The sequence below is a fragment of the Dryocola baronae genome, from assembly GCF_051297175.1.
Taxonomy (GTDB): domain Bacteria; phylum Pseudomonadota; class Gammaproteobacteria; order Enterobacterales; family Enterobacteriaceae; genus Dryocola.
On sequence record NZ_JBINNY010000001.1, the window covers coordinates 684,937 to 1,607,682 of the forward strand.

A 922,746-nucleotide genomic window follows, 5' to 3' on the forward strand; every position below is an offset into this window, starting at 1 on the left:
CGCTGTCCTGCGGGTCGAAGCTGAAAATAACGTCAAATATCGGTTTGACGGTGGCAATATAATCCTCGTTTTGGCCGAGATGGCCTAATTTTCTACGTTTAAACGTCAGGGCCGCAACGGAGTCACGCAGAATAAGTATCTTCTTGCAGGGCATCTCGCGCACCGCATCCAGGAAAGGAAATACGCTGTAGCCATTACAGATAACCACATCGTCTTTTTTAATCGCCGAGAATCGAATTGCGCAGTGCAGTTTTTTATGCAGCTTTTTTAATCGTTCGCCGGGCAGTAAATTATTGATGGACTTGAAGCGGCGCATGACGCGATTAATTTGGTAAACGGGATTTTCTTTTGCCAGTGAATCCAGCATCATTTTTTCAAAATCATTAACCCATTCCAGAAAGAAGAATCGCATAGACATCCGTGCCGTTAAGGTGAAATTTGGCTGTATTCTACAGAAGTACGCTGAAAATTAAAGCAGGGGCATAAACATCTTATTTATGCCCCTCTGTTTAAAGTCACGCTCATTCCTGTTCGGCTTCCAGTATTTCGCGCTGCGACGTATGCAGCCCCTGCAACGCCCTCCGCGCGCACCCCAGCACGTGCTCGCACTGCTCGATGGTGATGGTCAGCGGCGGCTCAACGCGGATGGTTTTCGAGTTATTGAGCGTCCCGGCGACCAAAACCTGCTGGCGGAACATCTCGCTGGCAAAGCTATAGCCGGTTTCGTTGTCGGTAAACTCAATGGCAATCAGCAGCCCCTGGCCTCGGGCTTCGACCACCAGCTCCGGGAACTCGCGGGCGAGCGCCTGGAAGCCATCCACCAAAAGCTGGCCTTTTTGCGCCGCCTGCGCGGGAAGGTTTTGCTCAAGCAGGACGTGGATGGTGGCGAGCGCCGCGGCGCAGGCCAGCGGGTTGCCGCCAAACGTGGTGGTGTGCAGGAAAGGATTATCAAACAGCACGGAGAACACTTCTTCCGTCGCAACCGTCGCGCCAATCGGCATCACGCCGCCGCCGAGCGCCTTGGCGAGGCACAGAATATCCGGCTGCACGTTTTCATGCTCGCAGGCGAACATTTTACCGGTGCGGCCCATGCCGGTTTGCACCTCGTCGAAGATCAGCAGCACGCCAAACTCGTCGCACAGCTTACGCACCAACGGCAGATAGCCCGCCGGAGGCAGGATCACGCCGCCTTCACCCTGGATAGGTTCCAGAATCAGGGCCGCCACATCGTCGCCGGTTTTGCGGCATTCGCTGAACATGGAGCGCAACGCGTCGATATTGCCGAACGGCACGTGGCGGAAGCCCGGCAGCAGCGGCATAAACGGCTTGCGAAATGCTGATTTTGCGGTGGCCGACAGCGCCCCGAGGGATTTACCGTGAAACGCGCCGCTGGCGGCGATAAAGGTAAATTTCCCGCGCGGTGACTGGTACGCCTTCGCGAGCTTAATCGCCGCTTCGACGGATTCCGTGCCGCTGTTGCTAAAGAAGCTGTATTTCAGTTTACCGGGAGTGAGGGTAGCAAGCGTTTTGGCAAGCATCGCCCGAAGCGGGTCGAGCAGTTCCTGACTGTGCAGGGGTTGTTTTTCTAACTGATGCTGTACGGCGGAAACCACTGTTGGATTACGGTGCCCCACGTTAAAAATGCCGAATCCGCCCAGGCAATCGAGGTACTCCTTACCCTGGGTGTCGACAAGCGTATTTAAACTGTTCGCTTGCCACTCTACGGCTCCGTAATCCCCGCCGGCGGTAACAGACTTGCGATACTCAAGAAAACCCGGATTGACATGCTGTTGGAAACTTTCGATAACCTCTCGGTTTAGTGCCTTCATCTCCTCGTGACTAAGGGACTTCTTTTCGATGATGTTCAGTGCATGCGCCGTGCAGGCAAGAGCCGAGGCGCTGGAAGGTAACCTGTTCAAAATATGCTCCTGGGAGTGGCGTATCACGCGATACACAAAATAAGTATTGCAGGGAACACGCCACTTCGCCGTCCATAAGCGAAATCAGGATAAACGCCAGGCGAAACGAGGAGTGCGCAATAAATAATCACATTGGATTACATTTTGCGCGGTTTAATGCTGGGGAAAAGGGGCACCGTTGCGGCATTCTGCGGATAGCTGCACCGCCGGGGTGCAGCCCGCACTTTTAGCGTGCGATATCCATTCTGTGCAGGCCGCGCACCAGGTCGGCACGGCGGTATTCCTGCTGAATAGCACCCTGCGACATAAACGCCGCGCGGTCAGACATATGGGCAATCACGTCGGCGTCGTGGCTGACCAGCAGGTAGGTCATGCCGAACTGCTGCTTCAGCCGGTTGAGCAGGTTGAGGATTTCCGCCTGCACCGACATATCCAGCGCGGAGGTTGGCTCGTCCAGCAGCAGAATCTTCGGGCGCAGCAGCAGCGCACGGGCGATGGCCACGCGCTGCCGCTGCCCGCCGGAAAGCTGGTGCGGATAGCGTTTCGCGGCGTCTGCCGCCAGGCCAACCTGCAATAACGCCTCTTCGACGCGGCCCGGAACAGCCCGCTTATCCTCGCCGTGAATCGCCAGCGGCTCGGCCAGCGTGCGGTACAGCGTGTGGTTAGGATGCAGCGACGCGTACGGGTCCTGAAACACCATCTGCACGTTGCGCCTGAGCGCGCCCTGAAAACGGCTGCCGGGCCTAACCGCACCGCCGAGCAGGTTAACCTCGCCCTGCCACTCCCGCTGAAGTCCGGCCAGCACCCGCAGGATGGTCGATTTCCCGCAGCCCGATGCGCCGATAAGGCTAAAGGTTTCGCCTTCGTTAATGTCGAAGCTCGCGCCGCTGACGGCGATTTTCGTCTGGCCTTTGGCGGAAAACTGCACGCCCAGGTTTTTTACTTCAACGATCGCCATGGGCCTCTCCCTGAAGGTTTTGAGTGCGGTCAAGCGTGGGCAGCATCATGCCGTAGGTCGCGGCGTTCGGACGGCAGGTCCACAGCGTGCGGGTGTAAGGATGCGTTGCGCTGGATAACGCGCTGGCGGCCATTTCGTCCACCTTCTGCCCCTGATACATCACCAGCACGCGGTGGCAGTGTTCCGCCACCAGCGGCAGGTCGTGGCTAATCAGCAGCATCGCCATCTGCCGCCGTTCGCACTGTTCAACCAGCAGTTCGAGGATCTGATTGCGCAGGCGAGCGTCGAGCGCGGAGGTCGGCTCGTCGGCGATCAGCACTTTGGGATTGTTGACCAGCGCGATGGCGATCATCACGCGCTGGCCCATGCCGCCGGAAAGTTCCGCCGGATAACGGCCCAGCACGCTGTCCTGTAGCCCCACCGAGTTAATCACTTCACGGACCCGCTCCCGACGTTGGCTGGTGGAAAGGTTCTGATGCAGGCGCAGCGCTTCGTCTATCTGCTGCGCCACGTTTTTCACCGGGTTCAGCGCGTAGCGCGGGTCCTGTAAAACCATCGCAATATCGTTCCCGCGCAGGCGCTGCCAGCCGCTGTTTTTCATGTGCAGCAGATCGTTGCCGAGCACGTTAAGCCGTCCGGCGCTCACTTTGCCCGGCCTGCGCACCAGCCCCATCAGCGCGCGGGCGGTCATCGACTTGCCGGACCCGGACTCGCCGACCAGCGCCAGGCGTTCGTTACCCAGCGTAAACGAGAGGTTGTCCACCACGCGCGCGCCGGGATAGTCGATGTTCAGCCCGGCAACTTCAATACGATTTTCAGTCATGTTCGTGCTCCAGCACGTCGCGTAATCCGTCGCCCAGCAGGTTAAACGCCAGGCTTGCGATGAGAATGGCTGTGCCGGGAACGGCGGCTATCCACCACTGGTCGAAAATGACCTGCATTCCATCGGCGATCATCGCCCCCCATTCCGCCATCGGCGGCCTTGCGCCGAGGCCCAGGAAACCAAGCCCGGCGGCGGCCAGAATAATGCCCGCCAGATCCAGCGCCAGGCGCACAATCGCCGACGGCAGGCACAGCGGCAGGATGTGCCCCGCCAGCAGGCGCAGGCCGCGAATGCCCATCATCTCGGCGGCGGCAAGATAGTCGCTGTGGCGCAGACGCTGGATTTCGCTGCGCGCCTGCCGCGCGTAGGCAGGCCAGGTTGTCAGCGCCAGCGCCAGCGCGCCGTTGACGAGGCCCGGGCCGAGCATCGCCACAAAGGCGAAGGCCAGAATCAGGCGCGGCATCGACATCACCACGTCGGTAAAGCGCATCAGCACGCGCTCCAGCCAGCCGCCGTAGTAGCCGGACAGAATGCCAATCAGCAGCCCAACCGGCAGGGTGATCGCCGTCACCAGCAGCACGAGGCCAAGGGCCGGGCGCGTGCCGTACAGCAGGCGCGACAGCAAATCGCGGCCGTAGCTGTCGGTGCCCAGCCAGTGCTGCGCGTTAGGGGCCTGCAGGCGCGCGGCGGCGTCCTGCCAGTTCGGATCGAACGGCGCGAGCAGCGGGGCGAAGAGGGCGATAAGCACCAGCAGCGCGATAATCGTCAGCCCGCAGACCGCCGCCGGAGAGCGCATCATGCGCCGCAAAAACACATAGGACGGCATCAGCGCACCCTCGGGTCGGTGACACGCACGAGCACGTCGGTCAGGTTATTGATAATCACGAACGACACGCCGATGAGCAGCGTGCCGCCCATAATCGCGGTGGTGTCCCCGGCGAACAGCGCGGTGGTCAGGTAGCGGCCAATGCCCGGCCAGGAGAAAACCGTTTCGGTCAGCACCGCGCCTTCCAGCATCGAGGTATAAGCAAGCGCGATAACCGTGAACAGCGTGCCGCGAATGTTTGGCAGCACGTGGCGCACCAGAATCGTCATTTCCCCGGCGCCTTTGGCGCGCGCGAGGGTGATGTACTCTTTGTTCATTTCGCTCAGGCAGGCGGTACGCGTGAGGCGCGTGATGCTGGCGAGCGAATAGTAGGCGAGCAGCAGCACCGGCAGGGCAAGATGGTTGATGGCGTTCAGGAAGGCGTCCCGGTCGCCCGAAAGCCAGGTGTCGATGAGCACGAACCCGGTTTTCGCCTCCACGCTGTACTGGTAGATATCGTCCAGCCGCCCCGGCCCCGCGCTCCACTGCAGGCGCGCGTAAAACAGCGCCAGCATCAGCAGGCCGAGCCAGAAAATCGGCACGGAGTTGCCGAGCAGCGTAAAGGTGCGCACGGCTAAATCCCACGGCGAACCCGCGAAGCGTGCACAAAGCACGCCGAAAATTATGCCCAGCACGCTGCCGATAATCAGCGCCAGGGTGGCAAGCTCAAGGGTCGCGGGGAAGGCTGAAAGCAAATCCCGCAGCACGGGCTGGCCGGTGGCGCTGGCGGTGCCTAAATCACCGTGGGCAAGCTGGGTAAGGTAATGCCAGAACTGCACGGGCAGCGGCCTGTCCAGCCCGAGCTGGTGGCGCACCTGGTCGTAGGTCGCCTGGCTTGCGTGGTCACCGACGATTTGCAGCACGCGGTCTACGGGGGAAAGTGCCGACAGCGCAAAGGTAATCAGCAGCAGGCCGACGAGCGTGAGCGCCAGGGTAAACAGGCCCTGGAAAAGGGTCAGCAGCGTGCGGCGTAAATGTGGCGAGGCGAGGGTCATTTTAACTCTTGGCATGAAAAAGTAGGGTGGATAAGCGTCAGCGCCATCCACCACAATATTATCGGCGGATGGCGCATTTGCTCACCCGCCCTACGCTATACGTGTGGGATTACTTACTCACTTTATCGTAATAAACCATGTCCGCATTCAGCCCCTGCTGGTAGCCCTTCACGTTGTCGCGCACCACGATTTGCGTTTTGCCCTGGTCGACAAACACGTACGGCGAGCTGCGCTGTAGCTCCTCCTGAATTATCTTGTACAGCTCGAGGCGTTTAGCCGGATCGGCTTCGGCTACGGCGGCCAGCGTCTGCTTGTTCAGCTCCGGGATCTGCCAGCCGTTGAGTCCCGCCACGGTGCTCGCCTTGCCGTCGTTAAACGCGAACGCGCTGGCGTTGGAGTGGGCGTCGAAATAGTCCGGGATCCACAGACGGATGGCGGCCTGATGCTGTTTGGCGCGCACGCGGGCGTAAACCTGGCTACCCGCCGCCGGCAGCAGGTCGATCTTCACGCCGCCCTGGGCGAAGCTCGCCTGCATGGACTGCGCGAGGGTGATAAACGGCGGCTTGTTTTCCACGTCCAGCGTGAAGTGCGCGTCTTTGATGCCCGCCCTGGCGAGGATCTCTTTCGCCTTCGCCGGGTCAAACTTGAACGGGTTGTTATCCAGCGCCCCGGCAAAGCCGACCGGCAGGAAGCTCTGGTGCACGAAATACTGGCCTTTCAGCAGGTCTTTGGTAATGCCTTCATAGTCGACCAGGTAGCGCGCCGCTTCCCACAGGGCCGGGTTTTTCAGCAGCGGGTTAGCGCCGTTGCCAACGTTGAACACCATATAGTTCTGCTCGGTGGACGGGATGCTCAGCACTTTTACGCCCGGTTTGCCTTCCAGCGCGCTGGTCTGATCCGCGCCCAGGTCGCGGGCGATGTCCGCGTCACCCTGCTGAATCAGCAGACGGCGGGCGGCCGGGTCGGGCACGTTTTTAATGATGATGTTTTTAACTTTAGGCGCGTCGCCCGGTGACGTTGGGTTGGCGTCTAAAACGATGGCCTGGTGCGGCTGGTAGACGCGCATTTTGAACGGGCCGCTGCCCGCCGAGTGCATTTTCAGCCACGCGTTGCCGAAGTCGCCCGCCTTCACGTTTGGCGTGACGGCCTTTTCATCGACGATAGAGGCAATCGGCGTGGAGAGAATATTCAGCGCTACCGCCGGGCTGACGTCCGCCGTCCAGTGCAGCTCAAGCGTGTGGTCATCCACCTTTTTAAGCTGGGACGCGATGTTGTCCGGCTGCCAGCCGAGGACGTTCAGGATAAACGCCGGGGACTTGTTGAGCGTGACCGCGCGGGTGTAGGAGAAAATCACGTCTTCCGGGCGCAGCGGGTTGCCGGAGGCAAATTTGGCGTCGGGGCGCAGCTTAATGGTCAGCTTTTTATTTGCCGCATCGCCCTGCCAGCTTTCGGCAAGCACGGGGATAACCTTCGCCGGGTCTTCTCGGTCGGCCTGCACCAGGCGCTGGTAGAGGCTTGGCACGGTCTGGATGCTGGAAAGCTCGTTCGCTTCCGCCGGGTCGAGGCTGACGATATCGTCCAGCCCCTGGGCTACGACTAACGTGTTGGGCGGAGTAGCCGCGGACGCGCCGGCCGATAACGCCGCCAGCAGCAGTAAAGGCAGTACTTTTCTTTGCATGAGTGCACCCTGCGTAAAAAGGAAGGTTAGTTTTTGGTTGTTATTTTGTGACCTGATTACGTTAGGTGAGATACGGCGTTTCGCAAAGTCCAAAACAGACTTTGCTTATAAATATAGGATATATCGAATGTCTTTATGGAATGAAAAAAGCCGGGCAGTTGCCCGGCTTGTTTGCAGCGATTAACCGTTACTCGTTGATGCGAGGGTGCTGATCCACCAGGTTAGAACGTTTGGCCTGCAGCGCTTCGATTTCACGATCGATATCTTCGATTTTCTGCTCGATATTATCGTGATGCTCCTGCACGATTTCGCGCGCTTCGGCAATATCGGACGCGGCAGGGGTTGCCCCTTTCAGCGGCTTGTTGGCGGTTTCTTTCATCGTCAGGCCGGTAATCAGGCCCAGCGCGGCGAACACCATCAGATAATACGCGGGCATCATCAGGTTTTCGGTGGACTCAACCAGCCAGGCGGCGATGGTTGGCGTCAGGCCAGCAACCAGTACCGAGATGTTAAAGGCACTCGCCAGCGCGCTGTAGCGGATGTGCGTTGGGAACATCGCCGGAAGCGTTGATGCCATTACGCCGATAAAGCAGTTGAGTATCACCGCCAGCAGCAGCAGACCGGCAAAAATCAGCCCCAGCACGTTGCTGTTAATCAGGACAAACGCCGGAATGGCGAAGATGATTAACCCAAGGCTACCGATGACGATAAACGGACGGCGGCCGAAGCGGTCGCTCAGCAGGCCGATAATCGGCTGCACGAACAGCATCCCGACCATGATAGCGATGATGATCAGCACTCCATGGCTTTCGGAATAGTGCAGGTTGTGCGACAAATAGCTCGGCATGTAGGTGAGCAGCATGTAGTAGGTCACGTTGGTCGAAACCACGATGCCGATACAGGTCAGCAGGCTGCGCCAGTGCTTGGTGGCAATCTCTTTAAAGGAGACTTTCGGGCCGTCGCTCAGGCCTTCTTTATCGCCCTGTTCCAGCTTCTCAACGTGCTGCTGGAAGGCAGGAGTTTCTTCCAGAGCATGACGCAGGTACAGGCCGATAATCCCTAACGGCAGCGCCAGGAAGAACGGCAGACGCCAGCCCCACTCAAGGAAGTTATCATCGCCGACGATGGCGGTGATCAGCACGACCACGCCCGCGCCGCAGACGAAGCCCGCAATGGAGCCGAAGTCGAGCCAGCTGCCCATAAAGCCGCGTTTACGGTCCGGGGAGTATTCCGCCACGAAGATGGATGCCCCGGTGTATTCGCCGCCGACCGAGAAGCCCTGCGCCATTTTGGCCAGTAACAGCAGGATTGGCGCCCAGATGCCGATCGTCTCGTAAGACGGGATCAGGCCAATACAGAAGGTACTGAGCGACATGATGATGATGGTCATCGACAGGATTTTCTGACGACCGTACTTATCGCCGAGCATGCCGAAGAACAGGCCACCAAGGGGACGAATCAGGAAGGGAACGGAGAAGGTACCGAGCGCGGCAATCATCTGTACGCTTGGGCTGGCATCCGGGAAGAAGACCTTACCGAGAGCAAAGGCGACGAAGCCGTAAACACCAAAGTCAAACCACTCCATTGCGTTCCCGAGTGAAGCTGCGGTAATCGCTTTTTTCAGGCGCGAATCGTCAATGATAGTGACATCACTGACCTTGATAGGCCTGACTTTCTTTTTCCTTTTTAACATTCTTATCCTCTTTATTTTCCTTGCGGGAGCAAAGCTGTCTCCCTTACCAAGTGTAGTGAGCCGATAAAGATTTGATGGCTAAAACTGCAGCACTTAGTCGTACTACGAAATCGCTATTAGTAACTACATGAAATTATTAGGGAATGTAGTCGAGCGAGGAAGCCATTATAAATGCTGTGGCTTATTTTAAAAGTGTGATCGTCGTCAAGTTTAACCGCTAAAGTAAATTTTTGCAGCGCCGAAATAACATTAAGAGAGAAAAATTAACAACTGGAACATCTGCACAACGGAGTTGCTATGTCTGCGCGCGCCCCTGTTACACAGCACGAATTTTTGCTGGATGACGACACTACCCTCATGTCCACCACCGATCTGCAAAGCTACATGACCCACGCCAACGATACCTTCGTCCACGTCAGCGGCTATCGGCTTGACGAGCTTATCGGCGTCCCGCACAACCTCGTGCGCCATCCGGATATGCCGAAGGCGGCCTTTGCCGACATGTGGTTTACCCTCCAGCAGGGCGAGCCGTGGACCGGCATCGTTAAAAACCGTCGCAAAAATGGCGACCATTACTGGGTGCGCGCCAACGCGGTGCCGGTGGTGCGGCACGGCAAAACCACCGGCTATATGTCGATTCGCACAAAAGCGACGCCGGAAGAGGTGGCAGCCGTGGAGCCGCTGTATAAAGCGCTGAACGAGGGGCGAGCAAACCGGCGCCTGTTCAAGGGGCTGGCGCTGCGCAAAGGCTGGCTGGGCAGGCTGCCGACGGTTTCCCTGCGCGGGCGCATCCGCATGATGATGCTGACGCTGTTTGCCGTGCTGGTGGCGACGGCGCTGGCGACGGGGCAGAGCGCGGTTATGCTGGCGGTGGCGACGCTTGCGAGCGCCATCACCTGCGGCCTGCTGGAATGGCAGATCGCGCGTCCGATGGAGAACGTTGCGCGCCAGGCGCTTGAGGTCGCGACGGGGAATCGTCAGAAGATAGATCACATGGCCCGCACCGACGAGGTCGGCATGACGCTGCGCGCCATCGGACAGCTGGGGCTGATGTGCCGCTGGCTGATTAACGACGTCAGCCACCAGATCGAAAGCGTGCGCAGCGGCAGCGAAACCCTGGCGAAGGGCAACGACGAGCTGAACGAACGCACCCGCCAGTCGGTGGCAAACGTGCAGCAGACGGTCACCACCATGAACCAGATGGCCGCCTCGGTGCAGAACAACTCGGAAACCGCGGCGGCGGCGGATAAGCTTTCCAGCTCGGCAAGCGACGCGGCGGCGCACGGCGGGCGGGCGATGGAAACGGTCGTCACCACCATGGACGATATCGCCGACAGCACCCAGCGCATCGGCTCTATCACCAGCCTGATTAATGACATTGCCTTCCAGACCAATATCCTGGCGCTTAACGCGGCGGTAGAGGCGGCGCGCGCGGGCGAGCAGGGCAAAGGCTTCGCGGTGGTTGCCGGGGAAGTGCGCAGCCTGGCGAGCCGCAGTGCCGCTGCGGCAAACGACATCCGTAAGCTGATTGACGCCAGCGCCAGCAAGGTGCAGTCCGGCACCGTGCAGGTTCACGAGGCGGGGCGCACCATGCAGGATATTGTGAGCCAGGTGCAAAACGTGACGCAGCTGCTCGGGCAAATCAGCCACGCCACCCTCGAGCAGGCGGAAGGGCTGGCCGACCTGACCCGCGCCGTTGCCGAGCTGGATACCATCACCCAGAAAAATGCCGCGCTGGTGGAAGAAGGGGCGAACGTCTCCGCGATGGTCAAACACCGGGCGACGCGGCTTGAGGACGCGGTGACGGTGCTGCATTAACTCTGGGGCATCAATGGTGAATGGCGCTTGCGGCTTTCCGCCCTACACTCTCTGTAACAACGTTTGTCGGGTTTACCCGACGTTTCCCTTTCCGCACGTTATGGAGATCGTTATGACGCAGTCGTCCCACGTTAACCGCCGCTTTGTGCTGGCGAAGCGCCCGCAGGGCATGCCGACCACCGAAGATATCCGTCTTGAAGAAGCGAACGTTCCGCAGCCTGCCAAGGGCGAGCTGCTGCTGCGCACGCTCTATCTTTCCCTCGACCCGTATATGCGCGGCCGCATGGACGATAGCGAATCCTACTCCGCGCCGCTGGCGATTGGCGATGTGATATGCGGCGGCACCGTGTGCCGGGTGGAACAGTCCGAGCATCCTGATTACCGGCAGGGCGATCTGGTGCTGGCCTACACCGGCTGGCAGGATTACGCGCTGTCTAACGGCGACGGTCTGCAAAAGCTGGATGCCGACATGAGCCACCCGTCTTACGCGCTTGGGCTGCTGGGCATGCCCGGCTTCACCGGCTACATGGGTCTGACGGACATCGGCAATCCGCAGAAAGGCGAAACCGTGGTGGTTGCAGCGGCGAGCGGGGCGGTCGGCTCCGTGGTAGGCCAGGTGGCAAGGCTGCGCGGTGCGCGCGTTGTCGGCATCGCGGGCGGCGCGGAGAAATGCCGTTACGTGACCGAAACCCTGAAGTTCGACGCCTGTATCGACCATAAGGCCGCGGACTTTGCCGAACAGCTCAAGCAGGCCTGCCCGCAGGGCATCGACGTCTATTTTGAAAACGTCGGCGGCGCGGTGTTCGACGCGGTGTTCCCGCTGTTAAACACCAAAGCGCGTATTCCCGTCTGCGGCGTGATAAGCCAGTACAACGGGCCGACCGGCGGCGTGAGCCACGACCGCCTGCCGCTGCTGATGGGCACCATTCTCAAAAAACGCATGCGCGTGCAGGGCTTTATCATTTCTCAGGACTACGGCGACCGCTATCCCGAGTTCTTCGCCCAGATGAGCCTGTGGCTTAGCGAAGGCAAGATCCAGTTCCGCGAAGATATTGTCGACGGCCTGGAAAAAGCCGTTGAGGCTTTCCAGGGGCTGCTGGTCGGCAAGAATTTCGGAAAGCTTATCGTTAAAGTAGGTGAGTAAGTGACAAAGCGTTACCAGTAGTTTGAAAAAAACCTGTGATCGGCCATGCAAACCCGTTTTGCATGGCTTTTGCCTAAGCAATTAATGCTACTTTTTTTCTAAACATAATTAAGGAATAGATACATCCCCCGCATAAATGATTTCCATCTGTATATTCCTGCTGGTTATTTTGAGCGTAATTATCAAGCATAAATAGGGTGGAAAAATACCAATGCACGGAATTAATACCGTAATTGTGCATTAATGCCGAATTGTAAAGTATCGTAATCGTACATGATTTTAACTTTACATATTTCATATTTAAATGACTAAAAGCCTTAAATATATTTTAAGTGGATAATTCCAGTTATCTCCAATAAATATAAGCACATTTTATTTTCGGAAACGGATAACATACACGCGAATATTTTAGCAGCAAATTTTTGCTGCTTTGTGAAATGAATTTACATAAGGATTGTGTGTAATGAATAAAAAAACGTTGGTTTCGCTGATCGCCTTTGCGCTTTCTGCGGGAAGTTTTACCGCCCATGCTGCCTCTACCTTAGTTGCCAATGATGACCAGAACACCCTTCAGGGTCTGGACACCTCCATGGAGTATAAATTGTCCACTGACCAGGTGTGGAAACGATTTGTCTCCTATGATGATTTACCGGCGTTAGCCGGTAATGTCGTCGTTACCGTGCGCCAGGCAACCACCGACACGCCTCCGGACGATATGGCGCAATATCCGGCATTTAACGGCACGGCAATTCTTTATGAAGAAGGCCGCAGCTATTCCACCGGCATGTACGTCGACTACCGCAATAGCATTTATTTAGTTTTAGCCCCGACCTCAAGTATTCCTGGCTCTGATTCCACCTGGTATAAATATACCGGCCAGGGCATGACGCCTGTTGTGGATGTGGATACGCCTGATGAAGAGGGAACCTATACCCGCTTCTATCCATTCTCTAATTCCTGGATTGTCTATGAACCAGGAATGAAAGCGTCTCCGGGTAACTGGGTGGAATACAATGGTCATTATTATATGGCGATTGAATCCACTACCTCTATTCCAGGTTCCGACGCTAGCTGGAGAACGCAGGAAGAAACCGAGGCCGCACACGGCCTGGATATTCCGGGCGCCGCCCAGCCAGATGAAACCGAATTAAAAGAAGGTGAGCTGGGCCGCTTTGTCTTTACGCCGTGGGCCGCAGAAAAAGCCGCTGCCTATCAAAACGAGCAAAAAGCTGCCGTTGCCGCACAGCGTAAGCTTATCGGCACCTTCTCCGAACGTGGCGTTGATGAAGCTATCCGTGAAGGTAAACCTTACCTGACGCCGGAAGCCGTGATCTCTGGCTGGGGCGACAAGCTGACCCACCTGAACTACGAAGACGCCATTATCAATAATCACAAAATTATTGGTGATGATTTTGCCAACGGCCCAGACCTGATGCGCCGTCTGCATGCGACCAGCGTGATGAAAAACATCAAGCAGCTGATCACCATCAACGGCAACGGCGAACAGCTGTTCTACGAAGTCAATCCACGCCATAACGCCGAAACCTTTGAGAATGCGTTGACCACCCCTGAAAGCGTTGATGCGCTGGCGGACAGCATGGTTGCCTACATGTTGAAGCACAGCTTCGACGGCATCAACATCAAGTGGACGCAGACCGATACCGAAACCGATCGCCTGAACTTCACCCGTTTAATCCAGGATCTGCGCACCAAGCTGGATGCGGAAGGCAAGCAGCAGGATAAGTATTTCCAGCTGACGGCAACGGTCACCGGTGACTATCGCAACATCCAATATGTTAACTCTACGGAAACCGCACCGCTGCTGGATGCGATCACCGTCGCGGCTTATGACATGCATAAGCCATCTCAGGATAACGTTACCGGCCACCGTGCGGGCCTGTTCGCCAGCTCTCAGGATAGCGACAAAAATCTGAACGTTGACGCGGTCATGAAGGCGTATCAGAACACCTATCACGTGCCGAAAAACAAGCTGGTGATGGGCGTTGATTTCTCAGGCTACGGCTGGAGTTCCGTTGAGCCGACCGAAGTGGTTAAAGGCCTGCCAGGCCTGCTGACCAGCGGTTCCGCAACCCTGACCGGCCCGTGGGACGATACCTACATGGGCACGAAAAACGGCTATACCTCCTATGCAGACGTGGTTAGCCTGCTGAACGGCGGTAAATACAACCGTTATTATGACCGTGAAGCGCGCGTGCCTTACGTGTATAGCGCATCGACTAAAAACTTCTATACCTACGAAGACGACCAGTCCCTGCGTGCGAAGATTAACTACATTCAGTCTGAAGGCCTGGCCGGTATCAGCGTGGCTAACCTGAGCGGCGATACCTACGAGAAAGCGCTGGCAACCGTGGTTAAATCCGTACGTTACCTGCCTGCGCCGTCCGTCAATGTTGACGAGTTGAAAGGTCTGTACGTGACCAATTTCGATAACGAAAAACGAATCACGCTTAACCTTGACCCTTCGGCGCTGACACATGGCCATGCCTATCGCGTAGAAGTTGACGGTAAATACGTCTTCTCCACCGAAGGGACAACCAACTATTACAGCTACCGCTATAACTACGGCAACGAAGTATCGCTGCGCACGGGTCAGCTGAGCAGCCTGCTCAAGCCGGGCGCGACGGTTACCGTTACACGCACCACGCCTAACAAAGCCGTTATCGGTAAAGTTGTCGTAACTCAGGAAATGGTTAACGGAAATAACCCGGTTCTGAACGACGGCAGCGTTAAATCCCTGACGGTCTTTAAAAAGGGCAACGTGCCTTATATCGGCGTTGATTTTGATAAAGAGAAGCTGAACAGCGCGGAAGGCTCTTCATGGGTGGCAAAAGTCATCAATGACGACAAGAAAAAGGGTAATTACATTTTCAACTGCGATAACGGAAAATGTTTCTACAGCACCGTAGCCAATAAAGAAAACAACGTTACACGCGTTGAATCTGACGAGCGCGATATCTCCGTCGGTGAAACAATCGTCGTTGAGCGCGTTTCTCCAAACCCAGCGACGGTTGCAAAAATTGTCGTTACCGCAGATATGCTGAAATAAAGTCATCTGCTTATTAATGGGGCCCTTTTAAAGGGCCCTTTTTTTTAACTTTTATAATATGGCCCGCTGCTAACCGAATCCCGCAGCATAATTTCCGAGGTGAAAACATTATCTTTCGGTATATATCCGCCGTCGAGCATGGAAATTAAGCGGTTAATCACTTCACCCATCATGTCGCTAACCGGGTCTTTGACGCTGGAAAGCGAAGGGCTTAAGAAAGGCGCGGTGGGGATATTATCGAAGCCGATAACCGAAACCTCTTCAGGTACCTTCACACCCGCTTCGTTTAGCTTTTTGATAGCGCCAATCGCCATCTCGTCGTTGCTGGCCAACACGGCGCTGAACGTCACTCCCTTATTTAACAACGCTTCTATGCCGCCAAAGCCGCTGGCGGGCGTCCATTTTCCCTGCACGATCAGGTCGTCACGTAGCGCAATATCAAAGGCGCTAAGCGCTTCTTTGTAGCCGGACAGGCGCTCGAGCGCCGTCGGGGAGTCCATCGAACCGGTGAGGAACGCGATGTCGCGGTGGCCGCGCTCCACCAGACGTTTCGTGGCATTGTAGCTGGCACCTTTGTGGTCGCAGCAGATGCAGTGGCTGTGGTGCTTTCTGAGCTTTCTGTTCACCACCATGATCGGCTGCCGGTGCTGTTCGATGATCTCGTCCATCTCGTCGACGGTTAAAAAACGCGGATAGATGATTATCGCGTCGCACTGCAGGTCGAGCAGAAACTGGATGGCCTCGCGCTCTTCCCGCGCGCTGTGCTTGCCGTCCATCAGAATCAGCTGGCGGCCGTTATCCTCGAGCTTTTTCGCCGCCTGGGTGAGGATCTCGCTGAAGTAGTTGCCGTTGTACAGCGTGTTGGTCACCACCAGGCCAATGCACTGGGAGCTGCTGCTCGCCAGGTTTCTCGCCAGCAGGTTTGGGCGGTAGCCGGTTTGCTCAATGGCTTGATAAACCTGTTCTTTTGTCGCCTCGCTAACGTATCCCTTACCGGAAAGTACGCGCGAAACGGTAGCCTTTGACACGCCTGCTTTCTTTGCCACTTCCAGCATGGTCGACATCGGGGAATCCTCGATCCTTAAAGTTGCGCCTATTCTACACGGCGGGCCAAACGCGACAAAATCGCCCTAAAACCGCCGCTTAGGGCGATCTTCTTCACAATTTATAAACAATAAAAATTTTTAAGTTGATCTAATAATTCAATATTAACACTCTTGTGTGGAACCGGTTACCTACCCCTGAGAACTGTTAATTATGGCTAAAAATTATACGGCAGTATCAAAATCGATCGTCGACGCGCTCGGCGGAGCCAGCAACATCGCTGCCGTCACCCACTGCATGACGCGCCTGCGCTTCGTGCTCAACGACGATTCGGCGGTAGATGCAGGGCGGCTGAAGGCCATCAGCGGCGTGCTGGGAGTGGTCAGGAACGAAAATCAGTGTCAGGTGATTATCGGTAACACGGTTTCGCAGGCCTATGCCGAAGTGCTGAAGCTGCTGCCGGAAGGCGCGGTCGCCGAACGCCCGCAGCCGGAAAAGGGCAGGCTCAGCCTTAAGCGCATCGGCGCGGGTATTCTGGACGCGCTGATCGGCACCATGTCGCCGCTGATCCCGGCGATCATCGGCGGTTCAATGGTCAAGCTGCTGGCGATGATCCTCGAGATGACCGGCGTCGTTGAGAAAGGATCGTCGACGCTGATTATCCTCACCGTCATCGGCGACGGCGCGTTCTTCTTCCTGCCGGTGATGGTGGCGGCAAGCGCGGCGGTGAAGTTCAAAACCAACATGTCGCTGGCGATCGCCATCGCCGGGGTGCTGGTTCACCCAAGCTTTATCGACCTGATGGCGAAAGCGGCGCAGGGCCAGCACGTTGAATTTATGGGGCTTTCCGTCACGGCGGTGAAGTACACCTATACGGTTATCCCGGCGCTGGTGATGACCTGGCTGCTGTCATACATCGAACGCTGGGTGGATAAAATCACCCCGGCGGTCACCAAAAACTTCCTCAAGCCGATGCTGATCGTACTGATCGCCGCACCTATCGCCATCCTGCTGATTGGCCCGCTGGGCATCTGGATCGGCAGCGGTATTTCGGCGCTGGTTTATACCGTTCACAGCTATTTGGGCTGGCTGTCGGTGGCGATCATGGGCGGGCTGTGGCCGCTGCTGGTCATGACCGGCATGCACCGCGTATTTACCCCAACTATCATTCAGACCATCGCGGAAACCGGCAAAGAGGGCATGGTGATGCCGTCGGAAATCGGCGCTAACCTGTCGCTTGGCGGCTCGTCGCTGGCCGTGGCGTGGAAAACGAAAAACCCGGAACTGCGCCAGACGGCGTTGGCCGCGGCGGCTTCCGCTATCGTTGCGGGCATTTCAGAACCTGCACTTTACGGCGTGGCGGTGCGGCTCAAGCGCCCATTAATTGCCGCGCTTATCAGCGGCTTCGTCTGCGGCGGCGTGGCGGGCGTAGCGGGGCTTGCCAGCCATTCCATGGCCTCGCCGGGCCTGTTTACCAGCGTGCAGTTCTTCGACCCGTCTAACCCGATGACCATCGTCTGGGTGTTCGGCGTGATGGCGCTCGCCGTCGTACTCTCCTTCATCCTCACGCTGGTGCTCGGCTTTGAGGATATTCCGGTCGAAGAACCGGCAAATGAACAACCGCCTGTTGCCGTCGCGCGCCAGGCAGTGAAAGTTAACTAGTTAAGAACAAGAGGTATTTCATGGCCGAATCCATTTTCCCCGCAGGCTTTTTATGGGGCGGGGCGCTCGCGGCAAACCAGGCCGAGGGCGCTTATCTTGAGGGCGGAAAAGGCCTGACCACCGTCGATACGATTCCGCACGGCAAGAACCGCATGGCGGTCAAGCTGGGGCAGGAAAAGCGCTTCACGCTGCGCGACGACGAGTTCTACCCGAGCCATCAGGCCATCGACTTTTATCATCGCTACAAGGAGGATATCGCATTGATGGCGGAAATGGGTTTCACCGTTTTCCGCACCTCCATCGCGTGGAGCCGTATTTTCCCCAACGGCGACGAGCAGGTGCCGAACGCGGAAGGCATCGCGTTCTATCGCGACGTGTTCAACGAGTGCAAAAAGCACGGCATCGAGCCGCTGGTCACGCTGTGCCATTTTGACGTGCCGATGCATCTGGTGCGTGAATACGGCTCGTGGCGCAGCCGCAAAATGGTGGAATTTTTCACCCACTACGCGCGCACCTGCTTTGAGGCCTTCGACGGGCTGGTGAAGTACTGGCTGACGTTCAATGAAATCAACATTCTGCTGCACAGCCCGTTCTCCGGCGCGGGCCTGGCGTTTGAGAAAGACGATAACCAGGAGCAGATCAAATATCAGGCCGTCCACCACGAGCTGATTGCCAGCGCGATGGCGACCAAAATCGCCCACGAGGTAAACCCGGCGAACCAGGTCGGCTGCATGCTGGCCGGCGGCAACTTCTATCCGTGGTCGTGCAGGCCGGAAGACGTGTGGGCGGCGCTGGAAAAAGACCGCGAGAACCTGTTCTTTATCGACGTGCAGGCGCGCGGCGCGTATCCGGCCTATACGAAGCGCGTTTTTAAAGAAAAGGGCATTACGGTTGAGATGGCGCCGGGCGACGCGGAGATCCTGAAAAACACCGTCGATTTTGTCTCCTTCAGCTATTACGCCTCCCGCTGCGCCTCGGCGGACATGAACGAGCAAAACACGAACGCGGCGAACATCGTTAAATCGCTCAAGAACCCGCACATCCAGGCGAGCGAATGGGGCTGGGGCATCGACCCGCTGGGCCTGCGCATCACCATGAACATGATGTACGACCGCTACCAGAAGCCGCTCTTCCTGGTGGAAAACGGCCTCGGCGCGAAGGACGAAATTAACGAGCAGGGCGAAATCAACGACGACTACCGCATCAGCTACCTGCGCAGCCACATCAAGGCGATGGGCGAAGCCATCGAAGACGGCATTCCGGTGATCGGCTACACCTCATGGGGCTGCATCGACCTGGTTTCCGCCTCCACCGGCGAGATGAGCAAGCGCTACGGCTTTGTCTACGTTGACCGCGACGATCGGGGCAACGGCACGCTTGCCCGCACCCGCAAGAAATCGTTCTGGTGGTACAAGAAGGTGATCGCCAGCAACGGGGCGGATTTGGAGTAATACGCCCTAAGCGGCTTTTTAATTTGTAGGGCGTTATAAGCGCAGCGCCACCCGCCGCGAACGAGGGGTGGCGCTGGAGCTATTACTTAGGCAAGTGCGAAGAACGCGCTTTAGGGTGAATGAAAAAATGGCCCGCCGGTGCGTTATCGACGTTTACGGGTTCGATAGCCGGCGCCTGCCTGCCGTAGCTGCCGTCGCGGAACAGATAAACGATAAACGGCAGAACGAAGACCAGCACGAAGCAGACAACCAGCAGATCGGCGTAGAGATCCTGCGCGTGCGCGCCGGGTAAAGACGACGGTGGAATAAACGACACCACGAACGCCAGCACCGAAATAACCAGCCCCGAGCAGGCGACCAGCAGTTTGACTTTTTTGCCGCCCGGCACCTGGAAGGCGCGTTTTTTATTCTGCTGTTTGCGAACCAGCTGAATGTAGCCCAGGAACAGCATCAGATAGCTGCACAGGTAAATCACCACGGTCAGCGACAGGGCAATCAGGAAGGACATATTGTTGCCGCCGCCGGTATTGGTGAGGACGATCAGCGCAATCGACGTGATGAGCAGCTGGGAAATCACTAGTGCTACGGGCACGCCGTTTTTATTCACTTTGGCAAAGCGCGCGGGCAACAGGCCTTTCTGAGCGGTGACCAGCATGCCGCGCGAAGGGCCAACGATCCACGACGCGATTTCCGCCAGCACGCCAAGCATCAGCAGCGCGGCAATCACCCTGATCGCCCATTCAAACTGCGGCCCGTAATAGCCAATCAGCGTGCTAAACGCCTGCATCACGCCAGCGGAAAGGTTGATTTCGTCATGCGGGATCACCGCCGCAACCGACAGCCCGCCGATGGAGCTGAGCACGATGGCGGCAATCACCAGCAGGATCATCGCCAAAGGATAATCGCGCGCCGGGTTGTTCATCTCATTGACGTGGGTAGCTGAGGCTTCCACGCCCATATAGCTGAGCACAAACGCCACAAACACCACCAAAGTGCCGACCTGCGAGAAGTCCGGGAAGAAGGTTTTCGCCGACATTTCAATCGCCAGAGGCTGGCCGTGGCACAGCCACGCAACGGCGAGCGCAACCAGCACAATGGCCGGGAACAGGATGCCCAGGAAGAAGCCGATTTTGGCGATGCTCGCGGTATAGCGGGTGCCTTTGAACTGGGTTAGCGCAAGCCCCCAGAGGATCACCAGCGCGGCCACGGTTTTCACCAGCGGGTCGGTATTCAGCTCGGGCCATTTCAGAATGTAGGACAGCGCGCCGAGCACAAAATAGAGCATCGGAATAAAGCCGATGGCGATTTGCAGATAGCTAAAGGATATCGCCGCAAACCCCCAGCGCTGGCCGAGCGTGTTGGAAACCCAGGCAAAAAGCCCGCCCTCCTGCCAGCCTTCGACGGTCGCCATTTCGGCGGCGCACAGGCCGACGGGAATAAACCAGAAGATGCCGCCCATCAGCAGGAAGAAGATCAGGCTGAAGCCCGAGGTGGCAAAAGTCGGGTATTCATAAACGGCCATCACCATTGAGGCGGTGATGGCGAAAAAGCCGAGCAGGGTGAGCGACCTTGCGGGCGTACGAGTTGTTACGGTGGACATAATCCTCTCCGCATCCGCAGGCGGGAAGCGTGCGGATGTTCAAGCGTATTCATGGCGAGAGCCCTGTTGCCAGGGCTCCCGGTTAAGGTGTTTTAGGGGGATTAGGCGTGGTTAAAGCCGCCGGCTTCCGCTGCGGTCAGCGGCTGGGTGACGGGATTCTTCTCAAGCGCCTCGAGCGTGCGTTTCAGGTCGGCAATAAGCAGCTCGGCCAGATCGTTGCTCATGCCGTGGCGCACCAGAATGCGCTGCACCACCAGATCTTCGCGATGGGTCGGCATGGAATAGGCGGGCACCTGCCAGCCGCGGCTGCGCAGCCGGTCGGCCAGGTCGTACAGGGTGTAGCCGTCGTGCTGGCGGTCGGCCTTTAATGTCCAGGTTAGCGCCGGGATGCCGTTGTGGCTGTTGCCGTCGAAGATGATGTCAAACGGACCGATCGCCGCAATCTCTTTTGCCAGATACTGTGCGGTGGCGTAGCAGGCGTCGTGGATCTTGCGGTAGCCTTCATGGCCGAGGCGCAGGAAGTTGTAATACTGGGCAACGATTTGCCCGCCGGGGCGCGAGAAGTTCAGCGCAAAGGTCGGCATATTCCCGCCGAGATAATTAACGTTGAAGATAAGATCTTCCGGCAGATCCTCTTTCTCACGCCATACCACCCAGCCCGCGCCCAGCGGCGCAAGCCCGAACTTATGGCCGGAGGCATTGATCGATTTCACGCGCGGCAGGCGAAAATCCCACATCAGATCCGGCGCGCAGAACGGCGCGAGGAAGCCGCCGCTGGCGCCGTCGACGTGCATGGGAACGTCGAGGCCGGTGCGCTGGCACAAATCGTCAAGCGCGTCGTGGATGGCGGCGACCGGCTCGTACAGGCAGGTGAAGGTGATGCCGAGCGTAGGCACCACGCCGATGGTGTTCTCATCAACGTACTTGAGCACTTCTTCCGGGGTCATCATCAGGCGGTCGCCTTCGAGGGGGATTTCGCGCAGCTCGACGTCAAAATAGCGGGCGAATTTGTGCCAGCAAATCTGCACCGGGCCGCAGACCAAGTTAGGCTTATCGGTAGACAGGCCCGCCTGCTCGCGGCGTTTGCGCCAGCGCCATTTCAGCGCCAGGCCGCCCAGCATCGCGGCCTCGGATGAGCCGATGGTAGAGCAGCCCAGCGTTTCGGTCGGGGTCGGGGAATGCCACAGGTCGGCGAGCATGGTCACGCAGCGCTGTTCTATTTCGGCTGTTTGCGGGTATTCATCCTTATCAATCATGTTCTTATCGATGGACAGATCCATCAGCTGGCGGATCTCGTCGTCCACCCAGGTCTGGCAGAAGGTCGCCATATTCTGACGGGAGTTGCCGTCCAGCATCAGCTCGTCGTGGATGGCGTGAAATACGTTGCGCGGGTTGCTTTCCCGCTGCGGGAATTTTGTTTTTGGCAGCGATTTGGATAATTCAACGGATGCGTATACATCGTCGTTTTCATTTTCAGCGGGCTGAATGAGCATAGTCATAGTTAATCCTTGATTATTTATAAATTGATAACGCTAAGGGGCCGTGTGGTTTAGCTTTTATTATTTGCTTAACGCCAGTTCGCCCAGTTTCGCTTTTGGATTCTGGTGGCACTCTTTAACCATTTGCGGGACGGACACGGTTTCAACCTCATGCCAGTCAACGTAGTCGCCGCCTTTAAAATCGGTGTTTTTATTCACCACCCAAAAGGCAATCGGCGTCATGGTTCTCGGGTTCATATCGATAAACTCCTGACAGGTCATATTTTGCGGCGTAGTTTCCTGTAAGGCGAAAGCGGTATTAATTGATGCGCCAACTGCAACGCTTGCGATAATCAGCGCGACGGCTTTTTTAATGTTCATAATATTCTCCAGTTGTTTAGATTGCCTGTTTAAGAGGCCGGGAAGGCTTCAGGACTTTACGTAAAGAGAGGAAGCTCATGGCGCTGAAGATCATCTCCACGCCGATAAATGCGGTAGTGAATAAATACGACTGTTCGGGGTTCATGCCGATCCACAGCCCGGCAATCAGCAGGTCGAGAATGCCGATGAAAATGTTCCAGCCGTAGCCCGGCATGCCGATGGTGCTAAAGCCGCTGAGGATGCGCGACACCCCGCCGACGATAAACAAGCAGCAAAAAAGAATCGCCAGCGAATTCATCCCGGCGATGGGGTTAACGATAAACAGCAAGCCCAGCAACAACCACGCCACGGCGAACAGCACGGCGGCAAAAATGGATTTCCAGTTTTGTTTGCGAAATACCAGCAGGCTATACAAGGTATAAAAACCGCACATCATAAACAGCATGCCGGTGAGATAGCTGAGGTACATTGCCGCAAAGAAAGGATAAATAAGACAGCAGACGCCGCAAATAAACAGCAGAATCGCCATGACCAAGGCATGCTTTCTATAATGCAGCAATGCGCTTTCATTTAATGCCCGAAGGCCGTATTGATTAAATATAAACATAAAATCCCCGCTCATCGCGAATCTATTATTGATGAAGAGTTAACGAGTGAGATGGTAGAGCCGCTTGGCTATTTGGGTAAATAAGAGTGGCTGCCCGCTTTTATCATCCGCGTCCTACGCGTGTCAGCTGGCCGACAGATGTAGGACTGCGCTTTCAATATTGATTCAGCGCTCTGATTCTTTTTGCCTGCTTTATTTTTTATGCTGGCGGCGTTTGGTGATGTTTACCCATTTTATGAAGGAGAAAATAATGAAAAAGATTATTCTGGCGAGTTTAGTGGCAACCATGATGGCGGCGACACCGGTAATGGCAGCGCAGGCTTCTGCCCCGGCTGCGGCGACAACGGCGCAAATCCAGAAAGAAGCTGCTGACGTGATGCAGGTGGCGGTGCAGGGTGCGAACGCGATGCGCGATATTCAGTTTGCCCGGCTGGCGCTGTTCCACGGCCAGCCGGAAAGCGCTAAAAAATTAACCGACGATGCGGCAAGCCTGCTGGCAGATGACAGCGCCGACTGGGCGAAGTTTGTGAAAACCGACGCCAAAGCGAAGATGATTGACGATAAGTACGTGATTATTAACGCGACGGTTGCGCTGTCCGAGGACTATGTTGCCACCCCCGCTAAAGAGAGTGCCATTAAATCGGCTAATGAGAAACTGGCTAAGGGCGATCAAAAGGGCGCGGTCGATACGCTTCGCCTCGCTGGCATCGGCGTCATTGAAAATCAGTATCTTATGCCGCTCAACCAGACCCGCAAGGCCGTGGCTCAGGCACAGAAAATGCTGGATTCCGGCAAATACTATGAGGCTAACCTGGTGCTGAAAGGTGCCGAAGACGGCATCGTGCTGGACAGCGAAATGCTGGTCGCGGGTAACTAAGCACCTTCATAGTCAGTGTTTCAGGCAGTCGCACAGGGACGTGCTCTGGCTGGCCGGGCGCTATAGCCCGGCCAGACGGATCAATGGCTGATAAGGCCGTCGATCTCGACTTCGATTTCCCGCATCACTGCGGTAATTTTCTCCAGCGCCTCGTGGCGTATCTCCAGCGGTAAATCATCGTGCCGCCGCGATTCAAAGGGCAGGCACAGCGCCTGTAGCGCGGAGATTTCCAGAATTTGTGCCGAGCCGTGCAGACGATGCAGGGCGCGCAGAAATGCCTGCGGTTCATCCTGCTCGATAGCGCATTTGGCGGCCTGTAAATCACAGGCGGAAGCCTCGCGGAAGGTTTGGAGGATCTCGTTTATCAGCGCCCGATCCCCCCCGGTGTTTTCAGTCAGCATGCTCAGCTTTAAATGATGGGTTGGGCAGGGCGACGTGCGGTCGCCGTCCAGCTTGCTCAGCTCGTGGCTCAGCGTCTGGATCGATACCGGCTTAAACAGGCACAGGTTCATGCCGCTTCGCAGGCACTGGGCGCGGGATTCAGCGAGCGCGCTGGCGGTCAGCCCCCAGATTTGCAGCTGCGGATAGCGGCCGCGCAGCGAGGCGGCCAGCGCCAGGCCATCTTTTTTGGGCATGTTGAGATCGGTGATCAGCAGATCGTAATGCCTGGAGGCGATTTTGGCCTCCGCCTCTTCGCCGTCGCACGCCTCGTCCACGCTGTAGCCGATGGTGCTCAGCTGGCGTTTAAGCAGCAGGCGGTTGGTCGGGTGGTCGTCGGCAATCAAAATCGACAGGCGCGGCAGCGACGACGGGGCGTTCGGCGCGTTGCGCGCCGTTGTCAGGGTTTGCCGCGCGGTTTCAACCGACAGGGTGAGCGTGAACGTGGTGCCCAGCCCCTGGCGGCTGTTCATCACCAGCGTGCCGCCCATCAGCGTCACCAGCTCTTTACAGATAACCAGCCCCAGGCCGGAGCCCATTTTATTACGCCCCTGCCGCGCCTGGGCGTAGCGGTGGAACAGGATGGCCTGCTCTTCTTCGCTAATGCCGCAGCCGGTATCGCTGACCGCCACGACAAGCGTGCCGTGCTTGTCGCCGTCCGGGGTGAGCTGGGCCGAAACCTGAATGTGCCCCTGCTCGGTGAACTTCAGCGCGTTGCCGACCAGGTTGGTGAGGATCTGCCGCATGGCCTGCGGGTCGACCATCACCCGGTCGGTGGCCGCAAGGTTGCTGATGCAGCGCAGCTCGATGCCCTTTTGCCGCGCCAGCGCGTCGAACGAGTGGCATTGGATATTTATCAGCTGGGCTACGTCGGTCCACTGGCGGGTAATTTGATATTTTCCCGACTCAATTTTATCGACGTCGAGGATTTTACCGATAAGGCCAAGGAGGGACTGCGCCGTGCAGCCCGCGTGGGCAATCGCCTCGTTGCGCTGGGCCGGGCTGAGATCGGGATTCGACAGCAGCTCTAAAAAGCCCACGATGGAGCTGACCGGAGTGCGCAGCTCGTGGCTCATGCTGGCAAGGAAGCGGCTTTTGGCCTTCGTCGCCTGAATCGCCTTGTCTTTTTCGGCCTCCAGCTCGCGGGACAGCGACTCCTTAAGCTGCAGCTGCTCTTCAAGCTCGCGCTGCGACTGCTTTCTTTTACGCACCTCGCGCGACAGCGAAAGCCCCCAGCCCAGGCTGATGACGATAAGCACCAGCGCGAAGATCACCAGCTGGTAGAACTGCTTGCTGTAGAGATTCCAGGTATCGATCTGCACGTTGGAAATCTTCGACCACCGCTCCGTCATTTGCAGCACCTCGCGCGGCGGAATGGCCCGCAGCGCCTTGTTGAGGATGGACTGAAATTCGGGTTCGTTGCGCGACATCGCAAAGCTAATCGAGGCGACGGGCATATCCGGCAGCCGCGAGAAATACATATTTTGCGGGTAGTAATGGTCAATCATGTATCTGGCCGACAGCTCGGTGGTGATCGCCGCGTCCACCTTGCCGTCTTTGACCATGTTCATCGCCACGCTGGCGTTATCCGCCTCAACCCAGGTGGCCTGCGGGTAGCGGAGTTTCAGGTCGTGCATCAGGGTATGCCGCGCGGGCAGGGCGATGCGCAAGGGCTTCGCCAGCAGGGCGGCGGCGGGCTCCCTGTAGGCGCTGACAATCACGAACGAGACGTTCATCACCGGGTCGCTGAACGATATCAGCGCCTGCCGCTCGGGGCTGATTGTCGCGGCGGGGATCATGTCCCATTCGCCGCGCGTCATTTTGCCTATCATCTCCCGGTTGGAGTTGACCAGCACCGGCTCGAACTCGAGGCCCGTTTGCAGCGCGATGATGTTGAGCAGGTCGCCCATGATGCCGCGCAGCTCGCCGTCATGGTCGGCAAGCGTAAAGGGCGGATAGTACGGATTGAACAGCACCCGAATTTTACGGTGCCTCTTCAGCCACTGTTTCTCCGCGCTGCTAAACGCCAGCGGCGTGTTCAGGTAGGAAAGATTCCCGCGATTGAGCCAGTGCTGCATGATTTGCATATGCAGCTCGTCGCCTATCGAGGTGATAAAGCGGTCGAGAATATTGCGCAGCAGCGGCTTGTCCCGGCTGGTGACGAAGTAGTTGTACTGTTCCTGCTTGTCAAAATAGTGCGTGATGACCAGCGACTGGGAAAAGTACTTTGAGATGCAGTGGCTGGTGGTGATGTTATTGCCGATGAAGTACTGATTGTCGCCGGACATGACGGACGACATCGCCTGGTATTCGTTTTCGAAGAGGCTGATTTTCGCGTTCGGAAAAGCGCCGTGGATCACGTCCAGGAAGGCGCAGTCGCGCACGCAGGCGAAGGTGACGACCTTGTTGCTTTTCAACGGCAGCATGGTGTTTTTCAGCGTGGTGACAAGCGTGGGCCAGGTTTTTATCAGCGCGGAGGTTTGCAGCTGGTGTTCGCCGGTCTTCTGCTCGTGGGATAGCTGGGTGAGCAGCGTGTCGACGTCGTTATTCGCCAGCGCGGTCAGCGCTTCCTGTTCGCTAGCGTACTGTTTGATAACGATCTTAATATTGAGGCTGCGCTGCATGAGCGCCAAATAGTCGGCGTTGACCCCCTGATAATCCTCCCCGCTGCTTTCATAAACGATGGGGGAAATTTCCGGCAGCCAGGTGCCGACGACGAGGCTATTTTTATTGACCAGCCAGCGCATCTCTTCGTTGTTCAGGCGAATATCCTGCACCGCCGAATGATTATTGCTTTTAAGATCGATTTGCCGCGCTGGGCTGGCGGCCGCAAAAAAGCTTAAGCTAAACAGAATAATAACCGAGAGTAATAATCGAACTCGCATTGCCTTATCCTATTTTGTTTCTTTGCGCGTAGTCATAAAGTTCCATTAATGATGAGCAGTCGAGTTTTTCCATCAGGCGACTTTTATAGGTGCTGACGGTTTTATTACTGATATTCATTTTGCTGGCGATGGTGGTGTAATCGATGCCGCTAAGAATATAGCGTAATACTTTCATTTCCTGGCTGGAGAGGCTATCGAGCTTATCCTGTTCGGTGAGCACCGCGCCGCTATAACGTTCGAGAGAGAACGGGAAATAGCTGTAGCCATTTTTGGCCGCTTCAATGGCGGCAAGAATATTGTTCATCCCTTCTTTTTTGCTGACGAATCCATGAGCGCCGCTTTCCGCGCTGCGCTTGCCGTAGAACAGTTCATTTTTGGCTGAAATGATAATGATGATGCCCGCGAAATGCCGCTTGCGCAGCTGTTCCAGCACTTCGATACCGCTGATGCCGGGGATATCCACATCGATAATCAGCAGGTCTGGCTTGTGTGTTTCAACGGTCTGTACGGCGCGCTCTCCGCTGTCGAGTTCGCTGATGACGGTAATGCCGTTTGTATCAAGCAGGTTACGAATGGCGATGCGCGCCAGGGGGTGATCGTCAACGATTATCGCGTTCATTGCGTAAAAGATCCCAATGTAAAAAGAAATAGCGATGCCAGCGCAGGGTGGCTGCAAGATTATGGTTATTAAAGGACGAGCCAGAGGACATTAAAATATTAGCATAAGCCTCTCGGTAATTTCTTAAATATTTACTAAATGGATAAATGTGCCGCAGTCGAGTGTTAGCGATATGTTTATTAATTTAGGCGCTCTCTTTATTTTGTCGCAATTTTTTAACATGACGTCATTTTTAATGGATGACACGCGTAGGAATCTTCATTCGAATATCTCAGCGGAGTCTTCTGTTAAAAACTGAATAACTATTTATTCTTTCGCCCATAAATATGGCATTGCCATTTCCCCCGGCAAGCTGGTTAAAACCAGAGAGAAAACAGTGGAAGATTTACGCGTACAACCTCATCAGAACAATCGTAGATGGATATGGGCCGCGGTGGCAGCGGCAATATTTATCCTCATCCTCGGCGTGGCCGCCTGGTGGTATTACGAGCTGCACGACCGGCAAAGCACCGACGACGCCTACGTTGCCGGGAACGTAAACCCCGTTACGTCGCAAATCAGCGGCAGCGTGGTGACCATCAACCATACCGATACCGAACGCGTCAGGCAGGGCGACGTGCTGGTGGTGCTGGATAAAACCGATGCGCGGCAGGCGTTGGAAAAGGCGCAGAGCAACCTCGCCTATACCGTCCGCCAGCTGCGCCAGCTTGCGCTACAGAACGCCCAGAATGAGGCCAACGTCCGCCAGAGCAGCATTAAGTATCGCCAGGCCAGCGACGACTTTCACCGCCAGAACCAGCTTGCCCGCCAGGGCCTGGTGGCAAAAGAGGCGCTGGAGCATGCCCGCGATACCATGAACGGCAGCGAAGCGGCGCTGGACGCGGCGACCCAGCAGTATAAGGCCACCCAGGCGCTGCTGCTGGATACCCCGCTCGCCGAGCAGCCGCAGGTGCGTCAGGCCGCCGAAGCGCTGCGTGAAGCCTGGCTGACCCTACAGCGTACGGACATTCGCAGCCCGGTTTCAGGCTATATCGCGCAGCGCGGTGTTCAGGTCGGGCAGACGATATCCCCCGGGCAAATGCTGATGTCGGTGGTGCCCGAAAACCAGATGTGGATAAACGCCAACTTTAAAGAAACCCAGCTCGACGCGGTGCGCATCGGCCAGCCGGTTAGCGTGGTGAGCGACCTGTACGGCAGCGATGTGGTTTATCGCGGCAAGGTGCTGGGCGTGAATATGGGAACGGGCGGGGCGTTTTCTTTGCTCCCCGCGCAAAACGCGTCGGGGAACTGGATCAAAGTCATCCAGCGCGTGCCGGTGCGTATCAGCCTCGATCCCGAAACGGTGCGGCAACATCCGCTGCGGATCGGGCTGTCGGTCACGGCGACGGTCATGCTGGATAACAATCCGCAGCAGCCCGCGGGCGCGCTGCCGACAACGGTCGTGCAGAAACCGGCTCTGCAAAGCGACGCGCTGGTGATTGATACTCAGCCAGCTGACGATCTGATAGCCGAAATCATCGCCCGCAACGGGCCGCAGCCATGAGCACCCGTGCGCAAAATCTTCCGCCCCTGAAGGGCGGGATGCTGATTTTCGTTACCCTGGCGCTGGCAATGGCGACGTTTATGCAGATGCTGGACTCGACCATTTCAAACGTTGCGATCCCCACGATCTCCGGCTATCTGGGGGCCTCAACGGATGAGGGCACGTGGGTCATTACGTCCTTCGGCGTCGCCAACGCCATCGCCATTCCGATTACCGGCAGGCTGGCGCTGCGGATGGGCGAGCTGCGGCTTTTTCTGCTGTCGGTGCTGCTGTTTTTTATCGCCTCCCTGTGCTGCGGGCTTTCGACCAGCCTGCCGATGCTTATCGCCTTTCGCGTGATGCAGGGGCTGGTGGCGGGACCGCTGATCCCGCTTTCGCAGAGCCTGCTGCTGCGCAACTACCCGCCGGAAAAGCGCACCTTCGCGCTGGCGATCTGGTCGATGACCGTTATCGTCGCGCCCATTTTTGGCCCGATTCTGGGCGGCTATATCTGCGACAACTATCACTGGGGCTGGATCTTCTTTATCAACGTGCCGATGGGCATATTGGTTATCGCGCTGTGCGGAAGTTTGCTCAAGGGAAGGGAAACGCCGACGCAGCGCGTAACGCTTAATCCGCTGGGCCTGAGCCTGCTGGTGCTGGGCGTGGGATCGCTGCAAATCATGCTCGATAAGGGCAAAGATCTCGACTGGTTCAATTCCACGACCATTATTGTGCTGGCGGTAATCGCGGCGGTCGCGCTGGTGGTGCTGGTGATCCACGAGTGCACGAACGACAACCCTATCATCGATTTCAGCCTGTTCAGATCGCGCAACTTTAGCATCGGCATTCTGTGCATCGTTTCCGCCTATCTGATCTATTCCGGGGCGATCGTGCTGATGCCGCAGCTGCTGCAGGAGGTGTTGGGCTATAACTCGATTTGGGCGGGGATTGCCTATGCGCCGATTGGCCTGATGCCGTTAATTATTGCGCCGCTTATCGGCCGCTACGGCAATAAGCTGGATATGCGGATGCTGGTGACCTTTAGCTTTATGGTCTATTTCCTTTGCTACTACTGGCGCTCGGTGACCTTCACGGTGAGCATGGACTTTAGCGACGTCGTTCTCCCTCAGCTGATACAGGGATTTGCGGTGGCGTGCTTCTTCCTGCCTCTCACCACGATTTCGCTCGCCGGGCTTTCCGCCGACAGGTTCGCCAGCGCGACCAGCCTGAGCAATTTCTTCCGCACGCTGTCTGGCTCGATTGGCACCTCGCTGACCATGACGCTGTGGAGCCGCCGCGCCTCGCTGCACCACAGCCAGCTTGCCGAGCAGATTAACAATGCGAATCCGAATTACGACCGCTATCTGACCGGCTTTAGCGAGCACGGCTTTAGCCTGTCGCAGACGCTGGATTACATAAACCAGCAGATCACCCAGCAGGCTCTGCTGATTTCGGCCAACGAAATCTTCTCGCTTTCGGCATTTGTGTTTCTCTTTTTAACCGCGCTGGTGTGGTTTGCAAAACCGCCGTTCAATACCGTTCAGGCAGCGGGGTAAGCCGATTTTTGCCCATAAAAAAGCCACTTCCGTGAAGTGGCTTTGTCGATGATATCAAGCTTATTTACAGCGCCTGTTCCCAGACGGATTTTGGCAGCAGGTAGACCGCTTTTTCGGCATTCTGACCTTCAGTGACGATGTGTTTTATCCCGCTTGCCATTACCGCAAGCGTCACGTCAAAGGCGTTCAGGCTGTCGCCGAAGCCTGCGGTCAGGTTCAGCATTGAGCCGTTGGCCATCAGGTAGAGCGTTTTGCCGTTGAGCCGATAGGCGTTGATAAAGGGCATCACCTCTTCCGTCGGGAACTGCTGGAGGTAGCCGCAGTCGATCTCTTCCGCCACGTGGCCGACGTTCAGCACGAAAACGCCGTCTTTTGCTTTATCCAGCACGGCGGCGCTGACGACCTTCTTCGCGCCGGTAGCGGTGGCGACAACGTCTGCGCTGGCAATCGCCTCGTGAATATCAACCACGTGCCAGCCGTCGTACGCGGCCTGCAGGCGACGCGCCGGGTCCAGCTCCGCAACCATCACCTGCCCGCCGTAGGCTTTTGCCGCGGCGGCAACGCCCTGGCCTACAAGGCCGTAGCCAATCACCAGCACTTTCTTTTCGTGCAGCGTCAGGTGTGTGGTCTGGAAGAAGGTTTGCCAGGCGGTCAGCCCGACCATATGACGGTTGTGCAGACCTTCTTTTACCGGCAGATCGTCCCAGTTGAAAATAGGGTAGCCGGGACGCAGATCCGCAAGGCGATTAACGCCGGAACCCGTTGCCTCAAGGCAGGCCACAACGTCGCCAAACTCGCCGCGCTGGTGCAGTAGGGTGGTGATGTCCGCGCCCATTTCGCAAAGGTGCGTCGGGCGCCAGGCGATGGCTTTTTCCCATGAGTTGCGCCAGTCCGCGTCGCTCATATTACGCCACGCGCAGGCTTCGGCTCCCGCCGCGACCAGGTACGCCACGACGTCGTCCTGCACGGTTGTCGGGTTGCAGGTGGTCAAAAAGATGCTGGCGTTCTTTTTCAGCAGGCCTTCCACCAGCGGAATCATTTTGAGATCGAGATGCATGTTGCAGGCCAGACGCACGTGGCTTAAATCTGGAAGCGCCTGAACCTGCTTAAGCGTGCGAACCATATGGCGGCAGGACCAGGCAATCTCTTTGTTAAACATCTCGTTATCGGCGTTCACAGGCTTTCCTTATTGATTGTTTTTTATGGTTTTTAAGCGCAAGGGCAACATTTTTTCGTGTTCGAGGATAACAAAATGGGCGGGGGTTGTTAACTCGCGATGGCGGCGGCGTTTATTGTGAATGTCGATCACACTTTCCGAAAAAATTTGCGTCAAAAAACCAAATCAGGGCGTATCCCGGCATGATGAATCTAATTTCAATCAGCAATATCGGCCGCAGACCGGCGGCCTCTCATTGAGGGAAAGAGATATGTCCGGATTTAAAGAAGGATTTCTGTGGGGCGGCGCGGTGGCGGCGCATCAGCTGGAAGGCGGCTGGAAAGAGGGCGGCAAGGGGATAAGCGTTGCTGACGTGATGACCGCCGGGGCGCACGGCGTGCCGCGTGAGATTACCGACGGCGTACTGCCGGGAAAAAACTACCCCAACCATGAGGCTATCGACTTTTATCACCGCTATAAAGAAGACATCGCGCTGTTCGCCGAGATGGGCTTCAAATGCTTCCGCACTTCCATAGCCTGGACACGTATCTTCCCGCTGGGCGACGAGCAGGAGCCGAACGAGGCGGGCCTGCGGTTCTATGACGACCTGTTTGACGAGTGCCGGAAGCACGGCATTGAGCCGGTCATCACCCTGTCGCACTTTGAGATGCCTTATCACCTGGTGACCGAGTACGGCGGCTGGCGTAACCGCAGGCTTATCGACTTCTTCGTGCGCTTTGCCAAAGTGGTGTTTACCCGCTATCAGCACAAGGTGAAGTACTGGATGACCTTTAACGAGATCAATAACCAGGCTAACTTCCACGAGGATTTCGCGCCGTTTACCAACTCCGGGCTGAAGTATGAGCCGGGCGAAGACCGCGAGCCGGTGATGTTCCAGGCCTCGCACTACGAGCTGGTGGCAAGCGCCCTGGCGGTACGTGCGGCGCGCGAGATCAACCCCGATCTGCAAATTGGCTGCATGATCGCCATGTGCCCGATCTACCCGCTGACCTGTGCGCCAAACGATATGATGATGGCGATGAACGCCATGCACCGCCGCTACTGGTTCACCGACGTGCACGTGCGCGGTAGGTATCCGCAGCATCTGCTGAACTACTTCAAACGCCGTGGCTTTGAGCTGGATATCACCGATGCGGACCTGGCCGCGCTCGAGCAGGGCCGCGTGGACTACATCGGCTTTAGCTACTACATGTCGTTCGCAACCAAAGCGACGGACGATAACCCGCAGCTCGACTACGATGAATCCACGAGCCTTGTCTCTAACCCGTATGTGCAGAAGTCTGACTGGGGCTGGCAGATTGACCCGGTCGGCCTGCGCTATTCGCTGAACTGGTTCTGGGACCACTATCAGCTGCCGCTGTTTATCGTCGAAAATGGCTTCGGCGCAATCGACGTGGCGCAGGCGGACGGCTCGGTGGACGACCAGTACCGCATCGACTATATGGCCAACCACATCGCCGAGATGAAAAAAGCGGTGGTCGAGGACGGCGTGGACCTGATGGGCTATACGCCGTGGGGATGCATCGACCTGGTTTCCGCAGGAACCGGCGAAATGAAAAAGCGCTACGGCCTGATTTACGTCGATAAAGACAACGAAGGGAACGGAACCCTGAAGCGCAGCCGCAAAAAATCCTTCGGCTGGTATAAAAAAGTGATTGCCAGCAACGGGGAAGATTTAGGTTAAGTTGAATTTGATGAGCCACTTGTCGATGAGTGGCTCATTATTACCGTGCAGGTTTATAGCGCAGCTAATCCGCGAGCGATATTGATTTTATTAAAGTCGAATTTCTCAATTTCGTTATTCGCTATTTTGGCTTTCATTGTAGTAATGAACTGCTCGATGTCAGTCGCCGTACTAAAGGGCGGCAGATCGACGAAGTTATAATCCCACCACTTGATGGCTAAAAGCGCGTTAATTTGTTCTTCGCTAAAGCGATACTTTATTATCCTGGCGGGTACGCCGCCTACAATGGCATAGGGAGGTACATGGTTAGTCACCACCGAATTGGCGGCAATAATGGCTCCGTCGCCAATCATAATCCCACCTTTGATTACCGCATTGCCACCAATCCACACGTCGTTGCCGATTGTCGGCGGGGGCAGGGTATTGTCGTACTCCAGCAGGCCCAGCTCGCGGCCAAACTCGGCTCTGGCTATTTCCTGGAACGCTTTGTTATAGGTTACGGGGCTGGTGGTGAAACGGGTAACCGGGTGCTGCGAACCCATCAAGGTTACGCCCGCCGCGATGCTACAGTAGCGACCGATTCTGACATTATTGGCAAGCCTGCTACAGGAATAAGAGAACGCGCCAGAAGTACAAAAGCTTGCGTGCGGCATACAGGAATAAAGTTCGGCAAATACATCGCTTTTAAAAGTGATTTTAGTGCCTTTTTTTAACAGCAATAAATTCCGCTTTTTATAAACGGCTTTCTTTCTACCCGGAAACTCCAGGTAAACTTTGTTATCCCTTAAATATTCTTCATGTGCTCTCTTCCATCTGAAGCTTACTGGATAATCCATTAATATTTACCTGCTGCTGAAATGAGTCGATGGTGCCGAAATTTGCGCGTAAGTATAGCGTAAGAAATCACAATTCCGAATATCGATCGGCCGCCGCTGCCTGCTCGCTTGCATAAACTTTCCTGACTTAAGCGATACAGGCCACAGAACGTGGCTCTTCCCGCTGCTCGCCCCTGATCCGGTTCATACTTATCGTTGGCAAAACACATCGGGCGCAATGCCCGGCAATCATGACAACAGGCAGGCTAAGCTATGGCTAAAAACACTATCTGTATTTGGTACGATCGCGATGCGGAAGAGGCCGCTCGTTTCTACGCCGCGACCTTTCCGGACAGCAGCGTGGGGGCCGTTATTCCTGCGCCCGGCGATTATCCGGACGGCAAGGCTGGCGACACTATCGTTGTTGAATTTACCGTCGTGGGCGTAGCCTGTATCGGCCTCAACGGCGGGCCGCATTTCAAACACAGCGAAGCCTTTTCGTTTCAGATAGCCACCGACGACCAGCAGGAAACGGACCGCTACTGGAACGCCATCGTCGACAACGGCGGCCAGGAAAGCGAATGCGGCTGGTGCAAAGATAAATGGGGCGTCAGCTGGCAAATTACCCCGCGCGTGCTGACCGACGCCCTCGCCACGGGCGGCGATACCGCCACGCGCGCGTTCGGTGCGATGATGTCGATGAAGAAAATTGACGTTGCCGCTATCGAAGCGGCGATACGGGGTTGATTGGGGAGGGCCAAGTGGTGGATGGCGCTTATCCACCCTACGAGGTTGTAGCCAATTGTTCGCCACTCAAAAATGACGCAATAAAAAAGCCACTTCGTTAGAAGTGGCTTAATCATATGATTTTAAAGCTAAAATTTGGTGGCCCCTGCTGGACTTGAACCAGCGACCAAGCGATTATGAGTCGCCTGCTCTAACCACTGAGCTAAGGGGCCGTGGCGCAGGATTATAATGGAACTTCGGGCTGCAATCCAGCATATACGTTATATGTGCTGGTTTTATAAACAACGCCTAATCAATCTCTTATACTTACTTTAAGATTTATAACGACGGGAAATGTCATGATTAGCGATATCCTTCAACCTGGGCTGCGCGTGGTGTTTTGCGGCATCAATCCCGGCAAGTCTTCGGCGCATACCGGCTTCCATTTTGCGCATCCCGGCAATCGATTCTGGAAGACGATTCATCTTGCCGGTTTTACCGAACGCCTGCTTAAGCCGGAAGAAGAGCGACATCTGCTTGATACTCGCTGTGGGATCACCATGCTTGTTGAGCGCCCTACGGTTCAGGCCAGCGAGGTGGGACTGCACGAGCTGCGTGCCGGCGGGCGCGAGCTGGTGACGAAGATGCAGGACTATCAGCCGATGACGCTTGCCGTGCTGGGCAAGCAGGCTTTTGAGCAGGCGTTTAGCCAGCGCGGTGCGAAGTGGGGGAGGCAGAACATCACCATTGGCGATACCGAGGTGTGGATTTTACCGAACCCTAGCGGGTTGAATCGTGCGACGCTGGATAAGCTTGTCGAGTCTTATCGGGAGCTTGAGGAGTCTTTAACGGCGCGGGGGCGGTAGTAGCGAGATAAACGGGTGAAATTCCCTCACCCCGGCCCTCTCCCCAGGAAAGGGAGAAAGACGGGATGAGGGGAGTGGACGAATTAATCGTCCAGGAAGCTACGCAGCACTTCAGAGCGGCTTGGGTGGCGCAGTTTGCGCAGAGCCTTCGCTTCGATCTGACGGATACGTTCGCGGGTAACGTCGAACTGTTTACCCACTTCTTCCAGCGTGTGGTCGGTATTCATATCGATACCGAAACGCATACGCAGGACTTTCGCTTCACGAGCGGTCAGGCCTGCCAGCACGTCGTGCGTGGCAGAGCGCAGGCTTTCAGAAGTTGCAGAATCCAGCGGCAGCTCGAGGGTGGTATCCTCGATGAAATCACCCAGATGCGAATCTTCATCGTCGCCGATTGGCGTTTCCATGGAGATTGGCTCTTTTGCTATTTTCAGCACTTTACGGATTTTGTCTTCCGGCATCAGCATGCGTTCAGCCAGCTCTTCCGGCGTAGGTTCGCGGCCCATCTCTTGCAGCATCTGGCGCGAAATACGGTTGAGCTTGTTGATTGTCTCAATCATATGCACCGGAATACGGATGGTACGCGCCTGGTCGGCGATGGAGCGGGTGATAGCCTGACGGATCCACCAGGTCGCATAAGTTGAGAACTTATAACCACGGCGATATTCAAACTTATCAACGGCTTTCATCAGGCCGATGTTACCTTCCTGAATCAGGTCGAGGAACTGCAGACCACGGTTGGTGTATTTCTTGGCGATAGAAATAACCAGACGTAAGTTCGCTTCCACCATCTCTTTCTTCGCACGGCGGGCTTTCGCTTCACCGATAGACATGCGACGGTTGATGTCCTTAACCTGCTCGATGGTCAGGCCGGTTTCTTCTTCAATCTGCTGCAGTTTTTGCAGGCTGCGGTGCACGTCGTCAGACACGTCACGCAGTTTTTCAGACCACGGCTTGTTCATGGCGATGGCAGCGTTGAACCAGGTTTCGCTGGTTTCGTTGCCGGTGAACAGCGTGATGAAGTTTTTCTTCGGCATTTTGCACTGTTCAACACACAGCTTCATGATGATACGTTCTTGCGTACGAACGCGGTCCATCATGACGCGCATGCTGTTTACCAGGTAGTCGAACTGCTTCGGCACCAGGCGGAACTGTTTGAAGACTTCGGACAGCTGAAGGATCTCGGCGGCGGCGTCTGCATGAGCGCGGCCCTTCGCTTTGATGGTGTCGCGCGTTCTTTCGTACTGGGTACGCAGTTCGCTGAATTTCTCGCGCGCTAACTCCGGATCGATGCTGTTGTCATCTTCGGCGTCGTCGTCGTCATCGTCCTCTTCGTCATCATCACTGTTTTCTTCGCTGGTAAGCTCAGAACCAATGTGTGTGGCGGTCGGGGCCAAATCTTCTTCTGCATTAGGATCAACGAAACCGGTGATCAGATCGGTCAGGCGAACTTCTTCGGCTTCGACGCGATCGTACTGTTCCAGCAGATAAGTGATCGCTTCCGGATATTCGGCAACGGAGCACTGAACCTGGTTGATACCGTCTTCGATACGCTTCGCAATATCGATTTCACCCTCACGGGTTAACAGCTCAACGGTACCCATTTCACGCATGTACATGCGAACCGGGTCGGTGGTGCGCCCGATTTCGGATTCTACGCTGGACAGCACCTGTGCGGCTGCTTCTTCCGCATCTTCATCGGTGTTGTTTGAGTTTTCAGCAAGCAACAGGTCATCGGCGTCAGGTGCTTCTTCCATCACCTGAATGCCCATGTCATTGATCATTTGGATGATGTCTTCGATCTGATCGGAGTCGACGATATCTTCCGGCAGATGGTCATTGACCTCAGCATAGGTCAGATAGCCTTGCTCCTTACCACGTTGGACAAGAAGTTTCAGCTGTGACTGCGGGTTTTGCTCCATAAGACGGTATCCACACTTCAGTATTAGGGTTGTGTCGGTAGGCGTTGCCGCCAACAATAACGTAACGAGGGCTGTTTATTTTTATGCCGCAGCCCGTCCGTGCGGCGTTCGGGTTTGACCCGATCAATGTTCGGCAGTTAAGCCGCGAGTATTTACTTTTTCGCGCGTGATTCTGTTATCACGCGGACTTCCTCACGCTCCGCAGGCGTTAAGCCCGTCGTTCTGGAGCGTGCCATTAATTCTTCAAACCTCAGCTCGAGCACGGAGTCAAACATATGCTCCAGCGCGTCGGTGAACGTTTTTTCCGCAATGTCCTTATCTGCTATATCGTCCCAGGCCGACAGTTTTTCAAGGGTAGCGGCTTCATTTGTGCCGCGATAGTGCTCTAAAAGCTGTCCTGTGCTCAGGCCTGGCTGGGCCAGACAGGTATTTACCAAATCGATAAATAGCTTCAGCCCCGGCAGCTTCGCCTCTTCCAAACCGTTTAACGGTGGAACAGAGGGAGCCAGCTCTGGATTTTGTACCAGCAGTCCTATCAGTATACGCATGGTTGTGCGTTTTAGCTGTGGAGCCGGGCGCGGCGTACCGCTTTCCGCGAGCTTTGGCATCAGCTTTTCAAGCTGGCTGTCGTCCAGAATGCCGAGTTTGTTGCCCAGCTCCTGACGCAGATAAATGCGCAAAGTTTCACCAGGTACCTGACTAATCAGGGGTAATGCCAGCGTGCTAAGGCGCGCGCGACCATCCGGTGAACTCAAATCGACCTGTGGCATCAGGCTATTAAAAAGAAACGTCGAAAGCGGTTGAGCATGTTCCATTCGCGCTTCAAAGGCTTCTTTTCCTTCTTTACGTACCAGCGTGTCCGGGTCTTCACCGTCCGGCAGGAACATAAAGCGTAGCTGACGGCCGTCCGTCATATACGGTAGTGCCGTTTCCAGCGCTCGCCATGCGGCGTCGCGTCCGGCGCGATCCCCGTCATAACAACACACGACGTTATCGGTTACCCGGAACAGCAGCTGGATATGGTCGGCGGTGGTTGAGGTGCCCAGTGACGCAACGGCGTAAGAAATGCCATATTGCGCGAGGGCCACCACGTCCATATAACCTTCGACCACCAACAGGCGCGCCGGTTCCGGCTGGCTCTGCTGGGCTTCATACAGGCCGTAAAGCTGGCGGCCTTTATGGAAAATATCGGTTTCCGGGGAGTTCAGGTACTTCGGCAGGGCATCGCCCAGCACGCGGCCACCAAAACCAATTACCCGGCCTCGCTTATCGCGGATGGGGAACATCACCCTTTCGCGGAAGCGATCGTAACTGCGACCCTGATCGTTGGTCACCAGCATGCCTGCATCCGTCAGTGCCTGACGATTCTCGGCATTACCGCCAAAACGCTTTAACGCGTTATCCCAGCCGGGAGGGGCAAAACCGATAGCAAAATGCTTGATGACTTCTGCGCTTAACCCACGCTGTGCCAGATACTGGCGGGCAGGTTCCGCATTGTGTTGCGCCAGGGATTGCTGATAAAAGGCGTTAAGGCCGTCCATCAACTGATAAAGACTCTGCCGCTGATGGCGCTCGATCTGGCTTGGCCCGTTACCCGCTTCGTACGGCACTTCAAGGTTGTGCATGGCCGCCAGTTCTTCAACGCTTTCGACAAACTCAAGCTTGTCGTAGTTCATTAAAAAATCCAGCGCGTTGCCGTGCGCTCCGCATCCGAAGCAGTGGTAAAACTGTTTATCACCGTTTACGGTGAAAGAAGGGGTTTTTTCGTTATGGAACGGACAGCACGCATGGTAGTTCTTGCCTTGCTTCTTGAGCTTCACCCGGGCATCGATCAGATCGATGATGTCGGTGCGTGCCAGCAAGTCATTGATGAAAACACGTGGGATTCGTCCAGCCATAGGCCCCGTTTGACCCCGTAAGTTGGTCTGCCGTTGACTTTGTAAGCTCACGCCAGAAACCTGAAGGGCAGGTCAGTTCATAAACGAAAATAAGCCGCGCATTCCTTTCGGAAGCACGGCCTTTACAACTACAACTTGTCTGTTCCGAAGGGATGACCCTTCAGGGAATTAGTACAGACGAGTGCGGCGTGCGTTTTCGCGAGCCAGTTTCTTCGCGTGACGTTTCACAGCAGAAGCTTTAGCGCGTTTACGTTCGGTAGTCGGTTTTTCATAGAACTCACGACGACGAACTTCCGCCAGAACACCTGCTTTTTCACAAGAACGCTTGAAGCGACGCAGTGCTACGTCGAATGGCTCGTTTTCACGTACTTTAATTACCGGCATTAACTCTCACCTTTGATAAATTCGGTTTGCCGCTGACTGATGCGCCAGCTATTTCAAAATGGTGCGGAATTTTACTGCAACTGCTGCTGCTTTGTAAAGCACCGGACAACCAGAAACCTGGCTTTTAAGGCCGGAATCTTCCAGGGGTGCGGATTATACACCACTCGAGGTTAAGATGTGAGCAAAGTTTTACAGCCGTATCCTTCGAGCTATAGCTGCGTTGGCTACACTCCCTCACCCCAGTCACTTACTGTAGTAAGCTCCTGGGGATTCACTCCCTTGCCGCGTTGCTCTGTCTCGAATGCTCCAGGCTATACAAGTGATGCCGGGGAGCATAAACTTCGCCGCAAGACTGTGAGGTAGAGAAAGCCATGCGCGTATTGGGTATAGAGACATCCTGTGATGAAACCGGCATCGCCATTTATGACGATGAAAAGGGGCTATTAGCCAACCAACTGTATAGTCAGGTGAAATTACACGCTGACTACGGCGGCGTCGTGCCGGAGCTGGCCTCCCGCGACCACGTTCGTAAAACCGTGCCGTTGATTCAGGCTGCGCTCAAAGAGGCGGGATTGACCGCTGACGACATCGACGGTGTGGCCTATACCGCAGGCCCAGGCCTGGTCGGCGCGCTGTTGGTTGGTGCGACGGTTGGCCGCGCGCTGGCGTTTGCCTGGGATGTTCCTGCCGTACCCGTCCACCATATGGAAGGCCATTTATTAGCGCCGATGCTGGAAGATAACCCTCCAGAATTTCCGTTCGTTGCGCTGCTGGTTTCCGGCGGGCATACGCAGCTGATAAGCGTCACCGGCATCGGTCAGTATGAGCTGCTTGGCGAGTCGATTGATGACGCAGCGGGCGAAGCCTTTGATAAAACGGCCAAGCTGCTTGGCCTGGACTATCCCGGCGGGCCGATGCTGTCGAAAATGGCGGCACAGGGTACCGAAGGGCGCTTTGTCTTCCCACGCCCGATGACCGATCGTCCCGGTCTGGATTTCAGTTTCTCCGGTCTTAAAACCTTTGCCGCCAACACCATTCGCGGCAACGAAGCGGACGACCAGACCCGCGCCGATATCGCCCGCGCCTTCGAAGATGCGGTTGTCGATACGCTGGCAATTAAGTGCAAACGCGCGCTGGATCAGACAGGTTTCAAACGCCTGGTGATGGCCGGTGGCGTCAGCGCTAACCGCACGCTGCGGGCACGTATGGAAGAGCTGATGGCCAAACGTCGCGGCGAAGTGTTCTACGCTCGCCCGGAATTTTGCACCGACAACGGCGCGATGATTGCCTACGCGGGTATGATTCGCCTCAAGGCCGGAACGGCGGGTGAGTTGAGCGTAACGGTTCGGCCACGCTGGCCGCTTGCGGAGCTGCCTGCGGCATAAATTTTCAACATGCGTGCCAACAAGCTTCCCGGCACGCATAATTTCCCTTCCTCCCTCTCCAGAATATATTTTTAACATTTCATTTATCTTCTTCTTATAATCATTAACATCGACACGCTCGCGCGCATTGTCTGCCCGTGAGAATTTTATGGATTCGATGTTAAACGGCCCCGGCTGACGATCCGCTCCTGACACGAAATGTGTGGCTTTATAAAGGTGAGCCCATTGGGTAGACATCTCGCGACATCCCCGAGAAAACTGATTGCCTGCTTGCTTCCTTCTTTGTTAATGATGGGGATAGCGCCGCCTGCTTTTGCAGCAATAGTCCTTCCTTCTTCTACGCAAACGGTCTCACTGCAGTCGCTGTCCTCTAACGAAACCTCTTTTATATTGCCGGGGTCTTCGCTCATCACCACCGCTCAGGGCGACGGTTTGGTTGGCGATGGCGCGTCCCGCTGGCAGCTGCTGCTGCAAGGGGTTGTTAATGCCGCGGGCGATGGCATCAGCTTCACGTCGTCTGGAACGCAGATCGCCACCCGGGCCGGCTCGTCGGTGACGGGGCTGGTCGGTATTAACCTCGCGTCAAATAACAATACGCTGCTTAACAACGGGACGATCGTCGGAACGGGCGGCACCGCTATCTCACTTAACGGTGCCGATAACACGCTGCGGCTTGGTTCAGGCTCGGTCATTAAAGGCGATATTCTGAGCGCCGGAAGCGGCAATATTTTGCTGCTGTCGGGCGTGGGCGAAGCCAATGCCAATATCGGCGGTGCCACAGGGTTTGATGCCATCGACGTTGGCGGACGCTGGGTTCTGGGCGGCGATGTATTACTCAGCTCGGTTTCGGGGTCTGCCTTAACCGTTGAAAAGGGCGGAATACTGATACTGCCAGGCTCCCTCTACAGCTATAACAATCACACCTCCGGCGTGAATATTGAGCCGGGCGGGTCGCTTCAGGTGGGGGCGGGTGGAACGACGGGCGACGTAAAAATACCCGTGTTGAATAACGGCGTTCTGGTGTTCTATCGCTCCGATACAAAATTTAATCTGAATACGGCGGTATCTGGTGACGGCGTGTTGATATTCAGAGGCACGGGCGTTAGCGGCGAGTCCTCCTATATCCTCAGCTCTAACAGCAATTCGTTTACCGGCAGCGTGGTTATTGAAAACGGCGCGCGCCTGCAGGTTAAAAGCTCAGACCCGGCGCCCAGAGCGAAAATTGTTGTCCAGAACGGCGGCACGCTGTGGCTGGGCAGTTCGGCTAACTTCACCACGCCTTTACTGCTTGAAGGGGACGGATGGCCGGAGGGCGGCGGGCCGTATGGTGCCCTGCGGTTGGATAGCGACGCTATTCAAGCCGGAGCCATTACGCTCACGGGCAATGCGCGCATCGGTGCGGTCTATTCTGACTATATCGGCACGATTAGCGGCGCAATCGGCGACGATGGCAACGGTTATCAGCTTGTAAAAACCGGCGGCGGCCTGATCATTCTTTCCGGGGACAACACCTGGACCGGCGGCATGCTGCTCAACGAAGGGCGGGTATCGGTATCCGCAGACGATAATCTTGGGGCACAAAGCGGCGTATTGACGTTTAACGGCGGCACCCTTGAAATGACGCAAGACTTCCTCAGCAGGCGGGCGATCGTCGTGGATGCAGGCGGGGGCGCAACAAGCTCAACCGGAACGAACACGTTTGCCGGGGGAACCAGCGGCAGCGGCAGCCTGACGCTGAACGCCGGGAAGCTGGTACTTGCGGGTAACGATACGCGCACGGGCAGCACCACAATAAACGGCGGAGCCACATTACAAATCGGGTCTGACGCGGTAAACGGGGCGAATCAGGGAACGTTAAGCGGCAATGTTAACAACGCCGGATCGCTGATTTTTAACCGAAGCGGCAGCTCGACCTACGCCGGAGTGCTGAGCGGCCGCGGCTCGTTAAGCAAACAAAACGACGGCGTCGTGACGTTAAGCGGCGCGGGTTCTTCCCAGGGCAACGTTTCGGTGAACGGCGGCACGCTGGCGTTTTCTCCCGCCGGTGCCTTCAATTCTACCGGCAATTTCACCACCGCCAGCGGCGCTAAAACGTCCGTGGCGGCGGGTTCAACCTTAAATATCACGGGCCAGCTGTTGCAGCAGGGGGCCGCGATATTTGAATCCTCCCTGAACGCGGCCCAACCTGCCGCAACGGCGACAACTATCGGGCTTAGCGGCGCGCTGGCGTTAACGGGCGCGCCGGGTTCAGCCAGCAGCATAATCGGTAAAACGCTCAACGTCCTGCACAGCACCACTTCTTCCGGAATCACCGGGGATTTCACCTCGATAGGCTTCAGCAACCCGGCTGATTACCTTGTTATTACGGGCGGCAAGGCCAACAACAATCAGGATTACAACCTTGATTTTGGCCTGCGCTGGCTCGCCGGTCCGGCCGAGGGCAACGGTACCTTTACCCTGATTAACCCCGCAGATACCTTCGATGTGGACGTGGCGCTGGCAAACCAGTCCGGCCCGTTCGCCAGCGGCTGGGACGGGCAGAGCCTGACTAAAGGCGGCAGCGGGACGTTGCTTCTTTCCGCAAAGAATACCTACACCGGTAGGACGCTGGTGAACGGCGGCACCCTGCAAACCAACACCGCAGATGCCCTTGCCGATTCGTCCAGCGTGACCGTCGCGAGTGGAGCCACGCTTGCGCTGAATAATTTCGATCAGCGTCTGAATAATCTCTCCGGTGCGGGAACCCTCGCCCTCGGCAGCGCCACGCTTACGGCAAACGGCCAGGCGGATACGAACTTTTCCGGTTCGATAACCGGCAGCGGCAAGCTGGTGAAAGAGGGGGCCGCGGCTTTGACCCTTTCCGGGAACAGCAGCTTTAGCGGCGGCATCAGCATCAATGCGGGCACGCTTGTTGCCACAGCCGGCGCGGCGCTTGGCGTTGGGGATATCTTCAACGGCGCGATCCTGACGCTGGATTTCGCTACCGTCAGCCGGGTGCAGAACCTGATTTCCGGCAGCGGCGTACTAAATAAAGCGGGCGCGGGCATCGCCACGCTGCAAAAAAATGGATCTTCGGCCGGAGAGGTAAACGTAAATCAGGGCGCGCTAAACCTTGCGCACAACGTTTCATTTACCAGTTCGGGCGACGTGAATACCGCCGCCGGGGCATTTATCGGCGTGGGCGACAGCGGCGCGCTAAACGTCGCTAACCGCTTCGATTTGCAGGGCGGGCTTGCGGTGGTGCCGGGGCAGACGCAGCCGATCGTCACGGCAGATAATGCTCTGCTCGGCGCGGGTTCCTCGCTGAATATCGCCGGGATCAATTTTCGCCAGCAGGGCACGGCGCAGCAGTTTGCCGGGCAGACTTTCCTGGTGATGAGCACCGCCGCGCCGGGAGGCATCGACGGGGATTTCTCGGCGCTGCGCATCGGCGGTGCGACTTCCCCGGTGGATTATGCAGAAGTAGAAGGATTTAAAGACGCGTTAAGCCAAAACTACAGCGCGGCGGTTCGTTTGACCTGGTATGCGGCGCACTCCAGCACGCCGGAAAAGGCCAACGGCGTGTTCACGCTGGCGACGCCGCAGGAAAGCTTCTACCTGAGCGCACCTCTGCTCGACCAGGCCGCTAATCCGGCCACCGGCTGGGATGGCAAAACCCTTACCAAAGCCGGGGAAGGCACGCTGACCCTCGCGAAGCACAACCTGTTCACCGGCCCGACGCTGATTAACGGCGGGACGCTACAAGCCGGAATTGACAACGCGCTGACGCAAAGCAGCGAGGTGCGTATCGCTTCAGGGGCAACGCTTGCGCTGGACGGTTTCGATCAGGCAATCAACAACCTTTCCGGGGGCGGCAACGTCGAGCTTGGCAGCGCCACGCTCAGGGTGAATAACGATCGGGATACCGCGCTTTCGGGCGCTGTTTCCGGCTCCGGGGATGTCATTAAGGTGGGGCCGGGCACGCTGCAGCTTCTAGCCGATCAGTCATACACCGGCACCACCACCCTCAGCGGCGGTACGCTAGCGATAGGTAGCCAGACGGCGGCCGCAACGCTTGCAAGCTCGCAGGTCAACATCGCCAGCGGGACGGTATTCGGCGGCTACGGCGGCGTTGCGGGAAACGTTGATAACCAGGGGACGCTCGCCGTTGCCGACGCCCTTCCTCCATTTGCGTCGGGCCCGGCGGGTAACTTCACCGTTGGCGGGAATCTGACCAACGCCGGAAATATCGTCATGGCAAGCCCGGCGCCCGCAAGCGTGCTGACGGTCAACGGCAACTACATCGGCAACAACGGGCTATTAACCCTGAGCACCGTTTTAGGCGGCGACGGCTCGGCGACGGACAGGCTGGTGATTCTGGGCGACAGCAGCGGCAGCACACGGGTGAAAATCAATAATGCCGGGGGCAGCGGCGCGCTCACAAACCGGGGGATCGAGATCATCAGCGTAGCCGGGCAGTCCAGCGGCCGGTTTACCCTGGACGGACGCGTGGTGGCCGGAGCTTACGATTACTTCCTCCAGCAGGGGATGCCGGGCGACGCTAACGGCAACTGGTATCTGCGCAGCCAGCAGCCCGCCCCGCCGACGCCTGAACCAACGCCTGCGCCGCAGGTTGTGCGGCCCGAAGCGGGCAGCTATCTGGCGAACCTCGCGGCGGCTAACACGCTTTTCACCCAAAGCCTTTCCGATCGCGCTGGCAGAGCGGAAGATTCCACGCTTTGGCTCAGGCAGTTCGGCTCCCGCACGGGCTTTTATGACGGCAGCGGGCAGCTTAAAACCCGCGTCAACAGCTATATGGTGCAGGGCGGCGGCGAGCTTGCGCAGGGGCAGTTTGCCGATGACGATCGCCTCGGCGTTGGCGTAATGTTTGGCTATGCCAACGCGCAAAGCCACACGGACGCCAACCGCAGCGGCTACAGCTCAAAAGGGAAGCTGGACGGCTACAGCGCCGGGCTGTACGGCACCTGGTATCAGGACGGGAAAAATCAGCAGGGGGCGTATGTCGACACCTGGCTGCAGTACAGCTGGTTCAAGGCGCAGGTGAACGGCGAGCAAATCGCTCAGCAGAATTATGACATCAACGGCTTTAGCGGCTCGGTTGAAAGCGGCTATCGCATGGGGCTGTCCCAAAGTGAGAGCGGCGGCGTTTATCTGACGCCCCAGGCGCAGCTTATCTGGCAGGGCGCGCAGGCTGACGATGTGCGGGAACAAAACGGAACGGAGGTGAGCGCCGACGGCAGGAACAATCTGCAAAGCAGGCTCGGCGTGAAGCTCTCAAGGGACGGCGTTTCGTCCAGGGATAAAACCAGCGGCAGACTGTTTACCACCTACGTTGAGACAAACTGGCTGCACAACACCCGTCCGGTGGGGATTTCGCTGGATGATGAAAGCGTGGGCGTGGCGGGGACGCGCAACGCGGGGGAAATCAAACTGGGTATCGAAGGTAGGCTGAGCGACAGATTAAACCTGTGGGGCAACGTGTCCACCCAGATGGGCGGCAGCGGCTACAGCGCGGTAGCGGGCGTGGTTGGCGGAAGCTATCGCTTCTGAGCCCTGTAGCCGGGGGTTATTTTTTGTCCTGGTCTTTTGACTTTTTGCGCAGTTTCTTCCAGATCTTGGTTTCCTGGCCGCGCCACAAGCGCTGAATATTATCGTGATGGCGCATGAGAATAAGGCAGGAGAGCATGGCGACCGGGAAGGTAAACTGCGGCTTGAACCACCAAACGTAAAACGGCGCTATCAGCGCGCTGATTATCGCCCCTAAGGACGAATAGCCGCTGAGCAATACGCTAAGCAGCCAGGTTCCCGCCATCACGCCGGTTAAATCGAAGCCAATGGGCGCAATGGCACCGAACGCCGTCGCCACGCCTTTACCACCGCGGAATTTAAAGAAGACCGGCCAGATATGCCCCAGACAGGCGGCGATGGCGATAAGCCCGAGCCAGAAAGGGGTTACGCCGAGTGCATACGCCGCCCAGACCGGCAGCATACCTTTTAAAACATCAAAAATGAGTACCGCTACGGCTGCGCCTTTGCCGCCAATACGTAAGACGTTGGTCGCTCCTGGATTGCCGGAACCGTGCTCTCGTGGATCGGGAAGACCCGCGAGTCGGCAGACCAGAATGGCGCTAGAAATCGAGCCGCAAAGATACGCAAGGAGAATCATGCCAGGCGCGATTGCACTCATAACGCTGTTCCATTTTGAAAGTGTCGTTGTATTCTTCGCATCTGTGGATAATACGCATATTTCGCCGGAAGTGGTATCTGGCGTCACCAAAAACCAGGCAGGGCGTGATGGACATTGTATTTATAGAACAACTTACCGTAATCACCACTATCGGTGTTTACGACTGGGAGCAGACCATCGATCAGAAGCTGATCTTCGATATCGAAATGGCGTGGGACAACCGCCCGGCGGGGGCAAGCGACGACGTGAAGGATTGTCTGAGCTACGCGGACGTCAGCGAAGCGGTTATCAGCCACGTTTCCGGCGGGCGCTTTGCGCTAGTCGAACGCGTGGCGGAGGAAGTGGCCCAGCTGCTGCTATCCCGCTTTAACTCACCGTGGGTTCGCCTTAAGGTGAGCAAGCCTGGTGCGGTTGCTCAGGCGGCTAACGTTGGCGTGGTTATTGAACGTGGCAGTAATCTGAATTCAAAGAAATAAGTTCATAATTGCTAAACCAAACGAGTCTACTCTGGTCATAGCCAGTAACCTTTTGCGGCAGTCGCATCGTGCGCGCCGCTTTTTTGTGTCTTTTTTAGGGGTATGAGGGTTTATTAATGAGCGATTTTCACTCGCTGGCGATAGCCGCGATTCTCGGGGTTGTTGAGGGGCTGACGGAGTTTTTACCTGTCTCATCCACCGGTCATATGATCATTGTCGGTCACCTGCTGGGATTTGAAGGCGACACCGCCAAGACGTTTGAAGTGGTGATCCAACTGGGTTCGATCCTTGCTGTTGTCGTGATGTTCTGGCGCCGTCTATTTGGCCTGATTGGCATTCACTTTGGCCGCACGCCTCACGAAGGCACCGGCAAAGGCCGCCTGTCGCTGATCCATATTCTTCTGGGCATGGTGCCTGCCGTGGTGCTGGGCCTGATCTTCCACGACGCCATCAAGTCGCTGTTCAATCCGATAAACGTCATGTACGCGCTGGTGGTCGGCGGCGTGCTGCTGATTGCCGCCGAGCTGCTGAAGCCGAAAGAGCCGCGCGCCGTTGGGGTGGACGATATGACCTATCGCCAGGCGTTTATCATCGGCTGCTTCCAGTGCCTGGCGCTGTGGCCGGGCTTCTCCCGCTCCGGTGCGACCATTTCCGGCGGCATGCTGATGGGCGTAAGCCGCTATGCCGCGTCCGAATTCTCGTTTCTGCTGGCGGTGCCGATGATGATGGGCGCAACGGTGCTGGACGTCTATAAAAGCATCGGCTTCCTGACCATGGCAGACGCGCCGATGTTTGCCGTGGGCTTCCTCACCGCGTTTGTGGTCGCGCTGATTGCCATCAAAACCTTCCTGCAAATCATCAAACGTATGTCGTTCATTCCGTTTGCTATCTACCGCTTCTTTGTGGCCGCAGCGGTTTATTTCGTCTTTATGTAAGCTCTCCGCCCTCAGCCTTGCGGCTGGGGGCTCACCCCCGTCTGCGTCATCTACAATATCGATTATCCATCTTTACGCGAGTAAATAACTATATTCACCACGAATGATTCCTGAATAAATTAATATTTAATTTATAGGTCACTGGGGGTAAATAATTTAAATATTCAATTAATATATTTAACTTAATTAATTTTAACGTGAGTGATATAAGTCCTCAGCCGATCGCTGAATCAATAAGCGTTACGGGAAATATTATGGATGATATTGGAGGTTTTATGCGTATAAATAATTTAAGCGTGGCAATTCTATTGTCAATCGCCGGCTCGCCTTTAGCTGCGTGTGCCGCATCAGTCACAGCAAACGATCAAACTAACAGCTTCTCCGGCCTTGATAGCTCGATGATGATTTCTAAAGATGGCGGCCATAGCTGGGTTGCCTATGCCAACACTACACAGAACAATTTCCCCGGTAGCGTATTGGCCATGGTGGCCCAAAAACAAGAGCTGGCAATTATTTCTGCTGATTATGATCCAAATAGAACATATCGAGGCGGTGAAACAGTCCGCTTCCTGGGATATTATTGGACGGCGCAATGGTGGGTCGATCAGGGGATAAGTCCTTCTACCGATCCGGTGTGGAAAAAAGGCGATAAAATTGATTATCAAACCTATGCCACTTTCCAGTTCACGCCTTTTACGGGTAAAGACGCCACGGATTTACAACAGAAAGAAAAAGCTAAGGTTGCGGCACAGCGTAAAGTGATCGGCTATTTCCCTGAATGGGGTGTTTATGAAGCCCATAATTATTTCACCCCTGATAAGGTGGACTATTCCGGCTTAACTCATCTCAACTATGGCTTCGCGGTAGTGAAAGATGGCGTTGTCGTCATGCATGACAGCGAAAAAGCGCCAGGCCTGATGCGCGATCTTGATAGCCGCACGGAAGCTGCAAACGTTGCGCATATGGTTTCTATCGGCGGGTGGACGAATTCCGAGGAAGGCGTTTTTGAAGCCGCAACGGCTACGGATGCGGGTATAGTAAAACTGGCTAACAGCATGGTCTCCTATATGCGCCAGTGGAATTTTGATGGCGTTGATGTTGACTGGGAATATCCGGACAGCACAGCCGAGAAAGCTCAGTTTACTAAACTGATTCAGTCACTACGCAGCAAGCTAGACGCTCAGGGTTTGAAGGATGATAAGTATTATCAGCTTTCCGCCGCAGTAACGACCAATCACAAAAACATCCAATATATCAATCCACAGGTAACGGCTTCTTTACTGGATAGCGTCAACGTGATGGCCTACGACATTCACGGCGCATTCGATCCGTTAACCGGGCACAACGCACCGCTTTTCGCGAATACCAAAGACGAAGATCCGAAGTTCAACGTTTCGGCGGCCATGAACGAATACGTTAATACCTGGAAAGTACCGAAAGCGAAACTCATGATGGGTATTCCCTACTATGGTCGCGGCTGGGGGCATGTTCCGGGAACACAAATTATTGCAGGCTTGCCGGGATTATTCGCAACCGGTGCCGCAACGGTTAAAGGTGCCTGGGATGACGTGGGCCAGTTTACCGGTACGAACCCGTGGTACGTATTGAAGCAGAAGCTGGCTAGCGGTGAGTATGTTCGCTACTGGGACTCTGAGTCTCGCGTTCCCTATTTGTATAGCGCAAGCAAGCAAGAGTTCCTGACTTATGATGACCCGCAGTCAATTAAAGAGAAAGTTGACTACATCAACCAGCAGGGCTTCGGTGGCACGATTATCTGGGATCTAAGCGGGGACACGCCGGATCATGAATTAGGCAATATTGTTAAGTCAGTGAAAAGCACGCCGCTTCCAGATCCGGACGTAAAAAGTGAAGAACTGAAAGGGCTAACGGTAAGCCTTTACGATAACCAAACCCGTATTACGGTAAACCTGGATGCGGCGAAACTTAGCGCTGGCAATAATTATCGGGTTGAGATTGACGGTAAATATGTCTTCTCTACCGAAGGCAGCAAACACTACTACAGCTATCGCGAAAACTACGGTAAAGAGGTGTCACTGCGAACAGGCGATGTAAGATATTTACTGACTCCGGGGTCGGTGATTACGGTAAAACGCACGGCACCAGGCTCGGCTATTCTCGCCCAGCTTACCGTAACCCAGGACATGCTTAACGGTAATAATCCCGTTATCAATGATGGCAGCGTGAAATCACTTAAGGTAGCTAAAACCAACAATGTTCCAACCGTTACCGTCACGTTTGACAAGACGATGCTTAAAAGCGCGGATGGTTCTTCTTGGGTTGCCAAAGTCATTGATGATAATAAGAAAAAAGGGAATTATATTTTTAACTGCGACAACGGTAAATGCTATTACTCCACCATGACGGACAAGGGTAGCGTTATCGAAGTCACTTCCGGGGAAGGCGACATCTCCGTGGGTGAAACTGTGGTGGTTGAACGTGTTTCCCCTAACCCAGCCACCGTAGCTAAAATCTTGGTCATGGCAGATATGCTTAAGTAATTCCGTCAAAATAAAATAGCCCTCATTTGAGGGCTATTCTTTTATCAGTAATATCAGAAAAGACACTATTCCGAAGGCGTTGTCAGGCCCTGTGACTTTTTCCATGAATCTACCGCCGCAATACGGCGCTTGGTCAGCTCTTCACGAATTGCCGGGCCGCTAAAACCTGCCTCAATCACCTCTTTATTCGTCACCCGCTGGGCGGCGACCCAGGCATCGCGCAGCATTCTGCCCTGCGGATAGTCGCTGCCTTCAAAGCCCGTGCGCCCGCGCGCGTCTGCCTCGCTGGTAAGCGCGATTTGCTCAACGCGATGCGGCTTGCGCCAGGCGTCGATAGCATCAAAAAGCTTCACCACGGTTTTCGGCTGCAAAATCGGGAAGGTGTGAATGAGATCGTGATACTCCGCCACCAGCTTGGCCAGATCGCGGATCTCGTTTGGCACGCGCATTCTCTGGCAGATATTTTCCACCAGTTTAACGCCCGCCGGGCCGTGCCCGTGATGGCGAGGCCAGAACTCTTTCGGCGTCAGCCCCTTGCCGAGATCGTGGCAAAGCGTGGCAAATCTTACGTCCACTTCCGGGCTGAGCTGGGCGGCGATGGCGAGCGTCATCAGCACGTGAAGGCCGGTGTCGATTTCAGGGTGCCATTTGGCGGGCGCGGGGACGCCGAACAGGGCGTCTATTTCCGGGAACAGCACGGCGAGCGCGCCGCATCTGCGCAGCACGTCGAAATAAACCTGCGGGTTACGGCTGGTTAACGCGTTTTCCGTTTCTTTCCAGACGCGCTCGGGCGTCAGGTGCGCAAGCTCGCCGCCTTCGGCCATGCTTTGCATGAGCGCCAGGGTTTCTGGGGCAATCTGGAAGTTCAGATGGGCGTAGCGTGCGGCAAATCGCGCCACGCGCAGGACGCGCAGCGGGTCTTCATTGAAGGCCGGTGAAACGTGTCGCAGCAATCGCTTTTCGATATCGGCACGCCCGTTGTACGGGTCAATAAACTCGCCGTGTTCGTCCTGGGCAATCGCGTTGATCGTGAGATCGCGGCGCAGCAAATCCTGTTCGAGCGTAACGTCCGGCGCGGCATAACAGGTGAACCCCGTATAACCCTGGCCAGATTTACGCTCGGTGCGTGCCAGCGCGTACTCTTCGCGGGATTTTGGATGCAGGAAAACCGGGAAGTCCTTCCCAACCTGTTGATAGCCCGCGTCCAGCATTTCCTGCGGGGTTGCGCCAACCACGACCCAATCTTTATCTTTGACCGGTAGTTTTAACAACCCATCACGAACTGCGCCACCGACCAGATAAATCTTCACTCCATACACCCCGCATCTGTTAACTCACGCTAATACATAAGTGTAGGATACAGGGTTGAAGATCAATTCATCCAGCGGTCTTTCTTCTTGCGGCTTGGGATCATGTGCGGCAGCAGCAGGCCAAACAGCAGGCCGACGCCCAGCACGCCGCCGCCATACATAAACCATTGCATGATGATGGCGCGCTGCTTGTCATCAAGCTGCACGTTGGCGGCGTTCACCTTTTTCTGTGCGACGATCAGCTGGTTTTTCAACTGCTGATTTTCATCTTTCAGGCCGTTTATCACGCTGTCGCTCTGCGCGACTTTTTGCTGCATTTCTGCCGTGCGCTGATTCCAGGTGGTGTCGATATTGGTGAGCTTGTCCGTCAGGTCTTTAACCTGTTGTTCCAGAACCGGGACGCGGGTGCGCAGGCTTGGATTGGTGCTCAGCTGCGCAAGAGGAATCCAGGAAGTGCGGCCGTTGCTGTCGCGCACCTGTCCATATTTGGTTTCTTCGTTGCTTTGCAGGAGGGTAACTTCTTCGCCAGCGTTAACTGTACCCAGCAGGCGGTAGTTATCACCCGGGCCACTACGAACCCAGGTATTTAATTCGTCGGAAACATAGCGTTTTTCGTCGGCATGAGCCGCAATGGGGGTAATGCTAAGAGAAAGCAAAGTAAGGCAAATTAAGCGTAATTTCTGCATGAGTTCATCATTATTGTCATAAAGTGTGGAACGATAGTAGTGGCATCAGTCTGACGGTGCAATCCGTAAACCTGAATGAGAATCATCCTGGTGTCTATTTAGCCACTTGTTCAGTGTGTTATCGCCATAATGTCCGGTTTGTTGCCTGCCAAATTGCGCGCTGGGCGTGGTAATCTGTGGCAAATTATTATCTACTGACCAGCAACTCGCTATTAAGTTCGCCGGGATATCATCCCGTGTGACACAACCAAAAGTAAAAAGACGATGCCACAAGAAATCGAACTCAAATTTATCGTTAATCCAACCGCGTTGGATGCGCTGCGTAACACCTTAAATTCCCTTGAAAGCGAACATTCAGATCCGCGCCAGCTGCATAATATCTATTACGAAACGGCGGACAATACGCTGCGTAGCCATGATATGGGCCTGCGTATTCGCGGGGTAGATGGCCGCTATGAAATGACGATGAAAATCGCAGGCCGTGCGGTCGGCGGGCTTCACCAGCGCCCCGAGTACAACGTCGAGCTGAGCAAGCCGGAACTGGATCTTGCGCTGCTGCCCGCTGAAATCTGGCCGGAAGGCGTGGACGTTACCGCTTTGCAGGACGCATTAAAGCCGCTGTTCAGCACGGACTTTGCGCGTGAAAAGTGGGTGGTTACTCACCGTGGAAGCAAGGTCGAAATTGCCCTGGATCTCGGCGAAGTAAAGGCCGGGGAATTGAGCGAACCGCTGTGCGAGCTGGAGCTTGAGCTGCTGGAAGGTGAAACCTCTGCGGTTCTGGAGCTAGCCCAGCAGCTGGTCGCCCAACCTGGCCTGCGTCAGGGAAGCCTGAGCAAAGCCGCGCGCGGCTACCATCTGGCGGCGGGCGATGCGCCACGCGAAATCAAACCGCTGACCGTGCTGCGCGTTGCGCCAAAAGCAACGGTCGAGCAGGGCCTGGAAGGCTCGCTGGAAATGGCGCTTGAACACTGGCTTTATCACGAAGAGCTGTGGGTACGCGGCAGCAAACAGGCGAAAAGCGCGGTGGTGAATGCGGTTGGCCTGGTTCGCCACGCTTTAGCGCTGTTTGGCGGAATCGTGCCCCGCAAAGCGAGCGCTCACTTACGTGAACTGCTGATGAGCTACGAAGCGCTGCTGGCGCAAAACTTAAAAGCGGAAGAGCTGGTCTTCAGCCCGGAAAGCAGCCAGGCGAAGCTTGCGCTGACCGAATGGCTGGTGGGCCGCCAGTGGCAGCCGTTTATCGATGAAAAAGGCAGCACCAAGCTCGCCGGTTCCTTTAAGCGCTTTGCGGACACGCATCTTTCGCGCCACGCGGCGGAGCTGCGCAACACCTTCCAGCGCCCGCTGGGCGATACCTATGGCGACCAGCTGCCGCGCCTGGCGCGCGAAACGGACTCCATGCGCCTGTTAGCGGGCGTTTATGACGACGCGGTAACGCTGCCGTGGCTCGACAACTGGCAGGGCCTGCGCCACGCCATTACCACGCGCCAGCAGGTTGAAATCGAACACTATCGTAATGAAGCCATCTCGCAGGCGCCGTTCTGGCTGCACAGCGGGAAATAATCACTTGCCGGGATAACCCTATGCCGCACTCGCTCCTTTTACAGCAGCACCTGCAGGCGGTATTGCCGCGTCTGCCACAAGAGATTGAAAGTCAAAGCCTAAGCGCCCAGGCGCTGGCGGTGCTGGCCTTCAGTGATTTTGTTTGCGACAGCCTCGTGGCGTATCCCGCCTGGCTGCTGGAACTGGAGCAAAGCCCCCCGCAGGCCGACGAGTGGCAGCATTACGCCGCCTGGCTGCAAGGTGAATTGCAGGACGTGCATGACGAAACGGCGTTGATGAAGGCGCTGCGCCTGTTTCGTCGCCGAATAATGGTGCGCATCGCCTGGTCACAAACTTTGCAGCAGGTGCCGACGGAAAGCTCGCTACAGCAGCTTTCCGTACTAGCGGAAACCCTGATTATTTGCGCGCGAGACTGGCTTTACGCCGCCTGCTGCCGCGAATGGGGCACGCCCTGCAATCAGGCTGGCGTCCCGCAGCCGCTGATGATCCTCGGCATGGGGAAACTGGGCGGCTGCGAGCTGAACTTTTCCTCGGATATCGATCTGATCTTTGCCTGGCCGGAAAACGGCTCAACCCAGGGCGGGCGGCGCGAGCTGGATAACGCGCAGTTCTTCACGCGCCTCGGCCAGAAGCTCATCAAGGTTCTCGACCAGCCCACGCAGGACGGCTTCGTCTACCGCGTGGACATGCGCCTTCGCCCGTTTGGCGACAGCGGCCCGCTGGTGCTGAGCTTTGCCGCGCTGGAAGATTACTACCAGGAACAGGGGCGCGACTGGGAACGGTATGCGATGGTCAAGGCGCGCATCATGGGCGACAACGACGACGCGTGGAGCCAGGAGCTGCGCAATATGCTGCGTCCGTTCGTCTTCCGCCGCTACATCGACTTCAGCGTCATTCAGTCGCTGCGCAACATGAAGGGGATGATTGCCCGCGAGGTGCGCCGTCGTGGCCTGACGGACAATATCAAACTCGGCGCGGGCGGCATTCGCGAAACCGAATTTATCGTTCAGGTGTTCCAGCTTATTCGCGGCGGGCGCGAGCCTTCGCTCCAGTCCCGCTCGCTGCTCCCCACGCTCGAAGCCATCCAGCAGCTGCATCTTCTGCCTGAAAACGACGCCCGGCGGCTGCGCGCGGCCTATCTTTACCTGCGCCGTCTGGAAAATCTGCTGCAAAGCATCAATGACGAACAGACCCAGACGCTGCCGGGCGACGAGCTTAACCGCGCGCGCCTCGCATGGGGTATGGACGAAGAAAGCTGGGATGCGCTGCAGCAGACTTTGCAGGCGCACATGCAGGCCGTGCGGCAGGTGTTTAACGAGCTGATTGGCGACGACGAGCCGGAAGCGGGCGAGGACAAAATCGCCGAGGCGTGGCGCGAGCTGTGGCAGGACGCGCTCGACGCGGACGACACTTCAGCCGTGCTCGCGCATTTAACGCCGCAAGCGCGCGGCGAAGTGCTGCGGCTGGTCAGGGAATTTCGTCAGGATACCGACAAGCGCACCATCGGCCCACGCGGCCGCCAGGTGCTGGACCAGCTGATGCCGCGCCTGCTGTGCGAAGCATGTTCACGAAGCGATGCGCCGCTGCCGCTGTCCCGCCTGACGCCTCTGCTGCTGGGCATCGTCACCCGCACCACCTACCTCGAACTGCTGACGGAGTATCAGGGCGCACTCAAACACCTCATTACGCTATGCGCCGCGTCGCCAATGATTGCGGGCCAGCTCGCGCGCTACCCGCTGCTGCTGGACGAACTGCTCGACCCGAATACGCTCTACCAGCCAACCGCAACGGACGCCTACAAAGACGAACTGCGTCAGTATCTGCTGCGCGTGCCTGACGACGACGAAGAGCAGCAGCTTGAGGCGCTGCGCCAGTTTAAGCAGGCTCAGCTACTGCGCGTTGCCGCCGCGGATATTACCGGCACGCTGCCGGTCATGAAGGTGAGTGACCATCTTACCTGGCTTGCGGAGGCGATCATCGACGCCGTTGTGCAGCAGGCCTGGACGCAAATGGTGGCGCGCTTCGGCCAGCCTAAACATCTGCGCGAGCGCGAAGGGCGCGGCTTTGCGGTTGTCGGCTACGGTAAGCTAGGCGGCTGGGAGCTGGGCTACAGTTCGGATCTTGATTTAGTCTTCCTGCACGACTGCCCGGCGGATGTGATGACCGACGGCGAGCGTGAAATCGACGGACGTCAGTTCTATCTGCGTCTTGCCCAGCGCGTTATTCACCTGTTTAGCACCCGTACTTCATCCGGCATTTTGTATGAGGTAGACGCTCGTCTGCGCCCGTCTGGCGCGGCGGGAATGTTGGTCACCACGGCAGAAGCTTTCGCTGATTACCAGCAAAACGAAGCCTGGACGTGGGAACATCAGGCGCTGGTTCGCGCGCGCATCGTCTACGGCGATCCGCTGCTGAACCGCGAATTTGACGCCATTCGCCGTGAAATTCTTACCCGCCCGCGCGAGGGCGACAGGCTGCAAACGGAAGTGCGCGAAATGCGCGAAAAAATGCGCGCTCATCTGGGCGGCAAGCATCGCGATCGTTTTGATATCAAAGCCGATCAGGGGGGGATTACGGATATTGAATTCATCACCCAATACCTGGTTTTACGCTATGCGGCGCAGGCCCCAAAATTAACGCGCTGGTCCGATAATGTGCGCATTCTGGAATTAATGGCGCAAAACGACATCATGAGTGATGACGAAGCGAAGGCGCTGACGCATGCTTACGTCACGCTGCGCGATGAGCTGCACCATCTCGCCCTGCAGGAACTGCCGGGTAACGTGGCGCTGGATGCCTTTGCCGCCGAGCGCGAGCAGGTTGAACGCAGCTGGAAAACGTGGCTGGGCGAGGCGTAAACGCGCGCTCAGGTCTAATTGTGATATTATCTCGCGCAAAATTTTTTCCCTCTCTGGAGAGTCAGGAATGAAAGTAACGCTGCCCGAATACAGCCGTGCAGGCGTCATGGTGGTTGGTGATGTGATGCTGGATCGCTACTGGTATGGCCCAACCAGCCGTATCTCCCCGGAAGCCCCGGTGCCGGTGGTGAAAGTGGATACCATTGAAGAACGCCCTGGCGGTGCTGCGAACGTGGCGATGAACATCGCTTCACTCGGCGCTAATTCACGCCTGGTTGGCCTGACGGGGATTGATGATGCCGCGCGCGCGCTCAGCCAGACGCTGGCGGGCGTTAACGTTAAATGCGATTTCGTTTCCGTTCCTACTCATCCTACGATCACTAAGCTGCGCGTGCTTTCCCGTAACCAGCAGCTGATTCGCCTGGACTTCGAAGAAGGCTTTGAAGGCGTCGATCCTGAACCTTTGCATGAGCGTATTAGCCAGGCGCTGCCGCACATCGGCGCGCTGGTGCTTTCGGATTACGCCAAGGGCGCGCTGGCAAGCGTACGCCAGATGATTAGCCTCGCTCGCGCCGCCAACGTGCCGGTGCTTATCGATCCAAAAGGCACTGATTTTGAACGCTACCGCGGCGCGACCCTACTGACGCCAAACCTCTCCGAGTTTGAAGCGGTGGTCGGCAAGTGTAAAAACGAAGCCGAGCTGGTGGAACGCGGCATGCAGCTGATTGCAGATTACGATCTCTCCGCTCTGCTGGTCACCCGTTCAGAACAGGGCATGACGCTGCTGCAGCCAGGGCTGGAGCCTGTTCATCTGCCGACTCAGGCACAGGAAGTTTACGATGTGACCGGTGCGGGCGATACGGTGATTGGCGTTCTGGCCGCCACGCTTGCCGCAGGAAATTCTCTGGAAGAAGCCTGCTACTTTGCCAACGCTGCCGCAGGCGTGGTGGTGGGTAAACTGGGGACTTCAACCGTTTCCCCAATCGAGCTGGAAAACGCGGTGCGGGGCCGTGCCGATACCGGCTTTGGCGTGATGACCGAAGCTGAGCTGAAGGTTGCCGTTGACAGCGCCCGTAAACGCGGCGAGAAGGTCGTGATGACCAACGGCGTGTTCGACATTCTGCACGCGGGCCACGTTTCCTACCTGGCGAACGCGCGCAAGCTGGGCGATCGCCTGATTGTCGCGGTGAACAGCGATGCCTCTACCAAACGTCTGAAGGGGGAAACCCGTCCGGTGAATCCGCAGGATCAGCGCATGATCGTGCTGTCCGCGCTGGAAGCGGTGGATTGGGTGGTGCTGTTTGAAGAAGACACTCCGCAGCGCCTGATAGGCGAGATCCTGCCGGATTTGCTGGTTAAAGGCGGTGACTACAAGCCGGATGACATCGCTGGCAGTAAAGAGGTGTGGGCGAACGGCGGTGAAGTGATGGTGCTGAACTTTGAAGATGGTTGTTCAACCACCAACATCATCAAGCGCATCCAGAATAACGAAGCCTGATAGCAACTTACTCCCCCGGCAAGCGGGGGAGTAAAAGATTACATTTGCGGGTCAGTTGGCGGGATAACCGCAGGCGCTGGAGTATGAGCTTCGCGGCTTTCCAGCTCGCTTAAACGCTGCTCCAGCAGGGCCAACTTTTCGCGGGTGCGCAGCAGCACCTGAGTCTGCACGTCAAACTCTTCGCGGCTCACCAGATCAAGACGAGTAAGCTGCGACTGCAGCACCTGGCGGATCTTCTTCTCGACATCATCCCCGAACTCACGAATCCCTTTCGGCATTGACTCATGAACCTGGCGGGCGATTTGCTCAATTTTTTTCGGGTCAATCATAGTGGCTTCCATTTAACCGGCGTGTTTAACCTAATTGTAATGCCTGATGGGCAGGTGATAAACCTGAAATGCCGTTGCCAGAGAAAATCATCGGCGTTATAGTAAGCCTGCTTATTCTCAGGGCGGGGCGAAACTCCCCACCGGCGGTAAATCAGCTTACGCTGAAAGCCCGCGAGCGCTCCGGTTCACGCCGGAGGTCAGCAGATCCGGTGTAATTCCGGGGCCGACGGTTAAAGTCCGGATGGGAGAGAGTAACGATCAAGACAGGCCCCGGCCTGCCCACGTTATTTTTTATAGCTCCTAAGACTGCCCTGATTCTGGTAACCATAATTTTAATGAGGTTTTTTTACCATGAATCAGACGCTACTTTCTGCATTTGGCACCCCGACTCAGCGCGTTGAACATGCGCTTAACGCACTGCGCGAAGGCCGCGGCGTGATGGTTCTTGACGATGAAGATCGCGAGAACGAAGGCGACATGATATTCCCTGCTGAAACCATGACCGTTGAGCAAATGGCGCTGACCATTCGCCACGGCAGCGGCATTGTCTGCCTGTGCCTGACCGACGAACGTCGCAAACAGCTCGAACTGCCGATGATGGTTGATAACAACACCAGTGCTTTCGGCACCGGTTTTACCGTGACCATTGAAGCCGCCCACGGCGTGACCACCGGCGTTTCTGCCGCAGACCGTATCACCACCGTTCGTGCGGCGATTGCCGATAACGCTAAGCCAAGTGACCTGAACCGCCCGGGGCACGTGTTCCCGCTGCGGGCTCAGCCTGGCGGCGTGTTAACTCGCGGCGGCCACACTGAAGCCACCGTTGACCTGGTGACGCTGGCCGGTTTCAAACCTGCTGGCGTGCTGTGCGAGCTGACCAACGACGACGGCACCATGGCGCGTGCGCCAGAGTGCATCACCTTTGCCCGCCAGCATAATATGGCGGTGGTGACCATCGCCGACCTGGTTGAATACCGCCAGACGCACGAGCGCAAAGCTAGCTAAGAGCATTAAAAAACCCGGTTTAATACCGGGTTTTTTGTAGGTGAATTATTGTTTGTCGGATGGCGCTGCGCTTATTCGACCTACGCCACTACTCTTGGTTTTTGTAGGGTGGATAAGCGATCGCGCCATCCACCAGTTATGCCAGGAGCCTATTAGCCAATCCCGCTACTCTGCAGCAAAGTCAAACTCAACCCCATCACCGCCATGCCACAAAGCACGCCGTAGCTCGGATTGTTATGCGGGTCAATCTCTTTGGCCAGCGGCATCAGTTCATCCACCGAAAGCGCCACCATAATTCCCGCCACTGCCGCCATGATTGACGCCATGAGCACCGGGGAGATCATCGTGCCAAGAATCAGCCACGCCAGCACGCCGCCGAGGATTTCTGCAAGCCCGGAAATCCCCGCCCAAAGTATAGCCTTGCGCTTCGAGCCCGTTGCCGCATAAACCGGGCCAGCGACCGCTAAACCTTCAGGGATATTGTGTAAAGCGACGGCGAGCGCAATGCCCAGCCCAAGCTCGAGATTAGCGCTGGCGGTAACGAAGGTGGCAATCCCTTCCGGGAAGTTGTGCAGGCTGATACCGAGCGTGAGGAGCAGCGCGGTGCGGCGCAAATTGGGCGCTTTTAAAGAGCCGTCCATCAGGTCCTGCGGATGCGCGTGAGGGAGGCTTCGGTCGAGCGCAAAGTAGCCCATCAGCCCGAGCACAAACATGCCGTAGCCCAGCACGGGCGACATTCCCTCGGTATGCAGCGCCGCAGGCAGCATTTCCATCAGCGAGATGAGCAGCATAATTCCTGCGGCAAAGCCAAGCGAAAACGCCAACACGCGGTTCGACGGCTTCTGGCCGATCACCCCCAAAATCGCCCCGATAAACGTGGCCCCCCCGGCAAGCAGGGTCAGGATCAACGGTACTGACATCCACAGCTCCTTATCCGACATTCAAATTTCCTGATGATCTTCATCATGCTTATCTGAGTTCATCCAGCCTCGAATGGGCGTAATGTTGTGTCATTCGAACTTATCCGCTTAAGGAAACTCCTATGACAACCCAACGTATGCCCGCGTTATTCCTTGGCCACGGCAGCCCGATGAACGTGCTGGAAGATAACCACTATACCCAGGCCTGGCGTCATTTGGGAGAAACTCTGCCGCGCCCGAAAGCGATCGTGGTGGTGTCCGCGCACTGGTTCACGCGGGGCACTGGCGTGACGGCGATGGAAACGCCAAAAACCATTCATGATTTTGGTGGATTCCCGCAGGCGCTGTACGACACGCATTACCCGGCGCCCGGTTCTCCGGAACTGGCGCAACAGCTTGTTGACCTGCTGGCTCCTGAACACGTCACGCTTGATAAAGAAGCCTGGGGTTTCGACCACGGCTCGTGGGGCGTGTTGATCAAGATGTATCCGAATGCGGATATTCCGATGGTGCAGCTCAGCGTCGATAGCACCAAGCCGAACGCGTGGCACTTTGAGTTGGGCCGTAAGCTTGCGAGCCTGCGTGACCAGGGCATCATGCTGATTGCCAGCGGTAACGTCGTGCATAACCTGCGTACCGCGCGCTGGCATGGGGAGAATACGCCTTATCCATGGGCTGAGTCTTTTAACCAGTATGTGAAAGACAACCTGACGTGGCAGGGGCCAACCGAGGAACACCCGCTGGTGAACTATCTGAATCACGAAGGTGGGGCGCTGTCGAACCCGACGCCGGACCACTATCTGCCGCTGCTGTACGTTCTGGGCGCGTGGGACGGGAAGGAGCCGATTACGCTGCCGGTGGACGGCATCGAGATGGGATCGTTGAGTATGCTGTCGGTCCAGATTGGGTGATAAAAAAGGCGCGATAATCGCGCCTTTAACTTTTCATGACTTCTTACTCGACAAAAACGTGCGGGTAAAAACGCGAAAGATCCTGCGTGATTAGCGCGTGGTCCTCACGAATACCGATCCCCGCCGGCTGGTCGTCTATCAGCCAGCTGCCAATCAGCGTGTAGCTATCGCCATATTTCGGAAGCTGATAGAACTCCTGCACTATCATACCTTCTTCGCCGTAAGGGCCATCGACGCGGGCAACTTCCTGGCCGTTTTCGATGATCTTCACGTTTGCGCCTTCGCGAGAGAAGATTGGCTTCACAACGTATTTATCCATTGCCGGATGGTCGTCTTCCGCGAAGTACGCTGGCAGCAGGTTAGGATGATTGGGGAACATTTCCCACAGCATCGGCAGCAGCGCTTTGTTGGAAATAATGCTTTTCCAGGCCGGCTCAAGCCAGCGTACGCCTGCGTCTTCAAGCTTGGTGGAGAACACCTCGCGCAGCATGTATTCCCACGGATAGAGTTTGAACAGGTTACTGATAACCTGATCCTGCAGATCGGTAAACTGGCCTTTTTCGCCAAGGCCGATCTCTTCCATGTACACGAACTCGCTTGCGACTTCGGCTTCTGCTGCACAATCCTGCAGATATTGCACGGTGCCGCGATCTTCTACGGTGTCCTGGCAGCAGGCGAAATGCACAAGGTTAAAGCCGTGCTGCTGTTTTAGTTCGGCAAACCGCTCGATGAGCTTTTCCTGCAGGCTGTTGAACTGATCGCTTCCGGCGGGCAGATTTCCGGCCTGAATCTGATCTTCCAACCAGATCCACTGGAAGAACGCCGCTTCGTATAAGGAAGTGGGCGTATCCGCGTTGTTTTCCAGCAGCTTTGGTTCGCCTACGCCATCCCACGCCAGATCGAGGCGGGAATAAAGCGAAGGCTGCTGCGTGCGCCAGGACTGGCGCACAAATTCCCAGGTGTGCTTCGGAATGCGGAATTTAGCTAGCAGCTCATCGCTGCTGACGACTTTTTCAACCACCTTCAGGCACATTTGGTGCAGTTCGGCGGTGACCTCTTCCAGTCGTTCGACCTGCGGGAGCGTCAGTTTGTAGTAGGCATCTTCACACCAGTAGGGTTCGCCGTACATGGTGTGGAAGTTGAAGCCGTATTCGGCGGCCTTTTCGCGCCAGTCCGGACGCTCGGTTATCGCAACTCTTTCCATTATGCTTAGCCGCCCATCGAACGGGAAGAACCGGTCGCGCTGCTACGCTGCATGGTTGATTGCTTGGCAACGGAATCACCAAAGCCGCCGCGAGTAACGGTGCTGGTGGTGGCCGGTTTCGGTGCCATGGCTGTTTTCGGAACGGTAGTCGTGCGGCCCGGGGTTGCTGCGCCGTAGCTCTTACCGCTGGCATCAGCGTATTTTCCGTAGGCCGGGCTTGCCGGGTTTTTGGATGAGAACAGCGGCTGCTGGGCAAAGCCCGCACCGCCGCCCATCAGGCGACCCATCATGTAGCCTGCCATCAGCGGCATCCAGAAGCTGCCGCTCTGCTGGGTCTGCGCCTGGTTTTCACCCGCCATGCTTGCCTGGGCCGGAGCCTGCTGGCACTGGCCTTCGCCAAATTCAGCAATACACTCTTCGCGAGAAGCGTATTTAGGCGCGGTGCGCTCCGCTTCTTTTAGCGCGTTGTTATAGGAGGTGGTGCATTCCGCACTTTTGCCCGGGTTAGCCTGGGCGCAGTCGTCTGCGTTTTGATACATGGAGACGGTTTCGTCGTTTTGTTCACAGCCCGCGAGCATAAACACGGCGGTGACCGCCAGCGCAACCGGCGTTAAATGCCTGGCGTTCCAGCTTTTGCGGAACGACGCGTGGTTTATCGTTTTTGTCCGTTTCATTTATCTATCCTGAGCCCAAAGGAATGAAGCCTGTAAATCCGTCATACTTCAAGTAGTGGGGGTGTTGGCTGCATCCGCGCGCCACAGTCACATAGTTAGCTATGCTCCTGGGGACTTACGGCTGGCCGGCTACCCACAACTTGAATTATTTTGGATGTAGTTGCCCTTAGGATAGGGGATGAATGGTCGAAATTAAAGCGGTGACGTAGGTATGCCGGGGGATCTTTACGTTGCCTTACGTTAAAGGGCGCAAGTTGTGACAGGGGTAGGGCTTAATAAACAATAAAGCCCCGAAAACAGCGTTTTCAGGGCTTTGGATTAAGCGAAGCTATCGCTTAAGCAATCAGTTGCCGAATGGGTTACGGGCGCCGTTGCTGGTCGCTTTTGCCGGCTGTGCGACTGGAGCCGCCTGAGCCGAAGCGTTGGTCGTGGTATCAGCGGTATCCGCCGTGTAGCCATCCGCACGTGCGTTCTGATCTGGCGTTTCTGGCGCTACGCTGTCCGCGGTAGTCGGAACCGGCTTACCAAGCGTTGCGTTAAGGGAAACCAGATCCTGTTCGTTAAGCGTACCCAGGGCCTGCTTGATATTCAGCTGGTTGATCAGGTAGTTATAACGAGCGCTGGAGAGCTGCTGCTTCGCGTTATACAGCGTAGTGGTCGCATCCAACACGTCAACGATGGTACGCGTACCCACGGAATAACCGGCTTCCATCGCATCTAACGAGCTTTGTGCAGACACAACGGCCTGTTTGTAAGCGTTGATGGTACTGATGGAGGCGTTCACGTTATTGAAGGAAGAACGCACGTTCTGCACGACGCTGCGGTGCGCGCTTTCGAGCTGTTCGCTGGCACCCACAAAGCTGTACTGCGCCTGCTTGACCTGGGAATTAACCTGGCCACCCTGGTAGAGCGGCAGCGAGAAATTCAGGCCGATTTTGTTCTGACCCGTATTGCTGTCGTCATACTGCGCGCTGTTAGTTTTCGAGCCGCTGTAGGTGGTATCGGAAATACCTGTAGAAGCGGTTAAGCCAACGGTTGGCATATGGCCTGTCTCTGCGTAACGAATTTGTTCGCGAGCCAGATCCTGAGACAGACGAGCCTGTAACAGCGCAAGGTTACGTTTTTCAGCTTCCTGCAGCAGGCTGTTCACCGCCTCTGGCTTATTGGTTTTGAAGCCATCAACGTTCAGGGAAGCCAGAGAAGGATAGTAGTTACCGGTTACCTGACGCAGAGATTCCACCGCGTTATCGAGGTTGTTACGGGCGGTTACTTCGTTTGCCAGCACGTTGTCGTACTGCGAACGGGCGTTCTGCACGTCGGTAATGGCTACAAGGCCTACGTTAAAGCGCTGGGTCGTCTGGTCTAACTGACGGTAAATCGCCTGTTTCTGCGCTTCAGTGTAGGAGAGTGCATCAATGGCGCTCAGCACGTTAAAATAGGCCGTCGCGGTGTTCAGGATCAGCGTTTGCTGGTCAGTCTGGTAGGTCACGTCCTGGATACCAGCCGATTTTTCCTGCAGGGTCAGCGCACGCCATCTCGACATATCAAAAATGGTCTGCGTTAACGACAAAGAGGCACCGGTACTATTGGAGTTAACGCCATTTACATCGCGGTAACCGTTGCTGTAGGTGTAATCTGCACCAAGGCCGAGCTGTGGTAATAACGGGCTGCGTGCTTCGTTAATTTTCTCGAATGCGGCGTCACGGTCTGCAGCGGATTTACGTAAATCCGGGTTGCTAAGACGCGCCTGCTGATAAACCTGCATCAGGTTTTCTGCCTGGCTCATGGCGCTGAAACCCGTTAGGCTCAGACCGATAAGGATTGGGAGCAGTTTCTTCATTTGCATTCCTTGTTGTGAAGCAAAATTGTTTTTTGTTTGTGCTAATTGAGTCGAAATATTTGCCGATTCTAGCAGAGTCCGCCAACGGGGCGGGTTGGCGTAATGTGCCATCCACCCTGAATTTGTATCAATCTATCACATAGCTTGTGAAACGGCAGTCAAACAGGCTTGAAAACGCTCAATTCATTACCATAAGACTTCAGGACATCATCATGAGTAAGCCAAAGAATACGCTTGTCACATTAGCCAAAAACGATGTTGAAATTATTGCACGGGAAACGCTTTACCGCGGTTTTTTTTCACTCGATCTTTATCGTTTTCGCCATCGCCTGTTTAACGGTGAGATGAGCGGTGAAGTTCGCCGCGAAATTTTTGAACGCGGGCACGCTGCGGTGCTGCTACCCTATGACCCTGTGCGTGATGAAGTCGTGCTGATTGAACAGATCCGCATCGCGGCTTACGACACAAGCGACACGCCATGGCTGCTCGAATTGATTGCCGGAATGATTGAAGAAGGCGAAAGCGTTGAGGACGTGGCGCGTCGCGAAGCAGTGGAAGAGGCCGGATTAGTGGTTGGGCGCACCAAACCCGTACTCAGCTACCTGGCAAGCCCAGGAGGAACCAGCGAACGTTTGTCGATACTGGTGGGCGAAGTGGATGCCACCGCCGCTGAAGGAATTCACGGCCTGGTGGATGAAAACGAAGATATTCGTGTTCATGTGGTGAGCCGGGAAAAAGCTTATCAGCTAGTAGAAGAGGGGTCCATCGACAACGCTGCCTCAGTCATCGCTTTGCAATGGCTGCAGCTGCATTATGAAAAACTGCGAATAGAGTGGAACGACTAAATATGAAGCGCTACACACCTGACTTCCCTGAAATGATGCGTCTGTGCGAAACCAACTTCGCCCAGCTGCGCCGCCTGCTGCCGCGCAACGACGCGCCAGGTGAAACCGTTACCTATCAGGTTAATAGCGCCCGATATCGGCTGACCGTGCTTGAATCGACTCGTTACACTACGCTTGTTGAAATTAAACAGACCGCGCCTAGCGTCAGCTACTGGAGCCTGCCGTCAATGTCCGTCAGGCTTTACCACGACGCGATGGTGGCGGAAGTGTGTTCAAGCCAGCAGATCTTCCGTTTTAAAGCACGTTATGATTATCCTAATAAAAAGTTGCATCAACGCGACGAAAAGCATCAAATTAACCAGTTTCTTGCTGATTGGTTGCGCTACTGTTTAGCGCATGGAGCGATGGCGGTTCCGGTTTATTAGAGAGAGTGAAACCTAAGGACACCATTTGGAAAGCCTGTTAAATCTTCCTGTGGCCGGTGGGGGCCGTATCAGGATTCTGCAAATTACCGATACCCACCTTTTCTCTGGGAAGAATGAAACGCTGCTTGGCATCAACACCTGGGAGAGCTACCAGGCGGTGCTTGCTGCCATTCTTGACGAGCAGCGTCACTGCGACCTAATTGTCGCGACCGGGGATTTGGCCCAGGATCATAGCGAGCAAGCCTACCAGCACTTTGCTGAGGGTATCGCGAGAATCGCTGCGCCCTGCGTCTGGCTGCCGGGCAATCATGACTTCCAGCCAGCCATGTACGGTGCCCTGCAGGAAGCAGGCATTTCTCCTTCGAAACTTGTCTATATCGGCGATAGCTGGCAAATCGTCCTGCTGGATAGCCAGGTCTTTGGCGTGCCGCACGGTGAACTGAGCGATTACCAGCTCGAATGGCTTGAGCACAAGCTTGCCGCCGCGCCTGAACGCCACACTCTCCTTATGCTCCACCATCATCCGTTGCCCGCTGGCTGCAGCTGGCTCGATCAGCACAGCCTGCGAAACGCGCAAGAGCTTGATAACGTGCTGGTCAACTATCCCCAGGTGAAAACGCTGCTGTGCGGGCACATTCATCAGGAGCTGGATCTGGACTGGAACGGTCGCCGCATGCTGGCAACGCCTTCCACCTGCGTGCAGTTTAAGCCCCACTGTGCCAATTTTACTCTGGATACCATCGAGCCGGGCTGGCGCTGGCTGGAACTTCATCCGGACGGGCTGGTCACTACCGAAGTGTGCCGCCTCAAGGGCGCGGTTTTCAACCCTGATACCGCCTCAGAAGGCTACTGATGTCCACGTTACTCTACCTGCACGGCTTCAACAGCTCGCCTCGCTCGGCGAAGGCGACCAGCATGCAGTCGTGGCTTGCGGAACGCTATCCGCATATCAACATGGTGATACCTCAGCTGCCGCCATATCCTGCGGAAGCCGCAGAGCTGCTTGAGTCGCTGGTGCTTGAACACGGCGGCGAGCCGTTGGGCGTTGTGGGCTCATCCTTGGGCGGCTATTACGCCACCTGGCTGTCGCAATGTTTCATGCTGCCCGCCGTGGTGGTCAACCCGGCGACACGCCCGTTTGAATTGCTGGCAGATTATCTCGGCGCCAACGAGAACCCCTACACCGGCCAGCAATATGTGCTAGAGTCACGCCATATTTACGATCTTAAAGTCATGCAGGTTGACCCGCTTGAAGCGCCGGATCTCATCTGGCTGCTGCAACAAACGGGTGACGAAGTGCTTGATTATCGCCAGGCGGTGGCTTACTACACCTCCTGTCGCCAGACGGTCGAATCCGGTGGCAATCACGCCTTTGTGGGCTTCGAAGATTATTTCACACAGATTGTCGACTTCCTCGGTCTACATTGAGGCCGGGTCGGCCGATTCCCTGTTTCGCTATCTGAACGAATAAACCATGACGCAATCCAGTTATAACGCCGATGCCATTGAGGTACTCACCGGGCTTGAGCCGGTTCGCCGCCGTCCGGGAATGTACACCGACACTACCCGCCCAAACCATTTGGGCCAGGAAGTCATTGATAACAGCGTGGACGAAGCGCTGGCAGGTCATGCTAAGCGAGTTGATGTCATTCTTCATGCCGACCAGTCATTAGAAGTCATCGATGACGGACGCGGCATGCCGGTGGATATCCACCCCGAAGAAGGCGTTCCTGCGGTCGAGCTCATTCTCTGCCGTCTGCACGCGGGCGGTAAATTCTCCAATAAAAACTACCAGTTCTCGGGCGGCCTGCACGGGGTAGGGATTTCCGTTGTCAACGCCCTGTCTAAACGTGTGGAAGTCACCGTTCGCCGCGACGCGCAGGTCTACAGCATCGCATTTGAAAACGGCGATAAGGTTCAGGAGCTGCAAGTTGTCGGCACCTGCGGCAAGCGCAATACCGGCACCAGCGTTCACTTCTGGCCGGACGAAAAGTTCTTCGACAGCCCGCGTTTTTCAGTATCGCGCCTGAGCCATCTGCTGAAAGCGAAAGCGGTACTTTGTCCGGGCGTTGAAATCACCTTTACCGATAAAGTTAACAATACCGAGCAGCGCTGGTGCTACCAGGACGGTCTGAAAGACTACCTGAGCGAAGCCGTGAACGGCCTGATCACGCTGCCGGAAGCGCCGTTTATCGGCAACTTCGCGGGCGACACCGAACAGGTTGACTGGGCGCTGCTGTGGCTGCCGGAAGGCGGCGAGCTGCTGACCGAAAGCTACGTCAACCTCATCCCAACGATGCAGGGCGGCACCCACGTCAATGGCCTGCGCCAGGGGTTGCTCGACGCCATGCGCGAGTTTTGCGAATACCGCAACATTCTGCCGCGCGGGGTGAAACTCTCGGCGGATGATATCTGGGAACGCTGCGCCTACGTGCTGTCGGTGAAAATGCAGGATCCGCAGTTTGCGGGCCAGACTAAAGAACGTCTTTCATCCCGCCAGTGCGCCGCCTTTGTTTCGGGCGTGGTAAAAGATGCCTTTAGCCTGTGGCTGAACCAGAACGTTCAGGCAGCGGAACAGCTGGCCGAGCTGGCGATTTCCAGCGCCCAGCGTCGCATGCGGGCGGCCAAAAAAGTCGTGCGTAAAAAGCTGACCAGCGGCCCTGCGCTGCCTGGCAAGCTGGCGGACTGTACCGCGCAGGATCTCAGCCGTACCGAACTCTTCCTCGTAGAAGGGGATTCCGCAGGCGGTTCAGCCAAGCAGGCGCGCGATCGTGAATATCAGGCGATCATGCCGCTCAAAGGCAAGATCCTGAACACCTGGGAAGTCTCCTCGGATGAGGTGCTCGCTTCACAGGAAGTGCACGACATCTCCGTGGCGATCGGCATCGATCCCGACAGCGAAGATCTCAGCCAGCTGCGCTACGGTAAAATCTGTATCCTTGCGGATGCGGACTCCGATGGCCTGCATATCGCCACGCTGCTGTGCGCGCTGTTCGTGCGCCATTTCCGCTCGCTTGTGAAAGGCGGGCACGTGTATGTCGCCATGCCGCCGCTCTACCGCATCGACCTCGGCAAAGAAGTGTATTACGCGCTGGACGAAGAAGAGAAAGCGGGCGTGCTTGAACAGCTCAAGCGCAAGAAAGGCAAGCCGAACGTGCAGCGCTTTAAAGGTCTGGGCGAAATGAACCCGCTTCAGCTGCGCGAAACCACGCTCGATCCCAACACGCGCCGCCTGGTGCAGCTGACCATCAGCGACGAAGACAGCGATAAAACCTTAGCAATGATGGACATGCTGCTCGCCAAAAAACGTTCCGAAGACCGCCGTAACTGGCTGCAGGAAAAGGGCGACATGGCTGACCTCGACGTCTAGATCCGCTGAACATCGGCCGCTTTTATGCAGCAGTGCTAAAAGCGGCCAACTCCTCCGCAAGACTCCGCTATTCACAAACCGTCGCGAAACCATGGATTAACGAGTTAAAACGTCGTTTCGAACTGGCCCGCCCCCGCAGAATGATAAATAATGATCGCATTCTTCTGTTGAAGTGGTTGGTCGTGTGAAAAAAACGATTTTCTCGTTAGCGCTTGGTACGTTCGGCTTGGGGATGGCCGAGTTTGGCATTATGGGCGTTCTCCCTGAGCTTGCCCGCGACACGGGGATCACCATTCCCTCCGCTGGCAATATGATCTCGTTTTACGCCTTTGGCGTGGTCATCGGCGCGCCGCTTATTGCTCTGTTCTCCCATAAATTCTCGCTAAAAAACATTCTGTTATTTCTGGCTGCACTCTGCGTGGTCGGTAACGTTATTTTTACCTTTTCAACGTCTTACACCATGCTGGCGATAGGGCGGCTGGTTTCAGGCTTTCCCCACGGGGCGTTTTTTGGCGTTGGCACCATCATCCTCTCTAAACTAGCGCCGCCCGGAAAAGTCACGCTGGCGGTGGCGGGCATGGTCGCCGGCATGACGGTCGCCAATCTCGCAGGCGTTCCGCTCGGCACCTGGCTCGGCCATACGTTTAGCTGGCGCTACACCTTTATGATGATTGCCGCGTTTGACGTGCTGGTGATCCTGTCGATATTTTTCTGGGTGCCTGGCCTGTTTGATAAATCAGAAATCCGCTTTACGGAACAGTTCCGCTTCCTCAAAAAGCCGGAGCCGTGGCTGATTTTCTCAGCCACAATGTTCGGCAACGCCGGTGTCTTTGCCTGGTTCAGCTTTGTTAAGCCTTTCATGGTTAACGTATCCGGCTTTTCCGAGGTGGCGATGACGGTCATCATGGTGCTGATGGGGCTGGGTATGGTGCTGGGCAATATGCTCAGCGGCAGGCTGTCAGGGCGTTTTAGCCCGCTTCGCATTGCGGCAACCACCGATCTGGTTATCGTTCTCTCCCTGGTACTACTTTTTGCCTTCGGGGAAAACAAAACGGCATCGCTGATGATGGGGTTTGTGTGCTGCGCCGGGCTGTTCGCGCTTTCGGCTCCGCTACAGATTTTACTGTTGCAGAATGCTAAAGGTGGCGAGCTGTTGGGTGCCGCTGGGGGGCAGGTGGCGTTTAATCTCGGCAGCGCCATCGGCGCATATTTGGGAGGGACGATGATTACGCTTGGCTTTAGCTGGAGCTACGTGACCCTGCCCGCCGCGCTGCTTTCTTTCTCGGCGATGTCTTCGCTGCTGATGTATGGCTACCTGAAGGCAAAACGACCGCAGATTAACGTTCAGGCCGATGCCAAAAGTTAAGCGGGGCAAGTGTAGGGTGGATACGCCAGAGCGCCATCCACCGCTACATACAAGCTTTACTTAATGCCGTCTTCCAGAATGTGGATATGAATATCCAGCACGTCATCTTTCACCGCGGCGCTGTGGTTCTTCATGTGCGGGGTAGCCAGATGGGCTTCCAGGTGAGCAACGGTTTCCCACTTCTCAACCATAAAGATGGAGTCCGGAGCGGTAGTCTGGAAAGCGACCTGTGCATTGTGATCGACTAACGGCGCGTAGCCGAAGCAGCCTTCTTCTTCGAGCACGGTCGGGATAATTTTTGCAAAGGCATCCAAAACGGCCTGGCGATGATGAACGCCGGGACGGGTACGAATTTCAGCTATCACTGTCAGCATGGCTAACTCCTTTTTTTAAGCAGACCAACAGTTAAGCAAAAATCTCGCCGAGATGCTTGCGATATTCTGCTACAAAGCGTGGCACGTCAGGCACCTTCATCACGTCGTTAGCGATAAAGGTTGGCAAAGCTTCCATCCCCAGGAACTCATTGGCCTTATGGAACGGCAGGTAAACGCCGTCAACGCCCACGCCGTGGAAGAACTGCTCTTTGTCTTCAAAGGCCTGCAGCGGCGCGTTCCAGGTCAGGGACAGCATATAGGTTTTACCCTGAATCAGGCCGCCGGAGCCGTATTTCTTCTCGGCGTCGGAGCGCGTGCGGCCATCGCTGGCATACAGTGAGCCGTGGCCTTCGGTGAACACGTCATCGATGTATTTTTTCATGGTCCACGGCGCGCCCATCCACCAGCCCGGCATCTGATAAATTACCGTGTCAGCCCACAGGTATTTCTGCACTTCTTCTTTTGCGTCGTACTCGCTGTCGGTGCGGGTAACCTGAACATCATGTCCGAGGTCGCGCAGGAAACTTTCCGCGACTTCGGTCAGGGTGTCGTTAAGCTGGCCGTTTGAGTGGGCGAATTTTTTCGCCCCGTTGATAATCAGAATGTTGCTCATCGTTAGTCCTCGAATCATTGCGTTTGGCACGAATTTTAACGTGATGCTGGTCACAGAAAAATAGCCAAAATGTGCAAAGACTTTTGCCAGATAAGCAATAATCCGTGCTCTACCAGGTCAACCGCACCTGAAATCCACCCGCTATAACATTCGAAAAATGCGCGTGCATTCCGTGCAAAGCCGCTATCCGCTGAACGATGGATAAACCCAGCCCGCTGCCGGTTTTCTCCTGTCCCGGCGGGCGGAAGAAGCGTTCGCCAAGGTTCGGTAGGAATTCCGCGCTTATTCCAGGGCCGTTGTCGGTAATGCAGATTTCCCGTTTGTGCAGCACCACTTCCACTACGCTACCGCGTGGGCTGTAGCGCACCGCGTTGTCCAGTACGTTACGGATCATCAGGCTTAATAACAAAGCCTGACCGCGCAGCGAAACCTGTTCATCGTGCAGCTCAAGGCGAATGTCGACGCCTTCTCGCTGCGCCTGATGGTAGGCGTCCATCACGGCGCTTTGTAGCAGAGCGGGAAGTGAAACGTCTTCTAGATCATCCAGCCCGGCGAGTGAGTCCAGGCGCGATAGCGTAAGCAGTTGATCCACCAGGCGCGTTGCACGGTCAATACCCGTCGTCAGGTTATTCAGGGCGTGGCCGCGCATCGGGGCATCGTCCCCCGCCAGCTGTGCCACTTCGGCCTGCACTTTCAATGCGGCAAGCGGGCTGCGCAGCTCGTGGGCTGCATCGGAAGTGAAGCGGCGTTCGCGCAGCATAAACTCACCGGTACGGGTAAACAGAAGATTGAGCGCGTCGACCAGCGGCGTGACTTCCGAAGGTAGCGGTTTTGTCTCAAGCCCGGTGTCGTCATCCGGTGAACGATGGCGCAGTTCCATCGCCAGTTTGTGCAGCGGAGAAAGCGCACGGCTCACCAGCCACACCAGCAGCAGGAGCATCAGGGGAAGGGCGACAAGCCACGGAGCGAGCTGAGAGGCAACGATGCTGAGCGCCATGTCCTCACGATACTCTCTCTCCTGGCCGACGACGATGCGGTAGCGTCCGTCCGGCGTGGTGAGCCAGACCAGCCGCCAGGGGTCGTCATCGCCGTTCAGATAGCCGTCGGTGAAGCCGTCGCGGCGATAGTTAAACCGCAGATCTTTGCCGTTATCGCCATCGTTAAGCTGCATGATCCCGTCGGCGGAGAAAATGGCGAAGGCGAGGGTATCGTCATCCTGCTTGCCACGATGATGCGGCATCATTTTCTTGGTGCGCGGCAGCTGAGGGTCTGCGCGCAGCTCTCTTAAATCAAAGGCGCTCAGGCGCTTGGCGAACAGCATCTGCTGCGTGTCGAAAAGCTTATCGAGGGTTTTTGAGGTCTGATACCAGGCGGCGATGCTCGCGCCAAGCCAGGCAATTACCGTCAGCAGGATAAAGCCGGCGATCAGCCGTGCCCGCAGGCTTTGCGTCAGCGTTTTAATCATTCTTCACCCAGCGTGTAACCAATCCCATGCACGGTGCGGATGAAGCCGCTGCCGAGCTTGCGGCGCAGATGGTGGATATGCACCTCCAGCGCGTTGCGGGAAACCTCATCGTCCCAGCTGTAGATCTTCTCTTCGATAAGCGAACGCGGCAGAACACGCCCGGCATTGCGCATTAACAGTTCGAGCAGCGCAAACTCCTTTGGCTTTAGCTGCAACGGCTCGCCGTTTTGCGTAACGGTTAATTTAAGCGGATCGAGTTCAACCCCGGCATGATTAAGTGCTGGCTGTGATTGCCCATGCGTGCGGCGAACTAAAACCTGCAGGCGAGCGGCCACTTCAATGAGCGCAAAAGGTTTGCAGAGATAATCATCGGCCCCTAGCTGCAGCCCCTCCACCCGCTGTTCTAAGGCATCCCGCGCGGTGAGAATTAATACCGGTTCATTTTGACCGTTACGTCGCCAGCTTTTTAAAATCTCCAGGCCATCAATACCCGGCAGGCTAAGGTCGAGGATGACGGCATCGTAAGGGGCCTGGCCCAGGGCCGCCTGGCCGAGCTTGCCTTCGGTAAACCAGTCGAGCGTAAATCCCATTTTCGTCAGGCCAGCCTTCAGGCCGTCGCCAATCAGTTTGTCATCTTCAATCAATAATACGCGCATGACGTTTTCCCTTGAGGCTCATTGCCGTGAAGTTAATAACGTTTGATTAAGCGTGTACAGGGGAAAAATGCGTTGCTTCGGCGTTTGCCGCAATTCATTAAAAAAAGTCGTTTTGCTATGCGAAATTAAGATCTCGTTAAGATCTCTGGGTTTTAATAAGCCTAAGAAACGACATTCATAGAAGGAAAATAAACAATGAAAAAAGTAGCCGCTATTCTTACTGTCCTCGCGATCACCGCCGCTCCAGCATTTGCCGCAAACCAGGGGGGCTTTGTCGACCCGAACGCACCAACCACTACCCAGCAGGCTCCGGCAACGGGCGGCTTCGTCGGCCCAACCGGCACTGTCACCACGGTAGAAAAGGCCAAAACCTTCTCTGACGATACCTGGGTTACCCTGCGGGGCAAGGTTGAACAGCGTATCGGCGGCGACCACTACGTCTTCCGCGATGCCTCCGGCACGGTCAACGTAGACATCGACCATAAGCGCTGGAACGGGCAAACCGTTACCCCGAAAGACACCGTTGAAATTCAGGGTGAAGTCGATAAAGACTGGAATTCCGTCGAAATCGACGTGAAGCAAATCAACATCGTGAAGTAACACTGAGATGGGCCGCCAACCGCGGCCCGTTTTCATCCATTCATCCGCGTTATTCCTCGGAGCAAAGCTATTCCTCCCTGTGACTCAGCAAGCCAGATAAGGTACTATCGGCGGCAATTACGCCGTTTGTGGCCACACTCGGCTCGTCAGTTTGAGGATGAATGATTAATGAGTGATCTAACTCATGATGGTGCAGAACGCTTAGCGCTGCACGAATTCACGGAAAATGCCTATCTCAACTATTCCATGTACGTCATCATGGACCGTGCGCTGCCGTTTATCGGCGACGGGCTTAAGCCTGTTCAGCGCCGTATCGTCTATGCCATGTCGGAGTTGGGACTCAGCGCCAGCGCTAAATTCAAAAAATCCGCGCGTACCGTAGGTGACGTGCTGGGTAAGTACCATCCGCACGGCGACAGCGCCTGTTATGAAGCGATGGTGCTCATGGCGCAGCCGTTCTCTTACCGCTACCCGCTGGTAGACGGACAGGGGAACTGGGGCGCGCCGGACGATCCGAAATCCTTTGCGGCGATGCGTTATACCGAATCCCGCCTGTCCAAATATGCAGAAGTGCTGCTGGGCGAGCTGGGCCAGGGCACCGTTGATTACACCCCGAACTTTGACGGCACGCTGCAAGAGCCAAAAACGCTGCCTGCGCGTCTGCCGAATATTTTGCTCAACGGCACCACCGGCATTGCGGTAGGCATGGCGACGGATATTCCGCCGCATAACCTGCGCGAAGTCGCGAAGGCCGCCATCACGCTTATCGACCAGCCGAAAACCTCGCTTGATGAACTGCTGGATATCGTCCACGGTCCGGATTACCCGACCGAGGCTGAAATCATCACTCCGCGTGATGAGATCCGCAAAATTTATCAGAATGGCCGCGGCTCCGTGCGCATGCGCGCCGTCTGGAAGAAAGAAGAGGGCGACGTGGTGATCACCGCGCTGCCGCATCAGGTTTCCGGCGCTCGCGTGCTGGAACAAATCGCCAACCAGATGCGCGCCAAAAAGCTGCCGATGGTTGAAGATCTGCGCGACGAATCCGATCACGAAAACCCGACCCGCCTGGTGATTGTGCCTCGTTCCAACCGCGTGGACATGGAACAGGTGATGAACCACCTGTTTGCCACCACCGATCTTGAGAAAAGCTATCGCGTAAACCTCAATATGATCGGCCTGGACAACCGTCCGTCGGTGAAAAACCTGCTCGAAATCCTGACCGAATGGTTGGTCTATCGTCGTGATACCGTGCGTCGCCGCCTGTCCTATCGCCTCGAGAAAGTCCTTAAGCGCCTGCATATCCTTGAAGGCCTGCTGGTGGCGTTCCTCAACATTGATGAAGTGATTCACATTATCCGCAGCGAGGACGAGCCGAAGCCGGTGCTGATGGAGCGTTTTGCCCTCAGCGAAACCCAGGCTGAATCCATCCTCGAGCTGAAATTACGCCACCTCGCCAAACTCGAAGAGATGAAAATCCGCGGCGAGCAAAGCGATCTGGAAAAAGAGCGTGACCAGCTGCAGGGCATTCTGGCTTCCGAACGCAAGATGAACACGCTGCTCAAAAAAGAGCTGCAGGCCGATTCCGACGCCTACGGCGACGACCGTCGTTCCCCGCTGCGCGAGCGTGGCGAAGCCAAAGCGATGAGCGAACACGACATGACCCCTTCCGAGCCGGTCACCATCGTGCTGTCGCAAATGGGCTGGGTGCGCAGCGCCAAAGGCCACGACATCGACGCTCAGGGGCTAAACTACAAAGCGGGCGACAGCTATCTGGCCTCCGCGAAGGGCAAAAGCAACCAGCCGGTTGCCTTTATCGACTCTACGGGGCGCAGCTACGCGCTGGACCCAATTACGCTGCCGTCTGCACGAGGCCAGGGCGAGCCGCTGACCGGCAAGCTCACGCCGCCGCCGGGCGCAACCGTCGAACACGTCCTGATGGCCCCGGACGATCAGAAGCTGCTGATGGCGTCCGATGCGGGCTACGGCTTCGTCTGTACCTTTAACGACCTGGTGGCACGTAACCGCGCGGGCAAGGCTTTGATCTCTCTGCCGGAGAACGCCCGCGTGCTGCCGCCAATGGAAATTACAGGCGAAGACGATATGCTGATGGCGATCACCGCAGCCGGGCGTATGCTGATGTTCCCGGTGAGCGATTTGCCGCAGCTGTCGAAAGGTAAAGGCAATAAAATTATCTCTATCCCGTCCGCTGAAGCCGCGAAAGGGGAAGATAAGCTGGCGCATCTCTTTATTCTGCCGCCGCAAAGCACCGTTACTCTGCACGTCGGCAAGCGTAAGATTAAGCTGCGCCCGGAAGAGCTACAGAAAATTACCGGCGAGCGTGGTCGTCGCGGTACGCTGATGCGTGGCCTGCAACGTATTGACCGGGTGGAAGTGGATTCCCCGGCACGGGCAGGCTCTGGCGACAGCGAAGAGTAATCCGCTACCGGGCGGCAATTCTGTCGCCCGAAAAGCAGGTTTTACGCGATAGCCGCTCTGGTTTGCCCCAAACGCCCGAAAAACGTTTTTGGTGTTTGTGATTAATCTGGTCATACTTGTAAGCGGTTCAGGCTTTAGAGGTTGTTATGCTATCCATTGTTCGTTTTATTATTGTTGTAATTTATTGCCTTTTGGTCTGTATTTTAGGCAGCATTTACTGCTTATTTAGTCCACGTAATCCACGCCACGTGGCGACGTTTGGTCATCTTTTTGGCCGTCTTGCGCCGGTATTTGGGCTGAAAGTGGAAACCCGTTTACCTAAAGGCGTTGAAAACCACCCGACGGCTATTTATATCGGTAACCATCAGAACAACTATGACATGGTCACCGCGTCGAATATCGTTCAGCCGCCGACCGTCACCGTCGGTAAAAAAAGCCTGCTGTGGATCCCGTTCTTCGGGCAGCTGTACTGGCTGGCAGGTAACCTGCTGATCGACCGTGATAATCGCGCTAAAGCGCACACCACCATCTCGCAGGTTGTTTCGCAAATGCAGAAGCGTAACGTGTCCGTGTGGATGTTCCCGGAAGGGACTCGTAGCCGCGGTCGCGGGCTGCTGCCGTTTAAAACCGGCGCGTTTCATGCCGCAATTGCTGCGGGCGTCCCAATTATTCCCGTGTGCGTTTCGAATACCAGTAATAAAATTAAGCTAAACCGTTGGAATAACGGTCTGGTGATCGTCGAAATGCTGGATCCCATTGATACCAGCGTTTATGGCAAAGACCAGGTGCGCAAGCTCGCCACCCACTGCCGCGAAATCATGATGGCAAAAATTGACGAGTTAAATAAAGAAGTGGCGGAGCGCGAAGCGTCCGGCACGGTTGAGAAAAAACAGGCGAGCTGATCGCCTCATTCCGGGGTTAGCCCCTCTGGCGGTACGGCTTGTACCGCCCCACGTTTTCAGTTTTACATGGAGCAATTATGTCACTCAGTCGGCGTCAGTTTATTCAGGCATCGGGAATTGCACTTTGTGCGGGTGCGGTGCCACTGAGGGCAAATGCGGCAGGGCAGCAGTTACCTTTACCCGTTCCCCCTTTGCTGGAATCCCGTCGCGGCCAGCCGCTTTTCCTGACTTTACAGCGCGCCCACTGGTCATTCACCGGCGGTACAAAAGCGCAGGTGTGGGGGCTGAACGGGCGCTATCTTGGCCCGACGATCCGCGTCTGGAACGGCGACGACGTCAAAATGATTTACAGCAACCGCCTGCAGGAAAACATCGGCATGACCATCGCCGGGCTTCAGGTTCCCGGCCCCCTGATGGGCGGTGCGCCGCGCATGATGTCGCCGAACGTTGACTGGGCGCCGGTGCTGCCGATTCGCCAGCAGGCCGCAACGCTTTGGTACCGTGCCAACACGCCGAACCGTTCCGCGCAGCAGGTTTATAACGGGCTGGCGGGCATGTGGCTGATTGAGGATGAGGTCAGCAAATCGCTGCCGATCCCGAATCACTACGGCGTGGATGACTTCCCGGTGATTATTCAGGACAAGCGCCTGGATAACTTCGGCACCCCGGAATACGTCGAGCCGGGCAGCGGTGGCTTCGTTGGCGATACGCTGCTGGTGAACGGCGTGCAGGGGCCTTTTGTTGAGGTTTCTCGCGGCTGGGTGCGTCTGCGCCTGCTTAATGCCTCCAACGCGCGCCGCTATCTGCTGCAAATGAGCGACGGCCGCGCCATGCACGTTATCTCCAGCGACCAGGGCTTTCTGCCCGCGCCGGTTTCGGTTAAACAGCTTTCTCTTGCCCCCGGCGAGCGCCGCGAAATCCTCGTGGATATGTCTGACGGCAAAGAAGTGTCGATAACCTGCGGCGAGGCGGCGGGCATCATGGACCGCATTCGCGGCTTCTTCGAGCCGTCGAGCATCCTGATTTCCACCCTGGTACTGACGCTTCGGGCAACCGGGCTGCTGCCGTTGGTGACGGACAGCCTGCCGATGCGCCTGCTGCCCGATGAGATTATTAACGGCAGCCCGGCACGCAGCCGCGATATTACGCTTGGCGACGACCCGGGTATTAACGGCCAGCTGTGGGACATCAAGCGTATTGATATCCAGACGCAGCAGGGCACGTGGGAGCGCTGGACGGTGCGTGCCGACACGCCGCAGTCGTTCCACATTGAAGGCGTAACCTTCCTGATTAAAAACGTTAACGGTGCAGCACCCTTTGGCGAAGACCGCGGCTGGAAAGACACCGTGTGGATTGACGGCCAGGTGGAGCTGCTGGTGTATTTTGGCCAGCCGTCCTGGGAGCACTTCCCGTTCCTCTATTCCAGCCAGACGCTGGAAATGGCGGACCGCGGCTCAATCGGCCAGCTGCTGGTCAACCCGGCCCCGTAAGCTTCTAGCGAGCGCCCTCACGCCGGTGGGGGCCACAACGTCCTGATATTAACCCTTCATTTATTGCCTGATTACGGCGTATAATCGCCGGCTTTGGTTACTTTTACATCATTTTTTCGGAAGCATTATGAGCTCTATAAGCTTGATCCAGCCCGATCGTGAACTCTTTTCGTGGCCACAATACTGGGCGGCCTGTTTCGGCCCAGCACCGTTTTTACCTATGTCACGTAAGGAAATGGACGACCTCGGCTGGGACAGCTGCGACATCATTTTAGTAACCGGTGATGCCTACGTAGACCACCCAAGTTTTGGTATGGCGATCTGTGGCCGCATGCTTGAGGCGCAGGGCTTCCGCGTCGGGATTATTTCCCAGCCGGACTGGAACAGCAAAGAGGACTTCATGCGTCTGGGCAAGCCGAATCTGTTCTTCGGCGTGACCGCGGGCAACATGGACTCGATGATCAACCGCTACACCGCCGATCGCAAACTGCGTCACGACGATGCCTACACGCCGGACAACGTTGCGGGCAAGCGCCCGGACCGCGCCTCGCTGGTTTATACCCAGCGCTGTAAGGAAGCCTGGCGCGATGTGCCGGTGATCCTTGGCGGCATCGAAGCCAGCCTGCGCCGTACCGCGCATTACGATTACTGGTCCGATACCGTGCGCCGCTCAATCTTAGTGGATGCCAAGGCCGACATGCTGATCTTTGGCAACGGCGAGCGTCCGCTGGTGGAAGTCGCGCACCGCCTGGCGATGGGAGAATCGATCGACGAAATCAGCGACGTGCGCAACACCGCGATGATGCGTAAAGAGGCGATGCCGGGCTGGTCTGGCGTTGACTCCACCCGCCTGGACACGCCGGGGCGCATCGACCCGATCCCACACCCGTATGGCGATGATTTGCCGTGCGCGGATACCGGAAGACCAACGGCAGAAGTGGCTAGCGCAAAAGAAGAATCCAAAGCCGTTGTGGTGCAGCCGCCACGCCCTAAGCCGTGGGAAAAGACCTACGTGCTGCTGCCGTCGTTTGAAAAAGTGAAGAACGACAAGGTGCTTTACGCCCACGCGTCGCGCATTCTGCACCATGAAACCAACCCAGGCTGCGCCCGCGCCCTGATGCAAAAGCACGGCGACCGCTACATCTGGATCAACCCGCCCGCCATTCCGCTTTCCACCGAAGAGATGGACAGCGTATTTGCCCTGCCGTACCAGCGCGTGCCGCATCCTTCCTATGGCAAAGCGCGTATTCCGGCTTACGAAATGATCCGTTTCTCGGTCAACATCATGCGCGGCTGCTTTGGCGGCTGCTCCTTCTGTTCGATTACCGAGCACGAAGGGCGCATTATCCAGAGCCGTTCAGAAGACTCGATCATCAGCGAAATCGAAGCGATCCGCGATACCGTGCCCGGCTTTACCGGCGTGGTTTCAGATTTGGGGGGGCCGACGGCAAACATGTACATGCTGCGCTGCAAGTCGCCGCGCGCGGAACAAACCTGCCGCCGTCTGTCCTGCGTCTACCCGGATATCTGTCCGCACATGGACACTAACCACCAGCCGACGATCAACCTCTATCGCCGCGCCCGCGACCTGAAAGGCATCAAGAAGATTCTGGTCGCCTCCGGCGTGCGCTATGACCTGGCGGTAGAAGACCCGCGCTATATCAAAGAGCTGGCAACCCACCACGTGGGCGGCTACCTGAAAATTGCGCCGGAGCATACCGAAGAGGGGCCGCTGTCGAAGATGATGAAGCCAGGGATGGGCAGCTATCACCGCTTTAAAGAGCTGTTCGACACCTATTCAAAACAGGCTGGTAAAGAGCAGTACCTGATCCCGTATTTTATCTCCGCGCACCCCGGTACGCGCGATGAGGACATGGTGAGCCTGGCGCTGTGGCTGAAGAAAAACCGCTTCCGTCTTGACCAGGTGCAGAACTTCTATCCTTCACCGCTCGCCAACTCCACGACCATGTATTACACCGGCAAGAACCCGCTGGGTAAGGTGAACTACAAGAGTGAGGATATCGTGGTGCCGAAGGGCGATCGCCAGCGTCGCCTGCACAAGGCGCTGCTGCGCTACCACGATCCGGCAAACTGGCCGCTTATCCGCGAAGCGCTGGAAGCGATGGGCAAAAAGCACCTGATCGGCGGTCGTCGCGAGTGCCTGGTGCCGTCGCCAACGTTAGAAGAGATGCGTGAAGCGCGCCGTCATAACCGTGGCGCGCGCCCGGCGTTGACGAAGCATACGCCGATTGCGCATCAGCGTCGTCCGGCACCGGCCGGTGCGAAGAAACGCGCGCCTAAGCCATAAAAAAGGCGAATGGCGCCAGCGCCATTCGCCCTACAATTAAGTCCTTAGGTTGGTCGGGTAAGCGCAAGCGCCACCCGACATAGCCCATTTGACGTTTTATAGGTCGGGTAAGCGTAAGCGCCAGCCGACATAACCCTTTTAACCGCCAAACTCATCCGGGTTCGGCCCAAGCCGCTTGCTCGCATCCAGCTTCGCAATTTCCCCCAGCTCGTCTTTATCAAGACGGAAATCAAACACGTCAAAGTTCTCGACGATGCGCGAAGGCGTGACCGATTTCGGGATCACCACCAGCCCGCTGTCTAAATGCCAACGGATCACGATTTGCGCCGGGGTTTTGCCGTACTTGTCCGCCAGGTCACGAATGATTTTCCGATCGAAAACCCCTTCGCCGCCCTGGGCCAGCGGGCTCCATGATTCGGTCTGGATCTTATGCGTGGCGTTCCACGCGTGCAGCTGGCGCTGTTGCAGCAGCGGGTGCAGCTCAATCTGATTGATAACCGGCGTAACGCCCGTTTCATCAATCAGCCTTTGCAAATGGTTGACCTGGAAATTACAGACGCCGATGCTTTTCGCCAGCCCCTGCTTTTGCAGCTCAATCATCCCTTTCCACGCCTCAACGTAATGATCTTTGCTGGGCACCGGCCAGTGCATCAGATAGAGATCGACGTGGTCCAGCTGCAGTTTCTCCAGGCTCTCTTCCAGGGCCTGGCGCGGGCGCTGCTGGTCTTCATTCCAGAGTTTGGTGGTGATAAACAAATCTTCGCGCGGCAGGGCAGCCTGTTTTAACGCGTTGCCCACGCCGTCTTCGTTTTTGTACGCTGCGGCGGTATCGATAGACCGATAGCCGACTTCCAACGCCTTATCAATGGCTGTCAGCACCTGTTCGTTGCTCGCCTGCCAGACGCCGAGGCCCAACTGAGGCATCACGTTCCCGTCCTGGAGCTTGATTACTGTTGGATTTGCCATGCGTTCCTCCTTAATGAGCGATTCACCGGGGCCGCGCCCCGGTGTAACAATTGCATTTAAGTCTGGACCAAATACCCAAAAACGAAAACCAAATGGGGAAATTACTTAGCGGGCCGCTTCGTAAATGCGACGGCTCACCTCAAGGGTAATGTCCTGATTTTCGCCGAGCTGGGTCATGCCTTTCTCTTCGAGTTTGACCAGCAGCGCTGGGATGGAGCTGCCGTCCAGGCCGTAGGCGGACAGGCGGGTTGCTGCACCCATTTTCTCGAAGAAGCTGCGGGTTGCGTCGATCGCCGCGTCGATGCGCTCTTCTTCGCTGCCGCTGGTGATGTTCCACACGCGCTCAGCGTACTGCAGCAGCTTGGCATGCTTCTCGTTGCGCTTTTCGTTGAGCAGGGAAGGCAGCACCACCGCCAGAGTCTGCGCGTGATCCAGGCCGTGCATCGCCGTTAGCTCGTGGCCCAGCATGTGCGTTGCCCAATCCTGCGGCACGCCTGCGCCAATCAGGCCGTTTAACGCCATGGTCGCCGCCCACATGACGTTGGCACGCACATCGTAGTTTTCAGGATCGGTAAGCGCTTTCGGGCCGTCTTCAACCAGCGTCAGCAGGATGCCTTCGGCGAAACGGTCCTGCACCTTCGCGTTGACCGGATAGGTGATGTACTGCTCAACGGTGTGCACGAATGCGTCAACAACGCCGTTGGCAACCTGGCGCGGAGGCAGAGTGTAGGTGTAAACCGGGTCCAGGACCGCAAAGACCGGCTGGACGTGTTCAGACATAAACGCCTGCTTGTCGCCGGTTGCACGGCGGGACACCACCGCGCCTTTGTTGGATTCGGAGCCGGTCGCAGGCAGCGTCAGCACGGAACCCATTGGAATGGCGCTTTTCACGTCGTCACCGCGGGTCAGCAGAATATTCCACGGGTCCCGATCCTGCGGGTAGTTAGCCGCAGCGGCGATGAATTTGGTGCCGTCCAGCACGGAGCCGCCGCCGACGGCCAGCAGGAAGGTGACGTTCTCTTTACGCACCACTTCAACCGCTTTCATCAGCGTTTCATAGGTTGGGTTCGGCTCGATACCGCTGAATTCCAGCACGTCGAGGCCTTCCAGCGCGCCGTAAACCTGGTCCAGCACGCCGTTTTTCTTCACGCTGCCGCCGCCGTAGGTGATGAGCACGCGGGCGTTTGCCGGGATCTGGTCACGAAGTTCAGCAATCGCACCTTTACCGAACAGAATGCGGGTTGGGGTATGGAGATTAAAATTGTTCATTATTTGATTCCCGTTGAGTGGGTGAAACGGACAGAGGCTGTCGCTTTTTGATGGTGTCCATTGTCGGCCTCGAAGCGCTATCTCTCAATGCATATTCCTGCCTTTGTCTTGCCCATTTCTCCATAAGGCTGGAGAAAAACCACTATTCGTCGCACAATGTCATCGCTATAAAACCCCCGTGGAGCGGATGAAGATGAACCGGAAAACGATTTGCCAGCAGCTGACGCAGAAGATTAATCATTTGATCCAAAATGGAAATGATGCGCTTGCCGCCGTTCCTAACGTGCGCCTGCTGTACGGCACTAAGCCCAATGCCAGAACGCCGGTGATGTACGAGCCGGGCATAGTAATTCTCTTCTCCGGCCATAAAACGGGCTATATCAACGACCGCGTCTTCCGCTACGACGCCAACGAATACCTGCTGCTCACCGTACCTTTACCCTTCGAATGTGAAACCTTCGCGACGCCGGACGTTCCGCTGGCGGGAATGCGCATCAACGTGGATATTTTGCAGCTTCAGGATCTGCTGATGGATATCGGCGAGGACGATCTTTTTCAGCCGCAGGCGTGCTCAACGGGCATCAACTCCGCCGAGCTTTCGGAGGAAATTTTGTGCGCCGTTGAACGGCTGCTTGACGTGCTGGAGCGCCCGCTGGACGCGCGCATCCTTGGCAAACAGATTATCCGCGAAATTCTTTATCACATTCTGACCGGGCCACGGGGCGGCGCGCTGCTGGCGTTAGTCAGCCGTCAGACGCATTTCAGCCTGATTAGCCGCGTGCTGCGGCGCATTGAAACGCAGTACACCGAAAACCTGTCGGTAGACCAGCTCGCCGCCGAAGCGAACATGAGCGTGTCGGCGTTTCACCATAACTTTAAGTCGGTCACCAGCACCTCGCCGCTGCAGTATCTGAAGAGCTATCGCCTGCACAAGGCGCGCATGCTGATTCTGCACGACGGCCTGAAGGCCAGCGCCGCTGCGGTTCGCGTGGGATATGAAAGCGCGTCGCAGTTTAGCCGCGAGTTTAAGCGCTATTTTGGCGTGACGCCGGGAGAGGATGTGGCGCGCATGCGCACCATGTAGGAAATACCAAGGCAGGAAAAACCGTGCTCCGGGCGGAGCACGGTATGCGGGTTTAGCCTTTAAACTTGACCGGGTTATTGCGATAGGCCTTAAGCTTCGCGCGCATCCAGCTGCTGCTGTTGTGGTTTACGGCGCTGACCACGCCGGTGGTGGCACCGCCGCCGACCTGCACATGGAAGATGCCGCGTGAAGGGAAGTCCAGATACTTCGGCGTGGTGAAATCCCACTCGTGGCGGCTGAACAGCTCGCGCGGGTTGTGGGCCATCATCGGCGCGTGAACGTCGAGGAACTCAATGTTCAGCAGGCGTTCGTTGATGGCGTCAACGGAACGACCGATTTCCGCATGCCCCATCAGGTAGCTGCCGCCGGTGCCCCAAAACTCTTCTTCCAGTTCGCCAACCTGCTCGTTAACGCTCGCCAGACGGCTTGCCGGAACCTGCCATGGCAGAACCGGCTGACGCAGATGGCGGCTCAGCGATGCGCAGTAGTCGAAGGTGCGATCCCATTCGTACGGTGAATAGCAGTAGCCGTTTTTGTAAGAGCGGCCGGTGAAGTCGTCGGCTTCGTAGCGGTCGGTTGCCATAAAATCGGCACCCTTGGCAACGGCAGGCGTGCCGTCTGCACAGGTGTAGGCAGTCTCTTCAAATACGCCAACCAGCAGGGCGTATTCCGCCGTCAGCTTGCCCGCAAGCTCCGGGCTCATCAGCATTTTTTTATGCTGGCCGTCGGCCGGGTCGAACACGTCGTCATAGCTGAAGTCGTTGTATACCCACTGCGAGCCGCCCACGCTCCACAGGTTGACCTGCCAGCCGAGCACCACGTCAGGCGCAACCACGCGCACCAGCCAGTTAACGCCTTTGATATAGCCCTTCAACGTGTCGGTGATTCCGGCTGGAACCTCGATTTCCACGTTGTGATGAGCAAGCGCGGCGGCCAGCGGCTGGCGTACAGGCACGGCATAGTCCGGCGCGAAGCCGTATTTCTGACATTCGCCCAGGTAGTCCGGGTTGACGATAAAGCCAGCCGGAACCTCGTGGTCGGCGTCCTTCGTCGCCTGCGCAAGCTTCAGCGCCTGGATGAAGTTAGCGAAGCTAAACTCGTGGCGCACCGGGTCTTTGATCAGGTTTGGCACGTCGCCAAGCGACAGGTTACAGGTGTAGGAAACCATCACGGGCAGAACGTGGTCGCCGGTTTTAGCGGAAACATCACGCGCCATTTCGATGATTTTTGACGTCGGCTCTTTAGCCGGGTCGAGATAGCCGGACGCGTCGCCCATGCCGTCATCACCGGAGTATTTGAACAGGGATGACACGCGCGCCTCGGCGAAATCCTCCACGTTGCTCGGCGACATGTCCGCGCAGCCGCCGAAGCTTAAGAAGTCAGGGAAGCCCTTCACGCGCAGGTTTGCACCAACGATGATGGTTACGTTCAGCTGTACCGGCGAGTTGGCTTTAACGGTCAATGGCGCGGGAGCCACGTCGACATAGTGCAGAACGCCGTCGTGAATAAAGGTGCCGGACTTAACGGCGTAGGTGCCGGGAACCAGCGCCACGGCCTGCTCGGCGCTTGACTGCTGGGCTGGCAGGTTGTCGAAGCGATACTCGCGCGGGGTGGCCTCATCGTTCGTCAGGCGCAGGCCGAAGGTGGCGCTAACCGGCTGCTCGGCATGGATATTAATGATGAGTTTCGCCGCGTCCGGCTGCGCGTCGTCAGCCTGATGCACCTGCGCCTGGGCGAATTTGACGTCATGGAAACGACCGTCAAGGCTGCCGTTAACGGCGTCGAAGGCGTAGTGGACGTTGTTCAGACGAATATCGTCGATGCGCAGGCCGAAGCTGCCGCTTACCGGCAACAGCTCAAGGCGCTGCTGCTCGCCAGAACGTAAGGTGCATGCCAGGGTTTCTACGCCGTTTTCAAGGTAGATAACGCGCACGGATTCATCCAGCAGCGCTGGAACGTGGCTAAGATCGAGGCTGACGTCAACGGTCGTGCTGCGCATGGCCGGGCCGAAGGTAATAACCAGTGCGGTGGCCTGGCCTTTGGAAATGGACAGTTCAGACGCGCTCAGGATAACGGAGGCGCGAACGGTGCCGTCGGTGGTTCTCAGGTTGGCCGCTACGGCCTTATAGTTGCCCGCCGCGATATCAAACGTGGTCACGCCCGCTTTTGGCGCGAGGCGTTCGGTTTTTTCACCGCGAATCAGACAAAGTTCCAGCTCGGCGTCTTCAAGCCCTGCCGGGAAAGCGGCGCAGTTGACGGCGAGCTTGCCCGCAACGTTTGGCTCTTCGTCGGCGGCAAGGGCAAAAGTATTGCCAAGCGTAGACCACTTCGGCGCGCTATCTGAAGAGGCGTTAACGCCCATGTGAATATTGGTGAGGCTGTCGCCGATCGCCTGGCCGTCGGTGCGGAAGACGGACATTTTAATGTCATAAACGCCGCCGGCGACTTCACTTGCTTCAATTTTAGTGCTGAATGCGCTCCACGGGCTGGAGGATACGGTAACGTCACCTTCGGTGATTTTCCCCGGTGCGCTAAATACCAGCTCCAGCTTTTCTTTAATATTGATACTGTCGCCCGTTTTGGATTTGAAATTATTAATTTCCGCGGTTGGGTACCAGGCGTCATCGGTGATTTTAAGCGTAAAGTCGAGTTGCATTTTGTTTCTCCGTTATGCAGATAAGTTCTTAAAGTGTGAAGCCAACGCCTTGTGCGGCGGGCTTCCGGACCGGGAATTTATAAGCTGTACGGGGCAACAAAGACGACTCATCCTGGATGATAAGATGAATTGTGATAGGCGTTTATATTGCTGATTGAGGTGAGGAAGCGAATTTGTTTCTCAATTTTCCTCAGCGGGAAAAACGATGTGCATTTATCGAGGAAGCAGGGGAGAAAAGCGAAGCGAAATTCGCCGCCGTATTTAATTAACGGCGGCGAGTGATTCATCTAATTAAAGGTCAGGCTATCCTAACTTTTTTTTTGAGCACTACGAACAGCGTGCCGATCAAACCGGCGACCAGCAGCGCAACGGGCAGGATCATCAGGAAGGTCATCACCTGGTCTTCATGACGCTTCACAAACGGGATCATGCTCAGCGCATAGCCAAAGCTTGTCACCACGCCAACCCACAGCAGCCCGCTCATCCAGTTAAAGAACTGGAAACGGCGATTGCTAAGGCCGGAAATGCCCGCCATGGTCGGCAGCAGGGTGCGAACGAAGGCGAGGAAACGTCCGGCAAGCAGCGCCAGCAGGCCGTGCTTATCAAACATATGCGTCGCACGCTGGTGGTACTGGTCGGGAAGCTGATCGAGCCAGCCCTTTACCGTTTTGGTATTCCCCAGCCAGCGGCCCTGCAGATAGCTAAGCCAGCAGCCCAGGCTCGCGGCGGTGGTTAAAATCACCATCGTCGGAATGAAATCCATCACGCCTTTCGCAACCAGCGCGCCCGCCAGCAGCAGCAGGCTGTCGCCCGGCAGGAACGAGGCTGGCAGCAGTCCGTTTTCAAGAAACAGCGTCGCAAACATGACGCCGTAGACAATGCTAATCACATGAGGGTCTGCCAGGGCGGCAAAGTCATGTTGCCAAAGCGCCTGGACGATATTTTGTATTACAGCCATGGAAAATCCTGTGGAACCGCTTTTGTAGGAATGTCCGCAAGTTGATGCAACGAATCGGCACAGACCTTAGTTTGCATACAGTGTAACGCTAAATGGCCCACGACATCTTGATCGCGGGCTCAACTCATCGCGGCGGGAAGCAAAAAAACGTCCTTTCAGGTGTCCAGAATTGGAAATATCAGGCGATACGTTGGAAACCAGCGTCGAGATCGGCGCGAAGATCCTCTACGTTTTCCAGCCCGATATGCACACGAACTAAGGTGCCTGAAAAATCTACCCCGCCTGCCGGGCGGATTGCTGCAAGTTCCTCCGGCTGGTTGGCAAGGATAAGCGATTCATAGCCTCCCCAGGAATAGGCCATGCTGAAATAACGGAAATGATTAAGGTAATGTTGAAGTTGTTCATCATTTAGGCGTTTTTTTAGGACAAATGAGAACAAACCGCTGCTGCCTGTAAAGTCACGTTTCCAGAACTCGTGGCCTTTGCTGCCCGGCAGCGCAGGGTGATTCACCCGTTCGACGAGCGGGTGTTCTGCCAGCCATTCGGCAAGTATCAGGCTGCTTTCCTGATGCTGACGTAAACGCACGCCCAGGGTGCGCAATCCCCGACTGGTCATATAGGCCGTGTCGGCGTCCAGCATCTGGCCCATCAGATAAGAATTTTCGCGTAATTGATCCCAGCAGCGCGCGTTGGAAACGGCGGTACCGACCATCGCATCGGAGTGGCCAATCAGGTATTTGGTGCCCGCCTGAATCGAGATATCGATGCCGAACTCCAGGGCTTTAAACAGAATGCCCGCCGCCCAGGTGTTGTCGATCATAATGATGACGTCGGGCGAGACTGCGCGCACCGCTTTCACCATCGCCGGAATATCATGGACTTCCATGGTGATCGAGCCGGGGGACTCGAGGAAAACGACTTTGGTATTCGGCTTGACGAGACTGGCAATCTCCGCGCCGATTGACGGGTCGAACCAGCGGGTGGTGACGCCGAGCCGGGCGAGGATTTTGGTGCAGAAATCCTGGCTTGGCTCATAGGCCGAGCCGGTCATCAGCACCTCATCGCCGTGCTCCACGAAGGCCAGAATGGCGTTTGCCACGGCGGCAGCACCGCAGGGGTAGAGCGCACAGCCCGCGCCGCCTTCCAGCTCGCACATGGCTTCCTGCAATGAGAAATGGGTCAGCGTGCCGCGACGTCCGTAAAACAGTTCACCCTTGGCGCGGTTGGCGGTAGCCTGCCTTTTGGCTTCAACGGTTTCAAAAACCAGCGATGAGGCGCGTTGAATAACGGTATTGACCGAGCCTTGGGTGAATTTCTTATCGCGCCCGGCGTTCACCAGCGCCGTTTCAATGTGCTTCGCTGCCATCGTTTTGCTTCCCCGTTTAACCATCTGGATGTCTAAACATAACTTATCATGGTTTGTCGGGGTTGCCTCATGGCGATTCTTCAGGTTGGCAAAAAAAGCTGAAAATTCGGCGGTCGCCCGCTTTTACTGCGTAAACGCAAGGAACCATTAGACAATTTTAGGCACTATGCAAATACTAATGAGAACTACTATCAATTCGATGTCGTTTTGATATTATTGCGCTCAGATTTTGTATCAATTTCGCGGTGGAGAGTAAGAGTGACGAATAATTTGATGCAGACGGACCTTTCCGTCTGGGGCATGTATCAGCATGCTGACATCGTGGTAAAGATTGTGATGATCGGCCTGATTCTGGCCTCTGTCGTCACCTGGGCGATCTTCTTTAGCAAGAGCGTTGAGCTGTTATCCCAGAAGCGTCGCCTCAAGCGCGAACAGCAGCAGCTGGCGCAAGCCCGCTCTCTGGACGAAGCCAGCGAAATGGCCTCGGCCTTCGGCGCAAAGAGCCTCAGCACGGTGTTAATTAACGAAGCTCAGAACGAACTTGAACTCTCCGCAGGTAGCGAAGACAACGAAGGAATTAAAGAGCGTACCGGGTTCCGCCTTGAGCGCCGCGTCGCGGCCATCGGTCGTCACATGGGGCGCGGTAATGGCTTCCTGGCAACCATCGGTGCGATTTCCCCGTTCGTCGGCCTGTTCGGTACGGTGTGGGGCATCATGAACAGCTTCATCGGTATTGCCCAGACGCAAACCACTAACCTCGCGGTGGTGGCACCGGGTATCGCAGAAGCCCTGCTGGCGACGGCAATCGGCCTGGTTGCGGCAATTCCGGCGGTGGTTATCTACAACATCTTCGCCCGTATGATCGGCGGCCATAAAGCTTCACTGGGTGACGTGGCGGCTCAGGTTTTACTGCTGCAAAGCCGTGATTTGGATTTGGAAGCAAGCTCGGCGCGTCCGGTTCGTACGGCTCAGAAACTGCGTGTAGGTTGATTCCCCATGGCGATGCGTCTTAACGAAAATCTCGACGATAATGGTGAAATGCACGAAATCAACGTCACGCCGTTTATCGACGTCATGCTGGTTCTGCTGATCATCTTTATGGTGGCCGCGCCGCTGGCAACCGTAGACGTGAAGGTCAACCTTCCAGCGTCTTCAAGTCAGCCGCAGCCGCGCCCGGAAAAACCTGTTTATCTCTCCGTCAAAGCCGACAACACCATGTTTGTGGGTAACGACCCGGTGACGAAAGAGAGCATGATCAACGTGATTACCGCCGCTACCGAAGGCAAGAAAGACACCACGATTTTCTTCCGCGCGGACAAAACGGTGGATTACGAAACGCTGATGAACGTGATGGACACCCTGCACCAGGCGGGCTATCTGAAGATTGGTCTGGTTGGTGAAGAAGTCGCGAAGGCGAAATAGTTTTATCAGATGAATGTCGGGCGGCGCGATGCTCACCCGACCGACTCAATAAATGGCGTGGTAATTACCACGCCATTTTTTTTACGCTAAATGTTCCCCGCCGCACACGCCGTGCACTTCGGCAGTCACGTAGCTCGACTCCTGGCTCGCCAGGTAGACGTAAACCGGCGCAAGTTCCGCAGGCTGCCCGGCGCGCTTCATCGGCGTCTGCTGGCCAAACTGTGGGATTTTATCCTGCGTCTGCCCGCCGGAGATTTGCAGCGCGGTCCAGATTGGGCCTGGGGCGACTACGTTCACACGGATCCCTTTCTCTGCCACCTGCTTAGCGAGGCCACGGCTGTAGTTCAGAATGGCGGCCTTGGTTGAGGCATAGTCCAGCAGATGCGGGCTAGGCTGATAGGCCTGAATGGATGAAGTTGTCACAATGCTCGCGCCTGGCTTCAGGTGCGGAAGCGCCTCCTGAGTGATCCAGAACAGCGCAAACACGTTAACCGCGTAAGTCTTCTGAAACTGTTCGCTGGTCAGCTCGGCAATCTCTTCTACCGCCGTTTGCTTACCCGCGACCAGCGCAAGAATGTCCAACCCGCCAAGCTCTTTAATGGCCTGCTGCACCAGCGAGCGGGCAAACTTTTCATCGCTCAGATCGCCCGGGATAAGCACGGCCTTGCGGCCCGCCTCTTCGATAAGCACTTTGACCTGTTCGGCGTCTTCCTGCTCGGCTGGAAGATAGTTGATAACCACGTCGGCACCTTCACGTGCATAGGCAATAGCGGCCGCACGTCCAATACCCGAGTCACCGCCGGTGACCAGCGCTTTACGGCCCTCAAGCCTCCCGCTTCCGACATAGCTGCTTTCGCCACAGTCCGGCACCGGGTCCATCTTCGCCTGTACGCCGGGTGCCGGTTGCTTCTGCTTCGGATATTCGCCGGTGTAATACTGGTTACGCGGATCCTGCATTTTTGACTGGTGATTTGCCATTAGTCGTTCTCCTTTTTGTTTGCACATCCATAAAGCCTAGTTATGAATGACGAGATGTCGAACCGTTCCAGTTAATTCCTAATGCGCAAACCCGCTGCAATAGAGACACAGTACGCTGACTTAATTCAAATTAAGGTTACAGACCGCAGAGATTAAATGCCGGGACGGAAAAATTTCACTCGCTAACAATAAAGCATCTACGCTTTTTCATGGGGCGATAATAAAGCCGCGAAAATACCGGTTAACAATAATCGTGGAAAACGTAATGGCAACGATGACTCTATTTAACACAGCATATAAACAGCCAGCTGCAGTATCATTACGGCGTATTTATCAACATGCCGATCTGTTAATGTTCGGCCTGGTTTGGGGGCTATTTTTCATCGCGCTGGGTGTGGGATGGGCGTATGACTCGCTGTCTGTTGCGATTGTGGCAGGCGGGGCGCTCGCGGTAATCTCCAGCATTATCAAGCTATTATTTCCCGGTCAGCTTGTCACCCGTTTATTTTACGCTTTTACTTTATTAGGTTTTGCGGCGCTGTTAATACAGCTTGCGCAAGGCGAGACGGAATTTCACTTTTCGGTTTTTGTTTTATTATCCGCTCTGCTGGCCTACCGCGACTACCGCCCGGTATTAATGGGAGCGGTTACCGCAGCAATACATCATATATTATTTAATTACCTGCAGGAAAACGATCTCTTTGGCATCGTTTGTTTTATGCATGTGGGTTTTCATATGGTGGTTTTTCACGCCATTTTTGTCGTCGCCCAGAGCGCCATTCTTATTTATATGGCGGTTAATATGGCAAACGACGCGCGCTCGGCGAGCGAAGTGGCGCAGCTGGCGGCACAAATCAACCGCGAACCCGGCAGCTTGACGCTCACCAGAAGCGAACGCGCAAGCCATTCACCCTTCGCGCAAACCTTTAGCACGACGCTCACCACGATGCGCGAAACGTTGGGTAAAGTCAGCGTGGGCGTAGCGGGCGTGCTTAATGCTTCCGAAAGTATCATCGAGCGCAATGCCGCGCTGTCGAAACGGACGGACGAGCAGGCCGCCGCGCTCGCCGTTGCCGCCAGCGCCATGGAGCAGCTGACCTGCGCCGCAGTGCTCACCTGTGAGAAATCTCATGAAGCCAAGCAGCTGGCAACCCGAGCGAGCGAAGTCGCCACGCGCGGCGGAGCCAGCATCAACGAGGCCACGCAGACCATGGAGCAAATCCGCGATGAGTCCCAGCGCATCAGCAACATTCTTGAGCTTATCGACGGGATCGCTTTCCAGACGAATATTCTTTCGCTGAATGCGTCCGTGGAGGCGGCGCGGGCCGGAACGCACGGCAAAGGGTTCGCGGTCGTTGCCTCGGAGGTACGTACTCTGGCGATGCGTTGTGAAAACGCCGCGAAGGACATTCGCCAGCTGATCTCGGTTTCCGTCGAATGCACGCGCAACGGTTCCCAGCAGGTTGAGCACGCCGGGGAAACGATGAAAGAGGTTATCGCCTCTATCAGCACGCTGTCACAGCTGGTGGAGGAGCTTTCGGTGATGAGCGGCCAGCAGAGCGCCAGTATCACGCAGATGAATGAAAGCGTCGCCAGCATCGACGATAGCGTTCATGAAAACGTGGAGCACGTTGCCCAAACGGTGCAGGCGGCACGACAGCAGCAGCGGCAGGCGGATGAGCTACAGCAGGCTATTTCGGTTTTCCGCCTGGCCTGAGCAACGCTGCCAGGGTAGACGGGCAGGGGGAGCGACGCCCTTTTACCCCGGCACCCGCTACAAATTCGGGGTTTTATAAATGCCCTCGGCTAGCGCGCGCGTAAGGGATAATGTTTGCGCTTCACGTTCGCGGATAGCCTGATAGTTGGCCTCGAGGCGCGATGTTATCAACTGCTTAAGCTGCGGATGGCTGGCGATAATTTCACTTAATACCGCGCCATAGACCTCCTCTTTAAATCTCATCGGATAGATTTCGCGGCGGTTTTTCCACTTAAGCTCGACGAGCGCTGAGGTAATATCCGTTATTTCCTGAGTGTACTGAGCAAGGGTTTTATTCTTTAGAACGACCAGTGCATTAATATTTTGATTTAAGGTAAATTGCAGGTCATCTTCGCTGCTGGCCATTTTGTTTACCTGCGGCTTAATTTTACTTAATTCCGACATGCCCCTACTCCTCAAAAGAATAAAATAGCGGCCAGCTTTTTTCCTGGGTTAACTGGTTTAACCATATGCTCTCTTCTTTTAGAGCGAGCGCTGCCGTCTTGTCTGCTAATAACATGTGTAGATCGCCGGGATTGAGCTTTTCCTGCTCACATAGCTCATTGATAACCGCCACCAACGTTTCGATTTTAACCGCACAGAGCAGGCGATCTTTTATATGCCGGTCAGTTTCTTCCAGTAGCGTGTTTTTAGCCTGTCCGGCATAATGCCTGCCGCTGAGAATAGTTTTTTCAAGCGCCTGGAGTTTATGCTGCTCGGGGCTTTCTGCCTGGCTGAATTGCGGGTTTTCGCCGTGCTCTTTCAAAGCCATAGCCTGAAAGTGTCGCGGCATAAAATTATTGGGCAACATGGATTTATATCCTGTAATATCAATCACCTGCTGAGCGCCTGTTTAGGCGAGATGTCGATAATATAATGCCTCAATTTCAAATTAAAAAAAACAGGAGTTTCTGATGCATAACGTATTTTACTTTATTGTCGCCATTCTGATGCTGTTATGTATCGTGCTGCTATTAATGAAAGAAATGTCCGTGGAGCAGGAGCGAACGTCATCGGCTAAATTAAAAGAGCTTTCTTCTAGTAGCCCGGAAGAGCGTGAAGATTATTTCTCCATGCTGATGGCGAAAATCACGCCGGATTACTTTTGGCGCGTCAGCAGTGAATATATTGATTTCACCCACGCGACCATTAAAAGAATGAGTATTGACCAGCTGACGACTAACCCGGAATTGTTTAACGCCCAGCGCCGCTGTAGCGATTTGAATTCGGCGGTGTACAAATACTATGACAATTTAAAAAAGCGCTGTGCGGAAGGCGAACAGGTGAAGTTTTCCGATATCGAAGTGCTCAACCTGCGCCAGTGTTTTAACGAGCTGAGCCAGGAGGCCTATCCCGCGCTGGTCGGCCTCGTCTGGCCGCAGTACCAGCGCCCGCAGGTGGAGCTTACCAACGTCTAAAAGGCTGTGTGAACGTAAGCAGCTGTATCGTTGAGGTAAAATTTCAAAGTCCAAAACTAGACCCTTTTTTCATTGGTGAAATAATATCCAGTGGTTATTATTTGCGCACTCAACGAAGATTCACTCCCCCCGTAGCGGGTAATCTGGTAAGGATTCGTTATACCTCTGTTAAAAAGTTGCTTATGTCGCCATTTAAAAAATTTAGCCTTAAGAAATGTCTTCCCGCGTTGCTGTTATTTATTCCCGCATTATTTAGCACAAATTCCTTTGCCTTTAATATGCCAAAGGAATTTGCGTCTTTAGGGACACAAACGCTTTCCCAGCCAGACGTTTATACGCAGCGCGCAACGTTTAGCGCGAGCGATAATAAGCAGAGCACGCAGGAAATTAAAAACGCTCTGCTGGCGCAGTATTCCCAGTGGAAAGGCACCCGCTACCACTGGGGCGGCTCGACACATAGCGGCGTCGACTGCTCTGCGCTGATGCAGCATATTTTCAATGACTCGCTGCACAAGCAGCTGCCGCGCACCACTTTTGAACAGATCAAAAACGGCCAGCGCATCGACAGGTCAGAGCTAAAGCCGGGCGACCTGGTGTTCTTCCAGACGCATCCCGGCGTGCGCCACGTCGGGGTTTATCTCGGCAACAGCGAGTTTATGCACGCCTCGAGAAGCCAGGGCGTAACGATCTCATCCCTGGCAAACCGCTACTGGGTGCAACACTATGAAACCGCGCGCCGCCTGACGTTAACCAGCTAAGACGCTAAGCGGCAGGACAGGGGCTGGCCGGATTCGTTATACTAAGCGTCCAATTTTTTCGGATTCAGGACACTATGGAACGTATCTTTGAAAATGCGATGTACGCCGCACGCTGGCTGCTAGCGCCGGTTTATTTCGGTTTATCGCTGGCCCTGCTTGCCTTAACGCTGAAGTTTTTCCAGGAAATCCTTCACGTCATACCGAACATTTTCTCCATCGCCGAAGCGGATCTGATCCTCGTGCTGCTTTCTCTGGTCGATATGGCGCTGGTTGGCGGGCTGCTGGTGATGGTGATGTTTTCCGGCTACGAGAATTTTGTCTCGACGCTGAACATTTCGGAAGGCAAGGAAAAGCTGAGCTGGCTTGGCAAAATGGACGCGGGCTCGCTCAAAAACAAAGTGGCGGCCTCCATCGTTGCCATTTCTTCCATCCACCTGCTGCGCGTGTTTATGGACGCCAAAAACGTGCCGGACAACAAGCTGATGTGGTATGTGATTATCCATCTCACCTTCGTGCTATCCGCTTTCGCGATGGGCTATCTTGATAAGCTTTCGCGGCAGGGCAAGTACTGAATTATTGGGTGGATGGCGTTGCGCTCATCCACCCAACCTAACTTACGTCGTGCGTCCCGCGTTTATTCCTGAATACCTTCACCGCTTTTTCCCTTCTCCCAGGCTACCCGGCGACGGAACATTTTCTTAAGCGCTCGCCCCGTGGTGTTAAACCAGCCGGTAGGGCGCGGGTCGGCGAGCATGCTCAGCGCGCGGGCGTAGTCCAGCACCAGCCCCGGCGTCCAGGCCATGGTTTCGGCGCGTTTACGGATTTGCAACGCGACCCATAGCTCCGGGGTGGACATCAGCTTGCCCATCGCCATCCAGAACCCGCGCGACTGCCAAAGCCTGCCGACCGATCCCTCAAGCGCCGCCTCGAGCGCTTTTGCCACGCTGCTGGAGCAGTTACGATAGGTCAGATTGTAGGATTCGTTTTGGCGATAGCTTTCCCAGAAGGCGTTAAGGCGTGCTTCGCTGTAGTTGCGGATGCGCACTTTGCGGGTTGACGGGCACCAGTTTGCGGCCTCCGTCGCATAATCCGGCTGAAACAGTCCGGCTACGTTGTTTTCCGGCGTGGCTCGCAGAAGGCGGGCAAATTCGTCTGGGGAGCGGTCGATAAGCTCCGCGGGATAAAGGCTGATGTAAATACCGTGCGGGGATTCTAAGGCCGCGTGCCCGGTGGAAATGACCCCGTTGCGGTCGACGGCGGCGATGTAGCGGCTGATCACCGGGCGCGGGATTGTCTCGCCGGGGGCCGAACCGGCGGGCGTCCAGACGTGCACCGTCAGCGCTTCTTCGTCGTCGCCCGGCGGGCCGTCCCATTCCACCACGGCGGGCGGTTCGGCGTCGGTTTCTTCCATAAATATCGTTCCCTGCATTCCCGGATTCGTAGCGGCCCTTTTCACGCGGTTGGCGAGGATAAACATGTTCCACCCCGCGAAGGCCAGGCCAAGCCCGAGGCAGTAGGGCACCGTGCCTGCGTAGTTTGATGGCCAGGGCTGAAAGAAGAAAATCGCCAGCGCGATTTCAACGATTCCCCCCCACAGCGCGGGCCGCCAGCGCCGGTATCGTACCACCACCGCAGAGGCGATTTGCAAAGCGCCGTCGAATAAAAACAGCGCGCCGAAAATCATCGCCAGGATGACGTCGCCGTCGTGGCGTCCGGCCAGAATCAGCAGAGCGGCAAGGGTAAAAGCGCTGCCCTTAACGTAGCGCAGCACGCGCTGCCCGCCCATGCCGCTGTGCGCCACCATCAGCGTGGCGGCACCTTCAAACAACAGCAGGCAGGCGAAAGGTTCGATGGGGAAGAACAGCGAGCCGTCCATCGCGTCGATAAAAATCACAAGGCCGGCAATCAGCGTCACCCAGCCGAAGCGACGCAGCCCGCGCCAGTGTGACCGCAGAAAATCAACGCCGAGCAGGATCATGGTTAACCGCATCATGGAGGAAGCTCCGCAAAAGAGTCTTCAAATATATAGCCCACATGTACGCCGCCTGCGTCTTATCTTGCTCCAGGGGAAAGGGAAGAATGATGGGGAGGAGGGAAGCACTGAGAATTTCTGAACGCCAGAAAGCAAAAAACCAGCCCGTAGGCTGGTTCTTCTAAATAGTGGTGCCCGGACTCGGAATCGAACCAAGGACACGGGGATTTTCAATCCCCTGCTCTACCGACTGAGCTATCCGGGCAACGGGGCGCATTAAACCGTAAAGCCCATTCTTCGTCAACGATTTTGTAGGTTTGTCCCGCGCGTTTGCATGAATAATGTGCGCCGTGTTGCATGTAGGTGGCCGCTCGCGTCTTGAACCCCATGTAAGAAGGTGCCATTATTGCGCGCAATTTCACGTATGCAGCGGGGCGCCTGTTGATGATTGCAGTCACTGTTCACCGACATCTCTCAATGGCGCCCGTTCTCCTTTCCGCAGTCTCCTGAAGACCTTCGCTATGAAATCATTGAAAATCGCCGCCAGCCACGATGTGGTTGCCACGCTTTCCACCCATCGTGAAGTGGTTGCGCTCGATAGCACCGACTTCACCGATGTTGCAGCGGTCGTGCTGTCCGCCGCCGACAGCCGCAGCGGCATTCTGGCGCTGTTGAAGCGCACGGGCTTTAATCTGCCGGTCTTTTTAGCCTCCGCGACACAGCCGGACGACCAGTCTGCTTTTACGGGCGTGATTACCGGCCGCGCGCAGGATTATCTCGAGCTGGAAACGGCGGCGACGGAATATGAAGAAGACCTGCTGCCGCCGTTCTTCGACACGCTGACCAAATACGTGGCGATGGAAAACGCCACTTTTGCCTGCCCTGGACATCAGCACGGCGAGTTTTTTAAAAAGCACCCGGCCGGGCGTCAGTTCTATGATTTCTTCGGTGAGAACGTCTTTCGCGCCGATATGTGCAACGCGGACGTGAAGCTTGGCGACCTGCTGATCCACGAAGGATCGGCGAAGGATGCCCAGAAGTTTGCCGCCAAAGTTTTCCACGCGGATAAAACCTACTTCGTGCTCAACGGCACCTCGGCGGCTAACAAGGTCGTCACCAACGCGCTGCTAACGCGCGGCGATCTCGTGCTCTTCGATCGTAACAACCATAAATCCAACCACCACGGCGCGCTGATCCAGGCCGGTGCTACGCCGGTCTACCTGGAGGCGGCGCGTAATCCGTTCGGCTTTATCGGCGGCATCGACGCGCACTGCTTCGACGACGCTTATCTGCGCGATCTGATCCGCGAGGTCGCGCCGGAACGCGCCGAGAAAGAACGCCCGTTCCGCCTGGCGGTGATCCAGCTTGGCACCTACGACGGCACGATCTACAACGCCCGCCAGGTAGTGGATAAAATCGGCCACCTGTGCGATTACATCCTCTTTGACTCCGCGTGGGTGGGCTACGAGCAGTTTATTCCGATGATGGCGGACTGCTCGCCGCTGCTGCTTGATCTCAACGAAAACGATCCGGGGATCTTTGTCACCCAGTCGGTGCACAAGCAGCAGGCCGGGTTCTCGCAGACTTCGCAGATCCATAAAAAAGATAACCACATTCGCGGCCAGGCGCGTTTTTGCCCGCACAAGCGGCTGAACAACGCTTTTATGCTGCACGCTTCAACCAGCCCGTTTTACCCGCTGTTTGCGGCGCTGGACGTCAACGCCAAAATCCACGAAGGTGAGAGCGGACGCCGCCTGTGGGCGGACTGCGTGGCGCTGGGCATCGAGGCGCGCAAGGCGATCGTCGCCAACTGTAAGATGATCAAACCGTTTATTCCGCCGGTCGTGGCGGGGCGGCCATGGCAGGATCACCCTACGGAAATCATCGCGCAGGAGCGTCGCTTCTTTAGCTTCGAGCCGGGTGAAAAATGGCACGGCTTTGAAGGCTATGAGAAAGACGAATATTTTGTCGATCCCTGCAAGCTGCTGCTGACCACGCCGGGCATCGATGCGCGCACCGGGAAGTACACCGAGTTTGGGATTCCGGCGGCGATTCTGGCGAACTATCTGCGTGAAAACGGCGTGGTGCCGGAAAAGTCGGATCTCAACTCGATCCTCTTCCTGCTGACGCCTGCGGAAAGCGCCGAGAAAATGTCGCAGCTGGTGGCGATGCTTGCGCAGTTTGAGCAGCACATCGAGGACGACACGCCGCTTGCCGACGTCCTGCCGACCATCTATCAGAAATATTCCGTGCGCTATAAGGACTACACGCTGCGCCGGCTCTGCCAGGAAATGCACGATCTGTACGTCAGCTTCGAAGTGAAGGATTTGCAGAAGGCGATGTTCCGCAAGAGCAGCCTGCCTGCGGTGGCGATGAATCCGCAGGACGCCCACAGCGAGTTTATCCGTGGCAACGTGGAGCTGGTGCGTTTAAGCCAGTCCGAGGGGCGCATTGCGGCGGAAGGCGCGCTACCGTACCCGCCGGGCGTGCTTTGCGTGGTGCCGGGTGAAGTCTGGGGAAGCGCCGCGCTGCGCTACTTCCTGGCACTGGAAGAGGGCGTCAACATGCTGCCGGGCTTCTCGCCGGAGTTACAGGGTGTGTACAGCGAAACGGATGCGGACGGGATTAAGCGTTTGTACGGCTATATGGTGAAGTAGTTTTCCACTCCTTACCACGGCCCTCTCCCGGTGGGAGAGGGAGAAAATAGGGTAGGTCGGGTAAGCGCTAGCGCCACCCGACACAAACCCGATTACCGCCGACGATAGCTCTTCTGCGCGGTATTCACTTTATAAAGATAGTGGCGCGATTCCGCAGACGGATGGCGCGTGGTCAGCGTCTGGTAAACGTCGTCCGCGCCCATGCTGTTGATGATGCTGAAGGCGCGCTGTTTGTCGCTGTTGAACACGCGCAGCACGCTGCCCGCGCCGCCGTTGTAAGCGGTGATCACCGCGTAGCGACGCGAGGTTGGGTTATCGATGCCGCTCAGGTAGCTGTCCTGCAGAATGGCAAGATACGCGGTGCCGGTGTCGATATTGCTTTCCGGGTCGAACAGGTAGCTGCGGCTCGGCTTGCCCCATTTCCCCTGCGATTTAAACACATCAACGCCCGCGCTGTGCTGCACAACCTGCATCAGGCCCAGCGCATCCGCGTGGCTTACCGCATACGGGTTGAAGCTCGATTCGGTTTGCATGATCGCAAGGATCAGCGACTCGTCCACGCCGTATTTCTTCGACGCTTTGCGCACCATCCCGATGTACTTATGGGCACGCTTATCAAGGTGGTTCGGCACCAGGTTAATCGTCACGCTATAGACGATCTTAAGCCCCGTTGAGCGGCTTTTCATGCGCGTTTGCAGCAGATAATCGGCGAACTTGGATGCGCGGCCTTCCCAGCGGATCGGCTGCCCGGTGTTGTCCACCACCTGGCCATACAGGAACGGCATCTTCGAGATCAGCACGTCGTTGGCGTCGGAGTAAAGATCGATTGAGCCAGGATCGTCGCCCATCAGCAGGGTGCTGATAATGGCCTGCCGCAGGTGCGCGGCGGGATCGGTGCCAGCGATGGTTTCAACGGTAATGGTACCGTCGTCAAAGTTGATGTGGCTACGGGTCAGATACTGATCGGTATATTTAACGTAGTCCTTTGGACCGGCGATCAGCACTTCCTTCATTCCCCAGATATTCTCGATGTTGTGGGCAAACTGCCCCATCAAAATATCAAACCCGTTCGTATCCTTAATAAAGGCTTCGTTATAGGCGTCGTCTTTTTTGCTCGAACACGAGATGAGCAGCGGGGCAACCAAAGCTAGCGCGAGAAATTTTTTCATCGTTCCGTGTATGTATTTGCGTGTTGTGATTAGCAAAAAGGGCCAGCGGCCCCTTGTTTTTATTTTTCTGGCGGCGTGAAGCCTTCAATGTGGACTTCTTTGCCTTCGAACAGGAAGTTCACCATTTCGGCTTCCAGCTCTTTGCGGTGTTCCGGGTTCATCATGCTCATTTTGCGTTCATTAATCAGCATGGTTTGCTTGGCCTGCCACAGCGCCCAGGCTTCTTTAGAGATCTCGTTATAGATGCGTTTGCCTAGCTCGCCCGGATAGAGCTGGAAGTCCTGGCCTTCGGCCTCGCGCTGCAGGTAGGTACAAAAAATCGTTCTGCTCATGATTATTCCTCTTCAAAAGCTCTGGCAGTGTTAATCACTACCGGGTCTGCATGTAATTGCTGTAACAGGCGCTCAACGGGAGCGGCAAGGCCTACAGACGGTGGCTGCGCTAAGTTATACCAGAGAGCGGTTCCTTCATCCATGCACCCGGTGAATGACGACACGGGAAGCCACATTGGCACAATATCCAGATGGAAATGGCTGAAAGTGTGGCGGAAGGCGGTTAGCTGCGTGAGATTATCGGCGGATATCTGGCGCTGCGCCAGCCAGTCGCGCAGCTCGCTTTCGCTTGTGAACTGCGGAAAACAGTACAGCCCGCCCCACAGGCCAACGGCGGGGCGCTGGGCGAGAAACACTTCGTGGCCCTGCTGCATCATAAGCATGTACCCGGTGCGCTCCGGCAGAGTGACTTTTGGCTTCTTGCCCGGATAGCTTGCCCAGGTGCCGTGAGCGTAGGCCACACAGCCGTTGTTAAGCGGGCAGAGTTCGCATTTTGGCTTTGAGCGCGTGCAGACCATCGCGCCAAGGTCCATCATCGCCTGGTTGAACTGGCTGACGCCAAGGGCGGGAGTGACCTGCTCGCTAATTTCCCACAGCCGTTTTTCCACGTCCTTCTTGCCCGGCCAGCCCGACACGGCGTAGCAGCGGGCCAGCACGCGCTTAACGTTGCCGTCGAGAATAGGAAAGTGTTTGCCGAGCGAAAGGGACAAAATGGCCCCCGCCGTGGAGCGACCGACGCCGGGCAGGGCTTCCACCTCTTCAATGGTTTCCGGAAAGACGCCGCCGTGAACCGTCGCCACTTTTTGCGCGGCCTTATGTAGATTGCGCGCGCGGGCGTAGTAGCCGAGGCCGGTCCACAGGTGCAAAACCTCGTCGAGCGGCGCGTTGGCGAGATCGGTCACCGTTGGGAAACGTGCCATAAAGCGCTCAAAGTAAGGAATAACGGTCGCGACCTGCGTTTGTTGCAACATCACTTCTGAGAGCCATACTTTATAAGGCGTCTTTTCGAGCTGCCAGGGCAGGGTTTTACGCCCAAACTTGTGGTACCAGTCAAGAACCTGGTGGGCGAATTGAGGCGCTTGTATCGTCAACGCGGGGCATCCGGCAATGGGTGAAATCAGGGTGCCGATTCCAGCACAGACCACGGAGGGCTGTAAACCGGAACTTTCTCGGCTTTTCTTGCAACTCACCCTTAACTTTGGATAATGCCCGTTTCCCGAACACTAATACGTAGCCAAAACCCATGAACAATGACGTCATTTCACCGGAATTTAATGAAGAAGGCCGCGCGCTGCGCCGGATTCGTAGCTTTGTCCGCCGTCAGGGCCGTCTGACTAAAGGCCAGGAGCACGCGCTGGAAAACTACTGGCCGGTGATGGGCGTTGAGTTTGAAGCCGCCCCGGCAGATTTTGTCGCCCTGTTTGGCCGCGATGCGCCGGTAACGCTGGAAATCGGTTTTGGCATGGGCTCATCGCTTGTGGCGATGGCGCAGGCTAAGCCTGAGCAGAACTTCCTCGGCATCGAAGTGCACTCGCCTGGCGTCGGTGCCTGCCTGAGCACGGCACATGAAGCGGGCGTCGAAAACCTGCGCGTAATGTGCCACGACGCGGTGGAAGTGCTGGAAAACATGATTCCTGACAATTCTTTAACCATGGTGCAGCTGTTTTTCCCCGACCCATGGCATAAAGCACGTCATAATAAACGCCGTATCGTTCAGGTACCTTTTGCCGAGCTGTTAAAAAGCAAACTGAAACTGGGCGGCGTGTTCCATATGGCGACCGATTGGGAACCTTATGCCGAACACATGCTCGAAGTGATGTCCTCGATCGACGGTTATCAAAACCTGTCAGAGAGTAACGACTACGTACCGCGTCCGGATTCGCGTCCGGTGACCAAATTTGAACAACGTGGCCATCGTCTTGGCCACGGCGTATGGGACTTAATGTTCGAGAGGGTAAAATAATGGCAAAAAATCGTAGCCGTCGTCTGCGTAAGAAAATGCACATCGACGAATTCCAGGAATTGGGGTTCTCAGTTGCATGGCGTTTCCCGGAAGGCACCTCGGAAGAGCAGATCGATAAAACCGTCGACGAGTTTATCAATGAAGTCATCGACAAAAACGGCCTTGCCTTTGACGGCGGCGGCCACCTGGCGTGGGATGGTCTGATCTGCATGCAGGAAATCGGTAAATGCACCGAAGAGCATCAGGCGCTGGTGCGTAAATGGCTTGAAGATCGCAAGCTCGAAGATGTTCGCACAAGCGACCTGTTCGACGTCTGGTGGGATTGATAGTCAGTCACGGGTCGGTTTAACCGGCCCGTTTTTTTATCAGGAGAAGCTATGATTCGTAAGGCTCTGATGGGTGTTCTGCTGCTTACCGCGATGCAGGCACAGGCCGACTATAAATGTAGCGTGACCCCGCGCGACGACGTGGTTATCAACCCGCAGTCCGTTCAGGTGGTAGGCGAGAACGGCAACCTGGTTATCGCGCCGGACGGCAGCCTGCAGTTCAACGGCAAGCCGCACACGCTAAATGCAACCCAGCGTCAGCTGGCAATTGATTACCAGAAAGCGCTGCGCGCCGACCTGCCGTGGATTGACACCGGCGCACGCAACCGCGTGGAAAAAGGCCGCGTTGCGTTGGATAAAATCATCGCCAAGGAAGTGGGTGAAAGCAGCAATATGCGCGGTCGCCTGACCAAGCTCGACGCGCAGCTTAAAGAGCAGATGAACCGCATTATCGAGCGCCGTCCGGATGGGTTAACCTTCCACTATAAAGCGATCGATCAGGTGCGCGCCGACGGCCAGAACCTGGTGAATCAGGCGATGGGCGGCATCCTGCAGGACAGCATCAACGAAATGGGCGCAAAAGCCGTGCTCAAAGGCGGCGGCAACCCGCTGCAGGGCGTGCTGGGCAGCCTCGGCGGCCTGCAAACTTCGATTCAAAACGAGTGGAAAAACCAGGAACAGGATTTCGAACAGTTTGGCCGCGACGTGTGCAGCAAAGTGGTAACGCTGGAAGGTCAGCGTAAAGGGCTGGTTGAAACGTTGAAGTAAGGTTTTGCGCCCGATTGAGCCGATTGTGGTGGATGGCGCTGCGCTTCCTCGAACTACAAATCGCCGTAGGGCGTAGCGCTTTTTCGCCCTATAACTGCTTATTTCGTAGGGCGGATAAGCGATAGCGCCATCCGCCGCCTGTCCCACATCACTCCGCCAAAAACAGCTCCAACAGCGAATTTAAAAACAGCTTGCCGTGCTCGGTGATCTGCCAGTGCTCCGGCGTTTCCACCAGATAATCCTTCGCAATCGCTTCATCCAGCTGCGGGCGAATTACCGCTTCATCAAGCCCCGTATAGAGCGTGAACTCGCGGCGCGGCGCGGCTTCAAGCAGGCGGAAGCGGTTCATAAAGAACTCAAACGGCTTGTCTTCCTGCTCCACGTCGTGCTGGCGTTCGAGATACCTTCCTTCCATATAGCCGCGCGGATGGCGGGTTTTCGCCGTTCGCAGAATGCGCCCGTCCTCAAAGGTGATTTTGCCGTGCGCGCCGCAGCCGATGCCCAAATAGTCGCCGAAGCGCCAGTAGTTCAGGTTATGCTGGCACTGGTAGCCCGGCTTCGCGTAGGCGGAAGTTTCGTACTGCCGATAGCCCGCGGCGGTCAGCAGCCTGTCGCCCTGCTCGAAGATATCCCACAGCGCGTCGTCGTCCGGCAGCTTCGGCGGGCGCGAGCCGAACAGCGTGTTTGGCTCGATGGTCAGCTGATACCACGACAGGTGCGGCGGGTTAAGCTCGATGGCCTGGCGCAGGTCGTCCAGCGCCTCTTCAAGAGACTGGTCCGGCAGGCCGTGCATCAGGTCTAAGTTAAAGCTGCGCAGCCCCAGGCCGCTTGCCAGATTCGCCGCGCGTTTCGCTTCACCGGCGTCGTGAATACGGCCAAGGCGCTTAAGCTTCGGCTCGCTAAAACTCTGCACGCCGATGGAGATGCGGTTCACCCCGGCGCGCTGATAGCCCACGAAGCGGTCGGCTTCGACCGTGCCCGGGTTCGCTTCCATGGTGATTTCCGCATCTGCTGCCAGCGGCAGGCGAGCGCGCACGCCGTCGAGCAGGTTTTGCATCGCCTCGCTTGAGAGCAGGCTTGGCGTACCGCCACCGATAAAGATGGTCTTTATTTCACGTCCTTGTGCCATCGGCGCGTCGTTATCCAGATCGCGCAGCAGGTGGCTGACGTACTCGTCGTGCGGTACGTCACCCTTCAGCGCGTGGGAGTTGAAGTCACAGTAGGGGCACTTCTGCACGCACCACGGGATGTGAATATAGAGACTCAGCGGTGGCAAATTAGCCATTTTTCATTGCTTCCAGTAACAGTTTCAGCGCCTGCCCGCGGTGGGAGATGGCGCGCTTTTCGTCGCGAGTAAGCTCAGCGGCGGTTTTGCCTTCGCTCGGCACGTAGAAGATTGGGTCATAGCCAAAGCCGCCCGCGCCCGCGGCCTCGCGGGTGATTTCGCCGTCCCAGCTGCCGTGGAATACCAGCGGGGTGGGATCTTCGGCGTGGCGCAAGTACACCAGCACGCAGTGGAACTGGGCTTTGCGCTGCTCGTCGGGCACATCTTTAAGTGTAGCAAGCAGCTTTTCGAGGTTCTGCTGGTCGGACGCCTCAAGGCCTGCATAGCGGGCGGAGTAAATTCCCGGCGCGCCGCCGAGCACGTCCACGGCCAGGCCAGAGTCATCGGCGATGGCGGGCAGACCGGTAACCTGGGCCGCGTGGCGAGCTTTTAAAATGGCATTTTCGATAAACGTCAGGCCGGTTTCTTCTGCGGATTCGACGCCAAGTTCGGTTTGCGCCACCACGTCCAGACCGAAGTCGCGCAGTAAATCGGCGAGTTCACGCACTTTACCGGCGTTACCGGTAGCGAGGACAACTTTTTGCATAGTGAATTCCTGTGAATTATTCGAGCAGTGCCGCGACTTCCGTCGGGATTTGTTGCGGGTCGATAATCTTAATCTGCTTATGACGGCCCAGTTCGCCCTTTTCGACCAGCACCTGGCCTTTGGCGACGCGAAAAAGTTTTGCGAGATACTTTACCAGATGGGCGTTAGCTTTGCCGTCTACCGGCGGGGCGGTGATGGCGACTTTTAACTCGTCGCCATGCAGCCCGACAATGCTGTCCCGGCTGGCTTTTGGCTGAATATACAGCCGTAAAACCAGCCCGTCGGAGGTTTGATTTACTGCACTCAAAGCGCCATCCACAGGCTCGGCAGCAGCATATTGCCGGAGAGGGCTAACAGCTCGGCCACGCCGATATTCAGCGCGTACAGGGCGAGGATAACGATCATGCCGGAGAAGTCGATGCCGCCCATCGCAGGCAAAATACGGCGAACCGGCGCCATAAACGGCTCGGTCAGCTGCATCAACACGAACTCAACCGGGCTGCGGCCCTGGCTCACCCAGCTCATCAGCGCGCGGATAATCATCACCCAGAAGAACAGCAGGCCTGCGGTTTTCAGCAACACCAGCAGGGCGGCAATCCAGATGATTGGCGCGAAGCTAATGGCCTGGAACAGCACCATCGCTTTAATCAGGCACAGCACGTAGGCGACGATCAGCGAAGCGGTATCAACTGGCCCCATCGACGGGATAACGCGGCGTAGCGGGCTGATAATTGGCTGCGTCGCTTTCACCACAAACTGCGAAAACGGGTTGTAAAAATCGGTGCGTGCCCACTGCATCCAGATGCGCAGCAGCAGCACCATCACATACAACTCAATGACCGTAGAAACCAGGAAGGTCAACATCTGCATGGCGTTCCTCAAAGTTTAGTGTTTAGCGAGCGGAGTAATCCCGCGCGCCGAAAATAGCGGTTCCAATGCGCACCATGGTGCTGCCAGCGGCAATCGCGGCGTCCATGTCATCGGTCATGCCCAAAGACAACGTATCTACCGTTGGATAACGGCTTTTGAGCGTTTCGAATGCCGCAGCCATCCGGCTGCACACGGCAAACTGACGCTCGTAATCGGGTTCAGGGGCGGGAATAGCCATTAAACCCCGTAACACCAAACCCGGCAGCGCGGCTACGTCCGCCGCAAGCTGTTGAAGCTCGCTTAGCGCGATGCCGGATTTGCTATTTTCATCGCTGATATTTATTTGAATCAGTACGTTAAGCGGGCCAAGCTCGGCTGGGCGCTGCTCGTTTAAACGCGTGGCAATGCGCAGCCTGTCTACCGTATGGCACCAGTCAAAATGCTCGGCCACCAGGCGGCTTTTGTTCGACTGCAGCGGGCCAATAAAGTGCCACTCCAGCCGCTCGCCGCCGTTTTCGGCGAAGTAGCGAATTTTATCCACGCCTTCCTGCACGTAGTTTTCGCCGAAGGCGCGCTGCCCGGCGGCAACCGCTTCTTCGATCGCGCTCGCAGGTTTTGTTTTGCTGACTGCAAGCAAAGTAACTTCTTCGGAAGCACGGCCGCAGCGTTCTGCTGCCGCTGAGATTTTGTGGTGAACCTGTGCCAGATTGTGCGCTATCTCGTTCATACGTTGGAAAGTGATATGGATATCGAAGAAATTGTGGCCCTTAGTGTAAAGCATAACGTCTCCGATCTACACCTGTGCACGGGGCAATCTGCACGCTGGCGCAGGCAAGGGGAGCTGAAACCGTTGCCCGAAGAGGCTCCCGACCCGCAAAGGCTGCTGGCGGACTGGTTAACACGCGAACAGTTTGCGGAGCTTGAAGAGGTGGGCCAGCTGGATTTTGCCGTAACGCTTGGGGAGGGAGTGCGCCTTCGCGCGAATGCTTTTCGCCAGCTCCACGGTTACTCGCTCGCGCTGCGCCTGCTGTCGTCGCACTGTCTGGCGCTGGATGTCTTAGGCATGCCGCCAAAAATCCCCGAGCTGCTGCAAATGCCCGACGGCCTGATTCTGGTCACCGGGGCGACCGGCAGCGGCAAATCCACAACGCTTGCCGCGATGGTGGAATACCTTAATCAGCACCTCGACGGGCATATCGTTACCCTCGAAGACCCGATTGAATTCGTTCACCTCTCGCAGCGCTGCCTCGTTCAGCAAAGGGAATGTGGTACGCACTGCCGTTCTTTTGCGTCAGGACTAAAGGCCACGCTGCGCGAAGACCCTGACGTCATCCTGCTGGGCGAACTGCGTGACGTTGAAACCATACGGCTAGCGCTGACGGCGGCGGAAACGGGCCATCTGGTCCTGGCGACGCTGCACACGCGCGGCGCGGCGCAGGCGGTGGAAAGGCTGGTGGACGTCTTCCCCGCCGAAGAAAAAAACCACATCCGCAGCCAGCTTGCGGGCAGCCTTAAGGCCATACTGGCGCAAAGGCTGATGCCCGCCGCGCAGGGCGGTCGCGTAGCTCTTTACGAACTGCTTATCGCCACCTCGGCGGTGGCAAATCTTATTCGCGAAGGCAAAACGCACCAGCTGCCGGGGCTGCTGCAAACGGGCCAGCAGCATGGTATGCAAAGCTTTGCGCAAAGCGAGGGGATGCTGCGTGCGGAGGGGCGGCTTGCAGAAAGTAGGGAAACCCAGAGTTGTGGTTATGCTAATGGTCACGTGACGTGAGTGAGACGGGGAGAAAAGAGAGTCGCTCAGAGCGAAAGGCGGATAGACGTTGCTATCCGCCACAAAGGTTTCAATCAGGGATTGTATTCAAACCAGCTTTCCAGAATCACCACCGCCGAGGCGGAATCAATGCTGCCTTTGTTAAGCGCGCGAAAGCCGCCGTGCTCAAACAGGCCAGCCCTTGCTTCAACCGTGCTGAGGCGTTCATCCTGCAATGAAACCTTAACGCCGAAGCGGCCGTGCAGGCGGTTGGCGAATTTGCGGGCGCGGGCGGTGAGAGGCTGTTCGGTGCCGTCCATGTTCAGCGGCAGGCCGACGACTACTTCATCCGGCTGCCACTCCTTAAGGATTTTTTCAATGGCGTTCCAGTCCGGCGTGCCGTCCTGAGCTTTCAACGCGGTAAGCGGGCGGGCTGTGCCGGTAATGCGCTGGCCGATGGCTACGCCGATGCTTTTGGTGCCGAAATCAAACGCTAAAAGTGTTCCACTGCTCATTACGCGTGTCCCGCTTCGCCAGGCATATTATGGATATCCACGCCAATAAGCTTCGCGGCTTCGCGCCAGCGTTCGGCAATGGGGGTGTGGAACAGAATGTTGGCGTCCGCCGGGGCGGTCAGCCAGGCGTTTTCGAGGATTTCCTGCTCGAGCTGGCCTTTCTCCCAGGAGGAGTAGCCCAGTGCCACAATGACGTCCTTCGGCTGGCTTGGCGTGCCGATGGTTTCCAGCACGTCGCGGGAGGTCGTAATCACCGTATCGTCTGAAATATGAATGCTCGAGGCAAACGCGTCTGGCGGGGTATGCAGGATGAAGCCGCGGTCTTCTGCCAGCGGGCCACCGATGAATACCGGTTTATCAAGACGAATAGCCGGGTCGCGCGGATCGGGTTCGATCTTCAGCTTTTGTAGCACGCCTTCAACCTGCAGGTTTTCGAGGGGTTTGTTGATGATAATCCCCATTGCGCCATCTTCGTTGTATTCGCAGATATAAACTACGGCACGCTTAAAAAGGGGGTCCTGGAGAGCCGGCATGGCAATAAGAAAGTGATGCTGTAAATTCATTGTCAGAGGTTCTGATCCCGGTTGAAAAAGCGACAGCGCCCAGTATGCGGGGAAAGAGGCAGGCTGTCACTAGCTGGCGGTTTCCCTACCGCCATTCAAAGATTACTTCGCGAGGCGTTTCTCAATGGCGTCAAACAGCATGCCGGTAATCGACACCGGGAACGCGGCTTCGATTTCGCGGATGCAGGTCGGGCTTGTGACGTTAATCTCGGTCAGGCGGTCGCCGATAATGTCGAGGCCGACAAAGATCAGGCCTTTAGCTTTAAGCGTTGGGCCAACGCGACGGGCAATTTCCCAGTCGCTTTCGGTCAGCGGACGCGGTTCGCCACGGCCACCGGCGGCCAGGTTACCACGGGTTTCGCCGCCCTGCGGAATACGCGCCAGGCAGTAAGGAACCGGCTCGCCGTCGACGACCAGCACGCGCTTGTCGCCGTCAACGATGGCTGGCAGGTAGTTCTGCGCCATGCAGTAGCGGTTGCCAAGTTCGGTCAGGGTTTCGGCAATCACGCCGAGGTTTGGATCGCCTTCTTTCACGCGGAAGATCGACGTGCCGCCCATGCCGTCCAGCGGCTTCATGATGATATCGCCGTGCTTCTGCCAGAAAGCCTTAAGCTGCGCCTTGTTGCGCGTCACCAGGGTTTCCGGGGTTAAATCCGCAAACCAGGCGGTGAACAGCTTTTCGTTACAGTCGCGCAGGCTCTGCGGCTTGTTGACGATAAGCGTACCTTGCTCCTCAGCGCGTTCGAGGATATAGGTCGCGTAGATAAATTCGGTGTCAAACGGCGGGTCTTTGCGCATCAGCACTACGTTGAGATCCGCAAGGGCGATGTCCTGCTCGCTGCCGAATTCATACCATTTGTCGTAATTCTGCTCGACGTTAACCACGCGAGTCCGCGCGCGCGCTTCGCCGTTGATCAGGTACAGGTCGGCCATTTCCATATAGTGGAGTTCATAACCGCGGCGCTGCGCTTCGAGCAGCATGGCAAAGCTTGAGTCTTTCTTGATGTTGATGTGTGCGATGGGGTCCATCACGATGCCGAGCTTGATCATTTTTTCTCCTTTAGCCCAGGTCGCCAAAACGCACCTGCAGTGCGGTGATGGCGGTGAGCGCGGTAGTCTCAGTGCGCAGAACGCGTGGTCCTAACAAGATATCAGTAAACTGGTGGTCTGCGGTCATGGCAATTTCATCCGCCGTTAGGCCGCCTTCCGGGCCAATCAGCAGGCGTACGCGTTCGACCGGCTGCGGCAGGGTGTTGATGCTGGCGCTGGCGCGCGGATGCAGATTGAGCTTAAGGCTGTCATCCTGCTCGGCGCACCATGCGTCAAGATCCATCGCCGGGCGGATTTCCGGCACCACGTTGCGGCCACATTGCTCGCAGGCGGCAACGGCAATTTTTTGCCACTGCGCGAGCTTTTTGTTCAGACGTTCGGCATCCAGTTTTACGCCACAGCGCTCGGAAAACAAAGGTGTAATCACGTTCACGCCCAGCTCAACGGCCTTCTGCACCGTAAACTCCATTTTCTCACCGCGCGACATCACCTGGCCCAGATGCAGATGCAAAGGGGATTCCCGGTCATCTGTCTGCGCGGCGAGCACTTTTACCCGCACGCTTTTCTTATCGGCCTGTACGATTTCTGCCTCAAAGACCTGGTTGCTGCCGTCAAACAGCAGCACGGCGTGACCTGCGCCCATACGCAGCACGCGGCCCACGTGGTTGGCGGCATCTTCGCTGAGCGCGACTTCCTGGCCGACGGTAAGTAGTTCAGGGTGATGAATGCGGGGTATACGCATGCGTAAAATATCCGATAGTTAGGCTGTATGCTCGGTCGTAGGGTGGATAAACGAAGTGCCATCCACCGGGATTGTCGGGTGGCGGCCTTGCCTTACCCGACCTACAGAAATCGGCTCGATCATCACAGCTAAATGAGCAATGGACGCTAGTGTAGGTTAGCTGTTTTGTGCCTGGCAAGCCCGCAGCACGTAAGGGTTATGATTGCCCTGGACTTTGGCGATGCGCGCGTCGCGCTCGCATTCCCAGGCGCTGACCGGATACATCTTATTCCAGGCTTCAAATAGCTGCGTCTGCTGGCGTGAAAGGTTGAGCTGATATTGGTCGCGCATATAGAAGTAGGTGCGGGCGATGGCTCCGCGCGCTCGCGCAGGTGGCTCGGCGACCTTTTCCTTGAAGTCTACCTTCATTGCGCACTGCCCGTACTGGCCTTCGCCACCGTTCCACTGGCCGTACATAAAGTTATTTCTGTCGGCATTCACCTCCCCGACGGCAGGCTGGAGGTTGTGCATGTCGCTTTCCATCTGGCGATAGACCGGGTCTTTGGTGCAGTTCTTTCTGCCGCCGTCCTGCCAGCACTGGCGCTGGTGGCCAAATTGCCAGGCCGGGACAACGTGTTCCCATTCGATGCGCGTGGCGCGGTTTTCGTTTTTACGCACCTTGTAGCCGCAGGATTCAAGGTCCGGAATCCCTTTCTTGCCCTGCCAGCTAATTTTACAGCCGCAGTAGAAATCCCCCGGCGCATCGGCGTTCACCTTTACGCCCGCCGTTTTTGCCTGCGAGAAGCTGTTGATACCCGCGCTAAGGGCGGAAAAAGAGGTGAGGGCTGCAACAACTGCAACAGCCAAAGAATATTTGCGAGACATTTCCAGAATCCTAACTAAAACCTGCCCGCACCCTACCTGAGGATTTATCCAGTTTCAACCAGCGCGATTGGGAAAGATTCTGATTAATTATTTTAATTACAGGGAGTTGTAACTTCAGGCTTTAACAGGTCACCACAATGGACGCAGCGGTATTCGGATTCGCCCCGCAGCACCTTGTTGTGACGGCGAACGGTGAGCTGATGCAGCTGGCACCGGCAGCGGTAGGGGAAGGTATTTTTGCGCACGGACTGCACCTCAAACTGATGCGTTCGACGCGCGGGCACGCCGAGCACCGCCTCCATCATCCATTTCCACTCTTTGCCGTGCGGCGCCACGCGGCCAAAGTGTTTCCAGACCAGCAGGTGCGCTAGCTCGTGGGGAACCACCTCTTCGATAAAGGCCTGCTGGTTTTCCATCAGCAGTACCGGGTTCAGACGGATTTCGTAGCTTTCCATCCACGCGGTGCCCGCAGCGGTGCCGCGCTGTTGATACACCAGCTTCGGTTCCGGGTAACTGCGGCCAAGGTGCAGGTTTGCCTGCTGAAGTTTTTCCCGCAGGCAGCGCATAACGGCCTGTTGGATGGCGATGGGGAGTCGTGGGGATTTCATAACGGCAGAGAATAGAATGGGGCGGGGCGGGGTGCAAGCCCCTCTCCTCGCGGAGAAGGGCTGATGTAGACTTAGTCGTGTGCGCCAATCTCACGTAACGGACGGCCTTTCATCAGGTTACGTTCGATGTGCTCCAGGGAGACATGTTTGGTTTCCGGTACCAGCCACAGCGTCAGCACGATAAAGAAGATGTTCAGACCGGCGTAAACCCAGAAGGTGTTCGCGTTACCCAGTGTATTGAGCATGGTCAGGAACGTTGCGCCGACGATCATGTTGGCAATCCAGTTGGTCGTGGTTGAGCAGGTGATACCGAAATCGCGGCCCTTAAGCGGCTGGATTTCAGAGCACAGCACCCAAATCAGCGGCCCGGCGCTCATCGCAAAACCAACGATAAACATCAGCAGCATAGCGATGGCGAAGTACTGCGCGCCCTGGGAGTGAATGCCCACGTGCAGCATGGTGCCCAGCACGCCCATCCCCGTTGCCATGACCAGGAAGCCCAGCACCAGCGTCGGTTTACGGCCCCAGCGGTCAACCAGACCGATAGCGATAAAGGTCGCCAGCACGTTGATTAGGCCGACGATAACCGTGCCCCACATTTGCTGCGTGGTATTGGTAAAGCCTGCGATTTCAAAGATTTTCGGCGCGTAATACATGATGACGTTCATACCGGTGAACTGCTGCATCACCTGTAACAGCACGCCAAGGAAAACCGCGCGGCGGAAGTTGCTGTTGTCTTTAAACAGCGACCATCCGCTCTGCTTAACCTGCAGGCTTTCGCGGATCTCTTCCAGCTCGCGTTTCGCTTCGGCGCTGGTGTCGCGCAGGCGTAGCAGCACGCGTTCGGCATCATGGAAGCGGCGTTTGGCGGCGAACCAGCGCGGGCTGTCCGGCAGGAAGAATACGCCGACCAGCAGCAGCAGGGCAGGAATGGTGATCACGCCCAGCATCCAGCGCCACGAGCCGGAGTAGCTGAAAGCGGTATCGGACAGGTATGCGCCGAGAATACCGATGGTGATCATCAGCTGATACATCGAAATCATGCTGCCACGGATTTTTTCCGGCGCAATCTCGGACAGGTAAAGCGGAGCGGTATAAGACGCCACGCCGACGGCCAGGCCAAGCAGTACGCGGGAAACAATCAGCACTTCTACGTTCGGCGCGAATGCGGAGCACAGCGAGCCGGCCACGAAGAGTACCGCACCGATCATCAGGCTGTATTTACGCCCGAGGCGGAAGGAGAGCCAGCCGCTGCCAACCGCGCCCACGGCGGCACCGAACATCATGGAGCTAACAACCCATTCCTGCGTGTGTGAGCTAATCTGGAAATCGTTAGCGATAAACGGCAGGGCACCAGCGATAACGCCGATATCCAGACCAAACAGTAAACCTGCCAGCGCTGCAAGGAAGCAGACAAAAAACGTCATGCTCTTGTTTGAGCGCTTGTGTTTTTTAACGTCAGGCATTGAGCCCTCCAGTTGAATTATCAATTTTATCGTTGTTAAGGGTAGGTTAGTGCTGAGTAAAATAGTGTGATACCAATCACGTTAGTGTAATCGGTTACACTAGTGTCAAGAAGTGTATGCACTATTTGTTGAGCTAAAACATAGCATTAAGCGGGGATGTAGCAAGCTAATTGGCGAGTTTTCAGACTAAGCCGAAACGCTGACGAAGCGGGATGTAACAAAAAGTGCAGGATTCCGAAAAACGATAAACGGGCTTCAGATTTAGCCCGTAAAAGTGGTATGTAATCGCTTTCATTGCTGGATCGACAGCGGGATACTTAGCGTGCTTTCCTTACCAGTATAGTCATTGCGGTAGTCAAGACGGAGGTTACCTTCTCCGATTCTGGTCGCTTCGGCGAGGCCGGCCGTGAGCGGCTGATGGGGATAGATGCTTTTTTTAATATCCTTCCAGCTACAGGCGCTGTCATCTGCGGATGTGGGGCAAACGCCGATTCGTTTAACGAAGATATGCACATTTCCGTTGTTATTGAGCTGCCGGGTGTGCGGGTTATAGCTCACAGAAATAACCGGATTGGCCGGTGGCACCATCACTATCACGCCCCAGACAAGGCTGACGCTAAGGCTCGTTTGATAGTTTTTGTCCTGCTCCGCGCTGTTCATCTGCTCGGGCGTCATGGACTGAAAGTAAGCGCGATAGAACTGTTCTTCGCTGCCGCTTCCCAGGCTAACCACCCGCACGGTCTGGCTGTTTCCCGCAGGTAGAGCAAATTTTAGGGGCGTAATGACAAGGCTGTTTTCACTTCCCTGGCGCGCTGGCGTTTCGCTTTCCTGGGCAGTTCCTGGGTTGTGTACCTCAACAAGCGAGCCCTTCATATACTGTGTTGTCGTACCTTTTGAGACGACGGTGATAATTCCCGGCTGCGCATTTTTTAATAGCACCTTCATGGGTGATATCTGGATATTCGCCTGGCCCAGCGTGGGGACTAACATCGTGGTGGCCAGTAAGAGTTTTTTTGCGTAAGCCATAAATTTCTCTTTCATGATGAGGAGTTAAAAAATTTCCGTGAATATAAAGGTTAAATTCCCGACATACCGGCCCTGGTTTTTTTTGTTAATTGTGGTATCAACCGTTTCCAATTTCAGGGGCGTGGGCACACAGAGCACCGCTTCAGGAATGCCTGATAAATGCACCAGCCTTGTTTGTGCCTGCTGAATATTATCGAAAAAGATATCTTCTTCTCTTTTTACGTTCGTATATTTATTTCGCGTGGGATCAAGCATCCTGACGGTGAAATCAATGCGGTCTTCATCTTTAGTCTTCGATCCCCCCTCGCGATACAGTGAAAATAGGTTAGCGGCTCTGCTATCCGGCCCCTGGTTTTTCATTTGCACGGTGAACTGGCTACTTTGCGAGTTAAAGCCGTCATATAAACACAGGCCCAGTGAATTTTCTCCGTGCAGAATATTCACTCGACCATCGACGCCCGGTAAGGGATGCATATTTAAATCTATCAGCGGCTGCGCATCCCCAAAATCGGGTAGATAAATTTGCTGATGGTCTTCATCCGTAATATCGAGAACGATATGTTTCGTCCAGGTCGCCAGGTGAACGGTATGGCCTGGGTTTATCATGCCTCTTTGTTCAAGCACCATAGTGGCTTCCCATATGCCGCCGAAGGGTAATTTGCTTAGCTCCGTCGCTTGTAGATAAGCATAAAGCTCTTTTCCCGTTGCAAGGGCCTTACTGCTGGCGCAGCGAACGCCACCGGCATCGTTCATATAGTACAAATTGCTGGATTTCGTCTCCGCACAGTCAATGGGAAAAAGACTGTAGTTGCGCGCTTCGACCTGAAGATAAACCTGTGTATGGCTTCGCCTTTCGGTAAACAACAGTTTTATCAGCGTGTCGCCGCTGTTTGCGGAGTCGACTATATCGTGGGCATTGCAAATACCGTTGGCTGAATTTTCCCGATCGGTACATAACCATCCGCTCTGCGCCCATTCCGGTCTCCAATTGATGGGATCATATGCGCCGGTTACGTGATCATAAAGACGAATCGTGGGCAGGTATTTAATACTGGACAGATCCAGAGTTAAGGTCGTTGTATCCGTATTGTCTGCCGGAGGAACAGATTGCGCATAGCTAAAGCAGGGATAAAGAATAATCATTATCACAAGCACCGCTATTTTTTTCATAAAGAATGACATAACGTCAGCGGGCGACTGCATATTAAATTTTATATCATTCTTGAACATTGGATTTTTCAGTTTCGTTTAATTGGGATATATCACACAGCAATATGAATAAGTTAGAACTGCGGCGTGAATACGATAGTCATGATGCCGGTGTAGTGCCCCTCAGTTTTACTGGAGATAGTTACATCACCCGTTTCTAGCATCAGCGGAGTAGGGACACAGAGCACAGTTGCGGTATATCCGGCAAATGTACCTGTCTAATTCTGGCTTTTTGAATATCTGGTATGACCATCTCCTGCCCGCGATTAACCTCAATAAACTGTCCGGTGACCGGATTAAACATTTTCACAAAAAAATCCACTCTGTCTTCGTCTTTTGAATAGGAGCCACCATCACGATATACGTAAAAGACATTTTCCGGTCTAGCTGGCGAGCCAGCCCCTTTTATCTGAATAGTGAATTGGCTACTTTCTGAGTTATAACCATCATACAAGCACATATCGAGAGTGCTCTTGCCATGAAATATACTATGTTGCCCAGATGTACCCGGTAAGGGACGTAAGTTTAAGTCAATTAGGGGTTCCGCCTGGCCAAATTTGGGCAAGTAGATCTGCTGATGATTGATGTCGGTGATTTTTAACACCAGGTGAGCATCCCAGTTATAGCGTTCGGTGTTATTACTATTATGTAGAGTTAATTTTAAATCGGCCTCCCATATGCCGCCAATGGGGATCTTTTTAAGTTCTGAAGGGCTAATATCAACCGTCACGGCCACGCCCTGTGCCGCACCTTGACAGTCATTTTGAGCGCTAACGTTCATTGGTTTGGAATCGCCATAGTTTCCGCAGGGGCTACCACCAACGAATTGAGATTTTCTCATGCCATTAAGGCTAATATTTTGTGTTGCGCCGCTCTTTTTTTCCGTGAATGTTAAAATTATTGGGAAAGATGTTGCCCAGCCACCTTTACCTGTTGAGCATTTTCCATTTAGTGGATTGGAATCTGAGTTACATGTCCAATAGTTGAATGCCCACCTGGAAGCGTTAGTAGTATCATAGCCACCGGACTTTTCCGACCAAAGTGTTATTTTTGTTGGCGAATTAGCAAGATCGAATGATGCCTCAATGTCAATGTTTTGATCGGATGGTATTAAAATATCGGCATGCGCCACACTATTAAATAATATGTAAACACAAAAGACTATTATCAGGTGGGTGTATTTAATTGCCATGATATCCTCTACGTTTACAATGGCGTTGATTCGGTTTTATCTATCCATAGCGATTTTTAGGTTCTGGCAGTATTTTTATTCTTAGGAATCAGCAATACCACAGATATATTGTCGTTAACCATAAATCCAAATTTTACGGTAAGTAAGTTAATACTGAGGCGTGAATACGATTGTCATGATACCGACATAACGCCCCTGGGTTTTGCTGGCCATAGCAATATCTCCCGTTTCTAACTTAAGCGCCGAGGGTACGCATATCACGGGCTGCGGTATTTCGGGCAAATGTACCTGTCGGATTCTGGCATGCTGAATATCCGTGATGACAATGTTCTGACCACGATTAACATCCATAAACTCCCCAGAGACCGGATTGAACATCTTCACAAAAAAATCAATTCGGTCTTCGTCTGCCGTGCGAGAGCCGCCTTCACGGTATACGGAAAAGACATTTGCCGGCCTGTCTAAACTACCTGCACCTTTAATCTGTACGGTGAACTGGCTGCTTTCCGCGTTGTAACCATCATATAAACACATATTCAGCGTTTTTTTTCCGTGCAGTATACTTTGATATCCGGTGGTGCCCGGTAATGGACGCAGGTTTAAATCAATAAGCGGTTCCGCCTGGCCAAATTCAGGTAAATAGATCTGCTGCCGGTTCATATCGGTGACATTAAGCGTGATGTACGCATTCCACCTTCCTAATTTTTTACCCGGCGACCATTGCCATAAATCCATTGCCAGATGCGCTTCCCAAATTCCGCCGATGGGAAGCTTTGCTAACTCCGTCTGGGGAATCCAGGTGTTGTTTAAGGCTTGAGGCGCGATGTTAATTGCGGCGGCGGTTAAATAATATTGAACACCGTCGCTGTTATGGTAGCCCTCAATATTAATCACCGCCTGTGCGTGGGTTCTTTTCTCGATGAACAACGTCGGTATTAAAGTATGCCCTTTTCCGCCCCAGTCACCTCCACCTGCCGAGGCTTCCCCACTTTTACATTTCCCGGTCGCGGGTGATGTGGAAGACAAGCATCGCCAGTTATTTCTACCCCATAGGTACGGGTTGGACGTATCGATCCCGCCGGTTTCATTAACCCAAATATCTATTTTCGACGGTGCAGAAGAAAGATCGTAGGTTCCGGTGATATACGTTTCCCGCCCAGTTGGTGTGACCACTTCGGCGAAAGCGCTTTGGCTGGCTATTAACGAGATGATTAATAGTTGAAATAAAGTGAAGAGATACAGTTTCATTTTCATATCATTTATTCTCTTTCATTACTCTGTCTTCGCTGAAGGTGATGAGCTATTTAGCGAGGCAGTAATAAGAGCGTGTAAATCATCAGGCAGAGAAACCAGGGATATTTCTGAACAGCTGGTTTTACCCACATAGCGGACGACGTCCTGCGATGAAAGGATTTTTAACGAGCACTGATAGGCCGTTCCCTGTTTGATGAGATAGAGATTTTTTAGCATACGGTTAACTTCTGCCGTAAAGCCACCGTCTTCAGAAGCGCTGAACATCGAAGCGTTGAGTATTTTATCCGGCATAATCGGCTGGTTGTTGGTATCAATCAATTGGCCGACGAAAGTATATTTCGACTCCATTTTTACTTCCTGAACCTTCAGTTTGCCCGGCAGCAGGAATAACTGCTGGCTGCCGGCACCTTCCGTGATGTTTGCCTGGCTGCCTTCGCTGACGTCCTGGCTTTCATTGATCGATACGCGCCCCTGTTCAAATCCGCCTACCGGGAAGAGTACATGGCTGCCCTTATTGAGCTGCGCCGAGCCGCCGCCAGCGACGTCGACATCAATGAGCGCATTATTATCCGCTTCGCTATCGTCGTCTTCGTCTTCTTCCTCGCCTTTAACGTTGACCGCGACGGCAGCACCTGGCGATCCGTTGCCAGCGGGCCCCCAGAACGCGCCTGATTTCGAAACGGATAGTGAGGAGCTATAGCTTCCCGTCAGCGAGGTTTCATGGTTATGCTGCTCGTTATCATAGCTGTCGGAAAGGGTGACGTTGCTGTCGCCATATTTGCCGTTCATGCGGCCGCTCAGCGACGCCGTCGCGTTGTCGGTGTTGTTCCCGCCAACGTTTATCTCTACTTCGCGCTCGTTGTTGTTACCCCAGTCCCAGTTTTGCGCTGCGTTATAGCTCAGCTGGCCTGAACCCGTCTGCGAGCTTTGATAGTTTGAGCTAACGGTCGTGCTGCTGCTGCGCTGCTGGCTGTCCTTAGGCGTGCTGCGTGATAGGCTAAATCCGACATAAACGCCCTTGTCGTTATCGCTGCTACTGCTGCTTTGGCGGCTGTAACCGCCGAAGCGCGTGGTGAACAATACCTGCTTGAAGCTGAAGGTTTTGTTAAGGCTGAGCTGCCAGGTGCTGGACGTGGTCTGCGATTGGGTGTTGTTGACGAGGTTGTCTTCAAACGGCCGGTTGGGGTCGTAGACAGAACTGTCAGAGTAAAGGCTGTTATTGGTATTCCACGTGTAGCCAAGCGAAGTCGTCCAGCCTTTCACCGGCACCGCAATCGTGGCGTTCAGCGAGGTGTAGCAGCCGATGTCCGCGTAATCCTGCTTTTCACTGTTGGACTGCGTGCAGCTCGTGCCATGGGCGGCATTGCGATAAAGGCTGAAGGAAAAGCCGTCGTTGTAGCTGATCTGTTCAACGTCGCCTTTTGAATTCTCCGTGCCTTTAAAATAGTTGGCCTGAATGTCCAAAACCCCGTCGATAATGCTGCCGTCAAAGCCGTGCGTCCACTGTAGGCCGCTTTCCGCGTAGCTGTTGCCGTCCGTTTTTGCGACGCCAAGAGTGGTAGTGAAGGCGCCGGGGAGCGGCATTTTGAAACCGGCCTGGGCCACGGGTTTTCGCTGGATCGTGGAGTCGTCGTCATTAGAGAAAACATTGCTGTCCTGCGCGGTTTCGCCGAACTGCATAAACCACTGCAGGTGGCCGTCGCTAATGCCGCCCGTTTTGGTGAAGGGCTGGGTTTCAGTGCGTACCAGATTGTTATTTTCGTAAATTTTCAGCGTCACGGCGTAGCTCCCGCCGGGAAAATTGCTGGTGTCCAGCGTGTTAGAGCCGTTGTCCAGATAGTAAGAGCCAAGCAGCAGGCCGCCGCGATAGGCGTCTATGCGAGATTTTGCTGAAAGCAGAACCACGATGGGCGTGCCTTTGCTGGCTTCCACCTGGTTGAGATAGCTCAGGCTGCTGCCAAGGCGCATCCCGTCGATAGATTTAAGCGGCAGCAGTGAAAAGCTGATGTTACCGCCCAGGCTGCTGGAAAGATCTCGCGAATCCATCCGGCCCGCCTGCAGGTAATGCCGCACGCCAAGCGACTGGCGGTAGTAAAAATCATCTACGGCCAGGGTTTGCTGGCTGCTGCTGTCTCCCTGAAATGAGTTCAGCAGCCAGTCGATGCCCAGATAGCTATCTTCAAGTACCCCTAAAGCCCCCGCGCCCTGTAAAGAAAGCGTTTTGTAATCATTCTGGGCCGAGACGTTCAGGGTTTGCTGATGGATAAGCGCGTTTTCCGCCTGGCGCGTTGGCGTGTAATAAATGGCATGTTTATCCCCTTCAGGCAGAAGTTCTTTATTGGCAAAGAGATCGACTCGGTTGTTATTTTCGTCATAGATAATCGCCACGCTGTCCGTTTCCAGATAGCCACAGCCCTGCGCGTCAGCATTGCTGCTACAGGCCAGGTTACCGTGGCGGGCAAGCGGGCCCGACAGCGCGGTCAGGATTTCTTGATAGTCGGCGTTCCCAGGCTGCGTTTTAAGGTTGAGCGCTTTTAACAGTCCGTTGGGATCCTTAAAGGTAACGTTGTCAAGCGAGACCGTCGCCTCAAACAGGCCCACTGACTGGCCTAAGACGTTAACTTCAAGCCAGACCTGCTGCCCTTTAACCAGTTCTTCAAAGCCGGGTGGGACGTTTTGTGTTGCAAGAGCAGAAGCGCTAAACAAAGCAAAATGAACCACAAGGAAACAAAGCGATATTTTCCTGGTTTTCATGATTCATTTTCCTTTTTTTAGACAAATAAAGGGTAAAGTCGGCCTGGCGAGCAGGCCGATGAGTGAGGGTATAGAGAGTAAATACGTACTAACTAACGTCTGAACTTAAGGAGCAGGTGTAGCTGCCGCTTGAGTCAGAATTAGACTGACGATGCCACTGTAACGGCCGGTAGGAACAACCTTTTGAGTGGACTGGCTAATCATTAATGGCTGAATAATGGAGCCATTAGTTGTGTCGCCAGTAGGGAAAAGAGTTGTGGCAGTCAGAACTTGCGGAGCGGCAGTTAATGTGGTGCTGCCGTACTTAACAGTCAGTGGAATCGCCGGGCTTGAGCCCAGGGTATCCAGCAGCTGAGGAGCACCCGCAAGACTGATGTTTACGTCTTTATCCGGATCGTTAGAAAAGATTTTCGTCTGTTGCATCAATGGTTGCAGACCGGTACCCGGCATATATGACATTACCATCGTAGATGGTAATGCCGCGCCAGTTTCGGTGGTCATATCCAGGGTTGCATCAACGTTTGCAGTGACAGTAATATCTTTCTGTACTGCGAAAGCATTAATAGCAAGACCCATGATGACCGTAGCGAGCAATGGTTTAACAAACTTGTTCATGATAAATATCCTTTTGGTGAATTTGCATATCATTATGCGATTTACTTTTAGAGCTACGCTCTATATTTCCATTTTCTGCAAACCTATGGTCTGCTAGAAATAAATTCCTTTTCAGCAGAGGTCTTATCTACCCAGTTAATATATTTAACGCGGACGGTCTGATAATTCATTCCGCTAAAATATTCAGCAGGCAAAATCATCTTTTGTCCAGGGTAGACGCTTTTCTTGACCCCTTTGCTCCATTTGCATCCTGCATCCGTTCCGCTTTTAGGGCATAAACCGATGCTGGAAATTTTTAAATGTATATTCCCGGTATTATTCACTTCTCTTGCCGAGGCGTTGAGGGTGAAGTCAACGTGTGGCCGGGCAGGCGCAACGTTCACCAGAACGCCCCAAATCATGTTAACCCCAACCTGTACTTCATTATTTGCCGGGGCTGCCGAGTCGTCGAGACTTGAAACATTTTCGAAATAGACCCGGTAAACTTCTTCATTTACTGGTGGTACAAGGTTAACCAAGCGAATAATTCGCGTTGCCCCCGGAGATAAGGCAAATTTTTCCGGTGTGACGACAAGCATATTTCCTGATGCCTGGCTAACTGACGATTCGTTTTCTTGTTTCGAACCGGGGTTATTTATCTTTTTGATGGTCGTTCTTACAAACTCGGTTTTATCGGAGTTAGTGAAAACTTTAATTTGTGAACTATTGCCTTCGTTCATGCCAACAGCGATAGGGTAAACGGTGATACCCGCGCTGGCCGATGAAGAAAATAAAAATGCTGCTGCCGTGACCGTTAATAATAACGAAAGGCTACTTTTAAAATTTTTCATTTGTTGTCATTAACCTTTAATGAATACATTTGAGCTATATTCAAAAACATGATGAGTCAATGTGATGTGTCGTGTTTGTGGGATAATATTATCACCGTGAATGTATTGAGCAATAAGGCAAAGACATCCATAAAAAGAAAATCAACATGTTAACATTTATTGTAACAATGAGATTTTTGAGGAAAGTCTGAGGGTGGGTAACTGCATGTTTTTTATGGATAGCTAATATTTAATGAAACACCGGTGTTAACTAAAAGTGTGTCTTAAGCAGTGCTTAATATGGAATAAAGAGTTGCGGCTGGTATGCATCTCAAAAGTATGAACACAAATTTGTATAGGTCGCACATTCATACACGACGGTGGGAGGCAGGCGATAAAAAACCCGGCCAGAGCCGGGTTTGTGAGGAAAAACGATGCGCGGTGAGGAATGTTACAGGCCAGCCGCTTCACGCAGCAGGGCGGCTTTGTCGGTTTTTTCCCAAGGGAAATGCTCGCGACCAAAGTGACCGTATGCAGCGGTTTCTTTATAGATTGGGTGAAGCAGGTCCAGCATCTGAATCAGGCCGTATGGGCGCAGATCGAAGAACTCACGCACCAGCAGGGTAAGCTGCTCGGTAGAGATTTTCTCGGTGCCGAAGGTTTCAACCATGATGGAGGTTGGCTCAGCCACGCCGATAGCGTAGGAAACCTGAATCTCACAGCGGTCAGCAAGGCCCGCGGCCACGATGTTTTTCGCAACGTAACGCGCAGCGTATGCCGCAGAGCGGTCAACCTTGGACGGATCTTTACCGGAGAACGCGCCGCCGCCGTGACGAGCCATGCCGCCGTAGGTATCAACGATAATTTTACGGCCGGTCAGACCGCAGTCGCCCATTGGGCCACCGATAACGAAACGTCCGGTTGGGTTGATGTGGTATTTGGTGGAAGCGTTCAGCCATTCTGCTGGCAGAACCGGCTTGATGATCTCTTCCATCACCGCTTCCTGCAGCGTTTTCAACGCCACGTCTTCAGAGTGCTGGGTAGAAAGCACAACCGCATCGATGCCGACGATTTTGCCGTCGTCATACTGGAAGGTGATCTGGCTTTTCGCGTCCGGACGCAGCCACGGCAGGGTGCCGTTTTTACGCACTTCGGCCTGGCGCTGAACCAGACGATGAGCGTAGGTGATTGGCGCTGGCATCAGCACGTCGGTTTCGTTGGTCGCATAGCCAAACATCAGGCCCTGGTCGCCCGCGCCCTGTTCCAGCGGATCGGTGCGGTCAACGCCCTGGTTGATGTCCGGGGACTGTTTGCCAATGGCGCTAAGCACGGCGCAAGAGTTGGCATCAAAGCCCATATCAGAATGCACGTAGCCGATTTCACGCACCGTGTTACGGGTAATCTCTTCGATATCAACCCATGCGCTGGTGGTGATTTCGCCGCCGACCAGCACCATGCCGGTCTTGACGTAGGTCTCACAGGCTACGCGCGCTTTTGGATCCTGCTCGAGGATCGCATCCAGCACCGCGTCGGAGATTTGGTCAGCGATTTTGTCGGGATGCCCTTCTGATACAGACTCGGACGTAAATAGGTGTTTAGCCATGTTTTCTTCACCCTAAAGTAATTCATGTAGTGCAGACTGCTGCTGATTGGCGCCCGCATCAGTGCAATGTGCTGATGTTCTGGGAATTCGCCGCAGGTTGAACGACAGGCAGTCTAACAGTTAATCAGTATAGATGGATTAACATCTGGACGGCTATTTTAGGTTAACCCTTAAACAGATTGCCAGTGATTTTTCGCATTCAGCACATTTATGGCTAAAGCATAGTGGCAATTTTTCCTGACGCGGTAAGCAAAGTGCGTATTTATCTTTTGCTTTTTAAGCCCGTAATGGTATAAAGCGGCGCGCGCGGCTCATTCAACAAGCACACAGATTTTTGTGTTGCCCACTTCCAGCCGGGTTGAGCACTTATCTTAGCTTTGGCTTGTCGCATACCCAAAACGTATGTGTGGAGGTGATAGGATTGAAAAACCGCTGTAATTCGCAGAATCTGGCCGCCGTTCAGTCCGCGCCGCTGCTCCTCGCAAGCTGTATCTCTTTGCAACATTCCTGCCGATGTTATATCCGTCGTCTTTCAAGCTGTATCTGCGTTGGCCACATGACCTCACCCCAATCACTTAGTTTGTCTAAGCTCATGGGGGTTCAGTCACTTGCCGCCCTGTTACCGCTCGAATGGCATAGGATAACTACCCATCTCGGCGCTTCTCAGGACTCCCGGGCCGGTTAGTCACGCCTGTCGTTCTGAACAAGGGCTCTCTTATCTTGATAAGAGTTTTCTCGTGGTTTCGCCGACCCGTCATACGGAGTTCGGTAACGTGTTTTACAATGATATGAAAATGAAACCGGTCGCACAGCCAGTCTGTCAGCGTCTTATGCTGCCGCTACGCGCTGTTAATGGGTTGTTATTGCGGGATACCCCTGCGATAGTAGTCAACTGTTTTGCACATTTGTCTAAATTTGAGGTTCGCCATGTCTGACAAAATCTCTTCTGTTTCGGGTTCGTCAGTGGGCGAGCAGGATGTACACCGCTCCATCCAGGAGGTTGCCATGAGCTCCCAGGAAGCCAGCAAGATGCTGCGTACTTACAATATTGCCTGGTGGGGCAATAACTACTATGACGTCAACGAACTGGGCCACATCACCGTTTGCCCGGATCCGGACGTTCCTGAAGCCAAGGTCGATCTGGCCGAGCTGGTCAAAGCGCGTGAAGCGCAGGGCCAGCGCCTGCCTGCGCTGTTTTGCTTCCCGCAGATTTTGCAGCACCGCCTGCGTTCAATTAACGCCGCGTTTAAACGCGCGCGCGAATCCTACGGCTACAACGGCGATTATTTCCTCGTTTACCCGATCAAGGTAAACCAGCACCGCCGCGTTATCGAATCGCTGATTCATTCCGGCGAGCCGCTGGGCCTGGAAGCCGGTTCGAAGGCCGAGCTGATGGCGGTACTTGCCCACGCGGGCATGACGCGTTCGGTAATCGTTTGTAATGGTTATAAAGACCGTGAATATATCCGCCTCGCGCTGATCGGCGAAAAGATGGGCCATAAGGTCTATCTGGTCATCGAGAAGATGTCTGAAATCGCGATTGTGCTGGAAGAGGCCGAGCGTCTTAACGTCGTACCGCGCCTCGGCGTGCGTGCGCGTCTGGCCTCGCAGGGTTCTGGCAAATGGCAGTCTTCTGGCGGTGAGAAATCCAAATTTGGCCTGGCGGCCGGTCAGGTTCTGCAGCTGGTTGAAATGCTGCGCGAGCGCGGCCGTCTGGACAGTATCCAGCTGCTGCACTTCCACCTCGGTTCGCAGATGGCGAATATTCGCGACATTGCGACCGGCGTGCGCGAATCCGCGCGCTTCTACGTCGAGCTGCATAAGCTTGGCGTGAACATCGAGTGCTTCGACGTGGGCGGTGGCCTGGGCGTGGACTACGAAGGAACGCGTTCCCAGTCCGACTGCTCGGTTAACTACGGCCTGAACGAGTACGCCAACAACATTATCTGGGCAATCGGCGACGCGTGTGAAGAACACGGCCTGCCGCACCCGACGGTGATCACCGAATCCGGGCGTGCGGTTACCGCGCACCACACCGTGCTGGTGTCGAACATTATCGGCGTTGAGCGCAGCGAAAATACCGAAGCGACGCCGCCGCAGGACGATGCACCGCGCGCGCTACAAAGCATGTGGGAAACCTGGCAAGAGATGCATGAGCCGGGCACGCGCCGCTCGCTGCGTGAATGGCTGCACGACAGCCAGATGGACCTGCACGATATTCACGTCGGCTACTCTTCCGGGACCTTTAGCCTGCAGGAACGCGCGTGGGCCGAGCAGCTCTATCTGAACATGTGCCACAGCGTGCAGAAGCAGCTCGATCCGAGCAACCGCGCGCACCGTCCGATTATCGACGAGCTGCAGGAGCGCATGGCTGACAAGATTTACGTCAACTTCTCCCTGTTCCAGTCGATGCCGGATGCCTGGGGTATTGACCAGCTGTTCCCGGTTCTGCCGCTCGAAGGGTTAAACCACGCGCCTGAACGCCGTGCGGTGCTGCTGGATATTACCTGTGACTCGGACGGCGCTATCGATCACTACGTCGATGGCGACGGGATCGCAACCACCATGCCGATGCCGGAATACGACCCGGAGAACCCGCCGATGCTGGGCTTCTTTATGGTCGGCGCGTATCAGGAAATTCTCGGCAACATGCATAACCTGTTTGGCGATACCGAAGCGGTTGACGTGTTCGTCTTCCCTGACGGCAGCGTTGAGGTTGAGCTGTCCGACGAAGGCGATACCGTAGCGGATATGCTGGAGTACGTTCAGCTTGATCCGAAAAAACTGCTGACGCAGTTCCGCGATCAGGTGAAACAAACCGATCTCGACGCGGGTCTACAGCAGCAGTTCCTCGAAGAGTTCGAGGCGGGTTTGTATGGCTATACTTATTTAGAAGACGAGTAAATTACTCGTCGTAATTCGAGCTGCAGCGGTGTGGGCTGGACTCGCTTACCGCCTACCCGCAACTCGAATTATTTAGAGTAATTAGTGTACAATTAAGGCTGCATTCGGCGATAATCCGCGCCAACAGCAGTCTCGAAACGTATCCAGTCCCTTCCTCGTCGGGTTTAACGACGCGGAGGGGACTTTTTTTTGACATAAATTCATTCACCGAGAGGTCAAACAATGAGCACTCTAGGCCACCAATACGATAACTCCCTGGTCTCCAATGCCTTTGGTTTTTTACGTTTTCCGCTGAACTTCATGCCGTACGACAGCGATGCCGACTGGGTGATCACCGGCGTTCCTTTTGATGCAGCGACCTCTGGTCGTGCCGGTGGCCGTCATGGGCCGGCGGCAATTCGCCAGGTTTCTACCAACCTCGCGTGGGAAGGCAACCGCTTCCCGTGGAACTTCGACATGCGCGAACGTCTGAACGTCGTGGACTGCGGCGATCTGGTTTACGCCTTCGGCGACGCGCGCGACATGAGCGAACGTCTGCAGGCGCACGCCGAAAAGCTGCTGGCTGCCGGTAAACGCATGCTTTCCTTCGGCGGCGACCACTTCGTCACGCTGCCGCTGCTGCGCGCTCACGCCAAGCACTTCGGCAAAATGGCGCTGGTGCATTTCGATGCCCACACCGATACCTACGCAAACGGCTGCGAGTTCGACCACGGCACCATGTTCTACACCGCGCCGAAAGAAGGCCTGATCGACCCTAATCACTCAGTGCAGATCGGTATTCGTACCGAGTTCGATAAAGACAACGGTTTCACCGTTCTGGACGCGGGCCAGGTGAACGACCGCACCGTGGACGACATTCTGGCGCAGGTTAAGCAGATCGTTGGCGATATGCCGGTGTACCTGACTTTTGATATCGACTGTCTGGACCCTGCTTTCGCGCCCGGTACCGGTACGCCGGTAATCGGCGGCCTGACCTCTGACCGCGCGCTGAAACTGGTACGCGGCCTGAAGGATCTGAACATCGTGGGTATGGACGTGGTGGAAGTCGCTCCGGCCTATGACCAGTCTGAAATCACCGCGTTGGCAGGTGCGACTTTGGCGCTGGAAATGCTGTATATCCAGGCGGCGAAGAAAGGCGAGTAATTTACCGCCAGGTTTGCTGGGTGGATACGCAAACGCGCTATCCACCCGTTACGTCGGGTGGCGCTCCGCCTACCCGACTTACCTCTTAGTTACTTCAAACCATCTGCCGCCATGCGATCGCGGATATGCTGCGCGCGTTCGGCGGAAGCAGGGTGATCGTCAAGCATTGAGCTTTGACGCCCTTCGTCCAGCTTGGCAAGCTTCTCAAAGCTGGTTGCCAGACCAATCGGGTTAATCCCGCGTTTGCGCAACAGATCGTAGGAATAGTCGTCGGCTTCTGATTCCTGACGCTGCGAGAACTGCGCGTTCACTAGTTTTTCACCCAAATCCCCAAGCTGCGACTGCGACAGGCTGCCAATCATGCCACCGGCTGAAGCGGCGGCGACTCGCGCGGCGTTTGTGCCCAGCGCAACCTGCATGCCTTTCTTCACGTGGCCGAGCGCGACGTGGCCCATTTCGTGGCCGATAACCGCTTCTACTTCGTTGTCGTTCATCAGGTCCATCAGGCCGCTGTAGACGCGGATACAGCCGTTAGCCATGGCGAAGGCGTTGACGTCTTTGGTGACGTAAACCTTATAGTTCACCGGCATGCCGTTGATGTTGTCGCCCAGCGCGCTGGCGATTTTGGTCAGGCGTTTCGCGTAGTCGCTGGTTGCCGGGGCAATAGTCGCTTTGCTGTCCAGCTCCGCACAGGACTTGTCGCTCAGCTCTTTAACCTGCGCATCGCTTAGCGTGTAGGCCTGAAAGGCTTCCGCGCCGGAGGTTAGCAAACCGTTGGAATCCATGTTTTGGCAGCCGCTCAGCAGCGTGGCGAGCGTCAGGCTTAGTAAAATAGGGCGCATCTTCATGGCCAGTCTTCCTTTATTAGTTTCAACAGCCCAAGGGCAAGCTCAGCGCCCACGTTGGCGCTGAATAATGCTCAGTATAAAGAAGATAACGAAGCGCGCGCAGCTACTTGCGCAACATGCGAGCGTGATCCAGAGATTTCTTACCGGGACAAAAGGATGCTCCATGTACATGACCCACGGCTTGCGGTACATTGTGGGCACTTTTTCGGGCGTAGCCCATAACGCTTAGTAGTCAAGTCGTAAAACAAGGCGTGACCTTCAACCATCCGATCTGGAGTGAAAATGTCCTCTCGTAAAGAGCTTGCCAATGCTATTCGTGCGCTCAGCATGGACGCAGTTCAAAAAGCCAAATCCGGTCATCCGGGTGCCCCTATGGGCATGGCTGATATTGCCGAAGTCCTGTGGCGTGATTTCCTGAACCATAACCCGCAGAACCCAGCCTGGGCTGACCGTGACCGCTTCGTGCTGTCTAACGGCCACGGCTCTATGCTGATTTACAGCCTGCTGCACCTCACAGGTTATGACCTGCCGATCGAAGAGCTGAAGAACTTCCGTCAGCTACATTCCAAAACCCCTGGTCACCCGGAAGTGGGTTACACCGCGGGTGTTGAAACCACTACCGGCCCGCTGGGTCAGGGCGTGGCGAACGCGGTAGGTATGGCGATTGCTGAACGTACCATGGCGGCGCAGTTCAACCGTCCTGGACACGACATTGTTGACCACTTCACCTACGTGTTTATGGGTGATGGCTGCATGATGGAAGGCATCTCTCACGAAGTCTGCTCGCTGGCCGGTACCCTGAAACTGGGTAAACTGGTTGCGTTCTACGATGACAACGGCATCTCCATCGACGGCCACGTTGAAGGCTGGTTCACCGACGATACCGCTAAGCGTTTCGAAGCCTACGGCTGGCACGTTGTGCGCGGCGTTGACGGTCACGATGCGGACGCTATCAAACGCGCTGTTGAAGAGGCGAAGGCGGTTTCCGACAAGCCTTCTCTGCTGATGTGCAAAACCATCATCGGTTTCGGTTCGCCAAACAAAGCGGGCACCCACGATTCCCACGGCGCTCCTCTGGGCGACGCAGAAATCGCACTGACCCGCGAACAGCTGGGCTGGAAACACGCTCCGTTCGAAATTCCACAGGATATCTACGCTCAGTGGGATGCGCGCGAAGCAGGCCAGGCGAAAGAAGCGACCTGGAACGAGAAGTTCGCAGCCTACGCGAAAGCCTTCCCGCAGGAAGCGGCAGAATTTACCCGTCGTATGAAGGGCGAAATGCCGACTGAATTCGCTGCGAAAGCGCAGGAATTTATCGCTAATCTGCAGGCAAACCCTGCGAAAATCGCAAGCCGCAAAGCTTCCCAAAATGCAATCGAAGCCTTCGGTCACTGGCTGCCAGAATTCCTCGGCGGCTCTGCCGACCTGGCACCAAGCAACCTGACCATCTGGTCTGGTTCTAAAGCTATCAACGAAGACAAAGCCGGTAACTACATCCATTACGGCGTGCGTGAATTCGGTATGACGGCGATTGCCAACGGTATCGCGCTGCACGGCGGTTTCCTGCCGTACACCTCTACCTTCCTGATGTTCGTGGAATATGCCCGTAACGCGGTGCGTATGGCGGCGCTCATGAAGCAGCGTCAGGTGATGGTCTACACCCACGATTCCATCGGTCTGGGCGAAGATGGCCCAACTCACCAGCCGGTAGAGCAGCTTGCTGCCCTGCGCGTTACGCCAAACATGAGCACCTGGCGCCCATGTGACCAGGTTGAATCTGCGGTTGCGTGGAAATACGCGGTAGAACGTCACGACGGCCCAACGGCGCTGATCTTCTCCCGTCAGAACCTGGCGCAGCAGGATCGTTCCGAGCAGCAGCTGGCGGATATCGCTCGCGGCGCATACATCCTAAAAGACTGTGCGGGTCAGCCTGAGCTAATCCTGATCGCGACCGGCTCTGAAGTTGAATTGGCCGTTGCAGCATGGGACCGGCTGTCTGCTGAAGGTATCAAAGCGCGCGTGGTTTCCATGCCGTCTACCGACGCCTTCGACAAGCAGGACGCGGCCTACCGTGAAGCGGTTCTGCCGAAAGCCGTTGCCGCTCGTGTTGCTATCGAAGCCAGCATCGCTGACTACTGGTACAAATACGTTGGCCTGAACGGCGCGGTTGTGGGCATGACCACCTTCGGTGAGTCAGCACCAGCCGAGCAGCTGTTCGAGGAGTTTGGCTTCACCGTTGAAAATGTGGTGAAACAGGCGAAAGCAGTACTGTAATTCCCCCCTTAGAAACGGGTCGCTTTAGCGGCCCGTTTTTTTTGTTTATTATTCAACCTCACCCGTAAAAGCGTTGCAGTTATTCCATCAAAAATGTGACCTATGTCAGAAGATCGGTTGCCTGTCCCGGGCCAACGTTCCCTTTATTCCGCGTTTCGCTTACCATAGCTGAAGCGTTTCAGTCGATGAAATATTCGACAATCAAGCAATCAATTGCAGTTTCGTGAGTGCGAGGATTCCCCTGAAGCGGTGGCTGCATTACTCTGTCAGCCACAACGTTAAGGGATTCTGGCAGGAGAGATATGACCGTACGCATCGCAATTAATGGCTTCGGTCGCATTGGGCGCAACGTGGTACGTGCTTTGTACGAATCCGGTCGCCGTGCGGAAATCACCGTCGTAGCAATCAATGAACTGGCTGATGCTGCGGGCATGGCGCATCTGTTGAAATACGACACCAGCCACGGGCGATTCGCGTGGGACGTGCGTCAGGAACGCGACCAGCTTTGGGTCGGCGACGACACTATCCGTTTGCTGCATGAACCCACGATTGCCGCGCTCCCGTGGCGCGAGCTGGGCGTAGACGTAGTGCTGGATTGTACCGGCGTATTCGGTTCTCGCGCAGACGGCGAAGCCCACCTGGCTGCCGGCGCGAAAAAAGTTCTCTTCTCCCATCCTGGCGGCAACGATCTCGACGCAACCGTGGTTTACGGCGTCAATCATGAAGAGGTGGTTGCCGAGCACCGCATCGTTTCCAACGCCTCCTGTACCACGAATTGTATAATTCCAATTATCAAATTGCTTGATGATGCCTTCGGCATTGAGTGGGGCACGGTAACAACCATCCACTCCGCCATGCACGATCAACAGGTTATTGACGCGTATCACCCTGATCTGCGCCGCACGCGCGCAGCCAGCCAATCGATCATTCCGGTCGATACGCGACTCGCCGCCGGCATTACGCGTATTTTCCCGCAATTCAACGATCGTTTTGAGGCTATTGCCGTGCGCGTACCCACGATCAACGTCACCGCCATCGATTTAAGCGTGACGGTACGAAATGCGGTAAAACCTAATGAAGTCAATCAGTTGCTGCAAAAAGCGGCACAAGATTCATTTCATGGTATAGTTGACTATACGGAAATACCGTTGGTCTCGACTGATTTTAACCACGATCCGCACAGTGCCATTGTTGACGGCACGCAAACGCGGGTCAGTGGGCAACATCTGATTAAAACTCTAGTCTGGTGTGATAACGAATGGGGCTTTGCTAACCGAATGCTCGACACGACGTTAGTCATGGCTGCAAGTGGTTTCAGGTAGGGCGCGTAGTGCGCCTGCAAAACTTTAAGAATCAACGAGAGGATTCACCATGTCTGTAATTAAGATGACCGATCTGGATCTGGCTGGTAAGCGCGTTCTGATCCGTGCAGATTTGAACGTACCAGTTAAAGAAGGGAAAGTGACATCTGACGCACGTATCCGTGCATCTCTGCCAACCATCGAACTGGCCCTGAAACAAGGCGCGAAAGTGATGGTTACCTCTCACCTGGGTCGCCCGACCGAAGGCGAGTACAACGAAGAATTCTCTCTGCTGCCGGTTGTTAACTACCTGAAAGACAAGTTGTCTGCTCCGGTTCGTCTGGCTAAAGATTACCTCGACGGCGTTGAAGTTGCTGCCGGCGAGCTGGTTGTTCTGGAAAACGTTCGCTTCAACAAAGGCGAAAAGAAAGACGACGAAACACTGTCTAAAAAATATGCTGCACTGTGCGACGTATTCGTAATGGATGCTTTCGGCACCGCGCACCGCGCGCAGGCTTCTACTCACGGCGTTGGCAAATTTGCTGAAATCGCCTGTGCAGGCCCGCTGCTGGCTGAAGAGCTGGACGCGCTGGGCAAAGCCCTGAAAGAACCTGCTCGCCCAATGGTTGCTATCGTTGGCGGTTCTAAAGTTTCTACCAAACTGACCGTGCTGGACTCTCTGTCCAAAATTGCTGACCAGCTGATCGTTGGCGGTGGTATCGCGAACACCTTCGTTGCCGCTCAAGGCCACAACGTGGGTAAATCCCTGTACGAAGCGGACCTGGTTGACGAAGCTAAACGCCTGCTGACTACCTGTGATATCCCAGTTCCAACTGACGTGCGCGTAGCGACCGAGTTCTCCGAGTCCGCAACGGCTACCCTGAAATCTGTCAACGACGTGAAAGACGGCGAGCAGATTCTGGATATCGGTGACGCTTCTGCACAGCAGCTGGCTGAAATCCTGAAAAACGCGAAAACCATTCTGTGGAACGGCCCGGTTGGCGTGTTCGAATTCCCGAACTTCCGCAAAGGTACCGAAATCGTTGCTAACGCTATCGCAGACAGCGAAGCGTTCTCTATCGCAGGCGGCGGCGACACCCTGGCCGCAATCGACCTGTTCGGTATCGCAGACAAAATTTCCTACATCTCCACCGGCGGTGGCGCATTCCTCGAATTCGTGGAAGGCAAAGTGCTGCCAGCAGTAGCGATGCTCGAAGAGCGCGCTAAGAAGTAATTGATTACGGGCAGGGTTTCCTGCCCGTTGTTTTTTGGTCGCCTGCAGGCGCGGGCGGCACAGTTTTTTCTAACGGCCAACGATACAGGACAACGTAACATGTCTAAAATTTTTGATTTCGTAAAACCAGGCGTAATCACTGGTGATGACGTACAGAAAGTTTTCCAGGTAGCAAAAGAAAACAACTTCGCACTGCCAGCAGTTAACTGCGTCGGTACCGACTCCATCAACGCCGTACTGGAAACCGCAGCGAAAGTTAAAGCTCCAGTTATCGTTCAGTTCTCTAACGGTGGCGCTGCCTTCATCGCGGGTAAAGGCGTGAAAACCGACGTTCCTCAGGGCGCTGCAATCCTGGGTGCTATCTCTGGCGCGCATCACGTTCACCAGATGGCTGAGCACTACGGTGTTCCAGTAATCCTGCATACCGACCACTGCGCTAAGAAACTGCTGCCATGGATCGACGGTCTGCTGGACGCGGGTGAAAAACACTTCGCAGCTACCGGTAAACCACTGTTCTCTTCTCACATGATCGACCTGTCTGAAGAGTCTCTGGAAGAAAACATCGAGATCAGCTCCAAGTACCTGGCTCGCATGTCTAAAATCGGCATGACTCTGGAAATCGAACTGGGTTGCACCGGCGGCGAAGAAGATGGCGTAGACAACAGCCATATGGACGCATCCGCTCTGTACACTCAGCCAGAAGACGTTGACTACGCGTACACCAAACTGAACGCAATCAGCCCACGTTTCACCATCGCTGCTTCCTTCGGTAACGTACACGGCGTTTACAAGCCAGGTAACGTGGTTCTGACCCCAACTATCCTGCGCGATTCTCAGGATTACGTTTCTAAGAAACACAACCTGCCGCACAACAGCCTGAACTTCGTCTTCCACGGCGGTTCCGGTTCTTCTGCTCAGGAAATCAAAGATTCCGTGAGCTACGGCGTTATCAAAATGAACATCGATACCGATACCCAGTGGGCAACATGGGAAGGTATCCTGAACTACTACAAAGAAAACGAAGCTTACCTGCAGGGCCAGCTGGGCAACCCTAAAGGCGCTGACCAGCCGAACAAGAAATACTACGATCCACGCGTATGGCTGCGCGCTGCACAGACCTCTATGATCACTCGTCTGGAGCAGGCTTTCAAAGAACTGAACGCGGTAGACGTTCTGTAATTTAGAAAGTTTTCGATCTGAATCAAGCCCGCTTATTGCGGGCTTTTTTTATTATTTAAAAATAATGTAGTAAAAATATTTTAGAATAATTTCACTCTATTTAGATTTAATTTAGGTTAACTGCGGGTAATCGTTTTCGTCACCTTTAATTGCGTTAATAGTGAACGATTTAGTCATTTCGATATAAATTAATTATCACCATAACTTTATTTTATTACCTGTCTTAAGGTTGACCTTAATCATATAAAAGCCACTTAGAAAATATCTATCATTTTGTTTTTTAATGGGTTTATTTGGTTTGTTTACTTGTTACGCAAATATTCATGGGGTAAATGTGCGTCACAGCACATAACATGACAGGTGCAATTCGTTATGATCCTCGGCACGGAAAGTTAATTAGGCGCAGAGCTTTATGGAAAATAACACCCTACCTAAAACACAGCATCTGGTTACCTTTCAGGAAGTTGTGCGCAGCGGGTCGTTTGGGTCTGCGGCGAAACAGTTAGGTCTTACCCAGCCTGCGGTGAGCAAAATTATCAGCGACATGGAAACCTATTTTGGCCTTGAGCTTATCATCCGTAAAAATACCGGCGTTAAGCTGACCGAAGCCGGAAAGGTGCTACTAACCTACGCCGAGTCCATCACCCGCGAGATGCGCAATATGTGCAGCGAAATGCACAGCCTGATTGGCAGCGGGGTCGTAGACGTCTCCTTTGGGTTTCCATCGCTAATCGGCTTTACGTTCTTGCCGGGCATGATGAAGGAGTTCAAAGAGCTTTACCCGCAGGCCCAGGTGTCGATGTTTGAAGCGCAGCTTGCTTCGTTCCTTCCCGCTATTCGCGACGGGCGGTTGGATTTTGCCATCGGCACGCTGAGCGATGAAATGCTGCTACAGGATTTGCACATCGAGCCGCTGTTTGAGTCTGAGTTTATTCTGGTGGGAAGCCGAACGCGAACGTGCAACGGCACGTCGACCCTGCGCTCGCTGAGCAACGAGCAGTGGGTTCTGCCGCAAACGGAAATGGGCTATTACAGCGAACTGCTTACCATCCTCGAAAAAAACGATATTACCAGCGAAAGTATTGTTAAAACCGACTCGGTAGTCACGATTTATAATTTAGTACTTAACGCCGGTTTCTTAACCGTTATTCCTTGCGACATGATTGCACCTTTTGGCTCCAACCAATTTATTAAGGTGCCGGTGGAAGATAAACTCCCCGTAGCACGCTACGCCGCCGTGTGGTCTAAAAATTATCGTATAAAAAAATCCGCATCCACGCTGGTGGAATTAGCCAAAAAACATTCTGTACGCAGCCAGTTTAAATTTAATAAATTAACGGAAGTTGCTTAGCTAAAGTCTCGCAGTCCGAATAAATAAATCAAGAGGGTAATTTGTCTTTAAATTACTTTCTCCCGTATTGCTTATCGTTTTGTTAGTAGAGGTCAACATGCATATCGATTATGAACTCCCTGTCACCATTTACGATGTACTGGAAGCGAAAAAAAGGCTTGCTGGGTATATTTATAAAACAGGCATGCCTCGCTCTAATTATTTAAGTGAATGCTGCAAAGGCGAAATCTATTTAAAATTCGAAAACATGCAGCGCACCGGCTCCTTTAAAATTCGCGGCGCGTTTAACAAACTCAGCTCGCTGACGCAGGAAGAAAGAGAGAAGGGCGTGGTCGCCTGTTCAGCCGGAAACCATGCGCAGGGCGTATCGCTTTCATGCGCGATTTTGGGCATCAACGGTAAGGTCGTCATGCCGAACGGCGCGCCTAAGTCAAAGGTTGCCGCGACCACCGACTACTCCGCGCAGGTGGTAATGCACGGGGATAATTTCAACGACACCATCGCCAAGGTCAGCGAAATCGTCGAAATGGAAGGGCGCATATTCATCCCACCTTATGACGATGAAAAGGTCATTGCCGGGCAGGGTACGATTGGTCTGGAAATTCTCGAAGATCTCTACGACGTCGATAACGTCATTGTGCCTATCGGCGGCGGCGGCTTAATTGCCGGGATTGCGCTTGCTATTAAATCCATCAACCCGACGATTAATATTATTGGCGTGCAGGCAGAAAATGTTCACGGCATGGCCGCTTCATTCTACAAAGGCGAACTTATGTCCCACCGCGTGAGCGGTACGCTTGCCGACGGCTGCGACGTATCTCGCCCTGGTCGAATTACCTATGAGATCGTCAAAAGCTCGTCACCGATATTATTTTAGTCAGCGAAGAAGAAATCAGAAACAGCATGGTCGCGCTTATTCAACGCAATAAGGTTATTACCGAAGGCGCTGGCGCTCTGGCATCGGCTGCATTATTAAGCGGCAAGCTCGACCATTATATTAAAGGGCGTAAAACGGTAAGCATTATTTCCGGTGGAAATATTGACCTGTCCCGCGTTTCGCAAATTACTGGCGCCGTGGATGCTTAATCGCACAACATAAGGATCTCTATTATGAGTAATATTGATACAACCCTTATCGGCCAAAAAGAGGCCGCCGCGTGGCGAAAATCTGACACTACGTGGACGCTCGGTTTATTCGGCACCGCCATCGGCGCGGGCGTGCTCTTTTTCCCTATTCGTGCAGGCTACGGCGGCTTAATTCCCATTTTAATCATGCTATTTCTGGCCTTCCCGATTGCCTTTTACTGCCACCGCGCGCTTGCGCGCCTGTGCCTTTCCGGCAGCAATCCTTCCGGGAACATCACCGAAACGGTAGAAGAGCACTTCGGCAAAACCGGCGGCGTGGTCATTACCTTCCTGTACTTCTTCGCCATTTGTCCGCTGCTGTGGATTTACGGCGTGACCATCACCAACACCTTTATGACCTTCTGGGAAAACCAGCTCCAGCTGATGCCGCTTAACCGTGGCGTCGTGGCGCTCTTCCTGCTGCTGCTGATGGCCTTCGTCATCTACTTCGGCAAGGATCTGATGGTCAAAGTGATGAGCTACCTGGTCTTCCCGTTTATCGCCTGCCTGGTGCTGATTTCGCTGTCGCTGATCCCTTACTGGAACTCGGCGGTATTCGATCAGGTCAACCTTAGCGATATTGCGTTTACCGGGCACGACGGGATTCTGGTTACCGTCTGGCTGGGCATCTCCATCATGGTGTTCTCGTTTAACTTCTCGCCGATTGTTTCTTCCTTCGTTGTTTCGAAGCGCGAAGAGTATGAGAAGGACTTTGGTAAGGAATACACCGCGGACAAATGTTCGAAAATCATCTCCCGCGCCAGCATGCTGATGGTCGCCGTGGTGATGTTCTTCGCCTTTAGCTGCCTGTTTACCCTATCGCCGCAGAACATGGCGGAGGCCAAAGCGCAGAACATTCCGGTACTGTCATATCTGGCGAACCATTTCTCCTCGATGGCCGGATCGAAATCGACCTTTGCCACGATTCTGGAATACGGCGCGTCCATCATTGCGCTGGTCGCGATCTTTAAATCCTTCTTCGGCCACTACCTTGGCACGCTGGAAGGGCTGAACGGCCTGATTCTTAAGTTCGGCTTCAAGGGCGACAAGACGCGCGTTTCCATCGGCAAACTCAATCTGCTGAGCATGGTCTTTATCATGGGGTCAACCTGGATTGTTGCCTACGCGAACCCGAATATTCTCGATTTAATTGAAGCGATGGGCGCGCCAATTATCGCCTCCCTGCTGTGCCTGTTACCGATGTATGCGATTCGCAAGGTGCCTGCGTTAGCGAAATATAAAGGCCGGTCGGACAATATTTTTGTCACCGTGATTGGTTTCCTGACCATCCTTAATATCGTCTACAAACTGTTCTGATAATTCGCGCTGTCTCAGGATGAGTGACATGAATGAATATCCAGTAGTACTAACGATTAACTGTGGTTCGTCTTCCGTTAAGTTTTGCGTTTTGGACGCGACGACCTGCGACGTGCTTTTATCCGGCATTTGTGAAGGGCTTAATACGGACGACGCTTTTATTACCGTGAATAATGGAGAGCCGGTCAAACTGGCTCGCCAGGATTACGAAAACGCGCTGGATGCCATTTCTCTCGAGCTTGGTAAACGCAGTTTAAATAACAGCGTCGCGTTTATTGGGCACCGTATCGCGCACGGCGGCGCATTATTTAAAGAATCGGTATTCATCACCGACGACGTCATTGAAAAAATTCGCCAGGTTTCGCCGCTGGCACCGTTACATAACTATGCCAACCTGAGCGGCGTAGAGTCTGCAAGGCTGCGTTTCCCGGGCGTGCCGCAGGTGGCGGTATTTGATACTAGCTTCCACCAAACGCTACGGCCAGAAGCCTATCTGTACGGCCTGCCGTACCGTTACTTCGAGGAATACGGCGTGCGGCGCTACGGTTTTCACGGCACGTCGCACCGCTACGTCGCGCAGCGCGCCTGTGAACTACTGGCGCTGAACCCAGAAGATTCGGGGTTGGTGATTGCTCACTTAGGTAACGGAGCGTCAATTTGCGCGGTGCAAAACGGCGCAAGCGTTGACACCTCGATGGGCATGACGCCGCTCGAAGGCCTGATTATGGGCACGCGCTGCGGCGACGTGGACTTCGGTGCCATGGCCTGGCTTGCCCGGCAGACCGGCCAGTCGCTGGATGACCTTGAACAGGTGGCGAATAAAGCGTCCGGCCTGTTGGGTATATCGGGCTTGTCTTCGGATTTAAGAACTCTGGAAAAGGCCTGGCATAACGGCGACGCGCGCGCGCGGCTTGCGATAAATACTTTTGTGCATCGCATCGCGAAAACGATTGGCGGCCACGCCACGTCTTTAAAACAATTTGACGGTCTGATATTTACCGGCGGAATTGGTGAAAACTCAACGTTAATTCGCGAACTGGTGACGCAACGTTTACGCATCTTCGGGATGTATTTGGATGGGGATAAAAATAACCATGCGAACCACGTCGGGGAGCGAATAATTTCCAGCGCAAACTCGGCAGTTGCCATCGCCGTAATTCCGACAAATGAAGAAAAGATGATCGCTCTTGACGCCCTGCATGTCGGTAAAAAAAGCCGCCTTGCAGAATACGCCTGATATACCCGTCATCTTTCAAGTTGCAGGGTTGCTGGCCGCACGCACAAACCCCAGTCACTTACTTTAGTAAGCTTCTGGGGATTTGCTCCCTTGCCGCCTGACTGCAACTCGAAACCTAAAGGGTATGATTAATATTGTACAAAGGAATGAAGTAATGAATGTGGATATCGATATTGCCGAAGCAAATTATTCCGATGCCTGGCTGAATTTCGCGGGCGACGAGTGGAAGCGGCAAATAAACGTTCGTGATTTTATCCAGCAAAACTATACGCCTTATGAAGGGGACGAAACGTTTTTAGCGAACGCGACGTCTGCCACCACCGCGCTGTGGGAAAAGGTGATGGACGGCATCCGTATTGAAAACGCCACCCACGCGCCGGTGGACTTCGACACCAACGTGGCAACGACCATTACCGCCCACGGGCCGGGCTACATCATTAAAGAGCAGGAAAAAATCGTCGGCCTGCAAACCGATAAACCGCTCAAGCGCGCGCTGCATCCGTACGGCGGCATCAACATGATCAAAAGCTCGTTTGAGGCCTACGGCCGTGAGATGGATCCGGACTTTGAATATCAGTTCACCGCGCTGCGCAAAACCCACAACCAGGGCGTGTTCGACGTTTACTCGCCGGACATTCTGCGCTGCCGCAAATCGGGCGTGCTGACCGGCCTGCCGGACGGCTACGGGCGCGGGCGTATCATCGGCGACTACCGCCGCGTGGCGCTGTACGGCATCAGCTATTTGGTGCGCGAAAGAGAGCTTCAGTTTGCCGACCTGCAGGGCAAGCTTGAGAAGGGCGAAGATCTTGAGTCGGTTATCCGCCTGCGGGAAGAGCTGGCGGAACACCGCACCGCGCTGCTGCAAATCCAGAAAATGGCGGCGAATTACGGCTTCGATATTTCTCGCCCGGCGCGCGACGCGCAGGAGGCGATTCAGTGGCTCTATTTCGCCTATCTGGCCGCCGTCAAATCGCAGAACGGCGGGGCAATGTCCCTCGGCAGAACCACCACCTTCCTCGACATTTATATCGAACGCGATATAAAAGCCGGGCGCTTAACGGAGTTGCAGGCGCAGGAGCTTATCGACCACTTCATTATGAAGATCCGCATGGTGCGCTTCCTGCGCACGCCGGAGTTTGATTCGCTGTTCTCCGGCGACCCGATTTGGGCCACGGAGGTGATTGGCGGGATGGGGCTGGACGGCCGCACGCTGGTGACGAAAAACGCCTTCCGCTACCTCAACACGCTTTACACCATGGGGCCTGCGCCTGAGCCAAACCTGACCATCCTGTGGTCTGAAAAGCTGCCGAAGCCCTTCAAGGTGTACGCGGCGAAAGTCTCCATTGAAACCTCGTCGTTGCAGTATGAAAACGACGATCTGATGCGCTGCGACTTCGACAGCGACGACTACGCCATCGCCTGCTGCGTCAGCCCAATGGTCATCGGCAAGCAAATGCAGTTCTTCGGCGCGCGCGCAAACCTGGCAAAAACGCTGCTGTACTGCATCAACGGCGGCATGGACGAAAAGCTCAAGATTCAGGTCGGGCCAAAAATGCCAATGCTGCTCGGCGAGACGCTGGATTACGACGAGGTGATGCAAAGCCTCGACCACTTTATGGACTGGCTGGCTGTGCAGTACATCACGGCGCTGAACCTTATCCACTACATGCACGACAAGTACAGCTACGAAGCGTCGCTGATGGCCCTGCATGACCGCGATGTCTATCGCACGATGGCGTGCGGCATCGCCGGGCTGTCGGTCGCGGTGGATTCCCTTTCAGCCATCAAGTACGCCAGCGTCAAACCGGTGCGGGACCATACCGGACTCGCGGTTGATTTTGTTATCGAAGGCGATTACCCGCAGTACGGCAACAACGACGACCGCGTTGACGCCATCGCCTGCGATCTGGTTGAGCGCTTTATGAAGAAGATCCAGGCGCTGCCAACCTACCGCAACGCGGTGCCGACCCAGTCGATCCTTACCATTACCTCAAACGTGGTGTATGGGAAGAAAACCGGCAACACGCCGGACGGCCGACGTGCGGGAATGCCGTTTGCGCCGGGCGCAAACCCGATGCACGGGCGGGACACCAAAGGTGCGGTAGCGTCGCTGACGTCGGTCGCCAAGCTGCCGTTCAGCTATGCGAAAGACGGGATCTCCTACACCTTCTCCATCGTTCCCGCCGCGCTTGGCAAAAACGACGGGGTTCGCCAGCTCAACCTGGTCGGCCTGCTTGACGGCTATTTCCATCACGACGTGCAGACCGAAGGCGGGCAGCACCTGAACGTCAACGTCATGAACCGCGAAATGCTGCTCGACGCCATCGAACACCCGGAGAATTACCCGACGTTAACCATTCGCGTTTCCGGCTACGCGGTGCGGTTTAACGCGCTGACCCGCGAGCAGCAGCAGGACGTGATTTCCCGCACCTTTACCCACGCCATTTAAACGATTCCATCACCACCCTTGGCCGCTGAAACCAGCGGCCTTTTTTATTGCCGCGCGCTTAAACCGCCGCTTCCTGGCGGAGGCGGGCTTTTTTGTTTACCCTTTAATAACAGGCCCTTCTCTTTGGGATGGTTCATTTTTGCCCGTTCGGGCACGTTTTGGGTAAGCATAAGGAAAGTTGAATGGAAGATCTCAACGTAGTAGACAGTATCAATAATGCCGGGGGCTGGCTGGTGCGCAACCAGGCGTTGCTGCTGAGCTATGCGGTTAATATTGTGGCGGCCATCGCCATCATCATCGTCGGGATGATCGTCGCGCGAATGGTTTCCGGCGCGCTTAACCGCGTGATGCGCGCGCGTCACATTGACGCCACGGTCGCAGACTTCCTGTCCGCGCTGGTGCGTTATGGGATTATTGCCTTCACGCTGATTGCTGCCCTGGGCCGCGTGGGCGTGCAGACCGCATCGGTTATCGCCGTGCTGGGTGCCGCCGGTTTGGCTATCGGTTTGGCGCTGCAGGGGTCGCTGTCCAACCTTGCGGCAGGCGTGCTGCTGGTGACCTTCCGTCCGTTCCGCGCGGGTGAGTATGTTGACCTTGGAGGTATCGCAGGCACCGTGCTTAGCGTGCAGATTTTCTCCACCACGCTGCGTACCGCAGACGGCAAAATCGTCGTGGTGCCAAACGGTAAAATCATCGCTGGCAACATTATCAACTTCTCCCGCGAGCCGGTTCGCCGTAACGAATTTATCATCGGCGTGGCCTACGACGCGGACATCGACCAGGTTAAAGAGATCCTGACCAACATCATCAATAGCGATGAGCGCATCCTGAAAGATCGTGAAATGACGGTGCGCTTGAACGAGCTGGGTGCGTCTTCGGTGAACTTTGTGGTGCGCGTCTGGAGCAACAGCGGCGACCTGCAAAACGTCTACTGGGACGTGCTCGAACGCGTTAAGAAAGAGTTCGATGCGGCCGGCATCAGCATTCCTTATCCGCAGATGGACGTGAATTTCAAACGCGTCAAAGAAGCGACTCAGGAATAATCCCCGCAGGCCAGCTTCGGCTGGCCCTGTTCTTATTAGTCGTACTTATTAACCATTAAAATTATCCATTTCCTCTAATAATTTTTCCGTCTTACACTCCTCTTCAATTGCTTAACAAAGAAGAGCGAATCATCGTGTTATCTTACTATTTTCAAGGGCTTGCACTGGGTGCGGCCATGATCCTTCCGCTGGGCCCGCAAAACGCGTTTGTGATGAACCAGGGCATTCGCCGCCAGTACCATTTGATGATTGCCACGCTGTGCGCGCTGAGCGACGTGGTGCTGATCTGCGGCGGAATTTTCGGCGGCAGCGCCATTCTGATGCAGTCGCCGTGGCTGCTGGCTATCGTCACCTGGGGCGGCGTGGCGTTTCTGCTGTGGTACGGCTGGGGCGCGCTGCGCACCGCGATGAGCAGCAGCGTGGAGCTGGCGTCGGCGGAGGTGATGAAGCAGGGGCGCTGGAGAATCATCGCGACCATGCTCGCCGTCACCTGGCTTAATCCGCACGTTTACCTCGATACCTTTGTGGTGCTGGGGAGCCTGGGCGGACAGCTGGCCGACGATCCGAAGCGCTGGTTCGCGCTGGGCACGGTGAGCGCGTCAATCCTGTGGTTCTACGGGCTGGCGATCCTGGCCGCCTGGCTGGCCCCGCGTTTACGTACCGCGAAAGCACAGCGCATTATCAACGGTCTGGTCGGCCTGGTGATGTGGTTTATCGCCTCGCAGCTGGCGTGGGACGGGGTGCAGCACATCGCGGCGCTGGTGCGCTAATTAGCCTAAATCCGATAGACAACGTGCTGAACCAGGCTATGCTTGCTGCCAAACGACCGCGTTTTCGTAACGTGATGACAGTGGAACATAGCATGGAGAAATTACAGTGAAGTTTAAAACCCTGGCATTAGCCGCTTTAGTAGGATTTGGCTCGGTTCCGGCGCTGGCAGACGAACTGCCTAATGGTCCGCATGTTGTCACGTCCGGTACCGCAAGCGTTGACGCCGTTCCTGATATCGCAACGCTCGCCATCGAAGTTAACGTCTCTGCTAAAGACGCGGCCTCGGCTAAGAAACAGGCTGACGACCGCGTTGCACAGTACCTGACCTTCCTGCAGCAAAGCGGCGTTGAGAAGAAAGACATCAACGCTGCCAACCTGCGTACCCAGCCGGAATATGAGTACCTGAAAGACGGCAAAACCCAGCTGAAAGGCTACCGCGCCGTGCGTCAGGTTGAAGTGACGCTGCGCAAGCTCGACAAAATGAACGAGCTGCTCGACGGCGCGCTGAAGTCTGGCCTGAACGAAATTCGTTCCGTGTCGCTGGGCGTTGCGCATCCGGAAGAGTACAAAGACAAGGCGCGTAAAGCTGCCATCGACGACGCAAGCCGTCAGGCGAAGCTGTTAGCCGAAGGCTTCAACAGCAAGCTGGGGCCGGTTTACAGCGTGCGCTACCACGTTTCAAACTACCAGCCAGCGCCGATGGTGCGGATGATGAAAGCCGATGCCGCAGCGCCGGTTTCCGCCGACGATACCTACGATCAGCAGACCATCCAGTTTGACGATCAGGTAGACGTGGTGTTCGAGCTGGAACGCAATCAGAGCCAGCCGGCGCAGCAGTAGTTAGCAATTGGTGGATGGCGCTTACGCTTATCCACCCTACAAATGCGTTATCCGTAGGTCGGATAAGCATTAGCGTCGTACGACAAAGCCGCCCGACAAATGCGTCACCCGTAGGTCGGATAAGCGTTAGCGCCATCCGACAAAAAAGCCCGCTACGATGAGCGGGCTTTTTGCTATTCGGCGTCCTGGCGCAGGACCCGGTGTCCATACTCCAACAGCGCGTCCGTGACGTTGCGCATCATGCGGCTTTCTGGCGCGAACCGGTGCCAGTACAGCATACGGCGCTGCATCAGCCCCGGCGTCAGGTCAATAAGCTCGCCGCTGTTCAGCTCTCTTTCAATTTGCAGGTGCGGGATCATGCAGCAGGTGGTGCCCTGACGCGCCAGCTGTACGAAGGCTTCCGACGAGTTAACGATGTGGCACGGCACGCTGCCCGGCGACAGGTCGAAATTCTGCTGTAAGAAGGCCTGGTGCATATCGTCCAGATGGTCAAAGGCGACCGCTGGGGCTTTAAGCAGCGCCGAGCGCGTCACGCCGTTCGGGAAGTAGCGTGCGGCAAAATCCTTCGAGCCGACGAACAGATAGTCCAGCGCGCCCAGGCGATCGACCAGGCAGCTCGGCAGCGGCTGCGGTTGAATCGAAACCGCGCCAACCACTTCGCCACGACGTAGGCGTTCCTGGGTGCGGGTTTCGTCTTCGACCTGCAAATTCAGGCGGATAGGGGAGTCGGCCAGCACGGGAGCCAGCGCGGGCAGCAGCCAGGTTGCCAGACTGTCGGCGTTGACGGCCAGCGACAGCAGCAGCGGGGTGGAGCCGGTTTGCTCGTCGCCCAGCCACTCCTCTTCAAGCAGCTCAACCTGGCGCAGCAGGGCGAGCAGCTTCTGCCCCTGCTCGGTAGGACGCGGTGGCACGGTGCGCACCAACAATGGCTGGCCGAACATATTTTCCAGCTGCTTGATGCGCTGTGAAACCGCTGACTGAGTGATGCACAGCTTCTGCGCCGCGCGCTCAAATCCTCGTTCACGTATCACTGCATCCAGCGCCTGTAGCGTTCTGTAGTCCGGGCGTTTCATTGTTGTTGCTAACTCCTGTTTTCGTTATGCCAGCACTATGACATAAATTTGTGACCAATCCAGACCAAATCCACAAAGATCGGATGAGTTCGGCCATTCTCGGGGACTTTCCCCGTGGGCTTGCTCTATAATGCGCGTCAGTTTTCACAGCACAGGCAATTAACCATGACGCAGGATGAACTGAAAAAAGCAGTCGGATGGGCAGCACTCCAGTACGTGCAGCCGGGCACCATTGTTGGCGTGGGCACCGGCTCTACCGCCGCACACTTTATTGATGCTCTGGGCACCATCAAACACCAGATTGATGGCGCGGTATCCAGCTCCGACGCTTCCACCGCCAAACTGAAAAGCCTCGGCATCACCGTGTTCGATCTCAATGAAGTGGATTCCCTCGGCATCTACGTTGACGGCGCGGACGAGATCAACTGGCAGATGCAGATGATCAAAGGCGGCGGCGCGGCGCTGACTCGCGAAAAGATCATTGCCTCGGTGGCGGACAAGTTTATCTGCATCGCGGATGCGTCCAAGCAGGTTGATATCCTCGGTAACTTCCCGCTGCCGGTTGAAGTGATTCCGATGGCGCGCAGCTGCGTGGCTCGCGAACTGGTGAAGCTGGGTGGCCGTCCGGAATACCGTCAGGGCGTCGTGACCGATAACGGCAACATTATCCTGGACGTTTATGGCCTGAGCATCATCGACCCGATCGCGCTGGAAAATGCGATCAACGGCCTGCCGGGCGTGGTAACCGTCGGCCTGTTTGCCAACCGTGGCGCGGACGTCGCGCTGATCGGCACCGCTGACGGCGTGAAAACCATCGTTAAATGATCTGACCGGGGCGTCTTGTGCGCCCCAAAAAGCCGTATAAAAAATGACAAATTATTTTAACGGTAATTTTGGTGACATATGTCACATTCCTGTAAAGCACCTGTGATTCATTCCTGCTTCTCAATCCCAGCCAGCATTTTGTTCTGACTCCCCGTTTTTTCGCGCCTTCCGCCCCCGCTTGCGCGCAATCGTTTATATTGCCCCAGGCGTAAATTTTGATATTTTGACAGAAGGGTAACTTATACACAGAACAGATAAACAGGGTCGGGAAATGGCAAAAGTATCACTGGAGAAAGACAAAATTAAATTCCTGCTGGTGGAAGGCGTACACCAGAAAGCGGTCGAGAACCTTCGCGCGGCAGGCTATACCAACATCGAGTATCACAAAGGCGCGCTGGACAGCGACGCGCTGAAAGAAGCCATTCGTGATGCCCATTTCATCGGCTTGCGTTCCCGTACCAACCTGACGGCAGATATCCTCGCTTCGGCGGAGAAACTGGTCGCCGTCGGCTGCTTCTGTATCGGCACCAACCAGGTTGACCTTGACGCTGCGGCAAAACGCGGCGTGCCGGTGTTCAACGCACCTTTCTCCAACACCCGTTCCGTTGCGGAGCTGGTTATCGGCCAGCTGCTTCTGCTGCTGCGCGGCATTCCGGAAGCGAACGCCAAGGCGCACCGCGGCGTGTGGAACAAGCTGGCCGTCGGCTCGTATGAAGCGCGCGGTAAAAAACTCGGTATTATCGGCTACGGCCACATTGGCACTCAGCTAGGGATCCTTGCGGAAGCGCTGGGCATGCACGTTTACTTCTACGATATCGAAAACAAGCTGCCGCTGGGCAACGCGACGCAGGTTCAGCACCTGTCCGACCTGCTCAATATGAGCGACGTGGTCAGCCTGCACGTGCCGGAAAACGCTTCTACCAAAAACATGATTGGCGCGAACGAGCTGGCGCTGATGAAGCCCGGCTCGCTGCTGATCAACGACGCGCGCGGCACGGTGGTTGATATCCCGGCGCTGTGCGATGCGCTGGCACGTAAGCATCTGGCAGGGGCGGCAATCGACGTATTCCCAACCGAGCCTGCGACCAACAGCGATCCGTTCACCTCCCCGCTGTGCGAATTTGATAACGTGATCCTGACGCCGCACATCGGCGGTTCTACCCAGGAAGCGCAGGAAAACATCGGCCTGGAAGTGGCGGGCAAGCTGGCGAAGTACTCCGACAACGGCTCAACGCTGTCTGCGGTAAACTTCCCGGAAGTTTCCCTGCCGCTGCACGGCGGCACCACCAGCCGTCTGCTGCACATCCACGAAAACCGCCCGGGCATCCTGACCGCGCTGAACCAGATTTTTGCCGAGCAGGGGATCAACATCGCCGCGCAGTTCCTGCAAACGACGCCGCATATGGGCTACGTAGTAATTGATATCGATGCTGAGGAAGACGTTGCCGAAGCGGCGCTGAAATCAATGAAGGCGATTCCGGGGACTATCCGCGCGCGTCTGCTTTACTAAGCTATTTTGAAATGTCGGATGGCGCTGCGCTTATCCGACCTACTACCAGGCTGAATGTCAGGGGGCGCTAAGCTTACCCGACCAACAACAACTTACGTGTAAGGTGGATAAGCGAACGCGCCATCCACCGTTTTTACCACTCCCAAATCTTTGACGGCGTCACCACCGCGGGCAGCGGAATATCCCACTCTTCGGCTGGTAACGTCGGCACCCGCTGGCAATCGTGGGCCAGGCCTACCGGCCACAGGCCATGCTGTCGCCAGTTCTGTAATGTCCTGTCGTAGAACCCACCGCCCATTCCCAGACGCTGCCCCTGTTCATCAAAGGCGACCAGCGGCGTAATCAGTACGTCCAGCCCGTCCAGCGGCAGAACGTTGCGCACGTCGAGCTTCGGTTCAAAGATTTTCAGACGATTCATCACCAGATGGCTGTCGCGGTCGTAGCGCAGAAACAGCAGGCTGCCCCTGGTAAACGGGTGAAGCACCGGCAGGTAAACGGACTTCCCGGCCTGCCACAAAGCGTGGATCAGCGGGCGCGTATCCAGCTCGCCGTCAAACGACAAAAATACCGCAACCGTGGAGGCTTTCACCACCGGCGGATACGCCAGCATGCGTGAAGCGGCCTGTTCGGCAAAGGTTTGTTGTTGTGTATCGGTAAGAGCTCGGCGACGCTGCCGGATGGTCTGACGAATTTCAGTGCGAAGTGTAGAAACCGAAGAAGGTAGTGCTTGGGAAATGGCTGTCATACGTGATGACCAGGTAGAAAGAGGGAATCTCCGAGATGCCGCCGCAGGCTGTAACCCTTGAACCCTTGGTTCAAGGTGAATGTAGCGTCACTGTCTTAAGGCTTCTCGGACGAACCGAGCATGCTCACCGACGGTGGAGCACCACATTCTTGTGGTATGAAATATCGGCTCAGGGGACTGGCCCGCTTGCAAACATCTCAGAGAAATTTGGACTTCACAGTTACTCTACCATAGACAACTGCGAAGCGTTATTCAAAATTTGGACCCTGTCTATCTGTTATGCGACCTTGCTCAAGTAACGCCTGTTCAATGGTCTGCTGTAACATTTTGATGCGCTGCTCCATGTTGGCAGCGTAATCACGGGTTTTCGATTTTTCCTGAGCTAACTCGTAGCAAATGTTCAGCGCTGCGATGAAAACTAACTGCTCAGTATTTGTGACTCTAGTGCGAACTTTTAAATCTTGCAACCGCTGATCTAGCTCAACCGCGGCCTGATTCAACGCATCCTGTTGTTCAGGCGGACAATTCACGCGCAATGAACGACCGAAAATTTGGATATCGACTGGTTGTGCAGACATGCCACCTTCCTGCTGTTAACTCGCCTGCCTGTCGCAACCTGTTCCAGGCCACGAAAGGGGCGTCACTATAGCTACCCCGTTATGAAGATACAAGCCCTTTTCTGGTGCCTCGGAGTCCCTGGTGGTAGCATAACATGAACTATCCCTGCCAACGATGACGAATGCATGTCTATACAGAACGCTATGCCAGGCTACGACGCCGTAAGCCAACTTTTGAACCAACAGGGCGTGGGGCTGACCCCTGCGGAAATGCACGGCTTAATCAGCGGCATGCTATGCGGTGGCAACAAAGACACCAGCTGGCAGCCGCTGCTGCATGACCTGACAAACGAAGGCCTGGCCTTCAGCCAGAACCTCGCCGATTCCCTGCGCGAAATGCATGGCGCAACGGGCGATGCGCTGGAAGACGACGGCTTCCTGTTCCAGCTCTATCTGCCGGACGGCGACGACACCACGGTGTTTGACCGTGCGGACGCGCTGGCAGGCTGGGTGAACCACTTCCTGCTTGGCCTCGGCGTAACCCAGCCTAAGCTTGATAAGGTGACCGGCGAAACGGGCGAAGCCATCGACGATCTGCGCAACATTGCCCAGCTAGGCTATGACGAAGACGAAGATCAGGAAGAGCTGGAAATGTCGCTGGAGGAGATTATCGAGTACGTGCGCGTTGCAGCACTGCTGTGCCACGACACCTTTACTCGTCCGCAGCCAACCGCGCCAGAAGTGCGCAAGCCAACGCTCCACTAAGAAAAATAAGCTTCAGGAGGTGTGATGACACAGCAGGAATTTCTTCGTCGCCGCCAGGCGCTACTGGCGAAAATGGCCCCGGCCAGCGCCGCGCTAATTTTTGCGGCTCCCGAGGCTACCCGCAGCGCGGACAGCGAATACCCGTACCGCCAGAACAGCGATTTCTGGTACTTCACCGGCTTCAACGAGCCGGAAGCGGTGCTGGTGCTGATTAAAAGCGACGAAACCCACAACCACAGCGTGCTGTTTAACCGCCTGCGCGACAAAACCGCAGAGATCTGGTTTGGCCGCCGTCTTGGTCAGGAAGCGGCACCCGAAAAGCTGGGCGTCGACCGCGCCCTGGCCTTCTCCGAAATCGGACAACAGCTGCACCAGCTGCTGAACGGCCTGGACGTCGTCTACCACGCCCAGGGCGAATATAATTATGCAGACAGCATCGTCTTTGCTGCATTAGATAAGCTGCGCCGCGGCTCGCGTCAGAATTTATCCGCGCCTGCAACGCTGACCGACTGGCGTCCGTGGGTTCACGAGCAGCGCCTGTTCAAGTCTGAAGAAGAAATCGCCGTCATGCGCCGCGCCGGGGAAATCACCGCGCTGGCCCATACCCGCGCCATGGAAAAATGCCGCCCCGGTATGTTCGAATACCAGCTTGAAGGCGAAATCCTGCACGAGTTTAGCCGCCACGGCGCGCGCTTTCCTTCCTATAACACTATCGTTGGCAGCGGTGAAAACGGCTGCATCCTGCATTACACGGAAAACGAAAGCGCAATGCGCGACGGCGACCTGGTGCTCATTGACGCCGGGTGCGAATACAAAGGCTACGCGGGCGATATAACGCGCACCTTCCCGGTGAACGGCAGGTTTACCGCGCCGCAGCGGGCTATTTATGACATCGTTCTTGAATCCTTAGAAACCGCGCTCAAGCTTTACCGCCCCGGCACCTCGATGCAGGAAGTCACCGGCGAGGTGGTGCGTATTATGGTTACCGAGCTTGTGAAGCTTGGCATCCTGAAGGGCGAAGTGGATCCGCTGATTGCCGACAACGCGCACCGTCCGTTCTTTATGCACGGCCTGAGCCACTGGCTGGGGCTGGACGTTCACGACGTCGGTGCCTATGGGCAGGACCGTTCCCGCGTGCTTGAGCCGGGCATGGTTATCACCGTCGAGCCGGGCCTGTATATCGCGCCGGATGCCGACGTGCCCGCGCAGTACCGCGGCATCGGTATCCGTATTGAAGACGACATCCTCATCACCGCCGACGGCAACGAAAATCTGACGGCAGGCGTAGTGAAATCCGCCGATGAAATCGAAGCCCTGATGGCGGCGGCGCGTCAGCTATGAGCGTGATCATCGTCGGCGGCGGCATGACCGGCGCAACGCTTGCGCTGGCTATCTCACACATGACCGGCGGCAAGCTGCCGGTGCATCTGGTCGAGGCGACCGCGCCAGATTCCACCCAGCATCCGGGCTTTGACGCCCGCGCCATCGCACTGGCGCAGGGCACCTGCCAGCAGCTCACCCATATCGGCGTCTGGCCTGCGATATCATCCTGCGCGACGGCGATTACTTCCGTTCACGTCAGCGATCGCGGCCATGCCGGATTCGTGACGCTCGAGGCGGAAGACTATCAAATCGGCGCGTTAGGGCAGGTCGTAGAGCTGCATGATGTCGGGCAGCGCCTGTTTGCCCTCCTGCGTAAAGCGCCCGGCGTGACGCTGCATTGCCCCGAGCGCGTAGCCTCGTTTACCCGTTCGGCCGAGGGCGTAAGCGTCACTCTTGACAGCGGCACGATTCTGGACGGCAGGCTGCTGGTCGCGGCAGACGGCTCTCGTTCGCGCCTGGCCGCGCAGTGCGGGATCGTCTGGCAAAAAGAGGATTATCAGCAAATAGCCGTTATCGCCAACGTCACCACGGCGCTGCCGCACAACGGTCGGGCGTTCGAACGCTTCACCCAGCACGGCCCGCTGGCGATGCTGCCGATGTCCGACGGGCGCTGCTCGCTGGTCTGGTGCCATCCGCAGGATGCGCAAGCAGAGGTGGAAGGCTGGAGCGACGAGCGGTTCAGCAACGAGCTGCAGCGTGCCTTCGGCTGGCGTCTTGGGCGTATCACCCACGCGGGCAAGCGCAATATTTATCCGTTAGCGCTGACAACCGCCTCGCAGTTCATTTCGCACCGCGTGGCGCTGGTCGGCAATGCGGCGCAGACCCTGCACCCGATTGCCGGCCAGGGCTTTAACCTCGGGCTGCGCGACGTTATGTCGCTTGCGGAATCGCTGGCGGCGGCGCACCGGGCCGAACAGGATCCGGGCAGCTATCCGGTACTGGCAGAATATCAACAGCGTCGGGCGGCGGACAAAGCCGCGACCATCGGCGTCACGGACGGTCTGGTGCAGCTCTTTGCTAACCGCTGGGCACCGCTGGTCGTTGGGCGCAATCTTGGCCTGATGGCGATGGAACATTTTACTCCGGCACGCGACGTGCTGGCACAGCGCACCCTCGGTTGGGTTGCGCGCTAAAGGAGAGTCAATTTGCAAAGCGTTGATGTGGCGATTGTTGGTGGTGGCATGGTCGGTCTGGCGGTTGCCTGTGGCCTGCAGGGTAGCGGTCTGCGCGTAGCGGTGCTGGAGAGCCATCTCCCCCAGCCGCAGGCTCAGGATGCGCCCCCGGCACTGCGCGTTTCGGCCATAAACGCTGCCAGTGAAAAGCTGCTGGCTCACCTTGGCGTCTGGCAGAACATCGTTGCCCGGCGTGCCAGCGCCTATCACGGCATGGAAGTATGGGAAAAAGACAGCTTCGGGCGCATCGCGTTTGACGACAAAACCTACGGCTTCAGCCACCTCGGGCACATTATCGAAAATTCGGTGATTCACCATGCGCTGTGGCAGCGGGCGGAACAGTGCCCGGACATTACGCTTATGGCTCCGGCTGAATTACAGCAGGTGGCGTGGGGCGAAAACGAAGCGTTTATCACCCTGAAAGACGGTGCGATGCTGACCGCGCGGCTGGTCGTCGGGGCCGATGGCGCAAACTCGTGGCTGCGCAAGCAGGCCGATATTCCGCTCACCTTCTGGGACTATCGTCACCACGCGCTGGTCGCCACTATCCGCACCGAACAGGCGCACGACGCGATTGCCCGTCAGGCTTTCCACGGCGAGGGTATTCTGGCCTTCCTGCCGCTTGCCGACCCGCACCTGTGTTCGATTGTCTGGTCGCTGCCGCCGCAGGAAGCGGAACGCATGCGCAACGCCACGGACGATGCGTTTAACCAGGCGCTTTCGGTGGCCTTTGATATGCGTCTGGGCCTGTGCAGCGTGGCAAGCGAACGACAGGTCTTTCCGCTGACCGGGCGCTACGCGCGCAGCTTTGCGGCCCATCGCATGGCGCTGGTGGGCGACGCGGCGCATACCATTCACCCGCTGGCCGGGCAGGGCGTCAACCTTGGCTTTATGGATGCCGCCGAACTTATCGATGAAGTCCGTCGCCTGCATCGTCAGGGCAAAGATATTGGCCAGTACCTGTATCTGCGCCGCTATGAACGCAGCCGCAAGCACAGCGCGGCGGTCATGCTGGCAAGCATGCAGGGCTTCCGCGATCTGTTCGCTGGCAGCAATCCGGCTAAAAAACTGTTGCGCGACGTGGGCCTGAAGCTCGCGGACACGCTGCCGGGTGTAAAACCGCAGCTGGTTCGCCAGGCGATGGGGCTACAAGATCTGCCGTCCTGGCTACGCTAAATACTCGTCATACTTCAAGTTGCAGGGGTGTTGGCTGCACTCGCTTACCACCTACCTGCAACATGAATTATTCAGAGTATTGAAATGATAACCCCGTCACATTTCCCTTTCCGATACTCGGGAAGGGAACCCCGCTCCTCATTTGAAATATTCTAATCTCACGCCAAATTTCGGATTACTTTTATTAATGTCATGTTTTTATTGATGTAGTGAATTTGTTTCTGAAATGGTCGTAAATGTTAGCTAACTCTAAATTCTGCGCTTAACACTTCCGAATTATGCGTACCGCTTCGCATTTTTGCAGTCGAATACTCTGCGTGCCCCTTGGTCTGTTTTGGTCATAAGCTAATGGAATGACCGGTTTCCCCTTATGGTTTACGCGGCATTTCAGTGGTAAGTTCAAACCAAAGGTAACGTTTGCGTCGCTATCAGAAACGGTGGCGATGCCGGGTTTCGTCTGACGGAAAACGGCGTGTAAAACCGCGCTGTAACCTGAAGGTTAAAGAGGACAAGATGGCTCAACAGACCCCTTTGTTTGAACAGCACAATCTCTGCGGCGCGCGCATGGTGGACTTCCACGGCTGGATGATGCCGCTGCATTACGGCTCGCAGATTGACGAACATCACGCGGTACGCACCGACGCGGGCATGTTCGATGTTTCCCACATGACGATTGTCGATTTACACGGCAGCCGCACCCGCGAATTCCTGCGCTACCTGGTCGCCAACGACGTTGCCAAACTGACCCAGCCTGGCAAGGCTCTCTATACCGGCATGCTCAACGCCTCCGGCGGCGTCATCGACGACCTGATTATCTATTTCCTCAGCGAAGACTATTTCCGCCTGGTGGTTAACTCCGCGACTCGCGAAAAAGACCTTGAGTGGATCAACCAGCACGCCGAGCCGTTCGCGGTTGAGGTCACGGTACGCGACGACCTTTCGCTGATTGCCGTGCAAGGGCCAACAGCCCAGGCCAAAGCGGCGAAGCTATTCACCGACGAACAGCGTGACGCCGTTGCGGGCATGAAGCCGTTCTTCGGCGTGCAGGCGGGTGATTTATTCATCGCGACCACCGGCTACACCGGCGAAGCGGGTTTTGAGATTGCCATGCCAAACGAGAAGGCCGCAGAGTTCTGGGCGCATCTCGTTGAGGTGGGCGTTAAGCCTTGTGGCCTGGGCGCGCGCGACACGCTGCGTCTGGAAGCGGGCATGAACCTTTACGGCCAGGAAATGGACGAAGGCGTTTCACCGCTGGCGGCCAACATGGGCTGGACGATTGCCTGGGAGCCAGCGGACCGCGACTTCATCGGTCGTGAAGCCCTCGAAGCGCAGCGTGCAAAAGGCACCGAAAAACTGGTTGGCTTGATCATGACCGAGAAAGGCGTATTACGTAATGAGCTGCCCGTTCGTTTTACCGACGAATCCGGCAACGCCTGTGAAGGTAAGATCACCAGCGGCACTTTCTCGCCAACGCTTGGCTACAGCATTGCTCTGGCGCGCGTTCCGGCTGGCATTGGCGACACCGCCATCGTGCAGATCCGCAACCGTGAAATGCCGGTAAAAGTGACTAAACCTATTTTTGTTCGCGCCGGCAAACCCGTCGCCCAGTAAATTTTGATTGAGGGTAATAATAATGAGCAATGTGCCAAATGAACTGAAATACAGCAAAGAACACGAATGGCTGCGTAAAGAAGCCGACGGCTCCTACACCGTGGGCATCACCGAGCACGCGCAGGAGCTGCTGGGCGACATGGTCTTTGTCGACCTGCCGGAAGTCGGCTCCACGGTAAGCACCGGCGACGACTGCGCCGTAGCGGAATCCGTAAAGGCCGCCTCCGACATCTATGCGCCAATCAGCGGTGAAATCATCGCCGTTAATAACGAGCTGGAAGGCAACCCGGAGCTGGTCAACAGCGAGCCGTACGCCGGCGGCTGGATCTTCAAAATCAAAGCCAGCGACGAATCCGAACTGGACAGCCTGCTGGACGCGGCCGCGTACGAAGCCCTGTTAGAAAACGAGTAATGACCCAACGGGCGAGGGGCCAATGCCTGCTCGCCCAGGCCATGTTTTGTCGGGTGGATAAGCGAAGCGCCATCCACCGCTAAAGTTCCGCATGTTTCAGGATCCCCGCTCATGACCCAGTCCTTACGTAGCCTTGAAAACCACGAAGCGTTTATTGACCGCCACATCGGCCCGTCCGCCGGGCAGCAGCACGAAATGCTGGAAACCGTCGGCGCGCGTTCGTTAAACGAACTGATTTCCACGATTGTACCGGCAGACATCCAGCTCGCGCAGCCGCCGCAGGTGGGCGAGGCGGCCACTGAATTCGCCGCTCTTGCCGAGCTGAAGGCCATTGCCGGTCGCAACAAACGCTTCAAAACCTACATTGGGATGGGCTACACCGCGGTACAAACGCCGCCGGTGATCCTGCGAAACATGCTCGAAAACCCAGGCTGGTACACCGCGTACACGCCTTACCAGCCGGAAGTATCCCAGGGCCGTCTTGAAGCGCTGCTGAACTTCCAGCAGGTGACGCTTGACCTGACCGGTCTGGACATCGCCTCCGCATCCCTGCTGGACGAAGCCACCGCCGCCGCCGAAGCAATGGCGATGGCGAAACGCGTCAGCAAACTGAAAAACGCCAACCGCTTCTTCGTGGCGGCGGACATTCACCCGCAGACGCTGGACGTGGTGCGCACCCGTGCGGAAACCTTCGGCTTCGACGTGATTGTTGATGACGCGGACAAGGTGCTGGACCATCAGGACGTGTTCGGCGTGCTCCTGCAACAGGTCGGCACCACCGGCGAAGTCCACGACTACAGCGCGCTGATTCAGGAACTCAAACAGCGCAAAATCGTGGTGAGCGTTGCCGCCGACTTTATGTCGCTGGTGCTGCTGACCGCGCCGGGCAAGCAGGGCGCCGACATTGTGTTTGGTTCCGCCCAGCGCTTCGGCGTGCCGATGGGCTACGGTGGCCCGCACGCGGCCTTCTTCGCCGCCCGCGATGAATTTAAACGCTCCATGCCCGGCCGTATTATCGGCGTTTCCCGCGATGCCGCAGGCCGCACCGCGCTGCGCATGGCGATGCAGACCCGCGAGCAGCATATCCGCCGCGAGAAGGCGAACTCCAACATCTGTACTTCACAGGTGCTGCTGGCGAACATTGCCAGCCTGTATGCGGTCTTCCACGGCCCGGCTGGCCTGAAACGCATTGCTGGCCGCATCCACCGCCTGACCGACATTCTTGCCGCTGGCCTGCAGAAAAAAGGCCTGGCGCTGCGCCACAAGCACTGGTTCGACACGCTGTGCGTAGAAGTTGCCGATAAGGCCGCCGTGCTGGCGCGCGCCGAAGCGCACGAAATCAACCTGCGCAGCGACATTCTGAACGCGGTTGGCATTACACTGGATGAAGCCACCACCCGTGAAGACGTGCAGGCGCTGTTCGACGTGCTGCTGGGCGACGGCCACGGGCTGGACATCGACAGCCTGGACCAGGACGTTGCGGGCGACAGCCTGTCTATTCCGGCGGCTATGCTGCGCGACGACGAAATCCTCACTCATCCGGTGTTCAACCGCTACCACAGCGAAACCGAGATGATGCGCTATATGCACTCGCTCGAGCGTAAAGATCTGGCGCTCAACCAGGCGATGATCCCGCTCGGCTCCTGCACCATGAAGCTGAACGCCGCGGCGGAAATGATCCCGATCACCTGGCCCGAGTTCGCCGAACTGCACCCGTTCTGCCCGGCCAACCAGGCGGAAGGCTACCATCAGATGATCGCCCAGCTTTCCGACTGGCTGGTGAAGCTGACCGGCTACGACGCGCTGTGTATGCAGCCAAACTCCGGCGCGCAGGGTGAATACGCCGGCCTGCTGGCGATCCGTCGCTACCATGAAAGCCGCAACGAAGCCGCCCGTAATATCTGCCTGATCCCAAGCTCCGCGCACGGCACTAACCCAGCCTCCGCGCAGATGGCGGGTATGGAAGTGATCGTCGTGGCGTGCGACAAGCAGGGCAACATCGATCTTCAGGATCTGCGCGCTAAGGCCGAACAGGCGGGCGACGCGCTTTCCTGCATCATGGTGACCTACCCGTCCACCCACGGCGTATACGAAGAAACGATTCGCGAAGTCTGCCAGATTGTTCACCAGTACGGCGGCCAGGTTTATCTGGACGGCGCGAACATGAACGCCCAGGTTGGCATCACCTCGCCGGGCTATATCGGTGCCGACGTTTCGCACCTCAACCTGCACAAAACCTTCTGCATCCCGCATGGCGGCGGCGGCCCGGGCATGGGGCCAATCGGCGTGAAGGCGCACCTGGCACCGTTCGTGCCGGGCCACAGCGTGGTACAGATTGAAGAGATGCTGACCCAGCAGGGCGCGGTTTCCGCCGCACCGTTTGGCAGCGCCTCGATTCTGCCGATCAGCTGGATGTACATCCGCATGATGGGCGCGGAAGGCCTGAAAAAAGCCAGCCAGGTTGCGATTCTTAACGCAAACTACATTGCCACCCGCCTGAAATCTGCTTTCCCGGTGCTCTATACCGGGCGCGACGGCCGCGTGGCGCACGAATGCATTCTCGACATTCGTCCGCTGAAGGAAGAAACCGGCATCAGCGAGCTGGACATCGCCAAGCGCCTGATCGATTTCGGCTTCCACGCGCCGACCATGTCGTTCCCGGTGGCGGGCACGCTGATGGTTGAGCCGACCGAATCCGAAAGTAAGCTGGAGCTGGATCGCTTTATCGACGCGATGCTGACCATCCGCACCGAAATCGACCGCGTGGCGCGCGGCGAGTGGCCGCTGGAAGATAACCCGCTGGTCAACGCCCCGCACACCCAGGACGAAATCGTCGCCGAGTGGGCACACCCGTATACCCGCGAGCTGGCGGTATTCCCGGCGGGCCACGGCAACAAATACTGGCCGACCGTGAAGCGCCTCGACGACGTTTACGGCGACCGTAACCTGTTCTGCTCCTGCGTGCCGATGAGCGAATATCAGTAAGCTTCACACGATCCGTAGGGTGGATAAGCGATAGCGCCATCCACCATCACTACCAGTAAAGGGCACTTCGGTGCCCTTTGTGTTATCGGGAGGAAAAATGAAAGGGCGCGTCGATCGCGTAAAGGCCAACCTGCCCATGCAGCGCGGAGGGCAGCCGGAAGAGGTCGCCGAAGCCATCGTCTGGTTGCTCAACCAGAAAGCTTCCTACGTCACCGGCAGCTTTATCGATCTGGCTGGCGGGAAGTGATTTTCCCCCTCGTCATAAAAAGGGCGGGTGAGGGGAAGAGTTAACGAAAATGTGACAACTTCCCGCACGCATGTTGTGTAGACTTTTAGCATGACGTAAATGCGGGGATGAGTAAGTGGATCAGGCTAAAAAGCTGCTAATAGTTGAAGACGATGAAAACATCGCCGAGCTTTTGCAATTGCACCTGCGGGAAGAGGGTTTTGCTATCACCCACGCCGCGGACGGCAACGCGGGCATGGAAAAACTCCGCCAGGGCGGCTGGGACGCGCTGATTCTTGACCTGATGCTCCCAGGCGTCGACGGGCTGGAAATCTGCCGCCACGCCAGAACCATGACGCGCTACACGCCCATCATCATTATCAGCGCCCGCTCGAGCGAAACGCACCGCGTGCTGGGCCTTGAGCTTGGCGCGGATGACTATCTCGCCAAGCCGTTTTCCATGCTGGAACTGGTCGCACGCGTCAAAGCGCTGTTTCGCAGGCAGGAGGCGATGAGCCAGAACCTGCGCCTGGATGCGGGCGTGCTGACCTTCGATAACCTTTCTATAGACCCGCTGGCGCGCGACGTGCAGCTCAACCGCCAGCCGGTGGAGCTGACGCCCCGCGAGTTCGATTTGCTCTACTTCTTTGCCCGAAACCCGGAAACCGTCTTTTCGCGCCTGAACCTGCTCAACGAGGTCTGGGGCTACGAGCATGAAGGCTACGAACACACCGTCAATACCCACATCAACCGCCTGCGCATCAAGATTGAAGACAATCCGGCGGAGCCAAATTTCATCCGCACCGTGTGGGGAAAAGGCTACAAATTCACCGCATCGCCACGCGAGTAACCTATGCGAACCCTGACCCTTTCACAGCGCCTGACGCTGGTCTTTGCGCTGCTGCTTCTCACCTCGTGCGCGCTGCTGGGCTGGCTACAGGTGCGAACCAGCACCCAGTACAGCCAGGCGGTTATCCAGCAGATTTCCGGCGATCTGGCCCAGCACATCAACCAGAGCTACCCGCTGCTCGGCCAGGACGGGCTGAACAGAGATTCCGTACGTACGCTGTTCGATCATCTGATGGCCGTGAACCCGAGCGTTGAGGTTTATCTGCTGGATAATCAGGGCAATATCGTCGGGGACGGCGCGCCGCCCGGGCATATCAAGCGCCCGCGGATCGACCTGGAGCCGATTCAGACCGCGTTAAGCAGCCACGAATTTCCGGTCTACGGCGACGATCCGCGCAGCCTGGACGGCAAAAAAGTCTTCAGCGTCGCGCCCATGCGCCAGGACGGGGAGATCAAAGGCTATCTGTATGTGATTCTGCTTGGGGAAAAATACACGGCGTTGAGCAGCGACGCGCAGTTTAACGCGCTGCTAAAAATTGTCCTGCTCTCGATAAGCCTGGTCGCGCTGCTGGGGCTGATCGTCGGTGGCCTGGCCTTCCGCTGGATCACCCGGCCGCTGCGCGAACTGTCGCGCCAGGTGCGCGAGCTGGAAACCGGCGGCATGGAAGAGATGAAGGCGATGGCCGCGCTGCCGCTGCAGGCCGACAGGGGCAGTGATGAAATTAATCTTCTGCGCCAGGGCGTGATTAGCATGGCCAGGCGCATCGCGGAACAGTGGCATCGGCTTGCGCAGCAGGACCAGCTGCGCCGCGAGTTTATCGCCAATATCTCCCATGACCTGCGCACGCCGCTAACCTCGCTGCACGGCTATCTTGAAAGCCTGTCGGTGATGTCCGCAACCCTGTCCGAGGCGGATAAAAAGCGCTATCTGGAGATTGCGCTCGCGCAGAGCCAGAAGGTCGGCACGCTCGCGCAGTCGCTGTTCGAGCTGGCGCGGCTGGAATACGGCGTGGTCAAACCGCAAAAAGAGCACTTTTCACTGAGCGAGCTTTTGCAGGATGTGTTCCAGAAATTTGAGCTGGCGGCGCAAACCCGGCAGCAGCAGATGTTAGCGGATATCCAGCCCGGCCTGCCGATGATTGACGCCGATGTCGGCATGATCGAACGCGTACTTACCAATCTTTTGGACAACGCCATCCGTCATGCGCCCGAAAAAGGGACGATAGCGGTGCGGCTGTGGGCCGAAGGTGAAAGGGTGCTGGTGCAGGTGAGCGATAACGGGCCGGGAATACCGCAGGAGCTGAAAGAAGGTCTGTTCGTGCGTCCGTCAATCGCCAGCCAGTCCCGGCTGCGGGTCGGCGGCCTTGGCCTGATGATCGTGCGCCAGATGCTGCAGCTTCACGGCAGCGACATTACGCTGGTGGAAAAACCGGACAGCGGGGCCTGCTTCCGGTTTGCTTTGCCCGTTTAAAGCCAGAAGTGTTGTCGGGCAGCGCGAACGCCTGCCCGACCTACAACTGTTGGATTAATCAATCGGATACGGTGAATAAACCCCGTTTAGCGATTCAAGGAAGGCGACGATATCCTCTACGTCACCCTGGGCAAGCGTTGTCCCCACCTGATACTTGAGCATCTGCTTCACGGCTTCATCAAGCGTGGCCACATCTCCCCGATGGAAGTAAGGCGCGGTTAACGCCACGTTGCGCAGCGTTGGCACCTTTTGACGCAGCCGGTCGCGCACCTCGTTGGTGACATTCATGCGGCCGATATCCGCAGCCGTTATTTCCCCGAAGCCAAACTCTTTTTTCAGCCCAAGCGGTTCATAAGAACGCCCGCCGAGGATTTTCCCCGTGTGGCAGGTGGCACACTTATTGTCTTTGAACAGCTGATAACCGCGTTTTTGCCGCGCGGTCAGCGCGTTATCGTCCCCGCGCAGGTATTTGTCGAAGGGGGAGTCTGGCGTGATTAGCGTTTTCTCGAACTCGGCGATCGCATCGGTAATCGTCTCACCGGTTAGGCCCTGCGGATAAACGGCGGTGAAATCACGGGTCAGGATCGGGTCCTGGTTAAGCTTGCCGGTGATTTCTTCCCAGGATTTGGACGCCATTTCAAGAGGGTTCAGCGGCGGGCCGCCGGCCTGCACCTGGAGATCCGGCGCTCGCCCGTCCCAGAACTGCTCGATATTGAACACCGAGTTAAACACCGTTGGGGCGTTAATCGGGCCGATAGCGCCTCCTACACCCTGGGAGGTTTTACGTCCGTCTACGCCGCCCGCGCCAAGCTGGTGGCACTGCGCGCAGGAAACGGTGTTGTCGCCGGAAAGGCGAGGATCGTGATAAAGCCGCATGCCGAGGGCGACCTTTTTCGCATCAACCGGCAGCGACTTAGGTATGGGCTGTACGGGTTCGTTACGGCGGTTTTCGGCCATATCCGGCGTGGCGTAGTAGTTCAGCCGCTGATGTTTTACCCACTCCAGCAGGGTGTTCCGTTCTTCTTTATTCATCGCGCCCGCCCAGTGCAGGGCGGTGTAGCGCGTAGGCGGCATGGTCTGGTGCTCCATCACCCATTCGATTTTAGTGATGTCGCTTTGTGGCGCGCCGTCGTTGTTATTAAGGCTTTCACGGACATGGGTCAGGTTAAAAGATTTGTAACCTAGCTCAATATCGTACTCCATCAGCTGCTTTGCTATCGGAAAAGAGGCGTAGAAAGGCAGCTCGGCGGAAGGGGTATGGCAGTAATCGCATCCCTTTTCCTGGAGAATATTCAATACCTTAGCGTTTAGAACGGATGGTTCTTTTTGCGCGAACGAGGCGTTAATGCGTTGTTTATCATGATAGTTGACGTAGCCGACAAGCCCGAGATAACACGCGGCGCCGCCTGCGACGGCTAGCCCCAGCAGTTTTGTTATTTTGTTCATCAAAGTTCCCTTTCCCAGAGGTAAAGCAGAATCCGCGATCTTTCTAAACCACAGATTTTATGTGGTTTAGATGATGGTGATTTCGGGGGAGGCGCTCGTTGAGCGGCATCAAGGTAAAGGGCAGGCTGCGGCTATCGTTAAAATAGGCGGCGCCAATGATGAGGCGGAAGATGCAGGGCGGGTAAACGAAGCGTTACCCGCCGCAGGGCTTAAAGCAAGTTGTTAGAGGGTTTCGCCGTTGCTGGCGATAACTGCTTTGTACCAGTTAAAGCTCTTCTTGCGCGAGCGGGACATATCGCCGGTGCCGTCGTCGTGCTTGTTAACGTAGATAAAGCCGTAGCGCTTGCTGTACTGGCCGGTGGTGAAGGAAACGCAGTCGATACAGCCCCACGGGGTGTAGCCCATCAGGTCTACGCCGTCATAGGTGACCGCTTTCATCATCTCTTCTACGTGGGCTTTGAGATAGTCGATGCGGTAATCGTCGTTGATAGAGCCGTCTTCTTCGACCTTGTCGTATGCGCCAAAGCCGTTTTCCACGATAAACAGCGGTTTCTGGTAGCGCTCGTAAAGCTCGCACAGCGCGTAGCGCAGGCCAACCGGGTCAATCTGCCAGCCCCAGTCGGACGCCTTAACGTGTGGATTCGGCACGCTGCCCTGGAAGCCGGAAAGCGCATCGCCGGTGCCGCCGTCGGCCTTCACCGCATTGGTCATGTAGTAGCTAAAGCCGAGGTAATCGCACACGCCTTCACGCAGGATCTGCTCGTCGCCTGGTTCCATTTTGATATTGAACTCGCGGCGTTCCCACTCGTTCAGCACGTAGGACGGGTAGTAGCCGCGCAGCTGCACGTCGGTAAACACGTAGCGTTCGCGCATGGATTCCTGGGCGTACATCACGTCTTCCGGTTTGCAGGAGAACGGGTACAGCGGCACCATCGCCAGCATGCAGCCGATTTGCATTTCCGGGTTGATGCGGTGGCCGATTTTCACCGCCATGGCGCTTGCCACGAACTGGTGGTGCAGAACCTGGTACATCACCTCTTCCGGGTTGTCGTGCTCGGTGTAGACCACGCCGGAACAGCAGTAGCCAAACAGCGGCGCGCGCCAGTTGCGCTGGTTATTGATCTCGTTAAAGGTCATCCAGTATTTCACCTTGCTCTTGTAGCGTTCGAACACCACTTCAGCAAAGCGCACAAAGAAATCGACGACTTTACGGTTGGTCCAGCCGCCGTATTCCGTCACGAGGTGGTGCGGCATCTCGAAGTGAGAAAGGGTGATAACCGGCTCGATATTGTATTTGTGCAGCTCGTCGAACATGTCGTCGTAGAACTTCAGGCCTTCTTCGTTCGGCTGCTGCTCGTCACCGTTTGGGAAGATGCGCGTCCAGGCAATCGATGTGCGGAAGCACTTGAAGCCCATTTCGGCAAACAGCTTGATGTCTTCTTTGTAGCGGCCGTGGAAGTCGATGGCTTCATGGTTTGGATAGTATTTGCCGGGGACGACTTCCTGGGTGATTTCACGAGGCACGCCGTGTGCGCCGCCGGTTAGCACGTCGCAGATGCTTGGGCCTTTGCCCTCTTTGTTCCAGCCGCCTTCAACCTGGTGCGCGGCTACCGCGCCGCCCCATAAAAAGTCTTTTGGTAAGGTCAATTTCTTCATATTTTTTATCTCGCAGTGGCGCGCCGGGAATATTGTGGGTGAGTTCACAATCTGGCGTTACGTTAATAAACTCTGGTCTGGAGTCTAACAAACGAGATTTAATTGTCACGATATAACAAATCACGCCAAATGTGATTTGTCACATCTAAAAAACAGCATGTTTTTTTACGCCATTTTTTTAGCCAGCTTGCGACCGATGGTTTCGAGAATATAAATAACCGGAATCTGCGTGGTAATGTCGTAAACGCCGCCGACACGCGTCAGCGGAATATGCCAGGAGATATTAAAATCTGCAAGTTTCGCCAGCGCCGAGTTCTCATGGCTGGTGATGGACAGCACCTTACAGTTATGCAGGCTGAACTGGCTGGCAAAACGGAGGATTTCCTCGGTTTCGCCGGAAACGGAAAGCACAATGGCCAGCGCGTTTTTAGCCATATCGTTGGTGACCGGAAAATAAGGGTCGTCGATATGGTTACTAAATTTTCCCACGTTAGAGAAGAAGCGTGCGCCATATTTAGCTAAAGCGCCCGACGTGCCCGCCCCGACAAATATAATTCTTTCCGATGAGCAAATAATATCAACCGCGCGGTCAATTAAATTATCAAACTCTTCATTGTTGGTGCTTTTAAAAAAGCTAATGATTTCGCTGGGGCCAAAATTAACCAGCTGCTCGTCGTTTTGCTCAAGATATAACTTAAAGCGCACGCGAAATTCGGAATACCCTTCGCAATTAAGCTTGCGGCAAAAGCGCAGCACGGTGGTGGTGGAGACGCCCGCGGCATCGGCCAGCTCGCGGATGGTCATGTACATTACTTTGTCACGGTTTTTAATGACATAGTTGTAGACCAGCATTTCCAGGCCGTTGAGATTAGCGATTGCCGCGTGAGTAAACATCGTCCGTCTTCCAAAGTTAAGCCGTATAGGGAGTTTAGCGCAGCCAGCCTTTTTCCTGCGCGCCATATAAATGGCTGACGACATGTTGCCATAATTCCGGCCAGCTTTCGCCCACCAGAGCGTTACGGGTTAATACCTGCTCAAGAGAGATATTATTTTCGCGCCAGCTTTGCCCTTCGTTATGCAGGTTTTGCAGAATGGGCAGGATGCGATCCAGCGCGCTGGCAAAACGGGCGTCGGCGGTGGCGCCTGTTTCGTATTCCAGCCACAGCCTGAGGAATTCACCGCTTTGCGGCTCGGGTAACAGGCCAAAAAGGCGGGCGGCGGCCAGCGCTTCTTTTTCAGCAATCGCTTCACGGGCGGCCAGGTCGTAAACCAGCACATCCCCAACGTCGATTTCCACGATGTCGTGCAGCAACGCCATCTGCACGACGCGCGAAATATTCACCTCAGCGGGAGCGAAAGGTGCAAGGCTCATCGCCGCAACGGCAAAATGCCAGCTATGCTCTGCTGAGTTTTCCTGCCGACCGTGGCCGATAATTTTGGTGCGACGTTCGACCAGCTTCAGCTTGTCGATTTCTATCAGAAAGGCGATGACTTCGCTCATCGCGCCAAAGGCGTGCGGGGACATAGCGTTCTCCTTCATTCTTGCAGCTGCTAAGCCGTTGCTATGCGTCGCGGCCGCGGGCTAAATTATTTTAGCGTACACGTGTTCACTGGAATCATTCTCAGTTATGCTAATCGTGCTGCATTTTTCATCTTTAGACTTACCTGGAGTAGCCTTATGGCTGACAAACCAATCAAAGCACCGGGATATTCACTGGCTGAGGAAATAGCCAACAGTATTAGCCACGGTATTGGGCTAGTGTTCGGGGTTGTCGGACTGGTGCTTTTGCTGGTTCAGGCCTACTCGACCCACGCCAGCGCGGTGGCCATCACCAGCTACAGCCTGTACGGCGGCAGCATGATTTTGCTGTTCCTTGCCTCCACGCTTTATCACGCGGTGCCTCACCCCCGAGCGAAGCGCGTGCTCAAAAAATTCGACCATTGCGCCATTTACCTGCTTATCGCCGGAACCTACACGCCGTTCCTGCTGGTTGGGCTGAACTCACCTTTTGCGCACGGCATGATGGTGGTTATCTGGAGTCTGGCGCTGCTGGGCATTCTGTTTAAGCTGACCATTGCGCACCGCTTCAAAGTGCTGTCGTTGGTGACCTATCTGCTGATGGGCTGGCTGTCGCTTGCGGTTGTGTACCAGCTGGCGATGAAGCTAGACGCGGGCAGCATAACTCTGCTGGCTGCGGGCGGGGTGATTTACTCGCTGGGCGTCATTTTCTACGTCTGCAAGCGCATCCCCTACAACCACGCAATCTGGCATGGTTTCGTGCTGGGCGGCAGCGTGTGTCACTTCCTCGCTATCTATTTGTACATTCGCTAAAGCAAAGCCCCCGCAGAACGGGGGCTCAGATTGCTGACAAAGAAGGAAAAAGCGTGGTTTTTCCTTCTTTGTGGTTATCAGCCGAAAATCAATGAATTGATTTTCCTTATTATTTTTTCGGAGACAAATGTTCATATCGTGGAGGTATGAGGCTTGTCATCAGTCTCAGCCCCCGCAGAACGGGGGCTTGAGCACGACCGTTAACTCTCTTCCAGTGAATAAGGCAGCGGCTCAATAGCCAGTTCGCTGCCGTTGTCTTCCCGCACGCGGAAAACGCTGTCCGGCTCCAGATCGTTATTCATGACGGCCTGAATCAGCACGCGGCCGTCGTCGAGGAGGCTTGCGGCAAGCACTGTGCCGGTACGACGCCAGTTGTCGCCCATTTTCATCTCGAGATCTTCGCCTGCTTCCGGCACACGGGAAGCGCTGCCTGCCAGATACCACAGCGCGCGTTTGTTAGCGCCGCGAAACTTCGCTCGCGCCACCATTTCCTGGCCGGTGTAACAGCCTTTTTTGAAACTAATGCCGCCCAGCGCCTGCAGGTTTGTCGCCTGCGGGATAAACTGCGCGCTGTTCGGGGTGTCAATGACCGGCAGCCCGCCTTCGATATCCAGCGCCAGCCACTGCTGGCTGTCGTTAAGCTGGGCTTCGCCGCGCAGTTTTTCAGCCAGCATTTGGGCCGTGGCGGCGTCCGTCACCAGCAGGAAACGCTCGGCTGGCAGGTTGAACCACAGCAGGCTGGTGGCACCGTCCTGGACAACGGGATTTGCTTCATCCGGCAGGGCGGTGAACAGGTTCGCAAGCGCTGCGCGAGCCTGGAAACCAGCAACGCCCAGCAGAACGCTTTCGCTGTCCGGCGTCATGGTCACTTTTGAGAACACCGCATACTTTTTCAGTTCGGTCAGCTGCGCTTCAAAGAGGTTGCGACGTTCAATAAAGGCATAGCCTTCGCCGCGATGGAACAGACGCAGGTTGCTCCACATCTTGCCTTTCGCGTCGCAGTGGGCGCAGAGCAGATGTTGGTTCGGTCCCAGTTGCGCTACGTCCGCAGTGACCTGCCCCTGGAGATACTTTTCAGCGTCCGCGCCGGTGACGTTCACCAGCGCCCAGTCATCAAGAGTCATCAGCGTCAGCGGCAGGCGGGCTGCGGCGGTAGGCTGACGAGGAGGAAACGGATTGAAAGCCATATATTGTCCCGGGTTATGCAACAGAGGTATGGCGTCAATGGTAAAAGAGCCACCCGCCAATGCAAGCAGTTTGATGGCGCGATTTGTGCCGCTTCGAGTTCTCTCGCAGCAAAAATGTAACGATGCGGCTTTGCAGCGATTTCTGCCGAGAAACTACTCAGAAAGCAACATTCAGTTAATACGCGCGGTGAAAACACGTTACACTAACACACGTACCTCACACGTCAGTTAAGCAGGAAAGAGCACATGGATATCAATAACAAAGCCCGAATTCACTGGGCGTGCCGCCGTGGAATGCGCGAGCTCGATATTTCGATTATGCCGTTCTTTGAATATGAATATGACACCCTGAGCGACGCGGATAAGCAGCTCTTTATCCGTTTACTGGAATGCGACGATCCCGACCTCTTTAACTGGTTGATGAATCACGGCGCTCCGGCAGACGTTGAACTGCAGCGTATGGTGAAGCTCATCCAAACACGGAATAGAGAACGTGGTCCTGTGGCAATCTGATCTTCGCGTCTCCTGGCGGGCGCAGTGGCTTTCGCTGTTAGCCCACGGGCTGCTGGCGCTGTTTGTGCTGCTTTTACCCTGGCCGATGAGCTATACGCTTATCTGGATGTTTTTACTTTCTCTGGTGGTTTTCGACAGCGTGCGCAGCCAGCGCCGCATTCACGCAACGCAAGGTGAAATCAAACTGCTGACCGATTACCGCCTGAAATGGCAGGATAAAGAGTGGGAAATCGTAGGCACGCCGTGGATGCTGCGCACCGGCATGATGTTACGCATTCGCCAGACGCGCAAAACCCGCTGCCAGCATTTGTGGCTGGCAGCCGACAGTATGGATATTGGAGAGTGGCGTGATTTGCGCCGCCTGATGCTACAGCAGCAGGCAAGCGGCAGCGGGCAAGCCTGAGCCTACGTCAGACGAACTTCTCGGCCATTTCACCCAGAATCTGTTCGCACCAGTTTTGAATGCGTTCGTCGCTTAAATCGTACTGGTTGGTTTCATCCAGTGCGAGGCCAACAAACAGTTGTCCATCGGCGATAATCGGTTTCTGGCTGGTAAATTCATAGCCTTCGGTTGGCCAATAACCGATAAACTGCGCGCCGCGCGGGGCCAGTTTGTCGTGCAGCATACCCAGCGCGTCGAGGAACCATTCGCCGTAGCCAAGCTGGTCACCCATGCCGTAAAGGGCCACGAGTTTGCCTTCCAGGTTCAGGTTATCCAACTGGTCCCAGATGGCCTCCCAGTCTTCCTGCAGCTCGCCGAAATCCCAGGTTGGGATGCCGAGGATCAGCACATCGTACTGTTCCATTTGCGCGGGGGAGTCATCCTTCAGATTGTGCAGCGTCACCAGCTCCGGGCCGATGATGTCACGAATCTTCTCGGCAGCCATTTCGGTGTAGCAGGTGCTGGAGCCATAAAAAAGCCCAATGTTCATAGCGATAACAACTCATTTAATAACGTGCAGGCGGCAAGTGTACCAGATCCCATTGTGCATCATGCATAATGGACACAATTGAGCAAAAGAGAGGCTTCAGTGGAACAGGATCTCGCCCGTATAGAACAATTTCTTGATGCACTTTGGCTCGAAAAGAATCTGGCTGAGAACACGCTGACTTCCTACCGCCGCGATCTGAAAATGGTTGTGGAATGGCTGGACCGCCACGGTCTGACGTTGCTTAACGTGCAGGCGGGCGATCTGCAGTCGCTGTTTGCCGAGCGGCTGGAAGGGGGCTACAAAGCGACAAGCTCCGCCCGCATGCTGAGCGCTATCCGACGCTTATTTCAGTATCTTTATCGTGAAAAAGCCCGTGACGACGACCCGAGCGCTTTGCTTTCGTCGCCTAAGCTACCGCAGCGTTTGCCAAAAGATCTCAGCGAAGCGCAGGTTGACCGGCTGCTGCAGGCACCCTGTCTCGACCAGCCTATCGAGTTACGCGACAAAGCGATGCTCGAATTGCTGTATGCTACCGGGCTGCGCGTGTCTGAACTGGTGGGCCTGTCGATGAGCGACATCAGCCTGCGTCAGGGCGTAGTGCGGGTGATCGGTAAAGGCAACAAAGAGCGTCTGGTGCCGCTGGGCGAAGAGGCGGTGTACTGGCTGGAAAACTATCTTGAGCATGGCCGCCCCTGGCTGCTGAACGGGCAGTCTATCGACGTGTTATTCCCCAGCCAGCGCGCGCAGCAGATGACCCGGCAGACGTTCTGGCACCGCATTAAGCACTATGCTGTGATTGCGGGAATCGACGGTGAAAAGCTGTCACCCCACGTGCTGCGCCATGCTTTTGCCACGCACCTGCTGAACCACGGCGCGGATTTGCGTGTCGTACAGATGCTCCTTGGACACAGCGATTTGTCCACCACACAAATTTATACACATGTAGCGACCGAACGATTGCGTCAGCTGCATCAACAGCACCACCCCCGAGCGTGAGTGCCGAAGACAAAGGAAGAATCATGAAAAAAGGTATTTTATTGCTCTCGTTGCTGGCTGCCTCCGTGACCGGTTTTGCGCATGCTGACGACGCGGCAATCAAACAATCCCTGGCGAAGCTGGGCGTGCAGAACGCGGATATCCAGTCTGCGCCGGTTGCCGGAATGAAAACCGTGTTGACCGACAGCGGCGTGCTGTACGTGACGGAAGACGGCAAGCACATCATTCAAGGCCCGATGTATGACGTCAGCGGCGCGCAGCCGGTGAACGTGACCAACCAGCTGCTGATCGGCAAGCTGAACGCGCTTGAAAAAGAGATGATTGTCTACAAAGCGCCGCAGGAAAAACACGTCATCACCGTCTTTACCGACATCACCTGCGGCTACTGCCACAAGCTGCACGAAGAGATGAAAGACTACAACGCGCTGGGTATTACCGTACGCTACCTGGCGTTCCCTCGTCAGGGGCTGCAAAGCCAGGCTGAGAGCGACATGAAGTCCATCTGGTGTGCTAAAGATCGCAACAAAGCTTTCGATGCCGCAATGAAGGGTGACGCGGTGCCGTCTGCGAGCTGTGCGACTAACATCGCTAACCATTACAACCTCGGCGTGCAGTTTGGCGTGCAGGGTACACCGGCTATCGTGCTAAGCAACGGCACCGTGATCCCGGGTTACCAGGGGCCTAAAGAGATGAAACAAATGCTGGATGCGCATCAGCAGCTGAGCAAAGCAAGTGGTCAATAACGGGTGAAACAGCAAACGCAGCTTCGCCGCCGGGTCGTGGATGACACGGTGGTCTTACCGGCGGGCTTACCCCCGCTGTTAAAGCGCCTCTACGCCAGTCGCGGAGTGCGTGGTGAACAGGATCTGGAACGCAGCGTGAAGGGCATGCTGCCCTGGCAGCAGCTCAACGGCATGGATAAAGCCGTCGAGATCCTGCACGGCGCTTTTCGTGAAGGGTTACGCATTATTGTTGTCGGCGATTTTGATGCCGACGGCGCGACCAGCACCGCGCTGAGCGTGTTGGCCTTACGCAGCCTCGGCGGTGCGAACGTCGGCTATCTGGTGCCAAACCGCTTTGAAGACGGCTACGGTTTAAGCCCGGAAGTAGTCGATCAGGCCAACGCGCGCGGCGCGCAGCTCATTCTCACCGTGGATAACGGCATTTCGTCGCATACCGGCGTGGAACGCGCGCACGAGCTGGGCATTCCGGTGATCGTGACCGATCACCACCTGCCGGGCCCGGAGCTTCCGGCAGCCGAGGCGATAATTAACCCGAACCTGGTTGACTGCGAGTTCCCGTCCAAATCGCTTGCGGGCGTGGGCGTGGCCTTTTACCTGATGCTTGCCCTGCGCGCGCATCTGCGCGACTGCGGCTGGTTTGAACAGCAGGGCCTGGCAATTCCCAATCTGGCGGAGCTGCTGGATCTTGTCGCACTAGGCACGGTGGCAGACGTTGTTCCCCTCGATCCCAATAACCGAATTCTTACCTGGCAAGGCCTGAGCCGGATTCGCGCACGTAAGTGCCGTCCGGGGATTCTTGCGCTGCTGGAAGTCGCCAACCGCGAGCCGCACAAGCTGGCGGCAAGCGACCTGGGCTTCGCGCTTGGTCCGCGTCTGAACGCCGCGGGCAGGCTGGACGATATGTCCGTCGGCGTGGCGCTGCTGCTGAGCGAAAATATCGGCGAAGCGCGCATGCTGGCAAACGAGCTTGATGCGCTAAACCAGACGCGCAAAGAGATTGAGCAGGGCATGCAGGTTGAAGCGCTGAGCCTGTGTGATGCGCTGGAACGCAGCAACGACGCCTTGCCCTACGGCCTCGCGATGTACCATCCCGAATGGCACCAGGGCGTAGTCGGCATCCTCGCCTCGCGCATTAAAGAGCGTTTCAACAGGCCGGTTATCGCCTTCGCTCCCGCCGGTGACGGCACGCTTAAAGGTTCCGGGCGTTCGATTCAGGGCCTGCATATGCGCGATGCGCTGGAAAGGCTTGATACCCTGCATCCGGGCCTGATGCTCAAGTTTGGCGGCCACGCTATGGCGGCAGGGCTTTCGCTTGAAGAAGCGCGCTTTGAAGAGTTCCGCCAGCGCTTTGGCGACCTGGTGGGCGAATGGCTCGACCCGGCGCTGCTGCAGGGTGAAATTTGGTCAGACGGCGCGCTGGCTCCCCAAGAGATGACGCTGGAAGTCGCCGAAATGCTGCGTGACGCGGGGCCGTGGGGGCAAATGTTCCCGGAACCGCTGTTTGACGGCAAATTCCGCCTGCTGCAACAGCGGCTGGTGGGCGAGCGTCATCTTAAGGTGATGGTTGAACCCTTAGGCGGCGGCCCGCTGCTGGACGGCATCGCGTTTAACGTTGACACCACCCGCTGGCCGGACAACGGCGTGCGTGAAGTCGAACTGGCTTTCAAGCTGGATGTTAACGAGTTTCGCGGCAACCGCAGCGTGCAGCTTTTGATCGATCATATTTGGCCAATATAGCCTGCGTTCTGCAACGCCAATTACCTGGCTATATAAAGCCAGCGAACGCTATAAAATGCGGCACAATTCCGGTAAACTTTCCGGTTTATGACCGCATTTTCGTCTTAGTCCCCAACATAAGATATTACACATGTTTGAAATTAACCCGGTAAAAAACCGCATCCAGGACCTCACAGAGCGCAGCGACGTTCTTAGGGGGTATCTTTGACTACGATGCCAAGAAAGAGCGCCTGGAAGAAGTAAACGCAGAGCTTGAACAGCCTGACGTGTGGAACGAACCTGAACGCGCGCAGGCGCTGGGTAAAGAGCGTTCCGCGCTGGAAGCGATTGTCGAAACATTAGATCAAATGACCCAGGGGCTGGACGACGTTTCCGGCCTGCTGGAGCTGGCCATTGAAGCCGACGACGAAGAAACCTTCAACGAAGCCGTTGTTGAGTTAGACCAGCTGGAGGCCAAACTGGCGCAGCTCGAATTCCGTCGTATGTTCTCAGGCGAGTACGACAGCGCCGACTGCTACATCGACATCCAGGCTGGCTCCGGTGGTACCGAAGCGCAGGACTGGGCAAGCATGCTGATGCGTATGTACCTGCGCTGGGCCGAAGCCCGCGGGTTCAAAACGGAAATCATCGAAGAGTCCGAAGGCGAAGTGGCCGGCATCAAGTCCGTCACCATCCGTATTCAGGGCGAATACGCTTTCGGCTGGCTGCGCACGGAAACCGGCGTACACCGCCTGGTGCGTAAGAGCCCGTTCGACTCCGGCGGCCGTCGCCACACCTCCTTTAGCTCCGCCTTCGTCTATCCAGAAGTGGATGACGACATCGATATCGACATCAACCCGGCAGACCTGCGCATCGACGTATACCGTGCGTCCGGCGCGGGTGGTCAGCACGTTAACCGTACAGAATCCGCGGTGCGTATTACCCACATCCCGACCGGGACCGTCACCCAGTGCCAGAACGACCGTTCGCAGCATAAGAACAAAGATCAGGCCATGAAGCAGATGAAAGCGAAGTTATACGAGCTGGAAATGCAGAAGAAAAATGCTGAGAAGCAGGCGCTGGAAGATAACAAATCGGATATCGGCTGGGGCAGCCAGATTCGTTCTTACGTCCTTGATGACTCCCGTATCAAAGATCTGCGCACCGGGGTTGAAACCCGTAACACGCAGGCGGTACTGGATGGCGATCTGGACAAATTTATCGAAGCAAGTTTGAAAGCAGGGTTATGAGGAACCAACATGTCTGAACAACAAGCACAGGGCACCGAAGCGGCAGTCGATCTTAATAACGAATTGAAATCCCGCCGCGAGAAGCTGGCTGGCCTGCGCGAGCATGGCGTTGCCTTCCCGAACGACTTCCGTCGCGACCATACCTCAGACCAGCTGCACGCAGACTTTGACGGTAAAGAGAACGAAGAGCTCGAAGACCTCAACATCGAAGTGACCGTTGCTGGCCGCATGATGACCCGCCGTATCATGGGCAAAGCCTCTTTCGTCACTTTGCAGGACGTTGGCGGCCGCATTCAGCTGTACGTTGCCCGTGACGATCTGCCGGAAGGCGTCTATAACGAGCAGTTCAAAAAGTGGGATCTGGGCGATATCCTCGGCGCGCGCGGCAAGCTGTTTAAAACCAAAACCGGCGAGCTGTCTATCCACTGTTCCGAACTGCGCCTGCTGACCAAAGCCCTGCGTCCTCTGCCGGATAAATTCCACGGCCTGCAGGATCAGGAAGCGCGCTACCGCCAGCGTTACCTGGATCTGATCTCCAACGACGAATCCCGCAACACCTTTAAGATTCGTTCGCAGATCATGTCCGGCATCCGTAACTTCATGGTTGGCCGCGGCTTTATGGAAGTCGAAACGCCAATGATGCAGGTTATCCCTGGCGGCGCGTCTGCTCGTCCGTTTATCACTCACCACAACGCGCTGGACATCGACATGTACCTGCGTATCGCGCCAGAGCTGTATCTGAAGCGCCTGGTGGTGGGGGGCTTCGAGCGCGTCTTCGAAATCAACCGTAACTTCCGTAACGAAGGCATTTCTCCGCGTCACAACCCAGAGTTCACCATGATGGAACTCTACATGGCGTACGCGGATTACAAAGACCTGATCGAGTTGACCGAATCCCTGTTCCGCACGCTGGCGCACGAAGTGCTGGGCACCGCGCAGGTGACCTACGGCGAGCAGGTGTTTGACTTCGACCAGCCGTTCGCCAAGCTGACCATGCGTGAAGCCATCAAAAAATACCGCCCGGAAACCAACATTGCGGATCTGGACGATATGGCGAAAGCGCTGGAAATCGCCGCCTCTATCGGCATCAAAGTCGAGAAGAGCTGGGGCCTGGGCCGCGTAGTGACCGAAATCTTCGAAGAAGTGGCGGAAAGCCATCTGATTCAGCCGACCTTCATCACCGAATACCCGGCAGAAGTTTCTCCGCTGGCGCGTCGTAACGACGAAAACCCAGAAATCACCGACCGCTTCGAGTTCTTCATCGGCGGCCGTGAAATCGGTAACGGCTTCTCCGAGCTTAACGACGCGGAAGACCAGGCGCAGCGCTTCGCTGACCAGGTTGCGGCGAAAGACGCGGGTGACGACGAAGCGATGTTCTTCGACGAAGACTACGTGACCGCGCTTGAGCACGGCCTGCCGCCAACCGCGGGTTTGGGCATCGGTATCGACCGCATGGTGATGCTGTTTACCAACAGCCACACCATCCGTGATGTGATCCTGTTCCCGGCTCTGCGTCCGGTTAAGTAAGTCAGTCTGAGTTCCTCCCTGCGGGGAGGAACTTCTTTATTATCTCCAGTTTCAGAGGTTCGCTTGCGCAAGGAAAGCACAGTCAGAAAATGGGCTCCCAACGCCATCGTACTGCTCCTGAGCCTGCTTCTCGTTGCGTGCTCATCAAACAAAGCGGGCACTTCTCAGGCCTCCGCAGGCAGCTACAGCGGCTCGGTCTACACCGTTAAACGTGGCGACACGCTCTACCGCATCTCGCGCATGACCGGCTCAAGCGTCGGCGAGCTGGCGCGCCTCAACGGCATATCGGCACCCTACACGCTGGAAATCGGCCAAAAACTGCGGGTTAAAGGCAGCTCCGGCTCATCTTCTAAGAAATCAACCGCCGTTGCGAAAACCTCGAAGCCTCGCTCCTCGTCAAGCAACGCAAGCGTTGCAAAAGTCGCCGCTCCGCCTGTCGGTTCCCGATGCTGGCGCTGGCCAACCAGCGGCAGGGTCATCGAGCCGTTTTCCAGCAGCGACGGCGGCAACAAAGGTATTGATATCGCGGGTTCACGCGGCCAGCCGATTTACGCGTCCGCCGCGGGCACGGTGGTGTACGTGGGCGATCAGCTGCGCGGCTACGGCAACTTAGTGATGATTAAGCACAGCGAAGACTACATCACCGCCTACGCGCACAATGACACGACGCTTGTGAACAACGGGCAAAAGGTCACGGCAGGGCAGAAGATTGCCACCATGGGCAGCACCGGCTCAAACTCGGTTAACCTGCATTTCCAGATCCGCTACCGCGCCACGGCGCTTGACCCGCAGCGTTATTTGCCGCCGCAGGGTAGCAAGCCGTCCTGCTAAATCGCTGACTGCAACCGTTTAAAATACCACCACTTAGCATCGCTGCCTCTTGTCACCTTGCCCCGGAGGGTTATAATGCCGGGGCTTCCTAAAAGCGGGTGTAGTTCAATGGTAGAACGGCAGCTTCCCAAGCTGCATACGAGGGTTCGATTCCCTTCACCCGCTCCAGATCTCTCCCCTTATTGCAAAACTTCACAAAAAATCGTTTCACTTTTGACTACTTACTTCTAATAAGTTTGCGCGATCGTTCTACGATTGAACGACGAAGTACCAACGGGGCACTTAGTTGTCACGGATAGTTACCAGGGAAATGAAAGTTTCACTTTTCGGCGGCTGTTCGAATCCTTATCCTGCGATAGCACAACATGTAGGCAAAGCCTGAGTCAGGCATTGATTCTCATAAACCACATGTGAAGTGTAATTTGCCAATGCTACTACATGCCACACGTTGTCTTTCCACTAACAGGGCTTTATGGCTTCTATTACCTAAAATCGGGGGAAAGGGGAAAAGGCTGGAGACTTCCAGCCTTTAGGGATCATCTCACTTTCTTGAAGATGATCAGGATCAACACGGTAGAAATGATGTAACCGAAGAGAGAAACATCAATCAGTCTGTGGTAATACTGTTCAAAATCAATCACCACAGCATTACAGGCTTCAATAGCGATCGTTTTTTTCGTTGAGTATGTCAGTGTATTTTCTCGTTATCCCATAATCTAATACATTGACCAAAATGGATGCTATGTAGAGGAAAAAGATCGTGAGTATGCTTCCCCACCGGATGAAACATTTTGTTCTATTCGTCAAGGTCATATGAACCACCCAAAAATCCACCAACCGTACCGCCAGAATAACCTGAAGCCGAACCTAATGTTGCTGCTCCCGCAGCGAGGTTTTTCTCCATAGCATTTTCTTCACCAAGAGTGTAATTATCTATGTTTGGATACTGCTCTTTAAATTCATTGGTAACTTCAGTTACTTGCATTGAATTTAGGCTGCTTTTGTGCATAAGATAATTTTGCAGAGATAAAGGCACTGCAAAATCTTCCACACCTTCAATTGGTAATTGTGTTGTAGTCGATGTGTAGATTGTTTCGAAAATGTTTGAGCCAGCTTTACGAATTACGTGAACAGTATGAGTTGTACAATTGCTGCCAGTAAGATCATAGACGTCAATTACTCTTCCCCTGCGTTTGGTTCTTTCACCCATTTTCTCAGTAGGGATTGGCTTTGCTCCTGAGTTCCAAAGGTTTTCAAACAATGAACGTGTCTCCAGTATGGATGCATCATCAATTTTGAATACCCGAGCATTAACTTTGTAAAGTTCTTCACGGTAGTAGCTACGTGCATCGTCTCCGGTAAAGAAGTTAAGTATTCCATCGCCTGTAAAGTTAGCTGGTCCTCTTCGCCCAAAGCGCCCGTAGGTGTAAACGTAGATCGAGTTATTCTCATGCACCGAAACGAAAGCGTGTCCTGCATCGATGATTTCAGTCCAGATGTAAACGCCGTTCAATAACGGGTTATCTTCTGGCTTGCGGGTGTCAGCAAAACTGGTTTGCTTCTTCTCCGCCAGTGCGTGCTGCACTGGCTTTTGTATTGGTTCAGATACTGCTTTTGTTGCCACTGGTGCGGGTGTTGCTTTCGCGGGTGTCTGGTAAGGGCCGTGCCGCATAAAAGTATGGGTAGGGATGAATAAAGCCTTACACGGACAGGTCGAACGGCTGTAAAGTGTGCTGGCGGCTAATTGTCCGTGAATATACTCTCCAGGGTATCCACCTGCCACGCTGTAAGTGCCTTGATGTTTACCACAGGATACCTGACAGCCTACTGTTGCCTGTCTGTTTAGATTGGGGCCAATCTGCTTCCCTTTCGGGTGTCCGGTCAGTACCGATCCCCCGCATGTTGTTTTATCGCCTTTCACAACCCAAAACCCTATAGCCATTTTCAGAACTCCTTATTTTTTAGAGTGCCGCTGGAGCGAGAAAATCGGCTGGCATTGCGGGGCCAGTTGTCCAACTTTGAAAATCTGACGTTGTTCGTCGTCTGCATTTTCATGTTGCTCATGCTCTGCATGAATTCTTGAATGATGCGATCACAGATGGGATGAGTTCGTTGGTAGATTGTTTCATAAGTCCCTTTACGTGTTATGTAAACTATTTCAATGGCTATTTTACAACCTCAAATCTCGTTCTTGCTTAGACGTAACTGTCTTATCAACCTCAAATCAATAAATCGCTTCGTAGCCCTTCCTGTCATCACTGGATGAGGTAGCGGAACGGCAAAAACAAAGAATAATTCTTTCGTAATGAATGCCGGCTTTACTCAGCGCATGCATGACATCTCTCAGCGTGGGGGAAAATCTTAGGTGCCGATACCTGATAGATAAAACATCGGTGCGCCGTCTGTTAAAAAGGTGGAACTGTGACATGGCGATGCCCTCTCCCAGTTCGATAAACCCACGGGTTGCCAGATAATTATCATCCGTATCGCCCTCATATTTGCACAGTTTGTAATTTCTGTAGCGCCCGCCACTGCGAGTGCCCGTGATGCTCTTCTGCGAGTATTCATGTTTTAGAAAAGGCTGTGTTTTCGTATCGAGATAGTATTGTTCGTTGTTAATTTTGCCGTGTATGGCACCGCTATTATGAACGGTTGCGTAGGGAACCAGGCTCTTGAGTAACAGGTTAGGCAGAGTCGGATCGACTAGCGGGTATTTATGCGGGCCAAGAATGATAAAATCAGTGCCGCTGGGTATCTGCACGTCACCCTGCCAGGGCTGATACTGCCCGTGTGCCGTGATGACTAAATCGAGGCCTTTATTGTTTCCCGCGGTAAAAAGAAGAAAGCTCGATCCCAATTCCCAGGATTTGCATTTCGCGTCAATTCTCAGTACCGGATATTCCCTTACGGGCAGCGACGTTCGCGTGCCGGGGAAAAACTCTTTTTTCATTTTTTGCGCTTCCTTTCGTGTCGTGGAAATAACGTACTTTTCAGCCGCTTTTTTAACCCGGTGAAATGTTATGTCAGTTGATGCCCGGCGCGCCAGAGCAAAAGTGAACAGGAGGTGTTTTATTTCCAAAATATATATGTGCGAACAATATGATGCCGATATAAACGCTTAATACATCATTTGAAATAATGAATGAATCATCAAGGCTGTTTATATTAGTGCAGAAGATTAATGCCCCTTATTTATATTGGTTTATACAGGTAGGCCCACATAACGGTTTTTTCATTATAAATAACCACGGAAAGTGGGGTTTTAAACAATACGGTGAGATCTACGCAACTCTTAGGTTTTAGGGGAGCACTTCAGCAAAATATATGCTAAAAACGTACGCTTCTTGGGCAGGGGCCTGGGAGTGACCAAAAAAGGTGCTGTTGATTTTATGTCTGACAATATTATCGAGCGCATTTCAAGCGCGTTAGAGTCTGAATACACGCTTGAAGGCCTTGTCCGACAGCTTCTGGAGATGCTTGAGCTGGTCACTAATATGGAATCCACCTACCTCACGCGCATTGAGCCAGACGGCAGCAACCAGCACATCCTCTTCTCGCGCAACACCCAGCGCATGCAAATTCCCGAAGGGCTGTCCGTGCCGTGGGGCGATACGCTCTGCAAGCGCGCCATGGACGAAGGCTGCCGCTACACCTGCGATGTCGCCAGCCGCTGGGGAGATTCGCAGGCGGCGAAGGAATTAGGCATCACCACCTACGTCAGCACCCCGGTAATGCTTGCCGACGGCTCGCTCTACGGCACGCTTTGCGCGGCGAGCTCCGAACGCCGGGAGCTGTCCGAACGCAGCGAACAGGTATTACAACTTTTCGCGCAGCTCATCGCCCAGCAGATCCAAAACGAGCAGCTGTTACAGAAGCTCCAGCAGGCGAACGCCGCGCTGACGACCGCCAGCTACACTGACGAACTGACCGGGCTGCCGAACCGCCGCGCTGTGTTTGACCAGCTTCCGCAGCTATTTTCAAAGGCCGAAAAGGACTCGCGCTACGTGCTGGTGGCTTTTGCCGATCTCGACGACTTCAAGCAGATTAACGACGTGCACGGTCACGAAGCCGGGGACGACTTCCTGTGCGCCGTGGGGCAAAGGCTTAAAGAGGGCGTGCGCTACGACGAGGTTGTCGGGCGCGTTGGCGGCGATGAGTTTATCGTTGCAGGAGAAGGCCCGGCCGATCCCCAGGAGGTAGATGGTGCGGTCACGGCCTTCAAATCCCGCCTGGGCCAGCTGCTGACCGGCGAATATCGGCTGCACTCCACGCTTATCGACTACGCCGGGCCAAGCATCGGCGCGGTGGCCATTAATCCCGCAGCAACCGATCCGGACACGGCGCTGCGCGAGGCTGATCGGGCGATGTATCTTGAGAAAAAGAATCGACGCAGGCCGATTCTTTAGCACAGGGTTTACACCGGGCTGGCAGTCTCCAGTTTGAACACGGAAACCATCGTCGCCAGCTGCTTAGCCTGCTCGTCCATGCTTCCGGTAATCACCGCCGACTCTTGCACCAGCGCGGCGTTGCGCTGCGTGACCGTATCCATTTCGTTGATGGCGGTGGCAATCTGATTTACCCCTTCGCTTTGCTCAACGGACGCGAGGGAAATCTCGTGCATAATGCTGCTCGCCTGCGCAACCGAAGCCACGATGTCGTGCATGGTATTGCCCGCATTGGTGACGAGGCTGTTGCCGTTATTGACGTTTTCAACCGACTGCTTAATTAGCTCGCTGATTTCTTTTGCGGCATCCGCGCTGTGCCTGGCAAGGTTACGCACTTCGCTGGCGACGACGGCAAATCCGCGCCCCTGCTCGCCCGCCCGCGCGGCCTCAACGGCGGCGTTCAGCGCCAGGATGTTGGTCTGATTGGCAATGCCGTTGATAACGTTATTGATATCAGAAATCTTTTGCGCGCTTTGCTCGATGGTCTGCATGGTCGCAACCACCTCATTCATCGCGGCGGCACCGCTTTGCGCCGTCGCGCTGGCTTTGTCGGCAAGATGGTTGGCCTGTCTCGCGTTTTCGGCGTTGTGCGCGGCGGTAACTTTAATCTGTTCTATGCTGGCGGCGGTCTGCTGCAGGGCACTCGCCTGCTGCTCGGTGCGTGACGATAAATCCAGGTTGCCGGTAATGATCTCCGTCGTGTTGTCGTTGAGCGCGTCGGCTGAATCTTTTATCGAACCGATGATGCGGTTTAAATCCAGACGCATATGGTCTAACTGTTCAATAACCTCGCCAATTTCATTCTTCTTGCCGAGGTCTAAGGCGGAATGAAGGTTGCCGCCGGATATCAGGGAGAAACACGCTTTCATATACTCAAGACGAGCAATAATATTCTTCTTCACCCATCCAAAGCCGAGAACGCAGGTGGCTAAAGAAAACAGCATCAGGAAGGTGATGTAATAAAACAGCGTCTCGATACTTTCGTTTATCTCGTCGTTGGTTCCCTGAACGTCATATTTTAAAATCATGCCGTTAAAGTCATCGACCAGCGCATCAAACTTGTGGATGTTGGTTATTAATTCCACGCGCCGTCCCTGGTTCACCGCGGTGTCTACGCTGCCAAGCGCGGACTGTAGCTCTTTGGTTTTCTTGATGCCTGACTCGGTGGTAACGGGCGCGACCTTCAAATAGCTGTTAAAGGCTTCTTTAGCCTGGCTGACGGCGAGTGCGGCGGCGTCGTTGTCTATTTTATTGGCATCCTCCGGTATCGTCTTCAGTTTAAATAACGTTTCAGTTAGCGCCTTATACTGATAAAAGCCCTTGGCGAAACCGTCTGTTTTAACCTTAATTTCGTTAAAGTTATAAAGCGTCCAGGCATTGGATGAGATAAACACCAGGGTGATGATGGACATGGCCAATAAAAAAGTATTTTTAATACTGAAGGCGGCTTTGATCGCGCGGGGTTGAGGGTTTTTATTAATGGAGTTATTGCATTCCATAACGAGCGGGGTTCCTTATTTAGGGTTGTAACGGTACGGGTAATCTGAGGGGGAAAAAAACACCCCGTTTATTATTCTCCAACCCGATAATCAACCGTCACCCGATTGCTGAGGATAGTCAGCGCGGGCAAAAGTGGACCACGGGTTTTAAACGAGTAGACGAAGTGAAATGGCCCGGAGGCGGGGAATGACGCGGGGAGCGTTGCCGTTCCCGCAAGCGCGGGCAGCGCAATGCAGCGGTTAACGCTACACAGCTTAATGTCAAAATAGGGAGGAACGGTGCCATCCGGGGTTATTTGCCACGACACCCTGGACGAAACGGCACCGGCGGGCAGCGAAGAGGGCGCCATCACCGGGTTGCTTTTGAACGCCTGCTGGCCGCGGGTAATCACGCTCCCACGGCTTTGGCTGCTCCAGGCGCCGCCGGCGGCCATCGCGGTTTGCGAAGCGGCCAGCAGGGCGACAAGAGCCAGCGTTTTCATCAGCGCCCACCAATCATGTAGGTCATACGAACGTTGCGCTGGCTACTGATCTCCTGGCTGGAAAGCACCACCAGCTGCGGGAAGACGCGGCGCAGATAGCGCGACAGCATCAGACGCAGAGAAGGGTTCACCAGCAGCACCGGCGGCGCGCCGATCCCTTCCTGATGCAGCAGCGCATTCTCGGTCTGCTTCATCAGATTCTCGGCAATTCCCGGCTCGATGGCGCTGCCGCTCTGGGTCGCCTGAATCAGCATCTGTTCAAGCGTCACGTCCAGGCCGATAACCTGAATATCCTCGTCGCCGGGGAACCACTGGTGCGTGATGGCGCGCGCCAGGCGGGCACGCACCCGCGCGGTCAGCTCGTCCGCGTCGCTCTGGGCGGTGGCGTATTCCGCCAGCGTATCGATGATGGTGCGCATATCTCGAATCGAAATGCGTTCCGCCAGCAGGTTCTGCAACACCTTATGCAGCGTGGTCAGCGTAATCACGCCCGGAATCAGGTCTTCCACAAGCTTTGGCGACTGTTTGGTGAGCTGGTCGAGCAGCTGCTGCGCCTCCTGGCGGCCAAACAGCTCCTCGGTGTGCAGCGTCAGCAAATGGTTGATATGGGTGGCGATCACCGAACTGGGGTCAACCACGGTATAGCCCAGGGTTTGCGCCAGCTCGCGGTGGGCTTCCTCAATCCACAGCGCGGGCAGGCCGAAGGCCGGTTCCACGCAGGCGATGCCGGGAACTTCCCCCTCCGCACAGCCTGGGTTTATCGCCATCCAACGCTCCGGCATGGTTTCGCCTTTGCCGATAACGACGCCCTTAAGCAAAATTCGGTAGGCGGTAGGGGACAAATCCAGATTGTCACGGATATGCACCGGCGGCGGCAAAAAGCCCATATGCTGGGCAAACTTCTTGCGGATGCCGCGCACGCGGGTCAGCAGCTGGCCCTGACGATCCTGATCGACCATCGGGATCAGGCGGTAGCCCACTTCCAGCCCCAGCACGTCTTCCATCTGCACGTCGGACCATGTCGCCTCATTGACCTGCGCGGCCTCCGCCTCCGCCATCGCTTTATCTTCGCCGAGCGTTTTCGCCCCGCCGCTCTTCGCGCCCGGCTGAGCCTCACGGCCGCGCAGCCACCAGGCCGCGGCCAGCAGCGCCACGGTAAACAGCAGAAACACAAAGTTCGGCATGCCGGGAATAAGCCCGAGCAGGCCGATTACGCTTGCGGCAAGGAACAGCACGCGAGGTGAGGTAAACAGCTGGCTGACCATCTGTTCGCCAACGTCCTGCTCGTTCACCACGCGGGTAACCACCACGCCCGCCGCCGTGGAAATCACAAGCCCTGGGATCTGCGCGACCAGGCCATCGCCGATGGTCAGCAGGGTATAGGTTTCCGCCGCCATTCCGGCAGACATGTCGTGCTGCATAATGCCGATCATCAGGCCGCCCAGCACGTTGATGACCATGATCATTAATCCGGCAATCGCATCGCCGCGCACAAACTTGCTGGCCCCGTCCATCGAGCCGTAGAAATCAGCTTCCTGCGTCACTTCCTTACGGCGCTTCTTCGCCTCTTCCTCGCCGATAAGCCCGGCGTTCAGGTCGGCGTCGATAGCCATCTGCTTGCCCGGCATCCCGTCGAGGGTAAAGCGCGCGCCGACTTCGGCAATACGCCCGGCACCCTTGGTGATCACCATAAAGTTAATGATGATCAGAATAATAAACACGATGATCCCGATGGCAAAGTTGCCGCCCACCAGGAAGTTACCGAAGGCTTCAACCACCTGGCCTGCGGCATCGGTGCCGGTATGGCCGTGCATCAGGATCACGCGCGTGGAGGCGACGTTCAGCGCCAGGCGCAGCAGCGTGGAAAACAGCAGCACGGTGGGGAACGCGGAAAACTCCAGGGTATTCTGGGTAAACATGGCCACCAGCAGGATCATGATCGACAGCACGATATTGAAGGTGAACAGCAGATCCAGCACGAAGGTCGGCAGCGGCAGGATCATCATCGCCAGAATGGTCATGATGAGCACCGGGCCTGCCAGCACCTGCCACTGCGTCTCTTTCATGTTAGGTAAACGTAACCTGGTGGCTATATTGGCCATGACTCTTTACTCTCTTGGGCAAAATCCAGCGCTTCGGGCACCGGGAGGTTTTCAGGGGTTTTGGGACGCATGCCGAAGCCTTTACGCCAGCGTTTCAGGCCGTAAACCCAGGCCAGCACTTCTGCGACCGCGTTATACAAATCCGCCGGAATCGCTTCGCCAATCTCACAGTGTCGATACAGCGCTCGCGCCAGCGGCGGCGCTTCAAGCATTGGCACCTTGTTGTCCTGCGCCAGCTCGCGGATGCGCAGGGCAATCAGGCCGCTGCCTTTCGCCACGACCTTTGGCGCGCCCATGCTGCCTTCCTGATATTTCAGCGCCACGGAATAGTGGGTCGGGTTGTTGACCACCACGTCCGCGCCCGGCACGTCCGTCATCATGCGCTGCTGCGCGGCGGCACGCTGCATCTGCCGGATGCGGCCCTTCAGCTGCGGGTCGCCTTCCTGCTGTTTGAACTCGTCTTTGATGTCCTGGCGGCTCATACGCAGTTTTTTCAGGTTGCTCCAGATCTGATAAATCACATCGAAAGCCACCATCGGAATTAACGACAAAATCACCGCCAGCAGGCAGCCGATAATCAGGGAGGCGATATCGCCTAGCGCCATGCCGAGCGGCTCAAAAATCAGCCGGATAAACTTCTCTTTATTGCTGAGCAGATAGAGGCCGCCGCCGGTGACGGCCAGCAGCACCTTCAGCAGGGCTTTCACCAGTTCGGAAACCATCTGCGCGGAAAACATGCGCTTAATCCCGCTTAGCGGGTTCAGTTTTTTCAGGTTCACCTTGAGCGACTTGCCGCTCAGGTTCAGGCCGCCCAATATCGGCGTGGCGGCAATCGCGGTAATCAGCAATCCCACCACGAACGGCAGCACCGCCAGAAACCCCTGGCTTAGCAGCGATGAGGCCTGGTGTTGCAGATGCACCGGGTCGCTCAGCAGCAGCCGGTCGAAGGTCAGGCCGTTATGCAGAAGATGCATCAGGCTGCGCGCCAGATGTTCACCCCCGCCGACCATCATTCCCCAGCCCACCAGCAGCATCAGCAGCGTGGTCAGCTCTTTGGAGCGGGGAACCTGCCCCTCTTCCCTGGCCTTCGCCTTTCGGTGGGGCGTGGGGTCTTCGGTTTTTTCGCTATCGCTTTCTTCGGACATAGTGGCGGCTCGGCGGCCTTAGAAGCCCAGCGACTCCAGCAGATCGTCCACCTGCTCCTGCGAGGCAACGATGCCTTCGGCGGTGGCGTTAATCTGCGGGCCGTTTTTCAGCTTCGCGTCGCCCCCGGCATCGGCAGGCTCAATCTCCTGCATATTCTCCAGCAGCACGCTGATAAGCTCCTTCTCGATGGACTCAATGAGGCCCATCAGGCTTTGCAGCACCTGGCCGGTGAGGTCCTGGAAGTCCTGCGCCATCATGATTTCTGTCAGCTGCTGGTTGGTGGAGCGGGTCAGTTCCGGAACCTGCTGCAAATAGCCGCGCGTGTCTTTCACCAGCTCGCGTGCGATCTCCAGCGGCTTGGGTTCGATAAACCACTCGTCCCAGCGTGCCGTCAGCGCGTCGGCATTGGCGGCCAGCGTTTCCTGAAGCGGGCGCGCGGCCTCAACGCAGGTCAGGGCGCGGTCGGCGGCCTGCGACGTCTTACCGACGACATAATCCAGGCGGTCGCGGGTATTCGGGAAGGCGTCGGCCACTTCCATAATCGCCTGCTCAAGCCCGAGGTTCGCCATGCTGTCGCGCAGCAGCCGGGTCAGTTGGCCGATTCGTGAGAAAATATCCTTGAAGTTATTTTCGCCAGCGCCGTTGAGGTGTGATGTCATTTTCTTCACCCGAGTTTTTCAAAGATTTTGCCCAGCTTCTCTTCAAGCGTGGCGGCGGTGAAAGGCTTAACGACGTAGCCGTTAGCGCCAGCCTGGGCGGCGGCAATAATATTTTCTCGTTTGGCTTCGGCGGTCACCATCAGCACCGGCAGCTTCGCCAACGCGGCGTCCTGGCGAATGGTTTTAAGCAGCTCAAGGCCGTCCATGTGCGGCATATTCCAGTCGCTGACCACGAAGTCGAACGTCGAGGCGCGCAGCTTCAGCAGCGCGTCCTGGCCGTCTTCCGCCTCTTCGATATTTTTGTAGCCGAGATCCTGCAGCAGGTTACGCACGATGCGACGCATGGTTGCGAAGTCGTCGACCACCAGAAAACGTATGTTTTTATCCATCGTAAATTTGTCCTGAAATCAATCCTCCAGAGGCCGGGGGAGGTATCCCGCATTAATTCGAGGCGCTTCCCCGCCGGTATTTCGAGAAGCTGTCGAGCAGCCGCTGGCTGATATCGGCCAGGTCCGCCACTTCCACGGCGGCGTGCCGGGCGATGGCCTCGCGCGGCATGCCGAACACCACGCAGCTTTTTTCGCTCTGCGCGAGGGTGTAGGCACCGGCCTCGCGCATCTCCAGCAGCCCAACCGCGCCGTCGCCGCCCATGCCGGTCAGAATCGCGCCGCTGGCATGAGGCCCGGCCTGGCCTGCGACGGAATGAAACAGAACGTCGACGGAAGGGCGATGGCGGTTAACCGTCTGGTGGCTGTTAAGCCGGATTTGATATCCCTTGCCGTAGCGCTGAATTTCCATATGGAAATTGCCCGGCGCGATATAGGCGGTGCCGTTCACCACCGGGTCGCCCTCGGCGGCTTCTTTCACGGTCATGGTGCACAGCGAATTCAGGCGCTGGGCGAAAGATCGCGTGAAGCCCGGCGGCATATGCTGGGCAATCAAAATCGCCGGGCAGTTGGCAGGCATCGGCATCAGCACCTGACGCAGCGCTTCCGTGCCGCCGGTGGAGGAGCCGATAGCAATAATCTTTTCCTCGCCCAGGCGCGGAACGCTGAGCAGGCCACGGTCGGCCGCCGCCGCCGCGCGCTGCGGCAAGGAGGCTTTTGCGGCCATGCGGATTTTCTCGGCAACCTGTTCCGCCCAGCTATCAATCGCCTCAATCTGGCGGGCGTCGGGCTTGGCGATAAAATCAACCGCGCCAAGCTCGAGCGAGTTCAGCGTCGCCTCCGAACCCCGTGCGGTATGGGATGAAATCATCACCACCGGCATCGGGCGCAGGCGCATCAGGCGCGACAAAAACTCCAGCCCGTTCATGCGCGGCATATCGATATCCAGCGTTAAAACGTCCGGATTAAATTTTTTGATTAACTCCCGGGCGGTGATCGGGTCCGGTGCCGTTGCCACCATTTCCATGTCCGGCTGCTGGTTGACGACTGCGCTAATCATGTTGCGCATCAGGGCCGAATCATCCACGCACAGCACGCGTATCTTGTTCACCTGCGTATCTCCGTCAGCTCGTAAATCGACTGTCCTCGTAGCCGAAAGGGGCTTTTCAGATGGTTAAAATGCTCCGAGTGGCCGACGAACAGCAGCCCGCCCGGTTTGAGCATCTGTGAAAAGCGCTCGATCAACGTGGCCTGCGTCGCCGCGTCGAAATAAATCAGCACGTTGCGGCAAAAAATGGCGTCAAACGGCCCCGGCACCTTCCACTCACGGTCGAGCAGGTTGAGCTGCTGATAGTGAATGGCCGACAGCAGCTCCTGCTTTACCTTGACCTTGTCGCCGTGCTCGCCCGTGCCGCGCAGAAAATAGCTGCGCTTCTGCGCCTGGCTTAGCGACTGCAAATCGGCCAGCCGATAAACCCCGGCGGTCGCCTTTGCCAGCACGCTGGTATCAATATCCGTTGCCCAAACGCGCGGCCCGGACAGGGGCGCGCCCAGACTCTCGTCGAGCGTCATGGCAATCGAGCAAGGCTCCTCGCCGGTTGACGCGGCGGTACACCAAACCCGATAGCCGGAAGGGCGGCTGCGGGCGTGCTGAGCGAGCGCGGGAAAGTGGTAAGCCTCGCGAAAAAAAGAGGTCAAATTTGTTGTTAATGAATTAATAAATATCTGCCATTCCGGGCTTTCCGAATTGGACTCGAGAATGGCGATATATTGACTAAAGCTGCTGAGTGATAATTCCCTTAAACGACGGGATAAGCGGTTGAATATCATGTCGCGCTTTTGTGCATTAAGCACAATCCCCGCGCGCTGATAAATTAACTGACTTATCTTTTGCAATTCCCTGTCGGTAAGAACGTCCGATAACTGCGATAAACGTGGTGGCTGACGCAAAGTTTCATTCATGATTTATTTCGACTATGCGGTTAAACCGGCATATTCATCACTTCCTGATAGGCGCTCACCATTTTGTTTCGCAGCTGTACTCCAAAGTTAAACGCCACGGAAGATTTCTGCATCGACAGCATAACGTCGTTCAGGCCCACGTCGCTGCTGCCGGACATCCAGTCCTGCGTCTGCTGCTTCGCCGTCTGCTGCGTTTTATTAATTTCATTGATGCTGTTAAACAGCACATTGGAAAAGCCCGTGCTTTTGTCTTCGCTTTTAATCGGGCTGCCGGAAAACAGACTGCCGGAGCCAGATATTTTCTGCGCCTGCGAGTGTATTTGTTCAAGCACGCCGTTAATTGATGCTGCCATTATTTTATTTCCGAATGGGTAAGGAAAAACACTGCATCAGAATTGCGCAGCTTTTAGACGAGAAACATCTTAGCATGCACCTAAAAACTAAGAAAAATCCGATAAGCCGTCAGAAGTTTCACCTTATTTGTGCTTAAAAAAACCGCCGCTCAGACGATAATGCCCGCCTCAAAATTTCTCCGAATATTCATTCAGTCGGTTGCTGCCCGGCTATTAACGCGGGCTGATACGCAGAATTCTGCTGCGTGCTTATTTCTTACAGGATTACGGCATGAGTGCCACATTAAATGGTTTAAAGAACAATCCGGCAGACGGCGTGAAGGCGGCAATCAACTATTTCCGAGCCAGCCCAAAGCTCCTGCTGGTCGTCTGCGCCGCCGCCGCGCTGTCGGTCATTATTGCCCTGATATTTTGGGCGAAAGAGCCGGCCTATCGGGTGCTGTTTAACAATATTAGCGATGAGGACGGCGGGGCTATCGTCACCCAGCTTTCGCAGATGAATATCCCCTACCGCTTCGACGCGGGGGGCGGGGCGATCATGGTGCCGGAAAACAAGGTGCACGAGCTGCGCATGAAGCTGGCCCAGCAGGGGCTGCCGAAGGGCGGGGCCGTGGGTTTTGAACTGCTCGATCAGGAGAAATTTGGCATCAGCCAGTTTAGCGAGCAGGTCAACTTCCAGCGCGCGCTTGAGGGCGAGCTGTCGCGCACCATCGAAAACCTTGGGCCAATTCAGCGCGCTCGCGTACATCTTGCGGTGCCTAAACCGTCGATGTTCGTGCGCGAGCAGAAGCAGCCTTCCGCCTCGGTAACCGTAAACCTGGTGCAGGGCCGCACCCTCGATGACGGGCAGGTGACGGCGATAACGCACCTCATCTCAAGCGCCGTTTCCGGCCTGCCTGCGGATAACGTCACCATCGTCGATCAGCGCGGAAACCTTCTGACGCAAAGCGGCGCGCGCGGCCTGCAAACCTCGCAGCTGAAGTACACCAGCGAAATTGAAGCGGACTACCAGCAGCGCATCCAGCGCATTCTGGCTCCGCTGGTGGGCGACAGCAACGTCCGCTCGCAGGTCACGGCGCAGATAGACTTCACCGAGCAGGAGCTGACCCAGGAGCAGTATCAGCCCAACTCGGACCCGGAAAAAATGGCCATTCGCAGCCGCCAGTCCAGCCAGTCGGCGCAGGGGAACGGCCGTGCGGCAAGCGGCGTGCCCGGCGCGTTGAGCAACCAGCCGCCGACGCCCGCCACGGCACCGTTAACCCAGCCGCTGAACACCCCGGCTCCGGCTGCGGGCCAAAACAATAACGCCAACGGTGCCAATAACGCCAACGCCACGCGAACGGCGGGCACGGCCACTAATCCGGCGGCGTCACAGCCGTACAACAAGCGCGATGACGAAACCACGAACTTCGAGGTTGACCGCACGCTTATCCATACCAAAAACAGTGTCGGTCGCATTCAGCGCCTGTCGGTGGCGGTGGTCATCAACAATCTGACCACCGACAAGGACGGCAAATCGGTGCCGCTGTCCGCCGAAGAGCTGGAGCGCATTAACTCGCTCGTCAAAGAGGCCATCGGCTTTAGCGCGGCGCGCGGCGACAGCGTCAACATCGTCAACTCCGCCTTTAACGGCGTAACGGCCGAAGAAATGCCGCCGTTCTGGGAACAGGATCGCTTCCACGACATGCTGATGGCGATGGCCCGCTACCTGCTGATTGCCATCATCGCGTGGATTATGTGGCGCAAGCTGGTGCAGCCCGCCTGGGCGCGCCAGCAGGAAACCGCCATCAAGCGCATGGAGATGGAACAGCAGCTTCGCCAGGCCGAGCTTGATGAGAAAAGTAAGATTGCCGAAATCCACGCCAACGCCAAAGCGCAGCGCCGCGTGGACTCTGAACTCAACAGCCAGCAGCTGCGCGAGCTGGCAGAACAGGAGCCGCGGGTCATCGCGCTGGTGCTTCGTCAGTGGATGAACAAGGAGCAGAAGTCATGAATGCGTATGAAAAAAGCGCCATCATTATGCTGACCCTCGGCGACGAGCTTGCCGCCGAAGTGTTTAAGCACCTCAACGCGCACGAGGTGAAGCAAATCAGCAGCTCGATGGTCAACATGGCCGGTTTCACCCACGACCAGATGTCCGCCGTGCTGGAAGAATTCAGTGCCGATTCAAGCGAATACGCGGCGCTGAGCGTCAATACCAACGACTACCTGCGCAGCGTGCTGGTGAAAGCGCTGGGCGAAGAGCGCGCCTCGTCGCTGCTTGAAGATCTGCTCGACAGCCATCAGGGCTCGAACGGCATCGAAACCCTTAACTTCATGGAGCCGCAGACCGTTTACGACCTGATCCGCGAAGAGCATCCGCAGATCATCGCCACCATCCTTGTGCACCTCAAGCGCAACCAGGCGGCGGACGTGCTGGGCAAATTCGACGACCGCGAGCGCAACGACATCATGCTGCGTATCGCCACCTTTGGCGGCGTCCAGCCTGCCGCGCTGCAGGAGCTGACCGAAGTGCTCAACAATCTGCTGCACGGCCAGAACCTCAAGCGCAGCAAAATGGGCGGCGTGCGCCCGGCGGCGGAAATCCTCAACCTGATGAAATCCCAGCAGGAAGAGCAGGCCATCGAAGCGGTGCGCGAGTTCGACCAGGAGCTGGCGCAGAAAATCATCGACGAGATGTTCCTGTTCGAAAACCTCGTCGAGGTCGACGACCGCAGCATCCAGCGCCTGCTTCAGGAAATCGAAAGCGAAACCCTCATCATCGCCCTCAAAGGCTCGGACGAGAAGCTGCGCGACAAGTTCTTCCGCAACATGTCTCGCCGCCAGTCCGATCTGATGACCGAAGACCTGGCCTCCCGCGGGCCGGTGCGCCTGTCTCAGGTGGAGGCGGAACAGAAAACCATCCTGCTGGTGGTGCGTCGTCTTGCCGAAACCGGCGAGATCCTGATTGGGAGCGGCGACGATGCCTACGTCTGATGAATTCAGCGCCCCGCAGTGGCGCACCTGGCAGCCCGATAACCTGCTGGAATCCGACACCCCGCCGATAGCGGCGATGCCGACGCTGGACGGCGCCCAGTCCGACACCCAGCTTAAAGCCGAGCTTGCCCGCCTGCGCAAACAGGCGGAGCAGCAGGGCTTTAACCAGGGGCTGGCGCGCGGTCAGGAAGAGGGTCAGAAACAGGGCTACGAAGCGGGCCTGCAGGCCGGGCGAGAAGCCGGGATCGCGCAGGGGCTGGCCGACGCTCAGGCCGCGCAGCAGGCGGCCTTAAAGCACGTTGAAGAGTGGATCACCTCTTTTAAACTGTCGCTCGATAATCTCGACAGCCTGGTGCCGAGCCGCCTGGTTCAGCTTGCGCTGCACGCGGTGCAAAGCCTGCACGGCAGCGAGCAGGCGTCGAACAGCAACATCCTGCTCGAGCAGATTAAACGCCTGATGAAACAGGACGCGCTTTTGCAGGGCAAAGTTCGCCTGATGATAAACCCTGACGACCAGGCGCTGCTGCTGCCCGAATTGGGCGACACCCTGACGGCGATGGGCTGGGAAGTGCATGTCGATCCGCAGCTTGCGCCGGGCGGCTGCCGCGTGGCAACGGACGAAGTGGAGTTTGACGCCACCATGGAAACCCGCTGGCAGACCCTGTGCCAGCTGGTGCGCGAGGAGCTTTCCGAATGAGCCAGCGCCTGAAAGCCTGGCTTGCGGCGCTCGACCGCACCGAAGCGAAGCTGGGCGAGATCCCCGAATTTCGCCAGTACGGCAGGCTGACCCGCGTCACGGGGCTGGTGATGGAGGCCGTAGGGCTGAAGCTGCCGATTGGCGCGCTGTGCATTCTGGAACGCCAGACCCGCCACGGCGTGGTGGCCGTCGAAAGCGAAGTGGTGGGCTTCAAAGACCAAACGCTCTACCTGATGCCGCTGGAACACGTCGACGGCATTCTTCCCGGCGCGCGCGTCTACGCGCCCGACCCGGAAAACGATATCGGCAAACAGCTGCCGGTGGGGCCACATCTGCTGGGGCGCATTCTTGACGCGCAGGGGCGTCCGCTGGACGGGCGCGCCGCACCGGCCAAGGGCCACGCGGCCAGCCTGTTTACCGCCTCGCTCAACCCGCTGCATCGCGATCCGATTAAAAAAGTGCTCGACGTGGGCGTCCGCGCGATTAACGGCCTGCTGACCGTCGGGCGCGGGCAGCGCATGGGGCTGTTTGCTGGCTCCGGCGTCGGCAAAAGCGTACTGCTGGGCATGATGGCGCGCTACACCGATGCGGATGTGATCGTCGTCGGCCTGATTGGCGAACGCGGGCGCGAGGTAAAAGACTTTATCGAAAACATCCTCGGCGAAGAGGGCATCAAGCGCGCGGTGGTGATTGCCGCCCCGGCCGACGTTTCGCCGATCCTGCGCATGCAGGGCGCGGTGTACGCCACGCGTCTGGCGGAAGATTTCCGCGATCGCGGCCTCAACGTGCTGCTGATTATGGATTCCCTGACGCGCTTTGCCATGGCGCAGCGCGAGGTGGCGCTGGCTATCGGCGAGCCTCCGGCCACCAAAGGCTATCCGCCTTCGGTCTTTGCACGGCTGCCCGCGCTGGTCGAGCGTGCGGGCAACGGCATGCCGGGCGGCGGGTCGATCACCGCGTTTTATACCGTGCTGACCGAAGGCGACGATCAGCAGGATCCGATTGCCGATTCGGCCCGTGCGATCCTCGACGGCCACATCGTGCTGTCGCGCCGTCTGGCGGAGGCGGGGCACTACCCGGCCATTGACATCGAAGCCTCGATCAGCCGCGCGATGACCGAACTTATCACCCACGCGCAGTACCGCAAGGTGCAGACCTTCAAGCAGCAGCTCTCTTCCTACCAGCGCAACCGCGACCTGGTGAGCGTCGGAGCCTACGTCGCCGGGAGCGATCCGCTGCTTGATAAGGCCATCAAGGCCTACCCGCAGATGGAGGCGTACCTCCACCAGGCCATCCACGAAAGCTGCGGCTATGAAGAGGCGGTCAGCGCCCTTACCGCGCTGTTCCCAGACGTAAAATCCTGACCGGAGTCCCGCTATGAAAGTTAAAAACCCGATGGTCATGCTGCGCGATATGGCCGAGGAAAAGCTGACTGAAACCACCCAGGCTTTGGGCAGCGCCCAGCAAACGTGGCAGCAGGCGGTGAGCCAGCGCGACCAGCTGCAGGGCTATGAGAAAGAATATCAGCAGTCGCTGCGCAGCGGCATGATGAACCGCGGCATGAGCGTGGCGGATTTGGTCAACCACCAGTCGTTTATTTTATCGCTCAATCAGGTCGTTAAGCAGCATAGCCAGCACGTAAGCCACTGCGAGCAGGCGGTGACGGAAGCGAAGGCGAGCTGGGTTGAGGACAAGCAGCGCCTGAACGCGTTCGAAACCCTGCTCACCCGGCGCGAAACCGCGCGGGCGCTGGTGGAAAGCCGCTATGAACAGAAACAGATGGATGAGTTCGCGCAGCGTGCCGGGCAAAAAAGAGAAATGCTATGAATATCGATATTAACGCGCTGCTTAACGGCGGCGTCGCGCTGCCGGGCAGGCCAAACTTTAAGGCGCAGGCGGCGGAAGGCACCTTTGGCGACGCCATGGATGAGCGGCTCTCGCTGCGGGATCTGCTGCTGACGGCGAGCGGCGAAGCGCCGCTGCTGCCCATCGACCCGGACGTTCTGCCGCAGCCCGTTGAGACAGCGCCCGCAAAGGCCGCCGAAGAAAAAGAGGCCGTCGCACCTGGCGCTATTTCCCTGCCGCCGCTGGCGCTTGAGGGCCAGCCGAACTGGCAGCTCCAGCAGGTGGTGACGGAAAACGCCGCCGGTCGTGAAAAGGCACCGCCGGAAGGCATCGCCGGGGGCAAAGCGCTGTTGATAGCGCCCGGCATCACGCCAAAAAGCCGGGTAGCCGCCGGGGAAAAAGCGCCGGTGGAAGCGCCGCCGCAGACGCAGACGCCGCCCGCGACCGTCGCGGAAAAACCGCAGAACATCGTTATGCCGCAGACGGCGCACGCCGTGCAGGAAACCCTCGTTAAGCCTGACGACTCGCAGCTCGGCCAGACGCAAATCCACGCCCAGCGCCCGGTGCAGACGATGGACGCCGTGGCTCGCCCGGCTCCCGCCGCGAGCACGCCAGCGGCGGTTATCCCGCACGCCGTGGGCACGCCCGCCTGGGAGCAGTCGCTGAGCCAGCAGCTGTCGGTTTTTACCCGCAACGGCATCCACAGCGCGGAAATTAAGCTTCATCCCGAAGAGTTAGGATCGCTGCAAATTTCTATGCGCATGCAGCAGGATCGCGCGCAGTTGCAGATTGTTAGCGAGCACCCCCACGTGCGCCAGGCGCTGGAGGCGGCCATCCCGCAGCTGCGCGCAGCGCTTGCGGAATCCGGCGTGCAGCTTGGGCAAACCAACGTCAGCGCGGATAGCTCGCAGTCGGCGGGGGCTAACGCCCACGGCCAGCAGCACGGCGGCGGGCAGGGCGGCTTTGCGCGCGGCGAAGGTGCAGCCCACGTTGAAGATGAAGCCCCGCAGCAAATTGTCAGCCAGCCGTTAGCCAACGGTTACGGAATAAATACCTTTGCCTGAAGCCGTGAATAGCCAGCAGGAATGAAATTTTATTGGCTAATTATGCAACTGATTAAATGGTCTACAATGGCCGCCTTATTTCGTCAGGCAGCAATCTGGCCGTTCGGTATTATTTACAGAGTTTAACGTTCAATGAGTAATAAAAATAAAAAGCCAGCCGCAGCCGGCGGAGGTTCCCGTTCGCTGTTGGTTATTTTACTGCTGCTGATCACCGTCGCGGCCTGCGGCGTTTCAGGCTATGTCTTCTGGGAAATGAAGAAAATGCAAACCGTCGGCCAGAGCGAAAAGGCGCACGACGACCCGGAGGCCGAAGCTGAAAAAGCGGCCAAAGTTGAGCCTTTATACCAGCCGTTAAATACGTTTACCGTCAGTTTAAAACCTACGGATAATGAAAGCGACCGCGTGTTATTTATTGGCCTGGCATTACGTCTGACGGATCAAAAATCACAGCAGACGCTGGAAAAATATTTACCGGAATACCGCAGCCGTATTTTTATTATGTTGTCGCAGCTGACTTATGAAGAGTTAGCCACCAATGCGGGTAAGCAGAAATTAATTGCCAGCATTAAAGATGAAGTCAGTAAACCGCTGGCTACGAATCAGTCGGTTAAGGTAACGGATGTTTTATTTAACGAATTTATTCTGCGGTAGCCACCATGTCTGACAGCTTTTTATCACAGGCTGAAATCGACCGCCTGCTGAATGCGGGTAGCGCCGGGGAGAGCAGCGACGAGCCCCAGGCCCCGCCGATGGACGGAGAGGCCCGGCCTTACGATCCGAACACCCAGCGCCGGGTTATTCGCGAGCGCCTGCATTCGCTGGAGATCATCAACGAGCGGTTCGCGCGCCAGTTCCGTATGGGGCTGTTTAACCTGCTGCGCCGCAGCCCGGATATCACGGCGGGCAATATTAAGATCCAGCCGTATCACGAGTTTGCCCGCAACCTGCCGGTGCCGACCAACCTGAACCTGCTGCATCTCAACCCGCTGCGCGGCACCTCGCTGATGGCGTTCTCGCCGGGGCTGGTGTTTATGGCGGTGGACAACCTGTTTGGCGGCGACGGGCGCTTCCCGACCAAGGCCGACGGGCGGGAGTTTACGCCGACCGAACAGCGTGTGATTAACCGCATGCTGACCATGGCGCAGGAGGCGTACGAGTTCGCCTGGAGCACCATCTATAAAATTAAGACGGAATACATCCGCTCCGAAGTGCAGGTGAAATTCACCAATATCACCTCGTCGCCGAACGACGTGGTGGTCACGACGCCTTTCTCGGTTGAAATTGGCTCGCACCACGGGGAATTCAATATTTGTATCCCGTTTAGCACCATCGAGCCGCTCCGCGAGCTGCTGAGCAACCCGCCGATGGACAACTCCGGGCAGGAGGACTCGCAGTGGCGCGGCCTGCTGGCGACGCACATGCGGGAGACGGAGCTTGAGGTGGTGGCCTGCTTTGGCGACGCGGCGACGCGCCTGTCCAACGTGATGAAGATGAAGGTCGGGGACGTTATCCCGCTTGAGAAACAAGAGTTAATTGAAGCCAGTGTCGGCGGCGTGCCGGTCTTCACGGCGAAATATGGCTCCGTTAACAACCAATACGCGCTGAAGGTCGAGCAGATGATTCGATCGGCATTACCGTCGTTAGATAAGGAGTAATTTCCCATGAGTGACAACAAACTCTCGTCGGGTTCAGATATCAATGACCTGTGGGGTGAGGCGATGAGCGAACAGAATTCAGAGGGAATTACGCAAAATATGTCAGCACCACATATTTCCGATGAGCTTAATTTAATTCTCGATATCCCGGTAAAAATGACCGTGGAGCTGGGCCGCACCAAAATGACCGTCAAAGAGCTGCTGCGTTTAAGCCAGGGCTCGGTTGTTTCGCTGGATGGCCTGGCGGGCGAACCGCTGGATATTCTGATCAACGGCTATTTAATTGCCCAGGGCGAAGTGGTGGTGGTGTCCGATAAATTCGGTATCCGCATCACCGACATTATTACGCCCTCCGAGCGCATGCACCGTTTGAGCAGATAATGAAAACCTCGTCCCCCCTGCTTAACGCCGCTTCCGCAGGCGAGCCGTTGGCCGGTGATTCCATCATGCTGACGGTAAGCGGCGCGCTGGCGCTGATTATTCTGATCATGGTAGCGCTGGCCTGGGCGGCCCGCCGCAGCGGCATTGCCCGCCGTTTTAACGACGGCAGGCACGATATCAGCGTGGTCGCCAGCAAGTCACTGGGCAACCGCGAGCGCGTGGTGGTGGTGGACGTGCAGGGCAGCCGCCTGGTGCTGGGGGTAACGGCGTCGCAGATTTCCTGCCTTGCGACCCTCGAAAAAGTCGATGAACCCCAGCCGGACGAGCCGGCCGCTGATTTCCCCGCCATGCTGCAAAAGCTGCGCCAGAAGTACCGCAAGGACCCGTTATGAATCGCCAACTTCCGTTACGCCTCCTGACGCTGGGGGCGGGCCTGCTGCTGCCCGTGGCCGGGGCTTTCGCCGCCAATAGCGACATCACACTCGTCAGCCCTCAGGGCGCGGGCGGATGGACGCTGCCGGTTCAGACGCTGGTGCTGCTTAGCTCCATCACCTTCCTGCCCGCCATGCTGCTGATGATGACCGGATTTACCCGCATTATCATCGTGCTCGGGCTGATGCGTAACGCGCTGGGCACGCCTACCGCGCCGCCGAACCAGGTGCTGCTGGGGCTTGCGCTGTTTCTGACGTTTTACGTCATGTCGCCGGTGTTTAACCAGATCCACAAAGAGGCTTGGGTGCCGCTGCAGGAAGATAAGATCACCATGGAAGTGGCGCTCGACAAGGGCGTGCAGCCGCTGCGCGCCTTTATGCTCGACCACACCCGCGAGACGGATCTGGCGATGTTCGCGCAGATAGCCAAAGCGGGCGCGATTGCCGGGCCGGAAGAGGTGCCGCTCGGCATTCTGGTGCCCGCCTTTATCACCAGCGAGCTAAAAACCGCCTTCCAGATTGGCTTCACCATTTTTATCCCGTTCCTGATTATCGATCTGGTGGTCGCCAGCATTCTGATGGCGCTGGGCATGATGATGGTGCCGCCCGCGACCATCGCGCTGCCGTTTAAACTCATGCTGTTCGTGCTGGTTGACGGCTGGCAGCTGATGATGGGCTCGCTGGCCCAAAGCTTCTACAGTTAGGTAACCCCAATGACGCCAGAAAGCGTAATGTCACTCGGCATCCAGGCGATAAAGGTCGGCCTGATGATCGCAGGCCCGCTGCTGCTTGCCGCGCTGGCAACCGGCCTGATTATCAGCATATTGCAGGCGGCGACGCAGATTAACGAAATGACGATGACCTTTATCCCCAAAATTCTGGTCATCGTCGGTATCGCCGTGCTGCTCGGCCCGTGGATGATGAAAACCTTTATTGAGTACACCCGTCTGCTGATCGTCAGCATCCCGTCCGTCGTCGGCTGATGGCCTTTTCGCTTCCCCTCGACCAGCTTTACGGCCTGCTCAGCCACTATGCGCTGATTGCGGTGCGCATTCTGGCGCTCTTCACCACGGCACCTATATTCAGCGAAAACGGGGTGCCGAAGCGCGTGCGCGCGGGGCTTGCGGTGCTGGTCGCCGTGCTGATTGGCGGCAATATTCCAACCATCGACATCGGCATCTACTCCTGGCAGGGCGTTTGGGTCATCGCCAAACAGATAATCATCGGCTCCGCTATCGGCCTGTCGATGCAGCTGCTGTTCGCCACGGTGCGCATGGCGGGGGAGATTATCGGGATGCAGATGGGCCTGTCCTTTGCGACCTTTTTTGACCCCAGCGCCGGTAACTCGCCGATTATCGCCCGCTTTCTTAATCTGCTGGTCACGCTGCTGTTTCTGGTCTTTAACGGCCACCTGTGGCTCATCGCCCTGCTGGCGGAGAGCTTTCAGCAGCTGCCCGTAAACGACACGCCGCTGCACGCGGGCGGCTTTTTCTACCTGGTGCAGCAGGCGGGAATGATATTCCGCGAAGGGCTGATGCTGGGGCTGCCGGTTATTTCGCTGCTGCTGTGCATTAACTTCACCCTCGGCCTGTTAAACCGCCTGACGCCGCAGCTTTCGATATTTGTCGTCGGCTTCCCGCTGACCCTCACCGTCGGCATGATGGCGCTGTCGCTGATTGCCCAAACGCTCGCGCCGTTTTTCGAAAGGCTAATGGCCGCAAGCTTCGACCGGCTCTCCGCGCTTATTATGGCGCTGCTCTAAATATCGCTACCCGGTTAATCATTTGCATATCTGCGAGCTTATTACAAAATAGAGCTTAAGCCGCTGGTGATAAAATCGCCCATAATTATTGTTGGCTATTATGGTTTTCGCGTGAGCTTATTTTATTCCCCATGGCATTATTCCCCGGCAGCGATAGCCTCGGCGGCGCACCTGTATAATTTTAGCGGAGCGGATATCGCCCAGGCTTCTATTCTCGAAATAGGCTGTAGAAACGGCGATAATTTACTGCGTCATGCCGCTCTATATCCAGAAAGCACCTGCGTCGGCGTTGATATTGACCCGGAACGCATTGCCGCGGGCGTTGCGCAATTAAACGAACGGTCGCTTGAAAATATCCATCTTTACTGCCTTGGGCTTGCGGATTTGCTGTCGGTGGAGGTGGGTAAATTTGACTATATTATTCTACCCGCGATGTATTCCCTGTTAGACGATGCCTCACGCGATGCGCTAGTAGACTGGTGCGAACGCCAGCTCGGCGAGCGCGGCGTGATTGCCGTGAAGTGGAATACCCAGCCGGGCGCGCGGGCGAATAAAATCCTCCAGCAGGCCATCGCTTTCCATACCCGTCACGCGCAGACCGAAGAGGCGTGGCTGAGCGGCGCCAAGGCGATGCTGTCGTTTATGGAGATGGCCGACCTCGAAGGAGGCCTGAAAGAGCAGGTGGCGCAAACCCTGCTGCTTAGCGATACGGAGCTGCTGGCGCAGTATCTTGAGGAGAGCAACGACGCCAGCCTGCTGACGGAGTTTGTCGCCCGCGCCGGGGCCAACCGGCTGCGCATGCTGGGCGACGTTGTCCCGCAGTATGAAATGTCGCAGCGCTACGGCAGGCAGATTGACTCTCTGACCCAGGCCGTGTCGATGGGCAAAGACCGCACCCAGCTCCAGCAGTATCTGGATTTTGCGGTGCAGCGCAGCGAGCGCTTTAGCCTGCTTGTCTCTGAGAAAACGGCCGCGCCGGTGAGCGATCTCCCCGACCTGAACCGGCTTGCCTCGATGCACTGGGCGGCGAGCTATGCTGCGACCGACGACGAAAATCAGCGCATCACCCGCTACGGCGACAGGGTGGATACCTCCAACCCGGACATTCGCCGCGTGCTGGACTGGCTGGCCGCCGCCTGGCCGCGCAGCCTGAGCACCGAGCAGCTCATCCATCTTGCGCTCGAGCCGGAAAAGCCCGAGCAAACCCGTGAAACGATTCTTGAGGCGCTGCGCGAGCTGTATCTCAATAATCCGCCTCTGCTTTACGTCAGCGTTTTTCCGTCGCCCTACAATATCGACCGCCGGGAGAAGCTCACCCTGAACTGCACCTTCAGCGAGCAGGAGGTGCCGGGCGGCGCGTTCTGCGCCCGCACCAACGGGTGGGGCGAGCGGCTGGCGCTCAAGCGCGAAGAGTTCGATCTTTATGAAAAAGGGCTGAAGATTGAAAGCGTGCAGGACGCCAAAACCGCCGTCGAGCTGGCGGGCAAGGGCCTGATTAGCGGCAGCCCGCTTGCCTGGACGCGCCTGTGGCAGCGCATTATGGGCTGCGGCGACAATGCGCTGCTGGAAGGGTGCCTCACCTCTTATCTGCTCGCGATTACCCCCTGCGAGCGCGGCGGCATGCTCACCGCCGCCGAGGAGCGCGTCATTACCTCGGCGAAGCTTCCGGACACGGTCAACGTGAAGAAGGCGCGCCAGGCGGAGGCGCTACTCGCCAGCGGCTTTACCTCTCAGGCGAAAGAAAAGGTCTGCGAGCTGCTCGAAGAGAACCCGCAAGACGCGCGTTTTCTTACCCTGGCGGCGGACACGTTCAAGAAGTGTGGCGACTACGACCAGGCGCTAAAAATCACCGGCAGGCGGCTGAGCATCGACGGGAGCTATATCAGCAAGCTGGAACAGCTCGGTTTTATCCTCACCCAGCGCGCGGAAGGCTCGATTACCGCGAAGCTTCTCTGGCAGTATCTGATTAAGCACGACGGCAAAGGCAGCATTTACTGGCAGAGCCTTTCCGCTTTCTACAACGCCGACCGCCGGTCGCGGGTTGAGGAGTACTGCCTGTCCAGGGCGATTGCGCTCAAGGAAAGCAACGCCGTCAGCATGCTGCGCCTGGCAACGCTGTTAAGCCACATTGGCCGCATGGCGGAGGCGAAAGCCCTGTGCGAAAAGACGCTGGCCCTGCCTATCAAGGGCATCGACCGCGCGGCGGCGCAGGCGATGTATCTGTTTATTCTGTCCCACGATTCCGCGATGTCGGCGCAGGAAAAATTCTTGCAGCACCTGGAGTACGGGCGTCTGGCGACCCGGTGGGCGCAAAGCGTGAGCCGCCCGTGGAAGGCGCTCTCGCGCGACGCCGGGCGCCAAAAAATCCGCATCGGCTTTGTTTCCGGCGACCTCAACGATCACCCCGTTCACCTGTTCGTCTACCCGATCTGGCAGGCAATCAACCGCGAGCGTTATGAGCTTTACGTCTACGCCACAGGCAAGCAGGACGCCGTCGCCAACCTTTATAGAGAATCGGCCACCCTTTATCGCGACGTGAAAACCCTGAGCGAGCACGAGCTGGCGGGGCAAATCGCCAACGACGGCATCGACGTGCTTATCGATCTTTCCGGCTACACCAACGGCAACCGGCTGCTGACCTTTGCGCTGAAACCCGCGCCGGTGCAGATGTCGTGGATCGGCTTCGTCGGCACCACCGGGCTACAGGAAATGGACTACTACGTGCTGATCGACGGCCTGGCGGCACCGGGCGAGCTGGACGACGTGTTTACGGAAAAGCTGATCTCCCTGCCTGCGGCAAAACTGTTTGAATACAGCCCGCTCGCCCCGGCGGTGAACGGGCTACCTGCGCTGAAAAACGGCTATCTCACGCTCGGCAGCTTTAACCGCCCGCAGAAAATTACCGCCGAAATCCTCGACTGCTGGGCAAAAATTCTTATCGCGCTGCCCAACGCCCGCCTGCTGTTCGGCTTTATGGCGGACGACGCGATGATTGCGCACTACGGCGAAGAAATGACGCGGCGCGGGGTGAACCTGGCGCAGCTGGAGTTCCGCACCCGACGCAGCTTCGTGGACTATCTGGCGATGCACAACGAGGTGGATATCCTGCTCGATTCCCACCCTTATTCCGCAGGCACCACCGCCCAGCACTCGGTGTGGATGGGCGTTCCGCTGGTGACGGCCGTCGAAGGCTCGCCGGTCTCGCGCACCGCCGCGCTGGCGATGCGCATGCTGGGTCTCGACGAGTTTGTTACCACGAGCCTTGACGAATATGCGCAGAAGGTAATCGAACTAAACGATCGCTATGACGACCTGAATACGCTGCGCCTGACGATGCGCGAGCGCATCCAGCGGCGCGAGAAGAGCCACAGCCACAACGCCTGCTATTTCGAAAAGATGATCGATACGGTCTGGGCGCGGCACGTCAACGGCGAAGCGCCGTCGCCGCTGTTTATTGAAGACGAGCACCGCTGGGACGACCGCCATGCTATCTGAGAAAAAAACCTACGTTACCCGGCCGCTGATGCCCGCACTTGAGGAGTTCATACCCTTTCTCGAGCAGATTTGGGAAAACCAGCAGCTCACCAACAACGGGCCTTGCCACCAGCAGCTGGAAAGGGAGCTTGCGGACCATCTCGGCGTTGAACACCTGTGCCTGTTTTCCAACGGCACCATCGCCCTGCTTACCGCCCTGCAGGCGCTGCGCGTAACCGGGGAGGTCATCACCACGCCGTACTCCTTCGTCGCCACCGCGCACTCCCTGCTGTGGAACGGCCTGACGCCGGTCTTCGTTGATACCGAACGGGACGGCTTCAACATGGACGCGGAGAAAATCGAGCAGGCGATTACCACGCGCACCACGGCTATCCTGCCGGTTCACTGCTACGGCGTGCCGTGCAATACGCGGCGCATCCAGCAGATTGCCGATCTCTACGGCCTGAAGGTGATTTACGACGCCGCCCACGCGTTTGGCGTGCAGCGCCACGGAAGCAGCGTGCTGCTGGAAGGCGATCTTTCGGTGCTGAGCTTCCACGCGACCAAGGTGTTTAACACCATCGAAGGCGGGGCGATAATCTGCCACGACGCCAGCATGAAGCGGCGCATCGACCTGCTGAAAAACTTTGGCATCGCCGATGAAACCACCGTCGTGGCACCGGGCATTAACGGCAAAATGAACGAGGTGCAGGCCGCCTACGGCCTGTTGCAGCTTCGGCACATCGATAACGCCATTGCGGATCGCGCTGCGGTTTACGCGCGTTATCTGCAGGCGCTGGCGGGGATTCGCGGCATTCATATCCCCCCGCTCCCGCAGGACGTCGTCTGGAACTACGCCTATTTCCCTATCGTGGTTGAAGAGGACTATCAGCTGACGCGCGACGGGCTTTACGAGGCGTTAATCGCGCGCAATATCATCCCGCGCCGCTACTTCTACCCGCTGATCAGCAGCTTCCACATGTATAGACACGCGCTGGGCGCGCAGCCTGAAAATCTGCCTAACGCCCACCTGGCGTCGAACCGCGTGATTTGCCTGCCGTTTTATCCAGGCCTTGAGGAAAGCGTGATCGACAAGGTTGGGCATATCATCCGCAGGCCTGCCGCACAGAGCTAAACCAAACCCGCCGCTGGCGGGTTTATTTTATTAGCCTCTCAAGCTGCAACGGGTTGCGCTTGCGGTCTTTGATTCGCCTGGCGGGGGAACCGGCATAAATCGACCAGGCTTCGGTATCTTTGGTCACTAAGGAGTTGGCGCCCACGGCGGTCCCTTCGGCGAGATGGACATTCGGCAGCAGGCTGGACTGCGAGCCGACGATGGCGTGGCGGCCAATAATAATGGTGCCCGAGGTGACGTGCGTCAGCGACGCGGGAACCGTCGGGTTGGTCATAAACTCCCCGCTGTAGTCGTCGCTGCGGGTATATATTTTTACGCCGTGCGACAGGCAGGAGAAGTCGTCCATCACCACGCCCGAACTTGCGAGGAGGGTGCTGGTACCGCCGATATGAATATAGGAGCCAAGCCGGATAAAACCTTCTCCGGCGGCGATGAGGGTAGTGAAGCCGTCGATTCTGACGTTATTGCCGATTTCAATATTGCCAAGCCCAACGATGGTGCAGTTCCTGGCGACGAGAACGTTTTTCCCTACGGACTTTATCCCCGCTTCCTTAAGGTCTGCTTCGGTGTAGTAACCGGGGTTGAACCTCTCCATTTTACGTCCTGACCGCTTAGAAAATTACATCCCTGTATTTTACGGTACTCCCTGTTCATTCATTTGCCCGGTCAGTGAGCGGCTTTGGCGCTAATCATCTCAGTCAAGACACAGTACGCGCGGGGTGGCTTCCGTTCCCGTCGCCAACACCTTTCCTTCGAGTAAATACAGCGAGCTGGTGCTGACTTCACCCGGCACGAGGTGCGGGAAGACATATTTCTTCACGTCCTCATCGCTGCTTTGATCGCCGAGCCTGCGGCCCTGGGAGGTAATAGTGGTGCGCATCGTATTATTGTCAAACACGCCGGTAAAACGCACCTCGCGCAATACCGGGATCGGGCTTTCGCTCGGCAGGTCGCCTTTAAAATGGCTGATGGTGCCAATATAAACGGTGCGCCCCTCGCTTATTCCCTCGCGGTAAAAGCGATAGACGCCGCGCGTTAACGTCCATTTATCTTCGTCAATGGCGTAATAGGATACCGGGGCAACGCAGGTCGCCGTCATGGGATAAACCACCATCTCCTTGATAAAAACGCACGCCAGCGACACCGCAATTCCGCCGAGAAAAAACAGGATTAACGGGGATTTAATGGTATCTAAAATAGTACGATTCACAGTTATTCTCCGAATCCTGAAGTGGGGCTACGCAGGCGACCAGGCCATAATATTGCGGGTCCTTGCCTACGGTAATATACAGATGATTGGCCTTATCAGTTTTGGCCTCGCTCTTAAGGGCATATTCGGCATAAAGCTCGAGCGTGCGGCGAATGGTCAGATCTTCAGACTGACTTGCGGCCGGCACCCACACTTCGGTTAACGGAGGCGCTTCTTTGCCGCTCCAGCGCACGAACTTAACCGGGTCCGGCGACACCCGCAGCAGCCAGCCAATAAACATCGCCATCAGCATCCCCAGGATAAGTCCTGCAAGGGTGGCGATAATGCGATATTTCCATGTTACTCGTATGGTTTTTATTTGCGGAGGTTCGGTGGCAGAGGAATCAAATTCAGAAGGTAAAGCAGAAGACTTTGGAATTTCCTCAGGCTTCGCCTGCCGGGCAAATTCACCGAGCTGACCGGCCGCATTGCGAATAATCAGGCGGTAGCCGCTGCGGGTGACGGCAAGTAAGGTAATGCTGTCCTGCATGTCGAGGGATGAAATGGCGCGGCGAATCTTATTGATCATTACGCGCACGCTATTTTCGGTAACCTCTACGCCAGCATTTCGCCAGCCGATGTCCATCAGCTGTTCCTGGGATAGCACTTCTTCCTTCGCTTCCACTAGAGCTTTCAGGCAGTTACAGGCAGAGACCGGCAGCGTAACGCTTTTTCCGTCGCGAATACGCGACAGCGTCCTGGCCTGCAGGTCGAGCGAAACCGCGGTGCCAATTGCAATATTGTTAAGCATAGTTAAAGGGTTCTTCTCAAAGAAAAAAGTAAAGCATTCACTGAAGGGCGGATATTAATATCAATTGTTGGCTTTCCACCGTGATGCCGTGTGCTTTTTATGTCTTATCGTAGTGTGTATCAAATCTCATTTTTTCAGTGGTTTGCGGATTTTAAGGTTATTAATTCTCTGCGTGCGGCACTCTTTTTACGACCCCAGGCGATGTCGTCGTTAATAAAATTAACACCTCGCGAAGCTGCGCTACAGCTTCTGGATCTACTTACCTCTCAGTTCTACCTCTTTATGATAATAACTATAGACTACTGACACTTAGCGGGTGATGCAGCAGCCGTAAAGGCTTACTTATGGCGTGGTTATATCGACGTTCGGAATGAACATATAGGGATATGGAAAGGACATTAAATATTACTGGGTGCTGTCGTTCATACGCCGTTAATTATATTAATTTTGAACGTAAATACCAGAGTTTTCAGCCCGTAAAAGAGATTCATAATGTGTAACTGGCATTGATAACGATATTCAATATCGACAAGGTAATTTTCTGTAAGTAATTAATGAGCTTATTTTCAGTGAGGCGATATTATTCGTGGTAAAGAACGGCTGGAACGCAGGGAATAATATTTGCAACCTAATTCCTGAATATTATCTGATTATCAGATTATTCCTAAAGGCGTTAATTTGTGCATTTTGTACATCAATATGCACCTTTAGCTTGCTAATTATTCACAGGCTTAGGGAAGGGGAGATTATCTTTTAGAAAATAATGCCGATAGCTGACAGGTATTTATCGGACGAGGGGTAAAAAAAGCCCTCCCGGTGGGGAGGGCTGCTAACTGCATGACTGCACGAGCGTTTAGCGATCCAATATTAGCGCAGCAGGCTCAGCACGTTCTGCGGAACCTGGTTTGCCTGGCCCAGAACGGTCACACCGGCCTGTTGCAGGATGTTCGCACGGCTCATCGCGGAAACTTCGGAAGAGAAGTCGGCGTCGAGGATACGGGAACGGGCTTCGGTCATGTTGTTAATGGTGGTGTTCAGGTTGCTGATGATAGAGCCAAAACGGTTCTGAACCGCACCCAGGCCGGAGCGGAAGCTGTCAACCTGCGCCAGCGCTTTGTCGAGGGTTTCCAGCTTCTCGGCGGTCACGCCCGGCAGCGTCACTTCTTCCAGCTTCTGGAAGTCTTTGGTGCTCATATCGGTGGTGGCGGTAGCTTTAAAGTCGGTGCCGTCAAACTCCAGATCCATCGCTTTACCGGTACGCTTGCCGTTTTCATCAACGTGAACCGCGTAGTAGGAAACGTTGCCCGCGCTGTCGGTGGTGCCGAACAGCTGCATGTTGGCCGCAGACTCGGCGGTGCCGAAGGCCGCGATGGCAATGTCATCCAGGTTTTCTGCGGACAGCTTCATGGAGGAGGTGCCGGAAGCGCCGTCGCTGACCACAACTTCATTACCGGCCTTATAGATAGCGCCGTTGCCGGAAACGGTACTGGTACCGGTCAGCAGGATGTCCGCGTCAACGGAAGACAGGCTGGACACTTTCGCCGCAGAAACGAAGTCGCCGGATGCATCATCAGCGGTGATGTTCACTTGAACCGCTTCTTTAGAGGCGACATCCATGGCGTAGGTTTTGGTGGCAGCGCCGGTGCCGATGGTGAACAGCGTGATATCCGCCGCTTCTTTCGCCGGGTCTTCGAAGGCCGCCTTAGCGATCTCGCTCAGGGCGTTATCGTCGAGCGTCATTTCGGTGAGCGCGCCGCCCGCGTTATTCGCCACGCTAATCGCGCTACCTGCACCTACGGCGGTGCCGGAAGCGGTCAGCGTTGCCTTATCAAGCTTGGCACCTTTGTTCAGCGCGCCGGTCACGCTGAAGTTATCGAGGCCCAGTTTTTCCAGGTCCATGGCAGGCAGGTCGATATCGATAGTCTGGCCGTCTTTCGCGCCGATCTGGATTTTCAACTGGGAGGTGGAGCCGTCCAGCACGTTCACGCCGTTGAACTCGGTATCGGCGGCAATACGGCCGATTTCCTGCAGACGGGCGTCGATTTCTTCCTGGATGGACTTACGGTCGGAATCGGAGTTGGTGCCGTTCAGCGCCTGCTCGGTCAGACGACGGATGTTCAGCACGTTGTCGTTGATTTCGTTCAGCGCGCCTTCCGTGGTCTGCGCCAGGGAGATACCGTCGTTGGCGTTACGCGCGGCCTGGGTCATGCCTTCAATGTTAGCGGTGAAGCGGTTGGTGATGGCCTGGCCCGCTGCATCGTCTTTGGCGCTGTTAATACGCAGGCCGGAAGACAGGCGCTGAATAGCCGTACCCAGAGAAGCCTGGGATTTGTTCAGGTTAGTCTGAGCCATCAGGCTCAAGGAGTTGGTGTTAATGACCTGCGCCATAATAATATCCTTAATGAAAGTTGATGCTGTTTGAATCTATTAAAGTTATGCGTCCATGAGAGCGCATAATTAATCTATCGGTGGCTGTCGGATATCACTGAAATAATATTTTGAGGATTTTGTCAAAGGCGATAATAGCGCTCGCTTGTGACGCTAATTCTTTATTTTGCTGGGTTGGTGCAGATATAAAAAAGCCCTCCCGAAAGGGGAGGGCTATTACTCGCAGAATATATCGAGCTATTTAAGCATGAAGTTCCGCTATTAACGCAGCAGGCTCAGCACGTTCTGTGGAACCTGGTTTGCCTGGCCCAGAACGGTCACACCGGCCTGTTGCAGGATGTTCGCGCGGCTCATCGCGGAAACTTCGGAAGAGAAGTCGGCGTCGAGGATACGGGAACGGGCTTCGGTCATGTTGTTGATGGTGGTGTTCAGGTTGCTGATGATAGAGCCGAAACGGTTCTGAACCGCACCCAGGCCGGAGCGGAAGCTGTCAACCTGCGCCAGCGCTTTGTCGAGGGTTTCCAGCTTCTCGGCGGTCACGCCCGGCAGCGTCGCTTCTTCCAGCTTCTGGAAGTCTTTGGTGCTCATATCCGCGCCAGCGGTTGCGGTGAAGGTGCCAGCATCGTTTTTCAGATCGACAGCTTTACCGGTACGGTTGCCGTTTTCATCAACGTGAACCGCGTAGTAGGAGACTTTGCCCGCGCTGTCGGTGGTGCCAAACAGCTGCATGTTGGCCGCAGATTCTGCGGTGCCGAAGGCTGCTACCGCAATGTCATCCAGGTTTTCAGCGGTCAGCTTCATCGCCGTGGTATCGCCAGCCGTCGCGCCGCTAACGGTAATTTCATTGCCCGCTTTATAGATAGCGCCGTTGCCGGAAACGGTACTTGTGCCGGTCAGCAGGATGTCCGCGTCAACGGAAGACAGGCTGGACACTTTCGCCGCAGAAACGAAGTCGCCGGTGCTGTCATCAGCCGTTACCTTAACTTCAACCGCTTCTTTAGACGTTTTATCCATCGCGTAGGTTTTCATCGCCGCGCCGGTACCGATGGTGAACAGCGTGATATCCGCCGCTTCTTTCGCCGGGTCTTCGAAGGCCGCTTTAGCGATTTCGCTCAGGGCGTTAGCGTCGAGATTCATTTCGGTCAGCGCACCGCCGGTGGTTGCGGCGCTAATCTTATCGCCTACAGCCGCTTCGACACCGGAAGCGGTCAGAGTAGGCTTATCAAGCTTGGCGCCTTTGTTCAGCGCGCCGGTCACGCTGAAGTTATCCAGGCCCAGTTTTTCCAGGTCCATGGCAGGCAGGTCGATATCGATAGTCTGGCCGTCTTTCGCGCCGATCTGGATTTTCAGCTGGGAGGTGGAGCCGTCCAGCACGTTCACGCCGTTGAACTCGGTATCGGCGGCAATACGGCCGATTTCCTGCAGACGGGCGTCGATTTCTTCCTGGATGGACTTACGGTCGGAATCGGAGTTGGTGCCGTTCAGCGCCTGCTCGGTCAGACGACGGATGTTCAGCACGTTGTCGTTGATTTCGTTCAGCGCGCCTTCCGTGGTCTGCGCCAGGGAGATACCGTCGTTGGCGTTACGTGCGGCCTGGGTCATGCCTTCAATGTTAGCGGTAAAGCGGTTGGTGATGGCCTGGCCCGCTGCATCGTCTTTGGCGCTGTTAATACGCAGGCCGGAAGACAGACGCTGGATAGCCGTACCCAGAGAAGCCTGGGATTTGTTCAGGTTAGTCTGAGCCATCAGGCTCAAGGAGTTGGTGTTAATGACCTGCGCCATAATAATATCCTTAATAATTAGTGCTGCTGTTTGAAGCTATTAAGCTTATGCGTCCGTTATTGGGCATAACTTAGCTATCGGTGAACATTTGTCAGCGCTGAAATATTTTTTACCGCTTTATTGCAAACGCGATAATTGCGTTCACTTGTGACGGTAATTCTCTGGTTAATATTATTGCTGCGGTTTTTATTTCTATTTAATGGCGGAAAAAGCGCAAGAGAGTGTCATTCCGACAAGTGTGCGTTGTCGCTGCAAAAGTAAAAAATTAAACTTAATGTCCGTTGCCCCGATATCCATTAGTGATACCGACAATTACTTTATACAGGAGATAACCATGGCCGGATTTTCAATGCCAGGTCTGGGTTCAGGCGGCGCGCTCGATATTACGTCAATGCTCGATCAAATCAGAACCGCAGAGCAAACCAAGCTTGTTCCGTACACCAAAAAAAAAACCAGCTACAGCAATCAGGTTTCCTCCTGGGGAAAAATTTCCAGCTCGCTGTCGGCGTTAAACACCAACCTTGGCAAAATTGAAAGCGAAGGTTTTCACGGCGTGAACGTCGGCACCAACAAAGCTTTCAAGGCCACCGCCGGCAGCGGCGCGCTGCCGGACAGCTACGAGGTGCAGGTTGAACAGCTGGCAAAAGCGCACAAGATCAGCACGACGGAACAGGCCAGCAAAACCAATCAGCTGGGCAACGGCGGCAGCAGCCGCACCTTAAAGATCACCACCGGCAGCGGCGATCCGCTGAACATTGAGCTAAAGGACGATGAAACGTCGCTTGAGCAAATCGCCAAGAAAATCAACGCCGCTAAAGGTGACGTCACCGCTTCGGTAAGGGCGGGGGAAAAAGACGGCACCTACAAGCTGGTGCTCAGCTCGAAAAAAACCGGCGAAGACGGCAAGCTCAAAGTTGAAGTCGAAGGCGACGACAGGCTGAAGGGCGTGCTGAACTACGACCCGGCGCTTGAGCCTGCGACCCCAGGCGGTGCGACGGCGAATAAAATGTCCACCACCGCCAAGGCGCAAAACGCCATTCTTGTGGTGGACGGCACCCGAATCACCCGCAGCAGCAACACCATCACCGATGCGATTGAAGGCATCACGCTCGAGCTACAGCAGGTCTCCGAAAAAGACGGCACCGAATTCATCCCTGAAAACCTGACGATCACCCCGGATAACAGCAAGCTCAAAAGCGCGATTGAAGAGTTTGTGAATCTGTATAACGCGTTTATCAGCGAATCCAGCAGCGCCAGCGCGTGGAAACCGCCGGTGGAAGGCAGCGGCGAACCGAATCCAAATAACGGCGCGCTGATGGGCAACAGCACCCTGCGCCGCCTGACCGGCGACATGCGCGAAATCGCGGTCGGCAGCTACCGGGAGCTGAGCGAGAAGTTCTCCTCGCTTGCGGAAGTGGGCATCAAGGTTGAGGTGGAAGACGCCGGAACGGGCAAGCTGACCATCGACAGCAAAAAGCTCGAAGAGGCGATCAACAAAAACCCTGACGATCTCGAAGCCCTGTTCCTCGGCAAAGAGGGCAAGGAAGGCATCGCCGACAAGATGCAGACGCTGATCAAATCCTACATCGGCGACAGCGATGCGATCCCCAAGACGAAAGGGATTATCGCCGAAACCACCAAAGGCCTGGAAGAACAGACCAAGCAGGTCACCGAGCGTATCGCCCAGATGCAGAAGATGATTGATGCCACCATCGAGCGCAATCGTAAAGACTTCGAACGCCTCGATCTGGCGATGAGCAAAATGACCAGCACGCAGAACCAGCTGACCGGCCTGCTGGCCAGCTTCAACTAAACCACCTTATTCACCTTTATTCGCCGGGCGCAGCGGGTGCCCGGCAGGAAGCAAATCATGTACACCAAAACGGGCCAGAACGCTTATGCGCAGGTCTCTTTAGAAAGCCAGGTGGCAGGGGCCACGCCGCATCAGCTGATCACGCTGCTGTTTGAAGGGGCCATCAGCGCCATGCTGCGCGCAAAGATCTATTTTGAAACGGGCAACATTGCCAAGCGCGGGGAGATGATCTCACGCGCGATCAACATCATCGATAACGGCCTGCGCTCCGCGTTAAACCACGACATCGGCGGGCAGGTAACCGAAGAGATGGAAAGCCTTTACGAGTATGTCTCGCGCAGCCTGCTGCTGCTGAACCTCGAGAAAAAGCCGGAAGAGCTGCCACATCTTATTGAAATCATGACCAATCTCTCCAACACCTGGAAAGAGATCGAACCTAAAAAGCAGGTGAGCCATGTTTAAGGCGCTGGAGTCCGAGCTGCAAAACGTCCGCCTGCTGAACAGCAACATGCTGGAGCTCACCGGGCAGGGGAGATGGGACGAGTTTATCGACTCGATGACCAGCTACGTTTCGCTTATCAGCGAGGTGATGGCGAACGACATGGCGAACCTCACGGCCGAAGAGCAGGCGGCGCTTAAAGAGGTCATCGAAAACCTGCTGCAAAATGAAGCCGTCATGATGCAGCATATGCGTTCGCGCCTTGACGTGCTGCGCGATGAAATGAAAAACATCAATAAAGGCAAAGCGATCAGCGCCGCCTACCTCGAGCCGTTCACCTCCTTCCCACGTTAATTCCCCTCACCTATATTCGGCAGGCTAAGCACGCGCTTTCTGCCCTTCAATTAACGTTGTTGGGCGGTAAGCTTATTCATAATATAAAGCCAAAAAAAAGCCAGCGGAGAGGCTGGCGAAAGATGGTAATGAAATTCCAGCCTTAAACGCTGATATTATAAACCCGTCCGGTGGTGGTGGAGCTGGCCTCGCCCGCGGAACCGTACAGGTTATTCCCGCCCCCCGCCGTTTCAACAACCTTCTTTAATCGCTCATTTTTTTTCATATGTACCGAAAGCAGTTCTTCCACTTTCATATTCAGCGATTTGGTGTTCTGGACTTTTTGCGTCACCTGCTGCCAGCAGGAAAATAGCTTCGTCTGCTGGCGATAGGGGGCGCCGATCTTAAGTTCCTGCTCTTCCTGCTGGCGCAATTCATCATAATATTGGATCGTCGATAAGAGCTGGCTCTTATTATCCGTCAGCACCTGGAGCGACACCGGATTAATACGCGGCCGGTTCAGCTGATTGACTTCTTCAATCATAATCGCCTCCAGCTCATCGAGAGACGTTTTCATTTGCGACAATATCGGGAACAGCTTATCCATGGGTCTTACAGCTCAACGGTTAACTAAATTGAAAAATATCCTGCACCAGCGCGCGGGCAATTTTTTCCGGTTCAATCGGTAATTCCCCGGCCTGCAGTGCGGCGCGAATTGCAGCAACGCGTTCATAGTCGACGTCGCGGCTGCTGTCGGTATTGATCTGCTGCGTCAGGCTGCTTAATTTCACCTGCGTTTTGCTGCCGTCAGCGCTTGCCGACTCTGCTTTGCTGGCTTCCGGCCCCTGCGGGCGGGTGCGCAGCTCCTGCGCGGCGGCGATGTTATTTACGGGTGCGGCTGGTGCTGTACGGTCAATGCTCATTATTATCCTCGCCAGTTAATTCGTCAGGCTTCAAGCCCTCTACCTGTCTCATCGGTGACAGGGAAAAAAACTAAAATTTTATTGCAAAGAAATCATCACCTGGCCGTCTTCGTTAACCCTGCCGCTGAGGGTTTGCCCGCTGCGGGTCTGCACTCGCAGCGTGTCGTTGACCGAGGCGTTGGCCAGCGCCTTGCCCTGGCTGCGAATCAAAAAGCCATCGCCCGCCGCGACCAGATCGACCTGCTGGCCCGCGTGCAGCCGCCACTGCTGGCGCAGCTGGTTGCTGCGCACCGGCTGGCCGGCTATCGCCGCGCGGGTGAGCGTCTGGCCGATAATCAGCGCCGGGTTGAAAATAATGCCCGCCGGCTGGCGTTCTACCGCGCCGGTGTGCGGTTCGATATCGCTCGCCTGCACCACGCTTCCCGCAGGCAGATTGCCTTTTGCCACCCACCACGTGCCCTGGGCTTTTACCTGAATCTGGATAAAGTGGCGGCGCGATTCGCATTCGGCGACCACGCTGCGCTTGCCCGTCAGACGCCTATCGTTTCCCGCAAGCGAAAGCACCGGGCTGGCGCAAATCGCCGCCAGCTGCTTTGCGGGCGTAAGAATGGTGGCGAGCTGCACGACGTATGCGTCATCGCCTTGCCCGCTGCGTTTCTTCAGTAGCTCATCTATTTTTATCCGCAGACGAAGCTCGATATCCTGCGCCGTGTTGGTGCTGGCATACAGCGGGGCGCTGCAGCACAGCGTCAGCATAATAATGCGGATAAATAAAAACATAATGATTGCTAGCCCTAATGAAATACGCGTAAATTAATGCTCAACCCTTCTGTTTAAATTATAAACTAAGCGCCAACTATCTTAATGCGTTAAATGGCGACACTTCTGCGCGCAATTTAATAGCTAGGCTTTTCTTTTTTTAAATATCCCGGCTGATTTCGCTAATAACGTTTATTTCTGTCAGTTCCTTGCGGTGTAATATTTAACCCGCGCTGACTAAAATATGACGGTTATTTTTACAGGCGCGAGGCCAATTTCATGATCAATAAGCTTGATGATGCATTTCGCTTTCAGCAGGAGGCGTTGGGTTTACTTTCGCGTCGGCAGGAAGTGCTGGCATCCAATATTGCCAATGCCGATACCCCAGGGTATTTGGCGCGCGATATTGATTTCTCCCAGCAGCTAAAAACCTCGATGGCCAACCAGGCTGCCGCTAAATCGCCGGTGTCGCTGTCGTTAACTTCAAACAGACATATTGAAGGAAAAGCCACGCCGTTTGACGACGCGCAGCTGCTGTATCGCATTCCGGATCAGCCCAGCGCTGATGGTAATACCGTGGATATGGACCGCGAAAGAATCAGCTTTGCGGACAACTCCGTTAAATATCAGTCGAGCCTGACGTTCCTCGGCGCTGATATTAAAAAAATGATGAGCGTGCTTTCTCAATAAGTGGCGCGCGGCACAAGGGTAAATGGACCGATGTCTCTATTTAGTGTTTTTGATATTTCCGGCTCGGCGATGGCGGCGCAGTCCAAACGCCTCAACGTCAGCGCCAGCAATATGGCCAACGCGGACAGCGTGGCCGGGCCTGACGGACAGCCGTATCGCGCGCGCCAGGTGATGTTTGAAGTCGATGCCGCCGCGGGCGGTGATATCGGCGGCGTAAAGGTCAGCGACGTGGTGGAAAGCAGCGCGCCCGACCGCCTGGTGTACGAGCCGGGCAACCCGCTTGCCGACGAGCAGGGCTACGTGCGTATGCCCAACGTCAACGTGGTCAACGAGATGGTCAACACCATTTCCGCCTCCCGCAGCTATCAGGCCAACGTCGAAGTGATGAACTCCGCCAAGTCGCTGATGCTGAAAACTTTATCCCTGGGACAATAAGGACAGTCAAATGGCAGTTTCACCAGTTAGCGGCAACAGCGGCAACGGTCAGGTCGGCACGGGAAGCAGCGCGGCGGATCTTTCCGAAAGCTTCATGCAGCTGCTGATCGCGCAGATGCAAAACCAGGATCCGACCAACCCGATGGATAACAACCAGCTGACCTCGCAGCTGGCGCAGTTCAACACCGCGGCGGGGGTTGAGAAGCTCAACACCTCGGTGACGGCGGTGGCCTGGATGATGAGCACCATGCAGGAGATGAACGCGGTCAACTGGGTGGGCCGCGACGTGATGATTAAAGGCGACCCTAAGGTGACGTGGGGGGCCGACGGCACGAGGAGCATGGACGGCGAGCTGAGCTTCCATCAGCAGGGCGAGGCCGACAAGGTCACCGTGACCTTTACCGATGAGGCGGGCAACGCCTACACGGCTGAGCTGAAAGACACCAAAACCGGCGTGAACAATTTCAGCCTCGACGATCTGGAAAACTTCCAGCCGTCGGAGCCGGAAGCCGGGGTGGAATACAAAGTGACCTACTCGGCGACCAACGAAGGCGGCGACGATCCCGTTTTCACCGGGCTGATTAAGGACAAAGTGGAAGGCGTGTCGATGACTCAGGAGGGGGCTGTACTGCACCTGGCGAGTGGCGAAACGACCACCATCAGCGACGTTTTCTTACTTCAATAACACCTGATTCATTACTCACTTTCTGGAATATTACTATGAGCTTTTCACAAGGATTAAGCGGGCTTAACGCCGCTTCGCGCGCGCTGGACACGGTCGGCAACAACATTGCTAACTCCCAGACGTTTGGCTTTAAATCAGGTTCCGTGGGCTTTGCCGATATCTTTGCCGGTACGCAGGGCATGGGCGTGCAGGTGGCGGGCGTTAACCAGAACTTTGGCGACGGCGGCCTTGCGGGCTCCGGCCGCGCGCTGGACATGGGCATCACCGGCAACGGCTTCTTCCGTCTGGTGGATGCCGCAGGCCAGGCCTTCTACAGCCGCAACGGCCAGTTCGCCGAAGACAAAGACGGCAACATTTTCAACAGCACCAACGGCCTGTTTCTGAGCGGCTACCAGGCGACCGGCAACCCGCTGGCTATTCAGCCGGGCGCGCCGGTTGGGCCGATTACCATCAATAAATCCCCGATGCTGCCCGAAGCCTCAACCAGCGCGACGCTGAAGGGCAACCTGACCTCGGACGCCAAAGAGCCGACCAAAACGCCGTTCAAGGCGGATGACCCGGAAACCTACAACTATTCCTCCCAGGCAGAAGCCTTCGACAGCCAGGGGAATAAGCACACCATTGATATCTATTACATTAAAACCGGCCCCAACGAATGGACCGCCAAGGCCGTGGATACCACCGCGCCGAAGGGCGGCGCCGCCACGCCTGACTACATGGACGTGCCGCTTAAATTCGACGAAAAAGGCCAGCTCACCTCGGCCGGGACATTCACCTTAACGGGTGAAAGCTACAACGGCGCGACGCCGCTGTCGCTGGATATCGACCTGAGCGCCATGACCCAGGTTTCCACCAAGGAATCCTCCACCGACACCTTTAGCTTTAACGGCCAGGCGCTGGGCAAGTTCCTCAACTACGTGATCGGCGAAAGCGGTGAGATCGTCGCCAACTACGACAACGGGCAGAAGCAAACCCTGGCCCAGGTGGCGCTGACCAACTTCGCAAGCGTCGGCGGGCTACAGCAGAACGGCAACAACACCTGGACCGAAACGCCGCAGTCCGGCAACCCGATCCTCGGCGTGCCCGGCTCCGGCAGCCTCGGCTCGCTTACCGGCAACGCGCTGGAAAACTCCAACGTCGACCTCGGTAACGAAATGGTCAACATGATCGTCTACCAGCGCAACTACCAGTCGAACTCGCAGACCATCAAAACCCAGTCTGAGCTGTTGCAGACCCTGGTTAACCTGCGTTAACGGCGGTAGATGATGGATCGCGCGATTTATACCGCCATGAGCGCCGCCAACGCGGCGCTTAACCGCCAGTCGATCACCTCGAACAACCTGGCTAATAGCTCGACCACCGGCTTTCGCGCCCAGCTCGCGGCGTTCCGTGCGGTGCCTATAAATGGCGAAACCCACGCCACGCGCGCGCTGGTCGCCGAATCCACGCCGTTTCATGACAACACCATGGGCCCGATAAACAACACCGGGCGCAGCCTCGACGTGGCCCTGCCGCAGGACGGCTGGCTCGCGGTCGCCGCGCCGGACGGCAGCGAAGGCTACACGCGCAACGGTGCGATTCAGGTGGACAGCGAAGGCGCGCTGAGCATTAACGGCTTTCCGGTGCTGGGCGACGGCGCGCCGATCGTCGTGCCTCCGCAGTCCAGCATCACCATTGCGCCAGACGGCACGCTCACCGCGCTTGGCGCGGGCGACGAGCCGAACGCCGTCGTCGCGGTTGGCCGCCTGAAAATGGTCAACGCCCGCATGCAGGATCTGACGCACGGCGACGAAGGGCTATTCCACCCGGCTGGGGGCAACGCTCTCCCCGCTGACACGGACATGCGCCTTAGCCCGGAAGCGCTGGAAGGCAGCAACGTCAGCCCGGTGAAAGCCATGGCCGACATGATTGCCAACGCCCGCGGGTTCGAAATGAACATGAAGGTCGTTCGCACCGCTGACGAAAACGCCAAACAGGCCAACCAGCTATTAAGCATCGGCTAACCCCGGTCAGGAGTAACAAGATGATCCGCTCTTTATGGATTGCTAAAACCGGTCTGGAAGCACAGCAGACCAATATGGACGTCATTTCCAACAACCTGGCGAACGTCAGCACCAACGGCTTTAAGCGCCAGCGCGCCGTGTTTCAGGACCTGCTTTACCAGACGATGCGCCAGCCGGGCGCGCAGGCCTCCGAGCAAACCACGCTGCCAACCGGCCTTCAGCTGGGAACCGGCGTGAGCGCCGTGGCGACCGAGCGCCTGCATACCCAGGGGCAGCTGACCGAAACCGGCAACGACTATAACGTCGCCATCCAGGGCAAGGGCTTCTTCCAGATCCAGCTGCCCGACGGCACCACCGCCTACACCCGCGACGGCGCGTTTAAGCCGAACGAAAACGGCCAGATCGTCGACGCCAGCGGCAACCCGGTGCAGCCGGGGCTGACCGTGCCGCCCGACGCGCAGACGCTGACCGTGGGCGAAGACGGCATCGTGAGCGTCACCGTTCCGGGCCAGGCGGCCCCGCAGCAGATTGGCCAGCTTACGCTTGCGACCTTTATCAATGACGCCGGTCTGGAAAGCATCGGCGGCAACCTGTATCGCGAAACCCAGGCCTCCGGCACGCCGAACGAGGCAACGCCGGGCATGGACGGCGCCGGTAGGCTAAAACACCAGTACATCGAAACCTCGAACGTGAACGTCGCCGAAGAGCTGGTGACCATGATTCAGGTGCAGCGCGCCTATGAAATCAACAGCAAGGCGGTCTCCACTTCTGACCAAATGCTACAGCGGCTTTCCCAGCTGTAACCCCCTCTCACCCGCCGGTTATCCGGCGGGTAACAGACAGTTTTTATCGTAAAAAAATGAACAAATTCCAGGTTATTCCGCAATACGGCGCGCGTGTCATCGCCGCTTTAGCTGGTGCTCTGTTGCTCAGCGGCTGCGCGCACATCATGCAGCAGCCGCTGGTTCAGGGACCCACGACTGCGGCCCCATTACAGATGGTACCGACAGGCCCAAGCGGCTCGCTGTTTCAGACCGGACAGGCCATGAACTATGGCTACCAGCCGATGTTTGAAGACCGCCGTCCGCGCAACGTCGGCGACACGCTGACCATCCTGCTGCAGGAAAACGTCAGCGCGAGCAAAAGCTCCTCGGCCAGTGCCAACCGTAATGGTTCTGCGGGGATGGGGCTTGCCGCCATGCCGGTGGGCGGGTGGCTTGGCAACGGCGGCGCGGACTTTGACGCCAGCGGCAAGTCCGACTTCACCGGCAAAGGCGGGGCCGCCGCGCGCAACACCTTTACCGGCACGATCACCGTAACGGTCAACGCCCTGCTGCCGAACGGCAATCTCCAGGTCGTTGGGGAGAAACAGATAGCCATTAACCAGGGCACCGAGTTTATCCGCTTCTACGGCGTGGTGAATCCGCGGACCATCAGCGGCAACAACACGGTGTCCTCCACTCAGGTGGCCGACGCGCGTATCGAATACGTGGGCAACGGCTACATAAACGAAGCACAGAACATGGGCTGGCTGCAGCGTCTGTTCCTGAATCTGGCACCTTTTTAACATGACCATCAGAAAAGAATTCACCCTGTTTTTCCTTAGCATCGCGCTTTACGCCGTGATGCTGACGATGCCGCAAGCCGCACACGCCGAGCGCATCCGCGACCTCGCCACCGTGCAGGGCGTGCGCTCCAACTCGCTGATGGGCTACGGCCTGGTGGTGGGCTTAGACGGCACCGGCGACCAGACGATGCAGGCGCCTTTTACCGGGCAAAGCCTCAATAACATGCTCTCGCAGCTGGGGATCACCGTGCCTCAGGGCACCAACATGCAGCTGAAAAACATCGCGGCGGTGATGGTCACCGCCGAGCTGCCCGCTTTTGCCCGCTCCGGCGACAAAATCGACATCGTGGTTTCTTCGCTCGGCAACGCCAAAAGCCTGCGCGGCGGCACGCTGCTGATGACGCCGCTGAAGGGCGTCGATAACCAAATCTATGCCCTGGCGCAGGGCAACGTGCTGATTTCCGGCGCGGGCGCCCAGTCCGGCGGCAGCCGTGTGCAGGTCAACCAGCTAAACGGCGGGCGGATTAACGGCGGCGCAACGGTCGAACGCGAGGTTCTCAACGATTTCGCCAGCCAAAGCGCGGTTCGTTTGCAGCTTAACGACACCGATTTTGGCCTCGCGCAGCAGATCAGCGACGAGATCAACAAGCGCTACGGCGGCGGGGCGGCGATGCCGGAAGACGCGCGCACGGTTCGCCTTTTTGCCCCGGCGGACGGCCCGTCGCGCGTGCGCTTCCTGGCAAACATTCAGGATATCCCGGTTCGCGTCACCATCCAGGATGCGAAAGTCATCGTTAACTCCCGCACCGGCTCGGTGGTAATGAACCGCCACGTTTCGCTGGATGCCTGCGCCGTGGCGCACGGCGCGCTGACGGTCGAAGTCTCGCAAAACAACGTCGTCAGCCAGCCCGACACGCCGTTTGGCGGCGGCGAAACCGTCGTCGTGCCGCAGACCGAAATCTCCGTGCGCGATCGCGGCGGCTCGCTCCAGCGGGTTAGCAGCAGCACGGATCTGAATAACGTGGTGCGGGCGCTGAACACGCTGGGCGCGACGCCAAACGAGCTGATGTCAATCCTACAGGCGATGAAAAGCGCGGGATGCCTGCGGGCGAAGCTGGAGATTAACTGATGAACGCGCTCGATAAGGCAGGCGGCGCGGCGTTTGACGTGCGTTCGCTCGACGCGCTTAAGCGCGATGCGGGCAACAATTCGCCGCAGGCGCTGCGCGAGGCCGCGAAGCAGATGGAAGGCATCTTCGTGCAGATGGTGATGAAAAGCATGCGCGACGCCAGCTTCAAGGGCGGCCTGCTGGAAAGCCAGGCGTCGGACATGTACACCTCGATGTACGACCAGCAGATCTCGCAGGATATCGCGCGCAAGGGGCAGCTTGGGTTTGCCGATCTCATCGTCAGGCAAATGGGCGGCGAGGGCATCAAGCCTGCCGCCACCATTCCTGCGCCGGGTGCCGCGCCCTATACGCTTGCGAACGCGACGACCCCTCCTGCCCCGCAGGCTGACCCAGCACAGGCCGTGCCGCTAGCGTCAGCCGTCGCCGAGCAGGGGGACAAGTCCCATCCGTTTATCAACCGCATGCTGCGCCCGGCGATGCTGGCAGCGCAGAAAAGCGGTATTCACGCGCACCTGATTCTGGCCCAGGCGGCGCTGGAATCGGGCTGGGGCAAGCGGGAAATCCTGACCGAGGACGGGAAGCCGAGCCACAACCTGTTCGGCATCAAGGCCACCGGCGACTGGCAGGGCAAAACCACGGAAATCACCACCACCGAGTTTATCAACGGCGAAAAGCGCAAGGTCAAAGCGGCGTTTCGCGTTTACGACTCCTACACCGAGGCGCTGGCGGACTACACCAGCCTGCTGAAAGACAACCCGCGCTACGGCCAGGTCGCGCGGTCTTCTTCCCCAGAGCAGGGCGCTCGCGCTCTGCAGGCCGGTGGCTATGCGACCGACCCGGCCTATGCCACCAAGCTCATCAATATTATTCAGAAGGTCAAAGGCAATATTGACCGCGGCGTTCAGGCTTACCAAAACGATTTGGCGAAATTATTTTAGCAATCGCGTTTTAGTAATTTTCTGAATCACCGATGAAGTAAGAAGGATAAGTTAATTTCCTTGTCCGGCAGCGCCGGGCAAGGCTTCATGAAATTCGTTGGTAAACTATGAATCTCTTTAATTTAGCGAAAAGCGGTCTTAGTACTGCACAGTCGGCGCTGAGCGTAGTCGGCAGCAATTTAACCAATGGCATGACGCCGGGCTACAGCCGTCGCGATATTATTTTGGGTGAAGCGGGCGGCCTTGCGACCGGCAAAGGCTTCTACGGCTACGGCGTGCAGGTCAACGGCGTGCAGCGCGGCTATGATGCGTTTATCAATAACCAGCTGCGCGGCGCGTCGAACACCATGGCCGGGATCACCAGCCGCTACGAGCAGCTCAGCGAAATCGACAACATGCTGGGCGACAGCGAATCTAACCCTTCCGTTGCGCTAAACGGCTTCTTTGGGGCGATGAAAACGCTCAGCGACGACCCAAGCCTGCCGTCATCCCGCCAGGCCGCCTTCCGCAAGCTCGACTCGTTAACCTACCAGTTTAATACCAGCAGCAAGCGCCTGACCGGCCTTGAGCAAAGCACCAACACCAAGATCAAGCAAAGCGTTGACGTGATTAATAACAGCACCGAGCAGCTGGCGCGCCTCAACATGCAGATTGAGAAAATCACGGCGCAGGGCGGCACGCCGCCTTCGGATCTGCTGGATACCCGCGACGGCCTGCTGCGCCAGCTCAGCGAGCACATCGGCATCGAGGTGAACGAGAATATTGAAACCGGGCGCGTTGACGTGAAGCTTGCCGACGGCCGCGCGCTGGTCAGCGGCGAGACCGCCTATAAGATGCAAGCCTCCACCTCACCGGCCGATCCGAACAAAACCATCGTTTCCTACGTTGACGCCAACGGCGTGGCCAAGCCGCTGAACGAAGAGCGCATCACCGGCGGCGTGCTGGGCGGCCTGTTCAAGTTCCGCAACGAAGACCTGACCCACGCGCGCAACGAAATCAACCAGATTGCCCTACAGATGGCGTCGCGCTTTAACGAAGTGAACCGCAACGGCTTCGACCAGAACGGCCAGCCGGGCGGCGATCTCTTTACCATTCCCGACCCGAAGGCCATCGCCAACACCAACAACGGCGGGGACGCGGCGCTTACGCCAAAGTTCAACGGCAACATCGGCCAGGTGAACGCCGAGGACTATTCCATCACCTTCGACGGCACCAGCTGGCAGGTGAAAGGGGCCGACGGCCGTAACGTGCCTTATACCACTGACCCAACGGGCAAGCTGGTGTTCGACGGCGTGGAAATTGAGGTGAGCGGCACGCCGCAGGCGGGGGACAGCTTTGTGATGAACCCGGCGGCGGGCGTGGCCGAGAGTCTGGACGTGGCTATCGCCAGCGGCGAAGAAATTGCCGCCTCGGATTCCAACGACCCGACCGATGCCAAAAACAACGTTAACCTGCTGGAACTGCTGAAGATTCAGGACGAAAAGCTGCTGGGCGGCAAGGCGACGCTCACCGACGCCTACGCAACGCTTGTTGGCTCCGTCGGCTCGTCGATGAACGCGCTGAAGGTGGACGGCGACGCGTCAAGCAGCGTGTTGCAGGAGCTGGAATACAAGTGGCAGGCGACCTCCGGCGTCGATCTCAACGAAGAGGTGATGAACCTGCAAATGTTTACCCAGTACTACCAGGCAAACGCCCAGATCCTGCAGGCGGCGACCACGCTGTTCGACACCCTGCTGACCCTTAAATAACCGTCTGCCGAGCAGAAAAGGAATTAACAATGCGCCTAAGCACGCAGTATATGTTCAAACAAAGCATCGACAGCATGTCGCGACGGATCAACGAAAACAACGACGCCTACATGAAGGTGTCGGCAGGCAAAACCCTGCTGTCGGCCTCGGACAACCCGGTTGGCGCAACCAACGCGGTGATGTATCAGGACGCGCTGGCGAAGATGGAAATCTATTCCAACGCGCGCTCCACCGCGCGCGGCAGCATGGAGCAGACGGACTCAACGCTTAGCTCCATCGGCAACCTGCTGACCAAAAACCTGAGCCAGAAGCTTGTCGCCGCACAGACCGAAACCATGTCGGAAGACGACCGCAAGGCGCTGGCGACGGAAATCGAGGGCATCCGCAAAAACCTGATGGATCTCGCCAACAGCCGCGACGGCGGCGGGCGCTACATCTTCTCGGGCTATAAGTCCGACACCGCGCCGTTTGACGCGGCGGGCAACTATCAGGGCGGCGACCGGGCTATCTCGCAAACCGTGGAGCAGGGTTCCGAGATGAAGGTCGGCTACCTCGGCAGCGAAATCTTTATGAGCGGCAGCGGCACCGACCTGTTTAAAGCGCTGGATGAAGCGGTCGCCCAGCTGAATAAAGGCGGCCCGGTTGATAACGACCTGCGCGATGCCCTGGGCCAGGCAAGCAAGGCCGTCGATGCCGGAATCGGCAGCCTGGGCAAGGTGCAGGCCGAGCTTGGCACCAACCTGCAGCGCCTCGACGAGCTGGATCTGCGCGGCGATACCGATCGCAACGCGATGATCGACAAGCTCCAGGCGGCGGTTGGCTCCGACTACGGCACGCAGATTGGCGTGATTACCGATTCTAAAATGGCCGAGTTTTCGCTTAATGCCTCGATGATGGTATTTCAGGCGATGCAGAAGATGAATATCTTCACTAAATAATCGTTACGTCTTTATTTTTTCTTTTTTATTTCTTACTTCTGAAAGAGTGGTGAATGCTATCGGTGTCCGATCGGTAGCCTTACCCGATGGATACTATGTTCAGCAAACTTAAAATTTATACCGCCATATCTCTGATTATCGGCAGCTTTGCCATGACATTGCTCGCTACCACCGGATATTCCGTTTTTAATAGCGTCACCACCAACGGCAATTTAAAAAGAATTTTGATCGCCGGGGAAAATAATAATCAAATCCGCGATGCCGCCTATAACATTAACTCCGCGACTGCGCGAATTAATGCCCTGATGCTGCAAAGCAGCCTCGGCCATAGCGTCACCCAGAATATGATTGATGACACTAAGGATATTCTTGCCGCAGCCCACGATCGCATGGCGCAGTTTATGGCCTCGCCGTTTAACTCCGAAGCGGGCAAGAACGCGGCGCATGAGGTTAAGACCGCCTTCGATGCGCTCGAGGCGGAAACCCTCGCCAAAATGAATTTCATTAATAACCCTGCGGGCGATCCTTCCGATATTACCAATGAACTCCGGTCGCGCGCATTATTACGCGACAAAATCGGCGCTTATACCGCTATTTCCGACAGGACGAGCGACGGCTACGTTGAGGACGCGGAAAGCGGCAATCGCTATATGGTTGTTGTCGGCATCGTCGTATTCAGCGTGGCTATTTTGATGCTGATTGCCGTGCGCATCTGGCTCAACCGCACCCTGGTGCAGCGCCTGCAGGACACCATTGATTCGCTGAAGCTTATTTCCGCCGGGGACTTGAGCAGAAAAATCGAGGTGGGCCAGCAAAACGAAATTGGCCTGATGCTCCAGGAGCTTGAGCAGATGCGCCACACCCTGACCGACACCATCGAAGGGATTCGTGAGGGCGTCTACGGCATCCATAAAAACGCCCGTGAAATTGCCAACGGCAATAACGACCTCTCTTCCCGCACCGAAGAGCAGGCATCGGCGTTGCAGGAAACCGCTGCCAGCATGGAGCAGATTAAAACGACCGTGCGCCAGAATGCGGATAACGCGCACAGCGCACGCCAGCTGGCGGAGGGGGCCAGCTCGAACGCCCGCCACGGCGGCGATCAGATGCAAAATCTTGAGCAGATTATGGAGCAGATTACCGTCAGCTCGCGCCAGATTGGCGAGATTAACAGCGTCATCGACAGCATCGCTAATCAGACCAACATTCTGGCGCTTAACGCGGCGGTGGAAGCGGCGCGCGCCGGCGAGCAGGGCCGCGGCTTTGCCGTGGTGGCAGAAGAAGTGCGCAACCTGGCAAAACGCAGCGCCGATGCGGCAAAAGAGATCAATCAGCTGATCAATACCTGCGTCGCCACCATGGACAGCGGCTCCCGCCAGGTCAGCCAGGCAAGCGCCGTGATGCAGGACATTGTGACCTCCGTTTCGCAGGTGACCGAAATCATGGGTGAAATCACCTCGGCCTCCGACGAGCAAAGCGCGGGCATCAACCAGATTTCACAGGCCGTCAACGAAATGGACCTGGTGACCCAGCAGAACGCGGCGATGGTCGAAGAGGCGGCGCTGGCGGCGGCGAACCTGGAAAAGCAGTCAGACGACCTGGAAAACCTCGTCGCGCAGTTTGTGCTTAGCACCTCGGGCACCCCGAAAAAGAGCTACGTCAGCGCGCCGTCGGCACCGGCATTTCGCGCGAAAGCAGTCGAAACGGATAACCCAACGTGGGAAACCTTTTAATCCTGTTAATTAGCGATAAAACCGCCGTTAATTAGCTTCATTAATTTAATTAACGGTGGTTTTTTAAGGATTAAGTAGGGGATTGGACGTTTTTGTAGCGGCTTATTGCGCTATATGAATGACTGCTTTCACCGGATAATTCTGATCAGTATTATTGGCCGGATAAACATTGTGAGCGGTATTTATACTTCAGAAGGTATTGAAGATAAAACGGACCTGTGGTCCAGATATCAACATATAGTGCGTCAGGAAGCGCTACGCTTGCAAAAAAGGTTACCGGCAAGCGTGGAGCTTGACGATTTAATTCAGGCGGGTTCGCTGGGCTTTTTAAGCGCGGTCGATCAGTTTGACCCGAAAAAAGGCGTAACGCTAAGCGCCTGGATTACCCAGCGCGTGCGTTGGGCATTGATGGATGAATTACGCGAGCGGGACTGGGTGCCAAGAAGAGTGCGAACCCACGCCAGGGAAATGGTCGCCGTAATTCATCAGATTGAACAGGAAACGGGTCGTGAAGCGGTCGAAGCGGATATTGCCGAACGCATGGGCGTATCCATAAAAGAGCTTCAGCAAATGCTGGCGGATACCAATACCAGCCAGATTTATTCGTTGGACGAGCTACAGGAACAGTTTGCCGATAGCTTCGAGAAAATTGAAGACGCGCATGAATCGCTGAATCCGCTCAATGACGCGATTCAGGATAACTTAATCGCCAGAATTGGCGGGCATATTGCCGCGATACCCGAAAGAGAGCAGACCATTTTGCAGCTCTATTATCAGCAGGATCTCAATATGAAAGAGATTGGGCTGGTGCTGGGATTGACCGAAACTCGCGTAAGCCAGTTACACAGTCTGGCAATTAAGCGTCTGCGATCGCGAATGGATATCGCTTAGAAAAATGTTTTTATTATGTTAATTTTTTATTGTTAATATTTAGTGAGGAAGGTAAATAAATCATTTTCTCTTTTTGCGGGCAGAATTAACATTATTTCCAATGATTGAATTAACATTAAAATGTTGACTTTTAAGATCTTTTAATGATGGTTAATAATCAAATTTATCAACGAGATAGGTCGTTTTTTTCAGCGCCTGATGTTTCCGGGCGGTTGTGGACAAAAAAAGGTATGGCTATGATGCGCTCACATTTTGATGCAGCCATCTTTTGGCATTGATGTCGGATATTTGACGTCTGGTATCGTCCTCCGCTGAATACGGAAAGGGATAACGGATATCAATACCAAAGGTTCTCTGCGTCGTCTTCGTAATACTGTGTGCTCCGTATTTTCTGCGTAGTTACATTTCTAGTTTCGACTGATAAAAACTGAGAGAATTTTCATGCCTAATTTTGACGAGCATCTGCAAAGTATCCATGACATTAACCTTTCTTATTTATTATTGGCCCAACAGCTGATACGTAAAGATAAGTTTGCCGCAGGTTTCCGTCTTGGATTATCAGAAGGGTCTATCGAGAATTTGAAAGATTTATCGCTGCCGCAGCTAATGAAGCTGGCATCGACCAATCAGTTAATTTGTCGTCTGCGCATTGATGATGAAGTTGTCATTGAAAACCTGACCAAAGATTCACGTATTGAGGCGCTACAGCAAATTCACACCGGCATTATTTTGTCGACTAATTTACTCAATTCACTTTGCGAGCAGAATGCCGCAACGGCAGGAGGAGAATAATATGTGCGATAACGAAAAAAGCCTGCTGCAGGAAATTCATGAAATCCATATCGCCATGGAGTTGATTAAGCTTGGCGCGCGCATGCAGGTTTTAGAATCTGAAACCTCATTGAGCCGCCGCCGTTTGTTGCGACTGTATAAAGAATTAAGAGGCTGCCCGCCGCCAAAAGGCATGCTGCCTTTTTCTGAGGACTGGTTTATGTCCTGGGAGCAGAATATTCACTCGTCGATGTTTTATAACATCTTCCTTTATTTAAAGCAGACGCAGCAGGGCCGCACCATTGAAACGATGATGAAAGCGTACCGGCTTTATATGGAACAGTGTTATCCGCGTTCCGGGGAAAAACCGGTGCTGGGCCTGACGCGCGCCTGGACATTATTACGCTTTATCGACTGCGGCATTGTTTCCCAGAAAGCCTGTAGCGAATGCAAAGGCGGCTTTGTGGTCGCCACCGAATATATCAAAAAACCCTTTACCTGCAGCCTGTGCAGCCCGCCTTCCCGCGCGCTGAAAAAGTCGCAGGCCAGCAATCAGGATTATATCGACGCTTTCTCTTTGCAGCAGGAGGCGCTTGCCGCTTCCGCCTGACCGAACGCCTGCGGTTCACGAGATGGCTTTTACACGCCCCCGCAGTGATGCCGGGGGCGGATATTGTTTAAAGAAGGAGTAAGTGTGTTAGTTATCATTGGCTATCTTGTTGTTATTGCGACCGTGTTTGGCGGTTTTGTGATTTCCGGGGGCAACCTGGCAGCGCTGTTCCAGCCCGTTGAACTGCTGATTATCGGCGGGGCGGGGGTCGGGGCGTTTATCGTCGGCAACAACACCAAATCCCTCAAAGCCACCGGTAAAGCGCTGGTGCGGCTGTTTGTCGGCAAGCGTTACAACAAGGCCGTGTATATGGATCTGATGGCGCTGCTGTTTTTGCTGCTGTCGAAAAGCCGCGTTCAGGGGCTGATGTCGCTTGAGAAAGACATCGAAGACCCGGCCAGCAGCGAAATATTTTCCGCCTACCCGCGCCTGCTTTCCGACCCCAGCCTGATTAACTTCGTCCTCGACTACTTCCGCCTGATGATCAGCGGCAGCATGAACTCGCACGAAATCGAAGCGCTGATGGACGAGGAGATCGAAACCTGCGAAGAGGAGCTGGAGGTTCCGGCGAACAGCCTGAATACCGTCGGGGATGCCTTCCCGGCGTTCGGCATTGTGGCGGCGGTAATGGGCGTGGTCAACGCGCTGGCGGCGGCCGACCGGCCTGCGGCGGAGCTGGGCATGCTTATCGCGCACGCCATGGTGGGCACCTTCATCGGCATTCTTATCGCCTACGGCTTCGTTCTGCCGCTGGCAACGCTTTTACGCCAGATGAGCAGCGACCAGGTGAAAATTTTGCAGTGCATCAAGGTGACCCTGCTTTCCAGCCTGAACGGCTACGCGCCGCAAATCGCCGTGGAATTTGGCCGTAAGACCATTTTTAACAGCGAGCGCCCTTCGTTCGTCGAGCTTGAAGAGCACGTCCGCGAAGTCAAAACCAACGCCAGCTTTAAGGCGAAAGAGGGCGCTGCGTGATGAAAGGCGCGGCTCCGGTCATTATTTCGCGCAAGCGAAAACGCAAAAAACATGCCCATCACGGTGGAACGTGGAAAATCGCCTATGCCGATTTCATGACCGCCATGATGGCCTTTTTTCTGGTGATGTGGCTGCTTTCCACCGCCAGCGACACCAAGCGCGAGATGATTGCCGACTACTTCCGCGTGCCCATCAAGCCTGCCCTGGCCCAGGGTAACAAAATCAGCCTGAGCGACAGCGTGATCCCCGGCGGCGGCGATGACCCGATGAAGCAGGAGGGCGAAGTCTGGAAACAGAAGCTCAACCGGCTCGACAAGCTCAAGGGCGCGCAGAGCCTGAAGCGGGCCAAAGAGCGGCTGGAGCGGATGATTGAAACCGATCCGCGCCTCAACAACTTTAAATCGAACCTGCTGCTGACGCTGACCGACGACGGCCTGATGATCCAGATAACCGACTCCCAGGAGCGCCCGATGTTCAAGGTCGGCAGCGAATCCCCGGAGGCCTACATGACCGGCATCCTGCATGCGCTGGTGCCGCTGCTTAACGAGCTGCAAAACAAAATCAGCCTGACGGGCCACACGGATTCATTGCCCTATCCGGGCAACAACACCGGCTACAGCAACTGGGAGCTTTCTTCCGGTCGCGCCAACGCGGCGCGGCGCGTGCTGGTCAGAGCGGGGCTGGACGACGATCACTTCCTGCGCGTGATCGGCACCGGCAGCCGCATGGGGCTTGCCGACCTCAGCCCGGACAACCCGATGAACCGTCGCATCAGCATTCTCGTGCTAAGCGAGCCGAAAGAGCAGCAGATTCGCGATGAAAACACCGTACTTCAGCAGGCGACAACGCCGTTGCCTGCCGGAACCAATGTGAGCATACAGCAGGGAGGCGGCAATGGACGTCAATGATTTCTCTCAGGTATTTTTTGCCGAAGCGGGCGAGCTGTTAACCGAAATGGAACAGCATCTGTTGGCCCTCGACGTTGCATCGCCCGACGCGGAACAGCTAAACGCGATATTCCGCGCCGCGCACTCGGTCAAAGGCGGCGCGGGCACCTTTGGCTTCACCGCGCTGCAGGAAACCACCCATCTGCTGGAAAACCTGCTGGATAAAGCCCGCTGCGGCGAGCTGGCCCTCAACCGCGCGATGATCAACCTTTTCCTCGAGGGCAAGGACATCATGCAGGCGCAGCTGGAAGCCTACGAGGCGTCGCAGGAGCCGGATGAAGCCAGCTTCCGCTACATCCGCGAGGCGCTACAGCAAATCGTCGTGGCGGAACATTGCGACCCGGTCGAGCAGCTCGCCATCGCGCTTGCCGACGAGGTTGGGCAGCCGGAAGAGGCCGCCTGCGGCGTGCCGCGCCTGAGCGTGAAGATAAGCGATCTCGCAAAAGACGACCAGGCGCAGATGCTCGAAGAGCTGGCTAATCTCGGCGACGTTATCAGCCACGAGTCCAGCGACGATGCGCTTAGCGTGGTGCTGGAAACAACCGCCTCCGCAGACGATATCACGGCGGTGCTGTGCTTTGTGCTCGATGAAAAACAGATCGTCATTCAGCAGGCTGGCACCACCGGCCTTGTGAGCGTCGCCGCTCCGGCAGCGGCGGTGGAAACGAGCGTCGCTGCGGCTCCCGTCGCCGTGACTCCCGTCGCGGCTGTGGCAAAACCTGCCGCCGCGCCTGCGGTCGCAAAAACAAGCGCCGCCAAAAAATCGGCCACCTCGGAATCGGGCAGCATTCGCGTGGCGGTGGAAAAGGTCGATCAGATAATCAACCAGGTGGGGGAGCTTATCATCACCCAGGCGATGCTCTCGCAGCTCGCCAAATCGCTCGACCCGGCGAAGGACGGCATGCTGCTCAGCAGCGTCGCGCAGCTCGAACGCAACGCCCGCGAGCTTCAGGAATCGGTGATGTCGATCCGCATGATGCCGATGGACTACGTGTTCAGCCGCTTCCCGCGCCTGGTGCACGACCTCGGCTCGCGCCTGAATAAAGACGTCGAGCTGACGCTTATCGGCGGCTCCGCCGAGCTGGATAAGAGCCTGATTGAACGCATTATCGATCCGTTAACGCACCTGGTGCGCAACAGCCTCGATCACGGCATCGAACCGGCGGACGTGCGCGTGGCGAAGGGCAAGTCCGAGGTGGGCAATCTGACCCTTTCGGCGGAACACCACGGCGGCAGCATCGTGATTGAGGTGACCGACGACGGCGCGGGGCTTGACCGCGAGAAGCTGCTCGCCAAGGCGCGCTCGCGCGGGACCAACATCAGCGACACCGCGAGCGACGAGGACGTGTGGATGCTGATCTTCGCCGCAGGGCTGTCCACGGCGGAGAACGTCACCGATGTCTCCGGGCGCGGCGTCGGCATGGACGTGGTGCGGCGAAACATCCTTGCCATGGGCGGGCACGTTGACGTGCTGTCGGCCAAAGATCGCGGCACCACCATTCGCATCATCCTGCCGCTGACGCTCGCCATTCTGGACGGCATGTCGGTGAGGGTGGGCGATGAGATTTACGTCCTGCCGCTCGGCGTGGTGATGGAATCGCTCAAGCCGACCGACGAAATGCTCTACCGCTTCGTCGGCGAGAACCAGCTCCTGCAGGTGCGCGGCGAGTATTTACCGCTCACCAGGCTGCGCGAAGTGTTCGCCGTGCCGGAGGATAAGGGCGTGGACGAGGGCATTATCGTTATCGTGCAGAGCGCGGGCTGCCGCTATGCGCTGTGCGTCGATCAGCTTATCGGCCAGCACCAGGTGGTGGTGAAAAACCTTGAGCAAAACTACCGCAAAGTGCCCGGTATTTCCGCCGCCACCATTATGGGGGACGGCAGCGTGGCGCTCATTCTTGATGTTGTTGAGCTGGCGACCTTGAGTCACCGGCTAAGTGAAAACGCGATCCTGGTCGGGGACGCGCAGGGGAATAAACCATGACGTTACAAACTGGCAGTATGCTTTCCGTTATCGATGCCGGGCAGCAGGAGTACCTGATCTTCCGTTTGGGAGATGAAGAGTACGGCATCGAGATCCTAAAAGTGCAGGAGATCCGCGGCTGCGACCGCGTGACCCGCATTCCGAACGCGCCCGATTTTATCAACGGCGTAACCAACCTGCGCGGCGTGATCGTACCGATTGTCGATCTGCGCGTGCGCTTCGCCTTTGAGGTCGATCCGGCCAACGACCGGGCGGTGGTGATCGTCCTAAATCTTAACGATCGCATCGTCGGGATCGTGGTGGACGGCGTTGCCGACGTGCTTTCGCTGAAAGAAGAGCAGATCAAGCCGACCCCGGAAGTGGGGGCCGGGCTGGCAAGCCGCTACCTGATGGGGATCGGGGTGATGGAGTCGCGCATGGTGATTCTGGTCAATATAGAAAAGCTGCTCAGCCGCGACGAGATGGCGATGGTAGACGCGGTGACCGAGGCGTTTGTCGAGTAGTTTTTTGGTGGTTCGGCGGGGAAGGTGTCGGGTGTCGGGTGGCGGCTTACGCCTTACCCGACCAACGTTTTAGGCTCGATTGTAGGGTGGATAAGCGCAAGCCGCCATCCACCATTTCCCGCCTACCGCGCTCCGAATGTAGGGTGGATAAGCGCAGCGCCATCCACCATTTCCCGCCTACCGCGCTCCGAATGTAGGGTGGATAAGCGCAAGCCGCCTCCACCAATTTCCCGCATACCGCAGTCCGAATGTAGGGTGGATAAGCGCAAGCCGCCATCCACCATCTTCCCGCATACCGCGCTCCGATTGTAGGGTGGATAAGCGCAGCGCCATCCACCATTTCCCGCATGCCGCGCTTCGAATGTAGGGTGGATAAGCGCAGCGCCATCCACCATTTTCCCTCACGCCGCCGCGGTTTCATGCAGCCGCAGCCACCGCACGCCGCCGTTCGTCCTGCTAAACGCCACCGTAGAATGCCGGAGCGTTCCCGCCTCCCCCGGCAGGGTCTGGATTTCGCTGTAGCTGACCAACGCGCCGTCCGGCCATTCGGCGATAACGGCAATATCCGCGACCTTAATTTTTAACCCCGGCTTTGCCGCGGGCTGCCCACGGAAAAAGCCGCATAGCCTCGCGAAATCGAGCCGCGCGCCGCTCGTCGCCACCATCGTAAAGGCGGGGGCGAATCTCGCCAGCAGCGCCTCTACGTCACCTTCACCCTTGCCCAGCCAGCTTTCGATGGCGACGTGGGCGTCTATCACTTCAAAAACGTATGGATTCATTTTGCTTCCTTTTGTGCGTGGAGCTTGCGCACGATGGCGCGGTTATTCAGGCGCAGGCACAGCGCCGCCGGGGCGAGCGCGCTGGCGGCGGCTAGGTAAAAACACAGCGCGTAGGCGTCCGCCGGTGCGAAGTGGTTGAGAAGCTTATTGAGGAGCAGGCTCATAATGGCGACGCCGAGGCAGAAGCTCAGCTGGCGGTTGATGTTCCACAGCGCGCTGGCCTGCGGCAGCTGCGCGTCGTCAATGTGCAGGAAGGCGCTGCTTTGCGCGGTGCTGCTGCACAGGCTGCCGCCGAACCCCATCAGCGTAAACGCGGCCAGCAGGAGCGGATAGTGGCCGGCGCTATCGACCTGCGTGAGTAACAACATCCCCAGCCCCTGAAGCAGGCAGCCGCAGACCAGCAGCGGGCGTGGGCCGAAGCGGTTGAACTGCTTGCCGGTAAAGGTAATCGCCAGCAGCGAGGCTATCGACCAGGGCACCATCAGGCTGCCGACGAGCGCGGCGCGCATGCCGAGCTGGTTTTGCAGCCACAGCATCGCCACCAGGCTGACGCCGATAAACATCCCCGGGATCCCCTGATAAATCATCATCGCGCTGCGCAACAGCGGTTCGTTAACCAGGCGCAGATCGAGCAGCGGGTGAGGGTGGCGCAGGCTGTGGCGCACGTAGGCGGCAAACACGATCAGCCCGCCGACAAGCATGCCCAGCCCCGGTGCGAGATCCTCGCTTTGCGCAAGGCGCGTCAGGCCGAGCAGCAACAGCAGCAGGGCGCTACAGCCGCCGAGCAGGCCGATAAAATCCAGCGACGAGCGCGGCTGGCTGGACGGTTCCCTGCGTAACCACATCGCCGCCAGAATTAACGCCAGCAGCGCCAGCGGCAGGTTGGCGAAGAACACCCAGCGCCAGCTAAGGTTATCGACGATAAGCCCGCCGAGCGCCGGGGAAAGCGCCGGGGCCAGCAGGCCAACCAGCATAATCGCCGCCGTCAGCCCCGCCCGCTCGTGGCTTTTATAAAGCTGATAGGCCAGCGTCTGCCCGACCGGGATCAGCAGCCCGCCGCCCATGCCCTGCAAAACCCGCCAGCCGATGAGCTGCGCGATGGTCTGCGCATAGCCCGCGCCGAGCGTCGCCAGAAGAAAAAGCCCGAGTGAAACCAGCAGAACGCGCCGCCCGCCGATGCGTTGGGCAAGCCATGCGCTGAGCGGGATCACCAGCGTCAGCCCGAAGATGTAGCCGTTGCTGACCCAGGCCAGTTCGCTGACCGACGCGCCCAGCCCGTGGCCGATGGCGGGGTAGGCAACGTTTGCGATAAACATATTGATGAGATCGACGAAAAAGCCGAGCAGGTAAACAGCGGCAACTTTGGTACGATAGGGCATGGAACCTCCGGTTAGAGGCCGGAAGTGTAGCGGGGCAGATTGTCGGGATAAATCGCCGCCGGAGGATTACACTGTCAAAAATATTTTGACAGTAGCGAGGCTACGATGCTCAACCTGCAAAGGCTGACGATATTTGTCGCGGTGGTAGAGGCGGGCAGTTTTACCGCCGCCGCCGTGGCGCTTGGGCAAACCAAGGCGGCGGTAAGTTTTAATATCAAGCAGCTGGAAGCGGAGCTAGGCGTGTCGCTGCTGGTGAGAAGCACGCGGCGGCTTTCGCTTACCGACTCGGGGGAGCGCTTCTACCTGCGCTGCCAGCGCCTGCTGGAAGAGGCGGAAAACCTGCTCGACGACGTGCAGCAGGATCACGGCGGCCTGAGCGGCGTGCTGCGCATTACCAGCACGCCGGAGTACGGCGCGCAGGTGGTTGTGCCCGCGCTTGCTGCCTTCAGCCGCCAGCATCCGCAGCTGCGCATTCAGCACGTCTCGTCTTCCTACCACGCGGATTTGATCGCCGAGCGCTTCGACGTTGCCATTCGCCTGGGCCAGCTTGCCGACTCCAGCCTGCGCGCCGCTCCGATAGGCAGCTTCGCGATTTTGCCCGTCGCCTCGGCGGGTTATCTCGCCGAAAGGCCGATTACCCACCTCGCCGAACTCGCCCAGGCCGCGTGGCTGGCGCACAGCCGCCTCAGCTCGCCGCTAAGCTGGCAGGTCACCACGCCGGGCAAGCAGGCGGTTCTGTTCAAGGTGGAAACGCCGCCGACAATAATGGCCGACAGCGCCACCGCGCTGCTCTCCTTTGCCAAACACGGCGCGGGCGTTGCCCTGCTGCCCGACTGGCAGGTCGCCCCGTCGCTTGCTAACGGTGACCTTCAGGCGCTGCTGCCGGACCACGGCTTCCCCCGGCAAAGCATTTACGCGCTGTATCCCAATACGCGCCACGTCCCCGAGAAGGTCCGCGTGTTTATTGATTTTCTGCGGGAGTGGGTGCGCTAGCTGGTTCGTCATCCAGAAAATATTCTGACTCATCCGGGATGATTCCATCGCAATAGCGGGTATCTTCCCAAACCAGGCGCCAGTGAACGTCGCGATAACGTATAGGGTTATCTGAAAGAACTCTGTGTTTATTGTCTTCGATTAATGTGTCGTAATAAATCTGTAACGGAGCGTTCATTCCGCGAATAAAATAATTATAGGCACCGAGGTTTTTAAACCCTTTGATGCCATCTTTAATGACCAGAAGTTTATGGTGGTACTGAATTTTTACCGGTTCCCATATTCCGTCACAGGGTACTTGGTCGTTAGTTTTGATAATAATATCGCTGCGTTGAGGTACTGGTGGAAGGTTTTTTGGGAATACAGGATAAGATAATGTTTTTAATTTATGACGATAGTTATCAGGATCAAGCAAATATTCGGCATCAAAAAAATTGCACGCTTTATTTTGCGGTGGATAAAGCAGATTATCACCCTTAAATTCTGCTGCAATTCTTAATATATTTAACTTCTCAATTTCAGGCGGATAGGCTTCTTCCTGGCCCCCGCGCTCATGACAGGGCAAATAGAAAAATGAGCTAACTAAATTTACGGGGTTGAAAAGTTGATCAAATGCGCCTGTTTTAATTTGCCATACCTGCCGGTTACCGCTTGCCAGCTCCGGTAATCCCTCATCATAGAGACGCAGGGCGTCGTAAACCCAAATAATGACTTCAGGATCGAATCCATTAGTGATCTTTTCCGGCCAGGTTTTTAGCGCCTCTTCATACTTATGCGCAAAATGTGCCCAGGCATCGCGCTTGCGCTGCCACAGGCTGTAGCTGCTCAGGCGCTGCAGCAGCCAGAACAGTTTGCGCCGTACCTGATCGTCGCTCATTGGGTATCTGGTTTGTTCAATCGTAATCATCGTTCACTCCCTGTGGCCCTGGCGGGTGGTTATTTCCTTAACCGAAAAGTCAAACTCAATGAGTTGTCGGTTTAATATATACGCTCTTGCCATCCTCGCGGCGCAACAGGCTCCATACTGCCGGGACGCGTATTTCGGGAGCATAAATATTGCTCTGATATTTCACGGCTTCCGGCATCAGTTGGCCCGCCTTAACGTCTACAAACTGCTGTTGGTCTCCGGCAATAGTGGCCCAGTGCCCCGAATGTGGGCAAGGTTCCCCGCTCCGGCAGGTAATGCGCTTGCCGGGTTCATCATCCAGAAAATACTCTGACTCATCCGGGATGATTCCATCGCAATAGCGGGTATCTTCCCAGACCAGGCGCCAGTGAACGTCGCGATAATGTATAGGGTTATCTGAAAGAACTCTGTGTTTATTATCTTCGATTAATGTGTCGTAATAAATCTCTAACGGAGCGTTCATTCCGCGAATAAAATAATTATAGGCGCCGAGGTTTTTAAACCCTTTGATGCCATCTTTAATGACCAGAAGTTTATGGTGGTACTGAATTTTTACCGGTTCCCATATTCCGTCACAGGGCACCGGGTCGTTAGTTTTGATAATAATATCGCTGCGTTGAGGTACTGGTGGAAGGTTTTTTGGGAATACAGGATAAGATAATGTTTTGAATTTATGACGATAATTATCAGGATCAAGCAAATATTCGGCATCAAAAAAATTGCACGCTTTATTTTGCGGTGGATAAAGCAGATTATCCCCCCAAAATTCTGCTGCAATTCTTAATATATTTAGTTTCTCAATATCAGGCGGATAAGCTCCCTCCTGACCCCCACGTTCATGGCAGGGCAAATAGAAATAGGCGCGAACTAAATCTACCGGTCGATCAAGTTGATCAAATGCGCCTGTTTTAATTTGCCATACCTGTCGGTTACCGCTTGCCAGCTCCGGTAATCCCTCATCATAGAGACGCAGGGCGTCGTAAACCCAAATAATGACTTCAGGATCGAATCCATTAGTGATCTTTTCCGGCCAGGTTTTTAGCGCTTCTTCATACTTGTGCGCAAAATGTGCCCAGGCATCACGCTTGCGCTGCCACAGGCTGTAGCTGCTCAGGCGCTGCAGCAGCCAGAAAAGTTTGCGCCGTACCTGCTCGTCGCTCATTGGGTATCTGGTTTGTTCAATCGTAATCATCGTTCACTCCCTGTGGTTGTCTGGCGCTCTGCGCGCGCGGCGTTAACTATCGCTCTGTCCTTCCGCTTGCTGCGCAGCTCGTCGTCATGCAGCTTGCGCGTGGTGGTGGCGTAGGGGGGGGCAATCCCGTCCGGCCTGCTGTAACCGTGAATACCCTCCACGTCCTTCCAGCGGGTTGGATAAAAATCGGCCTTCACGCCGTTGATTTCCGTACTTGCTGGCTGCCCGGTCGCCTTTACCTGCTCACCTATGCGGTGCAGCTCTTTTTTTAACATCTCATCTAGATTAATTATCACCTGCTCGCCGCCGCCTTCCAGATATTGATTGGCTATTTTCTGACCAAATTGTTCGGCGATTTTGCCATGCCAGGCGTTGGAGCCAGGCATTCTGGCGGCAAAATCTTCCGGTAAATGCAATACCACCAGAAAGCCGTTGCCGTTCCACTCGTCCAGCACCGCCGATAGCTGTCGCCACTCTTTTGCATCACCCGGCAGTTTCTGATACCCCCAAAATCCCCCGGCAGCCCAGGAGCCTTCGGGATTTGTGGCTAGCCTGGTTTTATTACCGAAGGCACGGAAAATGGTCGTGCCGCTCATATCTCGGGCGCTTTTAGCCGCAATTTCACCGCTAAAAGAAGCTATATTGGCGTAGACCAAAGTCTTACCAAATGCAGGACTTTTTTCCGGTGGCCGGGAAAATAAATCTGGATACCCAGACTTAAAGTACTTTCGTTTAAGTATTCTAAGATGCTGTTTCTCAGCATGAATACTCGGAAAACGCGTTCCCTGCTTCGGGGCTTCTCGCAGCGGACGTTCAAGCAAATACGCCTCAGCCTCACGCCGAACTTCAGCACGCCCAGACCCGGTCGCGATCGTATGTATTTTTCCTTGATACACCAGCGCCTGAAGCACCCTTACTTTGGCATGCAGCTCTTTAAGCGCCTGTGGGATCATTTCCGCTGCCAGCTGTTGTAAAGCCGCGAACCCATCCCGCATGTGGATTAAATCAGCCCGCAGCTTTTCGGGTAACATGCGGCCGATTCTGGCCTTCAGAATTTGGTTTATTGTGGCGATCATGGTGTGGCAAAACGCGCTCATTTTCTCAATAAGCTGCGCCTGATACTCAATGACATTCAGTTTATTCAGCCACTTAACCGCATCACCTTCACCTACCCGGTTGAGAAACTTAATGACCTCGGCGAGCGTTTCAACATTCTCAGCCGCCTCTTTCGTTACCCGAATAGCCAGGCGACCCACGCCTTTAATTACGCCGCCTATCACCGGGATTAGCGCAAACAGCAGGATCGTCAGAAACACCCACTCGCTGGCGCTTTCCCGTTTACGGGGATCTTTCGCAAGCCCCATAGAAACGGCGATCAGATCCCGCACTGCCGTGACGTCACCGACCAGCGGGATCATGCCGATCGCCGCATCGACAATAATCTGTCCGATGGTCTGCTTTTCATTAAACGAGCCCTGAAGAGTTCCCCAGATCCACTGTCCGGTTTCAAGGCTGGTTTCTTTAAACCACGCCACCCCCGGCATATTCATTCAACACCTCCGCTGTGTTTCGCAATCAGCGCATCAATATCGGCTTCATTCAACGAGGTTCCGATAAATTGCTGATTATCTTTATTATCTTTTCGCAGATAGCTTCGCGAGTCTGGGCCGAGCTCAACCTGTATCTCTCCGGCTGGAACATCCTCAAGATGCAGGTATCCGGCACCGTCGAGCGTTCCCGTTCGCACCGAGCCATCCGCGAGCGTTGCGGTGAAAGGTGCTCCCACAACCGGGGCATCGTCGTGATAGAGATACTGCATCAGTGCCTCGGTGCTGTCTTTTACCGGGTCAGCGAGCCACGGGATTTCCGGCGGCAGTGAAGCGCTCCCCGCCGCCATCGTCCGCTTCACCCTGCGCATATAGGTCGCCGTGGTGCCGTACTCCACCTTCCCCGCCTCAAGCTTCAGGTAACTGCCGCCGCCAATCAGCGTGATGCGCTTCTTGCCGGCAAACGAGATGTCGCTTTCTGAGGTCATGGTCAGCTTTTTCTCAGCAAACAGGCGCATACTGGCGTTCTGCGCCTGCACGTCTATCGGGCCCTCGCTGGCCTTCAGGCTCAGCTGCCCGGTGCGGGCAAACATCCCCAGCTTTTCCCCGACAAGCGCCGTCATATTCCCCATCACGCCGACGCTGATATCGCCCCCGGCGTTGATGGCGACGTTTTTCGCGGCCGCTATCTGCATGTGCTCGCCGCTGGTGAAGGCCATGCCTTCCGGAGCGGAAAAAAGTATCGCTTGGTTAAGCGGCTTCAGCCTTTGCTCAAACATCGCAATCTGGCTGTCGATATCCGCCTTCAGCGCCTGCGCCTGCTCTGCGGCCATCTCCAGCTGCTGCAGCTGCCGGTTGAGCCGGTCGATTTCCGCAAGCGCGGCGTCCATGTCCAGCGCTTCGCCCTGGGCTTTTGGCTGCCCGTCCGCGCTAATAAACAGCCCTTTCCCGGCGCGGATGGTGCCCCGCTCGTCGGTGCGCAGCTCGGCGCCCGCGCCGCGCGGCCTGCCCTGCGCGTCCACGATATGCCCGGTGTTGAGCTGGGTTTTTCCGTACTCCGTGGCGAGCTTGATATGCTCCTCGCCGCGCCTGTCCTCCATCCGCAGCTTGTTGTTGGCAGGCGTCCTCAGGACGTTGCGGGTGTGATTGTCGCGGTTAACGAGGTCGGGGTGTGCGGAGTCGTGCATGGCGTGGGAGATGTACGGCAGGTCGATGTCGCCGTTGCCGTAGGCAATCGCCACCCCGGTGCCGTCGGTAAGCGGCATGTGCCAGCCGTACCGCTCTCCGGCATACGGCTTCGCCATGCGCAGCCACAGATAGCCGTAACCCTGCTCGCTGTCGTTGCGGTCAAAGTCCAGCCTGACGCGGTAGCGTCCGTGCGCATCCAGGTGCGCGTAGATGTCGTTTTTCTCGCGGCTCTCAACGCGGGCGGGCAGCGTGCCGTGGATTTCCGGGCGCGCGGGTCGGTACGGGCGAAAGCAGTAGCGCTCGGTGTAGGGCTGGCCCCACACGCAGACGCGCAGCCGCGAATCGCGCGCGCCGCTGAAGGCCACCATCGTCGTCACCACGCCCTCTTTCAGCGCGGAAATCACGTTGCCCTGCGGCTCCAGCACCTGGCCGGGCGTGAGGAGCGAGGCGTTGCTGAACAGGCGGACGCGGGCAGATTTGTTCAGCTCGCGCTCGTGGTGGATGCGGGCATAGAACGCGCCGCTTTCGGTTTCCGGCTCCGGGTCGCTGTCATCCCCGGCTTCGCGGTAAGGGGCGGCGTAGCGGTAGTGTTCTCCCGTCGTCGCCGCATGATTGCGAACTGAAACGACCGCATCCAGCGGCGTGGCGGCGGTGCGGTAGTTGTAGTCACGCGTGGCGACAGTGCCGGTGACCACATGATGCGAGGTGCGCACGCCCCACACCGATTCCGCCGCACCGTCGTACAGGCCGGACGGCTCGCCGTAGGGCAGTTTCACATCAAAGACGTACTGCCTCTGGCTGTCGGCAAAAATCACCGTTTCCAGCGCCGTTGCCGGGTTCATTTCAAAGCGAAACCAGATGCCTACCTCCGCAAGAATGCGGCGGACAAATCCGAGGTCGGTTTCGCGCCACTGGGTGATGACTTCGCGCGGCGGGTAGTCGCGGGAGAGGCGGAATTCAAAGTCCGGGCCTTCCAGCCCGTGGGCGCGCAGCACCTGCTCCACCACCTGCGGCACGGAGTCATTCTGGTATACGGCGCAGCGGCGGGTGCGGGAAAGCAGGGCAAGGCGGGGTTCGAGAATGACGGAATAATGCGCCTGGTCGGCCGAGGTTGAGAGCCATTCCAGGCGGGTGATAATGCCGTGCACCGTTTTGCCGTCGCGCATGCTGAAGGTGGCAAACTTCATCAGCGCCTGTTCGGGCCGCAGGTTGCCCTGCGGCGAGGTGAACTCAATCGCCCAGCGAAACGGTTTGCTTAACGCTTCCCGGCCGCGAAAGCGCAGCACCTCAGCCGGGAAGTCTCCATTGCAGATATCCAGCGCATAGCCGGACGGTGAACCAGCTCGTGTATTCACAGTTCCTTCCTTAGAAACGGCTTGTCCTTAACTCAAACTGGCGAATGGTTACACGATTTTATCCCTTATTCCATAAGGGATATTTAAGTTTCTGCGATAATCCTGCCTAAACCTCAATCTCCACCGTATGCCACTGCCCGTCGTCAGTTAGCGGGATGCGGTCGTCGGGGAGCGGGCTGTCGTCCAGCCTGACGGCGTAGCCGTTTGCGCCGTGGGTGACGTTGATTTGATAATGGCTGCCGCCGTGCTGATAGACCATGCTCACCGACGGCCAGTCCGGCGGCAGGAGAGGGCGCACGGATATCGCCTGGCCGTGGCGTTCGATGCCCAGCAGCGTTTCTACGATCAGCCGATAGGCCCAGCCCGCGGAGCCGGTGTACCAGCTCCAGCCGCCGCGTCCGGTGTGCGGTTCTACGCTGTAGACGTCGGCGGTCATGACGTAGGGCTCGACTTTGTAGCGTTCTACCGCGTCGCCGTCGAGGGCGTGGCTAATCGGGCTTATCTGCGACCACAGCCGCCACGCGCGTTCGACGTTGCCGCTGCGGGCGAAGGCCATCACCGCCCAGATAGCGCCGTGGGTGTACTGGCCGCCGTTCTCGCGCACGCCGGGCAGGTAGCCCTGAATGTAGCCGGGGTTCGGGCCTTTGCCGTTAAACGGCGGGGTGAGCAGTTTGATGATGCCGATATCGTCGTCCACCAGCCGCTCGTCCAGCGCATGCATCGCCTGGGCGCAGCGTTCCGGGCTGCCCGCGCCGGAAAGCACCGACCAGCTCTGGGCGATGGCGTCAATCTGGCACTCGTTCGCGGTGTGCGAGCCGAGCGGCTCGCCGTTGTCGAAGTAGCCCCGGCGGTACCACGCGCCGTCCCATGCCGATTCCTCAAGATTTTTTTGCAGGCCGCTGGCCTCTTTGCGGCACAGGCCGGCGATTTCGCCGTCGCCGCGGCTGTCGGCAAGCTTCGCAAAGCGCTGGAGAATGTCGTAGAGGAAGAAGCCGAGCCATACGCTCTCGCCCTTGCCCTCCAGCCCGACGAGGTTCATGCCGTCGTTCCAGTCGCCCGCGCCCATCAGCGGCAGGCCGTGCTGCCCGAAGCGCAGGCCGTGGCGCAGGGCTTTTACCCCGTGCTCCCACAGCGTGCCTTCGACGGCGCTGATGACCGGCTGTTCGTAGGCCGACTCTTCGCCGGGCTGGAGCTGGCGGCCTTCAAGGTACGGCAGGCGGTGTTCGAGCACGCCGGTGTCGCCGGTGGTTTCCACATAGTGGCAGATGGCGAGCGGCAGCCAGAGGTAGTCGTCGGAGCAGCGCGTGCGCACGCCGTTGCCCAGCGGCGGGTGCCACCAGTGCTGGACGTCGCCCTCCACAAACTGCCTTGAGGCGCAGAGCAGGATCTGATCGCGCAGCCGCTCGGGCGCGGCGTGGCTTAAGGCGAGGGTGTCCTGAAGCTGGTCGCGGAAGCCAAACGCGCCGCCGGACTGGTAGTAGCCGCTGCGCGCCATGATGCGGCAGGCAATCGTCTGGTAGAGCAGCCAGCCGTTCGCCAGCAGGTTGACCGCCGGGTCGGGCGTGGTGACCACGACTTTATCCAGCAGGCCATGCCAGTGGCTGTGCACGTTAGCCAGCTCCTGCCGCGCCGTTTCTTCGTCAAGGAACTGGCCGACGAGCGCCTCCGCGTCGTGGACGTTTTGCCCGATGCCGAGCACGAATACGAAGGTGCGCTGGTCGCCGTCGATAAGCGTCGTTGCGGACTGCACCGCGCCGCACGGGTCAAGGCCCGCGCCGGTTTTATCCGACAGCATGCGCTGCTTCATGGCGGCCGGGTTGCGCTGCGAGCCGTTGCGCCCAAGGAACTCGCGGCGGTCGCCGGTGAACGAGCAGTGAACGCCCGTCACCGCGAAGAACGCCGTGCGCTCCGAGCCGCTGCTGCTGTAGAAGTTGTTGGCGAGAACGCCGCAGCCGCGCGCCACCGTGGAAGGGCGGGTGACGACGTGCATCGCAGACTTGCTGCGGGATTCGCCGAGCGTCCATTCCACGAAGCCGGTGACCGAGATTTTGCGCGTGCGGCCCGACGTATTGCTGAGCGTCAGGATGGCGATTTTCACCGGGGCGTGCTCCGCCACGAGGATGGTCAGCTCGCTGTCGATGCCGGTTTCGCGGTGGGCGAACACGCTGTAGCCAAAGCCGTGGCGCGACAGGTAGTGGCCGCTGCCGCGCACCGGCAGGGTGGTTGGCGACCAGACCGCGCCGCTCTCTTCATCGCGCAGGTAGTAGGATTCGCCGCTGCGGTCGCTGACCGGGTCGTTTTCCCACGGCGTGAGGCGGTATTCGTGGGCGTTTTCAAACCAGGTGTAGGCCTGGCCCGCCTCGGAGATGACCGTGCCGAAGCTGGCGTTCGCCAGCACGTTGGACCACGGGGCCGGGGTCTGGCCGCGTTCGTCGAGCGAGATCTGGTATTCGCGCCCGTCCTGCGAGAAGCCGCCCCGCCCGTTGAAGAACACCAGCGGGTCGGTGTCCGGCCGCCACGGATCGTGCTCGTTGGCGGGCAGGCCGGCGGTTGGCACAAACGCCTGCTGGGAGGAGGTGGTTGGCAGGAAGCGCTGGTTAAGCTGCTCTTTCAGGCCGCCGGAGCGGTCGTCGAGAACGATTTGCGCCACGCTCAGCAGCAGCAGGCGATCTTCTGCCGACATGTGCTCGCCGTTGCGCACGAAGATGCCGCCCGGCTTGTCCATCTGGCTGGCCTCGGAGCCTGCGACGATCAGGTCGACGATCTGGTTTTGCAGCTCCTGCTGGTAGCCGCCCTGGCTGTCGTTGAGGATCACCAGATCGACCGCCAGCCCTTTCAGCCGCCAGTAGTGGTGCGCCTGAATCAGGGTGGTGATCAGCAGAATGCTTTCATCGCTGGTGACGTTGAGTATGACGATCGGCAGGTCGCCGGAGATCGCCCAGCCCCACAGGCCGGACTGCCCGCGACGGTTGCGAATAATCGTTTTGGCCTCCGCGCGCAGTTCGGGACCGGGGAACAGCACCGCGCTTGCCAGGCGGTTGAACAGCGTGGCGTCGTCTTCGTTGGCGTTGATCTGGCGCAGGACGATTTGGCTGTGCGACCAGGCCAGCTCAAACACGCGGTCGGCTATCGGGTGGTCGCGGTATTTTTCCAGCAGCGCCTGGCCCTGCGGGCGGGTTTCGGCGGCACCGTAGATGATGTCGATGATGACCGGCACGCCGGGCTGTAGCACCAGCGACTGGCGGATGGAGAGAATCGGGTCGAGCACCGGGCCTGCGGTGTTGCTGAGCGGGCCGTTTTGCTCCAGCGCAAGGGCGTTGGCCGGGGTGCGCCCGCGGCCCAGGAACTTCGCCCGGTCGGTTTCGAACGAGGTGACGAGCGGCGTCTGGTCATGCACGACCATCATGTGGAACATCCACGGGCAGCGTTCTTCCGGCGCGCGCGGGCGGCGGTGGCAAAGTATCGCGTCGTGATCCGGCACCAGCTCGGTCTGCACGAACAGGTTGCTGAACGCCGGGTGTGCGAGGTCGCTGGTGGCCGGGGCGAGCACCACTTCGGCGTAGGTGGTCAGCTCCAGCGTGCGCGGCTGGCGGCTGCGGTTGAGCAGGGTAACGCGCCGCAGTTCGATGTCGTCTTCCGGCGAAACTACGATCTGCGTTTTGATGTTCAGCGCGCCTTCGGTGCGCTTGAACTCCACGCCCGCGTCGGTAAACACCACGTCGTAGAGGTTGGCGGGCTCGCCAATCGGCTGCCAGGTGTTGCTCCACACTTCGCCGCTTTTCGGGTCGCTGATGTAGCAGAACGCGCCCCAGCTGTCGCAGGTGGTGTCGCTGCGCCAGCGGGTCAGCGCCATGTCTTTCCAGCGGCTGTAGCCGCCGCCGGACTGGGTCATCATCAGGTGGTAGTCGGCGTTCGCCAGCAGCTGAACTTCCGGGATCGGGCTGTCGACGTCGGTGAATTCGCGTAGCTCATACTGAACCGGCTGGAGCACCCCTTCGTGGGATTCAAAGTGGCGGCGCGGGCTGTAAAGCTCCACCGCGTCGGGCACGCGTTCCTGCAACAGCAGGCGAGCGGACTGGAACGCCGGGCTGGACATAAATCTGTCGACCATCGGCGCGTCCTGCAATACGTGGGATAACGCCTGGAACGCCATGCCCTGATGGTGCGCCATCCACGAGCGCACCACCGCGTACATCTGCCCGCTGGCGAGCCTTGACGGCGTGTAGTCCAGCGCCTCGTAGAAGCCGTATTCCCCGCGCGCGCCGTTGCGTTCAAGGGTGGCCAGGTTGTCGCAGGCTTTAAGCGGTGCGACGGTGAGCGCCATCAGCGTGGCGTAAGGGGCGATAACCATGTCGTCCGCCAGCCCGCGCCGCAGGCCGAGTCCCGGCACGCCAAAGGCGTGATACTGGTAGTTTTGCAATGCGTCGAAGGAGTAGTAGCCGGATTCGGAAATCCCCCACGGCACGCCGCGCTCTTTGCCCCAGTCTATCTGCCGGTTGACCGCCGACTGGCTCATCTCTTCAAGCAGGCTGCCGGGGTAGGTCGGCATGACGAGGTTCGGCATCAGGTATTCGAACATCGAGCCGCTCCAGGACATCAGCGCGGTTTCGTTATTGATGGTGGTGAACAGGCGGCCCAGCGCGAACCAGCTTTTTAACGGCAGCTGGTTGGTGGCGATCGCGAAGAAGCTGGTGAGGCGAATCTCCGACGGCAGCAGGTCGTAATGGCTGTTGTCGAGCTTGTTGTTGTCGCAGTTGTAGCCGACGCTGAGCAGGCTGGTGACCTCGTTGTAGAGGAAGGTGAAGTCCATGCGCGCGTGCTCGGTGAGGCGCTGCTCCAGCTCGGTGATGATGTCCAGCCGCGTGCGGGCCTGGCGAATGGCCGATTCTGACGGCGTGCCTTCACCGGTGTGTTTAGCCTGGGCAATCTGGCTTAACGACGGCAGATTTTCTTCGCTCCAGTCCTGCGGCAGCCAGCTCAGCAGCTGGGTCCATTCGTGGCAGAGGATCACCAGCTGGTGCTGAAGATGGTCAACCCAGCGGCGGATCTGGCCCTCTTCGTGGCTGCACAGCGCGTGCAGGCGGTTGCTCTGCGAGCGCATGTTTTTAAGCTCGGGGAACAGCAGCGCCGGGTGAAGCGACGTCGCCGCGCTACAGTGTTTGCGGAACTGGCGCAGCGCGGTGGGCGCGCGCTGGCCCCACACTTTTTCCAGAATGCGCAGCGTGTCGTCAAGCCCGGCCAGGATTTGCGTGCAGTCGAGGATCGGCTGGCTGCGAAGCTGGGTGAGGCCCGCCGCCAGCGTCATCAGGTGCCCGGCCATGTTGCCGCTGTCCACGCTTGAGATGTAGCGCGGGTTGAGCGGCTGCAGGGTGCGCGTGTCGTACCAGTTATAAAGGTGCCCCCGGTAGTGCTCCATTTTGTCCAGCGTATCGAGGGTGAGCGTGATGCGTTGCAGCATTTCGCCCTGCGGCAGGTAGCCGAAGTCCCACGCCGTAAGGTTCGCCATCAGCGACAGGCCGATGTTGGTCGGCGAGGTGCGGTGGGCGATGACCGGCTGGGGGATTTCCTGATAGTTGTCCGGCGGCAGCCAGTGCTCTTTCGCGTTGGCGAAGGTTTCGAAGAAGGCCCAGATCTCTCGTGCGGTCTGGCGCAGAAGCTGCTTCTGCCCGGCGTTAAGCGAGTGCGCCTGGCGCGACGGCTGGCGGCTCAGCCAGCTTAACAGCAGCGGGGCGAGGCACCAGACCGCGCCTATCGGCAGGGCGAAAATCAGCAGCATCGGCGCAAGCCAGGCGGTCAGCGCAATCAGCGCCACGCCCGAAGCGACGTTCATCCACATCGCCCGGTAGAAGCGGAGCGGCGAGGCTTTGCCACCGGCGGGACTCTGGTCGAAGCTGGCCCACTGGTTGAGGTTGCGATGGCTGACGCCAAGCCGCCAGAGCGTGACGGCAATGGCGTACAGCGAATAGCCCGCCTCGTGCGGCAGCGTGATGAAGCCGAGGCCGACGCGGGTCAGGCGTTTAAGCGCGCCGCCGGTGACCAGCAGAACGTGCTGCACGAAGGGCCGCCTCGGCGGTTTGTTAACCAGATCCTGCATCACCACCAGCACCGTCGGCATCAGCAGGGCAATCGCCAGCACGCCGAGCCAGAAGAACGGATTGGGCACCAGCAGCAGCGCGCAGAAGATAAGAATCAGTAATGAAGGCGCGACCAGGCTGCGGCGCAAATTGTCGAACAGCTTCCAGCGCGACAGGGCGCTGAGCGGGTTTTTGTCGCGGGTGCCGTCGGCCCTGGTGACGCGCGGTTTGAGCCAGTTGAGCAGCTGCCAGTCGCCGCGTATCCAGCGGGTGTGGCGCGCCACGTCGGTCAGGTAGTTATTCGGGTACTGTTCGTAAAGCAGGACTTCGCTCAACAGGCCCGAGCGGGCGTAGCACCCTTCGAGCAGGTCGTGGCTCAGGACGAGGTTTTCCGGGCAGGTGTTGTGGGTGGCGATGACAAACATGTCCACGTCGTAGATGCCCTTGCCGACAAACGAGCCTTCGCTGAACAGATCCTGATAGATGTCCGAGGACATCATCGAGTACGGGTCGTTGCCGGGGATGCTGCTGCACATGGCGGCGTAGCGCCCCTGGCCGTGGCGCGGGATCTCTTCCGCAAGCCCCGGCTGAAGTATGCCGTAGCCTTTTACGACCCGCTGTTTTTGCGCGTCGTAAACCGGGTGGTTGAGCGGGTGTGCCATGGTGGCGACCAGCTTGTGCGCCGTTTCGCGCGGCAGCACGGTGTCGCTGTCCAGCGTGATCACGTACCTCACGCCCGCGGGTGGGCTAATCACGTTGCCGTGCACTTCGGAAAACTGCGTGCCGGGGCGGCGTAGCCAGTCGTTGAGCAGCGCCAGCTTGCCGCGCTTGCGCTCGTAGCCCATCCACACGCCCTGCTGTTCGTTCCACAACGCCTCACGGTGCAGCAGGAAGAAACGCGGCTGCGCGCCCGTCGCATAGCGGCGGTTAAGGTTTTGCGTTTGCGCCTCGGCCCAGTGTAGCAGCGCCTGGTTCTGCGCCGAGCTTTCTACCGGCGAATCGGCGAAGTCGCTGAGCAGGGCGAAGTAGAGGTGCGGCGTGTTGTTGCCGAGGTAGCAGACTTCGAGGCTGTTTAGCAGCCTGTCGATACCGTCGCGGCTGGTGAGCAGGCAGGGAATGACCACCATGGTGCAAAACTCGGCCGGAATGCCGGTGGAAAAATCCATGCGCGGCAGCGGCATCGGCGCTCTGAAGCGGGTGGTCGCCTCGCTCAGCAGGTTGCTGGCAAGCTGGCTGAGCAGCACGATAAGCGGCAGTGCCAGGAGCCATAAAGGCCAGGTCATGCCGTGTTGATAAGTGCGCAACAGCACGTCGGCGGCAAAGGCGGTGGTCAGTAGGGCAAGGCTGCCCAGCCAGGAAAGCAGCGGGATCTGGTTGAAGCTGTGCCGCAGGCGGGTTATCCACGAGGTGTTCGCCGCCAGCTGTTTTTCCAGCTCCGGGCGGCCTTCGCCAATCAGGTAAAAGCCGACGTGATGCCCCGCGCTGTCCGCATCGGCGGCCTGCGCCATCGCCAGAATGCGCCTGGCCACGGCGGGTTCGTTGTAGGGGCTGTGGCGGGCAAGCATTTCGATAATGTGGCGATAGTGGTCGCGGGTGTCGAAGTGCATGGCCGGGTAAACCCCGGACGGATCTTCACGCAGCGTTTGCTCGACGAGGCTCATCGCCTCGGCAAAATCCGCCCAGTTGGTTTCGCTCAGCAGGCGCAGCCCGGCGATGCTGTTGCTGACCGAAAGCTGGCTGGCGGCAAGCTGCTGGTTAAAGCGGTGGATCAGAAAATCGGTGGTGATGCCGCTTTCGGCGAGCCGCTGATCGACCCAGGTGAGCGGCAGGGAGAGCATGTTGCCGCGGCCCTGTAAGCGCCGCACCAGCTCCGCCACAAAGGCGCTGGAGAGCGGCGGGCGCGAGCGGGCCATGTCGGCGATGACCATGATTAAATCGGCCGGGGCGTTTTCCGCGCTGTCAAACAGGCGCGTGACCCATTGATCCGCCAGGTTGCGTTCTTTTTGCGCGTCGGCGACTTCGATGCTGACGCGGCGCAGGTTTTCAATCAGCGCAAGGCGCAGCATCCCCGGCAGCGCCCAAAGCTCGCCGAGGGTTAGCGGCGTCACTTCCTGATAGGCGGCAATGTAGCTGGTGAGGCTCGCCGCGTCCCAGCGCCCGTCGCCGTGGGCAATCGCCTCGGCGGCAATATCGTAGATGCGCGGGCAGTTGTGCGGCGCGCTCAGCGAGGGCAGCCCCTTGCCGAAGTTTTTCGGCAGGTGATGGCGAACCACGCGGATCTGTTCTTCGATGAGGTAGTAGTTATCCAGCAGCCATTCGCCGGCGGGGGCGATACTCGCTTTTTCCCCGGCGTTGAGCAGATAGCAGTTGCGCGTTATTACCGCCTCATTCTCTTCGAGCCGCTTGAGCAGGTAGTAGGGCATGCGGGCCGGAGAGAGCTTGTGCGAGCGGGCGAGCTTCTGTCCGAAGCGCTCCATCTGCACGTTGGAAAAGAGTTCTGCTTTGATCGCCCCGTCGTTGGCGGGCTCACCGCCGGGCCAGTGTAGGGGTTCTGAACGAACGTCGGCGGACTTACCGGCGGTAAACCACTGTTTAACTTTTGTTTTCATGAAGTGCCCGTTTGGCGGTAGACGCGCAGGAGCAGTTGTCGAATCAGATCAGAAACGTTCTCTCAGGATGGGGTGCCAGGCATCAGGGATTTAACAGCTGCAAGTGTTTAGTTTTTAGTCAGTATAGTTGAATTTTTGTTCAGTCAACTTACTCCCTTTCGTCGGCAATAGCCCTTAACCATTTCAGCGACTTGCAGATAGGGGTTATCGAATTGTGACGATGTTCACTGGTTGCGAAGAAATATCCGCAGGCGAAACGGCAGGGATAAGTGCTTATCTTTATGAAAGTTATTGTTATTTGACGAGGTATTAACGTTTTACGTCTAAGCACCTGCGAAAATGGAAATTAACAATTAATTAATATTCACTCATGATACGCGCACTTAAGGCTTGCTTACCTCTCGCGGAGAGTTCGATGAAAGATGTAGTGATTGTTGGGGCCGCTCGCACCCCGATTGGCTGCTTTCAGGGCGCGCTTTCCCGTCGCAGCGCGGCGGAGCTGGGCAGCGCGGTGGTAAAAGCGCTGCTTGAGCGCAGCGGGGTCAGCGAGCAGGAGATCGACGAGGTGATTCTGGGCCAGGTGCTGACCGCCGGCGCCGGGCAAAACCCGGCGCGCCAGACGGCGCTGAACAGCGGCCTGCCGTGGTCGGTGTCCGCCATTACCATCAACGACGTCTGCGGTTCGGGGCTGAAGGCGCTGCATCTTGCCACCCAGGCGATTCAGTGCGGGGAAGCGGACGTGGTGATCGCGGGCGGGCAGGAAAACATGAGCCGCGCGCCGCACGTGTTGGCCAACAGCCGAACCGGCGCGCAGCTTGGCAACAGCCAGCTTATCGATAGCCTGGTGCACGACGGGCTGTGGGACGCGTTCAACGATTACCATATGGGCGTGACCGCCGAGAACCTCGCGCGCGAGTTTGATATCAGCCGCGAGAAGCAGGACGCGTTTGCCCTGGCCTCGCAGCAAAAGGCGCGGGCCGCCATCGATTCCGGGCGCTTCCGCGACGAAATCGTGCCGATTGCCGTTGAGCAGCGCACCGGCGGCATCGCGATTGTCGATACCGACGAACAGCCGCGCACCGACGCCAGCGCCGAGGCTTTAGCGCGCCTGACACCTGCCTTTGAAATCACCGGCAGCGTCACCGCCGGGAACGCCTCGTCTATTAACGACGGCGCGGCGGCGGTGCTGATGATGAGCGCCGCCAAGGCCGAAGAGCTGAACCTGCCGGTGCTGGCGCGCATTCGTGCCTTCGCAAGCGTCGGCGTCGATCCCGCGCTGATGGGCATTGCGCCGGTGACGGCCACGCGCCGCTGCCTGGAGCGGGCGGGCTGGCGGCTTGAGGATCTGGATCTGATCGAGGCGAACGAGGCCTTTGCGGCGCAGGCGCTGTCGGTCGGCAAAATGCTGGAGTGGGACGAGCGCAAGGTTAACGTCAACGGCGGGGCGATCGCGCTGGGCCACCCGATCGGCGCGTCCGGCTGCCGCATTCTGGTTTCGCTGGTGCATGAGATGGTCAAGCGCGATGCGAAAAAGGGCCTGGCGACGCTGTGCATCGGCGGCGGGCAGGGCGTGGCGCTGGCGATCGAGCGCGATTGATTAACATTGCCTGGGTTTGATTTCCTACCGGCGCTCTCCACTCCCCTGAGAGCGCTTTTTTAACTGCATCACACTTCACTCGCAATATGCCTTCCTGCGTCACATAAATTTTCCATCATTCTCTTTTAGAGCGAGATTTATTCTTATTTTCTGGCGAATGGCTGAAATTTATGTGATCCAGATACGGTTATTATCACCGCGCTGATTATTCATTGTTTAATAAGTATGGCGCGTATTATTTGATTTAACTTAAGACTAAGATCATTCGCAAGAAAAAATAAATTTAAGATTGAAATAGCGTTTCTTTTATGAAGCCCTGCCGCTGCGTGTGATGTAACTCGCTGTTTAAAGTCCATATATGCCTGCTTTGTTGATGGCTGTCACGAAGGTGGTCAAGAAAAGATCTGACATAAATATTTACGATCTTGATCACTAAAATATCGTTCGATTAAAAATAAAATCCAATTTCATAATAATGAAACGATATTTCAATGAAGGATTTGATCATGTTGAAGAAAACTCTGGCTGTGGCTGTCCTCTGTGGTTCCAGTATTGCTGCGCAGGCGGTAACTGTAGACTTACGTCATGAATATATTGATTCCGGCATTAACGCAGACCGCGTTTCCGTTTCCCATCGTTTTGATAACGGTTTAGGTTTTAGCGTTGAGGCCAAATGGAAATCCGGCGGCACCGATAAAGATCAGCCGTTTGCGGATTTGGTCGGTAACGGCCATGAAGATCAGGTGAGCTGGCGCTGGAAAGCGACGCCGAATATCTCCCTGACCCCGGCGCTGACCGTGGAAAGCAACGATAGCCGCACCATCTGGAAGCCAAACCTGCACGCGCAGTACAGCTTCGATAACGGCTTCTACGTTGCCGCCCGCTACCGCTTCGAATACACGCGTAACCCGAACGACTCCAATAAAGAAGATGACAAGGTTAACCGTGGCGATGCGTGGGTAGGCTTCGCGCTGGGCGACTGGCGTACCGAGCTGAACTACGTGTACGCGAAAAGCGAACACCAGATCCGCTCCAACAACGACAAAGATTCCCAGGAGTACAACCTGAAGCTGGCCTATAAGTGGGATAAAAACTGGGCACCGTATGCCGAAGTGGGCAACGTCAGCGGCAGCAAATCCACCGACGAACGCCAGACCCGTTACCGCGTGGGCGTCGCGTACTCTTTCTAAGTTTTACCTCTGTATCCTGTCTGTATCTAAAGAAAAACCCTCTCCGGCCCCCGAGCAGTCAGCGGGGGTTTTTTTGTGGGGTGGATTGTGTCGGGTGGCGGCTTGCGCCTTACCCGACCTACGTTTGCGTGGGGTGATTGTAGGGTGGATAAGCGTAGCGCCATCCGCCGGTTTTTAATGACAAATCCCAGCTAAAAAAAAGCCCTCCGCGCGGGAGGGCAAGGCCAGTTACAGGACACTCAAAAATTATCAGGCTTTTACGTACTCGGGGTCGACAGGCATTTTGGCGATGTACAGCGCCGGTTTGCCGTCTTTGTCGGAGCTGAACAGCACCGCGCCGTCGTCCGGGGTGAATGATGGATGCGGGTGCGTGACCTGGCGGCTGTTGGCGAAGGTGGCCCACGAGGTGTCGTGCCGCGCGACGCGGAAGTAGGCTTTCTTCGCTACGTCAAAAGCATACAGGTACGGATCGTTGTCGATGGTGTAGCCGCTGGTGTCCTTCACGTCCACCGGGGTGCCGGAGCCGTCGCCGACCAGCAGCGTGCCGTCGAAGTTGCTCATCAGGTGCGAGCAGGCCGGCATCTGCATCACCGCTTCGTTGACGCCGCTGTCCGGGTTGTAGCTGTAAATGGTGCGGCCCTGCTGGCCCTTGAGGTAGGAAACGTACATCAGGGAAGAGCCGTTCGGCACCCAAAATTCGTGGGTGCAGCTTTCGCCTTCGGCGTGCTCTTTGACCTTGCGCACGTTGCTGCCGTCTTCGTTAACCATCCACATGCGCGCATCGACCAGGTCGTGCGGGCCTTCGTGGCAGAAGGCGACCGTGCTGTCGTCGAACGGGCGGTAGATCGGGTGGCCGAGCCAGTTTTTCTCCTGGTGGATCACCGCGCTGTCGCCGGTTTGCAAATCGACGCGCAGCAGGCGGCAGTTTGGCCCCTTGTGGAAGAAGTCGTGGAAGATTTTCCAGTCGTTGAGCGGCACCCAGTCGCTTTTGGCGATTTCGATTCCGACAAGCTTGGTGCAGTCGCTGTTCGCCACCCATGTGCCGTAGCCGACCCAGTCGTCCGGCACGCGGTAGACTTCGCGTTCCGTGAGCGTGCCGAGGTTAACTTCCAGCAGGGTGCGTTCGTTCTTCACATAGTAGAGGGATTTATCGTCCGGGGAGAGGAAGCCGCCAAAGGTGTTGTCGCCCGCGCCTTCGGTGAGCTGCACCGCTTCACGTTTGGCGATGTCGAGCAGGTAGTAGTTCCAGTTGCCGTCGAATTCGCCTGCGAAAAGCAGCCTGCTGCCATCGTTGGTAAAACACTTCTGATAGAAGTAGTTGCGATGACACGTCACCTCCGGCGGGGTTAAGCGGGTGACTTCGACGCCCGTGTCCGGATCCTGACTCACTTCGTAAGCCAGCTGTACCCGCATACCTTTAGCCATATTGTTCTCCTTCGAATAATAATTCGTATCTATAGATAGTTCTAAAAGTTCGAACAGATGGTCATAATTTATCAAAACATCGTTTCAATATGTGTGACACCTTTCACTAAACGGTAACTCTTGCCGCGATTCATGCGGTTTTTCTTAGGCTTCTGGCTGGGTAAAAACCAGGCAACCGTGATCCCATTATCAGATCGAGAGAATATATCTCCAAAATTGAAACGATGTTTTAAATATAATTGAAATGGAGTTTCAAGATGATTAGTATGGTGCCATCAAAGATAACGGAACGGTGTTTTCAGCATAAGTTCTTCGTGTGAAGGTGCGCTTACTGCGTGAACAATATTTTTCCAGAAACGCCTGCCCGCGCAGGCTCGAACTAAAAGGAAACCTCCATGATTCTGGATTCATTCTCCCTACAGGGTAAAGTTGCGGTTGTGACCGGCTGTGATACTGGCCTCGGTCAGGGTATGGCGCTGGGCCTGGCGCAGGCCGGTTGCGATATCGTCGGCATTAACATCGTTGAGCCGAAGGAGACCATCGAGCAGGTGATCGCGTTGGGCCGTCGCTTCCTGAGCCTGACCGCTGACCTGCGTAAGATCGACGGTATCCCGGCGCTGTTAGACCGCGCGGTGGCCGAGTTTGGTCATATCGATATTCTGGTTAACAACGCGGGCCTGATTCGTCGTGAAGACGCGATCAACTTCAGCGAGCAGGACTGGGACGACGTGATGAACCTGAACATTAAGAGCGTGTTCTTTATGTCTCAGGCCGTGGCGAAGCATTTCATCGCCCAGGGCAACGGCGGCAAAATCATTAATATTGCCTCTATGCTTTCTTATCAGGGCGGCATCCGCGTGCCATCTTACACCGCTTCCAAGAGCGCGGTGATGGGCGTGACCCGTCTGCTGGCGAACGAGTGGGCGAAGCACGGCATCAACGTCAACGCCATCGCGCCGGGCTATATGGCCACCAACAATACCCAGCAGCTGCGTGCTGACGAAGAGCGCAGCGCCGCGATTCTTGAGCGTATCCCTGCGGGCCGCTGGGGTCTGCCAAGCGATCTGATGGGGCCGATTGTGTTCCTGGCTTCCGGCGCGTCGGATTACATCAACGGTTATACCGTGGCGGTTGACGGCGGTTGGTTGGCACGTTGATTTGAGTGGTTTTGATTGAGTGATTGTGTGTCGGATGGCGCTTCGCTTATCCGACCTACGTTACCGTTCAAGTTGTAGGGCGGATAAGCGAAGCGCCATCCGCCGTCATACCTACACCCGCGCCAGATACAAAGCGGGCATCCCTTCTTCATCTGACGTATACAACACCCACTGGTTATCCGGCGAAAACGACGGATGCGGATGTGTGACCTGGCGGTCGCCGTCTATCACCTTCCATGAGGTATTGTGCGCGCACACCGCTCTCTGCGTGCCTTTTTGCAGATCGAACACCCAGATAAACGGATCGTTAAGATCGATGTTGCCGGTTTTGTGCGGCGCGCCGTCGCCGACCACCAGCGAGCCGTCGTGGTTGCTCATCAGGTGCGAGCACGGCGGAATAGTGCGCAGCTGGCGGTTTTCCAGCGTGTGCGGATCGGCGCTCCACAGGTAGCGGTGCGCGGAGCCTTCTTTGTGCGCCACGTAATACAGCGCCGAGCCGTCCGGCACCCAAAATTCGTGGGTAAAGCTTTCGCCCGGCTCGTGCTGGCGCACTTTGCGCAGGTTGCTGCCGTCTTCGTTGATGAGCCACATGCGGGCGTCGATGGCGTCGCGCGGGCCTTCGTGGCAGAAGGCGACGGTTTGGTCGTCGAACGGGCGGTAAATCGGGTGGCCGAGCCAGCGCTTTTCCTGCAGCAGAGTCGTCTGCTCGCCGGTTTGCAGGTCGATGCGGATCAGGCGGCATTCAGGGCTTGTGAAGTAGAAGTCGCGGAATTTTTGCCAGTCGGTGAGCGGCGACCAGTCGCTTTTTTTAATCTCAATGCCGACAAGCTTCGTGCAGTCGGAATTTGCCACCCAGGTGCCGTAGGCTACCCAGTCGCTGTCCACTTCGTAAACGACGTATTCCTCAAGCGATTGCAGATCGACGCGCCGCAGCTCGCGGGTGTTTTTCACGTACCACAGCGATTTATCGTCGGCGGATAAAAAGCCGCCGAAGGTGTTGTCGCCGCTGCCTTCCGTAAGCTGGGTGGCGATCTGTTTGTTGAGATCCAGCCCGTAATAGTTCCAGTGGCCTTCGAACGCGCCGCCGAAGATAAGCGTTTGTCCGTCGCCGCTGAAGCATTTTTGGTAGAAGTAATTGCGGTGGCAAACCACGTGCGGCGGGGTGAGGCGCAAGACCTCGCTGCCGGTTTCTTTGTCGCGTCGCGAGCGGAAGGAAAGCTGGATTTTTTTGCCTTTAGCCATGACGAAGATCCTTATCGGTTAAAAAAATACCCTGCCGCGCAAGCGGGGCAGGGTACGGGTACTTAGCTTTCGAAATTAACGCATGGCACGTTTAAGGATGCGGTTACCCTGACGTTCGAACTCTGCGGCGGTTTCTTCCACGGTTTTCTGGCCGTAGTCGATGTACTGCAGGGAGGTGCCGAACAGGGAGACGATCTGCGGATCGTCAAAGTACGGCGAGGTGGTCAGGTGGTTTGGCAGCGACTGCGCAAGCTTCAGGCCCGCTACCGCCGGATCGTTGTCTTTGATCACGCCGTCGGCGGTGAGCTGCGCTACCGCTGCTTTGCTCAGCGGTACGCCGCGCTCAAGTCCCAACGCCTCCACGCCTTCCTTGCTGTTAAGCAGGAAGTTAATCAGCTGCGCCGATTCTTTAGGGTGCTTGGTCGTTTTGCTGATTGAGAACATCTGCGCCGGTTTGAAGAACAGGCCCGCGTCTTTGGCGTCCGGCAGCATCGGGTACGCGCCCAGATCCAGCTTCGCCGGCGGCTTCAGGTTGTCGGAATACTTGGTGATGGTGGAGTTCCACATGTACGTCCCGGCCCACTCGCCTTCGATCCACGGCTTCATCTCGTACATGTTGCTCTTGCCGAACGAGGCGTAGTACTTGGTGTCCGGCATGACGTGGCTGTCGATAAGCTTCTTGTACATGCCGAAGAACTCAACCCACTGCTCTTTGCTGTAGGCGAATTTTTTACCGGCAACGTCCACTTCGCCGATGTTGTACTTCTGCACCATGTACGAGCGCAGCAGCGCCAGCGTGTCCTGGTGCTCAAGCACGACCGGGAAGTACTGTTTGCCGAGCTTGCTTTCGAAGGTTTTGCCCGCCGCCATCAGCTCGTCCCAGGTTTTCGGATAGCTGACGCCCGCCTTTTTCCAGGTTTCGTCGTTGAAGTAGAAGACGCGGGCGGTGACGGAAATCGGAATGCCGTTCAGCTTGCCGTCAACCGTGGTGGACTGTAGCTCTTTCGGATCGAACTGCGACAGATCCAGATCGCCCTTCACGGCGTTCAGATCGTAGAAGCCGGTGCCGGTTTTCGAGAAGATCGGCAGCCAGTTCCAGTTGGTCTGCATGACGTCAGGCTCGGTGCCGCCCGCGATCTGCGTGGTCAGGCGCGAGAGGTGCCCGTCCCAGCCGGTGTATTCGGACTTCACGGTGATGTTCGGGTGCTGCTTGTGGAACGCTTCCAGCGCTTTTAACGTCACCTGGTGACGCCCGTTGCCGCCCCACCAGGACATGCGCAAATCGACCTGCTCGTCGGCAAACGCCGACCCGGCGGCCATGACTAAAGTAGAGGTAATCAGGGTACTCAACACTAATTTTTTCATTATCGTAGACTCACTCAGAGAGAGATGTTTTGTTCTGTTTTAGCGTCAAAAATATGACATTTTTCCATGTCGAACTTGAAGTACACCTTCCGGTGAAGGCCTTTTTGAATCATTGGCTTAGCTTCGTCGGAAGGAATGCGGCAGGTCATTTCAAAGTCGGCTACCTTCAGGTAGACGAAGAATTCATGGCCCATGTTCTCCACGCGAACCATCTTTCCGCTGGAATGGCTCTCAGCGAACGGCTCATCGGAGATTGAGATAAATTCAGGACGGATGCCGAAGAACACGTCCTTGTCTTTCCACGCGGCGCAGCGTTCCTGCTGGCGTTCGTTCAGCGCCAGGGTGTCGTTGCCCACGCTAATTTGCAGGCGCCCGTCTTTTTCAATCAGCAAGCTCTGCCTGATGTTCATTTCCGGCGCGCCGATAAAGCCCGCCACGAACATGTTTTTCGGGAAGTGATAGAGGTTGTCTGGCGTATCCACCTGCATGATGTGGCCCAGCTTCATCACGCAGATACGGTCGCCCATGGTCATCGCTTCGGTCTGATCGTGGGTGACGTAGACGGTGGTCGCCGGTTTGCCGCTTTTCTTGAGCTGCTTGTGCAGGTCGGAGATACGAATACGCATCGAGGCGCGCAGCTTCGCGTCCAGGTTAGAGAGCGGCTCGTCGAACAGGAAGACGTCCGGCTTTTTAACGATCGCACGGCCTACCGCCACGCGCTGGGCCTGGCCGCCGGAAAGCTGGCGCGGCAGGCGGTCCATCAGCTCTTCAAGTTCGAGGATTTTCGCCGCTTCGTTGACCTGGGCGGTGATTTGCTCCTTCGGCATTTTGGAGAGCTTAAGGCCGAAGGCGAGGTTTTCGCGCACCGTCATATGCGGGTAGAGCGCGTAGTTCTGGAACACCATCGCGATGCCGCGCGATTTTGGCGCGAGGTTGTTGACCACGCGCTCGCCGATTCTCACTTCGCCGCCGCTGATGGTTTCAAGGCCGGCCAGCATGCGCAGGGTGGTGGACTTCGCGCAGCCGGACGGGCCGACGATCACCATAAATTCGCCGTCGGCAATAGTCAGGTCGATACCGTGAACCGCCTGGAAGCCGTTGGAGTACACTTTTTGTAATTTGTTGAACGTTACTTCAGCCATGATATTCCCTCACTTAACCTTTAATTCCGCTGCTGGTCACGCCCTGTACGAAGTAGCGTTGAGCCAGGAAGAAGATGATGATCGACGGCAGAATGGAGATGCTCGCCATTGCCAGAATTTCGTTCCACGGCGCGCCTTCGGTGACGTCGATAGACATCTTGAGCGCCAGGGCAATCGGGTATTTGTCCACGCTGTAGACGTAGATCAGCGGCCCGATAAAGTCGTTCATTGACCACATAAACTGGAACAGGGCGACGGAGATAATGGCCGGTTTAAGAATCGGCACCACCACGTACCACAGCACCTGGAAGGAGTTACAGCCGTCGATCTGCGCGGCTTCCTCCATGTCACGCGGCACGCCGCGCAGGAACTGGATCAGCATGAAGACAAAGAACCCTTGGGTCGCGAACGCCAGCGGCAGATAAAGCGGCAGATAGCTGTTCAACATGCCCATTTCACGGAACATCAGGTACTGCGGGATTAACAGCACGGTGCTTGGCAGCAGCATGGTGGTAATCAGGGTAGCGAACCAAAATTTCTTAAACGGGATTTCAAAACGGGCGAAGCCGTACGCCACCACCGTGGAGGAGATAATGGTCAGGATCACTTTCGGGATCACATACTGGAACGTGTTCCACATATAGTGGCCGAAGGTGTATTCGGTGCCGGTTTTCCAGCCGTTGACGAAGCCGTCGCTGGTGGGGTGTGCGGGCCACAGGCCGAGCGTGGTGAAGATCTCATGGTTCGGCTTAAACGACGCCGAGAACATCCACACCAGCGGGTAAAGCATCAGCAGGCCGACCGCCAGCAGAATCACGTAGCGGATGACGCGGCTAATCTTTTCACGGCGCAGCGTGCGCTGAACTTCCTGTTCGGCCAGGTCTGCCGCACCGTTTGCCGGTAACTGGCTTTGTTGAATATCAGCCATTTTTGCCTCCCTTATCGGCAGAGTAGAACACCCAATATTTCGATGATTTAAAGGCGATGGAGGCAAAGACCGCCACGACCAGGAACAGTACCCACGCCAGCGCCGCGCCGTACCCCATTTCGAAGTATTTGAACGCCGTGTCGTAGATGTAGAGCGAGAACAGATAGGTGTAGTGGGTCGGGCCGCCGCCGGTGATGATGTACGGCGCGGTAAACTCCTGGAACGCCTGTGTCGTCTGCATGATGAAGTTAAAGAAGATGACCGGGGTGATCAGCGGCACGGTCACTTTCATGAACATCTGCCACTTTGACGCGCCGTCGATCATCGCCGCCTCGTACTGCGACTGCGGAACGTTTTGCAGCGCGGCCAGGAAAATGACCATCGCCGAGCCAAACTGCCAGACGCGCAGCAGCGTCACCGACATCAGCGCCAGCGACGGTTCGCCCAGCCAGTTCACCGGGTCTAAGCCAAACACGCCGATAAAGCTGTTCAGCAGGCCGTCGATGGCGAACAGGGCGCGCCACAGAACGGCAATCGCCACGGAGCTGCCGAGTATCGAAGGAATGTAGTAAGCGGTGCGGAAGAAGCCGATGCCGCGCAGCTTAAAGTTCAGAACGAATGCGATGCCAAGGGCGAAAGCAAGCTTTAACGGGATGGTTAAGAACACGTACGCGAAGGTCACGCCCATGGATTTCCAGAAGAGCGAATCTTCGGTCAGCATGTAGCGATAGTTCTCGATGCCGGTAAACACCGGCGGATTCATCAAGTCATACTCAGTAAAACTGAGGAAGAAAGATGAGACAAATGGGAAGGCGGTAAAGACAAGCAACCCTATGATATAGGGTGATATCCACGCCAGTCCCAGCATCTTGTTTTCATTCATACAGACCTACCTGGTAGCCAAAGGTTAAAAAACGGGTGTTACAAATTCTTGGTAAAAACCGCACGTTCCTTCGCCCGTCGTCACTCGGCTTAATCTGCGCCAGGCGACGAGCTAGCTTAATTGTCAAGCGAATAATTCATTGATTTTATAGGGGTAATTCACCAGCAGCGTCTTTGTTAAACTCTCGCTGAGGTACAGGTTTCATAAACACGCAAACTGTGGTTCCTGATTTATAAAACAGCGTTTTAATTCATCTTATTACTATTTGTAACCGCGTCATTCTATAAATCGTGGAAATGTGATCGGAGTCGAAACGGTGTTTCGAAAATTTGAAGTGAGCAGCTTTTTGGCACTATTTACAAACAAATATCCAAAAAAACGCCGCCTGTATTGCTGCCAGAGATGGTAGTTGTTTTTGAGATTAATCTTAGGAATAATAGCCGTTCATAAAGGCAAATTTTAACCAATCGTAAGCGGACGTAAACGCCAGGCAGTTGCGGTGACGTTGCTGAAAAATGCCTTTTCAACAATGGCTTGCAATCGAAAGTGATGTTCACAGGGAAATGATGTGCTGCATTTCAGCGGTTTGAACAGTTTCAACCTTCATCCTTTCTGCGCGCAAAAAGCGGGCGTGAATTATTCGCGTCTGGCGTTTAGTGCAGTTCGTTTTTCATCCAACCTTTAACGGCCACTTATGTCTACTATCGAAGTGAAACCCAGTCAGCTAGAAAGCGCCCCCTCTTACCAGATGCTTCACGCGCCTCGTGAAGAAATAGATTTGCTGAATATTTTGACGACGCTGTTTGCCGCCCGAAAGCAGATTATTGCCATCACTTTTATCTTTGCCCTCGCGGGACTGGCGGCCAGCTTCCTGCTGCCGCAAAAATGGACCAGCGAAGCCGTTATCACCCCCCCTGAAAACGAGCAGATGATCGAGCTGCGCCGCGCGATGATCAACATGACGGTGTTGGACGTCGGTGCCCAGGTGGACGCGGGCCAGGTGTACAACATGTTTTTGAAGAAGTATGAATCCCAGGCGCTGCGTGAAGAGTTCCTCGCAAACTCGCCTTATGTGCAGGCGCTGCTCAGCAATAAAGAAGTGGATAAGGTCGAGCTGCATCGCGCAATCATTGCCGTTTCGGAGAAGTTCAAATCCAAAAACAACGCCGATCCGAAGAACCCGGATAGCGCGCCTTACTCTTCCTGGACGTTAAGCTTTACCGCGCCTAACGCGGTTGACGCCCAGCAGGTGCTGAACGGCTACGTTGAGTTCATTGCGCAAAGGGTGAATAAGGATGTCGTTCAGGATCTTAAAAATGCGGTAGAACTGAAGATTGCCTTTGAGAAAGACAAGCTCCAGCTGGATCGCACGATGCTGGAAAATCAGCACAACATTAAGGTCGAACGTCTGGGCTACTCCCTGCAGGTGGCAAACGCCGCCGGAATCAAAAAGCCGGTCTACAGCAACGGCCAGGCGGTAAAAGACGACCCGGATTACTCGGTTGCCCTGGGTGCCGACGGGCTTGCTGAAAAGCTGAAGATCGAACAGTCGATCAAAGATGTCAGCGAGCTGAACGCGGCGTTGCAAAACCGCGAGCACCTGCTGAAGAAGCTAGAAGCGATTAACGTCGCCGATGTTGATTTCTACCCGTACAAGTACCAAATGCAGCCTTCTTTGCCGGTGAAAACGGACGGCCCGCGCAAGTCGCTGATTATCGTGCTTGCCGCGATGGTGGGGCTGATCGTGGCGACGGGCATGGTGCTGCTGCGCCAGGCGATGGGTAGCCGTATGGAAGTTGAAAACCGCATCGAAATGGAAAAAATTATTTAACGTTTTGTCCAGCGGCGGGTGGCGCTACGCTTACCCGCCCTGCGGCTTATGACTTCAAAAAGTCTTCACGAATCGGCGTGAAGGTATCCAACAGCGTGCCCGCTGCCAGGCACACGCAGCCGTGCATGACGTGCGGTTCCTTATAGAGCGTATCGCCCGCCTTCACCGTATGCACCTCTTCGCCAATGGTGAATTCGAACTCGCCGGAGAGCACGTAGGTCAGCTGTTCGTGGGGATGGTTGTGCATCGGGCCGACGGCACCGGTTTCGAAATTCACCTGCACCGCCATCATTTTGCCGCCGTGCGCCAGAATGCGGCGGCTTACGCCCGCGCCCAAGTCTTCCAGAGTTGTGTCTTTAAAAAAGGTAAACATTCGCCAGTCCTTATTTAAGTGAAACGTTGTTTCATTTTGTTAATCGTACCGTGAATTTAGAATTTGCGATAGCCTGCGCCCGAGAATTGCTGCGGGGATCACGCTTTCCCGCCGTGGGCAACCTCTGCTATAACCGAGGAAATAACTCTCAAAGGTGACCACGATGAAAACGATAGGCCTGCTGGGCGGCATGAGCTGGGAATCGACCATTCCCTATTACCGGCTGATTAACGAGGGCGTGAAGGCGCGGCTGGGCGGGCTGCATTCGGCGAAGATTGTCCTGCACAGCGTCGATTTCCACGAGATTGAGGCCTGCCAGTCCAGCGGCGACTGGGATAAGGCCGGAGAGATGCTGGCGGACGCGGCGCTTGGCCTGCAAAAGGCCGGGGCCGAGGGCATCGTGCTGTGTACCAACACCATGCACAAGGTGGCGCACCACATTGAATCACGCTGCGGGCTGCCGTTCCTGCACATTGCGGATGCCACCGGCCGGGCGATTGCCGCGCGGGGGGCGAAGCGCGTTGCGCTGTTGGGCACGCGCTACACCATGGAGCAGGATTTTTATCGTGGCCGCCTGAGCGCTGAGTTCGGCATCGAGTCCCTGATTCCCGACGAGCCGCAGCGCCTGCGCATCAACCAGATTATTTTTGACGAGCTGTGCCTCGGCAAAATCACCGCCGAATCCAAACGCTACTATCAGCAGGTGATTAACGCGCTGCACGAGCAGGGCGCGCAGGGCGTGATTTTCGGCTGCACGGAGATTGGCCTGCTGCTGGGGCAGGAAGACTGCCCGCTGCCGGTGTTCGATACCGCCGCTATCCACGCCGTGGACGCCGTAAGCTTTATGCTCGACGGGGAGTAATTTTTTTTCTTCGCGCTTTCAGTCAATTAAGCGGCGTAAAGCGTTATCCTCACGGCCCGCCGGGTCATCCCCGGCGCATTCTGTGTTATAAATTTGTTAAGCAGCGCACACTATTTCAATAAGCTGCTCCTCTGACATCCTCGCAAATCTGGCGGCCGAGCTTTAGCTTTCCGCCTTTTGTCATTTCTGCAACCCGGAGTTTTTTCCATGCCAATTTCCCTGCTGGCGCTGGCGATGAGTGCGTTTGCCATCGGCACGACGGAGTTCGTAATCATGGGCCTGCTGCCCGACGTGGCGGGGGATCTGCACATTTCGATTCCGACCGCCGGCTGGCTTATCAGCGGCTACGCGCTGGGCGTGGCGATTGGCGCGCCTATCATGGCGCTGCTGACGGCCCGCCTGCCGCGCAAGCTTTCGCTGGTGCTGCTGATGGTGATTTTTATCATCGGTAACCTGCTGTGCGCCGTGGCTATTTCCTACAACTTCCTGATGCTGGCGCGCATTATTACCGCGCTGTGCCACGGGGCGTTCTTCGGGATTGGCGCGGTGGTGGCGGCAAGCCTGGTTGCGCCGAACCGCAAGGCGTCCGCCGTGGCGCTGATGTTTACCGGCCTGACCCTTGCCAACGTGCTGGGCGTGCCGATCGGCACCTGGTTTGGGCAGCTTTACGGCTGGCGCGCCACCTTTTGGGGCGTGGCGGCCATCGGCGTGATTGCCTTTATCGCGCTGATTGTCAGCCTGCCTTCGCAAAAAGACGAGGCGCCTACGGATATGAAGCGCGAGGTCAGCGCGCTGGGCAACGGCAGGCTGTGGCTATCCCTGTCGATGACGGTGTTCTTTGCCGCCGCGATGTTTGCGCTGTTCAGCTACGTCGCGCCGATGCTGCTCCAGGTGACGGGTATCACGCACCAGGGCGTGAGCTGGACGCTGTTCCTGATGGGCGCGGGCCTGACGGTCGGCAATATTCTGGGCGGGCGGCTGGCCGACTGGAAGGTGTCGGTAAGCCTGATGCTGAGCTTTACGTTTATCGCCATTTTCTCGCTGCTGTTCCGCTGGACGAGCCACGGCATGTGGCTGGCTGAAATCACGCTGTTTCTGTGGGCGATGGCGGCGTTTGCCACCGTGCCCGCGCTGCAAATCAACGTGGTGCTGCACGGTAAGGACGCGCCAAACCTGGTTTCCACGCTGAACATCGCGGCGTTTAACGTCGGCAACGCGCTGGGCGCGTGGGTTGGCGGAACGGTTATCGACCGGGGATACGGGCTCACGGCGGTGCCGGTGGCGGCCGCGGGGCTTGCGGTCATCGGGCTGATTATTTGCCTGATTAACTTCAGCGGCGGCACCGGCCACCCTCAGCCGGTCACCGAGCGGTAGCTAGGCGTCAAGCAGCGCGTTTAGCGGGTCGATGTAGATATGCATGTTGTCGTGCAGATGCTCGCTAAAGGCGCTGACCAGCGCGGAGGCGGGGCGGTGCAGGGGGCGAATCAGGCTCACGGTAAAAGGCACCGCCACGCTGAAGCGCCGGGCGACCACGCCGCTTGAGGCGTAGTCCAGGGCGGTGAGCGGGTTGACCACCGACACGCCCGCACCCGCCCGCACCATGGCGCAAACCGACGCCGCGCTGTGCGTTTCCACCACCATTCTGCGCTTCACGTCATGCTCCTGAAACAGCGAGTCCAGCAGCTGCCGGTAGCTGTCGGTACGCGACAGGCTGATGTAGTTTTCCCCGGCGAAATCCTGCGGCGTCAGCTCTTTTTTATGCGCCAGCCGATGCCCGGCGGGCAGCACGCACACCTCGTTTAGCGTCAGCAACGTTTGCCTCTCCGTGCCTGCGGGCGTGGCGATATTTTCCGTTAAGCCCAAATCATGGCGCTGGGCGGAGAGCCACTCCTCGAGCAGCGGCGATTCCTGCGGCACGATGTTCAGGCTTAGCTCCGGGTAGCGCGCCAGAAACGGCTGTAGCAGCTGCGGCAAAAAAGACTGCGAAAAGACCGGCAGGCAGGCAATAGACAGCTCGCCCTGGCGAAACTCGCGCAGGCTTTCGGCGGCGCTGACGATTCTGTCCAGCCCGTACCATGAGCGCTGCACTTCCTCGAACAGCCGCAGCCCCTGAACCGTCGGGTGCAGACGGCCCCGGCTGCGTTCAAAAAGCTGGAGGCCGATGAGCTTCTCAAAACGCGCCAGCTCGCGGCTCACCGTAGGCTGCGAGGTGTGCAGCAGCCCCGCCGCCTCGGTGAGGTTGCCCGCGGTCATTACCGCGTGAAAGATTTCGATATGGCGAAGGTTGATTGAGGGCATTGAGTGTAGGCGTTATCCGGCTGTGTTGTCGGGTGGCGCTGCGCTTACCCGACCTACGAAAGTTTAGTAGGGCGGGTAAGCGCAGCGCCACCCGCCATGGTTTATAGATATATCATATCTGAATAGACTCGCGAGAAATCGATATTTTTTCTTCACTTCGCGCTGTGGCGTAATAGCTGAAATAACAGATTGCCGGAGCCGACCATGCCACGCCCACTCAACACCAACGACACCGCGCTCAACGCGCAGAACCTGCTGGCTTTGCCCGCTGAATTTGGCTGCCCGGTTTGGGCGTACGACGCCGACATCATTCGCCGGCAGATTGCCCAGCTGCGCAAGTTCGACGTGATTCGCTTTGCCCAGAAGGCCTGCTCCAATATTCATATTCTGCGCCTGATGCGCGAGCAGGGCGTGAAGGTGGATTCGGTTTCCCAGGGGGAAATCGTGCGGGCGCTGGCGGCGGGCTTCAACCCGCAGGAAAAGAAAGACGATATCGTGTTTACCGCCGATATGATCGATGAGGCCACGCTCGCGCTGGTGGCGGAGCAGGGGATACCGGTTAACGCCGGTTCCGTGGACATGCTCCAGCAGCTCGGCGAGGTTTCGCCAGGCCACCGCGTCTGGCTGCGCGTGAACCCAGGCTTCGGCCACGGCCACAGCCAGAAAACGAATACGGGCGGCGAGAACAGCAAGCACGGCATCTGGCATGCGGATCTCCCGCAGGCGCTAGAGCAGATCCAGCGCTACGGCCTGCATCTGGTCGGCATTCATATGCACATCGGGTCGGGCGTGGATTACGGCCACCTTGAGCGCGTCTGCGGCGCGATGGTGCAGCAGGTTCTCGATTTCGGGCAGGATCTGGAGGCGATTTCCGCAGGCGGCGGCCTGTCGATTCCCTATCGCGAAGGCGAAGAGACTATCGACACAGATCACTATTTCGGCCTGTGGAGCGCGGCGCGCGACAAAATCGCCGAGCGTCTGGGTCATGCGGTGAAGCTTGAGATTGAGCCGGGGCGTTTCCTGGTGGCGGAGTCCGGCGTGCTGGTCGCGCAGGTGCGTTCGGTGAAAAACATGGGATCGCGCCACTTCGTGCTGATCGACGCCGGGTTTAACGATCTCATGCGCCCGTCGATGTACGGCAGCTATCACCATATTTCAGCCCTGGCGGGCGACGGGCGCGATCTGTATGCCCAGCCGCCGGTTGAAACGGTGGTCGCCGGGCCGCTGTGCGAATCCGGGGATGTGTTTACCCAGCAGGAAGGCGGCAAAGTTGAGACCCGCACGCTGCCGCCGGTGGCGGTGGGGGATTATCTGGTACTGCACGATACAGGGGCCTACGGCGCGTCTATGTCGTCTAACTACAATAGCCGCCCGCTGCTGCCGGAAGTGCTGTTTGATAACGGCAGCGCGCGGTTAATTCGCCGCCGCCAGACCATCGAAGAGCTGCTCGCTCTGGAGCTATGATTTAGCGCGGGTGAAGTAGGGGCCGGGTGCGACGGAATCGCGCAGCACCAGCGTGCCCACGAACGGCGGGATAGGCTCCAGCGGCTCGCCGTTCGCCAGTTTAATCGCCTGGTCGATAGCGGTGGTAATCATGTTATCAATAGGCAGGTAGACCGTGGAGAGCGCGGGCTGTAGCCACTGCGCGCTCGGCGCGTCGTCGAAGCCGAACAGCGACATATCCTCCGGAATACGAATCCCCGCCTGGTGCAGCGCCTTCGAGGCACCCAGCGCCATATCATCGTTGCAGGCAAACAGCGCGGTAAAAGGCACGCCGCTTTCCAGCAGTTCCTGACAGAGCTGGTGGCCTACCGTCATGGTGGAGTCGCCGTTTTTCACCCGCTCCTCGTTGAAGCGAATGCCGTGTTTTTGCAGCGCTTTGCGATAGCCCATCAGGCGGGCCTGGCCGGTTGGCGTAGAGATGGGAACGGTGATACAGGCGATTTCGCGATGGCCCTGGCCGATAAGGTATTCGGTGGCCTGAAACGCCGCGTCCTGCTGTTCGAAGAAAACGCAGCGCTCGCGGGCCTGGGTGACGTCGCGGTTAATCACCACCAGCGGCACGCGGATGGTGCTCATCAGCGACATTAACGCCCGCTCTGACATAAAACGCGTGTACAGCACGATGGCGTCGCAGTGTCTGTCGACCAGCATCTGCACCGCATCCAGCTCTTTTTGCGGCGTGTCGTGGCCGTCGGTGACGATAAGCTGCTTGCCGTGCGCTTCGGTTTGGCGGGAAGCCTGTTGCAGCAGGCGGCCGAAGTAAAATCCGTCGAAGGTTGAAACCACTAAACCGACGCTGTTGCTGCTGCGGTTAGCCAGCGATCGCGCCAGAAAATTTGGCCGGTAGCCCAGCTCTTCCATCGCTTTAAAAACCTGCTCGCGGGTGCTTTCTTTCACCTGCCCGGTGCCGTTCAACACGCGAGATACCGTTGCTTTCGAAACGCCTGCGCGTAGCGAGACATCCAGCATTGTTACCATCGATTCATTCCTGATTAAGTCTTCCGTCGCGATGCCGCAGTTTTTCGCAGTCTAACACAGGAGCCAGAAGGGGAGAGGGACATGCCGCCTCGCCGTGCGAATTGTCATACGAGGATCACGCTTTTCGCGGGCGGGCTATTCGCCCGTGGCGGCAATGACCGAATGGCGGCGGACGAGCGTTGGGCTAAAGATGTGCGTGGTTTCCGGCAGCGGGCGGTTTTCGGCTAGCGCCATCGCAAGCTCGGCGGCTTGGGTTGCCATGGTGACAATCGGGTAGCGGACGGTGGTCAGACGCGGGCGCACATAGCGCGAGATCAGCACGTCATCAAAGCCTATCAGCGAGATTTCTTTCGGCACGTCTATGCCGTTGTCGTTGAGCACGCCCATGGCGCCTGCGGCCATCGAGTCGTTGTAACAGGCGACGGCGGAGAAATGTCTGCCGCGGCCCAGCAGCTCGGTCATCGCCTGTTCGCCGCCGCTTTCGTCCGGCTCGCCGAAGGTCACCAGGCGATCGTTAATCGGGATGCCGTGTTCGGTTAGCGCGTCGTAATAGCCCTGCAGGCGGTCTTCGGCGTCGGAGATGGCGTGGTTGGAGCACAGGTAGCCGATTTTGGTATGGCCCTGCTGGATAAGATGGCGGGTGGCAAGCCATGCGCCGTAGCGGTCGTCGAGCGCCACGCAGCGCTTTTCAAAACCGGGCAGGGTGCGGTTGATCAGCACCATGCCGGGCATCTGCTTCATTAATGAGGTTAGCTCGGCGTCGGGGATTTTCTTGGCGTGAACGACCAGCGCCGCGCAGCGGTGGCGAATCAGCTGTTCGATGGCCTGGCGCTCTTTTTGCTCATTGTGATAGCCGTTGCCGATCAGCAAAAAGTTGCCGGTGCGGTAGGCCACCTGCTCAACCGCTTTGACCATTGCGCCAAAGAACGGGTCGGACACGTCGCCCACGATCAGGCCAATGGTTTCGGTCGTTTGCTGGGCAAGCGCGCGGGCGTTGGCGTTGGGATGGTAGTTAAGCTCTTCCATCGCGCTGTTCACCGCCTGGCGCGAGGCGTCGCTGGCCTTGGGCGACGCGTTAATCACGCGGGAAACCGTGGCGACAGAAACACCTGCAAGCCGTGCTACATCCTTTATTGTCGCCATAATCGAATTCCTGTTGGGTAAGCGGTTACACAAGCTTAAGTGTTACGGAAAAGCCGCGCCACTTCAAGGGTGCAACTGCCGCCACGCTCGCAAAGCTGATGAAAACAGCCCGCCCGTGCGTGTAAGCGTTACACGGGAAATCACTCACCCCTTCAGGCGCAGCGGCAGGTATCGCCATGTTGCGGATTTTCAATGATTTCAGACAAAATCTTTGCTTACAGTTTGCAGTGCGCTGTTGCGATTTCGACATGGCGGAAGTCGCGCAGGCGCTGCTACATTTTAAGTCCCAGAGGTATTGATAGGTGGTGTCGGCGCCTGATGCTGACCACGATGAATTACACCAACCTGCGCGGATGCGCAGGTTTTTTTTTGCCTCAAATTCGCCACCTGTAACAAGACGCGAGGTTTTAAACACCTGGTTGCACTTCGGCTCATTCCTTTGCGTTTTCCCGCTGGTTAGCCCTCTCGTCCTGCGCCACAATTCAGATCCCAGAGGTATTGATTGGTGAGAATTCTTCGTACGCTATGCGTACAATTCTTCTTGCACCGACCTGCGCAGATGCGCAGGTTTTTTTTTGCCTTTTTTCAGCTCCACTCTCACTCTCGCGCCAGCAGGGCGACTCGTGTAATCTGCTCCGACTACACTTAAGCGTTTGTGCCGATTAACGACAAAGGGAGTTGATATGCTGTTAGGTTTTTTCCGCGCGCTGTTTCGCATTCTTTTTAGAGTGCGCATTACGGGCGATACCAACGCGCTGAAGCTGTCGCGCGTGCTGATTGTGCCGAATCATGTCTCATTTATTGATGGCATTCTGCTGGCGCTGTTTTTGCCGGTGCGTCCGGTTTTTGCCGTCTATTCCTCTATTAGCCAGCAGTGGTACATGCGCTGGCTGAAGTCCCTGATTGATTTTGTGCCGCTCGACCCGACGAAGCCGATGTCGATTAAGCATCTGGTGCGTCTGGTGGAGCAGGGCCGCCCGGTGGTTATCTTCCCGGAAGGACGCATCTCGGTGACCGGCTCGCTGATGAAAATCTACGAGGGCGCGGGTTTTGTCGCGGCGAAAGCGAATGCGACGGTGATCCCGCTGCGCATCGACGGCGCGGAGCTGACCTTCTTTAGCCGCCTGAAAGGCCTGGTCAAACAGCGTCTGTTTCCACGCATCACCCTGCATATTCTGCCGCCAACGTCCGTGCCCATGCCGGAAGCACCGCGCGCGCGCGAACGCCGCAAGATGGCGGGCGAAATGCTGCATCAGATTATGATGGAAGCCCGCATGGCGGTGCGCCCGCGCGAAACGCTGTTTGATGCGCTGCTGGCGGCGCAGTACCGCTACGGCGATCGCAAAAACTGCATCGAAGACATCAATTTCAAGCCCGATACCTATCGTAAGCTGCTGACAAAAACGCTGTTTGTGGGGCGTATTCTCAATAAATACAGCGAACAGGGTGAAACCATCGGCCTGATGCTGCCTAACGCGGCGATCAGCGCGGCGGTTATTTTCGGCGCGTCTTCTCGCGGGCGCATTCCGGCGATGATGAACTACACGGCGGGCGTGAAAGGCCTGACCAGCGCGATAACCGCCGCACGGATCAAAACCATTTTCACCTCCCGCCAGTTCCTCGATAAAGGCAAGCTCTGGCACCTGCCGGAACAGCTGACGCAGGTACGCTGGGTCTTCCTGGAAGACCTGAAGGCGGACGTGACGCTCGCCGATAAGCTGTGGATCTTCGGCCACCTGTTCGTGCCGCATCTGGCGCAGGTGAAGCAGAAGCCGGAAGACGCGGCGATGGTGCTGTTTACCTCCGGTTCGGAGGGCAATCCGAAAGGCGTGGTGCACAGCCACAAAAGCCTGCTGGCGAACGTCGAGCAGATTCGCACCATCGCGGATTTCACCGCCAACGACAGGTTTATGTCGGCGCTGCCGCTGTTCCACTCCTTCGGCCTGACCGTCGGCCTGTTTACGCCGCTGCTGACCGGCGCGGAAGTGTTCCTTTATCCAAGTCCGCTGCATTACCGCGTGGTGCCGGAGCTGGTTTATGACCGCAACTGCACCGTGCTGTTCGGCACCTCAACCTTCCTCGGCAACTACGCGCGCTTCGCCAATCCTTACGACTTCTACCGCCTGCGCTACGTGGTTGCCGGTGCCGAGAAGCTTCAGGAAAGCACTAAGCAGCTGTGGCAGGACAAGTTCGGCCTGCGCATTCTGGAAGGCTATGGCGTTACCGAGTGTGCGCCGGTGGTGTCGATTAACGTGCCGATGGCCGCCAAACCGGGCACCGTTGGGCGCATTCTGCCCGCGATGGACGCGCGCCTGATGGCCGTGCCGGGCATCGAAGACGGCGGCCGCCTGCAGCTTAAAGGGCCGAACATCATGAACGGTTATCTGCGCGTCGAAAACCCCGGCGTGCTGGAAGCGCCGGAGGCGGAAAACGCGCTGGGCGAAATCGAAAAAGGCTGGTACGACACCGGCGATATCGTGAAGTTTGACGAGCAGGGCTTCTGCATTATTCAGGGCCGCGCCAAGCGCTTCGCCAAGATTGCCGGTGAGATGGTGTCGCTGGAGATGGTTGAGCAGGTTGCGCTGGGCGTTTCCCCGGACAAAATGCACGCCACGGTTATCAAGAGCGACGCTGCAAAAGGCGAAGCGCTGGTGATGTACACCACCGACGCCGATCTGACCCGCGAAAAACTGCTGCAGTATGCCCGCCAGCACGGCGTGCCGGAGCTGGCCGTTCCGCGCGATATCCGCTTTATGAAGCAGCTGCCTCTGCTGGGCAGCGGCAAGCCGGACTTCGTTACCCTGAAGGCGCAAATGGAGTCTGAAAATGCGTGATAGCGCGTTACACGATACCCCTCTCTGGTCAAAAGGAATGAAGGCCGTTACGGCGGCCCAGTTCCTGTCGGCCTTCGGCGATAACGCCCTGCTGTTCGCGACGCTTGCGGTGCTCAAGCAGCAGTTTTATCCCGACTGGAGTCAGCCGGTGCTGCAAATGGTGTTTGTGGCGGCCTACATCCTTTTCGCGCCGTTCGTCGGCCAGATTGCGGACAGCTTCGCAAAAGGGCGGGTGATGATGTTCGCCAACGGGCTTAAGCTCGCGGGCGCGGCGGTGATTTGCTTTGGCTTTAATCCGTTTGTCGGCTACACGCTGGTGGGCGTTGGCGCGGCAGCCTATTCGCCCGCGAAGTATGGCATTCTCGGCGAGCTGACAACCGGCGATCGCCTGGTTAAAGCCAACGGGATTATGGAGTCCTCGACCATCGCGGCCATTTTGCTGGGGTCGATGGCGGGCGGCGTGCTGGCCGATTGGCACGTTCTCGCCGCGCTAAGCGTTTGCGTGCTGGTGTACGCGGGGGCGGTCGTCGCGAACGTCTTTATTCCTAAGCTTGCTCCGGCCCGCCCGGGGCAGTCGTGGCGCTTTACGCCGATGACGCGCAGCTTTTTCACCGCCTGCCGCTCGCTGTGGAGCAACGGCGAGACGCGTTTTTCCCTCGTCGGCACCAGCCTGTTCTGGGGCGCGGGCGTGACGCTGCGCTTCCTGCTGGTGCTGTGGGTGCCGGTTGCGCTGGGGATTACGGATAACGCGACCCCAACCTATCTGAACGCGATGGTGGCGGTCGGTATCGTCGTGGGTGCCGGGGCTGCGGCGAAGCTGGTGACGCTTGAAACCGTGGCGCGCTGTATGCCAGCCGGGATTTTGATAGGCGTTGGCGTGCTGTTCTTCTCGCTGCAGCACGCGCTGCTGCCGGCTTACGGCCTGCTGCTGCTGATAGGCGTGCTCGGTGGGTTCTTCGTCGTGCCGCTTAACGCGCTGCTACAGGAAAGAGGTAAACGCACGGTCGGCGCGGGGAACGCGATAGCGGTGCAGAATCTGGGCGAGAACACGGCGATGCTGCTGATGCTCGGCCTGTATTCGCTGGCGGTGAAAACCGGCGCGCCGATTGTCGGCATCGGCATTGGCTTTGGCGCGGTGTTTGCGCTGGCGATTAGCGCGCTGTGGATTTGGCAGATACGTCAGAAGTAGTTGTTTTGTGTCGGGTTTCGGGTGGCGGCTTGCGGCTTACCCGACCTACGGTTTCGTGGTAAATGTCGGATGGCGCTTTGCTTATCCGACCTACGGTTTCGTGGTTAATGTCGGATGGCGCTTTGCTTATCCGACCTACGTTTTCGTGGTTAATGTCGGATGGCGCTTTGCTTATCCGACCTACGGTTTCGTGGTTAATATCGGATGGCGCTTTGCTTATCCGACCTACGGTTTCGTGGTTAATATCGGATGGCGCATTTGCTTATCCGACCTACGGTTTCGTGGTAAATGTCGGATGGCGCTTTGCTTATCCGACATACGTTTTCGATCATTACGTTTAATCAATATGTAGGGCGGATAAGCGCTAGCGCCATCCGCCGCTATTCATTTTACGGTGCAGGGTAGGTATAAACGCGATGCACCGCTTCCAGCTCTTCGATCACCTCTTCGCTTAACTCCAGATGCAGGCTCTCAAGGTTGGTTTTTAGCTGCTCCAACGTGGTTGCACCCAGCAGCGTGCTGGCAACAAACGGTTGACGCCTGACAAAGGCCAGCGCCATCTGCGCCGGATCGAGATTATGGCGTTTTGCCACGTCGACATAGGCCGCAACCGCTTTCTCGGCCTGCTCGCCGCTGTAGCGCGTAAAGCGGCTAAACAGCGTATTGCGCGCGCCAGCGGGCTTCGCGCCGTTCAGGTATTTCCCGGTTAGCGTCCCGAAGGCCAGGCAGGAATAGGCCAGCAGCTCAACGCCTTCGCGCTGGGTTATCTCGGCAAGGCCCACTTCAAAGCTGCGGTTTACCAGGCTGTACGGGTTCTGAATGGTGACGATGCGCGGCAGGTCGTGCTTTTCCGCCAGCTGTAGATAGCGCATCACGCCCCACGGCGTTTCGTTCGAGACGCCGATATAGCGAATCTTCCCGGCGCGCTGGAATTCTGCCAGCGCCTCCAGCGTTTCCAGCAGCGTGACGGGAACCGCGTTATCCGTCCAGGTGTAGCCCAGCTTGCCGAAGCAGTTGGTGGCGCGCTGCGGCCAGTGAACCTGATAGAGATCGAGGTAGTCGGTCTGTAGGCGCTTAAGGCTTGCGTCCAGCGCGTCGCGAATATTTCTGCGGTCGAGAATCTGGTTTGGGCGGATGCCCGCGTCGTTATTGCGGCTTGGGCCGCTGACCTTTGAGGCGACGATAAGCTTGTCGCGATTGCCGCTTTTCTTCAGCCAGTTGCCCACGTAGGTTTCTGTTAACCCTTGGGTTTCCGGGCGCGGCGGGACGGGGTACATCTCCGCGACGTCAATCAGGTTCACGCCTTGGCTTACGGCATAATCAAGCTGTTGGTGAGCGTCGGCTTCGCTGTTCTGTTCACCAAACGTCATGGTGCCAAGGCCCAGCGTGCTTATTTCAAGAGCGCTATGGGGGATACGGTGATAGTGCATAGCCGGCTTCCTTATTCTTCTGACCTCATCAGGCAGGCGCCTGACAAAAAAGGACTATTAACATGGCAGAGGGGAAGCAAAAGCGAAAGGGGGGAGAGAAGAAAAGTCGTCAGGCCAGCGAGGCGCTGACCTTCAGGATTTAACGCTCAATGATTTGTGAAACGTCGTCGCGGTTGATCTGCATTTCGTTGCCCTGCTGGTCACGGTAGCTCACCAGACCGGTTTCATCATCGACCTTCGGTTTGCCATCGGTCAGGATCATGCGGCCGTCTTTGGTTGCCATCACGTAGTCGCTGCTGCAGCCGGAAACGGCAAAAGCCAGACCCATAGCGGAAATTACAACTGCCCATTTTTTCATTGTTGTTCGCCTCGTCAGGAATGGAATAGAAAAACATACATAGTTTAGTAATAACTTTTTAAAGGCGGGAAGATAAGCGGCAAATTCTTAAAATAAATCAGGGGAAAGCGTGTTGGCCTTCCCCTGATTGGGTTAGAGCGGGTTCTTTTTGTTGCGGATAAGGTTGAGGCTTTCGACGGCGATAGAGAAGAACATCGCGAAGTAGATGTAGCCTTTCGGCACGTGAACATCGAAGCTTTCGAGAATCAGCGTGAAGCCCACCAGCAGCAGGAATGCCAGGGCGAGCATTTTCACCGACGGATGGCGGTCAACGAAATCGCCAATCGCGCGCGCGGCAAACATCATGACCCCGACTGCGATAATCACGGCGGCCATCATGATGAACAGGTGGTCAGACAGGCCGACCGCGGTAATCACCGAATCCAGGCTGAAAATAATATCCAGCAGCATGATCTGCACGATAGCGCCAAAGAAGGAGTGAACGTTGGTTTTAATGCCTTCTTCGCCGCCCTCGATGGATTCGTGAATCTCTTTGCTGGCCTTCCAGATAAGGAACAGACCACCGAAGAGCAGGATTAAATCCCGCGCGGAAATCTCATTACCCATGACCGTAAACAGCGGGGTAGTTAAGCGGATAACCCATGCAATAGAAGCAAGCAGCGCAAGCCGCATGAGCATTGCCGCGCCTAAACCCAGGCGACGCGCCTTCTGCTGCTGCTCTTTGGGGAGCTTCGCGACGACCAGCGAGAGGAAAATAATATTGTCGATACCCAATACGATTTCGAGGATGGTTAGCGTGCCTAACGCCATCCATGCATTGGGGTCAGAGATCCATGCAAACATCAAACAAGTCCTGCCAAAAAATGAAAACGCTAATTATAAGCGCCTGCTCGAAAGGGAGTACACGTTAATTGATGCTACAGGCCGAAATGTCGTGCAAGTAGGGCGGCGGTAAAGTTCTTTTTAAGATAGAAACCGCGTGGCAGCGTGAGGATCTTTGTGCCGTCCGCGCCGATGGCTTCGGTCAGCGCTTTGCTGTTCGCAGCCTTAGGGCGCAGCTGCAGCACTTCGCCATGACGGGCGGTAATGCGTTCAACCTGTCCCAGCACAATCAGATCCATCAGCTCCTCCCAGTCCAGCCTGAGCTGGCGATCCTCTTCTTCCGAAGGCTCCCATAATAGAGGCGCGCCCACGCGGCGTTCGGCCAACGGGATTTGCCGTTCGCCCTCAACCGGTATCCACAGAACGCGCTTTAGCTTATGGCGCACGTGGCTGGTTTCCCACACCACGCCGGTGTTGCCCGTAAGCGGCGCGACGCAGACAAAGGTGGTTTCCAGCGGGCGGCCGAGCCGGTCGATGGGGATCGTTTTTAACTCGATGCCTAACGCGGCGAAATCCTGCTCCGGTTTGCTCCCCGCGCTCGCCCCGAGCCAAAGCTCGAGCAAAATACCGATCCAGCCTTTATCGCGCTTAAGATCCGCCGGGATGGCAAGGCCCGCCAGCGCGGCGAGTTCCCCAAGCGTATAGCCCGCGAGGCTTTGTGCCTGAGCAAGCAGAATGCGTTCGTTTTCGGGTGGGTGAAGCAAAGGTTGTAATGATTGCATAACGCCTGGCTGCGAGTGGTTAAAAAATGACCGTGGTTTACCCACAATGGGGAAATAGTTTAACGTGCCGGGAGAGAGAATATCAATTTCATGATTTGTAATGACTTTTTTTCAAAAACTTCGCATATTGCGGTAAGCAAAAAAATCTTTTCCAATTCTGGTCACTGACAATGAACAGGATCTTACACCGGGTTATCCACAGAAAAATGGGATAACTGGCAAAAACCATGACTACTGGTTCCATTTACAGCCTTGACGGAGGGGCTAAAGACATTTTTTCGACGAATTGTGCCTAACTTGTTGGCACAATCTGTGGATAAAAACGTCATTGGTCGATCTTTCGTCAGTTGGCGATCCTTGAATGTGATGCCCATCACGTTATGAGAGTAATGAACAGCATTTATCTGTGTATTGAATTGAATTATAATAAGTTTTCATAAGTGTGGGATTGTTCTTATTTTGAGTTGTCAGAAGTTGTCCCGAGAGTATCGGCTAGTTTTTCACAGTGATATCCACAGAAAAAGTGAATAAAAACGCCTGGGCTTCGGCCCTTCTGTTTATAACTCGGGTTAAATTTGTGAGTTATTCAAATGTTATTAGTCACGGTAGACGATTAACAGTGGTTTACCGCCTGAGGCTTGTATGAAACAATCGCTGCAATCGAGATTTTATTTGAGGTAGTCCGGTGATCGATGATGATGGCTACCGCCCGAATGTTGGTATTGTAATCTGTAATCGGCAAGGGCAGGTGATGTGGGCCAGACGTTTTGGTCAGCACTCCTGGCAGTTTCCGCAGGGTGGCATCAATCCTGGCGAATCTCCTGAGCAGGCGATGTACCGTGAGCTTTTTGAGGAAGTGGGGTTACAGCGAAAAGATGTCCGTATCCTCGCCTCGACCCGCAACTGGTTACGTTACAAATTACCGAAACGTTTGGTGCGTTGGGACACAAAGCCGGTTTGTATCGGCCAGAAACAAAAATGGTTTCTTTTGCAGTTGATTGGCTCTGATAACGACATCAATATGCAAACCAGCAGCACCCCGGAGTTCGACGGCTGGCGTTGGGTGAGCTACTGGTATCCCGTGCGTCAGGTTGTCTCCTTCAAGCGCGATGTTTATCGTCGGGTGATGAAAGAGTTTGCCAGTGTCGTTATGCCGCTGCAGGAAGTTACGCCACCACGCAATAACGCGCCTGCATGGCGACGTAAAAGAGGTTAAGTCACGCCAAAAATGCTTACCCGTTTGCGAGAAATCGTTGAAAAGGTTGCCAGCGCCCCGCGCCTCAATGAGGCGCTGGACATCCTGGTGACCGACATCTGCCTTGCGATGGATACCGAGGTATGCTCGGTTTATCTCGCAGACAGTGACCGCCGCTGCTACTACCTGATGGCAACAAAGGGGCTGAAAAAGCCACGCGGACGCACCATCACCCTCGCATTTGATGAAGGCATTGTCGGGCTGGTAGGTCGCCTTGCCGAACCCATCAACCTTGCGGATGCCCAAAAACACCCCAGCTTTAAATACGTACCCGCCGTAAAAGAAGAGCGTTTCCGCGCTTTCCTTGGGGTGCCTATCATCCAGCGGCGTCAACTGCTGGGCGTGCTGGTGGTGCAGCAGCGCGAACATCGTCAGTACGATGAAAGCGAAGAGTCCTTCCTCGTTACTCTCGCCACGCAAATGGCGGGCATTCTTTCCCAGTCACAGCTTGCCGCTCTGTTTGGCCAGTATCGCCAGACGCGCATTCGTGCGCTCCCTGCGTCACCGGGCGTGGCCATAGCGGAAGGCTGGATGGACTCCACGCTGCCGCTGATGGAGCAGGTATCCGAAGCTTCAACGCTTGATACCTCGCGCGAACGCGAGCGGCTCACCGCCGCGCTTGAAGAGGCCGCCAACGAATTCCGCCGCTACAGCAAACGCTTCGCTGCGGGCGCGCAGAAAGAAACGGCCGCTATATTCGACCTCTACTCGCACCTGCTGACCGACGCGCGCCTGCGCCGTGAACTTTTCGGCGAAGTGGATAAAGGCTCGGTGGCGGAGTGGGCGGTTAAAAAAGTCGTCGAGAAATTTGCCGAACAGTTCGCAAGCCTCTCGGATAGCTATCTGAAAGAGCGTGCGGGCGACCTGAGAACGCTCGGACAGCGCCTGCTGTTCCATCTCGATGACACCATTCAAGGCCCAAATACCTGGCCTGAACGCTTTATCCTCGTTGCCGACGAGCTTTCGGCTGCAACCCTTGCAGAGCTGCCGCAAAACCGTCTGGCGGGCGTTGTGGTACGCGACGGTGCCGCCAACTCTCACGCCGCCATCATGGTGCGCGCGCTGGGTATTCCGACGGTCATGGGGGCGGATATCCAGCCTTCGGTTCTGCACCGCAGAACGCTTATCGTCGATGGCTATCGTGGCGAGCTGCTGGTCGATCCTGAACCGGTACTGCAGCAAGAATATCAGCGCCTGATCAGCGAGGAGAACGAGCTTAGCCGCCTCGCCGAAGACGATGTGGACATGCCTGCGGCGCTGAAAAGCGGCGAACGCGTGCAGGTCATGCTCAACGCGGGCTTAAGCCCTGAGCACGAAGAAAAGCTCGGCAGCCGCATCGACGGCATCGGCCTGTACCGCACCGAAATCCCGTTTATGCTGCAAAGCGGCTTCCCGTCGGAGGAAGAGCAGGTTGCCCAGTATCAGGGCATGCTGCAAATGTTCAACGAGAAGCCGGTTACGCTGCGCACCCTGGACGTGGGGGCGGATAAACAGCTGCCGTATATGCCGATCAGCGAAGAGAACCCGTGCCTTGGATGGCGCGGCATTCGCATCACGCTCGACCAGCCGGAAATTTTCCTCGTGCAGGTGCGCGCCATGCTGCGCGCTAACGCCGCCTCCGGCAACCTGAGCATCCTGCTGCCGATGATCACCAGCCTCGATGAAGTGGACGAAGCGCGCCGCCTGATCGACAGAGCCGGGCGTGAAGTTGAAGAGGTGCTGGGTTACGCGCTGCCGAAACCGCGCCTGGGCGTAATGGTCGAAGTCCCTTCCATGGTCTTTATGATGGGACATCTTGCCAGCCGCGTTGACTTTATTTCCGTCGGCACCAACGACTTAACGCAGTACCTGCTTGCCGTCGATCGCAATAACACCCGCGTCGCCAGCCTCTACGACAGCCTGCACCCGGCGATGCTGCGCGTGTTGAAGCACATCGCCTGCGAGGCAGAACGCCACGAAATCGACCTCTGCCTGTGCGGTGAGATGGCCGGTGACCCCATGTGCGTGGCGCTGCTGGTGGGAATGGGCTATCGGCATTTGTCGATGAACGGCCGCTCGGTTGCTCGCGTTAAATATCTGCTGCGCCATATCAGCCTTGAAGAAGCGCAGCAGCTTGCGGAACGCAGCGTTGAGGCGCAGCTGGCAACGGAAGTGCGCCATCAGGTCGCTTCGTTTATGGAGCGGCGCGGCATGGGCGGGCTTATTCGCGGCGGTCGCTAGGCCCGTCACGGCGCACCTGCTGCCGGTTATTACATATCTTTTACAACCTGGCGGACTTAATCACCGTGGCCTTTGTGCTATGATTCGGCGCTTTCGGAGCGCACCGCAGTAGGTGCGTACTTGCAACCTGCCGTGCTCAATCGGCGGGATAACAATGGCTTGTGATGACTATGAATAGTGGCTATCTGCGGTTCCCTGAATTTGACCCGGTAATTTTCTCCGTCGGGCCGGTATCCCTGCACTGGTACGGCATGATGTACCTCGTTGGGTTTGTATTTGCGATGTGGCTGGCCGGACGCCGCGCCAATAAACCGGGAAGCGGCTGGACCAAAAACGAAGTCGAAAACCTGCTGTATGCGGGCTTCCTTGGCGTGTTCCTCGGCGGGCGTCTCGGTTACGTCTTCTTCTACAATCTGCCAACCTTCCTGGCCGACCCGCTTTACCTGTTTAAAGTCTGGGACGGCGGCATGTCCTTCCACGGCGGGCTGATTGGCGTTATCTGCGTGATGATTTGGTTCGCCAAGCGCACTAAGCGTAACTTCTTCCAGGTTGCTGATTTTATTGCCCCACTGATTCCTTTCGGCCTGGCTGCCGGACGCCTCGGCAACTTCATCAACGGCGAACTGTGGGGTCGTGTCGATCCAAACTTCAAATGGGCCATGCTTTTCCCAGGATCGCGCAGCGAAGATATTGGCCTGCTGGCAACCCACCCGGAATGGCAGTCGCTGTTCAATACCTATGGGGTTCTGCCGCGCCATCCTTCGCAGCTTTACGAGATGGTGCTTGAAGGCATCGTACTGTTCATCATCCTGAACCTGTTTATCCGCAAACCACGCCCAATGGGCTCGGTGTCCGGCCTGTTCCTGATTGGCTATGGCGCGTTCCGCATCATCGTAGAATTCTTCCGCCAGCCGGATGCCCAGTTTACCGGCGAGTGGGTGCAGTACATCAGCATGGGGCAGATCCTCTCGATTCCGATGATAGTGGCCGGTGTTATTATGATGGTTTGGGCCTACCGCCGTCGTCCGCAGCAACAGCTTTCGTGAGGTAACATGCAACAGTATCTTGATTTGATGAAAAAAGTGCTTGAAGAAGGCACCCCGAAAAATGACCGTACCGGTACCGGCACGCTGTCGATTTTTGGGCATCAAATGCGTTTTAATCTTCAGGAAGGTTTCCCGCTCGTCACCACGAAACGCTGCCATTTACGCTCCATCATTCATGAACTGCTGTGGTTCCTGAAAGGCGACACCAACATCGCCTACCTGCGTGAAAACAAGGTCACCATCTGGGATGAGTGGGCCGACGAAAACGGCGACCTGGGGCCGGTTTACGGCAAACAGTGGCGTTCGTGGGCCACGCCGGATGGCCGCCATATCGACCAGCTCTCCACGGTGCTCAACCAGCTGAAAAACGATCCGGACTCGCGCCGTATTATCGTTTCCGCCTGGAATGTGGGCGAACTGGACAAAATGGCGCTGGCGCCTTGCCACGCGTTCTTCCAGTTTTACGTCGCCGACGGCAAGCTCTCATGCCAGCTTTACCAGCGCTCGTGCGACATCTTCCTTGGCCTGCCGTTTAACATCGCCAGCTATGCGCTGCTGGTGCACATGATGGCGCAGCAGTGCGATCTCGAAGTGGGTGATTTTGTCTGGACGGGCGGCGACACTCACCTGTACAGCAACCATCTTGAGCAGACTAACCTGCAGCTAACGCGCGAACCGCGTCCGCTGCCGAAGCTGGTCATCAAGCGCAGGCCGGAATCCCTGTTCGACTATCGCTTTGAGGATTTCGACATCGAAGGCTACGATCCGCATCCGGCGATCAAAGCGCCTGTCGCTATTTAAGCGCCAAGACTGACACAACCGGTGCCTGAGTGCGCCGGTTTTTTTTGCCCGCAATTCAGACTTTCGAGCTCCCTTCCAGCGCCGCTGCAACCCAATGCAAACGCGAATATTTTCCTCGGCACATCTCGACGAAACGACATCTCTGCGTAGCGGCATGCAGATTGCCCGTGCACACTCTCGCCATGAAAAAAGAACAGCGTGGTTTCAGCCTGGTGGAAGTGATGGTGGTCATGATTATCGTCGTGGCGCTGAGCGCGGGCGGCCTGTATGGCTGGCAAAAATGGCAGCAGCAACAGCGTCTGTGGATAACGTTGCAGCAGGTCAGAAATCTGCTCGAACAGCTGCGCAGCGACGCGAACTGGAAAAACAGGGACCATCAGCTCTCGCTGGGTCGTTCCGGCTCCGGCTGGTGCCTGGCGAGTCTCGCGCAAGGGCATGACTGCATCAGCCCGTCGCGCTGGCAGCTGGCGCAGCCTTTTCCTGACGTGGACATCGTTGCAATGACCGGCGGGTTAGGCTTTTACGGCCTGCGCAGTACGGCATGGCCTGGGCATCTGATCCTGCGAAGCCCGGCAGGGGAATGGCGTATCGTCGTTTCGGCGTGGGGGCGAATCCGCACCTGTAAGGTAAGCGAGGCAGGAACATGCGGCTAGCAAACAGGGGATTTACCCTGCTAGAAACCCTGATAGCGATGGCATTAAGCAGCGTTGTGCTGCTTGGGGCGGGCAAGCTCTTTCCGGCGCTACAGCGCGGCGTGCTGACGCAGTACCAGCAGGCGGCGTTGCAGGAGTCGCTTTGGCAGCTGGCGTTTGGTTTTGGTAAGCATCTACAGCGAGCGGGGTACTGCCACGGAACATGCGGTGGGGATGGCTTGGCGCTGCTGAAAAACGGCGAGTGCGTGCTGGTTCGCTGGGATATAAACAGTAACGGGAAATGGGAACCGGCAGGGCACGCCGAAACGGAGATAACCGGTTTCCGGCTGCGCAACGGTAGCCTTGAAACGCTCAAGGGAGCAACCAGCTGCGAAGGCGGCAGCTGGGAGAAAATTTCAGATCCTGAAACGATGATCGTCAGCCATTTTTCAGTGATGCGACACGCCCGCAAAGCATTGCAGCCTTTGCTGGAAATCCGGCTTGGCGCTTCGCTCATCGACGGCAGACTGCCGGTTACGCTAAGACATATTGTCGTCGGGTATAACCTGTGAAAGCGCGTGCCCAGCGCGGGAGCAGCTCTTTGGCATTTGTGCTGCTGCTTTTCTCCCTCGGCATGCTGATGCTCAACGGGCTTCAGCGCCAGCTCAGCCAGCAGCAGGCAACCGTCGCAAGTGAGATTGGCTTCCTTAAGCAATATTCCGGGGCCATATCTGCTTTGGCATGGGGTAGCCGACAAAGCTGGCAGGCCACCGGCAGCTGGTCTTGCCAAAACAGGCCAGGCGAATGGCGCGCTTGCGTACTGCGAACAGAAAAAGGCGGGAGCCTGATGGCGGCTCAGATGCTGTCAGGGAAAGATAAATCCCCCGTTACGCACTATCGCTGGGGCGAAATAAAAGACTCCCGTTGGCAAGCAAAAGCCCACGGCTGGGTAGACTTTTGCCCCTTACCGGAGGTGTCTCAGTGCCTGCTGCCGCAGTAAAGCCTAAACAAAGCGGGTTTAGCCTGCCCGAAGTGCTGTGCGCTCTGGCGCTCTTCGCCGTGGTGATGATGGCGCTGCTGGGCTATCACCGGGTACTCCAGCAGGGATTTCAGGCGCAGTGGCAGTTCCGGCAGCTTTGGCGTTTGGCCGTCGAAGCCGCGGAGCCCTATTCGCCGGAGCCGGATGCACAATGGAAAGTCATCCGACAGCAGACATCCGAAGCGGGATGTGTCAGCATCGCCGTTAACATTACAAGCCCTGTGGGGCGCAACGTGCAGCTATCAAGGCTGCACTGCCCGCAGCAGGTACCAAGTCAGGAGTAGCGATTTTATGTTGCGTGTTTACCATTCCAACCGTCTGGATGTACTGGAAGCCATAATGGAATTTATCGTCGAGGGCCAGCCCCTTCCCGATCCTTTCCAGCCAGAGGTGGTGCTTGTGCAAAGTACGGGGATGGCGCAATGGCTACAGATGACGCTGGCGCAAAAGTTTGGCATTGCCGCCAACATTGAGTTTCCACTCCCGGCGAGTTTTATCTGGGATATGTTTGTGCGCGTCCTGCCGGATATTCCGGAACAGAGCGCATTCAACAAGCAGAGCATGAGCTGGAAGCTTATGAAGCTTATTCCGGACATGCTGGAACGTCCAGAGTTCGCGCTGCTCAAGCATTACCTCACTGAAGACAACAACGCTCGGAAGCTCTTCCAGCTCGCATCGCGTATTGCCGATCTCTATGACCAGTATCTGGTTTACCGTCCCGGCTGGCTGAGCAAATGGGAGCAGGGGGAGCTGGTCGACAACGCCGGTGACGCTCAGCTGTGGCAGGCCCCGCTTTGGGCGGCGCTCGTTCAGCACACCCGCGAGCTTGGCCAGCCGGAATGGCATCGCGCCAACCTTTATCAGCGCTTCATCAGCAGGCTTGAAAACAGCGACGAATGCCCTGCTGGCCTTCCCCCGCGAGTATTTATCTGCGGCATTTCGGCGCTGCCGCCGGTTTACCTGAAGGCTCTACAGGCGCTAGGAAAGCATATCGACGTCCATCTGCTGTTTACCAACCCCTGCCGCTATTACTGGGGCGATATCAAGGACCCGTCATATCTTGCGCGCCTGATTAGCCGCCGTCGCCGCAGCCATTATCAGGCGGGCAACGCGCTGCCTTTGTTTAAGGATAACGAGACGGCGTCGTCCCTGTTCAACGACGACGGGGAGCAGGATGTTGGCAACCCGATGCTGGCCTCGTGGGGCAAACTGGGCCGTGACTATACCTTCCTGCTCGCCGAGCTTGAGCAGTTTGAAGAGATTGATGTGTTTGTGGATATCGAACCGGATAACCTGCTGCACAGCCTGCAATACGATCTGCTGGAGCTGCAAAACAACGCCGTAGCGGGACTCACGGAAGAAGACTACCGCCACAGCCGCAACAAGCGAACGCTCGATCCTGAAGATCGTTCCATCACCTTCCACGAGTGCCACAGCCCGCAGCGTGAGGTCGAAGTCCTTCACGATCGTCTGTTGGATATGCTGGATGCCGATCCGGATCTTACGCCGCGCGATATCATCGTGATGGTCGCCGACATCGACAGCTACAGCCCGTTTATCCAGGCCGTTTTCGGCAACGCCGCTCCCGACCGCTGGCTGCCGTTCGCTATTTCCGACAGGCGTGCAAGCCAGGCGCACCCGGCGCTACAGGCGTTTATCAGCCTGCTGTCCCTGCCGGACAGCCGCTTTATGGCCGAAGATGTGCTTGCCCTGCTGGAAGTACCCGCGCTTGCCGCGCGTTTCTCAATCAATGAGGAGGGGCTCAGGTACCTGCGCCAGTGGGTAAACGAGTCCGGCGTACGCTGGGGAATCGATGATGATAACGTCCGCGAGTTCGACCTCCCGGCGACCGGGCAGCACACCTGGCGATTTGGCCTGACGAGAATGCTGCTGGGCTATGCCATGGACAGTAAAACCGGCGAGTGGCAGTCGGTACTGCCGTATGACGAGTCCAGCGGCCTTATCGCCGAGCTTGTCGGGCAACTGGCTGAACTGCTGATGCAGCTTAACCGCTGGCGTCAGGCGCTATCAACCGAGCGGCTGCTTGCCGACTGGGTGCCGGTCTGCCGCGAAATGCTGGAATGCTTCTTCCTGCCGGATCAGGATACCGAGGCGGCGCTGGCGCTTATCGAAAAGCAATGGCAGGAGATGATCGCCCACGGCCTTGAGGCCGAATATCATCAGCCGGTGCCGCTAACCCTGCTGCATGACGAGCTGGCGCAGCGTCTTGACCAGGAGCGTATTAGCCAGCGCTTCCTTGCGGGGCCAGTAAACTTCTGCACCCTGATGCCGATGCGCTCCATTCCCTTTAAGGTTGTCTGCCTGCTCGGAATGAACGATGGCGTCTACCCGCGCACCCTGGCGCCGCTCGGATTCGATCTGATGAGCCAAAAGCCGCAGCGCGGCGACCGTAGCCGCCGGGACGACGACCGCTACCTGTTCCTGGAAGCGCTAAACTCGGCGCAGCAGCGTTTTTACATCAGCTACATCGGCCGTTCCATTCAGGACAACAGCAGGCGCTACCCGTCCGTGCTGGTGGAAGAGCTGCTCGACTACATTGCCCAAAGCCACTGCCTCCCGCAGGACGAATCACGCACCTGCGATGAAAGCGGCGAGGGCATAAAGCAACACCTTATTTTCCAGCACAGCCGCACGCCGTTTGATGCCGCTAACTTTGTGCCAGCAGCCCTGGGACAAAGTTACGCCAGTGAATGGCTGCCCGCCGCCAGCGAGCGGGGCGAGGCGCACGGCCCCTTCATTCAGATTTTGCAGCACAAAGCTCAGGAAGAGATCTCGCTTGAGCAGCTGCAGCGTTTCTGGCGGCATCCTGTTCGCGCTTTTTTCCAGATGCGGCTGGGCATCAACTTCTGGCTGGAGGATATGGAGCTGCCGGACGCCGAACCTTTTACGCTCGATAGCCTCGAGCGTTTCCAAATGAATCAGCAACTGCTCAACGCCCTGGTTCAGGGGGACGAACCGCAGCTTCTTTTCAGACGATATCGAGCCGCAGGTGCCCTGCCCTATGGGGCGTTTGGTGAAATTGTTTGGGAAAACCAGTTAACAGAAATGGGGGAGCTGTCCGCAAAAGTGATAGCTGAGCGGCAAAACAGCACAAGCGTGGAAGTTGATATAACCCTTGCGGGAACAAGACTGGTAGGGTGGCTGTCCGATGTTCAGGAAGACGGGCTGCTGCGCTGGCGTCCTTCGGTGCTGAACGTGGCGCACGGCATGCAGCTATGGGTTGAACACGTCGTCTGGTGCGCAATGGGTGGCGCAGGAAGCAGTCGGGTTTATGGTCGTAAATCATCGGAATGGCATTTCCCGCCGCTTGAGGTTGAGCAGGCAAAAAGCTATTTACTGCAACTTATTGAAGGCTATCAGGAAGGATTACGCCAGCCGCTCCTGTTACTACCAAATAGTGGAGGTGCGTGGTTAAAAGCCTGTTACGACCAGGCAAATGATGCCATTTTATGGGATGAGCAAACGCAGCAGAAAGCCAAAAGCAAACTGCTTGCGGCGTGGGAAGGCAATCAGATGGTAGAGGGCGAAGGGGCAGATATCTGGCTGCAACGCCTGTACCGGGCGCTGGATAATGACTACTACGAAGCCATCATCCGCGAGGCCGAGCGTTATCTGCTGCCGCTGTTCCGTTTCAACCAGCCACAATGATTGTATAAAAATTGCACAGCCCGGCAAGTTCATCTATGATGCGCATCTTGCTCAGGGCTGGCGAAAAAAGTAACAACTGCGATAGCGAAATAGTTTAAAAGTTGTTAATGATGAGTGAGTTAGGAAGTTTCGTGATGAAGAGGTTCGTGAATGCCTAAATGCAGCACCTGGTTAAAACCGCTTTTCTTGTTCGCTGCTCTTTGGGCACCATTAAGTCAGGCCGACACGGGGTGGCAACCCCTCCAGGAAACAATCCGCAAAAGCGATAAGGACAATCGCCAGTATCAGGCTGTGCGCCTTGATAATGATATGACCGTGCTGCTGGTTTCTGACCCGCAGGCGGTGAAGTCGTTGTCTGCGCTGGTGGTGCCTGTCGGATCGCTTGAAGATCCGGATAATCATCTGGGCCTCGCACACTACCTTGAACATATGACGCTGATGGGCTCAAAGAAATACCCCGAGCCGGACAGCCTGTCTGAATTTCTCAAAAAGCACGGCGGCAGTCACAACGCCAGCACGGCAACTTATCGCACCGCGTTCTATATGGAAGTCGAGAACGACGCGCTGGCGGGTGCCGTCGACAGGCTGGCCGATGCTATCGCCGAGCCGAATCTTGCCCCAGAGTATGCCGAGCGCGAACGTAACGCGGTGAACGCGGAGCTGACGCTAGCCCGCGCCCGTGACGGGATGCGCATGGCGCAGGTCAGCGCCGAAACGCTTAACCCGGCTCACCCCGGCTCACGCTTCTCCGGCGGTAATTTGGAAACGCTGCGCGATAAGCCCGGCAGCAAACTGCTGGATGCGCTGGTGGCGTTTCGTAACCAGTACTATTCCGCCAACCTGATGAAGGCCGTCATTTACAGCAACAAGCCTTTGCCAGAACTGGCAAAAATCGCCGTGGATACCTACGGGCGCGTACCGAATAAGAACATTGAGAAGCCGGTTATCGACGTTCCGGTGGTCACGGACGCGCAGAAAGGCATCATTATTCACTACGTTCCGGCGCTGCCGCGTAAGGTGCTGCGCGTTGAATTCCGTATCGATAACAACAGCGACAAATTCCGCAGCAAAACCGACGAACTGATTGGCTACCTGATTGGTAACCGCAGCGAGAATACCCTGTCTGACTGGCTGCAAAAACAAGGCCTGGCCGACAGCATCCGCGCCGACTCCGATCCGCAAATCAACGGCAACAGCGGCGTGTTTGCAATCTCTGTTTCGCTCACCGACAAGGGGCTCGCCCAGCGTGATGAGGTCGTTGCGGCCGTCTTTAGCTACCTGAATAACCTGCAACAGAACGGCGTGGATAAACGTTATTTTGACGAGCTGGCCCACGTGCTGGATCTGGATTTCCGCTATCCGTCCATCACGCGTGACATGGACTACGTGGAATGGCTGGCGGATACCATGCTGCGCGTGCCGGTTGCCCATACTCTGGATGCGGTAAACATTGCTGACGAATACGATCCCGCCGCCATCAAAGCGCGGCTGGACATGATGACTCCGCAAAACGCTCGCGTCTGGTATATCAGCCCGAAAGAGCCGCATAACAAAACCGCTTATTTTGTGGACGCGCCCTATCAGGTCGACAAAATTACTCAGCAAACCTTTAGCGACTGGCAGCAAAAATCGGCGGCTATTGGCCTGACGCTGCCGCAGCTGAACCCGTACATTCCGGATGACTTCACGCTCATCAAACCGGATAAAGCCTACGTTCATCCTGAACTGCTGGTGAAAGAGCCGGGTCTGCGCGTGCTTTATATGCCGAGCAAGTATTTTGCCAGCGAGCCGAAGGCCGACGTGACGATGGTGCTGCGCAATCCGCAGGCGATGGACAGTGCGAAAAATCAGGTCATGTTTGCGATTAACGATTATCTGGCGGGGATTGCGCTGGATGAGCTGAGCAACCAGGCTGCGGTAGGCGGTATCAGCTTCTCCACCAACGCTAACAGTGGGCTAATGGTCAATGCGAACGGCTACACGCAGCGCCTGCCACAGCTGTTTGAAGCTCTGCTGCAGGGCTATTTCTCTTACACGCCGACTCAGGAACAGCTGGACCAGGCGAAGTCCTGGTATGCGCAGATGATGGATTCGGCGGATAAAGGCAAAGCCTACGACCAGGCCATTATGCCCGTCCAGATGGTTTCGCAGGTGCCTTACTTCCAGCGGGAAGAGCGCCGGGCGCTGCTGCCGAGCCTGACGCTAAAAGATGTTATTCACTATCGTGATGCCCTGAAAACCAATGCAAAACCGGAATTTTTAGTGCTGGGTAATATGGACCCCGATCGGGCTAAGAGTCTGGCGCATCGGGTGCAGAGCGTGCTTGCGACCAAAGGCAATGAATGGTGTCGTAACAAAGACGTGCTGGTCGATAAGCAGACTCTGGCAATGTTTGAGAAAGCCGGAAGCAGCACCGATTCAGCGCTCGCTGCGGTCTATGTACCTAAAGGTTATGACGAGACGGTTAGCACCGCCTACAGCGCTATGCTTGGGCAAATCATTCAGCCGTGGTTCTACAATCAGCTGCGTACCCAGGAACAGCTTGGCTATGCGGTGTTTGCCTTCCCGATGTCCGTAGGACGCCAGTGGGGAGTTGGATTCCTGCTGCAAAGTAGCGATAAGCAGCCGGCCTATCTCTACGAGCGGTTCAAGGCGTTTTATCCGACGGCGGAGCAGAAACTCCGCAACATGAGCGCGGAAGATTTCGCGCAAATGCAGCAGGGTATTATCAGTGAAATGATGCAGGCTCCGCAGACGCTTTCGCAGGAAGCATCGCAGCTCAGCAAAGATTTCGATCGTGGAAACATGGACTTTGATTCGCGTGATAAAGTAGTCGCCGAAATTAAAAAGCTGACTCCAGCAAAACTGGCGGATTTCTTCCATCAGGCGGTCGTTGAGCCTCAGGGTGCCGCACTGCTCTCGCAGGTATCCGGCAGCCACAGCGGCAAGGCGGAATACGCCGCGCCTAAAGGCTGGAAAACCTGGGAGGGAGTCAGCGGTCTGCAACAAACGTTGCCGCTTATAGATACAAAATAAAGTGAGAGATAATGACCGGAACCGCACAGCCCCTTGATCCCCTAAGCTTGCCGCTAACCGGCGAGCGACTGATTGAAGCTTCTGCCGGTACCGGGAAAACGTTCACTATAGCGGCGCTCTATTTGCGGTTGCTGCTGGGACTGGGGGAAAGCGCTGCTTTTCCTCGCCCGCTCGGCGTTGAAGAACTGCTTGTGGTGACCTTTACCGAAGCGGCCACCGAAGAACTGCGTGGCCGCATTCGCGCCAACATTCATGAACTGCGCATCGCCTGCGTGCGCAACTTCACCGAAAACCCGCTGCTGGTCCGCCTGCTGGCGCAAATCCCCGATCGCCATCAGGCCGCGCAGATTCTGCGTCTGGCCGAGCAGCAGATGGACGAAGCCGCCATTTTCACCATCCACGGTTTTTGCCAGCGCATGCTCAGCCTTAACGCCTTTGAGTCCGGCATGCTGTTCGAACAGAAGCTGATTGAAGATGAGTCGCTGCTGCGCCGCCACGCCTGCGCTGACTTTTGGCGTCGTCACTGTTACCCGCTGCCGAAGCCGGTCGCCCAGGCGATGAGCGAACAGTGGTCCGGCCCGGAAGATTTGCTGCGCGACATAAATAGCTGGCTGCAGGGCGAACAGCCCGCGTTAAAACAGCCGCCTGCGGATAACGAAACGCTGATTGCCCGCCATGAGAAGATCGTCGCGGCGATCGACAGCGTAAAAGCTAACTGGCTTGCCGCCGCGCAGGATATTGCCGCTGCCATCGAGCAGTCCGGTGTCGACAGGCGCAGCTACAGCAGCAAAAATTTGCCCAACTGGCTAAATATCGTCGGCGAGTGGGCGCAGAGCGAAACCACCAGCTATCAGCTACCGGACGCGCTAGGCCGTTTTTCTCAGGCCACGCTTGATGAAAAAACTAAGAAAGGCGAGCCGCCGCGCCATCCCGTTTTCAGCGAGATTGCCGCGCTGTTGGCCGAACCCCTGACCCTGCGCGACCTGGTTATCGCCCGCGCAATGGCGGAAATTCGCTATATCGTGCAGCAGGAGAAGCGCCGCCGTGGCGAGCTGGGCTTTGATGATATGCTAAGCCGTCTTGATGACGCGCTGCACCAGCCGGGTGGTGACGCGCTGGCCGCCGCCATCCGCGCGCGCTTCCCGGCGGCGATGATTGATGAATTCCAGGATACCGACCCGCAGCAGTATCGCATTTTCCGCCGCCTGTATATCCGCCAGCCGGATACCGCGCTGCTGCTCATCGGCGACCCGAAGCAGGCTATTTATGCTTTCCGCGGCGCGGATATTTTTACCTACATGAAGGCGCGTCAGGAAGTGAGCGATCACTACACCCTGGACACCAACTGGCGCTCGTCTCCTGCGATGATTACCAGCGTCAACACGCTGTTTAACCAGCTTGAAAATCCCTTTTTATTCCGCCAAATCCCGTTCCTGCCGGTAAAAGCCGCGCCTAAAAATAGCGGCCTGCGTTTTACCGTGCGCGGCAAGGCGCTGGCGGCGATGTCGCTGTGGCTACAGCCGGGGGATGGCTGCGGTGTAAGTGATTACCAACAGGCCATGGCGATGCAGTGCGCGCAGCAGATTCGCGACTGGCTGACCGCCGGTCAGCGCGGGGATGCGCTGCTGTGGCAGGGCGAGAAATCTCGCCCGGTTCAGGCTTCTGACATTACCATTCTGGTGCGTAGCCGGGGCGAGGCGACAATCGTTCGTGAAGCGCTTAGCGGGCTGAATATTCCTTCGGTTTATCTCTCCAACCGCGACTCCGTTTTTGCCACGCCCGAAGCCCGCGAGCTGCTGTGGATTTTGCAGGCGGTGCTGACGCCGGAAATAGAATCAACCCTGCGCAGCGCGGTGGCGACCAGCGCCCTGGGCCTCGACGCGCGCCATATCGAAGCGCTGAACGAAGACGAAGAGGCGTGGGACAGGCTGGTGGAAGAGTTTACCGCCTATCGCCAAATCTGGCTGCGGCGCGGCGTGATGCCGATGCTCCGCGCCCTGATGACGGCGCGGCAGGTCGCTGAAAACCTGCTGGCGACATCCGGCGGCGAAAGGCGGTTGACGGACATTTTGCACATTAGCGAGCTGTTGCAGGAAGCGGCCTCGCAGGCAGACAGCGAGCATGCGCTGGTGCGCTGGCTCGCCCAGCAGGTCGCCGAGCCGAACAACAATGCTACCAGCCAGCAGCTGCGCCTTGAAAGCGATAAGCACCTGGTCCAGGTCGTGACCATCCACAAATCGAAAGGGCTTGAGTATCCGCTTGTCTGGCTGCCTTTTATTGCCAACTTCCGCCAGCAAAACAGCGGGTTATACCATGACCGCACAACCTTTTCCTCGCTGCTGGACTTGAGCAACAACGAAGAAAGCCTGAGCCTTGCGGAAGAAGAACGCCTTGCGGAAGATCTACGCCTGCTGTACGTGGCGCTGACCCGTTCTATCTGGCACTGCAGCCTCGGTGTCGCGCCGTTGTTCCGTGGAACGCGCGCCAAAAAAGGCCCGAGCGATTTGCATCTTGGGGCTTTGGGGTATCTGCTGCAAAAGGGCGAAGCGCAGGATGCGGCGGGGCTACAGGCGAGCCTTGATGCGCTTGCCGGTGAGGCGATTAGCATTGAACAGCTCAAGCCAAAGGACCCGCAGCCGTGGCAGCCCGTGGCGGCCGAGCGCCCGGAGCTGAGCGCCCGCGTGATGCAGCGGCGGGTGTCCGACAACTGGCGCGTCACCAGCTACTCCGGGCTACAGCAGCACGGGCAAAGCATCGCCCAGGATTTACTGCCGCGCCTGGACGTAGACGGTGCGGGGGTTGAACAGGAGCAAAGTGAGCCATCACTCACTCCGCACTCATTCCCGCGCGGCGCGGCTCCCGGCACATTCCTGCACGGCCTGTTCGAAGGGATTGATTTCACCCAACCGCTGGACGATGAGTGGGTTGCCGCTGAGCTAAACGTTCAGGGCTATGGTGAGCAGTGGCAGCCGGTGCTGAGCAATTGGCTACGCGAGGTTTTACAGGCTCCCCTGAATCAAACCGGCGTGTCGCTAAACCAGCTGTCGCCCGCCGACAAACAGGTCGAGCTGGAGTTTTATCTACCCATCGACACCGACCTGCAGGCCCAGGCGTTAGATCGCCTTATTCGCGAGTACGACCCGCTTTCTGCGGGCTGCCCGCCGCTGGATTTCCGGCAGGTGCGCGGCATGCTCAAGGGCTTTATTGACCTCGTATTCCGCTGGCAGGGGCGCTATTACCTGCTCGACTACAAATCCAACTGGCTCGGCGAAGACAGCCAGGCCTATACGCAGCAGGCGATGGCGGCAGCCATGCAGTCTCACCGTTACGACCTGCAATATCAGCTTTATACGCTGGCGCTACATCGCTATCTGCGCCACCGTATTCCTGACTATGACTACGAAACCCACTTTGGCGGCGTGATTTATCTCTTCCTGCGCGGAGTGGAAGGCAGCGGGTCGTCGCAGGGGATTTTTGCCACGCGCCCCGACGTCGAGCTGATCGCGAAAATGGATGCGCTGTTCGCCGGTACTCATGTAGAGGTCACGCCATGAAAATGTCCGAACTGCTGCAGCAGGCGGCCGAACAAAAGCTGCTGCGGGCGCTGGACGTCCAGTTTGCCCTGATGATCGCAAGCGATGAAAGGCCCGCTTTGATGCTGGCTGCGGCTTTGCTGAGCCATGATGCGGGCGAAGGGCACGTGTGTTTACCGCTGGCGCGGCTTAAGCCCGAACATCTTTTTGCTGGCCGTCAGGTTGAGCTGGTGGAGCAGCTGTTTGCCGCCGCCGGTGCGGTTGCCGACTGGCGGGGCGAGCTTCTGATTTCTGATGCGGTAAGCGAAAACGAAGATGCCACGCCGCTGAAGCTTATTGGCGACAGGCTTTATCTCAACAGGATGTGGCAGAACGAGCGGTCGGTGGCGGAGTTCTTCGGCGCGCAAAACCGCCCGATGCCGCTGGACGAGCAGCAGCTTGCCGGAGTGCTTAATCACCTGTTTGAGCCGACCGAGGACATCGACTGGCAGAAGGTTGCCGCCGCCGTTGCTCTCACGCGGAGGATCTCGGTGATTTCCGGCGGGCCGGGCACGGGGAAAACGACAACCGTTGCCAAACTTCTCGCGGCTTTGGTTCAGCTGTCCGGCGATGCTCTGCTGCGTATTCAGCTTGCCGCACCGACGGGTAAGGCTGCCGCTCGTCTGACTGAATCGCTCGGTTCGGCGCTGCGCCGTCTGCCGCTTAGCGATAAGCAAAAAGAGGCGCTGCCGGATGACGCCTGCACGCTGCACCGCCTGCTGGGCGCGCAGCCGAACAGCCAGCGTCTGCGCTATCACGCCGGTAATCCGCTTCATCTGGACGTGCTGGTGGTGGACGAAGCATCCATGGTCGATCTGCCGATGATGGCAAAAGTGATTGATGCCCTGCCAGCCCACGCGCGGGTGATTTTCCTGGGCGATCGCGACCAGCTCGCGTCCGTTGAGGCGGGTGCGGTGCTGGGCGATATCTGTCATTACGTGACTTTTGGCTATTCGCCGGGCCGCGCGCAGGAGCTAAGCCGCCTCACGGGCTATGCGATTCCAGCAGGGGAAGGGGAGCAGGCTAGCGCGCTGCGTGACGGCCTGTGCCTGCTGCAAAAAAGCTATCGTTTCGACAGCCAGTCGGGGATTGGGCAGTTGGCTTTTGCGGTGAACGCAAGCGATGCGCGCCGCGCGCAGGCGACGTTTAGCCAGGGATTCGCCGATATCACCAAGCAGCCGCTGCGCGAAAGCGAGGATTACGCGGCGATGATTGCGGACGCGGTGGAAGGTTACCGCTCCTACCTTGAACTGACCCGCCAGCAGGCCGCTCCCGAACAAATTCTCGAAGCCTTCGGGCGCTATCAGCTGCTGTGCGCGCTGCGGGAAGGGCCGTTTGGCGTTGGCGGCCTGAACGAGCGTATTGAACAGGCCTTGATTCATAAGCGCCTGATTAACCGACCGCAGCCTTCGTCTGTGCGCTGGTATAGCGGCCGCCCGATTATGATTTCCCGCAACGACAGCACGCTTGGGCTGTTCAACGGCGATATCGGTATTGCGCTGGAGAGAGGTGAAGGGCTGCGCGTGTGGTTTGCGATGCCGGACGGCAGCGTGAAATCGGTGCAGCCAAGCCGTCTGCCGGGGCACGATACCGCCTTCGCGATGACGGTGCATAAATCCCAGGGCTCGGAGTTCGACCATGCGGCGCTGGTGCTGCCAAATCAGTTCACCCCGGTCGTGACGCGGGAGCTGGTGTATACGGCCATTACGCGCGCGCGAAAGCGCCTGTCGCTGTATGCCGATGATAGGGTGCTTGAGAAAGCGATTTCCACGCGTACCGAGCGGCGCAGCGGGCTGATGGTGGCTTTCGGCGATTGAGTGTGGCGGTAAAGAGAGGATAAGAAGGCGGATGGCGCAGGCTTATACGCCGTCCGAAGCATCAACGGCGGCATTTCGTAGGGTGGATAAGCGCAAGCGCCATCCACCACATCGACTCAGGCCAGGTCAGCCATCAGGATCTTCGAACGACGCTGATAGTTGTACATCTCTTTTTTGCTTTCCGGCAGCAGGTCGACGTCCACCGGCGTGAAGCCGCGCTCCTGGAACCAGTGGATGCTGCGCGTGGTCAGCACGAACAGCTTCGTCAGGCCCATTTGCCGCGCCTGCGTGGCGATGCGCTGCAGCAGGACTTCGCCCCGCGAGGAGCTGCGGTAGTCCGGGTGAACCGCCACGCATGCCATTTCCCCAATGCCTTCTTCCGGGAACGGATAAAGCGCCGCGCAGGCGATAGTCAGGTTGTCGCGCTGGATAATGGTGAACTTGTCGATCTCCATTTCCAGCTGCTCGCGAGAGCGGCGCACCAGAATACCCTGCTGCTCAAGCGGGCGAATCAGTTCGAGGATACCGCCGATGTCGTTGATGGTCGCACGGCGAATCTGCTCGGCGCTTTCCATCACAATCTGCGTGCCGATACCGTCGCGTGAGAACAGCTCCTGAAGCAGCGCGCCGTCTTCCTGATAGCTGATCAGGTGGCTACGACGCACGCCGCTGCGGCAGGCCTTAACCGCCCCGCGCAGGAAGCGCACGGTGCCGGAATGGTAATCGCCGGTGCTTTCCAGCTCTTCGATGCGCTGCTGCGCGTCGTTGGGAAACAGTTCGGAAATAATATTGCCGCCGTCGTCGATGACGCCCTGGGATGAGCAAAAGCCGATCATTTTTTCAGCTTTTAGCTTCACGGCGAGCTGGGTGGCGACCTCTTCGGAGGTGAGGTTAAAGCTCTCGCCGGTTACCGATACCGCCACCGGCCCCATCAGGACGATGGCACCGTTATCGAGCTGGCGATGAATCGCCTCTTCGTCGATGCGGCGAATGCGGCCGCTGTGGCAGTAGTCGATGCCGTCATCCACGCCCAATGGCTGGGCGATGATAAAGTTGCCGCTGACTACGTTGATGTGCGCGCCCTGCAACGGCGTGTTGCCTAGGCTCATGGAGAGGCGGGCGGTGATATCCAGCTGCAATAAACCTGCGGCCTGTTTCACCAGCTCCAGCGTTTTGGCGTCCGTGACCCGGGTGTATTTGTGGTACACCGGTTCGTGATTGTGGGCCGCTAAATTGGCGTCAATCTGCGGGCGCGCGCCGTAGACAACGACCAGGCGGATGCCGAGGCTGTGCAGCAGGCCAATATCGTTGACGATACTTGAGAAGTTTTCATGCTCGATGGCTTCGCCGCCCAGCATAATGACAAACGTTTTTCCCCGATGGGCATTTATATAGGGAACAGAATGGCGGAATCCCTGTACCAGTTCGGTTCTACGTTCCTTCACCACGGCAAACCCTCATTGCATGATTATTCATAATTTCCATATTTTTATTCTTTTATTGCGCGACGTGCAAGCAGCAATTTTCCCATAGGGCAGATTTTTTTCGCCCGCGACCTTTGTCTGTCTTTGAATATGTTTACCCTTTTGAGGATGACAGCCACAGCGTGATTCGCTAAAGTTTTCGGCTAAAAAATATCGCCAACGATTTTTTATTCGAAAAAGATGTCGCTCAGGAGAGCCATGCCAGATTCCAGTCCGTTAATTAGCCGCCGCCGTTTATTGCAGGGCGCGGGTGCCATGTGGTTGTTAAGCGTAAGCCAGGTTGGGCTTGCTGCGGTAAGCCAGGTGATTGCCGTGCGCGTCTGGCCGGCCTCGTCTTACACCCGCGTGACGCTGGAATCGAACCAAATGCTGAAGTACAAGCAGTTCGCTTTAAGCAATCCTGAACGCGTGGTGGTCGATATTGAAGGGGTGAATTTGAACTCGGTGCTGAAAGGCGTTGGGTCGCAAATCCGCGTGGACGATCCTTTTATTAAGTCTGCACGCGTTGGGCAATTCGATCCCAAGACCGTACGAATGGTTTTTGAACTGAAACAAAATGTTACGCCGCATCTCTTCGCGCTGGCCCCTGTCGCCGAGTTTAAAGAGCGGCTGGTGATGGATCTTTATCCGGCAAATATGAATAGCGAGCAGGATCCGCTGCTGGCGCTGTTGGAAGATTATAACAACGGCGATCTCGACAAGAAGATGCCCGCCGAGCAGGGACCAAAACCGGGTAAAGCAGGGCGTGACAGGCCGATCGTTATCATGCTCGATCCCGGACACGGCGGCGAAGATCCTGGTGCCATCGGCCCGAACAAGACGCGTGAAAAAGATATCGTGTTGAAAATCGCCCGTCGCCTGAAGGCGCTGATCGATAAAGAAGGCAACATGAAGGCGTACATGACGCGCAACGAGGATGTATTTATCCCGCTGAAAGTTCGCGTGGCAAAAGCCCAGAAGCAGCGCGCCGATCTGTTTGTATCGATCCATGCGGATGCGTTTACCTCAGGCGCGGCTCGCGGGTCGTCGGTGTTTGCGCTTTCCACCAAAGGTGCCACCAGTACGGCGGCAAAATACCTGGCGCAAACGCAGAACGCCGCCGACTTAATCGGTGGCATTAGCAGAAGCGGCGACCGCTACGTCGATCACACCATGTTCGATATGGTGCAGTCGCTGACCATCAACGATAGCCTGAAGTTTGGCAAAGAGGTGCTAAACAGGCTTGGGCGCGTTAACAAGCTGCATAAAAACAGCGTCGATCAGGCCGGGTTTGCGGTGTTAAAAGCGCCGGATATTCCTTCGATCCTCGTCGAAACGGCGTTTTTAAGCAACGTTGAGGAAGAGCGCAAGCTGCGCACGGCGACGTTCCAGCAGGAAGTTGCGGAGTCTATTCTGGCGGGGATTAAGGCTTACTTTGCGGATGGGGCTACGCTTGCAAGGCGCGGCTAATCTCTCCGTCATACTGCAAGTTGAAGGGGGGTTAGCTGCGCTCGCTTACCCCAGTCACTTACTTAAGTAAGCTCCTTTGTTGCCAGGCTGTAACATGAATTATTTAGGGGATAAGCAATAGTGAAGGGGGATTAGGGGAATTCAGATACAAAAAAACACCCGTTAAGGTGCTTTAAAGTTGGTTGCGGGGGCCAGATTTGAACTGACGACCTTCGGGTTATGAGCCCGACGAGCTACCAGGCTGCTCCACCCCGCGTCCGTAAACTGCTTTTGTTCCCACATGATTTTCATCATGGCGCAGAATCTGCGGCTTAGTTGGTTGCGGGGGCCAGATTTGAACTGACGACCTTCGGGTTATGAGCCCGACGAGCTACCAGGCTGCTCCACCCCGCGTCCGTATACTACTTTACTTCCCACATGATTTCCATCATGGCGCAGAATCTGCGGCTTAATTGGTTGCGGGGGCCAGATTTGAACTGACGACCTTCGGGTTATGAGCCCGACGAGCTACCAGGCTGCTCCACCCCGCGTCCGTGGATGCGCACTATACTCTGCTCGCTTTATGTTGCAACCCTTTTTTTAAAAAATGCTAATTTTGTCACAGGTTGTTGAAAATGACGGCTTTTTGATTAATTTATGTACACCCCTGCCGTGCGGCACGCGTAACGCATTTAATTCTCCCGGCGTGTTTGCTATCTTCGCGTGGCGTGTAGCGGCATAAACCAGGGCGAGGCAGTTAATGAAAGGACGTTGGATTAAGTACATTGTAACGGGCGTAATGGTAGCGGCGTTGGCAGCCTGTTCCTCTAAACCGACTGACAAAGGTCAGCAGTATAAAGACGGTAAGTTTTCCCAACCCTTTTCGCTGGTAAACCAGCCTGACGCGGTCGGCGCACCTATTAACGGCGGTGACTTCGCCGAGCAGGTAAATCAGATTCGTTCCGCCTCCCCAAGACTCTATAACAGCAAGAGCGACGTCTATGGCTCCGTGCAGCAATGGCTGCGCGCGGGCGGCGATACCCGCCAGCTGAGCCAGTACGGCCTGGACGCCTGGCAGATGGAAGGCGCAGACAACTACGGCAACGTGCAGTTTACCGGCTACTACACGCCGGTGGTGCAGGCGCGCTACACCCGTCAGGGCGAGTTCCAGTACCCAATCTATCGCATGCCGCCTAAACGTGGCCGCCTGCCGTCGCGCGCAGAGATTTACAGCGGCGCGCTGGGCGACAGCTATATTCTCGCCTACAGCAATTCTCTGATGGACAACTTCATTATGGACGTGCAGGGCAGCGGCTATATCGACTTTGGCGATGGGCAGCCACTCACTTTCTTCGGCTATGCGGGCAAAAACGGCCACGCGTACCGCAGCATCGGCAAGGTGCTTATCGATCGCGGCGAAGTGAAGAAAGAAGATATGTCGATGCAGGCGATTCGCCACTGGGGCGAAACCCACAGCCAGGCCGAAGTGCAGGAGCTGCTTGAGCAGAACCCTTCATTCGTGTTCTTTAAACCCGCGAGCTTTGCCCCTGTGAAGGGCGCGAGCGCGGTACCGTTGATTGGCCGCGCGTCGGTAGCGTCTGACCGTTCGATTATCCCGGCGGGCACCACGCTGCTGGCTGAAGTCCCGCTGCTGGATAACAACGGCAAATTCAACGGGCAGTATGAGCTGCGCGTGATGGTAGCGCTGGACGTGGGCGGCGCGATTAAGGGTCAGCACTTCGACATCTATCAGGGCATTGGGCCGGAAGCGGGGCATCGCGCGGGCTGGTACAACCATTATGGTCGCGTCTGGGTGCTGAAAAACGCGCCGGGTGCAGGCGCGGGCGGCAACGTCTTTAGCGGTTAATGCGGCTAACTTTCCACCTTCAACGAACGGGCTGTATAATCAGCCCGTTTTTTTATTCCCGAGGATATCCCGATGTCTGTAGTTCTTTCCGATGCCTGGCTGCAACGTTTTGGCGGCACCGCTCGTCTTTATGGGCGTGACGCTCTGCAACTGTTCGCCGAGGCGCACGTGTGCGTCATCGGGATTGGCGGCGTCGGATCCTGGGCCGCAGAAGCGCTGGCGCGCACCGGCATCGGCGCGATTACGCTCATCGATATGGATGACGTCTGCGTGACCAACACTAACCGCCAGATTCACGCGCTGCGGGATAACGTCGGCCAGGCAAAAACCGAGGTGATGGCCGCGCGCATCCGCGAGATAAACCCGGAATGCCGCGTTACCGTGGTGGACGACTTCATCACCGCAGATAACGCCGCCCAGCTTCTAAGCCAGGGCTACAGCTACGTTATCGACGCCATCGACAGCGTGCGGCCAAAAGCCGCGCTGATAGCATTTTGCCGCCGCAATAAAATCCCGCTGGTTACAACGGGCGGCGCGGGCGGGCAAATCGATCCCACGCAGATTCAGGTTACCGATCTGGCGAAGACCATTCAGGACCCGCTGGCGGCAAAGCTGCGCGAAAGGCTGAAAAGCGATTTTGGCGTGGTGAAGAACAGTAAAGGCAAGCTGGGCGTGGACTGCGTGTTTTCCACCGAGGCGCTGGTGTATCCGCAGGCGGATGGTTCGGTGTGCGCGATGAAAAGCACCGCCGAAGGGCCGAAGCGCATGGACTGTGCGTCAGGTTTTGGCGCGGCAACCATGGTCACCGCAAGCTTTGGCTTTGTGGCGGTTTCCCACGTGTTGAAGAAGATGATGGCGAAGGCGCGGCGTTAGTTTTTTGGGGTGAATAGTGGGCGTCGGATGGCGCGTTCGCTTATCCGACCTATAATTTCGCAGTTGAACGCAGGTCGGATAAGGCGTATGCCGCCATCCGACGCTAGCTCTTCACCGTTAATTATTCGCTTGCCGCCTTTCGCACCGCTTCCGCTAATGCCGCCAGCCCGCTGCTGCGCGAGGCGCTTAGCTGATTGCGTAACCCCAGTTCGTCAAAAAGCGCCAGCGGATCTGCGTTGCGCAGCTCTTCTGCCGTTTTTCCCTCAACCGCCGTCAGCAGCACCGCCAGCAGGCCGCGCACGATGCGCCCTTCGCTGTCTCCGTAGAAGTGCATTTTACCGTCCGCCGCGCGCTCGTGACCGAGCCAGACGCGGTTCTCGCAGCCGGCAATCTCAATATCCTCGCGCTTAAGATCTGCGGGCAGGGCTGGCAGCTGTTTGCCGAGCATAATCAGCTGGCGATATTTATCTTCCCACTGCTGGAGCGGCTCGAAGACCGCGCGAAGCGTGTCCGGGGTAATCGTGCTGCCAAACGGATGGCCCGCTAAAAATCCACTCGTCATTTATTCCCCCAGAATATCCAGCGCGCGGTCGATGGCTTTCACCAGCGCGTCCACGTCGCTTTGCGTGTTGTAAGGCGCGAAAGAGGCGCGCAGGGTGCCGCTGACGCCCAGGGCGGCGAGCAGCGGCTGTGCGCAGTGCTGCCCGGCACGAAGCGCAATGCCCGATTCTGCGAGCAGCGTGACCATATCGCTGTGGTGAACCCCTGCAAAATCAAAGGCCAGCAGGCTCGAGTCCTGACAGCGGAAGCTGCGAAAGCCCGGTCGCTTCATCAGTTCGGCTTCCGCAAGCGTTGCCAGGCCTTGGCTGTAGGCTTCGGCTTCCGTAACGTTGATTTCGGTAAGCCATTCCAGCACGGCGCTCAGGCCAATCACCCCCGCAACGTTTGGCGTACCCGCTTCGAAGCGATAGGGCACCGCCTGGGTTTTGAAGCCGTCGAACGAGACATGGGTGATCATTTTGCCGCCGCCAAGCCACGGCGACATGCCTTCCAGCAGTGCGGTTTTGCCGTACAGCGCGCCGATGCCGGTTGGGCCGTAGAGCTTGTGGGCGGAAAAAGCGTAGAAGTCGATGTTAAGCCGCTGCACGTCCGGCGGGCAGTGAACCACGCCCTGCGCGCCATCGACCATGACGACAGCCCCCACGCCATGAGCGAGGGTGATGGCCTTCGCCAGATCCGGGCAGCCCCCGGTCACGTTCGACATCTGCCCAAGCGCCAGAATTTTAGTGCGCTCGTTTAGCAGGCCGGGGAGCAGCGTAAGGTCTGCCAGTAAGTCTTTACCTATCGGTAATTTGACGATTCGTGCGCCGGTCTGCTCGGCAACCATCAGCCACGGCACGAAGTTAGCGTGGTGTTCCGCTTCGCTGATGATGATTTCGTCACCGGGCTGCAGGCGCGGACGTGCGTAGCACTGGGCGACCAAATTAATGGCTTCGGTGGTGCCGCGCGTCCAGACGATATCTTTTCCCGATGGGGCATTAAGCAGGGCCGCAACGCCGTCGCGGGCGGCTTCGTATCGAGCCGTGAGGCGCTGCGCCGTTGGGAACTGGCTGCGATGAACGTTGCCTGCGCTAAGGCTATAAAACTGCTGGCTGGCTTCAATTAAAGCCTGGGGTTTTAACGCCGTTGCCGCGCTGTCGAGATAGACGCCAGCATCCGCCAGCGCCGGGAATTGGCTGCGAAAATGGGCGGGATTAAATGCTTTCATGGTTGTCCTCGTTTCAATGCGTAGATCGTGGCGCATTTCTTAAGGCTGCACAAGGCGTGTGTAACCCTCAGAATATTCTGGTTAACCTGGCAAAGTCAGAAAAGAGAGTTATGCTAATTATTGTTAGGCTAAGGTTTCAGCCTGTAAGCAGAAGAGATTTAAGTAGCATTAAAATCTACATACAAGGAGAAGGAAATATGAATAAGGCAGCCGCAATTGTATCTGCATGTATGATGACTTTCGCACTAGCAGCATGTTCCAGCCCGAACTACGTCATGCACACCAATGACGGACGTACTATCGTCTCTGATGGTAAACCTAAGACCGATGATGAAACTGGCATGATTAAGTATAAAGATGCCAACGGTAACCAGCAGCAGATCAACCGTTCTGACGTGAAAGAAATGGTTGCGCTTGAGAAGTAATTTTTAAGCAAAAAAAAGCACCGCTTTAAGCGGTGCTACATTAATCACTATGGACAGACAGGGTAAATGTACAGGAAGTGAAAAAGGGGTAGCTTAGCTACCGGGGTCTGGAATGCCAGACCAATTGCAAACACAACAACACAACATCACAACCGTAAGCCAAAAGCCCTCCAGAACACGCATTCCAGATAACTTTTCGTTCCGGCTCAGGAAGTGCCGCCACTATAGGTATTTGCTGGTGCATCCTCAACGGACAATTTATAATGGCTCAGATAAAAAAAACTAATAGGTTAATGTAAATTACCTGTTTGTTAACAGCCATTAACAATTAAGCCTGTCAACTATGTCCAAGCGCTTGCCACCTCTGAATGCATTACGCGTTTTTGATGCCGCCGCACGTCACCTGAGTTTTACCAAAGCGGCCGAAGAGCTTTTCGTCACACAGGCGGCCGTTAGCCACCAGATTAAGTCCCTTGAGGACTTTTTAGGGCTAAAACTGTTCCGTCGCCGCAACCGTTCCCTGCTGCTAACCGAAGAAGGTCAGAGCTATTATCTCGATATCAAAGAGATTTTTTCCCAGCTCACCGAGGCGACGCGCAAACTCCAGGCCCGTAGCGCGAAAGGCGCGTTGACGGTAAGTTTATTACCGAGTTTTGCCATTCACTGGCTGGTGCCGCGGCTGACAAGCTTTAACTCAGCTTATCCGGGAATCGACGTGCGTATTCAGGCCGTCGACCGTCAGGAAGATAAACTTTCCGATGATGTAGACGTGGCTATTTTCTACGGGCGCGGCAACTGGCCGGGCCTGCGCGTTGAAAAATTGTACGCTGAATACCTGCTGCCGGTGTGCTCCCCGATGTTGCTGACGGGTGATAAGCCGATCAAAACCCCGGAAGACCTCGCAAACCACACCCTATTACACGACGCCTCGCGCCGCGACTGGCAAACCTACACCCGCCAGCTGGGCGTGAGCCATATTAATGTGCAGCAGGGGCCGATTTTCAGCCACAGCGCCATGGTGCTGCAGGCCGCGATTCACGGGCAGGGGGTTGCGCTGGCGAATAACGTTATGGCGCAGTCGGAAATCGAAGCGGGCCGCCTGGTCTGCCCGTTTAATGATGTTCTGGTGAGCAAAAATGCCTTTTATCTGGTTTGTCATGACAGTCAGGCAGAACTCGGTAAAATAGCGGCATTCCGGCAGTGGATCCTGGCGAAAGCCGCCAGTGAGCAAGAAAAGTTCCGCTTTCGTTACGACCAATAAGTAAATCTTCGCGCGGTTGTGCCGCGCCTTACCTTTAGGGTTACACCATGACCAGCCGTTTCATGCTGATTTTTACCGCTATCAGTGGCTTTATTTTCGTTGCCCTCGGCGCCTTTGGTGCGCACGTATTGAGCAAATCTCTTGGCGTTGTGGAGATGGGCTGGATTCAGACGGGCCTTGAGTATCAGGCGTTTCACACGCTGGCTATTTTTGGCCTTGCGGTGGCGATGCAGCGCCGCATTAGCATTTGGTTTTACTGGAGCAGCGTTTTTATGGCGCTCGGTACCGTCTTATTTAGCGGCAGCCTTTATTGTCTGGCGCTCTCGCATTTACGCCTGTGGGCGTTCGTTACACCCGTCGGCGGGGTCTGTTTCCTCGCCGGCTGGATTTTGATGTTGATTGGTGCAATGCGCCTGAAACGTAGGGGCGTAAGCCATGAATAATAAAGTTATTTTGTACTGCCGCCAGGGCTTTGAAAAAGAGTGCGCGGCAGAAATTACCGATAAAGCGGGCCAGCGGAACGTCTTCGGTTTTGCCCGCGTGAAAGAAAGCAGCGGCTATGTCATCTTCGAATGCTATCAGCCGGAAGACGCCGACAGGCTGGCGCGGGAGCTGCCGTTTAGCGATCTGATCTTTGCCCGTCAGATGATCGTTGCGGGCGAGCTGTTAAAGGATCTTCCGCCGGAGGATCGCATTACGCCTATTACCGGCATGCTGCAGGGAGTTGTCGAGAAGGGCGGCGATCTGCGCGTTGAGGTTGCGGATACCAACGAAAGCAAAGAGCTGATGAAGTTCTGTCGTAAGCTAACCGTGCCGCTGCGTTCCAGCCTGCGCGAAGCGGGCGTGCTGACCAACTACGAAACGGCGAAGCGCCCGGTGGTGCACGTCTTCTTTATTGCCCCAGGCTGCTGCTATACCGGCTATTCCTACTCCAATAATAATTCACCGTTCTATATGGGCATTCCGCGTCTGAAGTTCCCATCCGACGCGCCAAGCCGTTCAACGCTCAAGCTGGAAGAGGCTTTCCACGTCTTTATTCCCGCAGACGAATGGGACGAGCGCCTGGCAAACGGTATGTACGCCGTGGATTTAGGTGCCTGCCCTGGCGGCTGGACCTATCAGCTAGTGAAACGCAACATGTGGGTTTCCTCCGTGGACAACGGCCCGATGGCGCAAAGCCTGATGGATACCGGCCAGGTGACGTGGCTGCGTGAAGACGGTTTTAAATACAAGCCAACCCGCAGTAACATTTCGTGGATGGTGTGCGATATGGTGGAGAAGCCTGCGAAGGTCGCAAGCCTGATGGCAACCTGGCTAGTCAACGGCTGGTGCCGGGAAACCATTTTTAACCTCAAGCTGCCGATGAAAAAGCGCTATGAGGAGGTTTCCCAGAACATCGCCATGATCCGAGAAAAGCTGGAAGAAAACGGTATCAGCGCGCAGATTCAGGCGCGCCAGCTCTACCATGACCGTGAAGAAGTGACGGTACACGTGCGCCGCATGTGGGCAGCCGTCGGCGGCCGCCGCGACGAGCGCTAGGTTCCAGGTTTAATGTCGGGTGGCGCAATGCTTACCCGACCAACAAACAACCATCGTCATACCCCGCCTACGAGCGGCCGCTGGGCAACCTCAGCTGCTGCAAATTCCCGTCCAGCTTTAAATCCGTTTGCAGACGCGCGACCTGGCGACAGGTGAACGCGCTTTCTTTATGCTGCTCCAGCTTTTTGCGCCACTTCTCAGGCACTTCGTCCAGCCGCTGATACAGCTCCTCAAGCGTTGAAAACTGGTTTATCAGCTGGGTCGCGCTTTTGGGCCCGATGCCCGCCACGCCTGGAATTTTGCTGCTGCTGATGCCCGCAAGCCCCCAGAAATCTGGCAGCTGCTGCGGCTGAACGCCGTATTCCTGGGCGATGAACGGCGCGTCCAGCCAGCGTTTCTGGAAGTAGTCTCGGATTTCGATGGTTGGGGCAAGAAGCTGACAAAAGCCTTTATCCGTGGACACGATGGTCGCGCGATGACCGCCCGCCGCGAGTTTGGCGGCAAGCGTGGCGGCGAGATCGTCCGCTTCGTTTCCCTGCGAGTGCCAGCATGCCACGCCGCGGCGGGTGAATGCCTCGCGGATGGAGGCCATTTCAAGCTGCAGGTTTTCCGGCATCGGCGCGCGTCCGGCTTTGTAATCTGGCAAAACCTGGTGCCGCCAGCCTTCGCGGCGGTCTTCATCGTCAAACACCGCAACGGCATGCGTCGGCTGGCTGTGGGTAATCAACAGCTCCAGGGCATGCAGGCAGGTATCGGCGCAGGGCGAGCCCTGTACCGCGTGAATGCGGCGAATCAGATTGAGGGCGTCGACGATAAGTAGATGAATGCTCATAAGTTTTGCACTTTCCATAATGACTTCCTCCACTTTACCACTTCCCCCGCCGGGCGGCGAACGCGCGTTCTCTTTTCAGGAAAGCGCCTCGCAATTTTCACAATGAGTCGCGTAGAAAAGGCATTGCTTATTAATTTGATTGCTATGTATATTTTAACGAAGAAAAAAACAGAGAAAAATCCATGATCAATAGCACACACCTCGCACAACGTATCCAGAATCTCCAGCCGTCAGCCATTCGTGAACTCTTAAAGCACAGTAAAATGCCGGGCGTCATTTCTCTTGCGGGCGGCATTCCTTCGAGCGAACTGTTTGATAAAGAAGGGCTGGCCCAGGCCACGCAAATCGTAGTGGAGCAGAATTTTAATGACGCGTTCCAGTACGGCCTGACGGAAGGGAACGTGGAGCTTCGCCAGCAGCTGGTGGGGCTATGCCAGGAGCGGGGCATCACCACCAGTCCTGACCAGCTGCTTATCACTTCCGGTTCCCAGCAGGCTCTGGATTTACTGATCCGCGCGCTGGCCGATCCGGGCGATGTGTTCGTCGTTGAGCGCCCGACCTACCTTGCGACGCTGCAAATCCTTAGCCTCACCGAGGCCACCGTGAAGTCAGTAGGCGGCGACGAGCACGGCATGATCGTTGACGAGCTGGAAGAGCTGCTCAAAACCACGCGTATCAAAGCCGTTTATCTGGTACCGACGTTTGGCAACCCGAGCGGCACCACGCTTAGCGCAGAACGCCGCGAGAAGCTGGTGAAGCTGGCGATCGCGCATGATTTTGTGATCGTCGAGGACGACCCGTACGGCGCGATTAGCTTTACCGAAAACCGCGAGAAAACCCTCTTCCAGGTGGCGGCTGATATGGGCAACCATGCGAACGTGGTTTATACCTCCACCTTCTCCAAAATTCTGGCACCGGGCCTGCGCGTGGGCTGGATTATCCTGCCGGAGTGGATGAAGCAGAAAGTAGCGATTATCAAACAGGCCACCGACCTGCACGCTAACTCTTTCTCGCAGTCTCTGGTTGCGGCCTATCTTACGCTGGGTCGGTTGAACCCGCAGATTGCGCAGATCCGCGAGGCGTATAAGCAAAAATGCCTCAGCCTTTCACATCATTTGCAGGAAGAGCTTGGCGAGCACATCAGCTTTAACCAGCCGCAGGGCGGTATGTTCCTGTGGGCGAAGTTCCGCTACGAGTTTGATACGACCCAGTGGCTACAGCAAACGCTGGCAAAAGGCGTGGTTTACGTACCGGGCGAGTTCTTCTTTAGCGACAATGCGGATAAGGGAACGCTGCGTTTCTCGTATGCCACGGCTTCGGAAGAGCAGCTTTTTGAGGCGGTTAAGCGCCTGAAGTCGGCGCTTTAAACGGGGATCCGGCGGTATTTGCGGTAGTGGGTGGATGGCGATTTCGCTTATCCACCCTGCAATTCTTGTCTATGTCGGGTAAGCGTAGCGCTATCCGACATATTTTTACGCCACGTTCTCCTGCACCAGCTCTTTCTCTTTCACCTTTCCGGCCACGCGGCGCGAGTAGATCGCGGTAATAATCGGCACCAGAATCGCCGTGACGATGACGCTTGCCGCGACCAACGCCGTTGCGGATGCGGCAACCGGTTCGAATGCCGGGTTGATTTGCGCGATTATGACCGGGTTTGCCACCGCCGCACCTGCGGCAGATGAAGCCGCAATGCCTGCCGTACCGTTACCGCCACCGATGAATTTATCCGCCAGAATCAAAGGAATGCCGGTAATGACGATAACGGCGACGCCCAGCATGATGCCCAGCAGTCCGGTATCCATAATCACGTTCAGGTTGATGGTATTACCGAGCGCAAAGCCAAAGAACGGGATGAGCGTTGGTGTGGCTTTGCTGAAGAAGGCGCGGAAGTCGTGGTCCAGGTTGCCCAGCGTGAAGCCAATCAGGAACGGCAGTACCGCGCCGATAAAGTGGTGTGGTTCAAACGAAGCAAGCCCGGCGGAGCCCAGAATCACCATGGTCATCAGCGGGCCTGATTCAAGCGACATCAGGACGAATGCGCCTGACTCTTCTTTGGTGCCGTACTGATTCATCAGGCTGGCGTACAGGCCGCCGTTGGTCATGTCCATCGCGGAAACCAGCGCCAGAACGGACAGGCCTGCGAACATCCCGGTCTGAATACCTTCATCGGGGATAAACGATGCTGCAATCATTGCAACAACCCAGGCAACGGCAATTTTCGTGATCACCAGCGTGCCGGATTTACGCAGTACCGTGCCGGTGGCGCGTAAATCAATTGAAGCCCCGATACAAAAAAACCAAACGGCAAGAATAGGGACGGTGCCGGTAATCATTCCTTTAGTAAATGAACCGAAGTAGGCTCCGGTCTCTGGCGCAAAGGTATTAAGTATTGCGCCAAGCAGCAGGGGCACCAGCATCATCCCTCCAGGGATGCGTTCAATCGTCGCTTTAATCTTCATCATTAATCCTCGTTACTCTTTATTGAGCGCCTGCCCCTGGCAAAAAAAGGCCGCAAGGGTTCGCAATAAAAAGTGCTTAACTTTTATTGGGTTATAAAATTTATTTATTACAGGTAATAAACATTACTCTGTAGGACTGGCCTGTGTACCGCTATGAATGAAGGTTTCCGGGTAGTTGCGCTCCGAAAGTAACTTTATGTCTGGTACTATCCATTGATCGGAATTATGATTCAATCAAATTGAAACAATATTTCAATTTAGATCACATTATTCGCGGGGTCGCGCTGATAAAGTATTTGGCAAGGCGATTAAATGTAAATGATGTGTAATTAAATATATTTAAATTGCAGTTTTTTATTAATGATAACGGTGATGTTTGCCATTACCGTTCGGGTATGCCAGTGAGGAGATAAGATGGACATTCGCCAAAGCATTCATAGCGATCACGCAAAAACGCTCGATACTGCGGGTCTGCGCAAAGAGTTTCTGGTCGAGACGATTTTCACCGCCGATCGGTACACCATGACCTACAGCCATATTGACCGGATTATCGTGGGCGGCGTGATGCCGGTGACGCGTTGCGTAAGCGTAGGCGGGGAAGTGGGCAAGCAGCTCGGCGTGAGCTACTTCCTTGAGCGCCGTGAGCTGGGCGTGATTAACATCGGCGGGCCGGGAACCATTACGGTCGATGGTACCTGCTATGAAATTGGCCATCGTGACGCGCTGTACGTCGGTAAAGGGGCTAAAGAAGTGGTCTTTGCGAGCGTAGACGGCGCAAAGCCCGCTCGTTTTTATTACAACTGTGCCCCGGCGCATACCGCTTATCCAACCAAACGCGTGACGCCAGCCGATGTCTCGCCGGTTACCTTGGGCGAAGATGTCACCAGCAACCGTCGCACCATCAATAAATACTTCGTGCCTGACGTGCTGGAAACCTGCCAGCTGAGCATGGGGTTAACCGAGCTTGCGCCGGGCAATCTGTGGAATACCATGCCGTGCCACACGCACGAACGCCGCATGGAGGTCTATTTCTACTTTGGCCTGGAAGAGAATAGCTGCGTGTTCCATATGATGGGGCAGCCGCAGGAAACGCGTCATATCGTGGTGCAGAACGAGCAGGCGGTGATTTCGCCGAGCTGGTCAATTCACTCGGGCGTTGGCACTCGTGCCTATACCTTTATTTGGGGAATGGTAGGCGAGAATCAGGTGTTCGACGATATGGACCACGTGAAGGTCGGGGATTTGCGTTAATCCGTCTGTGGCGGTTGAGTCGGGTGGCGATACGCTTGTCCGACCTATAAAAGATGAGTAGTAGGGCGGATAAGCGTAGCGCCATCCGCCAATAAAAAGGCCCTCCACGAGGGCCTTGTGTTTTTAATCGCAGGAAACCTTCATCGCCAGCCCGCCGCGTGAAGTTTCGCGGTATTTGGCGTTCATGTCTTTGCCGGTTTCATACATCGTTTCGATAACCTTATCGAGGCAGACGCGCGGCTCGCTGGTGCGCCTTAGCGCCATGCGCGCGGCGTTTACCGCTTTGACGGCGGCAATGGCGTTACGCTCGATGCACGGTACCTGAACCTGTCCGGCAACCGGGTCGCAGGTCAGCCCAAGGTTGTGCTCCATGCCGATTTCTGCAGCGATGCAAACCTGCGCCGGGCTGCCGCCCAATAGCTCCGCAAGACCGGCCGCCGCCATGGAACAGGCCACGCCTACTTCACCCTGACAGCCGACTTCAGCGCCAGAAATCGACGCGTTCATTTTGTACAGCGAGCCAATCGCGCCCGCCGCCAGGAAGTAACGCGCGCAGGAGTTTGCGTTTACTTCGCGGATGAACTTGTCGTAATACGCTAGCACCGCAGGGACGATACCGCAGGCACCGTTTGTCGGCGCGGTAACCACGCGGCCACCGGCGGCGTTCTCTTCGTTGACCGCCAGAGCAAACATGTTGATCCAGTCGACAACCGCCATCGGGTCGGAGTTATTTTTATCGCTGCTGACCAGCATTCTGCGCAAGGCTGCGGCGCGGCGCGGTACGCGCATTTTGCCCGGCAGCACGCCTTCGGTGGTAATGCCGCGCTCGATGCCGCTGCGCATGACGGCCCAGACGCTGGCGAAATGCTCGTCGATTTCCGCCTGGGTGTGCATTGCACGCTCGTTCTGCATCATCAGGCCGGAAAGGGACAGGCCGGTAACATCGCAGTGTTTACGCAGATCGGCGGCGCTTTTGTACGGGTAGGGCACCGTCACTTTTTGCGTGTCTTCCAGCCCAAAGTGCGCTTCATCGACGATAAAACCGCCGCCGATGGAATAATAAGTCTGGCTATAAATAGCCTTATCGCCCGCCATCGCGGTGATGCGCATGCCGTTTTCGTGCAGTGACAGGTTGTCGGCATGGAAATTCATGCAGCAGTCTACCGGGAACTCCACTTCGTGCGCGCCATTTGCCAGCATCAGGCGGCCGTGGGTGTTCACATCCTGAATGAAGTGCGGAATGGAGTCGATATCCACGGTATCCGGCAGGTTCCCCGCCAGGCCCATAATAATCGCGATATCGGTATGGTGGCCTTTACCGGTCAGGGACAGTGAACCGTAGACATCAACAATGACGCGGGTGGCATCGTGCAACATTCCTTTGGCGATTAAATCGTCAGCGAACTGTTTGCCAGCCTTCATCGGGCCGACGGTATGAGAGCTGGATGGCCCGATACCGATTTTGAAAATGTCGAATACGCTAATCATGATGCGTCCATTGCGTGAGTGACTTGAAGAGGGGGAGAACCGCCCGCAGAAAGCAGGCGGTTGAACACTAATCGCTGTACGAAATTAGCTGAACAGAGAGTAAGAGATAGCGGAGATAGCAATCAGACCCATCACCACAACGAAGACGTTGCTGATGTGGCCGCTGTATTTACGCATCGCAGGCACTTTCTGAATCGCGTACATCGGCATCAGGAACAGAATCATCGCGATGATTGGGCCGCCCAGGGTTTCAATCATCCCCAGGATGCTCGGGTTCAGAGTGGCAACAATCCAAGTGGTTACCAGCATGAAGATCGCGGTGATGCGGTTCAGCTTGTTGATTTCGATGCTTTTGCCTTTGCCGCGCAGCGTTTTAATCACCATACCGTTAAAGCCTTCACGTGCGCCCAGATAGTGGCCGAGGAAGGATTTGGTAATAGCCACAATCGCGATGATAGGTGCCATCCAGGCAATAATCGGCGCGTTAAAGTGGTTAGCCAGGTAAGACAGGATAGAGATGTTCTGTGCTTTCGCTTCCGCCAGGTTCGCAGGTGACAGGCTCAGGACGCAGCTGAACACGAAGAACATTACGGTCAGCACCATCATGATGTGAGCGAATGCCAGGATGCGGGAGCATTTCTTCTCAGCGCCTTCGCCGTACTCTTCACGCTTGGCGACCGCGAAGGAAGAGATGATCGGTGAGTGGTTAAAGGAGAACACCATTACCGGGATTGCCAGCCACAGGGTCATCCACAGGCCGCTGCCGGTAGCAGGCGTGCTGCTAAAGGACAGGGTTTCGAATATCGCGCCGCTCCAGTTAGGAATCAGGTACAGCGCCAGCAGCATCAGTGCGATAACGAACGGGAACACCAGAATGCTCATCGCCTTAACGATCATCTGCTCGCCGAAGCGAACGATAGTCATCATGCCGACAATCAGAATCAGGGACAGAATGGCGCGCGGAGGCGAAACCATGCCCAGCTGGTGGGTAATAAAGCTGTCTACGGTATTGGTGATTGCCACACTGTAAACCAGCAGGATTGGGTAAATCGCGAAGAAGTAGAGCAGGGTAATCAGCTTACCTGCACCAACGCCGAAGTGTTCTTCAACAACTTCAGTGATGTCTTCGCCCGGGTTTTTACCGGACAGCACAAAGCGGGTTAAGCCACGGTGTGCAAAGTAGGTCATTGGGAAGGCCAGCACCGCCATAATCAGCAGTGGGATCAGGCCGCCGACGCCTGCGTTAATCGGCAGGAACAGCACGCCAGCACCGATAGCGGTGCCGTACAGGCCCAGCATCCACATGGTGTCGGACTTGCGCCAGGAACTTTTTGTCTCAGCAGAGGCAATACTGCCGGTTTGTGTGGTATCCATCAACTTCTCCAGAAGAAACATAATATTGCAAAAATTCAGTCAATAACGAGGCTAATCGTACGACCGTTGAAACTAAATTCTGTGTCTGGGCTTTTTTCTAGTAATTTTGACCCGTAACTATTGGCGGGCGGAAAGATACATTTATGTAATCAATCTATCAGTGATCGCGATCCCAATTGCAAGAATCCACCATTAATGGGGTTATCAGTGGCATTTCACTCTGTTCGTGATCCGACCAGCCATATTTAAGCGCGCAAAGCCTATCATTTGCGAAAGATGCGATAAATTAACCATGGGTAAATAATTCGTTTTTATCTACATAAAGTGGCTTTAACAGCATTTTCGGCAGGTAATTGCACAATTGACATAATGTTCAACGGAGGTGTTGGATAGCAATCGTTTGGCTTGATAGGCGGGATGAATAACTAAAAGGGCGACATAACTGTCGCCCATGGGGAAATCAGGTGCAGATTTCGTAACAGGGAATGTAGGCGCTGCCCGGAAGCTTCATGCGGTGCTGCGCGACAAATCCCTGCAGCAAATCGTCCATGCGTTTCATCATCTGAACGTCGCCGTGAATCTTATACGGCCCGAATTGCTCGATAGCGCGAATGCCGCTTTCCTTGACGTTACCCGCCACAATGCCCGAGAACGCGCGGCGAAGCGCAGCCGCCAGTTTTTCCGCTGGCTGGTTAGGATGCAGGTTAAGATTCGCCATATTTTCATGGCTTGGCTCAAACGGCATCTGCAGATCCTGCGCGATGCGAATCGACCAGTTGAAGCTGTAGGCATCGCCGGTTTCGCGGCGGTTTTCTTTCACCTCCGGCATCGCTTTTTTCATCAGCCTGGCCACTTCAGGTGCGTCATCGATGATGATTTTATAGTGACGACGCGCCTTTTCACCGACGGTACTGACGATGAATTCGTCCAGCACGCGGAAATAGTCTTCGCTTTCTTTCGGGCCGGTGAGTATCAGCGGCAGCACCTGATCGTGGTTATGCGGATTCATTAGAATGCCCAGCAGATAGAGCAGCTCTTCTGCGGTGCCGACGCCGCCCGGGAAGATAATAATGCCGTGGGCGATACGGACAAACGCCTCAAGGCGCTTCTCGATATCAGGCATGATAATCAGCTCGTTAACCAGCGGGTTTGGCGGTTCGGCAGCGATGATCGACGGTTCTGTCAGGCCAATAAAGCGGCCTTCGCGGTAGCGCTGCTGCGCCTGGCCCACGGCGGCACCTTTCATTGGCGCTTCCATCGCGCCTGGCCCACAGCCGGTACAAATGTTCAGTTCGCGCAGGCCTAGCTGGGTACCGACACGGCGAGCGTACAGGTATTCGGTTTCGTTAATAGAGTGCCCACCCCAGCAGACCACGAGGTTTGGCGCCTCGCCAACGTGCAGCGCGCGGGCGTTACGCAGAATCGAAAACACCATGTTGGTGATGTGCGAGGAGTCTTCTAAATCGAGGTTTGGAAAACGACCGGTGTTAGAAAGCTGGCCGTTTACGAACAGGATATCGCGCAGTACCGCGAACAGGTTCGCCTGCAGAGCGCGGATAATACGGCCATCCACGAAGGCTTCATCGGGTGGATTAATCAGTTCGAGTTTGACGCCGCGTTCACGGCGCAACACGTTAATATCAAAGTTTTCATAGCGCGAGAGAAGTTCTTTACTGCTGTCGGTCTGGCTGCCTGAGTTAAGGACGGCAAGCGAGCAGTTGCGGAACAGTTGATAAAGGTCGCTGCTGGCCGTGCGTTTAAGCATATCGACTTCCAGCTGCGACAACATGTCCATTGAGCCAAGCGGGCTAATATGTGTAATCAAGTTAACTCCTTACGGAGCGAGTGTGCCGCTCCCACTGATTACAATAGCCCTGCCGCGTCAAATTTAACAACCCGAAAACATTAATCCCTGCTTGCCCTGCGAGATGTTTCGCATTTATTGACGAACAAGGCGGCCAAATGCCGGGAGGAAATCGGTATTGGTGCGCCACGGGTTGATGTCTAAACCGCCACGGCGCGTATAGCGCGCATATACGCTTAGCGACTGTGGGCTGCAAAAACGCTGAATATCATTGAAAATTCGCTCAACGCACTGTTCGTGGAACTCGTTGTGGTGGCGGAAGGAAACGAGATAGCGCAGCAGTTTTTCACGGTCGATGCGCGGGCCGCGATAGCGGATTTGTACGGAACCCCAGTCCGGCTGATGGGTGATAAGGCAGTTGGATTTCAGCAAATGGCTGACCAGCGTTTCCTCGATGACCTCTTCCCCAGCGGCACCTTCAAGGTAATCGGCGTTGAATTCGTAGCTGTCGATAACGATGTCCTGGCCGTCGATACATTCGCCGCTAAACGCCGCGATTTCCTGGCCTTCCAGCTCGTGTAAACGGAACAGCACCACGCTGACGTCGCCCTGCGCACAGGCGCTCAGATCGCGTTTAAGGGTTTCCTGCACGGTTTCCCAATCGCTAAAGCGCGTTTGGTTGAAGCTGTTCAAATAGAGCTTAAAGCTTTTGGATTCCACCAGATTGACGCTGTTTGCATCCAGTTGAACGTGGCCAACGGCAACCTGCGGCAGACCATTGTCGTTGAGCCAGGAGAGTTCGTATAGCGTCCAGATATCGCCACCGCTGAACGGCAGGTTATCGGCGTGCAGCCCGAGCGGGTCGCGGTTCAGACTGCGCGGTACGGCCTGAAGCAGCGTCGGTTCGTAGTGGTCCTGGTAAGCGGTTGGCTTACCCAGCGTCAGGCTGCTCAAGGCCTGGTGTTTTTCATAAGACATGTTTCACCAATAGAATACGGGTACAATCGGCCTTTATTGTACCGCAGGCTTAAGTGAGTGAGAAATTGATGGATAACGACGTGCGCCAGGCGCTGGAAACCTTCACCGAACGTTTTTGCACGCTGTGGCGTGAGCAAACCGGCAGCTGGCCTGCAAGTGAAGATCTGTACGGTGTCCCGTCACCCTGTATCGTTACGACCACCGGTAGCGACGTGCGCTGGCAGCCGCAGCCTTTTTCTCTTGATACCGATCTCAGCGCCGTTGAGCGCGCGATGGATATCTCGCTCCAGCCAGCCGCCCACCAGTTCTACACCACCCAGTTTGCCGGGGATATGCCCGCACGCTCTGGCAGCGTGGCCCTCACGCTCCTGCAAGCCTGGAGCGAAGACGATTTTCAGCGCGTGCAGGAAAATCTGATAGGCCATCTGGTGACGCAAAAGCGCCTGAAGCTTTCACCGACGCTGTTCCTTGCCACCACGGTTGATGAAATGGAAGTGGTATCGCTGTGCAATCTCAGCGGCGAAGTTTTGCTGGAGAAACTTGGCACAAAGCAGCGTACAACGCTTGCGCCAACGCTCGCAGCTTTCCTGGAAACGCTTGAGCCAAAGGTTATTTAGCGGCACTTGCCGATTGCCGGTGTGAGAGATCTCTTACACAAGCTGTGAGAGATCGCTAAGTTTTTGTAAGCCATAACGCCGCTTAATCCCTGATCACATAATACTAATCAATGAGTTAGTGCTAATCATAATGGCCTACAACTGAAACTTATGGGGAACTTTACTGTCGGGTGCCTTGTCATAAGCGGCCAAATATTAGATCCTATGTTCATCGACAGGGAGTCGGGTAGTGAAGGCGATGTCAGGATGATGTCACTTCATGAAGAAGCGGATGACACCAGGATGGTGTTACAAGGAAGGCTTCAGGAAGAAGCACGGAACACTCAGGATGAGTAAGGGACACCTCCAGGACGGAGAATGAGAGCCGATACAGGAAGATCGGTGGGTCTGGAAGACCAAAGGATATCGCATCAGGATGATGCAGGACACCAGCAGGATGTTGGTTGCAGGACGCACGTACGACGGATTGTAGGTCAGGAGACCGCAGGACAAAGTTGTCACGGACGAGCAGGGAGCACTAAAAGTAGCGGGATTAGCTGCGAAACGAACCGGGAGCACTGTTTCATACAGTGCTCCCTTTTTTTATGCATTTTTTTCGCCAGTGCGAAGAAGTGGTATGCTTGCTCGCTTCATTAGACTGACGTATGAGGTTTTCATGGAACGCCATGCGCTGGTACGCCAGCATTTATTAGCCATCGAACAGGTTTTACGCGATCACCAGCTGTGGCAGGGCGTTGCTCCGCAGCCAACGGCGTTTGAAAGCACGCAGCCCTTTTTTATGGACACGATGGAGCCGCACGAGTGGCTGCAATGGGTTCTGATCCCCCGCATGCATGCGCTTATCGACAGCAATCTTCCGCTGCCGGTCGCTTTTGCCCTGGCCCCCTATTATGAAATGGCGCTGGATGCCGCTCATGTCGGGCGCGAACCGCTGCTGGCAGCTCTGCAGGAGCTGGATGTTCTCTTTGCCAGCCAAGCCGACTGATGCTGGAAATCATCTATCAGGACGAATGGCTGGTTGCGGTAAATAAGCCTTCGGGCTGGCTGGTACACCGCAGCTGGCTGGACAGACACGAAACGGTTTTCGTGATGCAAACCGTGCGCGACCAGATTGGCCAGCACGTTTTCACCGTTCACCGCCTGGACAGGCCCACTTCCGGCGTTTTGCTGATGGGCCTTTCAAGCGAGGTGGGGCGTCTGTTGTCCCAGCAGTTTGAAAACCATCAGATTCAAAAGCGCTACCACGCGGTGACGCGCGGCTGGCTTGAGGACGAGGCGGTGCTCGATTACCCGCTGACCGAAGAGCTGGATAAAATCGCGGATAAGCACGCAAGCCAGGAAAAAGGCCCGCAGCCTGCGGTCACGCGCTATCGCGGCCTTGCCACGGTTGAGATGCCGGTGCCGGTTGGCCGTTACCCAACGGCGCGCTATAGCCTGGTCGAGCTGGAGCCGCAGACGGGCCGTAAACACCAGCTGCGCCGCCACCTTTCGCACCTGCGCCATCCTATTATCGGCGATTCTAAGCACGGCGATTTACGCCAGAATCGCGGCGCGGCAGAGCATTTTGGCTGCCAGCGTTTGATGCTGCACGCAAGCCATCTGCAGCTCAATCATCCGATCACCGGTGAGCCGCTAACGCTGCGGGCGCGCCTCGACGATACCTGGATGCAAATGATGTCACAGTTTGGCTGGCGTGGCCTGCTGAGCGATATTGAAAAGGTTGAGTTTGACGCGGGCAACCGTCAGGATGAAGTCCAGACACAATAATCCAGAGAGAAACCTATGGCCGAAGTGGGTATTTTTGTTGGCACAATGTATGGAAACTCGCTGCTGGTGGCTGAAGAAGCCGAAGCGATTTTAAAAAAGCTGGGCCACAAGGCGAAGGTGTTTGAAGACCCTGAGCTTTCCGACTGGCAGCATTACCGCAATGACTATGTGCTGGTTGTGACCTCCACGACCGGACAGGGCGATTTGCCCGACAGCATTGTTCCGCTGTTCCAGGCGATAAAAAATGATGTCGGCTATCAGCCCGAGCTGCGCTACGGTTTAATCGCCCTTGGCGACAGCAGCTACGACCGCTTCTGCGGCGGCGGCAAGCAGTTTGACGCGCTGTTGCAGGAGCAGGGCGCCACCCGCATCGGCAGCGTGCTGGCTATCGATGCCAGCGAACATCCTGAACCCGAATCTGTCTCCAACCCGTGGGTTGAGCAGTGGGCGGCATTGCTGAACTAGCCTCACCCGGCGGATATCGCTAACGCATGTCCGCCGGCGTGACTTCTGTTTTCCACTCGTTTTTCCCCTCTGTTTCAAAAATCGTGAACCATCCCCCAGCGTCATGGACAGACGCCAGAAACTGCTCAAATCCTCACCGCCAAACTTGTGTCTTTGCACGATGAGGCACGCCTGCACTCTTCATATACTTTTCCTCGGCCAAAAAATAAACCGCAGAAACCATAGCGGATAAGCCAAAAAAACCTCCAGTTACCCTACAAAAGCTGTTCAGTTCAGGAGTGCAACATGAACACAATTAGCCAAACGGCGAGCGCGGTCGAAAAAAGGACTAACGCCCGCTACTGGATAGTGGTGATGCTGTTTATCGTCACCTCTTTTAACTACGGCGACCGCGCTACTCTATCGATAGCCGGTTCTGAAATGGCCAAAGACATCGGCCTCGACCCCATTGGCATGGGCTACGTCTTTTCTGCATTTTCATGGGCTTATGTCATAGGCCAGATCCCCGGCGGCTGGCTGCTCGACCGCTTCGGCTCGAAGCGTGTCTATTTCTGGTCCATCTTCATCTGGTCGATGTTTACCCTGCTGCAGGGCTTCGTCGATATCTTCAGCGGCTTTGGCATCATCATCGCGCTGTTCACCCTGCGCTTCCTGGTGGGGCTTGCCGAAGCGCCTTCATTCCCCGGCAACAGCAGGATCGTGGCGGCCTGGTTCCCGGCTCAGGAGCGCGGCACGGCGGTTTCCATTTTTAACTCCGCGCAGTATTTCGCCACCGTGATCTTTGCGCCGATCATGGGCTGGCTGACGCATGAAGTCGGCTGGTCGCACGTCTTCTTCTTTATGGGCGGGCTTGGGGTCATTATCAGCTTCGTCTGGCTGAAGGTGATCCACGAGCCGAACAACCATCCGGGCGTTAACAAGAAAGAGCTGGAGTACATCGAAGAGGGCGGCGCGCTGATCAATATGGATCAGAAGAAAGCCAAAGAGCACGTACCCTTCGCGCAGAAATGGGGGCAGATCAAACAGCTGCTCGGCTCGCGCATGATGATCGGCATCTACATCGGCCAGTACTGCATCAACGCCTTAACCTACTTCTTTATTACCTGGTTCCCTGTCTATCTGGTGCAGGAAAAGGGCATGTCGATTCTCAAGGCGGGTTTTGTGGCCTCGGTGCCAGCGGTGTGCGGATTTGTCGGCGGCGTGCTGGGTGGGGTGATTTCCGACTGGCTGATGCGCCGCACCGGTTCGCTGAATATCGCCCGCAAAACGCCTATCGTGCTGGGGATGATGCTCTCGGTCAGCATGGTGTTCTGTAACTACGTGCAAACTGAATGGGTGGTCATCGGATTTATGGCGCTGGCGTTCTTCGGCAAAGGCATCGGCGCGCTGGGCTGGGCGGTCATGGCGGACACAGCGCCGAAAGAGATCAGCGGCCTGAGCGGCGGCCTGTTCAACATGTTCGGTAACGTCTCCGGCATCGTGACGCCAATCGCTATCGGCTACATTGTCGGGGTGTCCGGCTCGTTCAACGGCGCGCTGATTTACGTCGGGGTTCACGCCATCGTGGCGGTGCTGAGCTACCTGGTCATCGTCGGCGATATTAAACGTATCGAGCTGAAGCCGGTCATTACAGGACGCTAAATATGAATACTCAAGCAGGCCCGATTGTAACTGATATGAAGGTCATCCCGGTGGCCGGGCACGACAGCATGCTGCTGAACATTGGCGGCGCGCACGGCGCTTTTTTCACGCGCAACATCGTGGTGCTTACCGATAACGCCGGGAATACGGGCGTGGGGGAAGCGCCGGGCGGAGAGGTGATTTACCAGACGCTGGTCGACGCCATACCGCAGGTGGTGGGTCAGGAAGTGGCGCGCATGAACCGCGTGGTGCAGAACGTTCACAAAGGCAACCAGTCGGCCGATTTCGATACCTTTGGCAAAGGCGCGTGGACGTTTGAACTGCGCGTAAACGCGGTGGCGGCGCTTGAAGCCGCGCTGCTCGACCTTCTCGGCAAGGCGCTGAACGTGCCGGTTTGCGAGCTGCTCGGCCCCGGCAAACAGCGTGACGAAGTGACGGTGCTTGGCTATCTGTTCTACATTGGCGACCGTACCAAAACCGATCTGCCCTATCTGGACGGTAAACATGCCCGCCACGCGTGGTACGAACTGCGCCATCAGGAAGCGCTGACCAGCGGGTCGATAGTGCGGCTGGCAGAGGCCGCGCAGGACCGCTACGGTTTTAAGGATTTCAAACTGAAAGGCGGCGTGCTGCCGGGCGAACAGGAGCTGGACGCCGCGCGCGAGCTGAAAAAGCGTTTCCCGGACGCGCGAATCACCGTCGATCCTAACGGAGCCTGGCTGTTGGATGAGGCCATCGAACTCTGCAAAGGCATGGGCGACGTGCTGACCTACGCCGAAGATCCGTGCGGGGCGGAGCAGGGCTATTCAGGCCGCGAAATTATGGCGGAGTTCCGCCGCGCGACGGGTCTGCCGGTCGCCACCAATATGATTGCCACCAACTGGCGTGAATTGAACCACGCGGCGATGGTCAACGCGGTGGATATTCCGCTTGCCGATCCGCATTTCTGGACGCTGAGCGGTGCCGTTCGCGTGGCGCAGCTATGTGATGACTGGGGCCTGACGTGGGGCTGCCATTCCAATAACCACTTTGATATTTCGCTGGCGATGTTCACCCACGTCGGCGCGGCGGCACCGGGCAGGCCGACCGCCATCGACACGCATTGGATCTGGCAGGAAGGCGACCAGCGCCTCACCCAATCGCCGCTACAGATAGTCGACGGCAAGATTGCCGTACCGGACGCCCCCGGCCTCGGCGTAGAGCTGGACTGGGAGCAGGTGCAGAAAGCCCACGAAATCTCCAAGTCGCTTCCCGGCGGTTCGCGCAACGACGCGACGGCCATGCAATACCTGGTGCCCGGCTGGCAGTTCGATCGTAAACGTCCGGCCTTTGGCCGTGGATAACACTCTCGATGACAAGGAATTTATAATGAATACATCTACTTCTACCCCGATTGTTACCGCCATGCAGGTGATCCCCGTCGCCGGTCACGACAGCATGCTGATGAACCTCAGCGGCGCGCACGCGCCGTTCTTTACCCGCAATATCGTGATTATTAAAGATAACTCCGGGCATACCGGCGTGGGGGAAATCCCGGGCGGCGAGAAAATCCGCCAAACGCTGGAGGACGCCGCGGCGCTGGTGGTTGGCAAAACGCTGGGCGAATATAAAAACGTTCTCAACGCCGTGCGCCAGCAGTTTGCCGACCGCGACGCCGGCGGCCGTGGCCTACAAACCTTTGACCTGCGTACCACCATCCACGTGGTAACCGGTATCGAAGCGGCTATGCTTGACCTGCTGGGCCAGCACCTTGGCGTCAACGTGGCAAGCCTGTTGGGCGACGGGCAGCAGCGCAGCGAAGTGGAAATGCTTGGCTACCTGTTCTTCGTCGGCAACCGCAGGCTGACGCCGCTGCCGTATCAAAGCCAGCCGGATGAGAAATGCGACTGGTACCGTATTCGCCACGAAGAGGCGATGACGCCGGATACCGTGGTGCGGCTGGCCGAGGCGGCCTATGAAAAATACGGCTTTAACGATTTCAAGCTTAAGGGCGGCGTGCTGGCCGGCAGCGAAGAGGCCGAAGCGGTGACGGCGCTGGCGAAACGCTTCCCGCAGGCGCGCGTGACCCTCGATCCTAACGGTGCCTGGTCGCTCAACGAGGCGATCGGTCTCGGCAAACAGCTGCGCGGCGTGCTGGCCTATGCGGAAGATCCGTGCGGCGCCGAGCAGGGCTATTCCGGCCGCGAAGTGATGGCGGAGTTCCGGCGCGCCACCGGCCTGCCGACGGCGACGAATATGATCGCGACCGACTGGCGGCAGATGGGCCACACGCTTTCTCTGCAATCGGTCGATATTCCGCTGGCCGACCCACACTTCTGGACCATGCAGGGCTCGGTGCGCGTCGCGCAAATGTGCCATGATTTTGGTCTGACGTGGGGCTCTCACTCCAACAACCACTTTGATATTTCGCTGGCGATGTTTACCCATGTGGCGGCTGCCGCGCCGGGGAAAATCACCGCTATCGACACCCACTGGATATGGCAGGAAGGCAACCAGCGGTTAACGAAGCAGCCGTTTGAAATCAAAGGCGGCATGGTGCAGGTGCCGTCAGCGCCGGGCCTGGGCGTGGAGCTGGACATGGACGAAGTGATGAAAGCGCACGAGCTTTATCAAAAACACGGGCTTGGCGCACGGGATGACGCTATGGCAATGCAGTATCTTATCCCGAACTGGACCTTTGATAACAAACGCCCCTGCATGGTGCGTTAGGTTACCCCCGGTGCCTGCGGGCACCGTTCCCCCCAATCGCGACGGATGGCATATGAAAATTGTAATCGCTCCAGACTCGTACAAAGAGAGCCTTAGCGCGCTCGAGGTGGCGACGCAGATAGAAGCAGGATTTCGGGAGATTTTTCCGCAGGCTCACTATGTGAAGCTGCCGGTCGCCGATGGGGGAGAGGGAACCGTGGAGGCGATGGTTGCGGCGACGCAAGGCCATGTTATCGACGTTGACGTCACCGGCCCGCTCGGCAGGCCGGTTGCGGCGTTTTACGGTCTGTCCGGCGACGGCGAGTGTGCCTTTATAGAAATGGCGGCGGCCAGCGGCCTGGAGCAGGTTCCGGCTGATAAACGCAATCCTCTAATTACCACGTCCTGGGGCACGGGCGAGCTTATTCGCCACGCGCTGGAGGGCGGTGTCAAACACATTATTATTGGCCTCGGCGGCAGCGCCACCAACGATGGCGGCATCGGCATGGTGCAGGCGCTGGGGGCGAAACTGCTGGACGAGAAGGGCGAGCAGTTAGGTTATGGCGGCGGCGAGCTTGAAAAACTGGCCTCGGTCGACATCGGCGAGCTCGACGAAAGGCTGCGCGGCTGCCGCATCGAAGCGGCCTGTGACGTGACAAACCCGCTAACGGGTAAAGAGGGCGCTTCCGCCGTCTTTGGCCCGCAGAAAGGCGCAACGCCTGAAATGGTCGAGCGGCTGGACGCGGGGCTTGGGCATTACGCCAAAATTATCGAACGTGATTTGGATATCGACGTGCTGGAGATGGCGGGCGGCGGCGCGGCGGGCGGAATGGGAGCCGCGCTGTATGCGTTTTGCGGCGCACAGCTGCGGCCTGGCATCGAAATCGTTACCGAAGCGCTTAAGCTCGACGAGCTGGTGCGCGACGCGGATCTGGTTATCACCGGCGAAGGGCGCATCGACAGCCAGAGCATTCACGGCAAAGTGCCGATCGGCGTGGCTCACGTCGCCAAACGCTACGGCAAGCCGACGATCGGTATTGCCGGCAGCCTGACGAAAGACGTGGCGGTGGTGCACGACTACGGGCTTGATGCGGTGTTCAGCGTGCTGTACAGCGTCTGCACGCTGGACGAGGCGCTGGAAAACGCCGGGGACAATCTGCGCAAAGCCGCCAGAAACATCGCCGCGACGATGAAGATTGGTCAGTTGATGCAGCAAGTTTAGCTCGTAGGGTGGATAGGCAGCAGCGCCATCCACCAGATTGGCAATGGTGACGCGGCGGATGGCACTTCGTTTATCCGCCCTACGACACTTTCAAGCCACCTGCTGCACGCTGCTTTTACGGTACGCGGAAGGCGAAACGTTGTACTTCTTGCCGAAAATTCGCGTGAACGACTGCTGGGAGTCAAACCCGTAGCGCTCTGAAATATCGACGATTCTGTCATTTGTATTGACCAAATCGTCTGCCGCCAGCAGCAGCTTTCTCTCCCTGATGTAGGTTCCCATGCTCTTTCCCGTGGTGCTGGTGAACATACGTTGCAAATACCACTTGGAATAGCCGGAATGCCTGGCGACATCCTCGATTCTCAGCGGTTTATCCATGTTGTCTTCAATCCATTCAATCAGGGATTCCATGAAGCGTGCGGGCATGGACATACATCCTCCTTTTCTTATGAATGCGTTGATTGTTAATCGGTTTTGGCTTCCCACCATGAAGGGAACTGCTGTTCCGGGTCGTTTATTTTGACCACTTCTCCCATTTCCGGCGTCAGCAGCTTGTAAAGTTTGTTTTTGCTTGCCGCAGCAATCCGTTTGTACGGGTCGTACCACGTATGGTTTGCCATGGTGAAGCGCCCCGCGTGTCCGGGGACGATGGCTTTCGCGTTCAGGTCGGCGGCAGCGGTGGCGGACTCTTCAGGCAGCATATGAATATTTTGCCAGGCCGGGTCGTACTGGCCGTTTTCCATAATCGCAAGATCGACCGCGCCAAACCGTTCGCCGATCTTCTTGAAGTGCGGGCCGTAGCCGCTGTCGCCGCTGTAGAAAATTTTCTGCTCGGGGGTGACGAACATAAAGCTCGCCCACAGCGTTTTGTTGGCGGTTAAGCCGCGCCCGGAAAAATGGCGCGCAGGCAGTGCGTGAATGGTCAGATCGTCCGCCACGGTCACTTTTTCATGCCAGTCCAGCTCGCTGATGGTTTCAGGCGCAAAGCCCCAGGCTTCAAGATGCGAGCCCACGCCCAGCGAGGTGACTATCTGCTTAACCCTGGGCTTGAGCGCCATCAGCGTCGGGTAGTCCAGGTGATCCCAGTGATCGTGGGAAATAATCAGATAGTCGATCTCCGGCATGTCCGAGGCCTGCCACGGGTAGTCGCTTGCAAATGCCTTATTCATGAAGGTAAAGGGCGCGGCGTAGCTGCTAAATACCGGATCGATAAGAATTTTGTGTCCGTCGATCTGCATAAACCACGAAGAGTGGCCGAGCCAGATAATCAGATCCTCATCGCTTTTCAGCGCCTTAAGATCGGTGTTAACCACCGGCAGCGCGCGTTCAGGCCGGGTATCGCTGTGCTTTACGAACAGAAACTCCCACATTACCGACAGGAAGCCTCGACCGTTGGTGTACATAGGCGTTGGCGTTTCATTTTGAAACCTGCCGTCGCGCCAGTTTGGCGAAGCCTGAATCCTTTCCAGACGCTCTCCGTCGGGCAATTTGCCAAATTCCGTCATTGAGAAGACTTTGGCAAAACCAGCAATACCGCTTGCTAACATAATGACCACCAGAATAAGTATTTTGACCGAGATGCGACGGGGCATGAGGGACGCCATCCATAGAGAGCAAACTTGCCTTTGAGTGAGTGAGCACTCATTATAGAAACCGACGGCGCGTCGTCAATCACATTTTTGTCAGCCGGGTTCCGCTAGTATGTAGCCCCCATGGCCGCCAGTATGGTTGCTCATACGCTGGCGAACATGGTTTAATTTCGGAGAAAATCGCAAGATCTGTGAGGAAATGTGGCTCGTCCTAAAAGTGAAGATAAAAGATTAGCGCTGCTCGAAGCGGCAAACGTGGCCGTCGCTGAAAGAGGGTTAGGGGCGGCAACGTCGCTGATAGCCCGCAGGGCCGGGGTCGCCGAGGGGACGCTATTTCGCTATTTCGCTACCAAAGATGAGTTGCTCAACGCGCTCTACCTGCACCTTAAAACCAGCCTGGGCAAAACGATGATGGAAAACTATCGGCCAGGCGCGTCGGTTAAAGAGCGTGCCCGCGCGGTGTGGAGCGGTTTTATCGATTGGGGTTTGATCTACCCGGCGGCCAGCAAATCAATGCGCCAGCTGGCGGTATCGGACAAAATCACCGAAGCCACGCTTGAGCAGGCCGCGCAGTTATACCCTGAGCTACACGAGCTGGCGGAAGCCTGCGTGACGAGCGAGTTTTTCTCCTGCGGGCAGTCCGCCTTTGCCGATGCGATATTCTTCTCGCTTGCGGAAACCACAATGGAATTCGCCTCGCGCGAGCCAGACGAGGCCGGAAACTATAAAACGGCGGGCTTTGAGGTGATGTGGCGGGCGATGACTAAAAGCTCCTGATGTTGGTCAAACTGTAGGTCGGGTAAGCGCAAGCGCCACCCGACGTTCCATCTGAAATTCCCCATCAGCCTGCAACACTACCCCAACATCTGGTGCGCTTCTCTCGACACGTTATCCATCTCATCGAGCAGTTCCAGCAGTTCGGGCTCCAAATCCTGCGGCGCGACGCCGTTGCGCATCTCATGCTCGAGCGTCATGCACAGATTTTTCAGCCGCGGCACCCCGCTGTAGCTACAGCTGCCGTGCAGCTTGTGGATGATTTCCACCAGCCCCGGCGGGTTCTCGCCCACCAGCTGTTCTTCAACCGTGTTGCGCACTTCCGGCAGGAAAGCGAGCAGCATTTGCAGCATATCGCGCGCCAGGTCCGGCTTATTCGCCGCCTGATGCAGGGCCAGCGACCAGTCGATAGTTTGATTCTTGTTGCTCACCGGCGGCGCGCTTTCAGGCGCGGGGAGGGCGGCCACGATGGTGCCGGGCTGGTAGCGTGCCAGCAGGTTAAGCAGCTTCTGCTCTTCTATCGGCTTGGCGAGATAGTCGTTCATTCCGGCGCTCAGCAGCTTCTCTTTTTGCCCCGCCATAGCGTGCGCCGTGACGGCAATCACCGGCGTAAGCTGGTGGTGCGGAAGCTGACGGATCAGTTCGCAGGCGCGGATGCCGTCCATCTCGGGCATCTGGATATCCATCAAAATGATGTCGATCTGCATCTGCTTCGCGCGGTCGATGGCCTGTAGCCCGCTGTCGCACAGCACGACGTTCTGCACGTGGTCATCAAGCAGCGCGCCGATGAGCTTCAGGTTCGCCGGGTTATCGTCCACCGCCATCACCGTCATCGGGAATTTACCGCTGTTTTCGCCTTCGACAAGCGCGGGGGTTTTGCTGAACGAGCGGTCAGCCAGCATCGGCAGCAGGCGCGTCGAGGTGATAGGCTTGAGCAGACAGGCCGCCACGCCCTGTTTCTTGAGATCTTCCGCGTTGACCTGCGCGCGGCACGGCAGCGCCAGAATCAGGCAATCCGTCATGGTCGTGGCTTTGAACAGCTTCGGATTTTCCATGCTTAGCGTGTCGTTAAACGTCACCGGAACGCCGATAAGCAGAATGTCGTAATGCTCGTCGGGCAGGGTGGTGAACGACGGGCTGTAGACCACGGTCAGCGGCGTGTCGGCCAGCAGATTCAGCGTGCTTTGCGCGGCGGTAGCGTTCTGTTCTACGTAGCCAATACGCTTGCCGCTGAGGTTTTCCGTGGAATAGCCGTCCAGCACCGCGTTCGGGTTTAAATCGAGATTAACGTGGAACCAGAAGGTCGAGCCGCGGTTTGGCTGGCTGTGGAAGGAGATATCGCCCCCCATTTCGTTAACCAGTTTCTGCGTGATGACAAGCCCCAGGCCGGTGCCGCCGTGACGGCGCGAAATACTGGCATCCGCCTGACGAAACGCCTGGAACAGCCGCGACTGCTCGCGTTCAGGAATGCCGATCCCGGTATCGTGGATCTGCATTTCAATCTGCACCTTGTTGTTGCCCTGCGAGCGCTTTTCCACCAGCAGGTCGATATTGCCGCTTTCGGTAAATTTGATCGCGTTGCCGACCAGGTTGGTGATCACCTGCTGCAGGCGCAGCGGGTCGCCAATCACGTTATCCGGCACGTCGTTTTTAATATTGAGCGTTAGCTCCAGCCCCTTATCGTGGGCCGAATGGGCCAGCAGGATCACCACTTCGTCCAGCGTGCTGCGCAGCGGGAACGGAATGCTTTCGAGGATTAACTTGCCCGCTTCAAGCTTCGAGAAGTCCAGCACGTCGTTAATAATGGTCAGCAGGTTGTTCGCCGAACGTTCGATGGTGTGCAGATGGTCGCGCTGGGTGGCCGTCAGGTCGGTTTTGAGCGTCAGGCGCGTAAAGCCAATCACGCCGTTAAGCGGGGTACGCAGCTCGTGGGACATATTGGCGAGGAACTCAGACTTGATGCGCGCGGCTTCCTGGGCGCGCTTCTTGGCTAAATCCAGCTCAACGTTCTGAATTTCCATCTGCTCAAGCGTTTCGCGTAAGTCCGAGGTGGCCTGGTCAATATTGTGCTGCATCTCCTCGTGGTAGGCGGTCAGCGACATCGCCATCGAGTTAATGCCGTTTTTCAGCATATCCAGCTCGCCAAGCATGAAGCCTTCCACGCGGCTGTCGAGCTGGCCGCGGCGGATGCGGTCAACGGTGTTCACCATGTTACGAATGGGGCTGGTCACGTCGCGCATCAGGCGGTAGGCAAAGAGCATCGCAATGCCGATGCAGAACAGCATCATCATTGTTGAGATGAATATTTCCCGGTACTGCTGCAGGCGCACGGATTTGAGATCTAGCTCCATCGCCACATAGCCGAGCGTGTTGCCAGCCTGCTTGGCATCGGTAATTTCTGATTCATCCGGCGAATAACTTTCGGAGATAATCGGCGTGCGTAGGATAATCACATCGCCTTTACGGGTGACGCTCAGGCTGTTCGGCGGCTTCACCCCGTCGGGAAGTTGCAGCATGGAGGGGCTAAGCTGAAAGTTTGAGGTGACAAACAGCTTGTTGTTTTCGTCGAACACCGAGATGGCGCGCACGATATCCGAATGGCGGCGGTGCAGCACGCTGACCAACTGGCGGATGGATTCACGGCTGTGGAAGTTCATGCCGTATTCGCTGGAAACGGCCAGCGGCTCAATGATGCTGGTACCGGCATCCTCCAGCTGGCGCTGTAAGTCGTTGTATCGATGGACAACGAAGAAGGTGCTGAGCAGCAAACCGATCATTAGCGTTGGCGCCAGAATCAGGATCATCATGCGTGCCCGCAGGCTGTAGTTGGTCATGGGGTTCCGATATGGGACAATTGAGACAACAGTTAATATTTGAGAGCACTTCTCCACTCATGGCGCAATTCTACTCTGCAAAGCGACGGGTTACGACTCGTCAGATCATAACCGTGACGGTTAACGACCTTGACCCATTTGGTCAGGGCGTGGCGCGCCACAACGGAAAAGCGCTTTTTATTGCCGGTGCGCTGCCTGGTGAACAGGCGGAAGTCACGATCGTTGACGATAAGCGCAATTTTGCCCAGGCCGTGGTGAAGCGACGTTTAAACGATAGCCCGGAACGCGAAAAGCCGCGCTGCAAACATTTTGGCGTTTGCGGCGGCTGCCAGCAGCAGCATGCGAGCGTTGCCCTTCAGCAGGAGGCAAAATCCCGCGCTCTGGCGCGCATGATGGGCACTCGCGAAAAGCCTGCCGAGGTTAACGAAATCATCAGCGGGCAGCCCTGGGGCTACCGCCGTCGCGCCCGGCTGAGCCTGAATTTCCATTTAAAATCACAGACTCTGCAAATGGGGTTTCGCAAGGCGAGCGACAAAGAGCTGGTGGATATTCACCAGTGCCCCGTTTTGGTGCCCCAACTTGAGGCGCTGCTGGAACCGTTGCGCCAGTGCCTGTCCGAATTAAAAGCCGTTCGTCGGCTGGGGCACGTGGAGCTGGTGCTGGCGGACAGCGGCCCGCTGATGGTTCTGCGTCATCTTATTCCGTTAGAAACCGTCGACCGGCAAAAGCTGGAACGGTTTTCGCAAACTGCTGGCGTAGCGTTATTTCTTGCGCCCGACAGCGACACGCTGGAAGCGCTGGGTGAGGACACGCCCTGGTATCATTCAGACGGGCTACGCTTAAGCTTTAGCCCGCGTGATTTTATCCAGGTGAACGACGCGGTGAATCAGCAGATGGTGGCAAGGGCAATCGACTGGCTTGACGTCCAGCCAACCGACCGTGTGCTGGATCTGTTTTGCGGCATGGGTAATTTTACGCTGCCGCTGGCAAAACGAGCGGCAAGCGTGGTGGGCGTGGAAGGCGTTGCTGCGCTGGTGGCGAAAGGTGAATATAATGCCCGTCATAATTCGCTGAAAAATGTCACATTCTTTCATGAGAATCTGGAAGAGGATGTGACCCGCCATCCGTGGGCGGCACTCGGGTTTGATAAAATCTTACTCGACCCGGCCCGTGCCGGTGCACCCGGCGTGATGCAGCATGTTATCAACCTTGCCCCGCAGCGCGTGGTCTATGTTTCATGTAACCCCACGACGCTTGCGCGTGATAGCGAAGCATTATTGAGCGCGGGTTACCAAATTAGGCGGCTGGCAATGCTCGACATGTTTCCCCACACTGGGCACCTGGAGTCCATGGCGCTTTTTGAGCGCGGTTAAGCCACAAGCTGGCAGTAGATGCGAGTACCCGACAGGAGAGGACAATGGTTGCGGTAAGAAGTGCACATATCAACAAAGCTGGCGAGTTTGCGCCCGATAAATGGATTGAAAGTCTCGGGATCGCAAACCAGCAGTCATGTGAACGCTTAGCCGAAACCTGGCGTTATTGCGAACAGCAGACCAAGGGCCACCAGAACGCGGAGCTGCTGCTGTGGCGCGGCGTGGAGATGGTGGAAATCCTGTCCATGCTGAGCATGGACAATGACACCCTGCGCGCGGCGCTGCTATTCCCGCTTGCCGATGCGGGCGTGGTGACCGAAGAGGTCATGCGCGAAAGCATTGATAACCAGGTCGTCACGCTGATTCACGGCGTGCGCGATATGGCTGCCATTCGCCAGCTGAAGGCCGCGCACACGGATTCCGTTTCCGCCGAACAGGTCGATAACGTCCGTCGCATGCTGCTGGCAATGGTTGATGACTTCCGCTGCGTGGTGATCAAGCTCGCCGAACGTATCGCCCACCTGCGCGAGGTAAAAGACGCGCCGGAAGACGAACGCGTGCTCGCGGCGAAAGAATGTACCAATATCTACGCGCCGCTCGCTAACCGTCTTGGTATCGGGCAGCTGAAGTGGGAGCTTGAGGATTACTGCTTCCGCTATCTGCATCCTGCGGAATACAAGCGCATCGCCAAACTGCTGCACGAACGCCGAATCGATCGCGAACATTACATCGATGAGTTCGTCGGCTCGCTGCGTAAGTCGATGAAAGAAGAGGGCGTGAAGGCTGAAGTTTATGGCCGCCCGAAACACATCTACAGCATCTGGCGCAAGATGCAGAAAAAATCCCTCGCCTTTGACGAACTGTTCGACGTGCGCGCCGTGCGTATCGTCGCAGAACGCCTGCAGGACTGCTACGCCGCGCTGGGGATCGTGCACACCCACTTCCGCCATTTGCCGGACGAGTTCGACGATTACGTCGCCAACCCGAAACCTAACGGCTATCAGTCAATCCACACCGTGGTGCTGGGGCCGAACGGCAAAACCATCGAAATCCAGATCCGTACCAAGCAGATGCACGAAGAGTCGGAGCTGGGCGTCGCCGCCCACTGGAAGTACAAAGAGGGCAACGCGCGCAGCGGCAACACCAGCCACGAAGACCGCATCGCGTGGCTGCGCAAGCTGATAGCCTGGCAGGAAGAGATGGCGGACTCCGGCGAGCTGCTCGACGAGGTGCGCAGCCAGGTCTTCGACGATCGCGTTTACGTCTTTACCCCGAAAGGGGACGTGGTGGACCTGCCCGCAGGCTCCACGCCGCTCGACTTTGCCTACCACATCCACAGCGATGTCGGGCACCGCTGCATCGGCGCGAAGATTGGCGGACGCATCGTGCCGTTTACCTATCAGCTGCAGATGGGCGATCAGATTGAAATCATCACCCAGAAGCAGCCGAACCCGAGCCGCGACTGGCTGAACCCGAACCTCGGCTACGTCACCACCAGCCGCGGGCGCGCCAAAATCCATAACTGGTTCCGTAAACAGGATCGCGACAAAAATATCCTCGCGGGCCGCCAGATTCTGGACGACGAAATTGAACGCCTGGGCATCAGCCTGAAAGAGGCGGAAAAGACCCTGCTGCCGCGCTACAACTTCAACGACATTGAAGAGCTGCTGGCGGCTATCGGCGGCGGGGATATTCGCCTCAACCAGATGAGCAACTTCCTGCAGGCGCAGTTTAACAAGCCGACCGCCGCCGAGCAGGACGAGCAGGCGCTGCGCCAGCTGAAGCAGAAAACCTACGCGCCGCAGTCACGCAGCAAAGACAATGGCCGCGTGGTGGTCGAAGGCGTGGGCAACCTGATGCACCACATCGCGCGCTGCTGCCAGCCGATTCCGGGCGATGAAATCGTTGGCTTCATTACCCAGGGGCGCGGCATCTCCATTCACCGGGCGGACTGCGATCAGCTTGCTGAGCTCCAGTCACACGCGCCGGAACGCATCGTGGATGCGGTGTGGGGCGAAAGCTATTCCAGCGGCTATTCGCTGGTGGTGCGCGTCACCGCCAACGACCGCAGCGGCCTGCTGCGCGATATCACCACCATTCTTGCGAACGAAAAGGTCAACGTGCTGGGCGTGGCCAGCCGCAGCGATACCAAGCAGCAGCTGGCGACCATCGACATGAACATCGAAATCTATAACCTGCAGGTGCTGGGTCGCGTGCTCGGCAAGCTGAACCAGGTGCCGGATATTATCGATGCGAAGCGTCTGCACGGCTGATTTTACGGCTTGTGACTTTGTAGGTCGGATAGGTGCGAGCGCCATCCGACATTATCTGGTGGATGGCGCTTTGCTTATCCACCCTACGCAAAATGTATAGGATCGACATTGACTCAAATTACCCGCCTTCTGGACATCATGAAGCGCCTGCGCGACCCGGAAACCGGCTGCCCGTGGGACCGCGAACAAACCTTCGCTACCATTGCGCCGCACACGCTGGAAGAAACGTATGAAGTGCTGGACGCCATCAGCCGCGAGGACTTTGTAGACCTGCGCGGCGAGCTTGGCGATTTGCTTTTCCAGGTCGTTTTCTATGCGCAAATGGCGCAGGAAGAAGGGCGTTTTGACTTCGAAGATATCTGCGCCGCCATCAGCGACAAGCTAGAACGCCGCCACCCGCACATCTTCGGCGATGCGGTAGCAAACAGCAGCACGGAAGTTCTGGAACGCTGGGAACGCATCAAAACCGAAGAGCGCGCTGAAAAGGCGCAGCATTCGGCGCTGGACGATATTCCCGCAGCGCTGCCCGCGCTGATGCGCGCGCAAAAAATTCAGCGCCGCTGTTCGTCGGTGGGCTTCGACTGGACCACGCTTGGCCCGGTGCTCGATAAAGTGCATGAAGAGATCGACGAGGTGATGCACGAAGCTCAGCAGGCCGTCGTCGATGAGGCAAAACTTGAAGAAGAGGTTGGTGATTTACTGTTCGCAACGGTAAATCTGGCGCGTCATTTGGGCACTAAAGCCGAGACCGCGCTACAAAAAGCCAACCTGAAATTCGAACGTCGTTTCCGCCAGGTGGAAAGCATAATCGCCGCGCAGGGCCTGGAAATGACCGATGCAACCCTCGATCAGATGGAAAGTGCCTGGCAGCAGGTTAAACGCCAGGAAACTGATATCTAACGCGTTTTTGCGATCAAGCGCACTTAACGACAAATTCGATTTAACAAGCGCTTGATTTGCGTCAAAAACATTTATACCAGACCCGCTATTTTCCTAGCCCTGACAAAGCGCGAGGTCAGGTTGGCGGGTGAAGAATGAATGTTTGTGGCACCCAGACTGTTCGGGTATACTACTTTCCCGTCCTGGTTATTCCATCGTCTTTAAACCTAACTTCTCAGGTTCAGCATGACAACGAACTATATTTTTGTGACCGGCGGGGTCGTTTCCTCTCTGGGTAAAGGCATTGCCGCAGCCTCCCTCGCAGCTATTCTCGAAGCCCGTGGCCTCAACGTATCCATCATGAAACTCGATCCGTACATCAACGTCGATCCGGGTACCATGAGCCCTATTCAACATGGGGAAGTGTTCGTTACCGAAGACGGCGCTGAAACCGATTTGGATTTGGGTCACTACGAGCGTTTCATTCGTAACAAAATGACGCGTCGTAACAACTTCACTACGGGTCGTATCTACTCCGAAGTCCTGCGCAAAGAACGTCGCGGCGACTATCTGGGTGCAACCGTACAGGTTATCCCACACATCACCAACGCTATCAAAGAACGCATTCTTGAAGGTGGCGAAGGCTACGATGTTGTGCTGGTTGAAATTGGCGGTACGGTGGGTGATATCGAATCCCTGCCATTCCTTGAAGCCATTCGCCAGATGGCCGTTGAAGTGGGCCGCGAGCACACGCTGTATATGCACCTGACTCTGGTGCCGTACATGGCCGCCGCCGGTGAAGTGAAAACAAAACCGACGCAGCACTCCGTAAAAGAATTACTTTCCATTGGTATTCAGCCAGATGTGCTGATTTGCCGCTCTGACCGCGTCGTCCCGGCGAACGAACGTGCGAAAATTGCATTGTTCTGTAACGTTCCGGAGAAAGCGGTTATTTCTCTGAAAGACGTCGATTCCATCTATAAAATTCCAGGCCTGTTGAAATCTCAGGGGCTGGACGATTATATTTGTAAACGATTCAGCTTGAACGTGCCGGAAGCTAACCTGGGCGAATGGGAACAGGTTATCTACGAAGAAGCGAATCCTACGGGCGAAGTCACGATTGGTATGGTCGGCAAGTACATTGAACTGCCGGACGCCTACAAATCTGTGATTGAAGCGCTGAAGCACGGTGGCCTGAAAAACCGTCTGACCGTTAACATCAAGCTTATCGATTCGCAGGATGTTGAAACGCGCGGCGAAGAGCTGCTTAAAGGTCTGGATGCTATCCTTATCCCTGGCGGTTTCGGCTATCGCGGCGTGGAAGGTAAAATTGCCACCGCGCGCTATGCCCGTGAAAACAATATTCCTTATCTGGGTATCTGCCTGGGTATGCAGGTTGCGCTGATCGAATTCGCGCGTAACGTTGCAGGGATGGCAAACGCCAACTCCACGGAATTTGTGCCAGACTGTAAATACCCGGTGGTCGCCTTAATCACCGAGTGGCGTGACGAAGAAGGTAACGTTGAAGTACGTACCGAAAAGAGCGATCTGGGCGGCACCATGCGCCTTGGTGGCCAGCAGTGTCAGCTGACCGACGGTACTCTGGTACGCCAGATGTACGGTGAGCCGACTATCGTGGAACGTCATCGTCACCGCTATGAAGTCAACAACATGTTGTTGAAGCCGATTGAAGCAGCGGGTCTGAAAGTTGCAGGCCGCTCCGGTGATGATCAACTGGTAGAAATCATCGAGGTGCCTAATCACCCTTGGTTTGTTGCCTGCCAGTTCCACCCGGAATTTACTTCCACCCCGCGTGATGGGCATCCGCTGTTTGCAGGCTTTGTGAAAGCTGCCGGTGAATACCAGAAGCGTCAGGCGAAGTAAGCAGAGTTAGAACGGCAACGCGCGACATTTCGCGCGTTGTTTGTCTGGAGTTTTAGTTTAACTTGTACTGAGGAAAACCTAATGTCCAAAATCGTTAAAGTCATCGGTCGTGAAATCATCGACTCCCGTGGTAACCCGACTGTTGAAGCCGAAGTTCATCTGGAAGGCGGTTTCGTAGGTATGGCTGCGGCACCATCAGGTGCTTCTACTGGTTCCCGCGAAGCGCTGGAACTGCGCGATGGCGACAAATCTCGTTTCATGGGTAAAGGCGTAACTAAAGCCGTTGCCGCTGTAAACGGCCCAATCGCTCAGGCGGTTATGGGTAAAGATGCGAAAGACCAGGCTAACATCGACAAGATCATGATCGATCTCGATGGCACTGAAAACAAATCTAACTTCGGTGCGAACGCCATCCTGGCCGTTTCTCTTGCTGCTGCTAAAGCTGCTGCTGCCTCTAAAGGCCTGCCGCTGTACGCACACATCGCTGAACTGAACGGTACTCCGGGCAAATACTCCATGCCACTGCCTATGATGAACATCATCAACGGTGGCGAGCATGCCGACAACAACGTCGACATCCAGGAGTTCATGATCCAGCCTGTTGGCGCTAAAACTCTGAAAGAAGCGGTTCGTATCGGTTCTGAAGTGTTCCACAACCTGGCTAAAGTTCTGAAATCTAAAGGCATGAGCACTGCAGTTGGTGACGAAGGTGGCTACGCGCCTAACCTGGGTTCTAACGCAGAAGCACTGGCTGTTATCGCTGAAGCGGTTAAAGCAGCAGGCTACGAGCTGGGTAAAGACGTTACTCTGGCTATGGACTGTGCAGCTTCCGAATTCTACAAAGACGGTAAATACGTTCTGGCTGGCGAAGGCAACAAAGCTTTCACCTCTGAAGAATTCACCCACTTCCTGGAAGACCTGACCAAACAGTACCCAATCGTTTCTATCGAAGACGGTCTGGACGAGTCTGACTGGGCTGGCTTCAAATACCAGACCGAAGTTCTGGGCGACAAACTGCAGCTGGTTGGTGATGACCTGTTCGTAACCAACACCAAGATCCTGAAAGAAGGTATCGAGAAAGGCATCGCTAACTCCATCCTGATCAAATTCAACCAGATCGGTTCCCTGACCGAAACTCTGGCTGCGATCAAAATGGCGAAAGACGCTGGCTACACTGCGGTTATCTCTCACCGTTCTGGCGAAACTGAAGATGCTACCATTGCCGACCTGGCTGTTGGTACCGCTGCAGGCCAGATCAAAACTGGTTCTATGAGCCGTTCTGACCGTGTTGCTAAATACAACCAGCTGATTCGTATCGAAGAAGCGCTGGGTGATGCAGCACCGTTCAACGGTCTGAAAGAAGTTAAAGGTCAGTAATTCGTTACTGTCGCTTTAGATTCTGAGAAAAACCCGCTTCGGCGGGTTTTTTTATGTCTGATTATTAACCGCTTTTCCCCGTAAGTGCTTAATCCCGCCTAAAAATTTGCGCTCATCTCCTGTCTCGACCAGGCTTTGAAGGATATTAACCACAGGTCAGGAGACCGCCATGAGAGCAGCTGTAGTTAGCAAAGACCATTCCGTTGAAATTATTGATAAACCTATGCGCGAGCTGAAGCACGGTGAAGCGTTACTGGCGATGGAATGTTGCGGTGTTTGCCACACCGATTTGCACGTCAAAAATGGCGATTTTGGTGATGTGACAGGGACTACGCTTGGGCACGAAGGCATCGGTATTGTGAAATCGATTGGGCCGGGCGTGACCTCGCTGAAAGTGGGCGACCGCGCAAGCGTTGCCTGGTTCTTCCGCGGCTGCGGCCACTGCGAATACTGCAACAGCGGCAATGAAACCCTGTGCCGCAGCGTCACCAACGCGGGTTACACCGTGGACGGCGGCATGGCGGAAGAGTGCATTGTGGTTGCCGACTATGCGGTAAAAGTCCCCGACGGCCTTGAGTCCGCCGCCGCCAGCAGCGTCACCTGCGCGGGCGTAACGACCTATAAAGCTGTGAAAGTTTCCAATATCAAACCGGGCCAGTGGATTGCTATCTATGGCCTGGGCGGCCTCGGCAACCTTGCCCTGCAGTACGCGAAAAACGTCTTCAACGCCAAAGTCATCGCTATCGACGTCAACGACGCGCAGCTCGACTTCGCCAAAGAGAGCGGGGCGGATCTGGTGATTAACTCGCGCAATGAAGACGCCGCAAAAATCATCCAGGAAAAAACCGGTGGCGCGCATGCCGCAGTCGTCACGGCGGTGGCGAAAGCCGCGTTCAACTCCGCCGTTGACGCCGTTCGCGCTGGCGCTCGTATTGTCGCCGTCGGTCTGCCATCTGAATCCATGAGCCTGAATATCCCGCGCCTGGTGCTGGACGGCATTGAAGTCGTCGGTTCGCTGGTCGGCACGCGTCAGGATCTGGCTGAAGCCTTCCAGTTTGCCGCCGAAGGCAAAGTTACGCCAAAAGTGACGATGCGCCCGCTGGAGGATATCAACGCCATCTTCCAGGAAATGGAGAGCGGCAAAATCAAAGGCCGCATGGTGATTGATTTCAGAACGAAGAAGTAACGCTTCAAAAAATGGCCGGGCTAACCCGGCCATTTGCTTTACAGCGACTGAATCACTCGCCTGAGCAGGCGCACGCGCGGTTCAATGCTGTCCAGCTCAAGGTATTCAGACGGGCTGTGGAAGCCCGCGCCTATCGGGCCGAACCCGTCCAGAGATGGCACGCCAAGCGCTGCGGTGTGGTTGGCGTCGGAACCGCCGCCGACCGCCTGCCAGCGAATTTCCACGCCTTCGGCATCACCCGCCCGTTCAACGATTTGCATCAGGGCTTCGGTATCGGCGCTCGGTGACATGGCCGGCGTCTGCGCCTGCTGCTCGACCAGCGTTTTCACATCGCGCTCAAATTCCCGCCGGGCAAAAGCCTGCACGGCGTCGTTCACCCGCAGATATTCGTCGTTATCCTGGAAGCGCACGTCGACGATCATTTCAGCGTGATCCGGGACGATATTCGCGACCACGCCGCCGGAAATAACGCCGGTGTTGATCGTCGTGCCTTTGGCGCTGTCGCTCAGCTCGCTTATCGCCAGCACCGCATGGGCCAGCGCATTTATCGCCGAGCGGCCTTTGTCCGGATCGTTGCCCGCGTGCGCCGCCACGCCTTTAAATGCCAGGCGATAGCGCGACATGCCCTTGCGGGCTTTAACCAGCGAACCGTCGGCCCTTGCGGCTTCCGCTACCAGCACGCAGCGGCTGCGTTTTGCCAGCTCGCCAATCCACTGGTGGGAGTGCACCGAGCCGGTTTCTTCGTCTGGGTTCATGGCAACGGCAATCGACAGGCGCGCCAGATCCGCTTTCTCAAGGTCGCGCATCGCCCAAAGAATGTTAAGCAGCCCGCTTTTCATATCCGAAACGCCGGGGCCGTACGCGCGGTTGCCTTCGATGCTAAACGGACGTTCCGCCACGGTGCCCGGCGGGAACACGGTATCCATGTGTCCGACGAGCAGCACGTCGTAGTGTGCGGACTGCGGCTTGTTGGTCGCGAACAGGCCTGGCCCGACCTTATCGCCCAGAGGTACCTGCTCGCAGTGCCAGTTTTCGGCCTGATACCACTGCTGGAAAATGCGGCTCACCTCCGCCACGCCGTCGAGCGTTGCGGTGCCGCAGTCGATATTGACTACCTTTTTCAGCTCGTGGAGATACTGTTTCAGTTCCATGGGTTACTCCAAAATCATCAGTCGCATAATTAACATGGCACCGAACGCGTTCAGCACCGAAAGGGCAATCATTAGCGGTATACGTTTTGCTGGGATGCCGACCACGCCGAGGATGCGCCCGGCGTACTGCACCTGCGAACCCATCAGATAAATCGCCGGGGCCAGAATGGCGAGGTGGGTGCCGCTCAGAATCCCTTTCTCAAACAGGCTGATGGCAACGCCCACGCCGCCGCCCATCGACATCCAGCCGCCAATCAATACCGCAGCGGCCTCGCCGGGCAGGCCAAAGAGCTTCATCACCGGCCCGAACAGCCACGCCATGCCGCCCAGCGCGCCGGTCAGCTCAAGCGCATAAATAATAATGAACGCCATCAGGACGTTAGGCAGGGTGCTGGTGGTGGCGATATTCCAGCCCTTGCGCGCTCCGGCGACAAAGACGTCGGTGATCATCGGTTTGGTGTTCTCAGCCATGCTCCACCTCCGCGCCTGGCTTGTGCTGGGTGAGATTCAGAATCAGACGCATCAGGTTTGCTCCAACGATCTTCATGACAAACATCACGGCCACGCACAGGCCGATGGATGCGGGCACCGCGTGGGTGCCGTCCAGCGCCAGCAGGGTAAACAGCACCGCGCCGGAGGAGAAAAAGTTGGTGATCATCGCCCCGGCAGAAAACTGGAACATGGTGAACACGGTTTTCTCTTTTTCAGTGATCTGGCCTTCATCGGCCAGCACGCGGGTCAGCGAAGCGCCAACGTCGGTACTTTGTAGGCTGCCGATCAGCGCAAGGCCGGTAGCGCCTGGAATGCCAAGCAGCGGGCGAAGCAGGGGGGTAAGCAGCTTACGGGCGGCGTGCAGCGCGCCGTAATGTTCCAACACGTTGATCATTCCCAGCGCAAACATCACCGCCGGGATCAGCCCAAAGGCAAACAGAAAGCCGTCCATTGCGCCGTGGCCGCCCTTGCCGCGAAAGGCGCTTTTCGCCACGTCTACCGTTTCTCCCTGATAGCTAACGCCCGTCACCACTTTGCCGAAGGCACCGTTGAGCGTGGTGAAGTCAAAAACGCCCCACCACTCTTTACCGCCCAGCAGTCCGGAAAAAAACACCATTGCGAACAGCAGCGCAAAGTACGCGCCAGGCCCAACTCGCGGATTATCTGTTTGAACAGAACCTTCCATATATCATTTCCTTATGTCATTGAGGGAGTAGCAGGGCGATGCTAAAAGTGCCTCAGACGGAAGGTTATGATGGCGATCAAGGCGCGGGGCAAAGAAGTGGACGAGGGGGAAACGGTGAGACAGGAAGCACAATAACCTTATGAAAATCTAGGTTATTGCACTTCAGAATGTGACCTGATGGGCGGGAAAGCTAGATCAGCAGCGGCAGCGTGGCGCTGGCGGTCTGCTGGCTTGCGGATGCATAGCGGCTATCACGGGTGATAAGTTCGCCAACCAGCACTTCAACCAGCAGCATGGCGCCCACTTTGGCATTCAGCGAACCCGCGCTAAGCGGGCCTTCCGGCTTGGCGGCCACCAGCAGCAGATCGGCAAGATCGGCCAGCGGGCTGCGCAGCGTATTGCTCAGCAGCAGGACGCGCGCGTTACGCTTCTTCGCAAGCTTCACCACGTGCAGCAGATCTTTGGTCGAGCCGGAACTTGAGATCGCCACCACCAGATCGCGCTCGCCGAGCGTCGCCGCGTTCATCGCCGCGCGGTGCATATCGCTAAACAGCTGCGCCGATTTGCCGAGGCGCAGCAGCTTGTAGTGCAGGTAATCGCCCATAATCGCGCTCGCGGCAACGCCATAAATCTGCACGGACGTTGCCTCGTGCAGCGCAAGTCCGGCCTGCTGGAGCACCTCACGATTGATAAGCTTGCCGGTATCCCGCAGCGCCTGCACCGATTCTTCCACCAGCTCGTCGATGCTGTCTTCGCTGGCTACCGCAGCAGGCTGGCTTTGCTGAATATCCAGCGCCAGCGCCATTTTGAATTCGGTATAGCCCTTACAGCCTAAATGGCGGCACAAGCGGGTGACGCTTGCCTCGCTGGTTTCGCTTTCCCGCGCCAGCTCGGTGATCGTCAGGTAAAGCACCTTCTGCGGCTCGGTCAGGATGAAATCCCCCAGCTTTTGCAGCGTAGGGCTATAGCCCGGCAGCCCCTGGCGCAGGTGCAGCAAAATATTTTCGTTATCCGTCATCGAACTTCCCGCTTGCTCATTCAAAACTGCGCCTAGTGTGGCGGAAAGCCCCTACGCTGCGCCAGCAGATTCGATTAATTGTGATCGCGATCGAAGTGATGATGTAAATTTTCAGTGATATATCTTTATTGTGGTAAAAATTTTCATCACAATAAAATGGCGGGGAGAAAATTTATGTCAATGTTTAGCGGAGCGTCATCAGGGGGCTGGTTCGAAAAGGCCCAGCGGTTTGGAAAATCTTTTATGCTGCCGGTGGCGGTGCTGCCCGCGGCGGGCCTGCTGCTGGGCATCGGCGGCGCATTGTCCAATCCCAATACCATCGCGGCCTATCCGTTTCTGGACGTCGCCTGGCTGCAGGGCATTTTCACGATTATGGCCAGCGCCGGGTCGATCGTTTTTGCAAACCTGGCTGTGCTGTTTGCCGTGGGCGTGGCGGTTGGGCTGGCGAAAGGCGATAAGGGCACCGCGGGGCTTGCCTCGCTGCTCGCCTATCTGGTGATGAACGCCACCATCAACGCGCTGCTGACTTTAAGCGGCAAGCTTGCGGCGGCTAACCCCGGCGCGGTTGGCCAGGGCATGGCACTGGGCACGCAAACGCTCGAAACCGGGGTGTTCGGCGGGGTCGTCATCGGCCTGGTCACGTCGCTGCTGCATAACCGTTACAACAAAATCGCGCTGCCGCAGTTCCTGGGCTTTTTCGGCGGCTCGCGCTTCGTGCCAATTGTCAGTTCGATGGCGGCGATTGTGGTCGGCGCGGTGATGACCGTCGTCTGGCCGCATTTCCAGAAGCTGATTTTCGGCATGGGCGGGCTGGTAGACGCCACCGGCTATTTCGGCACCTTTATCTACGGCTTTGTGCTGCGCATGCTTGGCCCGTTTGGCCTGCACCATATTTTCTATTTACCGTTCTGGACCACGGCGCTCGGCGGCACGGAAATGATTAACGGCCAGCTCGTCGAAGGCACGCAGCGCATTTTCTTTGCCCAGCTTGCCGATCCGAATACCCAGCAGTTCTACGTTGGCACCTCGCGGTTTATGTCCGGGCGCTTCATTACCATGATGTTTGGCCTGATTGGTGCCTGCCTTGCCATGTATCACACGGCCAAGCCGGAGAACCGTAAACGCGTGGCGGGCCTGCTGATTTCTGCGGCGCTGACCTCGTTCCTGACCGGCATCACCGAGCCGATTGAATTCTCGTTCCTGTTTATCGCGCCGGTGCTGTACGTCATCCACGCGGTGTTCGACGGGCTGGCCTTTATGCTGGCGCACATGCTGCACATCACTATCGGGCAGACTTTCTCCGGCGGCTTTATCGATTTCATTCTGTTCGGCGTGCTGCAGGGCGAGGCGAAAACCAACTGGCTGTTCGTGCCGCTGGTGGGGATTCCGTGGTTCTTCCTCTATTACTTCACCTTCCGCTTCGTTATCACGCGCTTCAACTTTAAAACGCCGGGGCGGGAAGACGTCACGGTGCAAAGCGAGCAGATGGCGGCGGGCGAGCGCCCCGCGCAGGTCATCGCCGCGCTTGGCGGCAAAGAAAATATCGTTGAGCTGGACTGCTGCGCCACCAGGCTGCGCGTCACGCTGCATGACGGGGCGCTCATCGACGAAGCCCTGCTGAAAGAAACCGGCGCGCGTGCGGTCATCCGCCGTGGGAACGGCGTCCAGGTCATTTACGGCCCGCACGTCACCATCATTAAAAACGAAGTAGAGGAGATACTCGTCCCATGAAAACTTCCATGTTGTCGCAGATTCAGGGGAAGCTTATCGTCTCCTGCCAGGCGTTGGATAACGAACCGCTGCACAGCCCGTACATTATGTCGCGTATGGCGCTGGCCGCCGCCCAGGGTGGGGCGTCGGCAATTCGTGCAAACAGCCTCATCGACGTTAAAACGATTATGGAACTCGTAGATTTGCCGGTTATCGCCATTATCAAACGCGACTATCCGGGCAGCGACGTGTACATCACGCCGACGCTCAAAGAGGTGGACGAGCTGATGGCCGTTAGCCCGGCGATGATAGCGATGGACGCCACGAGCCACGTTCGTCCGGGCGAGCTTGACCTGCGCGAGCTGGTTGACGCCGTGCGCGCTCGCTACCCGGAGCTGCTGCTGATGGCGGATATTGCGACGGTAGAAGAGGCGCGCTATGCCGCAGAAATCGGTTTTGACTGCGTTGGCACGACGCTGCACGGCTACACGGCGGAAACCCAGGGACAAATCCTTGCGCATAACGGCTGCCGGTTCCTGCGCGACGTGCTGGCGGCGGTGAACGTGCCGGTGATTGCGGAAGGCAACGTGGAAACGCCTGAAATGGCGGCATATTGTCTTGAGCTTGGCGCTCATGCGGTGGTGGTCGGCGGGGCGATAACGCGCCCGCAGCAGATTACCCGCCGCTTCGTAAACGCTATGGCTGCGCCGCTGTAGCCATAGCCGTGGCCGGCCCGATTGTTCCCCCTGTCGAGTCGGCCACCCCTTTAAGCATGATCTCAGGCGTAAGTTCTGCGATAATTACCTTTTGCGACTATGACTGAGATGATTATGCAGTACCCGATTAACGAGATGTTCCAGACCCTGCAAGGGGAGGGCTATTTTACTGGTGTGCCCGCCATATTTATCCGCCTGCAGGGCTGCCCGGTGGGCTGCGCGTGGTGCGATACCAAACACACCTGGGATAAACTCGCGGATCGTGAAGTATCTCTGTTCAGCATTCTCGCCAAAACCAAAGAAAGCGACAAATGGGGCGCGGCAAGCCCGGAAGATTTGCTGGCCGTGATGCAACGCCAGGGCTATACCGCCCGCCACGTGGTGATTACCGGCGGCGAGCCGTGCATTCACGACCTCCACCCGCTGACCTCGCTCCTTGAACACCACGGCTATAGCTGCCAGATTGAAACCAGCGGCACGCATGAAGTGCGCTGCACGGCATCAACCTGGGTGACGGTTTCGCCAAAGGTGAACATGCGCGGCGGCTACGACGTGCTGTCGCAGGCGCTGGAAAGAGCAGATGAAATCAAGCACCCGGTCGGGCGCATGCGTGATATTGAAGCGCTGGACGAACTGCTGGCGACGCTTAATGACGACAAAAACCGCATTATCGCGCTACAGCCCATCAGCCAGAAAGAAGATGCGACCCGCCTGTGCATTGAAACCTGTATCGCCCGCAACTGGCGGCTTTCGATGCAAACGCATAAGTATTTGAATATCGCATAGCAAAAAGGCACCCGAGGGTGCCTTTCTTTTCGCGTGTCGGTCGGTTAATGCGAAAGTCGCTACCGAACAAAAGGTTAACCCTTATACACACAGCCCGCAGTACAGGTTTCTTTCACCATGACCGCACTCAGCAGCGGCACCAGCGGCTTCATCTCATCCCAAATCCACTTTGCCAGCACTTCGCTGGTCGGGTTTTCAAGGCCTGGGATATCGTTCAGATAATAGTGATCCAGCCTGTCGTAGGTGGGTTTAAACGCCGCCTTCAGCTCGGAGAAATCCATAATCCAGCCCGTATGGGGATCGACCTCGCCGGTGATTTCCAGGCGCACCATAAACGAGTGGCCGTGCAGGCGACCGCACTTATGACCTTCCGGCACGTGCGGCAGGCGGTGAGCGGCTTCGAAGGTAAAATCTTTAAACAGGGTGGTGGTCATTATTGCAGTCTCAGTTAGTGCTGGGGAGTCGAGCGAAAAACCGCCGCATAGTACCGGAAACCACTATTTTGCGCATTAACTAAAACTAGCATGCGGGCTTATTGCAGCTAGTAGGCCAGGTTTTGTTATTTAAATTTATATATTTCAAATGGTTAATTAATCGCTTTAAATGCTATGTCTTACCCGTAAAAGCGGTTAGTCATTTTGGTTATTTGTTATTTCCATCCCTTCTTTAATTGTTACTATCAGCCTCGTTAACCTTAGGTTATTCCCGTTTATTCGTTCGATTTTAATGACGGACCTTTTGCTACTGGAACCCAATCAAGCATGACAACTCAGGCCCCACCGACCGCTTTGCTGCCGCTGACCCCGGAGCAGCTGGCACGCCTCCAGGCGGCGACCACTGACTTTTCGCAGACCCAACTGGCTTGGCTATCCGGCTATTTCTGGGGAATGCTCAACCAACAGCCTGGTGCGGTTGCCGCCGCTCCGGCACCCGTTGCCGAAGCGCCCGCTATCACGCTGATTTCCGCATCGCAGACCGGCAACGCGCGCCGTGTGAGCGAACAGCTACGCGACGACCTGCTGGCGGCAAAGCTGAACGTCAATCTGGTCAACGCGGGCGACTATAAGTTCAAACAAATCGCTCAAGAAAAGCTGCTGATTGTCGTGACGTCAACCCAGGGTGAAGGCGAGCCGCCGGAAGAAGCCGTCGCACTGCACAAGTTCCTGTTCTCGAAAAAAGCGCCAAAGCTTAACGACACCGCGTTTGCCGTGTTTAGCCTCGGTGACACCTCCTACGAATTCTTCTGCCAGTCCGGCAAAGACTTCGACAGCAAGCTCGCCGAACTTGGCGGCGTTCGCCTGCTCGACCGCGTAGATTCAGACGTGGAATTCCAGGCCGCCGCGCAGGAATGGCGCGGCAAAATCGTCGAGATCCTGAAATCCCGCGTACCGGCTGAAACCCCGGCTCAGGCTGCCGTCACCGCAACCGGCGTGGTCAACGAAGTCTTCACCAGCCCGTACAGCAAAGAAGCGCCGCTGGCGGCGACGCTCGCGGTGAACCAGAAAATCACCGGGCGTGATTCCGAAAAAGACGTGCGCCATTTTGAAATCGATCTCGGCGATTCCGGCCTGCGCTACCAGCCGGGCGATGCGCTTGGCGTCTGGTATCAAAACGATCCCGCGCTGGTGAAAGAGCTGGTCGAGCTGCTGTGGCTGAAAGGCGATGAGTCCGTCACGGTCGATGGCAAAACGCTTTCGCTTGCCGAAGCGCTGGAGTGGCACTTCGAGCTGACCATCAACACCGCCAACATCGTCGAGAAGTACGCCCAGCTGACGCGCAACGCCGCGCTGCTGGACCTGGTGGGCGACAAAACCAAATTACAGCACTACGCCCAGAGCACGCCAATTGTCGACATGGTGCGTTATGCCCCGGCGGAGCTTACCGCTGAGCAGCTGATTGACCTGCTGCGCCCGCTGACGCCGCGCCTGTACTCCATCGCCTCTTCGCAGGCGGAGGCTGAAAGCGAAGTGCATATCACCGTGGGCGTTGTGCGCTACGAAATTGAAGGCCGCGCCCGCACCGGCGGCGCTTCGGGGTTCCTCGCCGATCGTTTAGAAGAAGATGGCGAAGTGCGCGTGTTTATCGAGCACAACGACAACTTCCGCCTGCCGGCCAACCCGGACACCCCGGTAATTATGATTGGCCCAGGCACAGGCATCGCGCCGTTCCGCGCCTTTATGCAGCAGCGTGAAAACGACGGCGCAACCGGCAAAAACTGGCTGTTCTTCGGCAACCCGCACTTTACCGACGACTTCCTGTATCAGGTGGAGTGGCAGCGCTACGTCAAAGACGGCCTGCTGACGAATATCGACCTCGCCTGGTCCCGCGACCAGGACCATAAAATATACGTACAAGATAAACTGCGCGAAAAAGGCGCGGAGCTGTGGAGCTGGATCAAAGACGGCGCCCACATTTATGTCTGCGGCGATGCCAATCGCATGGCTAAAGACGTTGAGCTTGCATTACTGGAAGTGGTGGCCGAGTTCGGTGGCATGGATACCGAAACGGCAGATGAATTTTTAAGTGAGCTGCGCGTCGAGCGCCGTTATCAGCGAGATGTCTACTAATGAGCGAAAAACATCCAGGCCCACTGGTGGTCGAAGGCAAACTGGTCGACGCCGAGCGCCTCAAGCGCGACAGTAACTTCCTGCGCGGCACCATCAAAGAAGACCTAAGCGACGGGCTGACCGGTGGTTTCAACGGCGACAACTTCCTGCTCATCCGTTTCCACGGTATGTATCAGCAGGACGACCGTGATATCCGCGCCGAGCGCGCCGAGCAGAAGCTGGAGCCGCGCCACGCCATGATGCTGCGCTGCCGCCTGCCGGGGGGCATCATCACCACCCAGCAGTGGCAGGCGATTGATAAATTTGCCGAAGACAAAACCATCTATGGCAGCATCCGCCTGACCAACCGCCAGACCTTCCAGTTTCACGGCATTCTGAAAAAGAACGTCAAACCGGCGCACGAGATGCTGCACGAAGTGGGGCTTGACGCACTGGCAACCGCCAACGACGTTAACCGTAACGTGCTTTGCACTTCCAACCCGGTGGAGTCCGAGCTGCATCAGGAAGCCTACGAGTGGGCGAAAAAGCTCTCCGAGCACCTGCTGCCGCGCACCCGCGCTTATGCAGAAATCTGGTGGGATCAGGAAAAGGTCGCCACCACCGACGAAGAGCCGATTCTGGGCGCAACCTACCTGCCGCGTAAGTTTAAAACCACGGTGGTTGTTCCGCCGCAGAACGACGTCGATCTGCACGCCAACGACATGAACTTCATCGCCATCGCCAAAGACGGCAAGCTGGTGGGCTTCAACCTGCTGGTGGGCGGCGGCCTGTCTATCGAGCATGGCAACAAGGCGACCTACGCGCGTACCGCCAGCGAATTCGGCTATATCCCGCTTGAGCACACGCTGGCAGTAGCGGAAGCCGTGGTCACCACGCAGCGCGACTGGGGCAACCGTACCGACCGTAAAAACGCCAAAACCAAATATACCCTTGAGCGCGTGGGCGTGGACGTCTTTAAGGCGGAAGTTGAGCGTCGCGCGGGGATTAAATTCGAGCCGATTCGCCCGTATGAATTTACCGGTCGCGGCGACCGCATCGGCTGGGTCAAGGGTATCGACGACAAATGGCACCTGACGCTGTTTATCGAAAATGGCCGTATCCTCGACTATCCGGGGCGCCCGCTGAAAACCGGGCTGCTTGAAATTGCTAAGATCCATAAGGGTGACTTCCGCCTCACCGCCAACCAGAACCTGATCGTGGCGGGCGTGCCGGAAGCTGAAAAGGCAAAAATCGAGAAGCTTGCCCGCGACCACGGGCTGATGCACGCGGTAAAACCGCAGCGTGAAAATTCCATGGCCTGCGTGGCGTTTCCGACCTGCCCGCTGGCGATGGCCGAAGCCGAGCGCTTCCTGCCGCAGTTCGTCACCAAAGTGGAAGAGGTGTTGGAAAAACACAACGTGCCGGACGAGCACATCGTGACGCGCGTAACGGGCTGTCCGAACGGCTGCGGCCGCGCGATGCTGGCGGAAATTGGCCTGGTGGGTAAAGCGCCGGGGCGCTACAACCTGCACATCGGCGGCAACCGCATCGGCACGCGCATTCCGCGCATGTACCGTGAAAACATCACCGAGCCGGAAATTCTCGCCTCGATTGATGAGCTGGTCGGGCGCTGGTCGAAAGAGCGCGAAGCGGACGAAGGCTTCGGCGATTTCACCATTCGCGCCGGGATTATCCGCCCGGTGCTCGACCCGGCGCGGGATCTGTGGGATTAACGGCTTAACGGCGGGTGGCGTTTTGCTTACCCGCCCTACGACGAACCTGTAGGGTGGATAAGCGTTAGCGCCATCCACCACCTGTTCACCAACAAGCGAGGCACGTATGTCCGTACTCGATCTAAAAGCACTCAACGAGCTACCGAAGGTCGAACGCGTAATGGCGCTGGCCGAGGTTAACGCCCAGCTCGAAAAACTCAGCGCCGAGCAGCGCGTGGCCTGGGCGCTGGAAAACCTGCCCGGCGAGTTTGTGCTCTCTTCAAGCTTTGGGATTCAGGCGGCGGTGAGCCTGCACCTGGTGACGCGGCAATATCCGGACATCCCGGTGATCCTGACCGATACCGGCTACCTGTTCCCGGAAACCTATCGGTTTATCGACGAGCTGACGGATAAGCTGAAGCTTAACCTCAAGGTTTTCAGCGCCAAAGAGAGCGCGGCCTGGCAGGAAGCGCGCTACGGCAAGCTGTGGGAGCAGGGCGTCGAAGGCATTGAGAAATACAACGAAATCAACAAAGTTGAGCCGATGAACCGCGCGCTCCGAGAGCTGAACGGCCAGACCTGGTTTGCAGGCCTAAGGCGCGAGCAGTCCGGCAGCCGGGCCAACCTGCCGGTGCTGGCGATTCAGCGCGGCGTGTTCAAGATCCTGCCGATTATCGACTGGGACAACCGCACGGTTTACCAGTATCTGACGGAACACGGGCTGAAGTACCACCCGCTGTGGGATGAGGGCTATCTGTCAGTTGGCGATACCCACACCACCCGCAAATGGGAGCCGGGCATGGCCGAAGAAGAAACGCGATTCTTTGGGCTTAAGCGCGAGTGCGGGCTGCACGAGTAAACAAAACGCCCCTCTGAAAGCGGGGCGGTCTTTCATCGTCACGACCGGTAGGCGTGGTAGGTAAAGTCGCTATACCCCACGCTGACGTTCCCTTTGACGACGTTGAAGGCTCTTGAGAAGGGCAGAATAATTTCCTTCGCGTCTTTCCCGCCGCCGGGCGGCTGGCCCATGATTTCGCCGCGTAAGGCATCCACTTTTCCATAGGCTGCCGCCATATAGCCAAAGTTAATGCCGCGGCTGGCCAGCTCGCGCGGCAGCTTTTCAAACATCAGCGCGTGGCCAAAGTGGCAGCCGTTGAACAGCAGCACGCCGATATTGCGCAAGCCGTGGAAGTGCAGCAGGTCAGCAATTTCGTCGGCCCGCCGGAACAGGTGTTTTTTATTGTGAATAACGCGGCCCAGCGCCTGGGTATTTGCATGGGCGTTGAGGGTAAGATGATCGTTGATGGTTAACCCGCTTAATATGCGGCGCGCGTTGCCCGTTTTTCTTTCCTGAGCCTGCTGATAGCGCGCGCCCGTCACGTCGTCTGCATCCAGCCCTTTAAGAAAAAGCATATTTTTTTCCGGCACGAACGGCAGAAACCTTTCACGGAATTCATTATCGCTGTCGGTAACAAACAGCGGTTCGGAGAGATCTAAAATATAACGCTGAGAAGGATTGTTTATCCAATTGGTAAAGCTCTTGGTATTGCTCACACCGGTAAGCGTTTGCCTGTTGGTGCTATAGACCAGGTTATTAGGATTGTTGCGCTTCACCCCGGCAATTACCGCAGGCGGGGTATTGGCGGCGAAAATAATTTCCTTCGCATCGATTGGGTTCGTTCTGAACATACCGCTGCGTAGCAGTAAATTAGGCTGGCCGGTAAAGATAACTTCGTTAATATTATTATTATTGATGGATTGCCGCGGCGAGGCCAGCTCTGCGGACATCAGCTTTTGCATCGCCTCCGCCGCCTTAAAGGCGTTTTTCTGTAAATAGAGCTTATCGATTTCCGACTGTGAAGATTTCTTCGCACCGAACCGGGTAGCGAAAATATTTTGCGCGGGCACGACTAATACGCAAATAGCATTGCCTTTCTCCAGAAGCGCGCCTTTATTACTGATATCAACCAGTTCCCCGCTGATGACTTTTTTATGGGCGAAAAAGCTTGCCAGCGGAACCGCACTAAAATTAGCTATTTCTTCGGGGGGGATGGAATAGATAACTTCTCTATTTTGAGGCAATAAACTCCATTCGGTTGTCCGTGAACGGTTCTTAAACATATATTCATCCTGATAATGTTTATGGGCGAAGCTATATGAGGGGGATTTTGTTTTTTAATTAACGGAGGAGTCTAACAAAAAGCATTATCTATTAGTAATAAATACAGGATTAATTATATTGAAATAAGAATGAACCTCGAACGAGGTTCATTCAGGGGAATTATTGGGCCTTTGCCAACTCCTTCACCAAAGGCAGCATTATGCGCACCACGTCGTGGCTGCGTTTCTCTATACGTTCCGGCAGCCATTTATCGAGATACTGCTGGTTGTCGAGCAGCGCATGATGCCAGGTTGCGCCATCGGGGAAGGCTTTGCTTTTCGCGCGCTGCTGGTAGCCGTCTTTATCGCCCAGCGACCAGTTGGTGGCTTCTACCGACAGCACCGGAATGCCCGCTTTATCGAACGGCTCGCCGTCGTTACAGCAGCCGGTGCCTTTCGGGTATTTTGCGTTCAGGCCGGGATTCATCGCTGCCTGAATACCAAACTGATGGGCAAGCTTCAGCGCCCGGTCGCGCGTGAGTTTGCGCACTGCGGCAGGGGTGCTTTTGCCGCTGTTAAAGTAGAGCCTGTCGCCGGTAATCAAACTATCGAGGTTGATAACCAGCAGGGTGTTTTTCTTTTCTTTCTCGCTCATGCGCTTAAGGATATTTTCCGCGCCAAGCGAGCCAATTTCTTCGCCGCTGGTGGCGATAAACCTGATGCCGTAGCGCGTCGGCACGTTTTGCAGGCGCTGCGCCAGCTCGAGCATGACGCCAAGTCCCGAGGCGTTGTCGTCCACGCCCTGAAGCGTCAGCCCGCCCAGGTTATTGTTCACGTCGTTGTCGTTCAGGGGCAGGTAGGTGTCGAGATGCGCCATGATAATAATCTGCTGCGGAACCTTGCCTTCGCGGGCGGCTATCACCTGGCTTGCGCTGACGTTGTGCCAGTTTTGACGACCGTCTTTGGTGGTGTAGGGATAGCGCGTGTTAAAGCGGCGAATATCGCTCTGGTAGCCATACTGCGCGAACTGCTGCTGGAGGTAATCCGCAGCTAACATTTCGGCAGGGCTGCCGGTCATGCGTCCGGGAAAGACGGTAGCGATGTGGCGCGTTTGCAAATTAGCGGTTTCGCCAAGGTGGGCGGGAGCCGCCGCGGCAGAAAACGTAAAACTTACGCCAAGCGCCAGGCAAACGGCGGAGCGGCGCAATGCGGAAAACATAGTGGGGTCCTTTCTTTAGTCATTTTTGCCCGCGTAGTATGAAACTGTGATCGGGGTTACACAATTCCAAATCATCCTAAAGCCCCGATAAACAGCCCGTTAAGCACATTTTGTGATATGCAAAACCGCGCCGTTATTCCTTTACGGAACTAGTCATTCCAATTCGTAATTTCATATCAAATATCAGCGCGTCTTATAGTCCCTTTAATTTCATTTAAACGGTCGGGCCATGACCCGCCGTGCTAATCGCAGCTCAAAGGGAAGGTTATGGACCAAAAACGACTCACTCACTTGCGGCAGCTGGAGGCAGAAAGCATCCATATTATCCGCGAGGTCGCTGCCGAATTTTCCAATCCGGTAATGATGTATTCGATCGGCAAAGACTCCTCGGTGATGTTGCATTTGGCGCGAAAGGCCTTCTACCCTGGCACGCTGCCGTTCCCGCTGCTGCACGTTGATACCGGCTGGAAATTCCGCGAAATGTACGAATTCCGCGACCGCACGGCGAAGAACTACGGTTTTGAACTGCTGGTGCATAAAAACCCGGAAGGCGTGGCGATGGGCATTAACCCGTTTGTACACGGCAGCGCCAAGCATACCGACATCATGAAAACGGAAGGCCTGAAGCAGGCGCTGAGCAAACACGGTTTTGACGCGGCATTCGGCGGGGCGCGCCGTGATGAAGAAAAGTCCCGCGCCAAAGAGCGCATCTATTCCTTCCGCGACCGCTTCCACCGCTGGGACCCGAAAAACCAGCGCCCCGAGCTGTGGCACAACTACAACGGCCAGATTAACAAAGGCGAGAGCATCCGCGTCTTCCCGCTCTCGAACTGGACCGAGCTGGATATCTGGCAGTACATCTTCCTCGAAAATATCGAAATTGTTCCTCTGTACCTTGCGGCACCCCGTCCGGTACTGGAGCGCGACGGCATGCTGCTGATGGTTGACGACGATCGCATCGACCTGCAGCCGGGCGAAGTTATCGAGCAGAAAATGGTGCGCTTCCGCACGCTCGGCTGCTGGCCGCTAACCGGCGCGGTGGAGTCCGAAGCGCAAACGCTGCCGGAAATCATCGAAGAGATGCTGGTCTCCACCACCAGCGAGCGTCAGGGACGAGCCATCGACCGTGACCAGGCCGGTTCGATGGAACTGAAAAAGCGTCAAGGATACTTCTGAGGAACTGCAGCTAATGAACAATGCAATTGCACAACAAATCGCCGAGCAGGGCGGCGTTGAAGCCTACCTGCACGCCCAACAGCATAAAAGCCTGCTACGCTTCCTGACCTGCGGCAGCGTCGACGACGGCAAAAGCACGCTGATCGGCCGCCTGCTGCACGACACGCGTCAGATCTACGAAGATCAGCTTTCGTCGCTGCACACCGACAGCAAGCGCCACGGCACCCAGGGCGAAAAGCTGGATCTGGCTTTGCTGGTCGACGGCCTGCAGGCCGAGCGCGAGCAGGGCATTACCATCGACGTGGCCTACCGCTATTTCTCCACCGAGAAGCGCAAATTTATTATCGCCGACACGCCGGGGCACGAGCAGTACACCCGCAATATGGCGACCGGCGCGTCCACCTGCGAGCTGGCGATCCTGCTGATCGACGCGCGTAAAAGCGTGTTGGATCAGACGCGCCGCCACAGCTTTATCTCCACGCTGCTGGGGATCAAGCATCTTGTCGTCGCGGTGAACAAAATGGATCTGGTCGATTTCAGCGAAGCGCGCTTCGAGGAGATCAAACAGGATTACCTGACCTTTGCCGAGCAGCTGCCTGCGGATCTGGACATTCGCTTCGTGCCGCTTTCCGCGCTGGAAGGCGATAACGTGGCGGCGCAAAGTGCGAATATGCCGTGGTACACCGGGCCTACGCTGCTTGAGCTGCTGGAAACCGTGGAAGTGAAGCGGCTGGTAGAGCAGCAGCCGATGCGTTTCCCCGTGCAGTACGTGAACCGCCCGAACCTCGACTTCCGCGGCTATGCGGGGACGCTTGCCTCCGGCACCGTTTCCGTCGGGCAGCGCGTCAAGGTTTTACCGTCCGGCGTCGAGTCAAGCGTTGCGCGAATCGTAACGTTTGATGGAGATTTGCAACAAGCTGCTGCGGGCGAAGCGATAACCCTGGTGCTGAAAGACGAAATCGACATCAGCCGTGGCGACCTGTTAGTGGACGCCGCCGATGAGCATCCCGCCGTGCAAACCGCAAAAGTCGACGTGGTGTGGATGGCCGAACAGCCGCTGGTGCCGGGCCAAAGCTACGACATTAAAGTCGCCGGTAAGAAAACCCGCGCCCGCGTTGATAACATTCACTATCAGGTCGAAATTAATTCCCTGACCCAGCGCGTGGTGGAAAGCCTGCCGCTCAACGGTATTGGGCTTGTGGATTTAACCTTTGACGAGCCGCTGGTGCTGGATAAGTACCAGGAAAATCCGGTGACCGGCGGGCTTATCTTCATCGACCGGCTCTCTAACGTGACCGTTGGTGCCGGTATGGTGCGCGAGCCGCAGGAAGAGGTGTATCAGGAACCTTCTGCCTACGGTGCCTTTGAGCTGGAGCTGAACGCGCTGGTGCGCCGCCACTTCCCGCACTGGGGCGCGCGCGACCTGCTGGGAGGTAAGTAATGGCTGAGCACGACGAAAACGTCGTCTGGCATCCCCATCCGGTTACGCAGCAGCAGCGTGAACAGCTCCATCAGCACCGTGCGACGGTGCTGTGGTTCACCGGCCTGTCCGGCTCCGGTAAATCCACCGTAGCCGGGGCGCTGGAAGAGGCGCTGCACAAGCTGGGCGTCAGCACCTACCTGCTCGACGGCGACAACGTGCGCCACGGGCTGTGCAGCGATTTAGGCTTCAGCGATGGAGATCGCAAAGAGAATATCCGCCGCGTGGGCGAAGTCGCTAATCTGATGGTGGACGCAGGTCTTGTCGTGCTGACGGCGTTTATCTCGCCGCATCGTGCCGAACGCCAAATGGTGCGCGAGCGGGTCGGAGAGGGGCGGTTTATTGAAGTCTTTGTCGACACGCCGCTTGAGATTTGCGAAGCGCGCGATCCCAAGGGCCTGTATAAAAAAGCCCGCGCCGGAGAGCTTAAGAACTTTACTGGTATTGATGCTGTGTATGAGTCGCCGGTGGCGCCGGATATTCACTTAGACGGCGAACAATTGGTAACAAATTTGATAGCCCAATTATTAGATCTGTTGCGTCGTAACGATATTATCAAATCCTAAAGACAGTACCCGGCGCACAACCGCGCCGGGTCGTAAAGGTCACTGGATTCGCTATGCGCAACAGCTCTAACATTGTCATCACACAGGCTGATCCCAGCCCGTCAGCTGAAGAAACGACCTGGTCTTTGCCAGGGGCGTTCATCGGCTTTTTGTCATGGCTGCTGGCGTTGGGCATTCCGTTCCTGGTCTACGGCCCTAACACCCTGTTTTTCTTCCTGTACACATGGCCTTTCTTCCTGGCGCTGATGCCCGTCGCGGTAATTGTCGGCATTGCGCTACACTCTCTGGCACGCGGAAGGCTGCATTACAGCTGCGTGGCGACGCTGCTGACGGTCGCGCTAATGTTCGGTATTTTATTCATGTGGCTTATGGGTTGAGCCGCCATCAGGCAAATTTACAAAGATAAATGATGTCCCTATTGAAGCTAAACACCCCCCAAACGCGCATGTCGATGCGAACTGTGATAAATTCTGCCGCAAATTCGACGACTCACCGGGGCGACCGAGTGGAGTCCGACATAAAGTTGTGGGATGATTGTGCCGTTTTTCAGGGGGCCGGATGGGTAAATTAACGCTGCTATTGCTGGCCTTGTTGGTCTGGCTACAGTATTCACTGTGGTTCGGAAAAAACGGCGTACATGACTACACGCGCGTCAATGAAGACGTGACCGCGCAGCAGGCGACAAACGCCAAGCTCAAAGCGCGTAACGATCAGCTATTTGCGGAAATTGACGATCTTAACGGCGGCCAGGAGGCCATCGAAGAGCGCGCGCGCAACGAATTGAGCATGACCAAACCGGGTGAGACATTCTACCGCCTGGTGCCAGACGGCTCTAAGCGCGCAGCCGGTAATGCCGCGCAAAACAACCGATAAATCAGTATAAGTGATAACACATGGCAGACTCCTCCCCGGACGTAATTGCCGTGGTGCCGGCGGCCGGAATCGGCAGCCGCATGCAAACGGAATGTCCAAAGCAATACCTGCAAATCGGCGATAAAACCATTCTTGAACATGCCGTCGCGAGCCTGCTGGCTCACCCGCGAGTCGGCCATGTCATCATCGCCATTAGCTCAACCGATACCTGGTTTACCTCTTTGCCGCTGGCCACTCATCCGCTCGTCACCGTGGTGACAGGCGGCGGGCAGCGCGCCGATTCCGTGCTGGCCGGGCTTCAGGCCGCAGGCGGTGCAAAGTGGGTGCTGGTGCACGACGCCGCGCGCCCCTGCCTGCATCAGGATGATTTAGCCAACCTGCTCGCCATCACCCAAACCAGCAAGGTCGGCGGTATTCTCGCGGCCCCGGTGCGCGACACCATGAAGCGCGGCGAGCCTGGAAAACCCCTGATTGCCCACACCGTCGAGCGCGAAGACCTCTGGCACGCGCTGACTCCCCAGCTTTTCCCGCTCGAACTGCTGCGTAGCTGCCTGCTGCGCGCGCTGAACGACGGGGCAACCATTACCGATGAAGCCTCAGCGTTGGAATATTGTGGTTTCCATCCGGAATTAATTAGCGCCCGTGCCGATAATATAAAAGTCACTCGACCTGAAGACCTGCGGCTTGCGGCGTTTTACCTCACGCGGTTAACCCAAATGGAGAATTTATAATGCGTATCGGACACGGTTTTGACGTCCATGCCTTTGGCGGCGAAGGCCCAATTATTATTGGCGGCGTGCGGATCCCGTATGAAAAAGGCCTGCTGGCCCATTCTGACGGCGATGTAGCGCTGCACGCCTTAACCGACGCGCTGCTTGGTGCGGCGGCGCTTGGCGATATCGGCAAGCTGTTCCCGGACACCGACATGGCTTACAAAGGGGCGGACAGCCGCGAGCTGCTGCGCGAAGCCTGGCGTCGCGTTCAGGCCAAAGGCTATACGCTCGGCAACGTCGACGTGACGATTATCGCCCAGGCACCGAAAATGGCCCCGCACATCCCGCAGATGCGCGTTTTCATCGCCGAAGACCTTGGCTGCCACATGGACGACGTTAACGTTAAGGCCACCACCACGGAAAAGCTCGGCTTTACCGGGCGCGGCGAAGGCATCGCCTGTGAGGCCGTTGCGCTGCTGCACAAGGCACGCGCGTGATGGATATGCATAACCTCACCTGGCTGCACGGCAAGCCTGAAGGTACCGGGTTGATTAAGGCCAATCCGGAAGATTTCGTGGTTATCGAAGACCTCGGCTTCGGGCCGGACGGCGACGGCGAACATTTGCTGCTGCGTATCCTGAAAAAGGGCTGTAACACGCGCTTTGTGGCGGACGCGCTGGCGAAGTTTCTCAAAGTGCACGCCCGTGAGGTAAGTTTTGCCGGGCAGAAGGACAAACACGCGGTGACCGAACAGTGGTTCTGCGTGCGTCTGCCGGGCAAAGAGATGCCGGACATGAGCGCCTTTCAGCTTGAAGGCTGCGAGGTGCTGGAATATGCGCGCCATCGCCGCAAGCTGCGCCTCGGCGTGCTGAAAGGCAACAATTTTACTCTCGTGCTGCGTGAGGTTAGCAACCGCGCCGAGCTTGACGCCCGTCTGAACGCGATTTTAAAAGACGGCGTGCCGAACTACTTTGGCAGCCAGCGTTTTGGCATAGGCGGCAATAACCTCAACCAGGCGCGGCGCTGGGCGCAGAGCAATTCTCCGCTGCGCGATCGCACTAAACGCAGTTTTTATTTGTCTGCGGCCCGCAGCGCGTTGTTTAATCAAATTGTTAGCCTTAGACTGAAAAAACCAGACTTTAATCAAGTTGTTGACGGCGATGCGCTACAATTGGCAGGGCGCGGCAGCTGGTTCGTAGCGACCGGCGAAGAACTCTCTGTATTACAACAACGTGTAGATAGCGGCGAGCTGTTAATTACGGCGCCGCTGCCGGGCGACGGTGCGTGGGGCTCGCTCAACGCGGCCCTTGAGTTCGAACAGCTTTGCATCGCCGAAGAAACGGATTTGCAGTCTTTACTGGTGCGCGAACGCGTTGAAGCCGCTCGCCGCGCCATGCTGGTTAAGCCAGAAGAATTACGTTGGAACTGGTGGGATGATGTGACGGTGGAGGTGAGCTTCTGGCTGCCCGCCGGCAGCTTCGCCACCAGTGTGGTCAGGGAACTTATGAATACGCCGGGTGACTATGCGAATATTGCTGAGTAACGATGACGGTATCCATGCGCCGGGCATTCAGGCGCTGGCTAAGCGGCTGCGCGAATTTGCCGAGGTGCAGGTCGTGGCGCCGGATCGCAATCGCAGCGGCGCATCAAACTCGCTGACGCTTGAATCCTCGCTGCGTACCTTTACGCTCGCCAACGGCGATATTTCGGTGCAGATGGGCACGCCGACGGACTGCGTTTATCTCGGCGTGAACGCGCTTATGCGCCCGCGCCCGGACGTGGTGGTCGCGGGTATTAACGCCGGGCCGAATCTTGGCGACGACGTTATCTATTCCGGCACCGTCGCCGCTGCGATGGAAGGGCGTCATTTAGGGTTTCCCGCGTTGGCGGTTTCGCTAAACGGCTACACGCACTACGACACCGCGGCCATTATCACCTGCACTATTTTGCGCGCCCTGTCGCGCGAGCCGCTGCGCACCGGGCGCATCCTCAATATCAACGTTCCCGACCTGCCGCTTGAGGAAATCAAGGGCATTCGCGTAACGCGCTGCGGCAGCCGCCACCCGTCGGACAAAGTCATTCCGCAGGAAGATCCGCGCGGCAACACGCTCTACTGGATTGGCCCGCCGGGCGATAAGTTCGATGCCGGTCCGGATACCGACTTTGCGGCAGTAGACGAAGGCTACGTATCGGTAACGCCGCTGCACGTCGATTTAACCGCCTACGGCGCGCAAGACGTGGTCAGCTCCTGGCTAAGCAAAACGGGAGTCGCTGAGCAATGGTAGTCAGCAAACGCGTTGAAGCACTTCTAACTCAGCTTCGTGCCCAGGGCATCAAGGACGAACAGGTTCTTGATGCGATTGCGCAGGTGCCGCGTGAAAAATTTGTCGACGAAGCGTTTGAGCACAAGGCCTGGGAAAATACGGCGCTGCCGATTGGCTCGGGCCAGACCATTTCGCAGCCGTATATGGTTGCGCGCATGACCGAACTCCTCGAGCTGACGCCGGAATCCCGAGTGCTGGAAATCGGCACCGGCTCGGGCTACCAGACGGCGATTCTGGCGCATCTGGTGCACCACGTCTGTTCGGTCGAGCGTATCAAAGGGCTGCAGTGGCACGCCAGGCGTCGCCTCAAGCAGCTCGATCTGCACAATATTTCTACCCGTCACGGCGATGGCTGGCAGGGCTGGCATGCTCGTGCGCCATTTGACGCTATCATTGTTACGGCGGCTCCGCCTGAGATCCCAACGGCGCTGCTGGCCCAGTTGGACGAGGGCGGCATTCTGGTGCTCCCTGTGGGAGATGACCGGCAGTTTTTAAAACGCGTTCGTCGCCACGGCGGCGAATTCATTATTGATACGGTAGAAGCCGTTCGTTTTGTACCCTTAGTGAAGGGCGAACTGGCATAACCTGGACGTTTCCTGTTTTCTTATCAGAACAGTGGCGTAACGTAGCCAGCGCAATTTCTGCCGTACTTCATCTGCATATTATTGATTTATTTTTGGGGGATACATGAGCGCGGGAAGCCCGACTTTTACATTACGCCGTATGGCGGCGTTATCGCTGGTGAGCCTGTGGCTCGCCGGCTGTAGCAGCAACGATACTCAGGCACCCATCAGCTCGGTCGGTGGCAACAGCAATGCGGGCGGCAGCTCTTCCGGCGGGATGTTAATCACGCCGCCGCCGAAAATGTCCGCGCCGGCACAGACCCCGCAGATCCAACCGGTACCGCAGCCGACCATGCAATCGTCGGCGCAGGCGATGCAAACGCAACCTGTGCAAACACAGCCGGTTATCCAATCCGAACCTGTACAAACCCAAAATGGCCGTATCGTTTATAACCGCAAGTATGGGAACATTCCGAAAGGCAGCTATGCGGGCGGCAGCACCTATACGGTTAAACGCGGCGATACGCTGTTCTATATTGCCTGGATTACCGGGAACGATTTCCGCGATCTTGCGCAGCGAAACAACGTAGCGGCCCCGTACGGCCTCGAAGTTGGGCAAACTCTGCAAGTGGGCAACGCATCCGGTACGCCAATCACCGGCGGAAATGCGGTGACCGCGGCGGATGCCACTGCACAAGGAGTGAACAACCCAGCTGCACAAAACACAAGCACAGTGGTTGCTTCCAAACCGACAATTACGTATTCTGAAGACTCAGGTGAACAGAGTGCTAACAAAATGTTGCCGAATAATAAGGGTACTGCGACTGCCGTCACAGCACCTGTTACGGCACCTGTGGTTAGCTCTACAACTACCGTACCGACAGCCAGCAGCACGTCCGACAGTGCGCCAATTTCAACCTGGCGCTGGCCGACTGATGGCAAGATTATTGAGAACTTCTCTGCTACTGAGGGTGGCAATAAAGGGATCGATATTTCGGGCAGTAAAGGACAGGCTATCGTCGCGACCGCTTCAGGCCGCGTGGTATATGCCGGTAACGCACTGCGCGGTTACGGTAATCTGATCATCATAAAACACAATGATGATTACCTGAGTGCCTACGCCCATAACGATACAATGCTGGTCCGGGAACAACAAGAAATCACGGCGGGGCAGAAGATAGCTACCATGGGTAGCACCGGAACCAGTTCAACAAGATTGCATTTTGAAATTCGTTACAAGGGGAAATCCGTAAACCCGCTGCGTTATTTACCGCAGCGATAAACCGGCAAAGCACTCCATCATAAGTGTTTTGCCCAGGGATCACGGGTAGGAGCCACCTTATGAGTCAGAATACGCTGAAAGTTAATGAGTTAACCGAAGACGCGGAATTTGATGAGAACGGAGTTGAGGCTTTTGATGAAAAAGCTCTCGTAGAAGATGAGCCCAGTGATAACGACATTGCCGAAGAGGAGCTGTTGTCACAGGGCGCCACACAGCGTGTGTTGGATGCGACTCAGCTTTATCTTGGGGAGATCGGCTATTCCCCATTATTGACTGCCGAAGAAGAAGTTTATTTTGCTCGCCGCGCTCTGCGTGGTGATGTTGCCTCCCGCCGTCGCATGATCGAAAGTAACCTGCGTCTGGTGGTAAAGATTGCCCGTCGCTATAGCAATCGTGGTCTGGCGCTGCTGGATCTGATTGAAGAGGGTAACCTGGGGCTGATTCGTGCGGTAGAGAAGTTTGACCCAGAGCGTGGGTTCCGTTTCTCAACGTACGCGACATGGTGGATTCGTCAGACCATCGAACGGGCAATCATGAACCAAACCCGTACGATTCGCCTGCCGATTCACATTGTGAAAGAGCTGAACGTTTATCTGCGTACTGCCCGAGAACTCTCCCACAAGCTGGATCATGAGCCAAGTGCGGAAGAGATCGCCGAGCAGCTGGATAAACCCGTTGATGATGTCAGCCGTATGCTGCGCCTCAACGAACGTATCACCTCAGTAGACACTCCGCTGGGCGGCGACTCTGAAAAAGCGCTGTTGGATATCCTGGCGGATGAGAAAGACAATGGTCCGGAAGACACCACGCAAGACGATGATATGAAACAAAGCATCGTTAAGTGGCTGTTCGAACTGAACGCTAAGCAGCGTGAAGTGCTGGCACGTCGTTTCGGTCTGCTGGGTTATGAAGCTGCAACACTGGAAGATGTGGGCCGCGAAATCGGGCTGACTCGTGAACGTGTTCGTCAGATTCAGGTTGAAGGCCTGCGCCGTCTGCGCGAAATCCTGCAGACTCAGGGGCTGAATATCGAAGCGTTGTTCCGCGAATAATCGACTCTTCAAACAAAAAAGCGGTGACCTTTGTCACCGCTTTTTTTATGGCTTTTTGTCGGGTGGCGCTACGCTTACCCGACCTACAAAGAGCCGTTGTAGGGTGGATAAGCGAATGCGACATCCTCCATATTGTCATGTGGCGCTACGCTTACCCGACCTACAAAGAGCAGTAGTAGGGTGGATAAGCGAATGCGCCATCCACCGCAAAACTAAACCAAACTCTTCAACCGATAAATCCACTCCAGCGCCTGACGCGGCGACAGCGAATCCGGGTCCAGATTCTCCAGCGCTTCTACCGCAGGCGATGTCTCTTCCGCGACGGACAGCAGCGACATCTGCGTTCCATCCACCTGGGTTGCCGCCGTATTGTTAGACACTGTCTCCAGCTCGCGCAGCTTCTGGCGGGCGCGCTTGATAACGTCTTTTGGCACCCCGGCCAGCGCCGCGACCGCAAGTCCATAGCTTTTGCTCGCCGCGCCGTCCTGCACCGTGTGCATAAAGGCGATGGTGTCACCGTGCTCCAGCGCGTCCAGATGCACGTTCGCCACGCCCTCCATTTTCTCCGGCAGGGTCGTTAGCTCGAAGTAGTGGGTAGCAAACAGCGTCAGCGCCTTGATGCGGTTAGCCAGGCTCTCGGCGCAGGCCCACGCCAGCGACAGGCCGTCGTAGGTCGACGTGCCGCGGCCGATTTCGTCCATCAGTACCAGGCTGTGTTCGGTGGCGTTGTGCAGAATGTTAGCGGTTTCGGTCATCTCCACCATAAAGGTTGAGCGGCCGGACGCCAGATCGTCCGCCGCGCCCACGCGGGTAAATATGCGGTCGATAGGGCCGATTTCAGCCTGCTGCGCCGGAACAAAGCTGCCGATGTAGGCCAGCAGCACGATCAGCGCCGACTGGCGCATATAGGTACTTTTACCGCCCATGTTCGGGCCGGTAATAATCAGCATCCGGCGCTGCGGCGACAGGCTCAGCGGGTTGGCGATAAACGGCTCGCTCAGCACCTTTTCGACCACCGGGTGACGCCCGCCCACTACCTTGATGCCCGGCCTATCGGTAAGCGCTGGGCAGGTATAGTTCAGGGTGTACGCGCGTTCAGCAAGGTTGGTAAGCACGTCCAGCTCGGCGAGCGCGGTGGCGCTGGTTTGCAGCGCTTCAAGGTGCGGCAGCAGCATGTCGAACAGCTGGTCGTAAAGCTGCTTCTCAAGCGCCAGCGCTTTGCCCTTTGAGGTAAGAACCTTGTCTTCGTACTCTTTCAGCTCGGGAATAATGTAGCGCTCGGCGTTTTTCAGCGTCTGGCGGCGAACGTAGTGAATCGGCGCGTGGTGGCTCTGGCCGCGGCTGATCTGGATGTAGTAGCCGTGCACGGCGTTGTAGCCGACCTTCAGCGTATCCAGCCCTAGCCTCTCGCGTTCGCGGATTTCGAGCTTATCAAGATAGTCCGTTGCGCCGTCAGCCAGCGCGCGCCATTCGTCCAGCTCTTCGTTATAGCCCGGCGCGATAACGCCGCCGTCGCGCACCAGCACGGGCGGGGAGTCGATAACCGCGCGCTCCAGCAGCTCGCGCAGCTCGGTGAACTCGCCCATGTTTTCGCGCAGGGTTTGCACGTAGTCAGTTGGCACATCCGCCAGCATTTCGCGCAGTTCCGGCAGCTGCTGGAACGCATAGCGCATGCGCGCCAGATCGCGCGGGCGCGCGGTGCGCAGGGCCAGGCGGGCAAGAATACGTTCCAGATCGCCAACCTGGCGCAGTACCGGCTGGATCTCAGCGGTGCGATCCTGCAGGGCCGCGATAGTGCGCTGACGCTTTTGTAATACGTCGACGCTGCGCACCGGCATATGCAGCCAGCGTTTCAGCATACGGCTGCCCATCGGCGTGACGGTGCAGTCGAGCACCGAAGCCAGCGTGTTTTCGAAGCCGCCCGACAGATTCTGGGTGATCTCCAGATTGCGGCGCGTGGCGGCATCCATAATGATGCTGTCCTGCTGGCGGTCCATGGTCACGGAACGAATGTGCGGCAGCGACGTGCGCTGGGTATCCTTCACGTATTGCAGCAGGCAGCCCGCCGCGCAAAGGGCGTGATGGGCGTTTTCGACGCCGAAACCGGTTAAATCCCGCGTGCCAAACTGCATGTTAAGCTGCTGGCGCGCGGTATCGATTTCGAACTCCCACAGCGGGCGGCGGCGCAGGCCACGGCGGCCTTCAATCAGGCGCGTTTCGGCAAAATCTTCCGCATAGAGCAGCTCCGCAGGATTGGTGCGCTGCAGCTCCGCCGCCATGGTTTCCGCGTCTTCCGGCTGGCTCAGGCGGAAGCGGCCCGAGCTGATATCCAGCGTCGCATAGCCGAAGCCTTTGCTGTCCTGCCAGACGGCGGCCAGCAGGTTGTCCTGGCGCTCCTGCAACAGCGCTTCGTCGCTGATGGTGCCGGGCGTGACGATGCGCACAACTTTGCGTTCAACCGGGCCTTTGCTGGTGGCCGGGTCGCCAATCTGCTCACAGATAGCAGCAGATTCGCCGAGGTTTACCAGCTTCGCGAGATAGTTTTCCACGGCGTGATGCGGCACGCCCGCCATCGGAATAGGCTCACCGGCGGAAGCGCCGCGCTTGGTCAGGGAGATATCGAGCAGCTGCGACGCGCGTTTCGCATCGTCATAAAAAAGCTCGTAAAAGTCGCCCATGCGGTAAAACAGCAGGATCTCAGGATGCTGCGCTTTCAGGCGCAGATACTGCTGCATCATTGGGGTATGGGAGTCTAAATTTTTATTGTCATTCATCGACATGATTTCTTTATTCCATTGAATTTAAAGTGAATTGTGATTTGGTTTTTATCTTTAGTTATCACGTACTCTCATCATCAATCACCTAAATCTGCTTTTATCAGAACCTCTTCGAGCCGTTATACTAGCCCAGCGAGCAATATGCTGTCACAGGTAAAGATTAGAGGCTTCCCGCAAATCTCAATTGCAAAACCAGGGGCGCATGTTGCAGAAGAGATCGCTGGGTATAAAGAAAATGCGCTTACCCAGCCTGCCGGCAGCGTGCCGTAGGCTGAATAAGCGGGGTATGTCATCCCTGAGCCATGGAAGGTAAAGGCGGATAGTCGTTATGAGAGGCGGTTGTTAAGGCTTCCATAACGGCTACGGTCTCCATCGGAGAAGAAAAACCGATGGCCGATAACGCCACCAGCTCCTCAAGTATTTGGTTTAGCAGTTGCTGATCGACGCTGTTTCCTACTCCAAGGCGTCTGAATGCCTGATACCTGTGTGAGCGAACGGTTTGCGGCAGCATGTGTAATCGCCGGGCAATTTCCGGAACATCCAGTCCCTTAGCCTGAAGCTGAAATATATTTCTTTGTCGCCCGGTAAAAACGTCGTTGGGATTAGACTGAAACGTTTTATTTTTATGCTGCTGGCCTGGCAACAGGCAACACGCATCCAGCGCCTTTTTCAAAAGGTCGCTTAAATAAGAAACGGGTAGCATCGGTTCCCACAGCTTGACGCTTTTTAGCATAGACGAAATATACTGAAAAATGCCCGTCAGCTTATCGCTGGAAACGACCTGAAAGATATCTGGCCAATAGGCGCTCACTTCGACTATACAACGTATTGTGCCCGTCAGCATGGCTCCTTCGAAAAGCTGGTAAATGATTAGCGTTGTCCTTTCATTGCAGGCCGCTATGATCTCCTGAGGGTCCTGAACGATAATGGGTTTGAGTTTCACTCCCTCCTGGTTTTCAATCAGCGATACTAATCCCTTTCTTCCATAGATGTTTGGCGCAAAAATGATAACTTCTCGATCCGTCTGGTTTTCATTTTTCTTATCAAGTAAAGAATAGATATTTTTAGATGGCATGATTTACTGCCTCGCGAGTATTTTTAAGTAGAGCATAAAAAGCATAAACTTCAACTGGACTCTGTAGTGAAAAACGATCGCAAATTCTACGTTTGTAATAACTTACTTTTTTGACATCATAGCCGGTGATCATCGATATTTGATTGGGGGTTTTACCCTCGGAAAGGTGCGTCATAATTCTTAGCTCAGGAAAATTCATAGACTGTAAATATTGATGAGAAGAATTTTTTTTACGTTTTTTATTTAAGGTGACGTCTAACACTTCCAGAGGTGATTTTAATTTCTGAATCGCTGTGTTTTTCAAGGGTCTGAATGTAATTCCTTCATCAACAAAAATATTTTGTCGGATAGTGGGGAACATCAGACGAACCTGTGTCAGCGCTATGGCAACCGCTGATAATTGCTGCGGATAGCTTACAACGATAACGATTTGGTTCGTATGCTTACAGACCATATGAATCAGTTCATCGGGCGTCTCTGCTCGAATTGATGGCAGATTAAGCAGGGCATTAAATCCTAAAAGGGATAAAGTATCTTCGCTATAAATAAGCGTGTGTGGCTCTTCGAAATTATCCGAAAAATTCATAATGTCGCATCCAGAAATACAGTATTGCTAATGTGTTTATCTATTTGTCAATTAAGCGGTGATCGTTATTCTCACATTTAGAGATAAAGTTCAGTAAACGTGAACGGGTGACTTCAGAAGGATCTTTTACCGTCAGGACGTGCGCCCCTGCCGCCCGTGCTGCGGCAATGCCGTGCGGGTTATCTTCAACCACCACGCATTCTTCAGGCGTCAGTTCGAGACGATGTATTGCTTTGAGATAAATTTCAGGGCTGGGCTTCCCCTGTGAGACATCTTCATTTGAGAGGAAGAAATCGAGAAAGCTCAGCAGTCCGGCCTTCGACAGCATGGACTGTATGCTGTTTCGTATTGAGTTCGACGCTACGGCCAGGCCGTAACCCTGTTTTTTGAGCTGCGAAAGTAAGAGCAGATGTTCTTCAACCGGCCTGCATAACTGTTCGATAAGCTCTACGGTATAGTGCTGTTTCATCTGGTTTATACGATCGTGAGACGAGGCCGGAAGCCCGTGACGGGCCGTCAGCAGATTCAGTTTGTCGCGCGTCGGCAGTCCATCGAACTCCGTAAGGTGGGCTTCACGACTAATGGGCAAACCGTATTCGTCGAGAATTTTATTCAGCGCCTGATAGTGCCATTCACGGGCATCAATAAGCACGCCGTCCATATCGAAAATAACACCGCGAATTTGGGTCATTGCACAATCTCACTTACGGTTGCCGGGTTATCAGTGCATAACATCAGGTTTTGGTTGAGACGTAATTCGTCCGGTAGCCAGGCTAGCTGTTGCCAAAGCTCGAAGGGATCTCTGCCGTGTAATTCAGGAGAAACAAGACAAACTTGTTTACCCTTATCTAACCAGCGGGCCAGCTGTTCGTTCTTTACATTGAGGTGAGAAAAACCATCCACCCATAAAGTCTTAGCGGCTTCACTTAACATTCCTTCGTTTTCATATTCGCTCAGGCGGGCGGCGGTAGACATTCCGTGTTTTAAATAAGCCAGCGAGTCAGGGACAGACATATCGAAACAAAAATACCGGGTTATCCCCCTTTCATCCAAAAGCTGTTTGAGCGTGGCGGTTAAACCGTCGGCTTTGATATTTAAGGCCAGCATGCCTGTTGCTTTTGTTTCGATATAATCGTCGAGAAACTGTGCCACGGATAACGCCCCGTTTCGCGGCATATCATGGCTGATAACCAATTCACCGTTCAGGTCTCGAATATCAGTTTCAATTCCCCAGCCGCTGACCAGAGCCTTGTGTAAAGCCTGGGGTGTATTTTGTTCATGGCGGGAAAGCCAGGCTCCCCGATGTGCCAGAAATTGCATGTTTATTCCTTGCCTACTAAATTAAATTGTAATGCTGAAGCGCGGTGTTTATGTCACCGTCAAATTTTAACTCGCCGTGACTAAGTAAAATTCCTCGTTCGCAGACGGCGCGAAGCTGATTTTCGTCATGGCTGACCAATACCAGAGTGCCGCCTTTTGCCTTAAATTCATCTATCCTCCGGAAGCATTTTTCCTGGAAGTTTTTGTCGCCCACGGCCAGGGCTTCATCGATAACTAAAATGTCGCTTTCCAGATGAATGCCGACGGAAAAGGCGAGCCGTAAAAACATTCCGGAGGAATAGGTTCGCACGGGCTGAGCAAGAAAGTTTTCCAGCTCGGAAAAAGCGACAATTTCATCCAGCCGATGTTTAGTCGTTCGCCGCGACATCCCTAATATGCTGCCAGCAAGAAAGATATTCTCGAGTCCGCTCAGATCGTGGTGAAACCCAGCCCCCACCTCAAGCAGTGAAGACATGCTCCCGCTGACGTTGATACGGCCTGCGCTTGGCCGGGTGACGCGGGTCAACAGCTTGAGCAGCGTCGACTTCCCTGCCCCGTTGCGGCCCAGCACGCCAACGGATTCGCCTTCTTTTATTGCAAAACTGACGTCGTTAATCGCCACAAAAGGGGCAACCGGAGCAGCGCGGTTGAAGCTAAATGCCGTGCGTAACGTATTCCCGTGCGCGCGAGTGGCTAAATAGCTTTTTGTCACGCTTTCAAAAGTAATCATTCTCTGTCCGTTACCTGCGCTTCATAGTGAACAAAACCCCAATAGCCGATAAGCGCGGTGACAAGGCTTAATCCAGCACTGATTATCAGCGTGCCAATAGCCGGTGCGGGGCCGCCTAACAGGGCAAAACGAAAAAGACCGACCAGGCCGTACAGGGGATTTAATTCCACAAGCGCGAGCCAGCGCGAGGGAAGTAAACCTGGCGTCCAGACCACGGGGGTAAGATAAAAAAGCCCCTGAATAATCAGAGGAATGATGTGGCGAAAATCGCGGAAGCGTAATCTTGCCAACGCAATCAAACAGCCCAGACCCCAGCCAAGAATCGCCACCTGCGCGCCGCAAAGCAGCAGGAGCAGAAGGTGTTCAAGCGGAAAATGGATACCGAAAATGGGCAGCAGAAGACACAGCCACAGCAGCGCCAGCAAAAAATCAATCATGCTCGTGCCCAGCCCCGCGAGCGTCAGGCCAACACGAGGAAAATAGATTTTCTTCACCAGATGCAGGTTATTCATAAGTGCCTCACTCACGGCATTGACGGTGTTGGCAAACAGCATCCATAACACCAGCCCGCTAAGCAGAACCCAGGCATAGGGGGCCTGATATTCGGGCGGGTCAAAACGAACGATGACGCCAAACACGCCGTAATACATCATCAGCTGTAGCAGCGGGTTTAGCAGCGCCCACAGCCAGCCCAGCCAGGTCTGGCGGTAGCGCACGGTTAAATCACGCAGGATGAGCTGGCCTACCAGGTGGCGTGACTGCCAGAGTTCAGCCAGTGAACTGGTGCTCCCGGGCTGTGAGATAAAACCTTTCATACCCGTTCTCCTATTTACGATGTGAAAAGAGTGCGAGCAGGACTTTGCGCACGCTCGGAATGCGAACCAGCGTCGTTCGTAAACGATAGCCGGTGCGCCATATCAGGGTGCCAAGGCTATCCAGCACGACGATAAGCGTCAGCGCCGTCTTTTGTCCGTTCAGGCGGTGGTACAGCCGTACCCAGCGCCTTAGGGTATAAACGCTGAACAGCCCGCGCAGGGGATAGCTTCGCCAGTACTTTGGCCAGCGCAGGCCAACCTGGCCCGGGGAGTAAGGAATAAAATTGGCCAGATAGTAGCGTTCTGAGCTGTCGCGCAGCGCGGCACCGTGGGCGATATTGCCTTCAAAAACCCGCCTGCCCGTCGCTCTGGCGATGGCGTGAACCCAGTAATACTGCTCGGCAACATAGCGCCAGGCACTCCAGATGCCCGATGTTGTAGAGGGTAAGAACAGGTCGTCGTGGCTGGCCTGCGGGGCGGCGAAAAAGGCCCGCACGTCTACCGTTTTCCCCGCCAGCAGGATATCGCCGGGGTGGAACAGAATGGGGATGCTCCCCCGGGCATCGCGGGCGTAGAGGTTCAGGTTGATAACCCTGGACTGGAAAACGGCGTAGCGTTCATCGCGTTCCAGACCGTCCAGCGACGTCACGCGGTTGACCAGCAGCGCGGCAAGGCGACGGGAGTAGAGGTAGCAATCGACGCGCATTTTAATCGCCAGCGGGCGCGTGGCGACGGCAAGCCCCGCCTGGCTGGAGAGCAGCTGACGGTTGACGTTGGTGACGTATTTCCCGCCCCGGTCATAGCCGATAAGCGGACCGGGATCGTCGCTGAGTATCAGCACAATGCCGTGCCCGGCAAGCCTTGCGTGCAGCTGCGCGTCACGGTCCGGATTTACCTTCCAGCTTGAGACAATCAGCTCGGCGGCAGGAAAGGTTTTGCGCGTGCGCAGAATATATTTCCAGACAGCAGGCGATAGCTCACCGGCCTCGCCAATCGGCCCCTGCATCACGATACTTAAATTCTGCATTATTTCGCCCTGCTCATCAGGCGCAACAGCATGTTAAGACAGGCGACCAGCCACCTGTGACCGTGTACCACGCCTGATACCAGTCCGAGCGTGACCAGGCGGAAAAGCGGTGGGTTGCCGTGCGTCACGAAAGACAGCCTGTCATCCGCCGTGCGCTGGCAGCCCAATCGCTCCTCTTCCGTCACCGCTAATCGGACAGACCGTTGAGAATGTTCTGCCGGTAACAAATCGCGGGGCGCGGCATTACTGGAGCAAATCAGACGCCACAGCCCGTAAAGCGAGAGCCGGATGGCCGTATGATCGCTGCCGTATTTAAGCCAGACCGCGCTAATCAAACTGCCGAACGCCCGGCGCAATGAGCCTGCGCTAACGGGGCTTCCGTCATCGGGCAAAAATGGCGAGCTGAACGGATTGTTATAGAGCTGGCGGACGAGCGACGCGTGGCGCAGCCAGCCGATTTTTTTGCGTGCATTGCTGACGCTGCTGACCAGCACAGACTGTAGAAAGCGCTCTTCTGCCGGGTTGGCCGCTTCGCAGAGCACCAGACGATGCCAGTCGTGAACCAGATTTTGGGTATCCCCTTTCGCGGCCCATAGCAGACGGGCAATCAACACATATCGCCTTATTCCCGTTAGGGAAACTGCCTCCGTCACCAGGTCATCATTGCCGATATAGCGCTGGGCAAACTCGGATAAACGCAACCGTGCGGCTGCCTGCGTGATGCCAATATGCGGGCGACGCGGAAATCCCCATAGCTCCTGGGGCGCGCGTTGTACGCCCACACGTCCATTTGGCTTTACGCCGAAGGAAGAACCGAATGAAGTTATTGTGCTGCGATGCGCGAGCGTGTTGGTCAGGCTATAAGGGTTAATCCGTGAGGGTATACCGGCCAGCGCGGCGGCAAAGCCTTGCTCAAGATCCTCATATTCCTGCCAGTACAAAGCTTCATTTTGCGGCAGGTGTTGCCAGACGGATCTTTTGCATAAATACAGGCTGCCGGTCAGATAATCTCTTCCGAAATCGGTACGCTCAGGATGGCGAACGGCCAGCGGCATCACGCTAAACAGCGGCAGCTCTTCGCTCGCGAGGCGACGCGTTGCCAAAAAATCCATCCCGGTTTCCGCCAGAGCAACGCCCGCATCGGAATAGCGGCGCGGCACGGCCTGCCAGGTATCGGCAAACCAGAACGACTGAAAGCCGGTAAACGGATAGTCGTCGCCAAACTTCTCTACCGCCTCATAAAAGTTGAGCGGCAGCAGAACTCGGTCATGCAAAATGCACAGGTTTGGGTAACTGGCCGCTGCCGCCAGCACATTCTTTTTGCGGGTGATATGAACCGGCGGCGCGGGGATATCTTCCCCGACGATGTGCACCTGTGACCAGTAAAGAAAGTCTTCGCGCGGGCGGCCGCAAAGGATAATCTCAAAGCGCGGAACCTTCAGGGCGAGAATTCTTGCCACGCAGTCATTGAGCAGCGCAGGGTCGCCATTGCCTGTTGGAATGCAGAAACTCCATGCATCCAGACCACGATCCGCCTCTGCCGGAAGGGCTCTGATTTTGCTAAAAGTACGTACCCCGGAAGAAGCCGGTGCGATTTCGCAGAACGCGTCGCGGTAATAAGAGCGTGACAAAATCTGCGCTGCTTCATCTGATGCCTGCAAGTACAGGGTTTTACCAGTGTGTAGCCGGTGGGCGATATCCCAGAGAAGCTGCGGCCCGAGCGGGGAGCTGTCGAAGTGCGAGAGCACCACGTCGCCTGCGGGGGCGGCATCCAGCCTGTCCAGCGCGGACATCCGGCGTGCCGGTACTTTGCTGCGGGCAAAGGTGATAGCCGTTGTGTTATCCGCATCGGCAACGTTCAGGCTGCCAGGGTCGAATGCGGCACGGCAGACCGGATATTTCAGCGCGCGCTGATGGGCGAGGGCGACGATCTTCATGCGGCGCTACGTCCGCTGTTCAGCGCTTTTCCCAGCACGTCGCTATTTATAAAGGCAGCGAGATCCGCAGGCGTGCCCAGGCCGTACATACCGGTGCCGATTTGGCAGGTATCGATGCGCGTGAACCCTTCGTTATAGAGGTGGGTATAAACCGGCGCGACGTAAAACTCACCCATGCTGCGCTCATCGCGTTCAATCATCTCTTTTGCGAGGCGGCAAAAATCGTCACCACGGCGGAAGTTGTAGATCCCGACGGTGGCTTCGCTGGACACCACCTCTTTTTCCACCACTTTGCACACCCGGTTTTGCTCATCGCGCAGGACGTAAGACCATTTTGATTCCGACGAGCTAAAGGTCATGATCATGCCGTCCAGGCCGCGGCGATCCATCGTTTCCAGGTAGTCATCAATATCCGCGTCTACCCACTGGTCCGAATTGGCGATCATCAGCGGCTGGTCGTTGTCGATAAACCGCGAGGCTGCCAGAACGGAACAGGCGGCCCCTTGGGTTACGCCGGACAGGCCGACGACCTCACACCCCGGCGCCAGCATCTGTAAACGGCGGTAAAAGTCATAGCGTTCGAGGTGCGCCTGCTGGCAGATAAAAATGAATTTGTGCGGGCGGCTCGGGCGCAGGTTGCGAATAACCAGCTCCACCATCGGCAGGCCTTCTACCGGAATAAACGGCTTAGGATCGGTAAAACCCGCCTGCGCAAAGCGGCTCCCCAGGCCCGCCATAGGGATAACGATGTTAAGCATCAGATTGCCTCGTCCATATACTTGTCGTTCAGGGCGCCGGGGTGTTTCACCACCACGGTGACGCAGTCTTCGAGCGCTTCGAATGAACATGAAACGCCTGGCTCAAGCGTTAAAATATCGCCCGCCGTCAACAGTTCGCCCGCCATCAGCGCCTTACCGGACAGTAACAGGGTGACTTCTGTTGCCACTTTGTGATGGTGCGGCGCACCTCGATAACCGGCGGCAAAATGCTGCACCGCGACTTCAACATCCTTTGTGGTGTAGGCAGCGGGCTGGAACGAACCAACGAACCAGCCTCCTTTCATCCCGTCGAGCCTGTCTTTTTTTACGCCCGCCAATAGCGGCAGCTGGAGAGTGTTACTCACGTATTTCACCTGATTGTTCAGAATTTAATGATTCACAAGAAAATCGCGGATCCATCCGAAAACTCAGGCAACCTCTCTGTCGCCAGTATTTAACCTGCGCGGTATCGTTTTTGTAGGCGGCAATTTTCATCATCGACGCGGTTAAATTGTCGTCGTTATGATTGATGAGCCAGCGCCGCGCCTGCTGCTGGAATAGCGATAGCCAGTCCGCGTTGCGCGTCAGGTTAAACTGCATCAAATCGCTTACCGCCCAGTCGAACTGCAGCCGCTCCGGCTGTGCAAAAGGATTAAGGACTTTCGTGAGCGGGGTCTGGTCCATCAGGCTGAAGCTCTCGGCTTCACGCAGGCGTGCTGATGACTGCAGCCCGGTGGCCATAAAGCCGAACGCCAGCAGGCAAACGATGACCGTGGCGCTGTAAAACAGGCGGCGGCCAGTTTGCTTATTTGAACGACCGGCCTTGCGCAGGCTGGCGGGCAGGGCCAGCCACAGCAGCACAATCAGCGTGACGGCATGAATGGCCGAAAAATACAGCGGAAACTCGGACATCACGTGTGCCATCAGCGGCACGGCCAGCGCGCCGCGGGCGATGACGTCCGAACGCCTGTGGGCCGTTAATAAGGAACGGAAAGGCTGCGCCCAAACGCCGAGCCAAATCAGCAGGCCCGCCAGGGCCGCAACGCCACCTTCCGCCCACGCATACAGCAGCTCGTTGTGAGGGTGAATTGCCGTGACCGTAAACGGGTTATCCATTCCCATGTCTGCCAGCGTTTGCGGGAACGCCGTCTCAAAGGTTTCCAGACCAGAGCCCAGCAGCGGCGAGGTTTCTATCATGTCCCATGCGCCTTTCAGCAGGGTCAGGCGCTCGCCGTTGGACCGCCGTTTGTTCCAGTCCAGGCGCGCGTCGGTTTCGGCCGGCCGCGCATCCGCCGTTTGCGTAGTAGAGGGCAGGGCAGCCAGTGAGTCAGGACGCAGCTCCAGCCCTATCTGACCAATGGCGATACCCGCCGCCAGCGCCAGCAGGATAAATTTGCGATCGTTCTTCCAGGCGCTGCCAAATATCAGCAGCACGCCCAGGCCGACGGCCGCGCCCAGATAAATCGCGCGCGCCTGGGTAACGGTTAACCCGGCGGCGAGGATAATAGTGGCGAACATCAAAAGCGCATGAGCGCGCCCGTGAATCGTCATGCTGAGCCAGACGGCGCACAGCAGCGCGGTGGCGATAAACGAAGCCAGCAAGTTGACCTGGTTTAAGGTGCCAAGCGGCCGCCCTTCAGCGGCGATAAAATCATAATTAAGCCAGGCGGCAGCAAGGTTTGGGGCCAGAATCTGGCCGAACGCCAGCAGCGTCTGCACGATACCCGCGAGGATAATCACGGTGTAAATCGCACGGCGCATTCCGCCGCGCGCCGGGAACTGCAGCAGCAACAGGAACAAACCCGCCAGCGCCCAAATACCGGCAAGTCGGTAGGTGGCAAGGGCGGTAAAATCAGGCGCTGTCCATGCCAGCGGCAGGCTCATTAATAGCGCTCCGGCAACCACCCAGCGGCTAACCGATACGCCATGAAAAGGGCGGTGCCAGGTGGCAAACACCAGGCCCAGGCAAAGAACGGAACACCACATCCACGTCAGTAGATTACGGGTGAGGTTGAGCCCCGTTCCGGGCAGGGTTGGCCACGGCCAGGATATGAGTGCCATACCCAGAATTGCCAGCGATAAAACGAGCGTAATTCGGACACGGTTTTCAATACGTGGTTTAGTCATGGCGTGTTTCCCACCGGGGGAATATCAAGATGTCCACATTCGGCGACGTCATGCAAATAAGTTGCGACGTCATTGAGAAGCTCCGCCGCATCGGGAGCAACCTCGCTTAATAATTCAGCCTGGGCACGGGCGCGCGCTTCTAATTGCACCATGCCTCCGGCGTAATTAATGACGGCATTTTCCAGTAATGACAGGCGATAGAACTCATCCGCGACATCAAGGGATATCGCAGAGCTATGTTTATTGATTAAAAACATTCTTATTACCTTATTACTTTGGTCCCTTTTAAAAACGACACTAAGATATCAAGGGTAAATTAGCTCAATGGTTGCAGTGGCGGTAAATGGCCCCATAGTTATCGTTTTGTTTTTAACCGCATCCGGTTCGCCTGCAATATAGCCGCGAAAATTCAATAGCGTATGCCCGTCAGAAAGATCGTAAATTGGCGTTTCCACATTTAAGGGAAGCTGGAGGGTGCCATCAGCATTTTCAACGCCAATGGCGATTCCATGGGTATCGCCATCATCTGGCGCGAGCAGGCCTGTGACAACGCTTTCCGTACCTAAGAATTTGAGCATGACGGTTTTGCTGATGCTTAGATCACAGTCAATTAACGAAACCTGAAATTCTTCTCCCGGCGTACGGCTATTGGCATAAAAATATTTGCTGACCACGTTGCCGAAATCTAATTTTATACCGGCCGATGCCGGATCCAGCGTGCAGGGCTCCGTTACAAGGTTACCGGTGATATTAACGTTGTTATATCCCGACCACGCCGGAGCGATAACCATAAACATCAGGATAAAAGGCAGGGTAAATAACAGCCATGCTAGTTTATTAATAGCGTTCACGCGGAGGGCTCCTGTTTAATCGTAGCTCAGGCTAAAGTTAATTACGGCATGGTAGTTACCTGGCGTTAGCGGTGCAGCGGTACGTTCTGGAATAATGTAATAGGCCAGCTCGTCGCGGCCTTCATTAAGAAACTGCGGCGTATCCTCGCGTTCCAGATAAACGTAATCATGCTGGCTGTTCAGGATCCTAAGCCCCATGCCGGTAATGCCGTTCACCCTGACAAGATCGGGGTTATCGCTATCGGCAACGGAGGTGAACTTCACCGCCACTACGGGCTGATGAGGAGAGGTCGCAAAGTGGTTCGTTTCAGGATCGAAGACGCTGCCCTGGATACGAATACAGTGATTCAGCCTTATGGTCACCGCCACGGGCACTCCCTGATCGCCCGGCTTGAGTAATTTGGCCGAGGTCGTGGTACCTAAATCGATCTCCTGATAAATGGAATGGACGTCCAGGTCACAGGCGCCCTCTACCAGCGCGCCGCGTACGTAAATGACGCCATTCTCACCGTCTACGTTCCAGTTGTCGGGAACTTTGGCTTTTACAGATAGTGAGGTGAGTAATGCCAGCGCCATTAACAGCGCGTGGCGGACAACACCTTTTTTATCCGGGTTACTCATAATTTTTTCTCACTATGCTTTTGAACCGTTAACCCGCTTTAGTGCCTTTCACAACGCAATTTGCACCGCTGCAGCCAAACACAAGACGAGGATGGCCACCGTAATCGTTCAGGTAGGTCAATACGGGGGCGCTTCCTAAAGCACCGGCGCTAACGCCCAGCGGTGCGCTGCCGTTAGGCTCGATCATCACGGGCTTAAAGGATTTTACGGGCTGCGCGTCAGGAGAAGCCGCCGCCGCCGTTAGCGTGACGAAATACGGCGTAGGGTTCACCGCTATATAGTCATCGCCTTTACGGCTCAGCGTTACAGATTCCTGCCACGGCTTGGCGTTTGAATCGGCTAATAATGCCGCAGGGCGGTAGAATAATTTTATTCGCGTCTGTAGAGCGATTTGCAGCGTATTAGGCTTATCGCTTTTAGGCGGAATTTCACGCATATTGAAATAGAACAGGCTTTCTTTATCCTGCGGTAATAGTTTAATACCGCCGACCCCCTGTATTTTAGCCTGGCTCTTTGCGCCGGGTTCAATACGCTGGACCGGAGGCAAAGACACCAGCGGGCTGCTGATTTTATTGCCGTCTCTATCTTCAATCCACGTTTGGGCAAGATAGGGCAGAGCGGTATTATTGTTAGTCAGGTTGACGCTGACGGAATTATTTTCACCGTCCAAAATTACGCGCGTGCGGTCAACGCCAATTGCGGCCTGTGCATACTGCGAGCCTAACATGGCGACAACGCTTAATGTCGCCAGCATGGATGGTTTTACTAAAGTACGTAAAGAAGTCATTTTGGTTCTCTTGATAAGCAATTTTACATTGGCCTTAGGAAATGTTATTAAGCCAGCGGCTAAAAATAACGTTCCCTATGGCCAGGTTTTTCTACATTATAAAAACCCATCCATGGTCATTATTCGCATTACTGAATTTTTTCAGAACTTAATAATTTACACGGAAGCAGCAGAACGTTGCTGGAAATATTTTCCGGCAGCGGGTCAGGCAGCGAAATACTGCATTGTGCGATGCCGTCCCAGTTTACGGTCATTGTTTCACCGGCGACGATACCGCTTAACCACACGCTGCCCTCATCGTTTAATAAACCCGTCTGCTGGCCGTCTTTATTCAGCACGGTGGCGCCAAACGGCGGCGTTGTTCCATCCGCTAATTTGACGATGCCCATTGCTTTTTGTCCGGCGATTAAACCAAATTTACGATAGCCAATAGCGCCTTCGGTCAGCGTCCCCTCTACGACGGAGCGGGTGGCCTCAACGTTATCACCCAGCTTATCGAGGTTTACCGAAACGGTGTTGCGATAGTAGCTGCTCACATCGCTGACCACCGCTTTACCGAATATATTCGAGTTGGTCACGGCGTTGTAGCCCTGAACGGGAACATCGCTTACGCCTGCTGTATCGACCATCATTCGCGTACCGCCCTGAATGCCCGTTCTGTGCAGCGCGGCGCCGTGTGCCGTCGCCGTCATCCCGCCGCGTACGGACATGCTTAAGGAAGCATATTCGCTATTCTGAACGCTCGCAGAACCTGACACTTCAGCCTTATCGCCAAGATGGGTGATGTAGCCGCTTCCGCTGCCCTGTCCGTCCGTCACGCCGGTGGCGACGTTGTACGAAGTGTTATCGTCTATACGATCGTTGTAGCGCAGCGACTGGCTGTTGGAGCTGCCGTTAGCCGATGCGTCATAGCTGAGCGTGCCGCTGTTGCCCCAGGGAATACTCAGACTCATATAGATGCCATCATCGTTGTTATCGTTATATTTATTGCGAAACGCCGTGCCGTTTACGCTGAGGTTTTTTAGCCTTCCCAAGTCAAAGTAGTGGGCAACAGACAGGCTGTAGTTATCATTCGTTGGTCTGTCCCAGTAGGTTTGATGGTTATAGCTCAGGTAGACGCTGGAATTCAGCTCCCTTAGCTGCTGGTTAAACGTTAGCGTGTAAAGCTCCTTACCGCCGCCAAGGTTAGCCGAGCTTTGTGAATAAAAACGGCGGTTAATATATTGCGACATATTCATAAAGTTGCGCTCCGAGAAGCGATAGCCCGCGAAGGTTATCTGGCTGTCGGTTTCCGCAAAGCGTTTTGAATAGCTCACCCGGTAAGAGCCGCCGCTTTTAGTCCCTTCTTCCGGAAGCTCCGCACGAGACTGTGTCATATCGACAGAGATGGCCCCGAGGGCCAAGAGATCTCGACCGACCCCAACCGCCGCAGAGGTATAGCCGTCTGCGCCCAGTCCCCCGCCGTAAAGCGACCAGCCGTTGTTTACCCCCCAGGAAAACTCCCCGTTGGCAAAGGTCAAATCGCTGGTTTTATGATCGGTGGTAGAAGGGCGCCCGAGGGCAAACTTGTAGCGCACCATGCCGGGACGGGTCAGATAGGGAATGTTTGCCGTATCCATCTGGAAGGTGCTTACGCTGCCGTCCTGTTCTTCAACCTTAACGTCCAGCTTCCCGCTAACCGCATTATTCAAATCCTGAATTCTGAACGGACCGGCGGCGACGGTAGTTTCATACAGCACGCGCCCCTGCTGGCTAATGGTAACCTTGGCGTTGGTTTTGGCAACGCCGGTGACTTCAGGCGCATAGCCGCGCAGGTTGGGTGGCAGCATGTTATCGTCGGACACCAGGCTACCGCCGAGATAGCGGAAGCTGTCAAACATGCCGGAGCTGAGATAACCCTCTCCAAGGGTCAGCTTTGCGCGCAGGGCGGAAATGGCGCGGTACGCATAGTAGCTGCTCCAGTTAAGGTTCTGCGTGCTCTCGCTACCCGAGTGGTTGTATTGTGCCTGCCAGTCGGCGCGCATGCGCCACGGGCCGAGGTTTGCCCCGGCGACACCGTTACCTGACACCGAGCGGGTATCGCTGCCGGACTGACTCTGCTGATGCACGGTTTGCGCGTTAACGCTGTAATCAAACAGCACGCCGGGGACGCCTTCATCCCAGCGCGCGGGCGGGTCCCAGTTCTCTGAGGTATATTCAAGGTAAGCCTGAGGCATGTTGACATAGATAGCGCTATTGCCTAAGTCACCGCGCACCGTCACCCCGTTGAGGGGGGTAAGGCTGAGACACTGACCGCCGTGCCAGGCAACAAGCTCTTTTTCCGCCTCGGCTTTTAGCCCTAATTCATGAATAATTTCAGGCGTGAAGCAGGGTTCGCTACCGTCAGGGTCGCTATCCGGCGCGAAGAACTTTATGGCTCTTTCCTGAAGTGCGCTTTTGTTAACGCGTACGGCTAATACATACTCACCGGGCATAATATACCCGGCTCGCGAGAACTGGCTGAGATCGATATTTGAGCGATCTTTTACATCGAGCACGTCGGTATTAAATTCTATTGCGCTATCAGCGGCGATAGCAGCTTCCGTCATCCCGGAGATTAAAACAAAAATAACTCCTGCTGCAATAGGCCGTAGAGGGAACCCGGCCACTCTTCCATTGAAGAATAGACTAGAATTTATATTAATCATTACAGGTACCCTAAGTGACTAGTAGTAATCCAGTTTAAAACGTATAGTGGTTTGGTATTCACCTGGCTGTAATATTTCATGGTTACTGACCAGTTTTAATACATAATCTAACTGCATTTTACCTAAGCTTATTTCGTGCGCGCCGGTTGGGATGCCTGGTAATATAGAAGCACCTTCACTATCGAAAATTTTTATTCCAAACCCTTTGGCGTCGCCGTCCGTTTTAAAACTTCCATTTTCACCTCGTTGGCCGTCAAAAGTTACCCGAAACGCGCTCCAGTCGGGTTGTGATGGATTGGCGGGATCGAGGGAGCAGTTTTTGAGGTTAATATGGAAATCAATTTTATGACCCTCATTGTCCCTTGACAGGCTATCGACTGAGGTAAGGTCGATATCAATAATCTGCTTTTGGCTTCCGGTGTCTATAGCGCAGGCACCGTCGATAATGCTGCCTTGCATACCTACTCTGCCGTGGGGTTTTCCCTGAATCATTGTTACCGAATAGCCAACACCAGGTATTGCTAATACAGCGAGCAGCGTTATGGAAGAAAGCACTTTATTTATATTTAATGAGAATGTCATATTTAATTCTGGACACCCAAAATAATCGCATGAAGGGATATAGAAGAGCCTGCACAATAAAATGTGCAGACTCTTTTTAGACTATTACTGGTAATCCATCACGAAGTTAGCAACGGACTGGAATTTACCGGTAGCGATGGAAGATTTTGCACCCAGCACATAGGCCTGGAATTCCATATCGTTATCGCCGGTTGCCAGAGCGATTGGCTGGGAAGCATCACCTGGTTTGATGACGTTGCCGCCCAGGTCGGTGATAACTACGCCAACGGTACCAGCTGCCTGACCGGTGGTTGCGAAGGATTCTGCCAGACCTTCTGTGGTATTGCCTGCAACACCGTTAAAGGTGATGCTTGCAGTACCGGCAGACAGGCTGCCAGTGTCGCAGTCACGCAGAGTCAGTTTAAAATCAATCGGGGTTGATTTGCCGTTGTTTTCAAGGGCGTGTTTTGCAATTGCGCCCAGCTCTACGTCCTGAGACAGGCTCTGGGAGTCAATAGAGCAAGCAGCATCAATTACAGAGCCGGTGAAAGTAATTTTACCGTGGCCCAAATCAGTAGAAGTCGTCGCTGCATTCGCAGCACCCATTGCCATCATAGAAGATACTGCTAATGCCAGTGCGATCTTTTTCATTCTCATATTTCCGTGTTTTCGTAGATTAAATTATCATTGTTGTTCGATATTGCTTATGCCTTTTACCTGTTCAGGTAAATAGCGGCCCCATATATTAATGCTAATATGGTTCCGTTAATTACATGCTAAAATCTAATGCGGCTAAATGCTATTAAGTCATCCGAACGCCGCCATTATTGCTATTGTCTTAGATGATTGTCAAACGGCGTAAATTAATCTTTTTGAATGTACTTTAAGATTTTTTGTACATGCAGTTTACTATTAACAAAATCGAAACAATAGTGTGAAATTCAAATGAAATCGATGGGTGTAGTTAAGTGAGAATACATTTAGCTTCACTTTAAAGAAGGGGGGGGGTGAAATAAATCATTAATTTTCATATGCATGACTGTATTTGTTTTTTTGTTGGTATTGTTTTCTAGCCAAAGTAAATTGCAACATCCAAGTAACAATAATTGTAATTATAAATGTTTTAATTAGGAATTTGAGCAGTATATTTTATACGGTCTCATGACTTTGTTTTGCTTTTTATAAGTTTTTACACCTTCATGAGTAATCATATGAGCTTTATTTTAAGAATGTGAGCAAGATTCTTTCTTCAGGGTAGAGGTATGCAGGTACACAATTTATCTATTATTTGACTCTTCGTAACTACTTGTGGAAAACTTAGCCCGGTTCTTCTTTGAAAGATCGTTTGTGAGTTATTAAATATAACTCGTGCACTAATTCTTTGGAGTTAGTTTTGTTATCCAATTGTATAAAAACCAATATGATAGGTATTCGAAATGCGGCACCTACTATTCCTCGAAAACAGAGGTTATCTGTTCAGCGGAGTCCTACAAAACATGAAAACCATGACGAACGCTATACTTCAGAATCTCTCCTTAACTTTTTTTTTCAGTATTATGATTTCTACCCCCAGCCAGGGGGGAGAAACTTACAAAATGAACATGACTATTACTGGCACTGTTACCGCAACCGGAAAATGTCTATTTGCCGCTCCCGATCAACAAATCGATTTGGGGGACATCATTGTTAGCAGGCCATACATTAGTACTAACACCAGACATTATGTATTGGTAGGGGAAAAGCGTGCTGATCTGGATGTCAAGATGCAATGCAGTGGTGATTTTTTGGGTAAAACAAAAATGACGCTTAGAGGATCGATGGGTGAGATTCAATTGCCAGATGGCCGCAAGGTGCTGCAATTTAAAAATGCAAAAGATGGTTCTTTGAATACTGTTCTGGGGCTTGGCCTTATAGTTGATGGTAATGCGCAGGATGTCGGTACACCGTTTGAGGTAGATATGAATCAACAACCCCGCATGGAAGTTGAAGTTGTCCAGATTGCTGATGGCTCTTCAGGCAGCAGTGCGAACGGGTTAACCGACGGCGATAGCGTGACGAGTGGCGCAACATTAGTAATGGAATTCGACTAAATGAAGATAATGAAAGTGTGTTTCATTTTGAGAGATTTTCAAAAGAATGCGATGTTAAAACCTCATAATTTTATGACAATGGCGCTGCTCTTAGCCTCTTTTTCCTCGTTGGCGATTTCAAATCAAGCAGGGGATTCGAAGCCATTTTCTTTCCAGGGAAAGATAAGCATGGCGGCGGACTGTAAGGTAAGCAATGATGGAATAATAAACATACCGTTTGGAAATGTAAGCATCGCCAAGATAGATAGCGGAAGTTTCGTGCGACCTATCCCTTACGATCTAAATTGTGAAAATCTTCTATCAGGCAATACTGTCGCATTGCAATTTATTGGTACCAAAAGCAGTTTTGATTCCGACCTGTTGGGCAGTGACGTGCATGAACTGGGAGTTAGAATCCTTAAAGATGGCAGCCCAATGGCATTGGACATTCCTTTCACGCTATCAGATCCTTCCAAACCTCCCAAACTTGAAGTTCAACTTGTCAAAGATCCGACAGCCGATTTGCCAGAGAGTCCATTCTCAGCAACAGGTACGTTAGTGGCAATCTATTATTGAAATAGGTATGGCTAGCCTACAGTTGCGGTGAGTCGTTTTATCTTATTTTTGCAAAAATAAAGTTAGAGGTTATTTATGCTCCTCCGTTCGAGATTTATTTTACTGTATGTAATACTATTCTCTTTGTTATTAACACTGTCGCAAACTGCAATAAGTGGAATTTATGAGCCACCACTACCAACGAGTTGTGGTACTGGCGCTATAAATATGGCAATGGGAAATAAAGTTTGTGTGACCACTTCAAAAGCAGATAGCACAGGGATTTTGAAAGTTGGAGCAGGTGTAACTTACCAGATGGGAGTATCAGAATCATATTTAGGCGAGTTTAGGGAATATGTTCCCATTGCTGGTACATATACTGCGAGGCTACATATATGTCCTACGACTTCGTCATCAAGATGTACTATAAGTAATAGTACCGAAACTATTGATGGAGTAAAGTCATTTAAATTATCTAGCTCAAAAACGATATATCAGCAACAACCGAGTGCTGGTGGGGCAAATCGTACTGTAAAAATCTCTTATACTCACACGATGTGTTTGTCTTTAGTTGATGATCATGGGATCGAATGGGCATCAAAGGATGGTATGTCCTGCCAAGATGGTCACAAATTGCCAGATACTCCGGCAACCTGCTATTTAAATTTTGGAGATACTGGAACGCTAAGCGTTGATATGGGGACACTGGAGCGAGGCTCAATGGCAACAGCACCTCAGTCCACACAAACTGTTAAAAAATCAATATCCGTATTGTGCACGCGTGATGCAGGGGTTAATGCAAACTACCATTTCGAATATACGCCTTCTCCAATAGCAGGTGAAGAGTTAGTTTCAACCAATCTAAATGGAGTAGCTATAGCTTTAATCGATGATGGAAAAATAGTAACCCCATCATACAAGAAAGATGTCAACTTTAGCACCGGCTACAGTTATATTAATCTCGAGTTCGGAGCAGTCCGTGATCCGATAATAAAGTTGGATGAAATAGCTACAGGAAAATTTACTGCCAATGCTGTGCTAGTAATGAATATCCAATAATAAAATAACCTTAATTATAAACAGTAGTTGATGGAATTAATTAACTACTGTTCTTAATTAATTATCATTCTGTATTAAATAATAATTACTATATTCCCTCCAAACAAGTAACTCAAGATTACCACTTATCCCAAGCTTCTTCATGCCTTTTGATTTTAAATAATTCACAGTTCTTGTTGGCATACTGAGCTTTCCGGATATTGCATCACGGCACAAGCCTTCAGCGGACATTCTCAACACTAGATTTTCCTTTACCGTCAGTTCTACTTTTCTCATGCGACCTTTTTCAATTTTTATACTATCGGCACCAGACAAAGAGAAAACATGCTTCCAGCTTAAAAAATCACTCGGCAGCCATGTCCACCCATCGATATTCACATCATCATCGCAGTAGACAATCAGGTCATCGTGGTCTGTGCCTAGTTTTTTTATCATCACAGAGATTTGGTCAGTAAAGGTAATGCAATTATGGCTTTCCTGTAAGTCTAACAGCCGTGATTTAAAATAAGAAAATGACTGACTGTCCTCAAGTAAGCCAGCGATACCGTTTTTCAAATAGGTATTGTTTATGGCGTCTAATGCGATGTGATTAAACATGATTTATCCATTAATTCTAAACGTTGCTTCTTAACAATCTACGTAATTTGTGCAAAAGCGTAGCGATGGCCATGACCATATTTGTGGTGTGGTTTTTGCGTTAGTTTTGGCTTGGCGTAAGAATAGGATTAACGGCTAGGCAAACAACATTATAATGCTATATGTGATTTTTATGAAATTTATACGCTGCTTTTTATTTTTTAATGGTTTTATGTTCTGACTTATTTGCTGCAGTAAGGTATCTCATACGGCGCGGTTAGTTTCTTAGTACGATAAGCGGTATTACAAATGATGCGGTAAAGTGGGTCATGAACTACATAATAGAGGGCAAGGTTATCTATCGCTCGGTAGACGGTACGATAAGACTGCTTGCAGAGCATGAAAGCGAGTCGGTAATCTTGACACCGCTGGTTAATAAGATATTCGCCTTTCTTATTTCTCATCACGGCGAGCTGGTAACTCGCCAGCAGATCTTCGAAGAGGTATGGGAGAAGGCGGGTCTGATTCCGTCATCACATACCTTAAATCAGTACATCAGCACCATCAGGAGAATTTTATCGGCTTACTTCGACGAGAGAGAAATGATTATAACCATACCTAAGTCTGGTTATATCTTCAGTAGCGAAGTCGCAGTGTCAAGCGAGCCGTTTAATAAAAAAAACATCCGGGCCAACAAGATCTGGGTATGGGGTGTCATAATAGCTATCATTTTAATTTTGGTGATGTTTTACCGAATAAATACACTGATTCCACAGCCGCAGAATGTGATGGGGTACATAGATAACTGTTCCATCATAGATATTTCGGGGGCTAATAATCATGGTGATAAAGCATTTGAAATGGGGGTTGCGGATAACATTGCTCAGCTGGGTGAGGCAACCTGTGCACCCAATACTCATTTCTATTTCTATGCGCAAGAATCTCTGCACGTCAAAAAGAAAGGTGGCGTCATGCTTGCAAAATGTATTGAATGGCCGGATTCGCAAAACAACTGTGAGACCATCTATGTCGACGACTGGGACCGAAAATGAAAAGAATTATCATCTATGCATTTGCCCTACTCATAGTCGTGAGCATTACTGCCCTTGCCGTCTACAATTATCACCATAATTTAAGGTTTATCTGTTCAGGTACCTTAACATCCTACGAGAACAATATCACCCGCAAGCAGACGTTTAGCATCGTACAGGAGTTGTCCTTCTTTCTTGATGGTACTGCGGTAAATCAGGTTAATGGTGAAGTCTGGGATAATAAAGCTGTGTATGATGTCGATCGTTCGGTGAGGATAGAATACAAACGCATCAGCGGGTGGCAGTATGATATGCGTATTACAGAGGTGATGAAGAGCGGGGGGGATACTGTGCCCGAAACGTTAGCGCGCAGGCAGCTGGCATTTTTAACCGAGGGCACCCACAGAGTCGTCAGCCTAAACCTGCTGGATAATGATAACTATGTCTTCTCATTAAACAGAGGTCCGTATTTCGTTTGTGCTAAAGTGTACCGGTAAATCGTGGCGCATTCCCTCTATATGCTGCTTAGTTGGTTATGCTTACTGACTCATTTAAGAATCATAAGGGTCGCGAAACAGGTAATAAGTTTCAGACCCTTATGATTAGTGGCGTGGATTCCCAAAAAATGACATTAGACGTCTACCAAGTCATTATGGTTTAGAGTATTCCATCGTGCTGATGCTCTAGAATATTTCTTAGTTCCTGTGAGGATACCATCAATAACTAATAACAGAAATAGAATTTATACGTAGTATAATTGATGCAGGTATATAGCTAAAATAGAATGCTGGCACACTTGTTGTCACCAGGTCTTCTTCTGGAATATAGTCTAAAAATATTTCCTGATCGATATTTAAACGATAGGTCATTTTAAACACACCCGTTACGGCCATGTCGCTATTAATGGCGCTGCCGTCCTCTATCGAAATAGCACCAAAATTGAGCATCGCTGCGCCCAAACCGCCGGTGAATACCCTATAGCTTAGGCGCAAGCGGTAACGCTTACCTTTTTCAAATACGAGTTCATCCCGGTAGGATATTCCTAAGTGGTCGGAACCATCGCTATAGGCTAACACTAAGCCACCGGGCCCGGACGTAACGCTTTTCTCTCCTGAAAAGTCCCAGTTTTCAGGATCTAACAATTTTGAACTGGGGATAAGCTCTACGGCAGATTTAAAGATAAGTTTGTAGGCGTTTTGTATCTCAACTAACAGGCTACGTTTGAGTTCGCAGAAAGGTGAGTTATTTAAATATTCCTCAACATCATTGATGGTACCCGCATTTACCGTATCAACCAGTACCGTGTGTTCTTTGTCTAAAAACAGGCCGTCTACTTTATCCTGCATTGCTTTTAAGGTTTTAGCATCAACGGCATAATTACCGTCGTAGCTGCCGGCAGGCAAACCCAGTGTAGTAAAAATTTTACGCAATGATGGTAACGACACGTGCTCGTTAGGGTAAATCGTCGAACTGCTTTGACCATTATTATGATCGCGCAGCAAAGCCCTAACTTCTTTAGGCTTCAGCGGTGGACGCCCTGCGGCTTTTAATGCGGACTGTATGTTTAGTACAACGCCGCTGATTATTGGCGCTGCGGCTGACGTCCCCCCAAACAGGGTGCCATTATCGCCTGTAGAGACTGTCAGAGCACCTTCACAGAAAGCCATCGTATCAACAATACTGCCATAGTTTAATGCCCGCGGTAAGTTAAACTCTGGAAGACAGCCGCTGACGATGATTGCACCGCTATCGGCATAATCAGGTGAGTTGACGTTTAAAATATACTTCCCTTCACTGTTTGTAACTTCATCCAGGTTTTTCGTATCATTCCCTGCAATAAGAACGAAGACAATTCCTGCCTCTGTAAGCGTTTTAATTGCATCGAAATATAATGGTTCCAAAATTACAGGAAGATATTCTCTCTGGTAAGAAAAATTGATTACATCCCCTGGTTCCAGGAAATCTAAAGCTTTCAGTAAAACCGCGACGATTTCTTCTGTAGGCTTGGGTGCATAGTGAAAGTATGCCGTAGATTTAGGGCTAATGCCGATACCGGCGATATTATTATCCTGCATCTTCATCAATCCGGTGACGGCCGTGCCATGCTGAAGCTTCTCTTCGCTGGCAAGAATATTGACTGTACCCTCAAAGTCTTCTACGTCGTCGATACCATCATCTACGACATAGATGCTTGCCTGGCTTCCGTCGCCGCCAGGCACTGACCAGCTGTATAGAGCATCGATGCCGAAGGGGTTAGCAAAGACCTGCCGTTGTTCGATAAAGTATGGATTATTCTCAGGCTGAAACTCCCCGATGTTTTTAACGCTACCTTCAAGCTTTTGTTTAACTGGCCCAATTGGAGTAAGGCTGTTGTTGTCCGCTTCGGGAGCGATATATTTATAGACTAAATCGGTATTATGTTCACTTCTCAATCTGTTGAGCTGTATTTCTGATAATTCATCTGCAGAGGTGAAAGTATAATAGGATGACAAATTATCCAAGTATTCATCCGATTCTTTTGAGCAGTTATGTTTATTGAGAAAAATTCGCGCTCTTTCTTTAATGTTATCGGGTAGGATTTGTTTCAGGTTTTTACCATCATATGATGATGCAGAGGTTTTCATCTTTACAATATATTGATTCATTTTCTATTCCTTTTAACGAGGTCTATATCAATGCCATCTGAATACAGAGTTATTTAGTAACGCTTAGAAATAATAACTAAGCGCATGCATACTAGCGTAAGCATTTTATTAATGTACAACCAAACAAAAATATATCCTTACAATGTGTCATTAATTTAACGCTTTTAGGATTTTGAGGGAGTTCCTGGTCGATTTTAGGAATGTAAAGTCTTTATTGTTAACCTATATTCACTTATGCGTTACATTTATTAATCGTGACTATCATGAAACCGCCTAAGTAATTTATCGGGCGGTGAATAATTTTGTTGGTTCTATTAACCAGCTTCGTTGGAATAATGCAGAGCGATCCCGCACGCCCGGCACGGGATCTTAACTAACTCGAAGCGCATCACTAAGAGGCAAGCGTGTACCTCTCAGCGATAGCTACGCGAATTAATACTCTTCTTCTTCAAACAGCGGCAACATGCGTTCCCGCGACCAGCGGAAGTACATCGCAAGATTATCGTTTACCTCCGCCGGTTCGAAGTGGCTAATGCTCTCGCTAAACTCTTCGGCCGATGCGCCATCCAGCCCAATCCATTCCAGTGTTTCTTCGTGCATCTCGTGGTCAGGATCGCTGAGGACTTCTAACAAAGTGTTGTAACCAAGAGCCCCGCCGCTGTCTTCCGGCGGGCAGGCCATCAAACCCGCAGTACAAAAAACGGGCATCGTAGGGTCGTCCTGAGGATAGTTTTTATCCTCGAGGACGATTTCGTGCCGCCAGTCATCGCCGAAGTCGTAAACGTATTGCAGCGTATTACCGCTGCGTTTTAGCAGCTCGTTCAGCCTGACGAAGGCTTCATTCTGGTCTTTTGTCCCGTATTCAGGGTTTTCAGTGTAATGCGCTTTTTTAAATACGAACTCATGCAGATGGCTTTCCTGCCAGCCCATAACTATTTGAATAACATCGTGTAAGCGATCGAGAGTAATCGTTGATGGCACGACAAAACGACGCCAGACTTTCGGGTTGGTTTCCAAAAGGGTTATTTTCAAGAGATAAAAGCTGTGCATGTTTTCCCTCTGCATCATGAGTTAAAAATCGCGAGAGAAAATGATAGCCATCTACGTTTGAAAATAAAGCGCGGTGAGTGACAGATAGGAGAATTGCTGCAGGCGATTTTTCTTTTCATTAACGTAAAGGAAGGCACGAAGCGGCGATTTTGATTTACCATAAGGGATACCTTTTCGTTGAGCCATACGGATATCCCAGCCCATGCGTTATACAGCCGCGTTACTTCCCCTTCTTGTTTTGCTATCCGCCTGCAGCAGCAAGCCAAAAACTGAAACTCAGCCGCAGACCAGCGGCGCGCCGTCGGGCGGTTTCCTGCTCCAGCCGCAGCATGACGTATTTATGCAGACCGGGGATTTTGCCTACAACCCGGAGGCCGAAAAGTTTATCGATAAGATGGTGAACAAACACGGCTTCGACCGCCAGCAGCTGCACGAGGTGCTGTCGCAGGCGAAAAAGCTTAACTACGTGCTGCGCCTGATGGACCAGCAGGCGCCGACCACCGCGCCACCGGCCGGGCCGAACGGCGCGTGGCTGCGCTATCGCGGCAAGTTTATTACCCCGGACAACGTGCAAAACGGCGTGGCGTTCTGGAACCAGCATGACGACGCGCTGAAACGCGCTTTCCAGGTTTACGGCGTGCCGCCGGAAATCATCGTCGGCATTATCGGCGTGGAAACGCGCTGGGGCCGCGTGATGGGCAAAACCCGTATTATCGACGCGCTGGCGACGCTGTCGTTTGCCTACCCGCGCCGCGCGGAGTATTTCTCCGGCGAACTGGAAACCTTCCTGCTGATGGCGCGTAACGAAGGCGACGATCCGCTGGCGCTTAAAGGCTCCTTCGCGGGCGCGATGGGCTACGGCCAGTTTATGCCGTCTTCCTTTAAGGAGTACGCGGTGGACTTCAACGGCGACGGGCACATCAACCTGTGGGACCCGGAAGACGCGATTGGCAGCGTGGCGAACTACTTTAAAGCTCACGGCTGGGTGAAAGGGGATCTGGTTGCCGTACCGGCAAACGGCCAGGTGCCGGGGCTGGCAAACGGCTTCAATACGAAATACTCGGTTTCCGCGCTGGGCCAGTCGGGCCTCAGCCCGCAGCAGCCGCTCGGCAACCATCAGGAAGCCAGCCTGCTGCGCCTGGATATGGGCGATCGCTACCAGTACTGGTACGGTCTGCCAAACTTCTACACCATCACCCGCTATAACCACAGCACGCACTATGCGATGGCGGTCTGGCAGCTCGGCCAGGCCGTGGCGCTGGCGCGCGTACAGTAAAGCCGTCGCCCCCGGCAGGGGGCGACAAAATTCCCTACAAGATGCCTGCCTGATGGAAATCATGCAGGTTGACTGCGCCCACCAGCCTGCCGTTTGCGTCTACAACCGGCGCCGCGCTGATGCGCTTTTTCATCAGAATGTCCTTGGCTTCGACGGCGCGGGCGTCGGCGTTGAGCACCGTGGCGGACGTCGTCATCGCTTCTTTAATGCCCGCTTGCAGCCTGCCTCCGCCCACCAGCCAGCGGCGCAGGTCGCCGTCGGTGAACACGCCCGCCACCCGCTGCCCGGTATCGCAGACGGCAACCAGGCCAAGCCCGGTGCGGCTAAGCTCGAGCATGGCGTCCATCACCGACGCGGAATCCGCCACCTGCGGCAGCTTTTCCTCCGTGCGCATCAGGTGATGCACCCGGTTCAGCAGGCGCGCGCCCAGCGCACCGGCGGGATGCGAGCGCGCAAAATCCTCTTCGTTAAAGCCGCGTTCCTGCATCACGGCCATCGCCAGCGCATCGCCCATCATCAGCGTGTTAACCGCGCTTGAGGTTGGGGCGAGGCGCATCGGGCAGGCTTCGCGCTCAACCGAAATATCAAGCGTGGCAAGCGCGGCTTTACCCAGCGGCGAATCGGCTTTGCCGGTGATGGCAACCAGCGTCACGCCCTTTTCCTGCAGGCGCGGAACGATCAAATCCAGCTCCTTCGCGCTGCCGGAATAGGAGATAAACAGCAGGATATCGCGGCTTTCGATCATCCCTAAATCGCCGTGTAACGCCTCTGCAGGATGAACGAAGAAAGCCGGCGTGCCTGTGCTGGCAAGGGTTGCGGCAATTTTTTTGCCGATATGCCCGGACTTGCCCATCCCCGAAACGATCACCTTGCCCTTGCAGTTAAGTACGGCGGTCGCGGCGGCAACGAAGCCTTCGTCCAGCCTGTCCGGCAGGCGGCTTGCTTCCTGTAGCTCCAGCAGCAGGGTTTCGCGCGCGGCGCTAATCATTCGCTCATTCATCTTCTTCTCCGGTCACAATCACGTTTACGCCTTTTTCACGCAGCGCGTTCAGAAACTCGCCGCTGATGCCGCCGTCGGTAATGATGGTGTCGACGCTCTCCAGCCCGCAGACAATGTTCGGACTTTTACGGCCAAACTTCGAGGAATCTGCCATCAGGATAACCTCGCGCGCCGCGTTGCACATGGCCTTGCTGACGGTATACACCTCGTTGTAGGTGGTGACGCCCGCGTTAAGATCGATGCCGTCGGTGCCCATAAACAGCCGGTCAAAGCTGAAGTGTTCGAAGGCGTTTTCGGCAAGCTGGCCGTGAAACGAGGCGGATTTTTTGCGGAAGGTGCCGCCGGGCATCAGGATAGTCTGTTCGTTATCCAGCTCGGATAGCGCGTTGACGATGTGCAGGCTGTTGGTCATTACCGTGATGTTGTTGAAGCGCTGGAGCAGGGGCACCATTTGCAGCACGGTGCTGCCCGCATCAAGAATAATCGAGTCGCCGTCGTGGATGTACTTCACCGCCGCGTCGGCAATCTGCTGTTTCTGCAGGGTATTGATCAGCGCCTTGTGGTCGATAGGCGGATCGGGTTCGTCTTTGCTGAGCACCACGCCGCCATAGGTGCGGATCACGCTGCCGGCCGTTTCGAGCAGCACCAGATCTTTACGGATCGTGGTGCCGGTAGTTTGAAAGTGCAGGGCGAGATCTTCTACCGAACATTTTCCCTGTTTTTGCAGGTGTTCCAGGATCGCTGCCTGCCGCTCGCGTGGTTTCATAGGTTCTTATTACCTTGCAATAAATTTCGATTCGGTAATTTCGCAAGCAATAAGCATTCGAAACGAAATTAACCCTGTTTCAGTTTAAGCGCTAATGATAGAGCATTCTGACAGTTTCGATCATGGGGAAAGATCACATCGGGCTGCAAATCTTGGCGATTCTTGCCGTGCAGCTGCGATAAAGGCCGCGGTTGAGCGAAAACGGTGATGCCTTTCATCATCAGGCTGTCGCGAACGTTTTGCCGCTCGTCGAAAGCGAGCGCGATCACCACGCGCGGCTTAAAGCGCCCAGACGAACGGCCAACGCCGACCGCGCCCTGCTGGCAGAGTCGGTCAAACGCGCGGTTGAACAGGCGAATTTGCCAGCCGCCCAGCAGCAGCTGGCTAAGCCAGGCGATGACCGCGAGAGCGATAAGTGCGTTGATCATGGTTTCTCCAGAAAATAACGGTGGATGGCGCGTTCCGCTTATCCACCCTACGAATGACGGCGTAGGTCGGGTAAGCGCAGCGCCACCCGACGCTTACTAACGATTTAAAACATCACCTGTCCGCCGGTCACGTTTATCGACTGCCCGGTACAGTACGAGGCCTTGTCGCTCGCGTAAAACAGCAGCGTGTTAAGCACGTCCTGATAGTCGCAGCCGCGCTTAAGCGGCACCTTGTCGATGTAATACTGCTCCACCTCGTCGGCCGCGATGCCGAGCTTTTCCGCGTACTGCGGCAGCAGGGACTGGAACATCGGCGATTTGAGCAGGTTGCCCAGCATCAGCGCGTGTACCGTAATGCCGTATTCCGCCAGATCCAGCGCCAGCGACTGGGTCAGCCCCACGCCGCCAAACTTCGCCGCGCTGTAGCCGGAGTTGTGCTTGCTGCCCACTTTCCCGGACTTGGAGTTGATCTGGATGATGCGCCCCTTGATGCCGTCGCGGATCATCAGGCGCGAAAACTCCCTGGCGCACAGGAAGTAGCCCACGAGGTTCACCTGTAGTGAACGGTCGAAGTCGCCCAGCGCAAAATCGCCGATGAACGCCGCCTTGGCGATGCCCGCGCTATAAACCAGCAGATCGACCTTGCCGAGAATCTCGTCAACGCCGTGGGCCAGCGCGGTGACGCTTTGTTCGCTGGTGGCGTCGGAGCCAAATCCCCAGGCGGTGCCCGTTCCGTACTGTTCGTTAATCTCCTGCGCCACGCGGGCGGCCTTCTCGCTTTGAATATCCACCACGGCAACTTTGTAGCCTTCCTGGGCAAGCCCATGGCAAAGAAACGCCCCGAGCGTCTGCCCTCCACCGATGACAACGGCAACCTGATTCATATTCCACTCCTTTCGTTTAAATGCGATTTCTATGCGACAAATTTCAGCTGGCAGCCCGTTTCTATGCCCTGCGGCAGCGGGCCGTTGACGTGTACGGTGCCGGGATATTCCGCCCGCTCGCCGCCGTCGAAGCGCAGGGTGATATGCCCCAGCTCCTGCAGGTTTTGCTGCGCCACTTCGCCGACGGCGGTGACGTCGTAATGCTGGCCGTTAAGCTCAAAGCCGATGCCCGGCCTGAGCGTGCCGGTCAGCTCGCCGTGGCAGTGGATAAAGCAGAAATCCTGAATATCCGCCGGAGCCCCTTCGCGGAAGGTGATCAGCATGTTGTCATCCAGCGCCTCGCGGGCGCACTGGCCGATATGGGTGATGGTGGTCTGATAAATGGTCTGCATCACGCTGTTCCTTATTGATAGATGAAGCCGGACACCAGCCAGGCGATGAGCACGGTAGGCGCGCCCGTCAGGAAGCGGCCAACCAGCACCGACGGCACGCCGACGCGCACCGTGTCCTGCTTCGCTTCCGCCAGCGAAAGCCCTACGGGAATAAAGTCGCAGGCGGCCTGGGCGTTAATGGCAAACAGGGCAGGGAGCGCCAGGTGCGGCGGGATATGCCCCTGACCAATCTGCACGCCGATCAGCACGCCGATAACCTGAGCGATAACCGCACCGGGGCCGAGGAACGGCGAAAGAAGCGGGAACGAACAAATCAGCGCCAGGGTAATCAGGCCGATGGGGTTGCTGGCGAGCGGCGCCAGGCCGTGGGCAATCCAGTCCCCCAGCCCGGAGGCCATAATGATGCCGATCAGCGCCGACACGAACGCCATAAATGGCAGGATGGTTTTCAGCACCGTGTCGATGGTGTCGCGTCCGGCCTGGAACAGCACCGCCACCGCGGAGCCCATGCCCATGCCGACTTTTGCCAGCAGGCCGTCGCTTTGTTCGGTGATTTTCTTGCTGGTGTCGTAGTCGCGCTGCGCGGGTTTCTCCGCCGTCAGCGGTTCGCCGCTGGCCCAGCTGATGTTCTCTTCGCGCACGCCGGACACGTAAATATCCTCGACGATATACTGCGCAAGCGGGCCGGATTTGCCGGTGGCGTGGATGTTAATCGTCGGAATGCGCCGCTTCGGATACAGCCCGCAGCGCAGGGTGCCGCCGCAGTCGATAACCGCCATCGCGATCTCCGCTTCCGGCGGCTCGCCCTCTTTAAAGCCGTCCACGGCCTGGCAACCGGTCATTTCGCTGAGCTTGTCGACGATCGCCGGGCGGGTGCCTGCGGTGATGTAAACGATCTTTTTCTGCGGATCGACCGGGATAATCAGCGGGCCGCCCCAGCCGCCCTGGCCTTTTTCAATGCGAATATTTTTAGTCATGATTTCTCCTTATAGACGTACCTGACGTTCCAGCTCGATGCCCATTTTTTTCTCGAAGACTGACGTGGTGAGGTCGGTAATCCAGCCGCGGAAGAAGTTGGTGACTAGGCCCACCAGCAGGTAGCTCACCGCGAGCGGCCCCAGCGGCAGGCCGAGCGTCGTCAGCCCGCTGGCGATGCCCAGATAAACGAACAGTTCGCCGGGGTTGATGTGCGGGAACAGGCCGTTCATCGAGTGGCAGCTATAGGAAGCGGCGGCGTAATAGCTCGGCTTGTACTTCTCCGGCATGAAGCGCCCGAGGCTCAGGGTCATCGGATTGCAGAACACGAAGGTGCCGATGCAGGGCAGCAGCAGGTAGCGCGAAACGGGGTTACCGGCGCAGCGCTGCGCCATGCGTTCAATGCGGTGCTGGCCGATAAAGTTAATCAGCGCGTTCATTATCACCAGCAGGCTGATCAGCAGGGGAAGGATCCCGGTCACCATGCCGGTAAATACCTCACCGCCTTTCTGAAACAGGCCAATAAACCATTCCGCCCCGTGGGTAATCATGTCGATCATTTTTGTCTCCTGTAGGGTAGTTGCTCGCCGTTCTTCCCGGCTGAAACCCATAATAATCACTTTGAAACATCAAAGCATGTTATTTAGATATCATTGTGAAATATAAATCTATCGAAATGAAAGATTTTCGCCTCGCGGAGGAGGCGAGAAAGGAGTTATTTGACGCGGGAGTGGGCCCACTCGCGCATGCGCTGGAACAGCACGAACAGCGCCGGGATAAAGACGATGCCGATAACCGTTGCCACCAGCATGCCGCTGAACACCGTGGTGCCGATGATTCGGCGGCTGTTGGCTCCGGCTCCGGTCGCCAGCATCAGCGGCAGGACGCCGAGGATAAACGACACGGCGGTCATCATTACCGCCCGAAAGCGGCGGGTTGCGCCCAGGCGTGCGGCTTCGTGTATCGACTGGCCCTGCTCGCGCAGCGTGCGGGCAAACTCGACGATCAGAATGGCGTTTTTGGCCGCCAGCGCTATCAGCAGCACCAGGCCGATCTGCACGTAGACGTCGTTGGCAAAGCCCGCCCACCACAGCCACAGCAGCGCGCCGCCGATAGCAAACAGCACCGAAAGCATCACGCTCGCGGGCAGCGTCCAGCTTTCATACTGCGCCACCAGAAAAAGCCAGGCCATCACCACGGCGGCGAGCACGATCCACACCGCCTGGTTGCCGGTCTGCTGCTCCTGCCACGACAGGCCGCTCCACGCGTAGCCGTAGCCCGCGGGCAGATTTTCTTCGAGCAGATCCGCCATCGCGGACATCGCCGTGCTGCTGCTGACGCCTTCGGCGGCGGAACCGCTAATCGCCACCGACGGGAACTGGTTGTACTGCTGGAGGAAAGGCGCGCCGACGGTTGGCGTGACCGTCACCAGGTTGCTGAGCCGAACCCGCTCGCCGCCGTCGCTGCGCACGTAGATATCGCTAATCTGCTCGGCCCGCTCGCGCCAGCTCATTTCGTTCTGCACCACCACGTGGTAAACGCGGTTGTTTACGGTGAAATCCCCGGCCCGCGTCCCGCCGAAGGCGGTTTGCAGCGTGCTGAAAATGCGTGAAACCGGCACGTCCAGCAGCGCGGCGCGATCGCGATCGACGTTCAGCGTAAGCTGCGGCACCGTGCTGCTCCAGGTGGTAAACACCGCCCTAAGCTGGGGATGCTGGTTCGCCTTCGCCAGAATCATGCGCGTGGTTTGCTCAAGCTCCGCCGGGCTTTGCCCCATCTGCGCCTGAAGACGCAGGTCGAAGCCGGACGCGTTGCCGAGACCCGGCAGCGTCGGCGGGGCAAAGGCCATGATGGTCGCGCCCGGGATCTGCGCCACCTTCTGCTGAATTTGCGCCATCACGCTGTCGATGTGCGGGCGATCGTTCCAGGGCTTCAGCATGACCGACATAAACCCGCCGTTCGAGGTGGTGGTGCCGTTTAAAATATTGAAGCCAGAAACCATGATCACGTCCGCAACCGCCGGGTTGTCGGCGATGGCCAGCCGCGCTTTCTCCATGATGATTTCGGTTCGCTCAAGGGATGCCGCTTCCGGGAGCTGTACGTTGGCAAAGAAATACCCCTGATCCTCCGGCGGCAGAAAGCCCTTCGGCATGGTCATAAAGCTGAGCGCGACAACGACGGCCGCGCCAACCGTGGCGACTAACGCCAGCCACGGGCGACGGTTAAGCCGGGCAATAAGCCTGCCGTAGCCGTCGCGCGTTTTGTCCAGCACAAGGTTAAAAGCGCGGAACAGCGGGCCGGGTGCGGCAACGCGCGGACGTAACAGCATGGCGCACAGGGCGGGCGTTAGCGTTAGCGCAACCAGGCTTGAGAGCGTAACGGCGGTGGACAGCGTGACGGCAAACTGACGATAAAGCTCGCCGACGATCCCCGGCAGCATGGCGACCGGCACGAACACCGCCAGCAGCACCAGCGTGGTGGCGATCACCGGCCCGGCGATCAGCTGCATGGCCTTGCCGGTGGCGGTCATGCGGTCGAGGCCTTCCGCCATCAGCGTTTCCACGCTTTCCACCACTACGATGGCATCGTCCACCACCATCGTCAGCGCCAGAATAATGGCGAACAGGCTGAGCGTGTTTGCGGAATAGCCCAGCACGTAGAGCACCGCGAAGGTGCCGATAAGCGAAACGGGAATGGCGGTGGTGACGATAAAGGTCGCGCGCCAGCTTTGTAAAAACAGCGATACCACCAGCACCACGACCAGCATGGTCAGGCCCAGCGAAACGCCGATTTCTTTGATGGTGGCGGAGACAAACTCGGTGGCGTCAAACTTCACCTCGTAGATCAGATCGTCGGGGAAGCGTTCCGCCAGCCTGCCCAGCTCCGCGCGCACGGCTTTGGATACGCTCAGCGCGTTGGCGGAAGGCGTCGGGTAAATCGCGAGATAGGCGGATTCAATGCCGTTCAGGCGGGCGCTGGACTGGTAGCTGCGCGCGCCAAGCTCGATGTTTGCGACATCGGCCAGCCGCACGAGCTGCCCGCCGGGGCCGGTGCGGATAATCGTTTTGCTGAACTCCTCGGCGCTGCTCAGGCGGCCCAGGCCGTTGATGGTCAGGGTTTGCTGCTGGCCGGTGAAGACCGGCGGCGTGCCGATTTGCCCCGCCGCGCCCTGCACGTTCTGCTGGCGCAGCGCGGTGCTGATGTCGTCGGCGGTGACGTCGAGCGCGTTCATGCGGTCCGGACGCAGCCAGATGCGCATGCTGTAATCGCGCGCGCCGAACATTTGCACCTGGCCCACGCCCGGCAGGCGCGCCAGCGCGTCGCGCACGTGCGTGCTGGCGTAGTTGCTGATGAACAGCGAATCGTGCGTCTGGTTTGGCGAGAACAGGCTGGCCCCCAGCAGCAGGTTGGTGGCGCGTTTACGAACCTGAACGCCGAGCTCCTGCACCTCGGTTGGGAGCTGCGCCACCGCCTGCGCCACGCGGTTTTGCACGTCGATGGCGGCGAGATCCGCATCGGTGCCCGCAGCGAAGGTGATGGTCAGGCTGTAGTTGCCGTCATCCGAGCTGGTGGATTCCATGTACAGCATGTGGTCTACGCCGTTGATTTGGGTTTCCAGCGGGGCGGCAATGGCTTCGGCAACGTCCGCAGCGCTGGCGCCGGGATAAGACGCGCTGACGTTAACCACCGGCGGGGTGATCTGCGGGTACTGCTCCACCGGGATGATTTTCAGGGCGATGGCCCCCAGCATGGCGACGGCAAGGGCGATAACCATCGCGAAGCGCGGGCGACGAAGGAAGAATGTCAGCATGATGGCTCCTTACTTTTCGGCGGCGGCGCGCGGGGTTAGCCAGACAACGACGCTGCCACCGGGCAGCAGGCGCTGCTGCGGGTTGGCGAACTCGCCGCGCAGCGTCACGCTGCCGGTGCGGGAGTCGACGTGGTTATCGACGGAAACCAGCTGGCCCGCCACGCGCTCCCCGGCAAGCTCCACTTCCGGTATCCAGGCCTCTTTTAGCGCGGTGATGTCCGGGTGTTCGCCCGCCTTGTGAAAGAACGCGCTTTCTTCGATGGCAAACGAGATGCGGATCGGGTCGAGCTGCGCGATATCCACCAGCGTGCCGCTGGCCGGGTTCACCAGGCTTCCCTGATGGAAGCGGCTGTGCCCGATTCGTCCCGTTACCGGCGAGATAATGCGCGTGTAGCCGAGCGTGATTTCGCGGGTTTCAACCCGCGCTTTCGCCTGCTCCACGGCGGCGCGGGAAACATCACGCTGCATCCGGGCGGTATCGACATCGTTCCTGCTGATGGCGTTGGTGTTTTGCAGGCGCTGGTAGCGGTCGAGAAGCTGCTGGGCCTGACGCAGTGACGCCTCGGCGCTGCGCAGTTCCGCCTGGGCGAGCTGCAATGCTGCGCGGTGCTCGGCGTCGTCCAGCTCAATAAGCAGGTCGCCCTGCTTGACCTGCTGGCCGTCGGTGAAGTGAACGCGGGTAATCACGCCTTCAATGCGGCTGCGTAAATCCACGGCGTGAACGGCCTCGACGCGGCCCGGCAGACGGCGCTCCTGGGCGACGCTGCTTTCGGCCATCGGCAGAACGGCTATGGCAAACGCGGGCAAAGCGAGGGCAAGGGCAGCGGCCAGGGCTGCCGGTCGGAGATAACGATTCATAGATTTCCTGGGAAGCGATGTTCAAATCTGTCCTGCCCCTTCTCCTGGGGGAGAAGGTTGGGATGAGGGCGAAGTTTTTCCTCCTCACCCCGGCCCTCTCCCATCGGGAGAGGGGGCAAAACGATGAGGTGCTGGCGGTTAACCCTTACGGAAGCGACGGGTCAGCGGTTTTTCCATTTCCACAATCAGGAACATCACCGCGCCAACCGCGAGGGTAACGCCCCAGTAGCGGGCCGGAATGGCCACGGTGCCAAACAGCATCTGCATAAACGGCAGGTAGATAATCGCCAGCTGGAGCACCAGCAGCACTCCGCTGACCAGCCAGATGCCCTTGTTGGCGAGCAGGCCACGGGACAGAGAGAAGCCGTTGCTCACGCGGCAGTTCAGCATGTAGAACCACTGCGCGGTAACCAGCGTCTGCAGCAGCACGGTGCGGATAAACTCCGGGCTGTGGCCGCGCGGCTGCATCCAGGCTTCCAGCGCAAAGGCGGCGATGGCGATCATCGTGCCGACAAAGGCCACGCGCCAGACGGCAAAGCCGTCCATCACGTGCAGCGCCGGGTTGCGCGGCGGCCGGTTCATGATGTTGCGCTCGCCGGCCTCAAAGGCCAGGCCGAAGGAGAGCGTGGCGGAGGTTGCCATGTTCATCCACAGAATCAGCACCGGCGTCAGCGGAATAATATTCCCCGCCAGCAGCGCGACAACGATCAGCAGCCCCTGCGCCAGGTTGGTCGGCATGATGAACAGGATGGTTTTCTTCAGGTTGTCGTAAACCCGGCGGCCTTCTTTTACGGCGCTGGCGATGGACGCGAAGTTATCGTCGGTGAGGACCATATCGGCGGCTTCTTTGGTCACTTCCGTGCCCTTGATGCCCATCGCGATGCCGACGTCCGCCTGCTTGAGCGCCGGGGCGTCGTTCACGCCGTCGCCGGTCATGCCGACGATCTCGCCTTTATCCTGCAGGGCTTTCACCAGGCGCAGCTTATGCTCCGGGCTTGTGCGCGCGAAGATATCGAACTGCACGGCGGCTTCCGCCAGCTCGGCGTCGTTCATTTTCTCAAGCTCGTAGCCGGTGACGGCCTTCTCGCTGTTGCCGATCCCCAGCATCTGGCCGATGCTCATCGCGGTCTGCGGGTGATCGCCGGTGATCATCTTCACGCGGATCCCGGCCTGCTGGCAGACGCGGATGGCGTCGACAGCCTCCGGACGCGGCGGGTCCATCATCCCGGCGATGCCGAGGAACACCAGACCGGTTTGCAGATCGCTGTGCGCCAGGCTGTGCATTTCACCGCTTACCGGTTTGTACGCGGCGGCCACCATGCGCAGGCCTTCGCGAGCGTAGCGCGCCATCTCTTCTTCCCAATACTGGCGGTTAAACGGCTCGCTGCCTTTGTGGCTAAACTGCTGCTCGCACAGGGAGAAGATGACGTCCGGCGCGCCGGTCATCAGCACCAGCTCTTCGCCGCCCAGCAGGTAGTGGGTCGCCATGTATTTGTACTGTGAATCGAACGGGATTTTATTAACGAGCTTCGCGTCGGCGGTTGGCAGATTCGCTTTGGCCGCCAGCACCTTCAGCGCGCCTTCGGTTGGGCCGCCGGTAATCGTCCAGTGGCCGTTTTCGTCTTTCATCAGCTGGCTGTCGTTGCACAGATCGATGGTGCGCAGATAGCGCTCGAGCACGCTGCCGGGCTGGATGCTTACCGGCGAGTCGCTGCCATCCTGATGGATTTCGCCCACCGGCTCGTAGCTGTCGCCCTCAACGCGGTAGCAGGCGTCGGCGGTGATAATCGCTTTGACCGTCATTTCGTTCATGGTCAGGGTGCCGGTTTTATCCGAGCAAACCACCGTCATGGCGCCAAGCGTTTCCACCGTTGGCAGCTTGCGAATAATGGCGCGCTTGCGGGCCATGGTCTGCACGCCGAGGGAGAGAATAATCGAGATGATGGCGGGCAGGCCTTCCGGCACTGAAGCAACGGCCAGGCTTATCAGCGAGAGCATCAGCTCGCTTATCGGCATGTCGCGCAGCGCAAGGCTGAAGACGAACAGGGCGGCCATCATCGCCAGAATCAGCATGAAGATGGCTTTGCCGAGCTTGTCCATCTGCACCAGCAGCGGGGTGCGGTGTTTTTCGATGCCGGACATCATCTGGTTGATATGCCCAAGCTCGGTATCCGCGCCGGTGGCGATAACCACGCCGGTGCCGCCACCCGCGCTGATGGTGGTGCCGGAAAACAGCAGGTTGGTGCGGTCGCCCAGCGACAGCTCGCCTTCCAGCGCGTTGGCGTGCTTATCCACAACGGTGGATTCGCCGGTGAGAATGGCCTCTTCAACCCGCAGGTTGTGGGCTTCCATCACGCGTAAGTCTGCGGGAATGCGGTCACCCGCCCGCAGCACGACGATGTCGCCCGGGACTAAGTCCGTGGTGGGGATGGTTTCGTGACTGCCGTCGCGAATCACCACGGCTTCGCTTGCGAGCATATTACGAATGCTTTGCAGCGATTTTTCCGCATTGTTTTCCTGGATGTGGCCGATCAGCGAGTTGACCACCGCCACGCCAAGGATAACCAGCGTATCGACCCAGTGGCCCATCAGCGCGGTCAATACCGCGGCGGCGAGCAGGACATAGATCAATACGTCATGGAAGTGGGCGAGAAAGCGCAGCCAGGCGGGCTTGCCTTTCTTTTGCGGCAGGGCGTTCGGGCCTACGTCGGCCAGGCGCGCCTGCGCTTCTTTGCGGCTCAGTCCGGAAGGCTGGCTCGACTTCTTTTCTAACACGTCCTCCACTGACATGTGGTAATACAATTTTTCAGCTCCGGCAGGCGGCGATGAAAATTTGTTTTTCTCAGGGATAGGCTTAGTCAAAATATTAATTCCTTCAAGGTAAAGCGAGTGAAAATATAAAATGAAAACAATTGAAATAACTCTGTGTGAAAATATTAATGAAATTGATGTATGCGTTTTTTGATCTAGGACAATTCTTACAGCCTAAGGATTATGTACACATGAGTTTGTAATCGCTGTTTAGGTTATATTTAGAAAGACAATGTTTATATTGATTATCTTAATGATAAATAAGGAAAAATTATGTTTGAGATCTATAGTGTTAAACGCTTAATTGCTTATATTTTAATGGCAATTTTCATTGCTGTAGTCATTGGTGTAGGGACTTATAGTTTCGTAAAGTATATGACTTAATAAACTTAAGTATTTAGGTTTATTTACATTGAGGCGAGAGGGGGGACAATAATTTACATAGCGTATTTATTGTGGTTGCCTGGCGATCAATTTCTGATGGCTCGATAAATATAAGTGGGAATTATTTTTCTCTTTTGCCCTTATTTTGTTAATTAATTGTAGAAGGAACGGCTTCTTTAGGACGAATTTTAAGCTACAACGCCTCGATTTTCTCGAAGTGTAAATGAGGAATTTACAATGGTCTTAAGTTGATTTATGTTATGTTATAACAAATCAATGCGGGCCCTTTCCATGTCGATTTCTCCTTTAAGGACGCTGTTCACCGCTTCGTCCACTCTGCGCTTCGTTGCCGTAGCGCTTTTGCTGTCGCTTCTGTGGATGGCCATTCTGTGGGCGATAGCCCTGCCATGATCGCGCTTGAACAGGCCGTGCTCGGCTATCAGGGCAGGGCGGTGACGCCGCCAATCAGCGGAAGCTTTGCAAAGGGCAGCATGACCGCCGTTATCGGTGCTAACGGCAGCGGGAAATCCACGCTGCTGAAAACGCTGCTGCGGCTCCAGCCTGCGGTATCAGGGCGGCTTTCATTCGCGGGCGATAAATCCCCGCGTATCGCCTGGCTGCCGCAGCTTGCGGAAATGGATCGCCAGTTCCCCGCCACGGTCTACGATGTGGTTTGCATGGGAAGCTGGCCCGCGCGCGGGCTGTTTTCCGGGCTGCGCCGTCAGCAGCGGCTGCGCGTCTGCCACGCTATCGAACGCGTTGGACTGAGCGAGCTGCGGCGGGCGCCAATCGAAACTCTTTCCGGCGGGCAGTTTCAGCGCATGCTTTTCGCTCGCCTGCTGGTGCAGGACGCGCCGCTGGTGCTGCTGGACGAACCTTTTACCGGCGTTGACGCGCAAACCAGCCGGTTCCTGATGGCCCTTATCTGCCATATGCACGAGGCGGGCCAGACGGTGATTGCGGTGCTGCACGACAACGCGCTGGTGGAAAGCCATTTCCCACAGGTTTTGCTCCTCGGCCCCGATGCCTGCCACTGGGGCGCGGCGTCAGAGGTTTTGCCTCGCTATCAGCCAACAGGCTTTAATCTGGCGCTATCCGCATGATTTACCATTTATTAATTGCTCCGTTTATCGACTACGGATTTATGCGCCGCGCGCTGGTCGCCTGTCTGGCGCTTTCCCTGAGCACCGCTCCGCTGGGGATTTTTCTGCTGCTGCGTCGCATGAGCCTGGTGGGGGATGCGTTATCCCACGCGATTTTGCCGGGCGTGGCGGTGGGGTATCTGCTGGCGGGAATGTCGCTGGTGGCGATGGGCATTGGCGGCTTTATGGCGGGCGTGCTGGTGGCGCTGGTTTCGGGCCTGGTAAGCGCCCGCACCAATCTTAAAGAGGACGCGAGCTTCGCCGGATTCTATCTGGGCTCGTTGGCGCTAGGCGTGACGCTGATTTCCCTGCGCGGATCGAGCGTCGATCTGCTGCATCTGCTTTTCGGCTCCATTCTTGCCGTCAACGGCCGGGCGACGATCTTCGTGGGCGTTATCGCAAGCGTTACGCTTCTGCTGCTCGCCTTGCTTTATCGCGGTTTAGTGATGGAAACCTTTGACCGCGCTTTCCTGCGGGTGAACAGCGGCCTGACGCCGCATCTGCTGCACGGCGTGTTCCTCGCGCTGCTGGTGCTCAATCTCGTGGCGGGTTTTCAGATCCTCGGCACGCTGATGTCCGTGGGGCTGATGATGCTGCCCGCCGTGTCCGCGCGCTGCTGGGCGAAAACGCTGCCCGGCACCATGCTGGCGGCGGTGCTCTGCGGTCTGTGCTGCGCCTGGCTTGGGCTAGCCTGGTCGTTTGCCGCCGCTCTGCCCGCTGGGCCTGCCATCGTGCTGACCGCGAGCATTGCATTCTTTATATCGGTTCTTTTCGGCCCACGCGGTGGGCTCGCCTGGAGCCTATACCGGGGTGGGTTATCAATCAGCAAGGGGATTAAATGAAACGTTTTGGGATGGCGCTGTCTTTGGTGCTGGCGCTTTCAAGCCAGGCAGCACTGGCGAAGAATTTGAATGTGGTGACCAGCTTTACCGTGCTGGCGGATATGGTAAAGCAGGTGGGCGGCGAGCACGTTACGGTGACAAGCCTGGTCGGCCCGAACGGCGATCCCCACAGCTTTGAGCCGTCGCCTAAGGACAGCGTGGCGCTGAGCCATGCCGACGTGGTGATCGTCAGCGGGCTTGGCATGGAAGGGTGGATGGAACGCCTGGTGAGCGCGTCGGGCTATAAAGGCAAGGTGGTGGTGGCCTCGCAGGGCGTGGATACCCGCAGTATGGAGGAAGACGGCAAAACCATTACCGACCCCCACGCCTGGAACAGCGCGGAAAACGGCGCGGTCTATGCGACGAATATTATGAACGCGCTGATGGCCGCCGATGAGGCAGATGCGCCAGCCATTCGCGAAACGGGCACCGAATACGTCACGCGCCTCAAGCTTCTTGATAGCTGGGCAAAAACGCGTTTTGCACAGATTCCCAAGGCGCGCCGCCACGTGCTGACCAGCCATGACGCTTTCGGCTATTTTGGCAAAGCCTATGGCGTGACGTTCCTGGCGCCGGTGGGCTTTTCAACCGAGGCTGAGGCGAGCGCAAGCGATGTGGCGGGCTTAATCAAACAGCTTAAAGAGCAGCACATTAAAACCTACTTTATTGAGAATCAGACGGACCCGCGGCTGGTGCAGCAGATTGCACAGGCCAGCGGCGCAAAGCCCGGCGGTGAGCTTTATCCCGAAGCGCTATCCCCGGCGGGTGGCCCGGCAAGCACTTATGAAATGGCGTTTAAACACAACGTCGAAACGATAGCCGACAGCATGAAGTAAACATCAGGGCCAGCGTTTGCTGGCCTTTTTCACTTCTGGAACCCGCCTCGAGCTTCCTGATGTAATCCCCTGAAAGCGCTGTAAAGTGCTATCTTGATGTCCTGTGATTTGTCTACAATCGGAGCCACTATGACAGAGAAAACTTTGCGTCAGTTAAGCAATCAGGTGGGCGAAGCGCTCGGGAAACTGGGGGCGACCGTGACCACGGCAGAATCCTGCACCGGCGGGTGGATAGCCAAGGTTATTACCGATGTGTCGGGCAGCTCCGCCTGGTTTGAACGCGGCTTTGTGACCTACAGTAATGAAGCTAAACACCAGATGATTGGCGTAGACAGCGGCACGCTGGAAACCCATGGCGCGGTGAGCGAAGCCGTAGTGCGCGAAATGGCGCAGGGCGCGCTGTATGCCGCTGCGGCAGACTACGCGATTTCCGTCAGCGGTATCGCCGGGCCGAACGGCGGAAGCAAAGAAAAACCCGTCGGCACCGTGTGGTTTGGCTTTGCCTCAAAGCAGGAAGGCACGATTGTGCGCCACCAGCTTTTCGAAGGGGACCGCGACACCGTCAGGCGCAGGTCCACGGAATATGCCTTGCAAACCCTCTGGGAAGAATTTCTAAAAAATAAGCTTGATACTGTATGACCATACAGTATAATTGGCTCAACGAATCAAATTGAGAACGCAGCGTAGCGCATCCGCGCCTCACCCTGCATGACAGGAGTAATAATGGCTATCGACGAAAACAAACAGAAGGCGTTAGCGGCAGCTCTGGGCCAAATTGAAAAACAATTCGGCAAAGGCTCCATCATGCGTCTGGGTGAAGACCGTTCCATGGATGTTGAAACGATCTCTACCGGCTCACTTTCACTGGATATCGCTCTGGGGGCCGGTGGCCTGCCAATGGGCCGTATCGTTGAAATCTACGGACCAGAATCCTCAGGTAAAACAACCCTGACCCTGCAGGTTATCGGTGCCGCACAACGTGAAGGTAAAACCTGTGCGTTTATCGATGCGGAACACGCGCTGGACCCGGTATACGCGAAGAAACTTGGCGTTGATATCGACAACCTGCTGTGTTCCCAGCCTGATACCGGTGAACAAGCGCTGGAAATCTGTGATGCGCTGGCTCGCTCCGGTGCCGTAGACGTTATCATCGTTGACTCCGTGGCGGCTCTGACGCCGAAAGCGGAAATCGAAGGCGAAATCGGTGACTCTCACATGGGCCTTGCGGCTCGTATGATGAGCCAGGCGATGCGTAAGCTGGCCGGTAACCTGAAGCAGTCCAACACGCTGCTTATCTTCATCAACCAAATTCGTATGAAGATCGGCGTGATGTTCGGTAACCCGGAAACCACCACCGGTGGTAACGCGCTGAAATTCTACGCTTCCGTGCGTCTGGATATCCGTCGCATCGGTGCGGTAAAAGATGGCGACAACGTTATCGGCAGCGAAACCCGCGTGAAGGTCGTGAAAAACAAAATCGCGGCACCGTTTAAGCAGGCTGAATTCCAGATCCTTTACGGTGAAGGCATCAACTTCTACGGTGAGCTGGTTGACCTGGGCGTGAAGCACAAGCTGATTGAAAAAGCGGGTGCATGGTACAGCTACAACGGTGAGAAGATTGGCCAGGGTAAATCCAACGCCAGTAACTTCCTGAAAGAGAACAAGCCAATGGCCGTAGAAATCGAGAAGAAACTACGCGAAATGCTGCTCAACAATCAGGATGGCACACCGGACTTTACCGTTGACGACCACGACAAAGACGCCGCGGAAACCAACGAAGAGTTCTAATTTATCCCAGGGGTTGCTAAGGCAACCCCTGTTCTTTTCTGCTTTAACGCAATACCCTCAGTTCATCGTTTTCTTAACAGGCCATCTGTTATGTCTGATTCAAACCCAACGCCACGCCGCAGCGCTTATGCTCGCCTGCTGGACAAAGCCACCCGCATTCTTGCCATGCGCGATCACAGCGAGCACGAGCTGCGCCGAAAGCTTACCGCCGCGCCCACTTTTCCCGGTAGCCAGAATACGGAAGCGCCAGCCTTCACCCCTGAAGATATCGAAAAAGTCATTGCCTGGTGCTATGAGCACCGCTGGCTGGATGATGCCAATTTTGCCACGCGCTTTATCGCCAGCCGCAGCCGTAAGGGCTACGGGCCGCAGCGTATCCGCCAGGAGCTACAGCAAAAGGGCATCGACAGGACGACCAGCGAAGCCGCGATGATGGAGTGCGAAGTTGACTGGCAGGCGATGGCGCGTGAAATGGCCGAAAGGAAGTTTGGCGAACCGCTGCCAACCGAATGGAAGGAACGCGCCAAAGTGCAGCGTTTTCTTTTGTATCGAGGCTTCTTTATGGAGGATATCCAGGGCATCTATCGAAATTTTGCCGATTAGGTTGATCCTGGATTTTACTTCCCCGGTAAGAAAACTTATCTTATTCCCACTTTTTTCCAGGTAAGCTGGCTGCCTCTTCAGCATTGCTGCGGCGGATGTCTGGTTTACAACACCCTATTAGCTTGATTTCAGGATAAATATGAGCAAGAGCACCGCTGAGATCCGTCAGGCGTTTCTCGATTTTTTCCATAGTAAAGGTCACCAGGTCGTAGCGAGCAGCTCCCTGGTGCCGAATAACGATCCGACTTTGCTGTTTACCAACGCCGGGATGAACCAGTTTAAGGATGTTTTCCTGGGTCTGGACAAGCGTAACTATACCCGTGCCACAACCTCTCAGCGTTGTGTACGTGCGGGCGGTAAGCACAACGATCTGGAAAACGTCGGCTACACTGCGCGTCACCACACTTTCTTCGAAATGCTGGGTAACTTCAGCTTCGGTGACTACTTCAAACACGACGCAATCAACTTCGCATGGGAATTACTGACCGGCGAACAATGGTTCAATCTGCCAAAAGATCGTCTGTGGGTGACCGTCTACGAAACCGATGACGAAGCCTTCGAAATCTGGGAAAAAGAAGTTGGTGTTCCCCGCGAGCGCATTATCCGCATTGGCGATAACAAAGGCGCGGCCTACGCGTCTGACAACTTCTGGCAGATGGGTGACACCGGCCCTTGCGGCCCGTGCACCGAGATTTTCTTCGACCATGGCGACCACATCTGGGGCGGGCCTCCGGGCAGTGCTGAAGAAGATGGCGACCGCTATATTGAGATCTGGAACATCGTCTTCATGCAGTTCAACCGTCAGCAGGACGGCACCATGCTGCCGCTGCCGAAGCCGTCTGTTGATACCGGTATGGGCCTGGAGCGTATCGCTGCCGTTTTGCAGCACGTGAACTCCAACTACGAAATCGACCTGTTCAGCAAGCTGATTAAGTCCGTGGCTCAGGTCACCGGCGCAACCGATCTGACCAGCAAGTCTCTGCGCGTCATTGCAGACCACATCCGCTCCTGTGCTTTCCTGGTTGCCGATGGCGTGACGCCGTCCAACGAAGGCCGTGGATACGTTCTGCGCCGCATCATTCGTCGCGCTATTCGCCACGGCAACATGCTTGGCGCGAAAGACACCTTCTTCTACAAGCTGGTTGGCCCGCTGGTAGACGTGATGGGTTCCGCTGGCGACGAGCTGAAACGCCAGCAGGCGCTGGTTGAGCAAGTGCTGAAAACCGAAGAAGAGCAGTTTGCCCGTACTCTGGAACGCGGCCTGGCGCTGCTGGACGAAGAGCTGGCAAACCTGAAAGGCGATACGCTGGACGGCGAAACTGCCTTCCGTCTGTATGACACCTACGGCTTCCCGGTTGACCTGACGGCGGACGTTTGCCGCGAGCGTAATCTGAAAGTTGACGAAGCAGGCTTTGAAGCTGCGATGGAAGAGCAGCGCCGTCGTGCGCGCGAATCCAGCGGTTTCGGTGCCGATTACAACAGCATGATCCGCGTGGATTCTGCATCAGCCTTCAAAGGCTATGACCATCTCGACCTGAACGCGAAAGTGACCGCGCTGTTTGTTGACGGCAAGCCCGTTGAGCAGGTTGCAGCGGGCCAGGATGCGGTTGTTGTGCTGAACGAAACGCCATTCTATGGCGAATCCGGCGGCCAGGTTGGCGATAAAGGCGTCATCAAGGGCAAAGGTATCGACTTCGCGGTTAACGACACTCAAAAATACGGCCAGGCGATTGGTCATCTTGGCAAGCTGGTTAGCGGCGTGCTGAAAGTGGGTGACAGCGTGAAGGCCGAAGTAGACGAAGAACGCCGCGCGCGCATTCGTCTGAACCACTCCGCGACTCACCTGCTGCATGCAGCGCTGCGTCAGGTTCTGGGCACTCACGTCGCTCAGAAAGGTTCTCTGGTTAACGATAAAGGCCTGCGTTTTGATTTCTCGCATTTCGAAGCGATGAAGCCATCTGAAGTGCGCGCGGTTGAAGATATCGTTAACGCCCAAATCCGTCGCAACCTGCCGATCGAAACCAACGTTATGGATCTCGAAGCGGCAAAAGCGAAGGGCGCAATGGCGCTGTTTGGCGAAAAATATGAAGATCACGTGCGCGTATTGAGCATGGGTGATTTCTCAACCGAGCTGTGCGGTGGTACACACGCTAGCCGTACCGGTGATATCGGCCTGTTCCGCATCGTGGCTGAGTCTGGTACTGCGGCGGGCGTACGTCGTATTGAAGCCGTAACCGGCGAAGGCGCGCTGGCGATTCTGCACGCGCAGAGCGACCAGCTGCACGACATTGCTCAACTGCTTAAGGGCGACAGCCAGAACCTGAACGACAAAGTGCGTTCGGTGCTGGAGCGTACCCGCCAGCTTGAGAAAGAGTTGCAGCAGTTAAAAGAGCAGCAGGCTTCGCAGGAGAGCGCAAATCTTTCCAGCAAAGCGGTAGAAGTGAAAGGCGTGAAGCTGCTGGTGAGCGAGCTGAGCAACGTTGAACCTAAAATGTTGCGCACCATGGTCGATGACCTGAAAAATCAGCTTGGCTCAGCGGTAATCGTTCTGGCGACCGTGTCAGAAGGTAAGGTTTCTCTGATTGCTGGTGTCTCCAAAGACGTTACCGACCGCGTAAAAGCGGGGGAACTGGTGGGCATGGTTGCACAGCAGGTTGGAGGCAAGGGTGGTGGTCGTCCGGACATGGCTCAAGCAGGCGGTACAGACGCGGCGGCCTTGCCTGGCGCGCTGTCCGGCGTTGAAGCCTGGGTCGCGGCTAAGCTCTAAGTAAAAATAAAGTGTAAGCGGGCGCAGGCTTGATTTTGTGAGCCAGCGCCCGAACATCTACACACTATCGATAATGATAAAGTCAGGTTGAAGTTGAGTATATCGGCTAAACTTAGTCATAACAGAATGTAATGCCGTGACTGCTTACACTTTATGTGTTTGTCATCGCTTACTTTTTGGCGTTATATGATGGATAATGCCGGGATACGCCAGAGGCCCGACTCTTTTAATCTTTCAAGGAGCAAAGAATGCTTATTCTGACTCGTCGAGTTGGTGAGACCCTCATGATTGGGGATGAGGTGACCGTGACTGTGCTTGGGGTGAAAGGCAACCAGGTTCGTATTGGTGTGAACGCCCCGAAAGAAGTCTCTGTACACCGCGAAGAGATCTACCAACGTATCCAGGCTGAAAAATCGCAACAAACGAGTTACTAAAGTTACTGCGTCTCGCCAGCAATTGGCGAGACGCTACTTTTATCCCCTCGGTTTTCTTATTTTCTCTCTGTAATTGTCGCTTCATTTTCTCGCAATCTTTCCTTAATCACTCCCAGGCTTCGCTATAACGCGAAAAACTCTGCACGTCCTTTTGCTGGAAACGCGATCTTGCCTGTTGATAAAACACTCTTTTTGTTTCCAAATTACGCTAATTGCGTGGGATTTGTGCAATCGATGTCGAGTCGGGAAAAATTGTTTGACTTATAAGTCCCAGAAAGTAATATGTGCGCCACGCAGCGACGAGAAGCTCTTACGAGTAACTTGAAGCACTCGCAAGAGGCGTGTGGTGAGGTGGCCGAGAGGCTGAAGGCGCTCCCCTGCTAAGGGAGTATGCGGTCAAAAGCTGCATCCGGGGTTCGAATCCCCGCCTCACCGCCATTTTGCATCCGTAGCTCAGCTGGATAGAGTACTCGGCTACGAACCGAGCGGTCGGAGGTTCGAATCCTCCCGGATGCACCATCTTCCTTTCACTTTCAGCGATGAGAGTGTGTCAGAGAGATTAGCACTCTGAGCAAGTATGAGGGAGGATAACGTTGCTTTAGCAACGGCCCTTCAGGGCGAGCGTTCGGCGAGTAATCCTCCCGAATGCACCATCTTCATCAATGTTGCGGCTAGATGAGTGGCATTGAATCAGTAGTAAAGCATTACCCCCTGTGCATCCGTAGCTCAGCTGGATAGAGTACTCGGCTACGAACCGAGCGGTCGGAGGTTCGAATCCTCCCGGATGCACCATTCTTCTTCGATATTATTAAGTCCGCTTGATGATATTGAATCAGTAGTAAAGCAGTACCCCCTGATGCATCCGTAGCTCAGCTGGATAGAGTACTCGGCTACGAACCGAGCGGTCGGAGGTTCGAATCCTCCCGGATGCACCATATTTCTCCCAACTATCAGCGATGATGGTGTGCCCAAGAAAGTCGATTTCTCAGCAAGCACCAGGGAGGATAACGTTGCTTTAGCAACGGCCCTTTAGGGCGAGCCTTCGGCGAGTAATCCTCCCGGATGCACCATTCTTCTTCGATATTATTAAGTCTGCTTGATGATATTGAATCAGCAGTAAAGTAGTACCCCCTGATGCATCCGTAGCTCAGCTGGATAGAGTACTCGGCTACGAACCGAGCGGTCGGAGGTTCGAATCCTCCCGGATGCACCATATTACTCCCAACTATTAACGATGATAGTGTGCCAGAGAAAGTCGATTTCTCCGCCAGCACCAGGGAAGATAACGTTGCTTTAGCAACGGCCCTTTAGGGCGAGCCTTCGGCAAGTAATCCTCCCGGATGCACCATTTCACTCCCTCAATTTTTCTCTCAAAAATCCTAATAAATCGCAACTACCCGTTATCTAAATTCATCACCCCCTGAACTAACTCCGTCACAACAAGCGACAATTTTGGCTGTTTACGCTAAAGTAACGCCTCGACATTAGGTGATGTGAGGGATGAGATGTACGAACGTTACGACGGGCTTATTTTCGATATGGACGGAACCATCCTCGATACCGAACCGACACACCGCAAGGCGTGGAATGAGACGCTCTCTCGCTACGGCATGCAGTTTGACGAACAGGCTATGGTTGCCCTAAACGGTTCTCCAACCTGGCGTATTGCGCAGGCCATCATCGAAAGTCATCAGGCCGATCTCGACCCCCATTTTCTGGCTCAGGAAAAAACGCAGGCCGTCAGAGCAATGCTGCTTGATACGGTGCGTCCGCTGCCGCTCATTGATGTCGTGAAAGCCTGGCACGGCCGTCGCCCTATGGCGGTCGGCACAGGCAGCGAGAGCGATATCGCTGAAGCGCTGCTTAACCATCTCGGTTTACGTCATTACTTCACGGCCGTTGTCGCCGCTGACCATGTCAAAAATCACAAACCTTTTCCCGATACTTTCTTGCTCTGCGCCGAGCTGATGGGCGTAGCGCCACAGAAGTGCGTCGTGTTTGAAGACGCTGACTTTGGCCTGCAGGCAGCACGTGCGGCAGGAATGGACGGCGTGGACGTTCGCCTGCTGTGAGTGACCTGCTGTCACTGGCTTCGTTATTTACCAGCAGTTTTCTTAGCGCCACCTTGCTACCCGGCAGTTCAGAAGCTGTGCTGGTCGCATTGTTGGTGGCGGGAATCGGCCCAACCTGGTTACTCGTTTTAATAGCAACAATGGGTAATAGCCTCGGTGGGCTGACTAACGTTATTCTGGGTCGTTTTGTACCGCAGCGTGGAACCTCACGCTGGCAGGGAAAAGCGACCGCCTGGCTGACTCGTTTTGGCCCGGCAGCTTTATTACTGAGCTGGTTGCCGCTGGTTGGCGACCTTTTGTGCCTGCTTGCCGGATGGTTACGTCTGGCGTGGGGACCGGTAATCTTTTTTTTATGCCTTGGCAAAGCGATTCGCTATATCGTTGTCGCGGCTGCAACGGTACAAAGCATGGCGTGGTGGCAATAATTGCAGGGCGCGAGCTTTTACAATTATGCTTAATAAAAATGAATTCGACAGGCGGGAGGTCAATTTGATCCCGGACGTATCACAGGCGCTGGCCTGGCTGGAAAAGCATCCTCAGGCAGTAAAGGGCATTTGTCGCGGTCTTGAACGCGAAACACTGCGGGTTACGCCTACGGGCGAGCTGGCAACGACAGGTCATCCCGAAAGCCTCGGCTCAGCGCTGACACATAAATGGATCACAACAGACTTCGCCGAAGCCCTGCTGGAATTTATTACCCCGGTAGACGGTGACATCGACCACATGCTGACCTTCATGCGCGATATCCATCGCCATGTTGCCCGTGAACTGGGTGAAGAACGCATGTGGCCGCTGAGCATGCCGTGCTATATCGACGACGGTCAGAACATCGAGCTGGCGCAATACGGCTCTTCCAATACCGGGCGGATGAAAACCCTGTATCGCGAAGGCCTGAAAAACCGCTATGGCGCGCTGATGCAGACCATTTCCGGCGTGCACTACAATTTCTCGCTGCCGCTGGAGTTCTGGAAAGCCCGTTTGGGCATTAAAGACGCGGAAAGCGGTAAAGAAGAGATTTCAGCCGGGTATTTCCGACTGATCCGCAACTACTACCGCTTCGGTTGGGTTATTCCATACCTGTTCGGCGCGTCGCCAGCGATTTGCTCATCGTTCCTGCAGGGCAAAGAAAGTTCGCTGCCGTTCGAAAAGACCGAATGCGGCATGAACTATCTGCCGTACGCGACTTCCCTGCGTCTGAGCGATCTGGGCTATACCAATAAATCGCAGAGCAGCCTCGGCATCACCTTTAACGACCTGCAAACTTACGTTAAAGGGCTGAAGCAGGCGATTAAAACGCCTTCTGAAGAGTACGCGAAGATTGGTCTGGAAAAAGACGGCAAACGTCTGCAGATCAATACCAACGTGCTGCAAATTGAGAACGAACTTTACGCGCCGATTCGCCCTAAACGCGTTACCGCGAAAGACGAATCGCCGTCAGATGCGCTGCTGCGCGGCGGCATCGAGTACATTGAAGTTCGCTCGCTGGATATTAACCCGTTCTCGCCAATCGGCATGGACGAGCAGCAGATTCGCTTCCTCGACCTGTTTATGATTTGGTGCGTGCTGGCGGATGCCCCTGAAATGAGCAGCGACGAGCTGCTGTGCACGCGCACCAACTGGAACCGCGTGATTCTGGAAGGGCGCAAGCCGGGCCTGACGCTCGGTATCGGCTGCGAAACCGCGCAGCATCCGCTGTCAAAAGTGGGCAAAGATCTGTTCGCCGACCTGCGCCGCGTGGCCGAAACGCTTGACGGCATCGCCGGAAACGACGAATACCAGCAGGTGTGCGATCGGCTGGTTGCCTGCTTCGACGATCCGGAACTGACGTATTCAGCGCGCATTCTGCGTTCTATGATTGATAATGGTATTGGTGGCACCGGGCTTGCGCTGGCGGAGCAGTATCGTCAGATGCTGATTCAGGAACCGCTGGAGATCTTAACCGCAGACGTTCTGCAGAAGGAGCATGATGCTTCCTGGCAGCGTCAGCGTGAGATTGAAGCCGGTGATACCGAGCCGTTTGAAACGTGGATTGAGAAACAGTCGCGCTAGAAAAGAAAATGGCCACAATCAATGTGGCCAAAATATTCATCTCTGAAGACAGGGATGATGATAACAAATGCGCGTCTTTCATATACTCAGACGCGCGTTAAACAGAATGGTTCATTTTATTTTAAAAAAAATCACTTATCGGAGGTGACCAGATGCCGTTGTTGGATAGCTTCACAGTCGACCATACTCGCATGGGTGCGCCAGCAGTGCGTGTAGCCAAGACGATGCACACGCCGCATGGCGATACCATCACCGTGTTTGACCTGCGCTTTTGCGTGCCGAATAAGGAAGTGATGCCAGAAAAAGGGATCCACACTCTGGAGCATCTGTTCGCAGGCTTCATGCGTGACCACCTCAACGGCAACGGTGTCGAGATCATCGATATTTCGCCAATGGGCTGCCGTACCGGCTTCTACATGAGCCTGATCGGCGTGCCGGACGAAACCCGCGTTGCCGACGCCTGGAAAGCGGCGATGGAAGACGTGCTGAAAGTCAAAGAGCAGAACCAGATCCCTGAGCTGAACGTTTACCAGTGCGGCACTTACCACATGCACTCGCTGCAGGAAGCGCAGGATATCGCCCGCCACATCATTGAGCACGGTGTGACCGTCAACAGCAATGACGAGCTGGCGCTGCCGAAAGAGAAGTTGAAAGAGCTGCATATCTAGTTTGATGTGCCGCAAAAAGGAGCCGATTGGCTCCTTTTTTATTGGTGGAACGCAATTGCGTCAGATGGCGCTGTGCTTATCCGATCTACATGCTCGGACTTTGTAGGGTGGGTGGCGCAAGCGCTTAACCACCGTTAATGGTGCCGAGCACTAACGAGGATCGGCCACCTCAACAATATTCCAATTTCTCAAAATAGTGGATCGTATATGAGGATAGACAATCGAAATATCTGCGGTCCATTCAGGCCCGACATTTAAGTCACTTGTAAATGAGGTTTTAGCAAAACGATTAGTCCATTGTGGATTTAATTTTCCGTTCATCGATCTCGGTAAATTATCCTTTAGATCCATTCTGTTCGTTGTCGTCTTCACCTGCGGGTGAAAGCCCATCTTTAAATAAAAACCCTCACTGCCTTCTAATGGCGTTAGATTGCAGGTTTTAATACCTTGGTCGTGCCCGAATTTAATCGCCGAAAAGAGTAACATTTGCCCTAGCCCAATAAATCTGTTCGGATTTTTTTTAGTGGGGTCGTTTGTGTTTCCCTCCACGTATACGCCTGAAACATAAAGAAACCGCTCTTCTGGCGTGTCGCCCTGTAGCGAACATCGACCATAGGCTACTTCCTCTGGTATAAATTTATCTGGCTTATTTTTAACAGGATGATAGATGTTTAATGAAAAATTCATCCCATATACGTCGTACTCAGGCGGAGATTGTTTTTCTTCATATAAGAAAAGGGTGAAGAGCGATTCCTTGTTTTTCACCTTGACATCATTTTTTTCTACAAATGTAATCATGAGATCCTTTCCATTGATAATGTGATTAAAATTAACAAATGCACATTTTAGTTAAATCACAGAAAAGGATAGCGCAACTGATGTTTCCGAGCGAAAACTCTTTCATATCACCGGCTGAATAATGTATTTCGAGAATATAAAAATGCCAGTCATTAATATGACTGGCATTTAGAGCGGGAAGCATTCAATCCGCGAATATTTCCAAAAGGCAGCTATTCGCGAATCAAACTGATCGAGATCAGTGCGCTCCGCTGCCGCCACCGCCCGCGCCGAACGGCGGTTTGGCAAACCAGATAAGCCCCAGCAGCAGGATAAAGACCCCGGCGGAGAACCAGAAAATCTCGTTTGCCGAGATGATCAGCCCCTGGTTGGTTATCTGCTGCGCGATATAGCCGGAGGCCTGCTGCTGCGTCATGCCCAGATTCTGCAGCTGGTTGTAGACATCTACCGCATTCGGGTTAAACGGCGTGACCGACTCCGTGAGCTGCGCGTGGTGCAGCGCCTCGCGGTTGGTCCACAGCGTCGTGGTTATCGACGTGCCAATCGACCCGGCAAGCGTTCGCGTAAAGTTCGACAGGCTTGATGCGGCGGCCATACGCTCCGGCGGCAGGCCGGACAGGGTAATCGTCGTCAGCGGCATAAAGAAGCACGCCACGGCGAAGCCCTGAATAAACTGCGGCCAGGCCGATGCGCCAAAGTCCATTCCCGGCTCGAAGGTATAGGCGCGCCAGTAGAAGCAGACGGCGTACATAATAAAGCTGAAAGTCACCAGACGACGCATATCGAGCTTGTGGGCAAAGCGGCCAATTATCGGCGACAGCAGCACGGGCAGCAGCCCGACCGGTGCCGACGCCAGTCCCGCCCAGGTCGCCGTATAGCCGTAAACCTCCTGCAGAAGCTGCGGCAGCAAAACAATCGCGCCGAAGTAAAGCATATAGGCAAGGCTGATACACAGGCAGCCGATGGTGAAGTTACGTGACTTGAACAGCGACAGGTCGACTATCGGGTTATCGTCCGTCAGCTCCCAGACGATCAGGAAGCTTATGGTGATCACCGCAATAACGGTCAGCACGATGATTTCCGTGGAGTTAAACCAGTCCAGCTCTTTGCCGCGGTCCAGCATAATCTGCAGGCTACCGATGCCGACCACCAGCAGCGCAAGGCCGATGGCGTCGATGCGGCGATGCTCCGTCTTCGTTTCGCGCCCGCGCAGGGTTTGCAGGGTCATCAGCACAACCGCCGCGCCAATCGGTACGTTGATAAAGAAGATCCAGCCCCAGTGATAGTTATCGCTGATATAGCCGCCCAGAATCGGGCCGCAGATCGGCGCAACGATAACCGTCATTGACCACAGCGCCAGCGCGATGCTGCGCTTCGCCGGCGGGTAGTTATTTAGCAGCAAACTCTGCGATAGCGGAATCAGCGGCCCGGCGACAACCCCCTGAATCACGCGGAAGAAGATCAGCATTTCCAGGCTGTTGGAAACGCCGCACGCCCAGGAGGCGATCACAAACAGGATCGTCGACCACATGAACAGTTTGACTTCACCGATGCGCTTGGCAAGCCAGCCGGTGAGCGGGATCGAGATGGCGTTAGCCACCCCGAACGAGGTAATCACCCACGTCCCCTGGCTCAGCGACGAGCCAAGGTTCCCGGCAATCGTTGGGATCGCCACGTTAGCGATGGTGGAGTCCAGCACCTGCATAAAGGTCGCCATCGACAACGCGATGGTCATAATGACCAGCTGGGCGCCTTCTAGCGGTTTTTGTTGTGCCATACAACCTCCGCTTTATTAACCCGCATTCGCCTGGATAATCTGGTTAATCAGCTGGTTTACCGGCTCCAGATTCAGCTCGCGCGCGTTACTTTCGTAAACCGGGGAGTGGCGAGATTTGTTAGCCAGCATGCTGCCGTCGCGGTTGGTGGTATCCACGGTAACCAGCGTCGACAGGCCAATGCGCAGCGGATGATCTTCAATCTGCTTCGCATCCAGCTCGATACGTACCGGCAGGCGCTGAACCACTTTGATCCAGTTACCGGTGGCGTTCTGTGCGGGAAGCAAAGAAAACGCGCTGCCGGTGCCCATATCCAGGCCGACCACTTTGCCGGTATATTCCACTTTGTCGCCATAGATATCGCTGACCACGGTGGCGGGCTGGCCGATACGCATGTGCGCAAGCTGGGTTTCTTTGAAGTTAGCATCCACCCACAGGCCGCTGGCGGGCACGATGGCCATCAAAGGCGTGGTTGGGCTGATTTGCGCGCCAACCTGCACCGAGCGGCGTGAAACATAGCCGGTCATCGGGCTGACGATTTTGGTACGCTGCAGGGCCATCCAGGCGTTACGCAGCTCGGCGGCGGCCTGCTTCACGTTAGGCTGCTCTTCAAGCTTGGTGCCCAGAATCATCGCCTGGTTAGCGTTGTACTGCTGCATAGCAACGTCAAGCTGCGCCTGTGCGGTAGCGACCGCATCGCGGGCGTGCTGAAGTTCCTCGCGGCCAATCAGATTCGCGCTGCCAAGCGGCACGCGGCGGTTCAGGTCGCTTTGCGCCTGGGCCAGCGCCGTTTTTTGCAGCTCGATATTCGCCTGATACTGCTTGCTGTTGATCATCAGCTGGCGAGTTTGACGCACGCTTGAGGCCAGCACGGTCTGTGCCTTATCAAACGCCTGTTCAGCGTCGGCCTGGTCGAGCGTTACCAACACGTCACCCTGCTTGACGAAGTCAGTATTATCGGCCCACACCTTGGTGACGCTGCCGGAAACCTGGGCCATGATCTGCACCTGATTTCCCGCCACGTACGCATCATCCGTGTTTTCGTAGTGACGCAAAACTAAAAACCAATAAATCCCATATGCCACAGCAATAATTACGAAGAGCAAGGTCAACAGCAGAAGGGCACCTTTACGTTTGCCTTTCTTGTTTGACGGTTGCTGCGGGTTTTGAGTCTCCGCATGTGCGCTCATGCTTATCTCCACACTTTTTTATTATTCTGATCGGCTGAGCCGACCTGTTAGATCTTAGAGGCCAGCAAGATGAGTTGCTGGCCTCTAAGTTGTCATTTCTTATTGGAACACGCGATTAGGGGGCGACGGGCTTAGCGCACGGCTTCAAGCACGGTCTGGTCTTCTTCCATCTGATCGAGACGGGTGAGCAGTTTGCGGGTAATAGCTTCCAGCTGCTCTTTTTCGGTGCCGCTCAGGGACGACCACAGCTCGTGCAGACAGTTATGCTGGGGTGGTAGTACCTGGCGCAGGAATTCGTGACCTTTATCGGTCAGTTGCAGATGCAGGCAGCGACGGTCGTTGTCGCTTTCACGGCGTTCAATCCAGCCGCGTTTTTCCAGCTCATCGGCGATGCGCGTCGCGTTGGTGCGCGACGAACCCAGCGCACAGCTCAGCTCGGAAGGCTGAATGCTATGGTTTTCCTGGGACTCAAGAGTGATTAACGCCATAAACAACGTCTCGTTAATCCCTTGAGCTTTCAGCATCTTATTGCGGTTTTCCAGCAGCTTGCCCTGCATGTGCATGCACAGACGGGTTAACAGGATCTCCTGATACGGGAAGTCCTGATGGCGCTTGGCGCGAAATTTTAGCATTTGTTCAATGGGCGTAAACGAACTATCCATTTTGGCATAACCTCATTAGTTGCGGCCGATATAGTAACGATGGTGACAAATAAAGTAAACGTAATATTTAAACCTTTTGTATACGTATCACTTATATAACCATCATGAGTTTCCAGGTTAATCCATAACCCAGAGCGCTAAGCAGCGTAGGAATGATAATGCTGCGCGTTTTGTAGTAGCTGATGCCGAGGACGGCAAAGCCCGCAAGCGTCGGCAGCAGACGCTGGCTGTCGTGCATGATTTCCGGCGCGCTGGAAACCACCAGAAGCGCGCAAATAGACGCGATGCCGATACTGTCGAGCAGAACGCCGGTTGCGCCACGTTTCGCCGGGCGCGTTGAGTTTGCCCGCATACGCAGCGGCAAATAGCGGAATAAATAGTTAGCTAAACCGACCAGTAGACCGAGCAGCAGCACCTGGGTACTCATCAGACTTCCTCCTGATAAAACGCCTGCACCAGGGCGGCAACGCAGCCGCAGACAATCCCCGCAAGAATTGCCGCCGGGATTGACACCAGCGTGACGCCCAGCAGCGCGCCCGCAAGCGATGCGGTCACGGTCCAGGACTGCTTACGCTGGAAGGAGGCGAGAAGGAAGCTTAAAAACAGGGCGGGAAGCATAAAGCCAAGCGCCGCTTCCACCGCCGGGAAGTTATCCAGCAGGCCGTTGCCGGACCATGCGCCCAGCGCGGTGCCGAACACCCAGGAGGCCCATGAACACAGCGCGATGCCGATCATCCAGTTTTCGCTCCAGCGGCGGTTATCCCGCACAAGCTTGGCGGTGGCGGCGGCAAAGACTTCGTCCGTCAGCCCAAAGGCCCAGACGGCGGTTTTCGGTTTGCTCAGCGATTTCGTAATGCGGGTACGTAAAGAGGGGCCGTACAGCACGTGGCGCACGTCCATTGCCATCACGGTGAGCGCTGCAACCCAAAGGGAGCTACCCGCCGCGAGCAGCGCGGTGATCACAAACTGGCTGGCACCGGCGTAAATTATGCAGGAGAAAAACAGGCTTTCGAGCGGGGTGAATCCCAGCTTGGTCGCGTTCAGGCCGAAGGCAAAAGCTACGGGAATGTAGCTGATGACGATGGGTAAGCTGTCTTTAAGACCCTCGAGCCAGGTTGCTTCATGTTGATGATTTTCAGTGGTTACAGTTGCGGGACTATCCATATTAACTATTTATAAATAACCCATGTTAATGTCACTCAAATTAATAATCGGGGACAACCTTAACAGACTGCCCCTGGCCTTAACACCCCCAAATACCCGCGGGGGATGTAAAGGATTATTGGCAGCCCGCCTGGCGGTGATAGCCCCGCCACCACACTACCAGATTTAGTAGGGCCATAATTGCGCCCGCAATGCACACCCCGTTCCAGCCCGCGTGCTGATAGGCGCTGGCCGAAATCAGCGAGCCTGCCGCGCCGCCGATAAAGTAGCTGGTCATGTAACCTGCGGTCAGGCGGTTTCGGGCTTCTGGGCGGGTGCGGTATATCACGCTCTGGTTGGTGATATGCACGCCCTGAACCGTCAGGTCCAGCACCAGAATCCCGATGATTAACGCGATAACCGAGAACTGCCCCAGCGCGGTGGCAATCCAAGAAAGCAGCAGCAGCAGCAGGCCAACGGTGGTGGTGATGTGGGCTTTGCCTTTATCGACGAATCCTCCGGCAGGACGTGCGCCCAGCGCGCCGGCGGCACCCGCCAGCCCAAACAGGCCAATCACCCCGTCGGAAAAGTTAAACGGCGGTGCGGCCAGCAAGAACGCCATCGACGTCCACAGAATGCTGAAGTTGGCAAACGTCAGGCAGCCGAGCAGGGCGCGGGTGCGCAGCAGGCTGTCTTTGATAAACAGGCTGAACACGGAGCCGAGAAGCTGCGGATAGTTCAGATGGTTTTCCTGCTTCACCGTCGGCAGGCCGCGCCACAGGGCGACCGCCATCAGCACCATCAGCACGCTCGCCACCCAGTACACCGTGCGCCAGCCGCCGAGGCTCGCCAGCAGGCCGGCAACGGTTCGCGCAAGCAGAATGCCCAACAGCAGCCCGCTCATGATCGTGCCGACAACTTTGCCGCGTTTTTCCGGCTCGGCGAGGTGCGCCGCCAGCGGCACCAGAATCTGCGCCACCACCGAGAACAGCCCGGTCAGCGCGGTGCCGAGAATCATCATCCACAGCGACTGGCTGCTGGCGGTGATCAACATGCCGCCCGCGGCCAGCAGGGTCATAAAGACGATAAGCCCCCGGCGCTCGAACATATCGCCGAGTGGGACAAGCAGTAACAGACCGGCCGCATAGCCAAGCTGGGCGGCGGTGACGATAAACCCGGCCTGATTAATAGATAGCGAGAATGCGTTGGCGATGGTATCGAGCAGGGGCTGCGCATAATAGTTGCTGGCAACCGCCAGCCCGGTCGCAACGGACATCAGGACTATCAGCGCGGGGCTGAGTCCATGTGCGGAGTTTTTCATTGTTATCTTCAGCTAGAGGAGGAACAGGCCGTTAGATCAACGGATGTGCTGCAATGATAACGAAAATAAACGACAGTGCCAGATAGCAGGGCAAAAGTTAGGTGTCGAATTGTGCCATTGTTTGTTGCACGGCACATAAGGTAAGAGGAAATATGTATATTTAAATAAACTCGCGAATTATCTTATAAATCACTTTCTTTTATTATCAATATGTTGTGAAATTTCTTGTGAATATATTCTAAGGATATTATCTGGTTGGTGATTTCTTGATTAAAATATTGCAGTCAACTAAATTTCATTCTCATCTTTCTCCTGAGAGAACTGACGATGCGTTTGATGAAAATAAATAAATCACCTAATAAGAAAAACAGTAGCGCCAATAATATAGCTTCGGTTTCTTCTCGGCGGATTGATTTTGAAATTTTATCAGTAAAACCAGTATATACGGGTGAAGATATTAAATATATTCCCTATACGGACACGTTACCGGGTAAACCACCGTATATTCGCGGGCCAAACGCCACAATGTACACTGCCCGACCGTGGACCATTCGCCAGTATGCTGGCTTTTCTACCAGCCAGGAATCAAACCTCTTTTACCGTAAGGCGCTGGCAAACGGTGTCCAGGGGATTTCAGTTGCTTTCGATCTGGCTACGCACCGCGGATATGACTCTGATAATCCTCGTGTTATGGGAGATGTAGGGAAAGCGGGGGTCGCCATCGATTCCGTTGAAGACATGAAGGCTCTGTTTGAACAAATCCCCCTCGGCGAAGTTTCCGTATCAATGACCATGAACGGTGCCGTGCTGCCGATTCTGGCGGCTTATATTGTGGCCGCCCAGGATCAGGGCGTGGCGCTGCCTCAGCTCAGGGGGACAATTCAGAACGATATTCTCAAGGAGTTCATGGTACGCAATACCTATATTTACCCGCCGGAACCGTCAATGCGCATCGTCGCTGACATCATCGCCTGGACCGCCCGCGAAATGCCGAAGTTCAATTCTATTTCTATCTCCGGTTACCATATGAAGGAAGCCGGGGCCAGCGACATGCTGGAGCTGGCGCTGACTCTGGCAAACGGGAAAGAATACATCAAAGCCGCGCTGGCGCAGGGATTAAGCATTGATGATTTTGCCGGTCGGTTAAGCTTTTTCTTTGCCATCGGTATGGATTTTTATCAGGGCGTTGCCAAGCTTCGCGCTGCCCGCCTGTTGTGGTATGAGATTGTAAAAGCTTTCGATCCGCAATTATCCGCTTCGCTAATTTTGCGTACGCACTGCCAAACTTCCGGCTGGTCGTTAACCGCGCAAGACCCTTTAAATAACGTTGTCCGAACCACCATTGAAGCAATGGCGGCGGTCTTTGGCGGCACGCAATCGCTTCATACCAATTCTTTTGATGAAGCCATTGGTTTACCGACGGATGCCTCAGCGCGGCTGGCCCGCAATACACAACTGATCCTCCAGGAAGAAACGCAGATTTGCGCGGTTGTCGATCCGTGGGCGGGTTCTTACATGATGGAAAGTATTACCGCCGATATGGCTGCAGGCGTGCGCGAAATTCTTGAAGAAATCCATAACATGGGAGGAATGCTCAACGCTCTGGAAAGTGGATGGGTAAAGCAGAAAATCGATAGTTGCGCGGCGCGCACCCAGGCAAAAATTGATTCCGGTGAGCAGGTGATTGTCGGGGTAAATAAATACCGTTTGCCGGGGGAAAGCCCCGTTGATTTTCGTGATATTGACAACACCCAGGTGCGCAATGCGCAGCTTGAGGGGCTCCATAAGCTGCGAAGAAGCCGCGATGCGGGTGAAGTGAATCGGGCGCTAAACGATCTTTCACGGTGCGCTCAATCGGGCGAGGGGAATTTGCTGGCAATGGCCGTTCAGGCAATGCGGGTCAGGGCGACCGTTGGAGAGGTGTCGGAGGCACTGGCCGTTATCTGGGGGCGTTATAGCGTGCCCTTGCAGGCGGTAGAAGGCATTTACCGCGATGCTTACGCTCACGATGAGCAATGGCACTCGCTGCGTCAAAAACTGAATGACTTCACCGAGCGCTACGGCGAAAGGCCCCGCGTCCTCATCGCTAAGTTAGGACAGGATGGGCACGATCGCGGTGCCAAAGTTGTTGCAGCGGGGTTCGGCGATTTGGGCTTTGAAATCGAACTGGGCGCTTTGTTTATGACGCCTGAAGAGGTGGCGATACAGGCAAGCGCTGGCGCTTGTCACGCGGTCGGTGTCTCTTCGCTCGTCGCCGGTCATAAAACGTTGTTGCCCGAACTTCTCGAGCAGCTCGCTCTTTATAACAGCAAGGCCATCGTTTTTGCCGGCGGCGTCATCCCGCAGCAGGATTATGCGTTCCTCAAGCAGTGTGGCGTTAAAGATATATTTGGGCCCGGCACGCCTATATTAACTTCAGCCGCCAGAGTGCTTGAATATATTGAAGAAGAAAAAATAAAGCAGCGTTTATCCGTTACTCCAGTGGCTATTAAGATAACCGGAAGCGATTAATTCCCGGGATTATTTTTGTTTAGCAATCTGTTAGTTGACCAGTATTTTTTACTTACGAGGGTTATATGAATACTCAGCAGCAGGGGCAGCATTTCCAGTATAAGATTGCGGGATTAGCGACGGTCATTGGTGAAGTGGTTACCATGGATGAATGGGCTGATTCATTTCAAATCCCCAATCGTAAAAAACCAGGGCGTTTTTTATCAGGCAGCGACGTTCAGCGCATCATTGGACCGGTGGCGTCGAAGAGCTGGGACCCGGAATTTTTCAGCAATTTTGAGCGTATTGTTGAGGTGGCGCGTAGCGCAATGGATGCCGCGCGATTGACCGCGCGTGAAATTGATGTGGTCATGGTGGCAACCAGCACGCCATATGAGGTTCAGCTTGATTATGACTCCTTTAAGCTGATGCGCGCCCTGGAGATCCCCGACCATATTCCTCCTCTTCAGCTTGCGGCTGGCTGCGCGGGTATGGCGCGGGCGCTCTCTTTGGCCGCGAAGCTCAACGCGAAAAATATCCTGATCGTGACCTACGAAGTTTCCAGCCTGTATATGGTGTCACCGATTTACCGCTACAACACCCATCATCCTCTTGGGGATGCGCTGTGGGCCTCGCCGGCGCTGTTTTCAGATGGCGCAGCCGCACTGGTGCTGCGTCGCGATGAAAAGGCGCAGGGTTACAGCTTATATAGCCGTGACTCGCTCAAGTTTGGCGACGAAGCGGGGTTTGACGACCCGCTCATTCATTACCCCGGCGGCGGCGCGCTTAACCCGCCGGGCGTGGGTAATAACGAGCAGCTTTCCTGCTATGCGATGGCGGGTGACAAAACCAAACGCTATTACTCAAAGGGGATGCATCTTAATCACCAGGGATTGGAAGCGCATCGTGAGCGCTATTTTACCGAGGTTGAACGTATCTACACGCACCAGGCAAGCCCGATCATGGTCGAGGGGTTTATCAATGAGTTCTGTGAGATAAATGGCGTAGAACAGGACAAGTTCAGCACCAATGTCCGGCAGTACGGAAACCTGGTTATTCCCAGTACGTTAAAAATGATGCACGACGATATGCTGACCGGCAGGCTGAAGAGCGGCGATGAAATTGCCGTGATGGTAGTGGGTGCTGGTCCTGAACGCGGCGCTTTTCTTATTGAAATTGAGTAGGTGGCAATAGGTGGCATTAAATGAAAAACCATTTTCTGGGCAGTTGGCGCCTGGTTTCATCAAGTTTTAAAACTGACGGCCATGAAAAACGTTACCCGCTCGGCCAGCGGGTAAGCGGAATTTTGCACTACGACGCATCCGGGCATATGGCGGCGCAGCTTTACGGCGCGGAACGTCCAGTCTTTATCCACGGCGATCTGGCCAGGGGAAGCGATGCGGAAATCCGTCGGGCGTTCACGACTTCGCTGTGCTATTACGGCAGCTATGCAGTGAACGAGACAGACGGGGAGATCGTTCACCATGTGGAAGGCTGTACTTTCCCAAACTGGGTTGGGCAGCCGCAGGCGAGGTTTTATCGTTTCGAAGGTGACTCTTTAGCGCTAACAACGCCGGCGTTTGAAATCGACGGCGTCATGCAAATCGGTGAGTTGCTCTGGCAGCGTTTAGCCTGATTGCACAGTAAAACGCTGCGCGCGGGCAGCGTTTTTTCCCTTTCTTTGAGGCCGGATTACTTAACCGCCAAAGCCTCTTTCACCCAGCCATCGAACTGCGCCTGGTGAGCTTTGATCCAGCCGTCTACGTGGCCCTGAATCGCGGCTTCGGATGCGTGGCCGTTATGCATCATGGCGTTTTCGGCGTTGATATCCGCCAGCGGCAGCTTCATTAGGCTAAACAGCTTCGCGGCCTGCGGGTTTTTCTCAGCCCAGGCTTTGTTTGCCACGATATGCATGGTGTTCACCGGGAAGCCGTAGTTCGCGCCGTTTGGCAGCTTGGTGTCCACGCCTTTCTGCTCGCCCGGCATAGAAGAGAACGGCACCTGCAGCCACACCACGTCTTTACCCGGCACCAGCACATCGCTCACCCAGTACGGCGTCCAGGTGTAATAAAGGATAGGTTTGCCTTCTTTATGACGGGTAATGGTATCGGCAATCATCGCCGAATAGTTGCCCTGGTTATGCACCACGGTATTGGTCAGGCCGTAGGCGTCAATTTGGTGATTGATAACCGCTTCGCAGCCCCAGCCCGGCGTACAGCCGGTCATGTCCGCTTTGCCGTCGCCGTTGGTATCAAACAGTTTGGCGATTTTTGGGTCTTTCAGCTGTTCGATATTGGTGATTTTGTACTGCTCGGCGGTCTTCTTGTCGATGAGATAGCCCTGGGCCGCGCCCTGAACGTAGGTCCCTTCGCGATAGAATTTCTTATCGCCGCCCGCGGCCGCGTACATATCGTCGTGCAGCGGCTTCCAGTTGGTGGCGGTAAAGGTGGCGTCGCCTGAGGCAATTGAGGTGTAAGCGACGTTGTAGTCAACTTCACTTGGCTTGCTGACGGTGTAGCCCAGCTTCTCAAGGGCCCGGCTGACCAGCAGCGTCTGGAAGGTTTCTTCTGAGATGGTGCTTTGAATGGGCTGCACTGTGATGCCTTTACCCGGTAAATCCGCGGCAAAAGCGCTGGTGGTAACGAGTGTGGCAAGGGCCGTAGCCAAAATAGCAGTGTGTCGCATCGTTATTCCTTTTTGTGGTGAGGGGGCAGGGCGGCGGCACGCGGCCGCCTGCCATGCTTATTTCATGAAGGGACGGGTCAGCAGACCCAGCGGGCCGGTGGTGTACCAGCGGCGGTTGCCACGGCTGCGGGAATCGCGGCCAATGGACTGCGTCAGACGGTCGAGAATAATGGCGAGGATAACAATGCCCACGCCGCCGACGGTGGCAAGCCCCATATCGAGGCGGCCAATGCCGCGCAGTACCATCTGGCCAAGCCCACCTACGGCGATCATCGAAGCGATCACTACCATGGAGAGGGCGAGCATCAGCGTCTGGTTTACACCTGCCATAATCGTAGGCATGGCCAGCGGTAACTGTACTTTGAACAGCATCTGGCGAGGGCTTGCGCCGAACGAGCGGGCGGCCTCCACCAGATCTTCGGGAACCTGCTTAATGCCGAGGATCGTCAGACGGACAATCGGCGGCAGGGCAAAGATAATCGTTACCACCACGCCCGGTACGTTGCCGATACCGAACAGCATGACGATAGGCACCAGGTAAACAAACGCGGGCGTGGTCTGCATCGCATCAAGCAGCGGGCGAATGAACTTCGCCGCACGTTCGCTGCGGGCAAGCCATATCCCGAGCGGTAGCCCGATGACCATGCAGAACAGCAGCGCCGTCAGCACCAGCGCAAGCGTTACCATCGCCTGCGACCAGGCACCGATTGCGCCAATAGCGACCAGCGAAACCAGCGTCGCGATACCCATGCCGAGGCTCGACATCTGCCAGGCAATCAGCGCGAACACGATGATGGCGACCGGCGCAGGCATCCCCAGCAGTAGCTGCTGGAATCCGCTCAGGATGTAATCCACCGGCACGCGAATGCCCTGGAACACCGGGCGGAAGTTAGTGACCACCCAGTCGATGCCGTGCGTCACCCAGCTATCAAGCGGGATTAGCGTCTTGTGGAACGGATCGAGAATATTAAAGTGCTCTGCCTGCGGCGCGGGTGCCGCGTTCAGCCAGTCGGCGCTGCTTCCCGCGTCGGGCGTAGCGGCAGGCTGGCTGCCCCACGCGTCGGCGCTGGATGCGGCCTGATTAGTGGTATCCGCAGCCGCGCTGCCGGTATCCCATGGATTAGTTGAATCACTCATTGCTTGCCCCCTCACGATCTAATGCCTGCAGCAGCACCCCTTTTGAGATGATGCCCACGTACTGATTTTCTTCACCCACCACCGGAACCGCACACGGTGCCTGACCTACATGGGTGAGCAGATCGCTCAGTGACGTGTCGGCGGAGACCGCCGCCGGGGATTCCAGGAACGCGCTGTCCAGACCCTGCCCGGCAGCCAGCGCGGCTTTCAGGGAGTCGGTCGAAACGATGCCGAGGAATTTTTGCCCGCGTTCAATGACGTAGCCATATTCGCGGTCATCATCCTGCAGCAGCTTCAGCGCGGAGCGTGGGCCAAAGCCGGTGGTTTTACGCAGCAGGCCAGCCGGGCTACGGCGAGCAATATCTTTTGCGCTAAACACCTGGCTGATATCCACGCCGCGGAAGAAGGTGCGCACGTAGTCGTTCGCCGGGTTGTTAAGAATTTCGTCCGGCGTGCCGACCTGCACGACTTCACCGCCCTGCATAATGGCGATTCTGTCGCCGATGCGCATGGCCTCGTCCAGATCGTGAGAAATAAACACGATGGTGCGCTGGTGTTTGGCCTGCAGCTTGATGAGCTCATCCTGCATCTCGGTACGAATTAACGGATCGAGGGCAGAAAAGGCTTCATCCATCAGCAGGATATCCGGGTTGATGGCCAGGGCACGGGCTAAGCCAACGCGCTGACGCATTCCGCCGGACAGCTCATCGGGGTAAGCGTGTGAGTAGGTTTCCAGGCCCACCTGGCGCAGGGCGTCCAGCGCTTTCTCATGGCGCTCGGCAACCGGCATGCCCGCCAGTTCCATACCAAAGGCCGTGTTGTCCAACACGGTCATATGAGGCATCAAAGCGAAGGACTGGAAGACCATAGAGATCTTGTTTTTGCGAACCTCGCGAAGTTCGGTGTCCGATATTTTGGCGATATCCACGCCGTCTATCAGCACCTGCCCGCGGGTTGGTTCAATCAGGCGATTGAGAAGGCGAACCATGGTGGATTTACCGGAACCGGATAACCCCATGATGACGAAGATCTCGCCTTCTTCAATTGCCAGACTGGCGTCTTTTACGCCAAGCGACAGCCCTGTTTTTTCCAGTAATTCTGCTTTACCGATGCCTTTCTCTATATATTTGAATGCGCGCTGAGGATGCTCACCAAATACTTTATATAAATTCTTTACTTCTAATTTAATTGCCATGCAATAAAGTTAATCCCATATTTAATCGAGCGATATTAATTTAACTATACACATTTCCTGACGGATATATTCACCTGGATATACCCTAACATACTCAGAATCTGAGACAACCCTCAATTTTTCATATCACAAATATCCGCGTTGCGTGCGCGGTTGAAATTCCCCCTGATACCGGGGGCTGCGGGCAAATTGGGGGTTGGCGATATTTTTTTGTCAGTGCGGGATAATTAGGCTATGAGCGGATGCGGGGGCGGGAAATAAAAAAGGTGGATCGGCATAAGCCTAATCCACCGATATTAGCGATAATTCTTGCGATATTATCGGTTTAAAAATCCCAGTCCTCGTCCTGGGTTTCCACCGCTTTGCCCATCACGTAGGAAGAACCGGAGCCGGAGAAAAAGTCATGATTTTCATCGGCATTCGGTGACAGCGCCGCCAGAATCGCCGGATTGACCTCCGCCATTTCGGGCGGGAAGAGCGCGCTGTAGCCAAGGTTCATCAGCGCCTTGTTGGCGTTGTAGCACAGGAAGGATTTAACCTCTTCAACCCAGCCCACTTCGCCATAAAGCGCTTCGCTGTAGGCGACTTCATTATCGTAGAGGTCCATCATTAAATCGAGGGCAAAATTTTGCAGCTCGGTCTGCCTTTCGGCGCTTTGTAATGCCAGTGATTTCTGGAATTTATAGCCGATATAATAACCGTGAACCGCTTCGTCACGAATAATAAGGCGTATAAGATCGGCGGTATTGGTTAATTTCCCGCGGCTTGACCAGTACATCGGCAAATAAAACCCGGAATAGAAGAGGAAAGATTCCAGGAACACGCTGGCGATTTTCTTCTTTAGCGGATCGCCCGCGTGGTAGTGTGCGAGGATGATTTGCGCCTTGCGCTGCAAAGGCGCGTTTTCTTCGCTCCAGGCATAGGCCGCATCCACGTCCCTGGTCTGGCAAAGGGTGGAGAAAATCGAGCTGTACGAACGGGCGTGAACCGCTTCCATAAAGCTGATGTTCGACATCACGGCCTCTTCGTGCGGCGTCACGGCGTCGGCCATCAGCGCCGGAGCGCCAACGTTATTCTGAATGGTGTCCAGCAGCGTCAGGCCGGTAAACACGCGGATGGTCAGCTGCTGCTCGTCGTGCGCAAGCGCCTGCCAGGCGGGAATGTCGTTTGACAGCGGCACCTTTTCCGGCAGCCAGAAGTTGCTGGTCAGGCGGTTCCACACCTCGAGGTCTTTGTCGTCCTCGATCTTGTTCCAGTTGATGGCCTGAATGCGGGTTAACTGTGTCATGTTCTCTCCTTATAAAGCGCAGGACACGCAGCCCTGCACCTCCGTCCCTTCCAGCGCCATCTGCCGCAGGCGAATGTAGTAGAGGGTTTTGATGCCTTTTTTCCAGGCATAAATTTGTGCTCTGTTGATGTCGCGGGTGGTGGCGGTATCGCGGAAAAACAGCGTCAGCGAAAGCCCCTGATCGACGTGGCGCGTGGCTTCGGCGTAGGTATCAATGATTTTTTCCGGGCCGATGTCGTAGGCGTCCTGGTAAAACTCCAGGTTGTCGTTGGTCATAAACGGTGCCGGGTAGTAAACGCGGCCCGTTTTGCCCTCTTTGCGGATCTCGATGCGCGAGACGATCGGGTGGATGCTCGACGTCGCGTGATTGATGTACGAAATCGAACCGGTCGGCGGAATGGCCTGTAAGTTTTGGTTATACAGGCCGAATTCCATCACGTCGTCGCGCAGCTGCTGCCACTGTTCGCGCGTGGGGATCGTAATGCCCGCCCTGGCAAACAGACTGCGCACCTTCTGGGTTTTCGGCTGCCAGCTTTCCTGCACGTACTGGTTGAAATACTCCCCGCTGGCGTAGCGTGAGTTTTCAAAGCCCGCAAAGCGCTGCTTACGTTCCCGCGCCAGCAGGTTCGAGGCGCGCACCGCGTGCCAGGTGATGGTGTAGAAATAGATGTTGGTAAAATCCAGCCCTTCCGGCGAGCCGTAGGCAATGCCTTCGCGGGCAAGGTAGCCGTGCAAATTCATCTGCCCAAGCCCGATGGCGTGCGAGGCGGCGTTGCCCGCCTCAACCGACGGCACCGAGCGAATGTGGCTCATGTCCGATACTGCCGTCAGCCCGCGAATGGCGGTTTCCACGGTGCGGCCAAAGTCCGGCGAGTCCATGGTCAGGGCAATATTCAGCGAGCCGAGGTTGCAGGAGATATCTTTGCCAACCTGCGCGTAGTCGAGGTTTTCGTCGTAGGTCGAGGCGCTGTTGACCTGCAAAATCTCCGAGCACAGGTTGCTCATATTGATGCGCCCTGCAATCGGGTTGGCGCGGTTCACCGTATCTTCAAACATGATGTACGGATAGCCGGACTCAAACTGGATTTCCGCCAGGCGCTGGAAGAAATCGCGCGCGTTGATAAAGGTTTTGCGAATGCGCTCGTCCGCCACCATCTCTTCGTAACGCTCGCTGACGGCGATATCGCCGAAGGGTTTGCCGTAAATGCGCTCCACGTCGTAGGGCGAAAACAGCGCCATCGGCCGGTTGTCCTTCGCAAGCTGGAAGGTGATATCCGGGATCACCACGCCGAGGGAAAGCGTTTTGATGCGGATTTTCTCGTCGGCGTTTTCACGTTTGGTATCGAGGAAGCGGAAGATATCCGGGTGGTGCGCGTGAAGGTAAACCGCCCCCGCGCCCTGGCGCGCGCCAAGCTGGTTGGCGTAGGAAAAGGCGTCTTCCAGCATTTTCATTATCGGGATCACGCCGGACGACTGGTTTTCGATACGCTTGATGGGCGCGCCCGCTTCACGCAGGTTGGAAAGCCCGAAAGCCACGCCGCCGCCGCGTTTTGAGAGCTGAAGCGCGGAGTTTACGGCGCGGCCGATAGATTCCATATTGTCTTCGATGCGCAGCAGGAAGCAGGACACCAGCTCGCCGCGCTGCTGCTTGCCGCAGTTTAAAAACGTCGGCGTCGCGGGCTGGAAGCGCCCGCTAAGCATCTCTTCCATCAGGCGGAAGGCGAGCTTTTCATCGCCCTGTGCAAGCGTCAGCGCGACCATGGTGACGCGGTCTTCGAAGTCTTCGAGATACTCTTTGCCGTCGTAGGATTTCAGGGTATAGCTGGTGTAAAACTTCCATGCGCCCAAAAACGTCTTGAAGCGAAAGCCGCTGTTGTGCGCCTTTTCGAACAGGGCGACGATGAAGCCACGATCGTAGCGCGCGAGCACTCGCTCATCGTAATAACCTTCGGCAACCAGCCACGTCAGGCGCGCATGCTGGCTGGCAAACTGCCGCGTGCGGGGTGCCACGTGCTGTTCGTGAAATTTCTCTACCGCCAGACGATCTTTTTCAAACTGGATGCGCCCCTGCGAATCATAGAGATTCAGCATGGCGTTGAGCGCGTGGTAGTCCGCGCCGTCTGTCGCGCTCACGCGGACTGCTTCTGTCGTTGCCAAAATTCGCTCACTCCCTTACGCACGTTCTCAATATCTTGTTCGGTGCCGAGCAGCTCAAAGCGATAGAGATACGGCACCTGACATTTTTGGGCGATGACGTCGCCCGCCCGACAAAACCCTTCGCCAAAGCTGCGGTTGCCGCTGGCGATTACGCCGCGCAGCAGCGCCCGGTTGGCGGGGTTGTTTAAAAATCGAATCACTTGAGCAGGCACCGCGCCCGCAATCCCGCCGCCGCCGTAGCTTGGCACGATCAAAATGTAGGGCTCCGTCACTTCCAGCCGCCGTTTCACTTCCAGCGGGATACGCAGGGCGGGCAGCCCGAGGCGTTCAACAAAACGCAGGGTGTTTTCCGACGAGCTTGAGAAGTAGACGAGGTTGCTCATGCGCTGGCCCGGGCGCGCAGCCGGTTAATCATGTCCGGACGGAAGCCGCTCCAGCTTTCGGCATCGGTAATCACAACGGGCAGCTGGCGGTAGCCCAGAGCGCGAAGTTCGTCGATGGCGTCAGGCGTTACGTCGAGGTTAATCACGTCAAAAGTGAACCCACGGCTTTCGATGGCGCGTTTGGTGGCGTGGCACTGAACACAGTCATTTCGAGTGTAGAGGGTAATGCGCATGATTCTTATTCTCTCTATGGGTGAGAATATGAATACTAGATGTGGGTGGGATTTATTTCAACCATACAAGATATAGTATTTTTAGATAAGCATTGCGCAAACGAGCAGCGTGGCGGTTGGGGTGGGATTGGCGTGAAATTAAGCGGCGTGTGGCGCGATGCTTACCCGCCCTACGTAAAAACTTACGCTGGTAGGGTGGATAAGCGAAGCGCCATCCACCCTAAGAAACTACATGCGCATACTTATCGCCAGGCGGTTGAACGCGTTCATCAGGCTGGCGGTAAACGTCAGGTCGCTGATTTCCTGCGCGGTGAAGAACTGCAGCAGCGGCTGGTAAACGTCGTCTTCCGCGCCTTCGGTAATCAGGGTTACGGATTCGGCCCAGGCCAGCGCCGCGCGCTCTTTATCTGTGAAGTGATTACTTACTTTCCAACCGGCCAGGGCGTCCAGCTTGGTCTGGTCAACGCCGTCTTTGCGCAGCGCTTTGGAGTGCATCTCCAGGCAGTAGGCGCAGCCGTTAATCTGCGACACGCGTAAAAACACCAGCTCGATAAGCGTTGAGCCAAGCGAGCTGGCTTCCAGGCCTTTCAGCGCCTGCAGCATAGGTTTGAAAACGGCCGGGGAGAGATCGTAGTAAGGCTGGCGTAATTCAATCATGGTTAATTCCTCGTGTTGGTGTGAGAGCAATTTACCCCTATGATGGACTGCTGAAGAGAGCCATAAATCAACTAAAAAAGCAGACCATGATGCCCAAGCCTCCGTCGATGATAGTGAACGCTCACCACGCTATCCCGCGTTACCAGCAGATAGCCCGCCAGCTTAAACAGGCGATCGGCGACGGCGAGCTGCTGCCCGGCAGTCGGCTACCGTCGAGCCGCACCATGGCGCTTGAACTGGGCGTGGCGCGGGCAACGGTCGAAAACGCCTACGGCGAGCTGGTGTCGCAGGGCTGGCTTGAACGGCGCGGGCAGGCGGGCACCTTTGTCAGCCCTTCGGTCACCGCGTCGGGCAGCAGCCAGAATATGGCGTCCAGCCAGCCGCAGGGCGCGCCGCTGCCGTTTCAGATGGGCCTGCCCGCGCTGGATGCTTTCCCCAGGGCTATCTGGGCGCGGCTGATGGGCAGACGGCTGCGCCTGCAAACGCGCTACGATTTAGTGATGCCGGAGTTCAGCGGGGAATCAACGCTCAGGCAGGCCATTGCGGACTATCTGCGCTTTTCGCGCAGCATCGAATGCCAGCCGGAGCAGATATTTATCACCGCCGGGTTTCAGGCGGCGATGCGCCTTGTGGTGCGCGCGCTTGCAAGGCCAGGGGACGGTATCTGGCTTGAAGATCCCGGCTATCGCTATATCCGCCCGGTTTTTGCCGATGCGCAGATGGCGCTACATCCGGTGCCGGTGGACGATGACGGCATGCAGATTAGCCACGCGCTGGAGCACTATCCCCACGCGCGTTTCGCCCTGCTGACCCCGGCGCACCAAAGCCCGCTGGGCGTGGCGCTTTCCCTTGCGCGGCGGCATCAGCTGCTCGACTGGGCCGCCTCGCAGCAGAGCTGGGTAATTGAGGACGACTACGACAGCGAGTTTCGCTACCACGGCAAGCCGCTGCCGCCCATCAAAAGCCTCGACGGCCCGGAGCGCGTGCTTTACGCGGGGACGTTCAGCAAGTCGATGTTCCCCGCGCTGCGCGTCGCCTGGCTGGTGGTGCCGCAGGCGCAGATCCCCGCCTTCAGCCAGCAGGCGAGGTTTTTGCCCTGCACGGTGCCGTCGCTTATTCAGCAGACCATCGCCGACTTCCTGCGCGAGGGGCACTTCTGGCGGCACCTGAAAAAAATGCGTCAATGCTACAGCGAAAGGCGAGTCTGGCTTGAAGAAGCGTTGCAGAACGAAGGTTTTGACGTGGTGCCGCAGGCGGGCGGGATCCAGCTGGTGATGCGCGTGAAGGGGGACGATCGCGAGAGGGTCACCCGCGCCAGGGCGGCAGGTCTTGCGGTGCAGGCGCTGAGCGACTGGCGTATGGAATCAAAAGGGGAAGGGGGAATTCTGATGACGTTTACTAATGTGGTATCGGCAGAGGAGGCAAAACGCCTGGCGGCGCTTTTACGTAAGGCGATAGCCTAAATGCAGGGGGTAAAAGGTGGATAGCGCGTAACGCTTATCCACCCTACGGTTACCGATTGGGTCGGTCGGGTAAGCGCAGCGCCACCCGACAAAACCAACTCAAACCTAGCGGCGTGAAGCCAGCAGCGCGCCGAGAACCAAACCTACGGCCGCGCCGATACCCACGCTCTGCCATGGTTTGTCGTGCACGTAACTGTCTGCACAGCCGACTGCATCACGTGCGGCCTGCTGAACACGGCCACGGCCTTGGATACGGGCACGCGTTTCTTTCAGAAGGGCTTCGGCTTTTTTACGCGCGGCTTCCCCTTCCTCTTTCGCATCGCTACCAAACGACTTAAGAACCTCTTCCAGCGTATCCGCCAGCTGGTTCACGTCGTTATTAATATCATCAACACCTTCGTTAACTTCATGTTTAGTTGGACGGTTAATCATTTTTATCTCCCTTGTTGCGATGTAATAACCAGTGTAGACCATAATTTTTAGTAATGAGTCAGGTCACGCTCTTTGACCATCTTTATGGACTAATCCGAAAGCCCTGCTAATGCTGGTTATTGTAAGGTTGCGAAGCTAAAAAGATGACGAGGATAAAATATGTACTTAAGACCTGACGAGGTGGCCCGCGTACTTGAAAAAGCCGGTTTTACCATGGATGAAGTGACCCCCAAAGCCTATGGCTACCGCCGTGGTGAAAACTACGTTTACGTCAATCGCGAAGCGCGAATGGGGCGGACGGCACTGATTATTCATCCGACGCTTAAAGAGCGTAGCCAGTCGCTGGCCGAGCCCGCGTCGGACGTCAAAACCTGCGATCACTATCAGCAGTTCCCGCTTTATCTGGCCGGGGAAACGCACCAGCATTACGGCATTCCGCACGGCTTTAGCTCACGTATCGCGCTCGAGCGCTATCTGTCCGGGCTATTTGGCGAACATTAATTCTTTGGACTGGCATCGCGCCAGTCACACCTTCCTAATCTCGTCATTATTCCCGCAATCTACCCCCGAGTAAGCTCTTTTCAACATGTAAATCATAGGGTTATTTTTAGGGTGATTTTAGCGCTATCCAACGGCAAAATGATCGTTATATAATAATATATATAACGAGTGTTTTTATGAGGAATGGCAGGTGGAAAACCATTTTGGCAAGGGGTTGATGGCGGGGCTAAAGGCCCGTGAAGCCGACAGTGTCAACAAAGTGGCACGCTTCTGCTCCGACTATAAACGCGGCTTCGTACTGGGATTTACCCATCGTATTTCTGAGCAAACGGGCGACCGGCAGCGTGCCGCATGGGAAGCGGGCGTGCTGACGCGCCGTTACGATCTTGATAAAGAACTGGTGGCTGACTTCTTTAAAGAAGTGAACGCCGATGTGGCAGTTAAGTGTTTTTTGGCGGGTTACGAAAAAGGCTATTGATTGCAGCGCCTTACATACCGCCGTGCCCTGTTGTCGAGAACTGGCGATGACAAGGATAGGGCAAATTTTATTTGATGCGGGCGGGCAGTTTTGCCCGCCCGCACGCGTGGATCAGCAAACGCCAAAATCACCGTCTTCTTTGTACAGCGTGACCTCTGAGACTTTCAGCGTCACCTTATCACCGCTGAGTATGTTAGCCGGTGTGCAGATCACCTCATCTCCCTGAATATCCAACACTTCCAATTTTGGTCCACCTTTTTTAGGTTGCACCAGATCGCCCACTTTAAACATAATTCGCCTCTCAACGTCAGGGGGGTATTCGCAGGCCAAGGCGGCCTTGCCGATTCCTTTAAACATAGATCAGACTGGCCGGGCGATAAAGAAAAGTCGCATAACGTTTTGTGCAGGATTACGTTAGGGTGAGGGAAGGAGGTGAAATGTACAATCCAGAAGAGTTAGAGCAGCTTTATTCCCGAACGAGTGAGGCAACGCAGGCCAAATGGCGCGCTTACCCTGAAGCGGGCCGGGTGAGGGAGGAGGCATTTTATGACCCGCACAAACTCGCCATTACCAGCGGCATTCAGCCAACCCTCACGGGCCCGCTTCATCGCCTGGTAAGCGATATAAATCAGCTGGCGCAGCGTGATGCTTTAGCCGACGCCATGCCGCTAAACGGGCTGCATTTCACTTTTCTTGCCATCACTATGCCGCTGTATACGCGCGCCGATATTGCCAATAAAGACCGTGAACTACGATCCATCTTCGAAGAACATGCCGAAAACCTTGCGGTCACTATCAGTAACCTTCGGCTAGTGGCTTTGCCCAACCAGCTGCTGATTGCCGGAACGCCTGATGCACAAAGCGACTCGGCAAAAGAGGCATTTGCCCGGCAACTCGTTGATTCGCCCTGGCGGCAGAAACTGCGCGAGCGCCATGGGGATATCCCGTTACCGCCGCCGTTCTGGCACAGCACTCTTCTGCGCTATCAGGCGGACTATCTTCCAGCCTGCTTCAGGGAATATTTCTTTGAACATCAGGCTGAGAGGTACGGCGCGGTTTCTGCGCAGGCCCGGCTGGCATTCACCAATTATAACTGGACGGAAGTCCACTACTTCTAAAGCCGGTTCCACGGCATAATCGCCAGCAGGCGAGCCATGCCGCAAAAACCGCTGATCCCGGCAAACAGCAGGCCCGCGCCAACAAATCCCGAAAGCAAAAAGAAGCCGGGATGCACGGCGTAGCCAAGCACTACGCCCGCCAGCACCAGCGTGCCGGCGGCGATTTGCACCTGGCGCACGATCGGCAGCGGCTGGGAGGCATCTGCAAGAATCTCCTGTCCTTCCTTCTTCCACGCGTTCAGGCCGCCGTCGAGCAGCATCACTTTTGCCGGGGCGACGGCTTGGGCAAGTTTTTGCGCGTTCTGCGACGAGCGCATGCCTGACTGGCAGTAGAAAATGACCGTATCGTGCGGCTCGAACGGGCCAAGGCGGTCGCCTTTTTCGATAGCGGAAAGCGACAGCAGATGCGCTTCGGCAATATTCTCCCGGGCGTATTCATCCGGCTCGCGGATATCAATCAGCGCGGCTCCCTGCTCAAGCAGAACCTTAGCCTCGGCTGGAGAAATGTTCTGGATAGTCATGCTGCTCCTTATGAACGATGAGATTGATGGCGGAAATGTATTCCTGTTTCACATTACTGATAATGTTATGTCTGGCGAGGTAAGAAAGGAAGGGGGTGAGAGGGGGAGCGTTCTCTACAGCAGTCTTGTTTTCAACGCCGTCGCGTCATTTGCATTAATAATAGAACCTAGATAGGGTTGTCATAAATTATCTGTTTCATGAATGATAAATTTATTTCCTCATCAGCGATTTGCTGGTTAAATTTTGTTATGAAGATTATTGTTATTGTATTTATGTATATTTAGCGGCGCTAAAATTCTTTTTGTGAATATTTGTGCTGGGGTTTTATTTAAGTTTTTTCTTTCTTAAGTTGATGATTTTATTGTTTTTATGCATTGCTTCATATATGGGTTATATTGCGGGGTTACCTTTTTTCTAAATATGAATTTATTATTAAATGGACACTAAATGAGTAATTCCCTATCCTCTGCAAATAATCCATCAAGCTATCTATTTTAATATTACGGTGCGTTAATCATGAGTAATACTCAGCATAAACTCAGCAAATCCCGTCCTCCACGGGTGCAAATCACCTATGACGTTGAAGCCGGTGGTGCGGAAACTAAAAAAGAATTACCTCTGGTAATGGGGGTTATCGGTGATTTTGCAAAAGATAATGCCGCATTACGCGATCGCCGTTTTACCCACATTGATAAAGACAACTTTAATAATGTTATGGCCGGGATGAATCCTTCCGTAGAAATTCTGGTCGATAGCGCGCTTCCTGAAAAAGAAGGCAAGCTGTCGGTGGCTTTGCAATTTAATTCCATCGAAGACTTTTCTCCTGAAAATGTCGCCATGCAGGTGGAACCGCTTCGAAAACTTCTTGAATTACGTGAACAACTTAGCGATTTACGTAACCGTACAGCCAGTAACGATCGTTTAAAAGAGCAGCTGGTTGAACTGCTCGAAAGCCAAAAAAACATCGACCCTACGGAGGGGGATAAGGAATGAGTGATATTCAGGTATTGAATACTTCTCCGGCGGCTGAGCACGCCAATGATTATCTCGATCAGATCATTGATAACACCCAGGCAATCCGTCGTGAATCAGACCGCAGCAAGGTGAAGCAGCAGCTGGATAATTTACTTTCCGAAGTGGCTTCCGGCGCGGTGATTGTCAGCAACGACCTGGTTGGCAGCATTGAAGCCCGTATTGCGGCGATCGACGAACTGTTATCTGCTCAGGTGAGCAACATTATTCAGGCTCCAGAATTCCAGCGCATGGAGTCTTCCTGGCGCGGTCTGCATAAACTGGTGCAGAGTAGCGTAACGGAAAACACGAAGGTGCGCGTTTTCAACTGTACGAAAAAAGAGCTGATTCGCGATTTCAAATCGGCTTCCGACTTCGACCAGTCCGCTTTGTTTAAGAGCATCTATGAAAGTGAATATGGCACCTTCGGTGGCGATCCGTATTCTGCTTTTGTGGGTGATTTTGAATTCGATGCGATGCCGGAAGATATTCAACTGTTGGAACAAATTTCCCACGTTGCCGCAGCCGCACACGCGCCTTTCCTGAGCGCCGCTAATCCTGGCATGTTCGCGATGGGCACCTTCTCTGAAATGCCTCGTCCACGCGATCTCGGCAAGCTGTTCGACACGTCAGATTACGCGCGTTGGAAATCCTTCCGCCAGAGCGATGATTCCCGTTATGTCGGGCTGACGCTGCCTCGCGTCATTGGCCGCCTGCCTTACGGCACCAAAACCGTGCCCGTTGAGACATTTAATTTTGAAGAACACATCAGCGAAACCAACGACGGTGCTAGCTATTTGTGGGTCAACGCCGCCTATGAGCTGGCTGGCCGTATGGTCGAAGCCTTTGAAGAGCACGGCTGGTGTGCCGCTATTCGCGGGGTAGAAGGCGGTGGCCTGGTGAAATCCCTGCCGACCTATAACTACGTTTCGCAGACCGGCGAAAAAATCATGCAGTGCCCAACGGAAGTGGCCATTTCAGATCGTCGCGAAAAAGAGCTGGCGGATTTAGGCTTTATTCCTTTGGTCTATTGTAAAGGCACAGATTACGCCGCCTTCTTTGCGGTGCAGTCGGTGAATAAGCCGCGTAAATATGATTCAGAACTGGCGAACGCCAACGCCAGATTATCCAGCCAGCTGCAATACATTATGACCACCTCACGCTTTGCGCATTATCTGAAATCTATCGTGCGCGATAAGGTGGGCAGCTTTATGTCCAGATCCGAATGCCAGGACTTCCTGCAACGCTGGATTAACCAATATGTAGTGGGTTCCGATAACGTCGGTGCGCATATCAAAGCGAGCCACCCGTTACGTGAAGCAACCGTTGAAGTTGTGGATGTACCGGGCAGCCCAGGTAGCTATCGAGCAGTGGCTTACTTAAAACCTCATTTCCAGCTTGAAGGTCTCAGTATGTCCCTGCGCCTGGTAGCGGAACTCCCTGCATCTACCGGTGCGTAATATCATTTATAAGGAAATTTAACATGGCTAGTGCTGCTAATCTGTTTATGCAAATTGAAGGTATTAAAGGCTGCGTAAGCGACAAGAAATATGATGGCTGGATTGCTATTAATAACGCGAATAACGGCGTTTATAGCACGGCGCGAATCAATAATGGCTCCGGCCAGTTGAACAGCGATGGGGTGAATTTTGATTCCGTTTCTTTCTCTAAAGAAATGGATGCCACGTCAACTGACCTGGTAAACATGGTAGCTCAGGGCACCAATATCAAAAAAATCATCATCGCGATGAATGTTAAGACCGAAGATAAAGACCATGAAATGGTTCGCTGGACTTATGAAAACTGCATTCTGACCAGCCATTCTATTTCCGCACAGAGCGCGGGCGAAATTCCTTTCGAAAGCATGAGTTTTGTATTCAGCACCATTCGCTTCGAAACGCAAATGATCGATGCGGGCGCCAGCCTAAGAAATACGGCCCAGTGGGCTGGAACCTTACCGAAAACACCAAGCTGTAATTGTTCCGAAAGTAATTCAACAGTGTGCAATTTTGCACACTGTTTTTTGAGGCGCAGAGATGGAAACTCTATTGCAACGGCTATCTGATGATAATCCTAAAAATCAGGACGATCGCTCAGAGGCTGAAGACAAAAGCAGCAGGCTTGTAGAAGAGGTTCTGATGCTTTTGTCTTCACGTCCCCGAAGCCATCACGCTGAAGCTATCCCCGTTATAAATGAATCGATAATTAATTACGGCGTGTGCGATGTATTTGCCAGCGACACGCCGCGCCTTGAGCGTAACGCCATCATGCAACGGCGCATACGGCTCGCATTGCAACGCTTTGAGCCACGGCTGCGAAATGTTGATGTTATTCCCGGCGATGAACAGGGCAGCCAGTGCTTTTTTCTTATTGAAGCCGATACCGATGATGGCAGGGTGCGCTACCGCCTGATGTGGGACGACGTCATTAGCCAATTTACCCTGCGCGATTAAAAGCATTATTTATGTTGGCGAAAAAATTAATTTCTTATTATCAGAACGAACTCGCTTATCTGAAAACCCAGGGAAAGGCATTTGCGCGTTATTTTCCGAAGGTAGCAAGACGTTTGGGGATGTCCGAAGGCGTCTCTGAAGATCCGCATATCGAGCGGGTTATCGAATCCTTCGCGCTGGTCACCGCTCAAATCCAGATGCGCCTGGACGAAGATATGCCGGAGGTCACGGATGCGCTCCTGACCGTGCTTGCCCCCCAGCTGCTGCGGCCTTTTCCGTCCGTTTGCATCGTGCAAATGTCCCCGGACAGCAAAATCAGTGCGCTGACGGCCAGTAACCTGATCGAGGCGGGCACGTCTTTGTATTCCCGCCCGGTAAATGGCCAGGTCTGTCGTTTTCGCACGGTTTATCCGGTCACGCTGCAGCCGGTAAATCTTCATGCCGCAAGCCTGCATCTTGACGATGACTCGCTCAACTGGAACCTGAAAATCCAGCTTTCCGTGTGGGCCGGGGCGACGCTTTCGGCCCGTTCGCTCAGGATCTATCTCAGCGGCAGCAGCGCTATCGCCAATATTCTTTACACCTTGCTGTGCTGCGAGGTGCAGTCGCTTTCCCTGCTACAGGGCGATATGCGACACAGGCTCTCGCCACAGGGTATTAATGCCGTCGGCTTTGCCGAAGGTGAAAATCTGCTGAGCGGCGATTCGCGCATGCCGCCGACGCACAGCCTCTTACAGGACTTTTTTTTCTTCCCGCAGAAGTTTCATTTTATCGATATGCCGCTGCCGGAAGGGTTTGTGGCGGGCAGTCAAAGCGATCTTACGCTGCTGGTGACGTTCAACCGCTGCGCCATGTCGCGGCGGCTGGAAAGTATCGCCAGCATGATCGGCGAACACATCTTTCTGCTGAACTGCACGCCCGCCGTGAATCTGTTTCCGCACCGCGCCGAGCCAATTTCACCCGACAGTGAAAACGCGGAATACCCGGTTATCCCGGATATTCGTTATCAAAATTCCATGGAGGTGTGGTCGGTCGATACCGTAACGGCGATGCACAAGCAGGGCAATGATACCTTCCCGCGCCCCATTTACCCGCTGTTCGGGCTGGACCATTCGGCGCATGACGGGGAGCCTGGCCTTTTCTGGCAGTGCATGCGTCGCGAAACCAGCGTCAACGGCGGCTCGGTTTCGCAGCTGTTTATCGCCTTTTCGGATCGGGGGGAAAGCCCGCTGGTGCCGAAAAGCGACATCGTCAGCCTGAACCTGACCTGCACCAATCGTGATATTCCCGCCAGCATGAGCAACGGCGATCCTGCGGGCGATTTCGAGTCCGAGCTGCCGATTGCCGGGATGAAAATCGCCGCGCTGACCCGCCCGACGCTCCCCGTCAGGCCGCCGGTTAAGCAGGCCGCCCGCTGGCGTTTAATCTCCCAGCTCTCGCTCAACCATATGCTGATCGGCGGGCCGGAGGGCGTGCGGGTACTAAAGGAAACGCTGGCGCTCTACAACTTCAACGACAATCCGACCATCAGCCGCCTGATCAACCTGATTCTGCGGGTGGAGTGCAGCCCGGTGGTCACGCGCCTGGTGCCACAGGATCCGCGCTCGATGGCGCGGGGCATTGAAATCCGTATGACCTTCGCCGACGAAGCCGCCGAAGAGGTGGAGTATTTCCTGCTGTGCCGCTTTATGGACTGTTTCCTGGCGCTGTATGCGCCGGTAAACAGCTTCACCCGCGTCGTCACCGGCGTTGAGGGGCGGGAAGAAATGACGCGCGTCTGGCCGGTTCGCGCCGGGAGGCTGTCATGGATTTAACCAAAGTGCTGAGCCCGTACAACTTCTTCCAGCAGGTGCGCCTTATGCTGCGCGGCCTGTCGAAAAAGCACGGCATCTCCCAGCAGCAGGCGATTGAAGAAAAGCTGCGCTTTGTCTCCCCGCTTTCGATGGATGCGCCGCACGGCGAGGTCGGGCCGATTGAGTCGATCGAAGAAACGATCGATGAAGCGAACGGTGTAGCGCAGGAAAAGCTACAGGTTGAGGTCGCGGCGCACGGGCTGACCGGCGCGCTCGGCGCGCTGCCCGCGGTGTACACCGAATGGATGATCGAGCGCTATTACCGCTATGGCGACAAAACCGCCAAAGCCTTCCTCGATATCTTTAACCATCGCCTGCACAGCCTGCGCTACCTCGCCTGGCAGAAATATCACTATTACGCCATGGCGGAATCCTCCGAGGCGCGCCCCTTAAGCCTGGCTATCCGCTCGCTGACCGGGGTGGCGCACAGCGTGCCGTCGCTGCGGGAAGAAAGGTTCGCCGAGCTATTTGCCCATTCCGTTCGTTCGCTTCTCAACCTGGAAACCTGGCTTAAGCACAGCTTCAGCGTTCCCGCGAAGGTCACGCCGTTTACCGGAGAGTGGCGCACGATGGAGCCTGGATTATGTTGCTGCCTCGGCCATTCAGCCCAAACGCTGGGGGATGCGCCGATGCTTGGCAGCGTGTACTGGGACCTGCAGTCGCACTTTACGGTCACGCTTGGCCCGGTTGCCATGCACGATGCCAGCCTGTTTTTACCGCAGGGAAAGCACTACGAAAGCCTGTGGTCGCACATCCGTGACTACGTCGGCATCGGGCTGGATTTTGATATCGATCTGCTGATTGAGAAGAAGGCTGACGCGGCGGTTCAGCTTGGCAAAGGGCAGCTCGGGCTGGATATCTGTCTCGGACACGCGCCGACGGCAGGTCTGCACACCATTCGTTTACCCGCACGTCGGGAAGGAAAATAACTATGTCAGTTACCCTGGGCCAGGACAGCCGTTTTATTCGCTTTGTCGGTGACGCCGCGAACGCTCTGACGCTAATGAGTCTTCGCGGTGAGGAAAGGTTTTCAGCAACCTATCGTTACGAGATTAAATTTCGCAGCAGGTTAACGTCGGCGCAGATGGATCGGTACTTCGCGAAAGAAGTTGCCTGTGAAATAGGGCGCGGAACGCACAAACGCTTTATTCACGGGGTGCTGACAAATATCCATGAAGAGAATAATTCTGACGAAATAAGCACCTTCACCGGCGTTCTTGAGCCGCGTATGGCTTTGCTGGGGCTGGGCCGCAATCTGGCGGTATTCCAGAATATCAGCGTGCCCGACCTGGTCTGCAAACTCCTGCGTCAGCAGAATATCAACAATATCGACCTGCGCCTGCGGGCCAGCTATCTGCCCCGTGAATACTGCATTCAGTATCGCGAGTCCGACTTTGACTTTATAAGTCGGCTGCTGGAGCAGGAAGGCATCTACTACTTCTTTATGCACGATGCGGGGCAACATACGCTGGTGCTGGCCGACCATCCTTCCAGCCATCAGGCTGGCTCCCCGGCCACGCTGCCGTTTATCCCGCAGGCCGGTCGCCGGGACGGCGCGGGCATCTCAAGCTGGACGGCTCACTCGACGCTTGCGGCATCTTCCGTGCTGCTAAAAGGCTTCAACATTGAGCAGGCCGCCGCCGTTGAGGGGAAATCAAAGGCCGTTGCGGCCGACTACGCCGTGGAAGGGATTGGCTATGTTGACGCGCACGGCAACGAAAAGCGCGACCAGCTCGAGGCGCAGGCCAGGCTCAAAATGGAACAGCTTGAGGCCGACAACCAGCAGTTTATGGCACAGGCCGGGGCGTTCTGGCTCGGCTGCGGCATAAAGTTTAGCCTGAGCGATCACCCTTCCAGCGGCGGCGATTACCGCATCAAAGCCGTTGGCCTGCATGCTGCCAGCAGTATCGACGGCGACGAGCCGGACGTCGACTGCTCGTTTACGGTGCTAAAAGACAGCGTGTCGTGGCGTCCGCCGCAGCAGACCCCCCAGCCTGAAATCGCCGGAATTTTAACCGCCACCGTCGTCGGGCCTAAGTCAGAAGAGATCCATACCGACGAGTACGGCCGCATCAAAATCCAGTTCCCGTGGGATGGTGAAAACAAGCACGACGACGGCAGCTCCTGCTGGGTGCGCGTTTCGCAGCCGTGGACGGGCGGGCGCTTTGGCGTGATGTTCCTGCCGCGCGTCGGCAGCGAGGTTATCGTCAGCTTCGTGCACGGCAATCCGGATTATCCGCTGGTCACCGGCACGGTCTTTAACGGCCAAAACAAGCCGCCTTTAAGCCTGCCGGGTGAAAAAAACCACAGCGGCATCGTTTCCCGCAGCTCGCTCGACGGCAGCGTCGAAGAGGGCCACCAGCTGCGCTTCGACGATAAAAAAGGCGAAGAGAAGCTTTCCATCACCTCGCAACGAGACCTGCTGCTGACGGTGAAAAACGACGTCATTACCGACATCGCGAAAAAAGTGACGGAAACCATCGGGGAAGACCGCGTCACGGAAATCACCAAAGGCAAAGAAATGCTGACGCTAAAACAGGGGGACCGCATTTTAACCCTCGAGCAGGGTAGCCATTCCACCTCGCTAAAGCAGGGCGACTACAAGCTTGATATCAAAGGCAGCCTGCAAACCACGCTGAACGGCGGCGATAGCCAGTTAAAAATCAGCGGCGGCGGCAGCACGGTCAAGGCCGACAAAGCCTGCGTGATTGAGTCGACCCAAAGTATCGAGCTTAAGGTCGGCAGCAGCAAAATTTCTATCTCACCGGCGGGCATCACGATAAGCGGCACCACCGTCAAAATCGAAGGCAAAGGCACGGCAGAACTCAAAGGCGCCATGGTCACTGTTCAGGGTAGCGGTATGACCCAGATCAAGGGCGGCGTCACCATGATTGGCTAAGGACAGCGACGATGAAAGAAAAACTCATGACGCCGCAGGGTATGGCGCAGCTCAGCGCCGCGCACAGCGGATATGAAAATGCCCAAACCCTGCTGGCAGCGCAGCAGTGGGAAGATGCGCTGGCCTGCCTGGTGCTGGAATCCCCACCGAAACAGACCCTGGGCTGGCTACTGCAACAGATCCTGAAGGCGGGAACCTCGAGCGAAGCAGAACGCCTGTGTGCCGACGATATCGGCCGGTGGATCGGCAGTTCTGATGAGGCGCTGCGCCGGGATATTTTCCGCCAGGCCGAGGCGCTGGGGTTTGACACGCCGCTCGGCGCGCTCGGGCTGGCGGCCTTCTGGATGCAGGGCAGCATGACGCCCGACGAGTTCGAGGCCGTCTATCCCGAACCCCATCTTGCGCCGCTGATGCTGCACTGCGCGATGAAGCTGCTGAGCGTTTCCCTTGCCGGTGACGGCGCGCCGCACGCGGGTGCGCAAGCGCTCTTTGCCGAATGGTCTGCCGCGAGAGGGACACACTGATGGGCCAGCCAGCAGCTCGCGTAGGCGACATGCACGTTTGCCCGATGGTCACGCCGGGTTTACCGCCGATCCCGCACGTTGGCGGGCCGGTGACGACGCCTGCCACACCCACCGTATTAATTGGCGGTATGCCCGCCGCCGCCATGGGCTCGATGGCCGTCTGCGTTGGGCCGCCGGACACGGTGATCAAAGGCAGTGCAACCGTGCTCATCGGCGGCAAACCTGCTGCCCGCATGGGGGACAGCACGGCCCACGGCGGCACCATCGTTGTCGGTTGCCCGACGGTTTTAATTTCTTAGGATTTCCGGCATGAAAATAGATTTTCACCTTCTGCTTGCCCCGGTCAGCGACGCTGAGCCTGGCGGGCGAAACATGGAATATGAGCAGGTTTTTGACGATATTCGCCAGGCGCGTGAAAGCGATCCGGACTACCTGCCGCAGGGGGAGTGGGCGACGGAACTGCGCAGGGCCGATTGGGGAAAAGTCGTGCGGCTCAGCGCCCAGGTGCTCACCCGCGACAGTAAAGATTTTCAGATAGCCTGCTGGCTTACCGAGGGGCTAAGCCATCAGCACGGCATACAGGGCCTGCTCGCGGGCGTGAAATACCTCGCCTCATTCAGCGAGATTTACTGGCAAACCGGCTGGCCCGAGCTTGACGAGGATGGCGCAATTATCCGCCACAGCATCCTCAATCGTCTGGATCGCCAGCTGGCGCTGCTGCTGAATTTTTATCAGCTCGCCGGGCAGCCGGAAAGCACGCTGGATTACTGGCAGAAAGTGCTGGCCTACGAACACAAAATTGCCATGAAGCCGGACAGCGCGGCCGACCGCGACAGCGACGGCGACTTCTCCATGGAAACCTTCGGCCGCCGGGCCGCCGCGTTCGATCCGCATAAGCTTGCGCAGCAGAACGAAGCGCTGAGCGAGCTGATCCAGGCGCTGCAAACGTTTGAAACAGACTATGCGCGGCTCAACCCGCAGGCGGAATCCTACGCGCTGGGCCAGACCCTGGGCGCGCTTGGGGAGATGCAGGAATTCATGAAACGCCTGTTCGATCGCGCCGCACCGGACTATGACGACGTCATGACGCTTAATGTCCTGATCCCCGGCGAAGAAGAGCAGGGCGCAGAAACGGGAGTGCTGAATACAATGACCCAGAAACAGGGAATGTCGCGGGATCTGGCGATCAGCCAAATGCTGACCATTGCCCACTTTTTCCGCCAAACCGAGCCTTCGAGCCCGGTGCCGTTCCTGATGGAGCGCGCGGCCCGCTGGGCCGGAATGACGCTGACCGAATGGCTGGAAGAAATGCTGGACGACGACAGCAGCATGCGGTCGATCAACAGCGTGCTGAAAGGGCAGGGCAGATCATGATCGTAAAGATCGGTCTTCGCGGCCTGATGCTGAGCGTTTTGCTCCTGACCGGCTGCCAGTCAACGGAAAATCAGGACCGGCAGAAGGCCGAGGATGCGGTTAGCGCACCGTTTGCGGCCGGGGCCATCACCCTGCAGCTGCGCGCCGAGCCTGGCCTGAACACCGTAAACGGTTTACCCAATAGCTGCACCGTGCTTGTCGTGCAGTCGAGGGACCGCGCCACCCTGAATAAAATCCTGAGCAACCCCGTCACGCTGAAAAGCCTGTTTGCAGGCGCGGGGGCAGACGCGGGTGGCGATGGCGACGTACTGCAGGTGGACCGCTACGCGATAATGCCGGGGCAGATCAACACGCTGCACATCGACCGCGTGCTCAACACGCGCAGCGTGGGCTTTGTGGCGGGCTATTATCCGTTCCCGACCAAGGCCCACATGATAAGTCGCGACGTCCCGGTGAAAAGCGAAAGCAGCGGCTGGTGGAGCCCCGTGTGGCAGGCGTCCCTTGCGCCGCTTAACCTCGCCGTCACGCTGGGAAGCGAAGGTATCGTTAATGCCGAACTGCCTCCTGAAAAAACGTCAGCGACGGAAAGCGCGCCAGAGCCTGCCGCCGTGGAGGACAAAAAATAATGTACAGCGAACAACAGCAGGTTTACTGGCATTCGGGTTTGTACCTCCAGCCTCAGCATTTTCAGTCGCTCGACCTGCACAACGAATGGCATCAGGCGCAGCATCTGCGGCTGGCGCAGCCGTTTAACCACGGCCTTATCGACGTTTCTATCAATCAGGCGGCGCTAAGCGACTACGTGGTCAGCATCGAGCAGATTCGCCTAATCATGCCGGGCGGCACGCTGCTTGCGCTGCCGGGCAACTGCCGCATCGAAAAACGAAACTTCCGCGAGATGTGGAAACAGCGCGATCGGCCCCTGACCGTGTGGCTGGCGTTACGCCGCTTCGACCCGCAGCACAGCAACGTTGCCACGCTCGACAAAGATCAGGATCGCGCGGCGACCCGTTGGGTTAACACCGGCGAAGATCGCGTCATGAAGGATATCTATGACCACGCGCCCGACGCGCCGGTTGCACGCCTTTGCTACAACGTGCGCCTGCTGGCGGGGGCGGAAAAGGACGAGGCCGTCGACTGCGAATGTCTGCCCCTGGCGCGTCTGCGCTACGAAAACGAGCAGGTGATTCTCGACCCGACGTTTTCGCCGCCGGCGGTGACGCTGTTTGGCTCAGCCAGCCTGCATAAGCTCATCGACACGATTTATTTCGACCTTAGCGCCAGGGCCCGCAAGCTTGAAGAGTACAAACGTTCTGAACGGCTGGTGAACGACGCCGACCGGGGCGATCGCGTCACCCAGCTTCTGGCGATGCGTTCCCTGAACCGCGTCCTGCCGCTGCTGAAAAACTGGTCGCTTGCCAGGCAGATTCACCCCTGGCAGGTTTATAACCAGCTCTGCCAGCTGGTCGGCGAGCTTTCATCCTTCAACGACTCCTGCACTTTTGAAGGGGTATGGCGCGACGGCGAGGACTCCCTCCAGCCTTACGACCACCACCGCCTGCTGGACTGCTTTGAAAGCGCCCGCAAAACGCTGGTGGCGCTGCTCAACGGCCTGGTGCTGGAAGACAACACCTACATCACCCTCGAAAACAATCTGCACGGTATCTACTCCGGCAGCTTCGACAGCGCCCAAAGCCTGAATGCGCAAACCGTTCTGCTGCTGCTGCGCTCGGCCAATATGCCGATGGAAAACAGACAGTTGAAGAAGATAAGCGCTATGAAGCTGGCCTCGCCAAAACATATCGAAGCGCTTATCCAGCATGCCCTGCCGGGTATTCCCGTCACCTGGTGTCGCCAGCCGCCGCGCGGCGTGCCTAACCGCACGGACTCCCATTATTTCGAGGTTGAGCGCGACAGCGACCTGTGGGCCAGGGCGGCCAAAGAAAACAAAGTGGCGTTCTACTGGCCCGATATGCCCGACGATCTGCAGGTGCAGCTGATTTTTGTGGTGCCGTCATGATGAGTTTACTGAACTGCTATTTACCGGTGTTTCGCTTTATTACCGACTTTTTCCTCCATCCCGAAGAGCATCTGGATTACGGCATCTTTCGCGAGCAGAGCACGGCGCTATTGCAGCAGGCGCTGCTCGAATCGGAATTACATCACGATAAGCAGGAGTGCGACGAAGCGTATTTCGCCGTCGTTCTCTGGCTGGACGAGCGCGTTTTATGTTCCAGCGCCGAATGGGTGAAAAACTGGCGGGCCGACCTTTTGCAAAGCCACTGTTTTAATATTTCCGTAGGCGGGGAAGCCTTTTTTATCCATCTTGATGAAATTGATAAAGCCAACGTTCAGCTGCGGATGGTGTATCTATTTTGTCTGCTGATGGGTTTTCACGGCAAATATTCCGGGCAGGACGTGCAGCTCTTGCAACAGCGCATTGACGACGAACGGCAGTGCCTGCCGGAAGAGTGGCGGCAGTGGCCAAATAATGCGGCATTGGTTGAGCAGGAGGGGCGCTATCCCTTTGGCAAACAGCGGCCTCGCAAAGCGTTACGCCACAGAAAATGGCTGCTTCTTTCGCTGCCGCTCTTTCTGTATTTGCTGACGTTGGCGGCAGGTTTTGGGATATTTACCGGGTAAATAAAATGTTTAAAAAACTCCTGTCATTTGCCTGCTGGGCATTATTGCTCTGCATGCTGTTCGCTCTCTGCGTCATATTTACTTTCGTGACCGAAAAATCGCTTATCATCGCGCCCGTTATGTGGGTTGGGTTAATAATCGCTATCCTGCTGGCGCGTTTTTTATGGGTCAGTATTTCCGCCATCCTGCACGGGAAAACCTTCGCGGCGTTACGCAAACGGCTGAAAATGTCGCGCATGGAATACGTTTTATCGGAACACTGGAAGGCCGGTGCCTCGGTAATAAAACGTATTCGCCGACAAAAACAGCCTTTGCCGTGGTTCGTTCTGACCGGCGGGCGCAGCGGCAAAACGACGCTGATGGCCGGTGCCGGGCTGCCGCTGTTCTCCAACGAGCCGGAAAGCAGCGTGGTGGTGCCGACCCGCACCCTGCGCTGGTGGTTCTTCCGCTCGGCAGGATTTCTCGATCTTTCCAGCCTGTTCCTGAGCAAAACGCCCGCCTTCGAACGGGGCTGGCTGCGCCTCGTCAACTGGTGCGGGCGCATTCCCGCTCCGGCTGGAATCGTCGTCTGCGTGCCCGCGTCGGCGCTGATGGAAGACAACGGTGTCGATCTTCATCTGCACGCCCGCCATATTCGCACCCAGATTGAACCCCTTATTAAGAAGGTGAAATGCCGCCTGCCGGTCTACCTGTTTATCACCTGCAGCGACACGCTTCCCGGCTTTAGCCTGTGGGCCAACAGGCTTTCCCCGGCGCAGCGGCAGCAGGCGCTCGGCTATTACTGGCCCGTGCCGCCGGTCGTCGACGGCAAAGATCCGGCGTTTCTTCACCCGCTGTTTAACTGCGTAAAAGACGGGCTGGATAAAGTTCGGGTAAGCATGCTTTCCGGCGGAGAGCCTAATGCGCAAACCCTGGCTCTGCTGGATTTCCCGGAGCGGCTGCCGCAGCTGCGCCACGGCCTGCAGCGCTACCTGGCGGCGCTGTGCGAGCCTGACGTCTACTTTGAGCCCGCGACGCTTGGCGGCGTCTGGTTCACCGCGACCGAACCCGTCAGCAAAAACAGCGCGGCCCGGCAGGCGTTTTTCTTGCACGATTTAATGACCCGCCTGCTGCCCGATTTGAGCCGCCAGCGTGAAGCGATCCCCATCGGTTTCGGGCGGCGTTTTCTGCAGCAATGGGGCGGCATCACCGCCTCCGCGCTGGCGATTGCGGCGCTTCTGGCCTCGGGCATTTATAGCCATAAACTGCTTACCGGCGACGTGCGGACTATGGATGTCGAGGCCAAAGTGCAGCAGCTAAAAGCGATTGAAGCGTGGCACGAAACGCCGCTGCGCTATCTGGCCTACGTTCCCGCGCTGCTGCATCGGCAGGGGCGCCTGGAAACCAGCATTTTAGCGTCGACGCCGCGTCAGGCGGTCAATCCGCCGGCGGTGAACGCGCTCTATCAGCAGCAGTTTGCGCAGGCGACGGCAGAAGGCAGGCGCGAGATGATTCTGGCGCTCGCGCACGCAATCATGACCAAACGGGCGATGCTGGACGGAACGCCTGTGAGCGAACTCGTAAAACATGAGGCGGAACCCGACCTGCTCAGCATGACCGGGGCGATCAATCATCTGACGCGCGAACACAGCCTCGTGCTGCAACGCACGCTGTTGCAGCAGCCTGGCGGCCAGGAGCAGCTCCACTCTCTGCGCCAGCTTCTGGTTAACCTTGTGAACCGCGACCCGCAGGCCGACTGGTTATCCGCGCCTTATGAAGCGCTGCCAGCGGTGCACATAAGCGATTTCCAGCCGTTATCCAGCAGCGAGGCATCGCTTGACGGCCTGTGGACTCTGCAGGGCACCGCGCAAATGCGGCGCTGGCTGGCGGATATCCGCAGCGCGGCGGGTGCACGCGCCCGCCTGCCGGTACTGGACGCGGCGGAGCAGCGCTGGAATACCCTGCGCCAGACGCAGTGGATGTCGCTGATGCTGGCCTTTAACCGCGAGCAGGTCCCGGCCTTATCTTCCGGCCAGTGGCAGTCAGCCCTCATCGCCATCGACCAGGGGAACAGCCCGGCGATGAAGCTTGCCCGCTACGCCTATGAACAGCTGGCGGATATCAGCCGCGCGCAGGCTATGCCCTGGCTACGGGAGCTGCGTCAGCTGCATCGCCTCCAGGCTGCCCCGGCATCAGGCGGAATGATGCAGCGGGCAAGCCGACTGGATCAAAGCCTCAGACAGAAAGTGGCCGGTTTGCTCAGGCTCGACGTTAAAAACCTGCCGCCCGTGGTATCGGCGCTGGGTGTCAAAAACTGGAACGAATGGCGTAAGGGCGTACACAGCGCGGTCGCCGACGTCTTTGCCACGTCGCCGAGCAGCAACCGCCTGACCCGCGACCTGTTCCAGGCCGGAAGCAGCGCCGACGGCAACCCGCTGCAAATCCTTGATGGCCGCTTTAGCGCCCTGCGCAAAAGCATGTCGGACAGCGCCCGCGAAGACTACGCCGTCAATGCCGTCTGGTCGTTATATCAGTCCGATAACCGCTGGCTGGTGGCGCACGCCATGCAGCGCACCGGCTGCTGGCTCGAACAGCAGTGGCAAAGCCGCGTGCTGTGGCCGATGGAAAAAAACCTCGACCGCCTGAGCTACCCGGAACAGCAGGATCTTGCCTGGCAATACCTGACTGATTTCGTACGCGGCCCGGCGAAAAGCGCCTTAACGATGGGCGATAACGGGCCGGAGGCGGGCACGTTTGACGGGCAAACGGCCGGGTTAACCCCAGAGTTTCTGCGCATCGTTAACCACGTTTTGCATCCTGACGACGTGCTGGCGATGCCGGAGCGTGAGGATACGCGAAGTTCGGACACGCTAGCCCAGCTGAAAGAGGAGCAGGGCAGGCTGGAAAGCCAGCTTGCCGCCCTTGAGGCCAGGCCGCTGGAGCTAACGCTGACCAGCCAGCCCGCAACCATTCCCGGCGGCGCGCGCCTGATGCCGACGGGCACGCAGCTCGTGCTGTTTTGCGACGAGCAAAGCTGGGAGCTGAAAAGCATGAACTTCAGCGAGCAGAAGCCGTTCCGCTGGCGGCCGGGCCACTGTAGCCGGGTCAGCGTGAAAATTAACTTCCCCGGCTTTGACCTGAAATATGACTATTTCGGCGACGGCGCGTGGCCTGATTTTCTCAGCGACCTTGCCGACGGCGGGCATAGCTACGAGCAGGAGGATTTCCCGCAAGAGGCGGCGCAGCTGGCCGCGCTGGGCATCAAAAATATCCTGGTGCGCTACGAGGTAAGTTCCCCGGTTGCCGTGCATGACGCGTGGCGAAAATGGCGGACGCTGAACGACGCGCTGACCAGCAATGCCGACGCGCGGGACGAAACCAGCGAAAGAAAAGCGGAAAAATTGCGGCCAACGGGGCTGAAAAGCGGCTTCTCACAGCTACCGGCACATATCGCCGACTGCCGCTAACTCATCATGCCGTCAAAACATGAACAGGAACGATCATGAGCAACTACCTGAAGAAAATTGTTGAACTACTGAGCGCGGACGCTCGCGAATGCCTCGACACAGCGGTGAGCCTGGCCATCGGCCACACGCATCATGAAGTGGAGGTGGAACACCTGATTCTGGCGCTGGTCACCAAACAGCCGGGGCTGATTGAACAGCTAACGCTCAATGCCGGTTTACAGGGCGACAGGCTGGTCGAGGCGCTGAAAATCAGCCTTAGCCAGCAGCGCAGCGGCAATACGCGCAGTCCGGTGCTGGCCGAATCGCTGGTGGAGCATCTCGAAAAATCCTGGCTGCATGCCGGGACCTGCTGGCAGCAAACGCGCCTGCCGGTTCAGGCTTTTCTCGCAAGCCTTTTGGCGGACGAAAAAGAGGTTTCCTCACATTTTGCCCCGAAGCTCCAGCACGCGCTGCTTTGCGATTTGCAACGCGCCGAGCAGATATTGCGTGATGCCTGCACAACCTCTGCCGCCGCGCCTGCGCAGGCCCAGCATCATGCGGACTCCGCGCTGATGAAGTTCACCCGCAATCTGACCGCCGAAGCGCGTAACGGCACGCTCGACCCGGCGCTGGGGCGCGAATCTGAAATCCGCCAAATCATCGACGTCCTGCTGCGTCGTCGGCAGAACAACCCGGTCTTAACCGGCGAGCCGGGCGTTGGCAAAACGGCGCTGGTCGAAGGGCTGGCGCAGAGAATTGTTGAAGGAACGGTGCCGGATGCGCTGAAAAACATGGAAATCCTGTCGCTGGATATGGGCCTGTTACAGGCGGGAGCCAGCGTCAAAGGGGAGTTTGAAAATCGTCTGCAAACGCTGCTGCGCGAGGTGAAGGAATACCCGTCGCCGGTGATTCTGTTTATTGATGAAGCCCATACGCTGATTGGCGCGGGCGGGCAGGCGGGGCAGAACGATGCGGCTAACCTGCTGAAACCTGCGCTGGCGCGCGGCGAAATGCGCGTGGTCGCGGCCACGACCTGGGCGGAATATAAAAAATACTTCGAAAAAGACGCGGCGCTGGCGCGACGTTTCCAGGTTGTCAAAGTTGCCGAACCGGATGAGGAAACCGCTATCGCCATGCTGCGCTCCCTGAAGCCCGCGCTCGACAAGCATCATCAGGTGCTGACTCTGGAAAGCGCGCTGGTCGCCGCGGTGCGCCTTTCCAGCCGCTATATTTCCGGGCGGCAGCTGCCCGATAAATCCATCAGCCTGCTGGATACCGCCTGCGCCAGGGTTGCCGTTTCGCAGTGCCACGAGCCGAAGGAAATCGAAGACCTTAACGCTCTGCTGAGCAACATTTTGACCGAGCGGGACAGCCTGATTAAAGAGGCAGAGAATCCCGCCCGCCTGGCGTGGCTGGAACAGCGCGAAAGCGAGATCCGTCAGAGCCTCGCGACCTTGATGCCGGTGTGGAAAGCGCAGCAGGCGCTGGTGGCAAAAATCAACGGCACGCTGGACGTGGCCGCCGTGGCCTCGCTGCGCGCGGAGCTTGCCGAATTACATAAAGAACACGCGCTGGTCTATGACTGCGTGGACGCCACCTGCGTGGCGGACGTGATCGCGGGCTGGACCGGCATTCCGCTGGGCCGCATGATGGAAAAAGAGCAGCAGCAGCTGAGCGACCTGGTCGCCCGCCTCGAGGCGAGGATCGTCGGCCAGCCGCACGCGCTGGCGGAAATCGCCCAGCAAATTCGCATTGGCCGCGCCAACCTCAGCGATCCGGTTAAGCCTACCGGCGTCTTTATGCTGGCCGGGCCATCCGGCGTTGGCAAAACGGAAACCGCCCTCGCGCTTTCCGAGCTGCTGTACGGCGGCGAGCAGAGCCTCATCACCATCAACATGTCGGAATATCAGGAAGCCCATTCGGTTTCGGGGCTAAAAGGCTCGCCGCCGGGCTATGTCGGCTACGGCCAGGGCGGGGTGCTAACCGAAGCGGTGCGCCGTCGCCCGTACAGCGTGGTGCTGCTCGACGAGGTGGAAAAAGCGCATCCCGACGTGATGGAGATTTTCTATCAGGTCTTCGATAAAGGCTTTATGGAGGATTCCGAGGGGCAGGTAATTAACTTCCGTAACACGCTGATTATTCTCACCAGCAACCTGGCAAGCGACCTGATTATGGCGTCGTGCGAGGCGGGTGACGTAGACAGTAAAGCGCTGACCCAGCTTATCCGCCCGGAATTCGACCGCTTCTTCCGCCCGGCGCTAATGGGCCGCCTGCGTCTGATCCCCTACCTGCCGGTGGTGGGCGAAACGCTGGCGAAAATTATCCGCCTTAAGCTCAATAAGGTCTGTGAACGTTTTGCAAGCGTAGGCGCTGGATGCTCAACGCTTGCCTACAGCGACAGCATTGTGGAGTTTCTTGCCGGGCGCTGCCAGGTGGAACAGAGCGGCGCCCGCGACATTGACGCGGTAATCAACAGCGAGCTTCTGCCGCTGCTCACCGACAGGCTGCTGGCGCTGGAAGAAAAAGACGAGGTTCGTCTGCGCCTGACGGTGGCGAAAGGCCTGGTCAAATTAACCAAACAGCCGGCCAGCAAGCAGGCGAAGGACGAGCATGAAAGACCGCGTTAATCTAAACTCGCTGAAAATCAACGGGCACGATCCGCGCATGAGCAAATCGTTCCTGCTGTTGAGCAGCGAGCTTAGCCCGCTCAACGGAAGCCTGCCCGCGAACGTGGACTGGAAGATGCTGGAAGATAAATGCTACCGGCTGTTCTATGAATATGGCTATGACCTCCAAAGCGGCGTCTGGTTTTGCCTTATCAACCTGCGGCTGAAAAGCTGGAAGGGGCTGGCGCTGGCGCTGGATCTGCTGTCCACGGCGTTTACCCACAACGGCCAGCGCTGCTGGCCTCCGGCCTCGGCGGTACAGAAGCGGCAGTATCTTATCGACTGGTTCTGCGCCAACGTGGCAACGCATATCTACACCCTGGCGCACGGCCCGGAAGATAGCGGCGATATGCGGCAGGTCGAAAAGGGGATCGCCGTGCTGTGCGAGCAGGCGAAAGGCCTGCAGTCGCGCAGCCATGATTCCCTGATCAACCTGCTCTATTTTCTACAGGTGCGCTGCCGTTCGGCGCCTTATCCGCAGGTCAGGGCCGCGAAAGTCACGGCGGCGCGAACGCCTGCGGCTGAAAGTAAACTGCCCCGTCAGGCAGCTAAGCCTGAAACTCAGAATACTTCCGAGCCGGAGGTCAGCCTGCGGTCTGAGCCGAAACCGCGCCCGTATTTATGGGCGCTTTCCGGGCTTAGCGCGGGCGTGGCGCTTTGCGTGACGGCGTTTGGGCTGTGGTTCTACGTCCACTCCGCAAGCCTGAGCGAAAAACTCACCGCGCCGCTGGCGCGTTTACAGCAGAGCGAAAAGGAGCTGGATGCCGCATGGCACAATGCCGCTAAGCAAAAAATTGCCGCGAATAAAGCGAGCATCCTGCAGCGCACGGCTCCGGTACTTGAGGGGCTAGGCCAGCAGCTTACGGATTCACCGCTACGGCAGGGAAACTTGCTGGCCCAACGCCTGGAGCAGCATTTCCCCGGCAACCCGGTGAGCGGCCAATGGCAGCGAAGCCTGAAGGAAAAATCGGGCGGCATTCCGGCGCTGGACGGCATCATCAACGCGAATAAGCATCTCGACCAGCTCGAGGCCCGGTTGTTAAACGCGGAGAAGCGGCAAAGCCAGTATATGACCGTGTCCGAGCTTAAAACGGCGGTGTATCAGATTCGTCAGGATCTGCAAAGCAACGGCGTTGCGGCGGAAACGTTACTGTGGGAAATGCGGCGGCAGCGTGAGGCGGGAGGCGATATCGACCCCGTGCTGTTGAAGCAGGCGGCGATGCGCGTCGAGTCGCTAAATGCGAATCTGGTTTCTATTTCCGAGCGGTGAATTAAGGATTAACTGAGGCGATGAAATAAACGCCTCACGCCGCTTGGTTCGTTTTAATAATTATAAGCGGCTGAGAGCAATTGTATTCTATTAATCGTAATGCTGGTCGCGCTCGTTGGAAGCGCGCTGGCGTTCGTAATATTCATCCTCGGCGGTAATAATTTCATCGAGCAGCGAATCCATATCCACCTGTTTTTTCTCTTCAACGAACAGCCCGGTTAGCGGCGTTTCCGGGGTTAATTTCCCGTCCTCGTACAGCATCCAGATTTCTTTCGCGTAGCGCGTTTTCAACAGCTGCGGGGCAAACTGGCCGTAATAGGCGGTGATGTTATTCACATCGCGCTCAAACATGGATTCAGCATGGTTGTTCGCGGCGGCGTCGACGGCCTGCGGCAGGTCGATGATCACCGGGCCCTGCGCGTCGAGCAGCACGTTAAACTCCGACAAATCGCCGTGCACGAGGCCCGCGCACAGCATGCGCACGATATTGCGGATCATGGTGTGGAAATCCGCAACCGCCTGTTCTTCCGTCAGGGTGACGTCGCTAAGACGTGGCGCAACGCTGCCCTCGGCGTCGGTGACCAGCTCCATCAGCAGCACGCCGTCAATGCACATGTAAGGCTGCGGGACGCGCACCCCGGCGTTAGCCAGGCGGAACAAGGCTTCTACCTCCGCCATCTGCCAGGTTTCTTCCTGCTGCTTGCGGCCAAACTTAGAGCCTTTCTGCATCGCGCGGGTATTACGAGAGTTGCGGACTTTGCGTCCTTCCTGATACTGCACGGCCTGCTTAAAGCTGCGCTGTGTGGCTTCTTTGTAGACTTTAGCGCACTGGATCTGATCGCCGCATAGCACGGTGTAGACGTCCGCCTCCTTGCCGCTTTTCAGGCGCTGGAGCACGTCGTCAATCAGGCCGTCGTCGACCAAAGGTTGGATTCTGTTTGGAATTTTCATGCCGCTTTATACCTTATTTCAGGCGATTTTCGTACCCAAAACGAAGGGGGAAGGAGCAGAAAAAGTGGGCGAAAAAGCAGGGAAGCCGCAGTGCGGGCATAACTGTATGAATTTTATCGGGTGAGGGATTGCGGCGGGGAAGGCATTGTAGGTTAGATAAGCGCAGCGCCATCCAACATTTGCGGCGGGCGGCGCTGCGCTTAACCGCCCTAAGGGGCTGGGGTCGCCGGGCCTTATCGTGAATACCTGCGTATCTGTTTAATCAGGAACGCCTTACTCATCTGATCGAATAATTACTGCACGTTAGCAAACGCTTTGATTACATATCGGCTTCAGAATCATCTGGGTGGCATGCCCTTATTCCTGGTTAAACGTCATCTCGTCCCTTCGCTATTCTTGGAATCAATGCAATTCTGGAATATTATATTACTCATGAATATGTAATCAGATGTATATGCCGCGTTAAAGTAAACTTATATAGTTATCGTGCTAAAAAAGTGTTGCCGGTGAATGTCACAAACCCTTAAAAAAAAGAACATTCAATCAATGAAAAGATTTTTTATTTTCGTTTTACTCATATTTATTAACACTGCGACCTATGCGTTCTCGCTTGAAGATTCAGATATCAGATTAATGTGTCCGCAGAGGGGGCAAATCGAAGTCATCCTTCATCGTTATGAGCATACGCAGGAGTCATGGGGCAAAGATCATTTTGAAACGGGCGGTGGGCATTCACGTAGAGGATCGCTGTTGATGATTCAGTTCGCCAATCTGGATCAGATGATTTTCAACCAGACTTCAGGCAATTTTTTATATTGGTTTGCCGATAAACATGCTTTGGTGAACTGCCGTCTTATGAGTCTGTCCAGCACCTATCCTGTCGAAATTCCCTACTACCGGGAGTAATACTTATCGCCCTGACAGGGTTAACTCGCTGTTGGTCAAATTGCTTTCACTGCCAATCTCTATTGCCGATGTTGCAGCGTTGGCGGAGGGGGGTTGGATAAGCGCAGCGCCATCCGGCATTTGGGGCGGATGGCGCTAAAGTTTATAGACTTAAGCTAGCGTGTAATCGTTGCCGCATCGTTTCTGGCGGACTCTATGGCTTTATCGTCAAAGATATTTTGCTCATAGCCATTTTCGCCACGTACGCGATAGATTTTCCAGACGCCATCTTCAAGCCTGAGATAATCAATCAGGTGATATTTATGACCGCCTTGCATGCCCAACCAAACATCAATTACTTTTCCATTTTCAAAATTTTTAGCTTTGCCAATCTCAAGGGCCGGTATCCATTCGGCAGCATAATCCTGGCTATAAGTGAAATAATCTGCTTCTACAATTTCCTGTTCATAAATGGCTCGAATTTCCTTCAATCGTGCAAGTGTATCTTTCGCGACATACCGCTGCATGTTAGAAGAATTTAAGTCATCTGCCTGACTGTCGGTTACGAAGGCATTTAAATAGAATTGATAGAATTCCCTTACAGTTATTTCAGCCGGGGGGATATGTGTTGCGCAGCCAGAGAGAAGCAAGCAAAGTAAGATAATTATGCGCATTAGTTTTTCCTGTAAATAACGTAAGCTGGTGTCGCTCGGCGGTAGCCCGGACCGGCCCACATATCACGCTGTCTAAAATCTGAATACCAAGTGGAACCATCAAAAATTGCCATATGACCGCTTGGATTTCCACCCCTATAGGGTTGAATAACCACTACATCTCCTTCGCGCGGATTCTCCCCCGCCCCTATGGGGCGAAATCCTGATCTCACCAGTAATTGCCCATAATCCTTCGCATGAAAGGTGCGGCCAATATCAACGCCACCTGCATTAACTGCCTGGCGCGTAAATTCGGCACATCTACTTTGTGATACCGTACTCGCGTGACTTCTGGCGTGGCTAACTGCTGCACTCTTATTCCATCCCATGAATAGTCCTTAGTATTTTAATAAAAATAACACGGACGAAAATTCATCACAAAATACCTGGGGTTTTGTTACATCTAGTGCCATAGATTTTATGAATAATTCATTTTGCAGTTGATATCTTTTTAATAAATCCTCAAATAAGGCTCGAAATCGTAGGGCAGATAAGCGAAGCGTCACCTGCCGTGTTTTGCGGCGGATGGCGCTGCGCTTAATCGCCCTACAAATTCACAGACGGCTTCGGCGTTCTGTTACGCATAAGTCGGACAACGGGCTCGTGCGTCCGCGCATCAAAATAGCGGCTCGGCCAAATTGTTTCAGCGGGGACACCAATCGCTTTGCTGATTAATAGCTCCCCCTTTGCCCACGGGCGTACTAGCGCGTTAGCGAGGGTTGAGGGTTTCAGGCCTGGCGCGGGATTCGGCCGCAAGCGAAGTGCCTTTTTTATGCAGCGCCGCGATGATATCGGCTTTATGCCAGTCTTGTTGAAAGGGCAGGAAGGTCGGGCTGTGGGGTAGTTTCATTTACATCTCCTTGTAGTGATAACGACTACCACCGGAGGTGCAAATCTCTTTGGTGGTAGCCCAGACAGGGTTTGCACTACCGGCCTACAAGGACACCGGCCAGCCCGAAGGCTGCCCTGCCTGAGCCACCATTGAAGTTGTTAGTACAGTTTTTGAACTGAGCTAACAGCAGGTGTGCAAAGACATTGACACTCAATGAGTTCATCAAGTGAATCCCTGTAGCTTAGGCGGGGTGCAAATCCCGGCTGCGGATTTTGCCGCAGCGGGCAGACTATATCGTAAATCGGAAGCGTTAACCAACCCGGTATTAAAGGGAATGCGAGTTGTTTTCCAAAGAATTTTTTGGCGTTGCAGGTGTTGCAGCGGTGGTGGAATGTAGGTTGGATAAGCGCAGCGCCATCCAACGTTTGCGGCGGATGGCGCTAAAGCTTATCCGCCCTACGTGGCGGCAAACACAAAAAAGCCCGCGTTGACCTGCCCCCAGTATTAGATACAACCGTTAGTTAGTAATGTCGGTTTGTTTATCTTCACATTTTCCATTCCGCCACCGTGCTGCAAACTCTGATGGCGTCTGATAATTCAGTGCTGAATGTGGGCGACACTCGTTATAATCCTGCCGCCAGTTATTAATGATTTTCCTTGCATGAACGATATCGCTGAACCAGTGCTCATTCAGACATTCATCGCGAAATCGTCCGTTAAAGCTCTCAATAAATCCGTTCTGCGTTGGCTTGCCCGGCTGGATTAAGCGCAACTCAACACCATGCTCAAAAGCCCATTGATCCAGTGCGCGGCAAGTGAACTCCGGCCCCTGGTCAGTTCTTATCGTCGCCGGATAGCCCCGGAACAGTGCAATGCTGTCCAGAATTCGCGTGACCTGAACGCCTGAAATGCCGAATGCGATGGTAATTGTCAGACACTCCTTCGTGAAGTCGTCCACACAGGTCAGGCACTTGATCCTGCGACCGGTGGCCAGTGCGTCCATGACAAAATCCATCGACCAGGTCAGGTTGGGTGCCGCCGGGCGGAGCAGAGGCAGACGTTCTGTTGCCAGCCCTTTACGACGTCGCCTGCGTTTTACGCCCAGCCCGCTCAGATGATAAAGGCGGTACACGCGCTTATGATTAACATGAAGGCCTTCACGGCGCAGTAACTGCCAGATGCGGCGGTAGCCAAAACGCCTGCGCTCCAGTGCCAGCTCAGTGATGCGCCCTGATAAATGCGCATCAGCCGCCGGACGCTGAGCCTCATAGCGGCAGGTCGACAGGGACAAACCTGTAAGCCTGCAGGCACGACGTTGCGACAGACCGGTCGCATCACACATAAACTCAACGGCTTCCCGCTTCTGGTCTGTCGTCAGTACTTTCGCCCCAGTGCCACCTGAAGTGCCTCCTTATCCAGCATGGCTTCGGCAAGCAGCTTCTTGAGTCTGACGTTCTCTTCCTCAAGCAACTTCAGGCGCTTAACCTCGGGTACTTCCATGCCGCCATACTTCTTGCGCCAGGTATAAAAGGTGGCGTCGGAAATGGCGTGCTTGCGGCAGAGCTCACGGGCAGAAACCCCGGCTTCAGCCTCGCGGAGAATACTGATGATCTGTTCGTCGGAAAAACGCTTCTTCATGGAGGTGTCCTCATGTGGCTTATGAAGACATTACTAACATCGCGGTGTATTAATCAACGGGGAGCAGGTCAACGAGTACATAAGTAGTAAGGAGTCTGCAGGCACATGGATGAGTGACCCTAGTAAGCTATTGGAAGGTGCTTTTGTATCTCAAAAATGGGGAAAATATCAGTACAGTCAAGGATATAAAGCTAAAGGACGTAAACATGTTTTGGTAGCACTAAAAATGTTCAATATGTGGATTGGAGCCTGCTGGGCTGTAGATATGTTAGCGGCTAAAGAACAATCAAATAAGATAAAACGAGAAGCAGCAAGTCTTGGTGGTAAAAATAGAGCGCATAACTACAGGCGAGTCAAGGATGAAGTTATTAGATTATTGAAGAAAAATATGCCTGATAAAGGCTGGAGGAGTAAAGTATCTGCTATTAATGCTATTGAGACGGAACTCACCAAGTTTATTGAGCTTGATTACAATAAAAAAAGTGATTGGACATCGTGGGAAAAGTTACTTAAGACAATTAATGATTGGTCAAGAAATGATACTGAAATGAAAGAGACTTTTTCTATAGTTGTAAGAAAATAGATTCTTAATTAAATGAGCTATTGACAAAAAATTTAATTTTTAGCATTGCGCGTATTTAATCTCTCCTAGAGATTACATTTTTTGCTTTCAATGTGCTTTTAACATTAACAACCAGCCGACAACATATGACGAATAAATGATATTCTATATTTTTACTATAAAGGTATAAGGCATCTAACCGATAATGTAATGTGACAGCTCATTTTGCCACATTACATATTTTGAGATATTGAATTAGAATAATCCTTTAATAAGGAATTAATCTAGTTTTAGAAATTGTAACTCCTCAGGTTTTATAGAGTTTGGATCTTTTACCATATTGATTATTAAACCATAAGGGATTGGGAATCTCGGAATCTCTTTCCTGTCTATAGATTCGATATCTTTTAATTTCCTCTCAAGTCGAGTGTCTTCAACCCCAGATAAATATTTCTCCGTTGTCGCGATTATTTCGTCGGTAAGCTGTCGATTAGCTATTCTTTCATGCTTTAGAATAACTGACAATACATCCTCTTCTTTAGGCGGGTACGTTACAATATTGGCGAGCCCATCATATTTTGCATAATTCATATTAATTCGATATCGCTGAGCAACTTGTAGTTTATAATATTCATACATAATTCGGCTAAGTTTATTAGGCTTAGCAGTACTTTTCTCCAAGAAATGTTTTAAATATCTGCCGTAAAAAAACGGGAAACAAAAAAAACATTGCTTGAAAAGTATTTCAAAGTATCCTTTATGTATTGGACATAAAAATTTCCAGGGTATGATTCTATCAAGAATTGTTTTCGTTTCTCATCGTTAAAATGTAATGAATATGATTCACCTAAGTTTTCAGAGAAATAATGTAGGAAGTATGAATAAGTTAATGGTAGGTCTTGGTGAGAAACACTAATAATGCTAAAAAGAGCACCTATATCTTCTAAGCTTGTAACATGGTGATAATTGTTTTTCTTATCATGGCTTTCATAAAAGTATTCAGAGAAAAGTTCTCTCCTTGTGGGTGAGTTTGCCATCATGTCAAAATATTTTGCCGGAAAATCAATGTCATGATAATGTAAAGTAAGACTTATTAAAGTATGATGTATTCTTTTTTTTGCCCACATATCAATTAATGGTGTTGTAAACATATTTGAAAGTAACTTTGATACAGTTAGTGAGTATAAATTCGTTTTGTATTTTTGATCAAAGAAAAATAATATGTAAATGCTTTCAACAATATTTTGATTAATACATATTGAGTTATAAAACACTTCTGATAGTTGTATATATGAAAAGTGATTTTCATAAGCATGTTGGGATATTATATCATGGTACTTACATATTGCATCATCGTTAATATAGTTGTAAATAGTTCTGATATCATCAATAGTGCTATTATCAATATAATCTTTTAATATTTGAATTCTTTTTAATTCCCACTCTTTTAAATTAGAAATATCATTTTTTCTTTCTGTGAAGATATTAGGGGTGAGAGAAGGTAAATCTAAAAATTCTGATAGTGAGGAACATAACCCAATAGATGCTACATTAAACCTCTCTGCGGGGTCTATTAATGTTGACTCAGAAATAACATGACCAATATTATCAAAAAAAGAAAATGGTTTCCCATTGTTACCAGTATTTGGCTGCGACCACGTTGGGAAAAATGAATTAATCTCTCCATTGCGATACAAAACTGAAATTCTCAAACATTCTAGAGGTTCTTCAAGTTTATAGTAGCATACCAGTTCGCCTTCACGGCATTCAAGAGTGCTTATATGACGTAACGCCTCATCTAGTAATTTTATAATATTATTTTGGTCTATTGTTTTAGGGAAAATAGTTTTCCATAAATAACCTGATTTGTAGTTATTTTCTGGATATAGGGTCATCTTTGCTGCTTTAGATGTAAAAACTGATTCTGGGAGTTTTAATAGAATAGTACCATTTTGAAGTTCACGTTCATAATACCATTCACTGTCTCGTTCAGAATTATAATATGTAACTTTTTTTAAGCCTGGCCTTTGTGACAAAAAATTGCGCCAGCCTGAGTAAGTATGTAAGCCACCTGATAATACTTTCTGTACTGTTGATGTATTATTAATATTGATTACTTTATTTGTAGTATCACCATGAATTACATGATCTAAGCAATTTTGTGATAAGCTCAAAATTAAATTAGGGGAGATTTCATATCTGCGAAGTATCATGCGAAAGTTTCCAATGATTAAGCTTATAAATGGGGTCAAAATAAAGGCACCTAATGAGGTGCCTCGAATATTCAGAATAGATACATGAGCTGTTCTGGGCCTGTATGTGTAGGATTCCACTCTTTATCTAAACTATCGCCTACGTAGTGATAACCCGTAGTAGAAAAGATAATCTGGAGCTCATACTTTTTACATAAAGACTTTAATTTTAGCATGAAATTATTAAGGTCATTGTTATCTATATCGTGTTGCTTAGGAGTATCTAAGACCAACAATTTTAATCGGCAACTATTCCTTTTCAGTAAAAGCTCGATAAGTGCTGCATGATATGCTAAAACAGCTCTAATGCGGGTGCTTCCGCTTAATTGAGTAATTTTTTCGTTCCCTAGTTCTGGAATAAAATCATCAGAAAATTTTATGTCTTTGCTTATATTTAATGTATTCAAGCAGTCTAGCCATTCAATAAACAAATTTTTTAACTCAATTCTTGATCTGAGAATTTCTAACGGAATATTATTAGCGCTTTTCAAGCTTGCTATTGTTTCGATAACAAAATCTCTATCACTTTGCAATGTTATTATTTTGCTTTCCAGTTGTGATAGTTTATCTAGGTCTTTTATTTTAGATTGAATGTCAAATACTTTATCTTTTATTATGGATATAGACTCTATAAGAGAGTTCACATCATTGCTTTCATTATTGTTGGTATTGACCTTTATAAGTTCCTGCAAAGCATGGTCTAATCTATCTCTATTAAGATTCAACTGTATTAAGCGTGACTCATCAAGAGTTTTATTCCTCTCTAAATCTTTTATTTGGTCTTTAAGATAAAGTAAATTCTTTGCATAATGTTCAGAACTCGACGAGAATAATCTGCAATTTCCTGAGCCACAAATTTCGTCAAATGATAAAAATATTCTCTTTGCACTCTCATTTAATGATAATGTCTCAATCTCGACATTAATATCTGAAATTATTTTATCAAAAGCACTATGCATTTTTATTATATCTAATATTTGTTGGTCAAGATCAAATATATCATTTTGTAAGTTTCTTTTAACGTTTCTATAAACAAAATCAGCTTGGCTAACATTATCCTTGCTTGTTTTAATTCTTTCAAATTCTGTCGTAAAAAATTTGAGTTCATGCTCAAGTTCTTTTCGAGATTTTGCTGTTATATCAGTAGATTCAGATTTAATTTCTTTGTAGATACTAGTAGTGTTGTTTATTAAATCATCTAAACTAGAGAGTTTTTGCTTCTCAATCTTTAATGTTTTTTGATGGTAAGGTGAGTTTTTTGGTGGTACGCCCAGCGCATACCTGACCATTTCAATATATTGATCTTTAATAAAATTACTTTTAGCACTGTATATCTTATTATATCCATCATCTTGCCCAAGATAAAATAATGGAAGGAAAGTAGATATGTATGGTTGTGTTAATTCCTTACCGTTTGTTACTAAATTTAGATGTGGGAGGCCTAATAGCTCAAAAATATATTCACTGTGAGTACGTTCATCATAAAACGTTTGCGTATTGCCTAATGGTTCGGTTATTTCTAAATGAAATTGACTCTGATCGTAGTAACGTTTGAATTGATATTCAAGGTTATTTAGCTCGATTTTAAGAATTGCGTGACTACATCTTTCATAAATGTCATTTCTGAACAATTCAGGATAACCAAGACAATAGGTTATAGATTTAATTACTGGTGTTTTACCGCTTCCATTAGGTCCATATAATAAAGTTACATGTTTCCCTAAGATATACTCATCAGAAGAAAGACCATTGTTACCTTTAGAATAAATCTTTATGCTTTTAAATTTCACATTAACTCCAGATCTAGTTGTCGTGAAACACGAATATTTCTATAGGATCTTGCAATTAATTTTAGATTATACTCTAGATTATGATCCCACTTAAAAGCTCTATCCACTACTTTTTTACCAAGGTCAGTGATAGTAACTTTTTCTTTTCTGTTATTAATTATTATGAGATTAGCTTTCTCTAAAAAGCTAATCGCTTTGACTGTCCGTATTCTTAGATTTGCTGACCAACCAATATGTTGATCAGAGGCTTTAAATCCGATGAAGCATTTTTCGATACACTCACCAACTAACTGACCTAATTCAGCAACATTAGGTTTACTTCTGTCTTTTGCTAAAACTAATATAATGATACTAATGAGAGGTAATTGGAATAATGCTTCATTATCCAGTGAGTTATCTCTAGGTTGAATATTTTTAAAAGCAATTACCAGATCTTTTCCGTTGCCCTCTTGCAAAAATGTATCGAAGTTCATACTCCATCCTTAACTATTTCTGAGAAAATAGCTCCAAATAATATATCATGAGTTAGGTTGTAAATTATTTTCTCTGTAACTAATTCACTATACAGTTCTTTTATTGGCTGATGAAGTGAACCTAATGTTATTCCATGTGGATTATTCATTTTAGCAGAAACCAGAACTTTCCTCGTTTTAGAAACAATAGCTCTTAAATCTAATTCGGATATAGAATGACGATTAGTCCTATACCAAAGATCCCAATCAGTTTTACATTTCGAGCAGTAAGTTACATCATCTAAATTCCCACCTGCATTGATTAATGTTCGTTGGATTATAGATGCGGATTTAACTGCTTTAGGATCTTGTCCTCTTACTATTTCTTTATATGCCTCTTCAGAAATACTTAGCAGTGGGAGCAGATCATCAATTGATACGCTGGCAGATTTATCTATATTTTCTTGTGTAAACGGTTTAATTACACCTTCTGATTTTGATGAAATAAGATCTAGTAATTTAATTGTAATATCATCTAATTCAATGTGAGTTAAATCGATCTCACTATATTCATATAGTTTCTCACGAACTATAGGCAAAAAAAGTGAAGTATCTGCTTTTAAAAAAGGCACGTCATTTTCGAATCTTATCTTTGATAATCTTGATTTTATTTCTTCCTCTTTAAAAGAGGAACAGTTATCGGAAATGATCTTAAATTTTTCAAGAAGAATTTTTGTGTATTTATTGCTAAAATTCCCTGATTCAATATCGGCTAAAACATCATCGATATTATCATCATTATGAATGTTAGTTTGAAATACTACTAACTCACAATTTTTGTCGAAATTTATCGTGTGAAGTAACATTTTTCCAATAAAACTATCCCGAATAAGAGAGTCATCAGGTTTTTTACGGGTAGAGTAAATACCAAAAACCTCTAATAAGCTCCAGTTTTTATTGAGCTTAGCTCGTGTTTTTACTTGATAAAAAACGTAGGTGTTACCATTTACATTTTTTTTCCTTACAACGATATCATCGTGCAAGTCACAATAAACACGATCTATAGCTTTGCCCGAGAGAATTTGGAGAGAGGCTACTGCGGCAGACCTGACTTGAACTCGATAACGCCCAAACGAGTCTCGACCGTCTTGTTCTCTAGGGACTACTGTATGTAAAACCATGTCTTTTTGCAAGCCTCCAGCTTCAAATTCTGAAATTTACCTCTATAAAGCATAAAGTGGATCTTAACTTATTGAAAAAAAAGATTTAATGCAGAAAATTATATGATTTTCATCATATCCTTAAACTTTAAACATGAAAAGCATAAAAGGAATATTCTCATTTAATGATCATATGCTATTGAAATGCAAGGATTTAACATAGTGCGTTACTATGTTAAAAATAATATTGATCAATGAATGAGATTATAAATGACTAGCTTTCAAAAAAATATAATTGAATCAAATGGTTATATTTATTTGCATGCCTGTTTGCTTGGCAAGATTTCTTTCAGGATAATACCAAAACAAGTACGTGTTAGTTCATATCAACTGACTAGCTGGAGCCTTTTCGTTTCGTTCTTCCACATTAGACCATTATCTGCTGTCCTTATAAAATCAGCCCACCATTGCATCATTGGACGTCGTTGCTCAAGGTAATCGCTGCGGTTATAAGCACGGCGAACCTCATTCTTATCCACATGAGCCAATGCTGCCTCAATAACATCAGGTGGAAAACCCTGTTCATTAAGTGCTGTACTGGCAATAGAGCGCAACCCATGCGAAACGAGGATACCGCCAAAGCCCGCACGTTTAAGCGAAGCATTTACGGTCTGACTGTTCATCGGCTGGTTTGGCTTGATGCGGCTGGGAAAGATAAATTCTCGATTTCCACTTAACGGCTTCATCATCTCCAGTATCGCGATTGCTTCATCTGACAATGGAACAGTATGGTCGCGGTTCATTTTCATACGTGCTGCAGGAATCTTCCACTCTCGCGCTTCTATGTCTACCTCTTCCCAGCGAGCTTCAGCCGCTTCGGCAGGGCGGGTAATAGTAAGAAGTTGCCACATGAACAAGCAGCGTGTGGAAAGACTAATGCTGGCTGTTCGCATTGTTTGCATCAGTTGTGGTAGCTGATCCGGTCGAATGCTGGGCATGTTCTTTTTCTGAGGCTTCTCGAAGGCTTTACCGATATTAACGCTGGGAACAGCATCAATCAGCCCTGTGTTTTGGGCATAGATCATGACCTCATTAATGCGCTGGCACAGGCGACGAACGGTTTCCAGTGCTCCTCTGGCCTGAACCGGTTGGACGGCCTGAACCAGTGTGTGAGCTTTAATATCTGTAACGCTAACGTCGCCAATCGCAGGAAAAACATCTCTCTCAAGAGAGCGCCAGATATCCTCTGCGTAGTCTTCGGTCACACTGGCTTTCTTCACATTCCACCAACGTTCAGCCACGAGCTGGAAAGTATTGGTTTTAGCTTCCAGCGAACTGCGAAGTTGTTCTTGCTGATGTTCCTGAGGGTCGATTTGTTTCGCCAGAAGAGAACGAGACTCTGCGCGATAGTTTCTGGCATCGGCAAGCGTAACTGACGGGTAGGGGCCTATGCTCTTCTTCGCACGTTTCTTGGTGACAGGGCGAATGTAGCGAAACTGCCAGATTTTACTCCCGCTGGATTTGATGAGTAGCTCAAGGCCATCACCATCATAGAGAACGTAGTCTGCTTCTTTGGGTTTGGCGGATTCGATTTCTTTAACGGATAGAGGTTTGGTTTGTCTTGCCATTGCCGGGTTTCCATAGTTTTAGGCACCTCAAAAACAATAAAGCTTTATGAGGTGCCTAACAAGGTGCCTAAAAGGTTCGGATTTAATTAGTTGGCATCAGACTTCGCGGGACAAATTACAGGCACAAAAAAGCCCGCAGGGCTTGCGCCGTGCGGGCTCTTAGGACTTCATCGGATGACTCTGGTAATCACCGATGGAGAATTTTGGTGGAGCTGGCGGGAGTTGAACCCGCGTCCGAAATTACTACACCGTCGGTACTACATGCTTAGTCGTATCTTTACATTCGCCGGGCAACTGCGGATAGACACGCCATTACCAAACTATCCTGATTAGTTTTAGTGCTTCAACCCCAGGCAAGGCATCCACACGAGCTCTTTTGGGTTTGACTTCTCTTGATCCCCGTCTTAAGAGCGGAAGCTAGGGAGAGAAGGCTCTAAGCAGGTTATTAAGCTGCTAGTGCGTAGTTTTCGTCGTTTGCGACTATTTTTTTGCGGCTTTTTACGAGGCCAACCGCCCCTCGGCATGCACCTTGGGTTTCGCAAATCCCGTCGAATCCAGAATCAGCCCCACAAGTGTTTTGTAAGTATAACAGAGTTGTAGCCCCCGTTACCACCCCCTGTCCCGTTATCGTTCGCGCAGCGCTTCACGGGCGCGGTTGAACGGTTTTATCAGGTAGTCGACGATGGTTTTTTGCCCGGTTTTGATGTCCACGGTGGCGACCATCCCCGGCGAAATGGAGAAGCGGTGCCCGGCCTTGTTCACCAGATAATCCTGATGGGTGCGGATAAAGACCCGGTAATAGACCACTTCCGGCTTCACCTTGTCCTGAATGGTGTCCGGCGAGATGGTTTCAACTTCGCCTTCTAGCCCGCCGTAGATCGCGTAGTCGTAGGCGGTGACCTTCACCAGCGCGCGCTGGCCGGGGTGGATAAAGGCGATGTCGCGCGGGGAAAGACGGGCCTCAATCAGCAGATGGTCGTCAACCGGAACGATCTCCATCATCTCGCCGTTCGGCGGGATCACGCCGCCGATGGTGGTCACCTGGATATTCTTCACGATGCCGCGCATCGGCGAACGCACGGTCATCCGCGTAACGGAATCCTCGCGCCCTTTGATGACGGCGGAAAGCATATCCACTTCGGCGTTGGCTTTGGACAGCGCCTCGCGCGCCTGCACGTAATACTGCGAGCGCAGGTCGGTGATTTTCAGGCCGAGATCGCTTTTCTGCCGTTGCAGCCGCAGAACCTCAACGTGGCTCGCCGCACCGCTCTTCACCAGCCGCTGGGTGATATCCAGCTCTTTGTTGACCGACACCAGCGCGTCGTTGAGGTCTGATTCCGTGTCCTTCAGCTGCGCGCGGCGGCTTTTATAGAGGCGGGTTTCGGAGGCGATAAGGTCCGGCCAGGCCTTCAGCGAGTCCGGGAACACCAGCGGCAGGTCGTTCACCTCCGCGTTTAGCCGCACGCTTGAGGCAAGCGACGCGCGGTAGCGGGCGGCGCTTTCGCCAACGTTAGATTCCGAGCGGGTCGGGTCAAGGCGGGCGACGATTTGCCCCGCCTGCACCTTGTCGCCCTCGTGCACCAGCAGCTCGGTGACGATGCCGCCGTCAAGGGATTGCAGCACCTGCTCGCGCGAGCTGGGAATCACTTTGCCGGTGCCGGTCGACACCTCGTCGAGCTTGCCGTACCACGCCCAGATGCCGAGCAGCAGAAACAGCAGGACGCTGAGGGTGATGATGCGGCTGGCCCCGGAAAACTCGCTTTCGCGCTGAATGTCCGGGTCGTCCATGGCGATGTCACGCTGACTGGTTTTCATTTTTCCACTCCCGCTGGGTTGTCTGGGCGGCGGCCTGGGCGCTGGCGCGGCTGTTGCTCAGCGCCTGGGCCTTCGGCGCGTCCATCACCAGCTGTCCGTCTTTAATGACCAGCACGCGTTCCACCAGCTCGAGCATCGGGACGCGGTGGGTGGCGACGATCAACGTGCGGTTGCCGAGCCACTGCCCGAGGCGCTGGATAAACTCACGCTCGGTGTGGTCGTCCAGCGAGGCGGTCGGCTCGTCGAGCAGCACGATATTGGGGGATCGCAGCAGCATGCGCGCCAGCAGGATCGACTGCCGCTGCCCGCCGGAAAGCCCGGTGCCGCCCTCCATGATCGCGTGATCCAGCCCTTTGGGCAGATGCTTCACGAAGCCGCCCGCGCCGCTTATCTCTAGCACCTCAAAGATCGCTTCATCGCTGGCATGGGGCGCGCCGAGCGTCAGGTTCTCGCGCAACGTGCCGTAGAACAGGCGGGCGTTTTGGCTGAGAAAGCCGATGTTGCGCCGCAAATCCGCCATATCGATCTGCGTCATGCTCAGGTTGTCGAGCCGCACGTCGCCGCTCACCAGATCGACGCCGCCCGCCAGCGCCTGCAGCAGCGTGGATTTCCCCGCGCCGTTGCGCCCGAGCACCGCAATTCTCTCACCCGCCTGAATTTCCAGCCGGGAGATGCGCAGCGGAACGCGCTGGTCCTCGCTGTGATAGCGGAACTGCGCGTTCTCAAACAGATAATGGCCGTGAAAAATGTCCTGATGCACCAGGCTTTCGTCGCGCTGGGTTTCCACCGGCAGCTGCATGATGCTGTCCAGCCCCTGCTTGGCGGCCTTCACCTGCTGCCAGCGGGCGAGCACGCCGCACAGGTTCGCCATCGGCGCAATCATCCGCGAGGCGAGCATGGAGGCGGCAACCATCGCACCGGTGGTCATGTCGCCTTCAATCACCAGCGGCGCGCCGAACAGGATCACCGCGGCGTACACCAGGCTTTGAATCGTCATCCCCCAGCTAATCAGCCCCTGCGAAAGCTGGCGCGTGCGCAGGCCGGACTCGGCGGTAATGCGGATGTAGCTGTTCCACTGCTGAAGGAAGCGGTTTTCTGCCTGCATCAGCTTGATGTCCTCCAGCCCCTGCACGCTTTCCACCAGCACGGCGTTGCGCAGCGTCGCCTCGTGGGCGGACTGGTTGGCGAGCATCGCCAGCTTCTTTTGCAGCAGCAGGCCGGGCAGCACCATCAGCACGGCGGCGACCGGGGCGATCCACGCCAGCTGCGGCGCGATGATCGCCAGCACCGCGATGAACATAAAGAAGAAGGGCAGATCGACGATCGTCGAGATCGTCGACGAGGTGATCATCTCGCGGATCTGCTCAAGCTCGCGCAGCTGGGAAATAAAGCTGCCGGTGGAGCGGGGTACAGCGCTGTTACGCAGCCGCAGCGCGTGGCTGAAAACGCGATCGGAAACGCGCATATCCGCCCGCTTGCCGAGCACGTCCATGATATGCCCGCGCGCCACCCGCAGCAGAAAGCCGAAGATCACCGCCAGCATGACGCCAGAAGCGAGCACGTAGAGCGTAGGGTAGGACTGGGCCGGGATCACCCGGTCGTAAACCTGCATCGAAAAGAGGATGCCGGAAAGCGACAGTACGTTTATCAGGAACGCCGCCAGCATCACCGGGCCGTAGGGCCGCCAGTCCACCATCACCAGCTCTTTGAGCCAGTCCGGGCTGAAGCGCGAAATATAGGCGTCAACGCGGCTGTCTTTTAAGGCCGACAGCGGACGCAGCGCGGCGACAAAGCGGATCTCCGGCAGCAGCCTGCTCAGCGCGACGCGGTTGGTCTGGCGCTCGCCGTCGATAACGCAGATGTCTACCGTATCCTCCCCGTCAAAATGTTCGATAACCGCAAGCTGGCCGTTTTTTAAGTCGACGACGACGGGCAGCCGCCACTGGGCGATGGCCTTCTCCGGCGCGCTCAACATGTGAAAAGACAGCCCCGCCTGGCGCGAAAGCTGCGTCAGCGCCGGGATCGTGCCTTTGTCCTTGAACCACGGGGCGTTGGCCTGAATGGTGCCCGGCGAGCAGACGACGCGATAGTGACCGGCGACGTGGCTGATGGCCTGCGCCCAGTTGCCCAGCGCGCGCTCGGTGAGTAACTCATCAACGGGAGGGGGCGTATGGCTCATGGCTGGATCTCCAGTGACTGGATGTTGCGATTTTCCAGACCAAATGCGTTGCGCAATCTGCCGGTGTTATACAGGCAGTTGAGCTGCAGTTGATGAAGCTGGCTTAACGTTTGCTGTTCGGCGAAGCGCGCCTGGAACACTTCCTGCTCGGCGTTCAGCACGTCCAGCAGCGGGCGCGAGCCGAGGTCGAGATACTGCTGCTGGTACAGCTCGCGGGTGCGGGCGCTCAGCTCCTCCTGGCGTTGCAGAACCTGAATGGCCCCGACGAGGCTCATCGCCTGGCTGCGCGACTCCATCAGCTTCTGGCGCACGTCAAGGCGGGTGCGCTGCACGCCGGACTGTGCGGCCTCAACCGCGTGGCTCGCGGCGTTGCGGCGCGCGGTCAGCCCGCCGCCCTGGTAGAGCGGCATCTCAACTTTGATAAAGGCGGAATACTGCGTGCGGTCGAGCACTTCGTGGCTGGCGTATTTGTCGTTTAGATAGTGCTGGACGGAAGGTTCAAGCGACACGGTGGGCGTCATCTGCGCGTTGGCGTAATCCAGGTTGGCCTGCGCCACGCTTGCCTGCGCCCAGGAGGCCAGCACGGCGGGCACCAGGCGATCGTCCGGCTTTTCGACGTTGCAGCTTTGGCCGAGCTTGTCCGGGAAGTCGTTGCTGATGCCGTTGAGGTTGTTCCAGCCCAGCCAGCTCATTAAGGTCGCCTGGGCGCTGTCGAGGTTGGCCTGGTACTGAATCAGCTGCGAGCGGGCGGACTCGATGCGGGCGTTGGTTTGCACCACGTCCGACATGGACGTTGCGCCCTCGTCGTTGCGCTTTTCCGTCAGGCGGCCGATGTTGCTCAGGGCGTCGAGCTGCTCTTTGGCGATATCCACCATCTGCTGCCACATCTGCACCTGGGTCATGGCGATGGCGGTGTCGTGGCCGACGTTATCGATGCTCACCAGCACGTTGGCCTGCTCCTGCGCCACGCCTGCGGTTTCGGCCCGCACCTGGCTTGATACTTTGCCAAAGTCGTAGAGCATCTGGGAAATGGACAGCACCAGCGACGGGCTGAAGCCGCTGTCGGTATAGCTGTTGCTGTAGCCGTTGTTCATGCCCGCGCTGATCTGCGGGTAGTATTTTGATTTTGCGACGTTGACCTGTTCGGCCTGGCCCGCGAGCTTGCCGATGGCCTCTTGAATGCTGGGGTGCCAGGTCACGGCCCGGTTCACCGCGTCGTTGATGGTCAGCGTGCCGGGCGCCGGGGCGTTAAGCGGCAGGGAAGAAGATCCGTCGAGCGAGGGGAGTTCCTGCTCGGCAAGCCCCTGCGTCGAGATAAATTGTGGAGCGTCATCGGCATAGGCCTGGGCCATAAATAGGCCATACGCCAGCCATAAAGCAACAGGCTGTAATTTTCCCATTATTTTTCCCTAATAAATGTCACTACGTTCCGATTGCCGACAGCAGCGATCGTTTTACGGTCAAATTATTGTCGGGTGGCGCTGCGCTTACCCGACCTACAAAGGGCTATCCGCGGCGTATGCTTGTCGGGTGACGCTACGCTTACCCGACCTACAAAGGGCTATCCGCGGCGTATGCTTTTCGGGTGGCGCTACGCTTACCCGACCTACAAAGGGCTATCCGCGGCGTATGCTTGTCGGGTGGCGCTACGCTTACCCGACCTACAAAGGGCTATCCGCCGCGTATGCTTTTCGGGTGACGCTACGCTTACCCGACCTACAAAGGGCTATCCGCGGCGTATGCTTGTCGGGTGACGCTACGCTTACCCGACCTACAAAGGGCTATCCGCCGCGTATGCTTGTCGGGTGGCGCTGCGCTTACCCGACCTACAAGGCACCGTTTTCGGGTTGGAAAAGGCCGTTGTAGGGTGGATAAGCGCAGCGCCATCCACCGTTTCTGTTTTTTTTCCCCGGGCGTCTTTGCGCCCGGGGTTTGGCTTGCTTTCGATCAGGTCACAATGTGGTTTTGCTGTACCAGCTCATCGAGCGTGGTGTGCGTGTTCTCCAGGGTAACGAGCGTGGTGGAGTGGTAGGTCGAGCCTGTGCCGTCACGGTCAATGGAAATCACCGTGTTGTTGCCGCTGGTGGTGACGTTCAGGTAGTTGCCGAGCGTCGCCTGCGAACCGTTCCAGCCGGTCAGCAGGTCGTGGACGTTGATCTGGTCCCCCTGCGACAGCGAGAAGTTGTTCCAGACGTCCGCGCCGTTGCCGCCCGTGGCGTCGGTGCCGTTCAGCAGGTGGTAAACCAGCGTATCGCCATAAACCGAGCCATTGATCACATCGCTCTGCGCGGTGCTGACGAACTGCGGGTTCATGTTGATGGTCAGCGTGGCGCTGTCCGTGTGCCCGGCCTGATCGTTTAACGTGTAGGTGAATGTCTCCTTCGAGGTGATGGCCGCCGGTGAAATCCCGGCGTTGAGCGTGTAGGTGTACGAGCCGTCGAGGCCCATCACCAGCGTGCCGTAATGCCCCTGAATCGTGGCGGTGGCGGCGCTGTCGGTGGTTGGGTTGAGCGTGGCGGTGCTGCCGTTGTAGCCGGTAACGGTCAGCAGGGTATGCACGCTGCCGAGCTGGTCTGCCGCGCCCGCCGCGTCGGTGCCGTCATAGAGGTTGCCGTGAACGGTACTGCCCGCAAGCGTTGAGTAGCTGTCCAGATCGAGGGTGGTGCCGGTCACCGACGGCGTGATAGTGATTCGCCCGGCGGCTAATGCACCCATGTTGCCGGTGTAGCTCAGCGTGTAGGTGCCGGAATGCAGATCCAGGCCGGTTAAATCTATATTGGCCACGCCGCCCAGCAGCAGGCCGCCGTTAAACGAGCCGGTTTTCACCACCGTGCCCGTATCGCTGGTAATCGTCCAGTTGACCGACAGCCCGCCGAGCGAGAGCAGCGAGGCGACCCCGAAGTGCAGCACCGGGTTGTGAAGCACGGTATTGCTGTCCACCACAAAGGTGCCGCTTCCGCTGCCGGAGGTTGGCGCAAGCAGCGCGGCGTTCCAGCTGGCGTTACCGACCGTTGTATCCGAATAGGCGGCGGTGTTCTGCACGGTGTTAATCGCCATCACGGCGCTGGCGTCATCGACCGCATTCAGGGCCTGCGGCGTGGCGGTGACGTTCAGCGACGCGGTGCCCGTATCGCCGTTCGGCGCGGTCACCTTGTAGACGAAGCTGTCCGGCGTTTTGATGCTGTCTGCACCTACGCCCGCGTTCAGCCTATAGGTGTAGCTGCCGTTGGCGTCGATGGTCAGCACGCCGTACTGGCCGTTGATGGTGGTGGTGCCGGTGGCGGACACCGCCTGGCCGTTCACCTCGGTAACGTGGCTGCCCGCCGGGGCAACGTCGTCCGCCATCACGTTGCCGGTGGTGCTGGCGGTCAGGCTGTCTACGGCGTAGGTATGGTCCTGCAAAATATTCAGCGTGTAGCCCGTCAGCACGCTGACGCCGCTGGCGTTATTGAGCAGGAACAGGTACTCGCCGCCCGGCAGGGTGAGGGTCAGCGGTGCCGACGACCCGCCCAGCAGCGGCGCGGTCAGCCAGGTTTTCTGCACCTGATACTGCTCAAACTGCTGGGTCACGTCGTTGAACTTGTAGATGTACAGGTCGAAGGTCGACAGCAGCGCCACGCCGCCGACGTTCGCCTGTAACGTCATGGTGCGCGTCGAACCTTCGTCCACGTCGAAGATAATCGGGTTGGTCATATTGGCCAGCACGTTCAGGCTCAATACGTTACCCGCCCCGATGCTCAGCACCGACAGGCCGCTCTGCGATGAAGCGCCGTGGTTCACCGCCTCCACGTCGGTGCTGTAGGTCAGCGCCGCGGTGTTGTCGGTAGCCGTAACGGTGCTGGCCGGCGCGCCGTTCCCCAACGTCACCACCAGCTGCGCCGTGGAGCTGGCACCGTTGTGCGTGATGGTGTAGGTGAAGTTTTCCGTGCGCCCAATCACCGAGGCCGAGGTGTTGGTCAGCGTGTAGGTGTAGCTGCCGTCCTGGTTGATATGCAGCGTGCCGTACTGGCCCTGGATATCCGCGCCGCCCGCGCCCACCGGCGTGACGGTGCCCTGGGCGTTGGTGACCGAACAGACCACGGTGCCCGCCGGAGCAACGTCTTCGCTGCCGTTCGGGCCTGGGTCGGTGATGACGTTACCCGGCTGCGTGCCGCCGCCGGTGATGGTGCCCGCGCTGGTCTGCGTCACGGACACGTCCAGGCTGGTCAGCGAGCCGGTCGCCAGCAGGCTGGTGTTGTAGCTCAGCACGCGGTAGGTGCCGCCGCCCAGCCCCTGAATATCGAGGCTGACGCCGCTGGAACCGAGGGTCAGCAGGTTAGCAAACTGCGGCTGCGACGAGTCGATAATCGTGCTCCAGGTGCCCGTCGCCGCGTCGTATTTCTGAATCGCCACTTCCAGCGTGTTGAGCAGCGACAGCACGATGCCGGTGGCGGTGGCATCAATAAGAATGTTGCCGGTGCCGCCGTCGGCGATGGTGAAGCCGACCTGCGCCGTGTCGTTGCCGAGTATCGACGCCGTGTTGCCCAGCGCGCCAACCAGCAGCACGCCGTAGTCGCTGTAGTGCGAGGTGGTAATCTGCGCGTCCGTGGTCAGATTCAGATCCAGCACGTTGCTGCTCGCCGCCAGCGGCAGGTTAGGTGCGATGGCGTTGAATGCCGGAGAGGTGTTGCCCGCGCCGTCCGTAGCGGTGACCGACAGCGTTTCGCCGCCGATTTCACGGACGGGCAGCGTGGCGGTATAGGCACCGCTGGCGTTGGCGGTCGCGGTGACCGTGCCGCCGCCCGGCAGGGTGATGGTGACGGTGCTGTTAGCTTCCGCAACGCCGCTAATGCTGGTGCCGTCGGCGCTGACGACCGCCGTGGGGGCCAGCGGCGCGATGGTGTCGACGATAACGGACGCCGGAGCGGAGAAGCTGCCGGTGCCGTTGGCGTTGGTGGCCGTCGCGGTAAAGGCGTGAATGCCTTCACCCAGCGCGGTGCCCGGCGTATATGACCAGTTGCCGCCGCCGTCCGCCGTGGTGGTCCCCATCAGCACGCCGTTGTTGTAGACGTTGACGGTGGCCCCCGCCTGCGCGGTGCCGTTGATGGTCGGCGTCGTGTCGTTGGTGCTCAGGCCGTTCGCTACCGTGCCTGTCTGCGGAGCGGTGTCGTCCACCACGCTTGAAATGACCGGTACCCCCGGCACGCCGGTGAACGGCGCGGTAAACCCGGCGGAAATACCCTGGTTACCGGCGGCATCCTGCGCGAAGGTCAGCAGAGGCTGGCCGCTGGTCTGCGCCGGGGAAAGAGTGACGCTAAAGCTGCCGGTGCCGTCCGCCTTCGCGGTGCCAAGAACGGTGCCGGTGCTGGAGGTGATGGTCACCGTGCTGCCCGCCTCGGCTGTGCCGGTGACGACCGTGCCGGTCGCGTTGACGGTCATGCCGGTTGGCGCGCCCGGAGGCGTGGTATCAACCACAATCGCCGATGCCGCCGTGCTGGCGCTGGTGTTGCCAGCCGCGTCCGTTGCGCTAACGGTAAACGAGTGGCTACCCTGGCCCAGCGGCGTAGTTGGGGTATAGGTCCAGCTACCGCTGCCGTTTGCTACGGTGCTGCCGAGCAGCGTGCCGTTGTCGAAAATGTTGACCGTCGCACCCGCTTCCGCCGTGCCGTTAAGCGTTGGCAGGGTGTCGTTGGTCGGCTGGTTGTTGGCAAGCGCGCCGGTGACCGTGCCCACATCGTCAACGATCGACGTGAGGGTCGGCGTGGTTGGCGCGGTGGTGTCGACGATGATGTTAAAGCCTGCGGTTGCGCCGCTGGCGTTGCCCGCCGCGTCCGTTGCCGTCACCGTCAGCGTATGTGAGCCGCCGGCGAGCGGGGCGGTTGGCGTGAACGTCCATGCCCCGCCGACCGGCACGGTTACGGTGCCAATCTGCGTGCTGCCGTCAAAAATGGCGAGGGTGGTGCCCGCTTCCGCCGTGCCGTTAAGCGTCGGACGCGCGTCGTTGGTGACCTGGCCGCTGGTCAGCGCGCCGTTAAACACGCCGCCCGCAACGTCGTCCACTACCGAGGTCAGCACCGGCGTCGCTGGCGCAGTGGTATCGATGGTCAGCGTAAAGTTGCCCGACACCGCGCCGGGGTTACCCGCCGCGTCGGTGGAGGTGGCGGTGAAAACGTGTACGCCATCGGCAATGGCGGTTGGCGGGGTCAGGCTCCAGGTGCCCGCAGCGGAGGCCGTGACGGTGCCAATCAACGTGCCGTTATCGAATACCCGCACCGTGGAATTGGCTTCCGCCGTGCCGCTGAGCGCGGGCTGGCTGTCGTTGGTCGACTGGCCGCTGACCAGCGGGCCGGTGACCGGGCCGACGTCGTCAAATGCCTGAATAACGATTGGCGCCGTCGGCGCGAGGGTATCGACGATAACGGTGAACGCTCCCGACGGTGCGCTGACGTTGCCCGCCGTATCTACCGCCGTCACGGTCAGCGCGTGGCTGCCGTTAGCCAGCGGGCTGCCGACCGGCGGCGTGAAGCTCCACGCGCCGGTTCCGTCCGCCTGAGCGGTGCCGATAAGCGCGCCGTTGTCGTAGACGTTGATGCTGGCGTTGGCCTCGGCCTGGCCGCTAATCGCCGGACGCGTGTCGTCGGTGACCTGGCCGCTGGTGAGATTGCCGACCACCGTGCCGACGTCGTCCGCAACGGTGGTGATGGTTGGCGCGTTCGGTGCCGTCGTATCCACCACGACCGTGAAGCCCGCAGACGGTGCGCTGACGTTCCCGGCGGTGTCGGTCGCGGTGACGGTCAGCGCGTGGGAGCCGGTACCCAGCGGCGTTGCAGGCGTGAAGCTCCAGGTGCCGCCCGCGCCAACGGTCGTTGTGCCCAGCGGCGTGCTGCCGTCGTACACGGTGATAGTTGAACCCACTTCACCCGTGCCGGAGAGCGCGGGGCGGGTTTCGTTGGTCGGGGTGCCGCTGGTAATCGGGCCAAGCACCGGCGCGGTGTTGTCGTTAACGCTGACGATAACCGGCGCGTTCGGCGCAACGGAGTCTACCAGCACGACAAATGACGCTGAGGCGTTGCTGACGTTCCCGGCGGTGTCCGTCGCGGTGGCGGTCAGCGTATGGCTGCCCTGGCCGAGCGGCGCACCCGGCGTGAACGACCACGCGCCGCTGGCGTTCGCGGTGGTGGTGCCGATGACGGCGTTGCCGTCCAGAATCGTAATGGTGGCGTTCGCCTCCGCCGTGCCGCTAAGCGTTGGCAGGGTGTCTTTAGTGAGCTGGCCGCTGGTCAGCGGCAGGTCGGTGCCGAGCTGGGTCTGGTCGTCAACCACGAGGGTGATGGCCGGAACGACCGGGGCCGTGGTATCGACCACCACGTTGAAGCTCGCCGGTGGGCTAACGTTGCCCGCCCGGTCGGTGGCGGTGATGGCAAGGTTGTGGCTGCCTTCCGCCAGCGGCGTGGCCGGGGTGAACGTCCAGATGCCGCTGCCATCGGCAAACACGGTGCCGAGCGTCACGCCGTTTTCCGTGATGACAATCGTCGCGTTGGGTTCCGCCGTGCCGTTGAGGGTCGGCGTGCCGTCGTTGGTTGGCTGGCCGGAAACGATCGGCGTCGGCAGCGCGCCGTTGTCGTCAACCGCGTCGGTAACCACTGGCGCTACCGGTGCCGTGGTGTCGACGATCAGCTGGAATACCTGTGCTCCATCCGTGGCGTTGCCCGCCGCGTCGGCCGCGCTGATGGTGAGCGTGTGGGTGCCGTCGGCTATGTTTGTCGCTGGCGTAAAGGTCCAGGTGCCCGCCGCGCTGACCACGGCGTTGCCAAACGGGGTGCCGTTATCAAAGATGGTTACGGTGGTGCCCGGTTCGCCGGTGCCGTTCAGGGTAGGGCGAGGGTCGTTGGTCGGCTGCCCGCCGTCAATATTGCCGGTGCCCGGCGTTACATCGTCAACAACCGAGGTGAGAGCAGGCGCGACGGGCGGCACGGTATCCACGGTGATGGTGAACTGCGGCGACAGGCCGCTGGTGTAGGTGTCGATGGTTAAGGGGTCGGGGACGGTCTGGCTGACGGTGAAGCTGTGCGTGCCGTCGGCCAACGCTCCGGTGAGCGGGAAGCTCCACGCCCCGGTTCCGCTGGCGGTCACCGTCGTCAGCAGCACGCCATCAAGATAAATATTGACCGTCGCATCGTTCACTGCCGTACCGCTAAGCGTAGGGGTCGGGTCATCCGTGCTGCCGCCGTTGGCGATTGAGCCGGTTACCGCGCCCACCTCATCCGACACTTCCGTAATCACCGGCGCTGGCGGCAGGCGGGAGTTAGAGGCGGTGAAATCAACGTTATCGCCCAGGTTGCCCGCCTGGTCCTGCGCCGTCGCCGTTAAGGTTTCGCCGTGCGTTTGCGCCGGCGCAATCGTGACGGTAAACGTCCCGCCCGCCGTAGTAACGGCTCTGCCAATTTCGTTGCCGCCGGCGTCTTTGATGATAACGGTGCTGTTGGCTTCGGCATTCCCGGTGACAATCGTGCCGTCGTTGGAGATGGTGACTCCGTCAGGCACCGGCGGCGGCACGGTATCGACGTTCAGCACGATAGGCGCAGATGGCCCCACCGCGTTGCCCGCCGGGTCGGTGGCGGAAATCGTCAGGCTGTGCTGCCCTTCGCCGAGCGGGCTTGTGGTTATGCTCCAGGTGCCGTCTTCGCCCACAATTATCGTTCCGACCTGAGTGGCTCCGTCAGAAATAGTGACGGTGCTGCCCGGCGTGCCCGTGCCGCTGAGGGTTGGCGTGGTGTCGTCGGTGTAGCTGCCGTCGACCAGCGGCGTTTGAAGGGTGCCAACGTTATCCGCAATCCCCGTCACCACCGGGGCGGCGAGCGGCGTGCTGTCGACGTTGAGCACAAAGTCGGCCGACGGCGCGCTGACGTTACCCGCCGGGTCGGTCGCCGTGGCGGTCAGGGTTAACTCGCCGTTGGGCAACGCCGTCGCTGGCGTGATCGACCAGACGCCGCCCGCCACGACGGCGGTGCCGACAACCGTGGTGCCGTTGTACAGCGTGATGGTGTCGCCGTTTACCCCCGTGCCGCTGAAGGTCGGCGTTGCGTCGTCGGTGATGCCGCCGGTGGCTACCGGCCCGGTCAGCCCGCCCACGTTATCTGCCGCCGCGCCTATCGTTGGCGCGGCGGAGGCGGTGGTGTCGACGGTAATCACAATGATGTCGGAAGGCAGGCTGCTGTTCCCGGCAGGATCGGTTGCCACCGTGTAAATGTTGTACGTTGCCGCCGGAAGCGGAGTGGAAGGGGTAAAGCTCCAGCTGCCGTCGGCGCGAACGGTGGTTTCGCCCAGCTGATCTGGGCCATCGAAGATAGTGATGGTATCGCCCGCCGTGCCCGTGCCGCTGAAGGTGGGCGTGGTGTCGTTGGTGCTGCCGTTATTCACAATTGCGCCGAGGCCCGGCGCCAGGTCGTCGGTCACCGTTGGGATATCCGGCTGGAGCGGGTCGATGCTGTCAACGGTCAGGGTAAAGCCTGCGGAAGGCAGGCCAGTGTTGCCCGCCGGGTCTGTCGCTACGGCGGTCAGAGTGTGCGTGCCCTCACCGAGCGCGGTGCCGGGGGTGAACGTCCACGTGCCGCCCGCCGGAACGGTGACCGTACCGATTGGCGTAGTGCCGCCGTTATCGTAGATGCTAATAGTCGCGCCCGCTTCACCCTGGCCGGTGAGGGTTGGCGTACCGTTTTGCGTGCTGCCGCCGCTGACAAGCGGGCCGGTTGCGCCGCCGATTTCGCCTTCGGCCGAGAGAATAGATGGTGCTCCAGGGGGGGTGGTGTCGACCGTCAGCGTAAAGTTAGCGGAGCCGCTGGCGTTGCCCGCCGCGTCCGTGGCGATAGCACTGAGATTGTGGGTGCCTTCGCTTAGCGGCAGCGTTGGGGTAATCGTCCAGCTGCCCGTGCCGTCAACAACGGCGGTGCCGACCGGCGTGCTGCCGTCGTAAAGGGTGATGGTTGAGCCGATGGTGCCGCTGCCGGTCAGCGCAGGCCTCGCGTCATCGGTCGCGGCCCCGGTGGCCAGGTCGCCGGTGACGGTGCCCACGTCGTCAGCAACCGAGCCGATAGCCGGCGTGGCCGGGGTGCTGGTGATCACGTCGATGGTGTAGCCGTCCGATGGGGCGGTGACGTTACCCGCGTCGTCCTGCGCGGTGACGGTAAAGGTGTGGGAACTGTCGTCCAGCGGTTCGGTGAGGGTGTAGCTCCAGGTGCCGTCCGCGCCGACGGTCAGCGAGGCAAGCGTGGTCGTGCCGTCCAGAATCAGATTGACGGTGGAGCCCGGTTCGCCTGTGCCCTGAACGGTTGGCGTTGGATCGTTGGTGACGCCGCTGTTCGGCACCGGGCCGGTAAGCGTGCCGACGTTATCGCTGACGAGGGTGATGGTCGGAGCCTGCGGCGCGATGGTGTCGACGACGACGTTGAACGAGGCCGCATCGCTGGTGTTGCCGTGCACGTCGGTTGCGGTGACGGTCAGGTTGTGGGAGCCCTGGCCGAGCGCGGTCGGCGGGGTGAAGCTCCACGCGCCGCCGACGCCTGCCACGGTGCTGCCCAGCAGCGTAGTGTTATCGTAAATCTTCACGGTCGCGCCTTCTTCGGCGGTCCCCTGAAGCGTAGGCGTGTCGTCGTTGGTGGTCTGGCCCGGGGCCAGATTGCCGGTAATGTCCGCTGCGTCGTCAACCACGGCGGTGATTATCGGCGCGTCCGGGGCGGTGGTGTCCGGCGCGTCGACCGGCGTGTTCGGGCCGATATTGCCCGCGCCGTCTTTCGCCGAGACGTCCAGCGTTTCGCCGTTGGTTTGCGGCGGGGAGATCGTCACGTTGAAGGCGCCGTCTGCCCCCGCAGTGCCCGTTCCAAGCGGATTACCGTCGCCGTCCGCGACCGTCACCGTGCTGCCTGCTTCGGCGTTCCCCGAAACAATCGTGCCTTCGTCGTTGACCGTTACGCCCGTTGGGGCTTCTGGTGCCGTGGTGTCACCGGCCAGCACCGTGGCGTTCGGGCCGATGTTGCCCTGGGTATCCGTCGCGCTGACCAGCAGCGCTTCGCCGTTGGTTTGCGGCGGCGCGAGCGGCGTGACGTCAAAGTGACCGTTCACGTCCGCCGTGCCGGTGCCGATTACCGTGCCGTTGCTGTCGGTGATGTTGACGGTGCTGCCCGCTTCGGCGGTGCCGGTAACGTGCAGGCCGTCGGCGGTGACGGCCAGGTCAGTCGGTGCGGTCGGCGGGGTGTTATCGGGTGCGTCGACGGTGGTTGGCCCGCTGGTGTTGCCCGCCGGGTCGCTGGTGGTCGCGGTTAGCGTCTGCCCGTTGAGCTGCGCGGGGTTGACGGTAACGGTAAAGGTGCCGTCGGTACCGGCGGTTGCGGTTCCGAGCGGATTGCCGCTGCCGTCTTTGACGGTGACGGTGCTGCCCGCTTCGGCGCTGCCGGTAACCGTTGTGCCATCGTCAGAAACCGCAAGGCCCGTTGGAGCCAGCGGCGCGGTGGTGTCGACGCTTATCGAGAATGGCTGAGAGGTGCCGCTGACGCCGCTTGAGTTGCTGGCGGAGAAGGTGAGGACATAGGCACCGTCCGGCAAAGGTAGCTGCGGGGTGAAGGTCCAGTGTCCGCTGCCGTCTGTGCTTGCGACGCCCAGCAACAGGCCGTTGTTGAAGATGTTGACCAGGCTATTTGGTTCCGCCGTGCCGTTAAGCGTCGGCGTGTTGTCGTCGGTGGCCTTGCCGTTGTCTACCGGGCCGGTGGTCGGCCCGACGTCGTCGGTTATTGAAACAAGGACCGGTACGGTTGGGTAGTTGGAGTCAGAAGCCGTGAAGCTGGTCGACGGGCCTACGTTACCGGCGGCGTCGTGAATGGTGGCCTGCAGCGCTTCGCTATGGGTCTGGGCCGGGGTGAGCGTGACGGTGAATGTGCCGTTCCCGGCGACAATTGCCGAGCCGAGCAGCACGTTGTTCGCGCCCACGATGTTGACGGTCGTGCCCGCCTCGGCGGTGCCGGTTATCGTCGTGCCGTCAACGCTGACTTCGGTAATGTCTGCGGCCAGCGGCGGTACGGTATCGACGGTAAAGGTCGGGCCGGTGAGCGTTGGGCTGACGTTGCCGAGCGGGTCAAGCTGCGACGCCGTCAGGCTATGCGAGCCATCCGCAAGCGGCTCGGCTGGCGTGAAGCTCCATGTGCCGTTATTGGCTACGGTTGTGGTGCCAATCTGCAGGGCGTTATCGAAGATGGTGATCGTTGAGCCTGCTTCGCCGGTGCCGCTCAGAGTGGGCCTGGCGTCATCGGTAACGCCGTTGTTGGTGATTTGGCCCGTGATGCTGCCCGCGTCGTCGACCAGTTCGGTTATGGCAGGCAGGGCCGGGATGGTGGTATCCGGCGCGGTTACGTTGACGTCCGGACTGTTGTTTCCCGCCGGGTCGGTCGCATGGGCGGTCAGCGTTTCGCCGTTGGTCTGCGGCGGGTTGAGGGTGATGATGAAGTGACCGCTGTTATCGGCAATGATGCTGCCGATAGGGTTACCGTTGCCGTCCGTAATGGTAACCGTGCTGTGCGGCTCGGCGGTGCCGGAAACCATTTTGCCGTCTTCAGAGACAACCAGCCCGCCCGGGGCCGCCGGGGCGACGGTATCGACGATAAAGGTGCTGCTTAGGGAAGGCGTGCTGAGGTTACCCGCCGCGTCGACCTGCTGAACGTAGATGACGTGGCCACCTTCAGATAGCGGCTGGGATGGGGTGAACGTCCATTTGCCGTCGCTGCCGACGATGACCTGCCCAATCTGCGTGCCTTTATCAAAAATAAGCAACGTGTCGCCCGCTTCGCCCGTGCCGCTTAACACCGGCGTGTTGTCGTTGGTATAGGAACCGCTGATGTTAGGGATGGGGGAACCGTTCGACTCCAGAAGCTGGCTGATAACCGGCGCTTCGGGATTGACCGTGTCGACGGTGACCGTGTAGTTCGGCGAGTGGAGGCTTTCGCCTTTTTCGTTCGTCGTTGTGACGGAGAAAGCGTGCGTGCCGTCGGAGAGCGCCTTGCCTGGGGTGAAGCTCCAGCTGCCGTTTTTGGCTACCACGGCCGTGCCGATCTCAACGCCGTTGTCGTAAATATGCACCGTCGAACCGGCCACGCCTTTGCCCGTGAGCGTTGGCGTGCTGTCGTTGGTGGCTTTTGCATTGGCTACCGAGCCCACGGTTGGGGCGACGTTATCGAGTATGTTTGTCAGCGTTGGCGCATCGGGCAGCGGGATATTGGGGGCGAGGATTGACGTCGACGGGCCTTCGTTGCCCGCCGGGTCGGTTGCATGAGCGGTAAGATCCTCACCGCTGATTTGCGGTGACGTCAGCGGAATGGAGAAGCTGCCGTCGCTGCCGGCGGTTCCCGTTCCGATGACCTTACCGCTGCTATCCGTGATGGTTACGGTGCTACCCGGTTCGGCGGTGCCGGTGACCGTGTTACCGTCGGCCGAAACGTTTAGATTCGTGGGCGCAGTTGGGGGCGTGGTATCGGTGCCGCCAGGGTTGCCTGGATCACCCGGCGTGCCTGGCTCACCGCCGTTATTGCCGCCATTATTTCCGCCGTTGTTTGAGTCGTTATCTCCACCGCCGCCGCCTCCGCCGCCGCTGGCCGCCGCGATGCCAATACCGCCCGCAATCGCCAGGCCGCCCAGTACCCACGGCCAGACCGCTCCGCCTTCTGCGTGCGCGCCGGTCGCAACCATCAGCTCATCAATATTGGCGATATGTTCGAAATGGAAACCGGTGGCCGTGTCCTGCACCCACCAGAGCGCGCCGTCGCTGCCTTGCAGCACCAGCTGGTTGCCGCCCTGCTCGGTATAGGCGTAGAAATTCTTGACGGTAATGACTTCGCCGTCGCGCAGGGTAACCACCATATCCTGATTCGAACGGGTGATGCTGGCGATGTCCGAGCGTTCGGCTTTGAGTTCAACAATAGATGGAGAATTCAGCGTTATTTCAGAGGCTTCGACGTTATTCGTTACGCCGGTTAATTTTGAGATGATGGATATAGAAGGCATAATAATCACTCCATTCGATGTGAACGCGGGTGTAGTCATTAGTCAGGCATAAGCACAAAATAAAGTCCCCGGAACAAAGTGTTAAAAAGATCTCATTCATCTATAAAGTTAAAAGCGAGCGAACCCGACCATCTAAATAGCGATGGCTAACATTGTTAATTCATGTTGGTTTTCTGTCGCAGGACTAAACGGTTATAGATGTCAGGATCATACTTTTTTATCATTTCTATTCAGGGATATTGATGATATAGACAGGATTAAATGAAAGCGCAACTTAAGTGGCGTTAAAGAAAGGTTTAAGAATTGATGAATTAAATGCGGGGCAGCCAAGGGGGCGATGCGGCTTGGTTTATAAGTGATTATGACAAAAGAAACTATTGCCCTCTAACTTGATGATCTAAATGGTTTTAAACGATTTAAAGCAAATGCCATAGACCAGGTTATACTTCGCTCAAATTTGAGGTGATTAAGCTTATCGTTAATGTGGTTATTTGTTTTTTGATATATAAATTGCTTCCTGGTCGTACCAGAAATAATTATCAGGTTCAATTCTAAAAAGTCAGTCTGCCCGAGTTGTATTAATTCGGTGAATGCTAAATATAATATATTCTTTCTGGCCATTTTATCGCTAGCCTAACTTAACGGCATTGCAATAATATATTTAATATTTGACGCCGGTTATATTAAACGTAACGGTGAGAGGGTCGTAATGCGCGAATTCGAAAGTGAAATATCAGCGTTGATAAACTGGCCCTTGTATAAAAGGACCAGCTTTATTATTGAAGGATATTGGGAAAGTTAACGGCCCGCGTGCTTCATGATGCGCGCTTTGTCTACCGCCCATTCGCGGTCTTTCAGATCCGTACGTTTGTCGTACTGTTTCTTACCCTTAGCGACGCCAATCTTCACTTTGCACCAGGCGTTCTTCCAGTACAGGGAGAGCGCCACCACGGTATAACCGTCGCGGTTGATGCTGCCGTAAAGATGATCCAGCTCGCGCTGATTAAGCAGCAGCTTACGGGTACGGATTGGGTCGCAGACCATATGGCTTGAGGCGACGTTCAGCGGAATGAAGTTTGCGCCGAAGAGGAAGGCTTCGCCGTCGATCAGAATGACGTAGCTGTCGCTAATGTTGGCCTTACCGGCACGCAGAGATTTTACTTCCCAGCCTTGCAGTACGAGCCCCGCTTCAAATTCATCTTCGATAAAGTATTCGTGGCGGGCGCGCTTGTTCTGCGCAATGGTGGCTGAGCCTGGTTTGTTTGCTTTTTTCTTAGTCATAATACTGCTCAGTATACGCAATCAAGAGTTCAAAGACACCCCGCTTCACTGCGGGCGGAAAGGGCATATCTTAGCATGCCTGCGGGCTAAGAGTTTTTCTTTGCGCGGGCATAAATGTTATTATTTGTAGGTTGGATGACTCACAGGAATAGCTATGCCTCAGATTAGTCGTACTGCCCTGGTGCCTTACAGCGCCGAGCAGATGTATCAGTTAGTGAATGATGTGAAATCCTACCCGGAATTTTTACCTGGCTGCACCGGCAGCCGGGTCATCGACGCTTCTGCCAATCAAATGACGGCGGCGGTCGACGTCTCGAAAGCGGGGATCAGCAAGACCTTCACCACGCGCAATACGTTGACCAGCAACCAAAGCATCCTGATGCACCTTGTCGACGGGCCGTTCAAGTCCCTGATGGGGGGCTGGAAGTTTACCCCGCTCAGCCCTGATGCCTGCCGCATTGAGTTTCAGCTTGATTTTGAGTTCACCAATAAGCTGATCGAGCTGGCGTTTGGCCGCATCTTTAAAGAGCTGGCGGGAAGCATGGTGCAGGCTTTTACCGTGCGGGCAAAAGAGGTTTACAGTGTCGCCTGAAATCAAGGTTGAGGTAGTTTACGCCCTGCCCGAAAAGCAGTATTTACGTCAGGTTAGGCTGGCGCAGGGCAGCACCGTTGAGCAGGCAATTGTCGCCTCTGGCCTGCTTGAGCTGCGCAGCGATATCGATTTGAGCAAAAACAAGGTGGGGATTTTCAGCCGCCCGGTAAAACTCAACGATGAGGTCAATGAAGGGGACCGGGTGGAAATCTACCGGCCGCTGATTGCGGACCCTAAAGAATTGCGTCGGCATCGGGCTGAACGCTCCGCGAAGAAGGAATAAAAAAAAGCGCTTAGGGCGCTTTTTTTATTGGTGACCGGCTTGGCTTGCTTGTCGGATAGCGCTGCGCTTATCCGACCTACGAATAACACTGCGTTATTGGTTTGTTTCCAGCTTCGGTTTGTTGTCGATATTGGTCAGGACGCCGCTGCTGTTGAAGGTCAGGGTCAGCGTTTGCTGAGTCACGCCTTCATGGCCAGGCTGCTGGCGGAATACGTAGAACCAGGTATTGGTACCGAACGGATCGGTCATCATTGGCGTACCCAGGGCATAAGCAACCTGCTGTTGAGTCATACCGGTACGGATCTTCGACACGTCGTTTTGTGTCAGGTAGTTCCCCTGGTTGATATCAGGGCGGTAAACCACTCGCTCCAGAGTGGAACAGCCTGCGGTCAACATCAGAAGAACCGCTGCGGCAGCGGTCAGCGTTTTACAGCGCATAGTGATTTGATTCCTTTTCGGGCCCGAGCAGCACGTGGCTCATTCGTAATATGCCGATGATAATAAACCTTTTCGCAGTTTAAAACCTTAAGGCGCTCAACTCAGACCGTGCAAGGCCAAAAAAGTTGGCTCAAAAGCTGCACAATTGCCAAAGCGCTGGCCGAATGCGGCTTTTTTAAACGGCGAACGGCAGGGTAACCTGCCGCGCCGTTGAATTCAATTAAGCGGCCAGCAGTTCTTTTGCGTTCGCCAGCGTATTGCGGGTAACTTCGCTGCCGCCGAGCAGGCGAGCCAGCTCCTGCAGGCGCGAACGCTTGTCCAGCGGCTGCATGTGGGTCTCGGTCATTTCGCCGTCAGTTTCTTTGCTGACGAAGAAGTGGTGATGACCACAGCCCGCAACCTGCGGCAGGTGGGTGACGCACATTACTTGGGTAGATTCCCCTAACTGGCGCAGCAGTTTCCCTACTACCGCAGCGGTTGGCCCGCTGATACCCACGTCCACTTCATCGAAAATTAGCGCCGGGGTTTCCATCTTGCGGGCGGTAATCACCTGGATCGCCAGCGCAATGCGCGACAGCTCGCCGCCGGAAGCAACTTTCGCTAGAGGCTGCAAAGGCTGGCCCGGGTTCGTGCTGACGCGGAAGTCGATGCGGTCAGCCCCTTCGGCCGTCAGGTGGTTTTCGTTAAATTCAACGTCGATGGCGAGCTTGCCGTGCGGCATAGAAAGCGAGTGCATGCTTTCGGTGATAAGCCCGCACAGCTCGGCGGCGTAGTGGCTACGGCGCTGATGCAGTTCACGGGCTAAGGACAGCGCCTGCTGGTGATGATGGGCGACGGCCTGCATCAGTTCATCCTGCGAGCTTGCCTGGCTGTCAAGCAGCTGTTGTTCATCAAGCAGTTTCTGGTGGAACAGCGGCAGCTCCTCAGGAGAGATGTGGTGCTTACGCGCAAGGTTAATCTGCCGGGAAATACGCTGTTCGAGTTCGTACAGACGGTTTGGGTCCAGATCCAGGCGATCGCAGTAGTGTCGAAGTTCGTCGCTGGCCTCGGAGATTTGGATGGCGGCCTCTTCCAGCATTTGCAGCACACCGGAGAGCTTAACGTCCATGCCGACCAGTTCAGCCATGAGCTGGGTGGCGGTGTAGAGCTGGCTTTGCAGGTTGACGTCTTCACCGTCGGCGAGAATATTCAAAGCCTGCTGGCTGGTGGAGAGCAGCTGGCCGCTGTTCGCCAGGCGCTTGTACTCTTCGTCGATGAGTTCGAACTCACCGGCGACGGGCGCAAACTCGTTGAGTTCTTTAAGCTGGTAATGCAGCAGTTCCGCGCGGGCGGCGCGTTCCTGAGAAAGCTGCTGATGCTGCGCCAGATCGCGGCAGCTCTGGTGCCAGGCACGGTAACGCTCGGCCATTTGCGCCAGCAGCGTTTGCTCCCCGGCGTAACCATCCAGCAGGTTTTTTTGATGTTCAGGTTTTAGCAGTAGCTGATGTGCATGCTGACCGTGGATCTGGATCAGCAGTTGGCCGAGATCGCGCAGTTGGGAGAGCGGAACAGCTGTACCGTTAATAAAGCCACGGGAACGACCGTCGCTGCTGATCACGCGCCGCAGCAGGCACTCGCGGCCTTCTTCAAGCTGGTTTTCTTCGAGCCAGCGCTGGGCCGCAGGGGTGTCTTTTAAGGAGAAGCGGGCGCATAAGTCTGCACGGCTAGCACCCTGGCGAACCATGTCGGCCTCCGCGCGGCCACCCAGGCACAACCCTAAGGCATCAATCGCAATAGATTTACCGGCACCGGTTTCCCCGGTGATGGCCGTCATGCCGTGGTGAAAGTCGATTTCCAGTTCACGAACGATTGCGAAATTACTGATGGTGAGTTGAGCGAGCATAGCCACCTTCCTGTATATAACAACATAGCTGTAGTTACGTACAGTATATCCTGGTTATCTATACAGTAAAGTGGCTGAGGCGCTTTTTAGAATAATTTTTTTGACCAGCCAAGCTTTGAGCTCAACGTGTTGAAATAGCTGTAGTCTTTAGGGTGTATCAGGTTGAGATGGTAGTCGCAGCGGCGGATCAGCACGTCTTCACCTTCCTGGATCGGCAGGGCAATCTGGCTGTCGCAGCTGATTTCCAGGTCGCTGCGCATGTGTGAAAAGCGCAAGCGAATGGTGCTGCTACTATTGATTACCAAAGGGCGCGCGGAGAGCGTGTGGGGGAACATCGGCACCAGGGTAATCGCATCAAGAGAGGGCGTGAGAATAGGGCCGCCTGCGGAGAGCGAATAGGCCGTAGAGCCGGTTGGCGTGGAGATAATCAGGCCATCGGAGCGCTGCGAAAAGGCGAAGACTTCATCTATATAGACTTCGAATTCAATCATGTGGGCAACTTTACCCGGGTGCAGCACCACTTCGTTGATGGCGGTGCTCAGGCGGGTTGGCTTATCATGCTGGCAGACCTGGGCCTCCAGCAGAAAGCGTTTTTCGGCGATGTAGTGGCCTTCCAACACGTCTGCCAGCTGTTGCTGCGCGTTGTCCGGGTCGAGGTCCGTGAGGAATCCGAGGTTGCCACGGTTGATGCCGATGACCTTTATGTCGTAGCGTGCCAGCACGCGCGCTGCGCCGAGCATATTGCCGTCGCCACCGACCACCACTGCCAAATCGGCAAGCTGGCCAATTTCAGCGAGCGTACCGGTTTTGACGTTTTTCAGGTTCAGTTCCTGGGCAATTTGCTGCTCCACAATGACTTCGTAGCCTTTGCCGCATAGCCACCGGTAGAGCATTTCATGCGTGGTCAGTGCCGTGGGGTGGCGAGGGTGCCCGACAATGCCAATGCATTTGAAATGTGAGTTCGCTATTTTGGTGGTCATTGTGGTGGTCCTTATACGCAGACGTTTACGACAATATGTCACGTTCCCTTGAATCCCGGAAACTGATCCCCATAATAAGCGAACCAGCGAGATGAATGCTAAAAACGCGGAGAATTTCATGAGTAGTAAAGAACAGAAAACACCAGACGAGCAAGTCTCTGACGATATTGCAATGGACAGCCACGTAGAAGTCGAAGCCGCAGAAGGCGTCGAGGTGGATCCGCGCGACGAACAAATTGCCGATCTGACTGCACAGTTGGAAGAAGTCCAGCAGCGCGAGCGCGAAAGCCTGCTGCGCACTAAAGCTGAGATGGAAAACCTGCGTCGTCGTACCGAGTTGGATATCGAGAAGGCGCACAAGTTTGCGCTGGATAAATTTGTCAATGAGCTGCTGCCGGTGATTGATAGCCTGGATCGCGCGCTTGAAGTGGCTGATAAGGCGAATCCGGATTTGGCCGCTATGGTTGAAGGGATTGAGCTGACGCAGAAATCCATGCTTGATGTGGTTCGCAAGTTTGGCGTGGAGGTCGTGGGCGACACCAACGTGCCGTTTAACCCGGACGTACACCAGGCGATTGCCATGGTTGAATCCGATGAGGTTGAGCCAAACCACGTGCTGATGGTAATGCAGAAGGGTTATACCCTGAATGGCCGTACCATTCGCGCCGCGATGGTATCCGTGGCGAAAGCGAAGTAAGTTGTATTTAACAAAAAAGCCAGCCCTTAGCGGCTGGCTTTTTTTTGCCTGCTATTCTTCAACGCTTTGACGCAGCGGCTTCACGGGCGTGACGCGCACCTGCTTAATCATGTTTTCCTGCACGTCGAGAATGTCGATATCGTAATGGGAAATGCGCACCCGCGTATCGTTAGCGGGAATTTCCTGTAGCTCTTCGAGCAGCATACCGTTTATGGTGCGCGCGTCGTCTTCCGGCAGCGTCCAGTTGAAGGCTTTGTTGATTTCACGCACGTTGGCGCTGCCTTCAATGATCACCGAGCCGTCGTTCTGCGGCGTCACTTCTTCGGCAAGGGTCGGGGACATGGAGGTGGTAAAATCACCGACGATTTCTTCAAGAATATCTTCTACCGTGATAAGCCCCTGAATGTCGCCGTACTCGTCCACCACCAGGCCCACTTTCTTTTTATTGCGCTGGAATTTAACCAGCTGCACGCTGAGCGGGGTGCCTTCCGGAACAAAATAGACTTCATCGGCGGCGCGTAGCAGGGTTTCTTTGGTGAACTCCTGCTTTTCCGTCATCAGGCGGTAGGCTTCGCGCACGCGCAGCATGCTGATGGTATCGTCGAGGTTGTCGCGGTAGAGCACGATGCGGCCGTGGGGGGAGTGCGTGAGCTGGCGGACGATGGATTTCCAGTCATCGTTGATGTTGATGCCGACGATTTCATTGCGCGGCACCATGATGTCGTCGACGCTGACCTTTTCGAGATCCAATACCGAAAGCAGCATGTCCTGGTTGCGGCGAGAAATTTTAGAATGTGATTCGTGCACGATGGTGCGCAGTTCATCTTTGCTGAGCGCGGCGCTGATCACATTATCGGTTTTGATGCCCACCATGCGCATCAGCATGCGGGTAATGACGTTCAGCAGCCAGACCAGCGGCATCATCAGGATTTGCAGCGGGCCAAGCAGGAAGCTGCTGGGGAAGGCGACCTTTTCCGGATACAGTGCGGCAATGGTTTTTGGCAGCACTTCGGCGAATACCAGTACGACAAAGGTGAGAATACCGGTTGCGATGGCCACGCCCGCATCGCCATAAAGACGCATACCGACGATGGTGCCGATAGCGGAAGCAAGGATATTCACCAGGTTGTTGCCGATAAGCACGAGGCTAATAAGGCGGTCCGGCTTGCGAAGGAGTTTTTCGACGCGTTTCGCCGCGCGGTTGCCCTGTTTGGCAAGGTGGCGCAGGCGATAGCGGTTGAGCGTCATCATGCCGGTTTCTGAACCGGAGAAGTACGCCGAAACCACCACCATGACGATCAGCGTGACGATCAGCGTGGTGGTTGAGATGTGTTCCAAAAGGTATGTCCTTTAAAATGCAGAATTAGCCAACGAACTGTTGCAGAACCCGGCTACCAAAGTAGGCAAGGGTCAGAATCGCGGCACCGGTGACGTTAAACCACACCACGCGGCGGCCTCGCCAACCTTCATGATAGTGTCCCCACAGCAAAACGATGTAGACAAACCATGCGAGAATAGACAGTACTGCCTTGTCGACGTTTTCCATGCTGAAGAGATTGTGCATATAAAACAGGCCGGTTGAGAGCGTCAGCGTCAGCAGTACCACCCCGACCTGGGTGATATGAAACATTTTGCGTTCGATGACCATCAGCGGTGGCATTTCGGCGCTGAAGGCGAGCTTTTTATTTTTAAGCTGGAAGTCTATCCACGCCAGCTGCAGAGCATAAAGCGCGGCAATGATAAGCGTAGCGTAGGCAAACAAAGCTAGCCCGATATGAATCATCATGCCCGGCGTGGTTTCCAGATGGGTGATGAATTCGTTAGGCATAAAGGTGGCGAACGCGAGATTGATCAACGCAAAGGCATAGACGATTGGCAAAAGGAGCCAGCCGCGATTGCGCGAGGCGACGATCGTCATTACCGTACAGATCATCAGGCTGACCAGTGAGCCGACGTTTAGCAGGCTGAGATTTTGCCCACCGTCACCCGCAAAGATGCGAGCTTCCAGCGCCAGCGCGTGGCTGACAAGCGCGATGGTGGCCGATAAAATTGCTAAACGGCGCCACGCACTGTTCTTTCGAAGCAGGCCGGGAACGATCAGCGCGAGGCTGATGGAGTAGGCTATAAGCGCAAGGAGTGCGAAAACAGGCATATAGGGTGTCGGTCAATTTAGCCAGAGATGAAAAAAGGCAGTATAACGTTACCTGTCGCCTGCTCCAACCGTTGGATCACACCTGAGACCGCTTCATGCTATAATCCGCCAAATTCCGTTTTGTGTCGCTATCTGCGGCCTTAAGTTACCACGTTAGGCAAAATACAATGTTTGATAATTTAACTGACCGTCTGTCGCGTACCCTGCGCAATATCAGCGGCCGTGGGCGGCTGACTGAAGAGAACGTTAAAGAAACGCTGCGCGAAGTGCGCATGGCATTGCTGGAAGCGGACGTTGCGCTGCCGGTAGTGCGCGATTTTATCAGCCGTGTAAAAGAAAAAGCGGTTGGTCACGAAGTTAACAAAAGTCTGACTCCGGGTCAGGAATTCGTCAAAATTGTTCGCGCCGAGCTGGTTGCGGCAATGGGCGAAGAAAACGCCGTGCTGAATCTTGCCGCACAGCCGCCAGCGGTTGTGCTGATGGCGGGTTTGCAGGGGGCGGGTAAAACGACGAGCGTCGGTAAGCTCGGTAAATTCCTGCGCGAGAAGCACAAAAAGAAAGTGTTGGTGGTTTCTGCCGACGTTTATCGCCCGGCGGCGATCAAACAGCTGGAAACGCTGGCCGAGCAGGTGGGCGTTGATTTCTTCCCGTCTGACGTCGCGCAAAAGCCTGTCGATATCGTTAATGCGGCTCTAAAAGAAGCGAAGCTTAAGTTCTACGATGTGCTGCTGGTGGATACCGCCGGTCGTCTGCATGTAGACGAAGCGATGATGGACGAAATCAAACAGGTTCACGCCGCGATTAACCCGGTTGAAACCCTGTTTGTGGTCGATGCAATGACCGGCCAGGATGCGGCCAATACGGCGAAAGCGTTCAACGAAGCGCTGCCGCTGACCGGCGTCGTGTTGACCAAGGTCGACGGTGACGCGCGCGGCGGTGCTGCTCTGTCGATTCGCCACATCACCGGCAAGCCAATCAAATTCCTCGGCGTCGGCGAAAAAACCGAAGCCCTGGAGCCGTTCCACCCGGATCGTATCGCCTCACGTATTCTTGGCATGGGCGACGTGCTGTCGCTTATCGAAGATATCGAGAGCAAAGTTGACCGCGCGCAGGCCGAGAAGCTGGCCAGCAAGCTGAAGAAAGGCGACGGTTTCGACCTGAACGACTTCCTTGAGCAGCTTAAGCAGATGAAAAACATGGGCGGCATGGCGAGCATGATGAGCAAGCTGCCGGGCATGGGCCAGTTGCCGGATAACGTCAAATCCCAAATGGATGACAAAGTTCTGGTGCGCATGGAGGCGATTATTAACTCCATGACGCTCAAAGAACGCGCGGCGCCAGAAATCATCAAAGGTTCCCGTAAGCGCCGTATCGCGCAGGGGTCAGGTATGCAGGTGCAGGATGTTAACCGTCTGCTTAAGCAGTTCGACGACATGCAGCGCATGATGAAGAAGATGAAGAAAGGCGGAATGGCGAAAATGATGCGCGGTATGAAAGGCATGATGCCGCCAGGTTTCCCAGGTCGTTAAACTCATTTAGATTGCTTTTTGCGCCCAAATGAGTAAAATTTTCGGGCTTTTAATATGACACCGGGCTCCGTCCCTCGATGGGGCCCGGTGTTTTATTCACTAAAGAGGATGTTATGGTAACTATTCGTTTAGCACGTCACGGCGCTAAAAAGCGTCCGTTCTACCAGGTTGTTGTTACTGACAGCCGTAATGCACGTAACGGTCGCTTCATTGAGCGCGTTGGTTTCTTCAACCCTATCGCTAACGATAAAGAAGAGGCAACTCGCCTGGATCTGGATCGTATCGAGCATTGGGTTGGCCTTGGCGCTACCGTTTCCGATCGCGTATCTGCGCTGATCAAAGCAGCAAAAAAAGCAGCTTAATCTGTCACGGTGGTCATGATGAGCAATCAACTCTCCGCAAAGGCACCTGTTAACCCAATCGTGTTGGGCAAGATGGGATCCTGCTACGGTATTCGTGGTTGGCTCAGAGTGTTTTCCTCCACCGAAGACGCCGATAGCATTTTTGACTATCAGCCCTGGTTTATCCAGAAGGCGGGTCAGTGGCAGCAAGTACAGCTGGAAAGCTGGAAGCACCACAATCAGGATCTGATCATCAAGCTGAAAGGCATTGACGATCGGGATGCCGCGAATCTGCTCACCAATTGTGAAATTGTGATCGATTCAACGCAGTTGCCAAACCTTGAAGAAGGTGACTACTACTGGAAAGACCTCATGGGTTGCCAGGTAGTGACGACTCAGGGTTACCAGCTCGGTAAAGTCATCGATATGATGGAAACTGGCTCCAATGACGTTCTCGTCATTAAGGCAAACCTGAAAGATGCATTCGGTATCAAGGAGCGGCTGGTTCCGTTCCTCGATGGGCAGGTTATCAAGAAAGTCGATCTCGCTACTCAAACGATTGAAGTAGATTGGGATCCTGGTTTCTAAACCTCCGGATAAACGGTAACAGCACGGCGTGATGGGGATTGGCTTGTGTTTATTGGTGTAGTTAGCCTGTTTCCAGAAATGTTCCGCGCAATTACCGATTACGGGGTAACTGGCCGGGCAGTTAAAAATGGCCTGCTGAGCATCCAGAGCTGGAGTCCGCGTGACTTCACTTATGACCGGCACCGTACCGTGGACGATCGTCCCTACGGCGGCGGACCGGGTATGCTCATGATGGTAAACCCGCTAAGGGAAGCCATCCACGCAGCGAAAGCGGCGGCAGGGGAAGGCGCAAAGGTTATCTATCTTTCACCTCAGGGACGCAAGCTTGATCAAGCAGGCGTCTGTGAACTGGCAACCAACGAGAAGTTAATTCTGGTTTGTGGCCGTTACGAGGGAATCGATGAGCGCGTGATCCAAACCGAAATTGACGAAGAATGGTCAATCGGCGATTACGTTCTCAGCGGCGGTGAGTTGCCAGCAATGACGCTGATTGACTCCGTCTCACGGTTTATTCCGGGAGTTCTGGGGCATGAAGCTTCAGCAATCGAAGATTCGTTTGCTGATGGATTGCTGGACTGTCCTCACTATACTCGTCCTGAAGTGTTAGAAGGCATGGAAGTACCGCCGGTGTTACTGTCGGGAAATCATGCAGAGATTCGCCGTTGGCGCCTGAAACAGTCGCTGGGCCGCACCTGGCTTAGAAGACCTGAACTTCTGGAAAACCTGGCTCTGACTGAAGAGCAAGCAAGGTTGCTGGCGGAGTTCCAATGGGAACACGCGCAACAGCAACATAAACATGATGGTACGGCGTAAGCCCCCAAATATCAGTTTACCCAGGATAAGAGATTAAATTATGAGCAACATTATTAAGCAAATTGAACAAGAACAGATGAAACAGGATGTACCTTCCTTCCGTCCGGGCGACTCCGTGGAAGTGAAAGTATGGGTCGTTGAAGGTTCTAAAAAACGTCTGCAGGCATTTGAGGGCGTGGTTATCGCTATCCGTAACCGCGGTCTGCACTCTGCATTCACTGTTCGTAAAATTTCCAACGGCGAAGGTGTTGAGCGTGTATTCCAGACTCACTCCCCAGTAATCGACAGCATTACTGTTAAACGTCGTGGTGCCGTTCGTAAAGCTAAACTGTACTACCTGCGTGAGCGTACCGGTAAGTCAGCTCGTATCAAAGAGCGTCTTGGCGCTTAAGCGACATCCTTATCTAGGGCTGCCATCTGGCAGCCTTTTTTTTTGCGCTGAATTCATTAGGGAAGGCATTAGTAGCTATAGAGTCTCGATCCGATTTTTGATCTTTGCTTTAAGCCACTAGGATTACTAATTCAACCTCGAGGCTCTGAAGCCTTCGTCGTAGGCGCTTTGCCAGCTAGCCTTCAATTCCGCCGTATTGGCTAAGTTTTCACAGCTTGGTGGAAAACGTTTCCCATCCCCTCCGGCAAGTCTTAGGTAATCCTTATTACATATACGTTCCTGTCCTTTCGCATAACCTCTCTGCCAGTCTTTTCGGTCAACATGACGATCGCCATGCCTGTAGCTTAAAACTTCGTCATTCTGAATGGTCAGACCCGCCATTGCGTCATCCCAACCCGCCTGGTACCAGTCAGTTGGCGCGGGTTCGGGTCCAAACGTGTAGGGGTTTATCTGGCAGCTCGATAAACAGAAAAGCAGCATTAATAAAGAAACTCGCAGCATAAGGATGTCCAAAGAGGGAGGCATCTTTGATCATAGAAGCGTGTTGCAAATTTAACAGTGCTAATACGCCCTTTTGCATAGTTTATCAGTGTGCAGCGTTAGGTATTCATGGTTGTAATTATAAGTTTACGGATATGGGGTTTTTAGGGGCATTTTGAGAGGATTAATTTGATGGTGTAATTATTTGTTTACGTAAAATGGATTGCAAACTTTACTATTCATGATAAGGTATGCACTCCTCACTGAGGAAACGACTATCGCAAACGAGCTAACAGGACCGCCATCATGCAAAAAGACGCGCTGAACAACGTTCATATTTCTGACGAACAGATTTTAATCACTCCGGATCAGCTTAAAGCCGAATTTCCGCTGACTGCCGCTCAAACCGACCAGATCGAGCACTCCCGCCAGACGATATCTAATATTATCGCTGGCCGTGATCCTCGTCTGCTGGTGGTGTGTGGACCTTGCTCGATCCACGATCCGGAAACCGCGATTGAATATGCTCGTCGTTTTAAAGAACTGTCTGAACAAGTCAGCGATAGTCTGTACCTCGTGATGCGCGTCTATTTTGAAAAACCACGTACTACCGTGGGTTGGAAAGGGCTGATTAACGATCCGCACATGGATGGCTCGTTTGATGTTGAAGCAGGTTTGAAGATTGCGCGTAATCTGCTGGTTGAACTGGTAAGCATGGGCCTGCCGCTGGCAACCGAAGCGCTGGATCCGAACAGCCCGCAGTACCTTGGCGATCTCTTTAGCTGGTCGGCAATTGGGGCACGTACTACCGAGTCCCAGACGCACCGTGAAATGGCTTCTGGCCTTTCTATGCCGGTTGGTTTTAAAAATGGTACCGACGGCAGCCTTGGCACCGCAATTAACGCCATGCGCGCGGCCGCCATGCCACACCGCTTTGTGGGTATCAACCAGGCGGGCCAAGTCTGCCTGCTGCAAACTCAAGGTAACCCCGACGGACACGTCATTTTGCGCGGCGGTAAAGCGCCAAACTACAGCCCAGCAGACGTTGCTCAGTGCGAAAAAGAGATGGAGCAGGCGGGACTGCGTCCGGCCTTGATGATAGATTGCAGCCATGGCAATTCAAACAAAGACTACCGTCGCCAGCCGGGCGTGGCCGAATCAGCCGTCGCCCAGATTAAAGATGGCAATCGTTCGATTATTGGTCTGATGATTGAGAGTAATATCCACGAGGGTAATCAGTCTTCAGAGCAGCCGCGCAGCGAAATGAAATACGGCGTTTCCGTTACCGATGCCTGCATCAACTGGGAAACAACCGAAACCCTGCTGCGTGAAATTCACAAAGATCTGAACGGTACGCTTGCGGCGCGTAAGGCATAAGAGGTTTTACTATGGTTGCTGAATTGACCGCGCTGCGCGATCAAATCGACGAAGTGGATAAGGCGCTGCTGGATCTTTTGGCCAAGCGCCTGGAGCTGGTAGCGGAAGTTGGCGAAGTCAAAAGCCGCTACGGATTACCGATTTATGTTCCCGAGCGTGAGGCCTCGATGCTGGCATCGCGCCGTAAAGAAGCGCAGGCGCTCGGCGTTCCTCCGGATCTCATTGAAGATGTGCTACGTCGCGTAATGCGCGAGTCCTACTCCAGCGAGAACGATAAGGGCTTCAAGACGCTTTTCCCGGCCCTGCGTCCGGTGGTAATTGTCGGCGGCGGTGGGCAGATGGGCCGTCTGTTCGAGAAGATGCTCACTTTGTCTGGCTACCAGGTGCGCATCTTCGAGAAGGCTGACTGGCCGCGTGCTGAAGAGCTTATGGCCGATGCGGGTATGGTTATTGTCAGCGTGCCGATTCATCTGACCGAGCAGGTTATCGCTCAGTTGCCGCAGCTGCCAGAAGACTGTGTGCTGGTCGATCTGGCATCGGTGAAGAATGGCCCTGTGCAGGCGATGCTGGCCGCGCACAAAGGCCCCGTTTTGGGCCTGCACCCGATGTTTGGGCCGGACAGCGGCAGCCTTGCAAAACAGGTAGTGGTATATTGCGATGGCCGCCAGCCGGAAAATTATCAGTGGTTCCTGGAGCAGATTCAGGTGTGGGGCGCGCGTTTGCATCGTTCCAGTGCCGTTGAACACGATCAGAACATGGCGTTTATCCAGGCGCTGCGCCACTTCGCGACCTTTGCCTATGGCCTGCATCTGGCAGAAGAAAACGTTAATTTGGAACAGCTGTTGGCGCTTTCTTCTCCTATTTATCGTCTTGAGCTGGCGATGGTAGGGCGACTGTTTGCCCAGGACCCGCAGCTTTACGCAGATATTATTATGTCGTCAGAGAGCAATCTGGCGCTGATCAAACGCTATTACAAACGTTTTGGCGAGGCGATTGGCCTGCTGGAAAATGGCGATAAACAGGCTTTTATCGACAGCTTCCGCAAGGTTGAACACTGGTTCGGGGATTACGCCCAGCGCTTCCAGAGCGAGAGCCGGACATTGTTACGCCAGGCTAATGATAGCCGCCAGTAATCGCAAAAAGGTTTTATAATCAAAGCCAGTGGGAAAGCCCGCTGGCTTTTTTTTGCGATAAGGATACCTAAGATGGCGCAGCCGCAAGTCCTGTTTGATTACACCGGTCACCTGCCGGAATGCCCTACGTGGCACGCCGAGGAGCAAAGTCTTTACTGGACCGACATTCTTGAAAACGAAATCCATCGCTACCACACGGTTAGCGGCAAGCATGACGTCATCCAGTTTTCTGAAGAGGTAGGATGCTTTGCGTTTCGCGAGGCTGGAGGGTTTATCGTAGCGCTGCGAAGCGGTATCTACCTGACCAATCGAACCGGTCTGATTACCCAGAAAATTTGTGATAACCCGAGCAATCCTGAACTTGCCCGATTCAACGACGGCGGCACCGACCGGGAAGGGCGCTTTTATGCGGGTACTTTCTGGGGGCCGGGCGACTATAACGGTGCTTTGCTGTGCCGTATCGACAATGACTTAACGCCTCATGTCATTCAGCACGATATTCATGGTGCGAATGGTCTCGCCTTTAGCGAAGACAAAAAGTGGATGTACACCTCTGATACACCAAACGCGGTGATTTACCGCACGCCTCTGGACGAGCAGGGCGAGCCTGGTGTGAGGCAGGTATTCAGGCGGTTCGCTCCTGGAGAGGGTATTCCCGATGGCGCAGCCGTAGATAGCGAAGGCTGCTACTGGACGGCATTGTTTGACGGCTATCGTATTGCCCGACTATCTACAGAAGGTGAGCTATTGGAAGAATATAGGTTGCCGGTACGTTGCCCGACGATGGTGTGCTTCGGCGGTGAAGACATGAAAACGCTGTTTATCACCACCACGCGGGAAGATATGGAAGAGGCTGAGCTGGCAGAGCGCCCGCTTTCAGGCGCTATCTTTTCGCTTCAGGTAGCCGTGGCGGGTATGCCGAAGCCAAAGTTTAAAGAGACCCGGTAAGCCAGCCTGACGCTGGCTCACCGGAGCCAGCGTCAGGCTGGATCGACAGGCACAACGTTTTCGCTCGGATAGCTGCCGAGCACCTTCATGGAGCGGGTAATCTCGCCCAGCTCTCGCAGGGCCTTTTGCATCTGGGCATCTTTCAGGTTGGCCTGAATGTCCAGATAAAACATCTCTTCCCACGGGTTGCCGTTGATTGGGCGAGATTCCAGCTTAGTCATAATCAGGCTGTGATTACGCAGAACAAGCAGAGCCTCTACCAGCGCACCCGCCTGTTGACCGGTGGCTATCAGCAGCGTGGTTTTGGCTGGAACCTGTTCGGACACATCAATTGCCTTACGTGCCAGAACGATGAAACGAGTGATGTTTTGCGTCTGGTTAGCCAAATTACGCTCTAGCACCTGCAGGCCGTATAGCGCACCGCCCGCTTCGCTTCCCAATGCCGCAACATATGGCGAGTTTGCCTGGGCCACTTTTTCCATGGCGGCGGAGGTACTTTCACAGTATTCAATCTTCCAGTTCGGGTAGCGGTTAATGAACTGGCTGCACTGCTGGAAAGGCTGCGGATGGCTGTAGACGGTGTCGATTTTATCCAAATCTGTTGTGCCGCTGACCAAAACGCAGTGGTCGATAGGAACCGTCATTTCACCTACGATGGAAAGGCTAGTGTGCTGGAGTAAATCGTAGACGTCGTTGATGGCGCCCGAACTGGTGTTTTCAATCGGCACTACCGCGTAGTCTGCCTGGCCAGTTTCCACCTGATTGAAAATGTCATGGAACTTGGCACAGCCGCTTTCAATAAACTGTTCGAAATGGCGCGCGGCGTACTGGCGGGCCGCAAGGTGAGAGTAAGAACCTTTTGGGCCGAGGAAAGCGACGCGGGCGGAGTGTGGGTTGGTTTTATTGAGGTGCTGCTGTAGCAATGCCTGCTGGGTAAGAACTGAATCTTCAATAATGAGCTGGAACAGACGAGTAATGTAATGAGCGTCCAGATGATGTGCTTTTCCCAGCTGAATCAAACGTTCGAGCAAATCCCTTTCGCGGTCGATATCGCGCACCGGGCGGTGAGACTCAAGTTTCGCCTTACCCACTTCTACCGCCAGCCCGCGGCGTTCCGCCAGCATCGCCAGCAGCTTTATATCCAGGGCGCTGATTTTATCGCGCAGAGCCAGTAAGGGGTTTGTCTCAGTCATAACGCTACCTTTTCGATGTCCATAAAAAAGGCCTCCCGTTTTGGGAGGCCTGTTTGTTCGTCTTCACATTCTTTATCACACGACGAATTGCCTCCCAGTCAGGGGAAGGTAAAAAAGAATGCGAAGAAAAACGGTTGATGTCTCATGGGCTGATTCCTGACAAGTATGAGGGTTAACTTACTCGCTCTGTTTTCAACCTGTCAATAAAAAACGCGCCCGGAGGCGCGTTGCTAAGTAAATTAACTGTTGAGACTTACTCTTCTTCAGATTCTTCTGCGAAGGCAACATCTTTCACTGAACCGGTGGTGCGACGCGCTTCACCTTTGTGCTGCACTTTATTTAACTGCCGCTCCAGTTTATTGATTAATTCGTTGATGGCCGTGTACATGTCATCATGCTTGGCGCTCGCAACGAGCTGTCCATTCGGCGTACTGATTGTGGCGTCTGCCACGAAACCCTGCGGTTCTTTGGACAAGATAATGTGCGGATTAATTAGATGTGTTTGCCACTTGTCCAATTTGCTGAGACGGTCCGCGACGTGCTGACGAATAGCTGGGGTGATTTCCATTTGCTTGCTGGTAATGTTCATTGTCATAAAGTTACCTCTTGTCTTTCCCGTCTTGGTAACTCCAGCATACCTCTCTCAATGTCAAAATGTGTGATCAAAATCACGTTATTTTGTCACTTTTTGTCAAGGAAGCCTTTTTGTGAGTCAGGACAGGATATCTGTCGATATCGCTTGTGGAAGTCAGAAATAGCGTCCATATTTGATGGGATGACCTGACGCTAAACCGTTTCAGTTTCGCGTTTCAGGCAAAAAAAAAACGGCAGCCACTGGCTGCCGTTTTGTGTTTCTGGCTGCGTAAATCAGGTATTGCTGCTGTTCGCGGCAATGATTTTAGCAACTTTGTCAGCCTGACCCGGCATTTGCATTTCGCGATACGCGTTTTCCATCAGCTTCAAGCCATCGCGAGTGGCCTGGGTATCTGGGAAATCGCGCAGCATGCCTTCAACACGGTTAACTACTGCCACCCACGCGCCGCGTTTAGTGTAGTATTGCGCCACGGAAAGCTCATATTTCGCCAGACGATCTTTCAGGAACACCAGACGCTTGGTGGCATCGGTGACGTACTGGCTGTTTGGGTAACCGCGAACCAGTTTTGAGAAATCGTTGAAAGCGTCGCGCGCGTGCTGCGGATCTCGGTCAGAACGATCTACGCCGAAGAAGCCCTGCAATGCGCTGTCATCCAACGCCATGTCCGTCAGGCCACGCATATAAAGTACGTAGTCGATATTCGGATGGGTAGGGTTAAGACGCATGAAGCGGTCAATTGCCGCCTGAGCCAGCGGCAGGTCAGCATTTTTGTAGTAAGCGTAAATCAGATCTAACTGCACTTGCTGTGAGTAAGGGCCGAACGGATAACGGTTATCCAGAGCTTCCAGTTGCGTTATCGCCGCTTTAAAGTTACCGTCCTGCAACTTTTGCTGAGCAGTCGCATAGATCTCAGAAGGTGGATTATCAGGAACCTCATCCTTGGAACTGGAGCAACCAGCCAAAGCCAGGCTCAACGTGGCAGCTGCCACCAGATATTTCATACGCGTCATGACGTTTTGACTTTCCTCAGAATGTTATTCCGGGAGGCTCGCAGTTCCAGCTCCCGATAAAGACCAGCTACAATAGCACACTATATTAAACGGCATTGCCGTAAAACCCAACGTTAACGAAGAAGCTGTCTATGGCACAACTAGTACAACTCAACGCAACAGTATCCGAATCTCAACTCGGTCAACGCTTAGATCAGGCTTTGGCCGAATTGTTCCCGGATTATTCACGTTCGCGTATAAAAGAATGGATTCTTGACCAGCGCGTGCTGGTCAATGGCAAAGTCAGCGACAAACCGAAAGAAAAAGTGTTGGGTGGAGAAAGCGTTACCATCAATGCCGAAATCGATGAGGATGTACGCTGGGAAGCGCAGGATATCCCACTCAACATTGTTTACGAAGATGATGACATTCTGGTCATCAACAAACCTCGTGACTTCGTTGTTCATCCCGGTGCCGGAAACCCGGACGGGACGGTTCTGAACGCGCTGCTGCACTATTACCCACCGATTGCCGATGTACCGCGTGCGGGCATCGTACACCGACTGGATAAAGACACCACCGGGCTGATGGTCGTGGCGAAAACCGTTCCAGCCCAAACGCGTCTGGTGGAATCTCTGCAGCTGCGTGAAATCACTCGTGAGTACGAAGCGGTGGCTATCGGTCATATGACTGCGGGCGGCACCGTAGAAGAGCCCATTAGCCGTCACCCCACCAAGCGCACCCACATGTCGGTTCACCCAATGGGTAAACCCGCGGTGACCCACTACCGCATAATGGAACACTTCCGCGTTCATACGCGTTTGCGTCTGCGTCTGGAAACCGGCCGTACTCACCAGATTCGCGTGCACATGGCTCATATCACGCATCCATTGGTAGGCGATCAGCTCTACGGTGGCCGTCCGCGTCCGCCAAAAGGTGCATCGGAAGAATTTGTGGCAGTCCTTCGCAAGTTCGATCGTCAGGCACTGCACGCCACGATGCTGCGTCTTTACCACCCGATCAGCGGCATGCTGATGGAATGGCATGCGCCAATTCCACAGGATATGGTGGAGCTTATCGAAGCGCTGCGTGTAGATACTGAACTGCATAAGGATCAACTGGACTGGTTATGAGCAAACCGATCGTTCCGGAATGGCCGATTCCGCAAGGCGTCGGCGCCTGTAGTTCGACACGTATCGGCGGGGTGAGCCTGGCACCGTACGACTCGCTAAATCTGGGCGCGCACTGTGGCGATAACCTGGAGCACGTCGAGGAGAATCGTCGTCTTTTTTATGCCGCTGCGAATTTCCCTGCTAAGCCGGTTTGGCTAGAGCAGGTGCATGGCAAAGCGGTGCTGAAACTGACCGGTGAGCCATACGCTTCAAAACGTGCAGATGCATCCTACAGCGATATTCCGGGTACGGTTTGTGCGGTTATGACGGCAGATTGTTTGCCGGTGCTATTCTGTAATAAAGCCGGAACAGAAGTGGCAGCCGCACATGCGGGTTGGCGCGGTTTGTGCGAGGGCGTCCTCGAAGAGACCGTGGCCTGCTTTAAAGATCGCCCGGAAAATATCATTGCCTGGCTTGGGCCCGCCATTGGTCCCGAAGCCTTCGAGGTTGGCCCGGAAGTCCGCGAAGCTTTTATGGCTAAAGATGTTAAAGCCGCTGCGGCTTTCCGTCAGGCGGGCGAGAAATATTACGCTGATATCTATACCTTGGCACGTCAGCGTCTTGCGAATGTAGGCGTCGAACAGGTCTACGGCGGCGATCGTTGTACCCACAGCGAAGCAGGCGATTTCTTCTCTTATCGTCGGGACAGAACCACCGGCCGTATGGCAAGTTTTATTTGGCTGATATAACCTATAGAATCAAGACGATCCAGTGCGGGTAACTCAACGCTCACATATTTCAGGTCATTAACCTTGAATAATTGAGGGATGACCTCATTTAATCTCCAGTAGCAAATTTGACCTGTCTATGGGAGGAGTTATGCGTCTGGATCGTCTTACCAATAAATTCCAGCTTGCTCTAGCCGACGCCCAGTCCCTGGCGCTCGGTCACGATAATCAATTCATCGAACCTCTGCACTTGATGAGCGCACTGCTCAATCAGGAAGGAGGATCCGTACGTCCTTTACTGACCTCCGCTGGCGTTAACGCGGGGCAGCTGCGCACGGCAATCGAACAGGCTTTGAGCCGCTTACCGCAGGTTGAAGGAACTGGCGGTGACGTGCAGCCTTCTCAAGATTTAGTGCGCGTTCTTAACCTGTGCGACAAGCTTGCACAAAAACGAAACGATAATTTTATCTCGTCAGAACTCTTCGTTCTGGCCGTGCTCGAGTCGCGTGGCACATTGACTGACCTTTTGAAATCAGCGGGCGCCACCACGGCCAACGTGACAGCTGCGATTGAGCAAATGCGTGGAGGTGAAAACGTGAATGATCAAAATGCCGAAGACCAACGTCAGGCATTGAAAAAATATACCGTCGATCTGACCGAGCGGGCCGAGCAGGGCAAACTTGACCCGGTCATCGGCCGTGATGAAGAAATTCGACGCACTATCCAGGTTTTGCAGCGCCGTACCAAAAACAACCCGGTTTTAATCGGTGAACCAGGCGTAGGTAAAACCGCTATCGTTGAAGGGCTGGCGCAGCGCATCATTAATGGTGAAGTGCCGGAAGGCCTGAAAGGCCGCCGAGTATTGGCACTTGACATGGGCGCGCTGGTGGCCGGAGCTAAATACCGCGGTGAATTTGAAGAGCGTTTGAAAGGCGTGCTCAATGACCTCTCTAAACAGGAAGGTAATGTCATTCTGTTTATTGATGAGCTGCACACCATGGTTGGCGCGGGTAAAGCCGACGGTGCGATGGATGCGGGCAACATGCTTAAACCTGCGCTGGCTCGCGGTGAGCTGCATTGCGTAGGTGCCACCACTCTTGATGAATATCGTCAATACATAGAGAAAGACGCCGCTCTTGAGCGCCGTTTCCAGAAAGTGTTTGTAGCTGAGCCGTCTGTTGAAGACACCATCGCGATCTTACGTGGCCTGAAAGAACGCTACGAATTGCACCACCATGTGCAGATTACGGACCCGGCAATTGTCGCGGCGGCTACACTGTCGCACCGCTATATTGCCGATCGTCAACTGCCGGACAAAGCCATCGACCTTATCGATGAAGCGGCGTCCAGCATACGCATGCAGATTGACTCGAAGCCGGAAGAGCTAGACCGCCTCGATCGTCGTATCATCCAGCTCAAGCTGGAACAGCAGGCGCTGAAGAAAGAGTCTGACGAAGCGAGCCAGAAGCGTCTGAGCATGCTTGAAGAGGAGCTAGCTCAGAAAGAGCGTGAATATTCTGTGCTGGAAGAAGAATGGAAAGCCGAGAAAGCCTCGCTTTCCGGAACGCAAACTATTAAAGCAGAGCTTGAGCAGGCGAAAATCGCCATCGAGCAGGCTCGTCGCGTAGGCGATCTGGCCCGTATGTCCGAATTGCAGTACGGGGAAATTCCTGAACTGGAAAAACAGCTGGCTGCCGCCACCCAGAGTGAAGGCAAAACCATGCGCCTGTTGCGTAATAAAGTAACGGACGTGGAAATTGCCGATGTTCTTGCGCGCTGGACCGGTATTCCGGTTGCCCGCATGCTTGAAGGTGAACGAGACAAACTGCTGCGCATGGAAAAAGATTTGCACAAGCGTGTTATCGGCCAGGATGAAGCTGTTGAGGCCGTATCTAACGCGATTCGTCGTAGCCGTGCAGGGTTGTCGGACCCTAATCGCCCAATTGGCTCGTTCCTGTTCCTTGGCCCGACAGGCGTGGGTAAAACCGAGCTTTGCAAAGCGCTAGCGAACTTTATGTTTGATAGCGACGATGCGATGGTGCGTATCGATATGTCCGAGTTTATGGAAAAACACTCCGTCTCGCGTCTGGTTGGGGCACCTCCTGGCTATGTCGGTTATGAAGAAGGGGGATATCTGACAGAAGCGGTTCGCCGCCGCCCTTATTCTGTGATTCTGCTGGATGAAGTTGAGAAGGCGCACCCGGATGTGTTCAACATCTTGTTGCAGGTGCTTGATGACGGCCGATTAACGGACGGGCAGGGCAGAACGGTCGACTTCCGTAATACCGTTGTGATTATGACTTCTAACCTGGGCTCCGATTTAATTCAGGAGCGCTTCGGTGAACTGGATTACGGACACATGAAGGATTTGGTGCTGGGTATTGTGAGCAACAGCTTCCGTCCTGAATTCATTAACCGTATAGATGAAGTCGTGGTATTCCACCCGCTCGGCGAACGGCACATTGCTTCAATTGCACAAATTCAGCTGCAGCGGCTGTACAAACGTCTGGAGGATCGCGGCTATGAAGTCACTATCTCTGACGACGCGCTTAAGCTGCTTAGTGAAAATGGCTATGACCCGGTATATGGTGCTCGGCCGTTGAAACGTGCAATTCAGCAGCAAATCGAGAACCCACTGGCTCAGCAAATCCTCTCAGGTGAGCTGATTCCGGGGAAACTGGTTAAGCTGGAAGTAAAAGATAACCATATTGTGGCAGTGCAGTAAGTCACAAAAACTAAATAAACGAGCCCTTCGGGGCTCGTTTTTGTTTATAAACCAGGCGATTTAGATTTAAATATACCTTTGCTGCCTATAAAACGACCGATCGATAAGTTTTTTAAAATTTGTACTTGTCAGCCTCCGAAAAATCCCTATACTGCGCCTCCACTGACACGGCACAACGGCTTACAAACCGGCCCGTCAGTCAGACGAAAGCGAAAATAAACGCTTGACTCTGAAAGAGGAAAGCGTAATATACGCCACCTCGAGTTAACCGGCGAAAGCGGCTAACTCACTGCTCTTTAACAATTTATCAGACAATCTGTGTGGGCACTCGCAGGATTGATATCTCAGTACCTTCGGGTACAAAAAAATATCAAGTCTTGAAGAGTGACCAAGCAGTAATTCATTTAGTTGAATTATTACGAAAGTTAATTTTTGAGCACCGCTTCACGAGTTGAAGCAAATCAAGCTTTTAATTGAAGAGTTTGATCATGGCTCAGATTGAACGCTGGCGGCAGGCCTAACACATGCAAGTCGAGCGGCAGCGGAAAGTAGCTTGCTACTTTGCCGGCGAGCGGCGGACGGGTGAGTAATGTCTGGGAAACTGCCTGATGGAGGGGGATAACTACTGGAAACGGTAGCTAATACCGCATAACGTCGCAAGACCAAAGAGGGGGACCTTCGGGCCTCTTGCCATCAGATGTGCCCAGATGGGATTAGCTAGTAGGTGGGGTAATGGCTCACCTAGGCGACGATCCCTAGCTGGTCTGAGAGGATGACCAGCCACACTGGAACTGAGACACGGTCCAGACTCCTACGGGAGGCAGCAGTGGGGAATATTGCACAATGGGCGCAAGCCTGATGCAGCCATGCCGCGTGTATGAAGAAGGCCTTCGGGTTGTAAAGTACTTTCAGCGAGGAGGAAGGCATTGTGGCTAATAACCGCAGTGATTGACGTTACTCGCAGAAGAAGCACCGGCTAACTCCGTGCCAGCAGCCGCGGTAATACGGAGGGTGCAAGCGTTAATCGGAATTACTGGGCGTAAAGCGCACGCAGGCGGTTTGTTAAGTCAGATGTGAAATCCCCGGGCTCAACCTGGGAACTGCATTTGAAACTGGCAAGCTTGAGTCTTGTAGAGGGGGGTAGAATTCCAGGTGTAGCGGTGAAATGCGTAGAGATCTGGAGGAATACCGGTGGCGAAGGCGGCCCCCTGGACAAAGACTGACGCTCAGGTGCGAAAGCGTGGGGAGCAAACAGGATTAGATACCCTGGTAGTCCACGCCGTAAACGATGTCGACTTGGAGGTTGTTCCCTTGAGGAGTGGCTTCCGGAGCTAACGCGTTAAGTCGACCGCCTGGGGAGTACGGCCGCAAGGTTAAAACTCAAATGAATTGACGGGGGCCCGCACAAGCGGTGGAGCATGTGGTTTAATTCGATGCAACGCGAAGAACCTTACCTACTCTTGACATCCACAGAATTCGGTAGAGATACCTTAGTGCCTTCGGGAACTGTGAGACAGGTGCTGCATGGCTGTCGTCAGCTCGTGTTGTGAAATGTTGGGTTAAGTCCCGCAACGAGCGCAACCCTTATCCTTTGTTGCCAGCGGTTCGGCCGGGAACTCAAAGGAGACTGCCAGTGATAAACTGGAGGAAGGTGGGGATGACGTCAAGTCATCATGGCCCTTACGAGTAGGGCTACACACGTGCTACAATGGCGCATACAAAGAGAAGCGACCTCGCGAGAGCAAGCGGACCTCATAAAGTGCGTCGTAGTCCGGATCGGAGTCTGCAACTCGACTCCGTGAAGTCGGAATCGCTAGTAATCGTGGATCAGAATGCCACGGTGAATACGTTCCCGGGCCTTGTACACACCGCCCGTCACACCATGGGAGTGGGTTGCAAAAGAAGTAGGTAGCTTAACCTTCGGGAGGGCGCTTACCACTTTGTGATTCATGACTGGGGTGAAGTCGTAACAAGGTAACCGTAGGGGAACCTGCGGTTGGATCACCTCCTTACCTAATAGATACAACCCGCGTAGTGCTCACACAGATTGTCTGATAGATGTAAAGAAGCAAGGCGTCTTGCGATTGAGACTTCAGTGTCCCCTTCGTCTAGAGGCCCAGGACACCGCCCTTTCACGGCGGTAACAGGGGTTCGAATCCCCTAGGGGACGCCACTTGCTGGTTTGTGAGTGAAAGTCGCCAACCTCAATATCTCAAAACTGACTCTGAGAGTTATGTTTGAGATATTTGCTCTTTAAAAATCCGGAACAAGCTGAAAATTGAAACGACATGTCGTCTCATTCCTCCGTAATAAGGAATGGGAATACGATATGTTCGAGTCTCTCAAATTTTCACAACGTCGATTGTGTCTTACGAGACACCTTCGGGTTGTGAGGTTAAGCGACTAAGCGTACACGGTGGATGCCCTGGCAGTCAGAGGCGATGAAGGACGTGCTAATCTGCGATAAGCGTCGGTAAGGTGATATGAACCGTTATAACCGGCGATTTCCGAATGGGGAAACCCAGTGTGATTCGTCACACTATCGTTAAGCCAATACATAACTTAACGAAGCGAACCGGGGGAACTGAAACATCTAAGTACCCCGAGGAAAAGAAATCAACCGAGATTCCCCCAGTAGCGGCGAGCGAACGGGGAGCAGCCCAGAACCTGAATCAGTTTGTGTGTTAGTGGAAGCGTCTGGAAAGTCGCAGGGTACAGGGTGATACTCCCGTACACTAAAATGCACATTCTGTGAGTTCGAAGAGTAGGGCGGGACACGTGGTATCCTGTCTGAATATGGGGGGACCATCCTCCAAGGCTAAATACTCCTGACTGACCGATAGTGAACCAGTACCGTGAGGGAAAGGCGAAAAGAACCCCGGCGAGGGGAGTGAAACAGAACCTGAAACCGTGTACGTACAAGCAGTGGGAGCCTCATTTATGGGGTGACTGCGTACCTTTTGTATAATGGGTCAGCGACTTATATTCTGTAGCAAGGTTAACCGTATAGGGGAGCCGCAGGGAAACCGAGTCTTAACTGGGCGTTAAGTTGCAGGGTATAGACCCGAAACCCGGTGATCTAGCCATGGGCAGGTTGAAGGTTGGGTAACACTAACTGGAGGACCGAACCGACTAATGTTGAAAAATTAGCGGATGACTTGTGGCTGGGGGTGAAAGGCCAATCAAACCGGGAGATAGCTGGTTCTCCCCGAAAGCTATTTAGGTAGCGCCTCGTGAATTCATCTTCGGGGGTAGAGCACTGTTTCGGCTAGGGGGCCATCCCGGCTTACCAACCCGATGCAAACTACGAATACCGAAGAATGTTATCACGGGAGACACACGGCGGGTGCTAACGTCCGTCGTGAAGAGGGAAACAACCCAGACCGCCAGCTAAGGTCCCAAAGTCATGGTTAAGTGGGAAACGATGTGGGAAGGCACAGACAGCCAGGATGTTGGCTTAGAAGCAGCCATCATTTAAAGAAAGCGTAATAGCTCACTGGTCGAGTCGGCCTGCGCGGAAGATGTAACGGGGCTAAACCATGCACCGAAGCTGCGGCAGCGACACTATGTGTTGTTGGGTAGGGGAGCGTTCTGTAAGCCGTCGAAGGTGAACTGTGAGGTTTGCTGGAGGTATCAGAAGTGCGAATGCTGACATAAGTAACGATAAAGCGGGTGAAAAGCCCGCTCGCCGGAAGACCAAGGGTTCCTGTCCAACGTTAATCGGGGCAGGGTGAGTCGACCCCTAAGGCGAGGCCGAAAGGCGTAGTCGATGGGAAACAGGTTAATATTCCTGTACTCGGTGTTACTGCGAAGGGGGGACGGAGAAGGCTATGTTAGCCGGGCGACGGTTGTCCCGGTTTAAGCATGTAGGCGGAGAGTTTAGGTAAATCCGGACTCTTATTAAACGCTGAGGTGTGATGACGAGGCACTACGGTGCTGAAGTAACAAATGCCCTGCTTCCAGGAAAAGCCTCTAAGCATCAGGTAACATCAAATCGTACCCCAAACCGACACAGGTGGTCAGGTAGAGAATACCAAGGCGCTTGAGAGAACTCGGGTGAAGGAACTAGGCAAAATGGTGCCGTAACTTCGGGAGAAGGCACGCTGTCGTTAGGTGAAGCGATTTACTCGTGGAGCTGAAGGCAGTCGAAGATACCAGCTGGCTGCAACTGTTTATTAAAAACACAGCACTGTGCAAACACGAAAGTGGACGTATACGGTGTGACGCCTGCCCGGTGCCGGAAGGTTAATTGATGGGGTCAGCCGCAAGGCGAAGCTCTTGATCGAAGCCCCGGTAAACGGCGGCCGTAACTATAACGGTCCTAAGGTAGCGAAATTCCTTGTCGGGTAAGTTCCGACCTGCACGAATGGCGTAATGATGGCCAGGCTGTCTCCACCCGAGACTCAGTGAAATTGAACTCGCTGTGAAGATGCAGTGTACCCGCGGCAAGACGGAAAGACCCCGTGAACCTTTACTATAGCTTGACACTGAACACTGGTCCTTGATGTGTAGGATAGGTGGGAGGCTTTGAAGCGTGGACGCCAGTCTGCGTGGAGCCAACCTTGAAATACCACCCTTTAATGGCTGGTGTTCTAACGTAGACCCGTGATCCGGGTTGCGGACAGTGTCTGGTGGGTAGTTTGACTGGGGCGGTCTCCTCCTAAAGCGTAACGGAGGAGCACGAAGGTTAGCTAATCACGGTCGGACATCGTGAGGTTAGTGCAAAGGCATAAGCTAGCTTGACTGCGAGAGTGACGGCTCGAGCAGGTGCGAAAGCAGGTCTTAGTGATCCGGTGGTTCTGAATGGAAGGGCCATCGCTCAACGGATAAAAGGTACTCCGGGGATAACAGGCTGATACCGCCCAAGAGTTCATATCGACGGCGGTGTTTGGCACCTCGATGTCGGCTCATCACATCCTGGGGCTGAAGTAGGTCCCAAGGGTATGGCTGTTCGCCATTTAAAGTGGTACGCGAGCTGGGTTTAGAACGTCGTGAGACAGTTCGGTCCCTATCTGCCGTGGGCGCTGGAGAATTGAGGGGGGCTGCTCCTAGTACGAGAGGACCGGAGTGGACGCATCACTGGTGTTCGGGTTGTCATGCCAATGGCATTGCCCGGTAGCTAAATGCGGAAGAGATAAGCGCTGAAAGCATCTAAGCGCGAAACTTGCCCCGAGATGAATTCTCCCTGACTCCCTGAGAGTCCTGAAGGAACGTTGAAGACTACGACGTTGATAGGCTGGGTGTGTAAGCGTAGCGATACGTTGAGCTAACCAGTACTAATGATCCGTGAGGCTTAACCTTACAACACCGAAGGTGTTTTGGTGAGAGACAGACAATTTAATTTTCAGCGGAATTCCGAGATTGAATCAATGGTTACGTGAATAACGTAACGGTTGATAAACAGAATATGCCTGGCGGCACTAGCGCGGTGGTCCCACCTGACCCCATGCCGAACTCAGAAGTGAAACGCCGTAGCGCCGATGGTAGTGTGGGGTCTCCCCATGCGAGAGTAGGGAACTGCCAGGCTTCAAACAAGTGAAAAACCCTGCACGATGTGCAGGGCTTTTTGCCGTCTGCGATTTGTCAAAACCACCTCTTAAATTCTAAAATGCTTAGTCTGCTCACAAAAATCACTGCAACACTAACGTAACACCATAGCTGAGATAACATTTTCTCCGTCAGCTGCTTTACTGGATCCTGGGCTTTAACGCCTATTTCAGGAAGACAGGAGAATAAAATGACAGAAGCAGCAACAACGCATGAAGACAAAGCTGCCCTGAGTGGAACTTATACGCGCCGTCGGATCTGGGCCATTGTCGGGGCTTCATCAGGGAATCTGGTTGAGTGGTTTGATTTTTACGTCTACTCATTCTGCTCGCTCTATTTCGCTCATATCTTTTTCCCATCGGGAAACACAACGACTCAGCTTCTCCAGACGGCAGGCGTGTTTGCGGCCGGATTTCTGATGCGCCCAATCGGCGGATGGATATTTGGCTATATTGCAGACAAACATGGTCGAAAAAAATCAATGCTCATTTCCGTCTGCATGATGTGTTTCGGTTCACTGGTTATTGCTTGCCTGCCTGGATACGCCGTTATAGGCACCTGGGCTCCCGCACTTCTTTTGTTGGCTCGATTATTTCAGGGACTGTCGGTGGGCGGGGAATACGGTACGAGTGCCACCTATATGAGTGAAGTGGCCGTTGAAGGTCGTAAGGGTTTTTATGCGTCCTTTCAGTACGTAACGCTTATCGGCGGGCAGCTGTTGGCGCTATTGGTCGTTGTAGCGTTACAACAAGTTCTTAGCGATGAAGATTTGCGCGGTTGGGGATGGCGAATCCCATTTGCTATCGGAGCCGTATTAGCTGTGGTTGCACTTTATTTGCGTCGCTCGTTGGATGAGACTTCGGATAAGTCGACTCGCGAACATCAAGATGCCGGTACGCTAGGTGGGCTGTGGAAGAATCGCCGCGCCTTTATTATGGTGCTTGGCTTCACCGCTGGGGGGTCATTAAGCTTCTATACCTTTACCACCTATATGCAGAAGTATCTGGTGAATACCGCCGGTATGCATGCCAATGTCGCCAGCGCGTTAATGACCTTCGCTCTGTTTATTTTTATGCTGGTCCAGCCGCTTTTTGGTGCACTGTCAGACAAAATCGGTCGCCGAAATTCCATGCTCTGCTTTGGCGCGCTGGCAGCGGTGATGACTGTTCCGATTCTTACCGCGCTTCAGAATGTTAGCTCACCTTATGCGGCGTTTGGTCTGGTGATGCTTGCGATGCTGATCGTCAGTTTCTATACGTCGATCAGCGGGATCCTGAAAGCGGAAATGTTCCCACCGGAAGTACGTGCCCTGGGGGTTGGCTTATCTTACGCCGTAGCCAACGCGTTATTCGGCGGCTCGGCGGAATATGTCGCGCTCTCACTTAAATCAATCGGGCTTGAAACGGCATTTTTCTGGTACGTCTCAGGGATGGGTGCAATAGCGTTTTTAGTGTCGCTGATGCTGCACCGTAAAGGCAAAGGGATAAAACTCTAGCGCTCAGCTAGCTGCCAGATAGTATAGCCGGTGGCTGCACCGGCTAGATCCCAGGTAAAATCCTTCCAGCTCCAGCCGCTGCCTGTAGGGCGACTGTCCCACAGCTCTTTCGATGCTCCCAGGCCGACGGAAAACAGCAGCCCGAAGTTTGCACTGCGCGAATTGCTCCAGCCCTGGCGCTGGCCGTATTCATTTCCCGCCGCCGCCAAAATTGCCGAAGCCATAAAGTGTTGGGCTTTGTCCTGCCCGTGCCACTGGTCTTGAGCCATATGGCTGCAGCCGCTTAGCAGGAAGACAGCAGGTAACATTAGTCGAAGCATCTCTGGACTCCATATACAAAAAAGCCCTGCAAAGCAGGGCCTAAATTATAGATGAATTATAAAATTCGACTTATCAAGCGATCGATTCGGATACGTCGCAGGCGGCGAATCAGCTTACGAACCTTCACCGGGTACTCTGCAATACTTTGCAGATCGCGATAGTGCTGCACGACGGTGGTATGCGTTCGGATCAGCTCAAGTTCACGCAGACGAAGCGGCGCAAGCTCTTGCTTCGGGTCGTGGATAAGGATGGCGTTCTCCAGGTCCAGACGCCATGCGCGCGGGTTCAGATTGTTCCCGGTCAGCAACATCCATTCATCGTCAACCCACATGCCTTTCAGGTGATAGCTATTATCTTCGTCCTTCCAAAGACGCACTATCAGCTGACCGCTGTTTACGTAGTATTGCAGGCGGCTCAGGAAGCGGCGAAGGTTGATTTCGTAAAGGTAGGGCAGCGCGCCGATAATTTTGAACGGCTGGTCTTCCGGAATGTAGAAATCATTAGCTGTTTTGTCGCCGACGATAATTTCAACCTGTTTGCCGTCCCGCAGCAGCTGGATGATATTGCGCACCAGCATTGCAGGTAGGTTGAAATAAGGCGTGCAGATAACCAGCTTATGTTCCGTACAGGGCATCAGATGGAAGATGGTTTTATTCAGCAGGCTCGATTTGCCTAGGCCAACCAGCGGCGTGACGGAGAGCTGTTCGTTATCGGCCGTCCCCTGGAAGTGGAACGTTGCATCGCGCAGTTCCTGGCGGAACAGGCGAATATCGTTTTTGATTTCCGGGCTTTTAGGGCGATGCAGAGTATCAAGGCGATGAACGGCTCGGCCACGAACCAAATGTTGATTAACCCAGTCATACATGACATCTGCAAGCTGCGGGTTACGGATAACCTGATAGCGGTCATAGCGATATTTGTCATGCTGATGGAGATAGACATCGTTCAGGCTTGCACCGCTATAAACGACGGAATCATCGATGATGAAGCCCTTAAAATGCAGCACGCCGAGCGCTTCACGGGTATTCACCGGTACACCATAAACGGGAATATCGACGTCGGGGAACTGTTCAGAAAGACGGTGATACCAGTCGGCGTTGGTATTCGTTGCGGCTACGCCAATACGGCCACGCTGCGCTCGGTGCCAGTCGACCAGAATCGTTGCTTCAATTTCTGGACGCTTTTGCTTGGCTTCATAGAGCGCTGAGAGAATACCGTTGCCGCCGTCGTCCTGCTCCAGATACAGCGCGACGATACAGACGCGGCGCGTTGCGCTGGCAATTTTTTGCAGCAAGGCTTCGCGGAAATCCGCAGGGGAGAAAAGGGTTTCTACATCATCAACTGACTGAGAAAGCTTTGGTAACTGGGCAAGGTGTTGTTGATGTTTGTTACGTTTAAATTTAGACAACATCACAGTGCGTATCTTCTCTATTCATTGGATGGCCTTCTGCAAAATCCAGACGTCAGAACTTGCTGATAATACCACTACTGCCTGGCAAAGTGATTAAGTTTTCCAGTGCCTTACTCACGAATCCGTGCATTTCACCAAGGGTAAAGTCAGGCTTACGATACCATCTTCAAGCTGTATGTCGACCTCAAACCCTAGTTTTCGGGCCAGGGTAACCATGCCCTGGTTATTCGGCATGGTGATGCCGTTAAGCCTTTGCAGGCCGTGCTCGCCAGTATAAGCAATCAGCTTTTCCAGCAGCCGACGGCCAAGCCCCAGGCCTTTTAAATCGGATCGTACAAGTACCGCAAACTCGGCGTCGATATTATCGGGATCGGAAATCGCACGGGTCACGCCGAGGATCTCATCACGGTCATTCAGCTTGCGAACGGCAACAAAGGCCATTTCCCGATCGTAGTCGATCTGGGTCATATTGGCTAAATCATCGTGGGTAAATTCATTGATCTCACTGAAATACCGATAATAAAGATCTTCTTTCGTCACTCTGCCAATGAACTCCTGTAGCTTTGGTTCATCCTCAGGAAGGATCGGGCGAAACAGACACTGTTCGCCATTTTTGAGAACCACGTTCTCTTCCAACTGGTGTGGATAAGGGCGTACAGCCAGGCGTGCGTCGGGATCTCCTTCGAAAGGAGCCAGCTGCAGCGTAACATCGAGCAGGGTAAATTCGCTGCCTGATGCCAGCAAAGGGTGGATATCCAGGCGGCGGATCTCAGGGCAATCAACAATGAGGTTGGAAACCTGAACCAGAATCTGGCTTATGCCGGGTATGTCGAGAGGGCGTAGGGCGCTGCGGCCACGAATTTTCCCGCTCTTTATTGCCTGAATAACCAGATAGCGGGCCAGATTCATGTTGAGAGGCGGTAGGGCAACCACGGCCTGCTGGTCTGGCCGCCACTCAATTCCCCCTTCGCCAAGCATAATCAGCGGCCCAAACACGGGATCCTGTTCGACGACGACACGCAGCTCCTGAGCGCCTGCGCGATTTGCCATACTCTGAACCAGCAGCCCGTGGATACGCGCCTGCGGCCATGCCATTTTCACTCGGTCGATGATGGCGTCAGCGGCCTGCTGGACTTCGGAAGCCGTACGCAGGTAGAGCATAACGCCCTGGACTTCTGACTTATGCGGAATATCCGGTGAGCGCAGTTTCAGCGCCACCGGGTAACCGATCTGCTCGGCGATATGCACGGCTTCCGCGCTGTCGCTGGCGATCCACGTAGGCAGCGTATTCAGACCATAGGCTTGCAGAATAGGGCGCACTTCATGGGTATCCAGCGAAGTTGCGCCCTCCAGCAGTGCTTGCTGTATAAGCTGATGCGCATCGCTGGCGTTGGCCGCCAGATTAGCTGGCAGAGCGGGCGTTTCCCGCAGCTGCTTCTGGTTTCGACGATATTCGACCATGTGCATAAAGGCCGTGACGGTGCCTTCCGGCGTTCGATACGTGGGGATCCCCGCATCGCTAAACAGCCGCCGCGCCTCTTGTGAGGAAAATTCACCGCACCAGTTGGTAATTAATGTGATGTATTTGCCGCGCGGATGGCGACGTAATAACTCGATGAGCGCCGCCGCGCTTTGGGTACCTGGAGCCGCCGCGCTCGGGGCGTGAATAATCATCAGCGCATCGAAATCCTGACTATCCAACAGCACTTCAAGTGCCCGCAGATAGCGATCGGGCGTAGCGTCATCCCGTAGATCCAGCGGGTTTCCGCTTTCTACGCTAGTGGGCAGCGCGGCCTGTAACTTCGCCAGCATTTCCTCGCCGAGTGACGCCAGCTTGCCGTTCCGCAGCCACAGCTCATCAAGGGCGAGAGCGGCAGGAGCCGCGCCGTTGCTGACTATCATCAGTCTTTCACCGCGCAGTGGGCGCATGTGGCTCAGGGTTTCGACGGCCGAAAAAAGCTCGTGCGTGTCCTGTACACGCAGAAGCCCCGCGCGCTGGATTGCCGCGTCCCAGGCTGAATCCAACCCGGTATGCGTTTTTAGCAATGCTTGGGCTTTTGCGCTGCGGCCGCTTTTTATCACCAGTATAGGTTTGTTGCGTGAGGCGCTTCGCGCTGCGGAAACAAAGCGGCGAGCATCGCTCAGATGTTCAAGATAAAGCAGAATGGCGCTGGTTTTAGTATCGCGAGCCAGGTAATCCAGCAGTTCGTCGACGTCGATATCCAGGCTATCGCCCAGCGCGATAAACCACGAAAAGCCCATTTCACGCTGCTGGGCCCAGTCGAGAATCGTATTGGAAACCGCGGCAGACTGGGAAATAAACGCCAGTTTGCCTTTCTGAATCGGGACGGGGGAAAAGCTGGCGTTCAGGCCCTGCCACGGGGCAAGCAGGCCCAGACTGTTAGGACCGAGCAAACGAATTTGCCAGCGGGTCGCACAGGCCAGGAGTTCAGGAAGCTGCTCTGGCGAAGCGGAGAGAATAATGCACGCCTTGCATCCTTTTTCACCAAGGGCCTGCAATAGTTCTAGATTGCGTTTGGAATGCGTGCAAATAATCGCGAGGTCAGGCGGGAAAGGGAGGCTGGGAATATCAGGCCAGGCGAGCACGCCACACACCGCCTGGTGGCTCGGCGTAACCGGCATCACCGGGCCGTTAAACCCCCCAGCCAGCAAATTTCGCATCATTAAAAAGCCTGCGCGGTCAGTTTTTGCTGACGCACCGATCACGGCTATCGATTTGGGACGCAGCAGCGCCTCCAGCCCACGTTGACTCATTGCTCTCTCCCCTGAGACATATCAACCTGAGTTTAAACGCTTTCCGGCTCTGCTGCTGTGACGCTGCCCTGATGATGGGGTTTACCCGCCAGATAACGCTCGCGGAATAAGGTGAAGTGATTGGTTAAGCCGGTTGCGGCGGCCGTATCGCCCGCCTGTTCAAGCAGCGCGGCGGCGACTTCTGCGGTGCAATACTGACCGTCTACGCTGGCGATCCGCAGGCGGTAGGCCGATGAGATGCTTAAATCGACTGAGATAACCGGCAGTGCATCAAGCCACGGGCTTTTGCGGAACATTTTACGGGCTTCGGTCCAGGTGCCATCAAGCATAATAAACAGTGGCGGCTTGCCCGTCAGAGGCGGTGCCGTGAGTATGACTCTGCCCGGATCGGCATAGGACGCAGGGAATACAACCATTGGCTGATAGTCAGGATTTGCAACGAGTTCGAGCATCGCCTGCGGCGGTTCGGTGCGTGACCACTGGAACGCAGCGGTATCCGGCAGAATATCGGCTATCAGGCGGCCCGTATTACTGGGCTTCATCGGCTCGGTATCAAACATCACCAGGCAAAAGCGGCTGCGGGCCGGCTGCGGCTGCAAAGTCGCGCAAAGACACTGTTTAAGCGGCAAAAGGCAGCGTTGGCAACGGCGAATGCGGTTACCACGGGCAAGAAACGGGCGAGTAGCGCGCGCCAGACGTTCAGCGCGAAGACGAAGAACAGCGTTTTCGGTCATCAGGGATACGGGAGCAAAAACGCTATTCTAACGTAGATAGCAAAGCGGGACACAAGAATCGTGCCCCGACGTAGATCAGATATTTTCGTTAAGCCAGCCGTCGAACGGAGCCTTAGGCATTGCGCCGTTTAACATATCCACCATCTCGCCTTTCTTGAAGATCATAATGGTTGGAATGCTGCGGATTCGGAAGCGCGCGCTCAGCTCGGGTTCCGCTTCGGTATTGACCTTGATGAAGCGTACTTTACCACTACGCTCTTCGGCAACGTCTTCATAAATTGGGGCGAAGTTAACGCACGGCCCGCACCACGGGGCCCAAAAATCGATCACAACCGGCAAATCGTCTTTTAACAGCTGATCGAACGTTGCGCTGGTGGCATTGATGACTTCACCGTCAAACAGCTCATGGCCACAGCGTCCGCATTTTGCCACATCGTCAATGCGGTCTTCCGGGATGCGATTAATCGCCTGACAGGCGGCACAAACGGTATTCATAACTAACCTCTAAAGGGTAATTGTCAGGAGATCGGCGTGAATAACCGATAATGTTTCTAAGATGTTAAATAGTATCGGTGATTAATTTGGTGTCAACAAAGCGATTTATTCGATGGATACAATAGTTATTAGCTTTTGACCAAAGTTAATGGCTAAGCGGTGCCACATCGGGTAATCTGCGCGCCACGCGCTCAGCCAGGTGGAGAGAAGAATGAACGACGATTTAAAAGGTAAAAGCGGCAAGGTCAAAGTGATGTATGTCCGCGGTGACGATGACAGCGAAAAACGCAGCCAAAACCCGCGTACTGGTAAAGGTGGTGGGCGTGCGGCAGCTCCGTCACGCGCAGAGGGCGGACGTCGCCCACGTCGCGATGATAAACCTGGTGCCGGGCGCGAGCGGAGTCGTAGTGACGATCGTGAAGACCGCGGTGATTCGCCATGGCGTACGGTTTCCCGTGCACCACGTGTTGAAGAATCAACCACGCCAGATCATGGCGGCATCAGCGGTAAAAGCTTTGTAGACCCGGAAACTATTCGCCGCCAGCGTGCGGAAGAAACTCGTGTTTACGGTGAAAACGCCTGTCAGGCTCTGTTCCAGAGCCGTCCGGACTGCATCGTGCGCGCCTGGTTTATCCAGAGCGTTACGCCACGCTTTAAAGAAGCGCTGCGTTGGATGGCGGCAAACCGCAAAGCCTACCATGTGGTAGACGACGCGGAGCTGACCAAAGCATCGGGGACGGAACACCACGGCGGTGTGTGCTTCCTCATTAAGAAGCGCAGCGGTATCAGCGTGCAGAGCTGGCTGTCAAAAGCAGGCGAGGACGACTGTGTCCTGGCGCTGGAAGACGTGGGTAACCCACACAACCTCGGCGGCATCATGCGTAGCTGTGCGCATTTCGGCGTGAAAGGCCTGCTGGTGCAGGATGCTTCACTGCTGGAATCTGGCGCGGCGGTGCGTACTGCAGAAGGCGGTGCGGAACACGTGCAGGCTATCAGCGGTGACACGTTCATCGATGGTCTGGAATCTTTCCGCAAGGCCGGTTACGCCATTGTCACCACATCCAGCCACAAAGGCACTCCGCTGTTCAAAGCCGAGCTGCCGAAGAAAATGGTGCTGGTGCTGGGGCAGGAACGCGAAGGCGTTTCCGAAGCAACCTTCGATAACGCGGACATGAGCGTCGCCATTGACGGTACCGGTAACGTTGAAAGTCTTAACGTGTCTGTGGCAACAGGCGTGCTGCTTGCCGAATGGTGGCGTCAGAATAAAGCCTGAGTGAATTGCAGGTAATATAGGGCGGAAGAGCATTTTGTTCCTTCCGCCACTAAGCCAGCGAAAGCTGGCTTTTTTTATGCCTGTTGCTCAGGAAGTTTGGGCGTCCAGTCGATCGGTGGCAGGCCACGATTAATCAAATAGTCATTAGTTTTTGCGAAATGCCCACAGCCCAGGAACCCACGGTGTGCGGAAAGCGGCGACGGATGTGGTGCCTGCAAAACGTGGTGGCGCTTACGATCGATAATGCTGCCTTTCTTCTGCGCGTGAGATCCCCACAGGAGAAAAACTACGCCCTCACAATGCTCGTTAATAAGAGCGATGACCTTATCGGTAAATGTCTCCCAGCCGAGGCGAGCGTGGGAATGCGCTTTGCCAGCCTCAACCGTCAGCACCGTATTCAGCAACATCACGCCCTGATGCGCCCAGCTTTCCAGGTAGCCATGATTAGGCCGTACAAAGTCCGGGAAGTTGCTTTGTAGTTCTTTGTACATATTGCCGAGGGAAGGCGGGACGGCAACGCCCGGCAGCACTGAAAATGCAAGGCCATGCGCCTGTCCTGGCCCGTGGTATGGGTCTTGCCCCAGGATAACCACTTTCACATCCCCCAGTTCCGTAAAGCGAAAGGCATTGAAAACATCTTTTTGCGGAGGATACACCGTGACGCCTGCCGCGCGTTCAGAAGCTACCGTGCTGAGCGTATTAATGAAATAAGGCTGCTGTTTTTCTTCGGCCAGCACATCGTGCCATGTAAGTGGGGTGGTCATCTCGCTCTCCTGCGATTAGTCATGGCGATAGCTTAACTTCTTCTTACTCCATAACAAAATCCACCGCCCGTTGAACGCGACGAGCCACAAAAAAAGTTGAAAATTTACAAACTTTTTAATTTTGTCGTGTCCAGCTAAGTTGATGTAAAACAAATAAATGATATCATGCCCACAATTACTACATGGTTTTAATTGATTTAAATCAAGGTTCTCACCCAGTGAGACTGGTATATAGATCATCAGCGCAACAAAGGTTTTACCAATGAGCCAGCATGTGGCCCAAAAGAATCAGCAAAAATTAGCCCATAGGGAGAAATAAAATGATTACTGGTATCCAGATTACAAAAGCAGCAAACGACGAACTTCTGAACTCCTTCTGGCTGCTCGACAGCGATAAAGGCGAAGCACGCTGCGTATGTGCTAAAGCTGGCTTTGCGGAAGACGAAGTTGTAGAAGTCAGCAAGCTGGGTCAGTTCGAATACCGCGAAATTCCGATGGAAGTGAAGCCGGAAGTTCGTGTGGAAGGCGGTCAGCACCTGAACGTAAACGTTCTGCGCCGTGAAACTCTGGAAGATGCGGTTAAGCACCCGGAAAAGTATCCTCAGCTGACTATCCGCGTTTCTGGCTATGCCGTGCGTTTCAACTCGCTGACGCCAGAACAGCAGCGCGACGTTATTACTCGTACTTTCACCGAAAGCCTGTAATAACCTTAAGAATGCAAAAGCCGACTCAGCGATGAGTCGGCTTTTTTACGCATTAAGCACGATAATTCGGATAAAAGGGCTGAAAAGCATGCTCAAGCAATAAAAAAACTGCCTCATTTAAGGCGGTTTTTTGTTTCGTTACTGAATTATTCTGCAGATTCAGATTTGGCAGCGCTTGGTTTACGGCGTTTACCGACATTCTTCTTATCGCGATGACGCACCTTAACGCGCGGCTTTTCTTTCTCGTCTTTCTTCTTCTCTTCGCGTTTCGCGAGCACTTTCTTGGACGGCTTGCCGGTGAGTTTTTCACTTGGCGCGCGAGTCGTAGGGCGCAACTCGTCGATGACCCGTGATTTCAACGGCTCTTTCATGTAGCGCGTGATTTTACCCAGCAGCAGGTGATCGTGCGCTTCAACCAGCGAGATCGCCGTGCCTTTCAGGCCAGCGCGTCCGGTACGACCGATACGGTGCAGGTAGGTGTCCGCAGTGCGTGGCATATCGAAGTTAAACACGTGACTTACGTCCGGAATATCGATTCCGCGTGCGGCAACGTCGGTGGCGATAAGCACGTTAACGCGGCCATCGGTCAGGCGTTTGATGGCTTCGGTACGTTTCATCTGCACCATCTCGCCTTCGAGATAGCAGGTATTGATGCCAGCTTCGCGCAGCCAGGCAACCAATTCATGCACACGCTCGCGCTTGCGGACAAACACGATGGAGCGAGTTGCATCCGGCTGCTGGAGCAGATTTACCAGAAGCTTGGTTTTATGCACCACGTCATCGGCACGGTAATACCACTGGTGGATTTTCTTGCGTTCGCGGGTGGACGGCGTTGCAGAAACCTCAACCGGATCTTCCAGCAGGCGCTCGGCAAAACTCTTAATCGCATCGCCTTCAAGCGTCGCGGAGAAAAGCATAGTCTGTTTACGCCAGCGGGTTTCAGCCGCGATGGTTTCGATATCCTGCGCAAAACCCAAATCCAGCATGCGGTCGGCTTCGTCCAGGATCAGCGTTTCTACCGCACGGCAGTCAAAGTTTTCTTCTTTGATGTACTGCAGCAGACGGCCCGTTGTTGCGACAACGATGTCCTGGTTTTCGCTGAAAACTTCAGCATGGTTCATATACGCCACGCCGCCGGTGATGGTAGCGATATCAAGATGCGTATGCTTTGCCAGTTCACGAGCGTGATCGGCTACCTGCATTGCCAGCTCACGGGTTGGCGTAACGATCAAAATGCGCGGCGGGCCGGATTTCTTGCGTGGGAAGTCGATCAGATGCTGTAACACTGGCAGCAAATAGGCTGCGGTTTTACCGGTACCCGTTGGCGCAGAGCCAAGAACATCACGCCCTTCAAGCGCAGGAGGAATGGCGGCAGCCTGAATAGCTGTCGGGCGAGTAAAGCCCTTATCCTGGAGCGCGTCCAAAAGGCTTTCGTCTAGTTCGAGTTCGGAAAAAGTGCTTACAGTCATGGTCTACCTCTATGTGGGGCGCCGATTATAGACGTTATGGCTGCGATCTTCATCTGTTAGTGTATCTAAGTGATGCTTTTCCTGGCATCGAGTTTCACTTATGCTACTGCGGTTTCTTTACAGGGTTAATAAGATGTCCAGGCAGAAAGCGCATTTGCGTCGTGACGGATTCACATTTAAACAGTTTTTTATCGCACACGATCGCTGTGCCATGAAAGTGGGTACCGACGGTACTTTACTTGGTGCCTGGGTGCCGGTGGCTAACGTCAAAAGCGTGTTGGATATCGGCACCGGCAGCGGTCTGGTAGCCTTGATGCTTGCGCAACGCACTCCTGACGATGTCACCATCGACGCCGTTGAACTCGATCCTATCGCCGCAGAACAGGCCGCAGAAAACGCCAGCGCTTGCCGTTGGGCGTCGCGTATAAACGTCCATTGTGCTGATATTCGAGAATGGGCGCAGCAGGCGACCCAGCGCTATTCGCTGATCGTCAGCAACCCACCTTTCTTCCAGCAGGGTAGCGAATGCGCATCTCCGGAACGCGCGCAGGCTCGCTACACAACTACGTTGGATCACAGCGCGTTACTGAACAGCGCTGCTCAGATGATAACGGAAGACGGTTTTTTCTGCGTGATCATGCCGGAAACTTCAGGCACCGCCTTTATGGACTTAGCAAAAACGCAGGGGTGGTTTGTACGCTATCGCACGGACGTGGCGGACAACGAAACTCGTTTACCGCACCGCGTGATGCTGGCGCTCTCGCCAACCGACGGTGAGTACTTTACCGAACGGCTTGTTATACGCGGGCCAGACCAAAACTGGTCTGAGGGTTACTGCGGTCTGACCCAGGACTTCTACTTGTTTATGTAAAGCGGCGAAAGAATGCTCGGCCCCGAGTGCTCCGCAAGTTCCGGATAGTCGAGCGTATAATGCAGCCCGCGACTTTCTTTACGCATCATCGCGCAGCGAACGATGAGTTCCGCCACCTGTACCAGGTTGCGCAGCTCAAGCAGATTGTTGGACACGCGGAAGTTCGCGTAATACTCATCGATTTCCTGCTGCAGCATGGTGATGCGGCGCAGCGCCCGCTCAAGGCGGCGCGTCGTTCGCACTATCCCCACGTAATCCCACATAAACAGGCGCAGTTCGTGCCAATTGTGCTGAATCACCACCTGTTCATCCGGATTGTCCACGCGGCTGTCGTCCCAGTCGGGCAGAGATTTCGTTTCGCGGGCAAACGGCATGCGCTTGATAATATCTTCTGCGGCAGACCAGCCGTAAACCAGGCACTCAAGCAGAGAGTTTGAGGCCATACGGTTCGCGCCGTGCAGGCCGGTATAGGTCACTTCACCAATGGCATAAAGTCCGTCAACGTCGGTGCGGCCGTTTTCGTCAACCATCACGCCGCCGCAGGTATAGTGCGCCGCCGGCACGATGGGTACGGGTTCTTTGGTCAGATCTATCCCCAGCCCCATTAATTTTTCATAGATGGTCGGGAAATGGTGGCGAACGAACTCTTCGGGTTTGTGGCTGATGTCGAGATACATGCAGTCTGCGCCAAGCCGCTTCATTTCATGGTCGATTGCGCGTGCGACGATATCGCGCGGTGCCAGCTCGCCGCGTTCGTCAAAATCGGGCATAAAACGCGTGCCGTCGGGCCGTTTAAGGTACGCGCCTTCGCCACGCAAAGCTTCGGTCAGCAGGAAATTACGCGCCTGAGGATGGAAAAGGGCGGTCGGGTGGAACTGATTAAATTCGAGGTTCGCCACGCGGCAGCCCGCGCGCCAGGCCATGGCAATGCCATCGCCGGAAGAAATATCCGGGTTGGTGGTGTACTGATAAACCTTTGAGGCGCCGCCCGTAGCCAGCACGACGGCCTTCGCGCGGCAGGTTTCGACCTTCTCGCGATTGCGGTTCCAGACCCATGCCCCCACGACGCGGCGGGTGCCCGGCAGGCCAATCTTGTCCGAGACAATTAAATCCACGGCGTTGCTGCGTTCAATGACGCGAATGTTTGGGTGGCTCAGCGCCTTGCCGACGAGCGTGGTTTCGACTTCTTTGCCGGTAGCATCCGCAGCGTGGAGGATACGACGATGGCTGTGGCCGCCTTCACGCGTTAGATGGTAGCTCTCGGCCCCGTTTGCCTGAATCTCCGTATCGAACAGTACGCCCTGATCGATAAGCCACTGAACGCAGTGGCGCGCGTTGCTGGCTACAAACTCCACCGCATCACGCTCGCAAATTCCCGCGCCTGCAATTAGCGTATCTTCCACATGCGAGTCGATGCTGTCCGTTTCATCAAAGACCGCCGCAATGCCGCCCTGCGCGTAAAAGGTCGAGCCCTCATTAATGGGGCCTTTACTGAGAACGATAACCTTGCAGCTTTGGGCAAGTCGCAAAGCGAGAGAGAGACCGGCAGCTCCGCTACCAACGATCAGGACGTCACAGGCAAGTTCGGAAGATGTGTTCATGATGTTTAATTTACTAAACAAGGGTTGGGCCAGCATAGCACCCGATGTGGCGTACAACACGCTTTTTTCCAAATGTGTTGCATCAACTAAACAGCTAAACCTTTTCCTGGTCGCGAGAAACTTAGGGCGTCAGATAATGTAAATTTGTGCGAGTGCGGGTGTTAGTAACAGATTTACTGATGAAAAATCGCCTTTCGTGCGATACTCTGCTTCCATACTCTGTGGCTGCTTTTCGAATTACAGAGCGTCACCGTTTTGCGCAGACGAACTTATAATTAAGAAGAGATGATTCGCAAAACAGAACAGAAAAACAAAGGCGTAACGGAACTTTGCTCCGCGAGGGCACTCCAACCCTGACTTGCTCATATTACAGAGTTCGGGTGGCTTTACGATTACGCGTGGAAATTAGGTTTGGGGAGACTTTACCTCGGATGAGCGAGCAGTTAACGGATCAGGTCCTCGTCGAACGGGTCCAAAAGGGAGATCAGAAGTCATTCAATTTACTGGTAATTCGTTATCAGCATAAAGTGGCGAGCCTGGTTTCCCGCTATGTACCTTCCGGGGATGTCCCGGATGTGGTGCAGGAATCATTTATTAAGGCTTATCGCGCGCTGGATTCGTTCCGCGGCGATAGCGCGTTTTACACGTGGTTATACCGCATCGCGGTTAACACGGCGAAAAATTATCTGGTTGCTCAAGGTAGGCGTCCACCGTCCAGTGATGTTGATGCAAATGAAGCAGAAAACTTCGAAAGCGGCGGCGCGTTGAAAGAAATTTCGAACCCTGAGAACTTAATGTTGTCTGAAGAACTGAGACAAATAGTTTTCCGTACTATTGAGTCGCTCCCCGAAGATTTACGCATGGCAATTACGTTGCGGGAGTTGGATGGTCTGAGCTATGAAGAGATAGCCGTCATCATGGATTGCCCGGTAGGTACAGTGCGATCACGTATTTTCCGCGCGCGGGAAGCTATTGATAATAAAGTTCAACCGCTTATCAGGCGTTGACGATAGCGGGTTACTGGAAGGGTATTTAGGATGCAGAAAGAACAGCTTTCCGCTTTAATGGATGGGGAAACTCTGGACAGCGAGCTGCTCAGCACCTTGTCGCAAGACAAAACGTTGCAGCAAAGCTGGGAGAGTTACCACCTGATCCGCGACACGATGCGCGGAGATACCAGCGAGATACTTCATTTCGATATTTCAGCAAAGGTTATGGCTGCTATCGAAAATGAGCCAGTGCGTCAGGTCACGCCACTTATACCGGAACAACAGCCGCAACCGCAGCAATGGCAGAAAATGCCGTTCTGGCAGAAGGTGCGTCCGTGGGCCAGTCAGCTCACCCAAATGGGCGTTGCCGCATGCGTATCTCTTGCGGTTATCGTTGGTGTGCAGCACTATAACGGTCAATCAGATAGCGCAGCGCAGCCGGAAACCCCGGTATTTAATACGCTGCCAATGATGGGCAAAGCCAGCCCGGTAAGCTTAGGCGTACCGTCGGACAGCACGGCCAGCAACGGCCAACAGCAGGTACAGGAACAGCGTCGTCGTATCAACGCTATGCTGCAGGATTACGAATTGCAGCGTCGTTTACACGCCGAGCAACTCCAGTTTGAACAGGCGCAAACCCAGCAAGCCGCTGTGCAAGTGCCAGGAAACCAAACTTTAGGAACTCAATCGCAGTAATGAAGCAACTTTGGTGTGCTCTGTCACTGATGACAGGCAGCCTGTTGTTCACCTCCAACGCCTCGGCGGACACCGTTTCGTCCGGGGCGTTGTTGCAGCAGATGAACCAGGCAAGTCAGTCACTCAATTACGAACTGGCGTTTATCAGCATTAACAAGCAGGGGATAGAGTCCTTACGCTATCGCCATGCACGGCTGGATAACCGACCACTCGCGCAATTACTCCAAATGGATGGCCCACGTCGGGAAGTTGTCCAGCGCGGTAGTGAAATCAGCTACTTTGAGCCTGGGCTGGAACCGTTCACCCTGAACGGCGACTACATTGTCGATTCCTTGCCGTCCATCGTCTATACCGATTTCAAACGTCTCACGCCGTACTACGACTTCATCTCCGTAGGCCGCACGCGTATTGCCGATAGACTTTGCGAAGTTATTCGCGTTGTCGCTCGTGACGGGACTCGTTACAGCTACATTGTCTGGATGGATACCGATACCAAGCTGCCGCTGCGCGTTGATTTGCTGGATCGCGACGGTGAGACGCTGGAACAGTTCCGCGTTATTTCCTTCTCTGTGAACGATCAGGTTAGCGGCATGATGCAGAACCTTGCCAAAGCAAGCCTGCCGCCGCTGCTTTCCGTTCCAGGAAGCGAAAGGGCGAACTTCGCCTGGGCACCGGCCTGGCTGCCACAGGGTTTCAGCGAAGTTTCAAGTAGCCGTCGCCCACTGCCTACCGTTGATGTGCCGATTGAATCCCGTCTCTATTCCGACGGTTTATTTAGCTTCTCGGTAAACATCAGCCGCGCAGGCAACGTTAGTAGCGATCAGCTGTTGCGCACCGGTCGTCGCACGGTCAGCTCTGAAGTGCGTGATAAAACTGAAATCACCATCGTGGGCGAACTGCCGCCGCAAACGGCCAAGCGCATCGCGGATAGCATAAAATTTAAGGCGGCTCCATGATCAAAGAATGGGCGACCGTGGTCTCGTGGGAAAACGGTGAAGCGCTGCTGCGTTGCGATGTGAAAGCATCCTGTAGCAGCTGCGCGTCTCGTGCCGGCTGTGGCAGCAGGCTGCTCAACAAGCTTGGCCCGCAGAATGAGCATTTCCTGTCGGTGGCAAGCGCACAGCCGCTGGTGGAAGGGCAGAAAGTCGAACTAGGCATTGCCGAAGGCAGTCTGCTGGGTTCGGCTCTGCTAGTTTATATGTCTCCGCTGGTGGGCCTGTTCCTGATTGCTGCGCTGTTTCAAGGCCTGTTCGGTACCGATCTTGCAGCGTTCTGCGGCGGGGTATTAGGCGGCGTCGGTGGCTTCCTGCTGGCACGCGGATTCTCCGCTAAGCTCAGCCATCGCGCGGACTGGCAGCCCGTAATCCTGAGCGTTGCGCTCCCTCCGGATGCCCTGCGTGTTGAAACCATCACCTCTGCAGACGGCCAGTAATTTCCGCTGGCCGTTATCTTAAGTTACATTCTCACGCCGCCTCATTTTCTCCCTCAGCTAAGCTTGCAGGATGAGCAGTTTCCTCGGTTTCTGGTTGTAGTGTAGAATGCGGCGTTTCAGGCAAAAGACAGCCATTGACATCATGCTCCGTACAGCGCGAAGCGCCGAGCTCTCAGGCACTTGTAAGGCATAAAAACCTCTAACTATGAAGAATATACGTAACTTTTCTATTATTGCCCACATCGACCACGGTAAATCGACGCTGTCTGACCGTATCATCCAGATTTGCGGCGGCCTCTCCGATCGTGAGATGGAAGCCCAGGTTCTGGATTCCATGGATCTGGAACGTGAACGTGGTATCACCATCAAAGCGCAGAGCGTTACGCTCGATTACAAAGCAAGCGATGGCGAAACTTACCACCTGAACTTCATCGACACCCCTGGCCACGTTGACTTCTCCTATGAAGTTTCCCGCTCCCTCGCGGCGTGCGAAGGCGCGCTGCTGGTGGTAGATGCCGGGCAGGGCGTTGAAGCTCAGACGCTGGCAAACTGCTACACCGCCATGGAAATGGATCTCGAAGTCGTACCCGTACTGAACAAAATTGACCTGCCGGCGGCCGATCCTGAGCGCGCAGCCCAGGAAATTGAAGATATCGTCGGTATTGATGCGACCGATGCCGTTCGCTGCTCGGCAAAAACCGGCTTTGGCGTAACGGATGTCCTTGAACGACTGGTTCGTGATATCCCGGGGCCGGAAGGCGATCCGGAAGCCCCATTACAGGCGCTGATCATCGACTCCTGGTTCGATAACTATCTTGGCGTTGTTTCTCTGGTACGTATTAAAAACGGCACCATGAGAAAAGGCGACAAAATCAAAGTCATGAGCACCGGTCAGGTCTACAACGCCGACCGCCTTGGCATCTTCACCCCGAAACGTGTCGATCGCGACATGCTGGGCTGCGGTGAAGTAGGTTGGCTGGTTTGCGCCATTAAAGACATTCTTGGTGCACCGGTTGGCGATACATTAACGCTTGCCCGTAACCCGGCAGAAAAAGCGCTGCCAGGCTTTAAAAAAGTGAAGCCGCAGGTCTATGCCGGTCTGTTCCCGGTCAGCTCTGACGACTATGAAAACTTCCGTGATGCGCTCGGCAAACTGAGTCTCAACGACGCCTCCCTGTTCTATGAGCCAGAAAGCTCCACGGCGCTAGGCTTCGGCTTCCGCTGCGGCTTCCTCGGCCTGCTGCATATGGAAATCATTCAGGAGCGTCTGGAGCGTGAATACGATCTCGATCTGATCACCACCGCGCCAACGGTAGTTTACGAAGTAGAAACCACCAGCGGTGAAGTTATCTACGTCGACAGCCCGTCCAAGCTGCCTGCGCTGAACAACATTGCCGAGCTGCGCGAGCCGATTGCGGAATGTCACATGCTGATGCCGCAGGAATATCTGGGCAGCGTCATCACGCTGTGTATCGAGAAGCGTGGCGTGCAGACCAACATGGTGTACCACGGTAACCAGGTTGCGCTGACCTATGAAATCCCGATGGCTGAAGTGGTTCTCGACTTCTTTGACCGTCTGAAATCAACGTCCCGCGGCTATGCTTCCCTGGACTACAACTTCAAACGCTTCCAGGCTTCTGACATGGTGCGCGTTGATGTGTTGATTAACGGCGATCGCGTTGATGCCCTGGCTCTGATCACCCACCGTGGCAACTCACAGTTCCGTGGTCGCCAGCTGGTTGAGAAAATGCAGGAGCTGATCCCGCGCCAGCAGTTCGATATCGCGATTCAGGCGGCTATCGGCGCACATATCATCGCACGTTCCACCGTGAAACAGCTGCGTAAAAACGTTCTGGCAAAATGCTATGGCGGCGACGTTAGCCGTAAGAAAAAGCTGCTGCAGAAACAGAAAGACGGTAAGAAACGCATGAAGCAGGTTGGTAACGTTGAGCTGCCACAGGAAGCGTTCCTCGCCATTCTGCACGTTGGCAAAGACGGCAAATAATCTAAGGAGTTGGCATGGCGAACATGTTTGCTCTGATCCTCGTGATAGCCACGCTGGTGACGGGCATTTTATGGTGTATCGATAAGTTTATCTTTGCACCAAAGCGTCGTGAGAAACAGGCGGCAGCGCAGGCTGCCACCGGTGAAACACTAGACCCGAAGACCCTGAAAAAAGTTGGCCCGAAACCGGGCTGGCTGGAAACTGGCGCATCCGTGTTCCCGGTTCTGGCGATCGTTCTGATCGTGCGTTCGTTTATTTACGAACCGTTCCAGATCCCATCGGGTTCAATGATGCCAACGCTGTTAATTGGCGATTTTATTCTGGTCGAAAAATATGCCTATGGCATTAAAGATCCTATTTACCAGAAGACGTTAATTGAAACCGGCCATCCAAAACGCGGCGATATTGTCGTCTTTAAATATCCGCAGGATCCCCGCCTTGATTATATTAAGCGCGCCGTGGGTCTTCCGGGCGACCGTGTAAGCTACGATCCTGTCGCGAAGGAAGTTACCGTTCAGCCAAACTGCAGCTCAGGGCAGGCATGCGATAACGCGTTGCCTATCACCTACAGCAACGTCGAGCCGAGCGATTTCGTGCAGACTTTTGCGCGCCGCAACGGTAGCGAAGCGACTTCCGGTTTCTTCCAGCTTCCGCAGAACCAAACCAAAGAGGGCGGTATTCGCCTGTCTGAGCGTAAAGAGACGCTGGGTGACGTAACGCACCGCATCCTCACCGTGCCCATTGCGCAGGACCAGCTCGGTATGTACTACCAGCAGCAGGGCCAGCAGCTGGCAACCTGGATTGTTCCGCCGGGTCATTACTTCATGATGGGCGACAACCGCGATAACAGCGCGGACAGCCGTTATTGGGGCTTTGTTCCGGAGCAAAACCTGGTGGGTAAAGCGACGGCTATCTGGATGAGTTTTGAGAAACAGGAAGGTCAGTGGCCAACCGGCGTTCGTTTAAGCCGTATTGGCGGAATTCATTGATCAATTAAATCCATTCAAGTAACGACATCCCCGGTCGTTGTGTATAGAATATCCCCCCGTATTTAGGTTGGCTCCCGCAAGGGAGCCACGGCACACGAAACAGCGTTGGTTTCCCTATTTCAGGTCTGTTCCGTGTGCTGAATAGTTGACGCATTCATTAATTTGGTATCGCATGAATCCCATCGTAATCACCAGGCTGCAGCGCAAGCTGGGCTACACTTTTGTACATCAGGATCTGTTGCAACAGGCTTTAACCCATCGCAGTGCAAGCAGCAAGCACAATGAGCGTTTGGAGTTCCTGGGTGACTCCATTCTTAGTTACGTTATTGCCAACGCGCTTTATCACCGTTTTCCTCGCGTAGACGAAGGTGATATGAGCCGCATGCGCGCCACGCTTGTTCGTGGCAATACGCTGGCAGAAATCGCCCGTGAATTTGATTTGGGCGAATGCCTGCGTCTTGGGCCGGGCGAGCTGAAAAGCGGCGGTTTCCGCCGTGAATCTATCCTTGCCGATACCGTTGAAGCCTTAATCGGCGGCGTGTTCCTCGACAGCGATATTCAGAACGTCGAGCGTTTGATCCTCTCCTGGTATCAAAGCCGTCTTGATGAAATCAGCCCGGGCGACAAGCAAAAAGATCCGAAAACGCGTCTGCAGGAATATCTGCAGGGTCGCCACTTACCGCTACCGTCCTATCTGGTGGTGCAGGTTCGCGGCGAAGCGCACGATCAGGAATTTACCATTCACTGTCAGGTGAGTGGCCTGCCTGAGCCGGTCGTAGGGACCGGTTCAAGCCGCCGTAAAGCGGAACAGGCTGCAGCTGAGCAGGCGCTTAAAAAGCTGGAGCTGGAATGAGCGAAGAACAAACATTTTGCGGGTTCGTGGCCATCGTTGGTCGCCCGAACGTCGGCAAATCCACGCTGCTAAACCAGCTGCTTGGGCAAAAAATTTCCATTACCTCGCGTAAGGCGCAGACCACGCGTCACCGCATCATGGGCATCCACACCGAAGGGCCATATCAGGCGATTTACGTCGATACCCCAGGGCTGCACATGGAAGAAAAGCGCGCCATCAACCGTCTGATGAACAAGGCTGCCAGCAGCTCCATCGGCGACGTTGAGCTGGTTATCTTCGTTGTTGAAGGCACGAAGTGGACCGCAGACGACGAAATGGTGCTCAACAAACTGCGCGACAGCAAGGCGCCGGTCATCCTCGCCGTTAACAAAGTTGATAACGTGCAGGACAAAGGCATTCTTCTGCCGCATCTGCAGTTCCTCGGCAGCCAAATGAATTTCCTCGATATCGTGCCGATCTCTGCTGAAACCGGCATGAACGTCGATACCATCGCCAGCATCGTGCGCAAGCGCCTGCCGGAAGCGATTCATCACTTCCCGGAAGACTACATCACCGACCGCTCCCAGCGCTTTATGGCCTCTGAAATCATCCGTGAAAAACTGATGCGTTTCCTGGGCGCTGAGCTGCCGTACTCCGTGACGGTGGAAATCGAGCAGTTCGTGACGAACGCGCGCGGTGGCTACGATATCAACGGCCTGATTCTGGTAGAACGTGAAGGCCAGAAGAAAATGGTGATTGGCAACAAAGGGGCCAAAATCAAAACCATCGGTATCGAAGCGCGTAAGGACATGGAAGATATGTTCGAAGCCAAAATTCACCTGGAGCTGTGGGTGAAGGTTAAATCCGGCTGGGCAGACGACGAGCGCGCGCTGCGCAGCCTCGGCTATACAGACGATTAACCGCATGGAAGGCTGGCAACGGGCCTTTGTCCTGCATGGTCGCCCCTGGAGCGAAACCAGCCTTCTGCTTGACCTGTTTTCTGAAGAGTCCGGGCGAGTCCGTGTTATTGCCAAAGGCGCACGCTCTCGCCGCTCTAATCTGAAGGGCGCGTTACAGCCTTTCACCCCCCTGCTGGTTCGCTGGGGCGGGCGTGGCGAAGTCAAAACGCTGCGCAGCGCCGAAGCCGTTTCCCTCGCACTTCCTCTTAGCGGCATCTCGCTTTACAGCGGTCTTTACGTCAACGAACTCGTCTCCCGCGTTCTCGAGCAGGAAACCCGCTTTTCCGAGCTTTTCTTCGATTATCTGCACTGTATTCAGGCTTTAGCCGGAACCAACGGCACGCCGGAACCCGCGCTTCGCCGCTTTGAGCTGGCGCTGCTTGGGCACCTTGGCTACGGCGTGGACTTCCTGCACTGTGCGGGTAGCGGGGAAGAAGTGGCGGACACCATGACCTATCGCTATCGCGAGGAGAAGGGGTTCATTGCGAGCCTGGTTATCGACAACAACAGTTTTACCGGGCATGAGCTCAAGGCGCTGGCGAGCCGGGAGTTTCCGGATGTAGCCACGCTGCGGGCGGCTAAGCGCTTTACGCGCATGGCGCTCAAACCCTACCTCGGCGGCAAGCCGCTCAAAAGCCGCGAACTGTTCCGCCAGTTTGTGCCGAAAAAACCGCCACTCAAAACCCCTCCCGACACGCAATAGCGGCCTTAACGTAGCCACGCTTTCCGTCCGCGGTGTACACTGCTCTGCATATCATTCTGCGAACCGAGGACTGTCATGGCTGAATTACTGTTAGGCGTAAACATCGATCACATTGCTACTTTGCGTAACGCGCGCGGTACGGCATACCCGGACCCGGTGCAGGCTGCGTTTATCGCCGAGCAGGCAGGAGCCGACGGCATTACCGTTCACCTGCGAGAAGATCGCCGCCACATTACCGATCGCGACGTGCGCGTGCTGCGCCAGACCCTCGACACCCGCATGAATCTCGAAATGGCCGTGACCGAAGAGATGATCGGCATTGCCTGCGAAACGAAACCTCATTTCTGCTGCCTGGTGCCGGAAAAACGTCAGGAAGTGACCACCGAGGGCGGGCTGGACGTGGCGGGCCAGCTCGACAAAATGCGCGACGCCTGCAGGCGCCTCGCCGATGCGGGCATTCTGGTTTCCCTGTTTATCGATGCCGACCACACGCAGATCGACGCAGCGGTAGCCGTTGGCGCGCCGTACATTGAAATCCACACCGGCTGTTATGCGGACGCGCAGGACGAAGCCACTCAGGCGAGGGAGCTTGCGCGCATTGCCGAAGCCGCAACCTACGCCGCTGGCAAGGGCCTTAAGGTCAATGCGGGCCACGGGCTGACCTACCATAACGTGCAGGCCATCGCTCGCCTGCCGGAAATGCACGAACTGAACATCGGTCACGCCATTATCGGGCGCGCTGTGATGAGCGGCCTGAAAGAAGCCGTGGCAGAAATGAAACGCCTGATGCAGGAAGCCCGTCGCTAATGGCAATCCTCGGCCTTGGTACCGACATCGTGGAAATTGAGCGTATTGAAAGCGTGATTTCCCGCTCGGGTGACAGGCTGGCCAAACGCGTGCTCAGCGCCAACGAATGGAAGCAGTACGAAGCGCACCAGCAGCCGGTGCGCTTCCTCGCCAAGCGTTTTGCGGTCAAAGAGGCGGCGGCAAAAGCGTTCGGTACGGGCATCCGCAACGGCCTTGCTTTCAATCAGTTTGAAGTGTTTAACGATGAACTGGGCAAGCCGCAGCTGCGTTTTTGGGAAGAGGCGGAGCGGCTGGCAGAGCGATTAGGCGTGCGTTCGGTACACGTTACGCTGGCGGACGAACGTCACTACGCCTGTGCTACGGTGATCATCGAAAGCTAGATTTTATCGGCATGGTGCAGCTGGACGAACTTATCCCACAGCTGCTCTTCGCTTTCCTGATGCGCCGGATCGACGATAATCGTATTCACGATCGGGCAAACCTTCTGGCAGGTCGGCGTTTCATAGTGGCCAACGCACTGCGTGCAGCGGTCGGTATTAATTTCGTAGATGCTATCACCCATAGAGATCGCCTCGTTCGGGCACTCTGGCTCGCACATATCGCAGTTAATACATTTTTTAGTGATAAGCAGCGCCATCGGAAATCTCGGTAACAGCATAAACAGGGCGGGCATTATACGCCCAATTGCCCCTCACACCAACTTCTTCACCAACGCCTCGCTGTGACGAATACGTTCCGGCGCGTTTTCCAGATCCTGCTGCACCAGGGCCATAAACAGTAAATCCGTTAGCATCATCTGGGCGCTGGTGGAAGAAATAGCCGCGCTGCGCGTTGCCTGGTCTTCGGCGATGGTGTAGAGGCAAAGCGTCGCACGCTGCTGGAGCGCGTTTGGCGTAAAGCCGGTGATGGCGAGGATTTTTGCGCCGGTGCGCAGGGTTTCGTCGGCGGCGAGGTTAATTTCGCGGCGTTCGCCCGAATAGGAAATAGCGAGCAGGATATCTTCCGGGCCTAGCGCCTGCGCCGTTGCCAGCAGGGCGTGCATATCCTGTTCAGCGACGGCATTCACGCCTATTTTCATCAGCTTCCAGGCAAAATTTTTCGCCACCAGGCCAGATGCGCCGATCCCTACAATCAGCATGCGGCGGGCATTGCGCAGCATCGCCACGCTCGCCAGCAGCTTCTCTTCGCTATTGATATCAAGGCTTGCATGCATGGCGGCGAGATTATCTTTAATAAGCTTTTCGCCAACCAGCCGGAGCGGGTCGTCGCCCAAAATCTGGTTATGAACCGGTATCGACTGCGGATCCTGGCCGCTGGCTAACGCCTCGCTGATGGCGAGCTTGAGCGCGGGAAAGCCCTTAAATCCGAGCTTCTGCGAGAATTTCACCACGCTTGACTGGCTGACGCCAGCCTCCAACGCGAGCTGTTGGGAACTGAGATGGCGTGCGTTGTCGGGATTCGCCAGCAGAAAGTCTGCCAGGCGGCGGTCGCTTTGCGCAAGCGTTGGATAGCGCTGGCGAATACGCAATAAACAATTCATTTCCTCTCCGTTGGTCGAAACAAGCCACAGGCTTAGATAATAACGTAATTTCGCTTTGTGCATGAATGTTCTATTCCAGCAATCGGCCAGATGCTGGAATTAAATATTCAATCATACCGCCTCCTGCGATTGTTACCGGAAAGTTGAGGATCTATCTGTTAGGCTTTGTAGTATCGGTAAGCGTCGAACGGCGTCTTACAGGGCCTATGGAATTCAACGATACAAAGGAGTCGCGTTTGGCAAACCAGAGCGAGCGTCGGGTAGTTTTTTTCGATTTGGATGGCACCCTGCACCAGCAGGATATGTTCGGCAGCTTTTTGAAATACCTGCTGCGCCGTCAGCCCCTCAACCTGCTGCTTGTTATTCCGCTTCTGCCGGTGATTGGTGGCGCGCTGCTGATTAAAGGGCGAGCCGCGCGCTGGCCGATGAGCCTGCTGCTGTGGGGCGCAACCTTCGGGCACAGCGAAGCGCGTTTGAAGCAGCTTGAGATGAACTTTGTCACCTGGTTCCGCTCGCGCGTGACCGCCTTTCCGGTGGTGCAGCAGCGCCTGACGGATTACCTAACAAGCTCGGATGCCGACGTCTGGCTGATCACCGGCTCGCCGCAGCCGCTGGTGCAGCAGGTTTACTTCGACACGCCGTGGCTGCCGAAGGTGAAGCTCATTGCCAGCCAGATCAAACGCTCGCACGGCGGTTGGGTACTGACGATGCGCTGCCTCGGTCACGAAAAAGTCGCGCAGCTCGAGCAGCAGATCGGCACTCCGCTCCAGCTCTACAGCGGCTACAGCGACAGCAACCAGGACAACCCGCTGCTCTACTTCTGCCAGCACCGCTGGCGCGTTACGCCGCAGGGGCAGCTTCAGCAGCTTGAGTAGCATTTCGTATCTGATAAGCGGTGTGTATAATGCGCCGCGTCTTATACCCCCAGGAGTTGACCGTGTCAGAAAGCGAATTTACCCATGAATACTGGATGCGCCACGCGCTACGCCTGGCAAAGCGTGCCTGGGATGAAGGGGAAGTTCCGGTTGGTGCGGTGCTGGTGCATGATAACAAAGTGATTGGCGAGGGCTGGAACCGTCCGATAGGCCGTCACGATCCCACGGCCCATGCGGAAATCATGGCGCTGCGCCAGGGCGGCCTCGTCCTGCAAAACTACCGCCTGCTGGACTCCACTCTTTATGTCACGCTTGAACCCTGCGTTATGTGCGCCGGGGCGATGGTGCATAGCCGCATTGGCTCGCTGGTTTTCGGCGCGCGCGATGCGAAAACCGGCGCCATTGGTTCGCTAATGGACGTGCTCGGCCATCCGGGCATGAATCACCAGGTTGGCGTTACCGAGGGGGTATTGGCAGCAGATTGCTCGGCAATGCTGAGTGATTTCTTTCGTGCCCGCCGTCTGGAGAAAAAGGCCCTAAAGGAAATGGCCCGTAAGCCGGAGTAGCCAGCTCGACCGGGGTCACAGCCGGATAGCCTTCGGCAAATTTGGCCTCCTGCGCCGCCTGCTTCTCTTTCTCCTCGAGATACCCTTCCAGACTCAGCTGATACTTGCGGATATTCTCAACGTAGGCGTAGGCCTCGTGGCCGCGCGCATAGCCGTAGGTGGTTTTGCTGTAATAAGGCTTCTGGCTTAACAGCGGCAGGCGCATTTTCACTTCCGCCCAGCTATCCGGATTCCCCTTCAGTTTGGCGGTCAGCTGACGCGCATCCAGCATATGGGCGTAGCCCATGTTGTAGGCCGCGAGGGCAAACCAGATCCGCTCATCTTCCGGTACCGTCTCCGGGACTTTACTCATCATGTCTTTTAGGTAACGACTGCCGCCGCTGATGCTCTGCTCGGCATCAAGCCGGTCGGTCAGGCCCAGGCTTTGGGCGGTATTTTTGGTCAGCATCATCAGCCCGCGCACGCCGGTAGGGGAGGTGGCCTGATTATCCCAGTGAGACTCCTGATACGAGATAGCGGCAAGCAGTCGCCAGTCGATATCCGTGGCGTATTTCTCAAACAGCGGCTGCAGATCCGGCAGCACGTTATCCACCGCGTTCAGGAAGGTGCGGGTATCGACGTAATCGAAATCGCCCACGTGGCCAAGATACTTCTCTTCCAGTCGCGCCAGAATGCCGTCACCGCTCAGCTTGTTGTAGAAATCAAGCAGGGCGGCCGACAGGCTGTCATCGCCGTCCCGCAGGCTAAACCACGTAACGGGCTGCTCGTCGGTGACGTCCAGCGCCACAGCGAGCTGAGGATGAACGCGCTGGAAAATGCTAATGGCAATGGAGTCGGAAATGGTAAAGGCGATGGTGCCGTCAACCACCTGCTGTAAAAGCTGGTTGCTGGTGCGCCTGCTGTCGATTTCCCAGGAAAGGTCGGGGAACTTTGTCTCTTTCAGCGCCTGCAGGTCGCTTAACACCGCCATTCCGGGTGAAAGAACAAGCTGATTCTCTTTTACACCTCCCAGCGTCTTTGGGCGCGGGCTGCCCACGCGGTAAACCATCTGCTGCGACACGGAATAGTAGGTTGGACCTGCCTGATAATGCTGGCTACGCTCATTGTTATAGACCAGGCCCGCGGCCAGCAAATCGGCGGCGTTGCGGTCCAGATCGTCAAACAGCGCGTCGATATTCGGGCGCACGGTCACTTCCAGCTTCACGCCGAGGTAGTCGGCGAACTGCTGGGCGACTTCGTAATCAAGGCCTGAGGCTTTGCCGTTTACCACGCTGTAGGTCAGCGGTGAGGCAATAGTACTGACGCGCAGAACACCCCGCGCTTGAATGGCGGCGATACGATTTTCGGCTTTTCCGAACCAGGGAATGGAGGGCCAAAGCGCCACTGCCAGCAACAGGGTTACGGCACCGATAAGCAGATAATTAATCTTTACTCTTTTCAAATGGTTAATGGTCTGCGGTGCGTGAAATCTTAGCTAACAACAGTCATTTATAGAGGCGATCCAGTCACAAGATGAGGCGCATTTTGCGTAACAAAACGCCAGCGCGCAACTTATTCGGATGTTTCGCACGTTTTTTGACCCGCAAAAACTAATGCGTTTATTTCTACGCAAACGGTTTCGTCACGACGCGGTATTCTCTATAATGACGCCCGTTTTCCCCTTGCGCCCACTGAAGCGTCCGCTGGCGCTTCGAAGACGAGAGATCTTTGATGATGGAAATTCTGCGTGGTTCGCCCGCTCTGTCGGCATTTCGTATTAACAAACTGCTGGCTCGTTTTAAAGACGCCCACCTGCCGGTGAGCGACATTTACGCCGAGTATGTTCACTTTGCCGACCTTGACGCACCGCTAAACGACGATGAGCACGCACGACTGCAACGGTTGCTAAAATATGGCCCAACCCTTGCTGACCACGCCCCGACCGGCCACCTGATTCTGGTCACGCCGCGTCCCGGCACCATCTCACCCTGGTCCTCTAAAGCCACAGATATCGCCCACAACTGCGACCTTGCCAAAGTAAAACGCCTTGAGCGCGGCGTTGCTTATTACGTCAGCGCGCCAACGCTTACGGACGCGCAGTGGCAGGATGTAAACGCCCTGCTGCACGATCGCATGATGGAGAGCGTGTTCGGCTCCCTGAACGACGGGGAAAAGCTGTTCTCCCATCACGAACCCGCTCCGGTACAGAGCGTTGACCTGCTGGGCCTGGGGCGCTCGGCGCTGGTGGAGGCAAACGTTCGCCTCGGCCTGGCGCTGGCGGAAGACGAAATCGACTACTTGCAAGAAGCATTCACGAAGCTTGGCCGCAACCCGAACGACATCGAACTCTATATGTTCGCGCAGGCCAACTCTGAGCATTGCCGCCATAAAATCTTCAACGCCGACTGGGTGATTGACGGCGAACGAGCCCCGAAGTCGCTGTTCAAAATGATCAAAAACACCTTCGAGCAAACGCCTGACCACGTGCTGTCTGCCTATAAAGACAACGCCGCGGTGATGGAAGGCTCGCAGGTCGGGCGCTTCTTCGCCGATCGCGAAGCGGGCCGCTACGATTTCCATCAGGAAGATGCGCATATCCTGATGAAGGTCGAAACCCACAACCACCCAACCGCGATCTCTCCTTGGCCGGGTGCGGCTACCGGCTCCGGTGGCGAAATCCGTGACGAAGGCGCAACCGGGCGCGGCGCGAAGCCAAAAGCGGGCCTCGTCGGCTTCTCGGTTTCCAACCTGCGTATTCCGGGTTTTGAACAGCCGTGGGAAGAAGATTTTGGCAAGCCGGACCGCATCGTCACCGCGCTGGACATCATGACCGAAGGCCCGCTCGGCGGCGCCGCGTTTAACAACGAATTTGGTCGCCCGGCGCTGACCGGCTATTTCCGCACCTATGAAGAGCAGGTTAACAGCCACAACGGCGTTGAGCTGCGCGGCTACCACAAGCCAATTATGCTGGCGGGCGGCATCGGTAACATCCGTGCCGACCACGTACAGAAAGGCGAAATCCCGCCGGGCGCGAAGCTTATCGTGCTGGGCGGCCCGTCGATGAACATCGGCCTGGGCGGCGGCGCGGCGTCCTCTATGGCTTCCGGGCAGTCTGACGCGGATCTGGATTTTGCCTCCGTCCAGCGCGACAACCCGGAAATGGAGCGCCGTTGTCAGGAGGTCATCGACCGCTGCTGGCAGATGGGCGAAGACAACCCGATTCTGTTTATTCACGACGTTGGCGCGGGCGGCCTGTCCAACGCCATGCCGGAGCTGGTGAGCGACGGCGGGCGCGGCGGGCGTTTTGAACTGCGCGACATCCTCAACGACGAGCCGGGCATGAGCCCGCTGGAAGTCTGGTGTAACGAATCTCAGGAACGCTACGTGCTGGCGGTGGCCCCGGAGCAGGTAGCTCTGTTCGACGAGCTGTGCCGCCGCGAGCGCGCGCCGTATGCCGTTATCGGTGAAGCCACCGAAGCCAAACACCTGACGCTCAACGACAGCCATTTCGACAATCAGCCTATCGACATGCCGCTCGACGTGCTGCTCGGCAAAACGCCGAAGATGGAACGCAACGTTGAAACCCTGAAGGCGAAGGGCGAGGCGCTCGATGAGAGCGCTATTACCCTTGCCGACGCGGTTAACCGCGTTCTGCATCTACCGGCCGTGGCGGAAAAAACCTTCCTGATCACCATCGGCGATCGCACCGTAACCGGCATGGTGGCCCGTGACCAGATGGTTGGCCCGTGGCAGATCCCGGTTGCTAACTGCGCGGTCACCACCGCAAGCCTCGACAGCTACTACGGCGAAGCGATGTCAATCGGCGAACGCGCGCCGGTTGCGCTGCTCGACTTCGCCGCTTCCGCACGCCTCGCGGTGGGCGAAGCGCTGACTAACATCGCCGCCACGCAGATTGGCTCGCTCAAGCGCATCAAGCTTTCCGCAAACTGGATGGCGGCGGCGGGGCACCCTGGCGAAGACGCCGGTCTTTATGAAGCGGTGAAAGCGGTGGGCGAAGAGCTTTGCCCGCAGCTGGGCATTACCATTCCGGTGGGCAAAGACTCCATGTCGATGAAAACCCGCTGGCAGGAAGGTCACGAACAGCGTGAAATGACCTCTCCGCTGTCGCTCGTCATTACCGCTTTTGCCCGCGTCGAAGACGTGCGTCGCACCGTTACGCCACAGTTGAGCACTGAAGATAACGCCCTGCTGCTTATCGATTTGGGCGCAGGCCACAACGCGCTGGGCGCAACGGCGCTGTCGCAGGTTTACCGTCAGCTGGGCGACAAGCCTGCCGACGTGCGTAACGTTGAGCAGCTCAAGGGCTTCTATAACGCCATGCAGGCGCTGGTTGCCGAACGCAAGCTGCTCGCCTACCACGACCGCTCCGACGGTGGTCTGCTGGTCACCCTGGCTGAAATGGCCTTTACCGGCCACTGCGGCGTGGAAGTGGATATCGCCGCGCTTGGCAAAGATCGTCTGGCCGCGCTGTTTAACGAAGAGCTTGGCGCGGTTATCCAGGTGAAAGCTGCGGATCGCGCGGCGGTTGAGCAAATCCTTGCGCAGCATGGCCTGGCCGACTGCGTACACGTTCTCGGCAAAGCCGTTGCTGGCGACCGCTTCATTATTTCGGCGGACGGTCACCCGGTTTACAGCGAAAGTCGCTCCACTCTTCGCATGTGGTGGGCTGAAACCACCTGGCAGATGCAGCGCCTGCGCGACAACCCGGACTGCGCCGACCAGGAGCATGAAGCGAAAGCAAACGACGGCGACCCTGGCCTGAACGTTAAGCTGAGCTTCGATATAAAAGAAGATATCGCCGCGCCGTTTATCGCCACCGGGGCGCGTCCAAAGGTTGCCGTGCTGCGCGAGCAGGGCGTCAACTCCCACGTTGAAATGGCGGCAGCTTTCCACCGCGCCGGTTTCGACGCCATCGACGTGCACATGAGCGATCTGCTGGCCGGGCGTCGCGGGCTGGAAGATTTCCAGGCGCTGGTGGCCTGCGGCGGCTTCTCCTACGGGGACGTGCTGGGCGCGGGGGAAGGCTGGGCGAAATCCATCCTGTTCAACGAGCGCGTGCGCGACGAGTTTGAAACCTTCTTCCACCGCCCGCAAACCCTTGCGCTGGGCGTGTGTAACGGCTGTCAGATGATGTCGAACCTGCGCGAGCTGATTCCGGGCAGCGACCTATGGCCGCGCTTCGTGCGCAACCAGTCCGACCGCTTTGAAGCGCGCTTTAGCCTGGTGGAGGTCAGCTCCAGCCCGTCTTTACTGTTGCAGGGCATGGTCGGCTCCCATATGCCAATCGCCGTATCGCATGGGGAAGGGCATGTGGAAGTGCGCGATGCCGCGCATCTTGCCGCGCTGGAAAGCAAAGGGCTGGTGGCGCTGCGCTTTATCGATAACTTCGGTAAGGTGACGCAAACCTACCCGGCTAACCCGAACGGCTCGCCGAACGGCATAACGGCGGTGACTAACGAAAGCGGGCGCGTCACCATTATGATGCCGCACCCGGAGCGCGTATTCCGCACCGTCAGCAATTCGTGGCACCCTGCCGAGTGGGGCGAAGACAGCCCGTGGATGCGTATTTTCCGCAACGCGCGTAAGCAGCTGGGTTAATTATCGGCCTTTCCCTTCACCCTGACCCTCTCCCGCCGGGAGAGGGTGCTGGTCCAGTTTTCTCCCTCTCCTGGGGGAGAGGGCCGGGGTGAGGGCGTCATACACTTTAAGCCTGACACTGAATTTTGCCTGTCACCGAACCCCGACACCCGCTTGTTTTGAATGTCTCCAAAAGGAGACATTTAAGGCCATGATTTTATTGCATTTATTTCATGGTGTTTCATGGTGTTGCTAATTAGCGACAATTCGCCCATAAATCACATTTATCTTCACTTCCTAAAACATATAATAAACATAATAAAAACATGATGATAAATATTATGTGTAAATGTGGCACGCATCGTGCATAATAATACCCAGTGGCTCATTCACCTTCTATGTCAGCCCTCTTTATGAGAAGCGCTACATAAACCATCGAATGACGCACTTAAGGTGCCTGCCGTCCACCATTTGCCAATAGTCTTCGAGACCTGGCATGCCAAGGGCGAAACGTTGAGTAAGGCACCGCCTAATTCCTAAGCAAAGGCAGAGAATATTCTCTGCCTTTGTCATTTCTGGGATCTCAGGCTTTAAACTCCTCCCGATCCCGGCTAGCATCATATCTCGCAGGTAAAAATGAGATGAAGCTATTGAACCAGTGGCACTTTTTCCCCCGTTCCCTTCGCCAGCTCGTCATGATGGCCTTTCTGCTGGTGCTGGTTCCGCTGCTGGTGCTTGCCTGGCAGGCGTGGCAAAGCCTCAATGCTCTTAGCGCCCAGGCGGCGCAGACCAACCGCACCACGCTTGTCGACGCACGCCGCAGCGAGGCAATGACTAACGCCGCCCTCGAAATGGAGCGCAGCTACCGTCAGTACTGCGTGCTTGACGACACCACCCTTGCAAAGGTTTATCAGGGCCAGCGTAAACGCTACGCGCAGATGCTCGACGCCCACGCGGGCGTGTTGCCTGACGATCATCTTTATAAGGCGCTTCGCCAGTCTCTAAACGATCTCGCCGAACTCCAGTGCAAAAACAGCGGCCCCGATGCGGCGGCGGCTGCTCATCTTGAAGCCTTCGCGGCGGCTAACGCCGAAATGGTACAGGCGACGCGCACCGTGGTCTTTTCACGCGGGCAGCAGCTTCAGCAGGAAATCGCCGAGCGCGGCCAGTTTTTCGGCTGGCAGGCGCTGGTGCTTTTTTTGCTCAGCCTGGGCCTGGTGATTATCTTCACCCGCATGATCATCGGCCCGGTAAAAGGCATAGAGCGGATGATCAATCTGCTCGGGGAAGGACGCTCGCTGGGGGATTCCGTGCTGTTTAAAGGCCCGCGCGAGCTGCGCTCGGTCGGGCAGCGTATCGTCTGGCTTAGCGAACGCCTTTCCTGGCTGGAATCTCAGCGCCACGAATTCTTAAGACACATTTCACACGAGCTGAAAACGCCGCTGGCAAGCATGCGTGAAGGCACCGAACTGTTGGCCGATCAGGTCGCCGGGCCGCTAACCGCCGATCAAAAAGAGGTTGTCGAAATCCTCGACAGCAGCAGTCGCCACCTGCAAAAGCTCATCGAACAGCTGCTGGACTACAATCGCAAGCTGGCAGACGGCCAGGTCGAGCTGGAAAAAGTTGAGATTGCGCCGCTGGTTGAGGTGGTTATCTCCGCTCACAGTTTGCCGGCACGGGCTAAAATGATGCATACAGAATGCGACCTCAGCCCCGTGGCCTGTCTGGCGGAACCTATGTTGTTAATGAGCGTGCTGGATAATCTCTACTCCAATGCGGTGCACTATGGCAGTGAATCCGGTACCATTTATCTCCGCAGTTCGCAGGTGGGTGATGTGCTACGTATCGAAGTGGCCAACACCGGCCAACCCATTCCGGCAACCGAACGGGAGATGATCTTTGAGCCTTTTTATCAGGGCAGTCTACAGCGTAAAGGTGCGGTCAAAGGCAGTGGCCTTGGGCTGAGCATTGCCCAGGACTGTATTCGCCGAATGCACGGTGAGCTACGCCTGGTTGAGGATGTCACGACGGACGTCTGTTTCCGTATCGAATTGCCCGTTTTTCCCGAGAATGAATAACAATGAAAGCGACTCTTATTCAACGCCGCGTTGGCGTAATTCTTCTGCCATTTTTGCTGGCAGGCTGTGTGCAAAAAGCGGTGACCAGCTCCATCAAGCAGCCGCATCAGTCGCAGGAGCCCGAGCAGCAGCTGGCGGACTATCTCTCAACCGACTGCATGGATATCTGGCGTATTCAGGGCCAGGATGCGGTTAACAACCCGCTCTACTGGCTGCGCGGCATGGACTGCGCTGAACGCCTGCCGCCTGCCGAGGCGCGAGCGGAAGCACGCCAGTGGCCGGATGACAGCTGGCAGGACACTTTTAAGCGCGGCATTTTGCTCTCCAACGCAAAGATCACCCCGACCGAACGCCGCCGATACATGACCCGGCTCGATGCCCTGACCGGCGAGGTGCCCGCTCAGGTGCGCCCACTCTTCCAGGTCTGGCGCGACGGGCAGGCGTCGTTACTCAACCTTTCGGAAGAGCGCACGCGCTACAGCAAGCTGCAACAGGCGACTGACGGCGAGCTGGATACCCTACGCGAGCAGCAGCAGCGCCTGCGCAATCAGCTGGATTTAACTACCCGCAAGCTGCAAAACCTGACCGATATCGAACGGCAGCTCTCAAGCCGCAAGCCCGGCAGCAACTACGTGCCCGACAGCCACGCCGCAGACGGCGATAACGACGACGACGTGACCACCAAACCGCAGCAGGAGGCGAAACCATGACGCAGCGAAAACCGGCCCGACTACTGCTTGTTGACGACGATCCCGGCCTGCTAAAGCTGCTCGGCATGCGCCTCTCAAGCGAAGGCTACACGGTTTCTACCGCTGAAAGCGGGGCGGAAGGGCTGAAGCAGCTGGCGCGCGAAAAAATCGACCTGGTGATCAGCGACCTGCGGATGGACGAAATGGACGGCATGGCGCTGTTCGCGGAAATCCAGAAGGTGCAGCCCGGTATGCCGGTGATTATTCTCACCGCCCACGGCTCAATACCCGATGCCGTCGCCGCCACGCAGCAGGGCGTGTTTAGCTTCCTGACCAAGCCGGTGGATAAAGACGCGCTGTATCTGGCCATCGACAACGCGCTGGAGCATACCGTAACGGCGGGCGACGACATGTGGCGTGACACCATCGTCACGCGCAGCCCGAATATGCTGCGTCTGCTGGAGCAGGCGCGCATGGTGGCGCAGTCCGACGTCAGCGTGCTGATTAACGGCCAGAGCGGCACCGGGAAAGAGATTCTGGCGCAGGCCATTCACAACGCCAGCCCGCGCAGCAAAAACGCGTTTATCGCCATCAACTGCGGCGCGCTGCCGGAGCAGCTGCTTGAGTCCGAGCTGTTCGGCCACTCGCGCGGCGCCTTTACCGGCGCGGTGAGCAGCCGCGAGGGGCTGTTCCAGGCTGCGGAAGGCGGCACGCTATTTCTGGATGAAATTGGCGATATGCCGATTCCGCTCCAGGTTAAGCTGCTGCGCGTCCTGCAGGAGCGCAAGGTTCGCCCGCTGGGCAGCAACCGCGACCTTGATATCAACGTACGGATTATTTCCGCCACCCACCGCGATTTGCCGAAGGCGATGGAGCGCGGCGAATTCCGCGAAGACCTGTTCTACCGCCTGAACGTGGTGAACCTGAAAATCCCCGCGCTGCACGAGCGCGCGGAAGATATCCCGCTGCTGGCAAACCATCTGCTGCGCCAGTCGGCGGATCGCCATAAACCCTTTGTGCGTAGCTTCTCAACGGACGCCATGAAGCGCCTGATGGCGGCAAGCTGGCCGGGCAACGTGCGCCAGCTGGTCAACGTTATCGAGCAATGCGTGGCGCTCACCTCCGCGCCGGTCATCAGCGAAGCGCTGGTGGAACAGGCGCTGGAAGGCGAAAACACCGTGCTGCCGACTTTTGTCGAGGCGCGCAACCAGTTCGAGCTAAACTACCTGCGCAAGCTGCTGCAAATCACCAAGGGCAACGTGACCCACGCCGCGCGTATGGCGGGGCGCAACCGCACCGAGTTCTACAAGCTGCTTTCACGGCATGAACTCGATGCCAATGACTTTAAAGAGTAGGCTGTGGTAGTGTGAGCAACCGATTACGATAGGCTAAGTTAAGCACGCAGTCAGTGCGGGAAAGACAGAGAAAATCATGAAAAAAATCGATGCGATTATTAAACCGTTCAAGCTTGATGACGTTCGCGAAGCGCTGGCAGAAGTGGGCATCACCGGCATGACGGTGACCGAGGTCAAAGGCTTTGGCCGCCAGAAAGGGCACACCGAACTGTACCGTGGCGCAGAGTACATGGTCGACTTCCTGCCGAAGGTGAAAATTGAAATCGTGGTCACTGACGATATCGTCGATACCTGCGTGGATACCATCATCCGCACTGCGCAAACCGGCAAAATCGGCGACGGCAAAATCTTCGTCTTCGACGTGGCGCGCGTGGTGCGTATCCGTACCGGCGAAGAAGACGACGCGGCGATTTGATTTATCCTGTCGGGTAGGCGCAACGCCACCCGACATTACTCACCGAACCTAATGATCCCGTAGGCCGGGTAAACACAACGCTACCCGACATCTGAAATCACATCACCTTATGCGGCCCGAAGCATTCGTAATGAATACGATCCTGCTCCACGCCCAGCTTCACCAGCTGTTCCGCTGCGAAACGCATAAAGCTCACCGGCCCGCACAGATAGAACTGCATGTCCGGCGCGCTGATTTTGCCCTCCAGCGCCATTAAATCCATCAAGCCTTCGCTATCAAATTTGGCCTGCGCGCGGCAGCTTTCGCTCGGCGTGCGGTACCAGACGTGGCGTTCGAAGCGCGGCAATTGTTGCCCCAACTGATTAACCTCGTCGGCAAATGCGTGCACCTCGCCGTGCTCCGCCGCGTGGAACCAGTTGACCTGGGCCGTGTGAGCGCTTTTCGCCAGCGTGTCCAGCATCGCCAGCATCGGCGTTTGCCCCACGCCTGCGGAAATCAGCGTGACCGGCGTTTGCGCGGAAACGTCCATAAAGAAATCGCCCGCCGGGGCCGCCAGATGCACCACATCGCCCACTTTGGCGCTATTGTGCAGCCAGCTGGAAACCTGCCCCCGATCTTCGCGCTTCACGGCTATGCGATAGGTTTTGCCGTCCGGCCTGCGGGTGAGCGAATACTGGCGAATTTCCTGGTGCGGAAAACCTTCCGGCTTCAGCCACACGCCAAGATACTGTCCCGGCAGATAGTCGGCGACCGGCTGACCGTCGACCGGTGCAAATTCAAAGCTGGTGATAAGCGCGCTCTGCGGCTCTTTTGCCATGATGCGGAACGCGCGGGTGCCTTCCCAGCCGCCGTTTTTCACCGCATTGCTCTGGTAGATTTCCGCTTCGCGATTGATGAACACGCCTGCAAGCACGCCATACGCCTTACCCCATGCGTCCAGCACTTCCTGGCCCGGGCTGAACATCTCGTCAAGCGTTGCCAGCAGGTGGCCGCCAACGATGTCGTACTGCTCGGGTTTTATCTGAAAACTGGTGTGTTTTTGGGCGATTTTTTCTACCGCAGGCAGCAGCACCGCAAGGTTTTCGATATGGGTGGCATAGGCGCAGATGGCGTTGAACAGCGCTTCACGCTGGTCGCCGTTGCGCTGGTTGCTCATATTGAAAATCTCTTTCAGCTCGGGGTTATGGCTGAACATGCGATCGTAGAAATGAGCGGTCAGTTTAGGGCCGGTGGCGGCAAGCAGGGGGATAGTGGATTTCACAACGGCGACGGTTTGTGCATCTAGCATGGGCGGCTCCTGTATAGCGTTTTTATATAAGTGGTATTTTGAATGCATCTTATAAAAAATAGACCCAGCCTGTAAATGGTTTATTGTGCTTGTCGACGTGGATCACAGAAGATGAAAATCACGCATGTTGTTGATGAAGAAATATCCTCTAAAACAGCCTGAAGCTTTTGCCTGTAAACCCTTACGCCACGCCTAGCCAATCGTTTGCGTAAAAACCTCTGTCAAGCCCTATCACCCAATACCGATTCGGTTTACACTGTTGCCCGTCGCCCAAACGGGCCCCGTAAAGCCGCCCAAATTTTTACTGTTAGCTGAGTCAGGAGAAGCGAATGTTAAAGCGTGAAATGAACATTGCCGATTACGATGCCGAGTTATGGCAGGCCATGGAGCAAGAAAAAGTACGTCAGGAAGAGCACATTGAACTGATCGCCTCCGAAAACTACACCAGCCCACGCGTAATGCAGGCGCAGGGTTCTCAGTTAACAAACAAGTATGCCGAAGGCTATCCAGGCAAGCGCTACTACGGCGGCTGCGAATACGTTGACGTGGTAGAACAGTTGGCTATTGACCGTGCGAAAGAGCTGTTCGGCGCTGATTACGCTAACGTGCAGCCGCACTCCGGTTCCCAGGCAAACTTCGCGGTGTACACCACGCTGCTGGAGCCAGGCGATACCGTGCTGGGCATGAACCTGGCGCACGGCGGCCACCTGACCCACGGCTCCCCGGTGAACTTCTCCGGCAAGCTGTATAACATCGTGCCTTACGGCATCGATGAGTCCGGTCATATCGACTATGCGGACCTGGAAGCACAGGCCAAAAAACACAAGCCGAAGATGATCATCGGCGGCTTCTCCGCCTATTCCGGCGTCGTTGCCTGGGCAAAAATGCGTGAAATCGCAGACCAGATCGGCGCTTACCTGTTTGTGGATATGGCGCACGTAGCGGGCCTTATCGCCGCAGGCGTTTACCCGAACCCGGTTCCACACGCGCACGTTGTGACCACCACCACCCACAAAACCCTGGCTGGCCCACGCGGCGGTTTGATCCTCGCGAAAGGCGGCAGCGAAGAGCTGTATAAAAAGCTGAACTCAGCGGTCTTCCCTGGCGCGCAGGGCGGCCCGTTGATGCACGTTATCGCGGGTAAAGCGGTGGCGCTGAAAGAAGCGATGGAGCCTGAGTTTAAAACCTATCAGCAGCAGGTGGCTAAAAACGCGAAAGCGATGGTCGCGGTTTGCCTGGAGCGCGGTTACAAAGTGGTTTCCGGCGGTACCGACAACCACCTGTTCCTGCTGGACCTGGTTGATAAAAACCTCACCGGAAAAGAAGCTGACGCCGCTCTGGGTCGCGCCAACATCACCGTTAACAAAAACAGCGTGCCAAACGATCCGAAGAGCCCGTTTGTGACTTCCGGCATCCGTCTGGGTACCCCGGCAATCACCCGTCGCGGCTTCACCGAAGCGGACGCCCGTGAGCTGGCTGGCTGGATTTGCGATGTGTTAGACAACATCAACGACGAAGCGGTTATCGAACGCACCAAGAAGAAAGTGCTCGATATCTGTGCCCGTCTGCCGGTGTACGCGTAAGCGATACCCCAAGAAAAAGGCCGCTTTCGCGGCCTTTTTTATATCTGAAATTTAACGCTTGTCGAGCGAAAGGCTCCCTGGCCCAACGATCGCCAGCAGCAGGAAAGCCCCGGCGATGCTGACGTTTTTATAGAAGTTGATCATGTTCGGCATCACCGCGTCGCCGCTCATGTTCCAGTAGTGATGGCCAATCACCGCCGTGCCGAGGGTATAAAAGATAAACAAAATGGCCAGCGGGCGGGTGTAAAAGCCCAGCACGATAAGGATCGCGGCGACGACCTCCATCAGCACGGCAATAATGGCGGACACCATCGGCAGCGGCGCACCGACGGAAGCCATATACTGCACCGTCCCGCTAAAGCCCGTCATTTTCGGGAAACCAAAAATAATAAACAGCAGCACCAGCGCAATTCGCGCGACCAGCAGCATTACCGGACGTGACTGACCAAAATCGAAATAACGAAGTGTGTTCATAGCGGGCTCGATTTGTGAGGAGGTTCAAATTAAACGTAATACACATCCACAAAGCGCGCCAGAAACAGCAGCTTAAATAGCAGAGCCGCTCGGCATTTCGGCCATTTTGCCCCTCTTTCCAGCCTGTATGTTTGCTTGCAAGCCAGCCGTGGCTCAGCCACACTGTCGCCTCCAAAACGGGAGGGATCATGGTTTTGCATTCTACGCGCTGGCTGGCGCTCAGCTATTTTACCTACTTCTTTAGCTACGGGATTTTTCTTCCCTTCTGGAGCGTGTGGCTCGCAGGCGTGGGGCTTCCCCCGGAAACCATCGGCCTGCTGCTGGGTGCCGGTTTAATCGCTCGTTTTCTCGGTAGTTTATTGTTAGCCCCTCGCGTCACCGACCCCTCCCGTCTCGTTTTTGCCCTTCGCCTGCTTGCCCTGTTAACGCTGCTTTTTGCCGCCGCTTTCTGGTTCGGACAAACCGCCGTGTGGCTGCTGGTGGTGATGGTCGGGTTTAACCTCTTTTTCTCGCCGCTCGTGCCGCTTACGGACGCGCTGGCGGGCACCTGGCAGAAGCAAATCACCATGGACTACGGGCGGGTGCGCCTGTGGGGATCGCTGGCGTTTGTGATAGGTTCGGCGATGACCGGCAAGCTGGTCAGCCTGTTTAGCTACCAGGCGATTTTGGTGCTGCTCAGCATCGGCGTGGCTTCCATGCTCATCGGCATGATGCTGCGTCCGTCGGTGATGCCGCAGGGCGAAACGCGCCACCATGAGGGCGCGGGCTGGCAGGCGTGGAAAAAGCTGGTGTTGAGTTCGTGGCGCTTTCTTGCCTGCGTGTCGCTGTTGCAGGGGGCGCACGCGGCCTACTACGGGTTCAGCGCGATTTACTGGCAGGGTGCGGGGTATTCCGCCTCGGTAGTCGGCTATTTATGGTCGCTTGGCGTGGTGGCGGAAATCGTAATTTTTGCACTGAGCCACAGGCTGTTCCGCCGCTGGAGCGCACGGGATCTGCTGCTGCTTTCCGGCGTCGCGGGCATTTTGCGCTGGAGCCTGATGGCGTGGACGACGGATCTGCCGTGGCTACTCGCTGCGCAAATCCTGCACTGCGGCAGCTTTACCGTTTGCCACCTTGCGGCCATGCGCTACATCTCCGCGCGGCAGGGCAACGAGGTGATTCGCCTGCAGGCGGTCTATTCGGCGGTGGCCATGGGCGGCGGGATCGCCATTATGACGATGTTTTCCGGCTACCTGTATCAGCACATGCAGGGCGGCGTGTTCTGGATTATGGCGCTGGTGGCGATACCGGCGCTGGTGATTCGGCCGAAGGTTCAAGCCGTCACCTGATAATTTCGGTGGATGGCACATGCGCTTATCCACCCTACAAAACCGTAGGTCGGGTAAGCGCAGCGCCACCCGACGTTCGCCACCCAACACCGACTATTTCACGTTTCCAAAATTTCACGAATACGCTGCTGCATATGCTCACCCAGCGGCAGCGTGGCGTGGATCAGCGGCGGCGAGTAGAGCGGCAGGCTGGTAGAGTAGGGCGTAATAACCAGCACAACCTCTTTTGGCGCACCCTCTTTCTGGAAGCTGTGCACCGTCAGGTGTTTGATATTAAGCGGCAGCAGAGTCAGCTCGCGCAGCTGCTGTTCAATCTGCTGCTCAAGCGCGAGATTATTCCCCGTCAGCAGCAGCACCTGCTTTTCCTGCAGATCGTTTTCCTGCATCAGCCATGCGCCAAAAATCACCGCCACCAGGCCCACCTCCTCGTCTGAAAACCGCACCCCGTAATCGGCCTCAAACTCGCTGAAGGCCTCGCGCGTGGTGCGCATCAGTTTGGGATAGAGGCGGGTAATCTCTTCCGGCAGGCTGTTATCAATTCCGATATCGAACAGGCTGCGGTCGAGCGCCTGCGCAAGATGGACGTAAAGCTGGTCGCCAAGCCCCTGTTCGTCGCTAAACGACATTCCCGCCAGCCTGCGGAAATGGGCAATCATCGTAGAGATCGAGGCGCGCAGGCGTAAGTCCTGCTGGTGGTTGTCCTTCAGCGGATCCGGCGTGCGCAGCATCTGGAAAAGCAGCGCAAGAAACAGCTGTTCGTCTTCGTGGGCGGGCTGGTGCACGCGGCGCGTCCAGTGGCGGGCGATTTCCTGCGCGGCGATGAATTCCGGGCGTAGGCGCGTCCACTCGCGCTGTCGGTCATTAAACTCGGGCGTTATCCCCAGCTGATGCTGGTGCAGGCAATACTGTAAATAGAGGCTGAGAAACTGCACGTCGCGGCTGTCGAACTGGCGCTGCAGGCGGCGGGCGCAGAGGCTCACCAACGCCTGAAGGTTGGTGTCGTCGTAGAGGGCTTTGGTGATGCCCTGCTTGCGCAGCTGGTCTTTCAGCGCCGGGGTAAAATGGTGCTGCACAAAGGTGGGGCACAGGCGCAGCGCCCGTCGTAGCCAGTGCAGCAAACACAATCGGCGGTCAAGCGCCTTGCCTTCAATCCGATAGCTGCCGTCGGGCTCGGTGATCATCGCCAGCCGGTGATAACGCTGGATTTCCATGCCCGTGTCGGCTATATCTTGCAGGGCTTTGCTGCTGTCTACTCCGTTGACCCTGCCGACAATCTCCGGCGTCACCGCCTGACCCGGAAGATAAAGCATTAAAAGCAGGTGGCAGCGTCGCTGCGGACTGGAGAGCACAGATGGTGGTGGGGAGAGCAGTGTCATCATCCGCAGAGTCCAGTTATGTTGAATATTGCTAAGAGTAGCTAAAGCTTTTGAGGCAGATCGCGACAGGCATGGTTTTTAATCGCGGAATTTTCGCTGGCTCACAGAATTTTTATCCTGAGGGAACAATGCGCGGCAAAACGTGTAGCACAACAGGGATTATCTTACTCGCCTCGGCGCTTTGGGCACCCGCTGCGCTGGCCCATCCACACAGCTTCATTACGTTAGTCACCACGGTGATGGCGAAGGACGGGCAGATGACCGGCTTGAAAATGGCGTGGACGATGGATGAAATCACTTCAGCGGACCTGCTGTATGACGCGGGTGACGCAAAGCCCGGTTCGCCGGTCTGGAAGAAGCTCGCCGCCGAGGTGATGGCTAACGTGCTGGGTCAGCACTACTTTACCGAGTTCTGGCACAACGGCGAAAAGGTGAAGTTTAATAACCTGCCGACGGAATATGGCCTTGCGCGCGTCAATCATCAGGCGGTGCTGTCTTTTATTCTGCCGCTTGCGCACCCGCAGCCGCTGAAAGGGCAAACCTACAGCTTCGCCACCTTTGACCCGACCTATTTTGTTGATATGAGCTACGACCAGCCGGCCGATGCAAAGCTTCCGGAAGAACTGGCGCAGAGCTGCAAAATCTTGGTCAAGACGCCGCAGCCAAACGAAGATACGCTGGCGTTCGCGCAGTCGCTCGATAAGGCCAACGCGCCGCCGGAAGATATGGAACTAGGTAAACAGTTTGCCCAACAGGTAACGGTACAATGTCAGTAGTTTTCTCCGCTAAACCCCACACGCGACGCTGGCTGCACCTGTGGCCCCTGGCGCTGTTTCTACTTTTATCTTTAGCCGCGTGCTATGCCCTCTGGCTTTACTGGCCGCAGATCCTGATTAACAGCGCGGCGTGGCAAAAAACCATCAATCAGCAGTTGAGCAGCCTGCTGCGCGCGGTGGCGGAAAACCCGGCGCAGGCGGGCTGGTCGCTGCTGTCGTTTAGCTTTTTCTACGGCGTGCTGCACGCGCTGGGGCCGGGCCACGGAAAAGTCGTGATTACTACGTGGCTTGCGACCCATCCTTCACGGCTGAAAAGCAGTTTGAAGCTGACGTTCGCCGCTTCTTTATTGCAGGGGCTGGTGGCGATTGCGCTGGTCGTGGTGGTGCTGGGGATTTTACAGCTGCCATCTCGCCAGCTGCATATGAGCAGCTTTTGGCTTGAGAAGGGCAGCTATCTGCTGGTGGGCGTTCTGGGCATCATGTTAGGTTGGCGGGCGCTTACTAAACTTCGCCAGCTGCTGCGTAATCCGAAGAGATTCACCGCCTTTACGCCCCATCATATCCATGACGCAAACTGCGGCTGCGGGCACCAGCATCTGCCAAGCGAAGAGCAGCTGGCCGCCGGGGAAGACTGGCGCGCGCGGGCGGCCATCGTTGCGTCGATGGGCATGCGCCCGTGCTCGGGTGCGATCATGGTGCTGTTATTCAGCAAGGTGATTGGCGTATTTAATTGGGGAATGCTGTCCGCGCTGGCAATGGCCGCAGGTACCACGATAACCATTTCAGGCCTGGCGGTACTGGTGCACAGTTTCCGCACCTTTGCGGTTCGTTTAAGCGGCAATAAAGCGCCTGTTTTATGGCGGCAGGTAGGCTGGGCGACGCTTGCGCTGGCGGGAAGTGTGATTTTAATTATTGCGGCGGCGCTGATGTGGCTGAGTGCTCAACCGGTGATGCGCGGGATACGGCCTTTCTAGCTTTAAAACAACCCTCACCCCGGCCCTCTCCCTGAGGGCGAGGGAGAAAGCGACTCTTTTCTGACACTAGAGAAAGAATATTCCCTCTCCTGGGGGAGAGGGTAAGGGTGAGGGCGCTAAATCGTCTGAAATTAACGCTTCAGCGCTTCGCTCAGCTCTTCACGCATGGTCGCCAGCATCGCTTTGACTACGCGTGGATTCCCCGCAACGATGTTGCCGGTCAGCAGGTGGTTATGGCCACCGGTGAAGTCACAAACCAGGCTACCGGATTCACGAGCAATCAGCTCGCCCGCGGCGAAATCCCACGGCTTCAGGCCAATCTCGAAGAAACCGTCCACGCGGCCTGCGGCAACGTAAGCCAGATCGAGAGCAGCGGAACCGGTGCGACGGAAATCAGCACACTGCGTGAACAGTTTGCCCAGAATATTCATATAGGAGGTTGCGTGCTGTTTGGCTTTGAACGGGAAGCCCGTAGCCAGAATGGTGCCGTCCAGGTCGCGTGCATTGCTGCCGCGCAGACGGTAACCGTTCAGCTGTGCGCCCTGGCCGCGAACGGCGGTGAACAGCTCGTTACGCATTGGGTCGTATACCACGGCGACTTCGGTACGGCCTTTAACACGAACAGCGATAGAGACAGAGAAATGCGGCAGACGTTTGATGAAGTTTGAAGTGCCATCCAGCGGATCGATAACCCATTGCACATCCTGCTCTGTTCCCGCTAACTCGCCTGATTCTTCGGCGATGATAGTGTGTTGCGGGTAGGACTTACGAATAACTTCGATAATCAGACGCTCGGCGTCTCTATCAACGTTAGTCACAAAATCGTTGCTGCCTTTTTGGCTCGCTTCAACGGCGTCTGGGGTTTCGTAGTTTTTGGCAATTAAATTACCCGCCTTGCGCGCAGCACGCACGGCGATGTTCAGCATCGGATGCATCGGTCTCTCTCACTGGATGTTAAAGAACGGAAAACGGGGCGGAGTATAGCAGAGCGTTCGGAATATGTCCCAGGCTTATGATAGGATATCGCGATATTCTTTTAAGGCCGTGAATTAAGCATGCTGGATAACGTACGTATTGTGCTGGTTGAGACTTCCCACACCGGCAACATGGGCTCCGTAGCCCGTGCTATGAAAACGATGGGATTAACAAATCTGTGGCTGGTCAATCCCCTGGTTAAGCCTGATTCGCAGGCAATCGCCCTCGCGGCCGGTGCCAGCGATGTGATTGGCGATGCGAAAATCGTTGATACCCTGGACGAAGCCCTGACGGGTTGCAGCCTGGTGGTCGGCACCAGCGCACGCTCCCGTACGCTGCCCTGGCCTATGCTTGACCCGCGCGAATGCGGCCTGAAAAGCATCTCCGAAGCCAAACACGCGCCGGTTGCTATCGTGTTCGGTCGTGAACGCGTGGGTTTAACCAATGATGAGCTGCAAAAATGCCATTACCACGTCGCTATTCAGGCTAACCCGGAATACAGCTCGCTGAATCTGGCGATGGCGGTGCAGATCCTCGCTTATGAAGTGCGTATCGCCTGGCTTGCCACGCAGGAACAGCCTGAGACAGTAGAAGAGGAAGAAACGCCTTATCCGCTGGTCGATGATTTAGAGCGTTTCTACGGTCATCTCGAACAGGTGATGCTCAATACCGGCTTTATTCGCGCTAACCACCCGGGGCAGGTGATGAGCAGAATTCGTCGTCTGTTTACCCGCGCACGCCCGGAAAGTCAGGAACTTAACATCCTGCGCGGCATGCTTTCTTCTATCGAAAGCGACAAAAAATCGAGCAAATAATACTTGAGTAAATTACTAGGTTAAATAGTTGACCATTTTACTCAGGAATGTCAGACTTGCCGCCTGCTATGTGGACAATCACATTTTTAAAAACCCCCGGCTCGAGGGGCTATTTGAGGTTAAGTAAGACATGAGACTGACATCAAAAGGACGCTACGCTGTGACCGCAATGCTCGACGTTGCGTTGAACTCCGAATCGGGTCCGGTTCCGTTGGCTGATATCTCCGAACGTCAGGGTATTTCACTCTCCTATCTGGAGCAGTTGTTCTCCCGTCTGCGTAAAAATGGCCTGGTTGCCAGCGTACGCGGTCCTGGCGGCGGTTATCTGTTAGGAAAAGATGCAGGAAGCATTGCCGTAGGCGAAGTCATCAGCGCTGTTGATGAATCCGTTGACGCGACCCGCTGCCAGGGCAAAGGCGGCTGCCAGGGCGGCGATAAGTGCCTGACTCACGCGCTGTGGCGCGATCTTAGTGACCGTCTGACCGGTTTCTTGAACAACATCACCCTGGGCGAACTGGTTAATAACCAGGAAGTCATGGATGTTGCAGACCGTCAGCAAAATGAAAGCCATCGCACTCAGCGTCCTCAGGACGCCATCGACGTAAAACTGCGCGCATAAGCAGACTTATAAGACTTTTTAGAATCAGGCTCGGGTGCGACGCACCCGGCTAAACTTTTATGCCTGATTCTTCGTATTGAAGTGATGTACGGAGCTTAAGAGCAATGAAATTACCGATTTATCTCGACTACTCCGCAACTACGCCGGTCGATCCGCGTGTTGCCGAGAAGATGATGCAGTTTTTAACGATGGACGGAACCTTCGGTAACCCGGCTTCTCGCTCACACCGTTTCGGGTGGCAGGCAGAAGAAGCGGTAGATATCGCTCGTAACCAAATCGCAGACCTGGTGGGCGCTGACCCACGTGAAATCGTCTTCACCTCAGGCGCAACTGAATCTGACAACCTCGCGATTAAAGGTGCCGCCAACTTCTACCAGAAGAAAGGCAAGCACATCATTACCGTGAAAACCGAACATAAAGCCGTCCTTGATACCTGCCGCCAGCTTGAGCGCGAAGGTTTCGAGGTGACTTATCTGGCGCCACAGAGCAACGGCATCGTTGACCTACAGCAGCTGGAAGCGGCCATGCGTGACGACACCATTCTGGTTTCCATCATGCACGTCAATAACGAAATCGGCGTGGTGCAGGATATCGCGGCAATCGGCGAAATGTGCCGTGCGCGTGGCGTTATCTATCACGTAGATGCGACCCAGAGCGTGGGCAAATTGCCTATTAATCTGGCCGAGCTGAAAGTGGATTTGATGTCCTTCTCCGGTCACAAAATCTACGGTCCTAAAGGCATTGGCGCACTGTACGTTCGTCGTAAGCCGCGTATTCGTATCGAAGCGCAGGTTCACGGTGGCGGCCACGAGCGCGGCATGCGTTCAGGCACTCTGCCTGTTCACCAGATCGTCGGCATGGGCGAAGCTTACCGTATCGCGAAAGAAGAGATGGAGTCCGAAATGGCCCGTCTGCGCGCGCTGCGGAACCGTCTGTGGAACGGCGTGAAGGATATGGAAGAAGTGTATCTGAACGGTGACCTGGAACACGGCGCACCGAATATCCTTAACGTGAGCTTTAACTACGTTGAAGGTGAGTCTCTGATCATGGCGCTGAAAGACCTCGCGGTTTCTTCAGGTTCCGCCTGTACCTCTGCAAGCCTCGAGCCGTCTTACGTGCTGCGCGCGCTGGGTATGAGTGACGAGCTTGCTCACAGCTCCATCCGTTTCTCTTTGGGTCGTTTTACCACTGAAGAAGAGATCGACTACACCATCGAGCTGGTACGTAAATCCATCGGCCGTCTGCGCGACCTTTCTCCGCTGTGGGAAATGTTCAAGCAGGGCGTGGATATTAATTCCATCGAATGGGCTCACCACTAATCGTCGATTTCGGCTTCAGGAGATAAAAATGGCTTACAGCGAAAAAGTAATTGATCACTACGAGAATCCACGCAACGTCGGTTCTTTCGACAACAGCGACGAGAGCGTAGGTTCCGGCATGGTGGGTGCACCGGCCTGTGGCGACGTGATGAAGTTGCAGATCAAAGTCAACAATGAAGGTATTATTGAAGACGCGCGTTTCAAAACCTACGGCTGCGGCTCGGCGATTGCTTCAAGCTCGCTGGTCACCGAGTGGGTTAAGGGGAAATCCCTGGACGAAGCGCAGGCGATCAAAAACACCGATATCGCAGACGAACTCGAGCTGCCGCCGGTGAAAATTCACTGCTCAATCCTTGCGGAAGACGCCATCAAAGCGGCTATCGCGGATTACAAAAGCAAACGTGAAGCGAAATAGTAAATTAGAGACTTTTTCAAAATAATTTGAGTAGCAGGTAGGCGGCAAGCTCAGGAATCCTCAGGGGCTTACTAAAGTAAGTGACTGGGGTGAGTGAGAGCAGCCAACGCCCCTGCCGCTCAAAGTATGAAGAAAAATTAATTGAGGTTGTTGTATGTCGATTACCCTTAGCGACAGTGCTGCCGCTCGTGTGAATGCCTTTTTAGCCAACCGTGGTAAAGGTTTTGGCCTTCGTTTAGGCGTGCGCACCTCTGGCTGCTCTGGCATGGCTTACGTTCTGGAATTTGTAGACGAACCGATGGCAGAAGACACCGTGTTCGAAGACAAAGGCGTGAAAGTGGTCGTCGATGGTAAAAGCCTGCAATTTTTGGACGGCACCGAGCTCGACTTCGTAAAAGAAGGCCTTAACGAAGGGTTTAAATTTACCAACCCGAACGTTAAAGACGAGTGCGGCTGCGGCGAAAGCTTCCACGTCTGATTTCAGCTCATCCTCCGCGCCAGTGGGGGATGACGCTTTACCACGTTAACCCCGAGTCTGTTATGGATTACTTTACCCTCTTTGGGTTACCGGTCGGCTACACCGTCAACACCGAGCTGCTGGCTACCCGTTACCAGGAGCTGCAACGCCAGTTCCATCCTGACAAGTATGCCAGCCGCCCTCAGGCGGAACAGCTGCTTGCGGTCCAACAATCTGCGACCATCAACCAGGCCTGGCAAACGCTGCGCCACCCTCTGCTGCGCGCCGAGTACATTCTCTCCCTCAACGGTTTTGACCTCGCTAACGAGCAGCATACCGTGCGCGACACCGCGTTCCTGATGGAGCAGCTCGAACTGCGCGAAGAGCTTGATAACATCGAGCAGGCGAAGGACTCCGATCGTCTGGAAAGCTTCGCCGAAGGCGTTAACGCGATGGTGAAAACCCGCAGCGAGCAGATGGTAAAGCAGTTGGATAACCAGGACTGGACGCAGGCCGCAGACACCGTGCGTAAACTGCGTTTTCTCGATAAACTGCGCAGCCAAATAGAACAACTCGAAGAAAAGCTGCTCGATTTTTAACTGGAAGCTCAAAATGGCGTTATTACAAATCAGTGAGCCCGGCCTGAGCGCCGCGCCGCACCAGCGTAAACTGGCTGCGGGCATCGACTTAGGTACCACCAACTCGTTGGTGGCCACCGTGCGCAGTGGGCAAGCCGAAACTCTGGCTGACCATCAAGGGCGCCATCTGTTACCTTCGGTCGTACACTACCAGCAAGGCGGCCTGAACGTGGGCTGGGACGCGCGTGCGCAGGCTGCACTCGACCCGGCAAACACCGTCAGTTCCGTAAAACGTCTGATGGGCCGCTCGCTGGCCGATATTCAGGCGCGCTATCCCCATCTTCCTTACGATCTCAAAGCCAGTGAAAACGGGCTGCCGATGATCGAAACCCCTGCGGGATTGCTCAACCCTATTCGTATTTCCGCCGACATCCTCAAGGCGCTTTCCGCCCGTGCTACCGAAGCGCTGGAAGGCGAGCTTGATGGCGTGGTGATCACCGTCCCTGCCTATTTCGACGACGCGCAGCGCCAGGGCACTAAGGACGCCGCGCGTCTGGCTGGCCTGCACGTGCTGCGTCTGCTCAATGAGCCTACCGCAGCGGCTATCGCCTACGGCCTGGATTCCGGCAAAGAGGGCGTTATCGCCGTCTACGACCTGGGCGGCGGAACCTTTGATATTTCCATTCTGCGCCTGAGCCGCGGCGTGTTTGAAGTGTTGGCGACCGGCGGCGACTCTGCGCTTGGCGGCGATGACTTCGACCACCTGCTGGCCGACTGGTTGCGCGAACAGGCGGGCATTGCCGATCGCAGCGATGACCGCGTGCAGCGCCAGCTGCTGGACGCCGCAATCGCCGCCAAAATCGCACTAAGCGACGCTGAAAGCACAACCGTAGAAGTGGCTGGCTGGACGGGCACCGTCACCCGCGAACAGTTCAACGATCTGATTGCCGCGCTGGTGAAAAGAACCCTGCTAGCCTGCCGACGCGCGCTGAAAGACGCGGCGGTAGAAGCAGAAGACGTGCTCGAAGTGGTGATGGTAGGCGGGTCAACCCGCGTGCCGCTAGTGCGCGAACGCGTGGGCGAATTCTTTGGCCGCACGCCCCTGACCTCCATCGACCCGGACAAAGTTGTCGCCATCGGCGCTGCTATTCAGGCCGATATACTTGTGGGCAACAAGCCGGATAGCGAAATGCTGCTGCTTGACGTCATTCCGCTGTCGCTGGGCCTGGAAACCATGGGCGGGCTGGTGGAAAAAGTCATTCCGCGCAACACCACCATTCCCGTAGCGCGCGCGCAGGACTTCACCACCTTTAAAGACGGCCAAACTGCGATGGCAATCCACGTCATGCAGGGCGAGCGCGAACTGGTCCAGGACTGCCGTTCGCTGGCGCGCTTCACGCTGCGCGGCATCCCGGCGATGCCCGCGGGTGGGGCGCACATTCGTGTCACCTTCCAGGTTGATGCGGATGGCCTGCTCAGCGTCACCGCCATGGAAAAATCCACCGGCGTTGAAGCTTCCATTCAGGTGAAGCCGTCCTATGGCCTGAGCGATGGCGAAATCGCCACCATGATCCAGGACTCGATGAGCTTCGCCGAGCATGACGTGAAAGCGCGCATGCTTGCCGAGCAAAAAGTTGACGCCGCCCGCGTGCTGGAAAGCCTGCAGGGTGCGTTAGCCACGGATGCCGCGCTGTTAAGCGCCGCAGAGCGTGCGGAAATCGATACCGCGATGGCAGCGCTTAGCGCCGCCGCCGCAGGTAGTGATACCGACGCAATTGAACAAGCCATTAAAAACGTAGACAAACAAACCCAGGATTTCGCCGCACGTCGTATGGATGAATCAATCCGTAAGGCGCTGAAAGGCCACTCCGTGGACGAGGTTTAACATGCCAAAGATTGTTTTTCTGCCTCATCAGGACCTGTGTCCAGATGGCGCAGTTTTGGAAGCGAATGTCGGTGAAACCATTCTTGACGTTGCCCTGCGCAACGGCATCGAGATTGAACACGCCTGTGAAAAATCCTGCGCCTGCACCACCTGCCACTGCGTCGTGCGTGAAGGCTTCGACTCCCTTGCCGAAAGCACGGAAGACGAAGACGACATGCTGGACAAGGCCTGGGGTCTGGAGCCGGAAAGCCGTCTGAGCTGCCAGGCTCGCGTCACCGACGAAGACCTGGTCGTGGAGATGCCGCGCTACACCATCAACCACGCGCGCGAGCACTAACGGGAGCCGACCATGGGACTGAAATGGACCGATAGCCGCGAGATCGGCGAAGCGCTGTACGACAGCCGTCCGGATCTCGATCCGAAAACGGTGCGCTTTACCGATCTGCACCAGTGGGTCTGCGATTTGGAAGATTTTGACGACAATCCAAACGCATCCAACGAAAAAATTCTGGAAGCGATTCTGTTAGTCTGGTTAGATGAAGCAGAATAGTTAAACCAAGCGGGCTGCCTCAGGCGGCCCGTTTCACATTGTGCATGTGCTGAAAAAATATAAGGAAAACAACATGTCAGAAGCCATGAAAATTACGCTGTCCACGTCGCCTGCCGATGCGCGTTGGGGCGAAAAAGCCACCTATAGCATTAATGATGAAGGCATTACCCTGCACCTTACCGGTAAAGACGACCTGGGGCTTATCCAGCGCGCGGGCCGTAAAATCGACGGCCAGGGCCTTAAGCACGTACAGCTTGCAGGTGATGGCTGGGACGTAGAGAAAAGCTGGGCGTTCTGGCAGGGCTATCGCGCGCCAAAAGGCACCCGTAAAGTCGAGTGGGCGCAGCTTGGCGAAGCCGAGCAGAAAGAGCTGGATAACCGCCTGAAAATCATCGACTGGGTGCGCAACACCATTAACGCTCCGGCGGAAGAACTCGGTCCGGAGCAGCTTGCCTCCCGCGCGGTTGACCTGCTGTGCGACGTCGCCTGCGACCACGTTTCCTACCGCATCACCAAAGGTGAAGACCTGCGCGAGCAAAACTATATGGGCATCCACACCGTTGGCCGCGGCTCTGAACGCCCGCCGGTACTGCTGGCGCTGGACTACAACCCAACCGGCAACCCCGAGGCCCCGGTGTATGCGTCGCTGGTCGGCAAAGGTATTACCTTTGATTCCGGCGGCTACAGCCTGAAACAAAGCGCGTTTATGGACTCCATGAAGTCCGACATGGGCGGCGCGGCTACCATTACCGGTGCGCTGGCGTTCGCCATTACCCGTGGCCTGAACAAGCGCGTTAAGCTGTTCCTGTGCTGCGCGGATAACATGGTGAGCGGCAATGCCTTCAAGCTTGGCGACATCATCAAATACCGCAACGGCAAAACCGTTGAGGTGATGAACACCGACGCGGAAGGCCGCCTGGTGCTGGCCGATGGCCTGATCGACGCGAGCGCGCAAAAACCTGAGCTTATTATTGACTGCGCAACCCTGACGGGTGCGGCAAAAACCGCGCTGGGTAACGACTACCACGCGCTGTTCAGCTTCGACGACGCGCTGGTTGGCCGCCTGCTGGAAAGCGCTGCCGCCGAGAACGAACCGTTCTGGCGTCTGCCGCTGGCCGAGTTCCACCGCAGCCAGCTGCCGTCGAACTTTGCCGAGCTCAACAACACCTCTAACGCCTCCTTCCCGGCGGGCGCGAGCACGGCGGCGGGCTTCCTGTCCCACTTCGTGGAAAACTATCATGAAGGCTGGCTGCACATCGACTGCTCGGCAACCTACCGCAAAGGCGCGGTTGAACAGTGGTCTGCGGGCGCAACGGGCCTGGGCGTGCGCGCGATTGCTAATTTGTTGACCGGTAAGTAATTCATTCGATCAACTCCCTCTCCCCCTGGAGAGGGAGAAAAAATTCGGAACCACAATGTCAGAACCAAAAAACGAACTAGAAACCCTGCTAGAGCAGGCGGCGACCGAGCCTGCTCACCGCCCGGCATTCTTCCGCGTATTGCTGGAATCCACCGTTTGGGTGCCGGGTGAAGCGGCGGAAGGCGAGGCAGTTGACGCCGACAGCGCGGTTGAGCTGCAGCATTGGGAAAAAGATGACGGCACCTCCGTCATTCCTTTTTTCACCTCGCTAGAGGCATTGCAGCAGGCTATCAGCCACGAGCAGGCTTTTGTTGCCATGCCCGTGCGCACCTTGTTTGAAATGACGCTCGGCGAAAGCCTGTTCCTCAACGCCAAGCTGCCGACCGGCAAAGAGTTCACCCCGCGTGAAATAAGCCACCTGGTAAGCGCGGAAGGCGATCCGCTGAGCCAACAGGAGGTACTGGAAGGCGGCACGTCACTGCTGCTTTCTGAGGTCGCCGAGCCGCCAGCGCAGATGGTTGAGTCGCTTACCACGCTGTTCAAAAGCCTGAAAACCGTGAAGCGCGCGTTTTTGTGCTCCATCAAAGAGCATGCCGACGAACGGCCAAACCTGCTGATCGGCATCGAAGCCGATGGTGATATCGACGCGATTATCCGTCAGGCGGGCAGCGTGGCAACGGATACCCTGCCGGGCGATGAGCCGGTGGATATTTGCCTGATAGCGGAAGGGGAAAAAGGCATCAGCCACTTTATGCTGGCGCACATCACCCCGTTTTACGAACGCCGCTGGGGCAGCTTCCTGCGCGATTTTAAAACCAACCGCATAATCTAAACCTGCTGGTGGAAGGCGCCGCGCTTTTCCACCCTATTGAATTGACGGTTAAGCCGTTGCCTGTAATAGCAGCAGATCGATCAGCATCACAAGGTTAGACTCAAACGAGGTGATCCCAGCGGCTTCCGCCGCGAAGTGGATCGCCTCGTCATAAAGCGAGAAATGCACGTCGGCAAGCTCCGCCAGGCTATTGGGCGAGGCGCGTGTAAAGGCTACGATCGACATCCCCACGTTTTGCGCAATCTTTGCCTTATCCAATACCTGTTCCGTTTCGCCGCTGCGCGAAATGGCGATAAACACCTCATACTTCGACGCGTTGCTGAGAAAAATTCCCCGGCTATCCCCTGGGCCTGAGATAAACGCGGTCTTGCCCAATACCTGCAACTTTTTGGTCAGATACTCAGCAAAGAGGTAGGAGAACCCCGCGCCGTACAAAAAGAAGCTCTCTTTTTCACGCAGCAGCGTAGCAAACTGCGCCATCAGATCGGGCGTTACCCATCGGAAGGTCTGCTGGTAATTTGCTACAAACTGGTCAAATAACACCGGTAGCGCGGCGGGCGAGGGGGCTGGCTGATGCGCAATGTGCGGCGTGCCGGAAAGCAGCTGCTTGCAGTGCCAGATAAACTCGCTGTAGCCGCTAAAGCCCAGCTTCTGGCACAGGCGCATAATTGTCGCGCTGGAAACGAACGTTGCCTGCGCCAGTTCGCGAACGGTGATATTTCCAACCAGCAGCGGGTGAGCCGTGAGATGCGCAAGCACGCGGTACTCCGCGCGGGTGAGCGCATCCCCTCGATCCAGCAGCCCCGCCAGCCGGTTATCCATTATTGCGCCGGTTCAACGGGTAAATCAGCACGCGCGCCCCATTCACTCCATGAGCCGTCGTACAGCGAAACGCCGTTAACGCCGAGCGTCGTCAGTGCCAGGACAACTACGGCGGCGGTGACGCCCGAGCCACAGCTGGCGATAACCGGCTTGTCGAAGCTCACGCCCTGGCGGGCAAAGATTTCGCTAAGTTCATCGGTAGTTTTCAGCTGGCCGTTTTCCACTAAATCGCCCCACGGCACGTTCAACGCGCCTGGAATGTGCCCGCGGCGCAGGCCCGGGCGCGGTTCGTCTACTTCGGCGTTGAACCGTGCCGCCGGGCGGGCATCCACCAGCTGCGCGGTGCCTTCGTGGCTGACCAGCAGAACGTCCGTCAGGCGTTTGATAACTTCCGGATCGAAGTTAACGTCAAATTCGCCCTCTGGGAGCTCGACTTCACCTTCCTGCAGCGGAAATTCCTCGCGCTGCCACTCGGCCAGCCCGCCTGCCAGAATCGAAACGTTTTCAACGCCAAAGCTGCGCAGCATCCACCAGGCGCGTGGCGCGGAGAAAAGGTTGCCTTCATCGTAAACGATAAGATGTTTGTCGCTGCTAATGCCCAGCTCGCGCATGGCAACGGCGAAGGCTTCCGCGCGCGGCATCATATGCGGCAGGGGGCTTGTGTGATCGGACAGGGCTTCGATATCGAAAAATACCGCGCCGGGCAAATGCCCCGCGCGGTATTCGCCAGGGACATCGCGGTGTTCCTGGCCTGGAGGGGCCATGCGGGCATCCAGAATCTGGATATCCGCGTCGGTAATATGTTCTGCGAGCCAGTCGCCCGCGACAAAGAAAGAGGTGGACATGGTTGCCTCCGAATCGTTAGTCACTTTCGGATTGTCGGTGTTTTTAGGCAAACCGACAAGCAACCATGTACAGGCACGCGAGGTACCTCGAATTTCCTGATAAAAAACGTTATTTCACCGCTTCACCGTCTTTCCACGCCTGCTGAAGCTGCGGCCAGTAGTCGCGGTTAGCTTCAATCATGTCATCGAGAATGGCCTTCGCATGCTGCATGGTCGGCACGGTGCGGTTTAGCGTAAATGCCTGCAACGCTTTTTCGTAGCTGCCTTCAATGGTTGCCTCCACCAGCAGCTGCTCGGAGGCCAGCTGCTGCATCAGCAGCGTCTGGTGGAAAAGGGGAACCGCGCCCATGCGCACCGGCTCCGGGCCTTCTGAGGTGATATAGGCCGGAACTTCAACCATGGCGTCATAAGGCAGGTTGGCAATAGCGCCTTTGTTTTCGACAATCACCAGGTGGCGCTGGCGTAAATCGAAGGCCAGCGAGCAGGCGACGTCGACAATAAAGGCGCCGTGTACGCCAACGTGGAACGCGTCCGGCAAAATTCCCGTTTCTTTATATTCGGCGGCCGCCGCGAACAGCTTTTTCTCACGGCCGTCCATCACTTCATTGGCGCGGGTATAGTCAGGATTCTGATGCTCCACGATGTCGTTTGGCATCAGGTAATACTGCAGATACGGGTTCGGCAGGTATTCCGGGAAATGATCCATAATCGGCTTGATGTGACGCCACGTTTTCACCCACGACGGGTCGGAGTGCTGCGGGTCAGTTTGCGCGGCGTCTTCGGTCAGCAGGCCGAATTTCGCAATGTGGCGGCGCAGCTCCGGCAGGCGGTCTTCTCCGTCCACCAGCACGCGGGTAAACCAGCCGAAATGATTCAGGCCGAAGTAGTCAACGACCAGCTGGTGGCGATCAACGCCGAGGATGGCCCCCATATTGCGCATCGCTGCAACCGGCATATCACAGATGTTCAGCACGCGAGCGTTAGGGCGCAGGCGGCGTACACCTTCTGCCACAATGGCCGCAGGGTTGGAGTAATTAACAATCCAGGCTTTCTGATGCGCGTAGCGTTCGACTAAATCGCAGAGTTCGACCATCGGTAAAATGGTGCGCAGACCGTAGGCCAGGCCGCCGGGGCCGCAGGTTTCCTGTCCGACCACGCCGTGGCGAAGCGGGATTTTTTCGTCCTGCTCGCGCATTTTGTACTGCCCGACGCGCATCTGTGCGAAGACAAAATGAGCACCGCTGAAGGCCACTTCCGGATTGGTCGTCACGGTAAACTTAATGCTTTGGCTGTGGTCGCGAATCACCTTCTCCACCACCGGCGCAATCACCGACTGGCGCTCGCCGTCGATATCGTAAAGGCGAATTTCGGCCAGCGGAAAATCCTGCAGACGAACCATCAGACTTTTAACAATGCCTGGCGTGTAGGTGCTGCCGCCGCCGGCAATGGACAAAATAAATGGGGGTTTAAACATCGTTGACTCCTTTAGAGAAACGTCTCTACCGCTTCACGCATTTTTTTGACATGCAGCCCGTAGACCACCTGAACGTTATTACCCTGCTTGATCACCCCTTTCGCGCCGGTCGATTTCAGGCGGGGTTCGTCGATAGCTGAAACATCGCGCACCGTGACCCGCAGGCGGGTGTAGCAGTTGTCGACCACTTCAATATTTGCGCGACCGCCAAGCCCGGCGACAATGGCTTCGCCCAGGCCGTCATTGCTGCCTTTGGCCTGATATTCCTGCTTGCTATAAAGTTTGGTTTCCTGGTTTTCCTCTTCGCGGCCCGGCGTTTTCATATCGAACCGGCGAATCAGGAAGCGGAACACCAGGAAGTAGATGACCGACATAATCAGCCCAACCAGGATGTACATCGGCCAGTTGGACTTATCGGTGCCGAGGGGCAGGTTGTAAAGAATGAAATCGATAATGCCGTTTGCGCCAATGGCGTGAACGCCCAGCAGGTAGAACAGCATCATGCCAAGGCCCGTCAGCACGGCATGTACCACGAACAGCAGCGGGGCGACGAACAGGAAGGAGAACTCCAGCGGCTCGGTCACGCCGACCAGCATCGAGGTCAGCGCTGCCGGGATGAGAATCGCCTTCGCCGCGGCCTTACGTTCCGGTTTCGCCATCATATACATCGCAAGCGCGGCGGCGGGCAGGCCAAACATTTTGCTGATGCCGCGAGCGTCCCACACCACGGTGCTGCTGAGCTGGTGAACGCTCGGGCAGGCCATTTCCGCGAAGTAAATATTGCGCGCGCCCTGATAAACGCTGCCGCAGACGTCCGCCGTGCCGCCCAGCTCGGTATAGAGGAAAGGCGTGTAGACCAGATGATGCAGCCCGGTGGGGACCAAAATGCGTTCAAGGAAGCCGTAAATCGCGACGCCAATTGCGCCCGCACCCTTAATTGCCAGCGCAAGCGCGCTGATGCCGTGTTGGGCAAACGGCCAAATCTCGCTCATTACTACGCCCAGTAGCATGGAAACCGGCAGCATAATTATCGCGACAAAGCAGTGGCCGGAATAAATCGCCATCGCCCCGGAAAACTGAACGCTTGAGTAGCGGTTGTAGAGGTAGCCCGAGAGCGCGCCGGTGAGAATGCCCGCGAAAACGCCCATTTCCAGCACCTGCACGCCCAACACCATGCTCTGCCCGGCGGCCCGCATTTGGTCTGCCGGCGCGAGTTCACCCTGTAGCTGCAGGGTGACGTTCATCGCGTTGATAAACACAATGAACGTGACCAGGCCAATCAGCGCCGCATAGCCTTTATCTTTGGCGGCAAGGCCGATAGGAATGCCCACGCCGAATACCAGCGCGAGGTTGGCCAGCACGGAAACGGCTGATTTCGAGATCAAAACGCCGATGTGCTGGATGGAAGGGTGGCCCAGGAAAGGGAGGTATTCCGCAAGATTGCCATTGCCCAGCACATTACCAAACGCGATAAACAAACCGACGATGGGTAAAATTAACACCGGGCCGTAGAGCGATTTTCCGAAATTTTGTAGGGCATTTACGGCTCTTTTCATTTAGCTGTCTCTTATTATCACTTTGGCTAAACACCGCGTTACGGCTGCGGAACAGGGCTGAAGGTAACAAGAAGGGTAGCTACAAATCTATCTATCTGATTGTTTTAAAAACAAATGACTCATAAGGTTACATGTAACCTTTCAGGCTGTGATCTCGCTTCCAGTTTGGCTCCGGCCCTTTCCAGAACGGGTTGCATAGTTTTCTTTCCCCTTTGCGAGACATCCCGCATCGCCTTGCTTTACCACTTTCGCTTTTCTGGTTAATCCGCATAATACTTCCACTACGTTTTGGCTTATTGGGCCTGATTGGCCAGGGATACAAATATGAGATCGGTACGTTCAGCTGGCCTTGCGGCAACGTTGCTAGCGGCTTTGGCTCTGGTGGGTTGCGATGATAAAGATAAAGCGCAGGCCGCCGCGCCTTCCCCCGCGCCGGTTGCGCAGGAAGCGTCCCAGCCTACGGCAGTAAAACCTGACGCCGGGCAGTTGGAAAAGCTGGCCAGGCAGTCTGCGGGCAAACCTTTAAAACTGCTGGATGCCTCTGAAGTGCAGTTGGATGGCGCAAGCGCGCTGGTGCTGACCTTCTCCATTCCTCTAAATCCCGATCAGGATTTCTCCCGCGTGGTGCATCTGGTGGATAAAACCAGCGGCAAGGTCGACGGCGCCTGGGAGCTGTCGCAGGATCTCAAAGAACTGCGCATGCGCCATCTTGAACCAAAGCGCAATCTTCTGCTGACCGTTGATCGCGAGCTGGCGGCGCTCAATAAAGCCACCTTTGAAATCAGCTTCGAAAAACAAATCGCTACCCGCGACATTCAGCCAAGCGTTGGCTTTGCCAGCCGTGGCTCGCTGTTGCCGACTAAAGTGGTGGCCGGGCTGCCGGTTATGGCGCTGAACGTTGATAAGGTGGATGTGAACTTCTATCGCATCAAAAACGAATCTCTCGCCGCTTTTGTCAGCCAGTGGGAATACCGAAATTCGGTTTCAAACTGGGAATCGGACAACCTGCTCAAGCTTGCCGACCTGGTGTATACGGGCCGATTCGACCTCAATCCGGAACGTAACACGCGCGAAAAAATCATGCTGCCGCTGGGCGAAGTCAAGGCGCTACAGCAGCCGGGCGTTTATCTTGCCATCATGAATGAGGCCGGGCATTACAACTACAGCAACGCCGCAACGTTATTCACCTTAAGCGACGTTGGCATCTCGCTACACCGCTATCACGATCGTCTGGACGTGTTCGCGCAAAGCCTTGAGAACGGTGCCGCCCAATCCGGCGTGGATATCACGCTGCTTAACGAGAAAGGCCAGACCGTTGCGCAGGCGAAAAGCGACGGTGACGGCCACGCGCTGCTTGAAAAAGTCAACAAAGGTGCGCTGCTGCTGGCGCGCAGCGGCGAGCAAACGACATTGCTTGATCTCAGCCGCCCGGCGCTGGACCTGGCTGAATTTGATATCGCCGGGCAGGAAGGCTACAGCAAGCAGTTCTTTATGTTTGGGCCGCGCGATCTCTATCGTCCCGGCGAAACGGTCATTCTCAACGCCCTCCTGCGCGATAGCGACGGAAAACCGCTTCCAGCGCAGCCGGTAAAGCTTGAGGTGGTGAAGCCGGACGGGCAGGTTGCCAAAACCCAGGTATGGCAGCCGGAAAACGGCCTTTATCAGTTTAGTTGGCCACTTGGCAGCGGGGTTCAAACCGGCAGCTGGCAGGTTCGCGTTAACACCGGCGACAATCAGCCGCGCAGCTGGTCGTTTAAGGTTGAAGACTTTATGCCTGAGCGCATGGCGCTCAATATCACCACCCCGGGTGAGCCAGCAAGTCCGGACGAAGCGGTAAGCTTCCAGGTAAACGGCCGCTATCTCTACGGCGCGCCTGCGGCAGGTAACAGCCTGCAGGGCCAGCTCTTCCTGCGCCCATTCCGCGAAGCCGTTGCGGCGCTGCCGGGCTTCCAGTTTGGCGATATCAACGAAGAGAATCTTTCCCGCAGCCTGGACGAGGTGCAGCTACAGCTTGATGAACAGGGTGACACCACCGTAAGCACCGACAGCCAGTGGAGCGACGTACGCTCGCCGCTGCGCATCGTGCTGCAGGCCAGCCTGCTGGAGTCCGGAGGCCGTCCTGTTACCCGTCGCGCCGAACAGGCTATCTGGCCCGCTGATGCGTTACCGGGAATTCGCCCACAGTTCGCCAGCAAAGACGTTTATGATTATCGCACCGACACCACGCGCACCCAGCCTATTGTGGATGAAGACAGCAACGCTGGTTTCGACGTTGTGTACGTCAATGCCAAGGGTGAAAGGCTCGCCATATCAGGTTTGGACGTTCGCCTTATTCGCGAGCGCCGCGACTACTACTGGAACTGGGAAGACGGGCAGGGCTGGCAGTCCCAGTACGATCAGAAAGATCTTGTGGAAGCTGAACAGAAGCTTGACCTCGCCGCGGGTGAGACGGGCAAGGTTGCCTTCCCGGTTGAATGGGGCTCTTATCGTCTTGAAGTGCGTGCGCCGGAAAGCAACACCGTCAGCAGCGTACGTTTCTGGGCTGGCTATAGCTGGCAGGACAATAGCGATGGTACGGGGGCCGTTCGTCCCGACCGCGTTACGCTAAAAATCGATAAGCCCAGCTACAAACCGGGTGACACGATCAAGCTGCATATCGCCGCGCCTGCGGCAGGTAAAGGCTACGCCATGGTTGAATCCAGCGACGGCCCGCTGTGGTGGAAAGAAATTGACGTGCCTGCGGAAGGGTTGGATATCGCTATCCCCGTCGACAAAAGCTGGCAGCGTCACGATCTCTATCTGAGTACGCTGGTGGTGCGCCCAGGCGATAAAAACCGTGCAGCTACGCCTAAGCGCGCGGTCGGTATTCTGCATCTCCCGCTTGGTGATGAAGGTCGCCGCCTCGATATCACGTTGGATGGTCCGGCCAAAATGCGGCCAAACCAGAATCTGACGATGAAGGTGAAAGCGAACGCGAAGAACGGCGAGTTGCCTAAGCAAATCAACGTGCTTCTTTCTGCCGTTGACAGCGGCGTGCTAAACATCACCGACTACAAAACCCCCGATCCATGGGAAGCGTTCTTCGGTCGTAAGCGTTACGGTGCCGATCTCTACGACATTTACGGGCAGGTCATCGAAGGGGAAGGAAAGCTTGCCGCCCTGCGTTTTGGTGGCGATGGCGATGAGGGCGACGAGCTGAGCCGTGGCGGTAAAAAACCGGTAACCCACGTCACTATCATCGCCCAGCAGGCGCAGCCGGTACTGTTGAATGATAAGGGAGAGGGCACTGTTACCCTACCTATCGGCGACTTTAACGGTGAACTACGGGTGATGGCCCAGGCGTGGACGGACGATCGCTTCGGCAACAGTGAAGATAAAGTGATCGTCGCAGCACCGTTAGTTACCGAACTGGCGGCTCCTCGCTTTATGGCAAGCGGCGACAATAGCCGACTGGCGCTGGATCTGACTAACCTGACCGAGCAACCCCAGCAGCTCACCGTTAACCTTAAAACCAGCGGATTGCTTTCGCTGGATGCCTCAACCTCGCTGCCGGTGAAGCTGGCACCGGGGGCACGCTCGACGTTATTTATTCCTGTTCGCGCACTGGAAGGCTTCGGTGATGGGGAACTGAGTGCCGAAATCACCGGGCTTAACCTGCCGGGCGAAACCGTAACTCCGCAGATAAAACAGTGGAAAATCGGTGTGCGTCCAGCCTTCCCGGCGCAGACGGTTAACAGCGGAGCGGTGCTGACCCCAGGTGAAGTCTGGCCTGTTCCTGCGGAGCATCTTTCAGGGCTTGCGCCGAAAACGCTGGAAGGGCAACTGCTGCTAAGCGGACGCCCGCCGCTGAACCTTGCGCGCTATATCCGTGAGCTAAAAGCCTACCCGTACGGCTGCCTTGAGCAGACGACGAGCGGCCTGTTCCCATCGCTCTACACCAACAAAGCTCAGCTAAGCGCTTTGGGCATTACCGGCACCAGCGATGAAGAACGCCGTGCGGCGATCGATTTGGGGATTTCGCGCCTGCTTGAAATGCAGCGCGAAAACGGCGGCTTCGGGCTGTGGGATAAAGAAGGGCCGGAAGAGTACTGGCTTACCGCCTATGTAACCGACTTCCTGACGCGTGCCAGCGAGCAGGGTTACAGCGTGAACACCGATGCGCTGAACAACGCCAATCAGCGCCTGCTGCGCTATTTGCAGGACCCCGGCTTAATCTCGCTGCGTTATAGCGACGACGCGGCGGCCAGCAAGTTTGCCGTGCAGGCGTATGCAGGCCTCGTGCTGGCTCGTCAGCAGAAAGCGCCACTGGGGGCACTGCGCGAGCTGTGGCAGCGTCATGGAACGGCGAAAGCCGGTCTGCCGCTGGTTCAACTGGGCGTAGCCCTGAAGCTTATGGGTGACACTCCGCGTAGCCAGCAGGCTTTGACTGACGGTTTGAACACGCAGCGCAGCGATCGCAATATCTGGATGGCCGACTACGGCAGTACTCTGCGTGATAAAGCAATGATGCTAAGTCTGCTGGAGGAAAATAAACTTCTGCCGGACCAGCAAAACAAACTGCTGCTCGAACTTTCCGACCTCGCTTACAGCCAGCGCTGGTTATCCACTCAGGAAAGCAACGCGCTCTTCCTGGCGGGGCGCAACTGGCTGACGGCAAAAGGTGACTGGCAGGCTCAAACGTCGTTAAGCGCTGAACCGATGAGCGCAGAGAAAGGCGTAACCAGCAATCTGTCCTCTGACCAACTGTCCGCGCTGCAGGTGACCAATACCGGGGCGTCCAACCTCTATCTGCGTCTTGATAGCGTGGGCTATCCGCAAATGGCGCCAGCGCCTTACAGCAACGTGCTGCATATTGAGCGTCACTTCCTTGACGCCGAGGGTAAAAGCAAGCCGGTCTCAGCGCTGAAAAGCGGGGAACTGGTTATGGTCTGGCTGGACGTTTGGGCAGATAAAAACGTGCCGGATGCGCTGGTGGTCGATCTCCTGCCCGCCGGGCTTGAGCTGGAAAATCAGAATCTGTCGAACAGCAGCGCGAGCCTTGCGGACAGCAGTAGCGAGGTTCAGGGCCTGCTCAACCAGATGCAGCAGGCGGATATTCAGCATCTGGAGTTCCGAGACGATCGCTTTGTTGCCGCGCTGCCGCTAAGCCAGGGGCAGCACGCTACGCTTGTGTATCTAGCCCGTGCCGTGACACCTGGTAGCTATACCGTGCCGGTTCCGCAGGTGGAATCTATGTACGTGCCGCAGTGGCGCGCAACGGGCGCGAGTACCGGCATTCTCACCGTTTTGCCGTAGGTCGGTGATGAATTGAGAAAGCCGTTGCGCTGGCATCGCCGCTATCTGCTTGCGGTGGTGCCATTCTTATTCATTCTGGCAGCATGGCTGGCCGACAGGTGCTGGCCGCTACCGCTGAGCGAAGCGCATCCCGCGCGGGTTGTCGTGGCTGCCGATGGTACGCCGCTTTGGCGCTTTGCTGATGAAAACGGTATCTGGCGCTATCCGGTGACGATTGGCGAGGTTTCGCCGCGTTACCTTGAAGCGCTGATCGGCTACGAAGACAGATATTTCTGGGATCATCCGGGAATCAACCCCTTTGCCATAGTTCGCGCCGCCTGGCAGGATCTCAGCAGCGGCGAGGTAATATCTGGCGGAAGCACGCTGACTATGCAGGTAGCTCGTCTGCTCGATCCGCATCCCCGGACATTCGGCGGTAAAGCTCGTCAGGTCTGGCGGGCGATGCAGCTGGAATGGCACCTTTCTAAAGAGCAAATACTCACCCTCTATCTTAACCGTGCACCTTTTGGCGGCACTTTGCAGGGCGTTGGGGCGGCGAGCTGGGCTTATCTGGGCAAGTCCCCTGAACATCTGACCCGGTCAGATGCGGCGCTGCTGGCCGTATTGCCACAGGCTCCTAGCCGCCTACGGCCTGACCGCTGGCCGCAAAGGGCAGAAGCCGCGCGTAACAAAGTTCTCAGGCGTATGGCAGAGCAGGGCGTATGGACAAACCAGCAGGTCAACGAATCGCTTGAGGAACCCGTGTGGCTTGCGCCACGTCAAATGCCTCAGCTCGCGCCGCTGTTTTCGCGTTATCTGGCGAGCCGTACCCGCGAACACAAGATCCCCTCCACCCTGGATGCTTCCGTGCAGCGGCAGCTTGAAGAGATGGCGATGAACTGGAAGGGGCAACTGCCGCAGCGCTCGTCGATGGCTCTGCTGGTCGTCGACCACACGACTATGCAGGTGCGCGGCTGGGTGGGGTCGGCCGATATCAATGACGATACACGTTTTGGTCACGTCGATATGGTGACGGCCATACGCTCGCCTGGCTCGGTACTTAAGCCCTTTATCTACGGCATGGCGCTCGACGACGGGCTGATCCATCCCTCATCGCTTTTACAGGACGTTCCCCGAAGGTTTGGCGACTACAGGCCGGGCAATTTCGACACCGGCTTTCATGGCCCGGTGAGCATGAGCGAAGCCCTGGTGCGTTCTCTGAATCTGCCGGCGGTACAGGTGCTTGAGGCCTATGGGCCAAAACGCTTTGCGGCGCAGCTGCGCAACGTGGGGCTCGATCTGCGTTTTCCTGCCGGGAGTGAACCGAATCTTTCGCTGATCCTTGGCGGCGGCGGAGCCCGGCTTGATCAGATCGTTGCGGCCTATAGCGCCTTTGCACGCCATGGGAAGGCCGCTCGGCTGCGTATTCAACCGGAAGACCCACTGGTAGAAAGGTCGCTGCTATCGCCCGGATCGGCATGGATTATTCGCCGCATTCTTGCGGGAGAGGCGTTGCCAGAGCCGGATTCCTCTCTGCCTGCCGTCGTGCCGCTGGCGTGGAAAACGGGTACCAGCTACGGCTATCGCGACGCGTGGGCTATCGGTATCAGCTCCCGCTATCTCATTGGCGTATGGACAGGTCGACCGGACAGCACGCCGGTCGCCGGGCAGTTTGGCCTGGGCAGCGCGGTGCCGCTTTTAAACCAGGTAAACAACCTTCTGCAAGCCAGCTCGGGCGTGCAGCAGGTGCGTTTACCCACCGATCCGCGCCCGGAGTCGGTCTCAATGGGTGAAGTCTGCTGGCCCGGTGGGCAAAATCTCCCCGCCGGGGACGGTAACTGCAGGCGCAGGTTATCCAGCTGGCTGCTGGATAAGAGTGAGCCGCCGACGCTACAGGCTCCCGGTCAGGAAAGCGTTCAGGGGATTCGGCAGGTTATCTGGCTCGATAGCTCCGGACATCGCGTTGCGGCGGACTGCCCGGACGCAAAAGAGCAGGCTCTAGCGCTCTGGCCGCTGCCGCTTGAGCCGTGGCTGGCATCCGCAGAGCGGCGGGCTGCTCGTTTGCCGCCAATTTCGCAGGCGTGTCCTCCTATCCAGAAAGATGAGGTTACGCCTTTATTGTTGTTAGGCGTGCGTGAGGGGGCTATTTTAAAACGCCTGCCGGGGCAGGCTCAGCTTCCGTTGCGTCTATCAAGCCAGGGCGGGCAAGGAGAGCGCTGGTGGTTTTTGAACGGTGAGCCGGTTGGAGACCATAGCTCCGGCGTGGCAATGAGCCTGGATAAACCCGGTCCGTATCAGGTGCTGGTGCTGGACGAAGCGGGGCAGGTTGCTACCGCGAGCTTTATGCTGCGCTAAGAAAACGCGGCTTTTCCGCGACCTGAGTTAAATGTGTTGCCGAAATTAATCTTATTTTAAAAAAATGTTATCTCCATCCATAGGCAACGCGGCAGTTGCTCATTATAATCTGCGCCAATTCATAACCGGGCATCCGGCAAACAGAACAAACACAGAGGTAATCATGGCTATTGAACGTACTTTTTCCATCATCAAACCAAACGCGGTGGCAAAAAACGTTATTGGTAACATTTATGCTCGTTTTGAATCAGCAGGGTTTAAAATTGTTGGCGCTAAAATGCTGCACCTGACTTCTGAGCAGGCACAGGGTTTCTACGCTGAACACGAAGGCAAACCTTTCTTCGATGGTCTGGTAGCGTTCATGACCTCTGGCCCAATCGTGGTTAGCGTGCTGGAAGGCGAAAACGCGGTTCAGCGTCATCGTGATATCCTGGGCGCAACTAACCCAGCTAACGCTCTGGCCGGTACCCTGCGCGCGGACTACGCTGACAGCTTCACTGAGAACGGCACCCACGGTTCCGATTCTTTAGAATCTGCAGCTCGCGAAATCGCTTACTTCTTCGCTGAAGGCGAAGTGTGCCCGCGCACTCGCTAAACCTGTTAAGCGACTTTTACATTTAATTCACGTTAGGTCGCTTTCAGTCATGGCATACGTGCCATAGAATTTGTACAATACTGCGCCCCGGATGAGCCAACTCTCCGGGGCGTATCTTTTTAACCCTCCTGGGGCCGTAACGTGTAACAACGAGGCCGGAAAAAATTATGTCTGAGCAAATAGTCACTTCCGAGACGCCAGCCGCTGTCGTTTCTGGTAAATCTGAAAAAATTAATCTGTTGGATCTTAACCGTCAGCAACTACGCGAGTTTTTCGCCGAAATGGGTGAAAAACCGTTCCGTGCCGATCAGGTCATGAAATGGATGTATCACTATTGCAGTGATGACTTCGACGAGATGACCGACATCAACAAGGTGCTGCGTAACAAGCTCAAAGAAGTCGCTGAGATCCGCGCACCGGAAGTTGCAGAAGAGCAGCGTTCTGCAGACGGCACTATCAAATGGGCGATTAAGATTGCCGATCAGCTTGTGGAAACCGTGTATATCCCGGAAGAAGATCGCGCCACGCTGTGCGTTTCATCCCAGGTTGGCTGTGCGCTGGAATGTAAATTCTGCTCAACCGCTCAGCAGGGCTTTAACCGCAACCTGCGCGTGTCTGAAATCATTGGCCAGGTCTGGCGTGCGGCGAAAATCATCGGCGCACAGAAGAAAACCGGCGTGCGTCCTATCACCAACGTGGTGATGATGGGCATGGGTGAGCCGCTGCTCAACCTTAATAACGTGGTTCCGGCAATGGAAATCATGCTCGACGATTTCGGCTTTGGGCTTTCCAAACGTCGCGTTACGCTGTCTACCTCAGGCGTTGTGCCTGCGCTCGACAAGCTGGGCGATATGATCGACGTGGCGCTAGCCATTTCCCTGCATGCTCCGACCGACGATATTCGCGACGAGATCATGCCGATCAACAAAAAGTACAACATCGAAACCTTCCTGGCCGCCGTGCGTCGCTATCTGGAGAAATCCAACGCCAACCAGGGTCGCGTAACGGTTGAGTATGTTCTGTTGGATCACGTCAATGACGGGACAGAGCATGCGCATCAGCTGGCCGAATGCCTTAAAGATACGCCATGTAAGATCAACCTGATCCCATGGAACCCGTTCCCGGGCGCGCCTTATGGCCGCAGCTCGAACAGCCGCATTGACCGTTTCTCAAAAGTTCTGATGAGCTACGGCTTTACCACCATCGTGCGTAAAACGCGTGGTGATGATATCGATGCCGCCTGTGGTCAGCTAGCGGGTGAAGTTATCGACCGCACCAAGCGTACGATGCGTAAACGTATGCAGGGTGAACCTATCGCTGTAAAAGCAGTCTGATAAGCAACTTTGTGCAGCTAAGCAGGGTGAATGCACCCTGTTTAGTACAAAAAACGGGCAAATCATAACCCTCCATGAACTCGGTCCCGTACCAGTTCATCCTGGTCAATAATTACGGTGCGTTTCTTTGCGCTTTAAGGCAGTATGTAGCCGCACAACAACAGTTTAGCCGTAGGTTTTTGAGCAGGTATCTGGCGACGTTAGCTGACAGCATTTCCAAATGCAGTCTATGGTTAACAGACCGCCAGAAGAGTTGCCCGATAGCACGGTGTATTTACGTGATTTGCGTAACCTACGCTGGATGTTTTGCTGAAGGATTACCCTTCAGGTGTCAGATGAGTTTCGCGGTACGAGTGAGCGTAGCGCAGCGGAAATGTTGCGATACAGAGCTCGTGCCTATTCCTTAATGAACAGTCCCAGCAGTTGTAGCTAATGAATACTGAAGCCACTCACGAAACAAATGCAGCACAAACCACGGGCGAACGTCTGCGTAACGCGCGTGAACAACTCGGTCTCAGCCAACAAGCCGTGGCAGAACGGTTATGTCTGAAGGTTTCTACCGTTCGGGATATCGAAGACGACAAAGCGCCTGCAGAACTGGCGTCGACTTTCCTGCGTGGTTACATCCGCTCGTATGCCCGTCTGGTGCATATTCCTGAAGAAGAGCTGCTGCCAATGATGGAGAAGCAAGCTCCGGTCAGGGCGGCAAAAGTGGCACCGATGCAGAGTTTTTCATTGGGCAAGCGTCGCAAAAAACGTGACGGCTGGTTAATGAGCTTCACTTGGCTGATTCTGTTCGTTGTGGTGGGGCTGACCGGCGCGTGGTGGTGGCAAAATCACAAAGCGCAGCAGGAAGAAATTTCCACCATGGCAGACCAGTCTTCGGCTGAGCTTTCTGCGGGTAACAACGCACAGTCCGTTCCATTGAATACCGGTGCTGATACCTCATCAGCACCAGACACTACCACTGAACCCGCACCAGTACAGGAATCTCAGCCCGCTCCGGCAGATACCACTGCACAAAATGCCGCACCGCAAAGCACGCCTGCTGATAATTCAGCCGTCGTTTCGCCAAGCCAGGCTCCGGTTGATAATGCACAAACTGTAACAACGCCTGCTCCAGACGCTGCGGCAACGCTGCCAACTGACCAGGCGGGCGTTACCGCGCCTGCCGCCGATGCAAATGCGCTGGTGATGAATTTCACGGCGGACTGCTGGCTGGAAGTCTCCGACGCTACCGGGAAAAAACTGTTCAGCGGGATGCAGAACAAAGGTGGCAATTTGAATTTAGCCGGACAGGCACCGTATAAGCTTAAAATCGGCGCTCCGGCAGCAGTACAAATTCAGTTCCAGGGTAAACCTGTCGATTTAAGTCGCTTTATCAGAACTAACCAGGTTGCGCGATTGACGGTGAATGCTGAATAATCAGCAAATCACTGAATTATAAGCAATCATGGAGATTTTATATGAATCACGCAGCACCTATTCAGCGTAGAAAATCTACACGGATCTACGTCGGGGATGTGCCAATCGGCGATGGGGCTCCTATCGCCGTTCAGTCCATGACTAACACCCGTACAACGGATGTCGAAGCCACGGTCAACCAGATTAAAGCGTTAGAAAGAGTCGGAGCGGACATCGTTCGCGTTTCAGTCCCAACGATGGACGCCGCCGAGGCCTTTAAGCTTATCAAACAGCAGACCAATATCCCGCTGGTCGCCGATATCCATTTTGACTATCGCATCGCCCTCAAAGTCGCTGAATACGGCGTTGACTGCCTGCGCATCAATCCTGGCAATATCGGGAGCGAAGAGCGTATCCGTCAGGTTGTTGACTGCGCGCGAGATAAAAATATCCCGATCCGCATCGGGGTAAACGCCGGATCGTTAGAAAAAGATCTGCAGGAAAAATACGGTGAGCCAACGCCGCAGGCGCTGCTGGAATCGGCAATGCGGCATGTTGATCATCTGGATCGCCTGAACTTTACCCAGTTTAAGGTCAGCGTCAAAGCCTCCGATGTGTTCCTGGCCGTTGAGTCTTATCGCCTGCTCGCGAAGCAAATCGATCAGCCGCTGCATCTGGGGATCACTGAAGCAGGCGGCCTGCGCGCCGGTTCCGTTAAGTCGGCGATCGGTCTTGGCCTGCTGCTGTCTGAAGGCATCGGCGATACCCTGCGCGTCTCGCTTGCGGCCGATCCTGTCGAAGAGATCAAAGTCGGTTTCGATATCCTGAAATCACTGCGTATTCGTTCTCGCGGCATCAACTTTATTGCCTGCCCAACCTGTTCGCGTCAGGAGTTTGACGTTATCGGCACCGTCAATGCGCTTGAGCAGCGTCTTGAAGATATCATCACGCCGATGGATGTTTCCATTATCGGCTGCGTGGTGAACGGGCCTGGCGAAGCGCTGGTCTCCACGCTTGGCGTGACGGGCGGTAACAAAAAAAGCGGCTTTTACGAAGACGGCGTGCGTCAAAAAGAGCGTATGGACAACGACAACATGATTGCTCAGCTCGAAGCGCGTATCCGCGCGAAGGCCAGCATGCTTGATGAAACGCAGCGTATTAGCGTCCAGCAGTTGGAAAAATAGTGCGAAACATGGGAAGCACAGGGCTTCCCGTGTATGATTGAACCCGCCGGGCTTTTTGCAACCGCGAAAAGCCTGATTTCGGGTTCATTTTTTGTATAAAACGACAGAGAACAAACGTGGCAAAAAACATTCAAGCCATTCGCGGCATGAACGATTACCTGCCGGGCGAAACCGCCATCTGGCAGCGCATTGAAGGCATTCTTAAACAGGTGCTCGGCAGCTACGGTTATAGCGAGATCCGTTTGCCGATTGTAGAGCAGACCCCGTTATTCAAACGCGCCATCGGTGAAGTTACCGACGTGGTTGAAAAAGAGATGTATACCTTTGAGGACCGTAATGGCGACAGTCTGACGCTGCGTCCTGAAGGCACCGCGGGCTGCGTGCGTGCCGGTATCGAACATGGTCTTCTGTACAATCAGGAACAGCGCTTGTGGTACATCGGGCCGATGTTCCGCCACGAGCGTCCGCAAAAAGGGCGCTATCGCCAGTTCAACCAGCTGGGTGTGGAAGTCTTCGGTCTGCAAGGGCCGGATATCGATGCTGAACTGATCATGCTGACCGCTCGCTGGTGGCGTGCGCTGGGCATCGATAAACACGTAAGCCTTGAGCTGAACTCTATCGGTTCCCTTGAAGCGCGCGCAAAATACCGCGAAGCGCTGGTGGCTTACCTGGAGCAGTTTAAAGACAAGCTGGATGAAGACAGCCAGCGTCGCATGTACAGCAACCCGCTGCGCGTGCTGGATTCCAAGAATCCTGATGTCCAGGCGCTGTTGGATAACGCTCCGGCGTTAGGCGACTATCTGGACGACGATTCCCGCGAGCATTTCGCTGGCCTGTGCCAGTATCTGGACGCCGCCGGTATTGCCTATACCGTGAATCAGCGTCTGGTTCGTGGCCTCGATTATTACAACCGCACGGTGTTCGAGTGGGTGACCAGCAGTCTTGGTTCTCAGGGAACGGTGTGTGCGGGCGGGCGTTACGATGGTCTGGTAGAGCAACTCGGTGGTCGCGCAGCGCCTGCCGTTGGTTTTGCTATGGGCCTTGAACGTCTTGTTTTACTGGTTCAGGCGATTAATCCTGAATTTAAAGCAGAATCTGTTGTCGATATTTACCTGATATCGTCAGGACAAGGAACGCAGGCGGCGGCAATGCTGCTGGCTGAACAGCTGCGTGACCAGGTCCCGGCATTGAAGCTAATGACCAACTACGGCGGTGGCAACTTCAAAAAGCAGTTCACTCGTGCAGACAAGTGGGGCGCAAGCTTTGCTCTGGTACTGGGCGAAGATGAAGTGGCGAAGGGCCAGGTTGTCGTGAAGGATTTGCGCACAGGTGAGCAGCAAACCGTGGAGCAACAGAACACGGGCGCGCATCTGCAGGCGCTACTGGGCTAAATTTCCCAGGGATTAATCGTTAAGGAGAAGGACTGCGTGGAAGTTTACGAGAACGAAAACGATCAGGTTGAAGCGGTAAAACGCTTCTTCGCCGAGAACGGCAAGGCGCTGGTAGTGGGTGTTGTGCTGGGTATCGGGGCGCTGGTCGGCTGGCGTTACTGGAACAGCCATCAGGCTGAATCTGCGATGGCATCTTCACTGGAATACCAGAATGTGACCAGTGCAGTCCGTGCTGACCAGCCCGCTACGCTTAGCGCCGCAGAGAAATTTGCCGCTGAAACCAAAAATACCTACGGCGCGCTGGCTTCTCTGGAACTGGCTCAAAAATACGTAGATAACAACGACCTTGCTAAAGCTGCCGCGCAGCTGGAGCAGGGACTTGCTAACACTAGCGATGAAAACCTGCAGGCGCTGATCAACATGCGTCTGGCGCGTATCCAGGTACAACAAAAACAAGCCGATGCTGCGCTAAAAACCCTCGATAGCATTAAGGGTGAAGGCTGGGTTGCGATTGTGGCTGATTTGCGCGGTGAAGCGCTGCTCAGCAAAGGGGATAAGCAAGGTGCACGCGACGCGTGGAGCAAAGGTGCTCAGACCGATGCTTCTCCAGCACTGCGCGAAATGATGCAGATGAAAATCAATAATTTGTCCAGCTAAGAGGGACCCGATGCAATTGCGTAAATTACTTGTGCCAGGGCTGATTTCTCTGACGCTGCTCAGCGGATGTTCATTGTTCAGCGGTGAAGAGGACGTCGTTAAAATGTCCCCTCTGCCAACGGTTGAAAACCAGTTCGAACCAGAAAAAGTCTGGAGTACTTCGGTGGGTAACGGGATTGGCGATTTTTACTCCAATCTTCACCCGGCGTGGCAGGACAGCAACATCTATGCCGCCGATCGTCGTGGTACCGTTAAAGCGCTCAGCGCCGATGACGGTAAAGAAATCTGGTCCGTCGATCTGTCCGAAAAAACGGGCTTTTTCTCCAGCAACCGTCCGGCATTGCTGTCCGGTGGCGTAACGGTTGAAGGTGCTCATGTTTATATTGGCAGTGAAAAGGCGCAGGTTTTCGCGCTTAACACTTCTGATGGTAGTATTGCGTGGCAAAGCAAGGCCGCCGGTGAGGTACTTTCTCGCCCGGTAGTCAGCGATGGTCTGGTGCTTGTGCATACCAGCAACGGCCAGCTGCAGGCAATGAACGAAACCGACGGCGCAGTTGCATGGACCGTTAACCTGGATATGCCTGCGCTTTCTCTGCGTGGCGAATCCGCTCCGGCTGTAGCCTTTGGTGCTGCGATTGTGGGCGGTGACAATGGCCGAGTCAGCGCGGTGCTGATGAAGCAGGGCCAGCTGATTTGGCAGCAGCGTATCTCCCAGGCCACGGGCGCGACAGAAATCGATCGCCTGAGCGACGTGGACACAACTCCGGTTATCGTTAACGGCGTGGTTTACGCGCTGGCTTACAACGGCAACCTGACCGCGCTGGATCTGCGTTCAGGCCAGGTCATGTGGAAGCGCGAGCTGGGCTCCGTGAACGACTTCATCGTTGATGCTAACCGCATCTTCCTGGTCGATCAAAATGACCGCGTTATTGCACTTAATGCCGAAGGCGGCGTTACGCTGTGGACGCAGAGCGATCTGCTGCACCGTAACCTGACTTCACCTGCGCTGTACAACGGCTACCTGGTCGTTGGCGATAGCGAAGGCTATATGCACTGGATTAACACTGACGACGGCCGCTTTGTGGCTCAGCAAAAAATGGACAGCTCAGGCTTCCAGACCGAGCCGGTTGTCGCCAGTGATAAACTGCTTATTCAGGCAAAAGACGGCACGCTGTACGCCATCAAACGCTAAACTTGCCTGATAATTAGCGAGTACGAAACGGTTCCCTAAGTCCGGGAGCCGTTTCCTGTTTTTTAGAGCGGCGCTTTTTGGCGTCGTTTGACGATGAATATTGAGTAATGAGGCTTTTATAATGGTACCTGTGGTTGCGCTGGTCGGGCGCCCTAATGTCGGAAAATCCACGTTGTTTAACCGCTTGACGCGTACCCGTGATGCGCTGGTAGCGGATTTCCCGGGGCTGACTCGCGACCGCAAGTATGGTCGTGCTGAAGTGGAAGGTCGCGAATTTATTGCTATTGATACCGGCGGTATCGACGGCACGGAAGACGGTGTTGAAACGCACATGGCAGCTCAGTCGCTGTTGGCGATTGAAGAAGCCGATGTGGTGCTGTTTATGGTCGATGCGCGCGCGGGCCTGATGCCTGCCGATGAAGCCATCGCCAAGCATCTGCGTTCTCGCCAGAAGCCTACCTTCCTGGTCGCGAACAAAACTGACGGTATGGACCCGGACCAGGCGGTTATTGATTTTTACTCGCTTGGTTTAGGTGAAATTCACCCTATTGCGGCTTCCCATGGCCGTGGCGTGACCAGCCTGCTGGAACATGTTCTGATGCCTTTCTTCGATGAAGTTAATCCGCGTGAAGCGGAAGAAGAAATCGATGAAGATGCCGCCTACTGGGCCGTGTTCAATGCCAAAAATGGCATTGTGTCTGAAGAAGACGAAGCGCTGGAAGAGGAAGAAGAGGAAGCCTTCAATCCTCAGGATCTGCCGATTAAACTGGCAATCGTTGGTCGTCCGAACGTTGGTAAGTCAACGCTCACCAACCGTATTCTCGGCGAAGACCGCGTAGTGGTTTATGACATGCCGGGCACAACGCGCGACAGCATCTACATTCCGATGGAACGTGACGAGCGCGAATACGTGCTGATTGACACCGCGGGCGTTCGTAAGCGCGGTAAAATCACCGAAACTGTCGAGAAATTCTCCGTAATCAAAACGCTGCAGGCGATTGAAGACGCAAACGTCGTGCTGCTGGTTATCGATGCTCGTGAAGGCATCTCCGATCAGGATCTCTCGCTACTCGGCTTCATCCTCAATAGTGGGCGCTCACTGGTTATCGTGGTCAACAAGTGGGATGGTCTGAGCAACGAGGTGCGTGAGCAGGTTAAAGAGACGCTGGACTACCGTCTGGGCTTTATCGACTTTGCTCGCGTGCACTTCATCTCCGCGCTGCACGGCAGCGGCGTAGGCAACCTGTTTGAGTCCGTTCGCGAAGCCTACGATAGCTCCACTCGTCGCGTGAGTACCGCGCTGCTGACCCGCATCATGAACATGGCGGCAGAAGACCATCAGCCACCGCTGGTGCGCGGTCGCCGTGTTAAGCTGAAGTATGCGCACGCCGGTGGTTATAACCCGCCGATTGTGGTGATTCACGGTAACCAGGTGAAAGACCTGCCGGATTCCTACAAGCGCTACCTGATGAACTACTTCCGCAAATCGCTGGATGTGATGGGTACGCCGATTCGTATCCAGTTCAAAGAAGGGGATAACCCGTTTGCCAACAAACGTAACACCCTGACGCCGAACCAGATGCGCAAGCGTAAGCGTCTGATCAAGCACATCAAGAAGAGCAAGTAATCAAGACGGGAGCGATGGCTCCCGTTTTCTTTTCTGAGGAGGAATGATGGAACTCACTTGTCCGAACTGCCACAAACCGCTGCAGCAGACCGACACAGCCACACATTGTCAAAGCTGCAATCAGGATTACGTGCTGGAAGCGCAATGCCCCGACTGCCACAAGCCGCTAGAAGTGCTGAAAGCCTGCGGCGCGGTGGACTATTTTTGTCAAAACGGCCACGGATTGATCTCTAAGAAACGCGTCGAGTTTGTGCCCGTTCCCCGCTAAGTTTTAGCTTTTCGCCGCAGGCTTGCGCTTGCGGACGGGTTTCGCCGGGGTCACGCCGGTGACCTGGCTTTCCACCCAACCGTCTTCCAGACGCGTTGTCAGCGTGTCCCCGGACTTCACCTGTTTAGTTTTCTTCAACACTTTGCCGTCCGGCTGTGTGGTTACGCTGTAGCCGCGAGCAAGCGTCGCCAGCGGGCTAACGGCCTCCAGCTGTGCGAGCGCCGTGCCGAAGCGCTGGCGTGTTCCGTTCAGACGAGCGGTAATCACCTGCGATAAACGGTATTCCAACTGCTGTATGCGGGTTTGCGCGCGATGGATACGCGGCTGCGGCTGCTGTTGATTCAGCCGCTGTGCCAGGCGCTGCTGTTGCTGTACCGTGCGGCGTAGCTTGCCGTCCATCGCCAGCGTCAGGCGCTGTTGCAGGCGATCCAGGGTGCTTTGCTGGCGCGCGAGACGCAGCTGAGGATGCTGCTGCTGTAGCCGATGCTGCAACCGCGTGAAAAGTTGGCTGCGCTGCGCGAGGTAGTAGTCCATCGCCATTTCCATTCGCGTTTGCTGCGACTGTATCTGGCGCAGTAATTCCACCTGATTACGACTGACAATTTCCGCCGCGGCAGAAGGCGTTGGCGCACGAACATCGCCAACAAAATCGGCTATCGTGACGTCAGTTTCATGGCCTACGGCGCTGACGATTGGGATCTGGCTTGCGAAAATTGCCCGCGCCACCCGTTCGTCGTTAAAGCTCCACAGGTCTTCCAGCGAACCGCCGCCTCGGCCAACGATCAGCACGTCGCACTCCCCGCGTTTGTTCGCCAGCTCAATGGCGCGGACGATTTGCATTGGCGCGTCTGCACCCTGCACGGCGGTTGGGTAAATGATGATGGGCAGGGACGGGTCGCGGCGTTTCAGCACATGCAAAATATCGTGCAGCGCGGCACCGGTCTTGGACGTAATGACACCGACCTGGCGTGCCGGGCTGGGCAGCGGCTTTTTGTACTGCTGCTCGAACAGGCCTTCTTCACTAAGACGCTGCTTAAGCTGTTCGTACTGCTGCTGGAGCAGGCCTTCACCCGCTGGCTGCATGCTTTCGACGATAATCTGATAATCGCCGCGCGGCTCGTAGAGCGTGATATTGGCGCGAACTAAAACCTGCTGTCCGTGCTGCGGGCGGAAGGTTACGCGGCGGTTGCTGTTGCGGAACATCGCACAGCGAACCTGAGCGGTATCGTCCTTGAGCGTAAAGTACCAGTGGCCGGAAGAGGGCTGGCTGAAGTTTGAAATTTCACCGCTGATCCAGACCTGGCCCATCTCCTGTTCCAACAGCAAACGGACCGTCTGATTAAGGCGGCTAACGGTAAAAATTGAGGGAGAATTTGCTATCGACATGTGAGCTAGATCAAATTTTAAATCAGCAGGTTATTCGGTTCATAGTACCTGCCATATCGGGTGTGGCAAGGAGTTTTCTTAAAAAAGTGTGGATGCAATCGATTCCGCTCTGTATAATGCCGCGGCAATATTTTATCTGTTCTCATTCACCCCAGGTTGAGATATTGCCATGCTACGAATCGCCAAAGAAGCACTGACGTTTGATGACGTTCTCCTTGTTCCAGCTCACTCCACCGTTCTGCCAAATACGGCGGATCTCAGCACCCAACTGACCAAAACTATTCGTCTGAATATCCCTATGCTGTCCGCAGCGATGGATACCGTGACCGAAGCGCGCCTTGCTATTGCGCTGGCTCAGGAAGGTGGTCTTGGTTTCATTCACAAAAATATGTCGATTGAGCGCCAGGCTGAAGAAGTCAAACGCGTGAAAAAACACGAAAGTGGCGTAGTAACTGACCCGCAAACCGTGCTGCCAACCACCACCCTGCGTGAAGTGAAAGAGCTGACCGAACGTAATGGCTTTGCCGGTTACCCTGTCGTAACCGAAAACTACGAGCTGGTGGGGATTATTACCGGTCGTGACGTGCGTTTCGTGACCGACCTTAATCAACCTGTCAGCGTGTACATGACGCCGAAAGAGCGTCTGGTTACCGTTAAAGAAGGCGAAGCGCGCGACGTTGTGCTTTCAAAAATGCACGAAAAACGCGTTGAGAAGGCGCTGGTTGTAGACAGCAGCTTCCATCTGCGCGGCATGATCACCGTAAAAGACTTCCAGAAAGCAGAGCGTAAACCAAACGCCTGTAAGGACGACCAGGGCCGTCTGCGCGTTGGGGCTGCCGTTGGGGCAGGCGCGGGCAACGAAGAGCGTATCGACGCTCTGGTAGCCGCTGGCGTGGACATTCTGCTGATTGACTCCTCTCACGGTCATTCCGAAGGCGTTCTGCAACGCATTCGCGAAACTCGTGCTAAATATCCCGATCTGCAAATCATCGGCGGCAACGTGGCGACCGCTGCTGGCGCACGCGCGTTGGCTGATGCTGGCGTGAGCGCGGTGAAAGTCGGTATCGGCCCAGGCTCAATCTGTACCACTCGTATCGTCACCGGCGTGGGCGTTCCGCAAATTACCGCAGTGGGTGACGCGGTTGAAGCGCTGGAAGGCACCGGTATCCCTGTTATCGCTGACGGCGGTATCCGCTTCTCCGGTGATATTGCTAAAGCAATCGCTGCGGGTGCGGCAGCCGTAATGGTTGGCGGCATGCTGGCAGGTACTGAGGAATCCCCGGGTGAAATCGAACTCTACCAGGGTCGTTCCTTCAAGTCCTACCGCGGTATGGGCTCTCTGGGCGCGATGTCCAAAGGCTCTTCCGACCGTTACTTCCAGACCGACAACGCCGCCGATAAGCTGGTGCCGGAAGGCATCGAAGGCCGCGTGGCTTACAAAGGCCGTCTGAAAGAGATCGTCCACCAGCAGATGGGCGGCCTGCGCTCCTGCATGGGGCTGACGGGCTGTGGTACCATCGACGAGCTGCGTACCAAAGCGGAATTTGTGCGTATCAGCGGCGCGGGTATCCAGGAAAGCCACGTGCACGACGTGACCATCACCAAAGAGTCCCCGAATTATCGTATGGGATCCTGATTCTTCTTCGCCCGGCTTTTGCCGGGCGATTTACATTACTGTTTCACTTGCCTCGGAATAAGCGTCAATGACGGAAAATATCCATAAACATCGTATACTTATCCTTGATTTCGGTTCTCAGTACACGCAACTGGTTGCGCGCCGCGTGCGCGAGCTGGGCGTTTACTGCGAGCTGTGGGCGTGGGATGTCACTGAAGCACAAATTCGTGAATTCAACCCAAGCGGTATCATTCTTTCCGGCGGCCCGGAAAGCACCACCGAACAGAACAGCCCGCGTGCGCCGGAATACGTCTTCGAAGCTGGCGTGCCGGTCTTCGGCGTGTGCTACGGCATGCAGACCATGGCGATGCAGCTTGGCGGTCATGTAGAAGGCTCCAGCGAGCGTGAGTTCGGCTACGCCCAGGTTGAAGTGAAAACCGACAGCGCGCTGGTTCGCGGTATCGAAGATTCACTGAGCGCCGCGGGCAAACCGCTGCTGGACGTCTGGATGAGTCACGGCGACAAAGTCACCGCCATCCCTTCTGACTTTGTGACCGTTGCCAGCACCGAAACCTGCCCGTTTGCCATTATGGCCAACGAAGAAAAACGTTTTTACGGCGTTCAGTTCCACCCGGAAGTGACGCACACCCGTCAAGGCCAGCGTCTGCTGGAGCGTTTCGTTCTGGAAATCTGCGGCTGCGAAGCGCTGTGGACTCCGGCAAAAATTATCGAAGACGCCATTGAGCGTATTCGCCAGCAGGTGGGTAACGACAAGGTTATTCTTGGCCTGTCCGGCGGCGTGGATTCATCCGTCACCGCGATGCTGCTTCACCGCGCCATCGGCGACCGTCTAACCTGTGTATTCGTCGACAACGGCCTGCTGCGTCTGAACGAAGCCACCCAGGTAATGGAAATGTTCGGCGACCACTTCGGTCTGAACATCGTTCACGTACCGGCGGAAGAGCGTTTCCTGTCCCAGCTGGCAGGCATCGACGACCCGGAAGCCAAGCGTAAAACCATCGGACGCGTGTTCGTTGAAGTGTTCGATGAAGAAGCGCTGCGCCTGGAAGATGTCAAATGGCTGGCCCAGGGCACCATTTATCCGGACGTTATCGAATCTGCCGCCTCTGCCACCGGCAAAGCGCACGTCATTAAATCTCACCACAACGTGGGCGGCCTGCCGAAAGAGATGAAGATGGGTCTGGTTGAGCCGCTCAAAGAGCTGTTCAAGGACGAAGTGCGTAAAATTGGCCTGGAGCTCGGCCTGCCGTACGACATGCTTTACCGTCACCCGTTCCCGGGCCCGGGTTTGGGCGTGCGCGTTCTCGGCGAAGTGAAGAAAGAGTATTGCGATCTGCTGCGCCGCGCCGATGCCATCTTTATCGAAGAGCTGCATAAAGCCGATCTCTACAATAAAGTTAGCCAGGCGTTCACCGTGTTCCTGCCGGTCCGTTCCGTAGGCGTGATGGGCGACGGTCGTAAGTACGACTGGGTTGTTTCCCTGCGCGCCGTCGAAACCATCGACTTTATGACCGCGCACTGGGCGCACCTGCCGTACGATTTCCTCGGCCGCGTGTCCAACCGCATTATCAACGAAGTTAACGGTATTTCCCGCGTGGTCTATGACATCAGCGGTAAGCCACCGGCAACTATCGAGTGGGAATAAGACTTTAAGGTCTTAGATAAGCATCAGCAGGCGGCCATAGGTCGCCTGTTTTTTTATTCGCCGGATCTTTTCTACGGGCGTGACAAAGCTCACTGGCTTTCAGCAGTGTTAATCACTTACTTAGAAGATTGCGTTACCGGTTGGTGGTATCCACTGACAGGCTGCTTTGCTGCGCCTCTGCCTTTTTGTCCTGATGATGATACCAGGCACCGATAGAGGAATAGACAAAACGACCAAAAAGGAAAAGAAAACTGATGAGAAGAATAATGCGGGTCATTCGACCGTTAAACCGGTGTCGTCTTCGCATACTCGTAACCTGTGTCACGCAAAAGGCCCTTAGGGTTTGCCCGACAGATGCGGGCGACAATAATATTTAGGCATAGCGTCGCCTTCAGGTCAATTCTTAAACATGTAAAAATGCGTCAGCATATTCATTTCTTATTGTTATATAAATCTTTCTTGATATTCATGCAGGGTTAGTTTTTTTTGGACAAACGAGCGTTTTTTGGTCAGTGGCCGAATGGTTTCGTGGCGAATTGATCCAAATCATTTCTTTGTGTAAAACCCTAACTAAAATCAGCACTCCGCGCCATAGTGATATGGTTTCTCTCAGTCAGGCCGGATTCCTAACTGAACATTTCCCCCAAGCAGGACTTACTGGGTTTCTGGCGACCGTTTATGCGTTTTGCGAACTGGTACGAAAAACATAAGAATAACTGGTGGGCGCTGCCTCTGATTCTGCCCGCGCTGCTGCTTCCCCTGGCGGTATGGTTCAACGCCTATTCTGTGATGGAAGGCGGTCGCGTCTTTCTGGTTTACATGTCTCTCGGGCTGATGACGTCTTTTGTCGTGATCTTCGGCTGGGCGGCGATACCCGGTATTATCCTTGCGCTGCTTATCCGCTACGTTCCTTTAAAGGGCGACGTCACCGCGTTGCTCGCTGTTGGACATTTTCTTATACCCGTCGCGCTAAGCTATGCGGGATACAGGGTATTCGTGCCGCGCCGGAATTCGGTGATGTTTGGCATTATTCATCTCACGCTTCAGCGCATGGTTTGGCTGGTGCTTATCAATTCCACTCTGTTTGTTTTTCTCTATCAGCTTGGGCTGTTTTTTGGCTGGTATGACGCCGCCTTAAGCATGGTTGCGGAAAACCCTCTCCATCCTCGCACGCTTATTAACTACCAGGCCGTGCTGGTGGGAACCTTAACCGGGATGCCGTTTTTCTACTTCATCATCCGGATGATTAGAAACCCGAGGTTTGTGGCATCTTTCTGGTCACGGATGCGCGGACAGGCACAAAATGGGGTCACAAAGACAGAAATTTCCCTCTGGCTGTGCCTCGTCGCGCTGCTGGTGACGATGCTGATGCTGCCGATTGGGGACTCCACCTCGATATTCAGAACGGACTACACGCTGACGCTTATTCTCCCGGTCATGCTTTGGGGGGCGATGCGCTTTGGCTTCCTGTTCATCACCAATTTCTGGACAGCCATACTCATTATCCTGTGCAGCGGTTTTCATAATTATTTACCGCCGGATATGGGATTTGAGCTTCACCTTGCAATAGCGTCCTCCTGCTACGCGGTGTTCTCTATCACCATCTATATGATGGCCGCTGTCACAACGCGCCAGCGTTTTCTGCATGCTAAAGCCCGGCGGGTGGCCTTTACCGATCCGATTGTTCAGATGCCGAACCTGCGCGCGCTCAATCGCGATCTAAGCCGACATCCGTGGTCCGCCATCGCCTTTTTAAGCATTCCTGAAATGGAGCTGCTGGGGCGAAACTATGGCGTGCTTTTGCGCATCCAGTACAAGCAGCAGATTGCGGAATATCTTCGCCAGGTCCTGGCTCCGGGCGAAAAGGTTTACCACCTTTCCGGCCACGACATGGCCGTGCGCCTAAACTACGAAACCCATGAAGATCGCATCGAAGAGATTGACCGCCGCGTGAAGCAGTTCCGCTTTATGTGGGACGGAATGCCCCTGCAGCCGCAGGTCGGGATAAGCTATTGCTATGTCCGGCATCCAATTACGCATCTTTATTTGCTGCTGGGCGAGCTAAGCACCATGGCCGAACTTTCTCTTACCACCTATCACCCTGAAAACCTCCAGCGCCAGGGCTCGAACCACGTTCAGAACGCGGTGAAGAACAAGGTCGCCATGATGAACCGCCTGCAGGTGGCGTTGGACAGTGGTACTTTTGTCCTCATGGCCCAGCGTATTAGGGGAATGCGCGGCGATTCCTATCATGAAATTCTGCTGCGCATGCAGGGCAACGACGGCGAGCTGTTCGCTCCAGACAGTTTTTTGCCCGTGGCGCATGAATTTGGCCTGTCGTCTAAAATCGACCGCTGGGTGCTTGAAGCCACCCTGCAGTTTATGGACGCGGCCCGTGAGCAGCTCCCCGGCTGCCGGTTTGCCATCAACCTGACGCCCGCATCCGTAAGCCGCTCGCAGTTTCCGGTGGAAGTGAAAAGCCTGCTGAAGCAGTACAACATTGAGCCATGGCAGCTGATTTTCGAAGTTACCGAAAGCAATTCGTTGACCAACCTGGAGCAGGCCAACGTCACGCTCACTTCGCTTCAACGTATGGGCTGCCGCATTGCTATCGACGATTTTGGTACCGGCTACGCAAGCTACGCGCGCATGAAAGACATCAGCGCGGACATACTGAAAATCGACGGCAGCTTTATTCGTAACGTATTAACCAGCAGCCTGGACTATCAGATCGTTGAGTCCATCTGCCAGCTAGCCCGCATGAAAAAAATGCAGGTGGTGGCGGAGTACGTTGAGAGCGAAGAGGTGCAGGACGCGGTGCAGCGCTTAGGTATTGATTACATGCAGGGATATTTAGTTGGCCGCCCGCAGCCGCTTGAGTCTTTGCTTGCTGAGAGTGAGTAAAACCGATGGAAGGCTGGTCGGGCAAAGGTTGCGCTACCCGACCGCTTAATCCTCTCAGGCCGCGACCGTCGGGCTTGCCTCTTCTTCAATCTTGAGCTTCCAGCCCGGCGTATTGTCCCAGTACTGTTGCTCCCGCTCCAGATCCAGCAGCACCAGCGTGTTCTGGCTAAACCAGTCGTGCGGGAAGCGCAGCGTCCAGTGGTTTTCGTCAGTCTCCAGCACCAGCGTCGGCGGGGTCGTAGTTGCCTGGCGCTGATTGTTGAGCAGCACGCCGAGACGCAGGATTTGAATCAGCGGCAGGAACTGCTTTTTCTTGAACAGCGTAAATCGCGGCAAATCATCGATTTTTATCGCCTTGCGATGGTAACGAACCAGCGAAGCGATGAGCATCTGCTGCTCCTGATTAAAGCCCGGCAGGTTACTGTGCTGTAGGATATAGGCCGAATGGCGGTGCAGGCCGCTGTGGTTGATATTCAGCCCCACCTCGTGCAGCATCGCGGCCCACTTCAGGAGCGCGGCCATTTGCGGATTTGCCTGCTTCGGGTTTTGTGCTTCCCACTGCTGGTAAATGTGCTCGGTGGTTTGCAGCACGCGCTTGGCCTGATCGCTGTCGATATGGTACTGATTAGCCAGACTTTGCGCGGTACGGATACGAATATCCTGATGACGGAATCGGCCTTCCATTTCGTAGAGCACCCCTTCACGCAGCGCGCCGTCGGACAGACGAAGCTCGCGGATAGCCAGTGAGTCGAACACGCCACAGAGAATTGCAAGCCCCGGTACAAACACCGCCTTACGCTCTTCGGACAGGCCGGGCAGGCTCATGGCGGCGAAGCTTTTGAACTTCAGCACTTCGTCGCGCAGCATTTCCAGGCGTTCAGGGGTGATTATGCCGTCTTTTGCGCCCATATTAACCAGCACTTCGTGAGCGGCCTTGATGGTGCCAGAAGCCCCCATTGCTACCTTCCAGCCTTGCAGACGGTACTGCCAGGAGAGATTCTCCAGCTTTTGGACGGCGGCGAGGCGCGCGCGCTTAAAGTTTTCGGGGGTGATGGTGCCCTGCGGGAAGAAATTCTGCGCAAAGCTCACGCAGCCCATCCGGCGGCTTTCGACCAGCATCGGCTCAAAGTCTTCGCCAATGACCAGCTCCGTGGAGCCGCCGCCGATATCGATTACCAGCTTGCGGCCCTTTTCCGGCTGGGTATGTTCCACGCCCATGAAAATCAGGCGCGCTTCTTCATTGCCGGGAATAATTTCAATCGGGTAGGGGATAACCTGCTCGGCGCGCTTGAGAAACTCCTCGGCGTTGACCGCCTCGCGCAGGCTGTGGGTGCCGACGATGCAGACGTTAGCTGCCGCAAAACCCTGCAGGCGTTCCGCAAAAAGCGCGAGGCAGGAAAGGCCGCGTTCCATCGCCTCTTCGCTTAACTCGTTCTCAGCGTTTAGCCCATCGGCGAGGTGAACGCGCTGCTTTAAGCGCCCGATGATTTGCATCGCGCCGTCAACCACGCGGGCAATCACCATGTGGAAGCTGTTCGAGCCGAGATCGACCGCAGCAAACTCCTGCGGCCGTGGAGCATGTTTTTTTATCGGCATAGCGTTATTCAGGTTGTTCCAGAGATTTAATGTAATCGTAGATCGCCAGCTGCGAGCGGACCTTACGGCGGTTGCCTCGCGGCACGTAGCGATTGCTGAGTTCTTTGTCGAGATAACGCGCTTTGACGGTATCGCTAAACAGAATTTCGATAATATCCAGCACCCGCTGCTTCAGGCGCGGGTCAAGCACGGCGACGGCGACCTCGATGCGGTAATCGATGTTACGCGTCATCCAGTCAGCCGAGGAGAGATAAACTTTCTTGTCGCCGCCGTTTTCAAAGATGTAAACGCGGTCATGTTCGAGGTAGCGGTCGACGATGCTGATCACACGTATATTATCGCTGATCCCTTCCAGATTCGGGATCAGAGAGCACATTCCGCGCACCAGCAGATTCACCTTAACGCCCGAGCTTGAGGCGGCGTAAAGCCTGTCGACCAGCCCTTTATCAACGAGGTTGTTGAGCTTGAGGGTTATGCCGGACGGTTCACCGTTTTGCGCATTGGCAATTTCGCGATCGACCAAATCGTAAAGCAGGCGGCGCGAGTTCTGCGGCGAAACCATCAGGTAGTCGAAGGTTACCGGGCGATAAGGGTTTTCGATAAAGTTAAACACGCGGCGCACTTCGTTGGTGATGCGCGCGTCGGCGGTCAGCAGCGAATAGTCGGTATAAAGGCGCGCGGTTTTTTCGTTAAAGTTACCGGTGCCGATGTGCGCGTAACGCACCACTTCGTCACCTTCCTTACGCGAAATAAGGAACAGCTTGGCGTGAATTTTCAGCCCCGGCGCTGAGAAGATAACGTGCACGCCCGCTTCCGTCAGGCGTTTCGCCCAGTGGATGTTGGCCTCTTCGTCAAAGCGCGCCTGCAGCTCAACCACCACCGTTACTTTCTTGCCGTTGTGCGCGGCGTGAATCATTGATTCGATGATGCGCGAGTCCTTCGCCACGCGGTAAATATTGATTTTGATGGCCAGCACGCTCGGGTCGAACGAGGCCTGGCGCAGCAGTTCCAGCACGTGCTCAAAGGTATGGTACGGATAGTAAAGCAGCACGTCGCGGTTGCGAATGGCGTCAAAGCCGTTGCGGAATTTGTCGAACCAGATATGACGCAGGCGCGGCAGCGGCTTGTTCACCAGGTTCGCCTTGCCGACGTTCGGGAAGTTAATAAAGTCTTTGAAGTTGTGGTAGCGACCGCCCGGAATAATCGAATCATAGTTAGTGATGGTCAGCTTATTGCGCAGCATCTCAACCATCGCATCGGGCATATCGCGCTGATAAACAAAGCGCACCGGCTCGGCGGTCAGGCGCTGTTTCAGGCTTGACGACATCAGCTCGAGCAGGCTGGATTCCATCTCTGTTACCAGGTCGTATTCCGCGTCGCGGGTCATTTTCATCGAATAGGCATTCAGCGCGTCGTAATCGAAGAAGCCCTTGAAAATGTCGTCCAGGCAGTAGCGCAGAATGTTGTCCAGCAGGATCATCGGCTTGCGGCGGCGCGGGGCTTCCGGCGGCAGGTTTACGAAGCGCGGGACTTTGTCAGACGGAATTTCCAGCAGGGCGTAGCGGGTATCGTCTCCGCGAATAATTTCCACCGCCAGGTAGGTGTAATCGTCTTTCAGGAACTGCACCAGATCGGTGTCGTGGTTGATCAGGATCGGTGTGATGTGCTGACGTAGGTAGTGTTTGAAGTAGTGGCGCAGCCAGTTTTGCTGGTTTTCAGAAAGCTGGCGTTCGTTAATCAGGAAGATCTGATTACGCGCCATTTCCAGCAGCAGATCGTTATACAGCCCGTCAAACTCCTGATCGGCCTTTAGCACGCGGGCCTGGATCTTATTCAGAAGATGGCGCGAGTTCGGCGCTGTTCCCTGTTCTTCGCTGATCAAAATACGCCGCTTAAGTTCGGCGAACCGCACCTTGTAGAACTCATCAAGGTTATTCGAATAGATGCCGAGAAAACGCATCCTCTCGATCAGCGGGTTGATTTTATCCGCCGCTTCCTGGAGCACACGTTCGTTAAAAGACAACCAGCTCAGTTCTTTTTCGATATACAGCTTATCCTGACCCATTAGCCCTCTCACTTGCGTTTTCGTGAACGTAAAATGCCGTCACGCTGGTCATTATGGCGAGCTTTGACGTGGATTGTCCAACAACGCCTCGCAAAGCGGGGCGTTTGAACGTTCCAGTAAGCAATTTTCGCCTGACGCAGGCATTAAAAAAGGGGCCGTAGCCCCTTAATATTACTCTTCGCAGGCATGCCCCTGCGGCGGCAATGCCTTGCCGTCAAGCCAGGCCGCGTTGCCGCGCATCTCTAAGCGGCCCTCCATAAACCAGCTGACGACCAGCGGATAAATAGCGTGTTCCTGATGCTGCACGCGGGCGGTAATGTCATTTTCGTCGTCGCCGTCGAACACCGGAATTTTCGCCTGCAGAATAACCGGCCCGCCGTCCAGTTCGTCGGTGACGAAATGAACAGAAGTTCCGTGCTCTTCATCACCGTTATCCAGAGCCTGGCGATGCGTGTGCAGGCCGGGATATTTAGGCAGCAGGGAAGGGTGGATGTTGATCAGGCGACCGGAATAGTGCGCGACAAATTCCGGGCTAAGGATACGCATATAACCGGCGAGCACCACCAAATCCGGGGCGTAGGCGTCGATTTCATGCATCAATTCACGGTCGAACGCCGCGCGGTCGGCAAACTGGCTGGCGGCGAGCGCATGTGCCGGGATGCCCGCCTCGCGTGCGCGCTCAAGGCCAAACGCGTCGGCCTTGTTGCTGAACACCGCGGCAAGGGTGCCGTTAATCTTTTTTTGTTGGCAGGCGTCGATAATCGCCTGAAGATTGCTTCCGTTACCGGAAACCAGCACCACAATGCGTTTCATCACTCAATAACCACGCGCTCATCGGAGTCAGAGGCTTTGATGATACCGATTTTCCAGGCGTTTTCACCTTTGGCCTGCAGCGAGGCAATCGCTTTGTCCGCTTCGGCCGCAGGCAGGGCAATCAGCATGCCCACGCCGCAGTTAAAGGTGCGGTACATTTCGTGGCTGCTGATGTTGCCGGCTTTTTGCAGCCAGTTGAACACAGCTGGCCACTGCCATGAAGACGCGTCAATAACGGCCTGTGTGTTATCCGGCAGCACGCGCGGGATGTTTTCCCAGAAGCCGCCGCCGGTCAGGTGGGCGATAGCGTGCACGTCCACTTCGCCAATCAGCTCAAGCAGCGGTTTGACATAAATGCGGGTCGGCTCTAACAGGTGATCTGCAAGCGGTTTGCCTTCAAGCTCGGTGGTCAGCGGGTCGGCACCGCTGACTTCCAGCACTTTACGCACCAGAGAGTAGCCGTTGGAATGCGGGCCGCTTGAGGCCAGAGCAATCAGCACGTCGCCGTCGGCCACTTTAGAACCGTCGATGATTTCTGATTTTTCGACCACGCCAACGCAGAAGCCCGCTACGTCGTAATCTTCGCCGTGGTACATGCCGGGCATTTCAGCGGTTTCGCCGCCGACCAGCGCACAGCCAGACTGTAGGCAGCCTTCGGCAATGCCGGTGATGACGCTTGATGCGGTGTCCACGTCCAGCTTGCCGGTCGCATAGTAATCAAGGAAGAACAGCGGCTCGGCGCCCTGAACAACCAAATCGTTAACGCACATGGCGACCAGGTCAATGCCGATTGTGTCGTGACGTTTTAAATCCATGGCCAGACGCAGCTTGGTGCCTACACCATCGGTGCCGGACACCAGCACGGGCTCGCGATATTTCTGAGGCAACGCGCACAGCGCACCGAAACCGCCCAGTCCACCCATCACTTCCGGGCGGCGGGTCTTTTTCACTACGCCTTTAATTCTGTCGACCAGAGCGTTACCAGCATCAATATCAACACCGGCATCTTTGTAGCTGAGAGAGGTTTTGTCGGTCATGGTTCAAGTTCCATCGGTTGGCCTGGAATAAAATCGCGGCAATTCTAACAGTGCAGGCAAACGTTTGCGAGCCTCTTGTTATGCGGTCAGAAATATTCTTGAGATATACTCATTCCAGTCTGGTTGATCTCGATCAAGCCCATTAGCGGTGGCTACGCTGCGAAAAAGCGGTATAATCCGGCGATTTTTTTTGTGGACGCCAACATCTCGGGGAGAAAGAGTTATGAAGATCGTGGAAGTGAAACACCCACTCGTCAAACACAAGCTGGGCCTGATGCGTGAGCAGGACATCAGTACCAAGCGCTTTCGTGAACTCGCCTCTGAGGTTGGCAGCCTGCTGACTTACGAAGCCACTGCGGATCTGGAAACGGAAAAGGTGACTATCGAAGGCTGGAATGGCCCGGTAGAAATCGACCAGATCAAAGGTAAGAAAATTACCGTGGTGCCTATTCTGCGTGCCGGTCTGGGCATGATGGAAGGCGTGCTGGAAAATGTACCAAGCGCGCGTATCAGCGTGGTGGGCGTCTACCGCAACGAAGAAACCCTGCAGCCTGTGCCTTACTTCCAGAAGCTGGTTTCTAACATCGAAGAGCGTATGGCGCTGGTCGTTGACCCGATGCTTGCCACCGGCGGCTCGATGATCGCCACTATCGACCTGCTGAAAAACGCGGGCTGCACCAGCATCAAGGTGCTGGTACTGGTTGCTGCACCGGAAGGTATCGCCGCGCTGGAGAAAGTCCACCCGGACGTTGAACTCTACACAGCTTCAATCGATCAGGGCCTCAACGAGCACGGATACATTATTCCAGGCCTCGGCGATGCCGGCGACAAAATATTTGGTACGAAATAAAAAAGCAGCCGACTTCGAAAGTCGGCTTTTTTTTGGTTTGTAAAACTCGTCGTTCGTTAAAACAATACTCAGAGGAAAACAACATGACCCGCCGTGCTATCGGGGTAAGTGAAAGACCACCGCTATTGCAAACGATTCCGTTAAGTTTGCAGCATCTGTTCGCCATGTTTGGTGCCACCGTTCTGGTGCCGATTCTGTTTCACATCAACCCGGCCACCGTTCTGCTGTTTAACGGTATCGGCACGCTGCTCTATCTCTTTATTTGTAAGGGTAAGATTCCTGCCTATCTCGGCTCGAGCTTTGCGTTTATTTCCCCGGTGCTGCTGCTTTTACCGCTGGGTTATGAAGTCGCGCTGGGCGGCTTTATCATGTGCGGCGTGCTGTTTTGCCTCGTGGCGCTGATTGTGAAAAAAGCGGGCACCGGCTGGCTGGACGTCATGTTCCCACCGGCGGCGATGGGGGCCATCGTTGCGGTTATCGGCCTTGAGCTGGCGGGCGTTGCGGCGAACATGGCGGGCCTGCTGCCTGCCGAAGGCGCTTCCCCGGACACTACCACCATCATTATTTCTCTCGTGACGCTTGCGGTGACCATCTTCGGCTCCGTGCTGTTCCGCGGCTTCCTGGCAATTATCCCGATTTTGATCGGCGTGCTGGCGGGCTATGCGCTGTCGTTTGCGATGGGCGTGGTGGACGTTACGCCAATCCGCGAAGCGCACTGGTTCGCGCTGCCAACCTTCTATACGCCGCGTTTCGAATGGTTTGCTATTTTCACCATTCTGCCCGCCGCGCTGGTGGTTATCGCCGAGCACGTTGGTCACCTGGTCGTTACGGCGAACATCGTGAAGAAAGACCTGCTTCGTGATCCAGGCCTGCACCGCTCAATGTTTGCCAACGGCATTTCGACAATTTTCTCTGGCTTCTTCGGCTCCACGCCGAACACCACCTACGGCGAAAACATCGGCGTGATGGCGATTACCCGCGTTTATTCCACCTGGGTTATCGGCGGTGCGGCAATCCTCGCCATTCTGCTCTCCTGCGTCGGCAAGCTGGCGGCGGCGATTCAGATTATCCCGGTGCCGGTGATGGGCGGCGTTTCCCTGCTGCTGTACGGCGTGATCGGCGCTTCCGGTATTCGCGTGCTGATCGAATCAAAAGTTGACTACAGCAAGGCGCAAAACCTGATCCTTACCTCGGTGATCCTGATCATCGGCGTCAGCGGCGCGAAAGTGCACATTGGCGCGGCCGAGCTGAAGGGCATGGCGTTGGCGACTATCGTTGGCGTAGGCCTGAGCTTAATCTTCAAATTAATCAGCATCCTGCGTCCGGAAGAAGTGGTGCTGGACGCGCCGGAAAACGAAGTTAAGTAGCCGTTTCAAGTCCTGCCGGGCGGCAAACCGCCCGGTTCTACAGCCCCCCAATTCTGTGGTAGACTCTTAGCGTTTTTCTGCCTGTTATGGTTGAGGTAATTCTGAATACGCCGGCACAGCTTTCACTGCCACTCTATTTGCCTGATGACGAAACGTTTGCCAGTTTCTGGCCGGGTGATAACCCTTCTTTGCTCGCCGCCCTGCAGTCCGTGCTCCGTCAGGATCACAGCGGGTACATCTATTTTTGGTCGCGAGAAGGAGGCGGGCGCAGCCATTTGCTGCACGCCGCCTGTGCGGAACTGTCGCAGCGAGGCGAGGCGGTCGGCTACGTACCGCTGGATAAACGCACCTGGTTTGTGCCCGAAGTGTTAGACGGCATGGAACAGCTTTCCCTGGTTTGCATCGATAATATCGAATGCGTCGCGGGGGACGAGCTGTGGGAAATGGCGATCTTTAATCTCTATAACCGCATCCTGGAATCAGGCAAAACCCGTCTGTTGATTACCGGCGATCGCCCGCCGCGCCAGCTTAATCTTCAGCTGCCGGATCTCGCATCGCGCCTAGACTGGGGGCAAATCTACCGGCTACAGCCGCTGTCGGATGACGATAAGCTTCAGGCCTTGCAGCTTCGTGCGCGCCTGCGTGGGTTTGAGCTACCGGAAGACGTGGGGCGTTTTCTGCTCAAGCGCCTGGATCGCGAAATGCGAACGCTGTTTATGACGTTGGATCAGCTGGATCTCGCGTCTATTACCGCCCAGCGCAAGCTTACGATCCCGTTTGTAAAGGAAATTCTCGGGCTTTAATGTCTCGTGATGCCTCGGTGGGTGGCGCTGTCGCCTATCCACCCAACAAGCCACACAACGCCGCACGTTCGTAGGTCGGATAAGGCGTGAGCCACCATCCGATGCTCGCCACCCGACGTTAATCCCGCATTACAAAATCTCAAGCACCGACTCAGGCGGGCGGCCAATGCGCGCTTTGCCGTTGGCTAACACGATTGGGCGTTCAATCAGCTTCGGATGTTCCACCATCGCCTTAATCAGCCGTTCTTCGCTTAGCCCCGCATCTGCAAGATTTAGCTCTTTATAGAGTTCTTCTTTTTGGCGCATCAATTCGCGCGCGCTCGCAAAACCTAATTTGCCCAGCAGGGATTTGAGGGTTGCCGCATCCGGCGGCGTTTCCAGATACAGCACAACTTCAGGCTCCACGCCGTTTTCCTTGAGCAGGTTTAGGGTTTCGCGGCTCTTGGAACAGCGTGGATTGTGGTAAATAGCAACTCCTGCAGACATTCGAACTCCTGTTACATCTTTTGGTATTGAAGGAAGCGTTTTTGCAATTCCCGGAACTGGTCGATGCGCGCATCGTAGCGAGCCTGCTGCAGGCTGCCGAGCTTCACCTGTGCGCTGGCGCTGCTGAGTAGGGAAATAGCCTGATCGAGGCGGCCATTCAACGCCATCACTTCTGCACGGGCGGCCAGCTCCTGATCGCGGTTACCCATCGCAGATTCTGCCTGCGCCAGCAAATCCCATGCGTTGCCGTCGTCCGGATAGGTAAACGTGTAGCGATTGAGGATAGCAGCAGCCTGCGCCGGTTGACCGCCCTGCACGTAGGCGTTGGCGAGGTTAAGCTGTAACACCGGGTTCTGTTTGATTCCCGGCGCATTTTTCAGGCGATTGATAGCGTCTGTGGCTTTGTTCTGCCCCAGATCGATGTCGGTCGATAAATCGAGATACCACGGATTAGCCGGCTGGGCCGCCAGCAGCGGCTGCAGCGCTTTACGGGCCTCATCCCATTTACTTCCTTCCATCGCCTGAAGCGCACGGCCGTATTGTGCGGCGTTCTGTTCACGGATATTTCCCTTCGCCCACGCATCAAGCAGATCGCTGGTTAACTGATTGCGACCGGAATTGTACATGCCGAGGGTGCGCACCTTCGCCATGTAAAAATCTTCCGAAGACTGCACCACCACGGGCCGCATCTGGTTGGCGCGGTTGCGGGCGTCGGCCAGGCGGCTTTCCGGTAGGGGGTGGGTCAGCAGGATTTCAGGCGGGCGCGTAGAATAGCGCGACTGATCCAGCAGCTTTTCAAGGAAGGTCGGCATGGCCTGCGGGTTGAAGCCCGCGCGCTGTAAAACCTGAATGCCAATGCGATCCGCCTCCTGCTCGTTTTGCTGAGTGAAGCTGATCATGCCCTGCTGGGTGCCCGCAAGCGTACCTGAAAGCGCGGCCATCCCCGCCTGTGGGCTAGCCATCGCCAGCAGGATCGAGCCAAGCGCACCCACCCACGTCAGTGGCGCATTCTTTTTCTGATCTTCCATCGCTCGGGCGAGGTGTCGCTGGGTGACGTGTGAAATTTCGTGCGCCATAACCGAAGCCAGCTGGCTCTCGTCGTCCGCGTAGCGGAACAGCGCCGAGTGCAGCACCACGTTACCGCCGAAGAAGGCGAAGGCGTTTATCTCGTCATTGTTGATCAGGTAGAAATGGAAAGGCGTTTTGACGGAATTCGCGTGGCTGACCAGGCGCATCCCTAGGTTATTGATGTACTGCACCAGTAACGGGTCGTTGATCAACGGGGCGCTGCCGCGCAGCTGGCGAACGTAGAAGTCCCCCATCTGCATTTCCTGACCGATTGACAGCGTGTTCCCTGCTGATGTGCCCATATCAGGCAGTTGATCGGCAACATCCGCAAGAACGGGCGTGGCCGGGCTTGCGAGTAAGGCTGCCATAAGCGTTGCAACCAGCGATTTTTTCAACTGCTTGAACATACATCCTGTCCTGTGTAATCAAAGTCTATCTTCGACATGCTCCACGCGTTTTCGTTCGCGCCCGCTGAGGAAGTGTAGCCCGGGATTTGTTTGAGATACATCTTATCTATGAGCAATTTAAACCGCCATAAAACAGGCGTAAAAAGCAAAGTCTTTCTGATGACATTTCGCTACAATCTCGTTTCGCACAAAGCTGTCAGGGAAGGGATGTATGCTCGAAATGTTGTTGCAGTGGTACCGCCGACGGTTTAGCGACCCGGAGGCCATCGCGTTGCTGGTCATCCTGGTGGCCGGGTTTGTCATCCTCTTTTTCTTCCACGGTCTTTTAGCGCCGCTGCTGGTCGCCATCGTGCTGGCCTATCTGCTGGAGTGGCCAACGGCGCGACTTGAACGCATTGGCTGTTCACGCACCTGGGCGGCCACCCTCGTGCTGGTACTTTTTGTCGGCATCCTGATGGTTATGGTGCTGGTGGTTGCGCCGGTCGCCTGGCAACAGGGTATTTACCTCATCCGCGATATGCCCGGAATGCTGAACAAGCTGTCTGATTTTGCCGCAACGCTGCCGAAGCGCTATCCGGCGTTGATGGACGCGGGCATCATCGACGCGATGGCGGAAAACATGCGCGGCCGCCTGTCCGGCATGGGCGATCAGGTGGTGAAGTTCTCCCTGGCTTCCCTCGTGGGGCTGTTGACGCTGGCTATTTATTTAGTGCTGGTGCCGCTGATGGTCTTCTTCCTCGTTAAAGATAAAGAGCAGATGCTCAACGCCGTGCGGCGCGTGCTGCCGCGTAACCGCGGGCTGGCAGGGCAGGTGTGGCTTGAGATGAACCAGCAAATCACCAACTACATCCGTGGCAAAGTGCTGGAAATGATTGTGGTGGGCATCGCGACCTACATCGGGTTTATCGTTTTCGGGCTTAACTACTCGCTGCTGCTGGCGGTGCTGGTGGGCTTCTCGGTTCTTATCCCTTACATCGGCGCTTTTGTGGTGACGATTCCGGTAGTTTGCGTCGCGCTATTCCAGTTCGGCCTCGGCACGGAGTTTTGGACGCTGTTTGCGGTGTATCTGATTATCCAGGCGCTGGACGGCAACCTGCTGGTGCCGGTGCTGTTCTCCGAAGCCGTTAACCTGCATCCGCTGGTGATTATTCTGTCGGTGGTGATTTTCGGCGGGCTGTGGGGATTTTGGGGCGTGTTCTTTGCTATTCCCCTCGCGACGCTAATCAAAGCGGTTGTTCACGCCTGGCCGGACGGGCTGATTCTTGAAGATGAGCAGCAAAGATAAGGATTAACCGGTGGATGTCGCTTGCGCTTATCCACCCTGCAAACGCAATAGTGCTGCATTGATGTAGGCCCGATAAACGTAGCGCCATCCGACACAAAAAAGCCGACTTTTCAGTCGGCTGATTTATATCTAATTCTTGCAGGATTAAGCGTTTTCTTTCAGCCAGTTCACAACGATATCGTGGTGGTTGCTGGTCTTGAAATCATCAAACACTTTTTCGACTTTGCCTTCGCCGTCTAAAAGGAAGCTAATCCGGTGGATGCCGTCGTAGGTTTTGCCCATAAAGGATTTCTCGCCCCACACCCCAAACTGCTCGCAAACCTGATGGTCTTCATCGGAAAGCAGGGTGAAGTTCAGCAACTCTTTCTCGGCAAAACGCGAGAGCTTCTCTGGTTTATCGGTGCTGATACCCAGCACTTCTACACCAGCCTTTTTCAACTCGTCCATGTTGTCGCGCAGACCACATGCCTGAACGGTGCAGCCTGGCGTCATCGCTTTTGGATAAAAGTAAACCAGAACGCGCTGTCCCTGGAAGTCGGTTAAATTTACTTGCTCGCCGTCTTGATCGGGCAGGCTAAATTTCGGTGCGCTATCACCGGCTTTCAGTGGGCTCATCACTACTCTCCGTCTTTAATCATCTTGCTGTGGGTTCACCACGCTAATAGTGCCCTGTGCATTGAGTTCTGTACATAGGGCTTTGAAGGCCTGCTCGATAATTGCTGCATCTTCAGACGCCGGACTGTGGGCGGTGATCTGAATATACAGCTGAGGCGGCGTATTATCCTGCGCGGGCTGGGTACGCGACACCAGCTCGGCGATATTCATATGGTGCGTGTCGAACAAATGCGTAAAGCGCTCAATCAGATGCGGCGAGTCGGCGACTTCAACCTGCACCCAGACGGTGGCAGGCATGGCGGGGCGATCCTGAGAATTAGTGCGCTTCATCACGATCAGCAGGTCCAGCTCTGCGCCTTTAAGCGGCAGCGTCGATTCAATCAGGGTAATGGCGTTCCAGCTGCCGGACAGCAGCATAATGAACGTGAACTCTTCACCGAGCATCGCGAGGCGACTGTCTTCGATATTACAGCCGCAACTGCTGACATGGCGGGTGATGGTATTAACAATACCAGGTCTGTCCGCCCCAAGGGCTGTGATAACCAGATAATGGTGTGGTGAAGGAGTCAAGCGCGTTATTCCTGTGAATCGGTGGGATATCATAAGGAAAGCATAAAAAAATTCTGCATACAACCGTGTAGAGTGACCTGGCGGCTTGCTTTTGATCCTGCACCAAACGTAACATTGAGAGACATGTTTGCACAGAGGATGGCCAATGTTCACGGGAAGTATTGTCGCGCTTGTAACGCCGATGGATGAGAAAGGTAATGTCTGCCGGTCAAGCCTAAAAAAACTAATTGATTACCATGTCGCCAGCGGAACCTCGGCGATTGTCTCTGTAGGGACTACAGGCGAGTCTGCCACCCTAAGCCACGACGAGCACGGCGATGTGGTCATGCAGACCCTGGAACTGGCCGATGGCCGCATCCCTGTTATTGCAGGTACCGGTGCGAACGCTACCTCCGAGGCTATCTCCCTGACCAAACGCTTTAACAACAGCGGTATCGTTGGCTGCCTGACCGTCACTCCGTATTACAACCGTCCTACGCAGGAAGGGCTGTTCCAGCACTTCAAGGCTATCGCTGAAAGCACCGATCTCCCACAGATGCTGTACAATGTGCCGTCCCGCACCGGCTGCGATATGCTGCCGGAAACCGTTGGGCGTCTGGCAAAGATTAAAAATATTATTGGTATCAAAGAAGCGACCGGGAACTTAACGCGTGTTAACCAGATCAAAGAGCTGGTTGAAGACGACTTCATCCTGGTTAGCGGTGACGATGCCAGCGCGCTGGACTTCATGCAGCTCGGCGGCCACGGCGTCATTTCCGTCACGGCAAACGTAGCCGCGCGTGAAATGGCGGAAATGTGTAAACTGGCGGCCAGCGGGCAATTTGCTCAGGCGCGTGAGATCAATCAGCGTCTGATGCCGTTGCACTATAAATTATTTGTAGAACCCAATCCTATCCCGGTGAAATGGGCCTGTAGAGAATTGGGACTTGTGGCGACCGACACCTTACGCCTGCCAATGACGCCGCTGACTGAACAAAGTCGCCCGGTGATCCTTAGCGCGCTTAAGCATGCCGGTTTGCTGTAAAGTTTAGGGAGATTTGATGGCTTACTCAGTACAGAAGTCGATGGTGGCGAAAGTTGCAGTGGTTTCTATTGCGATGCTGCTGGCTGCATGTAGCAGCGACCAGCGTTACAAGCGCCAGGTTAGCGGCGATGAATCCTATCTTGATGCAACTCCGCTTGCGGAAATCCACTCACCGTCGGGCATGATCCTGCCGGTACAAAACGGTGAATACAACGTTCCGGTCACCAACGGCAGCGGCGCAGTAGGCAAACAGCTGGACATTCGTCCGCCAGCCCAACCCCTGGCGCTGGTTAGCGGTGCGCGCACCCAATTTACCGGTGATACAGCTTCCCTGATGGTGGAAAGTGCACGTAGCTCAACGCTGTGGCCGCAGGTCGTCAGCGTGCTGCAGGCGGGCAACTACGGCATCGACAAGCGCGATGATGCGAGCCAAACCCTGACCACCGACTGGGTGCAGTGGAACCGTGCCGATGAAGACGAGCAGTACCGTGGCCGCTATCAGGTCAGCGTCAAGCCGCAGGGCTACCAGCAGGCGGTGGTTGTTAAGCTGCTGAATCTGGAACAGGCGGGCAAGCCGGTGGCCGATGCCGCATCTCTGCAACGCTACAGCGCGCAAATGCTTAACGTCATCAGCGCCGGTCTGGATAAAGCGCAAAACGATCGCCAGAACGCGCAGGACAGCCGCTCTTCCGCCCAGCTTGACGTACAGAGCGCCGCAGATGATACCGGTTTACCGATGCTCGTCGTGCGCGGCCCGTTCAACGTTGTCTGGAACCGCTTACCGGCCACGCTTGAAAAAGTGGGCATGAAGGTAACCGATTCAACGCGTTCTACTGGCAGTATGGCCGTAACGTACAAACCGTTGTCTGACAGCAGCTGGCAGGAACTTGGGGCGAAAGACCCTGGCCTGGTTAGCGGTGATTACAAACTGCAGGTCGGCGACCTCGATAACCGCAGCAGCATGCAGTTCATCGATCCGAAAGGGCACACGCTGACTCAGTCTCAGAACGACGCGCTGGTCGCCGTATTCCAGGCGGCATTCAGCAAGTAACTTTTAAAGGCCAGGGTTACCTGGCCTTTTTTCTGGTAGGCTACGCAAACGTGTGCGTAGGCGCAGAAAGCGGAATTTTTAACTAAATCACACCGGAGTAAGAAAGATGCAAAAGCAAGCTGAGTTGTATCGTGGCAAAGCGAAAACCGTATACAGCACGGAGAACCCGGACCTGTTGGTGCTCGAATTCCGCAATGATACGTCAGCAGGTGACGGTGCGCGCATCGAACAGTTTGACCGTAAAGGCATGGTGAACAACAAGTTCAACCATTTCATTATGGCTAAGCTTGAAGAAGCGGGCATTCCTACACAGATGGAAGCCCTGCTCTCCGACAACGAAGTGCTGGTGAAAAAGCTCGATATGGTGCCGGTTGAGTGCGTGATTCGTAACCGCGCGGCGGGCTCCCTGGTAAAGCGTCTCGGCATTGAAGAAGGCATCGAGCTTAACCCGCCGCTGTTTGACCTGTTCCTGAAAAACGACGCGATGCATGACCCGATGGTCAACGAATCCTACTGCGAAACCTTCGGTTGGGTGAGCAAAGAGCATCTCGCGCGCATGCGCGAACTGAGCTACAAGGCCAACGATGTGCTGAGCAAACTGTTTGACGATGCGGGTCTGATCCTGGTGGACTTCAAGTTGGAGTTCGGCCTGTTTAAAGGCGAAGTGGTGCTGGGCGATGAGTTTTCCCCGGACGGCAGCCGCCTGTGGGACAAAGAAACCCTCGACAAAATGGACAAAGACCGCTTCCGCCAGAGCCTGGGTGGCCTGATAGAAGCCTACGAAGAAGTCGCCCATCGTCTTGGCGTAAAATTAGACTAATCTCCCACGCGTAGACTTCGAAGCCGGATGTGTTTTGCACATTCGGCTTTTTCACATCCTGTTTCTTATGGTAATCCCGCGATTAAGCACCTACGATCTACCCATTACAAGGTGTAAATAACGAGGTGGAATGATGCGTTGGCAAGGGCGTCGCGAAAGCGACAATGTAGAAGACAGGCGTAATAATTCCTCGGGCCCGAGCTTTGGCGGCGGCGGTGGCGGCTTCCGTTTACCCGGCGGCAAAGGCGGCATCATCCTGCTGCTTGTCGTGGTGGTTGCCGGATATTATGGCGTTGATCTTACGGCGCTTCTCTCCGGCGGGCAGCCGACGACGCAGCAGCAGGCGTCGCAGCGCTCCATCAGCCCAAATGATGACGAAGCGGCTAAATTCACCTCGGTTATTCTTGCCACCACCGAAGACACGTGGGGGCAGATTTTTCAGCAGATGGGGCGCACCTATCAGCAGCCGAAGCTGGTGATGTACCGTGGAGCCACGCGCACCGGCTGCGGCACCGGTCAGTCCGTGATGGGGCCATTCTACTGCCCGGCGGACGGCACCGTTTATATCGATCTCTCTTTCTATGACGAGATGAAAAACAAGCTCGGTGCCGACGGCGATTTCGCTCAGGGCTACGTTATCGCTCACGAAGTGGGCCACCACGTTCAGAAACTGCTGGGTATTGAGCCGAAGGTGCGCCAGCTCCAGCAGAGCGCCTCGCAGACGACAGGCAACCAGCTGTCGGTAAAAATGGAGCTACAGGCCGACTGCTTCGCGGGCGTCTGGGGCCACAGCATGCAGAAACAGGAAGTGCTCGATGCCGGTGATTTGCAAGAAGCGCTTAACGCGGCCGAAGCCATCGGCGATGACCGCCTGCAGCAGAAGTCGCAGGGGCGCGTCATGCCGGACAGCTTCACCCACGGCACGTCCGAGCAGCGCTACACCTGGTTCAAACGCGGCTTCGACAGCGGCGACCCGGCGCAGTGTAATACCTTCGGCAACAGCCTTCGTTAACGACGCGCGGGTTTAATCAGCAACAAGGATTTCAGGCATGGAACAGCTTCGACAGACCACCGCCAGCATGGCTAAAAGCGGTATCCGGCGCATGCTCGTGGTGGCGGGCGATGCGGCATGGAGCAGCCAGCAGGCAAGCGTCTTGGCTGGCCTGCTTCCCGGCGACTGGCTGTGGGTCGGCGCTGCGCCTGAACTTCCGCTAAACTGCGCGCCCGCGGCGATGCGCACGCTGCTGGGCCGCGAGTTTCAGCATGCTATCTTTGACGCACGCAGTGGCCTGGACGCCGAAGCGCTTGCGGCCCTTGCCGGAACGCTAAAAGCGGGCAGCTGGCTGGTTTTGCTGGTGCCGCCCTGGCAGCGCTGGCCCGATTTGCCGGATGCCGACTCGAGCCGCTGGAGCGACTCCCCCCAGCCGATAGCTACGCCAAACTTCATCCATCATCTGCAAAAATGCGTCAGCGACGATAGCGAAAGCTGTCTCTGGCAGCAGCATCAGCCGCTGCGCCTGCCTGATTTTTATCCTCGGCCCGCCTGGCATCCTGCAAACGGGTCGCCCGAGCGGGAGCAGGCGGAAATCCTCGCGGCGCTGCAATCTATGCCGCCCGGCGCCGCCGTTGTAACCGCTCCGCGTGGCAGAGGCAAGTCGGCGCTTGCGGGTATGTTGCTGCGGGGTCTGGCAGGCGATGCGCTTGTGACGGCACCAACAAAAGCGGCAACCGACGTATTAGCCCAGCATGCGGGCGACAAATTCAATTTTATTGCCCCGGACGCGCTTCTCGCGCAGCCCGAAATTCAGCATGCGGAGTGGCTCATTATCGATGAGGCCGCCGCACTTCCCGCCCCGCAGCTTCGCCAGCTGATAGCGAGATTCTCGCGCACCCTGCTCACCACCACCGTTCAGGGCTACGAGGGAACGGGGCGCGGATTCCTGCTGAAGTTCTGCGCGGCTATCGATTCCCTCCGTCGTTACTCACTGCAAGCCCCGATTCGCTGGGCGCAGGGCGATCCTCTTGAAGCGCTAATCGACGGCATACTTATGTTTGATGAGGCTGATATTACGCGCGTGGTGCAGGACGAGGTATCGCTTGCTGTGGTTGAGCGGTCCGAAGGCTGGCGGCTCGGGCAAATGTACCGGCTGCTGTCGGGCGCACACTACCGCACCTCGCCTCTGGACTGGAGGCGCATGCTTGATGCCCACGGGCAGCACTTCATCGCGGCCTGCTGCGGGGAAGAAACCGTCGGTGCAGCCTGGCTGGTGGAAGAGGGCGGGTTGGATGAAGATCTCAGCCGCGCGGTGTGGGCGGGCCAGCGCCGCCCGCGTGGAAACCTGGTTGCGCAGTCTCTCGCAGCGCACGGCGGTAGCCCGCTTGCGGCAACGCTGCATGGCCTGCGGGTTAGCCGCATCGCCGTGCATCCGCTACGCCAGCGCCAACGGCTAGGGCAGCAGCTGATAGCGATGGCAAAAGCGAACGCGCCTCGGGGAACGGACTATCTCTCCGTCAGCTTTGGCTACACAGACGAGCTGTGGCGCTTCTGGAAAAGCTGCGGCTTCGTGCTGGCGCGCGTTGGCAGCCATCGAGAAGCCAGCAGCGGCTGCTACACGGCGATGGCGCTGCTGCCGCTCAGCGAGGCAGGAGAAGCGCTCACCCGGCATGAACATGCCCGCCTTGCGCGTGACGTGGAGTATCTCCAGCCGTGGATAGACGACACCATACCGATTGCGGCGGTGCCCGACGCGGCTTTAAACGCAGATGACTGGCTTGAGCTTGAGGGCTTTGCCCATGCGCATCGCCCGCTGGAGGCCTGCATCGGGTCGCTCAACCGCCTGCTTCTGGCAAGCTCGCTGCCTTTAAAAGCGCTGCGCGGCAGGGTTCAGGAAAGGAAAGATGTTGATGTGCTTTGCGCGGCGCTTGGTTTGTCAGGGCGTAAAGCCCTGCTGGCGGCGATGAGGCAGGAAGTTCAGCGGGCATTGATCGGATAACTGGTGGATGGCACTTCGTTTATCCACCCTACAAAACCGTAGGTCAGAAAAGCGCAGCGCCGTCCGATATTGTGATGAATCCCTACCAAACCGTAGGTCGGATAAGCGCAGCGCCATCCGACACGTGTTGATGGGTCGCTACAAAAATGTATGTCGGGTAAGCGTAGCCGCCACCCGGCATATTTCGGATAATTAAGGCTTCTTCTTCGGGAAATCGTCTTCGTCATCCCACTTATCGTTGAAATCACGATGCGGCGGGAGGTCGGGCTTGTTCGCCATATACTTCTTCGGATCGATGCGTTTCAGATCCTTAATCACATTCAGGAAAATGCCGAGCAACAGCACCAGGACGATAATCCACCAGTAATGCGATAGCCATTCCATGCGCTTACTCCTCTCTGTTCTCGCAGCCGTCAGGCGACAAGCTGCTCCATAATACGTTGATACATCCGGGCAAGAAGCTGCAGGTCCGCGGCGTTGACGCACTCATTAATCTTATGAATGGTCGCGTTCACCGGGCCCAGCTCCACCACCTGCGCGCCCATACGGGCAATAAAGCGTCCGTCTGACGTGCCGCCGGTGGTCAGAAGTTGCGGCCTGATTTCATTATAGTGCTGAACCGCGTTCACCACCGCATCGACCAGCTTGCCGCGTGAGGTAAGGAACGGCTGGCCCGATAGCCACCAGTCCAGCGTGTAGCGCAACCGGTGTTTCTCGAGCAGGGCAATGACGCGCTGCTTGATATCGGCGTCGGTCAGTTCGGTGCTAAAGCGGAAGTTGAACTGTACAAACATATCGCCGGGGATCACGTTATTGCTGCCGGTTCCGGCCTGAACGTTGGCGATCTGCATGCTGGTGGCCGGGAAAAATTCGTTACCCTTGTCCCATTCGATGGACACCAGCTCGCTGAGCATCGGGGCCGCGCGGTGAACGGGGTTATCCGCCAAGTGTGGATAGGCAACGTGGCCCTGCACGCCGTGAATCGTCAGGTTGCAGGTCAAAGAACCGCGACGGCCATTCTTCACTACGTCGCCTACTACTTCGGTGCTGGACGGCTCGCCGACCAGGCAATAGTCAAGACGTTCGCGGCGTTCCATCAGCGTTTCAACGACCTTCACGGTGCCGTTTTTGGCGCTGGCTTCCTCGTCGGAGGTGATCAGAAATGCCAGTCGGCCTTTGTGATTGGGATGTTGTGCGACAAAGCGTTCCGCTGCAACTACCATCGCCGCAAGGGAGCCTTTCATATCCGCAGCACCGCGGCCAAACAGCATACCGTCGCGAATGGTGGGCTCAAACGGCGGGTTTATCCATCGGTCCGCATCGCCGGACGGCACGACGTCGGTATGGCCTGCAAACGCCAGCGTTTCGCCTTGCCCTCTCCATGCCCAGAAGTTCTGCGTGTCGCCAAAATCCATATGCTCGACGGTAAAACCAATGGCACGCAGTCGCTCAATAAGCAGCGCCTGGCAGCCCGCGTCGTCGGGGCTCAGGGAAGGGCGGCGGATAAGCTGTTGCGTCAGCTCAATAACCGGGCATGACATAAGACTATACCTCGTTGATAAACTGCTGATAGTTCGATTCATTGAAACCCAGCAGCATAGGCTGCCCGGGCGCGCAGAGCAATGGTCGTTTAATGATTGCCGGCATTTCTAACATGAGCGCGGCGGCGCTTTTCGCGTCTTTAATAGATGCGCGATGCGCTTCGTCGAGCTTGCGCCATGTTGTACCGCGCGTATTGAGCAACGCTTCCCAGCCTAGCTCGGCGATAAAGCTGTCCAGCAGCTCGGCGCTCAGGCCGTCCGCGCGGTAGTCGTGAAACTGATAGTCGACGCCCTGCGCTTCCAGCCAGCGGCGCGCCTTTTTGATGGTGTCACAGTTTTTAATGCCGTAAAGGGTTATCACGCGTTTCAGTCCTTTTGTCGAGACTCTGATTTCTTTATCAGATAATTAGAACGAGTAAAAAATGATAATAATGTACGAAGGAAAAATATAACCAAATAGCTACGCTAAACCTTACGTAATATAACTATTGTGAAGCATTTTGAATAAACTTTCACCCGTTATGCACCGCCATTCTTCATCAGGTTTGAATCGCCTGGAGTTGTCATAAATTACCTTATCTAAAATTGAATATATAAATACTTCGCTCGCTACCTACTCTGCTCGCCCGTTAAGAACTTTCCTCTCCTCGGCGCGAAGCCGCGCGTTCGCTAAGACATTTCATAAAATTCTGAAGTTCTAAGAAACATTTTGTTTCAGGTGCTGCGTCACATTATTCGCCATTAGAGGGTTTAGAATTAGGGCATTACGCAATAGCAATTAATATATGCGGCGAGTCAGAAAGCAGTCGGTCAGAATTGCTTCACTCACCAGAATGAATTGCGTATAATTAAAGCAATTATTAGAGAGGCTGTTATGATTGAGCATGAACTGGGGAACTGGAAAGATTTCATTGAAGATATGCTTCGTAAATGATCTGACCAGAAAATGGCAAGAGCATGATGTTCTTATTTGAAATAACTCTGTGAGTAACATCACTAAAAAGGCGACCGCAAAGGCCGCCTTTTTTGTTTTAGTCCCTTTGCAATCAGTCTTCCTGATTCGCCTTGAGCGGGAAGCGACGCCGTACCAGCACAAAGAACAGCGGCACGAAGAAAATCGCTAAAACGGTTGCTGAAATCATTCCGCCCATCACGCCGGTGCCAACCGCATGCTGGCTGCCGGAACCCGCGCCGGTGCTGGTGGCCATTGGCAGCACGCCGAAGATAAAGGCCAGCGAGGTCATCAATATTGGGCGTAAACGCTGGCGACAGGCGTCGAGCGTGGCGGACACCAGCTCGCGCCCCTGCGCGTTCATATCGTTGGCGAACTCCACGATCAGAATGGCGTTCTTCGCCGAAAGCCCAATGACGGTGAGTAGCCCCACCTGGAAGTACACGTCATTCTCAAGCCCCCGCATCCAGGTGGCGAGCAGGGCGCCAATTACGCCAAGCGGCACGACGAGCATAACCGAGAACGGCACGGACCAGCTTTCATAAAGCGCGGCGAGGCACAGGAACACGACCAGCAGCGAGATAGCGTACAGCGCCGGAGCCTGCGCGCCGGAAAGCCGTTCCTGATAGGACATGCCCGTCCACTCCAGCCCAATGCCGTTCGGCAGCTTCTTCACCAGGTTTTCCATGATGTCCATCGCCGTACCGGTACTCACGCCTGGCGCAGCCTCACCGACAATCTCGACGGCTGAATAACCGTTGTAGCGTTCCAGGCGCGGCGAGCCCGTCTGCCAGCGCGACGTGGCGAAGGCGGAGAACGGCACCATGCCGCCGTCTTTGTTGCGGACATACCACTGGTTAATATCGTCAGGCAGCATGCGGAACCTGGCGGCAGCCTGCACGTAAACCTTCTTCACGCGGCCGCGATCCATAAAGTCGTTCACGTAGCTTGAGCCCCAGGCGGTTTGCAGCGTGTTGTTGATATCGTCGATGGAAACGCCGAGCGCCTGGGCTTTGCGCTGGTCGATATCGATTTGCAACTGTGGGCTATCGTCCAGCCCGTTGTGGCGAACGCGGGTGAGCGTGCCGTCATTGCCCGCCATTTCCAGCAGTTGGTCGCGCGCCTGCATCAGCGCGTCGTGCCCGGCACCGGCGTGGTCCTGTAATTCCATATCAAAACCGGCGGCGTTGCCCAGGCCGTTAATCGCCGGCGGGCTGCTGGCGATAACCTGCGCCTCTTTGATTTTGCGGAAGTGCTTAGTGGCGCGTTCGATAATCGCGAACGAGCTGCCGCTGGTAGCGTCACGATCGTCCCAGTCCTTCAGGCGCACGAACATACGCGCGACGTTTTGCCCGTTCCCGCCCGGTCCGGAGCCGATGGTGGAGAATACCGACAGGACGTTATCTTTCTCCTGGGTCAGATAATACTGCTCGATACGATCGACCACCTTCAGGGTTTGCTGCTGGGTCGAACCGCTCGGCAGCTGCACGGAGGTGGTGAACACGCCGCGATCTTCAAGCGGCAGGAAGGAGGTCGGCAGGCGCAGGAACAGGAACACCATACCGCCGAGCAGCAGGGCGTAAATCAGCATCCAGCGGACGCTGTTGGCCAGAATTTTCCCTACGCCGCTTTCGTAACGGGCGGCGCTGCGGTTAAACATGCGGTTAAACCAGCCGAAGAAGCCTTTCTCGCCGTGATGTTCGCCTTTGTGCAGCGGCTTGAGGATGGTGGCGCACAGGGCTGGCGTCAGGATTAGCGCCACCAGCACCGAGAGCACCATTGCCGAAACGATGGTTATCGAGAACTGGCGATAAATCGCCCCGGTCGTCCCGCCGAAGAAGGCCATCGGCACGAAAACGGCGGACAGCACCATCGCAATCCCCACCAGCGCGCCCTGAATCTGCCCCATCGATTTGCGCGTGGCCTCTTTGGGCGACAGGCCTTCCTCGCTCATGATGCGCTCGACGTTCTCGACCACCACGATGGCGTCATCCACCAGCAGGCCGATGGCGAGAACCATCGCGAACATCGTTAGGGTGTTTATGCTGTAGCCGAAAGCGTACAGCACCGAATAGGTGCCAAGCAGCACCACCGGCACGGCAATGGTTGGGATGAGCGTTGCGCGGAAGTTCTGTAAGAACAGGTACATGACGAGGAAAACTAGCAGAATGGCTTCCAGCAGGGTTTTCACCACGTCTTCAATCGAGGCCTTAACGAACGGCGTGGTTTCATAAGCGATTTTCGCTTCCAGGCCGTGCGGGAAAAACTGCGACAGCTCGTCAATTTTGGCGCGGGCGAGCCTGTCGGTTTCCATCTCGTTTGCGCCGGAAGCCAGCTTGATCCCAAGCCCGGAGGCGGCCTGGCCATTATAGCGGCTAAGGAAGTCGTATTTTTCGGCACCAAGCTCCACTTCCGCCACATCGCCAAGGGTGACGAGCGAACCGTCCTGGTTGACGCGCAGGGTGATGTCTTTGAACTGCTGCGGCGTTTGCAGCAGAGACTGGGCGTTAATGGTGGCGTTCAGCGCCTGTAAATCAACGGATGGCGTACCGCCGAGCTGGCCGACGGCTATCTGCGCGTTCTGGGAACTGATGGCATCAACAACGTCCTGCGTCGTGAGCTGGTAGCTGGTCAGCTTGTTGGGATCGAGCCAGATGCGCATCGAATACTGCGAACCGTACGCGTCGACGCTGCCTACGCCGTTGATACGACTGAGCGGATCCTGCACGTTACTGGCAACGTAGTCCGAAATATCCTGCTTATCCATGCTGCCGTCGGTGGACACAAACGCCACCATCAGAATATTGGTATCGCCCGTTTTATTTACCGTTACGCCCTGGGTTTGCACGGCCTGGGGTAATTTACGCAGCGCGGACTGAAGCTGGTTTTGCACCTGTTGAACGGCTTCGTCCGGGTCGGTTCCTGCCTTAAAGCTCAGCGTGATGGTGGCCTGTCCGGCGCTGCTGCTCTGCGACGACATGTACATCATGTTGTCCAGCCCGGTCATGTTTTGTTCAATGACCTGAGTTACGGTGTTTTCCAGCGTCTGGGCAGAGGCCCCAGGATAGTTTGCTGTGATTCGCACGTTAGGCGGTGCGAGATCGGGGTATTGCTCAACGGGGAGCGAAAAAATAGCAAGTGCGCCGGTGAGGCATAAAATAATGGCCAGCACCCAGGCAAAAATGGGGCGATTGATAAAGAAATTCGCCATCTGGTCAGGACCTCGTAAGCACTTCGGATTGTCATTATGGGGGCAGCGGACACTGTAGCCTCAACCGCCATTGCAAACGTGGAGAAATTGAGGAGATAGTGTAAATGATCTTAGCGTGCTATTGACCTTCTGGCGCGATATTCAGGGACTTAAACGCCCCGGCTTTCAAGGAACAGTACCGTTGCCGCCACGCGTGAACGTACCTGAAGCTTGCGTAATAAATTGCGGATATGAACCTTCACCGTTTCTTCGGAAATATGCAGACCCGCCGCGATTTGCTTATTTGACAGGCCGCGTGCGACTTCCTGCAACACATCCAGCTCACGCTCCGTCAGCGTAGTGAAGGGATCGTCAATACGCGTTTGCGTACCGCGAGTACGTAAGTATTCAGCCACCTGCGCGCTGAAAGCCTCACCGCCCTTTGCGCCTTTGCGAATATCATCCAGTAACACTTCTGGGTCACTATCTTTCAATAAATAGCCGTCTGCACCGGCGTCAATCAGGGTGAAGATATCGCTACGCGCATCGGAAACGGTCAGCACGATAATGCGCGCGCCGACCCCTTCGTGCCGCAGCGCGTTGAGCGTATCCAGCCCGCTCAGGCCCTTCATGTTTAAATCCAGCAGGATCACGTCAGGGGATAAACGATTGGCGAGGCTAATCGCTTCCGTGCCGCTGCTCGCTTCGCCCACCACCAAAAAGCCGTCGTCCATTTCCAGAAGCTGCCGTATTCCCCGGCGCATCAGCGGATGGTCGTCAACAATCAAAACCTCAAAGACATTTTGCTCACTCATAGCTGCTCCTGCTATTTCCTTCATTATTGTCTGACGCCTGAACGAAAGGTGATCGTAATCAGCGTGCCGCCCTCTGCGGGGCGGGTAATAGTTAACGTACCGCCCAGCTGTGCCGCGCGTTCGTGCATGATATTCAAACCGTAGTGGCCTTCCGGCTCGCTAAAGCTCGTCATACCTTTACCGTTATCAAGAATGGTTGCCGTATGCTCCCCGGCAGGGGACGTCGTGCAGGTGACGGAAATCTCCCGCGCGTCGGCGTGCTTAATGGCATTGAGCACCGCCTCACGAATAATTTGCAGCAGATGAACCTGCTGCTGGGCGTCCAGCGCCTGGGTCGGCATTTTACAGTCCAGATGCAGGGTCGCATCGGTTTGCTGCCGCAGCGGTTCGATCATTTCCTTCAGCGCTGCGGGCAGGTCGGCCTGCTGTAGCGTCAGGCGGAAAGTGGTCAGCAGCTCGCGCAGCTGCCGATAAGCGTCGTTCAGCGCCTGTGAAAAATCGCCGATGATCTTCTGCGCTTTGTCATTCTCCTGCGGCACCGTGCGCCGGAGCAGCGTGAGCTGAATGCGTAAAAAAGAAAGTACCTGCGCCAGCGAATCGTGCAGCTCGCGGGCGATAGTCGCTCTTTCCTGCATCAGCAGCAGCTGCTGGTAGTGCTTCTGCGCCTGGTTAAAATACAGCCCGCGCCCTAGCATGGTCGCCACGCTTTTCATCAGCGCCAGGGGCGGCGTGTTCTCGCTCGACTGCCAGCGCAGCAGGCCCAGCTCATCATCCTGTTGGGTAATAGGCACCGACTGCCAGGGCGTTGCTGCCTGCTGCGTACCCTCGCGCAGCAGCCAGTTTTCTCCAACCTGCATTTCGATGTAGTCCACCTTTTCCTGCTCGCGCACCAGCTGGAGGATATGGCTAAAGCAGTGCCTGTCGATGGTGCTGACGTTCAGCGCCTGCGAGCAGGCGTAAAGCACTTCCAGCGTGCGGTTCGCCTCCTGCAGGCTCAGCGTTTTTTGCTCAACCTTATCTTCCAGCGAGCGGTATAGCCTTTGCAGCTCGTCCGCCATGCGCGTGAAGATGTGCGCCAGCAGGCCAATCTCGTTGGGCAACGTGGTATCCAACGGCGGGTGGTCGAACTGCCCGCGTTCCACGGATTCGCTGGCCAGCATCAGCTTGTTCAGCGGCGCGACGACCTGCTGGCGGAACCGGCGCAGGGTGAAAAACACCAGGATGAAAATAGCGATAAATCCAATAATCGAGGTGATCACCACCTGGGTCATCTTTCTTTCGGCGTAGTGTTGTAACGCCAGCACAAACAGGTCGATTTGCGCGACGTAGCCAGCAATATGGCTGTGAAACCAGCCGATATCTCCCTGCCGAATGTGCCGCTCCATATCAGCCCAGGCGCTATTAATGGCGTTGTAGCGGTCGCGCACCTCCTGCGGCACCCAGATGCGTGACGGGTTAAGCAGCGCCTTCGAACCCAGCGTCTGGTTGTAGTGCGCCAGATGCTGTTCGATATTTGCGCGATCGTTCTGTAAGTCGTAGCCGAGGCGGTAGCTCTGCATGCGCAGTGACCCGGCGACGTTAATCGCTTCGGCATCGCGCTGGCTGCTGGCAAGCGTCAGGATCGCCGCGCCCGTTGAGATCAGCGAAAGCAGTACGATAAACAAAAAGGCGCGGGCGAGGCTCGCCCAAACCGAGCTTTGCACTATCACGGGGCGAATAACCTCGACAAATATAGGGTGGGCGAAACCTACCAGAAAGAAGGGCGCGGAAAAACTTTTGTTGAGGTTATTTCGAGCCGAATTCCAAAACTGGAAGTCGGGTTAACCCGGCGTGATCAGAAAATACTCAAACACCTTACAAATAATATTAAAGGAATAATGTTTCATTTTTTTGATAACAGAAATTGATCCTTACCAGGTTATCAGCAGATTCGCGACCAAACTGGGCATTTGACCATTGCCAGCGTCAGCCTCCCTCAGGTAAAGAATATCCCCATAAAAAATAAGCCTCCTTCTTCGTGAACACAGGCAACAGAGGTCCAGATGAATCGTTTTGTTCTTGCCAATGCCCAGCAGTGCGTCGGCTGTTATGCATGTGAAGTTGCCTGCGTGATGGCGCACAACGGCGAAAAGCATGTCCTGAAAGCCGAGCAGTTTCTGCCGCGTATTCGCGTCATAAAAGATGCCGGGCGCGCCAACGCCGTTACCTGCCGTCATTGCGAAGCGGCCCCCTGCGCCAATAGCTGCCCTAATGGCGCTATATCCCGCATTAATGAAAGCATTCAGGTTAACCAGCGCAGATGCATCGGCTGCAAATCCTGCGTGGTTGCCTGCCCGTTTGGGGCGATGCAGGTCGTTACCGTCCCGCTTGACGGCAGGCGCAGCGTTAAGGCCAACGCCCATAAATGCGAGTTGTGTAACGGGCGTGAAAGCGGCCCGGCATGCGTGGAAAACTGCCCGAGTAAGGCGCTAAGGCTTATCACCGACGATACGCTTAATACGCTAGCAAAAAACCGCCGCCTGCGTGCCGCCGCCCAGGAAACGCAGCCGTGGCACGCCACCGCTCGGCAGTATTCACAGCAGCAGCCAACCACGGCAGATGTAAGCCTGGCCGCGAAAATGCGCGCCACGCCGCCTCGCCAGGACCCGGATAAAATTGACCTCACGCTGAGGAAAACGGGGTTTACAGAAATCTACCGCACCTTCAGTAAATCCCAGGCCGAAAGCCAGGCGGATCGCTGCCTGAAGTGCGGCGAACACAGCGTTTGCGAATGGACCTGCCCGCTGCACAACCACATTCCGCAGTGGATTGAGCTGGTGAAAGAGGGCCGCGTGATGGAGGCGGTGGAGCTTTCGCATCAAACCAACTGCCTGCCGGAAGTCACCGGCCGCGTCTGCCCGCAGGATCGCCTGTGCGAAAACGCCTGCACGCTGAAAGACGAGTACGGCGCGGTGACCATCGGCAACATCGAACGCTTTATCTCCGAAAGCGCCTTCGCCAGCGGCTGGACGCCCGATTTATCCTATGTGCGGCCAACCGGCCGCCGTGTGGCCATCATCGGCGCGGGGCCTGCGGGCCTTGCCTGTGCGGATATTCTGGCGCGCAACGGCGTACAGGCGACGGTCTTTGACCGCCATCCGGAAATCGGCGGCCTGCTGACCTTCGGCATTCCTGCCTTCAAGCTGGACAAATCTTTGCTCAGCCGCCGCCGGGAAATCTTCAGCGCCATGGGCATCGACTTCAGGCTCAACTGCGAAATAGGCCGTGATATCCCGCTGGAGCAGGTTCTGGCGGATTACGACGCGGTGTTTGTCGGCGTGGGAACCTACCGCTCGATGAAGGCGGGATTGCCAAACGAAGACGCGCCGGGCGTCTACGACGCGCTGCCGTTCCTCATCGCTAATACCAAACGGGTGATGGGGCTGCCGGAGCTGGCTGATGAACCCTATATCAATATGGCGGGGAAACACGTGGTGGTGCTGGGCGGTGGCGACACGGCGATGGACTGCGTGCGCACCTCGCTGCGGCATGGCGCTCGGCAGGTCACCTGCGCCTACCGTCGCGACGAGGCCAATATGCCAGGCTCGAAGAAAGAGGTCAGAAACGCCCGCGAAGAGGGCGCGGAGTTTGAGTTTAACGTTCAGCCGCTGAACGTTGAGCTGGACGAAAGCGGCCAGGTTGCCGGTATCCGCATGCTGCGCACGAGGATGGGCGAACCCGACGCGGAGGGTCGTCGCCGCCCGGAACCCATCAACGGCTCTGAGTTTGTGATGCCCGCCGACGCGGTGGTGATGGCGTTTGGCTTTCATCCGCACGGCCTACCGTGGCTGGAAGAGCAGGGCGTCAAGCTCGATAGCCGGGGCCGCATCGTGGCGAGCGTGGAAGACAGGCTGCGCTACCAGACCAGCAACCCGAAAATCTTCGCCGGCGGCGATGCCGTGCGCGGCGCGGATCTGGTGGTTACCGCGATGGCGGAAGGTAGGCATGCCGCCGCTGGCATCATGGACTGGCTCAACGTGGCGGAGCAAAGGGCGATTAATTAGAGTTTGGTCGGATGGCGCTTCGCTCGTCCGGCCTGGAGTAAACCAAACCGTTCCCCTTTTTGATCCTGTACCGGCATTTACCCATTTAGGGGGATGCCGTAATTACCCCTTTGTCACATAACGTAACCCTCAATAAAAAACCGTAGAAGACTACGGAAATAACAGTGATGTTTTTGCCGGTCTCAGGCCCATGGGGCTGGCGATTGTGAAGCAAGGATGTCGTTAATGGCCGAACTGTCCCGACGTGGATTACTTACCGGAAGCTGGCGCAGCGATGCACCGGCTTTTCGCCCTCCCTGGAGCGGGGATGAATCCCATTTCCTGATTGAATGCGTGCGCTGCGACGCCTGCCTGCCGGTCTGTGAAACCCGCGTGTTGAAGCGTGGCCGCGGCGGCTATCCGGAGGTCGATTTCAGCAAGGGCGAATGTACTTTTTGCTATTCCTGCGCCGATGCCTGCCCGCAGCAGCTATTCCACGCGCGTGAAACGTCGCCCTGGGAGCACGTGTTGTTTATCACCGAGAGATGCGTTGCCAGAAGTGGGGTGGAATGCCGCAGCTGTCAGGACGCCTGCGAAACCCAGGCCATCACCTTTCGCCCGACGGCGCAGGGGATCTCTTTTCCGCAGCTCAACCGCTCCGCCTGCAACGCCTGCGGGGGCTGTATTGCCGGTTGTCCTGTTTCTGCACTCACCATGAGGCACGCCGATGCAAACTAGCTGGCACGTCTGTGGCCTGGTCGTACAGGCACACCCACAACATATTCCTGCCGTGAGCGCCGCCTTAAGCGCGCTTGCTGGCAGCGAGGTCGCCGCGAGCGATGCCGATAACGGCAAGCTGGTGGTGGTCATGGAGGCCGCGCGCAGCGACGCGCTGCTTCGCCAAATTGAGTCGGCACGCAACATTGCAAACGTGCTGGCGGTGTCGCTGGTTTACCACCAGCAGGATGAGCAAGGTGAGGAAACACCATGAAACTCAGTCGTCGTAGCTTTATGAAAGCGAACGCCGTCGCGGCAGCCGCGGCGGCGGCAGGCCTGAGCGTGCCGAGCGTGGCGCGCGCGGTTGTCGGCAAGCAAGATGCCATCAAGTGGGATAAAGCGCCGTGCCGATTCTGCGGCACCGGCTGCGGCGTGCTGGTCGGCACGCAGAATGGCAAAATCGTGGCAAGCCAGGGCGACCCGGACGCGCCGGTCAACCGTGGCCTGAACTGCATCAAAGGCTACTTCCTGCCAAAAATCATGTACGGAAAAGATCGCCTGACCCAGCCGCTGCTGCGCATGAAGGACGGTCACTACAGTAAAGAAGGCGAGTTTGCCCCCGTTAGCTGGGAGCAGGCCTTCGACATCATGGAAGAGAAGTTTAAAACCAGCCTGAAAGCCAAAGGGCCAGACGCCATCGGCATGTTCGGTTCCGGACAGTGGACGGTTTGGGAAGGCTATGCCGCCGCCAAGCTGTTCAAAGCAGGCTTCCGCTCCAACAATATCGACCCGAACGCGCGCCACTGCATGGCGTCTGCGGTTGTGGGCTTCATGCGCACCTTCGGTATGGATGAGCCGATGGGCTGCTACGACGATATCGAGCAGGCCGATGCCTTCGTGCTGTGGGGCTCCAACATGGCGGAGATGCACCCGATCCTCTGGTCGCGCATCACCAACCGCCGCCTGTCCGATGAAAACGTCAACGTCGCCGTTCTTTCCACCTTCCAGCACCGCAGCTTCGAGCTGGCGGATAACGGCATGGTGTTCACGCCGCAGAGCGATCTGGCGATCCTCAACTACATCGCCAACTACATCATCCAGAACGATGCGATCAACGAATCCTTCTTCAAGCAGCACGTTAACCTGCGCAAGGGCGTGACGGATATCGGCTACGGACTGCGCCCAACGCATCCGCTGGAAAAAGCGGCGAAAAACCCGGGGTCCGATGCCTCCGAGCCGATGAGCTTCGAAGAGTACAAAGCGTTTGTTGCCGAGTACACGCTTGAGAAAACCGTAGAGATGAGCGGCGTGTCTGCCGACCAGCTTGAGGCGCTCGCGAAGCTGTACGCCGACCCGAACAAGAAAGTCATCTCTTACTGGACGATGGGCTTCAACCAGCATACGCGCGGCGTCTGGGCCAACAACCTCGTCTACAACCTGCATCTGCTGACCGGCAAGATTTCCAAACCGGGCTGCGGGCCATTCTCGCTGACCGGCCAGCCTTCCGCCTGCGGCACCGCGCGCGAGGTCGGCACCTTCTCGCACCGCCTGCCTGCGGACATGGTGGTCACCAACGACAAGCACCGCGAAATCGCCGAAAACATGTGGAAGCTGCCCGCGGGCACGATCCCGGCAAAAGTGGGTCTGCACGCCGTGGCGCAGGACCGCGCGCTGAAAGACGGCAAGCTCAACGTCTACTGGGTGATGTGTAACAACAACATGCAGGCCGGGCCGAACATCAATGAAGAGCGTATGCCGGGCTGGCGCGATCCGCGCAACTTCGTGATTGTCTCCGATCCGTATCCGACCATCAGCGCGCTGGCGGCGGATCTGATCCTGCCTACCGCCATGTGGGTGGAGAAAGAGGGCGCTTATGGCAACGCCGAACGCCGCACCCAGTTCTGGCGTCAGCAGGTTCAGGCGCCGGGCGAGGCAAAATCCGATCTCTGGCAGCTGGTGCAGTTTGCGAAGCGCTTCAAGGTCGAAGAAGTCTGGCCTGCGGAGCTGGTCGAGAAGAAGCCGGAATACCGCGGCAAGACGCTGTTCGACGTGCTGTTTGCCAACGAGGCGGTTAGCAAGTTCCCGCTTACCGAACTGGCGCAGGACCAGCTTAACGACGAGTCACGCGAGCTGGGCTTCTATCTGCAAAAAGGGCTGTTTGAAGAGTACGCCGCCTTTGGGCGCGGGCACGGTCACGACCTTGCTCCGTTCGACGATTACCACAAGGCGCGCGGCCTGCGCTGGCCGGTGGTAAACGGCAAGGAAACCCAGTGGCGCTACAGCGAAGGCAACGACCCGTATGTGAAAGCGGGCGAAGGCTTCAAGTTTTACGGCAAGCCGGATGGCAAAGCGGTGATTTTCGCGCTGCCGTTTGAACCCGCCGCCGAGGTGCCGGATAAAGAATTCGACCTGTGGCTGTCCACCGGCCGCGTGCTGGAACACTGGCACACCGGCAGCATGACGCGCCGCGTGCCGGAACTGCACCGCGCCTTCCCGGAGGCCGTGCTGTTTATCCATCCTCTGGATGCGAAAGCGCGCGATCTGCGTCGCGGTGACAAGGTGAAGGTTATCTCCCGCCGTGGCGAGGTGATTTCGATTGTCGAAACGCGCGGCCGCAACAAGCCGCCGCAGGGGCTGGTGTACATGCCGTTCTTCGACGCCGCGCAGCTGGTGAATAACCTGACGCTCGACGCGACCGATCCGCTATCGAAAGAGACGGATTTCAAGAAGTGCGCCGTGAAGCTGGCGAAGGTCTAACGCGCAGTGTCCCGCGCCGATAAATCTCAACCGGCACGCCGCCGCTTTCTGCGCGACGTTGCGCGGGCAGCGGGCGGGCTTGCGGCCGTCACCGTGCTGCTGGGGCTGCAACAGCAGACCTCGCAGGCTCGCGGTGTGCGGCTGCGCCCGCCTGGCGCGCTGGATGAGGAGGCGTTTTCACGCGCCTGCGTGCGCTGCGGTCAGTGCGTGCAGGCCTGCCCGTACGACACGCTAAAGCTTGCAACGCTGGCTTCCGGCCTGTCGGCGGGCACGCCTTATTTCGTCGCGCGGGAGATCCCCTGCGAGATGTGCGAAGACGTCCCCTGCGCCAAAGCCTGCCCAAGCGGCGCGCTCGACGGCGATGTCGCTTCGATTGACGACGCGCGGATGGGGCTTGCGGTGCTGCTGGACCACGAAAACTGCCTGAACTATCAGGGGCTGCGCTGCGACGTTTGCTACCGCGTCTGTCCGTCCATCGACAAAGCCATCACCCTTGAGCTGGAGCGCAATTCACGCACCGGTAAACATGCCCGCTTTTTGCCTACCGTACACAGCGATGCCTGCACCGGCTGCGGCAAATGCGAACAGGCCTGCGTGCTGGAAGAGGCGGCGATCAAGGTGCTGCCGCGCTCGCTTGCAAAAGGGGAGCTGGGCCATCACTACCGCTTCGGCTGGCTGGAGGGGAAAGATGGCAAACCATAAGCAGGACGCCGGGCGCGATGCGATTGCCAAAAAGGGCTGGCTGCGTAGCCATAAATGGCTGCTGATGCGCCGTATAGCGCAGTTTGCCGTGCTGGGGATGTTTCTTAGCGGCCCGCTGCTGGGCATCTGGATCCTGCACGGCAACTACAGCAGCAGCCTGCTGCTGGACAAGGTACCGCTTAGCGATCCGCTGATGGTTTTGCAAAGCCTTTTAAGCGGCCATCTTCCGGCGATGCTTGCCCTGGGCGGGGCGGGGATTGTGGCGGTGGGCTACGCGCTGTTGGGCAAGCGGCCGTTCTGCGGATGGGTTTGCCCGATAAATCCGCTTACCGATCTTGCCGCGTGGGTGCGTCGTAAAACGGGTTTTAACACCTCCGCCACGCTGCCCCGCTGGCTGCGCTACCTGCTGCTGGCGATAGTGCTGGCGGGCAGCGCGCTGAGCGGTTCGCTGATTTGGGAGTGGGTAAACCCGGTTTCGCTGATGGGGCGCGGGCTGGTGTTTGGTTTTGGGGCGGGGATCTGGCTGCTGGTGGCGATCTTTGTCTTCGATTTACTGGTAGTTGAACACGGCTGGTGCGGCCACCTTTGCCCGCTCGGCGCGCTGTACGGCGCAATCGGCAGTCGGGGTGCGTTGGAGGTGCAAACCTCCGGGCGCGAGCGCTGCACCCGCTGTATGGATTGTTTTCACGTTTGCCCGGAGCAGCAGGTGCTGCGCGCTCCGGTACTGGATAAACACAGCCCGGCGCGGGTCACGAGCCGCGACTGCATCAACTGCGGTCGCTGTATCGATGTCTGCCCCGAGGATGTTTTCAAAATAACAATACGATGGAGTTCGGGAGCAAAATCATGAAAAGCCATGTCCTGAAGAAGGCGTTGTTTCAATGGATGGCGGCGTTCGCTCTGCTGGTGAGCGGTGCGCTATGGGCGGCAAACGGCGTCGATCTTAACCAGTCGCCGGAGGTGTCCGGCACGCCGGAAGGATCGGTGCGTATGCCGAAGCAGCAGGAACGCATGGCGCTGAACTATGTGAACCAGCCGCCGATGATCCCGCACAGCGTGGACGGCTATCAGGTCACCACCAATACCAACCGCTGCCTGCAGTGCCACGGCGTTGAGCATTACCGCACCACCGGCGCGCCGCGCATCAGCCCGACGCACTTTATGGACAGCGACGGCAAAGTGCTTTCCAACGTTGCCCCACGCCGCTACTTCTGTCTGCAGTGCCACGTGCCGCAGTCAGACGCCGCGCCTATCGTGGAGAATACCTTCACGCCGTCTAAAGGCTTTGGGAACTAGAGGCTGCTATGGATAAATCGAAAAAGCCGGGCTTTATTCGCCGACTGTGGCAGTGGTGGCGTCGCCCGAGCCGCCTGGCGCTGGGCACGCTGCTGCTGATTGGCTTTGCCGGCGGGATTATCTTCTGGGGCGGGTTTAATACCGGCATGGAGATGACCAACCGCGAAGAGTTTTGCATCAGCTGTCACGAAATGCGCGCCAACGTTTACCAGGAATACATGGAAACGGTGCACTACAACAACCGCAGCGGCGTGCGCGCCACCTGCCCGGACTGCCACGTACCGCACGAATGGGTGCCGAAAATGGTGCGCAAGCTGCAGGCCAGCAAAGAGCTGTATGCCAAAGCCTTTGGCCTGATCGACACGCCGCAGAAGTTTGACGACCACCGCCTGGCGATGGCGCAAAACGAGTGGCGAAGGATGAAAAACAACAATTCGCAGGAGTGCCGCAACTGCCACAACTTTGATTACATGGATCTCACCGCGCAGAAAACCGTGGCGGCGAAAATGCACGATCGGGCGATCAAAGACGGGCAAACCTGCGTCGACTGCCATAAGGGTATTGCCCACAAGCTGCCCGATATGCGCGAGGTTAAGAACGGGTTCTGACAGTCTGGATGTTATGAACGTAGGGTGGGTAAGCGTAGCGCCCCCACCAAAGCGGTGGCGGATGACGCTGAGCTTATCCGCCCTACGTTTTTGCAGGCAGTTCACATTCAAAACGAGACAAGCTTCACATTCCAGCCTATGATTACCGGCTCCCCTAACCCGCTGCGGAGACCGTATGTCGATAAAAATCGAAGTCATCAAAGATAAAATCCTCTCAGATAACTACTTCATCCTGCGTAATATCACCTACGATTTGTCCCGCAACGAAGGCGAGGCTATCCGCCACAAGCGCGAAGTTTACGACCGTGGCAATGGCGCAACCATGCTGCTGTATAACCGCGAAAAACAGACCGTTGTCCTGACCCGCCAGTTCCGCGTGGCGACCTGGGTTAACGGCAACGTTGACGGCATGCTTATTGAAGCCTGCGCGGGCCTGCTGGACGCCGACGAGCCGGAAGTCTGTGCCCGCAAAGAAGCGATGGAAGAAACCGGGTATCTGGTGGGCGAGGTCGAAAAGCTGTTTGAGCTTTACATGTCGCCTGGCGGCGTCACCGAGCTCATCCATTTCTATATCGCGGAATATACCGATGCCCAGCGCGAGTTTGCGGGCGGCGGCGTTGAAGATGAGGATATCGACGTGCTGGAGATCCCCTTCACGAAGGCGCTGGCAATGATAAAAAGCGGCGAAATTCGTGACGGTAAGACGGTGATTTTGTTGCAGCAGCTGCAGTTACGCAAACTCATGGAATAAAGGTCATAGTTTTCATCGGGTTATTAGTTGAGTTTTTTGCACAAAGCTATCCGATAAATCCGATTGAGCACGTGGGCTGAGAAGCCGAAGATATCGCCAAAATCTGGCTATTTTTTTCTCTTCGTCTTCTCAGGATATGTGCTGCTAATGTGTTACCGGATGAAATCGCTTCTTCTCATAGGTCTTTTTCTGGCGAGCTCCGCAATCGCTGCACCCGCACAAAAATCCTTTTCCGACTGGCAGGTCACCTGCAATAACCAGAACTTCTGCTCGGCGCGCAATACCGGCCTTCATCAGGGCCTGGTGATGACGCTGACCCGCAGCGCCGGGGCGCATACCGACGTCAATCTGCGCATCGATCTAGGCAATCTGGATACGCCTGAAAGCACGGCTCCAGCCATTGCGCCGCGGCTGCTGGTGGACGGCGAGCCGCTGGCGCTTGATAAGGCAAAGTGGAAAGAAACGCCGCATCACATGGTGACCGACAGCCCCGAGGCCATTAATGCGCTGCTTGAGAAAATCGGCGATGCCAACGCCATTACGCTCGTGGGCGGGCAGGGGACGATTTCCCTTGTTGGGCTAAAAGCCTCGCTGCTGTTTATCGACAGCCAGCAAAAGCGCGTCGGCAGCGAAACGGCGTGGATAAAAAAGGGCGACGATCCGCCGCTCAGCGTGCCGCCCGCTCCCGCGCTTAAAGAAGTTATCCTCACCAACCCCACGCCGACCCCCTTCGCTCAGGATGAACTCAACGATCTGCTGGATTACGGCACGTGGCGAATGAACAACAGCCAGTGTTCGCTCGACCCGATGCGCCGCGAGGTACGCGTTTTCGCGATTAGCGATGACAAAGCGCTGATGCTGATTAGCTGCGAAGCGGGGGCGTACAACGTGGTGGACCTGGCGTGGATCGTGTCGCGCCTTAAGCCGTTTTTCGCCCGACAGATCCACCTGAAGCTGCCGTTTACGCCCGACAGCGGCAACACGGATTTAGAGCTGATGAACGCTGGCTACGACGAAACGAACAAAGAGCTGACGACGCTTGCCAAAGGGCGGGGGGTAGGGGACTGCGGAATTTCAAGCCGCTGGCGTTTTGACGGGCAGCGTTTCCGCCTGGTGCGTTATGCCGAAGAGCCAACCTGCGACGGCTGGCACGGCAGCGGCGCGTGGCCGACGTTGTGGGTGACGAAATAAAATGTCGGGTGGCGGCTAGCGCCTTACCCGACCTACAAAAATCGAACGTCATATGAGTTGTAGGGCGGATAAGCGAAGCGCCATCCGCCGCTACGGTTAGCCTTTCTTAGCCAACACCTTCTTCGCCTTCTCCACCACGTTCTCGACGGTGAAACCAAAGAACGGGAACAGCTTATCCGCCGGGGCAGATTCGCCGTAGCTGGTCATGCCGACAATGGCTCCCTTCAGGCCAACATACTTGTACCAGTAGTCCGCAATACCCGCTTCTACCGCCACGCGCGCGGCGATATCCGAAGGCAGCACGGATTCACGGTAGGCTTCATCCTGCGCGTCAAACACGTCCGTTGACGGCAGTGACACCACGCGCACCTTATGCCCTTCGGTGGTGAGCTTATCCGCCGCCAGCACGGTGATTTCAACCTCGGAGCCGGTGGCAATCAGGATGATATCCGGCATGCCGTCGCTGTCTTTAAGAATGTAACCGCCGCGGCTAACCGCCTTAAGCTGCTCCGGGCTGCGGTCCATCTGCGCCAGGTTCTGGCGGGAGAGGATCAGCGCCGTTGGGCCGTTGTGGCGTTCAATGGCCGCCTTCCACGCTACCGCCGCTTCAACCTGATCGCACGGACGCCAGGTGCTGAAGTTTGGCGTCAGGCGCAGGCTGGCAAGCTGCTCGACGGCCTGGTGCGTCGGGCCATCTTCCCCAAGGCCGATGGAGTCGTGGGTATAAACCATGATCTGCCGCGCCTTCATCAGTGCCGCCATGCGCGCCGCGTTGCGGGCGTATTCGACGAACATCAGGAAGGTCGCGGTGTACGGCACGAATCCGCCGTGGTGCGCGATACCGTTGGCGATGGCGGTCATGCCGAACTCGCGCACGCCGTAGTGGATGTAGTTCCCGGCGAGATCTTCTTTGATGGATTTAGAGCCTGACCATATCGTCAGGTTGCTGGGCGCAAGGTCAGCCGAGCCGCCAAGCAGTTCTGGCAGTATCGGGCCGATGGCGTTCAGCGTGTTTTGCGATGCCTTACGCGTGGCGATTTTCGCCGGTTTGGCCTGTAAATCCTCAATCAGCTTCTGGGTCGTTTCCTGCCACTCTTTTGGCATTTCGCCGTCCATACGGCGTTTAAACTCGGCGGCTAAATCGGGGTGGGCGCGAGCGTAGGCGGCGAACTTATCCTTCCAGCCCGCTTCGGCTTTTTCACCCTCTTCTTTGGCATCCCAGGCTTTATAAATGTCTTTCGGGATTTCAAAAGCCGGGTGGTTCCAGCCGAGCTTTTTACGTGCAAGCGCCACTTCTTCTTCACCCAGCGCCGCGCCGTGGGCCTCTTCTTTGCCCGCTTTGTTCGGTGAGCCAAAGCCAATGACCGTGCGGCAGATAATCAGCGAAGGTTTGTCCTTCACGCTCTGCGCTTCCTGAATCGCTTTTTTGACCGCTTCCGGGTCGTGGCCGTCTATCTCGTGCACGACGTGCCAGTGATAGGCTTCAAAACGTTTTGCCGTATCGTCGGTGAACCAGCCCTTGGTTTCGCCATCGATCGAGATGCCGTTGTGATCGTAAAAACCGATCAGCTTGCCGAGGCCGAGCGTGCCCGCGAGCGAACACACTTCATGGGAGATGCCTTCCATCAGGCAGCCGTCACCCATAAACACGTAGGTGTAGTGATCGACAATTTCATGCTCCGGGCGGTTAAACTGTGCGCCCAGCGTGCGTTCGGCGATGGCCAGACCCACCGCGTTGGCTAAGCCCTGGCCCAGCGGCCCGGTGGTGGTTTCCACGCCCGGCGTATAGCCCTTTTCCGGGTGGCCCGGCGTTTTGGAGTGAAGCTGGCGGAAGTTTTTCAACTCCTCCATCGGGAGGTCATACCCGCTCAGGTGCAGCAGGCTGTAGAGCAGCATCGAGGCGTGGCCGTTGGACAGAATAAAGCGGTCCCGGTCAGCCCACGCCGGGTTGGTCGGGTTGTGCTTGAGGAAGTCGTTCCATAACACTTCGGCGATGTCCGCCATGCCCATTGGCGCGCCAGGGTGGCCCGAATTTGCTTTTTGTACCGCGTCCATGCTCAGGGCACGAATGGCGTTGGCAAGCTCTTTACGAGATGACATGTTTCACTCCAATGTGTTGTTAAAGTTTGGCGGCGAGGAGATCTTCCAGTTTGCGCTGATCGACGGCGAACAGGCGGATGCCTTCGGACAGTTTTTCTACGGCCATCGGATCCTGGTTATGCTCCCAGCGGAATTCCGCCTCTGTTAGCGGCTCCGGACGGCGGAAGCCCTGCGACGTTGGTACCAGCTTGCGGATAACCGGCTCTTCGCTTTCCTGCAGCTGCTGAAGAAGGTTTGGTGCGATAGTCAGACGGTCGCAGCCCGCCAGAGCAAGGATTTGCTCGGTGCGGCGGAAGCTCGCGCCCATCACCACGGTGCTGTAATTGTGCTGCTTAAAGTAATCGTAAATATTGCGGACGGATTTCACGCCCGGGTCTTCGTCGACCACGTACGGGTCCATCGGCTTGCGGGCCTGGTACCAGTCGTAGATGCGCCCCACGAACGGCGAGATCAGGAACACGCCCGCTTCGGCGCACGCGCGAGCCTGGGCAAAGGAGAACAGCAGCGTCAGGTTGCAGTCGATGCCTTCTTTTTGCAGCTCTTCCGCCGCGCGGATGCCTTCCCACGTGGAGGCGAGCTTGATCAGAATGCGTGATTTATCGATGCCCTGTTCGGCGTAAAGCTCTACCAGGCGGCGGGCCTTAGCGACGCTTTTTTCTTTGTCGTAGGAGAGGCGGGCGTCAACTTCCGTTGAGACTCGGCCGGGTATGCTTTTCAGAATTTCTGCACCGAAATTGACCGCCAGCTTGTCGCTAGCCTCAACAACCTGCTCTTCCTGCGTGCCGCCGCGCTTTTTGCCGTAGGCCAGCGCATCGTCAATAAGCGATTGATAATGCTCAAGTCCTGCGGCTTTCAGTAATAACGAGGGGTTGGTCGTGGCATCAATAGGCTGATAGTGGCGGATTGATTCGATGTCGCCACTGTCGGCAACCACGGTGGTGAATTGTTTAATGCCGTCGAGCTGATTCATTTGTATCTCCTTGAAATGCATTGTCTTTATGGAGTGCTCCGTGTCACTCACACTGGAAACTCGGTAAATACATAACTAAAAAGCATAGCAGACGGGGTGGGGCTTGCCGTTAATGATGGGTAACATAGTCACTATAATTCTCTAACAAAATTGACGTCAGATGTTGATAGTATGGTTACGTTCAAAGTTTACGAAGTGCACAGGCGTGATACTACGTGACCTTAGCGACCCTTGAGAATGAGCAATAAAGGAACGAAGAAATGGATGAACAATTAAAGCAAAGTGCCCTCGATTTTCACGAATTCCCCATTCCCGGAAAAATTCAGGTTTCGCCAACCAAACCGCTAGCCACCCAGCGCGATCTGGCGCTTGCCTATTCGCCGGGCGTTGCGGCACCTTGTCTTGAAATCGAAAAGGACCCTCTCGCCGCCTACCGCTATACCGCGCGTGGCAACCTCGTTGGGGTGGTCTCTAACGGTACCGCCGTGCTGGGCCTCGGCAATATCGGCGCGCTGGCCGGTAAGCCGGTGATGGAAGGGAAGGGCGTGCTGTTTAAGAAATTCGCCGGTATCGACGTTTTCGATATCGAAATTGACGAGCAGGATCCGGACAAGCTGATCAACGTGATTGCGGCCCTCGAACCCACCTTCGGCGGTATCAACTTAGAAGATATTAAAGCCCCCGAGTGTTTCTACATCGAGAAAACCCTGCGCGAACGCATGAACATTCCTGTGTTCCACGACGACCAGCACGGAACCGCCATCATCTGTACCGCCGCGGTGCTTAACGGCCTGCGCGTGGTTGAGAAAAATATCTCCGACATCCGCCTGGTCGTTTCCGGGGCGGGCGCGGCAAGTATCGCCTGCATGAACCTGCTGGTGGCGCTGGGCATGCAGAAGCATAACATCGTGGTCTGCGACTCGAAGGGCGTTATCTATAAGGGCCGCGAAGAGAATATGGCGGAAACCAAGGCCGCCTATGCGGTAGACGATAACGGCAAACGCACGCTGGACGACGTGATTGAAGGCGCGGATATTTTCCTCGGCTGCTCCGGCCCGAAAGTGCTGACGCCGGAAATGGTCAAGAAGATGGCGCGTGCGCCGCTCATCATGGCGCTGGCGAACCCAGAGCCGGAAATCCTGCCGCCGCTGGCGAAAGAGGTGCGCCCGGATGCGATTATCTGTACCGGCCGCTCCGACTTCCCGAATCAGGTGAACAACGTGCTCTGCTTCCCGTTCATCTTCCGCGGCGCGCTGGACGTGGGCGCGACGGCCATCAACGAAGAGATGAAGCTGGCCGCCGTGCATGCCATCGCCGATCTGGCTCACGCCGAGCAGAGCGACGTGGTGGCTTCGGCCTACGGCGATCAGGAGCTGACCTTCGGCCCTGATTACCTGATTCCGAAACCGTTCGACCCGCGCCTGATCGTGCAGATCGCCCCGGCGGTCGCGAAGGCGGCGATGGATTCCGGCGTGGCGACTCGCCCAATCCAGGATTTCGAAGCCTACAAAGACAAGCTCACCGAATTCGTCTACAAAACCAACCTGTTTATGAAGCCCATCTTCTCCCAGGCGCGCCAGGATCCGAAACGCGTGGTGCTAGCAGAAGGTGAAGAAGCGCGCGTGCTGCACGCAACCCAGGAGCTGATCACGCTCGGCCTCGCGAAGCCGATTCTGATTGGCCGCCCTGCGGTTATCGAAATGCGCCTGAAGAAACTTGGCCTGCAGATGCAGCCGGGCAAAGACTTCGAGATCGTGAATAACGAATCGGACCCGCGCTTCAAAGAGTACTGGAACGAGTACTACAACATCATGAAGCGTCGTGGCATCACGCAGGAACAGGCGCAGAGGGCGGTTATCAGCAACACCACGGTTATCGGCGCGATCATGGTTCACCGTGGCGAAGCGGATGCGATGATCTGCGGCACCATCGGCGAGTACCACGAGCATTTCGAAGTGCTGGAAAAACTGTTCGGCTACCGCGACGGGGTGAAGGCCGCCGGCGCGATGAACGCCCTGCTGCTGCCGAGCGGCAACACTTTTATCGCCGATACCTACGTGAACGACGATCCAACCCCGGAAGAGCTGACGGAAATCACCCTGCTGGCCGCCGAAACGGTGCGTCGCTTTGGCATCGAGCCGAAGGTCGCGCTGCTGTCGCATTCTAACTACGGATCTTCTGACTCTAAGGCGGCCTGCAAAATGCGCAAGACGCTGGAAATGGTTCGCGAGCGCGCGCCGGAGCTGGAAATTGACGGTGAGATGCACGGCGATGCCGCGCTTGTGGAAAGCATTCGTCACGAACGCATGCCGGACAGCCCGCTGAAAGGCTCCGCCAACATCCTGATTATGCCGAACGTGGAGGCCGCGCGTATCAGCTACAACCTGCTGCGCGTGTCGAGTTCCGAAGGGGTAACGGTTGGACCTGTGCTGATGGGGGTGGCGAAGCCGGTGCACGTGCTAACGCCGATTGCATCCGTTCGCCGTATCGTCAATATGGTGGCGCTGGCGGTGGTCGAGGCGCAGACGGTTCCGCTTTAAATCGCACCCGGTTTTGTAGGTCGAATGAGCGTAGCGCCATCCGACTTTGACTGCGCTAAACCCACTCTCTAACCGGTAAAAAATCACGATACAAGGCGGCCTCCGGGCTGCCTTCTTCCGGCTGATAGCTGTACTCCCAGCGCACCAGCGGCGGCATCGACATCAGTATCGACTCCGTGCGCCCGCCGGTCTGCAGGCCGAACAGCGTCCCGCGATCCCACACCAAATTAAACTCAACGTAGCGGCCACGGCGATAAAGCTGGAAGTCGCGCTCGCGCTCGCCCCACGGCAGCGCCATGCGGCGTTCGACGATTGGCAGATACGCATCCAGGAACCCGGTGCCTACCGCCCGCATAAAGCTAAAGCTGGTATCGAAATCCGGCGTATTCAAATCGTCGAAGAACAGGCCGCCGATGCCGCGCTGTTCGCCACGGTGCTTGATGAAAAAGTAGTCGTCACACCATTTTTTGTAGCGTGGGAAAACGTCTTCGCCGAACGGCAGGCAGATGTTCTTTGCCGTTTGATGCCAGTGAATGGCGTCCTCTTCGAAGCCGTAAAACGGCGTTAAATCAAAGCCGCCGCCGAACCACCAAACGGGGTCACAGCCGGGCTTTTCGGCGATGAAAAAGCGTACGTTGGCGTGGCTGGTGGGCACGTAGGGATTCATGGGATGGATGACCAGCGAAACGCCCATCGCCTCAAAGCTGCGCCCGGCAAGTTCCGGGCGGTGCGCCGTTGCCGATGCGGGCATGGCGTCGCCGTGAACGTGTGAGAAGTTAACCCCGGCCTGTTCGAAAACGCTGCCGCCGCGCAGCACGCGGCTACGCCCGCCGCCGCCGCCTTCGCGCTGCCAGCTATCTTCTTCAAAGGTCGCGCCGTCAATGGCTGCAAGCTGCTGGCAAAGGGTGTCCTGCAGCTGCAACAGGTAATTTTTTACGGCGTGGATATTGGGCGTATTCATAGGATTAACGTTTCTTACCGTGCGCTTTGTGGTTATCGAACCAGTTGAAGTAGCTGATCACGCCGTTGGCGATGGCGGTGGCAATCTTCTGGCGAAAGGCCGTTGTGCCGAGCAGCTTCTCTTCGCCGGGGTTGGTGATAAACGAGGTTTCGACCAGCACCGAGGGAATAGAAGGTGATTTTAGCACCACGAAGGCAGCCTGTTCGGTGTTGCGGCTGTGCAGCTTATGCACCGGCTTGATTTGCTTAAGAATATGCGAACCCAGCGTGAGGCTGTTTTTGATGGTATCCGTCTGCACCAGGTCAAACAGCACCTGCTGGAGATAGTGATCTTTGTTTTTAACCTTGCTGCCCGCCACGTCATCGGCGGCGTTTTCTTTGTCCGACAGGTATTTCGCCATGGCGCTACTGGCGCCACGGTTTGAGAGGGCGAAAACGGACGCGCCAGCGGCGGTTGGGCTGGTAAAGCCGTCGGCGTGAATCGACATAAACAGGTCTGCGCCGTGCTGGTGGGCGATTTCAACGCGGTCGTACAAGGGGATGAATTCGTCGCTGGTGCGCGTCAGCTTCGCATCGATCCCTTTGCTGCGCAGAATGCTGCGCACGTTTTTAGCAATCGCCAGCACCACGTGTTTTTCCTTCGAGCCGTTATGCCCGATAGCGCCGGTATCAATCCCGCCGTGGCCTGGGTCCAACATCACCACGCGACGGCCGCCGGACTTCTTTGCCGGTTTACTGTGATTCGTAGTGGTTTTAAGCGTTTTGCTTTCCTGGCGAGCCAGAGCCTTACTTGCGCTGGTTAAGGTCAGGGCTGCTAATCCCGTAAGCAGCAGCTGGCGACGGGAGGTGAGTTGCGTCAGTGATTTTATTTTGCTCATGGGGCTAATTATTTATCTTATGAATTCTTGATTAGCATTTATATCGTATCGTCAATGCGTTAACGACAGGCGTTTGGCCGAAATGTTTATCATTTCATTTCATTCCGTGAATGAGCGGTGAGTATGCCATTTTTTACCTGCTTTTGCGGGAGATATTGGCTTAATGGCAAGGAAACGCCATAATCAGAGTTTTCACACAACAGCGGCTAATACCATGGAAATACGCGTTTTTCGGCAGGAAGATTTCGAAGAGGTGATCACCCTTTGGGAGCGCTGCGATCTTCTGCGCCCGTGGAACGATCCGGAGATGGATATTGAACGTAAGCTGCAGCACGACGCGGATCTGTTTTTGGTTGCGGAAGTGGGCGGCGAGGTTGTTGGGTCGCTGATGGGCGGCTACGACGGCCACCGTGGCTCGGCGTATTATCTTGGCGTTCACCCGGAATTTCGCGGGCGCGGCATTGCAAACGCCTTGCTCAGCCGTCTTGAGAAGAAGCTTATCGCGCGCGGCTGTCCGAAAATCCACATCATGGTGCGCGAAGAAAACGATCTGGTAATCGGCATGTACGAGCGGCTGGAATACGAACAGCAGGACGTTGTGATGCTCGGCAAGCGCCTGATTGAAGACCAAGAGTATTGATGCTTTTAAAATATCCCCCTTCGGATTACGACGTTCACGGCAATCTGAAAACGCCTCTGCTGTTCTGGTGCATTCTGCTGTTTCAGGCGCGAACCTGGTTTTTGCTGGTGCTGGCGGCGGCTTCCCGCCAGCAGAGCGACGCGCTGCTCGCCCTGTTTTATCCCGATCGCGACAATTTCTGGTTGGGCCTGCTGCCCGGCGTTCCCGCCGCGCTGGCGTTTGTCATCAGCGGGCGTCGCCACCTTTGGCCGCGCCTGTGGGCCGCCTGGCGCTGGGTCCTGATGGCCGCGCAGGTTGCTGTACTCGCCTGGCACGTGACGCTGGTATTAGAAGGGGAGGCGCTGACGGGAATGACGCTGGCGCTGGTTATCGGCGACGTATTTGCCCTTTGGTGGCTGTCCACAAACCGCCGCTTGCGCGACTACTTTTCCCCACAGAATGAATAAACGGGCACTTTTGGGCAAGTTTGTACTCCAATGCCCGTAATCACTCCAAAACGAAGGAATTCTTGATGAAAATTTTGCGTCTGATGATGCCGGGAGTGCTGCTGGTGCTAAGCGGCTGTTCAACGATTTCTAATATGCACTGGTCAAGCCTTTCGCCGATGAACTGGTTCGGTTCCTCGCTTGAAGTGAGCGAGCAGGGCGTTGGCGGCCTGAATGCCAGCACGCCGATGAACGAAGAGGCGGTTAGCGAAGGCTTAAACGGCGACTATCGGCTGCGCAGCGGCATGAAAACCGATAATGGCACCGTGGTTCGCTACTTCGAAGCCATGGACGACAAAACCGTGATGGTGGTGGTGAACGGCGAAAACGGCACGGTAAGCCGCGTCGACGTGATGGATAAAGAGATCAAAACCGAAAGCGGCGTGGAGATTGGCACAGACTTTAGCGACCTGTATGCCAAAGCCTACGGCGCCTGTAGTAAAGGCACCGGCGATGATGCTGAAAGCGTCGAGTGTAAAGCGCCTGAAAGCCTGCACATCAGCTACCTGTTTAGCGGCGAGTGGCGCGGCCCGGAAGGCCTGATGCCGGCCGACGATACGCTTAAAAACTGGAAGGTCAGCAAAATTATCTGGCGTAAATAAATATCCGCGCCGGGTTTGCGCCTTCTCAAGAAGGCGCTTAAGTAATCGGTTATGATACGCCGATAAATGCCACGCAATGTGGCATGTTTTTTTTCAGGAGGATTCATGTCTCGGGTTCAAACCGGCATTTTGCCGGAACATTGTCGCGCCGCCGTCTGGCTGGAAGCGAATATTCAGGGCGATTTTGACGCTATTCGTCAGGGCTGCAAAACCTTTAACCAGTCGCTGAACGCGTTGCAGGAAAAATTCCCGGAAGCAATGCTCGGCGCGGTTGTGGCGTTTGGTTATGACCTGTGGCGCGATCTGAGCGGCGGCGTGGGTGCCGAAGAGTTGAAGAACTTCGCGCCGATGGGCAAAGGCCTTGCGCCCGCAACCCAACATGACGTTATGATCCATATTCTTTCCCTACGACACGATGTGAACTTCTCCGTTGCGCAGGCCGCGATTGCCGCGTTTGGCGATGCGCTGTCGATTGAAGAAGAAGTGCACGGCTTCCGCTGGGTGGAAGATCGCGACCTGAGCGGCTTTGTTGACGGCACCGAGAACCCGCAGGGCGAAGAGAATCGCCGTGAAGTGGCGGTGATAAACGAAGGCGTGGACGCGGGCGGGAGCTACGTCTTCGTCCAGCGCTGGGAGCATAACCTCAAGCAGCTTAACCGCATGAGCGTGAACGAGCAGGAAATGCTGATTGGCCGTAGCAAAGAAGATAACGAAGAGATGGACGGCGACGCGCGCCCTGCAACGTCGCACCTTAGCCGCGTCGATTTGAAAGAAAACGGCAAAGGGCTGAAAATCGTTCGCCAGAGCCTGCCTTACGGCACCGCGAGCGGCACGCACGGCCTGTACTTCATCGCCTATTGCGCCCGCCTGTATAACATTGAACAGCAGCTGCTGAGCATGTTTGGCGAAACCGACGGCAAGCGCGACGGCATGCTGCGCTTCACCAAGCCGGTGACGGGCGGCTACTACTTTGCGCCTTCTTTAGATAGGTTGTTAAGCCTGTAGCTTTTGACGGCGGGTGGCGTTTCGCTTACCCGCCCTACAAAAACAGGTGAAGTTTGTCGGATAAGCGCCAGCGCCATCCGACATGACAGCGATGTGTGCACGTTGTTTAAGGCGTAATCCGCCATCCGTCATTTCCCCCCATAATGACTTCCCCGCGTCTTATATCCCTTTCTTATTGCAAATCACCAAACGGTATATAAAAGCGTTACAGCTTTGCTCCCCGTTATAAATAAACTGATGGCATGTTAAGCATGACCGTTATCACATTTATAAGGGTGCAGAATGGCTACTAAGTCAGTTAAAAAGGTATGGAACGCGCTCGTTGTCTCTGCACTGCTTGCCGGTTCGGCTCAGGCAACGGAGCTGCTCAACAGCTCTTATGATGTGTCTCGCGAACTGTTTGCCGCGATTAACCCGGCGTTCCAGCAAAAATGGGCGCAGGAAAATAACGGCGACAAGCTGACGATAAAACAATCTCATGCCGGGTCATCAAAACAGGCGCTGGCAATTTTACAGGGCTTAAAAGCAGACGTTGTAACTTATAACCAGGTGACCGATGTGCAGATCCTGCACGATAAAGGCAACCTGATCCCGGCGGACTGGCAAAGCCGCCTGCCGAACAACAGCTCGCCGTTCTACTCGACCATGGCTTTCCTGGTGCGTAAAGGTAACCCGAAGAATATCCACGACTGGAACGATCTTGTGCGTCCGGACGTGAAGCTCATTTTCCCGAATCCAAAAACCTCCGGCAACGCCCGCTACACCTATCTGGGCGCATGGGGTGCGGCAAACAAAGCTGACGGCGGCAATAAGGCCAAAACCGAGCAGTTTATGACGCAGTTCCTGAAAAACGTTGAGGTGTTTGATACCGGCGGACGCGGCGCGACCACCACCTTCGTTGAGCGTGGCCTGGGGGACGTGCTGATAAGCTTTGAATCCGAAGTGAACAACATTCGTAACCAGTACGCGAAAGATGGCTACGAGGTTGTGGTGCCGAAAGTGAATATCCTGGCCGAGTTCCCGGTTGCCTGGGTCGATAAAAACGTGAAGGCGAACGGCACTGAAAAAGCGGCGAAAGACTATCTGAACTTCCTGTACAGCCCGGCGGCGCAGACCATCATCACCGACTATTACTACCGCGTAAACAGCCCGGAAGTGATGGACAAGCTGAAGGATAAATTCCCGCAGACCGAGCTGTTCCGCGTGGAAGACGAGTTCGGCGGCTGGCCTGAAGTGATGAAAACCCATTTTGCGACCGGCGGCGAGTTCGACAAGCTGATTGCGGCGGGGCATAAGTAATGTTTGCTGTTGCCTCAAAGCGCGTGCTGCCGGGCTTTACCCTAAGCCTCGGCACCAGCCTGCTGTTTGTCTGCCTGATTTTGCTCCTGCCGCTAAGCGCGCTGGTGATGCAGCTGTCTGAAATGACGCTGTCGCAGTACTGGGAAGTCATCACCAATCCGCAGGTTGTTGCGGCCTACAAAGTCACGCTGCTTTCAGCGGGCGTGGCGTCGGTGTTCAACGGCCTGTTCGGCATGCTGATGGCGTGGATATTAACGCGTTACCAGTTTCCGGGCCGCAGCCTGCTGGACGCGTTAATGGATCTGCCTTTTGCACTGCCGACGGCGGTTGCAGGCCTGACGCTTGCCGGCCTGTTTTCGGTTAACGGCTGGTACGGCGAGTGGTTAGCGCAGTTCGGCATTAAGGTCACCTATACCTGGCTGGGTATTGCCGTGGCGATGGCCTTTACCAGCATTCCGTTTGTGGTGCGCACCGTTCAGCCGGTGCTTGAAGAGCTTGGCCCGGAATACGAAGAAGCCGCCGAAACGCTGGGCGCAACCCGCTGGCAGAGCTTCCGCCGCGTGATTCTGCCCGAGCTTTCTCCCGCGCTGATGGCGGGCGTAGCGCTTTCTTTCACCCGCAGCCTCGGCGAGTTCGGCGCGGTGATTTTCATCGCCGGGAACATCGCCTGGAAAACGGAAGTGACGTCGCTGATGATTTTCGTGCGCCTGCAGGAGTTTGATTACCCTGCCGCAAGCGCCATCGCCTCGGTGATTTTGGCCGCTTCACTGCTGCTGCTGTTCACCATTAACACGTTGCAAAGTCGCTTTGGTCGGCGCGTGGTAGGTCACTGATGACGGACGTAACTGAATTGAAAAGCTATCGTCGTACCGGTTTTAACTGGGGCAAGTGGACGCTGATAGGCCTCGGCGTGCTGATTTCGTTTCTGCTGTTGGTGGTGCCCGTCGCCTCAATCTTTGCCGAAGCCTTCTCAAAAGGGCTGATGCCCGCCCTGCGAAATATCGCCGACCCGGACATGCTGCACGCCATCTGGCTGACGGTGATGATCGCCCTGATTACCGTGCCGGTAAACCTGGTGTTCGGCATTCTGCTGGCCTGGCTGGTTACGCGATTCAACTTCCCTGGCCGCCAGCTGCTGCTGACGCTGTTGGATATTCCGTTTGCGGTTTCACCGGTAGTTGCCGGCCTGGTCTACCTGCTGTTTTACGGCTCAAACGGCCCGCTGGCGGGCTGGCTTGACGAGTACAACATCCAGATTATGTTCGCCTGGCCGGGAATGGTGCTGGTGACGATTTTCGTGACCTGCCCGTTTGTCGTGCGCGAACTGGTACCGGTGATGCTGAGCCAGGGGAGCCACGAAGACGAGGCGGCGATTTTGCTAGGCGCATCCGGCTGGCAGATGTTTAAACGCGTTACGCTACCCAACATTCGCTGGGCGCTGCTTTATGGCGTAGTGCTGACCAACGCCCGTGCCATCGGCGAGTTTGGCGCGGTGTCGGTCGTTTCCGGTTCAATTCGAGGCGAGACGTTCTCTCTGCCGCTGCAGATCGAATTACTCCAGCAGGATTACAATACCGTCGGCTCGTTTACCGCCGCCGCGCTGTTAACCCTAATGGCTATTGTTACCCTGTTTTTGAAGAGTGCGTTGCAGTGGCGTCTGAACCATCAGGAAAAACGCCTGCAACAGGAGGGAAATCATGAGCATTGAGATAGCCAATATTAAGAAATCTTTTGGTCGCACCCAGGTGCTGAACGATATCTCACTGGATATCCCATCCGGCCAGATGGTGGCGCTGCTGGGGCCATCTGGCTCCGGTAAAACGACGCTGCTGCGTATTATCGCGGGGCTTGAACACCAGAACAGCGGGCGCATTAGCTTCCACGGCACCGACGTGAGCCGAATTCACGCGCGCGACCGTAAGGTAGGTTTTGTTTTCCAGCACTATGCGCTGTTTCGTCATATGACGGTGTTCGACAACATCGCCTTTGGCCTGACCGTGCTGCCGCGCCGCGAACGCCCGTCGTCAGCGGTAATTAAACAAAAGGTCACGCGTTTACTGGAGATGGTGCAGCTATCCCATCTGGCAGATCGCTTCCCGGCACAGCTTTCCGGTGGGCAGAAACAGCGTGTGGCGCTGGCGCGTGCGCTGGCCGTTGAGCCACAGATTCTGCTGCTCGATGAGCCTTTTGGCGCTTTAGATGCGCAGGTTCGTAAAGAGCTTAGGCGCTGGCTGCGTCAGCTTCACGAAGAGCTGAAGTTCACCAGCGTGTTTGTCACCCACGATCAGGAGGAGGCGATGGAAGTCGCGGACCGCGTGGTGGTGATGAGCCAGGGGAATATTGAACAGGTCGATACTCCGGAAGCCGTCTGGCGTGAACCGGCCACTCGTTTCGTGCTGGAATTCCTGGGCGAAGTAAACCGTATGAAAGGGACCGTGCGCGGCAGCCAGTTCCACGTTGGCGCCCACCGCTGGCCGCTCGGCTTCACGCCAGCGTATCAGGGGCCGGTGGACTTGTTCCTGCGCCCGTGGGAAGTTGACGTCAGCCGCCGTACCAATCTGGATTCACCGCTGCCCGTGCAGGTGCTTGAAATCAGCCCGCGCGGCCACTACATGCAGCTGGTTGTGCAGCCGCTTGGCTGGTACGACGAACCGCTGACCGTGGTATTGCGTGAAGATCACGTCCCGGTGCGCGGCGAACGCCTGTTCGTCGGCCTGCAGCACGCCCGTCTGTATGAAGGGAAGAATCGGATCCACAGTACTTATAATGGCCAGGTAGACCTGGCGCAGTCGGCCTGATAAGTTTAGCGCACTACACGAATCGCTCTGGCGGCCCTCTGTGGCCGCTTTTTTATTGGATGTCGGGCGGCGCTTATGCTTACCCGATCTACGAAGATTTACTATTCTGGACTGAGATGTGACGACCTTAGAAAGCACAATCGGCAATACGCCTCTGGTGAAATTACAGCGTAGCGGGCTGACAAACGGCAGCGAGATTTGGGTCAAGCTGGAGGGCAATAACCCGGCCGGATCGGTCAAAGACCGCGCCGCGCTGTCGATGATCGTTCAGGCTGAGATGCGCGGTGAAATCGCGCCGGGTGATACGCTTATTGAAGCCACCAGCGGCAACACCGGCATTGCGCTGGCGATGATTGCGGCTCTCAAAGGTTATCGCATGAAGCTTTTGATGCCGGACAATATGAGTATGGAGCGCAAGGCCGCCATGCAGGCCTACGGGGCGGAGCTTATTCTGGTCAGCAAAGAGCAGGGAATGGAAGGCGCGCGCGAGCTGGCACGTTTAATGGGCGAGCGCGGTGAAGGGAAGGTTCTGGACCAGTTTAACAACCCGGACAATCCGCTGGCGCATTACCTGACCACCGGCCCGGAAATCTGGCAGCAGACCCAGGGGCGCGTCACCCACTTTGTCTCCAGCATGGGCACCACCGGCACGATTACCGGCGTAAGCCGCTTTATGCGTGAGCTTGATAAGAAGGTCACTATCGTGGGTCTGCAGCCGGAGGAGGGCAGCAGCATTCCTGGTATCCGCCGCTGGCCTGAAGAGTGGCTGCCAAAGATTTTTAATCCGCAGCTGGTAGATGAAGTTATCGATATGGCGCAGCTGGAGGCCGAGCAGACCATGCGCCGCCTGGCGATCAGCGAAGGGATATTCTGTGGCGTTAGCTCGGGTGGAGCAGTTGCCGGTGCGCTACGCGTGGCACAGGCTAATCCCGGCAGCGTTGTGGTGGCGATTATTTGCGATCGTGGCGACCGTTACCTGTCCACCGGAGTGTTTGGCGAAGAGAGCTATGCTCAAGGGGCGGGAATCTGAGGCAACTGTCGAAACAAAAACGGCACCGCGAGGGTGCCGTTTTTAATTCAAGGTGCGGTCAAATTACTTCTTGATGCGGATCACCGGGGTTTCACCCACGGTCACGCTACCAGACAGTTTGATCAGCTCTTTGATTTCGTCCATGTTGGAGATAACAACCGGCGTCAAAGTAGACTTGGCTTTCTCTTCCAGCAGTGGCAGATCAAATTCAATAACCACGTCGCCTTTCTTAACACGCTGGCCTTCTTCCGCGATGCGCTTGAAACCTTCGCCTTTCAGTTCAACGGTATCAATACCGAAGTGAACGAACAGCTCGATGCCGCTATCGGATTCGATAGAGAAAGCATGGTTGGTTTCAAAGATTTTGCCGATGGTGCCATCAACCGGAGCAACCATTTTGTTGCCAGTCGGTTTAATCGCGATGCCATCGCCTACGATCTTTTCTGCAAACACCACATCTGGAACATCTTCAATATTGACGATTTCGCCAGAAAGCGGGGCAACAATCTCAATGGTTCCGGTGTCTTTTTTATCATCAGAAACCAGAGATTTCAGTTTATCAAACAAACCCATGATCTTCTCCTAAGCAGTAAATTGGGCCGCATCCGGTGGATTAGCAGATTGTTTTTTCTTCAATGAACTTGTTAACCAGCGTCATTAACTCGTCCGTTGTCGGTTGAGCAAGAGCTTGCTCTGCTAACACCTTCGCATCTTCGAAGTTCGTGTTACGGATAATCTTCTTAATGCGCGGGATAGAGATGGCACTCATACTGAATTCATCCAGACCCATCCCCAGCAACAGAAGTGTAGCACGTTCGTCGCCTGCAAGCTCACCACACATACCGGTCCATTTACCTTCTGCATGAGAAGCATCAATGACTTGCTTAATCAGATTCAGTACGGACGGTGACATTGGCTGGTAAAGATGTGAAATCATATCATTACCGCGGTCAACTGCCAGCGTATACTGAGTTAAATCATTGGTACCGATACTAAAGAAATCAACTTCTTTTGCCAGATGGTGAGCAATAGTAGCCGCAGCCGGGGTTTCAACCATCACGCCGATTTCGATAGTTTCGTCAAACGCTTTACCTTCATCACGCAGTTCTGCCTTCATGATTTCGATCTCTTTCTTCAGAGCGCGAACCTCTTCAACAGAGATAATCATTGGGAACATGATGCGTAATTTACCGAAAGCAGACGCACGCAGAATAGCGCGTACCTGTGCGTGCAGGATCTCTTTACGATCCATCGCGATACGAATCGCACGCCAGCCCAGGAATGGGTTTTCTTCTTTCGGGAAGTTCATGTATGGCAGCTCTTTGTCGCCGCCAATGTCCATGGTACGTACGATAACCGCTTGCGAGCCACAGGCTTCTGCAACGGCTTTGTACGCGGCGAACTGCTCTTCTTCAGTAGGCAGAGAGTCGCGATCCATGAACAGGAATTCAGTGCGGTACAGGCCGACACCTTCAGCGCCGTTGCGCTCCGCACCGTCGATATCACGAACGGTACCGATGTTGGCACACACTTCTACCTGATGGCCGTCGAGAGTGATGGCTGGCAGGTCTTTCAGCTTAGCCAGTTCAGCTTTCTCAGAGGCAACCTGCTGCTGTACAGCGCGCAGGGATTCGATCTCTTCGTTCGTTGGGTTAACGTAAACTTTGTTGTTAACCGCATCGAGGATCAGGTAGTCGTTGTTTTTCACCTGGCTGGTAACGCTACCGGTGCCCACGATCGCTGGCAGTTCAAGAGAACGCGCCATGATGGAGGTGTGGGAGGTGCGACCGCCGATGTCGGTGATGAAACCAAGAACCTTCTGCAGGTTCAACTGAGCGGTTTCAGACGGCGTCAGATCTTTCGCGACCAGGATAACTTCTTCCTGGATAGAGCTGAGATCGATAATCGCCAGACCGAGGATGTTGCGAAGCAGACGTTTACCGATATCACGCACGTCAGCCGCACGTTCTTTCAGGTATTCATCGTCCAGTTCTTCCAGAGCAGTGGCCTGGCCTTCAATGATATCGAAAGCCGCTGCGTCCGCAGTGACTAACTTATCTTTGATGAGGGCTATGATTTCCTGCTCCAGCTCTTCGTCTTCGAGCAACATAATGTGGCCTTCGAAGATAGCTTCCTTTTCTTCACCGAAGGTTTCGCCAGCTTTAATTTTGATCGCTTCTAATTGGGCAGACGCTTTGGCGCGACCGCTCAGGAAACGTTCAACTTCCTGCTCAACTTTGTCGGCAGAAATTTTCTTCCGGTCGATGACAATTTCATCTTCCTTCAGCAAAAGTGCCTTGCCGAAAGCGATACCCGGGGATGCTAAAATGCCTGAAATCATAACCCTACCTTACTTGTGACTGATATTTACGAAGAACCCAGAACTTACTCGAGTTCAGCCATCAGTTTTACTAAATGCTCAACTGCTTTCTGATCATCTTCGCCTTCAGCAGAGATGGTCACAACAGTACCTTGGGTCAGGCCCAGTGTCTGCAGTTTGAACAGGCTTTTAGCGCTTGCGCTTTTGCCGTTGGAAGTCACAGTGATCTCAGAAGTGAAGCCTTTAGCTTCTTTAACAAACTGAGCAGCAGGGCGGGTGTGCAGACCGTTCGGAGCGGTAATGGTAACTTCTTGCTGGAACATTGTATTTCCCCAACTTTAGGTTTGGTGTTGTGGAACTAAAGTCTAGCCTGGTGACTTAACTTTAGCCTGTATAGTTAGCGTCGGCGTTAACTGTATGCGACACAGGATGCTTTAAGAATCACGAAAAGTGCTGCGGCGTTAGCCCGGCAATTCGCGTTTCGCTCGTCCTTAACCATTATGCCGTGAAGTTTGGGCTTAAACCAAATCGTAAAATCGATTCAGCAGACCAGAGTCACAAAGCGATTAATTTCGCGCATCAAAATAATTTGCTGGTTAAATACCAGACCTGGCAGGTTCAAGCAATGCTGAGGTGGGCAAAACTTTGACGAACACCACAAAAAAGCACCCTTTCGGGTGCTTTTTTCGTCAGATTTAACAAGTTGGCATCACTGTTGCAGTTCTTTCTCTGTGAAGAGGTCCGCAAACAGCGCCGTACTGAGATATCTTTCACCTGAAGAGGGAAGGATAACCACAATATTCTTATTGGTAAAGGCTTCGTCTTCCTGGAGCTTCAGCGCAGCGGCTACGGCGGCACCAGAGGAAATACCGGCCAGAATACCTTCTTCATCCATCAGGCGGCGGGCGGTAGAAATGGCTTCTTCATTAGTGATCGCAATAACCTTGTCGATAAGCTTGAGATCGAGGTTACCCGGAATGAAACCGGCACCGATACCCTGAATTTTGTGCGGGCCAGGCTTAAGTTCTTCACCCGCCAGCGCCTGTGCGATAACCGGGGAGTCAGTTGGCTCGACGGCAACGGTAATCAGGTCCGTTTTACCTTTGGTATTTTTGATGTAGCGGCTCACGCCGGTCAGCGTACCGCCGGTACCCACGCCGGAAATAAACACGTCGACTTCACCATCGGTATCTTCCCAGATTTCCGGGCCGGTGGTTTTTTCATGGATTTCCGGGTTTGCCGGGTTGCTGAACTGCTGAAGCAGAAGATATTTCGCCGGATCGCTTGCGACAATCTCTTCCGCTTTCTGGATAGCGCCCTTCATGCCTTTAGCGCCTTCGGTCAGCACTAAATTCGCGCCCAGCGCCTTAAGCAGTTTACGACGTTCGATGCTCATGGTTTCTGGCATGGTCAGGGTAAGCTTATAACCGCGAGCGGCGGCGACATAGGCCAGCGCAATACCCGTGTTACCGCTTGTTGGCTCAACCAGCTCAACGCCGGGCTTAAGCACGCCACGTTTTTCGGCATCCCAAATCATATTGGCTCCGATTCGGCATTTGACGCTGAAGCTTGGGTTGCGGGATTCGACCTTCGCCAGGATGCGCCCATTACCGATGCGGTTCAGTCGAACCAGCGGCGTATGACCGATTGTCAGAGAATTGTCTTCATAGATCTTGCTCATAGCCCGTCCTTAACTGTATGAAATTTGGGAAACCTCACCAGCATACCTGCTCATGAGTTATGCGGAAGTAAGGAAATCGCATATCTATATGTAGATGGGAAATAAGCAAAAGCAAGAAGGAATAAGGAGCGGTATAAGCCGCTCGCTTAAACATTACTTCCACATCGCGTGTTTCGAACGATAGCTGTCAACCCACATTGCCGTTGCGCCACAGACCGCGACGGGCATGATGACCAGATTCAGGAAAGGAATCAGCGTGAACAGGCTCACCAGCGAGCCGAACTGCATGTTGACGACTTTCTTCTCGCGTAGCGAGGCGCGCATATCGCGAAAGGGCACCTTATGGTTATCGAAAGGGTAGTCGCAGTACTGGATTGCCAGCATCCATGCGCTGAACAGGAACCACAGCACGGGAGCGACGGTCTGACCGATGCCGGGAATAAAATAGAGAATGAGCAACACAATCGCGCGCGGCAGATACCAGGCAAACTTTTGCCATTCGCGTTTCATAATGCGCGGCACGTCCTTCATCACGCCGAAAACGCCGGTATCGGGCGGAGTTGCCCCCGTTAATCGCGCTTCAAGCTGCTCCGCCAGCAGCCCGTTAAACGGCGCGGCAATCCAGTTGGCAATCGTCGAGAAAAAGTACCCGAACACCAGCAGCAAAGAAACTACCGCCAGCGGCCAGATGAGATAGCTCAGCCACTGTAACCAGTCCGGTACGTGTGAAAGCATGGCGGGGATCCACACGTCGAGCTGGGTAAATAACCACCAGAACGCGCCGCCCATCAAAAGAATATTCACCAATAAGGGTAAAATGACATAGCGCTTGATGCCGGGTTCACGAACCAGCTTCCAGCCCTGTGAAAAATAGTAAACGCCGCTCTTCGGGGCCGTTCCTGATGATGAAACCATGGTCGCTGTAGACTCCTTTTTCGTTAGTGCTATGACCTGCTCAGCCATCATAACCGAGCCGCGCGGGAAAAACTTATTAAGAAATGGTCGAAAAATCAGCAAAAAGTCGACCAGGTAGCATCTTTATGCTGAGAAAACCGTGTGCGTACTTGCACTTGAGCGGATGGGCAAATACTCTTAGTGAGTAAATGTTTGCCGCGTTGGCAAGGTGTTAGAACAACAGAGAATATAATGATGCAGGATTTGCGTCTGATATTAATCATTGTTGGCGCGATCGCCATAATCGCCTTACTGGTACATGGCCTTTGGACCAGCCGTAAGGAGCGTTCTTCCGTTTTCCGCGATCGTCCGTTGAAGCGCATGAAGTCAAAGCGTGACGACTACGAAGCAGAAGACGACGCTGACGATGAGGAAGATGAAGGAGTGGGTGAAGTGCGCGTGCACAGGGTAACGCCTGCGCAGCAGCCAGCGACTCGCGAGCCGGAAGCGCCTCGTCAGCCGCAAGCACCTCAACATCAATACGAGCCGCCTTACGCTTCGGCCGAGCCGCGTCGTACCGCGCCGGCACAGCAGCCTGTGCCAGAAGCACCTCGCCAGGACGTTCCTGTGCAGCCGGTTTCTGCCCAGCCGCTGGAGCCTGTTCGCCAGCCTGCGCCAGTAAGACAGCCTGAGCCTGTTCCAGAAATGGTTCAACCGGTTCGTCAGCCAGAGCCGGAACCTGAGCCAGTCGTTGAAGAGCCAGCACCGGCTCCCGCTCCGCAGGCTTTGAAAGAAACGGTTATCGTGATGAACGTTTCCGCACATGCAGGCAGCATGATTAACGGCGACGTATTGCTCAACAGCATTCAGCAGGCGGGCTTTATTTTTGGCGAAATGAATATTTTCCATCGCCATCTCAGCCCGGACGGCAGCGGTCCCGTTTTGTTCAGCCTTGCAAACATGGTTAAGCCAGGTTCATTCGATCCGGAAACCATGACCAACTTTGCAACGCCGGGCATCACAATCTTTATGCAGGTGCCTTCCTACGGCGACCCGCATCAGAACTTCAAGCTGATGTTGCAATCCGCGCAGCACATTGCCGATGAAGTCGGTGGCGTGGTGCTGGACGACCAACGCCGCATGATGACGCCGCAAAAAATGCGCGAGTATCAGGATCGGATCCGCGAGGTTGTCGAGGCCAACGCCTGATAACCGCGCAGGACAGACTTCCCCCTAAACCCCCGCATGTCGGGGGTTTTTTCTATTGATGGTGCGATATGGACTCAATTGAACAACAACTCACTCATCTGCGAACCACGCTTCGCCATCATGAATATCTGTATCATGTGCTTGATAACCCGGAAGTGCCGGACGCTGAATATGACCGGCTGATGCGTGAACTGCGCGATCTGGAAGCCGCTCATCCTGATCTCATCACGCCGGATTCACCGACGCAGCGCGTGGGGGCAGCTCCGCTGAGCGAATTTACCCAGGTGCGCCATGAAGTGCCGATGCTGTCGCTTGATAACGTCTTTGATGAGGCGAGCTACCTTGCTTTCAACAAGCGCGTGCAGGACAGGCTGAAAAGCACCGACGCCCTGACGTTTTGCTGTGAGCTTAAGCTCGACGGCCTTGCCGTCAGCCTGCTGTATGAAGACGGCGTGCTGGTTCGTGCGGCGACGCGCGGCGATGGCACCACGGGGGAAAACATTACCGCTAACGTGCGTACCATTCGTGCAATTCCTTTGAAGCTCCACGGTGAAAATATCCCACGCCGCGTAGAAGTACGTGGCGAAGTGTTTTTACCCCAGGCGGGCTTCGAAAAAATCAATGATGAAGCACGCCGTACAGGCGGCAAAATTTTTGCTAACCCGCGTAACGCGGCAGCCGGATCCCTGCGCCAGCTCGATCCGCGCATCACGGCAAAGCGCCCTTTAACGTTCTTCTGCTACGGCGTTGGCCTGCTTGAGGGGGGCGAACTTCCCGCAAGCCATATGGCGCGCCTGCAGCAGTTTAAGGCCTGGGGTCTGCCGGTGAGCGACCGTATCAGGCTTTGCAGCACGCCTGAAGAAGTGCTGGCGTTTTACCATCAGGTTGAGGCTGACCGTCCGACGCTCGGCTTTGATATCGACGGCGTTGTCATCAAGGTTGATTCGCTCGCTTTGCAGGAAACGCTCGGGTTTGTTGCCCGCGCTCCGCGCTGGGCCGTGGCGTTTAAATTCCCTGCCCAGGAACAAATGACCTTTGTGCGCGACGTTGAATTCCAGGTTGGCCGCACCGGCGCGATTACGCCTGTAGCGCGTCTAGAACCGGTGCAGGTGGCTGGCGTGCTGGTCAGCAATGCGACTTTGCATAACGCCGATGAAATCGAACGCCTCGGCCTGCGCATTGGCGATCGCGTGGTTATTCGCCGCGCAGGCGACGTGATCCCGCAGGTCGTTGGCGTGGTGGAATCTGAACGCCCGGCCGAAACCAGAGAAATTGTTTTCCCGACCCATTGCCCGGTTTGCGGATCGGACGTTGAACGCGTTGAAGGTGAGGTAGTGACGCGCTGCACAGGCGGCCTGATTTGCGGCGCGCAGCGCAAAGAATCGCTGAAACACTTCGTCTCACGCCGCGCGCTGGACGTTGACGGTATGGGCGATAAAATTATCGATCAATTAGTTGAGAAAGAATATGTGCATACGCCAGCCGACCTTTTCCGTCTGACGGCGGGCAAGCTCACCGGCCTGGAGCGCATGGGGCCGAAGTCCGCGCAGAACGTTGTGGACGCGCTGGAAAAATCGAAAACGACCACTTTTGCGCGCTTCCTCTATGCGCTGGGCATCCGTGAAGTCGGCGAAGCGACGGCGGCTGGGCTGGCAGCGTACTTTGGTACGTTAGAAGCGCTGGCGGCGGCCTCCATTGAAGAACTGCAAAAAGTTCCCGACGTGGGCATCGTCGTGGCAACACACGTATTTAACTTCTTCGAAGAAGAGAGCAACCGTGACGTGATCCGCCAGCTTACTGAGGAGGTTGGCGTGAACTGGCCCGCGCCAGTGGTCATCAAAGCCGAAGAGATCGATAGCCCGTTCGCGGGTAAAACCGTGGTGCTGACCGGCTCGCTTAGCATCATGTCGCGTGACGATGCCAAAGCGCGTCTGGTTGCGCTGGGGGCGAAAGTTGCGGGGAGCGTATCGAAGAAAACCGATCTGGTCATCGCCGGGGAGGCGGCTGGCTCCAAGCTTGCCAAAGCTCAGGAGTTGGGGATTGACGTTATCGACGAAGCGGAAATGATTCGCCTGCTGGACGCCTGATATGGACAAAGAGCAGCTTATTGAGATCGCCAATACGGTGATGCCTTTTGGCAAATACAAAGGCCGCGTGCTGATTGATGTGCCTGAAGAGTACTTTCTGTGGTTCGCCCGCAAGGACGAGTTTCCGCAGGGGCACTTGGGCGAGCTGATGAAATTAACGTTATTGATTAAAACGGAAGGGCTGGAGGGGCTGGTGAAGCCCCTCAAAAGGCCTTAAGCGCTAGCGGCGGCAGCTTTCTCGGCTGCCGCTTTTGCCGTCTGCTGCTGATAACGGCGCGCCATCACGGCGCAGATCATCAGCTGCAGCTGGTGGAAAATCATCAACGGCAGCACCATCATCCCCACGGTGGCGACCGGGAAAAGAATGTTTGCCATAGGAATACCGTTGGCGAGGCTCTTTTTCGAGCCGCAGAACACAATGGTAATCTCGTCGGCTTTATTGAAGCCAAAACGCCTCGCCATAAAGATATTTACCGCAATGACTATCCCCAGCAGCACCAGGCTCGCAACAACGATAAACAGCAGCGACCCCGCGCCAACTTTATGCCAGATCCCGTGCGTGACCGCCTCGCTAAAGGCGGAATATACCACCAGCAAAATCGACGTCTGGTCAGTTTTACCGATCCACTTTTTATGTTTAGCCACCCAGTTACCGATCCACGGGCGCGAAAGATGGCCCGCCACGAAGGGCACCAGCAGCTGCAGCATAATACTGCCGACCTGCTGCAGGCTGCCGCTTGCGCCGTGAACGTGCATTACCATGCCGACTAAAAGCGGCGACAGAAAAATCCCCAGCAGGCTGGAAGCGGAGGCGGAACAAACCGCCGCCGCGACGTTGCCACCGGCAATAGAAGTAAAGGCAATGGCCGACTGCACCGTGGCCGGCAAAATACACAGGTATAAAAATCCGGTATAGATTTCCGGGCTGACGTTAACCGGAGCCCACCAGGTAAACAACACGCCCAGCACGGGGAAAAGGACGAAGGTGCTGCACATCACCCATAGATGCAGCCGCCAGTGGCTGCTGCCTGACACAATTGCCTCACGTGAAAGCTTCGCGCCGTGCATGAAGAAAAGTAGCGCTATCGCCGCGGTGGTTAGTCCTTCAAAGAAACCAACAAAGCTGCCCTGCGCGGGGAAAAAAGAGGCCAGCAGAACGGTGCAAACCAGCGTCAGCGTGAACGGGTCGAGTACGCGAAGTATTTTCATCTCAATTCCTCAAACTGGAGTGAGGGCTATTGTGCTTCCAGTTATTTCAGAAATAAAATTGATTTATTGAATACATTGATGAATTAAACATATGAATTATTCGCTGCGCCAGCTTCGCGTTTTTGTGGCCGTTGCCCTGGCGGGCAGCTTTAGCCGGGCAGGGGAGCGCATTGGCCTGAGCCAGTCCGCCGTCAGCCACAGCGTGAAAGAGCTGGAAAATGAGATTGGCGTCAGGCTGCTGGATCGCACGACCCGGGAAGTGGTGCTGACCGATGCGGGTCAACAGCTTGCGGGGCGGCTTGAACGACTGCTGGAAGAGTTGAATACCACGCTGCTTGATATCCGCAGTGTGGGTCATCAGCTCAGCGGTACGGTGCGCGTGGCGGCCAGCCAGACTATTTCGGCACATCTCATGCCGCAGTCTATTGCCGCAGCAGCGCTTGAGTTCCCGGCCATTCGTTTCGTGCTGCACGACCGCCCGCAGCAGTGGGTGCTGCAAAGCATCCGCCAGGGTGAAGTAGATTTTGGTATCGTTATCGACCCCATTCAGGCTAGCGATTTAGACTGCGAGCCGGTGCTGTCCGAACCTTTCCTGCTGCTGTGCCGTAGCGACGACGCGCTGGCGAAAGAGAAAAGCATTTCGTGGCAGTCGCTGCAGGGCGCTAATCTTGTGCTTCAGGACTATGCGTCCGGCAGCCGCCCTCTCATTGACGAGGCGTTAGCCAGGCAGGGGATTGCGGCAAATATTGTGCAGCAGATTGGCCACCCCGCAACGCTATATCCAATGGTCGAGGCGGGAATTGGCATTAGCATACTGCCCGCGCTGGCGCTACCGCTGCCCAAAGGTCGGCCTTTGATTGTGAAACGCCTTACGCCCGTGGTCGAGCGGCAGCTCATGCTGGTACGCCGTAAAAACCGTTCGCTTTCCCGAGCGGCTGAGGCCATCTGGGAGGTCATTCGCCAGCAGGCGCAGCAGCTCACCGCGGCCCGCCGGGGCAACCCTCTGTTCGATGATTCAGCCGGTGAAAGCTAGATAAGGATATCGATCTGATGATCGTCAGAAGGATAGTTCACGCCTTCTGCCTTAACCTGCTGTTTTTCCTGCTTCTGCTGCGCTTCTTCCGCCTGCTGACGCTGAAGCTGGGCCAGCTGTGCCTGCAGCATCTTAATCTGCGCTTGTATCAGCTCCTGCTGTTTTTTCTTTTCGTCCGCAGAGCCGCTGCCGTTGGCAACGTCTTTGAGCTGCTGGGTCAGCTTGGTAATTTTTTGCGTAATGCTGCTAATCTGCGAGGCGAGGCTATTGCCTGAACTGCTGGAGGTACTGGTACTGGTTGTGGTACTGGCCGATACGGCACCGCCCTGCAGCGAAGTGCTATTGATAGTGGTCATGATAACTCCTTGATGAGAATGACTAAGAGGTTATCGGCACGTGGTGGTGAAAGGTTAGGGCACAGGACGCGGTTTTGTTGGGAAGGTGAGAGTTTGTACTTCAGTGAACTTGCGGCGGATGGCACTTCGTTTATCCGCCCTACAAATTAATTGAAGCCGCAGATTAAATGGCGTTTTAGGTCGTACAGCAGCGCCAACCGACATTTTATTCACATAGCAAAAAGGCGCCTTTAGGGCGCCTTAATACATTGGTGGGTCATGCAGGATTATTCGGCCTTTGGCCTTACCCTTCGGGCCGTTGCTAAAGCAACGTTGTGTCGCTGCGCTCCACTCGAACCTGCAGCAGGTTCTCATCATGCCCGAATCGCACATAGCAAAAAGGCGCCTTTAGGGCGCCTTAATACATTGGTGGGTCGTGCAGGATTCGAACCTGCGACCAATTGATTAAAAGTCAACTGCTCTACCAACTGAGCTAACGACCCGAATGGTGGGTGATGACGGGCTCGAACCGCCGACCCCCTCCGTGTAAAGGAGGTGCTCTACCAACTGAGCTAATCACCCAAACTTCGGTACTGCTAATCATAAGAGGAGAGATGGTGGGTGATGACGGGCTCGAACCGCCGACCCCCTCCGTGTAAAGGAGATGCTCTACCAACTGAGCTAATCACCCATCTCTAAATCTCTTACTACACCGCGGAGCAACACTCACTAATGAATGGTGGGTGATGACGGGCTCGAACCGCCGACCCCCTCCGTGTAAAGGAGATGCTCTACCAACTGAGCTAATCACCCCCGCTGTGTGGAGTCGCATTATAGGGAGAGTTGAAAATGAGTCAACGCCTTTTCTAAAGAAATTGTTCGTTCGTCTTAAAATTAGTCAATGCGATCGCTAATTATCCATTGGCGATTGATTTCTCACCAGAATATGCCGTTTAGCGGCAACTAAATGCATCAACATTGAGGAATCAGCCCACAGTGGTAGAATGTTGCCCACTATTTCTTCCCTGGCATTTGCCGGATCCCCGGTACTTTTGCGTAATTAAGGCCGTTCAATGAAAATCAAAACTCGCTTCGCGCCAAGCCCAACAGGCTATCTGCACGTCGGTGGTGCTCGTACCGCTCTCTATTCCTGGCTTTTTGCTCGTCACCAAGGCGGCGAGTTCGTGTTGCGTATCGAAGATACCGACCTCGAACGTTCAACCCCGGAAGCTATAGAAGCCATCATGGACGGTATGAATTGGTTGAGCCTTGAGTGGGATGAAGGCCCGTACTACCAGACTAAACGTTTCGACCGCTACAACAGCGTAATCGACGAAATGCTGGAAGCGGGCACGGCGTACAGATGCTATTGCTCTAAAGAACGTCTTGATGCATTACGTGAAGAGCAAATGGAAAAAGGCGAAAAGCCACGTTACGACGGTCGCTGCCGCCACGGTCACGAACATCACGCCGCTGATGAGCCATGCGTGGTGCGTTTTGCCAACCCGCAGGAAGGCTCCGTTATTTTTGACGACCAGATCCGTGGTCCAATCGAGTTCAGCAACCAGGAACTGGACGATCTGATCATCCGCCGCACCGATGGTTCACCAACCTACAACTTCTGCGTTGTGGTCGATGACTGGGATATGGAAATCACCCACGTTATTCGTGGCGAAGACCATATCAATAACACGCCGCGCCAGATCAACATCCTGAAAGCGTTGAATGCGCCGGTGCCGCTTTATGCGCACGTTTCTATGATTAACGGCGACGACGGTAAAAAGCTGTCCAAACGCCACGGCGCGGTGAGCGTTATGCAGTACCGTGATGATGGCTATCTGCCAGAAGCCTTGCTGAACTACCTGGTACGTCTGGGCTGGGCGCATGGCGATCAGGAGATCTTCACCCGTGAAGAGATGATCGAGCTGTTCTCTTTAAATTCCGTCAGCAAATCCGCCAGCGCGTTCAATACCGAAAAACTGCAATGGCTGAACCACCACTACATTAATCATCTGCCGCCGGAATACGTTGCAACCCAGCTGCAATGGCATATCGAGCAGCAAAATATCGACACGCGTACCGGGCCTCAGCTGGCCGATCTGGTGAAGCTGCTGGGCGAACGCTGCAAGACGCTCAAAGAAATGGCGGAAACCTGCCGCTACTTCTATGAAGACTTCAGTGAGTTTGATGCCGATGCCGCTAAAAAGCACCTGCGCCCGGTTGCCCGTCAGCCGCTGGAAGTGGTGCGCGACAAGCTTGAAGCGCTGAGCGACTGGACGGCAGAAAATGTACACAATGCTATTCAGGCCACGGCCGATGAGCTAGAAGTCGGGATGGGTAAAGTGGGCATGCCGCTGCGCGTTGCGGTGACCGGTGCAGGTCAATCGCCAGCGCTTGATGTTACCGTTCATGCTATTGGTAAACAGCGTTCCGTTGCACGCATCAACAAAGCATTAGGTTTTATTGCTGAGCGCGAAGCCCAGCAGTAAGTTTGAAGGCAATAAAAAACCGGCGCATAGTCGCCGGTTTTTTTTAATCGTTATCGCGAATACCGAGGCGTTTTAGCACGCCGGCAATCCCTTCTCGCAGAATCAGCGCGGACATTTTCTGCTGTTCAACTTCCGACATTTGTTTCATTGACTGAAGCAGCAGCCCTTCGAGCGTGGAATCATTAATCGTATAGATGCCCGGTCTGTCAGCGGCGCGTTTCGCGTTGTTGATGAACTCCTGCACGCGTTCATCAATGTGAATTAACCTGGCCTTTCCGCCCTGTACACCGGGTTTCTGAGTCGTTGTCCACTTCTCTTTGCGCACCCATTTATTGATGGTTTGCCGACTGTAACCAGTCAGCGTGGCCAGTTCTTCAGGTGTCATTCGTTCCTTGAGCACGGTGTATTCCTTTGTTGAAGACGGTTATTAGGGGTTCATTTTATGTGATCGTTTTACTGGAAACTGTGACAGGATTAACTACCGGGGGACGATATGCAATCCCGATCTCCCTGAGTTGATTGCTTTTTCGACGTTTGATCGCAGAAGAAGATTTTGGCGTTGACACGCTTCTATGGGTTTCATATTATGCCGCCCGTCAACACGACAAGGTTTCTACGGTTCGGGGCTATAGCTCAGCTGGGAGAGCGCTTGCATGGCATGCAAGAGGTCAGCGGTTCGATCCCGCTTAGCTCCACCAAATCTTCTCCAGCAAGATTTGCACCGTAGAACCAAAGCCTATCGTGGGGCTATAGCTCAGCTGGGAGAGCGCTTGCATGGCATGCAAGAGGTCAGCGGTTCGATCCCGCTTAGCTCCACCAAAATACAAAACCCTCGCCTGATGGCGGGGGTTTTTTGCATTCTGGCTCCTGTAAATCCCCTCCGTATTGTCTCGCGCTGCCTTGGTCTCAACCGTTATCAGACATTTTGTGAATGATATTTATTCCGCACTTTATTTATATCAACATATTTTTATTTGTATAAACTTATTAAAATTGTCCTGGTTAATTCTTATAAAAAATAAGCGAGCTTGATTTAAAGGATAGATATACGTATTCTTGTTGGCCAAATAATGCACTAATTTAAACACGATAAATTAACACCTATGCTAATGAGTTTTCACAAAATGATCAGGAAATCTATTATTGCATCGGTGCTATGTTTATTGTTTATGCCGCTTGCACGCTATATTTCCCCAACCACCATAGTGGACGGCAGTAAAGTTTACCTCGCTTATCTTCCGCTTAGTCTGCTGATTTCATTGGTATTAATATTTGGTCGCGCGGCGGTTTTACCGATAATGATTGGTACTTTTATTACCTTTTCGTTCGCGCTGAAGTTACCGGCTATTCCATTGGCCATCTTTATCTCCTGCCTGATTTTTCCCGTATTATTAGCATCTATACTCACGAGATATAATCTTGGCCCGCGCTGGCGTTCCGGCATCCCAAATAAAGGAATGGGCGTAAGAATCTTGTGGTTCGGATTTTTCACGCCACTTGGGGTTAAGCTGCTGATGTATATCGCGGGGAGATATATTAGTTATCCGCCAGAAATGGCGCCGTATTTTGGCGATAGCTCATTATTATACCTGGTGATAGACGTGCAGAATCTGATTGCCGCGTCGCTCATTTTCACCATGCTGTTCTACTATCCGCTGCGCATGATCCTCAACCCGCATTTCGCGCGGGCGTTCTGGCGTCGCTGCGTTCTTGATTACCTTTCCACCTCACGGCGCTTTTATACGCTGGCGTGGGGCTGCACGTGGGCAGGCTTGCTGATTCTGCTGTGCTCGTCCTATAAAGCGACGCTGATTGCCGGTTATCTGGTCCCGGTCATCTTCGTGCTGTTCACCTTTGGAATTCGCCACATTGGCCCGCGGCTAATCGCCCTGCTGTGGGGCGCGTCGGCGTGGCTGCTGCTGACCTACAACCACGGTTTTTTACAGGGCGTAAATACCAAGTTTGCCCTGTCGTTTATTCTTTCGGTGTTTATTTCGTTCACCGTCTGCCTGCTTTACATGACGATGATTTTCCATAAAAACGAATGGATGAAGCGCGTCTATCGTTTGCAGGCGATGACCGATCCCCTGACGCGGCTGCCGAACCTGCGCGCCCTGGAACAGCACACTAAGCGTTTTCCTGCGGGTTCACTCTGCTGCCTGAGGATGTCCAATCTTGAGTTTCTAAGCCGCCACTACGGCATGATGATGCGCATTCACTGCAAGCGCGAAATCACGCAGCTGTTAAAGCCGTGGCTTGGGGAAGGGGAGCAGGTGTTCCAACTGCCGGGCTGCGAGCTGCTGCTGTTTCTGCGCGGCAGCGAAACCGGGGCGCGGCTGAATCACCTCGTCGACTTGCTCAACAGCAAAAAAATTCGCTGGCATAACAGCCTGCTCGAAATCGAATTCGGCGCGTCATACAGCGTAACGGACGGCGACGTCAGCGAACTGCATCGCACGCTTGGGCAGCTAAGCTACCTTGCGGAGCAGGCGTCCTCTGCCCAACACGTATTGAGCCTTAATACCCGGATTGAAGCGGTATCCGACCAGACCACCGAACGCGTGCTGCTACTGCAAAAGGTGAAGCTCGCCCTGAATGATGACGCGGCGCTGCAGCTCTACGCCCAGCCCATCGTCAACAAGCATGGCGAAGGGTATAGCGAGATCCTATCGCGCCTGTTCTTCAACGGGGAAATGCTCACGCCGGACAAATTCATCCCCATCATCGCGGAGTTTAACCTGAGCGTTCGCTTCGACATGTTGGTCATGGCAAAGCTGGTGGCTTTCCTCCATGAACAGCGGGTCGTGGAGGATAAACCGCTGTTTTCCATCAACCTGATGCCGTTAACGCTGATGCAAAAAGACCTGGCGCAGGAAATCGTGACGCTGTTTGCCGACAATCGGGTTCCGCCGGGCGCGGTAATCATCGAAGTCACCGAGGAGCAGGCGTTCTCAAATTCTGAAACATCCATCCAGAACATCATGTTACTGCGCGAAAACGGTTTCAAAATCGCCATTGATGACTTTGGCACAGGCTATGCTAACTATGAGCGCCTGAAACGCCTGCAGGCCGATATCATCAAAATTGACGGCTGTTTCATTAAGGGCATTACCTCTGGTTCCTTAGATGCTTTAATTGTTAAATCGATTTGCGATCTGGCCAACGCCCGGCAGCTTGCGGTGGTGGCGGAGTTTGTCGAAACCGAAGAACAGCGAAACCTACTCTTTGATTTGGGCGTACAGTATTTGCAAGGGTATTTGCTGGGTAAACCTGAACCGCTGTACGGGTCGCAATCGGGCCTGTAGCCGCAAGCAGGCGCTAAACATAAAAGGATAGGTCGCATGTCGTTAGCGAATCACTTTCGTTTACCTATGGAAAAAACGCTTCGTGTTATCCATTTATGTTTCATCTTCGTTTTTCTGCTCACGACCTTTCTATTCTGGCAGCAGGGTGAGCTGTTCAACCACGGCTATCGCACCAGCCAGCTAAGCCATCTCGAAAGCGTTATTGCGCGTCTTGAAAGCCGTGCCAAATACAAAATCGACAACCTGCGTTATCTGCAGCGTATCTTTGTTGAGGCGATGGACGACCCGCTGTTTCCCGGCGGCGTAAAAAACCCTGCGCAGATTTTTGGCGAGCATGGCAATACGTCCCTGTGGATTAACGAGCTGCCTTTGCCGGACAGCATCGTGCTCAACAATGCCAGCAGGCATGATGACGAAGCGCAGATAAAACAGGAGCTGCACGCGCTGGGCAAAATTCAGGAGCTTTTCCCGCTAGCCAGCGAGTCCAGCGACATGCCCGCCAGCATCTATTACATCTCGCGCGAGGGGGAGTTCATCGCCTCACTCTCTCCGGACATCAACTCGCTGCTGGTTCGCAGCTACAATCCGCGCCGCAAAGAGGGGAGTTTTATCCTTGCCTCCCCGCTGCTTAACCCCAAGCGCCACGCCTTCTGGGCGCGTCAAAACATTGACCAGACCCACGACACGCTGATTAACGGCGCGGTGCCGGTTGATTTTCGCGGTGAATGGATTGGCCTGCTGGGCATGGCCATCACCGATGAAAGCGTGAAAACGCTGCTCGGCGCGTCGCTGCCTGACAACACGCAAAGCGCCTATCAGCTTTATGACGATCGGCTAAATCCCTTAACGTCTGCGGCCGGCGCGCTGAATAACGTTACGCTTTCGGCAGCGCAGCTGAAGCTCATCGCCGACAAACTGGAGACAGGCACTCGCGGAACGCTGCGTTTTGGGCAGACCTACGTCACCTTTGGTTCGATCAAAGGCACGCAAAGCGTGCTGATCAGCATGCAGACGCTGCGCCAGGGCCTGCACGAAGACTTTGGCCGCTTCAGCGCGCTGCTGGTGGTGATGTGGATAATCTTTGTGCTGCTGCTGTGGGCCTCGCACCGCGTAATCTGCCGCCTGGTGCGCAATATGGGGTCATTGCAGCGCGAAATGCACTGGCACGCCTGGCATGACGATCTGACCGGGGCTTTGAACCGGCGGGGATTTTTTGAAAAAACGGCGCAGCTTAACCCGCGCCACAAGGACTTCACGCTGGTGCAGATAGATCTCGACTATTTCAAGCGGGTGAACGACCGCTTCGGCCATCAGGCCGGGGATAGCGTGCTGGCCCACGCCACGCAGCGCATACAGCAGGCGATTCGCAGCAAAGACGTGCTAGGCCGCCTTGGCGGTGAAGAGTTCTGCGTTTATCTGCCGGACACGCACCTGGACGCGGGCGTTGCCGTGGCGACGCGCATCAAAAAGCATCTTGAGTACTCGCCGCTGATGCTCAACAACGGCACAAGTCTGGCTATTACCGCCTCGCTCGGCGTTGCTGCACACAGCGAGCATCCGCAATATTCGCTTGAGCAGGTGCAGTCGCTGGCGGATTTCAGGCTTTACCGGGCAAAGCAGCGCGGGCGGAATCAGGTTTGTGCGGACGGGGAAGAAGAAGAGTAGGGATAAAAAAACCGGGGCAAAAGCCCCGGTTCTCGTTTGCAGCAGATGCGGTCAGATTACAGGAACAGCGCTGCAATCGACGCGGACAGGATGCTCACAAGCGTTGAGCCGTAAACCAGCTTCAGGCCGAAGCGAGAAACCACGTTACCCTGCTCTTCGTTCAGGCCTTTAATCGCACCGGCGATAATCCCGATAGAAGAGAAGTTAGCGAAGGAGACCAGGAACACGGACAGGATGCCTTCTGCGCGTGGGGACATGACGCCCGCCAGCTTTTGCAGGTCCATCATTGCCACGAATTCGTTCGACACCAGCTTGGTCGCCATGATGCTGCCAACCTGCAGCGCTTCACTCGCCGGTACGCCCATCACCCAGGCGATCGGGTAGAAGATGTAGCCCAGGATGCCCTGGAAGGTGATGCCGAATACGGCCCCGAACAGCGCGTTCAGTGCGGCAATCAGCGCGATGAAGCCAATCAGCATTGCGGCAACGATAATCGCCACCTTGAAGCCTGCCAGAATGTACTCGCCGAGCATTTCAAAGAAGCTTTGACCTTCGTGCAAATTGGACATTTGCAGGTTTTCTTCGCTCTCATCCACGCGGTACGGGTTAATCAGCGACAGCACGATAAAGGTGCTGAACATGTTCAGAACCAGCGCGGCGACAACATACTTCGGATCGAGCATCGTCATGTACGCGCCCACGATCGACATCGACACGGTAGACATCGCGGTAGCCGACATGGTGTACATGCGGTTGCGTGACATCTTGCCCAGAATATCCTTATAGGCGATAAAGTTTTCTGACTGTCCCAGAATCAGCGAGCTTACGGCGTTAAAGGATTCGAGTTTACCCATACCGTTGACCTTCGACAGCACGGTACCGATGGCGCGGATAACAATCGGCAGGATGCGGATATGCTGCAAAATACCGATCAGAGCAGAGATAAAGACGATTGGGCAGAGAACTTTCAGGAAGAAGAAGGCGAGTCCTTCGTCATTCATCTTGCCGAATACAAAGTTTGTCCCTTCATTAGCGAATGCCAGCAGTTTTTCGAACATTTCAGAGAAGCCGCGCACGAAGCCAAGGCCAATCTCAGAGTTCAGGAAGAACCAGGCAAGCAAAACTTCAATCACTAATAATTGAATCACAAAGCGAATACGAATTTGCTTGCGGTTAGGACTAACCAGCAAAGCAAGCAGCGCAACCACTGCAAGCGCTAAAACAAAGTGCAGAACGCGGGACATATTTGCTCCAAATATGAGGCAGGTTTAATTTCGTTGCACATTCTATGAAACAAGCAATAAGAAAACGAGAGCAATCGCACACTATAGTAATGACATGTGACGGATAGCAAAATTAGTGATCCACCATACATTTCTGCTATGTTAAGTAAAGAAGCTAAAAGTTGCGTCAGTGCACACAATTCATAACATATCCGGTTTTTATTACGCGTGTTTTTAACGTGCCGGTAAGAACCCGCCTCCCTGCCATCGTTTTTGACTATCAGAGAAATCCAGACAAGCTTTTTAAATGATCTTGATAATCATTCTCATTTTGATAGCATGAAACATAGCAAAGGCTATATCTCAGAGGTAAACGATGACCAACAGTCGTGTTGACAATAGCAGTGGCAGAACTGCTCGCAAGCTGCGACTGGCGCTGATGGGCCCGGCGTTTATCGCCGCCATCGGCTACATCGATCCGGGTAACTTCGCCACCAACATTCAGGCCGGGGCCAGCTTCGGCTACAAGCTGCTGTGGGTGGTGGTGTGGGCAAACCTGATGGCGATGATGATTCAGGTGCTTTCCGCCAAGCTTGGCATCGCGACGGGCAAAAACCTCGCCGAGCAGATTCGCGACCACTATCCGCGCCCGGTCGTCTGGCTCTACTGGATACAGGCCGAAATCATCGCCATGGCGACCGACCTTGCCGAGTTCATCGGTGCGGCCATCGGCTTTAAGCTGATTCTGGGCGTCTCCCTGCTGCAGGGGGCGGTGCTCACCGGGATTGCTACCTTCCTGATTCTGATGCTGCAGCGGCGCGGGCAAAAGCCGCTGGAAAAAGTCATCGGCGGGCTTTTGCTGTTCGTCGCGGCGGCCTACATCGTGGAGCTTATCTTCTCGCAGCCGAATTTTGTCGCGCTGGGTAAAGGGATGCTGATCCCAAGCCTGCCGACCAGCGAGGCCGTGTTCCTGGCGGCTGGCGTGCTTGGCGCAACGATTATGCCGCACGTTATCTACCTGCATTCGTCTTTGACTCAGCACATGCACGACGGCAACCGCGCCGAGCGTTATTCCGCAACGAAATGGGACGTGGCGATTGCGATGACCATCGCGGGATTTGTAAACCTGGCGATGATGGCAACGGCGGCGGCCGCGTTCCACTTCTCAGGGCATACCGGCATTGCGGATCTGGATCAGGCTTACCTGACCCTTGAGCCGCTGCTGAGCCACGCCGCCGCAACCATCTTCGGCCTGAGCCTGGTCGCCGCAGGGCTGTCATCAACCGTTGTCGGGACGCTTGCCGGGCAGGTGGTGATGCAGGGCTTCGTGCGTTTTTATATACCGCTGTGGGTTCGCCGCGCGATTACCATGGCACCGTCGTTTATTGTCATTCTGATGGGGCTAGACCCGACGCGCATTCTGGTAATGAGCCAGGTGCTGCTCAGCTTCGGTATCGCGCTGGCGCTGGTGCCGCTGCTGATCTTTACCAGCGATAAAAAGCTGATGGGTGAGCTGGTGAACACCAGGCTGGTAAAACAGCTCGGCTGGGCGATTGTGGCGGTGGTTGTTGCGTTGAACCTGTGGCTGATAATCGGCACCGCGCTGGGGCTGTAGGTTTGATGACGCTGAAGGTCGGATATGTAGGTTGGATGATTTTGTAGGCGGGAAAATGCAGCGCCATCCGACATTGTTACCAACGAATGGCGCTGCGGCTTAGCTAATATTTAATGATGATGCCCGCCGTGCCCATGACCATGGCCACGACCGCGTCCGCGGTGGTCGTCCCGGTCATTCCAGCCTGCACGGTAGCCTTTCTCATAGCTGCTGCGGCCGCGGTCCCAGCCACGATCCCAACCGCGATGGCGATGCCAGCCGCGATCGCGCCATTCATAGTTACGATGCCAGTAGTCACGGTCGCGCCAGTCGCGCCCGTCCCAATAGTTACCGCGATAGTCCTGATCGCCAATGTTTAACTTCACCGACGGCAGCAGGGTGATTTCGCCCGCATTCGCGACCAGCGGCGGCACCGATGCCAGTAACGCAACCGCAAGAATCAGTGACCTGAACATACTCTCTCCTTAACACGCGTAGCCGCACGGCGGCCTGTTAACGCAATATTAAGGTCTGGTAACTAAGTGTTTCATCGGCTAACTCTTAATTCAGCGCTGATAGCACTTTTTGCAAATCTGGCTGGTTTTGTCGCCAGCCAGGGTAAGCGTTTACACCAGAATAGCTTCGATTTCAGCCTGTTCTGCTTCGCTGAAATGGCGATTTGCCAGCATGCCGACCGCGTCATCTATCTGGCTGATTTTGCTGGCGCCGATAAGCACCGATGTCACTTTATCGCCGCGAAGAACCCAGGCCAACGCCATCTGCGACAGCTTCTGACCGCGGCGTTCGGCAATAGCATTAAGCTTGCGAACCTTCGCTAATTTCTCTTCGGTCAGCTGGTCGGGGTTGAGGAACCGGCTGCCGCTTGCGGCACGGGAATCCGCAGGAATGCCGTTAAGATAGCGGTCCGTAAGCTGCCCGCCCGCCAGCGGCGAGAAGGCAATGCTGCCAACGCCTTTTTGCTTCAGCACGTCCAGCAGGCCGTCCTCGACCCACCGTTCGAACATCGAATATTTCGGCTGGTGGATCAGGCACGGCGTGCCGAGATCGTTCAGAATATCAATCGCCTGGCGCGCAAGCTCTGCAGGATAGTTTGAGAGCCCAACGTACAGCGCTTTGCCCTGGCGAACCACGTGGTCCAGCGCGCGCATGGTTTCTTCAAGCGGCGTTTCCGGATCCGGACGGTGATGGTAGAAGATGTCAACGTACTCAAGCCCCATACGTTTCAGGCTTTGATCGAGGCTTGAGATGAGATATTTCCGCGACCCCCAGTCGCCGTAAGGCCCGTCCCACATGGTATAGCCAGCCTTGGAGGAGATAATCAGCTCATCGCGGTATGGCAAAAAATCTTCACGCAGAATGCGACCAAAATTCTCTTCCGCAGAACCCGGAGGCGGCCCGTAGTTGTTAGCGAGGTCAAAATGGGTAATGCCCACGTCGAATGCCCGGCGCAGCAGCTGGCGGCTGTTATCTAAAAGGGTGGTATCGCCAAAGTTATGCCACAGCCCGAGCGAAATAGCGGGGAGCTTCAGCCCGCTGCGCCCGCAGCGGCGGTATTCCATTGATTCATAGCGTGAAGGTTGTGCCTGATAAACCATGTTGGTGCCCTTGTCAGTGAATACTCAATTTAGTGTATACGTTTACACGAGAAGGATGGCCATCAGACTACACCCCGTTTGGCTGTAAATTCCTCTTTCCACGCCATTTTGTCTATATATCCTCGACAGCGATCACAGATATCCAATACTCACAGCAAACCCTCCGGGAAGGAAAATGCTATGCGTTACTGTGTCGCGGACTATCTTCTGGACCGCCTGAACGAATGTGGAGTGGCACACCTGTTTGGCGTGCCGGGAGATTACAACCTCCAGTTTCTGGACCATGTTATTGAACACCCGACTCTTGCATGGGTAGGGTGCGCAAACGAACTCAACGCCGCCTACGCCGCGGATGGTTACGCGCGCTGCAAAGGGGCTGCGGCCTTGCTGACTACTTTTGGTGTCGGGGAGCTTAGCGCCGTTAACGGCGTTGCGGGAAGCTACGCGGAATATCTGCCCGTTATTCATATCGTCGGCTCCCCAAGCCTTGCCGCCCAGCAGCGTGGGGAGTTGCTTCACCACACGTTGGGCGACGGTGACTTCCAGCACTTTTCGCGAATGGCTAAAGAGGTGACGGTGGCCCAGGCCGCTCTTACCCCCGAAAACGCCTGCTACGAAATTGACCGCGTGCTGCGTGAATCCTTAGCCCGGCATCGCCCCGGCTACCTTCTGTTACCAAGCGACGTCGCGGAGGCCCCCGCCACGAAGCCCGCGCATCCTTTAGAGATCCGTACGCCTCATGGCGAGTCTGCCGTAGTGGAATCCTTCCGCAAGGCCGCCCAGGCGAAGCTTGCCGAAAGCCGCAGCGTTGCGCTGCTGGCCGATTTCCTGGCGCTGCGCTACGGCCAGCAAAAGGCGCTCCAGCAGTGGATTGACGACACGCCGTTGCCTCATGCCACGCTGCTGATGGGCAAAGGGCTGTTCGACGAGGGCCAGCAGGGTTTTATCGGCACCTACAGCGGCGCGGCGAGCGAAGAGGGCATAAAATCGACCCTTGAAGGCGCGGAGCTGGTGGTCTGCGTTGGCGTGAGGTTTACCGATACTATCACCGCGGGCTTCACGCAAAAGCTCAGCGCGCAGCAGACGATTGACGTGCAGCCAAACGCGACGCGCATCGGCGAGCGTTGGTTTAGCGGGCTGCCGATGGCGCAGGCCGTTGAGATGCTGCATCAGCTTTGCAAACGCCAGGCGTCCCACTGGCCGACCACCCGGCAAAAACCACCCGCGCTGCCGGACTGCGAAAGCGGAACGCTCGATCAGCACGCGCTCTGGCTGGCGGTACAAAACTTCCTCCAGCCCGGTGATATCGTTTTAGCCGACCAGGGAACCGCGGCTTTCGGGGCGGCAACCCTCACGCTGCCTGCGGGAACCACTTTTATCGCTCAGCCGCTGTGGGGATCGATTGGCTATACGCTGCCCGCCGCGTTTGGCGCGCAAACGGCCTGCCCAAACCGTCGCGTGGTGCTGCTGATCGGCGACGGTTCCGCGCAGCTGACCGTTCAGGAGCTGGGAAGCATGCAGCGCGACGGACAGAAGCCGATTATCTTCCTGCTCAATAACGATGGTTACACGGTGGAAAGGGCGATTCACGGCGCGGAACAGCGCTATAACGACATCGCGCCGTGGGACTGGACGCAGCTGCCGCAGGCGCTGCATCTGAATTGCCAGGCGCAGTGCTGGCGGGTAACGGAAAGGGTGCAGCTGGAAGCGGTGATGAAGAAGGCGGCAAACGCGGAACGGCTGACGCTGATAGAAGTCGTCCTGCCGAAGCAGGACATCCCCGAACTGCTCCAGGCGGTGACGTCCTCACTCGCCCGGCGCAATTCGGGTGAAGGCTAGCGGCGGGTTTTATCCACCATCATAACCGGCTTGCCTGCTAGCAGCAGCCAGGCCGGTAGCATCACAATACACAGCAGCGGCAGCAGCTTGAGGTCCGGCACCACCGCCATAGCCATAAACAGGCTCAGCCAGCCGTCGCGCGTCACCACCAGCACCAGACCGAGGATCGCGCAGGAAAGCGTGATGGCCGCCGGAACGGCCTCAACGTGCTGGTGAAGCATCATGCCCAGCGCAACGCCCACGAACACCACCGGGAAGATGCGCCCGCCGCGAAAGCCGCTTGCGGAAGCAACAACCAGCGCCGCGAGTTTCACCACCGCAAACATCAGCAGCGCGGCAACCGTGTACTGCTGCGACAGCGCCAGCTGGCGCATCTCATCCAGGCCTTTAAACAGCGTCACTTCCCCGCCCAGAACGCCAAGAACACCCAGCAGGAACCCGCCCGCACCGAGAATCAAAACCGGGTGCTTTAGCCTGTGCATCAGGCGGTGGGCATGAGGTAAACACCACACCGCCACCATGCCGAGCGCGATGGCGATAGCCGTAACGACCGCCCCGCTAAAAATGTCTATAAAGCGCAGTTCCGGGTAAGCCGTGACGGGCAGCGAGAAATCCGGATGGAAGAACAGGTCTGTGGTCATCGCGCCCGCGGCGGCCGCCATCAGCGGGGCAAACAGCCTGTCCCACACCGGCACGTCGTTATTGCCGCTCATGGTCTGCGAGAAAATCAGCGCTGCGGCAACGGGCGTGCCAAACAGCGCGCCGATGGTGCCTGCGGCGGCAAGAATCGTCCAGTCCAGCGCCCCCACGCGCGGGAAGAGCCGCGCGCCTATGGCAACCGCGAGCGCTATATTCACCGCCATAATTGGGTGCTCGGGGCCGAGGCTGACGCCGCCCGCAAGGCCGATAACCAGTGCCAGAATCAGGCCCGGCAGCGCCATAACGGGGACGGGCGCGCCAACCAGCGGCTCCGTCGCCGGGTCGGGCCCGCCGTGGCCGGGAATATAGCGAATCACCAGGCCTACGGCGATGCCGGTAAGCGTCAGCATCAGCAGTATCCAGACGGGGGAATCCATGTCCATGCCAAATCGCCCGGGCAGGTTCACCCATAGCCATGTTTGCAGCACGGCTGCGACTTTCATTACCACAATGAGTATCAGGCTAGAGAAGACGCCGATGATAAGCGCTGGCAGCGAAAGCACCAGCATATTTCTGGCTCGCGGATGGAGCATGGGAGTTCCTTATTCTGAAATGTAGTGCGCACGTCTTGCCACTTCCTCTAGTCTGCCAGAGAATCCGCTAACCCTTGCTGCAAAAGAGGCTGAAACGGTCAAGCCAATCTGTGACGAAGGTCTATAATTCCCGGGCATTTATGAGAGGGGCATTGTTGTTTTGGCTGGCTAATTTTACAGTGTGGCCAGAACTTATTCTGACTTTAGCGGAGCAGTTGAAGAATGACAAAATATGCTTTGGTGGGAGATGTTGGCGGCACCAACGCGCGTCTGGCACTGTGTAACGTTGAAAATGGTGAAATCACCCAGGCAAAAACCTATTCAGGTCTTGATTTCCCTAGCCTGGAAGCGGTTGTGGTGCATTATCTCAAGGAGCATGACGCGACCGTAACGGACGGCTGTATTGCCATTGCCTGTCCGATTACCGGCGACTGGGTGGCGATGACCAACCACACCTGGGAATTTTCCATCGCCGAGATGAAAAAGAACCTCGGCTTCGAGCATCTGGAAATTATTAACGACTTTACCGCCGTGTCTATGGCAATCCCGATGATCAAAGACGAGCACCTGATCAAATTCGGCGGCGGCGAGCCGGTGGAAGGCAAACCGGTGGCGGTATACGGCGCGGGCACCGGCCTTGGCGTTGCGCATCTGGTGCACGTCGATAAGCGCTGGGTTAGCCTCCCGGGCGAAGGCGGCCACGTCGATTTCGCGCCAAACAGCGAAGAAGAGGGCATTATCCTTGAAGAGCTGCGCGCTGAAATTGGCCACGTGTCTGCGGAGCGCGTGCTGTCGGGCCCGGGCCTGGTTAATCTCTACCGCGCAATAGTGAAATCCGACGGGCGCGAGCCGGAACGCTATAAGCCAAAAGACATCACCGAACGCGCGCTGGAAGATAGCTGCACCGACTGCCGCCGCGCGCTTTCGCTATTCTGCGTGATCCTGGGCCGCTTTGGCGGCAACCTGGCGCTGACGCTCGGCACGTTTGGCGGCGTATACATTGCCGGTGGCATCGTGCCGCGCTTCCTGGAGTTCTTCAAATCCTCCGGCTTCCGCGGCGGTTTCGAGGACAAAGGGCGCTTCAAAGAGTACGTGAAAGATATCCCGGTCTACCTGATCGTTCACGATCAGCCGGGCCTGCTGGGCGCGGGCGCGCATCTGCGTCAGACGCTGGGGCAAATTCTGTAAGCCATTCGGGCGCAGTTTCCTGCGCCCATTTCCTTCCTACAGGCGCATCAGCTGGCGAAACTCTTTCACCTTGCTCCGGCTGACCGGCACCTGAAAATCCAAATCCCGCAGGCGTAAAATATAGGTGTTGTTAAACCAGGGTTCGATCTCGCGGATCTTGCTCAGGTTCACGCAGTACGAGCGGTGGCAGCGGAAGAAATGGCTTTCCGGCAGGCGGCTGCAAAACTCGGTAATGTTCATCGGCATCACGTAGGCTTCGCGACGCGTGTAGACAAAGGTCATTTTCTCGTGCGCCTCTGCGTAATAGATATCGTTGATATCCGTCACGATGATGCGTTCGTCTTTCACGAGGTTAATGGTGACGTTCTCGCGGCCGGTTTGGCTCGCCGCGTGGGGCGCGGTCTGCTGCTGGTACGCCGCCTCCAGCTTTTGCAGCATGCCGATAATGCGCGATTCCTGGTAGGGCTTCAAAATGTAGTCGAACGCTTCCAGCTCAAACGCCTCCACCGCGTGCTCTTTCCATGCGGTGATAAATACGATAAACGGCTTATGGGCGAATTTACTGATGTTCTGCGCCAGCAGCACGCCGTCGAGCGACGGAATGTTGATATCGAGAAAAATCGCGTCCACCTCGTGATGCTGCAGGTACTTCAGCACGTCCATGCCGTCGTCGAAGGTCGCCACAATCTCCATCTGGGAATGCTCTTTAATCAGCCAGTTCAGCTCCTGCTGGGCCAGCACCTCGTCTTCTACAATAATCACCTTCATGCTTTTTCTCCTTCAGGCGGCAACAGTCCATGCGGCACGGCCTTCACGGCGTGGGGCACGTAGAACGCAATCTCGGTTCCCGGCTCCAGGCGACGAATGTGCAGGCCTTCGCCGTACAGCAGCTTCACGCGATGGTGCACGTTAAGCAGGCCGATTTTGTTGCCCGGCATTTCGTTGGATTCGACGCGTTCAATAACCTGCGGGTCGATGCCGTTGCCGGTATCCCGCACCGCGATGCGCACGCGATTCCCGCTCTCCTCAACGCTGATGGTGACCACGCCCTTGCCTTTGCACGGCTGGATGCCGTGCACAATAGCGTTTTCCACCAGCGGCTGGATAAGCAGGCTCGGAATAGTGCAGTTCACGTCTTCATCAATGTTGTAAATCACCGTGAGCTTGTCGCCGAAGCGCGCCTGCTCGATGGCGATGTAATCCTTGATCTGATACAGCTCTTTTTTGATGTCGATCTGCTCGTCGTCGTTCAGCTCGATGTTGTAGCGCAGGTAGCGCGACAGATTAAAGATGAGCTGTCGGGCGGTGTCCGGATTCATACGAATCGACGACGAAATGGCGTTCAGCGCGTTAAACAGGAAGTGGGGGTTAATCTTGCTTTGCAGCGCGCGAAGCTCGGCTTTATTCGCCATCTCGCGCAGCTGCTCGGCGCGTGAAACTTCGAGCTGGGTCGAAATAATTTGTGAAAGCCCAACCGCCATTTCCTGAAGCGTGGAGGTAATCTGGTGCGCGTGGCGGTAGTAGATTTTCAGCGTGCCGGTCACCACGCCTTTCTCCCACAGCGGGATGATCATGATGGAGTGGATTTCCGGGGTGCGCCAGGCCTCGTCATCATTACGAATGATGATTTTCCCCTCTTTAAGCGCCTGCCGGGTGCGCGGGGCGAAGGCCTGATCGTTTTCGTGATAGTTGTTTTCCCCAAGCCCCACATAGGCCAGCACCTTTTCGGTGTCGGTCATCGCCACCGCGTCGGCGTTGATATCATCGCGAATAATCTTGCAGACCTGGCGCAGCGACTCGCTGTTGACGTTGCGAAACAGCGGCAGGGTTTTATTGGCGATATCCAGTGCAAGCTTGGCCTGACGCGCCGCGCTGGCCTCTTTTTCGCCTTCAACGCTTTGTACCAGCAGGACGATAAAGCCGATGGAGACCGTGCCAAGAATCATCGGGATGCCGATTTTGGACACGATATCCCAGCCCAGCGCGATGGACGGCGCCCACAGCACGACCAGAATCATGGTCATCGTTTCGCACAGCATGCCCGCGATAATACCCGCCTTCCAGTGCTGTGCTTTGGGGACTTTGCGGTTGATGCCGCCGGAGATAAACCCGGCGATGATACTGGTTATCAGACAGGGAACGGCGGTAATACCGCCGATATCAATCAGGTAGCGGTGCGTTCCGGCAATCACGCCGGTGATAATGCCCACCCACGGGCCGAACAATATGCCGCCGGCCATCACGGCGATTATGCGCACGTTGACCAGCGAGCCTTCCACATGCACGCCCGACCAGGTGCTGAACAGCGCAAGCATCGAAAAAATGGCGGTAACGGCGAGAAGCTCTTTCGGCGTGTGGGCGTTTTTATGCAGCAGTTCACGGAAGAGGCGGATGCGGATCAGAAAGAACAGACAAATAAGCATCAACGCCGCCCGGTCAAACACCGCCAGCAGCATATTCAGGATTTCGTGCACGGGTTACTCGCATGCCTTAGAAGGGAAGGGCAATGATAAGGAAATTCTGGTGGGGATTCCAACTCGATCTGTTCCCTCTCCTGGGGGAGAGGGGTAGGGTGAGGGCGTACGGGCTTGAACTTTTGTACGGACTTCAAGCCCATTGAAAGCATCGAAAGCTACTTCCCGCCTAGCTGCTCGCGTCCGGCCTCGGTTAAATCCGCAGGCGTCGCGCGCCCGACAAAATCGACCTCAAAATCGTCTGCGGCAAAGTCCGGCGGCGACCGGCCTTCCACGAATGCAGGCCACTGGCGTTCAAGATACGCCGCGTTCTTTTCGCACCACGGTGCGGCGGCGATGTACATCACGTTGCTGTCGAACTCGCCCAGGTGCTCGTTTTCGACGGAGTGAATCACATCGCAATGCCAGAACACCGTATCGCCCGCTTCCATATCGGGAATTGAGGATATCCCGGTTAATAAAAGGGGATGCCACTGCTCGTTAATAGACAACGCGCGCCCCGGCCAAGCTTCGCACAGCGATTCTTCCGGCACGTCGTCCTGCAGCGCGCGCAGCAGAATATAGGCCATGGCGTTGGCGACGGGCAGCAGGTTCAGCGTGCCGCCGTGCTTGCGCTGCGGGCTAAGCGCCGTCCATCCTTGGAAGGTGCGGAACATCGAGCACACCGCCGGGGAAGGAAATTCGCGAACTTCCGTACGGCCTTCGGCGGCAAATGGGTTATAGCTCTGCCAGTCGCCTGAGAAAACGTGGCGGTAAACATGGCGGAAGTTTTCATCCAGCCAGCGCTCTACCGAGCCGCCGTCCACGTGCGGAGAAAGGCCCAAAGAGGTGGAGCGAGGCGGGCGGCGGCGGGTACGGTCGGCGTAGCTCACCACGCGATCGGCATCAAAATGCTGCTTCCCGTTGCTTTGCGTTTCCCACAGATTATTGAGGAAAACCTGCACAGCTTTCATACGTTCGTGCTGGCGTGCTTCCACCTGCGGTTTAGACCAGTAAATGCCGTAAATCTGCGGCTTGCTGGCGGCAAGCGTACCGAAGTAGTTATCTTCCGCGGCGTTTTTTAGCTTCTCAACGAAATCGTTTTTTTCGAGGTATTGACCGATTTCCTCATTCCACGCCTGCGCCTGTTGCTGCGGGAAAACGCCCTTAACGGTGCAGCAGCCGCGTTGGCGAATCAGCGCCTTTTGCTGTTCGCTCACGCGGTGGTTAACGATGTCATCGGCGTGGATCTGCGGCACCGGATTCTCGCCGCGCGCCATCTCGGACTGAATCGCCTCGATTTGGCGCTTCATGTCGTTTTCCAGCGCGTCGAAAACGTCTTTGTAGTTGGGCAGATCCTGGCGCAGCCGCTGTTTCATCTCGCGAATAGCCTGGGGTAAATCATCAATGTGCAGGTTCATGTCAGGGCTCCACGTCGTAGGGTAAAAGGTTATTGGTTTGTTGCGACATAGTTAATGTATCCCTGTTCAATCGAATAAAACAGGGACAACTTTCAAATGAAAGTTCACGTTTTAGGGCGAATAAAAAATATTTCGCTTGCCCCCTCGACAGACGAATTTTAATCAGGCTATTTTCAAAGCAGGCCACAACAGCGTGGCAGCGTCGCTCGGACGGTCCGGGCGCTTACGTAATCTGAGGAATCTATGGCTGACTCCAGTCCTAAACGCCGTTTTTCGCGTATCGATCGTCTTCCCCCGTACGTGTTTAATATCACCGCCGAACTGAAAATGGCGGCGCGCCGCCGTGGCGAAGATATTATCGATTTCAGCATGGGCAACCCTGACGGCCCAACGCCTCCGCACATCGTGGAAAAACTTTGCACGGTAGCGCAGCGTGACGATACGCACGGCTACTCTACATCTCGCGGCATTCCGCGCTTGCGGCGCGCAATTTCGCGCTGGTACAAAGACCGCTACGAGGTTGATATCGACCCGGAAAGCGAAGCGATTGTTACCATCGGCTCCAAAGAGGGGCTGGCGCACCTGATGCTGGCCACGCTCGATCACGGCGATACCGTGCTGGTGCCAAACCCGAGCTATCCGATTCACATTTACGGCGCGGTCATCGCTGGCGCACAGGTGCGCTCCGTGCCGCTGGTGGAGGGCGTGGACTTCTTCAACGAGCTGGAACGCGCCATCCGTGAAAGCTATCCAAAACCGAAAATGATGATCCTCGGCTTCCCGTCAAACCCGACGGCGCAGTGCGTGGAGCTTGAATTCTTTGAGAAGGTTGTCGCCCTTGCGAAGCGTTACGACATTCTGGTGATCCACGATCTGGCGTATGCCGACATCGTTTACGACGGCTGGAAAGCCCCGTCGATCATGCAGGTGCCGGGCGCGCGCGACGTGGCGGTAGAGTTCTTCACCCTGTCGAAAAGCTACAATATGGCGGGCTGGCGAATCGGCTTTATGGTAGGAAACCAGGAGCTGGTGAGCGCGCTGGCGCGTATCAAAAGCTATCACGACTACGGCACCTTTACCCCGTTGCAGGTGGCGGCAATTGCGGCGCTGGAAGGCGATCAGCAGTGCGTGCGTGATATTGCCGAGCAGTATAAACGCCGTCGCGACGTGCTGGTTAAAGGCCTGCACGAAGCGGGCTGGATGGTGGAATGCCCGAAAGCTTCGATGTACGTCTGGGCGAAAATCCCGGAAAAGTATGCGGCGATGGGCTCGCTGGAGTTTGCTAAAAAGCTGCTGCAGGATGCGAAAGTCTGCGTTTCGCCGGGCGTGGGGTTCGGCGACTACGGCGATACCCACGTGCGCTTTGCGCTTATCGAAAACCGCGACCGTATTCGTCAGGCGGTGCGAGGCATTAAAGCGATGTTCCGTGCTGACGGGCTTTAATCACCTGGTCACGTAGGTCGGATAAGCGAAGCGCCATCCGACAATCACTGAACGCCGCAAACGAAAACAGGAGCCCTTTGGCTCCTGTTTCTTATCCGTTACCGGGCAGCGTTATCGATTACACCAGCGCCATAAATGTGCCGACCCAGACGACTAAAATGACTGATATGCCCATCAGAAAATATTTCACTTCACTTGCTCCACGCGTTTCATCGCGCTCAACATGCCAGATAACCAAGTATAGAAAAGCGAAGCCGTCATTCGGGCATTTTGGGATTAGCTTTATGCCAAAAAAGGCCGCTTCACGTTGCATTCATTGGTCGAATACTCGACCAGACGGCGCTAATGTACTCCCAAATCCTCAGCGAAAACAAGTGTCGCCAAATTGTGACGGTGGTCAATATTTGCTCATGCTGTGGTGGTGATTAACCTTTTGTAATAACTGTGGAAATTTAAGGTATGGGCTTTTGGGGAGGCTAATTCTGTATCATTTCGCGGGATAATTCATTTTTGGATTAACGCACAAAGGGTGAGGAATAAAAACAGGCCCGAGCGGGCCTGTCGATGAGCTTAAGGATTAGCTGCTTTGTTGGCATTTTCCATTGCCTGCTTCATCGCGGCGTTATTGATGGCGTTCTGACGATTTTGCTCGGCCAGATAGCAGGTATCTTTGCTAATACCCTGTGCCTGGCAGTCTGCCTGACGCTGGGCTGCGGTGCTACACCCTGCAAGCGTTACGGCCATCATCATCATAAAGATAAATTTTTTCATTGCTGTTAACCCAAATTAAAAGAAATCGCTTTCGCGGAAGGCCCTCTCAGGCACGGCTATAATCCCTTAATTGTGATGCAGGCAAACCAGGAAAAAACCTAATCATAAACCATGGTTATGATTTGAATTTAAATAATGACGCAAATCAATTTTTGACTGGGATTTCAGAGTTTTGTCACTGCTTTTTTGTGACCTGTACGCCAGAATCCATTGGTCGCAAAAAAAAGATACCTAACAAAATAATTTCATCACTAGCTAAATCCCGGGCCCTATGACGACCGATCAGACTTCACAAACCGCAGCCCCCTCGCAGACAACCTCGGTTCGTCTGCTGTTTTCCGCGCTCATGCTGGTCATGCTGCTGGCCGCACTGGATCAGACCATCGTTTCCACGGCGCTGCCGACCATCGTCGGCGAGCTTGGCGGGCTGGAAAAACTTTCATGGGTAGTGACATCCTACCTGCTGGCCTCGACGATTGTCGTACCGCTGTACGGGAAATTCGGCGATCTGCTTGGGCGAAAGATTGTTCTGCAAACGGCAATCGTGCTTTTTTTGCTTGGCTCGGCGCTGTGCGGCGTCGCGCAAAATATGACCCAGCTGATAGTGATGCGAGCCTTGCAGGGGCTTGGCGGCGGCGGTCTAATGGTGGTGACAATGGCCGCCGTCGGCGACGTGATTCCCCCGGCGGAACGCGGTAAATACCAGGGCTTGTTCGGCGGCGTATTTGGACTGGCTACGGTTATTGGCCCGCTGATCGGCGGCTTTCTGGTCGAGCATTTTTCCTGGCGCTGGATTTTTTACATCAACCTGCCGCTGGGGATTTTTGCCCTGCTGGTCATTGGCGCGGTGCTGAAAGCCCAGACCGCACGTATCCGGCACGAAATCGACTTTTTAGGGGCGGGCTATCTCGCCGTTTCACTGACCTGCCTCATCCTGTTTACCAGCGAAGGCGGAACGGTGATGGCCTGGTCAGACCCGCAGCTGTGGTGCATTTTTGCCTTCTTTGCGGTGACTTTAGGTGGGTTCATTTATGAAGAACGGCTTGCCGTCGAACCTATCATTCCGCTGTATCTGTTCCGCGACCGCACCTTCTTACTAAGCTGCCTGATTGGTTTTATCATCGGTATGTCCCTGTTCGGCTCGATGACTTTTCTGCCGCTTTATCTACAGGTAGTGAAATCTTCTACCCCGTCGCAGGCTGGGATGCAGCTTCTGCCGTTAATGGGCGGCCTGATGTTCACCTCGATTGTCAGCGGCCGCATCATCAGCAAAATCGGGCGCTACCGTATTTTTCCTATCGTCGGTACGTTTGTGACCTTTATAGCGATGGTGCTGCTCGGCACGTTAAAAATCACCACGCCGCTTCATCTTCTTTATCTTTACATCGCGCTGCTGGGGTTTGGTCTCGGGATGGTGATGCAGGTGCTTATTCTTGCCGTGCAAAACAGCGTCGAGCCGAAACTTATCGGCGTCGCCACCTCAAGCACGACGCTGTTCCGTTCTATTGGCGGTTCGATTGGCGTGGCGGCGTTTGGGGCAATCTTTACCCACGCGCTGCAGTCTAACCTGCAGGCGCTGATTCCCGAAGGCGTGGCGCTGCCTCATCAGCTTGGTGCAAAGGCGGTGCATGAGCTTCCCGCCGCGCTGCGTGAGGATTACCTTCAGGCATTTGGTACCGCCCTCCATTCCGTGTACATCATTTCGGCCTGCGTAATGGTGATGGCGTTTTTGCTGTCGCTGCTGATGAAGGATGTGCCGCTGCGCCGATAAAGGTAATGTATTGAATACGGAAGAAGGGGCGTGGGTAAACCATGATGAAGACGATTGATTTAAACAGCGATTTGGGTGAAAGCTTTGGCTCCTGGACTATGGGGAACGACGCCGCAATGCTGGCGATTGTTACCAGCGCCAACGTCGCATGCGGCTTTCACGCGGGTTCTCCTGCGGGCATTCTGGAAACGCTACGGGCGGCGCAAAGCCACGGTGTAAAGGTTGGAGCGCACGTTGCCTACCCGGATTTGGTCGGCTTTGGCCGTCGAAATATGGATATCGCCAGCGACGAGCTGAAAGCTGACGTCATTTATCAGCTTGGCGCTTTGCAAGGCTTAGCGAAGGCCGCTGGTGTCTCGGTGCGCTACGTAAAGCCTCACGGCGCGCTCTACAACACAATCGCCCACGACGAGCGTCAAGCTTTAGCGGTTATCGACGCTATTCTTGCCGTCGATAGCCAGCTGCCTCTGGTGGGGCTATCCGGATCGCCCATCCTGAAGCTCGCTGAGTCACGAGGTTTGAAAACCCTCTCCGAGGTCTTTGCTGATCGCGCATATCATGCGGACGGCACGCTGGTCGCTCGTAAGGATTCTGGTTCCGTTCTCCACGATGCGGATCTTGTCGCAAAACGAATGCTCCAACTGGTGAGAGTAGGTGGGGTGACCTCAATCGAAGGCATTTTTACGCCGCTCAAGGCTGACTCTATCTGTGTTCACGGCGACAACCCAGGTGCGGTAGAGATAGCTCGGCGGGTCAGGGCATTGTTCGAGAAAGAGGGGATTACAGTGCAGAGCTTTATGGATTATTAAAAGATCCCTTAGAACGTCTTTGGCCTTATTTCGATAAAAATTACCGAAAAAGAACTTTTACTGAAGCGCTGAGAGCGAAAGCTCTCGGTTCTGTAAAGTATTTTCTTAAAGCAGGGCGCTTTCTGCGAGAAAATTCTTAATAAGAAATTTCCATTTAAGAAGTGTCAAGAAATTGTTCTTTGCATCGTTTAGCTAATAATCTTCTTCAATCCTCCGCCTCAGATAGAGATAACGCATCCATTCCCCCAGTTGAATGCTGTAAAAGTTAATCTGGGCAGTCTGTTTAAATGTTTAGGAATATTCCATTGATGAATGAATGGCTCATTAATTATTTACATGACAACTGTATCCTTCATGATAGGAAACAAGGTCATGCATCAACGGAAAATGAGACGGGCATGATTAGTGCATTAGTCTTATTAAACTTAAACAATCCTTTATTCATGCGGACTGCCAAAATTTTATTGATTTATGACAAATTAATGACGGTTGTGGCGCAATAACTCGAGAAGGGATTGTTAAGCAGAACATATAACTGGCTCTTAAGTGATTGCGTAGTCGATTGGATGGGGTGCAACTACATATATAGAGGTAGTACTCATCTTGGTGTGGAGGATAATTCTTAGGAATTTTCCAATTGTGGTTTTTCGGGCTGCTTAGTTGATCTGCTGTAGTTGTTTGCTCTATCATCGTTTTGTAAAGAAGCTTTAATTACACTTATGATTGTTCATACACAAAGGGAATGATATGGCAGAGTCAACCTTCCAAAACGAAGTGCCAAAAGCACGTGTCAATATACGCCTGGACCTGCATACCGGATCGGCGAAAAAGAAAGTAGAGTTGCCGTTAAAACTGTTAGCGATGGGGGATTTCAGTAATGGAAAGGAAACTCTGCCGCTTTCGGAAAGAAGCAAAGTAAATATTAACAAAAATAACTTTAATAGCGTTCTGGCAGAGCTGAACCCTGAAGTTAAATTCTCGGTACCCAATACGCTTGCGGGCGATGGCTCAGAAGAAAATGTCAGCCTGAGTTTTTCGGAAATGAAAGATTTCGAGCCAGAACAGGTTGCCCGTCAAATCCCGCAGCTTCGCGCCATGCTGGCCATGCGCAATTTACTCCGCGACTTAAAATCTAATCTTCTTGATAACGTCACTTTCCGGAAAGAGCTTGAAAAGATTCTTATCGATCCGGCTCTGACCCAAGAATTACGTGACGAATTGAGCGCCCTCGCACCTGAATAAATACAGGCTGCATCTATTAATGGACTAACAGAGAGAATGCTGATGTCTGTAAATGCTGAAACAAGCCCAGTGCAGGGTAATGCAACCGTACTGGAAAATGCACCACGTGATGGTGTCTATGCTTCGCTGTTCGAAAAAATCAACCTGACGCCGGTTGCCAGACTTGGCGACCTGAATGACTTCCAGGACGGTTCCGCCCTCGCCGACGTGACCGCTGACCAGCGCGTTACCGCCGCCGTGCAGGTGTTCCTTGAGCGTCTGAAGCAGTCCGGCCAGGCCGTTGAGAAACTCGACAAAACCCTGCTCGACCACCATATCGCCGAGCTGGATTACCAGATAAGCCGCCAGCTGGACGCGGTCATGCATCATGATGCTTTCCAGCAGGTGGAATCCGCCTGGCGCGGCCTGAAGTCGCTGGTGGACCGCACTGATTTCCGCCAGAACGTCAAAATCGAAGTGCTGGACGTCTCCAAAGACGACCTGCGTCAGGACTTCGAAGACAGCCCGGAAATCATCCAGACCGGCCTGTATCACCACACCTACATTCAGGAATACGACACCCCGGGCGGCGAGCCAATCGGTGCCGTCATCTCCAACTATGAGTTTGACGCCTCCGCCCAGGACGTGGCGCTGCTGCGCAACATCTCCAAAGTTTCTGCCTCCGCGCACATGCCGTTTATTGGCGCCGTGGGCGCTAAATTCTTCCTGAAAGACTCCATGGAAGAAGTGGCGGCAATCAAAGACATCGGCAACTACTTTGACCGTGCCGAATACATCAAGTGGAAATCCTTCCGCGATACCGATGATTCCCGCTACATCGGCCTGACCATGCCGCGCGTGCTCGGCCGCCTGCCGTATGGCCCGGACACCGTGCCGGTGCGCAGCTTCAACTATGTTGAAGAAGTCAAAGGCCCGGACCACGAGAAATACCTGTGGACCAACGCGTCGTTTGCCTTCGCCGCCAACATGGTGAAAAGCTTCATCAAGAACGGCTGGTGCGTGCAGATCCGCGGCCCGCAGGCCGGCGGTGCCGTCACCGATCTGCCGATCCACCTGTACGATCTCGGCACCGGCAACCAGGTGAAGATCCCGAGTGAGGTGATGATCCCGGAAACCCGCGAGTTCGAGTTCGCTAACCTCGGCTTCATCCCGCTGTCGTACTACAAAAACCGCGACTACTCGTGCTTCTTCTCCGCGAACTCCGCGCAGAAGCCTGCGCTGTACGACACCGCCGATGCGACCGCCAACAGCCGCATCAACGCGCGTCTGCCGTACATCTTCCTGCTGTCGCGCATTGCCCACTACCTGAAGCTTATCCAGCGTGAAAACATCGGCACCACCAAGGACCGCCGTCTGCTGGAGCTGGAACTGAACACCTGGGTGCGCACGCTGGTCACCGAAATGACCGACCCGGGCGACGAGCTGCAGGCCTCTCATCCGCTGCGCGATGCGAAGGTGACCGTGGAAGACATCGAAGACAACCCGGGCTTCTTCCGCGTGAAGCTGTACGCCGTGCCGCACTTCCAGGTAGAAGGCATGGACGTGAATCTGTCGCTGGTTTCGCAGATGCCAAAAGCTAAAGCATAAGGCGGTTGCAGGGATGAAAATTTACCGTCCGTTATGGACAGACGGGGCCTTTTTGGCCCCCCAACAGTTTCAACAGCAGGCACGCTGGGATGCTTATATGGCAGATAGCGTGGCCCATATGGCGCTGGCGAATCCCTGGGGCGTCATTGAGGTTGCTTTCGACGGAGGATCGCTCGCGCTCTCCCGTCTGAACGCTCTTCGTCTTATCGTTCGCTTCCCGGACGGAACGCAGATTGATACAGAACTGGCGGATAATCTTCCGCCAGCCTGTGATTTATCGACCGTTAGCGATCGAGAAAGTGTGGATATCGTCCTTGCTCTGCCGCTGCTTTCTGCCAACGGCGGCAATCTTGATGATGGCCAGGATAGCGAACGTCCTCGCCGCTGGCAGCAACAATGGCATACGGTGCAGGAGCTAGCCGGTCATGAACGTACCGAGCTTGCGGTGCTGCACCATGCCATCACGTTACGTTTCGCGCACCAGGAAAACGCTGCGTATCTAACCTGTCCGGTAGTACGTCTGATACGCAGCGCTCAGGGGCAATGGACGCAGGACCCGAGCTTTATCCCGCCGATGCTCTCCCTAGCTGCGAGTCCGACCGTGCTTAGCGAACTTGGCGATCTTCTGCATCGCCTGCAGGCCCGGCGTCGCCGCCTGATGGATATGCGCCGTGAGAGCAATGAACGCATGGCGGATTTTGCCGTTGCCGACGTGTCGCTCTTCTGGCTACTTAACGCCCTGAACAGCGTTGAGCCGGTGCTTACAGAGCTGCTCCAGTCGCCGTCGCGGCACCCGGAGCTGTTCTACCGCGAGCTGGTGCGCCTGGCCGGCAGCCTGCTCACGTTCTCCCTTGAACACAAAGCCGAAGATATCCCGCTCTACAGGCACAATGCGCCAGAGCAGGTTTTCCCGCCGCTGTTTGCGCTGCTTGATAAATTGCTGGAGGCAAGCCTGCCGTCGCGCATGGTGGCGATCGATCTCAAGCAGGATGGGCAGTTCTGGACGGGTTCCCTGCACGATGCGCGTCTGCGTGAAGGTGCGGATTTCTATCTCTCCGTGCGTTCGTCAATGCCAAATTATCTGCTGCAGACTCAGTTCCCGCTGCTGTGCAAGGCTGGGAGCTTTGAGGCGGTGTCCGATGTCGTTAACGTCGCCCTTAGCGGCGTCTTGATGAAGCCGTTGTCACACGTTCCTGCGGCAATCCCTCTGCGTCTTGAGAATCAGTATTTTGCGCTCGATCTCAATAGCCCGGATGCGCGGGCGATGCTGGAGGCGGGTAACTGCGCCTTCTACACGCCGGGTACGCTGGGCGAGGTGAAACTCGAACTGTTTGCGGTGCTGCGCTCATGAACAAGATAACTCCATCATTTACGGACGAAGTCTTTTATCCCTGCTGGCTGATGGTTAGCCAGCTGCGTAACGGTCAGGAAATAACCGACGGAGAAGCGCTCTACCGCCAGGCCTGTGGCTGGATGGACAGCGCGCGTGAGGCGCTATCGCGTGCTGGATTCAGCGAGACGAGCACCGATCATATGCTCTATACCCTGTGCGCGTTACTTGATGAAAGCGTAATGAACCGTCAGAAGCAGGACAGCGGCTATGCCAAATGGCTTAGAGACCCGCTTCAGGCGCGTTATTTCAATACCCTGAACGCCGGTGAGGAACTCTGGGAACGCATTCGAACCGTGTTGCAGGAGCCCGCTCCGGATACCTCTGTGTTGACCTGTTTCTACCGTGCGCTGACGCTGGGCTTCGTGGGTCGCTATCGCGAGCAGGGCGATGAACGCCGCGAAGATGTGGTCCGTAAGCTGAGCCAGCTGGTTCCACCCTTTGCACAAGCTCAGGATACGCCGGTGGTTTCGCGCTCATCGCGTTTGAGAAGCGGTCGTAAGACATACTGGTTCACGTGGGTGCTGGGAGCGGCGATTTTGGTCGCGCTGTGGTTTTTTCTCTCTATCACCCTCACGAACATGGTGTCACACCTGACAGGGACGTACTGACAGATGCGCGGATTAACGCAGTTAATGCTGTTGCTTCTTGCCGCGGTCCTGGCGCTATGGCTGATCCTCGGCTTTTGGCCGCTGGGTAACGGCAGCCGCGTGTCGCTGAGTATGTTGGTGGTCTTCATCTGCGGGGCGGCCGGTTATCTTCTTTGGCGTCGACACCGTCGCAACAAAATTGCCCATGCCCATATTGCCGATACGCACCTGCCGCCCGAAGGCTTTCAGGGGGCCGTTGTGCTGGTTTGCGCAGACGGCGCATCGTTGTTTTCAGATGCGCTGCCTTTTCGCGAAACTCGACAGGGCTGGTATTTACCGGTTGCGCTACCGGAACAGCTCCCTCTGCTAGCTCAGCATCTGGCGAACGAACGCCCGGCGCTGGTCGCACAGATTTCCGTGCTGCTGGCGATTGTTCCGGAACAGCATCAGGACAAAGATGATTTCACCCAGCAGCTGCGTGTCTGGCACCGTTCTATCGTGCAGTGCAAAAGCTGGCTGGCAGGCATTCCTCCGGTGTGGATAAGCACCTGGCTGTCGCCGCCTTCTGATTCACAGGCGCAGACCGAACGCTGGTACACGGTCACGCCGGGTCAGCAGGGGATTCAGGTGCGGGAAGCCGGGGCAGGCATCATGCCTCTGGCGGAATGGGGCTGTGAGCCGGGGGCGGACAACGCCTGTGAGCGGCTGAGCGCCGTGTTCTGGATGGAAAGCCTGCTTGACTGGTGTGAGAGTCACGTCACCCGCGTTTTGGGCCAGCCCCAGGGTGATTTACCTGCCCTGAAGCCCTGCGTCTGGGGCAGCTGTTTCACGCCGGTCACCGGGCGTGCGGATAATCTCTGGCAGGGGCATATCGCAGGCATCACCACGCTAGTGCCCGGTACAGCTTCGACGCAGGACTGCCTGCCGCTACCGGATGTGCTACTGCCGTATTTACCTCGCCGCCACGGTGTTTCTCGCCTGATGCAGACCTGGCAGCTTGCGGGCCTGCTGTGCGGCCTGTTTTTACTGTTCGCTATGCTGGCCTCGTTCATCAATAACCAGCGGCTAATCCAGAGCGTAGGCGACCATCTGGCGCTGTACAACGGCCTGACCGGAACACCACCGGCTCCTAAGCTGCAGGCGCAAGAACATCTGCGTGCCGATGAGTGTTTGCTGGATGGCTGGCTACGTACGGGAGCGCCTATGCGCCTGTCGCTGGGGCTGTATCAGGGCATGCGTCTCATTGCTCCGGTGCAAAGTGCCATCAACGGCTGGTCGCCGCCGCCTCCACCGCCGCCGGTCATTAAAAAAATCATTCAGGGTCCGAAAACCATCCGCCTGAACAGCCTTTCTCTGTTTGATACCGGCAGGTACGAGCTGAAAAGCGGCTCAACGAAGGTGCTGATTAATGCTCTGGTCGGAATTAAGGCCAAGCCGGATTGGCTGATCGTGGTGGCTGGGCATACCGACGATACCGGTGATGACAAATCCAACCAGATTTTATCCCTCAAACGCGCTGAATCGGTACGCAATTGGATGCGCGACACCGGCGACGTGCCTGAAAGCTGTTTCGCAGTGCAGGGCTATGGCGAAAGCCGTCCTTTAAAAACAAACGACACGGAGGCAGGCCGCGCGGCCAACCGACGGGTCGAAATTAGTCTTGTGCCGCAGGCCGATGCCTGTCAGGCAAAAGACTTTACAACTGCGTCACCGGCAATGGGTGACGTTTTAACTCAAGAAATGGAGAAGTAAACATGGCAATTCCAGTTTATCTGTGGCTCAAGGACGACGGCGGCGCGGACATTAAAGGTTCCGTGGATGTGAAAGACCGTGAAGGCAGCATCGAAGTTGTGGCGCAGGAACACTGCCTGTACATCCCAACCGACAACAACACCGGCAAACTGACCGGCACCCGCGTCCACACCCCGTTCCTGTTTACTAAGGAAATCGACGCGTCCAGCCCGTACCTTTACCGTGCGGTGACCACCGGTCAGACCCTGAAGTCTGCCGAATTCAAATGGTACAAAATCAACGACGCGGGCCAGGAAGTTGAATATTTCAACGCCAAACTGGAAAACGTGAAGCTGGTTAAAGTTGCGCCGAAAATGCACGACGTAAAAGACCCGTCCTTCGAGAAGCACAACCACCTCGAAGCGATTGAGCTGCGCTACGAAAAAATCACCTGGACCTACAAAGACGGCAACATCATTCATTCCGATTCCTGGAATGAACGCGTTACCGCGTAAGACAGACCTCACGGCAGGCGGGAAACCGTCTGCTGTTTTTGTTTTTTGAGCCGCTAATAGCGGGCGGCTGAGCAAACAAAAACAGAAACGGACATCGACCTTATGGGCCTGGGTTTCCGCAAGGAAAAGGCTAAGGGCGGTAGCATACTCAAAGAGGATTGCAGCATGGAACACCAGTCAGCCGTATTACTTCGTCGCCTTAATCCCTACTGCGCAAAAGCGTTGGAAGCGGCGGCTACGCTGTGTCAGACCCGCGCGCACGCGGAAATCACCATCGAGCACTGGCTGCTGAAACTCCTCGAACTGGGCGAAGGCGACATCACCGTGCTGGCACGGCGGTATGAGTGGAGCCTCGACGATTTATGGCAGAGCCTGCTGGCGCACTTGGACGCGCTGCCGCGCTCGGTCACGACCCGTCCGCAGCTGTCTGCCGATCTCGAAGCCCTGATGAAAGGGGCATGGCTTGCGGCATCGCTACAGGACGACAACCAGACCATTCGGAGCGTGCACCTGCTGGAAGCACTGATCGGTAAACCGGCGCTGTTGCGATGCGAAGGGCTATGGCCGCTGTTTTCCCTAAGCGAAACGCAGGTTAATCGCCTCAAACCCCTGCTGGACGCGCAGTCGGACGAACGCCCGGAGCTGCAACAGCAGGCAAGCCTGAGCCAAACGCCGTCAACGCTGGGCGAAGAGATCCCCCATGGCGAAAGCGTTTCCGGGAATACCCTGAGCGATGCGCTACAGGCTGCGCTCGACAAATTCACCCTCGACGTCACCGCTAAGGCAAAAGAGGGCAAAATTGACCCGGTATTCGGGCGCGACAATGAAATTCGCCAGATGGTGGATATCCTCTCCCGTCGTCGTAAAAATAACCCGATTCTGGTCGGCGAGCCGGGCGTGGGTAAGACCGCGCTGGTGGAAGGCCTGGCGCTGCGCATCGCGGAAGGTAACGTGCCGGACAGCCTGAAAACCGTCAGCCTGCGCACCCTCGACCTCGGCCTGCTACAGGCGGGCGCGGGCGTGAAGGGCGAGTTTGAGCAGCGTCTGAAAAACGTTATTGACGCGGTGCAGCACTCGCCGAGTCCGGTGATACTCTTTATCGACGAAGCGCACACCATCATCGGTGCGGGCAACCAGGCGGGCGGCGCGGATGCGGCAAACCTGCTTAAACCCGCGCTTGCGCGTGGCGAACTCAGAACCATCGCCGCCACCACCTGGAGCGAATACAAACAGTATTTTGAACGCGACGCCGCGCTTGAGCGGCGCTTCCAGATTGTCAAAGTTGACGAGCCGGACGATGAAATGGCCTGCCTGATGTTACGCGGCCTCAAATCCCGCTACGCGCAGCACCACGGCGTACACATTACCGATGATGCGGTAAAAGCCGCCGTCAGCCTGTCCCGCCGCTACATCACCGGCCGCCAGCTTCCGGACAAGGCCGTCGACCTGCTGGATACCGCCTCGGCGCGCGTGCGCATGAGCCTCGACACCCTGCCGGAAGAGCTGACCCGCATGAAGGCGCAGATCGGCGCGTTGAAAATGGAAGAGCAGGCGCTGCTGGAAGATATTGCGCTGGGTAATGACACGCACGGCGAACGAATTGCGCAGATTGAGCAGCAGTGTAAAACGCTGGATGAACAGCTCGTCGCGCTGGAAACGCAGTACCGGGAAGAAAAAGCGCTTACGCAACAGCTGCTGGAAACCCGCCAGGACATCAGCCGCCAGGCGGAAATCAGCGACCTGCAATGCCAGCTTGAAGCGCTGCAGGGCAGCGCGCCGCTGCTGAGCCTCGATGTGGACGTCCGCACGGTAGCAACCGTCATAGCCGACTGGACCGGCGTGCCGCTTTCAAGCCTGATGAAAGACGAGCAGACCGATCTGCTGATGCTGGAACATCATCTTGCTAACCGGGTGGTCGGCCAGAATCTCGCCCTGCTGGATATGGCGCAACGCCTGCGCGCCGCGAAAACCGGCCTGACGCCGGAGAACGGCCCGCTGGGCGTGTTCCTGCTGGTCGGCCCGAGCGGCGTGGGTAAAACCGAAACCGCGCTGGCGCTCGCCGACAGCCTGTTCGGCGGCGAGAAATCTCTTATCACCATCAACCTTTCCGAATACCAGGAGGCGCACACCGTTTCCCAGCTCAAGGGTTCTCCTCCGGGCTACGTGGGTTACGGCCAGGCGGTATCCTGACCGAAGCGGTGCGCAAACGTCCGTACAGCGTGGTGTTACTGGATGAAGTAGAAAAAGCGCACCGCGATGTCATCAATCTGTTTTACCAGGTCTTTGACCGCGGCTTTATGCGCGACGGCGAAGGGCGTGAAATCGACTTCCGCAACACCGTTATCCTGATGACCGCCAACCTCGGCTCTGACCACATCATGCAGCTGCTGGACGAACAGCCGGAAGCCACCGACGGCGATTTGCAGGAGCTGCTGCGCCCGATCCTGCGCGATCATTTCCAGCCCGCATTGCTGGCGCGCTTCCAGACGCTGATCTATCGCCCGCTGAACGCGACGGCACTCAGAACCATCGTGGAAATGAAGCTTGCGCAGGTTGCGAAACGCCTGAACCGCCATTACGGCCTGCAAACTCAAATCGATGAAAGCCTCTACGACACCCTCGTCACCGCCTGCCTGCTGCCGGACACCGGCGCGCGCAATATCGACAGCCTGCTCAACCAGCAAATTCTACCGGTACTGAGCCAGCAGCTGCTGCAGCGTAAAGCCGGGCAGCAGAAGACCACGCATCTCAGTCTCGGCTGGGATGAGGAAGAGGGGATCGTGCTTGAGTTTGGTGAATAACGTTCACGTAAAGGATAACGATAAATGGACAGTGCAAAAGAAATTGCGAGAGATATGCTGGAGGCCATCAATGTTGATGGCTCCGGTTTCTTGGGAGCATTAGGTAAGGGGCTTATTTCATTTCCGGTGAATCTTGGCTACCTGGGATATGATTTTATTGATAGTGAGCATCGTAGAGAAAACTTAGATGACAAATTCAGGATTGCTCGGCTGGTTAAGACTACGACATTCAATAGTGAAATAATTGAAAGAGTCATTGGCGTGTTTATGAATGATTTTTCATCTCGTATTAATATTGCCTTAATGGCTAAAAATATAGGGGGGAGTATTGCAGGAAAAGTGATTTTTTCACAACTGACAGGCATTAAGTTAGGTTCTTTTCTCTCTGGTCGAGCTACAAGTGCATTTATTGCAGGGGTTGGAATAGGAGCATTTCTGTCAATTGGTGCTGAAGCATCAAGAGCAATATATACATCCAGATATTTGCGAGAGAGAAATCCTGGTAATTATTACAAGTTAAAAAATATGGGAGATTTAGATCTGCTTTATTTTTTTATTGAGGACACTGTTAAACCATTCGAGAAAGCATGTGATGTCGATGAGAGGAGTACGGATGAGTTTAATAAAATCTGTGAATATTTTCTTGGTGGCTTATGAATATTAAAGAAGTTGCTATTGCTGCCATTGCTAATTTGGTCTGCGCTATTGGTGGGTCGGTGGCAGTCATCGGAGCCTTTTTTTCTATATGGTTTTTTTTTGTTTCAAATAGTGTAAATAGATTTTTCTGGGGAGGGGGGGGGGTGTTGTTGGTCTTTCTTGGTTATTTACTTTATCGTGCTGCATTTCCTTATATTAGAAAGGAATGGAATAACCATTATTAATTATGGCGTCATAACTCATTCTTATTTTGAAGCTCATGGGTATAAAAGATTTTTTCCTTATTATTATCTCTCGGCTTATGGCTGGGATAGGAATGACATTAGGCACCATAAGCTTAGTTTACTAAATGTGGGGCTTCTTTTTTTCTCATAATCCATATCGCTTCCTTTAGGGAGGGGTGGGCGTTGTTTTTTATCAGCTATGGCCTTAATAAAATCGCTCTGACTTATATTTATGATGAGCGAGATCAATATCGCTAATTATTCACGCTAACAGCAAGATGTAATTATATTATTTGAATTTTCATTTAACAGGCTGGAGATATTACACGTGGAAAATATATCTGAATTGATTGGAATCACGCTTAATAGATACAGTATAAACATTCCTTCCTGTCCCTATTCTCTGGATGTGGAAAGTTTTGAAGGCATTGAACAGATAAGTGATCTCTATCATTACACTATTAAATTCACCAGTGATTATTCGGATATTACTGCTGGAATGATGTTAAATAAACCCGTCACATTAAACATGGGAGTCGGGGATTTATTTAATCCTAATGTTGGAAAAATCCTACATGGTATAGTAACGAATTTTAGACGTCTGACCAGTTCACGAGATCAGGTCAGGTATGAAATCATCATCAAGCCCTTCCTCGCGCTGCTGGGTAACCAGTTCCGCACCCACCGCTTCTTCGTCAATAAATCCGTGCCGGATGTGGTGAAACAGATTCTGGACGAGCACGGTCTGAAGGGCTGGGAATACGATTTCGCCCTCAAACAAACATACCCGAAGCGCGAGCAGATAAACCAGTATCAGGAATCAGACCTGGCGTTTATCGAGCGCCTGCTCTCGGAGGTGGGGATATTTTATTTCTTCTCCCTGCAGCCGGACACACAGACTGAGGTCGTGCACTTCGCGGATAAACAAAGCGCGTATGAATTTGGTAAAACCCTGCCGCTGAACAGCCCGTCAGGGATGAGCGACAGCGGGGCGGCGTCGGTCTGGGGCCTGAACGTGAGCCACAGCGTGGTGCAGGCCAGCGTGACGACCAGAGACTACAACCACCGTGAAGCGCAGAAAGTCCTGCAGTCGGCAAAAGCCGACATGACGCGGGGCGACGGGGAAGGCATCACCTATGGTGAGGTGTATCACTACAAGCCACGCCATCTGGACACCGGTGATAAAAGCGACCCGGCGGCGGAAACCGCCAACTTCCTGGCACGCCTCGACCATGAACGCTTTCTGTCAGAGCAGACGACCATAACCGGCATCAGCACCGACGCGGCCCTGCGTCCGGCTCAGGTGCTGACGATAACCGATTCCGGCATACCGTCGACGCTGCCGGAACTGTTATCGGCACCGGTGGTTGTGGTGCGCGCCGGCTTCAGCGCCAGCCGCAGGGACGCCCTGAAAGTCACTTTTGCCGCCGTTCCTTACAGCGAAACGCTGTGCTGGCGCCCGGCGCTGAAGCCCCGCCCGCAGGTGAGCGGCACCATGACGGCGCGCGTCACCAGTTCGAAATCAAATGATATCTACGCCTGGCAGGACGCGTCGGGGCTGTACCGGGTGAAGTTCGACGCCGACCTGGACGATAAGGACCAGGGCCAGGAGAGCATGCCGGTGCGTCTGGCCAAACCCTACGGCGGCGACGTGTACGGCTTCCACTTCCCGCTGATACAGGGCACGGAGGTGGCGATAGCCTTCCACGACGGCGACCCGGACAGGCCGTACATCGCCCATGCGCTGCACGACTCGCGCCACGTCGACCACGTGACGGAGAAAAACAGCACCCGCAACGTGATGCGCACGCCTGCGAACAACAAGTTCCGCATGGAGGACAAGCGCGGCGAGGAGCACGTCAAGCTCAGCACGGAGTACGGCGGCAAGACGCAACTGAACCTGGGGCACAACGTGGATGCGTCCGGGGCGCTGCGCGGCGAGGGCTTTGAGCTGCGGACCGATGAGTGGGGGGCAATCCGTGCCGGAAAGGGGATATTTATCAGCGCGGATGCTCAGCCAAAAGTTCAGGGCCAGTTACTGGATATGAGTGCCGCAATTGCGCAATTAACAAACTCTCTGGATTTGGTGAGCGCTCTGGCGCAAAGCGCGAAAGTTTCAGGTGCGCTTGATGCAGACACACTCTCTCAACAGCAACTTCAAAATGTGCTGACTCAATTGCAGGGGGCCGGTTTACTAGCTTCTGCCCCCGCTGGAATTGGTTTAGCCACACCGAAAAACATTCAACTCTCCGCCGGGCATACCCTTACAGCTACAGCCGGAGAAAACGTCGATATGACGATCTTCAAAAAGTTGACAGTTGCTGCAGGTGAAGCTATTAGTCTGTTTGCCCAAAAAATGGGAATGAAACTATTTGCTGCACGCGGCATGGTGGATATTCAGGCTCAGACTGATGCTATGAGGATTCAGTCAGATAAAGCAATGAATATTAATAGTGTAAGTGGTGAAATAATCCTGAATGCTAATCAGGGAATTACACTGGCCAGCAAAGGTGGGGCATATATAAAAATAAAAGATGGCTCTGTTGAAATTGGTGCTCCGGGGAAAATAAGCCTTAAAAGTAGTGATATAGAATGGGGGGGGAGTGCTTCACTAGAGGAGGCATTAAAGCCAGCGACGATGGAGGACCCCCAATACAAATATCCAATGGATGAACGTTTTCAGGTACTGGACAAGACCAGTAGTCAACCTAAGGCAAATATTCCTTATCGCATCGAAACTGCAGATGGTACAACTTTACGTGGTGCAACGGATGCGAATGGCTATACTCAGAGCCATTATGGAATTGATTCGCAATCTATTAAATTGTTCTTTGAGTGAAAAAGGATTCCTATATTATGAGTGGACAGGGAAAACACGCTGCTGAAGGGCGGTTGAATAAAAAGGATGGTAGTGCTGTTATTGCACAGCATGAGTCTTCTAATATCTATTATCGGCCTGATACAGGCCAGTTGGTGTTTATTTCTGGAAGTGTTGCCGGTGAGTTTGAAAATCACTGGAGTGACTTAATCAGCAAAATGAATGTAATGCATCAAGCTGGGATTGAATATTCAATGGCTGTAGAAAAGTACGGGACGGCATATTGTAAAGTATCGCAAGGTGCTGATGTCACAGGCCTGGAAAATGCAGCAACACTAGCACAAAATAAACTAGACGATGCAAAAAAAGAATTGCAAAAAAAATTAGGTGAATTTACACCGAAAGGATATGAACAGGTTGTAGAGCTCATTCCTATAAAAACTAAAGGAAAAGGTCGTGTGAATGGGCCGGGAAGTCGTTATGTATATGTCAAAAAAGGATATTATGATGGACTGGCGGGTGGAAAAAAACATCAAATAAATCTTAGCGCAAAAGATAGGGAGTCTGCTAAAAATAGTGTTTTTATTTATGATGAAAATGGGAATCGGAAAGGAATTGATACTACAAAACTTAAGAAACAAATATCTGATTTTAAATTGCCAGATGCAAAGTTTGAAATATTTAAGTTTGATAAGGACGATATTGGCTCTATAGATAAAACTTTAACTGGTTGGGCTGATAGTTGGAATCATAGCCTGAAAATTAATAAAGAGAACGATCCGCACATTGATATTTCTGCGGGAGCTCAATTTATGCGATTCACGGCAAATGCTGGAGCGTCTGGTGAGTGGGATGCTAAAAAAGGAAATGTAACTTTTAAGGCTGAGGGCGAAGCTACTTTAGCTCTTGCACAGGGATGTGCAAACGTGACCTATTACAGACCAGATCGAGTGGGATGGCCGTTAATATACAAACCAGATGACACTGCTCAAACTATTAATATGGGAATGCTGCGGGTATATTTTCAAGCTGAACTCATTGGATTTGCAGGTGCTTCTGCACAAATTGAAGACCAGTTACAAGTCGTAACCTATAATGCTAAAGATGTGGCAACAATGGCTATGCACCCAGTACAAACGGTACTTGGGAAGAGGGAGAAAGACAAATCAAAAAAATTACCTATTTTCAGCCAGCGTCGAAATTTAGGAGCTCTATTCCACAAAAAAATGGATGAGCAAGAACAAGGAATAACTATTAGTAACGAAGTGTTTGGTGGAGCCAAAGCAGAGCTCACTTTAAAGGGGGGAGTACAGTGGTTACAACCTCAGGCAGCTACAGAATACCAAGGGAAAACAGGAGAAGAGGCCAGGGCTGTATCAAAATTCGTAGATTTTTGTTCTATAGGTGTAAAAATATCAGGCTTGGCAGGACTCGGGGCTGGTTTTACTTTTTACTGTACTTTTCTCAATGGAAAGTTTTGTTTCAAAATTGCAGCAAGCTTGTGCTGCGGATTAGGAGCAAAAGGTGCATTTTTATGTGAAGTTGGTTATGAAAAATTAAAAACATTTGGCACTTGGCTGGCACATCAGCTATATGCAAATAATTATTCTCACCTGGATTTAATTTCTACGATGGCGTTTAATGCTTTCAGTAGAATATGCGTAATATTACTTACAGATATGAAAGGGGATGTTGAGGAAATACTTAAAAGTGCTAATTCGCAGGTGTCTAAAATATATAGATTGTATGATGAACTTGTTTCTACTGTTGAAGCTGGAATGGATGCATCAAAAAAAAGAAATGAACTAGCAAAAAAATAATTTCTGACCCTAATGCTTTGTTGATATTTACACCCGAAGCCAAAGGGATGTTACTGTATTTATTAACCAGGCATGGTGTTTGGGACCATTTTGACTGGCAAAATCGCGGTAACATCTTAATTCCAGATATTTATCATGATCGTAAGCGAGCGATAATGCATGTTATCTATAGTATTCAAACTAAAAGAGAATTGGACATGATTATGTTACATCGTACATCGGATGGCTCAGACTTATCAGAAAAATCGTCATTTAGGAAAGATGAAATCATTTCTAATCAAATAAAGGAATTGACCATGTTTTTACAAGAAGGATTAAATTATGACGATGAGATGAAATTTAATATTGATGTTCTTGAGTTAACTCAAACATCTGAAAGATTACGTGATATACCGGCCCGTGGATATGCACTAACTATGAATAATACATATGCTTATAAATTAGCTCAAATAGATAACCCACATTATCCGCAGTCGGGTGTGTTTGGTCCATTAGGTAATAGTAATGTTGTAGCGTAAGGAATCAAAATGAAGATAATGATAGAGAAAATTTTATTATCACTGGCAACCCCTTTTTTTGTGGTAAGCTGTAATGGTGAAAAATCAAATGATAATAAATCTAATCCAGATGAACTGGCCATGTTCATCAGTCAAATAAAGAGTGATCTTGTCTTTGTACCGGGTGGGGAATTTATGATGGGGGACTTTGGTGAGAAAGAGTTTGGTAGCCAAATAGATCCTAATCCAGACAGTAAACCGTTACACAAAGTAGTGCTCACCAGCTTTAATATCAGTAAATTCAAAATAACTAATGAAAAATATCATTTTTATTTGAATTACAATCATCTACCTGGCAGAGAGGTTAAGAAATCATTAGAAAGAATGTGGGGTGATATGAATAAGACACCAAAATCCCCAGCCAATTTAGACTGGAATGAAGCATATAGCTATTGCACCTGGTTATCAAAAATGACCCAGTTACCTTTCCATTTGCCGACGGAAGCTCAGTGGGAATATGCAGCCAGAAGCCGTGGCTCGTTTGCTATTCAAGCGACTAATGATGGTAAAATTGATATTAGATATCTTGGCGATGGAAAAGATATAGGGATTAACATTCCAACGGATTATGATCGTCACAAGTTTTCTCTAGAGAACGGTACACATCTTGATATAATTTCTAGTATGCCCGTAGATGCTTACCCACCTAATTCTTTGGGCGTTTTTGATATGACCGCGAATGGTTTTGAATGGGTGAATGACTGGTACGACCCAGACTATTATCAGAAGTCACCACAAGATAATCCAACGGGCCCTGTCAGCCCAATATTTAAGGATGAATATGGACAGTACGCAAAAGTTGTACGATCCTTAGACCAAATTAATGGGATATCCGGTAGTGTTGTAGAACGGAGATATAATGATCCGGCATTAACACATGATGATTTTCCTGGGGGTTATACCGCACGCTGCGTTGTAAATACCCCAGAGCCGATAAAATGAAGCAAAACATTTATCGATACACCATTATTCTGTCTTTAGCTATCGGTGGTTGTGATAATCAAACTAATGCCATAAAACATTTTCCTCAGGAGCAGGCCGAGCTAAGTCAGTATTTAACGCGCGTTACAAATGATCTGGTATACGTCAAAGGTGGCACATTTTGGATGGGAGATTTTTGTAAAAAAATGCGTGATGGTGGCTCCTGGTGTTCATCAGAAAAAGATACTAAGCCACTTCATGAAGTGGAACTCAGTAATTTTTCCATCAGCAAATATAAGGTCACACATGAGGATTATAATTTTTATCTTAAAATGGCTGGATTGCCAGTTCAGCATTATAAGGAAAAATATGAAGACGAAATGATGGCCGTTATGACACATTTCAATAATAGCCCTGCAGTAGTCACCTGGACAGAAGCGAATAATTATTGTTCTTGGTTGAGAGAAGAAACAGGGTTATCTTTTTCACTTCCAACAGAAGCACAATGGGAGTATGCAGCACGTAGCAGAGGTCAGTATATTTTGGCGGCCACTGATAGTGGAGTTTGGAGGGAAAATGAAAAAAATGGACAGGGTGAAAATTATGCTACTGATGAAGATCGTATTATTGTTGAGAATAGCACTGGATTAAATGATTCATTAGTTCATTTTCCTGTCAATAAATATCCTCCATCTTCTCTTGGGCTGTACGGCATGGCAGATAATGGCTATGAGTGGGTTAAAGACTGGTACGACCCAGATTATTACAAAAATTCCCCTAAACAAGATCCTCAGGGACCTGAAAAACCAGTCATCAAAGATGAAGATACTGGACAATATAGGAAAGTATTAAGAGGGGGGGAGGCACCGGGCCCAGGGTCTGAGGTAGGATTAACATTTTATCGAGCATATAGAATTAAAGATAATCCTTATCCTGCTGGAACAACGCTTCGCTGTGTTGTCAATTCTCAAGCTCCAGTCAAATAAGATTTTTTTAGATGGTGCTCGTTAAATTATTTATATTTCCTTAAGCGCTAACTCAACCAGGTAGTGTATAAAAAATACTAGCAATAGTGAAAGCACACCCCGAAATTTTCTTAGCCATTGTGCTGGCTATTTTGATTGTTTCCATTTCATTTGTGTGTTTTTTTATTTATAACGCCTATCAGTATTCGACTGTTTATCAGCATGCTGAGGGTGAAATAGTTGAGCGGCACTATTATTGCCATGGAGGGGTGATTAATAATTTATCCAAATGCAATCCCTCGGTAAATTTCCAGTGGTGGAGTATTATGATACATCAGGTAAATTTCATAGATTCACCTCTAACTTTTCGACGATATTCACAAAATTAAATATGAGTGGAAAGGTAACCTCTCTATATCATGAGGATAATGAGAATGTCTTTGATATTTTTACCGGTTCGCCCTTTCTGCTGTGTTTGTTTTTTTGTCAGGTTTCTGTATATGGCTGATTGTAACAACTACCGTACTTTCATTGGTTAGGGGAAATCATAGTGTTGGGGATAATAAGAGTTGGCGATAAAACCACCCATGGGGGAGCGGTCCTTGAGGGCAGCAGTGGGCTTATATTCATGGGTAAAGAGGTCGCGTGTATTCTGGACAAAGTATCATGCCCTGCACACGGGCCGACGTTCATAGCTGAAGGGGATGTGGGCTCAAAATACAATGGACGTCCTGTTGCCTTACATGGTCACCGCTGTGGCTGTGGTTGCACATTGGTCACCTCATTGCCTAATGCGGGGAAAGGTTAATTTATGCCGGTCGAAATAAGAAAATTACCTAAAACAGAAGACCTACCTGTCACTCCGGTAAAGATGCGTTGGTTTATTTTTATCATTGTATGTATTTTCACAGGCTTTCTACTTACGCTCTATTTCTGGCCTAAGGATATGTCCACCCACACATTCTGGTTTTGGATGTGTGCTCTACTCATTCCGACCGGGGTTGGAGTTATCAGCTATGGGATCAGATTGCGACATTATGAGCAACAGTGGCAGCGTGTATCTTACTGGAACCAGTTACACCACGAAAAACAAGCCGATATGGTGGCGCTGGGGCAGCAGGCTCTTGGTTTATTAGGAATGGCTTATATCACTCCAGCAGCCAATAACAAACTCGCCGCTGCGCTGTTACAGGGAGCTGCGCCATTACAGACGAGGTATTCGCTGGAGAGTGATTCTGTTTTAACAATGGCGCAGTTGCAGCCGCCTGCGGTTATTTTCACTGACACTGAATACATCGCCCGGTTAGAGCATTACCTTGAGCTGACGTTGCTTATGCTTGAACCTGAGCTTGAAAAATATGCGACGAATAAGTCCGTCATTGTCCGCATTCGCCATGATGAAACGCTGGATGACGCTCAGTTTTTGAGTATCTGGCAGCGCATTTTTCCTGAACGCTATTCTATAGCGCAGATTACTTTCGGTCATCAGGATAATGGCCTGATGTGGCTTGACACCTGGCTGGATGAGCAAAGCTCAGCACTGCTCCTTTCCCTTGAGGTGAATTTGTTCACGGAAGGGCGTAATTATGAAGCTGAGTCTGTGTCTGCCCTGTTACTGGCTTCACCGACATGGTTAGCCTCGCAGGATGAAAATCCTGTTGCCTGGATACATCGTCCGGTGACTGTGAATACCGCTAAAGAAGCGCTGGAAGACGTCGTTCGCTGGGGAAAAATTTTTGTCGGAGACGCCTATTTTATCTGGCGAAGTCAGTTGGCTACCGCACCTCAGACTGACATGCTTCAGGCAATGGATGCTATGGGTTATCCCTTCGATAAAGATCAAGAACATCAAATAGACAGTTCATTCGGCAAACCTGCTGTAGCTATCGGAAATATTGCCCTGATTTGTGCCTGTGATCATGTAATCAGCACTCAACAACCGCAGTGGCTTATGTTGCAGGATAAAACCCCTCAATGGGCGATTGTTCGCCCGGCGTAATTCCGCAGTAAAGGAACAACAGAAGTGACTAAGAAGAAAAGTCTCAGTACATGGATGATTATTATTGTGCTGCTCATCATCGGTGGCGGCCTGATCTGGTTTGACAATCCTTTCGTCCATATTTCCACTCGGGAAAAAAAACTGATCGCATCAACTGCATTACTCGGCGTTTGTCTGGGGGGAATGCTTTTTGACGATTTGTTTGTCCGATTATGGAGATCCATTATTCAGTCAGAGTTTAGTCGGTCACTCAGAATTCGTTTCGGCGGAAAGAGTAATACAAAACCAAAGTCGGCAGAGACTGAAAGCGATTCTGTTACACAGAGCAAACATCTCCGGCAGGCCCTTCGCCAAACCTACGGCCGCTTCTGGCCGCGCAAAGTTCGCATCTTGCTTTTAACCGGCAGCGCAGCTGACGTCGAGCAGCTTGCGCCGAATCTGACGTCGCACTACTGGCAGGAAGATGCCGGAACCGTGTTGCTGTGGGGCGGTGACCTGGGTGCTCCGGCAGACGGCGCCTGGCTTAGCGCGCTGCGTAAACTGCGCCGTCGCCCGCTGGATGGCGTGGTTTGGGTGACTTCTGCGTTGGCGAAGCATTCGGCCCTGGGCCAGAAAGATGCAAAACTGGCTCTGACCGTGGATATGATGGACAGCGTCGGGCAGGCATTTGCCTCCCGCTTCACCTTACTCGGCTGGCGTTTGCCGCTTTATATCTGGTCATTACATCAGGCTGAAGGAACGCAGGATGACAGGGTTACTCAGTCCGTAGGCTGTTTGCTGCCGGTGGGCTGCACGCAGGATGAGCTAAGCGAAAGGCTAACCGCTCTCGCGCCTGCTTTGATTGAGCAGGGGACGCAGCAGGCCAGTGCCAGCACGCAGCACCTCTTTTTATTACAGCTCGCCGACCAGCTCACCCGAATGCCGGATTCTGTCGCCGAGCCGTTGGGGACGTTACTCAATCCTTATCGCCCTTCACCGCTTGCGGGGGTGGTATTCAGCCCGGCCTCTGTGAATGCCAAACGCAGCGTGAAGCACCACTGGGGCAAGGATAATCGCTGGGACGTACTGTTGGGATCCCTGTCCTCGCTGCCCGCCGGGCTTGCGCCGCATAAGCTTGGTTTTGCCTGGCGCAGGCTGCTGGCAATGACGGTCGCCGGAGGGATGGTATTGTGGGGCACCGGCATGCTGGTCGCCTTTATGGTCAACCGCTCAGCCATTAATAACGCCGAGTCGCAGGTGGAACTCGCTGCAAACGCGACGCAGCCTCTTCCGGCTCGACTGAAGGCGCAGCTTGATTTGCAACATACGCTGGATCGTCTGCAGTACCGCCAGCTGGAAGGTACGCCGTGGTACGGCCGCTTCGGTTTGAGCCAGAATGATGCGCTGCTTGCCGCGCTTTGGCCGCATTACGGAGCCAGCGCGCTTCCGCTGCTGCGTAACGCCGCCTCGCGCCATCTTGAGGAGCAGCTGACCACGCTGGTTGAGCTTCCGCCGGATGACCCGAACCGTAACAAACTCATCAAACCCGCCTACGACCAGCTAAAGCTTTATCTGATGCTGACCCGGCCGGAAAAAATGGATGCCGCCTGGTTTGGTAAAACCTTGCTAAAGGACTGGCCGCAGCGCGAAGGAATCGCTGCCGGGGTCTGGCAGGGCAGCGGTCCTGCTCTGCTTGATTTTTATGCGCGCAATCTCGCCCATCATCCTGAATGGCGACTCACCCCGGACGAAAATCTGATTAATCAGGCGCGTACCCTGCTCGTGCGGCAGATGGGAATGCGCAACAGCGAATCCTCGCTCTATCAGAAAATATTAAACAGCGTGGCAAATCAGTATGCCGACATGCGCCTGACCGATATGACAGGCGATACCGACGCGGAGCGCATTTTCACCAGCGATGCCGTTGTTCCGGGCATGTTTACCCGTAAAGCCTGGGACGAGTCCGTCAAACCTGCTATTGAAAAGGTCGTCAGCGGACGTCGTGAAGAAATGGACTGGGTGCTCAGCGACATTAAAAATACCGCTGCGCAACAGGAGTCGCCTCAGGTACTTCAGGCTCGTCTTAAAGAGCGCTATTTTGCTGACTTTGCCGGAAGCTGGCTTGAGTTTCTCAACGGCCTGCAGTGGCAGGAGGCGCAGACGCTATCCGAATCCATCGACCAGCTCACGCTGATGGCCGACGTTCGCCAGTCGCCGCTGGTTGCCCTGATGAATACGCTCAGTATTCAGGGTAAAACGGGGCAAACCGGCGAAGCGCTTTCAGACTCGCTGGTGAAATCGGCTAAGAATCTTTTAAACCGCGATGAGCAGCCGGTTATTGACCAGCAGGCGGGAGCCACTGGGCCGCTCGATGCCACCTTTGGCCCGGTAATAGCGCTGATGGACAACAAGGGCAGCGGGCAGAATAACCTAAGCCTGCAAACCTTCCTTACCCGCGTTACCCAGGTGCGCCTGAAGCTGCAGCAGGTCGTGAACGCTGCCGATCCGCAGGCGATGACCCAAACGCTGGCGCAGACGGTCTTCCAAGGGAAAGCCATCGATCTGACGGAAACCCGCGACTACGGCAGCCTCGTAGCGGCAAGCCTCGGGCAGGAGTGGAGCGGCTTCGGGCAGACGATTTTTGTCCAGCCGATGGAGCAGGCGTGGCAGCAGGTGCTAACGCCAGCGGCGGAAAGCCTGAATGCCCAGTGGCAGAGCGCGATTGTTGACGACTGGAACAGCACCTTTGGCGGGCGATATCCGTTAAAAGACACCAGCAGCGAAGTTTCTCTGCCGCTACTGGCCCGTTATCTGGATAGCGAAAGCGGCCGCATCACCCGTTTCCTTCAGACTCGCCTCAACGGCGTGCTGCATAAAGAGGGCAGCCACTGGGTGCCTGACAGCATTAATGCCCAGGGGCTGACTTACAACCCAGCATTCCTCAGGGCTGTCGATACGCTTAGCTATCTGTCCGACGTGGTGTTTGCAAACGGCGAGGCGCGTATCAGTTTCGAACTGCGCCCCGGCACGACAAAAGACGTTATGCAAACCGATCTGGTGGTCGACAGCCAAAAGCTCACCTACTACAACCAGCTTCCGGTCTGGAAGCGTTTTACCTGGCCGCACGATACCGAAGCGCCGGGCGCCAGCCTGAGCTGGATCAGCACTCAGGCCGGCACCCGCCAGTACGCCGATATGACGGGGGCCTGGGGGTTGATTCGACTGCTGGATAAGGCAAGCGTAAACCCCTATCCGGGCGTCAATAGCAGCTTCAATCTGACCTGGCAAGCACAGGATGGCCGGTCGCTGAATTACACCCTTCGCACGGAGGCGGGGGAAGGGCCGCTGGCGCTGCTGCGTCTGCGTAACTTCGTTTTACCCGCGCAGATATTCAGCGTTGATGCGATTAAAGCCGTCGCCGAACAGACAGCAGATACAGACATAGAGGACGTCAACTAATGCCCGCACTGAACTCTTTACTTACCGCCTGTCACGCAGAGCGAAACGCCCTCGCTCAGCAGGCACAACAGCAAATTCCACTGTGGGATAAGTGGCTTGCGCCGCTTCCCGCAGGCCTGCCGGTGGGCGAAGATCCTGGCTATAACGATGACTTCCAGCAGATGCGTGAAGAGGTCAATAAACTGTCCGGTGCGGACACCGCGTTAATCTGCGAGCTGGCCGAAAAGCTGCTGACGACCCACTGCAAGGACGTTCGCGTCGCCACCTATTATGTCTGGGCGCGGCTGCACACGGACGGCGAAAAAGGGCTCGCTGAGGGTCTGTCGCTACTGGCGGGCCTGCTTCAGCGTTACGGCGAGGCATTGCATCCGCAGCGCGCCAATAGCCGTAAGCTGGCACTGGAATGGCTTACCGGAAGCCGCGTGCTGGACAGCCTGTCGCTCTACCCGGAAGTAACAAAAGCCGATCTTGAAAGCATCGTCGGTGCTCTGATATTGGCCGAAGAAAGCGTTGCCGGGTGGGATGAAGCCTCGCGCCCACAGTTCGGTAGCCTGTACACCGCTTTGGAAAACCGCCTGGCGCAGTCCGGCGGCCCTGATGCGGTTATTCCGCAGAACAGCGGCACCACGGTTAATCCGCCCACATCCTCAGCGGCGGGCACGCCGTCGTTGAAGGCCGTCACCTCCGGGCGCGAATTACTCGAGCAGGCAAGAATGCTGGCAAATTACCTGCGCGAACAGCCGGACGGCTGGCTTTCCGGGCATCGTCTGATGAAAAACATCCGTCTCGACACGCTGCATGCGCTGCCTGCGCTGGACGCCAGCGGCCGCACGCGCCTGTCGCCACCAAAGCCGGAAAACCGGGCTTTGCTTAAACGTCTGTATCTGCAACAAAGCTGGCTGGAACTGCTGGAACAGGCCGATAGCCTGTTTGCCCAGAGCGTTAATCATCTCTGGCTGGACTTACACTGGTATCTCCACCAGGCGCTCAGCCGGGCGGGCGCTCCTTATGAGGGCTGGGCGGAGATTATTCAGCAGGATCTGAACGCGCTGCTAACGCGTCTGCCGGGGCTTGAGGGGCTGGCTTTCAGCGACGGCACGCCGTTTGCCGACGAAGTCACGATTAGCTGGATAAGCCAGCAGGTCACGAAGTCGGAAGAGTGGAGCAACGACTCAGCCGCATCGGCGAGCACGGCGGGCGATGACGATATCCTGCAGCTGGAGGTAGAGGCGCTGGCGCAGGCCGACAGCGAAGGCGTGGAATCGGCACTGCGCTGGCTGCAAAACCGTCCCGGCACCGGCACGCGCCGTCACCAGTGGCTGCTGCGCCTTTTGATGGCAAGAGTCGCGGAACAATACGGTAAAAACGACATGGCGCTGCATCTGCTAGGCGAGCTGGATGGTAACGCCACCACGCTCACCCTCGCGCAGTGGGAGCCGGAACTGCTGTTTGAAGTGAAGGCTCGCCGTCTGAAGCTATTGCGCATGAAGGCGGGGCGGGCAGATTCCGATAAGCCGCGTATTCAGGAAGAAATGGAGAGCCTGCTCGGCGGTTTAATCGCCATTGACCCGGCACGGGCTGCGGTGCTGTGCGGGTAGTTAAAGTTTTATTATGAATTTTATTCGTTTTATGGAGTATAAAAAATGTAACCAAGGAACGGGGGAGTCGGTATTTTTTTTAAGTCAAGGTTAATGGCTTTTCTAGAGTGATAATTAAATTCGCAAGGAGATATTATGAATTCTACAGCACGTATTATTAATGGTTTTTGCTCTATTATTGGTATTTTTATGGGGTTGTTAAGCTTCATGCTGAGTGGCATATTTATGATGTTGTTTCCGGGGATGGCTTCTTTTGCAGCGCTAATATCCTTCATGCCTTTTATTATAATACTGCTGTCGATTATAGGATTGTTTGGTTCAATAAAAAATAATCTTAAAGTGCAGGTGGCTTTTGATATTTGTCTTTTACCAGTCTGGTATGTTGGGACAGCGCTCGGTGGAATTTGTTTAATTCTATTTTATTTTGCTCATAAAAAAACACTGAAACATTTAGCTACCGATTTTTAAAACAAGCTCTGAACGCTCAAAGCATCAGGATTACAGGTGTAAATCAGTTGTTTTTGACTATTCCTTTTCGTTCTCATAAATTAACCGACAGTACTATACATCTGTATTCCTACTATGGATGACTGACTGAGTTAGATGGATAACATAATAGACCTAACCTTTACAAGGAGGTAAAACATGAGTGAAGCCAATAAACCTGTAGCAGAAAATACTCTAAGTAAAAAAGAGAATAATACAGTTCAGGTTAGGCATGAGTCTGTACAGGCATACTTCCGCATAGATACACAAGAGTTTATATTTCTTACTGATGATGCCTCATCTGCGCTTGATGAGCATGCAACGAAGTTAATGGTTAGTGTTGATGCCCAGCAAAGTGCCAAGGCTATTTATTCTTTGGCAGTAGAGGAATTTGGCAAGGTTTATTCTCAACCTCAACGAGCGGCAGAATTGGCTAGTCTGGAAGCTCAAGTGGTTGAAGCTGAGAAGGACTTACAGAAAAAACAGCTGGAGCTGCAGGATAAACTTGGCGAATTTGCTGTTGACGGTGCCGGGTATGAGAGTGTTGTAGAACTTCTTCCCATTGCAACGAAAAATAATCAGGGAAGGAATAGAGGAGTGGGTAGCCGGTATTCCTATGTCAAGAAAGGATATTATGATCGGCTGGGTGCAGGTGTAAAGCATAAGGTCAAACTGAAGGCGAAGGATAAAGCATCAGCCGCCGAAAGTATTTTTGAGCGTGACAATGATGGCAGAATTAAACGTATCGACACCAAAAAACTCAAAGAGCAATTAACTTCGCTGGATTTTTCAGCTCCGGATACGGGAATAAAATTCTGGAGTGCGGAAGATTTGGTTAAAGTTGATGAAACATTGACTGGATGGGCTGATAGCTGGAATAAAAGTCTGATCCTTGATAAGAAGGAAATTGGTCAATGTATCGACGTGGGGGCTGGGGCGCAGTTTATGCGCTTCACATCGAATGCAGGGGCTTCCGGTGAGTGGGATCCGGTTAATGGGGAGCTGACATTCAAAAGCGAAGCCAGTGCGGTACTTTCATTAGCATCTGGTACTGCGGATGCAAAAATATATATGCCAGATAGGATCGGCTGGTCATTAAAGTTTAATTCCGAAAAAAGTACTACGCCAATAGATATGGGAATGCTGCGCTTATATCTTGAGACATCGCTCATTGGTTTTGCTGGGGCATCCGTACAGGCTGAGGCACAATTACAGGTGACGACAATCAACGGTAAACAGTTGCTAGTAGGGCAAAGTAAGAAGCGACTTCCTCGATTTAGTGAAAGACGCGCTTCGGGGGCAGAGTTTCACAAACAAATGGATGAAAACGAGGAAGGACTCAGGGCCAGCGGGGAGATCTTCGGCGGTGCTCGAGCAGAGTTTAAATTAACAGGGGGCGTGCAGTGGTTACAGCCCATCGCATTGACTTCTCATCAGGGAAAAAGTGGTGATGAGGCAAAAGCCGCAGGCGAATTTGTCGATTTCTGCTCTGTCTCTGAGAGTGTCGTCGGCATGGTTGGTGCGGGTATTGGAGGCACCTTTCAGTGCGATTTTGTCAATGGCCGGTTCTGTTTCAAAATTGCCGCCAGTCTTTGCATGGGCATTGGTGCCAAAGGCAGTTTTGAAGCAAGTGTGGCATATGACAAGTTAATGGATTTTGGTGGTTGGCTGGCATATCAGCTTTATGGTCTTGACTATGCTTTCTTTGAGCTAATCGCTGAGCGAGCTTTTGAAGCATTCAGTAAAGTTTGTGTGATGTTGCTTTCTGATATGAAAGAAGAAATAGCCGAAAATTTAAAATTATTTTCTGATGATCTTTATACTATAGGGGATCGTTATGATTTTTTTATTCATTCGGTGGATGAAGGTATAAATGCTTCAAAAAAAAGAAATCAATTAGCTTGTAATATTAATACAAAACCTGGAGTTTTACTTAATTACACCCCGGAATCAAAAGGAATGTTACTATATTTATTAACCCGGCATGGTGTATGGGATCACTTTGATCTTGATAATCGTGGTGATGGTATTATCCCAGATATATATTTTGACCGTAAAAAGGCCGTGGTGAATGTTTTATTCAGTATCCAAACACAAAGAGAATGGTTTCAGGTTTTTTGCCATCGTACGGAAGATGGCAGCTCTCTTGCTAATAATAATTCCGCATTAAAATATATGGTGGCGCAAAATCAAATGAACGAAATTAGGGATTTTTTGCAAGAGGGACTTGATAACCATGATGAAATGGATGCCATTTATCGTCGTCTTAAAGTAAAAGCATCTTGGGGATATGCCCTGATGATGAATGATACCATGGGGTATCGCTTGCATACAGAAAATAATCCATTTTATCCAAAACTTGCTGTGTTTTCGCCAGTTAATCAGTCTGACTTAAAAAAAGGTAAATAGAATGGATAAAAAATTAAAGCTTGTTTTTTTTATGAGTGTCTTATTTTTACTTAGTGCCTGTGATAAGGATGATAATGCCATTGAACCTGATCAAAAAGATTCTGAAAAATTGCAAAAATTTTTGCGGAAAGTTAAATCTGAACTGGTTTTTGTCGAAGGTGGTCAGTTTCTAATGGGTGATTATGGTGAAGAGTATGGCCCGGAACATCTTCCTTATGACAATAATCAGGACAGTAAACCCTTACATAAGGTTGTATTAAGTGGATTTTCCATCAGTAAGTTTAAGGTAAATAATGAACTTTATAGATTTTATCTTTCTTATAATAAATTAGAGGGTACTAAAATAAAAATGGGTCAAAGGAGAAAGCTAAAGTGGGAAATGCTTAATAGTACACCCGACACCCCCGCTCATGTTGACTGGTATGAGGCAGATAAATATTGTCGCTGGCTGGCTGAAGTCACTCAATTGCCATTTTCTTTACCCACGGAGGCACAGTGGGAGTATGCGGCTCGCAATAGGGGTGAGTATGTAATTGCTCCTACTAACGATGGTACTATTCGTGTAGATCAGGGAGAGAAGAGTAACGTCGCATCAGAAAAAGACAGTAAAATTTTTGCAAATAAAATGGGAACATCACTTGGTGTTCTCTCGCCTTTGCCTGGGAATTTATATGCGCCAAATCCCCTAGGTATTTATGATATGGCCGGTAATGGATTCGAGTGGATGAAAGACTGGTACGATCCGGATTATTACCAGTCATCTCCGGTCAACAATCCCCAGGGACCGGACAAACCAGTTTTTAAAGATTTCAAAGGTCGTTTTACTAAGGTGACACGCTCACAGGATTTCTCTGGCCCAGGTCGTGGCCTGACGGTAGTTCGTCATTTTAAAGATCCCAATAATGATGGGATGCTTCCTGGAGACAAAACAGTTCGTTGCGTGGTAAATAGTCCCAACCCAGTGCAGTAAATCAATGGATTAAGGATTTCAGGAGGATTGCATGGCCTTAAGCAAAGAAAAATGGTTAATTATAAGCTTTATTCTACTCACTGCGTGTGATGATAATAGTGGTGTTTTGCACTATGTTGCAAATAATCCTGTAAATGAATTAAATAGCTATATTAAAGAAATTAAATCAGAACTTGTCTTTGTTGAAGGCGGAACATTTCTGATGGGTGATTATGGTGAAGAGTATGGCCCGGAACATCTTCCTTATGACAGCAATCAGGACAGTAAAACCTTACATAAGGTTGTATTAAGTGGATTTTCCATCAGTAAGTTTAAGGTAACCAATGAAGTCTATAAAAATATCTTGATTTTATCGATTCGAAAGGTCGAGTAGTTACACCTGATTCAGGTTTAATGGACTTTTGGAATGAAACTAATCGTATATCTGAAACTCCCGCTCATGTTGACTGGTATAAGGCAGATAAATATTGTCGCTGGCTGGCTGAAGTCACTCAATTACCATTCTCTTTACCCACAGAAGCTCAGTGGGAGTACGCCGCCCGTAACCGCGGGGAATTTTTGATTGCTCCGACAAATGATGGAACTATTCAGATAAAAAACGGTAAAGGAATCAATATCACGACAGCAGATGATCGTGAAGATTATGCTATAAAAATAGGTAACAATCTGAGGACACTATCTCCCATGCCCGGTGATGCTCGTGCACCAAATCCACTGGGTATTTATGATATGGCCGGTAATGGATTCGAATGGATGTAAGACTGGTACGATCCGGATTATTACCAGTCATCTCCGGTTAACAATCCCCAGGGGCCGGAGGGGCCTTCCTTTAAAGATTATAAAGGTAACTTTACAAAGGTCTTACGCTCTCAGGATTTCTCTGGTCCTGGTCGTGGCCTGACGGTTGTTCGTCATTTTAAAGATCCCAGTAATAATAATCGACTTCCTGCTGATAAAACCGTGCGTTGCGTGGTGAATAGTCCTAATCCTGTGAAATAAATTATTATATTAAGAGTTCATTAAAAATGCTTGATGTTAGGTAAAACTATGGCTGCAATTATATCATGAGTGGTAACTGTTAGTTTTCTAGATGTATTGTATTAAGAAAACCGCAACAAATATTTTTTGGCATTTTAGTGAGTCACAAACAGTCCTTTTTTATAATATCATGCTTGAGATGGATAATCTCTTTTAGAGAATGTAAACCTTACAAGTAGGCAATGCCTCGGCATTTAGTCATTAATTCATTGGTAATAACATGAAAGACCTAACCCTGCGTTATTACGACGCCGAAATGCGCTATTTGCGAGATGCGGCAAAAGAGTTTGCACAAACTCATCCCGACCGGGCCGCGCTGCTCGATCTTGATAAACCCGGTATTCCCGACCCCTACGTTGAACGCTTATTTGAAGGTTTTGCCTTCTCTATGGGGCGGCTGCGCGAAAAGATCGACGACGACCTGCCCGAGTTTACCGAAGGGCTGGTAAGCATGCTGTGGCCGCACTATCTGCGTACTATTCCGTCGCTGTCGATCGTGTCGCTGGCTCCTGATATTCATACGATGAAAATGGCAGAAAGTGTACCGGCGGGCATGGAGATTTACTCTCGCCCGGTGGGGCCGAAAAATACCGTCTGCCAGTATCGCACCACGCGCGATATGGCGCTGAATCCTCTTGCCGTATCGAAAGTAGTGATGGCCACCGAGCCTGACGGGCGTTCAGTGCTGCGCCTGCGGCTTGAATGCAGCTCGCAGGCCGACTGGTCGCAGGTGGATTTACGTCGCCTGAGCTTTTATCTGGCGGGGGAGGCACCGGTCTGCAATGCGCTGCATTTGGCTCTGACCCGCCGTCAGGCCGCGCTGTACCTGCGTCTGCCGGGGCAACCGGATCGCGCCAGAATCGACGGCTGGTTTTCGCCGGGCGGTTTTGCAGATGAGGATCTGCTGTGGCCGAAAGGGGAAAGTGCCTTTAGCGGCTACCAGCTTCTGCTGGAGTACTTCACGTTCCGCGAGAAGTTCATGTTCGTTAATCTCAACGGGCTGGAGAACATTACGCTGCCTGCGGGTATTGCGTATTTCGATGTAGAAGTGGTGCTGGAAAGCCAGTGGCCCGGCGACCTGCCAATAACTGACGACGTCCTGCATCTGCACTGCGTGCCGGTGATTAACCTCTTTTCCATGGAAGCGGACCCGCTGGTGATCAACGGCCTGGAAAGTGAATACCTGCTGCGTCCACGGCGTCTACAGGACGGGCACACTGAGATCTATTCTGTGGATTCGGTAACCGGGTCAAGCCGCACCTCGGAGGCGAGCTACGTGCCGTTTACCAGCTTCCGTCACCGTGGCGGGATGCAGCGCCGCCATGCGCCAGAGCGTTATTACCATACTCGCGTTAAGCGCGGTGCGACCGGGCTGCACGATACCTGGCTGATTCTCGGCGGCGAACAGTGGCAGGCCGACCGCGAGTTTGTCCGTGAAGCCGTCTCGCTAAAAATTACCGGTACCAACGGTCAACTGCCTCGGAAAGCGCTGCAAAGCACGCTTCTTGACCGCTGTGAGGCGGTGCTGCAGACCCCGCTTAAAGTGCGCAACCTTTGCAAGCCGACGCTACCCGCCTATCCGCCGGCCGAAGACCGCTTCCAGTGGCGGATATTAAGCCACCTGGGTTCAAGCTATCTCAATCTGATGAGCAGCGCAGAAGTGCTGCGCGGCACGCTTGAACTGTACAACTGGCAGGGTGAGGAGCTGAATAATCGCCGTCTGGACGCCATCCTCGAGGTGCAGCATCACCAGGTTCAGCGCTTTGAAAAAGGCTTTTTGCTGCGCGGAATCGACATTGAAGTGACGATCGACGGCAACGGCTTTACCGGCGAAGGGGATGTGCATCTGTTCGGTGAAATGCTCAACCGCTTCCTGGCGCTGTATGCCGACATCCACCTGTTTAACCAGCTTACCCTTATCGTTCAGCCTGAAGGCAAATGTATCCGATGGAAAGAGAACCACAATCAGCGTCTGCCCGGCTAATTGAGCAGATGCGCGACAGGCTGCCGTACACGCAGTTTTATCGCTTCTGTCAGCTGCTGGAACAAAGCCAGCCGGACGCCCCGCCGTTAGGCAGCCACTGGCAGGTGAAACACGACCCGGTTCGCTTTCGCCCTCATCCGGCGATGGGCTTTCCGGCCAGTGAATTTAAGCAGGTGGAAATACCGGACCATCCACACCTGCCGCCGACTATTCGCACCACCTTTATGGGCCTGTATGGCGTGGAGTCGCCGCTGCCGACGGCCTACATCGACGATGTAACCCAGCGTCGGGAAGGATATGAGGCGGTCAGTGATTTTCTGGATATCTTTAACCACCGGACGATCACCCAGTACTACCGTATCTGGCGCAAGTACAGCTATCCGGCCACCTTTGCGCCCGCCGGCACGGACAAAACGTCGAAATACCTGCTGAGCCTTTGCGGGCTTGGAATTGACGGCTGCGCGAAGAACATCGCCACTCCCGTGTCACGCTTTCTGGCGTTAACCAGCATGATGCGCCTGCCGACGCGCACCAGCGAAGGCGTTGTGGCCCTTGTCCAGCTGATTGCCCCGAATACGCAGGCCTCGGTTATACCGCACGACAGGCTGCGCATTCCGCTGCGTAACCGGCTTACCATGAGCGCGCAAAAGCCCGTCAGCATGCGCTGTAGCCCGGTTATGGGCAGCCATGCGGTGGATGTGAACAGTCAGATACTGCTGCGTCTGAACACTCAGGATGCCGACGAGGCGCGCGGCCTGCTCCCGGGCGGACAGCTGCATGCCGACCTGCTGGCATTGCTGCATGTTTACCTCGGATCGCGCCTACACGTGCGGATGCAGCTTTCCGTCATGCGCAGCCTGTTGCCCGATGCGCAGCTTTCCTGCCAGCCGCAAAACAGCGGCGTCCTGTTAGGAAGAACGGCGGTGATGCGCAGGCAGAGCGCCAGCGGCACGTCAAAACATAACGATGAACTTATTACTATTAGTCTGGGCCGCTATCAGCGCGTGCAGGAAAATCTTTATCGAAGGGAGACCGATGAACATGGCGATTATCGCTGGTAACCACCGTCGTGCGCTGTTGGCGCTGGCAATAGGCTTAACGCTAAGCGGCTGCGGGCTGACCCAGAAGGTGAGCGACGGCACCGTTGCCGTGACAAAATCCATTTTCTACAAGCAGGTGAAAACGCTGCATCTGGATATTCAGGCCCGCGAAGCTATCAACAACAATGCGGCGGGGGCTCCGCTGGCGACGGTGGTGCGCATCTACCAGTTGAAGGACCGCAAGGCGTTTGACGGTACGGATTATCCGTCACTGTTTTCTGACGACAACCAGGCCATTAAGGCCGATCTGGTGGCAGAAAAAGACATCCGCATCCGTCCCGGTGGGGCGGTTACCATCGACGTGCCGCTGGACGAAAGCGCGCAGTACGTCGCGGTCGCAGGCCTGTTTCTTGCACCGGACCTGGTGAACAACACCTGGCGGCTGGTGCTGAGCCGCGACGATCTCGATCCGGACAAAGCCCGGCAGATCGAACTCAATAATCAGGGCATGACCCTGCAGCCGATGAAGGACAAATAAAATGTCACAACCTTCACTGTATGAAATGTTGCTCGGCAACTTCAGCGGCGGCCTCGACCTTCATCAGGCAAGCGAAGAAAATCAGGTTATCCTCTCGGTGCTCGACAATATGCAGCGTGTTCTTAACGCGCGGCAGGGCTCGTTGAGCCATTTGCCTGACTACGGCCTGCCTGATATGAGCAAAATTCTGCAGGGCATGCCCGGCACGGCGCACCAGCTGCTGACCACGCTTTCTGAGACGCTGCTGAAGTACGAGCCGCGCCTGAAAAGTATTCAGGTGGTTTTACTGCCGCAGACCAACCCCGGTCATCTGGAATACGCCATTGATGCCGAGCTAAAAGGGCTTGGGCTGGTGCGCTACGGCACCGCGTTTATGCCGGAAGGCCGCGTGCTGATGCGCCACCTTAAACAGCAAAACTATCTTGAGGCACAGCGGTAAGCTCACGGCCACGGATCATCGAAAATACAGAGGATGTATGTCAGCAAAAGAACGGTTTTTTAAAAAGCTCCAGGAAAAACAGCCGCAGGCCGGGGTATATGCCTGTAAAAGCGAAGCCGACATCGCGGCTTTCAGGCTGCGAATGAGCGAGCTGCTTGGGCAAATTGAAGAGTGGCTCGCGGGCACGGACATCCGGGTTGAAAGCACGTCCGTATCGGTGGTAGAGCTGCTGGTCGGTGGGAAAGCGTTCACCGTCACGGGGATCGCTTTACGCTACGAAAACAGAAAGGTGACCTTCACCCCGGTGTTTTTGTATGGCCAGGGCGTGACGGGCTGCGTGGAAGTCAGTCTGCATGCCTCGGGTAGCCTGACCTCCGTGTGTCGGCTGTTTATGCGCACCAGCGAAAGCAGCGAATGGACGTGGCGTCCGTCTGGCCATTCCACCCTTCCCGGAGGCGTGTTCTGCGAGGAGGCCTTCTACAATATGATTTCTGGCCTGCTGCCTTAACGTTGAAACAATGAAAACTGGCTTTCCGAAGCCAGTTTTTCACCCCTCGACTCTCTCACACGAAATGGATACACCATGTCGCCTGCAAACGAACGTCAACTGAAAACGGGTAGCGATCCCCGTTCATTGCCCGATTACTCAGCCCTGCGCGATGAGCTTGCCAAACTGTCACATCCGGCGCGGCCGGACGTGAACTGGCCAAACGTCGAAAAGCTGGCCCTGAAGATTTTTGAGAGCAACGGCGTCGACCTGCAGACCGCCGCATGGTACACGCTTGCCAGAACGCAGCTGGCGGGTATCCACGGCTTCAACGAAGGTTTAGCTATTCTGGATGCGCTGATTCGCTACCAGTGGTCAGCGATGTGGCCACCGTCTGCGCATGGCAGAGTGGAAATTCTTAGCAGTTTAAGCAAGCGTTTACAGCAGATGCTCCGCAGGCTGACCTGGCAGCGCACGGATCTTAACGCGCTTTATCAGTGTGAAAAGCTGCTGGTTTCAACCGGCGAGGCTTTGCAGCGGCAAGAGCTGCGGACGGCTGCCGGGATTGATGTGCTACGTAAAATGGTGCAGAACGCCGCCGTTAAGCTTGAAAACAGCGATCTTCCCGCCGACGAGGCGCACGCCGTTGTGTTGCCCGCCGACGCCGTGAAAGTTGAGGCCGAGCAGGAGGGCGCGAGGTGGGTATACGTAGTGCAGTCAGGCCCGGCGGTAGATGTGGAAATAAAGGATGAAAAGCCCAGCCGGGGCTCGGCTGTGAAAGCATTTATCGGCGGTGTGCTAACCGCAGCGGTGATAGGCGTGCTCGGCTTTAAGGTGATTCCCGAATGGTTAAGCCACCCTGAAGAAGCCACCGTGATGGCTTCAGTCGCCGATTTGCCCTCGGCTTTATCGGCTGCCGACGCTGCACGGCTTCGTCTGGATAACCCCGCCTGGCTGCAGGACAGCGACCGGTACGCGTCAAATCTGAACGCGCGTCTGGACGAGCTTGGCAAACTGCCGCCGTACTGGCCGCTGGAGTACGCAAGCCGGCTGGTGGCGCAAACGCAGTCTCTCTATCCACACTCGGCACTGGCGAAAAATGCGCAGAGCCGCTGGCAGACTTTCATGATGGCAAATTCGCTGCCCGATGCCCGCATGGTCGGCTGGCAGCAGGGCGTCGAAAAGCTCGCCCAGCTTCAGAACAGGCTTAACCAGCTTGATGAAAAGAAGGGGAAGTATATAACGGTCAGCGAGCTTAAAACGGCGGTGTATTCGATATCGCAATCTCTCAACGCCAGCGTTCCGACCGAGGAACTCATCAGGCAGCTACAGGAAATCGCGCCCGACGGCCCGCTGCCGCAGGGGCTACTGAGCCAGACGGATCTTCAGCTTCGACAGCTGTCGAACAGCTATATGTTGATTAAGAATGAGGAGAGAAAAGCGAAGTAGATGGCGTCCCCTGCATACATCGATTCAAGTTTGCAGGGGGCTGAATTGAAAGGAAATTAGTTTTAGTGGATTTTATTTTACCCGCTATTTTACCCATCGAGGCGACTTAAAAGCTTTTGCTTGAATTCGCAATGTTCACTATATAGCCAGCGGGCGCGGCCGTGAATGAGTTTACTTTTGGGTAGGGTTCCGTCTTTGATGCGGTCATAAATGAATGTCTTGCCGAATCCAGTATCTGCCATGATGAATTTCAAATCAACAAGTGAGTCTGGTTGCAGGTGATGTTGCATGCTTTCCTCCAGGCAATAAAAAACCCCGCCGTGGCGAGGTCGTTGGAATAGGTTGGTTAACTGCGTTTCTTCCCCTGACTGTCGCTCGGTGCGAGCGGTGCATTCGCTAACACCTTTGCCAGCATTTCGATTGTTCCATCAACCGGCTGCGGTGCGGCGTAGAGCGGAATATAAATATCCGGCTCCTTATCTGCACCCGGCTGCTGCTCGAGCTCAAACGTACGGCCCGTAAAGCGGTTCATCCACACAACCGGCTCCCTGCTGGCGTTCCGGTATTCCAGGAGTTCGCGGGCCATAACGGAACTTTCGAAATCAACATCGCTGCCAATGTCTTCTGCGGCCATCTCTTCCAGCCGCTCATTGCTAATATTGCTCATAGCGTCACCTTAATAGCGAAAACGTTAACGGTTTCTGGGCCGAAGTGCGGATGCGTGATTGTTTTGATTTCGTAGCCAGCGTACGGGACGTCAATGCGCCGATCGTCATCGTCCTTGCGCGGATAGCCTTTAGTGATGATTAGGCGGTCATAGTCCCTGTCGATAATCCTCGTTGACCAGAACGGCGTAACCAGCCGGTACTCTTCGGTCTTTTCACCGCGCTTCATTGCGTCGAAGTATTCGCCATTGACGGCGAGCTGAAGGTTAGCCATCTAATTCACCCTCATCCACAATCACGCCGATTCCCGCCAGTATTGACCGAACCTGTTTTTCAGAATAAGCAGGGTAGCTGTGGTCGGCATATGTACAGCCAGGAGTGGGCAGCTTCACGCATGGCGGGCGAGCCTCATGACCACTAATGGATAGTTTCCCGTCAGAAATATTGACACCGGCAACTCTCAGCATTGTTATGACATCGCCTTCTTCGAAGCACGCAACTTTCCCCGCCCAAAGTCGCGTAGTTGGTAGTGTTGCGACTGGTTTATTGCGTTCCATCCTGCTGATAATCTCAGATGCAGAATCATGAGCCTCTCTAAATAACCTTGCCTGGCGTAAAAGCTCATCCCCGCGAGCTTCAAGTTCATCAACACGCTTTTGCGCCTGTTCCAGCGCCGCTATCAGTGCGCTCAACTCATCCCATGTAAGGATCGGAGCGTATTTATCGTTCTGCCCGTGCTTCAGGCGAATATCAGCAATAATCCCTTCGATTCCCTTATCCATGGCTTGCCTCCTTTTTGCGTGGAGCGCCGCGGTATTCCGGCTCCGGTTTATACTTCGGTTCAGCAATCACATTAGCCAGTGCTAACCTCCATGTTTCGGCGTTATTACGAAGCCAGCGCCCGTTATCATCATCAAAGAAGCCAGGCTTAACGGGGAATGCCAGTGGCTCCAGTACATCACACGGTACCGCTACGTTGTTACAGCCGCAGTTGTAGTAAGCAAGTTTCGATTTGATGAGGCTTTCCGGATAGCGGCCAGCCGTTTCAATGCGCCCACGGTAACCAGAGTTATTTTCCGCCCACAGCATGATGTACGGGTTACTTCGCTGAGTGTGTCCGACGCTAAGCACAAAATACTCTCGCTCACTTAACGGCTTCATCTGCACCTCTAAAGTGCCATTTTCGTGGTTAAGAGGTGCATTTGCGGCTCTTATGTTAGTCATGCTGCGGACTCCTTTGTTTCAATTCCCAGGCGGGAACAGGCGACGTGGTAAATATCAGCATCTTTTTCTATTCCAATGAAGTTTCGGCCAGTTTGCTGGCAGGCGACCCCCGCAGTACCGCTTCCCATTGTGAAATCCAGAACGGTTTCGCCCGGATTACTGTACGTCTCGATGAGATAACGAACCAACGCCAGGGGCTTCTGTGTTGGGTGCCAGGTGCTGCGCTGCTTATCGCTCGAGAAAAACTGCACGGTTCGAGGATAACGTTCTGTGCTGTCGTATTCGGTCAGTTCATGCGCTTTGCCGTAACACTCAGAGTTAACGCTTTTGCGCTGGCTGGTCTTGCGCTCATGCCCGGTGGTCTTTTGTGGGTTGTAGGTCGGCTGCTGCCGGTAAAATACCTGGATGTTTTCGTGTGCTCGCAGCGGCTGTTTTTTGGCATTAAGGAATCCGGTTGCGTTACCTTTCTCCCAAATCCATTCTGTGCGCCAATCGGCAAGGTTGCTACTGACAAGAACGCCGGTGAACGGCTGCGCCGAAAACAGCACGATGGCCGCAGATGGCTTAGCAATGCGATAAAGCTCGCGCCACATTAACTGTAGGTCGAGTACCGAATCCCATCGGCACTGCGTTGTGCCGTAAGGAATATCAGCACATACCATGTCAACGCTGCTGTCATCAATCAGCGGAAATACATCGAAGCAGTCGGCATGAAAAAGCATTAATGGGTTATTTTCATGCAGCATGACTTCCTTCCTTTTTGTTTTCTGCTGCAAATTCAGACAGACTAACTAGAAGCCTTTCAGTGACACCAGGATTGCACTCATTCCTGACAATCCACTCAATACGGCTAATGAACTTCTCCACGCCACGCGCTTCGATATCTGCCAGCGCTGCGTCTGTGGCCGGGGTTTCTGTGAAAATGCTTTCCCATTCCCCATCGCACATGTCCTGACAGGCATCATCAAGTTCCTTTTCTGAAACCTTCAGCGCTGCATTCTCAGCGACCAGCGCGTCACGCTCTTTCAGTAGTGCGGAAACCTTTACGTTCAGCTCTGCGTTAATTTCAGCAAGTTGACCAATTGTTAGTCCTTCTTTCATTGTCCTTTCCTCAGTGCTGAGCGAACTTGTCGCGCTCTAATTTGGTTGCATATCGCCACGTAAAACCACGATGTGATTTAGCGCGACCACTGATAGCTTCTTTGATGCCTGCACGTTTAAATCCAGGCGCGTAATAGGCTGACCGGAAATAGACCGTATCTCCGGTTTCTTTGTGTGTGCCGATAACCGGCATGGGTTGTCTTGGCATTACCTCTCCTTGAGTGTCCCGTTGTGGACGCCAATGTGGTACAGGAGTTGGGGTAGGGTGAATCGTGGGTTGATGCGCTTCGCGTAGCTGAGCAGGATGCGCCGGTTTATGACGTCCCTTTGCTTGCATGTTTGAGCTTTCTCCTTTGCCCACGCTTCCTGCAACTCTGCCCAGCATTGACGAGCGGTCGCTCTGATAGCGTTTTGCTCTGCTGCGTCCATGTTCAGTGCTTCGTAGCTTTAATGAACTTGTCGATGTGCCGGTTATCGTCCGGGCCGGGGAAGCTGTGCCGCGCTTTCAGCTCTGCTTCACTCGGCATGTTCTGCTGTCTGAATTTAGGGCGAGCGATGATGTCGCCCGGAGTTAGATCCGGGTTGTATATTCCGTTTCGCATGGCTATTTACTCGCTGAGATGGCGTTAAGCATGTTCTTAACGTCTGAGTTGGTTCGGTCGAGGCGGCGGGCGATGGTGATGATGTTCCAGTTGGGGTTGCGCTCTTTGAGCAGCTGTAATTCGTACAGCTCCCACTCCTGTTTGTGCTTTTCCTTTGCTGCCTCGGTTTCTTCTGCGATTCGCTGTGCTTTGAGAGGGTTTCTTGTGAAGGTCTTATCTGGCAGCATCCAGCCGCTGTATGCGCTGTAATAGCGCAATACGGTAGTCCCGCACCGGATGTTGTCGTGTGCGTTGTTCATTTCTCACCGCCATTGCTCACCGAAGGTGAAGCCAATTTCAGACAGCGCTTCATCCATCTTGCAGATGAATTCCGGAACCATTTCGTCGAAGTCGGCCATGTACTTTTCATCCCGTTCAACAACCACATGGTGAATGCCTTCACGTTTCATGCGTGGGTCGTAGTTCGCGAAGAACCAGGCTTCTTTCCCCGTTACCCACATGCTGTATTGAACCTGCGCCATGTAAGCGGACTTGATAGCATCGAAGCCGCCGAGTCTGAACTTCATGAAGTCACGAGAGGTGAACGGGCACTTAAGCTCAAGGCCGAATCCATTGCTGCATAGGCCATCTGGTGAGCATGCGGTGCGGAGGGTTTCGTCTTTAAAAAGGATAGGGGCTTCGGTAACTTGCACATCCGTTGTGAACTCAAACAGCGTCCGTGCTGAATCTTCGTTTTGTTTGCCCCATGCTAGCGCCTTGGCGTTAACCTCCGGCGCTACGCCGGTGCATACTTCCGCGAGCAGGGTGTGGAAGTAGGACATTTTCATATCTGTCCACTTGGTGCCGCTCCGTGCCTTTGCGATAACATTCGACACTTCGGACGCTGTAATAACTCCGAGCCTTAAGCGCAACCAGTCATCGCTTCCTTGCTCGACGTGAAGCACATCAATCCCGGTGCGCTTCAGAATGATTTCAGGTGTCATGTTAACAGTCCTTGTGGTCGTCCCATGAGCCAAAGCCACCGACATATACGAAGTCACGTGGGGCATAACTTCCACTAACCTTGGCCTCTCTTTGGAGGCGCTCAATGCTATTTCTATGAATAGCGGACTCCCGCATTTCCAAAGACTGATGCCCGCGGCGACGACCGTACTGCTTCCAGAATGCCGCGCATGATTTACTGCAAAACTGAGCCCATCCTCTTTTTCTGTCAGCAGCCCGAGCCAAAAATTTGTCAGGGCAGCATTTGCAAGTATCCTCAATAGTTTTTCCAGTCATGCGGCCGCCTTTTTGCGTAGGAAGTCGAGAGCCTTAACCGCTTCAACTTCCGTAAGTTCTGTTGCTGCGGGTATTTGTCTGCGGAACAGTTGAGAGCAGAGCGGCAGCAAATCTGCTTCCCATGTTTTATTTAACTGAATGAGGAGGTCAGATATGGTCTGCAGCGTTTCATTAGAAGCGGGGGATATATCGCGCTCTGGCTGGCGTTCCTGATTGAAGTTTATGCCTTCTCCACTTTCCGTGTTCACGTAGTCAATGGCGGCATCCAGACGCTCACGGCGAGGCCAGTATTTGGCGGCTTGCTTGACTACCGTCTTGAGTATCATTTGCTCTTCGTCTGTTAACCACGGACAGGATTTCCCTTTGGTCTTATATGCTTTCCATGCTTCCGAGCGGTCACGAATAGCGAAGATGTCTTCTGCCCGCATGGTGTGTGTCAGGTAGTCGCCGTCATCGGTCTTGATTACTGTGTAAGCACCGACAATATCGCCGCGCTGCTCAATGGTGTCGAACACGCTGTATTCGTGCGCGGGCGCTTTGTCGATACCGACAAGCTTGAATTTATCGTTCTTCCTGACGATATCCGATTGGCACCACTTTATAGCTCCTGACTGCTGGGCAATATGCATAAGGCCCATGTAGCTAATGTCTAGGCAGATAGCACCTTTACGTGGCACCAAATAAGCGAGTTTTTGCGCTGGGTTCAGCGTCACGCCGATTGCTGCGACGTTCATGATGGCGCTGCGGGTTGACACCGTGTTGTTTGCCGCAACCCCAGCCAGATAGTCATTGCTCGCGAAAATTTGCATTGCGAATTCAGATTCACGTTTGAAGTTAAGCGATGGCTCGGAGCAAACTTGCTCGAACTCTGCTTTGAGTGGGTTAACTATGTCGTAAACCCGCTGGACTAACTGACTAGCCATTATGCCGCCTCCCTGTGCTCATGCTTTGCCTTGAAAATGCCGAATGCGTACTCAGCTTTAACCCGCTCCGTTAAAGCGTCCCAGAACCATTCTGCGACCTTCTCCTGATACGCTACGTCATCACCTTCCAGATACGTCATTGCGTCGTCTGTGTGCTCGTCAGCGTTGAATTTGCGGAGTAGGGAAGTGATTTGGTTTGATGCTTTAGCGAGGCGCTCAACTTCTTCGTAAATTCGCTCATTGTCGCGCTCGTCGAGGCTGGCGATGATGGTCTTAATTTCCTGCTTATCTGCTGTAGTAAGTCTCATGCTGACTCCTTCTGCGGCTCTGGTTTCTTGCCGCCTAACATTTCAAACATTCGCTCCAGAAATTCAGGCTCTGGCATTTTTGGTGCTGGTTGCTGGATCATGGTTGCCCCGGCTGGCAGAGAAAAGCGACCAGGCGATCGAACAATCTCTGAAGTTGCGTTCTTAAATCTGGCTGGCGGAAGTCTGCGCTGGTTAATACATTGCCGCGGGCAAACTCAATGGATTTGATGGCGTTAAAAGGGCGAACCGATGCCGCCCCTGCGCAAGCATATGCTGGCATGGGTAATGCTCCTTTGGTTGGGGTTGTGTTCATTCATCAGCGCTGACGCTCAGGGATGAACGCAATAAAAAAGCCGCACTAGGCGGCTATCGGAATACTTCGACAAAGTCACTTACTAACGAAATCTCATGGTTGAATTTCTTGCGTCCGTAACGATGGATGGCTGCATCAACAATATTTTTGTAATCGCCATCATTTGACCATTTAACAAAGGTTTCGATGTTCTCTGGTATTACAGCAACGTCGCTCCACCACCCTTCATCAGACTGATATTCAAACCCCATACTGCTTAGCCAGTTTGCATACTTACCGCCAGCATCTTGGTGATGGGTTTTTTCATCAATGAAAGAATTAAGGCTCATATGTGCATCAAGGCAAGCATCAAGAGCTTTCCCATTCACAATCCACGCGCTCACCGTCGCGCACCCAAAATCCACGGAGCTTGTCGGAAGGTTAAAATCTGCGTAGTTGTCTGGATTTACTGTTATGTCTGTAATTTCCATACTTTTCTCCAGTTAAAAAAATGCCCGACGTTTATGCCGGGCAATAGGGACAACGAGGGTTCGGAATCAGCTCTCATTGAAAGCTGATGCGGAAGTTAGTCTGCGGGCGGTGGAGGCAGTGGCATCCAGTGTGTAACGTGCTCCAGAATGCATCCGGATAAATATGTGAACGCTCTGTATTTCTTGTACTCAATGGGGCACATCACATAGTTCCAGTATGCAGCTACGATTTCACCCAAGCTAAATGCCAGCACCATCTGTGTATCCTTCGGCATTTCATCACTGCACTTAATCCACTCCATATCTATTCTCCTGTAGCCTTGCTGAGCATTTCATCCTTGAACCATTGTGATGCAAGGTATGCGCAACCGGCTATCTTGTGTTCATGTTTTGGCTCAAAGCTGGCGAGGATCACACTTATGTGTGCTGCAGCATCTTTGAAGTTCACACCATCTTTTGCGATAGGCGACTCCTTCAAGCCTCCATAGAACCAGCCCTGTATGTATCGCGACCACTTATTGCTATCACTGAAAAATTCCTTCGGTATCTTATGAGCAGGGGGAAGGTAGTCCGTCATTTTCTCCGGGCCGAAGGCCACCTCCTTGCGTGATATGTTTTCTTTAGGCTTCATTGCATCCTCCTGTAGCCTTGCTGATAGCGGCCTTAGCTCGTTTATATTCAGTTAGCTCGCGGCAGCCCTCATCGTGTTCATAGAGAAATACAATCTCTTGAAGCGCGCCCAGCAAATCAGGTGCTGCAATTACCAGCTTGTCATTTGCCAGATATTCATCCTTCGCTCTGCCAGCCAGCGTCAGTCCACTGAACTTAACGCTTTCACCTTTGCTGTCTATGCACTGGCCGTACTTATCTTCTGACCATGGCCCAGGTGTTCCTTTAAACTCACTCATCATTCCTCCAGTCTGCACTTATGCTTCTTGCTGAATATCCGCTTCGCCTGAACTATTTTCGCGCCGTCCTGCGTCTTGTAGAAAACAGCACGGCAGTCATTGCAAAACAGAACCTTGTTCTCGATGGCGTCAACACCCCAGCCGACCGACTCATTTACCGTGCGGTTGAGTGGCATACATCACCTCTTTAATCACTGCCGCTAGCAATAAAAAAGGCCGCCTCAGGCAGCCTTGTCATACGGCTTTAGCGCCGATAATTGTGGGTAGTACATTTTTGGTTTGGCCTTCGAGCCTTCTTTCGGCGGAACCTGTACGTCATAACGAATGGGAACCCCATTTTTCATATGAACATGTTTGATAATGCCGACTTTAGTTTTCCAGCTGCCTGCCGCCTGGCTGGACCAGGTTACCCAATCGCCTTTCTTGAAACTCATACTCACCTCGCTGCTCAAATTAATGGAATGCTCTTGCCGCGCATCTTCTGGCGACCGTGGCAAGTAACGCCGTAATCACCCGGCTTCTTGTGCCAAACGCGCTGATTTCTCTTATCCATCTGCCCGCGAATTGCTTCGTGCAACTCTGTTGCCTTAACCAACTGCGTTATCACTTCGTTAGCAATTGGCTCAACGGCTTTCTGCACACGGTCAACCTTGCGGCTAAGCGTTAACACCTGGCGTTCCGGTTTGGCTGCAATGCCCACTAACAGGGGATTGGCAGCCTTCCATTCAGCGGTTTTAGCTGCGCGACGTTCGCGGCGGCGTTCTTGTGCGTTCATACATCCTCCTGTCAGTGTGTTTTGGTGGTATGGTGGCGGGTGCTTATCTCCCGCTATCCCTGCCAATGGCTGGTAGCCGACTCTCCGCCGCGTCGAGCCGCTGAGTATTCACCACACCCCAAAACATACTGCTTTGGTGTATTTGCGCTTTTTCAGCGCCATCTGTTAATGAGCATCGGCATCTTGCCGGGTAGTGCGTCCTGCTGATGGGGTTATATTGAACCAATAGTTCGAGTTAATCAAGAACCATAAGTACGGACTTTCGTTAGTAATCTCGTACTTTTCGTTTAACATATGAATTTAAAGGTTATTTATTTTTGTAAATGCCATCTCTGGGCCTATGTGTTAGGGTTTTGTAGAGAATGAAAGGAGGGGTTATGGACATAAAAGAGTGGGTGGATGGACTTAGATGGTTGAGTGCAGATCAGGTTGTCGATGTGCACTTTAAGCTTCAAGAGCAAATAAAGAAGCACTATAAGCTGCGTTCGAAGGGTAACAATCTGAAGATAGCTATTCATCTATGCGAGCAGCAAGTGGCCTTGGCTGAAATAGCATTACCAGCTTTGCGTGGAAAATGGGAAAGAGATTTTAACGGCGTTGAGTTCTACACCCCAGCACATCATGGATACCGTCAATTGATAACGATCATGAAGAAGCAGAAGAATCTTGAACGAGTGGCTGAACTGGAAGCGAAAATGGATGCGGAAGGCTGGCGTTCATAGGACAATAAAAACCCGACATGGCGGCCGGGTTAGAAAAGGAGTTTGGCGACAGCCATGGCTACGCTAACGGTTCCAATGATTGTTACGGCTATCCACTTGGTTTGCTTACCAAGCTCTTCATGTAAATCGGCTTTGGTGGCGTAGTTCGACTTAATTATAGCCACGTCAGTAACGAGAGAAGCCATTTGGTCTTCAAGCTTTTTTACTCGCTCAAGCATATTCTCTCCTCCGCCATTTCCACCGCCATGCTTTGAGTATGCATTATAGTCAAATTCCTGTCTATCAAGGCGAGACACATCTTGATTTGGCCTAAGCTTAGTTACAGTGTTATCTGAACTCATTGCGAACAATCCCTTCTGGCTTGATATCAAAATACGCGCTTTTTATATCTAATAATTCTTTGCTTTCTGGATTGACCAGTGAGGCTCTAACCTCAAATATCCCTGAACTTTTAATTCTCACTTTGTGAAATATTTGTTTCATGGATGCAGATACGATGGTCTCTCCATCGAAAGATTCGTCAACGGAGAAAAACAGATGGTTATGGTGTTCTTTCGTATCGATAGGTATTGGGGATTCATTTTCATTAAACACTTCAATTCCGAACGAGTACTTCTTCCCAGACTTTAAGCCAATAAAATAAACTCCAAATGAAAGATCAATGTGTTGGCTGTCTTTTTTCATTTCATAAATCAGAACTGGAGTACCTGATTTATTGTCATCCATGGCTATGGGGATGACGTATGAAATTCTTTCTTTAATCATGTTCATATCCCTTTTACTTGAGAATATCCTCAGTTCACTATACGTATGCTTGCGCGTCCAACCTTTTTTCCTTCGGATTTACCTCTGTGGCTATGCCACGGCCTTCTAAAATTGAGTTGGTATGCGTCGCTTCTATCGATCACGACGAAGTCAATTTTCGCACGAGCGAATGTAGCGCACACCGCTTTAATAGCAGCAGATGATGAACTGTAGAATTTTTCATCTTGTTGAAGGTTTCCACTCTGCCTAAAGATGCTAACTACAAATTTACCACCGTCAGGAAGATTCGAGAGTCGTTGCAATTCTGAGAGCATAACAACTGAGTCATCACTCGGATCAGCCGCTGCATTCTGCACAGAATTTGTATGCCAGATGCCAATGCCAGCAATGATCAACAAGGCAATGCATCCAAATACTATCTCCATTTAATTTAGAATCCCATGTAATGGTTAAACCAGCCTTAACTTAGTCTCAACAGCCACGCCAATAGTCTTGCAGTTTCCATTGACCGGAACCAAAGGCCATGCAGGATTCAAACCTTTCAAATACTTCTGGCCGCCATCAATGATCAGCTTCTTAAACGTCGCTTCGTTGGAGTCGGAAAGCTTAGCTATCACCAAGCTGCCATTTACTGGCTCTCTGCCCGTATCGAACAGAACGAATGTACCCTCTGGCACGCTCAGACCAACTGGAGCCGTCATCGAGTCACCCTCGACTTCCAGCCAGAACGCATCGCCTTGAATATGTGCGTCAGATTCTAGCCAAAGATCGATGTCTTTTAGTGTGTATGGTTCGCACGCCTCGGACCACGAACCAGCCTGTACGCTACTCAAGACGGGGTAACGCTTGCCTGGCTTGTATTCTCCAACATATTTTACATTAGAATTTTCAGGTACTGAATTTATTCCATGCTGCAACCAGACCACATCTACACGTAAAAATTTTGCTAGCTGATTGATCTTTTCCTGCCTTGGAAGCGCTTCAGCATTAAGCCACTTGCTCACTGCTTTTGAGGAAACACCAAGAGCACGGGCTAATTCCATGCCTCTGCCATGCTCATCAAGTCCAGCATCTTTACAGGCCTGCGCTAGCCGCTGGGAAAATTCCACACGCACTTTTTCATTTTGTACCATGAGTTCGATAGTAAACCACTTGCAAAAACTTTCAGTTCAAACATAATGTGTACTGAAAGTACGAATAAGGATGGCCGATGCAAACTCTAGACGAACCAATCAAAGGGGTTGGTATTCCAGAAGTAGCCAAAGCTTGCGGAGTGAGTGAAAGGGCCGTTTATAAATGGCTGAAAAACGGATTTCTCCCCAAGACCGAATTTTTTGGAAAAACCAATTACGCAGAAAAAATTGAGCTTATCTCTGGCGGCCGTTATCACGCAAAAGAAATGCTCAATCTAAGTCGTAAAAATCTCTTAGCCGCATAAAAATCACCGCTCTTTACACATCTCGCCCTGAAGAAGGGCAGTAATCCAAAAGACTACAAATCTAAGTGGCACCTGCTACGGGTTCGCCACGTACTTAATTTAACTATGGAAATCATACGAAATGGAACATGCAAACAAACGCAATGAAGCGCTACGCATTGAGAGCGCATTACTCAACAAGATTGCACTGATTGGCACAGAGAAAACGGCGGCAGCTGTTGGTGTTGATAAAGCTCAGATTAGCCGGTGGAAGCGAGACTGGATTCCGAAGTTCTCTATGCTCCTGGCTGTGCTGGAGTGGGGCGTTGTCGACGAGGAAATGGCGAGACTGGCGAGGCAAGTTGCTGAACTGCTCACAAAAGAAAAAGCCCCAATCGCGGGAACGATTGAGGCCTGATGTATGAAGTTTAACTGGATCAACATACAGGAGTAATTATGAGTTCTCTCTCACTGCTTTACAAGTACAAAGACAAGAACGGCACCGATACAACCACTCGCAAAACCTTCCTCGTGCCACTGAATGAAATCTACGTTGAGCCTGGCTTTAACGTCCGTGAAATCGACCAGGCACACGTTGAAGAGTTCCGGGATGCATTCATTGCCGGTGAGTTCGTGCCGCCGCTGGCTGTTCAGGTAACGGATAAGGGCGTCAAGATTATAGATGGCCACCACCGCTACTACGGCGCAAGACTGGCTACCGAGGCCGGGCATGAAGTGGCTCGCCTGGAGTGCAAAGATTTTATAGGCTCCGACGCCGATCGCATTGCTTTCATGGTTACCAGCTCACAGGGGAAGCCGCTGACCGCACTTGAACGTGCAGCAGCTTATCAGCGCCTGAGCAACCAGGGATGGGAGGTAGCGGAGATTGCTCGCAAGGTTAAGCGTTCAGTTGCTGATGTTGACCACCATCTCCAGCTGCTTGCCTGCGGCGATGGACTTATCGAGATGGTGCGCACCGGTGAAGTATCGCCTACAACAGCCGTTGCGTTGCAGCGTGAGCATGGGCCAGAAGCCTCAACTTTCGCCGCCGAAAAGATGACGGAAGTGAAAGCGGCCGGCAAAAAGAAGCTGACCCGCAACGCGGCGATGCCGAAGTTCAGTACAGCAAAGGCCATGGCGTTTATCCAGACAATAGCTGATGCAGATGCTGAAGTTTTAATCCCGCAACCAGCTGAAGAAATCCTGGCTGAGTATCGCGAGTTTATGAAGAAAGCAGGGTGGGAAGAGTCATGAATACAGCAAAAGTAATCAGGTTTCCCGGCCCTGAGCCGGGCAGCCACGAACCGGTAACGCCCGGTAAGGGGTTTGCCTTGATCCACAGACAATTCATGGACAGCAAGCTATACAAGGACTCTCAGGCTGTTCATCTATGGCTTCACCTGATCCTGAAAGCCAACCACTCCAGTGAGGTCGTAGAAACGGACATCGGGCAGATTGAAGTGAAGAGGGGGCAGATGATTACAGGTAGGCCGACGCTGGTCAGTGAGACGTTCATCCCCGACAACAAAGTAAAGAGCTTGCTGAGGACTTTCGAAGCCAAAGGGATGCTAGAAATTAGCTCAAAAGGCCGCAAGTTCAGTGTGATTTCAATCGTGAAATACGATGATTTCCAGTCACAATTTTGTCCAACGGATGTCCAACGGATGTCCAACGCTAACACCAGTAGTGGCGCGGGTTGCAGCGATGTTTGTCCAACGGATGTCCAACGGATGTCCATAAACAATAATATATTAAATACTAACGTATTTAATACTCGTCCAGAAAATGCCCTTCCTGTAGTTCAGAAAGAAAAGCCATTAAGACCTGAAGCAGCCATTCAAACACCGAAGGGTGATAAGTGGGGAACTGCTGACGATCTTCGCGCAGCCGAATGGATGTTCGATGTGGTCAGGTCTATCGACCCGTCTGCTAAAAAGCCATCTTTAGCCGGGTGGGCAAATGACATCAGGTTGATGCGAGAGAAAGACGGTCGCGACCATCGCGACATGTGCAGCCTGTTTCGATGGGCAAGCCAGGATAGCTTCTGGTGTGGCAACGTTCTGTGTCCTGCCAAGCTTCGTGAAAAGTGGACGCAGCTGACTATCAAGCGAGATAAGGCCAAGCCTGGAGGGAGCGGCTCCGCGCTCGACTTTAACAACACAGACTGGATAAACGGGGTATCGATATGAGAAATATCGTCACAGCCATTCAGAACCGTGATGGAAAATCACTTCAGCAGATGTACGCAGCCGAGAAGCCTAAGCAAGCGGTGCCGGAACAGGCGGCTCAGGTCTTTAACAAATTATTCCTCCAGCTCAGAGCCGCATTTCCGGCCATGATGGCAAGCATCAAAGACCAGTCCGATCTGAACGAACTGCGCAAGCAATGGGTGATGGCGTTTGCAGAGAATGGCATCCACAGCATGGCGCAGGTTGACGCCGGGATGCGCATCGCTCGGCAGCAGGAGACGCCATTTCTACCGTCGCCGGGGCAATTTATCGCATGGTGCAAGCAAGGTGAAATCCGGGCTGCGGGACTGCCTGATGATGATCAGCTCTATCGCATGGTCATGAAATACAGTCGCGATCGTGGTTATCACAGTTCAGCCGAGGCCTATCCATGGGAGTCGCCCGCTTGCTTCTGGATGGTCACCGCACTGTACAACCAGATGCGCTCTCAAAACCTCACAGAGGCAGAACTCAGGAAGCGATGCGGTATAGAGCTAAAAAACATGTCTCGCCGCATCGAAGCCGGCGAAGCAATCCCTGCACCTGTAGTCCAGATTCCAAAGCTTCATATCCCGGTAAGTAACGAGAAGGGCCTGGATAAAATAGCTGAAATACGTGCGCGTTTCGGCATGAGAAAGGGAGCAAGCACATGACTCGCAAACTCACAGGACAAACCCTGCCATACCGGATTTGGATATTTGTACACGATAACCCTGATTCTCAAATGCTGCAGATAGCTAAAGCCATGGATTTACCGACAACCAGCATAACCGGGCCGGTGTCAGCATTATGTGGTCGTGGAAAGCTCAAGCGAACTGGTCGCCGTGGGAGCTATCTGTATTCAGTCGTTGAGGGTTGCATACCTCCAGCGCCGGAGGGTCGATACGTAGAGAAGCAAAACGACAAAATCGGCACGATGAAGTTCGTCACATCGCATGTTGGCAACGAGATATTCGACGAGTGCCGCCAGAACTGGCCTGGGTACAAGCTCAACAAGCTACTGCGAGAGGTGCGGACGTGATAGCAGCTAATTACACGGCGCATTTATATTGTGACTGCGAGCAATGTAACTGCAGGCCGTTTCAGGCACCAGAATCCGGCGAGTATGTGGGTAACTCCTGGGCGCAGGTGGCAAAGGAGGCCAGGAGCGACGGCTGGCGAATAAGTGTAGACCGTGAACGTGCTTATGCGCCTGGGCACAAAATAAATCGGAATAATCTATGACCACTCAAACATTAACGGCAATCGAATAACAGGCTCGCACATAGCGGGCCTTTTTTATGGAGGATTTATGAAAATAGAAAAAATGGAACCAGGAATGACCGTCTGGTCAGTAAGTAAGCACAATATGGGTAACACGACCATTAAGACGGTGAGCGTGTACCAGGTCAGCATTATCGAAGTGAACAAGGAAGAAAAATGGTTCACATACTCATGGAACGGAAATAAAGAGCGAAAAGGCGGGGAACGCTCGGCATCCCAACTTAAGAAGAATAAGCCGATCACCATCCGCGGCCCGATGGGTAACCACCGATTGGCGACGCGTGAAGAAATCAAGGAGATAAAGAGTGAAGAACGAAACGCTAAAGGTTGATGAAGAGCGGGCGAAGTTTGAACGGTGGTACTTGTCAACATGGCACGAAGCAGGCGCGTGGGCCAAGAGCAGGACAATCGAAGATGTTGCCGCGCTTCGTGGAGAGGAAGGTATTTATGACGGCTACCCATACGCAAAAGCATGTTGGCAAGGCTGGCTGGCCCGCGCACAACTGGAGACATCATGAGCCTAACCGCTAGCCAAAAGCATTGGCTGCTTGAGCTGTGGAAGGCAGACAATTATACGGCAGGTAAATGGCTATCAGTACAGGTCGACAGGCCGCCAACATCAGTGATGAGGGCGCTGGAAAAGAAAGGGCTGTGCAAGGACGTCATGGGCACGTCTTGGGCCATTACTGAAGCTGGAAAGGCTGCTGCAACAGAAATTTATTAACGACTACTGGAGACATCATCATGACAACATCGCGTGAGCAGTTCGAGAGGTGGGTTAACAGACGACCATTGAGCAAACTGATTGGATTTTGTGAAAGAGATGGCGATGGATACATGCATCTTCAACACACTCAACTATGGGAAGCGTGGCATGCAAGTAGGCATTCTGGAGATGTTTTAGCCTACATGACATTCCACAACAGCGCCGTCAGCCCGGATGACTTTGTAGGTGGAGAAGAAGAAATGCATCACAGCGCAAAAGCTGAAGGATGGACGCCGTTGATTGCAGGGATAACCGTTAAAGGAGATAGCGATGAAACAAACGCTGATGCTTCGTGACGAACGAGTCAGGCAGAACGCAATAAGCATTATCCAATCCCTACTCACAGACAAAGACCGCCCCGTAACAATCCGCATCTCCGACTACAAACGTAACCTTGACCAGAATGCGCTCTTTCACGCGCTGCTTGGTGACATCGCTCGCCAAGCTGAGTGGTGCGGAAAGAAACTCAAGCCGGAACAGTGGAAAGTATTGCTCATAAGCGGGCATGCGGTCGCTACAAAGCAACAGGCGGAGATTGTCCCAGGCATTGAGGGTGAGTTCGTTAACATCCGTGAAAGCAGCGCAGAGATGAGCGTAAGCCGTATGGCGAGCCTTATCGAATATGTGACGGCGTGGGCGGTCGGGCAGGGGATTAAATTCACTGAAGGGCGCTATACATGAACAAATTCAAACTTATCTACGCTGATCCGCCTTGGCAATACAGCAACACAAGTAGCAATGGTGCAGCAGAAGATCACTACAGCACCATGACTATCACCGACCTGATGCGACTCCCTGTGTGGGATTTGGCAGATGAAAACTCAGTGCTCGCCATGTGGTACACCGGAACGCACAGCGAGGAAGCTATTAAGCTGGCTGAGGCGTGGGGCTTCAAGGTTCGCACCATGAAAGGTTTCACCTGGGTAAAGCTAAACCAACTGGCAGAGCAGCACATCAATAAGGCTCTTGAGGCTGGCGAAGTGCAGGACTTCTACGACTTCCTCGATCTGCTCAATAGGCAAACCCGGATGAACGGCGGCAATTACACCCGCGCCAACACGGAAGATTTACTGATAGCAGTGCGTGGCACCGGGCTTGAACGCTTATCCGCTTCTGTGAAGCAGGTTATCTACTCCCCGCTCGGTGAGCACAGCAGCAAGCCCTGGGATGCCCGAAAAAAGCTGGAGCAGCTTTACGGAGACGTGCCGCGAATTGAGTTATTCGCTCGTGAGACATCGCCTGGCTGGGATACGTGGGGCAATCAATGCCTCCAGAGTGTTGAGCTGCATCCGGGCGTCGCGATTAAGTCACAGTCCGCTGGCGGGAGAGCTGCATGACATGAAGCGAACATGGTTCTATCACAACGATGTAACCACTGAAGAAGCCAACGAACTAATCCAACGCTACACCTTCCGCAACGTACCCACTCAGAAGACATTAAGCGCAGATCCTAAATTTTGGGTTGTGGCCGCGCTATTGCCAGAGTCACGTACTGAGCCGCGGGCGAGCACCATTTATCAGCAACGGATATTTCAATGATGACTCAGGTAGAAAAGACGCTATACGAGCGAACGAGCAACGCAGCCGCAGGATATTGCGCAGCGTGTACAAAGCAGCTGAAGCCTGGCGAAGTTTACGCATGTAACGAGTGCGCCAGCGATGCGTATGTAGAAACCGATCCGAACGGAGTAATGCACGATGAGGAAGCCGAGAAAACGGTGTAAGAATCCTGATTGCCGGGAATGGTTTCATCCAGCATTCCAGAATCAAACCTGGTGCAGTGCAGAGTGTGGAACCGTAATCGCACTAGCCAAGCGAGAGAAAGACCGACACAACGCGATACAGGCAGCAGAACGACGACGAAAGGATGAAGCCCAGCAGGAACGACGAAGTTTAAAAGTCCGCAAGTTAGCAGTACAGCCACTCAGCCACTTCCACAAACAAACTCAAGCCGCCTTCAACGAATACATCCGCACCCGTGACGCTGCCGAGCCATGCATCAGTTGTGGCCGACATCATGAAGGCAAGTACGACGCAGGCCATTACCGCACTAGGGGCGCATCACCATCTACCCGCTACGACGAAACCAACTGCCATAAGCAGTGCGTTCCGTGCAATCAGCACCTATCCGGGAACATCGAAAACTACACGCCGCGCCTGATCGAGAAAATCGGACAGGAGGCATTCGACCGGTTGATGGGGCCGCACCAGGTTATTAAGTGGACGCGAGAGGGATTGCAGGAATTGGCACGGTATTACCGGGGAAAGACCAGAGAGCTCAGAAAACACCAGGAGGCAGCATGAAACTGACACCTTACGACCAATCAGAACTGGATCGCCTCGACAAAGAAATTGCTCAGCATGAAGCATCTATCCGCAGGAAGCAGGAACAGCGCCGGGAAATCATCAACCGCAGCAATGCTAACAAAAGGGTGCCAGCATGAACCTTGAAAGCGCAGTCAAATATCACTTCGCAAAATCATCACAGATAAACGACACCCCACGCTCCACCTCATCCGATACTTTGACCGGCACGGATGTTATGGCAGCTATGGGGCAGACACAAAGTCGCGCAGCAATGGGATACAGCGCATTTCTGGGAAAGATGGGGATCAGTAAGCACGACAGTGAACGGGCTATCAAACTGTTAACTGAGCATGCTCTAAAAACTTGCGACCGTGTTGCAGCACTGCGCAAGCTTGAAAGTGATATTAAGCCAAAGGTGATGCAAATCCTCGCAATTTACGCCTACGCAGATTACTCCCGTAGTGCGGCCGGAGAAAAGGAGTGCGACGGTTGCCATGGTGAGGGGTTTATCGAAGCTGACGTATTTACGATGAAAACCTCCGGCTGGGGAAGGAGAGAAGTGAAAGATACCGTTCGCGTTCTGTGCCAGAAGTGCAAAGGGAAGAGAACGCTTAGCACTGCATGCAATGACTGTCGCGGGCGCGGTCAAGCGGTGGATAAGCAGAAAACAATAGAGCAAGGAGTTCCGGTCATCGGTAACTGCAAGCGCTGCGGTGGTCGTGGTTACGAGCGCATTACCTCCACAAAGGCCCATGTGGCGATATCAGAGGTTACTGATGCAATCAGCCTGGACACATGGAAGAAGAGCGTAAAGCCGTTTTACGACGCGCTCTCAACTGAACTTGAGATACAGGAGGCATACGCAGAGCGAGCACTCAAACAGGCAACAAGATAGTCGGGTATAAAATAGCTCGTTAAATTATCGCGAGCTATTTACTTTTCCCGAAACTATGTTAATCTCAGTCTAACGATGGGATTTAACGCCTGACGTTCTAGTGATAAGAAAATAGAGGCGGTGCTTATCACGGATTCCGCCTAGTTGGTAACTTCGACGCATCGTCTGGTACTCCAACCATCACAGGCTGAGAGGTCTGCTTAGAGAAGCCACTGGTTAATCCCGGTGGCTTTTTTTATTGATAATTTACTTCCGACTGAACAAGCAGGCAAAAACACAGATAGCAGCAATTACGCAGAGAACAGCTGCCCAATGGTTTTCAGTATTAGCCAATTCTGGTGTTGGTGCTGATGTGGATAAGTGCCACGCCAATGCAGAGCCAAGCCCAAAGATGGCTGCCAAAGCGGCAAGAACTGCTTTCATAACGAAATTCCTTAATAAGATTAGTTTATCTTGCTAATGCAAACAGCAACTTCATATCCCAACAGATATAGAGCTTGCTCAAGCGTTTCAACTTTTGAAGCATGACTGACATCCAGAAGGCGGTCAATTTGAGGGCCTTTCTGGTTTAGTTTTCTCGCTAAATCAGCCTTGCGTGTGCCGGTGCTAATCATTGCATTATGCAGAGCGGCTTTCATGCAAGTCAGAATGGGAAGATGAATAACAATCTCACCCTCCTGCGCTGACGATGGCTCTGGAATTGGTATGCGTGAATCAATCAGATCGCCAATGAATGCTGTAATGCCGTCCCGCGCCTCCAGCTCGATGTCATCCTCTGTTAAAGCTACAGAGTGCAGATTGTTGAAATCACGATAGGCGATTTCGTATTGGCCCGTATCTTCATCGAAAGATACTGATGCAGGGTACTTAAACATAAATGCCTCTTTCCGGTTATGGTCTCAATGACCAGATTCAGTGTCGAAAAGGGTGGGGCCTAAAGCCCCAGATCCTTGATTATCGATTTCCTTGTTCCCTCTGGTATCTCCTTGGAGCCGTGGAAGGGGAATATTGACATCCTTCCGTTGATTGTTGCTTTCCGGTGGCTACCTCCACCTCTTGCATTTTCAATCATGACTCCTTGGCACTTTAACCAGCGAAGGAACTCGCTGTATTTCACTGAATCCTCCTGTTCGTTGATGATGTGATTATAGTAACACATAAGATTATAAACACAACAAAAATGTTGTGGTCTTTTCATCATATTTAGCGCCAACCATCCAGCAAACATCTCAACTCATAGATAACTTGCCGTGGCATGTGCTGGCGATTTTCAACTACACAGACAGCACTCCCGACATTATTGGAGGTGTGCTATGAACTTCCCGCACGGGATATTGCATCAAACTATGAAATGGATAGAAGACTTCCTACCCTCGCTTTACGCAGCCGGAGCGGCGTTCAGCATTTCAGCGTTAATGAGCATTTACGATGGAAAGTCGATCGCCAAAACGGCAACGGGTGCTTTGTCATGCGGAATTCTCACGTTAGCCGTTGCAGGTTCTCTTGAGCTTTTCGGATTGCCAGGCAACTCAGTGACTTTTGTCGGCGCTGCTGTTGGTTTTGTCGGTGCGGAAAAGGTGCGAGACAAAATCGTATCGTTATTCGATCGCCGAACCGGAGGCAGCAATGAAAATCAGCACTGATGGCATCAACCTCATTAAGCAATTTGAAGGCTGCAGGCTGACCGCTTATCAGGATAGCGTCGGCGTATGGACCATCGGATATGGATGGACTCAGCCAGTTGACGGTAGGCCGGTATCGAAAGGCATGGCCATCACTCAGCAGAAAGCCAACGAACTATTGAGCGAGGGCGTGGTTCAGTACGAAAACGGCGTGACTAGTCTGGTATCCGTGCCGGTTAATCAAAACCAGTTCGACGCCTTGGTCGATTTTGCATACAACCTCGGCGTGAATGCGCTGAAAGGTTCGACGCTGCTGAGGAAACTGAACGCCAGTGATTACGCCGGTGCCGCTAACGAGTTCCCAAAATGGAACAAAGCTGGCGGGAAAGAGTTGGCTGGATTAACTCGTAGACGTGAGGCGGAGAAGTCTCTGTTTCTGTCGTGATATGGAAAACCATAACGGCTAACTGGCGCATCATCACAGTTGCTCTACTGGTTGGCATGCTCGTTATTACTGCAAAAATGGCTCGCAGTAACTATGACAGAGCACTGGTAGCGGAGCATGAGCTGCAGCAATCTCGAGATGTCATTAAGGATATGCAGACACGGCAGCGTGATGCTGCAGCGCTCGATGAGAAATATACAAAGGAACTGGCGTATGCGAATGCTGAAAATGCTGCTCTGCAGCGCAAGCTTGATAATGGTGGCCGGGTGCTCGTCAAAGGAAAGTGTCCAGTGCCAGCCAAGACCAGCTCCACCGGCGTGGATGATGTCGGCACCATCGAACTCTCTCCAGTTGCTGGACGAAACGTTCTCGGTATCAGGGCTGGAATCAAGCAAGACCAGTCAGCCCTGAGAGGGCTGCAGGACTACATCAGGCAGCAATGCCTTTCGGAATAACGATGAAACTAACAATTATCCTCCTGGCTACCTTGCTCACTGCCTGTAACGCTGCCACCTATCGCCACGTAAACGGCAATGACGTAACGCTGATTAGCGTGAAAGAGGGAGCGACCGCTCAGGTGGTCGATGGCAGCCAGACAATCAGCCTGAGTGCTGCGCAGTGCCAGTAATCTGAATCGTCACCCAAATAAGACAAATAGAGCCTGACTCCGGTCGGGCTTTTTTACGCCTGAATTTCACCGCGCACCGAATGCGCACAACTAACCACACCGAACCTGAACAAGTGAAATGAGCCTTTGGAGACGTCAGTTTAGAGCTGGCGAGCCTTCGGTGGGCTGACGTTTCATTTCGGCAAAGGTTCATCTCACTAGTAAGGTAAACGCAATGACATACCCAACCGTGATCGTAAATGGCGTCTCTGTCCGAGTAGATAGTGAAGGGCGCTACTCCCTGAATGACCTGCATGCAGCCGCCGTGTTAAATGGTGAGGCTAATGAGTCCCAGAAGCCGAGTAAATTTATCCGTAGCGCCTCAGTAAGGCGGTTTATTCAGGTGCTGGCTTCTAGAGGACAAAAACGTCCCCATGAAAATAGTCAAGTAATTTTGATTGTTGAAGGAGGGGCAAGTAAAGGGATTTGGGGCGTAGAGATGATTGCAGTGCGTTACGCCGCATGGATTAAGCCTGAATTCGAAATTGATGTGTACAACACATTCATTGAGAGTCGGACAAAATCCCTGGACGTCCTCAACCAACTTAATCGCCTCGATCACCTGATTGGTGGCGAGACAAAGGACATCAGCCAGTGTGCCAGCAAGATGGGCAAATGGGGCTCGGGCGGAAGAAAGGCACTATTGGCCGAAACCAGAAAGAACCTTATCGACCAACTCGATCCCGACATGGTTGCCATCATGCAGGGCGCTGCATAACCACCGTGCATATTTGCATTGCGAGAGCCACTTTCACAACGGCTCTCATAATTTCCGTGGCGGAAACGAGGTGATCCTCATCTTGCTGACGGGTAAGCCGTAAGTGGGGAAGTCATGCTGAGAAGCACCGCAACCCTGCGACATTCATTATTTCTTCTCAATTTTTATGTAGAATGACTTCGTCAGAAACATTTGGAGTCATCATGAAAAACTTCCAGTTATATATTGGCGGCGTTAACGACATCACCTATCGGTATGAGATACAAAAGGCAGGCGATATCTTTAACGTTCGCATTTTCAATGTGGCTCGGCACAAAGACATTGAATCCGGCAGTAAGACAATGCATCACATCACAGCGCACGACGTGATTGACGAGTGCGTGTCTCACTACCGCAGGAAATCCAGCAGCATTAAAGGATTTCTACACTGGCTTGGATTTCGGTAAACCTCCCGCGGGCTACTCGGGGAAAAATGGTTCGCACTCGAAGCTCTCCATGACCAGCTCGATAGCTTCCCTGGTCTCATCGTCACAGTCGTAAGAAATAGAACGAAGCCGGGAAAGCAGAAGGTTCTCAACATAACCATCGCTGCGAGCTATTTCGATAATGTGCTTAGCGAGTAAGCACTCAAGCATATCCAGTTGCATATCATCCATAACAAACATCTCCTTTTTTCTGACACTAAATCAGTGGCTGCGAGTGGTTGCAACTGTGCCGAATCAAAGCTGGAAAGCGGCTCGCAAATATATGTTCAAGGCATTACAGATGGTTCTTGCGAGAGCCATGTTTAATGACAATCACAAGGAATCGACATGGAGCTTACTGATCACCAGAAAGCACTATTCGATGACCTGACCAAATTACAGCAGAAGTTTGCGTTAGGCATCGTGAAAGGGCTTAGCCAAATAGATGCGTACAAACAGGCAGGCGGCAAGGCAAAGAAAGATGAAACCGCAAGCGCCTGCGCGAGTGAAATCCTAACCAATCCTAAGGTAAAAGCATTTATCGGCGAGATGAACAAGGAAGCCATCACGGATGCCGTCATGACGCGACAGGAGGCTTTAGAAAGGCTTTCCTCGATGGGCAGGGCATCGTTGCATGAAATGGTCGAGTTCAGCGAAGCAGAGTGCGGTACCGACGATAATGGCAACCCAATAATCCAGGCCGGTTGGCGGTTTAAAGACTCTGCGCTACAAAGCGCCGGATCGCTTTCTGCTATATCAGAGCTAACTGCTGGTAAGCGTGGTATATCCATCAAGCTTCACGACCCGAAAGCCGCTATCAAGCAACTGGCAGAATTGCAGGGATGGGAACCTCCGAAAGAATCGAAGCTCACTATCACAGCGACAAAGCCTCTATCGGCACTGTTTGACGATGACGAAACTTAATCCAGTATTCAAGCCGTTCATCAGGCCATACCGTTACAAGGTGGCAAAAGGCGGGCGAGGTAGCGGTAAATCGTGGTCAATCGCCAGGCTTCTTGTTGAGATAGCACGTAGAGGAACTTATCGATTTCTGTGTGCGCGTGAATTTCAGGCAAGTATTGCCGACTCGGTTATCCAGTTGATCGCCGACACCATTGAGCGGGAAGGCTACAACCACGAATTCGAGATTCAGAAGGTCTATATACGGCACATTGCCACTAACAGCCTCTTTATGTTCTACGGCATAAAGAACAACATCACGAAAGTGAAGTCACTGGAAGGCATCGACATCTGTTGGATAGAAGAGGCCGAGGCGGTGACTAAGGCAAGCTGGGATGTGTTGATACCTACCATTCGAAAGCCAGGTAGCGAGATATGGGTTAGTTACAACCCAAAAAACATACTGGACGATACCCATCAACGGTTCGTGATAAGCCCGCCTGATGACATTTGCCTGCTAACAGTTAACTGGAACGACAATCCACATTTCCCTGACGTTCTGCGCCTGGAGATGGAAGAGTGCAAGCGTAAAGACTTCGACCTTTATCAGCATATTTGGGAAGGACAGCCGGTTGCAGATAGCGACCTGGCAATTATCAAGCCTTCTTGGATTGCAGCAGCTGTAGATGCTCACCTCAAACTCAATTTCACAGCTTCCGGCGCTAAGCGAATCGGCTTTGACGTGGCAGATGAAGGCGAGGACAGTAACGCCATCACAATGGCACATGGCGCGGTAGTGAAGGATGTGCAGGAGTGGAGTCGTGGTGATGTAATCGAGTCTGCCAACAGGGTCAACCAGTACGCAGATAGTATCACCGCAGACAAGGTTATTTATGACTCAATCGGCGTCGGTGCTGGCGTAAAGGCACAGTTAAACCGGGTAGCAAAAAGCCAGGTGGAAGGATTCAACGCTGCAGCTGCGGTATTCGAGCCAGATCGCGAATACATGCCGGGCAAAACCAATAAAGACATGTTCTCTAATCTCAAGGCGCAGGCATGGTGGGGCGTTCGAAATCGCTTCTATAACACATGGCGGGCCATAGAACATGGCGAAACATTCCCTGACGACCAATTAATAAGCCTCTCATCGGAAATAAAGAACCTTGAATACCTCAAGGCTGAATTGTCACGCCCTAGGGTTGATTACGACAACAATGGCCGGGTGAAAGTAGAGAGCAAAAAGGACATGAAAAAGCGCGGCATACCGTCGCCCAACATGGCCGACTCCTTGATCATGGCCTTTGCGCCAACTTCTAATGCTCTGGCGAGGCTAAAAGCACTTGCCAGTTAAGGTGAGGCAATGGCTAAACGTAACAACAGACAGCAAAAGAAACTCGATAAACAAACACGCGCAGACAGCTATCAGAATGTGTTCATGAACATTGGCACAGGCGGCGATCGCTCGGCTTACAGCCGCATCCGCATGGCTAGCCTGTTAACGCGCAGCACACTGGAAAGCATCTATCTCGGTGACGGGTTAGGCCGCCGCATAGTGGATGTAGTAGCGGACGAGATGTTTCGCGCAGGGTTCACGGTAGAAGGCGCGAACAACGAACCCGAGATTATGTCTCGCTGGGATGAACTGAATCTGACGCAGCAGTTTACCGATGCAGTGGCTTGGGCCCGTCTTTATGGCGGCTCGCTGATGCTGTTCGGTGTGAATGATGGTGGAGACTTAAAGTCTCAAATTGGAGAAGGCCAGCTTGAATTTGTAAGGGTGTACGACCGCTATCAAGTTCAGCCATTCCTGCGCGACCTGAATCCCGAAAGCATGACCTATGGGGAAATAATCCAGTACCAGATAAACCCCATATCAGGCACACCGTATTACGTCCACGCCAGCCGGTGCCATATCTTTGACGGTGAGCGCTTGCCTAACCAGATACGACACCAGAACCAAGGGTGGGGCGCTTCATGTCTTCAGGGTATCTACCAGGCACTGACCGACTACGGCATGAGCCACTCACACGCGACGAGTCTGCTTGAGCGTAAACAGCAGGGCGTCTGGTCTGCTGCTGACCTGGCTGACCTGTGCCAGGATGGAGAAGGCCGTGAAACGGTACAGGCCCGCCTTAACATGGTGGATATGACCCGCAGCAACGGCAATACCATCGGCATTGACGCTAACACAGAGAAGTATGAGCTGCTTAACGGCTCGCTTGAAGGCGTGGTAGACGTGCAAGACCGCAAGCAGCTGCGTATCTCCGCCCTGACTGGCATTGATGAGCAAATCCTGTTCACCAAGGCGCCATCTGGTCAGGGCGCAGACAAAACAACAGTCCCTGAGTCGTGGAAGCAATTAGTTGGACGCAAACAGAAAGATGAGGCCAGGCCTGCCATAGAGAAGACTATCAACTTCCTGACAACGGACAAGACCTGGACCATCAAGTTCAGTCCACTGTCAGTGCCAACTGATAAAGAACGCGCAGAGACCGCTAACCAATGGTCACAGGCAGATGAGCGCTATTCGCAACTTGGATGGGTGAGTAATGACGAAGGTATCGCCACCCTGAAAAAGCGTGGAGGCTACGTATATCCGGAGATGAATGATGGCTAGAGTCTGGCTTCATCCCTACGGAATTGAGCGTGACTACACCAATGCGCTGGTAAAGGCGAACCGGCAATTCAACAAAGAAATTAACTCATCGTATGGCGATATACGTTTCGACGGCTGGCAGGATGACATGGCCGCCATTCTGGCCTATCTGCGCAACGCAGGAAACCGGATATTCCAGCCCGTCATTGAGCGCCTGCCACCATTCTTCGCGCTGACCAGCCGGTTCAACGACCAGCAATGGCGCTTAATCGTCAAGGGCGGCACTGGTGTAGATATTCCTCCATCACAGGCCATTATCGCCGGACAAACAACAATTCCTACCTCATCCGGAGTGCTGGGTGTTGATGCTTACCGCGCCGAGCCGTGGCTTCGTGAGATGCAGGAGCTTTGGATATCGGAAAACACCAGGCTGATAAAATCTATACCCGCTAACGAGCTATCCGATATGGAAGGCATCATCCAGCGCGGAGTGATGAATGGCTCCAGTGCCAACACCATCAAGAAACAGATTCAGGAGCGCTACGGCGTCAATGAGCGACGCGCAAAGCTGATCGCAGTAGACCAGATCGGGAAGGCTAATGCAGCACTGACAAAGCAGCGTCAGGCCGATGCGGGGATATCTGGCTATAAGTGGCGAGGCGTACTTGATGAGCGAGAGAGACCAGAGCACAGAGCGCGTGAAGGTAATTCGTACAAATGGAATAACCCACCTCCTGATGGTCATCCAGGCCAGCCAATCCGCTGCCGATGCTATGCAGAGCCTGACTGGTCTGGTTCAGTTTTCGATATCGGCGAATAAATAAGGCAAAACATGAAAACAGTATCTCGCTTCGATGTGGGAGAACTTCGTGCGTCCGTAAACGAGGATGGCTATCTGGAAGACGTGCCAGTTGTAGGTCGTGTTGGCATCCAGACCTACCGCAATCCTGATGGCTCGGTACGGCGCGAGCTTCGACCGCCCGAAGAAGTATTCAACGCTGACTCCCTGTCAAGTTTTAAGGGTAAGCCAATCACCCTTGGACACCCCGGGGCGGTAAATTCACGAAATTCAAGAAAGCATCAGGTAGGAACGATGCTTGATGTTGGCAGGAAGGACGGAAGCAACGTCGCTGTACCAATCATCATCCACGCTGACGAAGCAATATTGCAGGCCAAATCAGGTCGCGCAAAGCAGCTTTCGCTTGGTTATCGCCTCGATCTAGAAGAGCGTCGAGGCTGGTTCAACAGGAAAACTCAGGAATTTGTCTTCAGAGACGATGAGGCTGAAAAATTCCCTGATGGATATATAAGCGCTGACTGGGAAGAGTTCGATGCCATCCAGCGAAATATCCGCATCAATCACCTCGCCCTCGTATCGAAAGCGCGCGCCGGTGATGTGGCAACACTGAATCTCGACGGTGACGAAGAAATCACTGTAGACGATGACGACAACCAACCAAAAGGTAAAACAATGCAGAAAATCCGCTTAGACAGCGGCCTTGAATACGAAGCAGCCGCAGAGGTGGTTGTTGCTTTTCAGGCGCTGAAACAGGATGCCGCTGACAAGCAGACGAAGCTTGATGAGGCCGCCACCACTATTTCAACTATCACCGCAGAGCGCGACACGCTGAAAGCCGATGCCGCTGAGTTTGAAAACAAGCTCAAACAGGCTCGCGAAGACGCAACTGTCACCATTAAGGCTCGTGCTGAACTGGAAGCAAAAGCGGAAAAGCACGGCATCAAATGCGATGGCCTGGACGACACTGCAGTTAAGAAAGCAGTCGTAGCCAAGCTCAAGCCTGCGATGAAGCTCGACGGTAAAGACGACACCTATGTCAATGTCGCCTTCGACATGGCAATTGAGTCAGCCCCGATGGAGCAGCAGCGAAAAACCGTAAATCAGGACAAAGCGGAAACCCGTAATGACGCAGCCGAACCAAAAGGTTCCGCCGCATCACGCCAAAAATATCTCGATCGACTGCACGGCAAAAAGGAGACAGCATAATGCCTGTTCAAACGTCCTACGATAATGACATGCAGATCGCCATGCCCGGCATGCGTTCAGACTCCACTCACCAAATCACTGACGGTTGCAACGCCGCTGACGGCGCAATTAAGCCTGGCTATGTAGTCGCCCGTGTTTCTGTAGCCAACGATAAGCGCGTTGTTAAGCAGGTGGCAGCTGCTGGCGATGCTGCAAGCCTGATGGGTATCTGTCGATTCAGTCATTACGGCTGTGTAACCGGCCAATACGAAGATGGCGATGCGGTTAACGTGATGACCTGGGGCCGTATCTGGGCGGTAACCACACTAACGTCAGCTCCAGCCATGGGAGCGGGCGTAAACGTGCTCACTTCTGGGGCGGATGTCGGGAAAGTTGCAGCAACTGGCGGCTCTCTGGCGCTGGGCTGGGTATTTACCGGTCGGTTCACTAACTTCAAAAACAGCGCTGGCGCAACGGTTCATCTGGCTGAAGTTCAGATCCGCAACCAATCCGCCCAACCAACCGCTTAAGGACAAATAATGGAACAGATGAATTACGATGAAGCGGACTTATTCGCTATCGAGCATGGCGCGGCGGCTAACGGTATCCGGCTGGATGAAGGGGAATCTATCTTCCTTGCTCGCGAGCTGGACTACGTTAAGTCCAAAGTTTACGAAGTCGAATACCCGGCACTGACGGCCACCACGCTCTTCCCTGTAACCTCCGAAATTCCATCCTACGCCAAAACATTCACCTACGGCGTATGGGATGCGGTTGGCATGGCGCGGATCATCGCTGACTATGCCGACGACTTGCCAAATGTTGGCGTTAATTATCGTGAAGAAACCGGCAAGGTGTTCAGCCTAGGTAACTTCTACGAATACAGCCTGATGGAAATTCGTGCATCACAGGCAACCGGCAAGAACCTACCGACACGACTGGCAAACGCAGCCCGCCGCGCTCATGACGTGAAAGTCAATGGCCTGGCATTTTACGGCGATGACGCTTATCAAATTGTTGGCGTGCTGGAGCATCCAAATATTCCAGTAACCACCTCAGCAAAATGGACCACTGGCGAAATCGCCTCTGGAGAGCTGGAGGATGCAGTTTCGGCTATCGAGACAGTAACCAAAGGCCTGCATGCAGCTAACGTAATCGCACTTCCACCGAGCGCGTTCAAAATCCTGTCCAAGCCGATGCCGAATACCGACACGTCTTACATGACCTACTTCAATACCCAGTATCAGGGTATGCAGTGGATTCGCGTAAACGAACTGGAAGACATTGACGGCACAGGCACAAGGGCGGCACTGGTGATGGAACGTAACGCCGACAACGCGTCCATGGAAATTCCGCAGCCTTTTGAACAGTTGCCGCCACAGGCTAATAACCTGGCGTTCAAAATTCCATGCCACAGCCGCGCCACTGGCGTTCAGGTTTATCTGCCGCTGACGCTGCACCTCATCAAAGGCATTTAAGAGGCTCCTGCCTCTTTTCTTAAGGATTACAAATGAAGATTACCAACGCATCCGCACGACTTTACTACATCGCAGGTCAGAAACTGGCACCGGGTCAGACTGCCGAGGTTGATGATAAGTGGAAGGACAATCAAACCATCCAGGCATCAATCACTAAAGGCGAATTGCGGCTTGCAGATAAAGATGAAGAAGTCACAGCAAGCCCGGTAGAAAAGAAAGAGAAGGACAAGAAGTAATGAACATTGCCGCATTTGAAGGTCTGACGCCTCTGAAAATCTTCCGCAAGCTTGCGCCTGAATTTGCGGCTGTTCCTGATGATGTTGTTCAGGGATACATCGACCTGGCTTCGCTGTTCGTCTGTGAAGGTGAGTACGGTGATGCGTATAATGTTGCCCTGGCACTCATGGCGGCACACATCATGGCTTCCCCTGGCGGATACTCAGCTGACGGTTCAACTTCATCTGGTCGCATCCTCTCACGCAAAGAAGGTGATCTGGCAATAACATATGGCAACGTGTCCGGTGATTCCAGTTACCTCAGCGGGACCACTTACGGAAACCTTCTGCAGATGCTTCGCAAGAAGAAGGGCGGAGGCTTCTCAATAATGACTCGCGGAGTCGTGGGAGGATGCGTGTGGCCGTAAAATAACCGACAATAAGCGCCGGTGGGACAAGCTCAGGCGCGAGCTCAAAGTAGGCGGCAGCAAAGAGGTTGTTGTCGGCATCCAGAATGGTGAGGTTAACGATGGCGTACTGGTGGCCCAATACGCCACATGGAACGAATTTGGCACCAGGACGATCCCTTCTCGCCCATTCATGCGGACATACTTCGATGCATCGAAAGCCAGGTTAGAGAAATTTGCCACAAACGGAATTTCTCAGGTTCTTGTCGGCAAAGCCACATTCCCGCAGTTTATTAATGCTGCAGGGGTGTATATGGTTGATGGAGTGAAGAAAAGCATCAACACAGGTGCATGGCTGCCTAACTCGCCAATTACAGTGTCTCTAAAAGGGTCATCAAAGCCGCTTATAGACACAGGCGTGATGCTTAACTCGGTCACATTCGCCATACATAAATATGGTACTTCAAAATGAGCAATCCATTCCGCAGACCTTACACAGTGCTTACGCCGACACCATCAACGCTGGTTAACGGCGTGATTGTCGATGGTGAGATGGTTAGCTCGACCGCCTCATTTAGCGTGCAGAGCATCAAAGACACACAGGAAATTGAAAGCCTGGAGGCGGGTCGAAGACTGACTGACTATCGGCGTCTGTACGGCGACACCAAATTGCAGATTACCGATGACTTCCCTATGGCGCAGCCTGCTCTGGTCGTAATCGACGGCTTCAACTACGAAGTTAAGCACCGTGAGCCGTGGCAAAATGGAATCATTCCACACTACAAATACTATGTGGTAAGGAAGCGAGATGGCTGAAACAACGGTATCAACATTTGTTCCTGATGCTGTCGAGTCTGCCGCATACCGTGTTTTGTCTCAGTTAATCTCTATACCTCTTGCATACGCTAATCAGAATAACTCTCGCCTGACGCTACCTTATGCCACGTTGCGCGTTTCTACTCGCCTTACGATCGGCAGGGATGAGCATGGAGAGGTTGATGATGACGGAGTGATGCCTTCACATGGGGTGAGGGAGGGAACGGTGATGATCAATGTGTACGGTGGTGGCGCAAGAGAGCATTGCGACGACCTTGTAAACAGTATCAGGAAAACCACTGGCAGATATCTCATGCGCCGGGAACACTTCGTTATCAGCAACAGTGCGCAGGTTAATGACCTGACCGCCCTGCGAGACGATGCAAATTTCGAGGCTATGGCAAATGTTGATTTGACCTTCCGCTATACCGGCAAATATCAGGATGACGTTGGACTCATTGAAACCGTTGATGCGACTGGCGACATCGGCGGCATAGAAACACACCTCACAATCGCCGTCACATCCGACTAATCAATACGGAGCTTCATCAATGGCAAATCTAAGCCAGATTGCCAACGTGAATATATCGCTGGAAACAGCGAGTATCGCGAAGGCATCGTTCGGAATTCCGCTGGCTGTCTCGCCGACTACGGCATTCAGTGAGCGCATTCGAAAATATTCAAGCTATAACGCGGCGCAACAAGATGGACTGGACGCGCAAACTCTCAAGGCGCTGTCGGCCGTCTTCAGCCAGACGCCTCGACCAAACCAGGCATGGGTAGGGCGTCGTGACGCTGATTTAATTGATCTGAGTGTCACAAGTGCCGACGTTGCTACTGGCAATATCTATACATTCAGCGTTAACGGTACGAGCATTACTTATACAGCAGCGAGCGGAGATGATGCATTAGATGTCTACACTGGCCTGAAAACAGCACTGGCTGCACAGTCCGTAATAGATGCTCTGTTTACCAGTACGGTTGACAGTGAAGGCCTGCACATTAAGGTTAAGGCCCCTGTTACGGCAAATATCATTAAGCCAGTGAACAATTTGGCTATCGTAACCTTTGGCTTTGCTGACAGCCTTGAAGAAGATCTAAACGCCATTCAACAGGAAGACCCAGGCTGGTATGGTTTTGCGCTGGTTGAGCGGGGTGATGCTTTAATTCAGGATGCTGCAGCGTGGGCCGAAACGCAGACGAAGCTGTTCTTCGCATGTAGCGATACTGCTGCAATTTGGTCTTCTGCTAAGGATGACCTGGCGTCACAGCTGCAGTCTCTGCAATACCTTCGGACCTCCCTGATTGCCCACAAAGCAGCTGCAACTGAATATCCTGAAATGGCGTGGATGGGGCGTTGCTTCACTATCGCACCCGGTGGAGAGACATGGGCTCTAAAATCGCTGGCTGCTATCACGCCGAGCAAATTCAGTGATACCGAGCAAAGCTACATCTTCCAGAAAAACGCCAACGCTTACGAGCAGTACGCTGAAAACACGTTCATCATCAATAAAGGTAAGGTTGCATCGGGAGAATGGATTGATGTCGTGAGATTCCGTGACTGGCTAGTTGATACCATTCAGAAGAACATTGCCTCGCTGATGATCCGCCAGAAGAAAGTGCCTTATACCAACGGTGGCATTGCTCTTATCGTTAACAACCTTAACGGGTCACTTATTCAGGGCCAGCAGGCTGGCGGCATTGCCCCAGACGAGCGAGATAGCGACGGTAACACCGTTCCTGGCTTCCGTATCACATATCCAAACGCTGCTGACGTATCTGCTGACATCAAAGCCACGCGCACTCTCTATATCGAGTTTGTGGCGCTTCTGGCTGGCGCAATCCAGATGGTGCAGATCGACGGTTCACTGACTTACAGCTATGAGGGCTAACTATGTCTGCTGAATTAACTGGCACTTATGACGGCTCAGAGGTGTTTGTCACTATCGGGCCGCTACTCCTTACCGGGTTTAGTGATGGCGACTCAATCACTGCCCGTAAGAGTGCAAACTTTTACGAGTCCAAAGCTGGCCTTGATGGTTCTGTTGGTCGAGCTCGTGTTACCGATAAGCGCGGGCAGATCGAGCTTCATCTGCTCCAGACCTCAAGCGCTAACGATGAACTGTCCGCTCTGTTTAACCTGGATTCACTGACTGAGGACGGCAAGGCGGTGCTCCCGGTTTCCGTCACGGACTTCTCAGGCCGAACGGTAATTGCGGCCGGGCAGGCATGGATTTATCAGCTGGGTGATGTTGCGTTCTCTACTAACGAAGTGGGGGATCGAATTTACACGCTGGAAGCGGCAGACCTTAAGTTCTCCATCGGTGGGAACAACGTTTAACTAAGCCGCCTCCGGGCGGTTTTTTATTGAGGCTAATATGGCAACGGAATTCACTACTTTCACTATCGGCGACAAAGAATTCAGAGCAGCAAAGATGAATGCGTTCGCTGCAGCAAAGCATTTAGTCAAACTCAAAACGCTGCTGGATAAGGGGCTGGCTTCTGGTGGAGATGCCAATGCTATCCAGTTGCTTGCAGGTATTGATGAAAAAACCCTTGAAGATGTGATCATCCCAATTCTGCGCGACTCTTCCACATTTAGCGCTACCGACGAAAAGAAAATTGATAGCCCAACTGCAATGAATCTTGTCTTCACGGTGGACACGCTTTTCGACTTCTTCGAACTGTGCTGGGAGGTGTTGAAGCTCAACTTCACCCCTTTTTTCACGAAAGCACTTACCCTGTTTGGACTAAGCCCAGAAGAACTGGCAGGCAGGGTTCAGGCGCTGGCGAAAGGCGCGACCCGGGAACGCTAAGGGAAGACGTTGAAAATGAGCTTTGGGTGTGGCGTCCGGTATTAAGAAACATGTGCACGGTTGCCGAGGTCAAGTCCGGGATAGTCACATGTGAAGACCTCCTGAAGCTAAACGCTCTTATAGAGATGACCGATTATCTGAACGCACCACCGGAGAAGTAAATGGTTATACGAGAATTACTGATCCGCCTGGGGCTGACTGGTGCGGATAGTGTTGGTAAGGGGCTGGATAATGTTGACGGGAAGGTAGATAAAACCATCCAGTCATTCGGTGCTCTCGGAGGCGTATTAGCAACTGTTTTCGGTGCGCTGACGATATCCAATATTGCTAAAACCGCCGATAGCATGCAGTCATTTGAGGCTCGTATCGGTATGCTCAGTCAGACCGTTACCGACTCTGCGACAGCATTTGATGAGGTGGCTCAGCATGCAGCTGATTCTCGCCAGTCTATTGATTCCTACGCAACCTTTTACCTTCGCGTGGGTAATGCTGCAAAGAGCGTCGTAACGTCGCAGGAAGAGTTGTTGTCAATTACCGACACCGTTTCTAAAGCAATGGTTGTAGGCGGTGCCACAGCAGAAGAACAGTCTTCAGCTCTGCTGCAGTTCGCACAGGCATTAGGTTCAGGGGTGTTGCAGGGCGATGAGTTCCGATCGCTTGCAGAAGCTGCGCCAATGTTACTTGATAAAATTGGGGAGGCTTTGAAAATTCCTCGCGAAGAGCTTAAGAAGATGGCTGCAGATGGGAAGCTGACGACCCGGGCTGTCCTCGGTGCATTGAAAACCATTGGCCCTGAGTTCGATAAGGCGTTTCAGCAGATGCCACTCACTATTGGACAGGCTCTGACAATCGCCGGTAATAAGTGGGATCAGTTCATTGCCAGAATGAACCGTAGCAGCGGTGCGGTAACCTGGATTGCTAATAAATTCCTGTGGCTGGCAGATAAGGTTGAATACTCACTCGACGTGGTTACTGATGCGTTAGGTGGGGCTGAGAACGCTGTAAAACTCCTTGGTGTAGTGCTTGGGTCTGCCGGTCTTGTTGGCGCTGTGTACCTGCTTTCAGCTGCTTTTACGGCGCTATCAAGCCCTCTGTTCCTCATCATCGGTACGCTGGCTGCTTTGTTTCTCGTTGGTGATGACGTTAATGCATGGCTTAAAGGGCAGAATTCTTTGCTTGGCGATGCAATAGGGCCAGCAAGTGAGTATCAGAAATCAATAGAAGGTATCACTGCGGCAATACAGGGAACCGTAGAGCAGATAAAGGCGCTGGTAAATTTCATAGGCGAGCTTGATAGTGCAATGCATTCATCCGTTCTAATGGACATCAATAAAGCCATCACCGGCAGTGCGGAGTGGGCAAGGGATGCCCTTGGTTTGAATGATGGCGAGCCATCTAATGGTATTTCTGACGGACTAAAAAACTCTGCAGAGGGATGGAGGCAGTACAACGAAAGAACCGCAGCCGGGAAATCATTCATCACTTCTCCAACAAACTTGCTAAGCACACCAAACACCCTTGAGAGCATGACCAGAAGCGCAGGCGCAGCTTATGACCGAGATAGATCTTTAATGGGGGGGACATTTTCTCCAAATATGAATGTTTATCTAACCGTACCTGCAGGAACAACTGCAGAGCAACAGGGTGTCATCAAAGATTCGGCAGAAAAATACTATGGTGTTGAACGTGATTGGCTGGGCAACACTCTGAACTTCAACACAGGAGGCTAGCATGGCAACTGATGTGCTTGGCTTCCTATGGAACTCATCAGGCGACAGCACTTTCCGGCTAAACGATCCTGGCGTTGGTAATCTTGAGTTCGATACTCTGGACCAGGAGACGCATGAGTGGAAACGCGACGTTACGATGAATCCGGTCGAGAATGGTTCTCCGATATCCGATCACATAATCCGGCAGCCGAAAAAGATAACCGTTGCCGGGATGATAAGTAACGCGCCTATAACAGGAGTGTTAACCCAGGCATCTAACGCCATCGCGACAGGATTCGACGGTGAGGACAGAGTAAATACAGCGATAAAGCAGCTGGATTCCCTCTATCTTTCCAATGAACTTGTCACCATCTACACCAAAAACTATACGTATGTGAACATGCTCATCCTGGATATAAACATCCCTCGACGTGTTGAGGACGGTGACGCGATTAATTTCACGATAGATGCCGTTCAGTCCGACATAGTGAGCACCGCAACAACGGAAATCCCACCTGGAGTAGGTGTGAGAAAAACCGATGCAGGTAAGCCGAGCACATCAAATTCAACTGATTCTGCGACCGCAAACCGGGCTACGCCTACAAAGAATGTCGGGAAAAACACCGGCTCCATTCTAAGTCAGGCTGCGGATGGGTTGTCGGCCTCTGGCAGCAGGTTAAATGACTACCTCAGGAAAATTATAGGTAACGTTACTCCATGACCCCACTCAACTTTCAGCCAGGATTTACTGACCAGACGTTACAAGCCGTATTCGATGACACACCGGTATCTCTCAGGCTGCGCTGGAATGAACGATTCGGTTTCTGGTCGCTGGGCATTTACGACCGGGAGTCCTTGCCAATCATTACCGGGGTGAAACTTGTGCAGAATTACCCGCTGCTAAAGAACTTCAGTTTCGATAAATTCTCAGGCGATATCTACTTCATCCGGACGTATGGTGAAAAAGTGCGTCCTGATATCGATTCGGTTGGAGGCGATCACCTTTTGGTGTATGCCACTAAGGAAGAAATAGATGAGCTTGTTTCTACGAACGGGTGAGATAATTGTGGGCCAGCCGCAGGGCGAAGCCGTCAGCATTAAAGACCTCCGCTTTGAGTTCAATATCACCAAAACAGCAAGCAAAACCGCAAACGAAGCCTCTCTCAAAATCTACAACGCCGCACCCAGCACCATCACTTTGATGGAGACCGTAAATAACGTGGTCATCATCAAGGCTGGTTACGTTAACGACATCGGCGCTATTACCATCTTCACTGGAACTACATGTCGAAGCCTCACGTATCAGGACGGGCCTGACATCATCACTGAGATGGAGCTACGGGACAGTGTAATCCCGTTACGGGATGCGAAGATAAGCGTTTCATTTCCGCCAAATACTTCAGCAATGACGGTGCTTGATGGTGTCGCGAAAAATTTTGGACTTCCAATTAAGAAGAGCATCAGCAAGGTGCAGGACAAGCAATATATTGGCGGCTATGCCTACAACGGCCGCGTCCGGGATGCTATGGACAGGGTATGCAATTATCTTGGGCTGGAATGGAGTGCGCAGGACAGCGAAATCCAGATCATAAAAAAGGGTGGTGTATACGCAGACACTGCAGTTGTCCTTTCGAAGGATACTGGAATGATTGGCTATCCCCGGCGCGAAGCAAAGACGATGACCGAAAAGACTGCTGCAAAGCAGGGCATCAAGTACGGGCAGAAGGGCATTGTCAGAACGGTAGTAGATGTAGAAGACCCGACCGCCAAGCTTAAAGACCGGGTGACTCTTGAGGTGCAGGGATACAGGGTGAAATCGCTGTTAAACCCGGCAATTTACCCTGGCGCTTACGTGCAGGTGAAATCCCGCGGTATTGATGGTGAGTTCTTCCGAGTGGAAGAGGCGCGTTATAGCGGCGATACCCACGGCCAGGAATGGAGCGTGGAAGCGCTACTGAGGTTTATCTAATGGCAGATAACAGTGATGTAGTTGAGGCGCTCAGGCGGCTTGTGAGCACGGAAATGGACACGGTTAACACTGCATTGCCTTGCACAGTAGTGAGCTACAACGGCGGGCGGGTAACAGTAAAGCCAGACGGCGAGAAGATTTACGCAGACGGCGACACGAACGCATATCCAGTGCTGAGTGATTTGCGGTTGGTGTGGCCGCAGTTTGCTGGCGGGCAGGCTGGAATCAAAGGGCCGGTGCAGTCTGGCGATCGGTGTTTATTGATTGTGTGCCAGCAGGCCACGGACGGAAGCGATGACACCAGGCGTTTCGATATCATCGATTCATACGTTATTCCAGGGGCTGGATACAGCGATGCCGTGCCGGGCAATGACGACATGCGTATGTACTTTGGTGATGCATTTATCGCCTTTGATGCTAACGGGAAGATGACTATTAACGCACCGGGTGGGGTGGAAGAGATAACGCCACTTCACGCGGTAAAAGGCCAAATGACTGTTGAGAAGCTGTTTACCTACCAAGGTGGCATGACTGGAGGCGGCGGAGGCTCATCGGTGGCCACCATTACTGGCACTATGCAGGTGACTGGCGACGTTGTCATTAACGGAATCAAGATCGGCACGCACCATCACCAGGGAGATAGCGGCGGCAACACGGGAGGTCCGGAAAACTAATTTCTTGCTAGAAGTTGCAAGTATTAAGTAGGATCATGTTTATTACGGATAATGGAGATTGAATATGTCAATCACGCTGAAAGTGCACGCCGGTGATTTCAAGTATGCAAGGTTGGTAACCCCAATGTTAGGTGAGAATTATCTGGAGATGAGCTCATCGTTTTTAGGCGGTAATCAGAAATACCCTAAGAGCAAAATCGCATCACTTGAAGTATCCGGTGGGGCGAAAGGGAAAAATGTAGCAGGCACTGCAGGTGGAGCGTTAGTTGGGGGCGTGCTGCTAGGTGGGTTCGGGGTGCTGGTAGGGGCGCTTGCTGGGGGAAATAAAAACCAGACAATTTTTGCTGTTGAGTTTAATGACGGTAAAAAATCGCTCCTCGAAATGAAAACAAAAGATTTTAGCAAAATCCAGGCCCTTTGCTTCTGACTCCAACCCGCTTCGGCGGGTTTTTTATTGGTGATTTATGCTTGATTTCAGACTGACCGACAACAAGATCGTATTCACAAACGGACTGTTGCAGTACGTAGACGGCGCTGAACGCGTGAGGCAGCAGATTGAATTCAGGCTAAGCCTTTGGCGCGGTGAGTGGTTTCTGGATAGTGAATTCGGTACGCCTTATTTGCAGGACGTGCTGGGTAAACAGATAACACTCAACGGCGCACTATCAGCTATCCGAACTGAGATTTTTGACGTCGATGGCGTGACCGGGATCGTGGAGTTTACGTACAATTTTGAACGGGCAAACAGGAAGTTGAGTATCGAATTTACGGCCAGCACCGATTACGGGTTGGTTCAATATCCCTGATTAACAAACCCTTCAATATGCCTCGCGTCGTGCGGGGCTTTTTTATGCCTGGAACAAGGTGATTATGGCTGATTACATTACAAAAACAGGCTTCGATAAGCCGACATTGCCGGAGATGGTTCAGGATATCGGCGATGCAATGGAAACGGTCGTAGGGCCAATTAACAGGGAAGCAGATTCAACTACCGGGCAGTGGATCGGAATTGAGGCAGAGCAGAACGCCATCCACTTCGAAACAGAAGAGGAATTGTGGGCGAGTCGTTTCCTTGCGTCTGCTGAGGGCTTTGCTCTTGATGCGCTGGGTGACTGGATGGGCGGCATTACTCGCCACGGAAAAACAACGACGAAGGTTAACGCTGTCATCTACGGAACAGAATCAGCGCTTGTACCTGCTGGATCCCTGGCGTCTTTCGGCAATTACCAATTTCGATTGACCGCTGACTATTCAATATCCCGCTCTACTTTGCTGGATGGCGAGGTGAGGGTGGCGAATAACACGCAGGCAACATACACCATCCGCATTGCTGGCGTTGATCACACATATACAAAGGTATCAGGCGATACGGTTAACAGCATTGCCACAGGGCTTGCTGCGGTCGTTGATGCAACAAGCCAATACTCTGCGACGGCTAACGGTTCGGTGATTCACCTGACGTCTGAAAACCTTATTGAAGGCTTTGCGGTTTCACTGACTGCCGGTCTGTCATGGCAGTTAATTGGCTCTCCCGCAATCTTTGAAGCTACCGAATCCGGGCCAATCGTCGTGCCTGTCGGTGGATTGAATAACCCAGTAAGCGCCATTACCGGATGGACAGGGGTTAATAACCTGGTGCAGGGCGCAACAGGTTCAAATCGAGAATCCGATACCGATTATCGACAGCGCCTGTATCAAAGCCGCTCATCGTCAGGTGGAGCCGCAACCATACCCGCTATTGAAACACGACTTATCACCGAAGTAAGTGGCGTCACGCTGGCGAAAGTAATCGAAAACGACACGATGTCGACCGTTGACAGCATTCCACCAAAAGCCATACATACCATCGTTTCTGGCGGTCTTGAGCAGGATATTGCTGATGCTATCTGGAAGTACAAGGGGGCAGGAATAGCAACATACGGCTCAATTGCGATCACTGTCTATGACCGGTACGAAAGGCCACACCTGGTTAACTTCTCACGCCCTACAGAAGTGGATATTTACGTCAAAGTTGATGTGGTCCTGCTTGATACTGAGGAACCGCTGCCAGCAACCGTTGTGGATGCAATTAAGCAGGGCGTTGTGGCTTACGGAGCAACACTTGGCTTGGGTGATGATGTGATCACACAGCGCATCTACGGTTACATCTACGCGAACACAACCGGCATCGGGAAAATGACCGTCACTGTAAGCACTGATGGAACCACGTTTGCTGAAACCAATATTTCAGTTGCCGAAAACTCATTTGCTTCCTTCTCTGCTGAAAATGTGGAGGTCACAGGTGTCTGATGAATGGGCTGATATCGATTTCCTCGCACTGATACGCCAGCGACCCACAGACTGGCTTAAGAAGGGCGGGCAGGTGCCAGACCTGTTTGCTGCGGTTGGCGTGATGCATCCTGAAATAGAAGCGCGCGCTAAATACATCTACCTCACCCAAAGCATATACAACGCCCATGGCATAGAGCTGGATAGGTTCGGTCAGTACGTCGATGTAGGGCGAGATGGAATGTCTGACGATGATTATCGTCGGGCGATCATGCAAGCAAAACTGGCAACTTCATTTAGCGGTACACCAGATAACGTCATGGTCGTAACTGCCACTACAACATCAAGTTCTGATGTTGAGCTCGTTGAGCTATTCCCGGCCGCATTCAGCGTTCATGCCACCGGCCCCTACGTCCCAACAAATATCAACGCGATTGTTGACCGTGCATCAGTTGCGGGCGTCCGCGCCTATTCAACTCACGACTATGGGCTCAATGGGTTTTCCCTGGCAGGCATAGACACAAACTCCGGACAGGCTTTAGCAGTCGGGGTAAACACGGCAATGCAGGTTGATGAAGACACGGCGCTTGGACTTAACAGGGGCTCCGTATTCATTGCTGGCTCGTACCTTGACGCGGCTGGATCAGTGTCGGGGGTTCTTGAGGTGAACGGTTCATATCTTGGCGTCGCTGACGACGATTACCTTCTTATTTTCTCCCGTGACTATGGCGTCACCGGGACGATGCTCTGCGGCGCTATGCCTAAGTGAGAAATTAAATGGCTATAACATCCTTTGCAGCAACTGACGTCACTTATTCAGATGGTCAGAACAATAAAGAACCGGTACCGGATGAGATTCTGGCTAGCGGTTTTGTTCCTCCTGTGCGCATGCCTGATGGCTCCATATCAGCGGGGAGCAAATTAGCGGCTAATCACCTCAACACTCTACTAAACGACCTGTACGCGCAAATTGCAGATTTAAAGGCACGAGTAGAAACTCTTGAGGGGGCGTAATGGCTGAAATAACACTTAAGTATTTAACCGATTTGCCATCCGCCACCGAAGCAGATGTGGGTGATTTGCTGCATGTGAATCAATCGGGTAATGACAGGTCAATGACCATCTCCGTGCTTCTTAAATCAGTAATTGATGCGGTTTATCCGGTAAATAGCGCTCACTTCTTTGCGGATGCAACAAATCCTAACGTTACCTGGCCGGGTACGACATGGGCACGAATTCCGGGGGCAGGCAAAACTATCAGGTTGGCCAACACTACCGGCAGCGACGTTCTACAGCAGGGAGGCAGTGATGCAATCACCCTGTCTACAGCTAATCTCCCGACTCACTTTCATACCGTGGACTTAAAGACAGGTCAGTTTGACCACGGAACTAAATCTACCGGTGAGGATAATCACAGCCATACGGTGCCGTTAAAAAGTATCGGTAGATTGACTGGTGGTTCATATGACGGCAGTAGCGATGACATTGTTTCTACGCAATCAACTAACACATCAAATTATAAACATGCTCATACCGTAGCGATAGGAGCTCATGACCATCCTGTCAAAGGTAACACCGGCAATGCCGGGGCAGGATCTGAATTCACAATTGCAAACCAATACGTAAAACTTGCAGGCTGGTACAGGACCGCATAAATGGCTGAACAAAAAGTAAAACTCACTGAATTACCCGCTGCAACGGACACAATTGACACGGCGCAACTCCTGATAAATCAGAACAGCACGGATCAAAAGATCCCCGTCACTCATTTCCTTCGCGCAAAGAACAATCTTTCAGATATCCCAAATTCAGACCAGGCCAGAGCTAACCTAAGTGTACCCTCTGTTGATGAAGTAAATGATAAGCTAGCTGGCTTTATAAATGGTAGTTACACATTTACAGCGGGCGGTTCGCTCGCATCACTAAATGACTTCATCTGGGATGAAGAAAGTAAGTCATGGTATTACTGGACAGGCGACCTACCGAAATATGTTCCTGCGGCATCTGACCCGGATTCAGCTGGCGGTATATCGAAAGGTGCTTGGGCTGAAGTTGGAGACGCAACACTTCGCTCAATGCTCGCGTCTTCCACTGGTACATCTCTCATCGGTATGCCAGCCGGGGGAACACTGGCGGAAACTATCCACACAGTCAGCGTTGAGCAGTTTGGAGCCGTGGGGGACGGGGTAACTGATAACGCTTCATCGATTCAGGATGCAATAAACTGGGTCCATAAGCATGGTGGGGGGAAAGTATTTCTTGGTAATGGAGAATATATGAGTGGACCTCTCACTCTAAAATCTAAGGTTATTATAGAGGGGCAGTCCTACCAGACTACAAAACTTAAGGCAATTAGCGGATGGAACTCGCAGTCATTTATTATCAGTGATGGTTTTAATGACTATTCCACAGCATCACCAATCCCACCTGGGTGCTTCTCTGCTGGATTAAGAAATATTTGTATTAACGGTAATAAATCAGGGTTCGGGGGATCACCATCAAAACTTTCTGGAAATGGAGTAATGATTGCCGGATCAAATACAGTAATGGAAAATGTAATGATTATATACGTTCCATCTGTAGGTCTTGTTACTCAGGATTACGGTCAAAATGATGGGCGTGCAGGGTACATGGCAGCCAACCCAGATATGGGATGGATGATAATCCCAACATTCAAAAATATAAGAATACAGTTCTGTGGCAATGATTGCTGGCATTGTGAATCACAGGATGCATTTATTGATGATGTTGAAATTGTAGGTGCTGGTTATGGCTCAACTCCATCTGCTGATTTGCGTTCATTTTGGGAGCCAACGCAAAGAGTTGCTGACTTTAGAGTATGGAGGGCTGTGACACTTGGGTTTATCCACTGCTATGGAAATTATAATGGATATGGGATAGTTGCAGGTAGAGGTAATAGCACAGCATTTATGAGATTCCAATACGAACAAATTATAGTTGAATCTTGTATGGTTAATTTATGGATGATGAGAGACGCAGTTCCGTCTGGAGGGAGAATTGATTCACATCAGGGAACTGGAGATGCCTCTATACCAATCCACGGTTCATTCGTCAGGGTGCCTATTAATATTATTGATGTTAATAACTCTGACATATCAGACCTTGGATCAATATACATCAATCAAAAGGACCCTGCACACAATGGCATCTATCTTATACTGAATGGCCAAAACTATTCAGTGCAGAATATTAACATAACAAGAAGCCCATTGGTTTCGGATGCGCTATCTGGAACAGGGGTGTATCTAACAGGGTCTAATATCAGAATAGAATCAGGAATAATAAAGGGATTCTTTGGAACAAATTCGGAATCTGTTCCAAGTTCAGGGTTTGTCGCTGCTGGAGGTAGTGGTAATTATGTTAACATGACATGCTCTTTCTCTAATTATGGATTCAGAAGCCATTCCGCAGATGTTTTAACCGGAGGCAGAATTGAGTGCATTACAGTTAGCAACCCTTTCTACGGATTTGAAACCTATGCAGTACGCAATAGATCAAGGATTATGATGAAGAGTGGAAATTCTGGAAATACAATATCTGGAATAACATCTGTAATTAATTCAGGAATCACTACAGTTCAAACAATAGAAGCTACAGGACTCACTCTTCCATACACGCCACTGCCAGAAGAGGTTTCTGCAACATTGGCCGTGACTGCATTTTCAGGTAGCTCAATAATACCAACTTCATATGTTATTATTTACGACCAAGGGGCTAGCACCGTAAACAAACTTGTTTTTAGAATTCAATTACAGAATTCAACATCACCGATGCAAGCAGTAATACGTTGGAAGTTAAACTAACTAAAGAGGCCCTAAGGGCCTCTGATTAGCATTTCGTTTTATTGAAATCAATAGCGATTACTTTTCCATTGGAAAGGACTTTGTAGTTCAGTCCATCCTTGATTTCATTGAATTTACATACATTTTTAATGTATCTTTCTCTCTCTGAGGGAGAAAGATACTGCTTGCGCTCTATAATTCCCTGGCGCTCAAGGAAGTGTCCACCCCAACTCCATCCATTAGATATATAAATAGGTAAGATAGATCGTAATAGAGGGTTATTTTCAATCGCTATAATTGACTCAGGTGAGCGAGGAGCTGTACCAATTACAAACACTGATTTTCCGACAGTATCAACACCATCAAATATCCTAGATACCATATCCTCAGTAAACTTGTTTTGTGAGCTAAGTGCATTTGAGTATGAGGCCATCAAAGGAAATGCTAAAACAACCAACGCAATGGATATATATCTTTGTATAGTTGGAGACGCGTAATTTATAATTGAAAGTATGGCAATAATTGAAAATGGAAATCCAACAAAAACTCTAGCAGTCCACCAAGGATTTAATAGTAATATGTTTATTAGCGGGAATGATGTAAATGCTAAAATCGATAATATTATCGATGTCGAAGCCATTAACTTATGCTTATTTTCTTTAATTATAACCACTATTGAAAGTAACAATGCTAATAAAGTTAGTGAGTAAACTATAATATATGTTGCATGAAATACTTGAGAGATTACATCTATAGCTCCTGAGATGTTTTTTGTAATCTCTTTTATTGGATCTTCGGATGTAAAGAATAGTTTATTTCTTCCTGCGAAATCAGGAGGATAAATTAGGTTTACTAAATATGTAAGAAATACACCAAGTATTAAGGCATTTACGATAGATAACAACCTTTTTATTGTTTGTCTATTCTCAATCAGATCCTTTGAAACTACTATGCTTGCCATTATAAAAAATATAATGAACGAGGCCTGATAAGTCATTAGACAAACGCAAGCTCCAGCGCCTGCAATTGCAATGAACCTCCATCCATTCAATATGAATGGTAATGAAACCGCAGCGATAGAAATTGACATTGGAAGAGAGTCATATTTATATGTCAAGTTCTCGAGCATAAAAGGGCTTGTTAATACAATCAAAGACGAAATCTTGTATTTTTTATTTTTCTCTATGCCAGAAATCACACATGCATAGTATCCAGTAAAAGAGAGAATACATGCTGAAATTATATTTGTATATGGCGATAGATTTGATAGACGTTCCCCACCTGAAATAATTTGCATTATTACAGTTGCTAATGTTCTACCATCACGTTGCCAACCATACCCATACAATGACCTTGCCATATCATCTATGTAATACGTATTTGTGATTATTAAAGGTAGCATGTAAATAAAAGAGCAAACAGCAAGGAATATTGCTGTTTTATAATTTACGCTAAATTCTTTCATTTCATTTTTCCTGATTTCTTTATCACGTATTTTGGTCGTGCCTTTACCTCAGTATATATTCTGCCAATATACTCACCAAGAACTCCTATACCTATAAGCTGCACACCGCCAAGAAATAGTATTGCGGTCATCAGCGATGGATAACCAGGCACAGGGTTTCCCCATATCAACTTATCAATGACCATCCATGCTGCATAAATGAATGCGAAGGCGGAAACACCTAAGCCAATATATGTCCACATGCGTAAAGGGAAGGTTGAAAATGAGGTGATCCCCTCTAGAGCCAAGTTCCATAATTTCCACCCATTGAACTTTGACTCTCCGGCGCTGCGTTCGGCTCTTGAGTACTCAACAACCTCAGTATTCCCGCCAACCCAAGAAAGTATCCCTTTCATGAAAAGATTGCGTTCTGGTAGCTTTTTTATGTTCTCAACCATTTCACGTGACATTAAACGAAAGTCGCCAACATTTTCTTCAATTTTAGGCGAGCTAATTTTGTTATGAAGTTTGTAAAACATTTCAGCAGACTTGCGCTTAAGATGCCCGTCTGTTGAGCGATCGGTGCGTTTCGCTAACACCATGTCAGCACCTGCCCGCCACTTCTCTATTAGGTGAGGGATTACCTCAACGGGGTCCTGCAAATCAACGTCAATCGGAATTACTGCATCACCTGTCGCATTATCCAGCCCAGCGAATAACGCGGGCTCTTTCCCGAAATTGCGTGTAAATGAAAGTGCTTTAACTTTGCTATCAGCTGTAGCCAGTGCATTTATTATTGACTCAGTAGCGTCTTTACTCCCGTCATTTATGAACACGATTTCAACGTCATGATCTTTCAGACCTTCAAACTCTCGAACTGTTTTATAAAAAATAGGTATCGCGTCTTCTTCATTAAAGACAGGAACAACCAGTGATATTTTCACGCCTGTTCACTCCGGAAAACGATGAATTTAGAATAGAAGAAGCCACATACCAGGCTAAGAGCAGAGAACCCAATCAGGGTAAAGAGAGGTGGCAGTCCACATTGATCTGCCATCCAGCCGGTTGCGGCGCTGAGTGTGCCCATAAAGCCAATATAAAGCATGTAGCGCAGCGTGGTGGTCTTCGCCTTAAAAGTGAATCGCGCGTTGGCGAAGAAAGAGAACGTTACCGCAATGCAGAAAGCAGCAAAGTTAGCCAGTGCCTGGTTGGCATGGAATGCGTACAGGCACACGCCGAAAACAACCCAGTGAATACCGGTATTGAAAATTCCAACAGTGAAGTATTTCGAAAATAGCTTAAGCATTTGTCTATATGAGTAGTTTTGAGTAAGGCCGAAGTTTAGCACCTCGGATGAATCCGATCAGCACTTGATCAACTACCAGTTTTGAAATACTGTTTATGCATACAGTAAATTGATATGGAGTTGCGAGATGGCGCGAGATTATGAAATCCGACCGGCATTTGTTAAGGCCATCAAGACAGACCCGGTGCGCGGGCAGGTTGTTGCCACGGCCGACTTCGTTGCAGAGCTGGAGAAGTACAATCATTACTGGTCGCTACGGCAGGCCAACGACTGGATTGCGTTCTACCAGGGTTCTTTCCGCGACTTCACGGCGCATGAGGGCGAGAACAAGGTGTATTTCTTGATGAACATGGGAACAGTGAGGTAATCATGGGCTTTCCATCTCCAGCTGCTGATTTTCTACAAGAGCGCATCAATCTTGATCAGCTCATTATAAGCAAGCCAAGCGCTACGTACCTGTTCAGAGCTGGCGAGCCACAGTGGCGCGCTGGCATCATGAAGGACGCTCTACTCGTCGTTGATATGAGCCGTGGCCCTGCAGATGGTTCAATCGTCGTCTGTGCGCAGAACGGCGAGTTCAAAATGCGCATCTTCCGCAAGTTCCCCCGGCCTCACCTGCAGAATATCGATAAGCCGACAGAGACATACCCGTTGCCAGGGTATGTGGAAGGTGACCCTGACGATGCGGTCTATGGCGTGGTGACGTGGATACTGAACAATGCCAGCAGTGGTGAGTTCGACGACGCGCCGGTGATATAGGTGGTGTTATATCGCCTTGCCATCAATGTAGTCTGCCCACCACTGCATCATCTCGCGGCGCTTATCCATGTACTGAGCGTGGTTGTAGATGCCTCGGATTGATCCACTATTTGCGTGCGCCAGTTGTCTTTCTATGGCATCTGCGGGCCATTCATGTTCGTTCATGATGGTGCTGAATTGGTGGCGGAATCCGTGCCCGCTGGCTAGCCCTTCATAACCGATCTGTCGGATAACTAGCAGAACGGCATTCTCGCTGATGGGTTTCATCTTGTCGTTGCGGCCAGCGAATACAAATTCTGATACCGGCTCCGTTATTGGCCTGAGAAACTCAAGCAATGCAGTTACCTGCGACGACATGGGAACGAGGTGGATACGCCTGCCTTTCATCACTGCAGCATCGATAGTGATTGTCCTGGTTTCAAAATCGACGTTCGACCATTGCATGGAGCGAAGCTCTTTTGTTCGCAGGACCGTATACTGCAAAACCTCAGTCGCTACTTTAGAAACAATGCTCCCTGAGAAGCCGGATAGCGCCTTGTTGAACGCGGGTATCTGTTCAGCGGGGAGGAATGGGTAATTTTGTTTTCTGTAGCCCTTCATCGCATCAGCCAGATCTGGAGCTGGGTTGTATTTGGCCCGGCCAGTTACGATTGCATATCTGAAAACTTCTCCGCAACGCCGCCTGGCTTTGTTTGCCCGCTCCATAGCGCCACGCTCTTCAAACCTGCGGATAACGTCCAGTATCTGCATTGGTTCAATATCCTGAATCTCCATCTCACCGATGAGCGGCAGTATGTCATCCGTAAACATGCGTGCCAGCTCAACACTATACCCCTCTGACCAAACCTGTTTTTTGTGCTCATACCATTCCTGGTAAATTGTCCCGAAAGAATTGTCTTTATTGGAAAGCTTTTTGGCCTTAAGCGGATCGACCCCGGCCGAAACATCCTTTCTTGCCAGCCATGCTTTATCTCTTGCTTCCTGCAGCGACATCAAAGGGTACTTTCCGACAGTAAGCACCTTTTCCTTGCCATCAATTTTATAACGAAGCTGCCACACCTTCTTCCCTGACACGGGCACATAAAGGTACAGGCCGTTACTGTCGAGCAGACGGTACGGTTTATCTTTCGGCTTTGCCGCGTCGATCTGCTTGATGGTCAGCATGGGTAAAATTCCGGTGGGTAAAATTATTTACTCGTTTTTTACCCGCCTAAGCATGCGGCTGTCAACGGTCTGGTGCGAACTATGGCGAACGGGTATTTTATTGAGTGCTTGCTGCGAAAGGGTTTTGACGGGCTATTGCGGATGATGGCGAACTGTAGAATGGCGTCCCCTGCAGGAATCGAACCTACAACTAGCCCTTAGGAGGGGCTCGTTATATCCATTTAACTAAGGGGACAAGCGGGCGTAGTATACCCGCTTTTGCTGGGACGTTAAGGGGCTGGCTGGCTGATTGCCTGAAACGTAACCATTTTTAGCCCTGTTTCGCATCCTTTGTGGCCGTGGCCCCATTTTTTCCCGCTTCAACTTCCTGCCTGCGTTTCTCTTTTGCCTTCGCCTGCGCTTTCTTCTTGTTGCTCATGTCGTTGCGGATCTGCGCGTGGCTGATGAGCGCAAAGATAAAGGTGCCGCCACAGATATTTCCCGCAAGCGTTGGCAGGGCGAACGGCCAGAAGAAGTCGCTCCAGTGGATGGTGCCGTTAAAGACCAGGTATAGGATTTCAACGGAGCCGACGACGATATGCGTCAAATCCCCAAGGGCGACAAGCCAGGTCATGATGATAATCACCACGATTTTTGCCGCGCCCGCGGACGGGAACATCCACACCATGGTGGCGATAATCCAGCCGGAAATAATGGCGTTGGCAAACATTTCGCCCGGCGGATTGTGCATCACCTCCATGCCGATGGTGACGAACGCGTCGCGCGTTTGCTCATCGAAAATGGGCATGTATTCGAAGGCGTAGGCCGCAAGCCCGGTGCCTATCAGGTTGCCCAGCAGCACCATGCCCCACAGGCGCATTAATAGCAGGAAGTTGCTGGCGGTAGGTTTGTGCATCACCGGCAGAACGGCGGTGACGGTGTTCTCGGTGAACAGCTGCTGGCGCGCCATGATGACGATGATAAACCCAAAGGTGTAGCCAAGGTTTTCCAGTAGAAAACTGCCCGGCACGCCTTCAAGATTGACGTGAAACACGCCTTTTGCCAGCAGGGATGCGCCCATCGACAGGCCCGCCGCAATCGCCGACCAAAGCAGCGCCATGGCGTCACGCTCCAGCTCCTTTTCCCCGTCCTGGCGAATATGTTCGTGGATAGCCATCGCTTTCGACGGCAGATGCTCCTCGTCAACGTCTATATCCTCTCCGCTCGACTTCTCCTCGCTTTCCACCTCAATCTCGTCGGTAGACTTGTCGATTTTATCTTCCTGCAGCTTGTCCATTTTCGGGGTTCTCCACGCGTAATTTGTTCCAGTAAGCGTAGCGGTTTTTCTTCACACGTTGAGGCTTATGGAATAATTCGCCCGAATTTTGATCTGACTTAGCGTATTACCTCTTTTTGAGTACTCCTTGTGCCTGCGCCTGACCTGGAGCAGCCCGGATGATGTGCTATCATTCGTCCCCCTAATATTAATAGTGGTTTTCCCATGCTCCATGCCATCAATCTGACCTGTGTGCGCGATGACAGAACGCTTTTTAGCGGCCTGTCTTTTGCCGTTTCGGCGGGGGAGATGGTGCAGGTGGCGGGCCAAAACGGCGCGGGGAAAACGTCGCTGCTGCGTATTCTGGCCGGACTTGCTCAGGCCGAAGAGGGCGAGGTGCGCTGGCTGGGTAAAACGCTGCGCGGCCAGCGGGATCTCTACCATCAGGACCTGCTGTGGCTTGGGCATCAGCCCGGCATCAAAACGGTGCTCACCGCCTTCGAAAATCTACGTTTTTTCCATGCCGATTGCCCGGAAGAGGCGCGCTGGCAGGCGCTTGCACAGGCGGGGCTAGTCGGCTTTGAAGATGTGCCGGTTAACCAGCTTTCTGCCGGGCAGCAGCGGCGAGTGGCGCTGGCGCGGCTGTGGTTGAGCAAGGCAAAACTGTGGATTCTGGACGAACCCTTTACCGCCATAGACGTGGCGGGGGTTGAAAAGCTTACTCAGCGAATGGTCGATCACACCCATCAAGGCGGGATGGTAGTACTCACTACGCACCAGCCGCTTGCCCTGGCCCGCGTTCGCCAGATCGTTCTGCAGGAAACCCATTCATGATGCGCCGCATTTTTTGGCAGGAGCTGCGCGTGGTGTTCCGTAAGGGCGCGGAAATTGCGAACCCGCTTTGGTTCTTCCTGATCGTTATCACGCTGTTTCCCTTAGGCATTGGGCCGGAGCCGCAGCTGCTGGCGCGTATTGCCCCGGGCGTAATCTGGGTGGCGGCGCTGCTCGCCTCTTTGCTGGCGATGGACAGGCTGTTTCGGGACGACTATCAGGACGGCTCGCTGGAGCAGCTTATGTTACTGCCAATCCCTTTGCCGATGGTGGTGCTGGCGAAAGTGACCGCTCACTGGGTGGTAACGGGACTGCCGCTGCTGATCCTCTCGCCGCTGGCGGCGCTTTTGCTGGGGCTGGATTTTTACGGCTGGAAGGTGATGGCGCTCACGCTGCTGCTGGGCACGCCAACGCTGAGCTTCCTCGGTGCGCCGGGCGTGGGGTTAACCGTTGGCCTGCGGCGCGGCGGGGTGTTACTCAGCCTGCTGGTGCTGCCGCTGACCATTCCGCTATTGATTTTTGCGACCGCCGCGATGGACGCCGCGTCGATGCATTTGCCGGTTGATGGCTACATGGCCATTCTCGGCGCGCTGCTTGCCGGTAGCGCAACCCTAAGCCCGTTCGCTACGGCGGCGGCGCTGCGCGTGAGCGTGCAGTAAATAATTATTTCGGGTAGCGAACGTTGGGCAGCGGCTTACGCCTCACCCGGCATGCGCGCGACCTGTAGGGTGGCTAAACGAAGTGCCATCCATCGTCGTTATTAATTTGTGAGCAATTAAACATGTGGAAAGCGTTACACCAGCTTGCTAAACCAGAGCGGCTCTATCAGCTTTGCGGACGATTTGTGCCCTGGCTTGCGTTTGCCAGCATCCTGTTGCTGGTTGTCGGATGCGTTTGGGGCTTTGTCTTTGCGCCTGCCGATTACCAGCAGGGGCAGAGTTACCGCATTATGTACCTGCACGTCCCGGCGGCGATCTGGTCGATGGGCATCTACGGGTCGATGGCCGTAGCCGCTTTTATCGGCCTTGTCTGGCAGATGAAAATGTCCGATTTAGCCGTGGCGGCCATGGCGCCCATTGGTGCGGTTTTCACCTTTATCGCGCTGGTGACCGGCTCCGCCTGGGGTAAACCGATGTGGGGAACCTGGTGGGTGTGGGACGCGCGCCTTACCTCCGAGCTGGTTCTCCTGTTCCTCTATATTGGCGTGATTGCGCTGTATAACGCCTTTGACGACCGCCGTCTGGCCGGGCGCGCCGCGGGCATTCTGGTGCTGGTTGGCGTGGTTAACCTGCCGATTATTCACTTCTCAGTGGAGTGGTGGAACACGCTGCATCAGGGCTCCACCAATATGCAGCAAAGCATCGATCCTTCTATGCGTACGCCGCTGCGTCTGACCATCTTCGGCTTCCTGCTGCTGTTTATCACGCTGACCCTGATGCGCCTGCGCACTCTTATTTTGCTTCAGGATCGCCGCCGCCCTTGGGTGCTGGAACTGGCACAAAAAGGAAGAAAAGCATGAATAGCGCGTTTACCAGCTGGGCTGATTTCTTTGCGATGGGCGGCTATGCGTTTTACGTATGGCTGGCGGTCGCTTTTACGGTAATTCCGCTGCTGGGGCTGGTGCTGCACACCTGTTTCCAGCACCGCTCAATACTGAATGGCGTGGAACGTCAGCAGGCGCGCGAGCAGCGTATCCGCGCGCAGAAGCAAACCGAGGGAATGTAAGTGAATACTCGTCGTAAAAACCGCCTCTACCTGGCGACTGCGGTACTGGTGGGGTTAGGGCTCACTATCACGCTGGTGCTCTACGCGCTGCGCAGCAACATCGACCTTTTCTATACGCCGGGCGAAATCATCTACGGCAAGGGCGAAAGCCAGCAGCTGCCGGAAATCGGCCAGCGCCTGCGGGTGGGAGGCATGGTGTTGCCGGGAAGCGTGAAGCGCGATAGCCAGACGCTCAAGGTTACCTTCAAACTCTATGATATCAACGGCGTGGTCGACGTGACCTACGTGGGCATCCTGCCGGATCTGTTCCGCGAAGGGCAGGGCGTGGTGGCGCAGGGCGTGCTTGAAAAAGGCAACCTGATCGCCGCGAAAGAGGTGCTGGCGAAGCACGATGAAAACTACACCCCGCCGGAGGTCAAAGAGGCGATGAATAAAAACCATCAGCGCGCACCGCAGGTCTATAAGGACAACGCCTCATGATGCCAGAAATCGGTAGTTTTCTGCTCTGCCTGGCGCTTGGCTGGTCGGTGCTGCTAAGCGTTTACCCGCTGTGGGGCGTGCAGCGCAACGACGCCCGGCTGATGAACGCCGCACGCCCGCTCTCCTGGGCGATGTTCTTCACCGTTCTGGCTTCGTTTTTAGTGCTGGTTTACGCCTTTGTGGTGAATGATTTCACCGTGCTGTACGTGGCGAGCAACTCCAACACCGAGCTGCCGGTCTGGTACCGCGTGGCGGCTACGTGGGGCGCTCACGAAGGCTCGCTGATGCTCTGGGTGCTGCTGATGAGCGGCTGGACGTTTGCCGTAGCGCTGCTCAGCGGCGGCATGCCGAAGGATGCCCTGGCGCGCGTCCTGTCGGTGATGGGGATGATTAACTTCGGCTTCCTGCTGTTTATCATTTTCACCTCCAATCCGTTCACCCGTACGCTGCCGGATTTCCCCATTGAAGGGCGCGATCTCAATCCGCTGCTGCAGGACGTTGGGCTTATCTTCCATCCGCCGCTGCTGTATATGGGCTACGTCGGCTTCTCCGTGGCCTTTGCATTTTCTATCGCCGCGCTGATGGCAGGCAAGCTCGACACCGCATGGGCGCGCTGGACGCGTCCGTGGACGCTGGCCGCCTGGTCGTTCTTAACCATCGGCATCGTGCTCGGCTCCGGCTGGGCCTATTACGAGCTGGGCTGGGGCGGCTGGTGGTTCTGGGACCCGGTGGAAAACGCGTCGTTTATGCCGTGGCTTGCGGGCACCGCGTTGATTCACTCGCTGTCGGTGACGGAAAAACGCGGCAGCTTTAAGGCCTGGACCGTGCTGCTGGCGATTACCGCCTTTTCGCTGTGCCTGCTCGGCACCTTCCTCGTGCGTTCCGGCGTGCTGGTATCGGTTCACTCGTTTGCCTCTGACCCGGCGCGCGGCATGTTTATCCTCGCATTCCTGGTGATCGTCATCGGCGGTTCGCTGCTGCTGTACGCGGTTAAAGGCAGCAAGGTTCGCTCGCGGGTGGGGAACGGGCTGTGGTCGCGCGAGTCGTTCCTGCTCGGCAATAACGTCCTGCTGATTGCCGCGATGCTGGTTGTGCTGCTCGGCACGCTGCTGCCGCTGGTGCATAAGCAGCTCGGTCTGGGCAGCATTTCAATCGGCGAGCCGTTCTTCAATACCATGTTTACCGCGCTGATGGCACCCTTTGCCCTGCTGCTCGGCATCGGGCCGCTGGTGCGCTGGCGTCGCGATGAGTCGCAGAAGCTAGTCAAGCGGCTGGTGATTGCGCTGGTGGTCACGGTCGCGCTTTCGCTGATGCTGCCGTGGCTGATGCAGGACCGCGTGGAGGCCATGACCGTGGTCGGCCTTCTGATGGCGGTTTGGGTCTTCGTGCTGGCGCTGATGGAAGTTTACGAGCGCGCCACCCATCGCCGCGGCCTGCTGCAAGGCCTGTGGAAATTACCGCGCAGCCACTGGGGTATGGTGCTGGGGCACCTGGGCCTTGCGGTAACGGTGGTCGGTATCGCCTTTAGCCAAAACTACAGTATCGAGCGCGACGTGCGCATGAAGGCCGGTGACAGCATCGACATTCATCACTATCACTTTGTGTTCCGCGACGTGCATGATCTGGTCGGCCCGAACTATCGTGGCGGCGTCGGCATCATCGACGTAACGCGCGACGGCAGGCCGGAGGCGACGCTGCACGCGGAAAAACGCTTCTACAACAGCAACCGTTCGATGATGACCGAAGCGGCCATCGACGGCGGCTTTACACGCGATCTCTACGCCGCGCTTGGCGAAGAGCTGGACGACGGAAGCTGGGCGGTGCGCCTGTACTACAAACCTTTCGTGCGCTGGATTTGGGCCGGTGGTCTGCTTATGACGCTGGGCGGCGTGTTCTGCCTGTTCGATCCCCGCTACCGCTCACGTAAAAAAATGCCGGAGGCCGCATGAATCGCAAAGTCTTGTTTATCCCGCTGGTGCTGTTCCTGCTGCTGGCGGCGGCGCTGCTGTGGCAGCTGGCGCGTAACGCGCAGGGGGACGACCCCACTAATCTTGAATCCGCGCTGATTGGCAAACCGGTGCCGGTTTTCCGTCTTGAATCGCTGGAAAACCCAGGGAAAACCTACGATCGGGCGGTGCTGACCGACGGCAGGCCGGTGCTGCTGAACGTCTGGGCGACCTGGTGCCCGACCTGCCGCGCCGAACATCAGTATCTCAACGGGTTGAAGGCGCAGGGCATCCGCGTGGTGGGCATGAACTATAAAGACGATCGCCAGAAGGCTATCGGCTGGCTGAACGATCTGGGCAACCCGTACGCGCTGAGCCTGTTTGACGGCAACGGCATGCTTGGGCTGGATCTGGGCGTGTACGGCGCGCCGGAAACCTTCCTGATCGACGGCAAAGGGATCGTTCGCTATCGCCACGCGGGAGATCTTAACGATCGCGTCTGGCAGGAGGAGCTAAAACCGCTGTGGGACAAGTACAACAAGGAGGCGGGTTTATGAAACGCGGCCTGTTACTTATCGCTGCGCTGCTGTTTTCCTTTTACGCTTCGGCCGCCATCGACACCTACAAATTTAAAGACGAGGCGCAGGAGCAGCAGTTTCGCCAGCTGACGGAACAGCTGCGCTGCCCGAAATGCCAGAACAACAGCATCGCTGACTCTAACGCGATGATCGCATCCGACATGCGCCTGAAGGTGTATGAGCTGATGCAGCAGGGCAAGAGCAAGCAGGAAATCGTCGATTATATGGTCGCGCGCTACGGCAATTTCGTGACCTACGAGCCGCCGGTTACCCCTTCTACTATTATTCTGTGGGTACTTCCGGTGCTGTTTATCGTCGGTGGAATCGGCGTGATCGTGGTGCGCAGCCGTAAACGGCGGGTCTATTTTAGCGACGACAACGAAGAAGGTGAGGTACGCGAACCGGCGTCAAAAGTAAGCTACTGGATCTTCGTGCCGGGCGCCGTGGCGCTTGTCGCCATCAGCGTTGGCGTTTATCTGAAAGTCTCGGGGCTTAGGCAGGTGAGCGAATGGCAGCAGGTCACGCGCCAGACGCCAGAGCTGTTGCAGCGCGTGATGGACCCGAACGCCGAGCCGCTCAATATGGAAGATATGGCGCGTCTGGGGCTTGGTCTGCGCACCCGTTTGCAGCAAGACCCTGATAATATTGAGGGCTGGATGATGCTCGGGCGAATCGGTATGGTGTTAAATAACGCAACTACCGCTACACAAGCCTTTGCACATGCATATAAACTGTCGCCCACTAACGGTGATGTAAAGCTGGGCTATGCTGAAGTATTGACCCGTTCTGGCGATCCGCAGGACACCCTTCTGGGTGGGCGTCTTTTGCGTGAAATGCTCAAAACTGATCATACCAATATTCGCGCGCTAAGCCTGTTTGCCTTTAATGCTTTTGAGCAGCAGAACTATCGCGAAGCTATTGGTGCGTGGCAGGTTATGCTGCGGCTGTTACCGGCGAATGACCAGCGTCGTGCCGTCGTCGAACGGAGTATCGAACAGGCGAAAGCACAGGCAGGTCAGGACATCACCCAACCTGAGAGCGTAGATAAACAATAACAGGGAGACGCATATGAATTTTCGCCTGACCGGACTGGCTCTGGCCACGACGCTGTTAGTCGGCTGCGCCAGCTCCGGCGACCAGCAGCAGCAGGGGCGCTCGGACCCGCTTGAAGGGTTCAACCGGACAATGTACAACTTCAACTTCAACGTGTTGGACCCGTACGTTGTGCGTCCTGTTGCCGTCGCCTGGCGTGATTATGTGCCGCAGCCCGCGCGTAACGGCTTAAGCAACTTCACCAGCAACCTTGAAGAGCCCGCCACCATGGTGAACTACTTCATTCAGGGCGATCCGTATCAGGGGATGGTGCACTTTACCCGTTTCTTCCTGAACACCCTGCTGGGCATGGGCGGTTTTATCGACGTGGCTGGCCTTGCGAACCCGAAACTGCAGCGCGTAGAGCCGCATCGCTTTGGTTCGACGCTGGGTCACTACGGCGTGGGCTACGGGCCGTACGTACAGCTTCCGTTCTACGGCAGCTTCACGCTGCGTGAAGACGGCGGTGACTATGCCGATACGCTCTATCCAATCCTTTCCTGGCTGACCTGGCCGATGTCTATCGGTAAATGGACGGTTGAAGGCATTGAAACGCGTGCCCAGCTGCTGGATTCCGACGGCCTGCTGAAACAGTCTTCCGACCCGTACATCATGGTGCGCGAAGCCTACTTCCAGCGTCACGACTTTATCGCCAACGGCGGCAAGCTAACTCCCACGGCGAACCCGAACGCGGCGGCGATTCAGGACGATCTGAAAGATATCGACTCGCAGTAACCGGGGCGAAGGCTATAAAAAAAGGCGAATCCAATGGATTCGCCTTTTTCGTTGCGGCTTTGACTTAGAACGCGTAGTTGAAGTTCATGCCGTACAGCCAGGCTTTCCCTTCGGACTGGAAGGTGTATGGACCTTCTTTGATCTCTACGTGCTGGCCGTGCATATAGGAAACGCCCAGGTCAACGGAGGCATCTTCGTTAAACGCATAGGTGGTACCCGCGCTCAGCCACAGACGGTCCTGATCCGGAATGGAGATGGAGCGGTTTTCAGCCGGAACCGGGCTATCGTCAAATGCGATACCGGTGCGGAAGGTCCAGTTCTTATCCATAAAGTAGGTGGTACCCAGCGCAATGCGGTACGCATCTTTGAAGCTTTCATCTTTATAGAACAGCGTCTGGCCGTTGCTGCCGGTCGCTTTCAGCTCCTGGAACTGGCTCCAACTGGTGTAGGTCAGGCTGTAGTGGATAGCCCACTGCGGCGCGACTTTGTTATAGCCAGACAGTTCCCACATTTCAGGCAGGTTCAGGGTCAGAGAGCCTGGAACGGTTTGCCCGTTGGTGCCAGCCGGTAGGCCAAAATTAGACAACAATGGGTTGTAGGCGGAAGGCAGGTTGCTCTTATAGTCGCCGTCGAAGTCGATTTTTACTTCTGAACGGTAGGTAAAGCCGTAGCGGTTATCTTTATCGATTTCGTAAAGGATACCGGCGTTCCAGCCGAAGCCCCACTCGTCACCCTTCAGGTGCGCGATTTGGGTGTCGCCAGGAATCTGTGAAACCGGGCCTGCAAGCTGCGGTGGCAGCGCGCCGGAACCTGCGATCAGCTGCGGTAAATCACCGGCGTAACGTTCGATCTTCGCTTTGGCGTAAACCGCATCAAAGCCAAGGCCGAAGCTCCAGTTATTATTTAAACGGTATGCGCCGCTCAAATTCAGGTTCAGGGTCGTCAGGTCGGTTTTGCCGCCCATCGAACCGGCCGTGTAGTCATTGTTAAATTCGGTCGCGAGGCCATAGTTAGAGGTAACGGAAGCCCCCCAACCAAACTGCTCATTAATAGGCGCCACGAAATGCAGGTTTGGCACCCAGGCAGTTGGCGCAATATTGTCTGCGTCAGTGCTGCGACCGGAAGGAGAAGTACCGGAAATATTAACGTCCGGGTCAACGAACACCGCGCCGCCAGAGAAAGACGGACGGTCGAACATCATAATGGTCGCGGGGTTACGGCTGGCTGAGCCCGCATTGTCCGCCACCGCACCTTCCCCTGAATAGGCTCGGCCAAGGCCAGAGGAAGAGAACTCGTTTAATTGAAAGCCGGCTGCGTACGCCTGCGAGGAGACAATTGCCACTGCAACCGCGAGGGCTGACTTTGTAAACAGGTTTTTCTGGCTCATGACCAAAACCTCATAGATTTATTTTTATACAAACAATGTTACACACCGTAACAGGAGCGCGAATAGTAGGGGCTGATCATGTACAGAGAAAGCAGACCAGTGGCGTGAGTATAGGTCTGACCAGATGGGATGTTGCAAGTTTGTATCTAAGGTTTTTCAAGAATGATCTTAAAAACGGGATCTGCCTGGCAAAATCGCGGCCAGGGTCACTCACCCATGAGCGTGAATTTTGTTTTAGATCATTTTTAAGTGTGATTTTGGTCACTTGTGAGGCCTGACAAAATTAACGGCTGGAGTGGCTTCAACGGGGAGCGTAAAATAGACGGCAATTGTTTAATCCCTATCGCTTAAATACAGAGGAAATCATAATGAGTAAAAACACCGCTGATGAAACCCCGGTTTGCTGCTGTATTGACGTCGGTTCCATCATCGATAACACCGACTGCACCGCGACCTACAGCCGCGTTTTTGCGACCAAAGCTGAAGCTGACGAAACGCTGGCAGCGCTGAGCGCCAAAGCCCGCGACGTAGAATCCGAACCCTGCAAAATTGTGCCGCGCTATACCGAAGAAGCCGAAGGCGTGCGTCTGGATATCGATTTTGTATTCAGCTGCCAGGCTGAAACTATGATCTTCCAGCTCGGCCTGCGTTAATCTTTTTTGTTAGTTAGAGGGTGGATGGCGCCTGCGCTTATCCACCCCACCTTTCACATCAACTTCCCGAATCACCCATCCCAAAGCGTGTCCCCACTCCCAATTTTTTAGTTCGCCAGTTGGCTGGATGTAACTTTTTGGTTAAAACTATGATCAGGTCAGACCACTAGTTTACATTTTAACAGGGGAACGTTATGAGTCAGGCACTTCCGCTGGTGACCCGTCAGGGTGACCGCATTGCCATTGTCAGCGGTTTACGCACGCCCTTTGCGCGCCAGGCTACCGCTTTTCACGGCATTCCCGCTATCGATCTCGGCAATATGGTGGTCAGCGAACTGCTGGCGCGCAGCGAAATCCCCCCCGAAATCATCGAACAGCTCGTTTTCGGCCAGGTTGTGCAGATGCCGGAAGCGCCGAATATCGCGCGTGAAATTGTTCTAGGGACGGGCATGAGCGTGCATACCGATGCCTACAGCGTTAGCCGTGCCTGCGCGACCAGCTTCCAGGCGGTGGCGAACGTCGCTGAAAGCCTGATGGCCGGTACAATACGGGCGGGCATAGCGGGCGGAGCAGATTCGTCTTCGGTATTACCAATTGGCGTCAGCAAAAAACTGGGTCGCACGCTAGTCGATGTAAATAAAGCCCGCACCCTGGGCCAGAGGCTAAAGCTTTTTTCCCGCCTGCGTCCGCGCGATCTGCTTCCGGTGCCGCCAGCCGTTGCCGAGTATTCTACCGGACTGCGAATGGGCGATACCGCCGAACAGATGGCGAAAACGCACGGCATAACGCGCGAGCAGCAGGATGCCCTGGCACATCGTTCCCACGAGCGTGCGGCGCTTGCCTGGCAGGAGGGCAAGCTCACGGAAGAGGTGATGACGGCCTTTATTCCGCCGTATCGCCAGCCTTTCAGTGAAGATAACAACGTGCGCAAAGGATCGTCGCTTGCGGATTACGCGAAGCTGCGTCCGGCATTTGACCGCAAGCACGGCACGGTTACGGCGGCAAACAGCACGCCGCTGACCGACGGCGCGGCGGCGGTCATTCTGATGACGGAATCACGTGCCAAAGAGCTTGGCCTGAAACCGCTGGGCTTTTTGCGCAGCTATGCTTTTACCGCGGTCGATGTCTGGAAAGACATGCTGTTAGGCCCGGCGTGGGCAACGCCGCTGGCGCTCGAAAGGGCTGGGATCACGCTTAACGATCTCACGCTTTTTGATATGCACGAAGCCTTTGCAGCCCAGACGCTCGCCAATTTGAAAATGCTTTCCAGCGAACGATTCGCGCGTGACGTGCTGGGCCGCGCTCATGCGACCGGTGAGGTGGACGACGCTAAGTTTAACGTGCTGGGCGGCTCGATTGCCTACGGACATCCGTTCGCGGCAACCGGCGCGCGTATGATTACCCAAACTTTGCATGAGCTGCGCCGTCGCGGCGGCGGGTTCGGATTGGTGACCGCCTGTGCGGCGGGTGGCCTGGGCGCGGCCATGGTTCTGGAGGTCGAATGATGGAACAGACAAGCGCGTTCTCCCTGCATATCCGCCTTGATAACGTCGCGGTGGTGACGATTGACGTCCCCGGCGAGAAAATGAACACACTCAAGGCGTCGTTTGGCCCCGAGGTTCACGCCATCATTAAACAGGTGCGCGATAACAGCGCCCTGCAGGGGCTGGTGTTTATTTCCGGAAAGCCGGACAACTTTGTCGCCGGTGCCGATATCAACATGATCGCCGGCTGCAAAACCGCTGAAGAAGCGCAGGGTTTAGCGCGACAGGGCCAGCAGATAATGGCCGAAATCGCCGCGCTGCCGATCCCGGTGGTGGCGGCTATCCACGGTGCATGTCTGGGCGGCGGCTTAGAGCTTGCGCTGGCCTGCCATTCCCGTATCTGTACCGACGACGATAAAACCAAGCTCGGGCTGCCGGAAGTGCAGCTTGGCCTGCTGCCCGGCTCAGGCGGCACGCAGCGTTTGCCGCGTCTGGTTGGCGTTAGCAACGCGCTCGATATGATGCTCACCGGCAAGCAGCTACGCCCGCGCCAGGCGCTCAGGCTAGGCCTGGTGGACGACGTGGTGCCGCACTCGATTCTGCTTAATGCCGCCGTAGAGCTGGCGCTGAAAGGTCGCAGGCCTTCGCGCGAACTGCCGGTTCGCGAACGTATTCTGGCCGGGCCGCTGGGGCGCTCGTTGCTGTTCAATATCGTTAATAAGAAAACGGAACAGAAAACCAAAGGTAACTATCCGGCGACGCGGCGAATTATCAGCGTGGTGAAAACGGGGCTGGAACAGGGCGCGCATAGCGGTTATGAAGCGGAGGCCAAAGCCTTTGGCGAATTGGCCATGACGCCGCAGTCGGCGGCTCTACGGGGGATTTTCTTCGCCAGCACCGAGCTTAAAAAAGAACACGGCGGTGATGCCAAGCCTCGTCCGATTCGCGCGGTAGGCGTGCTGGGCGGCGGCCTGATGGGCGGCGGTATCGCTTACGTTACGGCGACCAAAGGGCGTCTGCCGGTGCGTATCAAAGATATCAGCAACGATGGGATTAACCATGCGCTGAAATACAGCTGGGATCTGCTGGATAAAAAAGTACGCCGCAGGCATTTGAAACCTGCAGAGCGCCAGCGCGAAATGGTGCGAATCTCCGGTGGAACCGATTACCACGGATTCCACGGTCGCGATATCGTGGTTGAAGCGGTGTTTGAGGATCTGGCGCTCAAACAAAAAATGGTGGCTGAAATTGAACAACACGCCGCGCCGCATACCGTTTTTGCCTCCAACACCTCTTCGTTGCCCATCGCCGACATCGCCGCGAATGCCATTCGTCCGGATCAGGTTATCGGCCTGCATTATTTCAGCCCGGTCGACAAAATGCCGCTGGTGGAGGTAATTCCCCATGCGGGCACTTCTGCGGAAACTATTTCCACGACGGTTTCCCTGGCAAAAAAACAGGGCAAAACGCCGATAGTGGTCGGCGACAGCGCTGGTTTTTACGTTAACCGCATCCTTGCGCCTTACGTAAACGAAGCGATGCGCTGCCTGGTGGAAGGGGAGCCGGTTGAAAAAATTGACGAAGCGCTGGTGAAGTTTGGTTTCCCCGTTGGCCCAATCCAACTTTTGGATGAGGTGGGAATCGACGTGGGCACTAAAATTAGTCCAATACTGCAGAACGCCTACGGTGACCGTTTCGCCTCTCCGCAAGCCGTTGCAGCAATATTGAATGACGATCGCAAAGGTAGAAAAAATGGACGGGGTTTCTATCTTTATGGCGCTAAAGGGCGTAAAAGCAAAAAACAGGTCGACCCCGCAATTTATAAGCTTATTGGGGTTACGCCAAAAGGGCAGATGGCCTCAAAAGATATCGCGGAACGCTGCGTGTTGATGATGCTAAACGAAGCCGCCCGCTGCCTTGATGAAGGCGTGGTGCGCAGCCCGCGTGACGGTGATATTGGTGCCGTCTTCGGCATCGGTTTTCCGCCGTTTTTAGGTGGCCCGTTCCGTTATATGGACCGCGTAGGGGCTGCTGAGATAGTTGCCAGGCTGCAGCGCCTGTCGGGCCAATACGGCGAGCGTTTTGCACCCTGTGAAAGGCTGCTTGCGATGGCCGGTAATAACCTTACTTTCTGGCAATCAGTGCAACCTGATGCGGAATCTGGGGTCAAAGAAGGATGAGTTTTACCTCTCAATAGTGAGGCAATGAACTCGGTGAATGAGCGTTGGTCGGTCATTTTGTAAACTAAGATTGACTATACTTGCAGCATTGAGGTAAAAAACAGCGTTTCATTCGATGTACGGATAAGGCACAATGCCCGGCTGCTGAATATCCCCTCGTTACACTTAGGGGAATTTGAGCATTCCTGGTTAACAAAAGCGGTGCAATATGCAAGTTTTTATCATGCGTCACGGCGACGCAGCACTCGATGCCGCCAGCGACTCGGTACGTCCATTAACCCAGTGTGGTTGTGACGAATCCCGAGTAATGGCGACCTGGCTTAAGAGTCAAGTAGCGGGTATCGAACGTGTTCTGGTGAGCCCTTACCTGCGAGCTGAACAGACCCTGGACGTAGTGCGTGAAGCGCTTAGCCTCCCGGAAAAAGAAGACATTCTGCCGGAATTGACCCCGTGCGGCGATGTCGGCCTGGTGAGCGGCTATCTGCAAGCCCTGGCCAATGAAGGCGTTGAGTCAGCTCTGGTGGTATCACACCTGCCGTTGGTAGGTTACCTGGTATCTGAGCTTTGCCCTCAGGAAAATCCACCGATGTTCAGCACATCGGCCATCGCCAACGTCACGCTGGACCGGGAAACCGGGAAAGGGGTGTTTAACTGGCAGATGAGTCCCTGCAATCTGAAAGTGGCGAAAGCTATCTAAGCTGCCGTAAGCATGAGAAAAAAGCCGCGCAATGCGGCTTTTTTTGTTTGACGGACGGGGATAAGAAGTGTCGGGTGGCGCTGCGCTTACCCGACCTACGGAAATGGGGCCTTATGTGCTGTAGGGCGGATAAACGAACGCGCCAACCACCGAATTGTCGGGTGGAGCCGATCTACGGCAACTCCGGCGGCTGCCACTCTTCGACTTCAATTAACACCAGCAGCGCCGCGTCACCGCCATACTCTTTCGGAGCCTGGTGGAAGGCCATCACGTGCGGATGCTGCGCCAGCCACAGCGGCGTTTGCTGCTTCAAAACGTGTTTGCCGTGTCCGTGCATTACGCAGGCGCAAAACACGTGTTCGCGGCGGCAGGCTGCGATTAACGCCCCCAATTCTTGCTTCGCCTGCAGCTGCGTCAGTCCGTGTAAATCGAGGAACAGCTCGGGGGAATAATCGCCCCGGCGGATCTTTTTTAATTCAAAATGGCTAACGCCGTCACGCACATAGCGCGTTGGGCCTTCGGTCGCAAGCCTTGGCTGGAACTCGTCGGAAAAGTAATGACTGGCGTCAACCTGTTCCTGTAACAGCCGTTTCACAGGGACTTCCCGAAGCTTTTTACGCGCCGGGCGATGGACAATGGTGTCCTGGGTGAGTTTCTTGGTGCCGCTCATCAAATCACGAAAAAGGTTCTGATCATCAACGCTGAGCGGAGGTTTCTTCTTCATCTGGATCTCATCTCGCATCTGCTTTGGCGTCAGTTTACCCGCTTTGCCGCTCAGCACTAAATAAAACGCAAATTTCCACGCCGCCACCGTGATTGAATGCTGATTTGTCGCGGCCTTCATGGCAAACTAATCGATTATTGTATTAGCGCGAACGGCCTGCGGAGGGCAACGTGGATAAAATTTTCGTCGATGAGGCAGTGAATGAACTGCACACCATTCAGGACATGCTGCGCTGGTCGGTCAGCCGCTTTAGCGCCGCCAACATCTGGTATGGTCACGGCACCGATAACCCGTGGGATGAAGCCGTTCAGCTGGTGCTGCCAAGCCTCTATCTGCCGCTGGATATTCCTGAGGATATGCGCACCGCGCGCCTGACCTCCAGCGAACGCCACCGCATCGTTGAGCGCGTGATTCGCCGCGTGAACGAGCGTATTCCTGTCGCTTACCTTACTAATAAAGCCTGGTTCTGCGGCCACGAATTTTATGTGGACGAACGCGTGCTGGTGCCGCGCTCGCCAATCGGCGAGCTGATCACCAATCGCTTTGCCGGGCTTATCGACCATGAGCCGCAGCATATTCTCGATATGTGCACCGGCAGCGGCTGCATCGCCATTGCCTGCGCCTATGAATTCACCAATGCGGAAGTTGACGCGGTTGATATCTCGCTGGACGCCCTTGCGGTTGCCGAGCAGAACATCGCCGAGCACGGCCTGGAAAACCAGGTCACGCCGATTCGTTCCGACCTGTTCCGCGATCTGCCGAAGGTACAGTACGACGTTATCGTCACCAATCCGCCGTATGTTGACGCCGAAGATATGTCCGACCTGCCGGGCGAGTTCCGCTTTGAACCGGAATTAGGCCTGGCGGCAGGCAGCGACGGCCTCAAGCTGGCGCGGCGGATCCTCGCCTGTGCGCCGGATTATCTGGCCGACGGCGGCGTTCTGATTTGTGAAGTCGGGAACAGCATGGTACATCTGATGGAGCAGTATCCGGACGTGCCGTTCACCTGGCTTGAGTTCGACAACGGCGGGGACGGCGTGTTTATGCTGACCAAATCGCAGCTTATCGCAGCTCGCGAACATTTTAGCATCTACAAAGATTGATTCGCGTAACGAGCCTACGGGCTCGTTTTATTTCCCGCGACACAACACAACAACGACAACGGTAAGGAGCCGTGATGGCAGGCAACAGTATTGGACAGGTATTTCGCGTAACGACATTTGGTGAATCCCACGGCGTGGCGCTGGGCTGTATCGTGGACGGCGTGCCGCCCGGCATTCCGTTAACGGAAGCCGACCTGCAGCACGATCTCGACCGCCGCCGCCCGGGCACCTCCCGCTATACCACCCAGCGCCGCGAACCCGACCAGGTGAAAATCCTCTCCGGCGTGTTTGAGGGCGTCACTACGGGTACCAGCATTGGCCTGCTGATTGAAAATACCGATCAGCGCTCCCAGGACTACAGCGCGATTAAAGACGTCTTCCGTCCAGGTCACGCGGATTACACCTACGAACAAAAATACGGCCTGCGCGACTATCGTGGGGGTGGCCGTTCTTCCGCACGTGAAACGGCCATGCGCGTGGCGGCAGGGGCTATCGCTAAAAAGTACCTGGCGCATAAATACGGCATTACCATCCGTGGCTGCCTGACGCAAATGGGCGACGTGCCGCTGGAAATCAAAGATTGGGATCAGGTTGAACAGAACCCGTTCTTCTGCCCGGACCCGGACAAAATAGAAACCCTCGACGAGCTGATGCGCGCGCTGAAAAAAGAAGGCGACTCCATCGGCGCGAAGGTAACAGTGGTTGCCGATAACGTGCCGCCGGGCCTTGGCGAGCCGGTATTCGATCGCCTGGATGCGGATATCGCCCACGCGCTGATGAGCATCAACGCCGTGAAGGGCGTGGAAATCGGCGAAGGCTTCGGCGTGGTCAACCTGCGCGGCAGCCAGAACCGCGACGAAATCACCAAAGACGGCTTCCAGAGCAACCATGCGGGCGGCATTCTTGGCGGTATCAGTAGCGGCCAGCAGATTGTGGCCAATATGGCGCTGAAGCCGACCTCGAGCATTATGGTGCCAGGACGCACGATCAATCGCGAAGGCCAGGAAGTTGAGATGGTCACCCGTGGCCGCCACGATCCGTGCGTGGGGATCCGCGCCGTGCCGATCGCCGAAGCGATGCTTGCCATCGTCCTGATGGATCACATGCTGCGCCAGCGTGCCCAAAACGCCGACGTTAACTGCTCTTTACCGCGCTGGTAATGCGATGAAAAAAGCTCTCTTGGGGCTGCTGGCATTAGCTGCCAGCGCCACAACCTTTGCCGCCACGCCGTGGCAAAAAATTAGTCATCCGGTTGCGGGCAGCCCACAGTCTATCGGCGCGTTTTCTAACGGCTGTATCGTCGGCGCGCAGGCGCTGCCGCTTAACGATGCCCGCTATCAGGTGATGCGCACCGACCAGCGCCGCTACTTCGGCCACCCGGATTTGGTAATGTTCATTCAGCGCCTGAGCAACCAGGTTAACCAACTTGGCCTCGGCACGGTGCTGATTGGCGATATGGGCATGGCGGCGGGCGGGCGCTTTAACTCCGGTCACGCCAGCCACCAGACCGGCCTCGACGTTGATATCTTCCTGCAGCTGCCAAAAAATCACTGGACGCCCGCGCAACTGCTGAAGCCGCAGGCGCTCGATTTAGTCGCCAGCGACAACAGGCACGTGGTGCAAAGCCTGTGGACGCCGGAAGTCAGCAGCCTTATTAAACTGGCGGCGAATGATAACGACGTAACGCGCATCTTCGTGAACCCGGCCATCAAACAGCAGTTGTGTCTGGACGCGGGCAGCGATCGCGACTGGCTACGTAAGGTTCGCCCGTGGTTCCAACACCGTGCGCATATGCACGTTCGTCTGCGTTGCCCGGCTGACAGCCTCGAATGCGAAGATCAGCCACTGCCGCCTCCGGGCGACGGATGCGGGGCCGAGCTGCAAAGCTGGTTTGCGCCTCCGGCACCGGGCAGCACGCCGCCGAAGAAAAAAACGCCACCCCCAATTCCGGCCTCCTGTCAGGCCTTGCTGGATGAACACGCAATCTAACGGATAAGTCATGGAATGGTTTATGGTTTCCCCCCTGATGCTGGTGGCGCTGTTTTTTGTCGCCCTGCTGGCGGGGTTCATTGATGCACTGGCGGGCGGTGGCGGGCTGTTAACCATCCCTGTATTGCTGGCAACCGGCATGTCACCGGCCCAGGCGCTGGCAACCAACAAGCTACAGGCCTGCGGCGGTTCGGTTTCGGCCTCGCTCTATTTTATCCGCCGTAAGGTCGTGAATCTTAAGGATCAGAAGCTCAATATTCTGATGACCTTTATCGGTTCGACCAGCGGCGCGCTGCTGGTGCAGCACGTGCAGTCCGACATTCTGCGGCAGATTCTGCCGGTTCTGGTGATCGGGATTGGCTTGTATTTCCTGCTGATGCCAAAGCTTGGCGAAGAAGATCGTCAGCGTCGCCTGTACGGCCTGCCGTTTGCGCTGATTGCCGGGGGCTGCGTGGGGTTTTACGATGGCTTCTTCGGCCCGGGCGCAGGCTCTTTTTACGCGCTGGCGTTTGTTACGCTGTGCGGTTTTAACCTTGCCAAATCAACCGCACACGCCAAAGTGCTTAACGCCACGTCGAATCTCGGCGGGCTGCTGCTGTTTATCATCGGCGGAAAGGTGATTTGGGGAACCGGCTTTGTGATGATGGCCGGGCAATTTTTGGGCGCGCGGATGGGTTCGCGCCTGGTACTTAGCAAAGGGCAAAAGCTGATCCGACCGATGATCGTTATTGTGTCGGCGGTGATGAGTGCCAAACTATTATTTGATAGCCACGGAACGGAGATCCTCCACTGGTTGGGGGTTGCATGAACATGACTACACAACATCACTATCAGGAGCTGATCGATATTTTCGACGGCTGCTTTAAGGACGATTTTAATACCCGTCTGATTAAAGGCGACGACGAACCGATCTATCTTCCAGCAGACGAAGAGCTGCCGTATAACCGCATCGTCTTCGCACACGGCTTCTACGCCAGCGGCATCCACGAGATTTCCCACTGGTGCATTGCCGGGGCTGAGCGCCGCAAGCTGGTTGATTTTGGCTACTGGTACTGCCCGGACGGGCGCGACGCGCAGACGCAAAGCCAGTTTGAAGATGTGGAAGTTAAGCCGCAGGCGCTGGACTGGCTGTTTTGCGTAGCGGCCAACTTCCCGTTTAACGTCAGCTGCGACAACCTGAGCGGTGACTTCGACCCGGACAGAATCGCGTTTCAACGACGCGTGCATGCCCAGGTGATGATTTATCTGGAGCAGGGCATCCCGGAACGTCCGGCGCGACTTATTGCCGCGCTGCGCAAACATTACAAAACGCCGCCGCTAACAGCCGAGCTGTTTCCGTGGCCGGAAGATTTAAACTAATTACCTGCAAATGAGGAAGTAAGCACGATGATCGCTGAATTTGAAACACGCATTCTGGCGTTAATTGATGGGATGGTTGAAACCGCCGGGGATGATGAGCTGTTTGCCAGCGGTTATCTGCGCGGTCACCTCACTCTCGCCGTCGCCGAGCTTGAGCACGGCGATGACCATTCTGCCGAGGCGCTGCACGCGGCGGTTTCTGAAAGCCTGGCAAAAGCGATTCAGGCGGGCGAGCTTTCCCCGCGCGACCAGTCACTGGTGCTGGGGATGTGGGATAATTTATATCAGCAGGCCGAATTTAAGTAATTGATAATCTTGGTGGATGGCGCCTGCGCTTATCCACCCTACAAACCCCCAAACAACAACAATGATCCTTGTAGGTCGGGTAAGCGAAGCGCCACCCGACAATTCATCCGACAATTAACCCGACGGTTCACCCAACAAACTACTTAACCTCTCTTCCTCGCAATAACTTCCGCACCCAATACCGATTCGGGCTTAACGCCGCAAGCGTTGTGCTATCCAGCGGGATCGGCTCGTCGCTCATTTGCGCGGCCAGAATTTCCGCCGCCAGCGGGGCGGTACACAGACCCCTTGAACCTAACCCGGCTAGCATAAACAGATTGCTATAGAGCGGTGCTGGCGCGGCGTTTTCCTTGTCGTCGGCAAGCTTCGCGTAGCTTTCCAGCGTGCGATCGTAGTCCGGTACGCTGCCGATAATCGGTAGGTGGTCGCGGGTGGCGCAGCGTATGCCGCAGCGCGCTTCGCCTGCCGACACGTCCACCTCAAGCGGCCAGCTTTCGTTCGGCAAACAGTTAATCAGGCGCTGGCGGTTGTGCTGCTGATCTTCATCGTTGTAGCGCATTTCCGTCACGCCGCGATGGTAGCTTGCCCCGATGCAGTGCTGGTGATTATTCGGATTTTGCGGCGTCAGATAGCCGTCGTAGCACAGCACCTGGCGGAGTTTTTCAAGCGAAGGCGTACCAGGGATATGGCTAACCTGCCCGCCGACGGCGGAAATCGGCATTTTTTCCGTTTGCCGGAAGGCGTTAATCTGATGCCCGTTTGCCAGCACCACAACCGCATGCTGCTGGGGCGGTTGCTGCGCGAAGCTTAGCTTCCAGCCGCTGTCTGATTCAGTAAGCTCCGTCACCCGGTGGCCGTAGCGCGCCTTTAATCCCTGCCGCTGCGCCAGCTCAAGCGCGCCGGCCGTCAGCTGTGCCGGGCAAAGCCAGCCGCCCTGCGGATAGGTGACGCCGCCGCAGCCCGTTTGAACGCCGCATTCGGCGCCGATGGTTTTCTCGTCCACCGCATGGGCCAGCGCTGTGGGCATCTCGAGGCTCAGCAGTTGTTCGATTTTGTGCTGGCTTCGCTCATCCCAGGCGAGCTGGGTTACGCCGCACCACTCATGGTCGAACTCAACGGGCAGCGAGTCGTAAAGGCGGCGCGCGAAGGTGAACGCCGCGCTGAAGAAGTTCGTCAGCGCGGCATCGTGGGTGCCGAGAAGTGGATACAACGCGCCCTGGCGATTGCCGGATGCCCCTTGCGCAGGCGCGTCATCTTCGCAGTAAAGCGTGACCTGCCAGCCACGGCGCAGAAGCGCGAGGGAGAGCAGGGCGCTGGCAACGCCGCCGCCAACGATAGCGACGTCTTTACCCTGCGCCGCAGGGCGCGCGTACCACGGCGTCTGTAGCTGCGGCTGAACATCCTGCTCCATTATCCCGGTCAGCATCGTGCGCTTGCGCCCGAAGCCTTTGGCTTTCGTCATGGTGAAACCGGCATCAATAAGCCCGCGGCGCACAAATCCAGCGCAGGTAAAGGTCGCCAGCGTGCCGCCGGGCCGCGCCAGCTTCGCCATGGCGTTGAACAGCTGCGGCGTCCACATATCGGGGTTTTTCGACGGCGCAAAGCCGTCCAGGAACCACGCATCTACCTGACTCGTTAAAGTGTCATCAAGCTGTGGTATCAGTTCGTTAATATCGCCAAACCACAGGTCCAGCGTGATACGCCCCTGCGCGAGAAGAAGCCTGTGGCAGCCCGCGATGGGCATAGGCCATTGCTGCTGAAGCTCGGTGGCGTATTTCGCAAGTTCCGGCCAGTGCGCATGGGTCTGGGCCAAATCGACGGCGGTAAGGGGGAATTTTTCAAAACTAATAAAGTGCAGGCGCTGAAGCGTAGCGTCAGGCTGTTTTTGACAGAATTCGTCAAAAGCCTGCCACAAAGTCAAAAAGTTAAGACCGGTGCCGAAACCACTTTCGGCTACCACAAAGAGCGGGCGCTCGTGGGTGACGAAGCGCTCATTCAGACGATTTCCCCCCAGAAACACATAACGAGTTTCTTCCAGTCCATTATCATTAGAGAAGTACACATCGTCGAATTCTCGGGATACAGGTGTACCATCTTCGTTGAAGCCAAGGTTGGCGGATTGTATAGGGGACTGTTTCACGTAAGTTACTCGTCTGGAAGGCGGTGGAAGGATCATAACGATGTGTGCGAAGCGGCGCAAATTTCACGCCGATTTGGCTGATCGGACTTGTTCGGCGTACAAGTGTACGCTATTGTGCCAGTCGAAATCCTAATAGTGCAGTGGAAGAGGTATTGAATGAAACGTGCAGTGATTACTGGCCTGGGCATTGTTTCCAGCATCGGTAACAACCAGCAGGAAGTCCTGGCATCTCTGCGTGAAGGACACTCTGGGATCACCTTCTCTGAAGAATTTAAAGATTGTGGTATGCGTAGCCACGTGTGGGGTAACGTTAAACTTGACACCACCGGCCTGATTGACCGTAAAGTGGTCCGTTTCATGAACGATGCCTCTATCTATGCTTATCTTTCCATGCAGCAGGCTATTGAAGATGCTGGCTTGAAAGAAGAAGTGTATCAAAGCAACCCGCGTGTTGGGCTAATCGCCGGTTCCGGTGGTTCTTCGAAATATCAGGTATTCGGTGCGGATGCCATGCGTAGCCCGCGTGGCCTGAAAGCCGTCGGCCCTTACGTTGTGACCAAAGCGATGGCTTCTGCGGTTTCCGCATGCCTCGCAACGCCATTCAAAATTCACGGCGTGAACTACTCCATCAGCTCTGCTTGTGCAACGTCTTCACATTGCATCGGTAACGCGGTTGAGCAGATTCAGCTGGGCAAACAGGACATCGTTTTTGCCGGCGGCGGCGAAGAGCTGTGCTGGGAAATGGCCTGTGAGTTCGATGCGATGGGCGCGCTGTCCACCAAATATAACGAAGATCCAAGCAAAGCTTCCCGTACTTACGATGCAAACCGTGACGGTTTCGTTATCGCAGGCGGCGGCGGTATGGTTGTGGTTGAAGAGCTGGAGCATGCTCTGGCGCGTGGCGCACATATCTACGCTGAAATCGTTGGCTACGGCGCAACGTCCGACGGTGCAGACATGGTTGCTCCATCAGGCGAAGGCGCGGTGCGCTGCATGAAGATGGCGATGCACGGCGTTGATACACCAATCGACTACCTGAACACCCACGGTACCTCCACGCCGGTTGGCGATGTGAAGGAGCTGGGCGCGATTCGTGAAGTCTTCGGCGATAACTCTCCGGCAATGTCCGCTACCAAAGCGATGACCGGCCACTCCCTGGGTGCCGCAGGCGTTCAGGAAGCTATCTACTCTCTGCTGATGCTGGAACACGGCTTTATCGCTCCAAGCATCAACATCGACGAGATGGACGAGCAGGCGAAAGGTCTGAACATCGTGACCGAACCAACCGAGCGCAAGCTGAAGACCGTGATGTCCAACAGCTTCGGCTTCGGCGGCACCAACGCCACGCTGGTAATGCGTAAACTTGACGCATAATTCAGTTTGAGCTGTAAAACGGGGTGCCTTTGGGCGCCCCTTTTTTTTGGCTTTACACAGATTGACGAAGCGGCCTTTTGTAGGCACTATGCCCGCCATAACATTATCTTATTGATAATGCGTAAGCGTTCAACGTCAACCAACGCACCTTTAATCTGACCTATCAGATAGAGAGGCGCGGTGTCTCCCCGCCTTACTCTGCTGTTAATGGAGTAAGCAGTATGTCTGCAATACCTGATTCCCAACTCAAAAAGCCAAAGTCGGCTAACCGCCAGCTTTTCAAAATTACCTTCGCCGTTTTTCTGACTTATATGACGGTCGGACTGCCGCTGCCCGTGATCCCGCTGTTCGTTCATCAGCAGCTTGGCTACGGCAACATGATGGTGGGGATAGCGGTGGGGATTCAATTCCTCGCGACGGTCCTGACCCGTGGTTACGCCGGGCGATTAGCCGACCAGCAGGGTGCAAAACGTTCCACCATGCAGGGCATGTTTGCCTGTGCGCTGGCCGGTATTGCCTATCTTCTGGCGGCGCTGCTGCCGGTTGACGCCGCCGTGAAGTTTGGGCTGCTGATTGTCGGGCGGCTTATCCTTGGCTTCGGTGAAAGCCAGCTGCTGACCGGAACGCTGACGTGGGGAATGGGGCTGGTTGGCCCGGCTCGATCTGGCAAAGTGATGTCGTGGAACGGCATGGCAATTTATGGCGCGCTGGCGGCGGGTGCGCCACTTGGGCTGCTGATCAACAGCCAGTGGGGGTTTGTGGCGCTCGGCGTCACCACCGTCGCGCTGCCGCTCATCGCCTGGCTTTTCAACGGCCGCGTGAAGCCAGTACCGGCCCACAAAGGCGAGCGCCCGTCGCTCTTCGCCGTGGTCGGGCTCATCTGGAAGCCGGGCCTTGGGCTTGCGCTGCAGGGCGTGGGCTTTGCCGTCATCGGCACCTTCGTTTCGCTCTACTTTGCCTCCAGGGGCTGGGCGTGGGCGGGCTTTACGCTCACCGCGTTCGGCGGCGCTTTCGTGCTGATGCGCGTGCTGTTTGGCTGGATGCCGGATCGCTTTGGCGGCGTGCGCGTGGCGCTGGTTTCGCTGGTGATTGAGACAGTCGGCCTGCTGCTGCTATGGCAGGCACCGCTGGCCTGGGTCGCGCTGCTAGGCGCTGCCTTGACCGGCTGCGGCTGCTCGCTGATCTTCCCGGCGCTGGGCGTCGAAGTGGTGAAGCGCGTGCCTCCCCAGGTTCGCGGTACGGCACTCGGCGGCTATGCGGCGTTTCAGGATATCTCTTACGGTATTACCGGGCCGCTCGCGGGGGTAATCGCTACATCGTTCGGCTATCCGTCGGTGTTTATGGCCGGCGCCATTTCCGCGGTTGTAGGAATTGTCGTGACGCTAATGGCTTTCAGGAAATAGCTTTCGGTTGAAGAATTTGCGGCGGGTAGCGCTTCGCTTACCCGCCCTACAAACTCATTCGTCCAGGTTTGATAAGCGTCAGCGCCATCAAACGTTTGCGGCTAGATGACTATCCAGAACAAAATCATCACCACAATCAGCGCCAGTAAGGCCAGGCCAGGGCGTGCCGTAATCGTCTTAAACGGCTCGATGAACGGCGCGATAAACGGGTTATAGATGGGCTGGATGTTCTGCGCTTCAAGCGTCGCCGCGTGGTGGCGTTCCGCCCGCTTCAAAAATACCTGATTTAAAATATCCTGCACCTGCGCGGTGGTCAGCAGCGCCTGCGGCGTGGCCTGGAAACGCTGCTGGGCGTAGTCGGTAATTTCTTTCCACTCTGCTGGCTCAAGCGGCTGCTTTAACGCGGCCTGAACGCTGTGCAGGGTAGGGGCGCTTTGCTGGCTTAGCGTTTGGCGCGCCTGCAGCCAGGTGGTCAGCAGCGCGAAATGTTTGGCCGGGATTAGCTCGCCCGACTTCACGCCGGACAGCTCCAGCATCGACTGCCAGATAAGCTTGCTGGATTCCCCCGTTGCCGCCGTCAGTTTCGCAACCTGCTGATTCAGCGCGCTGTGCTCTGCGGGCAGAAGCGGGCGATCGGTTGCCGGGCGCTGCTGGGGCTGCGGGATCGTCAGCTGGTTATTTTGCAGCAGCGTGAGCACGCTTTTTAGCTGCTCCGGCGTGAGCTGGCTAAGCGCGCTCTGGCCGAACTGCTGGCGAATGTAGTCGCTCACGGCCTGGCGATTGTTGCCCTGCGGCAGCAGATCGCTTAGCTGCTGGACGATCTGGCGGGTGGCATGGGTGGTTTGCACGTTTGCCAGGCGCTGATTGAGGTTTTGTTCGGCAGCCGGAAAGTGGCGCGACAGCAGCGGCGAATCGCTTTTCATGCCGAGGTCGTGTTTCAGCCCGGCCCACACTTCGGCGCTCTGGAGCTGGCTCAGGGCGACAATACGCGTGATCAGGCGTTCCAGTACGGTACGCTGCTGGGAAGAGAGCGGCTGCTCGCCTGTCGCATTTTGCGGGGAGGGAGGTTCCCCCGGAGGACGCGGCGCCGCGCCCTGAATGGGTTGCATCGTTATGAATCCTTAAGGTCGCCTGAAGAACGGCAAAACATTACAAGGTTGTTCGTTATGCCCGGACGCCAGATTATGGCACACTATCGGGCTTATTCTCGACGATTAACAGACAGGTAGCGTAACGTGAAAATCCTCGTTGATGAAAATATGCCCTATGCCCGCGAATTGTTCAGCCGCCTGGGCGAAGTCACCGCCGTTCCCGGCCGTCCGATCCCCGTTTCCGAGCTTGCCGATGCGCAGGCGCTGATGGTGCGTTCGGTCACCAAAGTGAATGCCGATCTGCTTGACGGCAAAGGCATTAAATTCGTCGGCACCGCAACCGCCGGTACCGACCACGTTGACGAAGCTTACCTTAATAGCGTGGGCATCGCGTTTTCCGCAGCGCCCGGCTGTAACGCCATTGCCGTAGTGGAATACGTTTTCTCCTCGCTGCTGATGCTGGCGGAGCGCGACGGCTTTACGCTGACGGACCGCACCGTGGGCATCGTCGGTGTCGGCAACGTGGGTTCCCGTTTGCAGGCGCGCCTGGAAGCTTTTGGCGTCCGCACGCTGCTGTGCGATCCGCCGCGTGCAGATCGCGGTGACGAAGGTCATTTCCAGCCGCTTGAAGCGTTAGTGCGTGAAGCTGACGTGTTGACCTTCCACACCCCGCTGTTCAAAGACGGCCCTTATAAATCCCTGCATCTGGCGGATGAAGCCCTGCTCGCCGCCCTCAAGCCAGGCGCAATTCTGATTAACGCCTGTCGTGGCCCGGTAGTGGATAACGCCGCGCTGCTGAAATGTCTGCAAAACGGGCAGGAGCTTAGCGTGGTGCTCGACGTGTGGGAACCGGAGCCGGATCTTAACGTCGAACTGCTCAAGCTTGTTGATATCGGCACGCCGCATATCGCGGGCTATACGCTGGAAGGTAAGGCGCGTGGCACTACGCAGGTCTTCGAAGCATTTAGCGAATTTATCGGTCAACGCCAGCAGGTGGCTCTCGACACGCTGCTGCCTGCGCCAGAATTTGGCCGCATCACGCTGCACGGCCCGCTCGATCAGGCCACGCTCAAAAGACTCGTTCATCTGGTGTATGATGTGCGCCGCGATGACGCGCCGCTGCGTAAAGTGGCCGGTCAGCCGGGTGAGTTCGACAAACTGCGTAAAAATTACCAGGAACGTCGCGAATGGTCATCGCTTTATATTCAGTGCGATGATGAACATGCGGCGATCGCCCTGCAAAATCTGGGCTTCAGCGCGGTTTATCACGCCGCTCGCTAACCCTAATCTTCTGTCCCGTCGGTAATTCGTCCGGTGGGATGCTGCTATTTAAGTCTGGAGTAAACCAACATGTCCGAAGGCTGGAATATTGCCGTTTTAGGTGCCACGGGTGCCGTCGGCGCGGCTGTTCTTGAACTGCTCGCCGAGCGCCAGTTCCCCGTTGGTGAATTGTATGCCCTTGCCCGTAAGGAAAGTGCCGGGGAAAACCTGCGTTATGAAGGCAAAACCGTGATGGTGCAGGATGCCGAAGCCTTTGACTGGACGCAGGTGCAGCTGGCCTTCTTCGTTGCGGGTGCCGAAGCTTCCGCACGCTACGCCGACGAAGCCGCCAACGCCGGCTGCCTGGTCATCGACTCAAGCGGCCTGTTCGCCCTTGAGCCTGACGTGCCGCTGGTGGTGCCTGACGTAAACCCATTTGTACTGGGCGATTATCGCAACCGCAACGTCGTAGCCGTAGCGGACAGCCTGACCAGCCAGCTGCTGACGGCGCTGAAACCGCTGATCGAGCAGGGCGGCCTGGCACGCATTCAGGTTACCAACCTGCTGGCCGCTTCCGCGCGCGGTAAGGTTGCCGTTGACGCGCTGGCCGGGCAGAGCGCCCGTCTGCTGAACGGCATGCCTATCGAAGAGAAAGATCTGTTCGGTCGCCAGCTGGCGTTCAACATGCTGCCGCTGGTGCCGGATGCCGAAGGCAGCGTCCGCGCCGAGCGTCGTCTGGTAAATGAAGTGCGCAAAGTGTTGCAGGACGAAGCCCTGCCGATTTCCGCAAGCTACGTTCAGGCGCCCATCTTCTACGGTCACGCGCAGATGGTTAACTTTGAAGCCATGCGCCCGCTGGCGGCAGAAGAGGCGCGTGATGCGTTTGGTCAGGTCGAAGATCTCGAACTGTCGGAAGAAGGCGAGTTCCCGACCCAGGTTTCCGACGCGTCCGGCAGCGCGCATCTTTCCATCGGCTGCGTGCAGAACGATTACGGCATGCCGGAGCAGATTCAGTTCTGGTCGGTTGCGGATAACGTTCGTTTCGGCGGCGCGCTGATGGCGGTGAAAACCGCAGAGAAATTAGTGCAGGAGTATATGTACTAATGTCCGACGAGCTGTCAGAAAACCCTCTTCACAAGATTGCGCTCGGCATTGAGTACGACGGCAGTAAATATTACGGCTGGCAGCGCCAGAACGAAGTGCGTAGCGTGCAGGAGAAGCTTGAAAAAGCGCTCTCAAAGGTCGCAAACGAACCGATTAACGTGTTTTGTGCGGGGCGTACCGACGCGGGCGTTCACGCCACCGGGCAGGTTGTGCATTTCGAAACGCGTATGCAGCGCAAAGACGCGGCGTGGACGCTGGGCGTAAATGCGAATTTGCCTGGTGACATCGCGGTGCGTTGGGTTAAAGCTGTGCCGGACGATTTCCACGCCCGCTTCAGCGCAACGGCGCGCCGCTACCGTTATATAATTTATAACCAGCGCCTGCGCCCGGCGGTGATGGGGCAGGGGGTGACGCACTTTTATCATCCTCTGGATGCGGATCGTATGCATCGCGCGGCGCAGTGTCTGTTGGGCGAGAACGACTTCACCTCGTTCCGTGCGGTGCAGTGCCAGTCGCGTACGCCGTGGCGCAACCTGATGCACATCAACGTGACCCGCTACGGTTCGTATGTGGTGGTGGACATAAAAGCAAACGCCTTTGTTCACCATATGGTGCGCAATATCGTCGGCAGCCTGATGGAAATCGGCTGCGGCAACCAGCCGGAAGACTGGATGGCGCAACTGCTGGCGGCAAAAGACCGTAAGCTTGCGGCGGCGACGGGTAAAGCGGAAGGCTTATATCTGGTGTCCGTTGATTATCCCGAACATTTTGCGTTACCTAACCCCCCAATGGGTCCACTGTTTTTAGCGGACTGACGACAGTCGAGAAAGGTAAATCACTATGGATTTTATCCGCTTTATTATTGATTTTATTCTGCATATTGATGTGCACCTGGCGGAGCTTGTCGCGCAGTATGGCATGTGGGTTTACGCCATCCTGTTCTTAATTCTGTTTTGCGAAACGGGGCTGGTGGTTACGCCTTTCCTGCCGGGTGATTCGCTGCTGTTCGTGGCGGGGGCGCTTGCCGCATTGCCGACCAACGATCTGAACGTTCACACCATGGTGATTTTAATGGTGATTGCCGCCATCGTCGGCGACGCCGTGAACTACACTATCGGGCGGCTTTTTGGCGAAAAGCTCTTTAGCAACCCGGACTCGAAGATCTTCCGCCGCAGCTATCTCGACAAAACGCATGCTTTTTACGAGCGTCACGGCGGAAAAACGATTATCCTCGCGCGCTTCGTTCCGATTGTGCGAACTTTCGCACCGTTTGTCGCGGGCATGGGGCACATGTCCTATCGCCACTTTGCGATGTATAACGTGGTCGGGGCGTTACTGTGGGTGCTGTTATTCACCTACGCCGGTTACCTGTTCGGCAACGTGCCGTTTGTGCAGGAAAACCTGAAGCTGCTAATTGTGGCAATTATCGTGCTGTCGGTTCTGCCGGGCATCATCGAAATTATTCGCCACAAACGCGCCGCGGCGCGGCTGCAAAAATAACTCCATCGCGCGGTTCGACCACTTTTTTGTCCAAAGTCGCGGGCCGTTATGTTTTAATGAGCACCATTTATGGTCTGGGGCAGGTCACACTGCCGCAGAAAAACTGGCATCGACCAGGTTCAAGCAGAAAGGTCATCAATGAGCTGGATTGAACGAATTCTCAATAAGAGCAATATCACCCCCACCCGTAAGGCGAGCATCCCTGAAGGGGTGTGGACCAAGTGCGACAGCTGCGGCCAGGTCCTGTACCGTGCCGAGCTGGAACGCAATCTTGAGGTCTGCCCGAAGTGTGATCACCATATGCGCATGGCGGCGCGCGAGCGTCTGCACAGTCTGTTAGATGAAGACTCTATGGTGGAACTGGGTAGTGAGCTTGAGCCGAAAGACGTGCTGAAGTTCAAAGATTCCAAAAAGTACAAAGATCGTCTGGCTTCCGCTCAGAAAGAAACCGGCGAGAAAGACGCTCTGGTCGTCATGAAAGGTACGCTGCACGGTATGCCGGTTGTCGCTGCCGCCTTTGAATTTGCCTTTATGGGCGGTTCAATGGGCTCCGTTGTTGGCGCGCGCTTCGTTCGTGCCGTTGAGCAGGCGCTGGAAGATAACTGCCCGATGATCTGCTTCTCCGCCTCCGGCGGTGCGCGTATGCAGGAAGCGCTGATGTCGCTGATGCAGATGGCGAAAACCAGTGCTGCACTGGCGAAAATGCAGGAACGTGGTTTGCCTTATATCTCCGTGCTGACCGACCCAACCATGGGCGGCGTGTCTGCAAGCTTTGCGATGCTGGGCGACCTGAACATCGCCGAGCCGAAAGCGCTGATCGGCTTTGCCGGTCCTCGCGTTATCGAGCAGACCGTGCGTGAAAAGCTGCCGCCGGGCTTCCAGCGCAGCGAATTCCTGATCGAAAAAGGCGCGATCGATATGATCGTCCGCCGTCCGGAGCTGCGTCTGAAGCTCGCCCGCGTGCTGGCGAAGTTCATGAACCTGCCAGCCCCGAGCGCGGAAGCACCGCGCGAGCCGGTAGTGGTTCCGCCAACTCCGGAACAGGGTCAAGAGGCCTGATAGTCAACAAAGGCAGGGCCGCTCGCGGAACTGCCTTTTTTCTTGAACCGTATTGAACCGTGGATAGAACGGGCATCATGGAAAAACTTCACGCACCTCTTGCCACGTCGCCCCTGGCCACGTGGCTTTATTATCTGGAAAACCTCCATTCTAAAACTATCGAACTCGGTCTCGATCGCGTCAAAAAAGTCGCCGCCACGCTCGATGTGTTAAAACCTGCCCCAACGGTCTTCACCGTCGCCGGAACCAATGGCAAAGGCACGACCTGCCGCACCTTAGAAATGGTGTTAATGGCCGCAGGCTTTAGCGTCGGCGTTTACAGTTCCCCGCATCTGGTGCGCTACACCGAACGTGTGCGCATTCAGAACGAAGAGCTGGATGAGGCTTATCACACCGCGGCGTTTGCGCAGATAGAAGCCGCGCGCGGAGAAACCTCTCTGACCTATTTCGAATACAGCACGCTTTCCGCGCTGCTGCTGTTTAAGCAGCTCAATGTGGACGTGGTGATTCTGGAGGTCGGCCTCGGCGGTCGTCTGGACGCGACAAATATCGTGGATGCCGACGTTGCCGTGGTGACCAGCATCGCGCTGGACCATACCGACTGGCTGGGGCCGGATCGTGAAAGCATTGGCCGCGAAAAGGCGGGCGTGTTCCGCGGCGGTAAACCTGCCGTTGTTGGCGAGCCGGATATGCCGCAGACCATTGCGGACGTGGCGGCCGAGAAGGGCGCGCAACTGCTGCGCCGTGGCGTTGACTGGTCGTATAGCGTCGAGCCATCCGGCTGGAGTTTTAAAGACGCGAAGGGCGCGCTTGCGGGGCTGCCGCTGCCGCTTGTCCCGCAGCCTAACGCAGCAACGGCACTGGCCGCGCTGCGCGCAAGCGAGCTGGACGTGAGCGAAACCGCTATCCGCGAAGGCATCAAAAACGCCACTTTACCGGGCCGGTTCCAGATTATTTCTGAGGCACCGCGCGTCATTCTCGACGTGGCGCATAATCCACATGCAGCGGCCTATCTTGCGGGCAGGCTTGCAGATTTGCCAAAACGGGGCCGCGTGCTGGCGGTTATCGGCATGCTGCACGATAAAGATATTGCGGGCACGCTGGCCTGTTTGGCAGCCCAGGTTGATAGCTGGTATTGTGCTCCACTGGAAGGGCCGCGCGGGGCCACGGCTGAACAGCTGGTGGAACACCTTGGGTCTGGAGAAATCTACGACAGCGTGGCTCAGGCCTGGCATGCAGCGATGGCTGCCGCCACGGCGAATGACACCGTGCTGGTGTGTGGTTCATTCCACACGGTAGCCCACGTAATGGAAGCGCTGGACGCGGGGAGAACAGGTGGCGAGTAAGTTTCAAAACCGATTAGTCGGGACCATTATCCTGGTCGCGCTGGGCGTTATCGTGCTGCCCGGCCTGCTTGACGGCCAGAAGAAACATTATCAGGACGAATTTGCGGCGATTCCTTTGGTGCCAAAACCGGGGGACACCGACGAGCCTGACATGCTTCCTGCGGCAACGCAGGCCTTGCCTTCACAGCCTCCTGAAGGGGCGGCGGCGGAAGTGCAGGCTGGAAACGCTTTTGCGCCAGGCATAGATTCAGCGGCGCTGCCGGGCGAAAACGGCGCGGATATCGACGAGGTGCCTATCACCCGCGAAAAACCGCAGCAGCCGAAGCCCGTTGCCGAAAAGCCAAAGCCTAAGCCGGTCGAAAAACCGCAGAGCAAGCCGCAGGTGGACCAAACCCAGGAACGCCTGGCGATGAGCAACGAACAGCCGGTGCAGGTTGAGAAGCCCGTGAAGCAGGCAGAAGCCGAAACCGCACCGACGGGCAAAGCCTATGTCGTCCAGCTCGGCGCGCTTAAAAATGCCGACAAAGTGAATGAAATTGTTGGTAAACTTCGCGGCGCTGGCTTCCGTGTTTATACCTCTCCGTCGACGCCGGTACAGGGTAAAATTACCCGTATTCTGGTCGGGCCGGACGCTTCGAAAGACAAGTTGAAGTCCTCGCTTAGCGAGCTGAACTCGATTTCCGGGCTGAACGGCGTGGTGATGAATTACACGGTGCGCTAAAGCTTGCGCGTTGAGGGTTTTGTAGGGCGGATAAGCGAAGTGCCATCCGCCATCAGGTGATAATCAGATGGATGGCACGGTCGCTTATCCTCCCTGTAACTCACAGCAAAAGCCGGTAAAAACAGGCAACTTTTTAATGGCGTTGAGCATTTTTTCAACGCCATTATTTATTTACGCGGGGGAAGGAAATCCCTACGCAAACGTTTTCTTTTTCTGTTAGAATGCGCCCCGAACTGGACGTCAGGGTGCTTTGACGCGAGATTTGGTCATGGTCTGGATAGATTACGCCATTATTGCTGTTATCGGCTTTTCGGCGCTGATTAGTGTGATTCGCGGCTTTGTTCGCGAAGCTTTATCGCTGGTGACCTGGGGATGCGCTTTCTTTGTCGCCAGTCATTACTACACTTACCTGTCAGTTTGGTTCACAGGCTTTGAAGACGAACTGGTACGTAATGGAATTGCTATCGCGATACTGTTTATCGCAACGCTCATCGTCGGCGCGATCGTCAATTATGTGATTAGCGCGCTGGTGGAGAAAACCGGCCTGTCGGGTACAGACAGGGTGTTGGGGATCTGTTTCGGAGCACTACGCGGTGCGCTGATAGTCGCCGCCATTCTGTTCTTTCTCGATACGTTCACCGGTTTTTCGAAGAGCGACGACTGGCAAAAGTCGCAGCTTATTCCGCAATTCAGTTTCATCATCAGATGGTTCTTTGACTATCTGCAAAGCTCGTCAAGTTTCTTACCCCGGCCATAGGGCGGGGGGTCGTGGCTTAATGAGGAAAAGACAACATGTGCGGTATTGTCGGTATCGCCGGTTTTATGCCGGTCAACCAGTCGATTTATGACGCGTTAACGGTGCTCCAGCACCGTGGGCAGGATGCCGCAGGCATCGTCACCATTGATGCTTTAAATTGCTTCCGCCTTCGCAAAGCAAATGGCCTGGTGAGTGATGTATTTGAAGCCCGTCACATGCAACGTATGCAGGGGAATATGGGTATCGGCCACGTCCGTTACCCGACCGCTGGCAGCTCGAGCGCTTCAGAAGCGCAGCCTTTCTACGTTAACTCCCCTTACGGTATTACTCTGGCGCACAACGGTAATTTGACCAACGCCCACGAACTGCGCAAAAAGCTGTTCGAAGAGAAACGCCGTCACATTAACACCACCTCTGATTCAGAAATCCTGCTCAATATCTTTGCCAGCGAGCTGGATAACTTCCGCAACTATCCGCTGGAAGCAGACAACATTTTTGCCGCCATCGCCGCCACCAACCGCCAGATTCGCGGGGCGTATGCCTGCGTGGCGATGATTATCGGTCACGGCATGGTCGCCTTCCGCGATCCAAACGGCATTCGCCCGCTGGTGATGGGCAAACGCGAGCTGGGCGACGGGCGCACCGAATATATGGTTGCCTCCGAAAGCGTGGCGCTGGATACCCTGGGCTTTGAGTTCCTGCGCGATATCGCGCCGGGCGAAGCGGTGTATATCACAGAAATTGGGCAGCTATTCACCCGCCAGTGCGCCGACAACCCGGTCAGCAATCCTTGCCTGTTCGAGTACGTCTACTTTGCGCGCCCGGATTCCTTCATCGACAAAATCTCCGTTTACAGCGCGCGCGTTGAAATGGGTAAAAAGCTCGGTGAGAAGATTGCCCGCGAGTGGGAAGACCTGGATATCGACGTGGTGATCCCGATTCCGGAAACCTCCTGCGACATCGCCCTGGAAATTGCCCGTATTCTGGACAAGCCGTACCGCCAGGGCTTTGTGAAGAACCGCTACGTTGGCCGCACGTTTATCATGCCGGGTCAACAGCTGCGCCGTAAGTCCGTGCGCCGCAAGCTCAACGCCAACCGTGCTGAATTCCGCGACAAGAACGTGCTGCTGGTGGACGATTCCATCGTGCGCGGCACCACGTCAGAGCAGATTATCGAGATGGCGCGTGAAGCAGGCGCGAAGAAGGTTTACCTGGCTTCCGCCGCACCGGAAATCCGCTTCCCGAACGTTTACGGTATCGATATGCCAAGCGCCAACGAGCTGATCGCTCACGGGCGTGAGGTTGACGAAATCCGCCAGATCATCGGCGCGGACGGGCTGATTTTCCAGGATCTGGACGATCTGATCGAAGCGGTGCGCGTTGAGAACCCGGACATCACCCAGTTCGAATGCTCGGTGTTCAACGGCGTGTACGTGACCAAAGACGTTGACCACGAATATCTCGAATACCTCGAGTCGCTGCGCAATGACGATTCCAAAGCGCTGCTGCGTCAGAACGAAGTGGAAAACTTAGAGATGCATAACGAAGGTTAAGCATATTTCATAGCGGCGGATGGCGCTTCGCTTATCCGCCCTATCCATTCCTGCCAATACGCCTTCCGGTTGCATCCCGCCCCGTCTTGCGGCAAAGTCAGCCCAAATGAATTCTACGGGCGTAAAAACATGAAACGGTTAATTGTTGGGATTTCAGGTGCCAGCGGCGCAATTTACGGCGTGCGCATGCTTCAGGTGCTGCAACAGGTGCCGGAAGTGGAAACCCATCTCATCATGAGCAACGCCGCGCGCCAGACGCTCGCCTTAGAAACCGACTTCTCCCTGCGCGACGTTCAGGCCCTTGCGGATGTGGTTCATGACGCCCGCGATATCGCCGCCAGCATCTCCTCAGGCTCTTTTAAGACCCACGGCATGGTTGTATTGCCATGTTCTATTAAAACGCTCTCAGGCATTGTTCACAGTTATACAGACGGGCTGCTGACGCGTGCCGCCGACGTGGTGCTAAAAGAGCGCCGCCCGCTGGTGCTTTGCGTGCGTGAAACGCCGCTGCATTTGGGCCACCTGCGCCTGATGACCCAGGCCGCCGAGCTTGGCGCGGTGATTATGCCGCCGGTGCCAGCCTTCTATCACCGCCCTGAAAGTCTCGATGACCTTATTAACCAGACCGTAAACCGCGTGCTGGATCAGTTTGCTATCGACCTGCCGCAGGATTTATTTACGCGCTGGCAGGGAGCATAAAAGCCGCGCCAACGCGGTGCATCACAAAACCGCCTGCATCAATTTGGGGCGATTTTGTAACCCCGATCGCTTTTAGAAGATTTAGTCCGCATTTTGCTCTGGAAACGCTTTGCCCCTTCGCCAGACCTGCTATCTTTCAACCAGACGACAGAGTTGCAACGTTTTATTAACATAAAACGACGCGCATTCTTTTACGCCGGGATATTTGGCATGAGAACTGCAACTCACCGTCTGCACCACCAAACACAACGCGACGTGACACATAATAAGAGTCAACTTGAGGGTTATGTATGAAGAAGCAGGTTCTCGCTCTGTCTTTGCTGCTCGGCCTTTCCAGCACCGTCTATGCAGCACTCCCGCAGACTGTTCGTATTGGTACGGATGCCACCTATGCACCGTTCTCTTCTAAAGATGCGAAAGGGGATTTTGTCGGTTTTGATATCGATCTCGGTAACGAGCTTTGCAAACGCATCAACACCAAGTGTACGTGGGTTGGCAGCGACTTCGACTCGCTGATCCCTTCTCTGAAAGCGAAGAAAATCGACGCGATCATCTCTTCACTGTCCATCACCGAAAAACGCCAGCAGGAGATTGCCTTCTCCGACAAACTCTATGCGGCAGATTCACGCCTGATCGCCAGCAAAGGTTCGCCAATTAAGCCAACGCTGGATTCCCTGAAGGGCAAACACGTTGGCGTACTGCAAGGCTCGACTCAGGAAGCCTATGCCAACGCCGAATGGCGTCCTAAGGGAATTGATGTCGTGGCCTACGCCAACCAGGATCTGATTTACTCTGACCTGTCTGCAGGCCGCCTGGACGCTGCCTTCCAGGATGAAGTTGCCGCCAGCGAAGGCTTCCTCAAGCAGCCAGCCGGTAAAGACTTTGCTTTCGCAGGCCCGTCCGTGAAAGACAAAAAGTACTTTGGCGACGGTACCGGTATCGGCCTGCGTAAAGACGATACCGAGCTGAAGGCGGCCTTCGATAAAGCGCTCGCCGAAATGCGTATAGACGGTACTTACGATAAGTTTGCCAAAAAGTACTTCGACTTTAATGTTTACGGTGAATAAGTTTATCCCGTAGTCTGTTGCGCGGTTATGAATATATTCTTAACCGCGCTGGATAAAAATGCAGTTGTGCAGCCCCGTTCCGGCTGCACATCCGTGGTGCAGATTAATAGCGATGCATCATTATGGCGCAGGCCATGCACCACCGTGAGTCATTGGTTTTTCTGATATATCGGACGAACACCGTTGTAAGCAACGTTAAAAATGGCACGAAACCTGCACTTTTATCCCTATCAATAAGCCGATAAAAACGGCATTGGCGCTAAAAAGACAGTCTATTGAGGATAATTATGAAAAAGTTGGTTTTGTCCCTTTCCCTTGTGCTGGCAGTCTCCAGCGTTTCCACAGCATTCGCGGCCATTCCGAAAAACTTACGCATTGGCACCGACCCAACCTATGCTCCCTTTGAATCAAAAAATGCGCAGGGTGAACTGGTAGGTTTTGACATCGATTTAGCCAAAGAGCTGTGCAAACGCCTTGAAACGAACTGCACCTTCGTTGAGAACCCGCTCGACGCGCTGATTCCTTCACTGAAAGCGAAGAAAATCGACGCCATCATGTCCTCGCTTTCCATCACCGAAAAACGCCAGCAGGAAATCGCCTTTACCGACAAGCTGTACGCTGCGGATTCCCGCCTGGTTGTAGCCAAAGGCTCGCCAATTCAACCCACGCTTGAATCGCTGAAAGGCAAGCGCGTGGGCGTGCTGCAGGGCACCACCCAGGAAACCTACGGTAACGTTCACTGGGCGCCGAAGGGCATCGAAATTGTCTCCTATCAGGGACAGGATTCTATCTACGCCGACCTGACGGCAGGCCGTATCGACGCGGCGTTCCAGGACGAAGTCGCCGCCAGCGAAGGCTTCCTGAAGCAGCCCATCGGCAAAGACTACCAGTTTGGCGGCCCGTCGATTAAAGACGACAAGCTGTTCGGCGTAGGCACCGGCATGGGCCTGCGCAAAGACGATACCGAACTGCGCGAGGCGCTAAACAAAGCCTTTGCTGAAATGCGCAAAGACGGTACCTACGAGAAGCTCGCGAAGAAGTATTTCGATTTTGACGTGTACGGCGGTTAACAGTGTCGCAGGGTTGGTCGGGTTGCGGCTTACGCTTACCCGACCAACACGCAGCCTGTAGGGTGGAAACGTAGTGCCATCCACCGTGGCGCTAACGGGTGAGTTTGTACAGACACTGACGACAGGATACGCACCATGTTGTATGGCTTTTCTGAAGTAATTTTTAAAGGGGCGCTCGTCACGCTGGAGCTGGCGCTAAGCTCCGTAGTCCTCTCCGTGGTGATAGGTCTTGCCGGTGCCGGGGCGAAGTTATCCAAAAATCGCCCGCTGGCGTTGCTGTTCGAAGGCTACACCACGCTTATCCGTGGCGTGCCCGATCTGGTGCTGATGCTGCTGATTTTCTACGGCCTGCAAATGCTGCTCAATAGCCTGACCGATGCCTTAGGCATGGCGCAGTTTGATATCGACCCGATGGTGGCCGGTATTATCACGCTGGGCTTTATCTACGGCGCCTATTTTACCGAAACCTTCCGCGGGGCGTTTCTCGCCGTGCCGCGAGGGCATATCGAGGCGGCGACCGCCTTTGGCTTTACCGGCTCGCAAACCTTCCGCCGCATTCTCTTCCCGGCCATGATGCGCTACGCGCTGCCCGGCATCGGCAACAACTGGCAGGTCATTTTGAAAGCGACGGCGCTGGTTTCACTGCTGGGGCTGGAGGACGTTGTGAAAGCCACCCAGCTGGCGGGCAAAAGCACCTGGCAGCCGTTCTATTTCGCGATTGTCGCCGGGATTATCTATCTGGTGTTTACCACCGTTTCCAACGGAGTGTTGCTCTGGCTTGAGCGCCGCTACTCGGTGGGCGTGAAGAGGGCCGAGCTATGATCGATATCCTTCAGGAATACTGGAAATCCCTGCTGTGGACGGACGGCTATCGCTTCACCGGCGTCGCCATCACGCTGTGGCTGCTGATTACCTCCGTGGTAATGGGCGGGATTCTGGCGCTGTTTCTTGCCATCGGGCGCGTTTCCAGCAACAGGTTCATCTCGTTCCCTATCTGGCTGTTCACCTACATTTTTCGCGGAACGCCGCTGTACGTACAGCTGCTGGTGTTTTATTCCGGGATGTACACGCTGGAAGTGGTGAAGGGCACCGTGCTGCTCAACGAGTTCTTCCGCAGCGGCCTGAACTGCACCGTGCTGGCGCTGACGCTCAACACCTGCGCCTACACCACGGAAATTTTTGCCGGGGCGATTCGCTCGGTGCCGCACGGTGAAATCGAAGCCGCGCGCGCCTATGGCTTCTCGCGCGTTAAGATGTATCGCTGCATTATTTTGCCTTCCGCGCTGCGTATCGCGCTGCCGGCCTACAGCAACGAGGTGATCTTAATGCTGCATTCCACCGCGCTGGCGTTTACCGCCACGGTGCCGGATCTGCTGAAAATCGCCCGCGACATCAACTCCGCTACCTACCAGCCGTTTACCGCGTTTGGTATCGCCGCGGTGCTGTACCTGATTATTTCTTACGTGCTGATAACGCTGTTCCGCCGCGCCGAACAGCGCTTTATGCAGCACGTTAAACCCAGCTCTTCGCACTGAGTGACATCCATGGCCGAAAATAAATTAAACGTAACTGATTTGCACAAACGCTACGGCGAACATGAAGTGCTGAAAGGGGTTTCTTTGCAGGCGAACGCGGGGGATGTGATTAGCATCATCGGTTCGTCCGGCTCGGGGAAAAGTACCTTTCTGCGCTGCATAAACTTCCTCGAAAAGCCGAGCGAAGGCACCATTGTGGTGAGCAACCAGAACATCAACCTGGTGCGCGACAAAGACGGGCAGCTCAAGGTTGCCGACAAAAACCAGCTGCGTCTGCTGCGCACGCGCCTGACGATGGTGTTTCAGCACTTCAACCTGTGGAGCCACATGACGGTGCTTGAGAACGTTATGGAGGCGCCGATTCAGGTGCTGGGGCTGAGCAAGCAGGAGGCGAAAGAGCGCGCCATCAGGTACCTCACGAAGGTGGGCATCGACGAGCGCCAGCAGGCTAAATACCCGGTGCACCTTTCCGGCGGCCAGCAGCAGCGCGTTTCCATCGCCCGCGCGCTGGCAATGGAGCCTGAAGTGCTGCTCTTCGACGAACCCACCTCCGCGTTAGACCCGGAGCTGGTGGGCGAAGTGCTGCGCATCATGCAAAAGCTCGCCGAAGAGGGCAAAACCATGGTGGTGGTGACGCACGAAATGGACTTTGCCCGCCACGTTTCAAGCCACGTGATTTTCCTGCACCAGGGCCGCATTGAAGAAGAGGGCGCGCCGGACGAGCTGTTCGGCAATCCGAAAAGCGCGCGCCTGCAGCAGTTTTTGTCGGGGTCGTTGAAGTAGTGGGAGGTTGTCGGATGGCGGCTTGCGCTTATCCGACCTACAGAACACTTTGGTTTCGGATATGCGTCGGGTGGCGGCCTGCGCCATACCCGAGCTACACATCATGAATTTGTAGGGTGGATAAGCGAACGCGCCATCCACCGCTTTGCGCTCAGCGCACCACGTCCGCCAAAGCCTCTTCCAGATCGAAATACCGGAAACCGAACCCCGATTCCTCAAGCCGCTTGGGCAGCGCTCGCTGCCCGCCAAGCACCAGCACCGCAGATTCACCCATCATCAGCTTCACCGCCGCAGCCGGCGCGCGCATAAAGGCCGGACGGTTGAGGACGTGCCCAAGCGAGTGGGAAAACTGTTCGTTGCGCACCGGATAGGGCGAAACCATATTAAACGGCCCGCGCAGGTCGTTGTTAAGCAGCCACAGAATGCCGTTCACCATATCGTCGACGTGGATCCACGCCAGATACTGGCGGCCAGAGCCTATCGGGCCGCCCAAACCTAAGCGGAAAATCGGCAGCAGCTTGCCTAGAATGCCACCCTTAGGGGCCAGCACTACGCCCGTGCGCAGCAGGCAAACGCGGGTGTTTTCGCTCTGCGCGCCGCAGGCGATTTGCTCCCAGCGGGCGCACAGCTTGTGGGTAAACTCGTTGTGCGGCGGCTCGTCCTCGGTGACGACAACCTCACCCAGGTCGCCGTAGTAGCCAGCGGCTGAGCCGGATATCAGCACCGACGGCGGCGTTTGGCTTGCCTTGAACATCTCAACAAGCCGTTCGGTCACCTGCCAGCGGCTCTGGCACAGGCGCTGTTTCTGCGCCTCGGTCCAGCGTTTATCGGCAATCGGCTCGCCCGCAAGGTTGATGACCGCATCGAAGCCATCGAGATTGGCATGGTCGTTAAGCCCTTTCCACAGCGTAACGCGAGGGTCGAACTTGCCGCGCGCGGCTTCCGGACTGCGGGTGACCACGGTAATGTCGTGGCCGGTTTCCAGCAGCCTCGGCACCAGATGGCTGCCAATCAGGCCGGTACCGCCGGTAATCAGTATCTGCATGCGCCTCTCCCATCGGGGCGCTAGCGTCGCCAGCTCATGGTCATTGATACCGAGTCGGCGTAACGCAGCGCGTGAAGTTTATCGATCTCGACTTCAGCATAAGACACCCACGGATGATCGCATGCGATATCGAGCACATCCTGGGTTAATTTTTCCAGAAGAGAGAAGCGGTTATTCTCCACCAGTTGGATAATGCTCTTGGTGATGGTGCGGTAGTTCAGGGCGTCGTTGATGTCTTCGCTGGCGCGGGCCTTGTCCGCCGGGTAGTGAATGGCGACGTTAATGACGATGTCCTGGCGGTTGCTGATCTCTTCTTCCTTAATACCGATAAAGGTGCGCAGGCGGAGATTTTTAATACGAATAATGGCGTCTGGCTGGGGGGATGACATTGCAGGTTTCCTCCGTGTGTAGCTTCCCGCCACAGAATACACTACGGCGGGAAGATTTTGACACGTCGGTCAGGCCTTTTCTGCCTTCTGCCAGGCGCGTTCCGTTGCTGCCCGCGAGCGGATCCGCTCGAACCAGTTTTTTACTGCGGGATAGGTCGCAAGATTGATGCGCTGGCGTTCGTGAGCGACGGCCCACGGGTAGGTGGCAATATCCGCAATGCTGTATTCCTGCCCGCCCAGCCACGGCGTTTTTTCCAGCTGCTTATTGAGTACGCCGTACAGGCGCTGTGTTTCCACCTGATAACGTTCGATGGCGTACGGCACCGTTTGCGGCGCGAAGTGGTTGAAGTGGTGATTTTGTCCGAGCATCGGGCCAAATCCGCCCACCTGCCAGAACAGCCATTGCAGCGTGTGCGAGCGTTCGCGTAAATCTTTGCTCAGCAGCTGCCCGGTTTTTTCTGCCAGGTAGAGCAAAATCGCACCTGATTCAAAAATGCTCAACGGGCCGCGGCCGTCGGCAGGATGCTGGTCGACAATCGCCGGGATTTTATTGTTCGGGGAGATAGCGGGAAACTCCGGCCTGAACTGATCTCCTTTGCCAATATCGATGCGGTGCAGAGTGTAGTCGAGCCCGGCTTCTTCCAGAAACAGCGTGATTTTGTGACCATTTGGCGTTGGCGCGTAGTAGAGGTCGATCATGATTCAACTCTCCTGAGTTCAGTTTTCGGCAAACCCTTGCAGTATAGGTCGTGTGGTGTGAAGTGGCGCGCGAGGTTGAAATTTGCCCAAGTGACAGACGTGAAGTTTCGCTATATGTTCAGATGATGCAGCCCCTGAATGATGAGGATTTTATGAGCCAGCCTGCGATGACACTTTGGTCAGATGCTAACTATTTCAGCCCGTACGTGATGTCGGTTTATGTCGCCCTGAAAGAGAAGGGGCTTAACTTCACGCTCCAGACCATCGACCTTGCCGCCGGGCAAAATTTACAGCCTGGCTGGAAGGGCTACGACCTCACGCGCCGCGTGCCGGTGCTGGCGGTGGACGATTTCGTACTGAGCGAATCTTCCGCTATCGATGAGTATCTTGAAGAACGTTTCGCCCCGCCGACATGGGAGCGAATCTACCCGCTTGATATCGACAAACGCGCGCGTGCGCGCCAGATTCAGGCGTGGCTGCGCAGCGATTTAGCGCCGATTCGTGAAGAGCGATCCACGGACGTCGTTTTCGGCGGCGCGAAGAAACCCGCGCTGAGCGAGGCGGGCGAGCAGGCCGCCGAAAAGCTTGTTGCCATGGTGGAAGCCACGCTGCCTGCCGGGCAGCAGAACCTGTTCGGGGAGTGGTGTATCGCGGATACTGATCTTGCCCTGATGCTCAACCGGCTGATTTTAAACGGCGACGCGGTTCCGGAGCGGTTGCAGGATTATGCCGCGTTTCAGTGGCAGCGCGCCTCGGTGCAGCGCTACATCGCGCTTTCCGCTAAACGTGCGGGCTGATCCCTGCGGCTTTGTTCGGTATCATTGAGCCACTAACTCTTAAAAAAGGTGTGGGTTTATGAAGCTGATGTTTGCCTCGGATATTCACGGTTCGCTACCGGCTACGGAAAAGGTGTTGGAACGTTTTGCCCGCAGCGGCGCGCAGTGGCTTGTGCTGGTCGGCGATTTACTTAATCACGGGCCGCGCAACGCCTTACCGGAAGGTTACAACCCGGCGGTGGTCGCCGAACGGCTCAACGGCGTGGCGGACAAAGTCATCGCCGTACGCGGCAACTGCGACAGCGAAGTTGACCAGATGCTGCTGCAATTCCCCATTACCGCCCCGTACGCCCATATTTTGCTGCCGCGCCAGCGCCTGTTTGTGACGCACGGTCATCTTTATAATCCGCAGCAAATGCCGCCTTTAGCGCCACACGATGTGCTGATTTTCGGCCATACTCATCTTCCCGTGGCTGAAAAACGCGAAGCGCTTTATTACTTCAACCCGGGGTCCGTCAGCATTCCGAAAGGCGGCTTCGAAGCAAGCTACGGCATGCTGGATGATGGTGTTCTGACCGTTCACGCACTGAATCACGATGGGGTTATTGCACAGGTCGAGATTACCCCGTAACTTACCGCTTGTTGAACATAACGCGCCGTAAGAGCGCCCTAGAGGAAGTTTTCCCGATGGTGGAACAGAGTCATTTTGTTGGCACGGAATGGGTGGACATTGTCAATGAAGACAATGAGGTGATAGCACAAGCCAGCCGTGAGCAAATGCGCGCGCAGCGGTTACGCCATCGCGCTACCTATATTGTTGTACACGACGGTATGGGCAAGATTCTGGTGCAGCGCCGCACCGATTCGAAAGACTTCCTGCCGGGCATGCTTGATGCCACCGCAGGCGGCGTGGTGCAGTCGGACGAGCAGATGCTTGAGTCGGCGCGCCGCGAGGCCGAAGAAGAGCTGGGCATTGCAGGCGTTCCCTTCGCCGAGCATGGTCAGTTCTACTTCGAAGATGAAAACTGCCGCGTCTGGGGCGGGCTGTTTAGCTGCGTTTCCCACGGCCCGTTCGCGCTACAGGAAGAAGAAGTCAGCGAAGTAAGCTGGATGTCGCCGGAAGAGATCACCGCCCGCTGCGACGACTTTACGCCGGATTCGCTGAAGGCGCTGTCGCTGTGGATGACGCGCAACGCCAAAAACGAATCGCAGCCGAAGGCAACGGCTGAAGAGTAGTTTTTACCGGATGGCGTTCGCGCCATCCGAGCCATTTCCCAAAAGTAACCCCCGTCCCAATCTTACGGACATCCGTCACATAGCTGTTATACCGCTTAAAGGATCGAACTCCTGCGGAACGCCTCCCACCGTTGAGCGGCAGAAACACAGAATGATCTTCTCATAGCTAATGCCTTTTTCCCGCAGCGTACGCAGGATCCCTTTGAGCGTCGCCGGGAGCTTGCCGCCGCTGCTACGAATGGACATCACATCAATGCGTCGGCGCGTGTAGGCAGGATTATTTTGCTGCGTGCTGGCGTAGTTGAGTTCGATAAACTCTCTGGTTTCCAGATACTCTTCATTACTGTCGAACTGGTATTTGCTCAGAATATAGTTCCTGAAATGCCCGGGGCGTTTTGTACCCGATACCGATTTTTGCAAAGCGCCGCTCATCCGCGTTCGGCTGTTTATCTGAGCCCAAGGGACGAAGGAGTCGACGAGCAGGTTGCGCAGGCCGGGGTCCATAAGCTCGGCCTTGTGCGGGCCAAGCACCACGAAGCTGGTATTGCCAGGGATAGCAAAGTCCTTATTCATTGGCAGGTAGCCGCCGTCGCAGGCGATGAGCAGATCCTGGCCTTTCGTTTTCCCGGCGGTAAAAATAAGGCACTCGCGGCTGACCTCCCATGCAAGGCAGTCTGTCGGCAGTTCGTTATGCAGCTGGGGGAAAACCCTTGCGGTGGTTTTGATGTGCGTGCCGGGGAAGTTTTCGCGGATGGTTCCTTTCACTAAGGGCATTTCCATAATTAATTTGGGGTGCGTAATGTAACTTCTTAGGGAAGGGGCGGAAATCAGCTGTAGCTGAAATTACAGTTAAGCGGGACTGTGGTTCGCCGCCGTGATGGAGGGGTCAAAAAGAATAAAAAAGGCCGCAATAGTTTGCGGCCTTTTTGCTACCTAATGCAGCTTAGTCCTGCTGGGAAGACTGGATCGCCGTCAGCGCGATGGTGTAAACGATGTCGTCTACCAGGGCGCCACGGGACAGGTCGTTAACAGGTTTACGCATACCCTGCAACATTGGCCCGATGGAGATCAGGTCTGCTGAACGCTGTACCGCTTTGTAGGTGGTGTTACCGGTGTTCAGATCCGGGAAGATGAATACGGTAGCACGGCCCGCAACCGGGGAGTTAGGCGCTTTGGATTTCGCAACGTCAGCCATAACCGCAGCGTCGTACTGCAGCGGGCCGTCGATGACCAGATCCGGGCGTTTTTCCTGTGCGATACGGGTCGCTTCGCGTACTTTCTCAACGTCGCTACCTGCACCTGAGGTACCGGTGGAGTAGGAGAGCATCGCAACGCGTGGGTCGATACCGAAGGCTGCTGCGGAATCAGCGGACTGAATCGCGATTTCTGCCAGCTGTTCTGCGGTTGGGTCCGGGTTGATCGCGCAGTCGCCGTAAACGTATACCTGTTCAGGCAACAGCATGAAGAACACCGAAGATACCAGCGAGCTGCCCGGTGCCGTTTTGATCAGCTGCAGCGGCGGACGAATGGTGTTCGCCGTGGTGTGAACCGCACCGGAAACCAGGCCGTCAACTTCGTCCTGTTCCAGCATCAGGGTGCCGAGCACCACGTTGTCTTCCAGCTGTTCGCGGGCAACGGCTTCGGTCATGCCTTTGCTCTTACGCAGCTCAACCAGGCGGGCAACGTAGCTTTCGCGAACCACTTCTGGATCGACGATTTCGATGCCTGCGCCAAGCTCAACGCCCTGCGCCGCGGCAACGCGGGTGATTTCGTCCGGGTTACCCAGCAGCACACAGGTCGCGATACCACGTTCAGCACAGATAGCGGCTGCTTTCACGGTACGCGGCTCGTCGCCTTCTGGCAGCACAACGCGTTTGCCGGCTTTACGAGCCAGTTCGGTCAGCTGGTAGCGGAACGCCGGTGGAGACAGGCGGCGGCTACGTTCGGAAGTGGCGGTCAGGGATTCGATCCAGTTGGCGTCGATGTGGCTTGCCACATATTCCTGCACTTTTTCGATACGCTGATGGTCGTCGGTTGGGACTTCCAGGTTGAAGCTTTGCAGGCTCAGTGAGGTCTGCCAGGTGTTGGTTTTCACCATGAACATCGGCAGGCCGGTTGCGAAAGCACGTTCGCACAGCTTGGTGATGCGCGCGTCCATTTCGTAACCACCGGTCAGCAGGATCGCACCGATTTCCACGCCGTTCATCGCGGCCAGGCATGCCGCAACCAGCACGTCCGGACGGTCTGCGGAAGTCACCAGCAGAGAGCCTGGGCGGAAGTGTTCCAGCATGTGTGGAATGCTGCGCGCGCAGAAGGTGATGGATTTAACGCGGCGGGTCTGGATATCACCTTCGTTAAGAATGGTGGCGTCCAGGTGACGAGCCATGTCGATTGCGCGGGTGGCAATCAGATCGAAGCTCCACGGCACGCAGCCCAGCACCGGCAGCGGGCTGTCCGCAAACAGGGCTTTAGGGTCGATGTTCGCGATGCTCGCTTTGGTGGAGTCATCGAAAATTTCGGACAGGTCAGGGCGGGTGCGGCCCTGTTCATCAACCGGGGCATTCAGTTTGTTAATGATAACGCCGGTGATGTTGGTGTTTTTGCTGCCGCCGAAGCTGCTACGCGCCAGTTCGATGCGCTCTTTCATCTGCTCCGGGGTGTTATTGCCCTGGGACATCACGAAGACGATTTCAGCATTCAGCGTTTTAGCAATTTCGTAGTTCAGAGACTGGGCAAACTGGTGTTTGCGGGTCGGGACCAGGCCTTCAACCAGTACCACTTCAGCATCTTTGCTGTTTGCGTGGTAGTTGGCGATGATCTCTTCCATCAGCACGTCCTGCTGGTTGCTGGACAGCAGCGACTCAACATGGCTCATGTGCAGCGGTTCGGCCGCCGGGATGGTGGAGTTAGCACGGATGATGCTGGTGGTCTGGTCAGGCGTATCGCCACCGGTACGCGGCTGGGCGATAGGTTTGAAAACGCTAAGGCGGACGCCTTTCTGTTCCATTGCGCGGATCACACCGAGGCTGACGCTAGTCAGGCCGACGCTGGTTCCGGTTGGGATCAACATAATAGTACGGGACACGGGATAACCTCTTTGTTGCACAAGCGATGCTTGTGAGACTCAGAAAACAACACCGCCAGCTAAGGCTGGCGGCGGGAGAATCAGGCTGTCAGGCGAGATGCATCCTGAGCGATAACCAGCTCTTCGTTGGTCGGAATGACCACCGCTGCACGGGTACCCTCTTTGTTGATAAAGCCGGACTTACCGAAACGAGCAGCCAGGTTACGTTCGTGGTCAACTTCAAAGCCCAGAACGCCCAGTTTGCCCAGAGCCAGTTCACGTACCATTGCGGCGTTCTCACCGATACCACCGGTGAATACGACTGCATCCAGACGACCGTCCATCAGCGCGGTGTAAGAACCGATATATTTTGCCAGGCGGTGGCAGAACACGTCCATTGCACGTTTCGCGTCTTCTTTGGTGGTGTAGTTATCTTCAACATAGCGGCAGTCGCTGGTGACTTCGGTCAGGCCTAACAGGCCAGACTCTTTGGTCAGCATTTTGTTGATGTCTTCAACGCTCATGCCCAGGGCATCGTGCAGGTGGAAGATGATAGCCGGGTCGATGTCACCAGAACGGGTGCCCATTACCAGGCCTTCCAGCGGGGTCAGACCCATGGAGGTATCAACACATTTGCCGTTACGGATAGCAGAAACAGAACCGCCGTTGCCCAGGTGGCAGGTGATTACGTTCAGTTCTTCTACAGGTTTGTTCAGCATTTTTGCTGCTTCCTGGGTCACGTAGAAGTGGCTGGTGCCGTGTGCGCCATAACGACGAACGCCGTGTTCTTTATACAGTTTGTACGGCAGGGCGTAGAGGTAAGACTCTTCTGGCATGGTCTGATGGAACGCGGTGTCGAACACGGCAACGTTTTTGTCAGCCAGTTTAGGGAAGGATTTCAGCGCTTCAGCGATACCGATCAGGTGCGCTGGGTTATGCAGCGGTGCAAAAGAAGCTGAATCTTTGATACCCTGAATCACAGAGTCATCGATGACCACGGAGCTGGTGTATTTCTCGCCGCCGTGAACAATACGGTGGCCGATTGCGGTCAGCTGCTCGGACAACTCTGGTTTTTGTGCCAGAATGGTATTAACCATATAGTTAAGAGCTTCGCTGTGAGCGGCGCCTGCACCCAAAGCCGCTTCTTGTTTACCGCCATCCATTTTCCACTTGATACGTGCTTCAGGAAGATGGAAACATTCGGCTAAACCAGAGAGGTACTCGTCACCGTTAACAGCATCGATAATTGCGAATTTCAGTGAAGAGCTACCGCAGTTCAGAACCAGTACTAACTTACTCGACATGGAAGTACCTACTTTTACGTGGCTAAAAAAACGTCAGATAGTCTCTCAGCGTAGCGCATGATGAGGCTGACATTTATGATTAACGTCATGCCAAAGACGAATTTTTGGCATGGCGAATAAATACTCTAGAGTTTACGCCAATTTGCGCAAATTTCCGGCAAAGGCGAATTGAGTGAAAGTTTGACAACCGGCGGTTTCCCTTCTACGGCCATCAAAAGCCCGCACAGGATAACCTCCGAGGCTCTTAAAGACAAAAGATTTTGAACCATGTCATTTAGAGTTGTTATCTTGCACAAAAATTTTATTTTTTATATGTGAAGTTGAGGTAAAGCCATGTCGACACCCCAGAATAGCCATGTGAGCTGGTTTAGCTTATTCGGCCGTGGCCAGCATTATTCCAAGACCTGGCCGGTGGATAAACGACTCGCCCCCGTCTTTGTCGAAAATCGCGTTATTCGCGCCACCCGCTTTGCAATCCGCTTTATGCCTCCGCTTGCCGTTTTCACGCTGACCTGGCAAGTCGCCCTTGGCGGCCAGCTTGGCCCCGCCGTCGCTACCGCATTGTTTGCGTGCAGCCTGCCGATGCAGGGTTTGTGGTGGTTGGGCAAGCGCTCGGTAACGCCGCTGCCGCCGACCCTTCTGAGCTGGTTCTATGAAGTGCGCGGCAAACTTCAAGAATCCGGCCAGGCATTAGCCCCGATTGAAGGCAAGCCGGATTACCAGGCGTTGGCTGATGTGCTCAAACGCGCGTTTAAACAGCTCGATAAAACTTTCCTGGATGATTTGTAAGGATTGAGTCGCGCGGCTTTTACCACTTAGCATTTGAGTTGCAGCCAACACCCCTGCAACTCGAAGGATAATGGTATATAAAGGAAGGCATACTTTTTAGCAGGTTATGAACTGCATCTTTGGAGCTTAAAAATGGAAATGACTAACGCCCAGCGTCTGATTTTATCCAATCAGTACAAAATGATGACCATGCTCGACCCGGACAACGCCGAACGTTACCGCCGCCTGCAGACCATCATCGAGCGTGGCTACGGCCTGCAGATGCGTGAGCTGGATCGAGAATTCGGCCAGTTAACGGAAGAAACCTGCCGCACCGTCATCGACATTATGGAGATGTACCACGCGTTGCACGTCTCCTGGGCGAACCTGAAAGACAGCCAGAATATCGACGAACGCCGTGTCACCTTCCTCGGCTTTGACGCCGCAACGGAAGCGCGCTTCCTGGGCTACGTCCGCTTTATGGTTAACGTGGAAGGCCGCTATGCGCATTTCGATGCAGGCACCCACGGTTTCAACGCGCAAACCCCAATGTGGGAAAAATACCAACGCATGCTGAAAGTGTGGCAGTCCTGCCCGCGTCAGTATCACTTAAGTGCGAACGAGATCGCGCAGATTATCAATGCCTGAGGGGACGAGTGTGGTGAAGTGTAAAGGTTTCTTGTTTGATTTGGATGGAACGCTGGTTGATTCCCTGCCAGCCGTAGAGCGTGCATGGATTAACTGGGCGAAGCGTTTTGACATCTCTCCGGAAGAGGTTCTGGGCTTCATCCACGGCAAGCAGGCGATAACTTCACTGCGCCACTTTATGGCCGGCGCGTCCGAAGAAGAAATTCAGCAGGAGTTTTTACGCCTCGAGCAAATCGAGTCCGAAGATACCGACGGCGTAACGGCGCTGCCCGGTGCCGCCGAACTGCTGGCACATCTTAACGAAGCGGGGATCCCCTGGGCTATCGTAACGTCCGGCTCTGTTCCTGTAGCTACCGCACGTCGCCTTGCAGGCGGCCTGCCGGAGCCTGAGGTGTTTGTTACCGCAGAACGCGTCGCGCGCGGCAAGCCGGAGCCAGATGCCTATCTTCTCGGCGCGCAGCTGTTGGGCTTTGAGCCAGAAGAGTGCGTTGTTGTCGAAGACGCGCCCGCAGGCGTCCTGTCCGGTCTGGCGGCCGGTTGCCATGTCATTGCGGTGAACGCTCCCGCAGATACTCCGCGTCTTGAGCACGTTGACTATGCGCTGAAATCCCTGTCAGAACTTCTGGTTCAGAAGCTGCCGGACGGCAGTGTGGAAGTGCTGAGAAAACATTAATCCTATGATTTAACCCCGCTTATGCGGGGTTTTTTTATGGCATTCTCTGCGTCTTCGGTCAATTTTCGGAAACAAGGATGCGTTGTGAACTCGGAACTGATTTGGGTCCTGTCGTTACTGGGTATCGCCGTCGTGCTGTTCGCCACCGGAAAGGTGCGTATGGACGCGGTGGCGCTATTGGTGATTATCGCTTTCGTACTGAGCGGGACGCTAACGCTTGGCGAGGCGTTTTCCGGCTTCAGCGATCCGAACGTTATCCTGATCGCCGCGCTGTTTATCATTGGTGACGGGCTGGTGCGCACCGGCGTGGCCACCAAAATGGGTTCCTGGCTGGTTGACGTCGCAGGCAGCAGCGAAACCAAAATGCTTATCCTCCTGATGTTCACCGTTGCCTGTCTGGGCGCGTTTATGAGCTCCACCGGCGTCGTCGCTATCTTTATCCCCGTTGTGCTCAGCGTCTCGATGCGCATGAAAATATCGCCGTCCCGTCTAATGATGCCGCTTAGCTTCGCCGGGCTTATCAGCGGCATGATGACGCTAGTCGCCACGCCGCCTAACCTCGTAGTGAATAGTGAACTGCTGCGCGAAGGGCTGGAGGGCTTCCAGTTCTTTAGCGTCACGCCCATCGGGCTTGTGGTACTGGTGCTGGGCATCGCCTATATGCTCTTTGCCCGCTTCGCGCTTAACGGCCAGAGCAACGAAGAGGGTAAGACCGGCTGGAAGCGCCGAACCTTTCGCGATCTGATCAAAGAATATCGCCTTACAGGCCGCGCGCGCCGCCTGGCCATTCGCCCCGGTTCGCCGATGGTCGGCCACCGTCTGGATGATTTAAAGCTGCGTGAACGCTACGGTGCCAACGTTATCGGCCTTGAGCGCTGGCGCAAGTTCCGCCGGGTAATTGTTAACGTTACGGGCGTAACGGAATTTCGCGCGCGGGACGTGCTGCTGATTGATATGTCCGCCTCTGAAGTCGATTTACGCGAGTTTTGCAGCGAGCAGATGCTGGAGCCGATGGTGCTGCGCGGCGAGTATTTCTCCGACCAGGCGCTGGATGTGGGCATGGCGGAGGTGTCGACGATCCCGGACTCCGAGCTTATCGGCCAGACGATGCGCGAAATTGGTTTCCGTACCCGCTACGGCCTGAACGTGGTGGGGATTAAGCGCAACGGCGAGGCGCTCGAAGGCCTGCTGGTGGACGAACCGCTTGCGCTCGGCGATATCCTGCTGGTGGTCGGCGACTGGAAGCTCATCAGCCAGCTTAATCAAAAGAGCCGCGATTTCTTGGTGCTTAACCTGCCGGTGGAAGAGGGGGAAGCATCGCCCGCGCACAGCCAGGCGCCACACGCGATTTTCTGCCTGGCGCTGATGGTCGCACTGATGCTCACCGACGAAATCCCGAACCCGATCGCCGCTATTATCGCCTGCCTGCTGATGGGGAAATTCCGCTGCATTGACATGGAAAGCGCCTATAAGGCCATTCACTGGCCGAGCATAATCCTGATTGTCGGGATGATGCCGTTTGCGCTGGCGCTGCAAAAAACCGGCGGCGTGGACCTGATAGTCAGCGGGTTGATGAAGCTCGGCGGCGGCTACGGGCCGTACATTATGCTCGTCTGCCTGTTTGTGATGTGCGCGGCCATCGGGCTGTTTATCTCGAATACTGCCACGGCGGTGCTGATGGCGCCCATCGCGCTGGCGGCGGCGAAAACAATGGGCGTGTCGCCGTATCCGTTTGCCATGATCGTGGCGCTCGCCGCCTCGGCCGCGTTTATGACGCCCGTGTCATCACCGGTGAACACGCTGGTGCTGGGGCCGGGAAACTACAAATTTAGCGACTTCGTGAAGCTCGGCGTGCCCTTTACCGTCATCGTTATGGTGGTCAGCGTGATTATGGTGCCGATGCTGTTTCCGTTTTGAGGGACATGTCGGGTGGAGTCGGTGGATGGCGCGTTCGCTTATCCACCCTACAATCACCTAACCATCGGTTCGTAGGTCGGATAAGCGAATGCGCCATCCGACGCTCGTCATCCAGCGTTATCGTAAATTAAAGCGGGGAATCCTGGCTTATCTCATCAAGCGAGAGCTGGAAGCTTGGTACAAACACATTCATAAAGTAGTCCATCTCTTCGCTGTGCCGGTCTGCAAGCGTTTTTTCCAGGCGGCTTTTGGCCAGTAAAAACTCGTTGTTTCCGGCGGACAGTTCTTCCAGGCATTTCAAATAGGCGCACAGGGCGTCGGCCTGCTTCACAACGGCCTTTTCTTCGTCGCTACACTGATGCTCATCGATCAGCGGCGCCCAAATCTCACGAAGCTCTTCCGGCACCATATCAATCAGCTTTTGCTGCGCAATCTTTTCGATAGCTTTGTATTCATGGGCGATTTGCGAATTGAAATATTTCACCGGCGTCGGGAGGTCACCCGTCAGCACTTCGCTGGCATCGTGGTACATCGCAAGAAGCGCGATGCGCTCGGCGTTGAGCTGGCCGTTAAATTTTTTGTTCTTAATCGCCGCCAGCGCGTGGGCAACCATGGCAACCTGCAGGCTGTGCTCGGACACGTTTTCGGTGCGAACATTGCGCATTAGCGGCCAGCGGTTGATGAGTTTGAGGCGGGAAAGGTGGGCGAAGAAATGGCTCTGGCTCATAGATACACCTGATGCTAAGCAAAGAAAACCATTGTGGGGCGAGAAAGGGGAAGTTGCAAACTTCCCCTTGAAGGTCTTACTGGTGATAGTGGCCGAGGAAGCGGCCCAGCTTGTGGATCGACATTTCAAGCTCGTCGACGCGCGGCAGCGTCACGATGCGGACGTGATCGGGCCACGGCCAGTTAAAGGCGGTGCCCTGAACCAGCAGCACTTTTTCCTGCAGCAGGAAATCGAGCACCATTTTCTGGTCGTCATGAATGTTAAACCGTTTGGCATCGATTTTTGGGAACATATATAGCGCGCCGCGTGGCTTCACGCAGGAAACGCCCGGAATATCGTTAATCAGCTCCCACGCACGGTTGCGCTGCTCGTACAGACGGCCGCCCGGCGCGATAAATTCGCTGATGCTTTGATAGCCGCCGAGCGCGGTTTGAATCGCATGCTGTGCCGGAACGTTGGCGCACAGGCGCATCGAAGCCAGCATTTCCAGGCCCTCAATATAGCCCTTAGCGTGTTTCTTCGGCCCGTTTAACACCATCCAACCCTGACGGAACCCGGCAACTCGATAGGTTTTTGATAATCCGTTAAAGGTAATAGTTAACAAATCTGGAGCCAGCGCGGCGATAGAGTGGTGCTGGGCCTCGTCGTAAAGAATCTTGTCGTAGATTTCATCGGCGAAGATGATCAGGTTGTGCTGACGCGCTAACTCGACGATTTCCATCAGCAATTCTTTTGAATACACCGCGCCGGTTGGGTTGTTTGGGTTGATGATCACGATGCCGCGCGTGCGCGGGGTGATTTTGGCGCGGATATCATCCAGATCCGGGAACCAGTCGGCTGACTCATCACACAGATAGTGCACCGCGGTACCGCCGGACAGCGACACGGCTGCGGTCCACAGCGGGTAATCTGGCGCCGGGACGAGCATTTCGTCGCCGCTGTTGAGCAGCGCCTGCATCGATTGAACGATCAGTTCAGAAACGCCGTTACCGATATAGATATCTTCGACGGTCACGTCCCGCATGCCACGCGCCTGATAGTGCTGCATGATCGCCTTGCGCGCCGAGTACAAACCTTTCGAGTCGCAATAGCCCTGCGCCGTAGGAAGGTTGCGAATCACATCAACAAGGATTTCATCCGGGGCTTCAAAACCAAAGGGGGCGGGGTTGCCGATATTGAGTTTGAGAACCTTATTGCCTTCTTCTTCAAGGCGTTTTGCCTCTTTGAGAACCGGACCGCGGATGTCATAACAGACATTATCTAATTTGCTGGATTTTTCGATAGGGGACATGGACCTTCGACCTTAAATGTTAGCGTTGCTTCCTGCCGTGGCGGCAACCAGGCATCAATGTACTCCTCGAAGATGCAGATTTGAACCCAAACGAAGCGCTTAGCCGCAAATTATCTTTAGCAGGATGTAACCCAAAAAGCTGTTTTGATTTTAATTGTTAGTTATTTATTTTAAATTTATAAGAAAAATTGGAATAAAAAACTGTTGATTTGCTTGGTTGCTAAGCTTATTCGCTGGTGCATACCCCATTGCGGAGTTACTGATTCTGGTAGGTTTTAATGCAATTGCTGAGGATGTATAAGTAAAAATGAATATTTATAAGTATTGCTTACGGCCGCTGATTTCAGCAGTTAAAGAGATGTTTATAAACTAAATCAGAGTTGTAATTAATATATACATAGGAAATTATTAAGTAGTTTTTATTATAGGTAGTAACCATTACAACTAGTTGTAGTAATAAGTTGGTGTTAAATAGTTAAAAAAGAGAATGAGATCAGATAATTCGCATCAGATCTTATAAATCAACGTCAGTTGAGGTAACATAGACTACCTAATATGGTAGCTTGAATGACTCGAACATCTGATAACAATCTGTTTTTGGAATGTTTATCGACATTCTGTTGCTTTGTTTAGCACCGGTTACCGTCCGTTTGACCGATGACGTCGCCCCGCCTGTCAGGTGCGGGCTGTGAAGATTAAATAAAGCGGCTTCCTGAAGTGGATTTACAATTATTACTCAGCTTTAATTTAACCGACTGGTACGACAAGTCCTTAGTTTGTATGTTGTATTAGGTTAAGTATTATCCCTGGCTGACAAACAGCACATAATTGATTCGCGCCAGGGGGGATTTTTTAAATATTAAAATCAGGATAACGGTCCTCACAAAGAGCATCTGCTCTCCTGGATCGTTCTGTAAATGGAATTGCTATATCTCCTTGATAAATCACAGCAATAGAACTAAGGCAGACTCGCAAGAGCAACCTACTAGTGAAAAAATTATGATTAACGCAAATCGTCCGATACTAAATCTCGACCTCGATCTGCTGAGGACTTTTGTTGCGGTCGCCGATCTCAATACCTTTGCAGCAGCCGCTGCGGCGGTGTGTCGTACTCAGTCCGCCGTCAGTCAGCAGATGCAGCGCCTTGAGCAACTGGTGGGAAAAGAGCTCTTCGCGCGCCATGGGCGCAATAAACTGCTCACTGAACACGGCATTCAGCTGCTGGGTTACGCAAGAAAAATCCTGCGTTTTAACGATGAGGCCTGCACTTCATTGATGTTCAGCAACCTTCAGGGCGTGCTGACCATTGGGGCTTCCGATGAAACAGCCGATACCATTCTTCCCTTCCTGCTGAACCGGGTGAGTTCTGTTTACCCAAAGCTTGCGCTGGATGTCCGCGTCAAACGTAATCCATTCATGATTGAGATGCTCAGCCAGCAGGAGGTCGACCTGGTTGTAACGACCTCTAAACCGGCCAATTTTGACTCGGTTATTTTGCGTACATCGCCAACCTTGTGGTACTGCGCGGCAGATTACGTCTTCCAGAAAGGCGAAGCGGTGCCGCTGGTTCTGCTCGACGATCCAAGCCCTTATCGCGATATGATGCTTGAACGTCTGAATGCCGAACGCATACCGTGGCGCATCTCTTACGTGGCTTCCACCCTTGCGGCGGTGCGTGCGGCAGTAAAAGCAGGGCTTGGCGTTACGGCAAGGCCCGTAGAGATGATGAGTCCAGAACTGCGCGTGCTGGGTGCAGCCGACGGCCTGCCGGTGATGCCGGACACGCAGTACCTTCTGTGCCGTAATCCGCAGACCAGCAACGAACTGGCGCAGGCGATCTTCAGCGCCATGGAAACCAGCCCAAATCCCTATAACTATGCGATGACCTCGGAAGAGGGCGACGATCCCCTGCTGGTCGAGCCGCGCATCGAGTGATTACCGCGTTTCGTTAGTAACAAAATGTTATCTGTAAAAACAGGCCGCTGGCGTATTTATTCACCCCAGCGGCCTGTTTTTTGCTCGATTTAGCATTCTGTGCTTCCCGCCTAACAAAAAGCTTTTCTCAAACAAGAAATTAGCAACCCGGTTGGCCACTTTCCTCTTCTCCCTCTCGCCTACACCAACCCGTAAGAAAATGTTAAAAAACACGCGGCAATGTTGCTTCTTTTTGAAGTGAATTAACAAAAGCGTGTCTCAGATCAAGAAAATACTCCCTCTTAGGGGGAGGAATACGGGGGATTTCCTGCCAAAATAGAGAGGCTGTATAAATTTTTCTGCACAACGGACACGATTCACCATTATCAATATCTGGTTAATAACTCAGGATCGCCGAGTTTTAACGCATTAAATGTTAATGAATTGAAGTCGATGTAAACTAATGTGTGGATACTTTTGTTAAAGTTGACAAAAGGTTATAGAAAGGAGTAAAAAACCCCATCAATTTGCTGGTAAATTTTTGATTCCAGCAGTTATTGTAAGGTTTATTGTTCCTCCCCATGAATCGATGTGGTGTTCATCTGCCAGCAAGAGCAGAGGTTTTGGCGCCACTTTTGATGAGTAAGCAATGAGTATGTCAACAACCACTGAAGTTATCGCTCATCACTGGGCGTTCGCTGTCTTTCTTATTGTTGCCATTGGCCTGTGCTGCGTAATGCTGCTCGGGGCATGGTTCCTCGGCGGGAGAGCCAAGGGCCGGCACAAAAATACCCCCTTCGAGTCAGGTATTGACTCCGTTGGTTCCGCGCGTTTACGCCTTTCCGCTAAGTTTTACCTGGTGGCCATGTTCTTCGTGATTTTCGACGTGGAAGCCCTGTATCTCTATGCCTGGTCTACTTCCATTCGTGAAAGTGGCTGGATTGGTTTCGTGGAAGCCGCAATTTTCATACTAGTGTTACTGGCTGGTCTGGTGTATCTGGTGCGCATTGGCGCGCTCGATTGGACTCCTGCGCGTTCGCGCCGTGAGAAAATCAACCCGGAAACCGACAGTCGAACTCCCCGTCATACGCAGTAACAGCGAGGCAATAAGATGGACTATACGCTCACCCGCATAGACCCCAATGGCGGTGACAATGACCGCTATCCCCTGCAAAAACAGGAGATTGTAACCGATCCTCTTGAGCAAGAAATTAACCGTAGCGTGTATATGGGCAAGCTCGAACATGCGATGCACGACATGGTTAACTGGGGGCGTAAAAACTCAATTTGGCCTTACAACTTCGGCCTTTCTTGCTGCTACGTTGAGATGGTGACCTCGTTTACCGCCGTGCATGACGTGGCGCGTTTTGGTGCAGAAGTTTTGCGTGCATCTCCACGTCAGGCTGACCTGATGGTGATCGCCGGTACCTGCTTCACCAAAATGGCCCCGGTTATTCAGCGCCTCTACGATCAGATGCTTGAGCCTAAATGGGTTATCTCGATGGGCGCATGCGCAAACTCCGGCGGCATGTACGACATCTACTCGGTCGTGCAGGGCGTGGATAAATTCCTGCCGGTTGATGTTTACATCCCTGGCTGCCCGCCGCGTCCAGAGGCTTACATGCAGGCGCTGATGCTGCTGCAAGAGTCGATTGGCAAAGAGCGTCGCCCGCTGTCTTGGGTTGTTGGCGATCAGGGCGTGTACCGCGCCAACATGCAATCAGAACGCGAGCGTAAGCGCGGCGAGCGTATTGCTGTGACCAACCTGCGGACACCAGACGAGATTTAATTTGCGCCTGTAGTCAGTGAAAGTGCGCTTCGCATATTAATAATATTAGCGCGGAGCTGCTGACCGACAGTCACCACAGAACCATTTGCAATGGTGAGAAATATGACAGATTTAACCGCGCATGACGCCCAGCCAGCCTGGCAGACCAGGGATCATTTAGATGACCCGGTCATCGGCGAACTGCGTAACCGTTTTGGGCCGGATGCCTTTACCGTTCAGCCAACCCGTACCGGCGTTCCGGTCGTCTGGGTTAAGCGCGAACAGTTACTGGAAGTGACCGAATTCCTTAAGAGACTACCCAAACCTTACGTCATGCTGTTCGACCTGCATGGCATGGATGAACGTCTCCGCACTCACCGCGACGGTTTACCGGCCGCGGATTTTTCCGTTTTCTACCACCTGATTTCTATCGATCGCAACCGCGACATCATGCTCAAGGTGGCGCTGGCGGAAAACGATCTTAACGTGCCGACCATCACCAAACTCTTCCCGAACGCCAACTGGTACGAGCGTGAAACTTGGGAAATGTTTGGCATCACCTTTAACGGCCACCCGCACCTGACGCGCATCATGATGCCGCCAACGTGGGAAGGCCATCCGCTGCGCAAAGACTACCCGGCGCGCGCCACCGAGTTCGATCCGTTTGAGTTAACCAAACAGAAAGAAGACCTCGAGATGGAAGCGCTGACCTTCAAACCTGAAGACTGGGGCATGAAGCGCAGCAGCGAGCATGAAGATTTCATGTTCCTGAACCTCGGGCCGAACCACCCATCCGCACACGGTGCCTTCCGTATCATCCTGCAGCTGGACGGCGAAGAAATCGTCGACTGTGTGCCGGACATCGGTTATCACCACCGTGGCGCTGAGAAAATGGGCGAGCGTCAGTCCTGGCACAGCTACATTCCGTACACCGACCGTATCGAATACCTCGGCGGCTGCGTGAACGAAATGCCTTACGTGCTGGCGGTTGAAAAACTGGCGGGCATTGAAGTGCCTGAGCGCGTAGACGTTATCCGCGTCATGCTCTCCGAACTGTTCCGTATCAACAGCCACCTGCTGTACATCTCCACGTTCATTCAGGACGTTGGTGCGATGACGCCGGTGTTCTTCGCGTTTACCGACCGTCAGAAAATCTACGATCTGGTGGAAGCGATTACCGGTTTCCGTATGCACCCGGCCTGGTTCCGCATCGGCGGCGTGGCGCACGACCTGCCAAAAGGCTGGGAACGCCTGCTGAAAGAATTCCTCGAGTGGATGCCAAAACGTCTGGACTCCTACGAGAAAGCCGCGCTGCGCAACACCATCCTGAAAGGGCGTTCACAGGGCGTTGCCGCCTACGGCAAGAAAGAGGCGCTGGAGTGGGGCACCACCGGTGCTGGCCTGCGCGCAACCGGTATCGATTTCGATATCCGTAAAGCGCGTCCTTATTCTGGATATGAAAACTTCGACTTCGAAATCCCGGTCGGCGGTGGCGTGAGCGACTGCTACACCCGCGTGATGCTGAAAGTCGAAGAGCTGCGCCAGAGCCTGCGTATTCTCGACCAGTGTCTGAAAAACATGCCTGCTGGCCCGTTCAAAGCGGATCACCCGCTGACCACGCCGCCGCCGAAAGAGCGCACGTTGCAGCATATCGAAACCCTGATCACTCACTTCCTGCAGGTTTCCTGGGGCCCGGTCATGCCGGCCAATGAATCCTTCCAGATGATTGAGGCAACGAAGGGGATTAACAGTTACTACCTGACCAGCGACGGCAGCACCATGAGCTACCGCACCCGTATCCGCACCCCGAGCTTTGCGCACCTGCAGCAAATCCCGGCGGCGATCCGCGGCAGCCTGGTTTCTGACCTGATTGTCTATCTGGGTAGTATCGATTTTGTTATGTCAGATGTGGACCGCTAATTATGCAAGATAACCAAAACCCACAGGCCGAAGCTTTCGAGCTGAGCCACGCTGAACGCGAAGCGATCGAGCACGAAAAACACCATTACGAAGATGCTCGCGCCGCGTCCATTGAAGCGCTGAAAATCGTGCAGAAGCAGCGTGGCTGGGTGCCGGACGGTGCGATTTACGCCATCGCCGACGTGTTGGGCATTCCTGCCAGCGACGTTGAGGGCGTAGCCACCTTCTACAGCCAAATCTTCCGCCAGCCAGTGGGCCGCCACGTCATTCGCTACTGCGACAGCGTGGTTTGCCACATCACGGGCTACCAGGGCATTCAGTCGGCTATTGAGAAAAAGCTCAACATCAAACCGGGCCAGACCACGTTTGACGGTCGCTTTACCCTGCTGCCGACCTGCTGTCTGGGGAACTGCGACAAGGGGCCGACCATGATGATTGATGAGGACACTCACAGCCATCTGACGCCGGAAGCGATCCCTGATTTGCTGGAGCAGTACAAATGAAACCCATCATCGTGACTCCCGAAACCCATCCGCTAACCTGGCGGTTGCGCGAAGACAAACAGCCGGTCTGGCTGGATGAATATCGCAGCAAAAACGGTTATGAAGGTGCGCGTAAAGCTTTGACCGGCATGGCGCCGGACGAAATCGTCAATGCGGTAAAAGACGCTGGCCTGAAAGGGCGCGGCGGCGCGGGCTTCTCCACCGGTTTGAAGTGGAGCCTGATGCCGAAAGACGAATCCATGAACATCCGTTACCTGCTGTGTAACGCTGATGAAATGGAGCCGGGCACCTACAAAGACCGCCTGTTGATGGAACAGCTGCCGCACCTGCTGGTGGAAGGCATGCTGATTTCAGCGTTTGCGCTGAAGGCCTACCGTGGCTACATCTTCCTGCGCGGCGAATACATCGAAGCGGCCGTGCATCTGCGCCGCGCGATTGCTGAAGCAACCGAAGCCGGTCTGCTTGGCAAAAACATTCTCGGATCAGGCTTTGATTTTGAACTGATCGTGCACACCGGCGCCGGGCGTTATATCTGCGGGGAAGAAACCGCGCTGATTAACTCCCTTGAAGGCCGCCGCGCGAACCCGCGTTCAAAACCGCCATTCCCTGCATCAAGCGGCGTCTGGGGTAAACCGACCTGTGTGAACAACGTCGAAACCCTGTGTAACGTGCCTGCGATTCTGGCGAACGGCGTGGAGTGGTATCAGGGCATTGGCGGCGGCATCAGTAAAGATGCTGGTACCAAGCTGATGGGCTTCTCGGGACGCGTGAAAAACCCTGGCGTCTGGGAATTACCGTTCGGCACTACGGCTCGCGAAATTCTCGAAGACTACGCGGGCGGCATGCGCGATGGCCTGAAGTTCAAAGCCTGGCAGCCGGGCGGGGCAGGGACCGACTTCCTGACCGAGTCGCACCTCGACCTGCCGATGGAATTCGAAAGCATCGGTAAAGCGGGGAGCCGCCTCGGCACCGCGCTGGCGATGGCCGTCGACCATGAAATCGGCATGGTGCCGCTGGTGCGTAACCTGGAAGAGTTCTTTGCCCGCGAGTCCTGCGGCTGGTGTACGCCGTGTCGTGACGGCCTGCCGTGGAGCGTAAAAATTCTGCGCGCGCTGGAACGTGGCGAAGGCCAGCCTGGTGATATCGAGACGCTTGAGCAACTGTGTCGCCACCTTGGGCCGGGTAAAACCTTCTGTGCCCACGCGCCCGGCGCGGTTGAGCCATTGCAGAGTGCGATTAAATATTTCCGCGACGAATTCGAAGCAGGCATTGCCAAACAGGACTTCGGTAACACGCGTGCCATTAGTGGCATTCAGCCGAACCTGTTAAAAACGCGCTGGTGATAGACAACTTTTCACCCTCACCCTAACCCTCTCCCTGAGGGAGAGGGGATAGACCGAGTTCCTCCCTCTCTTGGGAGAGAGGGCCGGGGTGAGGGCGAAAGTGGTTCGCACAAGAATTTTTGATTAACGCCTGAATTTATTCAGGCCAACTGGAAGCATGCTGACTATGGCTACGATTCATGTAGACGGCAAAGAATATGAGGTTAACGGAGCGGACAACCTGCTAGAAGCTTGTCTCTCCTTAGGCCTTGATATTCCTTATTTTTGCTGGCACCCGGCGCTGGGCAGCGTCGGTGCTTGCCGCCAGTGTGCGGTGAAGCAATATCAAAACGCAGAAGATACCCGTGGCCGCCTGGTGATGTCCTGTATGACACCGGCCTCCGACGGTACGTTCATTTCTATTGATGACGGCGAAGCGAAGCAGTTCCGTGAAAGCGTTGTGGAATGGTTAATGACTAACCACCCACACGACTGCCCGGTCTGTGAAGAAGGCGGCAACTGCCACCTGCAGGATATGACGGTAATGACCGGTCATAGCTTCCGCCGCTATCGTTTCACCAAGCGTACCCACCGCAATCAGGACCTCGGCCCGTTCATCTCTCACGAAATGAACCGCTGTATCGCCTGTTACCGCTGCGTGCGCTACTACAAAGATTATGCAGACGGCACAGACCTGGGCGTTTACGGCGCTCACGACAACGTTTACTTCGGTCGCCCGGAAGACGGCACGCTGGAAAGCGAGTTCTCCGGCAACCTGGTAGAAATTTGCCCGACCGGCGTATTCACCGACAAAACCCACTCCGAGCGCTACAACCGTAAGTGGGATATGCAGTTTGCGCCAAGCATCTGCCAGCAGTGCAGCATCGGCTGTAACACCAGCCCAGGCGAGCGCTACGGTGAACTGCGTCGTATCGAAAACCGCTACAACGGTACCGTTAACCATTACTTCCTCTGTGACCGCGGTCGTTTCGGCTATGGCTATGTGAATCTGAAAGACCGTCCGCGTCAGCCGATTCAGCGTCGTGGCAACGATCTCATCACCCTGAACGCCGAACAGGCGATGCAGGGCGCGGCGGATATTCTGCGCCAGTCGAAGAAAGTGATCGGTATCGGCTCTCCGCGCGCCAGCGTAGAAAGCAACTTTGCGCTGCGCGAGCTGGTCGGTGCGGATAATTTCTATACCGGTATCGCGGCGGGCGAGCAGGCGCGTCTGCAGCTGATGCTTAAAGTGCTGAAAGAAAGCGGCGTTCACACGCCGGCCCTGCGCGAAATCGAATCCTACGATGCGGTGCTGATTCTGGGCGAAGACATTACCCAGACCGGCGCTCGCGTTGCGCTGTCGGTTCGCCAGGCGGTGAAAGGCAAAGCGCGTGAAATGGCGGCGGCACAGAAAGTTGCCGACTGGCAGATCGCCGCGATCCTCAACATCGGCCAGCACGCCAAGCATCCTCTGTTTGTTACCAACGTGGATAACACCCGCCTGGATGACATCGCGGCGTGGACCTACCGTGCGCCGGTCGAAGATCAGGCTCGCTTAGGCTTTGCGATTGCCAACGCGCTGGACAGCAACTCCCCGGCGGTTGAGCTGGATCGTGACCTGAAAAACAAAGTCGACGTGATCGTGCAGGCGCTGGCCGGTGCTAAAAAGCCGCTTATCATTTCCGGTACTAACGCCGGGAGCGAAGCGGTTATTCAGGCTGCGGCAAACGTTGCGAAAGCGCTGAAAGGCCGTGGTGCCGATGTCGGTATTACCATGGTTGCCCGCGCGGTGAACAGCGTAGGCCTCGGCATGATCGGCGGCGGCTCGCTTGAAGAAGCGCTCAGCGAACTGGAAACTGGCGCCGCTGACGCGGTCGTCGTACTGGAAAACGATCTGCACCGCCACGCTTCCGCGGCTCGCGTAGATGCAGCGTTAAGCAAAGCGCCGCTGGTATTGGTTATCGACCATCAGCGCACGGCGATCATGGACAAAGCCCACCTGGTGCTGTCCACCGCAAGCTTCGCTGAAAGCGACGGAACCGTCATCAACAACGAAGGCCGCGCCCAGCGCTTCTTCCAGGTTTATGACCCGGCGTACTACGACCACAACGTTGCGATGCTGGAAAGCTGGCGCTGGCTTCATTCTCTGCACAGCACCGTGCAAAGCCGCGAGGTGGACTGGACGCAGCTCGACCACGTTATCGACGCCTGCGTGAAGGCGCTTCCGCAGCTGGCCGGCATTAAAGACGCCGCGCCTGACGCAAGCTTCCGCATTCGCGGTCAGAAACTGGCCCGCTCCCCGAACCGCTCCAGCGGCCGTACGGCGATGCGCGCGAACATCAGCGTTCACGAACCGCGCCAGCCGCAGGACAAAGACACCATGTTTGCCTTCTCTATGGAAGGGAACAACAGCCCGCTGGCCGACCGTCAGCAGATCCCATTCGCATGGGCTCCGGGCTGGAACTCACCGCAGGCATGGAACAAGTTCCAGGCCGAAGTGGGCGGCCATCTGCGTCACGGCGATCCGGGCGTGCGCCTCATCGAGGCTTCCGAAACGGGATTGGACTTCTTCACCAGCGTGCCGGATTCCTTCCACGCCGAAGAGGGCAAATGGCGTATCGCGCCGTACTACCACCTGTTTGGTAGCGACGAGATGTCCCAGCGCTCTCCGGTCTTCCAGAGCCGCATGGTTGCGCCTTACATCACGCTGAACCCGGCCGATGCCGCGAAGCTTGGCGTTAACGCCGGTAGCCTGATTTCCTTTAGCTACGAAGGCCAGACGTTAAGTCTGCCGCTGCAGCTGTCCGAAGGTCTGGCGGCAGGGCAGGTGGGTCTGCCAATGGGTATGCCAGGTATTGCTCCTGTTCTGGCTGGTGCTCGTATTGAAAATCTGCAGGAGGCTGCGCAATGAGCTGGTTGACACCGGATGTTATCGACATTCTGCTAAGCATCCTCAAAGCGGTAGTGATCCTGTTAGTGGTCGTGACCTGCGGCGCGTTCATGAGCTTCGGTGAACGTCGTCTGCTTGGCCTGTTCCAGAACCGCTATGGGCCAAACCGCGTAGGCTGGGGCGGCTCGCTCCAGCTGGTGGCGGACATGATCAAGATGTTCTTTAAAGAGGACTGGGTGCCGCGCTTCTCGGATCGCGTGATCTTTACTCTTGCGCCAATGATCGCCTTCACCTCGCTGCTGCTGGCCTTCGCCATCGTGCCGGTCAGCCCGAGCTGGGTGGTTGCGGATCTGAACATCGGTATTCTGTTCTTCCTGATGATGGCAGGCCTTGCGGTTTACGCCGTGCTGTTCGCGGGCTGGTCAAGCAACAACAAATACTCCCTGCTGGGTGCGATGCGTGCTTCCGCGCAGACGCTCAGCTACGAAGTGTTCCTGGGGCTTTCCCTGATGGGCGTGGTTGCGCAGGCGGGGTCGTTCAATATGGGCGATATCGTCAACAACCAGGCGCACCTGTGGAACGTTATCCCGCAGTTCTTCGGCTTTATCACCTTTGCGATTGCAGGCGTTGCGGTTTGTCACCGTCACCCGTTTGACCAACCGGAAGCCGAGCAGGAATTGGCCGACGGTTATCACATCGAATATTCCGGTATGAAGTTCGGTCTGTTCTTCGTCGGGGAATATATCGGCATCGTCACCGTTTCTGCACTGATTGTGACGCTGTTCTTTGGTGGCTGGAATGGCCCGTGGTTACCACCGTTCATCTGGTTCGCGCTGAAAACCGCGTTCTTCATGATGATGTTCATTTTGATTCGCGCAGCGTTGCCTCGTCCTCGTTATGACCAGGTGATGTCCTTCGGCTGGAAAGTTTGCCTGCCGCTGACGCTTGTCAACTTGCTGGTGACCGCCGCGGTCATTCTCTATCAGGCACCATAAGGGGTGAAAAAACCATGACATTGAAAGAGTTAGTGGTTGGTTTCGGCACCCAGGTACGCAGTATCTGGATGATCGGTCTGCACGCTTTCGCCAAGCGCGAAACGCAGATGTATCCGGAAGAACCAGTGTATCTGCCGCCGCGCTACCGTGGCCGTATCGTGCTGACGCGCGACCCGGACGGCGAAGAGCGTTGCGTTGCCTGTAACCTGTGTGCGGTTGCCTGCCCGGTAGGCTGTATCTCTCTGCAAAAAGCAGAAACCAAAGACGGCCGCTGGTATCCGGAGTTCTTCCGCATCAACTTCTCACGCTGCATTTTCTGCGGCCTGTGCGAAGAGGCGTGTCCGACTACCGCAATCCAGCTTACCCCGGACTTTGAGCTTGGCGAGTTTAAGCGTCAGGATCTGGTTTACGAAAAAGAGGACCTGCTGATCTCCGGTCCGGGCAAATACCCGGAATATAACTTCTACCGGATGGCAGGTATGGCAATCGACGGCAAAGATAAGGGCGAAGCGGAAAACGAAGCCAAGCCTATCGACGTCAAAGGCCTGTTACCTTAAGGAGCAAGGCAATGGAATTCGCTTTTTATATCTGCGCCGTTGTGGCGGTGCTGACCACCCTTAGGGTGATCACTCACAGCAATCCGGTGCACGCCTTGCTGTATCTGATCATCTCTTTGCTGGCGATCGCCGGGGTGTTCTTCTCCCTGGGCGCTTATTTCGCCGGCGCGCTGGAGATTATCGTTTACGCCGGGGCCATCATGGTGCTGTTCGTCTTCGTGGTCATGATGCTCAACCTTGGTAACTCCGTGGTGCAGCAGGAACGCGAGTGGCTCAAACCACAGCTGTGGATTGGCCCGGGCGTGCTGTCTGCGATTCTGCTGGTGGTGCTGGTTTACGCTATTCGCACCATTAACGACCAGGGCATCGACGGTACGGCTATCGACGCGAAACAGGTCGGCATCGCCCTGTTTGGTCCTTACGTTCTGGCCGTCGAGCTGGCGTCCATGCTGCTGCTGGCGGGCCTGGTTGTCGCCTTCCACCTCGGTCGTGAAGACCGCGCGGGCGAAGTGCTGAGCAACCGTCAGGCGGACATGGCTACAAAAAGAAAACCGGAGGAGCACGTATGATCCCGTTGCAACATGGACTCATTCTCGCCGCGATATTATTCGTGCTGGGACTGACGGGTCTGGTTATCCGTCGCAACCTGCTTTTCATGCTGATCAGTCTGGAAATCATGATTAACGCCGCGGCGCTCGCTTTTGTGGTCGCCGGCAGCTATTGGGGCCAGGCCGACGGTCAGGTGATGTATATCCTCGCGATTAGCCTCGCCGCAGCTGAAGCCAGTATTGGCCTTGCGCTGCTGCTGCAGCTTCATCGTCGTCGCCAGAACCTGAATATCGATTCAGTAAGTGAGATGCGTGGATGAACCTTCTCTGGTTAACCATTCTTTTGCCATTTATTGGCTTTGTATTGTTGGCATTTTCTCGTGGCCGCTGGTCGGAAAACGTTTCTGCCACGGTGGGTATTGGCTCAATCGGTCTTGCCGCGCTGGTCACCGCCATTGCGGGCGTTGATTTCTTTAACAACGGCCAGCAGGCGTTTGTTCAGCCGCTGTGGACCTGGATGTCGGTCGGCGATTTCAATATCGGCTTCAACCTGGTGCTGGACGGCCTGTCGCTGACCATGCTGTCAGTGGTCACCGGCGTAGGTTTCCTCATCCACATGTATGCCTCCTGGTATATGCGTGGCGAGGAGGGCTATTCTCGCTTCTTCGCTTACACCAACCTGTTTATCGCAAGCATGGTTGTGCTGGTGTTGGGCGATAACCTGCTGCTGATGTACCTCGGTTGGGAAGGCGTGGGCCTGTGCTCCTATCTGCTGATCGGCTTCTACTACACCGATCCGAAGAACGGTGCGGCGGCCATGAAAGCCTTCGTCGTGACCCGCGTGGGCGACGTGTTCCTCGCTTTCGCGCTGTTCATCCTCTACAACGAGCTTGGCACGCTGAACTTCCGCGAAATGGTTGAGCTGGCTCCGCAGCACTTTGCCGAAGGCAATGAAATGCTGAAGTGGGCGACGCTGATGCTGTTGGGCGGTGCGGTAGGTAAATCTGCACAGCTTCCGCTGCAAACGTGGCTTGCCGATGCGATGGCGGGTCCAACGCCGGTTTCCGCGCTGATCCACGCCGCGACCATGGTTACCGCGGGCGTCTACCTGATAGCCCGTACTCACGGCCTGTTCCTGATGACGCCTGAAGTGCTGCATCTGGTCGGCATCGTGGGCGCGGTGACGCTGGTGATGGCAGGCTTTGCCGCGCTGGTGCAAACCGATATCAAACGTGTGCTGGCTTACTCCACCATGAGCCAGATTGGCTACATGTTCCTGGCGCTCGGCGTGCAGGCGTGGGATGCGGCTATCTTCCACCTGATGACGCACGCCTTCTTCAAAGCGCTGCTGTTCCTGTCGTCCGGCTCGGTGATTCTGGCCTGCCACCATGAACAAAACATCTTCAAAATGGGCGGTCTGCGTAAGTCGATTCCGCTGGTGTATGCCTGCTTCCTGGTTGGGGGCGCGGCGCTGTCAGCCCTGCCGCTGATTACCGCAGGCTTCTTCAGTAAGGACGAAATCCTCGCCGGTGCGATGGCGAACGGTCATATCAACCTGATGGTTGCCGGTCTGGTCGGTGCGTTTATGACCTCGCTGTACACCTTCCGTATGATCTTCATCGTCTTCCACGGCAAAGAGCAGATTCACGCTCACGCGGTTAAAGGCATTACTCACCACCTGCCGCTGATCGTGCTGCTGGTGCTGTCCACCTTCGTTGGCGCAATGATCGTTCCGCCGCTGGCGGGCGTGCTGCCGGAAACCACCGAGCTTGCGCACGGTAGCGTTCTGACGCTTGAGATTACCTCGGGCGTGGTGGCTATCGCCGGTATTCTGATTGCCGCCTGGCTGTGGCTCGGTAAACGCACGCTGGTTACCGCTATCGCCAACAGCGCGCCGGGCCGTTTCTTCGGTACCTGGTGGTTCCATGCCTGGGGCTTCGACTGGCTGTACGACAAAGTGTTCGTTAAGCCATTCCTCGGCATTGCCTGGCTGCTTAAGCGCGATCCGCTGAACGCGTTGATGAACATTCCGGCAGTGCTTTCCCGCTTCGCAGGCCGTGGTCTGCTGCTCAGCGAGAACGGCTATCTGCGCTGGTATGTGGCATCCATGAGCATCGGTGCCGTCGTGGTGCTCGGCCTGCTGCTGGTGTTGCGCTAACGCGGAATTGAACGCCTCTCCCGTAGGGCGGGTAAACGCAGTGCCACCCGCCACTTTTGGTGGATGATGCTAACGCTTATCCACCCTACGAAGGAAGGGCAAGTGAGTGATGTTTTGGTTTATTTTGACTTAGGGACACAAATGCCATGCTATTACCCTGGCTAATATTAATCCCCTTTATTGGCGGCTTCTTCTGCTGGCAAACCGAACGCTTCGGCGTGAAAGTGCCGCGTTGGATCGCGCTGGTGACCATGGGGCTGACTCTGGCACTTTCGCTGCAACTGTGGTTGCAGGGTGGCTACTCTCTGACGCAGGCCGCAGGCTTGCCGCAGTGGCAGTCTGAATTTGTCCTGCCGTGGATCCCACGTTTCGGCATTGAAATCCACCTCGCGCTGGATGGCCTGTCGCTGCTGATGGTCGTACTGACCGGCCTGCTCGGCGTACTGGCGGTGCTGTGTTCCTGGAATGAAATTGAAAAGTATCAGGGCTTCTTCCACTTAAACTTGATGTGGATCCTCGGTGGCGTTATCGGCGTGTTCCTTGCCATCGACATGTTCCTGTTCTTCTTCTTCTGGGAAATGATGCTGGTGCCGATGTACTTCCTGATTGCGCTGTGGGGCCACAAAGCCTCCGATGGGAAGACGCGTATCACCGCCGCCACCAAGTTCTTCATCTATACCCAGGCAAGCGGCCTGGTGATGCTGATTGCCATCCTCGGCCTGGTGTTTGTGCACTACAACGCGACCGGCGTGTGGACGTTTAACTACGAGCTGCTGCTGAAAACGCCGATGTCCCACGGCGTCCAATGGCTGCTGATGTTGGGCTTCTTTATCGCGTTTGCGGTGAAAATGCCGGTGGTTCCGCTACACGGCTGGCTGCCGGATGCGCACTCTCAGGCGCCAACGGCGGGTTCCGTTGACCTCGCGGGGATCTTGCTGAAAACCGCCGCTTACGGCCTGCTGCGTTTCTCGCTGCCGCTGTTCCCGGAAGCTTCCGCTGAATTTGCCCCCATTGCCATGTGGCTGGGCGTTATCGGCATCTTCTACGGCGCGTGGATGGCCTTCGCGCAGACCGACATCAAGCGTCTGATTGCCTATACCTCCGTTTCCCACATGGGCTTCGTGCTGATTGCGATTTACACCGGCAACCAGCTGGCTTACCAGGGCGCGGTTATTCAGATGATTGCTCACGGCCTTTCCGCTGCGGGTATGTTCATCATCTGTGGTCAGCTCTACGAGCGCCTGCACACCCGTGACATGCGCCTGATGGGCGGCCTGTGGAATAAAATTAAATGGTTGCCGGGTCTGTCGATGTTCTTTGCTGTGGCAACCCTTGGGATGCCGGGCACCGGTAACTTCGTTGGCGAATTCATGATCCTGTTCGGCAGCTTCCACGTGGTGCCGGTTATCACCGTGATTTCGACCTTCGGTCTGGTGTTTGCCTCCGTTTACTCTCTGGCGATGCTGCATCGCGCTTACTTCGGTAAAGCGAAAAGCGAAATCAGCGATAAGCAACTGCCGGGAATGTCGCTGCGCGAGTTCTTTATCATCCTGTTGCTGGTGGTGCTGTTAGTCCTGCTGGGCTTCTATCCGCAGCCAATTCTGGATACCTCGCACGCTGCGATGAGTAACGTTCAGCAGTGGTTTACCAGTTCAATTCCAACTACAAGGCCGTAATTCGCCATGACTATAACTCCTCAACATTTGATCGCGCTGCTGCCGCTGTTGATCGTCGGATTGACGGTGGTGGTTGTGATGCTCTCCATAGCGTGGCGACGCGACCATTTTGTTAATGCAACACTTTCCGTAATTGGCCTTAACGCCGCTCTCGTCTCCCTGTGGTTCGTGGGGCAGGCGGGCGCAATGGACGTCACTCCGCTGATGCGCGTCGACGGCTACGCCATGCTCTATACCGGCCTGGTGCTGTTGGCAAGCCTCGCAACCTGCACCTTCGCCTACCCATGGTTGCAGGGTTACACCGACAACCGCGAAGAGTTCTACCTGCTGGTGCTGATTGCCGCCCTGGGCGGCATTCTGCTGGCGAACGCTAACCACCTGGCCGCGCTGTTCCTCGGCATTGAATTGATTTCACTGCCGCTGTTTGGCCTGATTGGCTACGCCTTCCGTCAGAAGCGCTCGCTTGAAGCCAGCATCAAATACACCATCCTGTCCGCCGCAGCCTCTTCCTTCCTGCTGTTCGGTATGGCGCTGGTGTATGCGGAATCCGGCAGCCTGTCGTTTGTTAGCCTCGGCAAGAGCCTTGCGGACAACATGCTGCACGAGCCGCTGCTGCTCGCGGGCCTTGGCCTGATGATTGTTGGCCTGGGCTTCAAGCTGTCGCTGGTGCCGTTCCACCTGTGGACGCCAGACGTTTACCAGGGCGCGCCTGCTCCGGTTTCCACCTTCCTGGCAACCGCCAGCAAAATCGCCATCTTTGGCGTGGTGATGCGTCTGTTCCTCTACGCGCCGGTGGGCGATAGCGAAGCGGTTCGCGTGGTGCTGGGCATTATTGCCTTCGCCTCGATCCTCTTCGGTAACCTGATGGCGCTGAGCCAGACCAACATCAAACGCCTGCTCGGTTACTCCTCCATCGCGCACCTTGGCTACCTGATGGTGGCGCTGATCGCTTTGCAAAGCGGCAGCATGTCGATGGAATCCGTGGGCGTTTACCTGGCAGGCTACCTGTTCAGCAGCCTCGGCGCGTTCGGCGTGGTCAGCCTGATGTCCAGCCCGTACCGTGGCCCGGATGCAGATTCCCTGTACTCTTATCGTGGCCTGTTCTGGCACAAGCCGGTTCTGTCTGCGGTAATGACGGTGATGATGCTTTCCCTGGCGGGTATTCCAATGACGCTGGGCTTCATCGGTAAGTTCTACATCATCGCAGTGGGCGTTCAGGCGCACCTGTGGTGGCTGACCGGCGCGGTTGTGCTGGGCAGCGCCATCGGCCTCTACTACTACCTGCGCGTCACCGTGAGCCTGTATCTGAGTGCGCCTCAGCAGCTCAACCGCGATACCCCAACCAACTGGGCGTTCACCGCGGGCGGCGTCGTGGTGCTGATTTCCGCCGTGCTGGTTCTGCTGTTGGGCGTTTATCCTCAGCCGCTGATCGACCTGGTACAGCTCGCGAAACCGCTGATGTAAGCTGAATCGAAGTCCGTAAAAACCGTCGCTAGTCGACGGTTTTTTTATGGACGCTAGAAAACTATCGCCGTCTTTTGTAGGGTGGCTAATTATCTATCTTTGGCGGATGGCGCTTCGTTTACCGCCCTACGAATGCGCATTTTGTAGGGTGGCTAAGCGATAGCGCCATCCACCGCACCTAAACAGGAAACCTTCATCATGATTAACTGGCAGGACCTGCACCATTCTGAACTGAGCGTTACCGACCTGTACGCGCTGCTCGCTCTGCGCTGCGCCGTATTTGTAGTGGAACAACACTGCCCCTATCAGGATATCGACGGCGACGACCTGGTGGGGGAAAACCGCCATCTGCTCGGCTGGCGCGACGGCAGGCTGGTGGCGTATGCTCGAATCCTCAAAAGCGAAAACGAATTCGAGCCGGTAACCATCGGGCGCGTGATTATTGACTCCAGCGCGCGGGGTGAAAAGCTTGGCTATCAGCTCATGGAACAGGCGATGGCCTCCTGCCAGCGACACTGGCCGGAAACCGCCGTCTACCTTGGCGCACAGGCGCACCTGCAGGCGTTTTACGCGCATTTTGGCTTCCACACGGTGACCGACGTCTATGATGAGGACGGCATCCCGCACGTCGGGATGGCAAACCGCTAGCCGCAGCCTTTCGGCAAAGCGACAGGCGAAAATGACCGCCGTTGTCTATAGTTAGCGGACGAGCAAATAAGTTTTCCTTTCGCGAAAATGACACGGAGAAAAAGAATGCCACAGTTCGAATCCCGTCTTGATGACGATCTTGCCCTGCTTAGTGAAACGCTTGAGGAAGTTCTGCGTTCTTCCGGCGATCCGGCGGATCAAAAGTACATAGAGCTTAAAGCCCGTGCTGAGCAGGCGCTGAACGAAGTTAAAGCGCGCGTCAGCCACGCGTCCGATAACTACTACTATCGCGCCAAACATGCCGTGTATCGCGCTGACGATTACGTGCACGAAAAACCCTGGCAGGGCATTGGCGTCGGTGCGGCCGCAGGGCTGGTGCTGGGGCTGCTGTTAGCCCGACGCTAGGCGAGGCGCTGGCGCACATTCCCGTGCGCCAGATAAATTGAAATCTTACCCATTGGGTGGGATTTTTTTTTATCGCCATGTCCACGTATAATCGAGGGCTTTTCGGGGATATGAGGTATACGTGAATTCAGTAACCGTCGCGCTGCAACAGCTCAAGCTGGCATTGACAGAAGAATTTACGGATGGCCCCGGCCTCAAGCGCCTGTGCGTGGACGTTTCCCTGAGCGATGACTCCGACGCACTTGCCTGGCTTGCCTGCCAGCACGTCTACCCGCAGTTTTACTGGCAGCAGCGCGATGGCGATGATGAAGTCGCCGCCCTTGGCGCGCTGCGCCAGTTTTCCTCCCTCGCCGATGCCCAAAGCTTCCTTGATGCCCATGCTTCCACGCCGTCGCTGCGTATCTGGGGTCTTAACGCCTTTGACCCAGCGCAGGGCTACCTGTTTTTATCGCGTCTTGAATGGCGGCGCAAAGGAGGCGAGGCCTGCCTTTGGCTGCATCTCTACAGCGAAACGTCGCTGCGGGAAGACGCTCGCCGTGCGGCGGCCTTTTTGGAACAAATCCTGCCCGCTAAACCTCTGCTACCGCTGCATCTCCAGTGCTTGAGCGAACGCCATCAGCCGGGGCAGGACGAATGGCATCAGCTCATTGGCAAAGCAACGGAGGCGATTAGCAGCGGCGAGTTGGATAAAGTGGTGCTTGCCCGCGCTACGGATCTGCATTTTTCAACGGTGGTTTCCGCCGCGGCATTCATGGCCGCCAGCCGCCGGGTGAACTTTAGCTGTTACCACTTCCTGATGGTTTTTGACGCGCACAGCGCATTTTTGGGTTCAAGCCCGGAACGCCTGTGGCGGCGCATCGACTCTGCGCTGCGCACGGAAGCGCTTGCGGGCACCGTAGCGAACCACGTTGAAGACCATCACGCCTGGTCTTTAGGCCAATGGTTGCTAAAAGATGACAAAAATCAGCGCGAAAATATGCTGGTTGTGGAAGATATCTGCCAGCGTTTGCAGCAGAAGGTCGGCGTGCTGGATATCCTGCCTCCGCAGGTGGTTCGCCTGCGCAAGGTGCAGCATCTGCGGCGCTGTATCTGGACCGAGCTGGCCAAGGCCGACGACGCCGTATGTCTTGAACAGCTACAGCCAACGGCGGCGGTAGCTGGGCTGCCGCGCGAACCGGCGAAATCATTCATAAAGGACTTTGAACCGTTCGAACGTGAATGGTACGCAGGATCGGCGGGCTACCTGTCCCGCCATCAAACCGAATTTTGCGTTGCCCTGCGTTCGGCCAAAGTCACCAATGCCACCGTCAGGCTTTACGCCGGGGCGGGCATCGTCGCTGGTTCTGACGCCGAGCAGGAATGGCAGGAAATAGAAAATAAAGCCGCAGGATTGCGCACCTTGCTGACCAAATCAGCCTTCTGAATGAAACATTACCGATTCATATCAAAATATTCATTCCAGCAATAATTATAATGAGTCAGCAAAATTGACTCCGGACAAGAACATGTCGATAAGCTCCTTTAACCGCCGTTGGGCACAAGTCATCCTTGAAGCGCTGACCCGCCACGGCGTGCGCCACGTCTGCATTGCGCCAGGCTCGCGCTCCACGCCGCTGACCTTAACGGCCGCTGAGAATTCGGCATTTATCTGCCACACCCATTTTGACGAGCGCGGCCTCGGACATCTTGCGCTGGGCCTTGCGAAAGCCAGCGGTGAACCCGTTGCGGTGATCGTCACCTCCGGTACGGCGGTGGCAAACCTTTATCCCGCGCTAATTGAAGCGGGGCTGACCGGCGAAAAGCTCATTCTCTTAACGGCTGATCGCCCGCCGGAGCTTATCGACTGCGGCGCAAACCAGGCGATTCGCCAGCCGGGCATGTTCGGCAGCCATCCGACCGTGAGCGTCAATTTACCTCGCCCAACGCAGGACATCCCGGCGCGCTGGCTGGTTTCAACCATCGATAGCGCGCTCGGCCAGCAGTTCAGCGGCGGGCTGCATATCAACTGTCCGTTCGCCGAGCCGCTCTACGGCGCGCCGGACGACACCGGTATCAGCTGGCAAAAAGAGCTGGGCGACTGGTGGAACAGCGAAAAACCCTGGCTGCGCGAAGTTTACGGGCGAGAAATCGTCAAACAGCGCGACTGGTTCTTCTGGCGGCAGAAGCGCGGCGTCGTCGTGGCCGGGCGCATGAGCGCGGAAGAGGGCGAACGCGTCGCGGCCTGGGCGAAAATGCTCGGCTGGCCGCTGATTGGCGACGTGCTGTCGCAGACCGGGCAGCCGTTACCCTGCGCCGATCTGTGGCTGAGCAACAGCCAGGCGACGACCGAGCTTGCGCGCGCGCAAATAATCATCCAGTTCGGCAGCAGCCTGACGGGCAAACGCGTCCTGCAATGGCAGGCGACCTGCGCGCCGGAAGAGTACTGGCTGGTCGATCCGCTTCCCGGCAGGCTTGATCCGGCGAACCACCGTGGACGCCGCCTGTCGTGCAACATCGGCGACTGGCTGGATCTGCATCCGGCGGAGAAACGCCCTGCCTGGGCGGAAAAGCTGGAGCCGCTGGCTCGCCACGCGCAGGATATCGTTGCGCTTGGCACCGCCCAATTTGGCGAAGCGCAGGTTGCGGCGCGCCTGCCGGAACTGCTGCCGGAAGCGGGGCAGCTCTTCGTGGGCAATAGCCTGGTGGTGCGGCTGGTGGATGCCTTTGCTCAAATGCCCGCAGGCTATCCGGTTTACGGCAATCGCGGTGCCAGCGGCATTGACGGATTGCTGTCAACGTCCGCAGGCGTTCAGCGCGCAACGGCTCGTTCGACGCTTGCCGTCGTTGGCGATCTTTCCGCGCTTTATGACATGAACTCGCTGGCGCTGCTTCGCCAGGTTTCCGCTCCCTTCGTGCTGCTGATCGTTAACAATAACGGCGGGCAGATATTCTCGCTGCTGCCGACGCCTGCCGAGGAGCGCGAACGCTTTTACTGTATGCCGCAGGACGTGAACTTTGCCCACGCGGCGGCGATGTTCAGCCTGACGTATTACAACCCCGGCACCTGGAACGAGCTGCAGGACATCGTTTCCCGCGCCTGGCAGTGGCCGCAGGCGACCATCATCGAGATCACCGTCCCGGAAACGGAAGGCGCGCAGACGCTGCAAAACCTGCTTGCCCAGGTAAGCCAGGCATGATGCTGCACGCCGTTGCAATGCCGGGCCGCAGGGCGGATTTGCCCTGCCTGGTCTGGCTGCACGGTTTCCTCGGCTGCGAGCGGGAGTGGGCAGCGTTTAACGATGCCTTTGCTAACTGGCCGCAGCTGCGCGTGGATCTGCCGGGACACGGCGGCTCCGCAGACATTCAGGTGGACGGGTTCGCGGCGGTGGATAAACTGCTGCGCCACACGCTACTTAGTTACAACATACTCAACTACTGGCTGGTGGGGTATTCGCTCGGCGGGCGCGTGGCGATGTATCATGCCTGTCAGGGTGAAAATACCGGGCTGGCCGGGCTTATCGTTGAAGGTGGCAATCCAGGTTTGGCGAACGTCGAGGCACGTCTTGCGCGGCGGGCTTCCGACCATGCCTGGGCGCAGCGCCTGCGCGAACTGCCGATTCACGATGTGCTCCGCTCCTGGTATCAGCAGCCGGTGTTTGCATCTTTATCACAGGCACAGCGTGACGAGCTGGTTGCCCAACGCGGCCAGAACGACCCAATGTCGCTTGCCATGATGCTTGAGGCCACCTCGCTCGGCGCGCAGCCCGGTCTGCAAGCGTGCCTGCGCCATCTCGGCGTTCCTTTTCACTATATTTGTGGTGAGCGGGATGAAAAATTCCGCGCCTTGGCCCAGGGCCTGCACCTTACACCGCATCTCATTCCCGCTGCCGGGCATAACGCACACAGGGAAAATCCCGCGGCGTTTTGCGCCTGCCTGCTCACTTTATTGCGTCAATCTATTGAGGACACACCATGATTTATCCTGATGAACAAATGCTTTACGCCCCGGTTGAGTGGCAGGACTGCTCGGAAGGTTACACCGATATTCGCTACCACAAATCTACCGACGGCATTGCGAAAATCACCATCAACCGCCCGGAAGTGCGCAACGCGTTCCGCCCGCTGACCGTGAAAGAGATGATCGACGCGCTGGCCGACGCGCGCTATGACGACAACATCGGCGTCATCATCTTGACCGGCGAAGGCGACAAAGCCTTCTGCGCGGGAGGCGATCAGAAAGTGCGCGGCGACTACGGCGGCTACCAGGACGCAAGCGGCGTGCATCATCTGAACGTGTTGGACTTCCAGCGCCAGATCCGCACCTGTCCTAAGCCTGTGGTAGCAATGGTTGCCGGTTTCTCCATCGGCGGCGGCCACGTGCTGCACATGATGTGCGACCTGACGATTGCGGCGGAAAACGCGGTATTCGGCCAGACCGGCCCAAAGGTCGGCTCCTTCGACGGCGGCTGGGGCGCGTCCTACATGGCCCGTATCGTTGGGCAGAAAAAAGCGCGCGAAATCTGGTTCCTGTGCCGCCAGTACGACGCGAAAGAAGCGCTGGATATGGGGCTGGTGAATACCGTTGTGCCAAACGCCGAGCTTGAAAAAGAAACCGTGCGCTGGTGCCGTGAAATGCTGCAAAACAGCCCGATGGCGCTGCGCTGCCTGAAGGCCGCGCTGAACGCGGACTGCGACGGCCAGGCCGGTCTGCAGGAGCTGGCGGGCAACGCCACCATGCTGTTCTACATGACCGAAGAAGGTCAGGAAGGGCGCAACGCGTTCAACCAGAAACGCCAGCCAGACTTCAGCAAATTCAAACGGAACCCGTAATGCGAAGCGTAGGGCTGTGGCGCTTTCAGGTGCCGATGGATGCCGGAGTAGTGCTGCGCGAGCGGCGTCTGAAAACGCGCGACGGCCTGCTGGTTCGCCTCACGCAGGGCGAAAAAGAAGGCTGGGGTGAAATATCACCTTTGCCGGGCTTTAGCCAGGAATCCGTCGACGAGGCGCAGGCCGTGGCGATGGAATGGCTGGCGGCCTGGCAGTTCGATGCGAATGTTGTCCTGCCGGAAATGCCATCGGTCGCGTTCGGCCTGAGCTGCGCGCTGGCGGAAATCAGCGGCGAGCTGCCGGCGGCGGCCGATTACCGCGCGGCCCCGCTGTGTACCGGCGACCCCGACGAGCTGTTTGCCATGCTGCAAGCGATTCCCGGTGAAAAGGTCGCGAAGGTTAAGGTCGGCCTGTACGAGGCGGTGCGCGACGGCATGGTGGTAAACCTGCTGCTCGAAGCGATGCCCGATCTGCGCCTGCGCCTCGACGCCAACCGTGGCTGGACGCCGCTTAAGGCGCAGCAGTTCGCGAAATATGTGAATCCGCAGTGGCGCGAACGCATCGCCTTTATCGAAGAGCCCTGCAAAACCCGCGAGCAGTCGCGAGAGTTTTCCAGGGAAACGGGGATTGCCATCGCCTGGGATGAAAGCCTGCGCGAGCCGGACTTCACCTTTGAAGCAGAGCCAGGCCTGAGGGCCGTGGTGATTAAGCCGACGCTAACCGGCAGCCTCACCAAAGTGCGCGAGCAGGTCGCAACCGCGCATAGCCTTGGGTTGAGCGCGGTCATCAGTTCGTCGATTGAATCCAGCCTTGGGCTGACGCAGCTGGCGCGCATCGCCGCGTGGCTGACGCCGCAGACTATTCCAGGCCTCGATACGCTCTCGCTGATGCAGGCTCAGCTAGTGCGCACCTGGCCCAACAGCCCGCTGCCGTGCTGGCCCGTCGAACGGCTTGAGCGGCTGCTGTGAGTTTTAACGATGGAATTTAACGACTGGCCGTGGCGTCACTGGGCGAAACGGCGTGGGAACAGCATCGCGCTGTATCTCGCGGACGAAACGCTGGGCTGGACAACGCTTTGTGAGCGCATCGATGCCCTGGCTGGCGGCTTTCGCCAGCAGGGCGTGAAAGAGGGCGACGGCGTTGCGCTGCGGGCCAAAAATAGCCCGCAGGCGCTGCTGGCTTGGCTCGCGCTCCTGCAGTGCGGAGCGCGGGTGCTGCCTCTAAATCCCCAGCTTCCCGATGCGCTGCTCGAAGAGCTGCTGCCGGGGCTGACCATCGGCTTCGGCCTGGCTTTCGGCTCTGAGCCTGCCGTACCGGGGATGCCTGCGCTACGTTTGCAGGATGGGGGGCCGTGGAGCGCCGAATGGCTGCCGCAGCGTCTTGCTTCCATGACCTTAACCTCCGGCTCCACCGGTTTACCCAAAGCGGCGGTGCATACCTGCGCGGCCCATCTTGCCAGCGCGGCGGGCGTGCTTTCGTTGATGGATTACGCCGGGGACGACCGCTGGCTGCTTTCTCTGCCGCTGTTTCACGTTTCCGGCCAGGGGATTCTCTGGCGCTGGCTGCTGGCGGGCGGCGGGCTGGTAGTGCGGCCCCTGCATCCGCTTGCTGATGCACTGAAAGACTGCACCCATGCCTCGCTGGTACCCACCCAGCTGTGGCGTCTGCTGGAGCAAAACCGGCCGCTGGCGCTGCGCGAGGTGCTGCTCGGCGGCGCTGCGATTCCGGTCGAGCTGACGCAGCAGGCGGAGGCCCGGGGCGTGCGCTGCTGGTGCGGTTACGGGCTGACGGAACTGGCCTCGACGGTGTGCGCCAAACGCGCCGACGGCGAGCCGGACGTGGGCGAAGCCCTGTCGGGCCGCGAGGTGAAAATCGTCGATGATGAAGTGTGGATCCGTGCCGAAAGCCTGGCAAGCGGCTACTGGCGCGAAGGCTGCCTCGTACCCTTGGTCAACGATGAAGGTTGGTTCACAACCCGAGATCGGGGCGAATTAAAGGGCGGGCGGCTAACGATTATTGGCCGCCTCGACAACCTGTTTTTCAGCGGCGGAGAAGGCATTCAGCCGGAAGAGGTCGAGCGGGCTATCGTTGCGCATCCTGCCGTCAAACAGGCGTTTGTTGTGCCGGTTGCCGACGCCGAATTTGGCCATCGCCCGGTTGCGGTAATTGATGCGGTAGAGGATTTCGACGTGTCGGAGCTGGAAGGCTGGATGCTGGGGAAAGTCGCTCGCTTTCAGCAGCCGATTCGCTGGCTACGTCTACCCGAGTGCGTCAGGCAGGGCGGGATTAAGATTTCACGAAAAGCATTACAGGAATGGGTTGCGGGGAGCTAGCTCCCCGCGAGGGTCTTACTTCACTTCTTTCAACGCTTTCAGCGCGTTGGCAACGCCCGCGCCGTACTCAGGATGAACCTGATTGAACAGGCCAATCTGGCGTTCCTGAATAAACTCCGGCACGTCTTTCATATCGCCCGCGATACGTTGGAACATGCGCTGATGCTCCTCTTCGCTCAGCAGGTTATACAGCGCGCGCGGCTGGCTGAAGTAGTCGGTATCTTCACGGTGGTTCCAGTGGTCCGCCGCGCCTTCGAGGCTTAACGGCGGCTCGCTGAAATCAGGCTGCTCCTGGAAGACGCTAAAGCTGTTTGGCTCATAGGTTGGGCCGTTGCCGCTGTTGCCATCAATGCGCATCGCGCCGTCGCGATGGTAGTTGTGGAACGGGCATTTTGGCGCGTTCACCGGGATCTGATGGTGGTTGACGCCTAAACGATAGCGGTGCGCATCGCCGTAGGAGAACAGACGGCCCTGCAGCATGCGGTCAGGGGAGAAGCCAATGCCCGGCACGACGTTCGCCGGAGACATCGCGACCTGTTCAACGTCTGCGAAGTAGTTATCCGGGTTGCGGTTAAGCTCCAGCTCGCCCACTTCAATCAGCGGATAGTCGCCGTGCGGCCAGACTTTGGTCAGGTCGAACGGGTTGTAAGGCGTTTTCGACGCGTCGGCTTCCGGCATCACCTGAACGTAGAACTTCCAGCGTGGGAAATCGCCGTTTTCGATGGCGTCGAACAGATCGCGCTGGGAGCTTTCACGGTCGTTAGCAATAATCGCAGCCGCTTCGTCATCCATCAGGTTGGCGATTTCCTGCTGGGTTTTCAGGTGGAACTTCACCCAGAAGCGCTGGTTGTCGTGGTTGATAAAGCTGAAGGTGTGGCTACCAAATCCGTGAATATGACGATACGAGCGCGGCAGGCCACGGTCGCTGAAGTCAATGGTCAGCTGGTGCAGCGCTTCCGGCAGGTGGGAGAAGAAATCCCATTTGTAGGTCGCGTTGCGCAGGTTGGTGCGCGGGTCGCGCTTCACTACGTGGTTCAGATCCGGGAATTTCAGCGGGTCGCGCAGATAGAACACCGGGGTGTTGTTGCCGACCAAATCCCAGTTACCTTCTTCGGTATAGAATTTCATCGAGAAGCCGCGAATATCGCGTTCTGCGTCAGCGGCACCGCGCTCGCCCGCAACGGTCGAGAAACGAATAAACAGATCGGTTTTTTTGCCGACTTCGGAGAACAGTTTTGCGCGGGTAAACGGGGTAATATCGTGGGTGACGGTGAAGGTGCCGAACGCGCCGGAACCCTTGGCGTGCATGCGGCGCTCTGGGATCACTTCGCGATCGAAGTGTGCCAGTTTTTCAAGGAACCAGACGTCCTGTAACAGCATTGGGCCGCGTGGGCCTGCGGTAGCGACATTGTTATTATGCGCGACAGGGCAGCCTGCGGCGGTGGTTAATCCTTTCTTGCTCATCTTTGTCTCCATGTAAAGGGAAATATCAGGCATAACTGCGTGATTAAAACTGTGTTTATTCTTCAGCAGACCATGCCCTGAGCGCAATGTGGCACTTTCTATCACTGCTATTCCTTGATCCTGTCGCGTTTTTGCCGATCATTTTCATTTTCTTACAATAGAATGGCTATTAGCATTTTCTAACACATTGATTACATGAATCCGGGCGGTACAATCGGCCTCTTTTGTGGGTTATCGATTTTATTTATCTCAGGAAGCATGGAATGAACAAATTACTCATGGCGGGCGTCGCGGGCCTGGCGCTGGTATCAGCGGCAGCCAATGCCATCAGCATTAACGGTGAAGCGGGCGAAAAATACACCAACGTTGGCGTAGGTTTTGGCACCGACACCAGCGGTCTGGCGGTTAGCGGCAACTATGCGCACAACGATGACAACGGCGATGTTGTCGGCCTTGGCCTGGGCTTAAACGTGCCGCTGGGCCCGTTTATGGCAACCGTCGGCGGTAAAGGTCTGTACCTGAATCCGAAAAGTAGCGAAGAGGGTTATGCGGTAGCGGTCGGCGGCGGTCTGAAATGGCCTATCAGCGACAGTTTCTCCGTGTTCGGCGACTACTATTACTCCCCGGATTCCCTGTCCAGCGGCGTGAAAGACTACCAGGAAGCTAGCGCGGGCGCGCGTTGGACCATCATGCGTCCCATCACCGTCGAAGCCGGTTACCGCTATATTGGCCTGGCAGGCAAAGACGGCGATCGCGACAGTGCCGTTGCCGACGGCCCGTATGTTGGCGTAAGCGCAGGTTTCTAAGCTATTTAGGGCTACCGCGTTCTGCCGTGGCCCTTCATTTCTCCGCTCATCTTTCCGCGCCTGGGGTATAGTGAATCGTTATCTTCCCGCGGAGTAAAACGATGATAAAAGTGGAAATGCTCTCAACCGGCGACGAAGTGCTGTACGGTCAAATCATTGACACCAACGCAGCCTGGCTTGCCGATTACTTTTTTAACCAAGGTTTACCCATGTCGCGCCGTAACACGGTGGGCGACAGTCTTGAAGATTTGATCGCGGTGCTCAAAGAGCGCAGCGAACACGCCGATATTCTTATCGTCAACGGCGGCCTTGGGCCAACCAGCGACGATTTAAGCGCGCTGGCGGCGGCGCGTGCCGCGGGCGTTGAGCTTGTTGAGCACCGGGAATGGCTGCGCCACATGGAGCAGTTTTTCTCCGAGCGCGGGCGCGTTATGGCCCCCAGCAACCGCAAGCAGGCGCTGATTCCCGCGGGCAGCGAAATGGTCGACAACCCGGTCGGCACGGCCTGCGGATTCGCCATGCAGTTAAACCGCTGCCTGATGTTTTTCACCCCCGGCGTTCCCTCCGAATTCAAAGAAATGATCGACAGGCAAATCATGCCGCGACTTCGCGAACGCTTTACGCTGCCCGAGCCGCCGGTATGCCTGCGCCTGACGACGTTTGGCCGCTCGGAAAGCGAACTTGCCCAAAAGCTTGAGCCGCTGGCGCTGCCGGAAGGCGCGGTGATGGGCTACCGTTCGTCGATGCCGATAATCGAGCTGAAGCTGACCGGGCCTGCCAGCCTGCGTCGGGAAATGGAGGCCGTATGGCCGCAGGTGCAGAACGTTGCGGGTGAAAGCGCGATTTTTGAAGGGACGGAAGGGCTGCCCGCCCAGCTTGCCACGCGCCTGAAGTCGCAGGCGGTGCGTCTTGCCGTGAGCGAGCAGTTCACCGCAGGGCTGCTGTGCCTGCAGCTCGCCAGCGCCGATGCGCCTTTGGGCAATAGCAGCGTGCTGGCACCGGTTTCAGAAACGCTCGCAGAGGTCACGCAGCGGGCTAAAGACCTGGCGGAGCAAAGCGGCTGCGGGCTGTCGCTGGTTGTTGGCTCCCTGCACGACGAGCATCTGAACTTCGCTCTTCATACGCCGACCTGCACGCACGGGCTGCGCGTCAGGTTTAACGTCAACCGCCACGGGCTGCGAACCCGCCAGGAAGTTTGCGCCATGATGGCGCTAAACATGCTGCGGCGCTGGCTCAACGGCTGGGATGTTGCCGCCGAGCACGGCTGGATCAACGTCGTCGAGGCGATCGAGGTCTGACCGTTAGGCGAGCGCCCGTGCCAGCAGGGTAATCGGGTGCTCGCAATTTTTGCTGGTGGACATTTCGATCTGCCATTTACAGGTTTCGCAGTCCGTCACCACCAGATCCACGCCGCTGGCCTCGATCTGCTCGAAAAGCGGCGCGCCGATGCTTTGCGACGTGCCGTAATTCTCCTTCTTGAAGCCGTAGGTGCCCGCGATGCCGCAGCACTGGGATTCAAGCAACACCAGCTCCACGCCCGGCAGGCGACGCAGCAGATCCAGCGTGTACAGCGACCAGCCCATTTTCTCCATGTGACACGGCGTGTGGTAGGCGATGCGCATCGGGCGGGCCTTCAGCTTCAGCTCGCGCCCCGCCTCGAGCTGCTTCCAGATAAACCGGGTTGCCAGTTCGATATGGTCGCGCATCGGACGCGTATCGACGTCCAGCACGTGCGGATATTCGTCGCGCAGGGTAAACGTGCAGGTTGACGAGGTGGCGATGACCGGCAGGTTGCGCTCCAGCACGGCCTTGCGCAGCGATTCGGCGTTGATGCCAGCCTGTTTCTTCGCTTTCTCAATGAAGCCGTTAGCGATCAGCGGAACGCCGCAGCATTTCTCGCGGTCGAGCAGCTGCACGCCGAACCCCAGCGCATTCATCACGCTCACCAGGTCTTTACCGAGCTGCGCGTGGTTGTAGTTCACATAGCAGCCGTGGAAAAACGCCACCTGCTCCGCATAGTTTTTCTGCTGCGCGGCCTGTTTGCGATACCACTGGCGGAAGGTGCCGGAGGAATATTTCGGCAGCTCGCGGTGGCTATCGATGCGCAGCGTTTTATCCAGCAGGGCGCGCACCGGTTTAAGGGAGGTGGCGGTATTGACCAGCGGAGCAAACGGCGTGGAAAGCGTGCCCATCAGGTCCGTGTGGCTTAGGATCGCATCGCGCAGGTTAAATCCAGGTTTCGCGAAGCGTGCCTTAGCGCGCTGAATGATATCGCCAATTTTGACGTCCGACGGGCACGCCACCTCACAGCGTTTGCAATTGGTGCAATATTTTAGCGCGTCGTCATACAGCGCGGCATCCTTCAGCCGCAGGCGCTCGCCGTCCGGGCCGGACTGTTTCGGGCCGGGGTAATCCGGGTTTACGCGGCTGACCGGGCATACCGTGGTGCAGACCGTGCATTTAATGCATTTTTCAAAACTGGTTTCATCGAGCAGGCTCATGGGCGGGCCTCCTGAGCGGCAAGGATTTGCTGGGCCACGTGTAGCGCGCCAGTTATCGACACGCCGGCACCGCATCCCTGCTGGAGCGGGTCAAACCCGGCCAGCACCGATCCGATGGCATAAAGATTGTTAACTGACCGCCCGCCGATGAGCGGGTGGAAATGTTCGTCTACTGCAACGCCCGCCTGGAGATAGGGCTGCGGGCTGAAAAAGTCCTCGCGGCACCAGTCCGCGCGCGCGGCGGGGGCGAGAACGTCCAGCCCGAAAACCGGCTCGCGAATTCCGGCGAACTTCGCCTCAAGGCCGCTGCTGAAAAAGCTGCCGCTGGCAAGAATCACGCGATCGGCTCGAAGCGGCACGTCGCCGTGGTTGCGGGTGAATATCGCCTTGACCCAGTGCTCGCTGATGTCCGCCTTGAGCACGGCATCACCGGGCATGATTAGCCCGCCGAGCCGTTGAAAACGGCGGCGGAGCTGGTTGTACAGCCGCATGCCGAGCACCGACGGCGGCAGCGTTGGCAACAGGCGAAGCGGGCAGGGCAGCCTGCTGCTTATCGCCTGGAAGGCCTGCGAGTCGTCGCTGCCCATGCAGGCGGGCAGGAACAGGGCGTCGGTATCTTCGGCGAGCGGTATTAGCTCGGCAACCAACAGGCGCTGCTGTTCAGGTTTGTCCAGCACGCGGGCAATGTTGGCCGCCCGGAACTCGCTCGGGTTATTGCGCAGCACGTCCAGCTCGGGCAGCGTAAGCTCGGCGGTTTTTACCTTGATATCAAGTTCCGTAAGCGAACCGGCGACCAGCTCCGGCTGGAAATCCAAAAATCCCGCGATGCCGACGACGGTGATGCGCTTCCAGGGCAGCGGCGCAACGGGGATTTCCGCCGGGCTGAGCCACGTTGGCCGCCGCGTGCCGAGCGGGGTAATTCGCTGGTGATTTTGCTGGCAGCTGCCCTGAAGGTTCACCAGGCATCGCTCAAGCAGCGCCTCGCCTTCGACCGCATAACGCAGGACATTCTGCGCGCCCATCAGGCTGTATGGGTGCTGCGGCGCCTGCTGTGCCAGGGCTTCGAGCGCTTTCAAAGGTTGTTCAACGGGCGTCCCGTCGGGCAGTTCAGCCAGCAAATCCAGCGAGCCGGACGAGAAGTGCAGCGCGCTTTGCCCGCGGCTAACAATGGCGCAGCGCAGGCCCGCTTCCGCCAGGCGGATACCGCACGTCAGGCCAGCCAGTCCGCCGCCGATGATCAAGCTGTCGAATTTCATTGGGTGGCTCCTTTTTTCAGCCCGCACAGCCCCTGGTAAACCCAGGCGGTGAATTCGCTTTCCCGCAGGGCGTCGTCCCAGGCGATGGGCCGAATGCCTTTCCAGCGCTCGTTGAGAAACGCCGAAAGCTGGTCCAGCGAGCGGGCGGGCGTAGACGTTCCAAAACGCTGTAACAGCCCGGCGGCTCGGCAGGCGCACAGTTCGCCCTGGCAGGTGCCCATGCCAACGCGGGTCCGGCGGCGCAGATCGCCAAGGTTTTTTACCGCGAGGCTGTCGACGGCGTAGCGCACTTCCCCTGCGGTAACCGCTTCACATTCGCAGACCAGGCTGTTGCTGAGCCGATCGCCCGCCAGCAGCCGGTCGGCGCGGTCACCGTGTCGCCAGACGGCGGAGCGGCGGATGGTCGGCGGCAGAGAAATCACTTTGCGAATTGTCTCTTCCGCCGAGTTTTCAGAACCCGGAAGCGGCGTGGCGGCGGTGGTGCAGGGTTGATTGTTGCCGAGCTTTTCACAAACGGCGTTGGTCGCCCATTCGGCCATCAGACGGTAGGTCATCAGCTTGCCGCCGGTAATGGTGATAAAGCCTTCCATGCCGTCGCGCTTCGCGTGATCCAGCAGCACGATGCCCCGGCTGACGCTGCGCCCGGAGGGATCGTCATCGCTCGCCACCAGCGGGCGCACGCCCGCATAGGCGCGCAGGATGCGGGTGGAGGCAAGCTTCGGCGCAAGCTTGGCACCTTCGCGGATCAGGATGTCCACTTCCTGCGGCGTGACGCGCATATCGTCAATGCGATCGTAATCGATATGGGTGGAGGTGGTGCCGATCAGCGAAATAGTGTCGCCTGGCACGAGGATATCCGCATCGGCAGGCTTGCGGCAGCGGTTGATGACCATGTTATTAATGCGGTGGCCGAGGATCAGCAGCGACCCTTTGGCCGGGAACATGCGCACGCTCAAATCCGCATATTCGGCGATGCGCTGCCCCCAGATCCCCGCGGCGTTGACCACTACGCTGGCATATAAATCGTGATGCTCATGAGTCTGGTGGTTGAAGACCCGCACGCCGGTTACCCGGTCGCCGCTGCGTATCAGGCCGGTGACCTCCTGCCCGGTCAGAATTTCCGCGCCGTGTTCCCTGGCATCAAGCATGTTGGCCGCCGTCAGGCGAAACGGATCGACCGTCCCGTCGGGTACGCGAACGGCACCGATAAGCTGTGGGTTAGCGGCGGGCTCGATGCGCAGCGCTTCGTGAGGATCGAGCCGCTGGGCGTTAATTCCGGCACTTTTACAGGCGGCGATAAACGTGCTCTGGAGGGCTAAGTCGTCTTCGGGGAGGGTGATAAACAGGCCGTCGGTACGTTCGATGCAGTGGCGGGCGATGCGCTTCAGGATGCGGTTTTCTTCAATACATTCCCTGGCCGATTCACCGTCGGTCATTGCATAGCGAGCGCCGCTGTGCAGCAATCCGTGGTTGCGGCCCGTCGCCCCGGTGGCGATGTCGTGTCTTTCGAGCAGCAGCGCGCGCAGCCCCCGCCGGGCGCAGTCGCGGGCAATTCCCGCACCGGTTGCGCCGCCGCCGATAATAATGACATCCCGTTCTTTGCTTCCCGTCGACATGCTCTTCTCCTGAAAGAAACCCGTTGATCGCTATTCAGCCACAGAATGAATTATCAATGTTTGATATCGAGCAAATTCGAGCATAAATCGAAAGTGAAGTGTGACCTGATGCACCCTTTCGCTAATTTGTAATAAAACTGTAACGTGGTGTGCGATGTTTCACACTAAAGACAGATGATTTTCATTAACATGCGCTCGCAAAAGAACATGGCTTTTCCAGAAACTGCCACGGAGGCATTCATGCTGAGTATATTTAAACCTGCAGCGCATCAGCCAAGGCTGAAGTCAGAACACATCGATCCGACCTATCGCCGCCTGCGCTGGCAAATCTTCATGGGGATTTTCTTCGGCTACGCCGCTTACTATCTGGTGCGTAAAAACTTCACCCTTGCAATGCCTTATCTGGTGGAGCAGGGCTTCTCGCGTGGTGACCTGGGCTTTGCGCTGTCCGGGATTTCCATCGCCTATGGTTTTTCCAAGTTCATCATGGGGTCGGTTTCTGACCGCTCTAACCCGCGTGTGTTCCTGCCTGCCGGGCTGATCCTTGCCGCCGCCGTTATGCTGTTTATGGGCTTTGTACCCTGGGCGACGTCGAGCATCGCGGTGATGTTTGTGCTGCTGTTCCTGTGCGGCTGGTTCCAGGGCATGGGCTGGCCGCCGTGTGGGCGCACCATGGTGCACTGGTGGTCGCAGAAGGAGCGCGGCGGTATCGTTTCGATTTGGAACTGCGCGCATAACGTCGGCGGCGGCATTCCTCCGCTGCTGTTCCTGCTGGGGATGGCGTGGTTTAACGACTGGCACGCGGCGCTGTATATGCCTGCCTTTGCGGCTATCCTCGTGGCGCTGATTGCGTTTGGCCTGATGCGCGATACCCCACAGTCCTGCGGCCTGCCGCCGATTGAGGAGTACAAAAACGACTACCCGGACGACTACAGCGAGAATGCGGAAGAAGAGCTGACGGCGAAGCAAATCTTTATGCAGTACGTCTTCCCCAACCGCCTGCTGTGGTATATCGCCATCGCTAACGTGTTCGTTTACCTGCTGCGTTACGGCATCCTGGACTGGTCGCCGACCTATCTCAAAGAGGTGAAACACTTCGCGCTGGATAAATCCTCCTGGGCCTACTTCCTGTATGAATATGCGGGGATCCCGGGAACGCTGCTGTGCGGCTGGATGTCGGACAAAGTCTTTAAGGGCAACCGCGGGGCCACCGGCGTGTTCTTTATGATTCTGGTGACCATCGCCACCGTGGTGTACTGGCTAAACCCACCGGGCAATCCGGGCGTGGACATGGCCTGTATGATAGTTATCGGCTTCCTGATTTACGGCCCGGTGATGCTGATTGGCCTGCACGCTCTTGAACTGGCACCGAAAAAGGCGGCGGGCACGGCGGCTGGCTTTACCGGGCTGTTCGGCTATCTTGGCGGTTCGGTTGCGGCGAGCGCGATCGTGGGTTATACCGTGGACTTCTTCGGCTGGGACGGCGGCTTTATGGTGATGATCGGCGGCAGCGTGCTGGCGGTGGTTCTGCTGCTGGTGGTGATGGTGGGCGAGAACAAGCATCACCAACAAATGAAAGCCAGAGAAAATAACAGCTAGGCTATTAAGCCGATTTTGTAAGGTGGATGAGCGCAGCGACATCCACCCTATACATCGTAAGTGTCGGATGCCGCTGCGCTAATCCGACCTACGACAAAAAAAACCTCCCGCGGGAGGTTTTTGCTTTTTACATCTCAATTTCAATATCGCCCTGTGCCCGGCAGCAACAGGGTAAAATCTCACCGGGCTGGATGAACGCCAGCGGTTCGCTCAGCCATTTCACCTCGCCGGATACCAGCTTAATCCGGCAGGATCCGCAGTAACCTTCCCGGCACTGATACTCTACGGCGACCTGGTGATGTTCCAGCGCCGCCAGCAGGGAAGGGTGTTCATCCTGACACATTAGATGTGCGCCGGTGATGCTTAGCGTAATGCGGCTCATCAGTTACAGCTGGAAGTTGCTCAGATCGTCAGCATCGACATTGGAGTCGATCTGCCCAACCAGGTAAGAGCTGACTTCGACTTCCTGCGGCGCAACCTGCACGTTGTCTGACACCAGCCACGCGTTAATCCACGGGATTGGGTTAGAACGGGTTTTGAACGGCAGGTCGAGGCCGACGGCCTGCATGCGGATGTTGGTAATGTAATCCACATACTGGCACAGGATATCTTTGTTCAGGCCGATCATCGAACCGTCGCGGAACAGGTAGCTTGCCCACTCTTTTTCCTGCTCGGCGGCCAGCACGAACAGGTCGTAGCATTCCTGACGGCATTCCTGGGCGATTTCGGCCATTTCCGGATCGTCTTCGCCGGAACGTAGCAGGTTCAGCATGTGCTGGGTGCCGGTCAGGTGCAGCGCTTCGTCGCGGGCAATCAGCTTGATGATTTTGGCGTTGCCTTCCATCAGCTCGCGCTCGGCAAAGGCAAATGAGCAGGCGAAGCTGACGTAGAAGCGGATTGCTTCCAGCGCGTTGACGCTCATCAGGCACAGATAAAGCTGTTTCTTCAGGGCGCGCAGGTTAACGGTCACGGTTTTGCCGTCGACGCTGTGCGTGCCTTCACCCAGCAGATGCCAGTAGCTGGTCATTTCGATCAGGTCGTCGTAATAGCCGGAGATATCTTTCGCGCGCTTTAAGATCTCCTGGTTGGTGACGATATCGTCAAACACAACCGCCGGATCGTTAACGATATTGCGAATGATATGGGTGTAGGAGCGCGAGTGGATCGTTTCGGAGAACGCCCAGGTCTCGACCCAGGTTTCCAGCTCGGGGATAGAGATCAGCGGCAGCAGGGCGACGTTCGGGCTGCGGCCCTGAATGGAGTCCAGCAGCGTCTGGTACTTCAGGTTGCTGATGAAGATATGTTTTTCATGTTCCGGCAGCGCCTGGAAATCGATACGATCGCGGGAAACATCCACTTCTTCCGGACGCCAGAAGAAGGAGAGTTGCTTTTCAATCAGCTTTTCGAAGATGTCATATTTTTGCTGATCGTAGCGTGCCACGTTCACCGGCTGGCCAAAGAACATGGGCTCAGCAAGCTGGTTGTTTTTCGTCTGTGAAAAAGTGGTGTAAGCCATGAATTGGGGTCCTGTTTTCGAACTGAATGCCGGATGGCGCTTCGCTTATCCGGCCTACGTATTTTCTCGCCAACGTGTGGAGTAGGGCGGGTAAGCAAGGCGCCACCCGCCGCAGGGCGTTGAAAACGGAGTTAGATCTTACATGCGCCGCTTTCGCAGCCGTCGTCCTGAATTGAAGGTGCCAAGTCGTCTTGCGCATCTTCCGCACCGTCGCGGGTGTTTTGATAATACAGCGTCTTCACGCCAAATTTATAGGCGGTGAGCAGGTCTTTGAGAAGCTGCTGCATCGGCACTTTTCCTGATGGGAAACGTGACGGGTCATAGTTGGTGTTAGCAGAGATCGACTGGTCGATAAATTTCTGCATCAGGCCAACCAGCTGCAGGTAACCGTCGTTGTTCGGCAGATCCCACAGCAGCTCGTATTTGTCCTTCAGCTCTTCGTAGTCCGGCACGACCTGGCGCAGTATGCCATCTTTAGAGGCTTTAATGCTGATGTGACCGCGCGGCGGTTCAATGCCGTTGGTGGCGTTAGAAATCTGCGAGGAGGTTTCAGACGGCATCAGCGCGGACAGCGTGGAGTTACGCAGGCCGTGAGTCTTGATAGATTCGCGCAATGCATCCCAGTCCATGTGCAGCGGCTCGTTGCTGATGACATCCAGGTCTTTCTTGTAGGTGTCGATCGGCATGATGCCTTTGGCATAGGTGGTTTCGTTGAACCACGGGCACGCGCCTTGCTCTTTCGCCAGTTCGTTAGAGGCTTTCAGCAGATAGTACTGAATGGCTTCGAACGTTTTGTGGGTCAGGTTGTTTGCGCTGCCGTCGGAGTAACGCACGCCGTGTTTCGCCAGGTAGTAAGCGAAGTTAATCACGCCTATGCCCAGAGTACGGCGGCCCATCGCTCCGCGCTTAGCGGCGATGATTGGGTAGTCCTGGTAATCCAGCAGAGCATCAAGCGCACGAACGGCAAGCGTTGCCAGCTCTTCGAGTTCGTCCAGGCTGTTGATTGCGCCCAGGTTGAAGGCTGACAGCGTACACAGCGCGATTTCGCCGTTTTCGTCGTTAACGTCGTCCAGCGGTTTGGTCGGCAGCGCGATTTCCAGGCACAGGTTAGACTGGCGCACCGGTGCGATAGCCGGATCGAACGGGCTGTGGGTGTTGCAGTGGTCGACGTTCTGAATGTAGATACGGCCGGTAGAAGCACGTTCCTGCATCATCAGGGAGAACAGCTCAACCGCCTTAACGCGCTGTTTGCGAATGCTGTCGTCTTTTTCATATTTGGTGTAAAGACGCTCGAACTCTTCCTGATCGGCGAAGAACGCATCGTACAGCCCCGGGGTGTCGGACGGGCTGAACAGCGTGATGTCTTCACCTTTCAGCAGGCGGGTGTACATCAATTTGTTGATCTGCACGCCGTAGTCCATGTGGCGCACGCGGTTGCCTTCCACGCCACGGTTGTTTTTCAGCACCAGCAGGCTTTCCACTTCCAGATGCCACATCGGGTAGAACAGGGTCGCTGCTCCGCCGCGAACGCCGCCCTGGGAGCAGGATTTCACCGCCGTCTGGAAGTGCTTGTAGAACGGGATACAGCCGGTGTGGAACGCTTCGCCGCCGCGAATTGGGCTACCCAAGGCGCGGATGCGACCGGCGTTGATGCCGATACCGGCGCGCTGGGAAACGTATTTCACAATCGCGCTGGAGGTGGCGTTGATTGAATCCAGGCTATCGCCGCATTCGATCAGCACGCAGGAGCTGAACTGGCGGGTTGGGGTGCGTACGCCGGACATAATTGGCGTTGGCAGAGAAATTTTGAACAGGGAAACGGCATCATAGAAGCGTTTCACGTAGCTCAGGCGAGTCTCGCGCGGGTAGTTAGAGAACAGGCACGCGGCAACCAGGATATAAAGGAACTGCGCGCTTTCGTAGATTTCACCGGTGACGCGGTTCTGGACCAGGTATTTACCTTCCAGCTGCTTAACCGCCGCGTAGGAGAAGCTCAAATCGCGGTCGTGGTCGATGAAATCGTCCATCTGCTTGAACTCTTCTTCCGTGTAGTCTTCCAGCAGATGTTGATCGTACTTGCCCAGCTCAATCATTTTCACTACGTGGTCGTGCAGCTTCGGCGGTTCAAACTGGCCGTAGGCTTTTTTACGCAGGTGGAAGATGGCCAGACGCGCGGCCAGGTACTGGTAGTCCGGCGCTTCGCGGGAGATTAAATCGGCGGCAGCCTTGATGATAGTCTCATGAATATCAGAGGTTTTGATGCCGTCATAAAACTGGATGTGAGAACGCAGTTCGACCTGTGAGACCGAAACGTTATTCAGTCCTTCGGCAGCCCAATCGAGAACACGATGGATTTTATCGAGGTTAATGCGCTCGGTTCGACCGTCACGTTTTGTAACCAGCAGACTCTGATTCATGTGAGTTGTACCTGTCCGTGAAATGGAAATAATCCCCCGTTTATCCACAGCAGCCTGCTTGTGGCTAACTTTGTGGATAAATACTATATGTAGGGGGTTTTGGAATAATTGACCGCTATATGGTGAGTATTCTAGTAACTAATCGGCTGAGAACAAGTATTGATTTCGGCAATGAAATGAGGTTGTGACAGGCCAGGTTTCGCTAAGTCCACGTCACATAAGGCCTGTGACAATTGTCAATGGGATGCAAAAAAAATGATATTTATGATCGAGTGCTGATTTCTTAAACTTAATGGATAATTGCGCAACTTGATGTCGCGCAAAATCTATCTCTTTTGCTTATGACGATGTGTTTAATTAGCTCTCTGTATGCAACATGTAGTTAACATCTACGCCCGGGCCGAGGGAGAATTTGTTAGTCACCGGATTGAAATGCAGCCCGGTCATGTGGCGTTCGCGCAGTTGGGTTTGGTCAACCCAGGCCAAAAGCTCGGCAGGCTTGATGAACTTCTTAACGTCATGCGTGCCCTTTGGCACCATGCGCAGGATGTATTCCGCGCCGACCACCGCCATCAGCCAGGATTTGCCGTTACGGTTAATGGTCGAGAAGAACACGTGACCGCCGGGCTTCACCAATTTTGCACAGGCCTTCACTACGGACTGCGGGTCCGGTACGTGCTCCAGCATTTCCATACAGGTCACCACGTCGTAAAGCCCGGCGTGCTTGTCGGCGTGCTCTTCAACGGTTTCCTGCACGTATTCCACCTGAATACCGCTTTCCAGCGCGTGCAGGCGTGCAACCTGAAGCGGCTCAAAGCCCATGTCCAGCCCGGTGACGTTTGCGCCTTCGCGGGCCATGCTCTCCGCGAGAATGCCGCCGCCGCAGCCCACATCCAGTACTTTTTTGCCAAACAGGCCGCCTGAACGTTGATTGATATAGCCCAGACGCAGCGGATTAATACGGTGCAGCGGTTTAAACTCGCCTTCTAAATCCCACCAGCGTGACGCAACGGCTTCGAATTTAGCGATTTCGTCATGGTCGACGTTTTGGATAACCGGTTGGTTTTCGGCATTCATGGGGACACTCACTCCTTGCTCGTGAAGACCTGGAGTATATCAGCCCCTGCCAACTAATAAAGCGCCGTGCAAACGTGTTCAGGTTTCCCCACCACGCGCCGCTTGTGTTATAATTTGCGACCTTTGAATCCGGGACACAGTAGAGGGATAGCGGTTACATGAGCGACCTTGCCAGAGAAATTACACCGGTCAACATTGAGGAAGAGCTGAAGAGCTCGTATCTGGATTACGCGATGTCGGTTATTGTCGGCCGCGCACTGCCAGATGTCCGCGATGGACTCAAGCCGGTACACCGTCGCGTACTTTACGCCATGAACGTATTGGGCAATGACTGGAATAAAGCATACAAAAAATCCGCCCGTGTCGTTGGTGACGTAATCGGTAAATACCACCCTCATGGTGATACCGCCGTTTATGACACGATCGTACGTATGGCACAGCCATTCTCCTTGCGCTATATGCTGGTCGATGGCCAGGGTAACTTCGGTTCTGTGGATGGCGACTCCGCCGCAGCGATGCGTTATACGGAAATCCGTATGTCGAAAATCGCCCACGAGCTGATGGCCGACCTGGAAAAAGACACGGTGGATTTCGTCGATAACTACGACGGCACCGAGAAAATTCCAGACGTTATGCCAACCAAGATCCCCAACCTGCTGGTAAACGGCTCGTCCGGTATCGCAGTAGGCATGGCGACAAACATCCCGCCGCATAACATCACCGAAGTCATCAACGGCTGCCTGGCGTACATTGAAGATGAAAACATCAGCGTAGAAGGGCTGATGGAATACATCCCAGGGCCTGACTTCCCAACGGCCGCCATCATCAATGGCCGTCGTGGTATTGAAGAAGCTTACCGCACCGGGCGCGGCAAAATTTACATTCGCGCGCGCGCGGAAGTGGAAGCCGATGCCAAAACGGGCCGTGAAACCATCATCGTTCACGAAATCCCGTATCAGGTTAACAAAGCACGTCTGATCGAAAAAATCGCCGAGCTGGTGAAAGAGAAGCGCGTTGAGGGCATCAGCGCCCTGCGCGACGAGTCCGACAAAGACGGGATGCGCATCGTTATCGAAATCAAACGCGATGCGGTGGGCGAAGTTGTACTGAACAACCTCTACTCCCAGACCCAGCTGCAAACCTCTTTCGGCATCAACATGGTGGCGCTGCACCACGGCCAGCCGAAGATCATGAACCTGAAAGACATTCTTTCCGCGTTCGTGCGTCACCGCCGTGAAGTTGTTACGCGTCGTACTATTTTCGAACTGCGAAAAGCCCGCGACCGTGCCCACATCCTTGAAGGCCTGGCGATTGCGCTGGCTAACATCGACCCGATCATCGAGCTGATTCGTCACTCCCCGAACGCGGCAGAAGCGAAAGCTGGCCTGATTGCACGCTCCTGGGATTTGGGCAACGTTGCCGCCATGTTGGAACGTGCGGGCGACGATGCCGCGCGTCCTGAGTGGCTGGAGCCCGAGTTCGGCATTCGTGACGGTCAGTATTTCCTGACCGAGCAGCAGGCTCAAGCGATTCTGGATCTGCGTTTGCAGAAACTGACCGGCCTCGAGCACGAAAAACTGCTCGACGAATACAAAGAGCTGTTAGAGCAGATCGCCGAGCTGCTGCACATTTTGGGCAGCGCAGAGCGTCTGATGGAAGTGATCCGCGAAGAGCTGGAAGCCATGCGCGACCAGTTCGGCGACAATCGTCGCACTGAAATCACCGCCAACACCGCTGATATCAACATTGAAGACCTGATCAACCAGGAAGATGTGGTTGTCACCCTGTCTCACCAGGGCTATGTGAAGTATCAGCCGCTGACCGATTACGAAGCGCAACGTCGCGGCGGGAAAGGTAAATCTGCGGCACGTATTAAAGAAGAAGACTTTATCGATCGCCTGCTGGTCGCCAACACCCATGACACGATCCTGCTGTTCTCCAGCCGTGGTCGCCTGTACTGGATGAAGGTTTATCAGCTGCCGGAAGCGAGCCGCGGTGCCCGTGGCCGTCCGATTGTTAACCTTCTGCCGCTGGAAGCGGACGAACGCATCACCGCTATCCTGCCGGTACGCGAATACGCCGAAGGCATCAACGTGTTCATGGCGACCGCGAGCGGTACCGTGAAGAAAACCGCGCTGACCGACTTCAGCCGCCCACGTTCAGCAGGCATTATCGCCGTTAACCTCAATGAGGGCGACGAGCTGATTGGTGTTGACCTGACCGACGGCAGCAACGAAGCGATGCTGTTCTCCGCCGCCGGTAAAGTGGTGCGCTTTAAAGAAGACGCCGTTCGTACCATGGGCCGTACCGCCACCGGCGTTCGCGGCATCAAACTGGCTGGCGACGACAAGGTTGTTTCCCTGATCATTCCACGTGGCGAAGGTTCTATCCTGACCGTTACGCAGAATGGCTACGGTAAACGTACCGCTGCCGACGAATACCCAACCAAATCTCGTGCGACGCAGGGCGTTATCTCCATTAAAGTGACCGAGCGTAACGGCAGCGTCGTTGGCGCGGTGCAGGTGGAAGATACCGACCAGATCATGATGATCACCGATGCCGGTACGCTGGTTCGTACCCGCGTATCCGAAGTGAGCGTCGTCGGTCGTAATACCCAGGGCGTTATCCTCATCCGTACCGCGGAAGATGAAAACGTCGTCGGCCTGCAGCGCGTTGCGGAGCCGGTTGATGAAGAAGAGCTGGACGCTATCGACGGTACCGTTGCGGAAGGCGATGACGACATCGCGCCGGAAGCAGAAAGTGACGACGAAGCGGCAGACGACGCGGACGAGTAATCCGCCTGCTTCGCTTTAGAGCAAAGCTTAAAACGCCTGGTGCAGCGCATCGGGCGTTTTTTATTTTTATACCCTGTACTATTCTGGTGAATGAAAGGGTCAATTAAAAAGGTAAATCATGGCTATCCCTGAAAAGTATAAAGAGACAGAACGCTGGGCATTCGGCGACACCGAGCAGCAGGCGGACGAGCTCGTCAAGCTGGTGTTGGACGGCGTGAAAACGGCCACCTGCTCCAACCTCGACGGCGAAGGGATCCCGCAGCCGGGCGATGTGTTTGTCGTGGTCGACGGCAAAAATGAGCCGGTTTGCGCGATTGAGCTGACGACGGTTGAGATGAGCACCTTCGACCAGGTCAATGAAGCCCATGCGCTGGCCGAAGGGGAGGGCGACCGAACGCTCGCCTACTGGCGCAACGAGCATAAACGCTTTTTTGAAGAGTACGATCTGTTCTCACCGGACATGACGCTTGTGCTGATGCACTTCAAGGTTATCGAAAAGTTCTGATTGTTTGCAGCAGGGCGCTTGCTAAAGCTGCGGTTTCCCTGGTCGGATTCGCGCAGCGACATCCGACAAAATGATTCAAAGTCGGTGGATGTCGCCGCGCTAAACTCCCCAACACCACCTTTGCCGTTGCGGGCCGCCATTTTTGCGGCTACCTTATCGGCATCCAACGTATTGTTTCCCCGCGACCAGGCTAAATTTGAAATATCTCGTCTCTTTTCGCAACACGTTAAAAGTTTCCCGCTATCTTTTCCGGGCGCTGGCGCTGCTGCTATGGCTGCTGATTGCGCTTTGTTCAGTGTTCTATATCGTCAACGCCCTGCATGAAAAAGAGTCGGAGATCCGTCAGGAATTCAACATCAGCTTTGACCAGGCGCAGCGCTACATTCAGCGCACCTCGGACGTCGTCAAAGAGCTGAAGTACATTGCCGAAAATCGACTGAGCGCCACCAACGGCGTGCTTCCCGCGATTGAACGCGACGACAGCAAGGTCGAAACCCCAAATTTCATGCCGCTGTTCCCGGATTCGGACTGCTCGGCAGTCAGCGCTTCCTGGCGTAGCTCGCTGCAGTCGCTTGCCTGGTTCCTGCGCTACTGGCGCGACAACTTCTCTGCGGCATATGACCTTAACCGCGTCTTCCTGATCGGCGGCGAAAACCTCTGCATGGCGGATTTCGGCCTGCGTGAAATGCCGCTGGAGCGCGAAAAGGCGCTGAAAACGCTGCACGAACGCATCCTTAAATATCGCAACGCGCCGCAGGATGAGCGCAGCAACAGCATCTACTGGATTGGCCAGGGGCCACGTCCGGGCATCGGCTACTTCTATACCCTTACCCCTGTGTATCTGGCGAACCGCCTGCAGGCGCTGCTCGGCATCGAACAAACCGTGCGGATGGAAAACTTCATTACGCCGGGAACGCTGCCCGTCGGCGTGACTATTCTTGATGAAAACAGCCGCCCGCTGATTGCGCTTACCGGCCCGGAAACCAAAATTGAGCCGGAGGCGCGCTGGGTGCAGGAACGCTCCTGGTTTGGCTACACCTCCGGCTTTAAAGAGCTGGTGCTCAAGAAAAACCTGCCGCCGTCTTCGCTGAGCGTTATCTATTCCGTACCCGTCGATATGGTGCTGGAACGCATCCGTATGCTGATTCTCAATGCGGTGCTGCTGAACGTGCTGATGGGCATCGTGCTGTTCGTGCTTGCGCGAATGTATGAACGGCGCATCTTCATTCCGGCAGAAAACGACGCGCAGCGTCTGGAAGAACACGAACAGTTTAACCGCAAAATCGTGGCGTCGGCCCCGGTGGGTATCTGTATCCTGCGCACCCAGGACGGCACCAACATCCTGAGTAACGAGCTGGCGCATAACTATCTGAACATGCTGACGCACGAGGACAGGCAGCGGCTGACGCAAATCATCTGCGGGCAGCAGGTCAACTTCGTCGACGTGGTGACCAGCAACCATACGAATTTACAGATTAGCTTCGTTCACTCGCGCTATCGCAATGAAAACGTGGCGATTTGCGTGCTGGTTGACGTAAGCGCCCGCGTGAAAATGGAAGAGTCGCTGCAGGAAATGGCGCAGGCCTCCGAGCAGGCGAGCCAGTCAAAATCCATGTTCCTGGCAACGGTCAGCCACGAGCTGCGCACCCCGCTGTACGGCATCATCGGCAACCTCGATTTGCTGCAAACCAAAGCGCTGCCGAAAGGCGTCGATCGCCTGGTCACGGCGATGAACAACTCCTCAAGCCTGCTGCTGAAAATCATCAGCGATATTCTCGATTTCTCGAAAATTGAGTCCGAGCAGCTGAAAATCGAGCCGCGCGAATTCTCGCCGCGCGAGGTCATGAGCCACATCACGGCGAACTACCTGCCGCTGGTGGTGCGCAAACAGCTCGGTCTTTACTGCTTCATTGAGCCGGACGTGCCGCTGACGCTGCAGGGCGATCCGATGCGCCTGCAGCAGGTGATTTCCAACCTGCTCAGCAACGCCATCAAGTTCACCGACGTTGGCTGCATCATTCTGCATGTCTCGGTGAGCGGGGATTATCTCAGCTTCCGGGTGCGCGATACCGGCGTGGGTATCCCGACGAAAGAGGTGACGCGCCTCTTCGACCCGTTCTTCCAGGTGGGCACCGGCGTGCAGCGCAACTTCCAGGGTACCGGCCTCGGCCTTGCGATTTGCGAGAAGCTTATCAGCATGATGGACGGGGATATTTCGGTGGATACCGAAGCCGGAATGGGTAGCCAGTTTACCATTCGCATTCCGCTGTATGCGGCGCAGTCCGCGCCGGTTGCGCAGGTGGACGGCCTGGCAAACAAGCGCTGCTGGCTTGCGGTACGCAACGCGTCGCTTAGCGGCTATCTTGAGTCTCTGCTTGAGAAAAATAACATTCGCACCCGGCCGTACCACGGCGAAGTGCCGGACAGCGACGACGTGCTGATAACCGATGACGCGCTGGAAACGCCGTGGAAAGGCCGTGCGGCGATTAGCTTCTGCCGTCGCCATATCGGCATTCCGCTGGAGACATCGCCGGGCTGCTGGACGCACAGCGTGGCCGCGCCGCACGATCTCCTGAACCTGCTGGGCCGCATTTACAGCATTGATGTCGACGTGCCGGGCAGCACGGCGGTACTGCCTTCAGCGAATGACGTCAGCGAGCAAAATGACGACATGATGATCCTGGTCGTCGACGATCATCCGATTAACCGCCGCCTGCTTGCCGATCAGCTGGGATCGCTCGGCTATCAGTGTAAGACCGCGAACGACGGCGTTGACGCCCTTAACGTCCTGAGCAAGAACCACATTGATATCGTGCTTAGCGACGTGAACATGCCAAATATGGACGGCTACCGTCTGACGCAGCGTATCCGCCAGCTTGGGCTGACGCTGCCGGTTATCGGCGTGACGGCGAACGCGCTTGCGGAAGAGAAGCAGCGCTGTATCGAATCTGGCATGGATAGCTGCCTGTCGAAGCCGGTTACGTTAGACGTGATTAAGCAGACGCTGGCGGTATATGCGGCACGGGTGAGAAGCGCGAGGCGTTAAAACAGGGGGGGGCGTAGGTCGGGTAAGCGCAGCCGCCACCCGACATATACGCTTAAGTACTTAGTAGGTCGGGTAAGCGCAAGCGCCACCCGACGTATAGGCAGATTAGTCTTTATCCGCGGGGGACAGGCTAACGGATGAAAGGTAGTTCAGCAGGGCAATATCGTTCTCAACGCCCAGCTTCATCATCGCTGACTTCTTCTGGCTGCTGATGGTTTTGATGCTGCGGTTCAGCTTACGGGCAATCTCGGTCACCAGGAAACCTTCGGCAAACAGGCGCAGCACTTCGCTTTCTTTCGGCGAAAGGCGTTTGTCGCCGTAACCGCCAGCGCTGATTTTTTCCAGCAGGCGGGATACGCTTTCCGGCGTGAATTTTTTACCTTTTTGCAGCGCGGCGAGCGCCTTAGGCAGATCGGTTGGCGCACCTTGCTTCAGCACAATCCCTTCGATATCCAAATCCAGCACGGCGCTTAAAATTGCCGGGTTGTTGTTCATCGTCAGAACGATAATGGAAATATTCGGGAAGTGACGCTTGATGTATTTAATCAGCGTAATACCGTCACCGTATTTGTCTCCCGGCATGGAGAGATCGGTAATCAGCACGTGCGCGTCAAGTTTCGGAAGGTTATTGATCAGGGCTGTGGAGTCTTCAAACTCACCGACAACATTCACCCACTCGATCTGCTCGAGTGATTTACGAATGCCGAACAGGACAATCGGATGGTCGTCGGCAATAATTACGTTCATACTGTTCATGTAATAGGCTACCTTGCTACAGCAAACTCTTGACGTAAGCGTCAATATCGCTGGTATATTTTTGTATGTTGGCAGCATCACTTTCACGAATGTGATGCTCTAACGTTTCACATAACTGCTTGCCGGGTACCAGATTGAGCATAGCGAACACCCCTTTTAAGCGGTGCGCCGTCTGTGCCAGCGCAGCAAAATCGCTGGTCGCGGCTTCAGTATACAATCTCCTAACATCTTCCGGTACTGTGTCGACAAAGAGCGCGTAATAGCCGCTGGCGTGAAGCTGCGCGTTTTCGTCTCCGCCCAACGGCGAGTCGGGCATTTCTTCCTGCGCCAGCTGCTCTTCTATCAGTCCTAGCACGGCATCCTGCATCGCATTGCTGATATTAAAGTTAACGCGGTACTGGCCTGGGCCAATTTTCCGCATTCCGTTTTCATCATCGCTTAAAAGCAACCCTGAAGATGTAAGATTAGACGGATTATCGGTCAGGAAGATATCAAACTCTTGACTGGCCAATCTTTCATCCGGCGTGATGCAGTTCGCCCCCCAGTTTTCGAGCTGGCGGGTAACAATGTTACGCACTTCGTTAGAGGTGATATCCAGCATCGCCACCACTTCATCGAGCAGCTTTTCATCCTGATCCACCGGCTGCGGATCGGCGGCCATTTTGACGTGCAGGTTGTAGCGCGTACCAATATCAGGGCGGGTTTTGATATTCAGATGCCCGCCAAGCTTGCGCGACAGCCGATCGCACAGATAGAACGTCAGGCCATAGGCCTTACCGTAGCGGTCTTCGCTGGTTTCGTTGAGGAACGGGAAGTGCAGGTTATCGATTTCATCGTTGGAAATGCCTTCGCCGGTGTCCAGAATGCGGAACAGCAGGCGTTCAGGCGCCGATTCTTCTTCGCTAATCTCAAGCGTTATTTTACCAATCTGCGTCGTGGTGACCGAATAGTGCAGCAGCAGTTGCAGGATTTTGCGCAGCGCTTCTCGGTCGCCGTGGCGCTCTTCATCCGCAGGCAGATGGTTATTGATCAGCAGCTGTAGGCCTTTACGCTTGATGACCGGCAGCATTTCCAGCGCGACCTCATCAACAAGCCCCTGAATGGTGAAGTGGGTCGCGGTCGTTTTCCAGCTGTCTGCCTCGAGCATATTCAGCAGCTGAATTTCATCAACCAGCCGGGCGATGGTTTGCGCCTCGTTTGCCAGCTGTTTGTGTTCCGTCGTGTTGAACTCTGCGGCATGCTTCGCAAGATTCTGCACCGGCAGCTGCAACGCTTCGCCAATGTGCTGCATAAAGGCCACGCGGCCCTGCTGGTTCTTCTCGTACAGACGCTGCGCCTGCTTGAGCTTTTTATTCACCAGGATCTCGCGGTCCTGATCGCGGATAACGAAAATCTGCGTGCGCGGCGCAATCTGGCTGCGGAACTGACGGATCTCATAAAGCTCGTTATTAATGGTGGCCTGGATAACGCCCTGGTGCTGATCGGCCATCGCAATAATATTTTGCAGGTTGAGATGGGGGAGCAGGTGGTCGGCAATTTTGTTGCTGATGACCGTTCTGTTGGCGTCCAGGTCATGTACCAGTAGGCCGAGCGGCAGCAGGGCGACGATCTCTTCGTTCAGCGCGCGCAGCACCTGTAGCTCACCGTTGCCGCTTGGCGCTTCGGAAGAGCGTGGCGCCTGCTGGCGGAAGGTGGTGAAGCCAAACAGCGCCAGCGCCAGCAGGCCAATATTCAACAGCAGCGGCAGCAGGATATTTTGCAGCGTGTCCATCAGCAGCGTGCCGAACGGCACCTGCCAGACAAGGCGCAAATGCGTGCTGGCGAGCGGTGAGGCTATTTCGATGCGGGCGCTGTTAAAGTTGATGGTTACGCTGTCCGGGCCTTCTTTATCACCCGCCTGCGCCGAGTTCAGACTGTCGTCAGGCTCAAGTTGAAAGCTGTCCAGCGACATGGTCGGCGGGATGAGGTCGTTTATCGGCAGGTCGAACGCGACTACCGTAGCAAGATGGCCCGGCTGGTTGAACGTGGTGCGCAGGGTAAAATAATGCCCGTTTTGCCATGCGAGGCGGCGCAGCGGGGAGAAGCTTTCCCGTTCATCCAATGCGTTCGCCTGCTGGAGCATTTCGGCACGGCGGGAATCCACAATCGTGCCCACGCCGGTTTCTTTAAAGCCGGACGAGAGATCTTTTAACGGCAGCGTTGAGACCAGAATCATGCTGTTGTCCTGGCCGTTCAGATAGTACATCGACCAGAGGCTGTTTTCCGCGCCCCACAGCGTATCCAGATAGGTAGAGATGCGCTGCGTCATTTCCAGCGTCGAGCTGTCGTGGGAGCCGAAGATCAACGCTTCGGTTTTGCGGCGCGGCTTCTCAAGGTAATACACGTCCTGGCGTAGGCGCGTTTCCTGTAGCCCGTCACCGGCAGAGGAGGCAGGTGCTGCGGCAACGTTGTCGTAGATTTGCCATGTCGCATAGCGGTAGGTATCCACGCGTTTATGCAGCGCATGGGTGATATCGACAATTTGATAGCTCTTATCTTTCAGCCAGGCGTTAACGGCGCTCTGTACCATCACACCCATAGCAACCAATAGCACGACGATCAGCAGCAGGAAGAAGCGCGTGATATTGCTGGGAATAAGGGAAAATTTGTTAGGGATCATGCCGTCAGACTGACTCATTATTAGCGCGTAACCCGGCGAACGTTCGCCACTGTGGAAAAATGACCACGTCCGGCGACTGCAGGCGCTGTGGCTGTAAGTGATGCTTCAAACGCACCCGACCTAAGAATACCTGTAACGGGCGCTGGCGTCATCGTCTCTCTTTTATTCACATGGATTATAAGGTGAAACGGACACATTGCCAGGTCGTTGATAATTAGCCAAATGGCGCGAGCAAAACGGGAAGACGACGGGGCTTTTTTGAAGGTGTTTTTGTACAAAATAATCACGGCTGTACAATTATTAATTTTGGAAAAGTTGATCGAGGGGATTATATGGACTAAGAAAATTCCCAGAGACCGGTTACATCGTAGTCAGAAGAGGGGCTGATTAATTAATAGTCGTTAGTTTTTTGTGCGTGTAGCACAAGAATATTCAAGTAACGTAAAGAAGGGTAAAAAAAACCGGATGCGAGCATCCGGCACTAATAGGGGTAAACAGACATTCAGAACTGAATGACGGTAATAAATAAAGTTAATGATGATAGCGGGATGTATTTTATACATAAATACGGGAAATATTTTGTCATTCAGTGCTACATGGTTGTTATGCTTGTAACTCATTGATTTTATTAAATCTGATATTTATTTTGATTATTCATGCTTATATTTTTAGCAATTCGTGCTAAAAAAAGTTCCCCGAAATATACATTTTGATACATCTATATAGATAAATGAAACATCTATATAGTTTTCGTATCATATTCTTATTGGATTAATCTGTATTTGTTTTGGACAATGAGTTTGCCGACTGATTAGAGGGTAATCAGTAAGCAGTGGCATATAAAAAGGCATATAACAGAGGGTTAATAACATGAAAGTCAAAGTACTGTCCCTCCTGGTTCCAGCTCTGCTGGTAGCAGGCTCCGCTCATGCGGCCGAAATTTATAACAAAGACGGCAACAAATTAGATCTGTACGGTAAAGTTGACGGCCTGCACTACTTCTCTGACGACAAGAGCGCTGATGGCGACCAAACCTACATGCGTCTGGGCTTCAAAGGCGAAACTCAGGTAAATGACCAAATCACCGGTTACGGCCAGTGGGAATACCAGATTCAGGGCAACACCTCTGAAAGCGACAACGACGCATGGACTCGTGTGGCGTTCGCCGGTCTGCGTGTTGGTGATGCTGGCTCCTTCGACTACGGTCGTAACTACGGCGTAATCTACGACGTAGCGGCATGGACTGACGTTCTGCCTGAGTTCGGCGGCGACACCTACGGCGCTGACAACTTCCTGTTCAGCCGTGCTAACGGCGTTGCAACTTACCGTAACACCGACTTCTTCGGTCTGGTTGACGGCCTGAACTTTGCGGCTCAGTACCAGGGTAAAAACGGCAGCACCAGCGGTGAAGACTTCGGCGGTCGTAGCGTTCTGAAACAGAACGGCGACGGTTACGGTCTGTCCATGACTTACGATCTGGGCGAAGGCTTCAGCGTAGGTGGTGCGATGTCCTCCTCCAAGCGTACCTGGGATCAGAACAACACCGCAGCACTGGGTAACGGTGACCGCGCTGAAGCGTATACCGGTGGTCTGAAATATGACGCGAACAACGTCTACCTGGCCGCTCAGTACACCCAGACTTACAACGCAACGCGTTTCGGCGGTAACTCTTCTTCCGCTGCATACGGCTATGCTAACAAAGCACAGAACTTCGAAGTGGTTGCACAGTACCAGTTCGACTTCGGCCTGCGCCCATCCGTGGCTTACCTGCAGTCCAAAGGTAAAGACATCGAAGGTTACGGCGACCAGGATCTGCTGAAATATGTTGATGTGGGTACCACTTACTACTTCAACAAAAACATGTCCACCTACGTTGACTACAAAATCAACCTGGTTGACGCAAACAACTTCACCCGTGCCGCTGGCATCGGTACCGACGACATCGTTGGTGTTGGTCTGGTTTACCAGTTCTAATTCCGACCCTCGTTGCAAAAGGCGCCTCCGGGCGCCTTTTTTGTGTCTGCAATCTCAACAACGCCGCGCTTTTCCTCATCGCTTTCGTCATTTGGTATACTCTTGCGCCTCAAAACGGGAGAAACAAAACGATGGAATACCCTTTTATTCGCCGTGGCCTGCTTGCCGTGGCGCTGCTCGCGCTTGTCGGATGCGACAATCAATCCGCGACCGCCAGCAAAGGCGTTGTGCTGGAAGGTAAAACGATGGGCACCTTCTGGCGCGTTAGCCTGGCCGGTGTAGACGATGCCGACCAGAACGCGCTGCGCAGCAAGATTCAGGCCCAGCTCGACGGCGACGATCGCCTGCTTTCAACCTACAAATCCGATTCCGCGCTGTCCCGCTTTAACCAGTCCCGCAGCACCGAGCCGTATCCGGTGACGGAAGCGATGAGCGATATCGTGACCCTGTCCCTGCGCATCGGCGCGAAAACCGACGGCGCGATGGATATCACCGTTGGCCCGCTGGTCAATTTATGGGGATTCGGGCCGGACAAGCAGCCGGTCAAAACGCCTGACCAGGCGCAAATCGACGCGGCGAAAGCGCTGACCGGCTTACATCACCTGAAAGTCATTAACAAGGCCGGGCAGCAGTGGCTCCAAAAAGATCTGCCGGGCCTGTACGTCGACCTTTCGACCGTTGGCGAAGGATACGCTGCGGATCATCTTGCGCGCCTGATGGAGCACAACGGCATCAGCCGCTATCTGGTTTCCGTGGGCGGGGCGGTGGTGACGCGCGGAACCAATCCCGACGGTAAGGCCTGGCGCGTGGCTATCCAAAAGCCAACCGATCGGGAAAACGCCGTTCAGGCGATTGTCGATCTGAACGGGCACGGCATCAGCACCTCCGGCAGCTATCGCAATTATTACGAGCTGGAAGGCAAGCGCCTGTCGCACGTTATCGATCCCGTCACCGGCGCGCCTATTCAACACAGGCTGGTCTCCGCAACGGTCATTGCCACCACGGCGATGGAGGCCGACGGCTGGGATACCGGGCTGATGGTCTTAGGCACCGAAAAAGCGAAACGGGTGGCGGAGAAAGAGGGGCTGGCGGTCTATCTCATCACCAAAGAGGGCGAGGGATTTACGACGTGGATGTCGCCGCAGTTTAAAACTTTCCTGCAAAACGAGTAAAATTAGAAAGCAAGAATGTGGGTTTTCCGCAGCGGCGATGCTGTCACAGTTAGCCTGTGACAGCAAAACAGAGGAGCCAGTCATGAAAACCATCAGTGACATTCCCGCAGCCGATAGCCGCTGGCAGGCCGTGGAAACCCGTGACGGGCGCGCAGACGGCGAATTTGTATTTGCCGTGAAAACAACGGGGATTTTTTGCCGCCCGTCGTGCAGCGCGCGCCGTCCGCTGCGCAAAAACGTGCTGTTCTTTGCCGACCCGGAAGCCGCGAAGGCCGCCGGCTTCCGCCCCTGTAAACGCTGCCAGCCGGACAAACTTGCCCCTGAACGCCAGCGCGCAGAACGCATTACCCAAGCCTGCCGCATTCTGCAAGAGAGCGCCGATCCCGTCACGCTTGAAGCGCTTGCGGCGCAGGTGGCTATGAGCCCCTTTCATTTCCATCGTCTGTTCAAAAGCGTCACGGGCCTGACGCCAAACGCCTGGCAGAAAGCCATGCGGGCAGGGCGGCTGCGCGACGAACTGGCGCAGGGCGAAACGGTAACGCGCGCCGCGTTTGACGCCGGGTATCAGTCCGGCAGCCACTTTTATCAGCAGGCCGATGCCGCGCTGGGTATGACGGCTCGCCAGTATCGGCAGGGCGGCAGGCAGGCGGCAATCCGCTTTGTGGTCGGCACCTGTCGGCTCGGCGAATTTCTGGTCGCCGAAAGCGAGCGCGGAATTTGCGCTATCCTTCTGGGGAGCACGCCTGAATCGCTGATCGCGGAGCTGGAGACTGTATTTCCGAATGCGCGATTAATTGCTGATGATGCCGGTTTTGCGGAACGCGTCGCACGGGTTGTCAGCTTCCTGGAACATCCCGCCAGCCATTTTGATCTGCCGCTTGATATCCAGGGCACCGCGTTTCAGCAGCAGGTCTGGCAGGCGCTGCGGGCTATTCCGCCCGGCAGCACCGCCAGCTACCGGGAGATTGCCGAACGCATCGGCAAGCCTGGCGCGGTGCGGGCGGTCGCGGGTGCCTGCGCGGCAAACCGGCTGGCGGTAATCATTCCCTGCCATCGGGTTGTGCGCAACGACGGCGCGCTTTCCGGCTACCGCTGGGGCGTGGAGCGAAAACAGCAGCTGCTGAATATCGAGGCTGCACAGAGGAAAGAATAATGCTGGACCTGTTTGCTGATGAAACGCCCTGGCAGGAGCCGCTGGCAGAGGGGGCCGTGATCCTGCGCCGTTTTGCACGCGCCGCCGCAGGCGAGCTGATCCAGCAAATCGAGCACGTCGCGTCCCACTCGCCGTTCCGCCAGATGGTGACGCCGGGCGGCTATACGATGTCGGTGGAGATGACCAACTGCGGGGCAAGGGGCTGGACGACGGACCCGCACGGCTATTTATACTCGCCGGACGATCCGCTAACCGGCCGGCGCTGGCCGGAAATGCCGCAGGCTTTTCGCGCGTTATCGGATGCGGCTTCGCAGGCCGCGGGTTACCCCGGCTTTACGCCGGATGCCTGTCTTATCAACCGCTACGCGCCGGGCGCAAAACTTTCCCTTCATCAGGATAAAGACGAGCCAAACCTCCGGCAGCCTATCGTTTCCGTGTCGCTTGGCCTGCCCGCAGTGTTCCAGTTTGGCGGCCTGAAGCGTAACGATCCGCTGGTGCGCGTGATGCTTGAACATGGCGATGTGGTGGTCTGGGGCGGCCCGTCGCGCCTGTTCTACCACGGCATTCTGCCGCTGAAGGCCGGGCATCATCCGGCTACCGGCGAAGTGCGCTACAACCTCACTTTCCGCTGTACTGAATAAAAATAAGAATTATTCTTGCTGTGGAAGCATTGCCGTTTAAACTGCTCGCTGTTTTTGTTAGCGGGTAGTGAGCGATGGAACTTTTACAGGTGGTTTACCGGCAGTATCGCTGGCCTTTTTTAATGGTGATGGCGCTAAGCCTTGCCAGCGCGGCGTTGGGCATCGGCCTGATTGCCTTTATCAACCAGCGGCTGATTGAAACTCCGGATATCTCATTAGCGGTGCTGCCCGAATTCCTCGGCCTGCTGCTCCTGCTGATGGCCGTCACGCTGGGCTCGCAGCTCGCGTTGACCACGCTTGGCCACCATTTCGTCTTCCGCCTGCGCAGCGAATTTATCAAACGCCTGATGGACACCCACGTTGAACGCGTTGAACAGCTGGGCAGCGCCGCGCTGCTGGCCGGGCTGACCAGCGACGTGCGAAACATCACCATTGCGTTTGTCCGCCTGCCTGAGCTGGTGCAGGGCATTATTCTCACCTTTGGCTCCGCGGCGTATCTCGCGTGGCTTTCCCCGAAAATGCTTGGCGTGACCGCTATCTGGGTTGCGGTGACGATATTCGGCGGCTACCTGCTGGTGGCCCGCGTTTATAAGCACATGGCGCAGCTCCGTGAAATTGAAGACCAGCTTTATGACGACTACCAGACGGTAATTGAAGGGCGCAAAGAGCTGACTCTCAACCGTGAACGCGCGGAACGCGTATATGAAGATACCTATATTCCGCACGCCAGCGACTACCGTCACCACATCATTCGCGCCGATACCTTCCACCTGAGCGCGGTGAACTGGTCGAACATTATGATGCTGGGCGTGATTGGCCTGGTGTTCTGGATGGCGAACAGCCTCGGCTGGTCGGATACCAACGTGGCGGCAACGTTCTCCCTGACGCTGCTTTTCCTGCGCACGCCGATGCTTTCCGCCGTGGGCGCGCTGCCGACGCTGCTTAGCGCTCAGGTGGCGTTTAACAAGCTGAGAAAGTTCGAGCTTGCGCCGTATGAGGCTGCTTTCCCTCGCTCGAAGGAAGCAGGGCAGTGGCAGACTCTGGAATTGCGCGACGTGGTGTTCAAATATGGCGATAACGCCTTCGCCGTTGGCCCGCTAAACCTAAAGATTGAACGCGGCGAGCTGATCTTCCTGATCGGCGGCAACGGCAGCGGTAAATCTACCCTCGCGATGCTGCTGACGGGCCTTTATCACCCAGTTTCGGGGGCTATCTACCTCGACGGTAAGCAGGTTGACGCCGGTAATCTGGACGATTACCGCAAGCTGTTCTCGGCGGTCTTCACCGATGTCTGGCTGTTTGACCGTTTACTGGGCCAGCAGGGCGAACGGGCAAAATCGGAGCTGGTCGCAAGCTGGCTTGAGCGCCTGAAAATGAGTGAAAAGCTGAAGCTCGATAACGGCAAAATCCTCAACCTCAAGCTATCCAAAGGGCAGCGCAAGCGCGTGGCGCTGCTGCTGGCGCTGGCGGAGGAAAGGGACATTATCCTGCTCGACGAATGGGCGGCGGATCAGGACCCGCACTTCCGCCGTGAGTTTTACCAGGAGCTGCTGCCGCTGATGCAGCAGATGGGCAAAACCATCTTCGCCATCAGCCACGACGACCACTACTTTATTCATGCCGACCGGCTGCTTGAAATGCGCCAGGGGCTTTTGAGCGAGCTTACCGGCCTCGAGCGCGACAGCGCTTCACGCGATGCGGTGGCGAGAACCGGCAGTTAATCGGTCAATACGCCACAATAGTAGGGTGGATAGGCGAATTCGTCTTTCACCCTACTGTTTTTACCCGCATCCCTTTTGTTTTCCTTGCGTCTACACGCTATAACTAACCTCGTCGTTATCAGGGAAAAACGCCAGATGTCAGCCACTCCGAAGTACAACACCAAACAGCGTGCGCAAGACCGTGCGCGAATCCTGCAAATTCTTCTCACTAATAAAGCGGTTTCAAGCGGGATCCTTGGGCGTTTGCCCACGCCCGACGCGCATACGCCCGAACAGGATATTGCCGAGATCGTTTCGCTGGTCGAAAAGCTGCCGGCTGCCGACCTTGCGGACGTGCTCGAAGCGCTCCCTTCCGAAGAGCGTCATGCGCTCTGGAGCCTGGTCAAAGAGGAAAAGCGCGGGCAGGTGCTGATCGAGGCGTCGGAAACCGTCTGGGACGATCTGATCGAGGACATGAGCGATAAAGAGCTGCTGAAGGCCCTGCGCCCGCTCGACATAGACGACCAGATTTACCTCGCCCAGTATTTGCCGCGCGACCTGATGGGCCGCCTGCTGGCAACGCTCCCGCAGGACGAGCGCACGCAGGTTCGCAAGGTGCTGCACTACGACAAGCATAGCGTCGGCGCCATGATGGACTTCGAGGTGATTACCGTGCGCGCGGACGTCACCCTCGCGGTGGTGCAGCGTTATCTGCGTATTCGCGGCAGGGTGCCCCAGAACACCGATAAACTTTTCGTCACCGCCCGCGATAAAACCCTGCTTGGCGAGCTGAAGCTAACCACCATTCTGCTGCATGCGCCCGAAACACCTGTCCTTAAGGTTATGGACGATAACCCGACCTGCTTTGCGCCGGAGGATCACGACGAGAACGCGGCGCGCACGTTTGAAAGGGATAACCTGGTCAGCGCCGCCGTTATTGACAGCAGCGGTAAACTGATGGGCCGCCTGACCATCGATGAAATCATTGACGTGGTTTACGAAGAAACGGATAGCGATTTGCGTCGCATGGGTGGCCTGAGCGCCGAAGAGGACGTTTTTGCTCCGGTATCGAAAGCGGTAAAAGCGCGCTGGGCGTGGCTCGCTATTAATTTATGCACCGCGTTTGTGGCCTCGCGCGTGATCGGCATGTTTGAACATACCATCTCGCAGCTGGTGGCGTTGGCCTCTCTGATGCCCATCGTTGCGGGCATCGGCGGCAACACCGGCAATCAGACCATAACCATGATCGTTCGCGCGCTTGCCCTACAGCACATTCAGGCCGGGAACTACTCGTTTTTAGTCCTGCGTGAGCTGGGCGTTGCGCTGATAAACGGCATCGTCTGGGGCGGGGTGATGGGGACGGTAACCTGGCTGCTGTATAACGACCCGGCTCTCGGCGGCGTAATGACGCTTGCCATGATCTTAAACCTGCTGGTGGCGGCGCTGATGGGCGTACTTATCCCAATGATCATGACGCGGCTGGGCAAAGACCCGGCGGTGGGGTCGAGCGTGATGATCACGGCTTTGACCGACACCGGCGGGTTCTTTATCTTCCTCGGACTGGCGACAATCTTCCTGCTTTAAGCGCTACTTCACCGTCCAGGCCTGGGAGAACTGTCGGTTGCTGAACAGTTCGAACAGGCCGCAAACCTGCTTGAGGCGCAGCACCTCGTCGGCGTCCATTCCCAGCTCATGGCTGATTTTCTCGTCGCTCCAGCCCAGCAGGGAAAGCTCGCGCACAATCTCGGCCATCGCATTGATTTGATGCCTTCCGCGGGCGCGGTTGTGGCGGATGGTTGCGGCGATGCGTCGGCTTTTGCTGTCATTCCCCTGCGTCATCACTACCACGGGCACATAGCCCAGCAGGCGCTTTTTCAGCTCCGCCGTTTTCTTGCTTAGCTCGTAGCGGTGAAACCCATCGATAATCACGTATTTGCCCGTTTGCGCAGCGGTGCTGACCACAATTGGCTGGGTGAAGCCGTCCTGCTCAAGCGACGTCGCCAGCAGCATTTTCTCTGGCGGCGCAACGTTATTGGGATTGTAGTCGTTCGAGGAAATCTGCTGCGTCTTCACCCACGTCACGCAGTCTACCGGCTCGTCCTGGAAAGGGCTGAACGCGTGCAGGGTAATCCTCAGGCGGTTAATCGCCTCAACGCGCTGCTCGCCCTCAAGCGAGGCTAAGAGATTTTTTAACGCCGCCTGTACCTGTTCTTCGGTCATAGGATTTTCCATTGCTCTCGCTTCTCCTGCATACGCTTATGATAACGTTGGTAACTGCTTGATTTTGTAGGGCTAAATGACAGCGAGCGGCACCAGTAGTCGTTGCTAAGCAAGGCCTTACAGATGCGCCGCCACGACGGGATATCTTTGCTGCCGGTATCTTTTTCCTGCTCGTCGGGAATGTCGTCCGGAAAGCCTCGCGTTTGATACCAGTGCAGGTAAACGGCGATTTTGTTGCGGTAGTGCTCGGCCGTTGCGTACGGAATGCTGTCGAGCAGGGCGAGGGCATATTCTCGCCAGGTCAGATGTATCGGCTTGTTTATCTGGCGGCGGGCGTAAAAATCCCCGCTGCCGGATGCATACAGGCACCCGCTGTTCGCTCCGCTTACCCGGGCGCAAAGCAGCGCCCAGCGCTCGGGTTCCAGAACGTGATACAGCCAAAGCCCCTGTCGCTGTTCCGGTCCGAAAGGTTCGCAAACCCGCATGTAGCGCATCGGCACGCCCGCCTGATACATGAGCGAGTATAGGCCGTTACAGGCTTCGCCCGTGTGTGAAAACCATGTCCAGACATCCGCCGTTTTCCAGTCATAGATCGGGTAGGCGTTATAGGCATGTCCTTTGGGGGTGGCGGTGGTCCACGGTTTATCGTCGGCGAAACGCAGTTTTTTAGCCGAGGCGATGGATAAAAAGCGGTTGTAGGACTCATCGGCCCTGATGCCAATCAGCACGGCTGCGGGGCGTAAGTCGGAAAACCATTCGGAGAACTCGCTGACAAAGTCTTCAAAGCTCATTGCGTGGCGATAAAAGGGAAAAAATGCAGGATCGGTTATGGCGTGGGACGGCGGCTCGCGTACCCATGCCGCTCCTTCCTGCCAGCACACCCACTGAGGATCAAACTGCGAAACGGCGTTGGCGGTGGTAAGCGGCAGCGCCACCCAGTAGAAGTTTTCCACAACGTCCTGATACTGCTCGCGCATTTGCTCGATATGGGAAATGGTGTGGCTAAACTGCGCCTCCCAGTCAACGAACAGCACGCTGAAGCGTCTTTTTAAAAGACGCGCTCTCTGTGCGGTGAGATGAAGCAAGATCGTGGAATCTTTGCCACCAGAAAATGACACGCACACGCGATCGAAATTATTAAATATCCAATTCAGTCGATCCTGCGAGGCCTGGAAAACATTTTGATGAAGCGGAATTTTTCGCGATGACATAGATAAGGGCCAGGGCTACAAAGTATAACGTTGACCTATAACGATACCTTTAATTTCCTTAAAATACAAAGTGTTGAGTATATTAAGTGCTTTCCTATTCTTTTCGTGAATATGCTTATTAATGACATTTCCTTGATGAATTTATTTAAGCATTTTTGATGATTATCTGAATGAATCCGGGATTAAACTCACATCATTTATTTCTTAAGAAAGATCGCCACTTATTTTAAGGCGCGGCGGGCGGGGGAGGGGAAATAACAGGCATAAAAAAACCAGCCATAAAGGCTGGTTCTTCGGGATGGATTGGTCGGCGCGGAGAGATTTGAACTCTCGACCCTCGCCACCCCATGACGATGCGCTACCAGGCTGCGCTACGCGCCGACAACAGGAGAAAAATATTACCTTTTTTGCCGGCCTTTGCAAGGCCGTACCGCGCCAAGTGATTAATAAACATACGATCAGTTGGCGATAAAGCGTTTCTCATCGGTTAACACCTGCAGCAGCAGGCCGAGCTGCGGCTTGGTTTCTTCCACACGCTCGCCCTGCAGGTCGTAGATGCGGTAGTTGCCGTTATTATCCAGCACCAGCGTCATCTGCGGCATGGTGATCGCCAGGCTGTTGTTATCCGCACCTACAACCCAGTTGTTATGGCGGGTGGCGGCGAACAGGTCTTCACCCTGGGAATATTCATTCGCTGGCGTCTTCACATGCAGCAGGCGCTGCATCAGCGTGGTCATTACGTCCTGGTGGTCGGTGAGCTTGCTGATGGTTTGCGCAGGCGTGCCCGGCCAGTGAATCACGAGCGGAACCTGGATGCGTGAACGATCCCAGGCGAAAGAATCACGCTCGTCGCCCAGCGGCACGCCGTGCCCGGCGGTCACGATAACCACGGTGTTTTCCAGCTTGCCGGAGGCTTTCAGCGCGCCCAGTACTTCCTGAATCTGTTTATCCACGCTGTGCGCGGCGCGCGCATAGCGGCGGGTAAAGTCCTGCTTGTTGCTGTCGCCGTCGATATTTGTACCGTTAAAGGCAATCCATGAGAACCAGCGATTATCTTCAGAGGCGTACTGATTCAGCCAGTTTATCCACTGCGATGCGGTCTGGCTGTCCGACTGGCTCTTGGCCGATGGCAGTGAGAAATCAGACAGCAGTGCCTGGCGGTACATCGACGAGTTGAAGCCGTCGGAGGCGAACAGGCCAAGCTGGTAGCCCTGCTGGTTTAACGCGGTAATCAACGCGGCCGGAATGCGCGCCGACAGCACGCCGTCCATATAGGCCGGGGAGATACCGTAGAACAGGCCGAAGATGCCGTTGTCGGTGCCGTTCCCCGCGCTCATGTGCTGCGTGAAGTTGATATTGCTGCTCGCAAATTCATTGAGGGCAGGGAGATCTTTCGCAAAGCGCGAGGCGTTCAGGCCGTCGACCGTGATCAGCAGAACGTTATGTCCGGTGCCCATATCGTTAAACTGCAGATTGCTGAGCGGATACTGGACGGAAACCGCTTCCGGGTTGCCCTGTTCCACCAGGCGGCGCTGGTATTCTTTCGCATCCAGCAGGCCGTGCTTCTCAAGGAAGCGACGCGCGGTCATTGGATAGGCCAGCGGCAGGTTGGCGCGCTGCATGGTAATCGGGCGATAGAAATTCGCATCGGCCCAGATGTACATAATATGGCTGCTGAAGAAGGCGATAAAGAACAGCGCAACGACAGGCTTGGCGTAGTGTCTGCGCCTCCCAAGGCTGCGCAGTTTCTGCCAGCTCCAGGTCGCAAACAGCATCTCAATGAGCAGGATAACGGGCACGCTGATAAACATCAGCTGCCAGTCGCGCGCCATTTCGCTCTGGTCGGGGTTAATCACCAGTTCCCAGACGATAGGGTTGAGATGGAGGTGGAAACGGGTAAAGACTTCGCTGTCGATAAGCAGCAGCGTCATGCCCGCGGTGGCAAAGGCCGCCGATAAAAAGCGCATCAGGCGCTGAGACATAACGACAAAGGTGAGCGGGAAAAGAATCAGCAGGTAGGCGGCAAACACCAAAAAGCTGAAATGCCCGATAACGCTCAGGTACGAATAGATGCGCCCGGTGAGCGTTGTCGGCCAGTCGGCGACAAACAGATAGCGGCTACCCAGCAGCGTGGCCAGCAGGATATTGAACAGGGCGAACCAGTGTCCCCAACTGACCATCTGGGAGACTTTTTCGCGGTAGCGCTGACGGTTAGTCACCATAACTCGTTGCTACAATCCCTTAATGAGCTTGATCTTCGCTCACAGAAGCCTGCAGCGCCTCTGCGAAAGAGCGAGCCAGCGTGCGGCGTTGAGCAGAAGCCACGCTGGTGTTGATCAGGTTAGTGACCATATTCCCCAATACCATCAGGGAGAGATCGGTAGGCGTATGGTGTTTTTCCAGCACGCCGGCCAGTTCAGTCAACAGTTCTTCGACGCGTTCGTCACTATAGCGGGATGTTTGTGGCATAAATTAACAATCAGTTAGGTTCAGGAAAGGGCGTTATCTTACCGTAGGAAGACCTTTTTTTCTGCTTTTTTATCTTCTATTGCACAAGGCTTCCGGCAGTGGTTGAATACCGCCCGGTCTAAAAGGAGAGTTTATCATGAGTCTGGATATCAACCAGATTGCCCTGCACCAGTTAATCAAGCGCGGTGAAGAGACGCTTGAAGTGGTGCTGCGCGATTCCCTACTGGCAACGAACGGTGCCGTAGAAGAGATGATGGCTGAGCTTCACCGTGTTTATAGCGCAAAAAATAAAGCATACGGGTTGTTTAGCGAAGAGAGTGAATTAGCCGAAGCGCTGCGCGCGCAGCGTCGCGGCGACGAGGATTTCCTCGCCTTTAGCCGTGCGGCTACCGGGCGTTTGCGCGACGAGCTGGCGAAATATCCGTTTGCCGACGGCGGCATCGTGCTGTTTTGCCACTATCGTTACCTGGCGGTAGAGTATTTGCTGGTGGCGGTGCTGAATAACCTCAGCAGCATGCGCGTCAACGAAGAGCTGGATATCAGCTCTACCCATTATCTCGACATCAACCACGCAGATATCGTCGCGCGCGTTGACCTGACCGAATGGGAAACCAATCCGGAATCGACGCGCTACCTGACCTTCCTGCGGGGCCGCGTGGGCCGCAAGGTGTCCGACTTCTTTATGGACTTCCTCGGTGCCAGCGAAGGCCTGAACGCCAAAGCACAGAACAAGGGGCTGTTGCAGGCGCTGGACGACTTCACCAACGAAGCGCAGCTCGATAAAAACGAGCGCCAGACCGCGCGCCAGCAGGTTTACGCCTACTGCAACGAACAGCTGCAGGCCGGTGAAGAGATCGAGCTGTCATCCCTTGCGGACGAACTGCCGTGGGCCGTTGACGATAAGAACTTCAAAGAGTTTACGGCGGAAAAGGGCTACGAGCTGGAAGAGAGCTTCCCGGCAGACCGCAGCACGCTGCGCCAGCTGACCAAATATGCCGGCAGCGGCGGCGGACTGACGATTAACTTCGACGCCATGCTGTTAGGCGAGCGCATTTTCTGGGACCCGGCAACGGACACCCTGACCATCAAAGGCACGCCGCCAAACCTGCGCGACCAGCTTCAGCGCCGTAGTTCGGGCAAATAGGTCAGCTAAAGATTGGGTAAGATTGTAGGTCGGATAAGCGAATGCGCTATCCGACGCTTTCCCGCCCAGCAGAAAACAAAAAACCCGCCGAAGCGGGTTTTTTTTCGAACTCAATTCGCGATTAAGCGCGAACGAAGTCGATGTGAGACAGTTTTGGCTTGAACGGGTGACGCTGAACAGCCTGAACCTTCACTTTTACTTCTGTACCGTCAACAACCAGAGTCAGAACTTCTTCGTAGAAACCTGGTTTAGCCTGCAGGTTCATTACGGAGTCGTGGTCCAGTTCGATAGAGATTGCAGCTTCGGAACCACCATAGATGATTGCCGGGAATTTGTTAGCTGCACGCAGGCGGCGGCTCGCACCCTTGCCCTGCTCTTTGCGTTTTTCTACATTGATAGTAAACATTAACTGTTTCTCTCTTAAATAATCCTGTTACAGGCGACCCAGCAACAGGTAAGTGATCTGCTTTGCGGATGCAAAAGCGGGCGGCATTATAGCCATTCCTCAAGATATCGGCAATGAAAAGTGCCTCAGCCGCGCAATTCATTTGCGCGACGGAAGCGCCCCTCGTAATCGAACACTTTTTCCCGCACGTTCCAGAAGTTGCCGTTTTTACGCGCGACCACGAAATCAGGGTGCCGTAACAGCGCCTGCTGGGCCACAACGTCGGCGACGGTGATCCAGCGCAGCGGTACGCCCGGCGCGCGGCTGTGCGGGCGAATGAACAGCTGCTCGAAGGCCATTTTCTGGGCTGGCGTATGCAGACGGAAGCGCTCACTTACATCAGCACCGTCCTCGTCGTAATAGGTGATTTTCAGCCAGTCGCCTTTCGCATCGCTGCCCTGCTGTAAATCCATGCCGCTACAGCGCAGCACCAGCGCATCTTTAAGCTTTAACGCCGCCTTCAGCATATCGTCCGGGTCGACCAGCACGTGATCGCACTGGTGGCAGCGGCGGGCGGCAATATCGTTTTCAGCGTTGCAGTTCGGGCAGTTTTTGAAGCGGAATCGGTAATCGCACTGCTCGCGATGACCCTCATCATCTTCGAACCAGCCCTGACAGCGGCGACCAAAGTGTTCGATTATCGTCCCGTCGGCGGTGGTTTTGCCCCAAAAGGTGTTGGCGAAGCCGCATGACGGGCAGAAAACCTGCACCGGCACGTTGTCACTTTTGCCCTTGGCGTTGCCGACCTCCGGCGTGAAGAGATCGTGCGGATTTCCCGCGTAGTCCAGAATCAGGCAGTCGGTCTTACCGGGCGCAAGCCGAAGCCCGCGCCCGACGATCTGTTGGTAAAGACTTACTGATTCGGTCGGGCGCAGGATGGCAATCAAATCCACGTGCGGCGCGTCAAAGCCCGTGGTGAGCACCGAAACGTTAACCAGGAAACGGAACTGCTGATTTTTGAACGCCTCGATAAGCGTATCGCGCGCGGGTCCGGGCGTATCGGCGGTAATCAGCGCCGCGTCGCTGGCGGGCAGCAGGGCGGTAATCTCTTTCGCGTGCTCGACGGTGGCGGCAAAAATCATCACGCCGCGCCGGTCGGCGGCAAATTCTACGATCTGGGTGATGATATGCGGGGTGATACGCTTTTGCTGCTTTAGCTCGCGGTTCAGGTCGTCCTCGCTGAAAAGCCCGTTGGACCGTGCCTGCAGGCGGCTGAAATCATATTGCACCACGGGCATATCCAGCCTTTCCGGCGGGGTGAGGTAGCCGTGCTTGATCATGTAGCGCAGCGGCAGCTCGTAGATGCAGTCGCGGAACAGGGCCTTCTCATCGCCGCGCACCATGCCGTGATAGTGGAAGTGGTAAATCCAACCCTTGCCCAGCCGGTAGGGGGTTGCGGTCAGCCCCAGAAGGCGCAGCTTAGGGTTGGCGGCGCGCAGGTGGGCAAGAATCTGCTGATACTGGCTGTCGTCAGATTCGCCAATGCGGTGGCACTCATCGACAATCAGCAGCGAAAACTCACCGTGAAACTGCTCGAGATTGCGTGCGACAGACTGCACGCTGCCGAACACCACCTTGCCGTGGCTCTCTTTGCGCTGGAGGCCTGCGGCAAAAATATCCGCCTCAAGCCCCAGCGCGCGGTATTTAGCGTGGTTTTGGGCGACCAGCTCTTTGACGTGAGCGAGTACCAACACGCGCCCGCGGGCAATGCGCGCCAGCTCTGCGATAACCAGGCTTTTCCCGGCACCGGTCGGCAGCACGATAACGGCCGGTTCGAGGTGTTTTCGAAAATGGGCGAGGGTGGCATCCACCGCTTCTTGCTGATAGGGGCGTAAGGTAAAAGACATCGGCTTTAAAATTCTGGAAACATCTGCGCAGATTATGGCACGAATCAGGGTTTTAACTTGAGAGAGTTTTTGTTGTCGCTATACTGGCAAACAATTAACAGGCAAATCATTTTACTCGCCATACTTCAAGTTGTAGCGGCATTGGCGGCACTCACTTACCCGAATCACTTACCTTAGTAAGCTCATCGGGATAAGCTCCCTTGCTGCCTGGCTACAACTCGAATTATTTAGAGTAATGCTTCAAAGAAAGGCAAAGATGCCCTGCCAGTTTATGTTCAGCTGGTACCTCCATGAAACAGGCAAGATTTAATGCGACTCGATAAATTTATTTCTCAGCAGCTCGGCGTGAGCCGTGCGATTGCTGGCCGTGAAATTCGCGCTCAGCGCATCACCATCGACGGCGAAGTGGTGCGCGACGCCTCCTTTAAACTCAATCCAGAACATCAGGTTGAGTTCGACGGCAACCCCCTTGATCAGCAAAATGGCCCACGCTATTTCATGCTCAACAAGCCGCAGGGCTACGTGTGCTCCACGGAAGACCCGGATCACCCAACCGTGCTCTATTTCCTCGACGTGCCGGTGGCGCACAAGCTGCACGCGGCGGGGCGTCTGGACATCGACACCACCGGCCTGGTGTTAATGACCGACGACGGCCAGTGGTCGCACCGCATCACTTCGCCACGCCATCACTGCGAAAAGACCTACCTGGTAACGCTGGAGTCCCCCGTTGCTGACGATACCGCCGAGCAGTTTGCGCACGGCGTTCAGCTGCATAATGAAAAAGATCTCACCAAACCGGCCACCCTCGAAGTCATCACCCCGACGGAAGTGCGCCTGACCATCAGCGAAGGCCGCTACCACCAGGTGAAACGCATGTTTGCCGCCGTGGGGAACCGCGTGATTGGCCTGCACCGTGAACGCATCGGCGAAATCGCGCTGGATGACGATCTTGAGCCGGGCGAATACCGTCCGTTGACCGAGCAGGAAATTGCCAGCGTCGGCATGCCGAAAAGCTAACTTCAGGAGTTACCGTTGAGTACCAAGCAGAACTCGTCTATCGGGATTGTTGTGATTCTTGGCCTGTTGGCCATGCTGATGCCGCTGTCGATTGATATGTACCTGCCGGCCCTGCCGGTTATCGCGAGCGAATTTGGCGTGCCTGCGGGCAGCGCGCAGATGACGCTCAGCACCTACATTCTCGGCTTTGCGATTGGCCAGCTGTTTTATGGCCCAATGGCAGACAGCATCGGGCGCAAGCCGGTCGTGCTTGGCGGTACGCTGGTCTTTGCGGTGGCGGCCATCGCCTGCGCGCTGTCACAGACCATCGATCATCTGATCTGGATGCGTTTCGTGCACGGCCTGTCCGCCGCGGCGGCAAGCGTGGTAATCAACGCCCTGATGCGCGATATCTACCCGAAGGAAGAGTTCTCGCGCATGATGTCCTTCGTCATGCTGATCACCACCATTGCGCCGCTGATTGCGCCTATGGTGGGCGGGGCGGTGCTGGTGTGGTTTAGCTGGCACTATATTTTCTGGATCCTCGCCATCGCGGCTCTGCTGGCCTCGGCGATGATCTTCTTCCTTATCCATGAAACGCTGCCGGTTGAACGCCGCCAGAAGTTCCATCTGCGCACGACGATCGGCAACTTCGCGACGCTGTTCCGCCACAAGCGCGTGCTTAGCTACATGCTGGCGAGCGGCTTTAGCTTTGCGGGTATGTTTTCGTTCTTAAGCGCCGGGCCGTTTGTTTACATCGAGCTTAACCACGTTGCGCCACAGCACTTCGGCTACTATTTTGCGATCAACATATTGTTCTTATTCATTATGACGATCATAAATAGCCGCTTCGTGCGCCGCGTTGGCGCGCTGAATATGTTTCGCACCGGCCTTTATGTGCAGTTCGCGATGGCAATCTGGCTGGTTATCAGCAGCCAGTTTGATTTTGGTTTCTGGGCGCTGGTGCTGGGCGTGGCGGCATTTGTTGGCTGCGTGTCGATGGTGTCATCAAACGCGATGGCGGTGATTTTGGACGAGTTTCCGCACATGGCGGGCACCGCGTCGTCGCTTGCGGGCACCTTCCGTTTTGGCATCGGCGCTTTGACAGGCGCGCTGCTTTCCATTGCAACATTTAACACCGCATGGCCTATGATCTGGTCCATCTTCGTGTGCGCTACCTGCTCAATAGCGTTCTACGTCTACGCAAGCCGTCCGCGAAAAACAGCAGCATAATCCGAAACGGGTACCCCGTGTGCCCGTTTACTAATCCAAATCAAAGAAATTTCCCCGCCAGCCCCTACAATTTGTTTCTGGAATGTAAACGCCGCAACAACGGAAAGTCACAATTTTGTAGTTAAAAAGGTTGAGTTAGATCCCAGAAAGCGTTACATATAGCGCCGAAACGCGTGCGCGAGCGCACAAATAATGCGTTAGAAATGTAAAAATAAATAAATGATTACAGCGGATGTAAGCAGTTTACCGGTTGTTCATGCGCAATTTATCAACATTGTGTTAACCTTTGTGTAAACTATTGATGTAATACTTTGGTATGAATTTCTTCGGGGACACGATTTTGAATACGTTACAGCTTTCCATTATCCACCGCCTGCCGCAAAGCTATCGCTGGTCGGCGGGTTTTGCAGGTTCGAAGGTTGAACCGATTCCGCAAAATGCGCAGAGCGCTGATAACTGCCTTATCGGGCTGAAGCTGCTGAGCGAAGACGGCGAACAGGCGTGGCCAATTATGCATAAACTTAGCCAGGCGCTGAGCGACATCGAAGTGGCAAGCTCGGTCGTTGAATGCGAAGGCGAGCCGTGCCTGTTTGTCAGCCGCCAGGATGAGCCTGCCGCGACCTGCCGCCTGAAAAACTTTGGCGTAGCGATCGCCGAGTCATTCTCCAGCGCAAATCCTTTCTAACCGCTCTGAAGTCTCAGGCCAGCGCCAGAAGCTGGCGAGTGTACTCTGCCTGCGGTGCTGCAAAAACCTTCTGACATTCACCCTGTTCGACAACTTCCCCCCGCCGTAAAACAATCACCTGGTGACACAGCGACTTCACGACCTTCAGGTCGTGGCTGATGAAAATGTACGCCAGCCGGTGCTTTTCCTGCAGCGACTTCAGCAGGGCTAAAATCTGCGCCTGCACGGATCTGTCCAGCGACGAGGTTGGCTCATCAAGAACGATCAGCTCGGGCTGGAGGATCAGCGCGCGGGCGATCGCGATACGCTGGCGCTGGCCACCGGAAAATTCCGCAGGATAGCGGTGGCGGGTTTCAGGATCTAAACCAACCTCGCTTAAAGCCGCGATAACGCGCTTTTCTCGATCGGCGGTGCTCAGATCCGGATGGTGAATCCGCAGGCCTTCTTCGACGATCTGCAAAACGTCCAGTCGCGGGTTTAACGCCGAGTTGGGATCCTGAAAAACGACCTGAATACGATGGCGGAGCGGAAGCAGCTTTTTACGGCTGAGATCGTGCAGCGGGTGGCCGTCAAACCAGATGCTGCCGCTGGAGCGGATAAGCCGCAGCAGCGCAAGCCCGGTCGTGCTTTTCCCTGAACCGGATTCCCCCACCAGCCCAACGCATTCCCCCGGGCGCAGCGAAAAGCTCAGCCCCTTAATGCCGTAGCTATAGCCCACCGTTTTCTTTAGCAGGCCACGGCGAATGGGGAAGGCGACTTCAAGATTTTCCACCGTTAACAGCGGCGGGCGCCCGTCGTCCAGCGGCCAGGGATCGCCGCTCGGTTCGGCGGCCAGAAGCTGCTGGGTGTAAGCATGCTGCGGCGCGTTCAGCAGCGCCGTGGCTTGGTTTTGCTCGACGCATTTGCCGTAGCGCATAACGGCAATATTGTCCGCCAGCTGCCGCACGATGCCGAGGTTATGGGTAATAAACAGCAGGCCCATGTTCAGCTCCTGCTTCAGCTCTTTTAGCAGCTGCAGGATTTGCGCCTGCACGGTGACGTCCAGCGCGGTTGTCGGCTCGTCGGCGATCAGCAGCTCCGGGCGGGTGAGCAGCGCCATGGCGATCATCACGCGCTGGCGTTCGCCGCCGGAAAGCTGGTGCGGAAAATCCTTCAGCCGCGTTGCCGCGCTGCGGATACCCACGCGATCCAGGCAGGTGAGCATTTCAGCCCGCGCGGCTTCCCGGCGCATTCCACGGTGCAAAGAGAGCACCTCGTAAAGCTGTTTTTCGATGCTGTGCAGCGGGTTAAGCGACACCATCGGCTCCTGGAATATCATCGCGATCTTATTGCCGCGAATGCCGCGCAGCATTTTTTCCGGCGCGCGCAGCAGCTCCTGACCCTTAAAGTAAATTTCACCCGTTGGGTAAACCACCGGCGGGGTAGGGAGCAGGCGCAGCACCGACAGCGCCGTCACGCTCTTTCCGGAGCCTGACTCACCGACCAGGGCGAGCGTTTCCCCGGCCTCAATTTTTAGCGACAGGCCGTCAACCACCTGGCGGGTGACCTCGCCCTGGCGAAAAGCGACGGACAGATTATTTATGGAGAGTAGCGGAGTCGTCATCTCAGTGCGCCTTACTCGGATCGAAGGCGTCGCGCACCGCTTCGCCAATAAAAATTAACAGGGTTAAAAGAATCGCCAGATACACAAAGGCGGTAATGCCCAGCCACGGTGCCTGAAGATTGTTTTTACCCTGTAGCAGAAGTTCACCCAGCGAAGGCGACCCCAGCGGCAGGCCGAAGCCGAGGAAATCCAGCGAGGTGAGCGTGGTTATCGACCCACAGAGAATGAACGGCAGAAACGTCAGCGTGGCGACCATGGCGTTGGGCAGCATGTGGCGGGTCATAATGGCCCAGTCGCCGACGCCCATCGCCTGCGCGGCGCGGATGTAGTCGAAGTTGCGCGTCCGTAGAAACTCCGCGCGCACCACGCTCACCAGGCTCATCCAGCCGAACAGCACGGTGATGCCCAGCAGCCACCAGAAGTTGGGCTGCACGACGCTTGAAAGCAGGATAATCAGGAACAGGGTCGGCATGCCGGACCACACTTCGATAAAACGCTGCCCCCAGAGGTCGATTTTGCCGCCGTAATAGCCCTGGGCCGCGCCCGCCAGAATGCCTATCACGCTTGAAAACAGCGTCAGCATCAGCCCAAAAAGAATCGAAATGCGCGTGCCGTAAAGCAGGCGGGCCAGCACGTCGCCGCCGTTGGCGTCGGTGCCCAGCCAGTTCTGGCTGCTCGGCGGAGAAGGGAAGGGGACGCTGGTGGCGTAATTAATGGCGTTATCCCCAAAGCGGATCGGTGCCCACAAAGTCCAGCCGTCGCGGCTTAGATGCCCGGCAAGCCACGGGTCCTGGTAGTCTGCGGCGGTGGCGAGCGGCCCGCCAAAGTCGCTTTCGCTGTAGTTGAATAACACCGGGAAGTAGAGGCGGTCCTGATAGTGCACCACCAGCGGGCGGTCGTTGGCGACCAATTCGGAACACAGACTGAGTGCGAATAAAACGGCAAAAATCCACAGCGACCAGTAGCCGCGTCGGTTGTGACGAAACCGCGCCCAGCGGGCCTGGTTCATCGGGCTTAAACGGCTCATCCTCGCCCCTCAAAATCGATACGTGGGTCAACAAAGGTGTAGGTGATATCGCTGAGGATATTCAGCAGCAGGCCAATCAGCGTAAAGATATACAGCGTGCCGAACATCACCGGGTAGTCGCGGGAAATCGTCGAGTCGTAGCCCAGCAGGCCAAGCCCGTTCAGGGAGAAGATGACTTCGATAAGCACCGAACCCGTGAAGAACATGCTGATAAAGGTGGCCGGAAACCCGGCGATGACCAGCAGCATGGCGTTGCGGAACACGTGGCGGTAAAGAATTTTTTTCTCGTCCAGCCCCTTGGCCCGCGCGGTCACCACGTACTGCTTGCGGATTTCATCCAGAAACGAATTTTTGGTCAGCATGGTCAGCGTCGCAAACCCGCCAACGACGGTTGCAAGAACCGGCAGCGTGATGTGCCAGAGATAGTCGGTGATTTTCCCGTACCACGGCAGGGTATCGAAGTTGGTGGAAACCAGCCCGCGCAGCGGGAACCAGTCCAGGTAGCTGCCGCCGGCAAACAGCACGATCAGCAGTATCGCGAACAGGAAGGCCGGAATGGCGTAGCCGACGATGATAAAGGTGCTGCTCCAGATATCAAAACTGCTGCCGTTGCTAACCGCCTTGCGGATGCCGAGCGGGATAGACACCACGTAGATGATTAATGTGCTCCACAGGCCAAGCGAGATGGAGACCGGCAGGCTTTCTTTGATCAGATGCAGCACCGAGGCGCTGCGGAACAGGCTGTTGCCGAAGTCAAAGCGCACGTAATCCCAGAGCATTTTGAAATAGCGTTCGTGCAGGGGTTTGTCAAAGCCGTAGCGGTGGGTGATTTCCGCTATAACCTCCGGGTCCAGCCCGCGCGCGCCGCGATACTGGTTATCCGTGCCGTTGCTGACCCCCAGCCGGGCGTGACCGCTGCCCATGCTGTCCGCGCTGACGCCGGGTATGCCCGAGCCGTGCCCAAACTGAATATTGGCAATCGCCTGGTCAACCGGGCCGCCGGGGGCGATTTGCACGATAAAAAAGTTGATGGTGATGATCGCCCAAAGGGTCGGGACGATAAGCAATAAACGCCTGAGCAGATAGCTTCCCACGAGATCCCCTTAGCGGCGCTGCGCAGGCAGCTGCGCGGCCTTGTTAACGTCATACCACCAGGTATCAAAACCGGAGGTGTACAACGGACGAATCGCGGGCTTGGAGAATTTGTTCCACCAGGCGTAGCGGTCTGCCGTCATGTACCACATTGGGATCATGTAGTAATTCCATGTCAGCACGCGATCCAGCGCCCGGCCCAGCGGCAGCAGCTTCTGCTTATTGCCCTGGTTGGCGACTATCTGATTGACCAGATTATCAATCACCGGGCTTTTAACGCCCGGTGCGTTGTAGGTGGAGTCAACGTATTCCGAGGCCCAGGCAATCTGCACGTCGGTGCTCGGATAGGGCATCGCGCTGTAGAGCGTTGGCATCATGTCGTAGTCGCGGTTGCGCAGGCGATTGGTGAGCTGCGAGTTGTCCACCTGGCGGATTTGCATATTGATGCCGAGGCGCTCCAGGTTGTGCTGGAAGGGCAGCACCCACTGGATATTACCGGTCGTGCCGATCAGCAGTTCGAAAGTAAACGGCCTGCCGGTTTTGACGTTAATCAGCTTCTGGTTCTTCAGCTCCCATCCCGCTTCTTTGAGCAGGGCGAGCGCTTTTAACAGATTGCCCCGGTCAAAACCGCGAGCGTCCGATTTGGGCGGGTTATAGATGGTGGTAAACACCTCCGGCGGCAGATCTTTTTTCAGCGGGGCGAGCAGGGTCAGCTCGTCCGCATCGGGGTAGTTACGCGCCGCGTACTCGGTATTCTGGAAGTAGCTGTTTGCGCGGCTGTAGGCTCCGTAAAACAGCGCTTTGTTCATCCACTCAAAATCAAACGCCAGGCCTACCGCCTCGCGAACCTTGCGGTCGGCAAAGATCGGCCGCTGGATGTTAAACGCCAGCCAGCGCGCGTCCTGCGCCGCATCGTTTTTCAGCTCTTCTTTAACGATAAAGTGATTGGCAAAATTTTTGCCGACGTAGCGCGTCGCCCAGTTTTTTGCCGAGCTTTCGGCACGGAAATCAAAGGCGCCGGCCTTGAAGGCTTCAAAGGCCACGTTGTCATCGAGATAGTAGTCGTAGCGAATGGAATCGAAGTTCCAGCGCCCGCGGTTTACCGGCAGGTTAGCGGCCCAGTAATCGCGCACGCGTGAATAGGTAATGTACTGGCCCATGCGCCAGGCGGTGATTTTGTACGGCCCGCTGGCGAGCGGCGGCGCTGAGAGCGGCTCGCTGAGTTTATGATCTTTCCAGAACTTCTGCGGGAAAACCGGCAGTGAAAACAGCCCGAGCATCCGTTCCTTGCTGGGCTGCGCCAGCTCGATGCGCACCGTGAGCGGCGCGATAGCCTTGACGCTAGCGCCTTTGTAGATCAGGCGAAACTGCGGCACGCCCTCGGTCATAAACTTATTAAAGGTGAAAGCAACGTCGTTGGCGGTAATTGGGGTACCGTCGTGAAAACGCGCGCGCGGATTAATTTCTATTTCTGCCCAGGCAAAGTTTTCAGGGTAGCGCGCCATTTCGCCTACCAGCGGATAATAGCTGCCCGGTTCGTCGTCGGAGGTGGTGAAAAGCGAATCATAAAGGGTTTCGGTGCGCACGCCCGGATTACCGCGCAGCGCGTAACGGTTGAAGTTATCAAAGGTACCGATGGCGGAAAGCGTAATGTTTCCGCCCTTGGGCGCGGCAGGATTAACGTAATCGAACTGGGTGAAGTTGATGGCGTATTTCGGCTCTCCAAGGACCGCAAAGGAGTAGCTTTCTTTGATGTTTTCCGCCTGGCTTGCGGCGGCAAACAGGCTAAGGCAAAGCAGCATTAGGGCGCGCATTAACATCGTTCGGGTCGGTCCTTGTTGAAGGCGGGAAAACTCGATCGCTTCAATCCCGAAACGAAAACCGTCATCAACCCGCCGCTTGATAACACTATGATGGTAAATCATAAGTTAGACGGCGGCGATTGTGAAATTAATGGACGTCTTTCAGATCATTATGGCTATTTTGCGACGGATTCCAGCTTAAAAGCTGGGCAAGCGTCAATGGACGGCTGAAATAGTAGCCCTGCAAAAAGTTTACCCCGCGCTCGATAAGCCATTTGGCCTGCTCGCGCGTTTCAACGCCTTCTGCAACCGTTGCCATATTCAGGCGTTTTGCCAGGGTCAACACGGCGTCAAGCACCGGCGCGGTGACGGTTTCCATGCCGATGGAAATCACGAAGCCACGGTCAATTTTCAGATAGTCCAGCGTAAAGCGTTCCAGGTAGATAAGCGCGCTGTGCCCGGTGCCAAAATCATCGATGGCGATCTCAAAGCCCTGCTCGTGCAGCCAGGTGAACAGGCTCATCGCCTCTTTTTCTTTGATCATGTCGCGCTCGGTAATTTCAAACACGATCTGGAAATGATGCGCAGGCAGCGAGGCGGCAAACGCGAGGATATCCTCTTTAAACGACGGGGCGTGTAGGTGGCTCGGCGCAAGGTTGACGCCAAGCTTCGCGCCGGGTGGCAGCACTTCCTGGAGCCGCACAGCGTCCCTGGCGATAAGGGCAAACAGATGCTGCGTTAACGGAACGATTTGCTGCTGCGCCTCGGCAAAAGCGATAAAGGCGTCCGGCGGGATCATGCCAACGGTCGGATGTTCCCAGCGCATGAGCGCCTCAACGCCCTGCATTTGCAGATTCTGCGCGTCAACCACCGGTTGATAAACCACATAAAACTGGCCGCGCTTAATGCCGTTGAGGATCTCTTTTCCGGGCCGCATGCGGACGGAAAGAAAATAGCTGCACAGCACGCCGCTTATTAAACCAAAAATTAAGCCCGCCAGAATGGACAGCTGAATATCCTCAAGCGGCCACCGCTTGCCGTAGAGGTAAATCTTAATCGGGTAATCGGTCAGCGCCGCCGTGCGGGTAGGGTGAGGCGGCAGGTCGCTGACGCTGACGACTTCCGGGGAATAGGTGGTAAGCGCTTTATCGCCGACCACAATCGCCATGGAAAGCACATCGCCCTGGCGCGCGGTAAACAGCAGATAGGGCGTTAAGTTGACGTTGAGCGTGGTGAAAATCCCACGGGCATCTACCACCGGGTTCTTGAACCACGCGGCGATGGTTGGCTTGCCGGGCATCATCGGCGTGCCGGTCATGATCGCAAGCTCGACGTTTTTATTGAGATCGACGCCGGGCACCAGGTCGCTCATCGCCATGCTCATCGCACCGGTTGCGGATGAGCAGTAGGCTTCACCGTTGCGAACCAGGACAAAGGCGCGGACGTTAACGTTAAATGCCGCACGCGAGGTCAGTTCGCCGGTAACAAGGTGGCAGTCGGCAGCGGTCAAAGGCTGGATGCTGTTAGCGGTCGCGTTAAGGTCGTGGAAGAAAGTGTTTAAATAGCGGTGAATGTCTTCTGTCAGAACGTTATAGCCGTTTTCGCGCTTGTGGTGCAGCATCAGGCTGGTAATGCCGCCGAGCAGCAGGGCCGCCGCCAGGCCAATCAAAATGCTGAAGGAAGCAATTTGCTTCGGGGTGGAAAAATAGCGCGCAAAAATTTTCGTTGAAGGCATGGCTAATGGTTCCTGCTGGCGCAAGAGAGGACGACTTTATTTGTGTTTTTTTGGACTATAACGCAAATGCCGGGGCGTCGTCATACAGTTTCATCGGTAAATTATAGTTTTCATGAATGTGTATGGCTGGGCATAAGGTAATGATTTGGGGCGGATTGCTCAACAAAAAAACGCTACCGGGGCAGCGTTTCTGGGATTTTGTCTCGTCAGGGTCGCCAAGGGAATTAACGACCGGTAAGGAGAATTAACTGCGGCTTAATACGCGTCGTGCTTCGTTGTAGCGCTTATTCCAGTACGGTTCATCCATATTGGAAATCGTTACGCCACTGCTGGTAGAGGCATGCACGAACTGGTTATTACCAATATAGATGCCAACGTGACGACCCGTAGAACCGGCGCGGAACAGTACTAAATCACCGGTGCGCAGCTTGCTGCGTGAAACGGATTTACCCATTTCCTGTTGTTCATAGGTAGAGCGAGGCAAATCCATTCCGAACTGTTCGCGGAAGGTTGTTTGCACGAATGCAGAACAATCGATGCCTTTTTTAGTGCTACCGCCAAGGCGGTAACGCACGCCTTTCCAGCTAGCATATTGATCCATGAGACGTGATTTCACATCTACATTACGGACCATTTCTTCGAATTCATCCTGAGAGGCTTGCAGTAAAAAACTGTCTTTATTGCCGACTGCATGCGTCTCAGAATGCATATTTGCGGTGTTAGTCGAACTACATGCTGAAAGCATTACTGCCACAGCAACAGCGGGAATTGCCCGCAAGATATATCTCAAAATAGGCTGAGATTTGACCATTTTGTTTATTTTCCCTTGATGTCCTTAACGATGCGAATCGTTATACAAAATTACCAACGTGACGAGACTAATTACCTATGTGCAGCGATTCAATTCCCCTTGAACAGAAGTGTGGTATGACGCACAAATTTATTCACATCGCAAATGATTTGGGTTAGCAGCACAAAACGTATCTGAGGTTACCCTATCACCACTGGCATGGCGAGGCTTTTTGACCATTTTTTTATAAGAATTTGTGATGTTAAAAGTACAAAAGTAAATTTGCTCGTATGTTAACCAAGGGCGCTGGAAATCTGCGCAGGTTATTCATAAATCTAGGAAATATTACTGTGCAAATAACAGGCGATATATTGTGGTGATTAAAAATGAATCAGGGATCTTTTCGGGATCCCTGATAATTTGCGCTAGGCAATGTTTATTTAATGTTAAGAGACTGTTCTGTGTTTACCGGGAATGGCGCGATTTAGGCTATTAATTAACCAGTCGCTGAGTGGGGTTAATAGCACCCACGGCAGGCCCACCAGGGCGATAGAAAGTGACCCTACAAACACATCGGTAAACCAGTGTGCGCCAATGACGATGCGCGGCATGGCAAATATCAGGAAGATAATTACCGCAATAAAGAAGGCGGATTTGCCAAAATAACGCAGCATAAAGCCGGTGAAAATAATCAGCATCAGGCCATGATCCCCAGGGAAACTATCTTTCGATGCATCCTTGGTTGGGAAATGCAGCAGCTCGCTCACGCGATGAATATCGGTGAAATAAAGCGTCGGGCTGACGTGAGAAACCGGAATCAAATGGCCCAGCTGGTTTATCACCACTGCCGTAAGCAGCATAACGACGCCCATAATCACGAGGCGGCGTCGCCCCGCAGGCGTTTCGTGCCACCAGAACCAGGAAAACAGCGCGCCCATTGCCAGCAGGGAAATGCCGTCAAAGATACGGTTATTCGTCACGGCAACCAGAACCAGGAAGGTGTGGCTCTTCACCAGCTCTTCGTTAAAAAAATGGAAAATACTGGAGTCGATTGAGAACCAAAAGCCATGGTTTTCAGGCAGGTACCAGCTAAAGAAAAGCGCCAGGCCAAGGGCGTTCAGTAACAGAATCAGCGGTAAGCGAATTTTCATCATGCAGATTTTCGATATCTTTTAACAAGTCGGTGAGGGTAGTCTTACAAACTTAAACGTAGCCTCAACAGAGCGCTTTGCAAGCTGTTCCAGTCCGTCTCTTCGCTATTAATCAATTCGATACGACTGTCGGGTGGTGCCACGCCTTGCGTTTCGATATGCAGATCGTCGCCCTGGCGGTTGATGCGCACCAGGCCTTCCGCAATGCGCAACACGCCTTTTACCCGGCTAACCGGCGCGAGGCGGGCCCACTCCAGAATGCCAACCGTATCAAAAACCGTCTCTGCATCAAAAATCCAGCCGCAGGCCACGTAACCCTGGCCGCTGTTTATGCTGCGTCTCCAGCGCTGGTGGCCCGGTAAGCTAAGCGCGGCAAGACCACGGTTGGCCTCGTGCGTATGGCTGTGTTCGGCGCTGCTCGGGAGTTCGCGAAGGTTTTGACGCGGGAGATCCAGCAGGCTGACGTCAATTTGGCCATTTTCCGCCAGCACCACGTCGCGCCCGTCGGCGTTCGACTGCTGCCATTCGGCCAGGGCCCGGCGGCTTTCATCGGTAGAGCGGTCATTTTTATTAGCGACGATGATATCCGCGCTAGCAAGCTGATCGCGGAAGTTGTCGTTGTTCACGGCGCGATCGTCTAACAGCGAGCGCGGATCGAGCAGGCAAAGCGTGGCCCGCAGGTCAATCCACGGCTGGTAAACTTCGGCGGTAAGCATATCGAGGATTTGTTTCGGGTGGCCTAAGCCTGTGGGTTCGATAAGCAGACGGTCTGGCTTTCCCTGGCGCAGCAGCGTATTTAGCCCGACCTGCATCGGTAAACCATTCACGCAGCACATGCAGCCGCCGGGGATCTCCTTGAGCAGCGCGCCGCCGTCGGCAAGCAGGGCACCATCAATCCCCACTTCGCCAAACTCATTCACCAGAACCGCCCACTTCTCATCGCAGGGTTTATTCGCCAGCAGATGCAGGATAGTGGTGGTTTTTCCGCTGCCAAGAAAGCCGGTAATCAGGTTGGTTTTGGTCACAGTCGCTCCGGAAATATCATTCACGCTTATATAAGCCGATGGCTATCCTGAACAACATTAAGCAAAAAAAGAAGCCCCGGCGCGGACTTCGTTAAAAAAATCCGCGCGCGGGTAACTGATTTATTCACTCACGAGGCTGGCGACCGCCTGACGGGCACCGTTGGCGGCCAGCTGCTGCCAGGCCGCGCTGACGTTATTAACAAATCGCTCGTCGGCCGGCAGATCGCTGCCGAAGATTTCCGTCAGGGTAAGCAGGGCGGCAACGCGCTCGTCTTCAGCGCTGCCGTCCACCAGACCTTTGATTTTCACGGACAGCGGATCGCGGATATCTATTGCCTGTCCCGCGTCGTCAACGCCGCTGACATAGCGCATCCACGCGGCAACGCCCAGCGCCAGACAAGGCCACTCGTCGTCCTGCTGGAGGTGCCAGCGCACGCTTTCCAGCATCCGCTGCGGCAGCTTCTGACTGCCGTCCATGGCGATTTGCCAGGTACGATGCTGTAGCGCCGGATTGCTGAAGCGCTCAAGAAGATTGTGCGCATACTGCCGCAAATCGACGCCCGTAACGCGCAGGGTCGGGGCCTGTTCCTGCATCATAAGCCGGTGGGCGGCGCGGTAAAAATTCTCGTCGGCCATGCAGTCATTAATATGCTGATAGCCCGCCAGATAGCCAAGCCAGGCAAGGAACGAGTGGCTGCCGTTGAGCATGCGCAGCTTCATTTGCTCCCAGGGCATCACGTCATCGACCATTTCGACGCCCGCGACCTCCCACTGCGGACGGCCCGCAACAAAGTTATCTTCAATCACCCACTGAATAAACGGCTCGCCTGAAATCGCGCACGGATCTTCAACGCCCATAACGTCAGTGATTTCCTGCAGGGATTCAGGCGTGGCGGCGGGCACGATACGGTCAACCATCGTGCTTGGGAACGTCACGTGCTCGCGCACCCAGTCGGCCAGCTCCTGGCTGCGCTTTTCCGCCATGCCGATCGCCGCATTGCGCACGACGTGGCCGTTATCAGGAATGTTATCGCAGGAAAGCACGGTGAAAGGGCGTAGCCCGCGTTCGCGGCGGCGGTTTAAGGCCTCGACTAAAATGCCGGGCACCGAATGCGGCTCGGCCGGGTTTTCAAGATCGTGAACGATCCGTTCGTTGGACGCGTCAAGCCTGCCGGTAGCGGGATCGATGCAGTAGCCTTTCTCGGTGACCGTCAGCGACACGATGGCGACCTGCGGCTCGCAGAACTTCTCGATGATCGCGTCCATCCCGTCGAGCCTGGCGTTCAGACACTCTTTAACCGCGCCGATGACGATAGCCTGATTTCCATCCCGCCCTTTTTCCAGCACGGTATACAGATGATCCTGATCGCGCAGCGCGCTCATCAGCTTATCGCCGCTAAACAGGCTGATTTCACAGATACCCCAGTCGCCGCCAAGCGCGTTGAGCACCCGGTCAGTCAGCAGCGCCTGATGCGCCCGGTGGAAGGCGCCGAAGCCAAAGTGGACAATGCGCGTTTGTAACGCGCTGCGGTCGTAACGCGGCAGTTGAACGCCGTCCGGCAACGTGACTGAAGCAATTGTATTCATAAAATGCAAATCCTGATTAACGTAATGATAACAACCGCAGTCTAAAGTTATATGACAGCAAAGAGAATTGGTGTGCTGGCTTTATCGTTTTAATGTGAGCTGGATCAACCAATTTTGCGGGTAAAATTGATCGTTGCCGGGTTTGCGGTATGGTAGTCGTCAATGCAATAACATAGAATTGGTATGACAACTTATTAATGAGGAATTGGTAATGGAACAAACCTGGCGTTGGTATGGCCCGAAAGACCCTGTATCACTGGACGACGTGCGCCAGGCGGGCGCAACCGGTGTGGTAACCGCTTTGCATCACATCCCGAACGGGGAAGTGTGGCCGGTAGCTGAAATTAAACAGCGTCAGGCCGAGCTTGCGGCAAAAGGGCTAACCTGGTCGGTTGTCGAAAGTATTCCGGTGCATGAAGAAATCAAAACGCACACCGGCGACTACGACAAGCACATCGCTAACTACCAGCAGAGCATCCGTAACCTGGCGGAATGCGGCATCGACACCGTGTGCTACAACTTTATGCCGATCCTCGACTGGACGCGTACCGACCTGGAATACGAACTGCCGGACGGCTCTAAAGCCTTGCGCTTCGACCAGATTGCCTTCGCGGCCTTTGAACTGCATATCCTGAAGCGCCCTGGCGCCCAGGCGGACTACAGCGAAGAAGAGCAGCGCCAGGCGCAAACCTACTTCCAGAATATGTCCCCGGCGGAAATTGAAAAGCTGACGCGCAACATCATCGCCGGCCTGCCGGGCGCGGAAGAAGGCTACACGCTGGACCAGTTCCGCGCGCGCCTTGCTGAATACGACGGCATTAACAAAGAGCAGCTGCGCGAAAACATGGCTTATTTCCTGCGCGCCATCGTGGCGGTGGCGGAAGAAGTCGGCGTTCGCCTTGCGGTTCACCCGGACGATCCGCCGCGTCCGATCCTCGGCCTGCCGCGTATCGTTTCTACCATTGAAGATATGCAGTGGCTGAAAGAAACCGTCGACAGCATCAACAACGGCTTCACCATGTGTACCGGCTCATACGGCGTGCGCGCCGATAACGACCTGGTGCGGATGATCGAAACCTTTGGCGACCGTATTCACTTCACCCACCTGCGCGCAACCTGCCGCGAAGGCAACCCGAAAACCTTCCACGAAGGCGCGCACCTGCAGGGCGACGTCGACATGGTTTCCGTGGTAAAAGCGATTCTGACCGAAGAGCAGCGCCGCAAGGCGAGCGGTGACGAGCGTCCAATCCCGATGCGTCCGGACCACGGCCATCAGATGCTGGACGATCTGCACAAGAAAACCAACCCTGGCTACTCGGCGATTGGCCGCCTGAAAGGCCTGGCGGAAGTGCGCGGCGTTGAGCTGGC

At 55.4% G+C, this 922,746-nt stretch carries 826 protein-coding genes, 20 tRNA genes, 3 rRNA genes, 3 other RNA genes, 10 pseudogenes, 1 riboswitch and 1 other annotated feature (2 of these 864 cut by a window edge); of the genes and pseudogenes, 510 read left to right on the top strand and 352 right to left on the bottom strand.

All coding sequences use genetic code 11. From position 1 onward, the window contains the following. The 8 genes from ACSPHG_RS03230 to proP all read right to left on the bottom strand — a co-directional run. Positions 1–412, bottom strand: partial view of a WaaS/CpsH family glycosyltransferase gene (locus tag ACSPHG_RS03230; protein WP_435952096.1) — the 5' end (the start) only. Its footprint begins 557 nt before the window's first position; only the first 412 of its 969 coding nucleotides appear in the window; it begins with the start codon at positions 410–412; the stop codon falls past the left edge of the window. 109 nt (positions 413–521) lie between these two features. Continuing rightward, the gene (gene ygjG / locus ACSPHG_RS03235) at positions 522–1,919 is read right to left on the bottom strand and encodes a putrescine aminotransferase (protein ID WP_435952097.1); all 1,398 of its coding nucleotides are present in this window, start codon (positions 1,917–1,919) and stop codon (positions 522–524) included. Positions 1,920–2,145: 226 nt separating this feature from the next. Next, positions 2,146–2,877 (bottom strand): ABC transporter ATP-binding protein, encoded by a 732-nt coding sequence (locus tag ACSPHG_RS03240; RefSeq protein WP_435952099.1) that lies wholly within the window; start codon positions 2,875–2,877, stop codon positions 2,146–2,148. Further along, positions 2,864–3,700: an ABC transporter ATP-binding protein gene (locus tag ACSPHG_RS03245; protein WP_435952100.1), complete on the bottom strand. Its 837-nt coding sequence runs from the start codon at positions 3,698–3,700 to the stop codon at positions 2,864–2,866. Before ACSPHG_RS03245 ends, ACSPHG_RS03240 begins: the two co-directional genes overlap by 14 nt. Beyond that, complete coding sequence (locus ACSPHG_RS03250) at positions 3,693–4,526, bottom strand: ABC transporter permease (RefSeq protein ID WP_435952101.1); 834 nt, start codon at positions 4,524–4,526, stop codon at positions 3,693–3,695. The genes ACSPHG_RS03245 and ACSPHG_RS03250 overlap by 8 nt, the downstream gene beginning before the upstream one ends. Beyond that, the gene (locus ACSPHG_RS03255; RefSeq protein WP_435952102.1) at positions 4,526–5,560 is read right to left on the bottom strand and encodes an ABC transporter permease; all 1,035 of its coding nucleotides are present in this window, start codon (positions 5,558–5,560) and stop codon (positions 4,526–4,528) included. Before ACSPHG_RS03255 ends, ACSPHG_RS03250 begins: the two co-directional genes overlap by 1 nt. A gap of 109 nt (positions 5,561–5,669) precedes the next feature. Beyond that, entirely contained in the window at positions 5,670–7,238 is a 1,569-nt protein-coding gene (locus tag ACSPHG_RS03260) for an ABC transporter substrate-binding protein (RefSeq protein WP_435952103.1), read from the bottom strand. Positions 7,239–7,425: 187 nt separating this feature from the next. Next, the gene (gene proP / locus ACSPHG_RS03265; RefSeq protein ID WP_435952104.1) at positions 7,426–8,931 is read right to left on the bottom strand and encodes a glycine betaine/L-proline transporter ProP; all 1,506 of its coding nucleotides are present in this window, start codon (positions 8,929–8,931) and stop codon (positions 7,426–7,428) included. 297 nt (positions 8,932–9,228) lie between these two features. On the opposite strand from proP, the gene ACSPHG_RS03270 reads away from it, so the two are divergent. From ACSPHG_RS03270 to ACSPHG_RS03280, 3 genes are all read left to right on the top strand, one after another. Further along, the gene (locus tag ACSPHG_RS03270) at positions 9,229–10,749 is read left to right on the top strand and encodes a methyl-accepting chemotaxis protein (RefSeq protein ID WP_435952105.1); all 1,521 of its coding nucleotides are present in this window, start codon (positions 9,229–9,231) and stop codon (positions 10,747–10,749) included. 112 nt (positions 10,750–10,861) lie between these two features. After that, the gene (gene curA, locus ACSPHG_RS03275; protein ID WP_435952107.1) at positions 10,862–11,893 is read left to right on the top strand and encodes an NADPH-dependent curcumin/dihydrocurcumin reductase; all 1,032 of its coding nucleotides are present in this window, start codon (positions 10,862–10,864) and stop codon (positions 11,891–11,893) included. Positions 11,894–12,356: 463 nt separating this feature from the next. Beyond that, positions 12,357–14,960 carry a glycoside hydrolase family 18 protein gene (locus tag ACSPHG_RS03280; protein ID WP_435952108.1) on the top strand — a complete coding sequence of 868 codons (2,604 nt, stop codon included), beginning with the start codon at positions 12,357–12,359 and terminating at the stop codon, positions 14,958–14,960. A gap of 44 nt (positions 14,961–15,004) precedes the next feature. On the opposite strand, the gene ACSPHG_RS03285 is transcribed toward ACSPHG_RS03280, so the two are convergent. Beyond that, positions 15,005–16,024: a LacI family DNA-binding transcriptional regulator gene (locus ACSPHG_RS03285; RefSeq protein ID WP_435952110.1), complete on the bottom strand. Its 1,020-nt coding sequence runs from the start codon at positions 16,022–16,024 to the stop codon at positions 15,005–15,007. A gap of 193 nt (positions 16,025–16,217) precedes the next feature. Here ACSPHG_RS03285 and ascF point away from each other — a divergent pair, with 193 nt between their 5' ends. Next, positions 16,218–17,666: a PTS cellobiose/arbutin/salicin transporter subunit IIBC gene (gene ascF, locus ACSPHG_RS03290; protein ID WP_435952111.1), complete on the top strand. Its 1,449-nt coding sequence runs from the start codon at positions 16,218–16,220 to the stop codon at positions 17,664–17,666. A 20-nt stretch (positions 17,667–17,686) separates the two neighbouring features. Then, positions 17,687–19,117: a 6-phospho-beta-glucosidase gene (locus ACSPHG_RS03295; protein WP_435952112.1), complete on the top strand. Its 1,431-nt coding sequence runs from the start codon at positions 17,687–17,689 to the stop codon at positions 19,115–19,117. 82 nt (positions 19,118–19,199) lie between these two features. Here the strand turns inward: ACSPHG_RS03295 and gadC are convergent, their stop codons facing one another. From gadC to ACSPHG_RS03315, 4 genes are all read right to left on the bottom strand, one after another. Beyond that, the gene (gene gadC, locus ACSPHG_RS03300; RefSeq protein ID WP_435952113.1) at positions 19,200–20,717 is read right to left on the bottom strand and encodes a glutamate/gamma-aminobutyrate antiporter; all 1,518 of its coding nucleotides are present in this window, start codon (positions 20,715–20,717) and stop codon (positions 19,200–19,202) included. 101 nt (positions 20,718–20,818) lie between these two features. Further along, entirely contained in the window at positions 20,819–22,210 is a 1,392-nt protein-coding gene (gene gad, locus ACSPHG_RS03305) for a glutamate decarboxylase (protein ID WP_435955928.1), read from the bottom strand. A gap of 66 nt (positions 22,211–22,276) precedes the next feature. After that, positions 22,277–22,576, bottom strand: coding sequence for an acid-activated periplasmic chaperone HdeB (hdeB, locus tag ACSPHG_RS03310; RefSeq protein WP_435952114.1), 300 nt, complete (start codon positions 22,574–22,576; stop codon positions 22,277–22,279). Positions 22,577–22,592: 16 nt separating this feature from the next. Continuing rightward, entirely contained in the window at positions 22,593–23,183 is a 591-nt protein-coding gene (locus ACSPHG_RS03315) for an HdeD family acid-resistance protein (RefSeq protein ID WP_435952115.1), read from the bottom strand. A 250-nt stretch (positions 23,184–23,433) separates the two neighbouring features. On the opposite strand from ACSPHG_RS03315, the gene ACSPHG_RS03320 reads away from it, so the two are divergent. Continuing rightward, the gene (locus ACSPHG_RS03320) at positions 23,434–24,060 is read left to right on the top strand and encodes a YfdX family protein (RefSeq protein WP_435952117.1); all 627 of its coding nucleotides are present in this window, start codon (positions 23,434–23,436) and stop codon (positions 24,058–24,060) included. Positions 24,061–24,140: 80 nt separating this feature from the next. Here the strand turns inward: ACSPHG_RS03320 and ACSPHG_RS03325 are convergent, their stop codons facing one another. Together ACSPHG_RS03325 and evgA are read right to left on the bottom strand one after the other, a co-directional pair. Beyond that, complete coding sequence (locus ACSPHG_RS03325; RefSeq protein WP_435952119.1) at positions 24,141–27,383, bottom strand: transporter substrate-binding domain-containing protein; 3,243 nt, start codon at positions 27,381–27,383, stop codon at positions 24,141–24,143. 4 nt (positions 27,384–27,387) lie between these two features. Next, complete coding sequence (evgA, locus tag ACSPHG_RS03330) at positions 27,388–28,002, bottom strand: acid-sensing system DNA-binding response regulator EvgA (protein ID WP_435952121.1); 615 nt, start codon at positions 28,000–28,002, stop codon at positions 27,388–27,390. A 376-nt stretch (positions 28,003–28,378) separates the two neighbouring features. Here evgA and ACSPHG_RS03335 point away from each other — a divergent pair, with 376 nt between their 5' ends. Continuing rightward, positions 28,379–29,545 (top strand): EmrA/EmrK family multidrug efflux transporter periplasmic adaptor subunit, encoded by a 1,167-nt coding sequence (locus tag ACSPHG_RS03335; RefSeq protein WP_435952123.1) that lies wholly within the window; start codon positions 28,379–28,381, stop codon positions 29,543–29,545. Beyond that, entirely contained in the window at positions 29,542–31,083 is a 1,542-nt protein-coding gene (locus ACSPHG_RS03340; RefSeq protein WP_435952124.1) for a DHA2 family efflux MFS transporter permease subunit, read from the top strand. Before ACSPHG_RS03335 ends, ACSPHG_RS03340 begins: the two co-directional genes overlap by 4 nt. 64 nt (positions 31,084–31,147) lie before the next feature. On the opposite strand, the gene ACSPHG_RS03345 is transcribed toward ACSPHG_RS03340, so the two are convergent. Continuing rightward, positions 31,148–32,242, bottom strand: coding sequence for an adenosylhomocysteinase (locus tag ACSPHG_RS03345; RefSeq protein WP_435955929.1), 1,095 nt, complete (start codon positions 32,240–32,242; stop codon positions 31,148–31,150). A gap of 268 nt (positions 32,243–32,510) precedes the next feature. Between ACSPHG_RS03345 and ACSPHG_RS03350 the strand changes: the two genes are divergently transcribed. Beyond that, positions 32,511–33,944, top strand: coding sequence for a 6-phospho-beta-glucosidase (locus ACSPHG_RS03350; RefSeq protein WP_435952125.1), 1,434 nt, complete (start codon positions 32,511–32,513; stop codon positions 33,942–33,944). A gap of 53 nt (positions 33,945–33,997) precedes the next feature. Here ACSPHG_RS03350 and ACSPHG_RS03355 read toward each other — a convergent pair whose 3' ends face one another. After that, the gene (locus ACSPHG_RS03355) at positions 33,998–34,780 is read right to left on the bottom strand and encodes a CatB-related O-acetyltransferase (protein ID WP_435952126.1); all 783 of its coding nucleotides are present in this window, start codon (positions 34,778–34,780) and stop codon (positions 33,998–34,000) included. A gap of 252 nt (positions 34,781–35,032) precedes the next feature. Between ACSPHG_RS03355 and ACSPHG_RS03360 the strand changes: the two genes are divergently transcribed. Then, positions 35,033–35,506 (top strand): VOC family protein, encoded by a 474-nt coding sequence (locus ACSPHG_RS03360; RefSeq protein ID WP_435952127.1) that lies wholly within the window; start codon positions 35,033–35,035, stop codon positions 35,504–35,506. Positions 35,507–35,642: 136 nt separating this feature from the next. On the opposite strand, the gene ACSPHG_RS03365 is transcribed toward ACSPHG_RS03360, so the two are convergent. Beyond that, a tRNA-Ile gene (locus ACSPHG_RS03365) sits at positions 35,643–35,718 on the bottom strand. A gap of 126 nt (positions 35,719–35,844) precedes the next feature. Here ACSPHG_RS03365 and mug point away from each other — a divergent pair. Continuing rightward, positions 35,845–36,351, top strand: coding sequence for a G/U mismatch-specific DNA glycosylase (gene mug / locus ACSPHG_RS03370; RefSeq protein ID WP_435952128.1), 507 nt, complete (start codon positions 35,845–35,847; stop codon positions 36,349–36,351). Between the two features lie 83 nt (positions 36,352–36,434). Here the strand turns inward: mug and rpoD are convergent, their stop codons facing one another. The 3 genes from rpoD to rpsU all read right to left on the bottom strand — a co-directional run bounded on the left by rpoD (position 36,435) and on the right by rpsU (position 40,555). Then, entirely contained in the window at positions 36,435–38,273 is a 1,839-nt protein-coding gene (gene rpoD / locus ACSPHG_RS03375) for an RNA polymerase sigma factor RpoD (RefSeq protein ID WP_435952129.1), read from the bottom strand. A gap of 152 nt (positions 38,274–38,425) precedes the next feature. After that, positions 38,426–40,171 carry a DNA primase gene (gene dnaG / locus ACSPHG_RS03380; protein WP_435952130.1) on the bottom strand — a complete coding sequence of 582 codons (1,746 nt, stop codon included), beginning with the start codon at positions 40,169–40,171 and terminating at the stop codon, positions 38,426–38,428. Positions 40,172–40,339: 168 nt separating this feature from the next. Continuing rightward, the gene (gene rpsU, locus ACSPHG_RS03385) at positions 40,340–40,555 is read right to left on the bottom strand and encodes a 30S ribosomal protein S21 (RefSeq protein ID WP_001144069.1); all 216 of its coding nucleotides are present in this window, start codon (positions 40,553–40,555) and stop codon (positions 40,340–40,342) included. 371 nt (positions 40,556–40,926) lie between these two features. Here rpsU and tsaD point away from each other — a divergent pair, with 371 nt between their 5' ends. Both tsaD and ACSPHG_RS03395 read left to right on the top strand, forming a co-directional pair. After that, positions 40,927–41,940: a tRNA (adenosine(37)-N6)-threonylcarbamoyltransferase complex transferase subunit TsaD gene (gene tsaD, locus ACSPHG_RS03390; RefSeq protein ID WP_435952131.1), complete on the top strand. Its 1,014-nt coding sequence runs from the start codon at positions 40,927–40,929 to the stop codon at positions 41,938–41,940. 390 nt (positions 41,941–42,330) lie between these two features. Next, complete coding sequence (locus ACSPHG_RS03395; RefSeq protein WP_435952132.1) at positions 42,331–47,490, top strand: autotransporter outer membrane beta-barrel domain-containing protein; 5,160 nt, start codon at positions 42,331–42,333, stop codon at positions 47,488–47,490. A 16-nt stretch (positions 47,491–47,506) separates the two neighbouring features. On the opposite strand, the gene plsY is transcribed toward ACSPHG_RS03395, so the two are convergent. Beyond that, positions 47,507–48,127 carry a glycerol-3-phosphate 1-O-acyltransferase PlsY gene (plsY, locus tag ACSPHG_RS03400; protein WP_435952133.1) on the bottom strand — a complete coding sequence of 207 codons (621 nt, stop codon included), beginning with the start codon at positions 48,125–48,127 and terminating at the stop codon, positions 47,507–47,509. A 107-nt stretch (positions 48,128–48,234) separates the two neighbouring features. Here plsY and folB point away from each other — a divergent pair, with 107 nt between their 5' ends. The 3 genes from folB to ACSPHG_RS03415 all read left to right on the top strand — a co-directional run bounded on the left by folB (position 48,235) and on the right by ACSPHG_RS03415 (position 52,057). After that, positions 48,235–48,603 carry a bifunctional dihydroneopterin aldolase/7,8-dihydroneopterin epimerase gene (gene folB, locus ACSPHG_RS03405; protein ID WP_435952134.1) on the top strand — a complete coding sequence of 123 codons (369 nt, stop codon included), beginning with the start codon at positions 48,235–48,237 and terminating at the stop codon, positions 48,601–48,603. A 116-nt stretch (positions 48,604–48,719) separates the two neighbouring features. Then, a complete protein-coding gene (gene bacA, locus ACSPHG_RS03410) occupies positions 48,720–49,538 on the top strand; it encodes an undecaprenyl-diphosphate phosphatase (protein ID WP_435952135.1) in 819 nt (272 codons plus the stop codon). A gap of 275 nt (positions 49,539–49,813) precedes the next feature. Next, complete coding sequence (locus tag ACSPHG_RS03415) at positions 49,814–52,057, top strand: glycosyl hydrolase family 18 protein (RefSeq protein ID WP_435955930.1); 2,244 nt, start codon at positions 49,814–49,816, stop codon at positions 52,055–52,057. 65 nt (positions 52,058–52,122) lie between these two features. Here ACSPHG_RS03415 and ACSPHG_RS03420 read toward each other — a convergent pair whose 3' ends face one another. After that, complete coding sequence (locus ACSPHG_RS03420) at positions 52,123–53,367, bottom strand: multifunctional CCA addition/repair protein (RefSeq protein WP_435952137.1); 1,245 nt, start codon at positions 53,365–53,367, stop codon at positions 52,123–52,125. 62 nt (positions 53,368–53,429) lie between these two features. Then, complete coding sequence (locus tag ACSPHG_RS03425) at positions 53,430–54,053, bottom strand: TIGR04211 family SH3 domain-containing protein (RefSeq protein WP_435952138.1); 624 nt, start codon at positions 54,051–54,053, stop codon at positions 53,430–53,432. Between the two features lie 264 nt (positions 54,054–54,317). On the opposite strand from ACSPHG_RS03425, the gene ACSPHG_RS03430 reads away from it, so the two are divergent. The 3 genes from ACSPHG_RS03430 to hldE all read left to right on the top strand — a co-directional run bounded on the left by ACSPHG_RS03430 (position 54,318) and on the right by hldE (position 59,972). Next, complete coding sequence (locus ACSPHG_RS03430; RefSeq protein ID WP_435952139.1) at positions 54,318–55,616, top strand: CYTH domain-containing protein; 1,299 nt, start codon at positions 54,318–54,320, stop codon at positions 55,614–55,616. A gap of 20 nt (positions 55,617–55,636) precedes the next feature. Continuing rightward, on the top strand, positions 55,637–58,474 hold the full coding sequence (gene glnE / locus ACSPHG_RS03435) for a bifunctional [glutamate--ammonia ligase]-adenylyl-L-tyrosine phosphorylase/[glutamate--ammonia-ligase] adenylyltransferase (protein WP_435952140.1): 2,838 nt from the start codon (positions 55,637–55,639) through the stop codon (positions 58,472–58,474). 67 nt (positions 58,475–58,541) lie between these two features. Continuing rightward, on the top strand, positions 58,542–59,972 hold the full coding sequence (gene hldE, locus ACSPHG_RS03440; protein WP_435952141.1) for a bifunctional D-glycero-beta-D-manno-heptose-7-phosphate kinase/D-glycero-beta-D-manno-heptose 1-phosphate adenylyltransferase HldE: 1,431 nt from the start codon (positions 58,542–58,544) through the stop codon (positions 59,970–59,972). 38 nt (positions 59,973–60,010) lie between these two features. On the opposite strand, the gene ubiK is transcribed toward hldE, so the two are convergent. Beyond that, positions 60,011–60,301, bottom strand: a complete 291-nt coding sequence (ubiK, locus tag ACSPHG_RS03445) for a ubiquinone biosynthesis accessory factor UbiK (protein WP_435952142.1) — start codon at positions 60,299–60,301, stop codon at positions 60,011–60,013. Positions 60,302–60,410: 109 nt separating this feature from the next. Next, positions 60,411–60,558, top strand: a riboswitch (FMN riboswitch). A gap of 94 nt (positions 60,559–60,652) precedes the next feature. On the opposite strand from ubiK, the gene ribB reads away from it, so the two are divergent. Beyond that, positions 60,653–61,306 (top strand): 3,4-dihydroxy-2-butanone-4-phosphate synthase, encoded by a 654-nt coding sequence (ribB, locus tag ACSPHG_RS03450; RefSeq protein ID WP_435952143.1) that lies wholly within the window; start codon positions 60,653–60,655, stop codon positions 61,304–61,306. A 152-nt stretch (positions 61,307–61,458) separates the two neighbouring features. Here the strand turns inward: ribB and zupT are convergent, their stop codons facing one another. After that, positions 61,459–62,226 (bottom strand): zinc transporter ZupT, encoded by a 768-nt coding sequence (gene zupT, locus ACSPHG_RS03455; protein WP_435952144.1) that lies wholly within the window; start codon positions 62,224–62,226, stop codon positions 61,459–61,461. Positions 62,227–62,348: 122 nt separating this feature from the next. Here zupT and ygiD point away from each other — a divergent pair, with 122 nt between their 5' ends. After that, positions 62,349–63,137, top strand: coding sequence for a 4,5-DOPA-extradiol-dioxygenase (gene ygiD / locus ACSPHG_RS03460; RefSeq protein WP_435952145.1), 789 nt, complete (start codon positions 62,349–62,351; stop codon positions 63,135–63,137). Positions 63,138–63,180: 43 nt separating this feature from the next. Here ygiD and ACSPHG_RS03465 read toward each other — a convergent pair whose 3' ends face one another. From ACSPHG_RS03465 to tolC, 3 genes are all read right to left on the bottom strand, one after another. Continuing rightward, positions 63,181–64,341, bottom strand: coding sequence for a glutathionylspermidine synthase family protein (locus ACSPHG_RS03465; protein WP_435952146.1), 1,161 nt, complete (start codon positions 64,339–64,341; stop codon positions 63,181–63,183). A 5-nt stretch (positions 64,342–64,346) separates the two neighbouring features. Then, the gene (locus ACSPHG_RS03470) at positions 64,347–65,015 is read right to left on the bottom strand and encodes a DUF1190 family protein (protein ID WP_435952147.1); all 669 of its coding nucleotides are present in this window, start codon (positions 65,013–65,015) and stop codon (positions 64,347–64,349) included. Between the two features lie 343 nt (positions 65,016–65,358). Further along, a complete protein-coding gene (tolC, locus tag ACSPHG_RS03475) occupies positions 65,359–66,861 on the bottom strand; it encodes an outer membrane channel protein TolC (protein ID WP_435952148.1) in 1,503 nt (500 codons plus the stop codon). Positions 66,862–67,067: 206 nt separating this feature from the next. On the opposite strand from tolC, the gene nudF reads away from it, so the two are divergent. From nudF to araJ, 6 genes are all read left to right on the top strand, one after another. Further along, the gene (nudF, locus tag ACSPHG_RS03480; protein WP_435952149.1) at positions 67,068–67,700 is read left to right on the top strand and encodes an ADP-ribose diphosphatase; all 633 of its coding nucleotides are present in this window, start codon (positions 67,068–67,070) and stop codon (positions 67,698–67,700) included. A gap of 2 nt (positions 67,701–67,702) precedes the next feature. Next, positions 67,703–68,125 (top strand): DUF1249 family protein, encoded by a 423-nt coding sequence (locus ACSPHG_RS03485; protein WP_435952150.1) that lies wholly within the window; start codon positions 67,703–67,705, stop codon positions 68,123–68,125. Between the two features lie 25 nt (positions 68,126–68,150). Then, on the top strand, positions 68,151–68,978 hold the full coding sequence (gene cpdA, locus ACSPHG_RS03490) for a 3',5'-cyclic-AMP phosphodiesterase (protein WP_435952151.1): 828 nt from the start codon (positions 68,151–68,153) through the stop codon (positions 68,976–68,978). Continuing rightward, positions 68,978–69,553 (top strand): esterase YqiA, encoded by a 576-nt coding sequence (gene yqiA / locus ACSPHG_RS03495; RefSeq protein WP_435952152.1) that lies wholly within the window; start codon positions 68,978–68,980, stop codon positions 69,551–69,553. The genes cpdA and yqiA overlap by 1 nt, the downstream gene beginning before the upstream one ends. 46 nt (positions 69,554–69,599) lie before the next feature. Further along, complete coding sequence (gene parE, locus ACSPHG_RS03500; protein WP_435952153.1) at positions 69,600–71,495, top strand: DNA topoisomerase IV subunit B; 1,896 nt, start codon at positions 69,600–69,602, stop codon at positions 71,493–71,495. Between the two features lie 184 nt (positions 71,496–71,679). Further along, on the top strand, positions 71,680–72,861 hold the full coding sequence (araJ, locus tag ACSPHG_RS03505) for an MFS transporter AraJ (RefSeq protein WP_435952154.1): 1,182 nt from the start codon (positions 71,680–71,682) through the stop codon (positions 72,859–72,861). Between the two features lie 56 nt (positions 72,862–72,917). On the opposite strand, the gene ACSPHG_RS03510 is transcribed toward araJ, so the two are convergent. From ACSPHG_RS03510 to qseB, 4 genes are all read right to left on the bottom strand, one after another. Continuing rightward, the gene (locus ACSPHG_RS03510; protein WP_435952155.1) at positions 72,918–73,235 is read right to left on the bottom strand and encodes a putative quinol monooxygenase; all 318 of its coding nucleotides are present in this window, start codon (positions 73,233–73,235) and stop codon (positions 72,918–72,920) included. 31 nt (positions 73,236–73,266) lie between these two features. After that, positions 73,267–73,848, bottom strand: coding sequence for an NAD(P)H-dependent oxidoreductase (locus ACSPHG_RS03515; RefSeq protein ID WP_435952156.1), 582 nt, complete (start codon positions 73,846–73,848; stop codon positions 73,267–73,269). 109 nt (positions 73,849–73,957) lie between these two features. Next, positions 73,958–75,313, bottom strand: a complete 1,356-nt coding sequence (gene qseC / locus ACSPHG_RS03520; RefSeq protein WP_435952157.1) for a quorum sensing histidine kinase QseC — start codon at positions 75,311–75,313, stop codon at positions 73,958–73,960. Then, positions 75,310–75,969: a quorum sensing response regulator transcription factor QseB gene (gene qseB, locus ACSPHG_RS03525; protein ID WP_435952158.1), complete on the bottom strand. Its 660-nt coding sequence runs from the start codon at positions 75,967–75,969 to the stop codon at positions 75,310–75,312. The genes qseC and qseB overlap by 4 nt, the downstream gene beginning before the upstream one ends. Before the next feature lie 195 nt (positions 75,970–76,164). On the opposite strand from qseB, the gene ACSPHG_RS03530 reads away from it, so the two are divergent. The 5 genes and pseudogenes from ACSPHG_RS03530 to ACSPHG_RS03550 form a co-directional block, all read left to right on the top strand. Then, positions 76,165–76,569 (top strand): YgiW/YdeI family stress tolerance OB fold protein, encoded by a 405-nt coding sequence (locus ACSPHG_RS03530; RefSeq protein WP_435952159.1) that lies wholly within the window; start codon positions 76,165–76,167, stop codon positions 76,567–76,569. Between the two features lie 168 nt (positions 76,570–76,737). Beyond that, complete coding sequence (gene parC, locus ACSPHG_RS03535) at positions 76,738–79,008, top strand: DNA topoisomerase IV subunit A (RefSeq protein WP_435952160.1); 2,271 nt, start codon at positions 76,738–76,740, stop codon at positions 79,006–79,008. 146 nt (positions 79,009–79,154) lie between these two features. Next, entirely contained in the window at positions 79,155–79,910 is a 756-nt protein-coding gene (locus tag ACSPHG_RS03540) for a 1-acylglycerol-3-phosphate O-acyltransferase (RefSeq protein WP_435952161.1), read from the top strand. A gap of 77 nt (positions 79,911–79,987) precedes the next feature. Next, positions 79,988–81,400, top strand: coding sequence for a cell division protein FtsP (ftsP, locus tag ACSPHG_RS03545; RefSeq protein ID WP_435952162.1), 1,413 nt, complete (start codon positions 79,988–79,990; stop codon positions 81,398–81,400). 58 nt (positions 81,401–81,458) lie between these two features. After that, positions 81,459–83,687, top strand: a pseudogene (locus tag ACSPHG_RS03550) (YgiQ family radical SAM protein); the annotation flags it as partial. Positions 83,688–83,846: 159 nt separating this feature from the next. Here ACSPHG_RS03550 and dkgA read toward each other — a convergent pair. Further along, positions 83,847–84,674, bottom strand: a complete 828-nt coding sequence (gene dkgA, locus ACSPHG_RS03555; protein WP_435952163.1) for a 2,5-didehydrogluconate reductase DkgA — start codon at positions 84,672–84,674, stop codon at positions 83,847–83,849. 105 nt (positions 84,675–84,779) lie between these two features. Further along, positions 84,780–85,943, bottom strand: coding sequence for an alcohol dehydrogenase (gene yqhD, locus ACSPHG_RS03560; protein WP_435952164.1), 1,164 nt, complete (start codon positions 85,941–85,943; stop codon positions 84,780–84,782). Positions 85,944–86,136: 193 nt separating this feature from the next. Here yqhD and ACSPHG_RS03565 point away from each other — a divergent pair, with 193 nt between their 5' ends. Further along, positions 86,137–87,027: an AraC family transcriptional regulator gene (locus tag ACSPHG_RS03565; RefSeq protein WP_435952165.1), complete on the top strand. Its 891-nt coding sequence runs from the start codon at positions 86,137–86,139 to the stop codon at positions 87,025–87,027. Positions 87,028–87,079: 52 nt separating this feature from the next. On the opposite strand, the gene ACSPHG_RS03570 is transcribed toward ACSPHG_RS03565, so the two are convergent. The 3 genes from ACSPHG_RS03570 to metC form a co-directional block, all read right to left on the bottom strand. Further along, on the bottom strand, positions 87,080–89,683 hold the full coding sequence (locus ACSPHG_RS03570; RefSeq protein ID WP_435952166.1) for a hypothetical protein: 2,604 nt from the start codon (positions 89,681–89,683) through the stop codon (positions 87,080–87,082). 298 nt (positions 89,684–89,981) lie between these two features. Further along, complete coding sequence (yghB, locus tag ACSPHG_RS03575; RefSeq protein WP_435952167.1) at positions 89,982–90,641, bottom strand: DedA family general envelope maintenance protein YghB; 660 nt, start codon at positions 90,639–90,641, stop codon at positions 89,982–89,984. A gap of 178 nt (positions 90,642–90,819) precedes the next feature. Beyond that, positions 90,820–92,007 carry a cystathionine beta-lyase gene (metC, locus tag ACSPHG_RS03580; RefSeq protein WP_435952168.1) on the bottom strand — a complete coding sequence of 396 codons (1,188 nt, stop codon included), beginning with the start codon at positions 92,005–92,007 and terminating at the stop codon, positions 90,820–90,822. A gap of 258 nt (positions 92,008–92,265) precedes the next feature. Here metC and exbB point away from each other — a divergent pair, with 258 nt between their 5' ends. Together exbB and exbD are read left to right on the top strand one after the other, a co-directional pair. Beyond that, positions 92,266–92,997, top strand: a complete 732-nt coding sequence (exbB, locus tag ACSPHG_RS03585; protein WP_435952169.1) for a tol-pal system-associated acyl-CoA thioesterase — start codon at positions 92,266–92,268, stop codon at positions 92,995–92,997. 6 nt (positions 92,998–93,003) lie between these two features. Further along, entirely contained in the window at positions 93,004–93,429 is a 426-nt protein-coding gene (gene exbD / locus ACSPHG_RS03590; protein WP_435952170.1) for a TonB system transport protein ExbD, read from the top strand. 81 nt (positions 93,430–93,510) lie between these two features. Here exbD and ACSPHG_RS03595 read toward each other — a convergent pair whose 3' ends face one another. Then, positions 93,511–94,407 (bottom strand): SDR family oxidoreductase, encoded by an 897-nt coding sequence (locus ACSPHG_RS03595; protein WP_435952171.1) that lies wholly within the window; start codon positions 94,405–94,407, stop codon positions 93,511–93,513. Positions 94,408–94,672: 265 nt separating this feature from the next. Here ACSPHG_RS03595 and ACSPHG_RS03600 point away from each other — a divergent pair, with 265 nt between their 5' ends. Beyond that, complete coding sequence (locus tag ACSPHG_RS03600) at positions 94,673–96,124, top strand: methyl-accepting chemotaxis protein (RefSeq protein ID WP_435952172.1); 1,452 nt, start codon at positions 94,673–94,675, stop codon at positions 96,122–96,124. Between the two features lie 57 nt (positions 96,125–96,181). Here ACSPHG_RS03600 and ACSPHG_RS03605 read toward each other — a convergent pair whose 3' ends face one another. Continuing rightward, positions 96,182–96,529 carry a cytoplasmic protein gene (locus tag ACSPHG_RS03605; RefSeq protein ID WP_435952173.1) on the bottom strand — a complete coding sequence of 116 codons (348 nt, stop codon included), beginning with the start codon at positions 96,527–96,529 and terminating at the stop codon, positions 96,182–96,184. A 43-nt stretch (positions 96,530–96,572) separates the two neighbouring features. Further along, positions 96,573–97,001 carry a hypothetical protein gene (locus tag ACSPHG_RS03610; RefSeq protein ID WP_435952174.1) on the bottom strand — a complete coding sequence of 143 codons (429 nt, stop codon included), beginning with the start codon at positions 96,999–97,001 and terminating at the stop codon, positions 96,573–96,575. A gap of 76 nt (positions 97,002–97,077) precedes the next feature. Here ACSPHG_RS03610 and ACSPHG_RS03615 point away from each other — a divergent pair, with 76 nt between their 5' ends. From ACSPHG_RS03615 to ACSPHG_RS03625, 3 genes are all read left to right on the top strand, one after another. After that, positions 97,078–97,581 carry an ESA_00282 family adhesion-associated protein gene (locus tag ACSPHG_RS03615; RefSeq protein WP_435952175.1) on the top strand — a complete coding sequence of 168 codons (504 nt, stop codon included), beginning with the start codon at positions 97,078–97,080 and terminating at the stop codon, positions 97,579–97,581. A gap of 278 nt (positions 97,582–97,859) precedes the next feature. Further along, complete coding sequence (locus ACSPHG_RS03620) at positions 97,860–98,339, top strand: C40 family peptidase (protein ID WP_435952176.1); 480 nt, start codon at positions 97,860–97,862, stop codon at positions 98,337–98,339. Between the two features lie 74 nt (positions 98,340–98,413). Further along, positions 98,414–98,911, top strand: coding sequence for a TIGR00645 family protein (locus ACSPHG_RS03625; RefSeq protein ID WP_435952177.1), 498 nt, complete (start codon positions 98,414–98,416; stop codon positions 98,909–98,911). 62 nt (positions 98,912–98,973) lie between these two features. Here ACSPHG_RS03625 and ACSPHG_RS03630 read toward each other — a convergent pair whose 3' ends face one another. Together ACSPHG_RS03630 and ACSPHG_RS03635 are read right to left on the bottom strand one after the other, a co-directional pair. Beyond that, positions 98,974–100,332, bottom strand: coding sequence for an HdeD family acid-resistance protein (locus ACSPHG_RS03630; protein WP_435952178.1), 1,359 nt, complete (start codon positions 100,330–100,332; stop codon positions 98,974–98,976). Between the two features lie 168 nt (positions 100,333–100,500). Continuing rightward, a tRNA-Phe gene (locus tag ACSPHG_RS03635) sits at positions 100,501–100,576 on the bottom strand. Between the two features lie 256 nt (positions 100,577–100,832). Between ACSPHG_RS03635 and ACSPHG_RS03640 the strand changes: the two genes are divergently transcribed. Then, entirely contained in the window at positions 100,833–102,968 is a 2,136-nt protein-coding gene (locus ACSPHG_RS03640) for an ornithine decarboxylase (protein WP_435952179.1), read from the top strand. A 92-nt stretch (positions 102,969–103,060) separates the two neighbouring features. Here ACSPHG_RS03640 and mltC read toward each other — a convergent pair whose 3' ends face one another. Genes mltC through mutY form a run of 3 tightly spaced genes read right to left on the bottom strand, consistent with a single transcriptional unit; the run spans position 103,061 to position 105,554 of the window. After that, entirely contained in the window at positions 103,061–104,137 is a 1,077-nt protein-coding gene (gene mltC, locus ACSPHG_RS03645) for a membrane-bound lytic murein transglycosylase MltC (RefSeq protein WP_435952180.1), read from the bottom strand. Positions 104,138–104,196: 59 nt separating this feature from the next. Continuing rightward, complete coding sequence (locus tag ACSPHG_RS03650; protein ID WP_121263791.1) at positions 104,197–104,469, bottom strand: oxidative damage protection protein; 273 nt, start codon at positions 104,467–104,469, stop codon at positions 104,197–104,199. Between the two features lie 2 nt (positions 104,470–104,471). Then, a complete protein-coding gene (mutY, locus tag ACSPHG_RS03655) occupies positions 104,472–105,554 on the bottom strand; it encodes an A/G-specific adenine glycosylase (protein WP_435955931.1) in 1,083 nt (360 codons plus the stop codon). Between the two features lie 158 nt (positions 105,555–105,712). Here mutY and trmB point away from each other — a divergent pair, with 158 nt between their 5' ends. From trmB to ACSPHG_RS03670, 3 genes are read left to right on the top strand one after another with little or no spacing between them, the layout of a single operon-like run. Next, positions 105,713–106,432, top strand: coding sequence for a tRNA (guanosine(46)-N7)-methyltransferase TrmB (trmB, locus tag ACSPHG_RS03660; protein WP_435952181.1), 720 nt, complete (start codon positions 105,713–105,715; stop codon positions 106,430–106,432). Next, entirely contained in the window at positions 106,432–106,758 is a 327-nt protein-coding gene (locus ACSPHG_RS03665; RefSeq protein ID WP_435952182.1) for a YggL family protein, read from the top strand. Before trmB ends, ACSPHG_RS03665 begins: the two co-directional genes overlap by 1 nt. 51 nt (positions 106,759–106,809) lie before the next feature. Continuing rightward, positions 106,810–107,526 carry a YggN family protein gene (locus ACSPHG_RS03670; RefSeq protein ID WP_435952183.1) on the top strand — a complete coding sequence of 239 codons (717 nt, stop codon included), beginning with the start codon at positions 106,810–106,812 and terminating at the stop codon, positions 107,524–107,526. A gap of 148 nt (positions 107,527–107,674) precedes the next feature. Here ACSPHG_RS03670 and hemW read toward each other — a convergent pair whose 3' ends face one another. From hemW to ACSPHG_RS03695, 5 genes are read right to left on the bottom strand one after another with little or no spacing between them, the layout of a single operon-like run. Continuing rightward, positions 107,675–108,811, bottom strand: a complete 1,137-nt coding sequence (gene hemW, locus ACSPHG_RS03675; RefSeq protein ID WP_435952184.1) for a radical SAM family heme chaperone HemW — start codon at positions 108,809–108,811, stop codon at positions 107,675–107,677. After that, entirely contained in the window at positions 108,804–109,397 is a 594-nt protein-coding gene (locus ACSPHG_RS03680) for an XTP/dITP diphosphatase (protein WP_435952185.1), read from the bottom strand. The genes hemW and ACSPHG_RS03680 overlap by 8 nt, the downstream gene beginning before the upstream one ends. A gap of 16 nt (positions 109,398–109,413) precedes the next feature. After that, positions 109,414–109,704 carry a DUF167 family protein YggU gene (gene yggU, locus ACSPHG_RS03685; protein WP_435952186.1) on the bottom strand — a complete coding sequence of 97 codons (291 nt, stop codon included), beginning with the start codon at positions 109,702–109,704 and terminating at the stop codon, positions 109,414–109,416. Beyond that, complete coding sequence (locus ACSPHG_RS03690) at positions 109,701–110,267, bottom strand: YggT family protein (RefSeq protein WP_435952187.1); 567 nt, start codon at positions 110,265–110,267, stop codon at positions 109,701–109,703. Before ACSPHG_RS03690 ends, yggU begins: the two co-directional genes overlap by 4 nt. A gap of 22 nt (positions 110,268–110,289) precedes the next feature. Beyond that, a complete protein-coding gene (locus ACSPHG_RS03695; protein ID WP_435955932.1) occupies positions 110,290–110,994 on the bottom strand; it encodes a YggS family pyridoxal phosphate-dependent enzyme in 705 nt (234 codons plus the stop codon). A gap of 15 nt (positions 110,995–111,009) precedes the next feature. Here ACSPHG_RS03695 and ACSPHG_RS03700 point away from each other — a divergent pair, with 15 nt between their 5' ends. Further along, on the top strand, positions 111,010–112,041 hold the full coding sequence (locus tag ACSPHG_RS03700) for a type IV pilus twitching motility protein PilT (RefSeq protein WP_435952188.1): 1,032 nt from the start codon (positions 111,010–111,012) through the stop codon (positions 112,039–112,041). 74 nt (positions 112,042–112,115) lie between these two features. Here ACSPHG_RS03700 and ruvX read toward each other — a convergent pair whose 3' ends face one another. The 15 genes and pseudogenes from ruvX to metK form a co-directional block, all read right to left on the bottom strand. After that, positions 112,116–112,535, bottom strand: coding sequence for a Holliday junction resolvase RuvX (gene ruvX, locus ACSPHG_RS03705; RefSeq protein WP_435952189.1), 420 nt, complete (start codon positions 112,533–112,535; stop codon positions 112,116–112,118). Further along, positions 112,535–113,098, bottom strand: a complete 564-nt coding sequence (locus ACSPHG_RS03710) for a YqgE/AlgH family protein (protein WP_435952190.1) — start codon at positions 113,096–113,098, stop codon at positions 112,535–112,537. Before ACSPHG_RS03710 ends, ruvX begins: the two co-directional genes overlap by 1 nt. Positions 113,099–113,200: 102 nt before the next feature. Further along, positions 113,201–114,148, bottom strand: coding sequence for a glutathione synthase (gene gshB, locus ACSPHG_RS03715; RefSeq protein WP_435952191.1), 948 nt, complete (start codon positions 114,146–114,148; stop codon positions 113,201–113,203). A 10-nt stretch (positions 114,149–114,158) separates the two neighbouring features. Further along, positions 114,159–114,890, bottom strand: coding sequence for a 16S rRNA (uracil(1498)-N(3))-methyltransferase (gene rsmE / locus ACSPHG_RS03720; RefSeq protein WP_435952192.1), 732 nt, complete (start codon positions 114,888–114,890; stop codon positions 114,159–114,161). Positions 114,891–115,046: 156 nt separating this feature from the next. Next, a complete protein-coding gene (endA, locus tag ACSPHG_RS03725) occupies positions 115,047–115,754 on the bottom strand; it encodes a deoxyribonuclease I (RefSeq protein ID WP_435952193.1) in 708 nt (235 codons plus the stop codon). Positions 115,755–115,846: 92 nt separating this feature from the next. Continuing rightward, positions 115,847–116,362 carry a SprT family zinc-dependent metalloprotease gene (locus ACSPHG_RS03730; RefSeq protein WP_435952194.1) on the bottom strand — a complete coding sequence of 172 codons (516 nt, stop codon included), beginning with the start codon at positions 116,360–116,362 and terminating at the stop codon, positions 115,847–115,849. Positions 116,363–116,433: 71 nt separating this feature from the next. After that, positions 116,434–117,828 (bottom strand): sugar porter family MFS transporter, encoded by a 1,395-nt coding sequence (locus ACSPHG_RS03735; protein ID WP_435952195.1) that lies wholly within the window; start codon positions 117,826–117,828, stop codon positions 116,434–116,436. A gap of 291 nt (positions 117,829–118,119) precedes the next feature. Then, entirely contained in the window at positions 118,120–118,854 is a 735-nt protein-coding gene (locus ACSPHG_RS03740; RefSeq protein WP_435952196.1) for a fimbrial protein, read from the bottom strand. 24 nt (positions 118,855–118,878) lie between these two features. Next, positions 118,879–120,084, bottom strand: a complete 1,206-nt coding sequence (locus ACSPHG_RS03745) for a CblD like pilus biogenesis initiator family protein (RefSeq protein ID WP_435952197.1) — start codon at positions 120,082–120,084, stop codon at positions 118,879–118,881. A gap of 53 nt (positions 120,085–120,137) precedes the next feature. Beyond that, positions 120,138–121,255: pseudogene (locus tag ACSPHG_RS03750) on the bottom strand (CblD like pilus biogenesis initiator family protein). A 147-nt stretch (positions 121,256–121,402) separates the two neighbouring features. Continuing rightward, positions 121,403–122,509, bottom strand: coding sequence for a CblD like pilus biogenesis initiator family protein (locus ACSPHG_RS03755; protein ID WP_435952198.1), 1,107 nt, complete (start codon positions 122,507–122,509; stop codon positions 121,403–121,405). A gap of 18 nt (positions 122,510–122,527) precedes the next feature. Next, a complete protein-coding gene (locus ACSPHG_RS03760; RefSeq protein WP_435952199.1) occupies positions 122,528–125,263 on the bottom strand; it encodes a TcfC E-set like domain-containing protein in 2,736 nt (911 codons plus the stop codon). A gap of 105 nt (positions 125,264–125,368) precedes the next feature. Continuing rightward, the gene (locus tag ACSPHG_RS03765) at positions 125,369–125,878 is read right to left on the bottom strand and encodes a CS1 type fimbrial major subunit (RefSeq protein ID WP_435952200.1); all 510 of its coding nucleotides are present in this window, start codon (positions 125,876–125,878) and stop codon (positions 125,369–125,371) included. An 83-nt stretch (positions 125,879–125,961) separates the two neighbouring features. Beyond that, complete coding sequence (locus ACSPHG_RS03770; protein WP_435952201.1) at positions 125,962–126,708, bottom strand: fimbria/pilus periplasmic chaperone; 747 nt, start codon at positions 126,706–126,708, stop codon at positions 125,962–125,964. Between the two features lie 430 nt (positions 126,709–127,138). Continuing rightward, positions 127,139–128,290, bottom strand: coding sequence for a methionine adenosyltransferase (metK, locus tag ACSPHG_RS03775; protein WP_435952202.1), 1,152 nt, complete (start codon positions 128,288–128,290; stop codon positions 127,139–127,141). Positions 128,291–129,084: 794 nt separating this feature from the next. Here metK and yqgB point away from each other — a divergent pair. The 3 genes from yqgB (at position 129,085) to speB (ending at position 132,337) form a co-directional block, all read left to right on the top strand. Then, complete coding sequence (gene yqgB / locus ACSPHG_RS03780) at positions 129,085–129,225, top strand: acid stress response protein YqgB (RefSeq protein ID WP_435955933.1); 141 nt, start codon at positions 129,085–129,087, stop codon at positions 129,223–129,225. Then, positions 129,218–131,194 carry a biosynthetic arginine decarboxylase gene (speA, locus tag ACSPHG_RS03785; RefSeq protein WP_435952203.1) on the top strand — a complete coding sequence of 659 codons (1,977 nt, stop codon included), beginning with the start codon at positions 129,218–129,220 and terminating at the stop codon, positions 131,192–131,194. The genes yqgB and speA overlap by 8 nt, the downstream gene beginning before the upstream one ends. Before the next feature lie 222 nt (positions 131,195–131,416). Beyond that, positions 131,417–132,337 (top strand): agmatinase, encoded by a 921-nt coding sequence (gene speB, locus ACSPHG_RS03790; RefSeq protein WP_435952204.1) that lies wholly within the window; start codon positions 131,417–131,419, stop codon positions 132,335–132,337. 89 nt (positions 132,338–132,426) lie between these two features. Here speB and loiP read toward each other — a convergent pair whose 3' ends face one another. Then, the gene (loiP, locus tag ACSPHG_RS03795) at positions 132,427–133,185 is read right to left on the bottom strand and encodes a metalloprotease LoiP (protein WP_435952205.1); all 759 of its coding nucleotides are present in this window, start codon (positions 133,183–133,185) and stop codon (positions 132,427–132,429) included. Positions 133,186–133,467: 282 nt separating this feature from the next. On the opposite strand from loiP, the gene tkt (ACSPHG_RS03800) reads away from it, so the two are divergent. The 12 genes and pseudogenes from tkt (ACSPHG_RS03800) to ACSPHG_RS03855 all read left to right on the top strand — a co-directional run bounded on the left by tkt (ACSPHG_RS03800) (position 133,468) and on the right by ACSPHG_RS03855 (position 149,306). Next, the gene (tkt, locus tag ACSPHG_RS03800; RefSeq protein WP_435952206.1) at positions 133,468–135,459 is read left to right on the top strand and encodes a transketolase; all 1,992 of its coding nucleotides are present in this window, start codon (positions 133,468–133,470) and stop codon (positions 135,457–135,459) included. Positions 135,460–135,761: 302 nt separating this feature from the next. Further along, positions 135,762–136,781, top strand: a complete 1,020-nt coding sequence (epd, locus tag ACSPHG_RS03805) for an erythrose-4-phosphate dehydrogenase (RefSeq protein ID WP_435952207.1) — start codon at positions 135,762–135,764, stop codon at positions 136,779–136,781. Between the two features lie 49 nt (positions 136,782–136,830). Next, positions 136,831–137,994: a phosphoglycerate kinase gene (gene pgk, locus ACSPHG_RS03810; protein WP_435952208.1), complete on the top strand. Its 1,164-nt coding sequence runs from the start codon at positions 136,831–136,833 to the stop codon at positions 137,992–137,994. A 99-nt stretch (positions 137,995–138,093) separates the two neighbouring features. Beyond that, positions 138,094–139,173, top strand: coding sequence for a class II fructose-bisphosphate aldolase (gene fbaA, locus ACSPHG_RS03815; protein ID WP_435952209.1), 1,080 nt, complete (start codon positions 138,094–138,096; stop codon positions 139,171–139,173). A 412-nt stretch (positions 139,174–139,585) separates the two neighbouring features. Further along, positions 139,586–140,524, top strand: coding sequence for a transcriptional regulator TdcA (tdcA, locus tag ACSPHG_RS03820; RefSeq protein ID WP_435952210.1), 939 nt, complete (start codon positions 139,586–139,588; stop codon positions 140,522–140,524). 97 nt (positions 140,525–140,621) lie between these two features. After that, positions 140,622–141,610: pseudogene (tdcB, locus tag ACSPHG_RS03825) on the top strand (bifunctional threonine ammonia-lyase/L-serine ammonia-lyase TdcB). Between the two features lie 24 nt (positions 141,611–141,634). Further along, positions 141,635–142,966, top strand: a complete 1,332-nt coding sequence (gene tdcC, locus ACSPHG_RS03830; protein ID WP_435952211.1) for a threonine/serine transporter TdcC — start codon at positions 141,635–141,637, stop codon at positions 142,964–142,966. 28 nt (positions 142,967–142,994) lie between these two features. Beyond that, positions 142,995–144,203, top strand: a complete 1,209-nt coding sequence (gene tdcD, locus ACSPHG_RS03835; protein ID WP_435952212.1) for a propionate kinase — start codon at positions 142,995–142,997, stop codon at positions 144,201–144,203. A gap of 154 nt (positions 144,204–144,357) precedes the next feature. Continuing rightward, positions 144,358–146,652: a formate C-acetyltransferase gene (gene pflB, locus ACSPHG_RS03840; RefSeq protein WP_435952213.1), complete on the top strand. Its 2,295-nt coding sequence runs from the start codon at positions 144,358–144,360 to the stop codon at positions 146,650–146,652. Between the two features lie 182 nt (positions 146,653–146,834). Beyond that, positions 146,835–147,695, top strand: coding sequence for a small-conductance mechanosensitive channel MscS (locus ACSPHG_RS03845; protein WP_435952214.1), 861 nt, complete (start codon positions 146,835–146,837; stop codon positions 147,693–147,695). Between the two features lie 134 nt (positions 147,696–147,829). Beyond that, positions 147,830–148,465, top strand: coding sequence for an arginine exporter ArgO (gene argO / locus ACSPHG_RS03850; RefSeq protein WP_435952215.1), 636 nt, complete (start codon positions 147,830–147,832; stop codon positions 148,463–148,465). Positions 148,466–148,571: 106 nt separating this feature from the next. Then, entirely contained in the window at positions 148,572–149,306 is a 735-nt protein-coding gene (locus ACSPHG_RS03855) for an oxidative stress defense protein (RefSeq protein ID WP_435952216.1), read from the top strand. 173 nt (positions 149,307–149,479) lie between these two features. Here ACSPHG_RS03855 and argP read toward each other — a convergent pair whose 3' ends face one another. Next, positions 149,480–150,379, bottom strand: coding sequence for a DNA-binding transcriptional regulator ArgP (gene argP / locus ACSPHG_RS03860; protein ID WP_271123477.1), 900 nt, complete (start codon positions 150,377–150,379; stop codon positions 149,480–149,482). Between the two features lie 165 nt (positions 150,380–150,544). On the opposite strand from argP, the gene rpiA reads away from it, so the two are divergent. Together rpiA and serA are read left to right on the top strand one after the other, a co-directional pair. Continuing rightward, positions 150,545–151,204: a ribose-5-phosphate isomerase RpiA gene (gene rpiA / locus ACSPHG_RS03865; protein WP_435952217.1), complete on the top strand. Its 660-nt coding sequence runs from the start codon at positions 150,545–150,547 to the stop codon at positions 151,202–151,204. A gap of 271 nt (positions 151,205–151,475) precedes the next feature. Continuing rightward, on the top strand, positions 151,476–152,714 hold the full coding sequence (gene serA, locus ACSPHG_RS03870; RefSeq protein ID WP_435952218.1) for a phosphoglycerate dehydrogenase: 1,239 nt from the start codon (positions 151,476–151,478) through the stop codon (positions 152,712–152,714). 133 nt (positions 152,715–152,847) lie between these two features. Here serA and ACSPHG_RS03875 read toward each other — a convergent pair whose 3' ends face one another. From ACSPHG_RS03875 to zapA, 3 genes are all read right to left on the bottom strand, one after another. Further along, positions 152,848–153,459, bottom strand: coding sequence for a 5-formyltetrahydrofolate cyclo-ligase (locus tag ACSPHG_RS03875; protein ID WP_435952219.1), 612 nt, complete (start codon positions 153,457–153,459; stop codon positions 152,848–152,850). 23 nt (positions 153,460–153,482) lie between these two features. Then, a non-coding RNA gene (gene ssrS / locus ACSPHG_RS03880) (6S RNA) lies at positions 153,483–153,666 on the bottom strand. 41 nt (positions 153,667–153,707) lie between these two features. Beyond that, positions 153,708–154,037 (bottom strand): cell division protein ZapA, encoded by a 330-nt coding sequence (gene zapA, locus ACSPHG_RS03885; RefSeq protein ID WP_121263887.1) that lies wholly within the window; start codon positions 154,035–154,037, stop codon positions 153,708–153,710. A gap of 165 nt (positions 154,038–154,202) precedes the next feature. Here zapA and ACSPHG_RS03890 point away from each other — a divergent pair, with 165 nt between their 5' ends. The 10 genes and pseudogenes from ACSPHG_RS03890 to ACSPHG_RS03935 all read left to right on the top strand — a co-directional run bounded on the left by ACSPHG_RS03890 (position 154,203) and on the right by ACSPHG_RS03935 (position 166,066). Then, positions 154,203–154,781 (top strand): YecA/YgfB family protein, encoded by a 579-nt coding sequence (locus tag ACSPHG_RS03890; RefSeq protein WP_435952220.1) that lies wholly within the window; start codon positions 154,203–154,205, stop codon positions 154,779–154,781. Positions 154,782–154,805: 24 nt separating this feature from the next. Further along, a complete protein-coding gene (pepP, locus tag ACSPHG_RS03895; protein WP_435952221.1) occupies positions 154,806–156,122 on the top strand; it encodes a Xaa-Pro aminopeptidase in 1,317 nt (438 codons plus the stop codon). Then, complete coding sequence (gene ubiH, locus ACSPHG_RS03900; protein ID WP_435952222.1) at positions 156,119–157,297, top strand: 2-octaprenyl-6-methoxyphenyl hydroxylase; 1,179 nt, start codon at positions 156,119–156,121, stop codon at positions 157,295–157,297. The genes pepP and ubiH overlap by 4 nt, the downstream gene beginning before the upstream one ends. A 12-nt stretch (positions 157,298–157,309) precedes the next feature. Next, the gene (gene ubiI / locus ACSPHG_RS03905) at positions 157,310–158,512 is read left to right on the top strand and encodes an FAD-dependent 2-octaprenylphenol hydroxylase (protein ID WP_435952223.1); all 1,203 of its coding nucleotides are present in this window, start codon (positions 157,310–157,312) and stop codon (positions 158,510–158,512) included. Positions 158,513–159,025: 513 nt separating this feature from the next. Further along, the gene (gene gcvT / locus ACSPHG_RS03910) at positions 159,026–160,123 is read left to right on the top strand and encodes a glycine cleavage system aminomethyltransferase GcvT (RefSeq protein ID WP_435952224.1); all 1,098 of its coding nucleotides are present in this window, start codon (positions 159,026–159,028) and stop codon (positions 160,121–160,123) included. Positions 160,124–160,145: 22 nt separating this feature from the next. Further along, complete coding sequence (gcvH, locus tag ACSPHG_RS03915; protein ID WP_435952225.1) at positions 160,146–160,535, top strand: glycine cleavage system protein GcvH; 390 nt, start codon at positions 160,146–160,148, stop codon at positions 160,533–160,535. Between the two features lie 111 nt (positions 160,536–160,646). Further along, positions 160,647–163,520, top strand: coding sequence for an aminomethyl-transferring glycine dehydrogenase (gcvP, locus tag ACSPHG_RS03920; protein WP_435952226.1), 2,874 nt, complete (start codon positions 160,647–160,649; stop codon positions 163,518–163,520). A gap of 85 nt (positions 163,521–163,605) precedes the next feature. Beyond that, positions 163,606–163,767 (top strand): annotated as a pseudogene (locus ACSPHG_RS03925) (SDR family oxidoreductase); the annotation flags it as partial. A gap of 115 nt (positions 163,768–163,882) precedes the next feature. Beyond that, complete coding sequence (locus ACSPHG_RS03930) at positions 163,883–164,596, top strand: response regulator transcription factor (RefSeq protein ID WP_435952227.1); 714 nt, start codon at positions 163,883–163,885, stop codon at positions 164,594–164,596. A gap of 3 nt (positions 164,597–164,599) precedes the next feature. Continuing rightward, on the top strand, positions 164,600–166,066 hold the full coding sequence (locus ACSPHG_RS03935) for a sensor histidine kinase (protein WP_435952228.1): 1,467 nt from the start codon (positions 164,600–164,602) through the stop codon (positions 166,064–166,066). A 54-nt stretch (positions 166,067–166,120) separates the two neighbouring features. On the opposite strand, the gene ACSPHG_RS03940 is transcribed toward ACSPHG_RS03935, so the two are convergent. The 4 genes from ACSPHG_RS03940 to ACSPHG_RS03955 form a co-directional block, all read right to left on the bottom strand. Beyond that, complete coding sequence (locus tag ACSPHG_RS03940) at positions 166,121–167,512, bottom strand: cytochrome-c peroxidase (RefSeq protein ID WP_435952229.1); 1,392 nt, start codon at positions 167,510–167,512, stop codon at positions 166,121–166,123. 222 nt (positions 167,513–167,734) lie between these two features. Beyond that, positions 167,735–169,168, bottom strand: a complete 1,434-nt coding sequence (locus ACSPHG_RS03945; protein ID WP_435952230.1) for a 6-phospho-beta-glucosidase — start codon at positions 169,166–169,168, stop codon at positions 167,735–167,737. Positions 169,169–169,333: 165 nt separating this feature from the next. Further along, positions 169,334–170,062, bottom strand: coding sequence for a MurR/RpiR family transcriptional regulator (locus ACSPHG_RS03950; RefSeq protein WP_435952231.1), 729 nt, complete (start codon positions 170,060–170,062; stop codon positions 169,334–169,336). Positions 170,063–170,096: 34 nt separating this feature from the next. After that, positions 170,097–170,693 (bottom strand): HD domain-containing protein, encoded by a 597-nt coding sequence (locus ACSPHG_RS03955; protein WP_435952232.1) that lies wholly within the window; start codon positions 170,691–170,693, stop codon positions 170,097–170,099. Between the two features lie 153 nt (positions 170,694–170,846). Here ACSPHG_RS03955 and trhA point away from each other — a divergent pair, with 153 nt between their 5' ends. Beyond that, positions 170,847–171,500 carry a PAQR family membrane homeostasis protein TrhA gene (gene trhA, locus ACSPHG_RS03960; protein ID WP_435952233.1) on the top strand — a complete coding sequence of 218 codons (654 nt, stop codon included), beginning with the start codon at positions 170,847–170,849 and terminating at the stop codon, positions 171,498–171,500. A gap of 200 nt (positions 171,501–171,700) precedes the next feature. Here trhA and ygfZ read toward each other — a convergent pair whose 3' ends face one another. After that, positions 171,701–172,687 carry a tRNA-modifying protein YgfZ gene (gene ygfZ / locus ACSPHG_RS03965; protein ID WP_435952234.1) on the bottom strand — a complete coding sequence of 329 codons (987 nt, stop codon included), beginning with the start codon at positions 172,685–172,687 and terminating at the stop codon, positions 171,701–171,703. A 246-nt stretch (positions 172,688–172,933) separates the two neighbouring features. Between ygfZ and sdhE the strand changes: the two genes are divergently transcribed. Then, on the top strand, positions 172,934–173,200 hold the full coding sequence (gene sdhE / locus ACSPHG_RS03970) for an FAD assembly factor SdhE (protein WP_435952235.1): 267 nt from the start codon (positions 172,934–172,936) through the stop codon (positions 173,198–173,200). Then, complete coding sequence (locus ACSPHG_RS03975) at positions 173,181–173,603, top strand: protein YgfX (protein WP_435952236.1); 423 nt, start codon at positions 173,181–173,183, stop codon at positions 173,601–173,603. Before sdhE ends, ACSPHG_RS03975 begins: the two co-directional genes overlap by 20 nt. Positions 173,604–173,610: 7 nt before the next feature. Here ACSPHG_RS03975 and fldB read toward each other — a convergent pair whose 3' ends face one another. Continuing rightward, complete coding sequence (gene fldB, locus ACSPHG_RS03980) at positions 173,611–174,132, bottom strand: flavodoxin FldB (protein WP_435952237.1); 522 nt, start codon at positions 174,130–174,132, stop codon at positions 173,611–173,613. 99 nt (positions 174,133–174,231) lie between these two features. Between fldB and xerD the strand changes: the two genes are divergently transcribed. The 7 genes from xerD (at position 174,232) to ACSPHG_RS04015 (ending at position 181,363) form a co-directional block, all read left to right on the top strand. Then, on the top strand, positions 174,232–175,128 hold the full coding sequence (gene xerD, locus ACSPHG_RS03985) for a site-specific tyrosine recombinase XerD (RefSeq protein WP_435952238.1): 897 nt from the start codon (positions 174,232–174,234) through the stop codon (positions 175,126–175,128). 23 nt (positions 175,129–175,151) lie between these two features. Then, the gene (gene dsbC / locus ACSPHG_RS03990) at positions 175,152–175,871 is read left to right on the top strand and encodes a bifunctional protein-disulfide isomerase/oxidoreductase DsbC (protein ID WP_435952239.1); all 720 of its coding nucleotides are present in this window, start codon (positions 175,152–175,154) and stop codon (positions 175,869–175,871) included. A gap of 3 nt (positions 175,872–175,874) precedes the next feature. Continuing rightward, the gene (recJ, locus tag ACSPHG_RS03995) at positions 175,875–177,608 is read left to right on the top strand and encodes a single-stranded-DNA-specific exonuclease RecJ (RefSeq protein ID WP_435952240.1); all 1,734 of its coding nucleotides are present in this window, start codon (positions 175,875–175,877) and stop codon (positions 177,606–177,608) included. A gap of 130 nt (positions 177,609–177,738) precedes the next feature. Then, positions 177,739–178,837, top strand: a protein-coding gene (prfB, locus tag ACSPHG_RS04000; protein ID WP_435952241.1) for a peptide chain release factor 2 whose coding sequence is annotated in 2 segments (ribosomal slippage) — positions 177,739–177,813 and positions 177,815–178,837 — 1,098 coding nt in all. Because the reading frame shifts where the segments join, the coding sequence is not laid out codon by codon here. Positions 178,838–178,846: 9 nt separating this feature from the next. After that, entirely contained in the window at positions 178,847–180,364 is a 1,518-nt protein-coding gene (gene lysS, locus ACSPHG_RS04005; RefSeq protein ID WP_435952242.1) for a lysine--tRNA ligase, read from the top strand. 63 nt (positions 180,365–180,427) lie between these two features. After that, complete coding sequence (gene actS / locus ACSPHG_RS04010) at positions 180,428–181,195, top strand: amidase activator ActS (protein WP_435952243.1); 768 nt, start codon at positions 180,428–180,430, stop codon at positions 181,193–181,195. Positions 181,196–181,289: 94 nt separating this feature from the next. Beyond that, positions 181,290–181,363: transfer RNA gene (locus ACSPHG_RS04015), tRNA-Gly, on the top strand. 628 nt (positions 181,364–181,991) lie between these two features. Here the strand turns inward: ACSPHG_RS04015 and ACSPHG_RS04020 are convergent. Together ACSPHG_RS04020 and ACSPHG_RS04025 are read right to left on the bottom strand one after the other, a co-directional pair. Further along, positions 181,992–183,137, bottom strand: a complete 1,146-nt coding sequence (locus ACSPHG_RS04020) for a PAAR domain-containing protein (RefSeq protein ID WP_435952244.1) — start codon at positions 183,135–183,137, stop codon at positions 181,992–181,994. Between the two features lie 282 nt (positions 183,138–183,419). Next, positions 183,420–184,145, bottom strand: coding sequence for a putative adhesin (locus ACSPHG_RS04025; RefSeq protein ID WP_435952245.1), 726 nt, complete (start codon positions 184,143–184,145; stop codon positions 183,420–183,422). Positions 184,146–184,584: 439 nt separating this feature from the next. Here ACSPHG_RS04025 and ACSPHG_RS04030 point away from each other — a divergent pair, with 439 nt between their 5' ends. After that, on the top strand, positions 184,585–185,601 hold the full coding sequence (locus ACSPHG_RS04030) for a sensor domain-containing diguanylate cyclase (RefSeq protein WP_435952246.1): 1,017 nt from the start codon (positions 184,585–184,587) through the stop codon (positions 185,599–185,601). An 8-nt stretch (positions 185,602–185,609) separates the two neighbouring features. On the opposite strand, the gene ACSPHG_RS04035 is transcribed toward ACSPHG_RS04030, so the two are convergent. From ACSPHG_RS04035 to fliE, 9 genes are all read right to left on the bottom strand, one after another. Next, positions 185,610–187,139, bottom strand: coding sequence for a methyl-accepting chemotaxis protein (locus ACSPHG_RS04035; protein WP_435952247.1), 1,530 nt, complete (start codon positions 187,137–187,139; stop codon positions 185,610–185,612). A gap of 71 nt (positions 187,140–187,210) precedes the next feature. Beyond that, a complete protein-coding gene (locus tag ACSPHG_RS04040; protein WP_435952248.1) occupies positions 187,211–187,621 on the bottom strand; it encodes a flagellar protein FlhE in 411 nt (136 codons plus the stop codon). Further along, entirely contained in the window at positions 187,621–189,723 is a 2,103-nt protein-coding gene (gene flhA / locus ACSPHG_RS04045) for a flagellar biosynthesis protein FlhA (RefSeq protein ID WP_435952249.1), read from the bottom strand. The genes ACSPHG_RS04040 and flhA overlap by 1 nt, the downstream gene beginning before the upstream one ends. Beyond that, the gene (gene flhB / locus ACSPHG_RS04050; RefSeq protein WP_435952250.1) at positions 189,711–190,868 is read right to left on the bottom strand and encodes a flagellar biosynthesis protein FlhB; all 1,158 of its coding nucleotides are present in this window, start codon (positions 190,866–190,868) and stop codon (positions 189,711–189,713) included. The genes flhA and flhB overlap by 13 nt, the downstream gene beginning before the upstream one ends. 18 nt (positions 190,869–190,886) lie before the next feature. Next, positions 190,887–191,528: a protein phosphatase CheZ gene (gene cheZ, locus ACSPHG_RS04055; protein WP_435952251.1), complete on the bottom strand. Its 642-nt coding sequence runs from the start codon at positions 191,526–191,528 to the stop codon at positions 190,887–190,889. Between the two features lie 5 nt (positions 191,529–191,533). Beyond that, positions 191,534–191,917 (bottom strand): chemotaxis response regulator CheY, encoded by a 384-nt coding sequence (gene cheY, locus ACSPHG_RS04060; protein ID WP_435952252.1) that lies wholly within the window; start codon positions 191,915–191,917, stop codon positions 191,534–191,536. Positions 191,918–191,969: 52 nt separating this feature from the next. Continuing rightward, entirely contained in the window at positions 191,970–193,025 is a 1,056-nt protein-coding gene (locus ACSPHG_RS04065) for a protein-glutamate methylesterase/protein-glutamine glutaminase (RefSeq protein WP_435952253.1), read from the bottom strand. Then, entirely contained in the window at positions 193,022–193,879 is an 858-nt protein-coding gene (locus ACSPHG_RS04070; protein WP_435955934.1) for a CheR family methyltransferase, read from the bottom strand. Before ACSPHG_RS04070 ends, ACSPHG_RS04065 begins: the two co-directional genes overlap by 4 nt. A gap of 17 nt (positions 193,880–193,896) precedes the next feature. Next, positions 193,897–194,229: a flagellar hook-basal body complex protein FliE gene (gene fliE, locus ACSPHG_RS04075; protein WP_435952254.1), complete on the bottom strand. Its 333-nt coding sequence runs from the start codon at positions 194,227–194,229 to the stop codon at positions 193,897–193,899. Positions 194,230–194,500: 271 nt separating this feature from the next. On the opposite strand from fliE, the gene fliF reads away from it, so the two are divergent. The 15 genes from fliF (at position 194,501) to ACSPHG_RS04150 (ending at position 209,649) form a co-directional block, all read left to right on the top strand. After that, on the top strand, positions 194,501–196,222 hold the full coding sequence (fliF, locus tag ACSPHG_RS04080; RefSeq protein WP_435952255.1) for a flagellar basal-body MS-ring/collar protein FliF: 1,722 nt from the start codon (positions 194,501–194,503) through the stop codon (positions 196,220–196,222). Next, a complete protein-coding gene (fliG, locus tag ACSPHG_RS04085) occupies positions 196,219–197,205 on the top strand; it encodes a flagellar motor switch protein FliG (RefSeq protein WP_435952256.1) in 987 nt (328 codons plus the stop codon). The genes fliF and fliG overlap by 4 nt, the downstream gene beginning before the upstream one ends. Next, positions 197,192–197,902, top strand: coding sequence for a flagellar assembly protein FliH (locus tag ACSPHG_RS04090; RefSeq protein WP_435952257.1), 711 nt, complete (start codon positions 197,192–197,194; stop codon positions 197,900–197,902). Before fliG ends, ACSPHG_RS04090 begins: the two co-directional genes overlap by 14 nt. Beyond that, on the top strand, positions 197,899–199,266 hold the full coding sequence (gene fliI, locus ACSPHG_RS04095) for a flagellar protein export ATPase FliI (RefSeq protein WP_435952258.1): 1,368 nt from the start codon (positions 197,899–197,901) through the stop codon (positions 199,264–199,266). The genes ACSPHG_RS04090 and fliI overlap by 4 nt, the downstream gene beginning before the upstream one ends. 31 nt (positions 199,267–199,297) lie before the next feature. Further along, positions 199,298–199,729 (top strand): flagellar export protein FliJ, encoded by a 432-nt coding sequence (fliJ, locus tag ACSPHG_RS04100; RefSeq protein WP_435955935.1) that lies wholly within the window; start codon positions 199,298–199,300, stop codon positions 199,727–199,729. Then, positions 199,726–200,811, top strand: coding sequence for a flagellar hook-length control protein FliK (locus tag ACSPHG_RS04105; RefSeq protein WP_435952259.1), 1,086 nt, complete (start codon positions 199,726–199,728; stop codon positions 200,809–200,811). Before fliJ ends, ACSPHG_RS04105 begins: the two co-directional genes overlap by 4 nt. Positions 200,812–200,943: 132 nt before the next feature. Beyond that, positions 200,944–201,462, top strand: coding sequence for a flagellar basal body-associated protein FliL (gene fliL / locus ACSPHG_RS04110; RefSeq protein ID WP_435952260.1), 519 nt, complete (start codon positions 200,944–200,946; stop codon positions 201,460–201,462). Positions 201,463–201,467: 5 nt separating this feature from the next. Beyond that, positions 201,468–202,466, top strand: coding sequence for a flagellar motor switch protein FliM (fliM, locus tag ACSPHG_RS04115; RefSeq protein ID WP_435952261.1), 999 nt, complete (start codon positions 201,468–201,470; stop codon positions 202,464–202,466). Positions 202,467–202,472: 6 nt separating this feature from the next. Next, positions 202,473–202,847 (top strand): flagellar motor switch protein FliN, encoded by a 375-nt coding sequence (gene fliN / locus ACSPHG_RS04120; RefSeq protein WP_435952262.1) that lies wholly within the window; start codon positions 202,473–202,475, stop codon positions 202,845–202,847. Continuing rightward, entirely contained in the window at positions 202,847–203,239 is a 393-nt protein-coding gene (fliO, locus tag ACSPHG_RS04125) for a flagellar biosynthetic protein FliO (protein ID WP_435952263.1), read from the top strand. The genes fliN and fliO overlap by 1 nt, the downstream gene beginning before the upstream one ends. Beyond that, on the top strand, positions 203,236–203,982 hold the full coding sequence (gene fliP, locus ACSPHG_RS04130; RefSeq protein ID WP_435952264.1) for a flagellar type III secretion system pore protein FliP: 747 nt from the start codon (positions 203,236–203,238) through the stop codon (positions 203,980–203,982). Before fliO ends, fliP begins: the two co-directional genes overlap by 4 nt. Before the next feature lie 9 nt (positions 203,983–203,991). Beyond that, positions 203,992–204,261: a flagellar biosynthesis protein FliQ gene (fliQ, locus tag ACSPHG_RS04135; RefSeq protein ID WP_435952265.1), complete on the top strand. Its 270-nt coding sequence runs from the start codon at positions 203,992–203,994 to the stop codon at positions 204,259–204,261. After that, a complete protein-coding gene (fliR, locus tag ACSPHG_RS04140; protein WP_435952266.1) occupies positions 204,261–205,040 on the top strand; it encodes a flagellar biosynthetic protein FliR in 780 nt (259 codons plus the stop codon). Before fliQ ends, fliR begins: the two co-directional genes overlap by 1 nt. A 111-nt stretch (positions 205,041–205,151) precedes the next feature. After that, on the top strand, positions 205,152–208,535 hold the full coding sequence (locus tag ACSPHG_RS04145) for an O-linked N-acetylglucosamine transferase family protein (RefSeq protein ID WP_435952267.1): 3,384 nt from the start codon (positions 205,152–205,154) through the stop codon (positions 208,533–208,535). Continuing rightward, positions 208,525–209,649: a DegT/DnrJ/EryC1/StrS family aminotransferase gene (locus ACSPHG_RS04150; protein WP_435952268.1), complete on the top strand. Its 1,125-nt coding sequence runs from the start codon at positions 208,525–208,527 to the stop codon at positions 209,647–209,649. The genes ACSPHG_RS04145 and ACSPHG_RS04150 overlap by 11 nt, the downstream gene beginning before the upstream one ends. A 22-nt stretch (positions 209,650–209,671) precedes the next feature. Here the strand turns inward: ACSPHG_RS04150 and ACSPHG_RS04155 are convergent, their stop codons facing one another. From ACSPHG_RS04155 to ACSPHG_RS04175, 5 genes are all read right to left on the bottom strand, one after another. Further along, entirely contained in the window at positions 209,672–210,244 is a 573-nt protein-coding gene (locus ACSPHG_RS04155; RefSeq protein WP_435952269.1) for an acyltransferase, read from the bottom strand. 99 nt (positions 210,245–210,343) lie between these two features. Next, positions 210,344–210,859, bottom strand: a complete 516-nt coding sequence (locus ACSPHG_RS04160; RefSeq protein ID WP_435952270.1) for a hypothetical protein — start codon at positions 210,857–210,859, stop codon at positions 210,344–210,346. Then, complete coding sequence (locus tag ACSPHG_RS04165; protein WP_435952271.1) at positions 210,831–211,649, bottom strand: winged helix-turn-helix domain-containing protein; 819 nt, start codon at positions 211,647–211,649, stop codon at positions 210,831–210,833. Before ACSPHG_RS04165 ends, ACSPHG_RS04160 begins: the two co-directional genes overlap by 29 nt. 867 nt (positions 211,650–212,516) lie before the next feature. Further along, the gene (locus tag ACSPHG_RS04170) at positions 212,517–214,037 is read right to left on the bottom strand and encodes a flagellin N-terminal helical domain-containing protein (protein WP_435952272.1); all 1,521 of its coding nucleotides are present in this window, start codon (positions 214,035–214,037) and stop codon (positions 212,517–212,519) included. Positions 214,038–214,298: 261 nt separating this feature from the next. Then, positions 214,299–215,819, bottom strand: coding sequence for a flagellin N-terminal helical domain-containing protein (locus tag ACSPHG_RS04175; RefSeq protein ID WP_435952273.1), 1,521 nt, complete (start codon positions 215,817–215,819; stop codon positions 214,299–214,301). Positions 215,820–216,153: 334 nt separating this feature from the next. Between ACSPHG_RS04175 and fliD the strand changes: the two genes are divergently transcribed. From fliD to ACSPHG_RS04190, 3 genes are read left to right on the top strand one after another with little or no spacing between them, the layout of a single operon-like run. Further along, the gene (fliD, locus tag ACSPHG_RS04180; RefSeq protein ID WP_435952274.1) at positions 216,154–217,632 is read left to right on the top strand and encodes a flagellar filament capping protein FliD; all 1,479 of its coding nucleotides are present in this window, start codon (positions 216,154–216,156) and stop codon (positions 217,630–217,632) included. A 57-nt stretch (positions 217,633–217,689) separates the two neighbouring features. Then, positions 217,690–218,094 carry a flagellar export chaperone FliS gene (gene fliS / locus ACSPHG_RS04185; protein WP_435952275.1) on the top strand — a complete coding sequence of 135 codons (405 nt, stop codon included), beginning with the start codon at positions 217,690–217,692 and terminating at the stop codon, positions 218,092–218,094. Next, positions 218,087–218,425, top strand: a complete 339-nt coding sequence (locus tag ACSPHG_RS04190) for a flagellar protein FliT (protein WP_435952276.1) — start codon at positions 218,087–218,089, stop codon at positions 218,423–218,425. The genes fliS and ACSPHG_RS04190 overlap by 8 nt, the downstream gene beginning before the upstream one ends. Positions 218,426–218,567: 142 nt before the next feature. On the opposite strand, the gene ACSPHG_RS04195 is transcribed toward ACSPHG_RS04190, so the two are convergent. From ACSPHG_RS04195 to flgA, 3 genes are all read right to left on the bottom strand, one after another. Beyond that, positions 218,568–219,011 (bottom strand): flagella synthesis protein FlgN, encoded by a 444-nt coding sequence (locus ACSPHG_RS04195; protein WP_435952277.1) that lies wholly within the window; start codon positions 219,009–219,011, stop codon positions 218,568–218,570. Between the two features lie 19 nt (positions 219,012–219,030). After that, positions 219,031–219,327: a flagellar biosynthesis anti-sigma factor FlgM gene (flgM, locus tag ACSPHG_RS04200; RefSeq protein WP_435952278.1), complete on the bottom strand. Its 297-nt coding sequence runs from the start codon at positions 219,325–219,327 to the stop codon at positions 219,031–219,033. A 78-nt stretch (positions 219,328–219,405) separates the two neighbouring features. Beyond that, on the bottom strand, positions 219,406–220,107 hold the full coding sequence (gene flgA, locus ACSPHG_RS04205; protein ID WP_435952279.1) for a flagellar basal body P-ring formation chaperone FlgA: 702 nt from the start codon (positions 220,105–220,107) through the stop codon (positions 219,406–219,408). 258 nt (positions 220,108–220,365) lie between these two features. On the opposite strand from flgA, the gene flgB reads away from it, so the two are divergent. From flgB to ACSPHG_RS04300, 19 genes are all read left to right on the top strand, one after another. Then, a complete protein-coding gene (flgB, locus tag ACSPHG_RS04210; protein WP_435952280.1) occupies positions 220,366–220,776 on the top strand; it encodes a flagellar basal body rod protein FlgB in 411 nt (136 codons plus the stop codon). A 30-nt stretch (positions 220,777–220,806) separates the two neighbouring features. Next, positions 220,807–221,211: a flagellar basal body rod protein FlgC gene (flgC, locus tag ACSPHG_RS04215; protein WP_435952281.1), complete on the top strand. Its 405-nt coding sequence runs from the start codon at positions 220,807–220,809 to the stop codon at positions 221,209–221,211. A gap of 10 nt (positions 221,212–221,221) precedes the next feature. After that, positions 221,222–221,896 (top strand): flagellar hook assembly protein FlgD, encoded by a 675-nt coding sequence (locus ACSPHG_RS04220; protein WP_435952282.1) that lies wholly within the window; start codon positions 221,222–221,224, stop codon positions 221,894–221,896. 35 nt (positions 221,897–221,931) lie between these two features. Then, positions 221,932–223,149, top strand: coding sequence for a flagellar hook protein FlgE (gene flgE, locus ACSPHG_RS04225; protein ID WP_435952283.1), 1,218 nt, complete (start codon positions 221,932–221,934; stop codon positions 223,147–223,149). A gap of 12 nt (positions 223,150–223,161) precedes the next feature. Then, positions 223,162–223,899, top strand: a complete 738-nt coding sequence (locus tag ACSPHG_RS04230; protein WP_435955936.1) for a flagellar basal body rod protein FlgF — start codon at positions 223,162–223,164, stop codon at positions 223,897–223,899. Positions 223,900–223,919: 20 nt separating this feature from the next. Beyond that, positions 223,920–224,702, top strand: coding sequence for a flagellar basal-body rod protein FlgG (gene flgG / locus ACSPHG_RS04235; protein WP_435952284.1), 783 nt, complete (start codon positions 223,920–223,922; stop codon positions 224,700–224,702). Between the two features lie 56 nt (positions 224,703–224,758). Further along, positions 224,759–225,466, top strand: coding sequence for a flagellar basal body L-ring protein FlgH (locus tag ACSPHG_RS04240; protein ID WP_435952285.1), 708 nt, complete (start codon positions 224,759–224,761; stop codon positions 225,464–225,466). Between the two features lie 58 nt (positions 225,467–225,524). Next, the gene (locus ACSPHG_RS04245; protein ID WP_435955937.1) at positions 225,525–226,595 is read left to right on the top strand and encodes a flagellar basal body P-ring protein FlgI; all 1,071 of its coding nucleotides are present in this window, start codon (positions 225,525–225,527) and stop codon (positions 226,593–226,595) included. Continuing rightward, positions 226,595–227,533 (top strand): flagellar assembly peptidoglycan hydrolase FlgJ, encoded by a 939-nt coding sequence (gene flgJ, locus ACSPHG_RS04250; RefSeq protein ID WP_435952286.1) that lies wholly within the window; start codon positions 226,595–226,597, stop codon positions 227,531–227,533. The genes ACSPHG_RS04245 and flgJ overlap by 1 nt, the downstream gene beginning before the upstream one ends. A gap of 107 nt (positions 227,534–227,640) precedes the next feature. Then, the gene (gene flgK / locus ACSPHG_RS04255) at positions 227,641–229,281 is read left to right on the top strand and encodes a flagellar hook-associated protein FlgK (RefSeq protein WP_435952287.1); all 1,641 of its coding nucleotides are present in this window, start codon (positions 227,641–227,643) and stop codon (positions 229,279–229,281) included. A 29-nt stretch (positions 229,282–229,310) separates the two neighbouring features. Further along, positions 229,311–230,219, top strand: coding sequence for a flagellar hook-associated protein FlgL (gene flgL, locus ACSPHG_RS04260; RefSeq protein WP_435952288.1), 909 nt, complete (start codon positions 229,311–229,313; stop codon positions 230,217–230,219). 95 nt (positions 230,220–230,314) lie between these two features. Then, a complete protein-coding gene (locus ACSPHG_RS04265) occupies positions 230,315–231,952 on the top strand; it encodes a methyl-accepting chemotaxis protein (protein WP_435952289.1) in 1,638 nt (545 codons plus the stop codon). A gap of 171 nt (positions 231,953–232,123) precedes the next feature. Continuing rightward, positions 232,124–232,843 carry an RNA polymerase sigma factor FliA gene (locus ACSPHG_RS04270; RefSeq protein WP_435952290.1) on the top strand — a complete coding sequence of 240 codons (720 nt, stop codon included), beginning with the start codon at positions 232,124–232,126 and terminating at the stop codon, positions 232,841–232,843. 441 nt (positions 232,844–233,284) lie between these two features. Then, positions 233,285–233,635 carry a flagellar transcriptional regulator FlhD gene (flhD, locus tag ACSPHG_RS04275; protein ID WP_435952291.1) on the top strand — a complete coding sequence of 117 codons (351 nt, stop codon included), beginning with the start codon at positions 233,285–233,287 and terminating at the stop codon, positions 233,633–233,635. A 1-nt stretch (position 233,636) separates the two neighbouring features. Next, positions 233,637–234,224: a flagellar transcriptional regulator FlhC gene (gene flhC, locus ACSPHG_RS04280; RefSeq protein WP_435952292.1), complete on the top strand. Its 588-nt coding sequence runs from the start codon at positions 233,637–233,639 to the stop codon at positions 234,222–234,224. 84 nt (positions 234,225–234,308) lie between these two features. After that, positions 234,309–235,199 carry a flagellar motor stator protein MotA gene (motA, locus tag ACSPHG_RS04285; RefSeq protein ID WP_435952293.1) on the top strand — a complete coding sequence of 297 codons (891 nt, stop codon included), beginning with the start codon at positions 234,309–234,311 and terminating at the stop codon, positions 235,197–235,199. Then, positions 235,199–236,107: a flagellar motor protein MotB gene (motB, locus tag ACSPHG_RS04290; RefSeq protein WP_435952294.1), complete on the top strand. Its 909-nt coding sequence runs from the start codon at positions 235,199–235,201 to the stop codon at positions 236,105–236,107. The genes motA and motB overlap by 1 nt, the downstream gene beginning before the upstream one ends. Then, the gene (gene cheA / locus ACSPHG_RS04295) at positions 236,094–238,130 is read left to right on the top strand and encodes a chemotaxis protein CheA (RefSeq protein WP_435952295.1); all 2,037 of its coding nucleotides are present in this window, start codon (positions 236,094–236,096) and stop codon (positions 238,128–238,130) included. Before motB ends, cheA begins: the two co-directional genes overlap by 14 nt. Further along, positions 238,127–238,633, top strand: coding sequence for a chemotaxis protein CheW (locus ACSPHG_RS04300; protein ID WP_435952296.1), 507 nt, complete (start codon positions 238,127–238,129; stop codon positions 238,631–238,633). The genes cheA and ACSPHG_RS04300 overlap by 4 nt, the downstream gene beginning before the upstream one ends. A gap of 401 nt (positions 238,634–239,034) precedes the next feature. Here ACSPHG_RS04300 and ACSPHG_RS04305 read toward each other — a convergent pair whose 3' ends face one another. After that, the gene (locus tag ACSPHG_RS04305) at positions 239,035–239,412 is read right to left on the bottom strand and encodes a DUF4440 domain-containing protein (RefSeq protein WP_435952297.1); all 378 of its coding nucleotides are present in this window, start codon (positions 239,410–239,412) and stop codon (positions 239,035–239,037) included. Next, the gene (locus ACSPHG_RS04310; RefSeq protein WP_435952298.1) at positions 239,409–240,791 is read right to left on the bottom strand and encodes an MFS transporter; all 1,383 of its coding nucleotides are present in this window, start codon (positions 240,789–240,791) and stop codon (positions 239,409–239,411) included. The genes ACSPHG_RS04305 and ACSPHG_RS04310 overlap by 4 nt, the downstream gene beginning before the upstream one ends. 105 nt (positions 240,792–240,896) lie before the next feature. Between ACSPHG_RS04310 and ACSPHG_RS04315 the strand changes: the two genes are divergently transcribed. Next, entirely contained in the window at positions 240,897–241,784 is an 888-nt protein-coding gene (locus ACSPHG_RS04315; RefSeq protein ID WP_435952299.1) for a LysR family transcriptional regulator, read from the top strand. Here ACSPHG_RS04315 and ACSPHG_RS04320 read toward each other — a convergent pair. From ACSPHG_RS04320 to ACSPHG_RS04340, 5 genes are all read right to left on the bottom strand, one after another. Continuing rightward, positions 241,753–242,691 carry an Imm72 family immunity protein gene (locus ACSPHG_RS04320; protein ID WP_435952300.1) on the bottom strand — a complete coding sequence of 313 codons (939 nt, stop codon included), beginning with the start codon at positions 242,689–242,691 and terminating at the stop codon, positions 241,753–241,755. The genes ACSPHG_RS04315 and ACSPHG_RS04320 overlap by 32 nt on opposite strands. A 55-nt stretch (positions 242,692–242,746) precedes the next feature. Continuing rightward, a complete protein-coding gene (locus ACSPHG_RS04325; protein WP_435952301.1) occupies positions 242,747–243,883 on the bottom strand; it encodes an Imm72 family immunity protein in 1,137 nt (378 codons plus the stop codon). Beyond that, positions 243,880–245,433 carry a hypothetical protein gene (locus tag ACSPHG_RS04330; RefSeq protein ID WP_435952302.1) on the bottom strand — a complete coding sequence of 518 codons (1,554 nt, stop codon included), beginning with the start codon at positions 245,431–245,433 and terminating at the stop codon, positions 243,880–243,882. Before ACSPHG_RS04330 ends, ACSPHG_RS04325 begins: the two co-directional genes overlap by 4 nt. Further along, a complete protein-coding gene (locus ACSPHG_RS04335; RefSeq protein WP_435955938.1) occupies positions 245,430–247,937 on the bottom strand; it encodes a type VI secretion system Vgr family protein in 2,508 nt (835 codons plus the stop codon). The genes ACSPHG_RS04330 and ACSPHG_RS04335 overlap by 4 nt, the downstream gene beginning before the upstream one ends. A 142-nt stretch (positions 247,938–248,079) precedes the next feature. Next, entirely contained in the window at positions 248,080–256,656 is an 8,577-nt protein-coding gene (locus ACSPHG_RS04340) for a glycoside hydrolase family 94 protein (RefSeq protein WP_435952303.1), read from the bottom strand. Between the two features lie 415 nt (positions 256,657–257,071). Here ACSPHG_RS04340 and ACSPHG_RS04345 point away from each other — a divergent pair, with 415 nt between their 5' ends. Both ACSPHG_RS04345 and ACSPHG_RS04350 read left to right on the top strand, forming a co-directional pair. Next, entirely contained in the window at positions 257,072–258,253 is a 1,182-nt protein-coding gene (locus ACSPHG_RS04345; RefSeq protein WP_435952304.1) for an acetyl-CoA C-acetyltransferase, read from the top strand. A gap of 506 nt (positions 258,254–258,759) precedes the next feature. After that, entirely contained in the window at positions 258,760–259,443 is a 684-nt protein-coding gene (locus ACSPHG_RS04350) for a porin (protein ID WP_435952305.1), read from the top strand. A gap of 249 nt (positions 259,444–259,692) precedes the next feature. On the opposite strand, the gene ACSPHG_RS04355 is transcribed toward ACSPHG_RS04350, so the two are convergent. Continuing rightward, positions 259,693–260,868: an oligogalacturonate lyase family protein gene (locus ACSPHG_RS04355; protein WP_435952306.1), complete on the bottom strand. Its 1,176-nt coding sequence runs from the start codon at positions 260,866–260,868 to the stop codon at positions 259,693–259,695. Between the two features lie 395 nt (positions 260,869–261,263). Here ACSPHG_RS04355 and kduD point away from each other — a divergent pair, with 395 nt between their 5' ends. Beyond that, the gene (gene kduD / locus ACSPHG_RS04360) at positions 261,264–262,025 is read left to right on the top strand and encodes a 2-dehydro-3-deoxy-D-gluconate 5-dehydrogenase KduD (protein ID WP_435952307.1); all 762 of its coding nucleotides are present in this window, start codon (positions 261,264–261,266) and stop codon (positions 262,023–262,025) included. A gap of 111 nt (positions 262,026–262,136) precedes the next feature. Here kduD and ACSPHG_RS04365 read toward each other — a convergent pair whose 3' ends face one another. From ACSPHG_RS04365 to ACSPHG_RS04385, 5 genes are all read right to left on the bottom strand, one after another. Next, on the bottom strand, positions 262,137–263,267 hold the full coding sequence (locus ACSPHG_RS04365; RefSeq protein ID WP_435952308.1) for an oligogalacturonate lyase family protein: 1,131 nt from the start codon (positions 263,265–263,267) through the stop codon (positions 262,137–262,139). Between the two features lie 75 nt (positions 263,268–263,342). Further along, complete coding sequence (locus ACSPHG_RS04370) at positions 263,343–264,632, bottom strand: ABC transporter substrate-binding protein (protein WP_435952309.1); 1,290 nt, start codon at positions 264,630–264,632, stop codon at positions 263,343–263,345. Between the two features lie 14 nt (positions 264,633–264,646). Beyond that, a complete protein-coding gene (locus ACSPHG_RS04375) occupies positions 264,647–265,774 on the bottom strand; it encodes an ABC transporter ATP-binding protein (RefSeq protein WP_435952310.1) in 1,128 nt (375 codons plus the stop codon). Between the two features lie 13 nt (positions 265,775–265,787). Continuing rightward, positions 265,788–266,702, bottom strand: coding sequence for a carbohydrate ABC transporter permease (locus ACSPHG_RS04380; RefSeq protein WP_435952311.1), 915 nt, complete (start codon positions 266,700–266,702; stop codon positions 265,788–265,790). After that, positions 266,695–267,585 (bottom strand): carbohydrate ABC transporter permease, encoded by an 891-nt coding sequence (locus ACSPHG_RS04385; protein ID WP_435952312.1) that lies wholly within the window; start codon positions 267,583–267,585, stop codon positions 266,695–266,697. The genes ACSPHG_RS04380 and ACSPHG_RS04385 overlap by 8 nt, the downstream gene beginning before the upstream one ends. A gap of 694 nt (positions 267,586–268,279) precedes the next feature. Between ACSPHG_RS04385 and wzz(fepE) the strand changes: the two genes are divergently transcribed. Further along, complete coding sequence (gene wzz(fepE), locus ACSPHG_RS04390) at positions 268,280–269,416, top strand: LPS O-antigen length regulator Wzz(fepE) (protein ID WP_435952313.1); 1,137 nt, start codon at positions 268,280–268,282, stop codon at positions 269,414–269,416. 46 nt (positions 269,417–269,462) lie between these two features. Here the strand turns inward: wzz(fepE) and ACSPHG_RS04395 are convergent, their stop codons facing one another. Then, on the bottom strand, positions 269,463–269,789 hold the full coding sequence (locus ACSPHG_RS04395) for a cupin domain-containing protein (RefSeq protein WP_435952314.1): 327 nt from the start codon (positions 269,787–269,789) through the stop codon (positions 269,463–269,465). A 163-nt stretch (positions 269,790–269,952) separates the two neighbouring features. Here ACSPHG_RS04395 and ACSPHG_RS04400 point away from each other — a divergent pair, with 163 nt between their 5' ends. Together ACSPHG_RS04400 and ACSPHG_RS04405 are read left to right on the top strand one after the other, a co-directional pair. Then, positions 269,953–270,651 carry an aspartate/glutamate racemase gene (locus tag ACSPHG_RS04400; protein WP_435952315.1) on the top strand — a complete coding sequence of 233 codons (699 nt, stop codon included), beginning with the start codon at positions 269,953–269,955 and terminating at the stop codon, positions 270,649–270,651. Positions 270,652–270,858: 207 nt separating this feature from the next. Next, positions 270,859–272,025 (top strand): MFS transporter, encoded by a 1,167-nt coding sequence (locus tag ACSPHG_RS04405; RefSeq protein ID WP_435952316.1) that lies wholly within the window; start codon positions 270,859–270,861, stop codon positions 272,023–272,025. Here ACSPHG_RS04405 and ACSPHG_RS04410 read toward each other — a convergent pair whose 3' ends face one another. After that, complete coding sequence (locus ACSPHG_RS04410) at positions 272,026–272,949, bottom strand: LysR family transcriptional regulator (RefSeq protein ID WP_435952317.1); 924 nt, start codon at positions 272,947–272,949, stop codon at positions 272,026–272,028. Positions 272,950–273,153: 204 nt separating this feature from the next. Between ACSPHG_RS04410 and lysA the strand changes: the two genes are divergently transcribed. Further along, complete coding sequence (gene lysA, locus ACSPHG_RS04415; protein ID WP_435952318.1) at positions 273,154–274,413, top strand: diaminopimelate decarboxylase; 1,260 nt, start codon at positions 273,154–273,156, stop codon at positions 274,411–274,413. Here the strand turns inward: lysA and ACSPHG_RS04420 are convergent. From ACSPHG_RS04420 to ACSPHG_RS04430, 3 genes are all read right to left on the bottom strand, one after another. After that, positions 274,408–275,430 (bottom strand): LacI family DNA-binding transcriptional regulator, encoded by a 1,023-nt coding sequence (locus ACSPHG_RS04420; protein WP_435952319.1) that lies wholly within the window; start codon positions 275,428–275,430, stop codon positions 274,408–274,410. The genes lysA and ACSPHG_RS04420 overlap by 6 nt on opposite strands. A 135-nt stretch (positions 275,431–275,565) precedes the next feature. Then, positions 275,566–276,573 carry an HTH-type transcriptional regulator GalR gene (gene galR, locus ACSPHG_RS04425; RefSeq protein WP_435952320.1) on the bottom strand — a complete coding sequence of 336 codons (1,008 nt, stop codon included), beginning with the start codon at positions 276,571–276,573 and terminating at the stop codon, positions 275,566–275,568. A 25-nt stretch (positions 276,574–276,598) separates the two neighbouring features. Then, positions 276,599–276,988 carry a hypothetical protein gene (locus ACSPHG_RS04430; protein ID WP_435952321.1) on the bottom strand — a complete coding sequence of 130 codons (390 nt, stop codon included), beginning with the start codon at positions 276,986–276,988 and terminating at the stop codon, positions 276,599–276,601. 268 nt (positions 276,989–277,256) lie between these two features. Between ACSPHG_RS04430 and aas the strand changes: the two genes are divergently transcribed. Together aas and lplT are read left to right on the top strand one after the other, a co-directional pair. Then, positions 277,257–279,407 (top strand): bifunctional acyl-ACP--phospholipid O-acyltransferase/long-chain-fatty-acid--ACP ligase, encoded by a 2,151-nt coding sequence (aas, locus tag ACSPHG_RS04435; protein ID WP_435952322.1) that lies wholly within the window; start codon positions 277,257–277,259, stop codon positions 279,405–279,407. Further along, a complete protein-coding gene (gene lplT / locus ACSPHG_RS04440) occupies positions 279,400–280,596 on the top strand; it encodes a lysophospholipid transporter LplT (protein WP_435952323.1) in 1,197 nt (398 codons plus the stop codon). The genes aas and lplT overlap by 8 nt, the downstream gene beginning before the upstream one ends. 389 nt (positions 280,597–280,985) lie before the next feature. Here lplT and ACSPHG_RS04445 read toward each other — a convergent pair whose 3' ends face one another. From ACSPHG_RS04445 to mutH, 4 genes are all read right to left on the bottom strand, one after another. Further along, the gene (locus tag ACSPHG_RS04445; RefSeq protein WP_435952324.1) at positions 280,986–282,026 is read right to left on the bottom strand and encodes an NADP(H)-dependent aldo-keto reductase; all 1,041 of its coding nucleotides are present in this window, start codon (positions 282,024–282,026) and stop codon (positions 280,986–280,988) included. Positions 282,027–282,165: 139 nt separating this feature from the next. Then, on the bottom strand, positions 282,166–282,384 hold the full coding sequence (locus ACSPHG_RS04450; protein WP_435952325.1) for a YgdI/YgdR family lipoprotein: 219 nt from the start codon (positions 282,382–282,384) through the stop codon (positions 282,166–282,168). Positions 282,385–282,516: 132 nt separating this feature from the next. After that, a complete protein-coding gene (locus ACSPHG_RS04455) occupies positions 282,517–283,230 on the bottom strand; it encodes a TerC family protein (protein ID WP_435952326.1) in 714 nt (237 codons plus the stop codon). Between the two features lie 71 nt (positions 283,231–283,301). Continuing rightward, on the bottom strand, positions 283,302–283,988 hold the full coding sequence (gene mutH, locus ACSPHG_RS04460; RefSeq protein ID WP_435952327.1) for a DNA mismatch repair endonuclease MutH: 687 nt from the start codon (positions 283,986–283,988) through the stop codon (positions 283,302–283,304). A gap of 685 nt (positions 283,989–284,673) precedes the next feature. On the opposite strand from mutH, the gene rppH reads away from it, so the two are divergent. The 12 genes from rppH (at position 284,674) to recD (ending at position 303,075) form a co-directional block, all read left to right on the top strand. Continuing rightward, the gene (gene rppH, locus ACSPHG_RS04465) at positions 284,674–285,204 is read left to right on the top strand and encodes an RNA pyrophosphohydrolase (RefSeq protein WP_435952328.1); all 531 of its coding nucleotides are present in this window, start codon (positions 284,674–284,676) and stop codon (positions 285,202–285,204) included. Between the two features lie 12 nt (positions 285,205–285,216). Continuing rightward, complete coding sequence (gene ptsP / locus ACSPHG_RS04470; RefSeq protein ID WP_435952329.1) at positions 285,217–287,463, top strand: phosphoenolpyruvate--protein phosphotransferase; 2,247 nt, start codon at positions 285,217–285,219, stop codon at positions 287,461–287,463. A 170-nt stretch (positions 287,464–287,633) separates the two neighbouring features. Next, entirely contained in the window at positions 287,634–288,509 is an 876-nt protein-coding gene (gene lgt / locus ACSPHG_RS04475; RefSeq protein WP_435955939.1) for a prolipoprotein diacylglyceryl transferase, read from the top strand. A gap of 6 nt (positions 288,510–288,515) precedes the next feature. After that, positions 288,516–289,310, top strand: coding sequence for a thymidylate synthase (thyA, locus tag ACSPHG_RS04480; protein WP_435952330.1), 795 nt, complete (start codon positions 288,516–288,518; stop codon positions 289,308–289,310). A 182-nt stretch (positions 289,311–289,492) separates the two neighbouring features. Beyond that, positions 289,493–289,963, top strand: a complete 471-nt coding sequence (locus ACSPHG_RS04485; RefSeq protein ID WP_435952331.1) for a prepilin peptidase-dependent protein — start codon at positions 289,493–289,495, stop codon at positions 289,961–289,963. Further along, on the top strand, positions 289,954–290,514 hold the full coding sequence (locus ACSPHG_RS04490) for a prepilin peptidase-dependent protein (protein ID WP_435952332.1): 561 nt from the start codon (positions 289,954–289,956) through the stop codon (positions 290,512–290,514). The genes ACSPHG_RS04485 and ACSPHG_RS04490 overlap by 10 nt, the downstream gene beginning before the upstream one ends. Beyond that, positions 290,511–290,942: a DUF2509 family protein gene (locus ACSPHG_RS04495; protein WP_435952333.1), complete on the top strand. Its 432-nt coding sequence runs from the start codon at positions 290,511–290,513 to the stop codon at positions 290,940–290,942. Before ACSPHG_RS04490 ends, ACSPHG_RS04495 begins: the two co-directional genes overlap by 4 nt. After that, on the top strand, positions 290,924–291,265 hold the full coding sequence (locus tag ACSPHG_RS04500; protein ID WP_435952334.1) for a prepilin-type N-terminal cleavage/methylation domain-containing protein: 342 nt from the start codon (positions 290,924–290,926) through the stop codon (positions 291,263–291,265). Before ACSPHG_RS04495 ends, ACSPHG_RS04500 begins: the two co-directional genes overlap by 19 nt. Positions 291,266–291,272: 7 nt before the next feature. Continuing rightward, the gene (gene recC, locus ACSPHG_RS04505) at positions 291,273–294,650 is read left to right on the top strand and encodes an exodeoxyribonuclease V subunit gamma (RefSeq protein ID WP_435952335.1); all 3,378 of its coding nucleotides are present in this window, start codon (positions 291,273–291,275) and stop codon (positions 294,648–294,650) included. Between the two features lie 150 nt (positions 294,651–294,800). Beyond that, positions 294,801–297,686 (top strand): pitrilysin, encoded by a 2,886-nt coding sequence (ptrA, locus tag ACSPHG_RS04510; protein WP_435952336.1) that lies wholly within the window; start codon positions 294,801–294,803, stop codon positions 297,684–297,686. 11 nt (positions 297,687–297,697) lie between these two features. Then, positions 297,698–301,240, top strand: coding sequence for an exodeoxyribonuclease V subunit beta (recB, locus tag ACSPHG_RS04515; RefSeq protein WP_435952337.1), 3,543 nt, complete (start codon positions 297,698–297,700; stop codon positions 301,238–301,240). Beyond that, entirely contained in the window at positions 301,237–303,075 is a 1,839-nt protein-coding gene (gene recD, locus ACSPHG_RS04520) for an exodeoxyribonuclease V subunit alpha (RefSeq protein WP_435952338.1), read from the top strand. The genes recB and recD overlap by 4 nt, the downstream gene beginning before the upstream one ends. A gap of 116 nt (positions 303,076–303,191) precedes the next feature. Here recD and argA read toward each other — a convergent pair whose 3' ends face one another. Continuing rightward, positions 303,192–304,523, bottom strand: a complete 1,332-nt coding sequence (gene argA, locus ACSPHG_RS04525) for an amino-acid N-acetyltransferase (protein ID WP_435952339.1) — start codon at positions 304,521–304,523, stop codon at positions 303,192–303,194. A 234-nt stretch (positions 304,524–304,757) separates the two neighbouring features. Between argA and amiC the strand changes: the two genes are divergently transcribed. Continuing rightward, on the top strand, positions 304,758–306,008 hold the full coding sequence (amiC, locus tag ACSPHG_RS04530) for an N-acetylmuramoyl-L-alanine amidase AmiC (protein WP_435952340.1): 1,251 nt from the start codon (positions 304,758–304,760) through the stop codon (positions 306,006–306,008). A 179-nt stretch (positions 306,009–306,187) separates the two neighbouring features. Here the strand turns inward: amiC and ACSPHG_RS04535 are convergent. From ACSPHG_RS04535 to ACSPHG_RS04545, 3 genes are all read right to left on the bottom strand, one after another. After that, positions 306,188–306,264, bottom strand: a tRNA-Met gene (locus tag ACSPHG_RS04535). A gap of 60 nt (positions 306,265–306,324) precedes the next feature. Further along, positions 306,325–306,401 (bottom strand) — tRNA-Met (locus ACSPHG_RS04540). 60 nt (positions 306,402–306,461) lie between these two features. Continuing rightward, positions 306,462–306,538: transfer RNA gene (locus ACSPHG_RS04545), tRNA-Met, on the bottom strand. Between the two features lie 209 nt (positions 306,539–306,747). Here ACSPHG_RS04545 and mltA point away from each other — a divergent pair. Both mltA and tcdA read left to right on the top strand, forming a co-directional pair. Then, positions 306,748–307,854, top strand: a complete 1,107-nt coding sequence (mltA, locus tag ACSPHG_RS04550) for a murein transglycosylase A (RefSeq protein ID WP_435952341.1) — start codon at positions 306,748–306,750, stop codon at positions 307,852–307,854. 72 nt (positions 307,855–307,926) lie between these two features. Beyond that, complete coding sequence (gene tcdA, locus ACSPHG_RS04555) at positions 307,927–308,727, top strand: tRNA cyclic N6-threonylcarbamoyladenosine(37) synthase TcdA (RefSeq protein WP_435952342.1); 801 nt, start codon at positions 307,927–307,929, stop codon at positions 308,725–308,727. Between the two features lie 121 nt (positions 308,728–308,848). Here tcdA and csdE read toward each other — a convergent pair whose 3' ends face one another. Together csdE and csdA are read right to left on the bottom strand one after the other, a co-directional pair. Continuing rightward, positions 308,849–309,289: a cysteine desulfurase sulfur acceptor subunit CsdE gene (gene csdE, locus ACSPHG_RS04560; RefSeq protein WP_435952343.1), complete on the bottom strand. Its 441-nt coding sequence runs from the start codon at positions 309,287–309,289 to the stop codon at positions 308,849–308,851. Continuing rightward, complete coding sequence (gene csdA / locus ACSPHG_RS04565) at positions 309,290–310,495, bottom strand: cysteine desulfurase CsdA (protein ID WP_435952344.1); 1,206 nt, start codon at positions 310,493–310,495, stop codon at positions 309,290–309,292. Positions 310,496–310,692: 197 nt separating this feature from the next. Between csdA and ACSPHG_RS04570 the strand changes: the two genes are divergently transcribed. From ACSPHG_RS04570 to rlmM, 4 genes are all read left to right on the top strand, one after another. Then, the gene (locus ACSPHG_RS04570; protein ID WP_435952345.1) at positions 310,693–310,920 is read left to right on the top strand and encodes a YgdI/YgdR family lipoprotein; all 228 of its coding nucleotides are present in this window, start codon (positions 310,693–310,695) and stop codon (positions 310,918–310,920) included. A 343-nt stretch (positions 310,921–311,263) separates the two neighbouring features. Continuing rightward, positions 311,264–312,181 (top strand): glycine cleavage system transcriptional regulator GcvA, encoded by a 918-nt coding sequence (gene gcvA / locus ACSPHG_RS04575; RefSeq protein WP_435952346.1) that lies wholly within the window; start codon positions 311,264–311,266, stop codon positions 312,179–312,181. 47 nt (positions 312,182–312,228) lie between these two features. Next, entirely contained in the window at positions 312,229–312,624 is a 396-nt protein-coding gene (locus tag ACSPHG_RS04580) for a DUF423 domain-containing protein (RefSeq protein WP_435952347.1), read from the top strand. Continuing rightward, positions 312,617–313,720 (top strand): 23S rRNA (cytidine(2498)-2'-O)-methyltransferase RlmM, encoded by a 1,104-nt coding sequence (rlmM, locus tag ACSPHG_RS04585; RefSeq protein WP_435952348.1) that lies wholly within the window; start codon positions 312,617–312,619, stop codon positions 313,718–313,720. Before ACSPHG_RS04580 ends, rlmM begins: the two co-directional genes overlap by 8 nt. 67 nt (positions 313,721–313,787) lie before the next feature. On the opposite strand, the gene xni is transcribed toward rlmM, so the two are convergent. Then, positions 313,788–314,552 carry a flap endonuclease Xni gene (gene xni, locus ACSPHG_RS04590; protein ID WP_435955940.1) on the bottom strand — a complete coding sequence of 255 codons (765 nt, stop codon included), beginning with the start codon at positions 314,550–314,552 and terminating at the stop codon, positions 313,788–313,790. A 182-nt stretch (positions 314,553–314,734) separates the two neighbouring features. Between xni and ACSPHG_RS04595 the strand changes: the two genes are divergently transcribed. Continuing rightward, positions 314,735–315,919 (top strand): aminotransferase-like domain-containing protein, encoded by a 1,185-nt coding sequence (locus ACSPHG_RS04595; protein ID WP_435952349.1) that lies wholly within the window; start codon positions 314,735–314,737, stop codon positions 315,917–315,919. Between the two features lie 105 nt (positions 315,920–316,024). Here ACSPHG_RS04595 and kdgT read toward each other — a convergent pair whose 3' ends face one another. Continuing rightward, entirely contained in the window at positions 316,025–317,011 is a 987-nt protein-coding gene (kdgT, locus tag ACSPHG_RS04600) for a 2-keto-3-deoxygluconate transporter (RefSeq protein WP_435955941.1), read from the bottom strand. A gap of 414 nt (positions 317,012–317,425) precedes the next feature. On the opposite strand from kdgT, the gene kduI reads away from it, so the two are divergent. After that, positions 317,426–318,262 (top strand): 5-dehydro-4-deoxy-D-glucuronate isomerase, encoded by an 837-nt coding sequence (kduI, locus tag ACSPHG_RS04605; protein WP_435952350.1) that lies wholly within the window; start codon positions 317,426–317,428, stop codon positions 318,260–318,262. Positions 318,263–318,385: 123 nt separating this feature from the next. On the opposite strand, the gene ACSPHG_RS04610 is transcribed toward kduI, so the two are convergent. From ACSPHG_RS04610 to queF, 4 genes are all read right to left on the bottom strand, one after another. Then, on the bottom strand, positions 318,386–319,750 hold the full coding sequence (locus ACSPHG_RS04610) for an L-serine ammonia-lyase (protein WP_435952351.1): 1,365 nt from the start codon (positions 319,748–319,750) through the stop codon (positions 318,386–318,388). A gap of 84 nt (positions 319,751–319,834) precedes the next feature. Next, entirely contained in the window at positions 319,835–321,124 is a 1,290-nt protein-coding gene (locus tag ACSPHG_RS04615; RefSeq protein WP_435952352.1) for an HAAAP family serine/threonine permease, read from the bottom strand. Between the two features lie 460 nt (positions 321,125–321,584). Then, positions 321,585–322,949 (bottom strand): nucleotide 5'-monophosphate nucleosidase PpnN, encoded by a 1,365-nt coding sequence (ppnN, locus tag ACSPHG_RS04620; RefSeq protein WP_435952353.1) that lies wholly within the window; start codon positions 322,947–322,949, stop codon positions 321,585–321,587. A 114-nt stretch (positions 322,950–323,063) separates the two neighbouring features. Next, positions 323,064–323,906 (bottom strand): NADPH-dependent 7-cyano-7-deazaguanine reductase QueF, encoded by an 843-nt coding sequence (gene queF / locus ACSPHG_RS04625; RefSeq protein WP_435952354.1) that lies wholly within the window; start codon positions 323,904–323,906, stop codon positions 323,064–323,066. Positions 323,907–323,974: 68 nt separating this feature from the next. Here queF and syd point away from each other — a divergent pair, with 68 nt between their 5' ends. The 8 genes from syd to ACSPHG_RS04665 all read left to right on the top strand — a co-directional run bounded on the left by syd (position 323,975) and on the right by ACSPHG_RS04665 (position 332,306). Continuing rightward, positions 323,975–324,523, top strand: coding sequence for a SecY-interacting protein (gene syd, locus ACSPHG_RS04630; RefSeq protein ID WP_435955942.1), 549 nt, complete (start codon positions 323,975–323,977; stop codon positions 324,521–324,523). Between the two features lie 655 nt (positions 324,524–325,178). Then, entirely contained in the window at positions 325,179–325,508 is a 330-nt protein-coding gene (locus tag ACSPHG_RS04635) for a YqcC family protein (protein WP_435952355.1), read from the top strand. Beyond that, positions 325,508–326,290: a tRNA pseudouridine(65) synthase TruC gene (truC, locus tag ACSPHG_RS04640; RefSeq protein WP_435952356.1), complete on the top strand. Its 783-nt coding sequence runs from the start codon at positions 325,508–325,510 to the stop codon at positions 326,288–326,290. Before ACSPHG_RS04635 ends, truC begins: the two co-directional genes overlap by 1 nt. A gap of 15 nt (positions 326,291–326,305) precedes the next feature. Continuing rightward, complete coding sequence (locus ACSPHG_RS04645; protein WP_435952357.1) at positions 326,306–326,755, top strand: flavodoxin; 450 nt, start codon at positions 326,306–326,308, stop codon at positions 326,753–326,755. Between the two features lie 285 nt (positions 326,756–327,040). Continuing rightward, a complete protein-coding gene (locus tag ACSPHG_RS04650) occupies positions 327,041–328,396 on the top strand; it encodes an MFS transporter (protein ID WP_435952358.1) in 1,356 nt (451 codons plus the stop codon). A gap of 2 nt (positions 328,397–328,398) precedes the next feature. Next, positions 328,399–329,739: an enolase C-terminal domain-like protein gene (locus ACSPHG_RS04655; RefSeq protein ID WP_435952359.1), complete on the top strand. Its 1,341-nt coding sequence runs from the start codon at positions 328,399–328,401 to the stop codon at positions 329,737–329,739. Between the two features lie 25 nt (positions 329,740–329,764). Then, the gene (gudD, locus tag ACSPHG_RS04660) at positions 329,765–331,105 is read left to right on the top strand and encodes a glucarate dehydratase (RefSeq protein WP_435952360.1); all 1,341 of its coding nucleotides are present in this window, start codon (positions 329,765–329,767) and stop codon (positions 331,103–331,105) included. Between the two features lie 52 nt (positions 331,106–331,157). After that, positions 331,158–332,306: a glycerate kinase gene (locus tag ACSPHG_RS04665; protein ID WP_435952361.1), complete on the top strand. Its 1,149-nt coding sequence runs from the start codon at positions 331,158–331,160 to the stop codon at positions 332,304–332,306. A 90-nt stretch (positions 332,307–332,396) separates the two neighbouring features. Here ACSPHG_RS04665 and ACSPHG_RS04670 read toward each other — a convergent pair whose 3' ends face one another. Continuing rightward, on the bottom strand, positions 332,397–332,738 hold the full coding sequence (locus tag ACSPHG_RS04670) for a helix-turn-helix domain-containing protein (RefSeq protein ID WP_435952362.1): 342 nt from the start codon (positions 332,736–332,738) through the stop codon (positions 332,397–332,399). A gap of 32 nt (positions 332,739–332,770) precedes the next feature. Then, positions 332,771–333,898 (bottom strand): MBL fold metallo-hydrolase, encoded by a 1,128-nt coding sequence (locus ACSPHG_RS04675; protein ID WP_435952363.1) that lies wholly within the window; start codon positions 333,896–333,898, stop codon positions 332,771–332,773. Between the two features lie 198 nt (positions 333,899–334,096). On the opposite strand from ACSPHG_RS04675, the gene ACSPHG_RS04680 reads away from it, so the two are divergent. Then, positions 334,097–334,672 carry a TetR/AcrR family transcriptional regulator gene (locus tag ACSPHG_RS04680; RefSeq protein ID WP_435952364.1) on the top strand — a complete coding sequence of 192 codons (576 nt, stop codon included), beginning with the start codon at positions 334,097–334,099 and terminating at the stop codon, positions 334,670–334,672. 77 nt (positions 334,673–334,749) lie between these two features. Here ACSPHG_RS04680 and barA read toward each other — a convergent pair whose 3' ends face one another. Then, the gene (barA, locus tag ACSPHG_RS04685) at positions 334,750–337,503 is read right to left on the bottom strand and encodes a two-component sensor histidine kinase BarA (protein ID WP_435952365.1); all 2,754 of its coding nucleotides are present in this window, start codon (positions 337,501–337,503) and stop codon (positions 334,750–334,752) included. A 59-nt stretch (positions 337,504–337,562) separates the two neighbouring features. On the opposite strand from barA, the gene rlmD reads away from it, so the two are divergent. The 6 genes from rlmD (at position 337,563) to adhP (ending at position 346,475) form a co-directional block, all read left to right on the top strand. Next, on the top strand, positions 337,563–338,876 hold the full coding sequence (gene rlmD / locus ACSPHG_RS04690) for a 23S rRNA (uracil(1939)-C(5))-methyltransferase RlmD (protein ID WP_435952366.1): 1,314 nt from the start codon (positions 337,563–337,565) through the stop codon (positions 338,874–338,876). 44 nt (positions 338,877–338,920) lie between these two features. Continuing rightward, positions 338,921–341,149: a GTP diphosphokinase gene (relA, locus tag ACSPHG_RS04695; RefSeq protein WP_435952367.1), complete on the top strand. Its 2,229-nt coding sequence runs from the start codon at positions 338,921–338,923 to the stop codon at positions 341,147–341,149. 108 nt (positions 341,150–341,257) lie between these two features. Beyond that, a complete protein-coding gene (mazG, locus tag ACSPHG_RS04700) occupies positions 341,258–342,049 on the top strand; it encodes a nucleoside triphosphate pyrophosphohydrolase (RefSeq protein ID WP_435952368.1) in 792 nt (263 codons plus the stop codon). A gap of 225 nt (positions 342,050–342,274) precedes the next feature. Further along, entirely contained in the window at positions 342,275–343,912 is a 1,638-nt protein-coding gene (gene pyrG, locus ACSPHG_RS04705; protein WP_435952369.1) for a glutamine hydrolyzing CTP synthase, read from the top strand. Between the two features lie 81 nt (positions 343,913–343,993). Then, a complete protein-coding gene (eno, locus tag ACSPHG_RS04710; protein WP_435952370.1) occupies positions 343,994–345,289 on the top strand; it encodes a phosphopyruvate hydratase in 1,296 nt (431 codons plus the stop codon). Between the two features lie 169 nt (positions 345,290–345,458). Then, positions 345,459–346,475, top strand: coding sequence for an alcohol dehydrogenase AdhP (gene adhP / locus ACSPHG_RS04715; RefSeq protein ID WP_435952371.1), 1,017 nt, complete (start codon positions 345,459–345,461; stop codon positions 346,473–346,475). 38 nt (positions 346,476–346,513) lie between these two features. Here adhP and ACSPHG_RS04720 read toward each other — a convergent pair whose 3' ends face one another. The 4 genes from ACSPHG_RS04720 to ACSPHG_RS04735 form a co-directional block, all read right to left on the bottom strand. Further along, positions 346,514–347,626 carry a M20 family metallopeptidase gene (locus ACSPHG_RS04720; RefSeq protein ID WP_435952372.1) on the bottom strand — a complete coding sequence of 371 codons (1,113 nt, stop codon included), beginning with the start codon at positions 347,624–347,626 and terminating at the stop codon, positions 346,514–346,516. 3 nt (positions 347,627–347,629) lie between these two features. Then, positions 347,630–348,097, bottom strand: coding sequence for a YjiG family protein (locus ACSPHG_RS04725; RefSeq protein ID WP_435952373.1), 468 nt, complete (start codon positions 348,095–348,097; stop codon positions 347,630–347,632). Beyond that, the gene (locus ACSPHG_RS04730; protein ID WP_435952374.1) at positions 348,090–348,803 is read right to left on the bottom strand and encodes a nucleoside recognition domain-containing protein; all 714 of its coding nucleotides are present in this window, start codon (positions 348,801–348,803) and stop codon (positions 348,090–348,092) included. Before ACSPHG_RS04730 ends, ACSPHG_RS04725 begins: the two co-directional genes overlap by 8 nt. A 190-nt stretch (positions 348,804–348,993) precedes the next feature. Further along, positions 348,994–349,821 carry a MurR/RpiR family transcriptional regulator gene (locus ACSPHG_RS04735; RefSeq protein WP_435952375.1) on the bottom strand — a complete coding sequence of 276 codons (828 nt, stop codon included), beginning with the start codon at positions 349,819–349,821 and terminating at the stop codon, positions 348,994–348,996. A gap of 174 nt (positions 349,822–349,995) precedes the next feature. On the opposite strand from ACSPHG_RS04735, the gene ACSPHG_RS04740 reads away from it, so the two are divergent. The 3 genes from ACSPHG_RS04740 to queE all read left to right on the top strand — a co-directional run bounded on the left by ACSPHG_RS04740 (position 349,996) and on the right by queE (position 353,033). Continuing rightward, positions 349,996–351,552: a PTS transporter subunit EIIC gene (locus ACSPHG_RS04740; RefSeq protein WP_435952376.1), complete on the top strand. Its 1,557-nt coding sequence runs from the start codon at positions 349,996–349,998 to the stop codon at positions 351,550–351,552. Then, positions 351,549–352,247, top strand: coding sequence for an N-acetylmannosamine-6-phosphate 2-epimerase (locus ACSPHG_RS04745; RefSeq protein ID WP_435952377.1), 699 nt, complete (start codon positions 351,549–351,551; stop codon positions 352,245–352,247). The genes ACSPHG_RS04740 and ACSPHG_RS04745 overlap by 4 nt, the downstream gene beginning before the upstream one ends. Positions 352,248–352,361: 114 nt before the next feature. Beyond that, positions 352,362–353,033, top strand: a complete 672-nt coding sequence (gene queE / locus ACSPHG_RS04750; protein ID WP_435952378.1) for a 7-carboxy-7-deazaguanine synthase QueE — start codon at positions 352,362–352,364, stop codon at positions 353,031–353,033. 74 nt (positions 353,034–353,107) lie between these two features. Here queE and queD read toward each other — a convergent pair whose 3' ends face one another. Beyond that, positions 353,108–353,470: a 6-carboxytetrahydropterin synthase QueD gene (gene queD / locus ACSPHG_RS04755; RefSeq protein ID WP_435955943.1), complete on the bottom strand. Its 363-nt coding sequence runs from the start codon at positions 353,468–353,470 to the stop codon at positions 353,108–353,110. Positions 353,471–353,794: 324 nt separating this feature from the next. Here queD and cysJ point away from each other — a divergent pair, with 324 nt between their 5' ends. From cysJ to cysH, 3 genes are all read left to right on the top strand, one after another. Then, a complete protein-coding gene (gene cysJ / locus ACSPHG_RS04760; protein ID WP_435952379.1) occupies positions 353,795–355,600 on the top strand; it encodes an NADPH-dependent assimilatory sulfite reductase flavoprotein subunit in 1,806 nt (601 codons plus the stop codon). After that, positions 355,600–357,312, top strand: coding sequence for an assimilatory sulfite reductase (NADPH) hemoprotein subunit (gene cysI, locus ACSPHG_RS04765; protein WP_435952380.1), 1,713 nt, complete (start codon positions 355,600–355,602; stop codon positions 357,310–357,312). Before cysJ ends, cysI begins: the two co-directional genes overlap by 1 nt. Before the next feature lie 106 nt (positions 357,313–357,418). Then, positions 357,419–358,150, top strand: a complete 732-nt coding sequence (gene cysH, locus ACSPHG_RS04770; protein ID WP_435952381.1) for a phosphoadenosine phosphosulfate reductase — start codon at positions 357,419–357,421, stop codon at positions 358,148–358,150. A 38-nt stretch (positions 358,151–358,188) separates the two neighbouring features. Here the strand turns inward: cysH and ACSPHG_RS04775 are convergent, their stop codons facing one another. Both ACSPHG_RS04775 and ACSPHG_RS04780 read right to left on the bottom strand, forming a co-directional pair. Next, positions 358,189–359,412: a hypothetical protein gene (locus ACSPHG_RS04775; RefSeq protein ID WP_435952382.1), complete on the bottom strand. Its 1,224-nt coding sequence runs from the start codon at positions 359,410–359,412 to the stop codon at positions 358,189–358,191. Between the two features lie 160 nt (positions 359,413–359,572). Further along, the gene (locus tag ACSPHG_RS04780; protein ID WP_435952383.1) at positions 359,573–360,610 is read right to left on the bottom strand and encodes an aminopeptidase; all 1,038 of its coding nucleotides are present in this window, start codon (positions 360,608–360,610) and stop codon (positions 359,573–359,575) included. Between the two features lie 267 nt (positions 360,611–360,877). On the opposite strand from ACSPHG_RS04780, the gene cysD reads away from it, so the two are divergent. The 12 genes from cysD to rpoS all read left to right on the top strand — a co-directional run bounded on the left by cysD (position 360,878) and on the right by rpoS (position 370,639). Beyond that, a complete protein-coding gene (cysD, locus tag ACSPHG_RS04785; protein ID WP_435952384.1) occupies positions 360,878–361,786 on the top strand; it encodes a sulfate adenylyltransferase subunit CysD in 909 nt (302 codons plus the stop codon). A gap of 13 nt (positions 361,787–361,799) precedes the next feature. Continuing rightward, the gene (gene cysN / locus ACSPHG_RS04790; RefSeq protein WP_435952385.1) at positions 361,800–363,227 is read left to right on the top strand and encodes a sulfate adenylyltransferase subunit CysN; all 1,428 of its coding nucleotides are present in this window, start codon (positions 361,800–361,802) and stop codon (positions 363,225–363,227) included. Next, on the top strand, positions 363,227–363,832 hold the full coding sequence (gene cysC / locus ACSPHG_RS04795) for an adenylyl-sulfate kinase (protein ID WP_435952386.1): 606 nt from the start codon (positions 363,227–363,229) through the stop codon (positions 363,830–363,832). The genes cysN and cysC overlap by 1 nt, the downstream gene beginning before the upstream one ends. Before the next feature lie 53 nt (positions 363,833–363,885). Then, complete coding sequence (locus ACSPHG_RS04800) at positions 363,886–364,209, top strand: DUF3561 family protein (RefSeq protein WP_435952387.1); 324 nt, start codon at positions 363,886–363,888, stop codon at positions 364,207–364,209. Positions 364,210–364,390: 181 nt separating this feature from the next. Next, on the top strand, positions 364,391–364,705 hold the full coding sequence (gene ftsB / locus ACSPHG_RS04805) for a cell division protein FtsB (RefSeq protein WP_435952388.1): 315 nt from the start codon (positions 364,391–364,393) through the stop codon (positions 364,703–364,705). Between the two features lie 20 nt (positions 364,706–364,725). Continuing rightward, positions 364,726–365,436, top strand: a complete 711-nt coding sequence (gene ispD, locus ACSPHG_RS04810) for a 2-C-methyl-D-erythritol 4-phosphate cytidylyltransferase (RefSeq protein ID WP_435952389.1) — start codon at positions 364,726–364,728, stop codon at positions 365,434–365,436. After that, entirely contained in the window at positions 365,436–365,915 is a 480-nt protein-coding gene (gene ispF / locus ACSPHG_RS04815) for a 2-C-methyl-D-erythritol 2,4-cyclodiphosphate synthase (protein ID WP_435952390.1), read from the top strand. The genes ispD and ispF overlap by 1 nt, the downstream gene beginning before the upstream one ends. Beyond that, the gene (gene truD / locus ACSPHG_RS04820; RefSeq protein WP_435952391.1) at positions 365,915–366,961 is read left to right on the top strand and encodes a tRNA pseudouridine(13) synthase TruD; all 1,047 of its coding nucleotides are present in this window, start codon (positions 365,915–365,917) and stop codon (positions 366,959–366,961) included. The genes ispF and truD overlap by 1 nt, the downstream gene beginning before the upstream one ends. Further along, a complete protein-coding gene (gene surE / locus ACSPHG_RS04825) occupies positions 366,942–367,703 on the top strand; it encodes a 5'/3'-nucleotidase SurE (protein WP_435952392.1) in 762 nt (253 codons plus the stop codon). Before truD ends, surE begins: the two co-directional genes overlap by 20 nt. Then, positions 367,697–368,326: a protein-L-isoaspartate(D-aspartate) O-methyltransferase gene (locus ACSPHG_RS04830; protein WP_435927618.1), complete on the top strand. Its 630-nt coding sequence runs from the start codon at positions 367,697–367,699 to the stop codon at positions 368,324–368,326. The genes surE and ACSPHG_RS04830 overlap by 7 nt, the downstream gene beginning before the upstream one ends. A 103-nt stretch (positions 368,327–368,429) precedes the next feature. Continuing rightward, positions 368,430–369,587: a murein hydrolase activator NlpD gene (gene nlpD / locus ACSPHG_RS04835; RefSeq protein ID WP_435952393.1), complete on the top strand. Its 1,158-nt coding sequence runs from the start codon at positions 368,430–368,432 to the stop codon at positions 369,585–369,587. 59 nt (positions 369,588–369,646) lie between these two features. Further along, positions 369,647–370,639: an RNA polymerase sigma factor RpoS gene (gene rpoS, locus ACSPHG_RS04840; protein ID WP_435952394.1), complete on the top strand. Its 993-nt coding sequence runs from the start codon at positions 369,647–369,649 to the stop codon at positions 370,637–370,639. Between the two features lie 212 nt (positions 370,640–370,851). On the opposite strand, the gene mutS is transcribed toward rpoS, so the two are convergent. The 19 genes from mutS to ACSPHG_RS04935 all read right to left on the bottom strand — a co-directional run bounded on the left by mutS (position 370,852) and on the right by ACSPHG_RS04935 (position 389,949). Beyond that, the gene (gene mutS / locus ACSPHG_RS04845; RefSeq protein ID WP_435952395.1) at positions 370,852–373,413 is read right to left on the bottom strand and encodes a DNA mismatch repair protein MutS; all 2,562 of its coding nucleotides are present in this window, start codon (positions 373,411–373,413) and stop codon (positions 370,852–370,854) included. A 292-nt stretch (positions 373,414–373,705) separates the two neighbouring features. Further along, complete coding sequence (locus ACSPHG_RS04850; protein ID WP_435952396.1) at positions 373,706–374,491, bottom strand: helix-turn-helix domain-containing protein; 786 nt, start codon at positions 374,489–374,491, stop codon at positions 373,706–373,708. After that, the gene (locus tag ACSPHG_RS04855; RefSeq protein WP_435952397.1) at positions 374,481–375,077 is read right to left on the bottom strand and encodes a helix-turn-helix transcriptional regulator; all 597 of its coding nucleotides are present in this window, start codon (positions 375,075–375,077) and stop codon (positions 374,481–374,483) included. The genes ACSPHG_RS04850 and ACSPHG_RS04855 overlap by 11 nt, the downstream gene beginning before the upstream one ends. Positions 375,078–375,117: 40 nt before the next feature. Continuing rightward, complete coding sequence (locus tag ACSPHG_RS04860) at positions 375,118–375,768, bottom strand: HAD family hydrolase (RefSeq protein ID WP_435952398.1); 651 nt, start codon at positions 375,766–375,768, stop codon at positions 375,118–375,120. Then, positions 375,765–376,397, bottom strand: coding sequence for a PI-PLC domain-containing protein (locus tag ACSPHG_RS04865; RefSeq protein WP_435952399.1), 633 nt, complete (start codon positions 376,395–376,397; stop codon positions 375,765–375,767). Before ACSPHG_RS04865 ends, ACSPHG_RS04860 begins: the two co-directional genes overlap by 4 nt. Before the next feature lie 16 nt (positions 376,398–376,413). Next, entirely contained in the window at positions 376,414–377,019 is a 606-nt protein-coding gene (locus ACSPHG_RS04870) for an ABC transporter ATP-binding protein (RefSeq protein WP_435952400.1), read from the bottom strand. Between the two features lie 104 nt (positions 377,020–377,123). Further along, positions 377,124–377,942 carry an ABC transporter permease gene (locus tag ACSPHG_RS04875; RefSeq protein WP_435952401.1) on the bottom strand — a complete coding sequence of 273 codons (819 nt, stop codon included), beginning with the start codon at positions 377,940–377,942 and terminating at the stop codon, positions 377,124–377,126. A 10-nt stretch (positions 377,943–377,952) separates the two neighbouring features. After that, on the bottom strand, positions 377,953–378,969 hold the full coding sequence (locus tag ACSPHG_RS04880; RefSeq protein ID WP_435952402.1) for a WavE lipopolysaccharide synthesis family protein: 1,017 nt from the start codon (positions 378,967–378,969) through the stop codon (positions 377,953–377,955). After that, positions 378,969–380,906: a hypothetical protein gene (locus ACSPHG_RS04885; RefSeq protein WP_435952403.1), complete on the bottom strand. Its 1,938-nt coding sequence runs from the start codon at positions 380,904–380,906 to the stop codon at positions 378,969–378,971. The genes ACSPHG_RS04880 and ACSPHG_RS04885 overlap by 1 nt, the downstream gene beginning before the upstream one ends. Beyond that, positions 380,903–381,664 (bottom strand): glycosyltransferase family 2 protein, encoded by a 762-nt coding sequence (locus tag ACSPHG_RS04890; protein WP_435952404.1) that lies wholly within the window; start codon positions 381,662–381,664, stop codon positions 380,903–380,905. Before ACSPHG_RS04890 ends, ACSPHG_RS04885 begins: the two co-directional genes overlap by 4 nt. Next, on the bottom strand, positions 381,664–382,029 hold the full coding sequence (locus ACSPHG_RS04895; RefSeq protein ID WP_435952405.1) for a cupin domain-containing protein: 366 nt from the start codon (positions 382,027–382,029) through the stop codon (positions 381,664–381,666). Before ACSPHG_RS04895 ends, ACSPHG_RS04890 begins: the two co-directional genes overlap by 1 nt. Further along, positions 382,022–383,791, bottom strand: coding sequence for a PglL family O-oligosaccharyltransferase (locus ACSPHG_RS04900; RefSeq protein ID WP_435952406.1), 1,770 nt, complete (start codon positions 383,789–383,791; stop codon positions 382,022–382,024). Before ACSPHG_RS04900 ends, ACSPHG_RS04895 begins: the two co-directional genes overlap by 8 nt. Further along, positions 383,788–384,048, bottom strand: a complete 261-nt coding sequence (locus ACSPHG_RS04905; RefSeq protein WP_435952407.1) for a hypothetical protein — start codon at positions 384,046–384,048, stop codon at positions 383,788–383,790. The genes ACSPHG_RS04900 and ACSPHG_RS04905 overlap by 4 nt, the downstream gene beginning before the upstream one ends. Positions 384,049–384,096: 48 nt before the next feature. Then, positions 384,097–384,642 carry a fimbrial protein gene (locus ACSPHG_RS04910; protein WP_435952408.1) on the bottom strand — a complete coding sequence of 182 codons (546 nt, stop codon included), beginning with the start codon at positions 384,640–384,642 and terminating at the stop codon, positions 384,097–384,099. Between the two features lie 15 nt (positions 384,643–384,657). Then, entirely contained in the window at positions 384,658–385,263 is a 606-nt protein-coding gene (locus ACSPHG_RS04915; RefSeq protein WP_435952409.1) for a fimbrial protein, read from the bottom strand. Positions 385,264–385,291: 28 nt separating this feature from the next. After that, the gene (locus tag ACSPHG_RS04920) at positions 385,292–386,050 is read right to left on the bottom strand and encodes a fimbria/pilus periplasmic chaperone (protein ID WP_435952410.1); all 759 of its coding nucleotides are present in this window, start codon (positions 386,048–386,050) and stop codon (positions 385,292–385,294) included. Between the two features lie 128 nt (positions 386,051–386,178). Further along, complete coding sequence (locus tag ACSPHG_RS04925) at positions 386,179–388,737, bottom strand: outer membrane usher protein (RefSeq protein ID WP_435952411.1); 2,559 nt, start codon at positions 388,735–388,737, stop codon at positions 386,179–386,181. A gap of 18 nt (positions 388,738–388,755) precedes the next feature. Beyond that, complete coding sequence (locus tag ACSPHG_RS04930) at positions 388,756–389,319, bottom strand: fimbrial protein (protein WP_435952412.1); 564 nt, start codon at positions 389,317–389,319, stop codon at positions 388,756–388,758. Positions 389,320–389,403: 84 nt separating this feature from the next. Continuing rightward, complete coding sequence (locus tag ACSPHG_RS04935) at positions 389,404–389,949, bottom strand: fimbrial protein (RefSeq protein ID WP_435952413.1); 546 nt, start codon at positions 389,947–389,949, stop codon at positions 389,404–389,406. 845 nt (positions 389,950–390,794) lie between these two features. Here ACSPHG_RS04935 and ACSPHG_RS04940 point away from each other — a divergent pair. From ACSPHG_RS04940 to ACSPHG_RS04950, 3 genes are all read left to right on the top strand, one after another. After that, positions 390,795–391,388 carry a hypothetical protein gene (locus tag ACSPHG_RS04940; RefSeq protein ID WP_435952414.1) on the top strand — a complete coding sequence of 198 codons (594 nt, stop codon included), beginning with the start codon at positions 390,795–390,797 and terminating at the stop codon, positions 391,386–391,388. After that, positions 391,389–391,943: a fimbrial protein gene (locus tag ACSPHG_RS04945; protein ID WP_435952415.1), complete on the top strand. Its 555-nt coding sequence runs from the start codon at positions 391,389–391,391 to the stop codon at positions 391,941–391,943. 207 nt (positions 391,944–392,150) lie between these two features. Continuing rightward, a complete protein-coding gene (locus ACSPHG_RS04950; protein WP_435952416.1) occupies positions 392,151–392,981 on the top strand; it encodes a fimbrial protein in 831 nt (276 codons plus the stop codon). A 57-nt stretch (positions 392,982–393,038) separates the two neighbouring features. On the opposite strand, the gene ACSPHG_RS04955 is transcribed toward ACSPHG_RS04950, so the two are convergent. Next, complete coding sequence (locus ACSPHG_RS04955) at positions 393,039–393,578, bottom strand: LuxR C-terminal-related transcriptional regulator (protein ID WP_435952417.1); 540 nt, start codon at positions 393,576–393,578, stop codon at positions 393,039–393,041. A 308-nt stretch (positions 393,579–393,886) separates the two neighbouring features. On the opposite strand from ACSPHG_RS04955, the gene ACSPHG_RS04960 reads away from it, so the two are divergent. Continuing rightward, a complete protein-coding gene (locus ACSPHG_RS04960) occupies positions 393,887–394,609 on the top strand; it encodes a winged helix-turn-helix domain-containing protein (protein ID WP_435952418.1) in 723 nt (240 codons plus the stop codon). Beyond that, entirely contained in the window at positions 394,606–395,085 is a 480-nt protein-coding gene (locus tag ACSPHG_RS04965; protein ID WP_435952419.1) for a FidL-like protein, read from the top strand. The genes ACSPHG_RS04960 and ACSPHG_RS04965 overlap by 4 nt, the downstream gene beginning before the upstream one ends. Before the next feature lie 219 nt (positions 395,086–395,304). On the opposite strand, the gene ACSPHG_RS04970 is transcribed toward ACSPHG_RS04965, so the two are convergent. The 3 genes from ACSPHG_RS04970 to ACSPHG_RS04980 all read right to left on the bottom strand — a co-directional run bounded on the left by ACSPHG_RS04970 (position 395,305) and on the right by ACSPHG_RS04980 (position 398,469). Next, a complete protein-coding gene (locus ACSPHG_RS04970; protein ID WP_435952420.1) occupies positions 395,305–397,233 on the bottom strand; it encodes a S8 family serine peptidase in 1,929 nt (642 codons plus the stop codon). A 432-nt stretch (positions 397,234–397,665) separates the two neighbouring features. Next, positions 397,666–398,283 (bottom strand): plasmid pRiA4b ORF-3 family protein, encoded by a 618-nt coding sequence (locus ACSPHG_RS04975; protein ID WP_435952421.1) that lies wholly within the window; start codon positions 398,281–398,283, stop codon positions 397,666–397,668. Positions 398,284–398,334: 51 nt separating this feature from the next. Then, positions 398,335–398,469, bottom strand: coding sequence for a hypothetical protein (locus ACSPHG_RS04980; protein ID WP_435952422.1), 135 nt, complete (start codon positions 398,467–398,469; stop codon positions 398,335–398,337). A gap of 16 nt (positions 398,470–398,485) precedes the next feature. Here ACSPHG_RS04980 and mltB point away from each other — a divergent pair, with 16 nt between their 5' ends. Beyond that, entirely contained in the window at positions 398,486–399,559 is a 1,074-nt protein-coding gene (gene mltB, locus ACSPHG_RS04985) for a lytic murein transglycosylase B (protein ID WP_435952423.1), read from the top strand. Between the two features lie 34 nt (positions 399,560–399,593). On the opposite strand, the gene gutQ is transcribed toward mltB, so the two are convergent. From gutQ to ACSPHG_RS05035, 10 genes and pseudogenes are all read right to left on the bottom strand, one after another. Beyond that, the gene (gene gutQ, locus ACSPHG_RS04990) at positions 399,594–400,559 is read right to left on the bottom strand and encodes an arabinose-5-phosphate isomerase GutQ (RefSeq protein ID WP_435952424.1); all 966 of its coding nucleotides are present in this window, start codon (positions 400,557–400,559) and stop codon (positions 399,594–399,596) included. Further along, positions 400,552–401,325: a glucitol operon DNA-binding transcriptional repressor SrlR gene (gene srlR / locus ACSPHG_RS04995; RefSeq protein ID WP_435952425.1), complete on the bottom strand. Its 774-nt coding sequence runs from the start codon at positions 401,323–401,325 to the stop codon at positions 400,552–400,554. Before srlR ends, gutQ begins: the two co-directional genes overlap by 8 nt. 68 nt (positions 401,326–401,393) lie before the next feature. Beyond that, positions 401,394–401,753: a transcriptional regulator GutM gene (gene gutM / locus ACSPHG_RS05000; protein WP_435952426.1), complete on the bottom strand. Its 360-nt coding sequence runs from the start codon at positions 401,751–401,753 to the stop codon at positions 401,394–401,396. Between the two features lie 104 nt (positions 401,754–401,857). Continuing rightward, on the bottom strand, positions 401,858–402,637 hold the full coding sequence (gene srlD / locus ACSPHG_RS05005) for a sorbitol-6-phosphate dehydrogenase (protein WP_435952427.1): 780 nt from the start codon (positions 402,635–402,637) through the stop codon (positions 401,858–401,860). Positions 402,638–402,666: 29 nt separating this feature from the next. Further along, positions 402,667–403,029 carry a PTS glucitol/sorbitol transporter subunit IIA gene (srlB, locus tag ACSPHG_RS05010; protein ID WP_435952428.1) on the bottom strand — a complete coding sequence of 121 codons (363 nt, stop codon included), beginning with the start codon at positions 403,027–403,029 and terminating at the stop codon, positions 402,667–402,669. 11 nt (positions 403,030–403,040) lie between these two features. Then, a complete protein-coding gene (srlE, locus tag ACSPHG_RS05015; protein WP_435952429.1) occupies positions 403,041–404,006 on the bottom strand; it encodes a PTS glucitol/sorbitol transporter subunit IIB in 966 nt (321 codons plus the stop codon). A 9-nt stretch (positions 404,007–404,015) separates the two neighbouring features. Further along, entirely contained in the window at positions 404,016–404,564 is a 549-nt protein-coding gene (gene srlA, locus ACSPHG_RS05020; RefSeq protein ID WP_435952430.1) for a PTS glucitol/sorbitol transporter subunit IIC, read from the bottom strand. 155 nt (positions 404,565–404,719) lie between these two features. Next, positions 404,720–407,815, bottom strand: a complete 3,096-nt coding sequence (locus ACSPHG_RS05025; protein ID WP_435952431.1) for an efflux RND transporter permease subunit — start codon at positions 407,813–407,815, stop codon at positions 404,720–404,722. 27 nt (positions 407,816–407,842) lie between these two features. After that, a pseudogene (locus ACSPHG_RS05030) lies at positions 407,843–408,673 on the bottom strand (efflux RND transporter periplasmic adaptor subunit); the annotation flags it as partial. A 138-nt stretch (positions 408,674–408,811) separates the two neighbouring features. Next, on the bottom strand, positions 408,812–411,535 hold the full coding sequence (locus ACSPHG_RS05035; RefSeq protein ID WP_435952432.1) for a cation-transporting P-type ATPase: 2,724 nt from the start codon (positions 411,533–411,535) through the stop codon (positions 408,812–408,814). 722 nt (positions 411,536–412,257) lie between these two features. On the opposite strand from ACSPHG_RS05035, the gene ACSPHG_RS05040 reads away from it, so the two are divergent. The 17 genes from ACSPHG_RS05040 to luxS all read left to right on the top strand — a co-directional run bounded on the left by ACSPHG_RS05040 (position 412,258) and on the right by luxS (position 425,108). Further along, positions 412,258–412,971: a metal ABC transporter ATP-binding protein gene (locus tag ACSPHG_RS05040; RefSeq protein ID WP_435952433.1), complete on the top strand. Its 714-nt coding sequence runs from the start codon at positions 412,258–412,260 to the stop codon at positions 412,969–412,971. Next, on the top strand, positions 412,968–413,852 hold the full coding sequence (locus ACSPHG_RS05045; protein WP_435952434.1) for a metal ABC transporter permease: 885 nt from the start codon (positions 412,968–412,970) through the stop codon (positions 413,850–413,852). Before ACSPHG_RS05040 ends, ACSPHG_RS05045 begins: the two co-directional genes overlap by 4 nt. Beyond that, on the top strand, positions 413,849–414,727 hold the full coding sequence (locus tag ACSPHG_RS05050; RefSeq protein ID WP_435952435.1) for a metal ABC transporter substrate-binding protein: 879 nt from the start codon (positions 413,849–413,851) through the stop codon (positions 414,725–414,727). Before ACSPHG_RS05045 ends, ACSPHG_RS05050 begins: the two co-directional genes overlap by 4 nt. A 129-nt stretch (positions 414,728–414,856) precedes the next feature. Then, positions 414,857–415,366 carry a nicotinamide-nucleotide amidase gene (gene pncC / locus ACSPHG_RS05055; protein WP_435952436.1) on the top strand — a complete coding sequence of 170 codons (510 nt, stop codon included), beginning with the start codon at positions 414,857–414,859 and terminating at the stop codon, positions 415,364–415,366. An 84-nt stretch (positions 415,367–415,450) separates the two neighbouring features. Beyond that, on the top strand, positions 415,451–416,515 hold the full coding sequence (gene recA / locus ACSPHG_RS05060; protein ID WP_435952437.1) for a recombinase RecA: 1,065 nt from the start codon (positions 415,451–415,453) through the stop codon (positions 416,513–416,515). Positions 416,516–416,605: 90 nt separating this feature from the next. Continuing rightward, positions 416,606–417,118: a recombination regulator RecX gene (gene recX, locus ACSPHG_RS05065; protein WP_435952438.1), complete on the top strand. Its 513-nt coding sequence runs from the start codon at positions 416,606–416,608 to the stop codon at positions 417,116–417,118. Between the two features lie 139 nt (positions 417,119–417,257). Beyond that, entirely contained in the window at positions 417,258–419,885 is a 2,628-nt protein-coding gene (alaS, locus tag ACSPHG_RS05070) for an alanine--tRNA ligase (RefSeq protein WP_435952439.1), read from the top strand. 248 nt (positions 419,886–420,133) lie between these two features. After that, positions 420,134–420,319 (top strand): carbon storage regulator CsrA, encoded by a 186-nt coding sequence (gene csrA / locus ACSPHG_RS05075; protein WP_013574027.1) that lies wholly within the window; start codon positions 420,134–420,136, stop codon positions 420,317–420,319. Positions 420,320–420,664: 345 nt separating this feature from the next. Next, positions 420,665–420,757: transfer RNA gene (locus tag ACSPHG_RS05080), tRNA-Ser, on the top strand. A gap of 4 nt (positions 420,758–420,761) precedes the next feature. Next, positions 420,762–420,838, top strand: a tRNA-Arg gene (locus ACSPHG_RS05085). 196 nt (positions 420,839–421,034) lie between these two features. Continuing rightward, positions 421,035–421,111: transfer RNA gene (locus ACSPHG_RS05090), tRNA-Arg, on the top strand. Between the two features lie 66 nt (positions 421,112–421,177). Beyond that, positions 421,178–421,254, top strand: a tRNA-Arg gene (locus ACSPHG_RS05095). Positions 421,255–421,455: 201 nt separating this feature from the next. Beyond that, positions 421,456–421,532, top strand: a tRNA-Arg gene (locus ACSPHG_RS05100). Positions 421,533–421,824: 292 nt separating this feature from the next. Beyond that, positions 421,825–422,391 carry a fructose-1-phosphate/6-phosphogluconate phosphatase gene (gene yqaB, locus ACSPHG_RS05105; RefSeq protein WP_435952440.1) on the top strand — a complete coding sequence of 189 codons (567 nt, stop codon included), beginning with the start codon at positions 421,825–421,827 and terminating at the stop codon, positions 422,389–422,391. Continuing rightward, positions 422,388–422,816 (top strand): YqaA family protein, encoded by a 429-nt coding sequence (locus tag ACSPHG_RS05110; RefSeq protein WP_435952441.1) that lies wholly within the window; start codon positions 422,388–422,390, stop codon positions 422,814–422,816. The genes yqaB and ACSPHG_RS05110 overlap by 4 nt, the downstream gene beginning before the upstream one ends. Before the next feature lie 64 nt (positions 422,817–422,880). Then, positions 422,881–424,440: a glutamate--cysteine ligase gene (gene gshA / locus ACSPHG_RS05115; RefSeq protein WP_435955944.1), complete on the top strand. Its 1,560-nt coding sequence runs from the start codon at positions 422,881–422,883 to the stop codon at positions 424,438–424,440. Positions 424,441–424,592: 152 nt separating this feature from the next. Next, positions 424,593–425,108 carry an S-ribosylhomocysteine lyase gene (gene luxS / locus ACSPHG_RS05120; RefSeq protein ID WP_435952442.1) on the top strand — a complete coding sequence of 172 codons (516 nt, stop codon included), beginning with the start codon at positions 424,593–424,595 and terminating at the stop codon, positions 425,106–425,108. A gap of 150 nt (positions 425,109–425,258) precedes the next feature. On the opposite strand, the gene ACSPHG_RS05125 is transcribed toward luxS, so the two are convergent. The 7 genes from ACSPHG_RS05125 to ACSPHG_RS05155 form a co-directional block, all read right to left on the bottom strand. Continuing rightward, the gene (locus ACSPHG_RS05125) at positions 425,259–425,906 is read right to left on the bottom strand and encodes a GNAT family N-acetyltransferase (protein ID WP_435952443.1); all 648 of its coding nucleotides are present in this window, start codon (positions 425,904–425,906) and stop codon (positions 425,259–425,261) included. A gap of 238 nt (positions 425,907–426,144) precedes the next feature. After that, entirely contained in the window at positions 426,145–427,683 is a 1,539-nt protein-coding gene (gene emrB / locus ACSPHG_RS05130; RefSeq protein ID WP_435952444.1) for a multidrug efflux MFS transporter permease subunit EmrB, read from the bottom strand. A 15-nt stretch (positions 427,684–427,698) separates the two neighbouring features. Further along, a complete protein-coding gene (emrA, locus tag ACSPHG_RS05135) occupies positions 427,699–428,871 on the bottom strand; it encodes a multidrug efflux MFS transporter periplasmic adaptor subunit EmrA (RefSeq protein ID WP_435952445.1) in 1,173 nt (390 codons plus the stop codon). A gap of 131 nt (positions 428,872–429,002) precedes the next feature. After that, positions 429,003–429,533, bottom strand: a complete 531-nt coding sequence (gene mprA, locus ACSPHG_RS05140; protein ID WP_435952446.1) for a transcriptional repressor MprA — start codon at positions 429,531–429,533, stop codon at positions 429,003–429,005. Positions 429,534–429,624: 91 nt separating this feature from the next. Next, positions 429,625–429,960 (bottom strand): L-valine transporter subunit YgaH, encoded by a 336-nt coding sequence (ygaH, locus tag ACSPHG_RS05145; protein WP_435952447.1) that lies wholly within the window; start codon positions 429,958–429,960, stop codon positions 429,625–429,627. Next, complete coding sequence (locus tag ACSPHG_RS05150) at positions 429,960–430,697, bottom strand: AzlC family ABC transporter permease (protein WP_435952448.1); 738 nt, start codon at positions 430,695–430,697, stop codon at positions 429,960–429,962. The genes ygaH and ACSPHG_RS05150 overlap by 1 nt, the downstream gene beginning before the upstream one ends. Positions 430,698–430,812: 115 nt before the next feature. Further along, entirely contained in the window at positions 430,813–431,997 is a 1,185-nt protein-coding gene (locus ACSPHG_RS05155; RefSeq protein WP_435952449.1) for an MFS transporter, read from the bottom strand. A 336-nt stretch (positions 431,998–432,333) separates the two neighbouring features. Between ACSPHG_RS05155 and scpA the strand changes: the two genes are divergently transcribed. The 3 genes from scpA (at position 432,334) to ACSPHG_RS05170 (ending at position 436,123) form a co-directional block, all read left to right on the top strand. Next, positions 432,334–434,508, top strand: coding sequence for a methylmalonyl-CoA mutase (gene scpA / locus ACSPHG_RS05160; RefSeq protein WP_435955945.1), 2,175 nt, complete (start codon positions 432,334–432,336; stop codon positions 434,506–434,508). A gap of 65 nt (positions 434,509–434,573) precedes the next feature. Continuing rightward, positions 434,574–435,671: a 3-oxoacyl-[acyl-carrier-protein] synthase III C-terminal domain-containing protein gene (locus ACSPHG_RS05165; protein WP_435952450.1), complete on the top strand. Its 1,098-nt coding sequence runs from the start codon at positions 434,574–434,576 to the stop codon at positions 435,669–435,671. A 20-nt stretch (positions 435,672–435,691) separates the two neighbouring features. Continuing rightward, a complete protein-coding gene (locus tag ACSPHG_RS05170; protein ID WP_435952451.1) occupies positions 435,692–436,123 on the top strand; it encodes a lipocalin-like domain-containing protein in 432 nt (143 codons plus the stop codon). A gap of 56 nt (positions 436,124–436,179) precedes the next feature. On the opposite strand, the gene proX is transcribed toward ACSPHG_RS05170, so the two are convergent. The 8 genes from proX to ACSPHG_RS05210 all read right to left on the bottom strand — a co-directional run bounded on the left by proX (position 436,180) and on the right by ACSPHG_RS05210 (position 444,222). Further along, the gene (gene proX / locus ACSPHG_RS05175; RefSeq protein WP_435952452.1) at positions 436,180–437,172 is read right to left on the bottom strand and encodes a glycine betaine/L-proline ABC transporter substrate-binding protein ProX; all 993 of its coding nucleotides are present in this window, start codon (positions 437,170–437,172) and stop codon (positions 436,180–436,182) included. A 57-nt stretch (positions 437,173–437,229) separates the two neighbouring features. Continuing rightward, positions 437,230–438,309 (bottom strand): glycine betaine/L-proline ABC transporter permease ProW, encoded by a 1,080-nt coding sequence (gene proW / locus ACSPHG_RS05180; protein ID WP_435952453.1) that lies wholly within the window; start codon positions 438,307–438,309, stop codon positions 437,230–437,232. Further along, a complete protein-coding gene (gene proV, locus ACSPHG_RS05185; RefSeq protein ID WP_435952454.1) occupies positions 438,302–439,504 on the bottom strand; it encodes a glycine betaine/L-proline ABC transporter ATP-binding protein ProV in 1,203 nt (400 codons plus the stop codon). The genes proW and proV overlap by 8 nt, the downstream gene beginning before the upstream one ends. Before the next feature lie 325 nt (positions 439,505–439,829). Continuing rightward, positions 439,830–440,792: a class 1b ribonucleoside-diphosphate reductase subunit beta gene (nrdF, locus tag ACSPHG_RS05190; RefSeq protein WP_435952455.1), complete on the bottom strand. Its 963-nt coding sequence runs from the start codon at positions 440,790–440,792 to the stop codon at positions 439,830–439,832. A gap of 9 nt (positions 440,793–440,801) precedes the next feature. Further along, a complete protein-coding gene (gene nrdE, locus ACSPHG_RS05195) occupies positions 440,802–442,949 on the bottom strand; it encodes a class 1b ribonucleoside-diphosphate reductase subunit alpha (protein WP_435952456.1) in 2,148 nt (715 codons plus the stop codon). Next, complete coding sequence (gene nrdI, locus ACSPHG_RS05200) at positions 442,922–443,332, bottom strand: class Ib ribonucleoside-diphosphate reductase assembly flavoprotein NrdI (protein WP_435952457.1); 411 nt, start codon at positions 443,330–443,332, stop codon at positions 442,922–442,924. The genes nrdE and nrdI overlap by 28 nt, the downstream gene beginning before the upstream one ends. Further along, positions 443,329–443,565, bottom strand: coding sequence for a glutaredoxin-like protein NrdH (nrdH, locus tag ACSPHG_RS05205; protein ID WP_435952458.1), 237 nt, complete (start codon positions 443,563–443,565; stop codon positions 443,329–443,331). Before nrdH ends, nrdI begins: the two co-directional genes overlap by 4 nt. A gap of 228 nt (positions 443,566–443,793) precedes the next feature. Further along, positions 443,794–444,222, bottom strand: a complete 429-nt coding sequence (locus tag ACSPHG_RS05210) for a carboxymuconolactone decarboxylase family protein (protein WP_435952459.1) — start codon at positions 444,220–444,222, stop codon at positions 443,794–443,796. Between the two features lie 131 nt (positions 444,223–444,353). Between ACSPHG_RS05210 and pdxR the strand changes: the two genes are divergently transcribed. Then, positions 444,354–445,685, top strand: a complete 1,332-nt coding sequence (gene pdxR / locus ACSPHG_RS05215) for a MocR-like pyridoxine biosynthesis transcription factor PdxR (protein WP_435955946.1) — start codon at positions 444,354–444,356, stop codon at positions 445,683–445,685. A 105-nt stretch (positions 445,686–445,790) separates the two neighbouring features. On the opposite strand, the gene ACSPHG_RS05220 is transcribed toward pdxR, so the two are convergent. Continuing rightward, the gene (locus tag ACSPHG_RS05220; protein WP_435952460.1) at positions 445,791–446,117 is read right to left on the bottom strand and encodes a DUF883 family protein; all 327 of its coding nucleotides are present in this window, start codon (positions 446,115–446,117) and stop codon (positions 445,791–445,793) included. Between the two features lie 159 nt (positions 446,118–446,276). On the opposite strand from ACSPHG_RS05220, the gene ACSPHG_RS05225 reads away from it, so the two are divergent. Both ACSPHG_RS05225 and ACSPHG_RS05230 read left to right on the top strand, forming a co-directional pair. Then, positions 446,277–446,618, top strand: a complete 342-nt coding sequence (locus ACSPHG_RS05225) for a DUF2002 family protein (protein WP_435952461.1) — start codon at positions 446,277–446,279, stop codon at positions 446,616–446,618. 190 nt (positions 446,619–446,808) lie between these two features. Continuing rightward, positions 446,809–447,096, top strand: a complete 288-nt coding sequence (locus ACSPHG_RS05230; RefSeq protein ID WP_435952462.1) for a DUF2623 family protein — start codon at positions 446,809–446,811, stop codon at positions 447,094–447,096. A 111-nt stretch (positions 447,097–447,207) separates the two neighbouring features. On the opposite strand, the gene ACSPHG_RS05235 is transcribed toward ACSPHG_RS05230, so the two are convergent. Then, complete coding sequence (locus tag ACSPHG_RS05235; RefSeq protein WP_435955947.1) at positions 447,208–447,387, bottom strand: GDFGVC terminal motif YodC-like protein; 180 nt, start codon at positions 447,385–447,387, stop codon at positions 447,208–447,210. 146 nt (positions 447,388–447,533) lie between these two features. Between ACSPHG_RS05235 and ACSPHG_RS05240 the strand changes: the two genes are divergently transcribed. Then, a complete protein-coding gene (locus ACSPHG_RS05240) occupies positions 447,534–448,214 on the top strand; it encodes a hypothetical protein (protein ID WP_435952463.1) in 681 nt (226 codons plus the stop codon). Here the strand turns inward: ACSPHG_RS05240 and ACSPHG_RS05245 are convergent. Further along, on the bottom strand, positions 448,211–448,735 hold the full coding sequence (locus ACSPHG_RS05245) for a rhodanese family protein (protein ID WP_435952464.1): 525 nt from the start codon (positions 448,733–448,735) through the stop codon (positions 448,211–448,213). The two genes, ACSPHG_RS05240 and ACSPHG_RS05245, sit on opposite strands and share 4 nt — an antisense overlap. A 517-nt stretch (positions 448,736–449,252) precedes the next feature. On the opposite strand from ACSPHG_RS05245, the gene tssB (ACSPHG_RS05250) reads away from it, so the two are divergent. The 16 genes from tssB (ACSPHG_RS05250) to ACSPHG_RS05325 are packed head-to-tail and all read left to right on the top strand — an operon-like array spanning position 449,253 to position 468,854. Next, the gene (tssB, locus tag ACSPHG_RS05250) at positions 449,253–449,729 is read left to right on the top strand and encodes a type VI secretion system contractile sheath small subunit (protein WP_435952465.1); all 477 of its coding nucleotides are present in this window, start codon (positions 449,253–449,255) and stop codon (positions 449,727–449,729) included. Beyond that, positions 449,726–451,207 (top strand): type VI secretion system contractile sheath large subunit, encoded by a 1,482-nt coding sequence (tssC, locus tag ACSPHG_RS05255; protein WP_435952466.1) that lies wholly within the window; start codon positions 449,726–449,728, stop codon positions 451,205–451,207. Before tssB (ACSPHG_RS05250) ends, tssC (ACSPHG_RS05255) begins: the two co-directional genes overlap by 4 nt. 23 nt (positions 451,208–451,230) lie before the next feature. Continuing rightward, positions 451,231–451,812, top strand: coding sequence for an Hcp family type VI secretion system effector (locus ACSPHG_RS05260; RefSeq protein WP_435952467.1), 582 nt, complete (start codon positions 451,231–451,233; stop codon positions 451,810–451,812). Beyond that, the gene (locus tag ACSPHG_RS05265) at positions 451,784–452,200 is read left to right on the top strand and encodes a GPW/gp25 family protein (protein WP_435952468.1); all 417 of its coding nucleotides are present in this window, start codon (positions 451,784–451,786) and stop codon (positions 452,198–452,200) included. Before ACSPHG_RS05260 ends, ACSPHG_RS05265 begins: the two co-directional genes overlap by 29 nt. 11 nt (positions 452,201–452,211) lie before the next feature. Beyond that, complete coding sequence (gene tssF / locus ACSPHG_RS05270) at positions 452,212–454,014, top strand: type VI secretion system baseplate subunit TssF (protein ID WP_435952469.1); 1,803 nt, start codon at positions 452,212–452,214, stop codon at positions 454,012–454,014. After that, on the top strand, positions 454,005–454,982 hold the full coding sequence (gene tssG / locus ACSPHG_RS05275) for a type VI secretion system baseplate subunit TssG (RefSeq protein WP_435952470.1): 978 nt from the start codon (positions 454,005–454,007) through the stop codon (positions 454,980–454,982). Before tssF (ACSPHG_RS05270) ends, tssG (ACSPHG_RS05275) begins: the two co-directional genes overlap by 10 nt. Positions 454,983–454,984: 2 nt before the next feature. Further along, positions 454,985–456,952, top strand: coding sequence for a type VI secretion system Vgr family protein (locus ACSPHG_RS05280; RefSeq protein ID WP_435952471.1), 1,968 nt, complete (start codon positions 454,985–454,987; stop codon positions 456,950–456,952). Positions 456,953–456,963: 11 nt separating this feature from the next. Continuing rightward, positions 456,964–457,476, top strand: a complete 513-nt coding sequence (locus ACSPHG_RS05285; protein WP_435952472.1) for a DUF6931 family protein — start codon at positions 456,964–456,966, stop codon at positions 457,474–457,476. Continuing rightward, a complete protein-coding gene (locus ACSPHG_RS05290) occupies positions 457,476–457,775 on the top strand; it encodes a PAAR domain-containing protein (RefSeq protein WP_435952473.1) in 300 nt (99 codons plus the stop codon). The genes ACSPHG_RS05285 and ACSPHG_RS05290 overlap by 1 nt, the downstream gene beginning before the upstream one ends. A gap of 10 nt (positions 457,776–457,785) precedes the next feature. Then, positions 457,786–458,850, top strand: coding sequence for a type VI secretion system protein TssA (gene tssA / locus ACSPHG_RS05295; RefSeq protein ID WP_435952474.1), 1,065 nt, complete (start codon positions 457,786–457,788; stop codon positions 458,848–458,850). Continuing rightward, positions 458,847–459,476: a type VI secretion lipoprotein TssJ gene (locus tag ACSPHG_RS05300; RefSeq protein ID WP_435952475.1), complete on the top strand. Its 630-nt coding sequence runs from the start codon at positions 458,847–458,849 to the stop codon at positions 459,474–459,476. Before tssA (ACSPHG_RS05295) ends, ACSPHG_RS05300 begins: the two co-directional genes overlap by 4 nt. Further along, the gene (tssK, locus tag ACSPHG_RS05305; RefSeq protein WP_435952476.1) at positions 459,476–460,870 is read left to right on the top strand and encodes a type VI secretion system baseplate subunit TssK; all 1,395 of its coding nucleotides are present in this window, start codon (positions 459,476–459,478) and stop codon (positions 460,868–460,870) included. Before ACSPHG_RS05300 ends, tssK (ACSPHG_RS05305) begins: the two co-directional genes overlap by 1 nt. After that, positions 460,867–461,493 (top strand): DotU family type IV/VI secretion system protein, encoded by a 627-nt coding sequence (locus tag ACSPHG_RS05310; protein ID WP_435952477.1) that lies wholly within the window; start codon positions 460,867–460,869, stop codon positions 461,491–461,493. Before tssK (ACSPHG_RS05305) ends, ACSPHG_RS05310 begins: the two co-directional genes overlap by 4 nt. A 5-nt stretch (positions 461,494–461,498) precedes the next feature. Then, the gene (locus ACSPHG_RS05315) at positions 461,499–464,939 is read left to right on the top strand and encodes a type VI secretion system protein (protein WP_435952478.1); all 3,441 of its coding nucleotides are present in this window, start codon (positions 461,499–461,501) and stop codon (positions 464,937–464,939) included. A gap of 35 nt (positions 464,940–464,974) precedes the next feature. Further along, the gene (tssH, locus tag ACSPHG_RS05320; protein ID WP_435952479.1) at positions 464,975–467,545 is read left to right on the top strand and encodes a type VI secretion system ATPase TssH; all 2,571 of its coding nucleotides are present in this window, start codon (positions 464,975–464,977) and stop codon (positions 467,543–467,545) included. Continuing rightward, positions 467,529–468,854: a VasL domain-containing protein gene (locus tag ACSPHG_RS05325; protein WP_435952480.1), complete on the top strand. Its 1,326-nt coding sequence runs from the start codon at positions 467,529–467,531 to the stop codon at positions 468,852–468,854. Before tssH (ACSPHG_RS05320) ends, ACSPHG_RS05325 begins: the two co-directional genes overlap by 17 nt. Positions 468,855–468,944: 90 nt before the next feature. Here the strand turns inward: ACSPHG_RS05325 and ACSPHG_RS05330 are convergent, their stop codons facing one another. Continuing rightward, complete coding sequence (locus tag ACSPHG_RS05330; protein ID WP_435952481.1) at positions 468,945–469,805, bottom strand: PA4780 family RIO1-like protein kinase; 861 nt, start codon at positions 469,803–469,805, stop codon at positions 468,945–468,947. A gap of 546 nt (positions 469,806–470,351) precedes the next feature. Here ACSPHG_RS05330 and ACSPHG_RS05335 point away from each other — a divergent pair. Next, the gene (locus tag ACSPHG_RS05335; RefSeq protein WP_435952482.1) at positions 470,352–470,711 is read left to right on the top strand and encodes a hypothetical protein; all 360 of its coding nucleotides are present in this window, start codon (positions 470,352–470,354) and stop codon (positions 470,709–470,711) included. 155 nt (positions 470,712–470,866) lie between these two features. Here the strand turns inward: ACSPHG_RS05335 and ACSPHG_RS05340 are convergent, their stop codons facing one another. From ACSPHG_RS05340 to ACSPHG_RS05360, 5 genes and pseudogenes are all read right to left on the bottom strand, one after another. After that, positions 470,867–471,364 (bottom strand): YqhG/Tai3 family protein, encoded by a 498-nt coding sequence (locus ACSPHG_RS05340; RefSeq protein WP_435952483.1) that lies wholly within the window; start codon positions 471,362–471,364, stop codon positions 470,867–470,869. Next, on the bottom strand, positions 471,364–471,732 hold the full coding sequence (locus tag ACSPHG_RS05345) for a hypothetical protein (protein ID WP_435952484.1): 369 nt from the start codon (positions 471,730–471,732) through the stop codon (positions 471,364–471,366). Before ACSPHG_RS05345 ends, ACSPHG_RS05340 begins: the two co-directional genes overlap by 1 nt. A 217-nt stretch (positions 471,733–471,949) precedes the next feature. Continuing rightward, positions 471,950–472,253, bottom strand: a pseudogene (locus ACSPHG_RS05350) (helix-turn-helix domain-containing protein). A gap of 84 nt (positions 472,254–472,337) precedes the next feature. Continuing rightward, a pseudogene (locus ACSPHG_RS05355) lies at positions 472,338–472,397 on the bottom strand (hypothetical protein); the annotation flags it as partial. Between the two features lie 355 nt (positions 472,398–472,752). After that, a protein-coding gene (locus tag ACSPHG_RS05360) for an IS3 family transposase (protein WP_435952485.1) occupies positions 472,753–473,873 on the bottom strand; the annotation gives its coding sequence in 2 pieces (ribosomal slippage) (positions 472,753–473,615 and positions 473,615–473,873; 1,122 coding nt in all). A 109-nt stretch (positions 473,874–473,982) separates the two neighbouring features. On the opposite strand from ACSPHG_RS05360, the gene ACSPHG_RS05365 reads away from it, so the two are divergent. After that, a complete protein-coding gene (locus tag ACSPHG_RS05365; protein ID WP_435952486.1) occupies positions 473,983–474,456 on the top strand; it encodes a hypothetical protein in 474 nt (157 codons plus the stop codon). A gap of 258 nt (positions 474,457–474,714) precedes the next feature. Here the strand turns inward: ACSPHG_RS05365 and ACSPHG_RS05370 are convergent, their stop codons facing one another. The 12 genes from ACSPHG_RS05370 to smpB all read right to left on the bottom strand — a co-directional run bounded on the left by ACSPHG_RS05370 (position 474,715) and on the right by smpB (position 501,014). After that, entirely contained in the window at positions 474,715–475,026 is a 312-nt protein-coding gene (locus ACSPHG_RS05370) for a hypothetical protein (protein ID WP_435952487.1), read from the bottom strand. A 98-nt stretch (positions 475,027–475,124) separates the two neighbouring features. Continuing rightward, a complete protein-coding gene (locus ACSPHG_RS05375) occupies positions 475,125–476,648 on the bottom strand; it encodes a hypothetical protein (RefSeq protein WP_435952488.1) in 1,524 nt (507 codons plus the stop codon). A 71-nt stretch (positions 476,649–476,719) separates the two neighbouring features. Next, complete coding sequence (locus ACSPHG_RS05380; protein ID WP_435952489.1) at positions 476,720–478,477, bottom strand: AAA family ATPase; 1,758 nt, start codon at positions 478,475–478,477, stop codon at positions 476,720–476,722. Next, the gene (locus ACSPHG_RS05385) at positions 478,474–478,950 is read right to left on the bottom strand and encodes a hypothetical protein (RefSeq protein WP_435952490.1); all 477 of its coding nucleotides are present in this window, start codon (positions 478,948–478,950) and stop codon (positions 478,474–478,476) included. Before ACSPHG_RS05385 ends, ACSPHG_RS05380 begins: the two co-directional genes overlap by 4 nt. Continuing rightward, positions 478,947–480,122: a dsDNA nuclease domain-containing protein gene (locus tag ACSPHG_RS05390; RefSeq protein WP_279937895.1), complete on the bottom strand. Its 1,176-nt coding sequence runs from the start codon at positions 480,120–480,122 to the stop codon at positions 478,947–478,949. The genes ACSPHG_RS05385 and ACSPHG_RS05390 overlap by 4 nt, the downstream gene beginning before the upstream one ends. Positions 480,123–480,475: 353 nt before the next feature. Then, complete coding sequence (locus ACSPHG_RS05395; RefSeq protein ID WP_147840205.1) at positions 480,476–481,717, bottom strand: integrase domain-containing protein; 1,242 nt, start codon at positions 481,715–481,717, stop codon at positions 480,476–480,478. 204 nt (positions 481,718–481,921) lie between these two features. Next, positions 481,922–482,285, bottom strand: a transfer-messenger RNA (tmRNA) gene (gene ssrA / locus ACSPHG_RS05400). A gap of 56 nt (positions 482,286–482,341) precedes the next feature. Beyond that, a complete protein-coding gene (locus ACSPHG_RS05405; protein ID WP_435955948.1) occupies positions 482,342–483,505 on the bottom strand; it encodes an HlyD family type I secretion periplasmic adaptor subunit in 1,164 nt (387 codons plus the stop codon). Positions 483,506–483,512: 7 nt separating this feature from the next. After that, positions 483,513–485,711 (bottom strand): type I secretion system permease/ATPase, encoded by a 2,199-nt coding sequence (locus ACSPHG_RS05410; protein WP_435952491.1) that lies wholly within the window; start codon positions 485,709–485,711, stop codon positions 483,513–483,515. After that, the gene (locus ACSPHG_RS05415) at positions 485,708–487,111 is read right to left on the bottom strand and encodes a TolC family outer membrane protein (RefSeq protein ID WP_435952492.1); all 1,404 of its coding nucleotides are present in this window, start codon (positions 487,109–487,111) and stop codon (positions 485,708–485,710) included. The genes ACSPHG_RS05410 and ACSPHG_RS05415 overlap by 4 nt, the downstream gene beginning before the upstream one ends. Positions 487,112–487,658: 547 nt before the next feature. Continuing rightward, positions 487,659–499,733, bottom strand: coding sequence for a BapA/Bap/LapF family large adhesin (locus ACSPHG_RS05420; RefSeq protein WP_435952493.1), 12,075 nt, complete (start codon positions 499,731–499,733; stop codon positions 487,659–487,661). Between the two features lie 798 nt (positions 499,734–500,531). Beyond that, positions 500,532–501,014: an SsrA-binding protein SmpB gene (smpB, locus tag ACSPHG_RS05425; RefSeq protein WP_435952495.1), complete on the bottom strand. Its 483-nt coding sequence runs from the start codon at positions 501,012–501,014 to the stop codon at positions 500,532–500,534. A 154-nt stretch (positions 501,015–501,168) separates the two neighbouring features. Between smpB and ACSPHG_RS05430 the strand changes: the two genes are divergently transcribed. Continuing rightward, a complete protein-coding gene (locus tag ACSPHG_RS05430) occupies positions 501,169–501,606 on the top strand; it encodes a type II toxin-antitoxin system RatA family toxin (protein ID WP_435952496.1) in 438 nt (145 codons plus the stop codon). Beyond that, the gene (locus tag ACSPHG_RS05435) at positions 501,596–501,889 is read left to right on the top strand and encodes an RnfH family protein (RefSeq protein WP_435952497.1); all 294 of its coding nucleotides are present in this window, start codon (positions 501,596–501,598) and stop codon (positions 501,887–501,889) included. Before ACSPHG_RS05430 ends, ACSPHG_RS05435 begins: the two co-directional genes overlap by 11 nt. Before the next feature lie 93 nt (positions 501,890–501,982). Here the strand turns inward: ACSPHG_RS05435 and bamE are convergent, their stop codons facing one another. The 3 genes from bamE to nadK all read right to left on the bottom strand — a co-directional run bounded on the left by bamE (position 501,983) and on the right by nadK (position 505,189). Beyond that, positions 501,983–502,327: an outer membrane protein assembly factor BamE gene (gene bamE, locus ACSPHG_RS05440; protein WP_435952498.1), complete on the bottom strand. Its 345-nt coding sequence runs from the start codon at positions 502,325–502,327 to the stop codon at positions 501,983–501,985. Positions 502,328–502,547: 220 nt separating this feature from the next. Then, positions 502,548–504,209, bottom strand: a complete 1,662-nt coding sequence (gene recN / locus ACSPHG_RS05445) for a DNA repair protein RecN (protein WP_435952499.1) — start codon at positions 504,207–504,209, stop codon at positions 502,548–502,550. Between the two features lie 86 nt (positions 504,210–504,295). After that, on the bottom strand, positions 504,296–505,189 hold the full coding sequence (gene nadK / locus ACSPHG_RS05450) for an NAD(+) kinase (protein WP_435952500.1): 894 nt from the start codon (positions 505,187–505,189) through the stop codon (positions 504,296–504,298). A gap of 118 nt (positions 505,190–505,307) precedes the next feature. On the opposite strand from nadK, the gene grpE reads away from it, so the two are divergent. Further along, entirely contained in the window at positions 505,308–505,886 is a 579-nt protein-coding gene (gene grpE / locus ACSPHG_RS05455) for a nucleotide exchange factor GrpE (protein WP_435952501.1), read from the top strand. 51 nt (positions 505,887–505,937) lie between these two features. Here the strand turns inward: grpE and ACSPHG_RS05460 are convergent, their stop codons facing one another. Next, complete coding sequence (locus tag ACSPHG_RS05460) at positions 505,938–507,224, bottom strand: HlyC/CorC family transporter (RefSeq protein WP_435952502.1); 1,287 nt, start codon at positions 507,222–507,224, stop codon at positions 505,938–505,940. A 25-nt stretch (positions 507,225–507,249) separates the two neighbouring features. Further along, positions 507,250–508,038, bottom strand: a complete 789-nt coding sequence (locus tag ACSPHG_RS05465) for a cytochrome C assembly family protein (protein ID WP_435952503.1) — start codon at positions 508,036–508,038, stop codon at positions 507,250–507,252. Positions 508,039–508,205: 167 nt separating this feature from the next. Between ACSPHG_RS05465 and ffh the strand changes: the two genes are divergently transcribed. The 5 genes from ffh (at position 508,206) to rplS (ending at position 511,700) form a co-directional block, all read left to right on the top strand. Next, a complete protein-coding gene (gene ffh, locus ACSPHG_RS05470) occupies positions 508,206–509,567 on the top strand; it encodes a signal recognition particle protein (RefSeq protein ID WP_435952504.1) in 1,362 nt (453 codons plus the stop codon). 113 nt (positions 509,568–509,680) lie between these two features. Then, a complete protein-coding gene (rpsP, locus tag ACSPHG_RS05475) occupies positions 509,681–509,929 on the top strand; it encodes a 30S ribosomal protein S16 (protein ID WP_435952505.1) in 249 nt (82 codons plus the stop codon). An 18-nt stretch (positions 509,930–509,947) separates the two neighbouring features. After that, positions 509,948–510,496 carry a ribosome maturation factor RimM gene (gene rimM / locus ACSPHG_RS05480; protein ID WP_435952506.1) on the top strand — a complete coding sequence of 183 codons (549 nt, stop codon included), beginning with the start codon at positions 509,948–509,950 and terminating at the stop codon, positions 510,494–510,496. 45 nt (positions 510,497–510,541) lie between these two features. Then, positions 510,542–511,309: a tRNA (guanosine(37)-N1)-methyltransferase TrmD gene (gene trmD, locus ACSPHG_RS05485; RefSeq protein WP_435952507.1), complete on the top strand. Its 768-nt coding sequence runs from the start codon at positions 510,542–510,544 to the stop codon at positions 511,307–511,309. 40 nt (positions 511,310–511,349) lie between these two features. Beyond that, positions 511,350–511,700, top strand: coding sequence for a 50S ribosomal protein L19 (rplS, locus tag ACSPHG_RS05490; RefSeq protein WP_016193098.1), 351 nt, complete (start codon positions 511,350–511,352; stop codon positions 511,698–511,700). Positions 511,701–511,826: 126 nt separating this feature from the next. Here the strand turns inward: rplS and ACSPHG_RS05495 are convergent, their stop codons facing one another. Then, complete coding sequence (locus ACSPHG_RS05495) at positions 511,827–512,225, bottom strand: DUF2799 domain-containing protein (RefSeq protein WP_435952508.1); 399 nt, start codon at positions 512,223–512,225, stop codon at positions 511,827–511,829. A gap of 261 nt (positions 512,226–512,486) precedes the next feature. Here ACSPHG_RS05495 and aroF point away from each other — a divergent pair, with 261 nt between their 5' ends. The 3 genes from aroF (at position 512,487) to ACSPHG_RS05510 (ending at position 515,638) form a co-directional block, all read left to right on the top strand. Further along, positions 512,487–513,557, top strand: coding sequence for a 3-deoxy-7-phosphoheptulonate synthase AroF (gene aroF / locus ACSPHG_RS05500; RefSeq protein ID WP_435952509.1), 1,071 nt, complete (start codon positions 512,487–512,489; stop codon positions 513,555–513,557). 11 nt (positions 513,558–513,568) lie between these two features. Further along, positions 513,569–514,690 (top strand): bifunctional chorismate mutase/prephenate dehydrogenase, encoded by a 1,122-nt coding sequence (gene tyrA, locus ACSPHG_RS05505; RefSeq protein WP_435952510.1) that lies wholly within the window; start codon positions 513,569–513,571, stop codon positions 514,688–514,690. A gap of 72 nt (positions 514,691–514,762) precedes the next feature. Continuing rightward, complete coding sequence (locus ACSPHG_RS05510) at positions 514,763–515,638, top strand: SMP-30/gluconolactonase/LRE family protein (RefSeq protein ID WP_435952511.1); 876 nt, start codon at positions 514,763–514,765, stop codon at positions 515,636–515,638. Between the two features lie 32 nt (positions 515,639–515,670). Here the strand turns inward: ACSPHG_RS05510 and pheA are convergent, their stop codons facing one another. The 4 genes from pheA to bamD all read right to left on the bottom strand — a co-directional run bounded on the left by pheA (position 515,671) and on the right by bamD (position 518,436). Beyond that, positions 515,671–516,831 carry a bifunctional chorismate mutase/prephenate dehydratase gene (pheA, locus tag ACSPHG_RS05515; RefSeq protein WP_435952512.1) on the bottom strand — a complete coding sequence of 387 codons (1,161 nt, stop codon included), beginning with the start codon at positions 516,829–516,831 and terminating at the stop codon, positions 515,671–515,673. 21 nt (positions 516,832–516,852) lie between these two features. After that, positions 516,853–516,978, bottom strand: a sequence feature (Phe leader region). Continuing rightward, complete coding sequence (gene pheL, locus ACSPHG_RS05520; protein ID WP_202306931.1) at positions 516,930–516,977, bottom strand: pheA operon leader peptide PheL; 48 nt, start codon at positions 516,975–516,977, stop codon at positions 516,930–516,932. Its footprint overlaps the feature before it by 48 nt. Positions 516,979–517,084: 106 nt before the next feature. After that, the gene (gene raiA, locus ACSPHG_RS05525) at positions 517,085–517,426 is read right to left on the bottom strand and encodes a ribosome-associated translation inhibitor RaiA (protein ID WP_435952513.1); all 342 of its coding nucleotides are present in this window, start codon (positions 517,424–517,426) and stop codon (positions 517,085–517,087) included. A gap of 272 nt (positions 517,427–517,698) precedes the next feature. Beyond that, entirely contained in the window at positions 517,699–518,436 is a 738-nt protein-coding gene (gene bamD, locus ACSPHG_RS05530; RefSeq protein ID WP_435952514.1) for an outer membrane protein assembly factor BamD, read from the bottom strand. Positions 518,437–518,567: 131 nt separating this feature from the next. Here bamD and rluD point away from each other — a divergent pair, with 131 nt between their 5' ends. The 8 genes from rluD (at position 518,568) to ACSPHG_RS05570 (ending at position 530,022) form a co-directional block, all read left to right on the top strand. Then, a complete protein-coding gene (gene rluD / locus ACSPHG_RS05535; protein ID WP_435952515.1) occupies positions 518,568–519,548 on the top strand; it encodes a 23S rRNA pseudouridine(1911/1915/1917) synthase RluD in 981 nt (326 codons plus the stop codon). Further along, positions 519,545–520,276 carry a purine nucleoside phosphorylase YfiH gene (gene yfiH / locus ACSPHG_RS05540; protein WP_435952516.1) on the top strand — a complete coding sequence of 244 codons (732 nt, stop codon included), beginning with the start codon at positions 519,545–519,547 and terminating at the stop codon, positions 520,274–520,276. The genes rluD and yfiH overlap by 4 nt, the downstream gene beginning before the upstream one ends. 130 nt (positions 520,277–520,406) lie before the next feature. Then, entirely contained in the window at positions 520,407–522,980 is a 2,574-nt protein-coding gene (gene clpB, locus ACSPHG_RS05545) for an ATP-dependent chaperone ClpB (RefSeq protein ID WP_435952517.1), read from the top strand. A gap of 470 nt (positions 522,981–523,450) precedes the next feature. Continuing rightward, a 16S ribosomal RNA gene (locus ACSPHG_RS05550) occupies positions 523,451–524,992 on the top strand. Between the two features lie 85 nt (positions 524,993–525,077). Then, positions 525,078–525,153: transfer RNA gene (locus ACSPHG_RS05555), tRNA-Glu, on the top strand. Between the two features lie 220 nt (positions 525,154–525,373). Next, positions 525,374–528,281, top strand: a 23S ribosomal RNA gene (locus tag ACSPHG_RS05560). A 109-nt stretch (positions 528,282–528,390) separates the two neighbouring features. Then, positions 528,391–528,506, top strand: a 5S ribosomal RNA gene (rrf, locus tag ACSPHG_RS05565). The 16S, 23S and 5S rRNA genes sit together here with 1 tRNA gene alongside, the layout of an rRNA operon. A gap of 211 nt (positions 528,507–528,717) precedes the next feature. After that, positions 528,718–530,022: an MFS transporter gene (locus ACSPHG_RS05570; protein ID WP_435952518.1), complete on the top strand. Its 1,305-nt coding sequence runs from the start codon at positions 528,718–528,720 to the stop codon at positions 530,020–530,022. On the opposite strand, the gene ACSPHG_RS05575 is transcribed toward ACSPHG_RS05570, so the two are convergent. The 5 genes from ACSPHG_RS05575 to trxC all read right to left on the bottom strand — a co-directional run bounded on the left by ACSPHG_RS05575 (position 530,019) and on the right by trxC (position 535,758). Beyond that, positions 530,019–530,342: a YfiM family lipoprotein gene (locus ACSPHG_RS05575; RefSeq protein WP_435952519.1), complete on the bottom strand. Its 324-nt coding sequence runs from the start codon at positions 530,340–530,342 to the stop codon at positions 530,019–530,021. The genes ACSPHG_RS05570 and ACSPHG_RS05575 overlap by 4 nt on opposite strands. A 56-nt stretch (positions 530,343–530,398) precedes the next feature. Next, complete coding sequence (gene pssA / locus ACSPHG_RS05580; protein ID WP_435952520.1) at positions 530,399–531,754, bottom strand: CDP-diacylglycerol--serine O-phosphatidyltransferase; 1,356 nt, start codon at positions 531,752–531,754, stop codon at positions 530,399–530,401. A gap of 114 nt (positions 531,755–531,868) precedes the next feature. Further along, on the bottom strand, positions 531,869–534,529 hold the full coding sequence (locus ACSPHG_RS05585; protein ID WP_435952521.1) for a bifunctional acetate--CoA ligase family protein/GNAT family N-acetyltransferase: 2,661 nt from the start codon (positions 534,527–534,529) through the stop codon (positions 531,869–531,871). A 32-nt stretch (positions 534,530–534,561) separates the two neighbouring features. Further along, on the bottom strand, positions 534,562–535,263 hold the full coding sequence (locus ACSPHG_RS05590) for a tRNA-uridine aminocarboxypropyltransferase (protein ID WP_435952522.1): 702 nt from the start codon (positions 535,261–535,263) through the stop codon (positions 534,562–534,564). Between the two features lie 75 nt (positions 535,264–535,338). Then, positions 535,339–535,758, bottom strand: coding sequence for a thioredoxin TrxC (gene trxC, locus ACSPHG_RS05595; protein WP_435952523.1), 420 nt, complete (start codon positions 535,756–535,758; stop codon positions 535,339–535,341). Positions 535,759–535,969: 211 nt separating this feature from the next. Here trxC and ACSPHG_RS05600 point away from each other — a divergent pair, with 211 nt between their 5' ends. Then, a complete protein-coding gene (locus ACSPHG_RS05600) occupies positions 535,970–537,031 on the top strand; it encodes a tRNA/rRNA methyltransferase (RefSeq protein ID WP_435952524.1) in 1,062 nt (353 codons plus the stop codon). A 74-nt stretch (positions 537,032–537,105) separates the two neighbouring features. Here ACSPHG_RS05600 and ung read toward each other — a convergent pair whose 3' ends face one another. After that, complete coding sequence (gene ung, locus ACSPHG_RS05605; protein ID WP_435952525.1) at positions 537,106–537,795, bottom strand: uracil-DNA glycosylase; 690 nt, start codon at positions 537,793–537,795, stop codon at positions 537,106–537,108. A gap of 320 nt (positions 537,796–538,115) precedes the next feature. Here ung and grcA point away from each other — a divergent pair, with 320 nt between their 5' ends. Beyond that, positions 538,116–538,499, top strand: a complete 384-nt coding sequence (gene grcA / locus ACSPHG_RS05610) for an autonomous glycyl radical cofactor GrcA (RefSeq protein ID WP_435952526.1) — start codon at positions 538,116–538,118, stop codon at positions 538,497–538,499. A 146-nt stretch (positions 538,500–538,645) separates the two neighbouring features. On the opposite strand, the gene srmB is transcribed toward grcA, so the two are convergent. Next, positions 538,646–539,968: an ATP-dependent RNA helicase SrmB gene (srmB, locus tag ACSPHG_RS05615; RefSeq protein WP_435952527.1), complete on the bottom strand. Its 1,323-nt coding sequence runs from the start codon at positions 539,966–539,968 to the stop codon at positions 538,646–538,648. 133 nt (positions 539,969–540,101) lie between these two features. On the opposite strand from srmB, the gene trmN reads away from it, so the two are divergent. Beyond that, positions 540,102–540,839 (top strand): tRNA(1)(Val) (adenine(37)-N(6))-methyltransferase TrmN, encoded by a 738-nt coding sequence (gene trmN, locus ACSPHG_RS05620; protein WP_435952528.1) that lies wholly within the window; start codon positions 540,102–540,104, stop codon positions 540,837–540,839. On the opposite strand, the gene nadB is transcribed toward trmN, so the two are convergent. Continuing rightward, the gene (gene nadB / locus ACSPHG_RS05625) at positions 540,824–542,440 is read right to left on the bottom strand and encodes an L-aspartate oxidase (protein ID WP_435952529.1); all 1,617 of its coding nucleotides are present in this window, start codon (positions 542,438–542,440) and stop codon (positions 540,824–540,826) included. The genes trmN and nadB overlap by 16 nt on opposite strands. Positions 542,441–542,806: 366 nt before the next feature. Here nadB and rseD point away from each other — a divergent pair, with 366 nt between their 5' ends. The 12 genes from rseD (at position 542,807) to acpS (ending at position 552,232) form a co-directional block, all read left to right on the top strand. Continuing rightward, positions 542,807–542,875, top strand: coding sequence for a rpoE leader peptide RseD (gene rseD, locus ACSPHG_RS05630; RefSeq protein WP_435955949.1), 69 nt, complete (start codon positions 542,807–542,809; stop codon positions 542,873–542,875). Further along, complete coding sequence (gene rpoE / locus ACSPHG_RS05635; RefSeq protein ID WP_435952530.1) at positions 542,872–543,447, top strand: RNA polymerase sigma factor RpoE; 576 nt, start codon at positions 542,872–542,874, stop codon at positions 543,445–543,447. The genes rseD and rpoE overlap by 4 nt, the downstream gene beginning before the upstream one ends. Positions 543,448–543,477: 30 nt before the next feature. Then, the gene (rseA, locus tag ACSPHG_RS05640; protein ID WP_435952531.1) at positions 543,478–544,125 is read left to right on the top strand and encodes an anti-sigma-E factor RseA; all 648 of its coding nucleotides are present in this window, start codon (positions 543,478–543,480) and stop codon (positions 544,123–544,125) included. After that, the gene (gene rseB, locus ACSPHG_RS05645) at positions 544,125–545,081 is read left to right on the top strand and encodes a sigma-E factor regulatory protein RseB (RefSeq protein ID WP_435952532.1); all 957 of its coding nucleotides are present in this window, start codon (positions 544,125–544,127) and stop codon (positions 545,079–545,081) included. The genes rseA and rseB overlap by 1 nt, the downstream gene beginning before the upstream one ends. Further along, positions 545,078–545,557 (top strand): SoxR-reducing system protein RseC, encoded by a 480-nt coding sequence (gene rseC / locus ACSPHG_RS05650; protein ID WP_435952533.1) that lies wholly within the window; start codon positions 545,078–545,080, stop codon positions 545,555–545,557. The genes rseB and rseC overlap by 4 nt, the downstream gene beginning before the upstream one ends. 205 nt (positions 545,558–545,762) lie before the next feature. Then, positions 545,763–547,562 carry a translation elongation factor 4 gene (gene lepA, locus ACSPHG_RS05655; RefSeq protein WP_435952534.1) on the top strand — a complete coding sequence of 600 codons (1,800 nt, stop codon included), beginning with the start codon at positions 545,763–545,765 and terminating at the stop codon, positions 547,560–547,562. A gap of 14 nt (positions 547,563–547,576) precedes the next feature. Further along, entirely contained in the window at positions 547,577–548,551 is a 975-nt protein-coding gene (lepB, locus tag ACSPHG_RS05660; protein ID WP_435952535.1) for a signal peptidase I, read from the top strand. 172 nt (positions 548,552–548,723) lie between these two features. Next, a complete protein-coding gene (rnc, locus tag ACSPHG_RS05665) occupies positions 548,724–549,404 on the top strand; it encodes a ribonuclease III (protein WP_435952536.1) in 681 nt (226 codons plus the stop codon). Then, on the top strand, positions 549,401–550,303 hold the full coding sequence (gene era, locus ACSPHG_RS05670; protein WP_435952537.1) for a GTPase Era: 903 nt from the start codon (positions 549,401–549,403) through the stop codon (positions 550,301–550,303). The genes rnc and era overlap by 4 nt, the downstream gene beginning before the upstream one ends. A 4-nt stretch (positions 550,304–550,307) precedes the next feature. Beyond that, positions 550,308–551,045 carry a DNA repair protein RecO gene (gene recO, locus ACSPHG_RS05675; protein WP_435952538.1) on the top strand — a complete coding sequence of 246 codons (738 nt, stop codon included), beginning with the start codon at positions 550,308–550,310 and terminating at the stop codon, positions 551,043–551,045. A gap of 75 nt (positions 551,046–551,120) precedes the next feature. Next, positions 551,121–551,852, top strand: coding sequence for a pyridoxine 5'-phosphate synthase (pdxJ, locus tag ACSPHG_RS05680; protein ID WP_435952539.1), 732 nt, complete (start codon positions 551,121–551,123; stop codon positions 551,850–551,852). Further along, positions 551,852–552,232, top strand: a complete 381-nt coding sequence (gene acpS / locus ACSPHG_RS05685; RefSeq protein WP_435952540.1) for a holo-ACP synthase — start codon at positions 551,852–551,854, stop codon at positions 552,230–552,232. The genes pdxJ and acpS overlap by 1 nt, the downstream gene beginning before the upstream one ends. On the opposite strand, the gene ACSPHG_RS05690 is transcribed toward acpS, so the two are convergent. Together ACSPHG_RS05690 and ACSPHG_RS05695 are read right to left on the bottom strand one after the other, a co-directional pair. Beyond that, positions 552,229–552,489 carry a YfhL family 4Fe-4S dicluster ferredoxin gene (locus tag ACSPHG_RS05690; protein ID WP_435952541.1) on the bottom strand — a complete coding sequence of 87 codons (261 nt, stop codon included), beginning with the start codon at positions 552,487–552,489 and terminating at the stop codon, positions 552,229–552,231. The genes acpS and ACSPHG_RS05690 overlap by 4 nt on opposite strands. A 54-nt stretch (positions 552,490–552,543) precedes the next feature. Next, positions 552,544–553,392: a MurR/RpiR family transcriptional regulator gene (locus tag ACSPHG_RS05695; RefSeq protein WP_435952542.1), complete on the bottom strand. Its 849-nt coding sequence runs from the start codon at positions 553,390–553,392 to the stop codon at positions 552,544–552,546. 206 nt (positions 553,393–553,598) lie between these two features. On the opposite strand from ACSPHG_RS05695, the gene yfhb reads away from it, so the two are divergent. Beyond that, the gene (yfhb, locus tag ACSPHG_RS05700) at positions 553,599–554,267 is read left to right on the top strand and encodes a phosphatidylglycerophosphatase C (protein WP_435952543.1); all 669 of its coding nucleotides are present in this window, start codon (positions 553,599–553,601) and stop codon (positions 554,265–554,267) included. 29 nt (positions 554,268–554,296) lie between these two features. Beyond that, positions 554,297–554,833 (top strand): tRNA adenosine(34) deaminase TadA, encoded by a 537-nt coding sequence (gene tadA, locus ACSPHG_RS05705; RefSeq protein WP_435952544.1) that lies wholly within the window; start codon positions 554,297–554,299, stop codon positions 554,831–554,833. Here tadA and mltF read toward each other — a convergent pair. Then, complete coding sequence (gene mltF / locus ACSPHG_RS05710) at positions 554,724–556,274, bottom strand: membrane-bound lytic murein transglycosylase MltF (RefSeq protein WP_435952545.1); 1,551 nt, start codon at positions 556,272–556,274, stop codon at positions 554,724–554,726. The two genes, tadA and mltF, sit on opposite strands and share 110 nt — an antisense overlap. 269 nt (positions 556,275–556,543) lie before the next feature. Here mltF and purL point away from each other — a divergent pair, with 269 nt between their 5' ends. From purL to glnB, 5 genes are all read left to right on the top strand, one after another. Further along, a complete protein-coding gene (gene purL, locus ACSPHG_RS05715; protein ID WP_435952546.1) occupies positions 556,544–560,431 on the top strand; it encodes a phosphoribosylformylglycinamidine synthase in 3,888 nt (1,295 codons plus the stop codon). Between the two features lie 620 nt (positions 560,432–561,051). Next, entirely contained in the window at positions 561,052–562,488 is a 1,437-nt protein-coding gene (qseE, locus tag ACSPHG_RS05720; protein ID WP_435952547.1) for a two component system sensor histidine kinase QseE/GlrK, read from the top strand. Positions 562,489–562,490: 2 nt separating this feature from the next. Next, positions 562,491–563,198, top strand: coding sequence for a two-component system QseEF-associated lipoprotein QseG (gene qseG, locus ACSPHG_RS05725; protein WP_435952548.1), 708 nt, complete (start codon positions 562,491–562,493; stop codon positions 563,196–563,198). Next, the gene (gene glrR, locus ACSPHG_RS05730; RefSeq protein WP_435952549.1) at positions 563,195–564,532 is read left to right on the top strand and encodes a two-component system response regulator GlrR; all 1,338 of its coding nucleotides are present in this window, start codon (positions 563,195–563,197) and stop codon (positions 564,530–564,532) included. Before qseG ends, glrR begins: the two co-directional genes overlap by 4 nt. A 76-nt stretch (positions 564,533–564,608) precedes the next feature. Further along, complete coding sequence (gene glnB, locus ACSPHG_RS05735) at positions 564,609–564,947, top strand: nitrogen regulatory protein P-II (RefSeq protein WP_002438074.1); 339 nt, start codon at positions 564,609–564,611, stop codon at positions 564,945–564,947. A gap of 97 nt (positions 564,948–565,044) precedes the next feature. On the opposite strand, the gene hmpA is transcribed toward glnB, so the two are convergent. Then, positions 565,045–566,235 carry an NO-inducible flavohemoprotein gene (hmpA, locus tag ACSPHG_RS05740; RefSeq protein ID WP_435952550.1) on the bottom strand — a complete coding sequence of 397 codons (1,191 nt, stop codon included), beginning with the start codon at positions 566,233–566,235 and terminating at the stop codon, positions 565,045–565,047. Between the two features lie 329 nt (positions 566,236–566,564). Here hmpA and glyA point away from each other — a divergent pair, with 329 nt between their 5' ends. Further along, positions 566,565–567,818 carry a serine hydroxymethyltransferase gene (gene glyA, locus ACSPHG_RS05745; protein WP_435952551.1) on the top strand — a complete coding sequence of 418 codons (1,254 nt, stop codon included), beginning with the start codon at positions 566,565–566,567 and terminating at the stop codon, positions 567,816–567,818. A gap of 51 nt (positions 567,819–567,869) precedes the next feature. Here the strand turns inward: glyA and ACSPHG_RS05750 are convergent, their stop codons facing one another. After that, positions 567,870–568,292 (bottom strand): DoxX family protein, encoded by a 423-nt coding sequence (locus ACSPHG_RS05750; protein WP_435952552.1) that lies wholly within the window; start codon positions 568,290–568,292, stop codon positions 567,870–567,872. 188 nt (positions 568,293–568,480) lie between these two features. Between ACSPHG_RS05750 and ACSPHG_RS05755 the strand changes: the two genes are divergently transcribed. Beyond that, positions 568,481–569,620 (top strand): 3-phenylpropionate MFS transporter, encoded by a 1,140-nt coding sequence (locus tag ACSPHG_RS05755; protein WP_435952553.1) that lies wholly within the window; start codon positions 568,481–568,483, stop codon positions 569,618–569,620. A 98-nt stretch (positions 569,621–569,718) separates the two neighbouring features. On the opposite strand, the gene csiE is transcribed toward ACSPHG_RS05755, so the two are convergent. Next, the gene (csiE, locus tag ACSPHG_RS05760; protein WP_435952554.1) at positions 569,719–570,999 is read right to left on the bottom strand and encodes a stationary phase inducible protein CsiE; all 1,281 of its coding nucleotides are present in this window, start codon (positions 570,997–570,999) and stop codon (positions 569,719–569,721) included. A gap of 125 nt (positions 571,000–571,124) precedes the next feature. On the opposite strand from csiE, the gene ACSPHG_RS05765 reads away from it, so the two are divergent. Both ACSPHG_RS05765 and ACSPHG_RS05770 read left to right on the top strand, forming a co-directional pair. Then, the gene (locus ACSPHG_RS05765) at positions 571,125–571,772 is read left to right on the top strand and encodes a DUF1007 family protein (RefSeq protein WP_435952555.1); all 648 of its coding nucleotides are present in this window, start codon (positions 571,125–571,127) and stop codon (positions 571,770–571,772) included. Beyond that, entirely contained in the window at positions 571,763–572,746 is a 984-nt protein-coding gene (locus tag ACSPHG_RS05770; RefSeq protein WP_435952556.1) for a nickel/cobalt transporter, read from the top strand. Before ACSPHG_RS05765 ends, ACSPHG_RS05770 begins: the two co-directional genes overlap by 10 nt. Positions 572,747–572,877: 131 nt before the next feature. On the opposite strand, the gene suhB is transcribed toward ACSPHG_RS05770, so the two are convergent. Then, a complete protein-coding gene (gene suhB / locus ACSPHG_RS05775) occupies positions 572,878–573,681 on the bottom strand; it encodes an inositol-1-monophosphatase (RefSeq protein ID WP_435952557.1) in 804 nt (267 codons plus the stop codon). A gap of 120 nt (positions 573,682–573,801) precedes the next feature. Between suhB and trmJ the strand changes: the two genes are divergently transcribed. The 11 genes from trmJ to sseB all read left to right on the top strand — a co-directional run bounded on the left by trmJ (position 573,802) and on the right by sseB (position 582,551). Then, positions 573,802–574,536, top strand: a complete 735-nt coding sequence (gene trmJ / locus ACSPHG_RS05780; RefSeq protein ID WP_435952558.1) for a tRNA (cytosine(32)/uridine(32)-2'-O)-methyltransferase TrmJ — start codon at positions 573,802–573,804, stop codon at positions 574,534–574,536. Positions 574,537–574,666: 130 nt separating this feature from the next. Continuing rightward, positions 574,667–575,155, top strand: a complete 489-nt coding sequence (iscR, locus tag ACSPHG_RS05785) for a Fe-S cluster assembly transcriptional regulator IscR (RefSeq protein WP_435952559.1) — start codon at positions 574,667–574,669, stop codon at positions 575,153–575,155. A 104-nt stretch (positions 575,156–575,259) separates the two neighbouring features. Further along, on the top strand, positions 575,260–576,474 hold the full coding sequence (iscS, locus tag ACSPHG_RS05790) for a cysteine desulfurase (RefSeq protein ID WP_435952560.1): 1,215 nt from the start codon (positions 575,260–575,262) through the stop codon (positions 576,472–576,474). Between the two features lie 28 nt (positions 576,475–576,502). Continuing rightward, entirely contained in the window at positions 576,503–576,889 is a 387-nt protein-coding gene (iscU, locus tag ACSPHG_RS05795) for a Fe-S cluster assembly scaffold IscU (protein ID WP_005120408.1), read from the top strand. 154 nt (positions 576,890–577,043) lie between these two features. Further along, positions 577,044–577,367 (top strand): iron-sulfur cluster assembly protein IscA, encoded by a 324-nt coding sequence (iscA, locus tag ACSPHG_RS05800; protein WP_435952561.1) that lies wholly within the window; start codon positions 577,044–577,046, stop codon positions 577,365–577,367. Between the two features lie 62 nt (positions 577,368–577,429). Next, positions 577,430–577,945, top strand: coding sequence for a co-chaperone HscB (hscB, locus tag ACSPHG_RS05805; RefSeq protein WP_435952562.1), 516 nt, complete (start codon positions 577,430–577,432; stop codon positions 577,943–577,945). A 13-nt stretch (positions 577,946–577,958) separates the two neighbouring features. After that, a complete protein-coding gene (hscA, locus tag ACSPHG_RS05810; protein ID WP_435952563.1) occupies positions 577,959–579,809 on the top strand; it encodes a Fe-S protein assembly chaperone HscA in 1,851 nt (616 codons plus the stop codon). 1 nt (position 579,810) lies between these two features. After that, positions 579,811–580,146: an ISC system 2Fe-2S type ferredoxin gene (gene fdx, locus ACSPHG_RS05815; protein WP_034459208.1), complete on the top strand. Its 336-nt coding sequence runs from the start codon at positions 579,811–579,813 to the stop codon at positions 580,144–580,146. A gap of 12 nt (positions 580,147–580,158) precedes the next feature. Continuing rightward, positions 580,159–580,359 (top strand): Fe-S cluster assembly protein IscX, encoded by a 201-nt coding sequence (iscX, locus tag ACSPHG_RS05820; protein WP_435952564.1) that lies wholly within the window; start codon positions 580,159–580,161, stop codon positions 580,357–580,359. 73 nt (positions 580,360–580,432) lie between these two features. Then, entirely contained in the window at positions 580,433–581,719 is a 1,287-nt protein-coding gene (pepB, locus tag ACSPHG_RS05825) for an aminopeptidase PepB (protein WP_435952565.1), read from the top strand. 55 nt (positions 581,720–581,774) lie between these two features. Next, positions 581,775–582,551: an enhanced serine sensitivity protein SseB gene (gene sseB, locus ACSPHG_RS05830; RefSeq protein ID WP_435952566.1), complete on the top strand. Its 777-nt coding sequence runs from the start codon at positions 581,775–581,777 to the stop codon at positions 582,549–582,551. Positions 582,552–582,599: 48 nt separating this feature from the next. Here the strand turns inward: sseB and ACSPHG_RS05835 are convergent, their stop codons facing one another. From ACSPHG_RS05835 to ACSPHG_RS05850, 4 genes are all read right to left on the bottom strand, one after another. Further along, a complete protein-coding gene (locus tag ACSPHG_RS05835) occupies positions 582,600–583,373 on the bottom strand; it encodes a MurR/RpiR family transcriptional regulator (RefSeq protein ID WP_435952567.1) in 774 nt (257 codons plus the stop codon). Next, positions 583,373–584,218, bottom strand: coding sequence for a 3-mercaptopyruvate sulfurtransferase (sseA, locus tag ACSPHG_RS05840; RefSeq protein ID WP_435952568.1), 846 nt, complete (start codon positions 584,216–584,218; stop codon positions 583,373–583,375). The genes ACSPHG_RS05835 and sseA overlap by 1 nt, the downstream gene beginning before the upstream one ends. Positions 584,219–584,327: 109 nt before the next feature. After that, positions 584,328–585,692 carry a 6-phospho-alpha-glucosidase gene (locus tag ACSPHG_RS05845; RefSeq protein WP_435952569.1) on the bottom strand — a complete coding sequence of 455 codons (1,365 nt, stop codon included), beginning with the start codon at positions 585,690–585,692 and terminating at the stop codon, positions 584,328–584,330. 11 nt (positions 585,693–585,703) lie between these two features. Next, entirely contained in the window at positions 585,704–587,248 is a 1,545-nt protein-coding gene (locus ACSPHG_RS05850; RefSeq protein WP_435952570.1) for a PTS transporter subunit EIIC, read from the bottom strand. Positions 587,249–587,572: 324 nt separating this feature from the next. On the opposite strand from ACSPHG_RS05850, the gene ACSPHG_RS05855 reads away from it, so the two are divergent. From ACSPHG_RS05855 to ACSPHG_RS05905, 11 genes are all read left to right on the top strand, one after another. Then, positions 587,573–592,543 (top strand): alpha-2-macroglobulin family protein, encoded by a 4,971-nt coding sequence (locus ACSPHG_RS05855; RefSeq protein ID WP_435952571.1) that lies wholly within the window; start codon positions 587,573–587,575, stop codon positions 592,541–592,543. A 45-nt stretch (positions 592,544–592,588) separates the two neighbouring features. Further along, positions 592,589–594,877 carry a peptidoglycan glycosyltransferase PbpC gene (pbpC, locus tag ACSPHG_RS05860; RefSeq protein WP_435955950.1) on the top strand — a complete coding sequence of 763 codons (2,289 nt, stop codon included), beginning with the start codon at positions 592,589–592,591 and terminating at the stop codon, positions 594,875–594,877. 163 nt (positions 594,878–595,040) lie between these two features. Further along, on the top strand, positions 595,041–595,472 hold the full coding sequence (gene ndk, locus ACSPHG_RS05865) for a nucleoside-diphosphate kinase (RefSeq protein ID WP_435952572.1): 432 nt from the start codon (positions 595,041–595,043) through the stop codon (positions 595,470–595,472). 167 nt (positions 595,473–595,639) lie between these two features. Continuing rightward, positions 595,640–596,806 carry a dual-specificity RNA methyltransferase RlmN gene (gene rlmN, locus ACSPHG_RS05870; RefSeq protein ID WP_435952573.1) on the top strand — a complete coding sequence of 389 codons (1,167 nt, stop codon included), beginning with the start codon at positions 595,640–595,642 and terminating at the stop codon, positions 596,804–596,806. 432 nt (positions 596,807–597,238) lie between these two features. Then, positions 597,239–598,231, top strand: coding sequence for a cytoskeleton protein RodZ (rodZ, locus tag ACSPHG_RS05875; protein WP_435952574.1), 993 nt, complete (start codon positions 597,239–597,241; stop codon positions 598,229–598,231). A gap of 41 nt (positions 598,232–598,272) precedes the next feature. Next, on the top strand, positions 598,273–599,394 hold the full coding sequence (gene ispG / locus ACSPHG_RS05880; RefSeq protein ID WP_435952575.1) for a flavodoxin-dependent (E)-4-hydroxy-3-methylbut-2-enyl-diphosphate synthase: 1,122 nt from the start codon (positions 598,273–598,275) through the stop codon (positions 599,392–599,394). Between the two features lie 116 nt (positions 599,395–599,510). Continuing rightward, entirely contained in the window at positions 599,511–600,785 is a 1,275-nt protein-coding gene (gene hisS / locus ACSPHG_RS05885) for a histidine--tRNA ligase (RefSeq protein WP_435952576.1), read from the top strand. Positions 600,786–600,821: 36 nt separating this feature from the next. Then, a complete protein-coding gene (locus ACSPHG_RS05890) occupies positions 600,822–601,442 on the top strand; it encodes a YfgM family protein (RefSeq protein WP_435952577.1) in 621 nt (206 codons plus the stop codon). A 10-nt stretch (positions 601,443–601,452) separates the two neighbouring features. Further along, positions 601,453–602,634: an outer membrane protein assembly factor BamB gene (bamB, locus tag ACSPHG_RS05895; protein ID WP_435952578.1), complete on the top strand. Its 1,182-nt coding sequence runs from the start codon at positions 601,453–601,455 to the stop codon at positions 602,632–602,634. A 121-nt stretch (positions 602,635–602,755) separates the two neighbouring features. Continuing rightward, positions 602,756–604,261 (top strand): ribosome biogenesis GTPase Der, encoded by a 1,506-nt coding sequence (gene der / locus ACSPHG_RS05900; RefSeq protein ID WP_435952579.1) that lies wholly within the window; start codon positions 602,756–602,758, stop codon positions 604,259–604,261. 46 nt (positions 604,262–604,307) lie between these two features. Beyond that, positions 604,308–604,529, top strand: coding sequence for a zinc ribbon domain-containing protein (locus ACSPHG_RS05905; RefSeq protein WP_435952580.1), 222 nt, complete (start codon positions 604,308–604,310; stop codon positions 604,527–604,529). A 3-nt stretch (positions 604,530–604,532) separates the two neighbouring features. On the opposite strand, the gene xseA is transcribed toward ACSPHG_RS05905, so the two are convergent. Further along, complete coding sequence (gene xseA / locus ACSPHG_RS05910) at positions 604,533–605,915, bottom strand: exodeoxyribonuclease VII large subunit (protein WP_435952581.1); 1,383 nt, start codon at positions 605,913–605,915, stop codon at positions 604,533–604,535. Positions 605,916–606,084: 169 nt separating this feature from the next. On the opposite strand from xseA, the gene guaB reads away from it, so the two are divergent. Beyond that, the gene (gene guaB / locus ACSPHG_RS05915; protein ID WP_435952582.1) at positions 606,085–607,551 is read left to right on the top strand and encodes an IMP dehydrogenase; all 1,467 of its coding nucleotides are present in this window, start codon (positions 606,085–606,087) and stop codon (positions 607,549–607,551) included. Between the two features lie 67 nt (positions 607,552–607,618). Continuing rightward, positions 607,619–609,196, top strand: a complete 1,578-nt coding sequence (guaA, locus tag ACSPHG_RS05920; RefSeq protein WP_435952583.1) for a glutamine-hydrolyzing GMP synthase — start codon at positions 607,619–607,621, stop codon at positions 609,194–609,196. Between the two features lie 133 nt (positions 609,197–609,329). On the opposite strand, the gene ACSPHG_RS05925 is transcribed toward guaA, so the two are convergent. Further along, complete coding sequence (locus tag ACSPHG_RS05925) at positions 609,330–609,521, bottom strand: YfgG family protein (protein ID WP_435952584.1); 192 nt, start codon at positions 609,519–609,521, stop codon at positions 609,330–609,332. A gap of 353 nt (positions 609,522–609,874) precedes the next feature. Here ACSPHG_RS05925 and ACSPHG_RS05930 point away from each other — a divergent pair, with 353 nt between their 5' ends. Continuing rightward, positions 609,875–612,100 carry a bifunctional diguanylate cyclase/phosphodiesterase gene (locus tag ACSPHG_RS05930; RefSeq protein WP_435952585.1) on the top strand — a complete coding sequence of 742 codons (2,226 nt, stop codon included), beginning with the start codon at positions 609,875–609,877 and terminating at the stop codon, positions 612,098–612,100. Positions 612,101–612,154: 54 nt separating this feature from the next. Here the strand turns inward: ACSPHG_RS05930 and ppx are convergent, their stop codons facing one another. From ppx to purM, 4 genes are all read right to left on the bottom strand, one after another. Next, entirely contained in the window at positions 612,155–613,696 is a 1,542-nt protein-coding gene (gene ppx, locus ACSPHG_RS05935) for an exopolyphosphatase (protein ID WP_435952586.1), read from the bottom strand. A gap of 4 nt (positions 613,697–613,700) precedes the next feature. Continuing rightward, entirely contained in the window at positions 613,701–615,761 is a 2,061-nt protein-coding gene (gene ppk1 / locus ACSPHG_RS05940; RefSeq protein ID WP_435952587.1) for a polyphosphate kinase 1, read from the bottom strand. Positions 615,762–615,932: 171 nt separating this feature from the next. Further along, complete coding sequence (gene purN / locus ACSPHG_RS05945; RefSeq protein ID WP_435955951.1) at positions 615,933–616,574, bottom strand: phosphoribosylglycinamide formyltransferase; 642 nt, start codon at positions 616,572–616,574, stop codon at positions 615,933–615,935. Then, entirely contained in the window at positions 616,574–617,611 is a 1,038-nt protein-coding gene (gene purM, locus ACSPHG_RS05950) for a phosphoribosylformylglycinamidine cyclo-ligase (protein ID WP_435952588.1), read from the bottom strand. Before purM ends, purN begins: the two co-directional genes overlap by 1 nt. 223 nt (positions 617,612–617,834) lie before the next feature. Here purM and upp point away from each other — a divergent pair, with 223 nt between their 5' ends. The 3 genes from upp (at position 617,835) to ACSPHG_RS05965 (ending at position 620,631) form a co-directional block, all read left to right on the top strand. After that, positions 617,835–618,461, top strand: a complete 627-nt coding sequence (upp, locus tag ACSPHG_RS05955) for a uracil phosphoribosyltransferase (RefSeq protein WP_435952589.1) — start codon at positions 617,835–617,837, stop codon at positions 618,459–618,461. Positions 618,462–618,544: 83 nt separating this feature from the next. Further along, positions 618,545–619,828 (top strand): uracil permease, encoded by a 1,284-nt coding sequence (gene uraA / locus ACSPHG_RS05960; RefSeq protein ID WP_435952590.1) that lies wholly within the window; start codon positions 618,545–618,547, stop codon positions 619,826–619,828. 101 nt (positions 619,829–619,929) lie between these two features. Then, positions 619,930–620,631, top strand: a complete 702-nt coding sequence (locus ACSPHG_RS05965; RefSeq protein WP_435955952.1) for a DnaA inactivator Hda — start codon at positions 619,930–619,932, stop codon at positions 620,629–620,631. A 129-nt stretch (positions 620,632–620,760) separates the two neighbouring features. Here ACSPHG_RS05965 and arsC read toward each other — a convergent pair whose 3' ends face one another. Both arsC and bepA read right to left on the bottom strand, forming a co-directional pair. Further along, a complete protein-coding gene (gene arsC, locus ACSPHG_RS05970; protein ID WP_435952591.1) occupies positions 620,761–621,117 on the bottom strand; it encodes an arsenate reductase (glutaredoxin) in 357 nt (118 codons plus the stop codon). An 11-nt stretch (positions 621,118–621,128) separates the two neighbouring features. Then, positions 621,129–622,592 (bottom strand): beta-barrel assembly-enhancing protease, encoded by a 1,464-nt coding sequence (bepA, locus tag ACSPHG_RS05975; protein ID WP_435952592.1) that lies wholly within the window; start codon positions 622,590–622,592, stop codon positions 621,129–621,131. Positions 622,593–622,803: 211 nt separating this feature from the next. Here bepA and ACSPHG_RS05980 point away from each other — a divergent pair, with 211 nt between their 5' ends. Then, entirely contained in the window at positions 622,804–623,877 is a 1,074-nt protein-coding gene (locus ACSPHG_RS05980; RefSeq protein ID WP_435952593.1) for an AI-2E family transporter, read from the top strand. 144 nt (positions 623,878–624,021) lie between these two features. Here the strand turns inward: ACSPHG_RS05980 and bcp are convergent, their stop codons facing one another. Both bcp and ACSPHG_RS05990 read right to left on the bottom strand, forming a co-directional pair. Beyond that, positions 624,022–624,492, bottom strand: a complete 471-nt coding sequence (bcp, locus tag ACSPHG_RS05985; protein ID WP_435952594.1) for a thioredoxin-dependent thiol peroxidase — start codon at positions 624,490–624,492, stop codon at positions 624,022–624,024. 15 nt (positions 624,493–624,507) lie between these two features. Beyond that, on the bottom strand, positions 624,508–625,062 hold the full coding sequence (locus ACSPHG_RS05990) for a glycine cleavage system transcriptional repressor (RefSeq protein WP_435952595.1): 555 nt from the start codon (positions 625,060–625,062) through the stop codon (positions 624,508–624,510). Positions 625,063–625,207: 145 nt separating this feature from the next. Here ACSPHG_RS05990 and dapA point away from each other — a divergent pair, with 145 nt between their 5' ends. The 5 genes from dapA to ACSPHG_RS06015 all read left to right on the top strand — a co-directional run bounded on the left by dapA (position 625,208) and on the right by ACSPHG_RS06015 (position 630,950). Next, positions 625,208–626,086 carry a 4-hydroxy-tetrahydrodipicolinate synthase gene (dapA, locus tag ACSPHG_RS05995; protein WP_435952596.1) on the top strand — a complete coding sequence of 293 codons (879 nt, stop codon included), beginning with the start codon at positions 625,208–625,210 and terminating at the stop codon, positions 626,084–626,086. A 16-nt stretch (positions 626,087–626,102) separates the two neighbouring features. Continuing rightward, complete coding sequence (bamC, locus tag ACSPHG_RS06000; RefSeq protein WP_435952597.1) at positions 626,103–627,137, top strand: outer membrane protein assembly factor BamC; 1,035 nt, start codon at positions 626,103–626,105, stop codon at positions 627,135–627,137. Between the two features lie 106 nt (positions 627,138–627,243). Next, a complete protein-coding gene (gene purC, locus ACSPHG_RS06005) occupies positions 627,244–627,957 on the top strand; it encodes a phosphoribosylaminoimidazolesuccinocarboxamide synthase (protein ID WP_435952598.1) in 714 nt (237 codons plus the stop codon). A 133-nt stretch (positions 627,958–628,090) separates the two neighbouring features. Further along, positions 628,091–628,969 (top strand): KPN_02809 family neutral zinc metallopeptidase, encoded by an 879-nt coding sequence (gene ypfJ / locus ACSPHG_RS06010; protein WP_435955953.1) that lies wholly within the window; start codon positions 628,091–628,093, stop codon positions 628,967–628,969. A gap of 28 nt (positions 628,970–628,997) precedes the next feature. Continuing rightward, positions 628,998–630,950 (top strand): tRNA(Met) cytidine acetyltransferase TmcA, encoded by a 1,953-nt coding sequence (locus ACSPHG_RS06015; RefSeq protein WP_435955954.1) that lies wholly within the window; start codon positions 628,998–629,000, stop codon positions 630,948–630,950. 192 nt (positions 630,951–631,142) lie between these two features. Here the strand turns inward: ACSPHG_RS06015 and ACSPHG_RS06020 are convergent, their stop codons facing one another. The 3 genes from ACSPHG_RS06020 to ACSPHG_RS06030 are packed head-to-tail and all read right to left on the bottom strand — an operon-like array spanning position 631,143 to position 632,852. Next, positions 631,143–631,334, bottom strand: coding sequence for a YpfN family protein (locus ACSPHG_RS06020; protein ID WP_435952599.1), 192 nt, complete (start codon positions 631,332–631,334; stop codon positions 631,143–631,145). A 29-nt stretch (positions 631,335–631,363) separates the two neighbouring features. Further along, positions 631,364–632,491 (bottom strand): succinyl-diaminopimelate desuccinylase, encoded by a 1,128-nt coding sequence (gene dapE / locus ACSPHG_RS06025; protein WP_435952600.1) that lies wholly within the window; start codon positions 632,489–632,491, stop codon positions 631,364–631,366. 4 nt (positions 632,492–632,495) lie between these two features. Beyond that, entirely contained in the window at positions 632,496–632,852 is a 357-nt protein-coding gene (locus tag ACSPHG_RS06030; protein WP_435952601.1) for an ArsC family reductase, read from the bottom strand. A gap of 513 nt (positions 632,853–633,365) precedes the next feature. Between ACSPHG_RS06030 and ypfM the strand changes: the two genes are divergently transcribed. Beyond that, positions 633,366–633,425, top strand: coding sequence for a protein YpfM (gene ypfM, locus ACSPHG_RS06035; protein ID WP_087867655.1), 60 nt, complete (start codon positions 633,366–633,368; stop codon positions 633,423–633,425). Positions 633,426–633,537: 112 nt separating this feature from the next. On the opposite strand, the gene acrD is transcribed toward ypfM, so the two are convergent. The 3 genes from acrD to narQ all read right to left on the bottom strand — a co-directional run bounded on the left by acrD (position 633,538) and on the right by narQ (position 639,157). After that, entirely contained in the window at positions 633,538–636,654 is a 3,117-nt protein-coding gene (acrD, locus tag ACSPHG_RS06040; RefSeq protein WP_435952602.1) for a multidrug efflux RND transporter permease AcrD, read from the bottom strand. Between the two features lie 149 nt (positions 636,655–636,803). Then, positions 636,804–637,448, bottom strand: coding sequence for a nitrate/nitrite response regulator protein NarP (gene narP, locus ACSPHG_RS06045; RefSeq protein WP_435952603.1), 645 nt, complete (start codon positions 637,446–637,448; stop codon positions 636,804–636,806). Between the two features lie 23 nt (positions 637,449–637,471). Beyond that, the gene (narQ, locus tag ACSPHG_RS06050; protein ID WP_435952604.1) at positions 637,472–639,157 is read right to left on the bottom strand and encodes a nitrate/nitrite two-component system sensor histidine kinase NarQ; all 1,686 of its coding nucleotides are present in this window, start codon (positions 639,155–639,157) and stop codon (positions 637,472–637,474) included. Between the two features lie 333 nt (positions 639,158–639,490). On the opposite strand from narQ, the gene aegA reads away from it, so the two are divergent. From aegA to ACSPHG_RS06100, 10 genes are all read left to right on the top strand, one after another. After that, the gene (gene aegA, locus ACSPHG_RS06055) at positions 639,491–641,491 is read left to right on the top strand and encodes a formate-dependent uric acid utilization protein AegA (RefSeq protein WP_435952605.1); all 2,001 of its coding nucleotides are present in this window, start codon (positions 639,491–639,493) and stop codon (positions 641,489–641,491) included. 225 nt (positions 641,492–641,716) lie between these two features. Then, entirely contained in the window at positions 641,717–642,208 is a 492-nt protein-coding gene (gene napF / locus ACSPHG_RS06060; RefSeq protein WP_435952606.1) for a ferredoxin-type protein NapF, read from the top strand. Further along, positions 642,198–642,461 (top strand): chaperone NapD, encoded by a 264-nt coding sequence (napD, locus tag ACSPHG_RS06065; RefSeq protein WP_435952607.1) that lies wholly within the window; start codon positions 642,198–642,200, stop codon positions 642,459–642,461. The genes napF and napD overlap by 11 nt, the downstream gene beginning before the upstream one ends. Continuing rightward, positions 642,458–644,944, top strand: coding sequence for a nitrate reductase catalytic subunit NapA (gene napA / locus ACSPHG_RS06070; RefSeq protein WP_435952608.1), 2,487 nt, complete (start codon positions 642,458–642,460; stop codon positions 644,942–644,944). The genes napD and napA overlap by 4 nt, the downstream gene beginning before the upstream one ends. A 6-nt stretch (positions 644,945–644,950) precedes the next feature. Continuing rightward, entirely contained in the window at positions 644,951–645,646 is a 696-nt protein-coding gene (napG, locus tag ACSPHG_RS06075; RefSeq protein ID WP_435952609.1) for a ferredoxin-type protein NapG, read from the top strand. Further along, on the top strand, positions 645,633–646,496 hold the full coding sequence (napH, locus tag ACSPHG_RS06080; protein WP_435952610.1) for a quinol dehydrogenase ferredoxin subunit NapH: 864 nt from the start codon (positions 645,633–645,635) through the stop codon (positions 646,494–646,496). The genes napG and napH overlap by 14 nt, the downstream gene beginning before the upstream one ends. Continuing rightward, on the top strand, positions 646,493–646,942 hold the full coding sequence (gene napB / locus ACSPHG_RS06085) for a nitrate reductase cytochrome c-type subunit (protein ID WP_435952611.1): 450 nt from the start codon (positions 646,493–646,495) through the stop codon (positions 646,940–646,942). Before napH ends, napB begins: the two co-directional genes overlap by 4 nt. Before the next feature lie 8 nt (positions 646,943–646,950). Further along, positions 646,951–647,550, top strand: coding sequence for a cytochrome c-type protein NapC (napC, locus tag ACSPHG_RS06090; protein ID WP_435952612.1), 600 nt, complete (start codon positions 646,951–646,953; stop codon positions 647,548–647,550). A 175-nt stretch (positions 647,551–647,725) separates the two neighbouring features. Continuing rightward, on the top strand, positions 647,726–648,301 hold the full coding sequence (gene nudK, locus ACSPHG_RS06095) for a GDP-mannose pyrophosphatase NudK (RefSeq protein ID WP_435952613.1): 576 nt from the start codon (positions 647,726–647,728) through the stop codon (positions 648,299–648,301). 147 nt (positions 648,302–648,448) lie between these two features. Next, positions 648,449–649,492, top strand: coding sequence for a DUF1176 domain-containing protein (locus tag ACSPHG_RS06100; RefSeq protein ID WP_435952614.1), 1,044 nt, complete (start codon positions 648,449–648,451; stop codon positions 649,490–649,492). A 96-nt stretch (positions 649,493–649,588) separates the two neighbouring features. On the opposite strand, the gene tkt (ACSPHG_RS06105) is transcribed toward ACSPHG_RS06100, so the two are convergent. Continuing rightward, a complete protein-coding gene (tkt, locus tag ACSPHG_RS06105; RefSeq protein WP_435952615.1) occupies positions 649,589–651,592 on the bottom strand; it encodes a transketolase in 2,004 nt (667 codons plus the stop codon). Positions 651,593–651,611: 19 nt separating this feature from the next. Continuing rightward, entirely contained in the window at positions 651,612–652,562 is a 951-nt protein-coding gene (gene tal / locus ACSPHG_RS06110) for a transaldolase (protein ID WP_435952616.1), read from the bottom strand. A 260-nt stretch (positions 652,563–652,822) separates the two neighbouring features. On the opposite strand from tal, the gene maeB reads away from it, so the two are divergent. Next, positions 652,823–655,102, top strand: coding sequence for an NADP-dependent oxaloacetate-decarboxylating malate dehydrogenase (maeB, locus tag ACSPHG_RS06115; RefSeq protein ID WP_435952617.1), 2,280 nt, complete (start codon positions 652,823–652,825; stop codon positions 655,100–655,102). Between the two features lie 55 nt (positions 655,103–655,157). On the opposite strand, the gene hemF is transcribed toward maeB, so the two are convergent. Continuing rightward, positions 655,158–656,063 carry an oxygen-dependent coproporphyrinogen oxidase gene (gene hemF / locus ACSPHG_RS06120; RefSeq protein WP_435952618.1) on the bottom strand — a complete coding sequence of 302 codons (906 nt, stop codon included), beginning with the start codon at positions 656,061–656,063 and terminating at the stop codon, positions 655,158–655,160. A gap of 4 nt (positions 656,064–656,067) precedes the next feature. After that, positions 656,068–656,940, bottom strand: a complete 873-nt coding sequence (gene amiA / locus ACSPHG_RS06125; RefSeq protein WP_435952619.1) for an N-acetylmuramoyl-L-alanine amidase AmiA — start codon at positions 656,938–656,940, stop codon at positions 656,068–656,070. 214 nt (positions 656,941–657,154) lie between these two features. Here amiA and ACSPHG_RS06130 point away from each other — a divergent pair, with 214 nt between their 5' ends. From ACSPHG_RS06130 to cysM, 9 genes are all read left to right on the top strand, one after another. Beyond that, positions 657,155–657,580: a GNAT family acetyltransferase gene (locus ACSPHG_RS06130; RefSeq protein WP_435927359.1), complete on the top strand. Its 426-nt coding sequence runs from the start codon at positions 657,155–657,157 to the stop codon at positions 657,578–657,580. Then, the gene (locus tag ACSPHG_RS06135; RefSeq protein ID WP_435952620.1) at positions 657,580–658,026 is read left to right on the top strand and encodes a DUF2919 domain-containing protein; all 447 of its coding nucleotides are present in this window, start codon (positions 657,580–657,582) and stop codon (positions 658,024–658,026) included. Before ACSPHG_RS06130 ends, ACSPHG_RS06135 begins: the two co-directional genes overlap by 1 nt. Before the next feature lie 65 nt (positions 658,027–658,091). Next, positions 658,092–658,667 (top strand): RpoE-regulated lipoprotein, encoded by a 576-nt coding sequence (locus tag ACSPHG_RS06140; RefSeq protein WP_435952621.1) that lies wholly within the window; start codon positions 658,092–658,094, stop codon positions 658,665–658,667. Between the two features lie 105 nt (positions 658,668–658,772). Then, complete coding sequence (locus ACSPHG_RS06145) at positions 658,773–659,672, top strand: Dyp-type peroxidase (RefSeq protein ID WP_435952622.1); 900 nt, start codon at positions 658,773–658,775, stop codon at positions 659,670–659,672. A gap of 282 nt (positions 659,673–659,954) precedes the next feature. Beyond that, positions 659,955–660,971: a sulfate ABC transporter substrate-binding protein gene (locus ACSPHG_RS06150; RefSeq protein WP_435952623.1), complete on the top strand. Its 1,017-nt coding sequence runs from the start codon at positions 659,955–659,957 to the stop codon at positions 660,969–660,971. Then, entirely contained in the window at positions 660,971–661,804 is an 834-nt protein-coding gene (cysT, locus tag ACSPHG_RS06155; protein ID WP_435952624.1) for a sulfate/thiosulfate ABC transporter permease CysT, read from the top strand. The genes ACSPHG_RS06150 and cysT overlap by 1 nt, the downstream gene beginning before the upstream one ends. After that, a complete protein-coding gene (gene cysW, locus ACSPHG_RS06160) occupies positions 661,804–662,679 on the top strand; it encodes a sulfate/thiosulfate ABC transporter permease CysW (RefSeq protein ID WP_435952625.1) in 876 nt (291 codons plus the stop codon). The genes cysT and cysW overlap by 1 nt, the downstream gene beginning before the upstream one ends. Continuing rightward, positions 662,669–663,769, top strand: a complete 1,101-nt coding sequence (gene cysA / locus ACSPHG_RS06165; RefSeq protein WP_435952626.1) for a sulfate/thiosulfate ABC transporter ATP-binding protein CysA — start codon at positions 662,669–662,671, stop codon at positions 663,767–663,769. The genes cysW and cysA overlap by 11 nt, the downstream gene beginning before the upstream one ends. Before the next feature lie 118 nt (positions 663,770–663,887). Further along, positions 663,888–664,799, top strand: a complete 912-nt coding sequence (cysM, locus tag ACSPHG_RS06170; protein WP_435952627.1) for a cysteine synthase CysM — start codon at positions 663,888–663,890, stop codon at positions 664,797–664,799. A 63-nt stretch (positions 664,800–664,862) separates the two neighbouring features. On the opposite strand, the gene crr is transcribed toward cysM, so the two are convergent. From crr to cysZ, 5 genes are all read right to left on the bottom strand, one after another. Beyond that, the gene (gene crr / locus ACSPHG_RS06175; protein ID WP_121266075.1) at positions 664,863–665,372 is read right to left on the bottom strand and encodes a PTS glucose transporter subunit IIA; all 510 of its coding nucleotides are present in this window, start codon (positions 665,370–665,372) and stop codon (positions 664,863–664,865) included. Positions 665,373–665,412: 40 nt separating this feature from the next. Continuing rightward, entirely contained in the window at positions 665,413–667,140 is a 1,728-nt protein-coding gene (gene ptsI, locus ACSPHG_RS06180; RefSeq protein ID WP_435952628.1) for a phosphoenolpyruvate-protein phosphotransferase PtsI, read from the bottom strand. Positions 667,141–667,184: 44 nt separating this feature from the next. Continuing rightward, complete coding sequence (ptsH, locus tag ACSPHG_RS06185) at positions 667,185–667,442, bottom strand: phosphocarrier protein Hpr (protein ID WP_034459025.1); 258 nt, start codon at positions 667,440–667,442, stop codon at positions 667,185–667,187. A 386-nt stretch (positions 667,443–667,828) separates the two neighbouring features. Then, positions 667,829–668,800 carry a cysteine synthase A gene (cysK, locus tag ACSPHG_RS06190; RefSeq protein ID WP_121266079.1) on the bottom strand — a complete coding sequence of 324 codons (972 nt, stop codon included), beginning with the start codon at positions 668,798–668,800 and terminating at the stop codon, positions 667,829–667,831. A gap of 153 nt (positions 668,801–668,953) precedes the next feature. Beyond that, entirely contained in the window at positions 668,954–669,715 is a 762-nt protein-coding gene (cysZ, locus tag ACSPHG_RS06195) for a sulfate transporter CysZ (RefSeq protein ID WP_435952629.1), read from the bottom strand. Positions 669,716–669,946: 231 nt separating this feature from the next. Between cysZ and zipA the strand changes: the two genes are divergently transcribed. The 3 genes from zipA to ACSPHG_RS06210 all read left to right on the top strand — a co-directional run bounded on the left by zipA (position 669,947) and on the right by ACSPHG_RS06210 (position 673,207). Next, positions 669,947–670,903 carry a cell division protein ZipA gene (zipA, locus tag ACSPHG_RS06200; RefSeq protein ID WP_435952630.1) on the top strand — a complete coding sequence of 319 codons (957 nt, stop codon included), beginning with the start codon at positions 669,947–669,949 and terminating at the stop codon, positions 670,901–670,903. A 68-nt stretch (positions 670,904–670,971) separates the two neighbouring features. Further along, entirely contained in the window at positions 670,972–672,990 is a 2,019-nt protein-coding gene (gene ligA / locus ACSPHG_RS06205) for an NAD-dependent DNA ligase LigA (RefSeq protein ID WP_435952631.1), read from the top strand. 1 nt (position 672,991) lies between these two features. Beyond that, entirely contained in the window at positions 672,992–673,207 is a 216-nt protein-coding gene (locus ACSPHG_RS06210) for a DUF3820 family protein (protein ID WP_435952632.1), read from the top strand. Here the strand turns inward: ACSPHG_RS06210 and ACSPHG_RS06215 are convergent. Beyond that, positions 673,204–674,199, bottom strand: a complete 996-nt coding sequence (locus tag ACSPHG_RS06215; RefSeq protein ID WP_435952633.1) for a bile acid:sodium symporter family protein — start codon at positions 674,197–674,199, stop codon at positions 673,204–673,206. The two genes, ACSPHG_RS06210 and ACSPHG_RS06215, sit on opposite strands and share 4 nt — an antisense overlap. A 91-nt stretch (positions 674,200–674,290) precedes the next feature. Between ACSPHG_RS06215 and ACSPHG_RS06220 the strand changes: the two genes are divergently transcribed. Then, complete coding sequence (locus ACSPHG_RS06220; RefSeq protein ID WP_435952634.1) at positions 674,291–675,232, top strand: LysR family transcriptional regulator; 942 nt, start codon at positions 674,291–674,293, stop codon at positions 675,230–675,232. Here the strand turns inward: ACSPHG_RS06220 and ACSPHG_RS06225 are convergent. From ACSPHG_RS06225 to ACSPHG_RS06250, 6 genes are all read right to left on the bottom strand, one after another. Next, complete coding sequence (locus tag ACSPHG_RS06225) at positions 675,229–675,588, bottom strand: FlxA-like family protein (RefSeq protein ID WP_435952635.1); 360 nt, start codon at positions 675,586–675,588, stop codon at positions 675,229–675,231. The genes ACSPHG_RS06220 and ACSPHG_RS06225 overlap by 4 nt on opposite strands. Before the next feature lie 249 nt (positions 675,589–675,837). Further along, positions 675,838–675,963, bottom strand: a non-coding RNA gene (locus tag ACSPHG_RS06230) — RtT sRNA. 31 nt (positions 675,964–675,994) lie between these two features. Beyond that, a tRNA-Lys gene (locus tag ACSPHG_RS06235) sits at positions 675,995–676,070 on the bottom strand. A gap of 3 nt (positions 676,071–676,073) precedes the next feature. Continuing rightward, a tRNA-Val gene (locus ACSPHG_RS06240) sits at positions 676,074–676,149 on the bottom strand. Positions 676,150–676,182: 33 nt separating this feature from the next. After that, positions 676,183–676,258 (bottom strand) — tRNA-Val (locus tag ACSPHG_RS06245). A gap of 46 nt (positions 676,259–676,304) precedes the next feature. Further along, positions 676,305–676,380 (bottom strand) — tRNA-Val (locus tag ACSPHG_RS06250). A 260-nt stretch (positions 676,381–676,640) separates the two neighbouring features. On the opposite strand from ACSPHG_RS06250, the gene gltX reads away from it, so the two are divergent. Next, positions 676,641–678,056, top strand: a complete 1,416-nt coding sequence (gltX, locus tag ACSPHG_RS06255; protein ID WP_435952636.1) for a glutamate--tRNA ligase — start codon at positions 676,641–676,643, stop codon at positions 678,054–678,056. A gap of 43 nt (positions 678,057–678,099) precedes the next feature. On the opposite strand, the gene ACSPHG_RS06260 is transcribed toward gltX, so the two are convergent. Further along, positions 678,100–678,456, bottom strand: coding sequence for a YfeC-like transcriptional regulator (locus tag ACSPHG_RS06260; RefSeq protein ID WP_435952637.1), 357 nt, complete (start codon positions 678,454–678,456; stop codon positions 678,100–678,102). 222 nt (positions 678,457–678,678) lie between these two features. On the opposite strand from ACSPHG_RS06260, the gene ACSPHG_RS06265 reads away from it, so the two are divergent. The 4 genes from ACSPHG_RS06265 (at position 678,679) to ACSPHG_RS06280 (ending at position 683,026) form a co-directional block, all read left to right on the top strand. Beyond that, positions 678,679–678,754 (top strand) — tRNA-Ala (locus tag ACSPHG_RS06265). A 45-nt stretch (positions 678,755–678,799) separates the two neighbouring features. Continuing rightward, positions 678,800–678,875: transfer RNA gene (locus ACSPHG_RS06270), tRNA-Ala, on the top strand. Between the two features lie 350 nt (positions 678,876–679,225). After that, complete coding sequence (locus ACSPHG_RS06275) at positions 679,226–681,361, top strand: EAL domain-containing protein (protein ID WP_435955955.1); 2,136 nt, start codon at positions 679,226–679,228, stop codon at positions 681,359–681,361. A 36-nt stretch (positions 681,362–681,397) separates the two neighbouring features. Beyond that, a complete protein-coding gene (locus ACSPHG_RS06280) occupies positions 681,398–683,026 on the top strand; it encodes a diguanylate cyclase (protein WP_435952638.1) in 1,629 nt (542 codons plus the stop codon). A gap of 56 nt (positions 683,027–683,082) precedes the next feature. Here the strand turns inward: ACSPHG_RS06280 and ACSPHG_RS06285 are convergent, their stop codons facing one another. Beyond that, positions 683,083–684,270: a NupC/NupG family nucleoside CNT transporter gene (locus tag ACSPHG_RS06285; protein WP_435952639.1), complete on the bottom strand. Its 1,188-nt coding sequence runs from the start codon at positions 684,268–684,270 to the stop codon at positions 683,083–683,085. A gap of 355 nt (positions 684,271–684,625) precedes the next feature. Between ACSPHG_RS06285 and ACSPHG_RS06290 the strand changes: the two genes are divergently transcribed. Next, entirely contained in the window at positions 684,626–685,864 is a 1,239-nt protein-coding gene (locus tag ACSPHG_RS06290) for an Nramp family divalent metal transporter (RefSeq protein WP_435952640.1), read from the top strand. 110 nt (positions 685,865–685,974) lie between these two features. On the opposite strand, the gene ACSPHG_RS06295 is transcribed toward ACSPHG_RS06290, so the two are convergent. After that, complete coding sequence (locus ACSPHG_RS06295; protein ID WP_435952641.1) at positions 685,975–686,319, bottom strand: DUF2502 domain-containing protein; 345 nt, start codon at positions 686,317–686,319, stop codon at positions 685,975–685,977. Positions 686,320–686,469: 150 nt separating this feature from the next. Further along, on the bottom strand, positions 686,470–687,459 hold the full coding sequence (gene mgrA / locus ACSPHG_RS06300; protein ID WP_435952642.1) for an L-glyceraldehyde 3-phosphate reductase: 990 nt from the start codon (positions 687,457–687,459) through the stop codon (positions 686,470–686,472). Between the two features lie 180 nt (positions 687,460–687,639). Here mgrA and ACSPHG_RS06305 point away from each other — a divergent pair, with 180 nt between their 5' ends. Then, positions 687,640–689,298: an alpha-keto acid decarboxylase family protein gene (locus tag ACSPHG_RS06305; RefSeq protein WP_435952643.1), complete on the top strand. Its 1,659-nt coding sequence runs from the start codon at positions 687,640–687,642 to the stop codon at positions 689,296–689,298. Here the strand turns inward: ACSPHG_RS06305 and ACSPHG_RS06310 are convergent. Beyond that, positions 689,295–690,530 (bottom strand): ion channel protein, encoded by a 1,236-nt coding sequence (locus ACSPHG_RS06310; RefSeq protein WP_435952644.1) that lies wholly within the window; start codon positions 690,528–690,530, stop codon positions 689,295–689,297. The genes ACSPHG_RS06305 and ACSPHG_RS06310 overlap by 4 nt on opposite strands. A gap of 222 nt (positions 690,531–690,752) precedes the next feature. On the opposite strand from ACSPHG_RS06310, the gene glk reads away from it, so the two are divergent. Continuing rightward, positions 690,753–691,718, top strand: coding sequence for a glucokinase (gene glk, locus ACSPHG_RS06315; protein WP_435952645.1), 966 nt, complete (start codon positions 690,753–690,755; stop codon positions 691,716–691,718). A gap of 36 nt (positions 691,719–691,754) precedes the next feature. Here glk and ACSPHG_RS06320 read toward each other — a convergent pair whose 3' ends face one another. The 3 genes from ACSPHG_RS06320 to ACSPHG_RS06330 all read right to left on the bottom strand — a co-directional run bounded on the left by ACSPHG_RS06320 (position 691,755) and on the right by ACSPHG_RS06330 (position 695,592). Continuing rightward, on the bottom strand, positions 691,755–692,486 hold the full coding sequence (locus tag ACSPHG_RS06320) for a LytR/AlgR family response regulator transcription factor (protein WP_435952646.1): 732 nt from the start codon (positions 692,484–692,486) through the stop codon (positions 691,755–691,757). Beyond that, positions 692,483–694,192 (bottom strand): LytS/YhcK type 5TM receptor domain-containing protein, encoded by a 1,710-nt coding sequence (locus tag ACSPHG_RS06325; RefSeq protein WP_435952647.1) that lies wholly within the window; start codon positions 694,190–694,192, stop codon positions 692,483–692,485. The genes ACSPHG_RS06320 and ACSPHG_RS06325 overlap by 4 nt, the downstream gene beginning before the upstream one ends. 158 nt (positions 694,193–694,350) lie before the next feature. Next, a complete protein-coding gene (locus ACSPHG_RS06330) occupies positions 694,351–695,592 on the bottom strand; it encodes a DUF1479 domain-containing protein (protein ID WP_435952648.1) in 1,242 nt (413 codons plus the stop codon). A gap of 243 nt (positions 695,593–695,835) precedes the next feature. Between ACSPHG_RS06330 and alaC the strand changes: the two genes are divergently transcribed. After that, entirely contained in the window at positions 695,836–697,035 is a 1,200-nt protein-coding gene (gene alaC, locus ACSPHG_RS06335; protein WP_435952649.1) for an alanine transaminase, read from the top strand. 118 nt (positions 697,036–697,153) lie between these two features. Here the strand turns inward: alaC and ypdK are convergent, their stop codons facing one another. Together ypdK and ACSPHG_RS06345 are read right to left on the bottom strand one after the other, a co-directional pair. After that, positions 697,154–697,348: a membrane protein YpdK gene (ypdK, locus tag ACSPHG_RS06340; protein WP_435952650.1), complete on the bottom strand. Its 195-nt coding sequence runs from the start codon at positions 697,346–697,348 to the stop codon at positions 697,154–697,156. Between the two features lie 257 nt (positions 697,349–697,605). Continuing rightward, positions 697,606–697,806, bottom strand: coding sequence for a hypothetical protein (locus tag ACSPHG_RS06345; protein ID WP_435952651.1), 201 nt, complete (start codon positions 697,804–697,806; stop codon positions 697,606–697,608). A 271-nt stretch (positions 697,807–698,077) separates the two neighbouring features. Here ACSPHG_RS06345 and ACSPHG_RS06350 point away from each other — a divergent pair, with 271 nt between their 5' ends. The 32 genes and pseudogenes from ACSPHG_RS06350 (at position 698,078) to ACSPHG_RS06505 (ending at position 736,079) form a co-directional block, all read left to right on the top strand. Next, positions 698,078–699,577, top strand: coding sequence for an MDR family MFS transporter (locus tag ACSPHG_RS06350; RefSeq protein WP_435952652.1), 1,500 nt, complete (start codon positions 698,078–698,080; stop codon positions 699,575–699,577). A 41-nt stretch (positions 699,578–699,618) separates the two neighbouring features. Beyond that, positions 699,619–700,386 carry a LamB/YcsF family protein gene (locus ACSPHG_RS06355; protein ID WP_435952653.1) on the top strand — a complete coding sequence of 256 codons (768 nt, stop codon included), beginning with the start codon at positions 699,619–699,621 and terminating at the stop codon, positions 700,384–700,386. Positions 700,387–701,133: 747 nt separating this feature from the next. After that, positions 701,134–701,628, top strand: coding sequence for a type VI secretion system contractile sheath small subunit (gene tssB / locus ACSPHG_RS06360; RefSeq protein WP_435952654.1), 495 nt, complete (start codon positions 701,134–701,136; stop codon positions 701,626–701,628). Positions 701,629–701,670: 42 nt separating this feature from the next. Then, positions 701,671–703,215: a type VI secretion system contractile sheath large subunit gene (gene tssC / locus ACSPHG_RS06365; protein ID WP_435952655.1), complete on the top strand. Its 1,545-nt coding sequence runs from the start codon at positions 701,671–701,673 to the stop codon at positions 703,213–703,215. 13 nt (positions 703,216–703,228) lie between these two features. Next, positions 703,229–704,566, top strand: coding sequence for a type VI secretion system baseplate subunit TssK (tssK, locus tag ACSPHG_RS06370; protein WP_435952656.1), 1,338 nt, complete (start codon positions 703,229–703,231; stop codon positions 704,564–704,566). After that, a complete protein-coding gene (gene tssL / locus ACSPHG_RS06375) occupies positions 704,563–705,216 on the top strand; it encodes a type VI secretion system protein TssL, short form (RefSeq protein ID WP_435952657.1) in 654 nt (217 codons plus the stop codon). The genes tssK (ACSPHG_RS06370) and tssL overlap by 4 nt, the downstream gene beginning before the upstream one ends. A gap of 3 nt (positions 705,217–705,219) precedes the next feature. Next, entirely contained in the window at positions 705,220–706,947 is a 1,728-nt protein-coding gene (locus ACSPHG_RS06380; protein WP_435952658.1) for an OmpA family protein, read from the top strand. Between the two features lie 2 nt (positions 706,948–706,949). After that, on the top strand, positions 706,950–707,441 hold the full coding sequence (locus ACSPHG_RS06385) for an Hcp family type VI secretion system effector (protein ID WP_435952659.1): 492 nt from the start codon (positions 706,950–706,952) through the stop codon (positions 707,439–707,441). A 165-nt stretch (positions 707,442–707,606) separates the two neighbouring features. After that, a pseudogene (gene tssH, locus ACSPHG_RS06390) lies at positions 707,607–709,867 on the top strand (type VI secretion system ATPase TssH); the annotation flags it as partial. Between the two features lie 111 nt (positions 709,868–709,978). Further along, a complete protein-coding gene (locus ACSPHG_RS06395; protein WP_435955956.1) occupies positions 709,979–710,242 on the top strand; it encodes a ClpB D2-like domain containing protein in 264 nt (87 codons plus the stop codon). A gap of 24 nt (positions 710,243–710,266) precedes the next feature. Continuing rightward, positions 710,267–710,899: a hypothetical protein gene (locus ACSPHG_RS06400; protein ID WP_435952660.1), complete on the top strand. Its 633-nt coding sequence runs from the start codon at positions 710,267–710,269 to the stop codon at positions 710,897–710,899. After that, on the top strand, positions 710,896–711,123 hold the full coding sequence (locus tag ACSPHG_RS06405) for a hypothetical protein (RefSeq protein WP_435952661.1): 228 nt from the start codon (positions 710,896–710,898) through the stop codon (positions 711,121–711,123). The genes ACSPHG_RS06400 and ACSPHG_RS06405 overlap by 4 nt, the downstream gene beginning before the upstream one ends. A gap of 328 nt (positions 711,124–711,451) precedes the next feature. Continuing rightward, positions 711,452–713,962, top strand: a complete 2,511-nt coding sequence (locus ACSPHG_RS06410) for a type VI secretion system Vgr family protein (RefSeq protein ID WP_435952662.1) — start codon at positions 711,452–711,454, stop codon at positions 713,960–713,962. A gap of 17 nt (positions 713,963–713,979) precedes the next feature. After that, the gene (locus ACSPHG_RS06415) at positions 713,980–715,761 is read left to right on the top strand and encodes an ATPase (protein WP_435952663.1); all 1,782 of its coding nucleotides are present in this window, start codon (positions 713,980–713,982) and stop codon (positions 715,759–715,761) included. Positions 715,762–715,808: 47 nt separating this feature from the next. Further along, positions 715,809–716,279, top strand: coding sequence for a BAR domain-containing protein (locus ACSPHG_RS06420; protein ID WP_435952664.1), 471 nt, complete (start codon positions 715,809–715,811; stop codon positions 716,277–716,279). A 9-nt stretch (positions 716,280–716,288) separates the two neighbouring features. Beyond that, positions 716,289–717,260, top strand: a complete 972-nt coding sequence (locus ACSPHG_RS06425; RefSeq protein ID WP_435952665.1) for a formylglycine-generating enzyme family protein — start codon at positions 716,289–716,291, stop codon at positions 717,258–717,260. Continuing rightward, on the top strand, positions 717,257–718,225 hold the full coding sequence (locus ACSPHG_RS06430) for a formylglycine-generating enzyme family protein (RefSeq protein ID WP_435952666.1): 969 nt from the start codon (positions 717,257–717,259) through the stop codon (positions 718,223–718,225). The genes ACSPHG_RS06425 and ACSPHG_RS06430 overlap by 4 nt, the downstream gene beginning before the upstream one ends. A 529-nt stretch (positions 718,226–718,754) precedes the next feature. Further along, positions 718,755–719,012: a PAAR domain-containing protein gene (locus ACSPHG_RS06435; RefSeq protein WP_435952667.1), complete on the top strand. Its 258-nt coding sequence runs from the start codon at positions 718,755–718,757 to the stop codon at positions 719,010–719,012. 3 nt (positions 719,013–719,015) lie between these two features. Further along, positions 719,016–720,203, top strand: coding sequence for a KPHS_23130 family T6SS system protein (locus ACSPHG_RS06440; RefSeq protein WP_435952668.1), 1,188 nt, complete (start codon positions 719,016–719,018; stop codon positions 720,201–720,203). A gap of 54 nt (positions 720,204–720,257) precedes the next feature. Then, on the top strand, positions 720,258–723,641 hold the full coding sequence (locus ACSPHG_RS06445) for an ImcF-related family protein (RefSeq protein WP_435955957.1): 3,384 nt from the start codon (positions 720,258–720,260) through the stop codon (positions 723,639–723,641). Then, positions 723,641–725,239, top strand: coding sequence for a type VI secretion system protein TssA (gene tssA, locus ACSPHG_RS06450; RefSeq protein ID WP_435952669.1), 1,599 nt, complete (start codon positions 723,641–723,643; stop codon positions 725,237–725,239). The genes ACSPHG_RS06445 and tssA (ACSPHG_RS06450) overlap by 1 nt, the downstream gene beginning before the upstream one ends. 135 nt (positions 725,240–725,374) lie before the next feature. Then, positions 725,375–725,707 (top strand): hypothetical protein, encoded by a 333-nt coding sequence (locus ACSPHG_RS06455; RefSeq protein WP_435952670.1) that lies wholly within the window; start codon positions 725,375–725,377, stop codon positions 725,705–725,707. A gap of 177 nt (positions 725,708–725,884) precedes the next feature. Next, positions 725,885–728,134 carry an ATPase gene (locus ACSPHG_RS06460; protein ID WP_435952671.1) on the top strand — a complete coding sequence of 750 codons (2,250 nt, stop codon included), beginning with the start codon at positions 725,885–725,887 and terminating at the stop codon, positions 728,132–728,134. Between the two features lies 1 nt (position 728,135). Continuing rightward, positions 728,136–729,104: a formylglycine-generating enzyme family protein gene (locus ACSPHG_RS06465; protein ID WP_435952672.1), complete on the top strand. Its 969-nt coding sequence runs from the start codon at positions 728,136–728,138 to the stop codon at positions 729,102–729,104. A 31-nt stretch (positions 729,105–729,135) separates the two neighbouring features. Next, positions 729,136–729,477, top strand: coding sequence for an SUMF1/EgtB/PvdO family nonheme iron enzyme (locus ACSPHG_RS06470; RefSeq protein WP_435952673.1), 342 nt, complete (start codon positions 729,136–729,138; stop codon positions 729,475–729,477). A gap of 20 nt (positions 729,478–729,497) precedes the next feature. Then, positions 729,498–729,863, top strand: coding sequence for a formylglycine-generating enzyme family protein (locus ACSPHG_RS06475; protein ID WP_435952674.1), 366 nt, complete (start codon positions 729,498–729,500; stop codon positions 729,861–729,863). Positions 729,864–730,362: 499 nt separating this feature from the next. Then, positions 730,363–732,126: a type VI secretion system baseplate subunit TssF gene (tssF, locus tag ACSPHG_RS06480; RefSeq protein ID WP_435952675.1), complete on the top strand. Its 1,764-nt coding sequence runs from the start codon at positions 730,363–730,365 to the stop codon at positions 732,124–732,126. Beyond that, positions 732,081–733,187 (top strand): type VI secretion system baseplate subunit TssG, encoded by a 1,107-nt coding sequence (tssG, locus tag ACSPHG_RS06485; RefSeq protein ID WP_435952676.1) that lies wholly within the window; start codon positions 732,081–732,083, stop codon positions 733,185–733,187. Before tssF (ACSPHG_RS06480) ends, tssG (ACSPHG_RS06485) begins: the two co-directional genes overlap by 46 nt. Then, complete coding sequence (gene tssJ / locus ACSPHG_RS06490; RefSeq protein WP_435952677.1) at positions 733,168–733,704, top strand: type VI secretion system lipoprotein TssJ; 537 nt, start codon at positions 733,168–733,170, stop codon at positions 733,702–733,704. The genes tssG (ACSPHG_RS06485) and tssJ overlap by 20 nt, the downstream gene beginning before the upstream one ends. Before the next feature lies 1 nt (position 733,705). Next, positions 733,706–734,143: a type VI secretion system baseplate subunit TssE gene (tssE, locus tag ACSPHG_RS06495; protein WP_435952678.1), complete on the top strand. Its 438-nt coding sequence runs from the start codon at positions 733,706–733,708 to the stop codon at positions 734,141–734,143. Positions 734,144–734,180: 37 nt separating this feature from the next. Continuing rightward, positions 734,181–734,651, top strand: coding sequence for a hypothetical protein (locus tag ACSPHG_RS06500; protein ID WP_435952679.1), 471 nt, complete (start codon positions 734,181–734,183; stop codon positions 734,649–734,651). A gap of 75 nt (positions 734,652–734,726) precedes the next feature. Further along, positions 734,727–736,079, top strand: coding sequence for a VasL domain-containing protein (locus ACSPHG_RS06505; RefSeq protein ID WP_435952680.1), 1,353 nt, complete (start codon positions 734,727–734,729; stop codon positions 736,077–736,079). 89 nt (positions 736,080–736,168) lie between these two features. On the opposite strand, the gene ACSPHG_RS06510 is transcribed toward ACSPHG_RS06505, so the two are convergent. The 20 genes and pseudogenes from ACSPHG_RS06510 to ACSPHG_RS06605 form a co-directional block, all read right to left on the bottom strand. Next, entirely contained in the window at positions 736,169–736,369 is a 201-nt protein-coding gene (locus ACSPHG_RS06510; RefSeq protein ID WP_242925445.1) for a helix-turn-helix transcriptional regulator, read from the bottom strand. Between the two features lie 149 nt (positions 736,370–736,518). Then, positions 736,519–736,665 (bottom strand): annotated as a pseudogene (locus ACSPHG_RS06515) (hypothetical protein); the annotation flags it as partial. Positions 736,666–736,742: 77 nt separating this feature from the next. Further along, positions 736,743–737,018 carry an ASCH domain-containing protein gene (locus ACSPHG_RS06520; RefSeq protein WP_435952681.1) on the bottom strand — a complete coding sequence of 92 codons (276 nt, stop codon included), beginning with the start codon at positions 737,016–737,018 and terminating at the stop codon, positions 736,743–736,745. Continuing rightward, on the bottom strand, positions 737,011–737,526 hold the full coding sequence (locus ACSPHG_RS06525) for a hypothetical protein (protein ID WP_435952682.1): 516 nt from the start codon (positions 737,524–737,526) through the stop codon (positions 737,011–737,013). Before ACSPHG_RS06525 ends, ACSPHG_RS06520 begins: the two co-directional genes overlap by 8 nt. Continuing rightward, positions 737,519–737,968 (bottom strand): hypothetical protein, encoded by a 450-nt coding sequence (locus ACSPHG_RS06530; RefSeq protein ID WP_435952683.1) that lies wholly within the window; start codon positions 737,966–737,968, stop codon positions 737,519–737,521. The genes ACSPHG_RS06525 and ACSPHG_RS06530 overlap by 8 nt, the downstream gene beginning before the upstream one ends. Continuing rightward, positions 737,965–738,714, bottom strand: a complete 750-nt coding sequence (locus ACSPHG_RS06535; protein ID WP_435952684.1) for a DNA-methyltransferase — start codon at positions 738,712–738,714, stop codon at positions 737,965–737,967. Before ACSPHG_RS06535 ends, ACSPHG_RS06530 begins: the two co-directional genes overlap by 4 nt. Next, on the bottom strand, positions 738,704–739,069 hold the full coding sequence (locus tag ACSPHG_RS06540) for a hypothetical protein (protein ID WP_435952685.1): 366 nt from the start codon (positions 739,067–739,069) through the stop codon (positions 738,704–738,706). Before ACSPHG_RS06540 ends, ACSPHG_RS06535 begins: the two co-directional genes overlap by 11 nt. Before the next feature lie 10 nt (positions 739,070–739,079). Then, positions 739,080–739,277, bottom strand: coding sequence for a hypothetical protein (locus ACSPHG_RS06545; RefSeq protein ID WP_435952686.1), 198 nt, complete (start codon positions 739,275–739,277; stop codon positions 739,080–739,082). A 223-nt stretch (positions 739,278–739,500) separates the two neighbouring features. Beyond that, positions 739,501–739,671 (bottom strand): DUF2737 family protein, encoded by a 171-nt coding sequence (locus ACSPHG_RS06550; RefSeq protein WP_435952687.1) that lies wholly within the window; start codon positions 739,669–739,671, stop codon positions 739,501–739,503. A 2-nt stretch (positions 739,672–739,673) separates the two neighbouring features. After that, positions 739,674–739,970, bottom strand: a complete 297-nt coding sequence (locus ACSPHG_RS06555) for a DUF1317 family protein (RefSeq protein WP_435952688.1) — start codon at positions 739,968–739,970, stop codon at positions 739,674–739,676. A 3-nt stretch (positions 739,971–739,973) separates the two neighbouring features. Beyond that, a complete protein-coding gene (locus ACSPHG_RS06560; RefSeq protein WP_435952689.1) occupies positions 739,974–740,654 on the bottom strand; it encodes a lambda exonuclease family protein in 681 nt (226 codons plus the stop codon). 291 nt (positions 740,655–740,945) lie between these two features. Then, the gene (locus ACSPHG_RS06565) at positions 740,946–741,872 is read right to left on the bottom strand and encodes a recombinase RecT (RefSeq protein WP_435952690.1); all 927 of its coding nucleotides are present in this window, start codon (positions 741,870–741,872) and stop codon (positions 740,946–740,948) included. Continuing rightward, positions 741,872–742,180 carry a hypothetical protein gene (locus ACSPHG_RS06570; RefSeq protein ID WP_435952691.1) on the bottom strand — a complete coding sequence of 103 codons (309 nt, stop codon included), beginning with the start codon at positions 742,178–742,180 and terminating at the stop codon, positions 741,872–741,874. The genes ACSPHG_RS06565 and ACSPHG_RS06570 overlap by 1 nt, the downstream gene beginning before the upstream one ends. A 366-nt stretch (positions 742,181–742,546) precedes the next feature. Continuing rightward, positions 742,547–742,963 (bottom strand): hypothetical protein, encoded by a 417-nt coding sequence (locus ACSPHG_RS06575; protein WP_435952693.1) that lies wholly within the window; start codon positions 742,961–742,963, stop codon positions 742,547–742,549. A gap of 95 nt (positions 742,964–743,058) precedes the next feature. After that, positions 743,059–743,259, bottom strand: a pseudogene (locus ACSPHG_RS06580) (DUF551 domain-containing protein); the annotation flags it as partial. Positions 743,260–743,267: 8 nt separating this feature from the next. Next, positions 743,268–743,594 (bottom strand): hypothetical protein, encoded by a 327-nt coding sequence (locus ACSPHG_RS06585; RefSeq protein WP_435952694.1) that lies wholly within the window; start codon positions 743,592–743,594, stop codon positions 743,268–743,270. Continuing rightward, on the bottom strand, positions 743,584–743,871 hold the full coding sequence (locus ACSPHG_RS06590; protein ID WP_435952696.1) for an XkdD/Y8K6 family phage-associated protein: 288 nt from the start codon (positions 743,869–743,871) through the stop codon (positions 743,584–743,586). Before ACSPHG_RS06590 ends, ACSPHG_RS06585 begins: the two co-directional genes overlap by 11 nt. After that, positions 743,871–744,047: a hypothetical protein gene (locus tag ACSPHG_RS06595; RefSeq protein ID WP_435952697.1), complete on the bottom strand. Its 177-nt coding sequence runs from the start codon at positions 744,045–744,047 to the stop codon at positions 743,871–743,873. Before ACSPHG_RS06595 ends, ACSPHG_RS06590 begins: the two co-directional genes overlap by 1 nt. A 45-nt stretch (positions 744,048–744,092) precedes the next feature. Then, on the bottom strand, positions 744,093–744,305 hold the full coding sequence (locus tag ACSPHG_RS06600; protein WP_435952698.1) for a hypothetical protein: 213 nt from the start codon (positions 744,303–744,305) through the stop codon (positions 744,093–744,095). A gap of 14 nt (positions 744,306–744,319) precedes the next feature. After that, entirely contained in the window at positions 744,320–744,646 is a 327-nt protein-coding gene (locus ACSPHG_RS06605; protein WP_435952699.1) for an antitermination protein N, read from the bottom strand. 377 nt (positions 744,647–745,023) lie between these two features. Here ACSPHG_RS06605 and ACSPHG_RS06610 point away from each other — a divergent pair, with 377 nt between their 5' ends. Beyond that, the gene (locus ACSPHG_RS06610; RefSeq protein ID WP_435952700.1) at positions 745,024–745,368 is read left to right on the top strand and encodes a hypothetical protein; all 345 of its coding nucleotides are present in this window, start codon (positions 745,024–745,026) and stop codon (positions 745,366–745,368) included. 29 nt (positions 745,369–745,397) lie between these two features. Here ACSPHG_RS06610 and ACSPHG_RS06615 read toward each other — a convergent pair whose 3' ends face one another. The 4 genes from ACSPHG_RS06615 to ACSPHG_RS06630 are packed head-to-tail and all read right to left on the bottom strand — an operon-like array spanning position 745,398 to position 747,266. After that, on the bottom strand, positions 745,398–745,709 hold the full coding sequence (locus ACSPHG_RS06615; RefSeq protein ID WP_435952701.1) for a hypothetical protein: 312 nt from the start codon (positions 745,707–745,709) through the stop codon (positions 745,398–745,400). Further along, positions 745,696–746,133 (bottom strand): hypothetical protein, encoded by a 438-nt coding sequence (locus tag ACSPHG_RS06620; protein WP_435952702.1) that lies wholly within the window; start codon positions 746,131–746,133, stop codon positions 745,696–745,698. The genes ACSPHG_RS06615 and ACSPHG_RS06620 overlap by 14 nt, the downstream gene beginning before the upstream one ends. A gap of 29 nt (positions 746,134–746,162) precedes the next feature. After that, a complete protein-coding gene (locus tag ACSPHG_RS06625; RefSeq protein WP_435952703.1) occupies positions 746,163–746,558 on the bottom strand; it encodes a hypothetical protein in 396 nt (131 codons plus the stop codon). Between the two features lie 24 nt (positions 746,559–746,582). Next, a complete protein-coding gene (locus ACSPHG_RS06630; protein WP_435952704.1) occupies positions 746,583–747,266 on the bottom strand; it encodes a LexA family protein in 684 nt (227 codons plus the stop codon). 77 nt (positions 747,267–747,343) lie between these two features. Here ACSPHG_RS06630 and ACSPHG_RS06635 point away from each other — a divergent pair, with 77 nt between their 5' ends. The 16 genes from ACSPHG_RS06635 (at position 747,344) to ACSPHG_RS06710 (ending at position 755,009) form a co-directional block, all read left to right on the top strand. Next, positions 747,344–747,571, top strand: a complete 228-nt coding sequence (locus tag ACSPHG_RS06635; protein ID WP_435952705.1) for a helix-turn-helix transcriptional regulator — start codon at positions 747,344–747,346, stop codon at positions 747,569–747,571. 121 nt (positions 747,572–747,692) lie between these two features. Further along, positions 747,693–747,968 carry a CII family transcriptional regulator gene (locus ACSPHG_RS06640; RefSeq protein WP_435952706.1) on the top strand — a complete coding sequence of 92 codons (276 nt, stop codon included), beginning with the start codon at positions 747,693–747,695 and terminating at the stop codon, positions 747,966–747,968. A 38-nt stretch (positions 747,969–748,006) separates the two neighbouring features. Beyond that, positions 748,007–748,804: a ParB/RepB/Spo0J family partition protein gene (locus tag ACSPHG_RS06645; protein ID WP_435952707.1), complete on the top strand. Its 798-nt coding sequence runs from the start codon at positions 748,007–748,009 to the stop codon at positions 748,802–748,804. 14 nt (positions 748,805–748,818) lie between these two features. Next, entirely contained in the window at positions 748,819–749,739 is a 921-nt protein-coding gene (locus ACSPHG_RS06650; protein ID WP_494516575.1) for a phage replication protein O, read from the top strand. Continuing rightward, a complete protein-coding gene (locus tag ACSPHG_RS06655) occupies positions 749,736–750,431 on the top strand; it encodes a replication protein P (protein ID WP_435952708.1) in 696 nt (231 codons plus the stop codon). The genes ACSPHG_RS06650 and ACSPHG_RS06655 overlap by 4 nt, the downstream gene beginning before the upstream one ends. After that, positions 750,428–750,799, top strand: coding sequence for a hypothetical protein (locus ACSPHG_RS06660; RefSeq protein ID WP_435952709.1), 372 nt, complete (start codon positions 750,428–750,430; stop codon positions 750,797–750,799). The genes ACSPHG_RS06655 and ACSPHG_RS06660 overlap by 4 nt, the downstream gene beginning before the upstream one ends. Further along, positions 750,799–751,002, top strand: coding sequence for a hypothetical protein (locus ACSPHG_RS06665; RefSeq protein WP_435955959.1), 204 nt, complete (start codon positions 750,799–750,801; stop codon positions 751,000–751,002). The genes ACSPHG_RS06660 and ACSPHG_RS06665 overlap by 1 nt, the downstream gene beginning before the upstream one ends. A 67-nt stretch (positions 751,003–751,069) precedes the next feature. Then, positions 751,070–751,372, top strand: a complete 303-nt coding sequence (locus ACSPHG_RS06670; RefSeq protein ID WP_435952710.1) for a hypothetical protein — start codon at positions 751,070–751,072, stop codon at positions 751,370–751,372. After that, a complete protein-coding gene (locus ACSPHG_RS06675; RefSeq protein WP_435952711.1) occupies positions 751,347–751,559 on the top strand; it encodes a hypothetical protein in 213 nt (70 codons plus the stop codon). Before ACSPHG_RS06670 ends, ACSPHG_RS06675 begins: the two co-directional genes overlap by 26 nt. Further along, a complete protein-coding gene (locus ACSPHG_RS06680) occupies positions 751,556–751,765 on the top strand; it encodes a hypothetical protein (protein WP_435952712.1) in 210 nt (69 codons plus the stop codon). Before ACSPHG_RS06675 ends, ACSPHG_RS06680 begins: the two co-directional genes overlap by 4 nt. Positions 751,766–751,785: 20 nt before the next feature. Further along, positions 751,786–752,103, top strand: a complete 318-nt coding sequence (locus ACSPHG_RS06685; RefSeq protein WP_435952713.1) for a phiTE_015 family protein — start codon at positions 751,786–751,788, stop codon at positions 752,101–752,103. Continuing rightward, positions 752,078–752,488, top strand: coding sequence for a recombination protein NinB (locus tag ACSPHG_RS06690; RefSeq protein WP_435952714.1), 411 nt, complete (start codon positions 752,078–752,080; stop codon positions 752,486–752,488). Before ACSPHG_RS06685 ends, ACSPHG_RS06690 begins: the two co-directional genes overlap by 26 nt. Further along, positions 752,485–753,144, top strand: coding sequence for an MT-A70 family methyltransferase (locus ACSPHG_RS06695; RefSeq protein ID WP_435952715.1), 660 nt, complete (start codon positions 752,485–752,487; stop codon positions 753,142–753,144). Before ACSPHG_RS06690 ends, ACSPHG_RS06695 begins: the two co-directional genes overlap by 4 nt. Positions 753,145–753,505: 361 nt before the next feature. After that, complete coding sequence (locus tag ACSPHG_RS06700) at positions 753,506–754,111, top strand: recombination protein NinG (protein WP_435952716.1); 606 nt, start codon at positions 753,506–753,508, stop codon at positions 754,109–754,111. Then, entirely contained in the window at positions 754,108–754,251 is a 144-nt protein-coding gene (locus tag ACSPHG_RS06705) for a hypothetical protein (RefSeq protein ID WP_435952717.1), read from the top strand. The genes ACSPHG_RS06700 and ACSPHG_RS06705 overlap by 4 nt, the downstream gene beginning before the upstream one ends. After that, entirely contained in the window at positions 754,248–755,009 is a 762-nt protein-coding gene (locus tag ACSPHG_RS06710; protein WP_435952718.1) for an antitermination protein, read from the top strand. Before ACSPHG_RS06705 ends, ACSPHG_RS06710 begins: the two co-directional genes overlap by 4 nt. 246 nt (positions 755,010–755,255) lie before the next feature. On the opposite strand, the gene ACSPHG_RS06715 is transcribed toward ACSPHG_RS06710, so the two are convergent. Genes ACSPHG_RS06715 through ACSPHG_RS06725 form a run of 3 tightly spaced genes read right to left on the bottom strand, consistent with a single transcriptional unit; the run spans position 755,256 to position 756,237 of the window. Then, entirely contained in the window at positions 755,256–755,432 is a 177-nt protein-coding gene (locus ACSPHG_RS06715) for a hypothetical protein (RefSeq protein WP_435952719.1), read from the bottom strand. Between the two features lie 20 nt (positions 755,433–755,452). Next, a complete protein-coding gene (locus ACSPHG_RS06720; protein WP_435952720.1) occupies positions 755,453–755,884 on the bottom strand; it encodes a type II toxin-antitoxin system HicB family antitoxin in 432 nt (143 codons plus the stop codon). Between the two features lie 59 nt (positions 755,885–755,943). After that, the gene (locus ACSPHG_RS06725) at positions 755,944–756,237 is read right to left on the bottom strand and encodes a type II toxin-antitoxin system HicA family toxin (RefSeq protein ID WP_435952721.1); all 294 of its coding nucleotides are present in this window, start codon (positions 756,235–756,237) and stop codon (positions 755,944–755,946) included. Positions 756,238–756,322: 85 nt separating this feature from the next. Here ACSPHG_RS06725 and ACSPHG_RS06730 point away from each other — a divergent pair, with 85 nt between their 5' ends. The 6 genes from ACSPHG_RS06730 to ACSPHG_RS06755 all read left to right on the top strand — a co-directional run bounded on the left by ACSPHG_RS06730 (position 756,323) and on the right by ACSPHG_RS06755 (position 758,907). Further along, complete coding sequence (locus tag ACSPHG_RS06730; RefSeq protein ID WP_435952722.1) at positions 756,323–756,652, top strand: phage holin, lambda family; 330 nt, start codon at positions 756,323–756,325, stop codon at positions 756,650–756,652. After that, positions 756,636–757,076: a lysozyme gene (locus ACSPHG_RS06735; protein ID WP_435952723.1), complete on the top strand. Its 441-nt coding sequence runs from the start codon at positions 756,636–756,638 to the stop codon at positions 757,074–757,076. The genes ACSPHG_RS06730 and ACSPHG_RS06735 overlap by 17 nt, the downstream gene beginning before the upstream one ends. A 77-nt stretch (positions 757,077–757,153) precedes the next feature. Further along, positions 757,154–757,531, top strand: a complete 378-nt coding sequence (locus tag ACSPHG_RS06740) for a lysis protein (protein ID WP_435955960.1) — start codon at positions 757,154–757,156, stop codon at positions 757,529–757,531. A gap of 2 nt (positions 757,532–757,533) precedes the next feature. Continuing rightward, positions 757,534–757,704: a hypothetical protein gene (locus ACSPHG_RS06745; RefSeq protein ID WP_435952724.1), complete on the top strand. Its 171-nt coding sequence runs from the start codon at positions 757,534–757,536 to the stop codon at positions 757,702–757,704. 214 nt (positions 757,705–757,918) lie between these two features. Beyond that, positions 757,919–758,461 (top strand): KilA-N domain-containing protein, encoded by a 543-nt coding sequence (locus tag ACSPHG_RS06750; protein WP_435952725.1) that lies wholly within the window; start codon positions 757,919–757,921, stop codon positions 758,459–758,461. Positions 758,462–758,664: 203 nt separating this feature from the next. Continuing rightward, positions 758,665–758,907 carry a hypothetical protein gene (locus ACSPHG_RS06755; RefSeq protein WP_435952726.1) on the top strand — a complete coding sequence of 81 codons (243 nt, stop codon included), beginning with the start codon at positions 758,665–758,667 and terminating at the stop codon, positions 758,905–758,907. A gap of 12 nt (positions 758,908–758,919) precedes the next feature. Here the strand turns inward: ACSPHG_RS06755 and ACSPHG_RS06760 are convergent, their stop codons facing one another. Continuing rightward, the gene (locus tag ACSPHG_RS06760; RefSeq protein ID WP_435952727.1) at positions 758,920–759,117 is read right to left on the bottom strand and encodes a hypothetical protein; all 198 of its coding nucleotides are present in this window, start codon (positions 759,115–759,117) and stop codon (positions 758,920–758,922) included. 156 nt (positions 759,118–759,273) lie between these two features. On the opposite strand from ACSPHG_RS06760, the gene ACSPHG_RS06765 reads away from it, so the two are divergent. From ACSPHG_RS06765 to ACSPHG_RS06895, 27 genes are all read left to right on the top strand, one after another. Continuing rightward, positions 759,274–759,849, top strand: coding sequence for a terminase small subunit (locus ACSPHG_RS06765; RefSeq protein WP_435952728.1), 576 nt, complete (start codon positions 759,274–759,276; stop codon positions 759,847–759,849). Then, on the top strand, positions 759,836–761,176 hold the full coding sequence (locus ACSPHG_RS06770) for a PBSX family phage terminase large subunit (protein WP_435952729.1): 1,341 nt from the start codon (positions 759,836–759,838) through the stop codon (positions 761,174–761,176). The genes ACSPHG_RS06765 and ACSPHG_RS06770 overlap by 14 nt, the downstream gene beginning before the upstream one ends. Positions 761,177–761,185: 9 nt before the next feature. Further along, positions 761,186–762,442 carry a phage portal protein gene (locus tag ACSPHG_RS06775; RefSeq protein WP_435952730.1) on the top strand — a complete coding sequence of 419 codons (1,257 nt, stop codon included), beginning with the start codon at positions 761,186–761,188 and terminating at the stop codon, positions 762,440–762,442. Next, on the top strand, positions 762,435–763,241 hold the full coding sequence (locus ACSPHG_RS06780; protein ID WP_435952731.1) for a phage head morphogenesis protein: 807 nt from the start codon (positions 762,435–762,437) through the stop codon (positions 763,239–763,241). The genes ACSPHG_RS06775 and ACSPHG_RS06780 overlap by 8 nt, the downstream gene beginning before the upstream one ends. Positions 763,242–763,253: 12 nt before the next feature. Next, complete coding sequence (locus ACSPHG_RS06785; protein ID WP_435952732.1) at positions 763,254–764,426, top strand: DUF2213 domain-containing protein; 1,173 nt, start codon at positions 763,254–763,256, stop codon at positions 764,424–764,426. Then, a complete protein-coding gene (locus ACSPHG_RS06790; RefSeq protein ID WP_435952733.1) occupies positions 764,426–764,935 on the top strand; it encodes a structural cement protein Gp24 in 510 nt (169 codons plus the stop codon). The genes ACSPHG_RS06785 and ACSPHG_RS06790 overlap by 1 nt, the downstream gene beginning before the upstream one ends. A 9-nt stretch (positions 764,936–764,944) precedes the next feature. After that, a complete protein-coding gene (locus tag ACSPHG_RS06795; RefSeq protein ID WP_435952734.1) occupies positions 764,945–765,883 on the top strand; it encodes a DUF2184 domain-containing protein in 939 nt (312 codons plus the stop codon). A gap of 32 nt (positions 765,884–765,915) precedes the next feature. Then, positions 765,916–766,119, top strand: a complete 204-nt coding sequence (locus ACSPHG_RS06800) for a hypothetical protein (protein ID WP_435952735.1) — start codon at positions 765,916–765,918, stop codon at positions 766,117–766,119. Then, entirely contained in the window at positions 766,119–766,526 is a 408-nt protein-coding gene (locus ACSPHG_RS06805) for a DUF4054 domain-containing protein (RefSeq protein ID WP_435952736.1), read from the top strand. The genes ACSPHG_RS06800 and ACSPHG_RS06805 overlap by 1 nt, the downstream gene beginning before the upstream one ends. A 112-nt stretch (positions 766,527–766,638) precedes the next feature. Continuing rightward, positions 766,639–766,977 carry a phage virion morphogenesis protein gene (locus tag ACSPHG_RS06810; protein WP_435952737.1) on the top strand — a complete coding sequence of 113 codons (339 nt, stop codon included), beginning with the start codon at positions 766,639–766,641 and terminating at the stop codon, positions 766,975–766,977. A gap of 26 nt (positions 766,978–767,003) precedes the next feature. Next, positions 767,004–767,321 carry a hypothetical protein gene (locus tag ACSPHG_RS06815; RefSeq protein WP_435952738.1) on the top strand — a complete coding sequence of 106 codons (318 nt, stop codon included), beginning with the start codon at positions 767,004–767,006 and terminating at the stop codon, positions 767,319–767,321. Further along, on the top strand, positions 767,314–767,853 hold the full coding sequence (locus ACSPHG_RS06820) for a phage neck terminator protein (protein WP_435952739.1): 540 nt from the start codon (positions 767,314–767,316) through the stop codon (positions 767,851–767,853). The genes ACSPHG_RS06815 and ACSPHG_RS06820 overlap by 8 nt, the downstream gene beginning before the upstream one ends. 19 nt (positions 767,854–767,872) lie before the next feature. Further along, positions 767,873–769,213, top strand: a complete 1,341-nt coding sequence (locus ACSPHG_RS06825; protein WP_435952740.1) for a DUF3383 family protein — start codon at positions 767,873–767,875, stop codon at positions 769,211–769,213. A 2-nt stretch (positions 769,214–769,215) separates the two neighbouring features. Then, positions 769,216–769,662 carry a phage structural protein gene (locus tag ACSPHG_RS06830; RefSeq protein ID WP_435952741.1) on the top strand — a complete coding sequence of 149 codons (447 nt, stop codon included), beginning with the start codon at positions 769,216–769,218 and terminating at the stop codon, positions 769,660–769,662. A gap of 37 nt (positions 769,663–769,699) precedes the next feature. Then, positions 769,700–770,137: a phage tail assembly chaperone gene (locus tag ACSPHG_RS06835; RefSeq protein WP_435952742.1), complete on the top strand. Its 438-nt coding sequence runs from the start codon at positions 769,700–769,702 to the stop codon at positions 770,135–770,137. Positions 770,138–770,298: 161 nt separating this feature from the next. Beyond that, a complete protein-coding gene (locus ACSPHG_RS06840) occupies positions 770,299–771,867 on the top strand; it encodes a tape measure protein (RefSeq protein ID WP_435952743.1) in 1,569 nt (522 codons plus the stop codon). Between the two features lies 1 nt (position 771,868). Next, on the top strand, positions 771,869–772,567 hold the full coding sequence (locus tag ACSPHG_RS06845) for a phage baseplate protein (RefSeq protein WP_435952744.1): 699 nt from the start codon (positions 771,869–771,871) through the stop codon (positions 772,565–772,567). Then, on the top strand, positions 772,564–772,905 hold the full coding sequence (locus tag ACSPHG_RS06850; RefSeq protein ID WP_435952745.1) for a phage baseplate plug family protein: 342 nt from the start codon (positions 772,564–772,566) through the stop codon (positions 772,903–772,905). The genes ACSPHG_RS06845 and ACSPHG_RS06850 overlap by 4 nt, the downstream gene beginning before the upstream one ends. After that, a complete protein-coding gene (locus ACSPHG_RS06855) occupies positions 772,880–773,815 on the top strand; it encodes a phage protein (protein ID WP_435952746.1) in 936 nt (311 codons plus the stop codon). The genes ACSPHG_RS06850 and ACSPHG_RS06855 overlap by 26 nt, the downstream gene beginning before the upstream one ends. Then, positions 773,815–774,489 carry a Gp138 family membrane-puncturing spike protein gene (locus ACSPHG_RS06860; protein ID WP_435952747.1) on the top strand — a complete coding sequence of 225 codons (675 nt, stop codon included), beginning with the start codon at positions 773,815–773,817 and terminating at the stop codon, positions 774,487–774,489. Before ACSPHG_RS06855 ends, ACSPHG_RS06860 begins: the two co-directional genes overlap by 1 nt. A 64-nt stretch (positions 774,490–774,553) precedes the next feature. Then, the gene (locus tag ACSPHG_RS06865; RefSeq protein WP_435952748.1) at positions 774,554–774,916 is read left to right on the top strand and encodes a hypothetical protein; all 363 of its coding nucleotides are present in this window, start codon (positions 774,554–774,556) and stop codon (positions 774,914–774,916) included. Between the two features lie 37 nt (positions 774,917–774,953). Next, complete coding sequence (locus tag ACSPHG_RS06870) at positions 774,954–775,295, top strand: contractile injection system sheath initiator (RefSeq protein WP_435952749.1); 342 nt, start codon at positions 774,954–774,956, stop codon at positions 775,293–775,295. Positions 775,296–775,359: 64 nt separating this feature from the next. After that, a complete protein-coding gene (locus tag ACSPHG_RS06875; protein WP_435952750.1) occupies positions 775,360–776,778 on the top strand; it encodes a baseplate J/gp47 family protein in 1,419 nt (472 codons plus the stop codon). Next, positions 776,771–777,526 carry a hypothetical protein gene (locus ACSPHG_RS06880; protein ID WP_435952751.1) on the top strand — a complete coding sequence of 252 codons (756 nt, stop codon included), beginning with the start codon at positions 776,771–776,773 and terminating at the stop codon, positions 777,524–777,526. The genes ACSPHG_RS06875 and ACSPHG_RS06880 overlap by 8 nt, the downstream gene beginning before the upstream one ends. Positions 777,527–777,534: 8 nt before the next feature. Beyond that, the gene (locus ACSPHG_RS06885) at positions 777,535–777,771 is read left to right on the top strand and encodes a phosphoglycolate phosphatase (RefSeq protein ID WP_435952752.1); all 237 of its coding nucleotides are present in this window, start codon (positions 777,535–777,537) and stop codon (positions 777,769–777,771) included. Next, the gene (locus ACSPHG_RS06890; RefSeq protein ID WP_435952753.1) at positions 777,771–778,412 is read left to right on the top strand and encodes a phage baseplate protein; all 642 of its coding nucleotides are present in this window, start codon (positions 777,771–777,773) and stop codon (positions 778,410–778,412) included. The genes ACSPHG_RS06885 and ACSPHG_RS06890 overlap by 1 nt, the downstream gene beginning before the upstream one ends. Next, the gene (locus ACSPHG_RS06895) at positions 778,413–780,581 is read left to right on the top strand and encodes a tail fiber/spike domain-containing protein (RefSeq protein WP_435952754.1); all 2,169 of its coding nucleotides are present in this window, start codon (positions 778,413–778,415) and stop codon (positions 780,579–780,581) included. It abuts the gene before it with no gap. A 25-nt stretch (positions 780,582–780,606) separates the two neighbouring features. Here ACSPHG_RS06895 and ACSPHG_RS06900 read toward each other — a convergent pair whose 3' ends face one another. The 3 genes from ACSPHG_RS06900 to ACSPHG_RS06910 are packed head-to-tail and all read right to left on the bottom strand — an operon-like array spanning position 780,607 to position 783,310. Continuing rightward, a complete protein-coding gene (locus tag ACSPHG_RS06900) occupies positions 780,607–782,025 on the bottom strand; it encodes a glucosyltransferase domain-containing protein (RefSeq protein WP_435952755.1) in 1,419 nt (472 codons plus the stop codon). Further along, positions 782,022–782,948 carry a glycosyltransferase family 2 protein gene (locus ACSPHG_RS06905; RefSeq protein WP_435952756.1) on the bottom strand — a complete coding sequence of 309 codons (927 nt, stop codon included), beginning with the start codon at positions 782,946–782,948 and terminating at the stop codon, positions 782,022–782,024. Before ACSPHG_RS06905 ends, ACSPHG_RS06900 begins: the two co-directional genes overlap by 4 nt. Next, positions 782,945–783,310: a GtrA family protein gene (locus tag ACSPHG_RS06910; protein ID WP_435952757.1), complete on the bottom strand. Its 366-nt coding sequence runs from the start codon at positions 783,308–783,310 to the stop codon at positions 782,945–782,947. The genes ACSPHG_RS06905 and ACSPHG_RS06910 overlap by 4 nt, the downstream gene beginning before the upstream one ends. 127 nt (positions 783,311–783,437) lie before the next feature. On the opposite strand from ACSPHG_RS06910, the gene ACSPHG_RS06915 reads away from it, so the two are divergent. Next, a complete protein-coding gene (locus tag ACSPHG_RS06915) occupies positions 783,438–783,677 on the top strand; it encodes a DNA polymerase V (RefSeq protein ID WP_435952758.1) in 240 nt (79 codons plus the stop codon). Between the two features lie 2 nt (positions 783,678–783,679). Continuing rightward, positions 783,680–784,069 (top strand): HumD family translesion DNA polymerase, encoded by a 390-nt coding sequence (locus ACSPHG_RS06920; protein ID WP_435952759.1) that lies wholly within the window; start codon positions 783,680–783,682, stop codon positions 784,067–784,069. 6 nt (positions 784,070–784,075) lie between these two features. Here the strand turns inward: ACSPHG_RS06920 and ACSPHG_RS06925 are convergent, their stop codons facing one another. The 3 genes from ACSPHG_RS06925 to ACSPHG_RS06935 all read right to left on the bottom strand — a co-directional run bounded on the left by ACSPHG_RS06925 (position 784,076) and on the right by ACSPHG_RS06935 (position 786,500). Beyond that, complete coding sequence (locus ACSPHG_RS06925) at positions 784,076–785,233, bottom strand: tyrosine-type recombinase/integrase (RefSeq protein WP_435952760.1); 1,158 nt, start codon at positions 785,231–785,233, stop codon at positions 784,076–784,078. Positions 785,234–785,393: 160 nt separating this feature from the next. Continuing rightward, positions 785,394–785,468 (bottom strand) — tRNA-Arg (locus ACSPHG_RS06930). A gap of 75 nt (positions 785,469–785,543) precedes the next feature. Continuing rightward, positions 785,544–786,500 carry a formate/nitrite transporter family protein gene (locus ACSPHG_RS06935; protein ID WP_435955961.1) on the bottom strand — a complete coding sequence of 319 codons (957 nt, stop codon included), beginning with the start codon at positions 786,498–786,500 and terminating at the stop codon, positions 785,544–785,546. 213 nt (positions 786,501–786,713) lie between these two features. Here ACSPHG_RS06935 and ccmA point away from each other — a divergent pair, with 213 nt between their 5' ends. The 9 genes from ccmA (at position 786,714) to mlaA (ending at position 793,875) form a co-directional block, all read left to right on the top strand. Then, positions 786,714–787,322, top strand: coding sequence for a cytochrome c biogenesis heme-transporting ATPase CcmA (gene ccmA, locus ACSPHG_RS06940; protein ID WP_435952761.1), 609 nt, complete (start codon positions 786,714–786,716; stop codon positions 787,320–787,322). Beyond that, positions 787,319–787,978 (top strand): heme exporter protein CcmB, encoded by a 660-nt coding sequence (gene ccmB, locus ACSPHG_RS06945; RefSeq protein WP_435952762.1) that lies wholly within the window; start codon positions 787,319–787,321, stop codon positions 787,976–787,978. The genes ccmA and ccmB overlap by 4 nt, the downstream gene beginning before the upstream one ends. Before the next feature lie 122 nt (positions 787,979–788,100). Beyond that, positions 788,101–788,838, top strand: a complete 738-nt coding sequence (locus ACSPHG_RS06950; RefSeq protein ID WP_435952763.1) for a heme ABC transporter permease — start codon at positions 788,101–788,103, stop codon at positions 788,836–788,838. Continuing rightward, positions 788,835–789,044 carry a heme exporter protein CcmD gene (ccmD, locus tag ACSPHG_RS06955; RefSeq protein WP_435952764.1) on the top strand — a complete coding sequence of 70 codons (210 nt, stop codon included), beginning with the start codon at positions 788,835–788,837 and terminating at the stop codon, positions 789,042–789,044. The genes ACSPHG_RS06950 and ccmD overlap by 4 nt, the downstream gene beginning before the upstream one ends. Beyond that, the gene (gene ccmE, locus ACSPHG_RS06960) at positions 789,045–789,524 is read left to right on the top strand and encodes a cytochrome c maturation protein CcmE (RefSeq protein WP_435952765.1); all 480 of its coding nucleotides are present in this window, start codon (positions 789,045–789,047) and stop codon (positions 789,522–789,524) included. Continuing rightward, entirely contained in the window at positions 789,521–791,473 is a 1,953-nt protein-coding gene (locus ACSPHG_RS06965) for a heme lyase CcmF/NrfE family subunit (protein ID WP_435952766.1), read from the top strand. The genes ccmE and ACSPHG_RS06965 overlap by 4 nt, the downstream gene beginning before the upstream one ends. Beyond that, entirely contained in the window at positions 791,470–792,027 is a 558-nt protein-coding gene (dsbE, locus tag ACSPHG_RS06970) for a thiol:disulfide interchange protein DsbE (protein WP_435952767.1), read from the top strand. Before ACSPHG_RS06965 ends, dsbE begins: the two co-directional genes overlap by 4 nt. Continuing rightward, positions 792,024–793,103 carry a cytochrome c-type biogenesis protein CcmH gene (locus ACSPHG_RS06975; protein ID WP_435952768.1) on the top strand — a complete coding sequence of 360 codons (1,080 nt, stop codon included), beginning with the start codon at positions 792,024–792,026 and terminating at the stop codon, positions 793,101–793,103. The genes dsbE and ACSPHG_RS06975 overlap by 4 nt, the downstream gene beginning before the upstream one ends. Positions 793,104–793,116: 13 nt before the next feature. Next, positions 793,117–793,875 (top strand): phospholipid-binding lipoprotein MlaA, encoded by a 759-nt coding sequence (mlaA, locus tag ACSPHG_RS06980; RefSeq protein WP_435952769.1) that lies wholly within the window; start codon positions 793,117–793,119, stop codon positions 793,873–793,875. 64 nt (positions 793,876–793,939) lie between these two features. On the opposite strand, the gene fadL is transcribed toward mlaA, so the two are convergent. After that, positions 793,940–795,262, bottom strand: coding sequence for a long-chain fatty acid transporter FadL (fadL, locus tag ACSPHG_RS06985; RefSeq protein ID WP_435952770.1), 1,323 nt, complete (start codon positions 795,260–795,262; stop codon positions 793,940–793,942). A gap of 368 nt (positions 795,263–795,630) precedes the next feature. On the opposite strand from fadL, the gene ACSPHG_RS06990 reads away from it, so the two are divergent. From ACSPHG_RS06990 to sixA, 4 genes are all read left to right on the top strand, one after another. Further along, positions 795,631–795,915: a YfcZ/YiiS family protein gene (locus ACSPHG_RS06990; protein WP_435952771.1), complete on the top strand. Its 285-nt coding sequence runs from the start codon at positions 795,631–795,633 to the stop codon at positions 795,913–795,915. Between the two features lie 194 nt (positions 795,916–796,109). Continuing rightward, on the top strand, positions 796,110–797,420 hold the full coding sequence (gene fadI / locus ACSPHG_RS06995) for an acetyl-CoA C-acyltransferase FadI (protein ID WP_435952772.1): 1,311 nt from the start codon (positions 796,110–796,112) through the stop codon (positions 797,418–797,420). Continuing rightward, positions 797,420–799,579, top strand: a complete 2,160-nt coding sequence (gene fadJ / locus ACSPHG_RS07000) for a fatty acid oxidation complex subunit alpha FadJ (RefSeq protein WP_435955962.1) — start codon at positions 797,420–797,422, stop codon at positions 799,577–799,579. The genes fadI and fadJ overlap by 1 nt, the downstream gene beginning before the upstream one ends. 208 nt (positions 799,580–799,787) lie before the next feature. Further along, positions 799,788–800,276: a phosphohistidine phosphatase SixA gene (gene sixA / locus ACSPHG_RS07005; RefSeq protein WP_435952773.1), complete on the top strand. Its 489-nt coding sequence runs from the start codon at positions 799,788–799,790 to the stop codon at positions 800,274–800,276. A gap of 172 nt (positions 800,277–800,448) precedes the next feature. On the opposite strand, the gene smrB is transcribed toward sixA, so the two are convergent. Beyond that, the gene (gene smrB, locus ACSPHG_RS07010) at positions 800,449–801,000 is read right to left on the bottom strand and encodes an endonuclease SmrB (protein ID WP_435955963.1); all 552 of its coding nucleotides are present in this window, start codon (positions 800,998–801,000) and stop codon (positions 800,449–800,451) included. Between the two features lie 170 nt (positions 801,001–801,170). Between smrB and prmB the strand changes: the two genes are divergently transcribed. The 6 genes from prmB (at position 801,171) to ACSPHG_RS07040 (ending at position 805,757) form a co-directional block, all read left to right on the top strand. Further along, complete coding sequence (gene prmB, locus ACSPHG_RS07015; RefSeq protein WP_435952774.1) at positions 801,171–802,103, top strand: 50S ribosomal protein L3 N(5)-glutamine methyltransferase; 933 nt, start codon at positions 801,171–801,173, stop codon at positions 802,101–802,103. A 74-nt stretch (positions 802,104–802,177) separates the two neighbouring features. Beyond that, positions 802,178–803,263, top strand: coding sequence for a chorismate synthase (aroC, locus tag ACSPHG_RS07020; protein WP_435952775.1), 1,086 nt, complete (start codon positions 802,178–802,180; stop codon positions 803,261–803,263). Between the two features lie 4 nt (positions 803,264–803,267). Then, the gene (gene mepA, locus ACSPHG_RS07025; RefSeq protein ID WP_435952776.1) at positions 803,268–804,092 is read left to right on the top strand and encodes a penicillin-insensitive murein endopeptidase; all 825 of its coding nucleotides are present in this window, start codon (positions 803,268–803,270) and stop codon (positions 804,090–804,092) included. A 10-nt stretch (positions 804,093–804,102) separates the two neighbouring features. After that, entirely contained in the window at positions 804,103–804,900 is a 798-nt protein-coding gene (locus ACSPHG_RS07030; protein ID WP_435952777.1) for a sulfite exporter TauE/SafE family protein, read from the top strand. Positions 804,901–804,902: 2 nt separating this feature from the next. After that, on the top strand, positions 804,903–805,451 hold the full coding sequence (locus ACSPHG_RS07035; protein WP_435952778.1) for an elongation factor P hydroxylase: 549 nt from the start codon (positions 804,903–804,905) through the stop codon (positions 805,449–805,451). A gap of 27 nt (positions 805,452–805,478) precedes the next feature. After that, positions 805,479–805,757: a YfcL family protein gene (locus tag ACSPHG_RS07040; RefSeq protein ID WP_435952779.1), complete on the top strand. Its 279-nt coding sequence runs from the start codon at positions 805,479–805,481 to the stop codon at positions 805,755–805,757. A 139-nt stretch (positions 805,758–805,896) separates the two neighbouring features. Here ACSPHG_RS07040 and mnmC read toward each other — a convergent pair whose 3' ends face one another. Further along, positions 805,897–807,897 carry a bifunctional tRNA (5-methylaminomethyl-2-thiouridine)(34)-methyltransferase MnmC2/FAD-dependent 5-carboxymethylaminomethyl-2-thiouridine(34) oxidoreductase MnmC1 gene (gene mnmC / locus ACSPHG_RS07045; RefSeq protein WP_435952780.1) on the bottom strand — a complete coding sequence of 667 codons (2,001 nt, stop codon included), beginning with the start codon at positions 807,895–807,897 and terminating at the stop codon, positions 805,897–805,899. A 156-nt stretch (positions 807,898–808,053) separates the two neighbouring features. On the opposite strand from mnmC, the gene fabB reads away from it, so the two are divergent. Both fabB and ACSPHG_RS07055 read left to right on the top strand, forming a co-directional pair. Continuing rightward, on the top strand, positions 808,054–809,271 hold the full coding sequence (fabB, locus tag ACSPHG_RS07050; RefSeq protein WP_435952781.1) for a beta-ketoacyl-ACP synthase I: 1,218 nt from the start codon (positions 808,054–808,056) through the stop codon (positions 809,269–809,271). 221 nt (positions 809,272–809,492) lie between these two features. After that, positions 809,493–810,674, top strand: coding sequence for an MFS transporter (locus ACSPHG_RS07055; protein ID WP_435952782.1), 1,182 nt, complete (start codon positions 809,493–809,495; stop codon positions 810,672–810,674). 101 nt (positions 810,675–810,775) lie between these two features. Here ACSPHG_RS07055 and flk read toward each other — a convergent pair whose 3' ends face one another. Continuing rightward, positions 810,776–811,783 carry a flagella biosynthesis regulator Flk gene (gene flk, locus ACSPHG_RS07060; protein ID WP_435952783.1) on the bottom strand — a complete coding sequence of 336 codons (1,008 nt, stop codon included), beginning with the start codon at positions 811,781–811,783 and terminating at the stop codon, positions 810,776–810,778. A 126-nt stretch (positions 811,784–811,909) separates the two neighbouring features. Between flk and pdxB the strand changes: the two genes are divergently transcribed. The 15 genes from pdxB to hisP all read left to right on the top strand — a co-directional run bounded on the left by pdxB (position 811,910) and on the right by hisP (position 826,219). After that, positions 811,910–813,046: a 4-phosphoerythronate dehydrogenase PdxB gene (gene pdxB / locus ACSPHG_RS07065; RefSeq protein WP_435952784.1), complete on the top strand. Its 1,137-nt coding sequence runs from the start codon at positions 811,910–811,912 to the stop codon at positions 813,044–813,046. A gap of 69 nt (positions 813,047–813,115) precedes the next feature. Beyond that, a complete protein-coding gene (locus ACSPHG_RS07070; protein ID WP_435952785.1) occupies positions 813,116–814,129 on the top strand; it encodes an aspartate-semialdehyde dehydrogenase in 1,014 nt (337 codons plus the stop codon). Continuing rightward, positions 814,129–814,944, top strand: coding sequence for a tRNA pseudouridine(38-40) synthase TruA (gene truA, locus ACSPHG_RS07075; protein WP_435952786.1), 816 nt, complete (start codon positions 814,129–814,131; stop codon positions 814,942–814,944). The genes ACSPHG_RS07070 and truA overlap by 1 nt, the downstream gene beginning before the upstream one ends. A gap of 25 nt (positions 814,945–814,969) precedes the next feature. After that, entirely contained in the window at positions 814,970–815,629 is a 660-nt protein-coding gene (locus ACSPHG_RS07080) for a DedA family protein (RefSeq protein ID WP_435952787.1), read from the top strand. A gap of 138 nt (positions 815,630–815,767) precedes the next feature. Then, entirely contained in the window at positions 815,768–816,688 is a 921-nt protein-coding gene (gene accD, locus ACSPHG_RS07085) for an acetyl-CoA carboxylase, carboxyltransferase subunit beta (RefSeq protein ID WP_435952788.1), read from the top strand. A gap of 77 nt (positions 816,689–816,765) precedes the next feature. Continuing rightward, a complete protein-coding gene (folC, locus tag ACSPHG_RS07090) occupies positions 816,766–818,034 on the top strand; it encodes a bifunctional tetrahydrofolate synthase/dihydrofolate synthase (protein WP_435952789.1) in 1,269 nt (422 codons plus the stop codon). Further along, positions 818,024–818,755 carry a cell division protein DedD gene (gene dedD, locus ACSPHG_RS07095; RefSeq protein WP_435952790.1) on the top strand — a complete coding sequence of 244 codons (732 nt, stop codon included), beginning with the start codon at positions 818,024–818,026 and terminating at the stop codon, positions 818,753–818,755. Before folC ends, dedD begins: the two co-directional genes overlap by 11 nt. Positions 818,756–819,023: 268 nt before the next feature. Beyond that, entirely contained in the window at positions 819,024–819,512 is a 489-nt protein-coding gene (cvpA, locus tag ACSPHG_RS07100) for a colicin V production protein (protein ID WP_034458856.1), read from the top strand. A gap of 35 nt (positions 819,513–819,547) precedes the next feature. Then, positions 819,548–821,065, top strand: a complete 1,518-nt coding sequence (gene purF / locus ACSPHG_RS07105) for an amidophosphoribosyltransferase (RefSeq protein ID WP_435952791.1) — start codon at positions 819,548–819,550, stop codon at positions 821,063–821,065. A gap of 129 nt (positions 821,066–821,194) precedes the next feature. Next, positions 821,195–821,764: a UbiX family flavin prenyltransferase gene (locus ACSPHG_RS07110; protein WP_435952792.1), complete on the top strand. Its 570-nt coding sequence runs from the start codon at positions 821,195–821,197 to the stop codon at positions 821,762–821,764. A gap of 290 nt (positions 821,765–822,054) precedes the next feature. Then, complete coding sequence (gene argT / locus ACSPHG_RS07115) at positions 822,055–822,831, top strand: lysine/arginine/ornithine ABC transporter substrate-binding protein ArgT (protein WP_435952793.1); 777 nt, start codon at positions 822,055–822,057, stop codon at positions 822,829–822,831. Between the two features lie 287 nt (positions 822,832–823,118). Beyond that, entirely contained in the window at positions 823,119–823,901 is a 783-nt protein-coding gene (gene hisJ / locus ACSPHG_RS07120; protein WP_435952794.1) for a histidine ABC transporter substrate-binding protein HisJ, read from the top strand. Between the two features lie 135 nt (positions 823,902–824,036). Then, positions 824,037–824,723 (top strand): histidine ABC transporter permease HisQ, encoded by a 687-nt coding sequence (locus ACSPHG_RS07125; RefSeq protein ID WP_435952795.1) that lies wholly within the window; start codon positions 824,037–824,039, stop codon positions 824,721–824,723. Then, positions 824,720–825,436, top strand: coding sequence for an ABC transporter permease (locus ACSPHG_RS07130; protein WP_435952796.1), 717 nt, complete (start codon positions 824,720–824,722; stop codon positions 825,434–825,436). The genes ACSPHG_RS07125 and ACSPHG_RS07130 overlap by 4 nt, the downstream gene beginning before the upstream one ends. Before the next feature lie 9 nt (positions 825,437–825,445). Then, positions 825,446–826,219, top strand: coding sequence for a histidine ABC transporter ATP-binding protein HisP (gene hisP / locus ACSPHG_RS07135; RefSeq protein WP_435952797.1), 774 nt, complete (start codon positions 825,446–825,448; stop codon positions 826,217–826,219). 151 nt (positions 826,220–826,370) lie between these two features. On the opposite strand, the gene ACSPHG_RS07140 is transcribed toward hisP, so the two are convergent. The 3 genes from ACSPHG_RS07140 to yfcG form a co-directional block, all read right to left on the bottom strand. Continuing rightward, positions 826,371–827,264, bottom strand: coding sequence for a TIGR01777 family oxidoreductase (locus ACSPHG_RS07140; RefSeq protein WP_435952798.1), 894 nt, complete (start codon positions 827,262–827,264; stop codon positions 826,371–826,373). A gap of 20 nt (positions 827,265–827,284) precedes the next feature. Then, on the bottom strand, positions 827,285–827,653 hold the full coding sequence (folX, locus tag ACSPHG_RS07145) for a dihydroneopterin triphosphate 2'-epimerase (protein WP_435952799.1): 369 nt from the start codon (positions 827,651–827,653) through the stop codon (positions 827,285–827,287). A 69-nt stretch (positions 827,654–827,722) separates the two neighbouring features. Then, positions 827,723–828,352, bottom strand: a complete 630-nt coding sequence (gene yfcG / locus ACSPHG_RS07150; RefSeq protein ID WP_435952800.1) for a GSH-dependent disulfide bond oxidoreductase — start codon at positions 828,350–828,352, stop codon at positions 827,723–827,725. Between the two features lie 152 nt (positions 828,353–828,504). Here yfcG and yfcF point away from each other — a divergent pair, with 152 nt between their 5' ends. From yfcF to yfcD, 3 genes are read left to right on the top strand one after another with little or no spacing between them, the layout of a single operon-like run. Then, positions 828,505–829,149, top strand: coding sequence for a glutathione transferase (yfcF, locus tag ACSPHG_RS07155; RefSeq protein ID WP_435952801.1), 645 nt, complete (start codon positions 828,505–828,507; stop codon positions 829,147–829,149). A 58-nt stretch (positions 829,150–829,207) separates the two neighbouring features. Further along, entirely contained in the window at positions 829,208–829,759 is a 552-nt protein-coding gene (gene yfcE / locus ACSPHG_RS07160) for a phosphodiesterase (protein WP_435952802.1), read from the top strand. Between the two features lie 56 nt (positions 829,760–829,815). Continuing rightward, positions 829,816–830,364, top strand: coding sequence for an NUDIX hydrolase YfcD (gene yfcD, locus ACSPHG_RS07165; RefSeq protein ID WP_435952803.1), 549 nt, complete (start codon positions 829,816–829,818; stop codon positions 830,362–830,364). A gap of 75 nt (positions 830,365–830,439) precedes the next feature. On the opposite strand, the gene ACSPHG_RS07170 is transcribed toward yfcD, so the two are convergent. The 3 genes from ACSPHG_RS07170 to ackA form a co-directional block, all read right to left on the bottom strand. Beyond that, positions 830,440–831,129, bottom strand: a complete 690-nt coding sequence (locus tag ACSPHG_RS07170) for a putative adhesin (protein WP_435952804.1) — start codon at positions 831,127–831,129, stop codon at positions 830,440–830,442. Positions 831,130–831,307: 178 nt separating this feature from the next. Continuing rightward, positions 831,308–833,449 (bottom strand): phosphate acetyltransferase, encoded by a 2,142-nt coding sequence (gene pta / locus ACSPHG_RS07175; RefSeq protein WP_435952805.1) that lies wholly within the window; start codon positions 833,447–833,449, stop codon positions 831,308–831,310. Between the two features lie 80 nt (positions 833,450–833,529). Continuing rightward, the gene (gene ackA / locus ACSPHG_RS07180) at positions 833,530–834,732 is read right to left on the bottom strand and encodes an acetate kinase (RefSeq protein WP_435952806.1); all 1,203 of its coding nucleotides are present in this window, start codon (positions 834,730–834,732) and stop codon (positions 833,530–833,532) included. A 333-nt stretch (positions 834,733–835,065) separates the two neighbouring features. Here ackA and yfbV point away from each other — a divergent pair, with 333 nt between their 5' ends. The 4 genes from yfbV to ACSPHG_RS07200 all read left to right on the top strand — a co-directional run bounded on the left by yfbV (position 835,066) and on the right by ACSPHG_RS07200 (position 838,738). Next, the gene (gene yfbV / locus ACSPHG_RS07185; RefSeq protein ID WP_435952807.1) at positions 835,066–835,521 is read left to right on the top strand and encodes a terminus macrodomain insulation protein YfbV; all 456 of its coding nucleotides are present in this window, start codon (positions 835,066–835,068) and stop codon (positions 835,519–835,521) included. A gap of 132 nt (positions 835,522–835,653) precedes the next feature. Continuing rightward, the gene (locus ACSPHG_RS07190) at positions 835,654–836,148 is read left to right on the top strand and encodes a YfbU family protein (protein WP_271123175.1); all 495 of its coding nucleotides are present in this window, start codon (positions 835,654–835,656) and stop codon (positions 836,146–836,148) included. Continuing rightward, a complete protein-coding gene (locus tag ACSPHG_RS07195; RefSeq protein WP_435952808.1) occupies positions 836,141–836,821 on the top strand; it encodes a sugar phosphatase in 681 nt (226 codons plus the stop codon). The genes ACSPHG_RS07190 and ACSPHG_RS07195 overlap by 8 nt, the downstream gene beginning before the upstream one ends. An 84-nt stretch (positions 836,822–836,905) precedes the next feature. Next, positions 836,906–838,738, top strand: coding sequence for an SLC13 family permease (locus ACSPHG_RS07200; RefSeq protein ID WP_435952809.1), 1,833 nt, complete (start codon positions 836,906–836,908; stop codon positions 838,736–838,738). A gap of 127 nt (positions 838,739–838,865) precedes the next feature. Here the strand turns inward: ACSPHG_RS07200 and yfbR are convergent, their stop codons facing one another. Both yfbR and alaA read right to left on the bottom strand, forming a co-directional pair. Beyond that, complete coding sequence (gene yfbR, locus ACSPHG_RS07205) at positions 838,866–839,465, bottom strand: 5'-deoxynucleotidase (RefSeq protein WP_435952810.1); 600 nt, start codon at positions 839,463–839,465, stop codon at positions 838,866–838,868. Between the two features lie 76 nt (positions 839,466–839,541). Next, positions 839,542–840,756, bottom strand: a complete 1,215-nt coding sequence (alaA, locus tag ACSPHG_RS07210; RefSeq protein ID WP_435952811.1) for an alanine transaminase AlaA — start codon at positions 840,754–840,756, stop codon at positions 839,542–839,544. Positions 840,757–841,755: 999 nt separating this feature from the next. On the opposite strand from alaA, the gene lrhA reads away from it, so the two are divergent. From lrhA to menE, 22 genes are all read left to right on the top strand, one after another. Continuing rightward, entirely contained in the window at positions 841,756–842,691 is a 936-nt protein-coding gene (gene lrhA / locus ACSPHG_RS07215; protein ID WP_435952812.1) for a transcriptional regulator LrhA, read from the top strand. Between the two features lie 628 nt (positions 842,692–843,319). Then, positions 843,320–843,766 (top strand): NADH-quinone oxidoreductase subunit NuoA, encoded by a 447-nt coding sequence (gene nuoA, locus ACSPHG_RS07220; protein ID WP_435952813.1) that lies wholly within the window; start codon positions 843,320–843,322, stop codon positions 843,764–843,766. Between the two features lie 15 nt (positions 843,767–843,781). Further along, entirely contained in the window at positions 843,782–844,459 is a 678-nt protein-coding gene (nuoB, locus tag ACSPHG_RS07225; protein ID WP_435952814.1) for an NADH-quinone oxidoreductase subunit NuoB, read from the top strand. Between the two features lie 90 nt (positions 844,460–844,549). Continuing rightward, the gene (gene nuoC / locus ACSPHG_RS07230) at positions 844,550–846,358 is read left to right on the top strand and encodes an NADH-quinone oxidoreductase subunit C/D (protein ID WP_435952815.1); all 1,809 of its coding nucleotides are present in this window, start codon (positions 844,550–844,552) and stop codon (positions 846,356–846,358) included. A 2-nt stretch (positions 846,359–846,360) separates the two neighbouring features. Next, positions 846,361–846,861, top strand: a complete 501-nt coding sequence (gene nuoE, locus ACSPHG_RS07235; RefSeq protein ID WP_435952816.1) for an NADH-quinone oxidoreductase subunit NuoE — start codon at positions 846,361–846,363, stop codon at positions 846,859–846,861. Next, a complete protein-coding gene (gene nuoF / locus ACSPHG_RS07240; protein ID WP_435952817.1) occupies positions 846,858–848,204 on the top strand; it encodes an NADH-quinone oxidoreductase subunit NuoF in 1,347 nt (448 codons plus the stop codon). Before nuoE ends, nuoF begins: the two co-directional genes overlap by 4 nt. Positions 848,205–848,370: 166 nt before the next feature. Next, positions 848,371–851,094 carry an NADH-quinone oxidoreductase subunit NuoG gene (gene nuoG / locus ACSPHG_RS07245; RefSeq protein WP_435952818.1) on the top strand — a complete coding sequence of 908 codons (2,724 nt, stop codon included), beginning with the start codon at positions 848,371–848,373 and terminating at the stop codon, positions 851,092–851,094. After that, positions 851,091–852,068, top strand: a complete 978-nt coding sequence (gene nuoH / locus ACSPHG_RS07250) for an NADH-quinone oxidoreductase subunit NuoH (RefSeq protein ID WP_435945703.1) — start codon at positions 851,091–851,093, stop codon at positions 852,066–852,068. The genes nuoG and nuoH overlap by 4 nt, the downstream gene beginning before the upstream one ends. Before the next feature lie 14 nt (positions 852,069–852,082). After that, complete coding sequence (nuoI, locus tag ACSPHG_RS07255) at positions 852,083–852,625, top strand: NADH-quinone oxidoreductase subunit NuoI (protein ID WP_202303082.1); 543 nt, start codon at positions 852,083–852,085, stop codon at positions 852,623–852,625. Between the two features lie 11 nt (positions 852,626–852,636). Beyond that, positions 852,637–853,194 (top strand): NADH-quinone oxidoreductase subunit J, encoded by a 558-nt coding sequence (gene nuoJ / locus ACSPHG_RS07260; protein ID WP_435952819.1) that lies wholly within the window; start codon positions 852,637–852,639, stop codon positions 853,192–853,194. Continuing rightward, positions 853,191–853,493, top strand: coding sequence for an NADH-quinone oxidoreductase subunit NuoK (gene nuoK, locus ACSPHG_RS07265; protein ID WP_121268556.1), 303 nt, complete (start codon positions 853,191–853,193; stop codon positions 853,491–853,493). Before nuoJ ends, nuoK begins: the two co-directional genes overlap by 4 nt. Next, on the top strand, positions 853,490–855,331 hold the full coding sequence (nuoL, locus tag ACSPHG_RS07270; protein ID WP_435952820.1) for an NADH-quinone oxidoreductase subunit L: 1,842 nt from the start codon (positions 853,490–853,492) through the stop codon (positions 855,329–855,331). Before nuoK ends, nuoL begins: the two co-directional genes overlap by 4 nt. Before the next feature lie 146 nt (positions 855,332–855,477). Continuing rightward, complete coding sequence (gene nuoM, locus ACSPHG_RS07275) at positions 855,478–857,007, top strand: NADH-quinone oxidoreductase subunit M (protein WP_435952821.1); 1,530 nt, start codon at positions 855,478–855,480, stop codon at positions 857,005–857,007. Positions 857,008–857,013: 6 nt separating this feature from the next. Continuing rightward, complete coding sequence (gene nuoN / locus ACSPHG_RS07280) at positions 857,014–858,471, top strand: NADH-quinone oxidoreductase subunit NuoN (RefSeq protein WP_435952822.1); 1,458 nt, start codon at positions 857,014–857,016, stop codon at positions 858,469–858,471. Between the two features lie 198 nt (positions 858,472–858,669). Further along, a complete protein-coding gene (locus ACSPHG_RS07285; protein WP_435952823.1) occupies positions 858,670–859,119 on the top strand; it encodes a GNAT family N-acetyltransferase in 450 nt (149 codons plus the stop codon). Positions 859,120–859,224: 105 nt separating this feature from the next. Next, positions 859,225–859,524, top strand: coding sequence for a stress response protein ElaB (elaB, locus tag ACSPHG_RS07290; protein ID WP_435952824.1), 300 nt, complete (start codon positions 859,225–859,227; stop codon positions 859,522–859,524). Between the two features lie 121 nt (positions 859,525–859,645). After that, positions 859,646–860,947, top strand: coding sequence for an isochorismate synthase MenF (menF, locus tag ACSPHG_RS07295; protein WP_435952825.1), 1,302 nt, complete (start codon positions 859,646–859,648; stop codon positions 860,945–860,947). An 82-nt stretch (positions 860,948–861,029) separates the two neighbouring features. Beyond that, complete coding sequence (gene menD / locus ACSPHG_RS07300; protein ID WP_435952826.1) at positions 861,030–862,700, top strand: 2-succinyl-5-enolpyruvyl-6-hydroxy-3-cyclohexene-1-carboxylic-acid synthase; 1,671 nt, start codon at positions 861,030–861,032, stop codon at positions 862,698–862,700. Beyond that, positions 862,700–863,479: a 2-succinyl-6-hydroxy-2,4-cyclohexadiene-1-carboxylate synthase gene (gene menH, locus ACSPHG_RS07305; protein ID WP_435955964.1), complete on the top strand. Its 780-nt coding sequence runs from the start codon at positions 862,700–862,702 to the stop codon at positions 863,477–863,479. The genes menD and menH overlap by 1 nt, the downstream gene beginning before the upstream one ends. Further along, positions 863,476–864,333 carry a 1,4-dihydroxy-2-naphthoyl-CoA synthase gene (gene menB / locus ACSPHG_RS07310; RefSeq protein WP_435952827.1) on the top strand — a complete coding sequence of 286 codons (858 nt, stop codon included), beginning with the start codon at positions 863,476–863,478 and terminating at the stop codon, positions 864,331–864,333. Before menH ends, menB begins: the two co-directional genes overlap by 4 nt. Beyond that, a complete protein-coding gene (gene menC, locus ACSPHG_RS07315; RefSeq protein WP_435952828.1) occupies positions 864,333–865,298 on the top strand; it encodes an o-succinylbenzoate synthase in 966 nt (321 codons plus the stop codon). Before menB ends, menC begins: the two co-directional genes overlap by 1 nt. A gap of 9 nt (positions 865,299–865,307) precedes the next feature. Next, the gene (menE, locus tag ACSPHG_RS07320) at positions 865,308–866,663 is read left to right on the top strand and encodes an o-succinylbenzoate--CoA ligase (RefSeq protein ID WP_435952829.1); all 1,356 of its coding nucleotides are present in this window, start codon (positions 865,308–865,310) and stop codon (positions 866,661–866,663) included. 15 nt (positions 866,664–866,678) lie between these two features. Here menE and katA read toward each other — a convergent pair whose 3' ends face one another. Then, on the bottom strand, positions 866,679–868,127 hold the full coding sequence (gene katA, locus ACSPHG_RS07325; RefSeq protein ID WP_435952830.1) for a catalase KatA: 1,449 nt from the start codon (positions 868,125–868,127) through the stop codon (positions 866,679–866,681). Positions 868,128–868,390: 263 nt separating this feature from the next. On the opposite strand from katA, the gene ACSPHG_RS07330 reads away from it, so the two are divergent. Continuing rightward, positions 868,391–868,933 carry a YfaZ family outer membrane protein gene (locus tag ACSPHG_RS07330; protein ID WP_435952831.1) on the top strand — a complete coding sequence of 181 codons (543 nt, stop codon included), beginning with the start codon at positions 868,391–868,393 and terminating at the stop codon, positions 868,931–868,933. Between the two features lie 101 nt (positions 868,934–869,034). Further along, entirely contained in the window at positions 869,035–870,231 is a 1,197-nt protein-coding gene (locus tag ACSPHG_RS07335) for a nicotinamide mononucleotide deamidase-related protein YfaY (protein ID WP_435952832.1), read from the top strand. Positions 870,232–870,234: 3 nt separating this feature from the next. Here ACSPHG_RS07335 and glpC read toward each other — a convergent pair whose 3' ends face one another. The 3 genes from glpC to glpA are packed head-to-tail and all read right to left on the bottom strand — an operon-like array spanning position 870,235 to position 874,306. Beyond that, positions 870,235–871,434, bottom strand: a complete 1,200-nt coding sequence (gene glpC / locus ACSPHG_RS07340) for an anaerobic glycerol-3-phosphate dehydrogenase subunit GlpC (RefSeq protein WP_435952833.1) — start codon at positions 871,432–871,434, stop codon at positions 870,235–870,237. Further along, positions 871,431–872,690, bottom strand: coding sequence for a glycerol-3-phosphate dehydrogenase subunit GlpB (glpB, locus tag ACSPHG_RS07345; RefSeq protein WP_435952834.1), 1,260 nt, complete (start codon positions 872,688–872,690; stop codon positions 871,431–871,433). The genes glpC and glpB overlap by 4 nt, the downstream gene beginning before the upstream one ends. Further along, positions 872,687–874,306, bottom strand: coding sequence for an anaerobic glycerol-3-phosphate dehydrogenase subunit A (gene glpA, locus ACSPHG_RS07350; RefSeq protein ID WP_435952835.1), 1,620 nt, complete (start codon positions 874,304–874,306; stop codon positions 872,687–872,689). The genes glpB and glpA overlap by 4 nt, the downstream gene beginning before the upstream one ends. 240 nt (positions 874,307–874,546) lie before the next feature. On the opposite strand from glpA, the gene glpT reads away from it, so the two are divergent. After that, entirely contained in the window at positions 874,547–875,905 is a 1,359-nt protein-coding gene (gene glpT, locus ACSPHG_RS07355; protein WP_435952836.1) for a glycerol-3-phosphate transporter, read from the top strand. Positions 875,906–876,032: 127 nt separating this feature from the next. Here the strand turns inward: glpT and yfaE are convergent, their stop codons facing one another. From yfaE to ubiG, 4 genes are all read right to left on the bottom strand, one after another. Then, positions 876,033–876,287: a class I ribonucleotide reductase maintenance protein YfaE gene (gene yfaE, locus ACSPHG_RS07360; RefSeq protein WP_435952837.1), complete on the bottom strand. Its 255-nt coding sequence runs from the start codon at positions 876,285–876,287 to the stop codon at positions 876,033–876,035. 3 nt (positions 876,288–876,290) lie between these two features. Beyond that, positions 876,291–877,421: a class Ia ribonucleoside-diphosphate reductase subunit beta gene (gene nrdB / locus ACSPHG_RS07365; RefSeq protein WP_435952838.1), complete on the bottom strand. Its 1,131-nt coding sequence runs from the start codon at positions 877,419–877,421 to the stop codon at positions 876,291–876,293. Between the two features lie 131 nt (positions 877,422–877,552). Continuing rightward, a complete protein-coding gene (gene nrdA / locus ACSPHG_RS07370) occupies positions 877,553–879,838 on the bottom strand; it encodes a class 1a ribonucleoside-diphosphate reductase subunit alpha (protein WP_435952839.1) in 2,286 nt (761 codons plus the stop codon). Between the two features lie 357 nt (positions 879,839–880,195). Then, positions 880,196–880,915 carry a bifunctional 2-polyprenyl-6-hydroxyphenol methylase/3-demethylubiquinol 3-O-methyltransferase UbiG gene (gene ubiG, locus ACSPHG_RS07375; protein ID WP_435952840.1) on the bottom strand — a complete coding sequence of 240 codons (720 nt, stop codon included), beginning with the start codon at positions 880,913–880,915 and terminating at the stop codon, positions 880,196–880,198. Between the two features lie 158 nt (positions 880,916–881,073). On the opposite strand from ubiG, the gene gyrA reads away from it, so the two are divergent. From gyrA to rcsC, 3 genes are all read left to right on the top strand, one after another. Further along, positions 881,074–883,710, top strand: coding sequence for a DNA topoisomerase (ATP-hydrolyzing) subunit A (gene gyrA / locus ACSPHG_RS07380; protein WP_435952841.1), 2,637 nt, complete (start codon positions 881,074–881,076; stop codon positions 883,708–883,710). Between the two features lie 118 nt (positions 883,711–883,828). Beyond that, positions 883,829–884,215: an ASCH domain-containing protein gene (locus ACSPHG_RS07385; protein WP_435952842.1), complete on the top strand. Its 387-nt coding sequence runs from the start codon at positions 883,829–883,831 to the stop codon at positions 884,213–884,215. A gap of 196 nt (positions 884,216–884,411) precedes the next feature. Continuing rightward, a complete protein-coding gene (gene rcsC / locus ACSPHG_RS07390) occupies positions 884,412–887,261 on the top strand; it encodes a two-component system sensor histidine kinase RcsC (RefSeq protein ID WP_435952843.1) in 2,850 nt (949 codons plus the stop codon). A gap of 105 nt (positions 887,262–887,366) precedes the next feature. Here the strand turns inward: rcsC and rcsB are convergent, their stop codons facing one another. Then, the gene (gene rcsB / locus ACSPHG_RS07395; RefSeq protein ID WP_435952844.1) at positions 887,367–888,017 is read right to left on the bottom strand and encodes a response regulator transcription factor RcsB; all 651 of its coding nucleotides are present in this window, start codon (positions 888,015–888,017) and stop codon (positions 887,367–887,369) included. 16 nt (positions 888,018–888,033) lie between these two features. Continuing rightward, complete coding sequence (gene rcsD, locus ACSPHG_RS07400) at positions 888,034–890,676, bottom strand: phosphotransferase RcsD (RefSeq protein WP_435955965.1); 2,643 nt, start codon at positions 890,674–890,676, stop codon at positions 888,034–888,036. 870 nt (positions 890,677–891,546) lie between these two features. On the opposite strand from rcsD, the gene ACSPHG_RS07405 reads away from it, so the two are divergent. The 6 genes from ACSPHG_RS07405 to mgtE all read left to right on the top strand — a co-directional run bounded on the left by ACSPHG_RS07405 (position 891,547) and on the right by mgtE (position 898,900). Continuing rightward, a complete protein-coding gene (locus ACSPHG_RS07405; protein WP_435952845.1) occupies positions 891,547–892,650 on the top strand; it encodes a porin OmpC in 1,104 nt (367 codons plus the stop codon). A 131-nt stretch (positions 892,651–892,781) separates the two neighbouring features. Continuing rightward, on the top strand, positions 892,782–893,822 hold the full coding sequence (gene apbE / locus ACSPHG_RS07410; RefSeq protein WP_435952846.1) for an FAD:protein FMN transferase ApbE: 1,041 nt from the start codon (positions 892,782–892,784) through the stop codon (positions 893,820–893,822). Between the two features lie 82 nt (positions 893,823–893,904). Beyond that, on the top strand, positions 893,905–894,975 hold the full coding sequence (gene ada, locus ACSPHG_RS07415; RefSeq protein WP_435952847.1) for a bifunctional DNA-binding transcriptional regulator/O6-methylguanine-DNA methyltransferase Ada: 1,071 nt from the start codon (positions 893,905–893,907) through the stop codon (positions 894,973–894,975). Next, positions 894,975–895,616, top strand: a complete 642-nt coding sequence (gene alkB, locus ACSPHG_RS07420; protein ID WP_435952848.1) for a DNA oxidative demethylase AlkB — start codon at positions 894,975–894,977, stop codon at positions 895,614–895,616. Before ada ends, alkB begins: the two co-directional genes overlap by 1 nt. 74 nt (positions 895,617–895,690) lie before the next feature. Continuing rightward, positions 895,691–897,337 carry a multidrug ABC transporter permease/ATP-binding protein gene (locus ACSPHG_RS07425; protein WP_435952849.1) on the top strand — a complete coding sequence of 549 codons (1,647 nt, stop codon included), beginning with the start codon at positions 895,691–895,693 and terminating at the stop codon, positions 897,335–897,337. 135 nt (positions 897,338–897,472) lie between these two features. Beyond that, on the top strand, positions 897,473–898,900 hold the full coding sequence (gene mgtE / locus ACSPHG_RS07430; RefSeq protein WP_435952850.1) for a magnesium transporter: 1,428 nt from the start codon (positions 897,473–897,475) through the stop codon (positions 898,898–898,900). A gap of 3 nt (positions 898,901–898,903) precedes the next feature. Here mgtE and ACSPHG_RS07435 read toward each other — a convergent pair whose 3' ends face one another. The 5 genes from ACSPHG_RS07435 to ACSPHG_RS07455 all read right to left on the bottom strand — a co-directional run bounded on the left by ACSPHG_RS07435 (position 898,904) and on the right by ACSPHG_RS07455 (position 903,216). Beyond that, complete coding sequence (locus ACSPHG_RS07435; RefSeq protein WP_435952851.1) at positions 898,904–899,536, bottom strand: IbrB-like domain-containing protein; 633 nt, start codon at positions 899,534–899,536, stop codon at positions 898,904–898,906. Beyond that, on the bottom strand, positions 899,533–900,747 hold the full coding sequence (locus ACSPHG_RS07440; protein ID WP_435952852.1) for a phosphoadenosine phosphosulfate reductase: 1,215 nt from the start codon (positions 900,745–900,747) through the stop codon (positions 899,533–899,535). Before ACSPHG_RS07440 ends, ACSPHG_RS07435 begins: the two co-directional genes overlap by 4 nt. A gap of 304 nt (positions 900,748–901,051) precedes the next feature. Next, positions 901,052–901,128 (bottom strand) — tRNA-Pro (locus tag ACSPHG_RS07445). Positions 901,129–901,205: 77 nt separating this feature from the next. Next, positions 901,206–902,969 (bottom strand): LPS biosynthesis-modulating metalloenzyme YejM, encoded by a 1,764-nt coding sequence (yejM, locus tag ACSPHG_RS07450; protein WP_435952853.1) that lies wholly within the window; start codon positions 902,967–902,969, stop codon positions 901,206–901,208. Between the two features lie 19 nt (positions 902,970–902,988). Beyond that, complete coding sequence (locus ACSPHG_RS07455) at positions 902,989–903,216, bottom strand: YejL family protein (RefSeq protein ID WP_435952854.1); 228 nt, start codon at positions 903,214–903,216, stop codon at positions 902,989–902,991. Positions 903,217–903,352: 136 nt separating this feature from the next. Between ACSPHG_RS07455 and yejK the strand changes: the two genes are divergently transcribed. Further along, positions 903,353–904,360, top strand: a complete 1,008-nt coding sequence (gene yejK / locus ACSPHG_RS07460; protein ID WP_435952855.1) for a nucleoid-associated protein YejK — start codon at positions 903,353–903,355, stop codon at positions 904,358–904,360. A gap of 121 nt (positions 904,361–904,481) precedes the next feature. On the opposite strand, the gene rplY is transcribed toward yejK, so the two are convergent. Both rplY and radD read right to left on the bottom strand, forming a co-directional pair. Beyond that, a complete protein-coding gene (gene rplY, locus ACSPHG_RS07465) occupies positions 904,482–904,766 on the bottom strand; it encodes a 50S ribosomal protein L25 (protein ID WP_139880295.1) in 285 nt (94 codons plus the stop codon). A 125-nt stretch (positions 904,767–904,891) separates the two neighbouring features. Beyond that, a complete protein-coding gene (radD, locus tag ACSPHG_RS07470) occupies positions 904,892–906,652 on the bottom strand; it encodes a DNA repair helicase RadD (RefSeq protein ID WP_435952856.1) in 1,761 nt (586 codons plus the stop codon). A 309-nt stretch (positions 906,653–906,961) separates the two neighbouring features. On the opposite strand from radD, the gene rsuA reads away from it, so the two are divergent. The 3 genes from rsuA to ACSPHG_RS07485 all read left to right on the top strand — a co-directional run bounded on the left by rsuA (position 906,962) and on the right by ACSPHG_RS07485 (position 909,566). Continuing rightward, the gene (gene rsuA, locus ACSPHG_RS07475) at positions 906,962–907,669 is read left to right on the top strand and encodes a 16S rRNA pseudouridine(516) synthase RsuA (protein WP_435952857.1); all 708 of its coding nucleotides are present in this window, start codon (positions 906,962–906,964) and stop codon (positions 907,667–907,669) included. A 15-nt stretch (positions 907,670–907,684) separates the two neighbouring features. Continuing rightward, the gene (locus ACSPHG_RS07480) at positions 907,685–908,881 is read left to right on the top strand and encodes a Bcr/CflA family multidrug efflux MFS transporter (protein ID WP_435952858.1); all 1,197 of its coding nucleotides are present in this window, start codon (positions 907,685–907,687) and stop codon (positions 908,879–908,881) included. Positions 908,882–909,221: 340 nt separating this feature from the next. After that, complete coding sequence (locus ACSPHG_RS07485; RefSeq protein ID WP_435952859.1) at positions 909,222–909,566, top strand: YejG family protein; 345 nt, start codon at positions 909,222–909,224, stop codon at positions 909,564–909,566. A 13-nt stretch (positions 909,567–909,579) separates the two neighbouring features. Here ACSPHG_RS07485 and yejF read toward each other — a convergent pair whose 3' ends face one another. The 9 genes from yejF to ACSPHG_RS07530 form a co-directional block, all read right to left on the bottom strand. Next, positions 909,580–911,169 (bottom strand): microcin C ABC transporter ATP-binding protein YejF, encoded by a 1,590-nt coding sequence (yejF, locus tag ACSPHG_RS07490; protein WP_435952860.1) that lies wholly within the window; start codon positions 911,167–911,169, stop codon positions 909,580–909,582. A 1-nt stretch (position 911,170) separates the two neighbouring features. Next, positions 911,171–912,196 carry a microcin C ABC transporter permease gene (locus ACSPHG_RS07495; protein WP_435952861.1) on the bottom strand — a complete coding sequence of 342 codons (1,026 nt, stop codon included), beginning with the start codon at positions 912,194–912,196 and terminating at the stop codon, positions 911,171–911,173. Next, entirely contained in the window at positions 912,193–913,290 is a 1,098-nt protein-coding gene (locus tag ACSPHG_RS07500; RefSeq protein ID WP_435952862.1) for a microcin C ABC transporter permease YejB, read from the bottom strand. Before ACSPHG_RS07500 ends, ACSPHG_RS07495 begins: the two co-directional genes overlap by 4 nt. 9 nt (positions 913,291–913,299) lie before the next feature. Then, complete coding sequence (locus tag ACSPHG_RS07505; protein ID WP_435955966.1) at positions 913,300–915,102, bottom strand: extracellular solute-binding protein; 1,803 nt, start codon at positions 915,100–915,102, stop codon at positions 913,300–913,302. Positions 915,103–915,238: 136 nt separating this feature from the next. Beyond that, a complete protein-coding gene (locus tag ACSPHG_RS07510) occupies positions 915,239–916,825 on the bottom strand; it encodes a cyclic di-GMP phosphodiesterase (RefSeq protein ID WP_435952863.1) in 1,587 nt (528 codons plus the stop codon). Positions 916,826–917,069: 244 nt separating this feature from the next. After that, entirely contained in the window at positions 917,070–917,636 is a 567-nt protein-coding gene (mepS, locus tag ACSPHG_RS07515) for a bifunctional murein DD-endopeptidase/murein LD-carboxypeptidase (RefSeq protein ID WP_435952864.1), read from the bottom strand. A 425-nt stretch (positions 917,637–918,061) separates the two neighbouring features. Then, positions 918,062–918,766: a phosphatase PAP2 family protein gene (locus tag ACSPHG_RS07520; RefSeq protein WP_435955967.1), complete on the bottom strand. Its 705-nt coding sequence runs from the start codon at positions 918,764–918,766 to the stop codon at positions 918,062–918,064. 44 nt (positions 918,767–918,810) lie between these two features. After that, a complete protein-coding gene (locus ACSPHG_RS07525; RefSeq protein ID WP_435952865.1) occupies positions 918,811–919,791 on the bottom strand; it encodes a CobW family GTP-binding protein in 981 nt (326 codons plus the stop codon). A 120-nt stretch (positions 919,792–919,911) separates the two neighbouring features. Next, positions 919,912–921,378: a mannitol dehydrogenase family protein gene (locus tag ACSPHG_RS07530; RefSeq protein ID WP_435952866.1), complete on the bottom strand. Its 1,467-nt coding sequence runs from the start codon at positions 921,376–921,378 to the stop codon at positions 919,912–919,914. 211 nt (positions 921,379–921,589) lie between these two features. Between ACSPHG_RS07530 and uxuA the strand changes: the two genes are divergently transcribed. Continuing rightward, positions 921,590–922,746: the 5' portion of a mannonate dehydratase gene (gene uxuA / locus ACSPHG_RS07535; RefSeq protein WP_435952867.1), read on the top strand. The gene runs 37 nt beyond the window's last position; 1,157 of the gene's 1,194 nt are visible here — the first part of the coding sequence; it begins with the start codon at positions 921,590–921,592; its stop codon lies off the right edge, out of view.

Bases quoted from the DNA above. Each gene is read 5' to 3' on its own strand.
- ACSPHG_RS03240 (WP_435952099.1), bottom strand. From the start codon at position 2,877: ATGGCGATCGTTGAAGTAAAAAACCTGGGCGTGCAGTTTTCCGCCAAA.
- ACSPHG_RS03245 (WP_435952100.1), bottom strand. From the start codon at position 3,700: ATGACTGAAAATCGTATTGAAGTTGCCGGGCTGAACATCGACTATCCC.
- ACSPHG_RS03250 (WP_435952101.1), bottom strand. From the start codon at position 4,526: ATGCCGTCCTATGTGTTTTTGCGGCGCATGATGCGCTCTCCGGCGGCG.
- ACSPHG_RS03255 (WP_435952102.1), bottom strand. From the start codon at position 5,560: ATGACCCTCGCCTCGCCACATTTACGCCGCACGCTGCTGACCCTTTTC.
- ACSPHG_RS03260 (WP_435952103.1), bottom strand. From the start codon at position 7,238: ATGCAAAGAAAAGTACTGCCTTTACTGCTGCTGGCGGCGTTATCGGCC.
- proP (WP_435952104.1), bottom strand. From the start codon at position 8,931: ATGTTAAAAAGGAAAAAGAAAGTCAGGCCTATCAAGGTCAGTGATGTC.
- ACSPHG_RS03270 (WP_435952105.1), top strand. From the start codon at position 9,229: ATGTCTGCGCGCGCCCCTGTTACACAGCACGAATTTTTGCTGGATGAC.
- curA (WP_435952107.1), top strand. From the start codon at position 10,862: ATGACGCAGTCGTCCCACGTTAACCGCCGCTTTGTGCTGGCGAAGCGC.
- ACSPHG_RS03280 (WP_435952108.1), top strand. From the start codon at position 12,357: ATGAATAAAAAAACGTTGGTTTCGCTGATCGCCTTTGCGCTTTCTGCG.
- ACSPHG_RS03285 (WP_435952110.1), bottom strand. From the start codon at position 16,024: ATGTCGACCATGCTGGAAGTGGCAAAGAAAGCAGGCGTGTCAAAGGCT.
- ascF (WP_435952111.1), top strand. From the start codon at position 16,218: ATGGCTAAAAATTATACGGCAGTATCAAAATCGATCGTCGACGCGCTC.
- ACSPHG_RS03295 (WP_435952112.1), top strand. From the start codon at position 17,687: ATGGCCGAATCCATTTTCCCCGCAGGCTTTTTATGGGGCGGGGCGCTC.
- gadC (WP_435952113.1), bottom strand. From the start codon at position 20,717: ATGTCCACCGTAACAACTCGTACGCCCGCAAGGTCGCTCACCCTGCTC.
- gad (WP_435955928.1), bottom strand. From the start codon at position 22,210: ATGCTCATTCAGCCCGCTGAAAATGAAAACGACGATGTATACGCATCC.
- hdeB (WP_435952114.1), bottom strand. From the start codon at position 22,576: ATGAACATTAAAAAAGCCGTCGCGCTGATTATCGCAAGCGTTGCAGTT.
- ACSPHG_RS03315 (WP_435952115.1), bottom strand. From the start codon at position 23,183: ATGTTTATATTTAATCAATACGGCCTTCGGGCATTAAATGAAAGCGCA.
- ACSPHG_RS03320 (WP_435952117.1), top strand. From the start codon at position 23,434: ATGAAAAAGATTATTCTGGCGAGTTTAGTGGCAACCATGATGGCGGCG.
- ACSPHG_RS03325 (WP_435952119.1), bottom strand. From the start codon at position 27,383: ATGCGAGTTCGATTATTACTCTCGGTTATTATTCTGTTTAGCTTAAGC.
- evgA (WP_435952121.1), bottom strand. From the start codon at position 28,002: ATGAACGCGATAATCGTTGACGATCACCCCCTGGCGCGCATCGCCATT.
- ACSPHG_RS03340 (WP_435952124.1), top strand. From the start codon at position 29,542: ATGAGCACCCGTGCGCAAAATCTTCCGCCCCTGAAGGGCGGGATGCTG.
- ACSPHG_RS03345 (WP_435955929.1), bottom strand. From the start codon at position 32,242: ATGTTTAACAAAGAGATTGCCTGGTCCTGCCGCCATATGGTTCGCACG.
- ACSPHG_RS03350 (WP_435952125.1), top strand. From the start codon at position 32,511: ATGTCCGGATTTAAAGAAGGATTTCTGTGGGGCGGCGCGGTGGCGGCG.
- ACSPHG_RS03355 (WP_435952126.1), bottom strand. From the start codon at position 34,780: ATGGATTATCCAGTAAGCTTCAGATGGAAGAGAGCACATGAAGAATAT.
- ACSPHG_RS03360 (WP_435952127.1), top strand. From the start codon at position 35,033: ATGGCTAAAAACACTATCTGTATTTGGTACGATCGCGATGCGGAAGAG.
- mug (WP_435952128.1), top strand. From the start codon at position 35,845: ATGATTAGCGATATCCTTCAACCTGGGCTGCGCGTGGTGTTTTGCGGC.
- rpoD (WP_435952129.1), bottom strand. From the start codon at position 38,273: ATGGAGCAAAACCCGCAGTCACAGCTGAAACTTCTTGTCCAACGTGGT.
- dnaG (WP_435952130.1), bottom strand. From the start codon at position 40,171: ATGGCTGGACGAATCCCACGTGTTTTCATCAATGACTTGCTGGCACGC.
- rpsU (WP_001144069.1), bottom strand. From the start codon at position 40,555: ATGCCGGTAATTAAAGTACGTGAAAACGAGCCATTCGACGTAGCACTG.
- tsaD (WP_435952131.1), top strand. From the start codon at position 40,927: ATGCGCGTATTGGGTATAGAGACATCCTGTGATGAAACCGGCATCGCC.
- plsY (WP_435952133.1), bottom strand. From the start codon at position 48,127: ATGAGTGCAATCGCGCCTGGCATGATTCTCCTTGCGTATCTTTGCGGC.
- folB (WP_435952134.1), top strand. From the start codon at position 48,235: ATGGACATTGTATTTATAGAACAACTTACCGTAATCACCACTATCGGT.
- bacA (WP_435952135.1), top strand. From the start codon at position 48,720: ATGAGCGATTTTCACTCGCTGGCGATAGCCGCGATTCTCGGGGTTGTT.
- ACSPHG_RS03415 (WP_435955930.1), top strand. From the start codon at position 49,814: ATGCGTATAAATAATTTAAGCGTGGCAATTCTATTGTCAATCGCCGGC.
- ACSPHG_RS03425 (WP_435952138.1), bottom strand. From the start codon at position 54,053: ATGCAGAAATTACGCTTAATTTGCCTTACTTTGCTTTCTCTTAGCATT.
- ACSPHG_RS03430 (WP_435952139.1), top strand. From the start codon at position 54,318: ATGCCACAAGAAATCGAACTCAAATTTATCGTTAATCCAACCGCGTTG.
- glnE (WP_435952140.1), top strand. From the start codon at position 55,637: ATGCCGCACTCGCTCCTTTTACAGCAGCACCTGCAGGCGGTATTGCCG.
- hldE (WP_435952141.1), top strand. From the start codon at position 58,542: ATGAAAGTAACGCTGCCCGAATACAGCCGTGCAGGCGTCATGGTGGTT.
- ubiK (WP_435952142.1), bottom strand. From the start codon at position 60,301: ATGATTGACCCGAAAAAAATTGAGCAAATCGCCCGCCAGGTTCATGAG.
- ribB (WP_435952143.1), top strand. From the start codon at position 60,653: ATGAATCAGACGCTACTTTCTGCATTTGGCACCCCGACTCAGCGCGTT.
- zupT (WP_435952144.1), bottom strand. From the start codon at position 62,226: ATGTCAGTACCGTTGATCCTGACCCTGCTTGCCGGGGGGGCCACGTTT.
- ygiD (WP_435952145.1), top strand. From the start codon at position 62,349: ATGACAACCCAACGTATGCCCGCGTTATTCCTTGGCCACGGCAGCCCG.
- ACSPHG_RS03465 (WP_435952146.1), bottom strand. From the start codon at position 64,341: ATGGAAAGAGTTGCGATAACCGAGCGTCCGGACTGGCGCGAAAAGGCC.
- ACSPHG_RS03470 (WP_435952147.1), bottom strand. From the start codon at position 65,015: ATGAAACGGACAAAAACGATAAACCACGCGTCGTTCCGCAAAAGCTGG.
- tolC (WP_435952148.1), bottom strand. From the start codon at position 66,861: ATGCAAATGAAGAAACTGCTCCCAATCCTTATCGGTCTGAGCCTAACG.
- nudF (WP_435952149.1), top strand. From the start codon at position 67,068: ATGAGTAAGCCAAAGAATACGCTTGTCACATTAGCCAAAAACGATGTT.
- ACSPHG_RS03485 (WP_435952150.1), top strand. From the start codon at position 67,703: ATGAAGCGCTACACACCTGACTTCCCTGAAATGATGCGTCTGTGCGAA.
- yqiA (WP_435952152.1), top strand. From the start codon at position 68,978: ATGTCCACGTTACTCTACCTGCACGGCTTCAACAGCTCGCCTCGCTCG.
- parE (WP_435952153.1), top strand. From the start codon at position 69,600: ATGACGCAATCCAGTTATAACGCCGATGCCATTGAGGTACTCACCGGG.
- ACSPHG_RS03510 (WP_435952155.1), bottom strand. From the start codon at position 73,235: ATGCTGACAGTGATAGCTGAAATTCGTACCCGTCCCGGCGTTCATCAT.
- ACSPHG_RS03515 (WP_435952156.1), bottom strand. From the start codon at position 73,848: ATGAGCAACATTCTGATTATCAACGGGGCGAAAAAATTCGCCCACTCA.
- qseC (WP_435952157.1), bottom strand. From the start codon at position 75,313: ATGATTAAAACGCTGACGCAAAGCCTGCGGGCACGGCTGATCGCCGGC.
- qseB (WP_435952158.1), bottom strand. From the start codon at position 75,969: ATGCGCGTATTATTGATTGAAGATGACAAACTGATTGGCGACGGCCTG.
- ACSPHG_RS03530 (WP_435952159.1), top strand. From the start codon at position 76,165: ATGAAAAAAGTAGCCGCTATTCTTACTGTCCTCGCGATCACCGCCGCT.
- parC (WP_435952160.1), top strand. From the start codon at position 76,738: ATGAGTGATCTAACTCATGATGGTGCAGAACGCTTAGCGCTGCACGAA.
- ACSPHG_RS03540 (WP_435952161.1), top strand. From the start codon at position 79,155: ATGCTATCCATTGTTCGTTTTATTATTGTTGTAATTTATTGCCTTTTG.
- ftsP (WP_435952162.1), top strand. From the start codon at position 79,988: ATGTCACTCAGTCGGCGTCAGTTTATTCAGGCATCGGGAATTGCACTT.
- dkgA (WP_435952163.1), bottom strand. From the start codon at position 84,674: ATGGCAAATCCAACAGTAATCAAGCTCCAGGACGGGAACGTGATGCCT.
- yqhD (WP_435952164.1), bottom strand. From the start codon at position 85,943: ATGAACAATTTTAATCTCCATACCCCAACCCGCATTCTGTTCGGTAAA.
- ACSPHG_RS03565 (WP_435952165.1), top strand. From the start codon at position 86,137: ATGAACCGGAAAACGATTTGCCAGCAGCTGACGCAGAAGATTAATCAT.
- ACSPHG_RS03570 (WP_435952166.1), bottom strand. From the start codon at position 89,683: ATGCAACTCGACTTTACGCTTAAAATCACCGATGACGCCTGGTACCCA.
- yghB (WP_435952167.1), bottom strand. From the start codon at position 90,641: ATGGCTGTAATACAAAATATCGTCCAGGCGCTTTGGCAACATGACTTT.
- metC (WP_435952168.1), bottom strand. From the start codon at position 92,007: ATGGCAGCGAAGCACATTGAAACGGCGCTGGTGAACGCCGGGCGCGAT.
- exbD (WP_435952170.1), top strand. From the start codon at position 93,004: ATGGCGATGCGTCTTAACGAAAATCTCGACGATAATGGTGAAATGCAC.
- ACSPHG_RS03595 (WP_435952171.1), bottom strand. From the start codon at position 94,407: ATGGCAAATCACCAGTCAAAAATGCAGGATCCGCGTAACCAGTATTAC.
- ACSPHG_RS03600 (WP_435952172.1), top strand. From the start codon at position 94,673: ATGGCAACGATGACTCTATTTAACACAGCATATAAACAGCCAGCTGCA.
- ACSPHG_RS03605 (WP_435952173.1), bottom strand. From the start codon at position 96,529: ATGGCCAGCAGCGAAGATGACCTGCAATTTACCTTAAATCAAAATATT.
- ACSPHG_RS03615 (WP_435952175.1), top strand. From the start codon at position 97,078: ATGCATAACGTATTTTACTTTATTGTCGCCATTCTGATGCTGTTATGT.
- ACSPHG_RS03620 (WP_435952176.1), top strand. From the start codon at position 97,860: ATGCCAAAGGAATTTGCGTCTTTAGGGACACAAACGCTTTCCCAGCCA.
- ACSPHG_RS03625 (WP_435952177.1), top strand. From the start codon at position 98,414: ATGGAACGTATCTTTGAAAATGCGATGTACGCCGCACGCTGGCTGCTA.
- ACSPHG_RS03630 (WP_435952178.1), bottom strand. From the start codon at position 100,332: ATGATGCGGTTAACCATGATCCTGCTCGGCGTTGATTTTCTGCGGTCA.
- ACSPHG_RS03640 (WP_435952179.1), top strand. From the start codon at position 100,833: ATGAAATCATTGAAAATCGCCGCCAGCCACGATGTGGTTGCCACGCTT.
- mltC (WP_435952180.1), bottom strand. From the start codon at position 104,137: ATGAAAAAATTTCTCGCGCTAGCTTTGGTTGCCCCGCTGCTCATCTCG.
- ACSPHG_RS03650 (WP_121263791.1), bottom strand. From the start codon at position 104,469: ATGAGCAGAACGATTTTTTGTACCTACCTGCAGCGCGAGGCCGAAGGC.
- trmB (WP_435952181.1), top strand. From the start codon at position 105,713: ATGAACAATGACGTCATTTCACCGGAATTTAATGAAGAAGGCCGCGCG.
- ACSPHG_RS03665 (WP_435952182.1), top strand. From the start codon at position 106,432: ATGGCAAAAAATCGTAGCCGTCGTCTGCGTAAGAAAATGCACATCGAC.
- ACSPHG_RS03670 (WP_435952183.1), top strand. From the start codon at position 106,810: ATGATTCGTAAGGCTCTGATGGGTGTTCTGCTGCTTACCGCGATGCAG.
- hemW (WP_435952184.1), bottom strand. From the start codon at position 108,811: ATGGCTAATTTGCCACCGCTGAGTCTCTATATTCACATCCCGTGGTGC.
- ACSPHG_RS03680 (WP_435952185.1), bottom strand. From the start codon at position 109,397: ATGCAAAAAGTTGTCCTCGCTACCGGTAACGCCGGTAAAGTGCGTGAA.
- ACSPHG_RS03690 (WP_435952187.1), bottom strand. From the start codon at position 110,267: ATGCAGATGTTGACCTTCCTGGTTTCTACGGTCATTGAGTTGTATGTG.
- ACSPHG_RS03695 (WP_435955932.1), bottom strand. From the start codon at position 110,994: ATGAACGAGATAGCGCACAATCTGGCACAGGTTCACCACAAAATCTCA.
- ACSPHG_RS03700 (WP_435952188.1), top strand. From the start codon at position 111,010: ATGGATATCGAAGAAATTGTGGCCCTTAGTGTAAAGCATAACGTCTCC.
- ruvX (WP_435952189.1), bottom strand. From the start codon at position 112,535: ATGAGCAGTGGAACACTTTTAGCGTTTGATTTCGGCACCAAAAGCATC.
- ACSPHG_RS03710 (WP_435952190.1), bottom strand. From the start codon at position 113,098: ATGAATTTACAGCATCACTTTCTTATTGCCATGCCGGCTCTCCAGGAC.
- gshB (WP_435952191.1), bottom strand. From the start codon at position 114,148: ATGATCAAGCTCGGCATCGTGATGGACCCCATCGCACACATCAACATC.
- rsmE (WP_435952192.1), bottom strand. From the start codon at position 114,890: ATGCGTATACCCCGCATTCATCACCCTGAACTACTTACCGTCGGCCAG.
- endA (WP_435952193.1), bottom strand. From the start codon at position 115,754: ATGTCTCGCAAATATTCTTTGGCTGTTGCAGTTGTTGCAGCCCTCACC.
- ACSPHG_RS03730 (WP_435952194.1), bottom strand. From the start codon at position 116,362: ATGAAATCCCCACGACTCCCCATCGCCATCCAACAGGCCGTTATGCGC.
- ACSPHG_RS03735 (WP_435952195.1), bottom strand. From the start codon at position 117,828: ATGCCTGACGTTAAAAAACACAAGCGCTCAAACAAGAGCATGACGTTT.
- ACSPHG_RS03740 (WP_435952196.1), bottom strand. From the start codon at position 118,854: ATGGCTTACGCAAAAAAACTCTTACTGGCCACCACGATGTTAGTCCCC.
- ACSPHG_RS03745 (WP_435952197.1), bottom strand. From the start codon at position 120,084: ATGTTCAAGAATGATATAAAATTTAATATGCAGTCGCCCGCTGACGTT.
- ACSPHG_RS03755 (WP_435952198.1), bottom strand. From the start codon at position 122,509: ATGAAAATGAAACTGTATCTCTTCACTTTATTTCAACTATTAATCATC.
- ACSPHG_RS03760 (WP_435952199.1), bottom strand. From the start codon at position 125,263: ATGAAAACCAGGAAAATATCGCTTTGTTTCCTTGTGGTTCATTTTGCT.
- ACSPHG_RS03765 (WP_435952200.1), bottom strand. From the start codon at position 125,878: ATGAACAAGTTTGTTAAACCATTGCTCGCTACGGTCATCATGGGTCTT.
- ACSPHG_RS03770 (WP_435952201.1), bottom strand. From the start codon at position 126,708: ATGAAAAATTTTAAAAGTAGCCTTTCGTTATTATTAACGGTCACGGCA.
- metK (WP_435952202.1), bottom strand. From the start codon at position 128,290: ATGGCTAAACACCTATTTACGTCCGAGTCTGTATCAGAAGGGCATCCC.
- yqgB (WP_435955933.1), top strand. From the start codon at position 129,085: ATGAAACCGGTCGCACAGCCAGTCTGTCAGCGTCTTATGCTGCCGCTA.
- speA (WP_435952203.1), top strand. From the start codon at position 129,218: ATGTCTGACAAAATCTCTTCTGTTTCGGGTTCGTCAGTGGGCGAGCAG.
- speB (WP_435952204.1), top strand. From the start codon at position 131,417: ATGAGCACTCTAGGCCACCAATACGATAACTCCCTGGTCTCCAATGCC.
- loiP (WP_435952205.1), bottom strand. From the start codon at position 133,185: ATGAAGATGCGCCCTATTTTACTAAGCCTGACGCTCGCCACGCTGCTG.
- tkt (WP_435952206.1), top strand. From the start codon at position 133,468: ATGTCCTCTCGTAAAGAGCTTGCCAATGCTATTCGTGCGCTCAGCATG.
- epd (WP_435952207.1), top strand. From the start codon at position 135,762: ATGACCGTACGCATCGCAATTAATGGCTTCGGTCGCATTGGGCGCAAC.
- pgk (WP_435952208.1), top strand. From the start codon at position 136,831: ATGTCTGTAATTAAGATGACCGATCTGGATCTGGCTGGTAAGCGCGTT.
- fbaA (WP_435952209.1), top strand. From the start codon at position 138,094: ATGTCTAAAATTTTTGATTTCGTAAAACCAGGCGTAATCACTGGTGAT.
- tdcA (WP_435952210.1), top strand. From the start codon at position 139,586: ATGGAAAATAACACCCTACCTAAAACACAGCATCTGGTTACCTTTCAG.
- tdcC (WP_435952211.1), top strand. From the start codon at position 141,635: ATGAGTAATATTGATACAACCCTTATCGGCCAAAAAGAGGCCGCCGCG.
- tdcD (WP_435952212.1), top strand. From the start codon at position 142,995: ATGAATGAATATCCAGTAGTACTAACGATTAACTGTGGTTCGTCTTCC.
- pflB (WP_435952213.1), top strand. From the start codon at position 144,358: ATGAATGTGGATATCGATATTGCCGAAGCAAATTATTCCGATGCCTGG.
- ACSPHG_RS03845 (WP_435952214.1), top strand. From the start codon at position 146,835: ATGGAAGATCTCAACGTAGTAGACAGTATCAATAATGCCGGGGGCTGG.
- argP (WP_271123477.1), bottom strand. From the start codon at position 150,379: ATGAAACGCCCGGACTACAGAACGCTACAGGCGCTGGATGCAGTGATA.
- rpiA (WP_435952217.1), top strand. From the start codon at position 150,545: ATGACGCAGGATGAACTGAAAAAAGCAGTCGGATGGGCAGCACTCCAG.
- serA (WP_435952218.1), top strand. From the start codon at position 151,476: ATGGCAAAAGTATCACTGGAGAAAGACAAAATTAAATTCCTGCTGGTG.
- ACSPHG_RS03875 (WP_435952219.1), bottom strand. From the start codon at position 153,459: ATGACAGCCATTTCCCAAGCACTACCTTCTTCGGTTTCTACACTTCGC.
- zapA (WP_121263887.1), bottom strand. From the start codon at position 154,037: ATGTCTGCACAACCAGTCGATATCCAAATTTTCGGTCGTTCATTGCGC.
- ACSPHG_RS03890 (WP_435952220.1), top strand. From the start codon at position 154,203: ATGTCTATACAGAACGCTATGCCAGGCTACGACGCCGTAAGCCAACTT.
- pepP (WP_435952221.1), top strand. From the start codon at position 154,806: ATGACACAGCAGGAATTTCTTCGTCGCCGCCAGGCGCTACTGGCGAAA.
- ubiH (WP_435952222.1), top strand. From the start codon at position 156,119: ATGAGCGTGATCATCGTCGGCGGCGGCATGACCGGCGCAACGCTTGCG.
- gcvT (WP_435952224.1), top strand. From the start codon at position 159,026: ATGGCTCAACAGACCCCTTTGTTTGAACAGCACAATCTCTGCGGCGCG.
- gcvH (WP_435952225.1), top strand. From the start codon at position 160,146: ATGAGCAATGTGCCAAATGAACTGAAATACAGCAAAGAACACGAATGG.
- gcvP (WP_435952226.1), top strand. From the start codon at position 160,647: ATGACCCAGTCCTTACGTAGCCTTGAAAACCACGAAGCGTTTATTGAC.
- ACSPHG_RS03935 (WP_435952228.1), top strand. From the start codon at position 164,600: ATGCGAACCCTGACCCTTTCACAGCGCCTGACGCTGGTCTTTGCGCTG.
- ACSPHG_RS03940 (WP_435952229.1), bottom strand. From the start codon at position 167,512: ATGAACAAAATAACAAAACTGCTGGGGCTAGCCGTCGCAGGCGGCGCC.
- ACSPHG_RS03945 (WP_435952230.1), bottom strand. From the start codon at position 169,168: ATGAAGAAATTGACCTTACCAAAAGACTTTTTATGGGGCGGCGCGGTA.
- ACSPHG_RS03950 (WP_435952231.1), bottom strand. From the start codon at position 170,062: ATGTTTACTCACGCGGCAATCGCTAATCTCAACGGCCTGGAAATGCTG.
- ACSPHG_RS03955 (WP_435952232.1), bottom strand. From the start codon at position 170,693: ATGTCCCCGCACGCCTTTGGCGCGATGAGCGAAGTCATCGCCTTTCTG.
- trhA (WP_435952233.1), top strand. From the start codon at position 170,847: ATGGCTGACAAACCAATCAAAGCACCGGGATATTCACTGGCTGAGGAA.
- ygfZ (WP_435952234.1), bottom strand. From the start codon at position 172,687: ATGGCTTTCAATCCGTTTCCTCCTCGTCAGCCTACCGCCGCAGCCCGC.
- sdhE (WP_435952235.1), top strand. From the start codon at position 172,934: ATGGATATCAATAACAAAGCCCGAATTCACTGGGCGTGCCGCCGTGGA.
- fldB (WP_435952237.1), bottom strand. From the start codon at position 174,132: ATGAACATTGGGCTTTTTTATGGCTCCAGCACCTGCTACACCGAAATG.
- dsbC (WP_435952239.1), top strand. From the start codon at position 175,152: ATGAAAAAAGGTATTTTATTGCTCTCGTTGCTGGCTGCCTCCGTGACC.
- lysS (WP_435952242.1), top strand. From the start codon at position 178,847: ATGTCTGAACAACAAGCACAGGGCACCGAAGCGGCAGTCGATCTTAAT.
- ACSPHG_RS04020 (WP_435952244.1), bottom strand. From the start codon at position 183,137: ATGGCTATAGGGTTTTGGGTTGTGAAAGGCGATAAAACAACATGCGGG.
- ACSPHG_RS04025 (WP_435952245.1), bottom strand. From the start codon at position 184,145: ATGAAAAAAGAGTTTTTCCCCGGCACGCGAACGTCGCTGCCCGTAAGG.
- ACSPHG_RS04030 (WP_435952246.1), top strand. From the start codon at position 184,585: ATGTCTGACAATATTATCGAGCGCATTTCAAGCGCGTTAGAGTCTGAA.
- ACSPHG_RS04035 (WP_435952247.1), bottom strand. From the start codon at position 187,139: ATGGAATGCAATAACTCCATTAATAAAAACCCTCAACCCCGCGCGATC.
- ACSPHG_RS04040 (WP_435952248.1), bottom strand. From the start codon at position 187,621: ATGAAAACGCTGGCTCTTGTCGCCCTGCTGGCCGCTTCGCAAACCGCG.
- flhA (WP_435952249.1), bottom strand. From the start codon at position 189,723: ATGGCCAATATAGCCACCAGGTTACGTTTACCTAACATGAAAGAGACG.
- flhB (WP_435952250.1), bottom strand. From the start codon at position 190,868: ATGTCCGAAGAAAGCGATAGCGAAAAAACCGAAGACCCCACGCCCCAC.
- cheZ (WP_435952251.1), bottom strand. From the start codon at position 191,528: ATGACATCACACCTCAACGGCGCTGGCGAAAATAACTTCAAGGATATT.
- cheY (WP_435952252.1), bottom strand. From the start codon at position 191,917: ATGGATAAAAACATACGTTTTCTGGTGGTCGACGACTTCGCAACCATG.
- fliE (WP_435952254.1), bottom strand. From the start codon at position 194,229: ATGGCAGCATCAATTAACGGCGTGCTTGAACAAATACACTCGCAGGCG.
- fliF (WP_435952255.1), top strand. From the start codon at position 194,501: ATGAGTGCCACATTAAATGGTTTAAAGAACAATCCGGCAGACGGCGTG.
- fliG (WP_435952256.1), top strand. From the start codon at position 196,219: ATGAATGCGTATGAAAAAAGCGCCATCATTATGCTGACCCTCGGCGAC.
- ACSPHG_RS04090 (WP_435952257.1), top strand. From the start codon at position 197,192: ATGCCTACGTCTGATGAATTCAGCGCCCCGCAGTGGCGCACCTGGCAG.
- fliI (WP_435952258.1), top strand. From the start codon at position 197,899: ATGAGCCAGCGCCTGAAAGCCTGGCTTGCGGCGCTCGACCGCACCGAA.
- fliJ (WP_435955935.1), top strand. From the start codon at position 199,298: ATGGTCATGCTGCGCGATATGGCCGAGGAAAAGCTGACTGAAACCACC.
- ACSPHG_RS04105 (WP_435952259.1), top strand. From the start codon at position 199,726: ATGAATATCGATATTAACGCGCTGCTTAACGGCGGCGTCGCGCTGCCG.
- fliL (WP_435952260.1), top strand. From the start codon at position 200,944: ATGAGTAATAAAAATAAAAAGCCAGCCGCAGCCGGCGGAGGTTCCCGT.
- fliM (WP_435952261.1), top strand. From the start codon at position 201,468: ATGTCTGACAGCTTTTTATCACAGGCTGAAATCGACCGCCTGCTGAAT.
- fliN (WP_435952262.1), top strand. From the start codon at position 202,473: ATGAGTGACAACAAACTCTCGTCGGGTTCAGATATCAATGACCTGTGG.
- fliO (WP_435952263.1), top strand. From the start codon at position 202,847: ATGAAAACCTCGTCCCCCCTGCTTAACGCCGCTTCCGCAGGCGAGCCG.
- fliP (WP_435952264.1), top strand. From the start codon at position 203,236: ATGAATCGCCAACTTCCGTTACGCCTCCTGACGCTGGGGGCGGGCCTG.
- fliQ (WP_435952265.1), top strand. From the start codon at position 203,992: ATGACGCCAGAAAGCGTAATGTCACTCGGCATCCAGGCGATAAAGGTC.
- fliR (WP_435952266.1), top strand. From the start codon at position 204,261: ATGGCCTTTTCGCTTCCCCTCGACCAGCTTTACGGCCTGCTCAGCCAC.
- ACSPHG_RS04150 (WP_435952268.1), top strand. From the start codon at position 208,525: ATGCTATCTGAGAAAAAAACCTACGTTACCCGGCCGCTGATGCCCGCA.
- ACSPHG_RS04155 (WP_435952269.1), bottom strand. From the start codon at position 210,244: ATGGAGAGGTTCAACCCCGGTTACTACACCGAAGCAGACCTTAAGGAA.
- ACSPHG_RS04165 (WP_435952271.1), bottom strand. From the start codon at position 211,649: ATGCTTAACAATATTGCAATTGGCACCGCGGTTTCGCTCGACCTGCAG.
- ACSPHG_RS04170 (WP_435952272.1), bottom strand. From the start codon at position 214,037: ATGGCGCAGGTCATTAACACCAACTCCTTGAGCCTGATGGCTCAGACT.
- ACSPHG_RS04175 (WP_435952273.1), bottom strand. From the start codon at position 215,819: ATGGCGCAGGTCATTAACACCAACTCCTTGAGCCTGATGGCTCAGACT.
- fliD (WP_435952274.1), top strand. From the start codon at position 216,154: ATGGCCGGATTTTCAATGCCAGGTCTGGGTTCAGGCGGCGCGCTCGAT.
- fliS (WP_435952275.1), top strand. From the start codon at position 217,690: ATGTACACCAAAACGGGCCAGAACGCTTATGCGCAGGTCTCTTTAGAA.
- ACSPHG_RS04190 (WP_435952276.1), top strand. From the start codon at position 218,087: ATGTTTAAGGCGCTGGAGTCCGAGCTGCAAAACGTCCGCCTGCTGAAC.
- ACSPHG_RS04195 (WP_435952277.1), bottom strand. From the start codon at position 219,011: ATGGATAAGCTGTTCCCGATATTGTCGCAAATGAAAACGTCTCTCGAT.
- flgM (WP_435952278.1), bottom strand. From the start codon at position 219,327: ATGAGCATTGACCGTACAGCACCAGCCGCACCCGTAAATAACATCGCC.
- flgA (WP_435952279.1), bottom strand. From the start codon at position 220,107: ATGTTTTTATTTATCCGCATTATTATGCTGACGCTGTGCTGCAGCGCC.
- flgB (WP_435952280.1), top strand. From the start codon at position 220,366: ATGATCAATAAGCTTGATGATGCATTTCGCTTTCAGCAGGAGGCGTTG.
- flgC (WP_435952281.1), top strand. From the start codon at position 220,807: ATGTCTCTATTTAGTGTTTTTGATATTTCCGGCTCGGCGATGGCGGCG.
- ACSPHG_RS04220 (WP_435952282.1), top strand. From the start codon at position 221,222: ATGGCAGTTTCACCAGTTAGCGGCAACAGCGGCAACGGTCAGGTCGGC.
- flgE (WP_435952283.1), top strand. From the start codon at position 221,932: ATGAGCTTTTCACAAGGATTAAGCGGGCTTAACGCCGCTTCGCGCGCG.
- ACSPHG_RS04230 (WP_435955936.1), top strand. From the start codon at position 223,162: ATGGATCGCGCGATTTATACCGCCATGAGCGCCGCCAACGCGGCGCTT.
- flgG (WP_435952284.1), top strand. From the start codon at position 223,920: ATGATCCGCTCTTTATGGATTGCTAAAACCGGTCTGGAAGCACAGCAG.
- ACSPHG_RS04240 (WP_435952285.1), top strand. From the start codon at position 224,759: ATGAACAAATTCCAGGTTATTCCGCAATACGGCGCGCGTGTCATCGCC.
- ACSPHG_RS04245 (WP_435955937.1), top strand. From the start codon at position 225,525: ATGCTGACGATGCCGCAAGCCGCACACGCCGAGCGCATCCGCGACCTC.
- flgJ (WP_435952286.1), top strand. From the start codon at position 226,595: ATGAACGCGCTCGATAAGGCAGGCGGCGCGGCGTTTGACGTGCGTTCG.
- flgK (WP_435952287.1), top strand. From the start codon at position 227,641: ATGAATCTCTTTAATTTAGCGAAAAGCGGTCTTAGTACTGCACAGTCG.
- flgL (WP_435952288.1), top strand. From the start codon at position 229,311: ATGCGCCTAAGCACGCAGTATATGTTCAAACAAAGCATCGACAGCATG.
- ACSPHG_RS04265 (WP_435952289.1), top strand. From the start codon at position 230,315: ATGTTCAGCAAACTTAAAATTTATACCGCCATATCTCTGATTATCGGC.
- flhD (WP_435952291.1), top strand. From the start codon at position 233,285: ATGCCTAATTTTGACGAGCATCTGCAAAGTATCCATGACATTAACCTT.
- flhC (WP_435952292.1), top strand. From the start codon at position 233,637: ATGTGCGATAACGAAAAAAGCCTGCTGCAGGAAATTCATGAAATCCAT.
- motB (WP_435952294.1), top strand. From the start codon at position 235,199: ATGAAAGGCGCGGCTCCGGTCATTATTTCGCGCAAGCGAAAACGCAAA.
- cheA (WP_435952295.1), top strand. From the start codon at position 236,094: ATGGACGTCAATGATTTCTCTCAGGTATTTTTTGCCGAAGCGGGCGAG.
- ACSPHG_RS04300 (WP_435952296.1), top strand. From the start codon at position 238,127: ATGACGTTACAAACTGGCAGTATGCTTTCCGTTATCGATGCCGGGCAG.
- ACSPHG_RS04305 (WP_435952297.1), bottom strand. From the start codon at position 239,412: ATGAATCCATACGTTTTTGAAGTGATAGACGCCCACGTCGCCATCGAA.
- ACSPHG_RS04310 (WP_435952298.1), bottom strand. From the start codon at position 240,791: ATGCCCTATCGTACCAAAGTTGCCGCTGTTTACCTGCTCGGCTTTTTC.
- ACSPHG_RS04315 (WP_435952299.1), top strand. From the start codon at position 240,897: ATGCTCAACCTGCAAAGGCTGACGATATTTGTCGCGGTGGTAGAGGCG.
- ACSPHG_RS04320 (WP_435952300.1), bottom strand. From the start codon at position 242,691: ATGATTACGATTGAACAAACCAGATACCCAATGAGCGACGATCAGGTA.
- ACSPHG_RS04325 (WP_435952301.1), bottom strand. From the start codon at position 243,883: ATGATTACGATTGAACAAACCAGATACCCAATGAGCGACGAGCAGGTA.
- ACSPHG_RS04330 (WP_435952302.1), bottom strand. From the start codon at position 245,433: ATGAATATGCCGGGGGTGGCGTGGTTTAAAGAAACCAGCCTTGAAACC.
- ACSPHG_RS04340 (WP_435952303.1), bottom strand. From the start codon at position 256,656: ATGAAAACAAAAGTTAAACAGTGGTTTACCGCCGGTAAGTCCGCCGAC.
- ACSPHG_RS04345 (WP_435952304.1), top strand. From the start codon at position 257,072: ATGAAAGATGTAGTGATTGTTGGGGCCGCTCGCACCCCGATTGGCTGC.
- ACSPHG_RS04350 (WP_435952305.1), top strand. From the start codon at position 258,760: ATGTTGAAGAAAACTCTGGCTGTGGCTGTCCTCTGTGGTTCCAGTATT.
- ACSPHG_RS04355 (WP_435952306.1), bottom strand. From the start codon at position 260,868: ATGGCTAAAGGTATGCGGGTACAGCTGGCTTACGAAGTGAGTCAGGAT.
- kduD (WP_435952307.1), top strand. From the start codon at position 261,264: ATGATTCTGGATTCATTCTCCCTACAGGGTAAAGTTGCGGTTGTGACC.
- ACSPHG_RS04365 (WP_435952308.1), bottom strand. From the start codon at position 263,267: ATGGCTAAAGGCAAAAAAATCCAGCTTTCCTTCCGCTCGCGACGCGAC.
- ACSPHG_RS04370 (WP_435952309.1), bottom strand. From the start codon at position 264,632: ATGAAAAAATTAGTGTTGAGTACCCTGATTACCTCTACTTTAGTCATG.
- ACSPHG_RS04375 (WP_435952310.1), bottom strand. From the start codon at position 265,774: ATGGCTGAAGTAACGTTCAACAAATTACAAAAAGTGTACTCCAACGGC.
- ACSPHG_RS04380 (WP_435952311.1), bottom strand. From the start codon at position 266,702: ATGGCTGATATTCAACAAAGCCAGTTACCGGCAAACGGTGCGGCAGAC.
- ACSPHG_RS04385 (WP_435952312.1), bottom strand. From the start codon at position 267,585: ATGAATGAAAACAAGATGCTGGGACTGGCGTGGATATCACCCTATATC.
- ACSPHG_RS04395 (WP_435952314.1), bottom strand. From the start codon at position 269,789: ATGTTTACCTTTTTTAAAGACACAACTCTGGAAGACTTGGGCGCGGGC.
- ACSPHG_RS04400 (WP_435952315.1), top strand. From the start codon at position 269,953: ATGAAAACGATAGGCCTGCTGGGCGGCATGAGCTGGGAATCGACCATT.
- ACSPHG_RS04405 (WP_435952316.1), top strand. From the start codon at position 270,859: ATGCCAATTTCCCTGCTGGCGCTGGCGATGAGTGCGTTTGCCATCGGC.
- ACSPHG_RS04410 (WP_435952317.1), bottom strand. From the start codon at position 272,949: ATGCCCTCAATCAACCTTCGCCATATCGAAATCTTTCACGCGGTAATG.
- lysA (WP_435952318.1), top strand. From the start codon at position 273,154: ATGCCACGCCCACTCAACACCAACGACACCGCGCTCAACGCGCAGAAC.
- ACSPHG_RS04420 (WP_435952319.1), bottom strand. From the start codon at position 275,430: ATGGTAACAATGCTGGATGTCTCGCTACGCGCAGGCGTTTCGAAAGCA.
- galR (WP_435952320.1), bottom strand. From the start codon at position 276,573: ATGGCGACAATAAAGGATGTAGCACGGCTTGCAGGTGTTTCTGTCGCC.
- aas (WP_435952322.1), top strand. From the start codon at position 277,257: ATGCTGTTAGGTTTTTTCCGCGCGCTGTTTCGCATTCTTTTTAGAGTG.
- lplT (WP_435952323.1), top strand. From the start codon at position 279,400: ATGCGTGATAGCGCGTTACACGATACCCCTCTCTGGTCAAAAGGAATG.
- ACSPHG_RS04445 (WP_435952324.1), bottom strand. From the start codon at position 282,026: ATGCACTATCACCGTATCCCCCATAGCGCTCTTGAAATAAGCACGCTG.
- ACSPHG_RS04450 (WP_435952325.1), bottom strand. From the start codon at position 282,384: ATGAAAAAATGGGCAGTTGTAATTTCCGCTATGGGTCTGGCTTTTGCC.
- mutH (WP_435952327.1), bottom strand. From the start codon at position 283,988: ATGCAATCATTACAACCTTTGCTTCACCCACCCGAAAACGAACGCATT.
- ptsP (WP_435952329.1), top strand. From the start codon at position 285,217: ATGCTTACCCGTTTGCGAGAAATCGTTGAAAAGGTTGCCAGCGCCCCG.
- lgt (WP_435955939.1), top strand. From the start codon at position 287,634: ATGAATAGTGGCTATCTGCGGTTCCCTGAATTTGACCCGGTAATTTTC.
- thyA (WP_435952330.1), top strand. From the start codon at position 288,516: ATGCAACAGTATCTTGATTTGATGAAAAAAGTGCTTGAAGAAGGCACC.
- ACSPHG_RS04485 (WP_435952331.1), top strand. From the start codon at position 289,493: ATGAAAAAAGAACAGCGTGGTTTCAGCCTGGTGGAAGTGATGGTGGTC.
- ACSPHG_RS04490 (WP_435952332.1), top strand. From the start codon at position 289,954: ATGCGGCTAGCAAACAGGGGATTTACCCTGCTAGAAACCCTGATAGCG.
- recC (WP_435952335.1), top strand. From the start codon at position 291,273: ATGTTGCGTGTTTACCATTCCAACCGTCTGGATGTACTGGAAGCCATA.
- ptrA (WP_435952336.1), top strand. From the start codon at position 294,801: ATGCCTAAATGCAGCACCTGGTTAAAACCGCTTTTCTTGTTCGCTGCT.
- recB (WP_435952337.1), top strand. From the start codon at position 297,698: ATGACCGGAACCGCACAGCCCCTTGATCCCCTAAGCTTGCCGCTAACC.
- recD (WP_435952338.1), top strand. From the start codon at position 301,237: ATGAAAATGTCCGAACTGCTGCAGCAGGCGGCCGAACAAAAGCTGCTG.
- amiC (WP_435952340.1), top strand. From the start codon at position 304,758: ATGCCAGATTCCAGTCCGTTAATTAGCCGCCGCCGTTTATTGCAGGGC.
- mltA (WP_435952341.1), top strand. From the start codon at position 306,748: ATGAAAGGACGTTGGATTAAGTACATTGTAACGGGCGTAATGGTAGCG.
- tcdA (WP_435952342.1), top strand. From the start codon at position 307,927: ATGTCTGTAGTTCTTTCCGATGCCTGGCTGCAACGTTTTGGCGGCACC.
- csdE (WP_435952343.1), bottom strand. From the start codon at position 309,289: ATGACGAGTGGATTTTTAGCGGGCCATCCGTTTGGCAGCACGATTACC.
- csdA (WP_435952344.1), bottom strand. From the start codon at position 310,495: ATGAAAGCATTTAATCCCGCCCATTTTCGCAGCCAATTCCCGGCGCTG.
- ACSPHG_RS04570 (WP_435952345.1), top strand. From the start codon at position 310,693: ATGAATAAGGCAGCCGCAATTGTATCTGCATGTATGATGACTTTCGCA.
- gcvA (WP_435952346.1), top strand. From the start codon at position 311,264: ATGTCCAAGCGCTTGCCACCTCTGAATGCATTACGCGTTTTTGATGCC.
- ACSPHG_RS04580 (WP_435952347.1), top strand. From the start codon at position 312,229: ATGACCAGCCGTTTCATGCTGATTTTTACCGCTATCAGTGGCTTTATT.
- rlmM (WP_435952348.1), top strand. From the start codon at position 312,617: ATGAATAATAAAGTTATTTTGTACTGCCGCCAGGGCTTTGAAAAAGAG.
- xni (WP_435955940.1), bottom strand. From the start codon at position 314,552: ATGAGCATTCATCTACTTATCGTCGACGCCCTCAATCTGATTCGCCGC.
- ACSPHG_RS04595 (WP_435952349.1), top strand. From the start codon at position 314,735: ATGATCAATAGCACACACCTCGCACAACGTATCCAGAATCTCCAGCCG.
- kdgT (WP_435955941.1), bottom strand. From the start codon at position 317,011: ATGAAGATTAAAGCGACGATTGAACGCATCCCTGGAGGGATGATGCTG.
- kduI (WP_435952350.1), top strand. From the start codon at position 317,426: ATGGACATTCGCCAAAGCATTCATAGCGATCACGCAAAAACGCTCGAT.
- ACSPHG_RS04610 (WP_435952351.1), bottom strand. From the start codon at position 319,750: ATGATTAGCGTATTCGACATTTTCAAAATCGGTATCGGGCCATCCAGC.
- ACSPHG_RS04615 (WP_435952352.1), bottom strand. From the start codon at position 321,124: ATGGATACCACACAAACCGGCAGTATTGCCTCTGCTGAGACAAAAAGT.
- queF (WP_435952354.1), bottom strand. From the start codon at position 323,906: ATGTCTTATGAAAAACACCAGGCCTTGAGCAGCCTGACGCTGGGTAAG.
- syd (WP_435955942.1), top strand. From the start codon at position 323,975: ATGGATAACGACGTGCGCCAGGCGCTGGAAACCTTCACCGAACGTTTT.
- ACSPHG_RS04635 (WP_435952355.1), top strand. From the start codon at position 325,179: ATGGAACGCCATGCGCTGGTACGCCAGCATTTATTAGCCATCGAACAG.
- truC (WP_435952356.1), top strand. From the start codon at position 325,508: ATGCTGGAAATCATCTATCAGGACGAATGGCTGGTTGCGGTAAATAAG.
- ACSPHG_RS04645 (WP_435952357.1), top strand. From the start codon at position 326,306: ATGGCCGAAGTGGGTATTTTTGTTGGCACAATGTATGGAAACTCGCTG.
- ACSPHG_RS04650 (WP_435952358.1), top strand. From the start codon at position 327,041: ATGAACACAATTAGCCAAACGGCGAGCGCGGTCGAAAAAAGGACTAAC.
- ACSPHG_RS04655 (WP_435952359.1), top strand. From the start codon at position 328,399: ATGAATACTCAAGCAGGCCCGATTGTAACTGATATGAAGGTCATCCCG.
- gudD (WP_435952360.1), top strand. From the start codon at position 329,765: ATGAATACATCTACTTCTACCCCGATTGTTACCGCCATGCAGGTGATC.
- ACSPHG_RS04665 (WP_435952361.1), top strand. From the start codon at position 331,158: ATGAAAATTGTAATCGCTCCAGACTCGTACAAAGAGAGCCTTAGCGCG.
- ACSPHG_RS04670 (WP_435952362.1), bottom strand. From the start codon at position 332,738: ATGTCCATGCCCGCACGCTTCATGGAATCCCTGATTGAATGGATTGAA.
- ACSPHG_RS04675 (WP_435952363.1), bottom strand. From the start codon at position 333,898: ATGCCCCGTCGCATCTCGGTCAAAATACTTATTCTGGTGGTCATTATG.
- barA (WP_435952365.1), bottom strand. From the start codon at position 337,503: ATGACCAACTACAGCCTGCGGGCACGCATGATGATCCTGATTCTGGCG.
- rlmD (WP_435952366.1), top strand. From the start codon at position 337,563: ATGGCGCAATTCTACTCTGCAAAGCGACGGGTTACGACTCGTCAGATC.
- relA (WP_435952367.1), top strand. From the start codon at position 338,921: ATGGTTGCGGTAAGAAGTGCACATATCAACAAAGCTGGCGAGTTTGCG.
- pyrG (WP_435952369.1), top strand. From the start codon at position 342,275: ATGACAACGAACTATATTTTTGTGACCGGCGGGGTCGTTTCCTCTCTG.
- eno (WP_435952370.1), top strand. From the start codon at position 343,994: ATGTCCAAAATCGTTAAAGTCATCGGTCGTGAAATCATCGACTCCCGT.
- adhP (WP_435952371.1), top strand. From the start codon at position 345,459: ATGAGAGCAGCTGTAGTTAGCAAAGACCATTCCGTTGAAATTATTGAT.
- ACSPHG_RS04720 (WP_435952372.1), bottom strand. From the start codon at position 347,626: ATGGAACTGAAACAGTATCTCCACGAGCTGAAAAAGGTAGTCAATATC.
- ACSPHG_RS04725 (WP_435952373.1), bottom strand. From the start codon at position 348,097: ATGGCTGAGAACACCAAACCGATGATCACCGACGTCTTTGTCGCCGGA.
- ACSPHG_RS04730 (WP_435952374.1), bottom strand. From the start codon at position 348,803: ATGGAAGGTTCTGTTCAAACAGATAATCCGCGAGTTGGGCCTGGCGCG.
- ACSPHG_RS04735 (WP_435952375.1), bottom strand. From the start codon at position 349,821: ATGACGGATAACGAAAATATTTTGCTGCACCTGCGCCAGGGGCTGCCG.
- ACSPHG_RS04740 (WP_435952376.1), top strand. From the start codon at position 349,996: ATGTCAATGTTTAGCGGAGCGTCATCAGGGGGCTGGTTCGAAAAGGCC.
- ACSPHG_RS04745 (WP_435952377.1), top strand. From the start codon at position 351,549: ATGAAAACTTCCATGTTGTCGCAGATTCAGGGGAAGCTTATCGTCTCC.
- queE (WP_435952378.1), top strand. From the start codon at position 352,362: ATGCAGTACCCGATTAACGAGATGTTCCAGACCCTGCAAGGGGAGGGC.
- cysJ (WP_435952379.1), top strand. From the start codon at position 353,795: ATGACAACTCAGGCCCCACCGACCGCTTTGCTGCCGCTGACCCCGGAG.
- cysI (WP_435952380.1), top strand. From the start codon at position 355,600: ATGAGCGAAAAACATCCAGGCCCACTGGTGGTCGAAGGCAAACTGGTC.
- cysH (WP_435952381.1), top strand. From the start codon at position 357,419: ATGTCCGTACTCGATCTAAAAGCACTCAACGAGCTACCGAAGGTCGAA.
- ACSPHG_RS04775 (WP_435952382.1), bottom strand. From the start codon at position 359,412: ATGTTTAAGAACCGTTCACGGACAACCGAATGGAGTTTATTGCCTCAA.
- ACSPHG_RS04780 (WP_435952383.1), bottom strand. From the start codon at position 360,610: ATGTTTTCCGCATTGCGCCGCTCCGCCGTTTGCCTGGCGCTTGGCGTA.
- cysD (WP_435952384.1), top strand. From the start codon at position 360,878: ATGGACCAAAAACGACTCACTCACTTGCGGCAGCTGGAGGCAGAAAGC.
- cysN (WP_435952385.1), top strand. From the start codon at position 361,800: ATGAACAATGCAATTGCACAACAAATCGCCGAGCAGGGCGGCGTTGAA.
- cysC (WP_435952386.1), top strand. From the start codon at position 363,227: ATGGCTGAGCACGACGAAAACGTCGTCTGGCATCCCCATCCGGTTACG.
- ACSPHG_RS04800 (WP_435952387.1), top strand. From the start codon at position 363,886: ATGCGCAACAGCTCTAACATTGTCATCACACAGGCTGATCCCAGCCCG.
- ftsB (WP_435952388.1), top strand. From the start codon at position 364,391: ATGGGTAAATTAACGCTGCTATTGCTGGCCTTGTTGGTCTGGCTACAG.
- ispD (WP_435952389.1), top strand. From the start codon at position 364,726: ATGGCAGACTCCTCCCCGGACGTAATTGCCGTGGTGCCGGCGGCCGGA.
- ispF (WP_435952390.1), top strand. From the start codon at position 365,436: ATGCGTATCGGACACGGTTTTGACGTCCATGCCTTTGGCGGCGAAGGC.
- truD (WP_435952391.1), top strand. From the start codon at position 365,915: ATGGATATGCATAACCTCACCTGGCTGCACGGCAAGCCTGAAGGTACC.
- surE (WP_435952392.1), top strand. From the start codon at position 366,942: ATGCGAATATTGCTGAGTAACGATGACGGTATCCATGCGCCGGGCATT.
- ACSPHG_RS04830 (WP_435927618.1), top strand. From the start codon at position 367,697: ATGGTAGTCAGCAAACGCGTTGAAGCACTTCTAACTCAGCTTCGTGCC.
- nlpD (WP_435952393.1), top strand. From the start codon at position 368,430: ATGAGCGCGGGAAGCCCGACTTTTACATTACGCCGTATGGCGGCGTTA.
- rpoS (WP_435952394.1), top strand. From the start codon at position 369,647: ATGAGTCAGAATACGCTGAAAGTTAATGAGTTAACCGAAGACGCGGAA.
- mutS (WP_435952395.1), bottom strand. From the start codon at position 373,413: ATGAATGACAATAAAAATTTAGACTCCCATACCCCAATGATGCAGCAG.
- ACSPHG_RS04850 (WP_435952396.1), bottom strand. From the start codon at position 374,491: ATGCCATCTAAAAATATCTATTCTTTACTTGATAAGAAAAATGAAAAC.
- ACSPHG_RS04855 (WP_435952397.1), bottom strand. From the start codon at position 375,077: ATGAATTTTTCGGATAATTTCGAAGAGCCACACACGCTTATTTATAGC.
- ACSPHG_RS04860 (WP_435952398.1), bottom strand. From the start codon at position 375,768: ATGACCCAAATTCGCGGTGTTATTTTCGATATGGACGGCGTGCTTATT.
- ACSPHG_RS04865 (WP_435952399.1), bottom strand. From the start codon at position 376,397: ATGCAATTTCTGGCACATCGGGGAGCCTGGCTTTCCCGCCATGAACAA.
- ACSPHG_RS04875 (WP_435952401.1), bottom strand. From the start codon at position 377,942: ATGAAAGGTTTTATCTCACAGCCCGGGAGCACCAGTTCACTGGCTGAA.
- ACSPHG_RS04880 (WP_435952402.1), bottom strand. From the start codon at position 378,969: ATGCAGAATTTAAGTATCGTGATGCAGGGGCCGATTGGCGAGGCCGGT.
- ACSPHG_RS04885 (WP_435952403.1), bottom strand. From the start codon at position 380,906: ATGAAGATCGTCGCCCTCGCCCATCAGCGCGCGCTGAAATATCCGGTC.
- ACSPHG_RS04890 (WP_435952404.1), bottom strand. From the start codon at position 381,664: ATGCTTAACATCGTTATCCCTATGGCGGGCCTGGGGAGCCGCTTTGCG.
- ACSPHG_RS04900 (WP_435952406.1), bottom strand. From the start codon at position 383,791: ATGACTAAACCACGTATTGAAAACCGTGTCCGAATTACGCTCGTTTTA.
- ACSPHG_RS04905 (WP_435952407.1), bottom strand. From the start codon at position 384,048: ATGTTTTTAATCAATAAACATAGCTCTGCGATATCCCTTGATGTCGCG.
- ACSPHG_RS04915 (WP_435952409.1), bottom strand. From the start codon at position 385,263: ATGAGTAACCCGGATAAAAAAGGTGTTGTCCGCCACGCGCTGTTAATG.
- ACSPHG_RS04920 (WP_435952410.1), bottom strand. From the start codon at position 386,050: ATGACTTCTTTACGTACTTTAGTAAAACCATCCATGCTGGCGACATTA.
- ACSPHG_RS04925 (WP_435952411.1), bottom strand. From the start codon at position 388,737: ATGATTAATATAAATTCTAGTCTATTCTTCAATGGAAGAGTGGCCGGG.
- ACSPHG_RS04930 (WP_435952412.1), bottom strand. From the start codon at position 389,319: ATGACATTCTCATTAAATATAAATAAAGTGCTTTCTTCCATAACGCTG.
- ACSPHG_RS04935 (WP_435952413.1), bottom strand. From the start codon at position 389,949: ATGAAAAAGATCGCACTGGCATTAGCAGTATCTTCTATGATGGCAATG.
- ACSPHG_RS04940 (WP_435952414.1), top strand. From the start codon at position 390,795: ATGAAAACCATGACGAACGCTATACTTCAGAATCTCTCCTTAACTTTT.
- ACSPHG_RS04945 (WP_435952415.1), top strand. From the start codon at position 391,389: ATGAAGATAATGAAAGTGTGTTTCATTTTGAGAGATTTTCAAAAGAAT.
- ACSPHG_RS04950 (WP_435952416.1), top strand. From the start codon at position 392,151: ATGGCAATGGGAAATAAAGTTTGTGTGACCACTTCAAAAGCAGATAGC.
- ACSPHG_RS04955 (WP_435952417.1), bottom strand. From the start codon at position 393,578: ATGTTTAATCACATCGCATTAGACGCCATAAACAATACCTATTTGAAA.
- ACSPHG_RS04960 (WP_435952418.1), top strand. From the start codon at position 393,887: ATGAACTACATAATAGAGGGCAAGGTTATCTATCGCTCGGTAGACGGT.
- ACSPHG_RS04965 (WP_435952419.1), top strand. From the start codon at position 394,606: ATGAAAAGAATTATCATCTATGCATTTGCCCTACTCATAGTCGTGAGC.
- ACSPHG_RS04970 (WP_435952420.1), bottom strand. From the start codon at position 397,233: ATGAATCAATATATTGTAAAGATGAAAACCTCTGCATCATCATATGAT.
- ACSPHG_RS04975 (WP_435952421.1), bottom strand. From the start codon at position 398,283: ATGCACAGCTTTTATCTCTTGAAAATAACCCTTTTGGAAACCAACCCG.
- ACSPHG_RS04980 (WP_435952422.1), bottom strand. From the start codon at position 398,469: ATGGCTCAACGAAAAGGTATCCCTTATGGTAAATCAAAATCGCCGCTT.
- mltB (WP_435952423.1), top strand. From the start codon at position 398,486: ATGCGTTATACAGCCGCGTTACTTCCCCTTCTTGTTTTGCTATCCGCC.
- gutQ (WP_435952424.1), bottom strand. From the start codon at position 400,559: ATGAATGAGCGAATGATTAGCGCCGCGCGCGAAACCCTGCTGCTGGAG.
- srlR (WP_435952425.1), bottom strand. From the start codon at position 401,325: ATGAAACCACGCGAGCGGCAGGCAGCGATCCTGGAACACCTGCAAAAA.
- gutM (WP_435952426.1), bottom strand. From the start codon at position 401,753: ATGATCAACGCACTTATCGCTCTCGCGGTCATCGCCTGGCTTAGCCAG.
- srlD (WP_435952427.1), bottom strand. From the start codon at position 402,637: ATGAATCAGGTTGCCGTTGTCATCGGTGGAGGGCAGACGCTCGGGGCG.
- srlB (WP_435952428.1), bottom strand. From the start codon at position 403,029: ATGCAGACCATTTATCAGACCACCATCACCCATATCGGCCAGTGCGCC.
- srlE (WP_435952429.1), bottom strand. From the start codon at position 404,006: ATGACTAAAAATATTCGCATTGAAAAAGGCCAGGGCGGCTGGGGCGGC.
- srlA (WP_435952430.1), bottom strand. From the start codon at position 404,564: ATGATCGACATGATTACCCACGGGGCGGAATGGTTTATTGGCCTGTTT.
- ACSPHG_RS05025 (WP_435952431.1), bottom strand. From the start codon at position 407,815: ATGCTGACATTCTTCCTTCGTCGCCCGCGCTTCGCGATGGTTATCGCC.
- ACSPHG_RS05045 (WP_435952434.1), top strand. From the start codon at position 412,968: ATGATTTACCATTTATTAATTGCTCCGTTTATCGACTACGGATTTATG.
- ACSPHG_RS05050 (WP_435952435.1), top strand. From the start codon at position 413,849: ATGAAACGTTTTGGGATGGCGCTGTCTTTGGTGCTGGCGCTTTCAAGC.
- pncC (WP_435952436.1), top strand. From the start codon at position 414,857: ATGACAGAGAAAACTTTGCGTCAGTTAAGCAATCAGGTGGGCGAAGCG.
- recA (WP_435952437.1), top strand. From the start codon at position 415,451: ATGGCTATCGACGAAAACAAACAGAAGGCGTTAGCGGCAGCTCTGGGC.
- recX (WP_435952438.1), top strand. From the start codon at position 416,606: ATGTCTGATTCAAACCCAACGCCACGCCGCAGCGCTTATGCTCGCCTG.
- alaS (WP_435952439.1), top strand. From the start codon at position 417,258: ATGAGCAAGAGCACCGCTGAGATCCGTCAGGCGTTTCTCGATTTTTTC.
- csrA (WP_013574027.1), top strand. From the start codon at position 420,134: ATGCTTATTCTGACTCGTCGAGTTGGTGAGACCCTCATGATTGGGGAT.
- yqaB (WP_435952440.1), top strand. From the start codon at position 421,825: ATGTACGAACGTTACGACGGGCTTATTTTCGATATGGACGGAACCATC.
- luxS (WP_435952442.1), top strand. From the start codon at position 424,593: ATGCCGTTGTTGGATAGCTTCACAGTCGACCATACTCGCATGGGTGCG.
- ACSPHG_RS05125 (WP_435952443.1), bottom strand. From the start codon at position 425,906: ATGATTACATTTGTAGAAAAAAATGATGTCAAGGTGAAAAACAAGGAA.
- emrB (WP_435952444.1), bottom strand. From the start codon at position 427,683: ATGGCACAACAAAAACCGCTAGAAGGCGCCCAGCTGGTCATTATGACC.
- emrA (WP_435952445.1), bottom strand. From the start codon at position 428,871: ATGAGCGCACATGCGGAGACTCAAAACCCGCAGCAACCGTCAAACAAG.
- mprA (WP_435952446.1), bottom strand. From the start codon at position 429,533: ATGGATAGTTCGTTTACGCCCATTGAACAAATGCTAAAATTTCGCGCC.
- ygaH (WP_435952447.1), bottom strand. From the start codon at position 429,960: ATGAGTACCCAGGTGCTGCTGCTCGGTCTACTGGTCGGTTTAGCTAAC.
- ACSPHG_RS05150 (WP_435952448.1), bottom strand. From the start codon at position 430,697: ATGGATAGTCCCGCAACTGTAACCACTGAAAATCATCAACATGAAGCA.
- ACSPHG_RS05155 (WP_435952449.1), bottom strand. From the start codon at position 431,997: ATGAAAAACTCCGCACATGGACTCAGCCCCGCGCTGATAGTCCTGATG.
- scpA (WP_435955945.1), top strand. From the start codon at position 432,334: ATGAAAATAAATAAATCACCTAATAAGAAAAACAGTAGCGCCAATAAT.
- ACSPHG_RS05165 (WP_435952450.1), top strand. From the start codon at position 434,574: ATGAATACTCAGCAGCAGGGGCAGCATTTCCAGTATAAGATTGCGGGA.
- ACSPHG_RS05170 (WP_435952451.1), top strand. From the start codon at position 435,692: ATGAAAAACCATTTTCTGGGCAGTTGGCGCCTGGTTTCATCAAGTTTT.
- proX (WP_435952452.1), bottom strand. From the start codon at position 437,172: ATGCGACACACTGCTATTTTGGCTACGGCCCTTGCCACACTCGTTACC.
- proW (WP_435952453.1), bottom strand. From the start codon at position 438,309: ATGAGTGATTCAACTAATCCATGGGATACCGGCAGCGCGGCTGCGGAT.
- proV (WP_435952454.1), bottom strand. From the start codon at position 439,504: ATGGCAATTAAATTAGAAGTAAAGAATTTATATAAAGTATTTGGTGAG.
- nrdF (WP_435952455.1), bottom strand. From the start codon at position 440,792: ATGACACAGTTAACCCGCATTCAGGCCATCAACTGGAACAAGATCGAG.
- nrdI (WP_435952457.1), bottom strand. From the start codon at position 443,332: ATGAGCAACCTCGTCTACTTCTCAAGCTCGTCGGAAAACACCCTGCGT.
- nrdH (WP_435952458.1), bottom strand. From the start codon at position 443,565: ATGCGCATTACCCTCTACACTCGAAATGACTGTGTTCAGTGCCACGCC.
- ACSPHG_RS05210 (WP_435952459.1), bottom strand. From the start codon at position 444,222: ATGATTGAATTACGCCAGCCTTACTACGATCTCTCCCCGGCCGTTTTC.
- ACSPHG_RS05220 (WP_435952460.1), bottom strand. From the start codon at position 446,117: ATGATTAACCGTCCAACTAAACATGAAGTTAACGAAGGTGTTGATGAT.
- ACSPHG_RS05225 (WP_435952461.1), top strand. From the start codon at position 446,277: ATGTACTTAAGACCTGACGAGGTGGCCCGCGTACTTGAAAAAGCCGGT.
- ACSPHG_RS05235 (WP_435955947.1), bottom strand. From the start codon at position 447,387: ATGTTTAAAGTGGGCGATCTGGTGCAACCTAAAAAAGGTGGACCAAAA.
- ACSPHG_RS05240 (WP_435952463.1), top strand. From the start codon at position 447,534: ATGTACAATCCAGAAGAGTTAGAGCAGCTTTATTCCCGAACGAGTGAG.
- ACSPHG_RS05245 (WP_435952464.1), bottom strand. From the start codon at position 448,735: ATGACTATCCAGAACATTTCTCCAGCCGAGGCTAAGGTTCTGCTTGAG.
- tssB (WP_435952465.1), top strand. From the start codon at position 449,253: ATGAGTAATACTCAGCATAAACTCAGCAAATCCCGTCCTCCACGGGTG.
- tssC (WP_435952466.1), top strand. From the start codon at position 449,726: ATGAGTGATATTCAGGTATTGAATACTTCTCCGGCGGCTGAGCACGCC.
- ACSPHG_RS05260 (WP_435952467.1), top strand. From the start codon at position 451,231: ATGGCTAGTGCTGCTAATCTGTTTATGCAAATTGAAGGTATTAAAGGC.
- ACSPHG_RS05265 (WP_435952468.1), top strand. From the start codon at position 451,784: ATGGAAACTCTATTGCAACGGCTATCTGATGATAATCCTAAAAATCAG.
- tssF (WP_435952469.1), top strand. From the start codon at position 452,212: ATGTTGGCGAAAAAATTAATTTCTTATTATCAGAACGAACTCGCTTAT.
- tssG (WP_435952470.1), top strand. From the start codon at position 454,005: ATGGATTTAACCAAAGTGCTGAGCCCGTACAACTTCTTCCAGCAGGTG.
- ACSPHG_RS05280 (WP_435952471.1), top strand. From the start codon at position 454,985: ATGTCAGTTACCCTGGGCCAGGACAGCCGTTTTATTCGCTTTGTCGGT.
- ACSPHG_RS05285 (WP_435952472.1), top strand. From the start codon at position 456,964: ATGAAAGAAAAACTCATGACGCCGCAGGGTATGGCGCAGCTCAGCGCC.
- ACSPHG_RS05290 (WP_435952473.1), top strand. From the start codon at position 457,476: ATGGGCCAGCCAGCAGCTCGCGTAGGCGACATGCACGTTTGCCCGATG.
- tssA (WP_435952474.1), top strand. From the start codon at position 457,786: ATGAAAATAGATTTTCACCTTCTGCTTGCCCCGGTCAGCGACGCTGAG.
- ACSPHG_RS05300 (WP_435952475.1), top strand. From the start codon at position 458,847: ATGATCGTAAAGATCGGTCTTCGCGGCCTGATGCTGAGCGTTTTGCTC.
- tssK (WP_435952476.1), top strand. From the start codon at position 459,476: ATGTACAGCGAACAACAGCAGGTTTACTGGCATTCGGGTTTGTACCTC.
- ACSPHG_RS05310 (WP_435952477.1), top strand. From the start codon at position 460,867: ATGATGAGTTTACTGAACTGCTATTTACCGGTGTTTCGCTTTATTACC.
- ACSPHG_RS05315 (WP_435952478.1), top strand. From the start codon at position 461,499: ATGTTTAAAAAACTCCTGTCATTTGCCTGCTGGGCATTATTGCTCTGC.
- tssH (WP_435952479.1), top strand. From the start codon at position 464,975: ATGAGCAACTACCTGAAGAAAATTGTTGAACTACTGAGCGCGGACGCT.
- ACSPHG_RS05325 (WP_435952480.1), top strand. From the start codon at position 467,529: ATGAAAGACCGCGTTAATCTAAACTCGCTGAAAATCAACGGGCACGAT.
- ACSPHG_RS05330 (WP_435952481.1), bottom strand. From the start codon at position 469,805: ATGAAAATTCCAAACAGAATCCAACCTTTGGTCGACGACGGCCTGATT.
- ACSPHG_RS05335 (WP_435952482.1), top strand. From the start codon at position 470,352: ATGAAAAGATTTTTTATTTTCGTTTTACTCATATTTATTAACACTGCG.
- ACSPHG_RS05340 (WP_435952483.1), bottom strand. From the start codon at position 471,364: ATGCGCATAATTATCTTACTTTGCTTGCTTCTCTCTGGCTGCGCAACA.
- ACSPHG_RS05345 (WP_435952484.1), bottom strand. From the start codon at position 471,732: ATGGGATGGAATAAGAGTGCAGCAGTTAGCCACGCCAGAAGTCACGCG.
- ACSPHG_RS05365 (WP_435952486.1), top strand. From the start codon at position 473,983: ATGAGTGACCCTAGTAAGCTATTGGAAGGTGCTTTTGTATCTCAAAAA.
- ACSPHG_RS05370 (WP_435952487.1), bottom strand. From the start codon at position 475,026: ATGAATTATGCAAAATATGATGGGCTCGCCAATATTGTAACGTACCCG.
- ACSPHG_RS05375 (WP_435952488.1), bottom strand. From the start codon at position 476,648: ATGATACTTCGCAGATATGAAATCTCCCCTAATTTAATTTTGAGCTTA.
- ACSPHG_RS05385 (WP_435952490.1), bottom strand. From the start codon at position 478,950: ATGAACTTCGATACATTTTTGCAAGAGGGCAACGGAAAAGATCTGGTA.
- ACSPHG_RS05395 (WP_147840205.1), bottom strand. From the start codon at position 481,717: ATGGCAAGACAAACCAAACCTCTATCCGTTAAAGAAATCGAATCCGCC.
- ACSPHG_RS05405 (WP_435955948.1), bottom strand. From the start codon at position 483,505: ATGGACGACCCGGACATTCAGCGCGAAAGCGAGTTTTCCGGGGCCAGC.
- ACSPHG_RS05410 (WP_435952491.1), bottom strand. From the start codon at position 485,711: ATGAGCCATACGCCCCCTCCCGTTGATGAGTTACTCACCGAGCGCGCG.
- ACSPHG_RS05415 (WP_435952492.1), bottom strand. From the start codon at position 487,111: ATGGGAAAATTACAGCCTGTTGCTTTATGGCTGGCGTATGGCCTATTT.
- ACSPHG_RS05420 (WP_435952493.1), bottom strand. From the start codon at position 499,733: ATGCCTTCTATATCCATCATCTCAAAATTAACCGGCGTAACGAATAAC.
- smpB (WP_435952495.1), bottom strand. From the start codon at position 501,014: ATGACTAAGAAAAAAGCAAACAAACCAGGCTCAGCCACCATTGCGCAG.
- ACSPHG_RS05430 (WP_435952496.1), top strand. From the start codon at position 501,169: ATGCCTCAGATTAGTCGTACTGCCCTGGTGCCTTACAGCGCCGAGCAG.
- bamE (WP_435952498.1), bottom strand. From the start codon at position 502,327: ATGCGCTGTAAAACGCTGACCGCTGCCGCAGCGGTTCTTCTGATGTTG.
- recN (WP_435952499.1), bottom strand. From the start codon at position 504,209: ATGCTCGCTCAACTCACCATCAGTAATTTCGCAATCGTTCGTGAACTG.
- nadK (WP_435952500.1), bottom strand. From the start codon at position 505,189: ATGACCACCAAAATAGCGAACTCACATTTCAAATGCATTGGCATTGTC.
- grpE (WP_435952501.1), top strand. From the start codon at position 505,308: ATGAGTAGTAAAGAACAGAAAACACCAGACGAGCAAGTCTCTGACGAT.
- ACSPHG_RS05465 (WP_435952503.1), bottom strand. From the start codon at position 508,038: ATGCCTGTTTTCGCACTCCTTGCGCTTATAGCCTACTCCATCAGCCTC.
- ffh (WP_435952504.1), top strand. From the start codon at position 508,206: ATGTTTGATAATTTAACTGACCGTCTGTCGCGTACCCTGCGCAATATC.
- rpsP (WP_435952505.1), top strand. From the start codon at position 509,681: ATGGTAACTATTCGTTTAGCACGTCACGGCGCTAAAAAGCGTCCGTTC.
- rimM (WP_435952506.1), top strand. From the start codon at position 509,948: ATGAGCAATCAACTCTCCGCAAAGGCACCTGTTAACCCAATCGTGTTG.
- rplS (WP_016193098.1), top strand. From the start codon at position 511,350: ATGAGCAACATTATTAAGCAAATTGAACAAGAACAGATGAAACAGGAT.
- ACSPHG_RS05495 (WP_435952508.1), bottom strand. From the start codon at position 512,225: ATGCCTCCCTCTTTGGACATCCTTATGCTGCGAGTTTCTTTATTAATG.
- aroF (WP_435952509.1), top strand. From the start codon at position 512,487: ATGCAAAAAGACGCGCTGAACAACGTTCATATTTCTGACGAACAGATT.
- tyrA (WP_435952510.1), top strand. From the start codon at position 513,569: ATGGTTGCTGAATTGACCGCGCTGCGCGATCAAATCGACGAAGTGGAT.
- ACSPHG_RS05510 (WP_435952511.1), top strand. From the start codon at position 514,763: ATGGCGCAGCCGCAAGTCCTGTTTGATTACACCGGTCACCTGCCGGAA.
- pheA (WP_435952512.1), bottom strand. From the start codon at position 516,831: ATGACTGAGACAAACCCCTTACTGGCTCTGCGCGATAAAATCAGCGCC.
- raiA (WP_435952513.1), bottom strand. From the start codon at position 517,426: ATGACAATGAACATTACCAGCAAGCAAATGGAAATCACCCCAGCTATT.
- bamD (WP_435952514.1), bottom strand. From the start codon at position 518,436: ATGACGCGTATGAAATATCTGGTGGCAGCTGCCACGTTGAGCCTGGCT.
- rluD (WP_435952515.1), top strand. From the start codon at position 518,568: ATGGCACAACTAGTACAACTCAACGCAACAGTATCCGAATCTCAACTC.
- yfiH (WP_435952516.1), top strand. From the start codon at position 519,545: ATGAGCAAACCGATCGTTCCGGAATGGCCGATTCCGCAAGGCGTCGGC.
- clpB (WP_435952517.1), top strand. From the start codon at position 520,407: ATGCGTCTGGATCGTCTTACCAATAAATTCCAGCTTGCTCTAGCCGAC.
- ACSPHG_RS05570 (WP_435952518.1), top strand. From the start codon at position 528,718: ATGACAGAAGCAGCAACAACGCATGAAGACAAAGCTGCCCTGAGTGGA.
- ACSPHG_RS05575 (WP_435952519.1), bottom strand. From the start codon at position 530,342: ATGCTTCGACTAATGTTACCTGCTGTCTTCCTGCTAAGCGGCTGCAGC.
- pssA (WP_435952520.1), bottom strand. From the start codon at position 531,754: ATGTTGTCTAAATTTAAACGTAACAAACATCAACAACACCTTGCCCAG.
- ACSPHG_RS05585 (WP_435952521.1), bottom strand. From the start codon at position 534,529: ATGAGTCAACGTGGGCTGGAGGCGCTGCTGCGTCCCAAATCGATAGCC.
- ACSPHG_RS05590 (WP_435952522.1), bottom strand. From the start codon at position 535,263: ATGACCGAAAACGCTGTTCTTCGTCTTCGCGCTGAACGTCTGGCGCGC.
- trxC (WP_435952523.1), bottom strand. From the start codon at position 535,758: ATGAATACCGTTTGTGCCGCCTGTCAGGCGATTAATCGCATCCCGGAA.
- ACSPHG_RS05600 (WP_435952524.1), top strand. From the start codon at position 535,970: ATGAACGACGATTTAAAAGGTAAAAGCGGCAAGGTCAAAGTGATGTAT.
- ung (WP_435952525.1), bottom strand. From the start codon at position 537,795: ATGACCACCCCACTTACATGGCACGATGTGCTGGCCGAAGAAAAACAG.
- grcA (WP_435952526.1), top strand. From the start codon at position 538,116: ATGATTACTGGTATCCAGATTACAAAAGCAGCAAACGACGAACTTCTG.
- srmB (WP_435952527.1), bottom strand. From the start codon at position 539,968: ATGACTGTAAGCACTTTTTCCGAACTCGAACTAGACGAAAGCCTTTTG.
- trmN (WP_435952528.1), top strand. From the start codon at position 540,102: ATGTCCAGGCAGAAAGCGCATTTGCGTCGTGACGGATTCACATTTAAA.
- nadB (WP_435952529.1), bottom strand. From the start codon at position 542,440: ATGAACACATCTTCCGAACTTGCCTGTGACGTCCTGATCGTTGGTAGC.
- rpoE (WP_435952530.1), top strand. From the start codon at position 542,872: ATGAGCGAGCAGTTAACGGATCAGGTCCTCGTCGAACGGGTCCAAAAG.
- rseA (WP_435952531.1), top strand. From the start codon at position 543,478: ATGCAGAAAGAACAGCTTTCCGCTTTAATGGATGGGGAAACTCTGGAC.
- rseB (WP_435952532.1), top strand. From the start codon at position 544,125: ATGAAGCAACTTTGGTGTGCTCTGTCACTGATGACAGGCAGCCTGTTG.
- rseC (WP_435952533.1), top strand. From the start codon at position 545,078: ATGATCAAAGAATGGGCGACCGTGGTCTCGTGGGAAAACGGTGAAGCG.
- lepA (WP_435952534.1), top strand. From the start codon at position 545,763: ATGAAGAATATACGTAACTTTTCTATTATTGCCCACATCGACCACGGT.
- lepB (WP_435952535.1), top strand. From the start codon at position 547,577: ATGGCGAACATGTTTGCTCTGATCCTCGTGATAGCCACGCTGGTGACG.
- rnc (WP_435952536.1), top strand. From the start codon at position 548,724: ATGAATCCCATCGTAATCACCAGGCTGCAGCGCAAGCTGGGCTACACT.
- era (WP_435952537.1), top strand. From the start codon at position 549,401: ATGAGCGAAGAACAAACATTTTGCGGGTTCGTGGCCATCGTTGGTCGC.
- recO (WP_435952538.1), top strand. From the start codon at position 550,308: ATGGAAGGCTGGCAACGGGCCTTTGTCCTGCATGGTCGCCCCTGGAGC.
- pdxJ (WP_435952539.1), top strand. From the start codon at position 551,121: ATGGCTGAATTACTGTTAGGCGTAAACATCGATCACATTGCTACTTTG.
- acpS (WP_435952540.1), top strand. From the start codon at position 551,852: ATGGCAATCCTCGGCCTTGGTACCGACATCGTGGAAATTGAGCGTATT.
- ACSPHG_RS05690 (WP_435952541.1), bottom strand. From the start codon at position 552,489: ATGGCGCTGCTTATCACTAAAAAATGTATTAACTGCGATATGTGCGAG.
- ACSPHG_RS05695 (WP_435952542.1), bottom strand. From the start codon at position 553,392: ATGAATTGTTTATTGCGTATTCGCCAGCGCTATCCAACGCTTGCGCAA.
- yfhb (WP_435952543.1), top strand. From the start codon at position 553,599: ATGGAATTCAACGATACAAAGGAGTCGCGTTTGGCAAACCAGAGCGAG.
- tadA (WP_435952544.1), top strand. From the start codon at position 554,297: ATGCGCCGCGTCTTATACCCCCAGGAGTTGACCGTGTCAGAAAGCGAA.
- purL (WP_435952546.1), top strand. From the start codon at position 556,544: ATGATGGAAATTCTGCGTGGTTCGCCCGCTCTGTCGGCATTTCGTATT.
- qseE (WP_435952547.1), top strand. From the start codon at position 561,052: ATGAAGCTATTGAACCAGTGGCACTTTTTCCCCCGTTCCCTTCGCCAG.
- qseG (WP_435952548.1), top strand. From the start codon at position 562,491: ATGAAAGCGACTCTTATTCAACGCCGCGTTGGCGTAATTCTTCTGCCA.
- glrR (WP_435952549.1), top strand. From the start codon at position 563,195: ATGACGCAGCGAAAACCGGCCCGACTACTGCTTGTTGACGACGATCCC.
- glnB (WP_002438074.1), top strand. From the start codon at position 564,609: ATGAAAAAAATCGATGCGATTATTAAACCGTTCAAGCTTGATGACGTT.
- hmpA (WP_435952550.1), bottom strand. From the start codon at position 566,235: ATGCTAGATGCACAAACCGTCGCCGTTGTGAAATCCACTATCCCCCTG.
- glyA (WP_435952551.1), top strand. From the start codon at position 566,565: ATGTTAAAGCGTGAAATGAACATTGCCGATTACGATGCCGAGTTATGG.
- ACSPHG_RS05750 (WP_435952552.1), bottom strand. From the start codon at position 568,292: ATGAACACACTTCGTTATTTCGATTTTGGTCAGTCACGTCCGGTAATG.
- ACSPHG_RS05755 (WP_435952553.1), top strand. From the start codon at position 568,481: ATGGTTTTGCATTCTACGCGCTGGCTGGCGCTCAGCTATTTTACCTAC.
- csiE (WP_435952554.1), bottom strand. From the start codon at position 570,999: ATGATGACACTGCTCTCCCCACCACCATCTGTGCTCTCCAGTCCGCAG.
- ACSPHG_RS05765 (WP_435952555.1), top strand. From the start codon at position 571,125: ATGCGCGGCAAAACGTGTAGCACAACAGGGATTATCTTACTCGCCTCG.
- ACSPHG_RS05770 (WP_435952556.1), top strand. From the start codon at position 571,763: ATGTCAGTAGTTTTCTCCGCTAAACCCCACACGCGACGCTGGCTGCAC.
- suhB (WP_435952557.1), bottom strand. From the start codon at position 573,681: ATGCATCCGATGCTGAACATCGCCGTGCGTGCTGCGCGCAAGGCGGGT.
- trmJ (WP_435952558.1), top strand. From the start codon at position 573,802: ATGCTGGATAACGTACGTATTGTGCTGGTTGAGACTTCCCACACCGGC.
- iscR (WP_435952559.1), top strand. From the start codon at position 574,667: ATGAGACTGACATCAAAAGGACGCTACGCTGTGACCGCAATGCTCGAC.
- iscS (WP_435952560.1), top strand. From the start codon at position 575,260: ATGAAATTACCGATTTATCTCGACTACTCCGCAACTACGCCGGTCGAT.
- iscU (WP_005120408.1), top strand. From the start codon at position 576,503: ATGGCTTACAGCGAAAAAGTAATTGATCACTACGAGAATCCACGCAAC.
- iscA (WP_435952561.1), top strand. From the start codon at position 577,044: ATGTCGATTACCCTTAGCGACAGTGCTGCCGCTCGTGTGAATGCCTTT.
- hscB (WP_435952562.1), top strand. From the start codon at position 577,430: ATGGATTACTTTACCCTCTTTGGGTTACCGGTCGGCTACACCGTCAAC.
- hscA (WP_435952563.1), top strand. From the start codon at position 577,959: ATGGCGTTATTACAAATCAGTGAGCCCGGCCTGAGCGCCGCGCCGCAC.
- fdx (WP_034459208.1), top strand. From the start codon at position 579,811: ATGCCAAAGATTGTTTTTCTGCCTCATCAGGACCTGTGTCCAGATGGC.
- iscX (WP_435952564.1), top strand. From the start codon at position 580,159: ATGGGACTGAAATGGACCGATAGCCGCGAGATCGGCGAAGCGCTGTAC.
- pepB (WP_435952565.1), top strand. From the start codon at position 580,433: ATGTCAGAAGCCATGAAAATTACGCTGTCCACGTCGCCTGCCGATGCG.
- sseB (WP_435952566.1), top strand. From the start codon at position 581,775: ATGTCAGAACCAAAAAACGAACTAGAAACCCTGCTAGAGCAGGCGGCG.
- ACSPHG_RS05835 (WP_435952567.1), bottom strand. From the start codon at position 583,373: ATGGATAACCGGCTGGCGGGGCTGCTGGATCGAGGGGATGCGCTCACC.
- sseA (WP_435952568.1), bottom strand. From the start codon at position 584,218: ATGTCCACCTCTTTCTTTGTCGCGGGCGACTGGCTCGCAGAACATATT.
- ACSPHG_RS05845 (WP_435952569.1), bottom strand. From the start codon at position 585,692: ATGTTTAAACCCCCATTTATTTTGTCCATTGCCGGCGGCGGCAGCACC.
- ACSPHG_RS05850 (WP_435952570.1), bottom strand. From the start codon at position 587,248: ATGAAAAGAGCCGTAAATGCCCTACAAAATTTCGGAAAATCGCTCTAC.
- ACSPHG_RS05855 (WP_435952571.1), top strand. From the start codon at position 587,573: ATGAGATCGGTACGTTCAGCTGGCCTTGCGGCAACGTTGCTAGCGGCT.
- ndk (WP_435952572.1), top strand. From the start codon at position 595,041: ATGGCTATTGAACGTACTTTTTCCATCATCAAACCAAACGCGGTGGCA.
- rlmN (WP_435952573.1), top strand. From the start codon at position 595,640: ATGTCTGAGCAAATAGTCACTTCCGAGACGCCAGCCGCTGTCGTTTCT.
- rodZ (WP_435952574.1), top strand. From the start codon at position 597,239: ATGAATACTGAAGCCACTCACGAAACAAATGCAGCACAAACCACGGGC.
- ispG (WP_435952575.1), top strand. From the start codon at position 598,273: ATGAATCACGCAGCACCTATTCAGCGTAGAAAATCTACACGGATCTAC.
- bamB (WP_435952578.1), top strand. From the start codon at position 601,453: ATGCAATTGCGTAAATTACTTGTGCCAGGGCTGATTTCTCTGACGCTG.
- der (WP_435952579.1), top strand. From the start codon at position 602,756: ATGGTACCTGTGGTTGCGCTGGTCGGGCGCCCTAATGTCGGAAAATCC.
- ACSPHG_RS05905 (WP_435952580.1), top strand. From the start codon at position 604,308: ATGGAACTCACTTGTCCGAACTGCCACAAACCGCTGCAGCAGACCGAC.
- xseA (WP_435952581.1), bottom strand. From the start codon at position 605,915: ATGTCGATAGCAAATTCTCCCTCAATTTTTACCGTTAGCCGCCTTAAT.
- guaB (WP_435952582.1), top strand. From the start codon at position 606,085: ATGCTACGAATCGCCAAAGAAGCACTGACGTTTGATGACGTTCTCCTT.
- guaA (WP_435952583.1), top strand. From the start codon at position 607,619: ATGACGGAAAATATCCATAAACATCGTATACTTATCCTTGATTTCGGT.
- ACSPHG_RS05930 (WP_435952585.1), top strand. From the start codon at position 609,875: ATGCGTTTTGCGAACTGGTACGAAAAACATAAGAATAACTGGTGGGCG.
- ppx (WP_435952586.1), bottom strand. From the start codon at position 613,696: ATGCCGATAAAAAAACATGCTCCACGGCCGCAGGAGTTTGCTGCGGTC.
- ppk1 (WP_435952587.1), bottom strand. From the start codon at position 615,761: ATGGGTCAGGATAAGCTGTATATCGAAAAAGAACTGAGCTGGTTGTCT.
- purN (WP_435955951.1), bottom strand. From the start codon at position 616,574: ATGAAACGCATTGTGGTGCTGGTTTCCGGTAACGGAAGCAATCTTCAG.
- purM (WP_435952588.1), bottom strand. From the start codon at position 617,611: ATGACCGACAAAACCTCTCTCAGCTACAAAGATGCCGGTGTTGATATT.
- upp (WP_435952589.1), top strand. From the start codon at position 617,835: ATGAAGATCGTGGAAGTGAAACACCCACTCGTCAAACACAAGCTGGGC.
- uraA (WP_435952590.1), top strand. From the start codon at position 618,545: ATGACCCGCCGTGCTATCGGGGTAAGTGAAAGACCACCGCTATTGCAA.
- arsC (WP_435952591.1), bottom strand. From the start codon at position 621,117: ATGTCTGCAGGAGTTGCTATTTACCACAATCCACGCTGTTCCAAGAGC.
- bepA (WP_435952592.1), bottom strand. From the start codon at position 622,592: ATGTTCAAGCAGTTGAAAAAATCGCTGGTTGCAACGCTTATGGCAGCC.
- ACSPHG_RS05980 (WP_435952593.1), top strand. From the start codon at position 622,804: ATGCTCGAAATGTTGTTGCAGTGGTACCGCCGACGGTTTAGCGACCCG.
- bcp (WP_435952594.1), bottom strand. From the start codon at position 624,492: ATGAGCCCACTGAAAGCCGGTGATAGCGCACCGAAATTTAGCCTGCCC.
- dapA (WP_435952596.1), top strand. From the start codon at position 625,208: ATGTTCACGGGAAGTATTGTCGCGCTTGTAACGCCGATGGATGAGAAA.
- bamC (WP_435952597.1), top strand. From the start codon at position 626,103: ATGGCTTACTCAGTACAGAAGTCGATGGTGGCGAAAGTTGCAGTGGTT.
- purC (WP_435952598.1), top strand. From the start codon at position 627,244: ATGCAAAAGCAAGCTGAGTTGTATCGTGGCAAAGCGAAAACCGTATAC.
- ypfJ (WP_435955953.1), top strand. From the start codon at position 628,091: ATGCGTTGGCAAGGGCGTCGCGAAAGCGACAATGTAGAAGACAGGCGT.
- ACSPHG_RS06020 (WP_435952599.1), bottom strand. From the start codon at position 631,334: ATGGAATGGCTATCGCATTACTGGTGGATTATCGTCCTGGTGCTGTTG.
- dapE (WP_435952600.1), bottom strand. From the start codon at position 632,491: ATGTCATGCCCGGTTATTGAGCTGACGCAACAGCTTATCCGCCGCCCT.
- acrD (WP_435952602.1), bottom strand. From the start codon at position 636,654: ATGGCGAATTTCTTTATCAATCGCCCCATTTTTGCCTGGGTGCTGGCC.
- narP (WP_435952603.1), bottom strand. From the start codon at position 637,448: ATGAGTGAGCAAAATGTCTTTGAGGTTTTGATTGTTGACGACCATCCG.
- aegA (WP_435952605.1), top strand. From the start codon at position 639,491: ATGAATCGTTTTGTTCTTGCCAATGCCCAGCAGTGCGTCGGCTGTTAT.
- napF (WP_435952606.1), top strand. From the start codon at position 641,717: ATGGCCGAACTGTCCCGACGTGGATTACTTACCGGAAGCTGGCGCAGC.
- napD (WP_435952607.1), top strand. From the start codon at position 642,198: ATGCAAACTAGCTGGCACGTCTGTGGCCTGGTCGTACAGGCACACCCA.
- napA (WP_435952608.1), top strand. From the start codon at position 642,458: ATGAAACTCAGTCGTCGTAGCTTTATGAAAGCGAACGCCGTCGCGGCA.
- napH (WP_435952610.1), top strand. From the start codon at position 645,633: ATGGCAAACCATAAGCAGGACGCCGGGCGCGATGCGATTGCCAAAAAG.
- napB (WP_435952611.1), top strand. From the start codon at position 646,493: ATGAAAAGCCATGTCCTGAAGAAGGCGTTGTTTCAATGGATGGCGGCG.
- napC (WP_435952612.1), top strand. From the start codon at position 646,951: ATGGATAAATCGAAAAAGCCGGGCTTTATTCGCCGACTGTGGCAGTGG.
- nudK (WP_435952613.1), top strand. From the start codon at position 647,726: ATGTCGATAAAAATCGAAGTCATCAAAGATAAAATCCTCTCAGATAAC.
- ACSPHG_RS06100 (WP_435952614.1), top strand. From the start codon at position 648,449: ATGTGTTACCGGATGAAATCGCTTCTTCTCATAGGTCTTTTTCTGGCG.
- tkt (WP_435952615.1), bottom strand. From the start codon at position 651,592: ATGTCATCTCGTAAAGAGCTTGCCAACGCCATTCGTGCCCTGAGCATG.
- tal (WP_435952616.1), bottom strand. From the start codon at position 652,562: ATGAATCAGCTCGACGGCATTAAACAATTCACCACCGTGGTTGCCGAC.
- maeB (WP_435952617.1), top strand. From the start codon at position 652,823: ATGGATGAACAATTAAAGCAAAGTGCCCTCGATTTTCACGAATTCCCC.
- hemF (WP_435952618.1), bottom strand. From the start codon at position 656,063: ATGAATACGCCCAATATCCACGCCGTAAAAAATTACCTGTTGCAGCTG.
- amiA (WP_435952619.1), bottom strand. From the start codon at position 656,940: ATGAGCAAAATAAAATCACTGACGCAACTCACCTCCCGTCGCCAGCTG.
- ACSPHG_RS06130 (WP_435927359.1), top strand. From the start codon at position 657,155: ATGGAAATACGCGTTTTTCGGCAGGAAGATTTCGAAGAGGTGATCACC.
- ACSPHG_RS06135 (WP_435952620.1), top strand. From the start codon at position 657,580: ATGCTTTTAAAATATCCCCCTTCGGATTACGACGTTCACGGCAATCTG.
- ACSPHG_RS06140 (WP_435952621.1), top strand. From the start codon at position 658,092: ATGAAAATTTTGCGTCTGATGATGCCGGGAGTGCTGCTGGTGCTAAGC.
- ACSPHG_RS06145 (WP_435952622.1), top strand. From the start codon at position 658,773: ATGTCTCGGGTTCAAACCGGCATTTTGCCGGAACATTGTCGCGCCGCC.
- ACSPHG_RS06150 (WP_435952623.1), top strand. From the start codon at position 659,955: ATGGCTACTAAGTCAGTTAAAAAGGTATGGAACGCGCTCGTTGTCTCT.
- cysT (WP_435952624.1), top strand. From the start codon at position 660,971: ATGTTTGCTGTTGCCTCAAAGCGCGTGCTGCCGGGCTTTACCCTAAGC.
- cysW (WP_435952625.1), top strand. From the start codon at position 661,804: ATGACGGACGTAACTGAATTGAAAAGCTATCGTCGTACCGGTTTTAAC.
- cysA (WP_435952626.1), top strand. From the start codon at position 662,669: ATGAGCATTGAGATAGCCAATATTAAGAAATCTTTTGGTCGCACCCAG.
- crr (WP_121266075.1), bottom strand. From the start codon at position 665,372: ATGGGTTTGTTTGATAAACTGAAATCTCTGGTTTCTGATGATAAAAAA.
- ptsI (WP_435952628.1), bottom strand. From the start codon at position 667,140: ATGATTTCAGGCATTTTAGCATCCCCGGGTATCGCTTTCGGCAAGGCA.
- ptsH (WP_034459025.1), bottom strand. From the start codon at position 667,442: ATGTTCCAGCAAGAAGTTACCATTACCGCTCCGAACGGTCTGCACACC.
- cysK (WP_121266079.1), bottom strand. From the start codon at position 668,800: ATGAGCAAGATCTATGAAGACAATTCTCTGACAATCGGTCATACGCCG.
- cysZ (WP_435952629.1), bottom strand. From the start codon at position 669,715: ATGGTTTCATCATCAGGAACGGCCCCGAAGAGCGGCGTTTACTATTTT.
- zipA (WP_435952630.1), top strand. From the start codon at position 669,947: ATGATGCAGGATTTGCGTCTGATATTAATCATTGTTGGCGCGATCGCC.
- ligA (WP_435952631.1), top strand. From the start codon at position 670,972: ATGGACTCAATTGAACAACAACTCACTCATCTGCGAACCACGCTTCGC.
- ACSPHG_RS06210 (WP_435952632.1), top strand. From the start codon at position 672,992: ATGGACAAAGAGCAGCTTATTGAGATCGCCAATACGGTGATGCCTTTT.
- ACSPHG_RS06215 (WP_435952633.1), bottom strand. From the start codon at position 674,199: ATGAAAATACTTCGCGTACTCGACCCGTTCACGCTGACGCTGGTTTGC.
- ACSPHG_RS06220 (WP_435952634.1), top strand. From the start codon at position 674,291: ATGAATTATTCGCTGCGCCAGCTTCGCGTTTTTGTGGCCGTTGCCCTG.
- ACSPHG_RS06225 (WP_435952635.1), bottom strand. From the start codon at position 675,588: ATGACCACTATCAATAGCACTTCGCTGCAGGGCGGTGCCGTATCGGCC.
- gltX (WP_435952636.1), top strand. From the start codon at position 676,641: ATGAAAATCAAAACTCGCTTCGCGCCAAGCCCAACAGGCTATCTGCAC.
- ACSPHG_RS06275 (WP_435955955.1), top strand. From the start codon at position 679,226: ATGCCGCTTGCACGCTATATTTCCCCAACCACCATAGTGGACGGCAGT.
- ACSPHG_RS06280 (WP_435952638.1), top strand. From the start codon at position 681,398: ATGTCGTTAGCGAATCACTTTCGTTTACCTATGGAAAAAACGCTTCGT.
- ACSPHG_RS06285 (WP_435952639.1), bottom strand. From the start codon at position 684,270: ATGTCCCGCGTTCTGCACTTTGTTTTAGCGCTTGCAGTGGTTGCGCTG.
- ACSPHG_RS06290 (WP_435952640.1), top strand. From the start codon at position 684,626: ATGACCAACAGTCGTGTTGACAATAGCAGTGGCAGAACTGCTCGCAAG.
- ACSPHG_RS06295 (WP_435952641.1), bottom strand. From the start codon at position 686,319: ATGTTCAGGTCACTGATTCTTGCGGTTGCGTTACTGGCATCGGTGCCG.
- mgrA (WP_435952642.1), bottom strand. From the start codon at position 687,459: ATGGTTTATCAGGCACAACCTTCACGCTATGAATCAATGGAATACCGC.
- ACSPHG_RS06305 (WP_435952643.1), top strand. From the start codon at position 687,640: ATGCGTTACTGTGTCGCGGACTATCTTCTGGACCGCCTGAACGAATGT.
- ACSPHG_RS06310 (WP_435952644.1), bottom strand. From the start codon at position 690,530: ATGCTCCATCCGCGAGCCAGAAATATGCTGGTGCTTTCGCTGCCAGCG.
- glk (WP_435952645.1), top strand. From the start codon at position 690,753: ATGACAAAATATGCTTTGGTGGGAGATGTTGGCGGCACCAACGCGCGT.
- ACSPHG_RS06320 (WP_435952646.1), bottom strand. From the start codon at position 692,486: ATGAAGGTGATTATTGTAGAAGACGAGGTGCTGGCCCAGCAGGAGCTG.
- ACSPHG_RS06330 (WP_435952648.1), bottom strand. From the start codon at position 695,592: ATGAACCTGCACATTGATGATTTACCCCAGGCTATTCGCGAGATGAAA.
- alaC (WP_435952649.1), top strand. From the start codon at position 695,836: ATGGCTGACTCCAGTCCTAAACGCCGTTTTTCGCGTATCGATCGTCTT.
- ypdK (WP_435952650.1), bottom strand. From the start codon at position 697,348: ATGCAACGTGAAGCGGCCTTTTTTGGCATAAAGCTAATCCCAAAATGC.
- ACSPHG_RS06345 (WP_435952651.1), bottom strand. From the start codon at position 697,806: ATGAAAAAATTTATCTTTATGATGATGATGGCCGTAACGCTTGCAGGG.
- ACSPHG_RS06350 (WP_435952652.1), top strand. From the start codon at position 698,078: ATGACGACCGATCAGACTTCACAAACCGCAGCCCCCTCGCAGACAACC.
- ACSPHG_RS06355 (WP_435952653.1), top strand. From the start codon at position 699,619: ATGATGAAGACGATTGATTTAAACAGCGATTTGGGTGAAAGCTTTGGC.
- tssB (WP_435952654.1), top strand. From the start codon at position 701,134: ATGGCAGAGTCAACCTTCCAAAACGAAGTGCCAAAAGCACGTGTCAAT.
- tssC (WP_435952655.1), top strand. From the start codon at position 701,671: ATGTCTGTAAATGCTGAAACAAGCCCAGTGCAGGGTAATGCAACCGTA.
- tssK (WP_435952656.1), top strand. From the start codon at position 703,229: ATGAAAATTTACCGTCCGTTATGGACAGACGGGGCCTTTTTGGCCCCC.
- tssL (WP_435952657.1), top strand. From the start codon at position 704,563: ATGAACAAGATAACTCCATCATTTACGGACGAAGTCTTTTATCCCTGC.
- ACSPHG_RS06380 (WP_435952658.1), top strand. From the start codon at position 705,220: ATGCGCGGATTAACGCAGTTAATGCTGTTGCTTCTTGCCGCGGTCCTG.
- ACSPHG_RS06385 (WP_435952659.1), top strand. From the start codon at position 706,950: ATGGCAATTCCAGTTTATCTGTGGCTCAAGGACGACGGCGGCGCGGAC.
- ACSPHG_RS06395 (WP_435955956.1), top strand. From the start codon at position 709,979: ATGAAGCTTGCGCAGGTTGCGAAACGCCTGAACCGCCATTACGGCCTG.
- ACSPHG_RS06400 (WP_435952660.1), top strand. From the start codon at position 710,267: ATGGACAGTGCAAAAGAAATTGCGAGAGATATGCTGGAGGCCATCAAT.
- ACSPHG_RS06405 (WP_435952661.1), top strand. From the start codon at position 710,896: ATGAATATTAAAGAAGTTGCTATTGCTGCCATTGCTAATTTGGTCTGC.
- ACSPHG_RS06415 (WP_435952663.1), top strand. From the start codon at position 713,980: ATGAGTGGACAGGGAAAACACGCTGCTGAAGGGCGGTTGAATAAAAAG.
- ACSPHG_RS06420 (WP_435952664.1), top strand. From the start codon at position 715,809: ATGTTACTGTATTTATTAACCAGGCATGGTGTTTGGGACCATTTTGAC.
- ACSPHG_RS06425 (WP_435952665.1), top strand. From the start codon at position 716,289: ATGAAGATAATGATAGAGAAAATTTTATTATCACTGGCAACCCCTTTT.
- ACSPHG_RS06430 (WP_435952666.1), top strand. From the start codon at position 717,257: ATGAAGCAAAACATTTATCGATACACCATTATTCTGTCTTTAGCTATC.
- ACSPHG_RS06440 (WP_435952668.1), top strand. From the start codon at position 719,016: ATGCCGGTCGAAATAAGAAAATTACCTAAAACAGAAGACCTACCTGTC.
- ACSPHG_RS06445 (WP_435955957.1), top strand. From the start codon at position 720,258: ATGATTATTATTGTGCTGCTCATCATCGGTGGCGGCCTGATCTGGTTT.
- tssA (WP_435952669.1), top strand. From the start codon at position 723,641: ATGCCCGCACTGAACTCTTTACTTACCGCCTGTCACGCAGAGCGAAAC.
- ACSPHG_RS06455 (WP_435952670.1), top strand. From the start codon at position 725,375: ATGAATTCTACAGCACGTATTATTAATGGTTTTTGCTCTATTATTGGT.
- ACSPHG_RS06460 (WP_435952671.1), top strand. From the start codon at position 725,885: ATGAGTGAAGCCAATAAACCTGTAGCAGAAAATACTCTAAGTAAAAAA.
- ACSPHG_RS06465 (WP_435952672.1), top strand. From the start codon at position 728,136: ATGGATAAAAAATTAAAGCTTGTTTTTTTTATGAGTGTCTTATTTTTA.
- ACSPHG_RS06470 (WP_435952673.1), top strand. From the start codon at position 729,136: ATGGCCTTAAGCAAAGAAAAATGGTTAATTATAAGCTTTATTCTACTC.
- ACSPHG_RS06475 (WP_435952674.1), top strand. From the start codon at position 729,498: ATGGACTTTTGGAATGAAACTAATCGTATATCTGAAACTCCCGCTCAT.
- tssF (WP_435952675.1), top strand. From the start codon at position 730,363: ATGAAAGACCTAACCCTGCGTTATTACGACGCCGAAATGCGCTATTTG.
- tssG (WP_435952676.1), top strand. From the start codon at position 732,081: ATGTATCCGATGGAAAGAGAACCACAATCAGCGTCTGCCCGGCTAATT.
- tssJ (WP_435952677.1), top strand. From the start codon at position 733,168: ATGGCGATTATCGCTGGTAACCACCGTCGTGCGCTGTTGGCGCTGGCA.
- tssE (WP_435952678.1), top strand. From the start codon at position 733,706: ATGTCACAACCTTCACTGTATGAAATGTTGCTCGGCAACTTCAGCGGC.
- ACSPHG_RS06500 (WP_435952679.1), top strand. From the start codon at position 734,181: ATGTCAGCAAAAGAACGGTTTTTTAAAAAGCTCCAGGAAAAACAGCCG.
- ACSPHG_RS06505 (WP_435952680.1), top strand. From the start codon at position 734,727: ATGTCGCCTGCAAACGAACGTCAACTGAAAACGGGTAGCGATCCCCGT.
- ACSPHG_RS06510 (WP_242925445.1), bottom strand. From the start codon at position 736,369: ATGCAACATCACCTGCAACCAGACTCACTTGTTGATTTGAAATTCATC.
- ACSPHG_RS06520 (WP_435952681.1), bottom strand. From the start codon at position 737,018: ATGGCTAACCTTCAGCTCGCCGTCAATGGCGAATACTTCGACGCAATG.
- ACSPHG_RS06525 (WP_435952682.1), bottom strand. From the start codon at position 737,526: ATGGATAAGGGAATCGAAGGGATTATTGCTGATATTCGCCTGAAGCAC.
- ACSPHG_RS06530 (WP_435952683.1), bottom strand. From the start codon at position 737,968: ATGACTAACATAAGAGCCGCAAATGCACCTCTTAACCACGAAAATGGC.
- ACSPHG_RS06535 (WP_435952684.1), bottom strand. From the start codon at position 738,714: ATGCTGCATGAAAATAACCCATTAATGCTTTTTCATGCCGACTGCTTC.
- ACSPHG_RS06540 (WP_435952685.1), bottom strand. From the start codon at position 739,069: ATGAAAGAAGGACTAACAATTGGTCAACTTGCTGAAATTAACGCAGAG.
- ACSPHG_RS06545 (WP_435952686.1), bottom strand. From the start codon at position 739,277: ATGCCAAGACAACCCATGCCGGTTATCGGCACACACAAAGAAACCGGA.
- ACSPHG_RS06550 (WP_435952687.1), bottom strand. From the start codon at position 739,671: ATGCGAAACGGAATATACAACCCGGATCTAACTCCGGGCGACATCATC.
- ACSPHG_RS06555 (WP_435952688.1), bottom strand. From the start codon at position 739,970: ATGAACAACGCACACGACAACATCCGGTGCGGGACTACCGTATTGCGC.
- ACSPHG_RS06560 (WP_435952689.1), bottom strand. From the start codon at position 740,654: ATGACACCTGAAATCATTCTGAAGCGCACCGGGATTGATGTGCTTCAC.
- ACSPHG_RS06565 (WP_435952690.1), bottom strand. From the start codon at position 741,872: ATGGCTAGTCAGTTAGTCCAGCGGGTTTACGACATAGTTAACCCACTC.
- ACSPHG_RS06570 (WP_435952691.1), bottom strand. From the start codon at position 742,180: ATGAGACTTACTACAGCAGATAAGCAGGAAATTAAGACCATCATCGCC.
- ACSPHG_RS06575 (WP_435952693.1), bottom strand. From the start codon at position 742,963: ATGGAAATTACAGACATAACAGTAAATCCAGACAACTACGCAGATTTT.
- ACSPHG_RS06585 (WP_435952694.1), bottom strand. From the start codon at position 743,594: ATGAAGCCTAAAGAAAACATATCACGCAAGGAGGTGGCCTTCGGCCCG.
- ACSPHG_RS06590 (WP_435952696.1), bottom strand. From the start codon at position 743,871: ATGAGTGAGTTTAAAGGAACACCTGGGCCATGGTCAGAAGATAAGTAC.
- ACSPHG_RS06595 (WP_435952697.1), bottom strand. From the start codon at position 744,047: ATGCCACTCAACCGCACGGTAAATGAGTCGGTCGGCTGGGGTGTTGAC.
- ACSPHG_RS06600 (WP_435952698.1), bottom strand. From the start codon at position 744,305: ATGAGTTTCAAGAAAGGCGATTGGGTAACCTGGTCCAGCCAGGCGGCA.
- ACSPHG_RS06605 (WP_435952699.1), bottom strand. From the start codon at position 744,646: ATGAACGCACAAGAACGCCGCCGCGAACGTCGCGCAGCTAAAACCGCT.
- ACSPHG_RS06610 (WP_435952700.1), top strand. From the start codon at position 745,024: ATGGACATAAAAGAGTGGGTGGATGGACTTAGATGGTTGAGTGCAGAT.
- ACSPHG_RS06615 (WP_435952701.1), bottom strand. From the start codon at position 745,709: ATGAGTTCAGATAACACTGTAACTAAGCTTAGGCCAAATCAAGATGTG.
- ACSPHG_RS06620 (WP_435952702.1), bottom strand. From the start codon at position 746,133: ATGATTAAAGAAAGAATTTCATACGTCATCCCCATAGCCATGGATGAC.
- ACSPHG_RS06625 (WP_435952703.1), bottom strand. From the start codon at position 746,558: ATGGAGATAGTATTTGGATGCATTGCCTTGTTGATCATTGCTGGCATT.
- ACSPHG_RS06630 (WP_435952704.1), bottom strand. From the start codon at position 747,266: ATGGTACAAAATGAAAAAGTGCGTGTGGAATTTTCCCAGCGGCTAGCG.
- ACSPHG_RS06635 (WP_435952705.1), top strand. From the start codon at position 747,344: ATGCAAACTCTAGACGAACCAATCAAAGGGGTTGGTATTCCAGAAGTA.
- ACSPHG_RS06640 (WP_435952706.1), top strand. From the start codon at position 747,693: ATGGAACATGCAAACAAACGCAATGAAGCGCTACGCATTGAGAGCGCA.
- ACSPHG_RS06645 (WP_435952707.1), top strand. From the start codon at position 748,007: ATGAGTTCTCTCTCACTGCTTTACAAGTACAAAGACAAGAACGGCACC.
- ACSPHG_RS06655 (WP_435952708.1), top strand. From the start codon at position 749,736: ATGAGAAATATCGTCACAGCCATTCAGAACCGTGATGGAAAATCACTT.
- ACSPHG_RS06660 (WP_435952709.1), top strand. From the start codon at position 750,428: ATGACTCGCAAACTCACAGGACAAACCCTGCCATACCGGATTTGGATA.
- ACSPHG_RS06670 (WP_435952710.1), top strand. From the start codon at position 751,070: ATGAAAATAGAAAAAATGGAACCAGGAATGACCGTCTGGTCAGTAAGT.
- ACSPHG_RS06680 (WP_435952712.1), top strand. From the start codon at position 751,556: ATGAGCCTAACCGCTAGCCAAAAGCATTGGCTGCTTGAGCTGTGGAAG.
- ACSPHG_RS06685 (WP_435952713.1), top strand. From the start codon at position 751,786: ATGACAACATCGCGTGAGCAGTTCGAGAGGTGGGTTAACAGACGACCA.
- ACSPHG_RS06690 (WP_435952714.1), top strand. From the start codon at position 752,078: ATGAAACAAACGCTGATGCTTCGTGACGAACGAGTCAGGCAGAACGCA.
- ACSPHG_RS06695 (WP_435952715.1), top strand. From the start codon at position 752,485: ATGAACAAATTCAAACTTATCTACGCTGATCCGCCTTGGCAATACAGC.
- ACSPHG_RS06700 (WP_435952716.1), top strand. From the start codon at position 753,506: ATGAGGAAGCCGAGAAAACGGTGTAAGAATCCTGATTGCCGGGAATGG.
- ACSPHG_RS06705 (WP_435952717.1), top strand. From the start codon at position 754,108: ATGAAACTGACACCTTACGACCAATCAGAACTGGATCGCCTCGACAAA.
- ACSPHG_RS06710 (WP_435952718.1), top strand. From the start codon at position 754,248: ATGAACCTTGAAAGCGCAGTCAAATATCACTTCGCAAAATCATCACAG.
- ACSPHG_RS06715 (WP_435952719.1), bottom strand. From the start codon at position 755,432: ATGAAAGCAGTTCTTGCCGCTTTGGCAGCCATCTTTGGGCTTGGCTCT.
- ACSPHG_RS06720 (WP_435952720.1), bottom strand. From the start codon at position 755,884: ATGTTTAAGTACCCTGCATCAGTATCTTTCGATGAAGATACGGGCCAA.
- ACSPHG_RS06725 (WP_435952721.1), bottom strand. From the start codon at position 756,237: ATGTTTGCTGGATGGTTGGCGCTAAATATGATGAAAAGACCACAACAT.
- ACSPHG_RS06730 (WP_435952722.1), top strand. From the start codon at position 756,323: ATGAACTTCCCGCACGGGATATTGCATCAAACTATGAAATGGATAGAA.
- ACSPHG_RS06735 (WP_435952723.1), top strand. From the start codon at position 756,636: ATGAAAATCAGCACTGATGGCATCAACCTCATTAAGCAATTTGAAGGC.
- ACSPHG_RS06740 (WP_435955960.1), top strand. From the start codon at position 757,154: ATGGCTCGCAGTAACTATGACAGAGCACTGGTAGCGGAGCATGAGCTG.
- ACSPHG_RS06745 (WP_435952724.1), top strand. From the start codon at position 757,534: ATGAAACTAACAATTATCCTCCTGGCTACCTTGCTCACTGCCTGTAAC.
- ACSPHG_RS06750 (WP_435952725.1), top strand. From the start codon at position 757,919: ATGACATACCCAACCGTGATCGTAAATGGCGTCTCTGTCCGAGTAGAT.
- ACSPHG_RS06755 (WP_435952726.1), top strand. From the start codon at position 758,665: ATGAAAAACTTCCAGTTATATATTGGCGGCGTTAACGACATCACCTAT.
- ACSPHG_RS06760 (WP_435952727.1), bottom strand. From the start codon at position 759,117: ATGGATGATATGCAACTGGATATGCTTGAGTGCTTACTCGCTAAGCAC.
- ACSPHG_RS06765 (WP_435952728.1), top strand. From the start codon at position 759,274: ATGGAGCTTACTGATCACCAGAAAGCACTATTCGATGACCTGACCAAA.
- ACSPHG_RS06770 (WP_435952729.1), top strand. From the start codon at position 759,836: ATGACGAAACTTAATCCAGTATTCAAGCCGTTCATCAGGCCATACCGT.
- ACSPHG_RS06775 (WP_435952730.1), top strand. From the start codon at position 761,186: ATGGCTAAACGTAACAACAGACAGCAAAAGAAACTCGATAAACAAACA.
- ACSPHG_RS06780 (WP_435952731.1), top strand. From the start codon at position 762,435: ATGGCTAGAGTCTGGCTTCATCCCTACGGAATTGAGCGTGACTACACC.
- ACSPHG_RS06785 (WP_435952732.1), top strand. From the start codon at position 763,254: ATGAAAACAGTATCTCGCTTCGATGTGGGAGAACTTCGTGCGTCCGTA.
- ACSPHG_RS06790 (WP_435952733.1), top strand. From the start codon at position 764,426: ATGCCTGTTCAAACGTCCTACGATAATGACATGCAGATCGCCATGCCC.
- ACSPHG_RS06795 (WP_435952734.1), top strand. From the start codon at position 764,945: ATGGAACAGATGAATTACGATGAAGCGGACTTATTCGCTATCGAGCAT.
- ACSPHG_RS06800 (WP_435952735.1), top strand. From the start codon at position 765,916: ATGAAGATTACCAACGCATCCGCACGACTTTACTACATCGCAGGTCAG.
- ACSPHG_RS06805 (WP_435952736.1), top strand. From the start codon at position 766,119: ATGAACATTGCCGCATTTGAAGGTCTGACGCCTCTGAAAATCTTCCGC.
- ACSPHG_RS06820 (WP_435952739.1), top strand. From the start codon at position 767,314: ATGGCTGAAACAACGGTATCAACATTTGTTCCTGATGCTGTCGAGTCT.
- ACSPHG_RS06825 (WP_435952740.1), top strand. From the start codon at position 767,873: ATGGCAAATCTAAGCCAGATTGCCAACGTGAATATATCGCTGGAAACA.
- ACSPHG_RS06830 (WP_435952741.1), top strand. From the start codon at position 769,216: ATGTCTGCTGAATTAACTGGCACTTATGACGGCTCAGAGGTGTTTGTC.
- ACSPHG_RS06835 (WP_435952742.1), top strand. From the start codon at position 769,700: ATGGCAACGGAATTCACTACTTTCACTATCGGCGACAAAGAATTCAGA.
- ACSPHG_RS06840 (WP_435952743.1), top strand. From the start codon at position 770,299: ATGGTTATACGAGAATTACTGATCCGCCTGGGGCTGACTGGTGCGGAT.
- ACSPHG_RS06845 (WP_435952744.1), top strand. From the start codon at position 771,869: ATGGCAACTGATGTGCTTGGCTTCCTATGGAACTCATCAGGCGACAGC.
- ACSPHG_RS06850 (WP_435952745.1), top strand. From the start codon at position 772,564: ATGACCCCACTCAACTTTCAGCCAGGATTTACTGACCAGACGTTACAA.
- ACSPHG_RS06855 (WP_435952746.1), top strand. From the start codon at position 772,880: ATGAGCTTGTTTCTACGAACGGGTGAGATAATTGTGGGCCAGCCGCAG.
- ACSPHG_RS06860 (WP_435952747.1), top strand. From the start codon at position 773,815: ATGGCAGATAACAGTGATGTAGTTGAGGCGCTCAGGCGGCTTGTGAGC.
- ACSPHG_RS06865 (WP_435952748.1), top strand. From the start codon at position 774,554: ATGTCAATCACGCTGAAAGTGCACGCCGGTGATTTCAAGTATGCAAGG.
- ACSPHG_RS06870 (WP_435952749.1), top strand. From the start codon at position 774,954: ATGCTTGATTTCAGACTGACCGACAACAAGATCGTATTCACAAACGGA.
- ACSPHG_RS06875 (WP_435952750.1), top strand. From the start codon at position 775,360: ATGGCTGATTACATTACAAAAACAGGCTTCGATAAGCCGACATTGCCG.
- ACSPHG_RS06885 (WP_435952752.1), top strand. From the start codon at position 777,535: ATGGCTATAACATCCTTTGCAGCAACTGACGTCACTTATTCAGATGGT.
- ACSPHG_RS06890 (WP_435952753.1), top strand. From the start codon at position 777,771: ATGGCTGAAATAACACTTAAGTATTTAACCGATTTGCCATCCGCCACC.
- ACSPHG_RS06895 (WP_435952754.1), top strand. From the start codon at position 778,413: ATGGCTGAACAAAAAGTAAAACTCACTGAATTACCCGCTGCAACGGAC.
- ACSPHG_RS06900 (WP_435952755.1), bottom strand. From the start codon at position 782,025: ATGAAAGAATTTAGCGTAAATTATAAAACAGCAATATTCCTTGCTGTT.
- ACSPHG_RS06910 (WP_435952757.1), bottom strand. From the start codon at position 783,310: ATGCTTAAGCTATTTTCGAAATACTTCACTGTTGGAATTTTCAATACC.
- ACSPHG_RS06915 (WP_435952758.1), top strand. From the start codon at position 783,438: ATGGCGCGAGATTATGAAATCCGACCGGCATTTGTTAAGGCCATCAAG.
- ACSPHG_RS06920 (WP_435952759.1), top strand. From the start codon at position 783,680: ATGGGCTTTCCATCTCCAGCTGCTGATTTTCTACAAGAGCGCATCAAT.
- ACSPHG_RS06925 (WP_435952760.1), bottom strand. From the start codon at position 785,233: ATGCTGACCATCAAGCAGATCGACGCGGCAAAGCCGAAAGATAAACCG.
- ccmA (WP_435952761.1), top strand. From the start codon at position 786,714: ATGCTCCATGCCATCAATCTGACCTGTGTGCGCGATGACAGAACGCTT.
- ccmB (WP_435952762.1), top strand. From the start codon at position 787,319: ATGATGCGCCGCATTTTTTGGCAGGAGCTGCGCGTGGTGTTCCGTAAG.
- ACSPHG_RS06950 (WP_435952763.1), top strand. From the start codon at position 788,101: ATGTGGAAAGCGTTACACCAGCTTGCTAAACCAGAGCGGCTCTATCAG.
- ccmD (WP_435952764.1), top strand. From the start codon at position 788,835: ATGAATAGCGCGTTTACCAGCTGGGCTGATTTCTTTGCGATGGGCGGC.
- ACSPHG_RS06965 (WP_435952766.1), top strand. From the start codon at position 789,521: ATGATGCCAGAAATCGGTAGTTTTCTGCTCTGCCTGGCGCTTGGCTGG.
- dsbE (WP_435952767.1), top strand. From the start codon at position 791,470: ATGAATCGCAAAGTCTTGTTTATCCCGCTGGTGCTGTTCCTGCTGCTG.
- ACSPHG_RS06975 (WP_435952768.1), top strand. From the start codon at position 792,024: ATGAAACGCGGCCTGTTACTTATCGCTGCGCTGCTGTTTTCCTTTTAC.
- mlaA (WP_435952769.1), top strand. From the start codon at position 793,117: ATGAATTTTCGCCTGACCGGACTGGCTCTGGCCACGACGCTGTTAGTC.
- fadL (WP_435952770.1), bottom strand. From the start codon at position 795,262: ATGAGCCAGAAAAACCTGTTTACAAAGTCAGCCCTCGCGGTTGCAGTG.
- ACSPHG_RS06990 (WP_435952771.1), top strand. From the start codon at position 795,631: ATGAGTAAAAACACCGCTGATGAAACCCCGGTTTGCTGCTGTATTGAC.
- fadI (WP_435952772.1), top strand. From the start codon at position 796,110: ATGAGTCAGGCACTTCCGCTGGTGACCCGTCAGGGTGACCGCATTGCC.
- fadJ (WP_435955962.1), top strand. From the start codon at position 797,420: ATGGAACAGACAAGCGCGTTCTCCCTGCATATCCGCCTTGATAACGTC.
- sixA (WP_435952773.1), top strand. From the start codon at position 799,788: ATGCAAGTTTTTATCATGCGTCACGGCGACGCAGCACTCGATGCCGCC.
- smrB (WP_435955963.1), bottom strand. From the start codon at position 801,000: ATGAAGAAGAAACCTCCGCTCAGCGTTGATGATCAGAACCTTTTTCGT.
- aroC (WP_435952775.1), top strand. From the start codon at position 802,178: ATGGCAGGCAACAGTATTGGACAGGTATTTCGCGTAACGACATTTGGT.
- mepA (WP_435952776.1), top strand. From the start codon at position 803,268: ATGAAAAAAGCTCTCTTGGGGCTGCTGGCATTAGCTGCCAGCGCCACA.
- ACSPHG_RS07030 (WP_435952777.1), top strand. From the start codon at position 804,103: ATGGAATGGTTTATGGTTTCCCCCCTGATGCTGGTGGCGCTGTTTTTT.
- ACSPHG_RS07035 (WP_435952778.1), top strand. From the start codon at position 804,903: ATGACTACACAACATCACTATCAGGAGCTGATCGATATTTTCGACGGC.
- ACSPHG_RS07040 (WP_435952779.1), top strand. From the start codon at position 805,479: ATGATCGCTGAATTTGAAACACGCATTCTGGCGTTAATTGATGGGATG.
- fabB (WP_435952781.1), top strand. From the start codon at position 808,054: ATGAAACGTGCAGTGATTACTGGCCTGGGCATTGTTTCCAGCATCGGT.
- ACSPHG_RS07055 (WP_435952782.1), top strand. From the start codon at position 809,493: ATGTCTGCAATACCTGATTCCCAACTCAAAAAGCCAAAGTCGGCTAAC.
- flk (WP_435952783.1), bottom strand. From the start codon at position 811,783: ATGCAACCCATTCAGGGCGCGGCGCCGCGTCCTCCGGGGGAACCTCCC.
- ACSPHG_RS07070 (WP_435952785.1), top strand. From the start codon at position 813,116: ATGTCCGAAGGCTGGAATATTGCCGTTTTAGGTGCCACGGGTGCCGTC.
- truA (WP_435952786.1), top strand. From the start codon at position 814,129: ATGTCCGACGAGCTGTCAGAAAACCCTCTTCACAAGATTGCGCTCGGC.
- ACSPHG_RS07080 (WP_435952787.1), top strand. From the start codon at position 814,970: ATGGATTTTATCCGCTTTATTATTGATTTTATTCTGCATATTGATGTG.
- accD (WP_435952788.1), top strand. From the start codon at position 815,768: ATGAGCTGGATTGAACGAATTCTCAATAAGAGCAATATCACCCCCACC.
- folC (WP_435952789.1), top strand. From the start codon at position 816,766: ATGGAAAAACTTCACGCACCTCTTGCCACGTCGCCCCTGGCCACGTGG.
- cvpA (WP_034458856.1), top strand. From the start codon at position 819,024: ATGGTCTGGATAGATTACGCCATTATTGCTGTTATCGGCTTTTCGGCG.
- purF (WP_435952791.1), top strand. From the start codon at position 819,548: ATGTGCGGTATTGTCGGTATCGCCGGTTTTATGCCGGTCAACCAGTCG.
- ACSPHG_RS07110 (WP_435952792.1), top strand. From the start codon at position 821,195: ATGAAACGGTTAATTGTTGGGATTTCAGGTGCCAGCGGCGCAATTTAC.
- argT (WP_435952793.1), top strand. From the start codon at position 822,055: ATGAAGAAGCAGGTTCTCGCTCTGTCTTTGCTGCTCGGCCTTTCCAGC.
- hisJ (WP_435952794.1), top strand. From the start codon at position 823,119: ATGAAAAAGTTGGTTTTGTCCCTTTCCCTTGTGCTGGCAGTCTCCAGC.
- ACSPHG_RS07125 (WP_435952795.1), top strand. From the start codon at position 824,037: ATGTTGTATGGCTTTTCTGAAGTAATTTTTAAAGGGGCGCTCGTCACG.
- ACSPHG_RS07130 (WP_435952796.1), top strand. From the start codon at position 824,720: ATGATCGATATCCTTCAGGAATACTGGAAATCCCTGCTGTGGACGGAC.
- hisP (WP_435952797.1), top strand. From the start codon at position 825,446: ATGGCCGAAAATAAATTAAACGTAACTGATTTGCACAAACGCTACGGC.
- ACSPHG_RS07140 (WP_435952798.1), bottom strand. From the start codon at position 827,264: ATGCAGATACTGATTACCGGCGGTACCGGCCTGATTGGCAGCCATCTG.
- folX (WP_435952799.1), bottom strand. From the start codon at position 827,653: ATGTCATCCCCCCAGCCAGACGCCATTATTCGTATTAAAAATCTCCGC.
- yfcG (WP_435952800.1), bottom strand. From the start codon at position 828,352: ATGATCGACCTCTACTACGCGCCAACGCCAAATGGTCACAAAATCACG.
- yfcF (WP_435952801.1), top strand. From the start codon at position 828,505: ATGAGCCAGCCTGCGATGACACTTTGGTCAGATGCTAACTATTTCAGC.
- yfcE (WP_435952802.1), top strand. From the start codon at position 829,208: ATGAAGCTGATGTTTGCCTCGGATATTCACGGTTCGCTACCGGCTACG.
- yfcD (WP_435952803.1), top strand. From the start codon at position 829,816: ATGGTGGAACAGAGTCATTTTGTTGGCACGGAATGGGTGGACATTGTC.
- ackA (WP_435952806.1), bottom strand. From the start codon at position 834,732: ATGTCGAGTAAGTTAGTACTGGTTCTGAACTGCGGTAGCTCTTCACTG.
- yfbV (WP_435952807.1), top strand. From the start codon at position 835,066: ATGTCGACACCCCAGAATAGCCATGTGAGCTGGTTTAGCTTATTCGGC.
- ACSPHG_RS07190 (WP_271123175.1), top strand. From the start codon at position 835,654: ATGGAAATGACTAACGCCCAGCGTCTGATTTTATCCAATCAGTACAAA.
- ACSPHG_RS07195 (WP_435952808.1), top strand. From the start codon at position 836,141: ATGCCTGAGGGGACGAGTGTGGTGAAGTGTAAAGGTTTCTTGTTTGAT.
- yfbR (WP_435952810.1), bottom strand. From the start codon at position 839,465: ATGAGCCAGAGCCATTTCTTCGCCCACCTTTCCCGCCTCAAACTCATC.
- alaA (WP_435952811.1), bottom strand. From the start codon at position 840,756: ATGTCCCCTATCGAAAAATCCAGCAAATTAGATAATGTCTGTTATGAC.
- lrhA (WP_435952812.1), top strand. From the start codon at position 841,756: ATGATTAACGCAAATCGTCCGATACTAAATCTCGACCTCGATCTGCTG.
- nuoA (WP_435952813.1), top strand. From the start codon at position 843,320: ATGAGTATGTCAACAACCACTGAAGTTATCGCTCATCACTGGGCGTTC.
- nuoB (WP_435952814.1), top strand. From the start codon at position 843,782: ATGGACTATACGCTCACCCGCATAGACCCCAATGGCGGTGACAATGAC.
- nuoC (WP_435952815.1), top strand. From the start codon at position 844,550: ATGGTGAGAAATATGACAGATTTAACCGCGCATGACGCCCAGCCAGCC.
- nuoE (WP_435952816.1), top strand. From the start codon at position 846,361: ATGCAAGATAACCAAAACCCACAGGCCGAAGCTTTCGAGCTGAGCCAC.
- nuoF (WP_435952817.1), top strand. From the start codon at position 846,858: ATGAAACCCATCATCGTGACTCCCGAAACCCATCCGCTAACCTGGCGG.
- nuoG (WP_435952818.1), top strand. From the start codon at position 848,371: ATGGCTACGATTCATGTAGACGGCAAAGAATATGAGGTTAACGGAGCG.
- nuoH (WP_435945703.1), top strand. From the start codon at position 851,091: ATGAGCTGGTTGACACCGGATGTTATCGACATTCTGCTAAGCATCCTC.
- nuoI (WP_202303082.1), top strand. From the start codon at position 852,083: ATGACATTGAAAGAGTTAGTGGTTGGTTTCGGCACCCAGGTACGCAGT.
- nuoJ (WP_435952819.1), top strand. From the start codon at position 852,637: ATGGAATTCGCTTTTTATATCTGCGCCGTTGTGGCGGTGCTGACCACC.
- nuoK (WP_121268556.1), top strand. From the start codon at position 853,191: ATGATCCCGTTGCAACATGGACTCATTCTCGCCGCGATATTATTCGTG.
- nuoL (WP_435952820.1), top strand. From the start codon at position 853,490: ATGAACCTTCTCTGGTTAACCATTCTTTTGCCATTTATTGGCTTTGTA.
- nuoM (WP_435952821.1), top strand. From the start codon at position 855,478: ATGCTATTACCCTGGCTAATATTAATCCCCTTTATTGGCGGCTTCTTC.
- nuoN (WP_435952822.1), top strand. From the start codon at position 857,014: ATGACTATAACTCCTCAACATTTGATCGCGCTGCTGCCGCTGTTGATC.
- ACSPHG_RS07285 (WP_435952823.1), top strand. From the start codon at position 858,670: ATGATTAACTGGCAGGACCTGCACCATTCTGAACTGAGCGTTACCGAC.
- elaB (WP_435952824.1), top strand. From the start codon at position 859,225: ATGCCACAGTTCGAATCCCGTCTTGATGACGATCTTGCCCTGCTTAGT.
- menD (WP_435952826.1), top strand. From the start codon at position 861,030: ATGTCGATAAGCTCCTTTAACCGCCGTTGGGCACAAGTCATCCTTGAA.
- menH (WP_435955964.1), top strand. From the start codon at position 862,700: ATGCTGCACGCCGTTGCAATGCCGGGCCGCAGGGCGGATTTGCCCTGC.
- menB (WP_435952827.1), top strand. From the start codon at position 863,476: ATGATTTATCCTGATGAACAAATGCTTTACGCCCCGGTTGAGTGGCAG.
- menC (WP_435952828.1), top strand. From the start codon at position 864,333: ATGCGAAGCGTAGGGCTGTGGCGCTTTCAGGTGCCGATGGATGCCGGA.
- menE (WP_435952829.1), top strand. From the start codon at position 865,308: ATGGAATTTAACGACTGGCCGTGGCGTCACTGGGCGAAACGGCGTGGG.
- katA (WP_435952830.1), bottom strand. From the start codon at position 868,127: ATGAGCAAGAAAGGATTAACCACCGCCGCAGGCTGCCCTGTCGCGCAT.
- ACSPHG_RS07330 (WP_435952831.1), top strand. From the start codon at position 868,391: ATGAACAAATTACTCATGGCGGGCGTCGCGGGCCTGGCGCTGGTATCA.
- ACSPHG_RS07335 (WP_435952832.1), top strand. From the start codon at position 869,035: ATGATAAAAGTGGAAATGCTCTCAACCGGCGACGAAGTGCTGTACGGT.
- glpC (WP_435952833.1), bottom strand. From the start codon at position 871,434: ATGAGCCTGCTCGATGAAACCAGTTTTGAAAAATGCATTAAATGCACG.
- glpB (WP_435952834.1), bottom strand. From the start codon at position 872,690: ATGAAATTCGACAGCTTGATCATCGGCGGCGGACTGGCTGGCCTGACG.
- glpA (WP_435952835.1), bottom strand. From the start codon at position 874,306: ATGTCGACGGGAAGCAAAGAACGGGATGTCATTATTATCGGCGGCGGC.
- glpT (WP_435952836.1), top strand. From the start codon at position 874,547: ATGCTGAGTATATTTAAACCTGCAGCGCATCAGCCAAGGCTGAAGTCA.
- yfaE (WP_435952837.1), bottom strand. From the start codon at position 876,287: ATGAGCCGCATTACGCTAAGCATCACCGGCGCACATCTAATGTGTCAG.
- nrdB (WP_435952838.1), bottom strand. From the start codon at position 877,421: ATGGCTTACACCACTTTTTCACAGACGAAAAACAACCAGCTTGCTGAG.
- nrdA (WP_435952839.1), bottom strand. From the start codon at position 879,838: ATGAATCAGAGTCTGCTGGTTACAAAACGTGACGGTCGAACCGAGCGC.
- ubiG (WP_435952840.1), bottom strand. From the start codon at position 880,915: ATGAATGCCGAAAACCAACCGGTTATCCAAAACGTCGACCATGACGAA.
- gyrA (WP_435952841.1), top strand. From the start codon at position 881,074: ATGAGCGACCTTGCCAGAGAAATTACACCGGTCAACATTGAGGAAGAG.
- ACSPHG_RS07385 (WP_435952842.1), top strand. From the start codon at position 883,829: ATGGCTATCCCTGAAAAGTATAAAGAGACAGAACGCTGGGCATTCGGC.
- rcsB (WP_435952844.1), bottom strand. From the start codon at position 888,017: ATGAACAGTATGAACGTAATTATTGCCGACGACCATCCGATTGTCCTG.
- rcsD (WP_435955965.1), bottom strand. From the start codon at position 890,676: ATGATCCCTAACAAATTTTCCCTTATTCCCAGCAATATCACGCGCTTC.
- ACSPHG_RS07405 (WP_435952845.1), top strand. From the start codon at position 891,547: ATGAAAGTCAAAGTACTGTCCCTCCTGGTTCCAGCTCTGCTGGTAGCA.
- apbE (WP_435952846.1), top strand. From the start codon at position 892,782: ATGGAATACCCTTTTATTCGCCGTGGCCTGCTTGCCGTGGCGCTGCTC.
- ada (WP_435952847.1), top strand. From the start codon at position 893,905: ATGAAAACCATCAGTGACATTCCCGCAGCCGATAGCCGCTGGCAGGCC.
- alkB (WP_435952848.1), top strand. From the start codon at position 894,975: ATGCTGGACCTGTTTGCTGATGAAACGCCCTGGCAGGAGCCGCTGGCA.
- ACSPHG_RS07425 (WP_435952849.1), top strand. From the start codon at position 895,691: ATGGAACTTTTACAGGTGGTTTACCGGCAGTATCGCTGGCCTTTTTTA.
- mgtE (WP_435952850.1), top strand. From the start codon at position 897,473: ATGTCAGCCACTCCGAAGTACAACACCAAACAGCGTGCGCAAGACCGT.
- ACSPHG_RS07435 (WP_435952851.1), bottom strand. From the start codon at position 899,536: ATGACCGAAGAACAGGTACAGGCGGCGTTAAAAAATCTCTTAGCCTCG.
- ACSPHG_RS07440 (WP_435952852.1), bottom strand. From the start codon at position 900,747: ATGTCATCGCGAAAAATTCCGCTTCATCAAAATGTTTTCCAGGCCTCG.
- yejM (WP_435952853.1), bottom strand. From the start codon at position 902,969: ATGGTGACTAACCGTCAGCGCTACCGCGAAAAAGTCTCCCAGATGGTC.
- ACSPHG_RS07455 (WP_435952854.1), bottom strand. From the start codon at position 903,216: ATGCCACAAACATCCCGCTATAGTGACGAACGCGTCGAAGAACTGTTG.
- yejK (WP_435952855.1), top strand. From the start codon at position 903,353: ATGAGTCTGGATATCAACCAGATTGCCCTGCACCAGTTAATCAAGCGC.
- rplY (WP_139880295.1), bottom strand. From the start codon at position 904,766: ATGTTTACTATCAATGTAGAAAAACGCAAAGAGCAGGGCAAGGGTGCG.
- radD (WP_435952856.1), bottom strand. From the start codon at position 906,652: ATGTCTTTTACCTTACGCCCCTATCAGCAAGAAGCGGTGGATGCCACC.
- rsuA (WP_435952857.1), top strand. From the start codon at position 906,962: ATGCGACTCGATAAATTTATTTCTCAGCAGCTCGGCGTGAGCCGTGCG.
- yejF (WP_435952860.1), bottom strand. From the start codon at position 911,169: ATGACGACTCCGCTACTCTCCATAAATAATCTGTCCGTCGCTTTTCGC.
- ACSPHG_RS07495 (WP_435952861.1), bottom strand. From the start codon at position 912,196: ATGAGCCGTTTAAGCCCGATGAACCAGGCCCGCTGGGCGCGGTTTCGT.
- ACSPHG_RS07505 (WP_435955966.1), bottom strand. From the start codon at position 915,102: ATGCGCGCCCTAATGCTGCTTTGCCTTAGCCTGTTTGCCGCCGCAAGC.
- ACSPHG_RS07510 (WP_435952863.1), bottom strand. From the start codon at position 916,825: ATGCCTTCAACGAAAATTTTTGCGCGCTATTTTTCCACCCCGAAGCAA.
- mepS (WP_435952864.1), bottom strand. From the start codon at position 917,636: ATGGTCAAATCTCAGCCTATTTTGAGATATATCTTGCGGGCAATTCCC.
- ACSPHG_RS07520 (WP_435955967.1), bottom strand. From the start codon at position 918,766: ATGAAAATTCGCTTACCGCTGATTCTGTTACTGAACGCCCTTGGCCTG.
- ACSPHG_RS07530 (WP_435952866.1), bottom strand. From the start codon at position 921,378: ATGAATACAATTGCTTCAGTCACGTTGCCGGACGGCGTTCAACTGCCG.